The sequence below is a fragment of the Pedobacter sp. N23S346 genome, assembly GCF_048515415.1.
Taxonomy (GTDB): Bacteria; Bacteroidota; Bacteroidia; order Sphingobacteriales; family Sphingobacteriaceae; genus Pedobacter.
Genome location: NZ_JBLYEE010000001.1, coordinates 173015 through 935231, shown reverse-complemented (window position 1 = coordinate 935231; position 762217 = coordinate 173015). Strand labels below are relative to the sequence as shown.

Sequence of the window (762217 nt, the reverse complement as noted above, 5' to 3'; positions counted from 1 at the left end):
CCAAGAAAAACAACTGTTCTAAGTAATAAAAATTAATCATTATATTGTATCAGTAAATCAATTAAAGTGGCTGTAAAAGCCTTAGTAATTAACTACCAAAACTGTCAAGCTATTTTAGGAAGGGTCATACTGCAACTCTTATGTTGCCTACTGCAAACCTTATGTTGCCTACTGCAAACCTTATGTTACCTACTGCAAACCTTATGTTGCCTACTGCAAACCTTATGTTACCTACTGCAAACCTTATGTTGCCTACTGCAAAGCTTATGTTGCCTACTGCAAAGCTTATGTTGCCTACTGCAAACCTTATGTTGCCTACTGCAAACCCTATGTTGCCTACTGCAAACCCTATGTTGCCTACTGCAAACCCTATGTTGCCTACTGCAAACCTTATGTTGCTGCCCCTATCGATTGTTGTCTCATCAACCGAAATATCTAACTACCCATTCGTAATACACCCACCGAAATATCCACCTACATGTTCGTGAGACACCCACCGAAATATGAATCAATCAAAAGATTTTTAACTTAACATCAACCCGGAAATCGAACAATTTGTAAACCATTTGATAACATAAAATCTAAATCAGCTTAACACTGTAATAACACCTTTGCATCATAAAAAATCAGAACTAATCATGATGAAAAATTTACTTATTGCAGTGATGCTGTTTTTATGCTATGCCACCAATTCGGCAATGGCACAAACCACACAAGCATCCATTTCCGGAATTGTGACGGATGATCAAAAGAAACCCGTTCCAGGCGTTTCCATTCAAATTAAAAACAATTCTACTGGTTTTACCACCAGAACTTCTACCAATGCCCAGGGAGAATACACTTTTAAAGAATTGCCTTTAGGTGGTCCTTATACCGTTAAGGCAGTTTACATTGGGTATTCCGAGCAAAACAGAACTGGCTTTATGTTAAACCAGGGCGATGCAGTATCAGTAGCCATTAACATGCAGGAAACTTCTCAAAACCTTGGTGGTGTAGAAATTAACGGCTCTTCGTTAAGAAATAAAGTTCAGCAATTTGGTGCCTCTACAGAGATCTCATCAAAAACAATGAACCTATTACCCGTAAACGGGCGTAACTTCTCCAGCTTAACAGACTTATCTCCATTAGCCGGGCCAAGTGGAATTGCTGGTCAATTGGGTTCTTCTACCAACTTTACTATTGATGGTATGACGGCAAAAAACCCTACATCTTCAGGTAGTACAACGAGCCGGAGCGGTGCGCCATACTCTATCTCTATTGAAAGTGTAAGAGAGTTTAAAGTAGTAACCAACCAATATGATGTAAGTTTAGGTCGTGCAGGTGGTGGTACCATCAGTGCGGTAACAAAATCAGGAACGAACGAAATTACAGGTAGTGCTTTCGCTTATAACAGAGCTGACTTTTTAGCAAGCAAATATGATATCAGGGGAAATAAAAGAGTTAATGATTTCTCTACTTACCAGTATGGTTTTAGCTTAGGTGGACCAATCATAAAAGATAAATTACACTACTTTGCCGTTTGGGATCATCAAAGAGACTCTCGTCCATTGATTATTGCAGATATTAATTCGCCAGCAGATGAGGCCCGTTTCAATGTTACCAATTCCACTTTAAATAACTTTTTAACTGTTGCCAGAAATAAATATGGCGTAGCCAATACGCCTCAGTATGGTTCTTTTGACAAAAAAAGAGGAACTGATGCTGGTTTCTTACGTTTAGATTGGCAAATTGATGATAAAAACTTATTAACGGTTAGAGATAATTATACCAATGATAGAAACCCATTGGGTTTAGCAGATAATACTGCGATAAACTTTTACGAAAGTTACGGTAATGACAAGAACGTTGACAATAGCTTGTTAGCTACTTTACGTTCTACCATCAGCAGTAAAATCACCAACGAATTAAAAGTTCAGCACTTATATACTTATCAGGCCAGTACACAGAATGATCAATTGGCTTATGCCATACCTAGAGCTGTTGTAAATAACGTTCCTTCAACTTTATCAACCGGTAGCAATGTTACTACTGCTATCCAAATTGGTGGCCATCGTTTCGGTCAGGAAGGTTTTACCAACAATGTTTTCCAATTGGTAGATAATATCTATTATAATACTGATAAAATTAAATACACTTTTGGTGTAGATATCATGTACACGCATGCTAAATCTTTGTATGGAAGTGAAGTAAACGGAAGATTTGAATTTACCAACTCTGGTTCAACAGCAGCAGGAAACGTACAAACATCAGTAGAAAATTTTAATAATTTAATTCCTAACCGTTATTACAGGGAGGTTCCATTGGTTGCAGATCCAACTGTTAATGGTAAACTTTTAAACTCAGCCATTTATGGCCAAATGCAAACTAAGCTTGGGAAAGGTTTAGATTTTACAGGAGGTTTACGTTTAGATTATAGCAGATACCCAACATCTCCACTTAATCAACAATTGTTTGATGCCATTGGAGTAAGAACCGATAATAAGTTAAAGCAGTTCTTAGTTCAGCCACGTATTCAGTTGAACTGGGATGTTAATGAAAAACATACTGATTATGTGCGTTTAGGAGCAGGTATTTTTGGATCTGACGTAAACAACTATGTTACCATTAACAATTTAACTTTTGATGGACAGCATTTTGGAACTGTTGATGTAACAACCAACATACCTACACCAAATTTCGCTGGCTATAGAAATGGTACAGTTAGTGCACCAACACTACCATCAGCCCAAGTTCAAACTATAAATACCTATGCTGATGATGCCAAGTTACCAGTGGTATACAAAGCCAACCTATCATACAACAAATTAATTAATGATAAAGTACGTATTGGCATTACCGGCTATGCAACATTAGCCCGCAATAATTATATGTATGTTGATAGAAACATGGCTGCAACACCATATTTCACCTTAGCAAACGAAGGAAATAGAGGTGTATTTGTACCTTCTATTCCATCAAACGGAGTACCAGATTGGAAAACAGGTCGTTTAACAACCAATACCTTCGGCAGAGTATTAGAATTGAACAGCAAAGGCAAGGTAAATCAATTTGCGGTTGTGGTTGATGGTACTTGGAAGTACTTTAAAGATGGCGAAATTTCAGCTAGTTATACCTGGAACGATGCAAAAGACAATACATCTTACAACGGTAACGTAGCCAACTCTGCTACTTTATCTTTACCAGTAGTTGATGATCCAAGAAATTTAAGCAAAATGACTTATTCAAATGGTCAGTTCCGCAATAAAGTGGTCATTTATGGTACTTTACCAGCATTCCACGGCATTAAAGCGGGTATCCGTTATTCGGCTATTGGCGGTACTAGATATAGTCTGCTTTCAGGTGGTAATACCAATGGTGATTTTGTTTCTACAAATGATTTAGCTTTCATTTTCGATAGAAATAACCCGAGTGTTCCTGCAAATGTTCGCAATGGTTTACAAGCATTACTAGATAATCCAGCTGCAAGTCAAAGCTTAAAAGATTATATTTTAAAATACGAAGGTACATTTGCAGAACGTAACGGTGGTATTAATGGTTTTTATGGTACAATTGATTTAAGATTGGCGTACCAGATTAGATTTGGAAACAACAAAAAGCAAACTGTCGAGATTTCTGGAGATTTATTTAATGTTGCTAACTTATTTAAGAAAACCTGGGGTACATCAGAAACTTTGGGTACACAGGCCATTTACGGTTTAGGAACACCAGCAGTACGAGACAATGCAGGCACTATTATAACACCTGCAGTTGACAACTACAATACTACAAATCGTCAGTTCAATTATCGCATCAATAACACTGGTATCGTAACGCCATCAGGTAACCCTTGGCAGGCACAAATCGGTTTGAGATACGGATTTTAATTATTAAAAGATACACTGTATCTTTCTAAAAAGTCATAAAAAAAGGGAATGGGTTTTTATCCATTCCCTTTTTTTATGTTTGCATTTAAAACAACAAAACTTTAATGGGATTATTATTAGACTACCTGAAAAACCACAAGTGGGTTGTGGCTTTAGCGTTATTGCTGGCGGGTTTCAATATTGGCTTTTCACTTTTAGATCCATATATTACCGGAAGAATTCTAGACCGCTTTATCAATCAAAAAGATAAATTAACCTATAGCCAATACCTTTGGGGTTCTTTAGGTTTAATTGGTCTGGCTATTGGTGCCGCCATGATTTCGCGTATTGCCAAGAACTTTCAGGATTACTTTACCAGTGTGATAGTACAAAAAGTTGGCGCAAAAATGTATGCCGATGGTTTGCAGCATTCTTTGAAACTGCCTTACCAGGTTTTTGAAGATCAGCGAAGTGGTGAAACACTAGGGATTTTACAAAAGGTACGTTTAGATTCTGAAAAATTTATCACCTCTTTTATCAGCATCTTATTTGTAAGCTTAATCGGGATGATCTTCGTAATCGTTTATTCCGTTTCTATAAGTTATAAGGTTACTCTGGTTTATTTTACAGCCATCCCAATTATTAGTTTTGTAAGCTGGTATTTAAGTCGGAAAATTAAAACCATTCAACGTTCTATTGTTGGCGAAACCACGGCGCTTGCAGGTTCTACTACAGAATCTTTAAGAAATATCGAACTGGTAAAAAGTTTAGGCTTGGCCGATCAGGAAATTGAAAGATTAAACAAAACCACATACAAAATTTTAGGTCTGGAACTTAAGAAAGTAAAATATGTGCGGAGCATGAGTTTCGTGCAAGGTACCACGGTAAACCTAGTTAGAAGCACCATGATTTTGGTTTTGTTATTACTGATCTTCGATAACGCCATTACTGCCGGGCAATATTTAACTTTCTTATTTTACTCTTTCTTCCTCTTTGGGCCATTACAGGAATTAGGAAATGTAATTTTAGCATGGCGTGAGGCTGAAGTTTCTTTAGGAAACTTTAAAAAGATTTTAAGTACACCAATTGATAAAAAACCTGAAAACCCCATTTCTATCCATAAAATCAAAGATTTAACCTTTAGTAATGTTGGTTTCAAACATCAAACGGCTAACAGAAATGCTTTAGAAAATATCTCATTCAAAACCTTTAACGGACAAACCATTGCTTTTGTTGGCCCATCAGGTTCTGGTAAAACAACTTTAGTTAAATTATTAGTGGGCTTATATCAGCCGAAAGATGGCGAGATTTTATATAATGGCACACCAAGCAATAACATTGATTTGGATGCCCTGCGGGAAAAAATTGGCTTTGTAACGCAAGACACTCAACTTTTTTCAGGCACCATCAGAGAGAATTTGCTTTTCGTTAATCCAACGGCAACTGATGAAGAATGCTTTAAGGTATTAAATCAAGCGGCTTGTCAGACTCTATTGGCCAGAGCAGATAAAGGCTTGGATTCGTTAATTGGTGAAGGTGGCGTGAAGGTTTCTGGTGGTGAAAAACAACGTCTATCAATTGCCAGGGCATTGTTGCGCCAGCCAGATATTTTGGTATTTGATGAAGCCACTTCATCACTCGATTCGATTACAGAAGAGGAAATTACCAAAACGATTCGTTCGGTTTCTGACTTAACAGATCACATCACTATTTTAATTGCCCACCGTTTATCAACCATTAAACATGCCGATGTGATTTACGTTTTAGAGAAAGGCCATATCATAGAGCAAGGCAAACATGAAGAACTAATTGCACAAAATGGTTTATATCAGGCCATGTGGCGCCAACAAATTGGCGAAAGGATTGTTGAAGTTTAATAAATCTTCATCACATGTTATTAGCACAAGTAGAAAGCAATCAGATTGCGATCATTATTATTATTGCCGCAATACTTTGGCTGGCATTTATAATTATTACCTTATATCACTTATCAAGAAATAGCAATATGCTTTTTCCTGTTAAAGTACTTTGGTTTATTATCATCCTGTTTGCTCCTTTTATAGGATCAATCGCTTACCTGGTATGGGGAAAGAACAGGAAGTTTTAAACTAATCTGGTAATCTACTTATCGATTTAGTGCCTTCACCAACTGAAATGCTCAGGTTTGAGACATTTAATCATTAATCGTAATTTCGGTCGGTGGGACACACGACCGATAGATAACTTGGATGAATTTCAACATCGCAAATCTTAGTATTAGATAATTATGATACAGCCTCTCACAAACTAAACCGCATTCGCGGTTTGTTCGTTAATATCTTGCAAACTTAACTTCGTTAACGATTTAGTTTTTAACCAGGTTACAAAAGCAATTCCTACCGTCATGGTACCACCAAAAACTACAGCTGGCACCAGCGTTAATAGTTTGGCAGATAAGCCCGATTCAAATTCACCAATCTCATTCGAAGAACCAATAAACATGCTGTTTACTGCCGATACGCGTCCACGCATATCATCTGGCGTAAGCAATTGCATAATGGTTTGGCGAATAATTACGCTCACACTATCAAAAGAGCCCTCCAGGAATAAGAAAAATAACGTCAGGTAGAAATTTTTGGATAATCCGTAGCAGATAATACTCAAGCCAAAACCCGTTACCGCAATGAGCAGGTTTCGCCATGGTTTTCCCATTGGTGAAAAGCGTGTCATCAACAGCATGGTAATTACAGCCCCGGAAGATGCCGCGCCACGCATCATGCCCAAACCAAAAGATCCTAAATGGAAAACATCCTTCGCAAAAATGGGCAATAAAGCTACTGCACCACCGAAGAAAACTGAAAAAAGATCCAGACTCATTGCCCAAACCATCATCTTTGTTTTAAAAACAAAATTAATTCCCTCTTTTAAACTGTGAAATATATTTTCTTTAGGTACATAATTAGATGGGTGTTTCTTAAAGGTGAAAATGCAAATTAATGAAATAGACACCAGCAACACGATTACGGTATAAGCTGCTGTAATTCCCCAAAGCCAATTTACCAAGCCGCCCGTTAGCGGACCAATGATGGTTGCCAGTTGCCAGCTGCTACTGCTCCAGGTACTTGAGTTTGGATATAATTTCTTAGGTATAATTTCGGCCATGAGTGAGAATGTTGCCGGACCAAAAAATCCCCTAGCCAGGCCGATACAAAATACCAGGCCATACATGATGAGTACAATCAGACCTTCTTCCAAATGGAGGTACTTGCTGGTTACAATTAACATTAAAACTGAAGCGAGCCAAACGCCGGAAAATATTTTAATGAGTAAACCACGCTTTTCACTTTTATCAGCTATGTAACCACCATACAATGCAATGCCAATTGCAGGAATCGCTTCGCATAAACCCACTAAACCCAGCTTTAATGGGTCGTGTGTTAATTCATATATATGATAACCAATCACTACAGCCTGCATTTGATAGGCAAGCGTAAAAAAAAATCGCATCCCTAAAAAAGAACGAAATTCTTTATACCGAAGGGCTGCGAATGGATCTTGTTTTACTATTACGGAATCTGAATCTGACACTAGAAAATATTTATGTACAAAAGTAGGATTAGAATTAAATATTATTATCACTTAAACGTTTTATTTTTCTATCAGACAGGAAATAACAATACTTAAGTAATAAAGAAACCCGATGAAAAACCATTGGCTTATCATCGGGTTTAAAAAGAGTAATCCAGATTTTAGTACCCCGGGTTTTGCTCCAGTAAATTGTTTTTGTTTACTTCATCCCGGCTGAATGGCCTGAAATAAAGTTTATTATCCCAGCTGCGGTTTTCCTGAGCATTTTCAACTACCGGATTGTAAGTATAATCGTAAATTGTAGCATCGTAATGGTAAGGAGCCGACATCGTTTTACCTGGTTTAAATTTGCCTGTTACTTTAATGTAAGTAACCTTTCTACCCAGGGTTTCTTCTGCAATCAGCCACCTTCGGGTATCGTGATAACGCTGCTCTTCGTAAGCCATTTCAATGCGACGTTCGTGGCGGTAAACGGTTCTTAAATCTGCCTGGCTGGTTGCTGTTATTGCAGGCATACCCGCCCTAAAACGGATTCTGTTTAACCATGTTTTGGCGTTATCTAACTCTCCAAGTTCTATGCTCGCTTCAATATAATTGAATACGGCTTCGGTATACCTAAAGAACGGCCACGGAATGGTTTGAGGCGCAGAGGCTTCTACAATATTTGGATCTGGATCGATAAATTTATGATAATAATAACCCGTCCAGCTGCCATTCCAGTTTTCGATTGAACTGGCGCGGGTATCTAAGCCTCTAAAATCGGTTACATTTCCGCCACTGGTTAAATCATAAACACCGGTTTGAATTTGATTGGCTGGATCTACGTTTCCTGAGGCTTTATCGCGGGGTTTCCAGGTGGCGCCATCATACAGAATTGTAGCATAAAAACGTGGGTCTCTATTTTGGTAAGGATTGGCTTTCTGCAAGGGGTTTGTCCAGCTAAATTTGGTGCCATCATTCATTTCGAAATCATCAACCAATAAACCAATTGGTGTATTACCAGCCCAGTTATGGTAACCATTAGGCCCATTTTGCTGTCCATGCCTGTTATTGCTTTGGGTAATAAAATAACGCCCGAAAATTAATTCAGAAGCTGCAGTAGCATCAATACCGGGAGCCTTACTACCTCCACCCATGGCAATGCTTTTAAAGTTGAGTTGACCATCGGTAGCTGGTACAGAAAGGTTTAGTTTATAACCTGCGCCTGCATCTAAGACTGCTTTTGCTGCAGCCTGTGCCAATCGGTAACGGTCGGCCTGATTACCCGAAGCATAAGAAAGAAAGTCCAATTTTTGGGCTGCTATTCCGCTAATTTTTGCCGTAATCTTAGCACGGTCGTGAAGATCGCTTGCCGCATAAATTAATACTCTCGATTTGAGTGCCAGCGCAGCCAGCGAATTGGTACGTCCTTTATCCAACGTTTTCCCAGTAAGCAATTTCGCTGCTTCATCACAATCTTTTACAATGAAGTTTACGCATTCTTCGTAAGTATTGCGTTTCACTTTGAAATCATCACTTAAGGCATAGGTTTTAGTAATAATGGCCACCGAACCATAAAAACGTAAAAGTTGCTGATAGTAATAGGCCCTTAAAAAATAAGCCTCACCCAGCAACTGATCTTTGATTGACTGACTGCTTAATCCATTGCTTCCTCCAGCAATTCTTTCTATGGTGATATTGCAGGCCCTGATCCTGTTGTACATTTGTTTGTAACCCCATGTATCATCTACCCAGCCTAGTGTAGAAGGGTTTATTGTGCCATTATTCACCAGATCGATACCACGGGTTGGGTGTGTAAACAATGCTTCATCAGAAACTGAAGCTAACATTTGTTCAGAAAAACCACCGCTGCTTAAACCATTGTAAATATCATTCACAAAAGCTTGCGCAAGGGCAGGATCGTTCCAGACTAAATCAGCAGATATTTTATCTGGTGGTGCCACGTCCATAAATTCTTTTTTGCAGGCCGTTGCAAAAAAGGCGATTAAAACTAATATATATAGCGTTTTATGTTGAATTATTGCTTTCATATTTTTCATTATTATTGATAAACAGCAGTACATCTTCTTAAAAAGAGGCTTTAATGCCCATGTTAATTACCCTCGCTTGTGGATAATATTGCCCACTGGAATTGGTCGATTCCGGATCCCATACTTTCACTTTATCAAGCGTAGCCAGATTAAGTCCATTGGCATAAACCCGAACAGCATTTAATCCGATTTTTTCTACCACCTTATTTGGCAAAGTATAGCCTAGCTCTACATTTTTGAGCCTGATGTAATTGTTGCTTCTTAACCAATAGGTATTGTTTAGGGCATTGTTGCTATCTGTATAATAAGTAGCTCCCCTGTTTGATAAACGTGGATCTACCGAACTTGGGTTATCAATACTCCAGCGGTTCTGGTAAGACCAATCTAAAAAGTTTCCGATATCACCAGATTCGGTTACACCCACAATCTGCATCCCACCTGTAGCGCCCTGAATTAACATCGATAAATCGAAGCCTTTATATTGAAGATTTAAATTAAACCCACCTGTAAATGTTGGCGTTCCGTTCTGATCTAAACGTATTTTATCATCTGCATTGATTTTACCATCACCATTAATGTCTTTAAACTTCATATCGCCGGGGCGAAGATTATTGGTTAAGGCACTATAATTTAAAGTATTGGTATTAATATCTGCCTGATCTCTGAATACACCATCGTAATCATACACCAGCCAGGAGTTAGTCACCTTCCCTGTAGAGCGTTGCCATTCTGGAGCGCCGGGGGTTTCATCCCAGAAAATAATCTTGTTTTTGGCATAACCACCATTTACACTTACCCCGAAATTTAAATCACCCACCTGGTCGTTATAGCTTAATTTAAATTCGAAACCTTTATTATTTACTTTACCTAGATTAACAGGTGGCAATTGATCAGTAATGCCCGAACTTTCCGGAACAGAGCTGCCACGACTGATTAAAATATTGGTTCTTTTGTTGTAGAAATAATCAAATTCTAGGGCTAGTTTATTATTCAGAAACGATGCGTCTAAACCAATATTCATATTGTTAGCCACTTCCCATCCAAAATCCAGATTAGGAACTTTACCTTCATACAAAGATTTGGTTATTACATCGTTAAATATATAACTACCAAAATTCATTAAACTGAGGTATTGGTACTCCTGCAAAGCATCACCAAAATAAGCCTCAGCCCCCATTTGCCCATAAGACGCCCTTATTTTTAAATTATTAATGAAGCTTACATTGTTCTTGAAGAAATCTTCTTCTGATAACCGCCAGCCCACAGATACACCCGGGAAAAAACCGAATCGCCTGTTGGTTGGAAAAATATAAGAACCATCTACGCGCCAAAGAAACTCTGCCAGGTATTTCTCTTTATAGTTGTAACCCGCCCTTCCAAAATAACTCAGCCGAGCACGATTAAATAAATTATTGGGATCGCCCGGATTATTACCTAGACTTTGCTCTCTTTCGTCTCCTCCTAATAGTTGTTCTATTGCAGATGACAGGAAGTATCGCCTAAAGGCGGTAAAACCATCATTAGCAACTTCCTCACGGGTTAAACCAGCCATTAAACCAATGGTGTGATCTCCTATTTTCTTATCGTAGTTAATCATTCCGGTTAAGTTCGTAGCCAGTTGTCCACCGGCAGTTTCCCTAAGCCTCGGATCGGTGTATTGCGAGCGAATCGTACCTGTTAAAACAGGCGTTACGCCATCAGCCTCAAAAGTTTTTTTATCCCAATCGTAAAGGGTCCAGGGCAATTGCCAGTTTTTCTGCCTGCCAGAATATTTATCAATTGCAGCGGTTCCGGTTACTTTTAATCCCTCAACACCCGGAATCTTCACTTCTATCTTGCCCGTAGACTGAAAATAATCCCTGATGTCTTTATTGTATCCTGTTATATCTGTAGTAGATACCACCGGGTTGTAACCATATTCAATATCCCTGCCTGGCAATCCGTTAGGCCATTTGGCAATCTCCGTAGGCCTTCCACGCATTAAAAATCTAAAAATATCACCAGTACCTACCGTTGGGAAGTTCCTGTTTTCTTCTCTGGCGGTTACACCCAAAGTTGCAGTAATGTACTTGCTTAATTTTGCTTCGAGGTTAAAACGCATATCGTATTGTTTGTAACCTGTTGCAGAGTTTTTATAGTAGCCATCCTGATTTAGATAACCCAGGGAAACCAGGTATTTAACATTTTCAGAACCACCATTAATTTGTACATTATGCCTTTGCTGCGGAGACCATTTCTGAAAAACAGTATCAAACCAATCGGTATTCGGGTAACGCAAGGGATCAGACCCATCGCCCAGTTTACGAATTTCATCTGGTTTATAGGCCGCATTGATTGTTTTACCTGCGGTTGATTGATAGGTACCCGTAGATTTGAAACTGTTCCAGGCAGCCGACCATTCGTTTGGATTGAGATCAGAACCAAAAATGTTCAGCTCATTTAAGATCTCAGCATACTGCGTGGAGTTAGCCATTTTAGGGATCCGTGTAGGCTGTTGCAAACCATAGCTAAAATCGTATGAAAACTGCGGCTTCCCTGACTTCCCTAGTTTGGTGGTGATCAGGATTACGCCGTTAGCAGCCTGCGATCCATAAATCGCCGCAGATGCATCTTTTAAAACGGAAACGCTTTCAATATCATTTGGATTGATCCTTTCAAGTCCACCTGCCCGGTTAGGAATACCATCAATTACAATAAGGGCATTATTATTACCTAAGGAGTTAATACCACGAATCCGGATCGTTGACCCATCGTAACCTGGCTCACCACTTCCCTGCAATGCCGTTACCCCAGGTAAACGACCTGCCAGAGAATTTGATAAGTTTACCGAAGAAGACTTGGCCAGTTCGGTGCCTTTTACTGCGGCTACTGCGCCAGATACAACTGCTTTCTTTTGTGTTCCATAGCCCACCACAATCACTTCAGATAAGTTTTGATTGTTCTCCAATAAACGAACGGTGATATTGGTTTGGTTTTTTACTGGCACTTCCTGATCCGTATAACCTACATAGCTGAAGACCAAAGTAGCATCTTCAGGAACTTTAATGCTAAATTTTCCTGAGCCATCTGTTACGGTAGCTGCAGTTCCACCTTTCAGCTTTACACTTACACCTGGAATGGGGCCTTTTGCATCAGTAACAGCACCCTTTACTACAATATCGACAAATAGGCGACTACTAAGCTCGAATGATAATTTTTTGTTTAATGATGTTTTAGCCGCAGCGGTACTGACAATGGGAGAAAAAACGAGACAACTGCCACAAGCAAAAAAAATGCTTGATCTGGCAAAATCCCTCAACAGATTTTTTTTCATAGTTTTACAATTTATTTGGTTAGAGATTGATTGTAATACAATTTAATACTCATGAAAATTCATAAGTTTTGATCAGCTGTACTTCAAAAAAGCTAACAACTGAGTTAACCATTTAAAAATTTGCTCATTCTAAAATCATCTGTCGAATTTCAGAGTGGTAAGCATTATACACCGTTGGTATCGCAAGACCTAAAACACTAAAACTTATATTCTATAAGGCAAAACAGAGATTAGATAATTTGCATCATCAGTGTTAATGATTGCATTTTCATATTTGGTTACTTCCAATATAGGAATATTAGAAATTAAAAAAAGGGGGACAAAATGATAATTTGGAGGGGCCTACTCGTACAAAATCGGGCCAATGCAGAACTAATAATACGAAGTAAATTATTCTTGTACCGTTTAGAAAATACAGTTGTAGTAGGATTAAGAACTTCACAAACTAACTTACGAGATCAGCATTAAGAAATTTTATCGAAAGATATTCCGCGCTCGAGTTTTTGGAGATGTGCCTTTAACATCGCGTTTTCAGGCTGTATTAATTGAGGATCATTTTCAAAAAGTTCGATAACCGTATTTCTGGCTTCAGATAAAATAATCTGGTCAGTTGCCAGGTCAGCGAGTTTCAGTTCTAGCACACCGCTTTGCTGGGTACCTGTAATATCTCCAGGCCCACGGAGTTGTAAATCGATTTCGGAAATTTCAAAACCATTGTTGGTGCGCACCATTGTTTCTAACCGTACCTTCCCTTCTCTGCTGAGTTTATTGCCGCTCATTAGGATACAAAAAGATTGCTCTGCACCCCGTCCAACCCGTCCGCGCAACTGGTGTAACTGCGAGAGCCCAAAACGTTCCGCATTTTCAATTACCATTACAGATGCATTTGGAACATTCACACCTACTTCGATTACTGTAGTAGCCACCATAATCTGGCTTTTACCATCGATGAATTGTTGCATCTCAAATTGCTTGTCGGCATTTGGCATCTGTCCGTGTACAATACTAATCTGATAATCAGGCCTTGGGAACTGATAACTTAATTGTTCAACTCCTGCTTCCAGGTGCAACAAATCTAATTTTTCGCTTTCTTTAATTAACGGATAAACAATGTAAACCTGGCGGCCTTTTGCAATTTCCTGCTTCATAAAACCAAACATCCGCAGGCGTTGTTCCTCAAACAAATGGCGAGTTTCTATCGGCTTTCTTCCAGCAGGCAATTCATCAATTACAGAAACATCTAAATCACCATAAAGGGTCATGGCTAGCGTACGTGGTATAGGCGTTGCCGTCATGACTAAAATATGAGGAGGAATGATATTTTTACGCCACAGTTTGGCGCGTTGCTCTACACCGAAGCGATGTTGCTCATCAATTACCACCAAACCAAGATTTTTAAACTTCACCTTATCTTCAATTAGTGCGTGAGTTCCAATCAGAATATCAATCTCTCCACTTTCCAGTTGCTCATGTAAAATGGTGCGGTCTTTCTTTTTCGTGCTTCCGGTGAGGATGGCAACCTTAACCAAATCATCTGTTACCAGTTCAGTGATGGATGCATAGTGTTGCCTTGCCAAAATTTCCGTTGGCGCCATCATACAAGCCTGGTAGCCATTATCGTTGGCCAATAACATACTCATTAGCGCTACCGCAGTTTTACCGCTTCCTACATCACCCTGAACAAGCCGATTCATCTGCACCGCCCGCTGGGTATCCATCCGAATCTCCTTAACCACTCTTTTCTGGGCATTGGTGAGTTCGAATGGAAGAAACTCCTTGTAAAACCGGTTTACCTTCTCACCCACTTTTTCGAAACTAGCGCCTTTAAATTTCAACTGGCGCAATTGCTTATTGTGTAATAATTGAAGTTGAATAAAAAAGAGTTCTTCAAATTTTAGCCGCCTCTCTGCAGCATTTAAGTCATCCTGATTTTTCGGAAAGTGGATATTCAACAATGCTGTTTTCTTATCCGGCAATTGGTACTTATCAATAATATATTGTGGTAAACTTTCCGGTACTTGCAGAATCACCTGATCCAGTAAGCCCGCGATTAACCTTTGGATGCCTTTAGAATCCAGGGTAAATTTCTTTAGCTTTTCTGTAGAATTATAAACGGGTTGCAGGGTTAAATTCCCTCTTCCTGTCGGTTTGTTCTGATACAGTTCCATTTCTGGATGAGAAATACTGAATGTGCCGTTAAAGAGCGTGGGCTTGCCAAAAGCAACATAAGCCGTTCCAACGATAATATTTTCTTCCACCCATTTTAAGCTTTGAAACCAAACCAATTCCATGATTCCGGTTTCATCCTTAAAAACGGCAACAATACGTTTTGTCCTTTTATCTCCAATTACTTTTTTACTGATCACCCGACCAATAATTTGAATGTATTGTGAATCGGGATTGATCTGATTGATTTTAAAATACTTTGTACGGTCGATGTAGCGAAAGGGATAGTGCGACAGCATATCTCGAAAAGTAAACAGACCTAAGTCTTTCTTCAAAACATCTGCACGACTTGGCCCTACGCCCTTAATAAACGCTATAGGTGTATCTAAAATCGAATTGAACAAGGCAATTATTGTTTTTTATAAACTAGATTTTTGAGTAATTGTGCGTTAAAAATAACGATAGAGAAGAGCAAAAGCAAATAAGCAAAGAGCTGATGAACATCAATTTTCTCTTTAAAATAGAAAAACGCCACGGCGAAAGCTACAATTGGATTGAGATAAATCAAAATGCCCAGTGCTGAAGATGGCATCCCCAGAAGTGCATATGAATTTAAAAACAATGGAATAATGGTAAAAACAACGGCAATAAGAAAAATATGCGACCAAAAGAAAGTATCTGCCGGAAAGGCACTGGATTGCGAAAAATAGAGTGGCAAAATCATTAATCCGGATAAGATTAGATGGACACCCAGAAAATTAAACTTATCTACTCCCTTAATCACCTTTAATACGATGACATAGATTGCATAGAATGACGCAATCAGAACTGCCCACAGCACCTCGTGTAGTGAACCAGTAGCCAATAGCAAAATACTGATAAAAGCGATCAACAATGCCGCTATTTTGGTTTTGGTTAATTGTTCTTTTAAAATGAGAAAGCCGCAAAGGGCTGTAAGTAAAGGGCAAACCATATAAGCGAAGGCTGCTGCCTTTAAACTGACACTATTTACTGCATAAATGTAGGTAAACCAATTACCCGTAATTAAAAATGCTGATAAAAGTGTTAGGAGTAATATTTGAACTTTTTTACTTCGGGAAAGCGAAGTTAAAAAAGTAAGATCACTTTTTAGTGCGGCTCTCCTGAACAAAAGGATTACACTCCAAACCATAATGATAGAAACAAATATTCTATAATATAGAATTTCTTGCGGAAGATAGCCTTTGATGTTACGCAAGGGGATAGACATTGTTCCCCAGATAATATAGGGGACAATGCCAGCCAGAAAATATTTAGTCTTACTATTTGCCAAATTATGCCACAATGGCAATTACAGAAATTTCTACATTCACATTTTTGGGTAATACGGATACTTGTACGGTTTCGCGGGCTGGAAATTCTGCCGTAAAATACTGACCATAAATTTCATTAACCTGGGCAAAAGTGCCCATATCACTTAAAAAGATTGTAGATTTAACTACGTGGTCGAAAGTTAAGCCAGCTTCTAATAAAACCGCTTTCAGATTCCGCATTACCTGGTGGGTCTCTTCTTCAATGTTGCTGATGTTTAATTCACCGTTTTCAGGATTGATGGCTACCTGGCCCGATACGAATAAAAAGTTACCTGCTTTTACAGCCTGACTATATGGCCCGATTGGCGAAGGAGCATTCGTTGTCGTAATAATTTGTTTCATAGAATTTTTAAGGTTTATTTAGCAAGCCATTGAATTAACTTGTAGATGATGCCTGCCAGAAAAATGGTGATCGCCAATGCATTAATAAAATGCATAATTTTTATGTTAATGTTATCTGGGCGATTGGGGTCTTTTTTTCTGAAGAAGTACATAGTACAAACTTAGCTAAAAAAGCATAACACAAAAACTAAAAGGCACAAAAAAAGTCCCGATTTGCATCGGGACTTTTCTTTAAGCTTTATATTGAAATACTAGTTTCTAGCAGTTTCAACACGACGGTTTTGGATACGACCTTCTTCAGTATCGTTAGAAGCAATTGGATTAGCTTCGCCTAAACCTTTAGTAGCAACTTGACTAGCAGTTACGCCAGAGTTTACTAAGTAAGTTTTAACAGAATTTGCTCTGTCTTTAGATAATTTCATGTTATATGCAGCAGTACCTTCGCTTGAAGCGTAACCGTTTACAGTTACTTTACCACCGTTTTCACGTAACACTGAAGATAATTTATCTAAAGTAGGATAAGATTCAGTTTTTAATACAGATGAGTTGAAATCAAAAGAGATTTTTTCGAAACCTGTTACGTTAGTGTTAGTTGAATCAGCTGTGAATTTTGGAAGTGGACATCCTGATCCATCAACAGCAGTACCTGCAGGAGTTCCTGGGCATTTGTCGAATTGATCAGCAACACCATCACCATCAGTATCTTTTTTCAAATCTTCAACAGATTTTTCAACGTTAGATACACGGTTTTTCAAAGCTTCAACTTCTTGACGTAAAGTAGGATCTTTTAACTCATCGTACATAGTAGCTAATGGGTTAGACCATTCTAAACTTGGTTTCGCAGAAGAACCTAAAGAGAATTCTAAACCAGCATAACCGTAAGAGAATTTATCTTTAGAAGTACCGTTTGCGTAAACTCCATCAAAGTTATCAGCGTCAACAAAGTTCATCGTGTAACCTAAGTTAAAGTTAACACGCTCAGAAACTTTGAATTTAACACCAGCACCAACTGGAATGTAGAAACCTTTTACGTAGTCTTTAGCTTCGTGTCTATCACCTACTGGACCGATAGCACTACCTTTCCAGTCAATTACAGTACCATTTGCTTGAGTTACTTTTGGAGCATAAGCTAAATAACCAGCACCAGCAGTTAAGAAGAAACCTACTGAGTTCTCACGACGTAAGAAATCGATAGAACCTAAGTTAACAACACCACGTAAATCAACAGCATATTGTAATTCAGTTTCGAAATCACGAGCAGTAGATGTTACTGGACCAGCGGTTGCATCATTTGAACCAGAAACTTTACCACGTACACCATTTAACTCTAATGAGAAAGAGTGACCTAATTGTTTACGGATATTTAAACCATAACCTAAGTTAACATCCCATTTGTTAAAATCATTAGTACCACCAATGGCAACAACTGGTGCTAATACACCACCGTTAACACCGATTGACCAAGTTCTGTACTGTCCTCTTCCACCAAATACCTTGGTTGAAGAAGTAGTTGCAGGAGCATCCTGAGCGACAGCAAGAGAAGCAACTCCTGTTAATGCCACTAAAGAAAGCGCTACACTTTTCTTTAAAGTAGAATAATTCATAATCTTTTTCTTTTTTTAAGGGTTAAACAATTTAATTGATTAATTTTTTGTAATCGCAAAATTAAACAAAATTTTAAATTTTCAAACTTTTATACAAACTCCGTTCCAAACTTCTTACGAAAAATGGATTTTAGTACCTTTGATCCCTATATAATTATTAATGCATAAATTATGAAATATCCTCAAATTGATCAATCACTTTTCATCTTAAATAGAAAAAACTTTACCAAACAACTAAAAGACAACTCTTTAGCCATATTTAATGCTAATGATGAATTTCCAAGAAGTGGCGATCAGAACTTCATCTTTAAGCAAAATCCAGATTTATTTTATTTATCAGGAATTGACCAGGAACAGACTATTTTACTTTTATATCCGGATTGTCCTAATCCTTTGTATAAAGAAGTCCTGTTTTTAAGACAGACGAACGACTACATTAAGGTTTGGGAAGGATATAAATATACAAAAGAACAGGCAAAATCTGCATCGGGCATCACCAGTATATATTGGCTGGAAGATTTCGACAATATTCTGCATAGCATTGTTCATTATGCCGACCATATGTATTTGAATACAAATGAAAATGACCGATATGCCCATTCCGTACCTCACCGCGACCTGAGGTTTATCGATCAGATGCGATCAAAGTACCCGTTGCATCAGTACGAACGTGCTGCTCCTATTATGCGTAGTTTAAGGGCTGTTAAATCTGATGTTGAAATCGCACTCACCAAAAAAGCGTGCGCAATTACTCGCGATGCTTTTGTTAGGGTATTGAAGTTTACTAAACCAGGCGTAAAGGAATATGAAATTGAGGCAGAGATTATTCATGAATTTATCCGCCAGGGAGGAACTGGCCATGCGTATACGCCCATTATTGCATCTGGCCACAACGCCAATATCCTCCATTATAATGATAACAACCAAACCTGTAATGCAGGTGATGTAATACTTTTTGATTTTGGCGCAGAGTATGCCAATTATAATGCAGACATGAGCCGGTCTATTCCGGTTAGCGGCCGTTTTACGACCAGGCAAAAAGAAGTTTATAATGCGGTATTGCATGTGATGAAAGAAGCAACAAAACTATTAGTAGCAGGAACCGTTTGGAATACCTATCACGAAGCAGTTGGCGAAATCATGACCGAACAACTAATCAACTTAAAATTAATATCATCTGATGATGTTAAAAACCAAAATGCTTCCTACCCTGCCTATAAAAAATACTTCATGCATGGAACATCTCATCACTTAGGTATTGATGTGCACGATTTTGCAGGTAGATATACGCCTTTCGCCGAAGGCAACATTTTAACAGTTGAGCCTGGAATCTATATCCCTGAAGAAGGTTTAGGCATTCGATTAGAGAACAACATCCTGATCACTGCAAATGGAAATATCGATTTAATGGCAGACATTCCGCTGGAGGTAGCCGAAATTGAAGACATTATGAATGGATAATTGCACCCAATGATTCTCATCCAAAACATCAACGGTTTGAAACAAAAATAACTGCCAAAAAAAATGTCCCGATTTTCGTCGGGACATTTATAATTATCATTTGAAGTTATTTACTTTACTGGGCAGGAAAACTGAAATTAAATGCTCCCTGTTCTGTTACGCCAGACATATAAACCATGCCGTTTCTGGTTTGAGGTAAAGCTTTTTGAACATCAGCAACGCTATTTACTGGCTGTCCATTTACTTTAGTGATAATCAATCCTTTTTCTACTCCAATATTATCGAAAGCTTTTCCGGTAGTAATAGAAGTAACTACAACACCGCTATTAATTCCTAATTTTGACTTTTGAGCTGGAGTTGCGGGCGTAAAAGTTGCACCAAGCTTAGATACTTCAGCAGATTTAGTAGCCGCTGTATTGGCTTCTGGATTTATACTCGCTTCACCTTTTAAGGTTACCGTATAATCTTTTAGTGAACCATCTCTTAATACTGTTAATTTAACTTTATCGCCTGGGTTTAAACGACCAACCTTTTCCTGTAAATCAGGGGAATCGTTAATCACCACGCCATCAACTTTCTTAATTACATCACCAGATTTTAAACCTGCTGCTTCTGCACCACCCTTTGCTACTACATCATTCACATATAAACCACTAATTTCATTGGTTTTAATTCCTGCAGGTTTTTCATCACCACTTAAAGGCACAAAGCTAACGCCAATATAACCACGCTTAACTGAACCGTATTTCATAAAATCATCTACGATTTTACGGGCTAAGTTTACCGGGATAGCAAAGCCATAACCTTGGTTGTAGCCACTTTGGGAAGCGATTGCAGAGTTGATTCCAACCAATTCACCGTTTGCATTTACCAATGCACCACCACTGTTGCCAGGGTTAATTGCCGCATCGGTTTGAATGAAAGATTCGATGCTGGTATTTGCCGGACGCTCAGGTCTTTTACCTGTACGTTGATACTCTCTATATTCTTCTTCAGTAATCTCGTTTCCTTGTTGTTCACGACCGATAATCCCAATACTACGGTTTTTCGCACTCACAATTCCAGCCGTTACGGTAGTTTGCAAATCAAGCGGAAAACCAACTGCCAATACCCACTCTCCAACTTGCACATTATCTGAGTTACCCATTTTTACCACTGGTAAGCCAGTAGCATTCACTTTAATTAAAGCTAAATCGGTATTCGGATCGCGACCAATTACCTTCGCTTCAACTTTACGTCGATCTGTTAATACTACTTCAACTTTCTCTGCATTTTCAACTACGTGATTATTGGTTACGATATAGCCATCCTGACTGATAATAACCCCCGAGCCTGATGCTGCTCTTGGCTGACGTTGCATTTGGCGACCGCCGCCACCAAAGAAATCTTCCATCATATCGAAAGGTGAAGAACTTCCTTCTTTACTTCCTGAAGCCGAATAAGTTGTTTTAATGTGAACCACACCTGGTGCAACTGCCGCTGCGGCCTGCGTAAAATCTGTTGCGCCCGCAGATGTAACTTTAAGTGGATTATTTGCGAAATATAAATTCTGTTTTTCAGAAATTGTAGTTCCAGTTTGGTTACGCTCAAATAGTTTATAACCTCCAATTGCTGCTGCCCCACCTATAAAAGCAGCTAACACGGTAATTCCTAGTATTTTTTTCATGTGTTTGTATATTGTTTTTTAATGGTCATGAAGCTATTAAAAGCGACTATCGAATTTATTAAACGCCTTTAATGGTTTCAAATGTTTATGTATTATTTTTTTAATCCCCTCAATTAATACAAGTTCTTTTGCCGGCAAATTGTTTGATTCACTTGTAACGCCTCAGGTTCTTAAATTTTTAAAAATTGGCAGGAGCTTTTTATTTACTTTGTTTAAGCAGAATGCTCCAGCAGTTTCTTATCTGCCTAAATTTTCTTTCGTAAGTTTATTCAAATTTAATACCATATCAACGATATTTGCATAACTAAAGCATCTACATCCGTGTTAAAAAATGTTAAATGAATGAACACTAAAATGCTTAACATTTACTGCGACTTAAAGATTGCATAAAAAAATGAAGATTCAATGAAAACTAAATTCTATAAATACCAGGGTGCAGGAAACGATTTCATCTTAATAGACCACACTCACGCCCCATTAGAAAATATTGATAATCAGCTTATTGAAAATTTATGCCACCGGAGATTTGGTGTTGGGGCTGATGGGTTGATGTTCGTAACAAGGCATGAAGAGTACGATTTCGAAATGCATTATTTTAATGCAGATGGCAAATTAGGTAGCATGTGTGGTAATGGCGGGCGATGTATTGTTGCTTTTGCCAAACATCTTGGCATTATAGAAAAAGAAACAAACTTTTTGGCAGTTGACGGTTCACACTATGCCAGAATTTCAGAAAGTGGTGAATGGGTTGATCTTCAAATGATTGATGTAAGCATCATTGATCGTGATGATGAAGCATACGTTTTAAATACAGGTTCTCCACATTACGTCACTATACAAGATAATTTAAAAGATTTTGATGTATTTAATGAAGGCAAAAACATTCGCTATAACCAAACTTACAGTGAAAAGGGTATAAATGTAAACTTTGTTGAAGATCATGGTGATCATCTTTTTGTACGCACCTACGAACGAGGCGTTGAAGATGAAACTTATGCCTGTGGCACTGGCGTAACTGCTGTAGCCATGGCAATGGCTAAACATAAAAACCAGACTGGCCATATTACAACTAATATTAAAGTATTGGGTGGAGATATTAAAATTGAGTTTGATTACGATGGATCTACTTTTAGCAATGTGTTTTTGTGCGGCCCTGCTAAATTAGTTTTTGAAGGTGAAATAGATTAATATTAGATAGTGCATGGTTGTAATTATATGAGAAATAAAATTTCGCTGTCTGCAATTTTGGTACTGATAGTTGGTGTTTTATTTGTGAGAATGCTCATATGGACATTTTTTTTCTCCAACGTTGTGATGTTGGCTATGGAGCGCAACAATTTCATTCCTTCAGAGTCTTCTATTTTTTCTTTTGATCCTTATGAAATAAATCAAGGCTCTTCATCTTATTGGATCTATGGTCAAGATAGCGAAAACTATTATTATTTCTCTTATGAGCCGAGTGCTCCTTATATATTTATTCCAAAAATAAACAAGTGCCAGGGTTTTGATCGATTGAACTTCAAAACTTGGTGCGATGCAAAACATGGCGGAGAGAAGTGAGCGTGATTACCAATGTGGTACCTAAATATGGTTTTACCAAACTCCAGATCGAGTCACTTTGACCTGATGATGCTAGATTATTATATCAGCCCGTTATTTTCTTGCCAAATAATCATAAGATAAACGGACCATTCAATGAAGAAACAAATGTGTACATTATACACTAACTAGAGATCAAAGCGACCGATTTGACGTACATTTCGTCAATAAAAAATTCCCATTTTACTACATTTTAACACCATTTAACGCTTTGTCTCAAGATAATTACACTTAAAAAAAACGATAATAAATACGTCAAAACCCTAACAGATAAGCCTTTAATGATGTCCTAATCCATTCTTAATCCAAAAATAAATCAATCGATTGATTAAATGACAGAAATTGGACAGATTTATTTTTTTTTAGGCGCTATTTTTGGGCAGAAATTGTGAACTCAAAATCCTATTGTGACGACGATTTCAATCCGGAAATAATTTAAAAACACACACGAATACTCCATGAGAAAAGTAACAACTCTCTTTTTTAGCATGAGCATTGGAATGCTTCTGGCATCCTGCGGAAATAACGACGATGCTAAAAAAGCGGCAGCAGCAGCAGCGGCTGGTCCACAGGCTTACCCGGTTTTTGCCGTTAAATCGCAAACAACAGAATTAAATTCAGATTATCCTGCCACTATGGAAGGTATTCAAAATATTGATATCCGCCCTAAGGTTGATGGTTTTATTGAAAAAATATTGGTTGATGAAGGTACTGTGGTTAAAAAAGGTCAGTTGCTTTTTACCATTATGGCGCCCCAATATGAGCAGGAAGTTAGAACAGCCAGAGCAGCTATAAGTAGTGCTGAAGCAGATGTTAACTCCGCTCAGCTTCAGGTAAACAAAACAAAACCACTTGTAGAGAAAGACATTATTAGCAAATATGATTTAGATGCTGCCCAACTTACCTTACAAAGCAGAAAAGCAGCTTTAGCACAGGCAAGAGCAACTTTAGCAAATGCGAAGGTAAATTTAGGTTACACTTCCATTACCAGTCCGGTAAATGGCGTAGTGGGTAGCATCCCATTCAGACATGGAAGTTTGGTGAGCAGTTCTAGCACAGAGCCCCTAACAACCATAGCAAACACCACTAAAGTTTACGCTTACTTTTCTTTAAATGAAAAGCAACTTTTAGATTTCTCTAAAACTTATAAAGGAAACACGCTAGCACAGCAAATGGCTAACATTCCTGCGGTTAGTTTGGTATTAGCCGATGGAACGGTTTATGCTCAAAATGGAAAAATTGAATCGATTAACAGCCAGATTAACACCAATACCGGATCAGCAAGCCTAAGAGCAACTTTTCCGAATCCTATTTCTTTATTAAAATCTGGCGGAAGTGCATCGGTAAGGATTCCGCAAAAAGTTGAAAATGCTATTTTAGTTCCGCAAAAATCTACCATCGATTTACAGGGTAAGAAATTCGTTTATGTTTTAGGCGATTCAGCTAAAATTGTCAGCACTGAAATTCAGGTGATGGATTTAGCAAAAGATAAATTCTATGTGGTAACTAAAGGATTAAAAGCAGGCGATAAAATTGTTCTGGAAGGTTTCCAATCTCTAAAAGATGGTGTTAAAATTAAACCTGAAGAACAAAGCGCTGATTCGGTTTACGCAGAGATCAAACAATAGTAATATAATCAGTGCAATCACACTTATTATCAGTGTAATCAATATTAATTATGTTTAAAAAATTCATAGAAAGACCGATTTTATCAACGGTAATATCCATTATCATCGTTATTCTCGGTGTTTTAGGTTTAGCCACTTTGCCGGTTTCACAATATCCCGAAATTGCGCCGCCAACAGTGCAGGTTTCAACTTCATACCAGGGTGCAAATGCCGATGTGGTAATGAATAGCGTGGTTGTTCCGCTGGAAGAACAAATAAATGGTGTGGAAGACATGACCTACATGACTTCAACCGCCAGTAATGATGGAACAGCAGCTATAACAATTAACTTTAAATTAGGTACGAACCCGGATTTAGCAGCTGTAAACGTTCAAAACAGGGTAGCGCGAGCTACCAGTTTGCTACCTGCAGAGGTTACCAAATCAGGTGTAATTACTGCTAAAAGACAGGCCAGTAACGTATTGATCTTTGGTCTTTACAGTGATGATCCTTCTTACGATCAAAAATTCTTGCAGAATTATGCCAACATCAATATCATTCCGCAAATTAAACGTATTAGTGGTGTAGGTGATGCAAGTGCCTTCGGAACATTGGATTATACGATGCGTCTTTGGTTAAAGCCTGATGTAATGGCCACCTATGGTTTAGTTCCAAGTGATGTAAATACAGCATTAGCTGATCAGAACGTAGAGGCTGCTCCAGGTCAGTTTGGTGAACAGGGCGATCAGGCATTTCAATATACCTTAAAATATACCGGAAGATTAAAAGATGAAGCACAGTTTGGTAACATTATTATCAAAACAGCAGATAACGGACAAATCCTTCGTTTGAAAGATATTGCCAGAATCGAATTGGGTGCACAAAGTTATGCCAGTGCGGTAAGTTTTAATGGTAAGCCTGCATTAGGTATTGCCATTAACCAAACAGCAGGTTCTAATGCGAAAGAGGTTATTGAAAACTCCATTAAAACCCTGGATGAAGCCCAAAAGTCTTTTCCAAAAGGTGTTCACTATTCAACATTAGTAAACGTTAACGATTTCCTTGATGCTTCAATTGAGAAAGTAATTCATACTTTAATTGAAGCTTTCATCCTGGTATTCTTAGTAGTATTCATTTTCTTACAAGATTTCCGTTCTACTTTAATACCAGCGATTAGTGTTCCTGTAGCTATTATTGGTACTTTCTTTTTCTTAAGTCTGTTTGGTTTTACCATTAACTTATTAACCTTATTTGCACTCGTACTCGCCATTGGTATTGTGGTGGATGATGCGATCGTAGTAGTGGAGGCCGTCCATGCGAAACTGGATGAAGGTTATACCGATGCCAAAAAAGCTACGATAGATGCAATGGATGATATTAGTGGGGCGATCATATCGATCACACTGGTAATGGCGGCTGTATTTATCCCGGTAAGTTTTATCCAGGGATCATCAGGTGTATTCTATAAGCAGTTCGGTTTAACGCTGGCAATTTCGATTATCTTATCAGCGATTAATGCGTTAACATTAAGTCCGGCTTTGTGTGCAATATTCTTAAAACCACACGCTGATGATCACGGAAAAAAGAAAAATTTCCTGAAGCGTTTTTATGCGGCATTTAATACGTCTTTTGATGCGGTAACCAATAAATATAAAAAATCGGTTAGTTTCCTTTCTCATAAAAAATGGATCGTTGGCGTAGGGATTTTATTCTTTACCGGCGTTTTGGTTTGGACAATGAATACCACGCCAAAAGGTTTCGTACCCAATGAAGATTTAGGAACGATCATGTCTGATATTTCTTTGCCTGCAGGTACTTCGCAAGAGGAAACCAATATCGTGATTGCAAAGATTGACAGCATTGCACATGGTATTCCAGAGATCAAAAATACGTTAAGAGTAGTTGGCCGAAGTATGATTAGTGGATCTGGTAGTTCTTACGGGATGGTAATTTCAAGATTATCACCATGGGATGAACGTAAGGGCCGGGATGTTAAAGTGATTATTGGCGAGTTGTTCGCCAAAACAGCAAGCATTAAGGGTGCGAAGATTATCTTCTTTGCGCCGCCAACGATCCAGGGTTTCGGAACAAGTGGTGGTTTTGAATTTCAATTACAGGATAAAACCGGTGGAGACATCAAAAAATTCAATGATATCGGCAATGGGTTCTTAGCGGCTTTAAGCAAAAGACCAGAAGTTCAGTATGCGTCTACATCATTCAACCCAAATTTCCCTCAATATCAAATTGATGTAAATGTGGCGAAAGTAAAACAGGCCGGTTTAACCGTAGCTGATGTTTTAGGGGTGATGCAAGGTTATTATGGTGGTGTTTATGCCTCCAACTTTAACAAGTTTGGTAAACAGTTCAGGGTAATGTATCAGGCTGATGCCCAATACCGCTCAAATGAGCAAACTTTAACCCGAATTTTCGTGCGTAACGGAAGCGGACAAATGGCGCCAGTTTCTGAGTTTATCACTTTAACTAAGGTATATGGCCCACAAGCCATTTCACGTTTCAACTTATTTACTTCGATTTCAGTAACTGGTAATCCAAATCCTGGCTTTAGTTCTGGTGATGCCTTAAAAGCCGTACAAGAAGTTGCTGCAGAAACTTTACCAGCTGGTTATGGTTACGAATTCTCAGGTTTATCAAGAGAAGAAATAAGTGGAGGAAGTCAAACTGTATTTATCTTCTTACTTTGTATCATCTTTGTTTACTTCCTGTTAGCAGCTCAATACGAAAGTTATATTTTACCACTGGCTGTATTAATTTCACTGCCTATTGGTTTAGCTGGCGTATTTGTCTTTGATAAAATCTTTGGTGTAGATAACAACATTTATACACAAATTACACTAATCATGCTCGTAGGTTTATTAGCCAAAAACGCCATTCTAATTGTAGAATATGCAGTTGATAGAAGGCGAAAAGGGATGAGTATTGTTAATGCTGCAATTGATGGTGCTACTGCTCGTTTGCGCCCGATTTTAATGACATCTTTCGCCTTTATCTTAGGCTTATTGCCTTTGATGTTATCATCTGGTGTTGGAGCTGCCGGTAATACATCAATTGGTACCGGTGCAGTAGGTGGTATGTTAATCGGAACATTGTTCGGTGTTTTTGTAATCCCTGCCTTGTTCATCGTTTTTCAAAGTTTGCAGGAGAGAATCAGCGGTAAGTCTCCTTTCGAAGAGGGAATTGAAAAAGAACAAACATCAGAAGAGTATGAATTGGCGACCAGTCAGAACAAACATTAATTTTTAAGAAAATATGAAACTTAGATATAAGTATTCCATTTTAATCGGCTTCACCATCTTAACCTTAAGCGCTTGTGTGACTAAAAAATACGAACGCCCACAGGTTAAAAGTGAAGGATTATACCGGGATAAAAATACAACAGACACTACTACCATGGCAGATTTGCCATGGAAAACATTGTTTTCAGATACTACACTTCAATCATTAATCCAACGTGGAATAAATGAAAATCTGGATCTGAAACAAGCCATTGAAAGGATTAAAATTTCTGAGGCGACTTTAAGACAAAGCCGTGCAGCATTTTTACCAAGCTTACAGGCAGATGTTTCGGTTACAGATGCCAAACAAGCTGCGGCGGCATTAAACTTTCCGGCAGGAATTAATATCAATTTGGAAACCCAAACTTACAGGGCGCAATTAAGTACTGCATGGGAAGCCGATATTTGGGGGAAATTAAGCAGCGCAAAGCGATCTGCATTTGCTACTTTGTTGCAAAGTGATGCAGCAAAACGTGCGGTTCAAACACAGTTAATTGCCACAATCGCCAATAGCTATTATACTTTACTGGCTTTAGATAAACAGTTAGCCATTACGGAACAAACGATCAAAATCAGAAGACAAGATGTAGAAACCATGAAAGCCTTAAAAGAAGGCGCAGTGGTAAATGGTGCTGCCGTAGTTCAAAGTGAGGCCAATTTATATGCTGCAGAAGTAACACTTCCTGACTTGAAAAGAAGTATTAAGGAAGCAGAAAATGCATTAAACATTGCATTGGCACAAGCACCTGGAACAGTTAACCGTACAACTTTAGATCAACAAGTGGCATTTTCAAATTTACAAACAGGCGTTTCTGCTCAGTTATTGCAAAACCGTCCTGATGTTATTGCTGCTGAATTCGGTTTCAGAGCGGCATTTGAAAATACCAATGTTGCGAAAACATATTTTTATCCTGCCTTAACTTTAACGGCTGCTGGCGGTTTAACCAGCTTGCAACTTAGTAACTTTTTCGACAATTCGATTTTTTATAATTTAGTTGGTGGGTTAACACAGCCAATTTTTGCTAAAGGAGCCAACAAAGCTCGCTTAACAACTGCTCAGGCAAATCAACAAATTGCATTTTATACCTTCCAACAAACGCTTTTAACTGGTGGACAAGAAGTTTCTAATGCTTTGTATGCCTATCAAACTGCAGAAGAAAAAGAAGCAACCAGAGCAAAACAAATAGCATCTTTAACTAAAGCTGTAGATTTTACTAAAGAATTATTGCGCTACAGTTCGGCAACAAATTATACTGATGTATTAACATCAGAGCAAAGTTTGTTAACAGCTCAGTTGAGTGGAATTAATGATAAATTACAAAAACTACAGTCGGTTGTAAATTTATACCGTGCTTTAGGTGGCGGTTGGAAATAATCCATCCCCTCATAAACGAAAAAAGCATCATGTATTTCCATGATGCTTTTTTCGTTTAGACAAATTTTATTACTTGTACATTCCTTTGTTATCGATAAAACTGATCACTTTTTCAGGAAGGAAAAACTGCACGTTTTTATTGTCTTTTATAGATTTACGGATGAAGGTGGAGGAAATCTCCATTAGCGGTGTATCAGTAAAAATAATCGAAGGGTGATTTTCCCATTCTCCAACATCAGCACCAGGCCGTGGATAAACATAAATCTGGTAGTTATTTAACAACACCTCATAATTCTTCCACTTCTTAAAAGAAACAAGGTTATCTGCCCCCATTATCAACACAAATTCTTTTGAGGGAAATTTTTCATGTAGATAAGTTAAGGTGTCTATAGTATAAGATGGTTTCGGCAAAGTGAATTCTATATCGCTCACGCGGATGTTCTCCGTATTCTCAGTAGCCAGATTAGCCATTTCTAATCTATCATACATATTGGCTAGTCCGCTTTTTTCTTTTAAGGGATTATGGGGAGAAACTACCAGCCACACCTCATCGAGTTCAGTATGATTAGCCATATAGTTGGCTATAACTAAATGTCCGGTATGGATTGGGTTATAAGAACCGAAGAAGAGGCCTGTTTTCAGTTTGCGGTTTTCAGTATTATTGATCGTCATTGCGAGGCTGGATTGAGGGAGCCGAAGCAATCTATTTTGAGAGAAAGATTGCTTCACCCTTGTGCGCTTTTTCCGTCGCTGCGGTTCGCAATGACGAATTTATTTATTAAATCAATTTTAAAGGCTCATCGAAATCATCAGCCATTTTAAAAAAACCTTTAGCATAGCCAAATTGTCTCTCTTTATTCTTTTTTTCTACAATAGATTTTTTCTTTAAAGAGGCAATAAAGTCAGAAACCTGCTTCTTCATTTCTAAAGGCAGGGACGATATTTGACTATATAATTGAAAATCACTCATAATATAAAGATAACGATTTTGTCGATTTTAAAAAACTTACTTATCCAAAAACTCTTGAACCAACCGCTCCGCCTCTGCACAAGCTGTTGATAAATCAAAGTTTTTTAAGATTACATCAAATTTATCAGCATAAAGTAACTCTTTCTCTGCTTTAATAAAACGCTCCTGAAGTTTTTCCTGACTATCCGTTCCTCTACCACTTAAACGTTCTTTCAACACCTCTAAAGATGGCGGCTGAACAAAAATTGCCAATGCATCTTCTTCATATTTTCTTTTCAAACGAATGCCACCTTCAACATCAATATCAAAGATTACATGTTGATCGTTCTCCCAGATGCGTTCAATTTCCGAGCGCAGGGTGCCGTAAAAAGTTCCGTTGTATACTTCTTCAAACTCAACAAACTCCTGATGCGCTACCTTATGCAAAAATTCTTCTTTGGTAATGAAGTAATAATCATTTTCATGGGTTTCATCACCTCTTGATTCTCTTGTTGTAGCTGAAATTGAGAAACTCAATTGTGGAAATTTCTTTAACAGATGATGTACAATTGTTGTTTTACCCGCTCCGGATGGTGCCGAAAATATGATTAGTTTACCTTGTTTCATTTTTTTTAAGACTAAAGCTGAAAGCTGAAAGATCAAAGCTTTAAGCTTCGAGCTTTTTGCTTTCAGCTTTCTATAATACGTTTAATAACTGTTCTTTAATTTTTTCTAATTCTTCTTTCATGCCAACCACAAACTGTTGCATTTGGGCATCATTGGCTTTTGCGCCCATGGTATTAATTTCTCTTCCAATTTCCTGAGAAATAAAACCTAATTTTTTACCATTTGCTTCTTTGCTTGCCAATGTTTGAAGAAAATAATCACAGTGGCTTTTTAATCTCGTTTTCTCTTCTGTGATGTCGATTTTATCAATATAATAAATCAATTCCTGTTCAAAACGGTTCTGATCTATATTCACTTTGCCTACGGCATCATCTAAAAATTGTGCAAATTTATCTCTGATTGCTGTAATCCTTCTGGGTTCTAATTCTTCAACAGATTTGAAATAACCAAGTATATTGGTAATTCTAAGTTCTAAGTCTGCCTTTAAAACAGCACCTTCATCTGCCCTGAATTTATTGAAGTTAGTTAAAGCGGTAGTAAATATTTGATATAAGTTATTCCATTCATCTTCACTTACACTCTCCTCTTTATAACTAATTACATCTGGAAATGTTAATGCGGTTTGCAATAAATTGCTGCTTCCGGCATTTAGCTGATCATTAACAGCAATAAGTTGATTGTAGTAATGGCTAAGTAAAGCAGTATTGATAGTTGCGCCAGTAACTTCACCACCAACGCGTTCTACATTGATGCTTAAACTTACTTTTCCACGTTCTATATCTTTGCTACATACATTGCGCAGAATTAATTCTTTATCAGAAAAAGCTTTGGGATATTTTAAGTTTAGCTCAAGGAACTTGCTATTGAGCGATTTGATTTCGACACTGTATTTTGCATTAGCATAATCGGCTGTTGCTAAGCCGTATCCTGTCATGGATTTTATCATGCGCAAAGATAGAAAAATAAGTTTAGAGTTTGCAGATGGCCTTTTAGGTTTATAGTTGATAAACAAATAAAATTAGACCCTTCAGAAAAACCCATCCATACCTTAACGTTATTTAACAACTGGAAGGCTGAACAATTATTAATTTTACATAAAATGTCTTACCAGGATGAAAGCACTGCTAACGATCTTATCTATATTGTGTTTTCTGCTTGCGATAGAAAAAAGCAACGCACAGCATATTGCCGCTAAAGGTGTTATTTTAGAAAAAGGAACATCGATCCGTATAGCCCTGGCCTTGGTAACCGACACTAATAATCATATGACCGTTGGCAGCAATGATATGGGCTTTTTCCAGATAAAGGCGAAAGTTGGCGATACTTTATGGTTTTTTAAAAGGCATTTTGAGGATCAGTTTGCGGTGGTTTCCGGCGAAAAAGATATGGTGATCAATCTGATTAGAGCCGATATGATTTTAGAAGACGTAACTATTAAGGCAGAAAACAAACAAGAAAACTTATTAGCTGTTAGACTAGAACACCGTAAGAAAACTTACTTTTACGGCAAGAAGAAAAATCCGCTTCATTATTTTCGTTATCCAATTGCGACAATAATGGAACTTTTTGGATCAGATAGGAAAAATGCAAAACGTTTTGACCAGCACCTGGATAAAGAAGAGCAGGAACTGGAAGTAGACCGGTTTTTTAATTTGAGTCTGGTTAAGGCACATACCAACCTAACCGGAAAAACGTTAGAGAAATTTATGCTGGACTTTAGGCCAAAACATGAGCAAATAAAGAATTGGAATACTTATGATGCAGCTGGCTATATTAAAAGATCAGCTACTTTTTACCTTGATACTTTGAAACGTGAATAATATAAATCTGATAAAACCCCTGAAATTACCATTATTACTTCTTTTGTTCTTGTTTACCGGGAATATGGTGAAGGGGCAAGAGCTAATCATAAAGGGAGTAGTTTTCGAAAAAGGAACTAATCTAAGAGTGGCACTGGCCGAAATTACCAATCAAAGAACCCAACTTGGCGTGGGCAGTAATGATTTAGGCTTTTTTCAGATCAGAGCCAGCGTAGGTGACACACTCTTAATTAGCAAAAGAAATTTAAATGATCAGCAAATTGTAGTTCATGGGCCACAGGATATTTTAATTTATCTGGTCAGAAACAGCACCATGCTCGATGAAGTGACCATTGTTGGTAGCACGAAAAAGCAAGATCTGGAAGATCTCAAAAGAGATTTCAAAAGCAAAGGCGTTTTTAATGGCGGTAAATCTTCCGTTTTATCTTCAATTTTCAACCCCCTGAATGGCTTGTATAATTTAGTAGGAAAGGATCCTAAAAATGCACGTCGCTTTAACCGTTATGCTGAAAATGAATTAAAGCAGACACAAATTGATCAATACTTTAATGGCACCATTATTCAGAACAATACTGATTTAAGAGGAAAAGACCTGGAAACATTCATGCTAAACTACCGCCCGGATTTTGAAAAAGCACAACACTGGAATGTTTATGACTATATCAAATATATTAAAGAATCTGCAAAAAAGTTCGAAGAGACACCTGTAAAGGCAAATGATTTAAATCCGATTAAATAGATAAAGCTTCGCAGGCTTTCTCAGCGGCTAATTTTTCGGCATTTTTCTTGTTGTAATCTCTGCCAGTACCAAATTTTTCACCTTCAACCAGTGCGCTGATGGTAAAAAGCTTAGCACTTTCACCTTCTCCATTTTGCACCAATTCAAACATTACATCTTTACCATGGCGCTGACACCATTCGATAAGTTTACTTTTGAAATTGGTTTCGGTAAGCTCTAAAGTATGAATATCAATATGAGGCTTAACAATTCTCCGCAACAAAAACTCTTTCGTAAAGTTATAGCCCTTATCCATATAAATGGCGCCAATAATGGCTTCGAAAGCATCGCCTAACATGGAGTTATGTTTGGTTTGAATGCTTACAGATCTTTGATCAAATTGAATCATCTTATCAAAACCAATCTTTTTAGCCAACTGGTTCAGATTTGCCCGGTTCACAATTTTTGATCGCATTTCGGTTAAGAAACCTTCCTCTTTGTACGGATAGTGCTTAAAAAGCAATTCTGCAATTACTGAACCCAATACGGCATCACCTAGAAATTCCAGACGTTCGTTGCTACTTCTGCTTCCATTTTTTAAAACTTTTGCCACAGAACGATGCCTGAACGCCATTTTATAAAGCGTTACATTGCCTGGCACAAAGCCTAAAATATTTCTCAGCTTTTTAACAAACTCCTTTTCAGGAGAAAGATAAAGTTTATATAATTTAAATATCGGCATTAAACAAATAACACAATTAACGGCAAATGAGCATATTGAACTAAGTTATCTATTTTTAGTTAGCATACAAAATTATATAGCAGCGCTGTTTTAATTAATCTTCGTATTTTTTGAAAATCACGGAAGCATTATGCCCACCAAAACCAAAAGTATTACTTAACGCCGCTCTAACTTCACGTTTTTGTGCTTTGTTGAAAGTAAAGTTTAATTTCGGATCAAAAGCAGGATCATCTGTAAAGTGATTAATTGTTGGAGGAACAATATCGTTTTTTACAGCAAGAATTGCAGCAATAGCTTCTATAGCACCAGCAGCACCTAAAAGATGGCCTGTCATTGATTTGGTAGAACTAATGTTTAATCGATAAGCATCTTCACCAAATAATGTACCAATAGCTTTAGTTTCACTAATGTCACCAAGCGGTGTAGAAGTACCATGAACATTGATATAATCTATATCAGCCGTAGTCATTCCTGCATCTTTAAGGGCGTTAGTCATTACCATTCTGGCACCTAAACCTTCTGGATGTGGTGCAGTAATGTGATTAGCATCTGCACTCATTCCTCCACCTACAAGTTCAGCATAAATTTTAGCACCTCTTGCTTTGGCATGTTCCAGTTCTTCCAGAATAATTGTACCCGCACCCTCACCTGCTACAAAGCCATCACGGTCTTTATCAAAAGGACGGGAAGCCGTAGCCGGATCATCATTACGTGTAGATAATGCATGCATGGCGTTAAAACCACCCATTCCTGCTTCGTTGATAATTGCCTCAGAACCACCACTAATAATCACATCAGCCATACCCAAACGGATATAGTTAAATGCATCAATCATTGCATTGGTTGAAGAAGCACATGCCGAAACAGTTGCAAAATTTGGCCCACGTAAGCCATACTTGATTGAGATATGCCCTGGAGCGATATCAATAATCATCTTAGGAATAAAAAATGGATTGTATCTTGGCGTACCATCTCCCTTGGCGAAATTTGAAATTTCATCAAGGAAAGTTTTCAATCCACCTATGCCAGCACCCCAGATTACGCCGATTCGGTTGGTGTCTAATTTTTCAAAATCGAAACCACCATCCTTCACTGCCTCATCTGTAGCTACTAAAGCATACTGTACAAACGGATCAAGCTTACGAGCTTCTTTTTTCTCCAGAAAATCTTCCGGATTAAAGTTTTTCACCTCGCAGGCGAATTTGGTTTTAAACTTTTCAGTATCAAAACCCTTAATAGGAGCAGCGCCACTCACCCCATTAGTCAATCCTTCCCAAAACTCGGGAACATTATTGCCTATAGGAGTGAGCGCACCCAACCCTGTTACTACTACTCTTTTTAATTCCATTTATACTGAAAAAGCGTAATTCTATTTAACGTTTTTTTCCAAATAAGCGATTGCTTGACCAACTGTACCGATGGTTTCAGCCTGATCATCAGGAATAGCTACATTAAATTCTTTTTCAAATTCCATAATCAATTCTACGGTATCTAAAGAATCTGCACCCAAATCGTTGGTGAATGAAGCCTCTGGCGTAACTTCGCTTTCGTCAACACCTAGTTTTTCTACGATAATAGCCTTAACTCTTGAAGCAATATCAGACATAATTTTATAATTTAATGGTTAAATAATTCTGTGCAAAGAAAAATAAATTCTTACAATTTTCAAATGTTTTTATTTCACTGCCTTAATTTGGCTCTGAAATAACAAGCGAATATAGAATTAGTTTTTTAATTTCGTTCTGTAAATAATTTATTTCGATTTGAACAGAACTTACCTAAAATTAACCTTAGACCTTGATTTTATACTCATTGCGATTACAGCACCCCTAAAAGACTATGTACTATGCCACAAAATTAATACGCGTTTGAACACCCAGTTTGAAAAAATTGAGGACCATGAAATATTTTTTAACATTGATGAACCGGCCTGGTGTTTCTCGAAATATTACTTTTTTGTTGAGCAAGGCGAGATAGAATACTATTTAATTAGCAACAGAAGCAGCGACGGACTGCTCGTTCCGGAGATGGGAAATGTGGATTTTTTTATCATCATAAAAGAATTTATTGATCAGGAAGATTTGAATTATTTAATAAACGGATTAAACAAACTACCTGATATTCAGGTAGCTGCAAAAATAGACCCAACCAAACTCAAAAGTAAAGAGAATTTGGTAATATAAAAATTATATACTTGGTGTATTAAATACACTATATTTGATGGTTGTAAAACGACGAAACAAAAAACAAAATATATAAAACTTAATGCAGTTTAATTATTTTTGAAATAATTAGCGCTACAATTAACTGCATTGTTAAAATCAATTAATTAAATGAAACCTTTTCATTCGAGAACTAAAATTGTTGCAACGCTTGGGCCTGCATCAGCAAAACCAGATGTATTATATAGTATGTTCAACGCTGGTTTAGATGTTTGCCGTCTAAATTTTTCACACGGATCGCAAGCAGATCACCAGGCGGTTTTAGATACTATTAAAGATCTAAACAAAAAATATGACTATAATGTTGGTATCCTTGCCGATTTACAAGGTCCAAAAATTCGTATTGGTTTAGTAAAAGAAGGTGGTATTAACCTGATTAACGGTAAAACCACTGTGATTACCACTAACGAATGCATCGGTAATGAGGAACGTATTTATATTACTTACCAAAGTTTCCCTCAGGATGTACAGGCTGGCGAGATTATCCTTTTGGATGATGGCAAGCTGCAAATGAAAGTAATTTCTACCAATTTAAAAGATGAAGTAGTTTGCGAAATTGTTCATGGAGGTATTTTAACTTCAAGAAAAGGCGTAAACCTTCCTAATACAAAAGTTTCTATCCCATCATTAACCCCGGAAGATCGGGAGAATTTAGAATTCGTTCTTGAAAACGATGTGGAGTGGATTGGTTTATCATTTGTTCGTAAGGCAGATGATATTATCGAGCTTAAAAAAATCATTGCGGAACGTGGTAAAACGGCCCGTGTAATTGCTAAAATTGAAAAACCAGAAGCGATTGCCAATATCGATGAGATTATTGCTGTTTCTGATGGTATTATGGTTGCACGTGGTGATTTGGGTGTAGAATGCCCGATGGAAGAAGTTCCATTGTTACAGAAAATGATTGTTGCTAAATGTAGAGCGGCTTCTAAACCTGTAATTGTTGCTACACAAATGTTAGAAAGCATGATCACTACTCCTCGCCCTACCCGTGCGGAAGTAAATGATGTGGCTAACTCGGTTTTGGATGGTGCTGATGCGGTGATGTTAAGTGGTGAAACTTCAGTTGGAGAATTTCCATTAATCGTAATCGAAACGATGCAGAAAATTATCCAAAACATTGAGCAAAACAACTATCCTTTTAATCCGGATAAATTCTTAAAACCAAAATCTCCATCTTTCTTAAGTGACGCGATTTGTGATTCAGCTTGTTTCTTAGCTAAACAAACCAATGCTGTTGGAATTGTATCGATGACTTTAAGCGGTTATACTGCATTTGAAATCTCAAGCCACAGACCAGAAGCTTTAACTTTCATTTTCACTAGTAACAGATCTTTGTTAAACGCGGTAAGCTTACTTTGGGGTGTTAGAGGTTTCTACTACGATAAGTGGGAAAGTACAGATAATACCATCATTGAGGTTAACGAATTCTTAAAAAGTAAGAAACTGGTTAAACAAGGTGATATCATTATTAATACTGCCGCAATTCCAATTGATGCAAAGGGCAAAACAAACATGTTAAAAATCACAGTGATTGATTAATCATTAAATATTTAAGACTAAACGCCTTGCATTGCTGCAGGGCGTTTTTTTTGTCTTTACTTTTTTAACAATTAAAGAGGTCATTACATTTTTAGGAAACAAACCTAAAGCAGATTTAGATGATTTTTTTTATTTGATAAGCTAAAATAATTATGATTTTGATTCTCAAAATTTTGATGTAAATGTCAATAAAAACTATATTTTTGCAATCCACTAATGGAGAGGTGTCAGAGTGGTCGATCGAGCACGCTTGGAAAGCGTGTGTACTGCAAGGTACCGCGGGTTCGAATCCCGCCCTCTCCGCATTGAAACTGATTTTAATTTAAAATTCACCTGATATAGAAAACCATTCAACATCAGGATCAGCAAGTTAGCAGAAATCTAAAAAAAACATCGCTTATAATATTGAAAAGCAAGATTTAGTTTTTATGTTTGCATCCCCGAGAGGGTTATAAATTCTAAACGGAGTGGTAGTTCAGCTGGTTAGAATGCCTGCCTGTCACGCAGGAGGTCGCGGGTTCGAGTCCCGTCCATTCCGCAACATAAAGCCTTAACTTGAAAAAGTTGAGGCTTTTTATTTACAGCCTTAAATAATATTGCACCTAATTAAAATATGCTAAGTATTCTTTAAACACATACAATTTACCCCGTTGAGCACCCGTAACTTCTTTCAAGATATTCAGTTTTTCTAAATCAGCTAGTAATTTATAACCTGTTGCTGCAGACATTCCTGTTACGGATGCAACCATATGCGCCTGAATAACTGGCCTTTGATAAAGATATAGCATTATCTTTTGAGCATTTCCAGCTCTACTTCCAAGCGACTGAATCTTAGTGTCTATTTGCTTTTGTAATTGCAAGATACCATCGAACGTTTTAATACCATTTTTAGCTGTTTCTATAATACCTACCAAGAAAAACTTAAACCATTTTGTTAAATCTCCTTTGAGCCTTACATCCATTAAATTATCATAATATAAACTCCTATTTCTCTCCAAAAAATCGGAAAGATATAATATAGGTCTTTTTAAAATTCCTTTTGAAACCAGATATAAAGTTATCATCAGCCTTCCTACCCTACCATTTCCATCTAAAAATGGGTGAATCGTTTCGAATTGGTAATGGATCAATGCTATTTTTAATAAGTCTGGAAGATAGTTCAATTCATCATTCGCAAACTTCTCAATATCAGACATTAAATCTAAAATTGAAGTATGAACGGGCGGTATGAAAGTAGCATCATTTATACTCGCTCCTCCAATCCCGTTTTGACTAATCCTAAAATCTCCTGGTTGTTTATGTTCTCCTCTTACACCCTGAAGCAATATTTTATGAGTATCTCTGATTAACCTTGAAGAAAAGGGAAGCTGATGTAACAACTCAATGGCCTTATTCATTGCTTCAATATAATTTTGAACTTCTTCCCAGTCACTCCTTTTTTCCCGTGACACCTCATTTCTTTCTAAAAAAGCTTCTTCTACATTTGTTTGTGTACCTTCTATCTTGTTTGATTGAGTCGCTTCCTTTGCAATGTGCATACTTATAAACATATCTATATTAGGTATATATTCGGAATACATATCCAAACGTCCTAATTGTCTATCAGCTTTACTTAAAAAATGGATTACTTCAATATCATCGATATACCATTCTCTATTAATGGCATTTGGTTGAAAACTTTTATAATATCCTTGATTGATATATTCCTCGATTGAAGATTTTCATAATAATTAATTTAAAATAAAGATAGAGCTTATTTTAGTTTTACAACAAAAACTAAAATAATAAAACTTGTTATTTTAATCTTTAGTCAAAAAATAAAATTAAAAGATTCTTATTTTAATTTTAAGAATATTTAAAACTAAAATAAGATTATTTGCATAGCTAAACCTCTACCATAATCTAAAGCAGAAACAAGTTTGTTAATCTATATTTGATAACTCGCCCAAACCCTTCGTCACTCATTATTAATCAATCATGGCATATTAGTTGTAAGCCCAATCATCATTAACATTTTTTACATGCACATACCTCGTTTGATAATTAGCCTATTCCTTTTTTTTATGATCAATACATTAACAGCAGCAGGACAGGACCTGCCCCAAGAAACCTATTATCCATGGAAAAGTAAATCGGGCCTCTTTGGCTATAGCAACACGGATGGGAAACTAAAAATAGATCCGAAATTTGAAGAGGCGAACGTCTTTACTAACCAATTTGCTATTGTAGAGAAAAACAATAAAAAAGGCGTAATAGACCATACCGGAGCAATAAAATTAGACTTCGAATACGATAAATTAGAACTTGCAGCCTGGGGGAATGAAACCATTGCCATTACCTGTAAAAGTTTTAATGCCTGGTGGAAATTTAATAAATGGAACTTTTTTCCTGGGTTTTCAGTGATGGGTGGTACAAATGACAAAAGGATAGTTGACACTAAAGTACTTAAAATGAACTGGAAAGTTATTCTCCTGAATACCAATCAAACTATAATTGATTCAGACCACAACCCTAATCAATATCCTTTTCAAGCATCTGACATCTACAAATTTCAGGATAAAATATTAATTAACGATCAGTTGTATGGCAACAAAAATGGGCAAATAAAGCAAATCAGCTCAGGAATAACCGCTAATCTAACCGATGGTACCTTGTTGCGGAGAAAAGGTGATGATTATCAAATTTTGAACAAAAACCTTAAACCAATTGAAAATACCAGTTTTAAAGTACCTGTTCAAATTACAGTCGAAATAAATGGGAAGAAAAAAGAATTGAAAACAGAAACCATAAACGCAGGCATCAAAGTGAAACTCAATTTCATGGAAGATCAGCATCAGCACATTTTTGCGTATCCTGATCTAAGCAAGACCTTTCCAAAAAAAATAGACAAATACTTTAATCAGGAAATTGAAGCAGAAAGCATCCTCAGCCAAGCACAACTGATTTATTCAGTACCTAACACAGTTTATTTTATTATCAGAAGTTTTATCAATAATAAAACGGGATTTTATATCCTTAACCAAAATGGCACCTGGGAAAGCGACAGAAGGAAAACTAAAGATTTTGTGATCCGATCTAACAGTGGCAGGATATTGTATCCCGATGCAAATGTGATGGGGATTGAGGCTGCATTACCTAAAAGCTTCAATGTAAAATGGATTGAACAAACCCAGATAAATAAGTCATGGTTTAGGGTTACTGCTACAAATAAAACTGATTCCATTTCCCTATCTGGTATTTTTGATATTGCCTCCCGGAAGTGGGTTTTACCCCTGAAATACACCAGCCTCGAAAAACTCAACTCCTATCCTAACTTGTGGCGTTTCGAACTTGGAAACGAAACCGATTATAGAAAGAAAAAATATGGATTAATTGATATCCTTACCAGTAAGATTACCGTTGAGCCGCAATATAATAGTTTAGATGCAAGTGCGAACGCAGGCACTTATAATGGTGAGAAATGGGATTATTTTTACATCAATCCGCTTGATGGAAAAGAATATAGAGAGATTCTCTAAATGAGCTGTGATTTTTAACTCCAGATCCATGCAAACAAACACCTATTAATGGTTAATTAACGCTCACCTGACAAACATTTAATTTTTCGCTACGTTGATATTTTAGAAATTAAATACATTATGTCAATATTAAAAGATAAAGTAGCCATCGTTTCAGGGGCAGGTTCAGGAATTGGTCGTGCGATTGCCATTACTTACGCTAAAGAAGGTGCTAAAGTTGTTGTTGCCGATATTAATGAAGTTCATGCTGATGAAACAGTTAAATTGATTCATGAAAATGGCGGAGATGCTTTTACCGTAAAAGCAGATTCATCAATAGCTACGGAAAATAAAAAACTGGTTGAAATTACCGTTGAAAAATATGGCAGGCTTGATATTGCCTGCAATAATGCAGGAATTGGCGGTCCGGCTAAACCTACTGGCGAATACGAACCAGAGGAATGGGATAAAGTGATTGCACTTAATTTAAATGGTGTATTTTATGCCTGCCGATACCAGCTGGAACAAATGGAAAAAAATGGTGGAGGTTCCATCATTAATATTGCTTCAATTCATGGCAAGGTTGCGGCGCCAAACAGTCCGGCATACACGGCCTCGAAACATGCTGTTGTTGGTTTAACTAAAAATATAGCTGCCGAATACGCTACAAAAAACATCAGGTGTAATGCTGTTGGCCCTGGATATGTAGAAACCCCGCTCCTTTCGGCAAACCTGGATCAAAAAACTCAGGATGCCATCGCCGCCAAAAGCCCAATCAACAGGCTCGGCACACCTCAGGAAATTGCAGATTTAGTGGCCTTTTTAAGTTCAGATAAATCATCCTTCACAACCGGAAGTTACATTATTGCCGATGGTGGTTATACTGCCATTTAAATTTATGATTCATCGGAAAGAGTCTGTATTATAAAGCGAATATTTACTATCGATATCATACAAACTCTTTCTTTTTTTAGCCAAGTTCATCTTTTTTGTATCAGCATTAATACTTAGCGATTAACAAAACAGTGCTAATTTTATCAGCAGAGACTAACTAAGATGATGAACAAATATTGGCTTACCGTAACTGCTTGTGCAATAGTAGTTACAACTAATGCCCAGCAAAAATCACTTACTGCTCAAGACTATCAGAGAGCTGAAAGTTTTATGGGCTACAATACCGCAAAATTTATTGACAATACGATTTCTCCGCCCAATTGGTTGGCAGGAGATCAATTCTGGTATACTAAAAAAACTGCAAAAGGATCTGAAACCTATTTGGTAGATCCTGCTAAAAAAACCAAGACTTTAACCACGGCATATGGTAATAGTTCTGTGTCAGGAGCCAGACGAAGAAGAGGCGGCGCAAATGAAGTAATCTCGCCCGATGGCAAAAAAGCCATTTTAATTAAAGACTACAACCTTTACGTAAAAGATATTGCCAGTGGAAAACTTACCCAACTCACCACAGATGGCATTAAAGATTATGGTTATGCCACTGATAATGCTGGCTGGCAACATAGTGATGGACCAATTTTACGCTGGTCGCCGGATTCGAAGAAGATTGCAACCTTCCAACAGGATCAGCGAAATTCCAGCGACATGTATCTTGTTACCACGAATGTTGGCGCGCCTAAATTAGAAGCCTGGAAATATCCTTTACCTGGCGATAAGCAAATTGCAACCATTAGAAGGGTAATAATTGATGTTGAAAATCCAAAGGTAATTCCACTAAACATTGCTCCAGATCCCCACCGCGCAACGCTAAGTGATGACATTTCCAGTAGCGGAACGTTTGATGACATCGACTGGAAGGCCGATGGTACTGAAGTAGCTTTCGTTTCCACTTCACGCAATCATAAAAATGAAAAATTCCGCATTGCTAATGCGTCTACCGGAGTCGTTAGAGAAGTTTTTGAAGAAACTGTAAAAACCCAATACGAATCTGGCCAGGGAGAAATTAACTGGCGGTATTTGCCAGAATCAAAGGAGATTATCTGGTATTCTGAACGCGACAATTGGGGACATTTATACCTTTACGATGCAACAACTGGTAAAGTAAAAAATCAAATTACCAAAGGTAACTGGGTGTTGAGTCGCATCATCAAAGTTGATCCAACAAATCGTACACTCTATTTAATGGCCAATGGTTTAGATAAAATCAATCCATATTTCGATCACTTCTACAAAATTGGTTTCGATGGAAAAAACCTCACCGATTTAACGCCAGAACCTGGGAACCACATGGTAAGTTTATCGCCATCTGAAAAATATTTCGTTGACAGCTATTCTCAACCAGATGTGCCAACCAGCAGTGTTTTCCGCGATCTCAATGGGGAACTGATTACTCCAATAGAGAAAACCGATGTATCAAGATTAGCGGCAACAGGTTGGAAAGCACCAACACCTGTTTCAGTAAAAGCAGGCGATAATAAAACTGATATTTATGGTTTAGTGTTTACGCCAACTAAAATGGATGCAGGTAAAAAATATCCGGTAATCGATTACATTTATCCAGGTCCGCAAGGTGGAAGTGTGGGTAACTGGGGATTTTCAGCATCACGCGGAGATCATCAGGCGCTGGCAGAATTAGGTTTTATTGTAGTTTTAATTGAAGGTACCAGCAACCCGGGGCGTTCGAAAAGTTTCCATGATATGAGCTATGGCAACATGTCTACCAATACGCTCGAAGATCAGATTGCAGCCATTAAACAGTTGGCTACTAAATACCCGATTGACACAGCGAAAGTTGGCATCTGGGGCCATTCTGGTGGTGGCTTTGCTACCGCAACTGCCATGTTCCGTTATCCCGATTTCTTTAAAGTAGGAATCTCCGAATCAGGAAACCACGACAATAGAAATTACGAGGATGATTGGGGCGAACGTTACAATGGTTTGGCAGAAAACGTTGATTATGAAGCGCAAGCGAATCAAAATTATGCAAAAAATTTAAAAGGAAAATTAATGCTTGTTCATGGAATGATGGATGATAACGTACCCCCTTACAATACACTCCTGGTGGTAGAGGCTTTGGAAAAAGCCAACAAATCATTCGATTTAGTAATCTTCCCGAACAGTGCACATGGTTACGGCCCTTATTCTGCTTATATGATGAGACGCCGCTGGGATTATTTTGCGCAGCATCTTTTAGGTGCAGAACCGCCAAAAGATTATAAAATGCAAGGCACAGAATAAGATAATTGTAAAAGGCTTCGAGACATCGAGGCCTTTTTTATTGCAATAACCTGAAAACCAATTCTCAGGTTATGAGTTTATTTGATAAGTATTAAGGTAAATCAATATGGGAAAAACAAGAAGTGCAAATCGTGTAATCATTACAGGAACAACCGGAATGGTTGGTGAGGGTGTATTAATTCGCTGCTTAAATAGTCCTGAAATCGATAGCGTTTTAGTCATCAACAGGAAAACTTGTGGCTATGTGCATCCAAAACTGAAGGAGATTATCCACCAGGATTTTTTCAACTTCGCTCCTATCGAAAATCAGCTTTCTGGCTACAACGCATGCTTTTTTTGTTTAGGCATTACATCCGTAGGTGCAGCTAAAGATGTTTATTTTAAGATGACTTACACCTTAACGATGCATGTTGCAGAAACGTTGAGCAGACTAAATAAAGACATGACTTTTTGTTATGTTTCTGGCGGTGGTACCAACCCAAATGGCAAATTGAGCTGGCAAAAAGTTAAAGGCAGAACCGAAAATGAATTGATGCAGTTACCTTTTGAGCAGGTTTTCAATCTTCGCCCGGGTTTTATCAAACCTATTAAGGAACAGAAGTACGCACATAAATTTTATAAATTCATTAACTGGTTATTTCCAATTGGAAGAGCAATATCTAAAAATGGATTTTGCACCATGGAGGAACTTGGAGATGCGATGATTAATGTACTTAGCCACAACAATGAAAGAAAAATTCTGGAGGGAAGTGATATTATTAAGCTAGCCAAAGAACCTGCTTAAACAAAAAATGGATGATAGTTTGTAAAACATCATCCATTTTCCATAACATAAATTATTTTTTATTGTCAACCTTACGCTGATTATCTTTGTTCGAAGTTTGATCAGAACGTTGACCACCGCCATTTGTAATACCCTGAATTTTCTTATCGGTTTTAATGTCGTGATTTGCTCTGTCTGCAATTGAACTTCCCTGAACAGTTGAATTGTTTTTTGGTGTGCCCGAATCTTTCATAACTATAAAATTTAGTGAATAATAATTTACTGAGCGTTACTATAATAACCGCCAATAAACCAATAGGTTTTTATTTTTTTCGATTGATGATTGCATATATGATTACATTACCCTAAAAGCATACTAAACTAAAGCCGCCTCTCCATATGTTTATTCGTCCTTTTTTTTAATATCTCCTTCTACATTTTTTTGTATTAAATCAATTACTTGGATTGGTTTTTGTTTAATTCGGATTTTGATTATTAATTTAGCACATCAACAAAACACATTCGTGAAAAAAAACTTATTATTCTTTGCTATTTGCGGCATGATTACCTTTTCTGCAAATGCACAAAAGCAATCCTATTTAGAAATGTTAGCCAATCAACCTAAGTGGGTAGATTCTGTTTTTAACAAGTTAAACCGTCGGGAGCGCATAGCACAAATGTTCTTCGTACGTGCGCATACCAATTTAGGGCAAAAATATACTGATTCTGTTGGGCAAGTAATTAAAAGAGAACAATTGGGTGGTGTTATCTTTTTTCAAGGTGGGCCGATAAGGCAAGCAATCGCCACCAATGCTTACCAAAAGCTTAGCCATGTGCCACTAATTGTAGCCAATGATGGAGAATGGGGCTTAGGAATGCGCCTGGACAGTACCATATCCTTCCCTTATCAAATGGCATTGGGGGCAATTCAAAATAAAGATTTAATTTATAGAATGGGGCAGGAAGTTGCTAAAGATTTCAAACGTATAGGGATGCAAATGAACCTGGCTCCCGATGCTGATATCAACAATAACCCTAAAAACCCGGTTATCAATTACCGCTCTTTTGGAGAGAACAAATATAATGTAACTGCTAAAACTGGTGCCTATATGAAAGGCATGCAGGATGCCGGCTTACTTACCACGCTTAAACATTTTCCGGGCCATGGAGATACCGATGTTGATTCGCACTATGATCTTCCGCAGCTAACCTTTGGGCCAATGCGTTTAGATACGCTGGAGATGTATCCATTTAAAGAACTCATTAAGCAAGGTGCATCAGGCATTATGATTGCCCACATGAATATTCCAGCTCTGGATACCACGAAAAATCTACCCTCAACTTTATCAAAACCGATTGTTACCGGTATTTTGAAGAAGAAGTTAGGCTTTAAAGGTTTGATTATTTCTGATGCGATGGATATGAAAGGCGTGGTAAAATATTTCAAAAATGGCGAAGCCGATTTACTTGGCATTATTGCCGGAAACGATATTTTAGAGCTTTCAGAAAATAGCGACAGGGCCATTAAACTGGTTCGTAAGGCTGTACGTCATGGTAGAATTGACATCAAAACCATTGATGAAAGTGTGCGAAAGATTTTAACAGCGAAATACTGGGCTGGTTTAGCAAAACGCGACACCGTGGTGACTAAGGGACTTATTGCCGACGTAAACCGGAATGCCAGTAATGCTTTAGTTCAGGAACTTGCCAATGCATCTGTTACACTGATTAAAGGTAAAGACTATATCAAAAATATGATTCCAATCAGAAGAACTGCCATTATTAGTATCGGCGTTCCGGCTGTAACTAAATTCCAGAAAGAGGTATCGAAAGGCTTCTACAACTCTGTTTATTATGTACTGGATAAGGATGCCAGTGCCACGCAGATTTCGAACATCGCCCGTGAAATTGGTGCTTTCGATCAGGTGATTGTTGGTATTCACGATTCTCGTGCCAGACCTGCAAATAATATTCCCTTAAATGCCGGCGTTAAAAACTTCATTAAAGAATTATCTGGCAAAAATACCGTATTTGCACTCTTTGCCAATCCATATAACCTGGCGGGTTTACCTGGCTTAGAGAAAAGTAAGGGTTTAGTAGTGGCTTATCAGAAAGAAGATTATATGCAAATTTCTGCAGCAGCGGTAATCAACAACAGGCTGGTGCCAACAGGAAAATTACCAGTAAGCATATTGCCTAATTATAAGTTTGGTGATGGGTTGTAACCTTCGGGTTGATTACACAGATGGATGGATTACACAGATTTTAGAATTGTTAGGTTAATCGACGATCGCCTTTCGCTTTATGCTTTTGGCTTTGTGCTTTCTGCTTTTAACCCAACTATAGGATTTTAGTGTTCAGGCAAAAAGCTAAAACAATTTCTTTCTTAAAGTCATTATCTAATTATAAAACATTAAGACCATGATAGACCCAAAAGATAATTATTCGGAAGACCCGAACGATGCATTGCGCAGAGAAGATGATATAGATAACATCAATGAAATTGCTGGAGATGATGCCAATATCGAACACGATAAAGATAAATTAGAGCAAGCTGATGAAGCATCCAGACCATCTTACGAATTAAATGTAGATGGCCTGAAAGATGATGAAGATAATTCAGACAGTTAAAATAAAGCCGCAGATTTGCAGAGTTAATATCTGAAAATCTGCGGCTTTTTCACTTTAGTCTTTTACCTTCCAGTTATTTAGCCTTCGGCTTATAAGTAGCTGGATCAACAGCAGCAACCGTCCAGCCTTTTAAAAACGAGTTGATTTTTTTCACATCGTGCCCAACTTTCTTTTTACCGTTTGCCCCTACTTCATCTGTTTCCAGGTAGGATGAGTTTTCAATATGAAGCACTTTTCCTTTTCCATCCAGCACTACAAAAACAGGATAACCAAAACGGTTAGGAAAACCTAAATATTTCATGGCCTCATCATTGTGATGTTCCTTATCCCAATTCACCAAAACATATTCGTAATTTTCGGTGATGGTTTGTTTCAACAAAGCATTTGTATCTACCAATTGGTGGAAAGCAATACACCAGGTACACCAATTTCCACCTACCTGGACCAATACATGCTTATTTGCTTTTGCCGCTTTTGCAATCGCAGCCTTTAAATCGGCCATTGCATTTGCCTCAGGGTTATAGATGTGCACACCTTCGGTTTTGGCCTGGCTAAATGCAGCTGTAGATAAAAATACCGCAGCCAATAAAATGAGTAACCTTTTCATATTTTCTAAATAATGATGCAAAATACTAAAGCCGACTAATTTAATAGATTAATCTCAATTTCTTTACAATAGGATTTTTTTATACAAAGCCTATCTTTGAAACATCAAATGGATTTTTTAGACCTACATACACACAAGACTGCACAGCAAAATGGCGTGAGTAGCATCCAAAGTTTATCGCTAACCAGCGATCTCTTTCTGGCAATGCCAAAAACAAAACCCATTTCTGTTGGACTTCACCCCTGGTATGCCATGATGGATAAACTGGATTTGCAGATGAAATACTTAAGTGTTTTGGCCAGTCAGTCAAATGTTAAGCTCATTGGCGAATGTGGTCTGGATAAATTAAGAGGAGAGAAACTCGAAAATCAAATCTTTATTCTGGAAGCCCAAATCAGATTGGCAGAAAAATTAAACAAACCATTGATTTTGCATTGTGTTAAAGCTTTTTCAGAACTGATTGAGATCAAAAACAGGCTGAAAGTGGCCGTTCCGATGATCATTCATGGATTTAACAAAAACGAAGTTTTAGGCCAACAGCTTTTAGATAAAGGATTTTTACTTTCTTTTGGTACTGAGGTTTTGAAAGAAAATTCTGGTGCGGCTAAGCTTCTTCAGCAGACTGATACTTTCTTTTTGGAAACTGATGATTCCGAAATGCCGATTAAAGAAATTTACAATACTGCCGCAAAATTAAAAAACCGTACAATTGATGAAATTAAAGCACGTATTTTTACCAACTGGAATAAATTAAATTTACTATAAAAGTAGCCACGGAAACTAAAAAAAACGGAAAGAAAATTCATTCCGTGTCACTTGGGCTTCTTTGGCAAAATATAATTAAATATGGCTGATACTACCTGGCTTTCACGTTCTGCCCTCCTAGTTGGGAATGATGGAATTGATAAACTGCAATCGAAACACGTTTTAATAATTGGTTTAGGTGGTGTTGGTTCTTTCGCTGCAGAATTTATTTGTCGGAGTGGCATTGGCGAAATGACCATTGTAGATGGAGATGTGGTTGATCCGACCAACCGAAACAGGCAGTTGCCTGCTTTAGCCACCAATCATGGTGTGAGCAAAGCTGAAATTATGCAGGAGCGTTTGCTTTCCATCAATCCAGAATTGAAGCTTCATGTGGTGAATACTTTCCTAACACCCGAAAAATGCAGGGAAATACTAGAATCAAAATTTGATTATATTATGGATTGTATTGATAGCGTAATGCCGAAGATCACACTACTTTCCACTGCTTTAGAAAAAAACATTCCGATTGTAAGTTCCATGGGTGCAGGTGGTAAAATGGATCCAACCAGATTGAGGATTGCCATGTTACCTGATACTTATCAATGTGTTTTCGCCAGTTATGTTCGGAAGCGATTAAATAAGTTAGTTAATGCAGGCAAAATAAAAGCCGTGTTCTCTACCGAGGAAATGGACAAAAACTCCATGATTATGACCGATGGGAGTAATTTCAAACGATCTGCCTATGGCACTGTTTCTTACTTGCCTGCAGCTTTTGGTGGCGCATGCGCATCGGTTGTTATTCGCGATTTACTTGGCTTAAAAATTGAAATGGCCGAAAGGCCTTTGAGGATAAGTCATAAAACATTGGCGAAAAGGAAAATCAAAAAAAGTTAAGTAAAAAAACCACCCTGCCTTACAGGCACCTTTCCAAAGGAGGGGAATGGCAAAACGCCACTGCTAATTTCTAAAATGGAATAAAAAATAAATAAAATGCCTAAACCACTAAAAATTCTTCAAGCCTCTGCAGGTTCCGGTAAAACGTTCAGCTTAACGGCACATTACCTTACCTTGCTTTTTTCTGCTGAAAATAAATACCGCGAAATTTTGGCAGTAACCTTCACCAATAAGGCTACAGAAGAAATGAAAACCAGGATTCTGGAGGTTCTACTTGGCTTGGCAAAAGGTAATCCATCAAAAAAAATCGACGATTACCGAAAATTGGTTTTAGTGGCTTACCCACAATTAAATCCACAGGAACTTCAATTCAAAGCAGATAAGATATATCGGAAAATCCTTCATGATTACAGTCGCTTTTCGGTGAGTACCATTGATGGTTTCGTACAAAAAGTAATTCGTGGTTTTGCTTTTGAACTCGGGCTGAATGCCGATTATAGTTTAGAAATGAATTATGATAAGGTTAAAGATGATTTGGTAAATAAACTGGATGAAGCCTTAGACACAAATAAACAACTGTTGCAATGGATTATTGATCTGGCCATCGAACGCATTAGTGATAACAAAAGCTGGAATTACAAATTTGAACTCTACAACCTGATTGGTGAAATTTTCTCCGAACGCTTCCAGGTTTTTGAAGATGCAGTTACCGCTTTAGGATTAGAGAATATTGATGAACTTTTCAAAAAATACATCAGCGTAACCAAAGCAGAAATTAAGAATTTTGAAGAAGAAATTATTCGTTTAGCAACAGAAGCCAATGAAGCCTTAAATGTTCTGGGTGTGGAGAACGAGCACCTCAAAGGCAAATCAAGAAGTGGTTTAGCGAAAATTATCCTGGTTGCCCGTGGCGATCTCTCAAAAGTAGAACCGCTTTTTAATTATATAGATGAGCCAGATGAATGGTTTCAAAAGAATGCAAATTTTCCGGAAGCTTTTGAAGTTGTAAACCCTATTCTTCAGCAGATAAAAACCCATTATCTCACACACCTGCCAAACTATAGCCTGGCCATTGCCTTCAATAAAAACCTTTACTATTTAAGGCTGATGCAGGAAATTGCCATGCTGTTAAAAGAGTACCGCGCAGAAAATGATAACCTTTTAATTAGCGATGCGCAGAAATTAATCTCCGGAATTACTGATGATGCAGGTGATAATCCATCTTTCATCTGGGAAAAAGTGGGGAACAGATACCGTAATTTTCTTTTCGATGAGTTTCAGGATACCTCGACCAGCCAATGGGGAAGTTTTAAATCGCTCCTCACCAATGCTATGGCCACGCCAAGCGAAGATTTAATTGATCATTTAATCGTTGGCGATACCAAACAATCCATTTACCGTTGGCGTAACGGAGATTGGAATATTCTGCATAAACATGCGAAACGGGAAGTCGGCATCGACAATGTTATAGAAGATAGTCTGGCAGAAAATTACCGCAGTACGGGGAACATCATCACTTTTAATAATTTCTTGTATCGCTCCATTCCCATTACGCTCCAAAATGAGCTTAATACAACTTTAGCCACCAAACCAGAAAGTATTTCCAACTGGTGGGCTGGGGAAAATTATACGCAGATCATCACTGATATTTACGGTGCATCTACACAAAACTTCGCCACCAACACCTTAAAAGGCGGGACAATAAAAATCAAAAAATTTGGCAAGGAACATGCGCCGGATGAGGCTCGTTTCACGGAAACTGTTTTCAGAGATATTGCTTTAAATGATATCATTGAAGAGATCAAAATACTAAAAGATCAACAAAATTACGTTTTAAAAGACATTGCCATTTTAGTGCGTTCCAATAGCGAGGCTTTACTTACTGTTCGCAAGTTGATGGAGCATCATCTTCCCGTGCTATCAGGCGATGCCTTATTGATTTCGAATAACTCGGCAATACAATTGATCATCAACACCTTAAAGGTACTCATTGGTTTAGAAGCCCAAATCGCACTTTACAAGGCAAATTGCATTGCTTTGTACCATTCGTTGCAAGAGAAAGCGCCCGATGCCAATCACTACATTAACCTTAACAGTAAGCCACTAAGCCAACTTTCTGCTGTTTTACCACTATCGTTATGCGAAAACTGGCAAAGCTGGTTGCAATTGCCACTACCAGAATTGGTTGAAATTTTAATTGAGAGTTATGGATTAAAAACATTAACCGCTCATCTACCCTATCTTCTGGCGTTTAGGGATTTAACGGCCACCGCCGGAAAAGCTGGCGAAAAAGGAATTATTGCATTCTTAACCTGGTGGGAAGAAGACGGAATCAAAAAATCTTTGCCGTCTCCTGAAGGCGCTGATGCGATTCAAATCATCACCATTCACAAATCAAAAGGACTGGCTTTCAGGGCCGTTTTTGTACCTTTCTGCAACTGGGAAATTAAAGGAAAAGTGAATGGTACCTTCTGGGTATCATCAGAAGAAACGGTTTACAAAGAACTTAAAGGCATCCCATTAAAATACAATGAAGCATTAGGAGATTCGGCCATTGCTAAAGCTTATTTCGAAGAACTGCTCTACAACAACATGGACGCCTTGAACATGCTTTATGTGGCCACCACACGTTCTAAAGATTACCTCTATATCGCCACTATGGCTAAAAAAGAGTTAAAACTATCTAACATGGGCGATGTGATCAATTTAACTTTTGATAACGAATTTGATGAAAATGGAGTTTATGAAATTGTAGATTATATTGCTGTTGAAGGCAAAAAAGAAGAAACAGATTTTATCAATTTAAAACATTACCCAACCACCACCCGATTGGCAGAGTTATACATTGCTTCAGAAGAAAAACATTTAAGGCATTTGGTGAATATTGAAAAATCGGGCAGAAAAGGGTCTTTATTACATGATATTTTGGCAAATGCCAGTACAGAGAAAGAAGTTGATAAGTACATTACAACACTCATCTTGGATGGAGTAGTTCAGGAAGATGAAAAGGACAACCTGAAACAAAAAGCAATGGAAGTTCTGGAAAACGTTGACTTAAAAGCTGTGCTTAACCAGGCAACTGATAGCATCACAGAAAAGAATATAATTGATGCCGAAGGTAAACTCCATCGTCCGGATCGCATTTTATTTAATGATAATGAAGTGATCATCCTGGATTATAAATTTACACTTACAGAAAGCGATAAACACATTGAACAGGTAAAAAATTATAAAAATCTGCTGCTGCACATGGGACACAGCAATGTTAAAACCTATTTGTTTTATGCCGTTAGCGGTAAATTAAAATTAGTGTAATGATTAAACCATTTTTACAAGAAGTTGCCGAAGATTTAATTGAAAAGTTTGGTACCAATCTTCAACATTGTGCTATTGTTTTCAACAACAAAAGGCCATCAGCCTATATGCAGAAATACCTGGCTGATATGATAAAAAAACCATTTTTCAGTCCGTCGTTTTACACTATCCAGGAGTTTTTTGCTACTGCTACACAATTTAAAATCGCCGATTTCTACCTGCAGTTCTTTACGCTTCATAAAATATACAACCAGTTACTGGCCGAAGAACACATGGAACCAATTTCAAGCCATAAGTTTTTTCCCTTAGCAAAGATTATTCTAAGCGATTTCACTCAAATAGACAATGATTTAGTTGATGCAGGTAAGCTATATCGCGATTTAGAAGACATTTCTGTTATTAATAAAGATTTCGATTACCTGAGTCCGGAGCAATACCAGTTCTTAGCACAATTCTGGACATCCTATTCTGAAGGAAAACATAAAAAACAGCAGGAACTTTTCATTAAAATGTGGCGTCGGATGCCAAAACTCTATCACAAGTTTCATGCATCACTAAAAGAGCAGGAATATTTAACCAATGGTTATGTGTATCGCCATTTGGCTGAAGGAACCGATACCCAAAGAGACTTGCCTGTCAACTTCGAAAAAGGAAAAATTATTTTTGTTGGTTTCAACGCATTAACCAGTGCCGAAGCAAAGATTTTTACACAGCTACAAGAGGCTGATCAAGCCTTATTTTACTTCGATGCCGATGAATATTATGTAGATGATCCTTTGCAGGAAGCGGGCTTATTTCTGAGAAAAAACCTGAATCAGCTGGGCTTGAAAAATGTTTTCGAAAATAAGCCAGGCTTAATGAAAACAGCCGAACATCAGGTGAATGTTTTCAAGGTTCAGGGGCAATCGGCGCAGGCAAAAATTCTGAATAATATTTTGGAAGATGATTATGCTGAAAGTAGTGAGATTGGCTCTACCGTTGTCGTGCTGGCAGATGAAAGCTTACTATTGCCTGCCCTGCAAACCATTCCGACAAACTATAATGGCAAAGACATCGATCTGAATGTAACCATGGGTTTTGCCCTATCCACATCAAGCATCTTTGGTTTAGCTGATTTATGGTTCTCCTCTCAATTGGAAATCACGCATACTGGGAAGATTTCTTACAAAAATGTTGAGGCTTTTCTAACACACCCGCTCACTGGTCTGAGCCAGAAAATGAGGGATAAAATTTTAACTGCTTTATTAAAAGAAAATGAGGTAGAAATTGCCCATGAAAGGCTACTGAGGCAAAGCGGATTATTCGAGGTTTTCTACAAAAAAATTGATAGTCCGAAGCATGTAGTTCCCTACCTGCTCGAAGTTTTAGATTTTATATTAACCCGTTTATCTAATGCCAAAACGCTCAAGAAAATTGATGCAGAACTGTTTGTAAAAACCATTCAGGAATTAAATCGACTGCACGATACTTTCGGCAAACACATTGGCGATGAAGAAATCCAGTTTGTAATTTACCTGGTACAAAAATCTTTGCAGGCCATTTCAGTGCCACTATCCGGCGATCCGCTCAATGGGATTCAGTTAATGGGATTACTGGAAACGAGAAACCTTAATTTTGATAAGGTTGTTATTTTAGGTTTCAACGAAGGGATTATTCCAAAATCTTCCATCGGCAATAGTTTTATTCCAGATTCTATCCGCCGCGTTTACGGCTTACCGGTATTAGAAAATCTGGATGCCATTTCATCTTACATGGTTTACCGTTTGATGCAACGGGCTAAGCACATTAACTTCGTTTACAACAGCTTAACTGATGAAAAAACAACCGGCGAAGCGAGTAGAATTCTGAAACAACTGGAATACGAAAGCGGATTCAGGTTTAATTATCATGAACTTAATCTGGATGTAAAAACGGAAGCATTTAAAGAGGTTCGGATTGAAAAAAAGAATAACATTTTTATTCAGGAAACCCTGCAAAAATACCTCGATAAAAAGAAGGTGCTTTCCCCCTCGGCCTTAACCCAATATATTTCCAATCCGATAGATTTTTTCTTCAATTACATTGCTGGCATTAAAGAACCTAAAGAAGTAAGTGCGGTGGTAGAGGCAAATGAAATTGGCTCTATTTTACACAAAGTGATGGAATACTTTTATCAGGATTTGAAGAAAGCAGAAATTACTTCAGAACGGATAAAAGAGAAAAGAAAGCAGGTGCCAGCACTAATTGAGAAAGCTTTCAATGCTGTGATGTTTAACCATCCTGATAAAGTGATGGAATATAAAGGCATGCAAAAAGTGATCTTATCCATTGTAGACGCTTATGTCAACATCATTGTTAATCAGGATGAATCGCAAACGCCTTTCCATATCATCAGTTTAGAGCAGAAAGTTGAGGCAGAAATTAGTTTCCCCTTAAATGGCAAAGATGCGAGTGTTAAGATTTTCGGTTATATCGATCGGGTTGATGTGAAAGATGGTGTAACTAAAATTATAGATTACAAAACCGGCAGTGATAAACTAGCATTTAAAGATGTAGCAGAATTATTTAATTCTGATGGCAAGCATATCAATAAGGCGTTGGTTCAGACTTTACTTTATACTTACGCTTACGAACAATTTTCGGGTAAAACTTTTGTCGAGCCAAACTTATACGTGGTAAAAACAATGGCAGCCGATGGTGTTTGGTTTAAATCGGGAAGGCAAACACTTTCAGGCGAATACCTGGAAGAAATTAAACCTGAATTTTTAATGGAGTTGAGGAAGAAACTTACAGAATTATTTGAGGCACCCTTTTTTGTAACCAGTGCTATAGAAGACAACTATAAATATTCGATCTATAAGACGCTTTTTGGGAAGTAAGGGGAAAGAGTAAAGCTTAAAGACTAAAGCAAAAAGGCTAAAGAGTAAAGCAAATCCGCTCGTCTCATTGTCCTTGCGAGAAATCAACTTACGAAGTTTAGTTGGCCTGGGCGAAAGAAAAACTTCGTAAGTTTAAAACCGTGATTTTTCTACACCTCTTGACTATTTCTGCCATAGCATTAGCTGCAATGAGGTTGCCACAGCCAATGAAGAATTGGCTTCGCAATGACGACGGTATTAATTTAGCGCCTTAATTCTCTGCTCCTTGAACGCTCTTGCGAGAAAATTTTCCGATCCTTAATCGGTAATGTTCGTGGCAATCTCCTACCTGCTAAAGGGTTGGCTGCAATACAAAGACGATAGGCAAACAACGAGAAACGAAAAACGATAATAAAACCCCAGGTTCTTTGCAATTAAACCCATAATATCTAATTTTAACAAATGCTCGCCCTAAACTTCACCAAGTTCCCTATTCTCGAAACCGAACGATTGGTTTTAAGAGAACATCATATTTCTGATGCAGAAGCCTTATATGCCATGCGTACCAACGAAAATATCATGCAATACATTGATAGAGAAAGACCTGAGGATATTTTCGAAATCAAAGATTTTATCTCCCGCTTTAGGAATGGCTTTGAAATTGGCGAAAACCTGGCCTGGGTAATTGCCTTAAAGGAAAATCCGCAACAAATGATCGGTTCGGTAGGCTATTGGCGTACGGACTTTGCCAATCATAGAGCGGAAATCGGCTACATGCTACACCCAGATTATTGGAGAAAAGGAATTATCTCCGAAGCACTCAGAAAATCAATTGATTTTGGATTCGAAGAAGTTAATCTACACACCATTTGTGCCTATATTAATGTAGGAAATGATGCTTCACGGCAGATGCTGGTTAAACATGGTTTTATAAAGGAAGCACTCTTTAAACAGAACTATTATTTCAGAGGGAAATTTTTAGACAGTGAAATCTATGGATTAATTAATCCAAACCATTAACAAAATTAGCAACGTTTTAACGCATAATGTCAATCCTTACCAATTTTGAAACAGATATTTCGAAAAAGCAGCAAATCTTAATACAAAAACAACATTAATGATATCCTCGCGAAATAAAATTTCAGTTTCTGGAGAATAACGGCAAAAACAAGCTAAATCTATAGGAAAACATGCCAATAACTTACTACAATTATTACAAAATACACGCATTATAGCCTTTGGTTTCAAAGCGATTAATAATTATATTTGCCACCGTTATTAAAATTTACAATGAGAGAAATCCAATTTAGAGAAGCACTACGCGAAGCCATGCAAGAAGAAATGCGTAAAGATGACCGCGTTTTTTTATTAGGTGAAGAAGTAGCAGAATATAATGGTGCATACAAAGTAAGTCAGGGAATGCTTGATGAATTTGGCGCTAAACGTATTATCGATACCCCTATTGCCGAATTAGGTTTCGCTGGGATTGCAACTGGTGCAGCAACTGCTGGCCTTATTCCAATTGTAGAGTTTATGACGTTTAACTTTTCATTGGTAGCTATTGACCAGATCATCAACGGTGCGGCTAAAATTTTATCAATGAGCGGTGGTCAGTTCTCTTGCCCTATGGTTTTCCGCGGCCCAACAGGTAACGCTGGTCAGCTAGGTGCACAGCACTCACAAAACTTCGAAAACTGGTTTGCAAACACACCAGGTTTAAAAGTAGTGATTCCATCAACTCCTTACGAAGCTAAAGGTTTATTAAAACAAGCAATCATTGATCCGGATCCGGTTATTTTCATGGAATCTGAAGTAATGTATGGCGATAAAGGCGACGTTCCGGCAGAAGAATATTACATCGAATTCGGTAAAGCAAACGTAACTAAAGAAGGTACTGATGTTACGATTGTAACTTTCGGTAAAATGTTAACCCGCGTAGTTAACCCAGCTGTAGAAGAATTAACTAAAGAAGGAATTAATGTGGAAGTGATCGATTTACGTACTGTTCGTCCGATTGATTATGATACCATTATCGAATCTGTAAAGAAAACAAACCGTTTGGTTGTAGTAGAAGAAGCTTGGCCATTGGCATCACTTTCTGGTGAGATTGCTTTTATGGTACAAAAAAGAGCTTTCGATTACTTAGATGCTCCGGTTTTACGAATCACTTGTGCAGATGTTCCACTTCCATATTCTCCAACTTTAATTGCTGCCAGCTTACCAAATGCTGATAAGGTAGTTAAAGCGGTTAAAGAAGTAATGTACGCAACAAAATAACCCAAACTTTCAGTCCTAGCTTGTCGAAGACCAAAGTCCAAAATACGAATCCTCCAAAGCAATTTGGGGGATTTTTTGTTAAGTCAAATCGCCAAATTGCGCAATTTTAAAGGCCAGGAGAGTAGCAAAACTTCGCCAGTTTCATAAACAAAGTAAATATAAACCCAACCATTAGCATCTATTTTTAGACTGACGAAGTTCCTCAACATACATCCTGTTGAAACTTCGTAAGTCGAATGGCCAACTTGCGCAGTTTCAAAGGCCAGAAGCGTAGCAAAACTTCGCCAGTTTCATAGAAAAAGTAAATATAAACCCATCCATTAGCATCTATTTTTAGACTGACGAAGTTTCCTTACACACATCCTTTTGAAACTTCGTAAGTCAAATCCCCAACTTGCGCAATTTCAAAGGCCAGAAGCGTAGCAAAACTTCGCCAGTTTCATAAACAAAGAGATGATAAACTCAAAACTAGCATCTATTTTTAGACTGACGAAGTTTCCCGACACACATCCCGTTGAAACTTCGTAAGTCGAATGGTTAACTTGCGCAGTTTCAAAGGCCAGAAGCGTAGCAAAACTTCGCCAGTTTCACAAACAAAGCAATGATAAACCCAACCATTAGCATCTATTTTTAGACTGACGAAGTTCCTCAACATACATCCTGTTGAAACTTCGTAAGTAGAATGGCCAACTTGCGCAGTTTCAAAGGCCAGAAGCGTAGCAAAACTTCGCCAGTTTCATAAACAAAGAGATGATAAACTCAAAACCAGCATCTATTTTTAGACTGACGAAGTTTCCCGACACACATCCCGTTGAAACTTCGTAAGTCGAATGATAATTTTTATCTTCGCGGTAACATCAACCTGCATTCCATGTCTGAAAGTTACATATCCGAACAAACATTCAACAAACAAGATTATACCTTAAGCGCATTGCCAAAAGGTGAATATGAAAATTGCAAATTCAGCTACTGTGACTTCTCTGGTTCAGATCTGCATGGCATTAAGTTTTTAAGCTGTGAGTTTATTTCCTGCAACCTAAGCCTGGCTACGCTAACCAAAACATCATTTAACGATGTAAACTTTAAAGACTGCAAAATGCTAGGCTTACGTTTCGAAAATTGTAACGATTTCGGTTTAGCCTTTAGCTTTGATAGTTGCAAACTGGATCATTCTTCCTTTTATAAGCTAAAACTAAAGAAGACTGTTTTTAAAAACAATCAACTGCACGAAGTGGATTTTACCGAATCCGATTTAAGCAATTCAAACTTCGATTACTGCGATTTCCTTAACGCCACATTCGACAGGACAAATCTTGAAAAAGCTGATTTTAGAACTGCCACTCATTATATAATCGATCCTGATAAAAACAGACTAAAAAAAGCCAGGTTTTCGCACTCGGGATTAGCGGGTTTATTGGCAAAATACGATATTGTTATCAGTCAATAATTCTTTTGCTTTTTTTATAACTTCATGTAAAGATGATCATGTTATGGAAAAAAAGGAACCAAAAACGATTGATAGTTATATTGCGCAGTTCCCGGCAGAAACACAAAAAATTCTGAAACAGATAAGGAAAACGATTCACCTGGCTGCACCTGCTGCAAAGGAAGTGATTAGCTATAAAATGCCCGCATTTAAACAGAACAGTATTTTGGTTTATTTCGCAGCTTATGCAAAGCATATCGGGTTTTATCCAACGGGGGTTGGAATTGACGCTTTTAAGAGCGAGTTTGAAAACTATAAGTGGAGTAAAGGTGCAGTTCAGTTCCCAATTGATCAGGAATTGCCTTTAGATCTAATCGCCAGAATCACTAAATTCAAAGTAGAAAAAGATTTCGAAAAGGTTTCCAAGCCTAAAAAAATATCTTAGCAGAAATCACCTGATAAAAAGCAGCCAGCTCCAGGGATAAAATGATTTTTCACTTAAATTGTTACAAATCTTTTGATGTAGCACCAAAAATGTTGTAAGTTTAAAGTTTTTTAAGAGATACCAATTAATCTTTTTTCAAACCATTTAATGTTACGCGTAGATAGCTCAAAACCTTGTAAAATTGTCTACTCATTGTGCAAACATGAGTACCTGGGCTATTTAATTGAACCACATATCGTTCAACTTAATCCGAATGGAGATTTTTCTTTCACTTATCAAAGAATTTTTACGCATACTGCCGAAGAATTTAAAGCCTGTTTAACGGAAATTGATTATAAGCTGATCAAAATCCTTGATGATATTGAACAAGATTCCGTCATCAAAAAACATTATAAAAAATTAATCAGACCTACTGAATTTTTTGCTAAAATTTTCGATGACAAATTTTACGAGAGTGTAAGACCTAAAATCGAAAAAAAACTAGCTGAGGCACTCGAAATACTGAAAGTTCAGAATGAGCTTTATGTAATGGATAAAGATGGATGGCCTGTAGAACGTAAAATCGAACTGGCAACAGAACCCGCATCAATTCTATTCCATTTCCGGAGAAACGAAACCGAAACACGGTATTTCCCTACCATAAAATATCAAAACATGCGTATTGAATTTATGTTCAAAGAAGCGCAAATTATCAGTAATAAACCTGCCTGGTTGTTACTGAATGACATTTTATACTTTTTCGACCAGGATATTGAAGGCAAAAAATTACAACCCTTTCTAGCCAAAAGATATATCGCCATTCCAAAATCTACTGAAGCTACCTATTTCGAAAAATTTGTTGCACCACTAATTGAAAAACATCACGTTTATGCCGAAGGTTTCGAAATTAGAACAGAACAGTTTGAGGCAACACCTGTGATCAAAGTTCTTTATGTTGATGGTGGTATTTCACAAATCCAACTTTACTTTAAATATGGCGAATACAATTTCTCTATAGAAAACGCACATAAAGTTACCGTTCGCCTGGAAAAAATAGCCGACAATTATATCTTCCACCGCATTAAACGTTCTGCAGAATGGGAGAAAAAACAATTTAATCTACTCCTTTCGCTAGGCTTGAAAAAGGCTAGTGCACTTTTCAGCAATTTGGAAGTGATGAGTAGCGAAGAAAACCCAAGTTATGCTGCAATTAACTGGGTAAATGAACACATTGATATGTTGCATTCGCTTGGTTTTGAAATCGAGCAAAGCACTGGTCAGAAACGCTTTGTTTTTGGCACGAGTAAAATTGATCTGGAGGTTAAAGAAGGAAATGATTGGTTTGATATTAATGCAGTAGTTTGGTTTGGAAAATATCAGATCCCGTTTCTTTCCCTAAAACAGCATATTCTACACAAAAGACGAGAGTTTTTATTGCCAGATGGCGAAGTAGCGATTATCCCTGAAAAATGGTTTACGCAATACGGCAGCTTGTTTAGTCTGGCGGAGACTGGCAAAAACCTGCGACTTAAAAAACACCACATTGGCTTACTCAATGATTTGGCAGAAGATAGTCTGGCAAATGTTACGCTGGAACGTAAACTTCAGCGCCTCTCAGATTTTGAAGATATTGCCGATACGCAAATGCCGGTACACTTTAAAGGTAACCTTCGCGATTATCAAAAAGCAGGATATAACTGGTTCAGCTTTTTACGCGAATATAACTTTGGTGGCTGCCTGGCGGATGATATGGGTTTGGGTAAAACCATCCAAACACTGGCCATGTTGCAAAAAGTAAAGGAAGATGATCAGCTGGCCGGTACTTCGAGCACCTCTTTAATTGTTATGCCAACCTCTTTAATTTACAACTGGTTAACGGAGGCTAAAAAATTCACACCAAAACTTAAAATTTACGCCCATACAGGCAGTAACCGAAATAAAAACGTTGCCATTTTTGCAAATTACGATATCATCATCACCACCTATGGCGTAACCAGGGTTGACGTGGAAGAATTAAAAGACTTCTATTTTAACTATGTAATTCTGGATGAAAGTCAGAACATTAAAAATCCGTCATCGAAATCTTTTAAGGCCGTTAGAAGCCTTAAATCCAGGCACAGACTAATTCTGAGTGGTACGCCTGTAGAGAATTCAGTAGGTGATCTTTGGTCGCAACTTACCTTTCTAAACCCGGGTCTATTAGGTACGCAAGCATTCTTCAACGAGGAATACGTGCAGGCCATAGAGAAGAAAAAAGACGAAGAGAAAGCACGTAAACTACAAAGCATCATTAAACCATTTGTACTGCGTAGAACCAAAGAACAAGTTGCTGCAGAATTACCACCGAAAACGGAGCAGGTAATCTACTGTGATATGAGCGAAGATCAGGCGGCCTATTACGAGAAAACGAAATCAGCCTATCGCAATGATTTATTGCAAAGCATGGATGATGGAACTTTCGCTCAAAAACAGGTTCAGCTATTGCAAGGTTTAACTGCATTACGTCAGTTGGCTAACCACCCAATCATGATCGATAGCACCTACCTCTCTGACTCCGGAAAATTTGAAAACGTGATTCATACGCTGGATAACGTACTTAAAGGCGGGCATAAGGTTTTGGTATTCTCACAGTTTGTAAAACATCTTGATATTTTTAAGAAACATTTCGAGGCAGAACAAATTCCTTTTGCCTATCTCGATGGATCAACCCGCAACCGTGGTGAAATTGTATCAGAATTTCAGCAAAATACTGATTTAAAAGTTTTCCTGATTTCCATAAAAGCTGGTGGTGTTGGTTTAAACTTAACGCAGGCCGATTATGTATTTATCCTGGATCCATGGTGGAACCCTGCAGTAGAACAACAAGCAATTGATAGAACGCACAGGATTGGTCAGGATAAGAAAGTATTCATTTATAAATTTATCGCGAAAGACACGGTAGAAGAGAAGATTCTTGCCTTGCAAAACCGTAAAAAAACTTTGGCAAATTCACTAATTACCACCGAAGAAAGTTTCTTTAAATCACTGAGTAAAGACGACATTAGAGATATTTTAAACTAGCCTTAGATTCAAACGCTATAATTTCTCCGCATCAATTTAAAACTGTATCATTTTCTAATTGTTAAGTAGTTAACATAAATCTACTATCATGGAAAACGAAAATTTAAATAGAGCCATCGACAACGTAAAAGAGGCCTGGAAATACCCTGAATTATTTCAAAACATTTCCAGATCAGAACGCTGGCTATCTGGTGCAGCAGGAACCTACCTACTTTTTAAAGGGTTAACAAATGTATTTTCACATCCTGTAATTGCCTTAACAGGTGCGGCAGCTGGAGCAGGCTTACTTTATAGAGGCTTAACCGGATATTGCCCGCTAAAAGATTTACAAGAGCAACGCGAAGAATTGGTGCCAGATGAAATCATTGTAAGAGAAACTTATCTTGCTGATGATTTGGCGTAATAAATTGAATACTAAATTTCCTTTTCTTAATAAACTGGCTATCTTTAAAAAAGATAACCTATAATTATGAGCAAATACGCATTTCTTATTATTCCAACCTTATTTGGTATGTCGGCATTGGCGCAGGATAAAAAAACAGATCCGGCGAAAGAAGCTGCTAAAACAGAAGTTTGGGAACCAGTTCCTAAAACTGTTACTCCGGGAGGTTTACCTCAGGATGCACCATCTGACGCGACTATTTTGTTTAATGGCAGAAATCTAGATGCCTGGCATTCGGTTAATGATCCTTCAAAACCTGCGGCATGGACAATAGATGATGGCTTTTTCACCGTGAAGAAAGGAACTGGAAATATCGAAACCAATAAAAAGTTCACAGATTACCAGCTTCATATGGAGTGGCGAATCCCTGCAAATATTACAGGTACAAGCCAGGCACGTGGAAATAGTGGTGTATTTTTAGCTTCTACAGGAGCTGGAGATAACGGTTACGAAATCCAGATTATGGATTCTTATAACAACAAGACCTATGTGAACGGACAAACAGGAAGTGTGTACAAGCAAGGAATTCCATTAGCCAATGCAAATAAAAAACCAGGCGAATGGCAGTATTACGATATTATTTGGAATGCACCGAGATTTAATGAGGATGGTTCAGTATTAAAACCTGCAACCGTAACGGTAATGCTTAATGGTGTGCTATTGCAAAATAACTTTGTTGTAAAAGGCGAAACCAGGTGGATTGGTGCGCCAGAATATAAAAAACATGGTGCAGCATCGATCAAACTTCAGGATCATGGTGATCCAAGTCCGCCGATCAGTTTTAGAAATATCTGGATTAGAGAACTTTAAGCTTTTATAAGAGGCTGAATCAGTAATTATCGAAGATATCATATTCTGGGTTGCTTAATTCAATATTATTCTTGTCCTGGCCGGACAGGCTCTTCTTATTTGGGCAACCAAAGACCAGCGGAGCTAGCTTGAACACCAATTACCTAATAAACAAAAGTGAAAAACAAAAGTTGCCGACTCGCAATTTTTCTGTCCAAGTCAATGGGTAGGCTTATACAGTGCCATCCCAAAAAATTGACTATGTCGGTCTAAGAGCAGAACGAAGAAACGGTGGTTTGGCTTAGCTGGCTGGCTATAGCGATCGCTATCTGAGCATTGCAATTCCCCTCCTTCGGAGGGGTGCCTGAAAGGCGGGGTGGTTGAGCCCCGCTTTACTAACAATGGTAACTTATTAAAACACTTTTTTTTATAACTCCTTCGACAGGCTCAGGATAACATTTCTTAATTGCTATCAGCTTGAAGCATTTTCATGTAAACATCGCGCTCAATCATTTCTGCTCCTAAACTCATTAAATGATCGTTTGGCAGCTGGCAATCAATCAAATCAATATTCAGCTTGCTCAGGTAAATTAATGCTGCTTTTGAAGCATTGCTTACGGTACTGAACATGCTCTCGCCACAAAAAATACGGTTCACTTTTAAGCCATATAAACCACCTACCAATTGTTCATTTTGCCAAACCTCTACACTGTGGGCGTAACCGTTTTGATGAAGATTTAGATAAGCCGCTTGCATCTCATTGGTAATCCAGGTTCCATCTTGCCCCTTTCTTGGCGTTTTGGCACAATTTAAAATCACTTCCTCAAATGCCGTATTAAGTGTGATGGCAAATACCTCATCACGTAATATTTTCTTCATGCTTTTGCTTACCAAAATGCGATCAGGATAAATCACGCATCTTTGATGTGGCGAATACCAAAGGATAGGTTCGCCTTCATTAAACCAGGGGAAAATACCATTCGAATAAGCCAGCAGCAGTCGTTCCAAACTTAAATCGCCACCAATGGCAAGTAAACCATCTTCTTCAGCCAAGGCTGGATCGGGAAAAACCATTTCATGGTCTGGCAATTGAAAAAACATCCGTAAAAATAAGAAAGAAAATAATGATTAAACCCAGGCGTTTAAATTAAGTCATACAGTTAAACTGTTAATTATGAGCGCAAAAGATAATTTCTTCAAAGTAAAGCATCTTTATAACAGAGCAGGATTTGGTATTTCTTACTCAGATTTACAAAAACTGAGTAAGAAAAACATCGAAAAGATTGTTGCAGGTCTGCTAAAGGAACCCAAAGTTGATGATTCTATAACATTGGTTAATGGGATGGAATCTAAACGGCAGATGCTGGTTCAATCTGGATTGTACGCAAAAAAAGACCTAAACAATGAGGAAAAGAAAATGCGGCAGGAAATTGTTCGGATGCAGAACGAAGTGAGTAAAGACCTGAACATTGCCTGGGTAAACAAAATGATTGGTACCACCTCTCCACTCCGCGAAAAAATGACCCTCTTTTGGCATGGCCACTTCGCCTGCCGAAGCAACGATCCGCTGTATGCGCAACAGCTCAATAATATTCAAAGAACAAATGGCTTGGGAAGTTTCAAGACGCTGCTGATCGAAGTTTCGAAATCGCCAGCCATGTTACAATACCTCAATAACCAGCAAAATAGAAAGGGCAAACCCAACGAGAATTTTGCCCGTGAGCTGATGGAACTTTTCACCTTAGGCAGAGGAAATTACACGGAGAATGACATTAAAGAATCTGCCAGATCATTTACCGGTTGGATGTACGACAAAGACGGGACATTTATTTTCCGCCAGAACCTGCACGATGAAGCGCCTAAAACGTTCTTTGGTAAGACCGGAAATTTCGATGGAGAAAACATCATCGATCTCATTTTAGAAAAACCAGAAACAGCTACCTTCATCGCCAGAAAAATTTATAAATTCTTTGTAAACGATCAGCCAAATGAGGAACATGTAAAAGAACTCGGGAATCATTTTTATGCGTCTAATTATCAGATTTCAGAACTAATAAAAAAAATGTTTACTGCAGATTGGTTTTACAGCGCAGAAAATGTGGGTACCAAAATTAAGTCTCCGGTAGAATTTCTGGTTGGCCTGAGCCGTGAGTTTTACGTCACCTACAACAAACCGCAAATACTTATCCAATTGCAAAGCAGTTTGGGCCAGTATCTCTTCAATCCACCAAATGTAGCAGGTTGGCCAGGTGGACAAAGCTGGATTGATAGTTCCTCCCTGATGCTGAGAATGCGTATCCCATCATTGGTATTAAATGATGGCGAAATAGATTTTAGCGGGAAAGCAGATCCTGAAGATGAAGCCGTGATTGCTTTAAATAGAAATGCTACTGCAAATGCAAATAATAAGGCTAAGCCAAAATCTTATGTAAACGCAAATGCCGATTGGCCTAAGTTTATAGGTACCTTACCTAAAGGAATCTCGCCGCTGGAACTCTCTGAGTTTCTACTACAACCTAAACTAAATGAAAAAATAGTAAAAATGGTGAGCGATAACAAAGGCCTCAGAAGCACTGCTGTAGAAATTACCAGTATGCCAGAATATCAATTGGGTTAAACCTCAAAATCCTAAGGAGATGAACAGAAGAAATTTTTTAAGAAATACCGGTTTTGTTGCCGCAGGCTCATTATTTGTTCCTGCATTTATGAAACCATTAGAAGCCATGGCGCTTGATGAATTGAGCCTTTACAAAAACCTGGTTGTGGTGCAACTTTCTGGTGGTAACGATGGTTTAAACACAGTTGTTCCTTTTGGAAACGACATCTATTACCAAAAAAGAAAAAGCATTGCCATCAAGCCTGAAGAAGTGATCAAGCTTAATGATATGCAAGGGTTAAATCCCAATATGGCTGCCCTGCAGGAAATTTATGATCAGGGCTGGATGACCATTATTAATGATGTCGGTTATCCGAATCCAGATCGTTCACATTTTCGATCCATGGACATCTGGCAAACCGGTAGCGACAGCAATCAGTTTCTTTCTACAGGTTGGATTGGCCGTTACCTGGATAGCAATTGCCAAACTTGCAAATTCCCTTATACTGCTATAGAGGTTGATGATTCCTTGTCTTTGGCCATGAAAGGCCAGACTAAAAAAGGAATCGCTTTGAAAGATCCGGCAGCATTGTTCCGCAACACTAACAATCCATTTTTTAAAGCGGTGCTCCAAAGCGATAAAGAGCATTTGGATGAAGACAATTTGGGCTATCTGTATAAAACGATGATCGAAACCCAGTCATCAGCCAGCTATATCCAAAACACCTCAAAAATTTATCAATCTAAAGCCACCTATCCCAACACTGGCTTTTCCAACCAACTTAAAACAGTTTCGAAATTTATATCTTCAGGATTAAAAACAAGGGTTTATTATGTTTCGCTCAGTGGTTTTGATACCCATGTTAATCAAACGAATCAGCAAGGTAATTTATTAAAACAGTATAGCGAAGGCATGGCAATTTTTCTTAAAGACCTGAAAGCGAATAATAAACTGGAAGACACCTTGGTGGTTACTTTTTCAGAATTTGGCCGCCGTGTAGAACAAAATGCCAGCAATGGTACCGATCATGGAACAGCCAATAATATGTTTGTTTTTGGTGGTCGCCTTAAAAAACAAGGCATCTTTAATGCTGCGCCAAACCTCAGCGATTTAGATAGTGGTGACTTAAAATATCAGCTAGATTTTCGTCAGGTTTATGGCACCATACTGGATAAATGGCTGGATGTAGACAATGGAGAAATCTTGAATAAGAAATTTAATACGCTGGATTTCATATAATCTGGAAAGCAAAGGTAATGGTAAATCGGTTACAGCAGCCCCGCTATTCATTACAACGCCAGCAATAGAAAAAATTGCTGGCGTTTTCATTGCTATCGGGTTTAGTTTACCCGGGCAGTAATAAAAAACTATGTTTCCTTCCTCCCCAATAACTATTTTCGTTTTAAAACATATACTGCGTTACTGTCACTTTTCCATTCGCGCTCCGAAAAAACCTGGAATAACTCATAGCCATATGATTTTGCCTTGTTAACAAAGTCAAGAGCAGAATCAAATTCCATTTTTTTACCTAAATCATCTTTAATACAGGTCTTGTTTAAATCGTCTGCAATTTGCCCATATTCAACGGATACAAAGACCTTCTGCGCAAATGTTCTTTTAATTTCCTTTACCTGCATATAATTGGCATTGATATCCGTTAACCGAACGCCATTTACGGTTTGTGCTTTGGCATCAGGTAACGCAAAGCCAGCCACCATTGCAGCTAAAATCATTAATTTTTTCATAATTTGTTTCTTTTGTGTGTGGCTGTAAATTAAGAAAAATCAGTCTTCCAAAAAAGAAAAATCATTTTTCAATATGTAACAATTACAACTGAAAGCTATCTTAAACTAAAAAAAGGAAATGAACTTCTTAGGCAATATTATCTGGATTATTTTTGGCGGAATTTTTATTTTCTTCGAGTATATTATTGGCGGTTTGATCCTCTGTTTAACTATTGTAGGAATTCCATTTGGTATTCAATGCTTCAAATTTGCTATAGTTGGCCTTGCTCCTTTTGGTGTAAAAATTACTGACACTTCTTCCAACACTGGCTGCTTATCAACTGTTATGAATCTCATTTGGCTGGTTTGCGGCGGATTTTGGATTTTCCTCACCCACCTGTTTTTCGGAATTTTATTTTGCATTACCATTGTGGGTATTCCCTTCGGAAGACAACATTTTAAGCTGATGAACCTGGCCTTTACGCCTTTTGGAAAATCAATCTCTTGATTGTTAGCATAAGTTCGATAATTATTACTGCCTTTCACACCTCGGTCTGTGACTACCCTCTAATGCATCGGAGGAAATTAAGATTGCCATGCCCCTCCCTCTGACTATCGTGTGAACAAATCTTTGAGAGTGGTTTTTTATGCATTATGCTAACTAACTTTAATAAAACACAAGCCTTACCGAAGAGCGCCGTCAATCCCAAGGGCCGGAGAAATCAAAAAAACAGTTGTACAATAGCATAAATAGCACTATCAAACCTTAAACGCAGTGGTTTTGTGTTCATAAATATAGATTCGAAGCTTAAAATAATTTTGAACACAAAACAAAGTGCCCCTGTTTTTTTGATGTGTGTTGGGTCGTGTAAAAGGCCCATAGTTGGATTGACAAAGCGCTTTGGGTACTTTGGCGCTCCAAAGTACCATGCCTCCGCGGCAAAGAGCGGAAAAAAATCTTTAAAACTAACTGTGTATCCACACTATAGTCCCTTAGAGTTTACCCAAAGGGCGGAGTGTTTAAAGTAAAAACAAACTATTCAAATGATATTCTAATACCTATCATTATACATAGCTATCGGTTTGTTAACACAACAAACACTCCTGATTATCAAATAAGACCAATTGATTTAGAATGTTCAATCGCTTCATCACTGGTATTAAACAAGCAAGTACTAACCTGCTTTGCTTGCACCTTGCTTAATAATTCTAAGGTTTGATCACGTTTTTCGGGCCGGATATTCCGGATATAAACCGCCTTAATATTCTGAGGATATTTCTCAGCAATCTGGGTATAGATTTCCGGATCCTGCTGTGTGTTATCACCAAAAAAAACAAACTTCTGATTTGGAAAAGCATCCAGAATCCGCATTACACGGATTAATTTTCCTTCATGCCCCGTTTTACCTGTTTTAAGTAAATCGCTCCACTTCTTTAAAGTATTAAGTAAAAAGGCACCATCTGGAAGTTGATTAAACCGAAAGGTTTCGAGAAGGTAATCATATAAGTTCCATTCGCTACTGCTTACATAGAAAAAAGGATTGGGCTGATTTGGATTGGTGTGCGATAATGCAAGTTGCTGATAGTGATCAGCTGCATTCGAGAATGTTTTTCGTGTATGCGGATTTTTAATAAACAGTTCTCTGAGTCTTCTGCCAATGGTTGCGGAATGCGAAATCATTACGGTATCGTCTACATCAGAAATAAAGGCATATTGTGTAATGTGTGGCACATAAACTTTCCCCTCTCCTGTATTCAAAATATTTCCATCTTTATCCACAGCCGCTACTTTTACATAATGCCAGCCAGCCGAAACATCTTCATCAGCCTTCCACTCAAATTTAAAAAAACCATCCTTCTCTGTCTTCTGATAGATCGTTTGTCCGAAAAACTGAAGCTGCACCGCTACCGATGGATAAGGTTTCAAAATGAAAAGTTTAAGCAGATGAATGATATTAACAAAGATATTATTGCTGTAAATCTGCTTGGTTTTCAACTTACGCTTAAACACATGACCATAAACAACCAGATTATGCTTATGCCCATAACCATGATATACTTTTACACTTACAGATTTATTCATTGATATTAAAACAGAGTTTAGCAAAAGTTGTTTGTGTTATAAGCCATTAGGTTAAACACATGAAATTACTATTTATTATAAATCCAGGTTCAGGTAGCCACGATATCAATTTAAAGGAAGTAATTTCTTCGCACTTTTCAACGAAAGAAGTGTCTATCGAATTATTTGAGCTTTCAAAAGATTGCTCACTCGAAAAAATTAAAGCAAAAATTAAGGAAGAACACGCCGATCGCGTAGTAGCTGTTGGCGGCGACGGAACACTAAAACTTGTTGCAGAATGTTTGCTCAATACTGATGTTCCAATCGGGATTATTCCAGCCGGATCAGCAAATGGAATGGCAAAAGAATTGGGCATCCCGACGAAGATCGAACAGGCGCTTGATTTGGTCTTAACTGGCACGCCACACAAAATTCACACGGTGAAACTCAACGATGAAATTTGCATTCACCTTTCTGATCTTGGTTTCAACGCCTATTTGGTCAAAAAATTCGACACGCTGCCAGAACGTGGGATGTGGGGTTATGCCAAAGCAACCTGGCATGCCCTGTGGAACCACAAAAGAATGCAGATTGAGTTAGATATTAAAGGCAAAATCATTAAATCCGCAGCGGCAATGGTGGCCATTGCAAATGCAACGATGTATGGAACAGGCTTAAAAATTAATCCGGATGGAAAACTTGATGATGAGCTATTTGAGATTATAGTGGTTAAAGATTATTCTTATCTGGAAATTTTGAAGATTTGGTTGACCAAATTGCCTTTCAACCCCAAGAAAATTGAGGTTTTTCAAACTTCGAAAGTGAAAATATTTTCAAAACATAAAGTTCACTTCCAGATTGATGGAGAATACGTTGGAAAAGTAAATGAAGTTACCGCCGAAATTTTACCTGCTTCGGTAACGGTGATTTTGTAAGCTGGACTATTGAAACGAAAACAACAGATGCTGAATCAAGTTCAGCAGGACGACCGTTCTTATCCAAATGTATAGTATTTCACTAAACCATAACATATTGGATCTTGTGAGATGCTTTGATAAGAACTAAAATTGAGATCCAGCTTGTTATTTAGTTACAGATATACAAATGAAAGGCAGATATATTCTATGCTACTAGCATTCCCCTCCTCCGGAGGGGTGCCTGAAAGGCGGGGTGGTTTGATACACCAAATCTGCGAAATCGCCGTAATCTGCGTGAAAATTCTTCGCAATTCAAGCTATACAGATTATAATTAAAATACCTTTCTATGAATCTGAATAGTAAAATACAGCCTAAAAAACTCCGCAATAAAGCAAACCCTGAATAAAATATTAAACCAAACCTCACTTAGACTCAGTAATTCCGGTAAATAAGTGATGAAACCAACAGAAAAAATCCAGACAATTAATCGAAAAGGAAACTGCACGTAATAAGTAACAAAACCAAATTTCCTGAACATCAGCAATCCAATTGCAGAAACAAAAAGGAGCACACACAAAAACAAGGTTAGCCACACTTTTACCTGTGAAACCACCTGATCCGGAATTTCATTGATATGTGTAACTATTCCCCAAAACTGTTTAGCTAATAGAATAATGCTAATGAAATCCAGAATTGCAAAAAACCTTACCGTGTTTTTCATTTATTTACAATATTTCGAGAGGTAAGCATCCGCTAAATTACTCCCCATATTTTTAACAAATGAAAAATCTTCGCAAGCTCCCTGCTTATCACCTTGCTTAATCTTCTGCAGGCCTGTCTCTATCCTCGAATTGAAGTATTCATCATCAATTCCCAATTGCCTTTTGATGGTAATAAATTGAACTTCCTGTCCCGGTTTCGCCTGATCTATATTTTTGTAGAAATTGATAACCGAGTTGGTTAAAGCTTCCTCTGATTGGTAAGCCCTTATTGCCGCTTCTATAGCAGCGCTTGATTTCCCTTCACAGTTAAAGCCTTCCAATTTAAAATTAACCGGAATAACCACAGCTGTTGTGGTATCATAGCCAGACGGCACCTGCCATTTCCCACTACTTAAACGAACCAGCCTCAAGGCTTCATCATCTAAATCCGTCAAAATCCCTTTACTTACTTTCGAAGAATAAATATTTCCCCGCCCATCCAACTTAAAGCTGATACTAACGGTCCCCTGAATGCAATTGGCTTTAGAAAATGAAGGATAGATGGTGTTCTCTCTTAGAAAATCAGTAAAACTCTTCTTTCCCGATTGAAATTGAACTTGTGCAGAAGCAAGCGCACTTAAAAAAATAAAGCAAATGGCGAAAAGCACTTTCATAGTTCTAATTTACGTAAAAAATAAGCTCAAAGATTAATCCTGCAGTTATCCAGGCATGGCATGTTTAAAATGAAGCGCCAGGATTACATTCGGATCTGGACAATTTTCCAGGTATTTTTCCCGTTCGCTAAACCTGCACACCCCGGGATAGTCTCCTTTAAAATCACCTAAATCCCGGATAACCTGAAAGTGTAAATGTGGCGGCCAGTTCCCATTTTCTTCCTTAGCGCCCAGCGTTGCAATTTTTGCTCCGGCAGGAATAAAACTTCCTTCTTCTAATCCATTTAAAGATTCCAGACTTAAATGCCCGTATAATGCGTGAAATTTAAAGCCCTCTATATTATAAGATAGAATGATGGTCGCACCATAATCTCCAAAATGGTTGTTATTTGCAAAACTATGAACAGTAGCATCATAAAAATTATAAATTACTGTTCCGGCCGGGCCCCAAATGTCTACACCCAAATGCAACCTTCGGGGTTCTTCTTCCGTATCGAAATGCACACTCCGGGTATAGATGGTTCGATGTTCATTGTACCCTCCAATTCCATAACGGGCATTATGCTTTAAAAGTTTTTCATTTACCCAATTGGAGAACAAATCAGTATCAGCTAAAGTTTCATCCATTAGCTCCGAATTCCGCGCTGTAAAATCCAGTGGCAACAGATGGTCGGTGTTTTCATCAAAATCAATTATCTTTTTAATTGAGGCTGCGTTTGTATGAATAGCCTGCTCAAATGTCTTCATTATAAAATCAAATAAATATTGACGTGGTGTATTAAAAAACAACCCGCAGGTATATCTACCGTGCGGGTGTAAAATCTTTAGCTATAAAGCAGATTAAATTAATAGACTATTCTGCTTCTTCATCCGGTTGCCTTGGCTCTTTCGAAATTTTTTCAAAAAGATGATCCATACGTTCTACATATTCATTTGTATCATCTACAAAGAAGGTAAGCTCTGGCACCACCCTTACCTGGTGCCTGATTCTGGCTCCTAATTTATAACGGATTTCTCCTGCATGTGCGTTAACGGTATTGATGGATAATGTGGTATTGGTGGTATTGAAAAAGCTTAGATAAACCTTGGCTACGGCTAAATCTGACGATACCCTTACGCGGGTGATGGTTACCAATGTATTTGGCAAAAATGCACCACCTTCACGCTGAAAAACCTGAGCCAATTCTTCCTGTAGTACTCCTGCAAATTTTTGCTGACGTTTACTTTCCATATCTTCTATTATTAATAAAGTAAGTTATCGTACGGGTATCTTGCTGTGTGAGCAGCTTTTACTTTATCGTACAACAACGTTTTAAACTCTTCTATATTCTCTTTTTCAGTAGCTGAAATAAATAAAACAGGCACCTTACCATGACTCATCCAACTTTTCTTGAAATCTTTTAAACTTAATTTGCCATCGTCATCATCCCCTTCGGTTTCCGGTGAGACATAAGCATCAATTTTATTAAAGACCAGAATCATGTCTTTATCAATTGCACCAATATCCTTTAAGGTTTCGTTAACAATGTGAATCTGATCTTCGAAATTCGGATGTGAAACATCCACCACATGAATTAAAATATCGGCTTCTCTTACCTCGTCTAGCGTCGATTTAAAACACTCTACCAAATGGTGAGGCAATTTCCGGATAAATCCAACTGTATCGGATAAAAGAAAGGGTAAGTTTTCGATTACCACTTTTCTCACTGTTGTATCCAGCGTTGCAAAAAGTTTATTTTCGGCAAATACTTCAGATTTAGACAGCATATTCATGATGGTTGATTTACCCACGTTGGTATAACCCACCAAAGCAACACGAATTAACTCGCCACGATTTTTCCGTTGCGTTTCGTTCTGCTTATCAATCAGCCTCAAACGTTCTTTGAGTAATGAGATTTTATTTAAAATAATCCGTCTATCACTTTCTATCTGCGTTTCACCCGGCCCTCTCATTCCTATTCCACCTTTCTGGCGTTCAAGGTGAGTCCACATTCCCGTTAAACGAGGTAAAACATATTGCAATTGCGCCAATTCTACCTGCGTTTTAGCCTGAGCAGTTTGCGCTCTGCTTGCAAAAATATCAAGAATCAGGTTACTGCGATCCAATACTTTAACACCGAGCTCACGATCGATATTTCGCAGTTGAGATGGGGATAATTCATCATCAAAAATGACGGTATCTATCTCCTCTGATTTTACATATGCTTTAATTTCTTCAAGCTTTCCAGTACCCACAAATGTGGCACGCTCTGGCTTCAACATCTTTTGCGTGAAGTTTTTTTCTACTTTACCACCAGCTGTTTCAACCAAAAAGGCCAATTCATCTAAGTATTCTCTTGTTTGTTCTTCCTTCTCACCTGGCGTAATTACACCAACCAAAATGGCCCGTTCCTGCTTAATCGCAGTATCATAAAATTTTTGTTTTCCCATGTAATTATGTGCAAAGATACAAATTTTGCAAACTTGTAATTTCATTTAAAAACCATTAGGTTAAGCGAAATGTTTACCATTAAAAATGAAGCACCCAATTAAGTCCTAAATCTGGCCAAAATAAAACAGAAACCAGCTTAGCAACATGGTTTATGTTGCCATGAGCAGCCTTGTTAGATAAATCACCATACACCAAATGTTTAAAAAAATAAAAGCACATTCACTCACTAAAGGGTAAATTCGTATTTTAAAACTGAAATCAATTGGCAAAAACAAAAACAGCATATTTCTGTCAAAGCTGTGGTTACGAATCTGCAAAATGGCTGGGTAAATGCCCATCCTGTGGACAATGGAACACTCTAGTTGAAGAAATTATTGAGAAAAGTACTACATCAGTACCTACCTGGAAAACCGAAACAAGTTCAAGAAAATTAAGTAAACCCAGTAAAGTTGATGAAATACAATCGTCAGCTGAACGAAGAATTCTGACTGGCGACAAGGAGCTGGATCGCGTTTTGGGCGGTGGCCTGGTAGAGGGTTCGCTGGTTTTAATTGGTGGTGAACCCGGTATTGGAAAATCTACCCTGATGTTACAATTGGCATTGAATATTAAGGGCAAAAAACTGCTGTATATTTCTGGTGAAGAAAGTGAGCAACAAATTAAGATGCGTGCAGAAAGGATTAAAGAAAGTCCATCTGCTGATTGCTACATCCTCACAGAAACATCAACACAAAATATTTTCAAACAGATTGAGATTTTGGAACCTCAAATTTTAGTGGTCGATTCTATCCAAACCTTGCATTCATCACATATCGATTCTACACCGGGAAGTGTATCGCAGGTTCGGGAATGTACAGCCGAATTGCTTCGCTTTGCTAAGGAAACAGGCGTACCTGTTTTCCTGATTGGTCACATTACCAAAGATGGCGCTATTGCCGGTCCGAAGATTCTTGAGCACATGGTTGATACCGTTTTGCAGTTCGAAGGAGACAGGCATCATGTTTACCGAATCCTCAGGTCTATTAAAAACCGTTTTGGAGCAGCAGCCGAACTTGGAATTTATGAAATGCAGGGAAGTGGTTTGAGAGAGGTTTCTAATCCTTCCGAAATACTGCTTTCACAACGTGATGAAGAATTAAGTGGCATTGCCATCTCTGCTATGCTTGAAGGTGCAAGACCTATGTTGATTGAAACGCAGGCGTTAGTAAGTGCTGCTGCTTATGGTACACCGCAACGATCGGCTACTGGTTTCGATACCAAGCGAATGAACATGCTTTTAGCGGTATTGGAAAAACGTTGTGGCTTTAGATTAAGTACGCAAGACGTTTTTCTTAACATTGCTGGCGGAATCCGTGTGGAAGATCCCGCTATCGATCTGGCCGTTTTAATTGCGATTATCTCCTCTCATCAGGATATTCCCATTTCATCTAAAAATTGTTTTGCAGCAGAGGTTGGCTTATCTGGGGAAATCAGGGCAGTAAACCGGATTGAGCAACGCATTGCTGAAGCAGATAAACTGGGCTTTGAAACCATTTATATCTCAAAATATAACCTTAAAGGAATTGATATCACGAAGTACAACCTGGAAATTAAAGCAGTAAGTAAAATTGAGGAAGTATTTGAAATGATTTTTGGTTAGTTATATCAGTAAAATAGGGGAAATTATTCAACAGATTTCCCCACTTTGATATTTAAATTCCCCAAATAGTAAATGAGTATATCATCTGGCACTGACTACACGAATACATAAAACACTACATATCAGATCGTTGAACACAAGCATTGGAACTTTGACAATTTTGGATTCACGTTTGCCTAAGGTATTGTATCGTAGATCATGGGATGTGATCTACGACAATAGGGATGATTTTCCTCGTTAGTGAGAACTAACGAGGATTTTTTTTGTTTGCTCTATTTATCTAAATTTTAAATAACTTTGATTCAGATCAGTAACCGAATCATATCATTCCTAAACTATACCCAATGAAAAAAATTATTTTAAGCCTGAGCTTTTGCCTATTTGCCTTCGCCGGATTTACTCAAACTGCATATACAGGTCAAAAATTTGGCGAAGAAGTTAAACCCGGAGATGTTAAACCTGCAGCAAAAATGGAATCTGCAATGGGCAATCAAACTACAACCGACATGAAAATTCAGGGTAAAGTTGTTGATGTTTGCAAGAAAAAAGGCTGCTGGATGACTTTGGAAATGCCAAATGGCGATCCGATGCGGGTTACTTTTAAGGATTATGCTTTTTTTATGCCAATGGATATTGTGGGCAAAAATGTGGTCTTGGATGGCTTAGCGAAAAAACAAACCATATCAGTAGAAACTTTACGTCATTACGCAGAAGATGCTAAGAAATCACCTGAAGAAGTTGCTAAAATTACCGATCCGAAAAAAGAGTTAGCTTTTGAAGCTAAAGGAGTGGTGATACTGGATAAAGAATAAAAGACTGAAAGCGAAAAGGTTAAAGCTAAAAGGGAAAAAAAATAAAGTTTAATGCTGAAAGAGAAAAGCCTAAAGCGAAAAAAATAAACTTCAAATCAAACCATAACCCCGATGCATTTTGTACCGGGATTATGGTTTTAAAAAGGTTTTCTTATAAAACCCAGTTCCAGCCAAATTCATCTGGTGCCAAGCCGTAACGGATGTCGTTAAGTTTTTTAGCAATACCATTTGAAATATTTCTGGTTGAAGGATCTGTCAATTGATAAATCTCTCCTTTATAACCAATCTGGCCAACATGCGTTACCGTTGCAGCTGTACCAGCAGCAAAAGCTTCAGTTAAGCTTCCACTCTGAATGCCTTCAATAACTTCTTTTACAGAAACCCTACGCTCTTCCACTTCAATTCCAGATTCCTTAGCCAATTTGATAATCGTATCTCTTGTAACACCATCCAAAACAGTACTTCTTACAGATGGAGTAACCAATTTGCCATCAATCACAAAAATTAAGTTGGCTGTTCCTGCTTCTTCTATATATTCGTGAGCAATAGAATCGGTCCAGATCAATTGATCAAAACCTTCTTTTCTGGCTTGTTCGAAAGGGTATAATGAACGGGCATAGTTTCCTGCTGTTTTTGCAAAACCAACACCACCTTCATCAGCACGTGTAAATTCAGTTTCGATTTTAACTTTCAAAGCAGAACTATAATATGGTCCTGTTGGAGTAGTTAAAAGGGCAAATTTATATGAATCGGAGGCACGAACACCTAAATATGGGTCTGTTGCAAACATTACCGGACGAATATAAAGCGCATAATCTGGTTGATTAGGCACCCATTTCTCATCAATGGCAATTAAAGCGGCCAAACCCTGCATAAAAATCTCTTCAGGAATGGTTGCCATAGACATTCTGGTTGCAGATTTATTAAAACGTTCGAAGTTTTTATCTGCACGGAAGACACTAATTTTTCCATCAGGTAAGCGGTAAGCTTTTAAACCTTCAAAAATTGCCTGACCATAATGTAGCGCAGAAATTGCAGGACTCATTGGAATTGGTCCATACGGAAGAATCTGCAAATTTTTCCATTCGCCGTCTTCATAATCGGCTGTAAACATGTGATCGGTAAAAACCTTACCGAACGGTAATTCAGAAAAATCAGTAACTGTTAAACGAGTTTCTTCAGCTTTAGTGATTTTTATCTCTAATGTCTCGGTCATTGTATTTGAATTTTGAATGAATGATTTTTGAATGAATGAATGGTTTGCAATAGGCAAATTCAATCATTCAGGCATTCTCTAACTCAATCATTATTGTTTTTGCGCAAAATAGCAAAAAAGCCGCTTTTATAATAGCTTTCTTAGATATTAATCTTTGTTTCTGAGTGTTTTGAGTACACTAAGCACCCAGCCTTTCCCCCATTCTTCCATATTTTCTTCCGTCCATAAGAATGGATAAAAGATTCTTTTCTGAAAACGCGGAGGCAGGTATTTCTGCCAATTCGTTCCACCAGTGGCCGCAACATCAACAGGATCTTTTTCCAGGTAACGAACAGCCGATTTATAGTGGGATAAGGGCCACTCTACATTCACATATAAATCAAGTTTCCGCAATTCTTCTGCAAGCGCCGAAACATCGTCGCCTTTAGCTTTTAATTGATGATACAGTGCCGAGAAATTAGTTAAAGAACGATCTTTAGCCAGCTGTAAAAATTGCGCTGCATATTTTTTTATAAATTGCTTTAAGGTTAACGTCTGCTTTCCAGAAGCCAGTTCAGTTGCACCAAATTTCCAGTAAATGTGTTCAAACTGTTCTTCAATGGTAGCTGCAGTCAATTCTTCGCGTTTACTTTTATCAACCAGTCGAATAAAATCTGTCGCGCAAATCTCGATCATTCTATATTGCCCCGATTGGAAACCGCTCGCTGGTAAAAGTGACATTCTAAATTTTAAAAATTGCTCCTTTTCCATACCGTCAACCATCACTTCGAAAGAGGTAGTTAAAGCATTAAAATAAGCGTTGATTCTTTTAACCCTAGCGGTGAAAAATTCTACTGTTAAATTTTCATGTTCAGCAATTTGCCTACACTCGTGTAAAGAGAGTTTAAAATATAATTCTGTAATCTGATGATACATGATGAAAATTTCTTCATCTGGAATCGGCGTTTTCGGACTTTGGAGACTTAGCAAAGTATCGAGGTGAATATAGTCCCAATAGGTTAGAAAATCAGCATAAAGCAATCCATCCAGGTATGAAGCCATATCCTGCCCCATTGCGGTATACTTTTCTTGAAGTTGATCCAGTTTGTCTTTAATCTCTGGTGTGAAGTCCATTTTTTTGATTTATTAATACAAAGGTGATAAAGATTTTTGTAGAAATGGCTAAATTTTCTACATTTGGCTTGAAGGCGATGGGGTACCGCCAAAACCGCCCAAACAGGCTGATGACTCCTACGATTTTATTTAAAATTGAATTCAAATGCCTGTTAAAAATTTAACAGAAGGATTTCTTCTGTTTTTCAATCGCTTTATAAAGCAAGATTTTAGATCACATTTAATAAATATCCTAAAGTGGGTATTTTTTTCCACACTTATCGGCGGGCTAGTTGGATCAGCCTCTGCCTTATTTTTAGTAACACTGAACTGGGCGACTAATTTTAGAGAAAGTCACCTATGGATTATTGCTTTTTTGCCCTTGGCAGGATTAGCCATTGGCATGAGTTATCACTATTGGGGAAAAGACGTTGTGAAGGGAAATAACCTTCTGATTGAAGAATTACAAAGCCCTAAAAAGGTAATTCCATTCCTCATGGCTCCTTTAATCTTTGCTGGAACAATCATTACCCATTTGTTTGGCGGTTCTGCAGGGAGAGAGGGTACGGCGGTACAGATTGGGGGGGCATTTGCAGATCAGTTGACTAAAAAATTCAAACTGCAAACTGCAGACCGAAAAATCATTTTAATCTGTGGCATTAGTGCAGGTTTTGCTTCAGTTTTTGGAACGTCACTGGCAGGTGCCGTTTTTGGGCTCGAAGTTTTTGTATTGGGAAGTCTGATGTATTCAGCCGTATTACCATCACTGATTACAGCCTTAATTGCAGATTATACTTGCAAAGCCTGGGGCGTTGGCCATACGCATTATTCCATTGGATTGGTGCCGCACATGAGTTTCATTAACCTGATGTTATCGCTTGGTGTTGGAATCATTTTTGGTTTGATAGCAAGAAGTTTCTCAACTTTAAATCATACCTTTTCGCATATTTTTAGCCTAATTAAATATCCACCCATCAGACCTTTTATTGGAGGATTGTTCTTGGTTGGGATCATTTACTTGTTGGGAAATACTAGGTTTATCGGATTAGGTATTCCGGTAATTTTGGAATCTTTTACCCATCAACAAGCCTATTATGCGTTTGCAATTAAACTTTTTTTAACGGCATTAACATTAGGCTGTGGTTTTAAGGGTGGCGAGGTAACACCGCTATTTTTTATTGGTGCAACGCTTGGAAGTTTCCTAAGTTTTTACGTTCCGCTTCCAGTAGGCTTACTGGCAGGAATGGGTTTTGTTGCTGTTTTCTCTGGTGCTGCAAATACGCCTTTAGCTTGCATTTTAATGGGAATGGAATTATTTGGGATGGAATCTGCAGTTTACATTGCCCTTGCCTGTATTACTGCCTACTTCTTTTCTGGTCATTCCGGGATTTACAAATCACAAGCCATTGGTCATTTTCAAAGATTTCGTATTAAAAAGCATCAGTTTTTAAGGTAGAAATAAAATTAGCTTTGATAAAACCTAGCTGTTGCGTCTTACTATGACTCAACGCATATAGCGATTGCATTAAGATTGCTTCGTGGCAATAGCGGAGATAAAATAAGCAGATTACGGATTTACCACCCCGCCTTTTAGGCAGCCCTCCGGAGGAGGGAATCGCGATCGCTTAGCCAACCAGCAGGGCCAAACCACCGTTTCTTCGTTCTGCTCTTAGACCGGCATGGTCAATTTTTCGGGATGGCACTAACCAAGCCAAACTACTGACTTCCAAAGAAAAATTGCGAGCCGGCAACTTTGGGTTTTCACTTGCGTTTATTGGTTATTTTGTGTTCAAGCTAGCTCCGCTGGTCTTCTGTTGCCCAAAGAAGAGAGCCCGTCCGGCCAGGACGAGATAAATCCCTTTTAAGTACGAAAAGTAAAAGACATTTTCGTACTTGGGTTAGAATATTGGAAGTTATTAATGTTTGTTTACATGATGCAAAGAGCAATTGCTATAACCAAAATCTGGTCGTAGTCTCGCTACGACTCAATACATATATCGATCGCATTAAGATTGCTTCGTGGCAATGGCGGAGATAAAATAAGCAGGTTACCAATTTACCACCCCGCCTTTCAGGCACCCCTCCAGAGGACTATCGTGTGGACACAATTAATTTATAAAGATCTTTTTCCCGCTCTTTGCCGCGGAGGCATGGTACTTTGGAGCGCCAAAGTACCCAAAACGCTTTGTCAATCCAGCTATGGGCCTTTCGCAAATCCCAAACACATCAAAAAAACAGCGGGCACTTCGTTTTGTGTTCATATTCTTTTAAGCTTCGAACCTGAAATTATGAACACAAAACCACTGCGTTTAAGGTTTGTTAGTGCTATTTTTACTATTGTACAACTGTTTTTTTGATTTCACCGGCCCTTGGGATTGACGGCGCTCTTCGGTAAGGCCTAATTTTTTATTAAAGTTGGTTAGCAAAATGCAGAGAAAACCACGCCTGGAAAATGTGTCCACACGATAGTCCAAAGGAGGGGAATGGCGATCGCTTAGCCACCCAGCAGGGCCAAACCACCGTTTCTTCGTTCTCCTTTTAGATCGGCATGGTCAATTTTTCGGGCTTGGCACTAACAAGCCAAACTACTGACTTCCAAAGAAAAATTGCGAGCCGGCAACTTTGGGTTTTCACTTGCATTTATTGGTTATTTTGTGTTCAAGCTAGCTCCGCTGGTCTTTGGTTGCCCAAAGAAGAAGAGCCCGTCCGGCCAGGACGAGATAAATCCCTTTTAAGTACGAAAAGTAAAAGACTTTTCTTACTTGGGTTAGAATATTGGAAGTTATTAATGTTTGTTTACATGATGCAAAGAGCAATCGCTATAACCAAAATCTGGTTGTAGCGTCTCGCTACGACTCAACGCATATAGCGATTGCATTAAGATTGCTTCGTGGCAATAGCGGAGACAAAATAAGCAGATTACAATTTTACCACCCCGCCTTTCAGGCACCCCTCCGGAGGAGGGAATGGCGATCGTTTAGCCACCCGGCAGGGCCAAACCGCCGTTTCTTCGTTCTGCTTTTAGACCGGCATGGTCAATTTTTCGGGATGGCGCTAACCAAGCCAAACTACTGACTTGGATAGAAAAATTGCGAGCCGGCAACTTTGCTTCTTTGGTTGCCCAAAGAAGAGAGCCCGTCCGGCCAGGACGAGATAAATCAACGCAAATGACAATCGCATTAAGATTGCTTCGTACCTCAGCAATGACGGTTTTTTGATCAGTTTCCTAATACAACACCCTAAACTTAATGGTATGTTCAATTTTCTTAAGCGATTTGAACAATTGTTTATCATACTGTGCATTGATATCTGTAATGGCATAACCAATTTCCGGATTAGTCATCAGAAATTGCCCTACAATGTTGATATCATGTTTTGCAAACACCGTGTTAATTTTCGCCATAATGCCAGGTACATTTTTATGGATGTGGATCAAACGATGAGATTTATCAATTTTAGGCAACTGCAAATTCGGGAAATTGCTGCTGAGGTAAGTAGCACCCGTATTCATAAAATCTGCCACGCGTTTGGGAATAAAATCGATGTTGCGGGGGTTGCTTTTTGGATCATCAAAAACAACAATTCCCTGCCTGGTACATAAATCGAAGTCAAATTTATTTTTCGCGCTTCCTAAATAACCGATGGTTTTTAATTTAACTGCATTTTTTAATTGCTCGTTATCTAACTTCTCGCCGTTTGCCAAAATGATGATTCCAACATCCTTCACATACTTTTCTTCAAAAGAAGTTTTTTGTCTAATGGAAAGACCATCATTTTTTAAGATGGCTATTGTTGCCGGATCTACATCACCAATCACCAAACATAAAATCCTATTTTTCGGATAGGAAATGGCACGAGGTAAATCATTTACATATAAAAACTCATCGAAACTTGGCGTAACATGATCTGCTTTCGCCACAATACTTTCACGTGCAATATTCTCTGTAAAAGCAAAAAACTTATTAATCAAGCCGCTTTCACGCAATTGAAAATCAGAATAACCGTCTCCGATTCCGAAGAGCATTCCCTCTAACTTCAGATGCTGCAATAACTTTACTTTTCCACCTTCTTCGCTTAGCGGATTAGCATGATCGTAATCGATAATGTTTCCATCACCTGTGGTAACGAAAGTATTGGCATAAATATTTTCTTTTTTAATGTGGTACTGACTTACCACCGGCGTGATAAACTCTTTAAAACCGCCAGAAACAATCAGTACATCATCAGCGTGCTTTTTAAAGAACTCCGCATTGCGTGAGAATGAGGTAGAAACCTTTTTCTTGAGGTGTTTGATCAGTAATTTAAGATGATCTTCATTGGCCTCCAGTAATTTCACCCGCTGTGCTAAACTTTCAGAAAAGGAAAGTTTCCCTTCCATGGCAAAATTGGTATAGTCTTCTATCTTCTGGAAAATAGCCTCTTTATCAGGATGGTTCTTTAAAGAGATTCTGGCGAGTTCATCAAGCGCTTCTACCTGGGTAAAAGTGCTATCGAAATCGATAATGTAATACGCTTTTTGTTTGGGCATTATTTCAAATATTGGGTAATTTCTGTTATGCATTCACGCACTGGTTTAAAAGTTATCCCAGTTTGTTCAATTACTTTATTGTTGTTATAGTAACTTAGGGTTATACTGCTTGTGGCGGTATCTTTGGTTATAGATGGTTCTTCTCTGGAAAATAATGAAGCTATTTTTAGTGCCCGCCAGGCTAGACCAAGCATCCAGGGTTTGGCTTCTTTGGTTGGTGCCTTCACACCAAAACCATTCGCAATCTCGGTAAATAAGTCTTTATAATGGATGTTACCTGCTGAGATAATGTATCGTTCACCAGAAACTTCAGCATCCATTAACAGGATCATGGATTTGGCTACATCTTCAACAGCTACAAAACCAGATGCACCGGTGGTATAAAATGAAAAACCATCTTTTACCAGTTTGAAGATGGCACCACTGCCTTCAAAACCTGCATTTTTACCTATAATTATTGATGGATTCACAATTATAGCATCCAGGCCTTCGTTAATTCCACGCCAAACTTCCATTTCGCCTTCATATTTCGAAAGCCCGTAGGCATGTGCTTTAGAATCATACTCCCAAAAGTTTTTTTCTGTGATCTGTTTATCTTTTTTGGCAATACCTAAAGCAGCAACGGAGCTGACATGTAATAGGCGGCAATTATGCTCCACACAAAGATTAACTAAATTTGAGGTACCATCTATATTGACGTGAAATAATTGTTTTTTATGCTTGGAACTAAGAGATACAAAGGCAGCACAATGGTATACCTGCGTAACATCTTCGAACGCTTCTTCGAGCGTAGCTGGCTCATTAATATCAGCATTGAACCACTCAATCAATGCATTATCCTGAATTAAAGCAGGGATTTTAGATTTTTCCCGCTTCAAAGCGCGAACAGCTAAACCTTGATCAGTGAGCTGTTTTAGCAATTCAGCACCTAAAAATCCTGTTCCTCCGGTTACCAGTATCATTTTATTTTTTTCGAGCTATATGTGGAAATACGCATTCAAAAATAGATATTTGAGGCGAGAGTTTTAAATATATGTCGTTAACGGATTTCTTTTCCCCGGTAAACCCCGATAGTTTCACCCCCAAGCAAGGTTTTTTCACCAGTCAGCTGGGTTTAAAAGCACACATTCACAGCACATCTTTTCCCGATTTTGAAGAGAATACCTATGATTTAGCCATTATTGGTGTCCTTGACGGGCGAGGTGCGGTAAACAATGAGGGTTGTGCATTGGCTCCTGATTATTTCAGAGAGAAATTCTATAAATTAAATGAAGGCGCATTTATCAGCCGGATTGTTGATTTAGGCAATATCAAACATGGGGCAACCATAGCTGACACTTATATTGCCATTAAAATGGTGGTGTCTGAGCTGATTAAAAAAGACATTATTCCTATTATTATTGGTGGCGGACAAGATTTAACCTATGCGCAGTATTTAGGTTATGAAGATTTAGAGCAGAAAGTTGATTTAGTAGTAATAGATAATCAGTTTGATATTGGTGATGATGAAAGCGACGGCATTGAAACCCGCTCTGATTGTTATTTAAACAAGATTTTCTTACATCAACCGAACTTCTTATTCAACTATAGCAATGTTGGTTATCAGACTTATTTTGTGAACCAGGAAAGCCTGAGTGTGATGGATAAATTGTATTTTGATGTACACCGCCTGGGCGAATTTGCGCAGGACATTACCTTAACAGAACCAATTATCCGCAACGCGAACATGATCAGTTTCGATTTAGGATCGATCCGTTCGGCTGATGCTGCAGCAAATGCAAACACTACACCAAATGGTTTTGATGGTGAAGAAGCCTGCCGAATTTCCAGATATGCGGGCATGAATGATAAGCTAACTTCTATCGGTTTCTACGAGTTTAATCCTGCTTACGACAATAACGGTCAAACTGCATTTTTACTGGCCCAAATGGTTTGGTATTTTGTTGAAGGGTTTTATGCACGAAAAAAAGATTTTCCACTGACGCCAAAATCGCAGTTTATGATTTACCGAACCAGTTTAAATGATGGTTCCGGAGAAATGATGTTCGTAAAAAGCAAAAAATCCGATCGCTGGTGGATGCAGGTTCCTTATCCATCAGGTCAATCTAAAAATGAACGCTATCACCTGGTACCTTGCCGCTATGAAGATTATCAAACAGCTGTGAATGGTGAAATGCCCGATTTATGGTGGAGAACCTATCAAAAGCTATCATAATTTTAACCGCCTATTTTCGTTAAAGGAATACAATATAACTATCTTTGAATCAGTTAAACCAAACCAACCCATGAAAAAAATATTCTTATCTGCATTGGCACTGTTGCCTCTTGCCGCATTCGCACAAAAACCATTTACAGTGAATGGTGAAATAAAAGGCCTGAAAACTGGGGATAAAATTTACCTGATTTACCAGGGCGATGGAAAAAACATTACCGATTCTACTACCGTAACCAACGGTGCTTTCGCCTTTAAAGGAACTGTTGCCAGCCCGGCACAGGGAAGTTTATATTTAAACAAAAATCCTTTTGTGAATCGCCCAGCACAAGGTGAAAAACTAGATGGTTTAGCCATTTATCTAGAGCCTGGAAACATTAAGCTAAAGGCGGCAGATTCTTTAAAAAATGCAAGCATTACTGGTTCTCCTGTAAATGATGATGCAAAAAAATTAAAAGACCTAACCAAACCAGTAAATGATCAGTTGATGGCAATTAATGAGGAATATAATGGTTATACTCCAGAACAAAAGCAAAATAAGGAAAAGATGGATGACCTGAGGGGTCGCTACGACAAAGCTGCTGAAGGAATGACGCCACTTTTGTTACAGTTTGCCAGCGCTAACCCAAAATCATATATCAGCTTGAATGCGATTGGCCAGCTGGCTAACGACCCTGAACAAGCAGCTGCAGCAGAAAAAGCTTTTGCTGGCTTATCTCCTGAATTAAAAACTACTCCAGTTGGCAATAAGCTTACCCAATTATTTGAAGCAGGGCGAAAAACTGCTGTTGGCGCAATGGCGATGGATTTTACGCAAACCGATACTGCTGGCAAGCCAGTGAAGTTATCGGATTTTAAAGGGAAATATGTGCTGGTTGATTTCTGGGCATCATGGTGTGGCCCTTGTCGCCAGGAAAACCCAAATGTGGTAGTAGCTTACAATAAATTTAAAGATAAAGGATTTACTGTTTTAGGTGTTTCTTTAGATCGCCCGGGTAAAAAAGATGCCTGGTTAAAAGCAATTGCTGATGATAAATTAACCTGGACGCATGTATCAGATTTGAAATTTTGGGATAATGAGGTTGCCAAAATGTATGGCATTCAGTCCATTCCGGCAAACTTCCTGATTGATCCAACTGGAAAAATTATTGCTAAAGGCTTAAGAGAAGAAGCTTTGCAAACTAAGCTTCAGGAGTTATTGGGAAGCAAATCTAAATAAGATTACTCCCTAAAGATAAAGCCGCAGATTCGCAGATTATTTAACTAAAATCTGCGAATCTGCGGCCTTTTTATTTTTGATAAATTACACTAAATCAAAACCAATATCTTCTCTGAAATATTTTCCATCGAAGTAAATTCTACCTGCATCAGCAGTGGCTGATTGTAAAGCAGTGAACAAATCTTTCTGCAAACTGGTAATCGCAATTACTCTCCCACCATTGGTTTTCACCACATCGTTATCCAAAAGTGTTCCAGCATGGAAAGCATTTGAATGGCGTAAATTTTCAATCCCGCTGATGGCTTTACCTTTTAAATATTCTCCGGGATATCCACCAGCAACAATCATTACAGTTGCAGCAGTTTGTTCAGAGATTACCAAATTAACCTGATTTAATTGTTTATTGGCTGTTGCCAGGAATAACTCCACCAGGTCATTTTCGATACGGGGAATTACACTTTCTGTCTCCGGGTCACCCATACGGGCATTGTATTCAATCACAAATGGATCATCACCTACTTTAATTAATCCGAAGAAAATGAAACCGGTGTAATCAATATTATCTTTCTTTAAACCTTCTACTGTAGGCTTGATAATGCGTTCTTCTACTTTTTGCAAGAAATCTGGCGTAGCAAATGGAACCGGAGAAACCGACCCCATGCCACCCGTATTTAAACCCGTATCGCCTAAACCAATTCTCTTATAATCTTTTGCCGATGGAAGGGTAACATAGTTTTCACCATCGCTTAAAATGAAAACTGAAAGTTCTATACCACTTAAAAATTCTTCAATTACAACCGTTGCACCCGCCGCACCGAACTTACCACCAAGCATTAACTTTAGTTCTTCCTGTGCTTCTACCGTTTCAGTACAAATTAAAACCCCCTTACCCGCAGCTAAACCATCGGCTTTTAAAACCACAGGTAATGCATGTGTTTCTAAATAGGCCAGGCCATCTTCTAAAGTTTGGGGGGTGAAAGATTTCGAGGCAGCAGTGGGGATGCCATGACGCTCCATAAATTGTTTGGAGAAATCTTTGCTTCCTTCTAAAATGGCCCCTTCTTTTTTAGGTCCGATTACCGGGATGTGGGCAATGGCCTGATCTGCCAGAAAAAAATCGTGAATACCATTAACCAAAGGTTCTTCGGGACCTACAACTACTAACTCAATATTTTCAGCTAAAACAATCTTTTTGATTGAATCGAAATCATTTACGTTGATGTTAATGTTGGTGCCATAAACGCCTGTACCGCCATTTCCTGGTGCAATAATCAATTTATCGCAGTGCGAAGACTGGCTCATTTTCCAGGCAAATGCACTTTCTCTGCCGCCTGAACCTAAAAGTAAGATATTCATATCGGCAAAGATAAATAAAAATGGGAGATGGAGGATGGGAGATGGAAAATGGTATAGGTAGGGATGGGGGCTAGTATCAAGATGTGAGTATCAAGTATCAAGATGCCAGTGTAAAGACATTTGCCCAATAAAATATTAAGTGTCACAACACTATAAAATAGAAATTTCAGCGATGGGAAATAGAAAGTGGGAAATTAACCTTCCCCATCTCCCCTCTTACCTTCTCCATCTTACCTTATCCATGTTACCTCTTACCTTATTTAGCGCTTCTCGTCATTTGCTCCAACATATCCCACATTTCATTGGGAATAGCCTCTAAGCCATTCATCTGACCTGCTCCCTGTAGCCATTCACCACCATCTATGGTAATTACTTCGCCATTTATATAACCTGAAAAATCACTGACCAGAAATGCAGCGAGGTTTGCCAATTCCTGGTGTTCGCCTACCCTTTTAAGGGGCACACGATTTTTGAAATCAAATTTCTTTGCCAAATCTCCTGGCAATAACCTTTCCCAGGCACCTTTTGTTGGAAATGGTCCCGGGGCTATAGCATTGGTTCGGATACCGTATTTACCCCACTCTACGGCTAAAGATCGGGTTAATGCTAAAACGCCTCCCTTGGCACAGGCAGAAGGTACCACATAGGCAGAACCTGTAAAAGCATAGGTAGTAATAATATTTAGTACGGTAGCCGATTGTTTTTCTTTGATCCAATGTTTTCCAAAAGCCAAAGTACAGTTTACGGTTCCTTTTAAAACAATATCAATAATCGATGAGAAAGCATTTGCTGATAAACGTTCGGTTGGTGAAATAAAATTACCCGCAGCATTGTTCAGCAAAACATCAACAGTGCCAAAACGCTCCAATGTTTTCGCAAGTACGTGATCTACCTGTTCTGCATCCCTAACATCACACGCTACAGCCAGCACCTTACCTCCGGTTTTTTCTTCCATCTCATCTGCAGTTTTTTGCAGAACTTCCTGTTTACGACTTGTGATCACCAAATTAGCACCTAGTTTTAAGAAGTAAATTCCCATTGCCTTACCTAAACCTGTACCACCGCCGGTAATTACAATGGTTTTGCCTTTTAAAGCATTTTCTCTAAGCATTGGGGAGTTATAGGTTAACATACGAATTATTTAATTAGATGATAAAATGGGTAATTGGTAATGGATGTTGGATAATGGAAAACGGGAAATTGGCAATAGGTATCCGATAAACTGAAAATTGCTAGCTGCAAATTGTTAATTGAAACTATCAACCGCTAACTGCCAATTGCAAACTGAAAACGGCCAACTGACTACTTCCTCTGCAAATTAGCTAAAATTGTTTCCAGGATATGGCGTGTTGTTGGCGACCACCATTGTGCCAGCATTTTTTCTAAAGTAGCAGATTGATCGGCTGTCATTGCCGAAATTAATTCTTCGCGGATATTAAGTTTACTTTGTGACCAGGTATTACTTTCCAGTTCCATAAACTTTTTAATTTTTCGCTCTGCGGCAGTGAGTAAACTTTCGTTTTTCACCAGTTCATCAACCAAACCAATTTTTAAAGCTTCTTCAGGACTGAAAAGTTTTCCTGTTAGCAAACTGCGGGCCGCTTCTCCCTTTCCTATCCAGAAAGAATATAACTGGAAAATACTATTTGGAACGATGATACCAACGGGCACTTCATTCAGTCCGATAATATATTGCCCTTCGGCCATTACACGGGCATCGCAAGCCAGCGCAATTACGCAGCCGCCCGCCGGACTATGGCCGCTAATGGCCGCAACCATTGGTTTTTTAAATGAAACAAGGTTTGCGGTAAAATTAAAAAACAGTTCAAAAAATGATTTTGCTTCTGCTTCATTATAACCGTAGAGTTCTATTAAATCCAATCCGGCAGAAAAAAACGGCGCCTTTCCTGTTAAGATTACCCCGCCAATATTCGCATCAGCAGCGATATTTTTAAGCATATCATCAAGCTCTGTAATTAACTCACGACCTAAGGCATTTGATTTTCCTTTATCGAGTGTAATGGTTGCCAGGCGATCTTTTACACTTACTTTAATTGTATTCATGGTAATGGCTGTTAAATATCAATAATCACTATGCTTGCATAATAATCAAATTTATTTATTTTTCTTTATTTAACCTCATAAGTATAAACTTTTCTTGCTAAATGGCCTTCAGCGTCTATTCCTTCAATTACTACGCGGTATTGTCCGGCTTCATCTGCATTATAGAACTCAAATTTTGCTTTTCCATCTTTCAGGGCAACAACTTGTGGATTCCAATAAATGGTTGAGCGCAAATCTTTACGCGTATTATTGGTCGTTACATCATCGTATAATGGCGAATAAAATGCTCTTGAAACTGAAAATCCTTTCGGACTTAAACTCACAATTCCGGGTGCATAGCGATTGTAATTTGATGTTCCTCCGCCACGTTTTGTGGTGATTATCAGTACTCCGCCTCCACCCTGCGAGCCATAAATTGCCGTATTACCAATGCTTTTTAATAATTCGATAGTTTCTACATCATTTGGAACAATATTATCTAAAAACTCAGCTTCTACACGCATTCCATCTAAAACAATAGACATTGGGGTGTTCTGGCTCCGCATTAAATAAGGAATGTTTCCACGAAAAATTACGCCGGGTAAGCGACCTTGTAAACATTGAGACAACGTAATACATGTTGATAAATTTTCACTGGTGAGGATATAATCTGCACGACCTGCACCATTTAAATTTGCAGAATTCTTCGCCGGATTTTTCTTTTCGGTGATGGTTACTTCTTCCAGTTTAATCGTTCTTTCTAATAGACCCAACCGCGTCATTTCACTAAAGTAATTATCGCTTTCTTTAATGTATTTCATCAGGCTATTGTTCACATTGATTTCAATATCTCCATTGTTTTTGCTTTTCATTACCACCTGCCCGGGAACCACATCTACATTTATATCAACAAATTTACGCTCCGTTTTAGTTCTGGCTTGTACCACAAATTTGGTACTGTCTCCGAAATTGAGGTTATCAAAAACAAATTTACCCTCAGCATTAGTTACCGTATCGATAATAAAAACAGATCCTTTTGTGGCCATCAACATCACTTTTCCACCAATAACAGGTTTATTTCCTTTCATCACAGTACCACTTATGGCTAAAGATTTTTCTGCCTTGTAGGTTATTGATGGTCCGGCGCCACTAATGATGTTTTTCCATAGGAATCTTCTCCAGCCTTGCGTTAATAATAAGTTATCGAGTTCCTTCTCTGTATTGAGGTCATCACTTAAAAAATAATGATTGGGTTTTTCGATGTAACCAATCAAATCAGATGTTAACAGTAATGAGGTTAAAATGTTCGTTTCATTATCTTCATCCGGCGCAACCTTACCTGCGTTTGTAACCGCTACAGAGAAACTACCCAAGGCTGGTTTCTGCTGATTAGTAGCATCAAAGCTAAATGTTGTTTTCCCTTTTCTACTGGCCGAGACCTGTGAAGTATTGAGTGTAACATCTAATAGGTCGGACTTATTTTTTATAAAAATTAATCTTTCTGCGATGGGCTGATTATCACTGGAGAAAAGTGTGAACTGAACAATTCCCCCCGGCAATTTCTTTTTCGAGATGTTAGCCATCAAGACTTGTTTTTCCATTTTCGCTTTGGAAACATAGAACACGTTTCCAGCTTGTTGTGCAACAATCTTCAGCTCTGCTCCATTCACTAAGTTTTCGCTCGACATAATCTTGAGCGAGACTTTCCCGGTATCCAGATTATTAATGGTGATGGCATAACCACTTTTTTGAGCCATAGGCATTTTGAAGTCTTTCGAAGAACCATCGGCAAACTTAACTTTAGCCGTATAGGTTTTACCGGCCTGAGCATTAAAAATAAAATTGCCCATCCCTAAATAAGCGGTTTCGAAAGCGGTTACTTCAGCACCTGCCTCATCTACCACTACTCCTTTTACATTTTCACCATGGCCCGCAGCATTAACGGCCTTGATCGCCACTTTCTGCGGCAGATTTTCGATCAGATTTCCACCTTCAGGTAAAAACTGAACATCAATATCATTGGAGGTAGCAGTGATTGGGATCGACTTGATTACCTTCTGTTTATTCTCCAAGGTAATCGTGGCAACAATCTTCCCGCTTTTACTGGTAAGCCCATTTGTGTTTACAAAAGTGATGACTGCTTCGCCATTTGAATTCGTTTTCGTTTTGCCCTTTTCAACCGATTTATAATCCAGCTGAACATCATAACTGACTTCATTATCCTTATAAGCGGTTCCGTCTTTATCTGCAAAGTGAATGGTAGCTGTAACCCGATCTGTGTTATTTTCTTTTTTGAAATCGTATTTAGTTTCGGTAAAAACTTTGTTTGCCCAGCTATTTCCTATTTTTATGGCTTTATCGAAGAAAAATGCTGTCCCGAAATTCCGCATGTAATTGGTGTACGCCCTGATGCGATAATTTCCTTCTGAGAGGGAATCAGGCAATTTAAAATCGCCCCAGGTAATGCCACTCACCACAGGCAGTTTAAGTTGTTTTTTTACAGAATCTTTTTCATTAATCAATTCCACATAAAGTATTTCACTTAATACCGATGGAGCGGCAGATTTTGCATCTACAATATAGGCTTTGAACCAAATATCGTCTCCAATGGCATAGTATGGTTTATCTAAATGGAGGTGAACCTTTTCCTGTGGAAATTTATTCGTATAGTCATCAAGCTTTTTCAGGAGCTGCGTAAATGGATCATCATCCATTCTAAAAGCAGAGAAGCCAAAAATGATTAATAGGAAACTGATAATGAGCGTGATTCTGAATTTCATTCGATAGTGACTATAATAAAAATATGCCTCAAGGTACAAAACCCGAGGCATATTATAATGAAGATCACATGAAATTTATACTAGAACTTATTCTTCCACATCATGCTTTCTACAGGGCGGGTAGTTTTATTATTGTACTTGGCGTTGCCCTTAGAATTGTACATGGTTTCGATATTTCCTTCAACCACAAAATAAATTAATTGTCCGATTGGCATACCAGCATAAATTTTAACGGGTTGTGCAACAGATATTTCTAAAGTCCAGGTATTGCAGAAACCAACATCGCCTTTTCCGGCAGTTGCATGAATATCAATACCTAAACGTCCGGTGCTGCTTTTACCTTCCAGAAAAGGCACATGGCTATGGGTTTCGGTATACTCTAAAGTTACGCCTAAGTATAATGTTCCCGGATGAAGAATATAACCGTCTTTAGGAATTTCGAAATGTTCAATTTCATTGTGTGCCTTGGCATCCAGAATCCGGCTTTTATAGGTAGCCAGGTATTTTCCTAAATGTACATCATAAGAATTCGTTCCCAAACATTCCCGATCAAATGGCTCAATTATAATTGTACCCTTATCAATTTCTTCTAATATCCTTTTGTCAGATAATATCATTTTTATGCGTATTTTTGGCCTAAATTATCAATTAATTAAGATAATTTTGCATGCTAATCTCCAATTTTATAAATGCCAATAGTTTATAATAAAAATATTGATGACCATTCGGTTCTGGCGATCTGGAAAATTGAAGAAACCGAAGAAGAAATGTTGGCTGGCCTACAATTAAAGCAACATGAACTTGATCTGATCTCTTCATTTAATAACGGCAAAAGGCTTTTACACTGGTTAAGCACGCGGCTTTTGTTGCGCACCCTGCTCAATACAACCGAATACATTGATTGCCAGTTTGATGAGGATGGCAAACCTTACCTGGTAAATTCCGAGTACCAGATTTCATTAAGTCACTCTTATGATTATGCAGCAGTGATGATTAGTAAAGAATTCGCCGTTGGTGTTGATATTGAACTGATTAAACACAAAATAAAAAGCATTAAACATAAGTTTTTAAGTGATATTGAACTTGCTCAAAAGCAAATCGGCAATAATACGGAAGGTCTTTATGTTGCCTGGTGTGCAAAGGAAGCCATATACAAATGGCATGGCAAAAAGGGACTGGAGTTTAAACGGGATATTCACATTAAACCTTTTAAACTAAAGGCCGAAGGTAGTTTAAGTGCAATTGTAGAATTACCTGGCGGAACAAGGGCTTTAACAGTTAACTATTTTAAAACAAAAGATGGTTACATGTTAGGTTATGTAGCTAACAAGGCATAAAATTTTAGAAAATGAGTGAGTTGGAAGAAAAGGCTGTGGAAATAAAACTGGCACCTACGCAATTTATTGATTGGGGCTTAACCGATTATCAGGAGGCTTGGGATAAACAGGAAGCCCTGCTGAATAAAACTGTTGCCATTAAAACGGAGAACAGGGTAAACGGCACTCACTTACCAACACCTAATTATCTGATCTTTAATGAACATCCTCATGTCTATACTTTAGGTAAAAGTGGCCATCCCGAAAATTTACTGCTTGATGAGGAAGGCCTGAAAGAGAAACATGCCACTTACCATAAAATTAACCGCGGCGGAGACATTACTTACCACGGACCTGGCCAGATTGTTGGCTATCCGATTCTGGATCTTGATAATTTTTTTACTGATATCCACCTATATCTCCGCACCCTGGAAGAAGCAGTTATTTTGACATTAAAAGATTATGGCATCGAATCTGGCCGCTATCCTGGCTATACCGGGGTTTGGTTAGATCCAGATAACGATCAGGCCAGAAAAATTTGTGCAATGGGCGTTCGTTGCAGTCGTTGGGTAACCATGCATGGCTTTGCTTTTAACGTGAATGTAAACCTCGATTATTTTAAAAATATTGTACCCTGCGGCATCGATGATAAAGCGGTTACTTCTTTAGAAAAAGAACTTGGTTACGCGCTGGATATGGAAGAAGTGAAAGCAAAATTGAAAAATCATATTGCTGATCTTTTTAAAATGGAGCTTATTTAAAGCTTGATCTTATACTATAACCATGATCAACTTAAAACCTTTATTAACGGTTTTGCGTAAATGTTGTTATGAGATTTTTATTTCCTGCTATTTTATTTTCTTTGTTAACTTCGGCCTGCAGTAAGGAAAAAAATATGCCTGTCACAGAAACAAAACCTATAGTAACATCTCCTGCTCCATCAGGTACCTTCTCTTACCTCGCCCTGGGCGATTCTTATACCATTGGCGAATCTGTAATGCAACAGGAATCTTTTCCATTTCAGCTGCAAAGCCTGTTAAAAGAAAAAGGCGTAAATGTAGCAGCTCCACAAATTATTGCCACAACCGGCTGGACAACTGACGAATTACAAAATGGAATTAAGCAAGCTAATCTAATCAAGAAATACGACTTCATAACACTATTAATTGGCGTAAACAATCAATATAGAGGTTACCCCTTAGATACCTATAAAAAAGAATTTTCAGCACTATTACAAACCGCTATTAATTTTGCCAATGGCAGGAAAGATCGTGTTTTCGCGGTTTCTATTCCAGATTGGGGTGCTACTCCATCTGCTAAAGGTTTCTATAAAAGTCCACAAGTTATCGCCACTGAGATTGATAGTTTTAATGCTGCAAACAGTGAAATAACAATTGCCGCAGGGGTGAGTTATACTGATATTACTCCTGCATCCAAAAATGCTGCTACAGATTTAGGATTAGTGGCGAAAGATGGCTTGCACCCGAGCGGGAAAATGTATGCCAACTGGGCTTCAGAATTATCACCAAAGGTTTTGAATGCGCTTAAATAGTTAGACAAATTTATCTGTTATTGTAAATAAAAATTTTAATTTAGCTTAACTATTTACATTAAAACCTTAAAAAAACAGAAAATTATGAATGAGTATGAAGCTAGCGGTATAGCCGCAGGAATTGGAACGGGTATGGTAATCCTATATTTGGCAATAATTGCCGTATGGGTTATTGGCATGTGGAAAGTTTTTGAAAAAGCAGGCAAACCTGGGTGGGCTGCTATTATACCAATCTACAACTTTATAATTCTAATAGAGATTGTTGGAAAGCCTATGATCTGGGTATTGTGGTTGATACTTCCTTGTGTAAATTTCGTTTTTATCATCTGGCTATACAACTTGGTAAGTAAAAGCTTTGGTAAATCAGAAGGATTTACAGTAGGAATGATTTTATTTCCATACATTTTCTGGCCAATTTTAGGCTTCGGAGATGCTAAGTATTTAGGCCCATCAGCTGCTGAGGCTCAAAATGGAGGCTTTGGAAATAATTCTTTCAATAATCCAAATAACCCATTTAATAATCAGAACAATCCGTTCAACAAGCCTAACAATCCATTTGGTGACCAATCAAATCCAAATGATGGTTCTGGTAATGTTTAAAGATCTTGATGATAATAACATTTATATTTTGCAACCTAATCAACTTTTTTGATTGGTTGCAAAATCATTTAATATCTTGCCCCTTTAAAGCTTTAACTGGAATTGATTGCCCTGGATGCGGTTTCCAAAGATCGTTAATAGCGCTATTTAAAGGCGATTTCCATACAAGCTGGTCGCTTTACCCTTCTACAATTCCTTTAATATTTCTTTTTATTTGTACGGGATTATTATACAAGTTTCCAACTAAGCATCAATCATTAGCACTTAAAACACTTTTTATTATCGTCGGGAACTTTGTAATGATTTCCTATTTCTATAAAATGCTAAGCCACTAACTTTGACTAAACATTCGTATTAGAAGTTAAGTGCTTATAATCTTTCATTACGGTTTCTAAAAACTGTAGTTCATTCATCCCTGCTGGGATTGTGGTTAAAATATGTTCCTTAATTTTAGCCGTCATGGAATAAATCAATTGTGGATTTCCTGTTTGATAGTAACCTGTTAATACTTCGTAAACCAGTTCAATATCTCTGTCATTAAGGTGAAGAACTTCTTTGAACACGGGCTGATATTCATCTGGCAAAGCAAAACTAAAAGCTACATTTTCGATTTGAGTGCGTGGCCTGGTTTTTATCAATGTCGTTTTTGCAAGAATGTCGCCTACACGCTGGTGGTTTTTAGTGATGACAACCGATACCAATGCCACTACCCCCCAACCAAAGGGGATGCCAAAATCGACCATTCTGAACAGCCACCTGAAGATATATTGTCCGAATGTAGGCTGAGCACCATCTAAACTAATTACTTTTATTTTAAGTGCTTTCTTACCAAAAGTTTGTCCGTTCATGAAAAGTTCACAAACTAAATCATAAAAAACAAATAATACCCCAAAGCCAATTAATGCGATGTAAAAACTTGCCTGAGATAGGCCTATAGCTCCAATTAGCCCAATAATCATGGCTAAAAAATAGAGTACAACGAAGCCAGCCAGATCGATACATCTTGCCGCAATGCGTTCACCTAACCCCGCTATCTCATACTCAATATCGATATTCTGTGCAGTGCTGATTTTGATGGTATCCATTTCTCAAACATAATTTTTTTTAAGGATAAAGTAGTTAACCCAAATTAATTTTTTTCTATAATTACTGATCAATGTTAAACATCAGTCTTTTGTATCTGTTAAAATTTAACTATTTTACCCCAAGATTTGGCAGACCATTAAATGAGAGAAGCATTATTCGTTAAGCAGAATACAGAAAAGTGGAAATACTTCGAAGGCATCCAACAGGCTAATCCTGATGAAATTGCCAACCAGTTTATCGAAATTACCAATGATCTGGCCTATGCGAAAACATTTTACCCTAAATCAAAAACTACTGCTTACCTCAACGGACTAGCCTCCAAACTACATCAATCGGTTTATAAGAATAAAAAAGAAAAATCAAATCGCTTCCTTTATTTCTGGAAAACTGAACTACCATTGATTTTTTTTCAGCATCGAAAACAGATTTTTTATGCATTGGCATTTTTCCTCATATCCTGTGCAATTGGCGCCTTATCTGCAAAATACGATGACACTTTCGTTCGCTTAATTATGGGCGATGGTTATGTAAATATGACCAATGAGAATATTGCGAAAGGCGATCCCTTTGGGGTTTATAAACAACAGAATGAGTTTCTGATGTTCTTACAAATTGGAGCAAATAACATTTACGTAGCATTATACACCTTTGTATTGGGTATCATTTTTTCCTTTGGCTCCATTGTTTCATTATTTCGAAACGGCATCATGCTTGGCTCTTTTCAATATTTCTTTTTCAGCAAAGGATTGGGTTTACAATCTGTTCTGGTGATCTGGATCCATGGAACGCTGGAAATTTCAGCCATTGTCTTAGCAGGAGCTGCCGGTTTGGTTCTCGGAAACAGTTTCCTTTTCCCTAAAACCTATACTCGAATGGAATCTACTCTAAGAGGGGCAAAACAAGGCTTAAAAATAGTTCTGGGCTTGATTCCAATTTTCATTGTAGCCGCTTTCTTTGAGAGCTTTGTAACCCGCCATACCGAAATGCCAATGATCATGAGCTTAATCATTTTATTATCGTCAGCTGCATTTATCATCTGGTACGTTTTTATCTATCCAGCCAAAATTAATCGCAAATTAGCACCAATCAATTAACATGACTGAAACCGTTGAATTTAAGAAAAGAAGAGATTTTGGACAGGTAATTAATGACACCTTCACTTTCATCAGGCAAAATATTAAGCCGCTTATTAAAACTTACTTTACCTTTTGCGGGCTATTTGTGTTGGCCAGCATGGCTACTCTTTTATTGCAACAGGTTAAAATGGTTAATGTGATTAATACAGTGGGCAACATGAGGCAAACAAGTGGTATAGGTCTATATGGGGTTGAGTATTTTTTATCCATTACCTTCTCATTTGCCAGCTATGCCAGCATGACGGTTGCCATCCTTTCTTACATTGCAATCTATGTTCAGAAAGGAAATCAAACTCCAACGCTGGAAGAAGTTTGGGGATTCTTTAAATATTATTTCTTCCGGGTTTTTGGAAGTTCTTTTTTATTGATGCTATTATTGGTTATTGGCTTCCTGTTTTGCCTTGTACCTGGTTTCTACCTGTTTCCTTTTATAGCGATGATGTTTCCGATTATGGTGATCGAAAATTCTAATTTATCGTATTCATTTAGCAGAAGTTTCCACATTATTAAAGATAATTTCTGGGTTACATTCGGCACTTTAATGGTAATCTGGATTATTGTTTATGCTTGTACCACCTTAATTGTTCTGCCTACTACCTTATTTAGTATGCTCGGAATGTTCTCCAACAAGGGTCCGCAAATGTCATTAACATTAACCATGATCACCACTATACTACAGTCGCTTTGCCAGGTATTTACCATTGTGCCTATTATCACGGTGTCTTTAATGTACTTTAACCTGGTTGAAGAAAAGGAAAGTATAGGTTTGATGGAACGCATCTCCAATTTCGGAAACACAGAAAAACCAATCGATACCCGCCCCGAAGAATACTAAAATGCCGAAATTTCTGCCAAAATATTTTTTAATTTCCTTACTCTGTCTTGCACCAATAATCGGTAATGCGCAAGTTCAGGTGGTTAAACCTATACAGGAGGAACGGCTGATCAAAACAGACAGCAGTAAAATTACGCCTTCAAAATTTGACAAACGTGCCATTAGCGATTTTAAAGAACAAAAGGAATTTCAATACGATGAGGTAGAAAGCAGACAACTATCCTTATGGGAGAGATTCTGGATGTGGTTTTGGAATATGATCGGAAAATTATTTGTTGGCGCAGCATCTAACACGGTTTCGAAATATTTCTTTATTGGTTTGGGAATTGCTTTACTTGCTTTTCTGATTATCAAAATAATTGGGGCGAAAAACATCTTTAGCAAAAAACCATTGGAAACCATCTTACCTTACGATGTTCTGAATGAGAATATCCACGAAATAGATTACGACAAAGAATTACAACGTTTGGTGGGCGAAGGCAAATTCCGCCTTGCGGTAAGGTTACTTTATTTACGGGCATTAAAAAAACTTAGCGATGCACAGATTATTAAATGGCAACCAGACAAAACCAATTACAACTATTTAACTGAAATTAGCCAACCAGAATTAAAGAGCAATTTTAGTGAACTCACGCTTCAGTTTGATTATATCTGGTATGGAGATTTCCCGATAGATGCCAATAAGTTTGAACCTATAAAACAATCATTTAACCAGTTTAATAATCAGATTAAATGAGAGGCTTCAAAATTTATTTCGCGCTTGGGCTAATCGTAATCCTGGCTTATCTTGTTGCACAATACAACAAACCCACGCCAACCAATTGGGCGCCTACCTATCTTTCTACTGATAAAATTCCTTACGGCACCTATATTCTCCATAACAGAATTAAAGATATTACGCCGAAAGCAACAGTAAGCCGAACAAAAGTTCCGATTTACAATACGCTAAAAAACAAACAGTTTAAGCAATCTGCTTATTTAATTGTGGCTCAAAAAGTGGATCTAGCCAACCATGACTTTGATCAGCTTAAAAAATATATCCAGGATGGCAACGATGTATTTATTGCAAGCTATGATTTTGGCAAACTGGAGAAAACGTTGAAATTTAACACTGCCAGCTCAATGTCAGCGAAAGGAAGTTCATTGAATTTTACCAATCCAAATTTAAAAACCGATGCTAATTATGGTTTCGAGCGCGGCATAGGCAGTCAGTATTTTACTAAGCTTAATTTAAAAAAGGTAACTGTTTTGGGGATTAATTCTTCTAATCAACCCAATTTTATTAAATATGATTTTGGCCAGGGATCACTTTATCTCATTGCCGAACCTGGTTTTTACACCAATTTTGTGTTGCTTGATAAATACGGTGCAGAATATGCTGGCAAGACTTTAAGTTATCTTCAAAACAGCAAGACCATCATTCTGGATGAATATTTTTCGGCACAAAAAAATGAGACAACAGATGTTTTGAGAGTTTTCTTTGCACATCCGGAATTGAAATGGGCTTATTACCTTACCATTTTCAGCTTGATTATCTTCGTCCTTTTTGAAATTAAACGTAAGCAACGCATTATCCCAATCATTGATCCGATGACGAATGCTTCCGTAGAATTTGTAAATGTTGTGGGCAGCGTTTACTATCATGAACGGAATAATCAAGATATTGCCATGAAGAAAATCAATTATTTTCTAGAGCATTTACGATCGAGGTATTACCTTAAAACAAATGAAATAGACCCTAATTTTTCACAGTTATTAATGGAGAAAACAGGAATTAATGAGCCATCTGCAAAAACATTAACACGATATTTTATGCAAATACCAACCATGGCTAGCGTAAGCGACCATGAACTCATCATCTTAAACGACAGTATAGAACAGTTTTATAAAAATACGCAACGCCATGGAGCAGGAACAATTTAACCCACGCACAGATTTAACCGCCCTGAATGCGGCTGTAGAACAGATCAGAAGTGTGCTAGGCAAGATCATTATCGGACAAAAACAGGTTATCGATTTTTTAATTGTTGGCCTGCTTGCCGATGGACATATTCTGATTGAAGGTGTGCCGGGTGTGGCTAAAACTTTAAGCGCCAAATTACTGGCTAAATCTATTGACGCACAGTTTTCCAGGGTTCAGTTTACGCCAGATTTAATGCCATCTGATGTTCTGGGTACACCTATTTTTAATACCAAATCTGGTGATTTTGAATTTAGAAAAGGTCCAATTTTTGGAAATATTATTTTGGTTGATGAAATAAACCGTGCACCCGCAAAAACGCAATCGGCTTTATTTGAGGTGATGGAAGAGCGCCAGGTAACGATTGATGGTGAAACCTATCAAATGGACGAACCTTTTATGGTGTTGGCCACACAAAATCCCATCGAGCAGGAAGGAACTTATCGTTTGCCGGAAGCGCAGTTAGATCGTTTCTTATTTAAAATCGAAGTAAAATATCCATCTCTCGAAGAGGAAACAGCCATTTTAATGGCACAGCATACCTTGGTGAATAAAAGTCTGGCTGCAGATGTAAAGCCTGTTTTATCTGTTCAACAAATCCAGGAAGCCAGATCAATTATCCGCAACTTATTTGTAGAACCTAAGCTATTGGAATTTATTGCCAAGATTGTAAATGAAACCCGCAATAATCCATCCTTGTATCTAGGGGCATCGCCAAGGGCATCTTTAGCCATTGTACATAGTGCAAAGGCGCTGGCAGCCATACAGAATCGCGATTTTGTAACGCCTGATGACATTATTGCCGTTGCTGTTCCTGTATTGGCCCACCGGATTTTATTGTCGCCAGAAAAGGAAATGGAAGGTTTAACCACAAGTGATATCGTTCATCAAATTATTAAAAAAATAGAGGTACCGAGGTAGTTCAGTTTGCAGTTATCAGTTGGCAGTTTACGATTTGCAGTTCTTAGTTTACAATGATTAAACATTTAACCATATTTTGAAAAAAATCTTTCAGCAATATTATACCAATCTCTTTCTAACTGATCGCTTATTTGCGGCCCTGGGACTTTGTATTTTACTTTTTCTGTTAAAGTTTTTTTTCAGCTGGCTGGGCGAAATTCCGGAAATTGCTTTCGGTGTAATTTTGATTTTTTTGCTTATTGACCTGTTTATTTTATATCGCAACGTTGAGGGAATTGAGGCGAAAAGATTAACGTCGAAACGTTTGAGCAATGGCGATGAAAATCCGATTGAAATTGAGTTAAGGAACAAATATGGATTCACCGTAAATGTTCGGGTAATTGATGAAATTCCTTTTCAGTTTCAACTGCGGGATAAAGATTTCAGGTTAAGTCTGCAGTCTGGCGCCATCAAATCCATCCATTATAATTTACGGCCAACCAAACGTGGAGAATATGATTTTGGTTTTATCAGGGTTTTTATTGGTTCGCCGATAGGTTTGGTAACCCGCCGTTACAATTTTGACGGGGCCAAGGTATTACCTGTTTATCCTTCTTTTATTAATCTTGGTAAATATGAGCTGATGGCGGTTTCCCGCTACCTCACCGAATTTGGCATTAAGAAGATCAGAAAAATTGGTCAAAGCACCGAGTTTGACCAGATTAAAAACTATGTTGGCGGTGATGACATTCGCACCATTAACTGGAAGGCTACTGCCAGAAAAAGTGCGTTAATGGTAAATAACTACACTGATGAGCGCTCGCAAAACATTTATTGTATCATTGATAAATCCCGGGTGATGCGCATGCCGTTCGAAGGTTTAAGTTTATTAGACTACGCCATCAATGCAAGCGTTGCCCTTTCCAAAGTGGCGATGCTTAAAGAGGATAAAGCAGGTTTGATTACCTTATCTGAAACCATCGGCGCCATTGTTCCGGCAGATCGGAAAGCCGGTCAGCTGGGGACGATTATGAATGTGTTGTACAAAGAAAAAACACGATACCTGGAAAGCAATCTCGAACTTTTATATAGCTCGGTCAGGGCAGTAATCAAGCAACGTGGTCTGTTGGTGTTTTTTACGAATTTCGAAAGTTTATCTGCACTTCAAAGACAGCTTCCCTATTTAAAAAGAATTTCTAAGTACCATTTACTTCTGGTGGTATTTTTTGAAAACACCGAACTTAAATCGCTCAGTTCAGCGCCTGCTAAAGACGTTGAAGGCATTTACCATAAAACCACTGCCGAAAAATTTATTTACGAGAAAAAACTGATGGTTAAAGAGCTGAATAAACATGGCATCCTTTCAGTACTCACGCCGCCACAAAAACTGACTGTAAATGTAATCAATCAGTATCTGGCGCTGAAAGCGCAACAGCGGATTTAGTTTGAAAAAGAGGTTAGAAAGTTTAGGGGGTTAGAGGTTTAGGTAAGGGGGAATAGGTAAAAGGGGTTAGGGAATAGGTAAAACAATCTCGCAAAAATAAGTCTCTAGCCTGTAGTCGTTAGTCTATTTATGCCGAAAACTCAAAATGCTCAGCTCAAAACTCCGACTTAGTCCAAAGTCTGTAGTCGTTAGTTTATTCACACCCAAAACTCCAAACTCTTATCTCCAAACTCCGAGTTAGTCCAAAGTCTGTAGTCGTTAGTTTATTCACGCCCAAAATTCCAAACTCTTATCTTCAAACTCCAACTTAGTCCAAAGCCTATAGTCGTTAGTTTATTCACACCCAAAACTCCAAACTCTTATCTCCAAACTCCAAACTTATCCCGCCTGGACTGCGGACTAATGACTCCCGACTAAAGACTCCCTTCCACTACTCTTCTTCTCTAAAATACACCTTATAAAAGTTCATTGATTTATCATCGTCGTAACCTTTTTCGATCATATCTTTATTTCCGTGGATATAAATGTGGAAGTTTTTATCCAGCTTGAGAACACTTTTATAGGCTCTTGCTTGTTTTTTCACTGCTGATTCTGCAATCTCGAAGTTATCGGCAATTGGTGACTCAAATTCCTCTTCGTAATTCTTTTTATAGTTTTTGAACGATTCAATTCCTTCTGCATTTCCGATCACTTCGTTTCCAAATTCCTCAATATCGAAAGTTTCCTTTTCCTTGAAATATTTCATCGAACGATTTAACAAGTCGATTTTATCAGCTTTGCTGATTTCATAATCATCATCGAGTTTTTGCGTCACAAAATTCTTGTAAACCCCAAGAACATTATTGGTTTGGTTATAACTATCGTTTCGAATTTTCAGCTTTAAAAATTCATCCTTCCAATAAACAGCAGATTCATTACTACTTTTTGATTGATCCAAAACCACCACTTTATAGCCTAGTTCTTTCTCCGTATTAAAAATTAAACAGCCTTTATCCAGTTTATTAATGCTGATGGCATCTTGCTCATAGCTCATGTTAAAGCCATCATCTTTTGGAAAAACCTTCAGGTAAGTATCTTTGGTTTCCGATTTAAATATGCCTAACACATCCAGTTGCTCCCCTTCAATCTGTACTTTTTCGAAATAAGCGACATACAACTCCCCGGATTTAATTTTTGGGTGATTGGCTACATCGTATAAATATTTGGCCAACTGTTGAGAGTCTTCGTGAAAGAGTTCTGTATTTTCGAAGATTTCGTGGGCAAAATGATAAACTTCGTTTAAGTTTAAGTTATCGTTTGGGTGGAAGAAATGATAGACTTCATTTACCTTTTCGAATGGCTTAAGGAAATATTGCATCAATAAATTACCCAAAACCTCATCGTCCAGGTTTAACGGTGCATCAGATAATTTATAATATTCTTCAACCAGTTTATTCCCGGTATGGTGGATGGAAAGTTGTTTTAAGTTTGCCTCGAAAAATGAAATCATGGCAGCAAAAATAGTAAAATCATTGGTTAACCATCTTCGCCACCCTATCATTCTTCCATTCTAAATTCAATTATTCTTTGATATAAATTTCAGCCCTTTGTAAAAAACTCTTTTCTTTTAAGGTTGCTTCCACCTCATTAATGGCTTTCATTAGGTTATTTTCGGTGTTGGTAATTTCTGCTGTAGCTTTAATGATTACCTCCCAAACAGGCTCCATAGTAGAAAGAAGCGCGATACCCTTTTCGGTAAGTTCAATTAAACGTTTGCGGGTATCTATTTTGTCTTTTTTAGACCTGATTAATTTCTCTTTCTCCAATTCTTTTAACAAACTAATAGTAGAAGGATGTGCATAGCCTATTTCATCAGAAAGGGAAACCACGCTCATGGTCGATTTTTTATATAAAGTATAAAGCACAGGAAACCATTTAGGTTGAAAATCAATCCCGAATGCTTTATAAATCAGCAGGCCATCTTTACGGATCTGATCGCTGAGCCGTTGCAAGCGCGTAGAAATGGCTAATAAACCAGAAGCATCAATTACATTTTGTTCCATTAAATTGATTTTAAATCCAGACTGTAAAAAACATTATCAACAGCCATCCGGGGAAAGTAAGCCGGCAAATCTTCCATGGCAATTGGTTTAAATCCGTTACGTTCATAAAAACGACAGGCTGCCTGCAATATATCCTTAGTACCTAAATATACTTCATTCAAGCTGTTATTCTTGCAATATGCTAAAAGGGTTTTCAACAAGGCCTGTGCAATACCCAAATCTTTTCCACGGAATTCCTTTTTTACGAACATCTTTCTAATTGCACCCGAATGGTGTTCTGGCACCGCAATTAAGGCAATGGTGCCAACAAGTTCGCCATTTAATTTTGCACCCCAAAAAGCACCTCCAGAGCCATTATAGGCTTTTTCGATATCCAGTAAGTCTGGTTGTGCAGCTAAATCTATATCTACATTAAATTCTATTTGCTGGATGGGCAGAATTAACCCAATAATCTCTTCACAGAATTGATTATCTAACCTTTCAATTTTAAAATCGTTTTGCATCGCTAAATATTATAAAACAAATATATGTAGTTAACTACATATATCAAAAATGAAAATATCATTTCAGCCTCAAATTAATTGAATGAAAGATCAACTTGCGAAGTTTTGGTGGCCTTTGTTGGCGGAAACACTTCGAAAGTTTCATGCTACTATCATCAAAACTTACGAAATTCTTCGGCGCACAGGCTTAAAAATTTCGTAAGTGGATGTATTTTAATTTCAGACAGTTTCTAAGGGTTAAGAGTATTTTTTGGCAATGAAGGCTATTTACTGATCTTTAATTTTTTGATAAAATCAACAATTTTCTGATCAGCATAATTCGCTATACCTTCATGCTTAAAAGATAATCTACCTTGTGGATCAAAAATAACCGTAGTAGGTAAAGCGCCAGCGAATATTTGTTCGGGAATATTGCTTTCCACTTTATAAACAGACATTTCGTAATTACGGCTAATCATGAATTTGCCCGATTTTGCAAGCTCTCCATCCGCATCTGCAAAAATGAAAACAACCTGATGATCATCTTTAAACTGCGAATATAATTTATTAAGGGATGGCATTTCCGCTCTGCAAGGCGGACACCAGGTTGCCCAGAAGTTGAGAAAAATTACTTTCCCTTTTAAATCACCCAGGTCTAAAACATTGCCTTTTAAATCTTTAAATTTAAGGCCATCGAGATTTGGAGCGGCTGATATGGTTTCTTCAACATTGGGTTTATAAAACCCAATCGTCATCAAGCCCCGGATGAGAAAAGCTTTTGCATCAGGAACAAGGATGATTACCAGCAGGAACGTTAAAAACAGAATATTTACAATGTTTCTTTTAATTAATTTCATGCGCCTACCCTCAAACCACTAATTTTTTTGATTTTCATCGACATATAATCAATGTTACTTCTCAAAGATATTGTTTTGATTAATAATTTATTACTTTTGAACCATTGAAAAAGCATCAGCAAAATATTAGAAAATATTTTTCAGCATTTATGCTGTTTGCTTTTGCTATTGCTTTAACGCCTTGGAGTGTTTTACACCACCACCAGGAAATTCCAATCCCTAAGAAGGAATTACATTGCCATCATGTTACGCATGTGGAAGCGCATGGCGATACCTGTTTAATTTGTAACGCGAGTTTTGAAAAAAACTATGTACAAACCCATAACGTTTATCGGATTTTTCTTTCTGTGACCATTTCTAGTCAGAAAGAATCTGCATTAAAAAGTTCATACGCTAAATTACTCAGCACCAGCCTTCGCGGACCTCCTTTAACCTAAGCACCTATCTGTTAGAGGTTTATATCACCTCCTATTTTTTAAATAACTGCAAATTGCTTTTTAAAAGCTTTGTTGGGTTATTTCTTATCCTTTACAATTTACTATAGTGATGAAGTTGCTATGATTGAAGAATTATAGGTTCATCATGTTTCAACGTTAAAACAAATGAAAAAATTACAGCTAATCGGCTTAGTGATTATCTACACATTATTAAGCAGCACCGCTTTCGCAACTGCTTTAAAAGACATTACAGGTAAAGTTATTGATGCCAGTAATAATCAGGCACTCCCAGGTGCAACCATTTATATTCCAGATTTAAAAGTTACAGCGGTAACCAATAATGATGGCGAATTTACCTTGAATAACCTGCCATCGAAGGGAAGCTATTTAATGGAAGTTCATTATGTGGGGTATAAAACAGCCACCCAAATCGTAAATTTTGCTACTCCGCCCAACATCACTTTTGCATTGCAACCTACCGCAATCGAAACAAGGGAAGTGGTAATTACGGGCAGTATGATCAGCAGTACCAGCAAACGAAATAGTACTTCATCTGCAGTGATTGGAAAAGATCAGCTGCTTGCGCCCTCTACCAATTTGATTGATGCATTAACAAGAATTCCGGGTGTATCTCAAATTACCACCGGACCATCGATTTCGAAACCAGTAATAAGGGGTTTAGGTTATAACCGAATTGTAACTTTAGATGATGGAATTAAGCAACAAGGCCAACAATGGGGAGATGAACACGGGATAGAAATTGATCAGTTTAAATCAGATCGCGTTGAAGTATTGCGTGGCGCAGCTTCATTAATATACGGATCGGATGCATTGGGTGGTGTAATCAATTTATTGGAACCGAGTACTGCACCAGATGGACAGGTAAAGGGTGAATTGATTACCAACTATTCTACCAATAATGGCCTGAGCGCAAACTCTTTGATGCTTACGGGTAATGATAATGGTTTTGTTTGGAGAGCCCGTGGAACCTATAAAAATGCCTATTCATTTAAAACACCTACCGGATATTTTCCAAATTCTGGCTTTAATGAAACCGATTTAAGTGGTATGGTGGGCCTGAACAAAAGCTGGGGATATTCTCATTTAAACGTTTCCAGTTTCCGCAATAACATTGGCTTTTACGATCCTAGTTTAGATGCCAATGGAAATTTTGTAAAAGAAAATGGTGATCCGTTCTTAAATTCAGATTTTAAAAGTAGAAGTTTAGATTACCCTCGTCAGGATATCAGGCATTTTAAAATTGCGTTAAACAATAACTTTATTTTGGGTAATGGCAATTTAAAAGCGGACTTTGGTTATCAGCAAAACCAGCGTCGCGAGTTGGAAGACGGACCAAGCCCATCTTTATTCTTCGACCTGAAAACTTACAATGCTGATTTGAAGTATTATATCAATGAAACCAATGGCTGGCAGCCTGTTTTCGGTATCAGCGCCGATGCCGGACGTAGTCAGAACAAAGCAAATGATGAGTTTTTAATTCCAAATTACAACACTTATGGTATTGGTGCTTTTGCTTATGCCAAAAAGAATTGGGAAAACAATACCTTCAGCATTGGTGCCCGTTACGATTACCGTAAAAACAACGGTAAGCAATTATTTGTAGATGACGAGGAACGTTTTGCACCTTTTCAAAACAAGTTTTCTAACGTAAGTGGTGCTTTAGGTTTTACGCACCAGTTTAATGAGGAGTTGAACTTTAAGGCAAACGCAGGTTCGGCCTTCCGTGCGCCAAACCCGGCAGAATTAGCTTCGAATGGGGTGCATGAAGGTACTTTTCGTTATGAAATCGGGAATCCAAATTTAAATCCGGAGCGCAGCTATCAGGTAGATGCCGCTTTAGAGTATGAAGGTAAGATCATCAGCGCCAGTGCGAGCGTTTACAACAACTATATTCGCAATTTTATTTATGCTTCCAATAATGGGGAAACCATCATTTCAGAAGGCACACAGTATCCTGTTTACCGTTATGGCCAGGTAAATGCCAATTTATATGGCGCAGAAGCAAGTTTAACCATTCATCCGGTTCCGTTTATTCACTTCGAAAATACCTTTGGATATGTTCATGCACATAATAACACTTTAGACAGATCTCTGGCTTTTATCCCGGCGGGAACATTGAGAAACGAACTTCGTTTTGAGCCTAAATTTAAAGGCACTAATGATGCTTATCTTTCTGTTGGTATCAATTCTGCATTTAAGCAAAACCGTGTGGATGATACTTTTGAGACACCAACAAGTGGCTATACCTTGTTAAATGCAGGCGTTGGTGCAACCTTCAATTTAGGTAAACAACCAATTAAACTTTCTGTATCGGCGAATAATCTGTTAGATCAGAAATATTATGATGCATTGAGTAGATATAAACCAGGACGTTTGAGTTCTGAAGATCCAAGTTTAGGCGTTTACAATGCAGGAAGAAATATAACTTTCGGTTTGTATGTGCCGTTTACGATAGCGAAGTAGGGTGAGCGTTGTTCGTTTGGCGTTGATCGTTGTTAGTCTTTCGTTTGGCGATAATCGTTTAGTCGTTGATCGTTTGACGTTTAAGGAACATTACGGAAAAGCGAAATAATTTATAAATCGTCATTGCAAGGCGGCTCTTTCAGCCAACGAAGCAATGACGATTTTTGATTAATACTAAAACTTACTTTTTAAAAGTTTCCCTTTTCGCTCTTATATATTGATCAGGCCATTCAATATCGTCGCCTAAAATTTGAGCAGCATGGGTAGGGAAATAAGCATTGCGAAGGGATTCTCTGGCGATGAAAATTAAATCTGCTTTGCCTTCCTGTAAAATTTCTTCTGCTTGATTTGCATCTACAATCACCCCAACGGCACCTGTGTAAATTCCAATTTCATTTCTAATCTTATCTGCAAAAGGAACCTGATAATTTGGTCCGGCAGGAATAAATGCATCTGGTACATTCCCACCTGATGAGGTATCTATTAAATCTACCCCTCTATCTTTCAATACCGCAGCCAATTGAATGGAATCATTTTCATTCCAACCATCTTCTGTCCAATCGGTTGCAGAAATACGTACAAACAACGGCAATGTTTCAGGCCATACTGATTGTACGGCTTCTACCACATCAATAACCAAACGGATGCGATTTTCGAAACTTCCACCATATACATCCGTTCGTTTATTACTTAACGGACTAAAAAATTCGTGTAACAGATAACCATGAGCGGCATGAATTTCCACCACTTTATAACCTGCATCAAGCGCACGTTTAGCCGCTGCTCTAAAGGCAAAAACAATTTCCTGAATTTCTGGAATACTCAACTCATGTGGTTCAACCTGCCCTTGTTTAAATGGAATTGGCGAAGGACCAACCGGTTTCCAGCTATTTTCGCCTGAGGCAATTTGCTCACCGCCATTCCAGGGTAATTCGCAACTTGCTTTTCTTCCGGCATGAGCCAACTGAATACCAGCAATTGAACCATTTTCATGAATGAAGGATACAATCTGCTTCAATTTCTCTACATGTTCATCTTTCCAGATTCCCAGATCTCCATAGGTAATTCGACCTTCGGGCGTTACTGCTGAAGCTTCCTGAATGATTAGACCTGCACCACCTACCGCTCTGCTGCCCAGGTGAACCAAATGCCAATCGTTTGCAAAACCATCTACGGCCGAATATTGGCACATGGGTGAGATTACGATTCTATTTTTTAAAGTAACATCCTTTAAAGTTAAAGGAGTGAATAATTTTGACATAACACAATAGATTTTACCGCAAAGGACGTAAAGTTTATCACAAAGAAAAATAAGTTTTACTTTTAAACCTGCGGTTTGCTTTGCAGCTATTAAAATTAAAAATTAGCACTTTTCAATTCTGCATTGATAAACTGAATTTCATCTGCAGATAGTTTTACATTGATGGCTTCGGCATTTTGTACCGATTGCTTTGCATTTCTAGCACCAACCAATGCGATGGTAATACCCGGGCGTTCTACTGTCCACCTTAAAACCAGTTGAGAAAGTGATGCATTTTTTTCATCTGCCAGAGGTTTGATCTTCGCCAGAAAAGCATTCGTTTTTTCAATACTTTCGGGCGTAAAGAATTTCACCCCCTTACGGTGATCGCCTTCTTCAAATTGATAATCTGGTGTGATTTTTCCTGTAAGCAGTCCACGCTCCATCGGGCTATATGCCAAAACTGATTTATTGTTTTCAATACAATAAGGAACCGTTTCTTCCTCTACTCCCCGGTTAACCATACTAAATGGAATCTGGTTGGAGATGATTTCTAAAGTTTGATCTGCCTCCTTTAATTGTGCTGCGTTGTAATTGCACACTCCGGCATAACGCACTTTCCCTTGTTCTATTAATCTGCTTACTGCTTCGAAAGTTTCGCTAATGGGTGTGGTTACATCTGGCCAGTGAATTTGGTATAAATCGATATAATCCGTTCCTAAACGTTTTAAAGATTGTTCGCACTCATAGATTACGCTTTCTTTACCTGCGTATTTATAGATGTCGATATCTTTCCCTTCATTATTTTTACTCTTAAACCCGAAATCGCCTTTATCTAAATCCCAGCGCATACCAAACTTGGTTAAAATCTGAAGTTTATCTCTGGAGATCCCTTTAATCGCATCGCCAACAATTTCTTCACTATCACCTTGCCCGTAAATGGGTGCAGTATCAATAGATGTTACACCTAAATCGTAAGAAGCTTTAATGGCATTAATGGCATCGTTTCGATCGGTACTTCCCCACATCCAGCCACCTGCAGCCCACGCGCCGAAAGTTATTACTGAAAGTTCTAAATCTGAATTTCCTATTTTTCTGTATTCCATTTCTATTTTTTTATAAAGTGATCTACCGCATAACTATTATGTGGCAGGTAAGCCAACAACACTGATAAAAATGCGACATGAATGAGTTGTGATGGCAATGCTTCCCAATTTTCAATTATGGTGGTACCAAAGATCAAGGCCAATGATACTGCTCCCGCCAGCAATAAACCTTGCCGGGTAAATAAGCCAATCAAGATCATGAGACCAGACACAAATTCTAAAACAGGTAAAGTGTAGCTAAAAGGAATTACCAATGTTTCTGGCAACATGGATTTTGAAAACTGCTCAACCATCCAATTACTGAAGCCGTTAAGTTTGGGTAACCTCACTAAACCATGTCCGAAAAAGCTTAATCCGATTGCCAATCTGCTCAATAAAAAAGCCCATTTACTATCCATTGTTATCGTATTGTTTATAAACATACAATCTCCAAGTTGATGATGTTTTAACATTGCTGCGATTAAACTTAGATTTTACAAAGAGGTTATAAAGGGTTCTGCCGAAGAAAAATAAAATAATTTGGATGTCTGAAACGTATTCTTGATTTTTCACCAAAACAGGCATCATTTTTAGTCTATATTCTTTGGCAGAAGTATCAATAACACTTATATTGCCACCATCCAGTTGAGTTTTAGCCTTAAAATTTTATACCATGAAAAGATTTTTTCTTTTAATTGCCGTTTCGTTCCTGATCATAAATCAATCAAATGCCCAAAAAGCAGATACTTTATCTATTACGCTTGAAAGCGTGAAGTATCCTTTTGCAGTTAAGTTTTTTCCTATTCATACCGAAGGGCAGGATATAAAAATGGCCTATATGGATGTGGCACCAACGGGGACGCCAAATGGCAAAACGGCGATTCTTTTCCATGGTAAAAACTTCGGCGGCTATTATTGGGGTAATGTAATCAAAGCCTTAACTGCAATTGGCTACCGTGTGGTTGTTCCTGATCAGATTGGGTTCGGAAAATCTTCCAAACCATTTATTCACTATAGTTTCCACCAGCTGGCCAGTTGGAATAAGAGATTATTAGATACGCTAGGCATACAAAAAACTGTTGTCTTAGGTCATAGTATGGGCGGCATATTAGCGACTCGTTTTGCGTTAATGTTCCCTGAAAAAACAGAGAAATTATTACTCGAAAATCCAATCGGGTTAGAAGACTATAAAACTTTTGTACCCTATGTAACTACAGAACAGCAATATCAAACGGAACTTAAAACCACTGCTGAAAGTGTAAGAAAGTACTATCAGGGATCATATTTTACTTATTGGAAACCCGAATACGAGTATTTGGTAAGCATCGCTGGTGGAGTTACCTACAGTGCTGATTATCCGCGCTGGGCAAAAGTTGCCGCCATGACTTTTACCATGATTTATGAACAACCAGTGGTTTATGAATTTCAAAACCTTAAAGTCCCTACCGTTTTATTTATTGGCAAAGAAGATAAAACAATAGTGGGTAAAGGCTTACTAAGCGTCGATCAACAAGCTATCCATGGACAATACAGGCTGCTTGGCAAACAGACTGCGGCAAAAATTCCAGGTGCTAAAATCATAGAATTCGAAGCTTGCGGCCATATTCCGCACATCGAAATACCGACAGAATTTTTAGTGGCGTTGACGGGGAGTTTATAGCTTCTTTCTCAAACCACGCAGGTTTTAGATAAGATCCTGAATCAAGTTTAGGAAGACGATTCTTCGTGGGGTTCAGGGAGACGATTCATCTAGTAGATCGTCTTTGCGAGGAGGAACAACGAAGCAATCTCTTTTTGTAGATCTTTCGAATGAGATTGCTTCAGCAGATGAAAGATCTGCTTCGCAAAGACGGTTTTTCGAGCAGATGCACTAACTCCAGATCGTCATGCTGAATTCAGTGTCATTCTGAATTCATTTCAGAACAGCACCTTTTAGATAAGATCCTGAAACAAGTTCACTGTTGTCCGGTTAAAGTTTAAACGATCCATTAAATCCTTTAAATCAAGCTAAAAAAGCTGTTTTTATCTCATTTTTAAAAGGTAAGCCCATTGTTTTATAGGTTTCCTAAAAATCTTGCACTAATTCGGCTGTCCGGTAAAAAACTATCATTTTCAGAGGTTTTAATATTTTAAACCGCTCATAGCTTCCATATCCTGCAAAATATTCTTTTGGTTAAGGAATATTGCAGCCATTTGTGATTAGGCTGTCCGGTAAAAATTTGTTCAAAAAGTTTTACCGGACAACAGTGAAACAAGTTCAGGAAGACGATTCTTCGTGGGTTCTGGAAGACAATTCATCAAGTGGATCGTCTTTGCGAGGAGGAACGACGAAGCAATCTATTTTTGTAGATCTTTCGAAGGAGATTGCTTCAGCAGATGAAAAATCTGCTTCGCAATGACGGTTTTTCGAGTGGATGCACTATCTCCGGATCGTCATGCTGAATTCAGCGTCATTCTGAATTCATTTCAGAACAGCACCTTTCTATGTTAAGATCCTGAATCAAGTTGAGGATGACGATTCTTCGTGGGTTCAGGGAGACGATTCATCTAGTAGATCGTCTTTGCGAGGAGGAACGACGAAGCAATCTCTTTTGTAGATCATTCGAATGAGATTGCTTCAGCAGATGAAGAATCTGCTTCGCAGGAACGGGTTTCTCGTGAGCATGCTTAACAAAACCGTCATGCTGAATTCAGCGTCATTCTGAATTCATTTCAGAACAGCACCTTTTAGATAAGATCCTGAAACAAGTTCAGGATGACGATTCTTCGTGGGTCCAGGGGGACGATTCATCTAGTAGATCGTCTTTGCGAGGAGGAACGACGAAGCAATCTATTTTTGTAGATCTTTCGAATGAGATTGCTTCAGCAGATGAAGAATCTGTTTCGCAAAGACGGGTTTATTGTGAGGTTTTCAAAATTACTTTAATCCTGATTCAATTGTTTCTTTACCAATAATTTTATTAATCCCCTGCAGTTCAAAATCAATATTCTGACCGCCAGTTTGCATTTTACCTGACAATTCCATCCGCAGGTGACTCTTAAGAATCAGGCCCGTTTTAATATCCAGCTCTGCATCGCCAACATTGGTGCCGGTTAAATCAGTATCTATTTTATTTCCCATGCTTTGAAAACTACCTTTAGAAAGCAATGTTCCATTAATATTTAAGAATGCAATGTTATCCTTTACTTCTTTGAGGGTGTATTTGGTGATGGTTTCTACTGGCATCGTCAGCTGCATTTTAGTATCAACCGTCCAGCTGTCTCCAATTTTTACCGGTTTATCCGGATATATTTTCAGGGAAGACTCCATGGTTTGTTTCATTCCTTCTGCGTTAAACTGCTGACTCAAACTGGCTTTTATGTTTGCGGCCATCGCTGAATCAGCCTTCATTTTACTCACCATATTGTTCAGCATTTGCTCGATACCTGTTAACGACTTAATGGCACCGTTGGGCAACATAACCATATGAAAAGTTGCGCCTTTCAGGCCACGGAATGAATTTTCTTTAGTGGTATCTGCATTTTCAGAATCCATTTCCATTTCGTTGCCCATCCCCTTGGATTTCATAAAAATGCGCTTATAGGTTACTTCGATATCTTTTTCCAAACCTTCGCCATTGCGAATATCGAAGCTATATTCTGTACCAATATTCTGACTTAAGCTTAGTTTTCTACCAGCCATTTGCTGATTGATCACCTGGTCTGAAATTAGTGTAAAATCGTACTTCTTCCCGATCGGGAAGTTCTGTTTTATTACATAACTTTTCTGAGCATCAGCTGCGAAACTTAGAAGAACGAGTGTTAGAAACGGAAATATTTTAAATAAATTCATGTTTATAGAAAGCTTTAAGCGAGTTGCTGAGCAAAAATTCTGCTCAATGCATGGTATAAATCCGGGTGTTTATCTTTTAAAAGTTCTGGCTTTTCGAAAAAATACTCTGAAACCACAGCAAAGAATTCGGCTTCATTGGTTATAGCGTATAGATTAATGTCAGATTTATTGTCTTCTATTTTTGCCATTTCCGCGTGCATCATTTTTATCCAGGGCAAAGTATACTCATGGCCCATTAAATTTTCTGGTACGCCATCTGTTGCCCCGTCCGATTTATCCAGCAAATGTACAAACTCATGAATAGCTGTATTTTCCTTACCAGCACTTTTTGAAAAACCATGACGAAGCGCAGAACGTGATAAAATCATTTGTCCGTTCATGTAACCCGTTCCAACCATTCCCGCGATATTCCGTTCACCGCCTTCAAACTGAAAATCTTTATTAAAAGTATCAGGATAAAGCAATACACTACTTAGATTTTTGTACTGCCAATCGGTAAAACCGAAGATGGGAATCACAGCGCTTGAAGCAATTAATAACTCGTCTAATGTAGTCATGTCCAAACCTACGCCTTCAATTTTTACCGTGCTGAAAAACTCCGCTATTTTTTGCTCAAACCGGAGTTTGTCAGTCGAATCAAGGTTATGATAATAGCCCACATAATCATCCAGAATTTTACGATCTGTATCAGTTAAGGGTTCTATAGCAGGTTTCTTTTTTCGTAAAATAAAATACAGTACAATCAGGAAAATGGGAATTAAATAGGCAAAAGGTAACGAATTCATATGCATGTGTTGGCTATTACGCCATTGGTTAGATTAAAAAAAATATTTGCCTGTTTATCTGCTAGCTTTCTAAAATTTCTAGCTGTGTAAGTACCTGCTCACGGGTTACCGGATAAGGTTTATGATCGGCGATTGCCTGGTAAACAGCCTCAAAAAGTGGTAAATAACTCCCGACTTCTGCCTGAATAATTTCTTCTGTTTTATTCCCATCTGCATCAATAGTCGTAAGCAAGCCTTGCTTTCCATCTGGCTCAATTCCGTAATCAGCATCAGTAATTTTCTGGCCGGCGAGCAATTGTTCTTCCTGCACATCGGCTCTATCTTTGATAAAACTACCATTTACACCATGTAACACAAAGGCGGCCTGCGGATTCACCACCAACATACTCGAAGTGACAAATACATTCACACTATCAGCGTAATTAAGCTGAATGGTAAAATAGTCATCCACCACTGTATCTTTTCTGTTTTTACCCAACACTTTATGAAAGGTTTCTGGCTTACCAAACACGCTGATCACCTGATCGAGCAAATGCGGCCCCAGATCGTACAATAATCCACTCGCCTCAATGGCTTGTTCTTTAAAAGCTTTTGGTCCGATTACGTTTCTATAGCGATCATAACGCAAATGCATCTCATTCAGCTTGCCCAGTTTACCACTTGCCAGCACTTTTTTAACGGAAGTAAAATCACTGTCCCAACGGCGGTTCTGGTAAAAGAAGATCTGTTTCCCCACCTCATCTGCCAGTTGAAAAAGTTCTTTCGCCTGTGCCTGATTTGCCGTAAATGGTTTTTCTACTAAAATGTGTTTACCTTTTTGAAGAGCCGCTTTCGAGTGTTCGTAGTGCAGGTTGTTCGGTGTATTAACCACAACAAGTTCAATTTCCTCATCATTTAGAAGTTCATCAATACTGCTATAACTTAAGACATTAGGATAATCGTTAACTGCATTTTTTTTGCTTCTTTCTACTATAGCCTTTAAGGTGAACCCATCGTGTGCATTTAAAAATGGCGCATGAAATACCTTTCCAGACATGCCATAGGCCAATAAACCAGCCGTTATTATTTTATTTGAATTTGTACTCATAGATTGCGATTGTACGTAAAAGTACGATTCTGCTTTAAAGTTTTGCGCTAAACTGACAACCTTTTCAGCCAGCGTATAAACCTTTTTACACTATCTTTGCAAATATGAAACCGTCGGAGATTAATGCCAAATGGAAAGTATTGCAGGAGAAAATTGCAAAGGAGTTTGATTCTGATTTCCCGGATTTAAAAGTGATCCTCTTTCTTATTGGTGTGCAGGAACTGGGCAAAGGGCCAAAGAAATACAGCAAAAGACAAAAGGAAGAACTGATGCATATTGCCACTTGCCGCTTACTTAGCGAAATGGGGTTTTACGAACTGGAAGGTTTGGATCAGGATGGCTGGCCACACTGGAAATTGATTAAAGCGATTCCACCTTACACCATGCTTGAGCAGGAAATGTTGATGAAATCGCTTGTAGTGAGTTATTTTGAAGATATTTATTCTTAAGAATTGTTTCCCGCAGATTACAGGGATTACGCAGATCTGGATGGTTAAAAATTAACTTACGAAATTTCAAAAGCTTGAGCGCTGAAGAATTTCGCAAGTTGACCTTCATTTATGAAATTTAGACAGTTCCCAGAATGGTTTCCCGCAGATTACAGAGATTCCGCAGATTTAAATGGTGAAAAAATTAACTTACAATTTCTAAAGCCTTAGCGCTGAAGAATTTCGCAAGTTGACTTAATAGATTATTTTTTATTAAAGCACCCTCAATAACAATCCCTTTAAATACTCTCCTTCCGGGAAAGAAATCCGCACCGGGTGATCTTCTGGCTGGCAGAATTGTTTGATGATTTGTACTTCTTTGCCTGCATCCAACGCGGCCCAGGCAATAATCTGTTTAAAGGTTTCAATATCAACAGCGCCTGAACAAGAGAAGGTGGCCAATAATCCTCCTTTTTCGAGAAGCAACATGGCTAAACGGTTGAGATCTTTATAGGCTCTGGCTGCGCGATCTAAAGCCGATCGCGAAGGTGCATATTTTGGTGGATCAAGCACAATAATGTCGAACTTTTCATCCGCATCTTTAAACACACGAAGTTGTTTATTTACATCAGATTGTATCGCAGTAACTTTAGCCGCATCAAAATGATTCAGGTCTACATTCTGTTTTAAAGTCTCTACCGCTAAAGCCGAACTATCTACACTGGTGATACTTTCGGCGCCGTTTGCTAAACTATTTAAACTGAAACCACCACTGTAGCTAAAACAATCAAGCACTTTTTTGCCTTTGGTATAACTGGCTAAAATACTTCTGTTATCGCGTTGATCACAATAGAAACCAGATTTCTGACCTTCTGCAATATTGATATTATAGGCAATTCCGTTCTCCTTAACTTCTAAAAATTCTGGTGGATTCTCGCCCCAAAGCAAGCCATTTTCAATTGGCAAACCCTCATGTGTTCTAGCTGTAGCATCACTTTTATCAAAAATACCTTTGGGCTGTAATTCAGTTTTGAGGATCTCAACAATAGTCTCTTTTACTTTTTCAATTCCAGAACTTAAAATTTGTAAAGAAAGAAAATCAGCATACTGATCTACAATTAAACCTGGCAGGAAATCGGCTTCACTAAAAACCAAACGGCAGGTATTGGTTTCATCGTTTAAAATAAATTTACGGGAAGCAATGGCTTGTTTCAATCTGTTTTCATACCAGTTTTGATCGATGGTTTGACTTTCATCCCATTCCAATAAACGAACGGCAACACGCGAATTGCTGTTGTAATAGCCATAAGCCAAAAATTCGTTATTAAAGGCAGAAACTTTAACTACATCACCATCTTCAGGCTTGCCTTTAACTTTTTCTAAAGCTCCGGAAAATACCCATGGATGTCTTTGTAATGCCGCTTTTTCTTTCCCTTTTTTTAATACGATTTCTACCATGGAGCAAAGGTAAGAATTAGTTTGGAGTTAAGTGTTTGGCGTTTCGAAATGCAGATTACAGAAACCGGTTGCCCAATGGCTTTTGCATCCGCACCAATTCAGTGTCTAAAACTTTGGTTTCAAATTCAGTTACTGGTCGTTTGGCTTCAATCATCGAGATGAGTAACTCTGTTGCCACCTGACCCATTTCGAAGGCGGGTTGTTTTACCGAGGTAAGCGATGGAGAAAAAAGTTCAACGAGGTTTGAATTGGTAAACCCCGCAATCGCGATTTTATGCGCTATTCCAGGATTCGTTTTTTTCATGGCCATAATGCAGCCTGTAGTCAGCCGATCGCTGGAAATGAAAATTCCATCAGGATTTAAAGGCAACAGCTCTTTCACAGCCTCTTCTAACTCAATGCTGTGCATACCACCATGTTGGCAATACTTCACCAGCTCAGGCTTAAATTCAATATTATATTTAGCCAGTGCAGCTTGGTATCCTTTTAACCGTTCCCGGGTGATGGAAAGATTCTCCGAATTTGTTAAATGCGCAATTGTTCTTTTTCCGGAAAGAATCAAATGTTCGGTTGCATCAAAGGCACCTTTAAAATTATTAGCAATTACCTTATGTGTTTCAAAATTTTCAGGAACACGATCAAAAAAAACAATAGGCAAACCTTTCCCATATAAATTCCGAAGGTACTCAATATCCTGTGTTTCTGATGAAAGCGCAATCAACAAGCCATCGATAGAACGCGATGCAAGGTGTTCAACATTGAGCTTTTCCTGTTTATAGGATTCATGACTTTGAGAAATGATTACATGGTAACCCCGGTCATAAGCAATGGATTCGATCCCGTTAATCACCTGGGAGAAAAAATTATTGGCAATTTCACTTACAATAATCCCAATAGAATAACTTCTTCGTTCCTTTAAACTCCGTGCAATGGGGTTAGCCCGGTAATTAACCTTTTCAGCATAGGCTAAAACCAGTTTTTTAGTTTCTTCGCTAATTTCGTAGCGATCTCTCAGGGCTCTGGAAACCGTAGAAGTGGATAATCCTAAGGCCTTGGCAATATCTTTTATGGTAGAAGTTTCAAATCTCATTTTTCGTGATGCGTACAAGTTACAAAAAATATCTCTTTTCAAAGGTTTCTAAACCGGGATTAAATAAACGTTAAATACACGTTATCGGGAACGTTTGCACACTTTTTTAGTTAAATCTGATTTCAATCCATTTTTAGTTTGTAAAATTGCTATACCAACGTAACCAAATATTAATAAACAATAAGAATTCGAAATAGAATTTCCCACTATCAACGAATAACCAACTTATAGCCCAACCAAGTATTTAATTTAAATCATCATTATGAGCAGAGTTTTACTCTTTTTATCATTCCTCTTTTTTTTCGGTTTTACCTCCATTTATGCACAAAATAAACAGCTTAGCGGAACGGTGAAAGACAAAACCGACGGACAGGCTTTAGTTGGCGTAAGTGTTACCGTAAAAGATTCAAAATCTGGCGTAAGTACAGATGCCAATGGAGGCTATAAAATAGCTGTTCCGGGCAAAGGTGCTGTAATTACTTTCGCTTATGTAGGTTACAAAACCCGGGTAATTACGCTTGCAGATCAAACTAAATTAGATATTTCGTTAGAAGAAGATGCCAATAACTTACAAGAAGTTACCGTAAACATTGGCTACGGCTCTGTAAGAAAAGAAGCCTTAACGGGCTCTGTTTCTTCCGTTTCCGGAAAAGATATCGATCAATTTCCGGTAAGTACAGCAGCGCAGGCATTGGCAGGTAAACTGGCTGGCGTTTCGGTAACCACTACAGAAGGTAGCCCGGGTGCCGAAGTGGTGATTAAAGTTCGTGGTGGAAGCTCATTAACCGGCGATAATTCGCCCCTATATATTGTAGATGGAATTCAGGTTGAAAATGCTTTATCGATCTTATCGCCAAATGAAATTCAGTCGATAGACGTATTAAAAGATGTGGCCTCTACCTCCATTTATGGAAGCCGTGGTGCAAACGGTGTAGTCATCATCACTACGAAAAGTGGTAAACCAGGGAAGCCTATTATTTCTTTTGATGCCTTCGCTGGTGCCAGACAGATTGTAAACAAGCTTGATGTAATGAACCCTTACGAATTTGTAAAATATCAATATGAGCTTTACAATAACAATACTGCGCAAGATGTTAAAGACACCTTCACTAAAAAATATGGCACTTTCGAAGATTTAGATATCTATCAAAATATCCAGAATATCGATTGGCAGGATAAAGTTTTCGGTCGCCAGGCGTTTAGCAATACGCAGATTTTAAATCTTTCTGGTGGTACCACCAAAACAACTTACAATGTTTCTGTAAATAATACAAGCGAAGATGGCATTATGCTCAATTCTGGTTTCAAAAGGACTTTTGCCTCTGTGCGATTAGACCATAAATTAACCTCTAAAATCAGACTTGGATTAAATGCACGTTACAGCCGTCAAAGGGTTGATGGTGTGGGTACCACCTCTACTGGCTCGCAAGGAACTAACCGTTTAAGAAATTCTGTTCGTTATCAGCCTTATTCTGGCGGAAGTGATAGCGGCGATTTGTTCGACGCAGATTACCTGACTACTGGCTTATCAAATCCCATTACTTTAGCCAGCCAGGAATTGAAATATGATTATAGAAATGATTTGATCAGCAGTGCTTACGCACAATATTCTATCTTGAAAAACCTAACTTTTAAAAGTACGGTAGGTTATAACAGACTAAGCAGGCATATCAATACCTTTAACGGCCCTGTAAGTAACGTAGCCAGAAATAACGCAGGTTTACCGGCTATTCAATTAGATACCGTTTCTCAAAAATCTTTCATCAATACCAACACGCTTTCATACAAACCAGATCTTGGTAAAAACCACAGTTTAGATGTTTTAATCGGTCAGGAGATTAACATGGTAGATATTGATTCGAGAACCACCGTGACTAAGTTTTTCCCTGTTGGCATTTCGGCTGATGATGCTTTCGTTAGTCCGGTTCCGCCAAATACCATTCAAGACAGGCCTACATCATTAATTTCAGGAACGAGACAATTCTCTTTATTTAGCAGGCTTTCTTACGGTTTCAAAAACAAATACCTGGCTACTGTAAACTTCAGAACAGATGCTTCCTCTTTATTTGCCGAAGGCAAGCAATGGGGTTATTTTCCATCTGCCCAGGTAGCATGGCGAGTAACGGAAGAGAAATTCATCAAAGACATGGAGCTGGATTGGTTAGACAATTTTAAAGTAAGAATGAGTTATGGTGCAGCGGGAAATAACCGAATCGGTCAGGATTTATTTAGAACATTATTCTATATCAGTTCCACTACCGGAGGTTATGCCACCGCAGATAATGTGGTTCAGCCAGGCTTAATTTCCGGTACGGCAACCGGCAATATTTTATCAAATCCTAACATCACCTGGGAGACTAACCTTTCTACCAACGCCGGGATCGACATCGACCTTTTCAAAAATAAATTGTCATTGAGTTTGGATTACTATGATAATAAAACAAAGAACCTATTGCTAAATGCCAATGTACCACAAACCACTGGTTATGCTACTCAACAGCAAAATGTGGGTAAAACGCAGAACAAAGGTTTTGAGTTGCAATTAAATTATCAGGCTATAAAAACGCAAGACTTTAACTATACCACCAGTTTCAATATTTCCTTCAACAAGAATAAAATCATCGAACTTCAAAATGGCGTAAATTCTTACATTACGCAATCAGGTTGGGTAAATAGTCTGGGCGATTTTAAGGTGGAAGTTGGTCAGCCGGTTGGACAGTTTTATGGATTTATTTCTGATGGTCGCTACACCGTAGATGATTTCACCTATGTGCAAAATGCCACCACAGGTGCTTATACCTACACTTTAAAGCCTAACGTAGCCAATAGCCGGGTGCTTTTAGGTAACCGCGAGCCTCAACCTGGCGATATGAAAGTTAGAAAACTTTCTTCTGCCACCAGCATGACGATTGGCGATGATGACAGAACCGTTCTCGGCACTTCTCAACCGAAATTCACCGGAGGTTTCAATAACCAGTTTGCCTATAAAAACTTCGACATGACGGTTTTTGTGAACTTTAGCTATGGCAGTAAAGTGTATAATGCAAACAAAATTGAGTTTACCTCGCAATACAATGTGAAAGACAACAATTTACTTTCGGTGATGAACGATCGCTGGCAGAATTTTGATAACAAAGGCTTAAAGGTTACCGATCCAAACGCATTAACGGCAATGAACGCCAATACCACCATGTGGACACCAACTGGTGGAAACTATGCGCTTACCTCTTACGCCATCGAAAATGGTTCATTCCTCAGGATAAGCAACGTTACTTTGGGTTATACCTTGCCTCAAAAACTCATTAAAAGAACGGGGTTCATTTCTAAACTTCGTGTTTATGGAACCGTAAATAACTTATACACCATTACAGGTTATACGGGTTACGATCCGGAGGCCAATACCCGCCGATCTAACCCACTTACCCCAGGAATCGATTACGCTGCATATCCACGTAGCAGATACATTCTTGCAGGAATTAACATGTTGTTTTAACCCATAACATTAAAGAAAATGAACAATAAATTTATAAAATCTGCTTTAATGGTGATGACTATTGCAGCGGTTTGCATCAATACTTCTTGTAAAAAATATTTAGACGTCCAGTCGCCGTCAACCTCATCTCCTGATGTTGTTTTCGAAAATATTGAAAATACAAACGCAGCCTTAATTGGCGTTTACAACAGGCTTTGTGGCGATAATGGTTACGGCAGCCGGATTTCAACATTATTTGGCGTTACTGCTGATGACTTCAGAACTTCAGGCAGTTATAGTTCTTCAGATCGCCGCGGAATTAGCATGTATGGGGCAAGTTCTGATAATACAGACTTAACCAATCCATTTCTACAACTCTACCAGGGCGTGGAGCGTGCAAACATTTGCATCAAATACATTCCGGCATCGAAGCTTTTTAACGAGGGATCAGAAGCTGATAAAACTAAAATGAAACGCTACCTGGGAGAAGCCTTGACTCTAAGGGCACAGTTTTTACATGAATTAATCCGCAACTGGGGAGATGTGCCGGTATCATTCGTTCCTTCGGCAGATGCCGAAACCTTATTTGGCGGAAACGTAGACCGTAACCTAACCTACGATAAAATTATTGCCGATTTAAAAACAGCTGAAGATTTGGTTCCCTGGAGAAGTGGCATTACTGAATATGGTAGTTTCCGTTTTACTAAAGGTGCAATCAAAGCCTTAAGGGCACGTTTAGCTTTGGCGCGTGGCGGATATTATCTTAAAGGAAATCAAAATGTTCGCAGCAGCGATTATTTAACTTACTATAAAATCGCCTTTGATGAATGTTTAGACCTCATGAACAATCGTGCTGAGCACAGTTTAAACCCAAGTTTTGAAAACGTTTTTAAAACTTTGCACGGACCGCGGTTAGATGATGCTCATGAATTAATGTTTGAGGTTGCTGCCTTTGGAAGTAATGCGGCAACAGATAGTAAACTGGGCTATTATAATGGTGTCCGTTTCAACTCCGCCTCTACTTATGGAACCGGCGGTGGTGGAATGAATGCCATTCCAACTTATTTTTATGAATTTGATGTTACCAAAGATTCCCGTAGAGATGTTACGATCGGGGTGTTCGAAATTACGGCATCATCCAAAAAAATCATCAATACCTTATTTAACATGACTGATGGAAAGTTCCGCAAATCATGGACAACCGTAAACGGATCTTCTGCTGCACAAACTTTTGGGGTTAACTGGCCAATGATCCGCTTTGCTGATGTGCTATTAATGTATGCAGAGGCAGATAATGAAATTAACGGCGCACCTTCTGCAACTGCAGTAAGCGCGCTACAAGAAGTTCAAAAAAGAGCTTATCTGGGTTTTGAAACACAAATCCCTGCCACGGCGGCAACCAAAACCGATTTCTTCAACGCCATTGTAAAAGAACGCTTACTGGAATTTGGCGGTGAGGCCATTAGAAAATATGACCTGATCAGGTGGAATTTATTAGGTACTAAATTCGAAGAAACCCGTGCAAAAATACGATCACTAATTGCCGGAACAGGGGCCTATGCCGGCGTGCCTGATTATATTTATGCAAAAGAAGGAAACTATCTATTAGGCACCAGTGTAAATGAAGTTGCCACGTTGGATTTATTTGGCGGCACACCCAATAATGTTTTTGTATCACCAGGCTTAGGTGTTTCTTCAGCGCCAACAGGATATACCACCAAAAATTGGCGAAAGGCCGTTACAGAAGAAAATTCAATTACCAGTACTTCAACCGGGATCGCTTTTTACTTTGAAGCCAATAAAAAAGAGCTTTTCCCATACCCGAAAACTGCATTGATCGAAAATACCAAAATGACACAAAACTTTGGTTATTAACGCTTAGACCTAATAGAGATGAAAAAAATTATATATCAGTTTAGCTGGAAATTCGCAATGCTTGTGTTGATCGCTGTGGCGCTGAATGCCTGTAAAAAATCGGAAGATCAACCTAATGAACCAGCCAGAATTTTTAAGCCCAGTGAGGTTAAAATCGCCGCTGGTGAAACCAGGGCCAAATTAACATGGACAGTACCCATCATGGCAGCAGGCAAGGCATTAAAATACAATATCGATTTCTCGACGGATTCTACATTTGCCACGATTAAATATTCAGCAACATCAGATACCGCGGGTATAACGGTTACGGAAGACAATATCCCGGTGCGTACAAAATATTATGCCAGAGTTAAGGCCAGTGCAACGGCAGATCAACCAGAATCGAAATATGTTCGGAGCAGTGTATTTCAATTGACCGGAACACAGCTATTCTCGGCCGTAAGGGATAACGATGTAAAAGAGACCAATGTTACCTTGCGTTATACACCAACCGCTGGCTTAAATGCTATCGTGCTAACACCGGCAACAGGTAATGCGATTACTGCTACCTTAACCGCAGCAGATGCAACGGCGGGCGTAAAATTAATTTCAGGGTTAACGGCAGGCGTATCTTATTCAGCAGAATTATTCGCAGATACAAAAAGCAAAGGACTGGTAACCTTCACTACATTGCTACCCACAAATTATACGGTAAGGTTAAATCCTGGCGATGATTTGGCAACAGCAATTACCAATGCGGCAGATGGTGCAACTATCGGATTAAATCCTGGGGCTTACACTCTGGCCACAACAGCCTTCATCACACGGAAAACCATTACCATCAAATCTACTTCCGGCAACCCTAGCGATACAAAAGTTAATTACAAAGAAATAGATTTGGAAGGAACAGGTGCGGGAATTACTTTATCAGGAATAGAGTTTGACGGCACAGCTGGTGCATCACTTTACTTCTTAAACTTCATTGGCTCACAGGCGGCAAATGGTTCAGCGGCAACTTTTACGAACGTTGTTGTTGATAACTGTATCGCCCATGGTTCTACAACTGCCTTTTTACGTGGCGATCGGGGTACTGCAGCAAGAGATTTCAAAATTACGAACATTACGGTAAACAACTCCATTGTTTATGATATGGGTGCAAATGGTTCATCCGCCTACTATACACTTCATATAAATAAAATGCAGTTTAACACAATGATGGTATCAAAATCTACTTTTTATAATGCTGGTCCGGGTTTAGTTTCGGCAAGCACCACCTATACAGGCGATGTTGTACCAGCTGTTGCCATAACCAATTCTACGTTTAACGGCTTCGGTGGAAATGCCAAATACGCGTTGCTTGATGCCAGCGCAAACCCGATCAGGTTTACCATCCAGAACAGCATTTTAGCAAACACACCAAAATCAGGAACGGTAAATGCCGCTGCAATCAGGGCAACAGGTGCTGGCAGTACTTTGGCCATTTCTAACAGCAATTACTTTAATTTATCCAGCGCATTAACAGGCGGTACCGCACTAACATTTGGTACAGCAACACTAACGAGCAACCAAACCTTAAATTTGGGCTGGACACCTACCACCACCGACTTTACACTCCCAGCCGCATCTCCACTTCGGACAGCGGGCAGTGCAGGTGGTGCAATTGGTGATCCAAGATGGACATATTAAAACCTCTCAATTTTTTAAAAGGGCAGATCATTTCTGCCCTTTTTTATTGAAATTTAAATCGTAGCGTTTACTTTTATAAAATGAGCCGACTAATTTTTTTCAGGTATTCAATCCTGATGATATTCACGCTTTTCTTTTTGAAGGCGAATGCCCAGGACCCAAAATATCCTGCTGAGCTAACTGTTGATCAGCATGGAAAGGGAAATTATAAAACCATTCAGGAAGCCGTAAATTCCGTTCGCGATCTGGGAGAAAAAGAAGTTAAAATTCTGGTGAAGAATGGTACTTATAAGGAAAAGCTGATCATTCCTTCGTGGAAAACGAATATTACAATCATTGGCGAAAGCACAGATCAAACCATCATCACTTTTGATGATTATTCGGAAAAGAAAAATACGGTTAAAGATGCATTTGGCAATGAAAAATTCAGCACTTACACCTCTTATTCTGTACTGATCCAAGGGAATGATTGCCATCTGGAAAACCTGACGATTATAAATGCTGCTGGCCGGGTAGGGCAAGCGGTAGCACTTCATGTAGAGGGCGATCGGTTCATAGCAAGGAATTGCAAGATCTTAGGCAATCAAGATACGCTTTACGCAGCAACCGAAAATAGCAGGCAATATTATTTAAATTGTTATATCGAAGGCACCACCGATTTTATCTTCGGAAAAGCCACTGCAGTATTTCAGGAATGCGAAATCAAAAGTTTGAGTGATTCTTACGTAACGGCCGCAGCAACTTCCAAAAATCAAAGGTTTGGGTTTGTGTTTTTGAACTGTAAGTTAACAGCAGATAATTCAGTTGCTAAAGTCTACCTGGGCAGGCCCTGGCGACCATTTGCCAAAACTGCTTTCCTTAATTGCGATTTAGGCAAACACATTATTAATGTGGGGTGGAATCCCTGGAAAGGCGATAAAATGTTTCCTGACAAGGAGAAAACGACATTCTATGCAGAATATAAAAGTACTGGTGAGGGTGCCTCACCAAAGACCAGATTAGACTGGAGCAAACAACTTTCTGATCAGGAAGCGAAACAATACACCATCAAGAATATTTTTAATGGCACTGACCACTGGAATCCTACAACAAAAAATTAACAGATGAATACTAAAACTCATTCCTTACTTGCCGCCGCAATATTGATTATTTTGAGCGGATTTACGCTGATCCAAAAACAGACTACGCTTTACATTATTGGCGATTCTACCGCCGCCAATAAACAGGAAAAAGCTTATCCGGAAACCGGATGGGGAATGGAATTACAATCGTTTTTTAACGATGAGGTTAAAGTAGATAACCGGGCATTAAATGGCAGAAGCACGAAATCTTTCCGGGCGGAAAAACGCTGGCAACCCATCCTGGAAAATTTAAAGGCCGGCGATTATGTGTTAATTGAATTTGGTCATAATGATGAAAAAATTGATAAACCTAACGTTGGGGTTTCATTAGCCGATTTCAAAATTAACCTGGTAAATTATGTGAACGAAACCAGAAGCAAAAAAGCCATCCCGGTTTTACTCACCCCAATTTCCCGAAGGAGCTTTAAAAATGGCATTTTAACTGATACGCATGGTGGTTATCCTGGCGTAACCAGAAAAGTTGCCGATTCGTTAAAAGTACCACTTATTGATATGCTGGCTAAAACCGAAAAACTCCTGACTGATTTAGGTGATGAAGGCTCGGTAAAATTATTTCTTCACGTAGATTCCGGGCATGTGAATTATCCCAAAGGGAAGAAAGATGATACCCATTTAAGTCCAACGGGAGCCAAACAGGTTGCGGGATTGATTGTGAAAGGGATTAAGCAGCTGAAGTTGAATTTAGCGAAGAGTTTGAAGTAAAAAAATAGGCAATTCAATTTCAATGATTTTCATACTGTTGATTAATATAACTTTAATCTTCTTTATAATAATTGTATTCTTGCATCTTTGAAAGAGTTTAATTTTTGTTTAGCTAAAAAATTTAGTAACATTATACTTTCTTATTTATTAGAAATTGAAATGCAATGGAAAAAGCTGAGACTATATATGATTTTTTGCACCTTGGCGAATATGCAGAAAATTTATACAGCTGTTCAGATTTATTTAGCGATAAAAGATTAGAGTTTTATAAGTGGCAAGCCCAAAAGGTAGATGCAGATTATTTTTACTGTGTAAATAGTCGACTTGAAAATGTTAATATACCTTTCATTTATGTCTATGATGAGAGAGGAAAACAAGCAGATTCTTTTAGGGATCTTAGTTTAATAAATAGAAAAATCTGGACTGTTGGCGAAATTCCGTTTGTTTTGATTATATACGACTATGAAATTAAGGTAATAGATACAAGAAGTCATGTCGATGAGAAAACGGGTGAGGCAAAGATATTTGATAAAATTCAAGTAAATGAAATTGAATTAAAGTTAAAAAAAAGAATACTTGATGGATTAGTGTTGGAAGAATCCAATTCTGATTACGTAAAGGCGTCGCCTTACCAAATTCTCCTAAAACATATCGAGGACAATATACTCAAGAAAGCATCTAAAATAGGATGTAATGAAGCGCTTCTAAAACAACTCTTAGTTAAGTTTATACTAATTAAATACTTAGAGGAACAAAAGGATGAAAACTATAATAGCGTATTTCAAGCTGAATACTTTAAACAGTTTTCTAGCAGAGGAAGTATTACCAATTCTTTCTGTGATGTTTTACGGAAAGGTAATGTCTTTTTATTATTAGAAGAATTAAATAATAAATTCAACGGAGGTATTTTTAAAATCGACCATGCTCAGGAGCATGAAATTTATAATAGTAATTTCACACCTGTTGCCGATGCTTTAGATGGAAACATAAGCCCTTATGGACAAATTTCAATTTGGAAACTTTACGATTTCAACTTGTTGCCAATTGAATTTATTAGCCGCTTATACGAACGCTTCGTTACATCAAGTGAGGATGAAAAGCAAAAAGGTACTGGTGCTTTTTATACTCCACCACATTTAGCACGTTTGTTAATTGATGAGCTACTTCCTTTTAACGCTACGATTAATTTAAGTGATTTCAAGATACTTGATCCATCATGTGGTTCTGGGATTTTTTTGGTTTTGGCTTATAAAAGGTTAATTACCTTATGGATGCTTGAAAACAATAAGCAAAAAATTAAAGGAATTGCTGATATAGAAGCTATTAAATACCTGTTATCAAATTCTATTTTCGGGGTTGATATAAATGAAGATGCCCTTTCAATAACGGCGACCTCACTTCAAATAGAACTAACAAGTCATATTCAACCAAAGGAAATTTGGGATTCTTTAACATATGAAAATCTCGTTAGTCAAGGAAATTTAAGTAATATCGGTTTTTATAAATGGTGTAAAAATCAAGTAAGTGGATACGATATTATTGTGGGAAACCCCCCTTTTGGGATTAGTGATAAGGAAAATGAAATAAACATTGCATCAGGTAAAGATTTAGACTTTAAAGCAGAACGCTATGAAAATCTATTAGGGAAAATGGTTAATTTTCCGCAAAACAATCCTGCATTAAGTATTTTATATAATTTGCTTTCCACCTGCTTGAAAAAAAATGGATCTCTATTTTTGATATTACCAGCAACAGCTGCAATTTATAATTCTAACTCATCAGGTAAAAGCTTTCTCGAAACCTTATTGTTTAAATGGGACGTAAAAAAAATTTATGACTTTTCTCCTTTGCGGGGATCTTTGTGGAATGGTGCAGCAGTTTCAACTATTGCAATGTTGATAAAACAGAAGAATATCAATATAGAGTCTAACTTTCTAGAGCATCTAATTATTAGAAATACACTAGTAAATAGGCAAGGCTCCATCAGATTTCAGATAGATAAGTATGATGTGTTTCACTTAACAAAGTCTGACGCTATTCTAAAGCCATACATTTGGAAAGCGAACTTACTAGGAGGAGGTCATATTCACCTTATATTAGATAAGTATAGCAATAAACAAAAATTTTTAAAAATTTCTAATCTTCCTAAGATCCTAAACAAACAGTGGATTATTCAAGATGGCGCAAAATCTTCGAAGAAGGAAGGTCAGGATATTGCAAATACTAATTTGCCGTTTTTGATAAGTAAGAGAGTTAAAAAAGATTATATAAGCGACGATGATTTAGATAAAAACCCAGTCGGCAAATATAGACTTGACAATGAAAACCTTTATTTACCCCCTAATTTGTTAATCAAGTGTAACGTAAATCAAGGTTTACCCATTATTTATAATAGTGACAAGCACTTTATATTTGATAATACATTCTTCTGTGTTAAATCTTTTAATGTTCATGATAATCAGTTAGAAAAACTTGCAAAGATTCTCAAAAAAAGTCGTAAGCTCTATAAATTTTTAATAACGGTAACATCTTCTAAAACATTCTTACAAAAGGGAGGAAATTCACTTATTAATTCAGGTGATATAAAAAGACTTCCAATTATGGTGGATAAAAACGATGAAGTAATTTCATTTGATAATTTGGATGATATTGAAACAGCAATTATTGAAGATACAGACCTTATGGCTAAGTCTTTAGATAATGTTAATGGACCTTTATTTAGTAAAGTGTCTTTTCAAGACATTAATGCATTTAGTCTATCTTTTACTAAAATATTAAACTACTTGTATCAAGACCGTGATTATGAATTTAAATCTATCAGACAAATTATAAATAAAGACTTTGTATGGGTTAGTTTTAAACACACTAATAAACCTTATAGTATAGATAATGAGGTTAATGAAACAAATCAAGGTGTATTAAATAAAATGCTAAAAGATGAAAATTCAAATAATGGACTAAGCATCAATAGGATAATTACTTATTATTCAGAAGAGAATACGATAAGCTTTTTGAAACCTAATCGATTAAAGTACTGGACAAGGAGCATTGGATTTAGAGATGCTGAGAATGTTAAAGCTGATATGTTTATTAAAGGGTATTAGTATGCAGTTTGACAATATTCCTAAAGGACTAAACCGCTATTTAAATAATGTACTCAATATTATTCGTGATGGAATAGATATTGAAAAAGCAAATTTTAACATCAAAGACAACGAGAATAAAAAAAATCAAGTTTTAACAGACAGCTTTAATATCATTGGGACTCAGAATGCATCGATGTGGATAGGTGTTCAAAAAGAGCATATTGGTTTAAACTCATTTCGTGAAGATATTTACTTTTATCTTAATGATGATTTTAAGACTAGAATTTTTTATGTTGAAGGCAAACGTGTACCTAAATCGAAATCCCTAGAAGATGAAGATTATGTTAATGGCTTAAGTGTCACTGGAAGTCCTTGTGGCGGAATAGAAAGATTTATTTTAGGTAAACACGGCACGCCTGATTTGATGACGAATTATGGAATGATAGGATATATTGAGAGCAAGGCAATAGAAGATTGGAAGATCAAAGTTAATGATAAAATCAGTTCTATATACCCAAAATATGATAGCACTTTAAAAAACACTAGTTATATCAATGAATTTTTATCATCTCACTTTTTTGATTGCCATATAAAGACACCTTTTAACATACATCACTTTTGGATAGACTTAACCACCATCTAGCTTGGTATTATGAATGTTTGATTTAAAAAAGCTTGATAACTTTTACAAGTAATGTGCTTATAAAAGTTATCATAGCTATAAAGTATGGTGGATTAAAAAATATATTTAGTACTCAGGAAATTTGAATCATTTCCATTCACAATTTCATTCAGTAATTTTTTGTTATCATCGGTAAACTTTGTCGCAACCAGTGAACGAATCGAGAATGAACGCAGCGCATCCACCACAGAAAGCGTCCCTTCGGCACTGTCTTTTCTACCCGTAAAAGAGAAAACATCTTGTCCGTGCTGACACTGGCAATTAATATTCACCCTACTTACCTGATTTACTAAAGGATCAATCAAAGATGAAATAACATTAGTATTACTACTAAAAATACTCACCTGCTGACCATGTGGTGAACCAATTAAATAATCAATAGGCTCTTCCAGATCATCAAACGGAACTACCGGAACGATCGGACCAAACTGCTCTTCACGATATAATTTCATATTGCTGTTTACCGAATAAACAATAGCCGGATAGACAAATGTTTCAAAGGTCTGTCCGCCATTAGGATTTACAACTTTAGCGCCATGCTCCACGGCATCATCAATGCATTCTTTCAGGTATTGTGGCTTATTTAACTCCGGAAGCGGCGTCAGCCCCCCCCTTTTCCCAAGGCATTCCGAATTTTAGTTTCTCTACCTCTGCAGTTAAACGCTTCAGTTTGCAATGACAATTTTTCGCATAAGGACAATTTTACTATAAACCCGAAACAACTTCTGCCAGTGCACGTTGAGATAGTGCAAACCTTTCTTTGCACAAGAATTTTGCTAACCCTAAAAAACCAGTTACCAGTTCCATAAACTGCCCGATAGAGTTTCCCTCTAAAGAAAAATCGTGTTGATAACATTGCCTGCTCACGTTCTTCATCATAATATTTAACAGCACCTCATTTTCTGCATTTCCGAAAAAGTGAGCTAAAGGCTTCGGCGAAAAACAAGCACATAAATAAAGCAGGCGATCGAGGTTGCGAAGATTTGGTAGATGATCCATAAATACGAAGATCAAACCCATACAAGCCTGCTCCGTTGCCTGGTGCAATAAAAACAAACCAACATGATCCTGACCAATCGTCTTCTCCGCCGCCAACAAAAACCCATCTGCCATCTGGCTTCGGTTGCGCCAATGTACAATAGCCCGGCCTAATTTATTTTTCTGGTTTGGCTGCAACAAAGTTAAAACGCCTGCTCCACCGGGTGCGCCATAGCACAGTTTGCCCCCATTTACAATAGCAGCAAAATAGCCATTCCGGTGGTTTACATGTTTCAACAATGTGGCTTGCCCATACACCTGTACAATTACTTTTGCTGCAGCAAAAGCACCATCTGCAAAATCCTGCACTTCGCTTTCTATCGCTTCACTACCTTCGGTAATCATTAAAAGATAGTAAGTACGCTGCTTTTGCAACTGCGCTGTACTAAAAACACTGTTCGCCCGCCCCTTCTTTGTTAATTTAGCAAACCGATAAATTTGTAAGGGGGCATAAGCCTGCACCAGTTGCGCAATTAAGGTTTTAAATGGCGGGTGCATTTCTGTTGCTGAGGTTTTAATTTTTTCTGTCATCGCTATAGGTTGTAAATAAAACCTTAAATTAGCGGCATAGAAACCAGTACCGAACCGCTTAATGTGGTATAAAACAATGTGTTTGATGTTTCGTACCCCACAAAAATTTAAATATATTTGACCATGGAATCTGCTAAAAAAACCAACCAAATACACTTAGGTAGAAAAATTAGTCGCATCCGCGAGTTGCGTGGCATGAAACAAGAAGCACTTGCTATAGAGCTCGGCATTAGCCAGCAAACCATTAGCAAATTAGAGCAAAGCGAAGAAATTGAAGATTCTACATTAGAGAAAATTGCAAAGGTTTTAGGGGTTTCTGCTGAAGCGATTAAGAGTTATACCGATGATATGGTTATCAACTATATTAATAACTTCAATGATAGCAGTATCAATCATGGCCCCTTGAATAATTACAACTGTACGTTCAACCCATTGGATGAATTGATTAAAGCACTGAATGCCAACAAAGAACTTTATGAAAGATTGTTGGCAAGTGAAAAAGAGAAGGTAGAGTTGTTGAAGAACAGATAGGTATTAAAAACATATAAAACCAAGAAGCCCGATCATCACCGATCGGGCTTCTTAATTTTAGTTAGAAAATCATTTGCTTAGAGATGTCTAGTGTTTCCATTTCTAAGTAGCAGTTAGCTTTAAATTATATATCATCAAACCGTTGAATGATATCTTGAGATGTAATTGTTTTACCCAAACTAATAAACGCTTCAACAATTTCAGATAGATCTTTTTGATCCTTAATCCGATACGCTAATAGATGTAGTAATGCATCCGAACTCAGCAATATGAAACGCTTAATATCTGTTCGCCAAGTAATATCATTTACAAATCCATCAAACGAAGATTTAAAGCCATTGCTAACAATAATAAATCCTATACGCTGAATGCCCTCTTTTTTAAGTTTAGGACAATAATGATTGATATACTCTTTGATGGCTCTCTCGTCTGAAGCCCCCATCATATATCCATTAGAATAAGCCTTAGCATCAATAATAAAAGCAACATTATCTTCTTTGTGAACAGCAATCAAATCTGGCTCTCTACCTTTACCCTGCCCTAAGGGATCAATCGCAAATCCTAATTGCTTAAATACCTCACAAACTGCCTTTTCATACTTACTACCTTTTCCAGAACTTGACCCTTCTGTTTCTTTTCCTAAATCTATAAGGTTAGCGGTAATGCGTGGCAAATAGTCATAAATATCAAAACTAGCTTGCATTAATGCAGAAACTGAATTATCTAAAACTACATTTATTTCATCTAAAGGCTTTACTAACTTTTCCTTTTTAGGGGGGTAGGCAGTTACGGTTCTAAAATTCCAAAAGGCATGTTCAGCTTCCCAATTAGATATGGAATTCCCAGTATAGTTTGTCAAAATTAATTTAACTTCCTCATTCAAATTGTAAAACTCTTTATATGCATCTCTGTGTGATTTAGGATTTTCCCATAAACCAATATCAGTGAATGAAACAATCATAGAGCTATACATAATTGGCCATTGTTGATAATCATGTATTTGCCAAAAATATGAAAGAAAATAACCTATACTTCCAGGATTAGGAGCCCTACGTTTATCTGGAACTTTATTAAATATAGCCAAAACATATTTATCTAAAGTTTCAATTTTATTCAAAGCATCAGATAAATCTTTTGGTTGCGTTACACAATTCTTTAAAAGAACTGTTAGTTTTTCTAATTGGCCTTCTCCTTCACTGGTTTTAAGTAAAAGATTAAAGAACATTTGCCCCTTTATAGAAGTAAAACCCCAAAAGTTGTTCTTTTTATTAAAACTATCAATATCTGTTTTGAATTCGGCAATATCTATTTTATTAATTATGAAATCCTGAATAATCATTTTCAAAATTTCTATAGCTCCCGCTCGCTTATTATCTATATCATCGTAAGGAACGCCTTTGGTATCTAATACAGCTTTGTGATCTTCTATATATTTATCCCAAATTGTAGTGATTTGATTTTGTATATGTTCTGGTATCATTTTACTTTTTTCTAAATCAAACCTAAGTTTACCATTAAATCTAATAAGTGTTTAGCTTTCAAATCATTTAAAATTATTTGATCAATTGCACATTGATAAGGTGTACTCCAAATAATTTCTGCGCTCATGCTTGCTGCTGCACGCTCTACATCAGTAACCGTGTAACCTTTTGACCTACAGGCACAAATTAAAACATCTGGATTGTATAAGCTTATTATTTCTGGCAGTCTTTTATTTAAATCAGAATTAGGATCACCCATGCTTTCGAATGCAATTGTGTTTTTGTTGATTTCTAAAATAAGACGAAAGTCTATAGCGAGTGAGGCAATTGGCATAGAAGTATAAATTACCTTATGACTTGGGTAAGCCTTAATCATTTCTTTTGCTAAGGCTAATATATTAGATGATTTGCCGATATCTTCGCCACCCCACGTGGCAATTACTTTTTTCATGATAATTAATTTGAGCGTTAATAAATATTTAATTAATTTCTTTTAGTCCTAATTCTCTCAAGAAAGAAAACCGTACTCAATTTGAGGTTCATTTACTAAAAAGTTCATTTATCTTACTGAGTATTGTGGCCTATGTGAAATTTATTATTGTTACCTGTTATTTAACTATAAGAATAATATTTAGCTAAAATATCAAAAGAAGCCGAAATATGATAACCTTATTTATGGTTGATTCATCTTTAGGCATTTATAATTTATTGAAATTCTGCTATAGTTAATAATATTAATAATCAGTTCCAGAATTTTTTGATCTTATCTTAAACTAGATAGCAAGTTTTGATTGAATTTACCGTTTGAGAATTATTCGTTATCATCAAAAATTAATTTACGTTTCTCTTTCGTAATCTTAATTATAAAAAAATAATCTACTCCAATAAGTTGTAAATAATAAATATTATCTTAATCTCAATAAATAATTTTTATAACCTTTTAAAACAAAAAACCATGTCAAAAACCTTTGAAACCGGGCATGCCAAAAATGTGGCCAATTTTGAAACCTTAGTTACCTATTTAACCAACTACGGTGCGGTGTACAACCCTAGCAATGCAAACATTCAATTAAGCAGTTTAAATGAGAAGGCCGCTGCTGCCAAAACCATTGCCGAGCAGGTAAATGATTTGGCTGCCAAAAACAGCAACGCCATTGCCAGCAGAGATTTGGCCTTTAAACCCTTAACTAAATTAAGCACGAGAATTCTTAACGCCATTAAGGCAAGCAATGTACCGCAGCAGGTGGTAGATAATGCCATTACCCATAACCGGAAAATACAGGGCCAGCGCGCAACAGCCAAATTAACCGACGAAGAAAAACAAAAACTGGCCGCCAGCGGCACCATTGTAAAACAGGTATCGGCCTCGCAACAAAGTTATGCCAACCTGCTCGATACGTTAGATAAGCAGATTAAATTGTTAAGCACCATCCCCCAGTATGCACCAAACGAGGTAGATTTACAATTAACTACCCTTACAAGCCTGTATACCGATTTGTTGCAGAAAAACCGAGATGTAGATGCCAGAACAGCCGAGCTGAGTACCATTCGCCTCAACCGCGACAATACTTTTTACCATGCCGAAGCCGGTATAGTTGCCCTGGCCATGGATGCGAAAACCTACGTTAAATCTGTTTTTGGTGCCACCAGCCCCGAATACAAACAAATAGCAGGCATCCCATTTAAAACCATTAAAATTTAGCATCATGAAAACAATCATCCCTATCCCATCCACAACATAAAACAGCAACTAACCTCAATTTAGTTGCTGTTGTTATTTAAAGGCCACCCCTAATTTTAACACTTGTGAGAACGCCATTAACAATAGAAATACTTCTCAACTACCTACTTCTACCATTCAACCCTTAACTGAAAGTACTCAACTACCTACTGCAACCATTCAACGCTTAACTGAAAGTGCTCAATTGCCTACCGCTACCATTCAACTGTTAATTGAAAGTACTCAACTATGAACTACCGCTATTCAACGCTCAATTGAAAGTACTCTGCTATCACCTGCCGCCATTCAACTGCTAGTTGAAAGTTCTAAACTGTTAACTGAAACCATTCAACCCTTAACTGAAAGTACTCAATTGTTAACTACCACGATTCAACTATCAAATGCTACGATAAGAAGATTGCTTCACGCCCTTGCTCCACCTCGGCTTCAGTTCGCAATGACGATTTATTGATTGCATCTAACTATATGAACCATGCTATCCGGCCTGGGAGATGATTGAAGAGATAGATCCTGAAACAAGTTCAGGAAGACGACCGTTTTAACCCATCGCCTCTAAAATAATATATTTACATTTCGCTATTGCCACCCTGCTACCCGGCCTAGGAGATGATGGAAGGAGAAGCAGTTGAAAACCACCCACAAACTTTCACCCCTCAACCAACCAAGGCAGCGCACATTTGCCGATTCTTCATCGGTACTTGTGCTGCCGAAATCAGGTTTTCGAATCGCTTATCCAACATCAGATCCAAGCCTTGAGTTTTGGTTACCTTTTTGTCAAGAAAAAGGTAAAAGCCCTTCGGCGGCAAGCCGAGGAAAGCCAGCGCGATGGCCAAACGATTAATAAGACTCGTCCTCCTAAACTTGTTTCAGGATCCTAGCAGGGTATCGATCGCCAGGTGCGAAGAATGTTTCTTCTTCTTGCGCCCTTTCCCTCCCGGGGAAAGGTGCTGTTAGGCGGATAGGGGCTTAAAACGAAAACCGCAAATCCACAGATTTAAATCTGCGAACCTGCGGCTTTACCAGAGAGGCATTAAAAAATATACTTTGTACTTAAGAAATTCGAATCATTTCCATTCACAATTTCATTCAATAATTTCTTGTTATCATCTGTAAACTTGGTTGCAACCAGCGAACGAATTGAGAATGAACGCAAAGCATCTACTACAGAAAGCGTTCCTTCGGCACTGTCTTTTCTGCCTGTAAAAGGGAAAGCATCTGGTCCACGCTGACATTGGCAATTAATATTCACACGACTTACCTGATTTACCAAAGGATCAATCAGTGAAGAAATTACGGCTGCATTGTTACTAAAAATACTCACCTGCTGACCATGTGGCGAACCGATTAAATATTCAATAGGCTCTTCCAGATCATCAAACGGAACCACAGGAACTATCGGGCCGAACTGTTCTTCACGATACAATTTCATATTGCTGTTTACCGGATAAACAATTGCCGGATAAACGAACGTTTCGAAGGTTTGTCCGCCATTTTTGTTAACCACTTTAGCGCCATGAACAATTGCATCATCAATACATTCTTTCAGGTATTCTGGTTTATTCAACTCCGGAAGTGGTGTAAGGTTAACCCCTTTCTCCCAAGGCATTCCGAATTTTAATTTCTCTACTTCCGCAGATAAACGTTTTAAAAACTCCTGCGCTAAACTCCGGTGAACATAAACGATTTTAATTGCTGTACAACGCTGCCCATTGAAAGATAAAGAACCTAGCAAGGTTTCAGAAACCGCTAAATCTAAATCAGCATCTTTAGTAATAATAGCTGCGTTTTTAGCATCTAAGCCTAAAATTGCCCGCAAACGATTCACCTTTGGATGCAATTTCTTCAACTCATTGGCTACCTTGCTCGAACCAATTAAGGTAAGCACATTAATTTTTCCTGATTTCATCAATCCGGGTACAATCGTATTTCCACGACCATAAATCGTATTAACCACCCCTTTAGGAAAACTTGAACGGAAGGCTTCCAGTAAAGGATAATGCAATAACGTACCATGTTTAGGCGGTTTGAATAAAAGCGTATTGCCCATAATCAAAGCCGGAATCAGGGTGGTAAAAGTTTCGTTTAACGGATAATTAAAAGGGCCCATACAAAGCACCACACCAAGTGGAGAGCGACGAACTTGCGCCACAATACCTTGCTCAATTTCGAAACGTGATGATTGCCTGTCGATATCCTTTAGGGCATCGATGGTTGCATAAATGTACTCTACCGTACGATCAAATTCTTTCAGTGAATCAGCATAAGATTTACCGATTTCCCACATAATGAGTTTAGCAACAATCTCTTTTTGCTCCAGCATTTTGTGGGTGAAGTTTTCTACGCAGGTAATGCGATCTGCTACACTCATGGTTGGCCATTGTCCGCGACCATTATCATAGGCGGCAACAGCAGCATCCAACGCTTCGGTTGATTCTTTCTCGGTACAAACCGGAAAACTGCCAATCCGTTTCCGTTTGTAACCATCCGGAGTTTTAACACAAACCGGAGAAAACACCTCGTTAAAAGGCCCGCTCCAGGTTTTCATCTCTCCGTTGGAAAGAAATTCTTTTTGATCGATTTCTTCCGCGAGCCTAAATTCATGTGGAATCTGGCTTTCTTCTACGAAAATACTTTCGAGGTTTAAGGTTGTACTCAATTTAGTTGGTTCTTAGGTTTGTAATTATAAAATCCATCGAATAAGTATAGATTTTAATTATTTGATAACCAGAGTCCATAGACAGATGCTGGCTTATTATTATTTTAGTTCAATCACTTTATATTTTGGAACCAGTGTTTTCATCACCGTCCAGCCGATTAAATAACAAACTGCGCAGATAGAGAAGATGATAAAATAACCAGCTTCTTCACCTTTAAAGCCCATAAAAACAATTTGATTTTTACCCGTATAATCGAACAATACGCCAGATCCTTTATTGATGATGAAAGATCCGATCCCTCCAGCCATACCACCAATACCTGTAATGGTTGCAATCGCTTTTTTAGGGAACATATCGCCCACGGTAGAAAAAATATTTGCTGACCATGCCTGGTGCGCCGCACCTGCAATACCGATAATGATTACCGGAATCCAGTAGGTAATGTGGCCAAGTGGTTGCGCAGCCAAAGCTAAAAGCGGAAAGAAAGCAAAAATTAACATGGCTCTCATTCTGCCTTCGTAAGGGTTCATTCCTTTTTTCTCTACGAAATAAGTAGGCAACCATCCACCGATGATAGAAAGCAATGTGATCATGTAAAGTACAAATAACGGAAGTGCACTTTGTGTAGAATCCATTCCATAAACTGATTTCAGGTAAGCTGGTGTCCAGAATAAAAAGAACCACCAAACGCCATCAGTCATAAATTTACCGAAGGCAAAGGCCCAGGTCTGTTTGTATTTAAAACAATCAATAAACGAAACTTTTTCTTTGGTTTCCTCCACATAGTCGGCTAGTTTCCTGTCAGCGATCACATCCTGTTGAATGTAAGCCAACTCTTCAGCACTCACTCTTTTATGTAGTTCGGGCTTGTTATAAACGAAAACCCATAAACCCATCCATACAAAACCTAATGCACCGATAATGATGAAAGCCATTTCCCAGCCATAAGCTTTGGCAATAAATGGAATGGTAATCGGTGCAGCTAGTGCGCCAACGGTGGCACCAGCGTTAAAAATACTGGTTGCAAATGCCCTGTCTTTTTTAGGGAAATATTCTGCCGTAGCTTTAATCGCGGCTGGAAAATTCCCTGCCTCTCCTACCGCTAACACAAAGCGTGCGAAAATAAATAAGGTTACACTCACCGATACCACCATTCCTGTATTGTTGATTCCGGCGATGATATCTTTTGCACCTTCAAAACCTACTAACCAGTTTCCTGTGGTGATTCCAGCAGTTGCAATTCCACAAAAGGCATGCAAGCAAGCCCCAACAGACCAAACTCCAATGGCCCATAAAAACCCTTTTTTAGTATCAAGCTTATCTACTAACCGGCCTGCAAAAAGCATGGAAACAGCATAGAAGATGGAAAATAAAGCGGTTATATTTCCATAATCGTTATTATCCCAATGAAATTCTGGCTTAATAAAATCTGTCCAGGTGAGTGATAATACCTGTCGGTCTAAATAGTTTATCGTAGTGGCAAGAAACAGAAGTAAACATATGGTCCATCTGTATTTGCTTGGTTTGGCTTGGCTCATTTCGGGTTGTTGTGGTTAGTTACTTGCTTTGTTGAATCAGGTTGAGTGCGAGTTGAGTATTTTCGAAAAGTTCATCATAAAGGCCTTTACTCATCACATCCTTACTGATTAGTTTACTCCCCATACCAACGGCACAAACGCCAGATTTGAACCAGGTTTTCAGGTTATCGGCATTAATTTCCACACCACCTGTAGGCATAAATAACTGCCCGGCAAAAAGATCTTTAATGGAAGAGATAAACTCCGGACCTAAAATATTAGCCGGGAAAATTTTAATTAACATCGCTTTATGTTCCTGCGCCACACTGATTTCTGTTGGCGTCATACATCCCGGAATCCAAAGCATGCCTATTTTATTGGCAATTTCTGCAACAGCAGGGTTAACGATTGGTGCTACAATAAAGTCTGTTCCAGCTTCAATAAATGCATGCGCATCAGCAGGTGTTTTAATGGTTCCGATACCTAAATAAAGATCAGGCATCTCTGCATCTCTTATTTCCTTCAGTTTTCTAAAATTCGGCAAAGCCGATTTACCCCGATTGGTGTATTCGAAAACGCGAACACCAGCTTTATACAAGGTGCGCAATATTTCTACGCTTCCTTCTTCACTATCCTGGTAAAAAAGTGGCAACATGCCTTGTTCTAAAATGGCATCTAAAATCTTGTGCTTGTTACTAATCATGGTGTATTATTCTTTTTTCAATATCCGCTACGGTGCTGGTTGTGGCATCGCTCGGAATGTATAACTTATCGTAAGCTGCTGCGGTAGCAAAATTTAAGGTTTCTGCCACTGGAAGATGGTTGTAAAAACCATAAATTAAACCAGCCATGAAACAATCTCCGCTGCCTACTTTATCTAAAATCTCTTCAGAAACGTATTCTGGTGAAACGGTTAATTCATCATTACTGTAAATGGCGGTATAATAACGGATACCTTTTCCATGATCGAACCGAAAGGTATTGGCCACCGCTTTACATGCCGGAAACAAACTTAATATTTCTTTGGAGGTATCAACTGCCTGTTGCAGTAACGTTTCCTTTGCATAACCTTCAGTTGGCAACAAATCTTCATGAAGCGCTGTACCTAACATTTTCTGTGCCGCCCAAACATTACCCATAATTAAGGTGCAGTATTGAGCCAGTTCAGGTAAAATATCAATAGGGTCTTTTCCGTATTTCCAAAGTTTAGCCCTGTAATTTAAATCTAAAGAAATGGTAATGTTTTTTTCGGTTGCTGCTTTTAATGCCTCCAGACAAACATCTGCAACAGATTGATTAATTGCCGGACAAATGGCACTAAAGTGAAACCAGGTAACACCCTCGAAAACTTCATCCCAGTTAATCTGGCCAACCTTTAAATCTGCATAAGCAGAATTTGCCCTATCGTAAATTACGCCAGCATTTTTTAAATCTTTCCCCTTCGGAAGGTAATACAAACCCAAACGATCGCCATGAAAAACCATTGGCGAGGTATCGATCTTCCTTTCGTTCAGATAACCCACTATCTCTTCCGTTACTGAATTTTCTGGCATCGCCGAAAGGTAAGCTGACGGCACATCCCATAGCGCCAAAGCGGTTGCCACATTGAGTTCTGCTCCGCCAACATAAAAAGGCAGCTTATTTTCCTTTAGCCACTGTCCATCCATATCCGGGCAGATGCGTAAAAGGATTTCTCCGAAACTTAAAACTTTTTCTCCCTTTTTTGCTAAGGATGATATTTGGTCACTCATGTTTTTGTTTGATCGGGTTCGTTATGATTAATGCGGACACTCATCATCGATATAATTAATCTGTGAAAAAGTAAATGTGAATTTATGGATCAACATTCATTTAACACAGACCTGTTTTAGTTAAAATGTAAAGTAATTTTTTGCGTTAAAGTACGAAATATCCTGCACTATTTTGCCCACCCATTCCAAATCATCAGGCAACTCTCCGTTTTCTATATCGTCGCCAAAAAGGTTACAAACTATTCTCCGGAAGTACTCATGACGAGGGAAGGAAAGGAAGCTGCGGGAATCGGTTAACATACCAACTAAACGACTCAAAAGCCCCATATTTGATAAGGCATTTAACTGTTTAATCATCCCATCTTTCTGATCTAAAAACCACCAGGCAGAACCAAACTGAACTTTACCTGCCACAGAACCATCATTAAAATTGCCAATCATTGTGGCAATTAATTCATTGTCTGCCGGGTTTAGATTATAGATAATTGTTTTTGCCAATTTATCCTGGTTATCTAACCGGTTTAAGAATTTAGAAAGCATTCTGGCCTGAGAAAAATCTCCGATCGAATCCCAGCCGGTATCTGGTCCAAGCTGACGCAACATCCGGGCATTGTTGTTACGTAAAGCACCTAAGTGATATTGCTGTACCCAGCCTTTTTCATGGTCCCACTCTGCAAAATAGATCAGCATGGCTGATTTAAATTTCAGGTTTTCCTCGTAAGAAAGATCTTGTTTACTTCTGATTTTATCGAAAATAGAAGTGATTTCCTGCTCGGTATAATCCTCCGCATAAATTTGCTCTAATCCATGATCTGAAACCGAACATCCGTTAGCGGCGAAATAATCGTGACGGCTTTTTAGCGCATCAATATAATCCTGAAAACTGCCGATGGTTTTACCCACAACGCTTTCCAGTTTATCAATATATTCGTTTAAACCAGCAACATCATCGCTGTTCATTGCCTTATCAGGGCGGAAAGCAGGCAACATTTTCAAAGCCACACCTTCATTTGCCAATTGTTGATGAAAGTTCAGGCTATCCAACGGATCATCAGTAGTACAAACCGCTTCTACATTCATTTTCGCCAATAAACCACGAACTGAATACTCGGGTGTTTGCAGCCTGGCAGAACACTCATCGTAAATTTTACGGGCTGTTTGACCCGACAAGATATCAGTGATTCCAAAATAACGCTGCAATTCTAAATGCGTCCAGTGGTATAAAGGATTGCGCAAAGTATAAGGAACAGTTTCTGCCCATTTCTCAAATTTTTCGAAATCTGAAGCATCTCCGGTGATATATTTTTCATCAACACCGTTGGCACGCATGGCTCTCCATTTGTAATGGTCGCCTGCTAACCAAACCTGAGTAATGTTTTCAAACTGCGTGTTATTTGCAATTTGCTCCGGAATCAAGTGATTATGATAATCAATGATAGGTAAAGATTTCGCAAAATCATGGTAAAGCTTTTCAGCCGTTTCGCTCTGCAAAAGAAAATTTTCGTCTAAGAAAGATTTCATTATTTAAATGCGTTTTAGATCCGAATATTCTGATCTGTTAATATTATGTAAAGGTTGGTGAAACATTTTTTAATGGCCGATGCACCAAGTTATTTTTTATGGTCGGTGAGCCACCGACCATGGGTTTAGATTACGGTAATGGTTGGTGAGTCACCAACCATGGGTTCGTTGTTTGCTTTACACTCAAGACTTTTGACTCAGGACTTTTGACTCAGGACTTTTGACTAAAGACTCTGCTCCACACTCCCGACTCCAAACTAAAGACTCACCCCTCGTTTCCACGGAATAAAGTCATCCTGGTTTAAGAGCACCGCTTTCGGAATTACCTCACCACTGGCCGCTTTAATGCAATATTCCAAAATGTCTTCGCCCATTTCTTCGATGGTTTTTTCACCTTCGATTACTGGTCCGCAATTAATATCAATGATGTCGCCCATGCGTTTCGTCAAAGCATTATTGGTAGATACCTTAATGGTAGGGCAAACCGGGTTTCCTGTTGGCGTACCTAATCCTGTAGTAAAAAGAATTAAAGTAGCGCCAGCCGCCGCTTTGCCTGTGGTTGCTTCTACATCGTTACCCGGTGTACAAACCAGATTTAAGCCCGGTTTTGTAGCAGGTTCGGTATAATCCAGCACGTCCTCTACAGGTGATGTACCTCCTTTTTTGGCTGCGCCTGTACTTTTAATCGCATCGGTAATTAAACCATCTTTAATATTTCCAGGTGATGGATTCATAAAAAACCCAGACCCAACATTTTCTGCAGCCTGATTATAGGCTGTCATCAGCTGGATAAATTTACGGGCCGCAGTTTCATCTTTCGTACGATCGATTAATTGTTGCTCGGCACCACAAAGCTCAGGGAATTCAGCTAAAAGCACTGTTCCGCCCAAAGCCACCAATAAATCTGAAGTATAACCAACAGCAGGGTTAGCACTGATACCGCTGAAGCCATCGCTTCCGCCACATTTCACACCTAAAACCAATTTGCTTAAAGGCGCAGGCTGACGTTCAATTTTATTGATTTCTGTTAAGCCGATAAAGGTTTTTCTGATCGCTTCTTTTACCAATTGTTCTTCGCTTTGCGATTGCTGCTGTTCGAAGATAAATAACGGTTTATCGAAATTTGGCGAACGTTGTTTCAAATCATCCACAAAATCCTGAACCTGTAAATTCTGGCAGCCTAAACTTAAAACTGTTACACCGGCAACATTTGGATGATCTGCGTAAGCCGCTAATAATTTGCTTAACACTGCAGCATCCTGACGGGTACCGCCACATCCACCCTGGTGATTTAAGAATTTAATGCCATCTACATTTTTGAAAATGCGGTTGGCTGCCGGGTTTGCTTGTCCGATAGTGCTGGGATCAGCTTCTATTAAATCTTCGCCATTTTTATAAGCTTCCACCAAATGGTGTGCGTAAGATTTATATTTATCAGTTACGGCGTAGCCCAATTCATTGTGTAAAGCTTCTCTGATTACATCCAGGTTGCGGTTTTCGCAAAAAACGGTTGGAATAAACAACCAGTAATTTGCTGTACCCACGCGACCGTCATTGCGGATATAGCCATTAAAAGTTCTGTCTGCAAATTTGGAAACATCTGGTGCATGCCAGTCGTAGTGGTAAGGTCTGAATTCGTAAGGATCTGAAGCATGTTTAGTGTTTTCCGTATCCATCAATCCGCCTTTAAGGATAAAATGCTGGGCTTTCCCCACCAAAACGCCATACATAATAATATGATCGCCGACATTCATATCCTGCATAAAAAATTTGTGCTTCGCCTGAATATCATCCTGCAAAACATATTCGTGACCATCGTAAATAACTGTTTCGCCCTTCGTTAAATTTTGCAAAGCAACGAGCACGTTATCATTCGGATGGATTTTTAATATTCTAGTAACCATTTCTAAATTGTTCTTTCTGACTGCAAGTTACTCAAAGTTTCTTTTGCACCCTTACTTTGTAATTGCGCCACGTAACCTTTAACGGCCGCGTTGAAACCTGGGTAATTATTTAAGTTTTTATCCCAAAGGCGTCTATCTCCCAGTGTGCTATCCACCACTGTTTCCGGGCTTTTCCAATAATTATAAAGCACTTCAGCAAATTCATCCTGAGCAAGGAAAGTTTTACCATTTACGGTTGAGATGTAATTGTCGCCATCTTTTGTTACGTTCATAAAAACGATGTAAGCCGCAACACCTAAAGCAGTAAGCTGCGGAACTTCATTTTTTAAAGCATAGTATTTTCTAATCAGCGGCATATTGCGCATCTGCAATTTCTGTGTATAATTTAACGTAATGGCGTGCCATTGATGATCTAAAAAAGGATTACTGAAACGATCGATTACACTTTTGGCAAAGGTGATGGCCTCCTCTTTGGTGATGTCTTCATTTTCGACCACTGGTGCGATTTCATCCTGCATCAGTTTTAACACATGGTTAGCAAATTCCTCATCTGCCATGGCTTCTTTCACGGTATGGAAACCAGCTAAAATGGCTAATCCACAGTTAATGGTGTGTGTTCCGTTGAGTAAACGCAGTTTTAGTTCTTTAAATTTATCTATTGATGGCACAATGAAAACGCCTTTATCCGCGTTAGCAAAAGATAAAACTTCCTTTACTTTTTCACTTGCCGATTCGATTGCCCAAAGCCTGAAAGGCTCTGCCATAATCATCAAGCCATCGCTATAACCCAATTCGGTTTCAATGGCTTGTTGCGCTGCCGCTGGAAGTCTGCCCGGAACAATTCTATCTACCAGTGTTTTGCAAAAATGGTTCGCTGTTCTTAACCAGTTTTCGAAATCCCAGCCTAATTTATTTTGGATCGCCAGATCCAGCACAATTTCTTTTAATTTATCTGCATTATCACTGATTAATTCAGTTGGAACGATCACCATTCCACTTTCCTCAGATCCACCAAATGCTTGATATCTTTCGTATAAAAATGCCAAGAGTTTACCTGGGTAAGATTGTGGTGGGGTATCGGTAACTTTATCTTCACTTTTAACAATACCTACTTCAGTGGTATTGGAAATCACCACTTTTAATTCTGGCTGATGCGCAGTTTTTAAAATTTCAGCCCATTCAGACGTTGCAGATAATACCCGGCTGATGGATGAATTGATCAGGTTTTCTTCTACCTCCACACCATCTTCAATCCCTTTAACACAAAGTGTATATAAATTATCCTGATCGGCAAAATCATCTACGCCAGCTTTTGACGTGGTTTTCACGACCACTATTCTTCCATTGAAAATACCCTGATGATTGGCTTTATCAATAAAATAATCTGGCAAACCACGTAATAAAACGCCGGTACCAAATTGAATTACCTTTTCTGGTAACTCCAACATTTCAGCGGTTGGTTTTACAACTTTTTCCCCGTTGATGTTTTTTAAATTTTCTTTGTTTAAAATCATGTCCTTACCATTTCCATCATGCTAAAGCATGAATCAATCTCTCTAGCAAAATAGATTGATTCGTGCCTCGCAATAACGCGTTAAACTTTATTTATTTTCCGTTAGCGGCTAACCACTTCGGATATTCCTTTTCAATTACTTTCTGCCCCCAGTTGCCATACCAGGCATAACCACTCCTTCTTTCCGGACTCAATTCTTCCAGTTTCGATTTTATGGTGTTATCCCGGTCTCCAAAAACCGGACAATTCTTATCCAGGTCATAAAATCTGGCCCAGGCCATGCTGGTAGGATCTGCCACAAGCGCTGCAGTTTTACCTTTTTCCCTATCGAAACGGTAGCCTTGAATTTTATAAGTATCAAACCATTTTACCGCAGCGGTTACTGCTGTTTTAACTGCTGGCGATGGATTTTTAATGCCCATCAGGAAACGGATAATACCAACCGACTCACTTGTAGCCAGCGATGCGGGTTCAAATGCCCTTGCTTTTGCTGGCAATAGCGAATCCTTATCATATTGTGCCGCCCAAATGGTTAATACGCCATGCTGCTTTACCTGTGTTTTTAAGATACAGTCAGTTCCCTTAACAATTGCCTTTTCAACTTTTGGAAGATACTTTGGATTCACCACTTCGAAATCATTTTTCTTAGTAGCAATATCTTGCAAAATGTTCAACAGGTTAACCATTGCATCATCATTATAAGTAATCTCTGAGCGATAAAGCGATTGGTCTGGATAATACTGTGGCCATCCGCCGTTATTATACTGCGCTTCTAAAATGTAATCCAAGCCTTTTTCTGCTGCATTTAAATAAGCTTTATTCTTCGTTTCTTTATAGGCCTTTACTAAATAAACCACTTCTCTGCTGGTTGCCTTATTATCAAAAGTGGCATGCTTATCTGCAGTTGCTTTTATTTTTGCCAATAATTGTGGTGTTAAGGTAGCGCCATAGTTTACCACGCTCTTATCTTCCAGTTGCTTTGGCCAGCCACCATTTCCTAACTGATAAACCAACATTTTTTCTGCAGTTGAGTCTGTTGGCATTTGTGCGAAACAAGATGCCAGTAGCATGCAACAGAAAACGGTTGACAATAATTTAATTCTCATTTTGTTTGTTAGTTTAATTAACCACTGATGCACACAGATTAACACAAATCGTAGTGTTCATTTCGCCAGCCTTGATTTTCAATCCTAATCCTATTTGTTTTTTTGCCACAGAAACACGGGGTTTGCACGGAAGTTTTACTCCTCTTTTTCCGTGTCTTCTGTGTTTCCGTGGCTAATCTTATTTGTTTATTGCCACGGAGACACGGATTTGCACAGAAGTTTTAATTCCTCTTTTCTGTGTCTTCTATGCTTCCGTGGCTAAATATTCTATTTCTTGCCACGGAGACACGGATTTGCACGGAAGTTTAATTCCACTTTTCCATAGCTTCTGTATTTCCGTGGCTAACTATTCTATTCTTGCCACCTAGAAACGGATTTACACGAAAGTTTTAATTCCTCTTTTCTGTGTCTTCTATGCTTCCGTGGCTAACTATTCTATTTCTTGCCACGGAGAAACGGATTTACACGGAAGTTTTAATTCCTCTTTTTCCGTGGCTTCTGTGCTTCCGTGGCTAACTATTCTATTTCTTGCCACGGAGAAACGGATTTACACGGAAGTTTTATTCCTCTTTTTCCGTGGCTTCTGTGCTTCCGTGGCTAACTATTCTATTTCTTGCCACGGAGAAACGGATTTACACGGAAGTTTTAATTCCTCTTTTTCCGTGGCTTCTGTGCTTCCGTGGCTAACTATTTTATTTCTTGCCACCCAGAAACGGATTTACACGGAAGTTTTAATTCCTCTTTTTTCAGTGTCTTCTGTGCTTCCGTGGCTAACTATTTTATTTCTTGCCACGGAGAAACGGATTTACACGGAAGTTTTATTCCTCTTTTTCCGTGGCTTCTGTGCTTCCGTGGCTAACTATTCTATTCTTGCCACGGAGACACGGATTTGCACGGAAGTTTAATTCCACTTTTCCATAGCTTCTGTGTTTCCGTGGCTAACTTTATTTCTTCCCCGGCACCTGCTTAATCAACCAGTTCACTAAATCATTTGTAGCTTTATAATTTTCAAATTCTGCGGGCAGCTTTCTTCCATCAATATATTCATTGTAAAACCATGGGTCGCCAACTGCGAATACCGTTCCTTTACCATATTTTGCTGTCGCGATAATCACATCATTATTATCTGTTAACGCAGCAACAGCAGGCGTTTTGGCTACAATAGTGGAAATTTCTTTGATGTAAACCTTTTTAGCTGTTTTGAAAATTGAATTTCCTGCAGGGATTTTAATTGCCCCCTGCTCAAAATTTGCCCCTTGAACGCGGTTACGGCTATCCTCATTAAACTTAATCCCGAACGATTCTGGCAATACATTAAATTTAGTGAGTTCACAATTGCCAGCATCGTTGAGCAACAACACCAATACTCCACCCGCTTTAACCCATTCGCTGATCTGTTTCGCATGGTCAGCATTCATAAAGTTTGGGTTTGCCGTTTCCTTTTCTGTATCCGGATCTACAATAATGTAAATATTGCTTCCCTTTAAGTTTGCGGTAGTTGGTGCGGCTTTTAAGGTTGAAGTTTTTACACCTGCATCGTTAAACACTTTTCCAAGCAATGAAAAGCCATTATTATCGTCTTCATCCCAGAGGTAATGGAATGGGATTTTATCACCAGTCGGGCCATTCATATACTCGTTATTAAAGAAATTATCAACGGTTACTGTTAAGCCTTTTCCCGTTTTAGGCAAGGCAGCTATTTCCATTTCAGCGGCAGCACAAATGAAAGCACCAACACCTTTTGGGTCATTTGTAATTACTTTTTCGCTGATATAATATTCAAAACTTCCATCACGATATTTAGGTTTGCCACCTAACCCTGAAACGGAAACTGTTTTAGTCAGGTTCACTCTTTCATCACCCGCTTTTTCAATAAATTCTTTCTTTAAACCTACATATCCTTTATCGGCCGCAGCCTTAAAAGATGTTGGCAACCAACCCTTACGAACGCCTTTCGCCAAACCATAAACAAACATGCTGGAGGCAGAACTTTCCAGGTAATTGCCTTTTTTGGTTGCCAGATCGACAATATCATACCAAACACCCGATTTCGCATCCTGATATTTTATAGTTGCTGTTGCCGTCCGGTTTAAAATTGCTATCAATTCTTTTCTTTGTGGATGATTTTCAGGGAAATTATCTAAAACATCAACCAGCGCCATGATGTACCAGCCCATTGCCCTACCCCAAACGTGTGGAGATAAACCAGTTTTTTTATCAGCCCATTTTTCAGTTCTGCTTTCATCATAGCCATGAAACAATAAACCTGTTTTTGGATCTCGTGCATTTTTTTCCATCCAGATAAACTGATTGGCAATGTCATCATAAGCCGAATCTTTTTTCATCAGCTTTGCATATTCCGCATAGAAAGGTTCGCCCATGTACAATCCATCCAGCCACATCTGGTTAGGATAAATTTTCTTATGCCAAAAACCGCCTTCTTTGGTACGTGGCTGTTTTTGCAATTGATCGTAAAGTTTATTCGCAGCTAAAAGATACTTTTGTTGTCCGGTAACTTTATACAAAAGCAAAAGCGAACGTCCGTTTTTAATGTTATCAATATTAAAATCTTCTTGCTTGTAGGTATTGATATTCCCTTCCTTATCCAAATATGCATCCATAGAAGATTGGATGTATTTAAAATATTTTCCGTCGCCGGTATTGCGCCAAACAGCAGCGGCACCTTCCAAAACAACACCCATATCGTAAGTCCATTTCGGGCCTTTAGCGCCTTTCAGCAAAGTGGTATCCTGAAACAGTTTTTCCATTGCCGTTAAGGTTAACTGCTCCGAAAGTTTCTTTTGGGCAAAACCGTTTAGGGTTAATGTGGAGAACCCCAGACATGCAATTGCGGTGTATAAAATTGATCTCTTCATATTATTTTGAAATCTCTAATGCGTTTTTACTTACTTCAGCAGAAACATTGAGGGTTTTTTTAGCTTTCGAACCATCAGTTCCACTCACTTTAATTCCTTTTGATTTATTCCCTGCTACGCTAAACAATAGTTCAGCGCCGCTTTTATATTGAAGCTTATCAATGTTAATATTTGAACTGTTCTGAATATCCACTATCGGGTTTGAGTTATCTGTGATTACTTTCACATTTTTCATAAAAATACCTGTCGCTTCGATAATTTCGATGCCTCTTTTCGATTGGATAGTAACATTTTCTAAATGGATATCTTTTATGTTCATTTCTGGTAAGCCCCTAAAAAAGATTGCTTTTTCAGCGCCATTGGCCACCACATCTTTAATGTAGAAATTTCTGAATTGCGGCGTTTCTTCCGTAACCGGAATCACCACACTTTTAATGGCCTCACGCTTTTCGCCAGCCAAAACAATTGGATCTACGGCAGCATAATACATATCAAAAAGAATGGCCTCGCCCGGAATATCGATCATATTGATGTTGTTCACGTAAATATTCTCTACAATTCCGCCACGCCCGCGGGTGGTTTTGAAACGCAAACCAATATCGGTTCCAATGAAAGAGCAATCATATACCCAAATATTTTTAGCACCACCACTCATTTCACTTCCAATAACGAACCCGCCATGCGCATGGTATACTACATTGTTTCTAACAATTACATTTTCGGTTGGTACGCCACGTTTACGACCCGCTTCATCTCTACCAGATTTGATGCAAATTCCATCATCACCAACATCGAAAGTACTTCCTTCTATCAATACATTTTTGCACGATTCTACATCTACACCATCGCCATTTTGTGCATACCACGGGTTTTTAACCTGAAGGTTTCTTAAGGTTAAGTCTTCACAAAGCAAAGGATGCAGGTTCCATGCTGGTGAGTTTTGAAAGGTTACACCTTCTAAAAGAATTTTTTTGCAATTGGTTAATACCAGCAAATTCGGACGAAGAAAATCTTTTATGTCTTCGTAATCTTTTGCGGTTTTGCCAGGCTCGATTACGCCTGCATTTTTAGTGTTCGATCCTTTAACCGTTTTTGCTGATGGAAACCACATTTTACCATCTTCACGAACAATTCCGCCAGACGCCACTAAGTTTTTCCACTGCGATTCTGTTAACTTATCTTTTTTCACCATGCGCCATGCGCCACCATTTCCATCGATTATTCCCGTTCCGGTAATGGCAATATTTTCCAGGTTGGTACCTGAAATAGGACTTTGATTACGCCATGCTGGTCTGCCTTCCCAATTTCCTTCTACTAATTTATATTGATTAAAATCATCCGTGAACTGGAGAATTGCATCGCGTTTTAAATGAAGATTAACATTGCTTTTGAGCTCAATCGGACCAGTAAGCCATAAGCCTGATGGAACTAAAACCACTCCACCACCTTTCTGACTAACACTTGAAATAGCTTTATTTATGCTTTCTGTATTCAAAGCTACACCATCGCCTTTTGCACCGAAAGTAACAATACTTGTCGTATCGTTTTTGATTTTTACCTGCTGGATGATGGGTAAACTCACTTTTTGCTGAGCTAAGGCCATGCCTGCAGATGAGATAAGAATGCATGCGAGGGCTATTTTAGATCGGCATAAACTTCCGGAAATATGTTTCATTATTTGCGCTGTTAAATTATACTTGGTTATTGTAATAACAAGTGTACGTTGTTTGCCTTTAAAAGCGAAACTAAATCTATGCAAACGTTGCCGGAAAAAGACGCTTAAAAACCAAGTCAAAACACATTTAAAAACCTAAATAACAGATAATTACACCCCTTATTTAGATGCCGGATTCCATCCACGGAAAACGTTTTCCATAATGTAACTTTTATACTCCTCTTTGCTGAGTTGATGAGACCATTTTACTCTGCTTTTTGGATCGGCGCCTTTTCCTGCACTCTGGTATTCAGCATAGTAAGCCGTTTGCTCATTACTTTCTTTTCCCCAGTTATTCCAGCCTTCCGGGCGAATAAGATCGGGCAATTCACAATTTAAGAAGGCAACCTTTGCGTATGGCCGCCACGGGCGACCGAGGTAAAAGCTATTATCAGGTGCATCACCAGTGATTTTGCATTTGTTAAAAACGTAGCCGAATTTGGTTGTATCGGCAGTAGACGCCGCAGTGATATAGCCTTGTTTCTTACAAAAAAGGGTACAGTTTTCAAACCAGGCCGTAGCAGCGCCAAAAATAAAATCTACCGTACCTTCAATGTAACAGTTCTGATAAAACTGGCGGTTATTCCCTCCATAGGTATATAAAGTATCCTGAAAACCAAGGAACCTGCAATTCACAAATGTTGATTTATCGCCACCTGCCCAAACGGCTACGGCCTGCCCCACCGGACCAGAAGAATTTTCAAACGTGATATTTTCTGCAGAAAATCCTTCCCCATAAATGTAAATACTCGATGAACCTGATGTACCTTTCTCTTCTCCGAAGGTATTCTTCTTTTGCGCGAAATCATCGTAGGTTAAGATCGTTTCATTTAAATTTTCTCCCACAAACCGCACATTCTTTTTAGAAGCTGCCAGGATTAATTTTTCTTTGTAAATTCCCTTCTTTATAAAAATGGTGGTGATTTTATTTCTGAAATCTGGCACGGCATGAATGGCTTCCTGCACAGTTTTGAAGTTGCCGCTTCCTTTTGCATCGACAATAAAATCTGGCTTGGCATCAATTGCATTTGCCGTGAATGAAAACGCAACAAGCAGTACTAAAATAATGAATTTCATATTGGGATCTGGTTAGGCATAAATTAAAATCGGCCACGTAAATAAAGTATAAACTTAATCACGCAGCCGAGCTTTAACAAATATATGATAGACAATTTTAAACATTAATAATGGTCGCAAAGAAGAAATGCAAACAATAAAGATCGCAAACGATGTCGGGAACGATTGCACAGTATCAACTTGCTCAAAATTAAAAAAAGACTTAACCTTGTTAGTAAGCTTTACTTGATTAGGCAATAGGAGTCTTTAATACAAGGTAGTGATCTGCACTCGACGTGAGGATACATCTATATTTAATCAAATAAATCCCTAACCAGATATTATATCATGATAATGAAATCCATATTCATCTCTATTTTTACTTTCAGCCTTTTCATAAATAGCTTTGCTCAAATACCAGGAACCAATTACGTTTCAAAAGTGTGGGTTGCAGATCAGAGCAATGGAACGTTCAAAAACCCCGTTATCAATGCCGATTATTCAGATCCTGATGCCATTCGGGTGGGTGATGACTTTTATCTGATTGCTTCGAGTTTTGATGCCATTCCGGGGTTACCAATTCTACATTCGAAAGACCTGGTGAACTGGAAAATTATTGGTCACGCCTTAAAACGTCAACCGCCATTTGAGCATTTTGAGAAAACACAACATGGTAATGGCGTTTGGGCGCCATCCATCCGTTACAGAAATGGAGAATTTTATATCTACTATCCTGATCCAGATTTTGGGATCTATTTAACCAAGGCAAAAACCATTACCGGTGAATGGTCTGCCCCGAAACTGGTAGCAGCTGGCAAAGGCCTGATTGATCCCTGTCCATTTTGGGATGAAGACGGGAAAGCTTACCTCGCTTATGCTTATGCTGGCAGTCGTGCCGGAATTAAAAGCGTTTTAGCAATCATGCCGCTCACTGCTGATGGCAAAAAAGTTACCGAAAGCGGAAGAATTGTTTATGATGGGCATGAGTTAGATCCCACTATTGAAGGACCAAAAGTTTATAAACGAAACGGTTATTATTATCTGTTTGCCCCGGCTGGCGGAGTTTCTACTGGTTGGCAGCTGATCCTTCGGAGTAAAAACATTTACGGTCCTTATGAAAGAAAAGTAGCGATGGATCAGGGAAAATCTACCGTAAACGGGCCACATCAAGGCGCCTGGGTAAATACACAAACTGGTGAAGATTGGTTTCTACACTTTCAGGATAAAGATGCTTATGGACGAGTGGTGCATTTGCAGCCAATGAAATGGGTGAACAACTGGCCTGTAATTGGCAGTGATAAAGATGGCGATGGGATCGGAGAACCCGTAATGGTGTATAAGAAACCGAATGTTGGCAAGAGTTTTCCAATATGTACACCTGTAGAAAGCGATGAATTTAGTACTCCAAACCTGGGTTTACAGTGGCAGTGGCAAGCTAATCCGCAGCCAACATGGTTATTTACCGATGCCAGTAAAGGTGTTTTGAAGCTTTACACTTCAAAAATTCCCGACGAGGCAAAAAACCTCTGGGATGTCCCTAATTTATTGATGCAGAAATTCCCGGCCGATGAATTTACCGCTACTACGAAGGTTAATTTTAAACCTAACCCAAAGCTCGAAAACGAAAAAACTGGTTTGGTGGTAATGGGGAGAAGTTATGCACAGCTGAGTATCAAAAGCAAAAAAGATGGACTTTATTTAATGTATGGTGTTTGCCAAGGTGCAGATAAGGGAAAAGAAGAGCATGAAAAAGAAATTGCAAAGCTAAAATCGGGCATTATCCAGCTCAGGGTAACCGTTTCAAATGGCGCTAAATGTCAGTTTAGTTTTAGTGAAGATGGTGTTAATTTTGTTAAAGCTGGCGATGAATTTCAGGCGACAGCCGGGCAATGGATTGGCGCAAAGGTAGGTTTGTTCGCCATAAGAGATACGCAAACCAATGATGCCGGAATAGCGGAATATGACTGGTTCAGAATTGATAAAATAAGATAATTGCAGTACATGAAAAAATATAATCAAATGTTCCTCTTAGCAGGATTAGCAATTTTATTAATGTCGTTCATGATAAAACGTGAACCGTTAAAAGTTTATCTAATTGGCGATTCTACCGTTGCTGATTATAGCCTGGAAGCTGATTACATGCAGAAACGTTATCCATTAATGGGCTGGGGACAGGCTTTTCAACAGTTTTTATCGAAAGACAGTTTGAAAAATCTGAACCGCTTAATTAAAAGTGATAGTGCTCAGGTGATAGATAAAGCTAAAGGCGGAAGAAGTACCCGGTCTTTTTTTGAAGAAGGCAGATGGAAAGAAATTTTGTCGACATTAAAGAAAAACGACCTGGTATTAATTCAGTTCGGGCATAATGATGCAGCGAAAGATAAACCGGAACGTTATGTAGATATCCCTGGTTATAAAAATTTTCTGCGCATGTATGTAAAGGAAAGCAGGGCAAAAGGTGCCAAACCAATTCTGATTACGCCAGTAACCAGAAATTATCCCTGGAAAGACGAAAAACTCGGTAGCGCCCACGGAGATTATCCACAGGCGGTTAATGATGTAGCGAATGAATTAAAAGTTCCGATTATTGACTTAACAACACTTTCATCAGACTTTTTCACCACAAAAGGAAATGATTTCGTGACTAAAAATTACTTCATGAATTTAGATTCTGGCAAATATGTAGCTTATCCTAAAGGACAAAAAGACAATACACATTTCCAGCCGGATGGAGCAAAGGAAATTGCTCGGCTGGTTTACGAAGGGTTGAAGAAGATTAATAAATCTTAAAAAAATCACCAATACGAATAGAATCGGCTCTACCCATATTGGCAACGTCAAACATTAATCTACCATTAATTTGGTGGTGATGGCAATTCTGTTCCAGGCATTGATAGCAATAATAGCCATGATAACCTGAGCTAAATGCTGCTCATCAAAAAAAAGTGCAGCATAATTGTAAGTAGCTTCTGAGACGTGATTTGCAATTAACGTTACTTCTTCAGTTAGCGCCAAAACAGCTTGCTCTTGTTCAGTGAATAAGGTGGTTTCTCTCCAGGCATTCAGGAGGTATAACCGCTGTTCAGTTTCACCAATTTTACGCGCATCCGCACTATGCTTATTTAAACAAAAAGCACAACCATTAATTTGCGATGCCCTCATTTTAATCAGCTCCAATAGAATTGGGTCAATTTTAGTAGTCGATAAATATTTTTCCAGACCATACATAGCTTGATAAGCTGCCGGCGCTACTTCTTGAATATTGATTCTGTTTTCCATTTTATTTGTTTTTGATTACGAGGTAAAGGTCTGGAACCAATTGATCAAAAAACTTAATGTAGTTTAAGAAAGGTTAGTCCGGAGTTGGGAGTCTGCAGTCGATAGTTAAGTGAACGAATGATGATACTCGAAGCCTTTTATCTTATGTTTCTTCGCGGTTAAACTCATTTATAAATAACCGCAAAGGCACAAAGTTTTTCGCAAAGAAAAAAAAGTTGGATGTAGAGTTAACCACCTAGTGCACAGAGATTTTTACAGAGAAAAAAATTAAACCCCAGCTTGGCGCTCTTTGCGCCTTCTCTTATATTTCTTTGCGGTTAAGCCTATTAAAACTCAACTTTTGTGTTCCCGGTGCCTTTTCTCTTTTACCGCTGTGGTTAAACGCCGATAAACCATCTAACACCTCTTAGGTGGTAAATATTACTACAGCACGCACTTACCTCTTTGCCCTGATCTTACTCAAAAACTCAGGTGTAAAACCTAAATAAGAAGCCAGCATATACTGTGGAATGCGTTGTACAAATTCTGGAAATAAGCCATTGAAATGACGATACCTTTCCTCTGCACTAAAACTATAGAGAAACATGATCCGTTGTTGAGAAGCCTGATGAAGTTTTTGAAAAATCAACCTGAAATATTTCTCCAGCTTTGGAAGCTGTTCAAACAACTTTTCGTAATCTTGGTGGGCTATAGCAATCACTTCTGTGGTTTCTACAGCCTGGATAAAGAACGTAGAAGGTTTCTGAAACAAGAAACTGGTGAGATCGGAAATCCACCAGTTTTCGATTGCAAATTGAGTGGTTTGCGCTACGCCCTTAACATCAATAAAATATAACCTCAAACAACCCTTTACTACAAAATAGTTAGCCTTACAGGTTTGCCCCTGCGCTAGCAAAAAAGCCTTCTTTTTAACGGAAAAAGATTGAAGTGCCGAGGCCAGAATTTTTTCTTCCTCCTCACTCAAAGTCACAAACCTGTTAATATGATTAAATAGGGGCTGATACATTTCCGGCTAATATATGAATTACATATCAGCAGATTTCAGAATATCACTTGCATAATTGCCCCAATCTTTTAAGGCGCTTTTTAAAATATCACTTAGCTGCTTTTTAGTTACTGGTTTACCTTTAGATGGTACCTTTAATTTTGCATCGGCAATTTCCATATCACTTATTTTGGTGGCAAACCACGAGATATGTTCGCGGGGTAAGGCTACGCCAAGAATCATACCAGGCAATCCGGTAAAGGTTTCTGGTCCGCCAGATACAGGAATGGTTTCTGCATAAAAAGCAACTACATAAATAGAATCCATAATCAAAGCATTGGCTCTTCGGCAATCATACCCGGCGATGGTCCTGAATTCGTCAGTAATTTTCCAGTTTATTTTACGGATAGAATCTTTAACCAGGTAAGTTTCTTCGTAAATGGATTTCTGAATAATGCTGGTTTCGGTTTTCAGATTTGTTAAAATGATATTGCTCTGCTTTGCAGATCCAAAACTATTCAGCCAGTTATTTGTAGCCGCTTCATCTGGTACCGGATTGAAGAATGTTAGATTATTCTTGAATATTAGTTCACTTTTTAGGGTTTTAAACTGTGGATTATTTTTTTGATACTGCTCCAGGGCCTGCGTACTCCAAATGTTATCCGGATATCTTTTGGCCTGATCTTTTAGCAAAGCATAAACATTTATTTTCTTTTCAAACTCAATAGTTCCCTGGTTTACAAAGCGTGCATTTTGTGCCATTGCATAATTCATGGTGCAAATAAGCAGCAGGATAGCAGATCTTAATTTCATTATCATATTTTAAAAGGTCAATTTTTAGATTGTTTTTAGCGTTGGTAAGCCGGGATAAAACGGCTTACTTTTGAGGCGCTCCGCCACCCATTTTATTAAAATCCCACACCAGGGAGAACATAAAGTAACGATTGATATTGTTATAAGTCGTTTGCGTAATCATATTGGAATAGGCTGATCTTCTGAAACCACGATTCTGATTAAATAAATCATTACCCCGGAGAGTAAATTTCAAATCTTCGTTCTTGAAAAAAGCTTTGGTAATGGATGCGTTAATGATGATTTGCTCAAAACTGGTATCAAATGCGGGCGATTTTGGCGTGTAGGTATATTCTCCATCTGCCCGTACCTTAATTTTTTTAGGTAAATTAATTCCAAAGCCTCCATAACCATAAGCACCCCATCCTTTATTTGCACGGTCTTTCTGCAAAGAAGCTACCTGTGAATTGTAGCTTGGCCCAAAACTCATGTAAAATTCGCTCTTGTCTTTATATCGATTAATATCTAGGGTGGGGTTAAAACGAATTGACTCAATTTGATTCAATTCAAAAACATCGCTAAACTGATTTTTTACATAGCTATAATTAGTATTGCCACCTGCATTTAAGCCTAAGCCAATACTGGTATCAAAAAGAAATTTCACCTTCCTGTTAATCCCGCCATAAAAATTAAAGTTAATGGGTGTTCTATCGGTTAGGTTAATAGATCTGGCTATCGTTTTACCTAAAACATCCGTTTCGGTACTGCTTACAATTGCTTTACTTGCAAAACCAAAATTACCGTTCAGGTAAATCGATTGCTGACTTAAAACCTTATAAGCATTATAATTTACACTGAAACGGTTATTAAATGATGGAGCCAAATCTGGATTACCTAATGGTTGATACAAGGGATTATCATTTACCCTAACTGGCTGCAATTGGTCTACCGTTGGTTGGGTAGTATTTCCGTTATAGCTAAATCTGAATGATTTCTGCGCAGAAAATTTATAGAGATAGCTGGCCTGAGGAAGCCAGTTTACAAAACTCCGGTTATAACTCTGATTGGATAATTGCTCTAACTGATCGAACTTTACCGCACTCACTTTACTACCAAAACTAACCGTTGTTTTTTGCTTTTTATAATTGAAAATGGCTCCACCCTGGTTAACATATTGAGTAGCCTTAAAATCATTACTAAATTCTCTATCCAGAACATCATAATTACCAGGTGTGGATTGGTTAAATGATTTCCGATCAGAACGACTATCATTAATACCAAAACCGTAATTAAGCACCAGCGCCATTGATTTCGTTATCGGTTCGTTGTAAGTGAAATTTGTGCTTAAAACAGAATTTCTGGTGATGTTTTTCTTAAACTGATCAGTAAGTTCTCTTCTTAAAAACACACTGGCTTCATCAAAATAATTAACATCAGAAAACAAGAAACCATCCGTACTAATCTGATTTAACCGCTGACTTATATTTATGGAATAATTACGCCCTGCCTTTTTAAGCTTTTTAGTGTAGAAAGCAGAAATATTAAAACTTTGCTCTTTCCCGTCATTGCTGTTTCTTTGCTCATTGCTATTCAGTAGTGAATTATCACCACGTAAGCCTGTACTTAATAAGCTGGATGTGTTATCGCTGTTCTTCAGCATTCCATCTACCGAAACTTTAAGGTTACTGGTGGTATCTAGCTTGATGGTATAAGTTGCATCAATTTTTTGTCTGAATACATTTCTATCAGAAATTTCATCCGTATTGGTGTTGATAATCCCATCTGGTAAATTATTCTGACTAATGGTGTTTTTAATGGTTTTAATACCTAAAGATCCTAACTTATAATTGGTATTAATGGTTTCCTTATCATTATTCCATTTATTATCGTAGTGTGCTCCACCCGTTAATGCTTGTGGAATCCCTTCACCATAATAATTACCATTTTCCAATTCATCGCCACCACCGTAGCTAAACCACATGCTGCCATCCTCGCCCATTTGCATGTTATCGCCGCCGGCATTTAGCTTATTGTTATCCTGCCAGCTTAAACCTGTGGTTCCGTTATTGCTGGCGGTGCCATAAACTGAAAATTTTTGCTTGGCCTTAAAACGGTTAAACAGCACCTGGCCCTGATAGAAACCGTCGGTACCATAGCCTCCATCAACCTTTCCGAAATAACCACTCTTTTTATCTTCTTTAAGTTTGATATTAATGGTTTGTGTTTTCTGTCCGTCATCAACACCTGTAAACGCCGCCTGATCGCTGGATTTTTCATAAAGCTGAACTTTATCAACCATATCGGCACGAAGGTTTTTAGTTACCAGTGTGGGATCATCCCCGAAAAATTCTTCTCCATCTACCAATACCTTTGGCACCTTTTTTCCTTGCGCAGTAATTTTTCCATCTTTATCAACCTGTATCCCAGGTAGTTTCTTTAATAAATCTTCTACCTTATCATTAGGCTGGATGCTGTAGCTCGATGCATTAAATTCAGTTGTATCTCCCTTAATTTTAATGGCTGCTCTTTCGCCTTTGATAATCACATCAGCCAAAAGCTTAGCCATCCCCGTCAGGTTAATTTTTCCAAAATCTTTCACTTGAGTTGTGGAATCGAGAGTAAACTGATCTACAAAATCGGCATACTTTGGATAAGACACCAGGAGGATGAATTTACCATTTTTAATCCCATTAACTTCGAAAGAGCCATTTTCTGCAGACCTTGCAAATTTAACCAAGGTAGAATCTTTGGCATTTAATACGGCAATTGTTGCACTTGAGAGTAGTGAGGTCGATACAGTGTCGATGGTCCGACCTTTAATTTGATGAATGTTCTGTGCCTTCACACCGGACAGAATAATAACCAGAAAGCACATAGAGAGGAGCGTTCGTTTCATAGATAATTGATTAGTTTCGTATCACAAGATAAAACTAATAGCTTAGTTAAAATAGCCTTTAACCTTTTTTAACAATTTGATAATCCAGGTGCTTAAGTTGTTAAAAGATTTATATTTAGAAAAATTTTTACGCTATGAAATTACCATCTCTACAGCATCTGTATCAAGGTTTAATCGCTGTAATTAAACGCTTCCCGGTGCAGTTTGCATTTATTGTGATTGCAACGGTTTGCTGGGCTTTTTACATCAATATCAATATTTACAGCACCCATTCTGAACATCACCAGCATTTAAGCTTATTAATAAAAGCAGTTTTAATCAGTAATCTCGGCCTTACACTTACACTGGCATTAGATTTAATGGCAGAAAAAAAAGCATTTACGCTCCAGAAAAAGTGGCTGATCAGAATTGCAGCGGTCTCATTCTGCCTTATACTTTTCTGTTTGCTTGATCCTGATGATAATTTTTCTGATCAGCTCCGGATTGGTTTACTGGCATTTGCGTTTCATTTATTCGTAGCCTTTTCCCCATTTATGGATCAAGGTCATATTAATGGTTTCTGGCAATTTAATAAAGTGCTGTTCTTACGCTTTTTAACTGCGGCGCTTTATTCTGCTGTTTTATATGGCGGTTTGGCAATTGCACTTGTAGCTGTTGATGGTTTGTTTAATGTCGACATTCACTGGCGAACCTACATGACGGTTTTTGCAATCATAGCCGGCGGTTTTAGTCCGATCTTCTTTCTTGCCGGTGTACCCGGAAACTTCCAACAATTAGACGAAGACGTATCTTACCCAAAGGGATTAAAAATTTTCACGCAGTTTGTACTGATCCCATTAATGACCATTTACCTGGCGATTTTACTATTTTATGAAATCAAAATTATCGCTATCTGGTCGCTTCCAAAGGGATTGGTATCCAGTTTAATTATCGGTTATACTGTTTTTGGTATCCTTTCACTTTTGCTCATTTATCCCATGAAGGATAAGGAAGGGAACAGCTGGATTAAGCTTTTCTCCCGCTTCTTTTATACCATGCTGGTACCGCTAATTGTACTTCTTCTGTTGGCCGTTTGGAAACGCGTTGATCCGTATGGCATTACCGAGAGTCGGTATATTCTGGTTGTCATCGCCCTTTGGCTTACCTGCATTACGGCCTATTTCCTGTTTAGTAAGAAACAAAATATTAAAGTTATTCCGATTAGCCTGGCTATCATAACGCTCTTTGCGGTTTATGGCCCGCATAGTGCAGCTGGCCTTTCGATATATTCTCAAATCAACCGGTTGAAGAAAATATTGAACTCCAAGAAAAAAGAGGACATGGAAGAGAAACCCATGATCATCAGGTACCTGGTATCGATACATGGCTTAAGCATTTTGCAGGATTTTACTAAAAAAGATTTAAAGCGGGTAGAGCAAAATATTAATAATAAATATGTTGAGGGATATAGCAAGCGTTCTGTTACAGTAGATTCTGCCTTTTCTATTTTTAAAGTAAGTGATACTAACGCACTTTACAGCAGTTCAGAATATAATTTCATTAATTCCAATCATGATTTTTTTAATATTAAGGGTTATGATTACTTCATGAATGTCAGTAGCTATGATGATACCGAAAAGGTTTTGAATGGTATAAAAGTTAAAATAGACCGTTCACAGGAGAACAAAAACATATCGATTAAACTTGGCGATACCGCACAAATTAATGTGAATATTTCTAAAATTTTTGATCGATCGATAGCACTGGCCGATGCGAACAAGCTAAAACCAAAAAAAAACAGTAAGGAATTCCTCCTTCCTGAAAATGAATTAACCTTTTCTAAAGTGGTGAATCATTATCAATTTACTTACGTTATTGAAAACATTAGAGGATATAAAAGCAGTGGTGATTCAAAATATGGCTGGCTTAATGTAGAGGCGCATTTATTGGTTAAGAAATTATAAATATCATGATTAGTTGGTTAGCGTATCCACTAGAAAAATCGTCCTTTGTGGAAAACCGCCCTCGCGAAGAGCCGTCTTTGCGAAGCCGATCCTTCATCTGCTGAAGCAATCTCAATCAAGTATTCTGCAATAGAGATTGCTTCGTCGTGCCTCCTCGCAAAGACGACATTTCGAGCTTTGTAGGCGCGAAGAATCTACTCTACGAAGAACCTTCCTCCTGCACTTGTTTCACTGTTGTCCGGTTAAAGTTTAAACGATCCATTAAATCCTTTAAATCAAGCTAAAAAAGCTGTTTTTATCTCATTTTTAAAAGGTAAGCCCATTGTTTTATAGGTTTCCTAAAAATCTTGCACTAATTCGGCTGTCCGGTAAAAAACTATCATTTTCAGAGGTTTTAATATTTTAAACCGCTCATAGCTTCCATATCCTGCAAAATATTCTTTTGGTTAAGGAATATTGCAGCCATTTGTGATTAGGCTGTCCGGTAAAAATTTGTTCAAAAAGTTTTACCGGACAACAGTGCACTTGTTTCAGGATCTTATCTAAATAAGGTGCTGAACTAAATTCAGCATGACGATTCGGCAATAATGCATTCAATCGAAAATCGCCTTTGCGGAAAACCGTACTCGCGAAGAGCCGTCTTTGAGAAGCCGATCCTTCATCTGCTGAAGCAATCTCCATCGAAGAGTCTACGAAATAGATTGCTTCGTCGTGCCTCCTCGCAAAGACGACTTTTCGAGCTTTGCAGGCGCGAAGAATCTCCTCTAGGAAGAACCGTCCTCCTGAACTTGTTTCAGAATCTTATCTAAATAAGGTGCTGAAATGAATTCAGCATGACGATTCGGCGATAATGCATTCAATCGAAAATCGCCTTTGCGGAAAACCGTCCTGGCGAAGATCCGTCTTTGCGAAGCAGATTCTTCATCTGCTGAAGCAATCTCAATCAAGTATTCTGCAATAGAGATTGCTTCGTCGTTCCTCCTCGCAAAGACGACTTTTCGAGCTTTGCAGGCGCGAAGAATCTCCCCTACGAAGAACCGTCCTCCTGAACTTGTTTCACTGTTGTCCGGTAAAACTTTTTGAACAAATTTTTACCGGACAGCCTAATCACAAATGGCTGCAATATTCCTTAACCAAAAGAATATTTTGCAGGATATAGAAGCTATGAGCGGTTTAAAATATTAAAACCTCTGAAAATGATAGTTTTTTACCGGACAGCCGAATTAGTGCAAGATTTTTAGGAAACCTATAAAACAATGGGCTTACCTTTTAAAAATGAGATAAAAACAGCTTTTTTAGCTTGATTTAAAGGATTTAATGGATCGTTTAAACTTTAACCGGACAACAGTGAACTTGTTTCAGGATCTTATCTAAATAAGGTGCTGAACTAAATTCAGCATGACGATTGAGTTATAGTACCACTGCCATCCCCCTTACAAATCAAACTTTATCCCCTGGGCCAATGGCAAAGTATTCGAATAATTAATGGTATTGGTTTGTCTCCGCATGTAAGCTCTCCAGGCATCAGACCCACTTTCTCTGCCGCCACCGGTTTCCTTTTCACCACCAAATGCACCGCCAATTTCCGCACCAGATGTACCAATATTTACATTTGCAATGCCACAATCAGAACCTTTGGTTGAGAGAAATAATTCTGCCTCTCTTAAATTTAAAGTCATAATTGCCGATGATAAACCTTGTGGAACACCATTCTGCAGGGCAATCGCCTCTTCTAGAGTTTTATATTTAATCAGGTATAAAATCGGCGCAAAAGTTTCATGCTGCACAATCTTGAAATCATTTTTCACCTCTGCAATGCAAGGCTTTACATAACATCCGCTACTGTAATGATCACCCGTTAACACGCCACCTTCCACAATAAAATTTCCACCTTCTGTTTTACATTTTTGAATGGAATCTAAATATGCTGAAACCGCATCCTGATCAATCAGCGGACCAACATGGTTATTTTGATCAAGCGGATCGCCAATTCGCAATTGATCATAGGCTTTTACTAACTTTTCTTTAAAGGCATCGTAAACACTTTCCTGAATAATCAGCCTTCTTGTTGAAGTACATCGCTGACCAGCCGTACCAACAGCACCGAAAACCGCACCGATTAAACTCATATCTAAATCAGCATGTTCAGAAATAATAATGGCGTTATTGCCACCCAATTCCAGCAATGTTTTACCCAGGCGGGCGCCCACCGTTGCTGCAACTTCTTTACCCATCCTGGTAGAACCAGTTGCAGAAATCAAGGGCACACGAACATCATTCGTCATCACTTCTCCCACCGTCCTGTCACCTAAAATCAGGCTACAAACACCTTCTGCAACATCATTCTCTTTGAAAACCTTCGCTATAATATGTTGACAAGCAACAGCCGTTAAAGGTGTTTTTTCAGATGGTTTCCAGATGCAAACATTACCACAAACCAAAGCTAAAGCAGCATTCCAGCTCCAAACCGCAACCGGAAAATTAAATGCCGAAATAATACCCACTATTCCTAATGGATGCCATTGCTCATACATGCGGTGATTCGGACGTTCGCTATGCATCGTTAAACCATATAACTGGCGGGATAATCCCACTGCAAAATCGCAGATATCGATCATTTCCTGTACCTCCCCAAAACCCTCTTGCAGGCTTTTTCCCATTTCATAAGAAACCAGTGTTCCTAAGGCATCTTTATTTGCCCGTAAAGCATCGCCAAACTGACGCACAATGTCGCCACGTTTAGGTGCCGGAACAGTTCGCCAATCTGCAAAGGCCGCCTGGGCGGTTTCTACAACATGATGATAATTTTCAGTAGTAGCCACCTTTGTAGAAGCAATTAATTTTCCATCAACCGGAGAAAAACTTTCCAGCGATTCAGCGTTTGCATCCCCGCCCCAATTACTTCCTGTACTAAAAGCAGAATTATTGGCTTTTACACCCAATTGATCCAAAATGGATTGAATATCTGTATTCATATAGCTAAACGATTTACACAAAAAAACAAAAAATTAAGAGAAAGCGGGTACATTTGGGCCTTTACTTTATCACAATAATTTAGATCGTTGTTTTAAAGATCACTGACTTATATAATCATGAAAATGAATAAAAAATTTATCACTTCCAGCGCCCTGTTACTTTCCCTTTTTCTGGCTGGCCATGTTTCAGCTCAGGAAAAACCCGAAGAAAAACCTGCAAGCTTAACTGTTTACCGGGTTACACCCACTAAGGTGAATGATTTGGTTCATACCAAGCTCGATGTATCTTTCGACTATGCAAAGCGCTACTTAAATGGTAAAGAATGGGTAACCCTGAAGCCTCACTTTTACCCTACCGATTCCTTAACGCTGGATGCTCAGGGGATGGATATTAAAACTATTGCTTTGGTTGGCACAAAAGGAAATACCCCTTTAAAATATGTGTACAAAGACAATAAGTTATTCATCACCTTAAACAAAAAATACACCAACGCCGAAAAGTATACGGTTTACATTGCTTACACGGCAAAGCCGGATGAATTAAAGGTAAAGGGTAGCGCCGCCATTACGGATGCGAAAGGTTTGTATTTTATTAATCCAGATGGAACTGATAAAGATAAACCAACCCAAATCTGGACTCAGGGTGAAACCGAATCTTCATCAGCCTGGTTTCCAACTATAGATAAACCTGATCAAAAAACTACACAGGAAATTTCGATGACGGTTAAATCGAAATATACAACTCTCTCTAACGGTAAACTGATCAGCCAGAAACCAAATGCAGATGGTACCAGAACAGATACCTGGAAAATGGATTTACCACATTCGCCCTACCTGTTTATGATGGCCATTGGCGATTTCAAAATCACTAAAGATACCTACAAAGGCAAAGAGGTAAACTATTATTTAGAACCGAAATTTGCACCTTACGCAAAACAGATTTTTGGTAAAACACCAGAAATGATGAAGTTTTACAGTGAAACTTTAGGATTAGATTACCCCTGGAACAAATATGCACAGGTAGTGGCCAGAGATTATGTATCTGGCGCAATGGAAAACACTACAGCAACTTTACATGGTGAACAAATCCAGAAAAATGATCGCGAACTGTTGGATGGTAACGAAGAAGGAACCATTGCACATGAGCTTTTCCACCAATGGTTTGGTGACTATGTAACGGCAGAATCATGGTCTAACTTAACCATGAACGAATCCTTCGCCACCTTTGGCGAAGTGATCTGGCATGGACATGATGCCGGAAAAGATGCTGAAGATAGATCCCGTTATGAGAAACTACAATCTTACATCAGTTCTACCAAAAATGGCGAAAGTCCTGTTCTGGCCCGTTTTCATTATGCAGATAAGGAAGACATGTTCGATAATGTAAGTTATGCCAAAGGATCAGTAATTTTGTATGCACTGAAAAATCAAATGGGCGATGATGCTTTCTACAAATCGCTGAATAAATACTTAACCACCAATGCATTCAAAAATGGCGAAACCCACCAGTTGAGGCTCGCAATGGAAGAGGTAACGGGTAAAGATTGGAGCCCTTACTTTAACCAATGGTATTACAATGGCGGTCACCCGATTTTAGCAGTTGATTATGGATATGCTGGTGGAAAAGCAACCATTAAAGTGAAACAAACGCAGGATTCTGCTGTGCAAATATTCACCTTACCTATTAAAATTGATATTTATGCTGGCGGAAAGAAAATCAGCAAAGAAATAGTCATCAATAACCGCGAACAAACTTTTTCTTTTGAGGTAAGCACTAAACCCGACTTAATTGATTTTGATGTTGATAAAATCATTGTAGGTGAGTTGAACGACAATAAAGTTGCAGAGAACTATTATTTCCAATACAAAAATGCACCAACTTATGCCAACAGGATTGAAGCAATACAGTTCATTATGCAGAGCAAGGCAAAGAGCGGTCAACAGATTTTATTGGCAGGTTTGAAAGATCCTTCAGGAGATTTACGTGCTTTAAGTATCGATGGATTAAACCTGGAAGATGCACAAATCAAAGCAGCCGCACTTCCTATTTTATTACAATTGGCAAAAACAGATTCAGATACGGAAGTAAGATCAGCAGCGATATCCAAACTGGCAGAAACAGGCGATCAAAGCTATAAAGAGTTGATGGTAGCCAGTACGAAAGACAAGTCTTATCGCGTAACCGCGGCTGGGATAAGTGGATTGGCGAAACTTGCTCCTCAGGAAAGTTTAACAGCCTTATCTACTTTAGATCAGGATACAAAAGATCACATTGCGCCATCAATCGCAACGCTTTATATCAACGATCCGAAAGATGAACACCAGGATTTTTATGCTAATATCGCCACAAAAGGCAACCGGAATGACGTTTTCGCCGTAATTGGTCAGTATTTTCAATACCTCCGGGCCAACACCAACCCAAGCGTAACCGAAAAAGGACTGAAAAATATTAAAGATGCCATTGAAAGATTAAAATTACAATCTTATTTAAACAAACAACTTACTTCTGCTTATGAAGCAACTGCACAAGGTAAATCAACGCAGGCTTCATCAGCAAACGGAGAAGCAAAAACAAACCTGAATAAACAAGCCGAACTGTTTAAAAAAGCAGCCGCTGATTTAGGAAAGGAATAGATCATAGAAGGCTTTTATCCGTCATCAGATGAATACCTAGCACAGTAGCTATATTCATCTGATGACGGATCAGCTTCTAGATTATGACTACATTAGACTAATAGTTTACAAGCGAAATTATACAAAACCGGCTGATCAGCACTTCTTTTTTCCTGACTCCTGTATTACCTTACTCCCATATATTTATCCTATTTTTGTAAAAGAAGGGAAAAGGAACCGCGATGTTGAAAAAATCTATCGATTATCCACACATCATAATCACAACAATAAGCTTTATTTTCAGCCGTTTACATCGTTTTACACAATCGATGTTAATAATTATTTCTAAACCGAATAATTTAAATTGGTAAACTTATATTGTATTTTTCTGCCAATTGGCACGGTTCTTTAATTTAATTGTATATGGAAGAAGAATTCTTTTTTGAATCCAACGAAGACGCGCAACGTTCGGTAGAACGCTATGAAGAGATGATCCGCAATCAAGATCAATACTTTTTCGATGCAGGCGCCTTTGAGTATATTGTAGATTTTTACATTGAAAAAAATGATCCGGTAAAGGCTTTGCAAGTGGTAGATTACGCAGTTAATCAACACCCTTATGCAACCGTATTTTTAATCAAACAGGCACATCTTTATATTCTCACAAACGATCACGACAAAGCTTTTCTTGCCTTGCAAAAAGCCGAATTACTGGAACCGTCCGAACCAGATATTTATTTGTTACGCGGTAATATTTTTCAAAATACCGAACGCTTTAGTGAAGCTTTAGAAAATTATGAAAAGGCTTTAGGTTTGGCCGAAAGCACTGATGAGATACTTTTGCAAATGGCTTATGTGTATCAAAGCATGAGCGATTACGAAAGCGCCATTACCTATATTAAGCTCAGTTTAGAACAAAACATGGAAAATCAGGATGGTCTTTATGAATTGGCTTTCTGTTACGATGTGTTAGACAAGCAGGAAGAAAGCATCAAATTTTACCAGCAATACATCGATACTGATCCTTATTCTTATGCAGCCTGGTATAATTTGGGTAATAGTTTTCATAAGCTTAATCTTTTCGAAAAAGCGATCGATGCATATGATTATGCCATTTTAATCAAAGAAGATTTTAGTTCGGCTTATTTTAATAAAGGTAATGCCCTGGTGCAACTGGATAAGTACGATGAAGCCATCGACGTTTATAAACAAACTTTCGAATATGAACAACCTAATGCAGATACATACTGCGCAATTGGTGAGTGCTACGAAAAGTTAGAAAAAATGGACGAAGCCCGTTCGTACTATAAGAAATCGGTAAAAATGGATCCGAAAATGGCAGATGCCTGGTTCGGAATTGGTGTAACACTAAACCATGAGGAACGTTATTTTGAATCCTTGCACTTTTATAAGAAAGCAATTGATTTAGAAGCTGAAAATCCAGATTTCTGGTTTGCCATGGCCGATGCCTATTACAAACTTGGCCAGATCGAGGAATCTATTACGGCTTATGAAAAGGTTTTAGAATACAATCCTTTAGATATTGAGGCCTGGCTGGATTTCAGTACCGTGTTGTACGAGCAAGGGAAATTATTAGAAGCATCAGAAACAATGGCCGAAGCCATAAAAAATAATCCTGAAGCTGCAGAACTTTATTACCGCATGGTGGCTTACCTGTTTGCATTGGGAAATTATGCAGATGCGCTGGGCTTTCTCGAAACTGCATTAACCACTGATCCTGATAAGCATTATATTTTGTTTGAATATTTACCGCAATTGCAGGATAACAGTGCCATTATCAACGTTATTAACCGTTATATTCGCTAACTGCCTTTTGAGAAAAATTTAACAAATAATTCTCAAAATTTTTTTCACTTTTGTACGCATATGAATTACCCATTATTAAACGTTCCTGAACGTCCTGCTAAACCTCGCCAGAAAGGCCTTACAATGGTTATGGATAAAGGATTAAGCCTGCGCCAGGTGGAAGATTTTATTGAAGTTGCCGGCCTACATACAGATATCGTAAAATTAGGTTGGGCTACATCTCACGTTACGCCAAACCTTAAAGAAAAATTAGCCTTATATAAAAGTGCCGGTATTCCTACCTATTTTGGAGGAACATTATTCGAAGCCTTCATCATCCGTGATCAGTTTTCGGATTATCAACGCATTTTAGACCAATATGGCATGGAATACGCTGAAGTATCAGATGGTTCTATCGAGATTGAGCACGATTTGAAATGTGGTTACATTACCGAATTGGCTAAACAGGTTACCGTAATTTCTGAAGTAGGCAGTAAAGATGCCGCTAAAATATTTGCACCATATAAATGGATCAAATTAATGAAAGCAGAAATTGAAGCTGGTGCATGGAAAGTAATTGCTGAGGCACGTGAAGGTGGAAATGTAGGTATTTACCGTGGTAGTGGCGAGGTTCGTGAAGGTTTGGTTGACGAAATCTTAACCCAAATTCCGGAAGAAACCATTATTTGGGAGGCTCCACAGAAAGAACAACAAGTTTGGTTTATTAAACTAATCGGAACAAATGTAAACCTCGGCAACATTGCCCCGGCAGAAGTAATTCCTTTAGAAACCATCCGTTTAGGATTAAGAGGCGATACTTTCGACTACTTCCTGAATCAGACGAAATAAAATAGACATTGACCTTGCGAGGCACAAAGCAATCTGAATCTTTTGATTGATCCAGATTGCTTTGTGCTTCGCATTGACGTAAATACACCTATGAAAACTTACGGCTTAATCGGATTTCCGCTATCTCATTCTTTTTCTAAAAAGTATTTTACAGAGAAATTCCTAAATGAAGGCATCGTTAACCATCAGTATGAACTTTATCCTATTGAACACATCAAATCCCTTCCTGATTTATTAAGCAATAATGAATCGATTTGCGGTTTGAATGTAACCATTCCGCATAAAGTAAGTATTTTACCATTCTTAAATGAAATCGATGAAGCTGCAGAAAAAATAGGTGCAGTAAATTGCATTTGTGTGAAGCGGTTTCAAGGTGAAACTTATTTAAAGGGTTTTAATACGGATGCTTATGGTTTCGAGAAATCTTTAAGTCCGCTATTACAGCCGCAACACACTAAAGCATTGGTTTTTGGTGATGGCGGAGCAGCCAAGGCCGTTAAATATGTATTGGAAAAACTGGGTATCGAATACCAGGTGGTGGTTCGCAAAGCAACAGAAAACGCAATTTTGTATTCGAAAGTAACGCCAGATATTTTAGCCAGCCATAAATTACTGATCAATACTACGCCATTGGGCATGTCGCCGAATGTAGATACTTTTCCTGAAATAGATTATTCACAAATCGGAGACCAGCATTTGGCTTACGATTTAGTTTACAATCCGCTGGAAACAGCCTTCCTTTTAAAAGCTGCAGCGCACGGAGCTGTTATTAAAAATGGCTTAGAAATGTTGCATCAACAGGCAGAAAAGGCCTGGGCAATATGGAATAAATAACTTATTTCTGCGTAGAGACGAAAACGATAATCAAGATTTATAAAGAACAATGAAGTTAAAATCCATCATCCTTTTTCAAATTGTTCTGATTCTATCTTTTTCGGCTTGTCAGGATAATGATTACAGCCCCAAACCGAAGGCTTATTATCGGATTGAGTTTCCAAAAAAGGCTTACCAGCCCATTTTAGCACCAGTACCTTTCAGTTTTGATTACCCAACTTACGCTACGCTGGAGAAAGACCTAAGTCGGGATGCTCAAAAGAACTGGTACAACCTGCACTTTAAGCAGTTTAATGGGTATTTGCATTTAACTTACTACGATGTTTCGGGCAAAGGAGAATACGAAAACATGGTTGAAGACGCCAGGAAACTGGCCTTTAAACATACCATAAAAGCCAGTGCAATCGATCAGAAGGTAATCTATTATCCTGAAAAGAAAGTATACGGCATTTATTATGCGATAGAGGGGAACACCGCCTCCTCTGTCCAGTTCTTCTTAACTGATAGTACCAAACATTATTTCAGAGGCGCCCTATATTTTAATGAGCGCCCTCAATATGATTCGATTGCCCCGGTTATCAATTTTATTAAAAAAGACATCGATACCTTAATCTCTACCTTTAGGTGGACAAACCAATAACATTATGATTACCGTAAAAACCTTAACATTTAATGCCTATAGTGAGAATACATACATTTTATTTGATGAAACAAAAGAATGTATAATTATAGATCCGGGAATGTATGAAGGCTACGAACAAAATGAGCTGGTTTCTTTCATCAGGGAAAATGATCTTAAACCAGTATTATTGCTCAATACGCACTGTCACCTTGACCATGTTTTCGGCAATAAGTTTGTATTCGATACTTACAGCTTAAAACCACAGTTTCATGAAGGCGAACTTGTTGTTTTAAATGCGGTTCCTGGTTATGCTCCATCGATGGGTTTTACCCAATACCAGATTTCTCCCCTCCCGGATACCTATTTAACAGAAGCCGATACCATCACCTTTGGAAATAGTTCGCTTTCAATCATTTTTGCACCTGGTCACTCTCCCGCTCATTTATGCTTTTACAGCAAAGCAGATCATATCTTGATGGGCGGTGATGTATTGTTTCAAGGGAGCATCGGCCGAACAGATCTTCCTGGTGGAAATCATCAGCAATTAATTCAAAACATTTCACAGCGTCTATTCGTTCTACCTGATGAAACAACAGTCTATCCCGGCCATGGTCCAACAACAACTATTGGTTATGAAAAACAAAATAATCCTTTTTTTTAATGGAAGAGGGATGATGGTTTAATCCATCCAACATTTTCCATCTTACAGTTACCATTTTACCTATCTTTGTTAACGTGAATACGCCCCTATATATCGCAAAACGTTATTTGTTTGCAAAAAAGTCTACCAATGCCATTAACCTGATATCTGGCATATCTATGGTTGGGGTAATGGTTGGCAGCGCGGCGTTGATTATTATTCTTTCGGTATTTAACGGACTGGAAACGGTGGTACTTGGCCTGTTTGATACGATGACTCCAGAACTGGTTATTGTACCAGCAAAGGGGAAAACATTCGATCCTAATACCACCTACTTTTCCTCACTTCAGAAAAACAAAGCCGTATTTTCTTATACAGAAGTACTGCAAGAAAACGCGTTGCTTAAATATAACCAGAAACAGGCAGTAGGTATGGTAAAAGGGGTAAGTTTAGCTTATTTGAAAAACAGTAAGCTAGATAGCTCAATCAGAGAAGGGCATTTTACTTTACAGGATAAAAATGGTTTCACTGCAGTAATCGGCTCTGCCTTGCAAAGTCAGCTTGCTGTAAACACGCTTGATCCATTTACAGAAATGGAAATCTTTTCTCCTAAGAAAACGATTGCAGTTAATACGTTAAACCCAACGGAAGATTTTGTTAATAAAAGCATCAGAGTGAACGGTGTATTTGAAGTGCAGCAAGAGTTTGATAATGGAATTATTGTTCCCCTTGCCTTTGCAAGAGAACTGCTTGGAGAAGAAAAAAATGTATCAACAATAGAAATAAACCTGCAACCTGGAACCGATGTAGATCGCTTTAAAGAAGAAGTTGCTACAAATCTTGGTGAAGGCTTTGAAGTGCGAAACCGGGCAGAACAAAACCGTTCGCTTTACCATATTCTAAACACAGAGAAGTGGGCTGTTTATATCATCCTCACCTTTATTTTAATCATTGCTATTTTCAATATTATTGGTTCTTTAACCATGCTGGTGATCGATAAAGTAAAAGACATTGCAATCCTAAGTAGCCTGGGCGCAAGCAAAAAACTGATTAAACGCATCTTTTTATTCGAAGGAATGATGATTACCATGTCGGGCTGCATATTGGGGCTTATAATTGGGTTGATTTTCTATTTTATTCAGCACAATTACGGCATTATTAAAATGGGCGAAGCGAATCTATTAATGGAATCTTATCCAATCGGACTTAAATGGAAAGACTATGTTTTAGTCTTCGTAACCGTTGGCTTTTTCTCGTTTTTGGCATCAGCTTTGTCATCAAATTTAAGTGTTAAAAAGATAGACCAAATTAATCAAACAATATAAGGGATGAAGTTAGTTAAACAAGCATTTGTATTTGTTGTGATCCTCGGATTGGCGGTGACAGCTTGTAATAGAAAGGAAAAAGCCGGGGTAGAAGAGAGTGATGTTAAAATCGTGAAAGGATTATATAGTTTTGGCCCCGAAATGAAATCATTTACCACGTGCAATGACGGACGTGAATATTGGGTTGCCGACAGCGTTAAAAACCTCGAGCTTTCTTACAGCAACCTTAACTTCGAAAAACCATACGAACCTGTTTATGTTGAGCTGGAAGGTTACTTTGCGAAATCTGATACCTCAGCAGTTTCAGCAGATTTCGATTCGACATTAGTGGTAACTAAGGTTTTAAAAATCAGCAAGGAAATCCCCGATGGGCCGTGTGCACAATAATCGAATAACTTTCATTCGTTAGTCTGGAAATTCTTTCCAGACTTTTATACCTGTGGATTTATAATCCACCCTCAACGAGTTTATTAATCTAGCTTGGTTTTACGGCACTAAGCTAATGTTCAAACCTATAATTATATCAGGTATAAGCTTTGAAGATTAAAAATCCTCAGGAAGACGAGCCTAGATTATAAATCCAGACTAACATTTGTTAGTCCGGAAAAAATTTCCGGACTTTTATAACTGTGGATTTCTAATCCACCCTCAACGAGTTTGTTAATCAAGTTTGTTTTATGGTATAAGGCTTATGTTCAACTCTATAATGATATCAGATATAGAGGATTATAAATCCTCAGCAAGATGAGCCTGGATTATAAATCCAGACTAACTTAGTTTATAAAAAGAAGGCCGAATCATTTGCTGATTCGGCCTTCTTTTTATAAGCGTAATATCTACTACCAGTAAATACCGTAAAGTGCAACTAATAAACCAACAATGATTAAGGCACCAACTGCAAAACCAGGTGTGGTCTTAAACATGCTCGCATCAATTTCAAGTCCTTTTGGATTTGCCACGCCTTTTCTATTTTCAGTTAAGCTGATCAATACCATTCCTAAAATACAGAATACAAATACAATTCCCATTCTATCCAAGAAAGGAATTTCATAGATACCGGCTGCAGTTTTAACTGAGAAACCTATTTCTGATAAGAAAGAAAGATCCATCATTCCAGGTAAGAATTTTAATAAAAGCGATAATCCGAAACCGCCAATGGTGGCAAACAATGCCGCATTTGAGGTAGATCTTTTCCAGAAGAAGCCTAAGATAAACATGGCGAAAATACCTGGAGAAACGAAACCAGTATATTCCTGAATGTATTGGAAACCACCTTTTTTATCGATTCCTAAGTGAGGTGCAATTAAAACACCTAAAACCATGGCCACTACAACAGCAATTTTACCAGTGAAAACCAGGTCTTTTTCAGAAGCATCTGTTTTTAAAACCTTTTTATAAATATCTAAAGTAAAGATAGTAGCGATACTATTTGCCTTACCAGCCAATGAAGCCACCACCGCAGCTGTTAACGCCGCGAATGATAATCCTTTTAATCCGGCGGGTAATAAGTTTAACAATACCGGATAAGCACGATCTGGATTTACAGAACCATCCTGCATCATTTCGGATTGGAAAGCACCATCTTTATACAATACGTAAGCCGCGATACCAGGAAGCACCACAATAATCGGCATTAATAATTTTAAGAATGCTGCGAAAAGTAATCCACCACGAGCTGTTTTTAAATCGGCTCCCAAAGCACGCTGAGTGATGTATTGATTACAGCCCCAATAGTTTAGGTTCACAATCCACATACCACCAATAAGCACGCTTAAACCTGGCAAATCGATGTAATTTTCGTTGTCGGGTTTTAATATCATTTGGAAATGTTCCGAAGCTTTTGAAGTCATCAAACTATAACCTTCCAAAACACCTGATGTACCGTAGTGTGTAGATACCAGGTTTAACGCAAGATAAGTTGTAGCTAAACCACCCAGAATTAAGAAAAATACCTGGATCACGTCAGTATAACCGATTACTTTCATTCCACCAAGTGTAATTAAAATGGCAAATGCAGCAATAGCATACATACAGAAAGTTAAATCAAAACCCGAGATACTGCTTACCGCCAATGCACCTAAATACAAAATAGAGGTTAAGTTAACCACCACATATAACAACAACCAGAACACGGCCATAATCATCGCTACCGTACCGTTATACCGCTGATGCAAGAACTGAGGCATGGTTGCGATTTTATTCTTAAGGTATACAGGAATAAAGAATACAGCAACGATTACGAGCGTAAGTCCACCCATCCATTCGTAAGTAGCAATGGCAAGTCCCATTTTAAAGCCGGATCCACTCATTCCAATAAACTGCTCTGCAGAAATGTTTGAAGCGATTAATGATGCGCCAATTGCCCACCAGGTTAGTGATCCTTCAGCTAGAAAGTAATCTTTTGAGCCCGTGGATGCAGATTTTTTCTTATTGTAGATGTAAAGGCCGTAGGCTGCTACAATAACGAAGTAGATTGCAAATACAATGTAATCCTTCGTGTCCAGTAAGTTTTGTTTCATTGAATGATAAAAGGTTATTTGGTTTAGAAATCTAAATGTAGTAAAATCATAAATCAATATTCACATTTTTTTAAACAAAAACGTTAAAAAGACGCTTATTAATTTATGATCTTACTAAAATATTCGATTTAGATGTATCTGTTGATCAGATTTTCAAGATATTCCTGTCTGCCACTTCTCACTTCCGGCTCTCCAATTTCTGCAGCATAATTTCTCAAATCTTCTAAAGTAAGCTTTCCCTGTTCAAATTCAGCACCTTTACCGCTATCAAAAGAGTCGTAACGCGCTGTTCTTACTTTTTTATAATCAGATTTTTGAAGAATCGCATCAGCAGTAATTAATGCACGGGCGAAAATATCCATCCCACCAACGTGTGCGTAAAACAAATCTTTTGGATCGGTAGAGTTTCTACGGATTTTAGCATCGAAATTTACACCACCACCCTGAAGACCACCGCCTTCTAAAATAATTAACATTGATTCTGTTAATTCATTAATATCATTAGGAAACTGATCGGTATCCCAGCCATTTTGGTAATCACCACGATTGGCATCAATTGATCCTAATAAACCATTATCCACCGCAACCTGCAATTCATGTTGGAAGGTGTGACCAGCTAAAGTAGCGTGGTTTACTTCCAAGTTTAATTTGAAATCATTTAATAAATCATATTGTTGCAAAAAGCCTTTCACGGTAGCTGCATCGTAATCGTATTGATGTTTAGAGGGCTCACAAGGTTTAGGTTCGATAAAGAAAGTACCTTTAAATCCTTGTTTGCGGGCATAGTCTTTTGCCGTATGTAAGAATTGCGCCAAATGCTCCTGCTCGCGTTTCATGTTGGTATTTAGCAAGCTCATATAGCCTTCTCTTCCACCCCAGAACACATAGTTTTCACCACCTAAAGCGATGGTAGCATCTAACGCAGCCTGCACTTGTGCCGCACCATGTGCTAAAACTTTAAAGTCTGGATTGGTAGAAGCACCATTCATGTAACGTGCATGACTGAATAAATTGGCTGTTCCCCAAAGTAATTTCACCCCGCTATCTGCTTGCTTTTGCTTGGCATATTCTACCAAAGTTTGGAGCCTGTTTTCATTTTCAGCAACGTTGTTTCCATAATCAACCACATCTACATCATGAAAACAATAGTAAGGCAATTGCATTTTGGTAATGAACTCAAATGCAGCATCCATTTTATCCTTTGCCCTTTCGATGGCATCTTTCTTTTCATCCCATGGAAAAACATGTGTTGCACCGCCAAAAGGATCTGCACCGTTTCCGTTAAATGAATGCCAGTATGCACAAGCAAATTTGAAATGCTCGTTCATTGTTTTTCCGGCTACTACCCTATCGGCATCATACCACCTGAAAGCTAATGGATTATCACTTTCCAGGCCTTCAAATTTAACCTGATTTATGCCTTTAAAAAATTCTTTTTCTCCTGTTACTATGTTTTTCATTGTACTCTTATTTTGCGGTTCTGTTTATAATAATTTGATTAAAATTTCTTTCCATTCCTGATAAATCGACTCATATTCTTCCGAATTTTGAGGACTTAAGGTTTTTATTGCCCTGTGTTGGGTAAAGGCATCTTCTGCATTTTTGAAAATTCCGGCACCAATTCCGGCGCCTAAAGCTGCGCCAACGCTTCCATCATTTTCATATAATTCTACAGGAATGCCGGTTACATCAACGAATGTTTGTGCAAATACATCGCTCAAAAATAGATTTGCCCTACCCGCGCGGATTACTTTTGGCTGCATACCATTTTCCCTGAGGATATCCAAACCATACCTGAAAGAAAAAGCAATTCCTTCCTGCACAGCGCGAAAAATATCTGCCTGCTGATGGAGATTTAAATCGATACCGATTAATTGTCCGCCAGTAAATTTATTGTTCAGCATTCTTTCTGCACCATTACCAAAAGGCAATACTTTAAGCCCTTTACTTCCAATAGGTGATGTTGCAGAAAGTTTATTTAATGCCGGATAAGTAGCATTTGGTGCGAAATTATGTTTGGCCCAACGGTACATGCTTCCTGTGCCGTTGATGCATAGCAATACACCAGTATGTTTCTTTTCTTTGGTATAGGTTACATGAGCAAAGGTATTTACGCGTGATTGCTGATCGTATGTCAATTCATCACTTACGCCGTAAATTACACCAGAAGTACCGGCAGTCGCGGCAACTTCTCCAGGCTTAAACACATTCAGAGATAAAGCATTATTAGGTTGATCTCCAGATTTGTAAGAAACCGGAATACCAGCTGTTAGGCCGAGTAAACCTGCAATTTCATTAGTTAATGTTCCGTGTGATGAGAATAATGGCTTAACTTCTGGAATCAATTTTTCATCGAATCCATAATATTGCATTAAATCGCTGGAAATTTCATCGTTTTTAAAGTCCCAGAATATACCTTCAGATAAAGCCGGGATGCTCGTTGTAATGTTCCCTGTTAATTTCATAGCGATAAAATCGCCCGGCAACATGATCTTATCAATTTGTTGATAAATTTCCGGCTCGTTTTCTTTTACCCAGGCCAGCTTTGATGCAGTAAAATTTCCAGGAGAATTTAATAAATGCGAAAGCGATTTTTCATGACCGATGGCTTTAAAAGCGCCTTCGCCCAATGCTACAGCACGACTATCGCACCAGATAATGCTGTCTCTTAAAACATTTTGTGACTGATCTACCACCACTAAACCGTGCATCTGATAAGCGATTCCTATCGCTTTGATTTCCTTTGGATCAAAACCCTTAGCCGCGTTGAGCTTTAAAATTGCCTGTTGTACATTGTTCCACCATTCTGCCGGTGACTGTTCTGCCCAACCATTTTTTACGGCTTTTATTTCTGTTTCCTGATCCGGATATTGAGCTGTTGCAATACATTGTTGTGTATCTATCTCTACTACTGCAACCTTTATAGATGATGTGCCAACATCAATACCTAATAAATACATTCGTTATAATTGATTTTTAATACTTGGTTATGCAAACGGTTGCATAAAGTTAATTGTAAAATTCTTAATCGCAAATTTTTTAACTTTATTAATTCTTTTTTATGAAATAAGCGACTTAAATATGAAACTTGTAATTGACTTATTTGAGTTGAAAAGGTTAATTATAACCTTAGCGAAGTTAGTATTGATTGATAATTAATTACTTTAGGCGCAATAAAAATAAATATGATGCAACAAATATCCTGGGATGATTTTGAAAAGGTTGAACTCAGAATCGGAACCATCGTAGAAGCTTTCGAATTTCCGGAAGCCAGACGCCCCGCTTATAAACTACGTGTCGACTTTGGCGAATTTGGAATTAAAACCAGCAGTGCCCAAATAACGAAACATTATACCTTGCCAGAATTGATTGGCAAACAAATTATTGGTGTGATTAATTTTCCAAAGAAACAAATTGGTAAATTTATGTCCGAGTTCTTAGTAACCGGCTTCGCCGACGAAAATGGTGATATTGTATTATCGGCTGTGGAAAGGAGAGTTCCAAATGGAAGTAAGTTGGTTTAGGCTGGCGTTGTAGCTGCTGTACACAGCATTTTTTTCCTAGACCTGATTGGAATGGCAGCTCCCGATTTTTTTCTAATCGGGACTATAATGGAAAGCAGGACCGAACCCTCCCAATTGGCACTGCCATTGTGCTCCAAATCAATTGAAGTGAGCATTAAAGATTCCCTATATTTGCGCCATGAGTTTTTACAATTTCGGGGAAACGAATCCCGAGGAAGAAGATATCCATTATATGAAGCTGGCTTTGGAAGAGGCTAAAAAAGCTTTAACTGAAGATGAAATTCCAATCGGCGCTATTGTGGTGAGCAAAAACCGGATTATTGGTCGTGGCTATAATTTAACCGAACGCTTTAATGACGTTACTGCACACGCCGAAATGCAAGCTTTTACTTCAGCATCGCAAACCATTGGCGGCAAATACTTAAAAGACTGCACTTTATATGTAACCATAGAACCTTGCGTAATGTGCGCCGGAGCCAGTTATTGGACCCAAATCAGCAGAATTGTTTATGGGGCGAGGGAAGAAAAGCGAGGTTTTATTTCTAAAGGAGCAAATCTACTACACCCAAAAACCATTTTAAAAGGTGGCGTAATGGCTGATGAATGTGGATTGTTAATGAAAAGTTTTTTTGAGAAGAGGAGATGAGGGAGTAGTAATTAGTAGCGAGTATCAGGTATCAAGACCAGGCGCTAAAGCAAGAAGTAAAGACTGATGCTTATTAGTATCGAGTAGTTAGTATCAGGTATCAAGACCAGGCGCTAAAGCAAGAAGCAAAGACTGATGCCTATTAGGATTGAGTAGTTAGTACCAAGACTAAATGCTAAACACCTTAATGATCCTTAATTCCTTAATGTTTTCAATAAAAATAACGCCTATATCTAACTTATGGTTTTGAATTTCTTTATCCAGTCTCTTGATTTGAATAAGCAAGTCTACTCGATGTTAAGAACCAAAATACCATTTGATGATAATAACATGAACAAATCTTAATCTACGAATGTTATATTTGCTCAACAAACATTTTTAAATTTAAAACATAAAAACTATGGCTTTTGAATTACCAGCGTTACATTACGCTACAGACGCATTAGAACCGCATATTGATAAAACTACCATGGAAATCCACCATGATAAACATCACCAGGCTTATGTAACCAACTTGAACAAAGCTGTTGAAGGTAAACCAGAAGCGAATCTAAGCATCGAAGAAATTGTTAAAAACATTTCTAAATATCCTGCTGCTGTTAGAAACAATGGTGGTGGTCATTATAATCACTCTTTGTTCTGGAACGTTTTAGGTCCAAATAAAGGTGGTGAGCCAACTGGCGATTTAGCTAAAGCAATTAACGAAACTTTCGGTTCTTTTGCTGAATTAAAAACTAAATTACAGGAAGCTGGTGCAACTCGTTTTGGATCGGGATGGGCTTGGTTATCTGTTGGTGCAGATAAAAAACTTCAGGTTTCCTCTACTCCAAACCAGGATAACCCTTTAATGGATGTTGCCGAAGTAAAAGGTACACCTATCTTTGGTATTGACGTATGGGAGCATGCATATTACTTAAAGTATCAAAACAAACGTCCGGATTACTTAGCTGCCATCTGGAATGCTGTTAACTGGGATGCTGTTGCAGAGCTTTATAAAAAAGCATTGTAAGCAAAACACGAAATAGTAAACACGAAAGTCCCGACGTAAATCGGGACTTTCGTGTTTTAAGATAATTACCTAACTTTACAACAATTAAAATATTCGAAATGAAGAGGGTTATATTTTTACTTTTAATTTTAGCTGGAATAAGTGGTGTAGTGAATGCGCAACAAAACAAGGTCCCAACACCAGATGAAATCGCTAAAAAAAATGTGGAGGATTTAAACAAAAGACTAAAACTTAACGACACCCAAAAAAGTGTAATCTATCGTTTCACCTTTAATCAGGCTAAAGAACAGGCAGATTTGGTTAAAAGACAACAAACTGGAAATTCTCGCGAAGATGATGTAGATAAATTCTATAAGCTACAAAATGAAACCTCTAAAAATATTCGTAACGTATTAAAAGGCGAGCAACAAAACGAATATGATAAAGTGATCGAGGAACGTTTGAGCGGTAAAGCTAAAAACAAAAATAAGAAAAAGAAAAAAGGCGAAGAGGAAGAAGTAGAAGGCGACATTAAAGGCTTGCTTTCCGCACCTCCAATTGAGCCACAAAAACAATAATTCTAACAAGAAGTATTGTTATTGCGATCGAGGATCCCTTCTAGATACATTGCTTCATCCAATGAAAAATTGGTTTCGCAATGACGATTTTTTCGTGGGGATACACTAAACGAATCGTCATGCTGAATTTAGTTCAGCACCTATTTAGATAAGATCCTGAATCAAGTTCAGGAAGACGATTCTTCTAGCAAAATCGTCATTGCGAGGAGGTACGACGAAGCAATCTTTCCTACTAAGAAGCCCCGCTATATAGATTCTTCTACAATATTCGCAACACACAAATATCCTTAACAGCACTGAATATTAAATCCCAACAATATCCTTCTTTTTCTTCTGCTTCATGGCTTTAGGAATAATTTCTAAAATCTCATCTTTAAGGGCATTTAACATTCTCTTTTTGATGAAGTTTTTGTGCGTAACTAAACTGATTTCTCTCACCGGTTCCGGTGATTTGAAATGACGTATTTTCCCGGTTTGTTTGGCACTTAACTCCGCGATAGCCAATTCTGGCAAGAGTGTTGCGCCGCCATTCAAATCAACCATTCTAATAAGTGTTTCTACACTTCCAGTATTGTATTCTAAACCCTGTAGTCTGTTGTTTTTGGTAGAGCGACAAATGTTCAACACCTGGTTGCGCATGCAATGTCCTTCATTCAGGAGCCAGATATTTTCTTCATTAAGATCTTCTGCATCTACCGCTTTCTTTTTGTAGAGCTTACTGTTTTTACTAATGTAGCTCACGAAATTTTCATAATAAAGCGGCGTTTCTGAAATGTTGGCATCAGTTAATGGAGTCGCCAAAATGCCGCAATCTAACACCCCGGTTTTAAGGTGATGAATAATGTCTTCCGTGGTATATTCCCAAATCATAAGTTTAAGATCTGGATACTTTTCCAGCATAGCTGAAATTACTTCAGGTAATAAATATGGCGCTACAGTTGGGATCACCCCTATTTTAAGTTCCCCTAAAACATCCTGCTGCTGACTACTAATCAGTTCTTTCACCTTCCCACTTTCTTGCAAAATTACCCTGGCCTGCGCAATTACCTGAGAGCCAATTTCTGTTGGAAAAACTGGCTGTTTGCTCCGATCAAAAATTTTCACACTAAGTAGTTCTTCTAGTTTTTGCACCTGCATACTCAGTGTAGGTTGTGTCACAAAACACTTATCTGCGGCAGTAACAAAACTCCTATAAGTATCAACCGCAACGATGTATTCTAACTGAACTAAAGTCATATAGTGAAAATTGATTTATTTTTTCAAAGATATAAATTTTAACTATAAGAAAAACATTGAAATATTAAGTTAGTACACATTTATATTTAATAAGAAATTGAAATGCATCAGATTTAAATTAGTAGATTTATTTCATAATTTAAACTTAGATATGACATGGGACTATTTAATTTTTTTAGAAAAAGTGCAGAAAGTCATCAAGAAACTAATCCTGGCAAATTACTACAGAAGGCTTTAGATTTATTCCTTCAAAATAAATCTAAAGCTGAAATCATTTCCGATCTAAAAGCACGAGGCGCAACAGAAGCAATAGCTAAATCAGTTATGATAAGAGCTAGTCAAATGAATGAAAAGTATTTCGCCGAAAAAACCAATAGCCAAATTGATTCTTTACATCATAAAAAGTCAATTAACGATATCTATACTGAAAAACTTAACAAAACGCAAAATGCACAGAGTACACTTATGCCTCATCCAGATATAAATGTTAATTTACATACTTTAGATGGTGGACATGGGGATCACTTTGGAGCACTATTAGGGTTTGGCACAATGCAACAAAATAGTGGGAAACAATTAATTCAGCAAATAATGGCTGTTTGTCTTGGACAACCGTCAAAACTTGTAAATCAAGCTGTGAAGATTAAGGAAGTGAGCCTTACTGAAGCAGGGGGCAATAGTTTTCTAATAAAAATCAGAATCATATTATCAAATGAAAATCTAGTTTCTTCTTTCCCCTATCTTGAAACTAATTATGTAATCCCTTTTAGAACAAAAAATATTACAGAATGGTCTCATGGCAATTCTGAGCAAGCAGAAATTGATGGTGGAGGACGTGAAACATTCGGCATTGGTTTTTATGCAACTGACTATGCCATTAATAAAAATCTTTATAAAGCCAGCCCAAATGTAAATATTAAATTATCTGCATTTGCGCTTATCGTAGAAGAATACGACACAAGTTCAGGTCCCAAAGAATTAAATAATGATTTCACTGGTTATTTACCATCTAAAGATTTTGAAAGTAATTCTTACTATGATTTTATAGGAACATTACTAAATTTTAAATCTTGTAATCCACTTAAAAATAATGAGGGTTATATATTGAAGGTAAAACTAATTAATCAAAACGAAGATGAAGATTTCTTTTCTGTTGATATGTTTGTTAATAATGAAAATTTACACCTTTCTAAACTAAAACCAGGGATGACAATAACTGGCTGTTGCTGGTTTCAAGGCGAAATATCACAATAAAATTAATACCTGCTTTCAAAATCCTGGTATGCCAATGCGATTCCTTCGCGAAGTTCAACCTGATGCTTCCAGCCTAAATTATGGAGCTTAGTTACATCCATTAACTTTCTTGGCGTTCCATCTGGTTTTGTAGTGTCAAATACCAGCTCACCTTCATAATCTAAAACATCTTTGATTAAAAGTGCTAAATCTTTAATCGTTAAATCATGACCCGTACCAATATTAATCAGATGCCGTTCGTTATAATTCTCCATTAAGAAATAACAGGCATCAGCCAAATCATCAGCAAATAAAAACTCACGCATCGGCGATCCTGATCCCCAAACTACAATCTCTTTTACATTGTTAATTTTTGCTTCATGAATTTTACGAATCAGTGCAGGCAACACATGCGAATTCTGTGGGTGATAATTATCATTGTAACCATATAAATTGGTTGGCATTACCGATATAAAATTGGCGCCATATTGATCGCGATAGGCATCACACATTTTTATACCTGCAATTTTCGCAATGGCATAAGGCTCGTTTGTTTCTTCTAACGTTCCGGTTAATAAATAATCCTCCTTTAAAGGTTGCGGAGCCAACTTAGGGTAAATACAGCTTGAACCCAAAAACATCAGTTTTTTAACTTCATTCAGGTAAGCGTTATGGATTACATTATTTTGAATCGCTAAGTTTTCATAAAGAAAATCTGCCCGATAAGTATTGTTTGCTACGATGCCTCCAACTTTTGCCGCAGCCAGAAAAACGTAATCTGGTTTCTCTGCTGCGAAAAAATCAGTCACAGCTTGTTGGTTCCGAAGATCCAGCTCAGAAGATGTTCTGGTGATGATGTTGGCATACCCCTCTTTAACCAGTTTCCGGTAAATGGCAGATCCAACCATGCCACGATGCCCGGCCACATATATTTTTGCGTTCTTTTCCACAGTTATTTTTATAGATTACAAAAATACAATTCCTAGATAAGATTGGCATTAATCTTTCTGTCAAAAGAACTTCGATATTGATTTAATTGTATTTTTGCATAAAAATTAAACTTTTGGGTAAAGATAAACTTAGGCGTTTTGCAGAGATCGAAACCTTTGCAAACGTATATCAATTAGAAGAAGGACAAGTATTAAAGGGAAATTGGGCAGCCAATCACTTCAAAAATTCCAATCCTGTTGTACTGGAACTGGCTTGTGGAAAAGGCGAATATTCGGTAAATCTGGCTAGATTATTTCCTGATAAAAATTTCATTGGCATCGATTACAAAGGAAACCGCATTTGGCGTGGTGCCAAAACGGCTATTGAAGATGGTATTGATAATGTTGCATTTTTGAGAATTCAAATCGAAAATCTATTAGATTATTTTGCTGAAGGCGAAATTGATGAGATCTGGATCACCTTTCCTGATCCTCAACCGCAGGATAGTCGCGAGAAAAAACGTTTAACATTTCCTGCATTTTTAAACCGATATAAAATCGTTTTGAAACCAGGCGGCTGCGTAAACCTGAAAACAGATAACGATCAGCTTTATGCTTATACCGTTGAAAAAACAGCCGAGCTAAACTTAATTATTCATAAAAATACTGATCATTTATATAGCTCAGAATTTGCTGACGAAGTGCTATCGATCAAAACTTATTATGAAAAAAAGTATTTGCTTCACGATAAAAACATTAATTACATCCAATTTTCATTTGAATAATGAACACCAACTTTTACGAACAGGTTTATGAGATTGTGCGACTCATCCCTAAGGGAAGGGTTACTTCTTATGGCGCCATCGCTAAAAGTTTGGGCGCAGCAAAATCGTCCAGAATGGTTGGTCATGCCATGCGCTACGCAGGCACCGCACACCCGATAGTGCCGGCACACCGTGTGGTTAACAGCAGCGGTTTGCTGACAGGGAAATTTCATTTTGAAACGCCAGAAATGATGGAAGAATTATTAGCCAGAGAGGGCGTACAGGTAAAAGATGATAAGGTCTTAAATTTCAAAAAAGTCTTTTGGAATCCGCTGGAAGAAATTACAGAATAACAGGCAGGCTTCTTTTATAATCAGTCAACGTAAAGATAATAAGCAGTAATAAGCCAAAACAGGCATAAAACATTTCGTCAATGATATTGCCTTTAAATATCGTGAACGCTAAAATAATCAAACCAATACTTGCTATCAATTCGATAAAACCATGAAGCTTAAGGTCAATTAATTTAAAAATGCCTCCACTGAATTTGGTACAGATGGTTAAGAGAAAATAACCGATACCCAGTATATAAGCCAAGGTTGATGCAGATGATGATAATCCGAAAAGATCTGGCGAGATGAGCAATAACATCACTAAAATATAATCTAATACTGCATGAAACTTAGGGGAAATAATTTTCATATTCAATCATTTAATTAGTAAACAATCCTCTATTAAAAAAGATTTAGATTTTAAAACATGGGAAAATTAGTAGAAGAATTTAACGGCTATCGTGAAAAAATGAACGATAGAATTATGGAAACAGCAAATACAAATATCAAGCGTTTTTTTGCTTTGGATACCACTTCTTATGCCGATGGCGCTTTAGACGTGAAAACAAAGGAAATGCTGGGCTTGGTGGCTTCTATGGTTTTACGTTGCGATGATTGCATTAAATATCATTTAGGAAAATGTTATGATGCTGGCGTAAATACCGATGAAATGAATGAGATTTTCATGATTGCCAACCTCGTTGGTGGAAGCATCGTGATTCCGCATTACAGAAGAGCGGTAGAGTATTGGGATGAGCTTTCGGGAAATTAGTTTTGAGATGGGAGTATAGAGTTGAGAGTTTTGGGCGGCATGTATATTGCGCTATAATATTAAGACGTACTTAATTATTAGAAAATCTTTTGCAGGCAATAAATGTTAGGAGTTTTTATCCACCATTCTAATTCATATATTGTAAGTATATTTATCGATGGGAACAATCAAAGACTTACTTGCTTATCAGAAAGGTTTCTCATTGGCAATGAATATTTTCGTACTATCTAAAAAGTTTCCGTCAGATGAACGCTATAGCCTTACCGATCAAATTCGGCGGTGTTCCAGAAGTGTTTGTGCAAACCTGGCGGAGGCATACCGAAAGCGAAGGTATCCTAATCACTTTATCAGCAAATTATCCGATGCTGACACTGAGAATGGCGAAACCCAAACCTGGCTGGAATTTGCTTTTGCTTGTGGTTATATTAGTAATGATGAGTTTGAAAAATTAAATAATCAGGCAGAAGAAGTAGCGAAATTATTAGTTTATATGATGAACAATCCTGAACGATTTCTAGTTAAAAACACGCCGTAATCACGTTTCATTGATTCAATATTGTAACAACAAATTCTTAAAACTATTACCGCACGAAATAAATTGAACGGATATTTGATACTAGACTTTCCAATTTCTTTCTACGCCCTGCAGACTCCAAACTCACAAATCTAAACTCCAAACTTGTTACCATGCAGGCTTCAAACTCCGAACTAATAACTCCAAACTCTCTAATTCGTTGCTCTTGGGCAGGTTCTGATCCATTATACCAGAAATACCACGACGAAGAATGGGGGAAACCTGTTTATGATGATAAAATCCTTTTTGAATTTTTGATATTAGAAGGTGCTCAGGCGGGTTTAAGCTGGATTACCATTCTTCGCAGGAGAGAAAATTATCGCAAAGCCTTTGCCAATTTTGAGGTTAAGAAAGTAGCTGCTTTTGATGATCAAGATGTAGAAAGATTAATGAATGATGCAGGTATTATCCGAAATAAGTTGAAGGTTAATAGCGCAATCATTAATGCTAAATTATTTATCGAAATACAGAAAGAATTTGGAAGTTTTTCTAATTACATGTGGCATTTTATGCCAGGCAAAGAACCTCTTCAGAATAAAATAGTTTCCATGAGCGATGTTCCCGCTCGCACAGAAATATCCGATGCTATTAGTAAAGACATGAAAAAGCGTGGCTTTAAGTTTTTCGGCACCACCATCTGTTATGCATTTATGCAGGCCACCGGCATGGTAAACGATCACCTATTAGATTGCTGTGCGAGGTAAAGAACCTATTTTATACAAATCAATCCTCGCAAGACACTAATTCGCTTATTTATTAATCTCCAGACACCTACTTCTTATCATTATTGAGCTATCCATTATACAGGTTGATCTCAAAATCCTGAAATCCATAAAATCCTGGCTATTTTATCGCGTTGTACTCCTGCACCCAGCCCACTACATCTCTGCTATTCAAATCCGTAGCAGTCTCAATCTTCGATTTCAATTCTGGTTGATCGCCTAACTTCTGTAATAGCACCGCTTTTACACTGGCCTTTTTGTCTTCATCAGTAATGGCTTTCATCGGCACCTCTTGAATCGGACCTGTTCCCGGCTTTTCGATGAAATAACGAATCGCCGCCGCTCCTGAACGCACAGGTGCTCCACTTCTTCCACCTCCAATGCTGATTCCGCCGCCCACACCCATTCCACCAAAACCGCCTGTTCCGGCTCCAATCCCTACAGACGGACGAAACCTCACCTTCTTCTCTTTTACCGCAGGCACTAAAGTACCACCACCAAAAGAATATATATTTACCGTTCCCAACTCAATTACCTTCACAAAGCGGTATTCAAAATTTTTACCATTCGCAAAACCCTTACTTAGAAAAGCATCGCCATTCCAGAAGAAGTTTTTAACATCCTTTGCAGGGAGAATCACCTCTTGTTGATCATTTGCGCTGATGAAAACAGAAAAATAATCGGTTCCTTTTATGGTTCCGCGAATCACATCATCGTTGTTTTTAACAATGAAATCTTGGGCAAAGATTGGGCTTAATGTAAAAGACAGGAAAAATATAGACAAGAAGAATTTCATAATCAATGTGCTTAATACAAATAACGGAACAAATTATTAAATCTTGCTATTTTAAGCTGATTTTGATGTTCCCACTATTAGTATTTGGATGATTTATTTTTTGTTGAAAAAGCATTTTACTGATATGATTAACTTTGGTTACTTTTATCAACGGATTAAACCTTCATATCGGTCTAATCATTAAATCGGTGAAATCACATGAATAATAAAAAACTCTTTCTTTTAGACGGAATGGCGCTAATGTACCGGGCACATTTTGCGCTAAGTAAAAACCCCCGTTTTACATCATCAGGCATAAATACATCGGCAGTGATGGGCTTTACCAATACTTTGCTTGACGTATTAAAAAAAGAAAGACCTACCCATATTGCAGTAGTTTTCGATACGGAAGCTCCTACTGAAAGACATACCTCCTTCGAAGCATATAAAGCACATCGCCAGGCAATGCCTGAAGATTTAGCCGCAGCAATGCCTTATGTCATTAAATTAATTACAGGCTTCAACATCCCTGTGATTACTTCGGATGGTTACGAAGCTGATGACATTATTGGTACGCTCGCAAAAAAAGCAGAGCAAAAGGGTTTTCAGGTTTTCTGTATGACCCCAGACAAGGATTTTGCCCAATTGGTATCTGAAAATATTTTCATTTACAAACCTGCCCGCATGGGTAATGGTATGGAAATTCTCGGTGTTAAAGAAGTTTTAGCCAAATGGGAAATTGAAAATGTACTTCAGGTAATCGATATTTTAGGTTTATGGGGAGATGCAGTTGATAACATCCCGGGGATTCCGGGGATTGGTGAGAAAACGGCGAAAGCACTTATCAAAACCTACGGATCGATGGAAAACATCATTGCCCATGCTCATGAGCTTAAGGGCAAACAACGCGAAAACGTAGAAAACTTTGCCGAACAGGGATTAATTTCGAAGAAACTCGCCACCATTATCCTAGATGTTCCCGTAGAATTAGATGAAGCAAGCCTCGAACTCTGCGACCCGAGTCGCGATTTATTAGAGCCACTTTTTACAGAGTTAGAGTTCAGAACGTTAGGTCGCCGCGTTTTTGGCGACGAATTTTCCGTTACCACAGCCAGATTTGGAGAAGGCACCCAGACTGATCTGTTTGGCAATCAAACCGGAGAATCCATTCAATACACCAATACCATTGAAGAGGAACCAGCGGAAAAAATACCTGCTAAAACAATAGAAAATACAGAGCACGATTATCAACTGGTTGACACTGCTGAAAAACGTGCAGACCTGATAAAAAGCTTATTAGCTGAACCGAGGATTTCTTTCGATACCGAAACAACAGGAACCGATGCCAATACTGCTGATTTGGTTGGCTTATCATTCTCTGTTAAACCTGGAACTGGATACTATATTCCGGTCTCAGCGATTAGAGAAGAAGCACAGGCCATTGTTGATGAGTTTCGTGTAATTTTAGAAAACCCTGAAATTGAGAAAATTGGTCAAAACACCAAATACGATATTTTAGTTTTGAAATGGTACGGCGTACAGGTTAAAGGAAAAATTTTCGACACCATGTTGGCGCATTACCTGATCGATCCAGATACACGCCATGGCATGGATGTATTGTCAGAAAACTACTTGAACTACTCTCCGATCTCTATTACCAAACTCATCGGACCAAAAGGAAAAAATCAAGGCACTATGCGTGATGTTCCGGTAGAAGATGTAGTGGATTATGCCGCAGAAGATGCCGATGTAACTTTACAACTGGCACACATTTTCGAACCTAAACTTGTAGAACTAAACGCCGCTAAACTTGCAGAGGAGATTGAAAATCCATTGGTTTATGTTTTAGCCGACATCGAAAAGGAAGGTGTTCGCATTGATATGGACACGCTGAAAACTTATTCTGCAGAGTTGGAAATTGAAATCAGAAAAGCAGAACAAAGTGTTTATGATAAAGCTGGATTGACTTTCAATTTAGCTTCTCCGAAACAATTGGGTGAGGTTTTATTTGATAAGCTTCAGCTTGACCCTAAAGCAAAGAAAACAAAAACCGGACAATATCAAACCGGCGAAGATGTTTTAACTGCACTTGCGAGCAAAAGCGATATCGTAAAGGACATTTTGGATTTCAGACAGTTGCAAAAACTAAAATCTACCTATGTTGATGCACTACCTTTAATGGTAAATCCAAAAACGGGTCGGGTTCATACCTCGTATAACCAGGCTGTTGCGGCAACAGGTAGATTGAGTTCTAACAACCCAAACCTGCAAAACATTCCTATTCGAACAGAAAGAGGACGAGAAGTGCGTAAGGCTTTCATTGCCAGAGATGAAAACCATATCCTATTATCTGCAGATTATTCACAGATTGAGTTGAGGATTATCGCCGAAATTAGTAAAGAAGAAAACATGTTAGATGCTTTTAATAAAGGCATCGATATCCATACTGCAACTGCGGCAAAGGTATACGGAATAACGATTGAGGAAGTGGATAGCACGCAAAGAAGAAATGCAAAAGCAGTAAACTTCGGTATTATTTATGGTCAGTCGGCTTTTGGCTTATCGCAAAACCTCGGTATTCCGCGTAAAGAGGCTGCCGAGATTATTGAGCAATATTTCACCCAGTATCCAGGAATTAAGCGTTACATGAGTGATACCATGAACTTTGCCAGAGAAAATGGTTTCGTAGAAACGATCATGGGCAGAAGGCGCTATCTACGGGACATCAACTCCGCCAATCAAACTGTACGTGGTTTTGCAGAACGAAATGCAATCAATGCCCCAATTCAAGGTTCGGCTGCTGATATGATCAAAATTGCGATGATCAATATTCACAAAGAAATGAAAGCACAGAATTTACAATCTACCATGACTATGCAGGTGCATGATGAGCTTGTTTTTGATGTGGTTAGATCTGAAAAAGAAGTGATGAAATCTATTATTCAGGATAAAATGGCCAATGCAATAAAGTTAACCGTTCCAATTGTTGTAGAAATTGGCGAAGGAGATAATTGGCTGGCTGCACATTAAAAAAATAATTTCTTAACTTCATTAAAACTTCATTCCGATTAACCAATTTTATATCAACAAATAACGAATAAAACAAAAGTTAAAAAGCATGAAACCTTGGCATATAATAAAGAAGTTTCATCACAATTAAAAATCAAATATTAAAGACATGAAAAAATTATTAAGTTTAATCGCAATCGCAGCATTTGGATTAACAACAGCATTTGCTCAAACACCTGCAACAACTCCAGCTAAAGCTAAAACCGTTGTAAAAAAAGAAGTAAAAACTACAACTGCTCCTGCAAAGGCAACCGCAAAACAAGAAACTAAAAAAGTTGAAACGAAAACTACTGCAACAGCAACAAAACTGAAAGCTGATGGTACTCCTGACAAGCGTTTTACAGAGAATAAAACTAAAACAGTAACTAAGGTTGTTGGTCCTACAAAAAAAGATGGAACGGCTGATATGCGCTATAAAGCAAATAAACCCACTCCAAAAAAGAATTAGTTCAAAGTTTATAATTGAAAAGGGTTCCAACGAAAGTTAGAACCCTTTTTTCATTTACAGTGAAATGGTTTCACCGATTTCTGGAAGCAATAAAGTTTTATTCTCCCGTTTAAATTTGGCCACAGCTTCTTCCTTATCAATACTAATCGGAGGGAAAGTATCATAATGCACACCAATCACCTGATCGCAATTAATAAATTTTGAAGCAATAACGGCATCATCTACCCCCATGGTATAATGACCTCCTATTGGTAAAATAGCATAATCTAAATGATATAAGTCTGCCAATAACTTCATTTCTAAAGTTAACGCGGTATCACCTGCAAAATAAATTTGTTTTCCTTCCAGTTCCAGTACAAAACCTGCAGGGTTACCACCATAACTTCCATCAGGGTTAGAACTACTGTGAACTGCCCATACCGTACGCAGTTTACCAAATGGCAAAGTTTGTGTTCCGAAGTTAACGTCAATAACCTTTTCAATACCTTGCTTTTTGATCCATCCGGCAACCTCCACCGTGGCAATTACTTGCGCATCGGTTTGTTTTGCTAATTCTACTAAATCAGCTACATGGTCTCCATGCCCGTGACTTACTAAAATATAATCTGCTTCTATTTTAGTCGTATCCACATCTTTCGCCAGTGGATTTGATTTAATAAATGGATCAAAAAGAAATTTTTTGCCATCTGCTTCGATCAAAAAGCAAGATTGACCATAATAAGTATATTTCATAAAATATTAATAGATATTAATTATTAAGTTTAAGACTACAAACTTTTTTTATTGTCCAAACATCCCACCTAAACCGCCAAGCATATCTTTAGCTGATGCCTGCATTTCTGTAGAACTTACTTCTTCTGCATTAGCAAGGGCTTTATTAATTGCAGTTAAAAGCAATTCCTCAAGTTCTTCTCTATCTGCATTTTTTAAAAATTCTTCATCAATGGCCACACCTGTAATTGCCTTATTTGCAGTTGCGGTAATCTTGATTGCACCATTTTCAACTTCTCCAAATACAGAAACCGTATCTAAACGTTTTTTAATCTCTTCAGCTTTTTGCTGTGCTGCGAATAATTGATCGAACATAATTTTATTGTTTTATAGTAAACGAAATTGGGCTGAATTGGTTTTCAAATGTCCCTTTTATGAAACTGATTTTATAATGAATAGATCAAAATATACTATAATCCAGCTCAGGCTTAAATTCGGCCGAGAATGGTATTGGCTTCATCGAGGAAACGATCAATTTTCTTCGTCCCGATGAAACTCCTCATGGCCAGGGTTTTCATTTTATTTTTATTTGGCAGGTAGATTTCTGCATTCACATCTGTTCCAGAGTAAATCAAATTCGTTGTTTTCCTCACAATTTGAAAGCGAACAAGATCATCGAAAGTATATTCCGTTACTTTTCTTCCACCGAATGTGGAATGAATTAACTTACCCTGGTTTTTATCAAATTTGATGCTGGAAAAGAAAGCATATATAAAAACCAAACCAATAATTAGTGGAAAATAAGTGACAAGAATTCTTTTAAAAGCAGCTTCCTCCATCATAAAATCCGGATTAAGCCAAATGGCTACAGTAATACCAATCATGATAATACCAAGAATTAAGCCCCCAATTTTATTCTGGCGTAAAGTGTAAACCCCACCTTCTTCTTTAAAAAATTCAAAGTCAAAAATGGCTTGTTTTGAAATGATGGGTGCGTTGGCAAAAACGAGTTCATCAATTTTGGGTAATACCTCATTTTGGTATTGAATTAAATTAGCGTCTGTCGCTTTGCTGTATCCAGCAGATACCGCTAAACCTTTTCCATGCCGGTTACTCTTTTTAAACAATGAATAACTAAAACTACTTCCCAGCGTTTCGTAAGGTTCAATTGCTGCAATATCATCAAATGGAATAGATCCAATAGGTAAAAAACCAATCTTCTTGTACAATTTTCTGTCCGTACCGTTAAAGATTAATTTAGATTCGGCCATTAATACCAACAGTAACGGAATCATTAATAACAATCCATAATAAGTTATTGATGTTGCTATGGAATAGCCACTCATCTCGGTAGCTAAAAAGTAAATAAATACCGCTACAAGAATAAAAAAGATCAATCCTAAAATCCTTAAACTACGTTTTGGATAAATAGTGAGGGTATTGGTTTCAATAATCCATTTTGTTTTGGCCATAATTAATCTTCATCAGAACCAGGTAAACTGCCATTGCCGTGGTAAGCGCCTTTGCGAATAATCGGCATTTTTAAGTGCTGATACAATTCATCAAGATGCATTAAGCTACCATTGGTTAAATTTCCTAAAAATATAACAATAATGTTTTTATCCAGATCGCGAACATAGATATGTCGGAAACCATGCCACCAACCAGTGTGGTAAACTACCTTATCCATTTTTTCTCCATCGAACATCCGCCAGCCATAACCATAATTGAAGTGGCCATTTACTGGTTTATTCCGACCAACATAAGATGAATCGCTACTTTTCTTTGTTAACAAACGGCCGTTCTTTAAGTATTTATCGTACAATACCAAATCGTGTAAAGTGCTATAAATTCCTTTATCACCTACTGGTCCATCCAGGAAATTCTGCGCTACAGAATATTTCCAGGTACGATCATGTCCAACTACATCTACCGGCACTTTTTCATATTCAGTAGTGCTGTAAACATGTGTGTGTTTCATTCCCGCAGGTCTGAAAACATGCTCCATCATGTATTGCGAATAGCGTTGACCAGTTACTTTTTCGATTATCGCACCCAATACCATGAAATTGGAGTTGTTATAGTGGAACCGATTATCCGGTTTTGTATAAGGATTAGGTTTTCGCTCAGCAATCACATTCATTACTTCCTGGTTAGTCACCCCTTTTTTCATAGAGCGTTTTTCTTTCCTCCAGATGTCATCGATGAAATAAACATAATTCATCATCCCACTGCGATGGCTTAAAAGCAACTTCACCGTAATGCCATCGTATGGGAAATTAGGAAAGAACTTCTTTACATTATCATTTAGTGATAACTTACCCGCTTCAACCAATTGCATGATCGCCGTTCCGGTAAATGTTTTAGTAATGGACGCGAGTTCGAACTCCGAATTTATTTTTAAGCTATCGCGATGTAAATAATCTGCCCAGCCAATTGCTTTTTCATATAGAATTTTTCCATCTTTAGCCACGAGCATATTTCCGTTAAAACCATACTTTTTATGGAGGTTTTGAACAAAATCGGCAATCCATTTATCGCCCTTTGCCGGATTATATGCAATCAAAGCACTATCCGCTTTGTCGTCTTCTTTAACGCGGATTTTTGCATCAGCAGCCTTTTTCTCTTCCGATTTTTTGCTGTTACAAGCAGTTAATAATGTAATGGAGAGGGCTAATGCTGAACATATATATCTAAAATTCATTTATGCAAAAAAATAGGGATTTAAAACCCGAAAATTAAAGAATTTTAGACGTATAATTCGAAAGAGTTTTAAACATTTGAGCATTTTTGGTTATACCAACATTCAAATAAATGCCCTTTGCTACCATAAACAGGGTCATTATCCGGGTTTTTAACTTCAGCAATGTCTTCATCTGCTTCTGGTCGTTCATCGGCTTTACCATATTTTATGTTGTATTCTGCTCCGTTTGGATAAGCACCAACAACTGTAAAGTCTTCACTAGCATGTAATTTCATGTGAGCAACACCTGCAGGGATCATCACTACATCTCCTTTATCAAGCTCAATACAAACGCCATGCTCCCCGCCAAACTGCACTTCTGCTTTTCCGCAGTAAACGCCCATCACTTCGTGAGTATTGCTGTGATAATGTTGGTAATCAAAAATTCCATCTACCCAGGCATTTGTATATCCGTTCTGGGCGAAGACTTTTTTAATCGCTTCTTCGGTCTCATCAGGGTGAATCAGAAATGCACCCTTGTAAATCATCAGTGGTAAATTCGGGTTATTGGGGCAGTTCCCATTGGCTTCTATTTTATGTGCAACAAGATATGCCTCTTGTATTAGTTTTTCTTTGTCCATGATTGTAATGTTTAATTACTAACAAAGCAAGATGGAAAGGGTTTAAATTTAGTCGAGATAACTGGGCGATCAAGATAATTTCAGCAGAACAAACAATCTATTCTAATTAGCAGAAATTACCAATAGCAAATCTAAATGCCTATTTGTCCCGCAGATTAAAGTGATTTTCGCAGAACTAATAATCCAGACCTAATCTGCGAGATCAGCGAAAATCAACGGGAAATATCAATAGCTAATCAAAACGCCTAATTTGTCCCGCGCAGATTAGAGTGATTCCCACTGAACTAATAATCCAGACCTAATCTGCCAGATCAGCGAAAATCAGCGGGAAATATCAATAGCTAATCAAACGCCTAATTTGTCCCGCAGATTAAAGTGATTTTCGCAGAATTAATAATCCAGACCTAATCTGCCAGATCAGCGGGAAATATTGATAGTTTGATTTTTATTAAATACTTTACTCTAACTCACAATTATTTAATATCTTAGTTCATCATCCCATAACATTTAAACAAACTTAGCTATGGATGAAAACGATATATCTTACCTCATCAGGGGTGCAATCTTTACCACCTACAACGCCTTCGGACCAGGACTTCTAGAATCCACCTACGAAAACGTGCTATCGTATGTTTTGAGGTAACAAGGATTAGAAGTCAAACAACAGTTGCAACTACCTATTTTTTTTAATGATGTGGAACTCAATGCGGGTTATCGAATTGACCTATTAGTTAATAACTTGGTGATTGTAGAAATAAAATCAGTAGAAGCGCTTACTCCTGTTCATCATAAACAACTGATCAACTACCTCAAACTATCTGGTTCAAGATTGGGTATCCTCGTTAATTTTAATGCTGCCAACATAGCGGAGTCTATCATTAGAAAAGTTAATCATCTTTAATCGAAACGAAGCTGTATCATAAATCCAAAATATTATCCTGAGTCCGTCGAAGAATATATAAAAACTACCTTTTATGGCGTTTTCCACAAGCTCAACGTTTCCAAGCATCAATTGATTTATGATACAGCCTTCTAAAAAATTATTTCTGACTTTCCGCCCACGCATCCATTTTGGATTCAAATACCGAAAGCGGGAAAGAACCATCTTTTAACACTGCCGTATGGAAGGCTGCCAACTTAAACTTCACACCAAGTTGTTTCTCATATTTACTTCTCAGTTCGCGAATTTTCATTGCACCAGTTTTATAACCTAAGGCTTGCGCAGGAATTCCCATATACCGTTCAATTTCAGCTGTAGCACCTTCCGTGCTGATCGCTTCATTATCCGTCATGTATTTAATGGCTTGTTCCCTGCTCATATTTTTGGTGTGAATGGCTACATCAACCACCAAACGAATTGCCCTGTGCATTTCATCGCCTAAAGCACCCATGTGCTGATAAGGATCCTGATATAAGCCAAGTTCCTTCCCTAAAGACTCGCAATAAAGTGCCCAGCCCTCCACATAAGCATTATGACCACCAAAACGGCGGAAGTTTGGAAGCAACTTATTTTCCTGAGTCAAAGAAATCTGGTAATGGTGACCCGGAATAGCTTCATGTAAAAATAAAGACTCCATTCCTGAAGTCGTATTAAATGTTTTAGCATCCAGAATTGGCACATAGAATATCCCCGGGCGCTTGCCATCAGCCGAACCCTGATTATATTCCGCACTTGCAGAGGCGGCCCTGAAAGCTTCCGTCTGGCGAATCTCAAACGGTGTTTTTGGTTCCACATCAAACATCTTCTTTAAATTCGGTTTCATCCGTTGATGGATGTTTTCAAAAGCAGCTAAAACTTCTTTTGGTGTTTGATAAGGCATAAATTTCTTATCCGTTTTCATGTATTCGAAAAATGCTTTCAAATCACCCTTAAAACCAACCAGATTTTTGACACTATCCATTTGCCCTTTAATCCGTGCCACTTCTTTTAATCCGGTTTGATAAATCTCTTCAGGTGTTTTATTGGTAGTAGTTTGTTGTTTTACCAGGTAAGTATACCAGGCCAAACCGCCTGGCATTGCCGAATATCCAGAAGTTGTTCTGGCTTTAGGCAAGTATTCATGCTGAAGAAAATCACCTAACTTTTTATAGGTCGGAACGATAACAGTGGTAATCGCATTGCGATATTCTGTGGTTAGCTTTTGTTTATCAGCAGCTGAAAAACTTTCAGGCAATGAATTTATCGGACCGTAAAAAAGACTCTTTTCAGGATTGAAAACCACCATGCTCTGCATTTGAGGAATCATTTTAACAACAAGCGCCTTCGGCAATACAACACCTGCTGCTGCGCCTTTCTTAAAATTAGCAATTGCCGTATCTGCCCAAATTGAAAATGCAGTTACCCGTTTCAGCCAGTCTTCATAATTTTTCACTGTTTTAAAGGGCTGTGCACCTGTACCAGATCCCAATTGGCCAATGGTGAGTGGCAAAGCAAACATCTGGTTAAAAGGAAGATATTCTGAATGGTATTTTAATCCTTCCAGATTGATACTCAATTGATCTTTCAGGTAATCATAAGAAAGCTTATCATTTTCGGAAGATAACTCCTCACGGTCATACTTACCCAAACTATCAAGGTAGCGTTGATTATAATCCCTATTCATTTTAATGAAAGCCTGAGAACCATCATTCGGCAAAAGATCATTATAGCGCTCATCTCCAATATAGGTTGCGCCAATAGGGTTAAGCTTCAAACCTTCCTGATAGTATTGCTCGCACATTGCAGCAAACTGTAGGTTATTACCAACGCTATCTGTTTTATTTTTCTCTTTACAAGAAAGTAAAGCAGTAGCACAAAGTGCGAAAAGAGTTATTTTCTTCATTTAATTTTTAGTTAAGGTCTCTTCAAAAATAGTAAAATTATCATCCAATTATAGAAATGGTATTGAACGCAAAAAAGCCATCCTTTTTGGAGATGGCTTTAATATTTTAATCAGTTCGAAAATTTAATATTATAACTATTTGATAACTGAAAATATAGTTCTTTTATGCATGAAATCCTTTTAAAATTCTTTAAAACAATTATAATATTACTTTATTTAAAAAAGGGAGTAACACCTTTATTATTAATATATTCTTCTACAATTCCAATTTCTTCAATATCAACAAAATCTAAAAAATCAGAATCTCTTATTTGTTCCCACATTAAATGGTTTTTATTATTTTGATTTGCTTTTGGCTCTCTGCCTAAAACGAAATACTTCCCGTCTTTTTGTCCATCTAACTCTAATGCTTTAGTTAGAGCAACAAATCGGGTCACATCATTCTCTAAATTATAATGCTGTTTTTCAAAATCTATTGCTTGCCCCGCAACAGGTACGCCATTAACACCTATAAAATTAACCTCAACAGGCGCAATTAAATTTTTGAAATCATTTGGGGTAATGGTTCTATCTACATTAACTTTTCCCTTAATATTTGGGTAGAGTATTGTTTTTATTTTCTCATAAACATTAATACTGTTATCAATTGTAACAGCTTCATCATATGGAAAGATGTATTTTTCAAATATCTTTTTATAATTATTTGAATTTAAAGAAATATCTATTGGTTTGGCTTCAGAAAACTGTATGAGATTATTTGAATATTTTGAAAGATATGAGATATATGAACTGTTTACCCAATTAGCTTTCAAAGTATTATCTAATATAAATAACTCTTCAACACTCCCAGCATCCTTATTTATCTCCTTCTCTAGGGCTCTTAAATAAGTCTTTAAAATTGTATTACTTTCGCTATCTAATAAGCCTTTAATTGCTAGCAATTTTGATACAGAATACTTAAAAAAATGTTGCTCTCCATTAAACATAATTAGCCCTATACTTACTTTCTCATCAAGAGTAGCATTAATTGGAACATATAATATGGAAAATAAAGTTTTCATTTCAGGTTAATATTAAAGAATGCACAAAGGCTCTAAAGTTATCTTCACACCGTTTTCCCCAAGCATTATCGAACAAATACTGTTCCATTTTAGCTTTAATAATAACGGTATCAATAGCCCAGGAATTTGGTACTAAGGCAAGTATGTTATCTAAATTACTTTCACAATCTTTGATACAAATGTAGAAATTTTCAATCAGCTTATCTACAATTTCGCCTAATTTCCTATCATGCCCAAATAAGAGTTTAGCTAAATCAGTATTCAAAATACTATCGTCCTCTGTTAAAGACTGTATACCATAATCAAGAAAGCTAGAATTAAAAATAGCAACATGATCTATTGCATAAAACGATAACCTGTTATCTTTTGCGTAATGCAACAATAGATTATTATTGTTATAATTCCTGTCTTCATTGGCTAACCAGATATCAAATAAGGCAATTTTTAAAAAGTCTGATTTATTTATAATTTTATCTCTGAAATTTTTATCCTTAAATAAAGGTATAAATGATAAATCAAGCTCTTTAGTATTCTTTAAATACAAAGAACCGAAGCATTCTTTCTGAAAAAAGTAAGGTTGAAGCTTCGGGTATTTTTCATAAGGAATATGTTCTTCAGCAACAGTTATTAATGCTGTTCCCGGAATATTAATTCCCCATAATTTTCCAAATTCTGATGCAATTAATTCATTGAATAGATACTTTGGAAATTTATCATATTTACAAACCCAGTCATTAAAATCATTACAAGTAACCAATAAGGGACTACTGCCAGCGGTATTAAACATTTTATGTACCTGCTGAATAGTCTTAAGTGATTTCATTTGATATTGAGGAGGTTAATCCTTGCAATATATAAATAATCATCAATAACCAAAAAAAGCCATCCCTTTTGGGGATGGCTTTAATTATTTTAGACGTTAGCACTGAAAACTGCTAACTGAGAATTGTCAACTGGATTACGCTAATAACCTGATTGGCTCTTCTAATAAACCTTTTAATGTTTGTAAGAACTGTGCTCCGGTTGCACCATCAACCACACGGTGATCACAACCTAAAGTTAACTTCATTACATTACCAGGAACAACGGCTCCGTTTTTAACTACAGGAACTTGTTGAATAGCACCTACTGATAAAATTGCGCCATCAGGAGAGTTGATAATGGAAGTAAATTCATCAATACCAAACATACCTAAGTTGGATACGGTGAAGGTAGAACCTTCCCAATCTGCAGGCTGTAATTTTTTAGCTTTTGCTTTACCACCAAAGTCTTTCACCTCTGCAGAAATGTGAGATAAAGATTTACCATCTGCGAAACGCACTACAGGAACTAATAAACCATCTTCCACAGCCATTGCTACACCGATATTGGTATGCTCATTGAAGCGGATTTTATCACCACCCCATGAAGAGTTAACCGCCGGATGTTTTTTCAATGCCACTGCAACTGCTTTAATTACAATATCGTTGAAAGAAACTTTAACAGGAGCAACTTCATTGATTGCCGTACGGGCAGCCATTGCGTTATCCATATCAATACTTACCGTTAAGTAGAAGTGTGGTGCAGTAAATAAGCTTTCAGCTAAACGTTTCGCAATCACTTTACGCATTTGTGAAACCGGTGCCTCTGTAAATTTAACTTCACCAACATAAGTAGGAATAACCGGAGCTGCAGCTGCTGCTTTCGGTTGCTCGCTGCTTTCAGCTTTCGGCTTTTCGCTTTGTGCTTGCGCCGCAGGCTTAAAGTTCTCTATATCTTTTTTAATGATACGTCCACCTTCTGCACTACCAGAAACCTGTGATAAATCGATTCCTTTATCCTTAGCAATTTTCTTAGCTAATGGAGAAGCCTTAACACGGCTATCAGATGAGCTTTCTGCAACGGGAGCTGAACTTGCATCAGCAGTTGTTGCTTGTTTTTCTGCTGCAGGCGCTTCGGTTTTTTCTGCGCTTTCAGCTTTAGGTTTTGCACTTTGTGCTCCACCAGCTAAAATACCGCTAACATCAGTTCCTTCAGGACCAACAATAGCAATAATTCCATTTACTTTAGCAGCAGAACCTTTTTCTACACCAATGTGCAATAAAGTTCCGGTAGCATAGCCCATCACTTCCATAGTTGCCTTATCGGTTTCTACATCAGCTAAAACATCATCATCCTTAACCTGATCGCCTACTTTTTTATGCCATTCAGCAATTACGCCTTCAGTCATCGTATCGCTTAACAAAGGCATGCGGATCACCGTAACACCTTTTTCTGCTAATTCTTCTTCGCTTAAACCACCACCCTGAGCAGGGGCAGCTTCTTCTTTTTTATCTTCAGCCTTAGGCGCCGTATCATCAGACTTCGGACTTGCCGACTCCTGACTACCTGACTCAGCCTCTAAAGCCGCTTTATAATCCTCGCCTTCTTTACCGATAACAGCCATAATAGCATCAACCGGAACTGAAGCACCTTCTTCTACACCTATGTATAAAAGCGTACCATCCCAGTAAGATTCCATGTCCATTGTTGCTTTGTCAGTTTCTACTTCTGCCAAAACATCGCCGCTTTTCACTTTATCGCCCACTTTTTTATGCCACTTCGCCAAAACCCCTTCGGTCATGGTGTCGCTCATTTTGGGCATTTTAATTACATCAGCCATTATATCTAATTAATTGAAATCTTTTTAAAATATTAGTCCATTACGTAAGGATAGTTCTCCGTCATGTATACATCTTTGTATAATTCGGTTACTTCCGGCCATGGGGATTCTTCAGCAAATTTTACCGCCTGATCTACAGTAGCTTTAACTTTCGCTTCCACTTCTTCAATCCAGGCCTGATCTGCATACTTTTCTTTCAGAATAGTTTCTCTCGCAAGTTCAACAGGATCTTTAGCTTTATAATCTTCTAATTCTTCTTTAGTACGATATTTTGCAGGATCTGACATTGAATGTCCACGGTAACGGTAAGTTCTCATTTCTAAGAAAGTTGGTCCTTCACCTTTACGCGCCCGTTGAATCGCCTCATCCATTGCATTATGAACTGCAACCGGATCCATTCCATCAACTGGTGCACATGGCATATCAAAACCTAAACCAATTTTATAAATATCAGTCATGTTTGTAGTACGTTGTACTGAAGTACCCATTGCATAACCATTGTTTTCACAAACAAAAATTACGGGCAATTTCCACAACATCGCCATGTTAAAAGTTTCGTTTAATGCACCCTGACGCACCGCGCCATCGCCCATATAACAAATATTAACATTATCAGTTCCTTTGTATTTTTCTGCAAAAGCAACACCAGCTCCTAACGGAATCTGACCTCCAACAATTGCATGGCCACCATAAAAGTTGTGTTCTTTGCTAAACATGTGCATCGAACCACCTTTACCTTTAGAGCAACCCGTAGCTTTACCATACATTTCTGCCATGATGCTGTCGGCAGTTACACCTAAAGCTAAAGCATGAGCGTGATCGCGATAAGTTGTAATCATCGAATCACCTTTTTGCATTGCAGATATTGCACCTGCAACCACAGCTTCTTGTCCAATGTATAAATGACAAAAGCCACGTATTTTTTGTTGTCCGTATAGCTGGCCGGTTTTCTCTTCGAACTTACGCATTAGCAACATCGACTCGAACCATTTTAACCAGGTATCTTTATTTATTTCTACTGCACTCATTTTAGGGTATTTGTTTTTTTGCGACAGCAAATCTAATTTTTTTATTGTAATTTTTGGCACTTTCTAATGTAAAAACATCATAATATCAGCTATGAAATTACATTTAACTCTTGTTTTCCAATCACCTCGTCATCATAATGGTTATTTCTACCTGAAGCACAATTTTATTAACCCTTCACTTCACGGTTTAACAAATTATTAATTCAAATAAAGGTGAAATTTTATTCTGCAAAATCCTGTTTAACCATAATTTACTAATTTTATTTGAAAGGCATAGGCAGCAATGCTTAGTTCAAAACAATCCTGCCATTCGCATCATCTTTTTTGAAATATTTTAGTTATCTGATGAAAATCTGCAAAATACTTTATTCAACGGATGACTTTATTAGTAAAAAAGGATAACTGCTGCTATTGGGATTAATGAGAAAACCACGAATAATACTCTCCAATTATTCAATCGATCTTTAGCCTCTCTGTACCTAATCCTTATACCATGCATCTATGTTGTACCATGCCCTAACTAACTTGCATTGTTATTGTTCCACCCGTGGGGCAATATACGAGACAAAACGGACGTATTAGTGGAGCAAACACGAAGCATTTGTAGACAAAAGGTGGATAGAATGTGGACCAAAGGTGGGCTATATGTGGATTGTGTCTTGTCCGTCTATAGCTAAGACACGCAAATTGCTGGGTTAGATTGAAAAATGATTTGATTAACCAAATGTAATCAATTACGGTTATAATTTAATGGAATTATAGTCAGATAAAAGGCTTTATAAAGAATCCTTATGGAACTATAGTAAAAAAATCATTGACCTTGGAAATAAAAGATTGATAATCTTTAAAATAAATCTTATCGAAGTGTGGCTCTTTTTGACGGCTCATTACAACATTTTTGGGACAAAAATCTATCTTCAGATTTCGTTTATTAACAATCCAAAATCGTTGAAATGTTAATAACTTTTACTTTTTAACCACAAACATTTGGATAACATTTGTAGAATCGATACTTTTGACAATCAACAATAAGCCAAAATGGTTTACGTTACTGTGTAAGTGAATACCCAAACATAACTGTATAACATGATTAAAAAATTTTTGTTTTCATCCCTAATCGCTATTTGCACGTTCTCAGCCGCATTTGCGCAAACAAAAACAAAAGAATCTAGTAAAGACTTAAACGACCCCGACAACTTAGCATCTCAATATTTCTCGCAGGTTATGGGTGTTGCAGTAGATGCAACTTCGAACTTAAAGTTATATAAGTTTATCTACGAATGGATTGGAACTCCTTACAGTTATGGAGGATCGAGCAAAAAAGGGATAGATTGTTCAGCTTTTACCAAGGCCATTTACGACAAAGTTTTTAACACAGCCATCAGAAGGAACTCCCGCGATATCTTTAGCATGGTAGATCCATTATCCAAAGAAGATTTAAAAGAGGGTGATTTAGTTTTCTTCAAGATAAAAAGCAGAAGCATCTCTCACGTCGGCATTTACTTAGGCGATAACAAATTTGCACATGCTTCAAGTTCACGTGGTGTAGTGATCAGTAACTTGAATGAACCATATTACAGCCGTTATTTTTACAAAGGTGGCCGTGTGTTAGAATCGTTTAAAAAAGAATTTACAGTAGAATAAATCAGTTTGCGGTTAACAATTTTCAGTTAGCTATAAATAAAATATATAATCCTCCAGAAGTAATTTTGGCGGATTTTTTTTTACCATCAATTCCCAATGAAATTCATAAAAACAATAATTTTATCCTTATTTGCGATCATTACGATATTCAGTTGCACCAACAATAATGCGCAAGTGGTGTTGCCCGCGACAAAAACGGACACTGTAATTAGAAAAATAAAAGACACGATATCCATCACAGCAGTTGGCGATATCATGTTAGGGTCTGCTTTTCCATCCATCTCTAACCTTCCATCAGATGATGCGGTAAACAGTTTTAAGGCGGTTGATAGTTTATTAAAAGGAGATATTGTGTTTGGAAATTTGGAGGGCTGTTTCTTAAACTCCGGAAATTCTACAAAATGTAACGGCATCAACCCAAACAATTGCTATGCATTTAGAATGCCAGAGCGTTATGCAGGTATTTATAAAAAAGCTGGCTTTAATGTATTAAGCATTGCGAATAATCATGTTGGCGATTTTGATTCGAAGGGAAGAAGAAACACTGCACACATTTTAGATTCACTACAAATCCACTACGCTGGCCAATTAAATAAACCTTTTGAGGTTTTTGAGAAAGATAGCGTGAAATATGCTTTTTGTGCTTTCGCTCCAAATGAAAATACCGTTTCTATTAATAAAATTGAAAATGCAAAAGCTTTAGTTGCCCGCCTGAAAACAATGGCAGATATTGTAGTGGTATCTTTTCATGGTGGCGGCGAAGGCGCAAGATTTGAACATGTTACCCGTAAAAACGAAATTTTCTATAAAGAAAACCGCGGCAATGTTTATGCTTTTGCACATGCAGTGATCGATGCCGGTGCTGATGTGGTTTTAGGCCATGGTCCACATGTTACCCGCGCAGTTGAGGTTTATAAAAATAAGTTTATTGCTTACAGCCTGGGGAATTTCTGCACCTACGGCATGTTCAGTCTGAAAGGTAATAATGGCATTGCACCATTACTTCAACTAAAGGTAAACGCTAAAGGCGATTTCCTTTACGCCGATGTTACTTCTATAAAACAGGATAAAATTAATCAGCTTACAGTAGATGAAAATCACCGTGCATTTAAACGCATGAAAGAATTAACGGATATAGATTTTATAGGTCACCAACTTAACTTCGAAAATAATAAGATTACCCTCAAAAATTAATCTTCTGTTACATCATTCTTAATATATTTCCGAATCTTTGTTTATGAAAAAAGGATTAATTCTTCATTATATTATAGGGATCGCTGCAGCGGTTTTAGTATTAGTGGCAGCATATTACATTAACCAGAACCCGAAAAACATATGGTCAGCAGGAATTATAATCCTCGCTGGATGTCTGGTTGCTTTCAGCCAGTTTCAAATTATCAGACATAAAAAGAAACTGTAGAAGATTAGTCCAATCCCTATTAAGTTCCATTACTATCAACGTTTTTAAATTGAAGTTAAGGTAGGTTCCGGCCAGATAATTTGATTAGGAATGCGAAGAGCGCTTAGCTCTCATCCTTTGTGTTTTTAACCAAACCAATACCAGATACGAAAAATATCAATCCAATAATTCCATACACCAACAATCCTCTGCTGGCTGTACTGTGGTTAACGAATCCGTATCCTGCATAAATAAGGCCAATAATTCCAAGGATAGTTAAGATTGTTCCAAAAGTGCGTTTTACATTCATGATTTTAGATTAATAGAGTAAATACAAAAAATTACAACTTTTGTTTTAAAAGGCAAAAAAAAGCCACGATCGTTTAAACAATCGTGGCTTTTTTTGCTTAATCATTACCAAACACCTAACCTATTTTCTGGTGCCAAATACATTTTGGCTGTAGTTGGGATATTAAAGGCTTTGTAAAATGCTTCCATGTTATATACCGAACCATTCACACGGAACATTTCAGGGCTATGCGGATCTGTTTTAATACGAACCAACATCGATTCATCCCTGGTTTTCATTCGCCAAACCTGTGCAAAACCAAGGAAAAAACGTTGATCTGGTGTAAAACCATCAATTTTTTGATTTCCTTTTCCTTGTTCTGTCAGCTTGAATGCATCATAAGCGATATTCAAACCCCCTATATCAGCTAAGTTTTCGCCTAAAGTTAATTCTCCATTTACATGCTGATTATCCAGCAAGGTAAACTTGTTATACAAGGCAACCACTTTGTCTGCTTTAGTTTTAAATTTAGCGGCATCTTCTTTAGTCCACCACTCTTTTAAATTACCAGCCGCATCATATTGTCTCCCCTGATCATCGAAACCATGTGTCATTTCATGCCCGATTACGGCACCAATTGCACCATAATTAATCGCATCATCGGCATTGAAAGCAAAAAATGGAAATTGTAGAATTCCAGCCGGAAATACAATTTCATTATAAGCTGGATTATAATAGGCGTTCACAGTTGGAGGAGTCATAAACCATTCTGTTTTGTCTACATCTTTGCCAAGCTTCGACATCATTTCTTTATAAGCATGTTGCTTGGCCGATTGAAGGTTAGCAAAATATGCGTTCTTCGAAACCTTCACATCATCATACTTTTTCCACTCATCCGGATAACCAATTTTCTTAATAAAGGCATTAAGTTTTTCTAAAGCTTTCTTCTTAGTTTCGGCAGACATCCAGTCTACTTTTTTGATGCGCTCTTCATACACCTTCTGAAGGTTGTTCACCAACTCAAGCATCCGCTTTTTAGCTTCTGGTTTAAAATATTGTTCCGCATACAATTGACCAAGTAAATCGCCCAGGTAACGATCAGTATTGTTCACCATTGATTTCCATCTTTCGGTTTGCGCAGGCTGACCACTTAATGTCTTGCCAAAAAACTCAAACCTGGCGGTTCTGAAAGCTTCCGTTAACGCATTAGCAGAACGATCTAACATATCAAGTTTTAGCTTTTGCTTCCAGATTTCTATTGGCTGACTTTTAATTAATGCAGATAAAGCCTGATAGTATTTAGGTTGTCTTACAATAAGCGTGTCAGTCGATGCACCAAGATTCTTCAACACTAATTTTAAATCGATATTGGGAATTTGTTTCTGAAAGTCACCAACGGTTACTTTATTATAATTCTTTTGAGGATCGCGAAGTTCAACAGGCGTTGAATGAGATTTCGCAAGCATTGTTTCCAGTTTCAAAATATTATCAGCGTATTTTGAACTGTTGGCCGAATCGCCTGCAAGGCTAAACACTTTTGTGATGTATGCCAAATAGGCGGTTCTGATTTTCTTAGCCTTATCATCCTGATCCAAATAGTAGCTGCGCTCAGGTAAATTCAATCCAGTTTGCGTAAAGATCAGTGCATTTTTTGAGCTTATTTTATCATCTGGTTCGATCCCGAAACCTAACAAATCACCTTGTCCGTTTTTAAAACCTTCAGATATGAACGTGATTAAATCTTTGTCATTTTTAATGGCATCAATTTTTGTCAAGATCGGCTTAATCGGTTCAACACCTAGTTTTTCAATCGTTAAAGAATCCATACCGCTGGCATAGAAATCGCCAACCTTTTGCTCATTACTGCCCTTGCCACCACTACCCTTTGCGGCATTTTCTAAAATTGACCTTAAATTTTTCAGGTTATCATTATACAAGGTATAAAATGAACCCCATCCGGTTTCTGTTTTTGGAATCTGCATATTTTTCATCCATTTTCCATTGGCATAAAGGAAAAAGTTATCTCCAGGTTTTACTGTAGAGTCCATTCCGGCCGCATCAAAAAAAACAGTTCGCTGATCTGTTTCTGCAGCCTGATGATTTTTATCATTCTGACAGGCCGCCAGTAGCAATAATGCAGCAGCAGGTATAAATAATTTCTTTTTCATGTAATATAAGTCCAGTTATTAAAAAATAAAGCTACAAAAACGATCATGTAGTTTGTATGATTTTTTTATAACTTCATAAAAATTCTAATTATGCAATACACTATTTACATTCTCATTTTCTTAGCAATTGTTATTCTCCTGAGTTCCTTTGTTACCGTTAAACAGGGTACTATCGCTGTAGTTACCGTTTTTGGAAAATACCAGCGCATGCTCCGACCCGGGCTAAACTTCAAAATTCCGCTTATTGAGCAAATTTACTCCCGAATCTCGATCCAAAACAGGTCGGTTGAATTATCTTTTCAGGCAGTAACACAAGATCAGGCCAATGTATATTTTAAAGCGATGCTCCTTTATTCTGTGATTAATCAGGATGAAGAAACCATTAAAAATGTAGCCTTTAAATTTGTTGATGCAACGAACTTAATGCAGGCGCTCATCAGAACCATTGAAGGTTCCATCCGCGCCTATGTAGCTACTCAAAAGCAGGCGAACGTTTTGGCTCAACGCAACGAAATCGTATTACATGTAAAGGAGCAAATAGACCAGGTTTTAGATGGCTGGGGCTATCATTTGCAAGATCTTCAATTAAACGACATTACTTTCGATGAAGAAATTATGCGTTCAATGAGTCGTGTAGTGGCTTCTAACAACTTAAAAGCTGCGGCAGAAAATGAAGGCCAGGCGCTGTTAATTACTAAAACCAAGGGTGCCGAAGCAGATGGTAACGCCATTAAAATTGCTGCAACAGCTGAACGTGAAGCAGCACAGCTCCGCGGACAAGGTATTGCATTATTCAGGGAGGAAGTAGCAAAGGGAATGACCAATGCGGCGCATGAAATGCAACAGGCCAATTTAGATACTTCAGTAATTCTATTCACCATGTGGACTGAAGCGATTAAACAGTTTGCCGAATATGGCGAGGGTAACATTATTTTCTTAGATGGAAGTATTGAAGGCATGAATAAAACCATGAAGGAAATGATGGCCATGCAGTTAAGTCAGAATCCTCCTAAGAAAGATTAATATATTCTGCTATGCATAGAGAGACTATTGCTAAAATGCAGCAGTTTTTTTTTGCCCTGTATAGTTTCGTTTTGGCTAAATCAAAAATGGATTAGACTAAATTGTGCACTCAAAAATAATGGAGTTTTGTATAGTGATTTAAGAGATGTGTATGCGTATCTCAAAACTCATGTAACATTATTTATGAAATTAAAATAAATCGCTATGAAAGTTTTTGTAACAGGAGCAACAGGCTTTGTTGGTTCAGCTGTGGTAAAAGAATTAATTACTGCCGGTCACCAGGTTTTGGGTTTAGCCCGCAATGAAACTGCAGAAAAAGCACTATTGCTAGTCGGTGCCGAAGTGCATAAGGGTGACCTGGAAGATCTGGAAAGTTTACGCAAAGGTGCAAATGCTGCTGATGGGATAATACACACTGGATTTATTCATGATTTTACCCGTTTTAAAGCCGTATGTGAAATTGATCGTGTAGCAATAGAGACTATTGGAAATGAAATAACGGGAACAGATAAGCCCTTTATTGTTACTTCGGGCACGCTAATCGTCAGTCCTGGTCAACTTGCTACCGAAGATAAACTGCCTGATTATAATGGTCAAAATCCCAGGATTGCATCCGAAAAAGCAGTTGATGCCCTTGCGGCGAAGAATGTACGCATATCAGTTGTTCGTTTATCGCCATCAGTTCATGGCGAAGGCGATTTGCATGGCTTTATACCCATGCTTATTGATATTGCCCGCCAAAAGGGTTCATCAGCCTATATTGAAGATGGCGCAAACCAATGGACGGCTGTTCATCGTCTTGATGCCGCTGTTCTTTTCAGATTGGCTTTGGAGCAGGCCAGGCCTGGAGCTCGTTTTCACGGTGTGGCGGAAGAATCAATAACCTTTAAATCGATAGCCGAAGCCATTGGTAAGCAGCTGAACTTACCTATTGTATCTAAATCAAAAGATGAAGTTGCTGCACATTTTGGCTGGTTTGAGCATTTTGCAAGTATTAACGGGCCTGCTTCCGGAAAATTAACCCGTCAGCACTTGCATTGGGAACCCCAATATTCCGGTTTAATTCAGGATTTGGAGCAAGGGATTTATTTTACGTAAATTATAGTCATGGAAAACCTGAGCCGCTGCCGCTTTAAAACAATATCAGAATATCATAAACTGGCTGGATTACCCAAGCCCGGGCATCCTTTAATTAGCGTTGTTAACATGGAGGAAGTGCTAGTGCCGGTGAATGGACGATCAAAGACGATGATTTTTGATTTTTATTCCATAGCACTGAAGCGTGTTCCGGATGCTAAAATTAAATACGGACAGCAAATGAGCGACTTTGATGATGGTGTGTTATTTTTCATGGCGCCTGGCCAAGTTTTTACAGTTGAAGTAAATCAGGATAAATACCATCGTCCAACTGGCTGGATGATTCTTTTCCATTCAGAATTACTTTGGAATACACATCTGGCTAAAACCATAAAAGATTATGATTTCTTCGACTATGCATTATTTGAAGCCCTGCATGTTTCTGAAAATGAAGAAACAATTCTTAATGCCATTGCCCAATTAGTTAAAAAAGAAACCAATAGCAATATTGATCACTTTACTCAGGATGTAGTGATTGCACAAATAGCGTTGCTTCTCAATTATGCACAACGTTTCTATGGACGACAATTCATTACACGTAAAGCCATCAATCATCAGCTACTTGATCAATTGGAAAAGATCGTTAAGGATTATTTTGCAAACGATAATCTAGGCTTTAGGGGATTGCCTACAGTAGGTTATGTAGCTGAAAAACTAAATGTTTCGCCAGGTTATCTTTCCGGACTATTAAAAACACTTATTGGCCAGAATACACAGCAATATTTACATCAAAAACTGATTGATCTGGCTAAAGAGAAACTCTCCACCACGAATCTTTCTATTAGTGAAATCGCTTATGTACTTGGTTTTGAGCATTTGCAATCTTTTACCAAATTGTTTAAATCCAAAACAAATCTTACCCCCTCGGCATTCAGGCAATCTTTTAATTGAAATCTAATATTGAAGTAAATTAAAAAAAATCGGGCAATCTATTTTAGATCGCCCGATTTTTTTTCACTTCCAATTATTAAAGTTTAGGTGCTACGGCACCCCCTAAATTCATTACATAATTACCTGATTGCTGCATGAAATCGCCCATTACTTTGAGTGATTCATCCTCAATAAAATCAAAAGTATCTTGCTTGGTTACCTTCTCACCTTTTTTGATTGCTGGCAAACCTCTCAGTGCTCTTAAATCATTTTGTCTGGCAAGAGATTTTGCTTCCTGAGCATCACGTTCAGCTTTAAGTTTAGCTTCATTTAAAGGAACGGAAACTTCTGCATCACGTTTTTTCAATTCGGCAATATCTTGTTTCAAATATTTAAAATCTAAGGAATTTGAAATCCGTTGTTCACTGTTTTTAATCAATCCGGCTTTAACAGCAGATAAATTAGCTACTGCCGTAAAGTTTGAACGCGGAATCACATCCCATGGTAATGCAGATGGCTCCGTATCTTCACCAATTTTATCCATTGGATATAGGGATGGAAAGACTACATCTGGCATCACGCCTTTATGTTGCGTACTGCTTCCGGCCACTCTATAGAATTTAGCCATCGTCAGGTTGATTTGACCTAAGTTGATATCAGCAACAGCAGTTGAAGTTGGCGAAGTACCAAGCGTTTTGTCCCTAGTTACCAAACCTGCAATTTTCTGCAACATACCTGGATTTACCAGTTTATTTAAATCAATAGATGATTGAACTGTTCCTTTACCATAAGTCTGGCTTCCCATGATAATACCACGACCGTAATCCTGGATGGCACCAGCAAAAATTTCAGATGCGGAAGCACTTAAACGATCAACCATTACACCAAATGGGCCATCCCATGCTACGCCTGCAGTTTCATCTTCATCTACTTCAATTTTACCACGTAAATCTTTTACCTGTACAACTGGTCCTCTATCGATAAATAAACCTGTTAATGAAATGGCTTCTACAAGAGAGCCTCCTCCATTACCACGCAAATCCATTACAATTGCATCAACCTTATCGATATTTTTCAAGGAATCAACCAATTTTCTTACATCACGAGTGGTGCTTTTATAGTTTTTATCTCCAGCATTTGCCGCTTTAAAATCTGCATAGAATGCAGGCAACGAGATTACACCAACTTTATAGCTTTTGCCATTGGAGTTAATGGTTTTTACCTTTTTCTTAGCGGATTGATCTTCAAGAATTACCTTTTCCCTCATCATTTCGATGATAACTGGTTTTGAAGACATTTCTTTCCCAACAGGAATAACTTTTAAACGTACTTTTGTTCCTTTTGGACCTTTAATTTTGCTTACTGTTAAGTCTAGTCTCCAACCTACGATATCAACAAAGTCATCATTTCCCTGGGCAACAGCAATAATTCTATCACCAGCACTCAATTGCTTTCCTTTATAGGCAGGTCCGCCTGGAATAATTTCTGAGATCTTAACCACCTCATTTTCCAGTTGTAAACGGGCACCAATACCTTCGAATGATCTCGACATTTCTTCATTAAATTCAGTCGCTCTAGCAGGCACAAAGTAATTCGTATGTGGATCGATTGATTCTGTAAAGGCATCCATCAGAATCTGGAAAACATCCTGATTATTGGTTTTAGCCGTCTGAGATTTTAAATTCTGATATCGTTTAGTCAACGTTTCAACGTTTTTGCTTTCTGCAGAACCTGCTAAATTCAGATTCACCAATTCATACTTTACACGTTTTTTCCAGGTATCATTTAAAGCAGTTGTAGAAGCTGCCCAAGGCAATTTCTCTCTGTCGTAAACGTAAGTATCGTTTTGATTGAAATCGTATTTATTTTTGATCTGTGCCAAAGAGTAGGTGAAGTATTCATTTAACCTTTTTGCATAGACATTATAAATATAGAACGGACCACTTAAATCGCCGTTTTTGAAATCATCATCAAGCGTAGTTCTGTATTTCTCAAATTCTTTAATATCAGAAGCTAAAAAATAATTTTTACCCTGATCTAAAGCTTTAATGTATTTATCTAAAATTAAAGAAGAAATAGAGTCGTTTACCTGAACCTTCTTATAATTATAGCTTTCGATCAAGTTGACCACTTCTTTAATAACGAGTTGTTGCTGCTGGTCGGGCATAACATTTGCAATACCTTCAACGATGGGCTGAGGTTTAGGTGCGGCGTGACATGCAATCACAGCGGCAGTAAAAATTATAAAAAATACTCTTTTCAACATCTCTTTAAATGATTTAAAATCCATTTTCAATTCTATATAGCCAATATGATACCATTTTAACGAAAAAACAAAAAAGAGACAGCATTATTACCGTCTCTTGTTAAAACTTATCAAATCTAATAAAAGCTTCTTATTTAACAATTACTAAAATGCTAACGTTTGATATAAATATTTGTTTTAAGAGATTAAGCACTAAGAAACTATCTCGATTTAATGAATGAAGATCAACTTGCGAAGTTTTGGTAGCCTTTATTGCGGGAAATACTTCGAAAGTTTATGGTGTTGTCATCAAAACCTGCGAAATTCTTCAGCGCTCAGCCTTTTGAAATTTCGTAAGTTGATAAATTATAATTTCGGATTATTATTTAGAGCCCGTTTTTGTAGAAGTTTTATTAGCAATGATTTCTCTGGCATCACGAATCTGGCCTTTGAAATTCGTGATTTTAACCGAATTTGCAAACCATTCTGCTGTTTTAAGATCTCTTAAGGCGAGTGTAAAATCCTTCTTTTTGATTTTAACCTGTACAATACCCAAAACAGATTCGAGGTATGAATTATTACTTTTAAGCTGTTTAGCCAACATTCCCTGCTGGGTGTAAAACCACATCGACTGAGTAGATTTATTATTTGCCAGGTAAACCTTACCTAGCAAACCGTAGGTATTCATCAGGCCACTTTTACTGCCTAATTTAGAATAATTTTTGAGTGCAACATTCAAAAGAATTTGTTCAGCATCTGTAAAGCGACCAAGCATATAATGCATATTGCTCATCTTTATAATCGCCTGACCGTATAGATTAAAGTTTTTTACGGCATTATATTCGAATGCTGCCTTACCAAATAATGTTAATGCTTCATTAAAATCGCCTTTTTTCTCCAGATCTTCGGCTTCCTCGAAAAAAGAGTTGCCATTTACCAGATCAAATTTAGAGATCGAAATCGTAATTGCATTTCCCCCATTCGGCTCCTGATTATCAGCTTTATCTATATTTTGAGCTTGTAATTGAAATGAGGCAAAAAGGCTTACAAAAGCCAATACATTTTTGATCATGCAACAAAAATAATACTTTATATTCAACTTTAGCTAAATACCTGTAAATTAACATCAAATGAAGCCCAAACCATGTACGGATGAGAATCGCAATGGTAGAGCTCGCCTTGATTGGAGATTCCGATTACACCTGCGAAACCATCGAAGGCCTTCAACTCTGTGAAAGATTTATCACAGGCATCTTTCAATGAGAATCCGTCGGTAACCCGGGTTACGATTTTGGAGGCTAATGAACCACTCACAATATCTTCACCTACTCCCGTACAGGAAATCCCGGCAAACTGGTTGGCATAGTTGCCAGCAACAGTTGCCGAGTCGCTCACACGACAAGGAATTTCAAAGCCCTTACCTCCAGTAGAGGTTCCTGTAGCAATATTCCCGTCAGCATCTAAAGCAACACATCCAACTGTTCCTAGATTGTTTTGTTGATTTAATTTTGCTTCATATTCATTTTGACGTTGAACGGTGATGGGATTGAAATATTCAAAATTATTTTTACGGGCAAAGTTCTGCGCACCATCTCCACTAAGTACCCGATCATCGTATGGTAATAAATGTTGAGCAATTTCTATTGGATTTTTGACATCCTCTACATTGATTACACCACTAAACCTTTCTGTTTTCCCATCCATCAGTGATGCACTTAACCTCACTTTTCCATCACTTTGAATTTGTGAACCAATCCCGGCGTTAAACAGTTCATTATCCTCTAGCAAAGCAACAGTATACACAACCGTTTCTACCGCAGAATGTGTTTCCAAATAGGCATAACCAAGCTTTACAATTTCTGCTAATGCATCTTGTTTGGCCTTTTTAGTTTCCTGATTGGTTGATGACTCACTGAAAAAGCCACCGTGTATGATTATTTTCATGTTTTTAGTATTGAGTAGAAAGTAGGGAGTATCAAGTAGCAAGATGTGAGTAGCAGGTATCAAGACTTGAATATCAAGGCTAGTTTGTAATGGTTAACTGTAAACTAAAAACTGTTAGCGTAATCTGTAAACTGTAAATTGTTAACTGAAAACTGTCTTTAAGCTATTGGAACAACCTTAGGGTGATGGATTACTAAACTATGATCTGTTAAATCATAAACATCTCCATCGCACATCACGTGTACTACCATATTTTTTATAGATACAGGCTGCCCCATTTCTACATCCGTAAGGTTTGTATCTGCCATCTGACGCCCATCAACCAGGATCACCATGCCAGAGCCAATGGCTTCCATAATATGTCCGTCTGAGATAAATAAACCGGTATCTTCACCTAAGCCGATTCCTAAAATTCCAGGATTACTTGCAGCGGCATAAAGTAGTCTCCCTATCCGTCCACGTTGAACAAAGTGTGTATCTACAATAACATCATCGATAAAGCCGAGTCCGCCGGTAATTTTCACTTCACCTTTGAGCAAGGCATCCTTACTACTGCCCTGGTAAATCATATTTTTAGAACTTGCTGCTGCTCCTGCTGAGGTACCTGCAATAACCACCGGCTCCGTCTTATACTTTTCAATCAGAATCTGATGAATTTTTGTTCCGCCGAAAATTGATGATAGCCTTAACTGATCACCACCGGTAAAAATAATGACTTCAGCAGCTTTAATTCTTTCGTAATTCTCTTCTGAATTAGCTTCTTCGCGATTGGTAACATTTAATACGCCAACATTATGAACATCTAACTGCGCATAAGCTTTGATATATTCTTCACCAACTTTCTCAGGCATTAAAGAAGCCGTAGTAATGATTTCGAAACGTGATTCAATATCTTTAACCGATTCTGTAGTGATTCGTTTTAAAATACCTCTTTCGAAAAAATTCATGTTTTCAGGCAATCCAAATTGCGTTTCAGCGAAGCTGCCTGTATTTATTGCGCCTCCAATAATGATGAGTTTGCCCTTCGGAACCATTTTGTGTGTATTAGTATTCTGTCAAAAAACCCAAATATATCAGCTTAAGATAAAAAACACGACTTTTTTTGTCAATAATTATGCAATTATTAACAATAGTTAAAATAATCGAGGACATTTTCAGTTAAAGTTATGCCTGTAAACGAAACAAATAGCGCCAGAAATTCATTTAGCTATTTGAAGTGTTAGTTTTCAAAATAAATGTATAATTTACAATCACCAATTTCAGCACTGCAAAATTGGCAAAAAGCCATCTTAAAACGCTGGATTTTTTATAAAAAAAGACAAACCATTACATGAAAATATATAACATACAAGTATTAAGAGGGCCAAATATATGGTCGATAAACCGCAAGAAACTTATCCAAATGAGATTGGATTTAGAGGAACTGGAGCAAAGACCAACCAATGTAATTGAAGGCTTTAGTGAGCGAATAGAAAAATTACTTCCAAGTATGTTTACTCATCGCTGCTCTAAAGGCGTTGAAGGTGGCTTTTTCTCACGCGTGAAAGAAGGTACCTGGATGGGACACGTTATTGAGCATATTGCTTTAGAAATCCAGACCATTGCTGGAATGGAAACTGGTTTCGGCAGAACACGTCAAACTAAAACAGAGGGTATTTACAATGTAGTATTTAGCTACCTGGAAGAAAAAGTAGGTGTTTACGCGGCTGAAGCGGCTGTAAAGATTGCCCAGGCACTTATAGATGGTGAAGAATATGATCTGGAACATGACATTCGCCGAATGAAAGAAATTCGTGAACTGGAAGCGCTTGGTCCGAGTACGGGATCAATTGTTCAGGAAGCCGTGAGCAGAAACATTCCATGGATCAGGTTAAACAAAAGTTCACTGGTACAATTGGGCTACGGTAAAAATCAGGTTCGCTTCAGGGCAACCATGACTGAAAAGACCAGCAGCATCGCAGTAGATATTGCAAGTAATAAAGAAGAAACCAAACGCTTATTAACTGAAGCGGCCATTCCGGTAGCATCAGGCGTAACCATTTCAAATCCGGAAGACCTGGAAGCATCGGTGAATAAAGTTGGCTTTCCTTTGGTATTTAAACCATTGGATGGCAATCATGGCAAAGGCGCAACCATCAATGTAAAAACGATGGAAGTGGCAAGGGAAGCCTTCGAATATGCGAAAACCTATTCCCGCAAGGTGATTATCGAAAAATTCATCACCGGCTTCGACTTCCGTGTTTTAGTTATCGATCATAAAGTGGTTGCCGCTGCGCAACGCGATCCGGCACACGTACTTGGAAATGGTATTCACACCATTCAGGAGCTAATTGATAAAGAAAATGAAGATCCACGTCGTGGTTACGGGCATGAGAATGTATTAACCGAAATTGCTGTAGATCGTGATACCTTAGATTTACTGGCCAAAAAGGAATATACTTTAGAAACGATCCCTCAAAAAGGGGAGATTGTTTATTTAAAATCTACTGCTAATTTAAGCACTGGTGGAACTTCTATCGACGTAACTGATATTGTTCACCCACAAAATATATTTATTTGCGAGCGAATTTCCAGGGTGATTGGTTTAGATATCTGCGGAATTGATATCATGGCACAAAACCTTACGCAACCACTGACTGAAAATGGTGGTGTAGTACTGGAAGTTAATGCTGCTCCAGGTTTTAGAATGCACCTGGCGCCAAGTGAAGGCTTGCCTAGAAACGTAGCAGCTTCTGTGGTAGACATGCTTTATCCACAAAACAGGCTATCTTCTATTCCCATTATAGCGGTAACAGGAACCAATGGAAAAACCACGACCACACGTCTAATTGCACATATTATCCGTAGTAATGGTAAGCGTGTAGGTTATACTACCAGTGATGGTGTGTATGTTCACAACACCATGTTAATGAAAGGCGATACCACCGGACCGGTAAGTGCTGAATTTATTTTAAAAGACCCAACTGTAGAATTTGCTGTTTTAGAAACTGCCCGTGGTGGAATTTTAAGGGCTGGTTTAGGCTTCAATGCCTGTGACATTGGCGTAGTAACCAACATTCAGGAAGATCATTTGGGGATCTCAGACATTCATAACCTTGATGACTTAACCCGCGTAAAAGCGGTTGTAATTGGAGCAGTTCGCCGTAAAGGATGGGCAGTTTTAAATGCCGACAATGGCTATTGTGTGAAAATTGCAAGAGATGCACGCTGTAATGTAGCTTATTTTAGTATGGATGAAAATAATCCGGTAATTAAAGAGCATTGTAGAAAGGGCGGTATTGCAGCGATTTACGAGAACGGCTACATCACCATTAAAACAGGCGATTGGAAGTTAAGGGTTGATAAAGCAACGCACATTCCATTAACTTTTGGTGGTGCGGTTAACTTTATGATCCAAAACGTTTTGGCTGCAACTTTAGCTACTTATCTGTGGGGCTATAAGCCGGAAGATATTCGTTTGGCTTTAGAAACTTTCATTCCATCGGCAGCACACACACCAGGCAGGATGAACGTGTTCAGATTTAAAGACTTCAAGGTGCTGGTAGATTTTGCGCATAATCCTGATGGATTTAATGGCGTAAAAGCATATTTACAAAGTGTAGAAGCGACAGAGCATGTAGGTATAATTTCGGGAACTGGCGATAGACGTGATGAAGACATTATTGAAACGGCGCGCATATCTGCTCAAATGTTCGATAAGATTTATATTTGTCAGGAAAAATACCTGCGTGGTCGTAAACAGGATCAATTGATAGATTTATTAATCCAGGGGATTAAAGAAGTTGATCCGAATAAAGAAATTATTATCAATAATAAGAGTACCGAATGTTTACAAATTGCAATTGAAACAGCTCAAAAAGGGTCTTACCTGACCATTTTAAGTAACACAATTGACAATACCATTCAGCGTGTAACTGAACACCTGGATCGGGAATTGGAATCTTAAAAACAAAAAAACCTCCTGATTAAATACCAGGAGGTTTTTTCTTTTACTGAAGGATCCTATGCCTGGCTATCACGTAATCTTTTAACCTCATCATGTGAAGTTCTTAATGAAGCCTTTTGATCTGAAATCAGCGTTCTAATATGTGCTGGCAGATCTTCTACTTCTAATGCCATTTTATAAGCATTCTGGGCAGCATCTTCTCCGCCCTCGCAATTATTTAAAACAGTTTTTCTATCATGACCAGTAAATAATGCTTTTACATCCATCCATGCTCTGTAGATTTTTCCTGAATTTGTAGTACCTGTATCAATATCATCACCCAAAGCAGAAATTTCAGTTCCTAAAGCCATTTTATATTTTTGACTTTCTGAAATCATATTCAGAAATAAAGATTTCAAATCTGCGTCTTCATCTTTTAATTCAGCACGTGCCTTTTCATAACCAGCAATACGGTCATTATTAATTTGAACCAGATCGTTCAATACTTCTGTTGTTAATGTTGTAGTATTCATGTTTAATAAGTTTTGATGTACTATTTGAACATGATCTATGTTGAATAGTTTGTAATTTTTATTATTTGTTCATTCCCAAAAGCGCTACCCATAAATATGATGATGTAATACACCAACATTCTTCACTCCATATTAAGCTTTCGTAAACCTATGGTCGCAATTATTTTACCTAGAAAATTAACCTGAAATTGAAAAATCCATTTTTATAAATGCAGATTGCAGAAACTAAATTCATCATATTTGAAAATTTATGAACGCATTTATTCAAAATCCACCAGACGGGGGAAGTATTTATATGGAAACCAATCTGGAGCACCTTTTCCCTGAACCTCTGAATACCATAACAAGTTGTTTTTTTCTGGCAATTGCCGTGTATTGGACATTTAAAGTTTGGGGCAATTTTAAACAACATACTTTTTTAAGCCTTGCTTTGGTATTGCTTTACATTGGCGGGATCGGCGGAACAACCTATCATGGCTTGCGGCGATGGCCGATTTTTATTATGATGGACTGGATGCCCATTATGTTTCTTTGCCTCTCGGCAGGAGTATATTTCTTAGCCAAACTAACTAAATGGTATTATGCCGCCTTAATTATAGGCGTTTATGCCATCTTTCAATTTTATATAAGAAGGCTATTTGCCGATGGAGATTTCCAAATCTTCATCAACATTAATTATGCAATAATGGCTGCCATTGTTCTTTTTCCGGTATTTGGTTATCTACTTAAAACAGATTGGAAAAATGGTAAATGGGTAGGTTTCGCACTACTGGCATTCATCTTTGCACTCACTTTCCGGATTGCAGATAAATGGGGAATCTTAGCTGTAGGTACACATTTCCTATGGCATACCTTTGGCGCATTAGCCAGCTTTTGCATGTTAAACTATATCTATCTTGTTAATGCGAAAAGGGATTCTTTGGCATAAAAATCACTGCAAAATTGACCACAATAACATTTAAGGGTTTCATAAAAGTTTCGTGTTTGCCTTCTGGTAATTTAGTTTTTTATTTTTTCCAATAGCATATGCTAATCCTCCATTTAAATGCTTTAGAAATTTTTCGTCAGTCCAACATTCTTTAGGATGGCCCATTGAGGTGTAGAACGCCCGGCCGCCGTCGAAATCATGATACCAGCTGAATGGATGATAGTTGCCATTTTTACCTCCCTCATAAGATGTTTCATCAATCGTAATTAACACTTTGATAGCTGGATTAATGTCTTTAAAATTATAAAGCTCATCTGTATGCATCCATACCGAATCTGTTAAAAATTTTGTGGAGGGGTGGTTTTTATCTTTGATGATGAATTTTGCCTCTTGTACCTTAGGGTGACTGATAAAATAAGCACCGACTAATTTTCCATACCAGGACCAATCATATTCGGTATCTGCTGCGGCGTGGATGCCAACAAAACCTCCGCCAGCCTGAATGTAGCGTTCAAATGCCGATTGCTGTGCATCATTCAATACATCACCTGTAGTGCTCAAAAAGATAACAGCAGCGTACTTTTTTAGGTTACTCTCCGTAAACAGCGCTGCATTTTCGGTAGTATCTACGGTATAATGGTTTAAGTGACCCAGTTCGATAATTGCTTTTTTGCCTTCTTCGATGGATGCATGGCGATAGCCTTTTGTTTTAGAGAAGACCAGGATGCTGGGAGCACTTTTAGCAAATGCAGAATGTTGCAGGATGATTAGGGCAATCACCATCATAAATATTTTTTTCATCTGAAGAATTTGGTTAGCAGTTTAAAAGATGTTGAGCATTAAATTTAAGAAAGTTCTTTGATAATTTCTTTACATCGATCTTCTACTTGTTTACAAACTGGAGCAAACAAGGCGTTATCCCAATAAGGATCTACCAATTCATCATTTGCCAAGAAAAGTTTAACTTTATGATGCTCTTCTGCTGTTTTTGCCAGATTCTTTACATCGTTTAAGTTCTTCTGATCCATTACCAGGATTAGATCATATTTTGAAAACATCGCAGGGGAGAATTGTTGTGCCCTTTGTTTGCTGATATCATAGCCAGCATGTTGAGCCGCAGCAATACTTCTATGGTCTGGAGCCTGACCGATGTGCCAGTTCCCTGTTCCTGCGGATGCAATTTCCCAATTTAAGTTTTGCTTTTCTACCAGGTGGCGCATAATGCCTTCTGCTAGTGGCGAGCGGCAAATATTACCGAGACAAACCATTAGAATTTTCAAAATTATTTAGATTTATAAATGTAGACAAAGGTATAAGTTGTTCCGTTTTGTTGAGTTGTGGTGATCTGTGTCAATTTTTTACCGTCGAAGGATAATGGAGCTGCAGGAGAAGCAGACAAAACAATCTTGTCGCCATCTCTTTTCCAGGTTTTTACACTGGCATCAGCCATCATGTCGCAAAGCGCTCCATTAGCCCCGGCCACATAGGTACTATCTTCAGCAAATGAAAGGGTTAAGTTGGCTACGCAACTCTCTGGCCCGGATAGCTCAATATAGTTTTCACTTGTCTTATCGCCCATTGTCATAGCAGGAGTAACCGTTACCGATTCGATTACCCATTTTTTTGAAATAAGTGTTTTATTGGTATCCTTTGTGCAGGCAACTGCTGTGCAGATTAAAAGCATGAATAGTAATTTTTTCATATCGTAAATTTTAGATTTGTGTAAGGTAAACGAAAGTAACAATGAATTTGCTACATAAAGAAAAATCCCCCAATTTTTTGGAGGATTTGAATTTGATAACGGTAAGTTTATCCGTAAATGTCGTTAAGCATTTTTGCCAGCCTAACACCACCTTTTAATAACTGCTGATTCAATGTTTCCGACCAATCAAAATTGTAGCGATAACTAAGTTTAGAATCTGGTTTCGTTCCGTCATAAATTTTGCTGCAAATGGTATAGGCATCGTAAACACAGTCTTTTAAGCTGGTATTTTGCCAGTTATAAAGCTGAACAGCCGATGGATGATTAATTGCCTTCGCAAATTCAGTATAACTTAACTGTTGGTATTCAATTAGCTGCTCATCCCAAACGCGGTGCAGGTTAGATTTTTCATTAAACCACATCACCGAAACCCGGTTACCACCTAAATCTTCTTTATGGGCAACGTGCATCGGTTGACTTAAATCGCCGGCCATGTGTACCAGCATTCTTAAAGCCAGCTTCTTTTCTGATGCTGTGCTGCCAGCGTTTTTTAAAACGGCTGTTAAATCAATTATTTTATTGTAAAGGTTTGGTGCTTTTTCCGTTTCTAAAATATTGTAAACGCCCTGCTTGTCTAATCCTCCCGGAAGATTTACAAAATGCCAGTTATACATGTAATTATAGGTAGAATCTGATTTGATAAAGTCGCCCCAATTGGCCGACATGGCCAAACTTTCTGAACCTAAGATAGACTGAATAGCCTTACGCGTTTTGGCCTTTAAATAGCTATCTGCAATTTCGCCCACCACCCGATGGCCAATCATGCCCCAGGCATTCGCCTGAATAGGTAAATATGCCAGCAAACCAATGGCCACAACGGTTGATAATTTCTTTTTAATGGATTTAAATATCATTTTTATAATTCTTTTTGAACGCAGGTTATTTTTTCTTTAAGTGCTAATTTAATTTCCCGTTGATCGCTTAAGCTTTCCAGGATCAGGGTATCGGCAGATCGTTTTTTAATCAGAAAATTTTTATCATATCGGCCGATGCGATAACAACCTGATATTTTTTGTTTGTAGTTAGCATGTGTAAAGGTAGCGCCTACAAACAAGGTATCTCCCCGAACCGCATAAACACCTTTAGCATATTCTTTCCAAACACCATTATTGAAACAAGAATCTTCATAGAAGTTTACTTTGCTATGCGTTACCATATCAATATAAATGGAATCGCAGGAAATTTTAAAATGATGTTGGGTGTAATTACTTAATTTATGACTGAAAGCGACTGAATCTTCATTCCATACGCCTTGCATAAATTCTTCGCCTTTACCCTGGATATTTGGCAACCTGGAGCAGGAAGAATACAACACAGCAGCGATGAAAAACATCAAACATAGAGACTTTAATTCATTACTGTTTTTTGGCATTGTTCTTTATAAAATAATGTAAAATATGGTCTTAATGCGGTGTAAATGTTTAAAATTTCCCATTAAGTAGTTTATTTGCGTTCACCATGTTGTTGATTAGGATGAAAAGGCCGACTACAAAACAGATTCCACCAAAAAAGCCAATGATCCCTGCAACAGAATAGTAGGTACTTACTTCTGTAGCCGGAAGATAATTTACCCTCGCCAGGTATGGCATTAAAAAGCTATAAAAGCAGGTTAACAGCAAGCTTATTCCTGAGCCTATAAAGAGTAAGATAGCATCAACTTTTACCTGTTTAAACAGATAGTAACAACAGGTGATGAAAACCAGAAGTGGAGAAATGATATTGATCAGGGTGAATATAAATCCGCTTATTGAACCATCCATATTTTTATGTTTAAGTCTTTACCTAAAAGCAGGCCTAAAAGCTCTTTTTGAAATCTTTCAGGCCCGAAATGTTATTTTAAACTTCCAACCATATCTTCCGGACGAACCCACTCATCGAATTGTTCGTTGGTTAATAAGCCTAATTCTACAGCAGCTGCTTTCAAAGTTTTATTTTCTTTATGTGCTTTCTTTGCGATTTTAGCAGCATTTTCATAACCTACATGTGGATTTAAAGCCGTTACCAACATCAAAGAGTTTTGTAAATGCTTTTCAATCTCTGGTAAGTTTGCCGTAATTCCAGCTGCACATTTATCTGTGAATGATACGCAGGCATCACCAATTAAGCGTGCCGATTGTAATACATTCGCCGCGATTAAAGGTTTAAAAACATTCAATTCGAAATGACCAGACATGCCACCTATAGAAACGGCTACATCATTACCAATCACCTGGGCACATACCATTGTCAATGCCTCTGGCTGTGTTGGATTAACTTTCCCTGGCATAATAGATGAACCTGGCTCGTTATCAGGAATTACAATTTCTCCAATTCCACAACGTGGACCAGAACTTAACATACGTACATCGTTCGCAACCTTCATTAATGCAACTGCCGTACGTTTTAAAGCACCAGAAAGTTCAACCATAGCATCATGAGCAGCCAAAGCTTCAAATTTGTTAGGCGCGGTAACAAAAGGCAAGCCTGTTAAATCAGCAATTTTTTTCGCTACCAAAACATCATAACCTTTTGGCGTATTTAAACCTGTACCAACCGCAGTACCACCCAAAGCCAATTCTGCAACCATTACCAAAGCATTTTTAATTGCCCTGATGCTGTTATCGATTTGTTGTACATAACCAGAAAATTCTTGTCCCAATGTTAATGGGGTTGCATCCATAAAGTGGGTACGACCAGTTTTAACAATTGAAGAAAATTTTTCCACTTTCTGAGCCAAAGCATTACGCAGTTTTTCTAAACCAGGAATGGTATTCTCAACGGTCAGTTTATAAGCCGCAATGTGCATTGCAGTTGGGTAAGTATCATTAGATGACTGCGATTTATTCACATCATCATTCGGGTGAAGCACTTTTTTATCATCAGCCAATGCACCACCGTTAATTACGTGTGCACGGTTTGCAATTACTTCATTGCCGTTCATATTGCTCTGTGTACCAGAACCAGTTTGCCAGATTACCAGAGGAAACTGATCATCTAAATCACCAGCAATAATTTCATCGCAAGCTTTCGCAATCAACTCAGCCTTTTCAGCGGTAAGCACACCAAGTTCTGTGTTGGCCAAAGCGGCAGCCTTTTTCAAATAGCCAAAAGCATGAATAATTTCTTTAGGCATCGAACCTTCAGGCCCGATTTTAAAATTATTGCGTGAGCGTTCGGTTTGTGCACCCCAGTATTTGTCGGCAGGTACCTGTACCTCGCCCATGGTATCGTGTTCTATTCTGAAACTCATTATATTTTTGATTTTTGTTGTCGCAAATTTAAGTTTTTTGCCTATAAAGCAAGGTATTATATTCGTTATTTCCTACGGGATGATTTTACAGATTTTTCCTGCGGGATGATGAATGGATTTCCTTCGGGATGATTACATAGATTGAAGGATTACACAGATTATTTTGGAAAGCTACTGTAGTGATTTTTAGGCTGGGTTCGGTCCCGCTGATTCGCTCAAATCTTTTTGTGAGGGTAATGTTGAACCTGTCGAGACAAAGCAACAAAAAGTATTTCCGCTACCATCAGGTTTAGGTAATTAAGGCAGAAGTACTTTGGAACGGTTTTTTAGCAAGTGTTTCATTTAACCTTTTGTCTATTTCAAGGGTAAAACACTTCAATTATTTTGTTCGTTTTCTCCACCGTTTTGGACTTAAGCTGTAATGAAAAACAGCTACAATAAAAATTTTATCATCTCGTAAATAAAAATGTATTCCATACGGAAAAACAGTCATTGGAACTATTCTTATTTTCTTTGAATATCTAATCTCGAAATTTTCAGGCCCTTCTGTTAGGTACTTCAATCTCGCATTTAAGTCGTATTCAAATCTTTTAGATAGTTTAGCCGAAATTTCATCATACCACTCTAAAATCTCGATAACATCAGCTAACGCATCTTCACTTATTTCTAAGGTATAAATCAATATTTTCTTTGATTAAGTTTATTTTGAAACTCAGAAAATGTAAAAAATTTGGTTTCTCCTTTTTCAATTTTCTCTAAACGTTCTTCAACAATATGTTGTTGTGCCGTGGTAACTTTATAACTATGATCAAATAAACTGGATTGCAAAAGGTTAATAACAGCCAGTTTCTCATTATCGTTTAGGCTTAATAATTCTTCTTCTTTAATCATCATAATCAAATATACAAAATGCAGTCCAAAATTTTATAAAGGATTTTTCTATTTATTTGACTTATAACCAGAATAAATCTCTTAATCGTTCACTACTAAATTTCGGTGTCCGCTGTGGTTAATTAAACCCCACATTTTTGTACTTTTGCGGCTATGTCAGTTATTAAACCCTCATTAGCAAAAGGTACCCGCGATTTTACACCTGTAGAAATGGTGAAACGCAATTTTATCTATGATACCATTAAAACGGTTTTCAAAAAATACGGCTACGCAGAAATTCAAACACCCAGTTTTGAAAACCTTTCTACCTTAACTGGCAAATATGGCGATGAAGGCGACAAACTGATTTTCAAAATTTTGAATAGTGGAGAATATTTAAAGGACCCTAAAAAGAAAGCTTTCGATTTCTCTGAAGAAGAGAACAGCAATAAACTTATTCCCCTTATTTCCGAAAAAGCACTTCGTTACGATTTAACGGTACCCTTCGCCCGTTACGTGGTGATGCACCAACATGAGATTACTTTACCTTTTAAGCGTTTCCAGGTTCAGCCGGTGTGGCGTGCAGACAGACCCCAAAAGGGAAGGTATCGCGAATTTTATCAGTGCGATGTCGATGTTGTCGGTTCTGAAAGCTTGTTAAACGAAGCTGAATTTATCCTGATTTACAATGAAGCGCTGGCTAAATTGGGTTTAAAAGATTTCACTGTCAAAATTAATAATAGAAAAATTCTATCAGGCATCGCCGAGATTATAGGTAAACCTGATTTAATTATAGACATGACAGTTGCCATCGACAAACTCGATAAGATTGGTTTGGATGGCGTGAGTAAAGAATTGTTAGAACGAGGCTTCACGGAAGATGATTTAGAAAAACTTCGTCCGGTGATTTTATTAGAAGGAAGCAACGAAGAAAAACTAGCAAGCTTAAAAGAAGTTCTTGCCACTTCTGAAACTGGTTTAAAAGGCATTGCTGAAATTGAAACCGTTTTCGCATATGTAGAAAGCCTCATTTCTTATGGCTTACCACTAACCGCTAAACTAGAATTGGATATTACTTTAGCGCGTGGATTAAATTATTACACTGGTTGTATTTTCGAAGTAAAAACCAATGAAGTAGCCATGGGCAGCATTGGTGGCGGTGGCCGTTATGACGATTTAACAGGTATGTTTGGCTTAAAAGATTTAACCGGAGTTGGTGTTTCTTTTGGTGCAGATCGTATTTATGATGTTTTAGAAGAATTAAATCTTTTTCCGGCATCTGCAGAAATCGGTACAAAAGTTTTAATCAGCAACTTCGATGCGGAAGCTGAAAAATATGCTTTACCCATATTACAACAATTCAGAAACGCCGGCATTTCGGCTGAATTATATCCATCTTCAGCGAAGCTTAAAAAGCAAATGGCCTACGCCGATGCAAAGAAAATCCCTTATGTAATTTTAATTGGTGGCGATGAAATTGCCAGCGGCGAATTGACATTAAAAGATATGCACAGCGGCGAGCAGAAAAAGCTTACCATGTTGGGGATTTTGGATTTATTGAAATAAGGGTTTTAACCGCAAAGTGCGCTAAGTTATCGCAAAGAAACGCAAAGCTATGGGTACAAATTTGTGTTCTGTGGTTAAATTAACCATCCAACTTTGCGCTTCTTTGCGTTGTTCCTTCTTTACTTTGCGGTTAAATTAACTATCCGACTTTGCGGTTAAACCTACTTCCCCACCCGCAATAAAATAGGAAAACGCACCTCCTTCTCCGCATCATCCCCCCAGGCTTCCTTCAATTCTGTAAAAAGATATTCCAATGGGTTTCTTTCATTCGCTTTCTTATAATGCTGCAAAGAAGACCAAGTATTTAAATAACCAATCATCTGGTTGAAATTCCACGTCGTCTTGATTTGAAAATGAGGCGCGCTCACCTCCTCAAAAGGAAAAGGAATGGTTTTATATCCTTCTTCTATATATCGGCGTTCACTATCCCAATACTTACCTAAAATATCTTCATATAATTTATGGATTATTTTATCTACCTTTTTATCAATTAGCATCAGGCTGTAACCAATCACGGCAATAACCCCATCTGGTTTCAAAGTACGCTTAACTTCAGCATAAAAAGCTTCGAAGTTAAACCAGTGAATGGCTTGTGCCACCGTAATCAAATCAAAACTTTCATCTGGAACATCAGCCCGATCTGAAGATTCAACCTTGTATAAAATATTTGGTAACTTAAGCGCCTGACTAAGCTGTTTCTCACTAATATCAGTGGCATAAACATTTTGAAAATGCTGAGCCAGGATCCTTGCAACCTGGCCATTTCCAGTTGCACAATCCCATGCAGCATCTTTTTCATTTACCAATGTAAATAGAAAATCATATAACTCCTGAGGATAAGTTGGACGGTAAATGGCATATTCGGCCGACTGGGTAGAAAAGTTATCTTTCATATCTTAAGGATTGAATTTTGAATGAGTAAATGTTGAATGAGTGAATAATTGAATGTCTGAATTTTCAGTATCTTCTTGCAAATCTGTTATTCTCAAACTATATTACAATTAATACCAAAATAAACAAAAGGGTTAGACTTGTGTTTAATCTCGAATTAAGAAACTTCACATTCGCCCATGAAAAAAACCTCCAAAGAACTTCAGTCGGCTGAAAGTGCTGACATGAAATACAGGCTAAAATCGATCTTTGGCGGATCTGTGGGAAACCTGGTTGAATGGTACGATTGGTATACTTATTCGGCATTCGCCTTATATTTTTCTGACGCATTTTTCCCAAACAGCAATCCTACCGCACAGCTTTTAAACACTGCCGGAATCTTTGCCGTTGGGTTCTTAATGCGGCCAATTGGCGGCTGGCTTTTTGGAAGTATTGCTGATAAAATGGGTCGTAAAAAGTCTATGACGCTATCAGTGCTGATTATGGCGATAGGTTCTTTAATTATCGGATTAACACCTGGCTATAAGCAAATTGGCATTGCAGCTCCCATACTTCTGGTTATTGCCAGACTTATCCAAGGCTTAAGCACTGGTGGCGAATATGGAACTTCTGCTACTTATTTAAGTGAAATGGCAACGAAAAAACGTCGTGGCTTTTTTTCAAGCTTCCAGTACGTTACCTTAATTGGGGGACAATTATTAGCATTAGGCATCCAATTGATCCTGCAAAACTGGTTACTCACTGCTGAAGAATTACACAAATGGGGCTGGAGAATCCCGTTTTTTATCGGTGCCGTTCTTTCTTTTATCGCACTCTATCTTAGAATGCATATCGACGAAACAGCTGCCTTCAAAACTAAAGATGCTGAAGAGAAGAAAAGCGGCATCGCGGTTTTAATGAAATATCCAAAAGAAGTTTTTACAGTGGTAGGGTTAACACTGGGTGGTACAATCGCATTTTATACGTTCAGCACATACATGCAAAAATTCCTGGTTAACACCGTACACTTAAGCAAAGAAACCTCTACTACCCTTTCATTTATTTCGTTGCTGATCTTTGCTATTTTACAGCCACTATTCGGATTATTATCTGATCGTATCGGAAGAAAACCGCTATTAATTGGTTTTGGTGTATTAGGGACAATTTTTACCGTACCGATATTAACAGGTCTTGCCAACGAAACCAATACTACCATAATTTTTTTATTAATGATTGCAGCCCTGATCATTGTAAGTGGCTACACCAGTATTAATGCTGTAGTAAAAGCAGAACTTTTTCCGGCAGAAATCAGGGCACTTGGTGTTGGATTACCATATGCACTAACCGTAGCTATTTTTGGAGGAACAGCAGAATATCTGGCACTTTGGTTTAAAAACATTGGCCACGAAAATTACTTTTATTGGTACGTTACCGGCTGTATCTTAATCTCATTAATTTTATATACCACGATGAAGGATACTAAACATCATTCAAAAATTGAGGAATAGCCAGGATTAAACGGATGATGGGATTTCAAGATTAAGCAGGATAAGTCATTTGTGTAAAATTCGCACTTATTTCACTATTCGATTATTAAAGAAGAACAAAGCTTTTCGCGGATTAATTTAAATGCTGATGACGGATTAAAATCTGGTTTCTACAATAAAGTGTTGGCAATAATCTGATTACTAAATAACCATTTTTTCTATATTTACCATTATGCAAAATCAAGCCCCATTAGCCGAAAGAATGCGTCCGCAAAACCTTGACGAATATGTGGGGCAAAAACATTTAGTAGGTACAGGTGCCGTTTTACGCAAGGCGATAGAGAGCAGTCAATTGCCTTCGATGATTTTCTGGGGACCTCCAGGGGTTGGAAAAACCACACTGGCCTATATTATTTCTCAGGCGCTGGATCGTCCGTTTTTTAATTTAAGTGCCATCAATAGTGGTGTGAAAGACATCAGGGAGGTGATAGATAAAGCAGCTGCACTGAAAGATAGTTTTTTAGGTTTACCCATTTTATTTATTGATGAGATTCATCGATTTAGCAAATCACAGCAAGATAGCTTGCTGGGTGCTGTAGAACGTGGCTTGGTAACGTTAATCGGCGCTACCACAGAAAACCCATCTTTTGAGGTGATATCCGCTTTACTTTCCAGGTGCCAGGTTTACATTTTAAAATCCTTAACAGAAGAAGAGTTATCTGGTTTATTGCATACTGCGATTAAAAAAGATGTCATCCTTGCTCAAAAGAAAATAGAAATTAAGGAACATGAAGCCCTTATCCGCCTTTCTGGTGGAGATGCCAGAAAGCTTTTAAATGTACTTGAAATTGCAATTAATGGCATCGGCGGAGACATAATCGCCCTCACTAACGATAACGTTTTAGCCCATGCGCAGCAAAATTTAGCATTATATGATAAGGCGGGCGAGCAACATTACGACATCATTTCTGCTTTTATAAAATCGATCCGCGGTAGCGACCCGAATGCCGCCGTTTATTGGTTAGCCAGGATGATTGAGGGAGGAGAAGATCCTTTATTTATTGCCAGGCGATTGCTGATCTTATCCTCAGAAGATATTGGAAACGCCAACCCAAATGCGCTACTTTTGGCTAACAATTGTTTCACCGCAGTAAATGTAATTGGTTATCCTGAAGCCAGAATTATTTTGTCGCAATGTGTAACTTACCTGGCCAGTTCACCAAAAAGCAATGCCTCTTACGAAGCTATTAATCATGCGCAAGCTTTGGTAAAGCAAACGGGAAATTTGCCTGTTCCACTGCATATTCGCAATGCCCCAACCAAACTGATGAAGAATATTGGCTATGGAAAAGATTACAAATATTCGCACGGCTACGAGGGAAATTTCGAAGCGCAGGAATATTTTCCGGATGAGTTAAGCGGGACAAAACTATATGATCCAGGAAAAAATGCAGCCGAAGAAAAACTGAGAGAAAAACTCCGGCAAAACTGGAAAGATAAATACAACTATTAGTGTAACATTTTAAAACGAAGCGTTACTAATAGATTAAATTACCTAATACCTAAACTTATATGCTCAGTACTTTCTTAAGCCATCAAAAGAAATCTTTTTGGCGTTCGCGAAACCGTGGTGGCAGCATCGCCGCCCAAATTGTGTTAGGCTTTTTTATGCTTTATTTTTTAGTTGTTGCCGGTATGGTGGGTTTCGGAATGACCGTGCTTCTCCCTAAAGTTTTTCCAGACCATGATGCAATAACCAGTTTTAATGGTATTATTCTTTATTATTTTGCCTTCGATTTTCTTATGCGTTTGCAGCTTCAGGAGTTGCCAACCCTGAGCATCATCCCTTACCTCCACCTGAAGATCTCAAAAAGTAAAATAGTAGATTTTTTAAACATCAAGGCCCTTTTTTCAGCATTCAACCTTTGGCCATTTCTGTTATTTCTTCCTTTTTGTTTCATTACCATATCGAAACAATACGGTGCTTTAGTCATTTTGGCTTATATCGTGAGCATTTTTTCCTTAATGCTTTTCAACAATTACCTTATTCTGTTCATTAAAAGAAAATCGATTTCAAATATCCTGTTTACGCTTGGTGGTTTGGTAGTGGTTTCAGCTTTTATCGCACTGGAATATTTTAAAGTGATATCCATAATAGCTGGTTCTGATGTGATATTTAAAGCCATCACTAAACAACCCCTGCTTGCCTTGGTATTCCCGCCCCTCACCTATCTGATCTATAGAATAAACGCGACGTTTTTACGCAAGAATCTTTATGTGGAAGAATTAAGTGCTAAACAGGAGAAAAAAGTGAGTACTGATTATCCATTTTTTAACCGCTTTGGTAGAGTTGGCGAACTTGCAGCATTAGAGTTGAAGTTAATCATCAGGCATAAACGCCCACGAAATACAGTTTTAATGGGAACCATTATCCTGGCTTACGGTTTTCTTTTTTACAAACCACAAGTATTGCAAACGAATTCCTTTGGAATGATGTTATTCGCAGCCGTATTTATGACGGGCATGTCGATTATCAGTTATGGGCAATTCATGTTCGCCTGGCAGAGCGCTCACTTTGACGGCTTATTGAGCAAAAAAATTGATTTTAAAGATTTCATCAAGGCCAAATTCCTACTCTTTACCATTGCATCTACTATCCTCACCATTGCGGCAAGCTTTTACTGCTTCATTGATGCAAAATTACTCCTGCTTCATCTGGTGGCCTACTTATATAATATCGGCTTTACTACCGTGATGGTATTAATTTTAGCTACTTACAATTATAAAAGAATTGATGTATCACGAAGTGCAAGTTTTAACTGGCAAGGCATGGGTGCAACACAGTGGATCTCCATTTTCCCCTTTATAATTCTTCCTTTATTAATCTATTGGGCATTTAACCTGTTCCATCTTCCTTATGTGGGCTTGGCAGCTGTAGGTCTATTTGGATTAGTGATGCTCCTGATGCGCGGTTTCTGGGTAAATTTTATTGTAAAAAGATTCGAACAACAACGTTATAAAATAGCCGAAGGCTTTAGAGAATAATTATGATTTTAGAAGTTAAAAATTTAAAGAAGGTTTATGGCGACAAAACTGTTGTAAACATTGAAAATATTCAGATTGAACAAGGTGAAACTGTTGGATTGGTTGGAAATAACGGTGCCGGAAAAACAACTTTCTTCCGCATGTTACTGGATTTAATCAGACCATCTGATGGAGAAATTTTATCCAAAAATGAAAATGTTGCGCAGGGCGATAACTGGAAAAGCTATACCGCATCTTTTTTAGATGAAGGTTTTCTGATTGATTACCTTACTCCTGAAGAATATTTCACATTCATCGGCAGTTTAAGTAACCTCAGCATTGCAGATGTGAGCGCCTATTTAACACAATATGGCGAGTTCTTTAATAATGAAATACTAAATAGCGAAAAGTATATTCGCGATTTTAGTAAGGGTAACCAGGTGAAAGTAGGCATCGCCGCCGCATTAATGCAAAAACCAGAAATCTTAATTCTAGATGAGCCCTTTGCCAACCTGGATCCAACAACACAGATTCGTTTAAAAAACTTACTAAAAGCGCAAGCAGGCAGCATGACCACTTTTATTTCAAGTCATGATTTAAATCACGTGACCGATGTATGCAACAGAATTATCTTGGTTGAAAAAGGACAAGTGATCAAAGATTTTAAAACAGACGAGAACACCTTAAAGGAACTGGAAAGCTACTTCTCTGCATAATTTTTGTACTAAGAATGATACAACATGAAAAGGTAGAATATTGATTTTGCTTCTAATAGAATACGAAATTATTCTTTTTGGCATTAATTAATATAAATGCAGATAAAATTTATCCAATTCATTTTTTGGCATCGTGTTTGAATATGAAGGAATAGAATTTAAATATAAATAATCATGAGTATCTCAAAAGTAAGAATAGCAACACTAAGTATAGGATTAGCAGTAGGATCAATCGCATTTCAAAGCTGTGATAGTTTAACTAAAACACAAAAAGGTGCAGGTATTGGTGCTGCAGCTGGTGGTGTAGTTGGCGCATTAATTGGAAAAAAAGCGGGTAATACAGCAGTTGGTGCATTAATCGGTGGCGCTATTGGCGGTACTGCTGGTGCTTTCATCGGTCGTAGAATGGACAGACAGGCTGCTGAAATTCAAAAAGCTATCCCTAACGCTGAGGTGATTCGTGAAGGAGAAGGTATCATTGTTAAATTTGATAGTGGTATTTTATTCGATTTCGATAAAACAGCATTAAAAGATGCAGCAAAAACAAATGTTCAGAGCTTAGCTTCATCATTAAACCAATATCCTGATACTGATATTAAAATTATCGGTCATACAGATAGTAAAGGTACAGAAACTTACAACATGGGTTTATCTGAAAGAAGAGCAGCAGCAGTTAAGGCTTATGCCGTTTCTCAAGGTGTTCCATCATCAAGATTAGTAACCATTGGTAAAGGTTTTTCTGAGCCAATTGCTGATAACGAAACTGATGCAGGTCGTGCGGCAAACCGTCGTGTAGAAATTGTTATCGTTGCAAACGATGCATTGAAAGACACAGCTAAAAAACAAGGATAATATACGCAATTACCCTCTACCTATGAGGTCATCATATATCCACCCCGATACATTTTGTATCGGGGTTTTTAGTTTATATAAACATTTCCATATCTGTGGATCAATCTGAAGAATGATCTGCTAGCTGATCATATTCACCCTTCCAGGCATAAAAACCAAAAATCATTAAGCCAATACTGATTGGGAAGAATATAAACAGGATAATTGCCCATTGCAAAATGGTATTTGTTCTTTCGATTTCGCTGTGTGCCAATCCTACTTTATCTATTGCCTGGGTAATTAAAAAAGCCATCGACAACGGACCAAGAACCATCCAAACTATTCCTAAAATTTTCTTAAACGCATTCATAATTAATCGCTAATGTTTTCGTCTTTTTTATTCGATAAATAAATCGTTCCGATAATTAAACTCAGAGTTGCAATTCCAATTGGATACCATAAACCAGAAAGTGGCGTAGCGCCTGCAAAACTGGCAATTAAAGTGGCTATAAATGGTACCAGCCCACCAAATACACCATTGCCGATATGGTATGGTAGCGACATGGAAGTGTACCTGATCTTGGTTGGAAACAGCTCTACCAGAAAGGCAGCAATCGGACCATAAACCATGGTAACCAGTAAAATCTGGAAGAAAATTAAACCAACAAATTTCCAGAATAAAGGCGTAGGCAGAACCTTATCTTTTATAACTTCCTTCCCGGATAAAATCCCTGATTTTTGTGAAATCGTATCTACCTGAAATTTATTAAACGAAGCACCACTTTTCAAAATCACCTGAGTAGTAGAAATATAAAGACTATCTGGAGTGCCCGATAAAGCTTCGTGTTTTACGATTGGCTTGGCATATACCGCTCCTGCTAAATCCATTTTTGTGGTATCCGTATCATCCAAAAAGGCCTGGTAAATAGGTCTATAGAAAACGATCCCTAAAAGCATTCCGGCTAACATAATCCATTTTCGACCAACCCGATCACTCCAGGCACCAAAAATTACAAAAAATGGGGTTGCAAAGGCAATTCCCCAAAGCAAGATATACCTTGAATCATTAAAATCTAGCCTGCAAGTGTTTTCCAGAAAAGATTGCGCATAAAATTGCCCGGTGTACCAAATCACACCCTGCCCCATTGTTGCCCCAAATAAAGCCAGTAAAACCATTTTGAAATTGGCTTTGTTATTGAAACTTTCCTTTAATGGATTTTTCGAAACATTCCCTTCTGCTTTCAGCTTGGAGAACATAGGAGATTCATGCATTTTCATGCGGATGTAAATCGAAACTACTACCAAAAGAATAGAGAGCAGAAACGGGATTCGCCATCCCCAATCGGCAAAGGTATCTGCACCCAGAACATTTTTAGTGATTACGATAACGCCTAACGAAAGAAATAACCCCAATGTTGCTGTCGTTTGAATCCAGCTCGTGAAAAATCCCCGCCTATTTTTTGGTGCATGTTCTGCAACGTAAGTTGCTGCTCCTCCGTATTCTCCACCAAGTGCCAAACCTTGTACTAGTCTCAATATCAAAACTAAAATTGGTGCCGCATAGCCAATACTTTTATAAGATGGGATTAAACCAATTAAAAAAGTAGAACCACCCATTAATACGAGGGTAAGCAAGAAAGTATATTTCCGGCCAATTAAGTCACCCAATCGCCCAAAGACCAATGCGCCGAACGGACGAACGATAAAGCCCGCAGCAAAAATAGCAAGCGTATTAATTAAGGCAGAGGCACCTGCATCTTCCGGAAAGAGTTGGTGACCTATGATTACAGCTAAACTGCCAAAAATGTAAAAATCGTACCATTCGATTAGTGTGCCCAATGAAGATGCACCAATAACTTTGAAAATGTTATTCTTGGGTAACGTTTCGCTCATAGCATTCAGAATATTTGGTTTTCGAATATAAACATTTGAGTGCTAAAAAAAATTAAATAGTGATTTAAATTCTTCCCGGTAAACATTTTGGATTCTGTTTCGTACTTTCATACGGAAAACCAAACATATGCTTTTAATACAAAACATCAGATTAAGTAGAATTTTAAGAAATACCTGGCATGTTGATCTGATTATGATCGCATCCTGCACCGTAGCATACTTTGTACGCGAATATTTAATTGCCCATCACTTCGAAATCCCATCAATTATTCCAACTGTTTTAGGTACTGCAATTGCCTTTTTTATTGGTTTTAATAATAATCAGGCTTATGATAGATGGTGGGAAGCCAGAAAAATCTGGGGAGCAATAGTTAACGATTCCCGTTCATTTGCACGGGCGTTAATCAATTACGTAGATGACGATGAAGTAAGCAGCAAACGCATTATTTTCAGGCACATTGCATTTCTGTATGCATTAAAAGCGAGTCTCCGTGGAACTGTTGATGAAATTTACATTAAATATCTACCACCAGAAGATCTTGTCGAAATTAAAAAACATACCAATAAGCATAATGCGATATTGAATATCCAATCCAGAGAGTTACAAAAGCTTTCTAAAGAAAATAAAGTTGATGGCTTTCGTTTCCTTGAAATTAATGAAATGCTGGTTCGCTTTTCTGATTCGATGGGCATGAGCGAAAGGATTAAAAACACCATTTTCCCAACAACATACACTTATTTAACTAAGGTATTTATCTGGCTTTTTGTAGTCACTTTCACATTGGTAATTAGCCAATCTGCTGGTCCGGCATCTATCTTTTTGGGTTGGTTAATTGGCTTCGTTTTTGTTTCTACTCAAATAAACGGAATGAGTTTGGTAGATCCGTTCGAAAACAACTCTGCAGGGATTCCCTTAAATCAGATCACCAGAACAATCGAAATTAACCTGCTGCAGATGCTGGAAGAGACAGATATCCCTGAACCGGTAAAACCGATTAATGAAGAGTATGTGCTTTAATTTTTGCCAGGGCTGAAGCTTAACTACAATTGATCATGCTTCTGATTTGAAATATCTGTATTTTTGCTTCCGCTGATTTTCTGAAATATTATTTAGATTTTAGTTAAAGCAAAATGAGGTTGTATCATCATTTTTTATATTAAAATTTGTCATGTTGAGCTTGTCGAAACACCGTTAAGGACATTTTTACAGGTCCTTACCTATCCGTCATCGGATGAATATAGCTAACGTGCCAGGTATTCATCCGATGACGGATCAAAATCTAATTTTTTGGCACATTCCTTAATTCTATTGGCTTTTTGGTATTCTTTTTCATTTTCAAATTAAGCATTTCCACTAACACGGAAAATGCCATCGCGAAATAAACATAGCCTTTTGGAATATGCTGATCTAAGCCTTCTGCTAATAATGAAACGCCAATAAGTAATAAGAAAGAAAGTGCCAGCATTTTAACTGTTGGGTGATTGTTTACAAACTCGCTAATTTTGCCAGCTGAAAACATCATGATAATTACGGCAATAACCACTGCTGCAATCATGATTTCAATGTGCTCTGCCATTCCTACTGCTGTTATTACAGAGTCTAATGAAAAAACGATATCCAATATCAGAATCTGAACAATAGTTGCCCAGAACGAATGTACCTTTGCTTTTCCTTCTTCATCCTCTTCGCCTTCTAATTTATTATGAATTTCATGCGTACTTTTATAGATCAGGAACAGTCCACCAATAATCAAAATCAAATCACGACCAGAGATTGCCAGTTTCTCATACCATTCTCCACCATTCATACCAATCCAGCTTCCGATATTAAATAACGGCGAAGTAAGTGTCATGATCCAGCTAAGGGAAAGTAATAACAATACCCTGGTAATCATAGCAAGACCTAAACCCAACTGCCGGGCTTTTTTCTGTTGATCTTTTGGTAATTTACCTGAAAGAATGGAAATAAAAACGATGTTATCAATGCCTAAAACAATTTCAAGAAGTGTTAGGGTTAGGAGTGAAATCCAGGCTTCTGGAGTACTTAAGAAATCCATATAATAGTTTTATCTGATACGGCGAAGATAAATAAAATCATTACCGTTTATGGAACATATTTTTGGACATTTAGTTTTGGCCAGCTATAGGAAGATTTTGAATTTCTGCTTCCAGTTTCGATTCAAAAATCAGAGATTTTTCCTTGAATTCTTCATCAGAAAAAGACATATTAGCCATTGCGAAAAGTATTCTTCCATCTTTTCCAATCAAAATATTCGATGGAAAACCATGATTAATATTTAGCTTTGCAAGCTCTTCCCTGCTCAGCGAAATAACCTGGTAGCGATAAGGCACTCGTTTTTGAAAACGTCTTGCTTTTTGTGGAGGATCATGTGTAATCCCGATAAACCGAACTCCCCTTTTCCCGTATTTCGCAACCAGCTTGTTTAACTCCGGCATTTCTGCTATACAAGGCGGGCAGTTCTCAAACCAAAAGTTAATGACCACAATTTCATTTTTCAATTGCTTACTGGAGAGTTTCTTTTCATCTACCGTTAGCCCTTGAAAAACTGGCAGTGGCTTACCAATCAAGCCTTCAAAAAAAGTCTCCTGGGTTGCCCATTTTACTGGTACATCCTGGGCATTAGCCTTTAATCCAAACAGGATGAATAAAATAAGGTAAGCAATTTTCATATAGGATTAATATAAAAAAGTCCGGCCAATAATTGGCCGAACTATAATATTATTTACTCTAATGCTGCTATTTAAAGGTGACTGAGCCATAGGAAGTTTTTATATTAATGTTTCCTGCACCGCCATTACCAATTTTGCCAGAATATCTCTTCTCTTCATCGTCTTTACTGGTGAGTGAGGATGATACATTTGTACCAAACTTAAAGCCGGCATATGAAGTTGACACATTAAAATTACCATTGTAGCGATCAGCGAAGCCTATTCCTACGCTTACATATTCACCCCCGAAAGTAAAATTTTTACATGCTGGAGTAATCTCACTAATGCTCAAACGATTGTAATCCATTAAGATATTCGCATCACCATTTACCGTACCCAAGGTAACATTTGAATACTCGGCATCAACCGAAATTTTTCCTGAAGATGCAATATTCAAATCTCCATAGGCCTGTTTAGCAACCGCATTACCTTTCACCGTGTTGATGTTTACTTTTGCATATTCTGCATTCAGCAACATGTTACCCCCAATTGTACCTACCGTTAAACCTTTACCGTATTGTATCTTAAGGTCAGCCGATCTGCGAATGCTGTTGATATTCACCCCCACGTATTCAGCATCCAGTTCTAAAGTACCTGCACTGCCAATATTTACCGGACCATTATAACTGTGCTTCACCACACCTGCATTTAATTCCTGAATATCGCATTTGCCATATTGTACATTCACATAGTTATTGCTGTTATTTAAATTTCCGGCAACTAAATTGCCATATTGTATCTTTAAAGATGTTGGACCAGCAAAATTGCCTAAATCTACATTACCATATTGCTGAGAAACGGTAAGTGAGATCGTTGCAGGCATATAGACTACATAGTTAATTTTAACTTCTCGTCTCCAGGTGGTAACACCATTTTTAACGCCGTGACCATAACGGCCATTTCTCTCCGTCATATTGGTTCTAACAGAAATCAGGTCGCCACTTTTACTGGCATCGATGGTAACCGCATCCATCATTTTTTGCGCTTCATTATCAGAATTGCTGTAAGCTTTGATGTCTATATCAATCTTCACCTCTTTTCTATCCCAGGTTTTAATCGTAACAGCACCATATTTATTGTTCAGGTTTACTTTGTCGTTTACATCAACACTGAAGCTTTTACTGAACGATTTAGACTTCTCCGCAGCATTATTTTCTTGTTTCAAAGAAACCATGGTGCTTAAATTTATGTTTTCTGAAACTTTCGTATTTATGGCATAAGATTCGGATGGCATATCCACAACTACGTTTTGTTGGGCATAACTTTTTACGGCAATAAATGCCATAACGGCCAGAAATAGTTTTGTTGTTTTCATTTTCTTGTTGATTAAACATTTAATCGCAGTGCCTGCCGACCGGCCTGCGTTAAATATAGTGAGCGTGTTGTTTTTTTAGTAGCAAGTATATAGTAGCGAGTATCAAGTATTTAGTAGCAAGTATCAAGTATTTAGTAGCAAGTATTTAGTAGTAAGTATCAAGTATCTAATAGTAAGTATCAAGCAGTAAAGATGTATATGACTTTTCCTTAAATCTGATTTACTTTTTTATAATCGTCTACCTGATTAATAATTAATAACTGTTGCTTTAATAGCTGTAATTGAATTTCGCGATTTTTAACCATGGCCTTCACTACAAAAGTTTGATTTGGCGAGGTAGGTAATTCACCTTTTAAGCGTTCATATTCTTCATCCAACTTCCTTAAATCAGCAGTGAATTTTTTATATAATTCTGGATTTGCAGAAGCAAAAATGGCCAGGCTATCTCTTTTCTCTACAATCAGCCCGGCAAACTGAACTTCCTTTTTAGCATAAACAGCATTCACATCAGCGATTTCAATTTCTCCTTTTTGCATTCTTTCTGCGTATAGCCAGCCTAAACCAAATACAACGAGTATAGATGCGGCCACACTTATCCACAAATAAAGCTTTACCGGCTTTTTTTCTTTCTTTTGATCTAATCCTTGTTCAATTTTTGCCCAAAGCCCCGCTGATGGTTCCATCACATCAAACGATCTTCGGTTATCTTTAACAAATGTTTCTAATCTATTATTCATCTCTCATCCCTTTCAAATCTAATATACCTTTCAATTTCTTTTTCGCCCTCATGTATTGCGTGCGACTTGTATTCTCACTTATTTTTAAAATATGAGCTATTTCTTCATGATCATACCCTTCTAATAAGTACAAACTCAATACCACTCTGTAGCCATCTGGCAGTTGGGTAATCGCTTTTCTTACTTCTTCGGCTTTTAGCTGGTTATCGTAATCATCAAAACTCACATCATCCGGCACCTCCGAAATCTCGTCCGTGCTCACGAATTCCATTTTACGTTTTCGCAAATAGTTAATGGATTTGTTGATTACAATCTGCTTCAGCCAGAGCCCAAATGTTGTTTCTTGTCTAAAATCGACAATCCTGGTAAAGGCATCTAAAAAAGACTCCTGCAAAACATCTTCTGCTTCTTCTTCGTAATTTAATATCCGTAAGGCCACATTATACATCGCCTTAGCGTACAATTTGTATAATTCAAACTGTGCCGCCCGGCTGCCCTGCATGCATGCTTTAACTAACTCCAGGTTTTTATCGATATATACCGTTTCCAAATTTTCGAAGATTCTGATTATAAGACAGGAGGGTTTTCAAAACGTTGCATCAATGTAAGAAAAAGTTGAAATAAACTTACAGCATTCCCAGCTATTAAATTACATCATCAAAATCTTTTGGGAGACTAATCTGTTATTTTGGAATGATGATCACTTGATTATTATTTTTAAAGCCTGACGGAAACCTTTAACTTCATACCATGGAAATTGATATAATTACAGAAATAGATACCATCCATCAAAAAGCAAATTCAGCTTTTGAAAGAAAAGACATTGGCATTTACATGAGTCAGTTTGATGATGGCATTCACTACACAAATGCTGATGCAACAGTTTACGATAGAAAAGACCTCGTATACCAAACAGAAAAATACTTCAAAAAGACTAAGGAGATTTCCACTACGTATTACCGCATAAAATCATCGTTTGAAAACGAATTTTTTACAGAAAAGATTGCACGCAAATCTATTGTATTTGAAAAAGGATTGGTGTTTGCAAAAAAGAAAACGGTACAAACAGAAGAAGTTTTCAACTGGAAAAAGATAAACGGGAATTGGAAAGTAACTGCTGTTCAGGTGGTGTTAGAGGAAAAGTATTAGCGAATAAAACCCAATATTTATTGACCTACATCAAAGTTTAGCTTTTTTTATCCTTGCACCTTTGTTTTAAAACAAAAACAAAATGAAGAAAGTATATTTTAAATACCTGAACACACTACTGGTTGTTATTCCTATGACTTTAATTATGGCTTTTGTGGGCCTGATGCGTAACTACGGTTTTGGAGAAGATTGGTTTATTAAATTCCTAAAAGCCTGGAGTATTATGGTACCGGTTTCCTACCTCTCTGCCTTTATTATTATTCCTAACGCCCGTAAACTTGCAGAAAAAATTGCATCAAAAAGCTAAATACGCTACTTTGCAAGCTATGCATAAACAGTTTTCCAGTTATATCAAAGATCGGATTAAGATTAGCGATGACGACCTGAAAACTGTTTTTTCATTTTTCAGACTACTCAAGGTAAAGAAAAATGAATTTCTGGTTAGCCCTGGGAAGACCAACAGCAAGATCTATTTTGTAACCAGCGGCTGTTTAAGAATCTTTTTTCTTACGGAGAACGGTACTGAAGCAACCAGACTTTTTGCTTTCGAAAATCAATTTGCAACAGCGCTGGTGAGTTTTGTAACCGCATCAGAATCACTGGAGTTTGTTCAGGCCGTAGAAGAAACCATGGTACTAAGCATCAACAAAGCAGATTTCTACCATCTTTTAGAAATTATCCCACAATGGGAAAAGCTTTATCGCCATTATCTTGAATATGCGTATGTAACCAATACCAACAGGCTAATGTCTTTTATTACTTCGGATGCCCTGGAACGCTATCAGCAATTATTAAATCAGAATCCAATTGTGGTGAAGCGATTATCCAATAAAATGGTTGCATCATATTTGAACATATCGCCAGAAACACTGAGCAGGTTGAAGTCTAAAGGTTAACACCTTTTTAGGAATGATTGAATTTTGAATGATTGAGTGTTAAATGAGGGAATGTTGAATGATGGAATTTTGAATGAAGGAATTTTGAATGAAGGAATGAGAGAATTTTGAATGATAGAATGGGTATTTAACACTGATATTTATCTGTTAAAGAACCTGCTTAGCTTAAACTCTTTAGGTGGCAAAAAAACCTGGGATCTTCTATTCCAAAGTTTAAAACAAAATCGGTATTTTTGCCGCTCAATTTAGATTACAATATATGTTAAGAACAGTAACTTGTGGTGCACTAACCCTTAATAACTTAGGTGAAAGTGTAACCCTGTGTGGTTGGGTGCAAAAATCAAGAGATTTAGGTGGAATGACTTTTATAGACATTCGTGATCGTTATGGGATTACACAGCTGGTTTTTAACATGGATGATAACCATGAACTTTGCGAATCGGCACGTTCATTGGGTCGCGAATTTGTAATTAAAGCCACTGGTACAGTAGTAGAGCGAAGTAATAAAAATCCAAAAATGCCAACTGGTGATGTGGAAATTAAAATTGCAGCCTTGGAAATCTTAAATGCAGCAAAATTGCCTCCTTTTATGATTGAAGATGAAACGGATGGTGGCGATGAATTACGCATGAAGTACCGTTACCTGGATTTGCGCCGTAACCCGGTCCGCAATAATTTGGTTTTACGTCATAAAATAGCACAATCGGTTCGCCGTTATTTAGATGCACTTGATTTTATTGAAGTAGAAACTCCGGTTTTAATCAAATCTACTCCAGAAGGTGCCAGAGATTTCGTAGTGCCTAGCCGCATGAATGAGGGTGAATTTTATGCCTTACCTCAATCACCACAAACTTTTAAGCAATTGCTGATGGTATCTGGTTTCGACCGTTATTTTCAAATTGTAAAATGCTTTAGAGATGAAGATTTAAGAGCAGATCGCCAGCCTGAATTCACTCAGATTGATTGCGAGATGTCTTTTATTGAACAGGAAGATATTTTAAATACGTTTGAAGGCTTGATTCGTACTTTATTTAAAGAGGTACGTAATTATGATTTACCTGAAGTACCGCGGATGCAATATGCTGATGCGATGCGTTTATATGGTTCTGATAAACCAGATACTCGTTTTGACATGAAATTTGTGGAACTGAATGATCTTGCAAAAGGTAAAGGTTTTCCAGTTTTCGATAATGCTGAACTGGTTGTTGGGATCAATGCAAAAGGCGCTGCCAGCTACACCCGCAAGCAGTTAGATGAATTAACAGATTTTATTAAACGCCCACAGATTGGTGCTACTGGTTTGATCTATGCTCGTCATAATGAAGATGGAACGATTAAATCTTCGGTAGATAAATTCTTTAATGAAGAAGATTTAAAACAGTGGAGTGAAGCTTTTGAAACTGAAAAAGGCGATTTACTTTTAATTTTAGCTGGTTCTACAGAAAAAGTTCGCAAGCAATTAAATGAACTTCGTTTGGAAATGGGTAACCGCTTAGGCCTTCGGGATAAAAATACATTCTCTGCGCTTTGGGTATTGGATTTCCCTCTTTTAGAATGGGATGAAGAAACGGAGCGTTACCATGCCATGCATCACCCATTCACTTCACCGAAACCAGAAGACATTTCTTTACTGGATACTGATCCTAAAAATGTTCGTGCCAACGCTTACGATATGGTAATTAATGGTACAGAAGTTGGCGGTGGATCTATCCGTATTCATGATCGTACACTTCAGGCATTAATGTTTAAACATTTAGGTTTTAGTGCAGAAGAAGCGCAAAAACAATTTGGATTCTTAATGGATGCCTTTGAATTCGGCGCACCTCCACACGGCGGTATTGCTTTCGGTTTCGATCGATTAACCTCTATCTTTGCAGGTCTGGATTCTATTCGCGATGTGATTGCTTTCCCTAAAAATAACTCTGGCAGAGATGTAATGATCGATAGCCCAAGTACGATTGATGATAAACAATTAAAAGAATTGAAAATTAAGACGGATTTGTAATAATAAGTTCATTCGTTCACTGGTCATTGGTTCAATGGTCCAGGAGCATAAATAGCATGGCTTATTATTTAAGTGCAGAAAATAGGATTATTTCTATCTTTGGTAAGACACCAACACAGTAGGTCAAAAGACTTAGGGCTAATTGACTAGACGCCAACTAGTAGATTAGATTAAATAAAAAGCCTCAGAATTTAAAATCCTGAGGCTTTTTATTTATATAGTTTTTGCTCTTTGCTAACTAATGAACAGATGACAAATGAACCACTATACTAATACGTTTCGCTGTCTGGCGGAATGCCATAGTCAATAAATTTCTTTGCTTTTTTATCTTTTCGGGTACCAAACCAGCCTTTTACAGAATTATAAATAGCTGATAAATGTTCAGCATCTAAAGATTTCCCCACTTTTCCAGAGACAAGGCCGACGGCTGCTTTTGTTAAGAAACCTGCGCCTCTAAAAAGCGTTTTGTTCATCACCATTGGTAGCAATAAAGACATAGCAGTACCACTAATATTTAATTTATCATCTGCTTTAAATAAATTACCAGGAGTAGCGTACTTTTTAATTAATGCACCGAGCGTGAATTGCTTTGCAAATGTTTTACTATCGGCAACCAACAAATTTTGTTTAAGCGTATATTCTACCTTAAGTTCTAATTTTTTAGCCTGCAGATCTTCCAGATTGCTGATGTTTTTATAACTTCTCATCTTCTTCCTCCTTATCTGCAAGTTTGTTGAAATACTTATTGATCGCGATATTAATAATTGCCTTTTCGATATATTTATCTTTGGTTAAATATACTATAACGGCAAGCAAAATATAAATTAATGATACGCAACCAAACCCTGCGGTATAGCTACCCAAAACACTGGATAAGAAGAGTGCTAACGTTACGCTACCAAATAAAAACGCCAGGGTGAAGCATACAATTACTGCCGTACTAGTAACTAAATCGGCAAATATTTTAGATACCTTTTCTAAGAGGTAAAGTCGGGTATATTCTACTCTAGCCTCTAAATAGCCTTTGGCATCCTCGAAAATATCCTCGATACCTTTCTCTTTATTTTCTTGCATAGTTAAGATGAAATTTAACTGGGCGCAACTAAACGCCCAGCTATTATTTTATTGCTTATGCGTGCTCTACGTCGTCACTATACTCATCTTCAACACTTCTCAATTTGGTTTTAATTGAGGTTACGACTTTATCTTTCAAGCTAGACAAGTTGTTAATTTCATCAGCAGCTTTGTCTTTAATAGAATCGCCTAGATCTTTTAAAGACTGGCTTAATTTGTCGCGGGTTTCATCACCTTTATCTGGTGCGAATAAGATACCTAAAGCGGCACCAGCAGCTAATCCTGCTAAAAGAGCAACTACAACTTTCGAGTTATCATTCATAATCATGTATTTTAAGGGTTTAACATTCTAATATAAGAAATACTATATTATTTAATTGTTAAGCTATGGATTATAACTCATTATGCTCAATATTTGTTTTAATTCTTTCTAATCTTTCTGAGGCCAATGTACTGGATTCATAAATCTTAATCAGCAGAATAAAATAAGATAGCAAAAGTGGTCCAAAAACAAGCCCAAGTATTCCAAATAATGGAATACCAATAATTACGCCAATTACCGTGATAATTGGATGAATATTTCCAACTTTTTTCGCAATAATGAACCTGAGTACATTATCGATATTAATAACCACAATAAAGCCGAAAGCAAGCATGGCCCATCCTTCAAAGTTATGCCCGTTTACAATTTGCAAAATAGCTGCAGGCACGAATACTACTGGTGGCCCTAAAATAGGTATAAAGGAGATAAATGCGGTTATCACTCCCCAGAACACAGGATCCTGATAGCCCAACACATAAAATGATAAACTTACAAGAGCGCCCTGCACCAAACAAATTAAGCCCTGGCCCAGTACATTTGCAAATGTGGTATTTTTCATTTCATTCCCAAAACGAAGGGCGTTCTGCTCGCGGAAAGGTGCATATTTTACCAGCGAGGCTTCAAATTGCTTTCGCTCAATCAGCATAAAGTAGAGTAAAAAGTACATCACTAAAAGACTGAGTACAATATTTACAGCGCTTGATATTAATGATGGAAAAAGTTGGCTTGCCCAATTGCCCATTCTGTTTAACCCTTCCTGAATTAAATGTTCATTAACTTCGAAAGGCAAAAGGTGCTGAAGTTTAACCAATAAATTTTTAAAGAAGATTTCATTATGCCTTAGTTCGGAAATTTTACTAATCACCATACTGCTCAGGGCATAAAAAGGAAGTACGATCAGCACCACACTAATAGCGATGATCAGGATGGCAACAAAACGTTTGTTCCAGTTTTTAACTTCGGCCAAATGAATATAAATCGGGCGAAAAATGGTATATAATACTAATGTACTCAGTATTGCCGAAAAAATATCTTGTAAAGAATATGCAATGAGAACACCAAGCGCAATAATGATAACAAGATTAATATTTTGGCGTTGTTTATAAGAAAATACTGACATAAGTTAATGCTCGGTACATCATAAATAGCAAAAGCAATCAATTTGTTTTAAAGATAATTATATTACAATTATCCATCTAACTTAATAGCTTTCATCTTATTGTAAAGCGTTTTTCGATCTATTTTCAAAATTTGTGCAGCTTTGGTTTTATTGAAATTAACCTTCATTAAAACATTCAAAATCGCATTATATTCTGCCTCTTGTGCAGCATTCTTTAAATCAACGCGTTTATCTTTACCTTCTGTTTTTGTTTGGGCAAGGGATTTATCCGTTGTGTAATCTTTAACGTAATTCAACAGTTCTAAGGGTAAAACATCTACCTGAATTTCGTTACCATCTGTCAATAATGCCAGTCTTCTTACTACGTTTCTTAACTCGCGTACGTTACCTGGCCAGCCATAATTCAGAAAACATTTTTTAACTCCTTCAGAAAAGCCCTTTATCTTTTTATTTAGTTCGGTATTGGCAACTGTAAGAAATTGATTGGCAAAAATCAACACATCGTTGCCACGTTCTTTAAGCGAAGGTATATGAATAGAAAACTCATTAAAGCGATGAAATAAATCTTCTCTAAAGGTCCCTTTATCAATATTTATGGCCAGATCCTCATTCGTTGCTACAATGATTCTAACATCAAGTTCAATTTCTTTTGTACTGCCAATACGTTTTATTTTCCGCTCCTGGACTGCTCTCAATAAAGTTGCCTGTATCTCATAAGATAAATTACCAATCTCATCTAAAAAAATAGTACCGCCATTTGCTAACTCAAAATGACCTATTTTGGTAAATAATGCGCCGGTAAAGGCACCTTTTTCATGTCCGAAAAATTCGCTTCCGGCAAGTTCTTTTGTTAATGAACCACAGTCCATTGCCACAAAAGGCCTATCTCTTCTTAAACTATTTAAATGGATAGATTTGGCTACGCATTCTTTACCTGTGCCACTTTTGCCGGTTAGAATAATGCTATATGAAGTAGGCGCTATTAACTGAATTTGCTTAAAGAGTTTCGCAGAAGCATCACTTTCGCCATCTATATATTCACCATAATTTACGTAATCTGGTTCCCTGTCGGTACCAGTTCTGCGCTCTGTACTACTTTTTATTTTTTTTAAAGTTTTTTGTGCTGCTAATGCTTTCTTAATGGTATCTAAAATTTCATCTGGATATAGTGGTTTAGTGATGTAATCATACGCCCCTAGTTTAATCAATTCTACTGCGAGCTTGATATCAGAATACCCCGTTATGATAATTACACTGGTGGAAGGATAGTCTTCTTTTACTTTTATTAAAATTTCACGGCCATCTGTATCATGAAGACGATAATCGCAAAGAATTAAATCAAATGTTTCTTCCGCCAGAATTTTCATCGCAGAGGCACCAGATACAGCATTTGCCACTTCAAAACCATCTCTAGTAAGAAATTTTGAAAGTAGCAATCCTATATTCACTTCATCATCTACTATTAAAATCTTCTTTTTCATGAGCGCTATACTGTTGTTTGGCTAAAAAACCTCCAGATTAACGGATAGAAACTTTCTTAAGAAAGCATGTTACCTTTGACAATCAAAAGGGATACATAACCCGTTCAAACGTTTTTAAATTGGAAATATTCCTCAAATTAATATAAAAAACGTAACTAATCGGCTGCTTTTTTTAATTTCCTTTAAAAGAGGCTTTGCGTTTATCAACAAATGCAGATACACCCTCTTTAAAATCATTCGTTTCAAAACACTTTCCAAATTCAGCTATCTCAACCTCAAAGCCATTAACTTCATTAATGGATGCATTAACGGATTTTATTACAGCTGCAACGGCTAACGGTGCACGTTGTTTAATGAGATTTAATATTTCTTCTGCTTTCGCAATTAAATCTGCCTGCGCTACGGTATGGTTCACCAGACCAATTTTTAAAGCTTCACTGGTCGTGATCATCCCCGCCGTGGTAATTAATTCAATTGCTTTTCCTTTACCAACCAGCTGGGTTAATCTTTGCGTCCCACCATAACCTGGAATTAAGCCCAGAGTTACTTCCGGCAAACCTAATTTAGCTGTGTCTGCTGCCACCCGCATGTGGCAGGCCATAGCCAATTCCAAACCTCCGCCCAATGCAAAACCATTAATGGCAGCAACGAACGGTTTGGTTGATTTTTCAATTGCATCAAATACATTAATTTGTCCTGCTCGGGCTAATTCTTCGCCCTGTTCGCCAGTGTAATCAGAAAATTCTTTAATGTCTGCCCCGGCTACGAAAGCTTTTTCTCCTGCCCCAGTGAGAATCACCCCCCTTACCTCTGCCGTTTTATTCGCAAAGACAATTACATCAGCAAGTTCGTCAAGTGTTGCCTTGTTTAAAGCATTTAATGCCTTTTCACGGTTTATGGTAACGTAAAGTATGTTTTCTTTAATTTCTGAAATTAAATTCTGATATGCCATAGTTTAAAAATTTCTGTTTTCTGTAACCCAATTCTGAATATATTCTACAATACTAGCCATGGTGGTTCCTGGCGGGAATAATTCTCCCACTCCCATTTCTGCCAGTTTTTTACGATCATTTTCTGGTATAATTCCTCCCCCCGTTAACAATACATCATCCAACTGCTTCTCTTTCATAAAATGGATAATTTTTGGAAAAACCGTCATATGTGCGCCAGAAAGAATGGATATGCCAATAGCATCTACATCCTCCTGTAAAGCCGTATTAACTACCATTTCTGGGGTTTGACGTAAGCCGGTGTAAATCACCTCCATACCGGCATCCCGCAGCGAAGTGGCAATTACTTTAGCTCCTCTATCGTGTCCATCCAAGCCAACTTTAGCTACCAAAACGCGTATGGGCCTGTTTAATACTTTGCTCATAGTGAAATATTAAGTGATGTAAATGTATCGAATTTGATGGGATAAGGAAATAGGCAAGAAAAAAATGGAAGATGGGGTAATGGAAAAAGGAGAATGGAAAATAGAAAGTGGGAAATGGAAAAAGGAAAATGGGAAATGGGAAATGGAGAATGGAAAATAGAGAAGATATGAATGGGGAACAAAATAGATTCCTGATCAATTCTTATTCTCTTTTACCTATTCCCTATTCTAACTCATTATCTATTTCATAATACTTATATAATTACGCTCAATCTTTTTACCTTTGCAATCCTAATTTACAGGTTTTTATGAGTGAAGAAAAGTCATTGAACTTTATTGAAGAAATTATTGAGAACGACTTAAATAGTGGTAAGTACGAAACTTTGGTTACACGTTTTCCGCCAGAGCCTAATGGTTATTTACACATTGGCCATGCGAAAGCGATATGCCTAAACTTCGGATTAACACAAAAATATGGCGGTTATACCAACTTGCGTTTTGATGATACCAATCCGGTTACAGAGAAAACTGAATATGTAAATAGTCAGCAGGAAGATATTAAATGGTTAGGTTTTAACTGGAAGAATGAATTGTATGCATCAGATTATTTTGACGAACTATATTCTTTTGCCATTAAACTAATTGAGAAAGGTTTAGCATACGTTGATGAAAGTTCAGCGGATGAAATCGCAGCTTTAAAAGGTACCCCAACTGAACCCGGACAGGATAGCCAATACCGTAACCGCAGCATTGAAGAGAATTTATACATCTTCACCAGAATGAAAAATGGCGAATTTGCTGATGGGGCTTATATTTTGAGGGCGAAAATTGACATGGCTAGTCCGAACATGCTAATGCGAGATCCAATTATCTACCGCATTAAACATGCGGTACACCACCGCACTGGCAACAAATGGTGTATCTATCCCATGTACGATTTTGCACACGGCCAAAGCGATAGTATCGAAAACATCACGCACTCTATCTGTACGTTAGAATACGTTTCACACCGTGAATTGTACGATTGGTTTATCGAAAAACTGGAAATTTTCCCATCTAAACAATATGAATTTGCACGTTTAAACCTTACCTCAACAGTAATGAGTAAACGTAAATTATTGCAACTGGTAAATGACAATTTAGTTAACGGCTGGGATGATCCACGCATGCCAACCATTTCTGGTTTGCGCAGAAGAGGCTTTACGCCAAAAAGTGTTCGCGAATTTTGCGAGCGAATAGGTATTGCTAAAAGGGAAAACCTGATCGAACTAAGCTTACTGGAATTTTGTATCCGCGAAGATTTAAATAAATCAGCCAATCGAGTAATGGCAGTTTTAGATCCAATCAAATTGGTGATTACCAATTATGAAAAAGGAACAGAAGATTTAATCGGCGAAAATAATCCTGAAGCTGAAGATGGTGGTGGCACACGTGTTATCCCTTTCAGCAATGAGCTTTGGATTGAGCGTGAAGATTTTATGGAAGTACCCGCTAAAAAATGGTTCCGTTTGGCACCTGGAGCGATGGTTCGCCTGAAATTTGCTTACATTGTAAAGTGTGAAGACTTTGTGAAAGATGAAAACGGAAACGTAACTGAAATTCACTGTACTTACGTTCCGGAATCGAAAAGTGGAAATGATACCAGTGGCATCAACGTCAAAGGAACGATTCATTGGGTAAGTGTTCAGCATGCTAAAACAGCAGAAATTAGATTATATGATCGTTTGTTCACTTCTGAAACACCAGATGCTGAGGAAGGCGACTTCAAAGATTATTTGAATCCAGAAAGCCTGACAGTTCTTCCAAACGCTTTCATCGAACCGGCTTTGGCTGATGCAGATTTAGATAGCCGCTATCAGTTTATTAGAAAAGGTTATTTCTGCCTGGACAAAGATTCTACCACCGAAAAGTTAGTTTTTAACCGGACGGTAACTTTGAAAGATACGTTTAAGAAACCAAAATAGTTAAGGTATAACAATAGATGAACACGGATGAACTTAGGTTTATCCGTGTTTTTTTATGCTTAATTGTTAAAGAATTGCCAGGAGAATACAGAGATATTAAGGAACCCGATCCAAAAAGGTTTCTCTGGAAAACATTTAATTATTTGCCTTAACTTTTACTTTAAAACCGTGATAATTGCCGTGAAAACACAAAAATCACGGAAACCTATTCAAAATTGTTTACCTGGAAATATTTAACTATTAGCTTTACCCTCTGCTCTAAAACCATGATAATTGCCACGGAAACACAAAAATCACGGAACCCTTATTCTAGAATGTTTCTCTAAAAATATTAACCATTAGCTTTAACTTCTGCTCTAAAACCATGATAATTGCCACGGAAACACAAAAATCACGGAAACCTTATTCTAGAATGTTTCTCTAAAAAATATTAACCATTAGCTTTACCCTCTGCTATAAAACCGTGATAATTGCCGCGGAAACACAAAAATCACGGAAAATTGCTTATTTAGAAAAATATTTAACTATTAGCTTTACCTTCTAACCTAAAATCTTCTGCCATCATCCTTCTTACCCTCTACCTTTTTACCTTCAACCTTTTTACCTTCAACCTTTTTAGTATTTCGTATAAACATTATACAACACCAACAAATCAACGGGTGTAAGCTTCGGAGTAATATCGCTTTGTATAAAGTGACGCTTAAAACCAATAATTGCAGCATTCAAATCACTGGTATCATAGCCCATTAATTTTAGTGCATTTGGCCCATCGAAATCTGCCGGTGGGTTTTGCAACACCTCATCATACCAATAACCAAAGCCTTTTAAAGCCAGTTTTTTCCATGGGAATTTATTTGGATCTGGCTTGCGCTTTGGGGCAATATCAGAATGACCAATGAAATTAGCAGTCGGGATATTATAGGCCTTTTTTAATGTCTCTAATAATTTAACCAGGCTATTGATTTGTGCATCCGGCCATGGATCTGTTGTTCCATTATTATCAAGCTCAATCCCTATCGAAGAGGAGTTTAAATCTGTATCCTTTCCCCATTTACTTACACCGGCATGGTTTGATCGCAGATAATCATTTACCATATGCACTACTTTCCCATCCCTGCTAATCACATAATGTGCACTCGTACCTGCTTTTGTAGAGTGAAATGTCTTAATGGTCTGCCCTAAACTATCTTGCGCTGTATGGTGGAGGATCACAAAATTGGGTTTACGGATTCCAAAATTTACAGAACCCACCCAGGTTTGATTTGTTGGATTGGCCAAATCATATAACTGACCTGTAGGAGGTGTAGCGGAAATGATGCCAGCAAAATCTTTCGTTTTTAGCTTATAAATCTTTTCAGTTGCTGCATATTTATTTGTGCTGCAAGCAGAGATAAGCAAGGCCAATGTTAAAATAGAGGTGACACTGAAAAAAGGAGATTTTATTGAAAACATGGTAATATTTTAATAGAATTTAAAGTTACAAAGTTAGGCTAAACTTCATCCAATACATCAAATTTTATACAAAGCTTTCAAATTTTAGTAATTTAGCCACGATATATTGTAATAATGAAGAAACTATACAAACCCATACTCTTACTGTCTGCGATCGCCTGCTCTGCCAGCCTATTCTCTGCTTGCACCAATACTGGCAAGCCTACAGAAGAAAAAACAACGGTTGTGCAAAAAGATAGCTTAACGGATTATGTTGCCAGCAGACTTCCTATATATGAAAGGGTAAAACTGACGACCAACCTCAACCAGCTAAGCGTTAATGACCGTAAAATTTTACCGCTTCTGATTCAGGCAGCAGAGATTATGGACGAACTTTATTGGAAACAAGCTTACCCGCAGCGCGATAGCCTGATGGCAACTATTAAAGATGAAAAAACGCGTGAATTTGTAAACATTAATTATGGCCCTTGGGATAGACTAAACAACGAAAAACCTTTTGTTGCAGGTGTGGGAAATAAACCAGAGGGTGCTACTTTTTATCCAAGTGGAATTACAAAAGAAGAAATTGAAAAAGCAGATTTAGCTGATAAATATGGGGCCTATTCTGTTGTAAAAAAAGATACGACAGGAAAGTTGATCACGGTGCCTTACCATGTATTATTCGCTTCTGAATTGCAAAGAGCAAGTTCCCTTTTGAAACAAGCAGCACTAATTGCTGACGATGCTGGCTTAAAAAAATATTTAAACCTGCGTGCTGATGCCTTGGTAACTGATAAGTTTACGGCAAGTGATTACGCCTGGCTGGAGATGAAAACAAATGGACTGGATATCATTATCGGCCCCATTGAAAATTATGAAGATAAACTTTTCAATGCCCGCACCAGTTACGAAGCTTATGTTTTAATTAAAGATAAAGAATGGAGTAAGCGCCTGGCTAAATATGTAAAGCTTTTACCAGAGTTGCAAAAAAACCTTCCGGTGCCAGCAAAATATAAAACCGAAACACCAGGCACAGATTCTGAACTTAATGCCTACGATGTAATTTACTATGCCGGAGATTGCAATGCAGGATCAAAAACCATTGCGGTTAACTTGCCGAATGATGAGAAAATTCAACAGGAAAAAGGAACCCGCCGCTCGCAACTCAAAAATGCAATGCAAGCAAAATTTGATAAAATTCTCCTTCCTATTTCGAAGGAACTAATTGATGCCGATCAGCAGCAATATATTAAATTCGATGCTTTTTTTGCAAATGTAATGTTTCATGAGGTTGCACATGGTTTGGGAATCAAAAAAACCATTACCGGAAAAGGTTTTGTTCGTGAGGCTTTAAAAGAACAATATAGCTGGCTGGAAGAAGGCAAAGCTGATATTTTAGGCTTGTACATGGTTACTGGCTTATTAAAAAAAGGTGAGCTTCAAGGCGACATTAAAAGTTATTACACCACCTTTATGGCGGGCATTTTAAGATCAGTTCGTTTTGGCGTATCAGAGGCACATGGCAAAGCCAATATGCAATGCTTTAATTACTTTGCAGAAAAAGGCGCTTTCGAGCGTACATCCAAAGGAACATATAAAGTTAATTTCGAAAAGTTTGCCTCTGCAATGAATGAGCTCAGTGCATTCATTATTACTTTACAAGGGAACGGTGATAAAGCTGCAGTAGAGAAGACTCAAAAAGAAAAAGCGGTTATTCCAGCTACACTTCAGCAAGACCTGGACCGTTTGACCAGAAAAAATATTCCTGTTGATGTTGTTTTTGAACAAGGTGTAGACGTATTAGGCGTAAAATAACAGTAAAACAAATAGCACATTGTTTTTCGATGTGAAAAATAAATCCCTGATTTAAAGACTTATACTTGTCTTTGAATCAGGGATTTTTCTTTTTTTTTAAAACTGCGTAACCTTTTAAAAAAACGTTCGTCTTACTGATAACTAAAAAGGGAGACTATTCGTTTCCAAGCTAAACTTTAAACATAAAGGCAAAATTAGAAAACGTATACACATACGTTATGGAAATCGTTTTGCCTGGATTTTTTAAAATTTAAACCTAAACAAATGAAAATTTTTTACAGAATATCCTTCATCATTATTGCTGCTTTCTTTTCAGTAAGTTTATTTGCACAAACTTCACCTAAGCCTAACCTAACCGGAATTATCCTTGATGAGAATAAAAAACCAGTAGATTACGCAACAGTAGTATTATATAAAGCGACAGATTCCAGTATAGTAAAAACCAGTTTTACGGATCAAAATGGTTTTTTTGGTTTTGCGATCAGTTTAGAAGGAAACTACTTTTACAAAGCCAGCAACATGGGCTACAACACGATTAAAAGTAAAACCATTACACTTACCGATAAAAATCAGAAGGTAGATTTTGGTTCTGCTCAACTCGTTGCCAGCACTCAAAACTTAAAAGAAGTAAGTATTGCTGTAACCAAGCCCTTAATCGAAAGGAAAATGGATAGAGTAGTAATGAACGTTTCTAACAGCGCAATCATGACGGGTTCTACCGCTCTTGAAGTATTACAGAAAGCGCCGGGAGTTTCAGTAGATCAGAATGACAACATTTCAATGCAGGGTAAACAAGGCGTGTTAATTCAGCTTGATGGGAAACAAACCTATATGAGCAGCGCTGATGTGGCGAATTTACTAAGGAACATGCAAAGCTCAGAAATTGAAACCATCGAATTGATTACGAATCCATCCTCTAAATACGATGCAGCCGGAAATTCAGGAATCATCAATATTAAAACTAAGAAAAACAAAGCTGGTGGTACAAATGGAAGCCTAAATGCAACAGCCGGATATGGTAAAAATTTTAGAGGTAATACAGGATTAAATCTAAACCATAGAACGAAAAAACTGAATCTGTTTGGAAACTATAACTATGGAAAAACTAACCGTGAAAACATCATCACGATTGATCGTATTTCAAACGGCACGCCCGATACTTATTTTATGCAGTCAGGATCTAGCTTAAGGAAGCAACAAAACAATAATTTCAAAGCAGGTTTAGATTATTTTATCGATAAAAATAATACAATAGGTGTGTTGGTGAATGGCTATTTTAATCGCGGAACCGAGGTATCTAAAAGCAACACTTTAATTGGCCCATCTTTTCAGCAGGTAGATTCAACATTAGCATCAAGTAGTTTACAAACCAATAAATACAACAATATTTCTTATAACCTGAATTACAAATCGGTTTTAGATACGGCAGGTTCTGAAATTTCTGCAGATTTTGATTACTCTAAATACAATGGAAACGATGGTTCTGAATATGAGAATGATTATATGTTCGCCAATGGAAATAGAATTCGCCCGATTAATTACACCAGGAATGGTACGCCTTCAAAAATTGATATTAAAGCCTTTAAAGTTGATTATAATGTTTCATTGAGTAAAACCATAAAGCTAGAAGCTGGCCTAAAAAGTAGCTGGGTAAAAACAGATAACGATTTACAAGCTGAAGAATTAGTTAACAATATTTGGCAAAATGATGTTCGCCGTAGTAATCAATTTATTTATGATGAAAATGTAAATGCGGCTTACACTAATATTAACAAGAAGTTTAAAAACACCAGTATTCAACTTGGCTTAAGGGTTGAGCAAACCAATTCTAAAGGAAACCTGGTTACTACAAATACAGTAGTGGAACGTGGTTACTGGGATTTTTTCCCAACTTTATTTGTGCAGCAAACACTTTCGAAAAACAACCAACTTGGCTTTTCTTACAGTCGCAGGATAGACCGCCCAAGTTACGATGCCTTAAATCCATTTATTTATTACCTGGATCAATACACATACAACAAGGGTAATCCATTTTTAAAACCGCAATACACCAATAATGTGGAGTTGAGTTATACTTTTATGCAGAAATATATGCTCTCGATAGGTTACAGTAGAACCAATGATGTAATTACAGAAGTTTTATTGCCTGATTCTGCACAGAAAGCACTGTTTCAAACCAATGAAAATCTTGCAAAGAACATCAGTTATAATGCTAATTTAAATATCCCGGTTCAGGTGGCAAAATGGTGGTCGATGAATAACAATTTAAATGTTTTTTACCTGAGTTTTGAGGCGCCAGATTTAGCTGGTGTGGCGTTAAAAACGGGTAAAACCTCATTTCAGTTTAAATCTCAGCAAAGCTTTACCATAGTTAGTGGTTTTACCGGAGAGTTAAATGGCAGTTATGAATCACCACTGGATTACGGAACACTAAGAATTAAAGCCCGCTATTCTATTGATGCCGGTTTGAGTAAAACACTCTTTGATAAAAAGGCAAGCCTGAAATTAGCCTTATCAGATATATTTAATATGTATAAAAACGATATCTCTAGCGCATACCCCGGTTTAAAATATGAGGTACATCAGAAAAACGAAAGCCAGATTGGAAGAATAACTTTCACTTACCGCTTTGGTAAAGAAATTAAACCTGCCCGCCGCCGCACTACAGGCTCAGAAGCTGAACAAGGGAGGATGAAGAATTAGTTGACTTCGACAATGTATTCTGCCTGATGATTCGTTAAGACCCAATTAGGTTTAAAGATATAAATTGCAGCAGGAAAATTATGCAGAAACAAAAAGGGCGATGTCACCATCGCCCTTTACTATTTTATTTACTCAAATACATTGATTTATCCTTGTAAAGCTTGCGGAAATATGGATCTTCCAAATCTTTAATGAAACGAATGGCTTCACCTGTGGATTTCATTTCCGGACCCAACTCTTTCGTAACTTCAGGGAATTTCTCGTAAGAGAAAACCGGTTCTTTAATTGCATAGCCCTTTAGCTTACGCTCGATAGTGAAATCTTTCAACTTCGCTACGCCTAACATAATTTTTGCCGCAATATTGATGTATGGAACATCATATGCTTTAGCGATGAAAGGAACCGTACGTGATGCTCTTGGATTGGCCTCGATTACATAAACCTTCTCATCCTTGATGGCAAATTGAATATTCAATAAACCACGTACATCTAAAGCTTTGGCAATCTTAATCGAATACTCTTCCATTGCATTAGTTACCGATTCTGGCAAGCTGAAAGTAGGCAATACGGCGAATGAATCACCTGAGTGAATCCCTGCTGGCTCAATGTGCTCCATCATACCCACAATGTGAACATCATCACCATCAGAAATCGAATCTGACTCTGCTTCTTCTGCACGATCTAAAAAGTGATCAATCAATACGCGGTTACCTGGTAAATCGCCTAGTAATTTTACTACTGCTTTCTCCAGGTCTTCATCGTTAATCACAATGCTCATTCCTTGTCCGCCTAATACGTAACTTGGGCGAACCAGAACTGGATAACCTACTTCATTGGCAACCACAATTGCTTCTTCGGCATTTTCAGCTACACCATATTTAGGATATGGAATATTTAACTCTTTTAATAAATCTGAGAAGCGACCGCGATCTTCAGCGATATCCATGTTCTCGAAAGATGTTCCGATAATTTTAACGCCAAGTGCCGATAATTTCTCTGCCATTTTCAAGGCTGTTTGACCGCCCAATTGAACAATCACGCCAACTGGCTTTTCTAATTCAATAATCTCACGAACATGTTCCCAGAAAACCGGCTCAAAGTATAATTTATCGGCCATGTTAAAGTCTGTAGAAACCGTTTCAGGATTACAGTTTACCATGATCGCTTCGAAGCCAGATTCTTTTGCGGCTAATAAACCGTGTACGCAAGAATAATCAAATTCTATACCCTGACCAATACGGTTCGGACCAGAGCCCAGAACAATTACTTTTTTATTATCCGAAGGGATTGATTCATTTTCTTCATCAAAAGAAGAATAGTAATATGGTGTTTTTGCAGGGAATTCGGCAGCACAGGTATCTACCATTTTATACACCCTGTTAATCCCTAAAGCTTTACGGCGATCGTAAACTTCATCTTCCGTTACGTTTCCTAACAACCAGGCAATCTGAATATCAGAGAAACCTTTTTGTTTAAGGGTAAAGAAGAAATCCTGAGGGATATTATTTAATGAATATCTTTTTAATTCAACTTCTAAAGCTACAAGCTCCTGAATCTGATTTAAGAACCATTTATCAATTTTAGTCACCTTACGGATGGATTCCAGAGGCACACCCATTGTCATGGCATCTTTGATTAAGAAAACACGGTTCCATGAAGCGTGCTCCAGGCCATCCATAATTTCTTCTATGTTGCGAACCTGTCTGCCATCAGCACCTAAACCTGCACGGTTTATCTCTAAACTCTGACAAGCTTTTTGCAAGGCTTCGATAAAGGTACGACCAATGGCCATTACCTCACCAACAGATTTCATCTGTAAACCAAGTTCTTTATTGGCACCTTTAAATTTGTCGAAATTCCAGCGGGGGATTTTAACAATTACGTAATCTAACGTAGGTTCAAAGTATGCTGAAGTTGTTTTGGTAATTTGATTTTCAATTTCATCCAGGTTGTAACCGATTGCCAGTTTCGCAGCAATTTTAGCGATTGGATAACCAGTGGCCTTACTTGCTAAAGCCGATGAGCGGGATACACGTGGATTAATTTCGATGGCGATAATGTCATCATTTACAGGGTTTACCGAGAATTGAACATTACACCCACCAGCAAAAGTACCGATAGCGCGCATCATTTTAATGGCCTGATTACGCATTTCCTGATAACAACGATCAGATAATGTCATAGCAGGTGCAACTGTAATCGAGTCTCCAGTATGAATCCCCATTGGATCGAAGTTTTCAATCGAACAGATAATGATTACATTATCGTTGCTATCTCTTAATAGCTCCAACTCGTATTCTTTCCAGCCTAAAACAGCTTGTTCTACTAAAACCTCATGTGTTGGCGAAGCTTCTAAACCACGTTTAAGTGCAGCGTCAAATTCTTCCTTTTTGTGCACAAAACCACCACCAGAACCGCCTAACGTATACGATGGGCGAATTACCAATGGAAAACCGATTTCTTGAGCAGCTTCTTTACCTTCTAAAAATGAGTTGGCAATTTTAGAAGGCGCTACACCTACACCTATATCAACCATTAACTGGCGGAAAGATTCACGGTTTTCGGTTTTTTCGATAGCCGCTACATCAACACCGATAACTTTAACACCATATTTTTCCCAAACACCGCGCTCGGAAGCTTCTACACAAAGATTTAGCGCCGTTTGACCGCCCATAGTTGGCAAAACAGCGTCAATTCTAGGTAAATCTGTAGCGTTTATATGCTCTTGAAGAATAGCTTCAATTGAATCAACAGTTAAAGGGTGAAGATAAACATGATCACCAATAACTTTATCCGTCATAATTGTTGCCGGATTAGAGTTGATAATGGAAACGGTAATCCCTTCTTCTTTTAAAGAAAGTGCCGCTTGCGAACCGGCATAATCAAATTCGCAGGCTTGGCCAATAATAATTGGGCCTGATCCGATAATTAGTACTGAGCGTATGGAAGTGTCTTTAGGCATGATAAAGCTTAAACAATGATTAAAATTCTAAAGTAATTTGGCTCCATTTTGAAACCATGAAAGCAACGAGATTTTGTGCTTGTAAGAAGAAAAATCCCAACTGTTCTGTCGGGATGCAAAGATAGGTTTTTTGAAACGTTTTTTACTTTAATTTTTTAAAATTAAAGTGTGTTATTTAAAATCAGTAAAACTCACCCATTTGTTCCCATTTAAAGCAGATTAAATTAAGGTTACTAAACTGTTATTTACATTATAAAATGATATAGGTGCAGACCATCTCATCGATTAATAATGCCAATAGAAATCTTTGAAATAAAAAAAGGAGCATTGCGCTCCTTTCCTAAATGATTTTAATTATTGCTGTATTTTAATTTCTCCCAGATCTGTAGTGGTACTATCTTTTACTGCTACATTCTCTATCGTTAAATCTTTATAGGGTGCATTTGCTTTTACCAAAACAGTATACACGCCTTCTTTTAAATTGGTAAAAGAAAAAGCGCCCTGATTAACCTGTACTTTAACCGTATCTGAACCTGCAACAAGCGAAACACCTGCCACAGCATCTGGCGGACTAACCCTACCAATAATACCACCTGCTTTAACAAACGTAAAAGCTACAAACAAAATAGACGACAAGATTAAGGCGACGCAAAAAACACTCAGCTTTTTCATATAATTTATTTTAGTTTCTAAATACCATTTTCATGGAACCCATATTAAACCGATTATACAACTCATTTGTTTGTCGCAGAAATAGAACACTGTAGCATTTTTAAGAAACAAATGTATCCATCGGCGCCAAGCAAATTGATGTATTCTCTGTAAATCGACCGCTAAATTAGTAAACAATCGTTAAAATTATGTTAAAACGTAACATTAATATAGTGTTAAAAGAACACGAAGTCATGTTTAAGTCATGAATAATACAATTAAACATTATTGGCAAAAATCTTGTAATAAGCAGAACATATATGCGTTTTGTATATACTTTAGAAAAAGATCTAAAGCTTCCTCCGCGGAGTAGTTAACCGCAAATGAGGATTTCTTCATAAATAGTTTGTTTGGTTTATTATCCGGTTTGAGGAGCCCTCCTCAGCCGGATTTTTTCTTTTATGGCTTTTTCTACTACATTTGATCTCTATGATCGTGTTACAGGCATCATTTTTCAAATTCTTATTGTCACAGCTCCACCAAACTACTGCTTTGGAATGGGTTGCGGTAATTACTGGTTTTATTTGCATCTACCTGGCTGCCAGAGAAAGCATTTGGAACTGGCCGATCTCCATTATAAGTGTGGTTGCTTATGGCTTTTTATTCTTTAGGGAAGCCATGTATGGTGACATGACCCTTCAAATCTATTTTTTATTTACGGCATTTTATGGCTGGTACTTCTGGATCACTAAAAAAGTAGCCCATAATAAACCAATTACGAAACTTGCTACGAAATATTGGCTCCTGGTTATCATTTTTGTGCTGGCCTTAAGCATTTTCCTGGGTTGGTTTATGGCTAACTTCACCAATAGTACCGTACCCTACGCAGATGGATTTTGCACTTCAGTTAGCTTTGTTGCCCAGTTTTTACTCACCAGAAAAATACTCGAGAACTGGTTGCTCTGGGTATTCGTGAACATTTGCTATGTCCCTTTATTTATCTACAAAAACCTAAATCTGAGTGCCCTGTTGTATGTGGTATTAATTATCATTGCCTTTAAGGGTTATTTAGATTGGAGAAAAACCTATCGTGAACAAATTAATTAAAAAAATAGCCATTGTGGGGCCGGAGAGTACGGGTAAATCTACCATGTCTCAACTTTTAGCGAAACATTACAAAGTTTCCTGGGTGCCAGAATATGCCCGTTATTATTGCGAAAACCTAATTGCGCCATATACATTACAAGATGAGGTAAACATGTTTTACGGTCAGGTTGCTTTGGAAGATGCAATTTTGGTTACTACTGAAAGCGACTTTATTATTTGCGACACCACATTCGTAACCGTAAAAATATGGAGCGACGAAATGTTAGGTGAAACACCACAACTGGTTTTAGATGCCCTCCCGAAAAGACCTTATGATCTTTATCTACTCCTGGATATTGATCTCCCATGGCAGGATGATCCACTTCGTGATTTTCCCAATCAACGTGAATATTTTATGAAAGTTTGGCACGAGGAGCTGAAGGCTTTAGATGCAAATTATAAAGTAATTGGTGGTTTAGGAGAGTTGCGGGTAAAGAATGCTATTAATGCAGTAGATGGTTTTTTAGGAAAGTAAGGGATTGCTTTTTTCGTTGATCGTTTTTAGTTTTCCGTTGAATAATGTTTCGTTTATAAAAGGCTTATGCCGCCATGCTGCTTAATGTTCTTAACCCTATCTATGCTTGTGATTTGCATAAATTTAATTTAGAGCTGAAAAACAATAATTAAAACCAAAAAAGCCCCGATTTACATCGAGGCTTTGATATTATTAAGTCCTTTTTAGGGGATTTAGAGACCTAAACGAATTGCTTTCCTTTAACTTTACGTTCTTGTTCTGTTAAGAAGATTTTACGTAAACGCATGCTTGCAGGTGTAACCTCGATATACTCATCAGCCTGGATGTACTCCATAGCCTCTTCTAACGAGAATTTAATTGCAGGTGCGATACGAGCATTATCATCAGTACCAGATGCACGCATGTTGGTTAATGCTTTTCCTTTAACAATGTTTACTACCAAGTCATTATCACGGATGTGCTCACCCATAATTTGTCCTTCATAAACATCAACTCCCGGATCAACAAAGAAACGACCTCTATCCTGTAACTTATCAATAGAATAAGCAGTTGTCTGACCTTTATCCATCGAAACCAATACACCATTCGAACGACCTGGAATTGTACCTTTCCAAGGCTCGTAAGCTTTGAAACGGTGTGCCATAATCGCCTCACCAGCAGTAGCAGTTAAAACGTTGTTACGTAAACCGATAATACCACGAGATGGGATTTCGAATTCTAAGTGTTGTAAATCGCCTTTTGGCTCCATAATTAACAACTCACCTTTACGTTGAGTTACCAATTCAATTACTTTACCAGAAACTTCACCCGGTACATCAACAATTAAAGTTTCAATTGGCTCATGTTTTTTACCATCGATTTCTTTTACGATAACCTGTGGCTGACCAACCTGAATCTCATAACCTTCACGACGCATCGTTTCGATTAGAACTGATAAATGGAGAATACCACGACCGTAAACCAACCATGAATCAGGAGATGCTGTTTCAACAACTTTTAAAGCTAAATTTTTCTCAGTTTCTTTAATCAAACGCTCTTTAATACGTTGAGAAGTAACCAATTTACCTTCTTTACCAAAAAATGGAGAGTTGTTAATGGTAAACAACATGTTCATTGTTGGCTCATCAATGCTGATTACTGGCAATTGTTCTGGTGAATCAAAGTCAGAAATGGTATCACCAATATCAAAACCATCAATACCTACAACCGCACAAATATCACCAGAACTTACTTCTGTGGTACGGATTTTTCCTAAACCTTCGAAAGTATAAAGTTCTTTTACTCTGGTTTTAACAATCTTACCATCGCGTTTAATTAAAGTTACCGGTTGGTTTTCTTTAATTGTACCGCGGTGAACACGACCAATTGCAATACGACCTACGAAAGATGAATAATCTAACGAAGTAATTTGCATTTGTAAAGTACCATCGTTAATTGGCGCAGGTGGAATGTTTGCTACAACCGCATCCAATAAAGCGAAAATATCAGTAGTTGGAACTTTCCAATCTGTACTCATCCATCCTTGTTTAGATGAACCGTAAATAACCGGGAAATCCAATTGTTCTTCAGTAGCTTCAAGGTTAAAGAACAATTCGAAAATTTGCTCATAAACCTCTTCCGGGCGACAGTTTTCTTTATCTACCTTGTTTACCACCACAATCGGTTTTAAACCAAGGGCTAAAGCTTTTTGCGTTACGAAACGCGTTTGAGGCATTGCACCTTCAAAAGCATCGCAAAGTAAAAGTACACCATCTGCCATTTTCAAAACACGCTCTACCTCACCGCCAAAATCCGCGTGACCAGGAGTGTCAATAATGTTAATCTTTACGTCTTTGTACTGAACAGATACGTTTTTAGATACAATCGTGATACCACGCTCGCGCTCTAAATCGTTATTATCCAATATCAAATCTCCTGTTTGTTCGTTGTCACGAAAAATAGAACAAGAGTGTAAAATCTTATCAACCAACGTGGTTTTACCGTGGTCAACGTGTGCTATAATAGCTATATTTCTAATCTTTTGCATAAAATGCGCCTCAAATTTGGCGCAAAGATAGTGTTTAGAAATGGATTTTCTACTATATTGCTTACTATTTAATCCTATAATAATGTTGTAATCATCTCATTTTTAATTAGAAAAGCCAGAGGTGGTGCCAACCTAAACTATTTCAAGCTTGGTTTTCCCATAATGCGGTTCCGTTCTTAGGGAAGGTCAGTTCTTTTTACTCAAAAAATGTTTCGATCAAGTTTTTTCGTACCATTGCTAATTGTTTTATTTTCAATCAAAATTATGGTAAAGAGTCTATCCCAATCCCTTTTCGTTATTTGCTTATCTATATTAATCCATTTATCAGCCAAAGCACAATTAGCACCTAAAGAGGGTTTGGCAGCCATAAGAGAAACGGACTTAAAAACCGATTTATATACCTTTGCCGGCGATGGATTTAGAGGGAGGGAATTTTGTTCGCCAGATGAACTCCGGGCAGCAGTTTGGCTTGCAGACCAAATGCGGGCTACAGGAATGAAGCCTGCTGGTATTGATGGAACGTTCTTTCAGTTTTTTAATGTACGAAGAGATCAGCTATCGGCTTCGAGCACCATTAAAATTGGCGATAGAAACCTGATACTTTGGAAAGATATTCTGGCAATAGAACCATTTCCCTCAAATATTGATGCAGATATTATCTACATCGGAAAGGGTACAAAGGAGGCCATCAATTCAGCAGATTTAGCAGGCAAAGTAGTTGCTTTAATTCCAACTTATGATGACCTGGATCTAAATGTTGCTTTCCCGAAAGTAAGATTTATGCAGAGATTGGCGTCCCTTAAATACCGAAGTTTACTGGCAGAAAAAAAAGTTAAGGGAATCATCTTTCTGGCGAACGATGAATTTACAAAAACTGGCTGGCATGAGCATGTTCGGGCACGCTTTGAAAGAGGGAATTACAGGCTGGATAACGGATTACATACTTCAGCACAAAACAACCTTAGTATCCCAGCTTTTTGGATGCTGGATAAAGACACAGAACTGCTAAAAACTAAAAAGATTCGTTTTACCGCAAACCTAACAACCGACTCATTTTTATATCCTTCTGTTAATGTGATTGGCAAAATTGAAGGAACCGATTTAAAACTAAAAAATGAAAATGTTTTAATTACCAGTCACATCGATCATATGGGCGTTAGAGAGCCTCAAAACGGCGATTCTATTTATAATGGCGCTGATGATAATGGAAGCGCAGTAGTAGCCATGTTGGCCATTGCCAGGGCTTATAACCAAAAACCAGCTAAAAGATCACAGTTATTTATTTCTTTCGGCTCAGAAGAACCTTATCTGTTCGGATCAACCTATTATACGCAGCATCCTACAGTAAAGAAAGAAGATATTGTAGCAGTTCTTAATGCCGATTTAATTGGAAGAAATGCCATTGATAGTGCCGCCATTCTGGGTACGCTTGGTGCAAATAACACCTCAAAACTTTTAACTCAAATGGCACTTCAGGCTAATGATGAAGGCCCAAAATTTAAGCTGGATACGGTTTGGGATAATCCCAATCACAAAGAAGGCTTTTTATATAGAAGTGATCATGCACCCTTTCTGAAATTAGGAATTCCATCCGTTTTTTACACCACCTTATTACACCCTGATTATCATACACCAAAAGATGATCCTGAACACATTGATTACAAAAAACTGAGAAAGATGACCGAATGGATGTACCGCACTTCCTGGAAAGTTGCCAATGCCACAGCGCGACCTGTAATTAATCCTGATTTTAAATACAGAAGATAGCGGCTGTACATCTTCTGTATCTTGTTCTTATTGAAAAATACGGCACTTATTTCTAAAGTTTAGATGCACCATAAAACTGGCCATAAAGCATTTCTATATATGCAGATAAATGAATAAAACAAACGAAGATTTAGATGGTATTATATAAATGGAAAAATCTATACAAGAATTATTTGATCAGTATGAAGAGAAATCGCTGGAGGTAGAGGCTGCAAAAAAAGCGATGGACCAGGCAGAAGTTCCAGACTTATCGAAAGAAAAATATATTACTTCAGCACAAGCTGATGAACACCTCATTGCCTGCGTAGAAAGAGAAGGCCGGGAAAAAGAATTGGATACACTGAGTCAGGAATGGAGTGAAATTCAGGATGCCCTGGCCGCTAAACTTTGCAAAATCAACACAAAGGTTCTGGTTAATGATAAACGTGATCAATGCACCGTATTAATTCATTGCGAAGGTGGCGGCATCATGATTGAAGATAAGGATGTTGATTAATACTTCTCGCTTCAAAAATCCAAACGATAAAAAGACCAGGCTCCCGCAATTATATTTGAGTGAGCCTGGTCGGTTAATTATTTTTAATTCTGCTGATCGTTAGAAGGCTTACAATTTCTCAACATTTTTGTCAGTTGTCTGATCATATTCAGCAAATCTGATGTTGTATCATTCCGTATAATCCGTTCCTCGTCACTTACAATTAATCTATCCAACATAAAGAAAAGATTATCTTCAGTATCATCAACGTCGTAATGCTGAAAATATTCGCCTATTTTTTCTACTTGCTCTTGGGTAAGGACTAACATAAAACTTCCCTCCCATCTGTTAATTGTGAAACAACGTTTTGGTTGATTTTGAGGACTGATCTGTTTCGTAGATCATACGTCAAGAACTCACCACATACTGTGATGAAGGTTGTTGATTTTTCAAATTGTCTTTGCATTACATATTGATTAATCAGAAAATAAGTAAAAGCCCAGGGGCTGCAAAGACAAATTACACTAGGTAACAAGAATACCGTCCTAAAACGGCTCCCCTGGGATATCTTTCAACTAAAGACAATGGTCCGTTATAGAACGCATTGGTATTTTTGTTAATAAAATCAGGCTGAATCTGCCTAGTGTTTAATATTTATCTTTGCATTACAATAGTCGGAAGTTAATTTGATTAAGCCAAATTTTAACGGATTTTTATTCAACAATAATTATGCATTATTTACCAAAAACCTTGAAATTTGAAGTAAAGATTGCTTCGGCGGCTGAAAAAACTTTCATCAGCAATGACGGATTTGTTAAGAGAAAAAGATCACTGATTAACCACCCCGCCTTGCAGGTACCTCTCAGGAGGAGTGAAATTGTGATCGTATTAAAAAGATTGCTCCCATTCCTGGTAAGAAATAACACCTAATTCTGGCTTGGCCTCACCTTCCAGCATAGCAATAAACTCTAAGGCATTCCCATCAGGATCATTAAAATAGATAGCAATAGCCGGCATCCAGGCAAAAACCATAGGTGCTAAATCATCACTCTTTAAAAAATTATAAGGCTTCAGGTTATTCTCTTGTAAAAAGCTTACAGATTTGTTCAGCACATCATCCACATCGCACCTAAAAGCAAAGTGCCTTACACATACTTCGCCTTTCGGTTTTTCCCAAAGCCCCAGCATGGCTCCCTTTGGCTCGCCAACCCAAAAGAAAGCAATTCTCCTTCCTTCTTCATAATAACATTGGGTTAAACCCATCACATTTTTATAAAAATCTATAGATCTTTCTAAATCTTCAACATCAATATGGGTTTCAAATAGTCCTTTTATCATACCACGAAGATAAAAAATACACCAGCCCATAAAAAATCACCTTTTTCGATAACATCATCATCAAAACTGATAATTATACAATAAGAAAAATTTTGGGTTACCCAACTGCCTCATTTTGTATTAAAGAGGAACCAACTCTATTTCCAAATGAATAAACGGTTTCTAAAATACGCTGGTAAGTTTACGGTTATCTTCATCTCGCTGATTGGATTTTACTTTCTGCTGGCTTTTTGTTTATCGCGAATCACCGTAAATGCCCATCCTACGAATAAACAAGAGGTGGCCATGTATATTTTATCTAATGGCATCCATACCGATATTGTAATGCCCGCAGCAAATAAAGCAATAAACTGGACTGAGAAAATCCCTTATACCAACACCCTGAAAGCAGATAGCACTTATCACTACCTGGCAATTGGCTGGGGAGATAAAAAATTTTACCTGGAAACACCTGAATTTTCTGATTTAAAACTCGCTACCGCTGTAAAAGCCATATCTGGCTTAGGTACTTCTGCCATGCATACCACTTATTATCAAAACATGGTAGAAGATAAACAATGCAAGAAAGTAATGATCAGCGATGCGCAATATCGTAAACTCATTGAATTTGTGAGCAATAGCTTTCAGCCAGATGCTTCAGGGAATTTTATTAAAGTGAATACGAATATTCGCTATGATAGTGGCGATGCATTTTATGAAGCAAAAGGAAGTTACAGCATTTTTAAAACCTGCAACACCTGGACGAATAATGCCCTTAAAGCCTGTGGACAGCGAAGTTGCCTGTGGACCATTTTCGATACAGGCATCTTGCTTAAATATGATTAATGCTTAAACCTCAAACGCCCAGTTTAAAAATGCCGGCATTACACTTTCCCAGGTAGGTACATCGTGCTTGCCACCTACTTTTTCGTAATAAAAAATGTTTTCAGGTCTTTTATAGCCTTTCTTTAAAAGTCCTTTTACTACATCAATGGTATCATCAATAGAATCAATAATTAGGTTTCTATTGCGGTCTGCTTTTTCATCTTCTGTTCCGGTCATCAGCCAGAATTTCATATCTGGTTTACTATCCGTAGAATCAATCAGCTCATGAATAATTCGATCTGCATCTGTATAACCATCAGTAAGGTCTTTTTTACGCCACCAGAAAGCGCCAGAGAAAACACCAATCACATCAAAAACAGCAGGATTATTCCACGCAATATCAAAAGCAGATAAACCACCTAGCGAAAAACCTGCAAAAGCCACTTTACCCGTAACAGGCATGGCAATTTTCTTCTTAACAAAAGGCAAAAGTTCTTTAATTACAAAGTCGTTGTATAATCCTGCATTTGCTCCTCTTCCTTTAAAATCGGGCTTACCAGCTACGCCATATTCCATTAAACGATCTGCAGAAGCTTTTATCGCCACCACAATTAACCTGTTATTTCTTTTGTTAAGATGTGCATCTTCCAGAATTTTAGCAAATTCCATCTTCGCCAAGTCCTGACCATCATTAATAAATAGCAATTCTATTTTCTCGTTGCCTAATATCCCTTCAGGCATATACATATCTATTTCAACCTCATGCTTTAAATAAGCAGAAGAAATTTTAAAACTATTAATATTAACTTTTACTGATAAAATTGTAGTATACATATCTTAAACTCCCTAACCCTGGCATCTCGCCTAATAATTTTGCAAAGGTACAAATCTCACTAAACTATTAATTATCAGTATTAAATTTTTACACGCTGCTTTTATTTAAAGTTGAGGACATTCTTTTTTTAAGATTAAATTTCTATCTTAAAACATTCAATTTTTAATATGAGAGAAGAACATAAAAAGTGGTATAGCCCGAATTTAAGTGCTGATATAGATATGCTCATCTTTGGTCATGCCGGCATTCCTGTTTTGCTATTTCCAACCAGTATGGGGCGCTATTATGAGAATAAAGACTTCAAATTAATTGATTCTGTTGAAGGCTTCATCAATGAAGGGAAAATTAAAATTTATTGTCCTGATAGTATTGATAAATTGAGCTGGTATAATAAGGGCATCCATCCTGCAGACCGGGTAAAAAATCATATCTGGTATGATAAATATTTACTGGAAGAAGTTGCACCATTAGCCAGAAATGAAACCGGAAGTAGCAAAATTATCACCGCTGGGTGTAGCTTCGGTGGGTACCATGCGGCTAATTTTGCCTTTCGCCACCCATGGCTGGTAAGCCATATGTTTAGCATGAGTGGTGCTTTCGATATTAAAGGCCAGTTAGATGGTTTTTATAACGATGATGTTTATTTCAATAATCCGGTGGATAACCTGATGAACAATAGCAACCCGGAATTGCACCACATGAAAATTGTTCTTGGAACCACAGACCGCGATATGTGCCGTGCAGATAACGAGAACTTATCAGGAATTCTTGCCAAAAAGGGAATAGATCATTGGCTGGACATCAGGCAAAATGCAGATCACGACTGGCCAATCTGGCGGGAAATGTTTCCTAATTATATAGCACAAATTTAAATGATAATTGTTATTTGTTTATCGTTTTTCGAATTGCTTAAAACGATTGATAAAAAACGAGTAACGAACTAAAAACTAATACAAATGAAAAAAATAGGGATTCTATTCGGCCAGGAGCGTTCTTTCCCAGAAGCCGTTATCGAGAGGATTAATCAGAAAGCTGAAGAAGGCATTACCGCTGAAGCGGTTAAAATCGACAAGATATTTCAGAATGTACCACTAGGTTATTCGGTAATTATTGATCGCATTTCTCAGGATGTTCCGTTTTACCGTGCATCGTTAAAAAATGCAGCCACCACTGGTACTGCCGTAATTAATAATCCATTCTGGTGGAGTGCTGACGAGAAATTCTTTAACAATGCACTTGCAGAACAAATTGGTGTTCCGGTTCCAAAAACAGCCTTGATTCCATCAAGACAGCACCCAACAGGCACTACAGGAGAATCTTTTTCTAACCTCGCCATGCCTTTAGATTGGGATGCCATTTTTGAATATACCGGCTTCCCCGCTTATATGAAACCATACGATGGCGGTGGATGGAGAGATGTTTATAAACTTCACGATAAGGAAGATTTTTTTGATAAACACAGCGGTACCGAGCAATTGGTAATGCTTTTACAAGAAGAAATTATTTTCGAAGAATACTTTAGGTGTTACTGCATAGGCGGAAAACATGTGCGCATTATGCAATATGATCCCCGTAACCCGCATCACTTACGCTACGCCGTAGATGGTAAGGCGCCAGACCCTAAATTGCTAAAAACGGTAGAGGAATATACGCTTAAATTGTGCCAGTACCTGGGCTACGATTTTAATACAGTAGAATTTGCCGTTCGCGATGGTGTGCCTATTGCGATTGATTTCTGCAACCCTGCACCCGATGCAGATATTAAAAGCGTTGGACAAGAAAATTTTGACTGGGTAGTAGAAACCACTGCAAATTATGCCATCGAAAGAGCCAAAGCACAAATAGATGGTCAGGATAATTTAACCTGGGGCGAATACATTAAGGCATCGGTTGCCGGAAAACCCTTAGTGGCTAAAGCGGCACCAAAGGCAACTGCTAAAAAACCTGTTGTAGCTAAGGCAGTTGCCGAAAAAACTACTGCAAAGCCTAAAAAAGCAGCACCTAAAAAATAAAAGGGATTTTATAAATACTTATCAGGATGAATGAATTTACGCTGGGCATAGAGGAAGAGTACATGGTAATTGATCCTGTTACCAGGGAGCTTACCTCGCATGATCAAAAAATTGTTGAAGCTGCACAAAAGATCCATAAAGACCAGGTAAAGGCCGAAATGCATCAAGCTGTGGTAGAGGTTGGAACCGGAATTTGTAAATCGACTACCGAAGCCAGGAAAGAAATTTCTCAGCTTCGCTATACCGTTTCGCAACTGGCCGGAGAACAAGGATTACGGATTGGTGCTGCGGGCACTCACCCATTCTCACATTGGGAAAAGCAATTAATTACCGAGCATCCGCGCTATAATGAAATTGTAAACGAATTGCAGGAGGCCGCAAGATCTAACCTGATTTTTGGTCTTCATGTTCATGTTGGTTTTCAATCGCGTGAGCTGGCTATACACATTGCCAATCAGGTTCGGTATTTTTTACCGCACGTATTTGCATTATCAACAAATTCGCCTTTTTGGGAATCGAGAAATACAGGTTATAAATCATTCAGAACTAAAATTTTCGACAAGTTTCCTCGTACCGGAATTCCTGATATTTTTAACAGCATTGAAGATTATGATAGCTATGTAAAACTGCTGATCAAAACCAATTGCATGGATAATGCTAAGAAAATCTGGTGGGACATTCGTGTCCACCCATTTTTTGATACGGTAGAATTCCGCATTTGCGATTGCCCAATGCTGATTGACGAGACAATGGCTTTTACTGCCCTGTTCCAGGCATTATGTGCAAAATTATATAAGCTGCGTTTGCAGAATATGGAATTCATCAGCTATTCCAGAGCACTTATTAATGAAAATAAATGGCGTGCTGCCCGTTATGGTATTGATGGAAACCTGATCGATTTCGGGAAAGAAATGGAAGTAAATTGCCGTAACCTGATCCTCGAATTATTGGATTTTGTAGATGATGTAGTTGATGAATTAGGCTGCCGCGACGATATTAATTACGTTCATAAAATACTGGAACACGGAACCGGAGCAGACAGGCAGTTGGCTGTTTATCAACAAACTGGTAGCTTTGAATCGGTAGTGGATTACATTACTACCCAAACACTGATTGGTGCCAAGTAATTTTACGATGAATAAAAAAGATTTTAAGGTCGCCGTTATTGACATGAATAACGGCGCTCCTAACCAGGGCATGCGGGGAATTCAGGAAATTCTTGCACGCTATAGAGACGACAATCAAATTAACCTTTCTTTTGATCTTTTTGATTTAAGGCAGAAGGGAGAAATCCCCGGGCTGGAATACGATGCTTATATTTCTAGTGGCGGACCAGGAAGCCCGCTGGAGAGTGAAGGCGAAAAGTGGGAAAACGATTTTTACAATCTGCTCGATCAGATTGAGACCTTTAATAAAGAAAGTGAAATACAGAAAAAGTATGCCTTTTTAATCTGCCACTCCTTCCAACTGGCTTGCCGCAAATATAAATTAGGAAACGTAACGGAAAGGCGATCGAATGCTTTTGGAATCTTTCCAATCACACTTACCGAAGAAGGCGAACAGGATGAGATTTTTAACGGCATCACCAATCCATTCTTTTCTGTAGATAGTAGAGATTGGCAGGTAATTGAACCAGATTTTGATGCTTTTGAAAGAAAAGGCGCTAAACTACTGGCGATAGAAAAAGAACGAAAACATGTCGATTTGGAACGCTGCATGATGTCGATTAGATTTTCAAATGAAATTATTGGTACGCAGTTTCATCCAGAGGCAGATCCAATCGGGATGAAAATGTACTTGCTTCAGGAAGAAAAGAAGAAAGCTATTGTTGATATGCATGGTGAACAAAAGTATTTAGATATGCTGAATAGTTTGGATGATCCGGCAAGGATTGTTCTAACGCAAAGCGTAATTTTACCTAATTTTCTGCAAAAAGCAATCGGAAATTTGCAAGAAGCATAACATCAAAGTCGGTTGTCAAAAACAAATACTAACATATGATACCTTCCCAACGCGAAAAATACAATAAGCAGATTAATGATGAAAAGTATCAGGCATTCATTAAAGACCTTGAAACCGGTTATCCTCAAATTCCTTTTCGCGTGGCGGAAACACCAGTATTCATTCCAAAAGCATTAAAAGAAAAATTAATTGCGGCAGGCGAAGAAATCATTAAACTGATTAAACACCCTAACTTTAAAGATATCACCTCTCCATCAATTCCGCCAGAATGGAATGTACCTCATGAAAATGATCATCCCCATTTTTTAACTTTCGATTTTGGCATTTGTAAAGATGAGGCAGGAGAATTAACACCGATGCTAATTGAAATGCAAGGTTTCCCATCGCTTTATGGTTTCCAGCATCACCTGGGTAAAACTTTTGCAAGGCATTTTAACATTGATCCATCAGTTAATTATTTTTTGAATGGATTTAATGAAGAGCAATACATCCAATTATTAAAAGAAGTAATTATTGGCCAGCATCAACCACATGAAGTGGCGCTGATGGATATCGACGCACCGAATCAAAAAACAGCCATCGATTTTTTTGTGACGCAAAAGTTGCTGGGCATCAAAATACTGGCATTGGCAGATATCAAAAAAGTAGGTAAGCAACTCTTCTACGAAGAAAATGGTGAGCAGATTCATTTAAAAAGAATTTATAACCGATTGATATTTGATGAAGTAGCCAATAATCCGGAAATCTTTAAAACCAGCTTTGACCCCCGCGAGGAACTTGATATTGAATGGGTAACTCATCCCAATTGGTTTTATAGAATCAGCAAATACACCATGCCTTTTCTGGATAGTGAATTCGTGCCAGAAACGCGATTCTTAAATCAAATAGATAGCATTCCAACTGATTTGGAAAATTATGTATTAAAGCCCTTATTTTCTTTCGCCGGCATGGGCGTAATAATCGATGTTACAGAACACGATATTAATGCCATTCCTGATCCTGAAAATTGGATTTTACAGCGAAAAGTTAACTATGAACCTGTTGTACAATCGCCAACTGGCGGTGTGAAAGTAGAAATCAGGATGATGTATTTATGGCCTGATGGTGGTGTGCCGCAACTTTGCATCAATCTGGCCAGGTTAAGTCGTGGCAAAATGATCGGCGTGAGGTACAATGCAGATTTTGACTGGGTTGGTGGTACGGTTGGCTTTATGGAGGAATGATCTCTGGTTTTTTAACCACAGAGAACACAAAGAAAAGGCGCAGAGAACACAAAGCTGGGTTAAATGGCTTTAGCTAACAACTTTTCATCTCAATGCGGTGGTAAATTCTATTTCTATCGCATCAAAGCTTAACCACAGCGCACATCAATAATAAAGTATAGAGATATCTGATTATTCCGTGATTTCTGTGATTCCGTGGCGAAAAATTAATATCAAACATTACGGAATGATTACTGATTTTTAACCACAAAGAACACAAAGAAAAGGCGCAGAGCACGCAAAGCTGGGTTAAATAGCTTTAGCTAAAAACTTTTTCATCTCAGTGCGCTCCGTGCAAACCTCAGTGACCTCAGTGGTAAATTCTATTTGTATTGCATCAAGCTTAACCACACTAAGAATAGGCAAAGAGAACACAAAACATGGGTTTTTACTTTTAACCCCGGTGTAAAAACGATGTTATCTCTCTGGTAAAATGTTTTCCAGTTACCTCAGTCCGTTCAATAATTTACATTCCACTGAACACCAAAACTGGAAAAGCTCATTATATTTGTATTATGAATATTCAAACCATTTTAGTCTTTTTACTTTTTGCGGTAGCATTGGTATATGTTGGCCGTTTGGTTTACAAATCTCTTCAGGTGAAGAAAGATGGCTGCGGAGGCAACTGCAAATGCGGCGTCGATTTTTCAGACATTAAACCATCTAAAAAGTAAATCTCCGCTTCATGATTGATCAGTTTAAAAACTATCTTAAAGAAAAAATAGCCATAACTGATGAGCAATTCGACAGTATTTCCTCCGATTTAAAAGTAAAAAAATTTGATAAGGGTGAGATCCTTCAATATATTGGCGATATTCATAAACATGGTTACTTCGTTTGTAAAGGATTATTAAGAGCTTATTCTATTGATGTTAAAGGCAAGGAGCATATTCTTCAGTTTGCACCAGAGAACTGGTTAATCTCAGACCGGAATAATATGAATAATGAGCCATCAATATTTTTTATTAATGCCATCGAAGCTACAGAAGTGATTATCATGCCAAATGATTTTATGGAACAGGCTGCCTTTAAGGTTCCATGTCTGCAACCCATGCATTTAAGATTGCTTAATAATTCAATTCGTTTTATGCAGAAAAGAATCAATATGCTCCTCAGTGCAACTGCTGAAGAACGTTACCTAGATTTTATTAAGCTTTACCCAAACCTTACCCTCCGTGCACCCCAATGGATGATTGCATCTTACTTGGGTATTACACCTGAATCATTGAGCAGAGTAAGAAAAGAACTGGCCCACAAGCATTTTCGACCTTAAATAATTTTGAAGGATTGAGTTTTGAATGAGTGAATGTCCTTTCAATACGCTAACATTCTCTAATTCAATCCCTCAATAATTTGAATGAATGAATTTTGAATGAGTGAGTGTCCTTTTCAATACGCTAACATTCTCTAATTCAATCCCTCAATAATTTGAATGAATGAATGATGGAATTTTGAATGAAAGAATGTCCTTTCAATACGCTAACATTCTCTAATTCAATCTCTCAATAATTTAAATGAATGAATGATGGAATTTTGAATGAAAGAATGTCCTTTCAACACGCTAACATTCTCTAATTCACTCCTTCAATAATTAATTACCATACATCAACCCCGAGCTTAAGCCTGTACCGTAATTTTGTGATGTAATATTAAACGCATCAAAAACAAAATATATGGCAATCATAAAATGGATTTTAGATCCAACACATAGCGAACTTCAGTTCAAGGTTAAACACTTGATGATCACAACCATTACTGGCAATATGAAGTCGTTTTCGGCAACTTTAGATACTGAAGGCGAAGATTTTGATCATTCGGAAATTACTTTCAAAGGCGATATCAACTCTCTTGATACCGGAAATACAGATCGGGATGATCACTTGAAAAGTGCAGACTTCTTTGATGGTGAAAAATTCCCTCACATAGAATTTATTTCTTCATTGGTTAAAAAAGATGGTAGTGATGATTATATGATCGAAGGCAACTTAACAATCAAAGGTGAAACCAGACCTATAAAATTAACGGCCGAGTTTGGAGGTATCGCTATAGATCCATGGGGAAATACAAAAGCTGGTTTTACCCTAAGTGGAACAATTAACCGCACAGATTTCGGCTTAACCTGGAACACGTCTATTGAGGGTGGTGGCGTTATGGTAAGTGAAGAAGTTCGGTTACTGGGAGAATTACAGTTCATCAAACAAGCATAACAGAGCATAGGGTTTTGAGCATTGAAACGCCGTGCTCAAAACCCTATGCCTCCATAATTGAAAAAGTAATGGAAACAAAACAAATAGCCAGCATTTTAAAAGCGCCTGCACCACACATGGTTGGTGATGGATTTCGCGTGCATAACTTTTTCCCTGGCGGGTATCCTATTGACATGAATCCTTTTTTTCTGATGGATTATGGTTCAAAAATTAATTTTTCTGCCCGTAAAAATCCTAGGGGAGTAGGAATGCATCCACACCGCGGTTTTGAAACCGTAACCATAGCTTACTATGGAGCTGTTGCGCATCATGATAGTGCTGGAAGCTGTGGTGTTATCTATCCAGGCGATGTTCAATGGATGACCGCCGCGAGTGGCATCCTCCATAAAGAATACCATGAAACGCAATACAGTCTTACAGGCGGACCTTTCCAAATGATTCAACTTTGGGTTAATTTACCTGCGAAGGATAAAATGGGAAAACCAAAGTACCAGGCCATTAAGCAGGCGGAAATGGCCTATATTGATTTGCCCGATCAAGCCGGAAAAATCGAAATAATTGCCGGAGATTATCAAGGCATTAAAGGAAGTGCTCAAACCTTTTCGCTTATTCATTTATATAATGCCAGAATCAATAAAGGCGGAAAAGCGAATTTTTCCTTCCCGGAAAATTTAAATACGGGCTTGATGATTGTTGAAGGTGGTATTAAAGTGAATGGAATAGAAAATGCAGAGGTAAATAGCTTTGTTTATTTTAAAAACAATGGAACAGAAATTGAAATCGAAGCCTTAGAAAATAGTATAGTGTTGGTACTAAGCGGTGAACCCATTAATGAGCCAATTGCACATTACGGTCCATTTTTAATGAATACTAATGAAGAAATTAGCCAGGCTATAGCAGATTATAATGAAGGGAAATTTGGCTACCTGGATGAATAAGCTTAAATAAACCTTTAATACATAGAAGTAAAATGGAAGCTGGAGGATAATCCTTAACCCAGCCTTTTTTATTGCAATCTATAACTTAATAAAGCATTTAGGCTTTTTCAATCAAGCAAACGGCATAAGCTACAACACCTTCTTCCCGGCCAACAAAGCCCATTAGCTCATTTGTGGTTGCCTTTATAGAAATATCTTCGGTAGAAACTCCAATAGCCGCTGCAATATTTTCTTGCATGGCAGGAATATGAGGATTAATTTTTGGTGCTTCCAAACAAAGCATCGCATCAATATTACCTACTTGCCATCCTTTTTCTGTTAGTAATTTCACCGTTTCTTTTAACAGAATAACACTACTAATCCCCTTCCAACGGTCGTCTGTATTTTTGAAATGGAAACCGATATCGCGCAGGTTTGCAGCTCCTAGAAGTGCATCGCAAATGGCATGAAGTAAAACATCCGCATCTGAATGCCCAAAGGCCCCTTTATGGTGATCTAAAGTTACGCCACCAACCACAAAAGGATGCTGATCTTTTAACTGGTGTACGTCGAAGCCGAAGCCTACTCTAATTTTCATTTAATTGGATTAATGACCTAATTGGAAGAATCAATTGATAAAGACATCAGATAATGACTTTACTTTACGATTTTCTTATCGCCAAAGTTAAACAAAAGACCAAAACGTAGGGTATTTGCGAGCGGACTTGTTTGCGCATTTGCTAACAAATAAGAGAAATCTATATTGAAAACATTGTATTTTAAGCCCAGCCCCAGTGTAAAATAGCGACTATCTCCCTTCATTGGACTTTGGTGATTATAACCTGCTCTTATTGCAAATTGTTGATTGTACCAATACTCTACCCCAGTTGAGATGCCCACTTCCTTAAGTTCCTCACTAAAGCCGCCAGGTGCGTCACTAAATGAGCCAAATATTCCGGCAGGAACTGACCGATTTGGATCTTTACCACTTACAATGTTATTATTTGCATCGTAAATAGGTTGCGTTGGCACCAGTAACTTATTAAAATCAAGTGCAAAAGTGAAAGTACTGTAATCATCCAGAGTAATGGTAGATGCACCACCTAATTTAAAATTTGTAGGCAGAAAAAAACCTTGACCATCATCAGAATAACTCATTTTCGTGCCAATGTTCGAAATGTTCGCGCCAGCAGAAAAAATAGTTGGCTTACCAAACAAATTACTTGATGTTTTATACAAACCGGAAACATCAACAGCAATTGCATTGCCTCCACGAACCTGCCCGGAAGCAAACTGACCAGAAGCCAGATTGGAATAAATATATCTCAGAGAGGTTCCTAATGAGAATTCTTCACCAAAATTTCTCGCAAAAGTAACATCAAAAGCCAATTCATTCGGATTGGCAATCCCTAACTCTTGTTGATTAATATCTGTTAATTGAATCGAACCTAAAGAAAAATACCTCAATGACGCGCCTATGGTATTTCTATCGTCTAATTTATAGAAACCACTAAGATAGGCAAGGCTAATATCAGGAACCAGGTTTTTTAACCACGGACTATAAGAAACAGCAAAGCCATATGGCTTATCAATAAAAGCTAATTTCGAAGGATTTATACTGGCTGAATTCACATCACCTGGCACCGCTACACCTGCATCCCCCATCGCCCCGGCACGGGCATCAGGTGTGATCAATAAAAATGGAACAGCGGTTACAATATTGTTAGACTCACTGCCACTGGTTAAAGTATTGCCGACAACCACTTGAGCGTTTGTTTTACCAAACATCAAAGCCAATGAGAATGCAGAAAAAGCAAGTTTACTAATGTACTTGAGATTCATCCTTTAAAGGTACGTAATTTTAGATTTTGGTATTTGAAAAAAAACTTGAAGAATATGTTCTTTTAACGTAAAACCAAAAAGTATATTTTACCAAAATACGAATTAACTCATAATTTACTAACTAAACTACGTTTTTTTACATACTGCTGTAACTGCAAAATAAACAACCCAAAGCTAATCAACAGGTTATTGCATTTTATATGCTAACTTACATTCTCGCTCATTGCAACATTTGTTCCTGCTTTACTATTTAATTTTGCGATCACAATATTTACTGTTTCATTCATTTTAGCGCCTCACATCATTCTGGAGTATTTAACACCAGAATGCGCCATTAGATTGATTTGATCCTTGTACAGTATTATTCTTTATGATGACCGATTTGAGTTTTTTATATATTCCTGTTTGAAAGAATGAAGATAAGATTCTATTTTAAAATTATCGTTTGGATGCATACGTCATCTATAAGTGATCTTAATTTTTAGACACCTTATTTACAGTGTTTTAGCGAAAAATTATGTTTCAAATTAAATAGACAAATTAGAAAAGAAACTGATACCTTATGCATTATAAATATATCTCAATAAATTGTTATTATATTTATATATTCACTTAAATTTGTTTAATTTTATCAGTTGAAACGTTGTTGGGCGATACTTTTTTAAAGTAACATATGAAAAAACTATTACTATATTCTTTTACTTGTTTGTCATTGGCAGTTCTGCTATCTGGCTGTAGCTCGAAAGGTGGAAACAGTTCGAGCAAAACGGGCATTCCCTATGCAAATCGAAAGAGCAAAACTAATGCATCAGGAGCCTTTGCCGTAGCTACACAATACAAGCGTGCACCAGGCCCGGGATTAATTCCGATAGAAGGTGGTGTTTTAGTGGTTGGTGGCAGTGCAATTGAAGTACCAGGTGTAGAACCAAATATTTACAATTATAAAAGGCAGGTAACAGTTCCTTCATTTTATATGGATGAAACGGAAGTTTCTAACACCGATTGGTTAGAATACCTACACTGGATCCGATATAATTATCCTGAAGATCGTGAGTTATATTACAATGAACTACCTGACACACTGGTTTGGCGTAGTGCTTTATCTTATAACGAACCTTACGTTGATAATTATTTAAGACATCCGGCTTACCGTGATTACCCTGTTGTTGGCGTATCATGGGAACAAGCATCACGCTATTGCGAATGGAGAACATCAAGAGCTAATGAGTTTATTTTGCGCGAAAAAGGCATTTTAACAGATTATAAAACGCTTAACGCAGGTAATACGGGTAAAGGTAACAACGCAACAGCTGCTGCGACGCCAAAACCAGATAAGCCTTTCAATACTGATGCCTACCTTAATGGCCAATATGATGATAAGGGGAAAAATGCCCCGGTTGATTACAATACTAAAGCAGGAGCGGCTACAACTACTGCTGGCTCAGGAAAAGGAAATGCACAACCACGCAGAACAGCAACCTTAGAAGATGGTGTAATCATGCAGCCTTATCGTTTACCTACAGAGGCTGAATGGGAATATGCAGCTCTCGGACTTATCGGTAACACAGAATACGAAAACATTAACCAGAACAAAATATATCCATGGAACGGATTGGGTGTTAGTTCTGCAAGTAAAAAAACCAGAGGTATGATTCAGGCTAACTTTAAAAGAGCGCCTGGAGATTATATGGGTGTTGGCGGATCATTAAATGATAAAGGTGATTTAACAGTGCCAGTGATCCAATACGCTGCAAATGATTTCGGCTTATTTAACATGGCTGGAAACGTAAATGAGTGGGTTAATGATGTTTACAGAACGGGTACTTTTACTGATGCTGATGCATTTAACCCTTATCGTGGTAATTACTTCACTAATAAAAAATTAGAAGATACTCAAAGCGGCAAAATTTCGCTTGATAAATATGGCAATCCAATTAAGGAAAATGCTTATTCTGGCAGAAAACAAACCTGGGCTGAAAAACAGGCGCAAGCAAAACGCGTAGATTCTATTTCAAAATCTACAGATCCACAAACGATTGGAACGGCTAACGTATACCAGGCAGATCAAAGGGGTTATCGCGACAGACAGAATACCATCTTAAATGAAGAAGGTGTAACGCTGGTTAATGATAAATCAAGAGTTTATAAAGGTGGCTCGTGGAATGATATGGCTTATTGGTTAAATCCAGCCACACGTCGTTTCCTGCAACAGGATGAATCATCTGCAGAAGTAGGTTTCCGTTGCGCAATGACCATGCTTGGAGCACCTGAAATTAGTACCGTTGGCAAAAGAAGTTTTAAAACACCCCCTCCAAAACCTTACCGGGTGGGAAGAAGTAAATAAGACATAAAAGAAAAGTCCCGACTAAAAACCGGGACTTTCTTTTTGCGTGATGCTTTATTAACTTTAAGCTTTGCCACCTAAAACATTTAAGAACAGCTAATTAGGTGGTTTAAATTTAATTAGCTTTCGATAATTATCTTAAAGGCTATAATTTCTTATTTAAATTGAATTAATATTTGATTCTTCTCCACTTTATCTCCTTGCTTGATGGCTACTTTACTAACAATACCATCTGCTGGAGATTTTAAAATGTTTTCCATTTTCATCGCTTCCAGCACCAAAAGATTATCTCCTTTTTTCACTTCAGCATACGCTTCTACCAATACCTTTAAAACCAAGCCTGGCATCGGTGCTTTTATTTCAGTGACTTTACTCGAAGCTAAATTATCCATTCCCAACTGTTTTAATAACTGATCAAATTGGTCTTCTACTTTAGTTTCAAAGATGGTTCCATTGATTTTTATTTTGCAGGTTTTATCTTGTTGACTGGCATCGATAATCTCAACATTATAGGATTTGTTATGATATAATATATGAGTTTGTGAAGGTGAGATCTTGCTTAAATCCAGTTCCACCTCCTTATCATTCACAAAAGTTTTTGCTTCCCGCTCTTCAATATTAAACAGCGTGTTTTCATTTACCGCAATCTTATTCATCGTATTATTGTGTTAAAGCATATTGCACCAGATTTGCGCCCATTTTAAGCGCCTTTAAGCGCGTCTCCTGTGTGTCTTCAGGATAAGTCCCAAGATCTTCCCAGCCATTCCCCAAATCGCATTCATAAGTATAATAGCAAACTACTCTTCCCTTGTAGATCAATGCAAACCCTTGCGGACGCTTATTGTCATGTTCATGAATTTTTGGTAAGCCCCCTGAAAACTTAAATTTCTGATTGTAAATGGCATGATTAGATGGCAGTTCTACAAAGCTGAGTTCTGGAAATACCTTCTTCATTTGCGGCCTGATAAACTTGTCCAAGCCATAATTATCATCAATATGAAGAAAACCACCTCCAATTAGATATTGCCGTAAATTTTTTGCTTCAAGATCGCTGAACTGTACATTTCCATGCCCGGTCATATAAACAAAGGGATAACCGAAGATTTCTTTACCTCCAACTTCAACAATGCTTTCTTCAGCATAAAAATTGGTTTTGAGATTCGAATTACAGAAAGCGATAAGATTCGGAAGTGCTGTTCTGTCAGCATACCAATCGCCACCTCCATTGTACTTTAATTTGCCCATTCGATAAGAAGGTACCTTAAATGAAACCAGAATAAGGAATAATGAGCAAGGAACAAGGAAAAACAGGAATGAATTTTGCCCTACAACTTTTAACTTATAACTTTTAACTCTTTTCATCGGTTAAGGTAATTAATCTCAAAACAAACAGATAACGCAGCAGTTTCTGTGCGTAACCTGTTCTCACCTAAAGTTAGTGGTTTAAAGCCTTTATTCAAAGCTAAATCAACTTCTTCTGGTGTGAAATCACCTTCGGGACCAATAAGAATTAAATATTTTTGATGGGGTACTACTTGTTCAGAAATAAACTTCTTCTCAGAATTATCGATACAATGCGCTATTAACTGCTCGCCATCAAAAGGCAGTTTTAAGAAATCATCAAACGAGGTCGCCTCATTTAGCTTCGGATGGTATGCTTTAATAGATTGTTTTATAGCAGACGTGATTACTTTATTTAAACGATCCTCCTTAACTACTCTTCGTTCTGATCGATCAGTTATAATTGGCGTAATTTCATCAATTCCTAATTCAGTGGCTTTTTCTAAGAACCACTCCAGTCTATCAATGTTTTTAGTTGGTGCTACCGCAATATGGAGATAGTGATTTCTTTTATGAAACGCTCGTTCTACGTTAAGGATAGATAGAACAACTTTTTTAGGATGATCAGCAATAATTTCTGCAGTGTAGAAACCGCCAATACCATCAACGAGATTAACCACAGCACCTGTGGAAAGACGAAGAACACGAACACAGTGTTTACTTTCTTCTTCGTTTAGGGTATAAGTATTTTGGGTAATATCTGGCGTATAAAAAATATGCATACGTTGAAATTAGTGATTATCAACCATATCTTCTTTACTGATCACCAATTCTAACTTTATTGTTTCAATGTTTTGCTCGGTTTTCTTCAAAATGGTAAATAAGTAACCATATGATTCATTACTTTCGCCAACTTCGGGAATGCGTTCAAACACGTGAGATACCAAACCACCAATAGTATCGAAATCTTCATCCTCTGGCAAATCATGTGGTAAATGCTCATTAACATCATAAACCGTTGCGAAAGCATTTACGATAAATTCATTATCAGATACTTTTTCAACCAGTGGTTTCTCTTCATCGTATTCATCCTGAATCTCACCCACTAATTCTTCCACAATATCTTCTAGTGTAACCATTCCAGCTGTTCCACCAAACTCATCTAAAACGATAGCAATTTGAATGCGATTGCTTTGAAGCTCACTCATCAAATCATTAATTTTTTTTGTTTCTGTAACTAAGTAAGGCTTGCGGATGATGTCGTTTAATGTCCAGTGTTGGTTTCCTGCTGCAACTAGTGGAAGAATATCCTTGGCGTGAATAATCCCAACGATTTTGTCCATAATTTCATCATAAACCGGTAAACGGGAATATCCTTCTTTAATAATTCTGTCTATCACTTCTTCCTTCGGAGAACTTAATTCGATACCCGAAATTTTCGTTCTGGGTACCATAATATTTTTAACTACACGCTCATTAAAATCGAAAACATTTTTAATCAGTTCGTGCTCGTTATTATCAAGCGCACCACTTTCTTTACCTTGCTCCAGTAAATACTGTAATTCTTCTGTACTGTGAAGCGATTCATGCCCAGCTGATGTATCGATACCAAATGGCTTTAAAATTATTGCTGCAAGGCTATTTAAAGTCCAGATGAATGGCCTGAAAACAACGTAAAAGATTTGCAAGGGTACCGAAACAAATAATGTTGTAGCCACCGGACGCTGAATAGCAAAAGATTTAGGAGCAAGTTCACCAAATACGATGTGCATTACAGTGATTAGTGAGAATGCCACTATTGTAGATGCAGTATGAATAGAAGCATCACTTAAGCCCCATTGGAGGCTATCAAAAAGATTTTTAAAAATAGTATGCATAACGCCTTCACCAACCCAGCCTAAGCCTAGTGATGCAAGCGTTATACCTAGCTGTGTGGCGGCCAGATAACCATCCAGGTTATGGATAATCGTTTTGGCCATTTTACCCACTCTACTGCCTGTTTTTGCTTTAATTTCAATTTGAGATGCTCGAACTTTAACAATGGCAAACTCTGCCGCAACGAAAAATCCATTCAACAATACCAGAAATAATGCAAAAAATAATCGCCATCCAACAGAAGTTGTATCAGTTTCCGCCAGGGCAACCATCGCCAAGTCTGTTGATGGAAGGATTGCGCTTAGTTTAAAATTTAAAAACAAGCAAACCGTGGGTAAATCCATTAAGCTAATTCTCTAAATGTAGTGTTATAAAGTTCCATGCTTTCTTTAATTACTTTATGAGCATAGCGAACACCTAACAAATGTTCGATAGTTACATTTTTATCTTCTAAAGCTTTATAATCCTGGAAGAAACGAACAATTTCTTTCATTTGGTGTGGAGGCAATTCATCTAAATCGTTAATGTAATTAACAGACATATCATGAGCAGCTACCGCAATAATTTTATCATCTTGCTCACCATTATCCACCATATGCATTACACCAACAACTTTCGCTTCGATTAAAGTCATAGGATAAACGTCTACAGAACAAAGCACCAAAATATCTAATGGATCTTTATCATCACAATAAGTTTGAGGAATAAAGCCATAGTTAGCAGGGTACATTACTGATGAGAAAAGAACCCTGTCTAATTTAATCAAGCCAGATTCTTTATCTATTTCGTATTTTGCTTTTGAGCCTTTTGGGATTTCAATAATTGCATTTACAATTTCCGGTACGTTTTTACCTGGTGATACGCTATGCCAAGCGTGAGTTTCTTCTTTTGCCATTTTAATTTGAATCTGTCTTTTCCTCGTCAGAACTTGTTACTTTACTTTTTACAAATGTAATCAATAAAGGGATAGTTGTAATAAAGATGAAGCCTATAATAATATATAATAAGTAATCGTTAATTTCTTTTTCAAACCTTCTTCCTAAGAAATACCCTAATAATGTAAGAGAGCAAATCCATAGTACACCACCAACTACGTTGTAAAGTGCGAACCTTTTGAAGTCTAATCTCACCACCCCAGCAAAAATCGGTGCAAAAGTTCGAACAATTGGCACAAACCTGCCCATAATTAATGCAAAAGCCCCTTGTTTGTTATAATAGCGTTCTGCAGCCTTAAGATATTTCTTTTTAAAAAAGAAACTGTCTTTTCTGGTATACAGCACCGGACCCGTTTTTCGTCCAAACCAATAACCGGTAAAGTTACCGGAAATGGCTGCAACACAAAGACCAGCCAGCAGCAATGCAATATTTACATCCAACTTTCCTGTAGCAACAAACATGCCCGCAAGAAACAACAAATAATCACCTGGGAGAAAGAAACCGAAGAAAAGACCGGTTTCCGCATAAATTACAAATACGACAAGATAGAAACCGCCCTCCCTCAATAATTTCTCGGGATCAATCAGGTGATGCAGGTTATTCCAAAAATCGTGCATATTGAATTATTCGTAAAACTACAAATAATTATCTAACAACAGTATACCTATATTAGGTTTAAAATAATTCCAGGATAAATACCCAAAATAAGAGTAATCGCTACTGAAACTAATAAAACAACCTTGTATTGGCCTGGTGTAGCAAGTTCAATTTCTGCACCATCTTTAAACCACATGGCAACAATAACTTTGAAATAATAATAGAATCCTACTAAAGCATTCAGAATCGCAAAAGCTACTAACAGCGTTTGGTATTCTCCCATTACGTTCAGGAACATTAAATACTTTCCTATAAAGCCGGCTGTTAATGGGATCCCAGCTAATGATAACATCGCAACGGTAAGAGACAGTGCCACCAAAGGGTTTTTCTTACCCAGGCCGTTAAAACTTTCGAAGCTATCACTCCCTGTTTTCTGTTTTACTAAAATTAATACTGCAAAAGCAATGATTGACGCGAAAGTATAAGCAGCTGCATACACCAAGACATTATTTTCAGATTTTGCACTTAAAACTATAAGCGAGAATAAAAGATAACCTGCATGAGATATACTGGAATAAGCCAACATCCGCTTAAAGTTCTTTTGGAACAAAGCTGTAATGTTACCAATAAATAAAGTTAAACAAACGATAACCATCAGTGGCGCAACCCAAAAATCGTGAAGCGGAGCAAATGAACCTGCAAACAACCTTAAGAATGCTGCAAAGCCAGCAGTTTTCACTACCGTACTCATGAAAGTAGTAATTAGTGTTGGTGAACCTTCGTATACATCCGGAGTCCAGAAGTGGAATGGTGCAGCGCCAACTTTAAAGCATAAACCAATCATCATTAAGATTACTCCAGGATAAAAGATTGGTGAAATTGCTTTACTGTTATCTACCAGGTAAGCTTGAATTTTATCTAAATCGAATGATCCTGTAGCACCATAAATTAAAGTAATCCCAAATAATAAGAAACCTGTAGAAAAGGCACCCATCAGGAAATATTTCAATGAAGCTTCGTTCGATGCAAAATCCCTTTTACGTATTCCTGCAAGGATATATAAACTCACAGACATGATCTCTAGCCCCACAAATAACATCGCCATGTTTTTATACGATACCATCATAATCATCCCCGCCAGGGCGAAAAGAATTAGGGTAAAATATTCAGCTACGTTATCGCTTTTAGCATGAAAATAATTTTGAGTCAATAAGAATATTAATAGCGTTCCAATAATGCAAATACCAGAAAATGCCAGTGCAAAATTATCCGTCTGCATCATGCCAAAGTGTACAGCATTACCATTCCAGGCACTGATAGTGAAACCCAGAGCAGTAAGTAGCCCAACAACGGTAAGCGGCAATAATGCTTTCTTGGCTTTAAACAAACCTGCGTAAAGTACAATAAAAGCGGTTATACTAATGGTTATGATAATATTCATTGCTTATTTTACTGATGTTAATTTTTGATTTACCTGTTCTAATAAATGTTGTACAGATGCCTCTGTTATGTGCAATAATGGTTTAGGATATACCCCTAAAATAATAATCAATGCACAAATAATATAAAGCACCAATTTTTCAGTTCCCTGAATATCGGCGAAGGTAATGGTTAAAGTATTGGTTTTTCCAAGCATAACATTCTGATACATGCGTAACATGTAAACGGCTCCAAAAATAATGGTCAAACCTGCAATAGCTGCCGCCCAAATGCCATAATTGTAAACGCCCATTAGCAATAAGAATTCTCCGATAAAGCCGTTTGTTCCTGGTAACGCTACCGTTCCTAAAACAATAATCAAGAAAACAATCGCCAGTTGCGGTGCTGCTTTTGCAATACCACCAAGCTCTTCTATTTTATTTGTTTTCGTTCTGGAAAAGATAATATCTAAAACGAAGAATAATCCAACTACGTTAATACCGTGACTTAACATTTGCACCATTGCACCTTGCATCCCCTGTTGGTTTAAGGCAAATATCCCTGCAGAAATTAATCCAACGTGGGCAATAGATGAATAGGCAACTAAACGTTTGGCATCTTTTTGCGTAAAAGCGATTAATGAGGCATAAACAATTCCGATTATCGAAAGCACCATTGCTAAGCCTGACCAGTCTTGAACACCAGTTGGAACAATAGGCAATAACCACCTGATTACACCATAAATACCCATCTTCAACATGATACCGGATAATAACATCGTTCCTTGAGTCGGAGCGGCCGTATAGGTATCTGGTTGCCAGGTATGGAAAGGAAAAATTGGCATTTTAATCGCAAAAGCTATGAAGAAGGCCCAGAATATCCATCCCTGTTGAGCACTATCCAGGTTCAAAGCATAAAATGCCTGAATATCAAAATTATCAGCCGGGTTTTGTAAATACAGGTAAATAATACCCATTAACATAAACAATGATCCTGCAATCGTATAAACGAAGAATTTCATGTTGATACGAATTCTATCTTTACCACCCCAGAACGCACAAATAAAGTAGATAGGAATCAAAGCGGCTTCCCAACCGATATAGAACAAGAAAGCATCCATTGCTGTGAACACCAAAAGCAACCCTGTCTGCATGAATAAAATTAATGCATAAAAAGCAGCAGGATTTTTATAATCGTGTTTGTAACTTGATAAAATGATAATTGGTATTAACAAGTTAGTTAGCAATACCACAAGCATGCTGATTCCATCAATACCTGCATGGAAGTGAATGCCTAAATCAGCAATCCATGGTAGATTTACCTCAAACTGAGTGCTTGCATCTGGAATGAAGGTACCCGCGATAAACAAAGCCAGCCCCAAAGAAGCAACCGAAATTACGGTTGAAACTATTTTAGCAGATTGACCAGCAAAGGCCGTTAGGATAGCGCCTGCAAGCGGAAGAAATATAAGTAGTAAAAGTTGTTCCATTATTTAATTTTGAACCCTTTTTATATGTATAAAAATGTATATAACAATAATGCGACGATACCAAATACCATCATAAATATATAGAAACCTACGTTTCCACTTTGCAATAAACGGACGCCTTTACTGGCTTCGTTTGTACTCCAGCCTAATCCATTCACAATACCGTCAATAAACTTGGTATCAATGATCCTATAGAAAAATCTTGAAAATGCATCTAACGGCTTGGTGATAATAAAATCATAAATCTCATCTAAATAGAATTTATTATATGATAATTTCGCAAGCGCGGAACGTGGTGCCTCATCTGCTACCGGAACACGTGCACCTTTTACATATCTTGTATAAGCGTAAAGCAAGGCAATAATTGCGGCAACAACCGATGTTCCCATCAATGCATATTCTGTATTGTGACTTAAACCTAATTCATGTTGAGCAACACCTGCACCCGATAACCAGTGTGCTAACCATTCATTTCCTCCAAAAACATGAGGAATATTGATTGCTCCGCCAATAGCCGCTAAAATAGCCAAGATAATTAATGGGGTAGTCATTGCTGCTGGTGATTCATGAACATGACTTTCTTCATGGTGCGTGCCTCTGTATTTTCCAGAGAAAGTAAGGAACATCATTCTGAACATATAGAATGCTGTTAAGAATGCAGTGATTACACCAACACCCCAAAGCACCGGACTATATTGAAATGCATGTGCCAAAATTTCATCTTTAGAAAAGAAGCCAGAAAACGGAGGTAAACCTGCAATGGCGATGGTACCGATCATCATGGTTAAGAAAGTAACAGGAAGTTTCTTTCTTAAGCCACCCATGTGGCGCATATCTTGTTCGTGGTGCATGGCATGAATTACCGAACCAGCACCCAGGAATAATAATGCTTTGAAGAATGCATGCGTTAATACATGGAAGAATGAACCCGTATATGCGCCAACACCTAAGCCTAAAAACATATATCCCAATTGAGATACGGTTGAATAAGCCAAAACTTTTTTGATATCTGTTTGAGTTAATGCAATAATTGCTGCAACTAAAGTTGTTGCTGCTCCAACAATTGCAATGATATGTTGAGTGAAAGGTGCAAGATCAAATAAAACACTTGAACGTGCAATCATATAGATTCCGGCCGTTACCATAGTTGCCGCGTGAATTAGTGCAGAAACTGGGGTTGGTCCAGCCATTGCATCTGGCAACCAGGTAAATAATGGCAATTGTGCAGATTTACCGCAGGCACCAATAAATAACAAAATGGTAATTAGAACCAGCGTATTGTTTCCTGGCAACATATTAGCTGCTTGTGGGAATATTTTTGAAAATTCAACACTTCCGAAGAAATTGAACATTAAAAACACACCTAGTAAAAAGCCTAAGTCACCTATTCTGTTCATTACAAATGCCTTTTTTGCTGCTGATGCATAAGCACTATTGGTGTACCAGAAACCGATTAATAGGTATGAGCATAAACCTACTCCTTCCCAACCGATAAACATTACAATATAGTTTGAACCCAATACGAGTAATAGCATGAAGAATACAAACAGGTTCAGATAAGAGAAAAATTTACCGAATCCCTCATCATCGTGCATGTAGCTGGTAGAATATAGGTGGATTAAGAAACCAATTCCTGTAATAATCAAAAGCATGATCGAACTCAATGGATCAACCAGGAATGATAAAGGAATGTGTAATGCTCCTGCGCTAATCCAATCGAATAAAAATACTTCGTGAGATTTTTGTGTGTCGCCTTGTAAACTAAAGAAAATGACTAAGCTGATGATGAAAGAGGCTAAAATTACGCCACTTCCAATGATGCCAACAAGTCCTTTAGATAAAGAGTTTCTGCCCAGCCCATTAATTACAAACCCTAAAAGAGGAAGTAAAGGAACTAACCAAATCAATTGTTCTATTGCCATTCTTAATATATATTTACCACTTAAGGCGATTTAAAACATTAATATCTATCGATTTTGTATTTCTATAAACCATTACAATAATTGCTAAACCAACTGCAACTTCTGCAGCAGCAAGCGCCATAATGAAGAATACAAAAACTTGTCCTGATGGGTCATTACTATGAACCGAAAAAGCAGTTAAAAGCAAGTTTACGGCATTCAACATCAGTTCAATCGACATAAAAATTACGATTGCGTTTCTGCGGGTTAATACGCCAATTACACCGATAGCGAAAATAATTGCGCTTAAATAGATGTAATGATTTAGTGGCACACCTGCCATTTGTGTAGTTATGTTTTCCATTATGCCTCTACCTCATCTCTTTTAGATAATAAAACGGCTCCAACCATTGCTGCCAATAGTAATAGAGATGATAATTCGAATGGTAATAAGAATGGTCCGAACAGCTCTTTACCTAAGTTTTCTACTAAACCCAATCCCTGGTTTTTCAAAATTAAAGGGCTATTGATGCTTGCTGCTTTAAATGAACCTACTAAGGTTACGATTAAACAACATCCTGCGATTACACCCACAATTTTAATTAATGGAGATTTTATAGGTTCGGTTTCCTTATTCAGGTTGAGAAGCATCAGTACGAATAAAAATAATACCATGATGGCTCCCATGTAAACAATGAAGTTTACAACAGCTAAAAACTGAGCATTCAATAATACGTAGTGTACAGTGAATGTGAAGAAGGTAAGAATTAAGTACAATACACTGTGAATTGGATTTTTTGCAAAAATCACCATCAGTGAAAAGATGATACTTAATGTGGCTACGAAATAGAATACTTGTGTACTCATTAATTTGTTATTTGTTTATTTGTCTCTTCGTCCGTCATTGCGAGGTACGAAGCAATCTTTAATTTCGTCACCCTGAATTTATTTCAGGGTCTTAAATTTATAAATGTTGAAATAAATTCAACATTACGATTCTGTCTATTTTTTCATCTCCAACGGAGCCTCAACCAACTTATCTTTTCCGTAAATGAAATCTTTACGTAAATAATCAGCAGGTACAATTGGTCCATCTAAATATATGGCCTCTTTAGGACAAGCTTCTTCACATAATCCACAGAAAATACAACGTAACATATTGATTTCGTAAGTGGCTGCATATTTTTCCTCACGGTATAAATGCTTTTCTTCGTTTTTCCGTTCTGCAGCAATCATCGTAATTGCTTCAGCCGGACAAGATAATGCACAAAGACCACATGCAGTACAACGCTCTTTACCGTTCTCATCACGCTTAAGTGAATGCATTCCCCTAAAGTTAGCAGAGAACTCACGTTCTACTTCTGGATATCTTATTGTAGCCTCTTTCTTAAATAAGTGACTGATGGTGATTCCCATACCTTTTGCTATTGCTGGCAGGTACATTCTCTCCATAAAGCTCAATGGCTTTTGTTCCAGTACTTTTTTCTTATTACTTAATGATTCCATAATTAAAACTTCTCTATAATCGCAATCACAACCCCAGTTATTATAATGTTGGCAATGGCCAAAGGTATTAAACCTTTCCAACCTAAATTCATTAATTGATCATAACGGAAACGGGGGATTGTCCAGCGTACCCACATGAAGAAAAAGATGAAGAATACTATTTTACCAAAGAAAACAGCTGTACCGAAAAGCGGTGCCCATGTTGGACCTAACCAAACAGCCATCGAATCCATACCTGGATAGTTGTAACCACCAAAGTATAATGTTGCCATTACTGCCGATGAAACAAACATGTTGATGTATTCAGCGAAAAGGTAAAAACCTAATTTCATTGAAGAATACTCTGTATGGTAACCGCCAATTAATTCAGTCTCACATTCAGGTAAATCGAATGGTGCACGGTTAGTTTCTGCAAAAGAACAAACCATAAAAATCAGAAATCCTAGTGGTTGATACCACACATTCCAGTTTAAGCCATGCTGTTGCTCTACAATTGTTTTTAAACTCAGGGTATTCGTCATCAAAAGCAATGCGATAATAGACAAACCCATTGCAATTTCATAACTGATATTTTGTGATGCAGCGCGAATAGCACTCAATAAAGAGTATTTGTTATTCGATGCCCAACCACCAATCATTACACCATAAACACCTAGAGAAACTACACCAAAAATGTATAAAACACCAACGTTAATATCTGCAACCTGTAATGGAACCACCTTATCGCCAATCACCATCGGGCTTCCCCAGGGAATAACTGCAGTACCAATACAAGCACAAAGTAGTGCCAAACCAGGACCAATAATAAATAACCATTTGCTGGATGAAGCAGGAATAATTTCCTCTTTCATAAACATTTTAACACCATCGGCCAAAGGCTGCAAAATACCAAAAGGGCCTGCTCTATCCGGACCTAAACGATCCTGAAGGTATGCAGCAACTTTCCGTTCTGCATAGGTAGAATACATGGCTACGACTAAACTGATACCGAAAATAACAGCAACAAGAATAAATTTTTCTATAATAAAACCTGTATCCATTAGTATTTTACTGTTTTATGTAACTCAATTTCATTTGCTGCCTGTAAAGCTGCGTTCGGCTTAATTACTGGAAGTGGCCTTAATGTTTCGTAATGGTTAGATGCAATTACTGAAGTATCATCAATATGTGTAGGATGTTCGATTGTCCAGTCTGAAGTTGCTTTTTTATCAAAACGACAAGTGTTGCAGATAAATTCTTCTACTTCACCAAACTGATCTTTACGGGCCGTAACACGTAAAACATCTTCCCCTTTATACCAAAGTGTTACTTTGCCATTGCATTTTTCATGATCGCAATTGCGGTGTGCATCAACAGGCTTGGTAAACCAAACACGGTTTTTGAAACGGAAAGTCCTATCGGTTAACGCTCCAACAGGGCAAACGTCAATTACGTTTCCTGAGAAATCATTATCAACAGCCTGTTGAATATAAGTAGAGATTTCTGAATGGTCGCCACGGTTTAAAATACCATGAACACGTTTGTTGGTAATCTGATCGGCAGTAAAAACACATCGATAACACAGAATGCAACGATTCATGTGTAACTGAATTTTATCACCAATGTCAATACGATCAAAAGTACGACGTTCAAATTCATAACGTGTTTTTTGCAAGCCGTGTTCGTAACCCAAATTTTGTAAATCACATTCTCCAGCCTGATCACAAACCGGGCAGTCTAATGGGTGGTTAATTAATAGAATCTCTACCACACCAGCCCTTGCTTCCAAAACCTCAGGAGAAGTGATATTCAACACTTCCATTCCATCCATTACTGTCGTACGACAAGATGCAACCAACTTAGGCATTGGGCGGGGATCTTTTTCCGAACCTTTTGTTACCTTCACAATACAGGTACGGCATTTACCACCACTGCCTTCTAATTTAGAATAATAGCACATGGCTGGCGGAACGATATCACCACCAATTTGCCTTGCAGCATTCAGGATAGTGGTTCCGTTATCAACCTCTACTGTTATTCCATCTATCGTAACCTTAACTTTTTCACTCATGGTTAATGATATTCTTTTATTTCTTTATCTCGTCTTGATTCGTGCGCACATAAACCAATTCTATTTATATTTATTTCTCTTTCGAGATCTTGTAACCAATTTCTTTTCTTGGTTGTGCTTTCTGTTCCAGTAGTTCATCAAAATACCTGAAGATGACTTCAATATTTTTATCCTGATTATCTACTTTCTTTTTAATCTTTTCTACTTCTAATTTGATTTCCGTATTACTTAAAACCATTGTTCTAAGCTGTACAAATACATCAATAATCTTTATACTAACTTCTATCGCCTGTTTACTTTTCAAAACGTTTGATAGTTGCAAAATACCATGTTCACTAAATGCAAACGGGAGATATTTTGAGTATTTTCCTTGTTCTAAGGTCGCAAATTGCGACCTTAAGACTTCGTTTTCTTCTTTTGTCAATTCAAACATAAAATGTTCCGGGAACCGCTCTATGTTTCTTCTAACCTGTTCTTTTAATCGCTTAGTCTCAACACCAAAGAGCTCTGCTAAATCAGAATCTAACATCACCTTTACTCCTCTAAAAAGATATATTTTATTAATTATTACTTCGTTGGGGATGATAGCTGGTGATATTTCTTCTTTCATTTACATATACTTATTGTGTTAAGTAAATCCTAAGGTCACAAAATGCGACCTTAGGATTCAATATTAAAATAGCTCTTATTTATAAGTTTACTAACTAATTATTATTTCTCTTCTGTTACCGGAGCTTTTTCTATCGGCACTGCATAATTTGCAATACCATAATTTTGACTCTGGCTTTTAACCGGCTCTTTTATGTGCCATTCAAATTCATCTCTGAAATGACGAATTGCACTAGCCACTGGCCAGGCTGCTGCATCTCCTAATGGGCAAATGGTATTACCTTCGATTTTGCGTTGAATATCCCAAAGTAAATCCACATCGTCCATTGTACCATGGCCATGCTCAATTTTGTGTAATACTTTTTCCATCCATCCGGTACCTTCACGGCATGGCGAGCATTGGCCACAACTTTCATGATGATAAAAACGAGAGAAATTCCAGGTATTACGAACAATACATTGATCTTCATCAAATGCAATAAAACCGCCAGAACCCATCATCGTTCCTGTTGCAAATCCACCTTCTGATAAAGATTCGTAACTCATTAAACGGGGCTCACCATTTGCATACTTTAATGTCAAGTTTGCTGGCAAAATTGGCACAGATGATCCACCTGCAACAGTTGCTTTTAAGCGCTTACCATTGGCAATTCCGCCACAATATTCATCAGAATAAATAAATTCTTCAACTGGCAAACCCAATTCGATTTCATAAACACCTGGTTTTACTAAATTACCAGATGCTGATATTAATTTTGTGCCCGTACTTCTACCAATACCTATTTTTGCATATTCATCACCACCATCATTGATAATTGGCACCACTGCTGCAATCGATTCTACGTTATTTACTACAGTTGGGCAACCATACAATCCAGCTATAGCGGGAAATGGTGGCTTAATTCTTGGATTACCTCTTTTACCTTCAAGTGATTCTAACAATGCGGTTTCTTCACCACAAATATAAGCGCCACCACCTGGCTGAACATATAATTCTAAATCGTAACCTGTTCCTAAGATGTTTTTACCTAACCATCCGGCAGCTTTTGCCTCTGCAATGGCTTTCTCAAGAATACGGATTTGAGGCATCATCTCTCCACGTACGTAGATATATGAAACCTTTGCACCTAAGGCAAAACTGGCCACAATCATTCCTTCAATTAAGGCATGAGGGATGTATGTCATCAGGTAACGGTCTTTGAAAGTTCCTGGCTCCGATTCATCAGCATTGCAAACTAAATAACGTGCAACACCTTCTGGTTTTGCCAAAAAGCTCCATTTCATCCCGGTTGGGAAACCCGCACCACCACGACCGCGTAACCCTGACTTCTTAACTTCTTCAACAATCTCTTCAGGTGTTAAAGTTTTAAGGGCTTTTTCCACAGCACGGTACCCACCTTTCTGGCGATAGACCTCAAGTGTATTGATGCCTGGTACGTTTATATGCTCAAGTAACAGTTTTCGAGACATTTATAATTAGTCTATAGTCTGTAGTCCATAGTCCATAGTCTTAAGTCATAACGACTCTTGACTTAAGACTCTCGACTTAGGACTTATTTTTCAAATCTTCAATCAATTTATCTACACTTTCGGTAGTCAGGTTTTCATAGAAAGTATATTCCGGGCTAATTTGCAACACCGGACCAAAACCACATGCAGCTAAACATTCAACTCCTCTAAAGCTGAATAATCCATCTGCAGTAACTTCACCTTCTTTTACGCCTAACTTATCTTCTAAGTGTGTTAATATTTTTTCTGCACCAACCAGGCAACAAGGACCCGTACGGCAAACCTCCAAAGCATATTTACCTTGTGGTTTTAAGAAGTACATGGTGTAAAAAGTTGCTACCTCATAAACTTCAATCGGCTGAATGTTTAAATATTCAGCAACTTTATCCATGGCCGGAGTGCTTACCCAAAGGTATTCTGCCTGTACCAAATGCAATAATGGTAACAAGGCTGACTTTTCTTTACCTTCCGGATAACGGCTTTTAACATCATCAAACTTGGCAAGCAACTCTGATGAAAACACTACAGGTGTTTGTTCTTCTACTTTAAGCATCTAATTCTCCTGCAATAATATTCATACTACTCATGTTGATAATGGCATCAGACAATAACATGCCTTCGCTCATTGGTGCAAACATCTGGTAATTCACAAAACTAGGTCTGCGGAAGTGTAAACGGTAAGGAGTACGTCCGCCATCATTGATCAGATAAAAACCTAGTTCACCATTCCCACCTTCAACAGCGTGATAAACTTCGGCCTTGGGTGCATCAATTTCCCCCATCACAATTTTGAAGTGATAGATTAATGCCTCCATATTATTATAAACTTCTTGTTTTGGAGGAAGATAGAAATCAGGAACATCAGCATGAAAAATACCTTTAGGTTCTGTTTTCAACTTCAAAATGGCCTGTTCGATGATGCGCAAACTCTGCCACATTTCTTCATTGCGAACCAAATATCTATCATAAATATCGCCACTTGTACCCACCGGAACTTCGAAATCAAAATCCTGATAAGATGAATATGGGTCAGCTACACGAACATCATAATCTACACCAGCTGCACGAAGCAGCGGACCAGTCCAGCTATATTCTAAAGCAGCCTCTTTTGTTACTTCTGCAACGCCAGCGGTTCTATCAATGAAAATACGGTTACGGGTTAAAAGGTTCTCAAATTCCTTTAAGGCAACAGGGAATTCTTTTAAAAATTTATTGATTTTGGCAAAGGCAATTTCATTGAAATCTCTTTCAAAACCGCCAATACGGCCAATGTTTGTTGTTAAACGGGCACCACAAACCTCTTCGAAGATTTCGTAGATATGTTCACGGAATTGGAAGAGGTAAAGGAAAGTTGTTGTTGCTCCAGTATCCTGACCAATAATCGTATTACAGATAATGTGATCGGCAATGCGAGAAAGTTCCATGATGATTACGCGAAGATAATCTACACGTTTGGGCATCTGGATATTTAATAATTTTTCAACCGTCATGTGCCATCCCATATTGTTAATGGGCGAAGAACAGTAATTTAAACGGTCTGTTAATGGTGTGATTTGATAAAACGGTCTATGTTCGGCAATCTTTTCGAATGCCCGGTGAATGTAGCCAATTGTAGAAACGCCGCTTACAATACGCTCGCCATCTAATTGCAAAACGTTTTGAAAAACGCCATGGGTTGCAGGGTGCGTTGGGCCTAAATTTAAGGTTACCAGCTCACTTTGCGGGTCGTTATCTGTATATACCGGATGGTTATGATTCATAGACCTTAATTCCGAAGTTCGGAACTCCTTTCAAATTTGTTAATTATTTACTTATATATTCTGTCCCATTCTCCTTTAGGGGCAAGGGATTTACCTTCCAAAAAATTCGTCTTTTTTATCTACTCTGTTAGGATCTTCCAATGGATATTGCTTCAACATTGGATGAACACCTAAATCATCCATATTTAAAATACGGCGCAAATCAGGGTGACCTTCGAACTTAACTCCAAAAAAATCGTAGGTTTCGCGTTCCATCCAATTTGCGCCTTTCCACACTGCGGTAGCGGTAGGAATTGTTGGATTCTGCTCGGAAATAAAAACTTTGATTCTGATCCTTACACGTTCTACCATATTGTTCAAATGGTAAACAACAGCTATACCGTGGTCTTTACCAGGATAGTGAACCGCTGTAATATCAGTAAGGAAATTAAATTTTAATTCGTCTTTTAAATACGATAAAACATTTATGATTACATCCTTGTAAGTCACAAAAGTTAATAAACCATAAGGCTCAGAAACCGCTGTTACTTTTTCGCCAAACTTTTCAGTTAGCTTAACATGGATCGTATTATTTAGGGTCGTTTCTTCCATTATTTAATGCCGTATTGACCTAAAAGTTCTTTATAATAATCAGAATTTCTTCTTCTTCCTGATTCATTTCTTACCAAATCCTGAATACGCTGAAAACCATCTAAAATTGCTTCTGGTCTTGGCGGGCAACCTGGCACATAAACATCTACCGGAATCACCTCATCAATACCTTGCAGTACAGAATAAGTATCAAAAATACCACCGCTACTGGCACAAGCCCCAACAGCCATTACCCAACGAGGCTCTGCCATTTGGATATAAACTTGTTTAAGTACCGGAGCCATTTTCTTCGCAATAGTTCCCATCACCATTAAAACATCAGCCTGACGTGGAGAAAAACTTAAGCGCTCTGCACCAAAACGACCTAAATCGTAGTGAGAGCCCATGGTAGCCATAAATTCGATTCCACAACATGAAGTCGCGAAAGGCAATGGCCATAATGAATTTGAGCGTGCTAAGCCAATCACTTTATCTAATGAAGTGGCGAAGTATCCAGGTCCTTCGGTTCCTGGAGGCGCATCAACTATATTAATTTCACTCATGTTTATAAACAAAAAATGCTCACCCCTTTGCAGAATGAGCAACAAATTTACAATATTTTAAAGGCAAATAATCAGCTTTACCAGATTTAGAACCTTTCTAAATAATTTGAAAGGCGATATAGTTAGTGTAAGTGATACACATATGGATTTCAGTTCTTAATTTTTAGTTTGCTGTTTAGAAATTGCTAACTGAGAACTGCCGATTGAACTAGTTCCAATCAAGCACCTTTTTCTTAATTACATAAATAAAGCCTAACAGCAATGTCCCCATAAAGATGAACATTTCTATCATTCCATCCATCTTCAAAGCCCTGAAATTTACTGCCCAAGGGTACATAAAAATCACTTCAATATCGAACAATACGAAAAGAATTGCGACTACGAAATATTTAATGGAGAAAGGCTGACGGGCATTACCAACACTTTTTACGCCTGCTTCGAAAATCTCTAGCTTATCGCTTGTTTTACGTTTCGGACCTAAAAAGTGTGTTGCAACCAAAGTGGTTACCACGAAACCTAATGCAACAACTACTTGAAAAATAATAGGTAAAAAATCTATGGATGTACTCTGTGCTTGCATAATTAAAATTTTCTGATGCAAAAGTAAAAGAAAAAGGCAGAGTAACCAAACTCTGCCTTTCTAAATTATTTAACTTGATAATTATTTACCTTTTCCTTTGCCTGCCGGAGCTGATAATTCTTTCAACTTCGCTGACGCAAACGGGCCTTGTGGATCAAGGGCAATACTCTTATTTAAAAAATCAATAGCTTTTGCTTTGTCTTTATCGGCATAATAAGCACCTAAATAATCATAAGACTCAACTAAATTAGTCTTGTTACTTGCTTGCTCCTCTGGTTTAACCAATGTGATATACTTTTCGAAAAACGGAATTGAAGCATATTTCGGATTAGTTTTATCATCTAATAGGTTAGCAATTCTCGCTCTTGTGAAATAACCTAAAGCAAATTCAGGAGAAACTTTGTTTAAGTGACTTAATGCAGAATCTGCTTCAACTAAAGCCGCTGTATTTAAGGGTTTTTTCTCCCTTTGAGCAAAATATCCTTCCAAAAAACGTGTTTGACCTAAGTAGTAATAGTTAGTTAAAGAACCTTTACCATTTGGATTATATTTAATCGCTAATTGATAAATTTCTGCAGACTTACCATATTTTTTAGCTTTATATAAGGCTAAACCAGCTTCAGCTAATGCATCAGCATTGTTGGAGTCAATTTTAGCAGCCTCAATAATGTTGGCTACAGCTAAACTATCTTGTCCAGATTTTAATTGTGCTTTACCTAAATAAAGATAATCATTACCTAATATTTTAGATTTATCTTTTTCTTTAGCAAAGAATTCTGTTAAGCTAGTCAATGCTTGAGGATAGTTTCCATTTTCATAAGCTGCCCAACCTTTCATTCTTGATACAACTGAACTTTTTGGATCGTTAGCTGGTACTTGAATTGAAGCAGCAACCTGCTCTAAAGTTTTAAAATCTTTTGCATAAAACAAGAATTGCGCATAACGTAACTGAGACTCTAAAGATTTGTCAGTCAAATCCATATATTTTTTATAGTTCTCAATACCTTTTTTCGCTTTTTCCTGATCAGTACCAAAGCTACTCCACTGTAAGTAAAGCTCACCTAATTCGCGATAAGCAGGACCATAGTTTGGATCAGCAGCAATTACATCTTGTAATTCTTTTTCTCCTTCTGGAAAAGCTCTTGATTCTTTATACATTTTACCAATCTGCGTTTTCGCTCTGCGGTTGTTTGGATCTACATCACCAACACGCATGTAAGGGCCTAATGCTTCAGAATTTTTCTTTTGCAATGCATAAGCATCACCTAAAGCCAAGAAAACCTCTGCGTCTTTATCTTTAGCATCTAACTCGTCAGCTTTAGTAATATTCGCTAAAGCATTAGTGAAATCTGGTTTTGATACATCATCACTTGGTTTATCCTGAGCTAAATAAGCTTTACCAATCTCTAAATACGTTTTATAATTTTTCTTATCCAATTCGATTGCTTTATCGAAATTGGTTTTAGCAGACGTTGGATTATTGGATAACATATCTGCTTCACCTAAACCAATTAGGTTTAAGTTATTTTTAGCATCAGCTGCTACACCTTTAGTGAAAACAGCACGGGCTGAATCAATATAACCAGTTTTTAAATAAACTAAACCCAGATTATAATAATTTTCACCGTTTGAAGCTTGTGAGCTCACCAATGATTTAAGCATTGATGTTGCTTTCTGATACTGTTCAGCGTCAATGGCTTTTTTCGCGTCATTTAAATTTTGAGCAAAAACTGCAGAACCCATCAACACCAAACCTACATTTAAGGTTATTGCTTTCTTTAAAATTTTCATAGTTCTTTATTGTTTTTTAATGGTAATGAAGCTTGCATGATGAATATTAATTAACTTATTAAATATCATGCAGGTTTCATCTGATATTCTGTTTTTTTAATAAAAATGAAGTGTCTATTGAGATAACTTCGTGGTTCAATTATAATTTGTTATTTATTTCCCTTTTGTCAGGTTTATTTCCCTAGGCATAAGCTTATGTGGACCAAGTCCAGATTTAAGTACAATAAGCTGGCCTCTCTGACTTCTTAACCATGTTGCAAATCCTGTGCCTAAACCATCTCTCCCTTCGCAATCTATTATATTTACGTTTCTTAAAAAAGGATAGATTCCATTAATCAGATTATCTTGTGTTGGTTTGTAAAACTGATCATCACCAACCTTACCTTTGAGGTTTTTAACACCAAGTGTTTTGATCTTTGCGAGATCATTAGCATATTTTGTATTTCTGTCAGAAACCCAATCTACGCCTAAAATACCTATAAAACTTTTATCCTCTGCAATTAGTTTAATAACTTCTGCACTCGAATTTTTTGAATAAACACCTTGAGCAGGAAACTGACTTATCTTAGCCAGTTGCTTAAAGTATTGAAAGGTGCTTGAGTAAGGGTTATCAAATACTAATTTTTTAGCTGATCCTTTTCCTTGTAAAATATCAATAACTTCTTTAACGGTAATTGTGCTATCAATATTGTCTTTATTCGTTATTAATGCAATACCATCAACTGCAAATCTAGTGGAGTTAATCCTGATTCCCCGTTGTGTATAATACTTTTCTTCCGCTTTAGTCAGTAATCTCGGCATTACAATCACCCTTACGCTATCGTTTAAAAAAGCGGGAATAATTTTCTCTTCAGGTTTAACAGTGAGCTGAAACTTAGCTTGAGGATAATCCAAACTGAAAATATCAATCTGCTCTTGAACGATTGGGCTTACACTTTCATCAACGAGCATTTTCAACACACCGCTAGTTCGGGTTTCCTTAACCTCCGCCTGCTTATCTTTTCTTTTACAAGAAATGAAGGTCAAGACAATAAATATAAAAAGTATGTTTCTCATTTAAGGGTTTTAATCTCTTCTGCCAAGACTCAGCAGCCTTATAAAAGCGTAAAAAATTAGAAATACACCTATAGCAATACGGCCCCATGTTGGTATGAAATTAAATCGTATTGCCAGGGGTGCCCAAAATATAAAAGCTAGTCCCATTACTAAATACAAAACAAAGGTGACTAGGCCTAAAATGAGCAAAAACCGCTGTTTAGGCGATTTTTGCTTAAAAATATCAAAATTTAACATTCACTTTTTAGTTCAATGTAAAGTTAACGTTGATGTTATATTTTACCCTTACCGGCTTACCATTTTGGATACCTGGGTTCCAACGTGGACTAGCTTTCAATACACGGATAGCTTCTTCATCAGTTCCGCTACCCAAACCGCGGGTAACCTGAATGTCTGTTAATTTACCATCTTTTTCAACAACGAAAGATAAAAATACTTTACCCTGTACGTTATTTTCTTGTGCCATTGGCGGGTATTTAATAGCTCCACCTAAGTACTTGTAGAACTTAGCGATACCTCCTGGATATTCTGGTTGTTTTTCGATACTAACGAAGTCATAAACTTTATTATCATCAACCGCAACAGCAGCTTCTCTTTTCGGACCTTCACCAACTGGTTCAGCGATTACGATATCCGCAGTAGGATCACCTTTAATGTCTCTTTGACCAGGATCTGCTTCCTTCAGTTTTTCAACTGTTGGTGGTTCCTCATCACGTACCTGCTCATCAGGCTTTACGATTGGAGGTGGCATTTTCACCTGATCCACTTTTGGTGGTGGTGGCTCTACCGGTGGTGGTGGCGGTGTTTCTGGATTTACTGGTGGCGGTGGTGCAATAATTACCTCCTGCGCTTTTTCTACTTGTTCTGTTTCATCCATTGAACCTCTAATGAGACCATAAATTTTTGGAGCAAAGAAAAACGCTAAAAATAATATCGAACCAATAATTAATGCCCGTGTGGTATTGGCCCCATTGGTTTTACGCAATTGGTAGGCTCCGTAGCTTTTGTTCTTTTCAGCAAAAACTACTTCAATCCACTCCTTTCTTAAAATATCTAATTTTGACATGATTACTGATTTAACAAATTATAAAATACCCTGAGCTTTCATGGCTTCTTTTTCATTATCAAGGATATTGTCATCATCAATCTGACGAACTTTAACCTTTAATATTTCCAATTCATCCATAATATCTACAAAGTTTTTGAAATTAGATCCGCTGGTTGGCTTTACCAACACTACGAAATCACCTTTCACTCCTGACGCGTCAGCAACTTTTCTGTTATCGATAATCGCTTTTTCAACCTGAGATAAATTCTCAAACGTTGGAGCTGTTGCACCAGCTTCTCCCATATACCAGGCTACCTTATCATTTTTACCTAATAAAATAGTCATGGTTTTAGAAGCTTTCAGTTCCAATCTGTTTTCCTGATTATTATCATCCTTATCGGGCTTCACAATATCCATTGCCTGTGGCGTAGAAATTGACGTTGTTAAGATAAAGAATGTTACCAAAAGGAACATCAAATCTACCATCGGCGTCATATCGACTCTTGGCGTGGCTTTCTTCCCGCCTGTGTTTAATTCTGCCATTTCTTATTTTCTTCTAGCTTCAGAATTAGTAACCAACAAAAATTTGTTTACTTTTTGCTTCTGCAATACATCAATAATTTTCTTAACTACAGGATATTCTTCTTTTGAATCTCCTTTGATACTCACGCGCATTGGCTGCTGATTAATTTCAGCTGTAGCTTTACGAGCATGAAGTACCCAGGCGTTTAACTGATTATCAGTTGAATCGGTAGGAATACCGGGTTGAACACCTGGTTTCATACGATCTCCACCATCCATAGCTAGAAAAGGCTTAAGGCTAGCAACAGGAACACCAAAACTTGAAACCAAAGAGAATTTTTTAATCTCATCCGGAGTAAACTTGATATTATATTGATCTCCAATAAGCTCTAATGTTCTAGCCCTAACTTTTGGACCTGCCACCTCGAAGAAAACCTTACCCTGTCCAATGGTTAATATTGCATTGTTCTCTGCCGGCACCTTAAATTCATACGTTGATGAAGGCGTAGATACCGCTAGTGGTTCTGGTTGTTTCGCCGTAGCAGTTAATATGAAGAACGTAAGTAACAGAGCTGCAACATCGCACATGGCTGTCATATCTGTTACGGTACTGGTTCTTTTAACTTTAATTCTAGGCATAATATTTTTTACTTTTAATAATGATGATCTTTTTCCCGGTTTTCCATAAAGCCGGTAAAAATTTTTTCAAAATATTATTTATGCGAGCTAGCGTAAGTTTGAACGATACTGAATCCAGCCTCGTCAATTGCGTATGTTAACTTATCAATTTTCGAAGTTAATACGTTATACATGATAATCGCTAATGTAGAAACCGCAATACCAGTCATCGTGTTAATCAATGCCTCAGAAATACCTACTGCTAATGCAGATTGATCTGGAGCACCAGAGTTTGCTAAACCAGCAAATGCACGAATCATACCTGATACTGTACCTAATAAACCGATTAATGTACCGATAGATACCAAAGTAGCAATAATGGTTAAATTTTGCTCCAACATTGGCATTTCTAATGCAGTAGCTTCTTCAACTTCTTTTTGAATGGCAACGATTGATTGCTCAACATCTAAATTAGTATCAGCCTCAACTTCACTGTATTTTTTCAAACCTGATTTAATTACATTAGCAACAGATCCTTGTTGTTTGTCGCATTCTGCTTTAGCAGCTTCGATATTTCCTGAATTTAATAAACCTTTTACTTTGATGATGAAAGTATCCAAGCTAGATTTTCCGCTTGCTTTACCAATTACGATTAAACGCTCGATAGAGAAAACGATTACAGTTAATAATAATCCAATTAAGATTGCCACGATTGGACCACCTTTGTAAGCTGTACCTGGATAGTTGTTTGGTAATGGTAAGTTCTCGTTATTGTTGTCGATAAAGTTTGAAGGATCTCCTAATACGAATCTCCAGATAATAAAGCCAATTACGAGACAAATAGGAATAACCAATGTTGCGAAAACATTAGATGCACTTGAAGAGCTCTCTTTTTTAACAGTTGTTGGTTTTGGTGCGTTTGCCATTTTTTTTTAATTTTTAGTTTTAGTTCTTGTTTTTAATTTTTAGCTGTCTTAACTTTTGTACTACACACAACGGATGTGACCTGATTTTGTTGCGAAAAACAAATTTATAAATTGATTTTAAATTACAAATTAATAAATCAATAAACAATTAAATCGTTACTTAAGATTTAGTTTCCGGTAAATATACTGCGTGTATAACAAAAAATTGCCTCAGCCGGAGGCAATTCTTCCACAATGAAAACTAAAATAAAATCTAATTGCAAATTTTTCGGCCAAAAAAAGCATTTTAAGCCTCATTTAACACAATTTTAACGCTTGCTGGTGTACTTTTGACACTTTGGGTTGCTCAAACTGTTTAAAATTTTGTTCAAATGCCTTTGCCAGTTCATAAGCTTTTATGAAGTACTCTTCCGGATTACTCCACATTTTTGAAGGGTCTAATATTTCATCCGGCACGTTAGGGCAATGTAAAGGAATCATTAATTTAAAAACATGGTGCTTTTTGTAATGCTGATGATCCAGACCTCCGGTTAAAGCTGCTCCAATCATCGCTCTTGTAAAACTCAACTTCATCCGTTTACCAACCCCATAAGGTCCGCCGCTCCAACCTGTATTTACAAGCCATACGTTTACCTCATGCTTTTTCATTTTTTCACCTAACATTTCAGCATAGACTGATGGATGTAGTTGCAGGAACGCTTTACCAAAGCAAGCAGAGAAGGTAAGTTGAGGCTCGGTAATTCCAGCTTCAGTACCTGCAACTTTAGCGGTGTAACCACTTAAAAAATGAAACATTGCCTGTTCCACGTCTAGTTTTGAAATGGTGGCAATACACCAAATGCATCAGCAGTTAAGAAGAAAATATTTTTCGGAATCGCTGCAATTGATGGTAAAATTGCATTATCGACGAATTCAATCGGGTAAGCTACTCTTGTATTTTCGGTTTTATCTACATTTGTATAATCTACCTCCTGTGTTCCGGGCAAGAAATTAATGTTTTCTAATAAAGCTCCAAATTTGATTGCTTTGAAAATTTGGGGTTCTTTTTCTTCAGTTAAATCCACACATTTTGCATAACATCCTCCTTCAAAATTAAAAACAGAAGTATCTCCCCAGCCATGTTCGTCATCTCCTATTAAATTCCGGTCAGGATCTGCAGACAAAGTTGTTTTGCCTGTGCCAGATAAACCAAAAAAGATTGCCGTATCTCCCACTTTGCCAACATTGGCTGAGCAATGCATAGGTAAGACATTTTTGTATAGCGGGAGAATAAAATTTAACACCGAGAAAATTCCTTTTTTAATTTCACCAGTGTAGCCCGTCCCACCGATCAGGATCATTTTTTTTGAAAAATTAATTACAGAGAAATTTTCTTGTCGCGTGCCGTCTGTATTAGGATCTGCAAAAAAACCAGGTGCAGCAATAATCGTCCATTTTGGTTGTTCGCCCAAGCTTTCGCGATCAGGACGAAGAAAAAGATTATTTGCAAAAAGATTCTGATAAGCAGTTTCAGTAATTACCCTGATCGAAATGGTATCAGCGGGATTAGCACATGCTGATGAATCCCGCACATAGATTTTTTTATCCGCCAGGTAAGTGGTCAACTTATTGAACAAATGATCAAATTTATCGGGACTTATTTTGATATTAACATCACCCCACCACACCGTATTTTCGGTAACCTCATCGCAAACAATGAACCTGTCTTTTGGAGACCGGCCAGTAAACTTCCCGGTATCAACCGCTAAAGCGCCTGAAGAAGACAGTACACCTTCCTTGTTCAATAATGCTTCATCAATTAATTCCATTGGAGATAATTGATAATTTACAGTAATGTTTCCGCCTAGATTTAAATAGCCTAAATCTGGCGACTGCAATTTCTTTTTGCTCATAAATAATAAGTTGGTTAGTGAAGCAAAGTTAAGCAGTTATTCACTAGAAAAACCAGCATTCGAACATAATTATTTACATATTGTAGCAAATACACTATTACCTAAAAATCTAACTAACAGGAAATTAAATACTTTTTTAATCTCAATAAAAAATCAAAAAAATACACTAAGCCAATTGATGAAAGAGAAAGTCTTTCACTGAAAATAATTACCTGCGGTAGTTATGAAGAAGGTTAGCACATCAATAAGGAGATCGAAGAAACTTTCTAAATTTCATGAATGAAGATCAACTTGCGAAGTTTTAGTGGCCTTTGTTGTTGGAAATACTTCGAAAGTTTTATGATACTGTCATCAAAACTTACGAAATTCTTCGGCGCACAGGCTTTTGAAATTTCGTAGTTGATAAATTATAATTTTTAAACAGCTTATATGAATAATTAGTTTCTTAAGGAAAAGTTTCAGAGATTTTGCTTTATACGAATTGTGAATCAATAGAATTATTAACCACCAGCTTTTTTAACCTTATAACCGTCTTTTTGAAGAATAGCCATTACCTTATCCCGAACATCTCCCTGGATCATAATTTCTCCATCCTTTACTGAACCGCCAACGCCACATTTGGTTTTAAGCATCTTACCTAGAATATCAAGGTCTTCTGTACGCCCCTTATAGCCAGTAATTAATGTTACCGCTTTCCCACCCCGGTTCTTCTTATCCAGCATTACCCTCAAATCTTGTTGATTATTCGGGGAGGTGACGGTATCATCAACCTCTTCATGATATTCGAAATCAGGATTAGTTGAAAACATAATTCCTCCCAGATCACTCAGGCTGTTCTTTTTAGGTTTCATGATACAAAGGTAAGGGAAATTGTGAATCAGAAAATAAGTTAAGGTACAATAACGGCTAGAGACAGTGGATTAATTGAGGCTTTTATCTCTGTGCCCATTTGCAAAGGCTCTCCATCTACATGAACGGCACCGTCTTTTTCTCTGGTAATCTGAATATGTTTTCCTTTGATAATTTCGATCATTTCTGAGGTTTCTGCAGTTCCTTTGAGCATTACATAACCAAGCATCGGCAGCTTCAGTAAGCTAAAGGGCTTGATAATGCAAACATCAAGTAAGCCATCTTTAACAGATGCCCCCGGTGCAATAAAAACATCATTACCATACTGTGAAGAATTGGCTACAGTAACAGCAAAAGCCTCCCTGGAAAATTCCATTCCATCAATATTAATGATATATTTTTGAGCACGATAGCCAAATACCTCTTTCAAACCAAGCTTTACATACCCTGCTAATCCTCTTTTCTTATCGCTGGAAAAAACTGCACTTAAATGCGCGTCAAAACCAATTCCAGCGAGATTGAAGAAACTTTTGTTATTAAAGGTCGCGGTATCAATTTTCTCTGTTTTTAAGCGATTTATAGCCAAAATTGCATGCCGAAGATTTTTAGGAATCTGAAGGAATCTAGCCAGACCATTTCCTGACCCCAAAGGCAAAATACCCAAAATCTTATTGTGCTGAAGCACTTTTGTAGCTACCTCATTTATGGTTCCATCGCCACCTGCAGCAATAATAATGTCGAAATTTTTATTTGCTGCTTCATCGGCCAGCTCTGAGGCATGACCAACATACTCCGTAAATACAAAATTTGCATTAAACTTCTCTTTATCGAGGTATTTATCGATAAAATCCGGAATACGTAATTTCCCTTTCCCACCGGAAATCGGGTTGATGATAAAAAGTATATTGTGCTTTGTGTGCAAAACGTAAAGAATGAGGGTACAAAATAATCTATAATTTTTGAAATAAAGAAAATATGCTAATTTTGTCGCATTATATAGTGGACCGATTTGCTATTCCGAACACGTTCGGAACGGATTGCAACCACTTAAAAAAAAGTGCTAATACCTCCTCCAATCATTTACAACCTGTTTCCAGGGGTCGTTGGCGCTTTTATAAATGTTTATTTATCATTAAAATTTAATAGATGTCGTATTTATTTACATCAGAATCTGTATCTGAAGGCCACCCAGACAAAATTGCCGATCAAATTTCGGATGCGTTAATTGATAATTTTTTAGCTTTTGATCCTGAATCAAAAGTAGCCTGCGAAACTTTAGTGACTACCGGGCAGGTAATTTTAGCTGGTGAAGTAAAATCTAAAACCTATTTAGACGTACAGCAAATTGCACGTGATGTAATTAAGAAAATTGGTTACACCAAGAGTGAATATATGTTCGAAGCTAATTCTTGTGGCATTTTATCAGCCATACATGAGCAATCTCAAGACATTAATCAAGGGGTAGATAGAAGTAGCAAAGAAGAACAAGGTGCTGGCGATCAGGGGATGATGTTTGGTTATGCTACCAACGAAACTGAAGACTATATGCCATTAGCATTAAATCTTTCTCATAAATTACTACAAGAACTTGCTGTTTTAAGACGCGAAAACGATGAAATCAAATATTTACGTCCGGATGCAAAAAGCCAGGTTACTTTAGAATATGATGATCACAATAAACCTGTACGCATTGATGCAATTGTAATTTCGACTCAACATGATGATTTTGACGAGGAAGCGACCATGCTTGCTAAAATTAAAACAGATTTAGTAGAGATTTTAATTCCAAGGATTATTAAAAGTAATCCACAATACGCTCATTTATTTAACGATAAAATTGAATACCACATTAATCCAACTGGTAAATTTGTAATCGGTGGGCCACATGGCGACACTGGTTTAACTGGCAGAAAGATTATTGTTGATACTTATGGCGGAAAAGGTGCACATGGTGGTGGCGCTTTCTCTGGTAAAGATCCGAGCAAGGTAGATAGAAGTGCCGCTTATGCCACTCGCCATATTGCAAAAAACCTGGTTGCTGCCGGCGTAGCTGATGAAATTTTAGTTCAGGTATCTTATGCTATTGGTGTTGCCAAGCCAATGGGAATTTACATCAACACTTATGGCACAGGTAAAGTTGGTAAAACTGATGGGGAGATTGCGAAGATTGTAGAATCAATTTTCGACATGCGTCCTTACTTTATCGAGCAACGTTTAAAACTAAGAAACCCAATTTACAGTGAAACTGCTGCTTATGGCCACATGGGTAGAACACCAGAAACTGTTACTAAAACTTTCAGAACACCAAATGGTGAAGAAAAAACAGTTACTGTGGAGTTGTTTACCTGGGAAAAACTAGATTTCGTAGATCAAGTAAAATCTGCTTTCCAATTATAAAATTATTGAAATCTAAAAAAGGGCTTTGCGATCGAAATTGCAAAGCCCTTTTTGTTTCTGAATATCTATAACTTATTGGCACTCATAAAACTGGTTTCTTCTGGCAAAATGTTTTCATCATCAATGGTATATGACTTGATACCGGCTATTTTCATTTCATCTATCAGGTCTACAAAATCCTGAAACTTTGAGGTAGCCGTTGGTTTAATGATCACTAACATGTATTTTGAAGCAATATTATGATTGGCCCTGGCTACCAATTCCTTATTAGAGCTGATCACTTTCTGAATGTCCTTTATAGTGGTTATTTTCATCACTGCCTCTCTTGCTGTACCCATGTAACACACCGCTTCATGGCCTTTTCCGAGTAGCACTGTCATTGTTCTGGATGCAGGATAATCCATACTGCAATTTTCGCAAGAATCTGGCTTTGCCACATCGGCCGCATTTAGGTTACTGAGAGAGGTTGTCAGCATAAAAAATGTTGTTAATAAGAACATGAGATCAACCATAGCAGTCAGATCCACTCTTGGTGTTGTTTTTTTGGTTCTACCTTTCACGGCCTTGCCGCTTGAAGATTCATTTAATGTTGCCATATTTTAGGTTTTAAAATAGGATGACAACCTGGATGAAATTGCATAAAAAAGGCGATTAAAAATTTAATCGCCCCAAATCGTTTTTATTTATACTACTTCGCAGATTCAATAACTCCACAACCTACTCTCGGACCTGAATTTCCGGTTGGTTGCGTTTTATAATCATCAGTTCCACCATGTACAATAATTCCTCTTCCGATAATATTTTTCACGTCGCCATCTTGTACACTCCATCTATCTGTTGTGATTGATACTTCACCTTCACCTTTTGAATCAAGCTTGATGTTCCCAATATCACCACTGTGGTAAGCTCCTGAATCCCATTTCCCATGGTCTTCCTTTGTTGGGTTCCAGTGCCCGTGGGTATTTTCTCCCATATCGCCACAATCTCCATGTTCATGAAAATGAACTGCCACATTACTATCAGCTTTTGCTGCGAATTTTAATTTCAAATCCATTTTGATTTTGCCGTCGCTTAATCCGTAAAATTTAACGGTTCCAATACTTTTTGATGGATCTGCAGTTTCAGAAAGATTTGCAGAAGCAAGTTCTGTTTCTTTTTGTGAGCAAGCGCTCATTAATGCAATGCTGACAATGGCTAGGCCTAGAAAATATTTTTTCATACAATTTAAATTTAGTTTAATAGGAAACAGATTGATAATCATTTAGTTTGACTTTAGATAAAAGACAAAACCATTTCAAACGCCAGGTGTTTAATAAGTACTTAAAATCATATAACTATGGAACAGCCAATTGCAATGAATACTTTGAGTCAAATTCTAGAGAAATTGAGGCTGAAAGGAAGAGATAACGAATTAAAAATGACCGACCACGGTAAGATGCAGAGTAAATCTCTGAATAAAATTTATAAACCAGAAGATTTAACAATTGTTAAAACCTATCGTTTTGAGGGAGATTCAGATCCGGCAGATAATTCAGTTTTGTACCTGGTTGAAGATTCAGATAAAAATATTGGATACATGTTAGATGCCTATGGTATTTATTCGGACAATATTGGTTCTGGATTTGACGATTTTCTGAAAAAAATTCCAACCGAAAACAGGGATGAGCAAGAACTTTTTTGCTAATAAAAACTAGACTTTTTTCTAAAGGCACGGATTTATTCCGTGCCTTTTTTAGTTTATAACAGAAAGGCCATAAAACTGATAAAAAGTGTTTCTACTCCTGGAAATATGTAATTTCGCCGCTCGTTTTCCAGTTTAATGAAGATCAAATTAAATATTCCACCCATTCCGGCAGTTGTAATCGCCATCGTAAGCGTACAATGCGGAGCAGCAATTGCTAAAGGGCTTTTCCCTGAGATAGGTGCAGCGGCTACAGCATCACTTAGAATTGGGTTATCGGCTGCAATTCTTTTAATTGCTTTTCGTCCTAATCTCTTTAAGCTTAACCCTAATCAATGGAAATACGTAATTCTTTACGGAGCTTCCCTAGGCATGATGAACATGGTTTTTTATCTTGCCATAGCGCGTATCCCTGTTGGTTTGGGCGTTACTCTTGAATTTATTGGGCCTTTAATCCTCGCGATTTTTGGTTCCAGACGCGTAATAGATTTTATCTGGGTTGCCTTATCAATCCTTGGCATTGTTTTAATTGCACCCTGGACCAGCGATGGATTGGATATTTTGGGAGTTTTATTGGCACTGCTTGCTGGTGTATTCTGGGCCGCATACATTATACTTGGCGGTAGAATATCAAAAATTATGAAAGGCGGTGAAGCTGTTTCAGTTGGAATGTTAGTGGCCACTATTATCATTTTACCATTTGGCATTTTAAGTGGTGGTTTATCCCATTTAACTCCTAAACTATTGGGTCTTGGTGCAGCGCTTGCCTTACTTTCGAGTGCGATTCCCTTCACTTTGGAAATCGGTGCTTTAAAACAATTACCGGCCAGAACATTTAGCATATTAATGAGCTTGGAACCCGCAATGGCATCATTGGCTGCCTTTGTCTTTTTACAAGAATACCTTTCGGTTACCGAATGTATTGCAGTAGGCAGCGTAGTAGTTGCATCTGCAGGCTCTTCGTTTACCGCAAGAAGAAGTAAAATTTAAACTCTACCTCTTATTTGGACATTAAAATACCTCAATACGAAACGATTATTTAACAGGCCATTTAGCGTAGGTAGAAAGCATTTTAAACTTACCATTAACCCTGCCAAAGATGAAGCTAAAATAACTTTCAGCTTGTGTACTGGTTTCTGGATACTGCATATAAACCTCATACATTTTACTGCCCGAATCTGTTAATTTTTTAAGTGATTGATAATAAACCTCATCGGTTTTCTCATCAATTTCTGATAGATTATCTTCCTTACATAAAGGTAAAACCCTTAAAACGTCTGCATTAAAAATTGCAGATTTATAAGTATTAAATTCTGCTAAACTAATGGGGTCAATGGGAACACCTACACCATTGGACACTTCTTTATGACTGGTATAAAAGGGGAAATTCAACAATGAAGCAACATTATTTAAATCCTTCTTTTTAAGGTTATTCTTTAAGTTTTCGAAAAGCATTCTAAATTCCTGTTCATCGGTAAGATGTTTAGAAAGTTGTTTTGCAGTTGCTTCACCTAATACTTGATCCTGCTCCTTATGTTCCTTCCCTTGTACCTGTCCATTTTCTGTTGTACAACAGATTAGAAAAGGCAAGACAATTAATATGGTTAAAATTCTAATCGCTTTCATATCATTAATGCCTTGGAATATAAATTATGGTGCGCTGCTCCATCCTTTTCAAAATTACCGCAGCTCCCATTTGTTTTGATACCGCTTCGGCATCAAACTTTCCATCGGCCACGTACTTCCCTTTTTGATATTGATTAGAGTAACTCCATAGGTAAGGCGAATTTACACTATGGTATTTAAAATAACCAAATCCATTGTAGGCCTCCAGTTTGCGTAAAACTGTTGGCAAATTCCAGTTCGTTATTTCATTTAATTTCATCAGTTTCAAAGCATCAACTGCACTTTCTTCAAAGGTGAATGGTGGGCCATGACCAACTTTTGGCCTGTTCGCCGGTACCCTAATGGTATAGCCTGATAACGGATCTCCATTATGCAGATGCTTTTTAAAGTCGAAACTGCATTCTAAATAATGTGCGCATGCGATGAAGTACCATGGAATTTTAGACGATCCAACTACAAAATTATTAAAGGAGCTTTCAAAAGGGTTTGTTTGAACACTGCTAAAAAAAGTATTTACCGACTTAGGCTGATCAGAAAAAAGTGCAGGCTGAAATATTGGATTAGACCAAAAAGCAGATACTATCGGTTTTATCAATGAGTTTCCGGCTACCTGATCGGAGATATCTGTATATCGATTTCTACTGGAGCTGATGTGATCATCTATTACCTTGTCAATTGTTCCTGTTTTTGTAGGATCTATTACACAGTCATCAAACATTTTAATGTATTCGAGGTCTGTTGGCTGAGATGGCTTTACTATTTTTATTGTCTTCGTTTTTTTCATAGGTAAACCATTTACAAAAATATAATTGCAATGCCTTAAGCAATATTTACTTCAGACAGTAGGTGCCCTTACTGTCTAAAGTAAATAAAATTAAGCTTTCGGCCAATCATTTTCGTGTTCTGCATTACCCAGTTTGAGTTTACGGGCAGATACCACAAAAGTAAGTGTCATTGGTGTATTGTCGTTTACCGCAATACCTTCACTATATTGAATAATGTAACCATCTTCGAAAGTAAGTTCTTTCATTTTAGCGTCTTCTTCGCCCTTCTTAAAAGTAATCGTTCCTGATTGTGGCTTATACTGGTTATTCACCATTGATTCGATTACCGAAGTATCCTCTGTAGATTCAATTTCGATGTTAATGGTTCCACCATATACACCTGAAGATGGACGGCCTTTAGCGTCTACATCTCTGTTTAATGAAAAGCTGCACTGTAGAACATCAAATTCCTTTGAACCTAATGTTAATCTGGTTTTAAATGCCATTTTTGTAAGTTTTAATTTTTGAAATGAATGAATTGCGGTTAAGGGTAGATAGGTTATAGGGTTAGATGGGTTAGAACAAAAAATCTAATTAAACTATGCTAAAACCTAAATTAAACTAAACTGGTTAGCGGGTTAAAGGGTTAGACTAAATATTCTAATTAAACTATGCTAAACCCTAAACTACACTAAACTCTAACCAATACTAACCCCTTCTACGCTTTAGGCCAGTCGTTTAAATGCTCTGCGTTACCAAGTTTCAACTTTCTGGCTGAAATCTGGAATTTAAGCGTCATTGGATGATCGCCCACAATGTTGATTCCTTCGGAATACTTCACAATGTAGCCATCTTCAAAATCAACTTCTTTCATTTTGGCATCTTCTTCAGATTTTTTAATCAGAAGGGTTCCGGTAATGGGTTTGTATTGGTTGTTTACCATCGCTTCGATTATTGAGGTGTCTTCGGTTGACTCGATCTCAATATCAATGGTACCGCCGTAAACTCCGGAAGAAGGTCTTCCCTTAGCATCTACATCGCGGTTTAACGCATACGCGCAATGAAGTACATCGTACTCCTTGCCCGAAAAATTCAATCTAGCTTTGAAAGCCATAGTGTCTAAATTTAAAGGTTAAATAAATAGGTTATTGCAGCGTCCGCTGCTCAAATTCAATTGACCAAATATCAAGCCAGTTATTATGTATGTAGCTCATATATAACAGCTAACACTCGACTATTTCTAAAATATTATTCTACGGCCAGGAGAACGCAGATTTTTGACAAGAAAAATTGTGTTTTTTTTGAAAATAGCCGAAGTCTGATTTTTACTACATTTTATAGATCAAAAAATTGTAGCATTTTTGGACAAGGTGTTACTTTAAGAAACACATTTCCAGATAAAGTTAGTTTTTTGCACCAATAGAAAGTGCGCAATGCGATCCAGCCTTTAAGTCCTTATATTTCATATTCAAGACTGTTAACTAAACAGATAACTCCTTATCTTTGAAGCTTCAATCTGGAAAAAGGATTAATAAAAAAGGTAATTTTTATTAAGATGGATTTAGCTTACATTTTATTTAAGCACGTCTGGGTACATCATTTTATATGAATCGTATACACTAAATGCGCTTCGGCTTGAAGAATTTTCAACTTTTAAACCTCTTTTTAAAAAACTGAAGTTGGTTTGAATATGATTAACACAATCATACTGATTTACAAAAATCCATTTGTTGGTTTCCGGAAGATCCCAGAAATAGAAATCGCCATGTACTTAATTCGTATTTGTTTTATAGCCTTTGTATTTTGATTTTAAATAATCTAACACTTTTTTACTTTCTTCCTCATCAGCGGATGAATATTTATATCCTAAAAGCTTTTTAGTGTTATAATTATCTATATAAATCCATAAATCACTATGATCCGAAACATTCCCTTTTGGAACTTCATAGGTTGAAATTTCTGCACTTCCAATTTTAAACCCATCCAATTGAGTAGATGAATAGCCATTTAATCCATAGCTTCCCGCGAGGTTTTTACGGAATTCTTTATGCCCATCGATAATTTTAGAAATATCTTCGTCAAATTTCAATGCTTCCAGATCAGTTTGTGAAGTACATGAAGTCGCAAGGCAACCGATTAGAATAATAATAATAAATTTATTCATTGAATTTTATTTTCATGTGAGTCTTTTTTACTTAACTCTTGTATATTCAGTTTTTTCGCCTCCAGCCTCAATAACTAATATATCGCCTTTAAAAGAGTAATTTGAATCAAATTCCTCGTTTGAGGTAGCCTTTCCTTTATAGTAAATTTTATCTGTACTAAGTCTATATGTCATTTTTGAAACAACCTGTTCGTTTCCCTCTCCGGTTTTTTGAATAAATTCACCATTTTGGGTAAATTGCACATACATTTTTCCAATATATTCGCCAGTTTTAAGATCTTTAATCTTACTGTACCAATTTCCAATGATTTTTTTTCTTGATCTTTAGTTTGAGAAGTACAGCTCAGAAAAGCAAAAGCAATAATATTATTAATTTTCCTTTCACAATTAAATCACTTCAAATTCTTCTCTTCCTTCTGGAATATAGAATGAAATATCTAACATTAACTCTTCCTGCGTTTCACTATTCTCTAAATATAATGCAGATTCTCCATTCACCTTCTTTAAAAAAGCAACTTTATTATCTGCACATAAAAACATTAAAGAATCTTTTGGAATCGGTGAGATGTTAAATCCAGATTTAAAATCGGCAATAAGTTCGGTAAATCTCGCCCTCGATTCACCCTTTGATAAATACATAGAAACAGCCACGTTTTCTTCTCTTTTGGAAATCAATTTATTATAATCATCAAATCGGCCGTCCTTGATGATTCTCGCCGATTTTCGATAAGCTAATTCAAGTTTTTCTCTGCAATGATTAATGTTTTTAAGATCTTTACCGTTTTGCCATGCATCTAATTGATAAGGAACTTCAGCTTTAAAAGAATTTACGTACTTCAATAGCGGTATTTTTTTCTCTCCTACTATTTCTGACTTGTAATCTCCAAACTGTTGATTAAAAACAAAATCATTGGCGCAATCGAAAAGTTTTATATTGAATTTTACTTCTGATTTAGGATGTAATTCCAAATCACCTAAATTAGGTAAAATAGTAACAGATATAAACTGGGTACCGCTTTTTAATATCGCATAATTGATAGGGATATTACTGGCAACCTGACCTTCAACATTCATGTGGATAACCGGGTAATCATTTACCCTAATTTCAAAGAAGCATGCCGATGCACTAAAATCGATCATGTAATATGGCTGTTTCATATACTGTTAGTTGACGATTATGTTAATCAAAATCTGTTAGGGAGTAAATGTTTTAACTATAAGCGAAACAACCTTTTTTTGTCCATCTGAAGTTGTTGCCTGATTGTCTACCGCATAGAGAATAGAAGAAATATTTGGCTTATTATTCGTGTATTCATAATACTGAACCAGCACAAGTGTTTTATCTTTCAAGATCCAATAATAAGCTGCATTTCCCAGCACTTTTCCTTCACTGTTCTTTTGGGGAACTTTCGAAAGTACTTTCGGAGCTTTATATTGTGACTTTAAATAAGTTAAAAGTTCATTACTGATAGATGTGTCCTCTATCTCTATTTTAATCCCCTTGGTTAGACGTTTTGTAGTATTATTAATTAACACTCCAACAGTAGAGCTTTTTATAGCAGTTTCTTTACTATTTACAAAAGAAATATTTCCAAATTTATATTGTTTAATGTCTTTAGTATATGCTACAGGAAGCGTAGTAACAATTTCTCGGGCATCTGTCTGAAACTTGGTACTATTTAGGATCTCTTTATAATTCTTAGCAAAGTTGATTTTTTCAAGATCGATCTTTTCTTGCGATCGACATGACAGACACATTATAAAACACTGAAATATTAAAACTATCTTTTTCATATGATTAACTTTTAATTAATGGAATATTGGCACTGATTCCAAAAAGTTCCTCCAAACTTTTGATCACATCAAATTTAGGAATCACTTCATTATATTTGCCTTCTGCAATGATCCCTTCATCTTCACTACTCCCCTTCAGTTCTCCAGGTTTTTTATTTTCGGCTTTTGGGATTTTCTTCTTTGCTGACATTCCTACTTTTCCCTTGATGACATATTCAGCATTCAATCCGTCAAATCCTAATTTCGGTCTGTAATTCAGACCCATCTTATCATATTTCACTCCATGGCCAAATGTGACAGAAGCATACCCTTTTCCACTCATTTCAAAATAACCCTCGACTTTAACAATTATTAAATTAGATTCTGCCTTAGCCCAAATACCTGCCTTTAGCTCAACTTTAAGTGTATTTGTTAATTCTAATTTACTTTCTTCATCACTTTTATCGCTTGCCGTATTGAAAGAAAAACCAATATTAGTTTTGATTACACTCGAAATAACAAGATCAATATAAACATCGGCTGTTACTTTAGCGCCAAAATCATCATTACCAAATTCTATGCCTGTATTTATTTTATCTTTTATAAATCCATAAAGTCTTACAGCTCCAGGAGCTGCGGTTCCTCCGCTAACTGCTCCAGCAACCAATCCTACAGCAGTACAAAGAAGATCTATAGTCATCTCTAAACCAATTAATGGTTCAGCATTGAAGGAAATATCTACTTTGGTTCCTATCTTATCTGTTTGTGTTGTTTTTTCCAAATTCCATTCTCCTTTGAGATTTAGATTAGGAGGCTTAACAGCAAAAGTCATGGGTAATCCTTTAAAGCCTATATTTCGGACCTGACCTTTGGTTTTATTTGTTATTCCATCGGACATCGCACCTACAGAAGCAAAAAGATCAAAAAGCTTTTTAAATTTAGTTTCATATTCTGCTTTCAGTTCTTTACTTCTTTGATAACTATCATTATTTTTGTCCCATTCACCTTTAAGGCTAAATCCAAAAGACGCATCCTTTTGTTTCCATCTTCTTTCAGCACCGACTTTACCCGCTTTACTTTGCAATTCTTTATGTTTTGCAGCAGGTTGATTTTGCCATTTAACACTTAAGTCATTGGTAAGATTGATAAAAAACGTTAAAGTCCATTTAATATCCGGATAAACCTGAATATTTAACGTCGGATTATTTTCTACCGAAAAATATCTACAGGAATGGACGTGAACTAAATATTCATTGGCTGAGCTATAAACATTCGTTAAAGTAGCCTTATTCATAGGCCAGATGTATTGTATAGGCATAAGATCATACTTACCTATAGCAGATACAGCAGGGATTATAATACTTCCTTCCTTTTGTGCTTTTTTCTCATTCAGATTGTATAGCGTAATAATTTTATCATGCTTTTTTCTTTCAAAACAAGCTTTGGTATCAAATTTTACAGGTTCAATAGTAATGTTTTTGGGCGTACTACCCAATATTGTTTGATAGTTAATGGTTTCCGCATTATGTCCGTAATATTCAAATGAAATATCTACCCGCCTATTACTCGTATATTCATATTCATTTTTGTATTTAATATTATCCCGACCCATTTTATCATCAGTGGGATTAACTTCGCCATGTCCGGCTGTTTTAATACGATTAGGATCTAACTTCCCTTTTATAAAAAATCCTCTAACGGTTTTTGCTCTGTTTTCTGACAATACATTGTTGTGGTTTTGTTTACCGATTACGCATGCAAAGCCATCAAGCTGGATTGTACTATATCTATGTTCGAGTAAAAACTGCAAAATGTTGTTAAGCTGTTTGAGGCTTTCGGGTAAAAGTTCGGTACTGTCGAATTTAAAAACTATAGATATTAACGTTTTTTCGCGCTTATCCTTAATATTCCGAACACCTTTACCGTTATCGAAAATAAGAACAGGTTTAGCTCCAGCTTCCGTAATATTAATCTGTTCAAACTTACACAGCTCGAATCTTTTCGCATTTTTATCCGGCTCATAAATGGTAACGGGTGTTCTGTTCTGTGGCTTCTCTACTACTTGAGAAACTACCTTATCCTTAATCCTTAAGAACCTCGCATGCGCAGTATCTCCCTTATCATCCTGAATATAGTTGCCTGTTTTTGGATGCACAACGCGGACATAAAACTCTTCTACATCTGACCTGTTCTTCATCGATTGATACCAGGCAAATGTATTGGGAATTTTCAGGTTTATTTCGCCATTAATTACGTTAACGAAATAGATTTTCCGGGTAACCTCGTCTTCTTTTGGCAATAAACCATATGCCGACCGCAATTTTCTAAATACCCTAACTTCAACATTATTATATCCGTTTAAGCCTTCGGTATTAAATTTAAGCCAAATCAGTTCACCATAAGAAAACTGGTAGGTCTTGCGGACATCTTCTCCACCCTCTGTACGGCTCCACTTACTATCTACAATTTTGGCTGGCGATTCACCTCTAATTTTTATACCTGATTTACCATCAAAATTACCACTCCATGTTGCTTCAATATAAAATAAATAAGGTCCAGATAATTTTCTCGGTATTTTTAGCGCATATTTGGCGCTACCAGGCAATGTTTTTTGAAACTCTATAAATCCCTTGCTATTAAAAACAGCCCATTTTACATCTTTATTCTTATCTTGCTCAGTACTTCCTGGCAGCCATTCGCCTACTTTAAACCATACAAATTGACTTGGTTCGACAACTAAAAGCTGATTGGCTATAGAGCCTTTTTTCGAATTATATACCGTACCCTCTCCTGTCCAGACAATTTTTTTAATTCCCTTCGCCATATTTTATGATTTAACACTTACCTCCATGCCTTCAAAATCATTTGCAGATTCATCTAAAGATTCTGACATTGGATTTAGCTGTGATTGTACATTTTTATTTGCGTTATCGAAATTCTGCTTAGAGGCTTCCGCTTTTTGTCCATGCTGAATAATTTCAATGCAATCTGTACCGCCAACCGGACAAGTTGCCTTGCTGTCTTCAAGCAAAATTTTTCCTCCATTAGAAAGTATAGTTTCCTCATAAAAGCCTGACCACTTGGTTACAATTGCATTACAGGGCCTGTTGTTCATCTTTGAGCAGGAGCCAAACATGTTTTTTTCAAAAGTTGCATTAATATCAACCGTAGTAGCTATAGGCTTCTTGCTTCCATCTTTATCGTTTGCATATTCTTTAGCATGGGTAAGAACCTTTAGTTTATCAGGTGCTGATCCAAACTTGCACATGCACTGAGCACCCTGAACGACAATATGTTTTTCTGCCATATCTTTATTTATTAAATAACCGCTCCCAAAATCCTTTTCTTGATGAACCATCAAGAATCACCATATCTGAAACAGGCAAACGATCAACATTGGTATCTAAAATAAAATCGTGATCAAATTCTTGATCCCCATTAGGAATTATTGATATTTTGACCTTTACACTTGTTTTAACTGCTTCTTTATACGTTACGGACGAAAAAAGCGAAACAATACGTTTATTCTTTGGGTGCAAAAGATAATATCCTTCATAACTGCCCGCAACTTTGTAAGCAAAATATTCATCATTAACAGGAAGAATGGTACCCTCATGTAACAATTCGATTCCGCCGAAATCGTTGGTCTCCGCACTTAATTTTTCAATGGTTTGGTATCCCTCTATTTTAAAATCCCGCACAATCGGAAATTTATATATGTTTTCAACTGAGTGGTTCCTTCCGTATTCCTTATAAATTGGCCGAAAAAAAGTATGAAGAAACCAGTCATGGTTTAAAAATGCGATCTGTATTTTCTCCTGACTGGAAAGCTGTTGTTCCATTTTCAGCAGGTAATCTTCTACCAGGTCGCCTTCAAAATTATCCAAGATTTTATTTTTTACAGTTGGCCAGCGGCTCAATATCTCTTTATGATTGTAAATAGATTCAAAACCACCATTATGGTCTACAGAAACTACCAAAGGATAGAATACTTTTCCCGCAGCATAAGCCAATCGATCGGCTATAAAATCTGGTAAAGTTTCATTAATAAAAACATCACTTATCCGCTCAATCTGAAAAAGTGCCTGATTTTCATCAACAGGCTTTAATCGGGTTAAACGCAATTGATACTTAACCTCATTATTTTCCTGTTCTTCGTCAAAATTAATAACAACACCATAGTTAACAGACTGTTCAGCCGGCCATTCCAAACGAAGGGCACTTAGGCCAGGATAGTAAATTTTTTTATTTGCAATGTCCACCTTAATGTATAATTAATTCTAACATTCTGTTTCTTTTCAATAACAGGCTATTTCATTTGCCTAATCAGTTTTAATACTTCCGCCTGTGTCATGTGTATTGAATTCACTTTACCGAGGCTTTTTTTAGTGATGGCTGTAGAAATTTCTGTTTCTAAATTTTTACCCGTTTCTTCCACATTATCCTTCCACTTTAGCGCGACAGATTTTGTTGGACTATAGATTGCTTTACGCGACGTGATCTGACGATCTTCATTGTTGCGATAAGTTGTCATTTCAATCGAAGCTGGATTTAAATAACTAATCTTTTTACTGAAATGTACTTCAGCCGAAGCTGCTTTTACCAACTCAATTTTACCTACACTATTATATTGATATTTAAAATTCCAGGTATCTTTTACTTCCGACTGACTTCTGAGTGTCGTGATCTTTGATTGCTGAATGTTTTTTCCCCACCTCGCCTGATTTGCAGAAAGTAATAGTGGATAAACATCTGTAATGGCATAATCCTCAAGATAATCTTCCAGAAAATCGAACAAACTTAAAATGGAATGTTTAACCTTTACCTGTTGTTTCAGTAATGCGTAAAAGTTAGGATAAAGTACATAACGATCAGTTTGATTAATCAGCAAGCTATGATCTGAATCCTGAAATATGATCTGTAATCCTTTATTGTCATCTGAATTACTTAACACTGATTTTACATCAAGATTAAGCCCCTTACTCGTTGCGGTCAGGCCATATGCTGTAGCTTCAGACAAAACTCCATCAGCCACTTTATATACAAATAAACTGTCGGCCAAAGTATTATGTATATACAAAATTCTACTCGTATCTCGTTCCTTCTCTTGTGCGGATTTAGATTCTACATATCGGGTCAATAAAATAGCGTTGTAACTATTTGTAGTCTTTTTCCTCTGTTGTGCTACCGTGCAGCCCATAAACAGGAAATTCAGAATCATTATATTGATTATTTTAATCATGCTTACTTTGGTGTTGATGCAGTTAAACGGGTTGGTGTAATTTTCCAGAAAATACTTTTCCCTGCTGTGATAGTGGCCGAAATGCCATTTGTGGTTTTTACCCCTGTTTCATAATAAAAGTTTCCACTGGTCCAGTACTGCTGATCTCCAAAATCTGTTGATGGAACAGCATACTTAATCCTATCGGCAACATCAACTTCTTTAAACAGAAGCTTGCCATCCGCTCCTTTCAATTGCTTTCCATCAGGTCCCTTTACGGGTTTTTTAACTTTTTTCGTCAGGTGCTCATGTGTACCTTTATCTGTCTTATCATCGTGATTGCCTTTATCTTTATATCTGGCAGATGTACCATTCGCAGCTACAAATTCATCATAGATATTTTTTGGAATCTCTACGAATTTATATTCGTCAAATTTGTTTTGCCCTAACTTATTGTACGGATTTGTTTCGGAATTCCCCCACGCAAGAAAGTCAGTTCCATCCCAAAATTCTGCTCCATCTGTAATGTCTTTCACTCCAAAACAGACATCAAGTACAGCATATCTTGCCAGTTTGGATTTTTCATCATTTTTATCTGGAAGTTCTTTTTTACCAGGTACTGATGAGTATCCAGAAGCTAATAGCGCACGCCAGGTTTTCTTTGTCGAAACAGAACGGTTGTGGCTCGTGAATGCTACACATCTGAGCTCCTTAATATCTGCATTACCCGATTCATGGCTAATGATGTAGGCAATGTATCTGAAATCTGCATGAATCAATGCCTTACCATCATATTTTACCAGCTGCGCTGCATCATTAACAGTTTCCCATTTTTTTGCCGCAACTGCCTGATCATATTTCTCTTTTGTAGTGATAAAAATTTTTGCACTGCCCGCTATCCCACCAAGATATTCGCCTTCCCTTGTATAATAAACATACTGTACATCGTCTTTGGGCTCTTCCGACGGGGCATAACTACCAAACTGAACATTTGCCATAACTAACTTGATTTACCACCTTGACCAACCACTTTTTTATTGCTAACAAGAAAAAGATTCTTAAGTCTTGCTTCTACATTAATATGATCGGCTATTTTTTGAATATTATTTCCTGCAATGAGTTTATAATCCGTTCTTACTCGGATGCTCATATTGGTACATTGTTTTTTAATGGCCATAACTAAAACAATTTTGATTTCTCGGCACTGTTTACCTCAACAGTTTTACCACTTTGCAAAGTCATATTTTCTTTCTGACTAAATAAGGTAATCTCACTAGCCAGTTCGTTTGAGGTTTCAGCCTGTCTCATGAAGTCTTTAGATACAGATTCTGTCCGGTTATCAGAGTTCTCCTGAATATCACCTGTAGCACTTAGGGAATAATTGTTTCCTGCAATTATCGAAATGTCTTTATTAACAGAAGTGCTTTGATTATCTCCTACGCTTGTACTCTGATCTTTACCCACCTGAACATCCATATTCTCCCCAACATTAATCTGCATATTCTTGCAATTCAGCGTCATGTTTTCTAAAGCGGTAATAGTTATATTATTGCCTTTAGTATCAATATGGATAATATTTTGGTGGATATCCGTAATCTTTATCCCCTGCGTATTGGCATCATCATCAAACTCTACCAAATGTCCACTTCTGGTAATAATACTTTTTAAGTGGTTTTTAATCAGCGGACTGCTATCCACACTAGAGCTGTGGTAAACACTTCCCATTACCACCGGCCGGGCAATATTTCCTTCTTCAAAGGCAATCATTACCTGATCATTTATCTCCGGGATAGCAAAGTATCCGCGGTTATTTCCACGTTCGCCTACACCAGCACTCGGCGTAACCACACGCAGCCATTCGGTTACATCATTGGTTAAACATTCCCATTTAAACTTCACCTTAATACGCCCCTGACCTTGCGGATCGTTATTATCAATCACATCTGCCAACTGCATATCTGGTTGTGGTCTTTCAAAATTTTTGACCAAAAGGCGTTCAGTGGTAGCTATTTTACCCTCGAAAGTATTGTTATACTTCCCGTTCTCATTAATATGATGATTAATACTGGTGATTAGAAATTTGCCTAAACTCTCAGAAGTGAAAGCCAATTCTTTACGGAGGCTCATGGTAATCTCCGCAATGCTTCCAATACTGAGTTCGGCATTATCACCTTTGGCAGTAACTTTTAAAAGCTCACTGGTATTAGCTTTTTCTTCGTTATCTACCAGGTTTTTGATATCATTCCCGTTATCTACCCGAATTAGGGAAGGTTGATTAAAGGTTTTGCTATAAGTAAGGTTGGATGCTTTGATCGCATGCGATAAATCTGGCGTACCATTTACTTTCCCACTGCTTTCGCTCTGGAGCATTTCATCTTGTTTTGGGTTGTAAGCGAAACGCTTGTTTTTAATAGGCCCAATTTCCATGGCATACTGCATCTCCTGCACATCTCTACCGTAAAATAGAGAGATTTCATTTTGCACATCAGGCTTACCGAAATTAAGCTGCTTGCCATCATAGAAAAACCATTCGTGATATTCTGCCGAAAGGCGATTCAAAAAGGCAAAATCGCTTTCCTTATATTGAATAATATAGTCTATTGATGATCTTCTGGAAGCATTAACCGCTACACTTAAATCATTCGCCGGGGTATCTTTGGTGGCTAACTTTACGATCTCATTTAGATCTTTATCTAAATAAGATCCTAAATCTGGTCCGCGATCGATTAAAATAGTAGGACTATAACCACTTACAATGATAATTCCATGATAACCGTGGCTTTGCGAAAGTTCTACTTTAGAAACCAAACCGACGAAATTTTGCATCCCTTCTTGTGAATGACCGAAAGATGCTGTCAGGGTTTTACCTACAAAATCGCGGCTATCATCTAAACTGATCAGTCCTGGCGCACCCATTTGGTCATGATTAAAACGAAGCTCGAAATAATGGTGTTCATTAAAAGCTTGTTTGAGACTAAAGGAAGCGAAATGAGTAATTTCCTTATCTTCTATGTTGATCTCTGTAATGAGTTTCTTTTCCATATTGATGATAAAATCAGTGGCTCAACAATTGCTAAAAACTTTATTCAGAATGGCAGGCGGAGTTCATTTAAGAACAAATCAATTCACGTACCGCGCTTGGTTTAAATAATGTTGGTTTATGCCAATGTTGCCCAACCTATAAACGTTTAAAACTAATAACTTTTGCTGTGCACTTATAATCTAAATACAGATAAAGCTTTATTTATGATATAATCAATTGATATATCATAGTAAACGAATAATTCAGATGAGCGGTTTATTTGAAATAAAATCTGATAGAAAAAAGCGACTGGCAGAACCAATCGCTTTGATAGATTTTATGCTGTTAAATCTGACTAAGCTTTAGGCCAGTCGTTTTCATGTTCTGCATTACCCAATTTGAGTTTTCTCGCTGATACTACAAAAGTAAGTGTCATTGGTGTATTGTCATTTACGGCAATACCCTCGCTATATTGAACAATGTAACCATCTTCGAAAGTAAGTTCTTTCATTTTAGAATCTTCCTCACCTTTTTTGAAAGTGATTGTTCCTGATTGTGGTTTATATTGATTATTTACCATTGATTCAATTACCGAAGTATCTTCAGTAGATTCAATTTCAATATTAATGGTACCACCATAAACGCCTGATGAAGGACGACCTTTTGCGTCTACATCTCTATTTAATGAAAAGCTGCACTGTAATACGTCAAATTCCTTTGAACCTAGTGTTAATCTGGTTTTAAATGCCATTGTTGTAAGTTTTAATTTTTTTAAAATGAATGAATTGGGGTTAAAGGGTAGATAGGTTATAGGGTTAGATGGGTTAGAACAAATATCTAACTAAACTACACTAAACGCTAAACAATACTAACCCCTTCTACGCTTTAGGCCAGTCGTTTAGATGCTCTGCATTACCAAGTTTCAACTTTCTGGCTGAAATCTGGAATTTAAGCGTCATCGGATGATCACCCACAATGTTAATTCCTTCGGAATATTTCACAATGTAGCCGTCTTCGAAATCAACCTCTTTCATTTTAGCATCTTCTTCCGTCTTTTTAATCAGAAGGGTTCCTGTAATAGGCTTGTATTGGTTATTTACCATCGCTTCGATAATTGAAGTATCTTCTGTTGATTCGATCTCAATGTCGATGGTACCGCCGTAAACTCCGGAAGAAGGTCTTCCTTTAGCATCTACATCGCGGTTTAACGCATACGCGCAATGAAGTACATCATACTCCTTGCCCGAAAAATTCAATCTAGCTTTGAAAGCCATAGTGTCTAAATTTAATGGTGAAAAATTTGGTTATGTAGCCAAGCTACCGTAACGAACTCTACCCAAATATCAAGCCAGCAGTTAATTAAATAACTGATGTGCAAAGCATAAACACCTCAAGATTTAATTGAGAAAATTGAAAATATCCCTTTGGTATAGCTTCAAGCGCGAAATATTACAAGGGAAAAATGTGGAAAAATTCTATAAATATTTCCTACGTAGACAGACAAACGAAAAAAGACAAACACATATAACTGTAGCAATTCTCCACAATGTGTAGCACTTTAGGGCATAACCTCTAAACGAATTTGAATTTTAGATGAGTTGAACACCAAATTTTTCCATTTTGGCTACCCATTTTTGACTATAATGATTTTCTAAAGAATGTAATTCTCCAATTGTATTGGTCAATACCGGAGTCATCTTACACTTCTCAAAAACAGCTTTTTTTATAGCCAGGTAAGTGGTTTTTTTATTTGCTTTCCATTCTTTGAAAGTTGCTTCATCTAAAATGGAAACTATTCTTGCAGAACGGCCACTAAAATTATTATTGATGTTCTGATTTTGAGTCGTGAAAATTTGATCGGGCATAAATAAGCGATCAAAAAATCCTTTGATTTTTGCAGGAATGTGATCTACATAAACCGGACAAAATAAAACAATATGATTGCTCTGCCTGATGGCATTTAAAGCTTTCTGCAAGTCAGGTTCAAGTTCTGCGATCTGCCGGTTATTAAAGAGCTTGTTAGAATTAAAAATAAGGTCGATGATGGCAATTTCCCTAATCGTAGCGCCAGAGCTTTCTGCACCATTTTTATAGGCATTAATCAAAAAATCTGTGGATACCGTCTTTTCTATATCCCCATTCAGGATAAGTACTTGCTTCATTTATAATTGGTATTTAGCTTGTGAGGCGGTAGATGTTACAAAACTATAAAGTTTTTGTTAACCTAATGCATCAAAAACAAAAAAACCTGATCGCAATGATCAGGTCTCCATTTTTTATTTACAGGCAGCTTTCAACGCATTTCAGTTACCAAATTCAGTTTGATGCTAACTGAATGGCCTTTTAATCGTCTCAACAGCCCATTTTATTCAAAGCACATACTTAAATATTCTGGTTATTGTTGATTATATTCCGATGCCCAGGTTGTATTCTCGTCTTCACCTTTGTGTCCATCTAATTTCACTACGAAACTTTTTGCAGGGAAATATGGCGTAATATGGATATCTAAATGAATTCTGTCTTTTTGCTGTTCATCGCGTTCAAAACGCATAATTTTAAACCTTTCAATTAAACGATCTGCTCCCTGAATCCCATCTAAAAACTTCACAATCTGACCTCTTAAATCCTGCTCTGTTTTAGAAGTCCAGTTTTCAAAAGCTCTTCTATTTAAGAAATCGAATAATACTTTGGTGATATAATCAAATACCCGCACAACCGAATAAGTTTGCAAGCCGATGTTATCGCCATTAAACAACGTTTTGGCAGAGAAAGCCATTACTTTTCCGTATTCGTTTACCATTGGTACTAAACCAACTCTTTCCAGGTGTGAAATTTCACTTTTCTTCAAGTCAAACTTAACGCCATCTACTTCATTTATAGCACCATGTTTTTTACCGGCAGTAACCTGAGACATTAATGTGTAATACATTTTTCCAGCTAGAGCAGCCGATCCAGGAACAGTTAAATCATCCTCTTCTCCTACTTCGGCAACTTTACCTCTACCTACCAGCCAGTTACAAGTCATGATTACGTTCGAACGGAAAGCATCTGCACCTGTGAAGTTGGCTGCAGTAAATAAGTCCAAAACATCATCCGGCTGATCTAAATCTGCAAAATCGGTTACCAGCATGGCTTTATTGCTATGTGCAATTTTACCCCAACGCTCCAAAACTTTGTTCGATCCCATATAACCAGGAACAACCATTAATGAATAGTTTTTACGCAAATCTAAACGATCGTAATTTTGCTTAAGCTCATCATCAACGTAATCAATAAAACGTGGGTTATCCAAATCTTTGATCTGATCCATCGATGCGTTTAAAAGCACTACATTTTTAAGCTTATCAGATTCCGTGTTTTTATAGAATAAATGAACAGATCTGTAAGCTTGTTCCAGCTCTCTTGAACTTTCAAGCGCTGTTCCAATGTTTTTATTCAGGTTTTCTTCGGCAGCGTTAAGCTTTTCAGTGCTTTTTTCTACCATATCTGCAACTGATGATGAAGATTCAAGTACATCGATCCAGAGCTGAATTTTCTTTTTCAGTTCTTCTCGTTCTTTCCTTTTCTCATCTCCCGTTAAAAAGATTTGCTTTCTGGCTTTTCTTTCAGGGTTTAGATTCTGAAGTCCATCAACAGTAGTTTCTAATAAATCGAAACCACCAACTCTGGCTAGTTTTTCTAAGTTATCTTTAAGTGTTGTTTTTTCTACGGTTCTTCCTTCAGCAGATTTGAAACCTGCCTGAGATATATTTTGGTCTGCGTTTAATTCTTGAGGATTTGACATGTTTTCTTAGCGTTTAGATTATTTATTTTGCTCCAATTCATCCACAAAGTTCTTCAAAGCACTAATGAAAGCACTTTTAGTTTCTTCATCATCAAGCGTAGCTTTTAATGTTTTATTCGATTTTAATTGTTTGATTACATTAAGAGACATTTCTCTTTCAATGTTCACGTTAGTTAAGTAATTACTTTGGCTGATGATATTTTTCACACCGAAATCACTTAAATCGTTAAAGTTGATCGTTTCGCCAACGGTAGAGCCATCCTGTTTTTCGAAAGCTACTTTCACATTTGGTTTATAGTGTTCAAAAACTTCCTTAACTGTTTTCAATCCTTCAACCTTTTCTGGTTTGATGGGTTCGTTATCTGTTAATTTTTGTACAAAAAGCGTTTTATTGTGGGCAATTTCTGCGAAAGCTTCCGAGGTATCTATTTTTCGCTCGTTTCCACCAATTTCATAATTAAACATAGTATGTAGTTTTAGGTTTAAGGTTAAATTTTTCTAATAATATAATAGTTAACGTTTTAACTCAATTTTTGTTCCAATGTTGCCACTTCCGGATGAATAATATTCCATTCCAATTTATCCTCTTCAGGATGTTTACTCACATGAATCTTCGATCCTTTTTTTAACTCGCCAGAAATAATGTATTTGGAGATCGGGCGGCGTAATAGATTTCTAATCACTGCGGATAATTGTCTTGCACCATATTTAGGTGTGAAACCATCTAAAGCAATCATTTTCTTCGCATCTTCTGCAATTTCAAATTCGATGCCCATTTTGTTTAGCGACTGAACCAAACTACTTAACTGGATTTCAAAAATGCGTACCACATTGCTTTCATTTATTGGTGCAAAAGGAACTATTTCAGAAATTCTGGCTAAAAATTCCGGGCGGAAATGGCCAGCCATTACTTCCATTAATTGGTTAGAAGCAGGGATAACACCTTTTCCAATTTGTTCTGCAATCCATTCGCTACCAATATTAGAAGTAAAAAGAATTAGCGAATTGCTAAAATCTCCTTCTTTCCCCAAGCGATCGTGCATGTGGCCTTCATCTAAAATTTGTAAAAACGTATCAAAAACCGAGGGATGTGCTTTTTCAATTTCATCAAATAATAGTACTGAGTAGGGCTGTTGTCTGATTTTGTTCACCAGCAAACCACCTTCTTCATAACCTACATATCCTGGAGGCGCTCCATAAAGTAAAGCAGCGCTGTGTTCTTCTTTAAATTCAGACATATCAAACCTGATCATTGCCTTTTCATCATTAAACAAGAATTCGGCTATAGATTTGGCCAATTCCGTTTTACCCGTTCCCGTTGGCCCTAATAAAAAGAATGATCCAATGGGTTGGCCTTTTTTATTTAATCCGCTTCGCGATTCTAAGATTGCATCTGAAACTGCTTTAAGTGCCTGATCCTGACCTACCACACGTTTTTTTAGGTATTGCTCCATGTTGAGCAACTTTTCCTTCTCCCCTGCCTGCAACTTACCCATTGGAATGCCTGTTTTATAGGCGACAATTGAGGCAATATCTTGCTTGGTGATTTTGTCGCTTTTTTCCGCAGCGTATTTCTTCAATTCCTGGAGGCTGCTGTTAATATATCCTTTGTATTCATCGGCAGTTTCAAAAGCATCCGTTTGGGTTTCATCTGTTAAACGTCCCAATAGAACGGGGCTTAATTTGGCCTGTAGTAGAGAAAATAGCCATTTATAATCCGCAAACTGATCAGCTTCTGATTGCTCTTCATTGGTATTTAAAGCCTCCAGATCTGACTCTAAACTATCAATAACCTGGTTAGAAGTATCATTCATCATTTTCATGGCGGCCATCGTTCTATCCAGCAAATCAAATGCAGAATCTGGGAGCCTTCTGTCTTTCATGTAGCGTTTAGCCAAACGAACACATTCGCCCAAAGCATCAGGCTCAATGCTCAAAGTATGGTGTTCTTCATACTTAACTGCTAATTTTTGCAACATTTTTATGGTACTTTCTTCATTTGGTTCGTTTACCTGAAGCACTTCAAAACGCCTGCTAAAGGCCTGTTCCGGCTCAATAATTTTGCGGTATTCGTCAATTGTAGTTGCACCGATTACGGTTATTTCACCTCTGGCTAACTCTGGTTTCAACAAATTGCCAATACCAGCGCCCAGCGGACCTTTACTATCTAATAATGTATGAATTTCATCGATGAAAAGCACTGCTTTTTCAAACTGCTTTACTTCTTTGATGATGTTCTTTAAACGGTCTTCAATTTCGCCTTTGTAAGATGCACCAGCGATGAGCGATCCCAGATCAAGCTCAAAAAGCTGAACTGCTTTTAAGCTATCAGGTACATTCTGGTTTACAATATCAATAGCGAAGCCATCTACCAAAGCTGTTTTACCTACCCCGGCATCGCCTGTTAGGATTACATTTGGTTTGGTTCTGCGGCAAAGGATTTCCATCATCATCCGGGTTTCTTTATCGCGGCCAATAATCGGATCAGTCTTCGCATCACGAACCATCTGCAAACGATCTATGCAGTATTTATATAAAGCATTGCCTGTATTTTTATTTTCGGCACCAGGCGTTGTTTTATCCGGCGAAACTGCTCTCGAAATTTCTTCGTCTTTTACATAGAGGTCTAAAATTTCTCGCTCTTTTATGGGAAAAGACTTTAACTGATCTGGCTGAAAACCTATTCCTGGCTTTGCTAATGCAGTAAGTACACAAACTGGAGTGATTAAATCGAGGCCCAACTTAATACGTACATTATCTGCCTCTTCGAAAATTACTGCAATTTCCGGAGCACCACTAACGGTATCACTTAAACCTGCAGATTTTGCCAGCTCCTCAATCCGAACTTCTGCCCACTCACTGATATACTCCTCATCCTTCCCGATGGAAGTAATAAAAGATCTTAAACCAACGTCTTTATGCATCAAGCCCTTAAGCAGATGCGCAGCAGTAAAAACTTCATTTCTATATTCTTTAGCCAATGACTGCGCAATGTGCAGTGCTGTTTTTACCGATTCACTTAGATTTGTAATTGCCATATCCCTTAGTTGGTTTTTGGCAATACTGCCGGGTTAAAATTATTTTCGGTGATGTAATAATATATTTTGCCGTTTGATAGAAATTGCTGCTCAATCTGGGTAGCTCTTTTAATTTGCTCAACAGATTGATTTAACAATTTAATGTAGTTTTCAAATTGATCGAGTGGCATTTTTGAGGTGCTTTTTAAATCACCAACCTTATACTTCGCTAAAAATTCGTTGTTTAAAGGCAAACCCGTTACCAGTTTAATGTAGTTAGCTAAAGTCATTGCCTTTACCTCACCAGAAGATGTTTTCATTCCTAACAACTGTTTCGGCATTTTAATATAGTTTTTAACCAACTTGTTTCTGAAAGAAGATTGATCTGCCTGAAGATTTTGTCCTAACATAATCGAGAAAACATCAACAATCTGTTTGTATTCCATATTATTAAGTACAATGGCATATTGCAATGTTGATGGGTGGTTCTTCACCACATCTGCAGATAAGTTTGCTGTACTATAATATTTAAAGGCATTATGCGGCATGCGATCTGCTACTTCTGCGCCAACTGGTGGCGAAAGCAAACCCTCTACTTCGGATGAAAGATTTTTACGCGAAATTCCCGTTAAACGAAATGCGCTATCCAGAGAACTGATTTGATTGTAAATATCCATATTGGTTTCTTTTACAAAACGGCGCAGAGCGATGGTCATGCTTTGGTTGGAATTTACTGATCCTTTGGTTGGGAAAACTACCCCACCTTGAATTAAGCTGTTCTTAGGGTAATCTAAATAATATGAAATCGAATCTTGCAAACTTGTGTTATAAGGCTGGAAGCTTTTTAAGCCTTCACCTTTAACCATGGTGTTTTTTCTATATTCTGCTGCACGGATGGCCGATTCAGAAACTAATTTACGTGATTGAATGACGAAATCATTAAATGATTGGTTAAAATCGCTATATACCTGAAGTGCTAAAATTCTGGCATCTGCCTGCGCAACCTGTTCGCCCAGTTCGTTAATCAGATAGTTATTTGTTCCTCCAATGTTTCCTGTACTTCCCACTAATATAATTAAATTGGTTTCATTTTTCTTGGCCTTAAATAGATTTAAGCCAGCTTTTAAAGCTTCGAAAACTGGCCCTTCTGCAATTTCGCCATTACATCTAAGCGTATTTTTAGCCTGATTGGATAAAAAAGACATCAGTTTTCTATAGTCATTCTGAATCGGACTAACAAAAATTCCTTGTAACGCACATCCGGCTTCACCACGGTATACCACGCCTCCATAACTCACGTTTGTTCCTTTTCCGAAATCACCCATTATATTTTCAAAAGAAGATATGGTGTTGGTCATTCCTGAGAGATATTTAGTCATCGAACTTCCGCCATCTACCACGAACAGTACGTTAATTTTATTTTTATTCTTACGGAGTTTTAAATAATCCTGATAGGAAAGTAACGATCCATTGATGGTTAAGATTTTATTGTCTTTTTTATTATAAACGTCTGCTGCAATTCCTACACCATACGAACCTGCATCCTCAGAAACCACCGGAACACTTCTTAAAATCAGGTTTTCTTGCGGCAATAAAGGATCTACCACAAATGCTGTTCCTTTATCAATGCCACTTTTAATGGCGGCTGCGGTAGAATCATCGCTATTATCACTCGTTGGTTTAGCTGAAGTGATATATAAACGATCTCCCCAGTTGTGTACTACTTCTGATGATACCCAGCCGTAAATACTTTTTAAGGCGGTATCGGCAACCAGCTGATCATCAGAACCAATTAAGTATTTTTTTCCATCTTCAGATTTTTTGTAGATGTAAGAAATTTCATGTAACCTCACTTTCGTGCGTCTGTCTTTAAGTTCGGGAGTATTGTAAACCAATATAGAATCTGTTGTATCGAAATAAAATTTCGGCTCTGTTAGTGCATTTTTTCCGTTAACAATACCAATTGATTTTTCTGCATAGCCAGTTTTCTGGTTAGAAAATGCACGCTGCCATAAGAGTAATTTTGATTTTGCAATCCAACCATAACTGATGGCACTTTTTTTATCAGTAATCTTTCTTCCTCTGATCATCCCTGCTTTGTATTTGATCAGTTTTAAATAGCCATTTTCCTCTTTCGAAACATAAAAAGGTTCCATGAAGCCTATTTTTTTCATAATCAGGCTACCGCCGGGAGCAGTAGTAGTGTAATTGTCTTCACGATCGGAAAAAACAATCCAGGGCAAACTGCTATTGCTGGTATTGTCATTTACATTGATGGTTTCTGCTGGCCGTTCATAGGCTTTAGGCATATATTTTACTTTTTTGCCAAACGATGCCGGTGATTGTGCATAGGCAAAGGATATTCCTAAAAACAGGATGGTTAAGGCATAATATTTTTTCATAATGGTTGTAGATGAGCTTTAGAATGAGGTTAAGATGTTAATCTATTTTGTTTTAGCTGGCGCATCAGTTGCTGCTGTTGTTGCCGGCTGTGCGGTTCCTGAATGTTGTTTAATATTTAATAAACTGGCGCAGGTAGAATTTGGTTTGATAGTTAATTGCGCCTCATCTACTGCTATCTCACCCCCAAAGGTTAGACCCATGCAATACGAATAAATATCAGTTTGCTTTTTCTTCCCGTTCATTTCTACATTTACAGTTACTTTTTCGTTGTTGCACATGTATTTGTTAACGAGATAATAGTAATTGGAGTTGAAGTCTGCACCATTGGCAATTGCCTGTAATCTGGCCCTGATATCATCGATGGTTTTGCGTTCACCATCGCCTGGCGCTACAAAATCTTCAACAATTTCTGCATTAGGATCGGTAATGAGTATAGTTAAATACGCTGGTTTACGCGCTTTATCTGATCGAAGACGAACCACATATTTCCCAGGAGCGCGGTAAGTGTATAGAGCTGTTTTCCCTTTAACATCTACCCGGCCGGTTTCACCGAACGACCATTCGAAATCCTTGCCTTCCCCATCTCCTTCTAACCTTATTTCTTCATTAACTAAACCAGCTGTTGGCCCACTAATGGTCAGTACGCTGTCTACCACTACCGCCCTTACCGTGTCTCTTACCGTTATTGGAAACTCCTGACGTAACTCACCATCAACCGTGAGGCGTACAATGTAAGTATCTGGCTTGGTATAGTGGTAAGAACCTGTTTTCGTTGTGGCCCTTTCGCCATTACCAAATTCCCATAGCCATTTGGTAGCCTTTGGCGTATTATCTGTAAAGACTAAATCTTCATTTAAATAGATTTCGTCTTTTAAAATTCTAGCTTCAATTGCTCTTTTTTCGAACAAAGAACTTTTAAATAAAAAGATGAGGCCTGTTAAAAGAAGTACTGCTAATAGGATGTATAAAATAACATAGCCCTGCGAATTTGAATTAACTTGCTTGGTGTTTGAATCGGACATAGGTAGCGTTTTTATGTTTTGTTTAGAGGTTTATCGGGAAGAGATGGTTTGTTGCAATTGTCGCCTGTTAGTAATGCAGTCGTCTAATTGTCTTTTGTGTAGTTCAATATCACTGATATTTCTGTTTTGTTCTTGTCTGTCGTAGAAAAGCCTATCATACAGTTGAGACGTTTGAACAAAAATCTTATAGCGGGAATCTGATGCTTTGCGATCAAACGCGGCTTTAATAGACCCTAACGATAGCTGAATATCGTTTTTTAAAAATACTGCCTGTACATTTGGATTATAACGGGTAATTTGTTTGAAAGTAGTATCTACCGTAGGCATGGTTTCTTTTACCATGTTTTCGAATACTTCATTTTCACTTATTTTGACTTCAAGTTCTTCTTTTGAAATTTCATATCTCGATTTATTGCTGTAAAATATGCCGAAGCTTAATAGCCCGACAGTGAAAACAAACAGCGCCACGAAAAACAAGAATTGTTCACGTCTTTCTTTTATGCTTAATTTAATCATAATATTTAATTACTTGCCGTATCTACCGTTTCTGATTCTATTCGCTGCAGACTGATTAGCCCGCTGACAATCGTTTATTTGTTCTTTATACCGCTGTATATCACCCCTTGATTTGATTAACGAATCCTGCAAATCGGCCATTGCACCAACATTGTTGTTTAGTTTTCCATACAATTCAAAACTTGGGCTATCTTCAGTTTTTCTAGAGATAAGATCTTTAATCCGGTTGTTTGCTGTTTGAATATCGCCAAGCAAAATACCTTGCTTACTCATTTCATTTGCGTTGTAATCTCTATATTGGGTAAGTTCTTTGAATCGAACCAGAATCAGATCGAAATTGGTATTAATGTCTTTTCTTAAGTAAGATAATTTTTCTGCTTCCTTTACTTTTTTATCAAGTAAGGCATATTCATAATCAGAAGCAGCAAAAAAGAGGTAAATACAGAAGATGGAAAAAAGAGTAAGGAATAAAAAGTTCAGAATAAACTTAGTATAAGAGCTTCTGATTTCGACGGCGTTAATAGGTTTCATAGACTTTTAATGTTTCACATAGCAATGGTACAATAATTAATCTGACAATCAACATCACTTAAAATCACACAAACACATTCGATTAACTTTGCAATAACAATTTTTTATATTTTGTGTTTGGTTATAAAAGAGAATTAATTTATTTTACTTTTAACAAACTTTAAGCCAAATTTCCATGTCTGAAAATTTTTTTAATAAACCCTTCAGATTTAACTCCGTATTTTCAGGTACTGGGCTTCAGCCAACTGACCTCGGAAAATCAATTTCGAACCATATCGAATTAATCATTTTTACCCGCTATGGCGAACACCGCTACCGGAATGATTTTGGGTGTGAGATTTGGGATTTAGATTTTGAGTTAATCGTTAGCGAAAGCCTGTGGGAAGAAAAGTTTCGCAAATCACTGCTAAAATCAATTTCTGACTATGAATTTAGAATAGATAACATTGCAGTAGAAGTTCGGATTACGGAGGTAGAAAATGTATATCCACTACGTAAGATAACCGAGATAAAAAAGAAAGTTGATATTACCGTTAGAGCACTAATAAAAACCACAGGAGAAAAATATTTTTTTAATACAGCGCTATTCCTTAGTCCACTTTCAACTTAAGTTTAAAACGCACCAATTATTCTACACATGAAACCAGTTTTTTATTCATCAAAAGATGAAATCCGAAATAGAATTTTAAAGAATGCAGAAGATTTCTGGAATATTAAGGATACAAATGATTTCGATCCGCTGGTAAAATTAATTATTGAGGCATTGAGCAATGAGCTTTTTAATGTTGCCAACGATGTTAAAAACCTGGAGAATAGAATCTTTGATAAAATCAGCAGAATCTTAGCGCCAGATCACCTTACATCTTCCTTACCAGCGCATGCCATCATACATGCCAGACCCATTGAAGAGGAAGATTATCTTTCGCCATATACCCAGTTTGCATTTAAGAAAAACATCCCGCAGGAAAATGACAAAGCCAAAAAAGCTGATATTTTCTTTGGTCCCTTACATACGGTAAAAGTTCATAATGCTTCCATAAAATATATAGCCACCGGAAATACGCTTTTCAATATAGAACAATCGAACAAACAACCGCTGCTGAATACGCTTCCTGGTTTTTCTGTTGAAAAAAACACCATTTACATTGGCTTAAGTGGCATAAGGAATTGGATGGATTTTAATAAGCTTAACTTATTTTTCGACTGGAAGAATTACTCAGTACCGGAAAATACCTACGACCTGTTATCTTTAGGAAAATGGTTCTATAAAGATAATGAGCTCGGTGCTTACACCGAACGTTTTATGGATGAGCCTTTAACAGGCAAAATCGAAGCGCCTTTCCATCATAAACAATTGCTCAATTTAATTAAGGCTGATATTTTACAGTTTTACAGCAACCGTTTCATCACCCTGGGTGATCTGAATGACTTCAATATCGATAATAAGCCAGAATTACCAGCTGCTTTAGCCAACATTTTTCAGCCTGCCGGCATCAATCAGATTGATAAAAAGGTTAGGTGGCTAAAAGTGGTTTTTCCGGCAGCCATTAACCAGGAAATGCTGAATGAACTTCATATTTATATTAATGCTTTTCCTGTAGTTAATAAAAGATTAAGCCAGATTAAACACCGGCTAAAAATCATGAATAACATTATCCCGATAAAGACTGTAGAAACAGATCAAATGCTGGCAATAGAAAACCTGAAGGATAATCATGGTAACAGCTACAACGAAATTCCATACACCAATGAAAATGAAAAAGGCGATGGCTCATTTTCGATCAGGTATGGTGGAACTGAGCGCTTTGACACCAGAAATGCAAAGGAATTGGTTGATTACCTTTTTGAACTATTACGGGATGAAAAAGCAGCTTTTTCTGCTTACGGGCCCGATTTCTTGAGCACTATTCTTAAAAATTTAGAACAGAACATCGCCCTGATTGAACAGAAGAGCCGTTCTGCTCTTAAAGACATTAAAGAATTGCCGAGCTATATCCTCTTGAAACCCATTGACGACGCCGACATTTTATTTGTAGACATTTGGGTAACTCAGGCTGAAGAAGCTAACCACATCAATGCTGGCAGCCGATTGGTTGTTTATGAAAACAATAAAGTAAATGCTGAAAGCATCTTTTTCTTAAGCCAGACGAAAGGCGGGCGTACAAAATTGAATGCGAGTAACAGGGTACAAGCCTACAAATATGGATTAACAACAGCCGACAGAATTATTACCAAAGCTGATGTGATTAATTTTTGTCGTTACGAGCTGGGGCAAAAACTTAACGGAATTACTTTAGCTAAAGGAATTATGATGGATAATAAACCAAATGCTGGTTTCATTAAAACAACTGATATCATCATTGAGCCTGCAGAAAATCAAAAACTTACTATTCAGGATTGGGAAGAATTATTGAGTTTAACCTTGGCTAAATTAAAACTTAGAAGTACCATGAATATACATTACCGCATGTTGTTAAAACCATCAGTTTACAAAACATTCTAGATATAAACCGTGTAGCCCAGGTAAGCACTTTCCCCATCAGTGGTGAGCAGGGTTTCCTGCAATTCAATTGCAGTAAGCAGCTCTACAGTTACTTCAGCATCAATAGGCATGAGGTAACTGATGGCCATATCTAAAATAGCCCTGTTCTGCTGACCTGGAATAAATTTAACAAGCTCTTGTGGTGTGGTTGGCCCGATATTGATGTGGTAGGCTTCATTGTCCGGCGTGAAACTGTCTCCTATAATGGTATCGATACCTAGAGCACTACTACCGAGTTGCATCTGGAGATCATCTGCAATTTTTACCTGGGATGCATTTGCTGTAGCATTAACTAAAAGAATTGGCAAATTAAATAAGGCTGTAAGCACTTTAGATACAAAGCTGATATCGTTTCTTTTTTGCTGAATTTCTGGCAACAAGTGCATCCAGATAATGCTTTGTTCTTTATTTAACAATTGAAATTCATCCCAGCCAAATTCAAAAATCCGGCTTAAATCAGAATAAGTGGTTTTTTTATCAAGCTTATTTTCATAAAGCTCAGTCATGATCCTTACATGATTAATCTCTGCATCAAATGGGGTAAAAAATAATCTGGCGTGTTTCTCTTCCTCCCTCCTGTCTCTGATATCCTTAATCATCGATTCTTCATCCATCCCGGCACTGCCCGTTGGTGGTCTGTGGAAGAGCCCTTCAGGCAACATGTCGTATAAACTTTCCCTGTTGGTACTGATCCGGATACGATCGTGCCTCCTCTTTTCAGAATAATAACCAGTGCTATTTTCGATATCCTTAGTAAATGCCCGCTTATCTGCACCCAAGGGGATAATTTCTATGCAATCGGCATCTATTACTTCACGTTCGATTAAGTCAGCAGCATGTGCCACCGCTTTATAATCCGTAAAGAGTTCATTATGAATTAAAGTTTCTTTTTTCATCTAAACTTTCGGCCCGCTTGTTTGTTAAGGGTTAAATTAATATTATAGAACAAATTAGCATTACAATCAAATACTAAAGATACTATATTTGTAACACATCACATCTAAAAAAATTAATGGACGTTCAATCTTTTTTTATTCGCTTTCTACTATTCCCGCTGATTTTTATCGTTTCAACGGCGGTACTTTCTATCATTAACAAAAAGAATCAATTCCTCAATAACAAAAGACTTATCATAAGTGTTCTCCTTATCGGTATTATTTTAGCAATCCCCGGCTTCCTGGGTTTTCTAAACTTTAATTTCATGCCTTGGGGATATATCATTTGCTGTATATTCTATATCCTTACAGGAACTGTATTTGTATATTTATTAACAAAATACTATCCAAAAGATGTACTGGAGCGTAAGGTATTTATCTTTTTTGCCACTTTCGTTTCAGCCATATTATCCGTTTACTTGTATCAACTGGCCTTCAATTGGCTCAGCAATGTTCGTTTCGGCTGGTGGGGCGCTGGCAGTATTGCCTGGTTCTTTGTACCGTTGATGTTCTGGTGGGCTTATGTTTCTTTGCTCAGTATTCCTTCAGAAATTTACAAAATCTGGAAATATCCCTCAACGCCTTTGGATATTAACATGGACCATGTAGATTTTAATAAGTTATTGGTTTTAGAGTTGGAGCTTTATAAAAAAAGTAGTGATCCTGAACCCTTAAAGGTTAAGGTTAAAGCACCAGAAAATATGAATTTTGGGATCTGGTTCCATAAGTTTATTGATGATTACAACCTTAAATTTGGTAAAAACCCTGTTGAATTCAGAGATGAAGATCAGGATGGTTACAGATGGATATTCTTTATTAAAACATCATTCTTTAAAAGAAATATTTTTATAGATCCGGATTTAGATATCACTGAAAACGGCATTTCAGAAAAAATGACCATTTATGCGAAACGTGTAACCGAAAACGTTAACAAACCTAACGAAGTAGGAGAAAGCGCTATCTTTATTTAACCTCTAAAAAATTTTTACTATGATTAAGCCGCTAAAACATAAGTCGATCAACTGGATTAATGGAATGAAATTATCCAGTAATCACTTTACTGCGAACGATCTTTATTTACAAGATTTTGTAAGGGATGCCATATCTCTAAACATTCATAACAGCAATTATGGGTTTTTGCCGCCAATTGTTGGCTACAATAGTTCGCACGATATTGAAATTGTAGAAAAGGCTACCAATCACATTGAAGTAAGGGTTAAATATTGCAATGCCCTCACTCCGGAAGGGGTTCATATTGATATTTTGCAAAGTGATACGATGGATAATTTAGTGCATAGTCATTATTTTGGTCAATCAGAACCCCGTAATTATTTTATTCTTTTGGTTGTGAATCCTTTCACCAGGGTACCAGCCGGCACTCCAGATCCGGAAGAAAGTCCGTTGCGTTATCCTGAACTTGCCAAAGCATACCATATTGTGGTTCTCCCTGAAAATGAGATTGCCAGCCAAATGCCAGATAATTATTTCTTAACGATAGGCCAGGTTTACCATGAGAATGGAAGAATGACAATTAATAAATCCTATATCCCGCCAAGCGCCACTATTACCAGTCACCCGGCATTGATCAGGTATTATGAAACATTTAATTCCTTATTGAATGATTTGCAATTGGCTTCATTCAAAATCATCGATAAAACCAGCGGCAGAGACAACATTACGCCCTTAGGTAAGAACATTAGGTTAATTTCTGAAAAAATTGTTGATTTCGTTGCAGGGATTTTCTATGAATACAGAAATGTTGCGTACCGGGAATCGCCAACGGTATTAGTTGGTTATTTCTCTAGTTTAGCACACATCTTTTTTACTGCTGTTAAACTGATCGATCCTAAAGAGCGCGAAGAGTTGCTTAAATATTTCTATGAATGGAAAGATGTAACACCTGGAAACTTCGAGGAACTATTAGCCAAAACGATAGAACTGGTTTACGATCATAAACAAATTAATCAATCTATGGTTACCGTAAATGATTTCTTAAGTGTATTAGTAGCACTTTGGAATAAGCTGAGTGGATTAGAATACATCGGTCAACGCAAAGAAAATATAGTAGTTGCCGAACAGCAAGTTGTACAGCAAGTTCAGGCCAGAAAAACCTGGACACTTTTAGATTAAGATTCCACACTTAAAACATTATACCGATCATTACTTATCGAAGAGAAATTGGCTTAATTGTTAAATTTCATCTGAAACGAGAAGTATTGATCGGTTTTTTGGTTTCAGATCATTTTATTGTTTTAACCTTTGTTTCCATTTTAAAAATGATATTTATCTTAAATTTTCGATACGTATCATTATAGCTTATCTTAATGAAAACTAGTGTGTTTTCAAAAAATAAATTGTTTTACCCCTCCTTTTTTACTATTTACCCCCCTATTTCATAGATGATTTTATGGGTATATTTGGTTACAATATAGACTCATTAAAAATTCATTACCTGTAATAATCTATTGAATATTACGATCTAACCAATTTATTATGAGCATCGCAACAACGATTTGCCAAGACAACCTCAATTGTACATTGCATAGCATCTTTATTATATGATTGTCCTGGCTTCCTATAAATCACTAAATGAATTATTCATTATCAATTAACATTTAAGCTTGGTGAAAGAGGAATACAGACAACAGCAGTATCTTAATAATTAACCAAATATCAACCTAAAAAAAAAGAAATGAGGAATCACAAAACATTCAGATCGATTGCGCTATTGGCTTGCTTATCGATAGCATTCTTATCATGCAAAAAAGACAAGGAAACTGAGGCGGAAGCCGGCAGTGTAAAAGCCTGGGAAACGCTAATAGATGGTGAATCCTTCGCCAGCTACGGAAACTTTGAGGCGAAGTGGAATTATAATTATCCATGGGGCACGGATCACAATGGATCTGCACGTATGGTAGGAAGCTCCACGAATCACAACCAGATTTCATTAAGTGGCGGAGCAATGACCATCACCGCAACCAGATTATCCAGTTCACCAGGCAATAGTACTGCTAATGGCTTTACAAATGTGGCCATTTGGTATAATTCTGGCGCCTGTTATGCTAAACAGCAGGTACTTATTAATGATCAGTTTCCAAGTTATACCATTTCTGGCGATTTTGCAGTACCGACTAATAGAGGTACCTGGCCAGCTTTTTGGATTACTGGGGTAAATTCGTGGCCACCCGAAAGCGACATCATGGAATTTAAGGGAAGTTCTACCAATTGGCAAAATACTTACGATGGTGGCTGGGAAAATAAATTAACAAATGTTTCTAATGCTGGTTCTTACCATAATTACAAATGCTGGTACAATAAGATAAATGCTACTGATGTAGAATGTCATTACTATATTGACAATAACTGGGTAGCGAGACATGTGATGAGTAATTCGGTTGACAAAGCAATGTGGCTCATCGTTAATATGCAAATGGAGGGCGATAGTGGCTCGCCAGGTCCATCTGGCAATACAACATATAATATTAAAAATGTTTATATGGGTAGAGAAAGGGCTTATTAATGCAGTAGTGTAAAAAATATTGGAGGTAGCGCTTGCTATCTCCAATATCAATAAAACTTTTAAATGAGATCGATATACCCGTATGTACTACTTTGTTTGCTATTTACAGGCTGCAAAAAGTCTGAAATTTCGTCACCACAAAATGATCTGAATCTTTTGCTTCAGAAAATAAATTCGTTGAGGCAGTCTGGATGCAACTGCGGCACGGAATTCATGACTCCCGTAGCGCCGCTGTCTTCAAATACCCTACTGGATAATGCAGCAACTGCACATGCGAAAGACATGGCGCAACGGAGTTATTTCGCACATATTTCTCCAGATGGTAATATGCCAGAAGAAAGGGCAATGCTGGCTGGCTATACAGGCAATGTTAAAGCAGAGAATTTAGGAAAAGGATATGCAAATTCAGACCAGGTAATCAGCGCCTGGAAAAACAGCACAAGTCATTGCAAGGCGATGATGGATCCCAATACTAAAGAAGCTGGTGTTGGCTTTAATCAAAATTATTGGGTAGTAGTCTTTGGAAATCCTTTATAAATCGCTTAAGCAATTTTACTCGTTTTATGGATCACAATTCCATCTGTTAGCAGACTTGATTTTCCAATGAAATCCAATAGATATTCCCTCTTATTGTGAAGATCTAGCCCGGCCTGATCTTTCCACTCCTCCTGAAAAATAAAGAGATCTTTTTCTTCACTCTCATGTAAATCGTATTGGATGCAAGCATCTTCTTTTCTCGACTGCAAAACCATGTTAAGCAGAAGTGTTCGCAGTTCTGCTTTGGTTTCAGGTTTAGGTTTAACGATTGCTGTTAGATAAATGCTCATATATGTTTTCTTTTAAAAATGTGTTTTGTAAATGTGATTGGTAAAGTTCCATATCTCTAACTACGTTTGCATTTTTTTCAATATCATGAAAATGCATACCTTCCAAACGCTCCATTCCTGTAAAGGCATTCATTCGATGAAAACCAAATAATGGTCCGTCGTCTACACTGGTTTCCATAAAAAACTCATTTGGCAAAGTGAAAGCCTCTTTTGGTGCATTCCAGGATGAAGTTACCATATATTTTCTTCCATGCAACATCCCGCCAGTGCCATAGTTTCTGGTTGGGTTATCAGCTTTGCGTCCGTCGCTGATGTAAATTCCATTTTTATGGCCTTCTGTAAAAACGACATCGATATATTTTTTGAAGCCGTGAGGCAATTGAAACCACCAGATAGGCGTATGATAAATAATAACATCAGCCCAAACGTACTTAGCCACTTCTTCCTTTGGATCATAATTATCGTTAACATTAGTGGTTTTAACTTCAAATTCAGGTAATTCTGAGAAGAAATCAGCCGTTGCTGCCGCGATAGTTTCATTGAATCTACCTCCCGAATGGCCAAATTTTTGACCGCCATTGATGATGAATATTTTTGTCATTTCTGTTTATTTTTATTTGATGCCTCAAAATTACCACTCATTTTGCCATTATTAAAACAAGTTAATTCATAGCTTTGTATCAGAATTATAATACTATGGTCAATCTGGAATGGTACAGAAGTTTTAAGGCGATTTATAAAACCGGAACATTAACTGGCGCTGCAGAAAGTTTATTTATTTCGCAGCCAGGGGTAAGCCTGCACCTGGGTTCGCTGGAAAGTTATGTTGGATATAAGCTATTTGAACGAACAGGAAGAAAAATGGTTCCAACGGAAAAAGGAAAGGTATTGTATAATTTCATTGTTGAGCCTTTGGCCAAATTGGAAGATGCCGAAAAACACTTTCAGAAAAGCACAGAAAAACATACGCCTACCATCAGCGTTGGAATGTGTTTCGAAACCTTTCAAATTACCTTAGAACAATATATTTCCACACTGCCCTTTAATGTGATTATCCGCTTCGGCGATTACCCTGAAATGCTCGATCAACTGGATAAGGGCATCCTGGATCTGATCATCACGCCACAAAAAGGAAACTCACCCAATATAGAGCACGAAGGTTTCTCCTCTGAAACAATTGTGTTGGTTGGCGGAACCGACACTGATGAGGATCAGTTTAAATTATTAGCCAAAAAGAAAGATTTACCCGAAATGGAAAGGTGGTTGAAGGAACAGAAATGGTATGGTACAGCTGGCGACATGGAGCATCTACTACGTTTCTGGCAATTAAATTTCGGTAAACATGCCGATTTCAGGCCTAATTACATTGTTCCGAATTTGAACTCCATTGTAAGGTGTTTATCCGGCGGAAAAGGCCTGGCAATTATTCCGGATTTTCTTTGCAAAAAAGAGGTTGAAGAAGGAAAAATTAAAGTGATTTGGGAAGGAAAAGAAAAGTTGAAAAACATCCTTTATTTTGGTACCAGGAAAAAGACGCAGTATGCACCAGAAATAGCGTTAATTAAAAAGCTATTTAAAGAAGTGATGGTGAGTATTTAAAAAAAACTCTTTGAAACAAAAAAGCCTCAACTTTTTCAAGTTAAGGCTTTTGTTGCGGAATGGACGGGACTCGAACCCGCGACCTCCTGCGTGACAGGCAGGCATTCTAACCAGCTGAACTACCACTCCTCTTGTTTACTTTTTAAAAGTTTAAACCTCTTTCCCCCTTTCGAGGTTGCAAATATAGGGACAAAATCCCAAATTCCAAATTATTTTTCAAAATAATTGTAACCAATTATCCTACAGCACCTTCCTGCATTTTCTCTGCATTCTCGGCAAATTGAAGGGCATCGATAATTTCCTGAATATCTCCATCCATAATGGCTGGCAGGTTATACATAGTTAAACCAATCCGATGCTCGGTAACCCTACCTTGAGGATAATTATAAGTTCTGATTTTTGCTGAACGATCTCCCGTTGAAACCATCGTTTTACGCTTTGCAGCGATATCACCATTCTTTTTCTGCAATTCAATATCGTATAACTTACTCCGCAACATCTCCATCGCAATCACACGGTTACCCAATTGAGAACGCTCCTGTTGGCAAACTACTACCAACCCAGATGGCTTGTGCGTTAACTGAACCTTGGTTTCTACCTTATTTACATTTTGTCCACCAGCACCACCAGAACGAGAGGTTTGCAACTCAATATCTGCCGGATTGATGTATAAATCGATTTCTTCTGCTTCTGGTAAAACGGCAACAGATGCAGCGGAGGTATGTACGCGACCCTGAGTTTCCGTATCCGGAACCCTTTGAACACGGTGTACACCACTTTCATACTTTAACTGACCATATACATCATCTCCGTTCACCTTCAAAATAACCTCTTTGTAACCACCAGCCGTACCTTCAGTTACATCAACAGTTTCTACCTTCCAACCTTTGGTTTCGAAGTAACGTGTATACATACGGTATAAATCACCGGCAAAAAGTGCAGCTTCATCACCACCAGTACCACCACGGATCTCGAAAACGGCATTTTTGGCATCTTCAGGATCTTTAGGAATCAGCATCAAACGGATATTACTTTCCATTTCTTCTTGCTGCTTCAACAACATATCCAACTCTTCCTTTGCCATTTCACGCATTTCAGCATCTTTTTCAACCGATAAGATTTCCTTGTTTGCATCAATGTTGCTCATCACATTTTTGTAGATTTTATATTCATCTACAATTTTGCCTAAGTCTTTATATTCTTTATTTAAAGCCGCAAAACGTTTCATATCCTGGATCACATCCGGATTACTTAACGATTCTTCTACATCTTCCCAACGCAGCTTTATAGCTTCTAATTTATCTAACATATTATTATTCGTATTGAATTTTCCACCAATTTGCCTAAGCAAAAATTCTGGAAATGCAAAAATAAGGAAAAAAGCTGAATTAGTTTAAAACTGAGAACCCTACAGTTTATTTAAAGCTTTGACGATTAAAGCTATTTACGATTTCGGGATAAAATATTCCAGTTTCAGGTCTACCCCATCAAAAACGCCATAAGAATTAGATTCAAGCCACTCGCCAATATTAACATAACGACTCCCGTTGCCAAGATTTAAATCTAAAGGCAAATGCCTGTGACCAAAAATAAAATAGTCGAAATGCGCTTTCTGTAACTGCTCTCTGGCATAAATGGCTAACCATTCCTTGTCTTCGCCTAAAAAAACTTCCTTCTCTGTTTGCGCAGCTCTACTTCCCCTACTCCAGCCATTGGCAATGCCAATTCCGAAATTTGGATGCAGACGGGCAAAAAGCCATTGACACAATTTGCTTCTGAATATTTTTCTTAAGAATTTATATTTCGCATCTCCCGGGCCTAATCCATCGCCATGATGCAGATAAAACTTTTTACCGTTTCGCTCGATAATCATTTCATCGCTAATGATTTGCATCCCGATTTCCTTTGTAAAATAATCCCGAACCCACATATCATGATTTCCCTTAAAGAAATAGATTTTGATGCCAGCATCTGCCATTGCAGCCAGTTTACCTTGCAAACGAATAAATCCTTTCGGAATTACCTTTGCATATTCAAACCAAAAATCAAAAATATCACCCATTAAAAACAGTTCACCGCAATTGGGCTCAATAAAATCCAGCCAACTCACAATTAGCGCTTCACGCTTACGGCTTTCAGCATAATTTGGCGTACCTAAATGAAAATCAGAAGCAAAATAAATGTTTTTATCCATGTGTTATCCAAAGGTAAGGGAAAAGAGTTGAAAGTTATAGGGCGAAAGCTGGATGGAGCAAGGATAAAAGAGCAAAGATTAAAGATTGAACGTTATGAGTTGAAAGGAAAAAGCTCAGAGTAAAGCGGAAAGGTTATTCTGGAAGCTGGCACCCAGACGATAAACGATCAACATCATCCAAAAATCTGTGTAATCCTTCAATCCGTGTAATCAACCCGAAGGTAATCTGTGCAATCATCCCGCAGGTAAAACATATATTAGTAAATAAATTGCTTCAACTATGAATAAGAAACTTTTATTAGGCTTATTTGCACTAAGTCTTTTTGCTTGTAACCAAGGCAAAAAATCAGCAGAAAAAATTACATTAATGAAATATCCTGAAACAAAGAAAGACAGCACAACCGATAATTATTTTGGCAAAACGATTGCTGATCCGTATCGCTGGCTGGAAAATGATACCTCAGCGGAGACTAAAGCATGGGTAATTGCTGAAAATAAAGTCACCCAAAACTATTTAAGTCAGATTCCTTACCGCGAAGATATTAAAAATCGACTTACTGAAATCTGGAATTACCCTAAAGAAAGTGCTCCTTTTAAAGTTGGCGAATATTATTTCTTCACTAAAAACGATGGCTTACAAAATCAGGGCGTTTGGTTCATTAAAAAGGGCTTGGAAGGAAAAGAAGAAACTTTTCTAGACCCAAATAAACTCACCGCTGATGGAACCGCAGCAATTTCATTACTCGGATTTTCTCACGATAAAAAGCATGTGGCTTATTCTGTAGCACAGGCGGGTTCAGATTGGAGCAATATTTACGTGATGGATATTGCCACTAAAACCAAGCTACCTGATGAATTAAAATGGACCAAATTTTCTGGTGCCGCCTGGAAAAACGATGGTTTCTATTATAGCAAATTCGATGAACCTGCAAAAGGAATGGATTTATCTGCAACCAACAAATTTCAAAAGATTTATTACCATAAGCTGGGTGATCAGCAAAAAGATGATCAGCTTATTTTTGAAGACAAAACCAATCCAAACCTCTATTTTGGGGCAAGCGTTACGGAAGATGATCGTTTTCTAATTATCTATGCAAGTGCCGGAACATCGGGCAATGCACTTTATTATCAGGACTTGACTGAGGGGAATAGCAAAATCTCCATCTTGGTAAAGGGTTATGAACACAACCATAACGTTGTAAATAATAATGGAGACAAGCTTTTAATTAATACTGATCTGGGCGCTGAAAATAAGCAAGTGGTTTTGGTCGATCCCAAAAACCCTGATCCCAAAAACTGGCAAAAAATTATTCCTGAATCTAAACTTCCGCTAGAAGGCGTTAGCAGTGGAGGAGGCTTTTTATGGGCTTCTTACCTAAAGGATGCCAGTACCAATATTGTTCAATTCGAATTAACAGGAAAGCAAATTGGTGAGGTTAAACTTCCCGCAATAGGTACGGCCAGTGGTTTTGGTGGATACAAAGAGGACCAGGAATTCTTCTATACCTTCACTAACTTCACCACGCCTGGGGCCATTTATCGCTACAATATCAAACAGGCTAAGTCTGAACTTTATAAAAAATCTGGGCTAAAGTTTAACACGGAGAATTACGAAACCAAGCAGGTTTTTTATCCTTCGAAGGACGGCACAGAGGTTCCGATGTTTATTGTACATAAAAAAGGACTTAAGCTGGATGGAAACAATCCGGTTTACCTGTATGCTTATGGTGGTTTTCAGATCAGTTTAACACCAGCTTTCAGCTTATCCAGAATGCTATTTTTAGAAAAGGGTGGTATTTACGTTCAGCCAAGTTTACGAGGCGGAAGTGAATATGGTGAAGCCTGGCACAAAGGTGGGATTTTGGCTAAAAAGCAAAATGTTTTTGATGATTTTATTGCTGCTGCAGAATACCTGGTAAAAGAAAAATATACCAATCCATCTAAAATCGCAATTTCAGGAGGTTCTAATGGCGGATTGTTGGTTGGTGCCTGCATGACACAAAGACCAGAACTTTTTAAAGTTGCTTTGCCTGCAGTTGGTGTTTTAGATATGCTCCGCTACCATAAATTTACAGTGGGCTGGGGCTGGGCAGTTGAATATGGCACCAGCGATAAAAAAGAAGATTTCGATTACCTGATCAAATACTCTCCGCTTCATAATATTAAAGCGGGTGTAAATTATCCGGCTACTTTGATTATTACTGCCGATCATGATGACCGTGTTGTACCTGCGCACTCTTTTAAGTTTGCAGCGACCTTGCAGGAGAAATATAAAGGTGAAAACCCAATGTTAATTCGAATTGAGACGAAGGCCGGCCATGGAGCAGGTAAACCAACCACTAAATTGATTGAAGAAGCCGCAGACATCTGGAGTTTTGTTTTCCAGAATTTGGGAATGAACTGGTAATTTTTTACGGTCATTGTTGATAATTCTTAAATTAGATGACTTCATTTCATAATATAAGTGTTTGATTCGACTTACGAAGTTTAGTTGGCCTGTGTGTATTGGAGGAACTTCGTCAGTCTAATTGGAGTTTTGAAATCACTTTATTAAACTGTCGAAGTCTTGCTGCGCTCCTGGCCGTTGAGACTTCGCAAGTTGATCGTACCAAACAGTAAATTCATTTCCTACTAAACCCATAGACCAATTATAATTTGCTTTAAATTACCTAAAACCCTTATCTTTTGTTTTAAGTAAGCTTAAGGCATATAAAATACTGAATACAATAGCTTTACAAAATTATCTAGAATATTTCTAAATAGAGATATTCATAAAAGTTTATTTTGTAACTTTGCATAAATTTTTTCTGAATGATCACTACTGATATAGCCATAATAGGCGCTGGTCCGGTTGGTTTATTTGCCATTTTTGAAGCCGGTTTGTTAAAAATGCGTTGCCACTTAATTGATTACTTACCGCAAGTTGGTGGTCAACTTTCTGAAATTTACCCTAAAAAACCAATTTACGATATTCCGGGTTATCCATCCGTTTTAGCACAGGAATTGGTTGATAATTTAATGGAGCAGGCTAAGCCTTTCCACCCCACTTTTACATTGGGCGAGCGGATTGAAGGTTTAGAAAAACGTGGCGAAGCTGATTTCGTTTTAACCACGAATATGGGCACCATTATCGAAGCTAAAGTAGTGGTGATTGCTGGCGGTTTAGGGTGTTTCGAACCCCGTAAACCTGCTGTAGAAAACCTTTCGAACTTCGAAAATGGTAAGGGTGTGAACTATATGATCCTTGATCCGGAGAAATACCGCGATCAGAAAATGGTGATTGCCGGCGGTGGCGATTCTGCCTTAGACTGGACGATTTACCTGGCTGAAGTTTGTTCTGAATTAACTTTAGTCCACAGAAGCGAGAGTTTCCGTGGTGCACCAGATTCAGTGGCTAAAGTAATGTCGTTAGCTGAAAGTGGAAAAATTAACTTAATCCTGAATAGCAATTTACAAGCCGTTCAAGGGTCTGATAAATTGGAACAAGTTGAAATTGTACAGAACCGTACCATGGAAAAAACAGTTGTTGAAGCTGATCACCTGATTCCGTTGTTTGGTTTGAGTCCGAAGTTGGGTCCGATTGAAGGATGGAATTTAAACATTAGCAAAAGCGCAATTGAGGTAAATGTTGATGATTATTCTACCAACATTCCCGGCATTTATGCCATTGGCGATATTAACACTTACACAAATAAATTAAAGTTGATTTTAAGTGGTTTCCATGAGGCTGCATTGATGAGTCACAGTGCTTATTCTTACATGAATCCGGGCGTGAAATACACCATGAAATACACCACTGTAAATGGCGTTTCGGAGTTTTAGATTTGTTGATATCACTCAATAGGAAGCTATTCTAAATATTTTAAAGTTTTTTAATTTGTGTTTATGAATGCTCTCTGGTTTTAATTAAGTTTGCGTTGATAAGCGAGCAAAATGGAAAACAACATTACAATATATATGCAAGAGCCGGATGGCTCAGTTACTGAACATGAAGCGCCAACAGATATGGGCTTAAGTTTGATGGAATTTTTAAAGGCTTCGGAATACGATATTCTGGCAACTTGCGGCGGAATGGCTTTGTGTGCTACTTGCTGCGTAGATGTTTTGGAAGGCGAAGAAAAGCTTAATGAAATGACCGACGATGAATATGCAATGCTGGATACTTTACCAGATTTGCTGCCAAATTCTCGTTTAGCATGTCAGTTGCAGTTAAACAATAACATGGATGGTTTGAAAGTGCAGCTTCACGGAGTAAGCTAGAAAACCTTATTAAAACAAAAAAGGGCAATAAGTAAAAGTATTGCCCTTTTTTGTTTTATTTTTTAATTAACACGGATTAGAAATCCGTAATTCGATCAGCCGGGATTGAAAATCCCGACTAACAAACCTTCATTATTGAACCTGAACTTTCATTCGATCAACATTCCATCCGTATACTTCCACGGCTAAATTCCTTAAGTTGGTCGGGATTTTCTATCCCGATCTATATACCTGCAGATTTCTAATCTGCTATTCAATCGAATAGTGCTAAAAAGCCGTCAGTAATTATAATAGGAAAAGGTTGTGTGGGATTTATAAATTTATCTAACACGGATTGAAAATCCGTAATTAGGTCAGTCGGGATTATAAATCCCAACTAACCATCTCGAATCTTCTAACTGCCGATTTCAAATCCGCACTCCTATCTCTTATTGAACCTGAACTTTTACTCGCTCCACATTCCATCCGTATACTTCCACGGCTAAATTCTCCGGTGCTCCGGTATATTCAACCATGATGGTTTTATTTTCTCCCGGAAGGACGGTCACATAATTATCATCATAAAAAGCCGGAAGGATTCGCTTACCAGTTTGATTATCAATTAAAGCAATGCGGTTAAAAAATGCCACCGGGTTTCCATTTTTATTGCTTAAGGAAACTTCCACTTTGTTGTTCGATTTCTTCACAGCAGTGATATTTAATGGTGCCGATTTTAATTTTTGTAATCCGCTGTATTCTCCATTTTTATCTGCCATCCAATAGATGTTTTCACTTAGGATCTGCTGTTTTTCATCTAAAATTCTTAGCGAAACAAACACACCTTCCTTCTTATCTAGTTTCTTTAAGAAATCATTCATCGGGAAAAACCTGCGAACAGACGAGCCACCGATACTATTAAAAACCTGAGAATAGAGATAATCCTTCCCATCCATATCGTATGCCTTTGCCTGCACCATCAGGTTGTTGCGACCTGCAAAGCCATTATTTACCACAGTTACCATGCTGTCTATAGGATTCATCATCACATGCAACGGTTCACTTCCTTTTCTCAAGCCATATAAACAGGCATTAGGATCAAGGTAATAATCGTACATCTGGCCACGAAGTGCCGTCCAGGGGTTTTGCGTTTTCCAGATAATAGACCCGGTATACCAATCCCACATCTTGTTAGAGAAGCCCTCCATTAACGCACGGTACTGATCATAGTTTACCAACTGCGCTTTCATTGCAAAATCCTTTGCATTCTTCGCTTTTCCATATGGATCGATGTATTGCTCGTAAGCAATGTATTTGTGATAATCCCAAACAGAATCTGGCTTTTCCTTAAACTGAGGCGCTATCATGTTTTTAGCAGGAATGAACCTTTCTAAAGATTCATAATCACCTACACCAACAGATCCAACTTCAGAGTTGTACCCAAATGTTTTGGTACTCCAGAAACTTTTAGGGTCCTGGATTCCATAAGGCCCATCGCCGTTACCACCAAGTTCGTTGAAAGACATTTCATCACTGTTAGAAAAATCAAAAAATTGGCGTGTACCATCCAAACGAGGTAAGATGTCTTTTTTAATCGGGTTTAAAATATCTTCTGGCGGCGTAATTTCATTTCCACCACACCAGAAAGCAAGTGATGCATGGTTTCTGATTAGTTTTACCTGATCTTCGATCGCATCTAAAACCAATGGATGGTTATCTGGATAATTTCTTCTCGTCCATTGGTCTTCTTTTTTCAAAGGATCAACCCATCGGCCGTTACAATCGCCACTGAACCAGAAATCCTGAAAAACCAGTAAACCATATTTATCACATGCATTGTAAAACTCTGGTCGCTCCAGAATTGCACCGCCCCAAATCCTAATCAAATTCAGATTCATGTCTTTATGGTACCTGATTTCGGCATCATAACGGGCATCACTAAACCGCAACATGGCATCAGAGATGATCCAGTTTCCACCTTTAATAAAGATTTTCTGCCCATTTACATAAGCACCCATGCTTTTTGTATGCTCGTTCCAGATGTTATCAATTTGTCTGACCCCAACCTTTAAATTTTCCTGATCAAAAACCTCATTGGCAGCGCGAAACTGAATTTTAAGATCATATAAATTTTGTTCACCATAACCACTTGGCCACCAAAGTTTAGGCTGCTCCAGAACCAGATCAGCAAAATTTACTTCGGTGTTTTTACCCGCAGGTAATGATATTGATTTACTTACTGTTTTACCAGCCACCTGATACTGCAGCACGCCTGTAACTACTTTATTGGTTGGATTCTCTACTTCTACAGATACCTTTATTGTTGCTGGTTTTTGCACGCCAGTTGGCATCCTTTTTCCTGGAACCAAGGTTACCACATGTGGGTTTTTAAGATTAATGGCTTTGGTTTTTTCGATGGTTACCTTATCCCAAATCCCTGTATTTCTATCCCGGGTAGGTTGAATCCAATCCCAACCAGCGGTATATTGTGTGGTTAACCCTTTGGCAATGGTTCCATCTCCACCCTGGCCACCATTCGGGTTACCAGGAAAATCTGGCGGATAAACAATTACTGCGAGTCTGTTTTTACCTGTTGGCGATAAGAATTTTGTAATGTTATATTCCGCACGGATGTGCATCCCCTCGTGCGTTTTAGGGTTTAGTTTTTTCCCGTTCAGGTAAAACTCCGCTTTATAATTGATCCCCCGAAATTGTAGCCATACCTGCTCATTGCCGATGGCTTTTTCTGTAAAATCTTTAACGAACCAGTAGGTGTAATGATCATTCCCGGTGTTGTACACATCCGGAATTTTTTCATTGTTCATGCCATAAAATGGATCTGGTACTTTTTTATTGTTTAGTAAAGTTGTTAAAACTGTTCCCGGAACTGTAGCAGGCATCCAGTTATTCAGCGCCAAGCCAGCGTTTGATAGCTGTGCGCCGTCTGCTTTTACTTCTTTTATGTTGTTGCACATCCAGCCAGAATTTAGTTCGTAACGTTGTTGTGCAAATGAAGTTAGGCTTGCAAAAATAAAAAAGGATAGAAGTATTCTTCTCATATCATTTATAATATTAAATATTCTGATGTCATCGGATGAATATCGGCATATTGCAAATATTCATCCGATGACGATAACTTAGTTTACTTTCCTGAAACTGGTCGGTCACTTGCGGCTATACCCCATCCTTTTGATGGCGTGTTACCCATGTAAATTCTGATATTTCCACCATCTACAATGGTTTTGTGCAGAATAAATGATTTGGTGTAAGGCTGTCCGTTCAATAAAATCCGCTGAATGTATTTGCTTTCTGCGCTATTATCAATCACGTTGATATTGAAAGTTTTGTTATTCGGCAGATTAATCGTTGCGTTCTTAATCAATGGCGTTCCAAATACGTAAGCACCATTTGCCGGATTTACCGGATAAAATCCCAATGAAGAAAAAATATACCAGGCACTCATTTGGCCAACATCTTCATTTCCACATAAGCCATCAGGTTTCGCTGAATAGAAATCCTGATCAATTTTACGGATCAAATCTGCTGTTTTCCAAGGCTGACCAGCATAGGCATACAGGTATGGAATATGATGTCCGGGTTCGTTTCCTTGTGCGTAATTCCCAATTAAGCCAGAAATATCAGGAGAACTGTTCTCGCCTAAAGCCGCAGGAACGATAAATAAAGAATCCAGTTTATTTACAAATGGTTTATCGCCACCAAATAAATTGATCAATCCTTCTACGTCCTGAGGCACCAACCAGGTATATTGCCACGCATTACCTTCCGTATAGTCGTCTTCACGGTGTTTAGCGGCTACCGGACTAAATGGCGATCTCCATTTTCCATCAGCTAACTTGCCTCTCATAAATTGAACATCGCTGTCAAAGTATTCTCTGTAAAGGCCTGCTCTTTTACTGAAGTAATTATAATCTTCCGTTTTGCCTAAAGCTTTTGCAAACATGGCGATGCAATAATCATCAATCGCATACTCCAATGCTTTTGCAACGGATTCATTTACTTTGTCTGCTGGAATATACTTTAGCTTTTGAATGTAATCAATACCATCTGTTTTCTGCATGGCAGATTGTTTCACGGCTTCAAATGCAAGATCTGCATCAAAACCACGATAACCTTTTAAATAAGCATCCACCACAACTGGTACCGCATGATAACCCACCATGGTATTGGTTTCATTGCCCATTAAATGCCAAACCGGTAATTTCCCTTGTTCTTTGTAAATGGCCAACATGGTATTCACCACATCACTCACTTTATCTTGGTGAAGAATGGTATATAAGGGATTTGCGGCACGGTAAGTATCCCAAAGCGAGAAGGTAGTTAGGTTATTGAAACTAACATTTTTGTGTACCTTTTTATCTGTTCCTAAATAATCTTTATTTACATCATTAAACAAAGATGGCGCAGTCATGGTATGAAAAAGGGCGGTGTAAAAAATCTTTTTAGTAGTTACTGAGGCATCAATGGCTACTTTCGTTAATTCTTTTTCCCATTTACTATCTGCTGCTTTTACAGTTGATTTGAAATCCCAGCCCGGCAATTCAGTCTGCAAGTTTAACATGGCATTATCAATGCTTACTGGTGAAATGGCAACCTTGATTTGTAATTTGTTTCCAGTAATTGCTGCGAAATCAACCACCGCTTTCAATTTTTTAGCCACTAAATCCTGACCTTTTTTCAACTGATCATCTTCGTAGATTGCAAAGTTTTTAATCGGCTGAGATAACTTTATTACGAAATATAAACGCTGATCAATCGCCCAGCCTTTTGAGTTCCGGTTTCCAATAATTGTTGTGGCATCTACCTGTTTAAATGAAGTATTTGTAGCCTCGTCCCATCCTATGCCTTCAACCAAATCTATTATGATATGGGGTTTATCTGCATTTTTCGGGAATGTATATTGATGAAAACCCACACGTTCGGTACTGGTTAATTCTGCCTTGATTTTATATTTATCAAGCAACACACTGTAATAACCAGCTTTGGCTACTTCATTTTTGTGCGAGAATTTAGAAAGATATCCATTGTCTTCATCGCCTTTTTTACCTTTCTGTAAAATTGTTTCTCCCGTTGCAGGCATGATGGAAATGTCGCCTAAATCGCCAATTCCGGTACCGCTTAAGTGGGTATGAGAAAAACCAGTGATCGTATTGCTCACATAATTGTATCCACTGCACCAGTCCCAACCTTCAAAAATGTTGTTTGGCCCTAATTGTATAGCACCAAATGGAACATTGGCGCCAACGAAGACATGCCCGTGTTTTGCAGAGCCTATAATCGGATCGACAAACTGGGTTAAACTGTTTTTTTTCTGAGAAAAAACGTTATTGGTAAACAGAGCGGATGTTAATAATAGAATGGATGAGATTTTCCTGAATTGCATGTGCTTATAATTTCCTACAATAAATTTTAAAAATCTAAAAGTAAAACGTTTTACGTAAATTTCAAGTATAAGTAACAAAGAATTAACAGCAAACCAATAAAAAGTGATTTGCAGCTAGTTTTTAATTTCCAAAACAATCACCTGATCTGGTTCTGCAGTATTTAAAGCTGTTTTTATTTCCAGATTAGATTTTTTGAAAGTATAATTCACTTTACTATTATCCCGGAGTAAATAGGCTTTCCTGATTTTCTTTGCAGGAAGGTTATCTAGCCGAAGTGTTGTTGTTTTTCCATCTAAAATATGGATATAAATTTTTTGATCATTTTGTGTGATGCTGCCCCAGGCCTGTGGTTTTATATATCCGCCCCGGGTATTGTAAATGCTTTCCCCATAAATTTTAAGCCAATCACCTAAGCCAGCCAAACGCTCCTGAAATTCGGGCTGAATTTTACCATTGGGCATCGGACCGATGTTTAACAGTAGATTTGAACCTAAACCCGCAGCCTTGACCAGCATGTGTACAAGGTCTTTTTTCGATTTATAAAGCGTATCACTTAAATTATATCCCCATGAATTTGAAATGGTTTCGCAGGTTTCTAAAAGTAATTTTTCCGAAGCCTGCTGAAAACTTAATCCCGACTTATTTTCACCTGGGAGATCACGTTCAAACATCTGAAAATCTTCACCTGCAAAGGGCATTAAATGATGGTTATTACCAATCATGCACTGAGGCTGAAGCTGATGGATCAAGCCATAAATTTCATCGTATTTCCAATCAATCCGCGATGCCCTGTCGCTTGCTCCTTCAGGTGCGGTCTGGTCCCAGTGACCATCAAACCAAATGCCTCCGATTTCTCCGTAATTGGTTAACAACTCGGTTAACTGGTTTTTCATAAAAGCAAGATAGCTGGCGTAATCGCCTTTACCCTTCCTCCCTGAATACTGACCAGTGCGGCCGGTTTCGTGTGGGTAATCTTCTCTTCGCCAATCTAATAATGAATAATACAGGTATAACTTTATTCCCTGCCTGTGGCACTCATCCGCCATCATTTTGACTATATCTTTTTTATACGGCGTATTCATAATATTGAAATCCGAGTATTTAGTATCCCACATACTAAAACCATCATGGTGCCGCGTAATCAGTGTAATATATTTCATGCCCGCCGATTTTGCCATGGTTACCCATTGCTCAGCATTAAAATCAACCGGGTTAAAAAAATCTTGAAGATTGGTATAATTATGAACGGTAAGCTTCCTATCATTCATTACCCATTCGCCACTGCCAGGTATACTAAAAGGCCCCCAATGAATAAACAAACCAAAGTGGGCATTACTAAACCAAACTCTCTGTTTTAAATTATCTGCCGTAGGTGTATAATTCTGGGCCTTCAAAGAACAGCATAGTACCAAACAAAGTGCAGTTATTATTAATTTTTTCATTTGGAGATATGGGTTAGGTTTTAATCTACAGATGCTGTTTCCTTCATTGGTTTTCCAATCACTTTATAATTTCCATCACCCTTTAAAATGGCTAACATTTGTGGCTGATTCCCAAATAAGGCCTTCGCCGCAATCAGCTCTTTATCATATTGAAAACTTTGCTCTATCCTTCCCTTTTCATGATAATAGCGACTTACAATTTGGGTTTCCAGTATTCTTTTAATTTCTGATTTATGTGTAGCTACATATGTTTTTTTAGAGATGGTAAGCTTGTATTTTAAATTTTCCAGATCGGCTTTTACTTCTGCAGACTTATTTTCTTTCTCCGCTTCGATACGTAAATCTGAAAGCAATCTTTCTGTTTTGCTTTGGTAAGTGAGGTCTTTATCTGCCAGGCCATTTATGAAAGCGGCATAGTCTGCATCAGAAATCTGAAAAGCCTTCGCAGATTCCAGCTTTGGATTACTTTTTCTATATTGATTGGCATAGTTGAAAAACAGATTCTTATTGATCATCGAGATGGTAACGGGACTTAATCTATCTGCATCTACAGCCACATCCGGATAAACACCGTTTCCGCTGTAAACATTTCTACCCGCTTTGGTTTGGAACATCGCCATAGTGGAATCTGCAAACTGTTCGGCAATTCCATCAGCATTGCGGTGCGCATAATCTAACTTCTGAATGCATCTGCCTGATGGTGTATAATATTTCGCAACCGTTACTTTTACCATGCTGTTATAGGGCAAATTGAACGTTTGTTGCACCAATCCTTTGCCATAACTGCGTTGGCCAACCACTATCGCCCGATCCAGATCCTGTAAAGAACCGGCAACGATTTCTGAAGCCGAAGCTGAATTTACATTCACCAGCACCACTAACGGCACATTAATAGAAACCGGAGGCAATTGTGTTTTGTATGCAATTGTTTTCTCTATATTTTTCCCTTTCTGGGTTACAATAAGCTGGTCTTTATTTACAAAAAGATTCACAATTTTAACGGCTTCCTGCAAAATTCCACCACCATTATTCCGAAGATCTAAAATAATTCCTTTTGGATTTTCTTTGTTGATATTGAGTAAAGCATCTTTAACCTCCTGGCCGGAGTTTTCCAGAAATTTATCTAATTTGATGTAGCCAATACCATCTCCAACCATGCCAGAATACGATACGTTTGGTTGTTTTATTTCTTCGCGAATAATCTTTTTCGTGAGTTCTTTCCCTTCCCTCATCATAACCAGATCTACAGGTGTTCCTTTCGGTCCGCGGAGTAACTGACTAATTTGAGACCGTTCTTTCCCCTTCACTTCGATGCCATTTATTTTAACGACCTGATCTCCGGCCTTAACTTCATCCTTGTAGGCAGGATAGCCTTCACTTACTTCATTAATAAAAAGTTTGCCATCAATTATGATCGTACTGGCGCCTATTCCGCCATATTGGGTACTGATGTATTTAAGCTTATAGTCTTCAATTTCAGATTCCGGAACGTATTCAGTATAAGGATCTAAACTTTCTAACATGGCATCAATACCGGTCTTCATCAATTGTGGCGCATTGGTATCATCCACATAATTGATATTGATTTCCTTGTAAAGGGAGGCGAAAATATCGAGGTTTTTCGAAACCAGAAATAAATCTTCCTTAAAAGAAAAAGATAATATAGCGATGCTAAATCCTGCGGCTAAAAGAGCATATTTCAAATTTTTCATCGGTACAGCTATATTTAATGGTGTTCATAAAATAAGATCATCGGCAAAATGACCTCATCATGCTGCACACTACATTTTTGATATAGCATGTAACATTTTATACGGATAGAATTTCTTAATCGTACAGGTGTAAATGTACAAAAAGAGATAAATATTAAAAATACTTATTAAGGTATAGCGCAAATAAAGCGTTACAAATAAAAGAAGAGTGTTTTAAGGCCTGGGAAAACTAAAGTCTGTTGCCTTTGGTATCTGCAAGTGCTTTCTGGATGGTAAATTCGATATAAGTACGGTCACGTTTTACCAATCGCATTAAATCAAGAATCAATTCATCTTCTTTACCTGGGGTAAAATCCAATGGCTCATTGGCTAAGTCGCGATATTTTCTTAAGAACTTTGTTTTTACTTTAAATGCGGTTTCAGCGGTGAGTTGAAAGTTAGCCATAGCAGATTTTATTTGTTGCAAAAGTAAAAAATATTTGTTCACAATGGTATCTTTTTATCTGTTGAAGAGAAAAAATAGAGATATCAGGAATGCTTTGCACGATAAATCTGTTAAAACGCCGTTATCTATCCTAATTAGATTAAACACACAAAATTTAAATCTTAAGAAAATGAAAAAATTTATCCTTCCTGTTGTTCTCCTAACCCTTGGTTGGGCAACAACACAAGCGCAAACCTTTAACCTGGGAGTTAAAGCTGGTGTAAACTTAGCCAAACTTAATGCTGATTTTGCAAGTGAAGAAAACCGTTTAGGTTACCAGGTGGGTGCCTGGGCACGCATTGGTGGTGCGAGCTTTTATGTTCAACCCGAAGCTTATATTGGCAGTAAAGGCAATAAATTCATCAGTTTTACCAATAACAACAATAATGAAGTTGCTGCAGAGGGTAAAGTGAGGTTTACCACTTTGGATGTTCCGGTTTTATTAGGAACTAAATTTGGTGCAAAAAACTTAAATTTCAGGGTGATGGCCGGACCAGTTATTTCCTTTATCCTGGATGAAAATTCGAGTTTTAGTTCTGCTTATCAACAAGCTACTGATTTCGACAATTATAAAAATCAAGCTTTGGGCTTACAAGCTGGTGCAGGTGTTGATGTGGGGGCAATCTCTGTTGATTTACGCTATGAAGCCGGTTTATCAAATATTAGTAAAAGTGAAAAATATAGTCAGAAACCTAACTTATTTCAGTTGAGTTTAGGATTTAAGATATTGTAAGTATAGAAAGCGCCAGCATACATACTCTGGCGCTTTCTATACTTACAAATTGACCTTTTTACAAAGTCTCTGCACAACGATTTGCACAGGCTTTAGTAAAATGTAGTATAGATCGTACCTGAAAATGGATAGGTGGTATTCCCAACTATTCCACGCATATACAGCGTATAAGCTCTTCCTTTTGTAAAAGTTAAGCTTACGCCTGCTGCAATCAGTGTATTTGTTGTTCCGGTAGCATTGATAAACGTTTTTACCACTGGCGTTACGCCTGGTCCAATATTTGGTATTTCTACCCAATCTGATGCTGTACCATAAGCAACATTCGTAATCATTTTCGTTCCTGTTGCCAAATCTCTGGTTATATCCAGGTTAGGACTGCCATTATACAGGTTTACAACCCTTAGAAACACCTTAGTAGTATCTAATGCGGGTCTTACATCTTCCAACATTACCGAAGATGGAATCTTCTTTGTGGTAGTTGAATACTGGCCGGTAGTAAAAACAGTATAATATTTACCAGCCTGTGGGTTTATGATAGTGCTAAAAATCTCCAGATTGGCATCGGCCGCAGCTGTAGGAATAATTTTTGCAGTTAGGGTATGTGTTCCCGGACTTGTAGTTGCATAACCTAAATCGGGGAATAAACCATTGTAGGCATAACCTGCATTTTCAGTTCCCAATGTAGATAAAGCTGAGGAAAATTTATTTCCATCCATATAAAATGTTAACGCCGGACTGGCAGGCGTAAGATTAAGGATCTTGAGGTAAGCATACTTGGTATCTCCGGGGCTTATTTTTTCGTAAGCAGTACTTTCTACTAAATCACCTTTTTTACATGCCGCCAGTAATCCAATACAAACTGCAATAAAATATAATATCTTTTTCATCTTGTTTTCTGTTAATAGTGATTTATGGTTGAGAAAACCACATTTTATAAGTATGGTAATCACTTCTATCTGCGCCAATTTTTTTCAAGGATACGGTATTCCATAAATACTCAGAATTGTATCTTGGGCGGTATCGTTGTGCTGGTTTTCCACCGTTATCAACAAAGAAACTTGTTGGGTAACGGTAAACGTTTAAGTAGGGCTTGTTTCCGGCTACATCACCATCAATGTAATTAAACTTGCGCAAATCACACCAGGTTTCTACGAATCCATATCCGTAAAGCGCCAGGTACTTTTGCAACATAATATCTCTTATAGTTAAGCTTGCGGCATTCTGTCTAACAGAAGCGCTTGTTAGATAAGCCACCTTTTCTGCTGGCGTTATGGCGGTACCCAATGCACTTACAAAATCAATACTAGATGATATACCATTTAGATAAGCAGTGTATGCCAATGGAAGATCTCCCTTCCTAAATGCAGCCTCTGCCTTAATAAACTGCATTTCTGTATAAGTCATTATCGGGAAGCCTACATTATCTCTAAATAAATATTTCCCTTGGTTCGGCCCAGGGTTCGCTCCTCCCAATGCTCCCCAAGGATTTGGAGTTTGATTTTTAGCGAGAGCCGTACCTCCATCGGCTGTATAAGGTGGTACTCCTCTAAATACTAAATCTGGCGATGCGGTGATCATATTATTACGACGAGGATCAATAACCGATGCAGTAGGATTTGAAAGAAAAGTTCCATCAAGCAAGCCAACAATGATTCCCGTTTGGCGGTAAGCAGCCAGGTTAGCTCGCAGAGGACCAAAGAAATTACCATTAAGCGCCGTGGTTCCTGTATTGGGCACAATAAAATTCTCAGCATTACTAGCCAATGATTTATCTACATACTCGATCACTTTTGCCGGATCGTAAGTTGCTTTGTTTACCAGATTATTGGCGTTTCTTGCCAGGATACCATAGTTAAACTTAATCCATTTCGCATTATCACCAGCATAGATTAAGTCTGCAGGACCAAATTTCACTACAGTTCCATTTCCATCAGTTCTAGAAAAGTTTCTGATTGATTCGTTTGCCAGTCTTACTACTTCAGCATAAACATCTTGTTGAGGATCATAGTCGTAAACATAACGATTAACATCAAAAGCTTGTTTTAGTATAATATCACCATGATAATCCGTTGTGGTTTGCCAGCTCCAGGCTTTCAGTGCCTGAGCCATGCCAACATAATTCCACTCCTGCTTGCCTTCAGAATCTTTAATAATCAGATTCAAGTTTGCTCCTAATCCAAAGTAATTTGTTCTCCAAATCTCACCCATATTATCACTTCCTGCAATCCAGCCATGTTGTTCTCCAACGTTTACTGCACCTCCAAAATATTGGATAAGCCCGCCCAGATACCTGGAATCGAACTGAATGCCTCTTTCCATTTGTGCAAACAACGGAGGGGTTAAAGTTTTGCTGGAAACCTCTTGCGGAGTAGCTGGATCAATATTTACATCCAGATATTTTTTGCAGCCCGAGGCAACTATTAGTGTAGCAAATACCGAAAATAGTATATATATCTTTTTCATTTCTTTAATCTTTAAAAACCAATTCTTACCCCTAAATTATATCCTCTAGGCAAGCCTACTGAACCAAAATCAATCCCAGTTCCGCCAAGACCACCAGATGCAGCGCTTAATCCGTTTACAGATGGATCTACTCCCTTATAATTGGTTAGGAGCAATAAATCCGTTCCGGTTACGAAAATGTTTGCACTCTTAAATACCTTGCTTCTCTCAAATAAGTCTTTTGGCAAATTATAGCTGAGCGTAACATCCTTCAGCCTAAGCCAGTTCACATCTTTTTCAAGAAAATCTGCAGTGTTGTAAAATGTAGAATAATAGCTCGTAGTAATGTATGGAATGACAACAACATTATTTTTGGTTGGATTTGCAGAATTTTCTAAACCATCTCTCATCACACCTTCGATAATACGAGGAACTTCTCGATCTGTACTCAGCTTTGATAAGCCTCTTGAATACAAGTATAATTCTGTCGCGTTGTAGATATCGCCGCCCTTTCTAATATCCAGCAGAAAGGAAAGATTAAAGTTTTTATATGTAAAACTATTGGTTATACCAATCATGATATCAGGTGCTCTATCGCCCATTTGGGAGAAGTTTGTATCCTTAATTGGCATACCGTTAGCAGGATTTATAAGCAGTTGTCCATTATTGTTTCTTAGATAATCAATTCCGGCAAAAGCAGATATAGACGTACCAACACCATATTGGGCCCGTACGTTATCAAACAACCAGCTATCAGACACATAAAACACATCTTGATTAGCTGGAAGCGAAATAATCTTTCCTCTGGCTCTTGATGCATTTGCAGAAATATCCCAATTAAATTTATCGGTTCTGATTGGCGTACCTTTTACCAATAACTCAAAACCACGAACACGGATTTTACCGCTATTGATATATTGTAGAACAGCTCCAGATGCATAACTTAAACGTGGAGCAGTGATTTGCTTGTCAGATAAATTGTGATAATATGAAAAATCGAATGACAGGCGATTATTAAAAAACCCAAGTTCAACACCAATTTCCTTTGCAGTGGTGAACTCGGCTTGCAGTTCCGGATTTCCCATGTTAACATCCAGCGCATACCCACCACCAGTAGTTTGTTGTGCAACTAATTTGTTATTGGTAATATAAGCAACCCGGGCATCCTTACCAGATTGCCCCCAAGATCCCCTTAGCTTACCGTAAGATAGCCATCCAAGGTTTTTCACCGCAGCCAGGTTAGAGAATACAAAACTTAGCGAAGCTGCCGGGTAGAAGAACGTATTGTTTTTTTGTGGCAACGTTGATGATAAATCCTGGCGGCCCGAAAGTGTTAGGTAAAGATAATTATCGTAACCCAATTCTGCATTTGCGAAGAAACCCGATTTACGCTTCAACTCATCAGTATAAGCAACTCGCTGCGTAGTAGGATCGATGTTGTTCATGCTAAAAAAGTTTGGCTGATAAAAACGCGTACCAAACTGCGCATTAACCTGATAGGAATCATCTTTAATTTCAGCACCTACACGGATGACAGGCTTAAATTTCCCGAAGTCTTTTTTCACCGTTGCAACAAAGTTTCCTGTGATTAACTTTTCATTTGCATTGTATGTGTTTAAACCACCTCCGGAATTGGTTGTCTGCGCCTTATTGGCTTCATAAGACTGAACATCATATGCAGAAAGACCAGTCTGTGAAAAAATATCAGCACCAGCATTACCCTGCATACTTAACCAGTTGGTCGGTGTGTAAACAAATCCGATATTACCTAAAACACGGTTCATTTTATCGAAATTTGGATTCCGCTCAACTCCCCAATAGGGATTATCCAATTCGCCACTCAGACTTCCAGTTACAGTTCTTCTTTCACCAAGTGGCGTTAAATAATTCCTTATATCATCAGTTAACGGCCAGGAAAGTGCACTTAACATGGGGCTACTTACGCCTTTATAAGTTTTATCCGTTCTGGATGAAATCAAGTTCAAGGAGGCATTCATATTAATCTTATCGCTGATTTTCGAAGTACCTGTAATCTTGCCATTAATCGTATTATATGCCGTTCCAGGAATAATTCCTTTTTGATCTGTATAACTTACGGTAGTTCTTACCGAGAGTTTTTCGCTTCCACCTTCTATTGTTGCATTGTGTTTTTGAGTAAAGCCTGTTTTATAGAAATTACCGATGTTATCATACATGGTTTTATTGGCTGGATATTTGGCGCCGAAAAAAGTACGTGTACGCTGCTCATCATCGAATATTCCACCCGCTCCACCCCCATAAGTTGTTTGTACTTCCGGATAACGATAAGTGTTTTCCAGCCTGAATGAATTGCTGTAAGAAACTCTTGCCGTACCTGCTTTTGCTCTTCTTGTTGTAATTACAACTGCTCCGGAAGCCCCGTCTGTACCGTATAAAGCTGATGCCTCCGGACCTTTTAGAATCGTAAGCGATTCAATTTCTTCAGGATTAATATCCATAGCCCTGTTACCATAATCATTCTGCCTGTTAAAAGTACCCTGCCCGACCAAATTATACTCACTAAAAGTACGATTCGAGATAGGTAAACCATCCACAACAAAAAGCGGTTGATTATCTCCGTCTAGAGAGATACCGCCGCGAATAACCATCGTTGCCGATGCACCAGGCGTACCTGTTGTTGGCGTAATTGTTGCTCCTGCAACCCGCCCCTGCAATGCATTCAAAAAATTATCACGCTGTGTATCTGCAACATCAGACCCTTTTAATGTTTGAGCAGAGTAGCCTAGTGCATCTTTGGAACGCTTAATACCAAATGCAGTTACTACTACATCATTTAAGTTACCAGCATCTGATACAAGAGTGATGTTAATATTGGTATTTGTACTAACAGCTCGCTCTTGTGTAGCATAACCCACATACGTAAATTGCAGCACATCGCTTTTCAATGCTTTTACCGTGTAATTTCCGTCGCCATTGGTTTGTGCAACGGTGGTGGTTCCCTTTACCCGAATGGAAACCCCGGGGATTGGTCCATCGGCGGATGAGACCTTACCCGTGATAGTTATTTGTTGCGCTATGGCATGCGCCAGCAACAAAAAAGTACCAATAATAGTTAGTAGTAGTCTTTTTTTCATAAACTGCCCGGTTTAAGATGAAATGAAATTTGTTTAGTTGATTATTTGTTGTTTGCCTATACCTCCAAAACACGCACAATCACGCATTATTTTCCAATATTTAGCTAATATCATAAATGTTTTTCATTTAAAAAACAAATAACAAAGATTCTACCATAACAATCCCGATATATAATTGCAATAAAACGCAAAAACACGCAAAACAAATAAATCCTATATTTACGATCAATAAACTAAACCCAGTATGCTCAAAAAAGAACGCCACGATTTTATTATGCGCCAGATCAATTTGCACAACCGTGTGCTCACCTCTGATCTTGTTCAACTCCTCAATGTATCTGAAGATACCATCAGAAGAGACCTGCAAGAACTTGTAGATGATGGTTTACTTTTTAAGGTTCATGGAGGTGCATTATCTAAATCCTATCATAGTTCTTTCGATGATAGCACCGTTTACGCCCGGGATAGTAAAATCATTATTGCCAAAAAAGCGGTAAAATTGATTAAAGATGGCATGGTGGTATTGACGGGTGGTGGCACCACGATTTTGGAATTTGTTAAGCAACTGCCTCAAAATATTGAAGCCACATTTTTTACCATTAGTCCTTTGGTTGCCGTTGAACTGGCAAAATACAATAATATTGAAGTGATTCTGATTGGCGGGCTATTCTCTAAAAACTCTCAGGTTACTTACGGCGGGCAGGTAATTACTCAACTTTCGGAGCTTAAAGCAGATTTATGCCTCATGGGAACGAGTGCGATCCATCCTGAGGAAGGCCTAACGGATACTTACTGGGAGATTAATCAGCTTAAAAAAGCCATGTTAGCGGCGGCTAAAAAAACTGCGGTATTGTGTATTTCGGAGAAACTGGATATTGCCCTAAGGTTAAGGGTTTGCCACATTGAAAGCATCAGCTACCTGATTACAGAATTGGATGAAGACCATGAATCGTTAACAGGTTATCAATCTAAAGAGGTTAATATTTTATAACGAAAGAGGGAGTTGAATATTTAGTTTGCCACGGAAACATGGAACGCACAGAAAAAGGCTAGCTATAAGTCATCGGATGAATATAGCTAAAGTAAAGTGCTAGGTATTCATCCGATGACAGATGAGTTTTAAAATGCAGGATCTGCAGGTGTATTGGTATTATTATCCCGCTCCTGGAATGGATAAGGGAAAAAGTTTCGCTTCCGGTCGGCAGTTGGCTGATTGAACCTCCGCATATCTTCAATTTTTAAACCTGAAGCATATAATTCAATCGAGCGGTGTTTGTAAATCAAATCCAGTAATTGTTGTTGTGTATATGGTCCGGTTAGTGCTGGCAAAGCGGCTGCTACGCCAAACGGATCGCTGGTTTTGGTTACCACTTTATTTAACTCTACCAATGCATTGGTTAAATCTGGCTGCCTCGCCAATACTTCAGCTTTAATCAGCGTAATTTCTCCTGGTAAATAAATTGGAAAAGGTGTTGAAGTTGCCGTAGCAAAACCGCCCATCCGGATAGTTGCTGTTGGGGTACCGGCGAAGAAAGTATAAAATGGAATTCTTCTATCTGCGGCATCCGGCACATTCGCCCCGGTTAAGCCTAAATTTGTATTTAACGGCTGAAAAACATTATTGGAAGAGATAATGGTAAACAAAACATTCGGCGATGTGGCGTCAAAATTGAAAGATGATGCTCTTGTTAAATCCACGGCATTTGCCTCTGTAAGCGCCAAAGCGTAGTTCCCTGAAAACAATGCATACCTCGCTTTTAAGGCATGTAAAGTATTTACAATATTAATATTGGGCACATTCGAATTAAAACCCGTAGAAATTGGATTAGCCGCAATCGTTGTTAATGCGTTATCCAAAACCGAAATTGCTTTAGCAAAGCCAGCGGTGCGCGTAATAAAGGCAACATTTTGTCCGGTTCCATCGGGTATTCTTTCCCAGTATTGCGATAAATTTCCGATTGCGAGCGCCTTAAAAATGCTTGAGTAGGCAATCAGACCTGATGCATAACCCTTATCGCCAAGGTTATTGGCATTTGTAATTACCAAATCTGCATCGTAAATAATCTTGTTGGCACTTGTCCAAAGGTTAAATAAAATGGTATTGGTTCCATCTACTGCGGTTCCACCGGTGCTTAACTGCAGCTCAGGAATATTTCCGGAGTTTAGCAAAGAAAATTCATTCGTTACAAAGCCATTTGCAGCAACAGAATTAAACATCACGCTTGTTCTACTTAGGGTATAAACCCTTTGCAAACCAATTGCAACCGCTGTTAAACCTTGCTGAGAAGTTAAAGCAACATCTGTTTTTGCCCTGGAAGGATCCTGATATTCTTTTGTACAGGATGATAAACATACTGCCCATGAGAATGCAATACAGGTTAAATATTTTGAGGTGGTATATCTTAAATTTTTCATAAATTTTTCCTTTATCGATTAAAATTTAACTTGTAAACCTAAACTAAAGGTTCTTGGAATGGGAACTGATCCAAAATCGATGTTCCTTAAAATGGTAGATTGGCCGCCTGAATTTACCTCCGGATCATATCCTTTGTAATTATCCCACGACACTAAATTTCTTCCACTCAGCGTGATGGTTAAATCCCTCAGGTATTTCAGCTTACCAACATTATAACTTAAAGAAATCTCTCTCAGTTTCACGAAAGATCCATCATCAATCCGCCATTCTTCTGTAGCATAAACACCAGCAACATAACCTCGTGGTAATTGCCCGGTTTGTTCTGCTTCGGCAACTTTTCCATTGCCCACACCCTGGCGGGTTCTCCAATCTGCATTCCATACATCGCCACCTTGCACTGCATCTAACTGCACATGCAGGTTGAATTTTTTATAACTGAAATCATTTACAAAAGAAGCAGTATAATCTGGATTTGGATTGCCCAAAACCTTACGCAAAGTGGTTCCTGTAGGCAAACCATTGGCGCCACGTTGTGGTGTAAAGGTAGTTGCAGAAGTTTGGATGCCTCGCTCCAGCTGCGGAATCCCTGCTGCATTGGTTAACAAACTGCCGTCAGGATTGCGGGCGAAAAAAGTTCCATAAAAAACACCAATTGCTTCACCATCAATAATGGCTACCGGCGCACCCGGGTTGGTTGCGAACAACCTTAAACCACCTACATTCAGCGCCTGGTTTCTATTTCTGTTGAAAACTACTGTGGTGTTCCATCTGAAATCTTTAGCCTTTAAAGGTGTTGCGTTTAACACGAGCTCAATCCCTTTGTTTCTTAAAGAACCAATGTTATCTAAGAAACTTGAGAACCCGGTTGATGGCGCCGTAACACTGGCAATCAATAAATCACTAACTTTTTTATTATACCAGTTAAACTGCAAGCCTAACCTGTTTTTAAAAAAGGATAAATCGGTACCCAACTCCAACTCCCGCTGACGTTCTGGCTTCACATTTTCATTGGCCAGAGTGGCACTGGAAAACAAGGATGCCCTGCCTAAGAAAGATTGGGTACTATAAGCATTTATCCGATCGTAGGCACCAATCCCGGTTAAATTACCCGATTCGCCATAAGCTGCACGGATTTTAAAAGTATCCCACCAGGAGGAAACACCAAGATTTTTCCAGTAATCAGCAGATGACAATACATAACTTCCGTTCCCTTTGAAATAGGTCTGCGTTCTGTTATCAGATCCAAAAACAGTTGACTGATCTACTCTAACGGCTCCTGTTAAGAACAAATGATCCTTGTATTTAAACGTTTGCTGCAAATACCCTCCGCTTACCGAAAGCTGTGTTCTGCCATCAACACTTGGCAATTGAGTTGCCGCAGCATTTACGGTTTCAATCAGCGGTGCTAATCCACGACCATTTACCAATTGATATCTTGTTTGTTCGTACTGAAAAGAATAGCCCAATTGGGTAGTAGAAGCAATTTTATCCGAAATTTTCGATTGATAAGTTGCATTTATTTCATTATTAAACTGGAAAGCATTGTTGCTTGCTGTACTGGCATAACCATTTAAGGTTCCATCCAAAGTTGCGCCGCCGCCAAAAAAATCTGGATTTACGTTGTAAGCATAGGGTGGAATATAAGTTGAACCATTTGCACCAGAATTATCTACACCTAACAGAAAATTTAATGTCAGGTTTTTTACCGGGTAAAGTTTCAGGTTAGCACTTGAAATGATTCTGTTCGTTTCCTGGCGCTGTTTAATATCTTCAATTACGGAAACCGGATTAACCCTTCCCCGTTCGCCTACAGGCAATAAGTTGCCATTAGCATCGCGTGCAAAAATATCATGGAAGTTCCCGATAATCGTTACCGAGTTCATGGGAGAAAAGAACGAATTTCCATCTGGTTTTTCATTCGCAGCACTCCTGATGTAGTTCATCCCCACACTTAAAGATGCCCAATCCGTTATTTTCTGATCGATGTTCGCACGAAGATTGTACCTGGTAAAATCAGTATTTTTGATAATTCCCTGATTGGTAAAATAGCTGGCTGAAGTGTAAAACTTTGTATTGTCTGTACCTCCGCTGATGGAAACCGTATTATCTGACCCGTATCCCGTTTGAAAAATGTAATCCTGATAATTGTATCGGGTAACGGGTGTGGTATTGGTTAACAAGGCCGCTGTAGTAGCCGGAGGCGTGACAACAGTCTGAATCACATCCTGTGTAAATGAATTTACGGAACCTCCGAATTTTACCGGCGATTGGTTTACCTCGATTTGTTTACGCAATTCGCTCACGGTTAAACTGGTGTTGAAAGTTACCTGCGCCTTGCCGCTTGCGCCTCTTTTAGTAAAAATCTGGATTACACCCGAGTTGGCGCGAGAGCCATAAATAGCCGCAGCAGCTGCACCATTCAAAACCTCGATCCGATCGATATCTGCCGGATTAATGTCGACCATTCTATTTTGCCCGATGCTTCCAACCACGTTCCCGCCATCAAAATTAGCAGAAGTATTGGTTACCCTTGTGGTAGAATTATTCACAATTACCCCATCAATAATATAAAGTGGCTCTGAAGAGGAGTTAACAGAACTAATCCCCCTCAATCTCACCGACATACCGCCAGCCGGATCACCAGAGTTTTGACTGATTTGTGCACCTGCCGTTTTTCCCTGCAAAGAAGATAAAACGTTCCCACTTGGTGCCTTATTCAGGTCATCGCCTTTTACCGTACTTACATAACTACCCAGTTCTTTTCGGGTTGTTCCGGCTGATGTTCCGGTTACAATGACCTCATCAAGGCCAACAGCATCTCCGCTGAGTACTCCATTTAATTGTACCGTTGTATTTTCATTTAAAGTAAGCGGTTGTGTCGATGATTTATATCCCACAAACGAAAAAGAAAGCTGGTAACTTCCCGGGGCTAAATCTACAGAAAAAGTATAGGCGCCATTTCCATTTGTACTGGTAGCGAGATTTGTATTCTGGATTTTAACAACCACGCCAGGAATGGGTGTATTGCCAGCTGCATCAGTTACTTTTCCACTAATGGTGTAGCGTTTATTTTGAGCCTGCGCACCTTCTGTAAACAGGAGCAGGAGAAATGGGATCATCGAAATCATAAATAATTTCGACAACCATTTTAAGTAAGTTTTTTCCATAAAATTTGGTTTAGGATTTAAACAAAATTAATAAAATCACTTACAAAGCCAATTTTTATTCCAGCCAATTAGCCACTCACAGAATATTAGCTAAATATTTCTATTCTGGCAGACTGATTTTCCCCATACAAACAGAAGGAATTCCTTTTCTTCCGCCAAAGTTTATTGGAGCTCCGCAGATGCTTTCATTTGCCAAAACAGCAAAGAGTACGGCTTCTTTCGCATCGGGATTAATACCTAAATCTGCCGTCGTTGCAAATTGAGATTGTGGCAGTTCTTCTTTTAATAATTTAACCAGTAAAGGATTGTGCATTCCTCCTCCACTCATGAAAACCTGAGCTTTTGCATCCAATCCAAAGCATCTTTTAATGGCATTAGCGATTGTTTTAGCAGAAAAATGGCATAAAGTTGCCATCACATCTTCCTGACTAATATTTTCTGTAGCCGAAACCTGCTGAGCCGCAAATAAATAATTCAGGTTAAATAGTTCTGGTCCTGTTGTTTTCGGAAAATCGGCATCGAAGAATTCATTCTTCAGCAAAGCGTTTAGTAGATGCTCATTTAAATTTCCTGATAGACCAACTGCGCCATCTTTATCATAAAACTGCTTAAAATTTTGTTGCATAAACTGATCCATCAGCGTATTCCCCGGACCAACATCCGTAGAAAAGATTTCATCAGCATTTAGGTTGCCTGGTAAATAAGTAAAGTTGGCTATCCCGCCAATGTTTAACATCACCCGATCTTCGTATTTTTTAGAAAAGATTAAATAATCGCCATAAACAGCTAATGGAGCCCCTTCACCGCCTGCGGCTAAATGCTTCTGCCTGAAATCAGATAGCGTGATGATTCCTGTTTTCACTGCGATATGATCGCCATCGCCAATCTGTAACGTTCCATTCGGATAATCTTCCATTTTATGCAATGATTTTGGTGCATGGAAAATCGTCTGACCGTGGCTGGCAATGAAATCAATCTCTTCATTTTTATATCCCCATTCTTTAAGCGCAGTGTTGATCAGCTCTGCATGTGTATCCGCAATCAGTTCATTCATCAGGCAAACCAATTGCAAATCGGCCTCTCTTTTAGAAAATACGGCTTTTACTTTTTCACGAAAATCGGCTGTAAAATCTCCCGTTTTAAATTCCAATACCCGGATATCCGTTTCTGCTCCACTTCCACTCACCTTACAAAGCGCAATATCCAAACCATCCATAGACGTTCCACTCATTAAACCAATGATGAGTCGTTCTGCTTTATTTGCTTTTAAATAGAGGTTTTGGATTTGCTTATTCATGTTGTAAAGACTGCTTTATTAAATAGGATTGAACTTTTATTTCAGTAATTAGGTATTTTATCGCAAATACCGACAATAAAAGTAAATAACCTTTATTAGAAATTGACCATAACTGCTATCTTTACTGCTCCGTACATTAAAAACCATACAAAAAAAATGGCTAGATTAAATTTACTGGAGGAGACACGTTTCGAGAAACTACCCGTAAGCGTGTTCGAAAATCCAAAAATTGCTTCGATTAATGTGGCGCACCGAATCGCCAACCTCATTAAATCTAAACAAGCAAGCAACACACCTGCAGTACTGGGCTTAGCAACAGGTGTTACCCCAATTGCAGTTTACGCCGAACTGGTGAGACTGCACAAAGAAGAGGGTTTAAGTTTTAAAAATGTGATCACTTTCAACCTGGATGAATACTATCCAATGGCGCCAACCGCGGCCCAGAGTTATGTCACATTTATGAACGAAAATCTTTTCGATCACATTGATATCGATAAGAACAACGTTCATATTCCTGATGGAACCCTGGCACTTGAAGATATTCCGGCTTTCTGCCTGGATTACGAAAAGAAAATTGGTGATTTGGGTGGATTAGACATTCAGATTCTGGGGATTGGACGTACCGGCCACATTGGTTTTAACGAACCAGGATCGGCACCAAATTCGGGAACCCGATTGGTTACTTTGGATGATTTAACACGGAGAGATGCCGCCAGAGATTTTGGTGGAAAAACTTTCGTGCCAACCAAAGCCATTACCATGGGAATTGGCACCATTTTTAAAGCTAGAGAAATTATTTTAATGGCATGGAGCCGTAAAAAAGCTTCCATTATAAAAAAGGCAGTTGAAGGCGAAATCTCTGGAGATGTGCCTGCAACTTATCTGCAATTATCTGATCATGTAGAGTTTATCCTCGATACGCCTGCAGCATCAGAATTGACCCGTTTTGATACACCATGGTTGGTTAAAGATTGTGTTTGGACTGACGCATTAATCCGCAAAGCAGTGATTTGGTTAGCCAATACCTTAAAAAAACCAGTATTGAAGTTAACGGAAGACGATTATAACAACAACGGGATGGCGCAACTGGCTACCGAAAAAGGACCGGTTTACAACATCAACATCCATATTTTTAATAAACTTCAACACACGATTACCGGCTGGCCGGGTGGCAAACCGAATGCAGACGATTCTCAGCGTCCGGAACGTGCCGAACCAGCGAAAAAAAGGGTAATCATCTTCTCCCCACATCCGGATGATGATGTGATTTCGATGGGCGGAACATTTATCCGCCTTGTTGATCAAAAACATGATGTACATGTAGCTTACCAAACTTCAGGTAATACAGCTGTTTGGGATGATGATGCGCTTCGCTTTGTAGAGTTCAATGTAGACTTTACAGAAAAAATGGGCATGGATAATACGCATTTGAAAGCGCTTTATCATCAAATGAGAACTTTCATTCAGGATAAACAACCTAACCAGGTTGATACGCCTGAGATTCAAACAGTAAAAGGTTTAATTAGAAAAGGTGAAGCTATCGCTGGCGCACGTTATTGCGGTTTGGAAGATGATCATATTCATTTCCAGGCGCTTCCTTTTTATGAAAGTGGCAAAAACCAGAAGAACCCGGTTACCGATGCTGATATTGATTTAACCATCGAATTATTGCAAAAAGTGAAGCCACAACAGGTTTTTGCAGCTGGCGATTTTGAAGATCCACACGGAACACATATCGTTTGTTTTAACATCATTTTAGCGGCCTTAACTGAACTTCGTAAAACGGAAGATTGGGCAAAAGATTGTTGGTTATGGATGTATCGTGGTGCATGGCATGAGTTTGAAACACACGAAATTGAAATGGCTGTTCCAATCTCGCCAAAAGAATTGGAACGCAAGAAATATGCAATCTTTAAGCACCAGAGTCAGAAAGACAGAGCGGTGTTCCCTGGAGATGATTCAAGAGAATTCTGGCAACGTGCTGAAGATCGTAACCGCGAAACAGCAAAAGCTTATGATGAACTTGGACTTGCTGAGTACGAAGCCATGGAAGCCTTCGTAAGGTGGAAGTTTCAGGACTAATTATATAAAAATTTCGATCCCCGCCCTTAAAAGGCGGGGATTTTTTTTTGTTTATAACTTGCGAAGTCTCAAAGGCCAAAAGCGCTGAAAGACTTCGACAGTTTTAAAACGATCAAAACTCCAATTAGACTGACGAAGTTTCCCCAGCACACAAAGGCCAACTAAACTTCGTAAGTCGGATCAACTTGCGAAGTCTCAAAGGCCAGAGCGCTGAAAGACTTCGACAGTTTAAACAATGATTCAAAACTCCAAGAGACTGACGAAGTTTCCCCAATACACAAAGGCCAACTAAACTTCGTAAGTCAAATCAACTTGCGAAGTCTCAAAGGCCAAAAGCGCTGAAAGACTTCGACAGTTTAATAATAATTCAAAACTTCAAGCAGACTGACGAAGTTTCCCCAATACACAAAGGCCAACTAAACTTCGTAAGTCAAATCAACTTGCGAAGTCTCAAAGGCTAAAAGCGCTGAAAGACTTCGACAGTTTTAAAACGATTCAAAACTCCAATTATACTGACGAAGTTTCCCCAGCACACAAAGGCCAACTAAACTTCGTAAGTCGAATAAAATTTCATACATTGAAACTCCCTATTTATCAAACCACAAATATTATGAAAATAGAGGAAAACAGATACTACCACATCTATAATAGAGGCAACAATAAGGGATTGATCTTTTTTGAAAAAGAGAATTATCAGTTTTTCCTGGAAAAATTCGGACAATATATATGTCCTTATGCTGATGTTTTTGCCTATTGTTTAATGCCAAATCATTTTCATTTTTTCTTAAGAATTAATAATGTTATCGGTTTTGAACTCGGTATTAAAAACTTTTTTATATCCTATACAAAATCCATTAATAAGTCATTCGGTAGAGTTGGGAGTTTGTTTCAAGGAAGGTATAAGGTCAAAAAAATAGATTCTGATTCATATTATACTAGAATTATCACTTATATACACCAAAATCCAAAAGCATCTGGAATGGTTAATAAGCTGTGCGATTATCAATATTCCTCCTATAATGCCTATTTAGAAGAGATACCTACATTTTTAAGTAAGACAGAGGTGTTGGAATGGTTTGGAGGGCTAAAAGAATTTATTTTGGTGCACGAGATTTAACTTGCGAAGTCTCAAAGGCCAGAGCGCTGAAAGACTTCGACAGTTTAATAAAAAACTTCAAACAGACTGACGAAGTTTCCCCAACACACAAAGGCAAACTAAACTTCGTAAGTCAATCAACTTGCGAAGTCTCAAAGGCCAAAAACGCAGAAAGACTTCGACAGTTTAATAAAAAACTCCAAGCAGACTGACGAAGTTTCCCCAGCACACAAAGGCTAACTAAACTTCGTAAGTCGGATCAACTTGCAAAGGCTAAAAGCACTTAAGATGAAATAAAATTGCAACCGATTGCATAAAGTGTTTTTTTTCTTATTTTAGTAAATCTTTTGATGAAACCATCAAATCTAACCAAAGAAAAAATTCATGATAAAAAACCGCTTCTATCTGTTGATCATATTATTCCTGACAACTGTAAATCTGTTTGCTCAACCTTTTCTAAAACAGCAGGGAACTACTAAACAACTTTACGTTCATGATAAACCCTTTTTAATTTTAGGGGGCGAACTTGGAAATTCGAGCGCTTCGAACATGGATTATATGAAACCTATTTGGGGAAAGGTAAAAACCTTAAATGCCAATACCATTCTGGCGCCTGTATACTGGGAGTTGATTGAGCCTGAAGAAGGAAAATTCAACTTTGAGTTGGTAAATGATTTAATCCTCAATGCCAGAAAAAATAATTTGAAATTAATATTCTTATGGTTTGGCGCCTGGAAAAACAGCATGTCTTGCTATGCCCCAGTTTGGGTTAAAACAGATCAGCAAAGGTTCCCCCGAGCCAAAGATAAAAATGGAATTGGACAGGAAATCCTAAGTCCATTTTCAGAAAATAGTTTAAATGCAGATCTAAAAGCCTTCGAAGCCTTAATGAGTTTCATTAAAAAAGTGGATAGCAAAGATCAAACGGTGTTGATGATTCAGGTAGAAAATGAAATCGGGATGTTGCCAGAGGCCAGGGATCACAGTGCATTGGCAAATACGGCATTTAAAAAAGCGATCCCTTCACAACTGTTTGATTATTTAAAGAAAAACAATAGCAGTTTAATGCCCGAGTTCAAAGCAGTCTGGACAAAAAATGGGGCTAAAACAACCGGAACATGGGAAGAAGTGTTTGGCAAAAGCCTCGCAACCGATGAAATTTTCATGGCCTGGCACTACGCTGATTTCATCGAAAAGCTAACAGCAGCAGGCAAAGCGAAATACAATCTGCCTATGTACTTAAACGCGGCTCTAAATTACAAGCGGGAAGCAAAACCCGGCGAGTACCCAAGTGCAGGGCCGTTACCTCATCTCCTGGACATTTGGAAGGCCGGAGCACCCGCCATAGACCTGCTTTCGCCAGATTTTTATAATCCTGATTTTAAATATTGGAATGATTTATACGTTCGCGGAGGTAATACCCTGTTTATCCCCGAGATTCGTTTTGAGCAAGGTGTTGGTGCAAAAGCTTTTTATGCCATTGGTCATTACCATTCCATGGGCTTTTCTCCTTTCTCTATTGAAAATGGCGATGAAAAAATGAATGCAGACATTGGTTCTGCCTACATGTTGTTAAACCAGCTTAGTCCGCTTATTTTAGAACATCAAGGCAAAAAAACGATCAATGGTGTACTCTTCGATAAAACCAATTCAAAACAGGAAGTTAGGTTAGGTGATTACCTTTTTTCTTTTTCTCATGATTTAAATTTAGGCTGGTCGGGCAAAGCAAAGGATGAAAACTGGCCAATAACAGGGGGCTTAATTATTGAGCTTGCTCCTGATGAATTTATCGTTGCCGGAACGGGAATTGTAGCCACTTTTAAACCCCTTAAAGAAAACTCCAGAGCAGGAATCGCTCAGATAGACGAAGGGATTTTCAAAGATGGAAAATGGATTCCAGGTTTAAGGATGAACGGCGATCAAAACCACCAGGGCCGCCATTTAAGAATCCCGGAAGGAGATTATAGCATTCAAAAAATTAAACTTTATACTTACCAATAATGAAAAAACCAGCATTATTTTTAATTTTTCTACTGGGCAATGCGGTGTGTTTCGCACAGATTAAATTACCCAAACTCATCAGTGATGGAATGGTGCTTCAGCGGGATAAAAGCACTAAACTGTGGGGATGGGCATCACCAAATGAGCATATTTTATTAAAATTTAATGCGAAATCTTATCAAACCAACGCAGATAAAAACGGAGAATGGATCATTAAACTTCCACCACAAAAAGCTGGCGGACCTTATGAAATGGTATTTTCGGCAAGTAATAATATAAAACTTAAAGATATTTTATTTGGAGATGTTTTTTTATGCAGCGGACAATCGAATATGGAATTGCCAATGGGCAGGTTAATCGATCAATACCCCAATGAAATTGCCAACAGTAACAATCCAAACATCAGACAGTTTTTAGTAACCGACGATTATGATTTCAAGCAACAGCGAAAAGACTTTTCAAGTGGTTTGTGGCAATCAGCCAATCCAAAAAGCATTCTGGATTTCTCAGGTGTAGCCTACTTTTTTGCACTGGATATTAATAAAAAAAACAAAGTCCCGGTTGGCATTATTAACGCCGCATTGGGTGGTTCGCCGGCACAAGCCTGGTTAAGTGAAAACGCAATTAAAACTTTCCCTGAATACGAAGCAGAGGCTCAAAAATTTAAAAATGATGAAATTATCAAACAAATTGAGGCCACAGATCAGGAACTTTCCACTACCTGGTATAAAAACCTGAACGCCAGCGACGAAGGCCTAAAAAATAACTGGAAAAACCAGGCAGATTATAGTAATTGGACAGAAGTAAACATCCCAGGATATTGGGCCAGTGAATCGATTGGTAAAATTAATGGTGTGGTGTGGTTTAAAAAAGATATTGATGTTCCTCCATCAATGGTAGGGAAACCGGCCAAATTATTACTTGGAAGAATTGTTGATGCCGATTCTGTTTTCATCAATGGAAAATTTGTAGGCACCACTGCCTATCAATATCCACCAAGAAGATACCCCTTTAATGCAGGTATTTTAAAAGAAGGAAAAAACACCCTAACAATTCGGGTAGTTAGTACTTCGGGCAATGGTGGTTTCGTAGTGGATAAAGATTACCAACTTATTGTGAACGAGGACACCTTAAATTTAAGTGGAAAATGGAAATATAAATTGGGTGCCCTGGCCAAGCCTGCTCCTGTGCAAACTTTTATCCGATGGAAACCCGTAGGTTTATACAATGCCATGATTGCTCCTTTAAAAAACCTCGAAATTAAAGCTATTTTATGGTATCAGGGCGAATCCAATACCGGGAAGCCTAAAGAATATTTTTCATTAATGAAAAATCTGGTTGAAGATTGGAGAGCAACCTTTGATGATCAAAACCTGCCTTTTTTATACGTTCAGCTTCCGGGTTTTATGGAAGCTAAAAAAACTCCCTCCGAAAGCTATTGGGCGGAATTAAGATCCCAGCAGCGCAATTTGCTTACCATAAAAAACACGGGCATGGCCGTTGCAATAGATTTAGGGGAGTGGGATGATATCCATCCACTAAATAAAAAAGATGTTGGAAAAAGATTAGCGCTGCAAGCCGAAAAACTCATTTATGGCGATAATAAGATTATGTACTCAGGTCCTACACTTCAGTCTGCATCAGCAAAAGAAAACAAAATCATTTTAAGCTTTACTAATATTGGGAAAGGACTCCTGGCAAAAGGAAACACGGAACTTAAACATTTTGCTATTGCAGGTGCCGATCAAAAATTTGTATGGGCCAATGCAGAGATTAAAGGAGATCAGGTAATTGTTTCCAGCACTGAAATCGCGAAACCATTATATGTTCGTTATGCCTGGGCTGATAATCCTGATGGTGCCAACCTTTATAATAAGGAAGGATTACCTGCTTCGCCTTTTGAGACAAAAATTAAATAAAAGAAAAGCCATTCCAGATCCCCGGAATGGCTTTATCACTAACTAAACTAACTTATTTACTGTTCTTTCAATGCTTGAGCAAAGCCTGCAAATGCTGGTTTCTTTCCGTAAGTGGCATTGAATAATAAGGGTGCATCGTTCTTGGCCAGGCTTGTGGTAATCCAGCTATCCGTATCAGCAACACCCCAAACCGTTATTCCTCCGCGTTGCGCTGCCGGAACGTATTTAAAATATGCCTTAACCACATAATTGTACATGGCTGCCTGTAAGTTTTGCGACGGAATTGAAGCACCAACATTGCCAACCTTTTCTGAAGGATTTAACCGCACATCAAGCTCAGAAATTCTAACCTTCAAACCTGTTGCCGCTAGCTTTTGAAACATATTGTTAATCTGATTATAAGAGGTATTGATATTGCAGTGCATTTGTGTTCCAACGCCTGTAATCCCGGTATTAGCTACTTTCAATTCATTAGCCAAAGCCACAAAGGCGTCTAATTTTGCCGTGCTGGCTTCCAAATTGTAATCGTTCATATATAAATCTGCAGTAGGATCTGAAGCCCTCGCGTAAGTGAATGCCTTAGCTGCGTAATCTCTGCCCAAATAGTTCTGCCAAACAAATATATCTGTTCTGCCGGTTGATGGGGTGTTGGTGTTGTTTCTCAACTCTGCAGCATCACTAAAAGGCTCGTTAATTACATCCCAGGCGGTAATTTTACCAACATAACGGGCCACAACTGTTTGAATATGCTTTTTCATTGCATTATCCACAATTGTGGTTAAAGCGCCACCAGTTGGAGGTGCTACAATTGAAGCATCGGTAATGCTTACATCATCAAGATAAAGGGTGTTTTGTGTACCCCCTAAATCGAAAGCAAGCTGAATGGCTGTTACACCAACGGGCACTGCATAATCATAAGATACTTTTGCATAAGCCGTAGCAACAGGCTTGCCGCCCTGGTAATTCACAGCACCAGCTGCCGAACCTGAATAACTGCGAATTTCGAACTGGATGTTTTGTGCCGTAGCACCTTTTATGTAGTAAGAAATGGTATAGGTTTTCCCTGCGGTAACTGCGATTTGTGCTTTGGTAGCGATTTGCGTGTTAAAGTTTTGTCCGCCAGCCGGAACGTTTACCTGTAATGCCTTGGCGCCGCCATTCACATTGCTGCCTATACTTACAAACTGACCTGATCCATTTAATACCTGCCAGCCATCGGCTGGTTCTGCCGTGGTTGCTATGGTTGTGGTTTCAAAACCCGGATTTACGATCAGGTTGGTTGGGCCAGCGCCACCGCCGCTACCGCCAATTAAACTATTATAGTAAGAAGCCCGTTGTTGCGAGTGCCAAACCAAGGTATGCCCAAACACTTTTATCCCCGCATTCGTAGCCAGGTTGTAGAAGTTATCTGCCCTGGTAAAATCGTATGTTCCATCACTTTTTACAACGGCATCATTTTTCAATTCATTTCCAAAAGTAATCCAGCCAGCTTCTCTTTTTATTACTGACCAGTAGCTGTTATTTGTAGAAGACAAAGGATATTCGGCCGCTAAACCCAAAGGGAAAGATACTAAAGATTTTAAAGTAGAAGTACTATCAGTGAACTGAACTTCAGCTAAACTATCTGCTCCGTTATAGATATCTTTTTTACAAGAGTACATCCCAACTGCTGTTAATAACAGTAAGCCAGGTATTATAAATTTCTTTTTCATTTTAATCTAATATTTACTGATTAATAATAACCTGGATTTTGATATTTATTCCTGTTTGAATCTCCGGCAGGATCTACTACACTAAAGATTTGCGCTTGTGGGATTGGTCTTAAATTATGGAAGTTTTGAACGTTTGTTGCTCCATCAGGATTGTAGAGCTTAACCCGTTCTACCAGCTTTTTACGAACAGCTAAATCTGCCCATCTTAAACTTTCCCCGCATAATTCTCTGGTGCGCTCATCTAAAATAAAATCCAGATTAATTTGAGATACATCAATCCGCATGGAGACTCTTCTGGCAGCTAAAACAGATGCTGATAAGCCAGAACGATAAGCTGCGCGCTCTCTTAAGGTATTAATTAACGGAACCGCATCTGCCGGGCGGCCATCTTGTAAAGCCGCTTCTGCTGCCATCAAATAAACTTCAGATAATTTAGCTACGATAAAAGGTCTGCCAGATGCATCCTGGAAAGTACTTCTGATGCTATCATTATATTTTTTTAAGCTGGGATAAATCTGGTTGGTTTTATTTTGATTTGACCAGTATTCTGATGGGCCGATAACTTTATATTTTTTTCCCGCGGCTTTCAGTTGTGCAGCTCTGGCATCAGTAGGGGCCAAGTAAATTGCCGTATCGCCAAGCGCAAAGCCTACTCCGGCTAATTTCGTTTTAAAAGCTTCTAAGTCTGCCCCGGTACGCAAGGTTGCCACGGTCCACAAGGTTCTGAAACTCCCATCATACCTCGCATCATTTACCTTATCAGCAAAAACTTTATTAAAAACATAGGGTGTGGGGGCAACTTGTCTTAAAGGACGATTGTATTGGAAAGGCCGGTCATCAATTAACGAAACACCACTTACAGTTGCCGCGTTTTGATAATTACAGGTAAACAGGTTGGCTGCAATATTGGCTTTATTTGCAAATTCAGTTTCGGGATTTGGCACTTCATTATTTGCGTTGTTTAAAGGCAAACGCTCTATTGAATATAAAATCTCTTGGTTGTAATCGTTTCCCTGTTTATGAATTAAGCTATAATCCTGAAGTAAATCTGTCCCATATTTTGCTTTATTGTTAATCAATTCCATGGCGGTTTTGTAAGCGTTGCTAAAATCGGTAGGCTCTTTTGCATCTGAATAACCCCGGTATAAATAAATTTTAGCCAGTAAGTGTAATGCTGCAGACTGAGATAATTTAAACGCTCCTGTTGGTCTGGTAACGGGCAGGTTCTGACTTGCAAAAATTAGATCATTAATCATTGCCTGATAGTTCTTTTTCAGAATATCATTAAAAGGAAGACGGTTGAAGCCAAAAAATGCCACATCAGTGAATACTAAATCTCCGGAGCCTAAATCCAATGGCACAGCGCCAAATTGCTGAACCAATAACATGTAATAATGCGCCCTTAAATACCTGGCCTCTCCCATTATTGTATTTTTGGCCGTCTCACTCATACTTACCTCGGGTGCAAATTTTAAAATGGCATTACACAGGTTAATGTTAGAATAATTTCTGTTCCAGGGCGTTAAGATCGAACCATTTGTTGGTGGAATTTGATAAGTACCTAACTCAAGTGTCTGGCCTGAATTGCCCTGGTCGCCAAAAGTAAATTCATCTGTTCCCATGTTGGCCAGCAAAACTGCACCAATTGGCCCATAATCATACCTCATGCCTGAATATGCCGAGTTTATGGCTGATTGTATACCATCTGGCGTTTTAAAATAATCGGTTGTAAATGCAGTATACGGACGCTCTTCTAAAGCTTTTTTACAGCCCCCCAGCATAATTATTGTGGAAAGCACCATGGCCTGAAAAAAATATCTTGTTTTCATTTTTTTGAAATTAAATTTTAGCGATTAAAAAGTAACGTTTAAGCCCGCAAGGAAAGATCTTGTTGGTGGCGTAGTGGCACCAATGGTAAGCGCTCTCGAAGAAATGTTTCCTGGATTTTGAACCCCTTGATTTCCTGTTCCCGTAGGTTCCGGATCTAAACCTCCTGCTTTGATATAAGGAGAATAAAGAATAAACGGGTTTTGGGCCGTTACGTAAATTTTAAGTTTTTGAGCACCTAATTTTTTAGCCAGTTTACTATCAAAAGAATAACCTAAGTTAATGCTCCTCACCTTGACAAAACTTGCATCATAATAACCAAGAGTAGTTCCTGCATCACTGGTTGATGGCGAACTTAACAAACCGCCGTTAACATTAGGCGAAGGAAAGGCATTGGTGGGGTTTGTCGGTGTCCAATAATCAACAGCCAATTGATTTCTTCTACCATCATTTATGGTTAAGTAGCCTGCTAATGGCTGGTGTACCTGGCTAATCAATGTTCCGCCAAAGCGGGCATAAACAACGAACGAAAATTCAAAACCCTTGTAACCGAAACGGTTGGTCATACCGCCCTGTACATCGGCCTGACCGTTACCAATCACATATTTATCATCAACAGTTAGTTTCCCATCGCCATTGCGATCTTCTAATTTTAACTGCCCCGGAACAAAACCATATCTTGCAGCTTCTGCAGCTTCGTTGGTTTGCCAGATACCTAACTTTTTATAATCATAAATGGCAGTTAAGGGCTCACCAACAAACAATTGCGCATTGGTAACCTGGGTAATACTACCGTTTAAAGCAACCAATTTGTTTCTGTTTAAGGAGAAGTTTAAATCCGTACTCCAGGAGAAACCACCTTCATTTTTAATATTTTGAGTAGATAATGCAAACTCTAAACCTTTGTTGGTAATGTTGCCGATATTAGTTAAATAATTTTCTGAAATACCAGATGTTGGTGGCAATGGAATCCCATAAAGTAATTTATCTGTTTTGGCCGTGTACCAATCAATACTACCCGTAATGCGGTTGTTAAGCAAGCCAAAATCCAAACCAATGTTAGTGGTACTTGTATATTCCCAGTCTAAATTAGGGTCAACAATTCTATTCACATAATAACCCGTTTGTGATATATTTCCATAATTGTAACGAACTCCATTTGAGGCTACACCACCCAAAGTACTGTATGCATCAATTGATTGATTGGCTGTAACACCATAACCCACACGTAATTTTAAATTAGAAAAGACTTTTACCTCTTTCATAAATTCTTCGTTGGTAATGCTCCATCCGGCAGATATTGCAGGATATTGCTTCCATTTATTACCTGCGCCCAACCGGGATGAACCGTCTCTGCGTCCGGTTAAGGTAATCATGTATTTATCGTTATATACATAGTTGGCCCTTAACATCATAGAAATTAAGGTAGAAGAAGCCTCACTGCCTCCCAAAACAGCTGCTGGCTCTACTGCAGATAATCCTAAATTATAGAACTGTACAAAATCGGCTGTAATTGCTTCTTTACTTACAGAAGTATTATGGAATTGTTCTTCTTCGATTCCAAATAATGCAGTGATGGATACGCGGTGTTTTTCTGCAAATGTTTTTTCATATGTTAATAAATTATCAATAGAATATTTTGTACCCGTTGCATTATTAACGGCAGCAATGTTGCTCTGACCGGGTCTGAAATAACTATCTGTACCTCTAAATTGATCACCTTCCTGCTGGTTAAAATCTAACCCGGTATTCATGCGATATTTTAATCCATCGTAGATACTTACCTCTCCGTATAAACTCGTAAATGTTCTGAATCTTCTAACCCGATCAACCCATTGGTTCTCATTTGTTAAAAGCAATAATGGGTTATAAGTGGTATTTTGATCGTCTAAATTTCCTGCTGGTTTTTTATTGATGCTTCCATCCGGATTATATGGCGACGCCAGCGGACTCAATGTAAGCAGGGGAAAAACATTCAGGCCAAACTGTGAGCCATTTGTAATGCTATAGTTTGATAAGTTATTAAAGCCAACTTTTACATGTTTCCCGATTTTAAAATCGCCCGTTGCTCTAAAAGATGCGCGACCGAAATTTTGACTTGGCAAAACGGATGTCTGCTTAAAATACCCGCCACCAAATGAAAACTGGCTCTGCTCGCTACCACCAGAAACACTTAAATTATTATCCGTAATATATCCATCCTTATACATCAAGTCTTGCCAATCTGTATTTCTACCCGTAGCAATTCCTTGTTTTTCATCAGCCAGGTAATCTTGTGTAAAAATAGAATAATCGCGGAGGGCTCTATATTGATCTGAATTATAAACATTGTACTTATCTGTGATTTTTGTTAAACCATAATAAGAATTGAACGAAACTCTCGTATCACCTGCTACACCTCTTTTCGTTGTAATTAAAACTACTCCATTTGCTCCACGAGAACCATAAATAGCCGTTGCAGATGCATCTTTTAATACATCCAAACTGGCAATATCATCAGGATTAATATCATTTAATGTACCGTTATATGGGATTCCATCTACTACAAACAAAGGATTGTTAGATGCGTTGATGGATCGTTCGCCACGGATTCTGATTTGGGCACCAGCCCCTGGCGCCGTGCCAACAGATTGTACTTCTACCCCTGCTAACCTCCCTTGCAACGCTTGCTGAATGTTCGCCACTGGTACTTCTTTAATAGCAGCACCACTTAATGAAACAATAGATCCGGTTACATCTCTACGCTTTTGCGTACCATAACCAATCACCACCACCTCATTAAGGTTTTTCGAATCGGGAGTAAGTACAATGTTATAAGTAGAAACGCCATTTTTTATTTCTATCTCCTGTGCGGGATAACCAATAAAAGATATGATCAATGTTTTTTCATCAGTAGGTGCATTAATTGTAAACCCACCATCGTCTCCGGTAACAGTAGTTTTGCCAGATAGCTTAAGTTTAATACCTGCGCCGGGCAAAGGGATGTTCTTCTCATCAAGCACTTTTCCCTTTAGCATGTTTTGCGCAAAGAGCAATGTTGGTGTTAAGCCTAGTAAAAGGATTAGCATAACCGTACATTGCAAAAAAATTTTTTGTCTAGGTTTTCTCATAAAAGGTTTAATTTAATTAACAGTTGTTAGCTGCTGTGTTAAATAACCTCAAGCAACTTATCGCCTTGGTTAGGTACTGACGATGAGCACTTAAGTATATTTGGTTATGATAAAAGTAGAAATAAAAAATGAAATTGCAACCGATTGCATAAATATTTTATTAATTTATTTTAATTATATATTTATCTCTATAAATGGTGTATTTTTAGCTTGAACCGATTGCACAACCAAATAAGTAAAGATTATATATGATGAAAATGATTGAGACCATGCGCTGGTACGGACCAGAGGACATTGTGAGTTTAACAGATATTAAACAAGCTGGCTGCGCGGGCGTAGTTACAGCACTTCACCATATTCCTGTTGGCGAAATATGGACCCTCGAAGAAATTGAAAAAAGAAAAGCCGAAATTGAAACTACAGGAATGGTTTGGAGTGTGGTGGAGAGTTTACCTGTGCATGAAGACATTAAAAAACGGGCCGGGAATTATAAAACCTGGATAGAAAATTATAAAATAAGCCTGGCTAACCTCGCCTCTTGCGGGTTGAAAGTAATTACCTATAATTTTATGCCTGTTTTAGATTGGATGCGTACCAACCTGAAGTATGAAACCGAAAGTGGCGCTTTGGCATTGCGGTTCGAAAAATCTGCTTTTATTGCCTTCGATTTGTTTCTGCTGAAAAGACCAAATGCTGCGGATGGCTATACAACCGCTGAAGTAGAAAAAGCAACACAATATTTTGAGCTTTTAACAAATGCGCAAAAAAGGGAGCTCATGGGAAACTGCCTTCAAGGTTTACCGGGTAGCAAAGACCACTTTACACCAGCACAGGTTTTATCATTATTAGATGGCTTCAAGGGCATTACAGCTGATATTTTAAAACAAAATCTTGTGCTTTTTCTACAGGAAATTACACCTGTTGCTGATAAACACGGCATGCAAATGGCCATCCATCCTGATGATCCACCCTACGCTATTTTAGGTTTGCCAAGAATTATGAGCACGGAAGCTGATGTACAGTACATCATCAATCAGGTACCTGCAAAATCGAATGGATTCTGTTTTTGCAGTGGTTCATTTGGTGCCAGACCAGATAATGATTTGCCTGGAATGATTCAAAGACTAGGTTCGAGAATCCACTTTTTGCATTTAAGAAGTACGCAGCGTGATGATGAAGGTAATTTTTACGAGGCTAATCATTTAGAAGGCAATGCCGATATGTTTAACGTCGTTCGGGAAGCAGTTAAGTTGATGCATGCTGAAAATAGAGCCATCCCTATGCGACCAGATCATGGCCATCAAATGCTCGATGATTTAGTGAAGAATCCTTACCCAGGCTACTCTGCCATCGGAAGATTAAAAGGTCTTGCAGAAATAAGAGGCTTAGAAATGGGCATTAGAAAAAGTCTGTTCGAATAAAACCAATCAGGAAGGCAATTTAACTGTAGATTGCCTTTCTACTACCGTTGGATCCAATACCACGTGTTCTGTATTTTGATAAGGATTTTCCTGGTTAATCATCTTCAAAAACATTTTAGCACATTCCGTCCCCATTTGCTGGGCGTGCTGATCAATAGTAGAGAGATTCGGGGTGATGTATGCCGAAAATGCCTCGTTTGCAAAGCCAATTACACCAACTTCAGGTGGTGTTTTACCGATTTCCTTTAATTTTTTAATTACACCCAGTGCCGTAAAATCATCTCCCGCCACCACGGCATCTGGTTTATTTTCACTTCGCATTAATTTGCCTGCGCCAAACCTGCCGTCTTTGATGGATAAACCACCAAAAACAATATACTCATCTAAAACAGGCAAATGATTATCTCTCAATGCTGCTTTGTAACCCTTAAGGCGGTCATTAAAAATTTTAATCTGGTGAATGGTCGTTATAAAAGCGATCTTGCTATAACCTTGATCAATTAAATGTTGCGTAGCCATATAGCCCGCCTTAAAATCGTCTAACGTGATCGTTGGAACGGCCAACGTTTCATTTACACGGTCAAAAAGAATGAGTGGTTTATTTTGTTTTACAATCTCTGCAAAGTGAGAAACATCTTGGGTTTCTAAAGACATCGATGCCATAATCCCATCAACCTGCGCTTCCAATAAGGTTCTTACCCCATTAATTTCATTTTCAACCGACTCATTTGATTGATAAATAATTACACGATAACCACTGTCTTTTAAACCATCTTCAATACAATGAATAATTGAGGCAAAAAAGTGTGCCTGAACGCTTGGAACAATTACACCGATAATATGGGTTTTACCAGATTTCAAAGCCGAGGCTAATTTATTCGGACTGTAATTTAACTTTTCGGCAGTTTCGATAACCGCTTTACGGGTAGCCTCACTTATTGCGGGGAAGCCACTCAAAGCCCTGGAAACAGTAGAAACTGTAATATTTAATGCCTTAGCAATATCGTATATGGTCGTTTTTTTATTCAATGTTATTAGTAATGGCGCTCAACTTGCCTGATTAAGGTATTCAATCGATTGTTCGGCCAATTTAAGAATTAAACCTTAATGATGATATTCTTTTTATACATGAAATATAAAAGCACATAAAACCCAAGCACATAGGTAATGGCCCAGATTAGTGATGCATTTATTGGGGAAAAGAAGGGCGTATAAAAAGTATGATAAAATTTTTCGAGCAACGGCGATTTTGTTCCGTCTGTATTGTTAATCTTAATGAAGTTTAAAACGCGTGGCATCAGCCCTGCAAGAAAGAAAACAGTAATGGCGTTTACACCATAAACCACAAATAGCGTAGTGAATTTTTTATAACCCTGAACATCAATCAACCAGTAACAAAGTGCCAGGCCAATGGATGCCAGACCACCGGCATACAAAACATAGGAGCTTGTCCATAGTGCCTTATTGATTGGAAACTGCAAATCCCAAAGTAAACCTAAAATCACTGCACCCATTCCAGCGGTAAACAACCAGGCTACTTTTGTTGGCTGGTCTACCTCTTTTCTTCGCATCCAAATACCTACCAGGATGCCAAACAAACAGGTACCAATGGCTGGAAAGGTACTTAACACGCCTTCAGGATCCCAGGTTTTTGCAGAGGCCCAGGTGTGTGATTCTGTTAAAATTCCACGATCTATCCAGGCGGCTAAATTCGTTTCTTTTTCCAGATTGGCATAACCAATTCCAGGTACAGGCACAAATGTCATCAAGGCCCAATAAACAACTAGAATAGTCACCAGTATTTTAAAAATGGTTTTAGTCGAAAATTTTAGAAAAACGATACTACTGATGATAAATACGATTCCAATTCTTTGCAGTACCCCCAGCAACCGCACCGTTTGCAAGGCTTCTATTAAACTTTTCCCATCAATAATAACGGCCATCAATTTCCCAAAAATGGCCAGAAAAAAGCCCAGAAGATAAAGGATAATGCCTCTCCTGATCGCCTTACCTATTGTTTTGGAATGGGTGGATGGATCAGCTTTGCTACTACTCATCGCAAAAGCAATAGATACGCCTACAATCCAAAGGAAAAATGGAAAGATCAAATCTGTTGGTGTACAGCCATGCCATTCTGCATGTTCTAAAGGTGCATAAATATGGCCCCAACTCCCCGGATTGTTTACTAAAATCATCGCGGCTACAGTTAAGCCTCTAAAAAAATCGAGAGAAAGCAATCGTTGTTGGGGTGCGGTCATGTTTGACTGGTTCAAGAAAACTAATTTAGAGCTTTGTTTTAATAATGAGAAATAAATCGACTTACGAAGTTTAGTTGGCCCCGTGAGTATTGGGGAAACTTCGTCAGTCTGTTTGAAGTTTTAAATCATTTTTTAAACTGTCGAAGTCTTTCTACGCTCCGGGCCTTTGAGACTTCGCAAGTTAATCCGACTTACGAAGTTTAGTTAGCCTGTGCGTATTGGGGAAACTTCGTTAGTCTGTTGAAGTTTTTAATCATTATTAAACTGTCGAAGTCTTTCTGCGCTCCTGCCCTTGAGACTTCGCAAGTTAATCCAACTTACGAAGTTTAGGTGGCCTGTGCATATTGGGGAAACTTCGTCAGTCTGTTTGAAGTTTTAAATCATTTTTTAAACTGTCGAAGTCTTTCTGCGCTCCGGGTCTTTGAGACTTCGCAAGTTAATCCGACTTACGAAGTTTAGGTGGCCTGTGCGTATTGGGGAAACTTCGTCAGCCTGTTTGAAGTTTTGAATATTTTTAAAACTACCGAAGTCTTTCTGCGCTCCGGGCCTTTGAGACTTCGCAAGTTAATCCAACTTACGAAGTTTAGGTGGCCTGTGCATATTGGGGAAACTTCGTAAGTCTGTTTGAAGTTTGAATTATTTTTTAAGCTGCCGAAGTCTTTCTGCGCTCCGGGCCTTTGAGACTTCGCAAGTTAATCCGACTTACGAAGTTTAGTTAGCCTGTGCGTATTGGGGAAACTTCGTCAGTCTGTTTGAAGTTTTGAATATTTTTAAAACTGCCGAAGTCTTTCTACGCTTAGGGCATTTGAGACTTCGCAAGTTAATCCGACTTACGAAGTTTAGGTGGCCTGTGCGTATTGGGGAAACTTCGTCAGTCTGTTTGAAGTTTTGAATCATTTTTTAAACTGTCGAAGTCTTTCTGCGCTCCAGGCCTTTGAGACTTCGCATTTGATCCGACTTACGAAGTTTAGTTGGCCTGTGCGTATTGGGGAAACTTCGTCAGTCTGTTTGAGGTTTTGAATATTTTTTAAACTGCCGAAGGCTTTCTGCGCTCCGGGCCTTTGAGACTTCACAAGTTAATCCGACTTACGAAGTTTAGGTGGCCTGTGCGTATTGGGGAAACTTCGTCAGTCTGTTTGAAGTTTTGAATATTTTTTAAACTGCCGAAGTCTTTCTGCGCTCCGGGCCTTTGAGACTTCACAAGTTAATCCGACTTACGAAGTTTAGGTGGCCTGTGCGTATTGGGGAAACTTCGTCAGTCTGTTTGAAGTTTTGAATATTTTTTAAACTGTCGAAGTCTTTCTGCGCTCCGGGCCTTAGAAACCTCTCAAGTTGATTACTTTTCCATCGGTTCAATCAAAGCAATCGTTCCATCAGCTTTATGTGTCAGCTCCGTAACCTTTACATTTCTTAAATGTGTTTTCCCCGAAAGTTGCATATCATGGTAGAAAATATACCACTTGCCCTTTACTTCGATAATAGAATGATGGGTTGTCCAGCCTTCAACCGGATTCATAAAAGTCCCCTGGTATTTGAACGGACCATAAGGCGTATCTCCTATTGCTGAGACCAGGAAATGAGTATCACCTGTTGAATAGGTGAAGTAATATTTCCCATTAAACTTATGCATCCAGGCGCCTTCGAAAAAGCGTCTGTCGTGATCCTTTGTCAGTAATGGCTTACCATGCTCATCTAAAATTATCACATCTTTGACTGGACCATCATAAGCAAGCATATTCTTGCTCATTTTAACCACTTTAGCCGTTAAAGCAGGTTCATTTCCTTTTTGCGAATCCGTTTTAGATCCGGTTGCATTATATTTGCCGTTATTCCAACGCTGTAACTGGCCGCCCCAGATCCCGCCATAGTACATGTAAGTTGTACCATCTTCATCGGTAAAAACCGCCGGATCAATGCTAAAGCTTCCTTCAATTGGTTTAGGTTCTGCTTTAAACGGACCAGCGGGATTTTTAGCTGTTGCAACACCAATGCGGAACACATCTTGTTTATCCTTCACCGGGAAATACAGATAGTAAGTTCCATCTTTAAATGCCGCATCAGGTGCCCAAAGTTGGCGCCCGGCCCATGGAATATCTTTCACACTTAAAGCCACGCCATGATCGGTTACCTTACCGTTAATACTATCCATACTCAGAATATGATAATCCCTCATATCGAAATGATCTCCATTATCATTTTCAGGGGTACCGGCTTCGATGTCGTGCGAAGGATAAATATAAATCTTTCCGTTAAAAACATGCGCCGAAGGATCTGCAGTATAGATTTCGCTAATTAATGGCTGTGATAAATATTTCGATTTTTTGTTTGTATCTGCTGTTTCAGCATTTGTGGTTTTGCTATTTTGCTGGCAAGCGCTGGTAGCTGCAAGCGCCATAATCATGGCTAAACCAGTTAATTTCTTAAAGTTTCTCATCTTATTTTGGGTTATAAATGGTTCAGGTTATTTGGCTTCACTTACGAAAGTTTCCGGTGGACCGAGAAAACTCGGCTTCAGGCCACCAAGATCCAAGACCAGCTTTTGCAACACTACAGCCGGACTTATCATCCAGTATTTTATGGTATGCTTACCTGTTTGATCAAACTTTAATGGGGTTTTAAAAATCTTGATGCTGTTTGCTACTGATTTCCGCCATGCGGCTTCTGATTTATAATCGGAGCTGATATTTACAATGGCTGGCTTTTGATCATCAATAGAGACAGCGAATTTTAATCCATCGCTGTTGGTAAAATCAATGGTTGGTGAAATATAAGTATTCAGATTAAACGTTCCCGTAGTGTTTAAATAAATGTCGTATTCCAGATGAGGCGTATTTGCATCGAGATTTTGAACCGGAGAAGTAACAGGAACGGGGATTACGCCTCCTAAAGTTTTTCCATAATTCGGAAGCGTTTTCCAAAATATTGGCCGATTGTTTATTGCCCGGTTATAGTGAGGTGCTTCCATTGAAATGTATCCATTTTCAGGCAAAAAGCCATTAAGTTTTTGATCGGAAAAGCGAGTGTTATCAAGGTTCACAGCAATATCCTTCTTCGAACCGTCGCTCGCCGAAACAGTAATCGTAGTTTGAACTGTACCTTTTGGTACTTTTGCCCAATCGATACTTAACCAAATCCTTTTTTCAATATCAATGTCTCCATTTGCTTCACTAATCTTTATATAAGCCGGAGCTTTAATTTTATAGGTAAAACTCCCTTTTGCTTTATTAAATAATTCGAGATAGTGAGGTTTGTTGTGATAAAAATCAAAAGTTGGTAATGCAACGATTACTTTTCCTTTATTAAACCGGAACGACTCGCTACCCTCAATTGCCAGTCCCATTTCAGCCTTATTCAAATTAGCTGTCGAAACCAATACAACCGTATTTGGAATGGAGTTTTTCTCTGGCTGCTGCCAGTAAGTATAGCCAATATGGGTTTGATCCATCATGTGATCCCACTTGCCATTGGCCATTGTTTTATTATAATAATTAGTAATTTCTTCATCGCGTTTATACAACTGTGAAACTTTTTCAGCCATCACATTCGTTTCTATGCGACCTTGTTTTGCATACAACTTATTTTTTGCCACACAATAATACAGATCATAAAGGTTTGCACTGGCTTCTACCGGATGCATCACCAACTGGTAAAAAGCGTCTTTCTGGTCGGCAGGAATTTGTTCAAATATAAACCTGGCGTCTCGTTCCAATTTTCGGTAATCTGCTATAACAGTTTCAAACTCATTGTAATAAGTTAAGCTGTAAATACTATCGGTAAGCAATTCTGGTTTAATGCGACCGTTATATTTAGAATATTGATCGAGGATTGTACCTATTGAAGTGGCAAAGGTTTCTCCAAATTGTTTCTCAGACCAATCGATTGTATATTGTTTCAGTTTTTCTGTAGGGATAGCATCAGGCGCCCAGGCATAATCAAGAAAAAATGAAATCGGGAATTCCATAGGCTTCAAATCGCCAACATTTACAATCCAGATCTGGTTGGCATTGTACTCATAAGCCAGGTTCATTTGCTCCCAGATTTTTTGGATCGGATTGGTGTTAATCCACTTATAATTTCTGGGGTCACCTACATAATCGAAGTGATAATAAATGCCATACCCTCCTTTTCTTGGTGCCTCATTCAGCTTGGGAAGTTTCCTGATATTGCCCCAGTTATCATCACAAAGCAGTAAGGTAATATCATCAGGAACCCGCATTCCCTTGTCATAATAAGCCTGCACTTCTTTGTAAAGTGCCCAAAGCTGAGGCGTTTCTGCTGCTGGTTTTTTAGTTACCTTCTCAATAATTTCACGCTGATCGCTAACAATTTTCTCCAGTAACGCTGTCGCAGTTCCTTCCGTCATCGGCTCATCACCGTCGCCCCGCATCCCAACTGTAATAATTTGTTCTTTATCAGCAACCCGTTTCAAACCGCTTTCCCAGAACTCCCGCAACTGTTGCGGATTCTGATCATAATTCCATTTGCCGCCTTTATATCTTTTCCATTCGTCATGCGCCCTGCTTAACGGTTCGTGATGGGAGGTGCCAATTACCACACCATATTCATCAGCCAAAACCGGATTCATTTTATCGTCGTCATTAAATGCACTTCCCCACATGGCCGGCCACAAATAGTTTCCTTTTAACCGAAGAATCAGCTCGAAAACTTTTCCATAAAACTTACTATTGAAGCCGCCGAACTCCTTTCTGCTCCAACCCGAAAGTGCCGGCGCCTCATCATTTAAAAAAATGCCGCGATATTTTACTGCCGGCGAAGCAATTACATGCCTGCCAGAAATGGCGAACAACGCATTGCTTTTTTTAACCGGAACATCTGCCCAATAATACCAGGGCGAAACACCGATCTGGCTCGACAGTTCGTACACGCCATAAATGGTTCCCCGCTTATCACTGCCTGCAATCACCAATGCCGAATCGATTCCCGGCAGGGGATTTTTTACCACCTCAATTAAGGTACTTTCCCAATTGCCGGCAATACCAGCCACATTAATTTTATTTTCCTTGATTAACTGATCGATTACCTTACTCTTCCCTATCGTGCCGATGATGATGGCCATCCGGGCAGTTTTATCAGTTAAGAAAGCGGGCTTAATACCCGTAACTTTTTCCAAGTCTGTTTGAAGGTCAGCGGCAGCACGCAATACACCCGGCCACTCATTTCCACTCACAAGAATAGAAGAAACAATACCTTTACCCGCCAGCGTGAAACTTCCCTTCACAAAGCTTTTTGTAATGAAAGGATCAGTCCCGGCAGCCTGACTGATGGTTTTGAAGCCAAATAATAAAATAAGGAGGACCAGTTTCTTCATATTATTTATTTTTAAAGTTGATGACTTCCCAATAAGCCTTTTTAGGTTGCAGGTTGCGATCAAAAAGCAATGGATAGTTTTTTCTTCCCATTACCGGAAATTCATCTAACCAGGAATAGCGATCGGAAATATTCCAGAAAGTAACATTGGTAATGACTTTTTTATATTCGCGGAAGACTTTAAAAACCATTGCATATTTAGCTGCTTGTTTGTTTTCCAATTCAGCTGTAAATACATCAGATTCCCCTGGCCTTTTAATTCGCTTACTTGGTTCCCAGGGATAAATGGAGAGGTCTAGTTCGGTGATCTGAATTTTTAATCCTAAGGATGAATACCGTTCAATTGCACTTCTAAGTGCATCTTCATTAGGTTCTTGTAAAGACCAATGCGCTTGTAAACCAACTCCGTCAATCGGCACCCCCTTATCTTTTAAACTTTTTAAAAGCCTGTAAATCTGTTCCCGTTTTTCAGGGCGTTCGGTGTTGTAATCGTTGTAATATAGCTTAGCCCCAGGATCTGCAGCATGTGCATACTCAAAAGCTTTGGCTATATAATTTTCACCACAGATCTGGTACCATTTAGAATTTCGTAGAAAGTGATTTGGATCATCATCAATCGCTTCGTTAACGACATCCCATGCATAGATTTTACCTTTGTAACGGTTTACCACTGTGGTGATGTGCGTTTTCAAACGTTGAAGCAATACTGCTTTAGTCACTTCTTTGCCGTCATCACCTTTAAAAATCCAATCGGGGGTTTGCTCGTGCCAGCATAAATTGTGACCACGAACTTTAATGCCATTTTTCACAGCAAAGCTGACAATCGAATCGGCATCTTTCCAATAAAAAACACCTTCCTGAGGCTGGATAGCTTTCATCTTCATGGCATTTTCTGCCGTAATACTATTAAACTGTTTTTTGATGAGTTGCGCTTCGTCGCCATGCAAATTTCTTACTGCTACCGCAACGCCAATTGGAAAATATTTCTTGTAAGCGTCTTTCAATCCTTTCTGAATAGGAGACTTTTCAGACTTCGCACGTTGCGCAAGGGTGTTGATCGCCATCAGCAAAAGAAAACAAACCCATAACGATCTGATTAATTTTGAAAAATTAGTAGCCTGGCTCATTTATATTTGGTTAGTATAAAGTTGAAGTTTATGCTACCTCAATCCTGTTTTTTTTATTCAATTAAACCTGAAGACTTACTCAAACTTAATATCTTTTATCTTACTGGAAATTCAATTTCAATCAAATTTGATAAGACTAAAGTATAACTAATTTTTATAAATTGCAATCGATTGCACAATTATTGTAAATTTATTTTTATTAATGTGAGTTCAATTAATAATATACTTTAGAATACCATTTGAACGATTTATTGTTGTTTTTAACCATCCTGCACTTTGGGTGGGTACCCTGCTGAATGACTACCGTGTGGACATATCTTCCGAGAGTGATTTTCTATACATTTTGCTAACTAACTTTAATAAAGCACAGGCTTTACCGAAGAGCGCCGTCAATCCCAAGGGCCGGGGAAATCAAAAAAACAGTTGCACAATAGTACAAATAGCACTACCGAACCTTAAACGCAGTGGTTTTGTGTTCATCAATATAAATTCGAAGCTTAAATGAATTTTGAACACAAAACGAAGTGACCACTGTTTTTTTGATGTGTGTAGGGTGGTGTGAAGGCCCCTAGCTGGATTGACAAAGCGCTTTGGGTACTTTGGCGCTCCAAAATGCGCAGCATTCTTGAACACTGCTAAAAATAATATTAACTGTGAAAAATTACCATGCCCCGCGGCAAAGAGCGGTAAAAAATCTTAAAATTAAATCAGTTTTAAAACAAAAAATCCCACTTTCAAAAAGCGGATTCAAATTGGAATATATAAATTATTCTTTCGCCAATGGAACTTCAACACCTACTGGCCCGCTTGGCTCACTTTCATTCTTAAGCCGATCTAAAGCGGTAACCAGATAACTATACCGTTTACCACTTTCTATACTGGTATCAATAAAGGAAACATAATCTTCAAAGCTAATTTTCAAGATGTTTTTCGGATCTAAAACGGAGATTTTCTCTCCTTCCGCAAAGCGATAAATGACATAACCAGAAGCAGTTTCACCATCACTGGCTTTTAATGGCCTCTCCCATTTCAGGTGTACACCATCTTTTAAAGCATCAGCAGATAGTTGCTGTGGTTGGTTAGGGGCAATTTCATCCAGCCATGGCATCTGAGGTGGCAAAGCCTGATACTTGTATAAATCATTTTTTAATGAATCGGCAACAGAACGCGCTACAGTACTTAAAGATTTGGAACTGAAATAAACGCTGCCTTGAATCCTATTGTTTTCTCTGATGTATCTAATCTGATTTGGAACTTCTGAAAGATTTCGCCAGGCCAATTCAGCCCTTGAATTTACTAAATATGCACCCTGCCCGATATACACATGCCTGCCGTAACTGTTATTGCTCCACCAATCTACCAGTGTACCAAACGGCGCCACCCTTCTGGTAAAAGTGAAATAAATTTGAGGGTTAATATAATCTACCCAGCCTTCTCGCACCCATTTACGGCTATCTGCAAAAAGTTCTGCATAATTGGATAAACCACTACTAGCCGATCCTTCAGGGTCTTCCCTTTTATTACGCCAGATTCCAAACGGGCTGATGCCAAATTTTACCCACTTTTTATAGTGGTGAATGCTGTCATCAAGCTGCTTAATTAAAACATTAACGTTGTTTCTTCTCCAGTCCCCAATATCTGTAAAATTCTCTTTGTATTTATTAAAGGTATTGGAGTCATTAATGGTTTGCCCTTCAAGTTTATATGGGTAAAAGTAATCATCGAAGTGAATGCCATCAACATCATATTCTTTAACCACATCCAAAATCACCTGAATAATGTATTCTCTCACTTCGGGAATACCGGGATCGAACTGCTTTTTGCCTCCATAGGTAAAAAACCATTCAGGGTGTTTTTTAAACGCATGGCTGTCGCTAAAAACAGTGCTGCTGCTCATGCTGGCGCGATAAGGATTAAACCATGCATGCAACTCCATGCCTCTGAAATGCGCTTCCTTAATAGCAAATGTTAAAGGGTCATATCCGGGTGCAGGCGCTAAACCCTGGCGTCCCATTAGCCACTGGCTCCAGGGCTCACGAGATTTTGCATAAAAAGCATCACCAGCTGGCCTTACCTGTAAAATAATGGCATTCATTCCTTGCGCTTTGTGTCGTTCGAGGATGCCAATCAGTTCTTGCTTTTGTTGGTCTACACTTAAACCTGGTCTCGATGGCCAGTCGATATTTGTTACAGTTGCTACCCAAACGCCCCTAAACTCTCTTTTTGGTGCAATTTTTGTTAAAGGTTGTGCATTTAATATATATGGTAGTATAGTTACAATTAAAAGTGCGTATAGAAAGTTTTTAAGCATTATTCTGTCTTATTTTTTATTCAGGATGAGTTCTTTTTGTATGTTATACAAATGAATGTTAGCAATTAAACGATTTTTTTTAAAAACTCTTATAATTTTTTTTAATAATTCTAATTTGCGTTTTGCTAAATTAATTGTACCCCACCATTATCAATTGGAGAACAAAAGTATATTAATTTAAGAAGATACAGCATTATTTAAGAATGGAACCACAAAAGATTAATAAGGGCGATAGAAATAAGATATACTTTCTGATTATAGTTATTGCTGCACTTGTTGGAACGAATGCTTACTTATATTTTAAAGACCGCCAGCAAAGTAAAAAGTTTGTAACAGTAAGCACAGAAAAAGATAAACTACGCTTAGAAGTAGAAAAAATAGAAGTAGAGCTGGATAAGATAAATGCCCTGAACCTTGATCTAAACGAAAAACTGGTTGAAGAACAAAAACTTGCCCGCGAGAAAATTGAAGAACTTAAGGCTGCATTAGAAAAGGGAGAAATTACCCAGGGCGAGCTGGATAAAGCTAATACCCAGATTAGCGAGCTCAAAGTTTTTGTTAAGAATTATAACGACCAGATCATCCAGTTACAAAAAGATAACATCTTCCTAAAAAACAGTCGGGATAGTCTGGAAAACACCCTCAGGAACATGAGTAGTAAGGCCTCAAGCCTTGAAAATGAAAATGCTAACCTTAATGCAAAAGTAAAAACCGCATCGGCATTGAAACTCCAAAATGCAGACATCGTTGCTTTTAGAACAAAATCAAGCGGCAAAAAAGTACAGGTAAGTAAATCTTCAACTGCAGAAAAACTTAGCGTTCGTTTCAATATTGTTCCCAACGAACTTGCTGCAAAAGGCCACCATAATATCTACCTTCGAGTATTTGATCCGGCAGGTAACCTACTCGCAGACGATGAAGACCGGTTTGAGGCTGAAGGACAGGAAATGCAATTCAGTCACTCCATTTATATCGATTACAACAATGATAACAGTTCTTACGTAATCGACTGGCGGAACCCAAAAGCATTTATGAAAGGGATTTATACCGTTATTTTATACACAAACGGAAATACCTTAGGTAAGGCACAGGTAGAATTAAAATAGGGTCGCTCTATTTACTAAGCCAACGGAAAGGTAAGGTAAAAAGTAGTACCAACATCAGGAACGGAAGTAAAACTCACTTCACCACCTGCATTTTCTACCGCTTGTTTTACGAATGCCAAACCTAAACCTGTACCAGAAGTTTTTGTAGTAAAGTTTGGAACAAAAATCTTATCGTGTAACACCTGCGGAATTCCTTTTCCATCATCTTTCACTTCTATAAAAGCATGTGTTTTATCGTTATACAAAACAACGGTAACACAACAATGATCATCACCTTCAATAGCCTCAATGGCATTTTTAAAAAGGTTATTAAAGGTTCTCAATAACTGATCCTGATCCGCCAGAATATTAATTTTCTGACTTGATTTATCGAGCAGGTCTATTTCAACATTGCCTGTATTTTTATACACTTCTCTTGCCCTTTCCAAAACCGGCAGTATCTCGATCTTCTCTAAATTGGTATCCGGCATTTTTGCAAAATTCGAAAATTCGGATGCAATTTTCGAAAGGCTGTCTATCTGTTCGATGAAAGACTTACTGAATTTATTAAATTTAACTTCAAAGTTCGGATCATTTTCTCTCCATGATTTATCAAGCAGCTGAACACCTAATTTTAATGGTGTAAGTGGGTTTTTAATTTCATGCGCCACCTGCTTGGCCATTTCGCGCCAGGCACTTTCCCTTTCAGAACGGGCAAGTTTAACCGCACTGGCCTCCAGCGCCGCAATCATACTATTATATTCTTTAATGAGTGAACCAATCTCATCATGCCTCCGCCACACAATCGGCTCATTGCGTTGCCCGATCCTGGCATGGCTAATGCTTTCCTGAATAAAGGTTAACGGACTGGTAATTTGATTGGCCAGGAACACGGCTAACACTCCCACAGCCACAAAAACAAGTGCATAAATATTAATCAGGTTACTTACAAACAGCGCAATCTTATCTGAATATTCTTCTTCGTTAGAATAGTTAGGCAAACCGATATAGGCAATCGTTTCATTTTGTGCGTTGCGAATGGGTGCATAAGCCGCCGCATAGGTAAGGTTGCCAATTTTTTCCTCCGGATTAATATACTCTGATCGTTTTAACTGAGTGAGGTAAGTATAAGCTAAAGGCCCCATTTTCCGTCCGATTACTTTGTAACTATACAACTTTGGATAAGTTGTCATAATTAAATCTCCCTGAATATCATAGAGGTTCAAATCTGCATTATTGATATCTGCAAAGTTGTTAAAATCAGCTAGGGCATTCTCATCATCTTTAATTCCGCCACTAAAAACCTGCTTTTCGAAATTCTGCTGCACCTTCCTGATCTTATCTTTAATGGCGGCATTTTGCTGGCTTCTATACTCGTTATCCATATAATAATAAGTTACCCAGCCCACAATCAGTAATGTGGCTACTACAGAAAGCACGATTGAAACCTGGATACGCGTTTTATATAAAATTTTATTGGCGTTAATCATCAATGATCGATTAATGCTAAACCAGCCTACACGCTCATCATCTAGATTTTTAATCAGCCAAACCAATCCATAAAGCACTAAAGAGAAAATTATAAATACCAGGAAGAAAAAGGATAAGGCTGCTAATCGCTCTACATAATCAACTTTTTCTTTGCTGATGATGACCATTTTGCTATCACTAGGCTTATAAATTAAATGGCTGTAGGCAGATAGTTTATCACCAGTGGTTAAAAAATCATCTTTTTTACCTTTAAAATCTTTTCCATCCAGTGGGTAGGTATAATTCCCTGATTGATTCAGCAGGCGATTATTGCTATAAAGTGCAATAGAATAACCCCTAAAATCTTCATCTCTTATTTGTTTTTGATCGCCAAGTAAATCTGGCAACCTGTTGTTATAGTTGTATGGTTTAGACCGGAGTTCTATCACCAGGGTACCCAACAGGGAGCCACCATCCAGAACCGAAACTATCCCAAAATAATCCTGATAACCAAAAGTATTATTCACTTGGTAAAAATAGTTACCACCGTTAATCTTAACAGAGCCTGATTCTACCAGATTTTTATACTTAGAAAACGGCTGACTCCTAATGTTATCTGCGCTTGAGCCATCTTTTTTATAGGGATAAATCTGGTAATCATACCTGGATAAATACCCATCCATATAATTTTTGATATGATTTTTTAATACGGGATAATTGGTTTCGATTCCTTGCTTAAAATAGCGCACCAAAAACTGATCGGTAAGCAATTGCGATTCCAGTACACCGAGCGAAATAATCGCATTCGGATCTTCTGAAGACTGCACTTTCCGGGCTAAAGGTTCGCGCAAACTACGTTCCTTTATATCTTTATATTTGATGTATTTGATAGACGTATTAAATGCAAGGCAGAAGAAAACAATAGCAAATAGACCGACAGAAAATCTTTTCTCCTTAATGTAAACACCTTTCGCAATGATAAATAAGATGAGCGCAAATACAATAAAAAATACCGTAAAATCTGTCACCAGCTTATACACAAATAAGGCCGCGAAGCCTGTTAAGAAGATAATTAATCTTTCTTTATTGGTTACTTTAAGCGGCAGGCTTATTGTTGCAACAATTACAGTGAGCAGGTAAATCTGAAACCAAACCAGGCATAAAATTACAATGCTTACCCAGCTGGATCCACTCAGTTTTAAAATATTAATAATTTCAAAATTGATTTTTGAATTATAGATGAGTCCGAAAAATACTTCATCACTAAAATAAGCGACGAGGCTAATAAACACCAATAATAATCCATGGATAAGGATGCTTAGAAATTTATTTCTCCTAATCCATTCAGGAAATTGATATTGTTCCTTATGATTATATACAAATAACAGAAACCAGGTTAAGGCAAATACATTAAGCAGAAAATCGCCAAGAGATGGCATCATAAAACTGTCGCCATAAATCCGCGGATCGAAGAGCGCAAGCGAAAAGTGATGGTTAAACCACCCTAAATACAAATCGGAAAGCCGGAATAATGCAAAAAACGCCAGTAAAAGAAAAGTGCCGGAAACAATATATCCTTTTCTGGCTACCAGTGAACTCAGCGAGTTAAAAAACATACATATACAGAGCATCCCCCCTATAAATAGCCACAACTGTATCACAGAATAGTAATCGGAGGTATAGCCCGGTTTTACTTTTAATCCAAATAGAAACTTATCATCAAGGCTTTTTATGGTGTAAACGTCTTTATCAGCAAAAGAGGCTAACGTTAATAATTTGGATGTGGAAAGAAAGGGATCTAAATCATTTTTAAAATACTGTGTTTCTTTGAATGGATATTGAGATTGAATGGAAATTAAAAATACCAAACTGAAATTGCCTTCTGTATGCTTGGTTACCTCGTACCAGGCATTATAGAAAAATAAAACAGATTTCCCCTCTTTTACTGTGGTTACATCAATATCGGTAACTTTATAGGTACTCCAGAATTTAAGTTGATTATTTTGAAATGTTAATAGATTAATGCCTTTATCGTTTCTAAAGGCGGATAAAAATTCGATCGCATCTTTTGGATTTTGATGCAGGTGTTTTGCTTTTTCTACCTGCTTATTATCCGATAAAAAATCCTGAACAATTCTTTCCTTGATCAGGAGGTTATTTTGAACTTCTCTTGCATCTCTTTCCAGAAGCTCAGATTTGGTGGTAAACTTGCTTAATGAGATAGAAGTTGTAATCAGGCAACAAGCCAATACAAACAGCAGAAATCTAATTTTTACACCAAAGCTCAATGTTATTAATTTTGATAAAAGTAAATATAGACAAAAACAGCGCCATAAACGGTTTGTTTATGGCGCTGCAAATTATAAAATTTAATAGAATATCAGGCTATAGTTGCGCTGCTGGTTTGCACTTCCCTGCTTACCTTTTTAACCAATCCCTGCAATACATTACCAGGACCAACTTCCACAAATTCGGTAGCCTGATCTGCCAACATATTGGTAACTGTTTGTGTCCATCGTACCGCACCGGTTAACTGCTTAATTAAGTTTTCTTTAATTTCAGCTGGATCGGTGTAAGGCTTTGCATCAACATTCTGATATACCGGGCAAATTGGAGCAGCGATATTTGTCGCTTCAATTGCCTCCTGTAATTCGATTTTAGCAGGCTCCATTAAAGGAGAGTGGAAGGCACCACCAACATTTAATTTTAAAGCTCTTTTTGCACCTGCTTCAGTTAATTTCGCACAAGCAAGATCAATCCCTTCTATGCTACCGGAAATAACCAGCTGGCCCGGGCAATTGTAATTTGCCGGTACAACAACGGCAGCAATTTCTGCACAGATGCTTTCTACCACATCATCAGCTAAGCCTAATATAGCTGCCATGGTAGACGGTTGCGCTTCACAAGCTTTTTGCATGGCATTTGCACGTGCAATTACCAGCTTAAATCCGTCTTCGAATGATAAGGCATTTGCGGCAACCAATGCAGAAAACTCTCCTAAAGAGTGACCAGCAACCATATCTGGTTTAAAATCATCACCTAAAACCTTCGCTAAAATAACAGAATGCAAGAAGATTGCAGGTTGTGTTACGTTGGTTTGTTTAAGCTCCTCATCCGTTCCACTGAACATAATATCACTAATGCGGAAACCGATAATTTCATTTGCTTTTTCAAATAATTCTGCGGCTTTCGGGTGCTCATAAAGATCCTTACCCATGCCTACAAACTGTGCTCCTTGTCCAGGAAAAATATATGCTCTCATTATAATTTTGTTTGGCGTATTGCGGTTAGCGCTCAATCTTGATACTTAATACTTTCTACTTGATACTCACTGGTCAATCCAAACTCGCCGTGATTAACCTTAAAAATTCTGCTCTTGTTTTATCGTTACTTAAAAATGTCCCTGTAAAAGCTGAAGTAGTGGTAACAGAATTTTGCTTTTGAACCCCACGCATAGACATACATAGGTGTTTGCATTCCATTACTACGGCCACTCCCATTGGGTTCAATGTATTTTGAATACAATCTCTGATCTCGTTGGTTAAACGTTCCTGAACCTGTAAACGGCGGGCGAAAGCATCTACTATTCGTGGAATTTTGCTTAAACCAACAATTTGGCCATTCGGAATATAAGCAATGTGTGCTTTTCCAAAAAATGGCAACATATGATGTTCGCACATCGAGTAAACCTCAATATCTTTTACCACAACCATTTGGCTGTAATCTTCTTTAAACATTGCCGATTTTAAAATCTCATCAGGTTTTAAATCGTAGCCATGGGTTAGGTATTGCAAAGCTTTAGCCACACGTTCTGGTGTTTTAACTAAACCTTCACGTTCAGGATCTTCACCCAGCTGACTTAAAATATCTTTATAATGGGTGGCTACGGCCTCGATTTTGCTATCGTTATAACGATCTATTTTCACATAGCCATCTATCGATTCGCCTTTTAATACATCTTTAGTGCTCATTAATATAGGGTTTAACCAAAGTATTCAACAAAGTTATTTTCGGTTTCATAGATTTTTACGCAATGTAAAATCGCACCACCTTCAGCAATCGGAGCCAGTAACTGATTCCAGACTTCGATGGCTAAATTTTCTGTTGAAGCCAGCTTGCCTTTCATAAAGTCTACATCCAGATTTAAATTTTTATGATCAACCTTATCTACCACATAAGTATTCATCACATCTTTTAACCACTTTAAATCTACCAGAAAGCCTGTTTCGGGATTAACTTCCCCCTTTACAGTAACATATAACCAATAATTATGACCGTGCCAGTTTGGATTAGCACACTTGCCATAAACTTCATTATTTCTATTATCGTCCCAATCGGGTCTTGCCAGCTTGTGGGCCGCGTTAAATGATGCTTTTCTTGTTATATAAATCATTACACTAGAATAAAAGGCCAAATATACGGATAAAGGCTTAAGACAGGATATGGAAAATGTAAGATGTAAAATGGATGATTATCCTACTAATCGAGTAACTTTACTACATGAAAACATTAGTGGTTGCCGCCACAAAGGCCGAACTTTCTTTCTTTTATCAGCATTATAGCCTGCCGGAGAAAGATTTTGTAGAAAGTAAGCATTTCGATATCCTCATCACTGGCGTAGGGATGGTTGCTACAGCCTTCGCAATTGGGCAACGATTAACCAGCAAATATGATTTGGTGGTGAATTTTGGAATTGCTGGCTGTTTTGACCGGAACATTAAACTCGGCACTTTGGTAAATATAACGGAGGATATTTTTTCAGAACTGGGCGCAGAAAACGGAGATGAATTTCTAAGCATTGCTGAACTTGGTTTTGGGGAAAACCATTATCAGAACAAAACAGAGATCAATATTGATTTACCCTCAGTTCGTGCCGTTACCGTTAATTGCGTGAGTGGCAATGAAAAAAGCATTCAAAATCTGGTCAATCTATTCAATCCTGTGACAGAAAGTATGGAAGGTGCAGCTGTTTTTTATGCCTGTAAACAATCAAATATTGATTGTATTCAAATCCGCAGCATTTCCAATTATGTTGAGCCAAGGAATAAAGATAACTGGAAAATCGGCCTGGCAATTAAAAGCCTGAACGACTGGGCAATAGCCTTTATTGCAGAAATGAACTGATTATGACGTTTTAGTTTATCGCAAGCCTTAATTTTGATATTATGAAACTTACACTCGGTTTTTCACCCTGCCCTAACGACACGTTTATATTTGATGCACTCATTCACCATAAAATAGATACCGACGGATTAACATTTGAGGTGACTTATGACGATGTTGAAACCTTAAATCAGAAAGCGATGAAAGGCCAATTGGATATTACCAAACTAAGCTTTCATGCCTTTGCTTATGCAGCCAGTCAATACGCACTTCTTGATGCCGGCAGTGCTTTAGGTTTCGGTGTTGGCCCCTTGTTAATCAGCCATAAATTTGACCAGGAAACATTAGCCGAAAAAATAAAAAGTGATCCTGGCAGTCTTCGTGTTGGGATTCCTGGTAAATATACCACAGCCAACTTTTTGTTAGGCATTGCTTATCCTGAGCTTCAAAATAAACAGGAATTGGTTTTTTCAGAAATTGAAACCGCTTTGCTGGAAGATCAGATTGATTTAGGCTTAATCATCCACGAAAACAGGTTTACTTATGAAGATAAAGGTTTAACCAAAATTGTAGATCTTGGCGATTACTGGGAAAAGCTAACGGGTTGTGCCATTCCTTTGGGTGGAATTGTGATCAATAGAAATCTGGATCGTGAGGTGCAATTAAAAGTAAACCGCCTGGTTCGCGAATCTGTTGAATATGCATTTGCACATCCAAAATCTGGTATCGAATTTATTCGCGAACATGCACAAGCCATGGATGAAGCTGTGATGTACAAACACATCGAACTTTACGTAAATAAATACAGCATAAACTTAGGTGCTGAAGGCAGAAATGCGGTAAATACTTTATTTAAGCTTGCACAGGAAAGGAATATTATTCCTGCTATCCAGGAGAATTTCTATATTTAAAGTATTGAAAGGTTTAAAGGTTAAAAAATGTTGGAAGGTTGATCTCATCACCCAAAACATTTCAACCTTAAAACATCCTCAACATTTGAACGCTAGTTATAAATGGGTTGGAAAGTTGATCTCGGCGCCCAAAACATTTCAACTTTTCAACATCCCAACCTTTCAACACCAGCAAACACTTTGTTTAAAGGGATTGAGAGTTGGAAGGCTTAAATGCTGGGAAGTTAATTTCGTCGCCTAAAAACATTTCAACTTTACAACATCCCAACGTTTGAACATTCTACCTAACTCACCAACAATTTATATCCCTTGCCGTGAACGTTAATAATCTCTACTTTATCATCGCCTCTTAAATACTTCCGTAGTTTACTTAAAAACACATCCATACTTCTCCCATTGAAATAATTATCATCGTGCCAGATACTTAACAATGCCTCTTCCCTGGTTAAAACCGTATTCTTTTTCAGGCAAAGCAAACGCAATAATTCAGCTTCCTTAGTAGAAAGCTTTTGTTGCTGATCGTGATGAGTGATGATTTGGGTGGTATAATCAAAATGATAATCGCCGATAGCGAACTGTGTCTCAACTGCTTCCTCGGCATTGCTATCTTTACTGGCTACGCGTTTAAACATCGCGTTAATTCTGAGCAGCAGTTCTTCAATGCGGAAAGGCTTGGTAATATAATCATCACCGCCTAAATCATAAGCGGCAGATTTATCTTCCAGCATGGTTTTAGCCGTTGCAAATATAATCGGAACCTGGGCATTCACCTTTCTAACGTCTTTACCCAAAGTAAAGCCATCTTTCTTAGGCATCATTACATCAAATATACAAAGGTCGAAATTCTGCTTATTAAAAGCCTTTAAACCTTCTTCCCCATCGCTGCACAAAACAACATCAAATTTGCCTTTCAGTTGCAAATAATCTTGTAATAATAAACCTAAATTCGGATCGTCCTCTACCAGAAGTATTTTTTTCATTTTTATGATTTTATTCACCTGTGTAGAACTTGCTACACCAAATGTTTGATTCTGAATGTACATAGTGGTTTAATTATAATCAGATTTAATTTACACCACTATATTAGGCAAAGTTTGCAAGCTAAAAATTATTGTATCGACCAATACTACTTTTGTGCCGATTATCTTGATTTATAAAGGTAAAGATATTTCAAACGTTGTTCCTTTATCTTTTTCGCTACTTACTTTAATTGTGCCGTTTAATTTCTTAATAATATCCTGAACATAATTTAACCCTAAGCCAAATCCTTTTACATCATGTAAATTCCCGGTAGGAACACGGTAAAATTGGTCGAAAACTCTTTTCGATTGTTCTTTAGTCATTCCTATACCCTGATCAGAAATTTCGATAACCAGGTGTTTATTGGTGTTCCGGGTAGAGATTGTAATCACAGGTGCATCTGCACTGTATTTATTTGCGTTATCAATCAGGTTATAAAGCACATTCGAAAGATGCAGTTCATCGCCATAAACAACCGCATTTGTGGCATCTGTATGGAGATTAATGATGGCATTACGTTTTTGCAATTGAAGCTCCATACTGTCTAAAACAATAATGATCAGGTCATTCATGTCCACCTCAGTATTTTCCATTTTAAGCTCGCCTTTTTCTAATCTGGCAATACTTAAAACCCGCTCAATATGACTTCCTAAACGCACATTTTCATCATAAATAATGTTCGCCAGCCTGCTTAACCTGTTTTTATCTTCGGTAACCTCGGGGTCTTTTAGGGCCTCACTTGCAATCATAATAGTAGCCACCGGGGTTTTAAACTCATGCGTCATGTTGTTGATGAAATCCGTTTTCATCTCCGATATTTTTTTCTGCTTCAGAATGGCATAAAGTGTATAAGAAAAGATAAAAACCAACACTAAAAGTAAACCTACTGATGATGCCAGCGTTGCACTCAGGTTGGATACAATGGCAGAGTTTTTATTGGGGAAACTTACGATTAATGTTCCTGGATCGCGGAATAAATCATTGCCAAAGAGCGGAATTTTATAGGTGTTTTCTGGCAGGAACTCTTGCTTGCCATTAGAAGCCTCTACATATAAAATCGAATCTTTTTTCGCCAGCGAAATTTTATAAGACGGCTTCTGATTAATATTATGGGTGAGCAATTCTTCCTTCAGCAAAGTCCCCAGCACCTCAAAATTTATCCGTTTATACAATGGAATATTCACTTCCTGCAACTCTTTAGAAACATCTTCAACTACACTCAAACGAGTATAGGAAAACGTATCTTTTCCGAGAGATGCAATTTTAAGCGCTAATTTTTTTCGGGCAATTTCATCCTGACGTTTAAACTTTTTATTTAAGTCTTCCGAAATTTTAGGCAGGCCAACCAGCAATGGATTTCCCGTTAACGGATCAGCTACTAAATACCTGATCGTATCCGGAAGATTTTGAGGTGTTCTGAAATTAAAGGTTTTTGCCATTGGAGAAATCAACTTGGTTCTCATGCTGTACCCTTTCAGGTTCAAACTATTCAAATCCACAATCGCATCCATTTCCACATCTAGACGGGTGCCATTAATAGCTGGTTTTGGCGTAGAAAGTGATTTAAAATCACTTTCTGAAATTAGTTTCGGCTTCTGGTAAGATACCCTGATAATACTATCCTGCTGATTTAAGTAGTTTTCAATCTGGCTTTCATGCTCTGCCTGCCTTAATTCAGATTCTTGCGCGAATTGTTGCCTCAAATCTTTAACATCAAGTGCCCGTTGACGAGAATCCTGGAGCATTCGGAGTTTGTTTTCAGCATCCTTTTTATTCAGGTGATCGGCAACATTTAAACGCTCTACTTTTTTGACCACATTGGCTAAAGTCTGATTTACCTGTTCATCAAAAAGCTGAGATTTTAGGTTATAGGCCTCCCGTATGTAATACAACTGCATTACAAAAACACCGAGCAAAGCCACCGTCATTAACACGGTTATAAACCAAAAACTTCTTTTTTTCATTAACCTGGGATTGCCTTACCTTTTAAGAAAGTTAAAATAAAGCGTCTTTTAAATTAATCAGATACCAAAAATAATGATTCAGGAATGGAGAAGAATGTTTTTAACATATTTTAACAAGGGGTATGATACTGTAAATGAAGATTTAAGCGAGGCGATTGCAAAAAAAATGCCGAGGCAAAAGCCTCGGCATGGTTCAAAATTGTTTGCTTAAAAAAAGATTCTTTATTTAGAAAGGCAAATCATCATCTTCACCTGGTGCATTGCTAACATCAACCGGAGCTGCATAAGCTGGGGCTGCTGCTGATGGAGCGCCTGCTGCAACAGCGTTGATTTTCCAAATTACCAAACTGTTAAAATAGGATGTTTTACCTGCTTTATCTGTCCAGGGGCGACCGCGTAAATTAAAGAAAACCTCAACCTCATCACCCGCTTTAAATGTATCTAATAATGCAGTTTTATCTTGTAAAGCCTCAAAACGGATATATTCTGGGTATGTTGGATTTTCTGCGTATTCTACTATTAAATCACGTTTTTTAAACGTTTCACTCACTTGCTGCGTGGCACCTACTTCGTGTACTTTTCCTTTAATTTCCATAACTAATACTAATATTGTACGTATAAAAGCCAAATCTCTATAATTTTATTGATAACTTCGCATATATTATGATGCAAGTTTTCCACAATAAAAGCAAGGTTATTATCACCTGCAACAAACGCCTTTCTCCGTATTTACAAGATGAAGTTACGGCTTTAGGTTACACTATAGAAAGAGCCTTTCAAACTGGCGTTGAGCTGAATATAACCCTCACAGAGTGTATTAAGCTGAATTTGAACTTGCGTTGCGCCAGTCAGATTTTATATTCGATTAAAAGTTTCAAGGCCATTACGCCTGATGATTTATATAATGAGATTGCAGCAATTGAATGGGAAGAATTGATCGATTTTGCCGGTTATTTCTCCGTAACATCCAATGTTGACAATCCAAACATCACTACACCGCTTTTTGCCAACCTTAAAGTAAAAGATGCGATTGTAGATCGCATGAAAGAGAAAAAAGGCATTCGCCCAAATTCTGGCTCAGATGCAAATAAAGCAGTAGTCCATTTATATTGGAAAGATGCCGATGCAGATGTTTTTATGGATACCTCTGGCGAAACGCTTGCCAAACATGGTTATCGTAAAATCCCAGGAAAAGCACCTATGTTAGAGGCTCTTGCATCAGGAGTAATCTATGCCACCAAATGGGATCGTAAATCACCATTTATCAACCCAATGTGTGGTTCCGGAACTTTGGCCATCGAAGCCGCATTAATTGCAACCAACCGCGCACCAGGCTTATATAGAATGAACTATGCTTTCATGCATATTTTAGGATATGAAGAAGAAGCCTTTTTCGCAGAGCGAAGAATTTTAAAAGACCAGGTAATTAAAAACACTGATCTTAAAATTATTGCCTCCGATCTTTCTGAAGATGCGGTGGAAGTAACCCGCAGAAATGCAAAAACTGCTGGGGTTGATACGCTAATTGAATTTGAAGTTTGCGATTTTGAACTTACGCCAGTTCCTGAAGAAGGACAAGGTACTGTAGTGTTTAACCCGGAATATGGAGAACGTTTGGGTGTTCACAGTAAACTCGAGCAAACCTATAAACGCATGGGCGATTATATGAAAACAAAATGCAAAGGCTATTCGGGCTATATTTTTACCGGAAACCCAGACCTTGCTAAAAAAATAGGCTTAAAAGCCTCGCGCAAGCTGGAATTTTACAATGGAAAACTGGATTGCCGCTTACTTGAATACGAATTATATGATGGTTCCCGCCGCGCACCATTAGTTGAACAAGAAACTGTTTCTTAATATATTCGATTTAATCGACCAGCCTGAATTTTTTAGTGTCTATAAAAGAGAATACTGGAAAATTCAGGTTTTATTATTCCGTGCTAAATCGCAGCAGCAATCACTCTTCCTACCATAGCAATCTTATAATGACGATTCTCAAACGTTATTATAGTGATTCAGACCATTATCAAAACGAATAATATCTTAGCAGATGCATATTTATTTTATCGAAATTATAGTGCTTTCTATATTAAAAACCCATTAAACTGCTGATTTGAAAGTTTCTAAAACACTGACTTTCAAAAACAAAAAGGAATACATTAAACTTTTAGGTTGTGTGTTTGTTTAAGTCATATCATTCGTTACTAGCTTTACGTAATTCCTTATAGTGCTAAAAACTTCCATTTCGAAAAACTATAGGAATAAAAGACTCGTATATATTAAAAACATTATAAAAATTATCCCTTTTTATGGAAGATGTATTAGCTTTGAAGACGAAAAATGTTGCCGGGAACATTAGAAAAATTAGAGAATATAGAGATTATACTCAAGATTATCTAGCGGCAAAATTAAAAATTTCGCAGAATGCCTATAGTAAAATTGAGCTTGGCTATAGCAAACTCACCATTGATCGCTTATTTCAGGTTTCTGAAATTTTAGAGGTTGAGGTTACGCATTTATTAACCTTAAATCCGAACGATTTAATAAAGATTATTTCGGACGACGAGCACAGAGCAGCAGCGGTGAGTTAATAACTTCCGCTGTTGATATCATTTTTTTATCCTTGCACATATTTCCAATATCTTTATTGCAAATATTAATTATGCAAGATTCCATCCTAAAAACTATCACTTTCGTTAAACAAACACTAAAAGATGCCGAAGCTGGTCACGATTGGTTTCACATTGAGCGAGTTTTAAAAACGGCCATAAATATTAATCAAGAAGAACACGGCAACGAACTCGTTGTTGCCTTCGCAGCACTATTACACGACATTGCTGATCCAAAATTTAATAATGGGGATGAAGAAGTAGGTCCCAATGTTGCAGAGTCTTTCTTACAATCTCTTGCTATAGAGGAGGAGACAGTGAAACACGTTAAGCTTATTATTCAGCACATGTCTTTCAAAAATAGCTTTGATGGAAATAGCTTTACCTCAAAGGAAATGCAAATTGTTCAGGATGCAGATCGTTTAGATGCCATTGGCGCTATAGGAATTGCAAGAGCCTTTACCTACGGTGGCTTTAAAAACAGGATTTTATATGATCCGGCAATTAAAATAGAAGCGCACCAGTCAAAAGAAAGTTATAAAAATACAACGGCACCAACCATTAATCATTTTTATGAAAAGCTTCTGCTATTGAAAGATATGATGAATACTGCTGCCGGAAAGAAAATAGCTGAAAAACGTCATCAATTTATGCTGAATTACCTTGATCAGTTTTACAGTGAATGGGAAGGTGAATAAATAAAATGTTTCTTAAAACAGTTGTACAATAGTATAATATTGCACTAACAAACCTTAACGCAGTGATTTTGTGTTCATAATTGCAGATTCAATTTTTAAAAAGTATTGAACACAAAACGATTGTCGTTGTTTTTTTGATGTGGGTGAGGTGGTGTAAAAGGCCCATAGTTGGATCAACAAAGCGCTTTGGGTAATTGGCGCTCCAAAATGCGCAGCATTCTCGAACACCGCTAAAAACAATATTAACTGTGAAAAAGTACCATGCCTCCGCAGCAAAGAGCGGATAAAAGATCTTTACCAATTAATTATGTCAATACTATTGTTTTTACTAAGAGTGGCCGCAGACCTGGATATAAATAACAGTAATAATTAACGAACTTAGAAGCTATCTAAAAATTATAATTTATCAACTTACGAAATTTCCAAAGCCTGTGCGCTGAAGAATTTCGTCAGTTTTGATGATAATACCACAAACTTTCGAAGTATTTCCTCCACCAAAGGCCACCTAAACTTCGCAAGTTGATCTTCATTCATGAAATTTAGACAGTTTCTTAGGTTATTACTAATCCATTATTCCCCTAAAGAGTGGTTTCCTTATTTTTATTTACTAATATTTTTAGCCATATAACTATATTTGTTAGTAAATAAAAAACTATGTCTGATCGAATTCGTGAAAAGTTAAATATTCTTGCCGACGCTGCTAAATATGATGTTTCCTGTTCATCAAGTGGTGGTACACGGAAAAATGATAATAAAGGCATTGGCGATAGTCACTCATCGGGCATCTGCCACACCTATACTGAAGATGGTCGATGTGTTTCCCTTTTAAAAATTCTTTTAACGAATCATTGTATTTACGATTGCTTGTTCTGTGTTTCCAGAAAAAGTAATGATATTAAACGGGCTGCTTTTACAGTAGATGAAGTGGTGGATTTAACCATGAACTTTTACCGTAGAAACTATATCGAAGGCCTATTTTTGAGTTCAGGCATTTTCAAAAATGCAGATTTTACAATGGAGCGGTTGTTGCTGGTTTGCAAGAAACTCCGTTTAGAGCAACGCTATAATGGCTATATTCATTTAAAAACCATTCCCGGTGCCAGTGAAGAGTTAATTAAGGAAGCTGGATTATATGCAGATAGAATGAGCATCAATTTAGAAATGCCAACCGAAGCTGGTCTTAAACTTTTAGCTCCCGAAAAAAGCCATGCAGATGTGATTAAACCCTTAGATTTCGTGCAACAAAATATTGTTCAGTTTGCAGCAGACAAGAAATTAATTAAACATGTTCCAAAATTTGTTCCTGCAGGTCAGAGTACGCAAATGGTAATCGGTGCCACACCAGAAAGTGATAAAGACATCATGTACACAGCAAATGCATTTTATAAAAATTTTGCTTTAAAAAGAGTTTATTATTCGGGCTATGTACCCATCAGTAACGATAGCCGAATGCCAATTCTAGGCACTCAACCTCCTTTGTTAAGAGAAAACAGGCTTTATCAAACGGATTGGTTGATGCGGTTCTATGGATTTAAAGTTCAGGAAATTTTAAATGATGCCAATCCAAATTTAGATGTAGATATCGATCCGAAATTAAGCTGGGCGATTAGAAACATGCAGCATTTTCCTGTTGATATTAATAAAGCAGATTATAAAATGATTTTGCGCATTCCAGGCATCGGCGTAATGTCTGCCAAAAAAATTGTTCAGGCCAGAAAATTCGGAAAGCTGAGAATTGATCAATTGAAAAAAATCGGTGTTGCTTATAACAGGGCGAAACATTTTATTACTTGTGCAGATAGCCCTTATCAGTTAAGAGATTATCAGGGAACACAAATAAAGGCTTTTATCATGGCCGAGAGCCAAAGCAAATATCTAAAAACAGATAACAATCAACTCATATTATTTTAATGGAATAAGGAACAAAGAGTAAGGAATAAGAACAGTGGCATGAACGGAAAACGACCAACTGTCTGCTTCCTGCAATTCTTACCCTTTAAACTTCTAACCCTCTAAGAGCGATAATTTTAATGATTTATACTTTCGATGGTTCACTAACGGGGTTACTAACTGCAGTTTTCGAATGGTTCGAGCGGAAACCCGGGCACACGACATTGAAATTTAATGGTATTTTCCAGCCGGAAGCTTTTACAGAAACCGTTGAGATTATTACAAACCAGGAAAAAGCTGACCGCGTTTGGAAAGGTCTTCAGAAGAAATTAAAAAAAGACTGGCAGCGCACTTTTTATTGCAGCTATTTATCTGAAATTCCGGAAGCATACGATCATCTTTTCCAGTTCGCCATTTATATTTTTGAAAATGAAATGGGTGCGGCGGCAAATTATGGAAACGATCATGTGATCGCCTTAGCTAAATACGCAAAAAGTGTAGAGCGTGAAAAACACCGGATGGAAGCCTTTATCAGGTTTCAAAAAACAGGAGATGGCATGTTTTATACTTCCATAGATCCTGATTTTAATGTACTTCCCTTAATTTCAAATCATTTTAAAAACCGCTATGCCGATCAACAGTGGATCATTTACGATTTAAAACGCAAATATGGCCTCCATTACGATTTAAACTCCGTGGAAGAAGTAACCATCAACTTTTCTGATGGTGCGAAAAACCCTAATCCTTCATTAGCTTTGATGGATGAAAAGGAAGAACTTTACGCCGTTTTATGGAAAGATTATTTTAAAAGTGCCAATATTGTAGCCCGAAAAAACACTAAACTTCATTTGCAACATGTACCAAAAAGATATTGGAAATATTTAACTGAAAAGCAATTGGCTTAACATCGATTTAATATAAAACCGCTAAATTGCAACATGAAATTAAGTGTGCTGGTTTTATTTACGGCTGTTGCTGTAGCGCTATCCATCGGGATGGTTAATTTTTACTTCCAGCATAGTTTTTATTATCTCGCCATCTCCTTTGGTGTTTCATTTCTGAGCAGTTTTCTTGTTTTTTATTACCTGCTTGAAAAATACATCTACAATAAAATTAAGCTGATTTACAAGCTGATCCACAACTTAAAACTTGGAAAAGACCTTAAAGATGCCTTAGGCGAATATGTAAGTTCTGACCCGATAAATGATGTAGAACACGAAGTAAAGGAATGGGCTGGCGCAAAGAAAAAGGAAATTGATTTGCTTAAAAAGCAAGAACAATTTAGAAGAGAATTCCTCTCAAATGTATCTCACGAATTTAAAACACCACTTTTTGCCATTCAGGGTTATATCGAAACTTTACAGGATTGTATTACTGACGATCCGGATATGGCCATTAAATTTTTAAAAAAAGCAGAAAATAATGTAGAAAGATTAAGCTACCTTATTAATGACCTGGATGCTATTGCAAAATTAGAAACCGGTGAATCGCCTATAAATTATCAAAAGTTTGATTTTGTATCCCTTGCTAAAGATGTAATGGAAAACCTGGAAGACAGGGCGAAAGCAAAAAACATTAAACTGTTCTTTAAGGATAAATATACGGCGATCACGAGTGTAAATGCTGATCGGGAAAAAATCAGGCAGGTGCTGATCAACCTGATTGTGAACAGTATAAAATATGGTATAGAAAACGGCGAAACCGCCATTAAAATATTTGAATTGCACGATCAGTTTCTTATTGAAGTTACAGATAATGGAATGGGGATCGAAGAAAAACACCTGGCAAGACTTTTCGAACGTTTCTATCGGATTGATACTCACCGGGCAAGGGAAGTAGGTGGTACTGGCTTAGGCCTCGCTATTGTTAAACACATCCTGGAAGCTCATCAACAAACCATTTCGGTAAGAAGCACGCCTGGAATTGGAACTACCTTTGCTTTTACGCTTCAAAAGGCAGATAAATAAGTAAAGCTTACGTGTAATATTCCCTTTACGCGCTAAAAAAGATCATTTTAAACGGTTATAATTAAACTGTAAACATTTGAACTAAATGTGCCAATTTGTCACTTTTAATTTAATTTGTGTATTTTTGCAATCCCAAAATCTTTTTAAAGAATGATTGATTTACAAGTACAGGATAAAACGCATAACGAAGCCAGACAAGGTGAAGCATTAATATTAGATGCACCAGTAAAAGCCGATGCCCGCAAATTATATATCGAAAGTTACGGTTGTGCCATGAATTTTGCAGATAGTGAAATTGTAGCCTCTATTCTTTCAGAAACAGGATTTGAGACCACTGGCGATTACCATCAGGCAGATGTGATTTTTATAAATACTTGTTCTATTCGTGAAAACGCGGAAACCAGGGTTAGAAATCGTTTATCGCAATTTGGCGTAGAAAAACGCCGAAACCCTAAGTTAATTGTAGGCGTTTTGGGTTGCATGGCAGAACGGTTAAAATCTAAATTTTTAGAAGAAGAAAGATTAGTAGATGTGGTGGTGGGGCCTGATGCTTACCGCGATTTACCCAACTTAATAGAGCAGGTAGAAAGTGGCCACAAGGCAGTAAACGTATTATTATCCCGTGAAGAAACTTATGCAGATATAAGTCCGGTTCGTTTAAACAGCAATGGAATTACCGCTTTTATCTCCATTACCCGCGGTTGCAACAACATGTGCTCTTTCTGTGTGGTACCCTTTACCCGTGGCCGTGAACGTAGTCGCGATGCGCATTCTATTATTGAAGAAGCAAGATCTTTATTTGAATCTGGCTACAGGGAAGTAACTCTTTTAGGCCAGAATGTAGATTCATACACCTGGACATCTGAAGATGGAACTGAAACCGTAAACTTTGCACAACTTTTAGCACAAACAGCGTTAATAAACTCTGATTTAAGGGTTCGTTTTTCTACCTCTCATCCGAAAGACATTACCGATGAGGTTTTGGAGACAATCGCTAAATACGATAATATTTGTAATTACATTCACTTACCAGTTCAATCTGGCAATAGCCGGATTTTAGAATTAATGAACCGTACTTACACCCGCGAATGGTACATCAACCGTATTGATGCGATTAGAAGAATTATCCCCGGATGCGCAATTTCAACCGATATTATTGCAGGTTTCTGTACCGAAACTGAAGAAGAACATCAGGAAACGTTAAGCATTATGGACTATGTAGAATATGATTTTGCTTATAATTTCACTTACTCTGAAAGACCTGGGACTTTAGCAGCTCGCAAGTTAGCAGACGATATTCCTGAAGAAGTTAAAAAACGCCGTTTAGCTGAGATTTTAGCGAAACAACAAGCACACTCGTTAATGCGTTTACAAGAGTGGATCGGAAAAACTGTTCGCGTATTAATCGAAGGCACTTCTAAGAAATCTGATCTTGATTATTGCGGTCGTGGCGATAGTGGCGCAATGGCAATCTTTCCGGCAATAGCGGGCGTAAAACCAGGTGAATATGCAAATGTTTACATTGAAAAATGTACTTCAGCAACGCTGATCGGAAGAATAGTTTAAAATAGAAGTTACAGGTTACGGGTTAAATGTTATGGGGAGCAGTTGTATAGCTCAAAACCTTTAACCTTTAACTTTCAACTTTCAACCTTAAAGAATGGATACACAAAATATAAAACAACGATTCGGAATTATTGGCAATTCGCCCTTACTTAATCGTGCCATAGATATTGCCAGCCAGGTTGCACCAACAGATATGTCGGTGTTAATTACGGGTGAAAGTGGTAGTGGTAAAGAGGTTTTTTCTCAGATTATCCATCAAATGAGTGCCCGCAAACATGGCTCATTCATTGCCGTAAACTGCGGTGCCATCCCGGAAGGAACGATCGATTCGGAACTTTTCGGACACGAAAAAGGATCATTCACTGGCGCACACGAAGCCAGGAAAGGCTATTTCGAAGTAGCCAATGGCGGAACAATATTTTTAGATGAGGTGGCAGAATTACCCCTCGGGACCCAAGCGCGCTTATTAAGAATTTTAGAAAGTGGTGAATATTTACGTGTAGGATCTTCAAAGGTTCAGAAAACGGATGTCCGCATTATTGCCGCTACCAATGTTGATGTTTACCATCGCGTTAAAAACGGCAAGTTTCGGGAAGATTTATATTACAGATTAAATACCGTGCCTTTGCGCATTCCTGCCTTGCACGAAAGAAAAGAAGATATCTATTTATTGTTCAGGAAATTCTCAGCAGACTTTAGCGATAAGTACCGTAGTCCGTCATTACACCTGGAGGCTGATGCTGTCCAAATTCTCACCAACTACAGTTGGCCGGGAAATGTTCGTCAGCTTAAAAATATTGCAGAACAAATTTGCGTGCTGGAGAAAGAAAGAAATGTTACCGGACCAGCGATTCTAAACTACATTCCAAATGAGGCGGGAAGTAATCTGCCAATGGCAATTAATTCACAATCAAAAGAAGACTTTACAGAAAGAGATATCCTCTATAAAGTTTTGTTCGACATGAAAAAAGACATGGTTGAACTGAAAAAACTGGTAGCCGAAATTATACAGCATGGTGGAAATACAGCCAGCGTTTTGGCAGACAATCCTCAATACATCAATCAGTTATACAGAGATGTTGAATTGCCAGGTGGCCAAGAGCATACTTTTACCATCCAGCAGCCCACCCCAAACAATAATAACAACAGCAATAATGCAGATTACTATGCACATGATGCAGAAGAGATTGAAGAATCTTTGTCGCTGATTGATAAAGAATCTGATCTGATCAAAAAAGCATTAAAAAAACATAAAGGTAAGCGGAAATTTGCTGCTCAGGAGCTTGGTATTTCAGAGCGCACACTTTACAGAAAAATTAAAGAATTAAGTTTGTAGGTAATAACTATTGCATTAAATATATATTGTAAAGCAACTAAAACAGCACCCATCTTAAATGAAAATTAAAATATTTGTACTTCTTGTAATTACGGCACTTACAGCTTGTTCTTACAAGTTTAATGGGGCATCAACCGTAGGTTTAAAAACCGTTGTGGTAAAGGTTTTTGAAAATAATGCCCCTTTGGTTGTACCTACATTAAGCAACCAGTTTACCGAAGCATTAAAAACCAGGATTCGTAATCAAACCAGCCTGAGCATCTCTACAACAGAAGGCGATGCAGTGTTTGAAGGTAGAATAACGGGTTATGACATTAAGCCGGTGGCTTTACAATCGAGCACCACACCAACAGCAGGTGCAAACAGGTTAACCATTACGGTAGCCGTAAAATACACCAACAATACAGAAGGCAAAGAGAAGGAAAGCTTTGAAGAAAGTTTCACTAAATACTTTGATTTTCCACTAAACGGTGCACCAATTCAATCTGCATTGCCGGCAGCAATAGAAAACATTAACAGACAGCTTACAGAAGATATTTTTAACCGCGCTTTTGCACAATGGTAATCTCATTTATAGCGCTATACTTATAAAACTTTCAAAAAACCGCTTACATTTTTTAACTTAGCGACAAACCTCTATAATGAATCATCAGCAGCTACTGGCAAATTTACTCGCTCAACCTGGCAAGGTTGGTCCGGAGCATGTACCCATGCTTCAGGAACTTGCAGTACAATTTCCATATGCGCAACCCATTCATCTACTGCTGGCTAAAGCTGATGCTTCTTTTATTCCCAAGGCTGCATTATATAGCCATGGCAATGCGCTATTTCATGTTTTAAACATGGTTTCGGTTCGGGAAGAAACTGCTTCTTTTGAAGAAGAAATTGAAGAAAAAGAGGAAATTGAAGCTGTTGTTCCTGTAAGTGATGAAGAGAACATTGAGATTGTTAAAGAAGAAATTTCAGTTGAACCGGCGGCATCTCCAGTCGTAGAACCAGCTACCAGCTTACCTAAACCAAACCTAGATTTTCCTGCAGAAGAAGAGTTATTTATCGAAAGCATTGCAACGACAGATTTTTTTGCCTTTGAACAAAAGCTCAGCACTGATGTGGTTCGTACTGCTCCTGTAATAGAAACAGTTGTACCTGACAGTCATGATGTAAACTTCGTTTCTAAATACGATGATGACCAGTTGCCTTATACTTTTTTATGGTGGCTCTCTAAAACCCGTAAAGAGCACGAGCAGATTTTTCAGCCTTATGTTCAGCAAAAACCGGCGGTTATTAAATCACAACCGATTCAGCAAAAAGATAACGCAGAGTTTCAACAGCAGTATGTTGAGCACATATTTCATATTCAAACTCCTTTCGAAGTTGCAGATCATTTAGCAGAATATCCTTCAGCTGATGTAAAGGATGCCAAGGGTGCAGAAATTATTGAAAAGTTCCTGAAAGAAGACCCAACCATAAAGCCTCCAAAGCCAGAGCAAATCGACAATGAAAATAAGGCAAAGAAGAGCGCTGAAGATCGTTACGACTTAGTTTCTGAAACTTTAGCGAAGATTTACATCGAACAAATGCTTTATCACAAAGCCATAGATACTTATAAAAAATTAAGTTTGAAATATCCAGAAAAAAGTGGTTACTTTGCCGACCTTATCCAATCTATAGAAAAGAAATTTTAAAATATAATATTTACCATGGTAACCTTTTTAATCATTTTATTAATTGTTGTGTGTGTTGCTTTAGGCTTATTTGTATTGATACAAAACCCTAAAGGTGGTGGTTTAGCAAGTGGCGGTGGCACAAGCAATATGTTTGGTGTGCAACGTACCGGCGATGTTTTGGAAAAAGGATCCTGGATCTTATTAGCCTTCATCGTAGTGTTAACATTAGCCATTACTACTGTTGCCAAAAGCGGCGGTGGCGCTACAGCTGTTGGAAATTCATCAATTCAAGAGCGTTTAGATAAAACGCCGTCTCCATCTCCAATCGGTGGGAACTTCAACAATACTGCTCCTGCAAAACCTGCAGATACTACTAAAAAATAAACCAAACTTATTTAGTTTGTATAAAGCTTTCCTGAAAAAGGAAGGCTTTTTTGTTTTTAATCTTTTTTATGTCCTTTCCCTTTCTGGGGAAAGGTGCCGATAGGCAGGCAACTAATAGCGATAATATGTTTAAATAGTATCGTAAGGTATATTATTAATCGAACGCTTAAGTTATAGAAAGTAATTTAATTATTCTCCTTATATTTAAGGTACCATCAAATCCCCATCAATAAGTCTACATCAAGTCCACCTTTAGTCCGTGTCAAATCCATCACCTCCCTATACTTGCGGGGCACATGACGCTGGTCTGCCTATAGATTTAAACGATGATAACTGGCTATGTCGTCTATACTATGATGGTTGAATCACGGAGTATTAAATGAATTTAGAAATATGAATTCCATTCCACTTGATCACTTTTATAAACGTTCACGAATTAATCTTTTACCAGTTCCCGTCAACGATAAAACTGAATATATTTAAAGTAAAACTGAACCTCATTCGTTTACTGATTTATAACGCCATTGATCGTGCCGGATAACGAAACGCTAAATATCATTTCTACTGTTGCCAATTATGGCAAACGCCTCTTCAGTTTTATCCGTGGGCGGGTAAAAACCGATGAGGATGCTGAAGATATTTTGCAGGATGTTTGGTATCAATTGAGTAATCAGCCTGAGGCTGGTGCCATTGAGCAGATTAGCGGTTGGTTATATCGCGTAGCCCGAAATAAGATTACCGATAAACATAGAAAGCAAAAAGAAGCTTTGCTGGATGATTTCAGTTACGAAGACGACGAGGGTGAATTTAACTTCAGGGAGGTTTTACTGGCAGAATCATGCTCACCAGAGGAAGAAAGCTTAAAAAGACTTTTCTGGGATCAGTTATTTCTGGCACTGGATGAATTGCCGGAGAAACAACGTTATGTGTTTGTTCAAAACGAGCTGGAAGAACGTACGTTTCAGGATTTATCAAATGAAACTGGTGAAAACATCAAAACGCTTATTTCACGAAAAGGTTATGCGGTAAAACATTTGCGTAGCCGTTTGCAAAATTTGTATCAAGAATTTATAAACTATTAAATAAAAGAAAATGAGCAATAGAAAATTTAGTAAGGGCATGAAATTCCTTTTCTTTCTACCCGTTATTGCACTTATCGCAACCGCACTGGGCTATATTGTTATGTACTTGTGGAATTGGATTTTGCCAAACATCGCTCACGTTGGACAGTTAAATTTCTGGCAGGCACTCGGCTTATTGGTATTGTGCAGACTCTTGTTCGGCAATTTTAACAAAGGTGGCGGCGGCTTTCGTGATAAAGCCATTAAAATGCGTTCAAAATGGGAAAGCATGAACGAAGAAGAGCGGGCAAAATTTAAAGCGGAGTATAAAAATAGGTGTAGTGGCTGGGGAAACCGAAATAAAGAGCAACAACAGAACTAACTCCGCTGGTCGGGATTTCCAATCCCGACAATAATTTCTGAGGATTTTTAATCATCCAGCAAGTATCTACCGATATATTCTACTAACCAAAGGCTACAAAATACTCCCTTTACAATTCAAAATCTCATTTGATGTTAAATGTTTTTTGCTATTCGCCTTAATTTGAGGTACTTTTGCTAAAAGATATAAACACATCAGATTGAATTTTAACGATTTTAACTTTGGCCCCGATTTATACGAAGGCCTAATGGCGATGGGGTATAAAAGCGCCACACCGATCCAACAGCAAGCCATTCCGGTAATTTTAGATAATCACGATCTAATTGCCTGCGCCCAAACAGGAACAGGAAAAACAGCCAGCTATTTATTGCCAGTAATGGATAAAATTAGCCGTGCTACCGATAGACATAATAATACCTTAATATTAGCCCCCACCCGCGAACTGGCTCAACAGATTGATTTACAGGTTGAGGCACTTGCTTACTTTACCAATATCAGTTCACTTGCTGTTTACGGCGGTGGCGATGGAATTGCCTATGAGCAACAAAAACGCTCTATGCGTGAGGGTGTAGATATCATTATTGCAACACCTGGCCGCTTAATGGCACATTTATCATCAGGCGTATTAAAGCTCGAACACCTGCAACATTTAATACTGGATGAGGCAGACAGGATGCTGGACATGGGCTTTTATGATGATATTATCCGCATCATTAGCTACTTACCTCAGAAAAGACAAACCTTGCTTTTTTCTGCAACCATGGCGCCAAAAATCAGAACAATGGCAGCCAAAATTTTGCAGGATCCGCAGCAGATCACCATTTCCATTGCAAAACCAGCTGAGGGAATTGATCAGCAAGCCTACAACATTCACGATCAGCAAAAGCAGGCTTTATTAACTGATATTTTTAAGGATGATAAATACAAAAGCAGTATCATCTTTGCCTCAACTAAAGAAAAAGTTAAAGCTTTATACAAAACATTTAAAAGTTTAGGCATTAAAGCCGAGGCATTTCACTCTGACTTGGGGCAGAAAGAGCGTGAAGATATTTTGCTGGCTTTTAAAAACAGAAGATTGCCAATTTTAATTGGAACAGATGTATTATCGCGAGGAATTGATGTGGAAGGAATTGACCTGGTAATCAATTATGATGTACCTGGCGATCCTGCAGATTATGTACACCGCATTGGAAGAACCGCAAGAGCTGCAACCAAAGGAACTGCAATAACGCTTGTTAACGGAAGGGATAAACGCAAATTTGATAACATTGAGCGATTAATTGAAAAACCCGTTCAGCGCATGCCTTTACCAGAGCAGATTGCTGCGATGGAAATTAGCCATGTAGAAGAAAAACGTCCGCCGCAAAACAACAACGGAAAGAAAAAAGTTTGGCATAAGAAAAAGCCAAAACCGTCAGTATAATTTAAACGCCAGTAAGCTTTCTTATTGGCGTTTTTCTTTTAACACTTATCTTTGCTTAATCCAATGGCAAATTTCATCCTTATTGGCTTATGCATCGTAGCCGGAATTCTTTTTAGAAAAAGCAAAAGCTTACCTAAAGATGCACATAAAGGCATCAATGCCTGGATCATTTATATCGCACTGCCCGCAGTGTCATTTAAATATCTACCTCACATTGTATGGTCAAAAGATTTACTGTTCCCGGCTTTAGCCCCCATTTGTATCTGGTTATTTGGCTGGTTATTTATTACTATTTATAGTCGGGTGAGGAAATTAAGCAGCGCAACTACTGGCGGACTAAAACTGGTGAGTTCCTTAAGCAACACCTCCTTTATCGGCTTTCCACTCATCCTGGCTTATTTCAGCGAGAAAGAGATTCCCATTGCCATTATTTGTGATCAAATTACCTTTACGCTATTATCTACCATTGGAATTATTGTATCAGTTCGCGCTTCGCAACAACAAAAATTAAGCGGTAAGCTGGTTCTGAAAAAGGTGTTAAGCTTTCCGCCATTAATCGGATGCATCCTAGCCCTGATTCTCCCCCATTATCTGGATATTTCGTCCCTTAACCCCTTATTTGAAAAATTATCTGGAACAGTTGGACCATTAGCTTTATTTTCTATCGGGCTACAGCTAAAGTTTGGAGGTTGGTTTAGTGAATTGAAACACATTAGCATTGCATTATTATACAAACTGATTTTAGCACCACTTTCTGTTTTACTGATCGCTGTTCTTTTGGGATTGAACGGTACAATTACTAAAATTACCATTTTTGAAATGGCAATGCCTACGCTATTAACCGCAGGCGTTGTTGCTGATCAATATAACCTGAACCCAAAGTTATCTAACCTGGTGGTGGGGATTGGAATTTTGCTGTCTTTTATTACAACAGCATTATGGTGGCTGGTGTTAACGAAATCTGGATTGGTTTAAGTTTAACCGCAAAGGGCGCAGAGTTTTCGCAGAGAAACGCAGAGTTATGGTAAATTTAACCACAGAGGGCACAAAGAGAAGGCACAGAGAACACAGAGGATTTTATTTTTAAGTGCAAATGTGAAATCTGTATCGTTAAAGCCACTATATTTTCCCCCGCAGATTTAACATAAAAGGTACGCAGATTTAAGAGGATTTAGGTTTAAACAAGTGTAAGGCTTTAATAATGACGCTTTGCTAATCTGCGGAATCCCCGAAATCAGCGGGATAATTTTTACGCAAAAGTTGATTGTAGAACTTGACCAATAAGCGCCCGGAATTTTACCTGGATTTTAAATTTGCCAGACTCCGGAATTCCGACTTAAGACTAAGACTTTAAAGTGCTAACACTCCGGCAAGCTGATCGGGATATTCGTAGCCAGGCCTCCATCGGATGTTTCTTTATACTTCGCATTCATATCCAAAGCCGTTTCCCACATCGTATTTACTACTGCATCCAAACTTACTTTTGCCTTATCAGGATTACTTTGCAAAGCCAGCTGACTTGCGGTAATGGCTTTGATGGCACCCATTGTATTCCGTTCGATGCATGGAATCTGTACCAGGCCACCTATCGGATCGCAGGTTAAACCCAGATGATGTTCCATGGCAATCTCTGCCGCCATTAAAACCTGTCGCTGTGAGCCGCCTAAACATTCAGTGAGTGCCGCAGCAGCCATTGCAGATGATACACCAATTTCTGCCTGGCAGCCACCCATTGCAGCTGAAATGGTTGCTCCTTTTTTAAAGATACTTCCAACTTCTGAAGCACAGGCAATAAACTGAATGATTTTATCTTCCTCATAACCATCGCAAAAGGTAATGAAATATTGAAGCACTGCTGGAATTACACCCGCAGCGCCATTTGTGGGTGCCGTTACCACACGCCCAAAAGAAGCATTTTCTTCATTCACGGCCAGTGCGAAGCAACTTACCCAATCTAAAATATAATTAAAGCCATTTCCACCCTTTCTAATCGCTTCCACCCATGAAGTATAATCGTGATACTCGCTCTTAGCCATTAATCGCTTATTTAGCGGGAAAGCCCTTCTGGCAACATTTAAACCGCCGGGCAAAAAGCCAGTAGTATGGCAACCGCGGTAAATGCAATCTCTCATCACCGCAAAGTGCTGTAAAATTCCGGATTTTGTAGCCGCTTCCGGTCTCCAGGCCAACTCATTTTCCAGCACAATTTCGCTCACTTTCAGTCCGGTTGATAAGCACCAGTGTAAAAGATCTTTTGCCTTTTCGATAGGGAATGGTAAATCAACCTGTTGTTTCTGACTATTATCTTCCCCCTCTTTAACCACAAAACCACCACCGATGGAGTAATACGTTTCTGAAAAAGCTTTTCCATTGTTTAAAAATGCCTGAAAAGTTACTGCATTCGGATGGAAAGGAAGGCTTTCGGCAAAAAGAAAGAGCAAATCATTATCATAATCGAAATTGATTAATAACGCTCCAGCCAGATTTAATTTTTTCTCTTGTTGAATAGCTTCAAATGTTGGGGTTACCGCATCTACATCAAAAGTAACGGGATCTGCACCAGTTAATCCCAGCAGAATAGCCACATCAGTTCCATGGCCCTTACCTGTTTTGGCCAGCGAACCATAAAGCAAAATTTTCACCGTTTCCACATGATCAATTAAGCCTTGCTCCTTTAAAGATGCTGTAAATTGTTGCGCAGCACGCCATGGACCAAGCGTATGGGAACTCGACGGACCAATGCCTATTTTAAAAATATCGAAAACGGAGATTTGCTCTTTAATCATGAAGAAGTTAGTTATACAAAGCTATGATTGTTTTATTAAAATTATGATCAATAAGTTCTTTAAGCCATGATTATTTTTTTACCTTACTTTAAATTTAATAATGCTCTATAATGAATTTTAACATAAACTACGAAGATGTAGACTTTGATTCCTGTCGTGCTACATCAGGCTTAAGACTAGCTAACTACATCATTGACATGATTTTTTTCTATTTGATCATGTTTGGTCTGGGTATCGTAATTGGAATTCTATCTCCAAGTTTACTTAATGTTTTTGATGGTTTAATGGGTCGATTAATTTCCCTATTGCTTTATGGTATCTGTATGTCGATTATTGAAGGCATTTCTAATGGTAAATCTATTGGAAAACTCATTACAGGAACGAAAGCCATTAATTTAGACGGAACTGATATGAATTTTGGTCAGGCATTTACTAGAAATATAATCAGGGCTATTCCCTTTAATGCTTTCAGTGCATTTGGAACGCCTTGTAATCCCTGGCACGATCGCTTATCCAATACGATGGTTGTAGAAGAAAAAAAAATTGCTTTGCTTAAGCAGAAAGAAACATTTTTTGATTCATTAAAGCAAAATCAGACAACCTAATAATCAAACTCCATAATTTCGTCATCCTTTAGCATCTGCTCTACAAACTTCTGGTGGTTAATGGGTGTACCGGTTGCCGTCCAGTTTCCGGTGATAATGTTATTAACCAACTGGTGTTTTCCGCGTTGCGGCTTTAGCTTATTTTCCCGAAAAACCTCCTCATAACTTTCTAAATCGCCATGAGCATGCTGTTTTTTCACAATGCGATAGACCCTCTTCGTGAAACGGCGATCGCCCATTTCTTCTACAAAAGGAAAAATAATCAACGCTAAAAGAACCACACCAGTTACCCCAATAGCCTGTTCGTAATAACCTGAGCCTACCGCCATTCCAATTGCAGCAACGATCCAGATAATACATGCCGTTGTTAAACCTTTAACCCGGTTTTCTTCTTTAAAAATAACACCTGCACCCAGGAAACCAATCCCTGTGACGATATTTGATGCAATCCGATCCTGACTCGTTGGTCCGATTTTAATGGATAGAATCGTAAATAACGCAGCTCCTAAACCGATCATCATCATGGTTTTTAAACCGGCAGACTTACTTCTGTATTCTCTTTCAGCTCCGATTAGTCCGCAGAGCAATGTGGCCAGCAGAAATTTATTTACTTCACTTTGCGTAATGAAATGGCTATTGTCTAAGATCTCGTTCATTGATGGATATTAACAGCACCAAATTAGTAAAAATCATAACATCTTAAACCATTTGCCCGACCGCCATTGGAACTATTTGGAAAATACTTTTCGTAACCCACCCCAATTTCCGATGTTCCGCCAGTATTGCTGTAGTTAATTTTTGAAGTGGTTGCGTCGTGACTAATCCCCAACCTGAATTTTTCTCCATTTGTTCTTCGGTTAAAAATATCGAAGATTACAGAAAAAACGATCGCATCATTGCCATTGGCATTTCCATCGTTCCGGTACCAGATTCCGGCATTAATCCCGGCATATTTATATTGAGTACCCACGCTGAATGAGTTTACATTGCCTTGTTTATACAAAACGATTGATGGAATGAGGTAGCTCCCATCACGGTCATACTGATCTGGAATCAGGCTGAGTTTATAACTCAGGTTAGCAGAAACCCGTAGCGGTAATTTTGCCTGAAAACCAGAAAGTGACTCATCCGGACGGTTTAAATGGTGTGCTGCCAAACCCATCATAAACTTTCCATACACCAGGTTCGTCCCTGCATTTGCATCCAGGTAAAAACGGCTATCAATTGCAGGCCTTTCTGCACCAGAAACACTCCCTGGAATATAGCCCGAATTGATATCAATCTGATCACCGAAAACCAGTTTATCCCAATTTAGTTTCTGATTGGTTACACCAGCCTGTAAGCCAAATGAAAGCGTAAAATCATCTCCACCAATAATGTACGAATAACTGGCTGCAATATTATTCTTCACCAGGTAGGCCGTTCCTTCACTACTGCGGTTAAAAATTATCCCCACTCCACTGTTAATCTGGTGGAGATTTAAATCAGCTGAGGCACTCATGTAAGAAAAATCGCTGGCTAAACCTGTCCATTGATTTCTATAGAGTGCATTGAACCTGATATCGCCCTCAAATTGCCCGGTTAGCGCCGGATTTAAGTAAATTGGTGCGTTATAAAATTGAGAGTAAATGTGATCCTGCCCTATCGAAATTAGTGGCAGTACCATCACCAGCATCCATAATATCATCCTCCTCATCATTATCTAATTAAATATATTACACCCGTTTTTTTCGGAGGTGATGAATTGTAGGTCATCCCTTTCCACTCGCTGCCATTTATAAATTTGACGTCTATTTTCCAGTAGTATACACCCTGCGGCTGTTCTTTTCCTTTATACGTTCCATCCCATCCTTCTAAAGGCGCACCATCATCCAGTTTTGAGCTTTCCCATAGCTGCTGCCCCCATTTATTAAAAACCGACATTTTCCATTCCTGAATACCTCTCCCCTTCGCCTGGAAAACCCTGATTTCATTCTTCGCACTTGCTGGCATAAAAGAATTTGGAACGTTCAAATATCCAGGAACACCAATAATTCTAACGGATTGAACTGTTATAGCACTGCATCCTTCCGTATTGAGCACCTTCAGCGTAACCGTATAAGTACCTTCATTGCCATAAGTATGATTTGGGTTTTGGAGCGTTGAAACCGCACCATCTCCAAAACCCCATTCCCAACTTACTGCGCCGGTACTGCTATCTTTAAAGCCAAAAGCATAATTCGGGATGGATATCTCATTGCCCGGCAAAACAGTAAAACCAGCCACCGGAGGAGCCACAACACTAATTGGCGAACTTGAAGTTACGGTATTGGTACAGCCTAAAGTATTGGTTGCTGTCAAACTTACGATGAAATTTCTGCCCGCTCCGTTAAAGGTGTGGGTCGGTTCGAAAGCGGTAGATGTTGTTCCGTCGCCAAAATCCCACATATAGCCTATCGCATTTTTGCTGTTGTTTTTAAACTTCACCATGAAGCCATCGCAACCGCTGGTTTTATCAGCTATAAAACTTACTTCTGGTTGTTCTAAAACTTCTATTTCTTCTACTGTTGAGGCGTTTGAGCAATCATTCGATGCATAAAGTGTAACCCTGTATCTCCCGGCCCTGGTAAAGGTGTGCGAAATAGTTTCGGGCGCAATATTCCGAACAACGGTACTACCATCGCCAAAATCGTAAACAAAAGTATTAGCCCCTTTCGTATTATTAAAGAAATCTACTTTAAATGGTGCGCAGCCCCGAAGCTGATTGCTGTTCACGACCAATTCTGCCGTAATGTTATTTGGAGCTACATTGATGGTATAGGAAGACTCATTGCTTCCACATTCATTCACAGCAAGCATTTTAACCACATAGTTCGTCACCGCGATGGTGGTATAAGTATGTGAGACACTGCTTTTATCTGTTTTAGTTATTGTGGTTCCATCTCCAAAATCATACGTATAGGTGCCATTATTTCCCGGCGAAGTATTGCTAAAGGTTACAGTAAAAGGTGAACATCCGGCCGTTTTATCCGGAGAAAAAATTGAGATTGGAGCAGCTTTAACCAAAACAGTTGAGCTTTGCCTACTCACGCCACAAGGTGTTGTCGCTTCCAGAGTTATGGTATAGGTGATGTCTCTCCCGGTAAGATCAGCTGCATAAACAACATCTGCAGGTTCGGCTAGGTTTGAAGAGGTACCGTTACCAAAATTCCATCTAAATGTTGCATCAGTTAATGAAGTGGAAGTATTTCTAAACTTCACACTTAGTGGCCCACACCCCTCCACAACATCTTGAGTGTAAGATGCAGTCACATCCTGCCGCGTAAAAAAGATATGTGAAAACTCATCACTATTACAACCTAAACTACTCGTAACAACCAATTTAATAATGACAGATTGATTTTGAGCAGCGATGGTGTAACCAGGGAAATTTATGCCCGTCCCGATTTGCACATCATTTGCGAACCAGGTATAAGTAGCATTTCGATCAGGATATGGCGTTGCAGCAATATTGGCTGAACTTAGGTTGAAAGGTACACAGCCCGCATCTGTTGAATAGGTAAATTCGGCCTTGGCAGGAAGATTTACCGTAATTTTTACTTGATTACTGATGGTTACCGCACACGAGCCACTGGAAACCGAACGCCTGTAATAAATGGTTGCCGTTGGTATCGGTGGTGTATAATTAACGTCAATCGCACCCAAAACATCAGTCCATACTATTGCGTTTAAACTCGATTGCCATTGATAAGCATAAGTTCCATTGCCACCACTTGGTGTAGAGCCGGCAAGTGGGGCCGCAGCAGTACCAATACAAATAATCTGATCGGCAGAGATGGTGTTGTTCCCCAGCGCAGGCAATACCACAACCTGAACACTGTTACTTACCGCAGCACAAATGGTACTATTTACTAATCTTCGGTAGAAAGTAGATACAGGCACGTTCAGCGTTAAATCTTTATTGGTAGCGTTGGCAATGTTTGTCCATGTATTTCCATCAGGACTACTTTGCCACTGATAACTGAACACCCCACTTCCGCCTGTTGGCGTACTGCCCGTAATGGTGGCGTTTTGACCAAAACAAATTGGATCTGCAGCCGTTGAGATGCTGTTGGTTACAGGAAAAAAGTAAGTAACTGTGGTTTCTGATGATGATGGCGGGCAACCTTCAAACCCGGCAATTGTCCACCTAAACCGATACGTTTGTCCGGGAACCAGGCCCGTAACAGCCGTGTTGAACAAGGTAGGATCATTAATTGTAATATCACTTTGACCAGAAACCAATGTCCATAAACCACTATTTGGTGTAGGATTATTCCCATTTAGTGTGACTCCATTACCACTACATAAGCTTTGATTTGCACCTGCATTTGAGGCTACTGTTGAGGGATTGATCGTGATCGTAGTTGCAGATGAAGAAACTTCTGAACAAGCCCCGCTTTGAACAATAGCCCGATACTTTGTGGTTACCGTAATGTTAGTAAAAACATAGGGATTTGCTATTGAATTTAAACTTGCCCAGGTTACGCCGTTATCTATAGAAGCTTCCCAGCGAACGATATTCCCAACTTGCCCTGTTAACGTAATAATGCCATTATTGGCTCCGGCGCATAATGTTAAATCATTACCAGTTGTTCCGCCCACACTGTTTGGATTTACGGTAATAACCACATCATCATTGGTACTGGAACAGTTTCCATCGCTGATCGTCCACCTCAACGTATAGCTATTCCCCACAACCAATCCTGAGATTACCGCATCATTTTTGGTATCATCATCAAAAGTTATAGCTGTTGGAGGAGCAACTGCAGTCCACTTTCCTGCCCCAACTACCGGAACATTTCCTTTTAAATTATAAATCGAAGCATTACAAACCGATTCGTCCGGCCCTGCACTTGCTAAAGTAGCACTGGGTAAAATAGTAATTGTAATTGATGTTGCTACTCCAGTACAACCACCAGCAGATACAGGAGTAACCGTGTAAGTTACGGTGCCAGGTGTAGTTCCTGTATTAATTAACACATCATTTATCTGATTGGCTGCAGTGGCAACCGGTCTGTTACCGTTCCCGGTAATCGAACCTGTTACCGTACTGCTATAAGTATAATTCACATTGGTTACTGCCGAAGTAAGCGTTATAGCAGATGAGGTACTATTACAGATAGTGAGGTTTGGTGCGGTGGCTGTAACATCAGGACTAGGTGTAACCGTTACTACAAAATTAAACGGAGGGCCACTACAACCATCTTTTTGTGGCGTAATAATATAAGTTACTGTTCCGTTTGTTGTTAAATCGGAATTGGTCAGCAAATCATTAATTACCCCGGTTCCGGATGCGGTAAAGCCTGTTACATTAGCAGATCCGGTAGCCGTCCAGTTAAAAGTAGTTCCACTAACCAGACCCGTAGGGGTATAATCGACAGTTTTCCCGGTACAAATAGTCTTGTTAGCTGCACTGGTAACACTAATATCTGGCTTTATGGTTAATACGATTTCATCATCAATCTGGTTACAGGGCGGTGCTAGTGTAGTGGTTGCTCTTAATATCAGGTTTACAGAGCCATTTACTTTCTCTGCCGCTGTTGGCGTGTAAACTGCATTCAGGTCGTTTCGATTGGGAGAAAAAATACCTAAACCACCAATCCAGGTTTGCGAACTTACCGTACCTGTAATGGTTCCGGCCAGGGTAAAACTGGTTCCTGTAAAACATAAAATCTGATCTGCATCTGCCCCTGCATTAATTACCGGAGCAGTGGTGAAGGTTAGTTTTTGTGTTTGAGAGATGGTACCGCAGTTATTTTTATGGATAACAGTAACGGTGTACTCATCATAATTATCAAACCTGATGGAAGGATATTTAGAATTCGCTGTTGTTCCGCCCGTAAAGCTATAAGTTCCTGATCCGGCAGGTGCAACCGTCCAGGTATAAGTATCAGCCAGATCCTGATAAGTTCCAGAAAGCACTGTTCGTGTTGGTCCGGATGTGGTATTGTTAAAATCGTAAGTGGCCAGGTTACAAAGCGTAATATTAGGCGAAAGTGTTGCTACAGGCAATTCATTCACCACAACCGTTTGCGGGGCTGATGTCACTAAACCACAGGATGGTGTAGTGATATTTAAAGTGATGGTATAAATGCCTGGATTCGTAAATATAAACGCAGGCTCCTTACTGGATGCATTTGTACCATTTGCATAAGTGATGGCTGGCGAAACATTCCATGAATAGGTATTGGCTGTTTCGCAGATATTATCCAGTACCGATAAATCAGTAGCGGTTAAGGTAGCGCCTGTGCAAATGGTGGTTTGCAGCAGTGAAAATTCAGGTTTTGGCGGATCCTGAATACATATTGTCATTTCAACAGGATCTGCATTACAGGCGCCGGAGCTACTGGATTCTAAACGGATCACATGCTGACCATGCGTTAAAAAACGGGTAACCAGATTATATGACCGCAGTTTATTGGCCTCTGCAATTGCACCGTCCACATACCAGTTATAGGTAACATTATTAGGTGCACAGGCCGGAGTATTGGTATCCGGGTTTTCCCCTAAAATGGATGTATTGTAAAAGGTAACATCCGTATTGGTACATGATGGTGTTTGAAAGGTAAAGGCATTCATAGGTTTAACCACTACTTTTGCTGATGAAGAAACAGGCGTTCCTACGGTACCGCAAAAATCATTTGATACATTTATGGTAACAGGAAATGCATTGTAAATGGTACCAGCACTGGTTACCGAATTGCTACCACATGATGATCTGGTATAGGGATGGATTACTTTTCCTGAATTATTGATAATATCGCATAAGGTATAAACCGTCTGGCTCCCGTCCCCCCAGCTAATGGTATAACGATTACCTGGAAAGTTGTTCTGAATACCTGCTGGAGAAGTATAATCGACATTGAACTCCAGGGCGCCTAACGGCAAGCATACAATATTATTGCCTGATGTCCCAAATGCGGTAATGGCTCTGTTATTAACCAATAAATACGCCTTTGTGCCTTTTGTCCCATCAGGCATAGTGGCTGTAGCAATAATAGTATAGTGGGTCTGATCTGCAGTGAAACTTTGATTAGGTGTAGAAAAAGTAAGGGTTGATGTACCTCCAGATGATTCATTTTTTATAGCAGCCGCAACGGTAGCCGTAGCGGTAGATTCATTACTAATGATAAAGGAATTATTAGGCCTGCTTCCACAGGTTCCGAAAGTTTCGGTATTTGCAGGGTTTAGGTAAGATGTCACCAGTTTGGCTTGAACAGGTGATCCGGCTCTAATCTCAAAGGCAGCCGACTCATTACTTACCAAAGCTGGTTGGGTAGTTTTTACACGTACCTTATAGCCCGTACCGGGCACAATTCCTGTTGTTGGGATTAAACCATTAATGTAAGTGCTATAGAAACCAGTATAAGTTCCAATCAGTTTTTCGCCACTAAAGCTACCATTTTGATCAGATAGATAAAGCTGAAATATATTACCCTGTCCGGCACAGCCATTGGCGATACTAAATGGGACCGCGATGGTACTTCCTGGAGTAAATGGTCCTGCATCTACAGCGCCTATGTTAACCTGGGAAAATCCGACAGATGTAATAAAAAGCAGCGCCCAAACCAGAGCAAAAAAAGGCCATTTCCTTATCAAACAGGTTTTCATAATCGCAAACAAATAGGGGAATGATTACTTACGTTCTATTTAGGATCGGCACTTCCGCATTTCCTGATTCAACACAGGAAAAGTTGATTAAACACTTCTATTACACGTTAATTAAATATCCATACGTAAAGTAGAAAATTTCCTTATCATAATTTCATTTTTTACATCAACACGAACAAAATGAATGAAGATATATTATATAGTAGGGCATAATCATGCCCAAACCTAAAAAAAGGGCAAAAAAAAACCCCAAAAGCAATTAAGCCTTTGGGGAATATTTTACACGAGATTAATTCGCTATAAGTGATATTACATCATACCACCCATACCGCCGCCGCCCATAGGAGGCATTGGAGCACCACCTTCTTCAGGCTCATCTGCTAAAACAACTTCTGTAGTTAATAACATTGCTGCAATAGATGCCGCATTTTCTAAAGCTACACGACTTACTTTAGTTGGATCAATTACACCAGCTCCAATTAAGTTTTCGTAAACATTAGTACGTGCATTGTAACCAAAATCTGCAGTTCCTTCTTTAACTTTCTGAACTACGATAGAACCTTCGATACCCGCATTTTCACAAATTTGACGCAATGGCTCTTCGATCGCACGACGGATGATTTGAATACCTGTATTCTCATCTTCGTTAACACCTTTAAGGTCAGCTAAAGCTTCTACCGCACGGATGAAAGCAACACCACCACCTGCAACAATACCTTCTTCTACAGCTGCACGAGTTGCATGTAAAGCATCATCAACACGGTCTTTCTTCTCTTTCATTTCAACCTCACTAGCAGCACCAACATAAAGAACAGCAACACCACCAGCTAATTTAGCTAAACGCTCTTGCAATTTTTCTTTATCGTAATCTGAAGTAGTTGTTTCAATCTGTGCTTTGATTTGACTCACGCGAGATTTAATATCTTCTGAGTTACCAGCACCGTTGATTACAGTTGTATTGTCTTTATCAACAACAACTTTCTCAGCAGAACCTAAATAAGTTAAATCAGCATTTTCTAATTTGTAACCTCTTTCTTCTGATACCACGATACCGCCAGTTAAAATTGCGATGTCTTCTAACATTGCTTTTCTTCTGTCGCCAAAACCTGGAGCTTTAACAGCTACTACTTTCAGTGAACCACGGATTTTGTTAACTACTAATGTAGCTAAAGCTTCGCCATCTAAATCTTCAGAAATGATTACCAATGGTTTACCTGTTTGAACAGTTTTTTCTAAAACTGGCAACAATTCTTTCATGTTGCTGATTTTCTTATCGTAAATTAAAATGTAAGGATTTTCTAATTCCGCTTCCATTTTATCTGCGTTGGTAACAAAGTATGGAGATAAATAACCCCTGTCAAACTGCATACCTTCAACTGTTTTTACTTCAGTTTCTGTACCTTTTGCTTCTTCAACAGTAATTACACCATCTTTACCTACTTTGCTCATTGCCTCAGCAATTAACGAACCGATAACCTCATCATTATTAGCTGAGATAGATGCAACTTGTTTAATTTTGTTATTGTCTTCACCAACTGTTTGAGATTGCTCTTTCAAGTTAGCTACAACAGCCGCAACAGCTTTATCAATACCGCGTTTTAAATCCATTGGATTTGCACCTGCAGCAACGTTTTTAATACCAGTTGTGATGATTGCCTGAGCTAAAACAGTTGCAGTAGTTGTTCCGTCACCAGCAATATCTGCTGTTTTAGAAGCTACTTCTTTAACCATTTGTGCACCCATGTTTTCAACCGCATCTTTCAATTCGATTTCTTTTGCAACAGTAACACCATCTTTAGTAATTGCCGGAGAACCGAATTTTTTATCGATGATTACATTACGTCCTTTTGGACCTAAAGTTACTTTTACTGCATTAGCTAAGATATCAACACCACGTTTCAGGGCGTCACGTGCTTCCACGTTATATTTTACTTGTTTTGACATTTCTTTTTAAATTTTGAATGATTGTGAAGGAATGATTGAATATTCGCTCTTATAATTATTTATCTGATTTATGCTGAACTCACTCATTCGAGATTCAGTCATTCAATCATTATTTATCCAACAACAGCGTAGATATCAGTTTCACGCATGATTAGGTAATCTTTGCCTTCGTAAGGAAGCTCGGTACCACCGTATTTACCATAAATTACAACATCGCCAACTTTTACGCTCGCTTTTTTACCGTCAGCATCTTCTTCTGAAACAGAAACTACAGTTCCTTTAGATGGTTTTTCTTTAGCAGTATCAGGGATATACAAACCCGATGCAGTTTTTTCTTCCGCCGCAGCTGGTTCAACTATTACTCTGTTTGAACTGCCAGCAATTGGTTTAAGGTTTAACGCCATAACTTTTATTATTTTTTATTTTGAGTTGAGTTTTAACTAAGCATACAATTAACACTTTTTATGCCAAGTGGTTTTGAGGGACAAATTTACACCTGTACTGTCAATTTGCAATCGATACAGGAATATAAGATGTCAGCTTGGCAGGGACGATTTGAGACCCTGGCCAATAAAACAATCTCAATCGGCAAATTGACTAATGTTTTTCAAGCCATCTGCAGCTGCGTTGTAATGGAAATGGGAAGTAAAACTCGCTCTTTACCTATTTCAAAGTACCAGTTGGGTTGGTGCCTTTATCCACTACTGTCTTCACATTTCCTTCCAAATCTGAGACATAAATTTTGCTTTGTGTAAAAGGCTTTTCAGCTCCGCTATAGAAGATCCGGTCATCAGCAGTCAAAAAAACATAGGGTACATTCATTCCTTCTGGTGAGATCCGGATTATTTTTTTGGTATTTAAATCCAATGTAAAAACGGCCTCAGGTAAATTGTTTAATCCATCTACCTGTTTGCCAAATCCTGCATTAAAAATAAGCTTCTTCTCGTTAGTGGTATAGAAAAAACTGTTACTGCTTGAGATGTGGTAGTCTGCCCCTATTAATTCTGCTATTGTTTGCGTAGCCAGCAATTTTCCGGAAGCATCGAACGTATAAATATTTTTTAAATCATGTGCAATCACTTCCGTTTCGCTCTTCCAGGTTGGTGAAAATACGCTGTTCGCTAACTTACTGCCAAGCAATAAAAATCCGGTGTTATCAGCTTTGATCAATGCGACTTTCCAAACGCCCTTATCATTAAACAAATTGAAAGCGATTGTTTTTCCGCTTGGCGACCATACCGCATGATCATAATTTTTGCTGCTGGCCTGTAACTGCAACTGACTTTTGCTTTCCATATCAGCCACCCAAATGCTTCGGTTCCCAACGCTGTCACTAACTGTATAAGCCAGTTTATTTCCATCGGGTGATATTGCCGGATCAGTAGCGCCGCCAAAAGAAATCTGTTTCATGGTATCAATGCTAGTCGCTACAATTTTGTTCCCATCCTGGTAAGCCAAAGCGAAGCTTTTACTACTTAAAGAAACCGTATCTAAAACTGCTGTGGATTTCGATTGATCATTACTGCCCGAATTACAAGCCGAAAATAATATTAGGCCAGGAACAACTACCATCGCCAAATGCAAATTGAATTTAATCATTTGCAATTTTACAAATTGTTTTTAATTAAAAAGATCCATGTCCATGGCTGGTGGCTCACCTGCCATCAAGAAAACAATAAATCCAAACCGGTTGGTGAGCCACCAGACCGGGGAGATGATTTTAATAAGACAACTCCATGGCTGGCGGCTCACCCGCCATCAAGAAAATATAAAACTCAAACCGATTGGCGTGCAAACAGACCGGGGGCTTATTTTAACCCTTTTTCTTATCAGCGTAACCAAATACTTTTTGCAACAAAGTGGTGCTCCTTGAATTGATGTTTCCCCTGATTTTAAGTTCCTCTTTCGCCACCTCTATAAATAAACCATCTATTGCTTTTTGTGTAACATACTCCGTTAAATTTGTATTTACCGGCTTCACCAATGGTAAACGATTATATTGAGTAGTAAGATCTGAATAGTATTTGGTCGCATTTACTTTACTCAAGCTCGTAGTTACAATCGGACTAAACTTCTGTAATAATTGCGCTGTAGTCACCCGTTTAAAATAAGCAGTTGCAGCATCGTTGTTTCCAAGCAAAATATTGCTGGCATCGGCCAATGTCATCTGCTTAATAGCAGAAATAAATATCGGCTTTGCTTCTGTGGCGGCATCTTCAGCAGCACGGTTTAAACTTACAATTACATTATCACAGAGTTTATTCAGGCCAATTCCGCGTAATGTTCGCTCTACTTTCTGCGCCTCAGGAGGCATTAAAATTTTAACCGCCAGGTTCCCCAGAAATCCGTCTTTTACAGATAACCGATCAGCGCCAGCCGAAACGCCGATTTGTAGCGCTTCTTTTATCCCCTGACCAATCTCAAAACTGCTTGGCGTACCTGTTGTAGAAGCCGTACCCTGCTTTTCAGTAACCTTTTTAAAGATATCGCTCAGCTTGATCTGAGCATCTGCTTTCAGGTTTATAAATAATATTAATGCAAGAGATGCAGATAAAATATTAATTTTCTTCATTTTGTGTGTGTGTTTAATCCTTGATAAGCAAAAGAACTGCCATAAATATTCCATGGCTGCTAAAGATAAGGTTTTATCAAATAGCTGTACAGGCTCATTCTATAGCGGTGGAGCATACCCATTGAATTTAAATACCCAATTGTTTGGTTTATCTCTCATCACTCAGAATTATTTTTTATACTTGAAAGATATTTGAAATAGCTACCTGATTTTTTGAAGTTTATAAAAAACACAGCTGGAAATACCCAGCAAGACGATGCCAAACTAATTGCCGAGTATAAAAATACTGGCGATTTGGATTCGTTGGGTACACTTTACAACAAATATATGCACCTGGTTTTTGGGGTTTGCTTAAATTATTTCAAAGATGAAGAGCAAAGTAAGGATGCTGTGATGCAAATTTTTGAAGAATTGGTTACGAAACTGAAAATTCATGAAGTGCAAAATTTCAAAAGCTGGCTTCATGTATTAACCCGCAACCATTGTTTGATGGCGCTGAGAAAATCTTCAAAGCAAAATAATGTTTCTATAGATGATACTTTTGTGGAAAACAGCGAACTAGTGCATCTAGATATCGACAACACAAAGGAAACGCAACTTACCATTATGGAAAAGTGCATGGAAACTTTGCCTGAAGAACAGCGAAAAAGTGTAGATTTATTTTATTTACAAGAGAAATGTTATAAAGAAGTGGCTGATATTACGGGCTACGATATGCTGAAGGTGAAAAGTTATATTCAAAACGGTAAGCGCAACCTGAAGATTTGTATAGAGAAAAATAGTGGTGAATAACGATTGGTTAGATATTGATGTGCTTGAAGATTACCTCGACGGTAAGCTTGATGCCAAAGGTATGCACTTTGTAGAAAGGCAGGCTTTAGAAGATCCCTTCGTAGCAGAAGCGTTAGAAGGCCTGAAACAATCGCCAAAACGCAAGCAAACACTCTCTATTTTACAAAAACAACTTTATGATCGTGTTACTCAAAAACCAGTTAAACGAAAACTTTGGGGCATTACCACGCAACGACTAAGTATTGCTGCTACAGCTACGGTGGCATTTATCGCGGTAAGTATTCTTTTCTTTATGCGTGAAACCAATCGTCGAAATGCAGAAACTGTCGCAAGAAAGGCTGATGGTGTAGTCGTAAACTTAGATACTAACGCTCCGCTGGCCGCCACCACTACAAAAACAAAAGATTCTGCAATAAATATTAATGAAGCCACAAAATCTGCCTTAATAGATCAGGTGATTGCAAATGGAAAGTCTGGGGCTTTAGCGAAAAACACGAAATCTGCCCCGATCGTTAAAACTTCAGAAAGTGCAGTGCAAACCGAGCAGGCCACAGCCAATTATCAACGATTCAGTAAAAGTAGACAATCAATAGCTCTTGGTGCACCTAAGATGAAAACAAGCCAGGAACCGATGAGTGAGGCTATGGTTTCGGCTACGCCATCCACAACTACAAATCAGATTGTATTTAGTGGTAATGTTATCGATCAGCGTAACGGACAACCTGTTCAAGGTGCTGTGGTGAAAATTACAGGTTCCGATAAAATCACTGCAACTAATGCGAATGGTTATTTTGCCTTACCTGCTGACAGCAATTCGAAGGATAAAGATTTGGTGATTAATGCCCTTGGTTTCAAGGAAACTCCAGTAAAAGGCACACAAAACCCAGACGCCATTCGGGAAGCATTAAGTGGAAATAAATCGCTGAATGAAATTGCCATGATCACCGGATCAAACGGTAGAAAAAAAGAAAATATCCCTGCACCAAAGATAGTACTAAGGGCAGAACAGAACTTAAACGGGAAGCAGGCTGATGAAATTAGCAAACCAATTCCTGTTGCCATTATTGATTATACGCAATATTTAGCCAACAACAACAAGCTTTATAATCCTAAAGGACCGGAGCAATTTGTGATACTGGGTTTCAAAGTGAAGAAAAATGGGCGGCCAACAAATATCAAGGTCATTAAATCGCTTAATGTTAAAGCCGATGCCGAAGCTAAACGCCTGATTAAGGACGGTCCAGACTGGGTCTTACCCACGAAAGGAACAAATGAAGTGGAGTTGAGTATTAGATTTTAAGGAGAAATAGCATCAAGGTTTAACCGCAAAGATAATTAAGAGAAGGCGCCAAGAACGCAAAGTTGGGTGGCCAAGTTAAACTAAGTTAACCACAGAGGTCAAAGAGAAAAAGACATCGAGAACTCAGAGTTGGGCGTTGAAGTTTAACCGCAAAGATAAGTAAGAGAAGGCGCAAAGGGCGCAAATCATAGAGATACTCAAAACCTATAAAGTAAAGCCTTAGCTTTTCTTTGCGAAAAACTTAGCGTCTTTGCGGTTAAATAAATCTGAGCCCCGTTTACTCTAAACAAAAAAAGACCAAAGCACTTAAGCATTGGTCTTTTATATTTTAAGAAGTTATATTCTATTTAAAGAAATAAATGCCCGCATAAATAATCGCAGCCAAAGTTGCCGAAACAGGAATGGTTAATACCCATGCCCAAATCAGGTTGATGGTTACACCCCAACGTACGGCCGAAACACTTTTAACTAATCCTACCCCTACAATTGAACCAGTAATGGTGTGCGTAGTAGATACCGGAATAGCGAAATGCTCTGTTATACCTAACGTTACTGCGCCGGCCGTTTCAGCAGCAACACCTTCTAGTGCGGTTACTTTTGTGATTTTAGAACCCATTGTTTTCACAATTTTCCAACCACCACTCATCGTACCCAACGAGATTGCAGAGTAACAGGCAATTGGCACCCATGTAGGTAATGCTTCAAAATCAGGAATAACTTTCGATGCAATTAAAGCGGTAGCAATAATTCCCATTACTTTTTGCGCATCGTTTCCTCCGTGGAAGAAACTTAAAGCCGCAGATGATAATAACTGTAAACGTTTGAACCACTTCTCTGCTGTTGATGGTTTTGCATAACGGCAGATGTTAATAATAATTAAAGTAATCACCACCGAAATAACCATACCTATTACTGGTGCCAATACAATGAAGGAAACAATTTTAACTACATAACTCATGTTTACCGCATCCAACGGACTTGCACCTATAAGCAAAGCATGTGTCATACCAGCACCAGCAAAACCACCAATAAGCGTATGCGATGAACTGGACGGAATACCATACCACCAAGTTAAAAGATTCCAGATAATTGCGGCAACAAGCCCGGCAAGAATCACTTCTAGGGTAATATAATTTTCGATTACCGTTTTGGCAACCGTATTGGCTACCTTATGATCGGTAAAATAAAAGTAAGCGGCAAAATTAAAAAGTGCTGCCCACAAAACCGCCTGAAAAGGCGTAAGAACTTTTGTAGAAACAACCGTTGCAATCGAATTAGCGGCATCGTGAAAGCCGTTTATGTAATCGAAAGCAATGGCCAGAATTACAACAACAACCAATAAGGTAGTTACCATGTTTGTGTTTTATTAAGCGTTTTTAACCAGGATAGTTTCAAGCACATTCGCCACATCTTCACACTTATCTGTCGCTTTCTCTATCGTTTGTAAAACCTCTTTTTGTTTAATTAATTCAATTGCATTGGTTTCATATTCAAATAAACGGGCAACCGCTAAAGTAAATACATAATCTGCCTGGTTTTCACCGCTATTAATGCGGATACAAGCATCTGCAATTACACGGATGTTTTTGAAACTGCGTAATTCTTTAATCGCTTTATCAATATCAGTACACATTTCTACCAAAAGCTCAGCGATTTTAACAATCGGTTCGTTAATGGTATTCATGTTATACATTTGCATGCGATTTGCTGTACCGTAAATATAATCTGCAACATCATCTACAGCTGTAGCCAGCTGGTGAATATCTTCACGATCGAACGGTGTGATAAAGTTCCTGCTTAACTCTAAGAAAATTGAATGGGTAATATCATCACCTACGTGTTCTAAACGCTCAATTTCCTTGAAAATAGTTTTCCGGCTTTCAGCATCAGCTGTGCTAACCATTTCTAAAAGAGATTCTGCGATTTTTAATGCATTACTGCCAGCTTGCTCAAAAAGAGGATGAAACTTTCTATCTTGAGGGGTAAAGAACTTAAAAATATTGTTCATGTTAATTCTTAATATGTTACAAAGCTACACGCTCAATGTTAAGTTAGTGTTAAGTTATAGATTATTATTAAGGATTCATTAAATTTTATCTATGTTTCTGATATTCTGAAAGTAACAATCTCTACTTAAAACCGTAGCCCAACTACTTCCGCCAACTGATCTGTTAAATTACCTGGTTAAAATTAACATTGTGCTTCAAAACCTCAGAAAACAACACCTGACTTAAATTATCTTGGTTGAGTGGTTCTTAAATCCTATCATAAAAGATGAGCCAAATCTGTTAAAAAAACCTTTCTAACGTTGACGTGTTTAATACCGATACCACTACAAAGATGACAGCTCACAACAGAACCAAACTTTGGGTTTGGATTGGAAGTATTTTCGGATTGTTGATTTTAACGCTTGCATTTGGCGCAATGTTCTTAAGTGCAAGATGGAAGCCTATGCTCACAGAGAAGATAAAAGAGAGTATATATAATGGCTCTAACCATCTATACACTATAGATTTTAAAAGTATTAACTTAAATGTAGTTACCGGAAGCCTCGCTTTACGAGATGTTACGCTAAAAGCAGATCCATCGGTTTTTGATAGTTTGAAAAAACAAAGGCTTGCGCCAGCACATGTTTTCGAAATTAAACTGAAGAAATTACAGATTACAAGGGCAAGTATCCTAACGGCCTATTTTAAAAAGCGTCTGGATATAAATGCCATTATCCTCGATCGCCCGTCAATTAATGTTACCTTTAATAAGGTTCCAAAAGCTGTTGATACTAATAAGGTAGAGAAATCACTTTATGAGCAAATCTCTAAAACCTTCAAATCTGCCCGGGTTCACGCAGTAAAAGTTATCGATGCCGACTTTAGCTACATTAACAGTGGTGCTCCAAAAAAAACCAGGAATGTTATCAAACACCTGGATATTAATGTCAAAGATTTCTTATTAGATTCCCTTTCTGACAAAGACACCTCCAGATTTTACTACACAAAAGATATTTCATTTGAGATTGCGGGCTATAAATCGAACACTAAAGATAAAATGTACAGCATGAAAATTGATACCATCAGCGGTTCTACCTCTGCAAAAAGGATATCAATCAAAGGCTTCAAATTAACACCGCTATATCCAGAACTGGCTTTCACCAGAAAATACAAAGTTCAAAAAGACCGTTACGACCTCACCTTTAACGATATTGAATTTGACGGAATGGATTTTACCAGCTTGAATACTGATGAAAAGATCCATTCGAGGTTAGTAACCGTTGGTCCGGCCAGGGTAGCGGTGTTTATGAGCAGGGAATCTCCGCCAGCTGCTAACCTGGATAAAGGGAGAAATTATCCCCATATGGCGCTTAAAAGACTAAATATTCCAATTGCTATTGATACGATAAGGCTTAAAAACATCGATATTAACTATTCCGAATACAGTCCTGCGAGTAAAAAAACAGGCTCAATAGTTTTCAATGCGCTAAAAGGTACGATCCTGAACGTAACTAACGATAGTTTGAAGCTAACTAAAAATAACCATGCGAAGGCCAATTTAAATACACTTTTAATGGGTGCAGGAAAGATGAACGTCAAAATAGATTTCAACCTGACTGATCCAAATGGAGCATTTAGTTATAGCGGAAGTTTAGGCGCTTTTAACTTCACAAAAATAAATCCTTTGGCAACTGCATTAGGCCTGGTTGAAATTGAAAGTGGGAATATCCAACATCTGGATTTCAAAGCAAATGGAAACACCACTACAGCTTCAGGTTCGATAAACATGCTTTATATCAATCTGAAAGTGAAATTATTATCTGATAATATTGATGGCGAAGGAACAAAAGAAAAGGGTTTCTTTTCTTTCCTGGCTAATTCTATTCTAATTAAAGATTCGAATCCTACAAAAGGAGATCCGCCTCGCACGGCGACCATGACCAACACCAGAATTAAATCTGCATCTTTTTTCAATCTGATGTGGAAAACCGTTTTTGTTGGGATAAAAGATATTGTAGGCGTAAGCATTGTTCCTGAAAAAAACCCGGTGAAACAGCAAAAAGTAATTGCCAAAAAGATTCGGGAGCAGAAAAGAGCCGACAGACGGGAAGCCAGAAAAGCGAAACGGCAGAAAAATTAATCTACGGCATTTAAGAAATACGTTTATAAATGTATATTGCTGTGAAATCCAGTCTATTCGTTAAATGCCAGAAACCAGGAGGTACAGATATAAAATTATTAAATGGGTTGCAGCGATAATTGTTATCGCTTTCAGCCTTTTGGCTGCAATTGCATGGTTTTTAAATGTAAAATCCCGCCCGTTATTAACTGAACAAATTAAAACACTTCTTTATAAATCTACAGATAGTTTATACACCATCAGTTTTTCAAAGGTTACTACCAATGTTTTAACCGGGAGTGCCACCTTGCAAAACGTTAAAATAACCGCTGATACCGTTCGATTTAGAGAATTAATTCGGTTAAAAAGGGCGCCCAACAACCTCTATACCGTTACCTTAAAAAAATTAGTGGTAAAACATTTCCACCCACTCACCTTATATCGGGAAAGGAAGCTTCAGATTGAAGAAGTAATTTTTGATAAACCAGAGGTACTTATGATGAACAGGCAGTTCGATTTTAATGAAGACAGGCCACCGCGACTAATTAAATCGCCTTATTCATTTATCTCTAAAAATCTCGAAGAATTTAGCATAAAAGCCATTCGCTTTCAGGATGCGAGCTTTAAATATATCAATAAAAATGTAAATAAGCTCAGCGTTTTTGCCATCGACGACCTCAATATTACACTCACAGATTTGCTCGTTGATTCTACTTCAGCTGATGATCCATCCAGATTTTACTTATTGAAGGATGTAATTATAAACCTCAACAACTATCAATACACCACACCGAACAAAATGTATAACATTAAGCTTAATAAGCTTGATTTTCGTGCATCTACAGGAATGCTGAGGGTAGATAAATTTGAACTGGAGCCGCGTTACGATGAAATGAAATTCGCTGAAGTTGCAGGTCACGCCACCGATAGATTTCATATTCAAATGAGCAACATTTCCATGAATGGCATTGATTTACCCGTTTACATTAGCAAACAGGAATTGCGGGCAAAAGAAATGGGCATTGCAAATGGCTTTGTTTCTGTATTTAATAACGGAAGTGTAGAGAAACAAGTGGGTGAAATTAAAATTGGCCAGTTCCCGCATCAACTTTTGCAGAAGCTGGCTCCTCCTGTATTAGTTCAGAAGATTAATTTGAAAGATGTTAATATAAGTTACGCCATTTACAACAGCGAAAGTCAGCAGCGTGGCAGAATCTCTTTCGAACACACTTCTGGTGTTTTCAAGAACGTAACTAACCTCCCAAAAATAAAGGCAATAAACCCTACTATGGAGGTAAGCTTAAACACCTACCTATTGGGTCAGGCCAGTTTGGATTTAAACTTTAAATTTGACCTGAAGGCTCCTAAAGGCGATTTTGAATACAAAGGAGTGTTACATAATTTCAATGCAAGGGTACTCAATCAAATTACAAAACCATTGGGCCTGGTTAGAATTAACAGTGGAATTGTAGACAAGTTACAATTTGATTTTAAAGCGGATAATACTGGTGCAAAGGGCAAAGTAGATTTTTATTATTATGATTTATCGGTTGCGTTGATGCGCAATGATCCATCCAAAGATCACCTGGTAACCCGGGGTTTAATTTCGATTCTAGCCAATGCGCTGCTGATCAATTCTGAAAACCCAAATCGTCACAACGAGTTTGTCTCATCACAGGTTGATTATAAAAAACCCGATAGTTCGTCATTTTTTAGTCTGATCTGGAGAAGCCTGTTTACGGGCATTAAAAATAGTATCGGCATTACAGAAGAAAAGCAAAACGAAATCAAACAGCACATTGCTAATTTTAAAGAAATGCAGGCAAACCATCAGATCAGAAAGCGAAACCGGTTGAAGCGGAGGCAGCAGCGAGATCGCGAGCGCAGACAAAATGAACGGCGATAAGTACAATAAATTATTAACCTAAGTTTGATAATTATTTACTGTCTTTTATACCCAGGTCTGCAATCACTCCCTCTGAAAAACTATTTCGTAGACACATCTCCTAGGCGGGTTTTTATGCCTCTCGCTAACCAACTCTAATAAAGCATAAGCCTTACCGAAGAGCGCCGTCAATCCCAAGGGCCAGGAAATCAAAAAAACAGTTGTATAATAGTATATAAAGCACTAACAAACCTTAAACGCAGTGGTTTTGTGTTCATAAATGTAGGTTCAATTTTAAAAGGTATTGAACACAAAACGAAGTGCCTCTGTTTTTTTGATGTGTGAGGGGATGGTGTAAAAGGCCCATAGTTGGATTGACAAAGCGCTTTGGGTACTTTGGCGCTCCAAAGTACCATGCCCCGCGGCAAAGAGCGGAAAAAAATCTTTACAAATTAATGGTGTTACCAGATAGTCCTTTGGAGAGGTGCCCAAAGGGCTGGTGTTAAAACAAAAATAACCATTGAGACGATACAAATACATATTATTAATTGAAGGTTATTAATGTTTACTTATATTTAAAATAAAAAAGACAATTATGGTTATTGCTTTAATTCTTATAGGTGCTTTATTTTTATTTGGCATTTTCTTTTATAACGGTCTAATTGGCAAAAAAAACCAGGTGACCAATGCATTTTCGGCCATAGATGTGATGCTTAAGAAACGTTTTGATTTGATTCCAAACCTGATAGAAGTGGTTAAACAGTATAACACTTACGAACAGGAAACGCTTACGAAAATTGTAGAACTACGTGCAAAAGCCACAGCTGGAAATATTTCGGAAGCAGAGAAGGCCACGCTCGATACACAATTGAGCAGCAGTGTGAATGGCTTAATGCTTAATGTAGAGAACTATCCTGATTTAAAAGCAAATACGAATTTTATTAACCTGCAAACCACCTGGACAGAAAGCGAAGAACAGATTGCTGCCGCCAGAAGAACTTATAATGCTTCTGTTACCGATTACAATAATTCAATTATGATGTTTCCGGGAAGCATTTTTGCCGGTATGTTAAATTTTCAACCCATTGCAGTTTTAGCTACCGCTGAAGAAGAACGAAAAAACATTAATGCAAAAACCCTTTTTAATAGTTAATGCAAAATTATCTAGACGGTAGTGTAGCTTTGCAAAACACTCTGACTACAATGGAGGTTGAGCGAAAGCGGGTTGCATCGGTGCAAACCAAAGGCTTTATTTTTATTGGCGTTGGCATTGCAGTAGCCATCATAGGCCTTTTGCTTGGGCTGCTATTCTGGGCAGTGCTTGCAGGTTTAATTCCTGTAATATATGGTGTAATTATCTTATTTAAAATCAGTGCTGCAACGAAAGCATATGAACTAGCCTATAAGCAAAATGTGATTGGCGAGGTACTAAAATTTCTAAATCCAAGCCTAACGATAAGCCCCAAGGATGGTATTTCATCAGACGAATTCAGATATGCACAGCTTTTTACCAAACAGATTGATCGGTATAAAACAGAAGATCTGGTGAGGGGAAAAGCTGATAAAACAAGCTTTTATTTTGCAGAGGTTCATGCCGAACATAAAACTGAACGTGAAACCAAAAATGGCACAGAAACTTCCTGGACCGATATTTTCAGGGGGATTATTTTCGTTGCAGATTTTAATAAACACCTGGGCAGTGTAACGATTGTGAAACCGAAAGATCTGGGAAATACAATTGGCTCATGGTTTACAAAAAATATTTTCTCCTTCGGAGATAAAGAGGTAATCCAGCTGGAAAACCCGGATTTTGACCGAACTTTTGTTACTTATGGCAATAATCAAATTGAATCCCGCTATATTTTAACACCAGCCATGATGGAGCGAATATTGTATCTGAACGCCAATGCGCTTGAAAATATTTCTCTATCTTTCATAGACTCGAGATTGTACATCGCTTTTCCTTTAGATAGAAATTATTTCGAGGCGCCTATATTTGAGTCCTTACTTAATCCGGTTTCGCTCAATACTGATATAAATACGATCCGTTTTTTGTGTGATATTGTGAAAGAACTGGATTTAAATACCAGAATTTGGGGCAAGGAATAATCGATTGCTTTTATATATCGGTTATTATGAAGAGATAAACTTCTACCTATCGGTTGGTGTCTCACCAACAGAAAAAATTATTGTATAAATTTAATTAGCAGATTGCAGAGATAAACTTATGATGGTTGATAAGATACCAACCATTAGTTAAAGGGGTTGTCCCGCAGATCAAAATGATCAACGCAGATTTTACTTCCTGCTTCTGCGGAAATCACCTAAATCTGCGGGAAAATTATTTGAGTCATGCCGAAAATTAGGCTGGTTGATAAGACACCAACCATTAGTTAAAGGTATTATCCCACAGATCAAAATGATCATCGCAGATTTTACTTCCTGCTTCTGCGAAAATCACCTAAATCTGCGGAAAAATTATTTGAGCCATGGCAAAAATTAGGCTGGTTGGTGAGACACCAATCAGGAGAATAATCAATTTGCTTAGCTTAAATGTTTTTTAACAATATCCTCTAATGCTGCGATATCGAAAGGTTTAGAAAGGTAGCTATCTGCTCCGGCCTCATCAGCTAATGCAGAAATATCATTATTTGCAGAGAAATAAATTACAGGGATATGCTTTAATGCAGGGTTACTTTTAATGGCACGTGTAGCTTGTATTCCACCCAAATCAGGCAACCAGTTATCCATAAAGATGATATCTGGCATAAAAGCCGAAACTTGTTTCTCTATCTCATTTGCACTCTCGGATGTTTTAATTTCATAACCTGCATCCTCCAAAATGAATGTACACAGATCTAAAATATCCCTGTTATCATCAAAAACAAATACTTTTTTCGCATCAGCCATAACTCTTTCTCCCGAAGGCAAATCTAACTACTATTTATTAATTAACTCGTTTATAAATGCGGCCATTTTTAAGCTATCCAATATCACATCGGGCTTTGCATTATTCAACGCCTGCTGTGGCATATATGGCATAATGGCTGTTTGCGGATTTTGTATCGCCGCTAAACCGCCATATCTTTTTACTGCTTTTAATCCTTCTACACCATCTGCATTTGATCCTGATAATAATATACAAACCAGTTCATTTTTAAACACCTCTGCAGCAGACTGAAAGGTAACATCAATAGATGGACGCGAATAGTTCACCTTTTCTGAATAGTCTAACGATATGGTATGGCTATTTTCAATCAGCAAATGGTAATCAGCAGGAACAATATAAACATATCCTGGCAATAATTTTTCTTTTTCTTCAGCCTCTCTAACCATCAAACTGGTTCTGTTTTTCAATAGATCGGTCAGTAGTGAGTCATTGCCAGCTTTACGGTGGGTAACTATAATAATCGGAAAGTTAATTCGTGTACTTAAATTTGGAAAAATCTCAAGCAGCACATCCAAACTCCCTGCAGAACCACCAATAACCAAGGCACTACATTTGCCGTGAGTTAAAGTTTTCTCCATATTTTTTCGTTTTTTACCCGCTTGTAATCTTTTGCGTTAGGCCAGAAATCCAAACTTTCTTTACTTCCCAGCGCCAGGTACCCAAGCTTCTCCAGGCTATTATCAAATAATTGAAAGACTTTGTGTTGCAGATCTTTATCAAAATAAATTAAGACATTCCTACATAAAATAAGCTGAAATTCATTAAAAGAGTGGTCTGAAACTAAATTGTGTGTAGAAAAAATCATTTTACTACTTAACACCTCATCGAACTTAGCCAGCGAATAGTTTGCAGCGTAATAGGATGAAAAATCTTTTAATCCACCAGACTGAACATAGTTTTCAGAGTAGCCTTTCAAATAGTTCAACGGAAACATTCCCTGTTTTGCTTTTTCTAAAACTGATGGATTGATATCAGTCGCGTAGATCAGCGATTTGTTTAACAAGTTAAGCTCTTTCAAAACAATGGCTAAAGAATAGGCTTCTTCTCCGGTTGAGCAACCTGCTACCCAAATCCGAATGAAAGGATATGTTCCTAAGGCGGGTAAAACATCGTTTCGTAACGACTTATAAAAAGTCGGGTCACGGAACATTTCAGTCACGTTTACTGTGATTTCTTCTAAAAACCGCTTAAAATATTTTTTGTCAGTTCTAACCGCATACCTGAATTCTGCAAAACTCACAAAACTATCCAGTGTATATAAACGGGTAATCCGTCTTTTTATTGATGCATGAGAATACTCTAAGAAGTCGTATCCATGCACCTCCAATACATCGTTCAGAAGCGTATCTACCTGTTCATTATCAATTGCGTCAATTATCACCTTATTTTGTTACCTCTTCTATTTGTTCTAATAACTCGTCAACATTTATCGGTTTAGATACATAGCCTGAAGCACCTGCGATCAAACAACGTTCCTTATCGCCAACCATGGCTTGTGCAGTAACAGCAAGTACCGGAATATTCTGCATTTTAGGCGATTTCTTCATCGCTGCCATGGCCTGGTAGCCATCCATATCAGGCATCATCATATCCATTAAAACAACAGAAACGACATCTCTTTCTTCCATAATGGCGAAACCATCGCGGGCACTGATAGCCGATAAACACTCGAAACCTTTGGCCTTTAAAACAGCTTTTAAGGCAAAAATGTTTCGGTTATCATCGTCTATAATAAGAATTATTTTTTGAGGCATATAAAATAAAAGTACTAAGATTTATAATGATTTTCATATAGCCATACCCGTAGAAGCGAAACGAGTTGATCCATATCCACCGGCTTACTGATATAATCGGAAGCACCCGCAGCGATACACTTTTCACGATCGCCCATCATGGCTTTCGCGGTAACAGCTAAAATGGGCAGATCACGATATTTGAAATCCTGCCGGATTGCAGAAGTGGTTTCATAACCATCAAGTTCTGGCATCATCATATCCATTAAAACCACATCTACAGATGGATTTTCATTCAATAGTTTCAAGGCTTCTTTCCCATCGGTAGCGGCCAAAACCTTCATTTGATGCTGTTCTAACATTTTCGTTAACGAGAAGATATTCCGTATGTCATCATCCGCAACCAGCACAGTTTTGCCTTTCAGCACGTCCTGCAGTTCTGAGAATTTTTTAGGTGCTTTTGTTTTTTCCTTGCTTTTTTCTTCTACAAGGTGAAGGAATAAACCGACTTCATCTAAAATCCGCTGATAAGAGTGGGCCGTTTTAACCACGATAGAGTCTGCATATTGCTTAATTCGGTTTTCTTCACCTTTTGATAGGTTTTTACCTGTAAAAATAATGATCGGAAGGTTTTCCAGTCCAGGTGTTTTTTTAACTACTTCGAGTGTTTCGTAAGCATGTTTATCAGGAATTCCCATATCAAGAATAACACAATTAACATCTGGCTTGTGCAGCGCGGAAACGCTCTCTCCTACCTGGTTCACAATCTCCGTTTGAATGTTGAAATTGCTTAAGAAGTAGCTTAATGCTTTTGCATGTTGCTCATTTTCTTCCACAATCAATACCTTTTTAGGATGACGGCTTAAGGCATGTTCCAGTTTTGAAAAGATCTCCTGCATGTGTTCAAAAGCGAAAGGCTTATTGATAAAATCTACCGCTCCTTTAAGCAAACTCTCTTTTTTAACCTGGAGAGAAGACATGATATGGACCGGAATCGGGCGTGTATCAGGATCAGATTTTAATTCTTCCATTACCTGCCATCCATCTTTTACCGGCAATTGAATATCCAGTAAAATCGCTACCGGTTGATAAGCCTTAGCCATTTCAATACCTACATCTCCACGAACGGCAACCAATCCTTTATAATTTCTTTTCCGGGTGAAATCCAATAGCGTTTTGGCAAATGGTGTATCATCCTCAACGATCAAAATTACTTTGTCGCCGCTTTCAATATTATCCCGATCATCCTCAATTTCCTGAGGAATATTCTCCACTGTTAAGTAGCTAACTTTCGCTACTGGCGCTTCAACCTGAGGTATGAAAGTTTTTTCGACCAAAGGGATTGATCCTTCAAAACCTTTATTTTTATCGATAGGCAATGTTAAAGTGAATATGCTGCCTTCGTTTTCTTTGCTTTTTAGATCGATGAAACCACCTAAAAGTTTAGCCAGTTCTCTACTGATTGACAAACCTAAACCTGTACCGCCAAACTTACGACGGGTAGAACCATCGGCCTGTTGAAAGGCTTCGAACACCATGGCCTGCTTATCTTGCGCAATACCTACACCAGTATCAGTTACCTCAAAAATTAAGGCATTAAGTTTTTCATTCTTACTAATATTTAGCTTTACCGAACCGTTCAATGTGAACTTGATTGCGTTTGAAAGCAGGTTTTTAAGGATCTGTTCTAAACGCATTTTATCGGTATGGAAATACTCCGGAACATCGTCCGCTTTGCCAATTACCAATTCAAGCGCTTTCTCTTTTGCTAATGGATTAAACAGCGATCTCATGTTTAAAGCAATATCACTCACTTTAACATTGGTGCGATCGAGTTCCATTTTGCCAGCCTCAATTTTAGATAAATCCAAAATCTCATCAATTAAGCTCAGCAAACCTTGTCCGGAACTTTGAATCACCTCGGCATATTCCTGGTGTTCTTTATCCATTTCTTCACTCTCTGCCATTAACCTGGAAAGCAATAAAATGGAGTTTAAAGGAGTTCTTAACTCATGAGACATGTTGGCCAGGAATTCTGATTTATATCGGGTACTTAACTCCAGCGCTTCCGCTTTTTGCTGTATCTCTGAATTTCTCTCTTCAATCAGTTCGTTCTTTTCTTCCAGTAAGCTACTTCTTTCTTCCAGTTCCTGGTTGCTTTGCAAAAGTTCTTCCTGTTGAACACGCAGTTCCTCTTCCGAAGCCTGCAGCTTCTGTGCTTGTGCTTCAAGCTCAGCATTCATGCCCTCCAGTTCATTATGCTGCACCTGCAATTCTTCAGATTGTGCTTGTGTTTCTTCTAATAACTGCTGTAATTTCTGTCTGTTCTGTGCCCCTAGCAATGCTGTACCAACATCAGATAAGACGAGGTTTAGGAAATGTAGCTGAAGATCAGACAAAGGTTTTACTGCACCAATCTCTAAACCACCAATGGATATTTCATTTCTGATAATTGGCAGCACCACCAGCTGTGTTGGTTTTATATTTCCGGTTGCATGGGTAATGGTAAGTTCATTTTTAGGTACATCATCTAAAATAATCTTTTTTCCAGATTTTACTGATTGCCCGATTAAGCCTTGTCCCATTTCAATAACTGGCAGAAGATTTTGCCCTTCTAAAGCATATTTACCTTTTAGGTGCAAGTATCCATCATCCTTAAATAAGTAAACCGCTCCGATCTGGCTTTTTGTATAAGTAACCAGAAACTCAATAATATCATCCGCCAGGTGAAAAACATCTTTCTCCCCAACCATTTTCATGTTCAGATTGGCAACACCGGTTTGAATCCATTCATTCTCTGCAAGTCTATCAAAAGATTTTTTCAGTGAAAAAGACATTTCATTTAATGATCCTGAAAGTTCACCTATATCATCACGCGCCTGTATATCTAAAGTAACGCCATAATTGCCGGTAGAGATTTGATGCGCTATCTCCTTTATCGCGATAATACGTTTCTCCATTTCCGTTTTCTTATCTTCAATCTCTTGCTGAAGCTTAACCCGTTCATCAAAGTCGACGGATACTTTTCTGTAAAAAAACAGCGTAATTATAATGGCCAAAAATGCAGCCACCATGATCAGCACGGGTGTATATGAAGTTAACTTGTTAAGTTCTTGCGTACGCTCGTCTAACAATCTTCGCTCTTCCTTCACCATTTTGTTTACTGCGGAGCGGGCTTGATCCATATATGTTTTTCCCTGAAGCAATACAGTAGGATCTATTTTTCCACCTAAAGATTTAATTTCAATCGTAGAGGTGATAATACTCAAGCGTTTTACCAGGATTTCTCTTAGGGTGGTAATACTTTTCTGCTGCGCTGGGTTATCCCGGGTAGCCCTTTCAATGGTATCTATTGTTCTCCCTGCAAGTTCAGTAGCCCCATTATAGGGTTCCAGAAATATTTTATTCCCGGTTAAAAGGTAACCTCTTTGACCGGTTTCTGCATCTTTTAAGGTTGATATTACTCCTTCTAAATTCAGGATTACCTGATCACTGTGCTTAACCAGTTCTGTGCTTCTGATAAGGTTACGAATGCTTACATAAGAAGCCAATGAACTGATAAAAAGAATAATAAGCGACAAGCCTAAGCCTAAACGTAGATTATTTTTCAGGGTGGTTTTCATTAATATATTTTAGAGGTCTTAGATTTGATTGCTGGGTACCTGTTCTTCGGTAATGGGAATGATGAAATAGAACTCTGAACCTTCATCGGGCACACTATTTACGCCGATGGTTCCGCCGTGCCTGTTAATAATTTCAGAACAAATGTATAGCCCGATACCTAAGCCATTGAAACGATTGCTATGTTCTTCTACTCGATAAAATTTATCAAATATTTTTGCCTGCTGCTCTGAAGAAATGCCGATTCCAAAATCTTTAACGGCCAGGTACAGCTTACCATCTTTAATATTGATGGTTACATTAACCTGATTGGTTCCGGGAGCATATTTAATGGCATTGGTAATGAAATTGATAACCACCTGCTCCAGGCGCATTTCGTCTCCGTAAATGTTTTCATCTGTTTTCCCGAGTTTATTAATGTTAAAACCGGGATTGGATTGTTGCAACATTTCAATAGCATTGTTTACCATATTATCGGCACAAAAATATTTCATGTTGAACTTCATTTTTCCACTTTCAATTTTAGAAATATCAAGTAAATCAACAATCAGCTCATTCAGTTTTTCTAATTGAATGCTGGCTTTGGCCAGGTGGCTTTGTGCCATCGTTTTATCATCCTTATTTAAACTGCGCTGAAGCAATTGGATGTACCCCTTTACACTGGTTAAAGGCGTTTTTAATTCATGACTGGCAATACTGATAAATTCGTCTTTTTTATTTTCGGCTTGTTTTCTGAATTCAATTTCCTCTAAAAGCTTCTCCTGTACTTCATTCAGCTTTCTGCTTTGCTCATAAATCCGGTAAAATGTTTTGATTTTAAGAAGCAGTACGTTAATATCAACAGGTTTTGTAATGTAATCCAGGCCACCACTTAGGTAACCTTTTGTAATAAATTTAAGTTCCGTATTTACTGCTGAAAGAAAAATAATGGCCGTGTCTTTTGCTTTGCTAAAACCAGAGATGGCTTCAGCTACTTCAAAACCATCCATATCCGGCATCTGAACATCCAGAATGATCAGAACATAATTGTTTTTTAAAACTTTTTTCAGGGCATCTTCTCCCGAAGATGCGGTATCAACCTCAAAATTGTGTGCTTGGAGTACTTTCTGTAACGAAATCAGGTTTTCAGGCCTGTCATCAACTATAAGGATCATCTTTTATTATACGAATGAGAAGCTTGAGACAATTATGTTTGGTTCAGATACAAAATATCTGAAAATGTAAACGAACAACCAGATAGCTGAAAATGTTTTATTTTTTTATAAATCGCCAGAATTAAAGGTATCGCCTTGTTTAAAATCGCCGGTATCAAACCCTTTTTTAAACCAGAACATCCGCTGTTCTGAAGTGCCATGGGTAAAAGAATCAGGCTGTACCTCGCCTGTGGCTTGCTTTTGTAATTTATCATCACCAATGGCATTGGCAGCTGTTAAAGCCTCTTCAATATCACCTTCTTCTAATTTAAAGTCTTTCAGGTTTTGTGCATGATGTGCCCAAAGGCCTGCAAAAAAATCGGCTTGCAATTCTAATTTTACCGATAGTCTGTTGTATTCTTTTTCGCTTACCTGGCCACGGGCCTGATCCAGTTTTTCGGAGATGCCTAAAACATTTTGAACATGATGACCTACCTCGTGTGCAATTACATAAGCCTGAGCAAAATCGCCTGATGCACCAAAACGGTTTTTCAGATCATCATAAAAAGATAAATCGATGTATACTTTACGGTCGCCCGGGCAATAAAACGGGCCCACATTTGCGCCTGCGTTTCCGCAAGCTGTTTGAACTGCTTCTCTAAATAATACCAATTTAGGGTTTTCATACGTTTGACCCATTTTTTGAAATTCCTGCTCCCAAACTTCATACGTAGATTGCAAAACATTCGATACAAAACGACCTTGTTCATCTTCAGGAACTCCCATCTTTCCTTCAGTTTGTGCGCCTCCTCCACTACCAGGCACCTCACTAACTAATCCAGTTAAATCTTTACCAAAGATTAGTCCTAAAACAACAACAATAATTCCGATGCCACCGCCTAAAACGGTACGTCCGCCGCCGCCGCTACTTCTTCTATCTTCTACGTCGCCGCTACCTTTACCAAACCACTTCATAATTTAATGTTTAATTGTATGAACAACCTGATTACCGAAAAATTGTTACGCTAAATTAGAAAATATTTTACGCAAAACCTTTTAGCAATAAGCATAGGTACAAAAAGAGCCAAGCAAAGTATGCCTGGCCCCCTCTTCTATTTTATTTTTTAAACGATTAGGCCTTAAAAGCCTCAACAGCTTTCGCAATTCTTGCCTTTGTTTCTTCAAGTCCTAATAAGATGGCGATATCAAAAACGCCAGGGCCAAATTTGCCGCCCACCAACATAATCCGGAAAGGCAACATCAACTCACCTGGTTTGAAACCTTTTTCTGCTGCCAAAGCTTTGAAAGCCTCTTCGGCTGTAACGGCATCTGTTAGTGATAAATTTTCAGCATAAGCATAAAAAAACGCAGCCTTTTCTTCGTTCCATTTTGGTTTAACAGCCGCTAAATCATACGCTTGGGGGCTTGTGAAAAAGTACCCACTTTGCGCCACAAAATCTGGCAACAGCGTACACCGATCTTTAATTAAATCGATAATGGTATTTAAGAAAGCATCGTCGTTAATTTCAATTCCTGCTTTTTGTAATTCGCTTGTAACGCTCGGCGCCAAACGCTCAGCGCTTTGCACTTTAATCCACTCATGGTTGTACCATTTAGCTTTTTCAAAATCAAATTTTGCCCCTGCTTTACTTATTCTCTCAATAGAAAATTTTTCTTCCAGTTCTTTTAAGGAGAATAACTCCTGATCTGTTCCATCGTTCCAGCCCAATAAGGCCAGCATATTTACGAAAGCTTCGGGTAAGAATCCCATCTCTTTGAATCCCTTAGTGACATTACCTGTTGGATCGGTCCAATTCATTGCATACACCGGAAAACCTAAACGGTCTCCATCGCGTTTGCTTAATTTACCATGACCATCTGGTTTTAATATCAATGGCAAGTGCGCCCATTGGGGCATGTCGGTTTCCCAACCTAAATATTTCCATAACAATATATGCGTTGGTGCAGAAGGTAACCATTCCTCGCCACGGAAAGCATGGGTAATTTCCATCGCTTTATCATCAACCACAACGGCTAAATGGTAAGTTGGCATTCCATCAGCTTTTAATAAAACTTTATCATCTACCAATGAAGTTTCAAAGCTCACGTCGCCGCGAATTAAATCATTGAAATGTACAATCTCATTTTCAGGAACTTTAATGCGGATAACATGAGGCGTTTTCGCCGCCAACAAATCTTCTACCTCACTAATGGTTAAGGTTAAAGAGTTCCGCATTTGCATCCGTGTTGTTTGCCCGTACTGAAAGTTTGGAATTTCCTTCCGCTTAGCCTCTAAGTCTTCTGGCGTATCAAATGCGTAATAAGCATAACCATCGCTAATAAGCTGTTCGGCAAACTTTCTATAACTGGGTTTACGTTCGCTTTGACGATAAGGGCCATAATTACCGGGATTAGACGGGCTTTCATCAGGCGTAATGCCACACCAGTTTAAACAATCTACGATATATTCTTCTGCACCTTCTACAAAGCGGTTCTGATCGGTATCTTCAACACGCAAAACAAAGGTTCCATTGTTTTTTTTGGCAAACAAATAATTGAATAAAGCCGTGCGAACACCACCTAAATGTAGTCCTCCTGTTGGGCTTGGGGCAAATCTTACTCTAACTTTCTTATCCATAATAAACATGTTGAGCGATTAGCGTTAGGCGTTAAGCGGGTAAAACGCTTATCGCCATGCGCTGTACGCAAGACGCCACAAAGATATGTTTTTCATCCATTTTATCTTATTTTCATCGGTGATGAATCTATTCTGCTTTTTATAATCTTACCTCATCATTTTTGAAAAAGCATGGTGGTTTTCTGTTTTTTTCGTTTTGTTTATTGTAATTTGGCTACCCAAAGCATGAATCCTTATCAAAAGAAACGCCGCTGGAAGTTTTTCCTTCTCATTTTCGCCATCTTAATCGGCATTGCCTCAGTGTTTTACACCGATTCTTTTGTTAAAAAAATGGAGCGCGAAGAAGCCGATCAATTTCACCTCTGGGTTAAAATTCAGGAACGGGCAATGTTTTTATACGATAATGATGATTATCGCGTGGTAGTAGAAACCGTAAGGCAAAACACAAAAACGCCGGTAATTATGGTAGACTCTTCCGGAGTAATCAGTTCATTTTTCGGATTGGACAGTACCAAAACCAATTACCCCATTGCCGATACTAAACTAACCTACGATAGTGTTTACTTTGTTCGTCAGTTGAGGCAAATGAAATCGCAACATCCGCCAGATGAAATGAATATTTTCGGAAAGAAGTTTAAAGCTTACTACCGTGATTCTTTTGTGCTTACTCAACTTCGCTATTTCCCATATATTCAAATGGCTGTGATTTTTCTCTTCCTGCTAACGGCTTATGCGGCATTTAGTTCTGCCAGAAGAGATGAACAGGATCATGTTTGGGTAGGTTTGGCCAAGGAAACAGCGCACCAGTTGGGCACGCCTATATCCTCATTAATGGCCTGGACTGAACTGATGAAATCCAAATTTGATGCGGAAGATGATCCATTGATTGCGGAAATGGAGAATGATATTAAGCGCCTGGAAATTATTGCCGATCGCTTTTCGAAAATCGGTTCTAAACCAATTTTGGAAGACCACACAGTATATATTGTGATCAGTGATTTTATCAGGTATTTTAAAGTGAGAACATCTGATAAGGTGAAATTCAGCATCTCCGGAGATGAACAGGTAAGGGCGCTGTTAAACGTTCCGCTTTTTGACTGGGTAACTGAAAACCTGCTTAAAAATGCAGCGAACGCTATTGAAAATGAAGGGTCGATATCCATCAACATCATTGAAAACTTAGCTAAAGAACAGGTTTTTATCGATGTAACTGATACTGGAAAAGGCATCCCGCGATCAAAGTTTGATGCCGTTTTTCAGCCAGGCTACACCACCAGAAAACGTGGTTGGGGATTAGGCCTTTCGCTTACCAAACGTATCGTGGAGAACTACCATAGCGGAGAAATTTTTGTAAAAGAATCTGAAGTAGGTAAGGGAACAACTTTTAGAATAATATTAAAAAGCAGCTTAAGATATGAACCGACCACAGCCTAACGAGTACCCGGTGTGGGCAGAAGCCTACATTAGCAAAGTTAATCAGGATATTTTTGAAATACTGGAAGAACAGGTTTCAAGCCTCCCGGCTTTGTTTGAAAGAAATAAAGACAAAGAAAATTATGCATACGCAGAAAATAAGTGGACACTAAAGGAAATGCTTGGCCATATTATCGACTGCGAGCGTGTTTTTGCTTATCGCATAACCTGCTTCGCCAGAAATGAACAACAGCATTTACCCGGTTTTGATGAAAACGATTACGTTTCAAATGCCCGTTTCGGCGAACGCAATTATGAAGATCTGATCGAAGAATTTGCAACGCTCCGAAAAGCAAATCTTTATCTTTATCGTAGTTTAAATGATGATGAAATTCATCGGGCAGGAACGGCATCAGGTAGAGCCATTAACGTTAAATCAATTTTATTCGTTGCCGGCGGACATATTATCCATCATGTTGGAATCTTAAAAGAACGTTATCATGTGGTTTAAAGAGTTCACCGTGGAGGAGTTAAACAGTCGTCCAAAAAACCACATTGGCGCCTTGCTTGGTATTGAATTTACCGAAATTGGTGCAGATTTTATTACAGGCACCATGCCGGTAGATGAACGCACACATCAACCCGCGGGTATTTTACATGGCGGCGCGTCGGTTGTTTTAGCAGAAACATTGGGTAGCATTGCTTCTTACATGTGCATCGATCCGGAAAAGTATGTTGCAGTTGGTTTAGAAGTTAATGCAAATCACCTCAGGCCAGTGAAAAGTGGTCTGGTAACCGGGATCTGTAAAATTATCCATCGCGGAGCAAAGACACATATCTGGGATATAAAACTCTATGATAATCGTGGAAAAATGAATTGCGTAAGTCGTTTAACCGTGGCAGTGATTAATAAGCCACAATAAAAAAATCGCTGCCTGCCAATTGCGAACAGCGATTTTTAATCTACCAGCACTTATTTTGAGGAATCTGAATCAATTGCCTTCTTCTCGATAATAAAAGAGGTGATCAATCCGAGGCCACCAAAAATCCCTATAAAACCAAAGTAAATCGCTGCCGCCTGACCTTCTTCTACACGGGTGATTTCAGGTCCGAAAACACCTTTTACTGTGAAAAGAGCTACCAGGAGACCGATCCCTAAACCAACCATTAACAAGCCGAATTTTAAACTTAGATAAGGTTTTGGGGCAGATCGTGATACGCCAGGATGAATGCCACGTTCGATCATAGCCATTTTTTCTTTATTTGATAAATAGCGGATTCCGAAAACCATTGCGAATGTGCCCAGGAAAATTGACATTGGAACTAATACTTCTTGCATGATAATATTTTTTAGATGTGAATTAATTTCTATTGTTTTGAACCGTGTTCTGTGTATTATGACTACAGCATTTTGAAACAGGTTACACCTTGCCGGGAAAAAATTAATAGCTTTATCAATCTTGCAAAAACAGCTAAAACATATCGCCATTTTTAAATCACTTAGCAATGATGCATTATTGGCCGTTTCCAATCACAGTCAGGAAGTGAGTTATCCTAAAGGCACCATTCTGATTCGGGCTGATAAGATAGAACCCTATTTTTATATTCTTAAGAGCGGCATTGCCAGGGCATATTCTGATGGTGAAAATCAACAGATTACCTTTTGGTTTGGAGAAAGCGGAAGTGTATTATTTTCCTTTAATAGCTACATTAATGATAAACCGGGCTATGAAAACATCGAACTTTTAGAGGATTGTATATTGATTCGAATTCGGCTCACTGATTTATTTAGCTTATATCATGCAAATATTGAGATTGCTAACTGGGGTAGAAAAATGGCAGAACAGGAACTGATTGCAACAGAAAGACGATTAATCGACCGATCATTTAAAGGTGCGGCAGAACGTTATCAGGAATTTACAGATCAGTCGCCAGCACTACTCAAACGGGTTGCATTGAAGCATATCGCTTCTTATCTAGGGGTTACCCAGGTTACGCTAAGTAGAATAAGAGCTGGTAAATAATTCATTTTTTAACAAATGTAAAATGTGATCCAGCAGGTGCTTGGTACCTTTGTACAAACACATTTTACATGAACTGGATCATTTTAATTATAGCCGGGCTTTTCGAAGTTGGCTTTACCACTTGCCTGCAACTATCTAATAATTTTACGAATATAAAGTGGACAGCAGCATTTATAGTCTGCATTGGTTTGAGCTTTTTTTTGCTGAATAAGGCAACACAAACGCTCCCAATGGGAACTGCATACGCCGTATGGACGGGAATTGGTGCTGTTGGAACGGTCATCGTAGGCATTATTTATTTCAATGAGCCTGCTACTTTCTGGCGGATATTTTTTATTTGTACTTTGATCGGATCTATCGCAGGATTAAAGTTTTTTGCGCCTCATTAGTTGAGTTGCGAGTTACATGTTAAAGGGTTATGATTATCACTCAAACTGGTAACCGTTAACTCGTAACCTGCAACTTTTTAAAAATGCTGTAACCTCCATCCCGCAACTGTAGTCTTATAGCTAAACATGGAGCAAACCAACACAGATTTAATACTGATTGCAATGATATTGAACGGGCAAACCGATCAGTATTCCTTGTTGGTTAAACGCCATCAGCGATTTGTATTTACGCTTGCCCTTCGTTTCGCAAAAAACAGAGAAGATGCAGAAGAGATTGCGCAAGATTGTTTTATAAAAGCTTATAAAGCACTCGGCACTTTTAAGCAAACTTCGAAATTTAGTACCTGGCTATATACCATTACCTACACCACAGCCATGACTTTTCTAAGAAAAAAACGCCTGGATACATTGTCAATTAATGATGATGAAACTTTCTTACAACTGGAAAACCATACCTCAGGTTTTATGGCCAACGGATATGAAAAAATAGATAGTTATAAGTTTTTAAACGAAGCCATTACACAACTGGCTACAGACGATGCAGCAATTATCACCCTTTTTTACCAGGGAGAACAAAGCTTGGAGGAAATTGGTGTAACTCTTGGTATGGCCCCAAACACTATAAAAGTAAAATTGCACCGCGCCAGACAGCGGTTAAAAGAAAAATTACAATATTTGTTAAAGGATGAAGTAAAGGAGCTATTATGAATACAATAGAACAACAACTTTGGGATTACATAGATGGAAATTTAGATGCGACCCAAGCTAAAATCATTCAGGAGAAGATTGATACAAGTGCTGAAATCAAATTTCAATATGAAGAATTATTAAACCTTAATCTTGCTTTTAATGAAATAGAATTCGAGGAGCCTTCTATGTCTTTCACCAGAAATGTGATGGAGAGTATCGAATTAGAACCGGCGCCGATAGCCCTGAAAACGAAGGTAAATACCAATATTATCTATGCCATCGGTGGCTTTTTTGTCACCGCTCTTATGGCCTTATTTGGCTATGTTCTTTACCATTCCAATCTCGAATTCTTAAATTTTAGTATGAGACTAAACCTCAACTTTGACTGGAACAAACTCATCAACCCGGCAGCCATCTATGGATTTTTGTTTGTTGATTTAGTGATTGGGTTGGTGTTTCTGGATAGTTTATTGAGAAACAAGGCTGCTCATAAGTGATCGTCATCGGATGAATATATACATGCTGCCGATATTCATCCGATGACTTATTCACCCCAAGCTTTTCAAAATCTCCAGGCCCACTGGCCATTTGCCATACCCGGAATCAGCATTAATATGACCTGCATCTCCGATATTAATCAACTCGCTTCCCCAGTTCCTGGCAAAAAACATAGCCCTTTCCATGCTTACCCATTCATCATTTGTACTGGCCACTACAGTGGTTTTGAAGTTGATTTTATTTAACGGAACATGATCAAAACCAACGGTTGGGAAATCATATCTGGGTGCTTCTAAATCACTTGGCGCAACCAATAATGCCCCTTTAATTATTTTTTGAGTCTGTTTGGCCCAATTGGCAATTGCCGTACAGCCTAAACTATGGCCAATCAAAACCACAGTAGATAAATCATAACCAGAAAGTGCCTCATCAATGTTTTTAACCCAATCAGCACTGGCTGGCGTATCCCAATCCATTTGATTAATTCTGACAAAATTGTCGCCTGAATTTTCGAAATGTGTTTGCCAATGATCTGGGCCGGAATTACCCAATCCAGGTACAATAAAATAATTCGTCATAAGTAAAACTCTGCAAGTGATTGTTTTGGTGATCAAATGAAAATTCAAAAATTTTTGGAATAAAAAAAGCCCCGATTGTGATCGAGGCCCCTTTGTAAATATGATAATAAATTAAATTACTTTCACATTAACGGCATTTAAGCCTTTTTTACCGTTAGCAACTTCGTACTGTACTTTGTCGTTTTCACGGATTTCGTCGATAAGACCTGTTGAATGAACAAAAATTTCGCTATCGCCGTTAGCAGGTACGATAAAGCCAAAACCTTTAGTTACATTGAAGAATTTTACTGTGCCTTCTTGCATTGTATTAAATATTAAAATTAAGTCTGCAAGGTAAGTTTTAATTTTTAAAATCAAAATAAATTTTAACATTTTTTTAACGTTAAAATTTTGTAAACATCAGATTACTAAGGGCTTTTAATTGCCTTCCCAACAATCATCACTGTGATTTCACTATTATGCGGAATTCCGAGCGTGGTTCCGGGGATAACATTAAAAAGGTTTCTAACGTAAATATCTGCCACTCCCTGCATCATCCTCTTTTTACCTTCTACGGCCTCTGGCAGTACCCCATTTACAGTCAAAATTCTAATGGCTCCTGTATAATCTACAACAGCTAAACATTCATATGCAAAATCCTTATACGCCCGCTGAATTTCAATCCTATACCTGGGAAACATATAATCGTAAGCGGCTGTTCTTTTTTGCAGCTTATCTACCGTGCTAAACTTTTCTACTTTTACAATTTTGCTCTTCGGAATAAATTGTACAGGGACCCTGGCTGCAAAAGCATCCGTGCCCATCCGGTTAACTTCATCAGATCGTTTTTTGATAAATAAAGTATCTGCCTTTGTAGGCTTCTGTAAAACAGATGCAGTAGTTTTTAACTTATTTTTAATATAGGCCTGCGCATAAAACGTCATGTTTACATCCGAACGAATATCGTCGGCAATCACTTTCCCATCTACCTGAATCCGTTGGAAAACCAGACTATCTTTGCTAATGTGTTTAACTTTAAAAAATTCCTCGGCGAAGTTGTACACATTTCCATGATCATACTGCAAATAAAATTTTTGCATCATCTGCTTTTGAGGGCTCCAGGCCATCATCGTGTCTTCAGCAGCCACCTCAATAATCCATGAAGGCTCCTGCATAAAACCATCCTTATTGAAAGATAAATTATCACTAAAACGACGCTTCACCTCCTCATACCGAATGCCCTTTACCGGCGCAAAGCTGAAATCTCTTAAGGTTGCGTCATTCTTTTTCGACCTCGAATTGCAAGCCGAAAGCATCAAAACGACAAAGAAAAGTCTTAAAATATTTTTAATCATTAGCGCTAAAATAATTATTTCTTTTTAACCAGCACCACATTTGCTATTTTACGCTGCCCTTCATGGTCCCATTTTTTATTATCTGTAGGATAATTGATCACACCGTGATCTGGCATTCCATCAATCCACAAGGTGGTTGATCCGCCACCATCAAAGTTAATGGCGCTTGTACAACCCAGCCATTTCATCAACTTTGTCAACTCCGGTAAACTCATACCAGCAGAATTTTCATTTCTCCCATCAACAGTTAACAAAATTACCCTACCATTTGCTTTAATCCCTAAACAAGTTCTTGGATGGCGAAGCTGGGTAAAAGAGGTGGTATCCAAATCTTCATTCTGACCATTATAAATTAATAACGGACCATTAAGCAAAACATTTCCTTCGGTGAGTTTTGTTTCCCAATCTGCGGTACCATCCCATGTTTTAATGGCAATTTTTCCTTTTTCAATAACTATAGCCGATTTTTGATGTTTTGCACGATCATTATTTTTACCAAGTTGATTGGTATTGATGATTTTACCATTCACCCGAACGAAATCAACTGAACCACCGTTTTTTACGTCGAAGAAATTGCCGTTCAATGCAACTATTGCCGTATCTCTTCTACCAAAATCGCTCGTTGTTAATAATTCCTTCTCCTCAGCCCCAAGCGCAAAAACTGCTTTTCTTCCTGAATTTTTTACTTCTATAAAAGAAATATTTTCGTTTGCTGCGAAAAGGTTATTGTTGTTAAAATGATGGCGAAAAAGTTTTACCTCACGGGCAATTCTGGTTTTCTGCCATTTGGTTTTTACTACACCGATGGAATCAGCATTTTGTGCAAAGCCAGGCAACACATAAAAAAACAAAACAACGATGGTGGGTAATTTTTTAAACATGGAATTTAATTTTCCATAAAATTAGTGATTGCTTTAAATATCAAATTAACCCATCAATAATTATACAACAAGTTTGTGCAAAAAAATGGAGCGATCAATTTAATGATCTGCTCCGTGTTTTTTATGAGAGAATTAGGGAATGAAAGAATAATTGAATTAGTAAATGATAGAATGATTTGTTATACGCCTATCCAAATTTATCATTCTCTCCTTCAATCTTTTTATTACTTTATTTCTTCGGGTCTAAAATATCTTTGATTCTGATATTTAAATCTTCATAATGTGCTTTTGTAATGGCATCACCTGCAGCCGATCTTGCTTTGGTGGTTGCCAACAACGTTTTTAACTCTGCTCTAACCAATGGTCTGATGTCTGATAATGCAACATTAACGGGGGTTAAACCATAGCTCGCGGCATAATCAACCGGGAATCCAACCGGAAGTTCAGACTCTTTCGTCATTAGATTTTCCAAACGATCTACATAAGCGCGTTGTAAATTGCGTTTAAATGCATCTGCTCTGCCTGCAGCAAAAACCGAAACCCTTAAATCAGTAAACATCTGCGGTAAAGTGTAAGCCTTTGCAGGGCCGTTTTTGGTTTCGTTATCCAATAAACGGGCAAGACGCGGCGCGGCTAACAAGTTGCCCAGGGTGTTGGTTTGAACGGCTTTAATACGGTTTAACAAAGCGCCGTTATCAAATTTGTTTAACTGATCATTGCTGATTAACCACAGCGGGGTGGTAAACAATTGCTGATTGAAAAAAGTAATTGCCTCTTTTTGTTTAGCTTTTGGCAGATAAGCGTAAACCGGTCCTGCCTGATCATAAGTTTTAAAGTTTTCACTTAAGCCACCAACATTCGTGGTTACATGGCCCATGTAGCGATTAAACTGACCTATAATTTCTGTATAAATTTCTTTTAAATCGCTGTAATCCTTGCCTTTCTGGTATGTCCATTTCTCTACATTTGGGAGAATGCGTTTTAGATTAGCAATACCATACATACTTGCTTTCATGGCATTATCGCCTAAATCTTCACTCTGTAAACGCGGATCTAAGCTTGTTCCCTGGCGACCATAAAAATACAATGGATTACCTGCATTTTTCAACACCCATTGATTTAGAATTTCTTTTTCCTGCTCAGCAGTTTTATTTCCCGGAAGCCATGAATATCCCCATTTAATTGACCATTTATCATATTCGCCAATTTGTGGGTGCAGTTTAGTTACACCATCACCTGGTTGGGCGATATAGTTAAAACGGGCATAATCCATAATAGATGGTGCCGTTCCGTGTTTATCGGTGAAAGATTTAGAACGCAATGAATCTACCGGATAAGCATAACTCGATCCAAAATTGTGTGGCAAACCTAAGGTATGGCCAATTTCATGTGAAGACACAAAACGAATTAATTCTCCCATTTGCGCATCCGTAAACTTGGCTTTACGCACTTCAGGATTGATGGCAGCTGTTTGAACGAAATACCAGTTGCGCAACAAATTCATCACGTTGTGGTACCAGCCGATATGCGTTTCCAAAATTTGTCCGGTACGTGGATCGCTTACATGCGGGCCATAAGCATTGGCAATATCCGAAGCGAAATAACGCACTACCGAATACCTCGAATCTTCTACACTAAACTGCGGATCTTCCTGGGGAGTTGGCGCTTGTTTACCAATAATGGCATTTTTGAAACCCGCGGCTTCAAAACCAGCCTGCCAATCGTTAATTCCCTGAATAAGATAAGGTACCCATTTTTTCGGCGTTGCCGGATCGATGTAAATGATTATTGGTTTTACGGGTTCAACCAGTTCACCTCTCAAGTATGCCGCGGTATCTTTTGGAACCAAATTCCAGCGGTGAATGTATGCCGTACGTTCTGCTTTTTGAGCATCTGTTCCATAATCCAACTGCGATTGACCGAAGAAACCTACCCGGCTATCCATAATCCTTGCCTTAACCGGAGTTTTTGGCAATAAAAGCATCGAAGTGTTGAATTCGAAAGTCACCGCAGCATTGCTGTTGTCTGTTGGCGATTCTGCCGCCTTGTAAGTTTTCGCTGTTTTAACCTCAATATTGATTGGAAAAGTTTTAACCGTATCGATGTAAGAACGCGTTGCATCATATACAGTTACTTTGTAAGCCTTGCGGATTTGATCTGTGGCACCAATCGCCATGATGTCGCCATTATAAAAATCGGTCACATCGATCACCACACCTGTGGTATCTTTATTGTAGGCTTTAATGTCGAAACCAGCCAAAATCTGATCAAGATTGGAGTTTTTAACAGATTCATACATATCACTTTGGGGATCTGCTTTAGTTGCATAGCTTGGTACTCGAATGTAAACCTGCTTCCCTCTCCGCTCCCATTTCCAAACCTGTTGATTGAGTTCTTCACCACCATATTGCTGGTTGCCCACCTTTACACCTACCGGTGCTTTCGCCAAACGGGTAACTACCAGCATTTCGCGGTTTACTAAACTATCTGGGATTTCGAAATACCATTTATCATCTACCTTATGGGTTTTAAATAAGCCATTGGTGGTTCTGGCTTTGGCCGTAATTACTTCAGAAAATGGTTTAATTCCTTCTTTTTTTGCCGTTGCGGGTGTGGCTGTTGCCGGAGTAGTTGGGGTAGTTGTTCCCTTTTTGTTTTTCTTCTGCGCATATGCTGAATTTGATCCTGCCAAACCAAGCGCAATCATACCTGCAAATGCAAGTACGCCAAGTTGTTTCTTCATTGATGAATTGATAAGTATTATAGAGTCCGAAGTTAGAGGCTTGTTACTTCAAAATGTTCGTGTAACTAGAAAATTACTGGCGGAATCAGATTCTTTTTTCCAGCCGTACAAGTTTAAAGAAAACATGCTTATCGCGATAGATTTCGAAGATAAGTGTTCTGTTTGGCCACGATTTAAACAGCTCACTAATGTCATTCAATGTATAGGAATCAATCGATTTAAAATCAATTGCAATAATCTCATCCTGCGGACAAAAACCTGCTCTTTCTGCTGGCGAGTCTTCGTCAATTTCGCCAATTAATACTCTTTTAAATTCATTTTGCTCCAGGTAAACCACCATACCAAGCATATCATGCTGGAAAGCTTTCCTGCTGTTTGAGTTGGGTTTGAGGTATAAAAAACCTTCCTGATAATTGAACTGAACATCGAATTTACGCAGAATTTCTCCTCCTAAATTTCCGTTCCGATTGGTGAGGTCGATCTTCTTTGAAATCGATTCAAAATTTGGAAATCCGGCCACGACATTGTCGAACACATATTTGCCAATGTAAAATTTAGAAATCCTTCCAACGTGGCCTTTTATCTGTCCGCTTAAACTCATGCCTAAATTTGCTTTAATTTTGAGGTTTGGAGCAGGGAATGCACCGCCATCCAACATATCCATCGATAAGGCATGGCTTGCACCAGTATCAATTAGCAAGCGTGTTTTCACCCTTACCGTATCATTAATAACTACTTCTGTGGCGATATAAGGTTTATTTTTTTCGATTATGATCGGAACTTTACTCCCACGGTATTTCACCTTACGCTTTAGATCATGAAAAATGAGGTGATTACTACTGTACCTGATGTCTACAATGAAACTATTGAAAAAATCGAAACCAACTAATCCGAAAATTTTAATCCCCAGGTGACCTGATAAATTAAAAAGACCTTCTTTCAAAACCGCTGTGGGGATGTACTTGATCTTCGCACTTCCTAGCTGCGCACTTACATTCTGTGAGACATAAGCATCAACATTTTCTACACCCAAACCCGATAATTTGATTTTGCGCATGGAACTGAAATTGAGCGAATCTATAATGGAGGGTTCCGTAATAATTAATGGTCCAACGCCAGTATCTAACACAAAATCGTAAGGCCCTTTGCCATTTACGAACAATGGAATAACGATGAGGTTTTTAATGCATTTAAACGGAATAGATTGCTTTGTTCTGTTGCCGGAGAAAGCAAAATCCTGTGCATAAACATTTAAAAGAGGCAAAAAGATAGCCATGCAAATCATTACTTTGCAAAACACCGAAAAGGTTACACAGCTATATTTGGCTAACATTAAATTAAATTTAATAAATTAGTTGGCAATTATCAATTTCTAATTGAGCACGATGTTTCACAATAAAGTTTACTATTCTTTTCTTACCGCGTCATTCCTCTTCGCATCAGCCTTAACGAGCTGTTCTACAGACCATATCATTGCAAAAAAAGTAGCTAAAGAATTCAAAAATTCGCTTGTAATTAAGCAGTATCAGGTTGGTTTTGCTTTGTATAATATGGAAGAGAAAAAAATGATCTTTCAAAAAGATGCCGACAAGTATTTTACACCTGCATCAAACACCAAACTTTATACTTTTTATGCGAGTTTAAAAATGTTACCGGAGTTGATGCCTGCTTTGAAGTACGTAGAACGAAATGATTCTTTAATTTTCTGGGGAACGGGAGATCCTTCTTTTTTACAGTTTGCCATAAAAGATAAATCGGCCTATAATTTTCTACAGGCCACCAATAAAAAACTCTTTTTTGCCCCAGATCGCTATTCCGGATCTTTTTTTGGTGATGGCTGGAGCTGGGATGATTACGATTATTATTATCAGCCGGAAATTACCGAAATGCCCATTATGGATAACATGGTGACTTCGACCTATGCTGGCGCGAATAAAATCAACATAGAACCCAAAGTTTTTGCACCTTGCTTTGACGTTGATTCTACTAAAACTACCGGCAATTTTCAGGTAACGAGAGATTTTTTAATCAATCACTTCCGCTACCCGGCAGTGGCAGTGAAACCGGGCTATAATCAACAAAACCCTTACAAAACCAGTATGCAAACCACCGTTGAGGTATTAACCGATACTTTGCATAAATCCGTTGGGATTGTAAAAATGAAAATCCCAGCTGATGCAAAGACATTGCCTGGAGCCCGGCGCGATTCCGTTTTAAAACATATGATGTTGCCAAGCGATAATTTTATTGCTGAACACCTGCTCCTGGTGTGTTCCAATCAAATTGGAGATACTTTAAGTACGATAAAAGCGATTCAGTACATCACCAAAAACTACCTGTCGTTCTTGCCCGATAAAGTGAAATGGGCAGATGGCTCAGGTTTGTCGCGCCAGAATTTATTCACCCCAAGAGATAATATTTACCTGCTCGATTCGATATATAAACTGGTAAACAACAGAGAAAAGCTTTTTGATATGTTACCTGCAGGAGGTAAAACCGGAACATTAAAAAATGCTTATCCGAAAACAGATCAACCTTTTATTTATGGCAAAACCGGATCGCTTGGTGGCGTACATAATCAAAGTGGTTATGTGTTAACCAAAAAAGGTAAAACTTATATTTATTCTTTCATGAATAATAACTTTATCAACCAAACAGCAGAAGTAAGGGCAGAAATGGTTAGAATAATGACTTATATCCACGATGAGTTTTAGCATATCCAGTCGATTGTTACACCATTAAATTCAACTCAAACCTATGAGAAAATTATCCCTTTTGATTTGCGCTTTTGCATTGCTGGCCATATCATCCTGTAAAAAAAGCGATGGCGTACCTGATGTTACACCTGCGCTACCTTATGTTTCAGACAATAGCTTCAAGATAGTTTCTTATTTCCCGAGCTACCGCGATCCGGCGGGCGTGGCTGATGCCAAATATAAAATGATTACCCACCTGTTTTATGCTTTTTTAAATCCGAATCCGGATGGATCTTTAGCTCCACTGGAGCAGCCCGGAAGGTTTGCAACTGTGATGCAAAAGGCCCGGACAAATGGTGTTAAAACCGGCATTTCCATTTCAGGAACAAGAAGTATTTTCGTAACCATGGCAGCATCAGCATCGGCGAGAAATCTTTTTGTAAGGAACGTTTTGTCATTTGCCCGGACAAATAACCTTGATGGAGTTGATCTGGATTGGGAATATCCAAGCACAGCAGATGGATCTGCAGAAACTTATTTATTGCTGGTAAAGGAACTATCAGATTCTTTACATCAGCACCGTAAATTTTTAAGCGCTGCCATTACCCCTGGTGTTTATTCAGGTAGCATTCGCGATGGTTTAAAGTCTGAAGTTTTTCCACTCGTTGATTTCTTTAATATTATGGTTTATGATGGAATCGGTTGGGACAAAGAGCAACCCATTCAGCATGCTTCTTACAATATGGCCGTTGCGAGTTTAAATTACTGGCTTGGAACCCGTGGAATGCCGAAAGAAAAGGCCGTTTTGGGGATTCCTGCTTATGGCAAAAACGCATCGAATGCAAGTAAAGCCTATCGTGAATTTGTAGCAGCGAACAGCGACATCAGCCTGGATTATGCCACCATAAACGGGGTTGAATACTTTTACAATGGAACCGTAACCACCAAAAGAAAAGCTACGCTTGCAAAAGAAAAAGCCAATGGAATCATGTTCTGGGAATTCTATCATGATGATAATTCGGATAAATCAATTATAAAAGCCGCCAATGATGCGCTTGGAAGAAATTATAATTAAGCAATGAATCAGCAATTCCAATCGATCACTCAACCTTTTTCGAGCGAAACAACCATCAATGGAAAAAGCTATTTGTATTTCGGAGGCACGGCTTATTTAGGGATTCCGCAGCATCAGGGATTTCAGGATTTCTATATTGATGGAATTAAAAAATTTGGTTTAAATAATGGTACCAGCCGGAGTAATAATATTCAACTGGGTATCTACAATGAGGCAGAAAAATCAGCGGCAGCGCGTTACCATGCTGAAGATGCGCTCATTACTTCAAGTGGATACCTGGCCGCCCAGCTAACCGTAAAATACCTGGCTAATTTCGGTTGTGTAGTGTATGCCCCAAATACTCATACTTCTCTTTGGATCAATGATCCGCCAGCTGTTTCCGGCACTTTCACGTCCTGGAAAAATAACATCATTGATCAAATTAATACATCAGCAGAAAAAAACTGGGTGCTGATTAGCAATTCGATGAACAACCTGATGCCCGAAATCTATGATTTTAATTTCCTGACCGATATTGAGATTGATAAAAATATCACCCTTATCATTGATGATTCTCACGGCATTGGTGTAAATAATCAGGGCTTAAGCGCGCTATCTGCGTTGCCTAAAAAAGAAAACATTTCCTGTATAGTGGTTGCTTCCATGGCTAAGGCTTTGGGTGTAGATGCAGGCCTGGTGTTAGGATCACAAAAAATCATCTCAGCATTGAAAAGCACCAATATGTTTGTTGGCGCTTCACCACCCGCCGCCGCAGGACTTCATGCTTTTATCCATGCCGAAAATATTTATAAAGATCAATGGTCTAAGCTTCAAAAAAATATTGACTTGTTAAAAAGAAATTTGGATGGTGAATGGAAATTCGCACCAGGCTTTCCGGCATTTTTAATTGAAAATTCAAGTATTGATCAATACTTGCTTAAAGAAAACATCCTCATTTCATCCTTTCCTTATCCAACAAAAGATAGTGATCCCATTAACAGGATCGTCTTAAGTAGCTGGCACGAAGAAAATCATATTACTTCTCTGATTCAGTCACTATCAAAACGATGAGGCTCTACCGCTCTTTAATGTTAAGCATTCGATAAAATAACACTATATTTATTTTAAGCTAACATTAACCAAATAGCTTTGAGGCGTGGTGTCAAACTATATCCAAGAGATCAAACAAGGAAATCACCTATCGTTCGAAATAGTTTTTAGACTATACCATAAGAAAGTCTATGCCTACTTTTTTAAGAAAACGCTTTGCCAGGATCAGGCAGAAGAGCTGACTCAAATGGCTTTCATCAAATTATGGCGATTTAAACATACCCTCACGGAAGATTTTACACTAGACATTCAACTTTTTAAAATTGCCAAAACAACGCTGTTAGATTATTTTAAGAAAGCGGCCAATGATGAGAAGAACCTTAAAATCTATCATGCCGAGCGTGTTGAATCCATACAGAATGTTGCACAGTCGTATGATAACAAACAGCAACTCGAAGTAGTATTGGATTGCCTGCCACCAACCCGGAAACAGGTTTTTGTTTTAAACCGCCTTCATGGATACTCCTACAAAGAAATTGCGGAGAAACTTTCCATCTCTCCAAGAACGGTAGAAAAACACATCTCTTTAGCCATTAAACAACTCGGCTACCTTTACTTCCCGCTATTTTTACTCCTTTTGCTAATGTAATCATCCAATCAGAAAAAATATTTTAAACTGATTACGGGCTTTCTTCATTTTCATTCGTATTGGTTTATATGCGTGTTTCTGAAGAGCTACTTAACCGATACTTTCAAAATAAATGTACGCCCGAAGAAAAGCTTCTGGTGGCCACTTATTTAGAAGAAATCGAAGATCTTCCTGATCACCTGTTAACCAGAGATGAATGGGATGATCTTCAAGACGCTGACTTAATCATCGAAGAAAGCGATGCCTTATTCGAAAACATTAAATCGCAAACCATACCGAAAAACACGAAGGCTCTTTGGTTACGCATTTCAGCAGTAGCAGCAATTATTACCATAATAGTTACTGCAGGTCTGATCTTTTTTAATCAACACCATTTAGGTCATCAGACTGTTAAACGGACGAATCAGGTTGCAAAACTTCCCACAGAAATTAACTGGAAATCAATTGTAAACTACACGGAAGAAAACCAATTGATCACCCTTCCCGATCTATCAACGGTGAAGATTTATCCGGGTGGTGAATTAAGATATGCTATACCCTTTGTTCAGCGCAAACGTGAAGTCTATCTTCAGGGTAAAAGCTTTTTTAAGGTTTCTAAAGATAAAAAACATCCTTTTATCGTATACGCCAATAGCATTTCTACCACCGCTTTAGGTACATCATTTACCATTACTGCAGGCAAAGAAAGTAAGCTGTTTAGCGTTGTACTCCATACTGGAAAAATTTGGGTAAAAAACATCGATTCTACAACCCTGAAATCATTCAGTAAAATTTTAGTTCCCGGGAACGAACTGGTTTACAACCGAATTGATAATAAGTTGAAAGTGATCAATCCTCACCTATTGTTGCATCAGGAAAAAATAATTGCCGAATTAAGTTTTAATCAGGTGCCTTTAGCAACCGTTTTGGAAAAATTAGCACAGCATTTTGAGGTAAAAATTAACTACAATCCACAAGATCTTCAGGAAATATCATTTACCGGAAGCGTACACGCCAAACAATCACCACATCAAATACTTAAAGAACTTACCGAACTCAATGAACTAACGCTAACTAAGACTGCAACAGGATATCTGATCCAAAAAGAAACCCAACAGACACCTTAATAACTTCATTCTTGAAGAAAAACCATTGCCGCTAAACCCTTAATTAATTTGTTATACTATGCTTAGAAAATTTACAAAACACCTCTTCTGTTGCCTGCTGATCTTATCAGTCACAGCAACTGCCTGGGCTCAAACATCTGAGATTACCGGAATTGTAAAAGATGAAACCGGGCAACCCCTGCTTGGTGCTTCCATCCTTTTACTCAACACAAAAACCAACGAAAAGAAAGGAATTATGGTAAACCCAGAGGGAAAATTCCAGATTACAGGTTTAACCGCAGGTGTTCCTTACACCATAAGCGCTTCTTTTATCGGCTACACTACTAAAACGATTCAGAACTATTTGCTTAAAGCCGGAGAGCAGGCAACACTTTTAATTCAGCTTAATCCGGAAGCATCCTCACTAACCGACGTGGTTGTAGTTGGTTACGGAAGTCAGCGGAAGAAAGACGTAACAACGGCAATTGCCAGTATCAAAGCTTCAGACTTAGAAAACCAACCCATAAATAACGCAGCCGAAGCAATGGTTGGAAAAATGGCCGGGGTACAGGTTTCGCAAGGATCCGGTTCTCCGGGGAGTCCGCTATCCATTAAAGTGCGGGGTGTAGGAACCATCACAGCCGGATCAAACCCTTTATACGTGATTGATGGCGTGCCCATTTCGAATGACAACATCAATACACTTAACACGAATGATATTGCATCAATCGAGGTATTGAAAGATGCCTCTTCCGCAGCCATTTATGGTTCGAGAGGATCAAATGGGGTGGTTTTAATCACCACAAAACAAGGTAAAAGCGGCACAGCAACGATCAGCGCAAATACCTATACGGGTTGGCAAAGCCTGGCACACAAAATTGATATGATGGATGCTTATCAATATGCCCAAATGACACTGGATGCCAGAAATAATACTTATGCTGACGCGATGGATGCCATTAATCGCAGAAATGCTGCAACAGGTGCACCAACCATCGGCTATAACATTAATGACAGCAACGCACAGCGCCTGGTGAACTCCAGTAACAATAGCAGCGCCGTTATCCCAACAGAAATTTTGCCCTATTTGCAAGGCCAGCAAGGCTTAACCAATACAGATTGGCAAGATGAGATTTTCAGAACTGCAAAAATTGAGAACCATTCTGTTTCAGCTTCCGGCGGTAGCGAAAAAATGAAATATTATGCTTCCATGGAATATTTTAATCAGGACGGGATTATTCTGAACAGCGGCTTTAAACGTTACAGCGGAAGGTTAAATCTGGAAGGAAACAAAGGAATATTTAAATATGGTGTAAATATTACGCCTTCAGTAATTAAAGAAAAAAGACTGAATGCAAATGGCGCTTATAACGCTTCAAACACCAATGGCTTAAATACAGGCGGCATCGTTGCATCGGCTTTACATTACGCACCACTTTGGCCTGTATATAATGCCGACGGCGGTTACAGCTTTGCGCAGAATTCCTGGAGCCCCGGGCAAGGAACTACTTTGCCAAATGGATCGGTCATTACCGGAAATGGTGAAACACAAGCCTGGAACCCGGTTGCCCTGGCGATGCTTCAGAAAGATGATTTTGGCTCGAACAGGTTAACGGGTAATGCTTTTGTAGAAGCAGAAATTTTTAAAGATTTACGATATAAAATTCAGCTGGGAATAGACATGGTGAACAGCACTGAGGATACCTTCCGACCATCTGTTATTCCTTTATCAAACACTGCTGGCAACCCATTATCAGATGCACAGGCAAGTTCCAGAACGATAAAAGAAAGTAATTGGCTCCTGGAACACACTTTAAATTATACCAAAACACTTGGCGACCATAACATCACTGCATTACTGGGCTGGTCTAATCAGAAAAATGATTTGAGCGGCAATTATGCTGCTGCAACCCGAGGGTTTATCAGTGATCAGATTGAATACTTAAGCGCAGGTTTAGTTACTAATGGAACCTCAACCAGACAACAATGGTCTTTGGCTTCCGGAATTGCCAGACTGCAATACAGCTATAAAGGAAAATACTTATTTACAGGTTCGGTTAGGGCTGATGGTTCATCCAGATTTGGCACGAACAACAAATGGGGTTATTTTCCCTCAACATCTGTAGGCTGGAGATTGTCTGAAGAAGAATTCCTAAAAAATGTTAAAGCCATTTCTGATTTAAAAATCAGGGCCAGTTATGGTTTAACCGGTAACTTTAATATTCCGAACTACTTGTCTCAGGGTGCAATGACGAACTATGGCTACGTATTCGGTGGCGGAACACCAGGCGTAATCAATGGCGCAGCACCATTTGCACAACCCAATAATGATTTAAGCTGGGAAAAAACAGCGCAGTTAAACGTTGGTTTCGACGCAGCCTTTTTTAATAATAAACTAACCTTATCCATCGATGCTTATAACAGCAATACAACCGATTTATTATTAAACGTTCCTGTTCCATTAACCACTGGTTTTTCTACAGAATTGAAAAATATTGGTAAAGTAAATAACCGCGGAATAGATATCAACCTGGGTACACAGCAACAATTTGGTGGGGTGAAGTGGACTGCAAGTGCAAACTTCTCCAAAAACAAAAACAAGGTAGTGGAGTTAGGTCCTGGAAATGCAGATATTATTAGAACGGGTTCGGTTGCAAACGCTTATTTTTTAACCAGGGTTGGCGAGCCGATTGGTTCTTATTACCTGCCAGTTGTACTTGGGGTTTTCAAAAACCAGGCAGAAGTAAACGCCTATCCGCATTATACTGATACCCAGGGAAATTACGACTTAAATACCGCTAAACCTGGCGACTTTAAATTTAAAGACGTTGATGGAGATGGAGTTATTGATTTAACTAAAGACCGTGAAATTGTAGGCAATTACTTACCAAAGTTTACTTATGGTTTTGCTACTTCCGCAGAATATAAAAGCTTCGACTTAAACGTGGCTATGCAAGGTGTTTATGGCAATAAAATCTTAAACTTATCGAGAAGGTATTTCGCAAATAAAGAGGGAAATATGAATAACATGGTGAGCTCACTGGATAGATGGGTTTCTGAAAGCAATCCGGGCAGCGGACAAGATGTTAGGGCAAACCGTGTTGCAAAAGGCAGTAATGGTACCACCTCTACCTGGCACGTTGAAGATGGTTCTTACCTTCGTATCCGCAATATTGCTTTAGGATATACCTTCCCTACCGAGTGGATTAAAAAGATTTCATTAACTAAAGTGAGGTTATATGTTTCCATGCAGAATCCTTTCACTTTCACCAAATACACTGGCTATAACCCTGAAGTAACCAACAGGACAGATGCCACTACTAACGGAGAAGATTATGGCGTTTATCCAACAGCGAAAACAACATCAATCGGTTTAAACATTACGTTATAAAAGATCTTTATCAGATGAAAAAATATATCATACCCATCATTGCTTGTGGCTTAATCATATCTGCTACATCCTGCAAAAAGTTTTTAGATTTAAAACCATTGGATTCCTACACAGAAAACACATTCTATGTAGATGAAAAAGGTTTACAAGGTGGTTTAGTAAGTTGCTACGATGCGCTTCAAACCGATAGTTTATATGGAAATAACCTGCTTACTTTAGGAGAAATCCGTGGAGATAACCTCACCGATAACGACCCGGGTTCTGGCGCAGGTGTACGTAACTCCATAGAAGTGTTTTCCGAAACATCTGCAAACAATATCCTTTCTGGTACATGGCAAGGACATTATAAAGCAATTTACCGAACCAACATTGTGCTGGACCGTGCACCCGGGATCAATATGTCGGATGCAACGAAAAATCAGATTATCGGACAAGCTAAATTCATTCGTGCTTTAAGTTATTTTAACCTGACCCGTTTATGGGGAAATGTTCCTTTGGTGTTAACCGTTCAAAAAACGGATGAGGCCAGGGCAAACACAAGGGCTACATCAGCACAGGTTTATCAACAAATTATAGCCGATTTAACCGATGCAGCAGCAAAACTTCCAACCACCTGGGCAGATGCGCAACGCGGCCGGGCCACCAGTTATGCGGCATCAGCTTTGCTGGCGAAGGTTTATTTATACCAGAAACGTTATGACCTGGTTGCGTCTACGTTACAGCCAGTTGTAACCGCCATTTATGCAGGAAGCGTTTTATCGCTCGTTCCACAAACTACTACTTTTCCAAGTGGATTGAAAACGAGTAAAGATATTATCTTTGCCGTTTTATACTTAAATGGCGGTGTTAAAGAGGCTGTAAACCAGGATAATCGTTACCGGAATAACAACAATACCAATACAATCACCATCCCGCAGGCCATTTTTGAAACAGCAGATAACCGCAGGGCATTGGTTGCTCCAACCGGAACAGGCGCCCGCCCCGGAAAATTCAACAGCCCGGTTTCCAATTCTACAGAAGTAAGTGGCGATTTTCCGGTAATTCGTTGCGCAGATGTTTTATTGATGTATGCAGAAGCATTGAATGAGACTGCTTACGGCAATGCAGAAGCTTTTAGCGCACTGAATGCAGTGCGAACTAATGCTGCAGCAACAACCAAAACCGCAGCAACCTTAGTTACACAAAGTGATTTTAGAAATGCCATTTATCTAGAAAGAAGACTTGAGTTTGCTTTAGAAGCCGACCGTTGGTTTGATTTGGTAAGAACAAACCAAATGGCTACTGTTTTTCCGGGTATTCCACCTTTCAGAAGTATTTATCCTGTTCCTCAGGCAGAAATTGATAATGTAAATAACAAAACTGGCTGGCAAAACACGGGCTACTAAATTATTAAGCCAAACACATAGCCGGTATCGCAAATAACGATACCGGCTTTTTTATGATTCGATTTACCTTCTTAATCGAAAAATTTTTCAATCTTTATAAAATGAAAAAGCTTATTCTACTGCTCTCTTTAAGTTTCGTATTGGCTACAGTTACACTAGCTCAAACTACAGAAGTGTGGATTGTAAGGCATGCTGAAAAAGACAAAACCAATCCGGAAGATAAAGACCCGGAATTATCAGATGAAGGCAGAATCAGGGCTGGCGACCTGGCTACGTTTTTGAAGAAAACAAAATTCGATGCTGCCTTTAGCACACCTTATAAAAGAACGCATCAAACATTAGATTCACTGATTATCCCAAAAGTGATCAACTACAGCGACCCAAAATCTTTAGTGGATTCGGTAAAGAAAAATTATACAGGCAAAACGGTTATCGTAGCGGCCCACTCCAATACCATACTGGAAATTATTGAGGCTTTCGGTGGTAAAAAACCGATGGAAATGTTAACCGATGATGATTATGACTATATTTTCCGTTTAACCGTTAAGGATGATAAGGCGAAGGTGAAAAAGGACCAGTTCGGAAGACCACATCATCTTTAGTTCGGAGTTGGGAATTGTGAGTTTGGAGTTAAAATAAACTTGCGAAATTCTTCAGCGCACAGGCTTTTGAAATTTCGTAAGTTGATAATGCCATTATTCATCTTCAAATAGATTTCGAAAGTTCTGAACACCCAAACCAATGAACCACTGACCAATGAACTATTGAACCAACTAAAGTTTCTCAAAAGGAATATCCATTATATTATACCGCTGCCAACCAACGAAATCATAGTGCCACCATTCATTTTCAAGTACATTTAAGCCGTATTTTTTCATGGTAGCAATTAGGAAATTCCGGTTTTTTCTCACCTCGTTGGTTACGGGTTCATAATTCGCTGCGGCCGCAGCAGAGAAACTATCATAAGGTGTGGGCATGGGAATTTCTTTTCCAGTTTTTAGATTGATCAGTGTCAAATCTACCGCACAGCCCCTGTTATGTTTTGATCCTTTTGCCGGATTGGCCACAAAATTTTTATCACTTGCCTTTTTATAAAATTCAACAGTGGTAGCATAGGGCCGATAACCATCGAAAATTTTAAGTCCATAGCCTTTTTTATTTAACGCTTTCTGAATTTTCTTCAATGATTCCACAACTGGCTTCCTGGCAAAAGCCCTCGCCTGCTTGTACATCACCTGTTTCATGAAGTTGTTTTTTGTGGCGTAGCGAATATCCAGCGTAATGTTAGGAATAGCCTTTTTGATCTCCACTAATTCATTGTTCGGATTGGTTTTTACCGAGGCAAGATATTGGTTGTAAGAGTTAACTACAACTAGCTTTGGTACCCGACTAGTTTGAGCAGAAACACAAATAGAAAGTGATATAAAAAACAGGAAGAGTTTGATTTTCATAGTTTTTAGTTAATGTCCAAAGTTCCATCCCACATCTTCCATCTTACATTTCTGAAAGACCTGTTTAATGCATTCGGCAGTAAAATTCCATTCCACATTTCCATCTTACATCCCACATTTACCTCCCTTACTGGTTCGAAACCACCAATAATTCCAGATCTTTAAATGGCAGGTTAAACATATCGGCCAGGTCCTTATTGGTACAATTGCCCTGATACATATAAAGCGCCTCGCGGATCCCAGGATTATTCCAAACCATGTTCATTAAACCACCAAATTCGCCAATATCAAGTAAGATGGGTGCAAAAATATTAGTAAGTGCGTAAGATGCCGTACGGGGAACCCTGGATGCAATATTAGGCACACAATAATGAATCACATCATATTTTCTGAAAGTTGGGTTGGTATGATTCGTTACTTCTGAAGTTTCAAAGCACCCTCCCTGATCAATACTTACATCAATCACAACAGAATGTGGTTTCATCCGTGCCACTGTTTCTTCCATCACCACGCAAGGACTTCTCCCGTGGCTGGCCCGAATGGCGCCAATCACCACATCGCAGGTTACAATGGCTTTGTTAAGCACAATAGGTTGCATCACCGAAGTAAAAACCCGGCTCCCTAAATTATTCTGCAAACGGCGTAAACGATAAATAGAGCTATCAAAAACCTTCACTTCGGCACCTAATGCCAAAGCTGTTCTAGCCGCATACTCTCCTACCGTCCCGGCGCCCAAAATCACAATTTCTGTTGGCGGCACTCCAGTGAAACCACCCAGCATCAACCCTTTTCCGCCGGTTACATTGCTTAAATATTCAGCAGCAATTAAAATTGAGGTAGAACCTACAATTTCGCTCATTGCCCTTACTACGCTTAATACATTTCCTTCATCGCGCAGGTTCTCAAAGCATAAAGCATTAATTTTTTTTTGCATCAGGGCTTTCAGGTAATCCTGCTTTAATGTACCTGTTTGCAAAGATGAAATCAACGTTTGCCCTTTGTGCATCATTGCAATTTCCTCGAGCATTGGTGGTGCAATTTTTACAATAATATCAGAATCAAAAACTTCCTTTTTATCGTAAACAATTTTTGCCCCCTGTTCAGCGTATTCCGAATCAGAAAAATTTGCAGCAATACCAGCACCACTTTCTAAAATGACGTGGTGACCATTGTTAACCAATAAGGCAACCGACAATGGAGTTAAAGCAATTCTGTTTTCCTGAAATGAAATTTCTTTGGGTATCCCGATGTTCAGGCTGTTCTTCCTGTTTCTGGTTTCTAGTGTCGCTTCTTGTGTTTGCAATAAACCCTGACGAGCGATATCGGCCATGCCTTCGCGTATTCCTGTAGCCATCCTGCTTTAAAAAAATATTTGTTTTTAGGTTGTTCAAGGTACGGAAAATGTACTAAATATTAGCTTTTAAAAGTAAAGAACGCATCAAACCATTATTTCCATGCAACAGCGATATCATTAAAAATGAAGGTACCTTTCTCAAATAATCCTGTTCCATAATAGCTTAGACCTATCACCTTTATCATTTGTGTTGAAGGCAAAACATTCTTGAACGTAATTTTAGTCCCTAATGGCGTGTCAGTAAATAGCATATTCCGAACATCTTGATTTCCGATTTTAAAATCATAGCTTAAAAAATTATTGCCTTGAATATCTGTCAAATTGGCTTTCTCGAATTGAAATTCACTATTAGCTTTATGATTAATTATAAAACAGGTGAGTGTTATGGTTTGCTCCTTTATATTACCTTCACATTTTGTGAGGTTAAAAGTTAGTCCACCTTGCTCAACACTTTTAATTGGTGTCAGAATATTTAAGGATTTCCGAAAATATTCATTTTCCTTTGACACCGCTTTAATGCTTTCTGTAAGTTGATCATTTTTCTTCTTTACAGAATCACATTGCGAATTTTGTGCAAATCCATTATAACCAAAACAAATGCACATTACTATTAAGGCGATATTTTTCATATTGCTTTTTTTACTAAATATAGCAAAAAGTTGTAAGAGTTAATCAAATATTATACTCTGCTCAGATTGAATACTCTTCGATTTTCATCAACGATCGAAATTTCTACTTTTACCAGGTGATCTGGCAATAATTCGGCTACCCGTTCAGGCCATTCAATTAAACAGATCCCTCCGCCATAAAAATATTCTTCATAACCTAAATCATAGGCTTCCTGAATGTCTTTTATGCGGTAAAAATCGAAATGGTACACTGAACCTTTAGCACTTTCGTACTCATTAACGATAGAATAAGTTGGACTGGATACCACATCAGCTACCCCCAAAACCTGACAGAACGTTTTAATAAAGGTTGTTTTACCAGCGCCCATATCACCGTCGAAAATAAAAATCTTCACCTCTCCTGCAAAGGCCAGAAGCTGTGCTGCAGCATTAGGCAACGCCGATAAATCGTTAACTGCTATCTCCATTTTACATAAATAAAGGCAAAAGTAATACATTAATGCATTGCTTTTGCCTTTTTAATCCCTTTCGGTAGTAGTTACCTTGGTGAATAAGTTACTACCGGAATAATCATCTCTTCTAACGAAATCCCGCCATGCTGGAAGGTTTCATTATAATAATTCACAAACTGGTTGTAGTTATTTGGGTAAACGAAATAACTATCCTCACGGGCAAAAATATAACTGCTGCTGATGTTGATTTTCGGCAACAAAGCATCATGTGGGTTTTTAATTAAAAAGACTTCTTTCGCATTGAAATTTAAATTCCGTCCTTGCTTATACCTTAAATTGGTATTGGTCGCACGATCACCAATCACCTTAACTGGCTTTTTAACCCGAATGGTTCCATGATCGGTTGTAATAACCACTTTTACTTTTTTCTGAGAAATTTTCTTTAACAAATCCCATAGTGGCGAGTGTTCAAACCACGATAAGGTTAATGAACGGTAAGCCGCATCATCATTTGCCAGTTCGCGGATCATTTGCATATCTGTACGGGCATGGCTTAACATGTCAACAAAGTTGAAAACAATCGCATTGAAATCATTTTGCAGCAGGTTATTGGTTTGATCAACCAAATCCTTACCCTGTTCAAAAGTTAAAATCTTATTGTAACTGAATTTGCAATCTTTTCGTAAGTTACGTTTAATGTTATCAGCAAGAAAAGCTTCCTCGTGCATGTTTTTACCACCTTCATCATCATCATTCTGCCACAATTGAGGGAAGCGTTTTTCCATTTCCAAAGGCATTAAGCCAGAGAATATCGCATTACGAGCATATTGAGTCGCCGTTGGAAGAATACTAGTGTACATATCTTCCTCATCAATTCTAAAATATTCAGAAATTAACGGGTTGATAATTTTCCATTGATCGTAACGTAAATTATCAATCAAAATGAAAAATACTGGTGTGGTATCATTAATATGTGGAAAGGCTTTTTTCTTCAGCAACTCATTAGATAATAATGGTGCTGTATCTTTATTTTTAATCCAGTCCAGATAATTTTCTTCTATAAATTTAGTAAACTGGGTATTGGCTTCCTGTTTTTGCATGGTTAAAATCTCATGCATTTGTGGATCATCCAGCTTTTCAAGCTCTAATTCCCAGAAAACTATTTTTTTGTAAACATCAATCCATTCTTCATAACTCAAGCGATCGCCTAAGGTCATGCCCAAGCGGCGAAAATCTTGCTGATAAGCCATGGATGTTTTTTCACTCACCAAACGTTTGTTATCAATCAGCTTTTTAATTGTCAATAAAACCTGTTTTGGATTTACCGGCTTAATTAAATAATCGTCGATTTTACTTCCAATGGCATCTTCCATCAGATTTTCCTCTTCACTTTTGGTAATCAATACTACCGGAACATCGGGATTTAAATTTTTAATGGCCGAAAGCGTTTCAATACCACTCATGCCTGGCATGTTTTCATCAAGAAAAACAAGATCAAAATGGTTTTTTCCAAAAGCCTCTAAAGCATCATTTCCATTGGTAAAGGTTGTTACATTATAACCTTTATCATTTAATAATAATATATGGGGTTTTAGTAAGTCGATTTCATCATCGGCCCACAATATTTTAGTTTCTTGCATGTTTTTGTAAAAAAAGATATGTATTGCCTTTTAATTTTGGCAGGTAAATCAAACTACAAATAAAAATAGCAATTTTTGTACCGTATCTATCTATTTAACTATTTTTAACTATTGAATAAGAAGAAAATCATAAATGATCCCGTTTACGGTTTCATTAGTATCCCATCAGCGTTGGTTTACGATGTCATTTCGCATCCCTATTTCCAGCGTCTGCGGTATATTAAGCAACTTGGGATGACTCATCTGGTTTATCCCGGGGCTTTGCACACGCGTTTTCACCATGCTTTGGGTGCCATGCATTTAATGAGCCTGGCCATTGAAGTATTAAGAAGCAAAGGGCATAATATTACCGAAGGTGAAGAAGAAGCCGCAACACTGGCTATTTTACTGCACGATATCGGTCATGGGCCGTTTTCGCACGCTTTAGAACATTCTTTAGTTACCGGAATTAAACATGAAGATATTTCAGCAAAGCTGATGCATGACCTGAACCTTCATTTCGATGGAAAATTAACGCACGCTATTGAGGTTTTTAATGGTACCTATCATAAAAAATTCCTTCATCAGTTAATTTCTGGTCAGCTGGATTTAGATAGAATGGATTATTTAAATCGCGACAGCTTTTTTACCGGCGTAAGCGAAGGCGTAATCAGTTTCGATCGGATTATTAAAATGTTTAACGTTTATGATGATAACCTGGTGATCGAAGAAAAAGGGATTTATTCCATTGAAAAATTCCTGATTGCACGCCGTTTAATGTACTGGCAGGTTTATTTGCACAAAACAGTAATTTCCGGTGAGATGATTTTGGTAAAACTTTTGGAGCGGGCAAAGGAGATCTCGGTAGCGGGCGAAAGTTTATTTGCATCACCATCGCTACATCACTTTTTAAGTAACGATATCAACGAAAATAACTTTTTCGCTGATCATGATAATCTTGAACATTTCACCAATCTGGATGATCAGGATATTTATGCCGCAGTGAAAGTATGGACAAAACATCCAGACAAAATACTTTCAACGCTTTGCCAGATGCTTACCGCCAGGAACTTATACAAGGTGGAAATGGGAAATGAAAGGGCAAATGCAGATCGTGTGGAGTTTTTAAAAGATGCAGCGATTCACCTGCTGGAGATTGAGCCAGATAAAGTACGTTATTTCGTATTTACTGATGCAATTCAAAACCGGGCGTACAATGCTGGCGTAGGCAACATCAAGCTATTAATGAAAAATAACGACATCGTTGATATTGCAAAGGCTTCAGATTTATCGAATCTGGAATCGCTCCAAAAAACAGTAGAGAAGTACATTCTTTGCTACCCGCGAGGGATTTAAGATTAATTAACAAAATATTTGACTTCTACTGCCGTTTTAAGTCTTACTATTGTGTAAAATATACACGCCTTAACCCTTACAGGTTTTTTTGTTCATATCAATTTAACATATACCTTTGTACGATGCAATTTACTGCAAAGCAGATAAGCGAGTTTTTAGAAGGTTCCATTGATGGCAACCCAGATGTAGCCGTTACCGAACTTTCTAAAATAGAAGACGGGAAAGAAGGCTCATTGTCTTTTCTTTCCAACCCGAAGTACGAGAATTTTTTATATTCTACGCAGGCATCGGTTGTTATCGTTTCAAAAGATTTCACCCCTAACCAGCCGTTTACCAGCACATTAATCCGTGTTGAGAATCCATATAGTTCATTTACTATTTTACTGGATAAATATAACGAAGCAATGAATGCGCAGGCAGCTTTGTCTGGAATAAACAAGCTGGCTTTTGTTCATCCAACAGCTAAAATTGGTTCTAATGTATTTATTGATGCATTTGCTTATGTTGCCGAAAATGTAGTGATTGGCGATGGCTGCAAGCTTAACGCACAGACTTTTATTGGCGCTAATTCTAAAATTGGCGAAAACAGCACTTTTTTTTCCGGCGTAAAAATTTACCACAATTCTGTAATCGGAAGTAGGGTAATGATACATGCCAATACCGTAATTGGTAGCGATGGCTTTGGTTTTGCACCACAAAAAGATGGCACTTATAATAAGATTCCGCAGATTGGTAATGTAATTATCGAAGATGATGTAGAGATTGGGGCAAATACAACGGTAGACCGTGCAACAATGGGATCTACCGTTATTAAAAAAGGCGCCAAAATCGACAACCTTATTCAGATAGCACATAATGTTGAAATAGGCGAAAACACAGTCCTGGCTGCTCAATCTGGCGTTTCTGGCAGTACTAAAATTGGCCCAAACAGCGTGGTGGGTGGACAAGTAGGTATTGCAGGTCATTTAACCCTAGCAAAGGGTACCCAAATCGGCGCACAGGCTGGGATCAACTTTAATATCACAGAAGAGAACAAACAATGGCACGGCAGTCCGGCGCAACCTTTGCGTAACTGGATGCGGGCCTCAGTAATTTTCAAGCATCTTCCAGATATTGAGAAAAGAATAAACACACTCGAAGAGGAATTGAAAAAGCTTACGGCTGAATTGGAAAAGAATACAATACACAATGAACGTTAGACAAAAAACGATTAAACAAGAAGTATCAGCATCTGGTGTTGGTTTACACACGGGTGCTAATGTAACTTTAACATTTTGCCCAGCCCCTGAACATCATGGGTTTAAATTCCAACGTATTGATCTGGATGGTCATCCGATTATTGATGCTGATGCAGATAACGTAACAGATACTTCCCGCGGTACTACCTTAACCCAGAATGGCGCAAGCGTAAGTACTGTAGAACATGTTATGGCTTCTCTGGTTGGGATGGATTTAGATAATGTACTGATTAAACTAGACGGCCCGGAAACACCAATTATGGATGGAAGTTCTATCCAGTTTGTAGACCTGCTTGAAGAAGTTGGAACCGTTGAGCAAAATGCTGATCGTGAGTATTTTACCATTCCGCATAACATTACTTATACTGAAGAAGATAGAAAGGTAGAGATTGTAGCCATGCCATTGGATGACTACCGTTTTACTTGTATGATTGATTATAATTCTCCGGTTTTAGGAAGCCAGCATGCAGGGATTAATACCATTGCAGAATTTAAAAAAGAAATTGCTTCCTGCCGTACTTTCTGCTTTTTACACGAATTAGAATATCAGCTTTCTCACAACTTAATTAAAGGTGGCGATTTAAACAATGCCATTGTGATTGTAGATAAAGAGGTTACAAAAGATGAATTGAGTCACCTTGCCAAGCTTTTCAACCGTGCAGATATCGATGTAGCCCCTCAGGGAATCCTGAATAACATGGAATTACGCTACCAAAATGAACCTGCCCGTCATAAATTATTAGATATGATTGGCGATTTAGCCTTGGTGGGTACACACTTGAAAGGCCACATTATGGCTGCCCGCCCCGGCCATGCGGCTAACGTTGCTTTTGCAAAAAAGATTAAAGCGGCGATCAAAAAAGAAAAAAACAAGAAAATTCAAAAGGTATACGATCCAAGTGCAAAACCATTGTATGACGTTGTTCAGATTATGGATATTTTGCCTCACCGTCAACCGTTTTTATTTGTAGATAAGATTTTAGAACTTTCAAAAAACCACGTGGTGGGCGTTAAAAACGTAACCATGAATGAAGAGTTTTTTAAAGGGCATTTTCCTGGTGCACCGGTTTTCCCGGGCGTGATTCAAATTGAGGCCATGGCTCAGGTAGGCGGCATCTTAGTTTTAAGTACCGTTCCGGATCCACGTAATTATTTAACCTATTTCTTAAAAATTGATAACGTTCGCTTTAGGGCTCAGGTTCTTCCCGGAGATACTATCGTTTTCCGTTGCGACTTACTTGAACCGATCAGAAGAGGCATTGCCCAGATGAAAGGCGTAGGTATGGTTGGCGAGAAAATCGTTGTCGAGGCCGAAATGATGGCACAAATTTCAAAAATTAAACAAGCAGAACCAGCCGAATCATGATACAACCCTTAGCATATATACACCCACAGGCAAAAATTGCCGAAAACGTAGTGATCGAACCTTTTGTAGTGATACATAAAGATGTGGTGATCGGCGAAGGAACATGGATTGGCTCGAACGTTACCATTATGGATGGCGCACGAATCGGTAAAAACTGTCGTATTTTCCCTGGAGCAGTGATCTCCGGCGAACCTCAGGACTTGAAATTTGCAGGCGAAGTAACCACTGCAGAAATTGGCGATAACACCACTATCCGTGAGTGTGTTACCATTAATCGTGGTACCAAAGATAAATGGAAAACAGTTATTGGAAGCAACTGTTTAATTCAGGCGTATTCTCACATTGCACACGATTGTGAAGTAGGTGATAACTGTATTTTTTCCAACAGTACGACATTGGCTGGTCACATTACCATTGGCAACAATGTGGTATTGGCAGGTTTAGTTGCCATTCATCAATTTGTTAAAGTGGGTTCATATGCTTTTGTAACCGGTGGATCATTGGTTCGTAAAGATGTACCTCCTTATGTAAAAGCTGCCCGTGAACCCCTTTCTTATGCCGGAATTAACTCTGTAGGTCTACGCAGAAGAGGCTTTACCAATGAACAAATTGATGAGATTCAGGAAATTTATCGGGTACTTTTTGTAAAACACAATAACGTAACCAAAGCTTTAGATATGATCGAAGCTGAATTCAAGCCAACCGAGATTCGCGATGAAATTGTAGATTTTATCCGCAATTCAAACCGTGGCGTAATGAAGGGCTTCGGCATGGGAAGCTAATTTAGTGTTTAGGGAATAAAGCCCTGATCTAAGGTTTCTTAGGTGGCAAAATAAAGCACAATACATTTTCATGAGCGATTTAACATTAATTCGAACCGATTCAGATCAAACCGATTTTAGACAGTTGGTTACGCTATTGGATAAAGATTTAGCGATACGAGACGGTGATGACCATGCTTTTTATTCACAGTTTAATAAGATAGATGCGATTAAAGAAGTAGTGGTGGCTTACCAAAACGGAATTCCTGTTGGTTGCGGTGCAATAAAACCCTTCTCAGATATCACTGCCGAAATTAAACGCATGTTTGTTCATCCTGATTACAGAAAGCAAGGCATTGCTGCTAAAATTTTGATAGAATTGGAGAAATGGGCTAAAGAACTTGGTTTTACCGAGTGTATTCTGGAAACTGGTAAAATGCAACCAGAAGCCATTGCGCTATATCAAAAAGTTGGTTATCAGATTACGCCAAATTATGGTCAGTATATTGGTGTAGACAATAGCGTTTGCATGAAAAAATATCTAGTTTTTAAAAATTCTGGTCTTGATTCCTGATACTCACATCTTGATTTAATACCCAGATCTCGATACTTGATACTCAAACCTTGATACTTGATACTCACATCTTGATACTTAAAAAATGAAGATAATCTTAACTAATATAGGCCGGAGATTTAACAAAGAGTGGATTTTTCGGAATTTAAGCACTGAGTTTTCATCGGGCAATCGTTACGCCATTCTGGGGCCGAATGGTTCCGGCAAATCTACATTATTAAGCGTTCTAACTGGAAGTTTAACCCCATCTGAAGGCCAGATATCTTTTTCTGAAGGCAACGATATTCCTGTTGAGGAAATCTATCATCAGATCAGCATGGCTGCCCCCTATCTGGAATTAGTTGAAACTTTTACGTTGAAAGAAATTATCGATTTCCATTTTAAATTTAAAAATTTTGCGCCGGGAGTTGACCAAAAATCTTTAATTTCCATCCTTGGCTTAGAAAAATCCGCAAATAAGGAAATCAAGTACTTTTCATCGGGAATGAAACAGCGAACGAAGCTGGCTTTAGCTTGTTGTTCAGACTCACCAATTCTATTTCTAGATGAGCCAACCAGTAATTTAGACGTTCAGGGTGTAGACTGGTATCGCAATTTAATAGAGAACTTCACGCCGGGAAGATTAACAATTATTGGTTCTAATCAAATTCACGAATACGATTTCTGTGATAATCAGCTTCAAATAGCTGACTATAAGTAATTTATTATAAATTCTATTATCTTAAAACCCATCCTGTTTGTCATCCATTTGTATTAAAAAATATTTTTCGTAAATATATTTTGTAATTGAAAAATAGTTCTTACCTTTGCACCACCAAAAAGAGAAACAATTATCTAATTTATCTCTTGAAGTAATTGATTGTTTTTTCTGCATTTGCAGAATCAAATATATAGCCTGAAAAGGCAAAGAGTTTTTCATAGTTTAGTTTGAGGTTTAGGTTGATTATGCCTTTGGAGTGGTTCCCAAAGGCATTTCTTTTATGCAGCATTTTTTGGGTTAATTTAAGCTATGGAAAAGGCAAAACTAAAGACTAAATGTAACGGGTGAATAAGCATTAACCTGACGAAAACCATAGGCTTATCCCATAAACCTTTATAGGTTTTAATTAAAATAATTTTACCTTTGCGGTCACAAAAAAACTAAATATAAATCCAATTAAGGATCACACAATATGGCTAAAGCATCAGAAATTAAAAATGGCAACATCCTTCGTGTAAATGGCGAATTGGTTACTGTTGACGAATGGAATCACCGCACACCGGGTAAAGGTGGTGCTTTCTACACTGGTAAATTTCGTAACATTAAATCGGGTAGAATTGTAGAAGCGCGTATGAATACCGACGAGGTTGTAGAAATTTGCCGCGTAGAAACCAGTGATTATCAATATCTATACGAAGATGGCGATTACTTAGTGGTGATGGATAACAATACTTACGAGCAATATAACGTAGAAAAATCGCTATTCGGTTCTGCGATTAAATTCTTAAAAGAAGGCATGAGCGTAATTGTTTCCATGGAAAGTGATGAAGCCATTATGGGCCAATTGCCAAACTTTGCTGAATTTGAAATTACCTATTCAGAGCCTGCTGTAAAAGGTGATACTTCTACTAACGCATTAAAAGCAGCAACACTTGAAAATGGTGTTGAGGTTAAAGTACCTATGTTCGTTAACCAGGGAGATAAAATTAAAGTTGATACACGTACCGGCGAATATGTTGAGCGTGTGAAATAATCACTAACATCTGATAACAAGAGCCCTTGAATTAATTTTTAAGGGCTTTTTAGTTTTTAGAATTGTCATGGAAACACGGATTTACACGGAAGGTTTTTTTCTGCCTCCTATTAAAATCTTCCATTTGCTAAACACCAAAACAAGCCTAATTTCAAATTGCTACAATTACCTAACTTTGTCATTATGCTAAAAAGCGAAATCAGAAAACAAGCTTCAAAAGAAAGGTTATTAATTAATGCAGAAACTTATGCTGTTTTAAATAATGGATTGCTACACCAGTTCTCGGCTTTAGATTTCAGCACCATAAAAACACTCCATATTTTCTTACCAATTATAGAAAAAAAAGAACCAAATACTTTTCTGTTAATCGAATGGTTGACTGAAAATCATCCGGATACTAAAATTATTGTTCCTAAAGCTGATTTTGAAACTGCACTGATGACCAGTCATAAGTACCTCGGGCTACATGATTTACAAAAAAATCTTTATAATATTCTTGAACCTCAAAAGGGAATCATTCATGATGGCGAAATAGATCTGGTTTTAATTCCACTTTTAGCTTTCGATCGGCAAGGATATCGCGTAGGTTATGGCAAGGGCTTTTATGATCGATTTCTTGAAAATATAAATGCTCAAAAAATAGGCTTATCTTTGTATCCTGCAGTAGAAAAGATAGAAGATGTAAATGAACACGATATCCGTTTAGATTTTTGCATCACCCCAACAGAAATTATTAAATTTGATTAAGCAATTATGGCAACCGAAATCGTTATTAAAACAGAAAAACAGTACGAAGACAATATGATTGCTGTATTCGAATTACAGGAAAAGGAAGAACTCACCGCAGAAGATTTGAAGCAGATTGAATTAATGCTAAAAGCCGGAGAAAAATACGAGGCTGAACATCTATAATTCCATTCCTAGCCTGACTTTCTACATCAATCTATTTCCAATAAAACCGGGCAATGATCTGAATGAATCGCATCAGGTAAAATTTTTACATTTTTTAAACGGCTTTCCATTTGTCGTGTAACCAAATGATAATCAATCCGCCAACCCAGATTTTTCCCTCTAGATCCAGCTCTGTAACTCCACCAGGTATAATGATGCGGGTCTTTATTAAAATAACGAAAGGTATCTATAAATCCATTGTCTAAAAACAGCTGCATCCACTCCCGCTCTTCCGGTAAAAATCCCGAAGAATTGGCATTTGATTTTGGATTATGAATATCAATTGAGGTGTGGCAGATGTTATAATCTCCGCTCACAATCAAGTTCGGAAATTCCTTCCGTAGATCATCAATATAAGAATCAAAAAAACGCATAAAAGCATATTTCTTTACTTGCCTTTCGTCGCCGCTCGATCCCGATGGCATATATAAACTCATCAACGAAAAGTCATCGAAATCTGCCCTTAAAATTCTTCCTTCCTGATCAATCCATTCTTCTCCGCAACCAAAAACCACCTGATTTGGTTTTATTCGGGTGAGGATGGCCACGCCACTATAGCCTTTCTTTTGGGCAGGAAACCAGTAGTGATAATAACCCAGCTGTTCAATCAAAGCGATAATTTCTGTAATCTGTTCCGGCAATGCTTTTACTTCCTGCAAGCAAACCATATCAGCATTTGTAGCCTGTAACCAACCAAAGAAGTTTTTTGTGCTTGCTGCACGTATTCCATTAACGTTGTAAGAAATGATTTTCATGAATGGCAAATTTATAAATTATTGATTGAAGCTACAGTATAAGACATTTCATTAAATTTGTTTATTAGCATAGAAGAATTGAAAATCGAAATCGCAAAAAAAGTCTTCAACACTGATGATGAAAATCTACTTTCGGAACTAGATGTACTTTTAAGCACCGATGAAAAATTTGTATTCCAAGATTTGCCAAAACATGTTCAAGAAGGGATAAAAAGAGGCGTGCAACAAGCAGAGGAGGGTAAACTCATTCCTTTTGATGAAGTTAAAAAAAGGCTTTCTCAAAGATGGGGTTAACGGTATCCTTTTCAAAGGAAGCATACGGAACGCTTTTTTCTGGATAATCACCAGGAGCCTTTAATCAATAGATAAACCAATTACTTATTAATATTTTCAAGAGCCAACCGCTTCTCTAATTTCCTTGCCTCTCTTTTTTTGAGAACAGAAATATCCATTTTTACGTCTTGCTTAGGTCGGTCATTTTTATCGGTATCTAATGCCGCAATTTTATCAACCATATCTAAACCCACCACAATTTCACCATAAACTGTGTAGTTCCGATCTAAGTGCGGTACGCCGCCAATGGTTTTGTAAACTTGTCTCTGCCATTCAGGAATTTTGAACTTCAGTCGTTTTTCTTCCAGCGCATTTAACTGCTCATCAGTAAAAACTTTCCCCTGTACCAAGTAAAACTGGCTTCCACTGGATGCTTTAGCCGGGTTAACCATATCACCTTCTCTTGCCGCAGCCAATACACCTTTTTTATGAAACAAGCTATCACGAAATTCTGCAGGAATAGTGTATTTAGGTCCGCCTTCGCCCAATAAAGAATCGGGTTTTGCATTTCTGGAATCAGGATCACCACCCTGGATCATGAAAGATTTTATTACCCGATGAAACAATGTTCCATTATAAAAGCCTTTTTTGGTAAGCTTTAGAAAATTATCTCTATGCAATGGGGTTTCATTATACAGTTTAATAATACATTCTCCATACTGAGTTTTAATGCGGATATATTGATTTTTCGGCTTTGAAGCCAATGCGCTAAATGATATTAGAATTAAACTAAAAAAGATAAGTTTCTTCATTTGAAATGTATTATGCTTCTAAAGTAAGCTAAATATGATATTCTTTAAAGAATTATTATGCTAACCCGATTTATTTTGCGTTATCTTTGTGAAAATGAAACTTAAACAGAAAATAGCACTTAGCCTGGCCGTATTTTATGCGGTTAGTGTAATGGGCTTTGCTTTAAGCTTACATTTCTGTAGTGGAAAACTAGAGAATGTAAAACTTTTCAGCAATGAAGTTTCATGTAAATTCTGTAAGGAAATTCCTGCGGACAAGAAAAAAGATGACGGTTGCTGCAAAAACACACAGGTAACTGTTAAAGTTAAAGATAGTCACCAAACCGAGGCACAAACACAAATGCCGAAGTTATTTTCTATTCAACTATTTCTTCATCCTCCGGTTTTAGCATTTCTTTCAAACATTACCCCTGCTTTTTTAAGCAAAATCAGCATCAAAGCTCCCCCACTTTCCACCCGGGTTGCCCTGCATGTTTTCAACTGCGTTTTTAGAAATTAGGATTAATCGTTAGCCCCTCGATGTTGGCAATAGCATTTCGACAGGCTTAATGTGACATTTTCTTAAATTCTAATTCAAAAAAATCATGAAAACAATAAAATTATTCAGCATTATTATGCTTCTTCTTGCCGTTAAAGTTTCGGCTCAACAAATATCAACAGCAAATTTACAAGTAACTGGTTTAACTTGTTCTATGTGTTCAAATGCAACACAAAAATCGCTTGAAACCTTAAGCTTTATTACATCCGTTAAGCCAGATTTAAACAAAAACATCTTTGTACTTACCTTCAAAAAAGGTGCAGATATCAATCTTGATTTAGTACGTAAAAAAGTACAGGATGCTGGTTTCTCTGTGGGTGGTTTAACAGCATATTTTGCATTTAACCAGGTAAAAGTGGATGATAAAGGCCAGGCAATTGTTGATGGAAACGTTTATCGTTTTGTAAATGCGAAAAACAAAACCCTAAATGGAACGGTGAAAGCTGCAGTAGTAGATAAAAACTTTATTTCAGGTTCAGCATTTAAAAAGCAAGCTACATCTATCAGTTCTGATGCCTATGCTAGCGGTGCTGCTATAGTAAACGGAAAGAAAACACGTGTTTATCACCTTGTTCTTTCTTAAAATGAGGCGATTTTTATTTCTGGCGCTGGTGATGACCAGCGCTTTTCACTATGCTTTTAGTCAGGAGCTATATGTATTTACGGAGCCTGCAAGCAATATGCCAACGAAGTCGATTGGTGTTCGTTTAACCAATGAGGGAATGTTTAACAATCCCGGATTTGTAAGCAGAACCATTCCTGAAGTCATGTTTGGCTTTAATAAAAACCTGATGATGCATGCTCAGGCATTTCTTTCGGATATGGATAGAAAATACCGTTTGGAAGGCGGAAGTTTATATGCTAAATATCGTTTTATTTCTATTGATGAAGCGCAAAGTCACTTTAGAGCAGCTGCTTTCGGAAGAATCAGCACCAGTAAACGACCAACTTATACCAGAGATATTAACTTAGAAGGCGATAATAGTGGTGTTCAAGGTGGTTTTGTCTTTACACAACTTCTTCATAAACTGGCCCTATCGGCAACTTTAGGCTATGCGCATGCATTTAAAGATAGCGACAAACAAATTACAGGAATGCCTAGACCAAATAATATGCTTTCATACAGTTTATCATCTGGTTACCTGGTTTTACCTTTCGTTTATAAAAACTATAAGGAACCTAATTTCAACGTATACTTTGAAATGTTGGGTAAAACCGACCCAAGCTCTGGTCAAAGCTATTTAGATTTAGCTCCAGCAATTCAGGTGATTCTAAATAGTACCACCAGAATTGATTTGGGCTACCGTTTTCAGGCTGCAGGAAACATGACGGACAGATACACCAAAAACATGTATCTAATAAGGGCGGAATTTAACCTTTTTAATGTTCTAAAATAATTTAAACTTAATGAAATCCCCCGTTCGCAATCCAACCTTGAATGATGCGAATACGAGGTTCACAAAAAACAAATAAGATGAAAAAAATTATGATCATGGTGGCAATAATCGCCATCGCAAGCACAAAATTAACATTTGCACAAAGTAAAACTGATGCAGCATTTAATCAATTGTTAACCGCTTATTATGATGTTAAAAATGCATTGGCAACAGATAAAATCGATGTAGCCAAAGAAAAAGTGAAAACTTTATCAGCAAAGGTTGATGCCATTCCTCATCAGGATTTACCGGCGGCACAACATACCATTTGGATGGAACAGTCTAAAATGATCAAGGCAAGAGCACCTGAATTAGCCGCTAGTAAAGACATCAAAGCACAAAGAAAATCTTTTGAAGCGATATCTTCGGCAATGATCAAGACCGTTAGAAATATCAAATTTAATAGCGCCACGGTTTATGTTCAGCACTGCCCAATGGCAAAAGCGAGTTGGTTAAATGAAAAAGAGAACATCGAAAACCCATATTATGGAAGTATGATGTTTGATTGCGGCGATGTTGCTGAAACCATCAAATCAAAATAATGAAACTGCATATCAAAAATATGGTATGTAACCGTTGCAAAATGGTGGTTAAAGCTGAGCTGGATAAGCTTGGCTTTAATCCCGTTTCGGTTGAATTGGGCGAAGTGGTATTGGCAGAAAATATCTCGCACGAGGAGAAATTAACAATTGCAGAAAAACTTAGTCCGTTCGGTTTCGAGTTATTACAAGACAAGAAAACTCAGCTTGCCGAACAAATTAAAACCAGCATTATCAACCTGGTTCACTACTCAAAAGAGCCTTTAAAAATCAATCTTTCGACTTATCTAAGCGAAGAACTCCATCTAGAATACCCTCAGTTAAGTTCCATTTTTTCGGAAGTTGAAAATCAGACTATCGAGAAATACTTCATTGCACAGAAAATTGAGAAGGCTAAAGAAATGCTTACTTATGGCGAGTTAACACTAAGCGAAATCGCCTTTCAGCTAAATTATAGCAGTGTGGCGCATCTTTCCGCACAGTTCAAAAAGGTTACTGGCGCTACTCCATCAGCATACAAATCAGTAACGTCGGGTAAACGAAAAACATTGGATGAGATTTGACAATAACTGTAAAATGGAAGACGAGATTTAAACCTTTTCTTAACATACATCAACACTTAAACCTTGTGCCTGAATGTACATTTGTTTAAAAAAATAACATGAAAAAATTATTCTTATTCCTGATAGCTGCATCGATTAGTGTGGCATCTTTTGCACAAACCAGTTGGAAAATCGATCCGATGCATTCGTTTGTAAACTTTTCGGTTAAACACATGGGCATTTCATTTGTAGATGGTTCATTCAAAAAATTTGATGGTTCCGTTACTGCAGCTAAACCAGATCTAACTGATGCAAAAATCGCTTTTACCGTTGATGTAAACAGCATCACAACCGGTGTTGACATGAGAGATGGTCACTTAAAAACTGATGATTTTTTCAATGCTGAGAAATTTCCAACAATGAAATTTGAAAGCACATCGTTAAAAAAATTAAGCGGCAATAACTATGAGTTAAGTGGCAAATTAACCATCCGTGATGTAACAAAAGACGTGAAATTTGCAGTTGTATATGGTGGAACAGCAAAAGATCAACAAGGAAATACTAAGGCTGGTTTTGGCGCAACAACAACCATTAATAGACTGGATTATAACATAAAATATGATCCAACTGGTGCTGGTGTAGCTAAAGATGTGACCATTAAATTAAATCTGGAATTTGTTCAGGGAAAGTAATTGAGAAGATCGTCATTCCGGGCTTGACCCGGAATCTTTCTCATTAGATCCTGAAACAAGTTCAGGAGGACGATTATTCATATTTCTATTAGACAAACCTAATATAATGTCTGCATTATCTCAATTCAAAAACTTTACGCAGCGCTTACCTCAAACCGAGTTGATGCCTACACTTTTTATCGGCCATGGTTCGCCGATGAATGGCATTGAGCACAATGAGTATAGCCAAAGTTGGGGTAATCTGGCAAAAAATATTCCTGTTCCGAAAGCGGTATTAGTTGTTTCGGCACACTGGTATACCCACGGAACTTTTGTAACGGCAATGGATTTTCCATCTACGATACATGACTTCGGCGGTTTCCCGCAAGCATTATTTGATGTGCAATATCCGGCTCCCGGAGATGTAAAGCTGGCTTTGGAAATCCCATCATTGGTTCATTCTACCACTATTGAGCTTGATCACGATTGGGGATTAGATCACGGTACCTGGACAATTGTTAGGCACATGTACCCTGAAGCGAATATTCCTGTATTGCAACTCAGCATTGATTATACCAAATCTCCTGCTCAACATTACGAAATTGCTAAAGAAATCTACACCCTTCGCAAAAAAGGTGTATTGGTTATCGGCAGCGGTAATATGGTGCACAACCTTAGAATGTTGAGTTGGGAAATGATTAATGGTGGTGGTTACGATTGGGCGAATGAGATGAATGATAAATTCAAAAATCTTATTGCAAACGGTGATCATAAACCTTTAATTGATTACCGCAGCTTAGGCGCCGATGCCATGCTGGCTATTCCAACACCGGAACATTACTTGCCATTGATTTACACCTTAGGTTTAAAAAATGATCGGGAAGAGCTCTCTTTTTTTAATGATAAAGCTGTTGGTGGTTCATTAACAATGACTTCTGTTTTGGTGGGGTAACCCTTATCTAGTATCTAGTATCTAGTATCTAGTATCTAGTATCTAGTATCTAGTAACAATTCGCTATCTACGGAATAGTTTTACTTGCCTAAAATTCTATAACATTTTGTGATTATTCTATAACGCTTTTTGCCTGCCCATCAGGTAAATTTGTAAAAATATTCAATATGACACATACCTATCAACTCACCGGCATGACATGCGGTGGTTGCGAAAATAAAGTAAAAAGCAACCTTTTAATTTTACCAGATGTAACCGCTGTCGAGGTTTCGAAAGAAACGCATTCGGCAACAATCAGCATGGATAAACACATCAGCTTACCCGTGCTACAACAGGCATTAGGCGGCGCTGACAGCAAATACCAAATTACAAGCGACTCAATTATCGAAGCCACCACAGCAACCAAATCATGGGTAGAAACTTATAAGCCAATTTTATTAATTTTTGGATACGTTACAGCCATATCACTGGTAGCTTCATGGCGGGATAATACGATAGATTTTATGGTATTTATGCGCATTTTCATGGCTGGTTTTTTCCTGACCTTTTCTTTTTTCAAAATGTTAAACCTGAAAGCTTTTGCTGAAAGCTACGCCATGTATGACATCGTTGCAAAAAAAATCAGTGTCTGGGGATACATTTATGCTTTTATCGAATTAGGTTTAGGCTTAAGTTTCGCACTTAACCTATCTCCTGCTATTGTAAACTGGGTTACATTAGTTGTAATGACAGTGAGCATTCTAGGCGTTTTAGAGAGCATAATCAACAAGAAAAAGATTCAATGTGCTTGCTTGGGTGCTGTATTTAACCTTCCAATGAGCACCGTAACCATTGTAGAAGATGCCATTATGATTGCCATGAGCGCTGCCATGTTGATTTTGATGTAATTATATTCTTGTCAAAAGCTCATCAGGTGGAAAAGCTGCAATTTCAGAATCTTTGAAATCCTTAATATTTTGGGTAACGATATAATCTAGCTTTTCTATATTGTAAGCGCATAGTATCTGCAACGCGTCTTCGAAATCTTTATGCTTCGATTTCAAGCCCTTTTTTATAATAGCCTGTTTTCAAAATATTGGCGGAGTTCTACTTCTTCATTAAAATTATCAGGAAGTTTTACTGCACCTCTTATACCTTGTAACTTAGACGAAGTGGCTATAGCGTTTGTAATGTGTGCCAAATGATGTTTTCCATGCCAGGCATACATACCCAACATATTTGCCAGAGTAAGCTCTTTTCCTTGTGCAGGATGAATATATTTTCTTTGATAATCTTCAAATTTTAAAGTCTTTAGAAAAGAAACCCACCTTTGGTGCAATGCGGTTAATAAAGCAATTGACATTTCAATATCTCCATTTTTAGCCTCGTCCGTTTCGGCCCACCGTTCTTCATCATAAGGCCTGATGATCGGAACATCTTCTGTAATGGCTTGTTTGAATCTGATGTAAGCATTCATATGGCTATCTGGAATATGGTGAATAACCTGCCTCAATGTCCAACCACCTGGGCGATAGGTCTGATTTAATTCTTCATTAACCAAACTTTCAGTAGCATTTTTAAGCTGGTTAGGTAAAGCCTCAATTTCAGAAATCCAGATATCGGCCTGATGCTGATTGAAAATTTCAGGCATAACAAATTGTCCAATAGGGTATTTTAATTGTTCTAAATTCATTACTTAATCTTTTATACATCTTAAAGAGTATCCAAAGTTTTTAAAACTCTCTGAAACTTCAATGTAACCTTTAACATATAAATTATAATACCTTGCTGTTCCGGAAGGATTAGCTGTGGCAGTCCACCAATTAGCATCAAAAGAAAGACTCTCATAGGTACCTTCACCGTTTCTTTTCCCCACCGGCAAACCAGTAAACTTTGTACTGTTTGAAGCCCCGGTATCATTCATCCAATGACTAATGCCACTTTCTTGAATTTTGCTACCACTGTAACGGTCTCCCCCAATATGATTATACAAAACATTCCATTCAGCATTTGTTGGGATATGCCAGCCCTGTGGTGCAAGTTGATGAGCATTGTTTACAGCATACCAATTATATAAAAACCCGTATGTTTTGCCTAGTTCCTGATTGTTATTGTAGCTACAATAGGCTCCGCTTGATTGTGTCGACCAATCGGAATTTCCTATCACATTTGGTATTAGTGTTTTATCTCTATAGTGTGCCGTCCGTAAATTTTCCATCATCCATGTCTGGTTTCCTAGTTTTACCGTTTTATATACGTTCCCATCCACATCCGTTAATGTTTCAGCGATTACGGCATCGGTAACAAAAAGGTCTGCAGAAATATTATACGCGCTGTAAATCCCAGATTGGGCTTGATAAGCCGTTATGATTGCTTTACCTGGACCTTTGATGGTTATCAGGTTTCCTGTAACAACCGCAACAGCTGCATTATTACTCCTAAAAGTGATTTCTCTAGTGCTGTTACTTTTGGGTGAGGTTAAAATAAACGGAGGATCAGTTACTCTTTTATCAGGAATTACAAAATTGGTAAACATTGGGACAAGACGAGGCGCAATCACTAAGGTTGCCTTAATAGAATCTTTACTAAACCCTCCTGCTTCTTGTTGTATAGCCGTTATTATGCAAGTTCCATTTTTCTTTATGGTAACAAGATTTTCCTTGATGGTAATCATCGAAGTATCACTTGTTTCAAAAGAGAAAGCCCCGCTACTTTTACTTTTCGGATTGGTAAGCGGAAAAGGTAGTTGTCCGACTCTCCCTGCATTTAGGGTAAAATCAGAAAGTTCCGGTGATTGAACCGGGGTGTTTTCTTTTTGACATCCGATTAAACTTATCAAGAGAATAAAAATGGAGATATATGAGCGTTTTTTCATTATTTATTTCAAATATAAAAATCTGTCCTTAAGTACCGCAATAAAATGCTACATCAATTTTATTAACGATCACAACAAACGTGTTTTTGTTTATAGAGTAATAAATAATCATGATTAGATCTAATTTCGGTTTGAAATCACAATTCTTTCTTAAGGTTTTGAAAGGAGATATACCGAGCTTCCAATTATGATATCGTAATTTTGTTCGAGATCGTCAATTAAGTCAAGGAAAATACATGCGTTTCATTAAAAATTCATTCATTTAAAGCATATTGCATTCCATTTAAAATCCCAGGGATGAAAAGGTTATTTTTTATTTTCGTGTGTTTAATCCCAACAATTATTTATGCTCAAACCATTAAAACAGATGTATTGGTTTTAGGTAATAATGATGCGGCCTACTCGTCAGGGTTACAGGTTTCTCGCTCTGGTTGCAGTGTTTTAATTGTAACTCAAAGCACTCCTTTTGGTCTGGAAAAAATTAAGGGAACAAAAACAGCAGAAATTTACAAAATTTATGAAAATGTACAGCTGAAAGGAATTGCATATGCCCATGATTTAGAAAAAAAATCAACTCAAACAAAAAAGAAAAAGTCAGTTAAAAATCAGGTTGACAGCATCAAACCGTTTAAGATTATAAATGATACTACCATAATTGCCCTGGAGCGTTCCGGCGGTGGATGGGAGGCGAAATTAAGTAAAGATAAAACCATAAAAGCCAAGGTGCTAATTATAGCAGACAACAGCGATAAGGTACTTTCCCATCTAAAAACTGCGAATTTAAAACCCGTAGACTTAAGTGCTTTAAATTATACAGAAAACTTTTATCGCACCACAATTTCGGGTATAACTGGTACCTCAAACTTTTTATCTTTATATCATTTATTGATCTCAGACCAGGAAAACCTACTATACATTGATCCAAACAATGCAGAAATTGGTCAGGCAGCCGGTGCAACAGCTTCATATGCGGTCTTTTTTAAAACAAAAACCAGCTTATCTAATTTAAAAAGAATTCAAGGCGAACTCCTGAGCCATAAACTTTCGTTGATGCCTTTTAATGATGTAAAGGCTACAGATTCGAATTGGCTTGCCATCCAAAAAATTGGGATCACCGGGATTCTAAAAGCTGAAATCAAAAATGAAAAAGCTTTCTTTTATCCGGAGAAGGAAGTTACTTATGAGGAAATTAAACAGCCAATAAAAGATTATTATTATAAGGCTCAAATCTGGTTTGACGACAATAAAAATATTCCAATCAATTTAGAAAACACCATTTCGATGGTTTCTTACGTTGGCAATAAGGCTATTGATGCTACCAAAACGCAACTGCAAAAGAAGTGGAATAGCAGCTACAAGTTTTCTTCAAAATATGATTTGAAAAAAGTTCTAACACGGAGAGAATTTTCGGTTATCATTAACGAGTATTTAAAGCCGTTTGATCAGGTTAATGTTGATAAAACCGGAAAAGTGATCAGATAGTTTCTTAAAAGATTACTGTCTGATGCCGCAGATGATAACTTATGTTATTTTGATTAAGTTCATGATCAAAATGTAATCTGCGAATCTGCGGCCTGCTAAATCAATGTATCCCACATCAGTGGTTAAATTTGGTTGTAACATTTCCATTTCCTTAATGATTTAGTTCTCGCATTATCTAAATTGCAGCATCCAAACTAAATTTAATGAAGAAATATTTACTTTTCCTTCTGCTTTGCGCAGGAGAATATTCATTTGCCCAACAAATTGGCCCGTTAACAGTAGAAAAAATCATGCGTGACCCAAAATGGATGGGAATTGCACCATCTAATTTCCGCTGGACAGCTGATAGCAAAATCCTTTACTTCAATTGGAATCCAGAGAATAAAGCGAAAGAAGACCTTTATAAAATTATTATATCATCCTCAAAACCTGTTAAAGCCATTGAAAAAGAAGATGAAAAAATATTGAGTTTAAATTATGTTTATGGTAAAGACCAATCAATAGGCCTGGTCGAAAAAAATGGGGATATCTATCTTCAAAATTTTAAAACCAAAAAAGAAAGTCGTCTAACCAATACACTGGAACGCGAAAGCAATCCAATTTTCTTAGTTAATGGAAATGTAGTTTATCAACAAGGGGATAATCTATTTGAGGTAAACCTTAAATCTGCAGAAACCATTCAATTAACCAATTTTGTAAAAGGCAAAAAGGCTGGAAAATCTGAATCTAAATCAGCAACCGAACAAGATAATTGGTTAAAAGGTGAACAAACAGCACTATTTGACATCATCAAAAAAAGAAATACAGAATCTCGCGAAGGCGCCCGTGGAGGACGGGGCCGTTTTGGTGTCCCCTCAACTGACACAAAATTGTTGAAGGAATTGTATACTGAAGACAAATTTTTAACTGGAGTGGTGATAAGCCCGGATGGTCATTACATCACCTATAAACTCACTACTCCAGCACAGAACAACCACAACACGGTAGTCCCAAATTATATTACGGCTTCTGGCTATACGGAAGACATCCCTGGCAGAACAAAAGTTGGCGAAAATGAAAACATTTCGAAGGGATATATTTACGATACGCAACGGGATTCTGTTTATGCCATTCAAACAGCAAGCATCCCAGGCATAAAGGATCTTCCTGATTATTTGAAAGATTATCCGAAAGAACTAGATACCCTGAAAAAGAAAAATGCTGACCGTCCTGTAAATTTGTTTGGTCCGTTATGGAATGAAAATGGCACTAATGGAATTGTAATAGCTACTTCTTTAGATAATAAAGACCGTTGGATTTTAAAATTAGAAGCGTCCACGGGTAAGTTTTCTTTGGTAGATCGCCAACGGGATGAAGCCTGGATTGGTGGCCCTGGCATCAGTGGGTTTTACCAGGGCAACACGGGCTGGATAGATAATAACCGCTTTTATTACCAAAGTGAAGCAACGGGTTATTCCCATTTGTATGTTGCCAACATTTCAACTGGCGAGAAAAAACAACTAACCTCTGGCAAATGGGAAGTGCAGTCGTTGCAATTATCGAAAGACAAAAGCACTTTTTATTTTAAAGCAAACAAGGAACATCCTGGAATTACCAATCTCTTTAAAATTGGTATAAACGGTGGTCAGCCTATTCAGATGACAACAATGAAGGGTTTGAATGACATCATACTTTCTCCAGATGAAAAGTATCTCGCCATTAATTATTCCTACCTGAATAAACCAGGCGAATTATACATTCAACCTAACAAGGCGGGCGCTAAAGCAATAAAAATTACACAATCTACTACTGCCGAATTCAATTCTTATAAATGGCGTGAACCGGACATGGTAACTTTTAAAAATCGCTATGGTGCGGATGTTTATGCCAGGGTTTATAAATCTGACAAACCGCACCCAAATCATCCGGCAGTTGTCTTTGTTCATGGCGCAGGGTATTTGCAAAATGTTCACTTTGGTTGGAGTACTTATTTCCGTGAGTTTATGTTTAATAATTTACTGGCAGATAATGGCTATACAGTCATTGATATCGATTATACCGGAAGTTCGGGTTATGGTCGCGACCATAGAACCGGAATTTACAGGCATATGGGTGGGAAAGATCTAACCGATCAGGTTGATGGTGTGAAGCTTTTGGTCGAAAAATATGGTGTGAACCCAAAACATGTTGGTTTATATGGTGGATCTTATGGTGGTTTTATTACCCTAATGGCTATGTTTAACGAATCTGATGTATTTGCAAGTGGTGCAGCCTTGCGTTCGGTTACCGATTGGGCACATTACAATCATGGTTATACCTCAAATATTTTAAACGAGCCTTTTAATGATCCCATTGCTTACCGAAGAAGTTCACCGATTTATTTTGCCGATAAACTAAAAGGCAATTTATTAATGGCACACGGAATGGTAGATGTAAATGTTCACTTCCAGGATATTGTACGTATTTCACAAAGGTTTATTGAGCTTGGTAAAGACAATTGGGAATTGGCTGTTTATCCTGTTGAAGACCATGGCTTTATCGAACCAAGCAGCTGGACTGATGAATATAAAAGGATCTTTAAATTGTATGAAAACACCTTGAAGAGATAGGATTTTAGCCTGGTGTAGTCATCGGATGAATATATACATGATGCATAGTATTCATTCGATGACTACATAACCAATTCTTATAACATTATCCAACATTATAGTTTTCATCTATATCGTTATCAATAAATACAATGAACTATTAATAAACATGGGTTGATTTGGATCTGTTTTAGCCGTACCTTTGTGCCATAAAATTAAAGAAAAAAACATGGCAATAGTAGGTAAAAAATTCCCGAGTGTTAGTATTGATGCAATGTCAGATATGGGTGATGACATGAAAATCAATGTATTTGAAGAAGCGGTAAATAAAAACAGTAAAGTATTGTTGTTCTGGTATCCAAAAGATTTTACTTTCGTTTGCCCTACAGAATTACATGCTTTCCAAGCGGCGCTACCTGAGTTTGAAAAAAGAAATACCATTGTAATTGGTGCTTCTTGCGATACAAACGAAGTTCACTTTGCATGGTTAAATACACCAAAAGATAACGGTGGTATTGAAGGTGTTACTTACCCAATTTTAGCAGATACCCACAGACAATTATCTGGAATCCTTGATATTTTAGATCAGGAAGTTAACTATGACGAAGAAGGAAATGAATCTTTCTCCGGTTCGAATGTTTCTTTCAGAGCAACATATTTAATTGATGAAACGGGTAAAGTTTTTCATGAAAGTGTTAACGATATGCCACTAGGTAGAAATGTTAAAGAATATTTACGTTTAATTGATGCTTATACTCACGTTCAAAAACATGGCGAAGTTTGTCCTGCAAACTGGGAAGAAGGAAAAGAAGCAATGAACGCAAACAGAGATGGTGTTGCTGAATATTTAGCTGCTAACTAGTAAAATTAAACAATATGTTTTTAGAATTAACAGAAGATAATCTTCAACAATATTTAGCTGATAACTCCAAAGTTATGGTTCAGTACGCTGCATCCTGGTGTGGTAACTGCAGAATCATGAAACCGAAGTTTAAAAAGTTGGCTGCAGAAAATGAAGATGTAGCTTTCTTAATTGTTGATGCTGAAAAACTTCCAAATTCACGCAAATTCGCAAATGTTGATAATTTACCAACTTTTGCAGCTTTTGAAGGTGGTAATTTGGTAGATCAGGTGCAAACCAACAAAGCAGAAGGTTTGATAGAACTTTTTAATAAAATAAAATAATGAAGATTCCGGTTATCAGACAATTATTTCAAAACACTACTCCTGCTCAATTGGAGACCACTCTTGAGGTTTTAGAGGCATTCTGTGAATTCAGAGGAGTTAGTGAGCACGAAGTTGATGTTGCTGGCGAAATGATTACCAATATTTGTGGTGCACTTGAAGTACACCAGATGGTGAGCGAAGGTGCGGTTGAAAAAGACGCATTAAATGCCTTCGGCCAAAAAGTTATGGGCTCGATTGATCGATAGTTTTTTTAATCAAGCGCTTTAAAATAAAACCCCTTTGCAGATTTGCAAAGGGGTTTTTGTTTTATGATTTTCATTATTTCGAGGGATAATTTATTTTATAAAAATCAATATAAGTGACGTTTTTGTAATTAATTGATTTTAGTTATTTAGGATAATTACATCAATGCTATTTGGTTCAGTATCTATCTCGGTAGATCCTGAATCAAGTTCAGGAGGACGATTCGTCGCAAAATGGATTTCTCGAGAGATGTACTAACCGATTCGTCATGCTGAATTTAGTTCAGCACCTATCTAGTTAAAATCCTGAATCAAGTTCAGGAGGACGATTCGTTGCAAAATGGATTTCTCGAGGAATGTACTAACCAATTCGTCAATTGTATTTGGTTCAGTACCTATCTTGGTAGATCCTGAATCAAGTTCAGGAGGACAATTCGTTGCAAAAGGAATTTCCTCGAGGGATGCACCAACCGATTCGTCATGCTGACCTGTAGCGCAGCGGAAAGCTACGCAGTAAATTTAGTTCAGCACCTATCTAGTTAAAATCCTGAATCAAGTTCAGGAGGACGATTCGTTGCAAAAGAAATTTCCTCGAGGGATGCACCAACCGATTCGTCATGCTGAAGGTTAATTTTTTTTATAAAAATCACATCAATCGTAGGCACGAAGCAATCTTAAATGCTATTGGTTTTATAGCAAGCGTAGTAAGATTGCTTCGTACAATGACGATAATTCTGTTAATACCTCTTAAGCCAAATTCCTTCCTGCATTCACAATACCAAAAACCGTTCTAACCGCCAATTTTTCCAGCGCTGTCTGATCTTTTTCATTCTGGTCATGCTGAAGTTTTTCTAAAGCGAAATGCTGAATTAAAACCAACGGAAGAATAATTTTCTCACGTGTTGCGATAGATTTTTTATCGACAGGATAATTCGCCATTAAAGTTTCTTGTCCTGATAATTTTAAAAGCATCTCTTTCGTTAATTCGAATTCATTGTGTAGTTGAGTCCAAAAAGTGCCGAACTCTTTGTCGTTCGCTAAATGGGCCGTTATTACGAAGTCTGATTTGCTCATGCTCATCATACAATTATCCACTATCGTTTTCAGATAATCCGAATCCTCATAGACTTTTACTACTTTATCCCAATTACCTGCTTTTTCCTGGTTCTTCATCGCTGTTCCCATCCCATAGAAACCCGGTACGTTTTGTTTTAACATACTCCAGGCGGTAACGAAACTAATAGCCCTTAAATCTTCTAACTTCATTTCGCCTCCGCCGTTTCTTTTTACCGGGCGACTGCTAATATTTGCCTGAGACAATAATTTAAGTGGAGAGAGTTTTTCTAAATAGCTAACAAACAGTGGGTGTTCACGCAAATCAACAAATGCTTTGTAACCATCCTCAGCCATTGCATCAAGCAAGGCTTTATTTTCAGGATCTAAAAGTACATTATGCTTTTCCTTCAAACCAGAAGAAATGCCGGCATTAATTAATTGCTCAATATTGAATTCTGCACTTTCTACTGAACCATATTGTGAGCTGATGGTCTGCCCCTGAACGGTTAACTGCATATTCTTGTTCGCAATCTCTTTACCCATAGAGGCATAGAAACGATGTGTTTTACCTCCACCCCTCGCTGGTGGTCCGCCGCGACCATCGAAAAATGCCAATTGGATATTATGCTTTTTCGCAATAGCTGTTAGGGAAGTCTTTCCATTAAATATCGACCAGTTGGCCATTAAATAACCACCATCTTTCGTACTGTCTGAATAACCAAGCATAATATCTTGTTTATTGCCTCGGCTAGCTAAATGGGCTTTATAAAATGGATTGCTGTACAAGATATCCATAATGTCAGCCGCACCTTTTAAATCGTTAACCGTTTCAAAAAGCGGCACAAAATCGATGGTTAAAGCATCTTTGCTCCAGCCGTTCCATAAGAAAAGTTCAATGAGTTGAAGAATATCACTCGCCTGCTGGCAATTACTGATAATGAACCGGTGACAGGCTTTTTCTCCATTGCGTTTTTGAATTCCTTTTATTTCTCTTATCGTTTGAATGGTATCATTAATTAAATCATCACCTTCTGTAACATAAACAGGAGTGGCTTCTTTAAATGAGATCAGATTAAGTTTTTCAGCTTCTGAAAGTGTATCGTAATTTTCCGGATAAAGGGAAGAAATAGGCTTGTTTTGGCGGCAATAAGTATGTACATTTCTCAACACGCGACTATCCTGACGGATATCAAGTGATGCGAAATAATTCCCGTACAAATCAATTTTTCGAATCAAATCATTTACCAATTCCACAAACAAACCATCGTGTTCAGCAAGCAATGTCTCTTTAATTTTATTCAGGTTTTCTCTTAGTTCATCCGAGATATCATACAGCTCGCAGGTTTGATCAAAAGCATTTTTATACAACACATCATGAAGCTTGGCGATATTTTCCTCCACGCCTCTAAAAGTAATCCTGCGCTTAATTACCCTGAAATCACGATAATAGCAACGGAAAAGAATTTGGCGCAGCATTTTAGAAACTTCTAGTGTTGTATCCGCATGGATATTTGGATTTCCATCACGATCACCTCCCGGCCAGAAGCCCAGCTCCAGGATTTTTTTGCTTTCCAGGTTGTATTCATCCAGATTCTGGTCAATTTCTTCCTGAATATTCGCCGCAGCGAAGTAAAACGTATTTTCTAAAAACCAAGCTAAGTTTAACGCCTCATCTACAGGTGTTGGCGATTTTTTATTAAAGAAAGGGGTTTTACCGAGTTGCTGCAAAAGCGAGTTCATCGACGTGATGTTATTATCGCGAATGGCCTGAGTTAAATCCGTAATAATCGCTAAAACACTGCCCGGATAAAACTGAGTGGGGTGTGCAGTTAAAACTAAGCGCAGTGATAATTCATCAATCAGCTTTTCAATTTTTGAAAGCATCGGCTTATTATCTGCATTTTTTTTCAAAATAAAAGCAAGGGTACTCTGTTCGTCGGTTGTATTCAGCTTACTAAATGAGGCATCCTCAACGGCATCAAAAAGCACCACCTGGCGTTCGATATATTGGATAAAACGGAACAGCAAATCAGTGATGTCTTTACGTTCAGTGTAATTGGTATACTTTGCAAAAAATTCTTCAATTACCTGCGCAGGTTTCTGGCCATTTAAAATTCCTTCTTCGCAACTTTTAAAAAACAATGGCAATAATGTACCGGTATCTTTTATTTTATAGAAAGGAAGCGTTAAAAAAAGACTGTTGAAGAGCTCGAATTTCGAGATTACCTCATTGTTAAAGATAGATTCTCGCTGTGTAGTCAAACGGAGTTTTGGCATAGCTTAAGCAATTGTTTTGTATAGGGTAATACTACAAAAAATGCATAAGGTATTAAAATTCTAAGGCTTACAATTTGGATAATTGTAGAATAAATTTTAATTTTAGAATCTTATTTGGCTACTCGATAGCCAAGTAAGAATATTTGCAATGTTTAAGGGCATTGCATAGATTGTTAATTTTTTGGGTTAAAACAGCCGATGTATCTAAAATACACCGGCTGTTTTTGTTTTATAGGATTTTTACGCATTTAACCACATAGGGCGAAGAGAAAAATGCACGGAGAACGCGAAGATTGGTTAATTATTAACCTACTATCTCCTACTGGTTGGTCTCTCACCAACCAGCCTAAGTTTATCCCATCAATCGGTAATTTTTTGGTTGGTGTCTCACCTACCGATAGATGGAATTTACAAGCCTAATAAATAACCTTTAATAGGGAGAGGCCACCTTAATGTGCATCTGTAACAATGTTTGCATTTTTCTTAAATTTCTGCAAGTATAATAATGGTATAGAGAACAACATCACCAATCCTGCAACCCAATAAGCATCGTTATAGGTAAGCAACATGGTTTGTTTTATTACCGAACCCTCAATCGCTTTCATGGCCATTAGCTTTGCATCAATAAATGAAGACCCTTTAGCCATAAAATTATGAACCAGTCCATTTAGCTTTTGAGTAAATGCAGGGTTATAATCGTTTACATTCGTAAGTAAGTTATTCCGGTGAAAGCCAGAACGAATATGAATTAAGGTTGTTAAGGCAGCGATACCGAAAGAACCGCCCAATTGTCTGCTCATATTGTTCAATCCAGATCCTTGCCCTATTTCAGCTCCGGTTAAATCTTGCATGGCCAAAGTAGTTAGTGGTACGAACAGCAAAGCCATTCCAAATCCTCTAATGACCAACGGCCAGAAGAAATCTCCAGTGCCAGAAGCCAATGTTGATTTACTCAGCATCCAACAAAAAACGAAGAATAAAAACATTCCTCCTGTAGCCATGAACTGTGCCGGAACTCCTTTTTTAAGCATAATACCAATAAAAGGCATCATCGCAATAGTACAAATCCCTCCCGCAATAAAGAGCTTACCCGTTTGTAAGGGCGTAAATCCCAGTAAGTTTTGTGCAAAAACCGGAAAAACGAAAACGGAGCCATATAATCCAAATCCTAAAATAAAGGAAGTAAGCATTCCGATGGAAAAGCTTCGCTTCTTCATAATCCGAAGATTAACAATCGGATGATCGGTACTGGTTTCTCTCCAGATAAATAACAATAAACCAAAGATAGAGGCTACCGCTAATGCGATAATATATGGTGTGGAGAACCAGTCTTCGCTTTCACCTTTTTCTAACAAGGTTTGTAAACTTCCAACCGCCACAGCCAATAAACCAATTCCCCACCAATCGACGGGTTTTCCTTGCCCATCCTTGGGCGTCTCTCGAATAAAGGTTATGGTACAATAGGCGGCGAGTATCCCGACGGGAATGTTTACATAGAAAATCCAGGGCCAATCTGATATCTCTAAAATATATCCGCCAATGGTTGGGCCAACAGTTGGGCCCACTACAGCTCCTAAACCAAAAAGGGCTGTTGCAATACCTACATCTTCACGTGGCCAGGTTTCAATTAAAATAGCTTGTGCAGTTGATATTAATCCACCACCGGCTAATCCCTGAAGAATCCTGAATAAAATTAACTCGTTTAATGAAGTCGCGTTTCCACAAAGAAAGGAAACCAGTGTAAAAACGATAATGGAAGTTAAGAAATAATTTTTACGTCCGAAACGACTTCCTAACCAACCCGACATTGGCAGGATGATTACGTTCGCAACGGCATAACCAGTAGATAACCAGGCCACATCCTCCAGGGTTGCGCCCAGGTTTCCCTGTATTTGAGGAATTGCTACGTTTACAATAGTCGTATCAATCAGCTCCAAAAGAGAAGCTGTGATTACCGTAAAAGTAATAATCCACTTTTTTAAACCTACTTCGGCCATTATAATATTAGTTAGTAGAAACTGAAGCTTTAACGCTCATTCCTGGACGTAATTTGGCTAACATTTCTTTTGATGGATGAATTTTAATTTTTACGGGAATACGTTGAACAACTTTAACGAAGTTACCTGTAGCATTATCTGGTGGCAACAAAGAACCTTTAGCACCTGTAATTGGCGAGAAATTATAAACTTCTCCCTGAATTTTTTCATCAGGATAAGCATCTACTTCTATTTCTACTTTAGAACCTGTTTTAATTTTCTCTAACTGTGTTTCTTTGAAGTTTGCAGTAACATAGATACTTCCATCATTCACGATAGAAAACAATGCCTGCCCGGCTTGAATCAATTGGCCCTTTTGAACATTTTTCTTAGAAACGATACCTGCTGCAGGCGCTTTAATATCAGTATAAGATAATTGGAGTTTCGCAAAATCGATGTCGCTCTGGCGCTGACTGATTACATTGTTGCTTACCGCTAATTGTGATTGCGTGGTACCAACTTGTTTAACAGCAGCATTATATTGATCTTGAGCCGCCTGGAAAGCAGCTTCTGCCGATTCTTTTTGTGCTTTCGCCTGATCAAATGCTTGCTGAGTAATGGAACCATCTTTTACCAGATTTGCATAACGGGCATAATCTTTATTTGCTAGATTCAATTTAACCCTTGCAGCCGTTACATTTGCTTTAGCTGTACTGGTATTTGCCTGTGTAGCAGCAATCTGCGATTGTGCCACACCTACACCAGCACTTGCGCCTTTCTGCCCAGATTGTGCCTGCTCTAATTTAACCTTGTAATCGTTATCATCAAGTTTTACTAGAACCTGCCCCTCGGCAACATGTGTATTTTCTTCAAAACTAATATCCTTTACATAGCCACCAACTCGTGCCACAACAGGACTGATATCTCCATCAATCTGTGCATCATCCGTATCTACGTGCTTGCTGTAATAATTCCATTCCACGATACCAAAAACGATACCTATTACCAGTAATACACCTAAGATGATTGGTACTACTATATTCTTTTTTTTCTTTTCAGTTGTCATTGCTGTATTTATTGCGTTATTTTTCCTGTTGATTTTAGTAAAGTATAGTATGCGATGCCTGCATCAGCTTTCGCTATTTCCAGATTTATTTTAGCCTGATACAAGAGTGTTTCAGCATCAATTCTATCCGTAACTGAAGCCACATTGTTTTTATATTTTGATGCCAGTAATTTATCGTTCTCTGTTGCCTGAGCGATTGATGTTTCTAAAACCTGGATCTTATTAACCGCAACCTGGTACGTCTGAAAATTTTTATTGATGTCTGTTTTGACCTGATCAGTCAGGATATCTTTTTGAATAGTGATTGCACTTTGCTCAATTTTGGCTTCACTCACTTTATTTTTATTTGTCCAAAGACTACCGATGTTCCATGAAACCGTTGCGCCAATAGTTACTGGCATTAAATATTGATTTACAGGAGGAATAAAGCTGCCACTTGGATTGATGTAATATAAGTTTGCACCTACCCCTACGGTTGGTAAAGTATTTGCTTTAATGGTTTTGACGTTATAATCTGCAACTTTGTTTTGCACATCAAGTTGTTTCAATTCCTGGCGATTGGCCATGGCCTGGCTGATGTATTCATTTAAAGCGCCTACAGATTTTAATCCCAGGTTTGGATCTGTAATTTTAACTTCCGTATCTTCCGGCAGGCCTAAAAGAATATCAAGATTGTAATTAATAATTTTACGATTGCTTTCGATATCCATTTGGCTCAACGTGATATTTGCTTGTTGCAACTGGAAACGCAATACATCATTTTTAGTCACAATGCCTTGCTCAAAGAAACGCTGCGCTTGCTTGATCTGGGCTGCAATCGACTCTAAATTCTGATCGACAACTTTTTTACTTTGTGCTACCTTATACAATGCATAATAAGTATTGATCACTGCATAAGTGATTTCTTCTTTGCTTTTATCTGCATCTAAACGAGCCACATCTGCCAATAATTTGGTAGATTCTTTTGCATACTTCAATTTACCTCCGCCATAAACCAATTCCTGAATGGCTGCCGTACCTACAAAAGCATCAGCTCTTTTTGGCAATTGCAGAGATGAACCACCTCCAGGCAAGGTAAAAGTAGTGGTTGGAATTTCGGCATGGTTGTAAATGAAGCTGGCATTTGCCGATGGAAGTGCATTATCTTTAACCACTTCAAGCTGTGCAACAGCCTGATCTATTTTATTCTGCGATAATTTTAAGTTTTTACTATTGGCTATGCCAAGTTCAATTGCCTGGTTAATGTTTAATTCTTTCGAGCTTTGTGCGAATAAAGCTGCCGGAACTAATGATGCCACAAGCATTAATTTAATAGATTTGGGAATCATTTTTTTGATGTTAAATAAACTGTTAATAAATCTTGAAGATGAGCAACCGCTTTATCTTTAATCATTTTTTTGTCTTTCGGATTGTTTAAGTCTAAGTCAAACTCAGGCATTACTTTGTGCGGAGAAATTACGATGTTGGTTAGTGTGCCCAAAATTGTAGCGATTACCATCCGGTTATCCGCTTGCCTGAAACTTCCATCTTCCTGCCCATCAGTTAAAATTTTCTCAAATAACTGCATGTTTTGGCTCATGGCATCCTTAATTTTATTATACATTTCTGGCCGTTGGCTTAAAGACAACTCTCGGTGCATCATTTTATGGAATGATGGATTAGCCAGAATGCGTGTTGCATAGCCATCTATCACTCTATTCAATTTCTCAATAGCCGATATTTTATCTTCGTTGATAATTTTTAACTGAGAACCGAATCCCGCAATGCGGTTATTCATAATCTCAACAAAAACACCCTCTTTCGAACCGAAATAATAATTAATCATGGCCATATTAGCACCCGATTCCTTTGAAATCTGGCGTGTTGATGTTCCCTCGTAACCTGTTTCGCAAAACAGCTTTTCGGCAGCATCAATTATGGCTTGTCTTTTATCTATTTTTTCTGCTTTCATTTCTTTTTGATGGCGCAAAATTAATCAATCGTTTGATTAATATCCAAATGTTTTTATACTTCTTTTACATTATCCTGATAAAGGCCTTAACTAATAGCAAATAATATTTTTTCGCTGTTGGATTTGCCTGCCAGATTAAAGCCTGAAGATTTCATTTTTCATCGGCGCGAAACATGTTTATAACAAAAACTGTTAATTATTTAGAAAATTGACTGCTTATCTCAAATTAAAATTTAAAATAAATACTAACTTTGCCACCAAATAATTAAAAAAATGAGTTTACAAGAAAACAGCAGCAATAATTTCAACTGGTTATATTATGCACTAGGATTATTTTTCGGCGTTTTAACTGGAGCAATCATTACTCAAAATTACATCTTCGCTTCGCTAGGTGGTGTTTTAGGTTTGTTAACCGCCGGATTATTTTTAAATGCTATTGTTAAAGGTAGAAAATACTAAATCGTAGTTTACCCGTTAAGAACGTTCTTTTGAATTAAATTTAACTCAAAGCAAATGAGAAATATTTTTGTTATTGTTTTCGCTTTGTTATGCTTTAGTGCAAAAGCTCAGGAGAGTACCTCTACCGAAGTAAAATTCCCTCTTGCCGACCCTAGTCCGGCTGATATTCTTTATTTTCCGATTAATACGCCAAAAGTAAAAGATGGCGAGGTGTTAAAGCCTGTAATCAAAATTATTTATTCCCGTCCGCAAAAGAAAGGAAGAGAAATTTTTGGCGTACTGGAACAATATGGAAAGGTTTGGCGTTTTGGTGCCAATGAAAGCACAGAAATTCGCTTTTTCAAAAAAGTAACCATTGGTGGTAAGAAAATTAAAGCTGGTACTTATAGCTTATTCGCAATCCCAAATAAAGATAAATGGACACTTATTGTAAACACTCAAACGGATAGGTGGGGCGCTTTTACTTATGATGCAACCAAAGATCTGGTTCGTGTTGATGTTCCTGTTAAGGCGTTATCCAAGCCAATTGAATATTTCTCTTTAACTTTTACACCAATTGCTACTGGAGCAACTTTAATCGCCGCCTGGGATAAAACTCAGGTAGAATTGCCGATAGGGTTTTAGTTTGGTCTACAAGTTAATCTCATTTCTTAACCGCAAAGTAAGCAAAGTTAAAAGCGAAGAATCGCAAAGCGAGGTTTAACCACATGAATGGTTGTCTTTGCAAGGATGCTTTTCAGCCGACAAAGCAATCTCATTTATTAACCGCAGAGTTAGCAAAGATGAAGGCAAAGAATTGCAAAGCTTGGTTTTAATCACAGAGCGCACAGAGAGAAAGCACGAAGAAAACAGAGTTAGGCATTTAAATTGGCCTATTCAATGAACGATCGTCATGGCGAGAAGGCTTTTCAGCCGACAAAGCAATCTTAATGCGTACACTACTTTCTACGTATAACTTCAATAACTAAAGCATTACAGCACATTCCCCATAAAAGGGTCGGTTATTGTAATTTCTCCCGTTTCTATTTTGCCCGCATAGTGATGTTTAAAAACCTCATTTCCCTTTTGCATAATGCTGAAGTCATACCAATTGGCACTTTTAGAAAGATCTAATGAAACTTTCAAAGTAGTCTTTGCCTTCAAACGAAGTTGCTGCTCGCTTGCCCGATACTTATTATCTACAATTCGAATTTCAATTGGCTTATCTCCTTTGTTTTCCAACGAAAAGATAAGATGACCTGAAAGCTTTTTACTCACTAACCCAATTTCTTCAGGATAAGCCATTATGTGGAGGTGCGAATTATTTTTATCGCCTGTGAAATGTCGGTAAAAGCCATTTGGTCCTGATATAGCCAAGGCATAAACCTGCTGATCGAAATCACTAACCTTAATCACTTCCTTTAATTGATCGCCAGATTTCACTGCATAAGCCCATATTTTCCCTTTAACACCTTTAAAATTGGCACCGGTACTCATATTGAAAGGCGCACCTACATTTTCTGTTGGGTTTCCGAAAAGTGTTTTGGAGGATTGAAACACAATTTCAATACCATCGTTCACAACGTTTGCATCTACGTTTAATTGGTAAGGTAAAGCGCAGGCTGACTTGCTTCCTTTTTCTTGTTTTGGAGCATGTACGGAGGATTGAGGTGAAAATGTTTCGAACTTATTAATTTTTGAAATTTCAGTTTCATCTAATGCTGTTGGTCCGGATTGAGCTGGCTTATTTTTAGCGTTAACAATACTGGCAACCACATCATCTCTTTCTAATGGTGTCGGAAGTGTAATTTCTTCCCCATTATACGGCCTGAATACTGAAGTAAGATCGCCGCAGATTGCTCTTCTCCAATCACTGATGTTATTGCTTTTGATAGGCTTTCCGGTTTTCTTACTTAGCCATTTTTCCATAAAAAGCAATGATGAAGTATGATCGAAAACCTGAGAATTAACAAAACCTCCCCTGCTCCATGGCGAAGCAACAACAAATGGTACACGATAGCCTAAGCCAATCGGACTTCCTTTTTTATTTTCAAAATCAGTGGCATAATCTATTCCCGGAGATACTTTTCCTGTAGATGGATCTGCAGGATTTGGCACAACAAATGGTGGTTGATGATCGAAATAACCATCGTTTTCATCATAAGTGAGAATAAAAATAGTCTTTTTCCAAACCTCAGGATTTTTTGTTAAAATATCTAAAGCCTCACTAACATACCAGGTTCCATAGAGCGGAGAACTGGTATGGTCAGAAAATTTCTGAGGAGCCACCAGCCAGGAAACTGCGGGCAACTTTCCACTGTCTACATCTTTTCTAAATTGATGGAAAATATCCCCTTTCGGAATGTTTATCGTCTCTGGTTTACCTTGATCATTGGTAAATGTGAATGGTGCCAGTTCCAGATAATCTTTTTCACTGATGTTCGTTTGAAAGGCTTTATCAATCAGGTTTTTTTCCCGCTGCGAAAGCATATCATACTTGGCTTGCACTTCAGCTGCTGACAATGGTGGTTTGACGGTATGATCTCCATTCTTCCTGAAGTAAGCAGAAAGCTTAACATGATGCCTGCTGACGTACTCAATAGGGTTATCTCCGTAATTTCCCAACCAATCATCTACCTCTCCTTCAGGAAGCTTTGATGTCCACAGTTCATTTTGGTAAATTCTCCAATCAATCCCGTTATCTTCAAGCGTTTCCTGAAAAGTTGGCCAATCTACAAACACATTATTTTGCGATTCTGCCTGATCGTTATTTACAACGGCAACAGGGTTTGCACTTTTTTCTCCACGAACCGTTCCGGTGAAGAAAAATAAACGATTTGGGGTAGTACCAGTTAATGAAGAACAAAAATGCTGATCGCAAACCGTAAAAGCATCTCCCAATGCGTAATAAAATGGAATGTCTTTCCGGTCATAGTAAGCCAGCGTCATGGGTGATTTAACGGGCACCCATTTATCATACTTTCCACCATTTCGCGCAGCCACCTGATCATTCCATGAATGTGGCAAACCACCTTGCCAGGTAATTTTAGTTTTATTAATATCTACGTGAAAGGGTGCATAAGTAAACCCTTGACCGTCTTTTTGCAGCCAAACCTTGTTACCATCTGGTTGAATATGCGGGTGTGGATCGTTAAATCCACGTACACCTTTCATCGTTCCAAACATGTGATCAAAAGATCGATTCTCCTGCATTAAAAACACAATGTGTTCCGCATCGTAAAAGCTGCTCCCCAATTCTGGATCGATAGCCATTGCTTTAATTACTGCCGCTGATGATACGCTTGCCATACCCGCCGATCCGGCAAATAATGCAGCTTTTTTTAGAAATGCTCTGCGAGAATCCATAATTCAGTTTACAATTTTCAGTTTACAGTTCGTAACTTATAATTTCCTTATTTCTGGTAAACCCTTACGTAATCTACTTTCATGGTCGCCGGGAAAATGGCATCATCCAATCCTTTTTTACCGCCCCAGTCTCCACCAACTGCCATATTTAAAATGATATGGAAATTCTGGTCGAATGGCCATGAACTGCTTCCTTTACCGTTATTTTTGAACGTAAGGTATTTTTGATCATCAACGAAAAAGTCAATTCTATCTTTAAACCATTCCACCGCATAAACATGGTAAGTATCATAAGGATTAATTTTCAAAGCCTTCCCTACCTGCGTATTAATTTTATGGTTAAACTTTTCGGTATGCACGGTTCCGTGAACGCTATCAGGCTCATAACCAACATGCTCCATAATATCAATTTCGCCACTTTTTGGCCAGTCGCCATATTTCCAATCTGTAGGCAGTGCCCAAATTGCAGGCCATAAGCCTCTTCCTTTTGGAAGCATTGCCCTTACCTCTACCCGGCCATACTTAAAATCAAACTTATTTTTGGTCACTAATCTTGCCGAAGTATATTCATTATTATCCTTCGCAGCTTTAAGCGCCGTAATATTCAGATTTCCTTTTATTACTTTCGCATTTAAAGAATCTGCATCTGTGTAGTATTGTAATTCATTGTTGCCCCAGCCCTTTCCTCCAACGTCATAACTCCAGTTTTTTGCAAGTGCCAAACCAGCATCATTAAATTCATCACTCCATTTTAATCTCCAGCCTGTAGCCACTGGTGCTTTTTTTAATTCCTCAAATAATAATTCAGGTTCATTTGTGGTGATATAATCTACCTGATGTGCCAAAAGCCATTGCATTTCTGCTGCCGTATTTACGGTCCAGGCATTAACAGTTAAACCAAGTTGCTGTGCATTTTCAATCCATCCGTCTTTCTGATAAAAGCTGTAATGGTAATCTACACCACTTAATTTATCTGCCTTAAGCTGCGCCGCGGTTACATCGCCTCGTAAATAGGCAACCTTAGCCTTTGGCAATAATTCCACTACACGTTTACAATAATCATAATCAAAGCTGATATATTCCGTCCATTCGAGTACGCCAAGTTTTTTCACCATTTCCACACTTGCATTGGTCACCTCAATTCCCCGTTCCTTGCTGATTAACGAAGGCTTTATCTCCAAAATTAACTTTGTAGTTTTTTGCTTTTTTCCTTCCAGCAAATAATTTTCCAGTGTAGGAATTTTTTCGCCATTATTCATGGTTTTGCTAAGCAGATCTGCGTAATTCACTTTCTCAATCGTTAACCCTTGAAATTCAGGATCGTGATTTATAACCAAAACTTTATCCAAAGTCATCCATACATCGAACTCAGATCCATAACAACCTAAACGAACAGCTTCATTAAGGGAGGCAATGGAATTTTCAGGAAATTTATTTTTTTTCCAAGCCCCACGATGCGCAATAACCTGATTTTTATTCCAATTAAACTTTTGAGCAAACGATGCTGTGAAAATGAAAACCATAAAGGTTGATATAAATAATCGTTTCATATTTTGGTTTTTAACGAAAAAGCAAAAGTAGATTTTTCGAACAAGATCAATTTTAAATCTATGTAACCTTTATATTAAGTTAATCAAGATAGGGATTTAAATTGTGAGGTGAGATAAGAATATTGCCACGGAAACACAGATTAACACGGAATTAAGTTTGAAAATTTCCGTGCCTTTGGTGTTTCCGTGGCAGAAAAATATTAATTCATAGCAAGGATTTATGTGATGTAATTTAAACAAATGAATAGGAGCATTGCCACGGAAACACAGATTTACACGGAATAGGTTTGAAAATTTCCGTGCCTTCAGTGCTTCCGTGGCTTAAACATTAACTCATAGCAAGGATTTATGTGATGTAATTTAAACAAATGAATAGGAGTATTGCCAAGGAAACACAGATTAACACGGAATTAGGTTTGAAAATTTCCGTACCTTCAGTGCTTCCGTGGCAGAAAAATATTAACTCATAGTGAAGATTTATGTGATGTAGTTAAATAAAAAACGGATAAAATATTGCCACGGAAGCACAGATTTACACGGAGTTAGGTTTTTAAAATTTTCCGTGCCTTTAGTGTTTCCGTGGCAGAAAAATATTAACTCATAGCGAAGATTTATGTAATGTAATTTAAACAAATGAAAAGGAGCATTGCCACGGAAACACAGATTTACACGGAATAGGTTTGAAAAATTTCTGTGCGTTCAGTGTTTCAGTGGCAGAAAAAGTTTATTAATCATCAAACTTTGTTTAATAAACCCGATTGGAGCGGAAAGCCCCGGTTTTTTCCGCCGGGCTTGCAGCAAAAAGCGGGACCTGAAGCCGCCATGAAATACGGAACTTCGTTTTCCAAATGATAATAAGACTTTTTCAATAAATGATTTGAAATAAACGCGTTACCTTACAGCAGGCTCTTTTAATTGATGAGAACAATTTTTACATTTACGGTGATATGGTGAGCAATAACTACAATGAATTACTAAAAAAGATAGATGAGTTTATCCGTAAGTTCTATTTAAATAGAATTTTGCGTGGGAGCATCTATGCGGCTGCCACACTCCTCGCCCTGTATTTAATTGTTTTCTTAAGCCTGTATTACCTCAACCCTACAGCCGGATTTAAAACATTTGTTTTCTTTTCCTATATTCTGATTGGTATTCTATTAATTGTTTTTTTAATCATCAAGCCCCTTCTTTCAATGTTAAAGTTGGGCAAGCACCTCTCTTTTGATGAAGCATCGGTAATTATTGGAGACCACTTTCATGATATTAAGGATAAACTGTTAAATACACTTCAGTTACAACAGCTATCGGCGCAACGTCCTGAAAATAATCAGCTGATTTTGGCCAGTATTGATCAGAAAATATTGGAGCTAAAACCTGTTCCTTTTTACACGGCTGTTCGCATTCATGATAATAAGAAATACCTTAAATATCTGTTTGGCCCGCTTGCAGTTATTCTTCTCATTGCCATTATTGCTCCTGCTATTTTACGCGAAGGAACTACAAGTTTCTTGAAATATGATGAATATATTGCTCCAAAAGCACCTTTTAGCTTTGATTTATTAAATAAAAACTTAACCATTACGCAAGGCGATGACCTCACGCTTCACTTAAAATTGAGGGGAGATGAGCTTCCCGCAGATGTTTATGTGGAGGATGAAAAAAATACCTACAAGCTGGAAAAAGAGCAGACTACCAAATTTAATTACACGCTGAAAAATGTACAGCGTGATAAAAAACTAATTTTTAAAGGCGGTGGTTTTAGTTCTTCCTTGTTTGTAATTAGTGTTAAACCACGCCCGGAGTTGTTGAGTGCAACCGCTACTTTAAGCTACCCAAGCTACCTGGGTAAAAAAAATGAAGTAATCGCGAATGTTGGCGATATGCTTTTGCCTGAAGGAACACGGGTGAGATGGAACTTTAAAACTGGAAAAAGTAACTCCCTCCTTTTCATTTTAAATGGTACCGAAAACGTACTGAAAGTGAATGAAGATGCATCAATATTTGGCGCGACCATCAAAAGTAATTCAAAGTATAGCATCACGCCTAAGAATGATTTTATCACCATAAGAGACTCCTTATCGCATCAGATCACGGTTATTAAAGATCAATCGCCTGGAATAGCGGTACAGGAAAAGACAGATTCAATAAGTAATAAAGCATTGTATTTCAGTGGACAGGTAACTGATGATTATGGCTTTAGCCGATTGAGTTTTAAATATAATATCAAGGAAAATAATAAACTCATCAGCTCCGTTACTAAAAATATCCCGATTAAAAGTAATGCTGTAGAAAACCCGTTTTTCTATTTCTGGGATCTGAAATTAGTTTCAGTGAAGCCTGGCCAGGATATTGAATATTATTTTGAAGTTGCTGATAACGATGGTGTTAATGGCGCTAAAATTACCAGATCGCAAATAAAAATCTTCAAGTCGCCCACTAAAAAAGAAACAGCAGAACAGGTAAATGCAAATAGCCAGGCACTAAAGCAAAAAGTTCAATCTGCTATCCGGCTGGCCAATACCATTGAAAAGGAAAGTAAAAAGGTTGCAGAAAGTTTAATTGATAAAAAACAGATTTCTTTCGAGGACAAAAAACAAATTGAAGCGCTATTGGAGAAACAAAAGCAATTGGATGAAGCAGTAAAGGAGATTAAGGAACAAAATGATAAAAACATCCAGCAACAGGAAGATCAAAAACAAACCGAAGAACTTCTGGAGAAACAAAAACAGATAAAAGATTTGTTCGATCATGTGCTTGATGATAAAACAAAGGAGCTTTTGCAAAAGTTGCAGAATCTGATGAATGAGAAGAATAAGGATCAAACGCAGAACGAGCTTTCGAAAATGCAGTTGGATAATAAAACCCTCAAAAATGAATTGGATAGAATTTTGGAATTATACAAACAACTCGAATTTGAACAAAATCTTCAAAATGATATCGACCGGTTAAATGAATTGGCTAAAGAACAAAAAGAACTAAGTAAAGAAACTGCTGGTAAAAAACAGGATAATGAGTCGCTTAAACAAAAGCAGGATGCTTTAAATAAGGAAATGAAAGATTTGAAGGATGATTTGAAAAAACTGGAAGAAAAAAATCAATCTTTAGAAAAGCCAAATCCCTTCGAAAACCCAGAAAAGGATGTTCAGGAGATACAAAAAGAGCAGCAAGACAGTAAAGATGCATTAGATAAAAAGGATGCTAAAGGAGCCAGTCAGAAACAACAGAAAGCAGGCGAACAAATGGAGAAGCTTTCTAAAAAGATGAATGAAATGCAACAACAGGGCGAAGAAATGGAAAATAACCTGAATGCTAAAGAGTTGCGCCGTCTTTTAGAAAATTTATTAAACACTTCATTTGAACAAGAAAAAGTGATGCTAGCGCTTAAGAAGATGAACCAGGCCGATCCATCTTACACCACTAACGTTCAGAAACAACGCAGCATTAAGGATAACCTGAAAACCATTGCAGACAGCTTGTATAGTTTAAGTAAACGCGTACCTCAGATAGAATCTACGGTAAATGAGGAGATGAATAAGATCAACTTCAACCTGGATAAGAGTTTAGAGAACCTGGGAGAAAGAAGAACGCCTGAGGCGAATCGTTATCAGCAGTTTACCATGACTTCGATTAATAATCTATCATTGATGCTCAGTGAGGCTTTAAGCCAATTGCAGAACATGAGTAAGAACTCAAAAGGCGGCAGTGGTAAAAAGCAAAAGCAGGGGATGAAACAACTATCGCAGATGCAGGAGCAGTTGAATAAGAGTATGCAAAAGGCTCGCGAGCAAATGCAAAAATCTGGCGGCAACCAAGGGACTGTTGGAAAGGGCCAAATGAGCCAGGAGTTTGGCAAAATGGCGCAACAGCAGCAGATGATTCGTCAGGCTTTAGAAAAAATTAACCGCGAAGAAAATAAAGATGGCTCTGGTAAAATGGGAAACCTAAATGAAGCCATCAAAGAAATGAAACAGACCGAGAGTGACCTGGTAAATAAACGTTTACAACAGGAAATCCTGAACAGGCAAAAAGAACTGTTAACCAAATTATTAAATGCTGAAAAGGCAGAACGTGACCAGGAAGAAGATTCTAAACGGGAGAGTAAGGCCGCGAAAGCGTTCCCACCGTCTTACCAGAAAATGCTTGAACAATATAATCAACAGCAAAAAAATGGTAATGATATGTTGCAGAGGCTACCGCCTGGTTTAAATTATTATTACAAAAATAAAATAGCGGAGTATTTAAAATCTTTGAATATGTTGCAGTAGGTTTAACAAGATTTGAAGACTATTTGATATATGACTAGCAAGGCAATAAGAAAAGATTAATTACTTATTTTTCTGATGCAGAGGATAATAAGATAAAAGCTATTTATACTCTGCTCGAAAACGAAATTGAGAATAAAAAATCTTTCAACCTTACTAAAGAACATTTAGAAATTCTTGATCAAGAAAGAGAATTACACCTAAGTGGTACAACAAAGTCGTATAGCAAACAAGATTCTCTTGATGTTATAAAGGGACTTAAATTACTATAGATTATTTGAAGATGAAGTAATAATCTTTACTGTCTTCCATAATCTGCGAATCTGCGGCTAAGTTACACGCATAATATTTCTTAGATTTGCAGCATCAAACGATCCAATATGCCTGCAATTTCATTTTTTACAGAATCAATTTCTTATAATCTACCTCAAAAACTTAAGGTCAAAAAGTGGATCAAAGCAGCTGTAGAAAAAGAAGGCTTTAAATTGCAGGAGCTTAATTTCATTTTCTGTAGTGATGAATATCTATTGGGCATCAATCGGCAGTATTTAAATCACGATACTTATACTGATATCATTACATTTGATAATTCAGAGCAGGAAAAGCAAATTGTAAGTGATATTTTCATTAGCATTGAACGTGTTAAAGAAAATGCAAAAACTTTCAATACAAACGATTTTGATGAGGTTTGCCGCATTATGATTCATGGAACACTTCATTTACTCGGATACAAAGATAAAGGCAAGGCAGCGAAAGCACTGATGACTCAGAAAGAAGATGAGTATTTGGGTTATAGGGTTGAAGTTGGCTTGGCTTAAATTTACCTTAATACTAATTTAGCGAATTTCGTCTGTGCCGAATTTTCCAGCTGTAATATGCAGCCTGATATTACTCATACTTAAGTTTCTTAATAAATTTCCCCGCAGACTTAAAGGAAAAGCTACGCAGATTTAAAATGATAAAAATGCAGTCTTATCAGATCTTTAAACTTCATCATACCACTTAATTGCTTTTTATATCTGCTGCATAATTATCTGTTTGTCTAATTCTTATAGCCGTTCGTCGATGATTAGCCCATGCTGGTATATTATCTTAAATCATGCTGAAACGTTTCCGCTTTGTTGCAGTCTTATATCTAGAAAACAATAATAATGTATATGAATATTGGTTCTAAGCGCCAGTGTGATTCAAAGATAGTTTAGTTTTAGTTAATGATTGAAGCAGCGGCGGAGCGATTCCAGCCGCTGTTTTCGTTTGTATTAATGCCACAGAAGTTCTAAAATCACGGAATATGAGAAATTTTATTTTAGTGTCAATTCGTGTTTCAGTAGCATTTTTTTAATGAAAGTAATTTATTAGTTATCTTTTGTAGTAATGCCACGGAAGCACTGAAATCACGGAATTAGAAGAGGTTTGTTTCCGTACCAATCCCCCTTTCCGTGGCAAATAATTTTTACTAAACATCAATAATTACTATTCTTAGTTGATACAGATTTGATTTCCAAATAATTTTAAAGCTGTGGCTGAGCGATTCCAGCCGCTGTTTTCGTTTGCAGTAATGCCACAGAAGCACTGAAATCACCGAATACGAGAAATTTTTTTTTCCGTGTCAATTCGTGTTTCCGTGGCAATTTTTTTTAATGAAAATAATTTGTTAGTTATCTTTTGTAGTAATGCCACGGAAGCACTGAAATCACCGAATTAGAAGAGGTCTGTTTCCGTGCCAATCCCTGTTTCCGTGGCAAATAATTTTTAGCTGGTACAAATTTGATTTTCGAAATAATTTTATAGCTGTGGCGGAGTGATTCCAGCCGCTGTTTTCTTTGCAGGATTTTTGCTAAAATTTTCTAAGATTAGCTATTTTTCTTAATCTGCGAATCTGCGGCTAAATACTTATCAATATTCTGCCATTTTTAGCTGATACAGAACCCCTTTGAGATTTGATTTGGTTGTTCCAAATAATTTATACTTACTTTTGCACTAATTTTCCTTTATAAATCCGAAATACAAAAAAATTGAGCACACTAATTGCGGCAGAAGGCTTAGGTCATGGTTACCATGATGAATGGCTATTTAAAAATTTAACCTTAGGTATTAACTCAGGTCAGCGCGTAGCGTTGGTTGGAATTAATGGTGCAGGTAAGAGTACCTTATTGAAATTGCTTGCAGAAAGGTTTCCTCCGCTGGAAGGTAAAATTGTAAAAAATAAGGCAGTTAAAATTGGTTTTCTTGATCAGGAACCTCAATTTAATGAAGGTTACTCTATCAGCGACTTTATTTTTTCTTTGGAAAACAAGCAGCAACAATTGATCAAAGAGTATGAAGAATTAATAGAAGACCCAAACCCGGATGAAAAAACGCTTAATCGTTTATATGAAGAACTAAGCGAGCACAACGCCTGGGAGTATGAACATGAGATCAAAACTATTCTTAACAGGATGGGCATTACCCACCTACAGCAAAAAATAGCTACACTTTCTGGTGGACAAAAGAAACGTTTAGCCTTGGCTAAGCTGTTAATTGAAGATCCAGAAATTTTAGTTTTGGATGAGCCGACTAACCATTTGGATATTGATACGATTGAATGGTTAGAGAAACTTTTAACTACCGGACAGAAAACTATTCTTTTAGTTACTCATGATAGATACTTTTTAGATAATGTTTGCAATACCATTGTAGAATTGGATAGAGGTAAGATTTTTAATTACAATGGAAATTATGCCTATTATTTAGAAAAGAAATCTGAAAGAGAAGCATTAGACGCAACGGTTTTACACAAGAACCAGCAGTTGTTAAAGAAAGAACTGGAGTGGATGAGGCGCATGCCACAGGCGCGTGGAACAAAATCTAACGCCAGAATCAATGCTTTTTACGATCTGGAGGAGAAATCAAAGAAGAAGTCTGATAATCAGTCTATTAACCTTCAAATGAAAATGTCTCGTCAGGGAGGTAAAATTATTGAAGTAGAACACATTGCAAAAGCATTTGACGGCCGTCCGATCATCAATGATTTTAGTTATACGTTTAAAAAAGGTGACCGAATTGGATTAGCTGGAAAAAACGGAACTGGTAAATCAACTCTTCTAAATATTTTAACAAGTCAGTTAACGCCTGATGCGGGGAAAGTTGACACTGGTGACACAACAGTTTTCGGTTATTATAAGCAAGGTGGCTTAACTTTCGATCCTAAAGAAAGAGTGATCGATATTGTAAAATCTGATGCGGAATATATCAAAATGGCTGATGGTTCAGTGATCACTGCTTCTGCCCTACTCACGCTTTTTCTCTTCCCGCCGAAAAAACAACATGGCATGGTAGAGAAGTTAAGTGGCGGTGAAAAGAAGCGTTTAAACCTCATGAAGGTATTGATGCAAAATCCAAACTTCCTAATCTTAGATGAGCCAACGAACGACTTAGATATTGACACGCTTAACGTACTTGAAGAATTTTTAGAAAACTTCCCTGGTATTCTAATGCTGGTTTCTCACGATAGATACTTATTGGATAAGATGAGTGATCAGTTATTTATTATGGAAGGCGAAGGTGTGGTAAAAATTTACAACGGTAATTATTCTGAGTATCGTTTAAGTTTAGAGCAACCAAAAACTAAACCAGAAGCGAAGAAAGAACCTACCCCTATTATTGAACAAGCACCTACCAAGGCCGTGAAAAAATTAAGTTTCAAGGAACAAAAGGAACTAGATGATAGCGAAAAAGCAATGGAGGAAACAGAAGCAAAAATTAGTGCACTTACTAAAACACTAAATAATATTGATGCTTCTGATTACGTTAAAATCCAGGAAATTTCTGGTGAAATTGAAAATCTTCAAAGGAACCTTGATGATCTTACGATGCGTTGGCTGGAATTATCAGAGTAAATGTTTGAAATAAACGTGACAATTTTAAAGTTTGTTTCACGTGGAACATTAAAATATATGATGCTAATTTTTGCTCAGCATCTATTAATTAAAATAAATATTGTTCCACGTGGAACAATAGTATAAATAAAGGATAAAATGTTTTCTAAATATGATTTGATTGTTGTTGGTGCAGGACATGCTGGCTGTGAAGCTGCTGCTGCTGCTGCTAACTTGGGATCGTCTGTTTTACTTATAACAATGAATATGGGTACAATCGCCCAGATGAGTTGTAATCCTGCAATGGGCGGTGTAGCCAAAGGGCAGATTGTGCGTGAGGTAGATGCAATGGGTGGATATTCAGGAATTATCTCTGATAAATCTACAATCCAGTTTAGAATGCTCAACAAATCTAAAGGCCCTGCGATGTGGAGTCCTCGTGCACAAATTGACAGAATGCGATTTGCAGAAGAATGGAGATTAGCATTAGAGCGTACGCCCAACTTAGATATTTGGCAAGACAGTGTTGTTGGCTTATTGGTAAAAGACAATACAGTATATGGAGTTAAAACATCGTTAGGTATTGAAATAGAAAGCACTGCAGTTGTACTCACTAATGGCACCTTTCTAAACGGAGTAATGCATATTGGTGAAAAGAAATTTGGAGGGGGCAGAACAGCAGAAAGAGCATCAACCGGTATTACTGAGCAATTAGTAGAATTAGGTATGGAAGCTGGCAGAATGAAGACTGGTACCCCACCCCGGGTAGATGGCAGAAGCTTAGATTATTCAAAAATGGAAGAGCAGTGGGGAGATGATAATCCAAACAAATTCTCCTTTACAGATACAGAAGTTTCTACTGATCAACGTTGCTGTTGGATTACTTATACCAATAGTGAAGTGCATGAAACTTTGAAAGAAGGCTTTGAAAAATCTCCGATGTTCACCGGAAGAATTAAAGGTTTAGGCCCAAGATATTGTCCCTCTATTGAAGATAAAATTAATCGCTTTGCTGAACGGGACAGACACCAGATTTTCGTAGAACCAGAAGGATGGAATACCTGCGAAATCTATGTAAATGGATTTTCAACTTCGCTTCCAGAGGATGTTCAACAAAGGGCACTGAGATTAATCCCAGGCTTTGAAAATGCAAAAATGTTCAGACCTGGTTACGCCATTGAATATGACTTCTTCCCACCTACCCAATTATCGTTAACACTAGAAACTAAATTAATTAATAATTTATTTCTTGCCGGCCAGATCAACGGAACAACAGGATATGAAGAAGCAGCTTGCCAAGGATTCATGGCTGGAATAAATGCGCATCAAAAAATCAATGATAAACATGAACTGATTATGAAAAGATCAGATAGTTATATTGGCGTATTAATTGACGATCTCGTAACAAAGGGTACGGAAGAACCATATCGAATGTTTACATCAAGAGCTGAACATCGTTTACTATTAAGACAAGATAATGCTGATATCCGCCTCTCTCCTATTGGTCATGAATTAGGTTTAATTTCAGACGAACGGCTGGAAAAAGTAAATCAAAAAATTGCAAAGGCTGACGCATTGGTGAAATTTACGAAAGTTCAGGGAATCGAAATGGGTGAAGTAAATGCTACGCTTGAAAGTTTAGGTTCAAGTCCATTAAATCAAAATGTCAAAATCCACAGTTTAATTGGAAGGCCACATGTAGGTTTGCAAGACATCATAAAAGTAAGTAAACCACTTGCAGAAGCTACTAAAGATTTAGATGAGCAAACGATTGAGCAAGCAGAAATAAAAATTAAGTATGAAAGCTATTTTGAAAAAGAAAATGAGATTGTAGCTAAAATGCTTAAAATGGAAGACAAAGAAATTAAGCCAGATTTTGATTATAATAAAATTGGATCCATATCTAAGGAAGCCCGGGAAAAATTATTTAAGATAAAACCACGTACTTTAGGTCAGGCTTCCAGAATTTCTGGAGTTTCACCTTCAGATATCTCTGTTTTAATGGTTTTTATCAATAAATAGCTGATTATCAATTAATTAAATACGTAAATTAGATGGCTTTATATAATTCGATATAAAGAAATAAAAATATTTTTTAATGTTACGTCTTCAAAAAACACAATAATTCGTTAGATCGCTTAAAACATGTCAAATTTTAAACACCGATATTTTAACATTGGAAATTTAGTTGTTGTCTTTCTAACACTTCTTATTTTTGGTTGTGCGAGTATGCAAACGCCACAAGGTGGTCCAAAAGATACTAAGCCTCCCAAGGTTTTAATTATGACTCCAAAAAATTTGACGAGAAATTTCAATGCCAAAAAAATCGTTATTGAATTCGATGAATTTGTGAAACTTAATAATGAGTTCAAAGAATTCTCCATTTCACCAGACCAGGAACGCCCTCCTATTTTGAAAGCCAGGAAAAAAGTTTTAGAAGTTGAGCTTCAGGATACCCTGGAAAAAAACACTACCTATACTTTAAACTTTGGAAAGTCTGTAGCGGATATCAATGAAAATAACATCATCAAAAATTTATCGTACGTTTTTTCTACAGGTGCAGAAATAGATTCACTTTCACTAAGTGGAAAAGTCAATAATTCATTAACTGGTGAATTAGAAAAAGATGCTGTTGTTTTCATCCTACCTGTTGAACGTGATACTTTATTTGGAAAAAAACGCGCATCCATTTATACTTTAACAGATAGCTCCGGTAACTATAAACTGAACAATTTAAGAAAGGGATCATACAAAATTTACGCGCTCAAAGAAAGCGAAGGCGGTGGAGATAAAATTTATCAGCAACTTTCTGATGAAGTTGGATATATTAAAGATCCAGTTCTTATTGATAAGAATATAGAAAATGTTAATCTTCAAGTCTTCAAAGAACTGGAGCCAGAGTTTAGGATTTTGGATCGAAAACTTAATAATGATGGAAGTATATCATTAATCTTTAATCAAAAGTTAAAAGAACCTAAAATTACAGTGATGGAACCTACAGCGGTTGATGTTGGAAAGAAAGTATTGTTTAATAAATTAAATGATACGGCAAAAGTTTGGTTAACAGACCTGAGTTTTGATTCAGTCAAATTAGCTATTCAGGATCAGGGTAAAGTGTTGCAGGTGGTTAATTTTAACCGGGGCAAGAAGGATAATTATACAAGAGATTTAACAATAACAGATAATATAAGTTCTGGTAAGCTAAATCCATATCAACGTTACACCTTAACCTTTAATTTCCCAGTAAATAGCGCAGATCCATCGAAAATAACATTATTAGAAGATTCTGTAAAGAGAACTAATTTTGAATTGGTTAAAGACAGCGTAGATTTCCTGAAATACTATCTCAAATTTACATGGCGTAATAAACGAACTTACGATGTTAAATTTGCTCCAGGTGCTTTTACAGCGATATTTAATGCTAAAAACAAGGAGATTAATAAAAGCTTCAGGTTAGAAACCATTGATAGTTATGGAACATTAGCTTTGAATATAGTTGTGCCTGATACCACTAAAAGCTACATCGTAGAGTTTATTGATGAAAAGAAAAATACCATTAAAGGATATAATATCAATAAAAACGGAGCAATCAATTTCGCTAATTACCCAGCTGGAAAATACTTTATTCGTGTAGTTTACGATGAAAATAAAAATGGTGTTTGGGATACAGGAAATATAAAAGCTGGTACACAGCCAGAGAAGATCTGGTATTCTCCGGAAGAAAAATCACTCCGGGCCAATTGGGAGCGCGTAGATAATTTAACTATTCCTCCACCGCCAAAAGAATAATTATGGATTAGTAAACCAACCGGAATACATCACATAATTATCTGGTAATTTATTTAATAAAGCCCGTTGCTCTTCAGTAATGGGCTTTATCTTTTTAGCCGGTGTACCTGCATATAGGTAACCACTTTCACACACGTTGTTTTCCAGAACAACCGAGCCAGCTGCTATAATACAGTATTCTTGCACTACAGCGTGATCCATTACAATTGCCCCCATTCCAATTAATACATGATCCTGGATGGTACAACCATGTACAATAGCATTATGTCCTACAGATACACGATTACCAATATGCGTAGCGGCTTTTAAATACGTAGCATGAATCACAGCACCATCCTGGATATTGGATTCATTTCCGATGGTAATGGCATTTACATCGCCTCTAATCACCGCATTGAACCAAACCGAGCAGTTGCTCCCTAATTTTACGTCGCCGACAATCGTTGCATTTTCTGCGATGAAATTATTTTCTCCTATTTCAGGGTATTTATCTTTTACTTGCAGTATTAAGGCCATGTTATAGTTGTTTTGGTTGTAGTTTTTTGGTTGTTTTGTTTAGATAACTGATTTGCATGTCTAAAAAGCTAACAAACCAGAAACCAACAAACTAGAATACAGTATCAATCAATTCTTTTGCATGTTCAGGGTAATCGGTAGTAAAATGTAATCCCCTACTCTCTTTCCGCTGCATGGCAGATTTAATCACTAAATAAGCTGTTTGAATAACATTTCTCAGCTCACAAAGCTTAACAGATACTTCATTCTTTTTATAAAATTCTTCAGTCTCCTGATATATTAAAAACAGACGACGGTGTGCACGCTCCAATCTAAAATTTGAACGAACAATGCCAACATAATCACCCATTATTTTCTGCATTTCTCTTAGGTTATGAGTAACTAAAATTTCTTCATCCGTCTGTGTCACCCCTTTCGCATCCCATTCAGGTATATTTTCCGGAATAACATTCTTTTTGAAATTTTCAATAGCATCCTGATAAATACGGTGAGCAAAAACTGTAGCCTCTAGCAAAGAGTTGGAAGCCAATCGGTTAGCGCCGTGTAATCCGGTTGAAGAACATTCACCGCAAGCATAAAGATTTTTAATAGATGAACGACCATATTCATCAACCAAAATACCACCACACATATAATGCGATGCAGGGGTAACCGGAATATAATCCTTTGTCATATCGATCCCAATAGACAAACACTTAGCATATATATTAGGAAAATGCTTCAATATATCAGCCTTTTTACGCATGGTGATGTCTAAATAAACAAAATCATCACCAGATTTTTTCATTTCATTATCAACTGCCCTGGCAACAATATCACGAGGTGCTAACGATTTACGCTCATCATATTCGTGCATAAATTCTTCTCCATTTTTACGTCTAAGCACACCTCCAAAACCCCTGACTGCTTCAGAAATTAAGAACGATGGATACTCTCCAGGATGGTACAAAGCGGTTGGATGGAACTGAATAAACTCCATATTCCTTACTTTTCCTTTTGCTCTATAAACCATCGCCATTCCATCACCGGTTGCAATTACTGGATTTGTTGTCGCAGAATAGACATGTCCGGCACCTCCGGCAGCCATTACAGTAACGTTTGCAACAATTTTCTCCACATCGTTAAGCTCTGTGTTAAAGGCATATACGCCATAACAGTTGATATCTTCCGTACGTTTATCCACAAAGTCACCAAGGTGATGCTGGGTAATTAGCTCGAGTGCAAAGTAATGTGTTAATATCTCTATGTTGGAATTCTCATGAATCTCTTTTAATAATACACGTTCAATCTCGTATCCGGTGATGTCTTTATAGTGCAAAACACGGTGTTCGGAATGTCCACCTTCTTTGGCCAGATCGTAAAAACCAGAATTATCCTTATCGAAGTTAATACCATAATCGATAATCTCCTGAATGCGCTGAGGCCCCTCTTTTACAACGATTTCCACTATTTTTTGATCACATAAACCATCACCAGCAATCAGTGTATCTTGAATATGTTTATCGAAAGAATCACCTTTATCCACAACAACGGCAACGCCTCCCTGGGCATATTTGGTGTTAGATTCATCCTCATTTGACTTGGTAACGATTAAAACCTTACCAAATTTTGCAGCTTTAAGTGCGAAGCTTAAACCCGCTATGCCTGAACCGATTACCAGAAAATCTACTTTTCTCATTTAAAAAACATTTACTTTATCAACGATGTTGATAACTATAGAACAACTGTTAGCTTAATGTATAAATTATGCTAACAAATAAATTTGAATGTTTAAAGCTACTGTAAAAAGACAATTTGCCACAATCTTTTGCCCAATTTTTAAGCACCTTTGTGCAAGTAATTAACTTTTCTCACACTTATAAACAATTAACATTCCAATATTGATAACATTTAAGTCGTTTTTCGATAGTGCTGAAAATCAATCTTATCATGTTAGAAAAATGTAATCTAAATGTTAGTAAACGATTAACAACTTACATTAACGAAGGAATTTTCGAAACTTGCCAACAATACTAACACACTAATAAACAAACAAGATTTATTTATTTAAAATAACTTATTAATTATTGAGACGTGGAAAGCTTTATCTTTGACCAACGTCAAATTTCAAAAAAGGAAAATTTAAAAATGAACATAGATGTCTTAGCAGAAATTAACAAAAAAGGTTTTGTAGAAGAAGAAATTGATCCTACGTTAGATCTTTTTGCTGAAATTGAAAAATTAAAGAAAGAGAAGAATGCAATTATACTGGCGCATTACTATCAAGAACCTGATATACAGGATATTGCAGATTATATTGGAGATAGTTTAGGTTTATCTCAGGAAGCTGCAAAGACTGATGCTGAGGTGATTGTATTTGCAGGTGTACATTTTATGGCAGAAACTGCGAAGATTTTGTCTCCTACAAAGAAAGTTTTATTACCCGATGTAAAAGCAGGCTGTTCTCTGGCGGATAGTTGCCCACCACATCTTTTCAAAAAATTTAAGGAGAAATATCCCGATCATTTGGTGATCACTTACGTGAATTGTACCGCTGAGTTAAAGGCTTTAAGTGATATCGTTTGTACATCGACAAATGCTGTTCAAATTGTAGAAAGCTTGCCTAAAGATCAAAAAATAATTTTTGGTCCTGATCGTAACCTGGGTGCTTATGTAGCAAAAAAAACAGGTAGAGATTTAGTGTTGTGGAATGGTGCCTGTATGGTTCATGAAATTTTTTCTCAGGAGAAAATAACGAAATTAAAAGAGCGCCATCCGAATGCGAAATTTATTGCGCATCCGGAATGTGAAGAGCCTGTTTTAAGAATGGCCGATTATATTGGGTCTACCACCGGACTTTTAAAATATGCCATTGCTAACCCTGCAACTGAATTTATTGTAGCTACAGAAAGTGGGATTATCCACCAAATGGAAAAAGCTTGTCCGGATAAAACCTTCATTCCGGCCCCGCCAAACAACAGCTGTGCTTGTAATGATTGTCCTTACATGAAAAGAAATACTTTAGAAAAATTATATTTATGTCTTAAAAATGGTTCTCCGGAAGTAACTGTTCCAGAGTATATTATAGAAAAAGCACGTTTGCCCATCCAAAGAATGCTGGATATTTCAGCTGAATTGGGTTTGTAAAAAAAAATCCACTGAAACATGGATTAACACGGAGTAAATTTGATTTCCGTGCATTCCAGCTTCCGTGGTTAAAAAAGAAGATTAAATGAAGAACAACATTCTTAAAAATTATTCTGGCTTGTTGTGGCTATTGGCAGGTATTACTGCTGGAAGTATAGTCGGATTAATTTTTGGAAAAAATGTTGAAAGTATAAAACCGTTAGGTGATATATTTCTAAATCTGCTGTTTACTGCCGTTATTCCACTCGTATTTTTTGCAGTATCATCGGCGATAGCAAATATCGATCGGACTAAAAAGCTGGGTAGATTACTAACGATCATGGTGCTGGTTTTTTTATCTACGATACTGATATCAGCTGTCTTAACACTCGTTGCCACATGGATTTTCCCTATTCATCAGGCTTTGGGTAATAATCCGGTTCCAATTGAAACAGAGAAAGTTCAGTCTTTCGGCGAACAAATGACCCAGCTATTAACCGTGGGTGAATTTTTCGAAATAGGAAGCAGGAAAAATATGCTGGCGCTGATTATCTTTTCAGTTTTGGTTGGTTTTTCTACGCTGTATTCTGGCAAAGAGGGCGATGGATTTAAAAGTTTCCTGGTGTCAGGTAATGAGGTGATGAAGAAATTAATTATCCTCATCATGAAATTAGGACCAATTGGTTTAGGGGCTTATTTCGCCTATCAGGTTGGCGTTTTTGGTCCACAACTTTTTGGAACATACGCCAAGGCTTTAGGATTATATTATGGCGTTAGTGCTTTTTACTTTATAGTTTTTTTTACCATATACGCTTTTATTGCCGGAGGATTTAAGGCTATAAAAATATTCTGGAAAAATAACATTGTTCCTGCCCTAACATCGGTTGGAACCTGTAGCAGTATTGCAACAATCCCGGCAAATCTCGAAGGAACATTGAAAATGGGGGTTCCGGCTTACATCGCCAATGTTACGATTCCACTTGGTTCAACCTTGCACAAAGACGGTTCGAGCATAAGTTCAATCATCAAAATAGCAGTAGTTTTTGCTATTTTTGGTAAGGATCTAGTACATGTAGATACCATTATTCTGGCATTGGGCATTACTGTTTTAGTGAGTATTGTGGAAGGAGGAATTCCAAACGGAGGTTATATCGGTGAATTATTGATGATCTCTGCCTATCAGTTGCCGCCAGAAGCCTTACCTCCAGCCATGATTATCGGTACATTGGTAGATCCTATGGCAACGTTATTAAATGCAACTGGAGATAACGTTGCGGCAATGTTAATTGCCAGGTTTACTGAAGGTAAGAATTGGATGGAACAAAAGAATCTGTCATCCTGACGTAGGAAGGATCTGTTTGCGATGAAAGGCTTCCATCGCCGACGTACAGATTCTTCGTTATGCTCAGAATGACAATATTATAAATAATAAAATCGGGGTATAAATCCCTTTATTGAAAAAGAAAATAAGCATATGTTTGAGAATAAAGAACGTACAGATATTAATGAATTAGGTGAATTTGGTTTGATCAAACACCTTACTACTAATTTTAAAATCAGAAATGATTATTCAGTAAAAGGTGTGGGTGATGATGCTGCTGTTTTAGATGCAAAAGGGAAACAAATATTGGTTTCTACTGATTTACTTTTAGAGGGTATTCATTTTGATTTGGCTTATGTGCCTCTGATGCATTTGGGTTATAAAGCCGTTCAGGTTAACCTGAGTGATATCTATGCCATGAATGGAAAAGCGAGTCAAATCACCGTTTCTTTAGGTTTGTCGAGTAAGTTTCCGTTAGAAGCCGTAGAAGAAATTTACAAAGGAATTGAACTGGCTTGTAATAAATTTAATATTGATCTAATTGGTGGTGATACTTCTTCAAGTAAGCAAGGTTTGGTGATTAGTATTACCAGTATTGGCTATGCCGATGCTGATAAAGTAACCTATAGAAATGGTGCTCAGGAAAACGATTTGCTTTGTGTTTCTGGCGATTTAGGTGGTGCTTACGTTGGTCTTCAAATTTTAGAAAGAGAAAAATTAATTTATCTGGAGAATCCTCAGATTCAACCAGATTTAGAAGGGAAAGACTATATCATTGAAAGGCAGTTGAAACCTGAAGCCAGAATGGATATTGTTGCGCTTTTAGAAGACATGGATATTAAACCAACTTCAATGATTGATGTATCTGATGGTTTAGCTTCTGAAATTTTGCATTTAGCAACAGAAAGTGATAAGGGAATTACGATCTATGAAGATAAAATCCCTTTAGATCCAATGACTTATGAAACTGCCCGTGAGTTGGGAATTGATCCAACAGTATGTGCATTAAGTGGCGGTGAAGATTATGAATTGTTGTTTACCATTAGCCAGGAAGATTACAAGAAGCTGAAACATGATGTAGATATTACTGTAATTGGACACGTTACTGATAAAAATTCAGGATGTAAAATGGTATCAAAATCTAATAATGTGCATGAGTTGAAAGCGCAAGGATGGAATGCTTTTAATAAGTAATATTTATTTAGAAATTTAATTGAAAAGATTGCTTCGTTGGCTGAAGGAGCCTTCTCTCAATGAAGAGTTTTTTATAAAAATCCTGTTGTAAAGGTCTTAAATAAAACTATCGTCATTGCGCGGCACGAAGCAATCTCACTTTTCAAATAGATTGCTTCAGTAAATGAAGAATTTGCTTCGCAATGACGATTCTTTAATTGAAATACACTCTACACTCGGAATATAGTGATTGCAATGATAGACTTCCCTATCAACTAATGTCTTACCAACCGAACTAATTTACTCTTGATCCAAATACTTCATATCAATCTGCTTAGTTGCTTTGGCACCTAGCTTTTTGATTTTTTCTGATGTATTTACCAAATTACCGGATCCATCAGAAAGTTTGTTTAATGCCTTATCGTAGGCATCCTGACCATTTTTAATGTGTTTACCGATGTTCTCCATATCTGAAACAAAGCCAACGAACTTATCGTACATCGATCCACTAAGCCTTGCAATCTCCATTACATTTCTATTCTGTCTTTCCTGTTTCCACATGCTGGCAATGGTACGAAGGGTAGCCAGTAAAGTAGAAGGACTCACAATAACCACCCGCCTATCCCATGCAAAATTAAATAGTTCAGCATCTTTCTGCACAGCAACACTAAAAGAAGATTCAATAGGAACAAAGAGTAGTACGAAGTCTGGAGAATTGATTTTATACAACTCATGATAGTTTTTAGCAGATAATTCCTGAATGTGATTTTTAATAGAAACCAGATGGGCTTTTACATAGCCTTCACGCGCTTCATCAGTCTCCGCAGATACAGATCGCTCATAGGCAACTAAACTTACCTTAGCATCGATAATAAGGTGTTTATCATCAGGAAGATCAATAACCACATCGGGTTGAAAGCGGCTGCCATCAGCTGAAATAAGCGATGCCTGAATGCGGTATTCCTGGTCACGTACCAAACCAGAACGTTCAAGCACCTTTTCTAAAATTACTTCACCCCAATTTCCTTGCTTTTTGCTATCACCTTTTAATGCTTTCGTTAAATTATTGGCATCTTCCTGAATCAGCTTACTTTGAATCTGCAATTCGGAAATCACCCCTTTTAAAATATTTCTTTCATCAGATTCGGCCTTGTAAACCTTTTCTACTTTCTCTTCAAAAGCTTTGATGTTTTCTTTCAATGGATTTAAAATCAGGTCCAGATTGGTTTTGTTCTGCTCTACAAAGCGGGTCGATTTCTCGTCTAAAATTTTATTAGCAATCAGTTCAAAATCTTTATTCAACTTCTCTTGAGATTGCTCATAACTCAGCTTTTGTTCCGCTAATTTTTCTTTTTCAGCCAAATAAAAAGAGCGTGTGCTTTCCAATTCGCGATTGGCGTCTGCTAACCGGTCACGTTCGCCTTGTAATTCATCAATCAGTCGTTGTTGTTCTTCTTTCAATAAGGTAGTAATGTGATCTTTTTCCGTTACGAGATTGGAAACACGTTCTTCAGTTCTGGCTAAACTTATTTTTAATAAATCATTTTCTGCCTTATTCTTTTCAAATTCTTCAATAGAAATAATACCTAGAGCAGTTTGTGGTTTTTTAAAGAATAATAATACCAATACAAGTAAAATAACGATAAGAAGAGCAACTGCAGCGGTTTCCATAATGATAATAATTTTAGTAAAAATCGATATTAAAAATAGCTTTACCAAAATATTTTGCTAGAATGTTTAGTCGCAGATTCGCAGATATTTTCTTAGAAGCTGTCTAAAATTATAATTGATCAACTTACGAAATTCTTCAATGCACAGGCTTTTGAAATTTCGTAAGTTGATCTTCATTTAATAAAATTAGATTTAAATCTGCGAATCTGCGGCCAAATTCCTTATCATTGAATATTAAATATCACGATGAATAAATTAACTGTCCTTATTTCCTGCCCCGATCAGGTTGGCTTGGTCACCACAATTACCAGGATTTTGGCTGCTCACCAGCTTAATATCATCGCTATGCGAGAATTTGTAGATGAAGCTAATAAAGCATTTTTTACTCGGATTGCTTGTACAGGAGATTTTGATCAGACAGATCAACTAACAGAAAAGCTTTTGGAAAGCCTTCCTGATAGAGCTAACGTAGACATTATTAAGAAACAAGAGAAGCAAATTGCCATTCTGGTTACTAAAGAATATCATTGTTTAGCTGAAATTTTGATTAAAAATCAGTTTAAAACTTTAGGTGCAAATGTTCAGTGTGTAATAGGAAATTATGAAGGCTTAAGAGATTTAACTCAAAAGTTAGGTATTCCTTATTTTTATGTTTCACACGAAAATAAAGATAAACCACAATTTGAATCACAAATAAAACAGATTATTAACGAATATGAGGTTGATTATATCGTGTTGGCTAAATTTATGAGAATTCTTTCTGCAGATTTTGTAAAAGATTACGCAGGAAAAATTGTCAATATTCACCATTCATTTTTACCTGCCTTTATTGGCGCCAATCCATACAAGCAAGCTTTCGAAAGAGGCGTAAAAATTATAGGTGCTACAGCTCACTTCGTTACTGATAATTTAGATGAAGGTCCGATTATTACGCAACATACCACACATGTAGATCACAATTTTGGAGTAAAGGAAATAGTTAGGGCTGGAAAAGAAAATGAAAAAAAAGTTTTATTAGATGCGCTTGAACTTATTTTTGAAGATAGAGTATTTGTGAGTGGAAATAAGACAGTGGTTTTTAGATAATCTGCGCATAAAGATGTTCTAAATCTATGTATTAATTAACTGCTGAATAAATATTTAATAAACTAAGAAGCTATTTAAAAATTATAATTTATCAACTTACGAAATTTCAAAAGCCTGTGTGCTGAAGAATTTCGTAAGTTTTGATGAGATTACTATAAAATTTTCGAAGTATTTCCCACAACAAAGGCCACGAAAACTTCGCAATTGATTTTCACTCATGAAATTCAGACAGCTTCTAAGTTTGAAATGTGATCATGTGCTTAGGTTGAACTGGAATGTTCAATTTTCGATACACATTATCCATCAAGTATTTAATGTTCATTTTTAATAATTTTAGTATTAATGGTCAATCTTTTTATTGATCATCAGATATCGTCGGTTTCAGCAAGTATTCACGCTGGTTTTAAGGAAACTTTTTAAGAAATATTTATTAGCATTTGTTTCACATATGTTGGGTAAAAACGACTTCCAAAGTAAGTATACCACCATTTTGATATAGGTATACCATTTCGAAAATCATAAATGAGTCATGTAATTGCAAAGACTGGAAGATCAAATCCTTATAAAATCTGAGGTTTTTAAATGGTTTATAACACCTTAAATGATAAAGTTAGTTCAGCAAAAAATAGTTATTTCTAATTGCATAAATCCTTCTAATGCTATGGTTTAAATGTAGTATTCAGTAGTTTAAATATTATAGGAACGCTTTTTGATATAAGCAAAACGAAAAACATACATAAGAAAATGGGAGTTTATTTAATATTAATCATCCCGGTATTATTGTTGAGCATGTTTGTACAATGGCGTTTTAGAAATAAGTTTTCTAAGTATGCTGAAATGCAAATCAGCTCTGGGTTATCGGGCAAAGAGGTGGCGGAAAGAATGCTGCATGATAATGGAATTTATGATGTGAAAGTGATGAGTACAGAAGGACAATTAACTGATCATTATAATCCATCAGATAGAACCGTAAATTTAAGTACAGACGTATATTACAGCAGAAGTGTTGCAGCTTCGGCAGTAGCAGCACACGAATGCGGGCATGCTGTACAACACTCAAAATCATACTCATGGTTGAATTTAAGAAGTACGATGGTACCGTTGGTGAGCATATCTTCTAACCTTTTACAATGGGTATTACTAATTGGAGTGATGTTACTAGTTGTTAATGTAACACCAATTGTGTTGGCAATAGGTGTGGTTGGACTGGCCTTGGTTACTGTATTTAGCATAATTACCTTACCAGTAGAATTTGATGCAAGCAATAGAGCATTGGCCTGGCTAAAAAATAATCCGGGAGTAATGCAAACACAAGAAGAGAATAGACAAGCTAAAGATGCACTATGGTGGGCTGCTATGACTTACGTTGTTGCTGCTGTAGGAGCATTAGCAAATCTTCTCTATTATGCATCTATGTTATTTGGAAGAAGCAGAGACTAACTATAAATCGTTTAGAAAAAGCAAAAGCGGCAGGAGTTGATCTTGCCGCTTTTGCTTTATTACATATTTATTTATAAATGTCTTGCTTCAATAGCAGATACTAATTAAGTTTATATGGAGCTACTAATGAAAACTCTGGAATATCTACATCAAATTCAAGATCATCCATGGTGCGCTTCATTAAGTATTTTCCTTTCATGCTACCCATGTCAGTTTTTAAATTACAACCCGAAACGTAAACATGTGTTTCGCCTGGTTGAATTATCGGTTGAAGACCTACAACACCTTCGCCCTCTACTTCCCTGCGACTGCTGTTTGAATCAAAGATAAACCACTGACGGCGTAATAATTGTACAGCGTAATCAGAAAGATTAGCAATCTCTACTCTATAAGCGAACATAAAATGCTCGTTCGCCGGATTTGAATATTCTGGCTGATAAATCGTTTCTACCGAAACTTTAACTCCATCTGTAATTGCTGTAACCATGGTGATATACGAATGAGTAAAATTCTTTTCAAAAATCAAGCCATTACGTTTGTAGCATCATAGTTGGCAAATTTTTCTGCCACTTCTTCTAAAATACTATAAATGTTATTGATATCTGGCTCAGCCACTAAACGCATGCGATAAGGTTTAAAATCTGGCAACCCTTTAAAATAGTTGGCATAATGCCGGCGCATTTCAAAAATTCCAGTTTTAGGTCCCTTCCACTCCAGCGATTTATCCAGGTGGGTTCTACAAACTTCAATTCGCTCTTCGATCGTTGGTCCTGGTAAATGCATCCCGGTTTTAAAAAAGTGTTTAACCTCCCGAAAGATCCATGGATAGCCAATAGCAGCCCTGCCAATCATAATGCCATCCACTTCATATTCCATCCGCCAGTTCGCGGCCTTTTCAGGACTATCTACATCGCCATTTCCAAAAATTGGAATTTTAATGCGTGGATTGCGTTTAATTTCGCGAATTAATGACCAGTCTGCTTCGCCTTTATAAAGCTGAGCTCTTGTTCTCCCGTGAATGGTTAAGGCTTGAATACCAACATCCTGAAGTCGTTCTGCTACTTCGTAAACGTTTTTACTGTCATCATCCCAGCCTAAGCGTGTTTTTACAGTTACTGGTTGATGAGATGCCTTAACAACAGCCTCCGTCATCTTTACCATTTTATCAATATCACGAAGTAAGCTGGAACCAGCGCCCTTGCAAACTACATTTTTAACGGGACAACCATAATTAATATCAACTAAATCAGGACCAGCGGCTGAAGCGATTTCAGATGCTTCCCGCATGTGATCAATATCTCCACCAAAAATTTGAATCCCGATTGGCCTTTCATATTCGAAAATATCCAGTTTCTGGATGCTTTTAGCTGCATCACGAATTAAGCCTTCAGATGAAATGAACTCCGTATACATCAAATCAGCACCATTCATTTTACACACATAACGAAAGGGCGGATCACTCACATCCTCCATTGGAGCAAGCAATAAAGGGAATTCACCTAATTCAATATTTCCTATCTTAACAGACATTTTCTATCTTCAACGATTAATAATACACACAAAGGTACAAATAATGAATTTTGTAACACCTAACAAGGAGGAAATCAATCCTTTCTTACAATTACTTTTACTTCTATTTTACGGAATTGCTGGCGGGTTGGTTTTCGGACTAATTGGAATGGCAATCAATTTCCTGATGTACGGAATGGACTTGCTACATAATTTCAATGCGCTTCTGGCTGGTGAAGCACAATATGTAAGTGGACTGAAAATTATTCAGATCCTTTCCTCTATTGGAACATTCATTTTACCCGGAATTGCCCTGGCCTTAACAGAAAAGCAAAAAGTAACATCATTTTATGGATTAAAGCGACCAAAAATATTAGCATTAATGCTCGTATTAATTATTATGATTGCAAGTATGCCATTTATGGAATGGACTGCCATTTGGAACCAGAAAATGGTACTACCGGAATTTTTAAAGGGGATAGAGCGTTGGATGAAAGAAAAAGAAGATGCCGCAATGCAATTAACCATAACCCTTCTCACAGCTAGAAGTAACTTTGATTTTGTGGTTAATCTTTTTATGATTGCTGTTATTCCTGCTATTGGAGAAGAATTAATGTTTCGTGGTGGCGTACAAAGGTCATTAAATAGGGCTTTTAATAATCCGCATGTAGCCATCTGGTTTACAGCGATTATTTTTAGTGCCATACATGTTCAGTTCTACGGATTTATTCCACGCTTGCTTTTAGGTGCTGGTTTTGGTTATTTATATTATTTCAGTGGAAGTCTTTGGTATGCTATTGTTGCGCATTTTATTAATAATGCTTATGCGGTTTGCGCAGCATTTTATATGCAAAAACACAACATGCCATTGAATAATGCAGATGAGCCGATTGGATTTCCTTGGTATGGATATTTAATTAGTGCAATAATTACCATAGCTTTGTTTCAGATTTTTAAAAACAACGCAGAACGTGAGCGAAAACTGGATTAAAGTATATATTACAACTGACACATTTGCAGCTGAGGTATTAAAACAAGGTTTAACAGAGGCTGGGATTCCAGCAGTAACGATGAATAAGCAGTTGGCTGCCTACCACTTAGGTGAAATTCATGTGTTGGTTAATAAAAGTGATTTCGATAAAGCCATTGAGTATATTGTTCAAAATGAAATTGAGTAAATCTTGAATCATTCCTATTTTCCATTACCTATTTTACTTTTTTCAACATGAAAACCAGGGCAATAACAGCTTTCTTTTTTACTATTGTAATGTTAGGCTCTATCTTTTTAGGGAGTTATACTTTTACTATCTTCTATTTAATATTAAGTATTTTATCACTTTTCGAGTTTTATAAACTGATTAAAAATTCAGGGATTCGTCCACATCGCAATATCGGGATTATTGCAGGAGCATTGATATTTTTGATGGCTGCAGGCTTACATTACCTCAAATATGATGTAAAATACCTTTTGCTGTGTATTCCGCTAATTTTTTCGGTATTTATCTCTGAGCTTTACAAGAAAAATAAAATTCCATTTGCCAATATCTCTTACACGTTCGTTGGTTTTGTATATGTAACCATTCCTTTCTGCTTTTTCCATGCCTTAGGATTTTTAAAAAACTGGAGTGAATATAATTTTCATTTACCACTTGCTTTTTTATTAATGCTTTGGGCCAATGATACAGGGGCTTACCTTTTTGGCGTAAGATACGGCAAACGTAAATTATTCGAGCGCCACTCACCTAAAAAGAGCTGGGAAGGTTTTTTTGGAGGGATGTTTACCAGCGTTGTCGTAGCATTCGGATTATCTTATGTATTTACCGAAAATCCATCATGGGTTTGGGCAGGAATGGCCGTATTGATTGCCTGTTTTGGAACTTTAGGTGATTTGGTAGAATCGATGCTGAAGCGCAGTTTAGATACAAAAGATAGTGGAGGCTTATTGCCTGGTCATGGCGGTTTATTAGATCGTTTCGATGGATTATTATTAGCTGCTCCAGTAGTTTATGCTTATTTGTATCTGATTTTGTATTAATCATACCCCCAAATAAGGGATATATTTTCTTTCTGCTGGTGAGATACCAGCCGATAGGGAAAAATGAAGTTTCCTTTTTTTTATTTCGAAGATAAGTTTAAGGCTATTTAATTACCTGAACTGGTTTTTTGTTTTCATCTATGGCGACAAAGGTAAAACTTCCATGTACGGCTAATTCACGGCCCTCGGCATACATTTGCTCGATATAAATCTCTACGTTTACTTTTAAACTGGTATTCCCAACGTGAATTACTTTACCTATTAATTCCACAATAGTACCTGCCGGAATTGGTTTTTTAAAGTCGATTCTATCACTGCTTACCGTTACCATAATCTGCCTGCTGAAGCGCGTAGCGGTAATAAATGCCACTTCATCCATTAAATGCATGGCTGTACCACCAAATAAGGTATCATAATGATTTGTAGTATTTGGAAAAACGGCTTTAAAGATGCTCGTAGTTGAGTTTTTGATTCTTTCTTCTAAGGTCATGATCATGAAATTGGCTTTTGTAACTCCCCAAGGGCGGAACTTGCCAAATCTAATATTCCTAAATTAATTTGCGGAACATTTGTGCTAAAAAATCAACTAAAAAAGCTCATGTAACAAATTTACATCATGCAGTTTTCCGATTCGTTTCTCTATTATATTTGATTATCCAACAAACAATCCTGATTATGATAAAAAACTACTTAAGAAAGTCGTGCTTTGCTTTTTTAATGATTACCTCTGGGATGGTTTATGCCCAAGAAGTTCCTTCTCCTAAATCGCATTTTGGCTTCGATATCGGAGACAATTACCAACTTGCTACTTATACGCAAACAGATGCTTATTTTAAAAAATTAGCGCAAACGTCTAAGCGCGTTAAACTGGTCGATATTGGAAAAACCGAAGAAGGCAGAAGTCAATACATGGTGATTGTTTCTTCGCCAGAAAACATTCAGAAATTAGATCGATATAAAGAGATTTCACAACAGCTAGCGCACGCAGAAATTACGCCTGTACAGGCAAAAGCATTAGCAAAAGAGGGAAAGGCTGTAGTGTGGATTGATGGCGGCTTACATGCCACAGAAACTGTAGGTGCACATCAGTTAATTCAAACAGCTTATGAATTTGCTTCGAAAACTGATCCTGAAACCACTAAAATTCTGGATAATGTGATCATTTTATTTACGCATGCCAATCCTGACGGGCAAGAGTTGGTTACCAATTGGTACATGCGTGAAAAAGATACCGCTAAAAGAACATTATCGGGCTTACCTGTACTTTATGAAAAATATGCAGGCCATGATAACAACCGTGATTTCTTTATGCTGAACTTGAAGGAAACACAAAACATCGGGCGTCAGCTTTTTATAGAATGGATTCCTCAGATTATGTATAACCACCACCAGGCAGGTCCGGCAGGAACGGTGGTTGCTGGTCCACCCTATCGCGATCCTTTTAACTATGTGTTTGATGCCACACTTTTAACCAGTTTAGATGCCGTTGGCGCAGCCATGCACACGAGATTAAATGTAGAAGGAAAGCCTGGTTACACGCAACGTGGCGGATCTGTATTTTCTACCTGGTACAATGGTGGTTTAAGAACAACTACCTATTTTCATAACATGATTGGTCTGCTTACAGAGATTGTAGGTAGCCCTAGCCCTTCTGAAATTCCTTTGGTACCTTCTCGCTTGTTACCGAACAGTGATTCGCCAAATCCGGTTACGCCACGAAAATGGTATTTCAAAAACTCGATTGATTATTCCGTTTCTTTAAACTATGCAGTGTTGAATTATGCCCAAAGACATGCTGATGAATTACTTTTCAATATTTATCAAATGGGTAGAAATTCGATCGATAAAGGCAAAAAAGATACCTGGTCATTTTCTCCAAAAAAAATAGAGGCCATTAATGCAGCAGCCAAAAAGGGAGGCTCGAATACTGCGGCAGGCGATGTCGAATTTGGTGGTAGAAACACGATGAATGTAAAGTATTTTGATACCGTGATGAATGCACCAACTAACAGAGATCCCAGAGGATATATTTTATCTGCCGATCAACCTGATTTTAATTCTGCCATTAAGTTTTTGAATGCTTTGATTCGTACAGGGATTGTGGTCGAAAAAGCCACTGCTTCTTTTGCTGTTTCTGGAAAAAAATATCCGGCTGGAAGTTACGTGGTTAAAACTGATCAGGCTTTCCGGCCGCATGTTTTGGATATGTTTGAGCCACAAGATCATCCAAATGATTTTAAATATGAAGGTGGTGCGCCTATTCCACCTTATGATGCCGCAGGTTGGACATTGGCTTATTTAATGGATGTGAAATTTGATCGCATTCAGGATTATTTTAACGGACCGTTTGAAAAAAATCCTTATGGAAAGCTATTGGTTCCTGAAAACAAACTCACAGGAACGAGCTATGTTTTAAGCGCTGCACAAAACGATTCTTACACTGCTGTAAACGATTTATTGAAGAAAAATTTACCAGTATACCGTTCAAATGAAAATGGAGATTTCTATGTTTCTGCAGCTGGGAAATTTATCCTGGAGAAATCAAATGTGAAAATAAAGCAGGCTACCGAGATTAAAGATAAAAGTAAGGTTTCAGCAGCAAAAATTGCCTTGTGGGATAACTATGGCGGATCGATGGCTTCAGGCTGGATGCGGTTCATTATGGAGCAATATCATTACGATGCAACAGTGATTTATCCACAGGATATAGATGCAGGAAATTTAAAGTCTAAATATGATGTTATTCTTTTCGTTGGCGGCGCAATTCCTTCTCCACAAGGTGGTAGTTTTGTTTCGAGGACTTTCGGACCAAAAGCAGACGATATTCCGGCCAATTACAGAAACCGCCTGGGAAGAGTTACTGCAGATAAATCTGTGCCTCAGCTGAAGAAATTTTTAGAAGATGGTGGAAATATTGTAACCATCGGTAGTAGTACCAATTTGGCCTACCATTTAAACCTTCCTGTTCGAAGTGCGGTGACAGAAATTGTGAATGGCGAAGAAAAGCGACTACCTGCGGAAAAATATTATGTTCCTGGAAGTGTTTTAAAGGTTGGCGTAGATACGAAACAACCTGCCAATTGGGGAATGGAAAAAGATGCTGATGTTTATTTTGACAACAGTCCTGTTTTTAAGCTAACTGGAGATGCAATTGCGGCCGGGAAAATTAAGCCCTTAATGTGGTTTGATTCTGCTACCCCTTTGCGTAGCGGATGGGCCTGGGGCCAAGCTTATTTACAAGATGGCGTAACTGCTTTCGAAGCAAATGTAGGGAAAGGAAAGTTACTTGCTTTTGGTCCGGAAATTGCCTTTAGGGCACAAACTCATGGAACGTTTAAGCTGATATTTAATCAGCTTTATAAATAAATTTATACAGATGCTTAGAGGCCACTTATCATAAGGATAGTGGCCTTTTTACTTTCTCTTTACTAACATCAATTTTTAACCACCTAATTTTGCTTTATGAAAGTAGAAATCTGGTCGGATGTAATGTGTCCGTTTTGTTATATAGGTAAGCGACATTTCGAACAGGCAATTGAAAAATTACCTTTTAAAGATGAAATCGAAGTAGATTGGAAAAGTTATCAGCTAAATCCTGAATATCAGAATACAAATAATGAAACCATCTATGATTACCTAAGTAGAAATAAAGGTATGCCAGTTGAGCAAGCGAGACAAATGACTAAACAGGTAGTTGATATGGCAGCAGATGCTGGATTAAATATCGATTTTGATCACAATGTTCCTGCCAATACATTCGATGCTCATCGCCTCATACATTTAGCAGCTAAACATAATCTTCAGGATGTAGCGGAAGAAAAATTGTTTGAAGCTCACTTTGTGAACGGTTTAAATATAGGTGATGTTGAAGTTTTAACTGATCTTGCTGTTGGAATTGGATTAGATCGATCAGAAGCAGAAAAGGTTCTCAATAACGATGAGTTCGCTGAAGCGGTTCGTTATGACATTTATGAAAGTCAGAATTTAGGTATTCGCGGTGTTCCATATTTTGTAATGGATAGAAAGTTTGGTGTTTCAGGTGCTCAGCCAGTAGAAGCTTTTACGGAGGCATTAACCCAAAGTTTTACGGCATGGAAAGATGCGCAGCCCAAAACCGTGCTTACTTCCTTGAATAAAAATAATGATGCCATTTGTGATGAGAATGGTTGTGAGATTTAATTATATATCCCGCAGATTGTGCAAAACACGCAGATTTTTATGCGCAGATCACCTTAATCTGCGGGACATTTCTTAGCATACCTTATACTTGATCTATTCCGGTTTATTTACCGATTTTGATTCTTTAATGGTGTTAGAAGATACTCTAAACCGTTAACCCTGATTTCAAACATAGTCGCCATCAAATCTCCTAACTTGCCCTTCGGAAAGCCTTTGTCCTTATACCATAACAAATAACTTTCCGGAATATTACAGATCAAATAACCCTTGTATTTTCCGTAAGGCATTTGCATTTTAACTAAGTCGAGTAATAAGGTAGGATCCATTAAAGTATAAAATCTAAGTAATTGTCTTTATTAATAATTGAAAATGAGGCATGCGGATAATTTTTCGCAAAAAAGCCGGGAATCTTCTTTTTTTGATTGCTCCATTTAAAGTCTACGGCCACCATCTCTCCATTTTTAGTTTCAATTAAATCAATTTCCTGTTGATCGTAAGTTCGCCAAAAATAATACTGGGCACCCTGTTGTTCGTAACTGGTTTTTTTAATCCGCTCACTAAACCCATAGTTTTCCCATAAAATACCCTGATCATTCCGGAGCGATAACAGCCTAAAATCATTGATAATCGCATTTCTAATGCCATTATCATAAAAATACCATTTAGAAGATTTGGTAACCTCTTTGCGGAGGTTATTGCTATATCCACCAACTTTATAAATGATAAATACCTTCGATAGCAAATCAAGATAACGATCAACAGTATTTTTACTAATTCCTAATGACCTGGAAAGTTCGTCAATTGAAACTTCTGAGCCAATCTGCAAGGCAATGAGTTTAAGTAGATCGAATAGTTTGTTACTGTTCTGAATATTTTCATAGATCAAAATATCTTTCAGCAAATATGATTTAACCAATTCTGTTAAGTATTGTGCTTTCTCTGCCAGGGTATCTAATTGAAATATTTCGGGGTATGAACCAAAAATTAGCCTTTCTTCCAGGTTTTGAGCAGTTTGTAAGCCATTTTCATTTTGTGCCAATTCTAATTGCGCAATCGGATACAAATAATAAGTTATACTTCTGCCTGTAAGTGGCTCTCCGGTTTGGTTAGAAAGATCAAATGCAGATGAACCACTCGCGATAATCGTTAAATCTTTAAAGCTATCAATTAGTAACTTTAAAATTTTACCGATTTCAGGAATTACCTGTGCTTCATCAATCACCAATAATTTACTGTTACCTAAAATTCTTTTGTAATTAGCTGCAGTTCTGGTGGCGAGTAAGGTTTGGATATCCTGATCTTCTCCATTCAAAAAAAGATATTCTATGTTTGCTTCAGCAGTAATCTGCTCAATGAGCCAGGTTTTGCCAACCCTCCGCGTTCCAAATAGTAAAATCACTTTGTTCTTCCCAATTTTATGGAGAATAGTTAATTTTAAATATCTGGAAATCTGACTTAGCATAATCCAAAGATAAGCAAATAATATTAATTCAGTCAGCCGACTGACTGAATTAACGTTAATTCAGTCAGTCGGCTGACTGAATTAACGTTTTTAATCAATAAATGCTAAAGTTTGAATGGCTTCTTCAACTGTACTAACATGATCAAAAGCGATCCTTAATGTATTTTTAACTTCTTTTAAGTTACACATTCGAGGATGGTTTTGAGCAAAAGTTAATATTTTGGTAAATGTATTAGAGTCGAAATATTTCGATTGTTTATCACTTAGGAAATAACCACGAAGGCTATTTTTCTTAAAGCTAATTTTTTCAAAACCTAATTTTTTACCAAACCATTGTAGCCTAACCACACTTAACATGGTTTTTACCTGTGGCGGAACAGGACCAAAACGATCGGCTAAATGTTTTTCAAATACAGCCAGTTCGGTTTCATTGCTTAATTTAGAAAGCTCTGTATATAAATTATAACGTTCGGTAATATTGGTGATATAGGCATCAGGAATATATAACTCAAGGTCGGTATCTACCTGGGTAAAGCCAACAAATGGTCGTTCAGGTTCATTCTCAAACAAGCCTTTAAACTCTGCTTCTTTCAGTTCCTGAATGGCTTCATCTAATATTTTGTGGTACATTTCAAAGCCAATTTCTGCTATAAAACCACTTTGCTCCGCACCCAGCAGGTTTCCGCTACCACGTATATCCAGATCCCGCATGGCCACATTAAATCCACTTCCTAAATCAGAGAATTCCTCGATTGCACTTAAGCGTTTTCTTGCTTCAGAAGTTAAAGTAGAAAGCGGAGGTGAAAGTAAGTAACAGAAAGCTTTTTTATTGCTTCTGCCTACACGGCCACGCATCTGGTGTAAGTCACTTAGCCCAAACATGTGTGCATGATTGATAATGATGGTGTTGGCGTTAGGAATATCCAAACCTGCTTCTATAATGGTAGTAGCAACCAGAACATCCTTTTCACCGTTTATAAAATCAAGCATTACATCTTCCAGGGCATCACCATCAAGTTTTCCATGGGCAATGCCGATTCTGGCTTTTGGCACCAGCTTCTGGATCATTCCGCCCAATTGCATTAAATCATTTACACGGTTGTGAATGAAGAAAACCTGCCCGCCACGGTCTAATTCAAATTGTACAGCTTCCTGAATCAGTTTATCATTAAATACATGCAATTCGGTACTTACCGGCTGACGGTTTGGTGGTGGTGTGCTGATGATGGATAAATCCCGCGCACCCATTAAAGAAAAGTGCAATGTTCTTGGAATTGGTGTTGCGGTAAGCGTTAGGGTGTCTACATTAACACGAACAGCCTTTAGCCTTTCTTTAGCTGTTACACCAAATTTTTGCTCTTCATCAATAATCATGATGCCCAGATCCTTAAACTTCACATCTTTGCTGAGTAAGCGATGCGTACCAATCAGGATATCAACTTTTCCCGATGCGGCTTCTGCCAGAGTATCTTTAATCTGCTTGTTGGTTTTGAAACGATTAATGTAATCTACCGTAACCGGAAAATCTTTTAACCGTGAAGAAAAGGTTTTAAAATGCTGTAAAGCCAGGATAGTTGTTGGAACCAATATGGCTGCCTGTTTACCTTCGGCTACAGCTTTAAAGGCCGCACGTACTGCAATTTCCGTTTTGCCAAAGCCTACATCTCCACAAACCAAACGATCCATTGGATGTGGCGCTTCCATATCCTTTTTCACATCCTGGGTGGCTTTTAACTGATCAGGCGTATCTTCATAAATAAAGGAAGCCTCCAATTCGGTTTGCAGGTAGCCATCGGGAGAGAAAGCCGTTCCAGCCTGGGTTTTTCTTAGCGCATAAAGTTTAATCAAGTCACGGGCAATGTCTTTAACTTTTTTTTTTGTAGTTTTTTTGAGTTTGTCCCAGGCATCGGTACCCAGCTTATTCATTTTTGGAACACCACTTTCTTTACCACTATATTTTGCAATGCGGTTAAGGGAGTTGATGTTTACGTAAAGCAAGTCATTGTCTGCATAAATTAAACGGATCATTTCCTGCGTTTTGCCGTTTACTTCCACCTTTTCCAATCCAGCATATTTTCCAATACCATGATCAATATGGGTAACATAATCGCCTGATTTTAATTCACGCAAATCTTTAAGTGTAATCGCCTGGCTTTTCTGGTATCCCTTTTTTAGCTTGTATTTATAATAACGATCAAAAATCTGGTGATCGGTATAAAAAGCCGTTTGAATCTGAGGATCTACAAAACCCTCCCTGAGCATGCTGTTAATTGGCGTAAACTTCGCAGTTTTATCGATATCTTCTAAAATGGCATATAAACGCTCAATTTGTTTAGGGGAATCGGTAAAAATGAAATTTACAATACCTTCTTTTTCATTCTCCTTTAAATTATGAATGAGCAGGTTAAAATCTTTATTAAAGGATGGCTGTGGTTTGGTTTCAAACTCGAATCGATCATCAGTTTTATAAAAGAACTGCTTTCCAAATTCTATTAAAGGGAAATCATGTAAATGATCACCCAGTAATTTTTCATCGCTGAAAGCAAACTTAGGATCAATCCACTCTAGGTTCTGCGCTTTATCTGCTAACGAAAGCGCTTTCCAAAGTTCTACAGCTTTCTTATAACCTGCTTTTACAATATCTAAAGTAAATTCAACATCTCTAAGCCAAAGCTGCGTATCCTGATCTATATAATCGAGGATGCTAATGTTGCTTTCTGTTAGAAATTTGGCTTGTACGTTTGGAACAATGGTAAGCGATTTAACACTATTTACCGATAGCTGGCTTTCAATTTCAAAGCTGCGGATGCTTTCCACCTCATCGCCGAAAAACTCAATCCGGTAAGGTAAATCAGAAGAAAATGAAAAAATATCTACAATACCACCGCGAATGGAAAACTGGCCGGGTTCATAAACAAAATCCCTTCGGTCGAAATCATAATCAATTAAAAATTCATTGATAAAATCAATTCCCAATTTAGCACCAAGGCTAATTTCCAATGTGTTTTTTTCTAAGGCAGAGCGATCGATCACCTTCTCTGCGATGGCTTCAGGATAGGAAACCACAACTTTACCATACTCCGAATCGTGATTCAGTTCATTAAGTACTTCTGCACGGGCCAACACGTTTGCGGTATCTACCTGTGTAAAATCGAAAGATTTACGGTACGAGGATGGGAATAACAAAACCTGCTTATCCAGCACGCTTTCCAAATCAGATTGAAAGTATGCTGCTTCTTCCCTATCCGGGAGAATAAAAAGCATTGGTTTATGTAATAAAAAGTAAGAGGAAAGTGCTACAATAGCATCGGCAGAACCCACTAATCCCTTTAATTGTATCTTCGGGCTTTTAGAAGCGTTTAACGCTTTGGTAAATTGGGTTACCCTCTCGTCTGTCTTGTATCTGTTTATTAAATCGCGAATGTTCAAGGCACAAAAATAAGCTTATTCTTTAATATTAACCCCGAAATATGTTAAAGGTTTTTTAAGTTTGTGCTAATGTTTGTTCGTTCGCAAGTCCTGATTCGTCGGATTATATTTACTGTTTGTCGAATAAGCGTATATTCCTGTAACAAAGCAAATCTCAAATCCTCTAAAATACATAAATTGAAAGCATGAGACCCATTAAAAACTTCCCATTAGAACTAGCGTTCTGGGTGATGGCTTTAGTGTTACTGGCAACAGCAAATGGTCATGAACATCACTTTACACTTTGTCCGCTAGCTAATTTAGGCTACGAGGGTTGGTGTCCGGGATGTGGATTGGGAAGGTCGATTAGCCATATTTTTCATGGTGAATTTACCGAAAGCTTTTCCGAACATTGGTTCGGGTTTCCGGCACTTTTAATTATAGTTTACAGAATTTATACATTGATCAGAAATAAACAAAAATTTAAAACATTAACCACAAATACATAAAGCCATGGATATATTTCAATCACCTCTAATGTCGTTACCAGGTATAACGCCAGAAGAATATGCATACTTACAACAAGCTACAACAGGTTTAAATGAGCAGCAACTGCGTAATTTCTTAATGATTTACGGCAGCCGCAGAAAGCAACCGTCAGAAATTTTATTATTAGCCTTAATTGGATTTTTAGGTTTCGCCGGAATACATCGTTTTGTTATCGGTCAGATTGGAATGGGTCTTTTATACTTTTTCACTGGTGGATTATGTATGATTGGAACTATTGTAGATGTGATCAACCACAAAAGCCTTGCCTTTGAATATAATCAGAAAGCAGTTTTCGAAAGCTTACAAATGGTAAGAATGGGTGGTGGATTTCAATAAACGTTCCTGAATTGCAATTTTAAAAGCCTCAACGGGAGAAAGATTTAATATAATTTTTTAAAAATAAGGACCGTATTACTTTTAAAGTTTGGCCCGCTATATACTATAAGTCCGCAAATAATGAAGAATCTGGTTTGCGGACTTTTTGTTTCCATTACAACAAAAAAATCTCAATCTATCTGAGCCAAATGCCTTAACAGTTAAATAATTGATAATTAAATTAAAGCGATCATCAAGCAGTCATAAAACCATTTAGAAATATAGAAAATATAAGAACTTCAATTTAATTAGAGTTGTTAATCTATATGAACTATATGATAAATAATTGATAATTAAATTAAAGTGATTATCAAGCAGTCATAAAACCATTTAGAAATATAGAACATATAAAAACTTCAATTTAATTAGAGTTGTTAATCTATATGAGCTATATATCTATATGATAAATAATTGATAATTAAATTAAAGGGATCATCAAGCAGTCATAAAACCATTTAGAAATATAGAATATAAGAACTTCAATTTAATTAGTTGTTAATCTATATGAAACTAAATGCGTATAAGGTAAATTATTAGATATTTAAGACACATTAAATGGACGTCGAAAGGACAACCTCTCCTAAGGCATCATCTCAATTGGAGCGCAGCGGAACAGAGAGATCTTTGAAATTCACTTTAATAGTTCTATTAAATATTTGACCACTGCAGTTGGAATAACCGTTCTGCTATATTCCTTTTCAACAAAAACCTTTTCTATATTTATACCATGAAATTAGCTGAAATTACCAATTACTTAGAAAGCATTGCCCCGCTAAATTACCAGGAAGATTACGATAATTCGGGGTTGATTGTTGGCGATCCGAATATGGATGTTCGTGCAGCCCTGGTTGCTTTAGATTGCATCGAAGCCATTGTTGATGAAGCCATTTCTACAGGTTGTAATTTGATTATTACCCACCATCCAATCGTTTTTAAAGGGTTAAAAAAGCTAAATGGAAAAAACTACGTAGAACGTGTGGTATTAAAAGCCATTAAAAATAATATCGCCTTATATGCCATTCATACCAATCTGGATAGCGTACATACAGGTGTAAATGCCCGCATTTGCGAGCGGTTGGGTTTGAGCGGAACCAAAGTACTTTTACCTAAAACAGGGTTGTTAAAAAAGCTGGTTACCTATTGTCCGCATGCACAGGCAGAGCAGTTGCGTTCGGCATTATTTTATGCTGGTGGCGGGAACATTGGAAACTACAGCGAATGTAGTTTCAATGCCGATGGTTTTGGAACCTTTAAAGGCAATGAAGCATCCGATCCTTTTGTTGGTGAAAGAGGTGTTCGCCATCAAGAGGCAGAAACCCGGATCGAAATCGTTTATCCCACGCAGGCTGAAAGAAAGATTCTACTTGCGCTGTTTGAAAACCATCCTTACGAAGAGGTAGCTTACGATATCTATAAATTGGAGAACAAACATCAGCTGGTTGGATCTGGCATGTTGGGTTGGCTGGAATACGATATGGACGCCTACGATTTTTTACACCTGGTAAAAGACAGAATGCAGGCCAGAGTGGTTCGGCATACGGCCGTAACTGGAAAAAGAATTAAAAAAGTAGCAGTGTGTGGCGGCTCCGGAAGTTTCCTTTTAAAAGAGGCAATTGCTGCAGGGGCAGATGCTTTTATTACAGCAGATTTTAAATACCATGAGTTTTTCGATGCAGAGGAAAAAATCATCATTGCTGACATTGGACACTTTGAAACTGAACAATTTACATCAAATTTATTGGTTGAAATTATTCAGAAAAAATTTACTAACTTTGCAATCCGTTTAACGGAGCAAAATACAAACCCAATTAATTACTTGTTTTAATGGAACAAACCGTAGAACAAAAGCTAAAAGCTTTATACGAATTACAAAATATCCACACCAAAATTGATAAAATCCGCCAGGTACGTGGCGAATTACCAATGGAAGTTGCCGACTTAGAGGATGATGTTTTAGGATTAGAAACTAGAATTTCAAAAATCAAAGCGGAGCTTGATGACCTGGAAGATTCAATCGTAACGCGTAAAAATACGATCAAAGATGCTCAGTCTTCTATAAAAAAATACGATACTCAATTAAAAGAAGTTAAAAATAACCGTGAATACGATGCTTTAACCAAAGAAATTGAGATTCAAGGTTTAGATATTCAGGTTTCTGAGAAAAAAATTAAAGAACACGGTTTCGAAATCACCTCTAAAACTGAAATCTATGAAGCTGCCAAAGCAGAATTAGATGGTAGAAAAAAAGATTTAGAAATTAAAAAGGGTGAACTTGATGTGATCACTGCTGAAACTGAAAAAGAAGAGCAAGATTTACAAAAGAAAGCTGATAAAGCAGAACCTCAGATTGAGGAACGTTTATTAGTTGCTTACAAACGTTTACGCAAAAATGCAGTTAACGGTTTAGCCGTTGTAACTATTGATCGTGATTCATGTTCAGGTTGTTTTAACCAAATTCCGCCTCAACGCCAGTTAGATATTCGTCAACGTAAAAAAATTATCGTTTGCGAGCATTGTGGTCGTATCCTTGTTGATGAGGCTTTAACACACGAAGTAGCAGAAGGTTAATTAAACCCAAAATTATATTATTTAAAACGTCTCGACCAAATCGGGGCGTTTTTTTTGCTTTTACGCAAAACAAGAATAAAATTTTAGCGTTTAAAAATACTGCTTCATTTCAGCTATATCAATTAAACCAAATGAATACCATCAACAAATGACGAAAAAACAGCGTTTCATTGTGCTCTCTGCTCTATTCATATTGCCGTCTACATCGCTTTTTGCAAATTTCGATTTCAACGCCAATTGCCTTAAGGCCTATAAAAGTATTTTTGACCTAAAGCTTGGGAATGCCAGAGCCTATATATCGACAGAAAAGAAGCAACACCCCAAAAACGCCATTATTCCGCTTTTAGAAAACTATGTTGATTATTTTACGCTGGTTACATCAGAAAGCAAGTCTGATTTCGATCGGCTAAAAGGCAATAAATCTGCCCGTTTAGATCAGATTAGTGATGATGACAAAAAATCTCCATACTATCTGTATGCGCAAGCTGAAATAAATTTGCAGTGGGCTTTAATTCGTGGTCGCTTTGGTGAGTTTTTTAATGCGGCAATGGAAGTTAAGAAAGCCAATAGCCTCCTTCAGGAAAACGCTAAGAAATTTCCGGATTTTCAACTCAACTTTAAAGGTTTAGGCTTAATTAACGCTGTTTTGGGTAATCTACCTGATGGAGCTTTAAAGACTGCACTTTCTACTTTTGGTATCAAAGGAAACATGCAAACCGGACTTAATATGTTTGAAAAACTTGCTGATTATTTACCTAAATCATCTTATGAGCCATTTTATGATGAAGTGGTATTTTATTATGCTTATGTACTTACAGATGTGGCACATAGTCCTTCTGCCTATGTTAAAACTATGAAATATACGGAGCGTATCGCCGACACCAGTCTTTTAAAAAGTTACTTACAGAGTTATGTTTGTTTGAAAAATGCGCATAATGACGAAGCCATACAGATTTTATCTAAAAAACCAGAAGGTGGAGTTTATCAGCCATTTCCATATCTCGATTACCTGGAAGGCCTAGCTCATCTGAATAAGCTGGATCTTAATGCCGGGATTTATTTCAATCGCTTTTTGCAATCAAATAAGGGCGTTAATTATATTAAAGACAGCAACCTTCATCTTGCCTGGATTTCGCTTTTAAAAGGAGATAAAACGGGCTACACCACTTACGTAGCTAAATCGATAAATAATGGTTACCTGTATACAGAAAAAGATAAGCAGGCTAAAAATGAAGCAGCGGCGCCAGCGCCACCTATTGATCTCCTAAAAACACGTTTATTATTTGATGGAGGATACTTAACTAAAGCCTTGCAGGTACTGGCAGATAAGCAAACTTCGGATTATGCAAGCGATAAAGATAAAGCCGAATTTAATTATCGATTAGGCAGGGTTTATGATGGTTTAAATAAGGATGATCAGGCATTAGTTGCCTATCAGGCATCAATTAATCAGGGGAAAAACCTGAAATATTATTTTGCTGCAAATGCAGCGATACAGATAGGGAAGATTTACGAGAAAAAAAGAAACTTTGTAAAAGCAAAAGAGGCTTTCAATACGGCCATAGCCATGAAAAATCATGAATATGAGAACAGCATTGAAAGCCAGGCAAAAGCAGGTTTGAAAAGACTGGCTAATTAAAACCGATACACGAATGCATTAATGTGCATTCCGGCACCTACCGAGGCAAAAACAGCTATGTCTCCAGCTTTAACTTTATAGCCTTTAACTTCTTCTTTTAAAACTAAATCAAGCAAGGTTGGTATAGTAGCTACAGAGCTATTACCTAACCAGGAAATCGTCATCGGCACCAGGTTTTCTGGCACAGTATCTTTACCGTAAAGTTTAAAAAGACGTTTCATAATGGCAGTGTCCATTTTGCCGTTTGCCTGATGTACGAATACGATATTAACATCATCCACACTTAATCCTGCCTTATCAATCGCCTTTTTAATTACCTGAGGAACCTGCACTACGGCAAACTCATAAAGCTTACGGCCATTCATCTTTAAATATAAATTCCCATTATCTTCTTCCGGATGCGATCCTTTGCCCATGGTAAGCAGGTTGCCATAGTTTACGGCGTGGGTTTCAGTTTTGTGGGCTAAAATTCCGGTTTTTTGATCCTGCTCTTCTGTGCCTTCAAAGATCACGGCACCTGCTCCATCAGAAAAAATCATGCTGTCGCGATCATGAGGATCGATAATTCTACTCAAGGTTTCTGCGCCAATCACCATTACGCGTTTGGCATCACCACTTTTAATAAAATAATCTGCCTGTATCGATCCTTGAACCCAACCAGGACAACCAAAAATAATATCATAAGCAACGCAGTCAGGATTTAATATCTCCAATTGTTGCTTCACTTTAGCGGCCAGAGATGGAAGAATATCAACCCTGTTGCTACCTGATGGAATGTCTCCAAAGTTATGGCAGAAGATAATATAATCCAATGTCTCTTTGTCAATCCCTGCATTTTCAATCGCCTTTTCAGCAGCTTTAGCACCGATGTGATTACTTAATTGTTGCTCACTAATGTATCTGCGCTCTACGATTTCGGTGATCTCAGAGAATTTTTGGATGATCTCGGCATTTTCTTTTTCAATGCGATTTCCGTTCTCAAAAAAAGTCGAATTCAGGAATTCATTACCAGAAATTATATTTTCAGGGATGTAACTTCCTGTGCCGGTTATTACCGTATTTATTACTTTGCTCATAAATTATAATACCGCATACTAAAACGGTATGTAGTATAAAAATATCAATTATATTCGAATAACGAAAATAAATAAAATTTTAGCGGTGCTTATTTTCTAAAGCAAACTTTAATAACCCTGCTTTACCAGTAACATTTAGCTTCTGCGCCATGTTTTTTCGGTGGGTATCTACCGTGTTTAAGCTGATAAATAATTTCTGTGCAATCTGTTGTGAAGTATAGTCATTACTGATCAGTTTCAGTATTTCCATCTCGCGTGAGGTGAGGTTGTTGCTTTTTTGAAAATGATCGTCAATGTTATGATTGGATACTAGATGAGGGTCGGATTTTGCCTTTTCAAAAAAACACGCTCCCTGTTGAATTCCTGAAATAATTTTAAACAGACTATCTGCGTCGGTATCCTTTTGAATAAATGCTTTCACGCCTATCTCTTTCAATTTAGAAGCTAATTTTGCGGTATGGTACATAGACAATACCATTATTTTAACAGATGGAAATAAGTGTCTGATTTTTTCGGAAGCGGTTTCTCCGTCAAGAATAGGCATATTTAAATCGATGATCAAAATATCGGGTAAATGATGATTGAGCAGATGTAAAATTTCCTTTCCATTTGCCGCCATTCCAATTATTTTAAAATGAGGCTGCTTAGAAAGAATGGCTGATAATCCTTCTGCAAAGAGTTTATGATCATCTGCGATCATTAACGTAATTGATTTTTGTTCAAAGCGCTCCATTATTTAAGGGGGATATCTATTGTAGTTGTGGTGCCATTTTTATTGCTGTCTACCAGGATATTTCCGTTTAAGTATTTTACACGGGAAAGAATATTCTGCATTCCTATTCCCTTTTTATCTGTATCAGGATTAAAACCAATACCGTTATCTTCTGCCATGATACTAATTTGTTTATCAAAAGATAAAATTTGTATGGTAGCTTTTGAGGCATAAGAATGTCTGATGATATTATTAATCAGTTCGTTCACAATGCGGTAAATGGTGATCTCCATTGTGCTTTCAATGGGGTGTTCTAACTGAAAAACGAAATCAAACTCAATTTTACTAGATTCGTTTAATGTTCTAAAATGTTCCTTTAACGTTTCAATTAAACCAGATTGCTCAAAATTTTTGGGCATCAGATTATGTGAAATCTCCCTCAGGTCTAAACAGGCCTTCTCAATCATACTGATCGTTTTATTATAAAAAACGCATTCATCATCAGTGAGCTGTAAAACCTTGTGCTGAAAGGCGGTGATATTTAGTTTAATAATTGAGAGTGTTCCCCCGAGATCATCATGAAGATCCCGGGCCAAACGGGTTCGTTCATCTTCTTGTGCATTAAAGATGCCATCGGCTAAATCTACCTGATGTTTACTCTTTTCTTCCAGCAGAATTTCTTTTTCTTTTTTAAGATAATTGTAGCGTTGTGTAAGGGCGAACGAAAGAAATATAATTTCAGCTGTTAAGCCCACTACCAGGCCATTCGGCTTTAATAAATTGAAATTTGTGATTCCCAGCGTGTTAAAAATATAGTTGAATACGCCAAGGAGAAGCATTACCGTTGCTATAAAATAATACCAGCCTAACTTGTATCCCGCTTTGATTCGTTCCACTACACAAATAATGATGACAATTACCGTAAGCAGCGCAAGGAAGTTATTGATGTAAAAAACAATTTTTTCGAGGATGATAAATGATTTGAAGAGCATTATTACGGGAATGATCGCCATGACCCAACAAAAGCGTTTATAGTAGTTTGTAAAGCGGAACATGCGACTGTTTGATTCATTCTGATTTACAAAAAGCTGCATTACCTGAATCAACAAACCACAGCTCAGTGAAGCCATAATCAGCCGCATATAATCCTGAAGTCCTGGCAAATTAGGATAAATCCACTGGAATGCCAATCCCTCTTCCTCAAGGATAAATATGAGCATGCAAAAAATGTAGATGGCATAATATAGATGGATATTATCCCTAACAGATGCAAAAAGCAGCAAATTGAAGATCATGGCAAATACAAATACGCCGGTATAGAATCCAAATAAGGTGTGTTGTGGAATTTCTGCCTGAATAATGTCTACATCGCGACCGATTGACATGGGCATATATAAATTTTGACCACGTTTATCGGCCCATAAAAAGTAAGTCGCTTTTTCATGGGCTGCCAATACCATTGGGTAGATAAAGCTGCGGTTACGATAAGGACGTTGTTTAAATGGGAAATGATCGCCGGTTAAACCCAGTGGATGAATTTTTCCGCTTTCATCCAGTTTATATAATTGTAGCTGGTTAATGCTCGAACTCTGCTCTTTAAACATCAGATGTACCGCTTGATTCAGTGTATTTTCCACATCGAAAGCAACCCAGTAATAAGATTGCGTATAGCCTTTGCTAAAGACTTTCCCCGGGGTTAACGGAATCAGTTTATTGGCGGCTTTATAACTGACAAGAGAATCGATAGTCAGGTTTAAATGCTTGTCTTCATAGAAATACCCATGCTTACTGATGCTGAATTTTTTGGCAGTATCAATTAAAATAGGATTTCCGGTTTGGGCAGAACATAAGCGTACAGAAAGATAAAAAAGTAAAATCAGATTGAATAAATTTTTATTCATCGTTGGAGCGTTTGCTAGTAAAAATATAGAATTTAAAATGTATTTGCCTTATAAGCCAACAAAATACTTCATTTAATATTTTGGGTTATGAGGCGCTAACTTTATAAAGGTAAGGCGTTTAGGAAAAATACAATATACCGGATAGTGGGTATATGCGGGAGGGATGTATTGATCTTAATTTTACAAAATCTCAAACAATCTAAAAACGCAATTATGAAAAAGCTCTTAATTTTATTAGTTTATTGCTTATTTATTGGCCAGTCTTTCGGTCAATCAAACGGAAAAAGCAATGATATTATCGGGAAATCGTTTGTAACGAAAACCAGTTTTTCTGTAAAATTTTATAATCCGATAAGCAAGAGAATTGATACAAGTTTATCTTTTTTATTGAAGAATGACACTAAATTTTACGTTTACGAAGTTGTTGATAGCGGTTATATTATCTCTGTATGGAATTATAGTGTTGATTTAAACAAAGTTGATTTTTATAATCGATTAGCTAAAAATAAACTACAGGATAGTGTTGCAATGAAATCGTTTAATAATAATGAAAACACCACAGTAGGATCAAAGAAAGTAGACTCTGTATATAAAATATTCAAATCAGATATAGGAATTGAATCAGCACAGATTAAAAATCGAACATCAAGTAATTTTAAATATAAAGACTTAGCTTATATTGATTTATGGGCGAATAACATGCAATTTTTTATTCCTCTTAAAGATTTTAATGATAAGTGCGAATCTATCTATCCTCATAAAATAGGATTTACATGGGGTTTTTTAACACTACCTATTAAAGCGAGATTTGGCAATGCTAAGGCTCCATTTACTTTTGAAGAAAAGATAAATTTTGGAATATCTGCGGGTGTAAGGTGGCAGCGTGTCAATAGGGTATATTCTGCAAGTAATTTACTAGGTGGGGTATCAGTAGGCGGTGTCAAGATCGATAAAGACAATTCGGCTTCTGCATTATCTTTTTCTGCGGGATATATGTATCAATATGATACATTCCAGATCGGCATATTTACAGGGGTTGACTTTATTGATAAATCTGCTGGGGTTAGCTGGGGTCACCAAGGCAAACCTTGGGTAGGTTTTGCAATTGGTTTTAGTTTGTTTGGTGAAGGTAAAACAACCGTGGCGGGTGAGCAAACTCAGAAGTAAGCTTACCAAAATCAACTGTCTCTTTAAAACTAATAATCCTCTTATGAAAAAAATCACGCTCTTATTTTTCACACTTTTTTGTTTCATAAACATCAAAGCACAAGATTCTACACGCTATCTGAATCTTCGGTTCATAGACTTTTATCGGGAGAATCATCCACTTTCATACATTGCGCCATTAGGAGAAATAGGTTCAAAGAATAAGTATGTTTTCTCGTCTAGATTAAGTACTTCATTTATGATAATTGGTACTAAAGGACAGCGATTTGCACTGGCCTTAGTACCAGATTTCACCATTAGAATGTTAGATCGGGATTCTAAACCAGTTTACACTCCAGATTTTCGCCTTGGCTTAGCCTTGTATTATAGATTGAATCGAGATGTAGATGACTATAAGTATGGTACTATTGGCTTAATGCATCATTCTAATGGACAAGACAAAACTCCCCGAGATGTTGTTGGCACATTGAATTATAAAAATTGGGATTTTTCTACTTACTATATGTACTTAAGATATAATTGGGGTAAAGTAGATAAGGAAGATATTGCCGTTTGGTCATCATTAAACCATCAAGTAGAGTTTAAGAACCTTATTTTTGGCTATAGCCCAATAATAAAAGGTGATTACGGATTTCAGAGAATTAATTATAATCTATCATACCGAACTTATGTCTACTTTAAAGATTTACTAACGCCTAATGATACCGTAATTACAAAAAGGGCAAAAGAAAAACTTACCGAGAATAATAATGGATCGCTAAATAAAGAGCGTTTTCGTTGGAATTTTGATATCTCTTACGCGATTAATAAATATGATCACTATAACTTTTTTGCTGCTAAAAGAAGGTTAAATGTTGAAGCAGCAGGCTACTATTCACCATCGTTTATGAGACAGACTGCTTTCACTGTTAATGTTGGGTATTATGGAGAAGATCCATATAATATTTATTTTAAGGATCGCTACGCTTGGGTTAGAGCGGGGATAGCTGTAGGCTTTTTAAAGTATACGGCGAAGAGCAAGGGCTACATTAGCAATTAAACTTAACTCAAATCATCGATCATAAATACAAAAAGCTCCTTCGGGCCGTGGGCACCTAAAACCAGCGTTTTTTCGATGTCTGCGGTTCTGCTTGGGCCGGTAATATTACTGATCATCGATGGAATCTGATTACCATACTTATTTTTTAGTAACTGAAAACCATCTTTAAGGTCTAAAACCAACTGACTGGTTTTTGCAATTACAATATGGTGGTGGGGGAAAATACTTAACCTTCTTCCGGCTGCACCCTGATTACTTACCATTACACTTCCATTACGGGCAATTAGCGCTTCGCAAAGTGTAATCCCAACTTCTGCCTGTTCAAAATCCTTATCAGTCTGGTAAAAGGGAAACTCATATTTAGCTAAAAAATCCTGAAGTTCAGGTTCCCAGCAATAGATTTTACGCCACTTGAATCGATCAGCCAGTTGGAGCATGTTTTCAAAAAAATCGATTCCATCTTCACAAAAAATAAAATTCCCTGATATCGCCGTAAGCTGTTCAGCAAATAAAACTTCGAGCTCCTCCGTATTTTTTTTATATAACGGACTTTCCTCTAGGTTTGGATATGGATTTTCACGCTTCTCTAAGAGCGCTTTTCTTATTTTTTTTAAGATCTGCTCTTTCGCTGTCGTATTATCTTTCATTGGGATAAAAAAATGAACCCTTGAACTTTTCAAGGCTCAAGGGTTCAAACATATGTATAATTGTGTTTATATGCAATTTAACGCATCGCAATACTAGGCTTTGTCTGAAGATGGATTTAATCCTGTTACTTCTTTATTGATGTCTGTATCGCTTACACCATCATGAATCAATCCTTCTGCAGCAGGGCTTTGATCGCCTGTTCCATTTACAAATTCATCATAAGTTGTACGCGTATCAAACGGGCGTTTACCCAAAATTTCTTCTAAATCAGCCTGGAATAAAATCTCTTTTTCCAATAATTTTTGTGCTAATTTTTCCAGGCCATCTTGTTTGTCTATTAGTAACTGCTTGGTTTTGATGTAAACATCACCAATCAATTTACGAACTTCAACGTCGATCAATTCTGAAGTTTTTTCAGAATATGGTTTGTTAAAATTATATTCATTCTGAGGATCATGGAAAGAAACATTTCCAACAGCTTCATTCATTCCATAGATACTTACCATGGCATATGCAAGCTTAGTAATCCGCTCTAAATCATTCTGTGCACCAGTAGAGATTCTACCAAAGGTAATATCCTCTGCAACACGACCGCCCATTGTCATACACATACCGTCTGTTAATTGCTCGGTAGTATATAAGAATTGTTCTTTAGGTAAATATTGTGCATAACCTAATGCTGCCACACCACGTGGAACAATGGAAACTTTAACCAATGGATCTGCATGCTCCAGAAACCAACCTGCAATAGCATGACCAGCTTCGTGATAAGCAACGATTCGTTTTTCTTCTGGAGAAATAATTTTATTTTTCTTCTCTAAACCACCAATTACACGGTCAATTGCGTCCTGGAAATCCTGCATATCAACCTGCTCTTTGTTTTTACGCGCAGCGATAAGTGCCGCTTCATTACAAACGTTAGCAATCTCAGCACCAGCAAAACCCGGTGTCTGTGCTGATAATTTTTTTGCATCAACTTCTTCAGATGTTTTGATTGGTTTCAAGTGAACATTAAAAATATGCTCACGACCAACTAAATCTGGTTTGTCAATAGAGATTTGTCTATCAAAACGACCCGGACGTAATAATGCTGAATCCAAAACATCAGGACGGTTCGTTGCTGCAAGAATAATAATTCCTGAATCAGTTCCGAATCCATCCATCTCCACTAATAGTTGGTTTAATGTATTTTCACGCTCATCATTACCACCCATTACACTGTTTTTACCACGTGCACGGCCAATGGCATCAACCTCATCAATGAAGATAATACATGGTGCCTTGTCTTTCGCTTGCTTAAACAAATCTCTTACACGTGATGCACCAACACCTACAAACATTTCTACGAAATCTGAACCAGATAAAGAGAAGAATGGTACTTGTGCTTCTCCGGCTACGGCTTTCGCTAATAAGGTTTTACCCGTACCTGGAGAACCAACCAATAATGCACCTTTAGGGATTTTACCTCCAAGGTTGGTGTATTTTTTAGGGTTTTTAAGGAAATCTACTATCTCCATTACCTCTTGTTTCGCCTCTTCCAGTCCGGCTACATCATTAAATGTGATGTTAACCTGGCTTTCTTTATCAAATAGCGTTGCTTTTGATTTACCGATACTGAAAATCTGACCTCCGCCAGCTCCACCACCGCCCATGCGGCGCATCATGAAAATCCAGAAACCGATTAAAAGTAATAATGGAAGACCAATGTTTACCAATAAGCCAAGGAAGGGATTACTACGGCTATCTTTTTCTGCCAGAATTGGTTTTTGACCAACAGGTAAGTTTTTCTGAGATTCTGCAAGTTGTTTATCTAACCCATCCATTGTTCCCGCATTAAAATATACGGTTGGACCAGTGTTAACAGCAGAAAATGTTCCTGTACTTTTATACTTTTTATATTCTGGTTTGTTTTTTAAGGCTTCTGGCTTTATATAAACTTCAACCTTAACCAAATCTTCTGATCTGAAAGCAACTAAGCGTTCTACATCTCCTGTTAAAAGCATTTTGCTTTCGAACTCGGGATAGTCTACTTTTTTGCCACCATCACTGGAGAACAATAGTTGAGCTGCAATAACAGCAATAATGATCGCGGCATAAATCCAGAAAACATTAAACTTTGGTCCTTTTTGTGGTTTTTTTGGGATGTTTGGGATTCTTTTTCCCAGTTTTTTACTGTCGTTCGTATTTTGATTATCGTTCATTTGTCTTGTTCAAAATGGTTCTAGAGGTTAAGCGCTTTGGTAATTGGTACTTTCGGCATCTCCCCACAATTCTTCTATGCCATAAAAGTGGCGCTTTTCTGTTTTAAAAATGTGCACAACCACGTCAAAATAATCAAGAATAATCCAATCAGCAGATTCCTGCCCTTCTTTATGTCTTGGATCGGCCTGGGTGGCCTTATATATCTCTTTTTCTACACTATCTGCAATTGCTTTTACCTGAGTGCCGGAGTTGGCACTTGCTATAATAAAATAATCTGCTACAGATGTGTGAATATTTCTTAGATCTAACCGCACGATATCTTCTCCTTTTTTCTCTTGTATGCCTTGTACAGCTAACTCAGAAAGGTATGTAGAAAGGGCTACTATTTTCTTTTTTACCATTAAAATGCTTTATTTTTGGAATTACAATATTATAAATTCAACACTTGCAAAATAACACTTTTTCGACACTATTTGTTGGTCAAAATTTAATCAAATTAAAAGAGGTTGATTCTACTAATAACTTTTTAAAGGATATGTTGTCAAAATCCGAGCCATTAGCAGAGGGCACTGTAATTATGGCAGACAATCAATTTTCAGGAAGGGGACAGCAACAGAGCGTGTGGCAAACAGAGCCTGGTAAAAACATTAGTATGAGTTTATATCTCAAACCGGTATTTTTACCCTTAGACAAGCAGTTTTACTTAAATATGGCGGTTAGCTTAGCTGTAAGTGAAGGCTTAAGTCAGTTTGTTCAGGAAGGAATAACGATCAAATGGCCCAACGATATCTATTATCTTAATAAAAAAATTGGCGGAATATTAATTGAAAACACACTGACAGGTAATACAATCAAATCATCTGTTATTGGCATTGGCCTGAACATTAACCAGGTAAATTTCACCGAAAGCATTAGGAGTAAAGCCACCTCCTTAGTGCAGATTTTACAAAAGGAAACTCGTTTGATTGAGATTTTGGAGAAAATTTCCATCTTTATGGAGAAATATTACCTGATATTGAAATCAGGCAACTATGACATTTTACAAAAAAATTACCTAAAGCAATTATACCATATCAACATTAAGGCGTCTTACCTTTATAATGGAGAGATTTTTGAAGGCGTAATCACTGGAGTTGAAGATGGAGGCCGGTTAGTAATACAGTCTAACAAAGGTCAGGAAGTTTTTAATTTCAAAGAAATAGAATTTATACACACAAAATAAACACACAATGAAAAAAATCACCCTTGCGCTATCTTTGGTATTATTTACCATTGCAGGAGCGTTCGCTCAAATTGAAAAACCAGTAACATGGTCTTATGCAGCAAAAAAAGTGAGCAAAACAGAAGCCGTTCTTTATTTGAAAGCAACCATTGATGACAGATGGCACATTTACTCTCAAAACGTTAAAGATGGCGGACCGGTAAAAACTACGTTTACATTCTCTCCTTCCAAAGATTTTTCATTGGTTGGAAAAACGGTAGAACCCAAAGCCATTACTAAATATGAAGATACCTTCAAAATGAATGTAAGCTATTTTGAAAAATCGGTTATTTTCCAACAAAAAATAAAATTGAACAAAGCTACAGCCGCAGTGAAAGGTAAGGTAGAGTTTATGGTTTGTAATGATCGACAATGTCTTCCACCAGAAGAGATTGAATTTAGTATACCAGTTAAATAGTTGATAATAAAATGTTTAAATGACAGTCCCGAATTTTCGGGACTGTTTCTTTTTAAAGTAAAATCTACGTTGTGCAAGGGTAATTAAACTCATCGTTTATAAAATTATGCTTAATTTCACGGCCTCAAACACACACGAAACACACAAATGAAAAAGGTTTTATTATTGTTATTAATGGCTGCAATGTTTTTAGCCTTGCCGGCCGTTAAAAGTTATGCCATGGTGGTACAAGATACCACGGCAACCGCTCCGCCAGATGATATGGCTTTTACAGAGGTTGGATCTGCGCAAGATAGCGCGGCCAATGGAATTGTTAAAGATTCTATAAAAAAGGATACGGTAAAAACGGCTGTTTCCCCTGTAACGACGAGTACAAGTGATACTGATAAGTTAACGCTTTGGCAAACTTTTATCAAAGGATTACTTTTTGGTTTCGCAGCCATTTTAATGCCTTGCATTTTCCCGATGCTCCCGCTAACCGTTAGTTTCTTTACTAAAAAGGCCGGAAGCAAAAGTAAGGCAGTTGGGCAGGCGGTAATTTATGGTATTTCTATCATCGTAATATATGTAGCATTAGGGATGCTGGTTACGATTGCCTTTGGGTCAGACGCTTTAAATGCCCTTTCTACAAATGGCATATTTAATGCATTTTTCTTCCTCATGCTAGTGGTTTTTGGCGCATCCTTTTTAGGCGCATTCGAGATCACTTTGCCGAGTGCCTTCGTTAATAAGATTGATGCTAAATCAGATAAAGGCGGGTTGATGGGCATATTCTTTATGGCTTTCAGCTTAGCCTTGGTTTCGTTTTCATGTACAGGGCCACTTATTGGTACTTTACTTGTTGATGCAGCATCAAAAGGTGATCGTTTAGGTCCGGCAGTTGGAATGTTCGGGTTTTCATTCGCACTCGCCATCCCTTTCGCTTTATTTGCCTTATTCCCTTCGTTATTAAAATCGCTTCCTAAGTCTGGTGGTTGGTTAAATAGCGTAAAAGTAGTTTTAGGCTTTATTGAGCTGGCTTTCGCATTTAAGTTTTTATCAAACGTAGATTTGGCTTATCACTGGAACTTATTAGACAGAGAAGTTTTTCTCGCCATCTGGATCGCCATCTTCTCTTTAATGGGAATCTATTTATTGGGGAAGATCAAATTCTCTCACGATAGTGATTTACCCTATTTATCGGTACCCAGAACATTTCTGGCTATTTTGGTATTTGCATGGGTGATTTATTTAGTGCCGGGAATGTGGGGAGCACCTTTAAAATCAATCAGTGCATTTCTCCCTCCAACGGCAACGCAAGATTTTGATTTAAATAATCTCACGGCGGCACAACCATCGGCAAGTGCGAAAACATCGATAAAAGAAAAGAAATATGCGGAGCTTTTTCATCGCTTAACGCCCAAAGGATTTGATCCTTATTATGATTTTGAACAAGCCAAACAGGCATCGAAAGAATTGGGTAAACCAGTTTTAATTGATTTTACTGGTTGGAACTGTGTAAATTGCCGGAAGATGGAAAATAATGTCTGGTCTGATGCTGAAGTTGCAAAAAGATTGAAGAACGATTTTGTAATGGCAGAGCTGGTAGTTGATGATAAAACGGAGCTGCCGGTTGAGGAACATTTTGTTTCTACCTTCAGTAATAAAAAGATCAACACCATTGGTAAAAAATGGAGCGATTTTCAGGCGGCAACCTTTAATAGTAATTCTCAGCCTCAATATGTAATTGTTGATGGGGATGGAAACGTTTTAGTACCTCCTCAGGGAGCAGATTATAATCCTGAAAACTACATTAAATTTTTAGACAGCGGAAAGGCAGCTTTCCAGAACAAAAACAAATGAGTAAGATAAAGAATATAGGTGTTTTAACCTCTGGTGGCGATTCGCCAGGCATGAATGCCGCAATAAGAGCTGTGATAAGGGCTTCAATTTATTACGATATAGAAGTAACGGGTTTTATCCGTGGTTACGAAGGATTGATCAATAATGATTTCATTCCTATGGATAGAAAATCGGTTGCGAACATTATACAGCGCGGTGGAACCATTTTAAAAACTGCCCGTAGTGAAGCTTTCAGGACTGTAGAAGGAAGAAAAACGGCCTATCAGAACCTTAAAGAAAAAGGAATTGACGCATTAGTTGTGATTGGTGGCGATGGAACATTTACGGGAGCAAATGTATTTGCCAAAGAATTTGACTTCCCTATTGTTGGCCTGCCAGGAACAATAGACAATGACTTAGCCGGAACGGATTTTACCATTGGTTATGATTCGGCAATTAATACAGTGATTGATGCCGTAGATAGGATCAGAGATACAGCAGAATCTCACGACAGGCTTTTTATTGTTGAAGTGATGGGCCGCGATTCTGGTTTAATTGCCTTAAGAAGTGGTATTGGTGTGGGTGCAGAGGCAATTATGATTCCTGAAGCAAATATGAATGCTGATGATATTTTGCATAAACTAGAGCATAGCCGGAAAGATAAAGCTTCGAAAATTATTATTGTTGCTGAAGGTGATGAAAATGGTGGTGCATTTAAAGTAGGTGAAATTCTCCAGGCTAAATATCCGCATTACGATACAAAGGTTTCGGTTTTAGGGCACATTCAACGCGGTGGTAAGCCAACATGTATGGATCGTGTTTTGGCTAGCCAATTAGGGGTTGCTGCAGTAGAAGGTTTAATTAATGGAGAAAGAAGTGTGATGACCGGGCAGGTGAATAAAGAAATTGTGTTTACGCCATTTGATCATGCAATTAAACACATTGATGCAGAAAAGGTAAGTTCAAAGTGGTTGAAGTTGATTGATATCTTATCTTTCTAATCACAATATTATGTAAAAAGAAAAGTCTTTCCCGCACCGGAAAGACTTTCTTGTTTTGCTTAGTTTTCGCAATAAGCAATATTTTAATCAGCTAAAATAACGGCTGTTCCATTGGCACTTACCATTAACATGCTTCCGCCACTCCCCACCGTTTCATAATCTAAATCTACACCCACAATTGCATTCGCACCTAAAGCGGCGGCATATTGTTGCATCTCATTTACTGCAGTGTCTTTTCCCTCACGTAGCACGCGCTCATAAGAGCTTGATCTTCCACCAACAATATCGGTAATGCCGGCAAATAAATCCTTAAAAATATTTGCTCCGATAATGGTTTCGCCCGTAACTAGGCCAATATATTTTATAATTTTTCTGCCCTCAACTGTAGGCGTTGTGGTTACTAACATAGTTTGATTTTTGGTATTAGAATATTTTGCTTGTAAAATGTTACATCTTCTAACCAGAAATCATTTTTACAGGTAATGTGGTGCCTGATTAAAGCATCACGAGGTTGAGGCTAAAAAATAATTTATGCAATCCTTTAAATTTTTGCATCACTATTAAAACCTTAAGCTATGAGCGTCATAAAACTTCTACTCGCCTTCCCTTTGTTATTCATTGCCTTTATTACATCTGCCCAAATGCCAGTTTTGAAAGTTCAGCAGGCATCAGATGAACAAAAAAACGTTGTTAAACTCCAGGCGTTAAGTATTGATGTGCAAATAACTGGAAACATTGCGACCACAGTAATGAAAATGACCTTTCATAATAGTAGCAACCGAATCTTAGAAGGTGAATTAACTTTTCCAATGCCAGAGGGCGTAAGTGTAAGTCAGTATGCTTTAGATATTAATGGCAAAATGCGGGCGGCTGTTCCGGTAGAAAAGGCTAAAGCGACCGAAGTTTTCGAAAGCATTGAACGTCGGAGAGTGGATCCGGGTTTGCTGGAAAAAATAGAAGGAAATAATTTTAGAACAAGAATTTATCCCTTACCAGCAAATGGGGAAAGAACAATAATGGTTGGTTATGAAGAAGAATTATCTTTTAATAAAAGTAATTTAAAATACCATTTGCCATTAGATTATGGGCAGCCAATTGAAAAGTTTTCACTAAAAACGACAGTGTTTGAAAGCATAATTAAGCCTGAATTGGCAGAACAACCAGATGGATCGTTTGATTTAAAAGCCCGTGGCAATACCTATACCGGCGAAATTCATAAAACAAACTATCAACCTAAAAATGGACTGACCATAAATTTGCCTAAACGAAACGATTTGCCAGAAGTTCAAATGCAAAAAGCATCAAACGGATATTACTTTCTGGTGAATGTTTTTCCTCAATTTAAAAGCAGGGCAAGGCAGTGGTCAAATCGGGTTGGTGTAATTTGGGATTGTTCATTAAGCGGCTTGCAACGGGATACAAAAAAAGAAATGGAGCTTTTAGGCTTGATGATTAAACAAAAACAAAACCTCACCATCCAATTAGGTTTGTTAAATAACGGTTTTAGGCAGGGTGGTATTTTTAATATTAAGGGTGGAAATTGGTGGGCCTTAAAAGATGTGCTGGAAAAAATAGTTTATGATGGCGGTACGAATTTCAGTGCGATTAATTCCAGGTCTTTCCAGGCTGATGAGTATATTTTTTTCAGCGATGGACTCTCCACTTTCGGCAAAAATACCATTTCACTTGATAAGCCGATTCATTGCATAAATACATCGCTCAAAGCTGATTACAGCACCTTAAAACACATCACCCTAAAAACAGGCGGACAGTTTATAAACTTAAATGTATCGTCTACTAATGATGCATTTAAACAATTAAACCAGGAAAACCTGCAATTTTTAGGAATTAAGAATGGGGCCGATGTTCGCCAGACTTATCCATCAATGCATGTGAATGTGAACGGACATTTGGCCGTAGCAGGAATCTTAAATGGTTTAAATACTGAATTTATTTTGCAGTTTGGATATGGATCAACCGTTACTACCGAACAAACGGTGCGCCTAAATGCAACTGAGCATAACTTGAGCAGTATTGATGTAAGCCGGGTTTGGGCACAAAAGAAAATTGCAGAAATGGATATTCAATATGAGGCAAACAAAGATGATATTAGTGTTCTCAGTAAGCAGTTTGGTATCGTCACCCGGAATACAAGCCTGATTGTTCTGGAAAACTTAGCAGATTATTTAAGGTACGATATCGTTCCGCCGGTTGAATTACGCCAGGCTTACGAAGCTGCTTTAAAGCAAAGACGAATGGAGAACCAAGAGCGTAAAGCAAATTTATTAAATGCTGCGGTTTCCATGACGAAAGAGTTAAAAACGTGGTGGAACACAGATTTTAATTATAAGGAATCTGTAGTTAAAAAGGAACAGTATCCAACTCCGGAGGGTATTACGGTAAGTCAGGATAATGTAGTTACGAATGCGGTTAGAAACAATGCATCCCGGAATGAGCGGTCTGTTCAAGCTCCCCCACCTCCTGTCTCAGCTACTGGTGCAAACCTTGATGATCGCCATGCGCTTGCAGAAGTAGTGGTTGTTGGGTATGGATCTCAAGCGAAAAGAATGGTAACAGGAAGTTCAGTTACACTTAGGGGAAATAACTCGATCAATAGCGAAGAATCGTTGCAGGGAAGAATAGCTGGCGTGAGTATAGGCCAAACAAAAGCACAGAAAACAGTGGCTCCGCCGCAACCAGTTATCATTATCCCTGAATTTAAAAGTGACAAAGATTACATGAAAAGCTTAACGGGTAAACCAGATAGTGCTTACCAGGCTTACCTAAAAATGAGACCGACCTATATAAGTACGCCGATGTTTTATTTTGATGTGGCGAACTGGTTCTACCAGCAAAAAGATAGCGTTAGGGCTTTGACCATTTTAAGTAGTATTGCTGATTTAGATTTAGAAAATGCCGATTTATATAAAACGCTGGCTTATAAATTAAAGCAGACTGGAAATTACAGCGAAGAGATTTTTGTCACTGAAAAAGTTTTGCAATGGCGGCCAATGGATGCGCAAAGTTACCGGGATTATGCGTTGGCTTTAGCTGATAATGGTCAGTATCAAAAAGCTTTGGATAATTTATACAGGGTTTTAACACAAAGTTATAACAGTCAGATTGCCAATCGCGATCAGGGAATAGAAGAAATTGTGATTTCTGAAATCAACAACCTGATAACCAAGCATGGCGGTAAATTAAATACGAAGGAGATCGATAAGAGATTAATCCAACCCTTACCTGTTGATATTCGTGTGGTATTGAACTGGAATAAAAATGATACCGATATTGATTTATGGCTAACGGACCCAATTGGCGAAAAAGGATACTACGGAAACTCCAGAACGAAAATTGGCGGAAGAATAAGCAATGATTTTACTTCCGGTTATGGGCCGGAGCAGTTTATGCTTAAGAAAGCTGTGAAAGGAAAATATAAAATTGAAGTGAATTACTATGGCGATAGGCAAATTAACATCAGCGGACCCACAACTGTAACTGCTGAAATTTATACACGTTATGCTACAGGTAAGCAACAAAGAAAAGTAATTGTATTACCAATGGCTGCGGGAAGTAGCGGGGGTAGCTTAGTTGGTGAGTTCTCTTTTTAGAAGGTGATTGCACAGATAAAAGGATTTCACAGATTTGAAAGGTCAAAGAATCAATCTAGGTTTTTAAAAGCAGGCTTAATTGATTGCTACAAACTGTAGTTTGTTAAGCGGGATTGAAGCGATATCCTTTTTGTTTTTAAAAAGTTGACAACCTTAATATCTCAAGAGAAAGAAAGTTGTCAACTTTAATTACAAAAAGATTTAGCGGAAAGCCCGGCTACAGAAACGATGAAAGCCTACACTTTCACTTCCAAATATTAAAGCAATAGTCCGGCTACCTCTTCCCAGGTATTTACGCGTTCGTATTCCGTAATGAGCAAGTTGTGCGGCGAGGTAAATAATAAAGGTCTGCCCACAAAATTCACGAAGTTTTTGGTTCGGTCGTCGATAATAATATCTGCGCTTACAATTTTATTTCCACAGAACATGATGTGTTGCCAGTCGATAAAGGGAAAGTGATCGGCCAGCCAGTCGTATTTATCAACCAAAGAGTTACGAAATTCCATTGCGGCCGAAACGATATAAACATCATATTTTTCTTGTAGGGCCTTAATTACACGTTGGCTATCGGGTATCACTTCTAAATCACGAAAAAAGCCTGGTTCATTAATATATTCGAACCATTTTTGATTTACATCTTCAGGAACATGGTGATAAATTTCGTTTCCGGCATCAATTTTTAAATCTAATGGAACGTTGTAATCTCTGTTATAAAGCTTGATGAATTTGCCAACCGCATCAGCGATTACCTCATCCATATCTATCGCAATTTTTTCCATATGGTATCTGCTAGTATTTTGAGTCAAATCTCCTGAAAATAAAGATATTAAACTATGTTTTTAATTTACAGTATTTTAGTTATCTTTGCAGCCCCGCAGTATGTAGCTCCGGGAACTATGTTGAATACATAAATACTAAAAAAATGGCAACTAAAATCAGATTGCAAAGATTCGGTAAAAAAGGAAAGCCTTTTTTCCATGTTGTGGTAGCAGATTCTCGCTCTCCACGTGATGGTAAATTCATTGAGCGTTTAGGTTCTTATAACCCAAACACCAATCCTGCTACTATCGAAATTAACTTCGAAAAAACATTAGCTTGGGTTAACAGTGGTGCGCAACCAACTGATACAGCTCGTGCTATTCTATCTTACAAAGGCGTTTTATACAAAAAACACTTAGAAGGTGGTGTTAAAAAAGGTGCTTTAACACAAGAACAAGCTGACGAAAAATTCACTGCTTGGGTTGATGCTAAAGCTGGTAAAATCTCTGGCAAAACAGAAGGTTTAGCTACTTCTAAAGCAGATGTGCGTAAAGCAGCATTAGCCGCAGAAGCTAAGAAAAAAGAAGACAGAGCAGCAGCAATTGCCGCTAAAAATGCACCAGTTGCAGAAGAAGTTGTTGAAGAAGAAGTTCCGGCTGTTGAAGCTGAAGCTACTGAAGAAGCACCTGCAGCAGAAGCAACTAAAGAAGAAGGAGCAGAATAATTTTAATTATTTTGATTCAAAAAATAGCGTTCCGAATTTCGGAACGCTATTTTTATTTAAGCAATTTTTTACAGGTTCGTCATGCTGAATTTATTTCAGCATTTGTTTATTAAGATCCTGAAATAAATTCAGGATGACGGCCATAATAATGCCCCTTTAGGGGTTTGGGGTGATATGAAACACGAAGAAGCATTTTACATAGGCTACGTTACCAAAACCAGGGGTTTAAAGGGAGAGGTTCAAATATTTTTTGAATTTGATGAATATGAAAAACTCGAATTTGATGTGGTTTTTGCGGATATGAACGGAAAACTTGTGCCTTATTTCGTGGCTGATTCCAAGCTGCAGGTTAACAAAACGGGTTATTTCAATTTTGATGATGTTGACCACATCGATAAAGCACAGCCGTTATTAAAAAAGAAGCTTTATTTACCAATTGCCCTCATGCCAGAGCGTGATGAAAGTGAGTTTTTCTACACCGATTTAAAAGGTTTCATGGCTATTGATGAAACGCTTGGTGAGCTTGGCGAAATATTGGAGGTAAATGAATATCCTCAGCAATTTATCGCTATGGTTTCTTATAAAGGAGCAGAAATTCTTTTTCCTTTAAATGAAGATTTTATTGTAGAGATTGATGATGAAGAAAAAATTCTGACACTCGATTTGCCGGAAGGTTTGCTGGATATTTATTTAGAAAAGGTAAAATAATTCAAATTTCAAAGCTTCACATCTGTAGTTAGGCCTCTTTTTTTGTATAAAATATTTTTGGATGAAACTTATGATTAGTTAATGGTATTTTATTGCAACATATATTGCTTTACAGATAGCGTAAAATCAAAAAACTGCTTTTCCAATTCTAAATGCAAAATCACCTAAGTCAGTCAGATTCGTGTTAGACAGCATGATAATACTAACATTACGGTTTAGGTAATGAAACCAAGCGCAGTTAGCACCTTGTATTCTTCCGTATCTTTCCATTCTTTTATACTTATCGATAACTCCTTTGTAATCTCTTATCCAAACACTGTATCCGTAATCATCTAAACCTGGAGTTAATAATTGATTTAGCGTTTGTTTATTGATCAGTTGATGGCTAAAAAGAGCGTTATTAAACTTAATCAGATCTGTTGTACAGGAATACATGGCGCCTGCGGCAGAAAAATCCTCAATATATAAAGGTATGTTTGGAATTAATTTAATGTTTTTACCCTCATAATATGCTGTGGCCAAGTTTGGTATTAATTTATAATGATTGATGATACCAGAATTACTCATGTGTAATGGAATTAGAATTTGCTCTTCTAAAATTTTTTCATAGGGTTTTTTGTATATTATTTCTAAAATCCTCCCTAAAATCATGTATTCCCCATTGTTGTAATCAAATGTCTTTCCAGGTTCGTTAATAAGGGGATTTGAACAGAAATTATCTACAATTTCTTCTAAAGTATACGGCTTATGATAAAACCCAATTCCGTACCTCATAAAATGAGCGTCTGTAGCAGTATCGGTATTTTTCATTCCGGATGTATGGTTTAACAATTGGTGGATGGACACCTTTGAACCGCCTTCTCCCTTGTAGGAAGGAAAGTAGCTGTTTATTTTTTTATTCAGATCTATCTTCCCTTGTTCCATTAGTTGGAGAATCAGAACCGCGGTAAATGTTTTTGTGATAGAACAAATCTGATATTTTGTATTGTTTTTAATTGGTGAATTAAAGGAGCGTTCTGCTAATCCGAAACTTTGGTGATAAATAATCTTTGCATCTTTTTTTATCAATATAGTTCCGTTAAATTGATGTTGGCTTGCATAGTCTGCAATGAATTTTTTAATATTTTTAGATTGAGCATGCACATTATAGTTAATGATCAGAATGTAAACAAATAGTAAAAGATATTTCATTTAACAGTGGTATTAATTTCTAATATATGACGTTGGAGATTATGCTTACGTTACACTTTGAGGAAAATATCATTGTTATCAAGGGTTAAAATTTGCGATAAATAATAAATGCCTATTATTTCTTAATAGATAATTGGAACAATTTTATGAATAGGGGCGTGCGAATACGCTTTCGATTAGAAAATTCGACTTCAGACTATAGACTTCAGACTAAAGACTTAACTTTGCGCCATGCGTTTCGATATTATAACTGTTCTGCCTGCTCTATTAGAAAGTCCATTTGCCCATTCTATTTTGCAGCGCGCTCAAAAAAAGGGTATTGCAGAAATTGTTGTTCATAACTTGCGGGATTATTCGACCAATAAGCAAAAAAGTGTAGACGATTATCAGTATGGTGGTGGAAGCGGAATGGTGATGAGTATTGAACCTTTTGCTGCATGTATAGAAAAGCTTCAGGCTGAAAGGGAATATGACGAGATCATATTCATGAGTCCTGATGGTGTTACGCTTAATCAGAGCACGGCTAATGAATTATCTGGCAAACAAAACATCATTATCCTTTGTGGCCATTACAAGGGGATAGATCAACGCATTCGGGATATTTTCGTTACGCGTGAGATCTCTGTTGGCGATTACGTGTTGAGTGGTGGAGAATTACCAGCGGCCATTGTGGTAGATGCGGTGGTACGGTTAATTCCGGGTGTTTTAAATGACGAAACCTCTGCCCTTTCCGATAGTTTTCAGGGAGAGTTATTAGACGCACCGGTTTATACCCGTCCGGCAGATTGGAAAGGCCATAAAGTGCCTGATATTTTATTAAGCGGGCATGAAGCGAAAGTGAACGAATGGCGGCACGAACAAGCTTTAGAACGGACAAAACAACGTCGTCCTGATCTTTTGGAATAGAAGAGTTTACACAGGCTTAATGTGGATTTCTAAAAGAATGTGGAAAAAATAAAATTAGTTTTTTTAATTGAAAAAAAATCCCTAATATTGCAATCCGAATTTCACGGGTTGAAATATCGATTTAATAGCTTAAAATCATGGATTTAGTAAAATTTGTTGAAGAGCAGGCCATCGCGAAAAAAGATTTTCCTGCGTTCAAGTCTGGCGATACAGTGAGCGTACACTATAAAATTCGCGAAGGTAATAAAGAACGTATTCAAATTTACCAAGGTGTTGTAATTCAACGTAACAGTGCTGGTGCTAACGAAACTTTCACAGTTCGTAAAATGAGCAACAGTATTGGGGTAGAGCGTATTTTCCCTATCAATTCTCCAAATATCGAGAAGGTAGAAGTGAATAGCTATGGTAAAGTTCGTAGAGCGAAATTGTTCTATTTACGCGCTTTAACTGGTAAAGCTGCTCGTATCAAATCTTTGAGAAAATAATACTCTTTATTATAAGATATAGCCTTCACGATTAGTTTCGTGGAGGTTTTTTCGTTTACACTGCTTATTAGAAGATGTTTCTAAAAGAGATGCCATCATTACCTAAAATTTTAGATATTTATATATGTTAGACGCTGCTTTTTTCGAACAGGTATTCTGGGGCAATACGGTTAAAGCCTATTGCCTGTTTGGTGCGATTCTTTTCTTAGGGATAATTCTAAAAAGAGTTTTTTCTAAGCTGCTGAGTAAATTGCTGTTTAAACTTTTCAAAAATTTCTCTCAGCAATCGCATGATGATGCCTTCGTGGCCTTGCTCGTAAAACCGATTGAGGTGTTTATTCAATTGACTACGCTTTACTTGGCCATTAATCAGTTAAAACATCCACTCGAGGTGGCTATATTTCATTACAGAAAGTTAGTTGGGAAAGTAAAAATATCCGTTCCGGTAAGCTTAGGCGATTGTATAGACAGGATTTTTCTGTTCATGATTATTCTTTCCATCTTCTGGATTATTTTAAGGATTATTGATTTTATCAGTCATGTATTATTGTTCAAAGCATCATTAACGAGCAATAAATCCGATGATCAACTGGTGCCTTTTCTGAAAGAGCTTTTTAAAACATTGATCATCTTCATCGGTTTCTTTACGCTTCTAGGGTTTGTTTTTGAAGTGAATGTATTAACCCTGATTACCGGTTTAGGGATTGGTGGTATCGCAATAGCACTGGCGGCAAAAGAAAGTCTCGAGAATCTGATTGGATCATTCACTATTTTCTTGGATAAGCCATTTGTAGTAGGCGATCTGGTTAAAGTAGATGGTGTAGAAGGCACGGTAGAGAAAGTTGGTTTTAGAAGCACGAGAATCCGTACGTCAGAACGTACAATGGCGACTATCCCTAACCGTGGGATGATTGATGGCGTTTTAGAAAACCTTTCCCTTCGAAATTCCCGTAAGGTTTCTTTTATTATCGGCCTTACCTATGAAACTTCTTCAGCATCATTAAGAAAAATTATAACAGAAATTGAAAGTCATATTAACAATCACATTGGTACAAGTGATGATGGTAATGCCTCATTCAAAAGTTTTGGAGATTCTGGTTTAAATATTGAAGTGAATTACTTTGTAACGGTATTAAACTATAATGATTTCCTTAAAATAAGGCAAGAAATTAACCTGGAGATTATGGATATTGTGATGCGTAATCAATCTGATTTTGCTTACCCTACGCAACGTTTGATCAGCGATCGGCCATTGACCTCGGATGCTGAAAAAGAAGTTGGAAATGATGCGACAGATTAAGTTCATTTTGCTATATTTCTTTACCCTCTAAAATAAGAAAACCCCGATTCGGAATCATTTCCAAACCGGGGTTTTTAATATAGTGTAAGACAATTAACTTAAGGTAGCAAGTGTGGTGATCCCTCCTTTTACTACCTGATTTAGTTCTACATTAACCTTAGTGCCAACAGGTAAGAAAACATCAACCCTGGATCCAAATTTAATAAAACCAAATTGCTCGGTTTGTACCACCTGATCTCCTTCTTTTACGTACCAGACAATTCTGCGGGCTAAAGCGCCAGCAATCTGACGAAATAAAACAGGTACGCCACTTTTATGCTCCACCACAGTTGTGGTACGTTCGTTTTCTGTAGATGATTTTGGATTCCAGGCTGCAAGATATTTTCCAGGGTGGTATTTGAAGAATTTTACTACTCCAGAAATGGGGTTTCTGTTGATGTGTACGTTAACAGGAGACATAAAAATAGAGACCTGTAAGCGTTTATCTTTAAAGTACTCACCTTCTTCGGTTTCTTCGATTACCACTACTTTGCCATCTGCAGGACAAATCACCAGGTGTTCGCCGGCAGAAAAGCTGCGGCTTGGATTTCTAAAAAACTGCAATACGATAATAAATAAGGCAGCAGAAAAAATATAGATAAACCAACGTAACCAGGTAATGTCGTAGTATTTGTAATCAACAACTGCATTGATAACAAAAATGAGTAAAATGGTTATGGCTATGGTAGTATAGCCTTCTTTGTGTATGGTCATTGTGTAGAATTATTGGGCAAAGGTGCAAAAAATAAATTAATCCAATTTAAAAATTATGCCTCGGTAGCCCTGTAAATATCTATCAGGTTTCTTCCCAGTCCATTATAATCTAACCCATAACCCACCACAAATTCGTTGGGAATCTCAAAGCCAATATAGGCTAAATCATCTATGTCGTGTTTCAATGCTGCCGGTTTTAATAACAGTGAAGCCACTTTAACGGAAGCGGGATTTTTTTCTTTGATCATTTTAAGGATGTGTGTTAAAGTTAAGCCAGTATCTACAATATCTTCGACAATAATAATATCCCGGCCCTCAATATTTGTAGGCAGACCTATTAATTCTTTAACCTGACCAGAACTAGATGTGCCTTCATATGATGCTACACGCATAAAAGCGATTTCGCAAGGAATGTTAACTTCTTTAACTAAATCTGCCATAAATAGAAAACTCCCGTTTAATACCCCAATGAACAATGGACATTTATCTTCATAATCCAGATTGAGCTGAATGCCCATTAAGCGAATCCGTTTATTGATGATATCATTTTCTAAAAAGATTTCGAATTCCTTATCTTCTACTTTTATTTTGTGCATTCTGTTGTTGTAATGTTTAATGTTGTAAAGTTGAATGGTTAGCAAACAAGCCTATTAACTTAAAATCGCCTGGTTAAAAATTGGCTTAACCTCCATTTTCGAGCTCTTTTTCTCGTCTTCGCTGCTCTCTCCGCTCCTGCCTTAACTGTTTCTTAGATTTTGTAGTATCGGCTTGTTTAACGCTTGAAGTATCCTTTCGGCCACCGCCAAAAATACGATCGAAAAGATTTTTATTATTATCCTGCATAATTACAGGAGGCATTCCTTCATCATCATCACCATCAAATGCGGTCGTATCAACTGCTGCCGTGTCTGGTGCTAAATACTGGCGTAAACCTTCTCTCAACCGAACATTATAAAAACCATAACCAGAAGTATCAGCAGGGGTTAAACCTCTTCTGGCCATAATATTCCCCATAAACCGGAAGTAATTAAACATGTAAGGCTTCAGGCCACCACCAGCCATAAATTTATACATAGATGCTTTTGGCTTCGGTACAATACTGGCTAGAAATAATCCATCACCAATGGTTAAATCGGCAGGTTGCTTTCCAAAATAATATCTTGATGCCTCCCCAATTCCGTAAATGTTTTTGCCCAATTCCATAATGTTGAAATACACTTCCAGCATCCTGTTTTTGCTGACCAGGTGATTGTGTTCAATTAACCAAACAATCAGGATTTCTTCGGCTTTCCGGGCTAAAGTTTTCTGACGGCTTAAATAAACATTTTTAACCAACTGCATACTGATGGTACTTCCACCACGCTTAAATTTCTTTTCTTTATAATTTACAGCGATTGATTTTCGGATAGACTCCTCTACGAAACCATTGTGGGTAAAAAAAGAAGGATCTTCTGCCGTTAGCACCGCATTAATGAAATTTTTAGAGATCTGATTTAATGGCGTAAAATTTGGATTAGATGGACCGATGGTAATGTCTCGCATGGGTTTGCCATACTCATAAGGAGTATACACAAATGGGCTGTTAATTTTTTGAAGATCGGTTTTCCCCCATTTTGTGATTTTAAAATCAACAGGTGTTAAAGTAGAACTGAAACGAACGCTATCTGGAATTTTGGTGTCGAGATAAAAGTTCAAATTATACTTCACTTTTCCCTGTACTTTTAAACCTTCCAAAGACTCGAATAGCCCTTGTGGAAATGCATCCAGAACACCTTGTGCATCTTGTTCTTCTGCCGTTAGTTTCAACTCATAAATCTTGTTTTTTCCTAACGTATATTTCACGTAGGGATGGATTTGAGCTGTTTTTAAATAAGCAGTTGAGCTGCTATCCAGAGCGATGTAATTTGGACCAACCAGAATATCTGCATCCAGTTTTGCACTTTGCACTATAATGTCGTTCGAAGCGATACGCGGCTGATTAATCAACATATTTTTAACCGACCAGGAACCAGAGATTTTGTAATCATTACCACTGTACTTTGCGTTTTTCAACTCCGTTTGCAGGGTGTCAAAGCTTAGTTTGGCATGCAGTTTATTATTTAGATAAGGCAATTCTAGTTTTTTCCCGTCAGCATAAGCGGTAAAGCTTAATTCTTTGCTGCCAGGATTCACATAACCATCCACATGCCAGGTAGATTCTCCGTTATTAACATTAATGGTTGATTTCAAATCACCACCATCAATCACCGCAGCGGTTGCAAAACTGAGTTGAGCAGTATCGTGATCATTGAATTTAAAAACCATGTTTTTAACATCCATATCATCAGGGATTTTGTATAAAACCTGATTCAAGATGTTATTGGCAATCTCTGCCAGATTTGATTTTCCTTTATTCTCGGTACTGTCTTTTTTCTTCCTTTTTAAGATAAAATCGATGTTTGTAGTAGAATCTTTTAAAACGACACTCACAAAGCCATTGCTCATTTCCACCTCAGATAGTTTAACATTTCCAAAGATTAGTGGAAATAATTTCACTCCGATACTGAGTTCCCCTATATTGGAAAGCGTATCCCGCTCTTTGGGAACTACAGAAATAGCGGTCATTTTTACGGTACTCAAACCTGTAAATCCGGCGGAGCCGATCTTTACCTCCAGTCCATAATCTTTATCAGCTTTAGCTATCGCTTTGGCCACCATTTTCTTCAGGAGAGCTTCTCTTTTAGAATAGGCAACAGCACCTAAAGAGATACAAACAATTAAAAAAACACCCAAAACCCAGGCTCCGATTTTTAAATATTTTTTAGGGATCTTGATTTTTGGTATTCGCATATGGTCGTTAAAATGGTTAATTGCTTAAACGTAACAATTAAATGTTTATTTCGTGTTAAAATTACAGTTTAAAAGCCTAAATAAAAGTATTTGTGGCTATGTTTTGTTAATTTTGAATTTAAACTAATACAATGCAAATTAGCCCGCAACAAGTTTTAGATGCACTTAAAAATGTAGAAGATCCGGATCTTAAAAAAGATTTGGTGACCTTAAACATGATTAAGGATTTAAAAATTACTGATCTTTATATAAGTTTTACCCTTGAGCTTACTACGCCTGCATGCCCGATGAAGGAGATGCTAAAAAATGCCTGTACAAATGCCATTAAGCATTTTGTATCTGCAGAGGCTGAAGTGGCCATTAATGTTACCTCAAGAGTTACTCAGCCAACAAATTCATCATCCTTGGATAACATCAAAAACATCATTTTAGTTTCTTCAGGGAAAGGTGGTGTTGGCAAATCTACCGTATCCAGTAACCTTGCCGTAGTGCTGGCCAAAGATGGTGCGAAGGTAGGTTTAATAGATGCTGATATTTATGGTCCATCGGTACCAACCATGTTTGATCTGGTTGATGCAAAACCTGGAGCAGAAGAAACGGCAGACGGAAAAACCAAAATCATCCCGATTGAGAAATATGGAATAAAAATTTTATCGTTAGGTTTCTTTGCAGATCCTGGTCAGCCGGTGCCATGGCGAGGTCCAATGGCTTCAAATGCAGTAAAGCAATTATTTAACGATACCAACTGGGGCGAACTAGATTATTTAATCGTAGATCTTCCACCGGGAACCGGAGATATTCACATTACCATTACACAAAGCTTCCCTATTTCAGGTGCCGTTGTGGTGACAACTCCTCAACAAGTTGCGCTTGCTGATACACATAAGGGCCTTGCAATGTTTAAAATGCCAGGAATTAATATTCCAATATTGGGCGTAGTGGAAAACATGTCTTATTTTACACCGGAAGAATTGCCAGATAATAAGTACTACATCTTTGGTAAAGGCGGTGGAACTAAACTTGCGGAACGATTTGATGTACCCTTTTTGGGCGAAATTCCAATTATCCAGAGCATTTCTGAAGCTGGAGATAATGGCAAACCTGTGGCACTAAACCAAAATCCTTTGTTGGATGTTATATTTGGAGATATCGCGAGTAAGATTGCGCAACAAATATCTATCAACAATGCACAAATGGTGAATTGCTAAAAAATTACTATTTTTATATTTTAAAAAACTTATAATGAATTTAACAGAGCAAGTAGAACAGGCATTGGAAACTATAAGGCCATATTTAAAGGCGGATGGAGGTGATGTTTCTGTTGAAGAAATTACAGCCGAAGGTACCGTAAAGCTTAAGCTATTGGGTAACTGTGGCTCCTGCCCAATGAGTTTCATGACCATGAAATCGGGTATTGAGCAGGCAATTATGAAAGCTGTACCTCAAATTACTTCAGTAGTTGCCGTAAACATGGCAGAGCAAGATTAGCTTTAACACTATTTAACAAGGAAGTTTTATTTTTAAAATTACTTTTGTCACAATGAGATATTGTGTAGCCCTAATTTGCTTATTTTTTTCCGTTACCAGCTTTGCACAACAAAAGCCGGCCCGGGAAAAGCTTATCCAGTTTTCGGGTATCATCACAGATATGGACAGTTCAAATGTAATTCCATACGTTACCATTACTAATCTTTCAGCAAACAGTAAACGTGTTGCTGCAGATTACAGGGGTTATTTTACTTTCATCGTAAACCCTGGTGATACCATTTTATTTACTGCAATTGGTTACAAGAAGTTTTCTACGGTTATTCCGGAAGGCACGCCAGATAGCAAGTATACGATTATGGTTAAATTGAAATCAAATGTAATCGACTTACCTTCTGTTCGTGTTTTCCCTTGGGCAACAACAGAAGAATTTACCCGCGAGTTTCTTTCTATGAAGCTGGCGGATGATGATATGGCAATCGCTAAAAAGAATCTTTCCCGTTCATCAATTGATGGATTGATTCAAACGCTACCTCGTGACGGACAGGAAATTGGCAGTCAGAATTACCGTTATAACTTCGACAGAATGATTAATAAAAATATGGTACAAACCAATCCTTTATTAAATCCTTTTGCGTGGGGTAAATTGATGCAGCAGATTTTCGACGGAGATAAGAAGAGAAACGAGAATTAAGTCGTGAGTCTTTAGTTCGGAGTCTGGAGTCTTGGACGTTCAAAAATGCAGATTCCATTGCTGGTGGCACCAGCCATAACAAATTCAATTTAACCATAGCGCAGAAATAAAGGAAAAACATTTCCCTTTTACATCTTCCGATCCCATGGCCAATTCCATGGCTGGTGGCTCACCAGCCATAAACAGAATACTTCATCAACCATAAAGTTCACCCTCAGCATAGCGCACAAAAAAAGGAAAACGTTTCCATTTTCCCTCTTACATCTTCTATAAAACCTATCTTTTTTTACTCTTGTTTGGAAATTTCATCTTATAATCCGTTTGGATATTTCCTTTTGAAATCGCATCCAATTTGCTTTTAAGCATCGTTTTACGCAAAACACTAACCTTATCTGTAAACAACTTTCCTTCAATGTGATCATATTCATGTTGAATTACACGCGCTGGCATGCCATCAACATCATCTGTATGTTCTACAAAGTTTTCATCGAGGTAAGTAACCTTGATATTTGGTTTGCGGGAAATGTTTTCACGAATATCCGGAATGCTTAAACAACCTTCGTTAAAAAACCAGGGCTCTCCCGTTTCTTCTACAATTTTTGCATTGATAAACACCTTTTTATAGCCAGGAGTTCCATCCTCATCTTCACCTATATCTACAATAAACAAGCGAATTGGAAGGCCAATTTGAGGTGCCGCCAAGCCAACGCCATTCGCATAATACATGGTGTCAAACATGTCGCTAATCAGCTTTTGTAATTCAGGATAATCTTTATCGATGTCGGTTCCAACCTTTTTTAAAACTGGGTCTCCGTAAGCAACTATAGGTAATTTCATTGTGTAATATATTTTTTATTTCGCCAGCCATTACGGAGCAATTAAGCAATGACTAAGGTCTGGCAATACAACTCGAATCAACGATTTGTATTTACAAAAATAAGAATTATTCCGCTATTGGCGAGAAAGTAAAGATGTTAAGGTTTTCGATATCTAAAACCTCATCAGCAATTTGTGCAATTTCTTGTGTGGTAACGTCGTTTATTTTCTTAAAAACGGTTTCCAGAGAGTCGATTCTGTTGTGATCAATTAAGCTTTTTGCCATGGAAATGATCAGGCCGATTCTATTTTCTTCGCCTAAAGCAATCTGACCAATAAATTTATTTTTAGCTTTTTGTAATTGAAGGTCATTCAAAGGCTTTTCTCTTAGTTTTTTAATCTCTTTAAAAATTAATGATAAGGCTTTGGCTTGCTTCTCTTTATCTGTTCCGAAATAGATGGAAAAGATCCCGGTATCACTTAGTGGCGAAAAGTTAGATTCAATGGTATACGCAATTCCATATTTTTCCCTGATTTGCAGGTTTAATACGGAACTCATTCCATTACCACCGAAATAATTGTTCAATAGCATTAAACTAACTTTTTGCTTTTGATGAGCAGAATAAGTCTGGGTTCCTAAAATGCAATGTGCCTGCATAATTGGTTTATATATTGTGGTTGTGGTTGGCTTTAAAATTTCTGGTTTTGTTCTGTGTTTTTCTGGTATATTTTCTTCAACATCTCCAAAATGTTTAGTGCCCTTATTTACCACACTGTTCAGGCTATAATTCCCGATTACTGCCACCACAATTTCATTGGTTCGGTAGTTTGCTTTCCTGAAATTGATTACGTCTTCACGTGTGAAGCTTTGCACCGAATCTGTAGTGCCGAGGATGTTATTTCCAAGCGGATTACCAGCAAACAGCATATCTTCAAAATCATCATTAATGGCTTCTTCCGGTTGGTCTAAATAAGAGGCTATTTCATCCAGAATTACGCTTTTCTCCTTATCCATTTCCTCTTCAGGAAAGGTAGAGTGGAAGATGATATCATTAAAAAGATCTAATGTGCGATCTAAATATGGATTTAAAAAAGAGGCATGAACGCAGGTATATTCTTTGGTGGTATAGGCATTTAAATCTGCACCTACGCTTTCTAGTCGATTTAAAATCTGGTTGGTACTGCGTTTTTCAGTACGCTTAAAAATTAGGTGTTCGATGAAATGTGCTAAGCCAGCCTTGTTTTCAGTTTCATCGCGGGAGCCGGTATTGATGATGATGCAGGCATGAGATATGGCTGAAGCCGATGGCACGTGCAACAAGCGAATGCCGTTCGGTAAAGTGTGAACATTGTATTCCATTAGCAGACAAAGATACGGCTAAATGATTACAATGTTTCGGTATCAGGATATTGCAATTGTAAAGTGGAGATCAATTTATCTTTTGTTGGCCTGTTGCGGATGAGGAAAATTAAGTTTGCCGCAGCAAAAATTAAAAAGAACGCATTGTGTGATATAAAAGAACCTACAAGGTTGAAAAGCGCACCGCCTTCTAATAGTGCAGCACTCATGATAAATGCGGTTTGGTATTGATTTATTTTGAGATCGAGGGAAGCCGTTTTGTCGATTTTTGATGTTAAATTTTTGTAAGCAATGATGCTGACCGAAATGGTAATCAAGCCAACGATTGGAAAAATTGGATTAAAAGGCGCTGTATTGGCGGGATTAGCATCAAAATAAAATTGATCTTTATTGATAAAGCTGGTAACTGCTGCGAAGAGAAATACGCCAGAGCATAATGCCAGATGAATGACTTGAAGCTGTTTTAATTTAGGATTCATTTAGGATTTAGATCGGATGTTGAAGTTAATTATAAGACAAATATTAAGCCTGTTGAAAATGGCTAAATCTTCAACAGGCTTATTATTAAATAGCTAGGTTACTTTGTTATTCCTTCCAGTTTAAAGAAGAAAGCATAACCTAAAGCTTCTTCTTTGAGGTAATCAAAACGACCAGATGCACCACCATGTCCAAATTCCATATTGGTTTTTAAGAACAATACATTTTGATCTGTTTTCATTGCCCTTAATTTTGCCACCCATTTTGCAGGTTCAAAATATTGCACCTGACTATCATGCAAGCCAGTAGTTACGAGCATATTTGGATAGGCTTTTTTCTCCACGTTTTCGTAAGGAGAATAACTTTTCATATAATCGTAAGCATCTTTTTTCTTTGGATTTCCCCATTCATCAAATTCATTTGTAGTAAGCGGAATACTTTCATCCAGCATGGTGTTTACCACATCAACAAAAGGCACATCGGCGATTACCCCATTCCATAAGTCGGGAGCTAGATTCACAACTGCACCCATTAACAAACCACCTGCGCTTCCACCATTGGCATATAAATGACCTTTTGAAGTGTATTTTTGGTCGATTAAATATTCACCTGCGGCGATAAAATCAGTAAAAGTATTTTTCTTTTTCATCAACTTACCATCCTCATACCATTGGCGACCCATTTCTTGTCCGCCGCGGATATTCGCAATAGCGAAAACAAAACCGCGATCTAGCAAGCTTAATCGAACCGAAGAAAAATAAACGTCAGAATTTGAACCATAAGAACCATATCCATAGAGCAGTAAAGGCGATTGACCATTCTTTTCAAAACCTTTTTTATACACCAATGCAACAGGAATTTTAGTGCCATCTTTTGCAGTTGCAAAAATGCGTTCCGTTACATAATCTTTAGGATTGTAGCCACCAACCACTTCTTGCTGTTTCATCAGCTTTTGTGTTTTCTTCTCCAGGTCGTAATCATAAACTGAACTCGGCGTAGTTAATGATGTATAAGAATAACGCAAAGTTTTGCTATTGTATTCAGGATTGGCGCCAACACCAGCATCGTAGGCAGGTTCATCAAACTTGATGTAATAATCGCCTCCGTTTTTCTTTAGCACACGTAATTCAGTTAAGCCATTTTTGCGCTCTGATAAAACCGTATAATCTTTAAATTCTTCGGCACTTTCTAAGAGTACATCCGTGCGGTGCGGAATTACTTCTTTCCAGTTTTCTTTTTCCGTTTTATCTAACGGGCATTCCATTAACCTGAAATTCTTCGCATTCCAATTGGTTAAAATCAGAAATTTCCCGTCAACTGGCATTACACTATATAAAACATCTTTTGAGCGGGCTGAAAAAACTTTAAAATCATTCTCCGGATGGTCAGCATCAATCATTTTAAATTCTGATGTTAATGTACCTTGTGAAGCAACGAAGATGTATTTTCCGTTTTTTGACTTTCCGACGCCAATATAATTCGTGTTGTCTTTTTCATCATAAACCACTACATCCGTTTTCGCATCTGCACCAAGCGTATGTTTTTTAATTTTTTCACTTAATAGGGTAACAGGGTTTTTTGAGGTATAAAACAAGGTTTTATTGTCGTTTGCCCAAGCACCAGGTCCTTCGGTATTGGTGATTGCATCTTTATAAATTTCGCCGGTTTCAAGGTTTTTCACCTGAATGGTATATTGCCTGCGGGAAAATTTATCTACACCAAAAGCCAATAATTTATTGTCCGGACTCACTTTAAAGCCATTAGCACTGAAATAAGAATGTCCCTTAGCCATTTCATCAACATCAAGCAACACTTCTTCAGGCGCAGTTAAACTTCCTTTTTTACGACAGTATTTGAAATATTGTTTGCCATCTTCGGTACGCGAATAGTAGAAATATCCATTCCTAAACACGGGTACAGATTCGTCTTTCTCCTTAATCCGGCCTTTCATCTCCTTAAATAAATCTACTTGAAAAGCATCTGTACTTTTCATCATCTCGTTAAGGTATTGATTTTCGGCTTTCAGGTAATTAACCACCTTGGTACTATCCGGGCCTTTCTTGAAGTAATCAATCATCCAATAATAATTGTCTACCACTGTATCCCCGTGAATAACACGTTGATGTGGAATGATTTCCGCCACAGGTGCCTTTGCATCTGGCCATTTTATAGGTTCCATTTCTTTCTTTTGAGGGTTATTACAGGCTGAAATTGTGCCAAGCAAAATCAGGGAAGGTAAGATACGTTTCATGTCTGGTTCAGTATTAGGTGCTTGCAATTTAATGAAATAGTTCATTAGTTCAATAGTCATTGGTTTATAAGTGATGTGGTGGTTAATTGTTCAAATCGGTTAATTGGCTCCGAACGCTCAACTTCAAACTGATTATTATTTTCGTAAAAATCGATCAAGCCTATAGATAATCATCCGAATTAATAAAATAGATGTTAAATTGCCAAAACAAATGGCATTAATATAATAATGAAGTTAGGGTATAAAAAAATAATAGTTAAGGTTGGATCGAATGTAATTACGCAGGAGAATGGACTGCCGGATGAATCAAGAATTAATCATTTAGTGGATCAGTTGGCAGCGATAAAAAAGCAAGGCATTGAAGTGATCTTGGTTTCTTCCGGAGCTGTTGCGGCAGGAAGAAGTTTAATTAAAGTTTCTGAAAAGCAGGATGCGGTAACCACAAGACAATTATTAGCTGCCATTGGCCAGGTAAAACTGATAAATACTTATTCTAATTTCTTTGCTGGACATCAGATTAAGTGTGCGCAGGTGCTGGTAACAAAGGAAGATTTTCGTGATCGCGCCCATTACCTAAACATGAAAAATTGTATGCAAATTCTATTGCAGAACGATGTTATTCCGGTAGTAAATGAAAATGATGTAGTTTCCGTAACCGAACTCATGTTTACCGATAATGATGAGTTGGCAGGATTAATTGCCTCTATGTTAAATGCCGATGCCTTAATTATTCTGTCGAATGTAAATGGAATTTATAACGGAGATCCTAAAATTGAAGGTTCGAAGGTAATAGAAGAGATTTCAGGAACGGTTTCTAATCTGGCTTCGTTTATTCAAACGGGTAAATCTCAGTTTGGGAGAGGTGGTATGATTACGAAATCAACTATGGCACAAAAAGTTGCTAAACTTGGAATTACTGTTCATATTACCAATGGAACAAAAGATAATGTGCTTATATCTTTGCTTGATCAGGAGTTGATTCACACTCGATTTGTTCCGGAAAAAAGTAAATCAGGTAAGAAAAAATGGATTGCACACTCCGAAACAGCAGCAACAGGTATTGTAAAATTAAATGATGGAGCAAAAACTGTTTTAACCTCTGGTAAAGCTACCAGTTTATTGCCCGTTGGGATTATAGAAATTCAAACCGATTTTTTAAAAGGTGATATTATTAAAATCGTTGATGAACAGAATCAGCTAATTGGTTTAGGAATTGCTGAATATGGTTCTGATAAGGCAATAGAAAGAATCGGGCAGAAGAAGCAAAAAGCTTTGGTGCATTACGATTATTTTTATTCGGCGATATAAGCTGAAAGCCTAAAGCAGAAAGACCAAAGCTGAAAGGCTATAGCAAATGTAACTAAAACAAATTAACCACAGAGGTCAACTGAGTTTAAGACATAGAGGATAATAGAGGTGTTATCCGTAAACTCTTTCTGCGCCCAGGCTTGATCCCTGATGCTGAAAGCCTAAAGCAGAAAGACCAAAGCTGAAAGGCTATAGCAATTGTAACTAAAACAAATTAACCACAGAGGTCAACTGGGTTTAAGACATAGAGGATAATAGAGGTGTTATCCGTAAACTCTTTCTGCGCCCAGGCTTGATCCCTGATGCTGAAAGCCTAAAGCAGAAAGACCAAAGCTGAAAGGCTATAGCGCAATTGTAACTAAAACAAATTAACCACAGAGGTAAACTGGGTTTAAGACATAGAGGATAATAGAGGTGTTATCCGTAAACTCTTTCTGCTCACAAGTTTGATACCTGATACTATATACTTAATACTAAAATTATGAACTACTCCACATACTTCGAAAATGCTAAGAAAGCCACCAGAGATCTCATCATTCTATCCAAAGAAAAAGTGAATGCCGTTCTTTCTGATTTAGCGGAGGCTTTAGTGAATAATACAGCATCCATATTGCTGGAAAACGAAAAAGATCTCGCTAAGATGCCTATTGAAGATCCAAAATATGATCGGCTAAAACTAACCGCAACCCGTATTGTAGATATTGCTAATGATGTTAGAAACGTGGGGAACTTAATTAGTCCACTGAATGAAGTGCTATCAGAAAAGATTTTAGAAAATGGTTTAGATTTAAAAAAAATCCGTGTACCGCTTGGAGTGGTTGGCGTAATCTACGAGGCCCGACCAAACGTTACGGCAGATGTATTTTCACTTTGCTTTAAAACCGGAAACGTAGCCGTATTGAAGGGCGGAAGCGATGCTGAATTCTCCAATCTGGCGATCACAAAAGTTATCCACGGTGTTTTAGCTGCACACAATATTAACCTAGATGTGTTGACTTTATTGCCAGCAGAACGTGCTGCAACTGAAGCATTGTTAAAAGCAAGAGGTTTCGTAGATGTGTTGATCCCTCGTGGAAGTCAATCGTTGATTACTTATGTTCGGGAGCACAGTAAAATCCCCGTTATTGAAACCGGAGCTGGAATTGTACACACTTATTTCGATGAATCTGGAGATTTGGAGAAAGGAAAGGCAATCATCTTCAATGCTAAAACAAGAAGGGTGAGTGTTTGTAATTCACTTGATTGCGTGCTGATTCATGAACAACGATTGGGTGATTTGGCCGAACTTTTATCGCCGCTGGCTGATGGAAAAGTAGAACTTTTTGCAGATGAAAGGAGCTTTAATATTTTAGAATCAAGCTATCCTTCAAACTTGTTAAACCTGGCTCAAACAGAACATTTTGGGATTGAATTTTTATCCTTAAAACTCGCAGTCAAAATAGTTGAAAATTTAGATGAGGCATTAGATCATATTGCCGTTCATAGTTCAAAACACAGTGAAGCCATTATTTCTGAAAATGCAGAACACATCACTAGATTTCTAAATAACGTGGATGCCGCTGCGGTTTATGCCAATGCTTCTACAGGTTTTACTGACGGAGCACAGTTTGGCCTGGGTGCAGAAATTGGCATCAGCACACAGAAATTGCATGCCCGAGGACCAATGGGTTTGGAAGAATTAACGAGTTATAAATGGGTGGTTAGGGGTGATGGACAGGTGAGGAAATAGATGGGCGGGAAATAGGTTAAAGGGGGAATAGGAAACAGGGAAATAGAGAATAGGGAATGGATCAAAGGCAACAGGAAATGGAGAATAGTGAAAGAAATAGAGATTAGGAAATGATTAAAGAAGAACAGCACATTATGGGTGTAGGAGGCAATCTTATTTCGTTTGCTAAAAAAGAGTTAATGTACTATTATAAAGTTTTATCAGCAACGAACAACGGTAAGCGAAAACTTAGTGCATTTGCTATAAAATGTTAATTTGTTATTAAGCATTAGAAAGAAATGAATAACGATAAACGATTTAATTATTAAATCTCAAACACTTCTCCCCTTTCCGGGGAAACCACATCAAAACCGTCTTCCTGCAAAGCAGCAGCTAAACTCTTTAAACTTTTATCCTCACCATGCACCAGAAAAACCTTCTTCGGCTGACCGGTTTGTTTCACTGTTCGCATTAAATCATCATGATCGCCATGGCCGCTGAGTAAATCTGTTTGGCGAATAGTTGCATAAACCATCATTTCACGGTCTTTAATCCGCACAATTGGTGCGCCACTTAAAAGTTTATAGCCAAGTGTTCCTTTAGCGCAATAGCCAATAAAAAGGATGGTACAATAATAGTTTTGAATGTTATAATATAAGTGATCCTGAATACGGCCACCTTCTAGCATTCCGGCAGATGAAATGATGATGCAAGGGTCAAAATAATTGGAAACATCCTTACTTTCTTTGATGGTTTGTACATAAGCCAGGTGTTCAAATTCAAACTCATCGCCCATGGTTTTGTAGAAATCCTTCGCCTCCTGGTTCACCAGATTATGGTGTTTCCGGTAAACATCAGTGGCATGTATCGCCATCGGACTATCCACAAATATTTGAATTGGAGGTAATAGCTTTTTAGTAAAGATTTGGTTTAGTGCGAAAACCAAAGATTGTGTTCTGCCGATACTGAAAGCGGGAATAATTAATCGTCCAGGTGTTTTGATACATGCTTCTTCAATTTCTTTTACCAATCTTTCTTCCAGTGTGTGGTCTTTCGTATGATAGCGGCCGCCGTAGGTAGCTTCACATACGAAGTAGTCTACTTCTGGAATAGGCTCAGGTTTTACCAAAACAGGATAATGTTCACGGCCAATATCTCCAGAGAATGCAATTTTCTTTTCCTCGCCGTTATCATTAATCGTCAAAACGGCGGCAGCTGCACCCAATAGATGCCCTACCGGAATGAAAATTAAACTGATATCACCAGTAATTTTGAATGGTTTGTTAAAAGCAATGGTTACAAAACGATCTATAGTATCCATTACATGTTTGTGGAGATACAATGGTTTTGGTCCACTGAAATTGCCTCGCTTTGTGCGTGGCTTTCTACTTTGTTTACGCAAGAAAAGCTCCACAGAATCGAATAACAATATCGAGGTTAAATCGGCTGTTGGAGGGGTACAAAGCACTTGGCCATCGAAACCATGACACACTAGGGTGGGCAAATTGCCCGAATGATCAATGTGTGCATGGGTTAAAATAACCAGGTTTATACTTGCCGGATCGAAAGGAAATTGTTGGTTATCTTCCTGATAGGTTTCCTTTTCATAATCCAATCCACAATCTATCAGTATTTTATAATGCCCAACTTCCAACAGGTGCATACTTCCTGTTACCTGTTGTGCAGCACCCCAAAACGTTAACTTCATCTTCTAATCTTACGGTAAATAGTTTGGTGTAAAATAGTACAAATGACGGGATTTTTAAGCAGGAGCAAGTAATTTTTTAGTTATTGGTCGGTTTCTCTTCTTTCTTTTGCAATGCGGAGCAACGCATAAACATCGGCTTATGATCGGTTTTGCCAAAAGTGAAATATATTGTTATTAAACCCGACAGCAACGGAAATACTTTTGATTTGCACACAAGGAAATAAGTTGCCATGTCCTTCCTCCCTGTAATGACGACAATTTGAGAACGACAATAAGTTGAAAAAGATTGAAGTGAATGGCGGGACTGATGGAAGCGATGAAAAACCGAACCATTCCTTTCCAAATCATCAATAACACATAAATATTAATCTTTTAAACCGTTATCTTTGAAGAAAAATATTAGTGATGCAAGAACCATTTGACATAGAAATAGGCCCGGTAAATTATTCTGTTTTCCCAGAAGGAAATGATTCTTATACCATTTTTAAGGATGGAAGAGAATATATTCAGATTCAAAAAGATACTTCTTCCATTTGGTTAAAAATGGATTATAAAACAGAACTTCCGATTTTTGAGGAAGATGAAGAAGTGAATGCAATTGGACAGGCCATTGAAAAATATGTACCTGAAGAAGAAGATGAGAACGAAGAAGAATTGTAAAAAAAATATAAAATTTCTACTGGTCACAAAATTATGCAACCAGTAGAAAATTTTGAAATGTTAAATAAGTTTCAACAATTCTTCAGCTACTTTTTCTGATGACGCAGGGTTTTGGCCAGTTACCAATAAACCATCTACAACAGCATAAGGACTCCAATCTGCAATTTTTGTATAAATTCCACCATTTTTAACCAACATATTTTCAACCAAGAATGGTACTACATTGGTTAATTCAACAGCATCTTCTTCGGTATTGGTAAAACCCGTTACATTTTTGCCTTTTACTAAATATTCTCCATCAACTTTTACATCTTTCAACACACCTGGCGCATGGCACACAAAAGCAACAGGCTTTTTAGCGGTATAGAAATCTACAATTAATTTTTGAGAAATTTTGCTTTCAGCTAAATCCCAAAGCGGTCCATGGCCACCAGGGTAGAATACGGCATCGAAATCTTCCATCTTTACTTCTTCCAAAGGAATTGTATTTTTTAGCTTATCAAGAAGAACGGTATCATTGTCCATTCTTTTAGTAGTTTCTGTTTGGAATGAAGCTTCTTCACTTTTCGGATCAATTGGTGGTTGACCGCCTTTAACAGATGCCAGTACAATTTCAACACCCTTGTCTGCTAAAGCATAATATGGAGCGGCTAATTCTTCTGACCAAAATCCGGTTTTTTTACCTGTATTTCCTAATTCGTCGTGGCTTGTAAGCACGAATAAAACTTTTTTACTCATATCATTAATTTTTAATGTTAATCAAAGTTAAAGCAATGTATCTCGTTTACATAGGACTTCAATCACAGATTTGTTGTGCGTCAAATCACAGTTTTAGCTGAAAGTCTGCTTAATGTTTCTCTTGAAATACCCAGGTACGCTGCAATTATTGTTTTAGAAAGTCTTTGTCCTAACCGTGGGTACTGACGTGAAAATTGCTCGAAGCGTTCCTTAGGATTTGTGGTGAGTAATGATAAAATCCGCTGCTGTAAGGCTACATAGCCTGAACTATTTTTAACCCTGAAAAAATGTTCCATTTTATGATTTTCGCGACAAATTTTATCCAGATCTTCTTTAGAAATAGAAAGCAACTCTACATTTTCAATACAGCTGATATTCGTAATGGATTTAACATTATTATAGAAGGCCTGAAAATCTGAAATCCACCAATTTTCCATCGCAAACTGAATGATGTACTCTTTGCCATTTAAATCATTAAATGTCGCTTTCAGAAGTCCACTGATTACAAAGTAAATGGTTTTTACCTGCTCATCTGCCTGAATTAAATATTGATGTTTTTTAAGTTGTTTGAGCTTGAAGTGTCTGTTAATATATTCAAACTCCTCATCAGTAAGCGAGACAATCTCTTCAATATGTTTTCTTAATTCAAGACTCATTCTATAAATCTAAATAAATTTAGAATCTGATTCGTTTTTGCAAAGATAATCCAAAACATAAAAAAAGCCCCGGTGTAAACCGGGACTTAGATATTTTTCTAGTAAGAATATTTAGGCATAACTACCATCTCTATGTAACCATTCTTAATGGAGTACATATCGTAAGCATCTACTGGCCCATCAATGTTGCGTCCACCAGGTTGCCTTCTAAAGACAGGATCTGAAAAAAATAGTTCTAATGTACCAAGATCATCAGAATTAAGAGTAGTAACAATACTATAATTACTTGTTTTGGTTGTTTTCAAAGATGCACCAAACTTAGGCCCTAACTTAACAACCTTCGCAAAAGACACATCAAAGCCAAAATTAGTTGCAAACTCGGTTGACGAAGATTCCGTTCTTGTTTCCGTTTGTTGATCATCTACTTCTGAAATCAAGAATTTCCAGGCTGAGCCATTTGATTCTAAATCCCATGAGATTAGTGGTATGTTAACATTTATCTTATTTAAATAATATTTATTAAAAATCCAAGCATTGGGAGCTACCTGTGAATATTGCGGATAAAATATTTGATCTGGATCTAGAGATAGGTATCGTGTTATAGTTGTACCAAGCCCTGATGTATTATTAATTAATACATCTATTTTAAATTCGAAATTGCCCTCAGTCCACTTAGGAGTTGACCAAGAGCTTACAAATTGCCCTGGGTTACGAGGATCGTCTTGATCCATGATACGGCTTATAGCAGCCTCAGTAAATCTGATGGATCTGATGGTTTCTTTTAGACTTAAACGAAAAGCGCCTTTAGAATTAGCATTTGGAGTTAAGGAATAATAAATATAATCTCTTTGCCAATTCTCGTTGTCAACTCCCATAACTTTATAAGAGTTTCTTAGTGTAGTATCAATCTCTCCTTGATCAAAGAAAATCATATGATTACAACCTTCACAATCACTTGCCCCCGTTGTATAACTAAATTTATTGCTAGATTTAAGAGTCATTAATTTACTCTGTTCGGATTTAGCATTTGATAAGAGTTTTGTTGAACTTGATTTTGAATTGTTCTGACCATCTGAATTATCAAAAGTACTATCAATAAAAATATATGGTTCCGGTATATGATTTATTGCTCTATTTTTTGAGGTATTTGCTTGTTTGGGCGCTAATAAGACATTGCTTTTATCTTTCAATCTAATTCGTTCATTTTCTTTTATTACCAAAGTAGGTAATCCCGGTATTTCATTTCTTTTAAGTGATTGAGTAACTTTACCATTTTTGATTAAATCAACAACCCCATTTTCATAAAAGTTAGAACAAATATTTGGATTTTCAGATTCTTTCCAAGAATCAGCTGAAAATCCACTGGGTAATTTTGGAACATAAATAGTTAATAATGGTAACGCTTCTTCTATTTTCTGAAATTGATCTATGTCATTTGCATATTTTATTAGCTCATCTCTGAACGTAGTACCAGGTTTAATCTCTTTGTCTTTTACGAAAGGATAGAATACATCATAATCGTTATCTATCATTTTCATAGCTTCACGTTTAATAAATGATCTTAATTCAGGCTCGTCATTTATTGCTTTAGATAAAATGTAAGCAAAGTGCTTTTTTGCAGTATCTGATTCCGATTTTACTGTAGTTTGAATTATAGATTTTTGTTGATCCGTACTCATCGTGCTATAGTCTTTTTTACACGATACAATAACTGCTATTAAAAGCAGGCTGAAAATTTGAAATGTTTTTTTCATCTTGTTGTTTTTCATTTTGAATATGTTGCTGTATTCAGTTGATTTGATTAGGTAGTGTCTGTATTATTACAATTACTATGCCATTAAGATAAGTTATATTTTAAAAAGAAGATTTATCATGCGTCATCTGTATTATGGAATTTAATTTTAAAATATGATAATCAATATTTTAAATGCTTTGTAAATTACTTTTTTAGTTTATTGATCATAAAAGCAAATTACAAGTTAAGAAGATGAGACTGTTTAGTTTAGAAGAATAAGGATTTATATTCGGATAAATGTTTTGCATTTAACGGAGACTTTCCTTCCCGGGAGTTTTAATTTAAAATAGCCATTTATTGCAAGCTGTTTTTAATCTCAGCTTATTATGTGAAATAATGAATATAAATCACTCTTCTAAATTGCGGTAAAAATCGTTAACAAATGTTTTTTGTCCTTCATTAAAAATATTAACGCAGTTGAAGTTTATGATTAGCCCTTGGGGAGCTTCTAATAGCTTCATATAGGTTAATATCTGAGCTTCAAAAATTGGTTCAATTGTTTTTGAAGCTTTTATTTCCACAGTGAGACAGCCTTCAATGAATAAATCACATCTTAGGTAGGTTGCAACATTTATATCTTTATAGCGCACAGGCATTGATATTTCAGTCAGAAAGCTTATTTGTCTTAACATGAGTTCATGCTTCATGCATTCGTGATAAACACTTTCCAGAAGACCTGGTCCAAGTGCTTTATGAATTTCTATTGCTGCACCAAGAACGTTGTATGTTATTTCTCGTAAATCTGTTTTCGTCATAATTTTAGGGTTTAACCATATAGGTATTTAGTCTATATAGGTTTATATTTTTATATGTTTTCGTACAAAGTTCATTATTAGTAAAAGAGTATGTTGAAATAGTAATTCTGATTTATCTTCATTATTTGACCATATAGGCATTTAGTCCATATAGATTTATATTCTACTTATCAACTGCATCATTATCAACTCTATGTTCTATATGCCTCTATGATTTTATTATAAAATTCATTATTAATTAAAAGGATATTCTGATATTATCTTCGTAATTTGACCATATAGGTACTTAGTCCATATAGATTTATATTTTACCTATCAATTGGTATCATTATCTACTATATGTTCTATATGGTTTTATTATAAAATTCATTATTAAAAGAATATTCTGATAGATCTTCATTATTCGACCGTATAGGTATTTAGTCCATATAGATTTATATTCTACCTATCGGCTGTATCATTATCTATTGTGTTCTATATTCCTATATGGTTTTATTATAAAATTCATTATTAAAAGAATATTCTGATAGATCTTCATTATTCGACCGTATAGGTATTTAAGTCCATATAGATTTATATTCTACCTATCGGCTATATCATTATCTACTATATGTTCTATATTCCTATATGGTTTAATATAATTTCACTTTGATTGTTTCTTATAAGTAGATTAACCTGCCCAACCATCACGGTCTAAACTTCGGTAATTGATTGATTCTGCGAGGTGTTCAAGTTCCACATTTTCACTTCCATCTAAGTCTGCAATGGTTCTGGCTACCTTTAAAATCCGATCGTAAGCTCTAGCAGACAGGCCCAAACGTTCCATGGCAGTTTTCAGGAGTGCTGTTCCGGCATCGCTAATCTGACAAACTTTTCGCACCATTTTAGGGCTCATTTGTGCATTGTAATGTAAGTCTTCCTTATCAGCAAAGCGATGGTCTTGAATTTCTCTCGCCTTAATTACCCGCGCCCTGATGTGCTCGCTTTTTTCCGCTTCGCGGGATGATGCCAGCTCTGAGAAATTAACAGGTGTAACTTCAACATGCAAATCAATTCGATCGAGAAGCGGACCTGATATTTTACTCAGATATTTTTGTACCACGCCGGGCGCACAAACACATTCCTTTTCCGGATGATTGTAAAACCCACAAGGACATGGGTTCATTGAGGCGACCAGCATAAAACTTGCAGGATATTCTACCGAAAAACGTGCCCTGGAAATGGCAACTTTGCGGTCTTCCAGGGGCTGACGCATTACCTCTAACACCGTTCGTTTAAATTCTGGCAATTCATCTAAAAACAACACGCCATTGTGTGCAAGAGAAATCTCTCCCGGTTGCGGACTTATACCTCCGCCAACCAGCGCAACATCAGAAATGGTATGGTGTGGCGAGCGGTATGGACGAATAGTCATCAAAGCATCTGCAGCAGAAAGCTTGCCGGCTACAGAATGTATTTTTGTAGTTTCGAGTGCTTCGTATAAATTCAGTGGAGGTAGAATGGTTGGTAAGCGTTTCGCTAGCATGGTTTTGCCTGCTCCCGGCGGACCAATCAGGATGACATTATGCCCACCTGCTGCGGCAATTTCCAAAGCTCTTTTAATATTTTCCTGCCCTTTAACATCAGAAAAATCATGTTCATAATTGCCAATATTTTTTAGAAATTCTTCTTTGGTGTTGATTTTTACTTGTTCGAGTGTATCGCTTTTATTGAAGAAAGCAATCACCTGTGCAAGGGTTTCAACGCCATAAGCAATCAGGCCATCTACAATAGCCGCCTCCCGAACGTTTTGTTTAGGAAGAATGAATCCTTTAAAGCCATCAATCTGTGCTTGTATGGCAATCGGCAATGCGCCTCTGATTGGCTGAATGGCGCCATCTAAAGAGAGCTCACCCATAATAAAATAATTCGCCAACTCCTCACTTGGAATTTGCTCTGATGCTGCAAGGATGCCTATGGCAATCGGTAAATCGTATGATGAGCCTTCTTTTTTAATATCAGCAGGTGCTAAGTTGACAACAATTTTCTGCCTTGGCATTCGAAAACCGGCAACGTTGATGGCACTGGCAACCCTTTGTAAACTTTCTTTTACGGCATTATCGGGCAAACCAACCATATAGTATTTGGTACCCCCACTAATACTTACTTCGATCGTAATGGTAAGTGCGTTGACGCCAAAAACAGCGCTCCCGTATGTTTTTACAAGCATGAATGATACTGAAAATGGAACGGGATGTTATGTTATTCGGGGATGAATAATTGGTTTTGATAAATATAGAAAGAAATTTTTTATTTAATACCTTTTGTTAAAACCAATAGCACTTTAATGGGTATTCATTGCGGTCTGCTTCAGCTGATTGAGCATCCAATCAAACATCCGTTTCTAGCAATCAAAAAACACACATTCATTAAAAAATTATATAAAAAAATCCCAACCATTTCTGATCAGGATTTATATATCTGCAATATGCTCTCTTCGCTTTAAGCTTTAGTCTTTCCGCTTTAAGCTCAGAACCTATCTATTTCCAAACGGCATTTTCGGCATCCCTTTCATCATTGCTGCTGCGGCTGCCGGGTTAGAAAACTGCTTCATCATTTTCCGCATGTCTTCAAATTGTTTAATGAGTTTGGTTACTTCTTCTACCTTATTACCCGAACCTTTAGCAATGCGTATACGGCGGCTTTGTTGAATAGAATCAGGGTTTTCTTTCTCAAATGGCGTCATTGAATTGATAATTGCTTCGATTGATTTAAAAGCATCATCCTGAATATCCACATTCTTCATCATTTTACCCACACCAGGAATCATGCCCATCAAATCCTTCATGTTACCCATTTTCTTAATCTGCTGAATCTGGCTGTAGAAATCATTGAAATCGAATTTATTCTTACGGATTTTTTTCTGTAATTCAGCGGCCTCTTTCTCATCAAACTGCATTTGAGCACGTTCTACAAGAGAAACCACATCACCCATACCTAAAATACGCGATGCCATACGATCAGGATAGAACACATCCAGTGCCTCCATTTTCTCGCCTGTACCGATAAATTTTATTGGCTTATTTACAACCGATTTAATGGAAAGTGCAGCACCACCACGGGTATCACCATCCAGTTTCGTTAAAACAACACCAGTGAAGTCTAATCTATCATTAAATATTTTTGCTGTATTTACGGCATCCTGACCAGTCATTGAATCCACAACGAATAAAATTTCATGTGGTTGAGTCTTTGCTTTAACCTCAGAAATCTCGTTCATTAGCGATTCATCAATCGCTAAACGACCAGCAGTATCGATAATGATTACGTTATTGCCATTTTGCTTACCATGCGCAATACCTTCTAATGCAATGGCAACAGGATCGTTAGATTGGCGATTGGCGTAAACCGAAACACCAACAGAAGTTCCTAAAACCTCCAGCTGATCTACCGCTGCCGGGCGATACATATCACCAGCAACTAATAATGGTTTTTTGCCTTTACCTTTTAAGTGCAATGCCAGTTTACCAGCGAAGGTTGTTTTACCTGCACCGTTTAAACCTGCAATTAATATAACTGTTGGGTTTGCTTTAGTATCTAATTCGGTAACCTCACCACCCATCAAGGCAGCAAGTTCATCATTCATGATTTTGGTAAGCAACTGCCCAGGTGAAACGGCGGTAAGCACGTTCTGACCCAATGCTTTTTGCCTCACATCATCTGTAAATGCTTTGGCTGTTTTATAGTTAACATCGGCATCTAATAACGCTTTACGAATCTCCTTCATGGTTTCTGCCACGTTGATTTCCGTAATGCTGCCTTGTCCTTTTAATACTTTAAATGCTCTATCTAGCTTGTCCTGTAAATTATCAAACATCTTTTTATAAGCTATTAGCCTGTTGCCCAAAAGCAAAGACTATTTATTTTTTAATGAAACGCAAATGTATCAAATTTTGCTCGTAAATCTCTGCAACACAAAGTCAAAACTTTAGTGGTTAGATTAATTTTCCTGGCTGATGCAACATTTAGATTCTAATCCAGTCTTATGGATGTTAACCTAAACTAATGAAACGCCACTTAACCTTCTTTCTCCTCCTCATTTCTGCCTTTTGTAACGCACAGGATCTTCTCAAACAAAGGCAACTCGCTGCGGTTAGAACAGCCAGCACGCCGAAAATTGATGGTGTATTGGATGATGTTTGTTGGATAAATGTACCGATAGCAAGTGATTTTATTGAGCTCAGACCAACGCCAGGAAAGATTGAAGCCAAAGATCGGCGTACAGAAATGAAGGTACTTTACGATGATGTGGCCATTTATATTTATGCCAGAATGTATGATCATCCGGATAGTGTTTCGCATGAATTGGTTTCAAGAGACCAGATTGGGAATGCTGATTTTATCTCCATAATTGTAGATCCATTTTACGATAAAATGAATGGCAATGGCTTTTTTGTTACAGCAGCCGGGGTGCAGTTCGATGCCAAGTACTCTCAGGTAGGTGATGAAGATCCAAACTGGAACGCCGTGTGGGAAAGTGCAGTCAAAATTGATGATAAAGGCTGGACCTGTGAAATGAAAATTCCCTATTCCGCATTGCGTTTTTCGAGTAAGGATATTCAAAACTGGGGAATTAATTTTAGTCGCCGCACACAAAGAAGCAATACACAGGTGTTCTGGAACTTTGTAGATCCGAAAGTAAACGGATTTATTAATCAGGAAGGATTATGGACAGGAATTAAGGATATTAAACCACCGTTACGGCTTTCTTTTTCGCCATATGTTTCAGCCTACATTAATCATTATCCGGTTAATTTACCGGGAGTGAAAAATACTACATCACGCTTTAATGGTGGGATGGATGTTAAATACGGCATAAACAATAGTTTTACGCTCGATATGACGCTTGTGCCAGATTTTGGACAAGTGCAATCAGATAACCGGATTTTAAACCTCACACCTTTTGAGGTTAAATTTAATGAAAACCGACAGTTTTTTACCGAAGGAACCGAACTCTTTAACAAAGGTGACCTGTTCTACTCCAAGCGAATCGGTTCTATTCCTTCATATTATAATAGCAACGCCATTGGTGCTAATGATAAGATTGTAAAGGATCAAACGGAAGCTAAGGTTTTAAATGCAACAAAGATTTCCGGAAGAACAGCTAAGGGCCTGGGTATCGGTATTTTCAATGCCATTACGAATAGCATGCAAACTGAAGTAGAAGATGCCCAGGGTAATCTGCGTGAAGTGGAAACACAACCTTTAACGAACTATAACATTCTGGTTTTTGATCAATCATTAAAAAATAACAGTTCGGCTACTTTTATCAATACAAATGTATTGCGCCAGGGAAGCGCGTATGATGCCAATGTTACCGCTTTACTGCTCAATCTAAATAACAAAGGCAATAAATATTTTATCAATGCAAATGGTAAAATGAGTATTTTAAAAGGAGAAGAAACCAATACGGGTTATAGCTATGCGCTTCGGTTTGGAAAGCAAAGTGGCAACTTTACCTGGAGTTACAATCAGGTATATGCAGATGATAAGTTTGATCCATCGGATATGGGTTTCTTCACCAATAATAATTTTTTAGATCAACGGGTGGGCATTGGCTATAACATATTTAAGCCAGGTAAATGGTATAACGAATGGCAAAATTGGTTCAATATTTCTTATTCAAGGCGTGCCACTCCAGGCGATTTTCAAAGTTTCGGGATTGAAAGCGGCTCTTATGTTCGATTTAAGAATTTATGGTCTGCAGAAGTGGATGTAAACTATGATGCTAAAGCGAACAACTTTTACGAAGCCAGAAATGGCCAGGTTTATAAAGCGCCAGAAAACTATACAATTGGTCTTTACATTAATCCCAATCGGGCGAAGGCCTACAATTTTGGAGGAAATATCCGTTACCAGGAGCAACAACTTTTTAATGGGAAATCTTACAATTTTTACCTCTTTCAAAACTTCAGGCTGAATGATAAGGTGGCTTTTGGTCTTGATTTAAGCTTTAACCCAAATTATGATTTTGTAAACTGGGTGACCATTCAGGGTAGTCAATCGATCTTTTCCAAATACGACAGAAGAACGGTAGAAAACTCAATAGATGCAAAATATACTTTTACCAATTTAATGGGCGTAACGGTTGTGCTTCGGCATTATTGGAGTGATCGACGAAATAAAGATTTTTACCTCCTGAAGCCTGACGGGAACTTGACAGATTATCAGGGGTCGCCTTTAATAGGATTGGATCGGAATTACAATGTTTTCAATATTGATTTAATTTACATCTGGCAGTTTGCTCCCGGAAGCACGCTTTCGGTTTCTTACAAAGATGCGGCAGAAACTTCTGATGCATTCTACAGGCAACGGTATAATAAAAACTTAAGTGGTATTTTGAATGCGCCGCAAAATAATAGCTTATCAGTTAAGGTATTGTATTTTGTAGATTATTTAGATTTGAAGAAAAAAAGGAAAAAAGCTTAATTTTTTTTTCGTCATGCGATTACTCAAAGACTAATGACTTTGGACTCCCAACTAACCTATCTGGCTTTGCCAGGGCTTACCCCAAATTTTTTACTAAAGGCGTGGCTAAAATGCTGAATAGAAGAATAACCAAGCTGAGCTGCAATATTTTTGATATTTAAAAGATTATCTGCCAAAAGTGCTTTGGCCTGCATCAATTTATGATCGCTTAAATAACCAAAAACAGTATTGTTAAAGGTTTCTTTAAACCCTTGTTTCAGCTTAAACTCATTAATGCCGGCTGCTTTGGCTAATGCTGTTAAAGATGGTGGATTATTAGCATGTTCCAGCAGGTATTCTCTTGCGTAATAAATTCTATCCTTATCATAATCAGATTTCAAGGCTTTAGGTTTTGATTTCTCATCTGCATGCTCAAATGCCTGTGCCTGCAGCGCCAATAACTCTACACACTTTGATTGTAGAAACAATAACTTTAAACTACCCGTAAATGAGCAACTCATCATATCATTAATACAAGCGTACATGGCCATGCTAATGGGTAAATTATGAGCAGAAATGGACATAGATTTGTTATCCATAATGTTATCGCCAAATTTTTTTAGCAGGGTACTGCTATCGCCTGTTAGATCAACAAATTTCTCCCGATGAAAGTGAACCTCAAAAAATTTATGCGATTTATTGGTTTCAAATTGTGCAATTCCATCAAAATAAGGCGTATAAATAATATTATGCTGATTAGCCTTAAGGGCTATTTTTTTGTTGGTTAAAAAATTTTCTAAAATTCCATCACCCTTGATGGAAAAATGGAGTTCAACTAATTCTGGTTCATCAAAAGATTTTATCCGCAGCTGGCTTTCCTTTACAACAACATCGCCATAAACAATAAAAACACCTGAAAAAGCAATTTGTACCAATTCTGCATCACCAAAGGGAAAGCTGAATTTCTCTTTTCGCTCGGTAACCGATGAAAGATTCGTCTCGGCCGGATCAACCATATCATCGATAACATATAGCTGGTTAGATTTATCGTAAATGCTTATAGACATAAAATCCCTTTCATATAAGTTTTAATCCTTTTGATGTAAAATGTAGCTGGTATTTGACCATTACTTTTGCTTAAAGTTACTAAACAAATTAATACGATGCCGAAAGTACCATCATGGCTAGCCAATACTGTAGAAAAAATCATCAGCAATAAAATTTTTGAAGTTGATGTTATTGAAACCCTGATGTTGAGTAGTAATCTCAAGCAAGTTACATTTAAGGGCGATATAAAGGATATGAATTTTATACCTGGAAAAGAAGTATTGTTTAGGGTGAATGCCAACGAATACAGGCATTATACTCTATCAAATTTTGATGCTGAAGCAGAAACCTGCCAGGTTATTTTCTATTTAAACCGGATTGGCGTAGGAAATAACTGGGCAATAAACATCCAGAAGGGTGACTGTTTAAAGCTTATTGCTGATCAAGCCAAGATAAAATACGATTTCAATTCAAGCCAGCATTTCTTTTTTGGTGATGAAACCAGTATTGGATTATATGAATCATTTGGTAAAATCGCTAAAAATTTAGGGCACGAATGTTTTGGTATTTTAGAGATGAGGGAAGAAAATCATCAGGCTTTAGATAATATAAAGTTACTTATTGATGTTGTGCCCTCGGCAATAATGGCTCCGGCAGAAAATGCGATAGAATGGATGGAAAACATGCATCCCAAATGTTGGGAAATGTGGAAGGATGCAAGTTTTTATCTAACAGGCAGAGGTAAATCAGTACAGCGATTTAAAAAATACCTTCAAAACAAAAGGGTTGGGTACAAACAAATTCAAACCAATTGTTATTGGGAAAACGGCAAAACAGGTGGTTAGTATTACCTCGGGAAAACAAAAGCAAAACCTAGCGCCAGGGTTTGACTGGCTTGGATTTTATTTGTGCCTGTATCTTCATCAAATAGAGCGATGCCAGTTATGCTTGTGTTCATAAAGCGGTTGATCTTCGCCGTTAAGGCAATATCAAGGCGATGATCAATTCTATTCCATCCAAAATCTTCATAAGGAATGAGCATGGCATAACGGGCTTTCAGATTGGTGTTGGTGAAAATATCTTTATCAAAGGCAGAAACAATCTGAAAGGCAAGGTCATTTCTAAAAGTTTTACCGTAATCTACACCATAAACAGACTCTTTTGGTGGTTTTGTAGGATCCGGATCATTAAATAATGCCTCATCTAACACAAAAGTTTGACGTGCCGTACCGGTACCAAACCGGGTTGAAAAGTATTTGGATGGCTTATATTCAAAACCTATTGACTCTGTTAAGTAACCCGGTCCCATAAATTTGGAAATTAGGGTAGCCGTTTCAACACCGTTTACTGTTGCGTAAGAAAAGCCTTTATCAAACTGCGATTCAAAGTTGATTGAGCCGAAGAAATACCAGTTTTTAGAAAGTTGAAACGAAGCCTTATTATCCCAGAAAATCCTGTCGTTGGTTTTCTTTTGCAACTGGTCTTTGTTTTTAATTTTACCGTATTGCAAAATCACCTCACTTACATAGCTATAGTTATTCTTGTTGTATTCGGCCTTCCAATTTAGCAAACCACCCACGGCAACTGAGTTTACACCACCACCCTTCCAGTTATCACTAAACTGTGCCTGGTTAACATTTATGCCTATAGAAGTTTTGGTTATCCAGTAATTAACCTTCGAATTAACAATGTAAGGTGGGATTTTTACTGGCTCGAAGTTTAGTGGCCCCTGCCTGCTGGGCAAAGGGCTGCGCTTCAGTTTAATATTCAGGTCTTTGGTATTGATCGGAATAGTATCAATTTCCTGTGCATATAAATCTAAAGAGCAGAAACTTAGAACAAGAATAAAGACGGCTAAACAATTTTTCATTGGTTACAAAGAAAACGAAAAAATTTATAGAACAAAAGTTTTAAGAGAATGATTCTCCAACTCGTTACAGAATTTACCTTCCAAAACGTATTTTTAAATCATTCTGAGCCAGCCATACCAATTACTATTTTTAAGATATTCGGGATCTAAATCATGTTGGTAAGCTTCTTTCTCGAAAATAATTTTTAAATACGCAGTATGATGATCTCTGTACCGAATCAGGTTGATCAGGTAATTGATCAGGTATAATATATAGAAAGGCAAGATCAATAATTCCAGCTGTTGCCTAAGGTGGATTTTCTCATGGTTGATTATGCTCCAGTCTTGCTTAAGCTTTTCATTTTTAAGTAAGATAAATGGAAAGATTGCCATTCCTGCTGCTGGCAGATTCTTTATAATTAAGATGGGTGCTTTCACAGCTCTTCTATGCTTATCTTGGGTAACTTAGGCAATTTTAAGGCTTTCGGGTTCAGGCGATAACTCCGGTAAGCATTTTTAATGAATACGTTAAAAGAATAATCGTCGGCATCGAGCACAAATTGATAGGTTGGGCGGTATTGCTGCATAAAATCAATGAGTTCAGTATCTTTTATTCCCAGTACCTTTTCTACTAAATTCGCGTTGAAACGGTAATCAATTAAATCTTCATGGTAATCTTTTTCCAGTATTTTCTGGAGATGGCGGGCATTTCTTCCCTGTCGGCTCAATAAGTTATAAATGGCATCGATACCAAGGCCAACCCCTCCGTTACCCAGACTGAGTATATCTTTCCCACTACCTTTTTTTGTTTGGTACCGGAATTCCTGTACAGATTTTTCGTAAAGCTGTTGTGGTGTTAATCTTTTATTTTGAATAACCACATCCCGTAACCTAATTCCTAATGATTTTAACTGAAAGTAAGCTGCCGCCTGACCATGAAAAACAATTGTATCAACACCATAGCCTGAGAGTGCCGCCACTAATGTATCTCCAGGGATCGCCATAGTGCTAAACTCACCTTTAGTATTATTATACAGTCCATCTCCAGTGCGAAGATTGTATATATAAACTTTTGCTAAACGCTGCTTGCTTTCTTTATCAATAACAATGCCCTGCACAGGTTTGGTTTGTGCCTGAACAAGCGTCGTAAAGAAGCTAAATAAAAATGTTAAAACGGCAAGAAATTTCATTAGTCTACAAAACTACAAATATCCTGCACGGAATGTTTAGGCTTAACATTATTTAACCTTCAATACTTGCCCGAGTTTAATGTCATCTGCCGCCATTTCATTCAACATTTTAAGTTCATCAACACTCAAATTAAACCGCTTGGCAATGTTATATAAAGTATCGCCTTTTACTACGGTATAAGTGCCATCTGCAAGAATTGGCTTAGCTCCTGGCGGCGGAGTTTCAACTGGTGCGAATTTTTCTTTTTCTTTAGGGATGTTCTGGTTAATCTGGGTAAATACCCGGTCTTCCCTTGATATTTTTTGTTTCTCACTTTCCGGCTGATCGTATTGATAGAGCTGATATTTCTCAATTACGCCAATAAGCAAATCAGGATATTTTGGATTGGTAGCATAACCAGCTGTTCTTAGCCCTTGCGCCCAGCTTTTATAATCATTTCTATCCAGCTGAAACAAAAAACTGTAACGTTTTCTTTTTAAAAACTCTGAATGATCTCTAAATGATTCGTGGGCATCTTTATATACGCGGAAGCAATCATTTTTTTGATCATCATCACGGAAATAGTTTTTCCCCTTCCAATCTGAAGTACATTTAATACCGAAATGATTGTTGGCATATTTTGCTAAATCACTGTTTCCACTGCCAGATTCTAAAATTCCCTGCGCGAGTGTAATACTCGCCGGGATTCCATTCGAATTCATTTCCTCAACAGCAACACCTTTAAATTCATCGATATAACTTAATGTATTATAGCTTTTGTACGAATTATTGTTGGCTTTATTTGCAGCCTTCTCAATCTGCTTATTGTTCTTTGAGTATTTACGTGTTCCGCAAGAACTTAAGAAAAGTACAGCAAAAGCTAAATAGAGATAAGTGAATTTCATTTTGATGGTAAGGTATATAATTGGGATGTCTAAATTTTAACCGAATATTTATAGCCTGATTTTTTGTCCGGGTTTTAATTTCGAACTTTTCAAACCGTTCTTTTTCATAATGGCTTTGGCCGTAGTACCCTTTCTTTTGGCAATTAGATTTAAATTGTCGCCAGATTTTACCGTGTATCTTGCCGAAATGCTGTGTCTCTTTTTCCGGTGATAAACAGGTTTGGTGTAAACAGGCTCAACATAATCAGCAGGGCGATCATCATATCGATAAAGTTCGTATTTTTTTACTAAAGCAATTACCTGGCTGGCCCAGGTTCGGCTTTGCGCATAGCCCGATCGTGCAATTCCTCTTGCCCAGCCTTTATAATCGTATTGATCATATTTATCAAACAGACTATTAAACTGAGGTCGGGTTTCCATAATTTCTACGAAGTGATTATAAGATGCTTCGTCGCTATCGTAATCCCGATAGGAAGAGTGGATTTCTGTATTGTCATTCGGCCCCTTAATGCCGAAATGATTATTTAAGTGATGTGCTATTTTACTGTTTCCAGCTGCCGATTCATGAATGGCTACCGCTAAAATAACACTCGCAGGTATTTTATGATCCTGCATTAATCCTTGTGCACAATCTAAGTGCTCGGTAATGTAATTTTCTGTTTCCTGTGCTTTGGCAATAAAGCCACTTAAAAGGATGAAGCAAAAAGTAAGTATTCTCATTATTTTTCTATTATTGTCATTGCTCGCAATTATGAATAATTTATTTCTTCATTATCACGAACAGCCCATCTCTAACGGGTAAAATTAATTTTTCAACATGCTGATCAGTAGCTATCTTATCATTAAAAGTAGTGATATTCTTGGTGTCTTTGTCTTGTTTGTCCTGAAGAACTTTTCCACTCCACAACACATTATCCACAATGATGATTCCACCGGGACGAACACGATCAAAGATTAAATCGTAATAGGTGCCGTTGTTTTTCTTATCCGCATCGATAAATACAAGATCAAATATCTCGTCTAAATTGTTAACAGTTTCGGTAGCATCGCCTAAAATGTAGTTGATCTGGTTGTTGTATGGTGATTGGGAAAAATGGTTCCTCACCATATCTTCAAGTTCTACATTAATATCTAAGGTATAAAGGATGCCGTCTTTTGATAATCCTTCTGCCAGGCAGAGCGTTGCATAACCGGTAAAAGTACCAATTTCGAGAATCCGTCTGGGCGAGATCATTTTACTTAACATGCTCAAAACCCTGCCCTGATAATGTCCGGAAATCATTCTGGGCATTAAAACTTTAAGGTTTGTTTCACGGTCTATTTGCTGTAGCAATTCGTTTTCCGGCTCGCAGTAAGTAATTAATAAATTTTGTAAGTCGTCGTTTATGAGGCTCATGTATTCGGTTATAAACGGTTGGTTTCCATAAAATATTGTAAAATAATGGTGGCGGCAATGGTATCTACCCGATTTTTATCTCGCCTGTCCATCTTTTTTAAGCCACTTTGCATAATGGCCTGGTGCGCCATTTTTGAAGTAAAACGCTCGTCTACCCAATGCTGAGGGATGGTTGGGAAGGCTTTTTTCAACAGTGTGGAAAAACCTTTAACATGCTGTTTGGAGTCTGAATCAGTTCCATCCATTTGCTTCGGATCTCCGAGCACAAAGGCTTCTACCTGTTCCGCCAGCAAGTATTTCTTAATGTATTCTATTGCATCTTTTGGGTGCACGGTATCTAACCCGGTTGCGATAATCTGCAATGGATCGGTAACGGCAATACCGATACGCTTGGTACCATAATCAAAAGCTAAAATTCGAGCCATAAATATTAAAAGCTCCAAAGGTAAGGTTTTTGAAATAATCGATAAATCACGGCAGTTTTTGAGATTGTTAAGGCTTTGTTTTGTGTCGTTTTAATTTAAAAAAAGTGATCGCGAAGGCAAGTTCATAACCGCAAATGTGCTAATCTCATATCTATTTCTTATTTTGCCACCAAATGCAGTTTAAAGATATCATCGGACAAGAAAGAGTAAAGCAACAATTGGTGCAAACGGTTAAAGAAAACCGGATGAGCCATGCGCAACTTTTTTTATCGCCCGTTGGCTCTGGTGCTGTGGCTTTGGCAGTTGCCTATGCGCAGTACGTAAACTGCCTGAATAAAGGCGCTCAAGATAGCTGCGGCGCATGTTCCAGTTGCAGAAAATACGAGCGCTTAATTCATCCGGATTTGCATTTCTCCTATCCATTCTTTGCTTCAGCCAGTACAAAGGTGGCTGTAGATGTTTTAGAAGAATGGCGGAATATGTTTTTGCATGATCCTTATTTTGATATGGATATCTGGCGTTCAAAACTAGATGCGGCGAATAAGCAAGCCAATATTCCGATTGCAGAATGCCACGATATTATCAAAAAACTAAGTTATAAAGCCTTTGAGGCAGAAACAAAGGTTTTAATTATGTGGCTGCCCGAGTATTTAGATAAAGCAGGAAATGCCTTGCTGAAACTCATTGAAGAGCCACCAGCAAATACCTTGTTTATATTAATTGCTCAAAGTCAGGATCAGATTTTAACAACCATTCTCTCCCGGACTCAAATCGTTAAAATTCCGAAATTAAGTGGCGAAGAAATTTCTGGTTACCTGTTAGAAAATAGTGGGTTAACGGAGCATCAGGCCATTGATTATTCTTTTTTGGCTGATGGAAATTTAATCGAAGCGAAAGCATTAGCGGCAGATACCCAAAATGATAGCTCTGGCACTTTTACGGCCTGGTTAAGAATGGGTTTTGGTAACAAAGTACCCGATCTGATTGATTTTACAGATGTTGCTGCAAAATGGGGAAGAGAGAATCAAAAGAATTTTTTAAAGTATGGCGTAAATTATTTACGTGAATGCTGTTTAATTATAAGTGGTGCAGAAGAACTGGTGAAATTACCTCCCCTCACTTTCGAAACTGCGAAAAAGTTAAGTACACATGTACTTAGTCTGCCAATGGCGGAAGCCATAATCAGCGAATTAGAAAAGGCGCATTACCATATTGAAAGGAATGCAAACCCCAAAATTCTCTTTTTAGATGTATCTTTACAATTGGTAAAAATTATCAAGTTTAAAACGCTCCCTGCGGGGACTCAATATATATACAATTAGTTATGGGATGTGGAAGTTGTTCAACAGGTGGTGGTTGCACCCCTAATGGATGCAAAAGTAATGGCTCATGCGGCACCGGTGGGTGCCAAACAATGGAAGTTCATGATTGGCTATCCAATTTGGATATGCCATCAAACTATAAACCTTTTCAGGTTACAGAAATAAAATTTAAAGGTTCCCGTAAAGAATTTTTCTTAAATAATGATAATATCTACCTGGAAATTGGTGAGCTGGTGGCTGTTGAAGGCCCAACTGGCGGTTTTGATGTAGGCCACGTTTCGCTTACTGGCGAATTGGTGCGTGTTCAAATGAAGCGAAGAAAAACACCAATGGATCAGGTAGTGAAAAAGATTTATCGCAAGGCAACTGAAGCTGATGTAGAGAAGTGGAATGCTGCGAAAGAAATGGAATGGGAAACCATGCATAAGGCTCGCAAACTGGCGTTAGACCTTCGGTTATCGATGAAAATCAGCGATGTTGATTACCAGGCAGACAAAACCAAGGCAACTTTTTTTTATACTGCAGACGGACGTGTGGATTTTCGTGAGCTAATTAAAAAGATGGCCGAGAGTTTCCGTATCCGGATAGAAATGCGCCAGATTGGAATGCGTCAGGAAGCTGGCCGTTTAGGCGGAATTGGCTCCTGCGGGCGCGAATTATGCTGCTCTACCTGGCTTACCAACTTTAAAACAGTTTCTACGGCTGCGGCCCGGTATCAGAATTTATCTTTAAATACCTTAAAACTCGCCGGCCAGTGTGGGAAGTTGAAATGTTGTTTAAATTATGAGTTGGATACTTATTTAGATGCGTTAAAGGATATTCCGGATCGCATTGAAAATTTAGATACTGAAGCCGGATACGCCCGTCATCAAAAGACAGATATTTTTAAGAAAATTATGTGGTTTAGTTACCAGGGTGATGAAAACTGGATTCCGGTTAAAGCCGCTCGTGTAAAAGAGATCATGGTGATGAATAAGGCAGGTAAAAAAGCACCTAACTTAAAAGAAGAAGCTGTTCAATTGGCTGCTCCGGTAATAGTTGAGAAATCTTTCGATTATGAAAATGTAGTTGGTCAGGATAGTCTTACCCGTTTAGATGAACGTTCTAAGGGCAAAAACAACCAGAACCGCAATCAAAAAAATAAAGGGAATAACAACCAGAACAGACGCGAAAGACTTCCTGCAGGTGAAAAAACTCCGCAAGCGAATGCTAAGCCACAACAAGTAAATCCGAAACCTCAGGCAATCAACAAGCCTCAGCAAAACGGGCCTAAAGTACAACCAAGTACTACCCCTAAGCCGCAGCAACCTGTTCAAAAACCACAGCATGTTAACGGTCCAAAGCCACAGAATAATGGGCCAAGGCCTCCGAAACCAGTAGTTAAGGCAGAGGGCGAGGCAATGGCAGATGGTGCAAAACCAGAGCAAAGCAAGAATAAAAACAGAAACAACCGTAGGAAAAATAATAACCGCAGAAAAGATAATGGTTCAGACAATAAACCTGCTGCTGAATAAAAAACGAGCTTATCTACTTATTTTTCTGCTTGGTGCATCCCTTTTTTGGGGTTGCACTTCTAGTGTGATCGATTCTAACGTTAAAGTATCGGAACGGAAATGGACCTATAGGAATCATATTGTTAATTCGTTTGAGATAAAGGATAATACCAAGCCTTATAATATCTATTTCAAGCTGAGGCATACAGCTGATTACAAGTATTCGAATATTTTTATCCTGGCGCATTTCAAAGACGGAAAGAATATGGTCACTAAGCGTTATCAGTTTAAACTGGCAAAAAACGATGGCGAATGGCTCGGAAGTGGTTCTGGAAATATCTTCAGCTATGTACTTCCCATGCAAACAAATTATCGTTTCTCAAAAAATGGAAAGTTTAGTGTCGAAATTGAACAAAATATGAGAGACAATCCGCTGGTTGAGGTGGTGGATTTAGGTATTTTGGTAGAAGAGTCTAAATAATTTTGGTTTTTTATATTAAATAGTTTAAAATTATTCTTTCTGTAGGTTTTTGTATGTCGATATTAAGTTAATAACGCTGTTTGTTTAGTATTTCTGTTGTATGTTGAAGAAACAAGCGCCGAAATAATCTTTCTTGTAATAAAATCGTTATCATTGTTTTATCAACTAAATCAATGACTTATGATAAAAACACTACTCAAAATCTCCCTCCCCATTTTTTTTCTGATCATTTCCAGCCAATTATTTGCACAAAGTTTGCAAGGTAAGGTTTCAGATACATCAGGCGTTGCCATCCCTGGCGCAAGTGTACAGGTGGTTGGCCAAAAGATAGGAACATCAACTGACGGAAATGGCATGTATGTTTTAAAGTTCCCTGCACCCGGCACCTATAAGGTCAGGGTTACTTTTACAGGATATGTAAATGCAGAACAGGAAGTTGCCATTGAAAACACAGTTAAAACATTAGATTTCTCCTTATCAGAAACCAAATCAGATTTGGGGGATGTCGTTGTAATCGGTTCAAGATCCACACCGAGAACAAATATAGAAAGCGTTGTACCAGTAGATTTAATCTCATCGAAAGATGTTAAGGTTTTTGCTCAGACAGATTTAACGCAGATTTTGAACTTCGTAGCACCCTCTTTTAGCTCAAACAGGCAAACCGTTTCAGATGGAACAGATCATATCGATCCTGCATCATTGCGTGGTCTTGGGCCAGATCAGGTATTGGTTTTGGTAAACGGAAAACGAAGACATACTACAGCACTCGTAAATATTAATGGTACTTTCGGTCGCGGTTCAGTTGGTACAGATTTAAATTCTATTCCAGTATCAGCTATCGAAAGAATTGAAGTTTTACGCGACGGCGCTGCAGCGCAATATGGTTCTGATGCCATTGCGGGCGTAATCAATATTGTATTAAAAAAGGTTACCCCATATAGTTTTTCTACATCATTTGGTCAATCTGATTCCAAAGCCTTAGGCAGAGAATTTAATGATGGGCGCACCTTTCAGGCAGATTTTAGTAAAGGCTGGGCATTTAAAAATGATAAAGGCTTCATCAATTTAGCTGCACAATACCTGCAAAGAGACTTCACCAATCGTGGTGGGCTAGATACCCGCCCACTTTTATATTCTGGTAATCCTACCCGTGGTGCTACAGAAACTGAAGCCGCATTTCAGGCGCGTTTTGCTAATCTGAAAGCAGCTGATGATGCAAGAGCTGCAGCCAATGGCCTGGATCGAAATAATATGCGGGTTGGTAATTCGGATTCTAAAAACGGTGGTGCTTTCTTAAACGGACAATTTAATTTTGGAAAAACCACTCAACTTTATTATGCCGCAGGTTTTACCCATAAAACCGGAAGTGCAGCAGGCTTTTATCGCTTGCCTACGCAAACCACACAAATCGACTTATCAATTTACCCTAATGGATTCCTTCCGCTAATTGATACTAAAATTAATGATTACTCTCTTTCTGTGGGCTTGAGAGGAAAAGTGGGGACCTGGGATTATGATTTGAGTAATACCAGTGGAGAAAATAACATCAAGTTTGATATCAACAATACGGTTAATGCTTCATTACCCACAGGAACAAGCCCGACATCATTTTATGCAGGCGAATTACTTTTCAGACAAAATACCAGTAATTTTGATATCAATAAAAAACACATTTTTGATGGTGGATTTTTAAGTTCGCTGAATACCGCTTTTGGTGCTGAATTCAGGATAGATAATTACCAGATCAGAGAAGGTGAATTGTTGTCTTATTCTAATGGAGGCCGATTAATCGGAGCTTCACCAACAGCATCAGGAGCTCAGGTTTTCCCTGGTTTTAAGCCAGCAAATGCCCTGGATCAATCCAGACATAATCTTGGTGCCTATGCAGATTTTGAAGCGGAATTTGGTCCCCGGGTTACTTTAGGTGCTGCTGGGCGATATGAAAACTACAGTGATTTTGGATCAAATTTCTCTTATAAATTTACAGGTAAGGTTAAGGTTATTGGTGATATTTCTTTGCGTGGGGCCTATGCAACTGGATTTAGGGCACCATCTTTACACCAACAATATTTTAATAATGAAAGCACGCAGTTTGTGGGAACCGTGGCTACGCAGGTATTAACGGTGAACAATAGTAATCCAATTGTGGGTCAGTTTGGCGTGGGCGAGCTTAAGCCAGAGATTTCTAAATCCGGAAGCATCGGTTTGGCTGGTCGAATTGCCAAAACATTTACTTTCACTGTTGATGCTTATAACATTGATATCAGCGATCGGATTGTATTCTCCAGTCAGTATGCAAGAGAACGTTCGGGAGGGGCGCTGGTTCCAACGGGTGTAGTTAACCAAATTTTAAATACGGTAGATCCAACAGCGCAAATTAACAGTGTGCAATTTTTCACCAATGCCATTAAAACCAATACGGCAGGTATTGATGTAGTGTTGACGAATAAATTTACATTAGGTGCTAAAAGCAGCTTAATTTTAAGTGTTGCCGGAAATGTAAATAAAACAGTAGTAAGAAGTGTGCGTGGATCAGATAGAATTGAAAGCGACCCGACGTTGAAAGCAAAACTTTTTGACCGATTAGAGCGCTCACGTTTCGAGAGCTCGGTACCGAAAAATAAATTAAATATCACTGCAACATATAATCTGGATAAACTATCGTTTGTAGCCAGAACCGTTCGTTTTGGTGAAGTGACTTATTTAAATGCAATTGATCCAAATATTCCGGCAAACGGTTTGCCAACCCAGCTTGATCAAACCTTTTCACCAAAATGGGTTTCAGATTTTTCGGTAAGTTATGCCGCAAGTAAAGTTTGGTCGGTAACGGTTGGGGCAAACAATATCTTCGATGTTTATCCAGACAAGTTGTATATCGACCCTAGAAACAACGAAACAAATTTCAATAGTGCACCAACAAGCAGCTATTCAGGAGGTTTAGACAATACTTCCAACGGAAGATTTTTATATCCAAGGGCAGTAAGTCAGTTCGGCTTTAGCGGACGTTACGTTTACGGAAAGATAGCTTGTACTTTTTAAGATCATACTAGCCAAAACAACCAGAAGCGCTGCGCAGAAATGTTCAGCGCTTTTTATTTAGCTTTGGTAGTCATTATTTAATTCATTCAATAATTGATTGATTCACTCATTCATTAATTATAAAAACTGTAACAAATTTTCAAGCTTCATTCCTCTTGATCCTTTCAATAAAACCAAATTGTTTGTAACTGGATTTTGCTGTAAATAATCGGCTGCTTCTGCTGGTGTTTCAAAAAAGACGCCTTCGAATTGATCTTTAAAGGCATAAAAATATTTTCCGATAAAGATAATTTGATGTAAGCCACTTTCTACCGCTTGTTTAGCGATTATTTCATGTTGTGTAGCAGATTCAGGTCCAAGTTCGAACATGTCGCCTAAAATGGCCGTCTTTTGATCTGCAGATAGAACAGAAATATTATTTAGCGCAGCAGTCACGCTACTTGGATTGGCGTTGTAGAAATCGCAGATTACCGTATTGTGATCTGTTTTAGTTAACTGAGAGCGGTTGTTTTTTGGTTCATAATTCGCTAAACCCTTGTTTATTTCTTCTGGCTGCATCTCAAAGAAATCTCCAATACAAATGGCTGCCAGTATATTTTCAAAATTATAACTTCCTGTTAAGTTGGTTTTTACTGAAGAGGAAATCTCATGATTGGTCCATTCAACCTCTATAAAAGGGTCGCTATTTTTTAATGCTCCCTTAATGGTATTGCCATTTTCAGTTCCGTAATACAGTAATTTATTTAAGCCAGCTTTCTGGCTCATTTCCATCAGAAAAGCATTATCTCTGTTGATAAAAGTATAGCCATTATGTGCTTTCAGGTAAGCATAAAGTTCAGCTTTGCCTTTTTTTACGCCCTCAAATCCGCCAAAACCATCTAAATGTGCCATGCCTACATTGGTAATAATGCCGTGTGTAGGTTGTGCAATGGTACAAAGTAGTTCAATTTCTTTCTGATGATTAGCCCCCATTTCAATGATGGCAATTTCTACTTTATTGGTTATCGATAAAATAGAAAGTGGAACACCAATGTGGTTATTCAGGTTGCCAAATGTGGCGAAAGTTTTATATCGTTCGGATAATACGGCGTTAACTAACTCTTTACTTGTGGTTTTGCCATTGCTTCCGGTTAAGCCAATTACTGGGATATTCAATTGCTCACGGTGATAGCAGGCTAAGTTTTGAAGTGCCGACAGCACATCATCAACCAGTAAGCATTTTTCACCTGCAAATTCTACTTCGTCAATCACAGCATAGGCCGCACCCTTTTCAATAGCCTGAGTGGCAAATTTATTTGCATTAAAATTGTCGCCTTTTAACGCAAAAAAGATAGAACCAGGAATAATATTTCTAGTATCGGTAGAGATTATAGGGCTTTTTAGAAAGTGTTGGTATAATTCGGCGGTATTAATCATGTTTCTTCGTAAAAAATATGCTGTAAAATTAATGTTTAGCATCAACAAAAAGCAAAATTACTACATTAGATAAAATTTTATTGTTTATGAAAAGAAGCATTGCGTTTTGTCTGTTTTTAATTGCTATATCTGTTACTTTAAATGCCCAGGTGAAGTCGCCAGACGAATTTTTAGGTTACGAACTCGGATCGCATTTTACGCCACACTATAAGGTAGCCGATTATTTCAGACAAACGGCTTTAGCTTCTCCAAAAAATATTAAGTTAATCGAATACGGCAAAACCAACGAAGGAAGGCCGTTAATGGTTGCCGTAATTTCATCGCCGGAAAATATTTCCAAAATAGAAGAGATCCGGAGTAACAATTTAAAGTTGGCATCGGGCGGCACTTCGAATATTGATTTAGCAAACCAGCCTGTAATTACCTGGCTCAGCTATAACGTACATGGAAATGAAGCAAACTCAACTGAAACATCTATGAAGATGCTTTATACATTGGCTTCAGGTACAAATCAGCAGGCAAAGGCATGGTTAAAAAACACCGTTGTGGTGATTGATCCCTGTCTGAATCCGGATGGAAGAGATCGGTATGTAAATTATTTCAACAGTGTGGTGGGTAAAACGCCAAATGCCGATCCGACATCCAGAGAGCATATTGAGCCTTGGCCGGGTGGCAGACCGAATCACTATTATTTTGATTTAAACCGCGACTGGGCATGGCAAACACAGGTAGAAAGTCAGCAAAGGTTGGCGCTCTATAACGATTGGATGCCGCAGGTGCATGTAGATTTTCATGAGCAAAGTTATAATGAACCTTACTACTTCGCGCCGGCAGCAGAGCCGGTTCATCAAGATATTACGCCTTGGCAGAAAAGTTTCCAGGTTGTTGTGGGTAAAAACAATGCGAAATATTTCGATGCCGAAGGTTGGCAGTATTTTACAAAGGAACGGTTTGATCTATTGTATCCATCATACGGTGATACTTATCCATTGTATAATGGCTCTATTGGAATGACTTATGAGCAGGGAGGCATCAGGGCTGGTTTATCTGTGGTTACAAACGATGGTGATACCTTAACGTTGAAGGACCGCATTGCGCATCATTTTACCACAGGGATGTCTACCATCGAGGTTTCATCACAAAATCACAATAAACTGCTGGAAGAATATAAAAAATATTTTCAGCAGGAAATGACCAGTTCGCCAGGAGTTTACAAAACCTTTATCATAAAGGCAAGTAACGTATCGCGCCAAAAGAAATTAGCCGAACTACTGAGGAAAAATAAGATTGAATTTGCTTATGGAGGAAAAAAATCGGGAAAAGGTTATGATTACGATACACAGAAAGAAGAAAGTTTTTCCATTAATCGGAATGATTTAATCGTGAACATGCAGCAACCGCGTGCGGTTTTGGCAAATGTTTTATTGGAGCCACAAACCTTGGTTACAGATTCGAATACTTACGATATTACTGCCTGGGCACTTCCTTATGTTTATGGTTTGAAAGGATATGCCAGTAAGGAGAGTTTTAAAGGAAAATATGCTGATCTCGCAATTCCCGATGATGCATCAAATGATATCGAAAAACCCTTAGCCTGGTTATTCTCCTGGGGATCAGCGGAAGATGCGCAGGTTTTAAATAAGCTGCAACAAGAAAACATTAAAGTCCGTCAGGCAGATCAGCCATTTACGGTTGCAGGTAAAGAATATCCTGCAGGAACGTTGATTGTTTTAAGAACAGAGAATGAGCGGTCAGTTAAAAATTTGAGATCAAAAGTAGTGTCTGCTACAAAACAGCTTAATAAACCTGTTGTGGGAATTACCAGTGGATTTGTAGAAAAGGGAAAAGATTTCGGATCAAACGTATATCCGATTTTAAAGCAGCCAAAAGTAGCTATAGTATCAGGAAACGAAGTTTCATCTCTGGCATTTGGTGAAGTTTGGTTTTATTTAGAGCACGATTTAAATCTTACGCCAATTATTATAACCACTAAAGACATCAATAACTTAGATATCAATAAGGTGAATACGCTGATCCTTCCCGATGGAAGTTATAGTGCCTATATAGGTGATGGCTTAACGGCCTGGTTAAATAAGGGTGGAAAGCTTATCCTTATGGAAGATGCAGTGGAGAGTGTATTGGATAAAAAAGGATTCGGCATTAAAAAGAAGGAAATTGCGGTGAAGAAAGATGAAAAGCCTTCGCCAAGTAAATTGCTTTTTAAGGATAAAGACAAAGATGATTACGAGGCCTCAATTCCGGGAGCTATCTATAAGGTAAATCTGGATGCTTCTCACCCTTTCGCGTATGGTATTGGAAAAACTTATTATACCCTAAAAACTGATCGTAAGATATATGAAGCCTTTACAGAAGGTTGGAACGTAGGCATGATAAATGAGAAAGGTTTAATGGCTGGAGTAGTCGGAAAAAAGGTTCGTGAAGAGTTAAAATCAGGTTTATTGATTGGTGTTCAGGATTTCGGTCGTGGAACAGTCGTTTATTTAGCAAATGATCCACTTTTCAGGAACTTTTGGGAAGGTGGAAAGACACTTTTCAGTAATGTGGTGTTTTGTAAGTATTAGTATATTAATACACATTCTATTAAATAGCTTAATTTCTCAGAGCGTATCTCAGAATTATAATTTATCAACTTACGAAATTTCAAAAGCCTGTGCGCTGAAGAATTTCGCAAGTTTTGATGAGAGTATCGTAAAACGTTCGAAGTATTTCTCTTAATAAAGATCTCCAAAACTTTGCAAGTTGATCTTCATTCATAAAACTTAGACAGTTTCTTATAGTGAATAATGTTTTGCATTCTTATTTGACTGTTGTTGGTGATTAAAATTTAATTTAGTTTTTATTTTTAATAATAAAAATGGTCATTTTTGAATAATTTGTATTTTTTATAACACAATTTTAACTTTAAACTGTGAATATTCTGATTTTTACCATTTTTATTGAAGAATTTGTGGTTTATAAAGTCATTTTATTTAATTTATGTTGTTTTTTGTTAGATTTCACTCCTTTCAATTCGAATCGCAGTATTTTTGTTACAATCTTTAAGTTGCTGGTAGTTAAGCTATTACTCAAATTAAGAGTATGATTGTCTGACAATTGTTAAAAATTGTTAAAAAAAGTTTCCTTTCATGAAGGTCAAAACCTAATTTAGATCATCATTAATCATTAACTAACCTATTTTCTAAACTATGAAAAAACTTCTACAGAGTTTGTTCATTTTGTTGTTTATTGCTTTTACGGCAGTAGGACAAGATCGAACAATATCGGGTACAGTTACTTCTGCGGATGACAAACTACCTCTTCCCGGAGTAAACGTAAAAATTAAGGGTGCTCAAGGTGGCACAGTAACCGGAGCAGACGGGAAATTTACAGTAAGAACTCCCTCAGGCGCCACAGCATTAGAATTCAGCTCTATCGGATTCACCACTCAAACGATCACAATTGGCACCTCTGGAACCATTAATGTTGCATTAGCGGGCGATGCTACTTCTTTAAGTGAAGTTGTAGTTACCGGACTAGGTGGAACTAGAGACCAGAAGGCTCTCGGTTATTCTGTAGCTAAGGTGGATGGAGATCGATTAAACAACGCCAGAATCACAGATGTTAACACGGCTTTAGCTGGTAAAGTTGCAGGTGTTCAATTGAATGGTTCTCCAAGTTCTTCATTTGATAATGCTTCAATCATTATTCGTGGTATTAATGGCGTATCACTAGGCGCTCCATTATTCGTTATCGATGGTACTCCAACTACTGCTGATAACGTAAATATGGATAATGTTGAAAGTTTAACCGTTTTGAAAGGTGCGGCAGCAGCAGCATTATATGGTCAGAGAGCTTATAATGGTGTAGTGGTAATAACAAACAAGAAAGGTTCCAGAAAACCTGGAACTTCAGTTGAACTAAACACTGGTTATACTGCAGAAAAGGCGGCTTTATTACCTGATTATCAAAATGAATACGCTGGAGGTTACACTGCTGAATGGCCAACTTTCGTATATGACCCTGCTATCCACCCTGCATCTTGGGCATCATTCAATGGTCAGAAAATGTTAGAATATGGCGCAGATGCAAGTTTTGGTCCAAAAATCGACGGCAGTCAATATAGGCCTTACTATAGCTGGTTGCCAGGAGAGAATTTTGGTAAAACTGTTGCAATTACAGCTCAGCCAGACAATATTAAAGATTTCCTTCAAACTGGTGGAAACTTTAATACATCTATTGCCTTTACAACTGGTGGTGATGCTTATAATCTTCGTGTTGGCTATACCAACCAAACGAGAACATTAATTCAGCAAAACTCAAATAGAAATATCAATATTTTTAACATTAATGGAAGTTATGATATTAGTAAAAAATTAACGGTTTCTACCGATTTACAATTTTCTAGAGAAGAGAGAAGAGGCCAGCCTTATGAAGGTTATAGGAATGATGGTTTAAATATTGTTCAGGGTTTCAACCAATGGTTTCAGAGACAGTTGGATATGAAAGAAATGGAGGCAAATCAAACGCTAGCTAATGGTAATCCAACTTCTTGGAATATTGGAGATCCAAATGGAAGCGGAGACTTAGATGCCATTGGTACGCCTCAGTATTGGGATAATCCATTTTGGGTTGCCAACAATAATTTCCGTACGGCCAGAAGAAATCGAATTTTCGGAAATCTTGGATTAAAATATAATATCACAAATGAATTGGCTTTGCAAGGTATAATCCGTGCAGACGTAAATACTTTATTGGGTGATGAACGTATGGCAACCGGTGGTTTGCAGCAAGACTATTTCAAAACAACTTCTAATAATAATAACGAATTTAACTATGAGTTGAATGCAACCTATAAAAAGTCATGGGGCGACTTTAGCTTTGATGCTTTGTTAGGTGGTAACATCAGACATGAACGAAGAGAAGGTTTGAACATGGAAACCGCAGGTGGTTTAAGTTTCCGTAATTACTTCAACATTGCGGCTTCTGTTGCTAGACCAATTACTGCAAACACTTTCTATGAAAAGGAAGTAAGAAGTGTATATGGAAAAGCATCTTTGGGTTACAAAGGTTTCCTATATCTTGATGTTACTGGAAGAAATGATTGGTCATCTGTTTTCGCACCAGACTTAAATTCTTATTTCTATCCATCTGTTTCAGGATCATTTATTGCATCTCAATTCTTTTCTGAGCGCTTAAAAAATATAGTTTCATTCGCAAAGGTTAGAGCTTCTTATGCAAGAGTTGGTTCTGACTTAGATCCTTTCCAGTTAATGTTACAATATAATATCAGACAATCTTATGGCGATAATGCTGCAATCAACATTGGCGACCAATTAAGAGATGGAAGAATTAAACCTGCTTTATCCGGTTCAATTGAGGTGGGTACAGAATTAAAGTTTTTAAAAGACAGAATTGGAATCGACTTTTCATATTATAAGAACAATAACAAAGACCAGATCATTTCGGTTACCGCAAATGGTGCTACAGGTTTCTCAAGTAACTTGATCAATGCAGGGCAATTGACTAATCGAGGTCTTGAGTTAGCCTTAACCGGTACCCCTGTAAAAACAACAAATGTATCTTGGGATATATCCGTTAACTATAGCAGAAGCAGAACTATAGTCGATGAAATTACCCCAAATCAAGACAATGTTTTATATGAAAACTCTACTTTTTTTGGAAGCAGTTTGAATTTGACAAAGGGTGAAGAATGGGGAAGAGTTTTAGGTAATAAATTTAATAGAGATGCTAATGGCAATATGATTATTGGCTCAAATGGTCAGCCAACTTTCAGTACTGCTCAATTCATCGGTTTTGCAAGACCAAGATATAATGGTGGTGCATTCAGTTCATTAAGAGTTTATAATTTTGATTTCTCATTCTCTTTAGATTTCCAAAAAGGTGGTTTATTTAATTCTACTACACGTGCATTTAATATGGGAAGTGGTTTATCTACTGAAACGCTTGGTGTGAATGATAAAGGCATCGACTGGAGATTGCCTGTGTCTCAAGGTGGAGGTTATAAATTTGCAGGTGTGCTGGCTAACGGACAGCCTAATAATAGATACATTGAAGCGAGTTCGGCATTTTATACTGGAATGCAGAATGGTGCTGGTGAAATGTTCATGATTGACGCATCATACTTAAAATTAAGAGAAGTAAGATTAGGCTATTCAGTACCAACTCGCTTTCTTAAAACAAAGTTAGGGTTAGTTAAATCTGCAAACTTAGGCTTAATTGTAGGAAATGCTTGGTTAATATCTGCTCCCGCAAAAAAATATGGTGTTGATCCTTCAGAGTTGGAAAACTTCTGGCAAGAAGGCGGTCAATTGCCTCAAACCAGAACTTTTGGTTTTAATTTGAGACTTGGCTTTTAATTAATAATAGAAGAAATCATGAGTAAGATAAAAATATATGTATCGCTTTCACTTGTTTTTGCAAGTGTTATGCTGAATGGGTGTAAAAAACCTGGTGATTTTGGGGATATGAATATTGACCCAACTCAGGTACCTAACCCAACAACTAAATCTCTGTTTACAAATTCGTTACAGGCGCTTTCAGGATCTGTAACCACAACAACGGGTCAGGCACAAAGCTTACCTGCACTTGTAACCGGGCCTAATATAGGCTTTATATGGGCGCAGCACATGTCTGAAGGACCATATCTAACCAGTTCAAATTACGGAGATGCAGCTGCAGGACAGTCATACTGGACGTATTACACAGGCGCACTAATTAATCTTAAAAAAATTATTGATGCGAATAATGCTGGTGGACTTGAAGCAGAAGTAACTGCTAATGGATCGAAAAACAATCAGCTTGCAGCAGCTAGAATACTGAAAGCGTTTGTTTTCTGGAAACTTACTGATAGATGGGGCGATTTACCATATGATGAAGCGCTGCAAGGAGCAACTAATTTGACTCCCAAGTATCAGAAGCAAGAGCTTATTTATGCAGATTTATTTAAAGAACTTAAAGAAGCTGCAGCACAAATAGATGGCGGAGCTGGTATGCAAGGAGATATTCTTTTGGATGGAGATATGTCAATGTGGAAAAAGTTTGCTGCTACACAAAGATTGTTTATGGCATTAAGGTTGTCAAAATTGTTTCCTGCAGCTGGTGGTTTAGCTGCTACAGAATTTAATGCAGCTCTTCCAGATGTAATTGGAGCAGGCGAAGACATTGCCTATACCTATTTATCTGGCGATCCAATCAATAATAATCCATGGTATGTAAACTATTCTATTTCAAACAGAAATGATTTTGCAGTAAGTGAACCATTGGTTCGTTACATGAGGGCAAACGGGGCTGGAACAGATCCAAGATTGCCAGTTTTCGCTGAGACACTGCCGAATGGAACAATCCGCGGATTAGAATACGGCAGAACTACTCAGGTTAATATTCCCAATGTTTATAGTCGTTTAGGAACTGCTTTTAGAAGTCAGGATTCTCCTGGTTATTGGTTAACCTATGCTCAGGTTTGTTTTGCAAAAGCAGAAGCTACTAAATTGGGATGGATCTCTGGAGGCGATGCATCGGCTAAAACGTTCTACGATGAGGGGATTGATGCTTCACTTCAACTCTATGGTGTTCCGGATGCAACATTCAAAAATCAAACTGGCATTGCTTACTTACCCGCTACAGCAATTCAACAAATCTCAACTCAAAGATGGATTCACCTTTTCCTTAATGGATGGGAAGCATGGTCTGAGTGGAGAAGAACAGGTTTTCCTGTATTAACTCCTGGCCCTGGTAATACAAACAGTGGTGGAGGCATTCCAAGAAGGCAAGCATACCCTGTAGCTGACAAAACCTCTAACAGAATCAATTATGAGGCTGTTATTGTGCAGCAAGGTCCAGATAATATTAACACAAGAATGTGGTGGGATAAACCAAATCCATAAACTAAAAAAGGGAGCCTCAGGGTTCCCTTTTTTGTTTAAAAGATATAGTTTAAGGTATTAATAGATTGGGGTCTGCTCACTGTTGTTAATATGCTTGCTTTTACCTATTACCTAGTGATGAAATATATTAAATTAGCTTAATTTAAATGAGGTTCGATAGTTAATAAATCTATAGTAGTTTTACTTATTTCAAATTTGCTACAATTATATTCTTTCAAATTTACATCATTATTTTCCACTTGAAAAAAGGCGAATAAATGTCATCGTTAGTATATTGATACGGAGATATTGGTTAAGGTTTTAGTTTTAGATTGTTCATGCAGATAATGGAATTTATTTCCGTTGTATTCTTTTAATTTGTTCGCAGTTTACACTTACTGCTATCAAAAGTATAATCCTTTCTTATTCAAGTTTTTATAAATAGAATGTAATCTAGTCTTATAAGATGTAGTAATCATTTTATAAAAAAAATACACTTTTCGCCAAAAATATGCTGTTTGTTGTCTTATTACTATGTCAAAACCATTAAATAATAGCAGCTTATAGTACTAATTTTTAATAAATATCAATGAATTTTAAACAAAAACAGTTAAAAAATTCTTTTAAAATATTTTTAAGTATATGATTTATAGTGTTTTAAGATTTTACTTCTCATGGTTGTTAAAAAATGTTAAATAATATTTCTTAACTCAATCACCAAAAGTTAAATTAGGAGAATCATTAATCATTAACTAACCTTTTTTTAAATTATGAAAAAACTTCTACAAAGTTTGTTCATTCTTATGTTTTTTGCTTTTGGAGCAATGGCACAAGAAAGAACAATTACTGGTACAGTTACTTCTTCGGACGACAAATTACCGATCCCTGGAGTAAGCGTAAAAGTAAAAGGTACCCAAATCGGTACCGTAACTGATGCTAATGGAAAGTACGCTTTAAGACTTCCATCTGGCGCTAACACCCTAGACTTTTCTTATATTGGATTTGTAACTCAAAGTAGAAACTTGGGTTCTTCAAGTACATTGAACATTGTCCTTACGGGTGATGCTGCCTCTCTTGATGAAGTAATCGTAACTGCTGCAGGTTTAACAGCGAGTAGAAGATCTTTGGGTACGGTAAACACTACCATTAAGTCTGAGCAATTAATTGGTGCTAAACCGACCAATATTGCTAGTGGTTTATTAGGTAAGGTAGCCGGTTTGCAAATTAACGGAACATCTGGAGGAACGAACCCTAATTTCAGGGTTGTATTAAGGGGGCAAAGGTCTCTAACTGGTAACAACGAGGCGCTTGTAGTTTTGGATGCAGTTATTGTTCCTAATTCTGTATTAGGAAACTTAAATCCGGAGGATATTGAAAACGTAACTGTTTTAAACGGAGCAAGTGGTGCCGCCCTTTACGGTTCTGATGCATCAAACGGTGCATTAATTATCACAACTAAAAAAGGTAAACAAGGGAAATTGGAAATCAAAGCACAACAAACTGTAACTGTTGAGCAGGTTGCATTCTTCCCTAAGTTACAAGAGCAATTTGGTGGTGGTTCGGATAATGACTTAAAACTTTATTTAGGTTATGAGAATCAACAGTATGGACCAGCTTTCGATGGGGTACCCAGAGAAATTGGTTTGCCATTAGCTGATGGTACAGTAAAAATGAGTCCTTACGAATGGGGTAATGACAAATATGACTTTTGGGACAATGGATTAACCAGTCAAAGTGATTTATCTTTGTCTTCTGGAGACGAAAAAGGAACTTTATTTATTTCAGGTCAGTATGTTGATGTAAGTGGTACACTTCCAAAAGACAGATTTAATAAAGCAAATGTTCGTTTCAATGGAACGAGAAATTTACTTAAAAACCTGTCAACTTCATTCGCCTTGAGTTATGCTCAAAATCGTTATAATCAAACTACATCAACTGGGTTTTATGATCAAATGCTACAGAGTCCAGGTAACTTGCCTATCACCTCTTTTAAAGACTGGAAAAATGATCCTTTTGCTGATCCAAGTGGTTATCCAAATGCATATTATACCAATCCTTACTTTAGTATTGATAATTTCCGTGAAAATGTAAGAAATGACTATTTTACCGGAAGCTGGGATTTAAAATATAGTCCGGCCACCTGGGTTGACTTAACTTATCGTGTTGGATTTAATAGTAGAAACAATTCGGGTAAATCATATTCTGACATTTACAAATTTAACGATTACATCAAAACCAGACCTGAAATTGGTGCTTATAAGAGAACTGATGTTGTGGGTGGTGTAACCGATAACTCTTTATATACCGGCCGTATTACAAATGAATTTCAGGCATCATTTAAAAAAACCGTGAACGATTTCAATTTTAATTTAATTGCTGCTGCATTTTTGCGTCAGGATCGTACCAAATCTTTAGAAGCTTCTGTTAGTGGATTGGTTCAACCAGGATTATTTAATCTTAGCAATAGTACAAATACACCTATTGCAACCGAGACAAACTATTTGGCACGTCAGCAAGCTATTTATGGATTATTAAATGTGAGTTTTAAGAATTACTTATTCTTAAGTGCCACAGCACGTAATGATTGGGATTCTCGTTTATCCGCTTCCAATAGATCATTCTTCTATCCAGCTGGAACGATCTCATTTGTACCAACAGATGCAATTCCTGCATTAAAAGAAATCAAAGCAATTGATTATATCAAATTAAGAGCCGGTTTATCTAAAGTAGGTCTAGTTAACGTAGGTGGTGCTACAAATACTTTAGGTGCTTACCGTTTAGATGCTACTTTCAATCAAAATTCTGGTTTTCCTTATAACGGGATAGGCGGATTTACTGTAGGGAACAGTATTGTATCTCCAAATATTACACCAGAGTTTTCTTATTCTTTCGAAGCAGGTGCTGATATGTCCTTCTTGAAAGATAGAATTAATGCAAGCTTTACTTATTACACTACTAAAACTAAAAATCAAACGGTAACGGCAGCTGTTGCTAACTCGTCTGGTTTTAGCAATTATTTGTTGAATGCTGGTCAAACAAGTAGTAAAGGTATTGAGACAACGTTAGGAATCGTTCCTGTTAGGACATCTAACTGGACGGTAACAGTTGCTGCTAATTACGCGCACTACAACAATATGGTTGATGAGTTACTTGCAGGAATTCCGAGTATCAACTTATCAAATACAACAAACGCAGGATCTTATGGTATAGCTGGTCAACCTTTCCCTGTATTGCAAGGCAGATCTTATAATAGAGATCCTCAGGGAAGAATAATTGTTGATCGCGTAACTGGTTATCCATCAGGAACTTCAACTTTATCTGTTTTCGGAAATGCAGCCCCTACTGATATCTTTGGTATTAACCTAAGCGCAACCTTTAAAGGAATCACTTTAACAGCTTTGGCAGAATATAGAGGTGGTTACTCGGTTTATAATGGTATTGGTTCAGGTAGTTTGGATTTCAGTGGTGCAGGTATCAATACAGTAGCTTACAACAGAGAGCGTTTTGTAATCCCTAATTCAGCTTATCTTGATCCAGCAACAAACACTTATGTTCAAAATACAAACATTACCATTAAAGATGGTGGTCCGGGTTATTGGACAATTGGTGGCCCTAGAACAAGTATTGATGAAAATTATATTACTTCTGGTAACTTTTGGAAAATAAGAGAGATTACGTTAGGTTATGACTTTCCTAAATCGCTTTTGGCTAAATCTAAATTTATTCAGGCAGCGAGGATTAGTGCTCAAGGGCGTAATCTGTTCATCTTTCTGCCAAAAACAAATGTATATACAGATCCTGAATATAGTAACAGTAGTAATAATACAAACAGTGGTAATGGTGTTGGTTTAAATTCAACGCAAACGCCTCCATCCCGTTATTATGGCGCTACGTTATCACTTACTTTTTAATACAGAAATCATGAAAAAGATATTTATATTATTTTTTGTAGCTACCGTTGGTATATCCTTATCATCATGCAAAAAATACCTTGATGTTAATACAAATACCAATCAACCTATTTCAGGTACACCAGAGCTAGTGCTTCCACAGGCGATGACTGCTGTAGCAAACTTAACCTGGGGGCAAACAGCCCTTGAGGGAACAATACCCAATCCAGGGAATGCAACAACTACTGCATCGTTTAACTTTTATGGCTCACAAGTAGTAGGCTATGCCGCAAATGGTGGCGGTGTAAGTGGTTGGGGAGCAATTATTTCTTATGATTATGCTTCTACTGACTGGCAACGTTTATGGAGCAATAGCTATGATATTGCTAATGACTTTCAATATGTAATTGATCGTACAGAAGGATTAGCTGGTTATGCTCAATTTAATGCAGCGGCTAAGTTGATGAAAGCTTATACCTTTCAAAGACTAGTGGATCAATATGGAGATGTGCCCTATAGCGACGCATTAAAAGGTGCTGCAAGTGTTACGCCTAAATATGATAAAGCGACTGATGTTTACAAAGCTTTGGCAGATCTTTGTGATGCGGCAATTGTAGCATTTAAAGCTAACCCAACAGCAGCTAGTAATTTTAAAAGTGCAGATGTAATGTTTGGCTCAAGCGCAACACCTGCTGCAGAGATTACAAGATGGATCCAGTTTGCGAATACACTTAAATTAAGATTAATAGTAAGAGCAGGAAATAAAGTAACCTTTACAAGCAGAGCTTTCGATGCAGCGGGTTTTTTAACTGATGATGCTTCTATTAATCCTGGCTATACAAAAGTGATTGGAAAACAAAACCCAGCATGGAATGGTTTTGCCTACTCTGCAGCAAATGCAGCGGCGGCGGGAGGTTCTAATTATGTACCTACTCCGTTCATTATGAGTTATTATAATGGAACTAAATTAACTGATCCTGCCCGTGCAAATGTGGTCTACAAATCTGGAATTACTACAGCAACTAATCAATTAGGTAATCAATTGGCTACAGCTGGGCGTGGCGCTACACCAAACTCTTGGTTTAGAGGTACCAGTGCAACTGCTTTTGAGGCTATTGGAATTTTCAAAGGTCCGGATGCTGCTCAACCTGTTATCTTGGCTGCAGATAGTTATTTTCTTCAAGCTGAAGCAGCTTTAACTGGTATTATAACAGGTAATCCGCAAACGTTATTTAATTCAGGTATTCAGGCATCTTACAGGTATTTGTACAAAACAAATACAGGTGCTATTGCTTCTGGTAAAGATCCAGTTGCTGATGCAACTGCTTATCAAACAGCGAATGCAACTAAATATATTGCAAATTATAGCTTGGCAACAAGTCCGGCACAGCAACTAGAAGCAATCATTACACAAAAATACATTGCATTAAACTTAATCTTTGGAGATGAGGCTTGGAATGAATTTAGAAGAACAGGTTATCCGGTAAGTAACCCTGATATTAGTGCTGCTACTCCTGCGCAAACAATTGTTTCCATTGCTGGAATTTCAACCGCTGCTGATAGATTACCAACCAGGTTACTTTATCCTAGTACCGAATTTACTTATAATGGTGCAAATGTACCAACCGGCATTAATAAGTATTCAACCAAGATATTCTGGGCTAGATAGAATAGTTATTTAAATTTAAACGAAAAGAAATGAAAAGAATATTTCAAAACCTGGCAATATTATTTGTCGTACTGACATTAAGTTCTTGCCTTAAGTCTGATCCGCTTATCGGACCAGACGCCCCAAACAGTGCAGGTGCAATCATTGAATTTGATAATCCAGATTTCATCGCTTCTGGTTCTTTAACTGCAAGTGTAAAATTAGCCCGTTATCAGCTAACGCTTGCGAAAGGAACGGCATCGCCTTTAAATATCCGGGTTAACTACAGTGGTACAGGTAAACCGGCACCATCTGATGTTACCGTTGGAATTGGTATTGATGCAGCAGCGCTTACTTTGCACAATACTCAGGCCAGCAGATCTTATACATTAATTCCTGCAGCCTGGTATACCTTACCTGCAACTGTTGTTATACCTGCGGGGCAAGCAGGTGTTAACTTAACGATCCCGATAAATACTAATAACTTTGTAACGGGTTCAACATATGCACTTCCTTTGAGGATTAATTCAGCCTCACAAGGTACCATCAGTGGTAACTTCGGTTCGATAATCGTAGCTGTAGCTGCGAACTAAAAAATATATCATATTTATTAAGGCCATCCAATATTAATTGGATGGCCTTTTTGTTATACAAATATTTAGAAGACATTTCATAATTTTAAAATTATGAAATGTCTTCTAAATCTCTAATTTATAGTCGTTTATTAAAAATAATCCTGTCATTTAAATTATTTCAAAATGTAGATTTATGACGATGTTTGTCGTCTAATTGTCATTTATTCTTGCCTGTTGTTAAAAAATGTTAAATAGTATTTCAACAACATTAGATTTGCTCTCTTAAAAAATTAAAAATATCTACTAACTTAAATTTCATGAAAAAACTTCTACAAAGTTTGTTCGTACTTTTGTTCGTTGCATCCTCTGCAATGGCTCAAGACAGAACAATTACTGGTACAGTTACCTCACAGGATGACAAATTACCCATTCCTGGTGTAAGTGTACGGGTAAAAGGTGTACAATCTGGAACAGTAACAGATTCTAATGGTAAGTATTCTATTAATGTACCTTCGGGGTCTAACACTTTAGAGTATTCGTTTATTGGATACACAACGAAGTCTGTTGTGGTTTCTAATACAACAACAATTAGTGTTGCCCTTGCGACTGATGCAAAAACATTAACCGATGTTGTTGTTGTTGGGTATGGCCAACAGAGCAAAGCTTTGACAACTCAATCAACAACTACTGTAAATGCGAGTTCATTCAAGAATATGCCAATTCAAACGCCTCAACAGGCTTTACAAGGTCAGGCAGCTGGCGTAAACATGGTAAATTCTTCTGGAGTACTAGGCGCTGAGGCACAAATTACAGTTAGAGGTGGCTCATCAATCGGGGCAGGCGGCAGGCCTCTTTATGTAATTGACGGAGTTCCCTTAAATTCTTCCGGTGGTGACTATAGCCAAGCCCAAGGTGGATCTTCTTCTTTAAATCCATTGTTGAATATTAGTGCTAATGATATTGAAAGCATGACTGTGCTAAAAGACGCTTCTGCTGTGGCAATTTATGGTTCTCGTGGTTCAAATGGTGTAATTTTGATCACAACCAAAAAGGGTGCGTCTGGAAAAACGAGAATTACTGCAGAATATCAGAACGGATTTTCTTCTCCAACTGCTACTGAAGAAATGATGAATGCAGATCAATTTCGCCAGTTTAGAACAGATTATTTAAGAGCAAATAATGGAACTGTTCCAACTTATCCAACAACTAGTTATGATTGGATTGACGCAGTTGTAAGAACTGGAAAATTAAATAATGCCAATTTGAGTGCTGCAGGCGGTGATGAGAAAACACAATTCTATATTGGTGGATCATACTCTGATGAAAGTAGTTATACTCTAGGTAATCAATTACAACGTTTGTCAGGAAGATTAAACTTAACGCATAAACTATCAGATAAGATAAATTTTGGGCTTAATTATAATCTTTCACGAGTTGATATGGATAGGATTGGTTCTGAAAATAATACATACGCACCATTAACAGCTGCTTATTTACAATTACCTTATGTTACACCTTACGGTCCAGATGGGCAATTCCAGAATACTGGTTTTGTAGCTAATGTAGTTGCCATTGCTGCGACAGGTATTAATAAGAACTATTCTGACAGAAGCACAGGAAATGCATTTGCAGAATTGAAAATCATTGATGGTTTGAAATTGAAAACCGACTGGGGTATTGATAACTATGGTATTGACGAAAAATATAGAGAACTTGACCTACTTACTCCAGGTGGATATGCTTATAGATCAAACTATACGGATCGAAAATGGGTTACCAGCAATACGTTAAATTATAACAAAACTTTTGGTAAGCATACTGTAGGAGGATTGTTGGGATATAGTTTTGAAACCTCTACATTAACTCAAATTTTTGTTGAAGGATCAGGTTTTGCCAGTGATGACCTTCCGAACGTGGGATCAGCATCTACGCCAATTACAGCGTCTGAAAACATTTATGATTGGGCACTTGAGTCACAGTTTGCTCGTTTGAATTATGATTTTGATAAGAAGTATCTTTTAGAGGGATCTTTCAGAAGAGATGGATCTTCAAGATTTGGACCGAATAAAAAATATGGTAATTTCTATGCTGTATCAGGTGGATGGTTGATCTCAAATGAGAAATTTTTTAACAAAGATAACAAATACGTGCAAAGCCTTAAGCTTACCACAAGTTATGGAACAGCAGGTAATGATAACATAGGCTATTACCAGTCTGTTGGTACATTTGCATCTGGAGCTAATTATCTTGGGGCAGCTGGTTTAACCCCTGATGTAGTGCCAAACCCTAATTTAAGTTGGGAAGAAACTGCTCAGTTAGATATCGGTGTATCTGCAAGGTTATTTAATGCTATCGATTTGCAAGTAAACTACTACAATAAAAATACTACAGCATTATTAGTTAACGTTCCTTTTCCATACACTACTGGTTTCGCTTCCAGTTCGCAAAATGTAGGCGAACTGAGAAATCGTGGATTTGAATTTTCTGTGAATTCAGATAACATAAAAGGACGCGATTTTACTTGGAGAACATCATTCAACATCGCGTTTAATAAGAATAAAGTTTTATCTCTTCCAAAAAATCTTGATGAAGATGGTCGTGACTTTTTACAGGGGAGCCCTGTACAACGTGCAATCACCGGATATTCAAAAAATTCATTTTACTTAATTCGCTATAATGGTATTAACCCACAAACTGGAAATGCAGAATGGCTAAAGAAGGATGGAACACCAACTACAACTCCGACTGCAGCTGATCGGGTAATAGCTGGAAAAGGAGATCCTGATTTTCAAGGAGGTATCACTAATACTTTTACCTATAAAAACTTCGATTTAACAGCATTCTTCAACTTTACTTATGGAAATGATGTATACCTTGACGGTTTAACATTTACAGATAATTTTGGTACAGGTTCTTATAACAAAAGTGTTAAGTTGTTAGACTACTGGAAACAGCCTGGACAAAATGCTTTTGCGCCGGCATTAAATAGTTCCACTAGAACTACTTATTCTCAGGCCTCTACAGCTCAGTTAAGAGATGGTTCATATCTTCGTTTGAAAAATTTAACAGTTGGTTATAACCTTCCAAAAGAGTTTCTACAAAGAACAAAAATCTTTTCAAGCGTAAGACTTTATTTCTTAGCACAAAACATTTGGACAATTAAGAATAAAGAATTTAGAGGAGATCCTGAAATTTCAGCAAATGGTGCATCAAACTTAGTTGTAGGTCAAAGTTTCTTCGCTTTACCACAAGCAAAATCGTATACTTTTGGTGTAAATATTGGTCTTTAATAATTGAAAAAATGAAATTAAGATATTATATATTAACCTCAGCCATCGTTTTGTCGATGTTTGGCTGTAAAAAAGAACTAGATTTGTTGCCTCAACAATCTCTTTCAGATCAGATAGTTTTTAATAGCCCTGCCACTACGCTTAGCGCACTAAGGGGGGTATACAGTACTGCACAGACGCTAGATTTTTATGGTAGCTTACCGCAAGTAATAGGTGACTATATGGGAAATAATGTGGATTTCGTAGGCACATTCCCTACCCTGCAAGATCTAAATAATTTTTCAGCTGTTTCAACTAATTCAAATGTTCAGGTGCTGTGGCAGATTCATTATCAGGTAATAGCAAGAGCTAATACGATCATTTCAAAAGTGAATGGTGTTGAAGGATTATCTGCAGAAGAAAAATCTCAATACATAGCAGAGGCGAAGTTTTTACGTGCTTTAGCTTACTTCCAGTTAGCTAACTTCTTTTCTCAGCCTTTTCAGGTAAGCGCAGGTACAAATCTAAGTGTACCTTTAGTTACAGCTGATTTTACCGGAACTATTGAGTTTCCCTCAAGAAATACGCTAAGTCAGGTTCATGCACAAATCATTCAGGATTTAACAGAGGCGTCAAGTGCGTTACCTCAGTCGTATGCTGATGCTGCAGAAACCCGTGGACGTGCAACAAAAGGTGCTGCATTTGCACTGCTTTCAAGATTATACTTGTATAGAGAAGAATGGTCAAAAGCAGAAAGTGCTGCACGTAGTACGCTTTCTCAAGGTATTTATGATACCGCACCGAATTACAGCTTTTATAGTGGCAATACAAGTGAAGATGTTTTTACTATTCAAAACAGTGCTATCGACAATGGTAGAACAGGTTCTGGTGGATGGGCTTCTTACTATAATCCAGCTGCTGTTGGCGGACGCGGTGATGCTCCTTTTTCTCAGGATTTAATCAATGCATATACTTCAGAACCAGATGATAGAAGGTATAATTTAAAAAACACTGGAAATGCTGCAGACGGTTTACCTCACTTCTTTACTTCTAAGTTTCCTGATGCAGTGAATAACTCTGATAACTCTCCAGTTATTCGCACCACAGAGGTATACTTGAACCTGGCAGAAGCTTTAGCACATCAGAGTGCTACGCCTAATGTTGAAGCAGTTACAATTTTAAACTCAAGAATTAGATCAAGAGCAGGACTTGCTGCCAAAACTGTAACTTCACAACAAGCATTAATAGATGCCTTGTTAATAGAGCGTCGTAAAGAGTTAGCTTTCGAAGGACATAGCAGAATGGATTTACTTCGTAACAGACAGCCTTTGAGAGCAGGAAATGCAGCTGCAGCTTTTGGTGGTGCTAAAACGATATTACCTATTCCGCAACGAGAAATTGATAATAACGCAGGTTTGCAAGGTCAGCAAAATGCAGGATACTAAGATTTGAGCTAGTATCATTTTAAATGCAAAACGCCAACTTTCGAAAGAAAGTTGGCGTTTTGCATTTAAAAAAATTCTGATAGTAATAAATATTTGATAATAAAAAGGACTTAAAGGGCTATTTATTGTCTCGACATTTTATCATTTTAATGTAAAATGCCTTTCTAAATAGACATAAATACTTTTATTATTTTATTAAATATTGCATAATTTCCAATAATATCATACTTTGCGATTTAATTAAATAATCAATCAAACTAATTTAAATTCATGAAAAAACTTTTACAAAGTTTGTTCGTGCTTTTGTTTGTTGCGTTTAGCGCAACGGCCCAAGAGCGAACAATTAGTGGAACAGTAACATCTTCGGATGATGGACTCCCTCTTCCAGGAGTTAGTGTTAAAGCATTAGGCACACAAAATGTTGCCGTAACAGGTACTGACGGTCGGTATTCTATCAGAACAACATCTTCAGCAAAAAGCTTACAATTTTCTTATTTAGGTTTTGTAACTAAAACGGTTAATCTAACATCATCAGGTGTAATTAATGTTGGTTTAGCAAGTGATTCTCAAGCATTATCAGATGTAGTTGTTGTGGCTTACGGTACTCAAAAGAAAGAAGCTATTACAGGGTCAGTATCAAGCTTAAGTGCAAAAGATTTAGAAAGCAGAACGGTTACAAATATTACTGCGGCTCTTCAGGGATCAGCTCCAGGTATTAATGTATCTGCATCTAATGGTCAGCCAGGAAGTTCTGCAGGAATCAGAATCCGTGGTTTTGGTTCATTTTCGGCATCAAATACTCCTCTCTATGTATTAGATGGATCAGTTTACGATGGTAGTATTGGTGATATCAACCAAAATGATATCGAAAGCATTTCAGTATTAAAAGATGCGTCTTCATCGGCTTTATATGGTTCAAGAGGTGCTAATGGTGTGGTGATTATTACGACTAAAAGAGGAAAATCGTCACAGCCAACCATTAATGCAAGCATTGTTCAAGGTTTCTCAGAAAGAGGTATTCCGGAATATGAGCGTGTAAATGCACAAGAATACTATCCTTTGGTTTGGCAAGGGATTAAAAACAATCTGATGTATAATGCATCGCCACTCTTAACTGAATCAGCCGCATCTACAAGAGCTTCAGCAGATGTGTTTACAAACTTAGTTTACAATCCATTCAATGTCCCTGGTGCTCAGGTGGTCGGTACTGATGGTAAATTAAATCCTAACGCATCATTATTATATGATGATTTTGATTGGTATGATGCCATGTCTAGATTAGGAAAAAGAACTGATGCAAATTTGAGTTTCTCAGGTAAGAGTGAAAAGTCAGATTTCTTTGTTTCAATGGGATATTTAAATGATCAGGGCTTCAATATTAAATCTGATTTTCAGCGTTTTAATGCTCGGGTTAATGTGAATACACAGGTTAAACCTTGGTTAAAAACGGGTTTAAACGTTTCAGGATCAATGACTACAGCAAATACTGCAAATGATGCTGGTACGGGCAGTGGTAATAGTTTCGTTAATGCCTTTTCTTTTACCAGAGGGATTGGTCCGATTTATCCGGTTCGTGCTTATAATGCCGCTGGTCAGCCAATTATGAATAACCTAACTGGCGAACAATGGTATGACTATGGAAATCATCCAGGTGCAATCGCCCGTCCTCAAGGAGCTTCGCCCGGCAGACATGTTGTTTATGAAACATTATTAAACGAATATCTTTCAAGAAGAAACCAGGTAAGTGCCAGAACATATCTGGAAGTTAAATTTTTGAAAGATTTTACATTTACACCAACATTCAGTATTGATTTAAGAAATAATAATGGAAATACATATTGGAATCCAATTGTTGGAGATGGTGTAACTCAAAATGGATTTAAATCACAAAGCAACAGCACGGCTAGGTCATTTACTTTAAATCAAATCCTGAACTATAACAAAACAATAGGAGACCACACTATATCTGCACTTGTTGGACATGAAAATTATGATTTCAACTTCCGTACTTTCAGCGCAAGCAGAACAGGTCAGATTGTGCAAGGAAATACCGAATTCGCAAATTTTGTTACTGCTAACGCTTCCAGTGGCCAGGCCGATAATGATAGAATTGAATCATATTTCTCAAAAGCAAGTTATAGCTATAAAGACAAGTATTTTTTCGATGCTTCATTAAGACGTGATGGTTCTTCTAGATTTGCACGAGAATCAAGATGGGGAACGTTTTTCTCATTGGGTGGATCTTGGTCTATTAACAAAGATTTCTTAACAGAAGAGAACTGGCTAGATGATTTAAGGCTAAAAGTTTCATACGGACAAGTTGGTAACAATGCTTTGCTAAGTGGTACCAATACTTTGCTTGATGGTAATAACAATAGCTTATATTATGCAGATAGAGCATTCTATGATTTAGGTTCCAACAATGGTTCTGAGCCAGGCGCGCTGTTGTCATCAATAGCAAACCCCTTATTGAGATGGGAATCACAAAATACTTTTAATTCAGGTTTAAGCTTCTCTGTCTTCAAAAAAAGAGTTTATGGTGAGGTAGAATATTTTAAAAAGACAGTAGATAACTTGCTTCTAAGCGTACCTCAGCCATATTCGGATCCTGTTACATCAATTAATCAAAATATTGGTTCCATGTACAATTCAGGTGTCGAATTGATGTTGGGTGCAGATATTGTTAGAACAGAGAATTTTAATTGGAATTTAGTAACTAACTGGACAATCCTTAAAAATAAGGTAACTAAACTTCCAGCTGAAACGCCTCAAATCATAAGTGGTACAAAAAGAAGAGAAGTAGGTTATGATTATTATCAGTTTTGGTTAAGGCAATATGCTGGTGTAGATCCTTCAGATGGTGCTGCATTATATATTCCTGATCCTACACAAACAATTTCTGCTGCCAATAAAAGAACTGTTAATGGTATTGAATATACTACCAATCAGTCAAATGCAATTTTTGATCGTTCAGGCTCTGCAATCCCTGATTTAATGGGGTCTTTTACTAATTCATTCTCTTACAAAAACTTATCATTATCTGTATTGGTTAACTACCAAATCGGAGGTAAGTTTTATGATAGTAACTACCAAGGCTTAATGAGTACAGCTTCTTATGGGGCTGCTTTACATAAAGACTTGTTAAACGCATGGACACAAACCAATACAACAAGCAGTATTCCAAGAGCAGATTATGGTAATTCAGCTAACATCAATGCAGCCTCTACAAGATGGTTAATTGATGCTTCTTATCTTGCTATCCGCAATATAAATTTGTCTTACAGCCTACCAAAAACTTGGTTGAACAAAATTGATGTAAGCAGTGCAAAAGTGTTTGTAACCGCAGAAAACCTATATCTATTCTCCAAAAGAAAAGGCTTAAATCCTTCTGAATCTTTTGATGGAACTAACTCAAATGTATACCCACAGGCGAGAATATTAAGTGTAGGATTAAATGCTTCTTTTTAAATTTTAATAATTAATATCAAATAGATATGAAAAAGATATTTTACTCAGCAATTTTAGCCACCGTAATTTTAGGTGGATCTGGCTGTAAAAAAGATTATCTTCAAACAACACCAACAGATAAGATCGATAGCAAAGATATATTTTCGTCTACGGCTAATGCGAGTGTTGCTTTAAACGGGATATATCGTTATATGTTCGAAAGAACAACCACCACTACAAGTAATGCACAGGGAAAGCCAGGGGTTGCCGGGATTCTTTTGGGTATAGACTTCATGGGAGAAGATTTACATCAAGCGGCAGCAACATGGTTCACCTCAACAGGTGAAGGTAATTATATCGCTGCTCGTACAGATAATGCGGCTAGCAATCTTTATTATTACCGTACATTTTTTAGGATGATTGGTAATGCCAATTATATTATTGATAATATCGATGCTGTTGAAGGTCTGGCAACAGATAAGTCGAGAATTAAAGCTGAGGCTTTAACCTTAAGAGCTTATGCTTATTCTTATCTGGTTCAATTTTATGGCACAAGGTATAACCCAGATGCTAAGCCAAATAATCAACTTTCTGTTCCCCTTCCATTAAAATCTACGGATACAAAAATGCCTAGAGTTAGTGTTGAAGCTGTTTACACCGCTATCGTTGCGGATTTAGATGCAGCTATAGCGTTAAACGCAGTATCTGTTCCAAACAAAACTCATGCTGGTGTTTGGGTAGCAAGAGGACTTAGAGCAAGAGTGGCTTTAACAATGGGCGACTATACAAATGCAATCAAATATGCCAAAGAAGTTGTTGATGGTAATGTTTTCCCGTTAATGAGTCAGGCAGATTATCAAACTGGTTTTAATAACATTAACCTATCTGAGTACATGTGGGGGGCCAACCCAACTACAGAGCAAGGAGATACCTTTGGGTCGTTTTTTGCACAAATTGCTTATAATGCAAATTCAAGCTATCAGCGCGCTACACCAAAAATGATTAACTCTAAATTGTATGATTTAATTTCTTTAACAGATGTGAGAAAGAAAATGTGGGAGCCTTCACCTACCGCAACTAACTTCCCGCTACCTTTACCTACCTTTGTTAGAAGGAGTTATATGACGAGAAAGTTCTCTGTTAAGGCTGTAGGTGACCCATCTTTAGGTGATGTGCCTTGGATGAGAAGTGCAGAGATGCATTTGATTCTTGCCGAAGCTTATGCCAGAAGTGGTCAAGACGCTTTAGCACAAACTGCTTTATTTACATTAGTTTCTAAAAGAGATTTAAGTGCTGTTAAGAGTACAAAAACAGGTGCTGCTTTGGTAGACGAAATTATGGTAAACCGTAGAGTAGAACTATGGGGTGAAGGTTTTAGATATTTAGATTTAAAACGGTTGAATTTACCTTTAGACAGAACTATCGCGAACGTTCCAAATTATGTTCCAGCTTCTGTTGCTAACGTATTGCAAATTCCTGCAGGAGATCCGAGATTCTTATTTTTAATTCCTCGTGATGAGATTAATGCAAACCCAAATCTAGGTCCGCAAAACCCATAAATTAAGATTGTGTAATAATATCAAAGAGGCTGTTCAAAAACAGCCTCTTTTTTTTTGGTCTTAATTTTCTTCGAATAAGGTGTTAAATAGCAAATTCAGTCTTTTAGAAGCTATTCATGGCTTTTTTTTCTTAAAAAATAAAATTATGATGAGGATTGTGTTTCTTTAAGCATCCTTTAACAATTTATTTTTTATCCTATTTTAATGTAATTGTATCTTTTTAGTAAAAAATATATTAAAAATTTTATAAAAAGATTTGTGTTTTTCTGTTTAAGTATTACTTTTTGTTTGTTTAGGTGTTTTTTTTAGTTAGTTATTCCGGAATGAGCCATATTTATCATTTCTAATTTGTTTTGTAAAATTTGCATTACAGCATGTTAAGTTTTATATTGTGATCTTATTAACTAAACTAAACTAATTTTATGAAAAAACTTTTACAAAGTTTGTTCATCATTTTGTTCGTAGCAGGGAGTGCTATGGCTCAAGATAGAACAATCACTGGAACAGTTACGGGAAAGGAAGACGGTTTGCCGCTTCCTGGAGTAAGTGTAAAAATTAAAGGCGCAGTTGGTGGAACCACTACAACTGCAGATGGTAAATACTCAGTAAGAGTAAACTCAAAAGCTACAACATTAGAATTTTCTTACATCGGATTTCTGCCGCAGTCAAAACCAATTGGGTCAGGAAACGTAGTTAATGCAGTTCTGGCAAGCGACTCCAAAACACTTTCTGATGTAGTTGTAACTGGCTACACCACTCAATCGAAAAGAGACGTAACAGGATCTATTGCCAGCATTAGTGGAGAAAAGTTAAAAAACATGCCAGTTCAAAGTTTTGAGCAAGCCTTAGCGGGCAAAGCAGCGGGTGTTAATATTATCCAGCCAAATGGTGTATTAAATAATCCACCTGTTTTTAGGGTTCGCGGTTTCAATTCCATTTCCTTAAGTTCTTACCCACTCATTATTGTAGATGGTATTCCTGTATTTACAGATAATCAATCAAGCAATAGCGCAGCAAACAATGCTTTAGGTGATATTAATCCAGCCGATATCGAATCGATTGATATTTTGAAAGATGCAGCCTCTTCAGCCATTTATGGATCAAGGGCGGCAAATGGTGTTGTGGTGATCACGACTAAAAAGGGTAAACAAGGAAGCACTAAAGTTAATTACGAAGGTTGGGTAGGTACCACTAAAGCACAAAACCTTATACCTTTATTAAATGCATCAGAATATGTGTTGATTAAAAATGAATCCAGAACCAATATTGGTCTTGCACCCGCATTTTTCCTTCAGAATAGATCTGACGGCTCGCAGGTTGAAACGAATTGGTATGATTATGCTTATAGGGCTGCGACTTCTCAAAACCATGCATTAAATTTCTCCGGTGCAAATGATAAAACTTCATATTATGTTTCTGTTGGATATAGTAACCAGGAAGGTTTCATTATTGGAAATTCGTTCGAAAGGAAAAATGGCCGTGTAAATTTGGATCATAAACTTTTCAAGAATGTAACTATCGGTACTAATTTCTCTTATAGCAATACCCTAAACAGAGCGCCTAATACAGGGTCATTACCAGGACAAGCCTTCTCAACAGTAGGTTTAGGAAGGCTGGCAATTGTATTGCCTCCAAATGTATCGCCCTATAATGAAGATGGTTCATACAATGTGAATGCATCAGGTGCAATTGGTTTAGGAGCGAATACCATCTCTTCTAATTATCCTAATGCGGCAGTGTTAATAAATCAGGATAAAAATACCTCTGAAAGTGATCGGATTATTGCTAATGCTTACGCAGCGATTGAATTGGTAAAAGGTTTAACATTAAAAACAACATATGGGCTTGATAATCTGAAGATAGATAATAATTCATTTGTGAATCGTTTACAAGGTGATGGTTTTGCTTATAATGGAGGTGCTACCAGTAATTTTGTTAAGAATAGCAGGTGGAACTGGTCAAATACTTTAAATTATGGAGGCGTATTTGGAGATCATACCATTGGCGCGTTTGTAGGAGCTGAAGATCAGTATACTAAATCCTTAGGTTACGGAGCTACCAGACAAGGTGTTATTGATCCATTTATTGAAGTATTTCAAGGATCATTTGGGACTATTACTCCAGCTGGCTTGGTTCAGGGAGATAATGCTTTCCGTTCTTATTTTGGAAGTGTAAACTATGATTATAAGAAAAAATATTACATCACCGGATCATTCAGACGTGATGGTTACTCTGGGCTATCTGCTGGCAATAAATATGGCAACTTTGGTGGTGCATCTGCTGGTTGGGCGCTTTCTGAAGAAAATTTCTATAAAGAATCTGGTTTAAGTAAAGTGTTAACCAGAATTAAATTCCACGGGAGTTATGGTGAAGTTGGTAATATCAATATTGGTAATTATCCAGCTTTGTTTTTATATAATCCCGGGCTTTACGGTTCTGCATCAGCACTTTCTTTTTCTCAAGCAGGTAACCCTGATTTGCGTTGGGAAACCAGTAAAAAAGCAGATGTTGGTGTGAATCTGGAATTCTTAGGAGGCCGATTCTCTTTAGATGTTGATTATTACCATAATAACATTGATAATTTGGTTCAAAATGCACCGCAGGCTCCATCTAAAGGAATTCCAAACAACGTAATAACTACTAACGTTGGTAAAATGTATAATAAAGGTTTTGAGTTCACCGTAAATTCAAGAAACATTGATCATGATGATTTCACCTGGACCACCAGCTTAACCTTTAGCACCTTGAAAAATGAAGTGACTGCATTGGGTAACAACAATGCCGATGTTTTTGGTGCAACTTCATTAGAAACTGCAAATATTACCAGGGTTGGTTATCCAATCGGATCAATTTACACGGTTCCAACTGCAGGTGTTGATCCGGCAACAGGAGAACGGATTTTCATCAATAGATTTGGTCAAAAATTAAGATTTAGCTTTGCCCGGGCGGCGGCGGCACGTTACCAATATTTAGAGGGAGCTAATGCTGGTCAAAATGCACCAGCTATTGATGCAGCATTAGATGCAACCATTACAGGTCAATCTATTCCTAAGTGGTTTGGTGGTTTGGATAACAACTTCCGTTATAAAGCTTTCGATTTAACATTAGGGTTAACGTTTTCAGGAGGTAATAAAATTTATTATGGATCACAGGCTGGTCTTCGCGATCAACGTTTCTGGAACAATGATGCAGGTATGCTGGATAGATGGACCACCCCTGGGCAGGTTACAGAAATCCCTCGTGTTGTTTACGGCGATAACATATCAAATGGTTCAGCTTTTGCACAATCTCAAAATGTTTATTCAGGTAATTTTTTAAAAGTTCGTAATCTGGCTTTAGGCTATACATTGCCAAAAGATCTATTAAATAAATACGGTGTATCAAATGTTAGGCTTTATGTTCAGTCTAGTAACCTTTGGATCATATCAAACTATCCTGGTCCAGATCCTGAAGTATCTGTTAATGGAAACTCTACTACAACAGGTAACAGCGGAAACCTTGCTCCGGGTGTTGATAGAAACTCTGTTCCATCAGGAAGAACATTCACTTTTGGTATTAATGTTGGATTTTAAAAATTAGAGATCATGAAAATTAAAATAAATAATAAATTAAAATATCTTTTTATAGCGGCGCCAATTCTTTTTGCCACATCTTGTAAAAAAGATTTCTTAACTACTGCCCCAGATACTTCCCTGCCAATTGAAGATGCTTTTGCTAATCCGGATAGAATTCTATCTCAGGTTAATGGTATCTATGCGGGAGTAAAAAATGGCCAGTTTTATGGTGGGCGTTACCTCATCTATAATGATATTCGCGGAGAAGATTTTATCGTAAATAAACCAAATGGTGTAACGGGCTTGGATACCTGGCGATTTAATGTAACCTCCGGAACAAATGAAGTGGTAAATTTATGGGGTAATGTTTATGCTGCAATAAACCGGGCGAATCTGGTAATCGAGGGTGTTAATGCCAATGCTTCTATATTAACCCCTGCATTATCAAGGCAATATATTGCAGAAGCAAAAGTCTTAAGGGCACTATCGTATTATAGCTTATTACAATTATATGCAAAGCCATATATTACAGATGCAGGTGCAAGCCTGGGTGTACCATTAAGACTTAAAGGCGAGAGAGACCTTACCGGGAATGATTTAAAAAGGAGTACAGTTGCTGAAGTATATACACAAATTTTAAAAGATTTGAATGAGGCAGAGCCTGATTTAGCATTAACTTTAACCGCAACCAGAGCTTCGAGAAACACGGCTATTGCACTTAAAACCCGCGTATATTTATCAATGGGCGATTTACCATCTGTAATAACAGAAGCCAACAAGATTGTAAGCGCTACAGCTCCATTCGTAGCTGCCACAGGTTCTCCGCTACGATTAGAAGCGAATATTACAACAGTATTTGGTGGGGCTTATACAGGTAATGCTACGGCTACAGAATCTGCATTATCTTTTCCGATGGCAGATCTAGATGCGCCTGGTACTCAAAATCAATTGGCTTTTTATTACAATGTATCTCCTAATCAGGCAGGTGGTAATGAAGAATTCTTTTTAAATCCTACAGGTATTTTGGCAAATGCTGCTTTTGCAACCGCTTCTACCGATGCCAGAAAGGGATTAACAGCAACATCAGGAGTGAATACTTACCTAACAAAATTCAAGAGGCCATCGCCTTATACCGATTATGTTCCGGTAATCAGATATGCCGAGGTATTACTTAATTTAGCTGAAGCAACAGTGGTTACTGATCCAACAAGATCGATTGCATTGCTTAATGCGGTTAGGCAAAGGTCTAGTCCGGGTTTCGTTTTTCCTGCAACAGCTTTACTACCTGCAAATCTAAAAAACACAATTTTGGCAGAGAGAAGGATAGAATTGTTAGGAGAGGGATTCAGGTCGCCAGATGTAATGAGGTTAGGTTTAGGGTTTGCAGCAAAGAGCGGTTCTCAAGGTACAGCTCCAGCAATCCCTTTCAATACCGCAGGATATGTTTGGCCAATATCTTCTGTTGAAGTTCAAAATAACAGGTTAATTGTCCAAAATTAATGAATAATTTTAAACTACAAAAGCCAGCATTTGCTGGCTTTTGTAGTTTAAAAGACTTTCTTTACTTCTTATCCACACTATATTTCCCTGGCCCAATAAAAACTAAAGCAAGAAATACAATGCCTAATTCTATGGCATGGCTGGCACCACCCAATCCATCACCTTTACCAAAGTGAACCAAAGCAGCAATAATCATAGTGAAAACAAGGGCAATGCATGCTGGCCTGAAGAATAGGCCAACAATTAATAAAAATCCGCCGAATGTTTCTGCTACGGCAGCCATAAATCCCCAGAACAACGGTAAAAAATTAACGCCTACTACTTTCATACTGCCACCCAGTTGTTCCCAGCCAGAGGGGCCGCCGGCTAACTTTGGAAAGCCATGAATAATGAACATGATGCCAAGACCTATTCGCATCACAAGTAAACCCGTATTGCGGTATTTACCTAAATTATCAAAAATTGCCATGTTATAAATATTTAAATTGAACGTTATTTGTTTCTATTTTTAAGGATACATGAGCACCCAGAATCATACTTAAATTATTTTCAATATGCCCGGTTGGAAAATTAAAACAAACCGGATAATCATATTTCTTCACTATATCCCAAATTACCTCATCTGCAGTTTGTCCGAAAGAGATTTTTTCTTCTTCAATCTCATTAAAAGCACCAATAATCAAGCCTTTTAAATTTGCCAGTTTGCCAGCCCTTTTTAGCATGCGCATCATCCTGTCTATGCTGTATTCATGTTCGCCAACATCTTCCAGAAAAAGAATTTTATCATCAAAATCCATTTCCGACACAGATCCTTGTAACATGGCGAGGAGTGTTAAATTTCCACCAATTAATACACCTTCTGTTTCGCCAGAGCGATTCGTAAATTCACTATCGTAAGTATAGGTTTGTTTCTCGCCAAATAAAGCTTTTTTTAAAGAAGCTATCGCTTCAGGCGTGCTTTCCTCAAAAGTATAAGGCATCTGGCCATGCAAGCATTGGATTCCGCTCTGCGAAACAATATGTGATAATAAAATCGTAATATCACTAAACCCAACTACCCATTTCGGGTGTAAGTTAAACGGTGTAAAATCAAGTTCATCAATAATTCGAATGGTACCATAGCCTCCCCTGCCAGCAATGATGGCTTTGATGGATGGATCATCTAAAAATTGTTGCAGATCTTTCGTCCTTAGTTTATCCGTTCCGGCAAATTGATGGTGACTGGCATAAACGCTTTCGCCAATAATTACTTCTAATCCCCAACTGGTTAAAAGCGCAATGGCTTTATCAATAGACTTCGGTAATTTCTTCGCCGGACAAACCAAAGCAATCTTATCTCCTTTTTTTAAATACGGGGGCTGTTTAATCATCTTCAAAACACTTATCTTTGCCAAATTAATAAAAATTGTTTTGGATAATAGTAAAATAAAAAGATATACCTTAACGGCAGCACTTCCATATACCAATGGGCCTGTTCATATTGGGCACCTGGCTGGTGTTTATATTCCTGCAGATATTTATGCCCGGTACCTGAGATCGAACAAGCGCGATGTAAAGTTCATTTGCGGATCTGATGAAAACGGCGTGCCGATTACGTTAAAAGCCAAAAGAGAAGGAATCACACCGCAAGAGGTGGTAGATAAATACCATAAAATTATTGGCGATTCTTTTAAAGAGTTTGGTGTATCTTTTGATATTTACCACCGTACATCATCGCATACGCACCATCAAACTGCATCAGATTTCTTTAAAACCCTGTATGATAAAGGCGTTTTTACAGAAGAAGTTACCGAACAATATTATGACCCTTCAGCCAAACAATTTCTAGCAGATCGATACATTACAGGAACTTGCCCGAAGTGTGGCAACGAAAATGCTTATGGCGATCAGTGTGAAAATTGTGGCTCAACGCTCAATGCTACCGATCTGATTAATCCGAAATCCACCCTTTCAGGTGATCAACCAATTCTTAAAGAGACTAAAAACTGGTTTCTGCCGCTAGATAAGTACGAAGAAAGGTTAAGAACTTATATCGAGGGTCATAAAGAGTGGCGTCCAAATGTTTATGGTCAATGCCAAAGCTGGTTAAATGCCGGTTTACAACCACGTGCCATGACCCGAGATCTGGATTGGGGGGTGCGTGTGCCACTTCGCGATGCAGAAGGTAAAGTATTATACGTTTGGTTTGATGCGCCAATCGGTTATATCTCCGCAACTAAAGAATTGTGCAATTATGCCAAATTGGATGTTTGGAATCCAAAGGCAGAAGAGTATTACATTAGCAATTACGAAAGCGATAAATGTGGTTGGGAAGAGTACTGGAAGAGCGATGAAACCAAATTGGTGCATTTCATCGGGAAGGATAATATCGTTTTCCACTGTATTATTTTCCCTGCGATGCTGATGGCGCATGGCGAGTATACCCTTGCAGATAATGTTCCGGCAAATGAATTTTTAAATCTCGAAGGCCAAAAAATATCCACTTCAAAAAACTGGGCAGTTTGGTTAAACGAATATCTGCGCGAGTTTGAAGGCAAACAAGATGTTTTACGTTATGTGCTTACGGCAACCGCTCCGGAAACCAAAGACAATGATTTTACCTGGAAAGATTTTCAAGCCAGAAATAACAATGAATTGGTAGCTATATTAGGCAATTTTATTAACCGCGTGGTGGTGCTTACCCATAAATACTTCAATGGAATAGTGCCCACTTGTATGGAAATCACGCCGGTAGATCAGGCGGTAATAGATGAACTGGCGGGCTATCCTGCAAAGATCTCTGCGTCGATAGAAAACTATCGCTTTAGAGAAGCCTTATCAGAAGTAATGAACGTGGCCCGTTTAGGGAATAAATACCTGGCCGAAACCGAACCTTGGAAACTAATTAAAACAGATGAAGATCGGGTTCGTACCATTTTACACCTGTCACTTCAAATTGCAGCTAATATTCAGGTTTTAATTGAGCCATTTTTACCTTTCACGGCCGAGAAACTCATGAATATGCTTAAAAATGGCGGTCATGACTGGGATGATGCCGGTGCCGTTGATCTATTAAAGCGTGGCCATGAAATTGGTGAAGCCGCTCTATTATTTGAAAAAATAGAAGATGCTGAAATTGATTTTCAAATCGAAAAACTCAACCAAAGCAAATCAACCAATGCAGCCAATAATGTGGTAGCAACACCAGCCAAAGAGAATATTAATTTTGATGATTTCTCTGCGATGGATATTCGCGTGGCCACAATCGTTACTGCAGAAAAAGTAGAAAAAACAAAGAAACTGTTAAAACTTACCGTAAATACAGGTTTGGATGAACGTACGGTAGTTTCGGGCATTGCCGAGCATTATAAACCTGAAGATATTGTGGGTAAACAGGTTAGCATCATCGTTAATTTAGCGCCAAGAGAAATTAAAGGTATTTTATCACAAGGTATGATTTTGATGGCTGAAAATTCAGAAGGAAAACTTACTTTTGTAGCGCCTGCTGAAAAATTTGAAGCAGGTAGTGTAATAAGATAAGAATGTTAATAATTGCGATTTTAGGTTTTGCATCTGTAAATCTAAAATCGTAACGCTGCAAATCTAAAATTATATTGGTCCCGTAGTTCAACGGATAGAATAGAAGTTTCCTAAACTTTAGATATGAGTTCGATTCTCGTCTGATTATCAATACATTACATGGTTTAATCTCAGCCTTGAGGCATCAAATGAGGTTAAACCATGTTTACAACACCAAAAATCTTTATTCCTAAAACGTCAAAAGGACGTGCGTATGTAATTTACAATTACGATGGCAAACGAGTACGTCATTACAATGGCAATTGCTTAAATCTAAACATCAATCCCAATCAGTTTCCTAATCCAAAAGATAGGGAAAGACTTGCGAAACAATTATTATTTGAGGTTAATAATGCTTTAAAAACGGGATTGAATCCTTTTGAAATAGAAACAGAAAAGCCAAGTCTGAAACAATCTCTAAAGATCATTCTGGATGAAAAACTTGGCTCAAATCTGTGTGATCTATATAAGCGAAATCTTAATGCTGTACATCGTATGTTTATTGATTTCCTTCCTTCATCAGATTTAAATGGTAAATGTGACAGTCTTAAACTTGACAAGGTCGAATCATTCCTTAACAAGTTTCAAACCAGTGAGCGAAATTATATTAATAGGCGAAGATGCTTGGGGATGTTCTTTAATGAAATGGTAAGGAAAGGATTTGCCACCAAAAATGTCGTTAAGAATACTAAACCTGCTAAAGCTAAGGCATCGTTGCATGTTCCGTACTCTGATACTCAATTGAAGCTAGTCTTAAATTACTTAAAGGAAAGTCAACCAAACCTCCACTTATGCTGTTTATTAACCTATGGTTGCTTGCTTCGGCCACATCACGAAATCAGGTTATTAAAGCTAAGGCACATCGTTAAAGATTTTACTCAAATCCAATTATCAGGTAGTGAAAATAAGAGTAAACGTGTTAGAACAGTTCATATTCCGGAGTATATTCAAGTAGAATTACGGTCAAGGTTAGCAAATATTAGTGATCCAGAGATAAATATCTTTACCCTAACGGATAGTTCATATAGTGTAGGATATTTCAACCTGATGTGGGGTAAAGAGAAGATCAAAATGTTTAAAGAAAAATTACTTGAGGCAAACCAGACAATATATTCATTTAGGCATACAGCAGTAATAAATGTATATCAGAAAACTAAAGATCTGCACATCGTTCAGCAGCTTTTACAACATTCCAATATGATAGTTACACTTAACTATTTAAGAGGCTTAGGTGAAATGAATGATGATAAATTAAAGGATGTTTTGCCAACATTATAGACGTTAACGATAATTATCAATAAATATATAGTGATTGCCCTAGTTGATCTTTCCAACCAGGGCAATTAAATTTAAATGATACATTCATCAGCAAAACTGTAATAGCTATAATTGGTAACGATCAAATGGTCGCACACCTCTATATCTAATAGTTTCCCTCCCTCAGTCAACTTTTGGGTTAGTTTCTTATCTGCCTCACTAGGATTTGTATTACTGCTCGGGTGGTTATGCGCCAATATTATTTTACTAGAATTGGTCTTCAAAGCGACTGAAAATATAATCTTCGGATCTGCTAATGTTCCCTGTACCCCACCAGTAGATATATCAACAATTCCCAATACTCGATTACTGGTATTTAGTAAAATCACCTTAAACTCCTCTAAAAGTTCTATTTTTCCAACTTGCCAATGCTCCATTAAAATGCGATAAGCATCCCGAGAACTATTGATTTTTGGTTGTTCAGTAATGTTGTAGTTTGATTTGTAGCTTACTTCAACTTCAGCCACTTTGAATGGGTTTTGTTCTTGTACCATATGATTTAATTAATTATGGTACTGATGGCAAGCTTTAATCAACCAAGTCCAAGAAGCAAACGAATAAATAGCCTGTGTGTAGGGATGGAGCGTTTATGCGGGAAGTTATTGGACGCTTCAGCAGATTAAAGCTTAAATTTGTTGAATTATTAATTATATAAAAGGTAAAGCAATCATTTAATAACTCGTTAGATCATCATAGAATACAAAATATCTAAAGCTTCAAAAGGTCGTCGATACTTGCTTTCTTCTGTGCAATAGTCGCTTGAAATTCAGATATTTTTTGCGTTAAATTCATTTTTAAATTCTCAATTAATTCAGTAATGCCATATTGCATAAGAAGGTCCTTTGTCATAAGGCTATTTTGTAATTTTACCGCATAATTTCCAGCTTTTATAAAATTTTCAAGCTCTTCTTTATAGACGTCCAATAACTTATCTTCGATGTTTTTTGTTCGTGGAAAAATCCAAAAAGGAACATACGAGAAAGGAATAGCAAACCTAATGATTTTGCTCAGGAAGGTATCACCTTGCATAATGTAAACCGGAATTTCTCCATTACTAATTGATTGCTCGTCATTCATGTACAATTTCGGATCATATAGCTTTACAAACACGTCATAAAGATCTTCTCCCGATTTGAATTCCTTTTGAGCAAGCTGTAAATTAGGAATAAGAAATTTTTGTAAAAAGGTATTTTCATCCAATTCCAAACATAAGCTCCAAAGAGTAAAGTTATCGCCTGTACTAGACTTTAAGAAAGTTGTCGCCAAATTTGAATACGCTTTTTGCTTCTTCTCTGTTGGAAGTCTGCTAATGAAAAAAGCAGTAAAATACTCTTGCATTGATCGGTGGGGAAATCGGTATTCAAAACCATCTAATACTAAAATAGAAATAGAAGTTCTGAGGTCATGAATTAAAGCGTCCGTATCATATTTTAAAGAAAAAGTTGTCTTAATTTTCTGCAGGTAATCATAGAGTTTCTCATGAGTAAAGTCATAGCTCCCCTCTAATAATGTTAAATAACAAAGGATAGACAAAATATTTTCAAAATCATCCAATTGCATTTTGGTCTTTTTCTCACGTAAGAAACTATTTTTAGTTATACCGTCATGTTTTGAATATAAGGTGTCAAAAACATTTCGATAGAATGCACTTTTACGCTTAGGGATTTCTGGATGATTTTCAAAAGCCATTATAAACATGGAAAGAAGTAATGGATTTCTAAGGTATTCCGAATAGTTTTGATTTTCCTTAATTGTTTTTATAATTCTATTTCTTTTCTCCTCTTCATCGACAAGCCTTGTTATGAAGTGTGTGACGTCTTCATTTTGTAGCTCGCAAACTTTGAAGTCATAAAATCTCGGGAAATTTTCTATTCCACTTCCAGGACGAGTCGTTATTAGATAATTATTTAAAGGGTATGTATCAATAAACAGCTCGATTTGTCTATTGATCTCTTGGTTTTTTTCAGAGAAAATTTCATCATATCCATCAAGCAGAAATAGAAATTTTCCACTTTGTAGAGCCCTTGTTAAAGTGATATCATTAGGTTTGATCCTCGTTTTAAGAATTTTTTCAGATATTAGGTTTTCAATTCCGTGATCATAGTCATTTAGATTTCTTAGTTCAATTAAAATGGGGATTTTCTTTCTCTCCTCTATTGTTTTTAAATAGATGTATTTTGTTAATGTCGTTTTGCCACTTCCTGCTGAACCAATAATTGTGATATACTTATATTCATCAAATGCAGATTCTATGTCAGCAAAATCAGCAGTTAATTTTTTATACGATGCTTTTATGGGATGATAAATGTTCTTAAAAACAACTTTTTCGTTCCTATGTATAAAAGTGTTTGTAAAGTAGAATTTCTGAGTTTGCGAATGAAGGTAATCTGACAAGCCAAATTCAAATAAGTTTTTCCACTCAGCATTAAGAAGTTTATACGCTTCGAATAGGGGCTGGATCAATCCGGTGATTTCAGTTTGAGTCGTCATGAGTATATTTTTATTTGGAAAAAATGAAGAAACTATAATGTATCAAGTATCATAATTTTATATCGATTCTTATAATTTATTGTTTAGAAGCCTAATTTATTTTTGCCTTAATCTAGGTTTTGCCTCAACTCCTTCTCCGTTAAGTATTGCAAAGTGCATTTAAAACTTTTATTAATATAATTCGAATATTTAAAGGACACTAACTACAATAAAAAAGCGCCCTTTAAATCATCTAAGTCTGATCCATTAGTTCCAATATATTTTTAGATAAAATTGAGAATGAATGAACCAATTTAGTCCTAGATGTATATTTAGTGTATTTAGTGCCCCGTAAGTTATTTAAAATATCTGAAGCCCATTTCTCAAACTCTCCGTTGTTAATGTCGAAATGAAAGTCGTGAGCAATCTTATTTCTTATTCTATTTATAGATTTTAGATACTTTATTATTAATTTTTTGTTATCCTGATTATTTACTGTAGTTTGTTCAAGGGCAATTATTTTTCTGTGAAATGAATAGTTATCACTATCGCTAATCTTGGATTGTTTAAGTACTGATCCTAATATTATCTCAACAAGTAAATGTCCTTTTAACAAAATTAATTCTAGGTCATATTTTGAATTGAGGTGTCCCCATACAGCCCATTCGACAAGGAAATCTATTTTGTTTTCCATAGCTAAGTTGTTATTTCTTCCTCAAAAATCTAAACAAGTTGTTAATATTTACACCAACTCCTGCGATATTCGGTTCAAGTATAATGGTATCATTTAATATTTTTCCGATACCAGATTTCAATTCTTTTTTGACTTGGAAATCTCGAATCTCTTTTTTGTCCTGAATATCTTTAAATACTTTCTCCAAAAGTTTAATCACATCTTGTGGAGATTTGCAAATCTTACCAATTTCAAGGAATACAATCTTATCCTCTGGGATACTTTCACCCTCTATTTCTCTGTTATCACGGTCATTAAAATACTTTGGATGAATGGTAGTTATCATTAATGCAGGAAGTAAATCTTTTGGATCTATTCCGTTGATGGATTTCCAAGACATTAGCTCTGAATAAAAGTGGCTTTCTGAAATGCCTTGAATAACCACTGAGTCATTTTTAGTAGCAAATTCTGCTAATTTATCGAAACTGTTTCTTAGTGTATTGCCTATTGACTCATCCCAGTTGTAATAATCAAGAATGTAAAGATAATAGCTTTTAGATACGCTGTCAGGAATCTCGGCCAATGAGTGAATTTTAAGTCCCATGTTGTAGTGTCATAAAGTGAAAATAGTTCTTTTTAGCCTTTTGGAATATTCTTTTTCTCTAGAATATGAAATAATAAATTTAATGCCTGCCCTCTATTATTATAGGAATGATTCCAAATTTCCTTAATGTCGTCTGAATAGGATATCAATGTAAATGCTTCATGGATAAGCATGCCGAGGTGTAATAAAATGCATGAACTGTCTTTATATAATTTCTTTTCTAATTCATCTTTCTTGCTAAAATCAAACTCTGGATCGAATGTACCAACGTGATGAGTACAGCCATATAATGAACCATGAAGAGCTTCGGAAGCATCAGAATAGTATTGGATTTTGTTAATCGTAAAGAATACATCCATAAACTTACCCCACTTCTCAAGAACCTCTATTCTTTGAAACAGAGTTTTCTTTGTCCAGTTCAAATTTGGTTTTGTTTCTGAGAACACCTCAAGAGCTTCTTTTACAATGGAGATTTCCTTGAATTTTGATTGTTTATCCTTTCGTGAAGATATATTCTCTATATATAAATTTAAATCATCCTCAATTCTAAAATTGTCTATATTATGATATTGCTTGTAGATTGGATGTAGAATAAACGCCCGATACTCATGTTCGTCACAAACTCCGACATAACAAAAGTTGGTTATCGTTTCCATAAAAGCATGCGCAAGCATCGCCGATTGTGTTGTGAAAGAATCCGTTTGACTAGCCAATTGAAGAAGAGCAGCTCCAGTCTGTCCACAGCTTATTAATAAAACTCCTGCTTTTCCAATTCTTTCATTTTTAATCTTCGGTATTACTTCTTTCAAGAGCATTAGCTCGGATCCGAAGAAACTTATCGCTTCGTTGTGATAGTTTTTAAGGTCGTCAAGCGTATGTGTAGATACCATTATTGTTAATGATTTTTAACAACAACTAAACCATCATCATCTTTGTAAACAAATTGATTAAATTCAAATTGTAAGCAACCTCCTCTATCTTTTAGCCTATAAAAATCAAGCCCTCCGAAGGACACTTCAAGCTCTTGATCTTCTTTTTTTAATTGTTCGATTAATTCTCCTACTGTTATTTTCATTCCAAGTTTATAATACGATTATTTATTAATATATTCTAGCTCATAGCAACATGTTCCTTCGAATGGGCGCTCTAATTCTTCAAAGTCTGTTGAGCTTAGTTTAAATTTTCTGATGACTCTAAACTTGCTGTCTCTTGGAAGTACAATTTCATCTTCATCAACCAAATCGTCGCTTTGTTGCATTGGAATTCCCTTAAATGAGTTCTTCAGCACAATTATCAGCATTATATTATCTTCTGGATTCACTTCTTTTAAAAATCCTTGGGCATTATTGAAATCAAATGCCGCGGATAACCATTCTTGATTTTGATAAATATCATTAATGATAAACGGCTCGACTCTTTGTGCGGAGGTACCTTTGTAGAGGATAAGCTCATTTTCAAGATGAAATGAAAATATAATACTATTCATGAGATCATCTTCAGTCTTATATTCTGATAATGCCATGTTCCTGTTCGTAATCAGACCAGTATTTAAACTATAAACATTACTATTTGATTCATAAGCTTTATATTGCCTACTAATAGTTTTCTGTTCCTCTGTTAAATTGTTGTAGAAAAATGCTGCGTTAGGATTATTATTTAATAATATTTTTGGTATCATAGTTATGGATAAAATGTGAAGTTATGATTATAGTCCTGTAAGTGCGATGCACAGGCTCCTTAAATATCTTTAAATTATAGTCTCAAATTAAAACAAATTCTGTTTTGGGTTATATCTAAGAAATTCTTGATGAGATGGGATATACATTTCCCCTAATAGTGTGGTTTGTTTCGTTGGGTCAGCGCCTGCTATGATCCTAAAAATTGTTGATTATTCATATAGATAAATTCCAGTGACATCACAGCAAAACTTGGCTTGTTAGAATCATTTGCAATCTTAACTATTCGTTCGTAGATAGATAGGAATTTTTGATTCTTCGTTTTTAGGTTTAATGTTATTTGTCTTTCGATAAGATTATCAATTAATGACCTCCCAATGCCTTTCCAAAAATCATCATTACTAAACATTTCTATATCAAGACTAAATCTCTTTATAAAATCTATTATCTCTAATTGTAATTCATGAAATTTTAGTCCATTAATAACGGCATCATGAATCCATTCTGAATCATCCGGATTCTGCTCATATGAAATTATTGCTTGAGTTATGTATTCAAGTATTCTGTAAACGGTTATCGAGTCTTGAATCTTAGCGTGCATGCACCAATTACAGTACAAATTTAATATGTTGTACTTTTCTTTTAACTTCTCTATCTCAAGAACCAACCTTATATTTACCATTAAACTCTCTAAATCTGAAACTCCCAGATCTCGAGGCGTTGTGAATATATTTTGTATTTTGTCGAGATAAATTTTACTCATGCTAAATTGGTATATGTGCTGTTTAGTATTAAATTGATAGGTCTGAGTTTAAATTGCTAGACCATCAAAGTACGCTTTAACATCATCTGTCGAGCTTAAAGTCAAAATGATTTCTTCAATCTCCGTTGCATCGTCTTTAATAGTTATATTAACTGTTTGGCCAGTAGATATAACATGCATTGATACAGTAAGCAAAGAGTTTAGCTGGCTTTTGTTTCCAAGTAGCAGTAGATCATTAAGTGTATCTTGATTTATGTTCATAGTATTTTTAATTTAAATCCTCTTCAATTAGCTCGGTAACTGCATCCATCTTTAGTAACTTTGTTAAACTGTCAACGATCAGACGCTCTCTTTTGTCAAATACTTCAATAAAGTTTTCGAGTGATAGATTTACATTAGGGATGAAGTGCTTTTTACTAAAATCTCTGATTTCATCATCATTATATAGCTTTGTAAGCCATAAATCAAAGTCTTTATTTTGCTTCTCTATATTGGGTATAGCATCCAACAGTTGTAAGTTTCCGATAAAATCAGTGTAGCTTATAAATGTTTCGATATCTTCCGCTCTGATTCCTCTTTTCCTTAGTTTCTTCTCTGTCATGCCGCTTTTTGGATATATGTGATCAATATGGAATTTGTTGCGGAAATCTAGGGAAGGATATAGTAAAGACATAATAGAAAAAGTATTACTTTGGCCATATTTTGACCACAGCATATTTTCAATATCCTCATCAGTGAAGTTGAGTGTTTTATTGGTTCCTTTAAACTCCTCTGATATTTGTTTAAGAGGGAACCCATCTGAATTTTCAGTAATGGTTTTACGAATAATTCTAAGTGTGTTATCTGGCTGTCCTCCAAAGACCTTTTTAAGCAAGGATAGAATTAACCACTTTTTAACATTTGACCTATCAGCAATTACTTTTGATGACGTTTCGTAGCTTTCAGGTAGACCAATCGATTTTAGATAATATGCAATCGGTATTATTGCATTATTTGAGGTTAAAGTCTCTCTAGAAAAACCAAAACTAGATACCAAGTTTATAGCTAGCCTTATTGCTTTGGTAATATCATCCCAATTACTTTCAATTTTAAGCATATTGGATTTGTTAAAGTTATCCACCTTAAAAGCTATATCTCTAAAATCGCTAAGTACTAAGCACGTCTTCAGTACAAAATCTTTGTTAAAGTTGAATCCATTGCCAATTTCGTTGATCTCATCTACGAAGCTGGTTATTTCTTCTCTAGCATCTTTTTCTTCCCATTGAGCCGTTGCGATCGAAAGTAATAAATCTGAATAACTAAGGACTGATCCACCACTATTAATTCTAATGAAAATATTTAACACTTTATCTAGTTGTTCACTAGTTTCTAAATAGTAACTAATAGATGGCTTAACGTGAATAATTGTGTGTAATTTCCCTAGAGTCCTATTGGCAAAGCTTGCCATGTCTTTACCATAATTGGTTAGCAAATCATTCTCTATAAGGAATTCATTTACCTCATAAAGCTCTTTTATATCAAGTATTCTGCCCACTTCGAACCAGAAGTATTCATGGTTGTTCCTTTTTGACTCTTCCTCTGTTAAAAACCGAAACTCATACTCTAGTTCGGTTTCTGGAGATGACTTTAATAAGTTTAAATATAGTTTTCTGTTTGGATAAGCTTCATTATTGTCATAGCGCTTTCTAGGTAATTTATAAGCATAAGAACCTCTTAATCCAATATATAAAGAAGTCATTCGTTGTTGGCCGTCTAGAACTGCGATAATTTCTTCCTCTCCGTTTACATTAGCTTTCGGATTATGTTTTTTTGTTCTTTCGTGATAATTTCGAAGAAATTCGTAAAACTCATATTCTTTAACGTGTTCTTTTTTAACTTTCCAGAATAGGAATGAGTTTATGGGATAATCCCTCATCAAGCTATCAAATAATCTTTCGATTTGATAAGTATTCCAGACAAATTCTCTCTGAATGGCAGGCAATAAATATTTTTTCTCGTGGATGTCATTGATAACATCCGAGATCGTAAGTGCTGTTTGATAAGACATCTTGTGGGTTAAAATGTTTTTATTAATGAACCACTTTCTTTGCGTAGTTCTTTTTTACCATTCTCTAAGTCTAATAGAATGTCGCTTCCATGAAATAATGCGGATTTGCTATGCCCATTACCGATGTTGCGGATTAAACTTCCAGAATCCTTGCGAAGTTCAACTTTACCGTCAATAAGGATTAAAAGAACCAAACTGTAATCAGAATTGATTGAAGCTGAGATAGTCTTTCCGTTACCAATTGTGCGTATAAGGGAGCCATTTTCCTTACGGAACTCAACCTTGCCATTTTTAATAAATATTAAAGACATTAAGATAGTTTAGATTGCTAATATAAATATGAGATTGACACTTTCAATACGGGAAACCGTAAATACTTATATTTAAGTATGCGAACCGACTTGCGAATGTTTCGAAGGTCGTTGCAAAGAAGCTCGATCAGAGCGATGCAACGATATATTTTATGTAATAAAATACGAGGCTTGGCGGCATTGTTGATCTGTATTTCATATTGGTAAATCCATCAACAATGATGACAAGCTAAAGCCAGAGAAACTCAGCAGGTTCGCTGAAAAGTGGAGCCTGACTAGATTTATCCAGGATAAAGCGAAGCAAATCCTAGATAAAGATAGAGAGAAGGCTCACGAAGCCATCCGCTTGCTCAAAAGTAAAAGCATGACAGAAACGAAGTTTTGGCGAGATTTTACGTGAGCTTAGACATGGCGTAGTACCGATCTTCCTAATCGTGTTCGTACTGCCTAAACCAATGCACCACTGACTAAAAGTAAATGCAGAAGCTTAAAAGAATTCTAATTATTGCCTAACCACTGATATAAAGACTAAACCATTCCTTTCTCCGCGTAAGCCGCTTTTGGAGAGAGGAATGGATTTAGGATGCAATTAACTGACTCTAGTCATTATAAAGTCGATCTGTCGTTTTTCTGATTTGCTAATAACAACATAACCTTCTCTGCCTGCTAAATGATCCCAAGATTCTTGTGAACTGCTCCAATGAACAAATAAAAGGTCGCTTATGTTATATATAGTTTTGGTAATTATTCCAGACTTTTTGCTATAGTCACGTCTAGCCACATATTTATCATCATATAAATAAGGTTTAAAATCCTCTGGATCGACCAATTTGGACATCAATAGCTCTTCCCATGGCGCAAATGTGTTTTTTTTATCTAGATCGTATAGTAATTGCCAATATAAAGTAGAATCATGTGTAACAATTGGCAACTCAATCCTTGTAGAGTTTTGTGTAATTAGATAAATAATTATAGCAACAAGTACAGCTATAATGAGCCAGAGTATAAGTATCATAGGTTTGTATAGGAAAGAGCCGCCGAATGGCAGTTCCTTTGTAACTATTAGTATTTAATTAAAAGATGCTTACTGATGTAACCCTTTACTCCTTTGTAACAGACATAGCTAAAAATCTCATCTTCTTTGGCTTCGTTTAAAACATTCATCTGAGCCTTGGCAGGTAGCATCATCACCCTCTTATCACTGTCAGTATAAGTTTTCTCGCTAAATAAATACATGTACCTTGGTAATGTGCTTGTTAAATAAGCAGAGTAAACATATTTATCACAGGAGATTGTTGTGACATCTATTTCTGGTTTCTTCACTTCTGCCACCATGGTTTCTTCGACTGCTTCTTCGGCCTCTTCAATTTGTACATCTTCCTCTTTACCAGTAAGAATGGTTAATTTGCTTCCATCCAGTTGAATTTTACCAAGCTTACTTATAGCAGATTGACCTAAGAGTAAAGGTGCATTCATATTATTTACTACCGAGGCTGCAACGTCTTTTAATACTAAACCTCCAAATCTGATTTCTCGAAGGATTATAGTAGTTCCTTCAGATATGTTACCATCAGCAGTTGAAAATCGAGTTTTCCCTAAAACATCTTTTTGAGTTAAATAATTATTTTTCATCATAAATACTGCTTCGGCAAGGGATATAGAAACATCACTTGCTCCAGTATCAAATATGAATCTTAAATTAAGGCCATTTACTGTGCATGGGACATTATAAACTCCACCTTTCTTTTCCATAGTTATGGTTGTTTGTGCCTTTGCTTTAAATGCAAATAAAAATAGGAGTATTAAAATTGATCTTGGTGTCATAAATATTTTGTGTTAAATGAGATTAATAAAGACAAGACTGATCTAAAGTATTTATAGTCTATAGCACTTAGTTACGGTAAACCGTAAAGGCGCATTCAGCTAATAATACTTGATTAGTAGTTATGTGTAGCTATTCTTGGTTTGAGTAAATCCATAGTGAGAAAACTCCTGCTGCAATTGAAAGAACTGCGAAGACAGTTCTGCAAGTTGATGACCATTCGCTGATCATAATATTCCATTGGGTAAATGAACAAACTGCGTAGAGGATAATCGTTGGTACAAACCAGAATAGGAATGTGAGCGTTTTGTTGGACATAGTATATAATTAAAATATCGATAGTCCAACTCGATGTTATTTTATTCATAAAGCGCAGGACTGAGCTATGTCTGCGTCTAAGAGGTTCGGCAAAAAACCCGACAACAACAAACAAGCCAGCACCTGCGCTTTATGCACAGGCGTGAACTTATCTGCTCTTGTTGTCTTTGTAATTTTGCCGATTCCTTAGACAAGAACTGATAGCATACGCTAAATCTTAAATATGTATTTTACTTACTCTTTGTATTATTCTTTAAACCCTTTTATTAGTAACGGTAAAGATAATAAGCAAAAATTAAATAAAGCGCATTATTGCGCTCTATTTTTATGATTCGAGTTTATCAACAGTAGCAATTGATACGTAGTTGTTTTCTCCTTCTGCCACTCGTCTATAAAAGAAGTTGTGGTGCTGATCAGCCTCTTTAAAGTTTACACGAAGTGCATATTCAATTCCACCAGTATTATCGTGTGATTGGGTAATTTCATAGGCCATACGAAGGAAAATATTAGTTAAACCTGATCCGAAGCGTTCAAGGGCTTCTCCACCAAGATCTATAAATATGAATGATCTGCCATCCTTGCTATTGGATAAAGTAATGTTCCAGAAATAGTTGAGGTGCTCAGAAATCATATTGCTTTTGTATTCATTCTTTACATGGTCAACCGTCGCGTAGGTTCTATACTTTGCTAAATCAAACTTTCGCAACTGTTCTGTTGCTGCATCAACAATCAGGTTGTATGCTTTTTGTACTTCTTGGTTTACCAACACTTGTTGTTCGTTTATAACAACAAATTGTGTTTTCGGCTGACTAGCCTTTTGCGTTCTTGCTTGTGCTTTCATCTTAATAGAATTTTAATGTGAAACTTGGATTAAATGAAAAATGCCTCCGTATGGAAGCATCTGTTTGTCAATGGGTATATGATAGAAATGCACCGTTTTTAGACAGTGCATTGTGTTGTATTCGGTTTTAGTGTAGTTGAATTGTCGAAAATTATTAATCGATTTTGAATAGTTTAAATCTTATTATGTGGCAAATGTCGAGTCGGTTTAATAGTCTGTAATGGAAATCTAAAAAGTTAGAACTTGTTATTTCTGATTTGAAAGTGGTAGTTTCAGATAGGCTTCTTGTTTAATTTACAAAAAGAAATTTTCAATTGGAGAGTTGGAAATCATTGTATCTCCCGCTAGAAATTAGCGGGGGGCTTGATATGGTATAACCTTCGCTCGGAAGACTCTCAGGTTGATTCTGAGGTGCTGATTTAAAAAAAATAAAAAATTTTTTTTGATGCTGAAGTGTAATGGTACTTCAAGTGACTCTTTAGGGAAACGTACAGTTTCTAAATCGGGTCTTATAGGTTAACCTTTTTTCCAAAACTGTACGTTGAAGATTATTTATTCTAAACCTTTGTCCAAAAATCTTAAAATTTTATATCCCTTGATGTCGTTGCCATTTGGAGCCTTTCCCATATATACACGGTCTTTAGGATCGCTTATTTCTGCAAAGTTTTTTCTGAGATACTGAAGCGTAGGGTTTTGCAAACCTATCTTATTATTGGTTAACCCCTTACCAATGATAGAGGTAAGCTTACTGGAAGTGTAAACTTCTCCTTCTTTTAAATGTTCCCTGAGAAATGTCATCATACTAAAATGGTCAACACCTTTTTGCTTTGCTAATAGAAGACCTTTTATTTTATAGATGTTAAAATCTGCTTCATAAGAATTATCAATTCCGTACTTATTTACAACCGCCATTTGTTCAGGAAAGTCAATTTGAAAATTTGCCATTTCGTTGGCATATTCAAAATCGGATACCTCTCCATTTCTCTGGCGATCATGAAGTTGTTTTAATCCATCTCCGATAATTGTATATAAACTTTTCAATCTAGTAGTCTTGTCTTCAGCTTTCTTACGATCAGTATCCGTAAAGGAGTATGTTTCTTCGGACAAGTTGACCAAAAAATGTGAGCACATATTATATGCTGATTTTAATCCGTCAGTGTTTTTATAGATCCCTTTTACTCCTTCTTCAAAGATTAAATTGTCAATCATATCAAAGTTGCGCTCCATTGTGTCTTTTTTTAGATATCTAGCATAATCGATACGTTCGAGAACTTGAGTTAATACATCCTTTGCAGACGGTGTTGTTGCAAAACTGTAGAATCGGTGTACAGCCTTATAAATGGTATGACATTCATCTAAATATTCAAGCACTGCCAATTTTGATAATGACGTAAAATGTGGATTTGTGTTGGTTATATGAACGATATTTCTTTTTATAGGGTTAGTTTTTGTTTCTCTAAATCTGCCCTGGATTTGTACAACCTCTGTAAATGGATCTAACATGGAATGTTCGGCAGAAACGATATCCGTAACTAAAATGATTGTTGGATCGCATTGGAAAAGTTCATAGTTAATATCAACAGCTGAAAAGAATCGTGAGGTGAAAAAATTAAATTTCTTGAAGCTAGTAATATCCGTACTCACTTGCGTTTTCTTATAGTGATTTCCAAGTAGCTTTTTTCTACTCTTTTCTGCACAGAAAATCATAGTGTCACCTTTAATCTCCATTTTTTTAATCACTGCGTCAATTGTGTCTGTACTATTAAAGAAGATAAAATATTTTTTATTAGGATTGTCCTTTATGCACTGCTGAAATGAATATATAATGTTGTTTGTGCAAATCAGTTTAAGGTTTTGTGCATATTTAAAAGTTGGTTTTATGGTATGGACTTTAAAGTTGTTAGCAGCAAACCTTGGATCGCTAGGTATAATTGCTGTAGCAGAAACGAAAGCTTTACACTTGAACTGAAAAAAATCGTTCATTGGTAACGAAATGTCAGACCTATAGCTAACATCTTGAATAATTTTCTCGCATTCGTCAAACAATAGAAAGAAATCGGTAAACATATTTAGTGGTGATTCCTCAATAGCCTCTTTAACTTTCCAAAACGATTCCGGTGTAACAATTATTTTCTTATGTTCAATCTCATTATGTAAATATGTGACGATCTCTTCGATTTTAACCCCTTCATATATTCCGCAGACTAATTTGCCGAATTGTTTCGTTTTACCTTTTATCACTGGTACATTAGGTTCAACTATTATGCTATGGCGAGAAAATTCGATTTCTGACCTTGTTGCTCCACAACCTGGTAATTCCTTAAATAAAATAATGTTGCTTGGAATACCTTTTGATTTGAAGGGTTCAATCTGGCTTAGGTATTGATTTTTATTTAACTTATACGTTACTATCTTGTTGTTTTTCATATTAATTGGGCAATAGAATTCCTATGCGTTGCTTGTCGCATGTCTTTAGAGTTTAAATAATGTGATTTGAATAAAGGGGAGTGATTGCCTCCCCTTAAATTTGTTACAGCTTTATGGCGAGTTCCTGGCATTCCTCTTGCAGTTCTGCAAGAGTTACGTTGACATAAAATTTGCCTAACTGAAAATCTTTTACAAGATTCATTAGTTCATCAGTATGTGGAATTCGTAAGTTAATCGTTGCATTAGTTAACCTAATTTTGAACCAAAGCATTTCAATGCCATTATTTTTGTCAAAAGTTGGTTTTACAATATTATTTATTGAACATCCCTGGGACATAAATTTTAAAAGGTTTTCAAAGTGTTCTGCTTCAGAATCGCTCAATGAGAGTCCGAAAGCAATAAATAATTTCTTACTGAAATAGCCGTTTACATTGTTTTCGGTAAAAAACTGTTGAGCATTTAGTGTGGCTGCAATTTTTGATTTTCCGTTGATTGCCGAAACGGATTCCGACTGCCCGAAGGCGCTGAACTTCTTGTTCATTTTCTTTTATCTTACCCTCAGAACATCATTGTCCTGATTTGTTGATACAAGTATCAGGGTATGCCGAAAGCCACAGAAAATTACCTTTTTATAGATCTGTGTCGGCTGGTAATCAGGTGATTAAATTTTATATTAATATGGACTGAACAATATATTATAAAATTCAACCTCTTTACTTTTTAAATCCTGTCTTAAGAATGAGCGAATCAGTTTAGCTTTATCTTGCTCTGATTTTAATACAGGCGTATTATCTTCAATTGCAATATCTAACACCCCGAACATTAAAAACAAAGTGTAAATCAATACACCCTCTTGTTTATTTATTTCAACATCTTTAGTATGCAAGTCCGTTTCACCGTTTAGGTAGGCGAGGATATTTTGTGTAGCAAACCGCCCGAATAACCATTTTGCTCTAAAATCTGGAAAAGGTTGATAGAGGTATTGCAATATTTCATCTATTAACTCTGTTGACCAAATGCGTGGCTCATCGTCTGTGATATGAAAGTATAGGTATTTTAGTTCCTTTATTTGCTTATGCCTTTTTCCAATGATCAGTTCAATGATATCTTTATTATCCTCTAAGTTATCTATTGTAACTCCCATATTAGGCACATCATAAGGAACCATAGTTTTACCCGCCTTCATCAATTTTCGAAGCTTAATTTTAGTTTCCAAAATGCCACGTCCTTCATACTGTTCTTTTAATATCTTAACATCAGTTAACAGTCTTCGTAGTTCGGAATGTAGGTTAACCCCAGTTACTGCGTCATCAGATGAAAAGTATGATTGGTAGTAACCCCACTCAATATCATTCATGTTTCTAAGGAGAACAAATAAGTTTTGTACGTGCTTTGGATCAATCTGTACTTGTTCGATAACTTTAGCAATATTGAAATCATTAAAAAGTGATACGCGTTCCTTCTCTAGTTGATAGAGCATTCGAATATTAACTCTTGTTTTTACAATATTACTCTTATCAACGTGAAGCATTCTTTTGGTACCATCATGGTATTTAGAAATTGTATCTAAATCAGCTTCGATGCCTTCAAGTTCTTCAATTTGAAATAGATATTCTGTCATAAATGATATTCGAATAGTTAAGCCATAAAGATATTGCAACAATATTTAACTTGAAGAAGTTGCTGAAAGATTAGTTTAAATCTTCGGCTATTGATAGTTTTAGCCTCAATTTATCCTCATAAGTTTGAGGCATCAGATGAGGCAAAATGGTAATAAACTTCTGATATAATTTGGTATATTTGCAGCAATTAATAAAATATAAATAAAGCCATAATGGCTGAGGTTTAACATTAATTAGTTGATAATCAGTTGATTGTTTCTGTTTTTCAGAAGTAGTTAGCAATTTGGTCCCGTAGTTCAACGGATAGAATAGAAGTTTCCTAAACTTTAGATATGAGTTCGATTCTCGTCGGGACCACTTCCTTGGATTCAAACCAGAACATTGTCGTGCAAATCGTTGATTTTCAAGACTTTGTTTTGGTTTTTATAACACATTAAGACCCATTTTCGACCATTTTGAATGGTTAATTTTAGTGAGTCGAAAATTGACTATTTTTTGTAAAACACTGTAGGTCAGTGGATTGATTGAAACATCAAAACCAGAATTATTCCGAAATGTTCGGGTGCTGGATTATTTTGTAAGATATTGATTTACAGCTCGTTCGACTGACGAACATCTTGATGGCTCACTGGCTCAAATGTACATTTGTTTAATTTTAAATGTATCATTATGAGTTACAATTTTCATCTTTTATTCTATCTAAAAAGACCAAAAAATTTTATCAAGGGCGAGATGATGCCCATCTATTTACGGATTACCGTGAAAGGAAAACATTCGGAATATTCTGTCGGCAGGGAAATCATTCCCAGCTTCTGGTCTGCGCTTAAAGGGAAAGGCACTGGCCTGCGTGAGGAGATCCGGGAACTTAATGATTATCTGGATACGCTGGCCTCAAAAGTTCGACGGTTTCATACCACTCTTGTTGAAAAGGAAGATGAGGTGACAGCGGTAGTTTTGAGGGATCATCTTACCGGAAAGAATACGTCTAACCATAGCCTGCTGAAAGTTTACCAGAAGCACAATGACAATATGGAAAAACTGATTGGTAAAGGATACAGTTATGCTACGTTTCAAACCTATCAAAGTTCCATCAGACATGTTAAACAATTTCTTCAGCTCAAATATGAGGTTCAGGACATTAACGTCAAAAAGGTAGATTTTAAATTTATCACCGATTATGAGCTATTTCTTAGGATAGATCGAGGAAATAATGCAATGTCTGCCCGGAAATATATTGTTCACCTAAAAAAAATCATGCTGTATTGCCTGGGTGCCGGGTGGATTGTTGGTAATCCATTTTTAAATTATCGCAATACGGCTAAAGCTAAGGCAAGGACTTTTTTAAATATGGAAGAGTTGGATAGGATCAGAGGCAGGGAATTTCCACTCGAGCGATTAAACATCGTTCGTGACATTTTTATTTTCAGTTGCTACACCGGCCTTTCCTATATAGATGTGAAGCAGCTTCGCCCGGATCAGATTACAAAGGGTGATGACGGTAATTTATGGATATTCATCAAACGGCAGAAAACGGAAACACCCTGTCATATCCCCTTGTTGGATGAGGCGAAAGTAATTCTTGACAGATATAAAAATCACAGGATATGCAGATGGAGAAAAGTGGCATTGCCAGTGCTCACTAATCAACGCATGAATGGTTACCTGAAAGAGATCGCCGATCTTTGTACCATCACTAAAGTACTCACTTATCATCTGGCTCGTCACACTTTTGCGACGACTATTACGCTTTCAAATGGTGTTCCGATTGAAACGGTATCGCAAATGCTTGGGCATAACAGCTTGAAAACAACGCAGCATTACGCGAAGGTTATCGATACTAAAGTTAGTACTGAGATGTCTGCATTACAGGAGAAGCTTTTAGACCGAGATAAGGAAGAAGAAAATACTGGTGATATGAAAGTTATGAAGCTATTTAGATAAATTGCTTTCAATGTAAACGGAAATTGGTTGTAATTTGTCTTGTCAACCTTAAATCATTTCTGATGTATTTGATTCAAGTAACAATCAGATTAAGAAATTTTAAAATATGGTATCACAACTGACCGACATTGATGTCGGTCAGTTCGATCAAGATTGGGATTTCGCTAGTTGAAAGGCAAATGATTAGATTCTAATCCGATATGGACCGATACGATCCGATTATGATCCGATCCTTTTAAAAAGACAGCATTTGATTACTTGAAAATATACTGCTAATATTGACAAAAGCAGTGTATTTGTACAGATAAATATTTGCAGTCATAAAATCGAAAAGTATTGTATCTTTTTTTAAGGATAACAACGTTGAAAGTTCCTCTAAAACTTTATGAATGCGCAATAGTTGGGTGGCCGGTACCCGTTTCGTCCAACATGGGTTTCATTGTTGGTGTTGTGCACCTAATGAGAGCTTAGCTGTTATCATTAAGGGTTACGTAAATGGCCCTTCCATTATAAACCTTACCGTTAAGCAAAATAACATTAAGGTTACTGGTCGAGTAGCACTAACGGAATGAGTTCGTCGACGCTTCAGGTTCAGGAGAAAAATGGTGATATTTGTTTAAAACAAACGGATTTTTGAATTAAATATCAGATAAAGCGTTGTTAACCTCATGCGTGAGTTTGGTCTTTGAGTTGTTTTACTTATAGAAATCTTAAATATACCTGTTTTACTTGTTTGTAATCAGTTTTACTCAATAGCTAATTGGTTTTATTCGTTTTACGAAGACTAGATTTGTTTTACTGAATCATATTGGTATTTTATTAAATTTACTGAAATAATAAACGTTTTACTGAAAAAAATGGCAAGGAACAAAGTAGGCAGTGAATGGTTAAAAGAGCATTTGAACCTGGAAGGATACGGAGTAACGAAACGGTCTTTTATCGGAACTCAAAATAAGATAGAGATGGCAGCTGATGGTACTATAGATCAGCAGTTTGGGCCGAAATATGCTCCTGGGGGCAATACGGTACCGAGCCATCTAGAGTTTCTTCTAAAATATGAGGATGTTAATCTTGATTTATTAAGTGCGGTATTTGCACGTGCAGATCGAAAAGAACTGGATAAGTTTATTTCAGCTAGCCCTTCAGGTAAATACAGCAGGAAGCTGGGGTTTCTTTATGAATGGTTGACTGGTAAACAACTTGACCTTACTGCTGAACCCAGCGGCAACTACGTGAATTTATTGGATGAAGAACAGTATGTTACAGGAAAGCAGATCAAGAATAGCAGATGGAGAATTAATGATAACCTCTTAGGGGGGCGAAAATTCTGCCCGATTGTCCGTCGTACAAAGGCCATAGAGGATGTATTAGATATTGATTATAGAGCAGAGATTGAAAAATTAAAAGAAGAGTTTTCCCCTGAAGTCTTTAAAAGGGCAACCCAATATTTATATAGGAAAGAAACCAAGTCCTCATACGAAATAGAGAGTGAAAAGCCGTCGCCTGAAAGAATCGACCGCTTTATAGCCATTTTGTATAAAGCTGGAACTGCTCCGAGCGCTGAAGTGCTTGATGTCAAAAGCCTAACTGAATTGCAAAATGCCATTGTCGATCAACGCTATGCTCAAAAAGGTTTCCGAAATTTTCAGAACTTTGTTGGACAAACGAACTATCGCATGGAGGAAATTTATCATTATATATGTCCTCCGCCTGATATGGTTAAATCTATGATGGAGGGTCTAATTGAGTTGGAAGAAAAAACAACTGGTGGGCCTGCTGTAGTGAGGGCGGCTATCATCGCATTTGGGTTTGTATTTATTCATCCATTTGAGGATGGTAACGGAAGAATCCATAGGTTTTTAATTCATGACATGCTGACCCGTGATGGACTGTCGGAGCATGGGTTAATCATACCTGTATCTGCGCATATGGTCAACAATATGAGAGATTATGATGCAGCGTTAGAGAATTATTCCAAACCTTTAATGCAAAGAATAAAGTTCAAGCGGGACGAACGAGGGGAAATAATAATCACTAATCCCAAGGAAGTCAATGCGTATTTTCGATACCCTGATCTAACTCAACAATGCGCATATCTTGCTACGACTATACAGGCTACAATTAAGCAGGACCTATCTGAAGAACTTCATTTTTTAGAACGGTATGATGAGTTAAAGCGGGAACTGCAAAACCTAATAGACATGCCTGATAGGAGATTAAACGAAGTTATCATCTTCTTACATCAAAATAAGGGTGTTTTCCCAAAACGCAGGAAGAAAAATTTTGAGGAAATCACTGAGGAAGAGTTTGCGGAAATGGAGAAAATCTATAACGACATCTTTGATAACAACTAAACCAGGAAAGCTTTGAATTAGGCAGCATATAGTGAGTATTTCACGATGTTATCTCCAGCGTTCAATTTAAAAGATTTTCAATCCGAGAATCGCGAATTCTTGTTGCCCGAATATGAACTTCTTTATATGAATATGAAGGAATAGGTGATAAGATTTCTAGTGGAACAGGGGTAAACTATAAAGCAGAATATCCACTGTTGTCGTTCCTGCTATTTTGGTCGGATCATCTGCTGTTCAAGGACGGTATTTCTTTAAGTAAACCTGGGAACTGATCGAGCGTTTTCCGAAGATATCGATCTGGTTATTGACCGGTCGGTACTGGGTTTTGGGGAAGAGCTGAGTAACTCCAAGATTAAAGAATTGCGCAAGGCGTCCTGTGCCTTTATTACAAGGGAATTTAGGGACGGGTTGGAAAAGGATTTGCTCGATTTGGGAATCCCTGCAGATCTGTTTTCTTTAAAAGTGGCTGAAACGACAGAATCTGACCGGGATCCTCACGTACTGGAGCTGTATTATGAGTCTGTACTGGAAAAAGGCGGTTATTTAAAAGAAGCTGTACTGATCGAGATTGGTGCCAGGTCGCTAAAAGAGCCTTCAGAGCAAAGGGAAATTAGCCCGATTATTTCGCAGGCTTTAGGCGATTTCAACATAGCTGGGGAACCGTTCAGCGTGCTTACTGTTCTGTCAGCTCGTACATTTAAAAGGTTTTTCTCCTACATGAGGAATTTTGTAAGCCTGCTGAAAAGATAAGAATAGAAAGAATGTCGCGGCATCTATATGATCTGGATAGGATTATGGATACTGAGCATGGTAAACAGGCGCTGGAAGATAAGGATTTATACAAGGGAATAGTGGAACATCGGTCAAAATTCAATGTGATCCGAGGAATTGGTTACGAAAAACATGGGTATCAGGATATCAGCTTTATTCCACCGGTGAGGTATTGGGGGCTTGGAAAAATGATTATAAGGCCATGCAGGAAAGTATGATCTATATGACTCGAAAACGTTTAAAAAGTTGGTCGGACGTATGGAGAACTGACCAAAAGGTTCCAAGATGTAAAATAACTTCCTTGTTTTAGGCGGATAAATTGCCTGCTTTTTGTTTAGGGTTTATTTATATCAGCTGGATTTGGTTTACGGAAATAAGAGTTTTCGGCGCTAATCGCCGCAATTCTGCGTTTAGGTAAACCGAACTTGCGTGTTAATGCATCAACTATAGATAATTACTTATCAGCGTATTGATTTTTTAGAGAAATAGTGACGAGCTAAATGATTCTTAATTTGAGACTATGTAACATTTGCTTTCATATTCACCTTTCTAGCACTACCATCATGTACCGTCCCATTCTTTAATTGATTTGCACTAATTCCGTAAGAAAAATACTCTATTGCAAAGAAAAATACCCACTTGGTGTAAAAATATTAAATGGGTTGTTTGATTGGATCATCTGAACGTGGTAAGGCGAATTTTTCATGTAAGATTTCCCAAGCAGTTTTTTGTTCCATTTCTAAAGCGGTATATTTGTTATATCATCTAAAGGGATATAAATTTATACCAAAGGATGAGTAAATTAACACTCGATTTCTTATGGATTTTCTTCTTAACTATTCCAGCCCAATTCACATGTTTGATTGGAGCGCGGCTACCATCTTAGTCTCATTTAAAACATCAAACGACCTGCCAATCGGTTATCATTCAAACCTTGGTTTGATGTATTAAACTTTTACCTGGGCATTGCAGTCTGTTCTTCCTGGTGTTATAAAGCCCTTTATCTCGTTTCGGGCTTACAGCAGATTTTGGGATGCTATGATTTATTGGTTATTTCATATGTCATATATGCACTATTGTGAATAAGGCCTAAAAATGCCAGAATTTGTTCCGTTATCAGTTAGGAGGATCTTAAATCTTTGTCAAGAATTCTTTATTTTTTAATATAATATAAACATAAACCGAAAATGAAAAAAACAACCACAATGTTGAGTTTGCTAATGCTTCAATTAGTATTCTCCAGTTTTACTCCGAAGGATGAGAATTACACTTCCACCGCAGATTATGAAGCATTATCAAAACTAAACGTAGCGCTGTTTGCGGAACCAGAGACATGTGAGGATGATTGTTCTTTTGATGCTCAGGCGGCATATGGGAGAAATGTAGATGTATTTCGTGACCAACTAGGTGGATGTCTAGATGCAGTTATGGGGGATCTAATATTAGCTTATACAGGCGGGTTAAGCTATCAGCATGCTTCCTCAAACTTTGTGTCAATTAGTGACCTAATGACTGAAACTCAACCTGAAGCAATGGCATGTATTGGCGCAGCCGACCAACATTTCGAAGATATGATCGGAGCGACGGGCGATGAATGGGAAGAATGTAGCAGCGAATGTGATAATTAAAAATGAAAAAATGAAAAATAAGTATTTTAACCTAAGCATCTTATTGCTAATAGCAATGATTTTAAGTACTGCGTGCCGAAAAGACAGAAACTCAATTGATATATCTTCGTTAAAGGCAAAGGACTATGCAACATTAAGCGCTGTAGACAAAAAGCAGTTTGAAACGAAAATGATAACTGCCCTCCGCCAGGATCCTGAATATTTTGAGCTCAATAAGAACTTTCAAAAAATCATAACTTATCACTTAAACTTACCGCACCAAAAATTCGCGAAGACAAAGTTACCACGCAAAGGATCCGAACTAATTGAACACTACAGGAAGCTCGGTATTTCAAATCCAGAAGATTATTTCAAGACAAAAATATTTACTCTAAGGGGAATAGCTTTGTTAAAGAAAAACTATCCTGAGCTATTCAAACTCGAAACAAGTGTAAAACATCATATCATGGTGGATGCAGCAAAGCCGATAAAGGTTGTTACTGCACTAAAATTAAAAAAACAGGCCTCAAAATTCTGATTTTACGATACTAGCCTGTCTTGGGCTAGTATCTCTTTTGACTCTCCTGAAGAATTTCCTTCATTTCACGTTTTATTTGGCGTACTGCAGGCGAGAAAACTTTTTGTTTTTTCTTTAGAATTTGGGCTGCCACTTCCGCGGCTTTTAAATATTGCCCGGTGCTGAAATATAATTTTGCTCTAAGATATCTTGGGTAAAACATTACAGGAACCATATCAGAAGCACTTATATAGCATTCATCAGCAGCAGAGTACATTTTTTTGTTTTGATAAAGATTTCCTAACGCTATCTGGACATTTGGAGAATTTGCAAATATCTTGGCCCTGGCCAGGATGGATATGGCTTCATCATCTTTTAAAGACAATGATAACGCCTTTCCATACTCCATTAGAAAAGACCCGTCACTTCCAAAATTCTGATATAGTTTCGAAAAGCTCGACGCGGCCTGTTCATAATCTTTTTCCACATAATAATGTTCAGCAGTTTTCCAGTCGCGATAACTATAATATATTTCCTTTGCTTTAACAAACATAAAATATAATAAAGTGAGCGATAAGATGAAGACACTTGGTAAAAAGACAGCGTTTAATTTTCTTAAGGGATTGCTAAAAATCATTTGCTTTCGATCCATCTTTGCAATTGTCGATATCAGCGTGACCAGTACCACTTTTATAGGAAGAATATCGCTGGCGTAGGAGAATAGTGAAAATATGCAGATGGCTGCAATTCCTGAAAAACAGACAAGGGCAAATTTTTTATCTACAGCCCTTTTTAAGGTATATAGCAATGCTAGAATAACAACACACAAATATATGCTACCGATGATCCCATTTTCTGTTATAAACTGAATATATTCGTTAAACACATAGCTTACGTTGCCTGCGATTCTCTGTTCGCTTTCAGAACCTTCTAGAGCAAAATATTTCCCCTGATAAGACATATAATACATTTTAATATTATCATAGCCTACACCCACAAAAGGATGATCCAGGAAGATATTCTTACATATCTTCCAAACCAGTAGGCGGCCGTTTCCTGAATCTACATTTAGGTAATAAAGCCCCATTGTTAGTGCTATGGAAATCAATGGTATTAATACGAATGCCACTGATTTTAATCTTTTGAAATTGGCACTATCAGAACGTATTAAAACCGGAATATAGCCAATGAGATTAATCATCAGCACCACGAATACAGCAAGTATAGCTGCCCGAGAATGTGAAAGCAATAATATTGGAAGACCAAGTACAATGACCATTAAATTCAAGACAAGCAGAAGCTTGTCCCAGCGTTTTGAGGGGTGCATCTCTCTCGCATTCCTGTTAAAAACGCCGGCAATTGCTAGTGCTAAGGATATCGCAATGTATCCACTAAAAGGCCCGGGATTATTGAAACTTCCAGTTACCTTAAAGAGTTTGTGATTGCTCGCTGTAAAGGCGAAAAACTGGCTATAGCCTATAAGCACCTCAATCAGGCCGCTTAGCATTATCCCCATCAATAGCGCTTTTGTGTATTTCGCAGGGAGAAGACTGCAAGCGAGGTAAAAAATAATCAGATAAGCAAATTCTATTGAATTCAGAGATAGTCCTGCCTGGGGCTGTTGGCCGAACCTGTTCAGGAGGATAAACAAGAATAATAAAAGAACAAGAAAATCCATTCTTCTCAGAACCAAATACGGTGTTACATTCTTCGCAACTAATCTTAGGCAGCAGGCTCCTAGTATTGGAATGCACAGTGCAGAGAATATTACTAAATTTCCGCCCTTAACCGATTCTTTTAGCTCATGAAAACTACAAAAAGAAAAAAGAAATGTAGCAATAACAAGTGTGGCAGTAAGTATAATATCTGGGGTAGGACTGGAGAAGCGCAATTTGAATACCATATAAGGTTTCCTTTCAGTAAAAGGAATAGGAGAGTTTAAGATTTAATGATAAAGAAATAAGCAAGGAATGAAAGGACGAGAAACGCAAAAAAGAACACCCATATTCTTGCGTCTTTAGTAGTTCCTTCATTTTTTCCAAGAAACTTAATTTGTGAATAAAGTGGCCACCAAGAGGAACGGTTGTTAATCATATCTTTTTCTTTTGCGCTGTTAAGTGAACTATTTAAAAATTTGTAGCCTTGTTCCGTAACCAGCAGGTTTGCATATGGATCCTGACTCAATGGTTGGACATATTTTGAGCGATAAAGAAAATCAAATACTTTCTTCTTTTGGTCTTCACTTAATCCGACCTCATCGCACATCAGTGAAAAGTTCCCTATCCGGGCCGGGTTCTGGCAAAAACGTTGCAGAACGTGTTTGCTGGCTGAGATAATTAAAGGCATATCCATGATCAGAATAATTAAGTTATCATGATTACTTTATATTTAGCAGGGAGTCAGCCTTTTGGGTAATTTGCCTCATGATCTGTCTATCCAGATTACCGTATGCTGGGAACTTTGACCTAACATTAAAAATATACTTTGGTACACTTGCCCTGATCTTAATATAATCTTCTGGATTTGTCATTCCACGTTCCCTGTAATAGCTTATCTCATCGGCAGAGCCCCTTTTTTTCTTGACGCTATCACCGGGAATTTTTTTCATCTGCAGAATATAGTTTTTCATCTGTTCTATGCTTACCTTCATATTATAATAGTCTTCATCAACACTAAGATTTTTCGAAAAATCCTCAATATAGCTTTTCTGTTCCTCCGGTGAAAGTTTGGAATATGTTTTCTGATGTACATTTAGCGGCGTTGCCTGAGCATTGGCGTTACTAACATTTAATAGCAGAATTAAGCTTGCGGGTAAAAGGAATTTAAGGTATGTTTTCATACATTGATGTGACTATTCAGATAGACTAATATAGGTATTACTTTGATAATTTATGTAAATATCAAGCCTATTATGAAGTATAACTCAGAATTGAACGTGGAATAATGCAATGTTTGCCATGAAATATATTGTTCACCTGACAAGGATCATTCTATATTGCCTGGGTGCCGGGTGGATTGTCGGAAATCCATTTTTAATTATCGAAATACTGCCAGAGCTTAGGCAAAGACTTTCCTAAATATGGAAGAGTCGGATCGAATCAAAAGCAGGGAATTTCCACTCAAGCGCTTAAACATCTCTCGCGACATTTTATTTTCAGTTGCTACACCGGCCTTTTTTATATAGATGTGAAGCAGCTTCGCTCGATTCAGATTACAAAAGGTGATGACGGTGATTTATGGATATTTATTAAACGGTAGAAAACGGAATACCCTGTCACATCCCCTTGTCGGATGAGGCAAAAGTAATTCTTGACAGGTATAAAAACCATAGGATATGCCAATGGAAAAAAGTGGGGTTGCCAGTGCTCACCAACCCAGAGGATGAATGGGTACCTCAAATAGATCGCAGATCTTTGTACTATCACTAAGGCGCTTAGTTATCATCTTGCTATGGCACACTTTTGCAACCACTATTACGCTTTAGAATGGTGTTCCGACTGAGACTATATCCCAGATGCTTGGTACAATAGCTTGAAAACAACCCATCATTATGCGAAGGTGATCGATACAAAAGTAGGTAAGGAAATGTCTGCGTTACAGGAGAAGCTTCTGGAAAGAAATAAAGTGTAGGATGATGGTGATGATGTGAAAGTTATGAAACTTTTTAGATAAATTGTTGGCAATGTAACGGGAAATCGGTTGTAATTTGTCTTGTCAACGTTAATCTAATTGTTTGTTATTTCAATCATTTCTGATGTATTTGATAGAAGCAACAATCAGATTAAGGAAATTTTATAATTTATCTTAAGGATAAATATGGATTTTTCTAAGTGTAATATAGTAACAAGAGCATTTTAAATAGAGCTTATTAAATTTTTCTTATGGGAGATCTGTAGGGATCGGTCTCCCGCTAAAAAACTTTGATGGGTTTTGAGGCAGTATGCAAAAGGTACCAACCTTGCCCCTGAATCAATTTCTTCAAGGTTTTCAATAGACCTCCCAGATATATCTGAACTGTAAGAGGTGATGCTGGCCTCTCATTGCCTATTTTTAATGACCAAGGAAATCAAAAATAGAGTATTTCGATAATTATCAAGATTTTCTCCTCAGGGTGCTGCTCATAATCAGGCGCGTAAAATACTTTGCTTTTTGCAAGAGATTGGACCCTGTGTATTTTGAATAATTTTAGCAATTGTTCATCGGTATAGTTCGCAACCAACCAGCAAGCCAAGTCTTCAGTTAAGATAGATTAATCTGTAAATGTGTTAAAAACATATTTCCATTAACTTCCCAGCTGAAAGAAAAATTTGTTTTGTAGGTTGTAGAGAGTCTTTTTTTTAAATTTATCAGCCCCGTTTTGTTGCTTAAATAATGTGTGCTGTTGCCAATTAAATTCTCAGTAAGAATATTTATGCAGGGTCCATCCCTTCTGATCGAAATTTTTGCCGGTGAATGGGGAGCCTTTAAATAACCATGCTTGAACATGTTTTCGGTAAGGGTTAAAATAGTAAGTGGAACTATTTTTTCCGCTAATACAGAATCATCATAGTCCAGATGAAATATCAAACTATGATTTTCTTTTATCTGAAATAAGTTAATCAAATTTTCAACCTGCTCAATTTCCTCTTCCAATCTGGCAAAATCATCCTCCTGCTCCATATCAAGCGCATATCTCATCATCTTGGATAGAGAAAGAATTACTTCTCCAGAGTCTAAATCAAGTTCGCTGATTCGCCGATGCACAAAGCTTAAGGTATTGAAGAGGAAATGCGGATTTACCTGTGATCGGAGAAAGGCATTCTCTGCGCTGATGAGCGCTTTAGAAATTTTTTCTTTTTCAATGATATCATACAGTTTTTCTCTTTGTAATTCCTCATTCACCTTACGTTCATGAAGATACTTTTTTAATGCCCAGTAACCCGATCCGACAATTATAAAAAAAAGACAACGATAAAATGCTTTTAACACAAAAGTGTAATCAATGCCTAAGACATTGTACTCATTTGCCTGATTGTAGATAGTAAACGTATGATTCATAATCGCAATGAGCAATACATAGATGCTCATTTCCAAAATCACAATGGGGACAATAATTACAAAATCTTTAAAAGTATTTCTAAAATGAAGTTTATCCAGAATAAATATGTGGAGATAGAAAACACTAATATTAATACTGTAATGAATGAGATAATTTTCGATTCCAGAAAATTCCCCTACAATCAGTCCAACAATTACAGACTCGTAGATGATATATATAATCCATAGAAAAACATGGATTTGGAGTCTGGAAGAAGAGATCTTTATATTATTTATCCTTTTATAAAGTGTTTCCATATCATTTTTTAACCTGTCTATCCCAAATTCTATTTCTTAACTAGATAGAAATATAAGTTGCCTCAAAACTCAAGATTATGCAACTTAAAAAACTAGAAAAAAAAGTATTGTTTACTTTCAAAAACATCAAAAAAAAAGGAAAGCTATTTTCGTATGACACAGATACCACATTTACCAGTTATACTACCACAGTTACCGGTATCTCCAAATTGTAGTAAGATAAAACCCGTAAACTATTTTTTAGAAGCGGGTTTTAAAATTTTACTCTGAAGAAATTCATTCAGGTTATCCCTGTAACTCTCTCCAATTGTAAATTTTGCCCCATTTGTCATCGTGAGCATATTCCCATGTACTAAAGAAATATGGTCTTTAGATATGATAAAACTACGATGCAACTGGACAAATTGGCTATAATCGTCCAATACTTTTTTTACCTCTTTTAAGCTCAAATGGGTAACCAGTTTAGAATCTGTAGTATGAACTCTTACATAATTGAGTAAACTCTCAATAGCAATTATGTCTTGAACGAATACCTTGACCAATTTTAAACCATTCTCCTTATCCTTTATATAGAGGTATCCATTCTGATCCTTTCTAATATTATCAGTTAAAATTTCATAGGCTGGAAATGATTTTTCAACTACCCTGATAAAATCCGAGAAGCCAAAAGGTTTGAGTAAAAAATCATCAGCGTCCACTTTAAAAGCATCCACTGCATATTTTGAATGTGAGGTCGTGAAAATGAGTTTGCGCGTTTTATCCCTGACCAAACCAGCTAATTCAATGCCCGAGAGCACGGGCATATCAACATCAATAAATATTAGGTCAACAGGCTGATTACTTCTGATATATTCAAGAGCTTTTAAAGGCTTATCGAAAGTCTTTAAAAGATTTAATTTAGGAATGTTTTCAATGTATGATGATAATTCTGCCAGCGCTTCGGTTTCATCATCAATCACCAAGCAATTAATCATATTTCATAATAATTTAGAATTGTTTTGTTGCAAAGGAATCGCTATAGAAACTCCTTGTGTTGCACTTCCCCGAATATAATGGTTTTATCCCTAAAACTGGTTGATTAATCCAAAAAACAACCAACACATAAGGTAAAAAAATAGAGTATGTTAGTATTGAAAGCTGGTTTTAGCAATAGGGTTGTCTTTGAAATAAAGCAGATTTTCTTAATAAAAAAACTTTATATCGCGTTTGTGAAATTCCCTTCAGCTAATTGTTAAAATCAAGTTCTCTACAGACTTGGAGGTAATCAACCCAGAGTAGGGTTGTTGATAACATCCTAAATATAGAGTTTCCTAAGTTTGGCATTTTTGTTTAAAAACTTCATAGCATCTAATATACAGGTTCCAAAACTTTATGTGTTTAAAATTAAGGCTATAGATAAAAACGCCTGTGATTATTTTATTGCAGGAGTATTGAATTTAAATACGGTAAACTTAAGAATTTCATCATTTAAAGGTCGTTCCTGTATATTCAATCCCTTTTCTGAGACAAAAGCACTTGACATTTGATATTGATTAGCAGAGAGCTTAATTTCACCCAAATATTTGAAGTTTTGATCCAAAACAATTACACTCAACTGTTTCAATGGGGCATTTTTCTCCTCATAGTTCAAATTCTTTTTGCCTATGGGGAGAAAACCAATCCGATAGTAAAGATTATTAAATTTATCAAACAAAACGCTTCCGAATGAACCACTGGTCATAAAATGTTCAATCATTGGGTCAGAAATACCATTTTTGTATTGCTTTTCATCGTACTCATTCATGAAATCAATATGTTTACTGCCAGAAAAAAAGCTGGATTGTTTTGAGTCATGGAGATTTCTTGAAATCAGATTTTCATCGGCCGGGAAGCTATAAACAATTTTCTTTGTCTTTGGATTATAGCTTGTAGCGTAAAGATGAAAGTCGCCATTGGCCAAGTTATGCTGACGGTAAACAAGCGGCATATCCATTTCTCTAAATGATTGGTTTCCATCCTTCACATTGAGCAGAATCTGAACTTTTTTCCGCTCCATCTTACTTCCGCCTAATACTACTGAATTTAAATACAGCGTATCCTGCTCATAAAAGCCTTGGTTTGAGGTAGAAGAATAAAAACCTTTTACGATGAGTTGTTCAATTGGAGTCTGAGTGGTTTTATTGCTTAGGTTATATCTTTTTTTAATTTCACCCTTATCATTAACAAGTGCAACAGATGGTCCAAAATAAAACAGGAAAATGGAATCCGGATTTTGATAATAGAAACCCTGAAATAACTTTCGGTGATCACGCTTATTATCCTGGATCGCTAAGCGGGAAAAGATCTTCCCTGTCTGGTAATCATTGAGGTAAAGGACACCAGTCTCTTCGTTAAGAAAGGCTAAATAATCCCTGTCTTTTAAACGAACGTATTGCAAGCATTGCACCTTCGGACCCGTTATGGAATCCAGTTCGAAATATTTTACAGATTGGCTAAAACTTATATTTTTTATCGAATCCGATCTTTTTTTAAAAGCAATTCGTTTTGGTTCACTTGGCTGGCATCCAGAGTTAAAAAAAACACAAATCAACAATGCAGCTGGTATAAGTTTAAGCAAAAATAAGTTGTTTGGAAAATACATTGATTTTCAGAGTATAGTGTTACAGAAGAACTTTGTTATATACTGTAGTTAAATTCCTGTAACTGTTTTTAGAAACATATTCAATTCGGCCTGGCCATCCTTTTCAGGAGATATCTCCGTTACTTTTACCAGTTCATCATTTTTGAATAGAAAAATCGTGGGATATATGGACTTCAATGACTGGTTAGCTCTAAATATATTTTGAGGATCGATGATCACGTGTTGGTTTCTTGCAATTGAACCAAATCTGGCAAGCAAAACTTTCTGCGAATCAAAGTCTGTTAATATGAATTTGATTTTAGATTGTTTTTTGTTGTCCTCCAGATATTCAATCATATATTTTTCAGCGGTAGAAATGCAACCACTGCATCCTGCTCTGGGAATGACCATATAAACAGGGGCGTCAAGTCTTGTACTTCCATTTAAGGCATGAATCGCATTTTTAAACTCCAAGTCAGTCTTTTTTATAGCAGAATTTTGGTTCTTACAAGAAAAGACACTAATTGAGATTATCAAAATGTATAATAGTTTGCGCATGTTTTTTCAAAAAAATTCTTAAAGCCTTCCATATCATGGAAGGCTTTAAAATTAATTAATGGTTATAGTTGTTTGATTGTCTCCATCACAATCACTTGTTTCACCAGGATAAACTGCACCGCATCGACCAGCGAATGTGCATTTTCCTTTACCGACACCACCTGATCCGTGACAAGTTGCCGAAGCGTCTGAAGCGAAAACCAACGATACACCAGAAATTGTGATAGCGAAGAAAGCGATCATATAAATCACTCTTAGTAAACTAATTTTTTTCATAGTTTTAAGTTTTAGATAGATATTTAATTGATTACCTAAATCTAATTAGCCGGGGATAAAACATGAATTATTTTCCATCAATAGGATAGAATTAAGTATATAAAACCCTGTTTCAGGGATGAATTATAAAGAAATGAAGCTTATTATTTTACCGAAAACTGCGAGGTTCCGTACACGACATGTTCATCCGTGATACCTTGCAGTATAATAGTATATAAACCGGATGCGTCACCGGTCATAAAATTGAGCTCAACTGTTCCATCTTTCTCCGTTAAAACCTTGGAGCGCCAAAAGAGGGTCGAAAGGTATTGCGTGCCCTGATCCTGTGGATTAAGACCGTAGAATGGCTTTTCTTTAAGTACGCCAGCAAACTTAAATGATAAGTTTTCTTTACTACTCTGGCATCCTGTATAAGTAATCGGTTCAACAGAAAAAGGTCTGTCACTGCCATCAAGATCCGTCCTTTTTTTATACTGTTCTCCAGATATGGGTTGATATAGGATAGCATTTCCAGCGCTGGGTGGATAGTTCAGATAACCATATTCATCTACATAATCACCACATTTATTTTTTCCGAGTGTCATTCTCTTCCCATAAGCCCTATCTTTCATTGAATTCGCACTAACGGAGACTGAGCCTAAATCTATAGCGTTCTGGTGGTCTTCTATTTCAAAGGTTACGCTATCGGCCAAAGCTCCTACGGCATATAGCGAATGATCTGCTGCATATTTTTCTGCAAGTGGAACCATAGCATCCTCCATACTAATTGCAAATCCGTCTTTGTTTTCTTGGTTTACCGAAAAAGTAATCCCACTGCCCCCATCATTTAACATATCCTGAACTGTAGGAAAAAAATATCCCCCTTCCTTCGTATTTATAGTACCGAAACTACCGGAAGAAATAAAGTTAAGTGGAATTGACTTTTTTAGGACTTTACCATTTCTGCTAACGAACCCGACAAACCCAATTGCTTTACTTACTAAAGTATCATTCGATTTAGCTTTAAGTAGATCTGCCCAATTATAGGCACTTAGCTTTCTGCTAAGTAATGTATTTTCCAAATGGGGTGTTTTAGAAAGACTCAAAGCTCCCAAAGCAAAAGGTAAATTGCTTAGATGATCTGCAAAATAAAACGAATGCTCGATATGCTTTAATGTCCCTGCATCCAGTCTATTCTGCCGAACCACAGCAATAGAAAATAAACCTTGCACAGGACGACCCATTGAGTCTTGAAGTTTAATATTCAGTTTTACAGGATATCTTTTTCCATAACTCTGCTGATCGGTCACCATGTTGGCTTTAACAGCTTGGTTGAAATGGGCAAAAAACAAGCGTTCCGCTACATGACTACCCACAGAGTCAAGCACAGTAATAACACATATGCCTTTCGGTACAGCATTTAAGGCTAGCTTTACATTCCTACCGCCTTCAGAAGCTGAAGTATTAAATTCAGCGAAAATATTTCTGTAGTTATGTATAATGACTTTGAGCGTTGATTGCTGTTTTGCGTAAAGTTTGAACTGGAGGGTATCATTTACAACAGCTTGTCTTACCGAAACGCTAATGCCATGCGTTATTGCTTGAGCAATTGCATAAATAGAGTCCTTGGCCTTTTCTGGTCCTGAAAGAATTTTGAGCGCATATTTTGAGCCCATTTTCTGAGCCAGATGAAATTTCCCTATGCCAAATTCATTAGTTGAAACCGAGTCTAGTGGCTTATCATCTTCCAACAAAACCCCTTTTATATGCTTTGGCTGATTGAGTGCGAAAGCCTCAAAAGTATAGAGCGTACGTCTATTTAAAATTGCCTGACCACCTTCAGAATGAAAATTAACCGATAAGTTATCTTCTTTGCGATTTCTATCTAAAAATGGTAGTTTCAAAAGTTGCTGCTCTCCCTGATATCTAATGCGCACAAACAACATTTTAGCTAATTTACCTTCCTCCTGGCTAAGGGTAATAATCCTGGTTTGTTCTGATGCTGGTTTTAGATTTTTAAATTCTCCTTGGTCTATAGCATACTGAATAGATGGATTTTCACCTTTGTTTATAGACTTAAACGATAAATTAAGGGAGGCCCTCATTGACTGTTCATTGGACGCTACTGATTTTTGCCAGTCCAGTTTTGCTGAAAACTTCGATACCAAACCCGTTTTAATGGTGATCATCTGAATATAATGATGCAAAGGATTATTCTTGGAATCTAATAGATTAGTCATAGCCACCAGCATATACTTACCTGGCGGCAAACTATCGCTTAGATTGAAATAACCAGCGCATAGCCCCGACTTAAGTAAATATCTTTGTGTTGATACAGATTTATAGCCATTTACATCAATTAGAAAAAGTTGAAGGAAATCCTCCTTCACATTCCCTTTTCCAACTAAATATCCGCTGAACCAAATTTGTTCATTTGGAGTGTAAATATTTTTATCGGTATGAACGAAAAGCAGCCCTTGAGGTTTGGATGAAGCATAGAGATTCATTTGAGCTTGGAGATCTAAAGCTGCCGTTTCTGGTTTTTGCGAAAAAGCACTAAAAGAAAAAAAAATCAATAAAGCATTTAGTATTTTTCTCATCATAATAAATATCAATTTCAAAAATATTATTTTATAGATATGGAGTCATTATTTCTTATACCTTTTTCATTACGTCTAATCCGCTTTTTGATCTCTCCAAACTTATATGATGCTCGAATGGAAAAACTGCGATAAAAAATCTCATTCCCAGAAAAAGTTGATATGTCATTTCCATTAAAAGTTGTGGATACAAACCTATATTTTGAAAAAGGATTTAAAAGTGTAGCAGTGAGCCCTATCTTGTTTTTATAGAATGTTTTTGTTCCGGTAAACACAAAGTAAGGATAAGTCGTCGTTCTTCCCTGTAACTGAACGGTTGGTGTAGAATAAGAAAAGCGGCCGGCAAGATTGGTAGTCTTACTCACAGCTGCAGTGAGCCCCAAGTTGTAATCAAATTGAAATCCATTGCGCTCTATAACTTTATCAGCGAGAAATGCATTGAATTTAGCATACAATATATTTTGTGAGGCATTAAGATTCAATGATTTTGAAATTGGTAGATTGTAACTGAAATTCAGTGCGCTACTGGTTGTCTTGCCGACATTTGCAAAACTGAATCTGGTCACCGACGCCTCTGACTGGCTGGATATAATTCGCTGTATGGTATTACTACTGAAGTTGTGTGAAAACGCAATGATGAGTGATGACTTCTTAAACCTTCTATACTGCAGGCTTAAATTATGGATACCAACTGGTACCAGTTCAGGGTTTCCGACGACTTCAAGTGTCGGATTTAACCGATTTACAAAAGGGTTCAGGTAACTGATATTCGGCCGCTGAATAGTTCGGTTGTATAATAAATTTAGCGAATTGGTTTTATCCATCGAATAATTCAGCGCAAAATTGGGAAGAAAGTTGAAATAAGTAACTTTGGGTTCATCAACTAAACCTTCAAACCTCGCATCAGTGATCGTTTGCTCAGCTCTTCCACCGATTATCACTCCAAATTTTCCACTTTGATATTTTGCCGATACATAACCCGCGGGAATATACTGATCGTTTGCGTATCTGTTTGTGGTCATTAGATTGATATTGCCTTGAGATATATTTTCAATAGTTGAACTCTCGCTGTCTCCAAGTCTTAAGATACCTTTCACTCCTACATCAAAAGTTATTTTTTTGATTATATGAGAATAATCAATTTGCAATGTATGTTCAAATTGCTGAAATGTATTGTATTGAGAGAAGTCATTTTGGGAAAAATTGATTCTATTGGCGAAAAGGACGTCATTTTTCTGATCATCCAGACTGTTGGTGAAGAGGTAAGAAAATGTCAAGACCCTTCCTTTTTTTTTCCCAAAGTTACGCTGGTAATCTAAAGCGGCTTCAAGCCCTTTCCATGAAGCAAACTTACCATTCTGTAATTCATACTGAATTAAAACAAGTGGATCTGAAGGGTTTGTTTGTGTGATTAGATTTGAAAAATCATTATTTTTTTGATTATAAAGTGCAATCCTCGCTGTAAATAGGTTTAAGGAGTCAATTTCATAGCTAAAATCCTCTGAAAAAAATAAAGAATTATCATTAGCCTCGGCTGTTCCCTGCTGTGTTGAATTTAGAAAATTGGAATTCCGGGCCGAACTCTCAAATAACTTTGTTGTTGGTGGCTTGTCATTATTCACGTAGCCGAAGGAAGAATTGAAACTAATTTTGTTAATCTTCAGATTTAATGATGCACTCACCCCAGGCCCCTGTGCAGGAGCTTTGTATTCAGCATAAATAGCGCCCTCATATCCATCCTCTTTAGTTTTGCTTGTGATTATATTGATGATCCCTGTTGCACCTTCCTGATAATATTTTCCTGACGGGTTAGTGATTACCTCTATATTTTTTATTGAACTAGCAGGAATACCCTTTAAGGCGTCACTAACGTTGCGGGCTAGTGCTGCGCTAGGCTTCCCATTTAACAATACCCGGAAAGATGTCCCGCCCTGATATTTTACATTCCCAGCCCCATCCACTGAAAGCAGGGGAACTTTTTGAATGATTTCAAATAGATTTGCAGTATTACGTTGCGGATCCCGTTCCACATTATAACTTATCCGGTCTATACTTTGTGATACCAGACTTTGAGCTACTATTTTGACCTCGCCAAGATCACTGTTATTGGAAGTAAGTAGAAAATTTGAAACATCTCCATTCAGCGTAGAAATGTGAAGTTTGAATACTTTGGACTGGTATCCTGCATAGGTTATTCTAATAGATACAGAATCTGAAAAAAAACCGGAAAATTCAAAAAAACCGTCCTTATTGCTTAAGACTGTTTTTTTTACCCGGTCTTTGAGACTGTTTTCGAGCAAATATATCGTTGCAAATTGAAGCGGATGTCCTTTAAGCGAATCGCTTACCTTCCCTTTGATAGCCATTTCCTTTTGGGCATAGCTCCTGGAGGAATAAGTTATGATACAGAAGACTATCAACAAGAGGAATGATTGCTGAACCGATGGAAATTTAAAATTGAGCATGAAATAATTTATGAATACTTGATTGCAGGAATGACCTTAAGGGCTAAAATCGCCAGGCGCAATATTTAAAAAAGAGCGCTACTAAAGCAATGGGTAGGTCGACCATATCTTCTGTCTGTGGGCTTCCTGAGGAACAATTGGCTAACTCACTACGGTAAATTGGTAAGCATCGCGCATTAGGAGTACATTTTCCATTAAGATTTTTCCTGGAAATACTACATGCCTTGGATTGAAAACCGGCAGATAATTTGAAAGGCAACGATCATACACCTGAAATACATGATTCTTAACAGAAATACTTAGAGATAAAAAACCCAATAGTAGAAAAGTTAATTTTTTCATAGTTACAATTTAAAAGATTATTGATTCAAGGAATTTTAAAAATTAGCGACAAGTTTAAATTCATGGCTTAACTCAGAATCAATACCTAATTTGCAATTCTATTCCCGAATTAGTTTCAATATTTTACCAACACCATAAAAACTGGGTTGAAAACAGAAATATTGGGGATAAAAAATCATCTTTGACTAGGAAATACTTTTGAAAAGTTTTCGAAATTTCTGATGATAAAACAACTCATTATGCCGTAAAAATTTAGGAAGTTCCAGCGCCCCATAATTAGCTATGAGGCGGCTGATTCTTCGTCCTTGCTTTAAATCTTTTTCTTAAAAGTAATTGATCCCGGAAGTTTGTAAACATCTACCGTTTTCTCTTTATTGATCGTAATTCCTTTAGGATTTGATGGAGTAAAGGTCAATACCAGTTCATTTTTTGAAGGAGATATATTTCCCAAAACTTTATATCTGGTCGCATTTTTATCCAGAATGAAATACCCGTCGATCGAATTTTCCTTTCCCTGAATTCCTTTTGCAGAAAACGTTGCCTTTTTAAATACATCTTTTTGATCCGCAGGTTTTAGACTTTCCGAGATCACTTTCTTACCCACTTCGAGCTTATGATAGCCGATTATACCATCGATTTTTGCAGTCCCTAACGGAATGGCGATTTTGCAAAGGTTTAGTTCAAGAACAAAAGCATCGTTTTCCGATTGCCATACACCTTCAAATTGTTCTATACTTTTATTAACCACATGGTCTCCTGGTTTTATTTTATTAAGGTTTTGCGCGAATGCCGAAGAAGTTATAATGATTGAAGCAATTGAAAATAAGATTGATTTTTTAAAATTTTTCATGTTTTAATATTTAATTACAAGGGTTTGAAATGATAGTTGGTTGTCCATTGTCATTAGCATATTGCTTAGGAATCCATTTACCTGAGTTTGGATCGTATTCAAGTAATTCAATGCCGGCATTTTCTATCGAAAGGAAATTTAAAAGACCCTGAAGATTTTGTTGAACAGAATTATCCTTGTTTACAAAGTTCTCATAAACCCACTCATAAGGAAGACCAGGTCCAACATTATCCATTGTTTTTTGTGCAAAACTAGCGAATTTACTAATATCGGCGATCGTTAACATATAATTTGTTCCTTGATTGGCAGTAACTCCAAAAAAGAAACCTTTCGGTTGCATCATCAGGTTTTGAGTATAAAGGTCTGATATCGCAATAATATCTGCATACGAGAAAATCGAATATCCCCCGTTAACATGGTTATGCATGATTCCATTTACTTTGTCGTATAAATTAAATCCAATGCTATGGAGATTTTCTCCTCCTCTTATTCCAATCACGTTTTCCCCATAGAAAATTCCGCCGGATTCGAAATTATCAGTACCCGCCTTGCTTGCAAGAGCTTCTCTCAACGCATTAAACGAAGCTTTTGCAGCAAGCCGTTGCATTAAATCACAAGGATTTGCAGGCGCACTGGCTGCTGGCGGATAGTAGACAGGGACAGTAATATAAGGATACCATGGATTTTGTGGATGAAATGGATGATTAGGATTTTGAGGAGTAATGGTCACTTCATCCAGTTCGATAGGGTTAGGACTCCCTGGAAACCCGGGGCCTGGCACATTCTTAAGTTTTTCATAACAGATAGCTGGTAAACCAGGAATAGGGTCAACTTGCCCATCTGTAATTGGACAGCCATCGGCATCTGTTTCATGGTGAGCTTGCGCATATAGGGTAAAAGACAAGACCCATAATGAAAGGATTAATAGTAGTTTTTTCATCTTCGGCTATTTATAATTTTCAAATATGGTATTTGGTACTTTCATAACTTTATCGGCTACTCCTTTGGTTCTGTGGTGACCTTGAATCAAGTTATTTTCCAGGGAGTAGGTCAGAAGATAGCCCGTAAAAGAAGCCGAATAATCTTGTGGGCTTTTGTAATTATCCTGCAGATCATCCGGATGTAATTCTACGATTTCAATGTTCATTTTATTCTCGTATACCCTACTGAATATAAGATTTCTCATCCCCTTCGCATTCATAGATTTTGTGTAGGAAACGTTCACATCATAGTCTTTTAATGGCACTACTAAAATATTTTTCCTGCTATCAAGTGTAGAGAAGTTTTTATTATCCCAATCCGGTGTTCCAAAGCTTTTATATCTGCTCCCTAGAGAGGCTATCTCCGTTTTAAGGTTTTTCTTCGCAATTTCTACATACCTATCTTCATTTATCTCCGAAGTATTAATGTTAGCACTTGGATTTCTTAACTCTTTGTTGCAAGATGTTAGTATAAGTGCAAATGCAGCTATTGAAAGTTTACTGTACAGAATTATAGGTAAAGTATACCTATGCTTTAGTTCTTTTTTGTTCATAATTGATTATTAAACTTTGTTATTTAGTATTGGTCTAAATTAAAATTATTCATTAGGATTGAGAAATTTCAACAATTTTGTTTCGGGACGCTTGGGCATTTTCCGCTTTAAAACATATACTAAATGCCTTAACACTGCATTTATAAAACTACAAGACAATGGTCCCTAACTAAAATCGTCTTCGTCCTAATTGAACTTAATACAAGCTTGAACTGTATATCAAAAAATTGAAACACAATTGTTTAAAGGTTCACCTTTCCTTACATTAGTTAGTGTACGTCGGTAAAATGTTTTAGAACAGAATAATGAGGCCGTTTTTTTATGTAAAAAAAATGATAGACATTTGATCGAGATGGAATCAATCAAATTTTGGCTGAACATAGTATAATTTCCTTCACAAGTAATCAACTACTATCATGAGAAGATTAACCCCGGAGAGCTTTTTTACCCAGGTACATTTGTTCTGATTTTGAACGATAGGAGCGATAAGAAAAACAGATTTATCCTACTAATTTTATCCTGCTGAGGGGTGCAGCTAATTGTTTCCTTATAATGCGTAAACAATTAGCTAAACATAGGCTACCAAGCTTACAAACATCAACCATAGTTTCAATATAGTTTTCATGGTTATTCTGCTTTTCTAGGATTCTATCTAGACAACACTTTCCCACAGCGTGTTTTTGGAATACAACATGCTAAAAATTCATCCGCTTGCAACCTTTCTACCCTACATCTCATCCCTTATTGAAACGGCCTTCAATATGCAGAAAAATATTACTTCCCGGTATGGAACATTTAAAATTTCTTTCCTTTTTGTCCTCGCTTCTTTTTATATTTTTGCGATTAAAGTCCGGGCCCAGAGCGAAGGATTACCAGGAAAAACCATAAACGCACTCAGTGGGCTGCCAGTTCCTTTTGTCAGTATTGGTATTAAAAACAAGGCTATTGGTACTGTTTCTGATTCTTTAGGACGTTACATCCTGAGCTACCGCCAGGATGAAATCTCAAAGACAGATTCGCTCATTTTTTCCGCTATTGGTTTCCAAAGCATTAAGATTAATATTGAGCAGTTTATAAACGGTAACAAGACCATTATGTTAAAAGAATTGCCGCAGCAGCTTAAAACGGTAAAGGTCAAAGCTGAGCCAAGAAAAATGAAAAGCTACGGACGCTGGTCGGCTAGTCTTATTTTCTTTCCCGCGATGTATAAAACAATACCCAGATTCAGTGATGAAAAGGGCCGTGAACAGGCGACCATCCTTAAAATAGACCCGGATGTTTATTTAAGGAAACTTAACTTCGGCATTAACAGAAGAAATTTTAAAAGGATAAAGCTTAGATTGAATGTCTACGGAATTAAAAATGAAATTCCCGATCACTCTTTGCTGGATAAAGATGTAGTGTTCGATGTGTCTGGCTCATCCGAGCAGGGAATGCCAAAGGTTCAGACCATAGATTTGCGGCCTTATCAGATAGAGATAAAGGGAAGAAAAGAAATTGCCGTTTCCTTGTCCATTCTTGAACTCCAGTCTTTACCCGGAGATACGAGCAGGCAGGCATTTTTTATACCTTCATTCCCCAACCCATTGCGCTCAAGTCTTTACAGAATGAAAAGTGAAGCGACATGGCAAAAAGTTTCCAGTTCCCATTTGCTCATTGGCATAGAAGTGTCAACCATGAAAACCAAAAAAGTTGAGGAAGAAGAACAAAAAGAAGAAAACCTGAATGAAATAACGAAAGTTAATCCGGAGATATCCAGGGTATTGTATGGAAACAACAACGGAAAGCGCATCAAGGTAGCAGACGGAGAAATCTACTATGAGACATACGGAAAAGGTAGTCCACTTATTCTGCTACATGGAAACAGCGAGAGTATCAGCTCGTTCAGAAACCAGATAGGTCCGCTATCTGAGCATTATCAGGTCATTGCCATGGATACCCGGGGACATGGGAACAGCATCAATAAAAGTACAACGGCCTATAGCTATAGGCTTTTGGCGGATGACTTAAAGGCAGTGATGGATTCCATTCACATCCAAAAAGCGAGTTTACTGGGTTGGAGTGACGGGGGAAATACAGCCATTGCGTTTGCCTTAAAACACCCTGAAAAAATAGATAAAATGGTGCTAATGGGCGCAAATATTTTTCCGGGCACCAGGGCCATAAAGGAAGATGTTGTCCGAATGTTTGAAAAACGTAGGGATAGCCTGATGAATCTTCAAGATGCAGGATCTAATAACCAATTGCGACTCACTCAATTGGTATTGCAGGAACCGCAGATAAATGCAGATGACCTGGATAGGATCAGCATGCCTACACTAATCCTCGCTGGTGAATCTGATGTGATCAAAGCTGAACATACCCTATTGATCCACGCGCTTATCAAAAGTTCGAGCGCAAAAATCATAGCGGGTGAGGATCATTATCTACCCCTGAAAAACCCAAGCCTTTTTAATAAAATTGTACTCGATTTCCTTGCCGATAAGTTAGAGGTTCAATAATACAATGAAAAATTTATGGCATGATTCGTAGAACCAGCTTGTGGGCGGCATAAATCCTTCAAGTAATAAGCTGTGCTTTGCCCATTGATCAAAGGATATGATCGTAACTTGTAGATAATTCCTATATCCATCCGTCCATTTACATCGGTTTTCGTTTGTAAAACCTCTATTATCCTTTTTCCAATATGGCTGTGATCCCGGAAGATGAAGGATCTATTAGGATATGATAATCAAACAATAAGGGCAAGCCCATTAGATGTTTGATCGCGAATGGACCACCCAAAAAATATCCGATGATCAGGTTTTAGGTTTATTTGGCTATATATGGGTATGTGCTCTTTAAATCAAGTTATATCGCGCTAGTTTTAAAGAAAACATGGTTCGTTGAGAGAAGTGATTTATTCTCTAAGCTTGATTGAAGAGTAGTGCCTACGCTAAATATGTCCAGATAGATTTATAATTAAGATGAACATCCTCTTTTTATATCATCTCTGGTTATAAGTCAAAAAGTGCATCCATTAGGACCTCAGATTGTACCAGCCCTGGATAGCTTCCTGTATTTTTAACGCCATAGGTAGTGACCATTGTTAAAAACACCGTTTTCTTTGTTCCGGTTTGTTGTCGAAAACAATCGATTTTATTATTTAGTTCGATCGCATAAGTTTTAGTGATCTCAAAGGGTTTGGCAGAAAATTTCATTTCGCAAACACTAATACACCCATCATTACGATCTATGAGCAGGTCAATTTGTGCGCCTTTTTCTGTTTTAACTTTTGGTTGATATCTCCATACAGATTCTTCAGTGTAGATCGCCTCTATTCCCATTGTCTTTTTAATCTGGGGTATGTGCTTTAGACAAATACTTTCAAAGGCATTTCCGCTCCAACTTGTCCAGGATTGTCCGGTCATGGCCTTTAGCCATGTTCCGCTGCCGGTTGCCTTGCTTCCATCTATATATTTTAAATAAAATAACGAGTATTCATCAACCAGTTTGTAAAGTTTGTCCCTGCTTGTTTTTCCAAATGGGATATAATCCGCTATAAAACCAGACTCAATCAATTCATCCAATAATTTGGTAGCATGTCCACCTGTTGTCAGCTTGCAGGTATCGATGATTTCTTGTCGAGACAAGCCCTTTCCTTTCTTTGCGAGTGCTTTTACGATATCGATATGGCTTTGCGCATTGTCAAAAAGGGAAAAATAGAGGTTTTTAAATTCGTCCACAAGAAGCCCGTCTTTTGTAAAACAAAGCTTATCGATCACCTGGGCTGCACTCTCTCCGGGTACAACTTCCTTTAGATAGTGCGGAATGCCTCCCATAGCCATGTATAGTTGCAAAAGCTGATATTTGTCAAGTTTAATCTTTCTGTTTTTCAGATAAGCAGCTGTTTCACCTATTGTAAAAGGCAATAACCTGATCCGTTTTGTTACCCGGTTATGTAATCCGCCCTTGTTGTTTATAATTTTTGTGATCATCCAGGACGCGGCTGATCCGCAAATGACCACAACAAGCTTTGGCTGTCGTGATGCCCAGATATTCCAGAATTGTTCAAATGCCGGTAAAAAACCAGACTTTGGCGTGTCTATCCAGGGGAATTCGTCCATGAAGATGACAGTTCTTTGCTTTTTAACCAGAGGAGTTAGATATTGTTTGAGCATTTCAAATGCCTTAAGCCAGCTCTCCGGCTTAGCCAGAGGTAGTGACCCGGAAGCGTGGGTTAATGCTAGACTGAATCCTTCTAACTGTTGATCTAAGGAAGCATGGTGAATGCCTGAAAATTCAAAGGCGAGTTCCCGGCTGAATCCATTTCTGACAAGGAATGTTTTACCTACACGTCTCCTTCCGTAGATTGCCACCAGCTCTGCATCCCCGGATTTCGCTATCTCCAGCAATAACTTTTTTTCTGTTGACCGCCCGATTATTGTTTCCATCTGATCTTTGTTTGTATGACAAAGATAAGCATTATATATGACTTATGGCGCAGTATAAGTTTTTATAGTGCGCCATAACTATGTTTTTTAAACCACTTATGGCGGGATATTAATTTTTATAATGCGCCATAACTATGTTTTTAAATTCAAGTTGGTAGGGCTCTACGTGAAAATGAACTGAATGCCAGTAAAGTTCTGACATCATCAATAGCACCTGCGGAATAGCTGCCCCAATGCAAGCCTGGTAATTTTTAAAAATAATCCTTGACTTTGGTTATATTACTACATGGTTCCGAAATCTGGTGCCTCTACTGATGTGGTTACCTTTCAACTCGATTTAAGAGGAACCACCAATACCTCCAGTATTCTTAATTTTGAACAAGGTGAATTGGTAAATTTTGACCAACTTAATACCGTATCTACCAAGGTACAAAATGAAAAAATTGTTCAAAGTGGGACATGGTATGCGGAAGAGTTTGAATTGGCTTATGACCCAATGCTTTCCAGTACAAGCTACGTAGCAAATCAGTTGAGATGGAGCATGTACTCTACTTCCGTAAGCCAAATCACACTTAATGGCACTCAAAAAGGGTCCATTGATGGCACCATCCAGACTCCAAATCCAACAGGTAGTGGTCTTTTTGGAACACTTTTAAAAGGTGCGATATCTGTTGGTGTTGGCCAATTGGGTATTTTAGCTGTGGGTTCCAAGGCATTAGGGAATTTTTTCTCTAAAGATTTAGGGCCTTTCAAATTAGCAGATGTAAAAACAGGGGTAGAGGAAGCTGCTAAGGGAGAAAGTAAAAGTGGCGGTAAGAGTATTTTTAATGCGGTACTGGGCGCTATTAAAGGAGGAAGTAATGACCCTGGATTTAGTGAACAAAAAGTAAATTTAAAGCTGAATACGCAAATCAATCTCAATGGTAGTATCACCCAAAGCCCGGAGGGAATGTTTAACCCTGTAGTATTCATTTCAAATACTCAAGGTTTAGAAAATATAGCTCCAGATTATATCCCTAACTATCCGGCTTCGCTTGGTGTTTTTAATATCAGTAACACGCCTACTGTAAAAATTTATAAGGTTATCCCCCCGGTTGAGGAGCCATCAGATGTGCCCGGCAAAATGAATACTTACATATACAGTTACGGACTTGATCAAGCATCATTTAATGTTGTATTTAATCCCGCAATTATCAATGGAAACGCTAATAGAGCAACTATTCAGAATTTAAAAAAAGAAGTAGTGTTACTAAGCCCAACCGGAAGCCGTCAACCAGCTGAGGTTGTAGGTAATAAAGAATACCTGGATGAATCAACTATCGCTTATACAGATTTCTCTTATATTTCTTTTGTTACCTCACTTAAAACATTTGAAGCACCAGCTAATTTATATGTAAGGATATCATTTGATGTCGTTCCAAATAATAGTAGTGCTGCAAGAACAACAATTATTAAGACCTTTTTGGCGAAACCAGTCAAACAATACTAGCTAAATATTCAATATTGTATTTTGAATAGCACTAAAGCTAAAATTAGCCCGTATCATCCATCAAAGTTGCTACGGGCTTTATTATTCAACTAATCTCTTTAAATCTGGATATGAAATTCACGCTGCTAACCTGGATAAATTAAAGGTCACATACTATATGCCCAGAAGATAATATCAATGTGGGTTTTGTGAGGTCTATATTTACTTAACGTTATTGATGTTTTTTATCATTACGCTGGTGGTAGACTTTAGCAATATGGTAGAGGGAATTCAAAATAGTAGTTGCCACATTCATTTGCATGTTATTTTTGACCAACAAAGCAATATCCTTTTAACTGAATTCTTTAGTAATTATTTTGGTAGATGTGCTGTTAACTCAATTTCCAACTTAGCTTTTGGCATATACAACCTTTGAATTTGAACCCAAGTAGCTGCGGGAAAATCATTATTATAAAATTTCTTTCTGACGTAATTAAACTTTTTCACTTCTTCAATATCTGTCGTATATAGATTTTCTTTCACGACATTTTCAAACGTCGCACCGAAACTTGCCAAAGAAGCTTTTAAATTGTTATAAACGGATGAAATTCCTTCAGGCGTAATATTATCAGTTACAGCACCTGATATATAAAGGACATTATCAATTTTTAAAACTTGACAGTAACCAGCAATTGTGTCTTGTTTTAGTTTGTTGCTGTTCCAATGCCATTTGTCCTTTTTGATTTGTTTTTCCTGGCCAAAAGCGCTCGAAATATTTAATAATAAAGAAAGTATAAAGATGTATTTCATTTTAAGCATAATTTTTGTAAGACGCTTAGCTGACTTATAAATAAAGTCTACTTTCGCTTTTTATACGATAGATTTTTTGAGCGTAAGAATATGAAATAGTAGCTGAAAATATTACAGATTAATCGATTTGTTCTTATCGAATCAACCTAAGTATTAATAGCATCAAATGTTATTAGGAAAAAAAAACAAAAGATGGAAACATATTATTATATTTGAAGATACAAGTAATTATTGTCTCTCTAAGCTCTCAAATCATGAAAAAAAATAAAGGCATTTTTTTCTTAGTCTTTTTATTTCTGTTAACATTTACAATTTCATGTCAAAAAAAAGAAGTACTTAATGATTCGTCAACTAAGCTATTTTCTTCTAAATCATTGTCACAGAAAATGGTAACTAGCGGAGCTGATAAGCAAGTACCAATCGAATGGCTACGTCTACATGATAGGTATTTAAAAGGTATAAATAAACAAAATTTTGAAGAGATAATTCGCAACCTTGATTATTCTTTGTTATATAATGAAAATAGGAAAAATGGGGAAAATTTAATTATTATACCTATAAATAATTTAGTTATCAAACAATTAAACATCAATAAAGACTATCTGAAATTAGATGAAAGAACAATTTTGAATCTCATGATAGTACAAGGTCGAAATGGAAAATTGAGGTGGTCGTCAATCATTGCATATCTTCCGGCCGATGGAGTTAAACGAACCCAACTTTCAAGAAAGACGATCCAAAATATAATTAATGGAGAAAAAGTATCTGATGATGGAATGTTTAAGTTCATTGATTTAAAAGGCAACCTAAAATATCAAATGAGTTATAAGAGCGGAAAGCTACATTCAGTTGGTATTCCAAAGACTAATCTGAAAAACATTTCATATAATCAGGGAAATAGTTCGGCAAGATCTCATTGCCTAAACTGGTTTTTAGATACAATATATTATTATGCCGACGGAAGTACAGAACAGACCTCTGAGTATTTATTTACAACATGTGATGATCAAAATCTACCAGGCGGTGGTGGGGGTGGTGGGAGTGGTGAAAATCCAGAGCCAGAGGAACCCGAAGATGAGACAGAAGAGCCTAACGACCAGGATATTATCGTTTCGGGTTCGTCGCAAAGCTATGAGTCAGAATTTGTAGACGAGGATATTGCAATAGATCCGCCACAGGAAAGTGAAGTGGAGGTTGATGAAAATGGTAATACTATTATTCCGGTACCAGCTGCACTTCCGGTTTTGTATATTCATAGTTGGTCCTATTCATATAGTCCAATTGGCCCTTTTTATATGAAAACTGTAACCATGTCTGACGCAACGGTTCATCCTGCAAATCAGACATATAATACCTCTACAGGTTGGATGACTAAAAATATTACTTTGCTAGATATGCATAAAAATGCCCAAGAGATGGGGACTACTGCAGTATTGAGATGGAACTATTATGCACACACCAGATGGACAAATACAACGACATCTGTAACACGAGTTACTCAACGAGCAAAAACTCATGTGAAGACAATTCCTTTTTAATAAACAATTGCTTTTTTTATTTTAAATTTAACGACCTTTTTGCAAAAAAGAAAATTACATTAATTTGCAGACTTTATAGTCTTATGTAGTATACTTAGTTTAGTTTCTTAGATTATTTACCTTATATATTAACTTTCAACATGCAATCATTTGAAAAATTAATATTTTGGTAAATTGATATGTATTAATTTTATTAAAAAAACAAAACTTTCGTGAAATATTTCTGACGGAGAATCCTAGACGATATAGACGTACGAAAGTTTATTATAAAAAATAAATATGTCACTTATCCCGCCACATAAAAACGACTTAAATGAACTAATATTTGTACAAGGAAGCTTCAATGTCATAGAGGATGAGCTTGAACCTCCGTTAACAGACATAGAATCGAAATTTTCAACTATTGAAGAATGGTTAGTTTACATGTGTACATATGATAAACCGGAGAAACCAATCGGTAAATATAATTTTGGTCTATTCGAGTCACTGAACGAATACGTCGTCACTTTGACTGGAGTAAATACATATGAAGAAAATAATAACTCTAGGATTTGTATAGAATTTCAGCCAGAATATACGTTTTTCAGAATTCCTACGTCATACTGTGGAAGTTTGAGTAGAGAACAGTTATTAAAAAAATTGACAAACGACCTTCAGAACTTTTTAATGACAAAGTACTTCCGTTTTTCATTTTTTATTCAGGCAAATATTATTGTTTTGGAGCCTACAGGGCAAATACTTTGGCGTAAATGATCATGTAATGTTCTTCATTGTAATATAATATGACTTAAGATGATCTTTTACAGGAGGAGCATACTGAGATTGTTAAAGCAGTAAAATTCATTTCATTGTTGCAAATCCTTCGACTACGCTAGTATTGATATTACTTTATAATTATTTATTAATAAGCAACTTGCTACACCTATGCATTTCGCATTGTTAGGCTGTAGCACAGCTTACCTCCAATCCACTTTAATCCGGCCTATCTAATTTTAGAGCTCCACTGAAAAAGTCATCCAACTGGCTTCGAAAGAAAAATTTTCAGCCGTTGTTTTTTGTTTTTTTTTGACAGCAAATAAGAGAGAACCCTTATTGATTTCTATTCAATAAATTACAACTTAGAATGACAATCGCAACTAAAACCTAGATCATTCGACTTATGACTATAGACTGAAGACTCTGGACTAATCAAATAATCCCCATGTCTTTACTACAATAAGCAATCAGTTGTTCATTTTTAGAAAAACCAAGCACTTCCTTCATCAGGTTTAGACGCTTTTCAACGCTGCTAAGACCAGAAGGTTTAATATTGTTTTTAATCTTTTTAAAGATGCTTCGGTTACGGCTCTGATGGTTTCGGGTCTGCTGTCTAAACCTACCGCTGGTCTGGCATCTTTACAACCAAATTTTGTGGCGATCACTACATCTTTTCTAAAAGGTTGTAGTGCCTCGCCAACAATTTCTTCGTTGGTGTAAGGTCCGTAAGCTTCCGCAGTATCAAAAAATGTAATACCTCTTTCAACTGCATTGCGTAGTAACTTGATAGCTTCTTTTTTATCAAGACCTTTACCATCCAAAAAGTTTAAACCCATACAGCCAAAGCCTAATGCGGAAACTTCCAATCCGCTATTTCCTAATTTTCTTTTTTGCATTTTTTTAATTGTATCTAAAACTGAATAAATTTCTAGTACAAAATTCTTGATTGCCGTGCGGTAAAAAGTAGCCCGATTGGTACTTGTTGTAGTCAGATTTTCAAACCTTTACCGGAATTCGGAAAGATCTATCTTTTCTCTTTAAAACAAATGAAACCAAACATTTCACTGGATATTCTGGTGATATTTACTGAAATATAGGCTGTTATGGCATTGTAATTGTAGGCTGTACGCTGGTTGCAGAGTCTTTTTCAGAATGCAATCAATACCTTGTTTGCAACACAGCATCTGGTTTTAAATTTGCCAGACAAAAACAAAATTTGCATCTTGAAATCAAATTTTAAACCGCTATCAATATATCTATATGACGATTACTATTAAAGATGAAACTTTTGCTGGTAAAATCCTTCAGGAGATCCAGCTTCATTTTCAGTCCAACAGCGTAAGCGTATCAGAGATTATCTCCAGCCGCGTAAGAAAAGAGGTTGAAAACTACAACAATAAACTCCCCGAATATTTTAATGGTTTGGTTGAGCCTACAGATGCTGAAAAGACGCTTAACGGATACAAGCTTAAAAACCGGAAACTCATCGATGCCGAAGAACAGGTTTACGTTGCTTTGGATGCCTTTCAAAAAAACGGCTTTTTTGTACTGATCGATAACCAACAGTCTGAAAGCCTGGAACAACAGGTTGAGCTCGGTGAGAACACGGCCGTCAGTTTCATTAAACTAACACCTTTAGTTGGAGGATAGCAATGAACATATTTGATAAGATTAAGCAGACCATAACTGGTGCAAATGAAAAAGTTTCCAGTAGCCTCACCGATTCTACAGGGGCTGAAAATGCGGATTTCAAAAAGGTTATTGTTTCTACCCGGAACGAGTGCCTAAAAATGAACGAACACTTTTATGAGGTGAAGCTCAGCGGTATTGATGTTTACCAAAATGAGGTGCAAAACTGGTCAGATGATAAAAAAACAGATTTCCTGTTGTACTGCCTTAGCGAAACAGATACTTATGCAAAACGCAATAGCGATGGAAGCCCGGAAGAATACAAAGACAATATCGTTAGGGATGCTTACCTAACCCAGCTTCTGCGGACAAAGATCCATTATCAGGATGAAGGCATCATCAGGATCATTGATGCCTTTTTCACCAAAAAAAGGTATGGCAAATGGTGTACTTTCAGCCAGTGGCCGATCGCACTTTTTATTAATCAACTCTTAAACCAGTACAAAGCCAATCAACCGGTTGACGCCGTAAAAGCTGCGCTTGGGAAATTAAAAAATGCCTATACCAGCAGTGATCAGACGGCATTAAAAGAAGTCATCAAAATAAAAGCTAAACTTGATGAATTGCTTTTCGAGCAGTCGGCCACTGAAGCCAAACCGACACTTTTTCTAGGCCAGGATGCGCTTGCAGCATATGCTAACCCGATGCTGCTTGCCATGGAAAATCCAGAAAAACAAATCTGGTTTGACTTGCTTTCCAAAGCCCAGAAAGCAAGTGGCGCAAAACCGAGCAAAAAATACCTTGATGAATGCCACGCCTTGGTTAAGACCCTAGAGACGGATAAATTCAAGAAAATTATCGGCAGCTGGATGGAGTTTGTTACCGCCCACAAGGAAACTATTGTGACGCACACCTCTGGTACCGGGGCACAGGCTTATAACTACAACACAACTGAATTTTTAAGTGGCATCAACCTGGATACCATCAAGGGCCTGGTCTGGATATGCGCACACTTTCATGATCAGAACACACTCAACCTCATCGCTAAGCTGGCCGAACGTTGCTTCCGGAAAATACCGGGCAAAGGCCCTGCTGCTGCAAGCCTGGGGAACGCTTGCTTGTATGCGCTTTATAAATCAAAGGGACTTGATGGAATCGGGCATCTTTCCAGGCTGAAGCTGCGCATCAAACAATCCAGCACCCAGACCCTCATCGAAAAATATATTGCTGAGGCAGCTGCTTTTCAAAAAGTCTCCACGCATGATATTGAGGATATGGCTGTTGAAGATTTTAAGCTCAGCAATGGAAAGCGCAGTTACGCTTTTGAAGATTATAACTGTACACTTGAGATTACCGGCATAGGTAAATCAATGCTTAGCTGGACCAAGCCAGACGGAAGTCCACAAAAAACGGTCCCGGCTTTCATTAAGGAAAAATACGCGCAGCGGCTCAAAAAAATAAAGGATACACAAAAACAAATTGATCAAAATACCTCAGCCCAGAGAGACCGCATTGACAGGCTTTTTAGAACAGGCAGGGTATGGAATTACGAAAACTTTGAAAAGTATTTCCTGCAGCATGGTCTGGTCAGCTTTATCGCTGAAAAGATCATCTGGACATTTACCGACCCTGAAAACCCTGGCCATCCGCAAAGCCTCATTCAAATCGGTCAGGAATGGCAGGACAATAAGGGTAACCGGGTGACACCCAAAAATACTTGTGCAGTATCGCTTTGGCATCCTGCTTTAGCCAGCACTCAGGAAACTACCGAGTGGCGGGCTTTTCTAAACGGACAGAAAATCCAACAACCTCTAAAACAGGCCTACAGGGAAGTTTACCTGCTCACAGATGCCGAAATCAATACCCGCACCTACAGCAATCGCATGGCCTCGCACATTTTAAAACAGCATCAGTTCAATATGCTGGCTAAGACACGCGGATGGAAATACTCGTTGCTTGGCGCTTACGATGATGGCCGTGACAACGAGTCTGCAAAGGTTCATCTTCCCGAATATAACCTTCGTGCAGAGTATTGGGTAAACGAGGTCGCAGCAGACGACGCCTTCAATGATACGGGGATCTGGAACTATATTTCCACCGACCAGGTCCGCTTCATCGATACCTCAAATGAGCAGGTGAAAAACCTGATTGATATCCCTGCTCTTCCCCTTTCAGAGGTGCTCAGGGATGTGGATTTATTTGTCGGTGTAGCGAGTGTGGGTAACGATCCCACCTGGCAAGATTCTGGCGGCCTGCCAGCTTATCGCGATTATTGGACGACTTTCTCTTTTGGGGATTTATCAGAGGTGGCTAAAAACAGGAAAGAAATCATTACGAATTTATTGCCGCGCCTCAAAATCAGCAAAGTTGCACAGATCAAAGATAAGTTCCTGGTGGTACAGGGTGCCTTGCGGACCTATAAGATCCATTTGGGAAGCACTAACATCCTGATGGAACCCAATGATCAATACCTCTGTATCGTGCCTGATCGAAGCCAAAAAAACCATACCGAAAATCTTTTTATACCGTTTGAAGGTGATGCAGGTTTATCGGTCATCCTCTCCAAAGCATTTTTGCTCGCCCAGGATGATAAGATCACCGATGCCACCATTACCTCTCAGATCAACAGAAGTTAATGCAGCGGTACCAACAGCAAATCCTGGTGCCACAGGTACTCAAGGAAGGGCAGGAAAAGATCGGCAATGCTAAAGTGCTCATCATTGGTGCAGGTGGCCTGGGCGTGCCCCTTGCAACTTACCTGGCTTCGGCCGGTGTTGGCCATATCGGCATAGTGGATCAGGACACAATTTCCATCACCAACCTGCACCGCCAGTTTCTGTATACCACAGCAGACCTAAACAAAAACAAAGTAGACATTTTAAAAGAAAGGCTTCAGCAGATCAATCCTGAAATACAGATCACTGGCTATTGCGAAAAGCTGGATGAAAACAATGCAAGAGAATTGATTGAAAACTACGGGATCTTATGCGACTGCACAGATGATGCTGAAACAAGGATACTGATCGGGGCAATCAGCGCTTTGCTGCATAAGCCCTTGGTATATGCAGCAGTGCTGGAATGGACGGCCTATTTGACGGTGTTGAACCATAAACAAGGGATCAAACTCGAGCATATCTTCTCCAGTCAGGCCCTGCGTGAAAATGACCTCAATACCTGTAACAATTCCGGTATTATCAATACCACCTGCGGAACAGCTGCTACAATGCAAGCCTCAGAAGTTTTAAAAATAATCCTTGACCTTGAGAGCAATCTGGATGGCCGGCTACTCTGTATGGATACACTGAACAACATCTTTAAATCCTTCAAGATACAAAAGTCCTGCTAAGATGAACTTAAAGATTGCCGATGATAGTAAGGTCTATTTTAGTAAAAGCGGTGAAGAACTTGCTCCAGAATATCCCAAGCTGAGGAATTGATCATTGAGATTTAAACGTTTCTTGCGTGCTACTTTCGCTTAGTGGTAACATAAATATCTATTTTATGCAAGGAATTACCATTGTCGTTATCATCAAACTTATAATGGTTAGCAAGGATGGTAGACATATAAATTTTGGTTCCGTCTTTGGTTGTCCAGGAATCAGATCTTCCCAGGCCTCTGTTGGTGTTGATTTTCGCCAAATCTGTCAGATCGTCCCTAGCTTCGGATGCACCGAACCGGGCAGTGAGTTCCTTTAACACAAGGTTATATTTTCTAATCAGGGCTTTATCAAATTCGATGGACTGGGCGGCTGGCTTTCCGTCTTCAAAATTCCTAGGATCCCAGCAGTATTGGATTTCATGAATAACAGAGTCTTTTTTTGTAAAAATATAATTTATAGTGAGATCGGGAATGCCTTTTTGTGCTCTCCTGTATAGTATTGGCATTTCCATCCCGCCAGGAATAATGATATCGCCTCCTTTTTGATAAACCTTGCCTTTAAGTTTAGTTTCCAGCCTGATAAAATCACTCATTTTTTTACCATTTATGTCGGTATTAATCTCTTGTGAAAAAGCAATCGTGATTTGAGAAAGCGACAGGGTCAGCATTGCGAAGAATATTTTTTTCATGATAGGACAAGGTATTAAAAATTCTTCTTTTTAAGAATAAGGCGATAAATGTTTACGCAAATGCTTTGTAGCTGGCTGATATTCTGCCCCTATTCTACGCTGACTGGTATTTGAAAAGCTTTCTAGTCTGGTAAAAAAGTGCTCAATTAACCGTAAGTCCTGTGTTACAATTTCAGCATTTCCCTTTAGCTCTTTATCTAAAGGAAGTGTTTTCTGATAAGAAGTTTTCAGGCCCTGGGAAGCAGTACGTGTAGATTTAAGTAAATCTGGATAGAGAATTCGCAACAGTTCGTCTAGAAATTACAGGCGTTGGTCTAGCGGTTACTGACACTGGTATAATACATGGTTTTTGCCTGCAACGTTTGATGTATGGCTGCGTCTTAATAACAAACAATAGCAAAAACCTAAAATATAAAAGATATGAAAACCTTAGCAAAAACATTATTCGCAGCAGCATTAACAGCAGTATTATTTACTTCATCAGCAATGGCAACTTTTGCCGCTGAGCCAGTTAAAGCAGAAACAAAAACTTCTTCATTATCAAAATTTAACAGGATCTGGGTGAGCGGGAATGTGAAAATCATCTTAACACAAGGTGACAAGCAAAATGTAGCCGGTGCGAGCAACTACGACGCTGCAAAAACCTCCGTATCAACTGATGGGAAAACCTTATTTATCAATTCCATGGAAACCAGCCAGGTAACACTTAATATTACCGTAAAAGATTTGGAAAGAATTGAAGCTTATGGTCAATCTGTCGTGGTGACCAGCAATAATTTCGATGTAAAATACCTTCAGTTATTTTTAAGCCAGAGTGCTACAGTAAGGATTAAAACTACAGCAGGCAGTTTATACACCATCGTTAAGGATGATGCAGTATTGAAATTAAACGGTACTGCTGATCAAAGTACAATGATCGCTAGCAACATGAAAAATGTAAAATTAGCTGACTTTGCTAGTCTCAAATCAGAATCATATGCTTCTGAAAGCATTATGGAAGCGGAGCAAAATGCAATGGTGTTAGCAAAATAGCGAATATCGATCAGATAAGTTAAAGCTGCATTTAAGCGGCTTTTTTGTAAGAACATTAATCATATAATTTATAAAAGATGATTTGTGAATATAAAACTTTAGTTTATTATGCCTGGTTACACCATTTTTAAGGCTTGCTATTCACTTAAATCATTACCATTTTCAACTCATATTTAGGTGTAGTTTTAGTGTGGGCCTATTGGGGTTCTAGCGCAGTCCTAAGGCATGATAGTCGCATTTTAAGGCATGTTTAGTTTAACGTTATTTCCAGGGAGTTAGAAAACAATAAATTCTCCTTGCTATTCATGGAATTAAAGATATTGGCGCCTGCTTTAGATAAGTTTACCAATGTGATTAATTCGATAAAAATTGCGTATTTTAATGAGGTAAACATTTTCATAAAACATGACTTTTCAATAGGCGTCTGATTTACATTTAGAGTTCCCAGAAAATTATGATTATCTGAAGAAATTCCCAATTCAACCTAAAGCCGATGTACTGATTTTAGCTGGTGATATTGTAACTTTTAGCCAGTTTGAAAAACGTATAGATTTTTTCAATTATGTTTCAGATAATTTTGAACAAGTGTATTGGGTTCCGGGGAATCATGAATACTATAACAGCGATATCGCCAGATGTTCTGGGTCCCATCAAGAGCACATCAAAAACAATGTTCACCTGGTCAACAACGAAACAATCAAAGCTACAGATTACGATCTGATCTTTTCAACAATGTGGTCTCACATTAGTCCCCAAAATGAAAGACAGATATTGAGTGGAATGTCCGATTTTTATGTGATCCGGAATAATGGGCAAGTTTTCAGGCCAGCGGATTACAATAAAATACATCAGGAAAGTTTAGACTTTATTCGGAGCGAGTTATTAAATGAAAACGGGCAACAGAAGGTTGTCGTTACGCATCATGTACCAACTTTAATGAACTATTCCGCCAGATTTTTGGGAAGTATGCTAAATGAAGCATTTGCAATAGAGTTAAAGCAAATGATAGAAAAACATAATCCTCTATGTTGGATACATGGTCATCACCACCAAAACACCGTACCTTTTAAAATAGGCCAAACGACAATGCTCACCAATCAGCTTGGTTACGTAAGATCTGGAGAGCATATCAATTTTAGTGTGGCCAAATTGCTCAAGGTGGCGATCTAAAGAGTTTCATATTAGCTATCATCAAAATTTTCACTCGGTATGTTATCAATAAAAGGCTTAAGGTATCGAAGCGTGGTAAATTTCGATTAGGTGCTCTCGATATTAATGATGGTTTTAGTCAGCTTGATTTTTACAGAGTATCAATCCATTATTACATTACAGGTTATTAAAGCGTTTCTTAATATTCTGATGGACAAAGTAATAGCGCTTTCACTAGATATACCTTAAATATTATATTAAGATGAAAACAATTTTATCTGCAGCCAAAAATTATGCAAATTACATTGTTTTGGCTGTAGATAAATATAATTTTAGTTCATTTTCACTAATAAATGCTGCAGGCCCTAACATACGGCTTTCACTGATTAGCCGGAATCCACGAAATCCAAAATCAGAATTTTGCTATCGCTTCATTCGTTTAGTCCGATTTTTGATCAGCATGATACCATTACTCATCATAACTTCAATTTTCACACATATTTACCCAAGGGTAAAAAACATAGGTAAACGAAACAGATCAATCAATTTATTAATATATTTTTGCATTCAACCCATAATGAAACTCAAAGTTTGATCTAGTGAAGGTTGCATTAAAAAGTTATAGGTAACTTCTAAAATCAAAGCATGCAAAATCTTGCCCCAATTGCCCTTTTTGTTTATAACCGTCCGCGGCATACCGAACGAACATTAAAGTTTTTGCAACAAAATGAACTTGCAGCAGAAAGCAGGTTATTCATTTTTTCTGATGGGGCAAAAAATCCTCACGATGAAGACAAGGTAGCAGAGGTGAGATCAATTATCAAGAAGATTGAGGGCTTCAAATCGGTAAAGATTTTCGAAAAAAAAGAAAATTCAGGCTTAGCCAATGCTGTCATCGCTGGGGTAACCAAGCTAATTGATGATTATGGGCAAGTGATCGTTTTTGAAGACGACTTAGTAACTTCTCCTCATACGCTTACCTATTTCAATGAGGCCCTAAACCGCTATCGCAACGAAGATAAGGTGATGCACATTGGCGCTTATATGTATCCGCTAAAAACTAAAAACCTTCCGCAATCATTCTTTTTTAGGGCGGCCACCAGTTGGGGATGGGCAACATGGGGGCGGGCCTGGAAAAACTTCGAACCAGATATTGATACCCTGATTAGCCAATTTGATCATAAAAAAAAGGCGGCTTTTTCTATCGATAACACGATGAACTTCTGGAAGCAAATGCAAGAATTTAAGAAAGGCAAAAACAATAGCTGGGCCATTAGGTGGTACGCCTCTATCTTCTTAAAGGGCGGCTTAACCTTAAATCCGTCACAATCATTGGTTAATAACATTGGTCATGATGGTACGGGGGTACACTCTGGCATAAACGACATTTACAATGTGGCCATAAACCCAAAACCAATTACACAATTCCCCACTGTTATCGAAGAAGACAAAACCGCTTACGAAGTGATCAAAGCTTTCCTGGCAAACAGAAAAGGTAGCATTGCTAAAAGAATCAGGCGATTTGTCAATGAAAAACTCAGTCAGTATTTCTCAAAGTAGCAACAATATTATTTTTTGTATTTTAGTCTGATGATGAAGCCAATATTTCTATTTCTCCTTCTTATTTCTGCAACTGTTTATGCACAGGATCCACCAAAACCGTATGGAGCCTTGCCTTCAAAAAGACAATTGGCCTGGCACGACATCGAAGTGTATGGGCTGATTCATTTTACGCCAACCACCTTCGAAAATAAAGAATGGGGTTTCGGCGATGCAGATCCGAAAACATTTAATCCAGGCGATTTTAATGCCGGACAAATAATAACCGCAGCAAAAGACGGAGGTTTGAAAGGCATTATACTCGTGGCAAAACATCATGATGGCTTTGCACTTTGGCCTACAAAAACAACGGAATATAACATTACAAAAAGCCCTTATAAGAATGGTAAGGCAGATTTGGTTAAAGAAGTGGAGCAGGCCGTTCGAAAAAATGGATTGAAGTTTGGCGTTTATTGTTCACCCTGGGATAGAAATAATGCCCTGTATGGCACGGATAAATATTTAGCCATCTATCAGGCACAACTTAAGGAGCTATACGGAAATTATGGTCAACTTTTTATGAGCTGGCATGATGGAGCAAACGGTGGCGACGGTTATTATGGCGGTGCCAGGAAAAAAAAATCAATAGACAACACCACGTACTACGATTGGAAAAATACCTGGGGGATTACCCGTAAAATGCAACCCATGGCAAATATTTTTAGTGATATTGGCTTGGATATTCGTTGGGTAGGAAATGAAGATGGCCATGCCGCCGAAACCAGCTGGGCAACTTTTACCCCTACGGCTCCTGATGGAAAAAATGAAGCCGTTCCCGGGCAGGCTAACTATCCGCAAAGCCCTGGTGGCATAAGAAATGGAAAATTCTGGATGCCTGCCGAATGCGATGTTCCCTTGAGGAAAGGCTGGTTTTATCATCCTGCAGAACAACCAAAAACACCCGAGCAATTATTTGATTTATACTTAAAAAGTGTTGGCCGTGGTGCAGGATTAGATTTAGGATTAGCACCCGATACCAGGGGCCGATTACATGATGATGATGTTGCGGCATTGAAGGGTTTCGGCGATATGGTGCGAAATACCTTTGCTAAAAACCTGGCTAAAAATGCCATAATTAAAGTAAGCAATGTACGCGGGCAGAAATTTAAACCTTCTTTACTGTTAGACGGAAATAAACAAAGCTATTGGGCAACAATTGATAACGTACATCAGGCCAGCCTGGAATTGGATTTGAAATTAAAACAAACATTCGATATCATAAGTCTTCAAGAATTTATCCCCCTCGGCCAAAGAATAGAAGCTTATAACATTGAAATTTTTGAGAACAATCAATGGAAAAAAATCTATAACGGCACAAGCATTGGCGCAAAGCGATTAATCAAATTGGATTCAGCAGTAACCACGAACAAAGTCAGAATCAATGTCACAAAATCGCCGGTTTGCATTACGCTGAGTGAAATTGGACTTTACAAGAAAGCTTTATAGCGGTTTCTTTGCTTCCAGAATAATGTATGGCGAAAGGCCTTGACTCTCAAAAGGGATAACTTTAGTTAACAATTTACCTGTTAACCATACTGCTTTTTTGAATAATCGAACGCCTGCTGGTTTTTGACTTTCATCTTCTAACCACACACTAAAACGACCGAAATAGCCAGACCTAACTTCTTTTAACCCTGCTTTTTCACAAATTGATTTTAGTAAGGCAGGATCCATGCTATCGATATTGTGTTTATCGTAGTTTTCCTTATCAAAGTTTTTCTGAAACCAGCCATTAACCGATTTAAAATTTGGCAAGGTGATGAATAAGGTTCCGCCCGGTTTAACAAAAGTGATGTGGCGATTAATGATGTCGGCAGTATCGTTAAAATGCTCAATTAAACCACAGCTTAAAACCAAATCGTATTGCTGCTCTGGCTGATAGCTAAATAAATCAGTCTCAATGATGTGAATGTCTTTTTCATTTAAGCCATTTTTTTCCAGCAATTCATTTACCACAGGCGGGTGAACGAAGTAATCTAAAAGCGTAACCTCTAGTTTTAGATATTTCTTTAAAAACACCGCATAATAACCAGGGAAACCGCCCAATTCGATTGCTGTTTTTACCTTATTTTGCTCAACAATCTCAGCCAGTTGGCGATGAAATAAATAATTCTCCGGAAGTTGAACCGCAAGCCCTTTTTTACGTTCCCAATAATTTACCCAAAAAGCCCTGTCGGTTAATAAATTTGCCATGTTTCAACTAATTCCAACCTCAAAGAAACGGAATTTTGAGAGATAATTTATAAAATTGTCATGTTGAGCTTGTCGAAACCTCAAAAGACTCGACAAGCTCTGAAACATCACAAACTATTTCAAATCCTTTAAAATCTCTGCAACAGCTCTTTCCAATTGTGGATCTTTACCAGCCAACCGATCTTCAAAAGTGTTTTTCACAAAAATATCAGGTTTAACCCCTTCGCTTTCCAGGTTTTTTCCATCCATAGTGTAGCAACCCCAGGATGGTAAACGGTAAGCGGAACCATCAACTAAGCTTTTTGCAGAGGTAAAAATAATCCAGCGGTAAGTTTCAGTTCCGATGATTTTACCAAGCTTCAATTGTTTAAATCCAGCTGCAGTCATTTCCGCATCGCTTAAAGATTGCTCATTAATTAAAAGCACAATCGGCTTTACTGCCGGGCCAAAATTACTTTGTGGAGCTAATTTTCCACCACGATATTTCCATTGTAAATAAGGCCGTTGAGATAAAAATTTCAATACCTCATCATGTACATTTCCCCCTGTGTTGTAACGAAGATCTAAAATGATCGCATCTTTATTTTCTTCCTGAGCAACCATATCGAGCAAGAAAGTTTCCAGCTCACCGCCGCTCATGTTTTTCATATAAGAATAGGCAATTCGGTTATTCCCCCATTTATCAACGTTTTTTCTATTGTTGCTAATCCACTCATCATACAAATTACCCCTCAAAGTACCTGCACTTTCCGGATGTAGATTTACAAAAACCTGTTTGCCCTTTCTATCAAAAGTTAAGGTCATTTCCTGGTCCAGAGATGGTTTGCTGAAGTAATAATCGCGGTCTATTTTTTCATCAACTTTTATTCCGTTTACTTCTGTTAAAACATCACCCGGCAAAATATTGTTCCCGGTACGGGCTGCATTACTTTTAGCAGCAATCCGTTCTACTTTTAAAGGGTTTTCCTTTTCGAAAATAATACCTGTTTCATTAGTAGTATAGTTCAGGTTTTTACGTTCTTCTGCTCCGGTACTACTGAAACCCATGTGCGATGAATTCAATTCACCTAACATATCATTAAGTAAAATCCTTAAATCACTTCGGTTGTTTACATAAGGTAAATAGGCTGCGTAACGGGTTCTCATTTTATCCCAATCTACGCCATGAAATTTTTCATCATAAAAATTTTCATCTAAACCTACCCAGGTTTCATAAAACATCTGATTAAACTCAGCATTCAAATTTCTGGTGAATTTATAACCCTGATCAATTTTATCAAGCTTATTAGATTCTAAACTGTATTTATTAATCACCCCACGCGATAAGACAAAAAATTTATCGCCAGCCTGAACAATTGAATAATCGCCACCATCAGCAACTTTCTCTGTCTTTTTGGCCTCAAAGGGTTCTATGGTAGTCCGGTAAAGTGCTGGCGAGCCACCTTCATGGTTCGAAGCATAAAAAACATAGGTTTTATCGCCTTTTGCAAAAGCATCTGCGCCAAACTGACCACCGAAATTCGGACTAACCAATTCTATTCTATCTAAAATGTTCTGCGTATTGATGGTGATTACGCTGGCTGGTTTAGGTGTAGGTTTAGTTGCAATCTTTTTAGAAGTATCTGCTTTAGCCTTTTTATTTTTATTATCAATAACTTCAGGTTTAACTTCTGATGGCTTTGTTTCCTTAAATAAATCATCAAACTTATCAGAACGGAATGGCTCGTCGTAATTATTCAGGGCCATTCGATAAACATGTGCATTTGCCGATCCTGTAGGATAAGATGGCTGTGTTCTGGCACTGGTAAAGAGAATGTATTTTCCATCTGGAGACCAAGTAGGGTTGGTTTCACTTACGCCTGTATTGGTTAAATTGATGGTTTTATTAGTCTTAATATGATGCACCACAATGTCTTGCTCAAAATTTCTGTAAACGGTAAATAACACATACTCATCATTTGGAGAAAAACCAGGTGACGAATTTTGAAATGCCCAAAACTCATCAGTTACCAGTGTTTTACTTTCTAGCGTTTTCAAGTCCATTAACTTTAATTCGTTTCTTCCACTTAAATAAACGGCCAGGGTTTTGCTTTTATTTAAGGTGATATCACGATTGTTTGCCTTATCCTTTGTAAGCTGTTTAATGGTTCCTTTCCCATCGCCGGTTATAGTGAACCAGTTCTGATAACCATTAGCGGTTTGACTAAACAGTATTGTTTTATTATCAGCCAGCCATTTACATTCCATTGCCCGCTCACCACTATTGGTTATTTTACGGATAAACTTTCCATCAGCATCACTTACAAAAACCTCTCCTCTGGATACAAAAGCAATCTTTTTACCATCGGTAGAAGCATCAAAAGCCGATATATTTCCCTTAACATCATATTCCTGTTCTTTGCTCAACACCTGGTTTCTCGAAGTGCTGATGGCTACTTTTTCTGTCTTTTTCGAAGCAACATCGTAGGTATATAATTGATAATCTTTTTCGAAAACTACTGTTTTACCATTGGCTGAAACAAAAGGACGCTTAATAGAAGTGTCAAACTGAGTTAAACCCGTTTTCTTCCCGTTGATAAAGGTGTACAAATTGTATTCATCATTCCCCTCGTCAGACACAAAAAATATGTTTCCCTTTTGATCGATGCTGGTCCAGAAATCTTTTCCAATATAATCTGTATAGCGTTTGTAAGTTTTCGTTTTTGGGTTGTAAGATTGAATATCAGGATTATAAGCTCCCTTGTAATGCTTCCTGTTGGGAAAGCGGTAACTCTCCCAGGTATCATTAAAAAATAAAGCACCATCAGGCGATTCGGCAATATGATGTGTGGTATTAAAATAGTTGTCAAATAAGCGTGTTGGCGTGCCGCCAGTAGCGCTCACCTGATAGCTCGAAAAAGAATTATATCTTCCAGAGGTGAAGTATATTGTTTTCGAATCCCAACTCCAGTTGTCCACCTCATCAGTGGCATCATTAAAGGTTAATTGCTTAATGTCTCCGCCAGTTAACGGCATTACATAAACATCGTTATTGCCAAACTGATTGGATGAAAAAGCTAACCATTTGCCATCGGGAGAAATTTTAGGGTTAATTTCTTCGCCCTGCATGCCTGTAATCCTAGCAGCTACACCACCCTGTACCGGAACTTTCCAGATGTCGCCATCATAACTAAATACTATTGTTTGCGCATCGGGCGTTAAAGCAGGATACGAAGCAAAATAAGTTTGATTTTGAGCAAATGATTGGCAAGGCAACAAAAAAGCCATTGCAGCAAGCGATTTCAACAGGGTTTTAATCATGATTTTTGTTTGTTCGTTTTTTTAGAAGGATAATTCCGAATGGATTATTTTTTTAATTAATGGTTTTTTTATATAATCAGATAGAAACGAAAATATAAGGATGAAATTACATAACAGATTTAATATTCGTAAACAATAAAATGTATTTTTGATTGATTTGAAAGTAATACACCTAAATACCTATGATGGGAATGGCGGAGCAGGAAGAGCCTGTTTACGCTTGAGCGACGCCTTAACGGCTAACGGAATCGACTCAAAGGTTTTAGTATATTACAAGTTTGGCCAAAATCCGAAAATAGATACTTTTTCTAAATCTCCCATACAAAAAGCAAAAGCTGTTTATAATATTCTGTCGGAAAGATATTATGCAAAATGGTTAAGTAAATCGGTTAAAACGCCATTTAGTCTACAATGGTTTGGCCGCTCGATTAAAAGCCATCCTGCGGTTAAAAATGCCGATGTTATTCATTTACATTGGGTTAATCATGGTTTTCTAACCCCTAAATTTTTAGCAGAACTTGATGAATTGGAAAAACCGATTGTATGGACTTTTCATGATAGCAATGCATTTACTGGCGGCTGTCACGTTCGTTACGGATGCGAAAATTTTCATCAGCAATGCGGCAACTGCCCGATATTAAAAATTAGTAATAAAGATGATTTGTCTCATAAAACCTGGCTCCGCAAACAAAAAGCCTATATCAGGCTAAACTTTCATATTGTGGCGCCAAGCAACTGGATGGCAAAATCAGTAAAATTTAGCAGTTTACTAGGCACAAGAAAAGCATCGGTTATTCCGAATACCATCGAAACTAAAATCTTTAAGCCGTATGTTAAATCAGAAGCAAAGAAAATTTTAAAGATAGATCCGGATAAATTTGTATTGATGAGCGGTTTCATGCCGTCTAAAAATGATAAACATAAGGGTACACCTTATTTAATTGAAGCATTAGAAATTTTATCACGCCGTTCTGGAATAAAAAAAGAGAACATAGAACTCGTTATATTTGGCAATAAGGATAATGCAGAAATGCCAGAATTTCCTTTTAAAACTACTTTTTTAGGAACAATTAGTAACGATGAACATCTAGCCAAATGCTATTCTGCCGCCGATGCCTTTATTACACCATCACTGGAAGACAATTTACCCAATACGGTAATGGAAAGTCTGGCTTGTGCTACGCCTGTAATTGCCTTTACTACGGGTGGAATTCCGGATATGGTGAAGCACATGCAAAATGGTTACCTGGCCGAATATGAAAATGCTGAAGATTTAGCTAATGGAATCGAGTGGTTATACCATCGTCCAAATAAGGAAGAAGTCCAAAAGGCAGCGAGATTAAGCATTTTAACTAATTTTTCGGAAGAAATAATTGCAGCTGAGCACATTCATTTGTATGAAACACTGATAGATTTACAACCGAAGTAAATACGATTATGGAAATATCTAATAGCCATCTCAGCAATATTAAGGCATTAAAATCAGCCATTCTACAAAGTCGTTATCAGGCTGCTTCATTAGCTAACAAAGAACTTTTGAGACTTTACTTTGCAGTTGGCAAATTTATATCTCAAAAGATTGATGAGGAAAAATGGGGTGCAAAAGTTATCGAAAATCTTTCATCAGATTTGCAAATGGAACTACCAGGGTTAAGGGGGTTTTCTGCTACGAACATGAAACGAATGAGGCTCTTTTTTGAGTCTTGGGAAGATCATTTCTTAATTAGCCCGTCAGTGACGGCCAAATTAGAAGTTCTTGATTTACAGGATATTGTATTTAGCCCGTCAGTGACGGCCAAATTGGAAAATAGTTTTTTAAATGTAAGCTTTACCCATCATATTGAAGTTTTACAAAGTACAAAAGTATTAGAAGAAAGGATCTTCTACATTCAGAAAACAGCATCAGAATTTTGGAGTTTAAGCACCTTAAAAAACCATCTTAATAATCAAACCTTTCAAAAAACAGGTAGTTTACCCAATAACTTTTCGAAAACAATACTTAATGATGAAGTAAGACAAAAGGCTCTACAATCTTTCAAAGATGAGTATTTATTGGATTTCATTAACATTGAAGATAATGATGAAAAAGACGAAAGAGTATTAGAGAGCGAAATCGTTCAAAACATCAAAAAATTCTTAATGTCTTTAGGATCAGATTTTGCTTTTATTGCCAATCAATACCGGTTAATTGTAGAAGATGAAGAATACTTTTTAGACCTTTTATTCTTTAATAGGCGCTTGCAATGTTTGGTTGTTTTTGAGCTTAAAACTGGTAAATTTAAACCTGAATATATGGGTAAAATGAATTTTTACCTATCAGCTCTGGATGAGTATGTTAAGCAACCACATGAACAACCTTCAATAGGAATTATCCTTTGTAAGGAGAAGAAAAACAAAGTGGTTGAGTTTTCATTCAGAGATTTTAACAAGGCTATGGGTGTTGCCACCTATAAAACAAGTACCGAATTGCCTGCAGCTTATAAGGGTGTTTTACCCGATGTGGAAACCCTTAAAAAACTTATGGACTAAAATATGCCTAAATTAACCATCATTACCATTGTATACAATAATGTTCGGGATATCGAACGAACGATTAATTCGGTTTTAAACCAAACGTATAAAAACATTGAATATATCGTAATTGATGGAAAATCTACTGATGGCACATTAGAAATAGTAGAACGCTATAAGAATCAAATCTCTAAAATTATTTCAGCACCTGATAAGGGCATTTACGATGCCATGAATAAGGGCTTAGCTTTGGCTACAGGTGAATATGTTTTATTTATGAATTCTGGTGATGAACTTTATGATGAACAGACGGTAGAAGATATTTTTGACTCCGCTCCTGCTGCAGATATTTACTATGGTGAAACCGAAATGTATAACGACAATTGGGAAAGTTTAGGCCGGAGACGCCACGAAGCTCCTGAAGTTTTTAACTGGAAAAGCTTTCAATATGGCATGAATGTCAGTCATCAGGCCATTTACATTAAACGAAGCATTGTAGAAAATTATGATCTGAAATATAAGTACAGTGCGGATATCGACTGGATTATTAAAGCAACTAAAAAAGCATCCAATATTGTGAATGTTCATCGCTATGTAGCCAAATACCTGGTTGGTGGCATGAGCAAAAAAAAGCATCGGGAAAGCTTAAAAGAACGTTTTGATATTTTTACCAAATATTACGGACTAATTCCAAATATCCTTAATCATGTTTTCATTGCAGGTAACTTAGCCTTCTACTTTGTAAAGCATAGGCGAACGAACGATTAAAAGCACATAAATAAACGGAGTCATCAGAGGCATATTCAGCTATTAATCTCAAATTTATAAAAACAAAATTTCCCTCATTCTTGTCTTAAATACATCACCTATTTAAAACAGAAAAGATTATGGGACAATTAAGTAACCGCACTATTGCTGTACTTTCAGAAAGCGGATTTGAAGAAGTTGAATTAACCGAACCAGTAAAAAGGTTAAAAGAAGAGGGCGCAACCGTTCACATCATCTCCTCAAAAAGTGGAAAAATAAAAGCTTGGGATAAGGATCATTGGTCGATAGAAGTTGATGTTGATAAAACGATATCAGAGGCGAATGCCGAAGATTATCATGGCTTGCTTTTGCCGGGTGGGGTAATTAACCCAGACCATTTACGGGTAAACGAAGAAGCGATTGCTTTTGTAAAATCTTTCTTCGCAGATGGAAAACCAGTTGCAGCCATTTGCCACGGCCCGCAGACCTTAATTAATGCAGAAGTGGTAGAAGGTAGAAAGCTTACTTCTGTAAAAAACATTTCTAAAGATTTGATTAATGCAGGTGCATTATGGAGTGATGAGGAAGTGGTAGTAGATCAGGGCTTGGTTACCAGCAGAACACCAGCAGATTTACCAGCTTTTAATGATAAAATTGTAGAGGAATTTGCAGAGGGAGTACACGAGGGGCAGCACGCCTAAATGTTTTTAGACGCTCTTTCTAGATTTACTCAAGATACGGTTGGCAAATTGTCAACCGTTTTTTATTTAGCCCTTAAATTTAGGATCATTTTTTCTAAATACAGCAGTTACTTTTTCAAGATCGTTGTCATTTAATTTCGTAGTTTGTTTTAATATTTTAATAAACTCTTCTACCTCTTCTTTTGAAGATGGGCAACCAATTATATTACTACCTTTTGTTTCGAATCCGGTACCTTCAGGCCTTATGTGAGAATCTACCAACAATTTGCCATTTGTATCAAAAATAAACCAAAGTGGAATCCCATAACCTTCGCTATTGTATTTCTTCATTAAATCTTCCGACCCGGGATTTTCAGTCTTCTTGAGTTCATCCGTATGCTCATAAACTGTTAAATGTTTAATGATAAAGTTATCATCGAAATAAGCCTTCACTAAAGGATCATTCATACTTTTATCCATTTTATGGCACCAACCACACCACGATGCATGGAACATAATAAATACTTTTTTCTTTTTTTGTTTTGCTTCTTTCAATGCTGCTTTTAAAACAGCATCGGCACTTGGAGGTGTACCTTCTTTGAAAGACATGTTTAAAAAAAGAAAACCTATAATGAGAAAAAGAAAAGCTTTTATTTTCATAATATGATAACTAATCCACTAATTTAATAAATTATAATTTAACCTGTCTGATGATATTTTTGATATTCAGTTCGATAATATCCGTCATGTTTTTACACTTCAAATAATTAGTATCCTTAAAATAATCACTCATGCCTTGTTTTAAAATGGCTATGTTTTCTGGGGTAGTTAGTTCTTCCTTATTTGATACGTCGCGAAGATCGGTTAAGCGATGTCGTTCGCTCCTTACACGATGTACAATTGAAGAACGTTCTTCCTGCTGATATTGCAATACGGTTTTCTCTGTGAGCTGCTCCATACTCATCTTTACATAAGGCAGATTCTCTTTAAAAAACTGAGGTAAATAAACTTTAAGGTTCCCTTCGTAAAATTGCTGATCAAAATCTATCGCACGGATGCGAAATTGGATATCATCAAAATCTGGCGTAATCTGCACCACAAAATTATATGCCCTCATATCGCCTAAGAGCATAATTAAACATCGTTCATTAAATTTTACAAACTCTTTTGCAATTCGCGTTGGGTTAAATTCTGGTGTGTATAGCTGGCCTTTTGTAAACACATCACCTGGAATTCCGGCAACGTGTTCTTCAACCAATGTATCACCATCTACCAGGTAATTGACCTGATTCGGAGATAAAATTTCTTCCATTTCTAAACCATAAATACGGGAAGCATCAGCTTTTTTAATGTAGAAATAGTCATAAACATCATTCAGTCGGTTAACGATTCTAATGCGAAATGGATGGGTATTTCCAAAAGTGCAGTATTCAATTTTGTCTATGTATTTGTGCTCTACAATACGAAGATTTCCTGATGCTTTAAGGTTCGCGTAAATCTCTTTCAAACCACTATGCAAAGTTTCAATCAAATCTTGTGCATAAATTGGCCCTTCCCAAAGCGAATCTTTGCCAAACTTATCCATCAAAGGAAAAGCCTCATTAAATTGCATCAAATCATCGTAACCAATTGGCAATTTGGCCTCGCGTTGGTAAGTACGCAAATACTTCTGTAATGCCGGCGTAACCGGAAAAATTGGTTTCTTTTTTAGGATTTTTACGTCTTCGTTTTCCATTGATCAGTAATGTACTACTATTTAAAAATTTAACCGCAAAGAATTTAAAGTAATACGCAGAGAAAGCAAAGTAAAAATGCTTATCTCACTATTCATAAAAACTTAACTTAAAATCCGCTTCTTTTCCTTTGCGTATTTCCTTCGCGAGCTTTACGGTTGAGACCTGGATAATTAAACGGCAACCCCGCCAGGTATCTGCTGATTTTTCGATAAGGATAATCTCCTGTGCCATGCGCTGCAAACTGAACAATAATGGTATTTGTTTTAGGGTCTACATATAACCGCTGTCCGCGCATCCCCTCTGCAGCAAAATCACCTTTATCACCAGCTTGTGGAATCCACCATAAATAATGATGCGCAGATTTTTGCCAGCCTTTTGCAGATGCTGGTGCTTCATTTCCAATACCAATAGATTGGTTCACCCAATCTTCAGGTACAACCTGATCTTCATTATATTTTCCACCGTTCAGGTATAAACGACCTACTTTAGCCCAATCAATCCCAGTAACCTGAAATCGGCTGGCGGTATTGGCTAAACCATTTTGGTGATCGGGACCCCAGGTAGCAAAATATTCTGTTCCTATTTTCTTCCACAGTTTTTCTTCAAAATATTTCGATAAACTTTTTCCTGTCGCCCGTTCAATTACCCAGCCCAATAAGATTGGATCGATACTTTTATATTTCCAAACCGTACCTGGTGCATTCGCCAGTTTTACCTTTAGCAGTTCGGCTTTCATATCGTGGGTGTAGTAATATTTTGCCTCATCAGATAAGAATGCTTTAATGATTCCACCCAATGCATCCTGAAATACTAAACCCGATTTCATCTCTAAAAGATGTTTCAGAGTGATGTGTTTAAAAGCAGGATTTGTCTTCAATTCAGGGATATAATCTGTTACTTTCTGAGATAAATTTTTAATTGAGCCCTCCTTCAAAGCCTGACCCAATAAAATTGATACCATACTTTTTGCCCCAGAAAATACAGTTGTTAAGGTAGTGTCGGTATATCCTTCACTATATTTTTCATATAATATGCTGTCATTTCTGATCACAATAAATGCATTCAACTTACCTTTTGTAAAATAATCTCTAAAAGGGATAGATTGCCTGTCAACGGTTAAAACCTGAAGTGTATCGATATCCATCCTCTTTTTTTGTGGCCGAATAAAATGAAAAGCAACATCGCTTTTATGAACTGTATCTTGTGGAAACGCTTTATAAGTAGTGGCATCAGGTGTACGATACCAAAGCACCCGCACTAAATATGGCTGCCAGATAAATAGTCCTGCAAAGAATAAAATTAGAAATAGAAAAAAATAAGCTATTGCTTTTTTAATGATTTTCATCAGCATCCATTATATCAACAAATATAAAAGAATAGGCTTGTTCACGATATTCAAATTTGGATAATGTTTTAAGTTTCGCGACCGATCTTAACCATTAATATTTAAACAACTTATTAGCCATACAGGTTACCATTTCCCTTTATTATACATTAAGCTGTAAGAATATCAGATATTTCAAACAATAACGCAATATTTTTCTACATTTGCCTCATCATTAGGGGTGCCTTGTTTGTATAAACACAAAAACAGGCTGAGATCATACCCATTTTGAGGAGAGAGGTAGAAGGTAAAAAGGTAGAGGGTAATGCCATCAACCTTAAAGCCCTCCAGCCATCAACCTCAAATGCACCTGATCCGGGTAATGCCGGCGTAGGAATTGGAGTTATGGAAGTTTAACTAAATCGGGATAACCCCTATTTCCGATCGGTTTAACTAAAAACAAAAATATTGAAGACTTTACTTTTTGCAACACTTGTTGCCTTCCTGCCTTTCTTTGCATTGGCACAAAATGCTGTTACCGGGCAAGTAACAGATCAGAATCAAAATGCCTTACCAGGGGCAACAATTAAAATTAAAAACCAAAGAACTGCAGTACTTAGTGATGCCAGTGGCAATTATACATTGAGTAATCTATCTAATGGCAATTACACCATTCTGGTGAGTTATGTGGGGTACAAAACGCAGGAAAAATCTGTTGTGCTTTCTGGTAATACGGTTTTGAATTTCAACCTGGTTCAACAAAATTTCCTGGCAGACGAGGTGATTGTTCGGGCAACACGGGCAAATGAAAAATCAGCTACAACTTACAAAAACGTAACCAAGGCAGAGATCGAAGAAAACAATTTTGGGCAGGATTTACCTTTCATTCTTCAAAACACACCTGGAGTTGTGGTTAATTCTGATGCTGGTGCCGGTGTAGGTTACACAGGTATCAGGATTCGCGGCAGCGATAACAGCCGGATCAACGTAACGGTAAATGGCATTCCCATTAATGATAGCGAAAGTCAGGGAACTTTTTATGTAAACATGCCAGATTTTGCCTCTTCGGTAGATAATATTCAGATTCAGAGAGGTGTTGGAACATCCACAAATGGTGCGGGTGCTTTTGGTGCCAGTTTAAACATTCAAACTACAGCAAGTGAAATGGAACCTTATGCAGAGGTGAATAACACTTATGGAAGTTTCGATACCTGGAAAAATACAGTTAAAGTGGGTACAGGTTTGATCAATAACCGCTTTAGCTTTGATGGTCGCCTATCGAGAATCAGTTCTGATGGCTATGTGGATAGAGGAGCTTCACTTTTAAAATCCTACTTCCTTTCGGGGGCTTACCATGGCAATAAAGATTTGTTAAGAGTGAATGTTTTCGCGGGAACAGAAAAAACTTACCAATCTTGGAATGGTATTCCAGAATCTCGTTTAAATAATGATGTTGCGGGAATGCAGGCATATATTGATCGGAATGGTTTGAGTGCTGATGATGCAGCGAATTTGTTAAATTCAGGTCGCAGATATAACAGTTTTACTTATAATAATCAGACCGATAATTACGCGCAAAATCATTATCAAATGCTTTATGCAAGGCAATTTTCAGATAAATTGTCCTTCAATGGAGCACTACATTATACAAAAGGCGAGGGGTATTATGAAGAATTTCGGGTAGACAATAAGTTAAGCGATTACGGCTTAAACCCGGTTATCATTGGCGGAACAACCATAACAAATACAGACCTGATTCGCAGGCGTTGGTTAGATAATGATTTTTATGGCGTTACTTATGCCTTCAACTATGTGCCTGAAAAAAACTTAAATTTCACCCTCGGGGGAGCATACAATGAATACAAGGGTGCGCATTTCGGGCAAATTATCTGGGCGCAATATGCATCTAACGGAAATATAGACAGGCACTATTATGATAACGAAGGTTTTAAAACTGATTTTAATATTTACGGAAAAGTAAATTACAGCCCTATCGAAGCGTTAAGTTTATTTGTTGATTTGCAATATCGCCGTGTTAATTACAATATCTCAGGGACTGAAAATAAATTAAATACGCTGGCCATTAATGATCATTTAAATTTTTTCAATCCGAAATTAGGTGCTACTTATTTTATTAATACTGAAAGCAACGTATATGCGTCATTTAGCGTAGCTAATAAAGAGCCAAATCGTGATGATTATGTTGATGCAGCAGCTGGGGTTTTTCCTAAGTCAGAACGTTTAAATGATGTGGAACTGGGTTATCGTTTCAAAAACAGCCGGTTTAATTTAGGCGCCAATGCTTACGGAATGTTTTACAAAAATCAACTGGTAGTAACAGGAAAAATTAATGATGTGGGTGGAAATTTTCGCCAAAATGTAGACGATAGCTATCGTTTAGGTATTGAATTGGATGGTTCATACACCATTAATAAATCTTTCGCACTGAATGCAAATGCAGCTTTTAGTCGAAATAAGATTAAGAATTTTACCGAATATTATGATGACTATGATAATGGCGGACAAGTAGTTAACAACTATTCATTAACAAACATTTCTTTCTCACCAGCGGCCGTACTATTTGGCGAATTTGTTTATAAGCCGATAACAGGCTTCGCCATTGCATTGCAAAGTAAATATGTAAGCAAACAATATTTAGATAATACCCAAAACAATGACAGAACCCTAAATGGGTATTGGGTAAGTAATGCACGTTTAGGGTATAATTTTAAATTCGCAGGGGTTAAAAATGTAAATCTTGGCTTATTGGTAAATAACCTGTTCGATAAAAAATATGAAAGCAATGGTTATACTTATGGCTATCTTTCTGGCGGAAGTAGGATCACAGAAAACTTTTATTATCCACAGGCCGGAACCAACTTTTTGTTGAACCTGAATGTGAAGTTTTAAAAGAAGCGGAAAGGTGAAAGCTTAAAGTTTAGTACTTTTAAAATTATGAAATACATCGAAAAACTTCAATACATCACCCACGATATTCCGCACTTAACACATATTGAACAAGCACAACTGGCGTGTGAAGCTGGAGCGAAGTGGATTCAATACCGTTGTTTAAGTAAAACCGATGAAGCACTTTTAGCTGAAATTAACGTTATTGCTGAAATTTGTGATGATTGGGGCACCACATTAATGGTAACAGATCATATTCATTTAAATGGCAAGGCCGATATTCAGGGATTCCACATGGAAGATATGGGCGCAGATTTCACTGCGTTGCGTAAATTGGTCGGGAATGATGTCACATTAGGAGGTTCTGCAAATACACTGGAAAATATCATCAGGCAGGCGGATGAAGGAGCCGACTATGTTGGTTTTGGTCCTTTTGCCGATACGGAAACAAAACCTAATGATTTACCGCTTTTAGGCGTTGAGGGCTATTCCATTATATTGAAAAAACTTAAGGCGTTATCCATTGAAATTCCGATTCTGGCTGTTGGTGGTGTTAAATTCCCTGATGTTGAATCCCTGATGCAAACTGGAATTCACGGCATTGCAGTATCTGGCGCGATCAATTTTGCTGATGATTTTATCGAAGCCTATCAGGATTTTTATGATGCAGTGAAAGGCTAGTTTCAGAATCTTGCTACTCGATACCTGCTACTTAATACTTGCTACTTAATACTTGCTACCTACTACTCGCTACTTTTTTTTATCTTCGCATTATGTCATCACACCACATTGTAAAAGAAAAACAAGAGCCAGCTTTATATATTGACGAGCTGGGTAACTTTAATGAAGAACTTTTAGGTCAGCTTTTAGAGTGGAGCCCAACGCTTTTGGTTAATGGTGAAAATTATGATAAAATCTTTTCTTTAGGCTTAAAAGTTGATGTTCTGGTGAATGGAAGTACAGAAGAAGTTCAGGAAGATACGAAGATTATTCAAGGCCCGGTTGATGCTTTAATGGTCGCTATAAATTACCTGTACGAAGAGAAATATCCGGCAGTAAATGTCATCGCCCGAAAATTTGATTTAGAAAAATTTGCAGGTTTTGAAGATCAGATTAATCTGGTTGTTTTTACAGAAAAGGCAAAACACTACCCTATAAAATCTGGTTTTTCGGTTTGGAAACCTGCCGGAAGTGAGTTTTTAATTCACGGAAACCGATACCTTGAAGTGACCAATTTAATGCAAACTGAAGAAGAAATCTTCGTGGTGGTTAATGATGGTTTTGTGGAATTTACCTTCTCAGGGCAACCAATTTACATCAGTGAGCCGATATGATTACGCTAAGAAAAGCCAAAGAGCAGGATATAGAAGTGATTCGTGATATTGCTGCGGCAACCTGGCCATCAGCCTATCTAGATATTATTGGTCAGCAACAAATCGACTACATGCTCGATAAGATGTACAATAAAGGCGAATTATTAAATCAATTTTTGAGTGGGCATATTTTCTTAATTGCAGAAGATAATACGCATCAATATGGCTTTGCCGGTTATTCCATTATCGATCTGGAAGAAAAAATTTACAAACTTCATAAACTTTATGTGCTGCCATCGGCACATGGAAAAGGCGTAGGGAAGATCCTCATTAATGAGGTATTTAATCAGGTTAAGGATGCAGGTGCTACTGCCTTACAATTAAATGTAAACAAAGATAATAAAGCGAAAGATTTCTATCTGAAAGGCGGCTTCACCATTAAAGAATCTGTAAAATTAGATATTGGAGAAGGCTTTTTTATGGATGATTATGTGATGGAATATCGGTTTTAATCATTAATACATTTTCATTAGAAAGCCGCAGATTGCAGATGATACCAATATTTTTTGGATCAAAAATCTGCTTATCTGCGGCTTAACTGTATATATCCTTTGGTGAGTACCAATTAATACATTACTTTAATTTTGGTATTCTGGTGGGGGTATCTGTGCCGTTTACAATTGAAGTAGCGCTCTTTGCAATGGCTTTAATTGTTGATAAAATATTTTCTACATCAAGCGTACTGTATTCATCTTTTACGGTGTGATAAAATTTATCTACATCAATCTGATCGGTACTGATGGTGTGCGCCGGAACGCCTAATGCCGCCAAAGTTGCATTATCACTTCTATAAAATAAATTCTGTTCGGTGTATGGATCAGGATGGAAGGTAAACTCCGTCCCTGCCAGGTTCTTCTGTAAAATCTTCCCGAAATCTGATTTATCGTAACCTGTAATAAACGCGGTGTTTTTGCCAAACTTAGAATCTTTGCCAATCATCTCGATATTAAACATGGTCACCACTTCATCAGGATTTAGCTTGCTAGAAAAATATTTTGCACCAAAACCGCCAATTTCTTCTGCGGTGAAAGCCACAAAAATTAATGTGCGTTCGTTATTTTTTTTCGCTTTGTAATATTTAGCCAAAGCAATCATCGCTGTTGTTCCGGATGCATCATCGTCTGCTCCATTCGCAATGCTATCTCCATCTACCGTTTTTAGTGCGCCTAAATGATCATAATGGCCGGAGAAAACAACCAGTTCTTTAGCCTTTGATTTACCTGGAATTACACCTGCAACATTGAACAATGGAATTTTGGTTACCTTGCTTTTAAAAGTTGCTGAAAAATCTGTTGCTGCATCTTTACCTAAAACAAAAACCTGTACAACACTAGTAGTTGCTTTTACATCTTTTTCATCAACAGTTGTCGGCTTACTAAAATGGTCTCTATAGCGGTTAAAAAGATCTGCAAATTTACTGTCTATCAATACGATCTGGTTTTTATTGGTATTCAGCATCGTCCTAAACTGAGCTACAAATGGTTTTTCAGGATCTAATTTAACAACTGTAGTGTTTGATTTATCAAGCGTAACACTTTCTGTGGTGATGCCCGTAACCATTAAATTTTCGGGTGCAATCTCTTTCCCATCAATTTTAATGGTTTTACTTACGTTAGCAACCTGATATTTATAAAATGTCTGTCTAAAATTTTTTTCTCCTGTTAAGGGTTGAAGACCTATCTTTTTAAACTCAGATTCGATGAAAGTAGCCGCTTTATCTATACCTGGGGTAAAGGTTTCACGCCCCTGCATCTCATCACTGCTTAAGGTTTTAATCAGATGGTCGGCATATTCTCGTGTGATGATTTTATCGATATTTTGCGCATTAAGCTGTAAAGTTGCCATTCCGGCAAGCGTTAAAAGGAAGATTTTCTTCATGGTCTATTTATATTTTGCTCTTATTTATATTTTACCTGCGAGTTTAGCCAATTATCTCTGAAAGTTTGCATCGCTGGGGTTAATGTTCCTCCAGTTTTTTCTATTGGTAAAAGTAATCTTTGGTTCCCGTAAGTTTTCCAAACCTTTACCCCTGACCCATCATCCATTCTCCATCTTCCTTCAACCCTTACCCATTTTCCATTATTATCCCTCCTGATCCCAGTCATGCCTTTCCAAATCCCTATGGGCTTTCCCTTTTATAATTTCTTTTCGTTTGGATGATTCAGCATCTACACGGGTTTCATGAATATTATCTGCTACTTCAAAATGGAAATCTTTATCTTTTTTAGATTGATAAATAGAAACCTCATCACCATCCGAAGTTGCATAATCGTATGGACCACGTGCACTCATTAACTTTACAAATACGGGTAAACATTCGAAAAAGATAAAGAGCAAACCAATAAAAGTTACTGCCGTTGCCGTGTTGCTATCGCTCGTACCATCTACATTAAATTTTAACTGACCTAAAGCCCAGTTCCGATCTGCAAAGCCAGCAAGGTCTGCTAAACTATCGAGTTGCTTTTTTGTGTATAATTTTTCGGTGAATAAGCCATCAAACTCTTTCCGTTTATCTACAAAAGATTCTGATTTATTAATCGTTGCCTTAAGCGAATCCAGTTCCACCTCGCGCTGTTTAATTTCGGCCTCTTTACGTTTTGCATAAGGTCCGTAGCCCATCACACCAGATGTTTCATTGGTTTTATTTCCGAATATTTCGAAGTTCAGCTTCTGCCGGTCAGTTTTAATACCTTTCTCCAGCGAATCTCTGGTGGCTTTTTCTTTGTTTAATCTGCCAAACTCAACCTGGTATTTGTTTTCAAAAGCTTTGTTTAGTGTATCAATTTTAGACCGTTGCCCATTCAGGTAACTCACCTTTAAACGCTCCTTAATTTCTTTATCAAATATTTTCAACTCAATTGGTCTGGAAATAACCATCCCAATCATAATGGCCAGTAAAATCCGTGGCGTTGCCTGTAAGAGTTGTTTATTGGTACTGGCGCTTTTATTAATGCTGGATACAATATAGCGATCCATATTGAAGATGGCTGCACCCCAAAGAAAACCAAAAATAACAGCAAAAATGACGGCCAAATCATCGCCTTTAAAAACGAAATACATCGCGTAGCCACCAGAAAGTGCAGCAAATAAACCTGTGAAAAAGATGGTGGCACCAATGCCTGTATATTTATTTTGTTCTGTTGGATACTTTTCCAGTGTAGGGATGTGTGCACCAGAACAAAACCAGAAGAAACGGTTCAACTTGTCCATTGTAACGATTTATAGTTAAACGCCTAAGAGTTTAAGTTGTTACAGCCGAGAGCAAGATTATATGGCATTTTTTTGATGTTAACCGTAAAATTGAATTCCCTATATTTGCATAAACACAAAAATCAAAATGAAAGAAATATCGGTACAAGAACTAAAGGCAAAAATCGACAATAAAGAAGATTTTCAATTAATCGATGTTCGTGAGACATTCGAATATGAAGTTTCCAACCTTGATGGTGAGAATATTCCATTAGGCGGAATTTTAATTGAGGCAGATAAAGTTTCAAAAGATAAGCCAGTGATTATTCAATGCCGTAGTGGGAAAAGAAGTGCTGCTGCTGTAATGCAACTGGAAGCTCAATATGGCCACGAAAATTTATATAACTTAAAAGGCGGAATTCTAGCTTGGCAAGAAGCCTTTGATCCAAATATGCCGGTTTATTAATGGTGGAATGAGTGAATTTTGAATGAGAGAATGTTACTGGCATGGTGCTTATTTGAAATTCAATCAATTTATTAATGTAGAATGAGTGAGTTTTGAATGAGAGAATGTTATTAGCATGGAGCTTATTAGAATTCAATCAGTTTATTAATGATAGAATGAGAGAGTTTTGAATGAGAGAATGTTATTAGCATAGCGTTTATTTAAAATTCAGTCAATTTATTAAAGGTAGAATGAGAGAGTTTTGTATGAGTAAATGTTATTAGCATTGCACTTATTAAATTCAATTATTCTCTCATTCAATGCTTTTTTCAAAGTTCAATCCATCATTATTTCAATCCGTCATTCAATCATTCAATCATTCTTTCATTCAGTCATTCTTTCATTCAATTATTTCTCCTGTGGGTAAAAAATTTGCTTTAAATATCTTTTACAATCTTGCCATCATTCTTTCCATTTTTGGATTGGTTTGGTGTTATAATAATGCTAAGTATCTTCCTGCCGGATTTCTGGTTGGTGTAATTTGCTGCTTATTTTATTTTAAGTACCATTTAACCAAAGACATCAGAAAATCTTTTAAAGAAAAAGATCCAAAGTAACGCCTTCCAGGCCTAAGCCAGGCAAATTCTTAAGCATATATTTTCCATTTTCGAATGGAGGATTTGTAAAAGGATTGTTTAATGTTAGCCATGGCCCGTCTAAATCTGCCCAATTACAAAGTGGTGCCAGGGCAGCGGCCGCTAGGGTGGCACAACTCGTTTCGCTCATGCAGCCGATTAATACCTTCATCCCGAAAGAACGGGCTTTCAAAATCATTTGGTGGCCTTCATACATTCCACAGCTTTTCATTAGTTTAACGTTAATGCCATGGTAGGCGCCTTTCAATTGATCCATATCGGCTAAACGCTGTACGGCCTCATCAGCCAGTAAAGGAATCGGGCTCCTTTCGGTTAACCATGCATTTCCATCCAGATTATTTTTATCCATCGGTTGTTCAATCAAAACCACACCCTGCTGGTGCAACCAGTAAATTAAATCGATGGCTTTAATCCGGTCCGTCCAACCCTGATTGGCATCCACATAAAGTGGAACATTAGTCATACTCCGAATGGTTTCGATAATTTCCCGATCGTTATCACGTCCCAATTTTACTTTAATCACTTTAAACTGCTCCGCATCTTTCAGTTTCTCACGGATAACTTCAGGAGTATCAATGCCGACGGTATAAGAAGTAACCGGCATTTTAGAAAGATCAGCACCATAAATTTCGTAACAGGGTTTATTTAAAATTTTGCCATTTATATCGTTTAACGCAATATCAATAGCCGCTTTAATGGCTGGTTGACCAGGCGCTATCGAATCGAGATAGGCAATAATCTCTTCAAAAATAAATGGATGTTGGAACTGGCTTAAGTCAACCTGGTTTAAAAATGCTTGTGCGGTTTCATAACTTTCGCCCATATAAGGCACCATTGAAGCTTCTCCATAACCAACTATATCCTCGTATTGGATTTTGAGGAGCATTAAAGGAGTGTTGGTACGCGTAAATTTTGAGATGGAAAAAGGGTGTTTCAAATCTAATTCGAAGGGCTTGCAACTAATCTTCATGATCGATCGTCTATTTATTTAAATAAGGGAATATCAACTTACAAATCTCGTTGCCGGATGAATAAAAACATTTGGCTATATTCATCCGATTACTACTAAATGCGCTGGTTATGAAAAACATTTCAAGATTACGGTATTTTATTTATTTATCCTTAATAATTTTAGGAGGATGTACCACAGGAAAGAATGCCTTACAGAAAGGTGATTATGATACTTCAGTTGCCAAAGCGGTAGGCAGATTGCAGAATTCGCCAAAAAATAGTGAAGCTACGCAAGTATTAAAAACCGCTTACCAGCTTGCATTGCAAGATCACTTAAGAAAAATTGATGAGGCTAAATTATCTAATGATTTATTTAGATGGGAATCGATTATGTACGATTATCAAAAAATAAACCAGTTGGCCGATGAGATTAATACCTGTCCGGCATGTTTGGTTGTCGTTTCTTCGCCGGTAAAATATATTAAAGAGTTGGCCGATAGCCGATATAATGCGGCTGTGGCGAGGTACAATTCAGGAATAACTTACCTGGGCGAAAACAATCGCCAGTCTGCTAAAAAAGCTTACTATGAATTTGAAAAAGCACAAAACCTGCAATCTAATTATAAAGATGTAAAAACTAAAATGGATGCTGCCTTTTGGGCTGCCGTTACCCGTGTGGTGGTTCAACCGATTATCATTAACAGAGGACCATATCAATTAAGCGGCGATTATTTCCAGCAGCAAATTAACGAGTTCATTAGCCATTATTCGAGAAATAAGTTTGTTATTTTTTATGCTGAAGATCAGGCAACGAATGAAAAAATTGTTCCGGATCAGGTATTGAGTTTAAACTTTGATGATTTTATTGTTGGCCAGACTTATGTGAAAGAAAGGGTAGAGAAGTTAAAGCGCGACAGTGTAATAATAGGAGAAACCAGAGATAAAAAAGCGGTGTACGGAACAGTAAAAGCAACTTTGAGCATTTTTGAAAAAAACATTTCATCTTCAGGCTTACTGGATATGACCATCACTGATTGGCAAAGCCGGAAAATTATTAAACAACAGAAATTTCCAGGCACTTACGTTTGGAAAGATAGCTGGGCAAGTTATCAGGGCGACGATCGTGCCTTAAATAATAATCAATTGGCCATGACAAGGAGGAAAGAAATTCTTCCGCCGCCACCTGATGTTTTGTTTCTGGAATTTACCAAGCCAATTTACAGTCAGCTGGTGGATAATATTAGTTATTTTTATAATACTTATTAAGCAAAGCCCTTGGTTGGTGGCTCACCAACCAAATTACAAATCATCAAATTTGCGTCTGGTCAGTGCGCCATCGACCAGGGGATTTTGTCACCGACCAAGGAATCGTAATCCAAACGTTAAAAAAAATCATCGTTAACCAGCCCTAGAAATATAATGGTTAATATTGCAGTGATGAATACTGGCTTATACAATCCCTTCCAAAATTTCGATTTTTTATATAAAAAATGCTTCTTAAGTGGCAACACTTTTAATTCGCCGGTTATTCAGATTCCGTTAATTCCGAAATGGTTGTTAGCGCAGGCTGCATTAACTGGAGAGGAGCAAATTCAATTTTTGGATGAAAGCATCCGTTCGTATAATAAGCTGGTTATCCCGGTAAATAGCGAGGTGAATGAGCAGTTTTTAAATCCGCTGGAAAACAAGATAGAAAATGCATTTGCAGCAGGCTATGCTGGGGTTTCTGCATTAACAGAACTTGAACTATTTAACTGGATTGGTAAGTTTTTATATGGTTTTGTGTATATCGAAATGCATTCGGCCCTAAGAAAGGAAATGACGGCTGATGGTTTAAATATGTCTCAATCGCTGATGATGAAATTTGCAAACCTGAATTTCATGTTACAAAACTTGTACACCAGCATCGAATTTGAAGATTTTTCGCCATGGTCGATCACTATCGTTAAACTTGAAAATGAGGAAACGCCGTTTAGCTTCCGCGATGAAATAAATACCCTTACCTTTTCATTAAAACTGAAAGACTTTGGGATCATTGCCTGCCTGCAAGATAATGGTACCAATAAACGATTTCACCAGGAAATTATTAATGAAATTAAGGAAAAAGCGCTAACTGCAGAGCAGTTTGAAGAATTAACGGCCCGTTTCTATTACTCTGCCTATCTTTTTAACCGCTTACCTGAATATACTTTTATGCCTGTGGAAGGCACCACCTACATAGAGGCCATGCCACTTCGTGGAAACATGAGCAAACCTTTATTTGATGTTTGGCAGCATAAGGTTTATGCGCAGGTATTAGAGAATTTCTGGAAACCATGGGGTTATGTAAAGTTCGAAATTATTAAAGACCCTAATAATCCAATGAGTTTTTTCGAAAATCCCTGCTTACCCACCGCCGGTTAATGCTGCAATAAAATGTTGAATAATGCCGGGCACAAAAATTACAGTAAAAATTAACCCGGTTAAAGCACCAAAAAAGTGAGCATCGTGGTTAATATTATCTCTGGAGTTTTTTGAAGCATATGCACAATAGATCAGGTATAAACCTCCAAATGCAACCGCCGGGATTCCAATTGGGATAAACATAATGTAAATTTTTGAAAGTGGATTATAAAGGATATAGCTAAAAAGCACGGCGCTAATTGCTCCTGATGCACCAAGGCTATTGTAATGAAAATCGTCTTTGTGCTTAAAAACCGTTGGCAAATCACTCAGAATCAAGGCAATGAAATACATTAATCCAAACTGCCAGCTCCCCATCATTTGCTCCAGCGTAAAGGCGAAGGCACAAAAGGTAAACATGTTAAAAAACAAGTGCATCCAATCGGCATGAATTAATCCACTGGTAATTAGCGTAAAAACCTTATTCCCTTTGGAAACACTGTAAGGATGAAGCATGAATTTACCATATAAGCTCTGATCATAAAAAGCATACAGGCTGGTAACCAGTGTAAAAACAAAAATAATTGAGGCTACGGGCGCCATGTTTAAGTATTCCATTTGGGTTATTTTAAATCAAGTTTTGCAGGAGCCATTAACCTGGCAATTGGATATCGATTGTGCGTTTTCTCGTAATAATCAGAATTTTTATAGACAAAGTCAAGCTGAGCGGCACCATTTTTAGCAAAATCAGGATCAGATGACTTTTTATTTTCCAGTTTAGTCTTCAAGTCAGGGTTATTCTTTAACAGCTCATTCGCCGTATCTTCAAAAATATAAGCTGAATAGTGTTCTTTCATATCCAGGATAGAATCAAAGAAATTCCAGTTAAAAAAAGAATCTGTGGCTTGTGGTTCCAATGTTTCTACAATGTATCGATTATTGCTTTGGTTTACATATACCACAAAATCACCAGCATAATATGGAAGACTTTGCCTGATCGGATTCACCTTCACAGCCGAATGTAAGTAATGACCTTCATAAGGTTTTGCTCCCGTTTTAAAATCATCTATATAATAGCTTTCAACTTCAATTTTAGTATCACTTTTCAGCTCCTGCATTTTTACCCGGTTGAGCTTTAAAAGGGTAATAACTTTATCCCAGGCTTTCGGAATAATGTAAGCGATTGGTTTCTGAACAGAAATTGCAGGCTCATACTTATTCCATTCTTTAATGGTTTTAGTATACGGTTTACTCCGATCGTAAAACAAACGATCAAATCCACTTACTCCACTTGGTTTTTTCCCTGCTTCAAAGCCGTTGAAAGGAATCTCATTCACCTCGTTTTTATTCAACTGCCAGGTTAATGGAAATTCATTCTGTTTAGCAACAAAGGCATCCGCTTTTTGTTTATTCTCGAAAATAATCTTGGCATCACGCTGAACAGCATCTACGTAACTCTGCAGCAATTTATAGGTGGCATCTACCCTCAAATCAAAAGACTTTAGCATGTGTGTTTCTGGCATAAAACTGATTACGTTATGCAATGCAGCATATCCTGTTGAATAGCGTGGCGATTCGATAAATCCGGTAATTCCGCTTTCAGGCGTTTCGCCAATTGAATTTACATACGGAATCATTGGATAACCTTGTTTTGCCATGGCTTCATACAAACCAGGCACTAAAGTATTGGTTAAATATCCCGATAAAATGGTATTTAGCTTATCTTTTTGAGTCGGAATCAAAGTCATGACATATTGATAATCGGCTCCATTACTGGTATGCGTATCCACAAAAATTTCCGGCTTCCAGGTATTAAAAATCAATTGTAATGCAGCTGAATTTTTCGAATCGGTTTTGATAAAATCACGATTTAAATCCAGGTTTTTTGCATTACCCCGAAAACCATAAGCCGTTGGACCATTTTGGTTAGCCCTGGAAGTTGAGGTTCTGTTAAAACTTCCGTCGATATTATAGATTGGAATAATACAAATGACCACATCTTTTGGGAGATTGTTACCTTTCAATAAATCCCTGCTCAGCATCATGGAGGCATCTATCCCTTCAGGTTCACCCGGATGAATCCCATTATTAATCAACAGCACTGTTTTCTTTCTTTTTACAATTTCTGAAGGATCGAAAACCTGATCTTTTGATAAAACCAATAGCTGTAATGGCTGACCAAAATCGGTGTCACCATAGCTAAAAAGTTTTGCCTGCGGGTATTGTTTTACCAACAGCTTATAATAAGTAATGGCTTCTGGATAAGTTGCTGTTTGTATTTTTTTACTTTGCTCGAAAGGCGTTTTTTGTGCAATAGCAGATGATGAAAGAAACATCAGGCAAAACACAAAAAGATTTCTCATAAAAAAAAGATTGTAGATATAAAAGACCGAATCTACAAAGTTCTACGATAAGCTCTTGTATTTCCGAAGAAGTATTTAAATCCGATGCTATAGGCATTGTAAGAATCGGGCGAGTAATTTTTAAACTTAACCGATGGATCGTCGTATCCATCTAACCCCTCACCTAATGTAAAGTTACTCTGAAGATTAAGGTTGATGGCATAGCGTATGTAACCGTAACCATCATATAGATAATAATTGTAACCTAAATTCAAGGGTACCCAAAGGTTATTGGTTTTGTTTTCTCCCGGAAAAGGACCAAAACCCGGATCGTATGCTGCCCAAAGTGGCTTAATACGTACAATATCGGTGATATTA

General features: G+C 37.6%; 640 protein-coding genes, 5 tRNA genes, 3 pseudogenes and 1 riboswitch (1 of these 649 only partly in view). Of the genes and pseudogenes, 302 read left to right on the top strand and 346 right to left on the bottom strand.

The window, feature by feature from the left end; genetic code table 11:
• The first annotated feature begins 638 nt into the window (after positions 1–638).
• From ACN1CD_RS03990 to ACN1CD_RS03980, 3 genes are all read left to right on the top strand, one after another.
• On the top strand, positions 639–3863 hold the full coding sequence (locus ACN1CD_RS03990) for a carboxypeptidase regulatory-like domain-containing protein (RefSeq protein ID WP_419128953.1): 3225 nt from the start codon (positions 639–641) through the stop codon (positions 3861–3863).
• A 104-nt stretch (positions 3864–3967) separates the two neighbouring features.
• On the top strand, positions 3968–5719 hold the full coding sequence (locus ACN1CD_RS03985; protein ID WP_419128952.1) for an ABC transporter ATP-binding protein: 1752 nt from the start codon (positions 3968–3970) through the stop codon (positions 5717–5719).
• Positions 5720–5733: 14 nt separating this feature from the next.
• Positions 5734–5949, top strand: a complete 216-nt coding sequence (locus ACN1CD_RS03980) for a PLDc N-terminal domain-containing protein (RefSeq protein ID WP_419128951.1) — start codon at positions 5734–5736, stop codon at positions 5947–5949.
• A 179-nt stretch (positions 5950–6128) separates the two neighbouring features.
• On the opposite strand, the gene ACN1CD_RS03975 is transcribed toward ACN1CD_RS03980, so the two are convergent.
• The 8 genes from ACN1CD_RS03975 to ACN1CD_RS03940 form a co-directional block, all read right to left on the bottom strand.
• A complete protein-coding gene (locus tag ACN1CD_RS03975) occupies positions 6129–7409 on the bottom strand; it encodes an MFS transporter (protein WP_419128950.1) in 1281 nt (426 codons plus the stop codon).
• Between the two features lie 161 nt (positions 7410–7570).
• The gene (locus tag ACN1CD_RS03970) at positions 7571–9439 is read right to left on the bottom strand and encodes a RagB/SusD family nutrient uptake outer membrane protein (protein WP_419128949.1); all 1869 of its coding nucleotides are present in this window, start codon (positions 9437–9439) and stop codon (positions 7571–7573) included.
• 37 nt (positions 9440–9476) lie between these two features.
• Positions 9477–12752 carry a SusC/RagA family TonB-linked outer membrane protein gene (locus tag ACN1CD_RS03965; RefSeq protein WP_419128948.1) on the bottom strand — a complete coding sequence of 1092 codons (3276 nt, stop codon included), beginning with the start codon at positions 12750–12752 and terminating at the stop codon, positions 9477–9479.
• A gap of 464 nt (positions 12753–13216) precedes the next feature.
• Positions 13217–15322 carry an ATP-dependent DNA helicase RecG gene (gene recG / locus ACN1CD_RS03960; RefSeq protein ID WP_419128947.1) on the bottom strand — a complete coding sequence of 702 codons (2106 nt, stop codon included), beginning with the start codon at positions 15320–15322 and terminating at the stop codon, positions 13217–13219.
• 5 nt (positions 15323–15327) lie between these two features.
• A complete protein-coding gene (locus tag ACN1CD_RS03955) occupies positions 15328–16230 on the bottom strand; it encodes an EamA family transporter (RefSeq protein WP_419128946.1) in 903 nt (300 codons plus the stop codon).
• 1 nt (position 16231) lies between these two features.
• Entirely contained in the window at positions 16232–16612 is a 381-nt protein-coding gene (locus ACN1CD_RS03950) for a RidA family protein (protein WP_419128945.1), read from the bottom strand.
• 14 nt (positions 16613–16626) lie between these two features.
• A complete protein-coding gene (locus ACN1CD_RS03945; RefSeq protein ID WP_419128944.1) occupies positions 16627–16764 on the bottom strand; it encodes a DUF6728 family protein in 138 nt (45 codons plus the stop codon).
• A 99-nt stretch (positions 16765–16863) separates the two neighbouring features.
• A complete protein-coding gene (locus ACN1CD_RS03940) occupies positions 16864–18216 on the bottom strand; it encodes an OmpA family protein (protein WP_419128943.1) in 1353 nt (450 codons plus the stop codon).
• A gap of 171 nt (positions 18217–18387) precedes the next feature.
• On the opposite strand from ACN1CD_RS03940, the gene ACN1CD_RS03935 reads away from it, so the two are divergent.
• Positions 18388–19677, top strand: coding sequence for an aminopeptidase P family protein (locus ACN1CD_RS03935; protein ID WP_419128942.1), 1290 nt, complete (start codon positions 18388–18390; stop codon positions 19675–19677).
• Positions 19678–19792: 115 nt separating this feature from the next.
• Here the strand turns inward: ACN1CD_RS03935 and ACN1CD_RS03930 are convergent, their stop codons facing one another.
• Positions 19793–21343, bottom strand: coding sequence for a trypsin-like peptidase domain-containing protein (locus ACN1CD_RS03930; RefSeq protein ID WP_419128941.1), 1551 nt, complete (start codon positions 21341–21343; stop codon positions 19793–19795).
• A gap of 405 nt (positions 21344–21748) precedes the next feature.
• Between ACN1CD_RS03930 and dapF the strand changes: the two genes are divergently transcribed.
• The 5 genes from dapF (at position 21749) to ACN1CD_RS03905 (ending at position 29217) form a co-directional block, all read left to right on the top strand.
• Positions 21749–22531 (top strand): diaminopimelate epimerase, encoded by a 783-nt coding sequence (gene dapF / locus ACN1CD_RS03925; RefSeq protein WP_419128940.1) that lies wholly within the window; start codon positions 21749–21751, stop codon positions 22529–22531.
• 27 nt (positions 22532–22558) lie between these two features.
• Positions 22559–22903 (top strand): hypothetical protein, encoded by a 345-nt coding sequence (locus tag ACN1CD_RS03920; protein ID WP_419128938.1) that lies wholly within the window; start codon positions 22559–22561, stop codon positions 22901–22903.
• Between the two features lie 497 nt (positions 22904–23400).
• The gene (locus ACN1CD_RS03915; protein ID WP_419128937.1) at positions 23401–24570 is read left to right on the top strand and encodes an efflux RND transporter periplasmic adaptor subunit; all 1170 of its coding nucleotides are present in this window, start codon (positions 23401–23403) and stop codon (positions 24568–24570) included.
• Between the two features lie 50 nt (positions 24571–24620).
• Positions 24621–27803, top strand: coding sequence for an efflux RND transporter permease subunit (locus tag ACN1CD_RS03910; RefSeq protein WP_419128936.1), 3183 nt, complete (start codon positions 24621–24623; stop codon positions 27801–27803).
• 13 nt (positions 27804–27816) lie between these two features.
• Entirely contained in the window at positions 27817–29217 is a 1401-nt protein-coding gene (locus ACN1CD_RS03905) for an efflux transporter outer membrane subunit (RefSeq protein ID WP_419128935.1), read from the top strand.
• 69 nt (positions 29218–29286) lie between these two features.
• Here the strand turns inward: ACN1CD_RS03905 and nadD are convergent, their stop codons facing one another.
• The 4 genes from nadD to ACN1CD_RS03885 all read right to left on the bottom strand — a co-directional run bounded on the left by nadD (position 29287) and on the right by ACN1CD_RS03885 (position 31727).
• On the bottom strand, positions 29287–29889 hold the full coding sequence (nadD, locus tag ACN1CD_RS03900) for a nicotinate (nicotinamide) nucleotide adenylyltransferase (RefSeq protein WP_419128934.1): 603 nt from the start codon (positions 29887–29889) through the stop codon (positions 29287–29289).
• A 106-nt stretch (positions 29890–29995) separates the two neighbouring features.
• On the bottom strand, positions 29996–30187 hold the full coding sequence (locus tag ACN1CD_RS03895; protein ID WP_419128933.1) for a DUF2281 domain-containing protein: 192 nt from the start codon (positions 30185–30187) through the stop codon (positions 29996–29998).
• Positions 30188–30223: 36 nt separating this feature from the next.
• Positions 30224–30793, bottom strand: a complete 570-nt coding sequence (gene gmk / locus ACN1CD_RS03890; RefSeq protein ID WP_419128932.1) for a guanylate kinase — start codon at positions 30791–30793, stop codon at positions 30224–30226.
• Positions 30794–30863: 70 nt separating this feature from the next.
• Entirely contained in the window at positions 30864–31727 is an 864-nt protein-coding gene (locus ACN1CD_RS03885; protein ID WP_419128930.1) for a YicC/YloC family endoribonuclease, read from the bottom strand.
• Between the two features lie 178 nt (positions 31728–31905).
• Here ACN1CD_RS03885 and ACN1CD_RS03880 point away from each other — a divergent pair, with 178 nt between their 5' ends.
• Together ACN1CD_RS03880 and ACN1CD_RS03875 are read left to right on the top strand one after the other, a co-directional pair.
• Entirely contained in the window at positions 31906–32613 is a 708-nt protein-coding gene (locus ACN1CD_RS03880; RefSeq protein WP_419128929.1) for a hypothetical protein, read from the top strand.
• The gene (locus ACN1CD_RS03875; RefSeq protein WP_419128928.1) at positions 32606–33352 is read left to right on the top strand and encodes a hypothetical protein; all 747 of its coding nucleotides are present in this window, start codon (positions 32606–32608) and stop codon (positions 33350–33352) included. Before ACN1CD_RS03880 ends, ACN1CD_RS03875 begins: the two co-directional genes overlap by 8 nt.
• On the opposite strand, the gene rnc is transcribed toward ACN1CD_RS03875, so the two are convergent.
• The 3 genes from rnc to ACN1CD_RS03860 all read right to left on the bottom strand — a co-directional run bounded on the left by rnc (position 33345) and on the right by ACN1CD_RS03860 (position 35679).
• The gene (gene rnc / locus ACN1CD_RS03870) at positions 33345–34073 is read right to left on the bottom strand and encodes a ribonuclease III (RefSeq protein WP_419128927.1); all 729 of its coding nucleotides are present in this window, start codon (positions 34071–34073) and stop codon (positions 33345–33347) included. The genes ACN1CD_RS03875 and rnc overlap by 8 nt on opposite strands.
• A 94-nt stretch (positions 34074–34167) precedes the next feature.
• Positions 34168–35421, bottom strand: coding sequence for a beta-ketoacyl-ACP synthase II (gene fabF / locus ACN1CD_RS03865; RefSeq protein WP_320462422.1), 1254 nt, complete (start codon positions 35419–35421; stop codon positions 34168–34170).
• Between the two features lie 21 nt (positions 35422–35442).
• Complete coding sequence (locus tag ACN1CD_RS03860; protein WP_008508386.1) at positions 35443–35679, bottom strand: acyl carrier protein; 237 nt, start codon at positions 35677–35679, stop codon at positions 35443–35445.
• Positions 35680–35836: 157 nt separating this feature from the next.
• On the opposite strand from ACN1CD_RS03860, the gene ACN1CD_RS03855 reads away from it, so the two are divergent.
• The 4 genes from ACN1CD_RS03855 (at position 35837) to ACN1CD_RS03840 (ending at position 38375) form a co-directional block, all read left to right on the top strand.
• Positions 35837–36256, top strand: a complete 420-nt coding sequence (locus tag ACN1CD_RS03855; RefSeq protein ID WP_088299559.1) for an IPExxxVDY family protein — start codon at positions 35837–35839, stop codon at positions 36254–36256.
• Between the two features lie 150 nt (positions 36257–36406).
• The gene (gene pyk / locus ACN1CD_RS03850) at positions 36407–37837 is read left to right on the top strand and encodes a pyruvate kinase (RefSeq protein ID WP_320462424.1); all 1431 of its coding nucleotides are present in this window, start codon (positions 36407–36409) and stop codon (positions 37835–37837) included.
• A 218-nt stretch (positions 37838–38055) separates the two neighbouring features.
• Positions 38056–38140, top strand: a tRNA-Ser gene (locus tag ACN1CD_RS03845).
• Positions 38141–38301: 161 nt separating this feature from the next.
• A tRNA-Asp gene (locus ACN1CD_RS03840) sits at positions 38302–38375 on the top strand.
• Between the two features lie 64 nt (positions 38376–38439).
• Here the strand turns inward: ACN1CD_RS03840 and ACN1CD_RS03835 are convergent.
• Entirely contained in the window at positions 38440–39462 is a 1023-nt protein-coding gene (locus ACN1CD_RS03835; RefSeq protein ID WP_419128965.1) for a Fic family protein, read from the bottom strand.
• A gap of 438 nt (positions 39463–39900) precedes the next feature.
• Between ACN1CD_RS03835 and ACN1CD_RS03830 the strand changes: the two genes are divergently transcribed.
• The 4 genes from ACN1CD_RS03830 to ACN1CD_RS03815 all read left to right on the top strand — a co-directional run bounded on the left by ACN1CD_RS03830 (position 39901) and on the right by ACN1CD_RS03815 (position 45310).
• Positions 39901–41355, top strand: a complete 1455-nt coding sequence (locus ACN1CD_RS03830) for a WG repeat-containing protein (protein WP_419128926.1) — start codon at positions 39901–39903, stop codon at positions 41353–41355.
• Positions 41356–41475: 120 nt separating this feature from the next.
• Positions 41476–42228 (top strand): SDR family NAD(P)-dependent oxidoreductase, encoded by a 753-nt coding sequence (locus tag ACN1CD_RS03825; RefSeq protein ID WP_419128925.1) that lies wholly within the window; start codon positions 41476–41478, stop codon positions 42226–42228.
• A gap of 162 nt (positions 42229–42390) precedes the next feature.
• Complete coding sequence (locus tag ACN1CD_RS03820; protein WP_419128924.1) at positions 42391–44526, top strand: DPP IV N-terminal domain-containing protein; 2136 nt, start codon at positions 42391–42393, stop codon at positions 44524–44526.
• A 106-nt stretch (positions 44527–44632) separates the two neighbouring features.
• Positions 44633–45310, top strand: a complete 678-nt coding sequence (locus ACN1CD_RS03815; RefSeq protein WP_419128923.1) for an epimerase — start codon at positions 44633–44635, stop codon at positions 45308–45310.
• Positions 45311–45362: 52 nt separating this feature from the next.
• Here the strand turns inward: ACN1CD_RS03815 and ACN1CD_RS03810 are convergent, their stop codons facing one another.
• On the bottom strand, positions 45363–45542 hold the full coding sequence (locus ACN1CD_RS03810) for a hypothetical protein (protein WP_419128922.1): 180 nt from the start codon (positions 45540–45542) through the stop codon (positions 45363–45365).
• A gap of 307 nt (positions 45543–45849) precedes the next feature.
• On the opposite strand from ACN1CD_RS03810, the gene ACN1CD_RS03805 reads away from it, so the two are divergent.
• Both ACN1CD_RS03805 and ACN1CD_RS03800 read left to right on the top strand, forming a co-directional pair.
• Complete coding sequence (locus tag ACN1CD_RS03805) at positions 45850–47514, top strand: glycoside hydrolase family 3 protein (protein ID WP_419128964.1); 1665 nt, start codon at positions 45850–45852, stop codon at positions 47512–47514.
• Between the two features lie 196 nt (positions 47515–47710).
• The gene (locus tag ACN1CD_RS03800) at positions 47711–47920 is read left to right on the top strand and encodes a hypothetical protein (protein WP_419128921.1); all 210 of its coding nucleotides are present in this window, start codon (positions 47711–47713) and stop codon (positions 47918–47920) included.
• Between the two features lie 73 nt (positions 47921–47993).
• On the opposite strand, the gene ACN1CD_RS03795 is transcribed toward ACN1CD_RS03800, so the two are convergent.
• Positions 47994–48527, bottom strand: coding sequence for a thioredoxin family protein (locus ACN1CD_RS03795; RefSeq protein WP_419128920.1), 534 nt, complete (start codon positions 48525–48527; stop codon positions 47994–47996).
• 108 nt (positions 48528–48635) lie between these two features.
• Between ACN1CD_RS03795 and ACN1CD_RS03790 the strand changes: the two genes are divergently transcribed.
• The 11 genes from ACN1CD_RS03790 to ACN1CD_RS03740 all read left to right on the top strand — a co-directional run bounded on the left by ACN1CD_RS03790 (position 48636) and on the right by ACN1CD_RS03740 (position 64759).
• A complete protein-coding gene (locus ACN1CD_RS03790; protein ID WP_419128919.1) occupies positions 48636–49292 on the top strand; it encodes a TatD family hydrolase in 657 nt (218 codons plus the stop codon).
• 81 nt (positions 49293–49373) lie between these two features.
• On the top strand, positions 49374–50168 hold the full coding sequence (locus ACN1CD_RS03785; RefSeq protein WP_419128918.1) for a ThiF family adenylyltransferase: 795 nt from the start codon (positions 49374–49376) through the stop codon (positions 50166–50168).
• Positions 50169–50264: 96 nt separating this feature from the next.
• On the top strand, positions 50265–53483 hold the full coding sequence (locus ACN1CD_RS03780; protein WP_419128917.1) for a UvrD-helicase domain-containing protein: 3219 nt from the start codon (positions 50265–50267) through the stop codon (positions 53481–53483).
• On the top strand, positions 53483–56341 hold the full coding sequence (locus tag ACN1CD_RS03775; RefSeq protein ID WP_419128916.1) for a PD-(D/E)XK nuclease family protein: 2859 nt from the start codon (positions 53483–53485) through the stop codon (positions 56339–56341). Before ACN1CD_RS03780 ends, ACN1CD_RS03775 begins: the two co-directional genes overlap by 1 nt.
• A gap of 441 nt (positions 56342–56782) precedes the next feature.
• Entirely contained in the window at positions 56783–57340 is a 558-nt protein-coding gene (locus tag ACN1CD_RS03770; RefSeq protein WP_419128915.1) for a GNAT family N-acetyltransferase, read from the top strand.
• 270 nt (positions 57341–57610) lie between these two features.
• Positions 57611–58597: a pyruvate dehydrogenase complex E1 component subunit beta gene (locus ACN1CD_RS03765; RefSeq protein ID WP_419128914.1), complete on the top strand. Its 987-nt coding sequence runs from the start codon at positions 57611–57613 to the stop codon at positions 58595–58597.
• A gap of 871 nt (positions 58598–59468) precedes the next feature.
• Complete coding sequence (locus ACN1CD_RS03760) at positions 59469–60044, top strand: pentapeptide repeat-containing protein (RefSeq protein ID WP_419128913.1); 576 nt, start codon at positions 59469–59471, stop codon at positions 60042–60044.
• Positions 60045–60087: 43 nt separating this feature from the next.
• Positions 60088–60468, top strand: a complete 381-nt coding sequence (locus tag ACN1CD_RS03755; protein WP_419128912.1) for an iron chaperone — start codon at positions 60088–60090, stop codon at positions 60466–60468.
• A 147-nt stretch (positions 60469–60615) separates the two neighbouring features.
• Entirely contained in the window at positions 60616–63507 is a 2892-nt protein-coding gene (locus ACN1CD_RS03750; RefSeq protein ID WP_419128911.1) for a DEAD/DEAH box helicase, read from the top strand.
• Between the two features lie 88 nt (positions 63508–63595).
• Positions 63596–63910: a YgaP-like transmembrane domain gene (locus tag ACN1CD_RS03745; RefSeq protein WP_419128910.1), complete on the top strand. Its 315-nt coding sequence runs from the start codon at positions 63596–63598 to the stop codon at positions 63908–63910.
• A 66-nt stretch (positions 63911–63976) separates the two neighbouring features.
• Positions 63977–64759: a 3-keto-disaccharide hydrolase gene (locus tag ACN1CD_RS03740; RefSeq protein WP_419128909.1), complete on the top strand. Its 783-nt coding sequence runs from the start codon at positions 63977–63979 to the stop codon at positions 64757–64759.
• A gap of 441 nt (positions 64760–65200) precedes the next feature.
• On the opposite strand, the gene aat is transcribed toward ACN1CD_RS03740, so the two are convergent.
• Entirely contained in the window at positions 65201–65839 is a 639-nt protein-coding gene (gene aat / locus ACN1CD_RS03735) for a leucyl/phenylalanyl-tRNA--protein transferase (protein ID WP_419128908.1), read from the bottom strand.
• Positions 65840–65912: 73 nt separating this feature from the next.
• Between aat and ACN1CD_RS03730 the strand changes: the two genes are divergently transcribed.
• Positions 65913–67355, top strand: coding sequence for a DUF1800 domain-containing protein (locus ACN1CD_RS03730; protein ID WP_419128907.1), 1443 nt, complete (start codon positions 65913–65915; stop codon positions 67353–67355).
• A gap of 19 nt (positions 67356–67374) precedes the next feature.
• Positions 67375–68574: a DUF1501 domain-containing protein gene (locus ACN1CD_RS03725; RefSeq protein ID WP_419128906.1), complete on the top strand. Its 1200-nt coding sequence runs from the start codon at positions 67375–67377 to the stop codon at positions 68572–68574.
• Positions 68575–68726: 152 nt separating this feature from the next.
• On the opposite strand, the gene ACN1CD_RS03720 is transcribed toward ACN1CD_RS03725, so the two are convergent.
• Positions 68727–69080 (bottom strand): hypothetical protein, encoded by a 354-nt coding sequence (locus ACN1CD_RS03720; RefSeq protein WP_419128905.1) that lies wholly within the window; start codon positions 69078–69080, stop codon positions 68727–68729.
• A gap of 118 nt (positions 69081–69198) precedes the next feature.
• Between ACN1CD_RS03720 and ACN1CD_RS03715 the strand changes: the two genes are divergently transcribed.
• A complete protein-coding gene (locus ACN1CD_RS03715) occupies positions 69199–69567 on the top strand; it encodes a YccF domain-containing protein (protein ID WP_419128904.1) in 369 nt (122 codons plus the stop codon).
• A gap of 603 nt (positions 69568–70170) precedes the next feature.
• Here the strand turns inward: ACN1CD_RS03715 and ACN1CD_RS03710 are convergent.
• On the bottom strand, positions 70171–71142 hold the full coding sequence (locus ACN1CD_RS03710) for an App1 family protein (RefSeq protein ID WP_419128903.1): 972 nt from the start codon (positions 71140–71142) through the stop codon (positions 70171–70173).
• Positions 71143–71201: 59 nt separating this feature from the next.
• Here ACN1CD_RS03710 and ACN1CD_RS03705 point away from each other — a divergent pair, with 59 nt between their 5' ends.
• Entirely contained in the window at positions 71202–72056 is an 855-nt protein-coding gene (locus ACN1CD_RS03705) for a diacylglycerol/lipid kinase family protein (protein WP_419128902.1), read from the top strand.
• Positions 72057–72370: 314 nt separating this feature from the next.
• Here ACN1CD_RS03705 and ACN1CD_RS03700 read toward each other — a convergent pair whose 3' ends face one another.
• The 5 genes from ACN1CD_RS03700 to hflX form a co-directional block, all read right to left on the bottom strand.
• The gene (locus tag ACN1CD_RS03700) at positions 72371–72760 is read right to left on the bottom strand and encodes a hypothetical protein (RefSeq protein WP_419128901.1); all 390 of its coding nucleotides are present in this window, start codon (positions 72758–72760) and stop codon (positions 72371–72373) included.
• Positions 72761–73414 carry a TonB family protein gene (locus ACN1CD_RS03695; protein ID WP_419128900.1) on the bottom strand — a complete coding sequence of 218 codons (654 nt, stop codon included), beginning with the start codon at positions 73412–73414 and terminating at the stop codon, positions 72761–72763. It lies immediately after the preceding gene.
• Positions 73415–73459: 45 nt separating this feature from the next.
• Positions 73460–74161: a peptidoglycan DD-metalloendopeptidase family protein gene (locus ACN1CD_RS03690; protein WP_419128899.1), complete on the bottom strand. Its 702-nt coding sequence runs from the start codon at positions 74159–74161 to the stop codon at positions 73460–73462.
• Positions 74162–74267: 106 nt separating this feature from the next.
• Positions 74268–74645: a 30S ribosome-binding factor RbfA gene (gene rbfA, locus ACN1CD_RS03685; RefSeq protein ID WP_419128898.1), complete on the bottom strand. Its 378-nt coding sequence runs from the start codon at positions 74643–74645 to the stop codon at positions 74268–74270.
• 11 nt (positions 74646–74656) lie between these two features.
• Positions 74657–75844 (bottom strand): GTPase HflX, encoded by a 1188-nt coding sequence (hflX, locus tag ACN1CD_RS03680; protein WP_419128897.1) that lies wholly within the window; start codon positions 75842–75844, stop codon positions 74657–74659.
• 263 nt (positions 75845–76107) lie between these two features.
• Here hflX and radA point away from each other — a divergent pair, with 263 nt between their 5' ends.
• Entirely contained in the window at positions 76108–77484 is a 1377-nt protein-coding gene (gene radA / locus ACN1CD_RS03675) for a DNA repair protein RadA (RefSeq protein ID WP_419128896.1), read from the top strand.
• 344 nt (positions 77485–77828) lie between these two features.
• On the top strand, positions 77829–78296 hold the full coding sequence (locus ACN1CD_RS03670; protein ID WP_419128894.1) for a DUF4920 domain-containing protein: 468 nt from the start codon (positions 77829–77831) through the stop codon (positions 78294–78296).
• Positions 78297–78447: 151 nt separating this feature from the next.
• On the opposite strand, the gene ACN1CD_RS03665 is transcribed toward ACN1CD_RS03670, so the two are convergent.
• Both ACN1CD_RS03665 and ACN1CD_RS03660 read right to left on the bottom strand, forming a co-directional pair.
• The gene (locus ACN1CD_RS03665; protein ID WP_419128893.1) at positions 78448–79512 is read right to left on the bottom strand and encodes a branched-chain amino acid aminotransferase; all 1065 of its coding nucleotides are present in this window, start codon (positions 79510–79512) and stop codon (positions 78448–78450) included.
• A 147-nt stretch (positions 79513–79659) separates the two neighbouring features.
• Positions 79660–80625 (bottom strand): tryptophan 2,3-dioxygenase family protein, encoded by a 966-nt coding sequence (locus ACN1CD_RS03660; RefSeq protein ID WP_419128892.1) that lies wholly within the window; start codon positions 80623–80625, stop codon positions 79660–79662.
• A 64-nt stretch (positions 80626–80689) separates the two neighbouring features.
• A riboswitch (Fluoride riboswitch) is annotated at positions 80690–80752 on the top strand.
• A gap of 18 nt (positions 80753–80770) precedes the next feature.
• Between ACN1CD_RS03660 and ACN1CD_RS03655 the strand changes: the two genes are divergently transcribed.
• Entirely contained in the window at positions 80771–82060 is a 1290-nt protein-coding gene (locus tag ACN1CD_RS03655) for a voltage-gated chloride channel family protein (protein ID WP_419128891.1), read from the top strand.
• Positions 82061–83830: 1770 nt separating this feature from the next.
• On the opposite strand, the gene ACN1CD_RS03650 is transcribed toward ACN1CD_RS03655, so the two are convergent.
• Both ACN1CD_RS03650 and ACN1CD_RS03645 read right to left on the bottom strand, forming a co-directional pair.
• Positions 83831–85132, bottom strand: coding sequence for an HAD-IB family phosphatase (locus ACN1CD_RS03650; RefSeq protein ID WP_419128890.1), 1302 nt, complete (start codon positions 85130–85132; stop codon positions 83831–83833).
• Positions 85132–86094 carry an NAD-dependent epimerase/dehydratase family protein gene (locus ACN1CD_RS03645; protein ID WP_419128889.1) on the bottom strand — a complete coding sequence of 321 codons (963 nt, stop codon included), beginning with the start codon at positions 86092–86094 and terminating at the stop codon, positions 85132–85134. The genes ACN1CD_RS03650 and ACN1CD_RS03645 overlap by 1 nt, the downstream gene beginning before the upstream one ends.
• A 71-nt stretch (positions 86095–86165) precedes the next feature.
• Here ACN1CD_RS03645 and ACN1CD_RS03640 point away from each other — a divergent pair, with 71 nt between their 5' ends.
• Positions 86166–87347: a formimidoylglutamase gene (locus tag ACN1CD_RS03640; RefSeq protein WP_419128888.1), complete on the top strand. Its 1182-nt coding sequence runs from the start codon at positions 86166–86168 to the stop codon at positions 87345–87347.
• A 70-nt stretch (positions 87348–87417) separates the two neighbouring features.
• The gene (locus ACN1CD_RS03635; protein ID WP_419128887.1) at positions 87418–88563 is read left to right on the top strand and encodes a redoxin domain-containing protein; all 1146 of its coding nucleotides are present in this window, start codon (positions 87418–87420) and stop codon (positions 88561–88563) included.
• 84 nt (positions 88564–88647) lie between these two features.
• Here ACN1CD_RS03635 and purD read toward each other — a convergent pair whose 3' ends face one another.
• The 5 genes from purD to dcd form a co-directional block, all read right to left on the bottom strand.
• Positions 88648–89919 (bottom strand): phosphoribosylamine--glycine ligase, encoded by a 1272-nt coding sequence (gene purD, locus ACN1CD_RS03630; RefSeq protein ID WP_419128886.1) that lies wholly within the window; start codon positions 89917–89919, stop codon positions 88648–88650.
• A gap of 256 nt (positions 89920–90175) precedes the next feature.
• Positions 90176–91030: an SDR family oxidoreductase gene (locus ACN1CD_RS03625; protein ID WP_419128885.1), complete on the bottom strand. Its 855-nt coding sequence runs from the start codon at positions 91028–91030 to the stop codon at positions 90176–90178.
• Positions 91031–91221: 191 nt separating this feature from the next.
• Complete coding sequence (locus tag ACN1CD_RS03620) at positions 91222–91983, bottom strand: enoyl-CoA hydratase/isomerase family protein (protein ID WP_419128884.1); 762 nt, start codon at positions 91981–91983, stop codon at positions 91222–91224.
• A gap of 65 nt (positions 91984–92048) precedes the next feature.
• Positions 92049–94742 (bottom strand): TonB-dependent receptor plug domain-containing protein, encoded by a 2694-nt coding sequence (locus ACN1CD_RS03615; protein ID WP_419128883.1) that lies wholly within the window; start codon positions 94740–94742, stop codon positions 92049–92051.
• A gap of 80 nt (positions 94743–94822) precedes the next feature.
• The gene (dcd, locus tag ACN1CD_RS03610) at positions 94823–95359 is read right to left on the bottom strand and encodes a dCTP deaminase (protein ID WP_419128882.1); all 537 of its coding nucleotides are present in this window, start codon (positions 95357–95359) and stop codon (positions 94823–94825) included.
• Between the two features lie 72 nt (positions 95360–95431).
• On the opposite strand from dcd, the gene ACN1CD_RS03605 reads away from it, so the two are divergent.
• From ACN1CD_RS03605 to ACN1CD_RS03585, 5 genes are all read left to right on the top strand, one after another.
• Positions 95432–96079: a 4'-phosphopantetheinyl transferase family protein gene (locus tag ACN1CD_RS03605; RefSeq protein ID WP_419128881.1), complete on the top strand. Its 648-nt coding sequence runs from the start codon at positions 95432–95434 to the stop codon at positions 96077–96079.
• 11 nt (positions 96080–96090) lie between these two features.
• Positions 96091–96819: a lipoyl(octanoyl) transferase LipB gene (gene lipB / locus ACN1CD_RS03600; RefSeq protein ID WP_419128880.1), complete on the top strand. Its 729-nt coding sequence runs from the start codon at positions 96091–96093 to the stop codon at positions 96817–96819.
• A 134-nt stretch (positions 96820–96953) separates the two neighbouring features.
• Positions 96954–97610 (top strand): SGNH/GDSL hydrolase family protein, encoded by a 657-nt coding sequence (locus tag ACN1CD_RS03595; protein ID WP_419128879.1) that lies wholly within the window; start codon positions 96954–96956, stop codon positions 97608–97610.
• Between the two features lie 84 nt (positions 97611–97694).
• Positions 97695–98210, top strand: coding sequence for a DUF5684 domain-containing protein (locus tag ACN1CD_RS03590; RefSeq protein ID WP_419128878.1), 516 nt, complete (start codon positions 97695–97697; stop codon positions 98208–98210).
• Positions 98211–98218: 8 nt separating this feature from the next.
• Positions 98219–98545: a DUF2752 domain-containing protein gene (locus ACN1CD_RS03585; RefSeq protein ID WP_419128877.1), complete on the top strand. Its 327-nt coding sequence runs from the start codon at positions 98219–98221 to the stop codon at positions 98543–98545.
• 6 nt (positions 98546–98551) lie between these two features.
• On the opposite strand, the gene ACN1CD_RS03580 is transcribed toward ACN1CD_RS03585, so the two are convergent.
• On the bottom strand, positions 98552–99295 hold the full coding sequence (locus tag ACN1CD_RS03580) for an RDD family protein (RefSeq protein WP_419128876.1): 744 nt from the start codon (positions 99293–99295) through the stop codon (positions 98552–98554).
• A 141-nt stretch (positions 99296–99436) separates the two neighbouring features.
• On the opposite strand from ACN1CD_RS03580, the gene ACN1CD_RS03575 reads away from it, so the two are divergent.
• From ACN1CD_RS03575 to ACN1CD_RS03550, 6 genes are all read left to right on the top strand, one after another.
• Positions 99437–100390 carry a stage II sporulation protein M gene (locus ACN1CD_RS03575; protein WP_419128875.1) on the top strand — a complete coding sequence of 318 codons (954 nt, stop codon included), beginning with the start codon at positions 99437–99439 and terminating at the stop codon, positions 100388–100390.
• Position 100391: 1 nt separating this feature from the next.
• Positions 100392–101267 carry a hypothetical protein gene (locus ACN1CD_RS03570; protein ID WP_419128874.1) on the top strand — a complete coding sequence of 292 codons (876 nt, stop codon included), beginning with the start codon at positions 100392–100394 and terminating at the stop codon, positions 101265–101267.
• 1 nt (position 101268) lies between these two features.
• Positions 101269–102003, top strand: a complete 735-nt coding sequence (locus ACN1CD_RS03565) for a DUF4129 domain-containing protein (RefSeq protein ID WP_419128873.1) — start codon at positions 101269–101271, stop codon at positions 102001–102003.
• Positions 102000–103190: a DUF4350 domain-containing protein gene (locus ACN1CD_RS03560; RefSeq protein ID WP_419128872.1), complete on the top strand. Its 1191-nt coding sequence runs from the start codon at positions 102000–102002 to the stop codon at positions 103188–103190. The genes ACN1CD_RS03565 and ACN1CD_RS03560 overlap by 4 nt, the downstream gene beginning before the upstream one ends.
• Positions 103171–104148 carry an AAA family ATPase gene (locus tag ACN1CD_RS03555; protein ID WP_419128871.1) on the top strand — a complete coding sequence of 326 codons (978 nt, stop codon included), beginning with the start codon at positions 103171–103173 and terminating at the stop codon, positions 104146–104148. The genes ACN1CD_RS03560 and ACN1CD_RS03555 overlap by 20 nt, the downstream gene beginning before the upstream one ends.
• Positions 104149–104224: 76 nt before the next feature.
• Entirely contained in the window at positions 104225–105571 is a 1347-nt protein-coding gene (locus ACN1CD_RS03550) for a DUF58 domain-containing protein (RefSeq protein ID WP_419128870.1), read from the top strand.
• Between the two features lie 430 nt (positions 105572–106001).
• Here the strand turns inward: ACN1CD_RS03550 and ACN1CD_RS03545 are convergent, their stop codons facing one another.
• From ACN1CD_RS03545 to ACN1CD_RS03530, 4 genes are all read right to left on the bottom strand, one after another.
• Positions 106002–107060: a nucleoid-associated protein gene (locus tag ACN1CD_RS03545; RefSeq protein ID WP_419128963.1), complete on the bottom strand. Its 1059-nt coding sequence runs from the start codon at positions 107058–107060 to the stop codon at positions 106002–106004.
• Positions 107061–107130: 70 nt separating this feature from the next.
• Positions 107131–107613, bottom strand: a complete 483-nt coding sequence (locus ACN1CD_RS03540; protein WP_419128869.1) for a MarR family transcriptional regulator — start codon at positions 107611–107613, stop codon at positions 107131–107133.
• Positions 107613–108116 (bottom strand): GNAT family N-acetyltransferase, encoded by a 504-nt coding sequence (locus ACN1CD_RS03535; protein ID WP_419128868.1) that lies wholly within the window; start codon positions 108114–108116, stop codon positions 107613–107615. Before ACN1CD_RS03535 ends, ACN1CD_RS03540 begins: the two co-directional genes overlap by 1 nt.
• 263 nt (positions 108117–108379) lie before the next feature.
• Positions 108380–108952 (bottom strand): TlpA family protein disulfide reductase, encoded by a 573-nt coding sequence (locus ACN1CD_RS03530; protein ID WP_419128867.1) that lies wholly within the window; start codon positions 108950–108952, stop codon positions 108380–108382.
• Between the two features lie 104 nt (positions 108953–109056).
• Here ACN1CD_RS03530 and ACN1CD_RS03525 point away from each other — a divergent pair, with 104 nt between their 5' ends.
• Both ACN1CD_RS03525 and ACN1CD_RS03520 read left to right on the top strand, forming a co-directional pair.
• Positions 109057–109389, top strand: coding sequence for a hypothetical protein (locus ACN1CD_RS03525; RefSeq protein ID WP_419128866.1), 333 nt, complete (start codon positions 109057–109059; stop codon positions 109387–109389).
• 165 nt (positions 109390–109554) lie between these two features.
• Positions 109555–111873 (top strand): TonB-dependent receptor, encoded by a 2319-nt coding sequence (locus ACN1CD_RS03520; protein ID WP_419128865.1) that lies wholly within the window; start codon positions 109555–109557, stop codon positions 111871–111873.
• 181 nt (positions 111874–112054) lie between these two features.
• Here the strand turns inward: ACN1CD_RS03520 and namA are convergent, their stop codons facing one another.
• The 3 genes from namA to ACN1CD_RS03505 all read right to left on the bottom strand — a co-directional run bounded on the left by namA (position 112055) and on the right by ACN1CD_RS03505 (position 114617).
• Entirely contained in the window at positions 112055–113134 is a 1080-nt protein-coding gene (gene namA, locus ACN1CD_RS03515; protein ID WP_419128864.1) for an NADPH dehydrogenase NamA, read from the bottom strand.
• A 95-nt stretch (positions 113135–113229) separates the two neighbouring features.
• Entirely contained in the window at positions 113230–114219 is a 990-nt protein-coding gene (locus ACN1CD_RS03510; RefSeq protein ID WP_419128863.1) for an aldo/keto reductase, read from the bottom strand.
• A 2-nt stretch (positions 114220–114221) separates the two neighbouring features.
• Entirely contained in the window at positions 114222–114617 is a 396-nt protein-coding gene (locus tag ACN1CD_RS03505; RefSeq protein ID WP_419128862.1) for a DoxX family protein, read from the bottom strand.
• A 254-nt stretch (positions 114618–114871) separates the two neighbouring features.
• On the opposite strand from ACN1CD_RS03505, the gene ACN1CD_RS03500 reads away from it, so the two are divergent.
• Complete coding sequence (locus ACN1CD_RS03500) at positions 114872–115858, top strand: alpha/beta fold hydrolase (protein ID WP_419128861.1); 987 nt, start codon at positions 114872–114874, stop codon at positions 115856–115858.
• A 586-nt stretch (positions 115859–116444) separates the two neighbouring features.
• Positions 116445–116597, top strand: a complete 153-nt coding sequence (locus ACN1CD_RS03495; RefSeq protein WP_419128860.1) for a hypothetical protein — start codon at positions 116445–116447, stop codon at positions 116595–116597.
• A 518-nt stretch (positions 116598–117115) separates the two neighbouring features.
• Here ACN1CD_RS03495 and ACN1CD_RS03490 read toward each other — a convergent pair.
• The 3 genes from ACN1CD_RS03490 to ACN1CD_RS03480 form a co-directional block, all read right to left on the bottom strand.
• Positions 117116–118030, bottom strand: coding sequence for a DUF6263 family protein (locus ACN1CD_RS03490; RefSeq protein WP_419128859.1), 915 nt, complete (start codon positions 118028–118030; stop codon positions 117116–117118).
• Positions 118031–118044: 14 nt separating this feature from the next.
• Positions 118045–118815: a zinc-dependent peptidase gene (locus ACN1CD_RS03485; RefSeq protein ID WP_419128858.1), complete on the bottom strand. Its 771-nt coding sequence runs from the start codon at positions 118813–118815 to the stop codon at positions 118045–118047.
• Positions 118816–118876: 61 nt separating this feature from the next.
• Positions 118877–119902, bottom strand: coding sequence for a Gfo/Idh/MocA family oxidoreductase (locus ACN1CD_RS03480; RefSeq protein WP_419128857.1), 1026 nt, complete (start codon positions 119900–119902; stop codon positions 118877–118879).
• Positions 119903–120006: 104 nt separating this feature from the next.
• On the opposite strand from ACN1CD_RS03480, the gene ACN1CD_RS03475 reads away from it, so the two are divergent.
• On the top strand, positions 120007–120351 hold the full coding sequence (locus ACN1CD_RS03475) for a hypothetical protein (RefSeq protein ID WP_419128856.1): 345 nt from the start codon (positions 120007–120009) through the stop codon (positions 120349–120351).
• A gap of 252 nt (positions 120352–120603) precedes the next feature.
• Here ACN1CD_RS03475 and ACN1CD_RS03470 read toward each other — a convergent pair whose 3' ends face one another.
• Positions 120604–121788 (bottom strand): class I SAM-dependent rRNA methyltransferase, encoded by a 1185-nt coding sequence (locus ACN1CD_RS03470; protein ID WP_419128855.1) that lies wholly within the window; start codon positions 121786–121788, stop codon positions 120604–120606.
• A 55-nt stretch (positions 121789–121843) separates the two neighbouring features.
• Positions 121844–122878 carry a LacI family DNA-binding transcriptional regulator gene (locus tag ACN1CD_RS03465; protein WP_419128854.1) on the bottom strand — a complete coding sequence of 345 codons (1035 nt, stop codon included), beginning with the start codon at positions 122876–122878 and terminating at the stop codon, positions 121844–121846.
• A gap of 262 nt (positions 122879–123140) precedes the next feature.
• On the opposite strand from ACN1CD_RS03465, the gene ACN1CD_RS03460 reads away from it, so the two are divergent.
• From ACN1CD_RS03460 to ACN1CD_RS03430, 7 genes are all read left to right on the top strand, one after another.
• Positions 123141–126371 carry a SusC/RagA family TonB-linked outer membrane protein gene (locus tag ACN1CD_RS03460; RefSeq protein ID WP_419128853.1) on the top strand — a complete coding sequence of 1077 codons (3231 nt, stop codon included), beginning with the start codon at positions 123141–123143 and terminating at the stop codon, positions 126369–126371.
• Positions 126372–126389: 18 nt separating this feature from the next.
• A complete protein-coding gene (locus ACN1CD_RS03455; protein WP_419128852.1) occupies positions 126390–128225 on the top strand; it encodes a RagB/SusD family nutrient uptake outer membrane protein in 1836 nt (611 codons plus the stop codon).
• Positions 128226–128243: 18 nt separating this feature from the next.
• On the top strand, positions 128244–129890 hold the full coding sequence (locus tag ACN1CD_RS03450) for a DUF4957 domain-containing protein (RefSeq protein ID WP_419128851.1): 1647 nt from the start codon (positions 128244–128246) through the stop codon (positions 129888–129890).
• 80 nt (positions 129891–129970) lie between these two features.
• Entirely contained in the window at positions 129971–130990 is a 1020-nt protein-coding gene (locus ACN1CD_RS03445; RefSeq protein WP_419128850.1) for a pectinesterase family protein, read from the top strand.
• Positions 130991–130993: 3 nt separating this feature from the next.
• On the top strand, positions 130994–131734 hold the full coding sequence (locus ACN1CD_RS03440; RefSeq protein ID WP_419128849.1) for a rhamnogalacturonan acetylesterase: 741 nt from the start codon (positions 130994–130996) through the stop codon (positions 131732–131734).
• Positions 131735–131898: 164 nt separating this feature from the next.
• Positions 131899–134838 carry an HsdM family class I SAM-dependent methyltransferase gene (locus tag ACN1CD_RS03435; protein WP_419128847.1) on the top strand — a complete coding sequence of 980 codons (2940 nt, stop codon included), beginning with the start codon at positions 131899–131901 and terminating at the stop codon, positions 134836–134838.
• Between the two features lies 1 nt (position 134839).
• A complete protein-coding gene (locus tag ACN1CD_RS03430; protein WP_419128846.1) occupies positions 134840–135463 on the top strand; it encodes a hypothetical protein in 624 nt (207 codons plus the stop codon).
• Positions 135464–135555: 92 nt separating this feature from the next.
• On the opposite strand, the gene ACN1CD_RS03425 is transcribed toward ACN1CD_RS03430, so the two are convergent.
• Positions 135556–136047: an aldehyde dehydrogenase family protein gene (locus tag ACN1CD_RS03425; protein ID WP_419128845.1), complete on the bottom strand. Its 492-nt coding sequence runs from the start codon at positions 136045–136047 to the stop codon at positions 135556–135558.
• Between the two features lie 160 nt (positions 136048–136207).
• Positions 136208–137071, bottom strand: a complete 864-nt coding sequence (locus ACN1CD_RS03420; RefSeq protein ID WP_419128844.1) for a hypothetical protein — start codon at positions 137069–137071, stop codon at positions 136208–136210.
• 123 nt (positions 137072–137194) lie between these two features.
• Here ACN1CD_RS03420 and ACN1CD_RS03415 point away from each other — a divergent pair, with 123 nt between their 5' ends.
• A complete protein-coding gene (locus ACN1CD_RS03415) occupies positions 137195–137602 on the top strand; it encodes a helix-turn-helix domain-containing protein (RefSeq protein WP_419128843.1) in 408 nt (135 codons plus the stop codon).
• 124 nt (positions 137603–137726) lie between these two features.
• Here the strand turns inward: ACN1CD_RS03415 and ACN1CD_RS03410 are convergent, their stop codons facing one another.
• Positions 137727–139082 carry a restriction endonuclease FokI C-terminal domain-containing protein gene (locus tag ACN1CD_RS03410; protein WP_419128842.1) on the bottom strand — a complete coding sequence of 452 codons (1356 nt, stop codon included), beginning with the start codon at positions 139080–139082 and terminating at the stop codon, positions 137727–137729.
• Positions 139083–139093: 11 nt separating this feature from the next.
• On the bottom strand, positions 139094–139534 hold the full coding sequence (locus tag ACN1CD_RS03405) for a hypothetical protein (RefSeq protein WP_419128841.1): 441 nt from the start codon (positions 139532–139534) through the stop codon (positions 139094–139096).
• A gap of 504 nt (positions 139535–140038) precedes the next feature.
• Between ACN1CD_RS03405 and ACN1CD_RS03400 the strand changes: the two genes are divergently transcribed.
• The gene (locus ACN1CD_RS03400; RefSeq protein WP_419128840.1) at positions 140039–140785 is read left to right on the top strand and encodes a hypothetical protein; all 747 of its coding nucleotides are present in this window, start codon (positions 140039–140041) and stop codon (positions 140783–140785) included.
• A gap of 1069 nt (positions 140786–141854) precedes the next feature.
• Here ACN1CD_RS03400 and ACN1CD_RS03395 read toward each other — a convergent pair.
• The 11 genes from ACN1CD_RS03395 to ACN1CD_RS03345 all read right to left on the bottom strand — a co-directional run bounded on the left by ACN1CD_RS03395 (position 141855) and on the right by ACN1CD_RS03345 (position 158460).
• The gene (locus tag ACN1CD_RS03395; RefSeq protein ID WP_419128839.1) at positions 141855–143480 is read right to left on the bottom strand and encodes an NADP-dependent glyceraldehyde-3-phosphate dehydrogenase; all 1626 of its coding nucleotides are present in this window, start codon (positions 143478–143480) and stop codon (positions 141855–141857) included.
• Positions 143481–143579: 99 nt separating this feature from the next.
• Positions 143580–145019: an MFS transporter gene (locus tag ACN1CD_RS03390; protein ID WP_419128838.1), complete on the bottom strand. Its 1440-nt coding sequence runs from the start codon at positions 145017–145019 to the stop codon at positions 143580–143582.
• Positions 145020–145038: 19 nt separating this feature from the next.
• Positions 145039–145701 (bottom strand): bifunctional 4-hydroxy-2-oxoglutarate aldolase/2-dehydro-3-deoxy-phosphogluconate aldolase, encoded by a 663-nt coding sequence (locus ACN1CD_RS03385; RefSeq protein WP_419128837.1) that lies wholly within the window; start codon positions 145699–145701, stop codon positions 145039–145041.
• Positions 145694–146749: a PfkB family carbohydrate kinase gene (locus tag ACN1CD_RS03380; RefSeq protein ID WP_419128836.1), complete on the bottom strand. Its 1056-nt coding sequence runs from the start codon at positions 146747–146749 to the stop codon at positions 145694–145696. Before ACN1CD_RS03380 ends, ACN1CD_RS03385 begins: the two co-directional genes overlap by 8 nt.
• Positions 146750–146869: 120 nt before the next feature.
• On the bottom strand, positions 146870–148270 hold the full coding sequence (gene uxaC, locus ACN1CD_RS03375) for a glucuronate isomerase (RefSeq protein WP_419128835.1): 1401 nt from the start codon (positions 148268–148270) through the stop codon (positions 146870–146872).
• Positions 148271–148527: 257 nt separating this feature from the next.
• Positions 148528–150174, bottom strand: coding sequence for a UxaA family hydrolase (locus ACN1CD_RS03370; protein ID WP_419128834.1), 1647 nt, complete (start codon positions 150172–150174; stop codon positions 148528–148530).
• A 2-nt stretch (positions 150175–150176) separates the two neighbouring features.
• Positions 150177–151688: a tagaturonate reductase gene (locus ACN1CD_RS03365; RefSeq protein WP_419128833.1), complete on the bottom strand. Its 1512-nt coding sequence runs from the start codon at positions 151686–151688 to the stop codon at positions 150177–150179.
• A gap of 91 nt (positions 151689–151779) precedes the next feature.
• Positions 151780–152793 carry a pectate lyase gene (pelA, locus tag ACN1CD_RS03360; protein ID WP_419128832.1) on the bottom strand — a complete coding sequence of 338 codons (1014 nt, stop codon included), beginning with the start codon at positions 152791–152793 and terminating at the stop codon, positions 151780–151782.
• A gap of 944 nt (positions 152794–153737) precedes the next feature.
• Positions 153738–155669, bottom strand: a complete 1932-nt coding sequence (locus ACN1CD_RS03355) for a glycoside hydrolase family 88 protein (protein WP_419128831.1) — start codon at positions 155667–155669, stop codon at positions 153738–153740.
• Position 155670: 1 nt separating this feature from the next.
• The gene (locus ACN1CD_RS03350; protein WP_419128830.1) at positions 155671–157344 is read right to left on the bottom strand and encodes a glycoside hydrolase family 28 protein; all 1674 of its coding nucleotides are present in this window, start codon (positions 157342–157344) and stop codon (positions 155671–155673) included.
• A gap of 159 nt (positions 157345–157503) precedes the next feature.
• Positions 157504–158460, bottom strand: a complete 957-nt coding sequence (locus ACN1CD_RS03345) for a pectinesterase family protein (RefSeq protein ID WP_419128828.1) — start codon at positions 158458–158460, stop codon at positions 157504–157506.
• A gap of 333 nt (positions 158461–158793) precedes the next feature.
• Here ACN1CD_RS03345 and ACN1CD_RS03340 point away from each other — a divergent pair, with 333 nt between their 5' ends.
• Positions 158794–160431 (top strand): glycoside hydrolase 43 family protein, encoded by a 1638-nt coding sequence (locus tag ACN1CD_RS03340; RefSeq protein WP_419128827.1) that lies wholly within the window; start codon positions 158794–158796, stop codon positions 160429–160431.
• 9 nt (positions 160432–160440) lie between these two features.
• Positions 160441–161229, top strand: a complete 789-nt coding sequence (locus ACN1CD_RS03335) for a rhamnogalacturonan acetylesterase (RefSeq protein WP_419128826.1) — start codon at positions 160441–160443, stop codon at positions 161227–161229.
• Between the two features lie 54 nt (positions 161230–161283).
• On the opposite strand, the gene ACN1CD_RS03330 is transcribed toward ACN1CD_RS03335, so the two are convergent.
• The 4 genes from ACN1CD_RS03330 to ACN1CD_RS03315 form a co-directional block, all read right to left on the bottom strand.
• Positions 161284–161718 carry a carboxymuconolactone decarboxylase family protein gene (locus tag ACN1CD_RS03330; protein WP_419128825.1) on the bottom strand — a complete coding sequence of 145 codons (435 nt, stop codon included), beginning with the start codon at positions 161716–161718 and terminating at the stop codon, positions 161284–161286.
• A gap of 436 nt (positions 161719–162154) precedes the next feature.
• Entirely contained in the window at positions 162155–162724 is a 570-nt protein-coding gene (locus ACN1CD_RS03325) for a Crp/Fnr family transcriptional regulator (RefSeq protein WP_419128824.1), read from the bottom strand.
• An 18-nt stretch (positions 162725–162742) separates the two neighbouring features.
• Entirely contained in the window at positions 162743–163516 is a 774-nt protein-coding gene (locus ACN1CD_RS03320; RefSeq protein WP_419128823.1) for a GLPGLI family protein, read from the bottom strand.
• 64 nt (positions 163517–163580) lie between these two features.
• Positions 163581–166391, bottom strand: a complete 2811-nt coding sequence (locus ACN1CD_RS03315) for an outer membrane beta-barrel protein (protein ID WP_419128822.1) — start codon at positions 166389–166391, stop codon at positions 163581–163583.
• A 134-nt stretch (positions 166392–166525) separates the two neighbouring features.
• On the opposite strand from ACN1CD_RS03315, the gene ACN1CD_RS03310 reads away from it, so the two are divergent.
• Positions 166526–168334, top strand: coding sequence for a DUF4153 domain-containing protein (locus ACN1CD_RS03310; protein WP_419128821.1), 1809 nt, complete (start codon positions 166526–166528; stop codon positions 168332–168334).
• Between the two features lie 1433 nt (positions 168335–169767).
• On the opposite strand, the gene ACN1CD_RS03305 is transcribed toward ACN1CD_RS03310, so the two are convergent.
• Positions 169768–171309 (bottom strand): aldehyde dehydrogenase family protein, encoded by a 1542-nt coding sequence (locus ACN1CD_RS03305; RefSeq protein WP_419128820.1) that lies wholly within the window; start codon positions 171307–171309, stop codon positions 169768–169770.
• 123 nt (positions 171310–171432) lie between these two features.
• Here ACN1CD_RS03305 and ACN1CD_RS03300 point away from each other — a divergent pair, with 123 nt between their 5' ends.
• The 8 genes from ACN1CD_RS03300 (at position 171433) to ACN1CD_RS03265 (ending at position 180385) form a co-directional block, all read left to right on the top strand.
• Positions 171433–173943 carry a M1 family aminopeptidase gene (locus ACN1CD_RS03300; RefSeq protein ID WP_419128819.1) on the top strand — a complete coding sequence of 837 codons (2511 nt, stop codon included), beginning with the start codon at positions 171433–171435 and terminating at the stop codon, positions 173941–173943.
• A 402-nt stretch (positions 173944–174345) separates the two neighbouring features.
• Positions 174346–175749, top strand: coding sequence for a tetratricopeptide repeat protein (locus tag ACN1CD_RS03295; protein WP_419128818.1), 1404 nt, complete (start codon positions 174346–174348; stop codon positions 175747–175749).
• 60 nt (positions 175750–175809) lie between these two features.
• Entirely contained in the window at positions 175810–176577 is a 768-nt protein-coding gene (locus ACN1CD_RS03290) for a phosphosulfolactate synthase (RefSeq protein WP_419128817.1), read from the top strand.
• Positions 176578–176667: 90 nt separating this feature from the next.
• Positions 176668–177411 carry a shikimate dehydrogenase family protein gene (locus ACN1CD_RS03285; RefSeq protein WP_419128816.1) on the top strand — a complete coding sequence of 248 codons (744 nt, stop codon included), beginning with the start codon at positions 176668–176670 and terminating at the stop codon, positions 177409–177411.
• Positions 177412–177460: 49 nt separating this feature from the next.
• The gene (locus ACN1CD_RS03280; RefSeq protein WP_419128815.1) at positions 177461–178051 is read left to right on the top strand and encodes a gliding motility lipoprotein GldD; all 591 of its coding nucleotides are present in this window, start codon (positions 177461–177463) and stop codon (positions 178049–178051) included.
• Between the two features lie 4 nt (positions 178052–178055).
• Entirely contained in the window at positions 178056–178694 is a 639-nt protein-coding gene (locus tag ACN1CD_RS03275; protein WP_419128814.1) for an MBL fold metallo-hydrolase, read from the top strand.
• A 74-nt stretch (positions 178695–178768) separates the two neighbouring features.
• Complete coding sequence (locus tag ACN1CD_RS03270) at positions 178769–179998, top strand: ABC transporter permease (protein ID WP_419128813.1); 1230 nt, start codon at positions 178769–178771, stop codon at positions 179996–179998.
• Between the two features lie 3 nt (positions 179999–180001).
• A complete protein-coding gene (locus ACN1CD_RS03265) occupies positions 180002–180385 on the top strand; it encodes a hypothetical protein (RefSeq protein ID WP_419128812.1) in 384 nt (127 codons plus the stop codon).
• A 452-nt stretch (positions 180386–180837) separates the two neighbouring features.
• Here ACN1CD_RS03265 and ACN1CD_RS03260 read toward each other — a convergent pair whose 3' ends face one another.
• From ACN1CD_RS03260 to ACN1CD_RS03250, 3 genes are all read right to left on the bottom strand, one after another.
• Complete coding sequence (locus ACN1CD_RS03260; protein ID WP_419128811.1) at positions 180838–182517, bottom strand: sodium/sugar symporter; 1680 nt, start codon at positions 182515–182517, stop codon at positions 180838–180840.
• Between the two features lie 128 nt (positions 182518–182645).
• On the bottom strand, positions 182646–183977 hold the full coding sequence (gene xylA, locus ACN1CD_RS03255) for a xylose isomerase (protein WP_419128810.1): 1332 nt from the start codon (positions 183975–183977) through the stop codon (positions 182646–182648).
• A gap of 24 nt (positions 183978–184001) precedes the next feature.
• Positions 184002–185477, bottom strand: a complete 1476-nt coding sequence (locus tag ACN1CD_RS03250) for a xylulokinase (RefSeq protein WP_419128809.1) — start codon at positions 185475–185477, stop codon at positions 184002–184004.
• A gap of 228 nt (positions 185478–185705) precedes the next feature.
• Between ACN1CD_RS03250 and ACN1CD_RS03245 the strand changes: the two genes are divergently transcribed.
• The 4 genes from ACN1CD_RS03245 to ACN1CD_RS03230 all read left to right on the top strand — a co-directional run bounded on the left by ACN1CD_RS03245 (position 185706) and on the right by ACN1CD_RS03230 (position 188253).
• Positions 185706–186041: a tRNA-binding protein gene (locus tag ACN1CD_RS03245; protein WP_419128962.1), complete on the top strand. Its 336-nt coding sequence runs from the start codon at positions 185706–185708 to the stop codon at positions 186039–186041.
• A gap of 178 nt (positions 186042–186219) precedes the next feature.
• Positions 186220–186687 carry a nucleoside deaminase gene (locus ACN1CD_RS03240; protein ID WP_419128808.1) on the top strand — a complete coding sequence of 156 codons (468 nt, stop codon included), beginning with the start codon at positions 186220–186222 and terminating at the stop codon, positions 186685–186687.
• A 400-nt stretch (positions 186688–187087) separates the two neighbouring features.
• Entirely contained in the window at positions 187088–187696 is a 609-nt protein-coding gene (locus tag ACN1CD_RS03235; protein ID WP_154279497.1) for a superoxide dismutase, read from the top strand.
• A 98-nt stretch (positions 187697–187794) separates the two neighbouring features.
• On the top strand, positions 187795–188253 hold the full coding sequence (locus tag ACN1CD_RS03230) for a hypothetical protein (RefSeq protein ID WP_419128807.1): 459 nt from the start codon (positions 187795–187797) through the stop codon (positions 188251–188253).
• 303 nt (positions 188254–188556) lie between these two features.
• On the opposite strand, the gene ACN1CD_RS03225 is transcribed toward ACN1CD_RS03230, so the two are convergent.
• Positions 188557–189489, bottom strand: a complete 933-nt coding sequence (locus ACN1CD_RS03225) for a LysR substrate-binding domain-containing protein (RefSeq protein ID WP_419128806.1) — start codon at positions 189487–189489, stop codon at positions 188557–188559.
• Positions 189490–189645: 156 nt separating this feature from the next.
• On the opposite strand from ACN1CD_RS03225, the gene ACN1CD_RS03220 reads away from it, so the two are divergent.
• The gene (locus tag ACN1CD_RS03220) at positions 189646–190743 is read left to right on the top strand and encodes a hypothetical protein (protein ID WP_419128805.1); all 1098 of its coding nucleotides are present in this window, start codon (positions 189646–189648) and stop codon (positions 190741–190743) included.
• Positions 190744–190745: 2 nt separating this feature from the next.
• Here ACN1CD_RS03220 and fcl read toward each other — a convergent pair whose 3' ends face one another.
• Entirely contained in the window at positions 190746–191672 is a 927-nt protein-coding gene (gene fcl, locus ACN1CD_RS03215) for a GDP-L-fucose synthase (RefSeq protein ID WP_419128804.1), read from the bottom strand.
• Between the two features lie 113 nt (positions 191673–191785).
• On the opposite strand from fcl, the gene trmB reads away from it, so the two are divergent.
• Both trmB and ACN1CD_RS03205 read left to right on the top strand, forming a co-directional pair.
• Positions 191786–192436 carry a tRNA (guanosine(46)-N7)-methyltransferase TrmB gene (gene trmB / locus ACN1CD_RS03210; RefSeq protein WP_419128803.1) on the top strand — a complete coding sequence of 217 codons (651 nt, stop codon included), beginning with the start codon at positions 191786–191788 and terminating at the stop codon, positions 192434–192436.
• Positions 192436–192768, top strand: a complete 333-nt coding sequence (locus ACN1CD_RS03205) for an MGMT family protein (RefSeq protein WP_419128802.1) — start codon at positions 192436–192438, stop codon at positions 192766–192768. Before trmB ends, ACN1CD_RS03205 begins: the two co-directional genes overlap by 1 nt.
• Here the strand turns inward: ACN1CD_RS03205 and ACN1CD_RS03200 are convergent.
• A complete protein-coding gene (locus tag ACN1CD_RS03200; RefSeq protein ID WP_419128801.1) occupies positions 192758–193117 on the bottom strand; it encodes a hypothetical protein in 360 nt (119 codons plus the stop codon). The genes ACN1CD_RS03205 and ACN1CD_RS03200 overlap by 11 nt on opposite strands.
• A 57-nt stretch (positions 193118–193174) precedes the next feature.
• Between ACN1CD_RS03200 and ACN1CD_RS03195 the strand changes: the two genes are divergently transcribed.
• From ACN1CD_RS03195 to ACN1CD_RS03185, 3 genes are all read left to right on the top strand, one after another.
• Positions 193175–193519 carry a carboxymuconolactone decarboxylase family protein gene (locus ACN1CD_RS03195; RefSeq protein ID WP_419128800.1) on the top strand — a complete coding sequence of 115 codons (345 nt, stop codon included), beginning with the start codon at positions 193175–193177 and terminating at the stop codon, positions 193517–193519.
• 157 nt (positions 193520–193676) lie between these two features.
• Positions 193677–194054, top strand: coding sequence for a four helix bundle protein (locus tag ACN1CD_RS03190; RefSeq protein WP_419128799.1), 378 nt, complete (start codon positions 193677–193679; stop codon positions 194052–194054).
• 152 nt (positions 194055–194206) lie between these two features.
• Positions 194207–194797: a DNA-3-methyladenine glycosylase I gene (locus ACN1CD_RS03185; protein WP_419128798.1), complete on the top strand. Its 591-nt coding sequence runs from the start codon at positions 194207–194209 to the stop codon at positions 194795–194797.
• 139 nt (positions 194798–194936) lie between these two features.
• On the opposite strand, the gene ACN1CD_RS03180 is transcribed toward ACN1CD_RS03185, so the two are convergent.
• Complete coding sequence (locus ACN1CD_RS03180; protein WP_419128797.1) at positions 194937–195611, bottom strand: hypothetical protein; 675 nt, start codon at positions 195609–195611, stop codon at positions 194937–194939.
• Positions 195612–195809: 198 nt separating this feature from the next.
• Between ACN1CD_RS03180 and polA the strand changes: the two genes are divergently transcribed.
• Both polA and ACN1CD_RS03170 read left to right on the top strand, forming a co-directional pair.
• Positions 195810–198620, top strand: coding sequence for a DNA polymerase I (gene polA / locus ACN1CD_RS03175; protein WP_419128796.1), 2811 nt, complete (start codon positions 195810–195812; stop codon positions 198618–198620).
• A gap of 148 nt (positions 198621–198768) precedes the next feature.
• A complete protein-coding gene (locus tag ACN1CD_RS03170) occupies positions 198769–199107 on the top strand; it encodes a hypothetical protein (protein ID WP_419128795.1) in 339 nt (112 codons plus the stop codon).
• Between the two features lie 54 nt (positions 199108–199161).
• Here ACN1CD_RS03170 and ACN1CD_RS03165 read toward each other — a convergent pair whose 3' ends face one another.
• From ACN1CD_RS03165 to ACN1CD_RS03145, 5 genes are all read right to left on the bottom strand, one after another.
• Positions 199162–199839: a metal-dependent hydrolase gene (locus tag ACN1CD_RS03165; RefSeq protein ID WP_419128794.1), complete on the bottom strand. Its 678-nt coding sequence runs from the start codon at positions 199837–199839 to the stop codon at positions 199162–199164.
• Positions 199840–199887: 48 nt separating this feature from the next.
• The gene (locus tag ACN1CD_RS03160) at positions 199888–200193 is read right to left on the bottom strand and encodes a YbaB/EbfC family nucleoid-associated protein (RefSeq protein ID WP_419128793.1); all 306 of its coding nucleotides are present in this window, start codon (positions 200191–200193) and stop codon (positions 199888–199890) included.
• A 113-nt stretch (positions 200194–200306) separates the two neighbouring features.
• On the bottom strand, positions 200307–201290 hold the full coding sequence (locus ACN1CD_RS03155; protein WP_419128792.1) for a hypothetical protein: 984 nt from the start codon (positions 201288–201290) through the stop codon (positions 200307–200309).
• Between the two features lie 2 nt (positions 201291–201292).
• Positions 201293–202522, bottom strand: coding sequence for a serine hydrolase domain-containing protein (locus tag ACN1CD_RS03150; RefSeq protein ID WP_419128791.1), 1230 nt, complete (start codon positions 202520–202522; stop codon positions 201293–201295).
• Positions 202523–202590: 68 nt separating this feature from the next.
• Entirely contained in the window at positions 202591–203142 is a 552-nt protein-coding gene (locus ACN1CD_RS03145; RefSeq protein WP_419128790.1) for a cupin domain-containing protein, read from the bottom strand.
• A 523-nt stretch (positions 203143–203665) separates the two neighbouring features.
• Between ACN1CD_RS03145 and ACN1CD_RS03140 the strand changes: the two are divergent.
• Positions 203666–204043: pseudogene (locus tag ACN1CD_RS03140) on the top strand (GxxExxY protein).
• A 139-nt stretch (positions 204044–204182) separates the two neighbouring features.
• Here the strand turns inward: ACN1CD_RS03140 and ACN1CD_RS03135 are convergent.
• The 5 genes from ACN1CD_RS03135 to pdhA all read right to left on the bottom strand — a co-directional run bounded on the left by ACN1CD_RS03135 (position 204183) and on the right by pdhA (position 210694).
• Positions 204183–205964, bottom strand: coding sequence for a DUF885 domain-containing protein (locus ACN1CD_RS03135; RefSeq protein ID WP_419128789.1), 1782 nt, complete (start codon positions 205962–205964; stop codon positions 204183–204185).
• Positions 205965–206176: 212 nt separating this feature from the next.
• Entirely contained in the window at positions 206177–207025 is an 849-nt protein-coding gene (locus ACN1CD_RS03130) for a hypothetical protein (RefSeq protein WP_419128788.1), read from the bottom strand.
• Between the two features lies 1 nt (position 207026).
• Positions 207027–207848, bottom strand: a complete 822-nt coding sequence (locus ACN1CD_RS03125; RefSeq protein WP_419128787.1) for a HipA family kinase — start codon at positions 207846–207848, stop codon at positions 207027–207029.
• A 135-nt stretch (positions 207849–207983) separates the two neighbouring features.
• A complete protein-coding gene (locus ACN1CD_RS03120) occupies positions 207984–209666 on the bottom strand; it encodes a 2-oxo acid dehydrogenase subunit E2 (RefSeq protein WP_419128786.1) in 1683 nt (560 codons plus the stop codon).
• A gap of 32 nt (positions 209667–209698) precedes the next feature.
• Positions 209699–210694, bottom strand: coding sequence for a pyruvate dehydrogenase (acetyl-transferring) E1 component subunit alpha (gene pdhA, locus ACN1CD_RS03115; RefSeq protein ID WP_419128785.1), 996 nt, complete (start codon positions 210692–210694; stop codon positions 209699–209701).
• A gap of 1086 nt (positions 210695–211780) precedes the next feature.
• On the opposite strand from pdhA, the gene ACN1CD_RS03110 reads away from it, so the two are divergent.
• Both ACN1CD_RS03110 and ACN1CD_RS03105 read left to right on the top strand, forming a co-directional pair.
• Entirely contained in the window at positions 211781–212338 is a 558-nt protein-coding gene (locus ACN1CD_RS03110; RefSeq protein ID WP_419128784.1) for a C40 family peptidase, read from the top strand.
• Positions 212339–212434: 96 nt separating this feature from the next.
• Entirely contained in the window at positions 212435–213532 is a 1098-nt protein-coding gene (locus ACN1CD_RS03105; RefSeq protein WP_419128783.1) for a CapA family protein, read from the top strand.
• 329 nt (positions 213533–213861) lie between these two features.
• On the opposite strand, the gene ACN1CD_RS03100 is transcribed toward ACN1CD_RS03105, so the two are convergent.
• Together ACN1CD_RS03100 and ACN1CD_RS03095 are read right to left on the bottom strand one after the other, a co-directional pair.
• Entirely contained in the window at positions 213862–214047 is a 186-nt protein-coding gene (locus tag ACN1CD_RS03100) for a hypothetical protein (RefSeq protein WP_419128782.1), read from the bottom strand.
• Between the two features lie 104 nt (positions 214048–214151).
• On the bottom strand, positions 214152–216194 hold the full coding sequence (locus ACN1CD_RS03095) for a M13 family metallopeptidase (RefSeq protein WP_419128781.1): 2043 nt from the start codon (positions 216192–216194) through the stop codon (positions 214152–214154).
• Positions 216195–216284: 90 nt separating this feature from the next.
• Between ACN1CD_RS03095 and ACN1CD_RS03090 the strand changes: the two genes are divergently transcribed.
• The 3 genes from ACN1CD_RS03090 to ACN1CD_RS03080 all read left to right on the top strand — a co-directional run bounded on the left by ACN1CD_RS03090 (position 216285) and on the right by ACN1CD_RS03080 (position 219245).
• Complete coding sequence (locus tag ACN1CD_RS03090) at positions 216285–217217, top strand: SPFH domain-containing protein (protein WP_419128780.1); 933 nt, start codon at positions 216285–216287, stop codon at positions 217215–217217.
• 204 nt (positions 217218–217421) lie between these two features.
• Entirely contained in the window at positions 217422–218315 is an 894-nt protein-coding gene (locus tag ACN1CD_RS03085; RefSeq protein WP_419128779.1) for an SDR family oxidoreductase, read from the top strand.
• Positions 218316–218324: 9 nt separating this feature from the next.
• Positions 218325–219245 (top strand): helix-turn-helix domain-containing protein, encoded by a 921-nt coding sequence (locus tag ACN1CD_RS03080; protein WP_419128778.1) that lies wholly within the window; start codon positions 218325–218327, stop codon positions 219243–219245.
• 76 nt (positions 219246–219321) lie between these two features.
• Here ACN1CD_RS03080 and ACN1CD_RS03075 read toward each other — a convergent pair whose 3' ends face one another.
• The 4 genes from ACN1CD_RS03075 to ACN1CD_RS03060 form a co-directional block, all read right to left on the bottom strand.
• A complete protein-coding gene (locus ACN1CD_RS03075; protein ID WP_419128777.1) occupies positions 219322–221514 on the bottom strand; it encodes a carboxy terminal-processing peptidase in 2193 nt (730 codons plus the stop codon).
• A 337-nt stretch (positions 221515–221851) separates the two neighbouring features.
• Entirely contained in the window at positions 221852–222541 is a 690-nt protein-coding gene (locus ACN1CD_RS03070) for a hypothetical protein (protein WP_419128776.1), read from the bottom strand.
• 29 nt (positions 222542–222570) lie between these two features.
• Positions 222571–223413: an isoaspartyl peptidase/L-asparaginase gene (locus tag ACN1CD_RS03065; RefSeq protein WP_419128775.1), complete on the bottom strand. Its 843-nt coding sequence runs from the start codon at positions 223411–223413 to the stop codon at positions 222571–222573.
• Between the two features lie 158 nt (positions 223414–223571).
• The gene (locus ACN1CD_RS03060; RefSeq protein ID WP_320462591.1) at positions 223572–224447 is read right to left on the bottom strand and encodes a cyanophycinase; all 876 of its coding nucleotides are present in this window, start codon (positions 224445–224447) and stop codon (positions 223572–223574) included.
• Between the two features lie 296 nt (positions 224448–224743).
• On the opposite strand from ACN1CD_RS03060, the gene cphA reads away from it, so the two are divergent.
• Positions 224744–227359: a cyanophycin synthetase gene (gene cphA, locus ACN1CD_RS03055; protein ID WP_419128774.1), complete on the top strand. Its 2616-nt coding sequence runs from the start codon at positions 224744–224746 to the stop codon at positions 227357–227359.
• Positions 227360–227415: 56 nt separating this feature from the next.
• Here cphA and ACN1CD_RS03050 read toward each other — a convergent pair whose 3' ends face one another.
• Complete coding sequence (locus tag ACN1CD_RS03050; protein WP_419128773.1) at positions 227416–227871, bottom strand: ferritin-like domain-containing protein; 456 nt, start codon at positions 227869–227871, stop codon at positions 227416–227418.
• A 250-nt stretch (positions 227872–228121) separates the two neighbouring features.
• On the opposite strand from ACN1CD_RS03050, the gene ACN1CD_RS03045 reads away from it, so the two are divergent.
• Entirely contained in the window at positions 228122–228799 is a 678-nt protein-coding gene (locus tag ACN1CD_RS03045) for a hypothetical protein (RefSeq protein ID WP_419128772.1), read from the top strand.
• A 39-nt stretch (positions 228800–228838) separates the two neighbouring features.
• Here ACN1CD_RS03045 and ACN1CD_RS03040 read toward each other — a convergent pair whose 3' ends face one another.
• From ACN1CD_RS03040 to ACN1CD_RS03005, 8 genes are all read right to left on the bottom strand, one after another.
• Positions 228839–229600 (bottom strand): ThuA domain-containing protein, encoded by a 762-nt coding sequence (locus tag ACN1CD_RS03040; protein WP_419128771.1) that lies wholly within the window; start codon positions 229598–229600, stop codon positions 228839–228841.
• A gap of 44 nt (positions 229601–229644) precedes the next feature.
• Entirely contained in the window at positions 229645–230067 is a 423-nt protein-coding gene (locus ACN1CD_RS03035) for a low molecular weight protein-tyrosine-phosphatase (protein ID WP_419128770.1), read from the bottom strand.
• A gap of 14 nt (positions 230068–230081) precedes the next feature.
• A complete protein-coding gene (locus tag ACN1CD_RS03030) occupies positions 230082–230501 on the bottom strand; it encodes a hypothetical protein (protein ID WP_419128768.1) in 420 nt (139 codons plus the stop codon).
• Between the two features lie 107 nt (positions 230502–230608).
• The gene (locus ACN1CD_RS03025; RefSeq protein ID WP_419128767.1) at positions 230609–231415 is read right to left on the bottom strand and encodes a S1/P1 nuclease; all 807 of its coding nucleotides are present in this window, start codon (positions 231413–231415) and stop codon (positions 230609–230611) included.
• Between the two features lie 2 nt (positions 231416–231417).
• Positions 231418–231933 (bottom strand): fumarate hydratase, encoded by a 516-nt coding sequence (locus tag ACN1CD_RS03020; protein ID WP_419128766.1) that lies wholly within the window; start codon positions 231931–231933, stop codon positions 231418–231420.
• A 49-nt stretch (positions 231934–231982) separates the two neighbouring features.
• Positions 231983–232321 carry a hypothetical protein gene (locus tag ACN1CD_RS03015; RefSeq protein ID WP_419128765.1) on the bottom strand — a complete coding sequence of 113 codons (339 nt, stop codon included), beginning with the start codon at positions 232319–232321 and terminating at the stop codon, positions 231983–231985.
• 71 nt (positions 232322–232392) lie between these two features.
• On the bottom strand, positions 232393–233790 hold the full coding sequence (gene fumC / locus ACN1CD_RS03010) for a class II fumarate hydratase (protein ID WP_419128764.1): 1398 nt from the start codon (positions 233788–233790) through the stop codon (positions 232393–232395).
• Positions 233791–234468: 678 nt separating this feature from the next.
• Positions 234469–234684: an addiction module protein gene (locus ACN1CD_RS03005; protein ID WP_419128763.1), complete on the bottom strand. Its 216-nt coding sequence runs from the start codon at positions 234682–234684 to the stop codon at positions 234469–234471.
• A gap of 150 nt (positions 234685–234834) precedes the next feature.
• On the opposite strand from ACN1CD_RS03005, the gene hisS reads away from it, so the two are divergent.
• Positions 234835–236226, top strand: a complete 1392-nt coding sequence (gene hisS / locus ACN1CD_RS03000) for a histidine--tRNA ligase (RefSeq protein ID WP_419128762.1) — start codon at positions 234835–234837, stop codon at positions 236224–236226.
• A 161-nt stretch (positions 236227–236387) separates the two neighbouring features.
• Here the strand turns inward: hisS and ACN1CD_RS02995 are convergent, their stop codons facing one another.
• Complete coding sequence (locus ACN1CD_RS02995; RefSeq protein ID WP_419128761.1) at positions 236388–237119, bottom strand: class I SAM-dependent methyltransferase; 732 nt, start codon at positions 237117–237119, stop codon at positions 236388–236390.
• A gap of 177 nt (positions 237120–237296) precedes the next feature.
• On the opposite strand from ACN1CD_RS02995, the gene ACN1CD_RS02990 reads away from it, so the two are divergent.
• The 5 genes from ACN1CD_RS02990 (at position 237297) to ACN1CD_RS02970 (ending at position 243175) form a co-directional block, all read left to right on the top strand.
• On the top strand, positions 237297–238604 hold the full coding sequence (locus ACN1CD_RS02990; RefSeq protein WP_419128760.1) for an MFS transporter: 1308 nt from the start codon (positions 237297–237299) through the stop codon (positions 238602–238604).
• 211 nt (positions 238605–238815) lie between these two features.
• Entirely contained in the window at positions 238816–240096 is a 1281-nt protein-coding gene (locus tag ACN1CD_RS02985) for a replication-associated recombination protein A (RefSeq protein WP_419128759.1), read from the top strand.
• A gap of 59 nt (positions 240097–240155) precedes the next feature.
• A complete protein-coding gene (locus ACN1CD_RS02980; protein WP_419128758.1) occupies positions 240156–241628 on the top strand; it encodes a DUF5687 family protein in 1473 nt (490 codons plus the stop codon).
• A gap of 2 nt (positions 241629–241630) precedes the next feature.
• Complete coding sequence (locus ACN1CD_RS02975; RefSeq protein WP_419128757.1) at positions 241631–242323, top strand: ABC transporter ATP-binding protein; 693 nt, start codon at positions 241631–241633, stop codon at positions 242321–242323.
• A 174-nt stretch (positions 242324–242497) separates the two neighbouring features.
• Positions 242498–243175, top strand: coding sequence for an OmpA family protein (locus ACN1CD_RS02970; RefSeq protein WP_419128756.1), 678 nt, complete (start codon positions 242498–242500; stop codon positions 243173–243175).
• Positions 243176–243275: 100 nt separating this feature from the next.
• Here ACN1CD_RS02970 and ACN1CD_RS02965 read toward each other — a convergent pair whose 3' ends face one another.
• Positions 243276–243524 (bottom strand): DUF6814 family protein, encoded by a 249-nt coding sequence (locus ACN1CD_RS02965; protein ID WP_419128755.1) that lies wholly within the window; start codon positions 243522–243524, stop codon positions 243276–243278.
• Positions 243525–243526: 2 nt separating this feature from the next.
• Positions 243527–245047, bottom strand: a complete 1521-nt coding sequence (locus tag ACN1CD_RS02960) for an MFS transporter (RefSeq protein WP_419128754.1) — start codon at positions 245045–245047, stop codon at positions 243527–243529.
• A gap of 127 nt (positions 245048–245174) precedes the next feature.
• Here ACN1CD_RS02960 and ACN1CD_RS02955 point away from each other — a divergent pair, with 127 nt between their 5' ends.
• Entirely contained in the window at positions 245175–246065 is an 891-nt protein-coding gene (locus tag ACN1CD_RS02955) for a bestrophin family protein (protein ID WP_419128753.1), read from the top strand.
• 262 nt (positions 246066–246327) lie between these two features.
• On the opposite strand, the gene ACN1CD_RS02950 is transcribed toward ACN1CD_RS02955, so the two are convergent.
• From ACN1CD_RS02950 to ACN1CD_RS02930, 5 genes are all read right to left on the bottom strand, one after another.
• Entirely contained in the window at positions 246328–247104 is a 777-nt protein-coding gene (locus ACN1CD_RS02950) for a TerC family protein (protein ID WP_419128752.1), read from the bottom strand.
• A gap of 70 nt (positions 247105–247174) precedes the next feature.
• Entirely contained in the window at positions 247175–247738 is a 564-nt protein-coding gene (locus ACN1CD_RS02945; protein ID WP_419128751.1) for a TlpA family protein disulfide reductase, read from the bottom strand.
• A 67-nt stretch (positions 247739–247805) separates the two neighbouring features.
• A complete protein-coding gene (locus tag ACN1CD_RS02940; RefSeq protein WP_419128750.1) occupies positions 247806–249092 on the bottom strand; it encodes a hypothetical protein in 1287 nt (428 codons plus the stop codon).
• A 209-nt stretch (positions 249093–249301) separates the two neighbouring features.
• On the bottom strand, positions 249302–249829 hold the full coding sequence (locus ACN1CD_RS02935) for a hypothetical protein (RefSeq protein ID WP_419128749.1): 528 nt from the start codon (positions 249827–249829) through the stop codon (positions 249302–249304).
• The gene (locus ACN1CD_RS02930; RefSeq protein WP_419128748.1) at positions 249822–250379 is read right to left on the bottom strand and encodes an RNA polymerase sigma factor; all 558 of its coding nucleotides are present in this window, start codon (positions 250377–250379) and stop codon (positions 249822–249824) included. Before ACN1CD_RS02930 ends, ACN1CD_RS02935 begins: the two co-directional genes overlap by 8 nt.
• A 200-nt stretch (positions 250380–250579) precedes the next feature.
• Between ACN1CD_RS02930 and ACN1CD_RS02925 the strand changes: the two genes are divergently transcribed.
• The 4 genes from ACN1CD_RS02925 to aspS all read left to right on the top strand — a co-directional run bounded on the left by ACN1CD_RS02925 (position 250580) and on the right by aspS (position 253879).
• Positions 250580–250978 carry a hypothetical protein gene (locus ACN1CD_RS02925; RefSeq protein ID WP_419128747.1) on the top strand — a complete coding sequence of 133 codons (399 nt, stop codon included), beginning with the start codon at positions 250580–250582 and terminating at the stop codon, positions 250976–250978.
• Between the two features lie 82 nt (positions 250979–251060).
• Entirely contained in the window at positions 251061–251285 is a 225-nt protein-coding gene (locus tag ACN1CD_RS02920; protein ID WP_419128746.1) for a DUF2798 domain-containing protein, read from the top strand.
• A gap of 19 nt (positions 251286–251304) precedes the next feature.
• Positions 251305–251874, top strand: coding sequence for a Crp/Fnr family transcriptional regulator (locus tag ACN1CD_RS02915; protein WP_419128745.1), 570 nt, complete (start codon positions 251305–251307; stop codon positions 251872–251874).
• A gap of 259 nt (positions 251875–252133) precedes the next feature.
• Positions 252134–253879: an aspartate--tRNA ligase gene (aspS, locus tag ACN1CD_RS02910; protein ID WP_419128744.1), complete on the top strand. Its 1746-nt coding sequence runs from the start codon at positions 252134–252136 to the stop codon at positions 253877–253879.
• A 269-nt stretch (positions 253880–254148) separates the two neighbouring features.
• Here the strand turns inward: aspS and ACN1CD_RS02905 are convergent, their stop codons facing one another.
• From ACN1CD_RS02905 to ACN1CD_RS02875, 7 genes are all read right to left on the bottom strand, one after another.
• Positions 254149–254586, bottom strand: coding sequence for a hypothetical protein (locus tag ACN1CD_RS02905; RefSeq protein ID WP_419128743.1), 438 nt, complete (start codon positions 254584–254586; stop codon positions 254149–254151).
• A complete protein-coding gene (locus ACN1CD_RS02900) occupies positions 254573–254953 on the bottom strand; it encodes a phage holin family protein (RefSeq protein WP_419128742.1) in 381 nt (126 codons plus the stop codon). Before ACN1CD_RS02900 ends, ACN1CD_RS02905 begins: the two co-directional genes overlap by 14 nt.
• 55 nt (positions 254954–255008) lie before the next feature.
• Positions 255009–255275, bottom strand: a complete 267-nt coding sequence (locus ACN1CD_RS02895; RefSeq protein ID WP_419128740.1) for a YtxH domain-containing protein — start codon at positions 255273–255275, stop codon at positions 255009–255011.
• A 70-nt stretch (positions 255276–255345) separates the two neighbouring features.
• On the bottom strand, positions 255346–256395 hold the full coding sequence (locus ACN1CD_RS02890) for an AI-2E family transporter (RefSeq protein WP_419128739.1): 1050 nt from the start codon (positions 256393–256395) through the stop codon (positions 255346–255348).
• Positions 256396–256463: 68 nt separating this feature from the next.
• Positions 256464–257876 carry a sigma-54-dependent transcriptional regulator gene (locus ACN1CD_RS02885; RefSeq protein WP_419128738.1) on the bottom strand — a complete coding sequence of 471 codons (1413 nt, stop codon included), beginning with the start codon at positions 257874–257876 and terminating at the stop codon, positions 256464–256466.
• Positions 257877–258048: 172 nt separating this feature from the next.
• A complete protein-coding gene (locus ACN1CD_RS02880) occupies positions 258049–258828 on the bottom strand; it encodes an enoyl-CoA hydratase-related protein (protein ID WP_419128737.1) in 780 nt (259 codons plus the stop codon).
• A 3-nt stretch (positions 258829–258831) separates the two neighbouring features.
• Positions 258832–259251: a cobalamin B12-binding domain-containing protein gene (locus ACN1CD_RS02875; protein ID WP_419128736.1), complete on the bottom strand. Its 420-nt coding sequence runs from the start codon at positions 259249–259251 to the stop codon at positions 258832–258834.
• Positions 259252–259559: 308 nt separating this feature from the next.
• Between ACN1CD_RS02875 and ACN1CD_RS02870 the strand changes: the two genes are divergently transcribed.
• Positions 259560–261215 carry a glutamine--tRNA ligase/YqeY domain fusion protein gene (locus tag ACN1CD_RS02870; RefSeq protein ID WP_419128735.1) on the top strand — a complete coding sequence of 552 codons (1656 nt, stop codon included), beginning with the start codon at positions 259560–259562 and terminating at the stop codon, positions 261213–261215.
• 615 nt (positions 261216–261830) lie between these two features.
• On the opposite strand, the gene ACN1CD_RS02865 is transcribed toward ACN1CD_RS02870, so the two are convergent.
• A complete protein-coding gene (locus ACN1CD_RS02865; protein WP_419128734.1) occupies positions 261831–262667 on the bottom strand; it encodes an N-acetylmuramoyl-L-alanine amidase in 837 nt (278 codons plus the stop codon).
• A 114-nt stretch (positions 262668–262781) separates the two neighbouring features.
• Here ACN1CD_RS02865 and ACN1CD_RS02860 point away from each other — a divergent pair, with 114 nt between their 5' ends.
• A complete protein-coding gene (locus ACN1CD_RS02860) occupies positions 262782–264461 on the top strand; it encodes a dipeptidyl-peptidase 3 family protein (RefSeq protein WP_419128733.1) in 1680 nt (559 codons plus the stop codon).
• A 264-nt stretch (positions 264462–264725) separates the two neighbouring features.
• Positions 264726–267164, top strand: coding sequence for a TonB-dependent receptor domain-containing protein (locus ACN1CD_RS02855; RefSeq protein ID WP_419128732.1), 2439 nt, complete (start codon positions 264726–264728; stop codon positions 267162–267164).
• Between the two features lie 124 nt (positions 267165–267288).
• Here the strand turns inward: ACN1CD_RS02855 and carB are convergent, their stop codons facing one another.
• Together carB and ACN1CD_RS02845 are read right to left on the bottom strand one after the other, a co-directional pair.
• Positions 267289–270126: a carbamoyl-phosphate synthase large subunit gene (carB, locus tag ACN1CD_RS02850; RefSeq protein WP_419128731.1), complete on the bottom strand. Its 2838-nt coding sequence runs from the start codon at positions 270124–270126 to the stop codon at positions 267289–267291.
• A gap of 354 nt (positions 270127–270480) precedes the next feature.
• Complete coding sequence (locus tag ACN1CD_RS02845; RefSeq protein WP_419128730.1) at positions 270481–270798, bottom strand: carboxypeptidase regulatory-like domain-containing protein; 318 nt, start codon at positions 270796–270798, stop codon at positions 270481–270483.
• 468 nt (positions 270799–271266) lie between these two features.
• On the opposite strand from ACN1CD_RS02845, the gene pnuC reads away from it, so the two are divergent.
• Together pnuC and ACN1CD_RS02835 are read left to right on the top strand one after the other, a co-directional pair.
• On the top strand, positions 271267–271884 hold the full coding sequence (pnuC, locus tag ACN1CD_RS02840) for a nicotinamide riboside transporter PnuC (RefSeq protein WP_419128729.1): 618 nt from the start codon (positions 271267–271269) through the stop codon (positions 271882–271884).
• Complete coding sequence (locus ACN1CD_RS02835) at positions 271868–272398, top strand: AAA family ATPase (protein ID WP_419128728.1); 531 nt, start codon at positions 271868–271870, stop codon at positions 272396–272398. The genes pnuC and ACN1CD_RS02835 overlap by 17 nt, the downstream gene beginning before the upstream one ends.
• Before the next feature lie 220 nt (positions 272399–272618).
• Here ACN1CD_RS02835 and typA read toward each other — a convergent pair whose 3' ends face one another.
• Positions 272619–274424, bottom strand: coding sequence for a translational GTPase TypA (typA, locus tag ACN1CD_RS02830; protein WP_419128727.1), 1806 nt, complete (start codon positions 274422–274424; stop codon positions 272619–272621).
• 264 nt (positions 274425–274688) lie between these two features.
• On the opposite strand from typA, the gene ACN1CD_RS02825 reads away from it, so the two are divergent.
• Both ACN1CD_RS02825 and ACN1CD_RS02820 read left to right on the top strand, forming a co-directional pair.
• Complete coding sequence (locus tag ACN1CD_RS02825) at positions 274689–276191, top strand: M28 family metallopeptidase (RefSeq protein WP_419128726.1); 1503 nt, start codon at positions 274689–274691, stop codon at positions 276189–276191.
• Positions 276192–276339: 148 nt separating this feature from the next.
• On the top strand, positions 276340–276687 hold the full coding sequence (locus ACN1CD_RS02820) for a hypothetical protein (RefSeq protein ID WP_419128725.1): 348 nt from the start codon (positions 276340–276342) through the stop codon (positions 276685–276687).
• 83 nt (positions 276688–276770) lie between these two features.
• On the opposite strand, the gene ACN1CD_RS02815 is transcribed toward ACN1CD_RS02820, so the two are convergent.
• Both ACN1CD_RS02815 and ACN1CD_RS02810 read right to left on the bottom strand, forming a co-directional pair.
• On the bottom strand, positions 276771–276995 hold the full coding sequence (locus ACN1CD_RS02815; protein ID WP_419128724.1) for a hypothetical protein: 225 nt from the start codon (positions 276993–276995) through the stop codon (positions 276771–276773).
• A gap of 559 nt (positions 276996–277554) precedes the next feature.
• A complete protein-coding gene (locus ACN1CD_RS02810; protein WP_419128723.1) occupies positions 277555–278004 on the bottom strand; it encodes a VOC family protein in 450 nt (149 codons plus the stop codon).
• Between the two features lie 147 nt (positions 278005–278151).
• On the opposite strand from ACN1CD_RS02810, the gene ACN1CD_RS02805 reads away from it, so the two are divergent.
• Positions 278152–278829 (top strand): TIGR02117 family protein, encoded by a 678-nt coding sequence (locus tag ACN1CD_RS02805; protein ID WP_419128721.1) that lies wholly within the window; start codon positions 278152–278154, stop codon positions 278827–278829.
• Between the two features lie 3 nt (positions 278830–278832).
• Here the strand turns inward: ACN1CD_RS02805 and ACN1CD_RS02800 are convergent, their stop codons facing one another.
• Positions 278833–279642, bottom strand: a complete 810-nt coding sequence (locus ACN1CD_RS02800) for an alpha/beta hydrolase (protein WP_419128720.1) — start codon at positions 279640–279642, stop codon at positions 278833–278835.
• 168 nt (positions 279643–279810) lie between these two features.
• Here ACN1CD_RS02800 and ACN1CD_RS02795 point away from each other — a divergent pair, with 168 nt between their 5' ends.
• The 9 genes from ACN1CD_RS02795 to ACN1CD_RS02755 all read left to right on the top strand — a co-directional run bounded on the left by ACN1CD_RS02795 (position 279811) and on the right by ACN1CD_RS02755 (position 288024).
• Positions 279811–280515, top strand: a complete 705-nt coding sequence (locus tag ACN1CD_RS02795) for an esterase family protein (RefSeq protein WP_419128719.1) — start codon at positions 279811–279813, stop codon at positions 280513–280515.
• Between the two features lie 84 nt (positions 280516–280599).
• Positions 280600–281655 carry an ATP-grasp domain-containing protein gene (locus ACN1CD_RS02790; protein ID WP_419128718.1) on the top strand — a complete coding sequence of 352 codons (1056 nt, stop codon included), beginning with the start codon at positions 280600–280602 and terminating at the stop codon, positions 281653–281655.
• Positions 281656–281681: 26 nt separating this feature from the next.
• Entirely contained in the window at positions 281682–282782 is a 1101-nt protein-coding gene (locus tag ACN1CD_RS02785; RefSeq protein WP_154279578.1) for a carboxylate-amine ligase, read from the top strand.
• 7 nt (positions 282783–282789) lie between these two features.
• Positions 282790–283617: a type 1 glutamine amidotransferase gene (locus ACN1CD_RS02780; RefSeq protein WP_419128717.1), complete on the top strand. Its 828-nt coding sequence runs from the start codon at positions 282790–282792 to the stop codon at positions 283615–283617.
• Between the two features lie 35 nt (positions 283618–283652).
• Positions 283653–284840, top strand: a complete 1188-nt coding sequence (locus ACN1CD_RS02775) for a hypothetical protein (RefSeq protein ID WP_419128716.1) — start codon at positions 283653–283655, stop codon at positions 284838–284840.
• A gap of 554 nt (positions 284841–285394) precedes the next feature.
• Positions 285395–285553: a FeoB-associated Cys-rich membrane protein gene (locus ACN1CD_RS02770; RefSeq protein WP_238414987.1), complete on the top strand. Its 159-nt coding sequence runs from the start codon at positions 285395–285397 to the stop codon at positions 285551–285553.
• A gap of 11 nt (positions 285554–285564) precedes the next feature.
• On the top strand, positions 285565–286152 hold the full coding sequence (locus ACN1CD_RS02765) for a Crp/Fnr family transcriptional regulator (protein WP_419128715.1): 588 nt from the start codon (positions 285565–285567) through the stop codon (positions 286150–286152).
• A 400-nt stretch (positions 286153–286552) separates the two neighbouring features.
• Complete coding sequence (locus ACN1CD_RS02760) at positions 286553–287086, top strand: YceI family protein (protein ID WP_419128713.1); 534 nt, start codon at positions 286553–286555, stop codon at positions 287084–287086.
• Between the two features lie 68 nt (positions 287087–287154).
• Positions 287155–288024 (top strand): pirin family protein, encoded by an 870-nt coding sequence (locus ACN1CD_RS02755; protein ID WP_419128712.1) that lies wholly within the window; start codon positions 287155–287157, stop codon positions 288022–288024.
• A 97-nt stretch (positions 288025–288121) separates the two neighbouring features.
• On the opposite strand, the gene ispF is transcribed toward ACN1CD_RS02755, so the two are convergent.
• On the bottom strand, positions 288122–288601 hold the full coding sequence (gene ispF, locus ACN1CD_RS02750; protein ID WP_419128711.1) for a 2-C-methyl-D-erythritol 2,4-cyclodiphosphate synthase: 480 nt from the start codon (positions 288599–288601) through the stop codon (positions 288122–288124).
• A 59-nt stretch (positions 288602–288660) separates the two neighbouring features.
• Positions 288661–289845 carry a type IX secretion system outer membrane channel protein PorV gene (gene porV / locus ACN1CD_RS02745; RefSeq protein WP_419128710.1) on the bottom strand — a complete coding sequence of 395 codons (1185 nt, stop codon included), beginning with the start codon at positions 289843–289845 and terminating at the stop codon, positions 288661–288663.
• 673 nt (positions 289846–290518) lie between these two features.
• Here porV and ACN1CD_RS02740 point away from each other — a divergent pair.
• Positions 290519–292189 (top strand): SUMF1/EgtB/PvdO family nonheme iron enzyme, encoded by a 1671-nt coding sequence (locus tag ACN1CD_RS02740; protein WP_419128708.1) that lies wholly within the window; start codon positions 290519–290521, stop codon positions 292187–292189.
• 155 nt (positions 292190–292344) lie between these two features.
• Here ACN1CD_RS02740 and ACN1CD_RS02735 read toward each other — a convergent pair whose 3' ends face one another.
• From ACN1CD_RS02735 to ACN1CD_RS02590, 30 genes and pseudogenes are all read right to left on the bottom strand, one after another.
• Complete coding sequence (locus ACN1CD_RS02735; protein WP_419128707.1) at positions 292345–292845, bottom strand: biotin/lipoyl-containing protein; 501 nt, start codon at positions 292843–292845, stop codon at positions 292345–292347.
• A gap of 4 nt (positions 292846–292849) precedes the next feature.
• Positions 292850–293551 carry a DUF4159 domain-containing protein gene (locus tag ACN1CD_RS02730; protein ID WP_419128706.1) on the bottom strand — a complete coding sequence of 234 codons (702 nt, stop codon included), beginning with the start codon at positions 293549–293551 and terminating at the stop codon, positions 292850–292852.
• Positions 293548–294252 (bottom strand): 16S rRNA (uracil(1498)-N(3))-methyltransferase, encoded by a 705-nt coding sequence (locus ACN1CD_RS02725; RefSeq protein WP_419128705.1) that lies wholly within the window; start codon positions 294250–294252, stop codon positions 293548–293550. Before ACN1CD_RS02725 ends, ACN1CD_RS02730 begins: the two co-directional genes overlap by 4 nt.
• Positions 294253–294261: 9 nt before the next feature.
• The gene (locus ACN1CD_RS02720; RefSeq protein WP_419128961.1) at positions 294262–295617 is read right to left on the bottom strand and encodes a hemolysin family protein; all 1356 of its coding nucleotides are present in this window, start codon (positions 295615–295617) and stop codon (positions 294262–294264) included.
• 71 nt (positions 295618–295688) lie between these two features.
• The gene (locus ACN1CD_RS02715) at positions 295689–296240 is read right to left on the bottom strand and encodes an inorganic diphosphatase (RefSeq protein WP_029282047.1); all 552 of its coding nucleotides are present in this window, start codon (positions 296238–296240) and stop codon (positions 295689–295691) included.
• A gap of 1 nt (position 296241) precedes the next feature.
• Entirely contained in the window at positions 296242–296898 is a 657-nt protein-coding gene (locus tag ACN1CD_RS02710; protein WP_419128704.1) for a DedA family protein, read from the bottom strand.
• 47 nt (positions 296899–296945) lie between these two features.
• Entirely contained in the window at positions 296946–298319 is a 1374-nt protein-coding gene (locus tag ACN1CD_RS02705; protein WP_419128703.1) for an NADH-quinone oxidoreductase subunit N, read from the bottom strand.
• Between the two features lie 3 nt (positions 298320–298322).
• The gene (locus ACN1CD_RS02700; RefSeq protein ID WP_419128702.1) at positions 298323–299786 is read right to left on the bottom strand and encodes a complex I subunit 4 family protein; all 1464 of its coding nucleotides are present in this window, start codon (positions 299784–299786) and stop codon (positions 298323–298325) included.
• 20 nt (positions 299787–299806) lie between these two features.
• Positions 299807–301708, bottom strand: coding sequence for an NADH-quinone oxidoreductase subunit L (gene nuoL, locus ACN1CD_RS02695; protein WP_419128701.1), 1902 nt, complete (start codon positions 301706–301708; stop codon positions 299807–299809).
• 13 nt (positions 301709–301721) lie between these two features.
• Positions 301722–302051: an NADH-quinone oxidoreductase subunit NuoK gene (gene nuoK / locus ACN1CD_RS02690; RefSeq protein WP_419128700.1), complete on the bottom strand. Its 330-nt coding sequence runs from the start codon at positions 302049–302051 to the stop codon at positions 301722–301724.
• Positions 302051–302554 carry an NADH-quinone oxidoreductase subunit J gene (locus tag ACN1CD_RS02685; RefSeq protein WP_419128699.1) on the bottom strand — a complete coding sequence of 168 codons (504 nt, stop codon included), beginning with the start codon at positions 302552–302554 and terminating at the stop codon, positions 302051–302053. The genes nuoK and ACN1CD_RS02685 overlap by 1 nt, the downstream gene beginning before the upstream one ends.
• 135 nt (positions 302555–302689) lie before the next feature.
• Positions 302690–303193 carry a NuoI/complex I 23 kDa subunit family protein gene (locus ACN1CD_RS02680; RefSeq protein WP_378961179.1) on the bottom strand — a complete coding sequence of 168 codons (504 nt, stop codon included), beginning with the start codon at positions 303191–303193 and terminating at the stop codon, positions 302690–302692.
• A 2-nt stretch (positions 303194–303195) separates the two neighbouring features.
• Positions 303196–304233 (bottom strand): NADH-quinone oxidoreductase subunit NuoH, encoded by a 1038-nt coding sequence (nuoH, locus tag ACN1CD_RS02675; protein WP_419128698.1) that lies wholly within the window; start codon positions 304231–304233, stop codon positions 303196–303198.
• Positions 304233–305243, bottom strand: a complete 1011-nt coding sequence (locus ACN1CD_RS02670; RefSeq protein ID WP_419128697.1) for a 2Fe-2S iron-sulfur cluster-binding protein — start codon at positions 305241–305243, stop codon at positions 304233–304235. The genes nuoH and ACN1CD_RS02670 overlap by 1 nt, the downstream gene beginning before the upstream one ends.
• 70 nt (positions 305244–305313) lie before the next feature.
• Entirely contained in the window at positions 305314–305853 is a 540-nt protein-coding gene (locus ACN1CD_RS02665) for an ORF6N domain-containing protein (protein ID WP_419128696.1), read from the bottom strand.
• A 101-nt stretch (positions 305854–305954) separates the two neighbouring features.
• Positions 305955–307322 carry an NADH-quinone oxidoreductase subunit NuoF gene (gene nuoF, locus ACN1CD_RS02660; RefSeq protein ID WP_419128695.1) on the bottom strand — a complete coding sequence of 456 codons (1368 nt, stop codon included), beginning with the start codon at positions 307320–307322 and terminating at the stop codon, positions 305955–305957.
• A 76-nt stretch (positions 307323–307398) separates the two neighbouring features.
• Complete coding sequence (gene nuoE, locus ACN1CD_RS02655; RefSeq protein ID WP_419128694.1) at positions 307399–307914, bottom strand: NADH-quinone oxidoreductase subunit NuoE; 516 nt, start codon at positions 307912–307914, stop codon at positions 307399–307401.
• Positions 307907–309121, bottom strand: a complete 1215-nt coding sequence (locus tag ACN1CD_RS02650) for an NADH-quinone oxidoreductase subunit D (RefSeq protein WP_419128693.1) — start codon at positions 309119–309121, stop codon at positions 307907–307909. Before ACN1CD_RS02650 ends, nuoE begins: the two co-directional genes overlap by 8 nt.
• A 90-nt stretch (positions 309122–309211) precedes the next feature.
• Positions 309212–309712 (bottom strand): NADH-quinone oxidoreductase subunit C, encoded by a 501-nt coding sequence (locus tag ACN1CD_RS02645; RefSeq protein WP_419128692.1) that lies wholly within the window; start codon positions 309710–309712, stop codon positions 309212–309214.
• On the bottom strand, positions 309712–310254 hold the full coding sequence (locus tag ACN1CD_RS02640) for an NADH-quinone oxidoreductase subunit B (protein ID WP_025146324.1): 543 nt from the start codon (positions 310252–310254) through the stop codon (positions 309712–309714). Before ACN1CD_RS02640 ends, ACN1CD_RS02645 begins: the two co-directional genes overlap by 1 nt.
• 208 nt (positions 310255–310462) lie before the next feature.
• The gene (locus ACN1CD_RS02635) at positions 310463–310834 is read right to left on the bottom strand and encodes an NADH-quinone oxidoreductase subunit A (RefSeq protein WP_154279603.1); all 372 of its coding nucleotides are present in this window, start codon (positions 310832–310834) and stop codon (positions 310463–310465) included.
• An 81-nt stretch (positions 310835–310915) separates the two neighbouring features.
• On the bottom strand, positions 310916–312577 hold the full coding sequence (locus ACN1CD_RS02630; protein WP_419128960.1) for a tetratricopeptide repeat protein: 1662 nt from the start codon (positions 312575–312577) through the stop codon (positions 310916–310918).
• A 201-nt stretch (positions 312578–312778) separates the two neighbouring features.
• Positions 312779–313681, bottom strand: coding sequence for a PstS family phosphate ABC transporter substrate-binding protein (locus tag ACN1CD_RS02625; RefSeq protein ID WP_419128691.1), 903 nt, complete (start codon positions 313679–313681; stop codon positions 312779–312781).
• 244 nt (positions 313682–313925) lie between these two features.
• Positions 313926–314747: an energy transducer TonB gene (locus tag ACN1CD_RS02620; RefSeq protein WP_419128690.1), complete on the bottom strand. Its 822-nt coding sequence runs from the start codon at positions 314745–314747 to the stop codon at positions 313926–313928.
• Between the two features lie 18 nt (positions 314748–314765).
• Positions 314766–315272, bottom strand: a complete 507-nt coding sequence (locus ACN1CD_RS02615) for an ExbD/TolR family protein (RefSeq protein ID WP_419128689.1) — start codon at positions 315270–315272, stop codon at positions 314766–314768.
• Positions 315273–315275: 3 nt separating this feature from the next.
• Positions 315276–315890 (bottom strand): biopolymer transporter ExbD, encoded by a 615-nt coding sequence (locus ACN1CD_RS02610; protein ID WP_419128688.1) that lies wholly within the window; start codon positions 315888–315890, stop codon positions 315276–315278.
• A gap of 74 nt (positions 315891–315964) precedes the next feature.
• Positions 315965–316795 (bottom strand): MotA/TolQ/ExbB proton channel family protein, encoded by an 831-nt coding sequence (locus ACN1CD_RS02605; RefSeq protein WP_419128687.1) that lies wholly within the window; start codon positions 316793–316795, stop codon positions 315965–315967.
• Positions 316796–317092: 297 nt separating this feature from the next.
• Positions 317093–318603, bottom strand: a pseudogene (pckA, locus tag ACN1CD_RS02600) (phosphoenolpyruvate carboxykinase (ATP)).
• A 584-nt stretch (positions 318604–319187) separates the two neighbouring features.
• Positions 319188–319538, bottom strand: a complete 351-nt coding sequence (locus ACN1CD_RS02595; RefSeq protein WP_419128686.1) for a translation initiation factor — start codon at positions 319536–319538, stop codon at positions 319188–319190.
• 38 nt (positions 319539–319576) lie between these two features.
• Positions 319577–320458, bottom strand: coding sequence for a diacylglycerol/lipid kinase family protein (locus ACN1CD_RS02590; RefSeq protein WP_419128685.1), 882 nt, complete (start codon positions 320456–320458; stop codon positions 319577–319579).
• 224 nt (positions 320459–320682) lie between these two features.
• On the opposite strand from ACN1CD_RS02590, the gene metK reads away from it, so the two are divergent.
• Entirely contained in the window at positions 320683–321933 is a 1251-nt protein-coding gene (gene metK / locus ACN1CD_RS02585) for a methionine adenosyltransferase (protein ID WP_419128684.1), read from the top strand.
• Between the two features lie 65 nt (positions 321934–321998).
• On the opposite strand, the gene ACN1CD_RS02580 is transcribed toward metK, so the two are convergent.
• Both ACN1CD_RS02580 and ACN1CD_RS02575 read right to left on the bottom strand, forming a co-directional pair.
• The gene (locus tag ACN1CD_RS02580) at positions 321999–322529 is read right to left on the bottom strand and encodes an ExbD/TolR family protein (RefSeq protein ID WP_419128683.1); all 531 of its coding nucleotides are present in this window, start codon (positions 322527–322529) and stop codon (positions 321999–322001) included.
• A 92-nt stretch (positions 322530–322621) separates the two neighbouring features.
• Positions 322622–323152 (bottom strand): superoxide dismutase family protein, encoded by a 531-nt coding sequence (locus ACN1CD_RS02575; protein ID WP_419128682.1) that lies wholly within the window; start codon positions 323150–323152, stop codon positions 322622–322624.
• 117 nt (positions 323153–323269) lie between these two features.
• On the opposite strand from ACN1CD_RS02575, the gene ACN1CD_RS02570 reads away from it, so the two are divergent.
• Positions 323270–323617: a hypothetical protein gene (locus ACN1CD_RS02570; RefSeq protein WP_419128681.1), complete on the top strand. Its 348-nt coding sequence runs from the start codon at positions 323270–323272 to the stop codon at positions 323615–323617.
• Positions 323618–323752: 135 nt separating this feature from the next.
• Positions 323753–324604, top strand: a complete 852-nt coding sequence (locus tag ACN1CD_RS02565) for an EamA family transporter (protein WP_419128680.1) — start codon at positions 323753–323755, stop codon at positions 324602–324604.
• Between the two features lie 45 nt (positions 324605–324649).
• Here the strand turns inward: ACN1CD_RS02565 and ACN1CD_RS02560 are convergent, their stop codons facing one another.
• The 25 genes from ACN1CD_RS02560 to tssO (ACN1CD_RS02440) all read right to left on the bottom strand — a co-directional run bounded on the left by ACN1CD_RS02560 (position 324650) and on the right by tssO (ACN1CD_RS02440) (position 349457).
• Entirely contained in the window at positions 324650–325240 is a 591-nt protein-coding gene (locus ACN1CD_RS02560; RefSeq protein ID WP_419128679.1) for a hypothetical protein, read from the bottom strand.
• A 4-nt stretch (positions 325241–325244) separates the two neighbouring features.
• Positions 325245–326024: a hypothetical protein gene (locus tag ACN1CD_RS02555; protein ID WP_419128678.1), complete on the bottom strand. Its 780-nt coding sequence runs from the start codon at positions 326022–326024 to the stop codon at positions 325245–325247.
• A gap of 90 nt (positions 326025–326114) precedes the next feature.
• The gene (gene tssD, locus ACN1CD_RS02550) at positions 326115–326510 is read right to left on the bottom strand and encodes a type VI secretion system tube protein TssD (RefSeq protein ID WP_419128677.1); all 396 of its coding nucleotides are present in this window, start codon (positions 326508–326510) and stop codon (positions 326115–326117) included.
• A gap of 212 nt (positions 326511–326722) precedes the next feature.
• Entirely contained in the window at positions 326723–327118 is a 396-nt protein-coding gene (gene tssD, locus ACN1CD_RS02545; RefSeq protein WP_029288480.1) for a type VI secretion system tube protein TssD, read from the bottom strand.
• A gap of 657 nt (positions 327119–327775) precedes the next feature.
• Complete coding sequence (locus ACN1CD_RS02540; RefSeq protein ID WP_419128676.1) at positions 327776–328168, bottom strand: hypothetical protein; 393 nt, start codon at positions 328166–328168, stop codon at positions 327776–327778.
• Between the two features lie 27 nt (positions 328169–328195).
• The gene (locus tag ACN1CD_RS02535) at positions 328196–328417 is read right to left on the bottom strand and encodes a hypothetical protein (protein ID WP_419128675.1); all 222 of its coding nucleotides are present in this window, start codon (positions 328415–328417) and stop codon (positions 328196–328198) included.
• Positions 328418–328555: 138 nt separating this feature from the next.
• Positions 328556–329326: a hypothetical protein gene (locus tag ACN1CD_RS02530; protein ID WP_419128674.1), complete on the bottom strand. Its 771-nt coding sequence runs from the start codon at positions 329324–329326 to the stop codon at positions 328556–328558.
• A gap of 36 nt (positions 329327–329362) precedes the next feature.
• Positions 329363–329962, bottom strand: a complete 600-nt coding sequence (locus ACN1CD_RS02525) for a hypothetical protein (RefSeq protein ID WP_419128673.1) — start codon at positions 329960–329962, stop codon at positions 329363–329365.
• 4 nt (positions 329963–329966) lie between these two features.
• Positions 329967–332765: an OmpA family protein gene (locus ACN1CD_RS02520; RefSeq protein ID WP_419128672.1), complete on the bottom strand. Its 2799-nt coding sequence runs from the start codon at positions 332763–332765 to the stop codon at positions 329967–329969.
• 3 nt (positions 332766–332768) lie between these two features.
• Positions 332769–333248: a DUF4280 domain-containing protein gene (locus tag ACN1CD_RS02515; protein WP_419128671.1), complete on the bottom strand. Its 480-nt coding sequence runs from the start codon at positions 333246–333248 to the stop codon at positions 332769–332771.
• A gap of 4 nt (positions 333249–333252) precedes the next feature.
• On the bottom strand, positions 333253–334203 hold the full coding sequence (locus ACN1CD_RS02510; RefSeq protein ID WP_419128669.1) for a hypothetical protein: 951 nt from the start codon (positions 334201–334203) through the stop codon (positions 333253–333255).
• Positions 334204–334250: 47 nt separating this feature from the next.
• Positions 334251–335183, bottom strand: coding sequence for a hypothetical protein (locus tag ACN1CD_RS02505; protein WP_419128668.1), 933 nt, complete (start codon positions 335181–335183; stop codon positions 334251–334253).
• Between the two features lie 2 nt (positions 335184–335185).
• Positions 335186–336160, bottom strand: coding sequence for a hypothetical protein (locus ACN1CD_RS02500; protein ID WP_419128667.1), 975 nt, complete (start codon positions 336158–336160; stop codon positions 335186–335188).
• Between the two features lie 2 nt (positions 336161–336162).
• Complete coding sequence (locus ACN1CD_RS02495) at positions 336163–336339, bottom strand: hypothetical protein (protein WP_419128666.1); 177 nt, start codon at positions 336337–336339, stop codon at positions 336163–336165.
• 2 nt (positions 336340–336341) lie between these two features.
• Positions 336342–338204, bottom strand: a complete 1863-nt coding sequence (locus tag ACN1CD_RS02490) for a type VI secretion system Vgr family protein (RefSeq protein WP_419128665.1) — start codon at positions 338202–338204, stop codon at positions 336342–336344.
• Positions 338205–338539: 335 nt separating this feature from the next.
• Positions 338540–338935, bottom strand: coding sequence for a type VI secretion system tube protein TssD (gene tssD, locus ACN1CD_RS02485; protein WP_154279629.1), 396 nt, complete (start codon positions 338933–338935; stop codon positions 338540–338542).
• Positions 338936–339062: 127 nt separating this feature from the next.
• A complete protein-coding gene (gene tssD / locus ACN1CD_RS02480; protein WP_029281978.1) occupies positions 339063–339458 on the bottom strand; it encodes a type VI secretion system tube protein TssD in 396 nt (131 codons plus the stop codon).
• A 315-nt stretch (positions 339459–339773) separates the two neighbouring features.
• The gene (locus tag ACN1CD_RS02475; RefSeq protein WP_419128664.1) at positions 339774–340346 is read right to left on the bottom strand and encodes an NAD(P)H-dependent oxidoreductase; all 573 of its coding nucleotides are present in this window, start codon (positions 340344–340346) and stop codon (positions 339774–339776) included.
• Positions 340347–340579: 233 nt separating this feature from the next.
• The gene (locus ACN1CD_RS02470; protein WP_419128663.1) at positions 340580–341968 is read right to left on the bottom strand and encodes a DUF5458 family protein; all 1389 of its coding nucleotides are present in this window, start codon (positions 341966–341968) and stop codon (positions 340580–340582) included.
• 18 nt (positions 341969–341986) lie between these two features.
• Positions 341987–342433, bottom strand: coding sequence for a hypothetical protein (locus tag ACN1CD_RS02465; RefSeq protein ID WP_419128662.1), 447 nt, complete (start codon positions 342431–342433; stop codon positions 341987–341989).
• Positions 342434–342489: 56 nt separating this feature from the next.
• On the bottom strand, positions 342490–345006 hold the full coding sequence (locus tag ACN1CD_RS02460) for an ATP-dependent Clp protease ATP-binding subunit (protein ID WP_419128661.1): 2517 nt from the start codon (positions 345004–345006) through the stop codon (positions 342490–342492).
• Between the two features lie 5 nt (positions 345007–345011).
• The gene (gene tssR, locus ACN1CD_RS02455) at positions 345012–347387 is read right to left on the bottom strand and encodes a type VI secretion system protein TssR domain-containing protein (protein WP_419128660.1); all 2376 of its coding nucleotides are present in this window, start codon (positions 347385–347387) and stop codon (positions 345012–345014) included.
• A 42-nt stretch (positions 347388–347429) separates the two neighbouring features.
• Positions 347430–348410, bottom strand: a complete 981-nt coding sequence (locus ACN1CD_RS02450; RefSeq protein WP_419128659.1) for a PKD domain-containing protein — start codon at positions 348408–348410, stop codon at positions 347430–347432.
• A gap of 30 nt (positions 348411–348440) precedes the next feature.
• Positions 348441–348926 (bottom strand): type VI secretion system TssO, encoded by a 486-nt coding sequence (gene tssO / locus ACN1CD_RS02445; RefSeq protein ID WP_419128658.1) that lies wholly within the window; start codon positions 348924–348926, stop codon positions 348441–348443.
• A gap of 9 nt (positions 348927–348935) precedes the next feature.
• Positions 348936–349457 carry a type VI secretion system TssO gene (tssO, locus tag ACN1CD_RS02440; protein ID WP_419128657.1) on the bottom strand — a complete coding sequence of 174 codons (522 nt, stop codon included), beginning with the start codon at positions 349455–349457 and terminating at the stop codon, positions 348936–348938.
• A 175-nt stretch (positions 349458–349632) separates the two neighbouring features.
• On the opposite strand from tssO (ACN1CD_RS02440), the gene ACN1CD_RS02435 reads away from it, so the two are divergent.
• Both ACN1CD_RS02435 and ACN1CD_RS02430 read left to right on the top strand, forming a co-directional pair.
• Complete coding sequence (locus ACN1CD_RS02435; protein WP_419128656.1) at positions 349633–350067, top strand: GPW/gp25 family protein; 435 nt, start codon at positions 349633–349635, stop codon at positions 350065–350067.
• Between the two features lie 27 nt (positions 350068–350094).
• Positions 350095–351960: a hypothetical protein gene (locus ACN1CD_RS02430; RefSeq protein ID WP_419128655.1), complete on the top strand. Its 1866-nt coding sequence runs from the start codon at positions 350095–350097 to the stop codon at positions 351958–351960.
• Here the strand turns inward: ACN1CD_RS02430 and ACN1CD_RS02425 are convergent.
• Complete coding sequence (locus tag ACN1CD_RS02425) at positions 351957–352895, bottom strand: type VI secretion system baseplate subunit TssG (RefSeq protein WP_419128654.1); 939 nt, start codon at positions 352893–352895, stop codon at positions 351957–351959. The two genes, ACN1CD_RS02430 and ACN1CD_RS02425, sit on opposite strands and share 4 nt — an antisense overlap.
• A gap of 116 nt (positions 352896–353011) precedes the next feature.
• Between ACN1CD_RS02425 and ACN1CD_RS02420 the strand changes: the two genes are divergently transcribed.
• The 4 genes from ACN1CD_RS02420 (at position 353012) to ACN1CD_RS02405 (ending at position 356991) form a co-directional block, all read left to right on the top strand.
• Positions 353012–353905, top strand: coding sequence for a TssN family type VI secretion system protein (locus tag ACN1CD_RS02420; protein WP_419128653.1), 894 nt, complete (start codon positions 353012–353014; stop codon positions 353903–353905).
• 19 nt (positions 353906–353924) lie between these two features.
• Positions 353925–355064 (top strand): hypothetical protein, encoded by a 1140-nt coding sequence (locus ACN1CD_RS02415; RefSeq protein WP_419128652.1) that lies wholly within the window; start codon positions 353925–353927, stop codon positions 355062–355064.
• A gap of 562 nt (positions 355065–355626) precedes the next feature.
• Positions 355627–356454 carry a glycoside hydrolase gene (locus ACN1CD_RS02410; protein WP_419128651.1) on the top strand — a complete coding sequence of 276 codons (828 nt, stop codon included), beginning with the start codon at positions 355627–355629 and terminating at the stop codon, positions 356452–356454.
• A 63-nt stretch (positions 356455–356517) separates the two neighbouring features.
• A complete protein-coding gene (locus ACN1CD_RS02405) occupies positions 356518–356991 on the top strand; it encodes a CAP domain-containing protein (RefSeq protein ID WP_419128650.1) in 474 nt (157 codons plus the stop codon).
• A 5-nt stretch (positions 356992–356996) separates the two neighbouring features.
• On the opposite strand, the gene ACN1CD_RS02400 is transcribed toward ACN1CD_RS02405, so the two are convergent.
• Together ACN1CD_RS02400 and ACN1CD_RS02395 are read right to left on the bottom strand one after the other, a co-directional pair.
• Positions 356997–357281, bottom strand: a complete 285-nt coding sequence (locus tag ACN1CD_RS02400; RefSeq protein WP_419128649.1) for a putative quinol monooxygenase — start codon at positions 357279–357281, stop codon at positions 356997–356999.
• A complete protein-coding gene (locus tag ACN1CD_RS02395; protein WP_419128648.1) occupies positions 357253–357882 on the bottom strand; it encodes an NAD(P)H-dependent oxidoreductase in 630 nt (209 codons plus the stop codon). Before ACN1CD_RS02395 ends, ACN1CD_RS02400 begins: the two co-directional genes overlap by 29 nt.
• A 95-nt stretch (positions 357883–357977) precedes the next feature.
• Here ACN1CD_RS02395 and ACN1CD_RS02390 point away from each other — a divergent pair, with 95 nt between their 5' ends.
• A complete protein-coding gene (locus tag ACN1CD_RS02390; RefSeq protein WP_419128647.1) occupies positions 357978–358880 on the top strand; it encodes a LysR family transcriptional regulator in 903 nt (300 codons plus the stop codon).
• A gap of 55 nt (positions 358881–358935) precedes the next feature.
• Here the strand turns inward: ACN1CD_RS02390 and ACN1CD_RS02385 are convergent.
• The 3 genes from ACN1CD_RS02385 to ACN1CD_RS02375 all read right to left on the bottom strand — a co-directional run bounded on the left by ACN1CD_RS02385 (position 358936) and on the right by ACN1CD_RS02375 (position 361074).
• Positions 358936–359009 (bottom strand) — tRNA-Asp (locus ACN1CD_RS02385).
• A gap of 106 nt (positions 359010–359115) precedes the next feature.
• Positions 359116–360189, bottom strand: a complete 1074-nt coding sequence (prfA, locus tag ACN1CD_RS02380; protein ID WP_419128646.1) for a peptide chain release factor 1 — start codon at positions 360187–360189, stop codon at positions 359116–359118.
• A 135-nt stretch (positions 360190–360324) separates the two neighbouring features.
• Positions 360325–361074, bottom strand: coding sequence for a UDP-2,3-diacylglucosamine diphosphatase (locus ACN1CD_RS02375; protein ID WP_419128645.1), 750 nt, complete (start codon positions 361072–361074; stop codon positions 360325–360327).
• 280 nt (positions 361075–361354) lie between these two features.
• On the opposite strand from ACN1CD_RS02375, the gene ACN1CD_RS02370 reads away from it, so the two are divergent.
• From ACN1CD_RS02370 to ACN1CD_RS02360, 3 genes are all read left to right on the top strand, one after another.
• A complete protein-coding gene (locus tag ACN1CD_RS02370) occupies positions 361355–363481 on the top strand; it encodes a prolyl oligopeptidase family serine peptidase (protein WP_419128644.1) in 2127 nt (708 codons plus the stop codon).
• A gap of 404 nt (positions 363482–363885) precedes the next feature.
• Entirely contained in the window at positions 363886–364896 is a 1011-nt protein-coding gene (locus ACN1CD_RS02365) for an NAD(P)/FAD-dependent oxidoreductase (RefSeq protein WP_320465824.1), read from the top strand.
• A gap of 111 nt (positions 364897–365007) precedes the next feature.
• Entirely contained in the window at positions 365008–365334 is a 327-nt protein-coding gene (locus tag ACN1CD_RS02360; RefSeq protein ID WP_419128643.1) for a 2Fe-2S iron-sulfur cluster-binding protein, read from the top strand.
• A gap of 428 nt (positions 365335–365762) precedes the next feature.
• Here ACN1CD_RS02360 and ACN1CD_RS02355 read toward each other — a convergent pair whose 3' ends face one another.
• The 5 genes from ACN1CD_RS02355 to ACN1CD_RS02335 all read right to left on the bottom strand — a co-directional run bounded on the left by ACN1CD_RS02355 (position 365763) and on the right by ACN1CD_RS02335 (position 374311).
• The gene (locus tag ACN1CD_RS02355; protein ID WP_419128642.1) at positions 365763–368369 is read right to left on the bottom strand and encodes a glycoside hydrolase family 2 protein; all 2607 of its coding nucleotides are present in this window, start codon (positions 368367–368369) and stop codon (positions 365763–365765) included.
• Between the two features lie 83 nt (positions 368370–368452).
• Positions 368453–370711, bottom strand: a complete 2259-nt coding sequence (locus ACN1CD_RS02350) for a GH92 family glycosyl hydrolase (protein ID WP_419128641.1) — start codon at positions 370709–370711, stop codon at positions 368453–368455.
• Positions 370712–370825: 114 nt separating this feature from the next.
• Positions 370826–372154, bottom strand: coding sequence for an alpha-L-fucosidase (locus tag ACN1CD_RS02345; RefSeq protein ID WP_419128640.1), 1329 nt, complete (start codon positions 372152–372154; stop codon positions 370826–370828).
• Positions 372155–372174: 20 nt separating this feature from the next.
• Entirely contained in the window at positions 372175–373866 is a 1692-nt protein-coding gene (locus ACN1CD_RS02340; protein ID WP_419128639.1) for a S41 family peptidase, read from the bottom strand.
• Positions 373867–374095: 229 nt separating this feature from the next.
• Positions 374096–374311: a hypothetical protein gene (locus ACN1CD_RS02335; protein ID WP_316802259.1), complete on the bottom strand. Its 216-nt coding sequence runs from the start codon at positions 374309–374311 to the stop codon at positions 374096–374098.
• 169 nt (positions 374312–374480) lie between these two features.
• Between ACN1CD_RS02335 and ACN1CD_RS02330 the strand changes: the two genes are divergently transcribed.
• Positions 374481–375083: a porin family protein gene (locus ACN1CD_RS02330; RefSeq protein ID WP_419128638.1), complete on the top strand. Its 603-nt coding sequence runs from the start codon at positions 374481–374483 to the stop codon at positions 375081–375083.
• A 92-nt stretch (positions 375084–375175) separates the two neighbouring features.
• On the opposite strand, the gene ACN1CD_RS02325 is transcribed toward ACN1CD_RS02330, so the two are convergent.
• Genes ACN1CD_RS02325 through ACN1CD_RS02315 form a run of 3 tightly spaced genes read right to left on the bottom strand, consistent with a single transcriptional unit; the run spans position 375176 to position 380638 of the window.
• Positions 375176–375970: a DUF4397 domain-containing protein gene (locus tag ACN1CD_RS02325; RefSeq protein ID WP_419128637.1), complete on the bottom strand. Its 795-nt coding sequence runs from the start codon at positions 375968–375970 to the stop codon at positions 375176–375178.
• Between the two features lie 22 nt (positions 375971–375992).
• Entirely contained in the window at positions 375993–377546 is a 1554-nt protein-coding gene (locus ACN1CD_RS02320; RefSeq protein ID WP_419128636.1) for a SusD/RagB family nutrient-binding outer membrane lipoprotein, read from the bottom strand.
• 11 nt (positions 377547–377557) lie between these two features.
• Positions 377558–380638, bottom strand: a complete 3081-nt coding sequence (locus ACN1CD_RS02315; RefSeq protein WP_419128635.1) for a SusC/RagA family TonB-linked outer membrane protein — start codon at positions 380636–380638, stop codon at positions 377558–377560.
• A gap of 244 nt (positions 380639–380882) precedes the next feature.
• Between ACN1CD_RS02315 and ACN1CD_RS02310 the strand changes: the two genes are divergently transcribed.
• Complete coding sequence (locus ACN1CD_RS02310) at positions 380883–381629, top strand: DeoR/GlpR family DNA-binding transcription regulator (protein WP_419128634.1); 747 nt, start codon at positions 380883–380885, stop codon at positions 381627–381629.
• Positions 381630–381757: 128 nt separating this feature from the next.
• Here the strand turns inward: ACN1CD_RS02310 and ACN1CD_RS02305 are convergent, their stop codons facing one another.
• From ACN1CD_RS02305 to ACN1CD_RS02295, 3 genes are all read right to left on the bottom strand, one after another.
• Complete coding sequence (locus ACN1CD_RS02305; RefSeq protein ID WP_419128633.1) at positions 381758–383053, bottom strand: RagB/SusD family protein; 1296 nt, start codon at positions 383051–383053, stop codon at positions 381758–381760.
• Between the two features lie 18 nt (positions 383054–383071).
• Positions 383072–386221 (bottom strand): SusC/RagA family TonB-linked outer membrane protein, encoded by a 3150-nt coding sequence (locus ACN1CD_RS02300; RefSeq protein WP_419128632.1) that lies wholly within the window; start codon positions 386219–386221, stop codon positions 383072–383074.
• Between the two features lie 100 nt (positions 386222–386321).
• The gene (locus ACN1CD_RS02295; RefSeq protein WP_419128631.1) at positions 386322–387518 is read right to left on the bottom strand and encodes an anhydro-N-acetylmuramic acid kinase; all 1197 of its coding nucleotides are present in this window, start codon (positions 387516–387518) and stop codon (positions 386322–386324) included.
• A gap of 135 nt (positions 387519–387653) precedes the next feature.
• Here ACN1CD_RS02295 and nagB point away from each other — a divergent pair, with 135 nt between their 5' ends.
• The 4 genes from nagB (at position 387654) to ACN1CD_RS02275 (ending at position 394616) form a co-directional block, all read left to right on the top strand.
• A complete protein-coding gene (gene nagB / locus ACN1CD_RS02290) occupies positions 387654–389600 on the top strand; it encodes a glucosamine-6-phosphate deaminase (protein ID WP_419128959.1) in 1947 nt (648 codons plus the stop codon).
• 610 nt (positions 389601–390210) lie between these two features.
• Entirely contained in the window at positions 390211–390717 is a 507-nt protein-coding gene (locus ACN1CD_RS02285) for a transposase (RefSeq protein ID WP_419128630.1), read from the top strand.
• A 363-nt stretch (positions 390718–391080) separates the two neighbouring features.
• Positions 391081–392697: a DUF5597 domain-containing protein gene (locus ACN1CD_RS02280; protein ID WP_419128629.1), complete on the top strand. Its 1617-nt coding sequence runs from the start codon at positions 391081–391083 to the stop codon at positions 392695–392697.
• The gene (locus tag ACN1CD_RS02275; protein WP_419128628.1) at positions 392697–394616 is read left to right on the top strand and encodes a sialate O-acetylesterase; all 1920 of its coding nucleotides are present in this window, start codon (positions 392697–392699) and stop codon (positions 394614–394616) included. Before ACN1CD_RS02280 ends, ACN1CD_RS02275 begins: the two co-directional genes overlap by 1 nt.
• A 56-nt stretch (positions 394617–394672) precedes the next feature.
• Here the strand turns inward: ACN1CD_RS02275 and ACN1CD_RS02270 are convergent, their stop codons facing one another.
• From ACN1CD_RS02270 to ACN1CD_RS02260, 3 genes are read right to left on the bottom strand one after another with little or no spacing between them, the layout of a single operon-like run.
• Complete coding sequence (locus ACN1CD_RS02270) at positions 394673–396328, bottom strand: endo-1,4-beta-xylanase (RefSeq protein WP_419128627.1); 1656 nt, start codon at positions 396326–396328, stop codon at positions 394673–394675.
• Positions 396329–396348: 20 nt separating this feature from the next.
• Positions 396349–398157, bottom strand: a complete 1809-nt coding sequence (locus ACN1CD_RS02265; protein WP_419128626.1) for a RagB/SusD family nutrient uptake outer membrane protein — start codon at positions 398155–398157, stop codon at positions 396349–396351.
• Between the two features lie 24 nt (positions 398158–398181).
• Entirely contained in the window at positions 398182–401265 is a 3084-nt protein-coding gene (locus tag ACN1CD_RS02260) for a SusC/RagA family TonB-linked outer membrane protein (protein ID WP_419128625.1), read from the bottom strand.
• A 248-nt stretch (positions 401266–401513) separates the two neighbouring features.
• Here ACN1CD_RS02260 and uxuA point away from each other — a divergent pair, with 248 nt between their 5' ends.
• A complete protein-coding gene (gene uxuA, locus ACN1CD_RS02255) occupies positions 401514–402686 on the top strand; it encodes a mannonate dehydratase (RefSeq protein ID WP_419128624.1) in 1173 nt (390 codons plus the stop codon).
• Positions 402687–402692: 6 nt separating this feature from the next.
• Here the strand turns inward: uxuA and ACN1CD_RS02250 are convergent, their stop codons facing one another.
• The 6 genes from ACN1CD_RS02250 to ACN1CD_RS02225 form a co-directional block, all read right to left on the bottom strand.
• Positions 402693–403715: a LacI family DNA-binding transcriptional regulator gene (locus ACN1CD_RS02250; RefSeq protein ID WP_419128623.1), complete on the bottom strand. Its 1023-nt coding sequence runs from the start codon at positions 403713–403715 to the stop codon at positions 402693–402695.
• Positions 403716–403783: 68 nt separating this feature from the next.
• The gene (locus tag ACN1CD_RS02245) at positions 403784–404944 is read right to left on the bottom strand and encodes an acyltransferase family protein (protein ID WP_419128622.1); all 1161 of its coding nucleotides are present in this window, start codon (positions 404942–404944) and stop codon (positions 403784–403786) included.
• A gap of 1336 nt (positions 404945–406280) precedes the next feature.
• Positions 406281–407378, bottom strand: a complete 1098-nt coding sequence (locus ACN1CD_RS02240; RefSeq protein WP_419128621.1) for a glycoside hydrolase family 43 protein — start codon at positions 407376–407378, stop codon at positions 406281–406283.
• 27 nt (positions 407379–407405) lie between these two features.
• Positions 407406–410273 (bottom strand): glycosyl hydrolase 115 family protein, encoded by a 2868-nt coding sequence (locus ACN1CD_RS02235; protein ID WP_419128620.1) that lies wholly within the window; start codon positions 410271–410273, stop codon positions 407406–407408.
• Between the two features lies 1 nt (position 410274).
• Positions 410275–411399, bottom strand: coding sequence for an endo-1,4-beta-xylanase (locus ACN1CD_RS02230; RefSeq protein WP_419128619.1), 1125 nt, complete (start codon positions 411397–411399; stop codon positions 410275–410277).
• A 766-nt stretch (positions 411400–412165) separates the two neighbouring features.
• Complete coding sequence (locus tag ACN1CD_RS02225; protein ID WP_419128618.1) at positions 412166–413710, bottom strand: glycoside hydrolase family 10 protein; 1545 nt, start codon at positions 413708–413710, stop codon at positions 412166–412168.
• A 203-nt stretch (positions 413711–413913) separates the two neighbouring features.
• On the opposite strand from ACN1CD_RS02225, the gene ACN1CD_RS02220 reads away from it, so the two are divergent.
• Complete coding sequence (locus tag ACN1CD_RS02220; protein ID WP_419128617.1) at positions 413914–414816, top strand: hypothetical protein; 903 nt, start codon at positions 413914–413916, stop codon at positions 414814–414816.
• A gap of 14 nt (positions 414817–414830) precedes the next feature.
• Here the strand turns inward: ACN1CD_RS02220 and ACN1CD_RS02215 are convergent, their stop codons facing one another.
• The 4 genes from ACN1CD_RS02215 to ACN1CD_RS02200 all read right to left on the bottom strand — a co-directional run bounded on the left by ACN1CD_RS02215 (position 414831) and on the right by ACN1CD_RS02200 (position 420658).
• Positions 414831–418553, bottom strand: a complete 3723-nt coding sequence (locus ACN1CD_RS02215) for an ATP-binding protein (RefSeq protein WP_419128616.1) — start codon at positions 418551–418553, stop codon at positions 414831–414833.
• A gap of 92 nt (positions 418554–418645) precedes the next feature.
• Positions 418646–419527, bottom strand: coding sequence for an ACP S-malonyltransferase (fabD, locus tag ACN1CD_RS02210; RefSeq protein WP_419128615.1), 882 nt, complete (start codon positions 419525–419527; stop codon positions 418646–418648).
• A 73-nt stretch (positions 419528–419600) separates the two neighbouring features.
• The gene (gene folE / locus ACN1CD_RS02205) at positions 419601–420236 is read right to left on the bottom strand and encodes a GTP cyclohydrolase I FolE (RefSeq protein ID WP_419128614.1); all 636 of its coding nucleotides are present in this window, start codon (positions 420234–420236) and stop codon (positions 419601–419603) included.
• Between the two features lie 11 nt (positions 420237–420247).
• A complete protein-coding gene (locus tag ACN1CD_RS02200; RefSeq protein ID WP_419128613.1) occupies positions 420248–420658 on the bottom strand; it encodes a 6-pyruvoyl trahydropterin synthase family protein in 411 nt (136 codons plus the stop codon).
• A gap of 107 nt (positions 420659–420765) precedes the next feature.
• Between ACN1CD_RS02200 and mqnB the strand changes: the two genes are divergently transcribed.
• Both mqnB and ACN1CD_RS02190 read left to right on the top strand, forming a co-directional pair.
• Positions 420766–421389 carry a futalosine hydrolase gene (gene mqnB, locus ACN1CD_RS02195; RefSeq protein WP_419128612.1) on the top strand — a complete coding sequence of 208 codons (624 nt, stop codon included), beginning with the start codon at positions 420766–420768 and terminating at the stop codon, positions 421387–421389.
• A gap of 41 nt (positions 421390–421430) precedes the next feature.
• The gene (locus ACN1CD_RS02190) at positions 421431–422279 is read left to right on the top strand and encodes a menaquinone biosynthesis family protein (RefSeq protein ID WP_419128611.1); all 849 of its coding nucleotides are present in this window, start codon (positions 421431–421433) and stop codon (positions 422277–422279) included.
• A 284-nt stretch (positions 422280–422563) separates the two neighbouring features.
• On the opposite strand, the gene ACN1CD_RS02185 is transcribed toward ACN1CD_RS02190, so the two are convergent.
• From ACN1CD_RS02185 to ACN1CD_RS02175, 3 genes are all read right to left on the bottom strand, one after another.
• Complete coding sequence (locus ACN1CD_RS02185) at positions 422564–423259, bottom strand: response regulator transcription factor (protein ID WP_419128610.1); 696 nt, start codon at positions 423257–423259, stop codon at positions 422564–422566.
• Between the two features lie 171 nt (positions 423260–423430).
• Positions 423431–425263, bottom strand: a complete 1833-nt coding sequence (locus tag ACN1CD_RS02180; RefSeq protein WP_419128609.1) for a sensor histidine kinase — start codon at positions 425261–425263, stop codon at positions 423431–423433.
• Positions 425264–425489: 226 nt separating this feature from the next.
• Entirely contained in the window at positions 425490–425858 is a 369-nt protein-coding gene (locus ACN1CD_RS02175; RefSeq protein WP_419128608.1) for a DUF3127 domain-containing protein, read from the bottom strand.
• 71 nt (positions 425859–425929) lie between these two features.
• Between ACN1CD_RS02175 and ACN1CD_RS02170 the strand changes: the two genes are divergently transcribed.
• From ACN1CD_RS02170 to ACN1CD_RS02100, 15 genes are all read left to right on the top strand, one after another.
• Positions 425930–427120 carry a THUMP domain-containing class I SAM-dependent RNA methyltransferase gene (locus tag ACN1CD_RS02170; protein WP_419128958.1) on the top strand — a complete coding sequence of 397 codons (1191 nt, stop codon included), beginning with the start codon at positions 425930–425932 and terminating at the stop codon, positions 427118–427120.
• Between the two features lie 452 nt (positions 427121–427572).
• Positions 427573–427854: a helix-turn-helix domain-containing protein gene (locus ACN1CD_RS02165; protein WP_419128607.1), complete on the top strand. Its 282-nt coding sequence runs from the start codon at positions 427573–427575 to the stop codon at positions 427852–427854.
• 71 nt (positions 427855–427925) lie between these two features.
• Positions 427926–428570 (top strand): HD domain-containing protein, encoded by a 645-nt coding sequence (locus tag ACN1CD_RS02160; RefSeq protein WP_419128606.1) that lies wholly within the window; start codon positions 427926–427928, stop codon positions 428568–428570.
• Positions 428571–429224: 654 nt separating this feature from the next.
• The gene (locus ACN1CD_RS02155) at positions 429225–430481 is read left to right on the top strand and encodes a putative DNA modification/repair radical SAM protein (RefSeq protein WP_320463937.1); all 1257 of its coding nucleotides are present in this window, start codon (positions 429225–429227) and stop codon (positions 430479–430481) included.
• 119 nt (positions 430482–430600) lie between these two features.
• Complete coding sequence (locus tag ACN1CD_RS02150; RefSeq protein WP_419128605.1) at positions 430601–431365, top strand: TIGR03915 family putative DNA repair protein; 765 nt, start codon at positions 430601–430603, stop codon at positions 431363–431365.
• Positions 431366–431398: 33 nt separating this feature from the next.
• The gene (locus ACN1CD_RS02145) at positions 431399–432427 is read left to right on the top strand and encodes a sensor histidine kinase (RefSeq protein ID WP_419128603.1); all 1029 of its coding nucleotides are present in this window, start codon (positions 431399–431401) and stop codon (positions 432425–432427) included.
• A gap of 150 nt (positions 432428–432577) precedes the next feature.
• Positions 432578–433993, top strand: a complete 1416-nt coding sequence (gene miaB / locus ACN1CD_RS02140) for a tRNA (N6-isopentenyl adenosine(37)-C2)-methylthiotransferase MiaB (RefSeq protein ID WP_419128602.1) — start codon at positions 432578–432580, stop codon at positions 433991–433993.
• Between the two features lie 94 nt (positions 433994–434087).
• Positions 434088–435329: a sigma 54-interacting transcriptional regulator gene (locus tag ACN1CD_RS02135; protein ID WP_419128601.1), complete on the top strand. Its 1242-nt coding sequence runs from the start codon at positions 434088–434090 to the stop codon at positions 435327–435329.
• A gap of 58 nt (positions 435330–435387) precedes the next feature.
• On the top strand, positions 435388–435894 hold the full coding sequence (locus ACN1CD_RS02130) for an LptE family protein (protein WP_419128600.1): 507 nt from the start codon (positions 435388–435390) through the stop codon (positions 435892–435894).
• 76 nt (positions 435895–435970) lie between these two features.
• Positions 435971–437014, top strand: a complete 1044-nt coding sequence (locus tag ACN1CD_RS02125; RefSeq protein WP_419128599.1) for a hypothetical protein — start codon at positions 435971–435973, stop codon at positions 437012–437014.
• A gap of 15 nt (positions 437015–437029) precedes the next feature.
• Complete coding sequence (secG, locus tag ACN1CD_RS02120) at positions 437030–437380, top strand: preprotein translocase subunit SecG (protein WP_419128598.1); 351 nt, start codon at positions 437030–437032, stop codon at positions 437378–437380.
• A gap of 530 nt (positions 437381–437910) precedes the next feature.
• Positions 437911–438462 carry an RNA polymerase sigma factor gene (locus ACN1CD_RS02115; protein WP_419128597.1) on the top strand — a complete coding sequence of 184 codons (552 nt, stop codon included), beginning with the start codon at positions 437911–437913 and terminating at the stop codon, positions 438460–438462.
• A 10-nt stretch (positions 438463–438472) separates the two neighbouring features.
• The gene (locus ACN1CD_RS02110) at positions 438473–438823 is read left to right on the top strand and encodes a hypothetical protein (protein ID WP_419128596.1); all 351 of its coding nucleotides are present in this window, start codon (positions 438473–438475) and stop codon (positions 438821–438823) included.
• 199 nt (positions 438824–439022) lie between these two features.
• Positions 439023–440246: a DEAD/DEAH box helicase gene (locus ACN1CD_RS02105; protein WP_419128595.1), complete on the top strand. Its 1224-nt coding sequence runs from the start codon at positions 439023–439025 to the stop codon at positions 440244–440246.
• Between the two features lie 63 nt (positions 440247–440309).
• Positions 440310–441221, top strand: a complete 912-nt coding sequence (locus ACN1CD_RS02100; protein WP_419128594.1) for an AEC family transporter — start codon at positions 440310–440312, stop codon at positions 441219–441221.
• A gap of 383 nt (positions 441222–441604) precedes the next feature.
• Here ACN1CD_RS02100 and ACN1CD_RS02095 read toward each other — a convergent pair whose 3' ends face one another.
• Positions 441605–443032: an L-serine ammonia-lyase gene (locus tag ACN1CD_RS02095; RefSeq protein WP_419128593.1), complete on the bottom strand. Its 1428-nt coding sequence runs from the start codon at positions 443030–443032 to the stop codon at positions 441605–441607.
• Between the two features lie 110 nt (positions 443033–443142).
• Here ACN1CD_RS02095 and ACN1CD_RS02090 point away from each other — a divergent pair, with 110 nt between their 5' ends.
• Entirely contained in the window at positions 443143–443637 is a 495-nt protein-coding gene (locus ACN1CD_RS02090) for an RDD family protein (RefSeq protein WP_419128592.1), read from the top strand.
• On the opposite strand, the gene ACN1CD_RS02085 is transcribed toward ACN1CD_RS02090, so the two are convergent.
• The 7 genes from ACN1CD_RS02085 to ACN1CD_RS02055 all read right to left on the bottom strand — a co-directional run bounded on the left by ACN1CD_RS02085 (position 443634) and on the right by ACN1CD_RS02055 (position 455785).
• Positions 443634–444293 carry an MgtC/SapB family protein gene (locus ACN1CD_RS02085; protein WP_419128591.1) on the bottom strand — a complete coding sequence of 220 codons (660 nt, stop codon included), beginning with the start codon at positions 444291–444293 and terminating at the stop codon, positions 443634–443636. The genes ACN1CD_RS02090 and ACN1CD_RS02085 overlap by 4 nt on opposite strands.
• Positions 444294–444316: 23 nt before the next feature.
• Complete coding sequence (locus ACN1CD_RS02080; protein WP_419128590.1) at positions 444317–445336, bottom strand: PorP/SprF family type IX secretion system membrane protein; 1020 nt, start codon at positions 445334–445336, stop codon at positions 444317–444319.
• Positions 445336–451269: a PKD domain-containing protein gene (locus tag ACN1CD_RS02075; RefSeq protein WP_419128589.1), complete on the bottom strand. Its 5934-nt coding sequence runs from the start codon at positions 451267–451269 to the stop codon at positions 445336–445338. The genes ACN1CD_RS02080 and ACN1CD_RS02075 overlap by 1 nt, the downstream gene beginning before the upstream one ends.
• A 309-nt stretch (positions 451270–451578) precedes the next feature.
• The gene (gene groL, locus ACN1CD_RS02070) at positions 451579–453213 is read right to left on the bottom strand and encodes a chaperonin GroEL (RefSeq protein WP_419128588.1); all 1635 of its coding nucleotides are present in this window, start codon (positions 453211–453213) and stop codon (positions 451579–451581) included.
• 113 nt (positions 453214–453326) lie between these two features.
• Complete coding sequence (locus ACN1CD_RS02065; RefSeq protein ID WP_419128587.1) at positions 453327–453617, bottom strand: co-chaperone GroES; 291 nt, start codon at positions 453615–453617, stop codon at positions 453327–453329.
• 259 nt (positions 453618–453876) lie between these two features.
• On the bottom strand, positions 453877–454812 hold the full coding sequence (locus ACN1CD_RS02060) for a TolB family protein (RefSeq protein ID WP_419128586.1): 936 nt from the start codon (positions 454810–454812) through the stop codon (positions 453877–453879).
• A gap of 214 nt (positions 454813–455026) precedes the next feature.
• Positions 455027–455785, bottom strand: a complete 759-nt coding sequence (locus tag ACN1CD_RS02055; protein ID WP_419128585.1) for a DUF4197 domain-containing protein — start codon at positions 455783–455785, stop codon at positions 455027–455029.
• 213 nt (positions 455786–455998) lie between these two features.
• On the opposite strand from ACN1CD_RS02055, the gene ACN1CD_RS02050 reads away from it, so the two are divergent.
• Both ACN1CD_RS02050 and ACN1CD_RS02045 read left to right on the top strand, forming a co-directional pair.
• Positions 455999–456577, top strand: a complete 579-nt coding sequence (locus ACN1CD_RS02050; protein WP_419128584.1) for an RNA polymerase sigma factor — start codon at positions 455999–456001, stop codon at positions 456575–456577.
• Positions 456570–457877 carry a carboxypeptidase-like regulatory domain-containing protein gene (locus tag ACN1CD_RS02045; RefSeq protein WP_419128583.1) on the top strand — a complete coding sequence of 436 codons (1308 nt, stop codon included), beginning with the start codon at positions 456570–456572 and terminating at the stop codon, positions 457875–457877. The genes ACN1CD_RS02050 and ACN1CD_RS02045 overlap by 8 nt, the downstream gene beginning before the upstream one ends.
• A 343-nt stretch (positions 457878–458220) precedes the next feature.
• Here the strand turns inward: ACN1CD_RS02045 and ACN1CD_RS02040 are convergent, their stop codons facing one another.
• On the bottom strand, positions 458221–459231 hold the full coding sequence (locus tag ACN1CD_RS02040; protein WP_419128582.1) for an inorganic phosphate transporter: 1011 nt from the start codon (positions 459229–459231) through the stop codon (positions 458221–458223).
• A 12-nt stretch (positions 459232–459243) separates the two neighbouring features.
• Entirely contained in the window at positions 459244–459885 is a 642-nt protein-coding gene (locus ACN1CD_RS02035) for a DUF47 domain-containing protein (RefSeq protein WP_029281757.1), read from the bottom strand.
• A 332-nt stretch (positions 459886–460217) separates the two neighbouring features.
• Here ACN1CD_RS02035 and ACN1CD_RS02030 point away from each other — a divergent pair, with 332 nt between their 5' ends.
• The 4 genes from ACN1CD_RS02030 (at position 460218) to ACN1CD_RS02015 (ending at position 465978) form a co-directional block, all read left to right on the top strand.
• The gene (locus tag ACN1CD_RS02030; RefSeq protein WP_419128581.1) at positions 460218–462005 is read left to right on the top strand and encodes a hypothetical protein; all 1788 of its coding nucleotides are present in this window, start codon (positions 460218–460220) and stop codon (positions 462003–462005) included.
• Between the two features lie 64 nt (positions 462006–462069).
• Entirely contained in the window at positions 462070–463890 is a 1821-nt protein-coding gene (locus tag ACN1CD_RS02025) for a hypothetical protein (protein ID WP_419128580.1), read from the top strand.
• A gap of 574 nt (positions 463891–464464) precedes the next feature.
• Positions 464465–465022 carry a LemA family protein gene (locus ACN1CD_RS02020; RefSeq protein WP_419128579.1) on the top strand — a complete coding sequence of 186 codons (558 nt, stop codon included), beginning with the start codon at positions 464465–464467 and terminating at the stop codon, positions 465020–465022.
• Positions 465022–465978, top strand: coding sequence for a DUF3137 domain-containing protein (locus ACN1CD_RS02015; protein WP_419128578.1), 957 nt, complete (start codon positions 465022–465024; stop codon positions 465976–465978). Before ACN1CD_RS02020 ends, ACN1CD_RS02015 begins: the two co-directional genes overlap by 1 nt.
• Before the next feature lie 435 nt (positions 465979–466413).
• Here ACN1CD_RS02015 and ACN1CD_RS02010 read toward each other — a convergent pair whose 3' ends face one another.
• From ACN1CD_RS02010 to gltX, 8 genes are all read right to left on the bottom strand, one after another.
• Entirely contained in the window at positions 466414–466779 is a 366-nt protein-coding gene (locus ACN1CD_RS02010) for a response regulator (protein ID WP_419128577.1), read from the bottom strand.
• A gap of 30 nt (positions 466780–466809) precedes the next feature.
• On the bottom strand, positions 466810–467397 hold the full coding sequence (locus tag ACN1CD_RS02005; protein WP_419128576.1) for a chemotaxis protein CheB: 588 nt from the start codon (positions 467395–467397) through the stop codon (positions 466810–466812).
• Positions 467382–468200, bottom strand: coding sequence for a CheR family methyltransferase (locus ACN1CD_RS02000; RefSeq protein ID WP_419128575.1), 819 nt, complete (start codon positions 468198–468200; stop codon positions 467382–467384). Before ACN1CD_RS02000 ends, ACN1CD_RS02005 begins: the two co-directional genes overlap by 16 nt.
• A 1-nt stretch (position 468201) precedes the next feature.
• The gene (locus ACN1CD_RS01995; protein WP_419128574.1) at positions 468202–468573 is read right to left on the bottom strand and encodes a response regulator; all 372 of its coding nucleotides are present in this window, start codon (positions 468571–468573) and stop codon (positions 468202–468204) included.
• Between the two features lie 14 nt (positions 468574–468587).
• Positions 468588–472175, bottom strand: a complete 3588-nt coding sequence (locus ACN1CD_RS01990) for a response regulator (RefSeq protein WP_419128573.1) — start codon at positions 472173–472175, stop codon at positions 468588–468590.
• Between the two features lie 18 nt (positions 472176–472193).
• The gene (locus ACN1CD_RS01985) at positions 472194–473327 is read right to left on the bottom strand and encodes a sensor histidine kinase (protein ID WP_419128572.1); all 1134 of its coding nucleotides are present in this window, start codon (positions 473325–473327) and stop codon (positions 472194–472196) included.
• A 105-nt stretch (positions 473328–473432) separates the two neighbouring features.
• On the bottom strand, positions 473433–474281 hold the full coding sequence (locus ACN1CD_RS01980; protein ID WP_419128571.1) for a neutral zinc metallopeptidase: 849 nt from the start codon (positions 474279–474281) through the stop codon (positions 473433–473435).
• A 157-nt stretch (positions 474282–474438) separates the two neighbouring features.
• A complete protein-coding gene (gene gltX / locus ACN1CD_RS01975) occupies positions 474439–475944 on the bottom strand; it encodes a glutamate--tRNA ligase (RefSeq protein ID WP_419128570.1) in 1506 nt (501 codons plus the stop codon).
• Between the two features lie 225 nt (positions 475945–476169).
• Here gltX and ACN1CD_RS01970 point away from each other — a divergent pair, with 225 nt between their 5' ends.
• The 3 genes from ACN1CD_RS01970 to ACN1CD_RS01960 are packed head-to-tail and all read left to right on the top strand — an operon-like array spanning position 476170 to position 478280.
• Positions 476170–477378, top strand: coding sequence for a sensor histidine kinase (locus ACN1CD_RS01970; RefSeq protein WP_419128569.1), 1209 nt, complete (start codon positions 476170–476172; stop codon positions 477376–477378).
• Complete coding sequence (locus ACN1CD_RS01965; RefSeq protein ID WP_419128568.1) at positions 477359–477868, top strand: DinB family protein; 510 nt, start codon at positions 477359–477361, stop codon at positions 477866–477868. The genes ACN1CD_RS01970 and ACN1CD_RS01965 overlap by 20 nt, the downstream gene beginning before the upstream one ends.
• A complete protein-coding gene (locus ACN1CD_RS01960) occupies positions 477858–478280 on the top strand; it encodes a hotdog fold thioesterase (protein ID WP_419128567.1) in 423 nt (140 codons plus the stop codon). Before ACN1CD_RS01965 ends, ACN1CD_RS01960 begins: the two co-directional genes overlap by 11 nt.
• Before the next feature lie 50 nt (positions 478281–478330).
• On the opposite strand, the gene ACN1CD_RS01955 is transcribed toward ACN1CD_RS01960, so the two are convergent.
• Positions 478331–478696: a DUF6249 domain-containing protein gene (locus tag ACN1CD_RS01955; protein ID WP_419128566.1), complete on the bottom strand. Its 366-nt coding sequence runs from the start codon at positions 478694–478696 to the stop codon at positions 478331–478333.
• 121 nt (positions 478697–478817) lie between these two features.
• Here ACN1CD_RS01955 and ACN1CD_RS01950 point away from each other — a divergent pair, with 121 nt between their 5' ends.
• The 4 genes from ACN1CD_RS01950 (at position 478818) to ACN1CD_RS01935 (ending at position 480957) form a co-directional block, all read left to right on the top strand.
• Positions 478818–479381, top strand: coding sequence for a Crp/Fnr family transcriptional regulator (locus tag ACN1CD_RS01950; protein ID WP_419128565.1), 564 nt, complete (start codon positions 478818–478820; stop codon positions 479379–479381).
• A gap of 68 nt (positions 479382–479449) precedes the next feature.
• The gene (locus tag ACN1CD_RS01945; protein ID WP_419128564.1) at positions 479450–479770 is read left to right on the top strand and encodes a DMT family transporter; all 321 of its coding nucleotides are present in this window, start codon (positions 479450–479452) and stop codon (positions 479768–479770) included.
• Between the two features lie 126 nt (positions 479771–479896).
• Complete coding sequence (locus tag ACN1CD_RS01940) at positions 479897–480478, top strand: RNA polymerase sigma factor (protein ID WP_419128563.1); 582 nt, start codon at positions 479897–479899, stop codon at positions 480476–480478.
• On the top strand, positions 480475–480957 hold the full coding sequence (locus tag ACN1CD_RS01935; RefSeq protein WP_419128562.1) for a hypothetical protein: 483 nt from the start codon (positions 480475–480477) through the stop codon (positions 480955–480957). The genes ACN1CD_RS01940 and ACN1CD_RS01935 overlap by 4 nt, the downstream gene beginning before the upstream one ends.
• Before the next feature lie 51 nt (positions 480958–481008).
• Here ACN1CD_RS01935 and ACN1CD_RS01930 read toward each other — a convergent pair whose 3' ends face one another.
• The 6 genes from ACN1CD_RS01930 to ACN1CD_RS01905 all read right to left on the bottom strand — a co-directional run bounded on the left by ACN1CD_RS01930 (position 481009) and on the right by ACN1CD_RS01905 (position 487827).
• Positions 481009–481536, bottom strand: a complete 528-nt coding sequence (locus ACN1CD_RS01930; RefSeq protein ID WP_419128561.1) for an RBBP9/YdeN family alpha/beta hydrolase — start codon at positions 481534–481536, stop codon at positions 481009–481011.
• A 111-nt stretch (positions 481537–481647) separates the two neighbouring features.
• On the bottom strand, positions 481648–481839 hold the full coding sequence (locus ACN1CD_RS01925; protein WP_025141747.1) for a cold-shock protein: 192 nt from the start codon (positions 481837–481839) through the stop codon (positions 481648–481650).
• Positions 481840–481943: 104 nt separating this feature from the next.
• On the bottom strand, positions 481944–482870 hold the full coding sequence (locus tag ACN1CD_RS01920) for a hypothetical protein (RefSeq protein ID WP_419128560.1): 927 nt from the start codon (positions 482868–482870) through the stop codon (positions 481944–481946).
• 14 nt (positions 482871–482884) lie between these two features.
• Complete coding sequence (locus tag ACN1CD_RS01915) at positions 482885–483751, bottom strand: phosphodiester glycosidase family protein (RefSeq protein ID WP_419128559.1); 867 nt, start codon at positions 483749–483751, stop codon at positions 482885–482887.
• A 229-nt stretch (positions 483752–483980) separates the two neighbouring features.
• The gene (locus ACN1CD_RS01910) at positions 483981–486494 is read right to left on the bottom strand and encodes a zinc-dependent metalloprotease (RefSeq protein WP_419128558.1); all 2514 of its coding nucleotides are present in this window, start codon (positions 486492–486494) and stop codon (positions 483981–483983) included.
• An 85-nt stretch (positions 486495–486579) separates the two neighbouring features.
• Positions 486580–487827: an aspartyl protease family protein gene (locus tag ACN1CD_RS01905; protein ID WP_419128556.1), complete on the bottom strand. Its 1248-nt coding sequence runs from the start codon at positions 487825–487827 to the stop codon at positions 486580–486582.
• A gap of 52 nt (positions 487828–487879) precedes the next feature.
• Here ACN1CD_RS01905 and ACN1CD_RS01900 point away from each other — a divergent pair, with 52 nt between their 5' ends.
• The 8 genes from ACN1CD_RS01900 (at position 487880) to ACN1CD_RS01865 (ending at position 498406) form a co-directional block, all read left to right on the top strand.
• Positions 487880–489208, top strand: a complete 1329-nt coding sequence (locus ACN1CD_RS01900) for a D-alanyl-D-alanine carboxypeptidase (RefSeq protein ID WP_419128555.1) — start codon at positions 487880–487882, stop codon at positions 489206–489208.
• Between the two features lie 43 nt (positions 489209–489251).
• Entirely contained in the window at positions 489252–490265 is a 1014-nt protein-coding gene (locus ACN1CD_RS01895) for a glycosyl hydrolase family 18 protein (protein ID WP_419128554.1), read from the top strand.
• 3 nt (positions 490266–490268) lie between these two features.
• Positions 490269–491315 (top strand): aminotransferase class I/II-fold pyridoxal phosphate-dependent enzyme, encoded by a 1047-nt coding sequence (locus tag ACN1CD_RS01890; RefSeq protein ID WP_419128553.1) that lies wholly within the window; start codon positions 490269–490271, stop codon positions 491313–491315.
• 88 nt (positions 491316–491403) lie between these two features.
• A complete protein-coding gene (locus ACN1CD_RS01885; protein WP_419128552.1) occupies positions 491404–491943 on the top strand; it encodes an RNA polymerase sigma factor in 540 nt (179 codons plus the stop codon).
• Between the two features lie 68 nt (positions 491944–492011).
• Positions 492012–493049: a FecR family protein gene (locus ACN1CD_RS01880; protein WP_419128551.1), complete on the top strand. Its 1038-nt coding sequence runs from the start codon at positions 492012–492014 to the stop codon at positions 493047–493049.
• Positions 493050–493107: 58 nt separating this feature from the next.
• Positions 493108–496419, top strand: coding sequence for a SusC/RagA family TonB-linked outer membrane protein (locus ACN1CD_RS01875; RefSeq protein WP_419128550.1), 3312 nt, complete (start codon positions 493108–493110; stop codon positions 496417–496419).
• A 14-nt stretch (positions 496420–496433) separates the two neighbouring features.
• A complete protein-coding gene (locus ACN1CD_RS01870) occupies positions 496434–497804 on the top strand; it encodes a RagB/SusD family nutrient uptake outer membrane protein (protein WP_419128549.1) in 1371 nt (456 codons plus the stop codon).
• Between the two features lie 101 nt (positions 497805–497905).
• Positions 497906–498406, top strand: a complete 501-nt coding sequence (locus tag ACN1CD_RS01865) for a SixA phosphatase family protein (protein ID WP_419128547.1) — start codon at positions 497906–497908, stop codon at positions 498404–498406.
• Positions 498407–498577: 171 nt separating this feature from the next.
• Here ACN1CD_RS01865 and ACN1CD_RS01860 read toward each other — a convergent pair whose 3' ends face one another.
• The 5 genes from ACN1CD_RS01860 to ACN1CD_RS01840 form a co-directional block, all read right to left on the bottom strand.
• A complete protein-coding gene (locus ACN1CD_RS01860) occupies positions 498578–499255 on the bottom strand; it encodes a M15 family metallopeptidase (protein WP_419128546.1) in 678 nt (225 codons plus the stop codon).
• Positions 499256–499382: 127 nt separating this feature from the next.
• Positions 499383–500609 carry an alanine dehydrogenase gene (locus ACN1CD_RS01855; RefSeq protein ID WP_320463879.1) on the bottom strand — a complete coding sequence of 409 codons (1227 nt, stop codon included), beginning with the start codon at positions 500607–500609 and terminating at the stop codon, positions 499383–499385.
• A 92-nt stretch (positions 500610–500701) separates the two neighbouring features.
• The gene (locus ACN1CD_RS01850; protein ID WP_419128545.1) at positions 500702–501238 is read right to left on the bottom strand and encodes a hypothetical protein; all 537 of its coding nucleotides are present in this window, start codon (positions 501236–501238) and stop codon (positions 500702–500704) included.
• A gap of 50 nt (positions 501239–501288) precedes the next feature.
• Positions 501289–501705, bottom strand: a complete 417-nt coding sequence (gene tsaE, locus ACN1CD_RS01845) for a tRNA (adenosine(37)-N6)-threonylcarbamoyltransferase complex ATPase subunit type 1 TsaE (protein ID WP_419128544.1) — start codon at positions 501703–501705, stop codon at positions 501289–501291.
• A gap of 71 nt (positions 501706–501776) precedes the next feature.
• Positions 501777–503330, bottom strand: a complete 1554-nt coding sequence (locus ACN1CD_RS01840) for a PglZ domain-containing protein (protein WP_419128543.1) — start codon at positions 503328–503330, stop codon at positions 501777–501779.
• A gap of 111 nt (positions 503331–503441) precedes the next feature.
• On the opposite strand from ACN1CD_RS01840, the gene ACN1CD_RS01835 reads away from it, so the two are divergent.
• The 9 genes from ACN1CD_RS01835 (at position 503442) to ACN1CD_RS01795 (ending at position 511249) form a co-directional block, all read left to right on the top strand.
• A complete protein-coding gene (locus tag ACN1CD_RS01835) occupies positions 503442–504665 on the top strand; it encodes an HD domain-containing protein (RefSeq protein ID WP_419128542.1) in 1224 nt (407 codons plus the stop codon).
• 122 nt (positions 504666–504787) lie between these two features.
• Entirely contained in the window at positions 504788–505864 is a 1077-nt protein-coding gene (gene lpxD / locus ACN1CD_RS01830) for a UDP-3-O-(3-hydroxymyristoyl)glucosamine N-acyltransferase (protein ID WP_419128541.1), read from the top strand.
• Positions 505854–507269 (top strand): bifunctional UDP-3-O-[3-hydroxymyristoyl] N-acetylglucosamine deacetylase/3-hydroxyacyl-ACP dehydratase, encoded by a 1416-nt coding sequence (locus ACN1CD_RS01825; RefSeq protein ID WP_320463873.1) that lies wholly within the window; start codon positions 505854–505856, stop codon positions 507267–507269. Before lpxD ends, ACN1CD_RS01825 begins: the two co-directional genes overlap by 11 nt.
• Positions 507266–508051 carry an acyl-ACP--UDP-N-acetylglucosamine O-acyltransferase gene (gene lpxA / locus ACN1CD_RS01820; protein ID WP_154281849.1) on the top strand — a complete coding sequence of 262 codons (786 nt, stop codon included), beginning with the start codon at positions 507266–507268 and terminating at the stop codon, positions 508049–508051. The genes ACN1CD_RS01825 and lpxA overlap by 4 nt, the downstream gene beginning before the upstream one ends.
• 70 nt (positions 508052–508121) lie before the next feature.
• Positions 508122–508604: a GNAT family N-acetyltransferase gene (locus ACN1CD_RS01815; RefSeq protein WP_419128540.1), complete on the top strand. Its 483-nt coding sequence runs from the start codon at positions 508122–508124 to the stop codon at positions 508602–508604.
• Between the two features lie 85 nt (positions 508605–508689).
• Complete coding sequence (locus ACN1CD_RS01810) at positions 508690–509304, top strand: ABC transporter ATP-binding protein (protein ID WP_419128539.1); 615 nt, start codon at positions 508690–508692, stop codon at positions 509302–509304.
• 472 nt (positions 509305–509776) lie between these two features.
• Positions 509777–510337: an elongation factor P gene (efp, locus tag ACN1CD_RS01805; protein WP_419128538.1), complete on the top strand. Its 561-nt coding sequence runs from the start codon at positions 509777–509779 to the stop codon at positions 510335–510337.
• Positions 510338–510520: 183 nt separating this feature from the next.
• Positions 510521–511084, top strand: coding sequence for a 5-formyltetrahydrofolate cyclo-ligase (locus ACN1CD_RS01800; protein ID WP_419128537.1), 564 nt, complete (start codon positions 510521–510523; stop codon positions 511082–511084).
• Between the two features lie 6 nt (positions 511085–511090).
• Complete coding sequence (locus ACN1CD_RS01795; RefSeq protein WP_419128536.1) at positions 511091–511249, top strand: hypothetical protein; 159 nt, start codon at positions 511091–511093, stop codon at positions 511247–511249.
• A 26-nt stretch (positions 511250–511275) separates the two neighbouring features.
• Here ACN1CD_RS01795 and ACN1CD_RS01790 read toward each other — a convergent pair whose 3' ends face one another.
• Entirely contained in the window at positions 511276–512043 is a 768-nt protein-coding gene (locus ACN1CD_RS01790; protein WP_419128535.1) for an exodeoxyribonuclease III, read from the bottom strand.
• A gap of 78 nt (positions 512044–512121) precedes the next feature.
• On the opposite strand from ACN1CD_RS01790, the gene ACN1CD_RS01785 reads away from it, so the two are divergent.
• On the top strand, positions 512122–512337 hold the full coding sequence (locus tag ACN1CD_RS01785) for a hypothetical protein (protein ID WP_419128534.1): 216 nt from the start codon (positions 512122–512124) through the stop codon (positions 512335–512337).
• 80 nt (positions 512338–512417) lie between these two features.
• Here ACN1CD_RS01785 and ACN1CD_RS01780 read toward each other — a convergent pair whose 3' ends face one another.
• Complete coding sequence (locus ACN1CD_RS01780) at positions 512418–513128, bottom strand: peptidylprolyl isomerase (RefSeq protein ID WP_419128533.1); 711 nt, start codon at positions 513126–513128, stop codon at positions 512418–512420.
• 94 nt (positions 513129–513222) lie between these two features.
• Here ACN1CD_RS01780 and ACN1CD_RS01775 point away from each other — a divergent pair, with 94 nt between their 5' ends.
• The 8 genes from ACN1CD_RS01775 (at position 513223) to ACN1CD_RS01740 (ending at position 518693) form a co-directional block, all read left to right on the top strand.
• Complete coding sequence (locus tag ACN1CD_RS01775) at positions 513223–513627, top strand: HYC_CC_PP family protein (protein ID WP_419128532.1); 405 nt, start codon at positions 513223–513225, stop codon at positions 513625–513627.
• A gap of 85 nt (positions 513628–513712) precedes the next feature.
• A complete protein-coding gene (locus tag ACN1CD_RS01770) occupies positions 513713–514249 on the top strand; it encodes a heavy-metal-associated domain-containing protein (RefSeq protein ID WP_419128531.1) in 537 nt (178 codons plus the stop codon).
• Position 514250: 1 nt separating this feature from the next.
• Positions 514251–515063 (top strand): hypothetical protein, encoded by an 813-nt coding sequence (locus ACN1CD_RS01765; protein WP_419128530.1) that lies wholly within the window; start codon positions 514251–514253, stop codon positions 515061–515063.
• Positions 515064–515140: 77 nt separating this feature from the next.
• Positions 515141–515644 (top strand): DUF3347 domain-containing protein, encoded by a 504-nt coding sequence (locus ACN1CD_RS01760; protein ID WP_419128529.1) that lies wholly within the window; start codon positions 515141–515143, stop codon positions 515642–515644.
• The gene (locus ACN1CD_RS01755; protein WP_419128527.1) at positions 515644–516204 is read left to right on the top strand and encodes a helix-turn-helix domain-containing protein; all 561 of its coding nucleotides are present in this window, start codon (positions 515644–515646) and stop codon (positions 516202–516204) included. The genes ACN1CD_RS01760 and ACN1CD_RS01755 overlap by 1 nt, the downstream gene beginning before the upstream one ends.
• Positions 516205–516302: 98 nt before the next feature.
• Positions 516303–516875 (top strand): YceI family protein, encoded by a 573-nt coding sequence (locus ACN1CD_RS01750; RefSeq protein ID WP_419128525.1) that lies wholly within the window; start codon positions 516303–516305, stop codon positions 516873–516875.
• 106 nt (positions 516876–516981) lie between these two features.
• Entirely contained in the window at positions 516982–517806 is an 825-nt protein-coding gene (ygiD, locus tag ACN1CD_RS01745; RefSeq protein WP_419128524.1) for a 4,5-DOPA dioxygenase extradiol, read from the top strand.
• Between the two features lie 167 nt (positions 517807–517973).
• Positions 517974–518693, top strand: a complete 720-nt coding sequence (locus tag ACN1CD_RS01740) for a heavy-metal-associated domain-containing protein (protein ID WP_419128523.1) — start codon at positions 517974–517976, stop codon at positions 518691–518693.
• Positions 518694–518857: 164 nt separating this feature from the next.
• Here ACN1CD_RS01740 and ACN1CD_RS01735 read toward each other — a convergent pair whose 3' ends face one another.
• Together ACN1CD_RS01735 and ACN1CD_RS01730 are read right to left on the bottom strand one after the other, a co-directional pair.
• On the bottom strand, positions 518858–519478 hold the full coding sequence (locus ACN1CD_RS01735) for a YfiT family bacillithiol transferase (RefSeq protein WP_419128522.1): 621 nt from the start codon (positions 519476–519478) through the stop codon (positions 518858–518860).
• A 3-nt stretch (positions 519479–519481) separates the two neighbouring features.
• Entirely contained in the window at positions 519482–520660 is a 1179-nt protein-coding gene (locus ACN1CD_RS01730) for a fibrobacter succinogenes major paralogous domain-containing protein (protein ID WP_419128521.1), read from the bottom strand.
• Positions 520661–520957: 297 nt separating this feature from the next.
• Here ACN1CD_RS01730 and ACN1CD_RS01725 point away from each other — a divergent pair, with 297 nt between their 5' ends.
• The 5 genes from ACN1CD_RS01725 to ACN1CD_RS01705 all read left to right on the top strand — a co-directional run bounded on the left by ACN1CD_RS01725 (position 520958) and on the right by ACN1CD_RS01705 (position 526142).
• The gene (locus ACN1CD_RS01725) at positions 520958–522142 is read left to right on the top strand and encodes a hypothetical protein (protein WP_419128520.1); all 1185 of its coding nucleotides are present in this window, start codon (positions 520958–520960) and stop codon (positions 522140–522142) included.
• Positions 522143–522345: 203 nt separating this feature from the next.
• Positions 522346–524730 carry an alpha/beta fold hydrolase gene (locus ACN1CD_RS01720; RefSeq protein ID WP_419128519.1) on the top strand — a complete coding sequence of 795 codons (2385 nt, stop codon included), beginning with the start codon at positions 522346–522348 and terminating at the stop codon, positions 524728–524730.
• A gap of 208 nt (positions 524731–524938) precedes the next feature.
• On the top strand, positions 524939–525571 hold the full coding sequence (locus ACN1CD_RS01715; RefSeq protein ID WP_154281866.1) for a peroxiredoxin: 633 nt from the start codon (positions 524939–524941) through the stop codon (positions 525569–525571).
• 14 nt (positions 525572–525585) lie between these two features.
• Positions 525586–525894 carry a thioredoxin family protein gene (locus ACN1CD_RS01710; protein ID WP_010599335.1) on the top strand — a complete coding sequence of 103 codons (309 nt, stop codon included), beginning with the start codon at positions 525586–525588 and terminating at the stop codon, positions 525892–525894.
• The gene (locus tag ACN1CD_RS01705) at positions 525894–526142 is read left to right on the top strand and encodes a DUF6952 family protein (protein WP_109925590.1); all 249 of its coding nucleotides are present in this window, start codon (positions 525894–525896) and stop codon (positions 526140–526142) included. The genes ACN1CD_RS01710 and ACN1CD_RS01705 overlap by 1 nt, the downstream gene beginning before the upstream one ends.
• 744 nt (positions 526143–526886) lie before the next feature.
• Here ACN1CD_RS01705 and ACN1CD_RS01700 read toward each other — a convergent pair.
• The 5 genes from ACN1CD_RS01700 to ACN1CD_RS01680 form a co-directional block, all read right to left on the bottom strand.
• Complete coding sequence (locus tag ACN1CD_RS01700) at positions 526887–529472, bottom strand: phosphoenolpyruvate carboxylase (protein WP_419128518.1); 2586 nt, start codon at positions 529470–529472, stop codon at positions 526887–526889.
• Between the two features lie 449 nt (positions 529473–529921).
• Positions 529922–531469, bottom strand: coding sequence for a DHA2 family efflux MFS transporter permease subunit (locus tag ACN1CD_RS01695; RefSeq protein ID WP_419128517.1), 1548 nt, complete (start codon positions 531467–531469; stop codon positions 529922–529924).
• Between the two features lie 7 nt (positions 531470–531476).
• Positions 531477–532514 carry an HlyD family secretion protein gene (locus ACN1CD_RS01690; protein ID WP_419128516.1) on the bottom strand — a complete coding sequence of 346 codons (1038 nt, stop codon included), beginning with the start codon at positions 532512–532514 and terminating at the stop codon, positions 531477–531479.
• Between the two features lie 8 nt (positions 532515–532522).
• Positions 532523–533842: a TolC family protein gene (locus ACN1CD_RS01685; protein WP_419128515.1), complete on the bottom strand. Its 1320-nt coding sequence runs from the start codon at positions 533840–533842 to the stop codon at positions 532523–532525.
• Positions 533839–534465: a TetR/AcrR family transcriptional regulator gene (locus tag ACN1CD_RS01680; protein ID WP_419128514.1), complete on the bottom strand. Its 627-nt coding sequence runs from the start codon at positions 534463–534465 to the stop codon at positions 533839–533841. The genes ACN1CD_RS01685 and ACN1CD_RS01680 overlap by 4 nt, the downstream gene beginning before the upstream one ends.
• A gap of 273 nt (positions 534466–534738) precedes the next feature.
• Here ACN1CD_RS01680 and ACN1CD_RS01675 point away from each other — a divergent pair, with 273 nt between their 5' ends.
• Complete coding sequence (locus ACN1CD_RS01675; protein WP_419128513.1) at positions 534739–534924, top strand: hypothetical protein; 186 nt, start codon at positions 534739–534741, stop codon at positions 534922–534924.
• Between the two features lie 54 nt (positions 534925–534978).
• On the top strand, positions 534979–535548 hold the full coding sequence (locus ACN1CD_RS01670; RefSeq protein ID WP_419128512.1) for a DUF2911 domain-containing protein: 570 nt from the start codon (positions 534979–534981) through the stop codon (positions 535546–535548).
• A gap of 348 nt (positions 535549–535896) precedes the next feature.
• On the opposite strand, the gene ACN1CD_RS01665 is transcribed toward ACN1CD_RS01670, so the two are convergent.
• Entirely contained in the window at positions 535897–538269 is a 2373-nt protein-coding gene (locus tag ACN1CD_RS01665; RefSeq protein ID WP_419128511.1) for a phosphocholine-specific phospholipase C, read from the bottom strand.
• Between the two features lie 47 nt (positions 538270–538316).
• Positions 538317–539819, bottom strand: coding sequence for a glycerophosphodiester phosphodiesterase family protein (locus ACN1CD_RS01660; RefSeq protein WP_419128510.1), 1503 nt, complete (start codon positions 539817–539819; stop codon positions 538317–538319).
• A gap of 947 nt (positions 539820–540766) precedes the next feature.
• Here ACN1CD_RS01660 and ACN1CD_RS01655 point away from each other — a divergent pair.
• The 5 genes from ACN1CD_RS01655 (at position 540767) to ACN1CD_RS01635 (ending at position 551727) form a co-directional block, all read left to right on the top strand.
• Positions 540767–544084: a DUF4175 family protein gene (locus ACN1CD_RS01655; RefSeq protein ID WP_419128509.1), complete on the top strand. Its 3318-nt coding sequence runs from the start codon at positions 540767–540769 to the stop codon at positions 544082–544084.
• A 377-nt stretch (positions 544085–544461) separates the two neighbouring features.
• Positions 544462–544899 (top strand): rRNA maturation RNase YbeY, encoded by a 438-nt coding sequence (gene ybeY / locus ACN1CD_RS01650; RefSeq protein ID WP_419128508.1) that lies wholly within the window; start codon positions 544462–544464, stop codon positions 544897–544899.
• A gap of 1197 nt (positions 544900–546096) precedes the next feature.
• Positions 546097–547959: an ABC-F family ATP-binding cassette domain-containing protein gene (locus ACN1CD_RS01645; RefSeq protein WP_419128507.1), complete on the top strand. Its 1863-nt coding sequence runs from the start codon at positions 546097–546099 to the stop codon at positions 547957–547959.
• 138 nt (positions 547960–548097) lie between these two features.
• Positions 548098–549960 (top strand): tRNA uridine-5-carboxymethylaminomethyl(34) synthesis enzyme MnmG, encoded by a 1863-nt coding sequence (gene mnmG / locus ACN1CD_RS01640; RefSeq protein ID WP_419128506.1) that lies wholly within the window; start codon positions 548098–548100, stop codon positions 549958–549960.
• Between the two features lie 123 nt (positions 549961–550083).
• Positions 550084–551727: an Ig-like domain-containing protein gene (locus ACN1CD_RS01635; RefSeq protein WP_419128505.1), complete on the top strand. Its 1644-nt coding sequence runs from the start codon at positions 550084–550086 to the stop codon at positions 551725–551727.
• Here ACN1CD_RS01635 and ACN1CD_RS01630 read toward each other — a convergent pair whose 3' ends face one another.
• Positions 551728–552243: a gamma carbonic anhydrase family protein gene (locus ACN1CD_RS01630; RefSeq protein WP_419128504.1), complete on the bottom strand. Its 516-nt coding sequence runs from the start codon at positions 552241–552243 to the stop codon at positions 551728–551730.
• Positions 552244–552334: 91 nt separating this feature from the next.
• The gene (gene nadB, locus ACN1CD_RS01625) at positions 552335–553921 is read right to left on the bottom strand and encodes an L-aspartate oxidase (protein ID WP_419128503.1); all 1587 of its coding nucleotides are present in this window, start codon (positions 553919–553921) and stop codon (positions 552335–552337) included.
• Positions 553922–554346: 425 nt separating this feature from the next.
• On the opposite strand from nadB, the gene nadA reads away from it, so the two are divergent.
• The 3 genes from nadA (at position 554347) to thiL (ending at position 557863) form a co-directional block, all read left to right on the top strand.
• Positions 554347–555369, top strand: coding sequence for a quinolinate synthase NadA (gene nadA, locus ACN1CD_RS01620; RefSeq protein WP_419128957.1), 1023 nt, complete (start codon positions 554347–554349; stop codon positions 555367–555369).
• A gap of 85 nt (positions 555370–555454) precedes the next feature.
• A complete protein-coding gene (locus tag ACN1CD_RS01615; protein ID WP_419128502.1) occupies positions 555455–556690 on the top strand; it encodes a dicarboxylate/amino acid:cation symporter in 1236 nt (411 codons plus the stop codon).
• Between the two features lie 132 nt (positions 556691–556822).
• On the top strand, positions 556823–557863 hold the full coding sequence (gene thiL / locus ACN1CD_RS01610) for a thiamine-phosphate kinase (RefSeq protein ID WP_419128501.1): 1041 nt from the start codon (positions 556823–556825) through the stop codon (positions 557861–557863).
• Positions 557864–558142: 279 nt separating this feature from the next.
• Here thiL and ACN1CD_RS01605 read toward each other — a convergent pair whose 3' ends face one another.
• Positions 558143–559513 (bottom strand): DNA recombination protein RmuC, encoded by a 1371-nt coding sequence (locus tag ACN1CD_RS01605; protein ID WP_419128500.1) that lies wholly within the window; start codon positions 559511–559513, stop codon positions 558143–558145.
• 246 nt (positions 559514–559759) lie between these two features.
• On the opposite strand from ACN1CD_RS01605, the gene purU reads away from it, so the two are divergent.
• Positions 559760–560599, top strand: a complete 840-nt coding sequence (gene purU / locus ACN1CD_RS01600; protein WP_419128499.1) for a formyltetrahydrofolate deformylase — start codon at positions 559760–559762, stop codon at positions 560597–560599.
• A 744-nt stretch (positions 560600–561343) separates the two neighbouring features.
• Complete coding sequence (locus tag ACN1CD_RS01595; protein ID WP_419128498.1) at positions 561344–562039, top strand: zinc metallopeptidase; 696 nt, start codon at positions 561344–561346, stop codon at positions 562037–562039.
• Between the two features lie 100 nt (positions 562040–562139).
• On the opposite strand, the gene apaG is transcribed toward ACN1CD_RS01595, so the two are convergent.
• A complete protein-coding gene (apaG, locus tag ACN1CD_RS01590) occupies positions 562140–562526 on the bottom strand; it encodes a Co2+/Mg2+ efflux protein ApaG (RefSeq protein WP_419128497.1) in 387 nt (128 codons plus the stop codon).
• 35 nt (positions 562527–562561) lie between these two features.
• Complete coding sequence (dusB, locus tag ACN1CD_RS01585; protein ID WP_419128496.1) at positions 562562–563569, bottom strand: tRNA dihydrouridine synthase DusB; 1008 nt, start codon at positions 563567–563569, stop codon at positions 562562–562564.
• 43 nt (positions 563570–563612) lie between these two features.
• On the opposite strand from dusB, the gene ACN1CD_RS01580 reads away from it, so the two are divergent.
• Genes ACN1CD_RS01580 through ACN1CD_RS01570 form a run of 3 tightly spaced genes read left to right on the top strand, consistent with a single transcriptional unit; the run spans position 563613 to position 565583 of the window.
• Positions 563613–564539 (top strand): lysostaphin resistance A-like protein, encoded by a 927-nt coding sequence (locus ACN1CD_RS01580; RefSeq protein WP_419128495.1) that lies wholly within the window; start codon positions 563613–563615, stop codon positions 564537–564539.
• A complete protein-coding gene (locus ACN1CD_RS01575; RefSeq protein ID WP_419128494.1) occupies positions 564520–564726 on the top strand; it encodes a putative signal transducing protein in 207 nt (68 codons plus the stop codon). Before ACN1CD_RS01580 ends, ACN1CD_RS01575 begins: the two co-directional genes overlap by 20 nt.
• 47 nt (positions 564727–564773) lie before the next feature.
• On the top strand, positions 564774–565583 hold the full coding sequence (locus ACN1CD_RS01570) for a phosphatidate cytidylyltransferase (protein WP_419128493.1): 810 nt from the start codon (positions 564774–564776) through the stop codon (positions 565581–565583).
• Positions 565584–565686: 103 nt separating this feature from the next.
• Here ACN1CD_RS01570 and ACN1CD_RS01565 read toward each other — a convergent pair whose 3' ends face one another.
• Positions 565687–566073, bottom strand: a complete 387-nt coding sequence (locus ACN1CD_RS01565) for an acyl-CoA thioesterase (protein ID WP_419128492.1) — start codon at positions 566071–566073, stop codon at positions 565687–565689.
• Between the two features lie 185 nt (positions 566074–566258).
• Between ACN1CD_RS01565 and ACN1CD_RS01560 the strand changes: the two genes are divergently transcribed.
• Together ACN1CD_RS01560 and ACN1CD_RS01555 are read left to right on the top strand one after the other, a co-directional pair.
• Positions 566259–568949: a M14 family metallopeptidase gene (locus ACN1CD_RS01560; RefSeq protein ID WP_419128491.1), complete on the top strand. Its 2691-nt coding sequence runs from the start codon at positions 566259–566261 to the stop codon at positions 568947–568949.
• A gap of 96 nt (positions 568950–569045) precedes the next feature.
• A complete protein-coding gene (locus tag ACN1CD_RS01555) occupies positions 569046–569762 on the top strand; it encodes a DsbA family oxidoreductase (protein WP_419128490.1) in 717 nt (238 codons plus the stop codon).
• A 107-nt stretch (positions 569763–569869) separates the two neighbouring features.
• On the opposite strand, the gene ACN1CD_RS01550 is transcribed toward ACN1CD_RS01555, so the two are convergent.
• From ACN1CD_RS01550 to mfd, 3 genes are all read right to left on the bottom strand, one after another.
• Positions 569870–570088 (bottom strand): DUF3820 family protein, encoded by a 219-nt coding sequence (locus tag ACN1CD_RS01550; RefSeq protein ID WP_316754770.1) that lies wholly within the window; start codon positions 570086–570088, stop codon positions 569870–569872.
• The gene (locus tag ACN1CD_RS01545; RefSeq protein WP_419128489.1) at positions 570088–571224 is read right to left on the bottom strand and encodes an ATP-binding protein; all 1137 of its coding nucleotides are present in this window, start codon (positions 571222–571224) and stop codon (positions 570088–570090) included. Before ACN1CD_RS01545 ends, ACN1CD_RS01550 begins: the two co-directional genes overlap by 1 nt.
• 90 nt (positions 571225–571314) lie before the next feature.
• Entirely contained in the window at positions 571315–574653 is a 3339-nt protein-coding gene (mfd, locus tag ACN1CD_RS01540) for a transcription-repair coupling factor (RefSeq protein ID WP_419128488.1), read from the bottom strand.
• A 185-nt stretch (positions 574654–574838) separates the two neighbouring features.
• Here mfd and ACN1CD_RS01535 point away from each other — a divergent pair, with 185 nt between their 5' ends.
• The 5 genes from ACN1CD_RS01535 to ACN1CD_RS01515 all read left to right on the top strand — a co-directional run bounded on the left by ACN1CD_RS01535 (position 574839) and on the right by ACN1CD_RS01515 (position 579763).
• Positions 574839–575141 carry a DUF2752 domain-containing protein gene (locus tag ACN1CD_RS01535; RefSeq protein ID WP_419128487.1) on the top strand — a complete coding sequence of 101 codons (303 nt, stop codon included), beginning with the start codon at positions 574839–574841 and terminating at the stop codon, positions 575139–575141.
• Between the two features lie 4 nt (positions 575142–575145).
• On the top strand, positions 575146–575517 hold the full coding sequence (locus ACN1CD_RS01530; protein WP_320463815.1) for a TM2 domain-containing protein: 372 nt from the start codon (positions 575146–575148) through the stop codon (positions 575515–575517).
• 766 nt (positions 575518–576283) lie between these two features.
• Entirely contained in the window at positions 576284–577381 is a 1098-nt protein-coding gene (locus ACN1CD_RS01525; protein WP_419128486.1) for a Nif3-like dinuclear metal center hexameric protein, read from the top strand.
• Positions 577381–578124, top strand: coding sequence for a zinc ribbon domain-containing protein (locus ACN1CD_RS01520; RefSeq protein WP_320463813.1), 744 nt, complete (start codon positions 577381–577383; stop codon positions 578122–578124). Before ACN1CD_RS01525 ends, ACN1CD_RS01520 begins: the two co-directional genes overlap by 1 nt.
• A gap of 148 nt (positions 578125–578272) precedes the next feature.
• The gene (locus tag ACN1CD_RS01515) at positions 578273–579763 is read left to right on the top strand and encodes a tetratricopeptide repeat protein (protein ID WP_419128485.1); all 1491 of its coding nucleotides are present in this window, start codon (positions 578273–578275) and stop codon (positions 579761–579763) included.
• Here the strand turns inward: ACN1CD_RS01515 and ACN1CD_RS01510 are convergent.
• From ACN1CD_RS01510 to ACN1CD_RS01500, 3 genes are all read right to left on the bottom strand, one after another.
• Positions 579760–580839, bottom strand: coding sequence for a 3-oxoacyl-ACP synthase III family protein (locus tag ACN1CD_RS01510; RefSeq protein WP_419128484.1), 1080 nt, complete (start codon positions 580837–580839; stop codon positions 579760–579762). The genes ACN1CD_RS01515 and ACN1CD_RS01510 overlap by 4 nt on opposite strands.
• A 79-nt stretch (positions 580840–580918) precedes the next feature.
• Positions 580919–581572, bottom strand: a complete 654-nt coding sequence (locus ACN1CD_RS01505) for a response regulator (RefSeq protein ID WP_419128483.1) — start codon at positions 581570–581572, stop codon at positions 580919–580921.
• Entirely contained in the window at positions 581572–583452 is a 1881-nt protein-coding gene (locus tag ACN1CD_RS01500; RefSeq protein ID WP_419128482.1) for a 7TM diverse intracellular signaling domain-containing protein, read from the bottom strand. The genes ACN1CD_RS01505 and ACN1CD_RS01500 overlap by 1 nt, the downstream gene beginning before the upstream one ends.
• 213 nt (positions 583453–583665) lie before the next feature.
• On the opposite strand from ACN1CD_RS01500, the gene ACN1CD_RS01495 reads away from it, so the two are divergent.
• Both ACN1CD_RS01495 and ACN1CD_RS01490 read left to right on the top strand, forming a co-directional pair.
• On the top strand, positions 583666–584619 hold the full coding sequence (locus ACN1CD_RS01495; RefSeq protein WP_419128481.1) for a hypothetical protein: 954 nt from the start codon (positions 583666–583668) through the stop codon (positions 584617–584619).
• 43 nt (positions 584620–584662) lie between these two features.
• The gene (locus tag ACN1CD_RS01490; protein ID WP_419128480.1) at positions 584663–585658 is read left to right on the top strand and encodes a hypothetical protein; all 996 of its coding nucleotides are present in this window, start codon (positions 584663–584665) and stop codon (positions 585656–585658) included.
• Positions 585659–585660: 2 nt separating this feature from the next.
• Here ACN1CD_RS01490 and ACN1CD_RS01485 read toward each other — a convergent pair whose 3' ends face one another.
• The 3 genes from ACN1CD_RS01485 to rsfS all read right to left on the bottom strand — a co-directional run bounded on the left by ACN1CD_RS01485 (position 585661) and on the right by rsfS (position 588909).
• Complete coding sequence (locus ACN1CD_RS01485; protein ID WP_320463805.1) at positions 585661–586305, bottom strand: LutC/YkgG family protein; 645 nt, start codon at positions 586303–586305, stop codon at positions 585661–585663.
• A gap of 93 nt (positions 586306–586398) precedes the next feature.
• On the bottom strand, positions 586399–588507 hold the full coding sequence (ftsH, locus tag ACN1CD_RS01480) for an ATP-dependent zinc metalloprotease FtsH (protein ID WP_419128479.1): 2109 nt from the start codon (positions 588505–588507) through the stop codon (positions 586399–586401).
• Between the two features lie 27 nt (positions 588508–588534).
• Positions 588535–588909 (bottom strand): ribosome silencing factor, encoded by a 375-nt coding sequence (rsfS, locus tag ACN1CD_RS01475; protein WP_419128478.1) that lies wholly within the window; start codon positions 588907–588909, stop codon positions 588535–588537.
• A 44-nt stretch (positions 588910–588953) separates the two neighbouring features.
• On the opposite strand from rsfS, the gene ACN1CD_RS01470 reads away from it, so the two are divergent.
• The 4 genes from ACN1CD_RS01470 to pfkA all read left to right on the top strand — a co-directional run bounded on the left by ACN1CD_RS01470 (position 588954) and on the right by pfkA (position 593009).
• A complete protein-coding gene (locus ACN1CD_RS01470; RefSeq protein WP_419128477.1) occupies positions 588954–589730 on the top strand; it encodes a biotin--[acetyl-CoA-carboxylase] ligase in 777 nt (258 codons plus the stop codon).
• A gap of 7 nt (positions 589731–589737) precedes the next feature.
• Positions 589738–590187: a protein-disulfide reductase DsbD domain-containing protein gene (locus ACN1CD_RS01465; protein WP_419128476.1), complete on the top strand. Its 450-nt coding sequence runs from the start codon at positions 589738–589740 to the stop codon at positions 590185–590187.
• 147 nt (positions 590188–590334) lie between these two features.
• The gene (locus ACN1CD_RS01460) at positions 590335–592029 is read left to right on the top strand and encodes a protein-disulfide reductase DsbD family protein (protein WP_419128475.1); all 1695 of its coding nucleotides are present in this window, start codon (positions 590335–590337) and stop codon (positions 592027–592029) included.
• Positions 592026–593009 carry a 6-phosphofructokinase gene (gene pfkA, locus ACN1CD_RS01455; RefSeq protein ID WP_419128474.1) on the top strand — a complete coding sequence of 328 codons (984 nt, stop codon included), beginning with the start codon at positions 592026–592028 and terminating at the stop codon, positions 593007–593009. Before ACN1CD_RS01460 ends, pfkA begins: the two co-directional genes overlap by 4 nt.
• An 83-nt stretch (positions 593010–593092) precedes the next feature.
• On the opposite strand, the gene ACN1CD_RS01450 is transcribed toward pfkA, so the two are convergent.
• Positions 593093–593416 carry a heavy metal-binding domain-containing protein gene (locus ACN1CD_RS01450; RefSeq protein ID WP_090497467.1) on the bottom strand — a complete coding sequence of 108 codons (324 nt, stop codon included), beginning with the start codon at positions 593414–593416 and terminating at the stop codon, positions 593093–593095.
• Between the two features lie 168 nt (positions 593417–593584).
• Between ACN1CD_RS01450 and ACN1CD_RS01445 the strand changes: the two genes are divergently transcribed.
• Positions 593585–596620: a VIT domain-containing protein gene (locus ACN1CD_RS01445; protein ID WP_419128473.1), complete on the top strand. Its 3036-nt coding sequence runs from the start codon at positions 593585–593587 to the stop codon at positions 596618–596620.
• Between the two features lie 257 nt (positions 596621–596877).
• On the opposite strand, the gene ACN1CD_RS01440 is transcribed toward ACN1CD_RS01445, so the two are convergent.
• On the bottom strand, positions 596878–597399 hold the full coding sequence (locus ACN1CD_RS01440) for a 5' nucleotidase, NT5C type (RefSeq protein ID WP_419128472.1): 522 nt from the start codon (positions 597397–597399) through the stop codon (positions 596878–596880).
• Between the two features lie 143 nt (positions 597400–597542).
• Between ACN1CD_RS01440 and ACN1CD_RS01435 the strand changes: the two genes are divergently transcribed.
• Complete coding sequence (locus ACN1CD_RS01435; protein WP_132531325.1) at positions 597543–598103, top strand: 30S ribosomal protein S16; 561 nt, start codon at positions 597543–597545, stop codon at positions 598101–598103.
• Between the two features lie 174 nt (positions 598104–598277).
• Positions 598278–598811: a ribosome maturation factor RimM gene (rimM, locus tag ACN1CD_RS01430; RefSeq protein ID WP_419128471.1), complete on the top strand. Its 534-nt coding sequence runs from the start codon at positions 598278–598280 to the stop codon at positions 598809–598811.
• Between the two features lie 126 nt (positions 598812–598937).
• Here the strand turns inward: rimM and ACN1CD_RS01425 are convergent, their stop codons facing one another.
• Positions 598938–600002 (bottom strand): serine hydrolase domain-containing protein, encoded by a 1065-nt coding sequence (locus ACN1CD_RS01425; RefSeq protein ID WP_419128470.1) that lies wholly within the window; start codon positions 600000–600002, stop codon positions 598938–598940.
• A gap of 231 nt (positions 600003–600233) precedes the next feature.
• Here ACN1CD_RS01425 and trmD point away from each other — a divergent pair, with 231 nt between their 5' ends.
• The 3 genes from trmD (at position 600234) to ACN1CD_RS01410 (ending at position 602693) form a co-directional block, all read left to right on the top strand.
• Complete coding sequence (gene trmD, locus ACN1CD_RS01420; protein ID WP_320463794.1) at positions 600234–600908, top strand: tRNA (guanosine(37)-N1)-methyltransferase TrmD; 675 nt, start codon at positions 600234–600236, stop codon at positions 600906–600908.
• A 137-nt stretch (positions 600909–601045) separates the two neighbouring features.
• Entirely contained in the window at positions 601046–601393 is a 348-nt protein-coding gene (gene rplS / locus ACN1CD_RS01415) for a 50S ribosomal protein L19 (RefSeq protein ID WP_025141628.1), read from the top strand.
• A 124-nt stretch (positions 601394–601517) separates the two neighbouring features.
• Positions 601518–602693 carry a mechanosensitive ion channel family protein gene (locus ACN1CD_RS01410; RefSeq protein WP_419128469.1) on the top strand — a complete coding sequence of 392 codons (1176 nt, stop codon included), beginning with the start codon at positions 601518–601520 and terminating at the stop codon, positions 602691–602693.
• A 93-nt stretch (positions 602694–602786) separates the two neighbouring features.
• Here the strand turns inward: ACN1CD_RS01410 and ACN1CD_RS01405 are convergent, their stop codons facing one another.
• The 3 genes from ACN1CD_RS01405 to ACN1CD_RS01395 all read right to left on the bottom strand — a co-directional run bounded on the left by ACN1CD_RS01405 (position 602787) and on the right by ACN1CD_RS01395 (position 606275).
• Positions 602787–603446, bottom strand: a complete 660-nt coding sequence (locus ACN1CD_RS01405) for a phosphatidylserine decarboxylase family protein (RefSeq protein WP_419128468.1) — start codon at positions 603444–603446, stop codon at positions 602787–602789.
• A gap of 53 nt (positions 603447–603499) precedes the next feature.
• The gene (hpt, locus tag ACN1CD_RS01400) at positions 603500–604042 is read right to left on the bottom strand and encodes a hypoxanthine phosphoribosyltransferase (protein WP_419128467.1); all 543 of its coding nucleotides are present in this window, start codon (positions 604040–604042) and stop codon (positions 603500–603502) included.
• 85 nt (positions 604043–604127) lie between these two features.
• The gene (locus ACN1CD_RS01395; protein WP_419128466.1) at positions 604128–606275 is read right to left on the bottom strand and encodes a transglycosylase domain-containing protein; all 2148 of its coding nucleotides are present in this window, start codon (positions 606273–606275) and stop codon (positions 604128–604130) included.
• A 131-nt stretch (positions 606276–606406) separates the two neighbouring features.
• Between ACN1CD_RS01395 and ACN1CD_RS01390 the strand changes: the two genes are divergently transcribed.
• Genes ACN1CD_RS01390 through ACN1CD_RS01380 form a run of 3 tightly spaced genes read left to right on the top strand, consistent with a single transcriptional unit; the run spans position 606407 to position 608454 of the window.
• On the top strand, positions 606407–607483 hold the full coding sequence (locus tag ACN1CD_RS01390; RefSeq protein ID WP_419128465.1) for an Mrp/NBP35 family ATP-binding protein: 1077 nt from the start codon (positions 606407–606409) through the stop codon (positions 607481–607483).
• Between the two features lie 34 nt (positions 607484–607517).
• Positions 607518–607763, top strand: a complete 246-nt coding sequence (locus ACN1CD_RS01385; protein ID WP_154280643.1) for a NifU family protein — start codon at positions 607518–607520, stop codon at positions 607761–607763.
• 52 nt (positions 607764–607815) lie between these two features.
• On the top strand, positions 607816–608454 hold the full coding sequence (locus ACN1CD_RS01380) for a hypothetical protein (RefSeq protein WP_419128464.1): 639 nt from the start codon (positions 607816–607818) through the stop codon (positions 608452–608454).
• Positions 608455–608730: 276 nt separating this feature from the next.
• On the opposite strand, the gene def is transcribed toward ACN1CD_RS01380, so the two are convergent.
• From def to ACN1CD_RS01360, 4 genes are all read right to left on the bottom strand, one after another.
• A complete protein-coding gene (gene def, locus ACN1CD_RS01375) occupies positions 608731–609291 on the bottom strand; it encodes a peptide deformylase (protein ID WP_419128463.1) in 561 nt (186 codons plus the stop codon).
• A gap of 106 nt (positions 609292–609397) precedes the next feature.
• Positions 609398–610630: a M16 family metallopeptidase gene (locus ACN1CD_RS01370; protein ID WP_419128462.1), complete on the bottom strand. Its 1233-nt coding sequence runs from the start codon at positions 610628–610630 to the stop codon at positions 609398–609400.
• Positions 610631–610656: 26 nt separating this feature from the next.
• A complete protein-coding gene (locus ACN1CD_RS01365) occupies positions 610657–611109 on the bottom strand; it encodes a hypothetical protein (protein ID WP_419128461.1) in 453 nt (150 codons plus the stop codon).
• A 98-nt stretch (positions 611110–611207) separates the two neighbouring features.
• Positions 611208–613418: a S9 family peptidase gene (locus ACN1CD_RS01360; protein WP_419128460.1), complete on the bottom strand. Its 2211-nt coding sequence runs from the start codon at positions 613416–613418 to the stop codon at positions 611208–611210.
• Between the two features lie 168 nt (positions 613419–613586).
• On the opposite strand from ACN1CD_RS01360, the gene proB reads away from it, so the two are divergent.
• Positions 613587–614666, top strand: a complete 1080-nt coding sequence (gene proB / locus ACN1CD_RS01355; protein ID WP_419128459.1) for a glutamate 5-kinase — start codon at positions 613587–613589, stop codon at positions 614664–614666.
• A gap of 481 nt (positions 614667–615147) precedes the next feature.
• Positions 615148–616395, top strand: a complete 1248-nt coding sequence (locus ACN1CD_RS01350; RefSeq protein WP_419128458.1) for a glutamate-5-semialdehyde dehydrogenase — start codon at positions 615148–615150, stop codon at positions 616393–616395.
• 304 nt (positions 616396–616699) lie between these two features.
• Here ACN1CD_RS01350 and ACN1CD_RS01345 read toward each other — a convergent pair whose 3' ends face one another.
• Positions 616700–618082: an MBL fold metallo-hydrolase RNA specificity domain-containing protein gene (locus ACN1CD_RS01345; protein ID WP_419128457.1), complete on the bottom strand. Its 1383-nt coding sequence runs from the start codon at positions 618080–618082 to the stop codon at positions 616700–616702.
• 405 nt (positions 618083–618487) lie between these two features.
• On the opposite strand from ACN1CD_RS01345, the gene ACN1CD_RS01340 reads away from it, so the two are divergent.
• A complete protein-coding gene (locus tag ACN1CD_RS01340) occupies positions 618488–618742 on the top strand; it encodes a hypothetical protein (protein WP_419128456.1) in 255 nt (84 codons plus the stop codon).
• Positions 618743–618802: 60 nt separating this feature from the next.
• Here ACN1CD_RS01340 and ACN1CD_RS01335 read toward each other — a convergent pair whose 3' ends face one another.
• The 6 genes from ACN1CD_RS01335 to ffh all read right to left on the bottom strand — a co-directional run bounded on the left by ACN1CD_RS01335 (position 618803) and on the right by ffh (position 626542).
• Complete coding sequence (locus tag ACN1CD_RS01335) at positions 618803–619480, bottom strand: type 1 glutamine amidotransferase domain-containing protein (protein WP_419128455.1); 678 nt, start codon at positions 619478–619480, stop codon at positions 618803–618805.
• Between the two features lie 80 nt (positions 619481–619560).
• Positions 619561–620136: a Crp/Fnr family transcriptional regulator gene (locus ACN1CD_RS01330; RefSeq protein WP_419128454.1), complete on the bottom strand. Its 576-nt coding sequence runs from the start codon at positions 620134–620136 to the stop codon at positions 619561–619563.
• Between the two features lie 98 nt (positions 620137–620234).
• Entirely contained in the window at positions 620235–621905 is a 1671-nt protein-coding gene (locus ACN1CD_RS01325; RefSeq protein ID WP_419128453.1) for a hypothetical protein, read from the bottom strand.
• Between the two features lie 373 nt (positions 621906–622278).
• The gene (locus ACN1CD_RS01320) at positions 622279–622686 is read right to left on the bottom strand and encodes a GxxExxY protein (RefSeq protein ID WP_419128452.1); all 408 of its coding nucleotides are present in this window, start codon (positions 622684–622686) and stop codon (positions 622279–622281) included.
• A gap of 670 nt (positions 622687–623356) precedes the next feature.
• On the bottom strand, positions 623357–624895 hold the full coding sequence (locus ACN1CD_RS01315; RefSeq protein ID WP_419128451.1) for a YifB family Mg chelatase-like AAA ATPase: 1539 nt from the start codon (positions 624893–624895) through the stop codon (positions 623357–623359).
• 306 nt (positions 624896–625201) lie between these two features.
• Positions 625202–626542, bottom strand: a complete 1341-nt coding sequence (ffh, locus tag ACN1CD_RS01310) for a signal recognition particle protein (RefSeq protein WP_419128450.1) — start codon at positions 626540–626542, stop codon at positions 625202–625204.
• Positions 626543–626730: 188 nt separating this feature from the next.
• Between ffh and ACN1CD_RS01305 the strand changes: the two genes are divergently transcribed.
• Positions 626731–629154 (top strand): DUF5916 domain-containing protein, encoded by a 2424-nt coding sequence (locus ACN1CD_RS01305; RefSeq protein ID WP_419128449.1) that lies wholly within the window; start codon positions 626731–626733, stop codon positions 629152–629154.
• A gap of 56 nt (positions 629155–629210) precedes the next feature.
• Here ACN1CD_RS01305 and ACN1CD_RS01300 read toward each other — a convergent pair whose 3' ends face one another.
• A complete protein-coding gene (locus tag ACN1CD_RS01300) occupies positions 629211–630200 on the bottom strand; it encodes a helix-turn-helix transcriptional regulator (RefSeq protein ID WP_419128448.1) in 990 nt (329 codons plus the stop codon).
• A 96-nt stretch (positions 630201–630296) separates the two neighbouring features.
• Between ACN1CD_RS01300 and ACN1CD_RS01295 the strand changes: the two genes are divergently transcribed.
• Positions 630297–631025, top strand: a complete 729-nt coding sequence (locus tag ACN1CD_RS01295) for a siderophore-interacting protein (protein WP_419128447.1) — start codon at positions 630297–630299, stop codon at positions 631023–631025.
• Positions 631026–631027: 2 nt separating this feature from the next.
• Here ACN1CD_RS01295 and ACN1CD_RS01290 read toward each other — a convergent pair whose 3' ends face one another.
• From ACN1CD_RS01290 to ruvX, 7 genes are all read right to left on the bottom strand, one after another.
• Positions 631028–632050 (bottom strand): DUF3078 domain-containing protein, encoded by a 1023-nt coding sequence (locus ACN1CD_RS01290; RefSeq protein ID WP_419128446.1) that lies wholly within the window; start codon positions 632048–632050, stop codon positions 631028–631030.
• A gap of 93 nt (positions 632051–632143) precedes the next feature.
• Positions 632144–632467 carry a hypothetical protein gene (locus tag ACN1CD_RS01285; protein WP_419128445.1) on the bottom strand — a complete coding sequence of 108 codons (324 nt, stop codon included), beginning with the start codon at positions 632465–632467 and terminating at the stop codon, positions 632144–632146.
• Positions 632464–633219: a hypothetical protein gene (locus ACN1CD_RS01280; RefSeq protein ID WP_419128444.1), complete on the bottom strand. Its 756-nt coding sequence runs from the start codon at positions 633217–633219 to the stop codon at positions 632464–632466. Before ACN1CD_RS01280 ends, ACN1CD_RS01285 begins: the two co-directional genes overlap by 4 nt.
• Before the next feature lie 48 nt (positions 633220–633267).
• Positions 633268–634104, bottom strand: coding sequence for a glucosaminidase domain-containing protein (locus ACN1CD_RS01275; RefSeq protein WP_419128442.1), 837 nt, complete (start codon positions 634102–634104; stop codon positions 633268–633270).
• A 48-nt stretch (positions 634105–634152) separates the two neighbouring features.
• Entirely contained in the window at positions 634153–634824 is a 672-nt protein-coding gene (locus ACN1CD_RS01270) for a glucosaminidase domain-containing protein (RefSeq protein ID WP_419128441.1), read from the bottom strand.
• A 40-nt stretch (positions 634825–634864) separates the two neighbouring features.
• Complete coding sequence (locus tag ACN1CD_RS01265) at positions 634865–635500, bottom strand: O-methyltransferase (RefSeq protein ID WP_419128440.1); 636 nt, start codon at positions 635498–635500, stop codon at positions 634865–634867.
• Positions 635501–635508: 8 nt separating this feature from the next.
• Entirely contained in the window at positions 635509–635925 is a 417-nt protein-coding gene (gene ruvX, locus ACN1CD_RS01260; RefSeq protein WP_419128439.1) for a Holliday junction resolvase RuvX, read from the bottom strand.
• Between the two features lie 173 nt (positions 635926–636098).
• On the opposite strand from ruvX, the gene ACN1CD_RS01255 reads away from it, so the two are divergent.
• From ACN1CD_RS01255 to ACN1CD_RS01240, 4 genes are all read left to right on the top strand, one after another.
• Complete coding sequence (locus ACN1CD_RS01255; protein WP_419128438.1) at positions 636099–637247, top strand: ATP-binding protein; 1149 nt, start codon at positions 636099–636101, stop codon at positions 637245–637247.
• 2 nt (positions 637248–637249) lie between these two features.
• Positions 637250–638761, top strand: a complete 1512-nt coding sequence (gene ricT, locus ACN1CD_RS01250; RefSeq protein WP_419128437.1) for a regulatory iron-sulfur-containing complex subunit RicT — start codon at positions 637250–637252, stop codon at positions 638759–638761.
• Positions 638730–639221, top strand: a complete 492-nt coding sequence (locus tag ACN1CD_RS01245; protein ID WP_419128436.1) for a gliding motility lipoprotein GldH — start codon at positions 638730–638732, stop codon at positions 639219–639221. The genes ricT and ACN1CD_RS01245 overlap by 32 nt, the downstream gene beginning before the upstream one ends.
• A gap of 180 nt (positions 639222–639401) precedes the next feature.
• Entirely contained in the window at positions 639402–642260 is a 2859-nt protein-coding gene (locus tag ACN1CD_RS01240) for a TonB-dependent receptor (RefSeq protein ID WP_419128435.1), read from the top strand.
• 117 nt (positions 642261–642377) lie between these two features.
• Here the strand turns inward: ACN1CD_RS01240 and ACN1CD_RS01235 are convergent, their stop codons facing one another.
• Positions 642378–643676, bottom strand: a complete 1299-nt coding sequence (locus ACN1CD_RS01235) for a UDP-N-acetylmuramoyl-tripeptide--D-alanyl-D-alanine ligase (protein ID WP_419128434.1) — start codon at positions 643674–643676, stop codon at positions 642378–642380.
• An 86-nt stretch (positions 643677–643762) separates the two neighbouring features.
• Between ACN1CD_RS01235 and ACN1CD_RS01230 the strand changes: the two genes are divergently transcribed.
• From ACN1CD_RS01230 to ACN1CD_RS01175, 12 genes are all read left to right on the top strand, one after another.
• A complete protein-coding gene (locus tag ACN1CD_RS01230; protein ID WP_419128433.1) occupies positions 643763–646258 on the top strand; it encodes a M14 family metallopeptidase in 2496 nt (831 codons plus the stop codon).
• Positions 646259–646882: 624 nt separating this feature from the next.
• Positions 646883–650053, top strand: coding sequence for a SusC/RagA family TonB-linked outer membrane protein (locus ACN1CD_RS01225; protein ID WP_419128432.1), 3171 nt, complete (start codon positions 646883–646885; stop codon positions 650051–650053).
• A gap of 18 nt (positions 650054–650071) precedes the next feature.
• Complete coding sequence (locus ACN1CD_RS01220) at positions 650072–651580, top strand: SusD/RagB family nutrient-binding outer membrane lipoprotein (protein WP_419128431.1); 1509 nt, start codon at positions 650072–650074, stop codon at positions 651578–651580.
• 749 nt (positions 651581–652329) lie between these two features.
• Positions 652330–655470: a SusC/RagA family TonB-linked outer membrane protein gene (locus tag ACN1CD_RS01215; protein ID WP_419128430.1), complete on the top strand. Its 3141-nt coding sequence runs from the start codon at positions 652330–652332 to the stop codon at positions 655468–655470.
• A 10-nt stretch (positions 655471–655480) separates the two neighbouring features.
• A complete protein-coding gene (locus ACN1CD_RS01210) occupies positions 655481–657118 on the top strand; it encodes a SusD/RagB family nutrient-binding outer membrane lipoprotein (protein WP_419128429.1) in 1638 nt (545 codons plus the stop codon).
• A gap of 29 nt (positions 657119–657147) precedes the next feature.
• Positions 657148–657690, top strand: a complete 543-nt coding sequence (locus ACN1CD_RS01205) for a DUF1735 domain-containing protein (RefSeq protein ID WP_419128428.1) — start codon at positions 657148–657150, stop codon at positions 657688–657690.
• A 299-nt stretch (positions 657691–657989) separates the two neighbouring features.
• Positions 657990–660962 carry a SusC/RagA family TonB-linked outer membrane protein gene (locus tag ACN1CD_RS01200; protein ID WP_419128427.1) on the top strand — a complete coding sequence of 991 codons (2973 nt, stop codon included), beginning with the start codon at positions 657990–657992 and terminating at the stop codon, positions 660960–660962.
• Between the two features lie 11 nt (positions 660963–660973).
• Positions 660974–662386, top strand: coding sequence for a RagB/SusD family nutrient uptake outer membrane protein (locus ACN1CD_RS01195; RefSeq protein WP_419128426.1), 1413 nt, complete (start codon positions 660974–660976; stop codon positions 662384–662386).
• 270 nt (positions 662387–662656) lie between these two features.
• Positions 662657–665854, top strand: a complete 3198-nt coding sequence (locus ACN1CD_RS01190; protein WP_419128425.1) for a SusC/RagA family TonB-linked outer membrane protein — start codon at positions 662657–662659, stop codon at positions 665852–665854.
• A 26-nt stretch (positions 665855–665880) separates the two neighbouring features.
• The gene (locus ACN1CD_RS01185; protein WP_419128424.1) at positions 665881–667392 is read left to right on the top strand and encodes a RagB/SusD family nutrient uptake outer membrane protein; all 1512 of its coding nucleotides are present in this window, start codon (positions 665881–665883) and stop codon (positions 667390–667392) included.
• Between the two features lie 422 nt (positions 667393–667814).
• Positions 667815–670964: a SusC/RagA family TonB-linked outer membrane protein gene (locus ACN1CD_RS01180; RefSeq protein ID WP_419128423.1), complete on the top strand. Its 3150-nt coding sequence runs from the start codon at positions 667815–667817 to the stop codon at positions 670962–670964.
• 12 nt (positions 670965–670976) lie between these two features.
• A complete protein-coding gene (locus tag ACN1CD_RS01175; RefSeq protein WP_419128422.1) occupies positions 670977–672446 on the top strand; it encodes a RagB/SusD family nutrient uptake outer membrane protein in 1470 nt (489 codons plus the stop codon).
• A 61-nt stretch (positions 672447–672507) separates the two neighbouring features.
• Here the strand turns inward: ACN1CD_RS01175 and ACN1CD_RS01170 are convergent, their stop codons facing one another.
• Together ACN1CD_RS01170 and ACN1CD_RS01165 are read right to left on the bottom strand one after the other, a co-directional pair.
• Entirely contained in the window at positions 672508–672915 is a 408-nt protein-coding gene (locus ACN1CD_RS01170) for a DoxX family protein (protein ID WP_419128420.1), read from the bottom strand.
• A 1-nt stretch (position 672916) separates the two neighbouring features.
• Positions 672917–673816, bottom strand: a complete 900-nt coding sequence (locus ACN1CD_RS01165; RefSeq protein WP_419128419.1) for a S66 peptidase family protein — start codon at positions 673814–673816, stop codon at positions 672917–672919.
• A 40-nt stretch (positions 673817–673856) separates the two neighbouring features.
• Between ACN1CD_RS01165 and metG the strand changes: the two genes are divergently transcribed.
• The 3 genes from metG (at position 673857) to ACN1CD_RS01150 (ending at position 677282) form a co-directional block, all read left to right on the top strand.
• A complete protein-coding gene (gene metG / locus ACN1CD_RS01160; RefSeq protein WP_419128418.1) occupies positions 673857–675965 on the top strand; it encodes a methionine--tRNA ligase in 2109 nt (702 codons plus the stop codon).
• A gap of 75 nt (positions 675966–676040) precedes the next feature.
• A tRNA-Arg gene (locus ACN1CD_RS01155) sits at positions 676041–676113 on the top strand.
• A gap of 53 nt (positions 676114–676166) precedes the next feature.
• On the top strand, positions 676167–677282 hold the full coding sequence (locus ACN1CD_RS01150) for a tyrosine-type recombinase/integrase (RefSeq protein ID WP_419128417.1): 1116 nt from the start codon (positions 676167–676169) through the stop codon (positions 677280–677282).
• A gap of 71 nt (positions 677283–677353) precedes the next feature.
• On the opposite strand, the gene ACN1CD_RS01145 is transcribed toward ACN1CD_RS01150, so the two are convergent.
• The 17 genes from ACN1CD_RS01145 to ACN1CD_RS01065 form a co-directional block, all read right to left on the bottom strand.
• On the bottom strand, positions 677354–677815 hold the full coding sequence (locus ACN1CD_RS01145) for a JAB domain-containing protein (RefSeq protein WP_419128416.1): 462 nt from the start codon (positions 677813–677815) through the stop codon (positions 677354–677356).
• Between the two features lie 214 nt (positions 677816–678029).
• The gene (locus tag ACN1CD_RS01140; protein ID WP_419128415.1) at positions 678030–679811 is read right to left on the bottom strand and encodes an NACHT domain-containing protein; all 1782 of its coding nucleotides are present in this window, start codon (positions 679809–679811) and stop codon (positions 678030–678032) included.
• 232 nt (positions 679812–680043) lie between these two features.
• Entirely contained in the window at positions 680044–680484 is a 441-nt protein-coding gene (locus ACN1CD_RS01135; protein WP_419128414.1) for a hypothetical protein, read from the bottom strand.
• A gap of 10 nt (positions 680485–680494) precedes the next feature.
• Complete coding sequence (locus tag ACN1CD_RS01130; protein ID WP_419128413.1) at positions 680495–681067, bottom strand: hypothetical protein; 573 nt, start codon at positions 681065–681067, stop codon at positions 680495–680497.
• A gap of 32 nt (positions 681068–681099) precedes the next feature.
• Entirely contained in the window at positions 681100–681957 is an 858-nt protein-coding gene (locus tag ACN1CD_RS01125; RefSeq protein ID WP_419128411.1) for a DUF5677 domain-containing protein, read from the bottom strand.
• A gap of 5 nt (positions 681958–681962) precedes the next feature.
• A complete protein-coding gene (locus ACN1CD_RS01120) occupies positions 681963–682142 on the bottom strand; it encodes a hypothetical protein (RefSeq protein WP_419128410.1) in 180 nt (59 codons plus the stop codon).
• Between the two features lie 18 nt (positions 682143–682160).
• Positions 682161–682745, bottom strand: coding sequence for a hypothetical protein (locus tag ACN1CD_RS01115; RefSeq protein ID WP_419128409.1), 585 nt, complete (start codon positions 682743–682745; stop codon positions 682161–682163).
• A gap of 188 nt (positions 682746–682933) precedes the next feature.
• Complete coding sequence (locus ACN1CD_RS01110; RefSeq protein ID WP_419128408.1) at positions 682934–683506, bottom strand: hypothetical protein; 573 nt, start codon at positions 683504–683506, stop codon at positions 682934–682936.
• A 48-nt stretch (positions 683507–683554) separates the two neighbouring features.
• Positions 683555–683767, bottom strand: a complete 213-nt coding sequence (locus tag ACN1CD_RS01105; RefSeq protein WP_419128407.1) for a hypothetical protein — start codon at positions 683765–683767, stop codon at positions 683555–683557.
• Positions 683768–683774: 7 nt separating this feature from the next.
• A complete protein-coding gene (locus ACN1CD_RS01100) occupies positions 683775–685553 on the bottom strand; it encodes a DUF262 domain-containing protein (protein ID WP_419128406.1) in 1779 nt (592 codons plus the stop codon).
• Between the two features lie 8 nt (positions 685554–685561).
• Positions 685562–685864 (bottom strand): hypothetical protein, encoded by a 303-nt coding sequence (locus ACN1CD_RS01095; RefSeq protein ID WP_419128405.1) that lies wholly within the window; start codon positions 685862–685864, stop codon positions 685562–685564.
• Between the two features lie 589 nt (positions 685865–686453).
• The gene (locus ACN1CD_RS01090) at positions 686454–686879 is read right to left on the bottom strand and encodes a hypothetical protein (RefSeq protein WP_419128404.1); all 426 of its coding nucleotides are present in this window, start codon (positions 686877–686879) and stop codon (positions 686454–686456) included.
• A 47-nt stretch (positions 686880–686926) separates the two neighbouring features.
• Positions 686927–687688, bottom strand: coding sequence for a retropepsin-like aspartic protease family protein (locus ACN1CD_RS01085; protein WP_419128403.1), 762 nt, complete (start codon positions 687686–687688; stop codon positions 686927–686929).
• A 641-nt stretch (positions 687689–688329) separates the two neighbouring features.
• Positions 688330–688845 (bottom strand): hypothetical protein, encoded by a 516-nt coding sequence (locus ACN1CD_RS01080; RefSeq protein ID WP_419128402.1) that lies wholly within the window; start codon positions 688843–688845, stop codon positions 688330–688332.
• A 552-nt stretch (positions 688846–689397) separates the two neighbouring features.
• Entirely contained in the window at positions 689398–691272 is a 1875-nt protein-coding gene (locus ACN1CD_RS01075) for a hypothetical protein (protein ID WP_419128401.1), read from the bottom strand.
• 103 nt (positions 691273–691375) lie between these two features.
• Positions 691376–691813, bottom strand: a complete 438-nt coding sequence (locus ACN1CD_RS01070) for a hypothetical protein (RefSeq protein WP_419128399.1) — start codon at positions 691811–691813, stop codon at positions 691376–691378.
• Positions 691814–691945: 132 nt separating this feature from the next.
• Positions 691946–692893 carry a hypothetical protein gene (locus tag ACN1CD_RS01065; protein WP_419128398.1) on the bottom strand — a complete coding sequence of 316 codons (948 nt, stop codon included), beginning with the start codon at positions 692891–692893 and terminating at the stop codon, positions 691946–691948.
• A 286-nt stretch (positions 692894–693179) separates the two neighbouring features.
• Between ACN1CD_RS01065 and ACN1CD_RS01060 the strand changes: the two genes are divergently transcribed.
• The 7 genes from ACN1CD_RS01060 to ACN1CD_RS01030 all read left to right on the top strand — a co-directional run bounded on the left by ACN1CD_RS01060 (position 693180) and on the right by ACN1CD_RS01030 (position 700105).
• Positions 693180–693251: transfer RNA gene (locus tag ACN1CD_RS01060), tRNA-Arg, on the top strand.
• A 312-nt stretch (positions 693252–693563) separates the two neighbouring features.
• The gene (locus ACN1CD_RS01055; protein WP_419128397.1) at positions 693564–694835 is read left to right on the top strand and encodes a site-specific integrase; all 1272 of its coding nucleotides are present in this window, start codon (positions 693564–693566) and stop codon (positions 694833–694835) included.
• Positions 694836–695692: 857 nt separating this feature from the next.
• On the top strand, positions 695693–697189 hold the full coding sequence (locus ACN1CD_RS01050; protein ID WP_419128396.1) for a Fic family protein: 1497 nt from the start codon (positions 695693–695695) through the stop codon (positions 697187–697189).
• A gap of 261 nt (positions 697190–697450) precedes the next feature.
• Positions 697451–697939: a nucleotidyl transferase AbiEii/AbiGii toxin family protein gene (locus tag ACN1CD_RS01045; protein ID WP_419128956.1), complete on the top strand. Its 489-nt coding sequence runs from the start codon at positions 697451–697453 to the stop codon at positions 697937–697939.
• Between the two features lie 11 nt (positions 697940–697950).
• On the top strand, positions 697951–698178 hold the full coding sequence (locus tag ACN1CD_RS01040; protein ID WP_419128395.1) for a hypothetical protein: 228 nt from the start codon (positions 697951–697953) through the stop codon (positions 698176–698178).
• A 969-nt stretch (positions 698179–699147) separates the two neighbouring features.
• The gene (locus tag ACN1CD_RS01035; protein ID WP_419128394.1) at positions 699148–699588 is read left to right on the top strand and encodes a hypothetical protein; all 441 of its coding nucleotides are present in this window, start codon (positions 699148–699150) and stop codon (positions 699586–699588) included.
• A 10-nt stretch (positions 699589–699598) separates the two neighbouring features.
• Entirely contained in the window at positions 699599–700105 is a 507-nt protein-coding gene (locus ACN1CD_RS01030; protein WP_419128393.1) for a hypothetical protein, read from the top strand.
• Between the two features lie 25 nt (positions 700106–700130).
• On the opposite strand, the gene ACN1CD_RS01025 is transcribed toward ACN1CD_RS01030, so the two are convergent.
• The 4 genes from ACN1CD_RS01025 to ACN1CD_RS01010 form a co-directional block, all read right to left on the bottom strand.
• Positions 700131–701987 carry an O-antigen ligase family protein gene (locus ACN1CD_RS01025; RefSeq protein ID WP_419128392.1) on the bottom strand — a complete coding sequence of 619 codons (1857 nt, stop codon included), beginning with the start codon at positions 701985–701987 and terminating at the stop codon, positions 700131–700133.
• 35 nt (positions 701988–702022) lie between these two features.
• Complete coding sequence (locus ACN1CD_RS01020; protein ID WP_419128390.1) at positions 702023–702430, bottom strand: hypothetical protein; 408 nt, start codon at positions 702428–702430, stop codon at positions 702023–702025.
• Between the two features lie 31 nt (positions 702431–702461).
• Positions 702462–702923, bottom strand: a complete 462-nt coding sequence (locus tag ACN1CD_RS01015; protein WP_419128389.1) for a hypothetical protein — start codon at positions 702921–702923, stop codon at positions 702462–702464.
• Between the two features lie 1400 nt (positions 702924–704323).
• Positions 704324–705418, bottom strand: coding sequence for a sensor histidine kinase (locus tag ACN1CD_RS01010; RefSeq protein WP_419128388.1), 1095 nt, complete (start codon positions 705416–705418; stop codon positions 704324–704326).
• A gap of 77 nt (positions 705419–705495) precedes the next feature.
• Here ACN1CD_RS01010 and ACN1CD_RS01005 point away from each other — a divergent pair, with 77 nt between their 5' ends.
• Positions 705496–705633, top strand: a complete 138-nt coding sequence (locus tag ACN1CD_RS01005; protein WP_419128387.1) for a hypothetical protein — start codon at positions 705496–705498, stop codon at positions 705631–705633.
• 18 nt (positions 705634–705651) lie between these two features.
• On the opposite strand, the gene ACN1CD_RS01000 is transcribed toward ACN1CD_RS01005, so the two are convergent.
• The 10 genes from ACN1CD_RS01000 to ACN1CD_RS00955 form a co-directional block, all read right to left on the bottom strand.
• A complete protein-coding gene (locus ACN1CD_RS01000; protein ID WP_419128386.1) occupies positions 705652–706392 on the bottom strand; it encodes a LytR/AlgR family response regulator transcription factor in 741 nt (246 codons plus the stop codon).
• A 437-nt stretch (positions 706393–706829) separates the two neighbouring features.
• Positions 706830–708014: a DUF4221 family protein gene (locus ACN1CD_RS00995; RefSeq protein WP_419128385.1), complete on the bottom strand. Its 1185-nt coding sequence runs from the start codon at positions 708012–708014 to the stop codon at positions 706830–706832.
• 72 nt (positions 708015–708086) lie between these two features.
• Positions 708087–708491, bottom strand: a complete 405-nt coding sequence (locus tag ACN1CD_RS00990; protein WP_419128384.1) for a hypothetical protein — start codon at positions 708489–708491, stop codon at positions 708087–708089.
• Between the two features lie 135 nt (positions 708492–708626).
• Positions 708627–708851, bottom strand: a complete 225-nt coding sequence (locus ACN1CD_RS00985) for a hypothetical protein (protein WP_419128383.1) — start codon at positions 708849–708851, stop codon at positions 708627–708629.
• 143 nt (positions 708852–708994) lie between these two features.
• On the bottom strand, positions 708995–711433 hold the full coding sequence (locus ACN1CD_RS00980; protein WP_419128382.1) for a hypothetical protein: 2439 nt from the start codon (positions 711431–711433) through the stop codon (positions 708995–708997).
• Positions 711434–711456: 23 nt separating this feature from the next.
• Entirely contained in the window at positions 711457–713895 is a 2439-nt protein-coding gene (locus ACN1CD_RS00975; RefSeq protein ID WP_419128381.1) for an outer membrane beta-barrel protein, read from the bottom strand.
• A gap of 141 nt (positions 713896–714036) precedes the next feature.
• Complete coding sequence (locus ACN1CD_RS00970; protein WP_419128380.1) at positions 714037–714237, bottom strand: hypothetical protein; 201 nt, start codon at positions 714235–714237, stop codon at positions 714037–714039.
• A gap of 310 nt (positions 714238–714547) precedes the next feature.
• Positions 714548–715087 carry a DUF6705 family protein gene (locus tag ACN1CD_RS00965; RefSeq protein WP_419128379.1) on the bottom strand — a complete coding sequence of 180 codons (540 nt, stop codon included), beginning with the start codon at positions 715085–715087 and terminating at the stop codon, positions 714548–714550.
• A gap of 10 nt (positions 715088–715097) precedes the next feature.
• Positions 715098–716027, bottom strand: a complete 930-nt coding sequence (locus ACN1CD_RS00960) for a hypothetical protein (RefSeq protein WP_419128378.1) — start codon at positions 716025–716027, stop codon at positions 715098–715100.
• Between the two features lie 6 nt (positions 716028–716033).
• Complete coding sequence (locus ACN1CD_RS00955; protein ID WP_419128377.1) at positions 716034–716621, bottom strand: hypothetical protein; 588 nt, start codon at positions 716619–716621, stop codon at positions 716034–716036.
• 692 nt (positions 716622–717313) lie between these two features.
• Here ACN1CD_RS00955 and ACN1CD_RS00950 point away from each other — a divergent pair.
• Positions 717314–719122 (top strand): alpha/beta fold hydrolase, encoded by a 1809-nt coding sequence (locus tag ACN1CD_RS00950; RefSeq protein ID WP_419128376.1) that lies wholly within the window; start codon positions 717314–717316, stop codon positions 719120–719122.
• A 495-nt stretch (positions 719123–719617) separates the two neighbouring features.
• Here the strand turns inward: ACN1CD_RS00950 and ACN1CD_RS00945 are convergent, their stop codons facing one another.
• A complete protein-coding gene (locus ACN1CD_RS00945; protein WP_419128375.1) occupies positions 719618–721054 on the bottom strand; it encodes an AAA family ATPase in 1437 nt (478 codons plus the stop codon).
• 286 nt (positions 721055–721340) lie between these two features.
• Here ACN1CD_RS00945 and ACN1CD_RS00940 point away from each other — a divergent pair, with 286 nt between their 5' ends.
• Positions 721341–722543: a hypothetical protein gene (locus ACN1CD_RS00940; RefSeq protein ID WP_419128374.1), complete on the top strand. Its 1203-nt coding sequence runs from the start codon at positions 721341–721343 to the stop codon at positions 722541–722543.
• 351 nt (positions 722544–722894) lie between these two features.
• On the opposite strand, the gene ACN1CD_RS00935 is transcribed toward ACN1CD_RS00940, so the two are convergent.
• Positions 722895–723332, bottom strand: a complete 438-nt coding sequence (locus ACN1CD_RS00935; protein WP_419128373.1) for a RidA family protein — start codon at positions 723330–723332, stop codon at positions 722895–722897.
• Between the two features lie 254 nt (positions 723333–723586).
• On the opposite strand from ACN1CD_RS00935, the gene ACN1CD_RS00930 reads away from it, so the two are divergent.
• Together ACN1CD_RS00930 and ACN1CD_RS00925 are read left to right on the top strand one after the other, a co-directional pair.
• Positions 723587–724870 (top strand): hypothetical protein, encoded by a 1284-nt coding sequence (locus ACN1CD_RS00930; protein WP_419128372.1) that lies wholly within the window; start codon positions 723587–723589, stop codon positions 724868–724870.
• 279 nt (positions 724871–725149) lie between these two features.
• Positions 725150–725623, top strand: a complete 474-nt coding sequence (locus ACN1CD_RS00925; RefSeq protein ID WP_419128371.1) for a hypothetical protein — start codon at positions 725150–725152, stop codon at positions 725621–725623.
• A gap of 515 nt (positions 725624–726138) precedes the next feature.
• Here the strand turns inward: ACN1CD_RS00925 and ACN1CD_RS00920 are convergent.
• A complete protein-coding gene (locus ACN1CD_RS00920; RefSeq protein ID WP_419128370.1) occupies positions 726139–726522 on the bottom strand; it encodes an aldo/keto reductase in 384 nt (127 codons plus the stop codon).
• A gap of 364 nt (positions 726523–726886) precedes the next feature.
• On the opposite strand from ACN1CD_RS00920, the gene ACN1CD_RS00915 reads away from it, so the two are divergent.
• The 3 genes from ACN1CD_RS00915 to ACN1CD_RS00905 are packed head-to-tail and all read left to right on the top strand — an operon-like array spanning position 726887 to position 730601.
• Complete coding sequence (locus tag ACN1CD_RS00915) at positions 726887–727276, top strand: hypothetical protein (protein ID WP_419128369.1); 390 nt, start codon at positions 726887–726889, stop codon at positions 727274–727276.
• A gap of 2 nt (positions 727277–727278) precedes the next feature.
• The gene (locus ACN1CD_RS00910; RefSeq protein WP_419128368.1) at positions 727279–729891 is read left to right on the top strand and encodes a DUF4132 domain-containing protein; all 2613 of its coding nucleotides are present in this window, start codon (positions 727279–727281) and stop codon (positions 729889–729891) included.
• Positions 729891–730601, top strand: a complete 711-nt coding sequence (locus ACN1CD_RS00905; protein ID WP_419128367.1) for a HesA/MoeB/ThiF family protein — start codon at positions 729891–729893, stop codon at positions 730599–730601. Before ACN1CD_RS00910 ends, ACN1CD_RS00905 begins: the two co-directional genes overlap by 1 nt.
• Positions 730602–730720: 119 nt before the next feature.
• Here the strand turns inward: ACN1CD_RS00905 and ACN1CD_RS00900 are convergent, their stop codons facing one another.
• Both ACN1CD_RS00900 and ACN1CD_RS00895 read right to left on the bottom strand, forming a co-directional pair.
• A complete protein-coding gene (locus ACN1CD_RS00900) occupies positions 730721–731323 on the bottom strand; it encodes a hypothetical protein (RefSeq protein ID WP_419128366.1) in 603 nt (200 codons plus the stop codon).
• 30 nt (positions 731324–731353) lie between these two features.
• Positions 731354–731608: a hypothetical protein gene (locus ACN1CD_RS00895; protein ID WP_419128365.1), complete on the bottom strand. Its 255-nt coding sequence runs from the start codon at positions 731606–731608 to the stop codon at positions 731354–731356.
• Between the two features lie 135 nt (positions 731609–731743).
• Between ACN1CD_RS00895 and ACN1CD_RS00890 the strand changes: the two genes are divergently transcribed.
• From ACN1CD_RS00890 to ACN1CD_RS00875, 4 genes and pseudogenes are all read left to right on the top strand, one after another.
• Complete coding sequence (locus ACN1CD_RS00890) at positions 731744–732355, top strand: GIN domain-containing protein (RefSeq protein ID WP_419128364.1); 612 nt, start codon at positions 731744–731746, stop codon at positions 732353–732355.
• A 435-nt stretch (positions 732356–732790) separates the two neighbouring features.
• Positions 732791–733525: pseudogene (locus tag ACN1CD_RS00885) on the top strand (metallophosphoesterase); the annotation flags it as partial.
• 624 nt (positions 733526–734149) lie between these two features.
• Positions 734150–735064: a glycosyltransferase family A protein gene (locus tag ACN1CD_RS00880; protein WP_419128363.1), complete on the top strand. Its 915-nt coding sequence runs from the start codon at positions 734150–734152 to the stop codon at positions 735062–735064.
• Positions 735065–735094: 30 nt separating this feature from the next.
• Positions 735095–736549, top strand: coding sequence for an alpha-L-fucosidase (locus ACN1CD_RS00875; protein WP_419128362.1), 1455 nt, complete (start codon positions 735095–735097; stop codon positions 736547–736549).
• On the opposite strand, the gene ACN1CD_RS00870 is transcribed toward ACN1CD_RS00875, so the two are convergent.
• Positions 736544–737296, bottom strand: coding sequence for a class I SAM-dependent methyltransferase (locus ACN1CD_RS00870; protein WP_419128361.1), 753 nt, complete (start codon positions 737294–737296; stop codon positions 736544–736546). The two genes, ACN1CD_RS00875 and ACN1CD_RS00870, sit on opposite strands and share 6 nt — an antisense overlap.
• A 114-nt stretch (positions 737297–737410) precedes the next feature.
• On the bottom strand, positions 737411–740596 hold the full coding sequence (locus ACN1CD_RS00865) for a S41 family peptidase (protein WP_419128359.1): 3186 nt from the start codon (positions 740594–740596) through the stop codon (positions 737411–737413).
• Positions 740597–740753: 157 nt separating this feature from the next.
• Between ACN1CD_RS00865 and ACN1CD_RS00860 the strand changes: the two genes are divergently transcribed.
• The 4 genes from ACN1CD_RS00860 to ACN1CD_RS00845 all read left to right on the top strand — a co-directional run bounded on the left by ACN1CD_RS00860 (position 740754) and on the right by ACN1CD_RS00845 (position 744555).
• Complete coding sequence (locus ACN1CD_RS00860; RefSeq protein ID WP_419128358.1) at positions 740754–742025, top strand: glycosyltransferase family 4 protein; 1272 nt, start codon at positions 740754–740756, stop codon at positions 742023–742025.
• Positions 742026–742033: 8 nt separating this feature from the next.
• Positions 742034–743125 carry a PDDEXK nuclease domain-containing protein gene (locus tag ACN1CD_RS00855; RefSeq protein ID WP_419128357.1) on the top strand — a complete coding sequence of 364 codons (1092 nt, stop codon included), beginning with the start codon at positions 742034–742036 and terminating at the stop codon, positions 743123–743125.
• A 3-nt stretch (positions 743126–743128) separates the two neighbouring features.
• On the top strand, positions 743129–743875 hold the full coding sequence (locus ACN1CD_RS00850) for a glycosyltransferase family 2 protein (protein WP_419128356.1): 747 nt from the start codon (positions 743129–743131) through the stop codon (positions 743873–743875).
• A gap of 119 nt (positions 743876–743994) precedes the next feature.
• Positions 743995–744555, top strand: coding sequence for a type 1 glutamine amidotransferase domain-containing protein (locus ACN1CD_RS00845; RefSeq protein WP_419128355.1), 561 nt, complete (start codon positions 743995–743997; stop codon positions 744553–744555).
• Positions 744556–744621: 66 nt separating this feature from the next.
• Here ACN1CD_RS00845 and ACN1CD_RS00840 read toward each other — a convergent pair whose 3' ends face one another.
• The 3 genes from ACN1CD_RS00840 to ACN1CD_RS00830 form a co-directional block, all read right to left on the bottom strand.
• A complete protein-coding gene (locus tag ACN1CD_RS00840; RefSeq protein ID WP_419128354.1) occupies positions 744622–745143 on the bottom strand; it encodes a thioredoxin family protein in 522 nt (173 codons plus the stop codon).
• 82 nt (positions 745144–745225) lie between these two features.
• Positions 745226–746269, bottom strand: coding sequence for a hypothetical protein (locus ACN1CD_RS00835; RefSeq protein ID WP_419128353.1), 1044 nt, complete (start codon positions 746267–746269; stop codon positions 745226–745228).
• Between the two features lie 107 nt (positions 746270–746376).
• Positions 746377–747615: a serine hydrolase domain-containing protein gene (locus ACN1CD_RS00830; protein WP_419128352.1), complete on the bottom strand. Its 1239-nt coding sequence runs from the start codon at positions 747613–747615 to the stop codon at positions 746377–746379.
• 267 nt (positions 747616–747882) lie between these two features.
• On the opposite strand from ACN1CD_RS00830, the gene ACN1CD_RS00825 reads away from it, so the two are divergent.
• From ACN1CD_RS00825 to ACN1CD_RS00805, 5 genes are all read left to right on the top strand, one after another.
• Complete coding sequence (locus ACN1CD_RS00825; protein WP_419128351.1) at positions 747883–748011, top strand: hypothetical protein; 129 nt, start codon at positions 747883–747885, stop codon at positions 748009–748011.
• Positions 748012–748062: 51 nt separating this feature from the next.
• Positions 748063–750504 (top strand): TonB-dependent receptor, encoded by a 2442-nt coding sequence (locus ACN1CD_RS00820; protein ID WP_419128350.1) that lies wholly within the window; start codon positions 748063–748065, stop codon positions 750502–750504.
• 45 nt (positions 750505–750549) lie between these two features.
• Positions 750550–751182, top strand: coding sequence for a thiamine phosphate synthase (locus ACN1CD_RS00815; protein WP_419128349.1), 633 nt, complete (start codon positions 750550–750552; stop codon positions 751180–751182).
• Positions 751183–751274: 92 nt separating this feature from the next.
• On the top strand, positions 751275–751835 hold the full coding sequence (locus ACN1CD_RS00810) for a thiamine pyrophosphokinase (RefSeq protein ID WP_419128348.1): 561 nt from the start codon (positions 751275–751277) through the stop codon (positions 751833–751835).
• On the top strand, positions 751832–752326 hold the full coding sequence (locus ACN1CD_RS00805) for an N-acetyltransferase family protein (protein WP_419128347.1): 495 nt from the start codon (positions 751832–751834) through the stop codon (positions 752324–752326). Before ACN1CD_RS00810 ends, ACN1CD_RS00805 begins: the two co-directional genes overlap by 4 nt.
• Positions 752327–752447: 121 nt before the next feature.
• On the opposite strand, the gene ACN1CD_RS00800 is transcribed toward ACN1CD_RS00805, so the two are convergent.
• Together ACN1CD_RS00800 and ACN1CD_RS00795 are read right to left on the bottom strand one after the other, a co-directional pair.
• Positions 752448–753752, bottom strand: coding sequence for a M20/M25/M40 family metallo-hydrolase (locus ACN1CD_RS00800; RefSeq protein WP_419128346.1), 1305 nt, complete (start codon positions 753750–753752; stop codon positions 752448–752450).
• A 204-nt stretch (positions 753753–753956) separates the two neighbouring features.
• Positions 753957–755084: a DUF4407 domain-containing protein gene (locus tag ACN1CD_RS00795; protein ID WP_419128345.1), complete on the bottom strand. Its 1128-nt coding sequence runs from the start codon at positions 755082–755084 to the stop codon at positions 753957–753959.
• Between the two features lie 127 nt (positions 755085–755211).
• Here ACN1CD_RS00795 and ACN1CD_RS00790 point away from each other — a divergent pair, with 127 nt between their 5' ends.
• Both ACN1CD_RS00790 and ACN1CD_RS00785 read left to right on the top strand, forming a co-directional pair.
• Positions 755212–755529, top strand: a complete 318-nt coding sequence (locus tag ACN1CD_RS00790) for a rhodanese-like domain-containing protein (RefSeq protein ID WP_419128344.1) — start codon at positions 755212–755214, stop codon at positions 755527–755529.
• Positions 755530–755828: 299 nt separating this feature from the next.
• A complete protein-coding gene (locus ACN1CD_RS00785; protein WP_419128343.1) occupies positions 755829–756125 on the top strand; it encodes a DUF6358 family protein in 297 nt (98 codons plus the stop codon).
• On the opposite strand, the gene ACN1CD_RS00780 is transcribed toward ACN1CD_RS00785, so the two are convergent.
• Positions 756103–757134, bottom strand: a complete 1032-nt coding sequence (locus tag ACN1CD_RS00780) for a dipeptide epimerase (protein WP_419128342.1) — start codon at positions 757132–757134, stop codon at positions 756103–756105. The two genes, ACN1CD_RS00785 and ACN1CD_RS00780, sit on opposite strands and share 23 nt — an antisense overlap.
• A 110-nt stretch (positions 757135–757244) precedes the next feature.
• On the opposite strand from ACN1CD_RS00780, the gene ACN1CD_RS00775 reads away from it, so the two are divergent.
• Both ACN1CD_RS00775 and ACN1CD_RS00770 read left to right on the top strand, forming a co-directional pair.
• Positions 757245–758381 (top strand): hypothetical protein, encoded by a 1137-nt coding sequence (locus tag ACN1CD_RS00775; protein ID WP_419128341.1) that lies wholly within the window; start codon positions 757245–757247, stop codon positions 758379–758381.
• A 171-nt stretch (positions 758382–758552) separates the two neighbouring features.
• Entirely contained in the window at positions 758553–759518 is a 966-nt protein-coding gene (locus ACN1CD_RS00770; protein WP_419128340.1) for a hypothetical protein, read from the top strand.
• On the opposite strand, the gene ACN1CD_RS00765 is transcribed toward ACN1CD_RS00770, so the two are convergent.
• The 3 genes in view from ACN1CD_RS00765 to ACN1CD_RS00755 are tightly spaced (at most 32 nt apart) and all read right to left on the bottom strand, a layout consistent with a single transcriptional unit that may run on beyond the window.
• On the bottom strand, positions 759501–760115 hold the full coding sequence (locus ACN1CD_RS00765; RefSeq protein ID WP_419128339.1) for a rhomboid family intramembrane serine protease: 615 nt from the start codon (positions 760113–760115) through the stop codon (positions 759501–759503). The genes ACN1CD_RS00770 and ACN1CD_RS00765 overlap by 18 nt on opposite strands.
• A 5-nt stretch (positions 760116–760120) precedes the next feature.
• Complete coding sequence (locus tag ACN1CD_RS00760; protein ID WP_419128338.1) at positions 760121–761860, bottom strand: M14 family metallopeptidase; 1740 nt, start codon at positions 761858–761860, stop codon at positions 760121–760123.
• Positions 761861–761892: 32 nt separating this feature from the next.
• On the bottom strand, positions 761893–762217 hold the final stretch of the coding sequence (locus ACN1CD_RS00755; RefSeq protein ID WP_419128337.1) for a hypothetical protein. 407 nt of this gene lie beyond the right edge of the window; the window shows 325 of its 732 coding nt (coding positions 408–732); its start codon lies off the right edge, out of view; it ends in the stop codon at positions 761893–761895.

Bases quoted from the DNA above. Each gene is read 5' to 3' on its own strand.
- ACN1CD_RS03785 (WP_419128918.1), top strand. From the start codon at position 49,374: ATGGCTGATACTACCTGGCTTTCACGTTCTGCCCTCCTAGTTGGGAAT.
- ACN1CD_RS00865 (WP_419128359.1), bottom strand. From the start codon at position 740,596: ATGATTAAAACCCTGTTGAAATCGCTTGCTGCAATGGCTTTTTTGTTG.
- ACN1CD_RS01130 (WP_419128413.1), bottom strand. From the start codon at position 681,067: ATGGGACTTAAAATTCACTCATTGGCCGAGATTCCTGACAGCGTATCT.
- ACN1CD_RS00810 (WP_419128348.1), top strand. From the start codon at position 751,275: ATGTCATCACACCACATTGTAAAAGAAAAACAAGAGCCAGCTTTATAT.
- ACN1CD_RS02755 (WP_419128712.1), top strand. From the start codon at position 287,155: ATGGAAACAAAACAAATAGCCAGCATTTTAAAAGCGCCTGCACCACAC.
- ACN1CD_RS01570 (WP_419128493.1), top strand. From the start codon at position 564,774: ATGAAAACCAGGGCAATAACAGCTTTCTTTTTTACTATTGTAATGTTA.
- ACN1CD_RS03225 (WP_419128806.1), bottom strand. From the start codon at position 189,489: ATGACTTTAGTTCAGTTAGAATACATCGTTGCGGTTGATACTTATAGG.
- ACN1CD_RS02150 (WP_419128605.1), top strand. From the start codon at position 430,601: ATGATTTATACTTTCGATGGTTCACTAACGGGGTTACTAACTGCAGTT.
- ACN1CD_RS02075 (WP_419128589.1), bottom strand. From the start codon at position 451,269: ATGAAAACCTGTTTGATAAGGAAATGGCCTTTTTTTGCTCTGGTTTGG.
- ACN1CD_RS03460 (WP_419128853.1), top strand. From the start codon at position 123,141: ATGAGCAGAGTTTTACTCTTTTTATCATTCCTCTTTTTTTTCGGTTTT.
- prfA (WP_419128646.1), bottom strand. From the start codon at position 360,189: ATGTTAGATAAATTAGAAGCTATAAAGCTGCGTTGGGAAGATGTAGAA.
- ACN1CD_RS03180 (WP_419128797.1), bottom strand. From the start codon at position 195,611: ATGAAATTCTTCTTGTCTATATTTTTCCTGTCTTTTACATTAAGCCCA.
- ACN1CD_RS02515 (WP_419128671.1), bottom strand. From the start codon at position 333,248: ATGGCAGAAAAACATATTGTCGTTCAGGGTGCTCAGTGCATGTGCAAG.
- ACN1CD_RS02235 (WP_419128620.1), bottom strand. From the start codon at position 410,273: ATGAAGAAACTGGTCCTCCTTATTTTATTATTTGGCTTCAAAACCATC.
- ACN1CD_RS00980 (WP_419128382.1), bottom strand. From the start codon at position 711,433: ATGATGAGAAAAATACTAAATGCTTTATTGATTTTTTTTTCTTTTAGT.
- ACN1CD_RS03170 (WP_419128795.1), top strand. From the start codon at position 198,769: ATGAAAAAATTATTAAGTTTAATCGCAATCGCAGCATTTGGATTAACA.
- ACN1CD_RS02730 (WP_419128706.1), bottom strand. From the start codon at position 293,551: ATGAAAAGAGTTAAAAGTTATAAGTTAAAAGTTGTAGGGCAAAATTCA.
- ACN1CD_RS02610 (WP_419128688.1), bottom strand. From the start codon at position 315,890: ATGCCTAGAATTAAAGTTAAAAGAACCAGTACCGTAACAGATATGACA.
- ACN1CD_RS03160 (WP_419128793.1), bottom strand. From the start codon at position 200,193: ATGTTCGATCAATTATTCGCAGCACAGCAAAAAGCTGAAGAGATTAAA.
- ACN1CD_RS03155 (WP_419128792.1), bottom strand. From the start codon at position 201,290: ATGGCCAAAACAAAATGGATTATTGAAACCAATACCCTCACTATTTAT.
- ACN1CD_RS03365 (WP_419128833.1), bottom strand. From the start codon at position 151,688: ATGATTTTAAACAAAGAAAATTTAAAAAACATCAACGGGGAAAAAGTT.
- ACN1CD_RS03625 (WP_419128885.1), bottom strand. From the start codon at position 91,030: ATGCTTAGAGAAAATGCTTTAAAAGGCAAAACCATTGTAATTACCGGC.
- ACN1CD_RS02580 (WP_419128683.1), bottom strand. From the start codon at position 322,529: ATGGCAACATTAAATGAATCTTCAAGCGGCAAGGCCGTGAAAGGTAGA.
- ACN1CD_RS01930 (WP_419128561.1), bottom strand. From the start codon at position 481,536: ATGACGAATTATTTTATTGTACCTGGATTGGGTAATTCCGGCCCAGAT.
- ACN1CD_RS03740 (WP_419128909.1), top strand. From the start codon at position 63,977: ATGAGCAAATACGCATTTCTTATTATTCCAACCTTATTTGGTATGTCG.
- ACN1CD_RS01545 (WP_419128489.1), bottom strand. From the start codon at position 571,224: ATGCTAAGTCAGATTTCCAGATATTTAAAATTAACTATTCTCCATAAA.
- ACN1CD_RS01210 (WP_419128429.1), top strand. From the start codon at position 655,481: ATGAAAAAGATATTTATATTATTTTTTGTAGCTACCGTTGGTATATCC.
- ACN1CD_RS03130 (WP_419128788.1), bottom strand. From the start codon at position 207,025: ATGAAAACTTTATTTTCCATATTATATGTTCCAATTAATGCTACTCTT.
- ACN1CD_RS02540 (WP_419128676.1), bottom strand. From the start codon at position 328,168: ATGAATAAATTTATTATTATTATTCTAATCGGTTGCCTTGCGACTTCA.
- ACN1CD_RS00785 (WP_419128343.1), top strand. From the start codon at position 755,829: ATGCTTTTTTCAAAGTTCAATCCATCATTATTTCAATCCGTCATTCAA.
- ACN1CD_RS01380 (WP_419128464.1), top strand. From the start codon at position 607,816: ATGAGATATTGTGTAGCCCTAATTTGCTTATTTTTTTCCGTTACCAGC.
- ACN1CD_RS03665 (WP_419128893.1), bottom strand. From the start codon at position 79,512: ATGACCGAGACATTAGAGATAAAAATCACTAAAGCTGAAGAAACTCGT.
- ACN1CD_RS01910 (WP_419128558.1), bottom strand. From the start codon at position 486,494: ATGAAGAAACAACTTGGCGTACTTGCATTTGCAGGTATGATTGCGCTT.
- ACN1CD_RS01230 (WP_419128433.1), top strand. From the start codon at position 643,763: ATGAAAAGAAGCATTGCGTTTTGTCTGTTTTTAATTGCTATATCTGTT.
- ACN1CD_RS01055 (WP_419128397.1), top strand. From the start codon at position 693,564: ATGAGTTACAATTTTCATCTTTTATTCTATCTAAAAAGACCAAAAAAT.
- ACN1CD_RS02345 (WP_419128640.1), bottom strand. From the start codon at position 372,154: ATGAAAAAATTAATAATAACTGCACTTTGTTTGGTACTATGCTGTTCT.
- ACN1CD_RS02825 (WP_419128726.1), top strand. From the start codon at position 274,689: ATGGTAAAGAGTCTATCCCAATCCCTTTTCGTTATTTGCTTATCTATA.
- ACN1CD_RS02465 (WP_419128662.1), bottom strand. From the start codon at position 342,433: ATGTTTAATTATGAAATTGGTGGAAACGAGCGAAAAATAGATACCTCG.
- ACN1CD_RS03965 (WP_419128948.1), bottom strand. From the start codon at position 12,752: ATGAAAAAAAATCTGTTGAGGGATTTTGCCAGATCAAGCATTTTTTTT.
- ACN1CD_RS01800 (WP_419128537.1), top strand. From the start codon at position 510,521: ATGCTAAAAAGCGAAATCAGAAAACAAGCTTCAAAAGAAAGGTTATTA.
- ACN1CD_RS02595 (WP_419128686.1), bottom strand. From the start codon at position 319,538: ATGAAACCTAAAAAGAACAGCCTGAGTGATCTGGGAGGAATTATGTTT.
- apaG (WP_419128497.1), bottom strand. From the start codon at position 562,526: ATGGTTACAGCAATTACAGATGGAGTTAAAGTTTCGGTAGAAACGATT.
- porV (WP_419128710.1), bottom strand. From the start codon at position 289,845: ATGAATCTCAAGTACATTAGTAAACTTGCTTTTTCTGCATTCTCATTG.
- carB (WP_419128731.1), bottom strand. From the start codon at position 270,126: ATGCCTAAAGACACTTCCATACGCTCAGTACTAATTATCGGATCAGGC.
- mnmG (WP_419128506.1), top strand. From the start codon at position 548,098: ATGTTTTCTAAATATGATTTGATTGTTGTTGGTGCAGGACATGCTGGC.
- ACN1CD_RS03945 (WP_419128944.1), bottom strand. From the start codon at position 16,764: ATGTACTTCTTCAGAAAAAAAGACCCCAATCGCCCAGATAACATTAAC.
- ACN1CD_RS01970 (WP_419128569.1), top strand. From the start codon at position 476,170: ATGAATCCTTATCAAAAGAAACGCCGCTGGAAGTTTTTCCTTCTCATT.
- cphA (WP_419128774.1), top strand. From the start codon at position 224,744: ATGAAAATATATAACATACAAGTATTAAGAGGGCCAAATATATGGTCG.
- ACN1CD_RS03415 (WP_419128843.1), top strand. From the start codon at position 137,195: ATGGAATCTGCTAAAAAAACCAACCAAATACACTTAGGTAGAAAAATT.
- ACN1CD_RS03825 (WP_419128925.1), top strand. From the start codon at position 41,476: ATGTCAATATTAAAAGATAAAGTAGCCATCGTTTCAGGGGCAGGTTCA.
- xylA (WP_419128810.1), bottom strand. From the start codon at position 183,977: ATGAAAAACATAGTAACAGGAGAAAAAGAATTTTTTAAAGGCATAAAT.
- ACN1CD_RS03800 (WP_419128921.1), top strand. From the start codon at position 47,711: ATGATAGACCCAAAAGATAATTATTCGGAAGACCCGAACGATGCATTG.
- ACN1CD_RS02295 (WP_419128631.1), bottom strand. From the start codon at position 387,518: ATGAATAAGCAAATCCAAAACCTCTATTTAAAAGCAAATAAAGCAGAA.
- ACN1CD_RS02915 (WP_419128745.1), top strand. From the start codon at position 251,305: ATGCATAAACAGTTTTCCAGTTATATCAAAGATCGGATTAAGATTAGC.
- ACN1CD_RS02325 (WP_419128637.1), bottom strand. From the start codon at position 375,970: ATGAAAAAGATATTATATTTTATTGCAGTTTGTATTGGATTACTGGCG.
- ACN1CD_RS01730 (WP_419128521.1), bottom strand. From the start codon at position 520,660: ATGAAAAAACGCTCATATATCTCCATTTTTATTCTCTTGATAAGTTTA.
- ACN1CD_RS01520 (WP_320463813.1), top strand. From the start codon at position 577,381: ATGGAACAAACCGTAGAACAAAAGCTAAAAGCTTTATACGAATTACAA.
- ACN1CD_RS03040 (WP_419128771.1), bottom strand. From the start codon at position 229,600: ATGAAAAAAATATTTATGATGGTGATTGCCCTAATCATCCTGCAACAT.
- ACN1CD_RS02110 (WP_419128596.1), top strand. From the start codon at position 438,473: ATGAGCAATAGAAAATTTAGTAAGGGCATGAAATTCCTTTTCTTTCTA.
- ACN1CD_RS03745 (WP_419128910.1), top strand. From the start codon at position 63,596: ATGGAAAACGAAAATTTAAATAGAGCCATCGACAACGTAAAAGAGGCC.
- ACN1CD_RS03235 (WP_154279497.1), top strand. From the start codon at position 187,088: ATGGCTTTTGAATTACCAGCGTTACATTACGCTACAGACGCATTAGAA.
- ybeY (WP_419128508.1), top strand. From the start codon at position 544,462: ATGCCTGCAATTTCATTTTTTACAGAATCAATTTCTTATAATCTACCT.
- ACN1CD_RS03780 (WP_419128917.1), top strand. From the start codon at position 50,265: ATGCCTAAACCACTAAAAATTCTTCAAGCCTCTGCAGGTTCCGGTAAA.
- ACN1CD_RS03635 (WP_419128887.1), top strand. From the start codon at position 87,418: ATGAAAAAAATATTCTTATCTGCATTGGCACTGTTGCCTCTTGCCGCA.
- ACN1CD_RS00835 (WP_419128353.1), bottom strand. From the start codon at position 746,269: ATGGAAAACGAAGACGTAAAAATCCTAAAAAAGAAACCAATTTTTCCG.
- thiL (WP_419128501.1), top strand. From the start codon at position 556,823: ATGTTTGAGAATAAAGAACGTACAGATATTAATGAATTAGGTGAATTT.
- ACN1CD_RS02495 (WP_419128666.1), bottom strand. From the start codon at position 336,339: ATGGCCATTAAAAAACAATGTACCAATATGAGCATCCGAGTAAGAACG.
- ACN1CD_RS02055 (WP_419128585.1), bottom strand. From the start codon at position 455,785: ATGAAGAAAATTAATATTTTATCTGCATCTCTTGCATTAATATTATTT.
- ACN1CD_RS01335 (WP_419128455.1), bottom strand. From the start codon at position 619,480: ATGAGTAAAAAAGTTTTATTCGTGCTTACAAGCCACGACGAATTAGGA.
- ACN1CD_RS03305 (WP_419128820.1), bottom strand. From the start codon at position 171,309: ATGAATACAGATATTCAATCCATTTTGGATCAATTGGGTGTAAAAGCC.
- ACN1CD_RS03350 (WP_419128830.1), bottom strand. From the start codon at position 157,344: ATGAAACATATTTCCGGAAGTTTATGCCGATCTAAAATAGCCCTCGCA.
- ACN1CD_RS03510 (WP_419128863.1), bottom strand. From the start codon at position 114,219: ATGGAATACAGAAAAATAGGAAATTCAGATTTAGAACTTTCAGTAATA.
- rsfS (WP_419128478.1), bottom strand. From the start codon at position 588,909: ATGGTAAAAAAGAAAATAGTAGCCCTTTCTACATACCTTTCTGAGTTA.
- ACN1CD_RS03195 (WP_419128800.1), top strand. From the start codon at position 193,175: ATGGGAAAATTAGTAGAAGAATTTAACGGCTATCGTGAAAAAATGAAC.
- ACN1CD_RS02010 (WP_419128577.1), bottom strand. From the start codon at position 466,779: ATGGCTGATGCGAAAAAAGTATTTGTTTTTGATGATAACAGGGATATT.
- ACN1CD_RS01635 (WP_419128505.1), top strand. From the start codon at position 550,084: ATGTCAAATTTTAAACACCGATATTTTAACATTGGAAATTTAGTTGTT.
- ACN1CD_RS02365 (WP_320465824.1), top strand. From the start codon at position 363,886: ATGATCACTACTGATATAGCCATAATAGGCGCTGGTCCGGTTGGTTTA.
- ACN1CD_RS03775 (WP_419128916.1), top strand. From the start codon at position 53,483: ATGATTAAACCATTTTTACAAGAAGTTGCCGAAGATTTAATTGAAAAG.
- ACN1CD_RS01140 (WP_419128415.1), bottom strand. From the start codon at position 679,811: ATGACGACTCAAACTGAAATCACCGGATTGATCCAGCCCCTATTCGAA.
- ACN1CD_RS01725 (WP_419128520.1), top strand. From the start codon at position 520,958: ATGAAAAGGTTATTTTTTATTTTCGTGTGTTTAATCCCAACAATTATT.
- ACN1CD_RS02090 (WP_419128592.1), top strand. From the start codon at position 443,143: ATGAATTTTAACATAAACTACGAAGATGTAGACTTTGATTCCTGTCGT.
- pdhA (WP_419128785.1), bottom strand. From the start codon at position 210,694: ATGAGTGCAGTAGAAATAAATAAAGATACCTGGTTAAAATGGTTCGAG.
- ACN1CD_RS01765 (WP_419128530.1), top strand. From the start codon at position 514,251: ATGAGGCGATTTTTATTTCTGGCGCTGGTGATGACCAGCGCTTTTCAC.
- ACN1CD_RS02795 (WP_419128719.1), top strand. From the start codon at position 279,811: ATGAGAGAAGAACATAAAAAGTGGTATAGCCCGAATTTAAGTGCTGAT.
- ACN1CD_RS01490 (WP_419128480.1), top strand. From the start codon at position 584,663: ATGAAAAAAATCACGCTCTTATTTTTCACACTTTTTTGTTTCATAAAC.
- ACN1CD_RS02905 (WP_419128743.1), bottom strand. From the start codon at position 254,586: ATGAGAAGTTATAAAAACATCAGCAATCTGGAAGATCTGCAGGCTAAA.
- ACN1CD_RS02940 (WP_419128750.1), bottom strand. From the start codon at position 249,092: ATGAAAACAACAAAACTATTTCTGGCCGTTATGGCATTTATTGCCGTA.
- ACN1CD_RS00975 (WP_419128381.1), bottom strand. From the start codon at position 713,895: ATGCTCAATTTTAAATTTCCATCGGTTCAGCAATCATTCCTCTTGTTG.
- ACN1CD_RS03355 (WP_419128831.1), bottom strand. From the start codon at position 155,669: ATGAAGAGATCAATTTTATACACCGCAATTGCATGTCTGGGGTTCTCC.
- ACN1CD_RS01135 (WP_419128414.1), bottom strand. From the start codon at position 680,484: ATGGAAAACAAAATAGATTTCCTTGTCGAATGGGCTGTATGGGGACAC.
- efp (WP_419128538.1), top strand. From the start codon at position 509,777: ATGGCTAAAGCATCAGAAATTAAAAATGGCAACATCCTTCGTGTAAAT.
- ACN1CD_RS02245 (WP_419128622.1), bottom strand. From the start codon at position 404,944: ATGACCGCACCCCAACAACGATTGCTTTCTCTCGATTTTTTTAGAGGC.
- ACN1CD_RS03860 (WP_008508386.1), bottom strand. From the start codon at position 35,679: ATGTCTGATATTGCTTCAAGAGTTAAGGCTATTATCGTAGAAAAACTA.
- ACN1CD_RS00765 (WP_419128339.1), bottom strand. From the start codon at position 760,115: ATGGAATACTTAAACATGGCGCCCGTAGCCTCAATTATTTTTGTTTTT.
- ACN1CD_RS01120 (WP_419128410.1), bottom strand. From the start codon at position 682,142: ATGAAAATAACAGTAGGAGAATTAATCGAACAATTAAAAAAAGAAGAT.
- ACN1CD_RS01205 (WP_419128428.1), top strand. From the start codon at position 657,148: ATGAAAAGAATATTTCAAAACCTGGCAATATTATTTGTCGTACTGACA.
- ACN1CD_RS01495 (WP_419128481.1), top strand. From the start codon at position 583,666: ATGAAAAAGCTCTTAATTTTATTAGTTTATTGCTTATTTATTGGCCAG.
- ACN1CD_RS00805 (WP_419128347.1), top strand. From the start codon at position 751,832: ATGATTACGCTAAGAAAAGCCAAAGAGCAGGATATAGAAGTGATTCGT.
- ACN1CD_RS02630 (WP_419128960.1), bottom strand. From the start codon at position 312,577: ATGGGTTCTGCAGTTTTTGCTCAAAATTTAAATGACGCGAAAAAAGCC.
- ACN1CD_RS01825 (WP_320463873.1), top strand. From the start codon at position 505,854: ATGAACGTTAGACAAAAAACGATTAAACAAGAAGTATCAGCATCTGGT.
- ACN1CD_RS02340 (WP_419128639.1), bottom strand. From the start codon at position 373,866: ATGAAAAATTTGAAATATGCTCTTTTAGCCGCAGGATTTAGCATCGCT.
- ACN1CD_RS00985 (WP_419128383.1), bottom strand. From the start codon at position 708,851: ATGAAAAAAATTAGTTTACTAAGAGTGATTTATATGATCGCTTTCTTC.
- ACN1CD_RS03950 (WP_419128945.1), bottom strand. From the start codon at position 16,612: ATGAAACAAATTATTACGACAACGAATGCTCCTTCGCCAATCGGGCCA.
- ACN1CD_RS02275 (WP_419128628.1), top strand. From the start codon at position 392,697: ATGAAAAAACCAGCATTATTTTTAATTTTTCTACTGGGCAATGCGGTG.
- ACN1CD_RS02995 (WP_419128761.1), bottom strand. From the start codon at position 237,119: ATGAAAGATAACTTTTCTACCCAGTCGGCCGAATATGCCATTTACCGT.
- ACN1CD_RS01500 (WP_419128482.1), bottom strand. From the start codon at position 583,452: ATGAATAAAAATTTATTCAATCTGATTTTACTTTTTTATCTTTCTGTA.
- ACN1CD_RS02870 (WP_419128735.1), top strand. From the start codon at position 259,560: ATGAGTGAAGAAAAGTCATTGAACTTTATTGAAGAAATTATTGAGAAC.
- ACN1CD_RS00940 (WP_419128374.1), top strand. From the start codon at position 721,341: ATGGTTCCGAAATCTGGTGCCTCTACTGATGTGGTTACCTTTCAACTC.
- ACN1CD_RS00875 (WP_419128362.1), top strand. From the start codon at position 735,095: ATGATGAAGCCAATATTTCTATTTCTCCTTCTTATTTCTGCAACTGTT.
- ACN1CD_RS02520 (WP_419128672.1), bottom strand. From the start codon at position 332,765: ATGGCGAAGGGAATTAAAAAAATTGTCTGGACAGGAGAGGGTACGGTA.
- ACN1CD_RS03640 (WP_419128888.1), top strand. From the start codon at position 86,166: ATGTCGTTAACGGATTTCTTTTCCCCGGTAAACCCCGATAGTTTCACC.
- ACN1CD_RS03035 (WP_419128770.1), bottom strand. From the start codon at position 230,067: ATGGTTTGTCTCGGTAATATTTGCCGCTCGCCACTAGCAGAAGGCATT.
- ACN1CD_RS03030 (WP_419128768.1), bottom strand. From the start codon at position 230,501: ATGAAAAAATTACTATTCATGCTTTTAATCTGCACAGCAGTTGCCTGC.
- ACN1CD_RS00910 (WP_419128368.1), top strand. From the start codon at position 727,279: ATGAACATATTTGATAAGATTAAGCAGACCATAACTGGTGCAAATGAA.
- ACN1CD_RS01025 (WP_419128392.1), bottom strand. From the start codon at position 701,987: ATGGTATTCAAATTGCGCTTCTCCAGTCCTACCCCAGATATTATACTT.
- pfkA (WP_419128474.1), top strand. From the start codon at position 592,026: ATGAGTAAGATAAAGAATATAGGTGTTTTAACCTCTGGTGGCGATTCG.
- ACN1CD_RS03555 (WP_419128871.1), top strand. From the start codon at position 103,171: ATGGAGCAGGAACAATTTAACCCACGCACAGATTTAACCGCCCTGAAT.
- ACN1CD_RS01265 (WP_419128440.1), bottom strand. From the start codon at position 635,500: ATGAGCCTCATAAACGACGACTTACAAAATTTATTAATTACTTACTGC.
- ACN1CD_RS03110 (WP_419128784.1), top strand. From the start codon at position 211,781: ATGATTAAAAAATTTTTGTTTTCATCCCTAATCGCTATTTGCACGTTC.
- nuoL (WP_419128701.1), bottom strand. From the start codon at position 301,708: ATGGCAATAGAACAATTGATTTGGTTAGTTCCTTTACTTCCTCTTTTA.
- ACN1CD_RS03650 (WP_419128890.1), bottom strand. From the start codon at position 85,132: ATGCCCAAACAAAAAGCGTATTACATTATCGATTTCGATAGCACTTTT.
- ACN1CD_RS03070 (WP_419128776.1), bottom strand. From the start codon at position 222,541: ATGATCAAAAATGTATTGGCTTTTGTAAGCCTTTTTGCCTCATTTCAA.
- ACN1CD_RS02700 (WP_419128702.1), bottom strand. From the start codon at position 299,786: ATGGAACAACTTTTACTACTTATATTTCTTCCGCTTGCAGGCGCTATC.
- proB (WP_419128459.1), top strand. From the start codon at position 613,587: ATGAAGTTAGGGTATAAAAAAATAATAGTTAAGGTTGGATCGAATGTA.
- ACN1CD_RS03295 (WP_419128818.1), top strand. From the start codon at position 174,346: ATGGAAGAAGAATTCTTTTTTGAATCCAACGAAGACGCGCAACGTTCG.
- ACN1CD_RS02035 (WP_029281757.1), bottom strand. From the start codon at position 459,885: ATGAACAATATTTTTAAGTTCTTTACCCCTCAAGATAGAAAGTTTCAT.
- ACN1CD_RS03915 (WP_419128937.1), top strand. From the start codon at position 23,401: ATGAGAAAAGTAACAACTCTCTTTTTTAGCATGAGCATTGGAATGCTT.
- ACN1CD_RS01680 (WP_419128514.1), bottom strand. From the start codon at position 534,465: ATGAAAGCAGAAAAAATAGATAAAAGACAAGCCATAATTGATGCTGCC.
- ACN1CD_RS03005 (WP_419128763.1), bottom strand. From the start codon at position 234,684: ATGATGATTAAAGAAGAAGAATTATTAAGCCTAAACGATAATGAGAAA.
- ACN1CD_RS02810 (WP_419128723.1), bottom strand. From the start codon at position 278,004: ATGATAAAAGGACTATTTGAAACCCATATTGATGTTGAAGATTTAGAA.
- ACN1CD_RS02280 (WP_419128629.1), top strand. From the start codon at position 391,081: ATGATAAAAAACCGCTTCTATCTGTTGATCATATTATTCCTGACAACT.
- ACN1CD_RS03095 (WP_419128781.1), bottom strand. From the start codon at position 216,194: ATGAAAAAGAAATTATTTATACCTGCTGCTGCATTATTGCTACTGGCG.
- hflX (WP_419128897.1), bottom strand. From the start codon at position 75,844: ATGGGAAAACAAAAATTTTATGATACTGCGATTAAGCAGGAACGGGCC.
- ACN1CD_RS03060 (WP_320462591.1), bottom strand. From the start codon at position 224,447: ATGGTTCCGAAGGGCAAACTCATCATTATTGGAGGCGCAATAAATACA.
- ACN1CD_RS03280 (WP_419128815.1), top strand. From the start codon at position 177,461: ATGAAGTTAAAATCCATCATCCTTTTTCAAATTGTTCTGATTCTATCT.
- ACN1CD_RS00780 (WP_419128342.1), bottom strand. From the start codon at position 757,134: ATGAAGATTAGTTGCAAGCCCTTCGAATTAGATTTGAAACACCCTTTT.
- ACN1CD_RS00905 (WP_419128367.1), top strand. From the start codon at position 729,891: ATGCAGCGGTACCAACAGCAAATCCTGGTGCCACAGGTACTCAAGGAA.
- ACN1CD_RS03755 (WP_419128912.1), top strand. From the start codon at position 60,088: ATGGAAAAAAAGGAACCAAAAACGATTGATAGTTATATTGCGCAGTTC.
- ACN1CD_RS03500 (WP_419128861.1), top strand. From the start codon at position 114,872: ATGAAAAGATTTTTTCTTTTAATTGCCGTTTCGTTCCTGATCATAAAT.
- ACN1CD_RS02395 (WP_419128648.1), bottom strand. From the start codon at position 357,882: ATGACAAAAATATTCATCATCAATGGCGGTCAAAAATTTGGCCATTCG.
- ACN1CD_RS02330 (WP_419128638.1), top strand. From the start codon at position 374,481: ATGAAAAAATTTATCCTTCCTGTTGTTCTCCTAACCCTTGGTTGGGCA.
- tssD (WP_029288480.1), bottom strand. From the start codon at position 327,118: ATGGCTTTCAAAGCTAGATTGAATTTTTCGGGCAAGGAGTACGATGTA.
- ACN1CD_RS02820 (WP_419128725.1), top strand. From the start codon at position 276,340: ATGGAAAAATCTATACAAGAATTATTTGATCAGTATGAAGAGAAATCG.
- ACN1CD_RS03660 (WP_419128892.1), bottom strand. From the start codon at position 80,625: ATGGACTTCACACCAGAGATTAAAGACAAACTGGATCAACTTCAAGAA.
- metK (WP_419128684.1), top strand. From the start codon at position 320,683: ATGTCGTATTTATTTACATCAGAATCTGTATCTGAAGGCCACCCAGAC.
- ACN1CD_RS01065 (WP_419128398.1), bottom strand. From the start codon at position 692,893: ATGACAGAATATCTATTTCAAATTGAAGAACTTGAAGGCATCGAAGCT.
- ACN1CD_RS02605 (WP_419128687.1), bottom strand. From the start codon at position 316,795: ATGGCAAACGCACCAAAACCAACAACTGTTAAAAAAGAGAGCTCTTCA.
- ACN1CD_RS03300 (WP_419128819.1), top strand. From the start codon at position 171,433: ATGAATAAAAAATTTATCACTTCCAGCGCCCTGTTACTTTCCCTTTTT.
- ACN1CD_RS02475 (WP_419128664.1), bottom strand. From the start codon at position 340,346: ATGAAGCAAGTACTTATCCTGAATGGGGATATAGAAAAGACGGTATCC.
- ACN1CD_RS02770 (WP_238414987.1), top strand. From the start codon at position 285,395: ATGAATATTCAAACCATTTTAGTCTTTTTACTTTTTGCGGTAGCATTG.
- ACN1CD_RS03260 (WP_419128811.1), bottom strand. From the start codon at position 182,517: ATGAAACAAAACTTACTGGACACGAAGGATTACATTGTATTTGCAATC.
- tssR (WP_419128660.1), bottom strand. From the start codon at position 347,387: ATGAAAAAATATTATGCCTTAACCATCCTGTTTTTAGGAATATCCTTT.
- ACN1CD_RS01905 (WP_419128556.1), bottom strand. From the start codon at position 487,827: ATGTTAGCCAAATATAGCTGTGTAACCTTTTCGGTGTTTTGCAAAGTA.
- ACN1CD_RS01435 (WP_132531325.1), top strand. From the start codon at position 597,543: ATGGCAACTAAAATCAGATTGCAAAGATTCGGTAAAAAAGGAAAGCCT.
- ACN1CD_RS03405 (WP_419128841.1), bottom strand. From the start codon at position 139,534: ATGAAAAAAGTAATTGCCACGTGGGGTGGCGAAGATATCGGCAAATCA.
- ACN1CD_RS03015 (WP_419128765.1), bottom strand. From the start codon at position 232,321: ATGGATGGTTCAATAAGCGGATTTATATTCACCCTGATCAATATCATT.
- ACN1CD_RS01090 (WP_419128404.1), bottom strand. From the start codon at position 686,879: ATGATACTTATACTCTGGCTCATTATAGCTGTACTTGTTGCTATAATT.
- ACN1CD_RS02535 (WP_419128675.1), bottom strand. From the start codon at position 328,417: ATGTATGTGCAATTTACCCAAAATGGTGAATTTATTCAAAAAACCGGA.
- ACN1CD_RS01395 (WP_419128466.1), bottom strand. From the start codon at position 606,275: ATGCGAATACCAAAAATCAAGATCCCTAAAAAATATTTAAAAATCGGA.
- ACN1CD_RS01695 (WP_419128517.1), bottom strand. From the start codon at position 531,469: ATGGCCGAAGTAGGTTTAAAAAAGTGGATTATTACTTTTACGGTAATC.
- folE (WP_419128614.1), bottom strand. From the start codon at position 420,236: ATGAGCACTAAAGATGTATTAAAAGGCGAATCGATAGATGGCTATGTG.
- ACN1CD_RS01595 (WP_419128498.1), top strand. From the start codon at position 561,344: ATGGGAGTTTATTTAATATTAATCATCCCGGTATTATTGTTGAGCATG.
- ACN1CD_RS02625 (WP_419128691.1), bottom strand. From the start codon at position 313,681: ATGAGAAACATACTTTTTATATTTATTGTCTTGACCTTCATTTCTTGT.
- ACN1CD_RS02885 (WP_419128738.1), bottom strand. From the start codon at position 257,876: ATGAAAAAGAAGATTTTAATAGTAGATGATGAAGTGAATATAGGATTG.
- ACN1CD_RS02355 (WP_419128642.1), bottom strand. From the start codon at position 368,369: ATGAGAAGAATACTTCTATCCTTTTTTATTTTTGCAAGCCTAACTTCA.
- hpt (WP_419128467.1), bottom strand. From the start codon at position 604,042: ATGCACAAAATAAAAGTAGAAGATAAGGAATTCGAAATCTTTTTAGAA.
- nuoH (WP_419128698.1), bottom strand. From the start codon at position 304,233: ATGGATACAGGTTTTATTATAGAAAAATTTATTCTTGTTGCTGTTATT.
- ACN1CD_RS03585 (WP_419128877.1), top strand. From the start codon at position 98,219: ATGATAATAACATTTATATTTTGCAACCTAATCAACTTTTTTGATTGG.
- ACN1CD_RS02065 (WP_419128587.1), bottom strand. From the start codon at position 453,617: ATGGCGTTAAACCTTAAACCAATTGCTGGCAGTTCAAACAGAGTAATA.
- ACN1CD_RS01840 (WP_419128543.1), bottom strand. From the start codon at position 503,330: ATGCAAGAAACTAAAATATTGTGGGCCGATGATGAAATCGACTTACTA.
- ACN1CD_RS03310 (WP_419128821.1), top strand. From the start codon at position 166,526: ATGAAATTACCATCTCTACAGCATCTGTATCAAGGTTTAATCGCTGTA.
- ACN1CD_RS01445 (WP_419128473.1), top strand. From the start codon at position 593,585: ATGAGCGTCATAAAACTTCTACTCGCCTTCCCTTTGTTATTCATTGCC.
- ACN1CD_RS03440 (WP_419128849.1), top strand. From the start codon at position 130,994: ATGAATACTAAAACTCATTCCTTACTTGCCGCCGCAATATTGATTATT.
- ACN1CD_RS03605 (WP_419128881.1), top strand. From the start codon at position 95,432: ATGCCAATAGTTTATAATAAAAATATTGATGACCATTCGGTTCTGGCG.
- ACN1CD_RS02800 (WP_419128720.1), bottom strand. From the start codon at position 279,642: ATGTATACTACAATTTTATCAGTAAAAGTTAATATTAATAGTTTTAAA.
- ACN1CD_RS02990 (WP_419128760.1), top strand. From the start codon at position 237,297: ATGAAAAAAACCTCCAAAGAACTTCAGTCGGCTGAAAGTGCTGACATG.
- ACN1CD_RS02080 (WP_419128590.1), bottom strand. From the start codon at position 445,336: ATGATGAGGAGGATGATATTATGGATGCTGGTGATGGTACTGCCACTA.
- ACN1CD_RS01945 (WP_419128564.1), top strand. From the start codon at position 479,450: ATGAACTGGATCATTTTAATTATAGCCGGGCTTTTCGAAGTTGGCTTT.
- ACN1CD_RS01565 (WP_419128492.1), bottom strand. From the start codon at position 566,073: ATGACCTTAGAAGAAAGAATCAAAAACTCAACTACGAGCATCTTTAAA.
- ACN1CD_RS01990 (WP_419128573.1), bottom strand. From the start codon at position 472,175: ATGAAAACCACCCTGAAAAATAATCTACGTTTAGGCTTAGGCTTGTCG.
- ACN1CD_RS03385 (WP_419128837.1), bottom strand. From the start codon at position 145,701: ATGATTAGTAACAAGCACAAGATTTTAGATGCCATTTTAGAACAAGGC.
- ACN1CD_RS02665 (WP_419128696.1), bottom strand. From the start codon at position 305,853: ATGAAAGAAGAAATATCACCAGCTATCATCCCCAACGAAGTAATAATT.
- ACN1CD_RS02265 (WP_419128626.1), bottom strand. From the start codon at position 398,157: ATGAAAACAAGATATTTTTTTCAGGCCATGGTGCTTTCCACAATAATT.
- ACN1CD_RS01080 (WP_419128402.1), bottom strand. From the start codon at position 688,845: ATGAAAGCACAAGCAAGAACGCAAAAGGCTAGTCAGCCGAAAACACAA.
- ACN1CD_RS02370 (WP_419128644.1), top strand. From the start codon at position 361,355: ATGAATAAGAAACTTTTATTAGGCTTATTTGCACTAAGTCTTTTTGCT.
- ACN1CD_RS03750 (WP_419128911.1), top strand. From the start codon at position 60,616: ATGTTACGCGTAGATAGCTCAAAACCTTGTAAAATTGTCTACTCATTG.
- ACN1CD_RS01920 (WP_419128560.1), bottom strand. From the start codon at position 482,870: ATGATTAAAAATATTTTAAGACTTTTCTTTGTCGTTTTGATGCTTTCG.
- ACN1CD_RS02410 (WP_419128651.1), top strand. From the start codon at position 355,627: ATGAGGAATCACAAAACATTCAGATCGATTGCGCTATTGGCTTGCTTA.
- ACN1CD_RS02260 (WP_419128625.1), bottom strand. From the start codon at position 401,265: ATGAGAAAACCTAGACAAAAAATTTTTTTGCAATGTACGGTTATGCTA.
- ACN1CD_RS02895 (WP_419128740.1), bottom strand. From the start codon at position 255,275: ATGAATGATAACTCGAAAGTTGTAGTTGCTCTTTTAGCAGGATTAGCT.
- ACN1CD_RS03480 (WP_419128857.1), bottom strand. From the start codon at position 119,902: ATGAGTACAAATTCAAATAAAATAATAACGGCTGGTTTATTGGCCTAT.
- def (WP_419128463.1), bottom strand. From the start codon at position 609,291: ATGAAATTACCTATAGTTGCTTACGGAGACCCAGTTTTAAAAAAGGTT.
- ACN1CD_RS03325 (WP_419128824.1), bottom strand. From the start codon at position 162,724: ATGTATCAGCCCCTATTTAATCATATTAACAGGTTTGTGACTTTGAGT.
- ACN1CD_RS02985 (WP_419128759.1), top strand. From the start codon at position 238,816: ATGCAAAATCAAGCCCCATTAGCCGAAAGAATGCGTCCGCAAAACCTT.
- ACN1CD_RS02165 (WP_419128607.1), top strand. From the start codon at position 427,573: ATGGAAGATGTATTAGCTTTGAAGACGAAAAATGTTGCCGGGAACATT.
- ACN1CD_RS02765 (WP_419128715.1), top strand. From the start codon at position 285,565: ATGATTGATCAGTTTAAAAACTATCTTAAAGAAAAAATAGCCATAACT.
- ACN1CD_RS02130 (WP_419128600.1), top strand. From the start codon at position 435,388: ATGAAAATTAAAATATTTGTACTTCTTGTAATTACGGCACTTACAGCT.
- ACN1CD_RS02970 (WP_419128756.1), top strand. From the start codon at position 242,498: ATGAGTATCTCAAAAGTAAGAATAGCAACACTAAGTATAGGATTAGCA.
- ACN1CD_RS01235 (WP_419128434.1), bottom strand. From the start codon at position 643,676: ATGATTAATACCGCCGAATTATACCAACACTTTCTAAAAAGCCCTATA.
- ACN1CD_RS03620 (WP_419128884.1), bottom strand. From the start codon at position 91,983: ATGAATACAATTAAAGTAAGTGTAAAAGATCGCCTGGCAACCATTACA.
- ACN1CD_RS03795 (WP_419128920.1), bottom strand. From the start codon at position 48,527: ATGAAAAGGTTACTCATTTTATTGGCTGCGGTATTTTTATCTACAGCT.
- ACN1CD_RS03490 (WP_419128859.1), bottom strand. From the start codon at position 118,030: ATGAATTTATTTAAAATATTTCCGTTTCTAACACTCGTTCTTCTAAGT.
- ACN1CD_RS03695 (WP_419128900.1), bottom strand. From the start codon at position 73,414: ATGAAAGTGCTTTTCGCCATTTGCTTTATTTTTTTAAGTGCGCTTGCT.
- ACN1CD_RS02735 (WP_419128707.1), bottom strand. From the start codon at position 292,845: ATGAATAAGATTGCGGTAAATGAAAACACGCTGTTTAATATTGAAGAG.
- ACN1CD_RS01670 (WP_419128512.1), top strand. From the start codon at position 534,979: ATGAGAAATATTTTTGTTATTGTTTTCGCTTTGTTATGCTTTAGTGCA.
- purU (WP_419128499.1), top strand. From the start codon at position 559,760: ATGAATAAATTAACTGTCCTTATTTCCTGCCCCGATCAGGTTGGCTTG.
- polA (WP_419128796.1), top strand. From the start codon at position 195,810: ATGAATAATAAAAAACTCTTTCTTTTAGACGGAATGGCGCTAATGTAC.
- ACN1CD_RS01150 (WP_419128417.1), top strand. From the start codon at position 676,167: ATGTTTACAACACCAAAAATCTTTATTCCTAAAACGTCAAAAGGACGT.
- ACN1CD_RS01215 (WP_419128430.1), top strand. From the start codon at position 652,330: ATGAAAAAACTTCTACAAAGTTTGTTCATTCTTATGTTTTTTGCTTTT.
- ACN1CD_RS01770 (WP_419128531.1), top strand. From the start codon at position 513,713: ATGAAAACAATAAAATTATTCAGCATTATTATGCTTCTTCTTGCCGTT.
- ACN1CD_RS03595 (WP_419128879.1), top strand. From the start codon at position 96,954: ATGCCTGTCACAGAAACAAAACCTATAGTAACATCTCCTGCTCCATCA.
- ACN1CD_RS02015 (WP_419128578.1), top strand. From the start codon at position 465,022: ATGCAAAATTATCTAGACGGTAGTGTAGCTTTGCAAAACACTCTGACT.
- ACN1CD_RS01505 (WP_419128483.1), bottom strand. From the start codon at position 581,572: ATGGAGCGCTTTGAACAAAAATCAATTACGTTAATGATCGCAGATGAT.
- ACN1CD_RS03990 (WP_419128953.1), top strand. From the start codon at position 639: ATGATGAAAAATTTACTTATTGCAGTGATGCTGTTTTTATGCTATGCC.
- ACN1CD_RS02935 (WP_419128749.1), bottom strand. From the start codon at position 249,829: ATGAATAATAGATTAGAAACATTTGTTAAAGATAACCGAAGATCGTTT.
- ACN1CD_RS01275 (WP_419128442.1), bottom strand. From the start codon at position 634,104: ATGAAATTCACTTATCTCTATTTAGCTTTTGCTGTACTTTTCTTAAGT.
- ACN1CD_RS03145 (WP_419128790.1), bottom strand. From the start codon at position 203,142: ATGGACAAAGAAAAACTAATACAAGAGGCATATCTTGTTGCACATAAA.
- ACN1CD_RS00930 (WP_419128372.1), top strand. From the start codon at position 723,587: ATGAAAAAAAATAAAGGCATTTTTTTCTTAGTCTTTTTATTTCTGTTA.
- fabD (WP_419128615.1), bottom strand. From the start codon at position 419,527: ATGAGAGCATATATTTTTCCTGGACAAGGAGCACAGTTTGTAGGCATG.
- ACN1CD_RS02575 (WP_419128682.1), bottom strand. From the start codon at position 323,152: ATGAAAAAATATTTTCTAGGCCTAGCCATTGTCAGCATTGCATTAATG.
- ACN1CD_RS01535 (WP_419128487.1), top strand. From the start codon at position 574,839: ATGAGACCCATTAAAAACTTCCCATTAGAACTAGCGTTCTGGGTGATG.
- ACN1CD_RS01345 (WP_419128457.1), bottom strand. From the start codon at position 618,082: ATGAAGTTAACGTTTTGGGGTGCTGCACAACAGGTAACAGGAAGTATG.
- ACN1CD_RS02710 (WP_419128704.1), bottom strand. From the start codon at position 296,898: ATGCACGATTTTTGGAATAACCTGCATCACCTGATTGATCCCGAGAAA.
- ACN1CD_RS03420 (WP_419128844.1), bottom strand. From the start codon at position 137,071: ATGACAGAAAAAATTAAAACCTCAGCAACAGAAATGCACCCGCCATTT.
- ACN1CD_RS03930 (WP_419128941.1), bottom strand. From the start codon at position 21,343: ATGAAAAAAATACTAGGAATTACCGTGTTAGCTGCTTTTATAGGTGGG.
- ACN1CD_RS03545 (WP_419128963.1), bottom strand. From the start codon at position 107,060: ATGATTTCATTTTTCGAGGCAAACTTAAAACAACTTTCCATCCACCAT.
- ACN1CD_RS03690 (WP_419128899.1), bottom strand. From the start codon at position 74,161: ATGAAGACATTTGAGCAGGCTATTCATACAAACGCAGCCTCAATTAAA.
- secG (WP_419128598.1), top strand. From the start codon at position 437,030: ATGGTAACCTTTTTAATCATTTTATTAATTGTTGTGTGTGTTGCTTTA.
- ACN1CD_RS02320 (WP_419128636.1), bottom strand. From the start codon at position 377,546: ATGAAAAAGATATATATACTATTTTCGGTATTTGCTACACTAATAGTT.
- ACN1CD_RS03220 (WP_419128805.1), top strand. From the start codon at position 189,646: ATGGGACTATTTAATTTTTTTAGAAAAAGTGCAGAAAGTCATCAAGAA.
- ACN1CD_RS02420 (WP_419128653.1), top strand. From the start codon at position 353,012: ATGGACGTTCAATCTTTTTTTATTCGCTTTCTACTATTCCCGCTGATT.
- ACN1CD_RS01040 (WP_419128395.1), top strand. From the start codon at position 697,951: ATGTCGCGGCATCTATATGATCTGGATAGGATTATGGATACTGAGCAT.
- ACN1CD_RS01875 (WP_419128550.1), top strand. From the start codon at position 493,108: ATGCTTAGAAAATTTACAAAACACCTCTTCTGTTGCCTGCTGATCTTA.
- ACN1CD_RS03025 (WP_419128767.1), bottom strand. From the start codon at position 231,415: ATGATATTTAAATCCATTAAAAAGAAATTATCAACCGTTGTGGCCATT.
- ACN1CD_RS02315 (WP_419128635.1), bottom strand. From the start codon at position 380,638: ATGAAAAAAAGACTACTACTAACTATTATTGGTACTTTTTTGTTGCTG.
- uxaC (WP_419128835.1), bottom strand. From the start codon at position 148,270: ATGAAATCTTTCTTAGACGAAAATTTTCTTTTGCAGAGCGAAACGGCT.
- ACN1CD_RS01290 (WP_419128446.1), bottom strand. From the start codon at position 632,050: ATGAAAAATTGTTTAGCCGTCTTTATTCTTGTTCTAAGTTTCTGCTCT.
- ACN1CD_RS03430 (WP_419128846.1), top strand. From the start codon at position 134,840: ATGCAGTTTGACAATATTCCTAAAGGACTAAACCGCTATTTAAATAAT.
- ACN1CD_RS03805 (WP_419128964.1), top strand. From the start codon at position 45,850: ATGATTACCTTTTCTGCAAATGCACAAAAGCAATCCTATTTAGAAATG.
- ACN1CD_RS02415 (WP_419128652.1), top strand. From the start codon at position 353,925: ATGATTAAGCCGCTAAAACATAAGTCGATCAACTGGATTAATGGAATG.
- ACN1CD_RS03245 (WP_419128962.1), top strand. From the start codon at position 185,706: ATGCAACAAATATCCTGGGATGATTTTGAAAAGGTTGAACTCAGAATC.
- ACN1CD_RS02875 (WP_419128736.1), bottom strand. From the start codon at position 259,251: ATGAGCAAAGTATTAAACAGGCCCATACGCGTTTTGGTAGCTAAAGTT.
- ACN1CD_RS00960 (WP_419128378.1), bottom strand. From the start codon at position 716,027: ATGAAAAAACTACTATTAATCCTTTCATTATGGGTCTTGTCTTTTACC.
- ACN1CD_RS03120 (WP_419128786.1), bottom strand. From the start codon at position 209,666: ATGGCTGATGTAATTAAAATGCCCAAAATGAGCGACACCATGACCGAA.
- ACN1CD_RS00815 (WP_419128349.1), top strand. From the start codon at position 750,550: ATGAAATACATCGAAAAACTTCAATACATCACCCACGATATTCCGCAC.
- rplS (WP_025141628.1), top strand. From the start codon at position 601,046: ATGGATTTAGTAAAATTTGTTGAAGAGCAGGCCATCGCGAAAAAAGAT.
- ACN1CD_RS03285 (WP_419128816.1), top strand. From the start codon at position 176,668: ATGAAAACTTACGGCTTAATCGGATTTCCGCTATCTCATTCTTTTTCT.
- ACN1CD_RS02400 (WP_419128649.1), bottom strand. From the start codon at position 357,281: ATGAGCATTTATCTAACAGCAATCGTTAAACCTAAACCTGAAACCAAA.
- ACN1CD_RS02530 (WP_419128674.1), bottom strand. From the start codon at position 329,326: ATGAAACAGCCATATTACATGATCGATTTTAGTGCATCGGCATGCTTC.
- ACN1CD_RS01390 (WP_419128465.1), top strand. From the start codon at position 606,407: ATGCAAATTAGCCCGCAACAAGTTTTAGATGCACTTAAAAATGTAGAA.
- ACN1CD_RS03725 (WP_419128906.1), top strand. From the start codon at position 67,375: ATGAACAGAAGAAATTTTTTAAGAAATACCGGTTTTGTTGCCGCAGGC.
- ACN1CD_RS02815 (WP_419128724.1), bottom strand. From the start codon at position 276,995: ATGTTAGTCCTTACCCAAGAGCAAGTAGAAAAAATAGGCGAATATTTT.
- ACN1CD_RS03085 (WP_419128779.1), top strand. From the start codon at position 217,422: ATGAAAGTTTTTGTAACAGGAGCAACAGGCTTTGTTGGTTCAGCTGTG.
- ACN1CD_RS02865 (WP_419128734.1), bottom strand. From the start codon at position 262,667: ATGTTTTCAATAAAATCTCCTTTTTTCAGTGTCACCTCTATTTTAACA.
- ACN1CD_RS03670 (WP_419128894.1), top strand. From the start codon at position 77,829: ATGAAAAAAATTATTTTAAGCCTGAGCTTTTGCCTATTTGCCTTCGCC.
- ACN1CD_RS00790 (WP_419128344.1), top strand. From the start codon at position 755,212: ATGAAAGAAATATCGGTACAAGAACTAAAGGCAAAAATCGACAATAAA.
- ACN1CD_RS01705 (WP_109925590.1), top strand. From the start codon at position 525,894: ATGAAGATTCCGGTTATCAGACAATTATTTCAAAACACTACTCCTGCT.
- ACN1CD_RS01525 (WP_419128486.1), top strand. From the start codon at position 576,284: ATGAAATTAGCTGAAATTACCAATTACTTAGAAAGCATTGCCCCGCTA.
- ACN1CD_RS02565 (WP_419128680.1), top strand. From the start codon at position 323,753: ATGAAGATCAAATTAAATATTCCACCCATTCCGGCAGTTGTAATCGCC.
- ACN1CD_RS02760 (WP_419128713.1), top strand. From the start codon at position 286,553: ATGGCAATCATAAAATGGATTTTAGATCCAACACATAGCGAACTTCAG.
- ACN1CD_RS03065 (WP_419128775.1), bottom strand. From the start codon at position 223,413: ATGAAAATAATCATACACGGTGGCTTTTTCAGTGAGTCATCAACCAAT.
- ACN1CD_RS03535 (WP_419128868.1), bottom strand. From the start codon at position 108,116: ATGCAAAACGATTTTAAAATTGAAAGGTTAGATAATCAATTCTGTGAA.
- ACN1CD_RS00800 (WP_419128346.1), bottom strand. From the start codon at position 753,752: ATGAAGAAAATCTTCCTTTTAACGCTTGCCGGAATGGCAACTTTACAG.
- ACN1CD_RS03485 (WP_419128858.1), bottom strand. From the start codon at position 118,815: ATGAATTCGTTACCTTTTGCCTATTTAATTCCCATTTTCCTGATTGTA.
- ACN1CD_RS01615 (WP_419128502.1), top strand. From the start codon at position 555,455: ATGAAGAACAACATTCTTAAAAATTATTCTGGCTTGTTGTGGCTATTG.
- ACN1CD_RS01940 (WP_419128563.1), top strand. From the start codon at position 479,897: ATGGAGCAAACCAACACAGATTTAATACTGATTGCAATGATATTGAAC.
- ACN1CD_RS02975 (WP_419128757.1), top strand. From the start codon at position 241,631: ATGATTTTAGAAGTTAAAAATTTAAAGAAGGTTTATGGCGACAAAACT.
- ricT (WP_419128437.1), top strand. From the start codon at position 637,250: ATGGGATGTGGAAGTTGTTCAACAGGTGGTGGTTGCACCCCTAATGGA.
- ACN1CD_RS03765 (WP_419128914.1), top strand. From the start codon at position 57,611: ATGAGAGAAATCCAATTTAGAGAAGCACTACGCGAAGCCATGCAAGAA.
- ACN1CD_RS01145 (WP_419128416.1), bottom strand. From the start codon at position 677,815: ATGGTACAAGAACAAAACCCATTCAAAGTGGCTGAAGTTGAAGTAAGC.
- ruvX (WP_419128439.1), bottom strand. From the start codon at position 635,925: ATGGCTCGAATTTTAGCTTTTGATTATGGTACCAAGCGTATCGGTATT.
- ACN1CD_RS03590 (WP_419128878.1), top strand. From the start codon at position 97,695: ATGAATGAGTATGAAGCTAGCGGTATAGCCGCAGGAATTGGAACGGGT.
- ACN1CD_RS01270 (WP_419128441.1), bottom strand. From the start codon at position 634,824: ATGAGAATACTTACTTTTTGCTTCATCCTTTTAAGTGGCTTTATTGCC.
- ACN1CD_RS02670 (WP_419128697.1), bottom strand. From the start codon at position 305,243: ATGAGTGAAAAAGTTAAGGTTACGATAGATGGAATAACAGTAGAGGTT.
- ACN1CD_RS02920 (WP_419128746.1), top strand. From the start codon at position 251,061: ATGAAGAAAGTATATTTTAAATACCTGAACACACTACTGGTTGTTATT.
- ACN1CD_RS01370 (WP_419128462.1), bottom strand. From the start codon at position 610,630: ATGGAATACAATGTTCACACTTTACCGAACGGCATTCGCTTGTTGCAC.
- ACN1CD_RS02125 (WP_419128599.1), top strand. From the start codon at position 435,971: ATGAATCATCAGCAGCTACTGGCAAATTTACTCGCTCAACCTGGCAAG.
- ACN1CD_RS03410 (WP_419128842.1), bottom strand. From the start codon at position 139,082: ATGATACCAGAACATATACAAAATCAAATCACTACAATTTGGGATAAA.
- ACN1CD_RS02225 (WP_419128618.1), bottom strand. From the start codon at position 413,710: ATGCTTAAAAACTTTCTATACGCACTTTTAATTGTAACTATACTACCA.
- ACN1CD_RS02790 (WP_419128718.1), top strand. From the start codon at position 280,600: ATGAAAAAAATAGGGATTCTATTCGGCCAGGAGCGTTCTTTCCCAGAA.
- gltX (WP_419128570.1), bottom strand. From the start codon at position 475,944: ATGGATAAGAAAGTTAGAGTAAGATTTGCCCCAAGCCCAACAGGAGGA.
- ACN1CD_RS02960 (WP_419128754.1), bottom strand. From the start codon at position 245,047: ATGAGCGAAACGTTACCCAAGAATAACATTTTCAAAGTTATTGGTGCA.
- lpxA (WP_154281849.1), top strand. From the start codon at position 507,266: ATGATACAACCCTTAGCATATATACACCCACAGGCAAAAATTGCCGAA.
- ACN1CD_RS01880 (WP_419128551.1), top strand. From the start codon at position 492,012: ATGCGTGTTTCTGAAGAGCTACTTAACCGATACTTTCAAAATAAATGT.
- ACN1CD_RS02775 (WP_419128716.1), top strand. From the start codon at position 283,653: ATGATACCTTCCCAACGCGAAAAATACAATAAGCAGATTAATGATGAA.
- dcd (WP_419128882.1), bottom strand. From the start codon at position 95,359: ATGATATTATCTGACAAAAGGATATTAGAAGAAATTGATAAGGGTACA.
- ACN1CD_RS03820 (WP_419128924.1), top strand. From the start codon at position 42,391: ATGATGAACAAATATTGGCTTACCGTAACTGCTTGTGCAATAGTAGTT.
- ACN1CD_RS00970 (WP_419128380.1), bottom strand. From the start codon at position 714,237: ATGAAAAAATTAACTTTTCTACTATTGGGTTTTTTATCTCTAAGTATT.
- ACN1CD_RS00950 (WP_419128376.1), top strand. From the start codon at position 717,314: ATGCTAAAAATTCATCCGCTTGCAACCTTTCTACCCTACATCTCATCC.
- ACN1CD_RS01020 (WP_419128390.1), bottom strand. From the start codon at position 702,430: ATGCCTTTAATTATCTCAGCCAGCAAACACGTTCTGCAACGTTTTTGC.
- ACN1CD_RS03290 (WP_419128817.1), top strand. From the start codon at position 175,810: ATGAATTACCCATTATTAAACGTTCCTGAACGTCCTGCTAAACCTCGC.
- ACN1CD_RS02390 (WP_419128647.1), top strand. From the start codon at position 357,978: ATGGTCAATCTGGAATGGTACAGAAGTTTTAAGGCGATTTATAAAACC.
- pyk (WP_320462424.1), top strand. From the start codon at position 36,407: ATGAAACCTTTTCATTCGAGAACTAAAATTGTTGCAACGCTTGGGCCT.
- ACN1CD_RS00795 (WP_419128345.1), bottom strand. From the start codon at position 755,084: ATGGACAAGTTGAACCGTTTCTTCTGGTTTTGTTCTGGTGCACACATC.
- ACN1CD_RS03575 (WP_419128875.1), top strand. From the start codon at position 99,437: ATGAGAGAAGCATTATTCGTTAAGCAGAATACAGAAAAGTGGAAATAC.
- ACN1CD_RS01465 (WP_419128476.1), top strand. From the start codon at position 589,738: ATGAAAAAAATCACCCTTGCGCTATCTTTGGTATTATTTACCATTGCA.
- ACN1CD_RS02460 (WP_419128661.1), bottom strand. From the start codon at position 345,006: ATGGCAATTACAAATCTAAGTGAATCGGTAAAAACAGCACTGCACATT.
- ACN1CD_RS02020 (WP_419128579.1), top strand. From the start codon at position 464,465: ATGGTTATTGCTTTAATTCTTATAGGTGCTTTATTTTTATTTGGCATT.
- pelA (WP_419128832.1), bottom strand. From the start codon at position 152,793: ATGAGAATTAAATTATTGTCAACCGTTTTCTGTTGCATGCTACTGGCA.
- ACN1CD_RS03790 (WP_419128919.1), top strand. From the start codon at position 48,636: ATGGATTTTTTAGACCTACATACACACAAGACTGCACAGCAAAATGGC.
- ACN1CD_RS02310 (WP_419128634.1), top strand. From the start codon at position 380,883: ATGCTCAAAAAAGAACGCCACGATTTTATTATGCGCCAGATCAATTTG.
- miaB (WP_419128602.1), top strand. From the start codon at position 432,578: ATGATTGATTTACAAGTACAGGATAAAACGCATAACGAAGCCAGACAA.
- ACN1CD_RS02220 (WP_419128617.1), top strand. From the start codon at position 413,914: ATGGAACCACAAAAGATTAATAAGGGCGATAGAAATAAGATATACTTT.
- ffh (WP_419128450.1), bottom strand. From the start codon at position 626,542: ATGTTTGATAATTTACAGGACAAGCTAGATAGAGCATTTAAAGTATTA.
- nadB (WP_419128503.1), bottom strand. From the start codon at position 553,921: ATGAGAAAAGTAGATTTTCTGGTAATCGGTTCAGGCATAGCGGGTTTA.
- ACN1CD_RS03135 (WP_419128789.1), bottom strand. From the start codon at position 205,964: ATGAAGAAAATAACTCTTTTCGCACTTTGTGCTACTGCTTTACTTTCT.
- ACN1CD_RS03475 (WP_419128856.1), top strand. From the start codon at position 120,007: ATGAAACCGTCGGAGATTAATGCCAAATGGAAAGTATTGCAGGAGAAA.
- rimM (WP_419128471.1), top strand. From the start codon at position 598,278: ATGAAACACGAAGAAGCATTTTACATAGGCTACGTTACCAAAACCAGG.
- ACN1CD_RS01685 (WP_419128515.1), bottom strand. From the start codon at position 533,842: ATGATTCCCAAATCTATTAAATTAATGCTTGTGGCATCATTAGTTCCG.
- ACN1CD_RS01750 (WP_419128525.1), top strand. From the start codon at position 516,303: ATGAAAAAATTATTCTTATTCCTGATAGCTGCATCGATTAGTGTGGCA.
- ACN1CD_RS01190 (WP_419128425.1), top strand. From the start codon at position 662,657: ATGAAAAAACTTTTACAAAGTTTGTTCGTGCTTTTGTTTGTTGCGTTT.
- ACN1CD_RS03520 (WP_419128865.1), top strand. From the start codon at position 109,555: ATGAAAAAATTACAGCTAATCGGCTTAGTGATTATCTACACATTATTA.
- ACN1CD_RS01170 (WP_419128420.1), bottom strand. From the start codon at position 672,915: ATGGCAATTTTTGATAATTTAGGTAAATACCGCAATACGGGTTTACTT.
- ACN1CD_RS03935 (WP_419128942.1), top strand. From the start codon at position 18,388: ATGAAATATCCTCAAATTGATCAATCACTTTTCATCTTAAATAGAAAA.
- ACN1CD_RS02900 (WP_419128742.1), bottom strand. From the start codon at position 254,953: ATGCAAGAAAATAAAGAGAAAGGTATCGAGGATATTTTCGAGGATGCC.
- ACN1CD_RS03240 (WP_419128808.1), top strand. From the start codon at position 186,220: ATGAGTTTTTACAATTTCGGGGAAACGAATCCCGAGGAAGAAGATATC.
- ACN1CD_RS01700 (WP_419128518.1), bottom strand. From the start codon at position 529,472: ATGCCAAAACTCCGTTTGACTACACAGCGAGAATCTATCTTTAACAAT.
- nadD (WP_419128934.1), bottom strand. From the start codon at position 29,889: ATGACGATCAATAATACTGAAAACCGCAAACTGAAAACAGGCCTCTTC.
- ACN1CD_RS03200 (WP_419128801.1), bottom strand. From the start codon at position 193,117: ATGAAAATTATTTCCCCTAAGTTTCATGCAGTATTAGATTATATTTTA.
- ACN1CD_RS02270 (WP_419128627.1), bottom strand. From the start codon at position 396,328: ATGAAAAAGAAATTTATAATACCTGGCTTACTGTTATTAACAGCAGTT.
- tssD (WP_029281978.1), bottom strand. From the start codon at position 339,458: ATGGCTTTCAAAGCTAGATTGAATTTTTCGGGCAAGGAGTATGATGTA.
- ACN1CD_RS03910 (WP_419128936.1), top strand. From the start codon at position 24,621: ATGTTTAAAAAATTCATAGAAAGACCGATTTTATCAACGGTAATATCC.
- ACN1CD_RS02145 (WP_419128603.1), top strand. From the start codon at position 431,399: ATGAAATTAAGTGTGCTGGTTTTATTTACGGCTGTTGCTGTAGCGCTA.
- ACN1CD_RS01035 (WP_419128394.1), top strand. From the start codon at position 699,148: ATGAAAAAAACAACCACAATGTTGAGTTTGCTAATGCTTCAATTAGTA.
- ACN1CD_RS01985 (WP_419128572.1), bottom strand. From the start codon at position 473,327: ATGATCCTTATAGTTGATGACAGGCCTGAAAACCTGATTTCGTTACAG.
- ACN1CD_RS02190 (WP_419128611.1), top strand. From the start codon at position 421,431: ATGAAACTTACACTCGGTTTTTCACCCTGCCCTAACGACACGTTTATA.
- ACN1CD_RS02845 (WP_419128730.1), bottom strand. From the start codon at position 270,798: ATGAAAAAGCTGAGTGTTTTTTGCGTCGCCTTAATCTTGTCGTCTATT.
- ACN1CD_RS02425 (WP_419128654.1), bottom strand. From the start codon at position 352,895: ATGAAAAAAGAAACTTTAATTCATAATGAACTCTTTACGGATTATAAA.
- ACN1CD_RS01460 (WP_419128475.1), top strand. From the start codon at position 590,335: ATGAAAAAGGTTTTATTATTGTTATTAATGGCTGCAATGTTTTTAGCC.
- mqnB (WP_419128612.1), top strand. From the start codon at position 420,766: ATGAAAACATTAGTGGTTGCCGCCACAAAGGCCGAACTTTCTTTCTTT.
- typA (WP_419128727.1), bottom strand. From the start codon at position 274,424: ATGCAAAAGATTAGAAATATAGCTATTATAGCACACGTTGACCACGGT.
- ACN1CD_RS03905 (WP_419128935.1), top strand. From the start codon at position 27,817: ATGAAACTTAGATATAAGTATTCCATTTTAATCGGCTTCACCATCTTA.
- ACN1CD_RS02230 (WP_419128619.1), bottom strand. From the start codon at position 411,399: ATGAGCCAGGCTACTAATTTTTCAAAATTAATCAGATCGTTATGGGTT.
- ACN1CD_RS03185 (WP_419128798.1), top strand. From the start codon at position 194,207: ATGCAGGCTTCAAACTCCGAACTAATAACTCCAAACTCTCTAATTCGT.
- ACN1CD_RS02560 (WP_419128679.1), bottom strand. From the start codon at position 325,240: ATGAAAGCGATTAGAATTTTAACCATATTAATTGTCTTGCCTTTTCTA.
- ACN1CD_RS03390 (WP_419128838.1), bottom strand. From the start codon at position 145,019: ATGAGCCAAGCCAAACCAAGCAAATACAGATGGACCATATGTTTACTT.
- ACN1CD_RS00845 (WP_419128355.1), top strand. From the start codon at position 743,995: ATGGGACAATTAAGTAACCGCACTATTGCTGTACTTTCAGAAAGCGGA.
- ACN1CD_RS03020 (WP_419128766.1), bottom strand. From the start codon at position 231,933: ATGCCAAAAAACAGTAATGAATTAAAGTCTCTATGTTTGATGTTTTTC.
- ACN1CD_RS01760 (WP_419128529.1), top strand. From the start codon at position 515,141: ATGAAAAAAATTATGATCATGGTGGCAATAATCGCCATCGCAAGCACA.
- ACN1CD_RS01690 (WP_419128516.1), bottom strand. From the start codon at position 532,514: ATGACAACTGAAAAGAAAAAAAAGAATATAGTAGTACCAATCATCTTA.
- ACN1CD_RS01440 (WP_419128472.1), bottom strand. From the start codon at position 597,399: ATGGAAAAAATTGCGATAGATATGGATGAGGTAATCGCTGATGCGGTT.
- ACN1CD_RS02180 (WP_419128609.1), bottom strand. From the start codon at position 425,263: ATGAAAAAAAGAAGTTTTTGGTTTATAACCGTGTTAATGACGGTGGCT.
- ACN1CD_RS03435 (WP_419128847.1), top strand. From the start codon at position 131,899: ATGGAAAAAGCTGAGACTATATATGATTTTTTGCACCTTGGCGAATAT.
- aspS (WP_419128744.1), top strand. From the start codon at position 252,134: ATGTTAAGAACAGTAACTTGTGGTGCACTAACCCTTAATAACTTAGGT.
- ACN1CD_RS03710 (WP_419128903.1), bottom strand. From the start codon at position 71,142: ATGAATAAATCTGTAAGTGTAAAAGTATATCATGGTTATGGGCATAAG.
- ACN1CD_RS01485 (WP_320463805.1), bottom strand. From the start codon at position 586,305: ATGAAAGATAATACGACAGCGAAAGAGCAGATCTTAAAAAAAATAAGA.
- namA (WP_419128864.1), bottom strand. From the start codon at position 113,134: ATGTCAAAATTATTCACTCCTTTAACTTTAAAGGATGTTACTTTAAAA.
- ACN1CD_RS03505 (WP_419128862.1), bottom strand. From the start codon at position 114,617: ATGGATAGTAAATGGGCTTTTTTATTGAGCAGATTGGCAATCGGATTA.
- fumC (WP_419128764.1), bottom strand. From the start codon at position 233,790: ATGAGTTTCAGAATAGAACACGATACCATGGGCGAGGTACAGGTACCT.
- ACN1CD_RS03770 (WP_419128915.1), top strand. From the start codon at position 56,783: ATGCTCGCCCTAAACTTCACCAAGTTCCCTATTCTCGAAACCGAACGA.
- ACN1CD_RS02095 (WP_419128593.1), bottom strand. From the start codon at position 443,032: ATGATTAAAGAGCAAATCTCCGTTTTCGATATTTTTAAAATAGGCATT.
- ACN1CD_RS00920 (WP_419128370.1), bottom strand. From the start codon at position 726,522: ATGCAAAAAAGAAAATTAGGAAATAGCGGATTGGAAGTTTCCGCATTA.
- ACN1CD_RS00850 (WP_419128356.1), top strand. From the start codon at position 743,129: ATGCCTAAATTAACCATCATTACCATTGTATACAATAATGTTCGGGAT.
- hisS (WP_419128762.1), top strand. From the start codon at position 234,835: ATGTCAGTTATTAAACCCTCATTAGCAAAAGGTACCCGCGATTTTACA.
- ACN1CD_RS03920 (WP_419128938.1), top strand. From the start codon at position 22,559: ATGAGAAATAAAATTTCGCTGTCTGCAATTTTGGTACTGATAGTTGGT.
- ACN1CD_RS01405 (WP_419128468.1), bottom strand. From the start codon at position 603,446: ATGACCATACACAAAGAAGGCTATACTACCATAGCCATAACCATTTTA.
- ACN1CD_RS02880 (WP_419128737.1), bottom strand. From the start codon at position 258,828: ATGGCATATCAGAATTTAATTTCAGAAATTAAAGAAAACATACTTTAC.
- ACN1CD_RS02450 (WP_419128659.1), bottom strand. From the start codon at position 348,410: ATGTCCGATTCAAACACCAAGCAAGTTAATTCAAATTCGCAGGGCTAT.
- ACN1CD_RS01895 (WP_419128554.1), top strand. From the start codon at position 489,252: ATGAGAAAATTATCCCTTTTGATTTGCGCTTTTGCATTGCTGGCCATA.
- ACN1CD_RS01755 (WP_419128527.1), top strand. From the start codon at position 515,644: ATGAAACTGCATATCAAAAATATGGTATGTAACCGTTGCAAAATGGTG.
- ACN1CD_RS02785 (WP_154279578.1), top strand. From the start codon at position 281,682: ATGAATGAATTTACGCTGGGCATAGAGGAAGAGTACATGGTAATTGAT.
- ACN1CD_RS03370 (WP_419128834.1), bottom strand. From the start codon at position 150,174: ATGGTTACTAGAATATTAAAAATCCATCCGAATGATAACGTGCTCGTT.
- ACN1CD_RS03335 (WP_419128826.1), top strand. From the start codon at position 160,441: ATGAAAAAATATAATCAAATGTTCCTCTTAGCAGGATTAGCAATTTTA.
- ACN1CD_RS02470 (WP_419128663.1), bottom strand. From the start codon at position 341,968: ATGTCAAATCCTCAAGAATTAAACGCAGACCAAAATATATCTCAGGCA.
- ACN1CD_RS03895 (WP_419128933.1), bottom strand. From the start codon at position 30,187: ATGAGTGATTTTCAATTATATAGTCAAATATCGTCCCTGCCTTTAGAA.
- ACN1CD_RS01110 (WP_419128408.1), bottom strand. From the start codon at position 683,506: ATGAGTAAAATTTATCTCGACAAAATACAAAATATATTCACAACGCCT.
- dusB (WP_419128496.1), bottom strand. From the start codon at position 563,569: ATGTCTGTTAAGATAGGAAATATTGAATTAGGTGAATTCCCTTTATTG.
- ACN1CD_RS01200 (WP_419128427.1), top strand. From the start codon at position 657,990: ATGAAAAAACTTCTACAAAGTTTGTTCGTACTTTTGTTCGTTGCATCC.
- ACN1CD_RS01030 (WP_419128393.1), top strand. From the start codon at position 699,599: ATGAAAAATAAGTATTTTAACCTAAGCATCTTATTGCTAATAGCAATG.
- ACN1CD_RS02435 (WP_419128656.1), top strand. From the start codon at position 349,633: ATGTCTGAAAATTTTTTTAATAAACCCTTCAGATTTAACTCCGTATTT.
- ACN1CD_RS03565 (WP_419128873.1), top strand. From the start codon at position 101,269: ATGCCGAAATTTCTGCCAAAATATTTTTTAATTTCCTTACTCTGTCTT.
- ACN1CD_RS03705 (WP_419128902.1), top strand. From the start codon at position 71,202: ATGAAATTACTATTTATTATAAATCCAGGTTCAGGTAGCCACGATATC.
- ACN1CD_RS01315 (WP_419128451.1), bottom strand. From the start codon at position 624,895: ATGCTTGTAAAAACATACGGGAGCGCTGTTTTTGGCGTCAACGCACTT.
- ACN1CD_RS02925 (WP_419128747.1), top strand. From the start codon at position 250,580: ATGGAAATTGATATAATTACAGAAATAGATACCATCCATCAAAAAGCA.
- rnc (WP_419128927.1), bottom strand. From the start codon at position 34,073: ATGCCGATATTTAAATTATATAAACTTTATCTTTCTCCTGAAAAGGAG.
- ACN1CD_RS01860 (WP_419128546.1), bottom strand. From the start codon at position 499,255: ATGAAAATCAAACTCTTCCTGTTTTTTATATCACTTTCTATTTGTGTT.
- ACN1CD_RS03885 (WP_419128930.1), bottom strand. From the start codon at position 31,727: ATGACAGGATACGGCTTAGCAACAGCCGATTATGCTAATGCAAAATAC.
- ACN1CD_RS03615 (WP_419128883.1), bottom strand. From the start codon at position 94,742: ATGAAATTCAGAATCACGCTCATTATCAGTTTCCTATTAATCATTTTT.
- fabF (WP_320462422.1), bottom strand. From the start codon at position 35,421: ATGGAATTAAAAAGAGTAGTAGTAACAGGGTTGGGTGCGCTCACTCCT.
- ACN1CD_RS01115 (WP_419128409.1), bottom strand. From the start codon at position 682,745: ATGATACCAAAAATATTATTAAATAATAATCCTAACGCAGCATTTTTC.
- ACN1CD_RS01245 (WP_419128436.1), top strand. From the start codon at position 638,730: ATGGTTCAGACAATAAACCTGCTGCTGAATAAAAAACGAGCTTATCTA.
- ACN1CD_RS01815 (WP_419128540.1), top strand. From the start codon at position 508,122: ATGAGCGATTTAACATTAATTCGAACCGATTCAGATCAAACCGATTTT.
- ACN1CD_RS01630 (WP_419128504.1), bottom strand. From the start codon at position 552,243: ATGGCCTTAATACTGCAAGTAAAAGATAAATACCCTGAAATAGGAGAA.
- ACN1CD_RS03125 (WP_419128787.1), bottom strand. From the start codon at position 207,848: ATGAAATCACTTAAGACTATTCAGCAGGTACATAAAATGTTTAATACC.
- trmD (WP_320463794.1), top strand. From the start codon at position 600,234: ATGCGTTTCGATATTATAACTGTTCTGCCTGCTCTATTAGAAAGTCCA.
- ACN1CD_RS01715 (WP_154281866.1), top strand. From the start codon at position 524,939: ATGGCAATAGTAGGTAAAAAATTCCCGAGTGTTAGTATTGATGCAATG.
- ACN1CD_RS00890 (WP_419128364.1), top strand. From the start codon at position 731,744: ATGAAAACCTTAGCAAAAACATTATTCGCAGCAGCATTAACAGCAGTA.
- ACN1CD_RS03450 (WP_419128851.1), top strand. From the start codon at position 128,244: ATGAAAAAAATTATATATCAGTTTAGCTGGAAATTCGCAATGCTTGTG.
- ACN1CD_RS02720 (WP_419128961.1), bottom strand. From the start codon at position 295,617: ATGGTTGCCCTGGCGGAAACTGATACAACTTCTGTTGGATGGCGATTA.
- ACN1CD_RS00925 (WP_419128371.1), top strand. From the start codon at position 725,150: ATGTCACTTATCCCGCCACATAAAAACGACTTAAATGAACTAATATTT.
- ACN1CD_RS02155 (WP_320463937.1), top strand. From the start codon at position 429,225: ATGTCTGATCGAATTCGTGAAAAGTTAAATATTCTTGCCGACGCTGCT.
- ACN1CD_RS01735 (WP_419128522.1), bottom strand. From the start codon at position 519,478: ATGAATTTAGAACAATTAAAATACCCTATTGGACAATTTGTTATGCCT.
- ACN1CD_RS02945 (WP_419128751.1), bottom strand. From the start codon at position 247,738: ATGAAAATTGCTTACCTTATTTTATTCATCCTGTTTGGATTAAAGGCT.
- ACN1CD_RS00965 (WP_419128379.1), bottom strand. From the start codon at position 715,087: ATGAAAAATTTTAAAAAATCAATCTTATTTTCAATTGCTTCAATCATT.
- ACN1CD_RS01810 (WP_419128539.1), top strand. From the start codon at position 508,690: ATGAAGATAATCTTAACTAATATAGGCCGGAGATTTAACAAAGAGTGG.
- ACN1CD_RS02135 (WP_419128601.1), top strand. From the start codon at position 434,088: ATGGATACACAAAATATAAAACAACGATTCGGAATTATTGGCAATTCG.
- ACN1CD_RS01015 (WP_419128389.1), bottom strand. From the start codon at position 702,923: ATGAAAACATACCTTAAATTCCTTTTACCCGCAAGCTTAATTCTGCTA.
- ACN1CD_RS02555 (WP_419128678.1), bottom strand. From the start codon at position 326,024: ATGAAAAAAACGAAGACAATAAAAATAGTAAAGCCATCTCAGCCAACA.
- ACN1CD_RS03530 (WP_419128867.1), bottom strand. From the start codon at position 108,952: ATGAAATTAATTAAAAGAAACATTGTAAATATTCTGTTTTTAACGTTC.
- ACN1CD_RS03810 (WP_419128922.1), bottom strand. From the start codon at position 45,542: ATGAAAGATTCGGGCACACCAAAAAACAATTCAACTGTTCAGGGAAGT.
- ACN1CD_RS03265 (WP_419128812.1), top strand. From the start codon at position 180,002: ATGAAGTTAGTTAAACAAGCATTTGTATTTGTTGTGATCCTCGGATTG.
- ACN1CD_RS02005 (WP_419128576.1), bottom strand. From the start codon at position 467,397: ATGGAGAAAACTTTAACTCACGGCAAATGTAGTGCCTTGGTTATTGGT.
- ACN1CD_RS01530 (WP_320463815.1), top strand. From the start codon at position 575,146: ATGGATATATTTCAATCACCTCTAATGTCGTTACCAGGTATAACGCCA.
- ACN1CD_RS03985 (WP_419128952.1), top strand. From the start codon at position 3,968: ATGGGATTATTATTAGACTACCTGAAAAACCACAAGTGGGTTGTGGCT.
- ACN1CD_RS01220 (WP_419128431.1), top strand. From the start codon at position 650,072: ATGAGTAAGATAAAAATATATGTATCGCTTTCACTTGTTTTTGCAAGT.
- ACN1CD_RS01960 (WP_419128567.1), top strand. From the start codon at position 477,858: ATGTGGTTTAAAGAGTTCACCGTGGAGGAGTTAAACAGTCGTCCAAAA.
- ACN1CD_RS03570 (WP_419128874.1), top strand. From the start codon at position 100,392: ATGACTGAAACCGTTGAATTTAAGAAAAGAAGAGATTTTGGACAGGTA.
- ACN1CD_RS01360 (WP_419128460.1), bottom strand. From the start codon at position 613,418: ATGACTATTGAACTAATGAACTATTTCATTAAATTGCAAGCACCTAAT.
- ACN1CD_RS01330 (WP_419128454.1), bottom strand. From the start codon at position 620,136: ATGAGTCTTGAATTAAGAAAACATATTGAAGAGATTGTCTCGCTTACT.
- ACN1CD_RS00915 (WP_419128369.1), top strand. From the start codon at position 726,887: ATGACGATTACTATTAAAGATGAAACTTTTGCTGGTAAAATCCTTCAG.
- ACN1CD_RS02500 (WP_419128667.1), bottom strand. From the start codon at position 336,160: ATGGCAAATGTTCAGTTTGGTAGTTATGCCCCGTCGGAAGAGCCCAAA.
- ACN1CD_RS02030 (WP_419128581.1), top strand. From the start codon at position 460,218: ATGACAGCTCACAACAGAACCAAACTTTGGGTTTGGATTGGAAGTATT.
- ACN1CD_RS02375 (WP_419128645.1), bottom strand. From the start codon at position 361,074: ATGGATAAAAACATTTATTTTGCTTCTGATTTTCATTTAGGTACGCCA.
- ACN1CD_RS02650 (WP_419128693.1), bottom strand. From the start codon at position 309,121: ATGAATCATAACCATCCGGTATATACAGATAACGACCCGCAAAGTGAG.
- ACN1CD_RS02955 (WP_419128753.1), top strand. From the start codon at position 245,175: ATGCTTTTAATACAAAACATCAGATTAAGTAGAATTTTAAGAAATACC.
- ACN1CD_RS03715 (WP_419128904.1), top strand. From the start codon at position 69,199: ATGAACTTCTTAGGCAATATTATCTGGATTATTTTTGGCGGAATTTTT.
- ACN1CD_RS02025 (WP_419128580.1), top strand. From the start codon at position 462,070: ATGCCAGAAACCAGGAGGTACAGATATAAAATTATTAAATGGGTTGCA.
- ACN1CD_RS02200 (WP_419128613.1), bottom strand. From the start codon at position 420,658: ATGATTTATATAACAAGAAAAGCATCATTTAACGCGGCCCACAAGCTG.
- ACN1CD_RS01890 (WP_419128553.1), top strand. From the start codon at position 490,269: ATGAATCAGCAATTCCAATCGATCACTCAACCTTTTTCGAGCGAAACA.
- ACN1CD_RS02060 (WP_419128586.1), bottom strand. From the start codon at position 454,812: ATGATTAAATTCAATTTGCATTTGGCGATGGTAGTTGTTCCTGGCCTA.
- ACN1CD_RS03340 (WP_419128827.1), top strand. From the start codon at position 158,794: ATGAAATCCATATTCATCTCTATTTTTACTTTCAGCCTTTTCATAAAT.
- ACN1CD_RS01855 (WP_320463879.1), bottom strand. From the start codon at position 500,609: ATGGCTACAGGAATACGCGAAGGCATGGCCGATATCGCTCGTCAGGGT.
- ACN1CD_RS03700 (WP_419128901.1), bottom strand. From the start codon at position 72,760: ATGAAAAACACGGTAAGGTTTTTTGCAATTCTGGATTTCATTAGCATT.
- ACN1CD_RS03465 (WP_419128854.1), bottom strand. From the start codon at position 122,878: ATGAGATTTGAAACTTCTACCATAAAAGATATTGCCAAGGCCTTAGGA.
- ACN1CD_RS03730 (WP_419128907.1), top strand. From the start codon at position 65,913: ATGAGCGCAAAAGATAATTTCTTCAAAGTAAAGCATCTTTATAACAGA.
- ACN1CD_RS01425 (WP_419128470.1), bottom strand. From the start codon at position 600,002: ATGAAATATCTTTTACTATTTGTTTACATTCTGATCATTAACTATAAT.
- ACN1CD_RS03400 (WP_419128840.1), top strand. From the start codon at position 140,039: ATGTCAAAAACCTTTGAAACCGGGCATGCCAAAAATGTGGCCAATTTT.
- aat (WP_419128908.1), bottom strand. From the start codon at position 65,839: ATGTTTTTTCAATTGCCAGACCATGAAATGGTTTTTCCCGATCCAGCC.
- ACN1CD_RS02175 (WP_419128608.1), bottom strand. From the start codon at position 425,858: ATGGAAATTAAAGGAAAAGTACACGAAGTAGGTGCCACGCAGCAAGTG.
- ACN1CD_RS02300 (WP_419128632.1), bottom strand. From the start codon at position 386,221: ATGGAAAAAACTTACTTAAAATGGTTGTCGAAATTATTTATGATTTCG.
- ACN1CD_RS01450 (WP_090497467.1), bottom strand. From the start codon at position 593,416: ATGTTAGTAACCACAACGCCTACAGTTGAGGGCAGAAAAATTATAAAA.
- ACN1CD_RS02685 (WP_419128699.1), bottom strand. From the start codon at position 302,554: ATGAGTACACAAGTATTCTATTTCGTAGCCACATTAAGTATCATCTTT.
- ACN1CD_RS01955 (WP_419128566.1), bottom strand. From the start codon at position 478,696: ATGCAAGAAGTATTAGTTCCAATGTCAATTTTCCTGGGCACATTCGCA.
- ACN1CD_RS01295 (WP_419128447.1), top strand. From the start codon at position 630,297: ATGCCGAAAGTACCATCATGGCTAGCCAATACTGTAGAAAAAATCATC.
- ACN1CD_RS03580 (WP_419128876.1), bottom strand. From the start codon at position 99,295: ATGGATACCATCAAAATCAGCACTGCACAGAATATCGATATTGAGTAT.
- ACN1CD_RS02725 (WP_419128705.1), bottom strand. From the start codon at position 294,252: ATGCATATTTTTTATACGCCAGATATTACCCAAAATACTTATACCCTA.
- ACN1CD_RS01870 (WP_419128549.1), top strand. From the start codon at position 496,434: ATGAAAAAATATATCATACCCATCATTGCTTGTGGCTTAATCATATCT.
- lpxD (WP_419128541.1), top strand. From the start codon at position 504,788: ATGCAATTTACTGCAAAGCAGATAAGCGAGTTTTTAGAAGGTTCCATT.
- ACN1CD_RS03655 (WP_419128891.1), top strand. From the start codon at position 80,771: ATGCCTGTTAAAAATTTAACAGAAGGATTTCTTCTGTTTTTCAATCGC.
- ACN1CD_RS02860 (WP_419128733.1), top strand. From the start codon at position 262,782: ATGAAGAAACTATACAAACCCATACTCTTACTGTCTGCGATCGCCTGC.
- ACN1CD_RS03720 (WP_419128905.1), bottom strand. From the start codon at position 69,080: ATGAAAAAATTAATGATTTTAGCTGCAATGGTGGCTGGCTTTGCGTTA.
- ACN1CD_RS01550 (WP_316754770.1), bottom strand. From the start codon at position 570,088: ATGGATCCTACCTTATTACTCGACTTAGTTAAAATGCAAATGCCTTAC.
- ACN1CD_RS02715 (WP_029282047.1), bottom strand. From the start codon at position 296,240: ATGGCAAAAGAAGAAACTCACGCTTGGCATAGCGTATCACCAGGTAAA.
- ACN1CD_RS01000 (WP_419128386.1), bottom strand. From the start codon at position 706,392: ATGATTAATTGCTTGGTGATTGATGATGAAACCGAAGCGCTGGCAGAA.
- ACN1CD_RS01195 (WP_419128426.1), top strand. From the start codon at position 660,974: ATGAAATTAAGATATTATATATTAACCTCAGCCATCGTTTTGTCGATG.
- ACN1CD_RS01325 (WP_419128453.1), bottom strand. From the start codon at position 621,905: ATGAAAAACAACAAGATGAAAAAAACATTTCAAATTTTCAGCCTGCTT.
- ACN1CD_RS01010 (WP_419128388.1), bottom strand. From the start codon at position 705,418: ATGGAAACACTTTATAAAAGGATAAATAATATAAAGATCTCTTCTTCC.
- ACN1CD_RS01340 (WP_419128456.1), top strand. From the start codon at position 618,488: ATGCAAGAACCATTTGACATAGAAATAGGCCCGGTAAATTATTCTGTT.
- ACN1CD_RS02525 (WP_419128673.1), bottom strand. From the start codon at position 329,962: ATGAAAAAGATAGTTTTAATATTTCAGTGTTTTATAATGTGTCTGTCA.
- dapF (WP_419128940.1), top strand. From the start codon at position 21,749: ATGAAAACTAAATTCTATAAATACCAGGGTGCAGGAAACGATTTCATC.
- ACN1CD_RS01280 (WP_419128444.1), bottom strand. From the start codon at position 633,219: ATGAAATTTCTTGCCGTTTTAACATTTTTATTTAGCTTCTTTACGACG.
- ACN1CD_RS00955 (WP_419128377.1), bottom strand. From the start codon at position 716,621: ATGAACAAAAAAGAACTAAAGCATAGGTATACTTTACCTATAATTCTG.
- ACN1CD_RS01740 (WP_419128523.1), top strand. From the start codon at position 517,974: ATGACACATACCTATCAACTCACCGGCATGACATGCGGTGGTTGCGAA.
- ACN1CD_RS00945 (WP_419128375.1), bottom strand. From the start codon at position 721,054: ATGGAAACAATAATCGGGCGGTCAACAGAAAAAAAGTTATTGCTGGAG.
- ACN1CD_RS01515 (WP_419128485.1), top strand. From the start codon at position 578,273: ATGACGAAAAAACAGCGTTTCATTGTGCTCTCTGCTCTATTCATATTG.
- ACN1CD_RS03980 (WP_419128951.1), top strand. From the start codon at position 5,734: ATGTTATTAGCACAAGTAGAAAGCAATCAGATTGCGATCATTATTATT.
- ACN1CD_RS01075 (WP_419128401.1), bottom strand. From the start codon at position 691,272: ATGAAAAACAACAAGATAGTAACGTATAAGTTAAATAAAAATCAATAC.
- ACN1CD_RS01365 (WP_419128461.1), bottom strand. From the start codon at position 611,109: ATGAATCCTAAATTAAAACAGCTTCAAGTCATTCATCTGGCATTATGC.
- ACN1CD_RS02645 (WP_419128692.1), bottom strand. From the start codon at position 309,712: ATGGAAGAAACGACCCTAAATAATACGATCCATGTTAAGCTAACTGAA.
- ACN1CD_RS03275 (WP_419128814.1), top strand. From the start codon at position 178,056: ATGATTACCGTAAAAACCTTAACATTTAATGCCTATAGTGAGAATACA.
- tssD (WP_154279629.1), bottom strand. From the start codon at position 338,935: ATGGCATTTAAAACCAGATTAACACTAGGTTCAAAGGAATTTGACGTA.
- ACN1CD_RS02170 (WP_419128958.1), top strand. From the start codon at position 425,930: ATGCAAGTTTTCCACAATAAAAGCAAGGTTATTATCACCTGCAACAAA.
- ACN1CD_RS02360 (WP_419128643.1), top strand. From the start codon at position 365,008: ATGGAAAACAACATTACAATATATATGCAAGAGCCGGATGGCTCAGTT.
- ACN1CD_RS02965 (WP_419128755.1), bottom strand. From the start codon at position 243,524: ATGAATGCGTTTAAGAAAATTTTAGGAATAGTTTGGATGGTTCTTGGT.
- ACN1CD_RS01320 (WP_419128452.1), bottom strand. From the start codon at position 622,686: ATGACGAAAACAGATTTACGAGAAATAACATACAACGTTCTTGGTGCA.
- ACN1CD_RS02285 (WP_419128630.1), top strand. From the start codon at position 390,211: ATGAAAATAGAGGAAAACAGATACTACCACATCTATAATAGAGGCAAC.
- ACN1CD_RS02680 (WP_378961179.1), bottom strand. From the start codon at position 303,193: ATGGAATCATTAAGTAATAAGAAAAAAGTACTGGAACAAAAGCCATTG.
- ACN1CD_RS01660 (WP_419128510.1), bottom strand. From the start codon at position 539,819: ATGAAACGATTATTTATATCAACCTTTATGGTTTTCATTTTCACAGCA.
- ACN1CD_RS01070 (WP_419128399.1), bottom strand. From the start codon at position 691,813: ATGAACAAGAAGTTCAGCGCCTTCGGGCAGTCGGAATCCGTTTCGGCA.
- ACN1CD_RS01780 (WP_419128533.1), bottom strand. From the start codon at position 513,128: ATGAAGAAACTTATCTTTTTTAGTTTAATTCTAATATCATTTAGCGCA.
- ACN1CD_RS03815 (WP_419128923.1), top strand. From the start codon at position 44,633: ATGGGAAAAACAAGAAGTGCAAATCGTGTAATCATTACAGGAACAACC.
- ACN1CD_RS03380 (WP_419128836.1), bottom strand. From the start codon at position 146,749: ATGAGTGACCAAATATCATCCTTAGCAAAAAAGGGAGAAAAAGTTTTA.
- ACN1CD_RS00830 (WP_419128352.1), bottom strand. From the start codon at position 747,615: ATGAAAATCATTAAAAAAGCAATAGCTTATTTTTTTCTATTTCTAATT.
- ACN1CD_RS01240 (WP_419128435.1), top strand. From the start codon at position 639,402: ATGATAAAAACACTACTCAAAATCTCCCTCCCCATTTTTTTTCTGATC.
- ACN1CD_RS03050 (WP_419128773.1), bottom strand. From the start codon at position 227,871: ATGAATACTACAACATTAACAACAGAAGTATTGAACGATCTGGTTCAA.
- ACN1CD_RS03105 (WP_419128783.1), top strand. From the start codon at position 212,435: ATGAAATTCATAAAAACAATAATTTTATCCTTATTTGCGATCATTACG.
- ACN1CD_RS03320 (WP_419128823.1), bottom strand. From the start codon at position 163,516: ATGAAATTAAGATCTGCTATCCTGCTGCTTATTTGCACCATGAATTAT.
- ACN1CD_RS02635 (WP_154279603.1), bottom strand. From the start codon at position 310,834: ATGCAAGCACAGAGTACATCCATAGATTTTTTACCTATTATTTTTCAA.
- ACN1CD_RS03830 (WP_419128926.1), top strand. From the start codon at position 39,901: ATGATCAATACATTAACAGCAGCAGGACAGGACCTGCCCCAAGAAACC.
- ACN1CD_RS01125 (WP_419128411.1), bottom strand. From the start codon at position 681,957: ATGGTATCTACACATACGCTTGACGACCTTAAAAACTATCACAACGAA.
- purD (WP_419128886.1), bottom strand. From the start codon at position 89,919: ATGAATATCTTACTTTTAGGTTCAGGCGGCAGAGAAAGTGCATTTGCC.
- ACN1CD_RS02505 (WP_419128668.1), bottom strand. From the start codon at position 335,183: ATGATTAAAATAATCAATATAATGATTCTGAATTTCCTGTTTATGGGC.
- rbfA (WP_419128898.1), bottom strand. From the start codon at position 74,645: ATGGAAAGTAAACGTCAGCAAAAATTTGCAGGAGTACTACAGGAAGAA.
- ACN1CD_RS01050 (WP_419128396.1), top strand. From the start codon at position 695,693: ATGGCAAGGAACAAAGTAGGCAGTGAATGGTTAAAAGAGCATTTGAAC.
- pnuC (WP_419128729.1), top strand. From the start codon at position 271,267: ATGATCGTGTTACAGGCATCATTTTTCAAATTCTTATTGTCACAGCTC.
- ACN1CD_RS03540 (WP_419128869.1), bottom strand. From the start codon at position 107,613: ATGGAACAAAATGTAATTGATGCTTCTGGTTTATTAGCCATTTCTACG.
- ACN1CD_RS00855 (WP_419128357.1), top strand. From the start codon at position 742,034: ATGGAAATATCTAATAGCCATCTCAGCAATATTAAGGCATTAAAATCA.
- ACN1CD_RS01965 (WP_419128568.1), top strand. From the start codon at position 477,359: ATGAACCGACCACAGCCTAACGAGTACCCGGTGTGGGCAGAAGCCTAC.
- ACN1CD_RS01555 (WP_419128490.1), top strand. From the start codon at position 569,046: ATGAAAGTAGAAATCTGGTCGGATGTAATGTGTCCGTTTTGTTATATA.
- ACN1CD_RS02640 (WP_025146324.1), bottom strand. From the start codon at position 310,254: ATGAGTGAAATTAATATAGTTGATGCGCCTCCAGGAACCGAAGGACCT.
- ACN1CD_RS01100 (WP_419128406.1), bottom strand. From the start codon at position 685,553: ATGTCTTATCAAACAGCACTTACGATCTCGGATGTTATCAATGACATC.
- ACN1CD_RS01850 (WP_419128545.1), bottom strand. From the start codon at position 501,238: ATGAAAAATATCGCCTTAATAGTAATGTGCATTTGTTTTGGTTATAAT.
- ACN1CD_RS02100 (WP_419128594.1), top strand. From the start codon at position 440,310: ATGGCAAATTTCATCCTTATTGGCTTATGCATCGTAGCCGGAATTCTT.
- ACN1CD_RS01095 (WP_419128405.1), bottom strand. From the start codon at position 685,864: ATGTCTTTAATATTTATTAAAAATGGCAAGGTTGAGTTCCGTAAGGAA.
- ACN1CD_RS01175 (WP_419128422.1), top strand. From the start codon at position 670,977: ATGAAAATTAAAATAAATAATAAATTAAAATATCTTTTTATAGCGGCG.
- ACN1CD_RS02855 (WP_419128732.1), top strand. From the start codon at position 264,726: ATGAAAATTTTTTACAGAATATCCTTCATCATTATTGCTGCTTTCTTT.
- ACN1CD_RS01900 (WP_419128555.1), top strand. From the start codon at position 487,880: ATGTTTCACAATAAAGTTTACTATTCTTTTCTTACCGCGTCATTCCTC.
- ACN1CD_RS02405 (WP_419128650.1), top strand. From the start codon at position 356,518: ATGAGATCGATATACCCGTATGTACTACTTTGTTTGCTATTTACAGGC.
- ACN1CD_RS02160 (WP_419128606.1), top strand. From the start codon at position 427,926: ATGCAAGATTCCATCCTAAAAACTATCACTTTCGTTAAACAAACACTA.
- ftsH (WP_419128479.1), bottom strand. From the start codon at position 588,507: ATGAACGATAATCAAAATACGAACGACAGTAAAAAACTGGGAAAAAGA.
- ACN1CD_RS03165 (WP_419128794.1), bottom strand. From the start codon at position 199,839: ATGAAATATACTTATTATGGTCAATCTTGCTTTTTGATCGAAGCAGAT.
- ACN1CD_RS01605 (WP_419128500.1), bottom strand. From the start codon at position 559,513: ATGGAAACCGCTGCAGTTGCTCTTCTTATCGTTATTTTACTTGTATTG.
- nuoF (WP_419128695.1), bottom strand. From the start codon at position 307,322: ATGTCTCGAAAACTGTTACTTGAGCATATAAACGTACCAGGCATCAAT.
- nuoE (WP_419128694.1), bottom strand. From the start codon at position 307,914: ATGCTTAAAGTAGAAGAACAAACACCTGTAGTGTTTTCATCAGAGTTG.
- ACN1CD_RS01980 (WP_419128571.1), bottom strand. From the start codon at position 474,281: ATGAAGTGGTTTGGTAAAGGTAGCGGCGACGTAGAAGATAGAAGAAGT.
- ACN1CD_RS01350 (WP_419128458.1), top strand. From the start codon at position 615,148: ATGAACTACTCCACATACTTCGAAAATGCTAAGAAAGCCACCAGAGAT.
- ACN1CD_RS03205 (WP_419128802.1), top strand. From the start codon at position 192,436: ATGAACACCAACTTTTACGAACAGGTTTATGAGATTGTGCGACTCATC.
- ACN1CD_RS03230 (WP_419128807.1), top strand. From the start codon at position 187,795: ATGAAGAGGGTTATATTTTTACTTTTAATTTTAGCTGGAATAAGTGGT.
- ACN1CD_RS01710 (WP_010599335.1), top strand. From the start codon at position 525,586: ATGTTTTTAGAATTAACAGAAGATAATCTTCAACAATATTTAGCTGAT.
- nuoK (WP_419128700.1), bottom strand. From the start codon at position 302,051: ATGGAAAACATAACTACACAAATGGCAGGTGTGCCACTAAATCATTAC.
- ACN1CD_RS02980 (WP_419128758.1), top strand. From the start codon at position 240,156: ATGCTCAGTACTTTCTTAAGCCATCAAAAGAAATCTTTTTGGCGTTCG.
- ACN1CD_RS01580 (WP_419128495.1), top strand. From the start codon at position 563,613: ATGAATTTTGTAACACCTAACAAGGAGGAAATCAATCCTTTCTTACAA.
- ACN1CD_RS02490 (WP_419128665.1), bottom strand. From the start codon at position 338,204: ATGGAAAAGAAACTCATTACAGAGATCAACATAGAAGATAAGGAAATT.
- ACN1CD_RS01180 (WP_419128423.1), top strand. From the start codon at position 667,815: ATGAAAAAACTTTTACAAAGTTTGTTCATCATTTTGTTCGTAGCAGGG.
- ACN1CD_RS01655 (WP_419128509.1), top strand. From the start codon at position 540,767: ATGGTGAGCAATAACTACAATGAATTACTAAAAAAGATAGATGAGTTT.
- groL (WP_419128588.1), bottom strand. From the start codon at position 453,213: ATGTCAAAACAAGTAAAATATAACGTGGAAGCACGTGACGCCCTGAAA.
- ACN1CD_RS01300 (WP_419128448.1), bottom strand. From the start codon at position 630,200: ATGTCTATAAGCATTTACGATAAATCTAACCAGCTATATGTTATCGAT.
- ACN1CD_RS01510 (WP_419128484.1), bottom strand. From the start codon at position 580,839: ATGAGCAAAGTAATAAATACGGTAATAACCGGCACAGGAAGTTACATC.
- ACN1CD_RS01085 (WP_419128403.1), bottom strand. From the start codon at position 687,688: ATGACACCAAGATCAATTTTAATACTCCTATTTTTATTTGCATTTAAA.
- ACN1CD_RS02040 (WP_419128582.1), bottom strand. From the start codon at position 459,231: ATGGTAACTACCTTATTGGTTGTTGTTGTAATTCTGGCCATTGCTTTC.
- ACN1CD_RS03560 (WP_419128872.1), top strand. From the start codon at position 102,000: ATGAGAGGCTTCAAAATTTATTTCGCGCTTGGGCTAATCGTAATCCTG.
- ACN1CD_RS02570 (WP_419128681.1), top strand. From the start codon at position 323,270: ATGGAACAGCCAATTGCAATGAATACTTTGAGTCAAATTCTAGAGAAA.
- ACN1CD_RS01225 (WP_419128432.1), top strand. From the start codon at position 646,883: ATGAAAAAACTTCTACAGAGTTTGTTCATTTTGTTGTTTATTGCTTTT.
- gmk (WP_419128932.1), bottom strand. From the start codon at position 30,793: ATGAAACAAGGTAAACTAATCATATTTTCGGCACCATCCGGAGCGGGT.
- ACN1CD_RS01255 (WP_419128438.1), top strand. From the start codon at position 636,099: ATGCAGTTTAAAGATATCATCGGACAAGAAAGAGTAAAGCAACAATTG.
- ACN1CD_RS03330 (WP_419128825.1), bottom strand. From the start codon at position 161,718: ATGGAAAACAGAATCAATATTCAAGAAGTAGCGCCGGCAGCTTATCAA.
- ACN1CD_RS02615 (WP_419128689.1), bottom strand. From the start codon at position 315,272: ATGGCAGAATTAAACACAGGCGGGAAGAAAGCCACGCCAAGAGTCGAT.
- ACN1CD_RS01560 (WP_419128491.1), top strand. From the start codon at position 566,259: ATGATAAAAAACTACTTAAGAAAGTCGTGCTTTGCTTTTTTAATGATT.
- ACN1CD_RS02890 (WP_419128739.1), bottom strand. From the start codon at position 256,395: ATGTCAGTATTTTCTTATAAACAACGCCAAAATATTAATCTTGTTATC.
- ACN1CD_RS01915 (WP_419128559.1), bottom strand. From the start codon at position 483,751: ATGTTTAAAAAATTACCCACCATCGTTGTTTTGTTTTTTTATGTGTTG.
- ACN1CD_RS02305 (WP_419128633.1), bottom strand. From the start codon at position 383,053: ATGAAAAATTTAAGATATACCACCTCAAAATATTTAACCTGTATTGCA.
- ACN1CD_RS00900 (WP_419128366.1), bottom strand. From the start codon at position 731,323: ATGAAAAAAATATTCTTCGCAATGCTGACCCTGTCGCTTTCTCAAATC.
- ACN1CD_RS01105 (WP_419128407.1), bottom strand. From the start codon at position 683,767: ATGAACATAAATCAAGATACACTTAATGATCTACTGCTACTTGGAAAC.
- ACN1CD_RS00775 (WP_419128341.1), top strand. From the start codon at position 757,245: ATGAAAAACATTTCAAGATTACGGTATTTTATTTATTTATCCTTAATA.
- ACN1CD_RS02335 (WP_316802259.1), bottom strand. From the start codon at position 374,311: ATGGCTAACTTTCAACTCACCGCTGAAACCGCATTTAAAGTAAAAACA.
- ACN1CD_RS01865 (WP_419128547.1), top strand. From the start codon at position 497,906: ATGAAAAAGCTTATTCTACTGCTCTCTTTAAGTTTCGTATTGGCTACA.
- ACN1CD_RS01775 (WP_419128532.1), top strand. From the start codon at position 513,223: ATGAAACTTAAACAGAAAATAGCACTTAGCCTGGCCGTATTTTATGCG.
- uxuA (WP_419128624.1), top strand. From the start codon at position 401,514: ATGATGAAAATGATTGAGACCATGCGCTGGTACGGACCAGAGGACATT.
- ACN1CD_RS01665 (WP_419128511.1), bottom strand. From the start codon at position 538,269: ATGGATTCTCGCAGAGCATTTCTAAAAAAAGCTGCATTATTTGCCGGA.
- ACN1CD_RS03880 (WP_419128929.1), top strand. From the start codon at position 31,906: ATGAAAGCACTGCTAACGATCTTATCTATATTGTGTTTTCTGCTTGCG.
- ACN1CD_RS01410 (WP_419128469.1), top strand. From the start codon at position 601,518: ATGTTAGACGCTGCTTTTTTCGAACAGGTATTCTGGGGCAATACGGTT.
- ACN1CD_RS03760 (WP_419128913.1), top strand. From the start codon at position 59,469: ATGTCTGAAAGTTACATATCCGAACAAACATTCAACAAACAAGATTAT.
- ACN1CD_RS02185 (WP_419128610.1), bottom strand. From the start codon at position 423,259: ATGAAAAAAATACTTCTGGTAGAGGACGATCCGAATTTAGGTTTATTA.
- ACN1CD_RS03150 (WP_419128791.1), bottom strand. From the start codon at position 202,522: ATGAATTTTAGATATATATGTTCAGCATTAGCCCTCTCCATTACATTA.
- ACN1CD_RS01165 (WP_419128419.1), bottom strand. From the start codon at position 673,816: ATGATTAAACAGCCCCCGTATTTAAAAAAAGGAGATAAGATTGCTTTG.
- ACN1CD_RS00870 (WP_419128361.1), bottom strand. From the start codon at position 737,296: ATGGCAAATTTATTAACCGACAGGGCTTTTTGGGTAAATTATTGGGAA.
- tssD (WP_419128677.1), bottom strand. From the start codon at position 326,510: ATGGCATTTAAAACCAGATTAACATTAGGTTCAAAGGAATTTGATGTT.
- ACN1CD_RS03100 (WP_419128782.1), bottom strand. From the start codon at position 214,047: ATGAATGTAAAACGCACTTTTGGAACAATCTTAACTATCCTTGGAATT.
- ACN1CD_RS02805 (WP_419128721.1), top strand. From the start codon at position 278,152: ATGAATAAACGGTTTCTAAAATACGCTGGTAAGTTTACGGTTATCTTC.
- ACN1CD_RS02740 (WP_419128708.1), top strand. From the start codon at position 290,519: ATGAAAAAACTATTACTATATTCTTTTACTTGTTTGTCATTGGCAGTT.
- ACN1CD_RS03190 (WP_419128799.1), top strand. From the start codon at position 193,677: ATGGGAACAATCAAAGACTTACTTGCTTATCAGAAAGGTTTCTCATTG.
- ACN1CD_RS03090 (WP_419128780.1), top strand. From the start codon at position 216,285: ATGCAATACACTATTTACATTCTCATTTTCTTAGCAATTGTTATTCTC.
- ACN1CD_RS01185 (WP_419128424.1), top strand. From the start codon at position 665,881: ATGAAAAAGATATTTTACTCAGCAATTTTAGCCACCGTAATTTTAGGT.
- ACN1CD_RS00935 (WP_419128373.1), bottom strand. From the start codon at position 723,332: ATGAAATACATCTTTATACTTTCTTTATTATTAAATATTTCGAGCGCT.
- ACN1CD_RS01385 (WP_154280643.1), top strand. From the start codon at position 607,518: ATGAATTTAACAGAGCAAGTAGAACAGGCATTGGAAACTATAAGGCCA.
- ACN1CD_RS03645 (WP_419128889.1), bottom strand. From the start codon at position 86,094: ATGATACTGGTAACCGGAGGAACAGGATTTTTAGGTGCTGAATTGCTA.
- tssO (WP_419128657.1), bottom strand. From the start codon at position 349,457: ATGAAACCTATTAACGCCGTCGAAATCAGAAGCTCTTATACTAAGTTT.
- ACN1CD_RS00880 (WP_419128363.1), top strand. From the start codon at position 734,150: ATGCAAAATCTTGCCCCAATTGCCCTTTTTGTTTATAACCGTCCGCGG.
- ACN1CD_RS01925 (WP_025141747.1), bottom strand. From the start codon at position 481,839: ATGCAAGAAGGCACAGTAAAATTCTTCAATGTAACTAAAGGTTTTGGC.
- ACN1CD_RS03045 (WP_419128772.1), top strand. From the start codon at position 228,122: ATGAACGCATTTATTCAAAATCCACCAGACGGGGGAAGTATTTATATG.
- ACN1CD_RS03250 (WP_419128809.1), bottom strand. From the start codon at position 185,477: ATGTATTTATTAGGTATTGATGTTGGCACATCATCTATAAAGGTTGCA.
- ACN1CD_RS01795 (WP_419128536.1), top strand. From the start codon at position 511,091: ATGGCAACCGAAATCGTTATTAAAACAGAAAAACAGTACGAAGACAAT.
- ACN1CD_RS00840 (WP_419128354.1), bottom strand. From the start codon at position 745,143: ATGTCTTTCAAAGAAGGTACACCTCCAAGTGCCGATGCTGTTTTAAAA.
- ACN1CD_RS03445 (WP_419128850.1), top strand. From the start codon at position 129,971: ATGAGCCGACTAATTTTTTTCAGGTATTCAATCCTGATGATATTCACG.
- ygiD (WP_419128524.1), top strand. From the start codon at position 516,982: ATGTCTGCATTATCTCAATTCAAAAACTTTACGCAGCGCTTACCTCAA.
- ACN1CD_RS03940 (WP_419128943.1), bottom strand. From the start codon at position 18,216: ATGAATTATTCTACTTTAAAGAAAAGTGTAGCGCTTTCTTTAGTGGCA.
- ACN1CD_RS02240 (WP_419128621.1), bottom strand. From the start codon at position 407,378: ATGAGAAACTTTAAGAAATTAACTGGTTTAGCCATGATTATGGCGCTT.
- ACN1CD_RS03970 (WP_419128949.1), bottom strand. From the start codon at position 9,439: ATGAAAGCAATAATTCAACATAAAACGCTATATATATTAGTTTTAATC.
- tssO (WP_419128658.1), bottom strand. From the start codon at position 348,926: ATGATTAAATTAAGCATAAAAGAAAGACGTGAACAATTCTTGTTTTTC.
- ACN1CD_RS03315 (WP_419128822.1), bottom strand. From the start codon at position 166,391: ATGAAACGAACGCTCCTCTCTATGTGCTTTCTGGTTATTATTCTGTCC.
- lipB (WP_419128880.1), top strand. From the start codon at position 96,091: ATGAGTGAGTTGGAAGAAAAGGCTGTGGAAATAAAACTGGCACCTACG.
- ACN1CD_RS01675 (WP_419128513.1), top strand. From the start codon at position 534,739: ATGAGTTTACAAGAAAACAGCAGCAATAATTTCAACTGGTTATATTAT.
- ACN1CD_RS03345 (WP_419128828.1), bottom strand. From the start codon at position 158,460: ATGAAATTCATTATTTTAGTACTGCTTGTTGCGTTTTCATTCACGGCA.
- ACN1CD_RS01995 (WP_419128574.1), bottom strand. From the start codon at position 468,573: ATGCCTCAAAAAATAATTCTTATTATAGACGATGATAACCGAAACATT.
- ACN1CD_RS02430 (WP_419128655.1), top strand. From the start codon at position 350,095: ATGAAACCAGTTTTTTATTCATCAAAAGATGAAATCCGAAATAGAATT.
- ACN1CD_RS02950 (WP_419128752.1), bottom strand. From the start codon at position 247,104: ATGGATTTCTTAAGTACTCCAGAAGCCTGGATTTCACTCCTAACCCTA.
- ACN1CD_RS01935 (WP_419128562.1), top strand. From the start codon at position 480,475: ATGAATACAATAGAACAACAACTTTGGGATTACATAGATGGAAATTTA.
- ACN1CD_RS02620 (WP_419128690.1), bottom strand. From the start codon at position 314,747: ATGTCAAAATTAGATATTTTAAGAAAGGAGTGGATTGAAGTAGTTTTT.
- ACN1CD_RS01720 (WP_419128519.1), top strand. From the start codon at position 522,346: ATGAAGAAATATTTACTTTTCCTTCTGCTTTGCGCAGGAGAATATTCA.
- ACN1CD_RS03080 (WP_419128778.1), top strand. From the start codon at position 218,325: ATGGAAAACCTGAGCCGCTGCCGCTTTAAAACAATATCAGAATATCAT.
- tsaE (WP_419128544.1), bottom strand. From the start codon at position 501,705: ATGGAGATAGCAGTTAACGATTTATCGGCGTTGCCTAATGCTGCAGCA.
- ACN1CD_RS01790 (WP_419128535.1), bottom strand. From the start codon at position 512,043: ATGAAAATCATTTCTTACAACGTTAATGGAATACGTGCAGCAAGCACA.
- ACN1CD_RS00760 (WP_419128338.1), bottom strand. From the start codon at position 761,860: ATGAGAAATCTTTTTGTGTTTTGCCTGATGTTTCTTTCATCATCTGCT.
- ACN1CD_RS03470 (WP_419128855.1), bottom strand. From the start codon at position 121,788: ATGGTAGAAATCGTATTAAAAAAAGGGAAAGAAAAAGCGGCATTACAA.
- ACN1CD_RS01305 (WP_419128449.1), top strand. From the start codon at position 626,731: ATGAAACGCCACTTAACCTTCTTTCTCCTCCTCATTTCTGCCTTTTGT.
- ACN1CD_RS03455 (WP_419128852.1), top strand. From the start codon at position 126,390: ATGAACAATAAATTTATAAAATCTGCTTTAATGGTGATGACTATTGCA.
- ACN1CD_RS02705 (WP_419128703.1), bottom strand. From the start codon at position 298,319: ATGAATATTATCATAACCATTAGTATAACCGCTTTTATTGTACTTTAC.
- ACN1CD_RS01005 (WP_419128387.1), top strand. From the start codon at position 705,496: ATGCAACTTAAAAAACTAGAAAAAAAAGTATTGTTTACTTTCAAAAAC.
- ACN1CD_RS02085 (WP_419128591.1), bottom strand. From the start codon at position 444,293: ATGAACGAGATCTTAGACAATAGCCATTTCATTACGCAAAGTGAAGTA.
- ACN1CD_RS02780 (WP_419128717.1), top strand. From the start codon at position 282,790: ATGAATAAAAAAGATTTTAAGGTCGCCGTTATTGACATGAATAACGGC.
- ACN1CD_RS00770 (WP_419128340.1), top strand. From the start codon at position 758,553: ATGAATACTGGCTTATACAATCCCTTCCAAAATTTCGATTTTTTATAT.
- ispF (WP_419128711.1), bottom strand. From the start codon at position 288,601: ATGAAAATTAGAGTAGGCTTCGGCTTCGACGTACACCAGTTAAAAGAT.
- ACN1CD_RS02350 (WP_419128641.1), bottom strand. From the start codon at position 370,711: ATGCAATTCAGGAAAATCTCATCCATTCTATTATTAACATCCGCTCTG.
- ACN1CD_RS03075 (WP_419128777.1), bottom strand. From the start codon at position 221,514: ATGGATTTTAAATCATTTAAAGAGATGTTGAAAAGAGTATTTTTTATA.